We start from the raw sequence: 922,746 nt of genomic DNA, 5'->3' as shown, positions 1-922,746 counted from the left end.
AGAGGCGCATCATCATTACGCCCGCATGCATGTGGCGGTCGCGCCGGCCTGTAACATCCAGTGCAATTACTGCAATCGCAAATATGACTGCGCCAATGAATCTCGCCCGGGCGTGGTGAGCGAGAAGCTCACCCCCGAGCAGGCGGTGAGAAAAGTGCTCGTGGTCGCGACCACCATTCCGCAGATGACCGTGCTCGGAATCGCTGGTCCCGGCGATGCTCTCGCCAATCCAGAAAAGACGTTCAAGACATTCGAACTGGTCGCCAAGGCGGCCCCCGACATCAAGCTGTGTCTGTCGACCAACGGACTGGCTCTGCCGGACCATATTGACACGATCGTCAGGTCCAAAATCGACCACGTGACCATCACTATCAACACGATCGATCCCGAAATCGGCGCCAAGATCTATCCCTGGATCTTCTTCAACCATAAACGCTATACCGGCATCGATGCGGCGAGGATACTAACCGACCGTCAGCTGCAAGGACTGGAGATGCTTAGCGAACGGGGGATCCTGTGCAAGGTCAACTCGGTGATGATCCCCCACATCAACGATCAGCACCTGGTCGAGGTCAACAAGGCGGTTAAGGCGCGCGGTGCCTTCCTTCACAATATCATGCCGCTGATCTCCGCGCCTGAGTACGGCACGGTGTTTGGCCTAAACGGTCAGCGGGGGCCGACGGCGCAGGAATTGAAGACGCTGCAGGATGCTTGTGAAGGGAAGATGAACATGATGCGGCATTGTCGCCAGTGCCGCGCTGATGCTGTCGGACTGATCGGAGAGGATCGCAGCGCAGAGTTCAGTACCGATCAGATCATGAAAATGGACGTCAAATATGACCTTGGGACGCGCAAGGCTTATCAAGATAGGGTGGAGGACGAGCGGGCCGCCAGCGTCGTGGCCCACCAACAAGAGCTTACACAGTTCGCCGGCGAGACGAGCGCGATCACGGTTCTGGTGGCAGTCGCAACGAAGGGCTCGGGACTCATCAACGAGCACTTTGGGCATGCAAAGGAATTCCAAGTATACGAACTTTCCACATCCGGCGCCAAATTCATCGGTCACCGTCGCGTCGACGTCTACTGTCAGGGCGGTTATGGCGAGGAGGACAGGCTTTCGACCATCATTCGTGGCATCCATGACTGCCATGCGGTGTTCGTGGCCAAGATCGGTGGCTGCCCAAAAAGCAACCTGATCAAGGCCGGGATCGAGCCAGTCGATCAATACGCGCATGAGTTCATCGAGAAGTCGACGATCGCCTGGTTCAGGTCCTATCTAGACAAGGTGAAGAGCGGCGATGTCCAGCATGAGAAGCGCGGGGACGCCGCGATCCGCCAGGGAGCTCTGATCTCCGCGGCGTAAAGGGGGGTATATGCCATTCAAGATCATCGCCTCTCAGTGTACCAGCTGCTCAGCTTGCGAACCCTTATGCCCGAACGTTGCCATCTCGGAAAAGGGAGGAAGCTTTGTCATCGAAGCGACGAAATGCACCGAATGTGTTGGCCATTTCGACGAGCCGCAATGCGCCGCGGCCTGTCCGGTCGACAATACCTGCGTAATTGACACCTCCTTGCCCCGCTATCGGGCGCCAGCCTAGGACGCGAGCTTCCGTGAACGGCATGCCAAGAGCTGGGACTGAAAGCGTTGCAAACTTCGTTGCTCGCCGGCAGCGGAGCGTCGGCAGACATTTCATTTGGCGCGGCAGGCCAAAAACGCCTCTCAACTCCGAGCGTAGGCTTCTGGCCAGCGCCGTTATCGTTGATGTGACTGACGAGGTCACGCTGATCGGCGCATGCCCGGCGGGATCAGCCTTACCGAGCCGCAACATCGCGGAATGTGCCGGGCGAGCGAAGCTACCGATGACCTTCGAGGCAGCAGCCAAGTCGGCATCTGCCGGTCAGGGAGCGCTGCTCGCGCGCACTTTGTTCGGCGAAGTCCCGGGCCAAGACTGGAGGATGGTCAACGTGACTGACGCTGCACTTGATCACGCCGATATCATCATGCCGCGGTTGCATCCCACCGTGTTGAAGGATCTCACCGGCCTCCCGATATGGGCCGGCAATCTGGAAGCAGGGGCGAGGCAGCGACCAAGCTGCTCGAACTCGAACTGGCTGACACGATCGGTACCGAATCGTTCGCGGACGTCCTGCAGCGGAGGAGCCAATCCGAAGATCGATCACATTGGCAACGCTGCCCCGGGGCATCACTCTAGTTGCAGTGCCTGCGCTCGTCCGTCGCGCAAGAAGGGCTGCGACTACCGGCGTTCGGCTATTTGCGCAAATGATCGTGCCGGCAACATTTCCAGCACTTCTCCCAGCGCAATCCCGCGCTCAGCAACGGCGGCACGTGGCGCGCAGACGGCGAGATCCGAGCGATCGTGTCCATGCAGGCCAATGCCGTCGTCTTATCGTCGATGCTCGATGGCCATAGAAGCCTCGTCGCCCAAGCCGGAACATCGTTTCATACGGAGAAATGATGCCGAGGCTGACCGACAAGGAGCTGGCGACGCCCTCGCGCGCCACTTCGCCCGGCAGCTCCGCAATCAATCGGTCTGCGCTGAGGACGTCCAGTTCCGACACATCGTGCCGCGTCGCGCTGCCGTTGCGGGGCTACTTGGCGTAGCTACGGGCCGATACGCCAGAGCGCGGCTAGATCTCGCGGAATGGCTGTCACTCGGGGCACGGACTGCCCTACAGCGACATCCTGGTGTCGGCACAAGCTGGCGAACCGCATTGCGGTGGGCGAATCGGCTGAGTGCGGCGAGGGATGAGCACAATCGTGGAGGATGTCTCCTGGTCGGGCCGGGCAGCACCCCTGCATGTCTGCCGGCGAGCGATGCATGAGGAGCGCTACATGAGCGGTATTGTTCGCGACAGCGACGTCGTCGAGCTCGACGAGCCCCCTGTCTTCAGTTTTAGCCAAAAGGTACGAGCCAATCGCACCATCCGGAATGATGGCACCTTTCGTGGCAAGGAGATTGGCGACATCTTGGTCAAGAAGGGAGAGATCGGTTACGTCATCTCGATCGGCACATTCCTGCAACAGTTCTACATCTACGGTGTCGAGTTTATGGAAAGCGGCTACCGCGTTGGCATGAAGCGCAAGGAACTCGAGCCGGTGGATGCCTGCGAGGAGATCGATGATGTGCCATTGCTGTAGGAGGCCGTGTCGTGGATGAAGGCGGTTTTCTGAAATATCGGCGGGGCCAGCGGGTTAAAACCGCAGTCGATATCATTAACGACGGCTCTTTTCCCAATGCGGAGCCTGACGGGGTCTTGCTCGGCGCCGGAGTGGCCGGAGAGATCATCAGGGTTGCCATCCATACCAAAGCGAACGTTCCGATCTATACTGTCGATTTTGGAGAGCGGTTGCTCATCGGCTGTCTTGAAGAAGAAATCACAGGTCTTTGAAGGGAGGCTTTCGCATGAATGCCGGGCTGATGAGGAAGGTCAAGACCGGGCTGGTGGCGCACCCCAACGAGCTTGATCGCAAGCGGATCGAGCGCAGCTTGAGCTCCCGCACGCGCTATCTCTACGTCTCGCCGAAGGTGACACCGGTGAAAGCCGGCTACCTCGTCGAGAGCCCCTGTTGTTCGCGCAATATTGACAAGGACGGCGCGTTAATCGACGTCGCGCTGATTCTTTATGATGGCGTGAGCGGAATTTGGAAGGTGTTTTGCAAGAACCACGCCCAAGGAATCTGGGAATTTTACAGCCTATATCACCGCCTGACTTTAGCGATCGACGAATTGAACGCGGATCCGGAGCGTCTGTTCTGGCAATGAGGGGCGGCTTTTGAGGGGCCACAGAGGAGCCACGATGACGCTCACTGCGCAGGAATTGATTGAAATCGAGCAGCTGCTTGCGGCCGACAGGGCCGAGGAGGAGCCGTTTGTCGAGCTGCGGCGCCGCTTTCCGCAGCTTGCTTGTGTGCGCTGTGATGCGTCGGATATGACGGATCAGCCATTCCGGCAGTTTGTGCGTTTCGATCTCCATCTGATCGATGGATCGGATCACTGCGTGCAGATTACGGCCGATCCGGCACGGGCGACTGGCATCATATTGGCCAAAAGGACCGCTGCGCAGTGAGCGGTACTGAGCTCGCAGAGCATCCGTGCGATGGCGCGCATAATGTGGAGAATAATGCGTCCTTCATCCCACTGTCGGACCCGGATATTACCGTCGCTGAGCTCTCTGCAGTGGAAACCCTGCTGTGTTCGTCGCAGATCTCCAGCGGGCCGATCACTGAGGCGTTCGAGCAGGCCTTCGCGGTCTATCTGGGCCGCAAACATGCCGTTGCGGTTTCGAGTGGTACTATTGGGCTCCTGCTTGCACTCAAGGCGCTCGGGATCGGAGCAGGACACGAGGTCATTGCCTCGCCCTACGCCTTTCGCGAAGCAGCGCATGCCATCAGTCTCGCAGGCGCACGGGTGGTATTTGCCGATGTCGACTTTTGGTCGGGAACATTGGTTCCAGCGAAGGTCGAAGAGAGCATTACGGCGAGCACTCGGGCGATAGTCGCCGGCAATCCCAACGGTCATCCTGCGCCATGGGCAGAACTGCGGACGGTCGCACAGCGCCACCGGCTGCTGCTCTTGGAGGATTCTACCGAGGCGATCGGGTCGAGCTACAAGGGGGAGCTCGTCGGCCGATTTGGCGACCTGGCCGTGTTCGACTTTGCCCAGCCGGTAGCCCTAAGCTGCGGTGAAGGCGCAATGGTGGTGACGGATGACATCGATATTGCGGTTGGGTTGCGCCGCCATCGCGCCCACCGCCTGGACGAGCGATTCTCAGTTGTCGTCGCGAGCACAGCACCTTACCAGGCTGGCATGAGCGATCTCACGGCTGCCTTGGGGCTGGCGCAGCTGAAGCGTCTCGATGAAATCCTGGAGCGGCGTCGGCTCATCGAGCAGCTCTATAACGCGCATATCCAGTCATTTGAAGGCATCAAGCCGCCTTATGTCGGTCCCGATGTGACGGATGTGAACTGGATGCTTTATCTCGTTCAATTGGGGACACGCTTCACGCGCTCCGGTCGGGACGCCATTATCGATGATCTGCGCGCCGCCCAGGTTCAATCCGCTGCCTACAGCCAACCGTTGCATTTGCAACGCCACTATTTTGACCTTGGCTATCGCCGTGGCGATTTCCTGGTTACCGAAAAGGTCGCCGATCGCGCTTTAGCGCTGCCGTTTCACACCCATCTCACGAACAAGCAGATCGAGTTTATCGTGGAGACCATGAAAGATGCGTCGATCAACGTGGGCGCAGGTGCGGCGATCTACTGAGATGATCGTTATGCACCAGATGAAAGGGAGCAGGATCGATTGAGCACAATCGTAGCTCTGGGCGTGCGCGAGATGAGAAATCGAGCGAGCCGCATGTCATGCGATGCCTCGCGGGCAGATAGCTATCCGCGTAAGGCCGGAGCACGCCACATGCCGCTGCATCATGTACTGTTCGGGAAGCTGCGGGAGAAATGCTCTAGCCTCGCGCTCGCAGAAAACCTGCTCGATCGTCGCAAAGTGCCGTCCCCATGCCGTGGCTTGAGGCCTACGCACCAAGATGCTCGAATCCCAGCACGCGCCATCATCGTTTCGGCTGGGGTGTCTCGAGTTAGTCAAACAGAGATTACCATGAACGTACAGGAAGTCATCATTCACGTCCGCTTCGCTCCGAACGGAAGAGTGGTCCAGATCAGCGAGCGACCGGCAAAGCTCACGCCGAACCAATGGTTTGAAGTTCTCAACGCCCGCGCTGGCGCGGCATATCGACCGCTCGCTCGTGGCCGTGGCATATTCCGACTGAGCCGTACTGCGGTCGAAGCCTTCAAGCAGGAAACTGCGAGGCCGGGATGAGCCAAGCGATGATCGGGAACCCAATGGGCGACCAGATCGAGGTTTTTGCCGTCTGTCCGGCCGACGCCATCGAGCGGAGTGGCGCCAGGGGCTTTAGCCTGTCGCGTATCGATGATAGCGGCGAGATCCGGCTGTTTTCCATTATTGTGGTGCGTACCTTCGGCAACGACTATTTTGGCTATGTGAATCGTTGTCCGCATGACGGCGTCTGGCTGAACATCGGCTCCGGCGAGTTTTTCTCGGCAGACCATTCCTTTCTCAGATGCGGCCGGCATGGTGCAAGGTTCGAGATCGAGACCGGAGTGTGCATCGATGGTCTATGCAATGGACAAGCGCTTGAGCCGGTAGCGCTCGCCGTGATCGAAGGTGACGTTTGCCTATGCGGCGTCAAGCTGCTGGAGGAGGATCGGGCTTCCGAACGCTTCGAGGACAGCGAAGAAACAATGGATATCACGATCCATCCGGATTGATGGCGTATCACTTGGCTGTTGTTCAACTTGGCTGCGGGATTTCATCGGAGGACGAAATCGTCCCTCCTGAGCGTTGGTGCAGATCGGTATTATGCGTTCGTAGCTTGTCAGAGCAAACGGCAGTCCAACGCATTGCTGCCAGGCGGCCAGCGAGCTCCACCGCACCAACGAAAGGTTGCTCTTACGTCAACTCGCCAAATGGACCCGGCAGGCGGGACATGCTTCTTGCTGCCGGCCGATAGAACATGGTCAAGAAATGCCCTCGGCGGCTGGAAGTCCGCCGAGGGCACCGTCTGGGCTGCAAGAATGGGGAGACCCAGACTGACAGGATCGTTTGGGAGGAACAATGACGATCCTGTGTCAGAAGCTTTTGGCTATCCGCTAAGACTGGCTTGTTGCCCGCGCAGCAATTGCGATACCAAACGCCTCAATGCGACACTCAGCGAGTGGCGCCGCGATCCTCAGCGCACCGCCGGTTTGCGGACGCATGCATAACACGTGTTCGCTGTTCGGCATTGAGGCGGCAAGTGCGCCTTGACGGTGTCGTGGAGGGCTGTGGGCGCGATCCAGAACCGCTGTGTTGCCGGTTTCGTGACGGCCGATCAAGTCCAGGCAGCTTAACCTATAGCCTTGAACGCGGGTCTGCGTTCACTCTGACTGTCGGGGCGTTTGCGCCAGGCGCTATCTGGTAAACAATAGATCGGAAACAGCGGAGCGCACATCATGCGTGCGAACGGCTGAGGCAGAATGGGGGGCGTCAAACGCGAAGCCAACGATTGTCTTGTCCAAAACAGAAGAGAAACGACATTGTCGGAACTCGAGCATCAACGATGAGGAGCGCCTCGGCAGAACAAGAGATGGTCGTAAAAACGCGAGGATTCTGCATTTGGTGTGGAACTTGCTTTGGAGCAATCGGATGGTTGAGCAATGTAGGAGCGAAGAGATTGCGATGGTAGGAGAAGACGTTGAAACGAATCAGGAAGGTTGTGCCAGACGTGAGTCATCTGTGGCTGATCTTCAGCGTTTACAATTAGTGTTGCGTTCGCTCATTTCGCCTGCGTTCGCAGGCGCGCGTCGAAATCAGTAGCATCAATCTATCGATGCGGCGTTCGACAGCAAGAGACCCTGTGAGGGCGATGCGAGCCCGGGCCATGTCTCTTTCGGATCGCTCGCATTGATCGCAGGATAAGCGCATGGACTCAGAAATCGAATTCGAGCTCCCCCAAATTTATAGGCATCATGTCTTTGCCTGCAACACGCAGCGTCCGCCCACTCATCCGCACGGCAGTTGCGGCGCCTCTGGCGCGCAAGCATTGTGGGATCGAATGGGCAAGGCGATCGAAGCGCAAGGCCTTAATGATATCGGTTTCACGATGGCTGGCTGCCTCGGATATTGTAACTCCGGTCCCTTGATGGTCGTCTATCCTGACGGAATCTGGTACCGCGCGACTACGCCGGAAGACGTCGACGAAATCCTGGAATCCCATCTCAAGCAGGGTAAACGTGTCGACCGCCTCGTGATGGTGCTAAAGCGCAGCTAAACGGCTTTCTTCGCGCCGCTTGGCCGGGCAATCAAGCATGGACAGCTTCTCCGTCGATGAGCTGTCCCCTCGGCACGTCGGTCGGCTCAGGATGACCGAGCGGCCCTCAGGCGTCAGGACGTGCGGACAGCGCGTCATGGAATTTGTCGTTATGGCGGTCTTTGAGATGTTCGGTGAGACGGGCCCAGATTAGAGCGCTGCTCGTGCCCGGGCCCTGAACCTTGAGCGTCAACTCCTTTGTCAGACTATCATTGTCACGGCGCAGCGCGACGCCTTGAATTGTCGGACCCGATCGGCAACTGGCACGGTCGCAACGCCTGACAAAGCAAGAACGTGTTTCCTTCGATGGCTGTTGGATCAATCTGTTCGCGTCACTTAATACTGTCCCTACGCAGCACGCCGCAAGCGCAAGGTGCGGATGGCGCTCACTTTCTTCGCGAGACGACGCGTCTTTGACACGCCATCTCGCTCGCGGATGAACTGCGGTGCGGTTGAAGGACGCGCTCGATGGCTCGCCGCGTCCGGATTGATCAACCTTGTCTTCTTCTTTGGACCCTGTTCTGACGTCAGAACTTGTAAGCGATGCCGCCGCTGATGAGCCATGGGTCGATATTGGCGCGCCCGGAGACGGGAATCGCATTGTTTACGGTCGCAGAATAGTCTGGCCGCAGCCACAGCTTCTTCACGTCGAAGTTGAGGCCCCAATGACGGTCAAGCATGTAATCGAAGCCAAATTGGACCGCCGCGCCGAACTTGTTGCTGATGTGCAGATCCGTCACGGTAAGGCCGGCGAGCGACGTATTGGCCGCCGACTGATTGAAGAATGCGGTGTAGTTGATGCCTGCGCCGATATAAGGCTTCAGTGGGCCGAAATCGTTGAAGTGATATTGCAGGGTTAGCGTCGGCGGCAATAGCCAGGCTTTGCCGATATCGAGTCCATTAAGCGTGCCAGTGCCGCTGATGTGATGGCGGGTCACGCCGAGAATAAGTTCGGCCGCGATGTTTTTTGTGAAGAAATACGTGATGTCGAGCTCCGGTATGGCTTGATCGCTGATCGATAGCCCGGAGTTGGGAGAAGACAGCGAGGGTACCCCGGAGACGTGGACTGAACTGCCTGCGGTATCCGGCAAAACGCCGAGCACCCGCAGGCGGATCATCCATGGATTGAACGGTTCGATCGGGGGTGCTTTGTAATAAACCGGCGCCGGACCGAGATCTGCAGCCTGTGCCGAGATGCTGGCCAACGAGATCGCGAGCGTGAGGAGCGACGTCGTCGTCAGAATTGTTCTTCTTCTCATCGAATTCTCCATTCCAAAAGTCGCGCGATAACACGCGCGAGATCTCTGTCACACATGACAAGCGGCGGAGGATTTGATGCGGATCAAAATAGTGGTTGGTTCACCGCAATTATGCGGCTGAGTTGCATAAGAAGCACGGCTATCGAAGCGTCGTTGTCTTTGCTTGATAGCTGTTCGATTCATTGTCTGTGCTGAGTCCAATCTCTTCAGGAGATTGTTGGTTGGCTTGATGCCCCGATCCAATCAATGCCCGTTGGGCCATGCAAAATCAAAATGGCAATGCAGCAACCCCGCACATTGCAGGGCCGGTAGAGGCAGCAATCACCCGAGGCGCAATATCGGCAGATCCGTGTTACGGAGCAGCCAGGTTGGCCTTCTCAGCGAGGGTCCGAGTCGGCGGTCACGAACCAATCCGGAAGCAGAAAAATGTGGTTCTTCGCATCAAAGCCTTCTGTACTAGCCTCACGTTTGCGGACAGCGCGTCTCGTTCGCGTCATGCGCACATCGCTCGAGATCATCTGGGGCCTCGCGGCCAAGCAGCGACAGCACGAGCTCATGATCGAATCCGGCGCATCGTGATCCGCCGACGTCGATCAGAGGTCTGCGTATCAGGAGCGGATCGTCTAACATCAACGCTAGTGCGCGCTGGGCGTCAATCATGGCGGGATTGACTTCGCCTGATTTGATACGGGGGGCCGCTTGGTTGAACCAGGAGGCGACCGGGGTATTGCCGAAGAAGCGGCGCAGTTCTTCCGAAGCCCACGGCTCCATCAAAATATCTTTGGCTATGATGTCGTGACCGGCAGCGTTGAACGCTTGAATCTGACGCGCATTGGTCGCGCAGCCGGGCTTTTGATAAAAGATGATTGTCGCCATGTCATACCTATGTTGGCAGCGCTGAGCTGAACGGTGGCCCTGTCGCTGCTGCGTTCGACGCCCAGTCGATGGTCTTGCCGATTATCTTCAATGTCAGTCGGCTAAGCGCCGCTGGTATCCGCTGTCCGGTCAGTCTGGATCGCAACCGACATTGTCGCACCGCTCAAGCCCCAGAGAGCCGGTTCACGAGAGGAGTAGCAAGTCCCATTCCGTGGCTGAAGATATGGGACAGCCCATGCAAATGAGCTTCGCGTCAGCGGTTGCCTCTTGTTCGTTTTCTGACAGCCGCGCTGACCGATAGGTTCCAAAACGGCCAGGCGCACTCGCGGGCAGGTGGCTTTTTAAATGTAATCAAAGACTTGGGCAGCGCTTACGAGCGTTGGCACGGCGGTTGCTAATATCGGGCAGCAACACTGAGTGAGGGCTGAGTGCACGCCGACGCGTAAGACGAGCGATGTGCTCCTTCCCTTGAACCCGTGTGCCCCGTTTCTGAGAGAGAGAAACAAGCTCGCGCGTGAGAGGCGCGCAACTTTTGGCAAATCGGTTGATGGAGAGCAACATGTCTTCACTAAGGCAAATCGCGTTCTACGGGAAAGGTGGCATCGGCAAGTCGACGACTTCCCAGAACACGTTGGCGGCGCTGGCCGAGATGGGTCAGAAAATCCTGATTGTCGGGTGCGATCCTAAAGCGGACTCGACCCGCTTGATCCTGCATGCCAAAGCGCAGGACACGATTCTAAGCTTGGCGGCGAGTGCCGGCAGCGTGGAGGATCTTGAACTCGAGGACGTGATGAAGGTCGGCTACAAAGACATCCGCTGCGTGGAGTCCGGTGGTCCTGAGCCGGGCGTCGGCTGCGCCGGTCGTGGCGTCATCACTTCGATCAACTTCCTCGAGGAGAACGGCGCCTATGAGAACATTGACTACGTATCCTATGATGTGCTCGGCGACGTCGTTTGCGGTGGCTTTGCGATGCCAATCCGTGAAAACAAGGCGCAGGAGATTTATATCGTGATGTCCGGTGAAATGATGGCTATGTATGCCGCCAACAATATTTCCAAGGGTATCCTGAAATACGCCAACTCGGGCGGTGTGCGGCTGGGCGGCCTGGTCTGCAATGAACGACAGACGGACAAGGAGTTGGAACTGGCGGAGGCGCTGGCCAAGAAGCTAGGCACTCAGCTGATCTACTTCGTGCCGCGCGACAACGTGGTGCAGCATGCCGAACTCCGCCGCATGACGGTGCTCGAGTATGCGCCGGATTCGAAGCAGGCCGATCACTATCGCAATCTCGCTACCAAGGTTCACAACAATGGCGGCAAGGGTATCATTCCGACTCCGATCTCCATGGACGAGCTCGAGGACATGCTGATGGAGCATGGCATTATGAAGGCGGTCGACGAATCCATCATCGGCAAAACTGCCGCCGAACTCGCGGCCTCGTAAAGGTCGTGAGTCGCGGCCTTGTGAAGGCGCGCGACGGATGCCGGCCTCCCTCACCCCCCATCCGGGGAGGCCGGCATTCTGATCAGCGCTCCCGGCCGGGACCAGGACGCGGCGACGCAAACCCGGCCGCTATAGAGACCCACAAAATCATGTCCGAAGTGCACTTCCTTCCGTTTATGGCTGCTTGTGAGCCTGATGCGAGCAGTTCCAACGGAATTGTAGCCTACCGCCTCCTCACCGGCGTACTTTCTGCGGCTGCCGACATTGCCAGTGACAGTCATTTCGACCGCCACGCTTTGGCATCTATTCTGGCGGCTGCCACGATGGATGGTGGCGCTCTCCCGGAGAAGACTGGCCTATCGGGCGATGAACTCGCGGCTTTGCTCGCGCAGTACTTTCCCTCACTTGAGGTCGAACTCCCCGATGAGCTCCTGAGGTGCAAATGCAACGAGAACGACGAAATCGCAATGGTGCGCGATCTACTCCTGAAACACCGCTCGACGGAAGGAGATCTCGGCCGCTGGCTGGCTGCCATGATCGCCCGACGAGCCATCGAACCAGACCATCTATGGGAAGATCTCGGATTGCGCAATCGTGGCGAGCTCTCTCGGCTGCTCAGCCGTCACTACGCGCCGCTCGCCGCGCGCAATGTCAACAATATGCGTTGGAAGCGTTTCTTCTATCGCATGCTTTGCGAGGATGAAGGCCTCGCGATGTGCACAACACCAGTGTGCACGCAATGTAATGACTTCAACCTTTGTTTCGGCGAAGAAAGCGGTGAGAGCCGGATGGCCGAGCGCCGGCGCGACCAGTTGCTGGAGGCGGCTCGCCAGCAGGTCACCGCTGATTGGCCCATCTGACTTGCCACAAATATTCTCGTGCGTTGCAGCGCGACAACGCTTCCAGGATCTGGCGATCCCCGCGGCATGTCATCGTGCGGATAAACGTCGCTTTAATGCGAGCAAGTGGCCATGGATCCAAGACATGCCGGCCAGAATTGCTCCGGGATCAATCGCCAACATCGCGGCGCGCTGCAATCGGGTTGGCTTTCGAACTTGACTTGGGAATGGCAAAAGCGCCCGCTTCATGAGCCAGTCGCGTTTGCGGCAATCCATTGGCGGGAGGAGGTTAAGGAAGGAAGCGTAGATTTTCAATCCGTTGCCAGGGATAGCGCAGTGGCATGCGGGTTGCTTAAGGGGATGTGGTCAAAGATAAGGAGCCAGCCTGCGTGATCGCCTCTAGCGACGAACCCTCATGGTTCGATCAAGAACGCGCGAAGCCGACCGTGCTTAACGATACGACGCTAAGGGACGGGGAGCAGGCGCCCGGTGTTGCGTTCACCACGAAGGAAAAGCTGGCGATCGCGCAGGCGCTCGCGCGGGCCGGGGTCACGGAGATCGAGGCGGGAACGCCCGCGATGGGCAATGAGGAAATCACAGCAATCCGCGCCATTGTCGAAGCAGATCTTCCGCTGACTACGATAGGCTGGTGCCGGATGAGGAAAGCGGACGTCGATGCGGCGATTGAAGCCCGGGTGTCCATGATCAACATGTCGATCCCGACTTCCGATGTGCAGATCGCAGCCAAGCTCGGCGGTCATCGCAGCCTGGCACTGGAACAGGTGAGGCAATTGGTCGGCTATGCTCGTCAGAAGGGGCTTCAGGTTTCTGTTGGCGGCGAGGACGCTTCGCGCGCCAACGTCGAGTTTCTGATCCGGCTGATTGCAGTCGCAAAAGCCGCGGGCGCGCGTCGTTTTCGTGTTGCAGATACGCTCAGTGTGCTCGATCCCGACGCAACCTACGCGCTGGTCAGGAAACTGCGTGTGACCACCGATTTGGAACTCGAATTTCACGGCCACGACGATCTCGGACTCGCAACCGCCAATACACTCTCAGCCATCAAAGCTGGCGCGAGCCACGCTTCGGTGACCGTCATCGGGTTAGGCGAGCGGGCCGGAAATGCGCCGCTCGAGGAAGTCGCGGTCGCACTCAAGCAGCTCTACGGACGCGGGACCGGCATCGTACTTCCGGAGCTCGAGAACGTCGCCGCATTGGTGGCTGCAGCGGCCGCGCGTGCCATTCCTCTGAATAAGGCCATCGTTGGAGAGTACGTATTTACGCACGAATCCGGCATTCATGTCGATGGCCTTTTGAAGGATCAGCGCACCTATCAGTCGCTTGATCCGGCTTTGCTTGGCCGCCGCAACCGCTTTGTGATCGGCAAGCATTCTGGACTTGCGGCGATTACGGCGTTGCTCGATGAACTCGAGCTGGCCGCCAGCGCCGATCAAGCCAGACAGATCCTGTCGCAGGTTCGCAAGCATGCGATCGAGCACAAGCTGCCGGTCGAGCGCCAAACGGTGGCGGCGATCTGGCGCGACGTGTGCGGATGCCCAGCCACCCAAAGCGAGTGAAGAGCCGTGCTTAGCATCGTTTGCGCCGACTATTCGAGAGACCAAGTGCGTCGCAAGGAGGCCATCCGATGCCACTGATTGGCGCGAAAATGACCCACTTCCGCACGCCAGCTCGCTGGTCGCAAATCTGCGCTCCAGTTATTACGGGCTATTCCGGCATTCATGCTGTGATCTGCAATCCGGCAGCGAGCCGCTGCCAAGCGACGTCTTCTCTTGAGGCTGCCGTCCCGCCCGACCACCGGTCGGACGAGCATCAGCACCGATTGCGGTTTGGCCGTTCATGCCCCTTCCTCATCCGGGCTGACGTCGGCGCCCGCCGAACCTGCAGATCTGGATAGCGAAGTTGAGCGCGTCGGCGTTCCAGGCGTTGGCGATGCGCACCCGCTGTGCGAGGTAGAACCGCGGCAATATCATCAGGCGCTAAGAGTATCTAATTTGGCGTCCGAGAGCTGATCCAAAGGAGACCTTTCGATGATCAACTCATCCCCGGCCGCCCCTATCCTGGACCGGCTTAGCAACGCCTCGTCGGCAGAGGAGTTCTTTTCGCTGCTTGGCGTCGATTATGATCCGAAGATTGTAAATGTCGCGCGCCTTCACATCCTAAAGCGCATGGGACAATATTTCGCCGAAGAGCAATTTTCTGGCGCCACAGAGCTGGAAATCAGAGCTCGGTGCAAAGCGATGCTGGAGCAGGCTTATGCTGATTTCGTGGCATCGCGGCCGATTGATCAGCGAGTATTCAAGGTTTTGAAGGATGCGGTTGCAGGCCCAGGCAAACCGACAGCCTTTGTTCCGTTGAGCGAGCTGAAGTGACTTCGCGCTCCACCGCAATGAGGTGCTCTCTAACGATTGCCGTGCGGTCTGAAAGCTCCTTCATCCAGATCATCTCTCTGCCAGCCATGACCCGAGCGACGCTGTCGCATTCCCGACCCATGTCCGGACTGATCGTGTCCAAGGCCCTGAGCGAGCATTTAAGTTTCTGTCAAATCATTGCTTCCGCCTGACTTTCGATGGTTCTTGCAAGTGGTACGACACTTGCTGTTGTCGTGCCTATCCCGTCATCGATGCTGACAGATGGCGGTCGTCCGAGATGAAAAAAAGGAACACCTATGACGCTGCTTCTACCGCCTACCGAGCGATGCGGCATGATCTCGCGGCTCACGCTCGCACCCGGTCCGTTCGATATGGCCTTTGATGCGAACGAAGCCGACACCGACCGTGAGATGGTGGTCATTGGCTAAGTTGTCCGTTGCGCAACATCTGGAGAGGGCATGTACATAGTCGTCAGCGTCGAGCGAGTCCGCGGATGCGTGCAAAGTGGCATTCGTCGCAACGCGGATAGCAACATGCGTCCGGCGGAGGCGCCAAGCTCGGCCGATGCAAGGTGCCGGGGCTGGAGGCTGACCACGCAGTGCATGACAGGTGCGCAGCTCCGATCGCTTTGGTGGTCGCACCCGGTGCAGAGCGCTGGGCCGAAAGCGAGGCGCCGATACTGCAGAGCAGGCGGACGCAACAACTCTTCCGGGCACAGATGCCGTAGCGGCGTCGCCGGCACCGTGGCGCTTGTCGAACCGAGCGCGCGAGGCACTACCGTCGAGGACATCTCTGGCTCTGGCCCGCCCGGAGCGTCTACGTCGATGACGAGTTTTACTGCCTGGTCGGTTTGCACTAAGCGGGCCGGGCAGCCGAGCAGCCAGGCCACTTGCTGATCAGAACTGATCCTCAGTCAACTGAATCTAGATACAAACCTGTGGCGCGGGCGCGCGTATTCTTGAGGGGACTTTAAAGCATGAGCAATGTCACCAAAACAGCTGTGCCTGCGGCGGCCGGCCGGGCAGCAGCCAAGAAGGAACTGCCGGAGCACTTTAAGGCCTACAAGCATGTCTGGGTTTTCGTCGAGCTGGAGCGCGGCCAGGTGCATCCGGTTTCCTGGGAGCTCATGGGAGCGGGGCGCAGGCTTGCCGACAAGCTGAAGGTGAATCTCGCCGCGGTCGTTGTCGGCCCGGAGGGGCAGTCCACCCGTAACGCCGCACTTGAATCCTTTTGCTATGGGGCCGATCTGACCTATCTCGTGAGCGACAACGTTTTGGCGGATTACCGCAATGAATCCTATACCAAAGCGCTCACCGAACTCGTCAATACCTACAAGCCCGAGATCCTGCTGTTGGGCGCGACCACGCTGGGGCGCGATCTCGCGGGTTCGGTGGCGACCACTTTGTCAACGGGACTCACTGCCGACTGCACCGCGCTCGATGTCGACGCCGATGGTTCTCTTGCGGCGACGCGTCCGACCTTTGGTGGCTCGTTGCTCTGCACGATCTATACCTTGAATTATCGTCCGCAGATGGCAACAGTGCGTCCGCGGGTCATGCCGATGCCTGAGCGCGTCGAACGTGATGCGGCCCGTATCATCGTCCATCCGCTCGGCCTTGTCGAAGACGATATTGTCACGAAAGTTCTGTCGTTCCTCCCAGATCGTGATTCCGAGACATCAAATCTGGCCTATGCCGACGTCGTGGTTGCGGGTGGCTTGGGATTGGGATCGCCTGAGAACTTCCGGCTGGTGCGCGAGCTTGCAACTCTTCTTGGCGCTGAATATGGCTGCTCGCGTCCTCTGGTGCAGAAGGGATGGGTTACGTCTGATCGGCAGATCGGTCAGACCGGCAAGACGATCCGGCCAAAGCTCTATATTGCGGCCGGTATTTCCGGCGCGATCCAGCACCGGGTGGGTGTCGAGGGGGCGGATCTGATCGTCGCCATCAATACTGACAAACGTGCTCCGATCTTCGACTTCGCCCATGTTGCGATCGTCAGTGATGCCATGCAATTGCTGCCGGCGCTGACGGCGGCATTTCGCGCTCGGCTCTTGCCGAATTCGCGCGCGCGGATCGCGGTCTAGAGGAGATGATGATGATTGAAGAGAGGTTCGATGCCATCGTGGTAGGAGCCGGTATGGCTGGTAACGCGGCGGCGCTGTCCATGGCCAGGCAAGGCATGAAGGTGCTGCAGCTCGAGCGCGGCGAATATCCTGGATCGAAAAATGTGCAGGGCGCAATCCTCTACGCGGACATGATGGAAAAGCTAATCCCCGAGTTTCGCGAAGAGGCGCCGCTCGAACGTCATCTGGTTGAACAACGGTTCTGGATGATGGACGACCGCTCGCATGTCGGGATGCATTACCGCTCGGACGACTTCAACGAGGAGCGGCCGAACCGTTACACGATCATACGCGCGCAGTTTGACAAATGGTTCTCGTCAAAGGTGCGCGAAGCCGGCGCGACCGTGCTCTGCGAGACGACCGTGACGGAGCTCGTACGGGACGAGCGTGAAAGGATTGTCGGCGTTCGTACAGATCGCCGCGACGGCGAAATACATGCCGATGTCGTCGTGCTCGCTGAAGGGGTCAATGGTCTGCTTGGGACGCGCGCGGGCCTGCGCGCGCGGCCGACACCCGATAACGTTGCGCTCGCCGTCAAGGAAATGCACTTCTTGCCTCGCGAGACCATCGAAGCGCGTTTCAATCTTAAGGGCGAAGAAGGCGTCGTGATCGAGGCGGCGGGCACCATTTCCCGCGGTATGACCGGAATGGGTTTCATCTATGCCAACAAAGAGTGTATTTCGCTGGGCATCGGTTGTCTCGTCGCCGATTTCCAGCGCACCGGCCAGACGCCCTACGGCTTGCTCGATCAATTCAAAAGGCATCCCTCTGTGTTGCCTCTGCTAGCAGGTTCCGAAGTCAAGGAATATTCGGCGCATCTCATCCCTGAAGGAGGCTACAAATCGATCCCACGGCTCTACGGGGAAGGCTGGGTGGTCGTTGGCGATGCGGCGCAACTCAACAATGCCGTTCATCGCGAGGGCTCCAATCTCGCGATGACCTCAGGTCGCATAGCGGCCGAAGCGATCGGCTTGGTGAAATCGCGCGGCGAGCCGATGACAGCGACAAATCTGTCGCTCTACAAGAAGATGTTGGATGAGTCCTTCGTCATCAAGGACCTCAAGAAGTACAAGGATTTGCCACCCCTAATGCATACTCACTCACAAAACTTCTTTCTCACCTATCCGCAGCTCATCTCTAAGGCAATGCAAAACTTTGTGCGGGTCGATGGTACGCCCAAGGTTGAGAAGGAGAAGGCGACCTTGAAATCCTTTGTCAAGGCGCGCTCATGGATGGGGCTGTTCGGCGATGCATGTCGTTTTGCGCGAGCCTGGCGCTAATTATCAAAAGTGTGAGTTCCAAGTATGGAAGGACAAAGCATGGATGCCGAACCCTCGGTGCGCGTGGAAGACAAGCTGTATTACAACCGCTACCTTGTCGACATTGGTCGTCCTCACGTCAAGGTTCGCGCACACACGTCCCCATCGCCGCAGCTAGTTGCGCTTTTGAAAGCGTGCCCCGCGCGATGCTATGAGCTGAACGATGAGGGGCGAGTCGAGGTGACTGTTGACGGCTGTATCGAGTGCGGTACCTGTCGGGTGATCGCCGAGCCCACCGGCGATATCCAGTGGAGTTACCCGCGCGGCGGATATGGGGTGCTGTTCAAATTTGGCTGAGGGTGAGGTGAGGATGGAACGAGCCGTGGTACGAGCCTCCCTAAGCGTCGGAATATTTGCATCCTTCGCGCGTTCCGCCTCTGGCACGGTGCGAGCAATTTGAGCTAGACCCGCATCAAGGTAACAGGATCGGTGTGGCGATACGGAACGGCGCCACACCCTGTCGATCGGCTGGCAGAGGAGGAATCAGCGCGTTGCCTGGGATGGGCTCGGCCGAACGGCTTCGATAGCAATCGCCACTGACTGGACGATAGCGGCAGAACGCACGGCAGTGAGGATCACTTCGGAGCTGACGCCCGCAGCTCGCAGTGTCTTCTCGTGGGCATCGATACAAGCACCGCATCCGTTTATGGCGGAGACAGCAAGTGACCATAGCTCGAAATCAGACTTGTCAACACCCGGACTGCCAATCACGTTCATGCGCAGCCGTGGCGGCATCGTCTTGTATTCCGAATTTGAGGCGAGGTGAACGAAGCGGTAGTACACATTGTTCATCGCCATCACAGCGGCCGCAGATTTCGCTGCCGCGATCGCCACGGGCGTCATCACGGCGACCGCGGCGGATTCCATTGCGGCAATGACATCTACATTGCGGGTGGCAATCGCGCTCGCCAGCAACAGCCCGTATTGCCGCTGCGGCGAGAGTGTCTCATCGGCCATCAAGGACGTCAGATTGAGCCTGACGTCCTTGGCGAAATCGGGGATCTTTTCGTTCAACTGTTCGATCGACAACATGCTGCCTCAAGCGACCTTCAGGACTTCGCCGCCGATTTCGCGGTTGCAGGGACAGAGCTCGTCAGTTTGGAGGGCGTCCAGCACGCGCAGTGTGTCCTTGGGGCTGCGCCCGACGTTGAGATTGGTCGCATAGACGTGCTGGATCGTGTTGGCGGGGTCAACAATATAGGTGTAGCGATACGCGACCCCTTCGGGGGAACGCACACCAAGGCCATCGACCAGGGTCCCCTTTGTGTCGGCAAACTGCCAGATTGGTAAATTTTGCAAGTCGACATGTGAGCGTCGCCACGCAAGCTTGCAGAACTCGTTGTCAGTCGAGCCCCCCAGTACCACTGCATCGCGGTCGACGAATTCCTTGGAAAGCCGGGCAAACTCGGCGATTTCGGTCGGGCAGACGAAGGTGAAGTCCTTGGGATAGAAGAAGATGATCTTCCATTTTTCCGGGAAGCTGGCTTCGGTCAACGTCTCGAATGCACTCTGCCCATCTTCTTCCTGCGCCTGAAAGCCAGGCTTCACGCCTGTAATCTCGAACGGCGGCAATTGACTTCCAATTCCAAGCATACGGTCCTCACACGTTTGTTTTCCGGACATGGTGACCATGCTGCTGAAGCAAACGACATGCCATCAGTTCTCAAGAGCCGATTGTCCTGGTTGCGCCGCGCAGCGGCTTGGCTGAGTTCGCCTCGCGCATTGAGGCCGCTCGAAACGGCAGGCGATCACCAAGCTGCGAGGATGTGCCGCATCTGAAACAGGAATGAACCCAAACCAGGCTCGCTGTGGTGACAATGAAGGCTGGAAATCTACGTAGCGTCAGGTTGTAGAGTGTCAACGCACATGCGGCTATCACATCATGGACCGAATCGACGGCAATGCTGCGCAAAATCGTCATTGAACGCAGATTATGCGGCGTTCAGTAAAGCCACAAAGCGGACGGCCCCACTCGATCCCTTTAGAGAATATCTAGGTCTCGAGCCCCAACAAGGATTTCGTCCTTACGACGACGACGCCAGCCTCATCGCTGGCCTTGCCAACGAAGAGCTGAGCAAGCTCGATTCGAGTTCCCAGAATAGGAGAAGAACCATTCAAAGTACTGCTTCGGCGCAACGCAAGTTCGGTGATTGGCTCCGCACAGAGGGCAAGGCGAGCATCGCAAGCCGAATCAACGGCAATAATGAGCAGCAACGCTCGCTGGATGCAGACTACCGGGCTTGCGCCGAAGCCAACAGGAAATCTGGCGTGACGCTCAAGAAGCTCAGGCAGTATGTGCAAGTCGTCGAGGCAAACAGGGCGCTGGGGTGTACGCTTTCCTCAGCAAAGAGCAGGCTCGGACTCAACCTCCACCTCGACCTGGATACGAAATTTGCCGACGCCGCCGTCCGTAAGTGAGTGGCCGCCGGTGTTAGGCCCGTTTGGCCCGGCCGGCTTGCAGGAGCAGGCCGGGTCGAGCTCGACTTGGTCCCGGCAACTGCCGTCCTATTTGGACTTTCCAACGCCGATGGGCGAGCCAGCTCGGTTCTCAGACATCTATCGGGGTCTTGGTTCTTTGGTTGACCTGCCGTCCACACCGCCGGACATGCGTGACGATGCCCAGTCAGGGTCGGTGCAGAGACCTCCGTTCTTCATCGGGCCATCGGGTATGCCTCAAGAGTTCGAGGACATCGGAAATCGCGTCGGCGAGGATTGGCAGCATGGCTCACAGCCGGTGCCGGATGTCCTGCTCGATGTACTGGACAAAAAAAGCCTGTTGCCGAGTTCGCGAATGGCTCCCCAGCCGGTCTCCATCAACGGGGAGACCTACTCCATCACGTTGGGTCCGCGAGGACGCCGCGACGCTCAGCTGGTCTATCATGCTGGCCCATCCTCGGTTCCTAAGACCCGGGTCGCTGGTTCGGCTGCGGGTGCCTCTGCCAGCGACCGCAGCGGACGGGTTCTCGGAGCGAGGGAATGGCTGGGCGACGAGCATATCCAGCGGGACTACGAACTCCTGGCGCAGGAGTTGTGGGCGAGCAATCCAAACCTCGCCGCCAGGACTTGGTTCGTCGATCCTCTCATGGCCTTTCGGGTGGGCCAGGGGACCGATGCCGACGCGCTAGCCGCATTCCATCGCATTGTCGACGATCGGGATGGCAACGATACAGCCGACTTCCTGTTCTTGCCGGTCAATGATGCCAGCGCCACGGACCTCGATCGCCGCGGCTCCCATTGGTCGTTGCTGCTGGTGGACCGCCGCGATCGCGACGGGCCGGTCCACTACGACTCAGCTCAGGGATACAACGCCAGGCATGCAGCAATGCTCGCAGCGCGGGTGGGAGCCGATCTGCAAGGCGCCTCAATACGCCAGCAGAGGAACGGCTATGACTGCGGTGTCTTTGTGGTCGACGGTACGCGGGCGCTGGTCAGGCGGCTCGCGGGAAGACGGCAGTCAGACCTCAGTCTCACCAATCTCGTCATTGATCGGCAGGCACTGCAAAACCGGCTGAGGGGCTGATATCGGCCTCGACTGAATAGCGCCAAGTTGATTGAACCGCGACTTCTCGCCGGCTGAACGTCCACAATCGGAACCTTCGCAAAGCATCATGGTGTCTCATAACGAGGAGCGGAGCCCGGAGCTAAGGCTGTTTTCAGAGACGGCGACGGAGTCCGACGGGCGATTTCGGAGCGACGTATCTGGTGGTCGTACAGTCGTCATCAGGCGCTCCGGTATCATAGTACCTAAATAGTCGCAGCTGGGAATGAAAGCCCAGCTGCGCGCTAGGCGCGCGGAGATATCGCGCCACCATCGCTGAACGATTTGGCGATCGCAAAATAGCAACGTGCCAACATCACGCGTGAAAGTTCGCCAAGCGGCAAGACATCTAACTAGAACGGCTGTCAGAAGTGGTACGTCACGGGCGATTGGGTCGACGAATTCGGCGCGCAGGCGGCCGCCAGTTGCTTGCTGCCGGCAAAATGTGCCCATCGCGAGGAGATCGACCAGCTCGCGAAGCGCTCGGAAAGCGATAGCTGCGGCTTTCGCGAGTCCATTTGTATCCAGCTTATAGACAATGTTGCGCTGCCGACTTGCTCGGAAATCGAGGTTTCTCGCCCTGACATAATGTCCTCTGCGACCAGGCCGGGTACCGTGTGCGCCCGTCAAGTATCGCCGGATGATGCCGCAGACGCGTACGGCTCGCCGCGCGAGATCCTGGGCTAAATCGCCCCGTAGCATATCTACATCGTCTGGCCGGTCGAAGACAGCCGCAATATGCTTCGGATCTATCTCATCAAGATTGTCGCTCACTGTCGTACTCCGATTTCTGTTCATTTCTCGTATCGACGCTTATCTGTCGAACGCCTCCTGTTGATGTGGAAGGCCCTGCGAGCAACCGCTCGGGGACTGCGACCGGCACGGCGCGCGCGACCTCGGCGAATACGTCAATGCCATCGCTGAGCCGTAGCGCATCAAAGGAGCGACGCGGGATGCGGGCCAGAAGCGGTACGCCCGAACGGCCAGTTTCGAGAGCCAGGACCAAGGTGATCTCAGCATCGTCGAACGGCAGAGAGGCTTTGATGCGTGCCGGAAAGACATTGAGAATTGAGCTGGCGCGCGGCGGCTCGCACGCGATGCTGACATCGCCGGCTGCGACGCGCAGCCGCAGCTGCGCGCCCGGCCTAAGCGGCGCTCCAGGGATCAACAGGCGCGCACCTTTGAGGCGGAGGATGATCAGCCCATAGCGCCCGTCATAGCCGCCGACCACGGTATCAAGGCAGACTGCCGCATCGCCGCGCGCGGCAAGAGCCGGGGCGGTCTGAACGACATTGAGTGGCCCGGCCGCAGTCACAACGCCGTCTTTCATCATGACGAGATGATCGGCAAAACGCTCTATGTCAGTCATGTCATGGCTGACATAGATCATGGGTAATGGGAGCTCTTCCCGCATGCGCTCGAGAAACGGCAAGATCTCGCACTTAGCGGAGCGGTCGAGCAAAATGAGCGGGTCGTCAAGCAAAAGTAACCGAGGTTGTGCCAGCAGCGCGCTGCCCAGGGCAAGGCGCTGTCGCTCGGCGTCAGAAAGATGCGATGGCGAACGCTCGAGGAGCGGGGTAAGGGCGAGCAATTCGACCACGCCATCAAAGTCGATCAGTGTCGGTTTCGATTTTGACGCGTTGAACAGAAGGGTGCGCTTGACGGACAAATGCGAAAAAAGAATTGGTCGTTGGAATACATAAGCGACGGGACGCAGATGAGGCGGCCGAAACGTCGTCTGATCTTGCCAAATCTCACCATCGATTGCGCAAAATCCACCCGGCAGACGCTGCACGCCGGCGATGCAGCGTGCGAGCGCGGTCTTGCCGCAGCCAGGCGGCCCGAAAATAGCCGTGATGCCTTTGGCTGGCGCGCTGAATTGGGCCACCAGCGGGATGTTTGCGAGAGAGCCGTTGAAGGCGAATTCGATATAGCCAGGTTTTGCTTCTCTCACGTGCCCGCGCCTGTGAAGTATCTTTCTACCAAGATCACGAGCAGAATCGCCGCGATCACCATGCCTCCGAGAATCCAGTCTGTTCCGCTCCAACGCGGTGTCTGCGCCCCAAGAGGCCATAACGCATGGTTGCGGCAATACAGATCGATGGTGTTAGGACAAGCGGCTTGTTGAGCATCTCCGAGCCATCGATCATCGTGGCAATCGGAAGCTGCCCTGCGCGCTTGCCGATCACACAGGGAGAGCCCAATTCCAGCATCGTGGAATGCTCAGCCGGCTTGACCGGACCGAGGGTGTTCGTTGCAAGCTGAAATGGCGCCGCTTGTGTCGTTGGGCCGGAAGGCTGTCGGCTCGCGCCAGAGCTCAAGATTGGATCTGGGGCCGAAATCCGCTCCGATGACGCCACAGTTTTGGTAGCAGATGTGAAGGCTGCGCCGGCGGCCCTAATCGTGGCTTCTGCGTTCCCCGGTGCGAGCAGCATCAAAGTCAGATCGATCAAGATCAATCGGATAAGCCTCATTTTGGACTCCGGGTCCGCTGCGACCGCTTTCTTCGCGGCAGCTCGTTGATCCTTGCCCAGCAATCCGCGTGCCGTTCCCAGGAATATGGTGCGCGGCCGGCGTGAAGGGGCTTCGCATCGCTCTCCGCCCGGCGTCTTAGATGGTCGTATCTTATGGTAGGGTTTTGGACGCTCGCGTCATCAACCGCACATGCAGGGCGATGAGATGAAGCTGGGCGCGGTACCATCGTCACTTGCGCTGAAGATGGTGCGTTGGCGAACGTGCGACCGTCAAACTCGCCAATAATGCACAAGGCGATGCGATCCAGTTTGTCAGACCTCACCGATCTGCCGGAGGAGAGAAGGTGAGCTCATTGGCAACCTGAGGGACTTGACTGGCTATCTAGAAGCTTTCGTGATCGCCTGGACGGACATCTCACGGATGCGAGTTATCGCTAGGTCATGAGCATTCAGATCCAGCCCAGTTCGTAGCCGCGCGCGATCGTCCCAGCAACCGGAGGGCGAGGCGTCACGCGCGAACTCATGATCGATCTCCTGGTCACATCAGCACACAGGTGGTTTCGGCCGCAACCGATCAACGGTGCCAGTGCGTGCAACATTCTCTCATCAGGAGCAGCACACCGCAACACCACCGCTCCATTGCGCGTCAGTCCCCGCATCAAGGTGTCGAGAGTACGACGTTGCGTTCTCGGAGCAGACGGATTCGACCGGCAGGGGCGTCTGCAACGATACCGACAGAGGCTCGATCATTGGCAGCCCATCGATTGCGCCTCACGGCAAGTCAAAGAGCTGTCGACCAAATGATGTACGTCTAACCAGCGGCACTTATCGTCCGGTTGCAATTGCCGTCGAGGCCGAGGCGCGCGATCTGATGACGAAGATGATCGCATATCTGACCAGCTGCAACAACCACGGCAGCCGTGGCGAAACGAAGAGGAGATCGCTGCGTCCTTGCATGTGATGGCGGTAGGAGCCAATCGGTTGACTTTCGATGGCATCTTCATGCTGCCTTGGCAGTTGTTGGAGCCGGAGTTCAAGTCTTTCAGCATGCTGCGGCCTGAAATCAACCACCAGACCACGTGCGATATGTGCTTTGTGTTCGACCTCCGACCAGCTGTGCGTTGAACAGTCACAGATCTTGGCGCGAAAACGACGTTGAGATCGAAAAGAGCCGGCACGCGCGCCGCATCAGCTGGCATGGCCCCTGCATATCACCGGCGACCGAGCAGCGATCGGACATTGGTCAGGTTGCCGCGGTTGGCACGAGCTTGTCATTTTCGTGGGATGAAATGCGACCTGGAGTTCTTGTAGTGCTTGCGATGCTGGTCCAGCCGGAATCTGCTGCCACGCATGCCCTGGCCGACGAAATCGCCCGTCCGCCGCTGGTTCAGTCCGATTATGAGCGAGCGCTGACGATCGGCGACCGCTACGGCCAACTCACCGTCAATGTACCCGAAGTGCCGTTCTGGCTGCCAGAGGGCGAGTCGTTCGTCTACCGACGTACAACCCAGGGCAAACGCCAGTTCATGCTGGTGAATGCTGCCACAGGTGTAAAGCGACCAGCTTTTGATCAGATTCGCCTCGCGGCGGCGCTGAACAGGAAGAGCCATAAGAACTACAAAGCCGACGATCTGCCCTTCGCCCGTTTCGAGCTGGCCGATAGCGGTCAAAGGCTCAGTTTCGAAATCGAGAATACCCGCTGGAGCTGCGAACTTGCAAGTTATGTCTGCACAAGCATGCAGGTCCATCAGGGCTGAGTGCTGACGACACGCTACCTGCTGTGAATCATTCGTCGAAGACAAGTACATCTCTCGACGGGAGATGGGACGCCTATATTAGAAACTACAATATCTTTCTGCGCAGCAAGGACGGCTTGCAGGACATCCCATTGACCTGGGACGGATCAGAAGGAAACTACTATGCTTTGTCGACGTTGAGATGGTCTCCGGACTCAATTCGCCTGGCTGCTTATCGGATCCGTCCAGGCGACCAAAGGAAGATTCACTACGTCGAATCTTCTCCAACTGACCAGATTCAACCCAGGCCTTTGTCGATGACATACGCAAAGCCGGGTGATGCCCTGGCGTTGTCCCAGCCGGTGCTCATTGATGTCGTCAGCCGGCGCGTGATTGCAATCGACAGCACCGCTTTCCCAAATCCGTATGAACTGTCGCCGATCAAGTGGTGGAAGGACGGACGTGGCTTTACCTTCGAATACAATCAACGTGGGCATCAGCTCTATCGACTTGTCGAGGTGGACGCCGCCACCGGGCAGGTGCGCTCCTTGATTGACGAGGTCAGCGAGACCTTTATCGAGTACGGGCGTCTGCAGCCGCGTACTGGAAAGACCTTCCGGTACGACGTTGAGGATGGGAAGGAGATCATCTGGGCGTCCGAGCGCGACGGGCATGAGCACCTGTATTTGTTCAGTGGCCGGACCGGTGAGCTAAAAAATCAGATCACCAGAGGAGATTGGGTGGTCCGCGCGGTCTATTATGTCGATCCGATCAGACGCCAGATCTGGTTTGGCGCCAGCGGGATGAACTCTGGGGAGGATCCCTATTTCATCCACGCCTATCGCATCGACTTCGATGGGAGGGGACTGACTGCGCTGACGCCTGAGCAGGCCAATCATCACATTGAGTTCTCACCGAGCGGCCGCTACTATGCCGACCTGTGGTCACGCCTTGACTTGCCGCCGCGCATGGTGTTGTACCGGACCAGCGATAATGCCGAACTTACGAATGTCGAGAGGGCCGACATAAGAGACCTGATCGGCGTCGGTTGGCAGCCGCCACTGAGCTTCACTGCCAAGGGGCGCGACGGCAAGACCGATATATGGGGCGTCATTCACCTGCCGGTCAACTTCGATCCAAACAGGAGATATCCGGTCGTCGAGGATGTCTATGCCGGCCCACACGGATCTTCCGTTCCGAAATCTTTCTCGACGCGGGTCGAACCGCTCACCCAGCTGGGATTTATCGTTGTTCAGATCGATGGCATGGGTACGAATAACCGCTCGCGCGCGTTTCATGACGTTGCTTGGAAGAATCTGAAGGACGGCGGTTTTCCCGACCGAATCCTGTGGCACAAGGCGGCCAGCGCAAGATATTCTTGGTATGATATCTCCAATGTCGGCATCTTTGGCACGTCCGCCGGCGGGCAGAATGCAGTGAGCGCGCTGCTGTTTTATCCTGAATTCTACAAAGTAGCTGTGGCCAACAGCGGTTGCTACGACAACCGCATGGCAAAATCTGGTGGAACGAACAGTACATGGGTTGGCCGGTCGGCGTCGAATATTCGCAGTCTTCGGCGATCGACAACGCACATCGGTTGCAGGGTAAGCTGATGCTTGTCGTCGGCGAAATGGACCGGAATGTCGATCCGTCCTCCACGTTGCAGCTTGTAGATCGGCTGATCAAGGCGGGAAAATTCTTCGATATGCTTTATGTGCCGGGCGGCAATCACGGAACACCGGGCAATTATGCCGAGCTCAAGCTGCTGGACTTCTTTGTTTGCAGCATACTCGGTCAGAGAACGCCGAACTGGAATGCCCCAATGAGCGAGTTGCCGAAGGCCAAATGACGTGGTGATGGCGTAAGGACCCCTGATCATTTTGGTCGCTGTCGCCATGACACTTCGCACGACAGCTCTCCCGAAACTTGGGCTCTGTAGCATTTCAGGCAAAGGGCATTCACAACTGAATGGCTTCTTAAGAAGCTCATCGCGGCTGAGGCGGCAATGTCAGCTTGCAACCTCCGGGAGCTTGTGCGCATTCGAATGCGCCTGCGTCCGCCCGTCAGCGTTGCGCGTCCCGCATACGAGATCGAAGTTGCCGTGCCGTCGTAACATTGCGCAAGGGAGGCAAAACTGCTCTCGCAAGTTCGAGCTGCTCAACTGGAGTGAGATCGTACAGAGTGACGGTTTCCAAAAACGTTCGGCTGCCGCATCACTTTTTCTCCTGTCAGAGAGAGCGGTTGCCTTTCGCATAATCGGACGGTATTGCAAATTGCTGCGACGTCGCGCTTGCTCCTCGCGCTAGGGTAGGGGCGTCTTGATCGTTGAAGTCAGGGTGGAAATATTGCCGGCGTGCGATGATATGCGGTGCTCGCGAGCTACGGAAGGCGCGGATCCCTCGTAGCAGCGTCACTTGGCGCGTCTCAGTGCGGCTTTTGTTGCAGTGCCAGCTGTTCTTTCCGGGGCTGAGCCACCTAGGATCGAGATGAAGTCGACCCGCGCCCAAAGAGTGCTAGCGTCAGCTGCGAAAGGGTAGCGACCTAGAGGTTTGGCTGATAGCTTTAGCTCGACCACCCGATCCTGACTTCGTCGCGGCCTGAGTCACTGCGCTGTATTCTCGCTAATCACATGGAGTGTCGCGATCGTGACGGCCTATTTGTCTAAAGAGGGCCTTGGCGTGACGTTGGTGCGTGTGGGTAGTATCGGATAATCGATCTTCGGCAACTGCCCGGTAAGCGAATTTAGAAAGGCGACAATTTCGTCGGTTTCTTTGTCACTCAGCTTTATGCCGAGTTGAACCTCGCTCATTACGCCAACCGCTTGTTTGAGACTCCAAACCTGACCGGAATGGAAGTAGGGAGACCGCAATGCGACGTTGCGCAATGGCGCGGAGCGGAAAACATACTCATCGCTAGGATTCTTAGTGATGGCAAAACGTCCCTTATCGTCTCTCGGAAGCAAGTTTGCGTCGGGCCTTTTAATCACGCCGAACGGGAAGTAATCCTGTCCACCGACGTTGATTCCGTTGTGGCAAGAGGAGCATCCCTTTTCGATGAATAGCTTTAGCCCGGCTTTCTGCTGATCATTGAGAGCATATGCATCGCCCTCAAGGTACTGATCGAAGGGGGCGGTGGGTGTGATCAAGGTCGCCTCGAAAGCCTCGATGGCCTTGGCAGAATTTTCAAAGGTAACGGGCGCCGCATCGTTGGGGAATGCCTTACTGAACATAACGACATATTCCGTCATGGAATTCAACGTGCTGAGCACGCGATCGGGCGTCGCATTCATTTCGACGCCGGCCTGGATAGGGCCCGCGGCCTGCGCCTTGAGATCTGCCGCGCGCCCGTCCCAGAACTGCGCCACGTTGAAGACCGCGTTGTAGACAGTTGGCGCGCGACGTGAACCCTGCTGCCAGCGATGACCGATCGAAGTCGGACCGGCATCTACCCCGCCCATCCCAACGTTATGACACGTGTTGCAGCTAATGACCTCGCTCGCCGAAAGCCTCGGATCGAAGAACAGGGATTTGCCAAGGGCGACCTTTTCGTGGGTGATCGGATTGTCCTTCACCGCTGGAACCATTGAGGGGATCGGCATGAAAAGTCGCCTGGCGGCGCTCATTAGATCATCATTGGCACCTGCTGCCGACGAAACCAGAATGGCAATGGCCACGACAAATAGCTTGCCCACCATATAAAGCTCGCCTGCCGCTGGTTTCCTCATATTAAGCCTCTTTCGTCGTAGATCAGGCGATCGCGAACATAGGGCGGTGCGGGCGCTTCAGTCCGTCCGCAGAAAGATCCGCAGCAATCAACGACGAATGATATCTTCCGCGTTGCGGCTAGGCTGCACCCAAACCCAGCTCACGCGCTGAGTAGCAACTGCCGTGCCAGCGGAGCGCAAGGTCGAAGCCGCTGAGCTGGCGTTGAACAATTGCACACTAGCAATAGGCAGGGGGCAGCTTGAGCCTACAGGATCCGCCGTCGGTCAGAGCCGCGACCGTCACAATCCAGAACAAGCCATTCTGACCCACCGGTCCAAAGTCTTGTGCTTCTCGGAAAACTATCGTGCCAAACTCTTGTCTGCAGGCTCTAAGATCGTTGGATCGGACGACGAACAAGCGAGCAGCGTTGGCGATAACTTATCGCCGATTGTCCCGGCGCGCCTTCAACCCAACACTAGGCCGAGCGGTCATCGACCAACACCGGCGACGTTTCTCACACGGGGGCAGCCGGTGAAGCGTGCAGCTGGCGCGAGTTCGTCCACAATGCGGATGTGCCCGTCTCAGAGCGTATTCACACTTGCTGGACGCTAAAAATGCTTGAATCGATCGTAGCGTCAGGTTGTAGGCATTGCGAAGCAGAGCTTCGCATCAGGAAACGCCACATTGGGAACTAGCATCGCGAATGTCACAGAGGCTGGAACGCATTGCGCGCGCTGCAAAGCGCAGCGGGTCTCTGTCGTGTCTCAGTCTTAGCAGTGAACGTGTTGCGCGTGGCGAGACGATGATTCAGGGGACCACAATGATTACGGCGGCCCCGCGACGGCCGCTGCCGAGCTGTTGCCTAGCTCCCGATAAACAGATGACGCTCGTTGGGCAAAGAACCATAGTGAAGGATATGCGGCTTAAGAGGGGTTTGGTGAATCAAAGACGACGAATGGGGTGGACTTACAATGCGCACCGCTCGGCAACCGCCCTTGCTGCGATCGCGATCGCGGCCATGTGGTGTGCAGGATACGCTCGTGCGCGAGATCAGCGGGCCGAAGAAGTCCTTACGTCGTGCAGACCAGACGTAATGCGCTTCTGTGAGCGATTCACAGGACGTAGGGATGTAGACGCAGCCATGTTTTGTCTTAGGGACAATTTCAAAAGCTTGGGCGTCGAATGTCGCCGCGCGATGCCAACCGCGGCGGACAGAAACGGCGGGCGAAAACGACGCCTTAATAGAGTTCCGATCGTCCTCCATCGAGAGTGATCCGTCCGAGCAGAAGTTACAGAACTTGACGCACGGTGACGTGTTCCAGGCTGATTAGCACCGGACTTTGATCTGACTACTGTTTCGAAAGTCTATCGGACTGGAATCGTCACCCTGTCGAGCCGGACGCGTCCGCCAGCGGCACTGAACGTCGTGAGCCGATTGGCCTCGTTCGGCGATCGACAGGGCCGCCACGCGTGTTACGAGGTCAGGGTTCGCTTTGAGGTTCGATGCGCTACTGCAGCAGTTGCGCGCTATCTGCGCTGCAGCCTGTTCGGCGGATAAGGCAACCGTGAAGTTGCAATCGGCTGGCTGCAAATGATCCGACGGACGAATCTGCTTCAACGTCGGAGGTCGTTAGGCCGCACATCGTTCAGGAGTCCGTATTGTCCCTCAATCTATGGCGTCGTTGTCTTCAGCCTAGCATTTTCCGCAGGTGACCAGATCGAGTATGACTGGCAAAAAATCGCGGAATGCTCGCGTTGGGGCGGGCATTCGATCGCGGTCTTCCAGATATTTTCACATTGGGATTAGGTTGGGCTCGAGGGGGTCGAATCGAGCCGAGGAGAGCGCTGAGGTTAACCCCCAATTGAATTCGCGAAGGAACTGCTTGATGCCATTGCGGCGTTTTCGATGGGCGCTTCGGTGGAGCCGTTTGGCCCGGTCGTGATGCTCTTGGTCGAATTAACATTAGGGTTCAAAACCAAAGGAAACGTCGTCGACGAGAGCCGCTCAAAGGCAGACAGCTGTTCAAGCAGGCGCTTCTCAACACCCTCGCGTTCCGCGCCAGATAGGTCCGTCTTAAGTAACCGCCGGCAGCGCCAAATCTCGTTCCGCAGCCACCTGATCTCACTTAATCTATCATCGATCGAAGTCATTGCAGATGTAGTTCACTTTGGCATTCGAGCTTAAGCACGCGGATCTTCATGAGTAGCGGTGGCTCCGCATTCATGCCGAACAATTCCGTCTGAGGACTTGTGACTGCTCCCCCGTTTCTGCGCAGATGTGGCGAGCGGTTCGATTTGTGCAAGGCCCCTCTTAATCCATATCACCTTACACCGCACGTCTGACGTGAAATCGCGGCAGATCCGCGAGTGTTCTCCGCGCCCTGATAGCGTGTCTTGCATAATTCCTGCGCTCTACAGTTTCGTGCCCATCAGATACGAAAGATGGAGAGATGTTAAGTCACGTCCGGCATTAGGCTGTTTAAGCACGAGCTGGTAAAGCATGGTGAATGTCGCCATGGTCTATGGCACCAAAACTTACAAGCGTCCGGCGGCTTTGTTGATTGCCCAGACTCGGCGCGGCTTAACTTTAGGCCGGCAACTCGTGACCCGCAATATAGCGATATCGTCCTCTGGCGGCGCAAGCGGTATCAAGGGTGGCGCCTTCATTGCGCTCGCCTCCTCTCTAATGGTTGGGCAGTCCCGCGCCGCCACCGGTACGGGCAATCGTTTTTCCGAATGGATAAATTTATGAGTGAGGGCGCTCTCATTTACAGCATGAGAAATGACGTGGCGGAGATGCTTTCGCCTACGGGCAGGCGGGTGAGCCTGACCGCGACCGTCGGCGCTCGCAAATCGATCAAACAAAGCGCATGAGCCAAGGGTGGGATCTCAGCTATCGACGGCAAACGTCAGCTGGACGCGGTGTCGAGCTAAATAAGCACTCCACCGGCAAGTATTGCAATCGATATCCGCTTTATACAATCCGCCTCTGCCTCGGGAGGCCGATTTACAGCTTGAATCTCACGTTGCGGCAGGTTGTAGACTTGCCGATGCGTCAAGACAAAGCTCAGGATGGGGCAGGCGTCGACGGCTCATTGGCAAATCGAGACCGAGGGGAATGGCTTGCTGATTGCCAACCTTGTTCAGGCGATGGCCAGGAAGGGGAGTTGCACCATCGCCACGGGAACGCTGGGCGGGGCATTGTCAAGTGCTGGCAAGCGGATTGGCTGGAACGATGGAATGGTGCGGGCAGCAAAATGTGGTTAGCGACAACTGCAATCGCGTTTTTAGTCGCGCAGCGAAAGCGCGCCGAGTGAACAGCCCGGCGTCAGGCAGATGCTCCAAGAGCGTAGACGATTAATATCTAGCCAGAGGCGATGACCGGTCGCATATAGCCGAAGGGTACTGCGATGAACGCTCGGAAGGTCCTATGTCCGTTCAAACTAGTCTCACGACGGCGCTAAACGAAATCGATCGTGCTGGCGGCATTGTTGAATTCTCGACTGCAGTGGTCAGGCGCGACAAGCAACTGTGCAAGGCGGACCTGCCGGTGTTTCTGCAACAAGCAGCCGTTGAGTTTCAATCCAGATTTCTACCGAGTTTCGAGGAAAGCATCCGTGCAGAGAAATCGTGGGGCTATGCCACGACATGCAATGCGGTGAGCCGAAGGGCTGGAGGTCAGGCGGGGCGGGATACTTGCGAGAGAATAGCTTCTCGCGTGTCGCAGCTGGACCATGCTCTGATGAGAAAGATCGGTATCAGGGCGCTTTCCATATTTGCGGCATCGTTCGGCAGGCACGCCAGGAGAGCGGAATGTCGCCATGGGGCGGTCCGAATAGCCAAGTTTTGTCGCGAGGAAAGCAAATCGCTTCAAGAATTGAACAATCTCAGCCTGGCAGGGCTGATAAACGGCTTCAGCAAGTGGCCGGAAGGGAGTGACTTTCGACAGGCCGCGGTTGCAATCGCGGGTGAGGTCATCCGCCGAGCGGACGGCCCCCATCAGCTCTCTGAGTTTAGACAGCAAGGATTGGTGAGCCTGGTAAACGGATTTAGCAAGTGGCCAGAAGAGGCGGCCTTGCGCCAAGCCGCGGCCACGCTTGCACTAGAAATCCTGCGGCGCCCCCGCCGGCTCGCCGATTTCCCTCAGCAGGGGTTGGCCATCCTTGTAAACGGTTTTAGCAAGTGGCCTGAAGAGCTGCCCTGCGGTCAAGTCACGGTCGCGGTTGCAACCGAAGTGCTTGGACGTGCGACGCAGTTCCACGAGTTTAGCGAGCAGGATCTGGCGAATTTGGTGAATGGCTTCAGCAAATGGCCAGAGGAGAATGCATCTCGTCAGGCAACAGTCGCGATCGCAAGCGAGCTCCTGCGCCGTGCCGCCCAGCTTCCCCATTTTACCCAGCAAGGATTGGCGAACCTGGTGAACGGGTTCTGCAAATGGCCCGAAGATGCGACTTGCCGTAAGGCTACGGTCGCGATCGCCGGTGGGGTATTTTGCCGTGCTGCCCAGCTCCCCGATCTGACTCAGCAGGGGCTGGCAAACCTGGTGAACGGTTTTAGTAAGTGGCCGGAAGAGGCCGCGTCTCGCCGAGCTGCGGTCGCACTCGCTCGCGAGGTCCTGCGCCGCGCTGATCAGCTCTGCGAGTTCTCACAGCAGGGACTTGCAAACCTAGTGAGCGGCTTCAGTAACTGGCCGGACGAGCTACCATGCGGTCAAGTGAACGTGGTGCTCGCAGGCGAGGTCCTTCGCCGCGCCGATCCGAGGACGGGGCTCTCGGATTTCACTACCCAAGATCTCAGGGGCCTGCTGATCGGCTTCAACAGATCGCCACAAGAAAGTGCCGCTCGCCAAGCCACGATCACGATCGTCAATGAGGTCCTTGGGCGCGGTGTCAGGCTCTTTGACTTTACCAGGCTCGAATCGGAGAATTTGCTGAGTGGCTTTAGCAAGTGGCCGCAACACGCCGCCGGCCAAGGGAGGATAACTGAGATCATCAGGGAGCTGAGACTTGCGTAGTCTGAGGCCGCGCAGCCTCGTGAGGAAGAGAGGTGATGCCAGCAGATGAGGCGATCGAGGAAAGAAAGCGCCAGCTAGCGGTGTTCGATACGCATCATGCGGCGATGTCAAGAGGCGACAACCCGGCACAATGAGAGGTGTCATGACCCTATCGGCGATGCCCATATTGTACAGAATCGAGCGACTAATCAGAAGGACGTAGATTCGTGAGCCAGGCTGAAAACGACGTCGTCGAGCATATGCTCTCATCATTGACGATCAGCCTATTTCAGAATCGTATCGCGCCATCCGACGAACAAGTGATGCATCATTTCGGGCTGGCGTGCGAAAGAGCGGGATTGATCGCGACGGAAGAGGTCGCAATACGGGTATTGAAGCGCGTGTCGCGCGAGATCAACCAAGCGCAGTCAGTGCTCGAGTTCGTTGGTCGCGGCGAGGGCCGGCTCCACTGAGCGCGACGTAGGGAAATTCGGTCCCGGCAGCGATACGCGGTGTCTGTTCGATACGGAAGGGATCCGCGAGCGGAATTACCGCTTGCCTGCCGCAATCCGCGAAAGCGCCATCGAGCTTGAGGATCATGGCCCCGATCATTAATAGCTGTAGGTTCATCGTTCAGGTCGGGCTGATTGGGTACACGCCTTGTCCCTTGGTGAGTAGCGAGCGCGTTACGCGCAAAACTCTGCTAGCGTTCGGCTCGTCGATCAACACAACTTCTCTCAGGAAGGGGTAGCCGCTTCGACCGCATAGGAACGGCAACCTCGCCGTCCTGCCAACATCACGCTCCCGGCGGGCCGCCGCTCGGACACCAATTCGGCGAGCAGGAAGCCGTTTTGATCCCGTCGGGCGTTTTGCGGAGCCCTGCGACTAAGCGTCGAGAGACATCGAAGGAATGTGGGGCGGCGCATTGATCATCGTCGAGGCCGTCAGCTTGTCGACAGCTCTATCTCGTAGGCTGAAAGTCCCTACTCGTTGGCAAGGCCGGCTCGATGTGCTCAAGCATTGCAGGAGAGGAGAGGTGGATTCCAGTATCGACCCGATCCGGGAGCGAGTGAGGCCCGTTGAGATTGGTCCTCGGTCGCCATCCGGCGCAGAGTAATCGTACCAATCCCTGCGTGGCGACTGCTTCGTGATCCCGTGCTCTCGTCAGCCGATGAAGCGCATCCATAGCGGGACTCTACCGGATTCATGATACGCCGCCCCCGGTGCATTCGCTTCCTTTAGCTACCCAAGAGACGACATTTATGAATGCAGAACAGCTCGGCACGGGCGCTCCTTCCGAAGCTTCCGATTGGGAAAGCTCCGAACCAGGGTCTCCGGCCTCATCGCAATGGCACGAAGTCTTGACGGATGCGCAGGCGTCTGCCGACTTGCCGGACCTAGTCTTGACGGATTGGGCTGCCGAAGACGGGCAGGGGCAGCATGAGGATCGGCAGCAGGCGGTAAGTCGAATGAGGGCCTGGAGGGACACGGGCAATCTCAATGAGCCACTAGATCTGTCGTCCCTCTCCCTGGCCACTTTGACGGCTCCGATCCCGGCCGGCTTGCGCTGCCTGAATGTCGACAACAATCAGCTGAACAGCCTTCCCGAAACTCTTCCGGCCAGTCTGCAGCGGCTCTCTGCGAACAATAATCGGCTGACCGGGCTGCCCGAGCTTCCGCGCGGTCTGCGGCGGCTCTATGCCATTAGCAACGGGCTATTCAGCCTGCCCGCAGAGCTGCCGCCTGGATTGCGGCGTCTGAATGTCGACAACAATCAGTTATCTAGTCTGCCCGATCGCCTTCCAGCGACGCTTCAGGAGTTGGACGTCGCGGGCAATCAGCTGACTCGTCTGCCCGAGCTTCCAGCCGGGCTCGAGCGCCTGAATGTCGACTATAACCAGCTGACCGATCTGCCCGAGCCTCTTCCGGCCGGGCTTGAATGGCTTAGTGCCAGCCATAATCGGCTGACCAGTATTCCCCAGACGTTTCCGGCCGAGCTGCTATGGTTTGCCGCCAGCAACAACCAGCTAACCAGCGTGCCCGAGACCGTGCTGACACAGCTAAGCCGTGACGCGAGTGTTGATCTGGAGAACAATCCTCTGCCCGACGCGGTGCAGGCCGGCCTGGCGACTGCCATGCATGCCGGAGACTATGTCGGCCCGCAGGTTTTCTTCTCGAACACCGCAGGCGCGGTCCAAGTTGAGCCGCGGTCGCTGCAGGAGGTTGTCGCGCACTGGCTCGAGGGCGAGCCGGCAGCAATAACCGCTTGGCAGGCCTTCGCCGAAGAGCCAGGTGCCCTAGATTATGCACGCTTTCTCGACAGGCTCCGCGGCACCGTGAACTATGGTCGCGACGCGTTCCGGCACGCGGTCGCCGAAGATCTGCGGCAGGCAGCCATCAGGCCGAATTTGCGCGAGCAGTATTTCGAACTGGCCTCCGGAGCGAGCGCGAGCTGTGAAGATCGCATCACTTTGACCTGGAACGGCATGCAGAGCGCACGCCTGAACGCGGATGTTGAAGACGGCGTCTATGACGGACGCCTTGGCGAACTGCTTCAGCACGGCCGCGTCATGTTTCGCTTGGAGGCCTTGGACCGAATCGCGCGCGAGACCGTCAACTCGCTTCGTCGTGCCGATCCGGATGCGGACATCGATGAGATCGAGGTCTACCTTGCCTACCAGACCCGGCTGCATGATGCGCTGGAGCTGCGGCACATCGCTCCCGATATGCGCTTCATGAGCGTCTCTCACGTTACTGGGGATGATGTAGCCAGGGCCGAGACGGCAGTGCGGAACCAGGAGGCGACGGAATTTCCGCAGTTCCTCGCGACCCGATGGCAGCCATGGGAAAGTGTGCTAAGGCGCATCGCGCCCGAAGACCATGCTGAGATGCAGGAACGGCTTGTCGACGCGATGGGCGAACCGTTTCAAGCCCGCTTGGATCGGCGGCTGGCCGAGGATGGTCTGACAGGAGACGCCGATGCCGAGCGGGTGCTCGGCGCCCAGATACGCAACGAGATCGCCCGCGAGATCAAAGGCGCGGTCATGGACCAGGTGCTCGGGAAGCTCGGCTTCGAGCTATGAGCCCCTCCGCTGGAAAGATCATCGATGCGTCTCGGCCGCCCGCAAAGCCCAAGAGGTAGTTGCCGGTCGCGCGATTGGGGGCGGATGAGCTCAAGGAAAAGGACGCTTGATTGCACCCAATCCTGGCGGGGATTCGCACGTGCATTTCATGACCGCCGAAGCCGTTGGCGGCCGGTCAAACGACTGCTCATAAGCTGGACGAATAGATGGCGAGTAGTCCCAGCCTCAAGTTGCCTTTGTGCAACGCAGGCTCTCGATGTTCGTCCCCCGGGATCGATAGGATCTTCGCAGCATCAAGCTCGATTCTAGGTCGCGGAACATCGTGTAGTTCCGTCGTATCCACTGATGCAGCTCGGTGGACCAGTCTTTTTCGTCCCGCAGATATCCGGTGAAGGAAAAGCTAAGTCGGTCTATATATCTCTTGAGAAACAGCGGCAGCGCCGAAATCTGGAGCACCCGCTCGCCATCCATGACTTCAGGTAATCCGCCGCGCAGCGCAAATTCATTGTGGACGGTGACCAGCGATGCTGACGGAATCTGCCGCCGCAGTATGTCATAACCGCGAAAGGAAATGCGGTCAGCGCCGGCGATGAAGAGAATGATAGGAGCGACACAGCGGCGCGCCGTCTCCTTCATGAAGCCGATCTCCTCGCACATCTTGAAGAATTCGTCGAAGGCATGGAAGCCGAGATCGATCACCTTGGGTACCCGATCGTGGACGATAAGCGGGTCCATCAACTGCATCTTGCCGTAAGTGTCCGTCACATCCGCGGTCTCGGTGATCTTCGGCAGGTAATCGAGCAGTGATGGCTCTTTTAGATTGACATCGAACGACAGGGCGGTGCCGTCTTTGAGCAGCAAGAACTCGCTCAGGACGCGAGCGATGAGGGTTTTTCCAACCTGCGGGCTAGGAGAGCAGATGATGTAGATAGGGGTCGCTAACATAGCCAGCAGATCAATCTCGTTTCGTATATGGGCCTGCTCTTGGCCCGCAAGAATATGCGACTACTTCTCGCCACTCCGCGTAGCGGACTTGGCGCCGGCCAATTCCGTCAAGTTGATGCGATCAAATTCGCTCCAGACATTTGCCAGCCAGTGCCGGACATAACCGCGTAGCACGAAGGAGTTGTTCGCGGGCTCATCGTTGCGGCCCTTGTTTGCCACGAAATCGACGAACGGGACGGATGCGACTTCGACCTGCTCATAGGCCATCTCGTTAAGTTTCGGGATGGTCAACTCGGTCGCCTGTTTGATGCGGTGAAAATAGGAATTATAGGTCGACTGGTCCCACTGGAAGAACTGAGTGTCATTGATGAAGTTCTTGACCAGATAGTACTTTGCGCCGCTCATGAAGGTAGCGGTCTCCGCGATCTCGTCGAGCGAAGCGATGGACGATCCTAGGATGTGGAATACGGCAAAGGTAATCTGGCCGGACCGCGCCGAATCCAGAAATCCGATGTCGCGCAAGGAGGCCAGTGCTGAGGACAGTAATCCGGCGCGAGCGTCAATGACGGTGACGGATAGCCCGGAGTTCAGGGTATCGAAAATCTTCATCTGGTCCGCGGTCGTCGTCATGTCGACGATCTCGGTGATCGCGGGATAAAAGCGCTTCAACGTCCCCCGCGGAGACTCCGTATCGAAGGCGCGTGTTTGCACGTTGTTGACGCTGAAGTAGTCCAGCAGCGTTCGTGATACGGTCGTCTTGCCGACACCTCCCTTGTCTGCGCCCACTACAATCACAACTGGCTTCACCATCGAATTCTCCTGAGACACTCGCTCTTGCCGTGCGCGACGTGCGCAATCGGCGCGTCTCTGCTTTGGGTGAGAACATGGCAGAAAGAAGGGTAATTGAATTTTCGATGAGAGCGCTCCTCAGGTGGACGAACGTTTTCAACATCGAACGAGTTGCGTCGTGCGATTGAGACGGTGACGCAGGCCGAGAGCAGAAAGTAATCGCTCCTGCTCGTGATCTACGTGAGGTTTGTGAGTAGCCGAAGGGTCGGCCACCAAAGGATCAACCGTGAGGCTGGTGGTCGTTGCGATAACGATAGCGTTCTATCTACCGATCGTTGGAGCGGCGTGGAAATGACGTGAATCTTGCGCTGCGTCAGCTTGTAGCCTCGATGTAAACAGGATCGAGGTGGTGCGGCAATTGCCTGGAGAAAAGTCGCGAATCTAGCTCGTTTGACCTGGGTTGGCCGATCTAGTGTCTCCAGAAGCGTGATGACGTTTTCGCTGGAATGCGCCTCATCAGTTCTAAAAATGGGTTGAACGAACTCGCTCTCACCCTCGTAGGAGGCAGGGGTGTCCGGGGAATGATTCACTGTGTCGCGGTGCATGCTCGGCAGGACCGAGGCAAATCGGTCTTTTCTGGTTGTCGAGACACAGAGGGCCGAGCATGCGATATCGCGGTAGCATTTTTGGAAGGCTGCTTGAACCGATCAATCGACGGCAGTTTCAGACGGTTGTGGATCGTCTGGACGGGGATGCCTACGACAAGTCGTTCAGGAGCTGGGATCATCTGGTGGCGCTGATCTATGCCCAGCTTAGCGGCAACAGCAGTCTGCGCGGGGTGGTGACTGGCTTCAACGCCAATTCGCAGCATCACTATCACTTGGGAACCGGCAAGCTGTCGCGCTCGACGTTGTCCGATGCCAATGCCCGCCGTCCGATCGGCATTTTCGCGCAAACCTTTGCGGCGCTGTCGGCGATGGCGCGTCGCCAGCTGCGGAGTGAAGGCATGGAGATGGTGCGTCTGATCGACGCCAGTCCGATCCCGCTCGGCAAGGTCTGCAGTTGGGCGACGTGGAACGGCCGCATCCGCGGCATGAAGCTGCATGTCGTCTACGACCCAAGGAGCGATGTCCCGACCTGCGTCGAGATGACGGCCGCGAACGTCAATGACATCGAGATCGGCCGACAGACCCCAATCCAGCCCGCCACCACCTATGTGTTTGACAAGGGCTACTATTGCCGTTTCGACTGGTGGCAGAAGATCAATGATAGCAAGGCTTTGTTCGTTACCCGGGCGAAGACGAGCATCCGTCTTCGCTCGCTCAGGCATCGCGCCATCCGCAAGCGTAACGGGGATGGCTTCGAAATCCTTGCCGATGACGAGGTGAAGCTCACCAGCAAGGGCGATTCGCGCCTTCCAATCCAGCTCCGCCGCATCAAGATCAGACGCGAGAAAGGCGGCAAGATCACACTCCTGACCAACGACCTTGCCCGTAGCGCCGTCGAGATCGCCGCCCTCTACAAGAGCCGATGGCAAATCGAGCTGCTGTTCCGCTGGATCAAGCAGCATCTCGATATTCGCAAGTTCCTCGGCGCCAACGACAACGCGATCCGCCTTCAGGTGCTCGCTGCGATGATTGCCTACCTGCTGCTGCGCATCGCCGCTCACACCAACTGCATCAAAATGCTCCCGCTCAGGTTCGCCGAACTCGTCGGCCAGCTCCTGCTCACGCGTCGATCCCTCGCTGCCATCGACAAACCTCCGCCCATCAACCCCAGCCGTCGGAAATCAACCATCTCACCTGACCAGATGGAGCTCCGCTATGCCTGAATTTCCCCGGACACCCCTGCGTAGGAGGGGGCGGGATGTGCGAGTGCTTAAATCCGCGAGGACGCAAATCGCAATCCTGCATCCGTGTCGAAGCAGGATTATCGTGTCGCTGACGAGGACGGCAGGGAAGCCGGAGCGACCGGTCCGGCGGACGCGTGTCCGACAACATCGCGCGCGTCGATAACCGCATCTATCTAGCTAAGGCGGACTTGCAGAAGATCGGGCGTCGAATTGCGGCTTCCCGACGCGGTTGTCGAAATTCGGCACGCTCGAACGCAAACGAAAAGCTGGAGCCAATTGGCACAATGGATATTTACGGGGAAGGGCGTCGATGTGGCGCCGACTGAAGTTTCGACAGGCTCGCGGTCAACATTCTGCTCTCCACCGTGAATGGCCTGGCGATATTTCTCATAGTCACGAGGCGAGAACCGGCGAGCAGCTCCTTAGAGTACACCGCGCCGAAGTAGTCGAGGACGAAGGTGCCGGAATAGCGTAGACTTTCGGTCGCGCGGATTAGATTATCGAGAATTGAGTCCACTTGGCCAATGCGATCGCGATAGCGCGCACGGATAACGTTTACGGCGTTCATCGAGTGAACCGCCTCGTCGGCAATCACTTCCCTCAGCCAGTGATGAAACGTGTTGTTACCAAGGGCGTCATAGAAGGGCTTCTCTGCTGCATAGGCACGGCAAGTGCACATCTCATCAAATGCAATCATAACCATCAGGGAGAATTCGTCCTTCATGTGTTCAACGATTGGACCAAAATCGTGAGGCCGAGCGTCCAATCTCTCCCGAAGATCCCTTTCGGATCCATTAGCGACGAGTTCAATGATGCGGATGAAGCCATCGGTGTGGCGCTCCTCGTCGATCGCCCACGCGTTGAAGAATGCCGCAGCTTCATCGCTAACGATGAGGTTTCGGTCGGCTAACTCTTGTTTCAAGTGCCGGGCGTCATATTCCGTGTACAGGTCAGGCCACAATTTATTCCAACGCGCACGTATAGCCGACGGCTCAGCGTTGAACATCGCTGGCGTAAGAGAATTGAATAGTTCTTTTGGACTCCAGTTCCGTCGAACCGGCGTGATCATCTGAGTGCCCCTAATCGCGGTGCGAGCGCTCTAGCGTGGCATTGTTAACCGAGCACTTGTTAAGCAGTCTGCTGCAAACAACACGTGCCGTCACCCATCTGTTTTGGCGAGTTGAGTCTAAGTCGGAGACGTCCGCCTTGGCCCAAGCGTCACCCGCAGGGGCAGCAAGTGCATGGGCCAAAGGCCGCAAATCGAAGGCCCGACTCTCAATCGGAGGTGGAAAATGATGCGCCTGACGCTGAGAGTGCTGCCTCGCTGTCATGCTGACAGGTACTGTAAGTGTCTCCAGATCCGGCGACGTCGCTGGTTCGGGCTACGGATCGGTCAGTCTGGACCGCGCAGAATTAACCCTGTCGTGTGGCATGGGACCGAGGTTCGAACTGGCACCAATGGACGTCAATCTGCGTCGGAGTCGATCCCAAACCTTGGCCTCGTCGCGGGGTTGACAAAGCGTTGGCCTCCGCTTCTCACATTGGAAGCCGACCACTATCACAGGTCGCTTGATTGACGTGCAAGCCGAGACGTGCCCTCGCTCCCGTTTTTCATCTATACTTTTGCCTGGCTGAAACTGTATGCCGAGAAAACGCGGAGCAGCGGCGCCCTTGGCCGGCAGTGCCGAGGCGCGTTTGATGGAGGATCTCCTCCTGGGAAAGGTTCATCGGCCGTCGGGCCGGCAAGAATCTGCCAACCATTCACGCCTTTCGCCCTTGCCGCTAACGGATCGAAAACTGTTATGCAGCAAGTTCTTGCCTGAAACAGCAGGGGAAATATCCGCAAATGACCGGACTGGCCGTTATGGAAAACGTGCGCCGCTATCGCGCGATAGCGTCTCTGTGCCGGCAGGCTGCCGCATTTCGGCCAATACAAGGCGTCTCATTGCTGGCGCAAGCTGTAGAGTGGGAGGAGCGCGCGGTTGCGGAGCTTGAGAGATATTTTAACTGTTCGCCTGCATGTCTTCGTTGAAGTGACCGGACGATCCAAAGAGCCGCTACCCAAGAATTGGTAAACTCAAGATACAGAATGTTGGCCAGGTGACCTGGTTACGAAGTCGTGTGAAAGATCGGTGACTTACTGGCTTCTAATTGAGGGTAGAGGCTTCGTCGAGCAGCAGAAGCCGCGGGCGCGACATCAGGGCCCGGCCGATCGCCGTTCCGTCGAAGCGAGGGCGTGTCGGGCTCACGCCATCCAGCCAAGAGATGGCGCTCGGCTCTCCCGATTGTGCACGATAAAGTTGCGCTCCTCGCGACAATATCGTTCGAATGCAAATGCGCCTGTAATCTCTGCACGTGATCATTATCCAGCTGTCTGTCGGCCAGCCGACTGACGTGGATTAGGCATTCGCGATTTACCGTTGTCGGCTGTGAGATCTCGATCTGGCTAATGCGTACTCGTCGCCAGGTTGTAACTCCTGATTGGAGTTTCGGATGTCCGTCTTACCTTCAAGTGCGGCCGACAACTCGAGATTGTTGCGCAACATCGAATTTGTGGGCTCGATCGCGAGGCCTTGACGATATAGCACTTGCGCCTCCTCGTGGCGCCCCTGTTGATCGAGTACTACGCCTTTGGCATTCAATGCGCGCAGGTCGCCGGGTGCTGCCAATAGTACCTCATTGAGCACCTGAAGTGCCTCATCTGAGGAGTTGCGCGCCAACAAGGCCCGTGCAAGAGAAATTGCCGCATTGACGTTGTCCGGTTGTTGGTCCAAGGCCGCGCGCAGATTCTTCTCATCAGCATCAATGAGAGCGCGCGAGATGCGCTCGCGCTTGGCGGGATCAAACTCTTTGGCGTCTGCTAAGTCTGACGTGGACCACTGCTGGCGTGACAGGTTCGCGCAACCGGTGAGCATCATAATAGTGAGCATCGCAGGCAGAACCGACCATGGGCCTGGACTAACGAAGCACAAGCGCCGCCGACGTTTGGTTCCATTTGAATTCATGGCCTGCTCGTGCAGTCTCAACTCGCAGCGCTCAGGAGACCGCCCGGGGAAGGGCTCTTGTCCTTGGCAGGTGCCAGCTTCACGGATCCGATCGGCTGGACAGTGAAATCTGCGGCGAGATCCTGATAAGAAAGGACAGGTAGGTCGATTCCGTTACGCGTGAGAAAGCCGCGAACGAAACGCCGGATATCCATCGAACCTAGAATAACTGGCTGGTTCTGGCTGCGCGCGATGCTTGAATGGATCTGGCGAAATTGGGAGAGCAGCATCTCGCTTTGCCGATCCTCCAAAACGAGGTATGGGCCGACGGCGGTCTCGCGCACGGCACCCCGCACGATATCCTCAGTCTCACGCTCGACGATAAAGGCGGCCACAACGCGATGTGCGTTGGCATAGCGGTGACAGATCTGCCGCTTCAGAACAGAGCGCACATATTCGGTAAGCAGTACAGCGTTTTGCTCCCGTTCGCTCCATTCCGCAAGCGCCTCCAGAACCAAGCGGGTGTTCCGGATTGGGATGCCCTCGTCCAACAAACGACGCAGGACATCCGCGATCCGAGGGATCGGTGTCGTGCGCAGCACCTCTTTCACCAGATCGGCATATTCCTGCTCCATCCGGCCAAGCAACTGGCGCGTTTCCTGAATGCCAACCAGGCGCTGTGCATAGCGCGTCAACGTGGACCGGACGCGCAAGGCGACGATTTCGCTCGGACCGTGGTGCCCTATGCCGGCCGCTTTGAGAGCAGCCGCATGGTCCTGTTCGATCCAGATCCGATGCGTGTCTGGATCCTGCCAGAACGGGATACCGCTCAATTCGATGTTCGCTACGTCGTCGTCAAGCAAGAGCTTTGTCGGGTCAATAGCGCCCTCTTCTACGGGTACGCCCTCGACGGCCACACTGAATTGCGATCGGGCCAAGTGGTTGGCGCTTTGGGCGGGAATGCGTGGAATTGTGATACCCAGATCAGCTGAGACCAGTGCTGAAACCCGTGCGACGCACTGCTCGAGTTCCCCCACGTCCATTGCCTTCATTAGGTTCGGCGCCAGCAACAGGGTAATCGGAAGTGCTTCGGCCGGCACGGTTTGCTTCTGACCCTGCGTGGAAGCGGGAGCCGAACCGGTGGGATTGACGCCGGCCTTGGGAGCGGTCTTGCTCTCTGGCACGCCAACCTTGACAAAGCTGGCTGCGGAAAAGAGCGCGGCCAGTATGACAAAGGGGGGCAAAGGGAAGCCAGGAACGAGCCCCATCACAAGCAGGACGCAGGCGGCCAGCCGGAGCGCTTGTGTGCTGGCCGTAAGCTGGTTGACGATATCGGCGCCGAGATTGAGTCTGGAAGGACCGTTGACACGAGTGACAATGGTTGCGGCTGTAATTGACAGCAGCAGGGCTGGGATCTGCGAAATGAGCGCATCACCGATTGTCAGGATAGTGTATTGATGCATCGCCTCCTCAAGGGACATGCCCCTGGAGAGCGAGCCGATCGTGATGCCACCTAGCATATTGATACAGATGACTATGAGTCCGGCGATGGCGTCGCCCTTCACGAATTTCATGGCGCCGTCCATCGCGCCGTGAAGCTGGCTTTCCCGCTCCAGCGCGCCGCGTCGGCTGCGGGCTTCGTGCTGGTCGATATGGCCGTTGCGCAGCTCCGCGTCGATCGCCATCTGCTTGCCCGGCAACGCATCGAGCGTGAAGCGCGCCGACACCTCTGCCACTCGTTCGGCGCCCTTGGCCAGAACCATGAATTGCACCATGGTTACGATCAGAAATATGACAATGCCGACGGCGATGTTGCCGGATATGACGAAATCGCCGAACGTATGGATGATGCTGCCGGCGTCACCCTCGGACAGGATCAGCCGCGTCGTTGCAACGGTAAGAGCGAGTCGAAAAACAGTGGAGATCAGGATGACGCCCGGCAGCGACGAAAAGTCGAGTGGCGTGTTGAGATACAGGGCGACCATCAGCAGCAATATGGCAAAGCCCAGATTGAAGCCGATCAGCATATCGATCACGACAATCGGGATCGGCATGATCATCATTCCGATCGCCAGAAGAAGCATCAGCGCGACCATCAAATCCGGATGAGCGGGCGCGCGCGTGATGAGATTTCGTAGAACGTTGGCCATGAAAAGCCTTATTGTTGCCTAGCTGCAGCTGTGTTGCACCGCAATGAAACATAGCGCTTGAAGGTGGCCTGCGCTTCGGTCATGCGGGCGGCATGGCGCAGGGCGTGGCTGCGCATAAGCATCAAGGGCAGAGACGAGGACGGTTCGTCATCTAGTTTGTCAAGCCGATCCAATACCGACAGTGCTTCGTCACCGCGACGTTCCGAGATGAGAGCGTAGGCCAGGATCCGCAGCAAGCCGATGTCTCGAGACTGTTCGTGAGCAACCAGCCGCAACAGAGCCAGGCTCTTTGCGCTCTGCCCGCAGGAAAGATAGATATAAGAAAGCACGCAGAGCAAATCTCGCTCCGGCCCAGAGACCAGCTCGCGAGCATCGGCTTCGGAAACGTTTGGCGGCTGTGTAGATGTGACGTGTTGCAATTTGTCTGGCTCGGCCATTGCTAGCCTTTGATCAAGCCGTTGTGGCTCTGCCGGAGCAAGATTAACCGCTGCAGCTCCAGCTGCAGAAGGGCGGCTCCTTCACGTGCCACCAAATCCTCTGGCGCGGCAGATAGCGTATTGGCCAAACGCTCCAAAAGAGGGCCGTGTTGATCAGGACGCAGAACGTGCGAATGACGTAGCCGCGGCGTCACGAAAGAGAGCAGGCTATGCGCGAGATTAGGCCCGTTAAGCCAAGCGAGTTCCGAGCCTGGCTCGATCTGACATGGCTCGGCGCGGGCCTCGTCGAGATTGACGCGCGAAATCGCATTGATCGAACCGAGCTCGAGCGCGCTGTCGATCGTGCCCTCAACCAAGCGATCCGGTGCGTCGTTATGCTGGGAAATTGCGCCGTGGTTCTTGTCATCATTGCCACGCGTCCGATCGATCCCGATGGACTTGGCTCGAGAATTGCCCGGCGTGATGCTAGATGCATGATGATCAAGGTTTGGTCCCTGAAAAGAGGCGCCAGGCTCGACGGAATTCGGGGGCAGCCTAGTCATGGCACTTTGCTTCCTTACCTGCGGCCTGAAACGCTAATAGGACAGAGCGGCAAGCCGGCCATTCCGGCTCAGCAGAACACGCCCTTCCTCAATTCCGTTGACGGTCCATCCATTGCTCAAGAGCGCGCCAACAAAATACTTTTGGCCAGCAACGACGATATAAGGGTCGCTGCCGCGCCACACAGCCTGGATTCCAATTGCGGAGGGTGTCTTCTCATCCTTGACGGCGACTGCATTGACGAGCGTATAAGCGCCGTTGCTATTGCGATCAAAGCGTTGCTGGATGCCTTGCCACGTGGCAAGTGCAGCGGGCGTAATGCTGCCGTCGGCCGTGACAACGCCGGACCCAGAACCGATTTTGATGCCGACAAGGCCCGCTCTGTCAACTTCCTCTTGCAGCAGCCCCGCAGTTGCATCGGTGACCAGAGCATCAGGAGCGCTGAGCGCCAGCTTGGGGGCAACGTCGGCGGCAGGAGGCGGACTTGGCACTGCAGCCGTGTCAGTCTGGACAAAACTGGTCGACAATGTGCCAGCCGCGGCAAGGCTGATAACGACCATGGCAAGTCCGGCGAGCGATACACGCCGGCGATCGATAGAGCCAGCTTTTTCGAGGCCCTCGATAGACCACTGGATCGACATTTCGCCGGCATGAAGGACAACAGGAAGAGGGACAACGATGGGCGCGTTTGGCAAAACAGTCTCGTGTCCCTCGACACGAACGTCGCCCGCCAGGGCCTCGATCTCGATCGAGTTGGAATGCGGGGTGACACGAAGATGGTGTGGTTCGAGGCCCTGTTCGACAAAGATTAAATCAGCATCGAGGCTGCTTCCGATCAGACACGATCCGACCCCTACTTTGCCCGTCAGCCCAGAATAGCACCCCAGCAGCACTTCGAAACGCGGGCAATGTGGTTCATTCACGGTCGCTCTCCTGAACTGCGAACGGGACCGTACGGCAAAACCGTACGGCCCGTTGCGACTTCACGGACTAAGCAGCCCGGGAAAGTGAGCGACGTACGTCGCCCCACGTCATCCCTTACTGCACCCGCTCATCGGCTGCTTTCTTGACGGTCGAAAGCTCGGTCGAGACGACGCGAAGTTCCACATCCCTCTCGGCAGCCTTGGTGCTCGTGGCGGTCAGAGCGGCGATTTGCCGTTGGAATGCCGCCTCTCCAGCAACTTCAGCACCGGCGGAAGCGGCTCCAGTTGCAGCGGTGCCAGCTGCACCGCCTGCAATCGAGGTACCAGACGCACCAACGCCCTTAGTCATAGTAATTCTCCTGTTTGCTCGAATTTCGCCGCAACGTGCGGCTCCTATTTTCCTGACGCCGCAACATGCGACGTCAGGAATCCTCTTCTGTTTCGGCCATGACGTCGTCGAAATGACCCATTGCACTATTGGCAATCTGCAGAGCAGCGGCTCCCAGAGCGACGTTGAATGCTTGCTGCATAGCAGCTTCTCGCGAGGTGCCGCCCGGAGTGGACGCGCCGCCGTTTACGGGACTATCCGCATCTGGCGATCGGCCATGATCGTCGCGCTCGTCAGGTTTGTGAGATCCTTTTTTGCCGCTGCTTTTGCCGCCAGCCGCATGGAGGTCGGCATCAACGTGCCCTGCGGCGCTAGAGCTCGTAACGCGCATCGGGTTCTCCTATGTCAATTCGATCGTGCCAATGGAGGCAGTTTCCGCCCACCAATGTGCAAACGTTAGCTTTCGAGAAGCTGACGAGTTCTAGAAAATTGAGCCGATGCTGGATCTGCGAAAGCTGCAGATCAGATGGTATGTACCAGGACAAACGTTCGTTTGTGGAGCTCGATCGGGTCGGATCGCTGCTCATCAAGTCGAAAGCTTCAACAGGCGGATGTTAACGCAACCATTAATAGATCACGTTCGAAGTCGACGTGCTGCAATCCCGGGCTGACGTCCCTTTCGATACCCGCGGGGTCTTTCGACAATTTGCTCGCGGCCGGGCGCAGCGGGACAGATCTTGACTTGGTTTGGAGCGGGCCGGAAAGCGAGACGGCGATTCATGACGATCCCTCGGTCCTGGAGGGCTCATGAAGGATCCGTCAATCGGGGCCCGCCTTCAGGAGAGCGAACAGCAGCCTGCCGCTCGAGAAAGGTCCTGAGCCCTGGCGCTCTACGATCCGCGTGCTCCTGATCCTTGCGCAAGCCGGCAGGCTCGTATCCCTCCGTTGAGGGCCGCCTTGTTTGACGAACGCGATCGCTGCAGGTCCTAGGGGTAATCCTAGGAGAAGCGCTATGACGATTTCGAGGGCGGAGGTGATCACGTCGGTCGAGCGGCGGCGCCGCTGGTCGCAAGATGAGAAGGAACGGCTTGTTGCAGCGTCGCTGGAGCCCGGCGCCAATGTTTCCGAGGTGGCTCGCGTGGCCGGGCTTCATGTGAGCCAGCTGTTCAGGTGGCGCAAGGAGCTTTGCAGGCACGGCGAAGCGAGCATAGCGCCGTTTGTTCCGGTCGAGATTGGGTCGTCCGCGCCACCGCGGGAGGTGGCCGAAGCGCCGTTGACGACGACGACGCGTCGACGCAAGAGCCACGGCATCATCGAGATTGATCTTGGTACCGGGCACCGCATCCGGGTCGATGGCGACGTTGATGGAGACGCGCTACGTCGTGTTCTCGATGCTTTGGTCCGCCGATGATCCCAGTTCCCACGGGCGCGCGAGTGTGGCTCGCGACAGGCTACACGGACATGCGCCGAGGCTTTCCGTCGTTGGCACTCCAGGTGCAGGAGGTGCTGCGCAAGGACCCGCTCAGCGGTCATCTGTTCGTCTTCCGCGGTCGCCGAAGCGATCTTGTGAAGGTGATCTGGCACGATGGCCAGGGAGCATGCCTGTTCACCAAGAGACTCGAGAGAGGAAAGTTCGTCTGGCCATCGGTTGCGGGTGAAGCTGTGACGATCTCGCCGGCTCAGATGAGCTACCTGTTGTCCGGAATCGATTGGCGTAACCCTCAAGAAACCCATCGGCCGACGCGGGTCGGATAGCCGCTTTTACGATTTGAATCTGCTGCTCGATCTGATTCAATGGCTTCATGACATCGAAGCCGGACGATCTTCCTTCTGACCTCGCGAGCGCCTACCTTGCGCTGCTGGCCGAGCGAGAGATGTTGCAGGCTGAGCGCGATGTCGCCGTCGCGGATGCCGCCAGTGCGCGGGCGGAGCTGTCGGACAACGAAGCGCTGATCGCACATCTTGAGCTGCGGATCGAGAAGCTCAAGCGCGAACTGCACGGGCAGCGATCCGAGCGCTCGGCACGGCTGCTCGAGCAGTTGGAGTTGGAGCTCGAGGAACTCGTAACCACGGCGAGCGAGGATGAGCTTGCCGCTCAGGCGGCGGCGGCGAAGACGCAGAACGTCCGTCCCTTCACGCGTAAGCGGCCGGTGCGCAAGCCTTGGCCAGACGATATCGAACACGAGCGCGTCGTCGTTGAAGCTCCAACGGCCTGCGCCTGCTGCGGTGGATCACGGCTGGCGAAGGTCGGCGAGGATGTGACCAAGACGCTGGAGGAGATCCCGCGCCGCTTCAAGGTCATAGAGACGGTACGCGAGAAGTTCACCTGCCGCGATTGCGAGACGATCAGTCAGGCGCCTGCGCCGTTCCATGCCACGCCGCGCGGCTTCATCGGTCCACAATTGCTGGCGACCATCCTGTTCGACAAGTTCGGCATGCATATCCCGCTCAACCGCCAAAGCGCGCGCTTCAAGAGCGAGAGGATCGACCTGTCGTTGTCGACGCTGGCGGACCAGGTCGGCCACGGGACCTTCGCGGTCATGCCGCTCTTCCACCTGATCGAACGCCATGTGCTCGCTGCCGAGCGCCTTCATGGCGATGACACTACCATCCGGATCCTGGCGAAGGGCAAGTGCACGACCGGACGGATCTGGACGTATGTACGGGATGATCGGCCCTTTGCCGGGCCTGCGCCGCCTGCGGCGGTCTATTACGCCTCGGGTGACCGACGAGGCGAGCATCCCCAGAAGCATCTGGCCGCCTTCGCCGGCATCCTGCAAGCCGATTGCTACAACGGCTTCGAGCCGCTGTTCGATCCGCAGAAGAAGACACTACCAATTACGCCGGCGTATTGCTTTGCCCATGCCCGGCGAGGCTTCTTCGAGCTGGCTGACATCGAGAAAAATGCTCGGGAGGGCAAGAAGGGTAAACCGGTCTCCCCGATCGCACTGGAGGCGGTCAAGCGGCTGGACGCGTTGTTCGAGATCGAGCGCGCCATCAACGGCTGTGACGCTGACGACCGGCGCGCCGTCCGCCAGGAACAGAGCAAGCCGCTTCTCGAGGACATGCACGCCTGGCTGCTGCGCGAGCGCGAAACCCTCTCGCGCTCGTCCGAGGTCCTGAAGCCGATCAACTACATGCTCAGGCGCTGGGAGGGCTTCGCCCGCTTCCTCGACGACGGCAGGATCTGCTTGACCAACAATTGCGCTGAACGCGCATTGAGAGGCATCGCCTTGGGACGGCGCAACTGGACCTTCGCCGGCAGCCAGCGTGGGGCCAACCGTGCCGCCATCATGCTGACGATGATCACGACGTGTCGTCTCAATGACGTCGATCCAAAGGCCTGGCTTGCCGACGTCCTCACCCGTATCGCCGATCTTCCCACTTCGCGTCTGCACGAACTGCTGCCCTGGGAATGGAAGCTTGTGCGCCAGGCTGCAGAGCCCTCCGATCAGCGGGCCGCCTGATCTTCACCCAACGCCATCATAGCGCTCTCGAGACCCGCGCGCATGCGTCAATCGGGCGGCCCTCGTCGTGTGCGTACGCAGGCTCCGCGGCTCCGACCGGTTCTGTCGCGCGGTTTTAATGCATCGACCTTCTTGCCGGGCTGCGTATGCAGTCGATCGACCTTCGCAGCGGCAGACTGGATTTGAGGTCGCCCTCGCGCGATCGAGCGCGGCCCACATAAATTGTGCGCAGTGAAGAGCGAGCAAGTTCCTTGGATCCAGCGGACGGTATCGAGGATGGTAGAGCTTGCGCGGCCGACTGCTCGGCAGGGAGACCTGACCGCGCGTAGCCGCACAAGCTCGACTGGCGTTTTCAGCCTGATCCTGACAGACAGTGCGATCCGGCTAGGCGTTAGCGCCTGCAGCTTGCATGCGTTCGGACTCGATGCGAGCCTTCAAGTTGTTCAGGTAGTCCTCCGCGTAGGACTGGGCTACCGAAACCGGGAGGTTGACCCCCGCCGTGGCCGCTTCTTGAATTGCCTGCTTTACCAAGCCTTCTCGCATTGCCAATTTGACCTCAGGGCCGCCGATGCAGCCTACCGCCTGTGCCGCAAGGTTCAGGCCAGCTTCTTCGAGCGCTTGCTTTATATTGCCACCGCTGATCGCGGTGTGAAGAAGATTTGCAGCTTGCGCTTCGGCTTCGAGCACCATTGACGCCAAATCGGCCAATTCGCCCAAGCCTGGAATGAAGCTAAGTACACCGACTGCTGTCGCGGCCCAGTCGAGTACCTTCGAGCCAACCTTGAGCACGTCGTTGATTGCGTGCATGAAGGCGCCACCGTTTTTTTTGGGAGACTTGATGTCGGGCTGGTCTGCCACGCCCATCGTCATGTCCGCGACCGCGTCCTTCTCGGCGGCCGTTCGGGCGGCATGCGTCTTCACATGCTGAACGGTGCGGTTCGCACCGGACATGTTGCTGAAGAACTGGTTGAAGTCGCTCTTGCTGATATTGCCGGAATCGACCGTATGACCGCCGCCGAAGTCGAAGAACTTGTGGTGGGTTTTGTAGCCCGTAATCGCGTTGTTCATCAACCCGAACAGCACAGGGTCGGACAGCAGCCGGGATGCCGCCCTTCGCACCTCGGGCGCGAGGCTCTTGTCGTCAGCCATGCTCGCCAGCTTTTCCCGCGTCAGGTCGCCCTTCCCGAAAAAGGCGCTTCGGTTCTTGCTGATCGTGTCGAGCGTATCGAGCTCGGCTTTCGTGAGATTCACCGATGATGAAGCAACCTGCAGGAAGTCCTCTTTGTGGACCTTGTCTATCGAGCCGCCATACAACTGCTTCCATTCATCCGGATGGTCGAGGAAGTATTGAGCGGCCGCGAGAACCTGCGGCGGGCATTTGCCCGTCTTGGCTTCGCCGTCGACGATCTGCTTGAAATCCGAAAGGCTTAGGTTCTTGGGCAGGTTGTCGGAATAGCGATAGAGCTCGCGCAATGCATCGGTCAGCATCATAACCGATGGCTCGCCGTTGCCGCTGCCGTCGGAGGGGATGTAGTTTTGCGTATAGTTCTTTGCCCGCTGCTCCTGGAACTCAGCAACTTGCGGGTGGTGATCGGAGAAGCCGGAGAGATCACCCGCTTTGATTTTACCGCCGCAGCGGCCGTCGCCTTGCGAGCCTATCGCGTAGAAGAGCTCGGGGTCTCGCTGCAGTGCCTCGATGGCCGCCTTTAGATCCGGCGGTGTGGAGGGATCGTTGGCCAAATCTCCCAGAGATTTCCAATCCAGCGGGCATTTGTCCTTATGTCGGATCAGCACCGACACAATCTGCAGCTCGGCCTCAGTCGGGGTGCCGCTGTTCCACGTAATTCTGGAGCTTTGTACGGGGGCTTCTGCAATCTTTGGGGCGTTCGCAGCGGAGGAGGCTTCCTCAGAGGACGGCTCGGGGGTCTCCTGACATGCGTCCAGTGCGGCCTTGATCTCCGGCGGGATGATGTTCCGCACCTCTTGCGTGAGTTCCTCCGTCAGTTGCTTGGCCGAGTCCTCGGCCGCCGGACCTTGCGGTGGGGAATGCTCGTCAGTCGTGCCCTTCAACGACAAACTGACCAGCACCGCCTCGAAGCTTGAAAAGTCACGCGCCGGCGAGGGCCCGGAAGCTAGCCCCGACAAAGCCAAATTCGAGCTGGTGGTTAGCGGCAGATTGTTGACTGACATCATACGTCCTCTGATTTGAGATCGCACCACAAGCTGGCTATGTGGCGCAGCCTGAGATCGCGGCGAACAACGAGCAAGAGATGTCGATAGGCTTCAATGGCTCCTACCGCTTGCTTCCGATTGCACAGCGCTCCCAGCGCTCAGTTTGGCTACAATCTAGAGGCATATCGCCGTCTAGATATTCACGCCGTATGGTAGGAGCGATTAGCTTTCGAGAAGCTGACGGCGCTCAAAGGATTTCACAATGAGTTGAGAAATGACGTCGCTCAAGGCGGCGGCGTGTCCTCAATTCGGCATCGGCTTGCTTCGGTGCTCGATCGCTCGCCTCTGCGACAGCAAGGTCAACGAGTCTGCCGCTCTTCGCAGGATTCGCGTGCGCTGATTCATGCAACACATCGCCGGTTCCGCAACATCGCTCGGCAACTCACCAGCGTTCAGCCAGCTCGCGCCTGCGTGTCAAACAAGTTGTTGGCGTCTGCCCGATCGCGGCGATGCAGCATGATCGGATCAGATTGCCGGGGTGGACGCACGAATCAATCCATCCCAAAAGTTGAGCGGCGCATGGTACTCCGGACACCTCGGATCTCAAATGTACCTCTGCATCTGTCAATGTCACTGTGCTTCGTCACCTGGCGGGTGTTCGCTCGAATCTGCGGGCCGAAGGGCGGCGTCTAGCGACGGTTCGAGACGAATGAACCCTTCTGCTCGCCATTGTGCCGTGTGAGGCATACCCAAGACGGTGAACGTTGTAGTCCGGACATTTCTGCTCGGCATGACGTCACGGCCTCTCAGCATCTCGATCTGAGCAGGCGTAGCTGTTTGGCCGACGAAGACCCAGTTTTCGCTAGCGAGATATCCGTTCGCCATGACGAAATCGCCAAGCTCCGGCGGCGCGCCGCGTGCGGGCAGCGCGGGTCCCGCTTGGGACGGTCCGGCGTGAGGCGACCCCGCCCGCAGGAGTCCAGGCTCAAGATCTTGCCAAACAGGGTCGTTGCCGAAATCGGAGGCATCCGCGCGTTCTTGAGCGGCCGCTTGTTGGGAATTGGACTGCTCGCCGTCGATCAATGACGGCTCGCCGCGTGATGATTGGCCTCCTAGCTCCTGCCAAATCAGGTCCTGGTTGTATTCGGGCATTTCATCCAATGCCATCAGTTCACGCTCAAACTCACGTCGATCGGCGGGCGATGAGGCCGAGTGGTGCGGTGGGCTCTTGTCTGCTGCGCTTAGCGCATTGAAGTCCATCCTGTTCCTCCTTTTGCACAACAAAGCGGCTCTCATCCGATGCGACGAACTTCATGACGGACTTCGTAGAGCTTTTCAAAGGCGCGCATGAAGCGCTAAGGCTGCAAAGCAGGTCACGGATACTCGCGCATCCGTGATGCGGGCCCGGACGTTTATTGCCTGTCTTGCGGCATCGCCGCTCGACAGCCGCCCTCTAATCATGACAGCAGCAGCTTTCGAAAAGCTGACAGAGGGAAATTACATCTCTTCCTGACCCATCTGTTATCATCCGTTCAATTCTTGCCAGGATCAGGTGCGTGAACCACGCCGTCTTGATGTGAAAGCTCGGGTGAAGGAACGTCGTTGGGGCGTCCTTCGCGAACGACCACGCTGGAAGATCCGCGAAACAGCATCAAGACCGACTCATGCGGTGGCTTTTCGGCTCCGTTCGGGTTTCGTCGCGCCTGTGCCTCCGTCACCAGTCCTTTGAGTGTTTGCTCCACAAGCGCGATAAAGCGAGGCGGACCGGACGCGAAGACGAGGCCATCTCCCGGCACGGCTCTCACGATGTAGCGCTCGTCCGAGATGTTGAGTGCGTCGAGCGCCGCCTTGAACGCGTCAAAGCTGATCGGATTTAGTATCAGAAGGCGACTTTGCGCCTCATGCGCGTCAGATACGTAGAGCACCAGCCCATCGTAGTACCATTGAAGGTTGTAGAGACTGATCAACCGTTCGAGAAACTCCCGCGGTGAGAGATCCGGCATTCGCCCGCGAATTCGTCCCTTCACCCCCGTGCTGATATTGACTCTGATATTGAGGTTGTTACCGAACTCCTGCAGCGCGGTCGCGAGGTCCTGATCCAGCACTGTGTAACTATACGGCGTCGACGGCAGCGCCAGCGGGGCGCCGAGCGCCTTGATGGCGCCCAAGCACATGAAAACAGCAAGATAGAGAACTTTCTTCAAGATATGCAGCCTTGTAGACGGGATGAGCATTCCAGCGAGTTTCTTCTACTTGAGACCAAGCACCGGAATTCGTCCCAAAATTTGGAGGCCGACGCTTCGAACGAAATTGGAAGCCAACCGTGATTATTAGATGACAGATGCTCGTCAGCTTTTGGTCAGTCTGGGTCTCTAGGGTGCCAGCCCATTCATGCGAGCGAATGGCTACTCTCACCACGGGACAGAAATGATTTCTCCCATTTTGCTTGGAATTGCGTCGGTCTCCGCCAACCCCGTCGAGTGTGCCTCCAGCGGCTGTTCGCTGGCGCACGCCCAGTTTCATGAGAGTCTCGCGCAGGCCGCCTTGAAACAGGGGGGCGTCTCTTCTGTGACCGAGCGCGCGCCAGTTTCATCGGTGCCGGAAGTGCAGCGCGCAGTCACGCCGGCGAGCCCGCTTGGCGATCGCGTCCTTCAGAGCATTTCTGCTATCCACCAGGGCAAACCATTTCCTGGAGGTGCAGTGTCGCCGACGCTCGTCGGCGACCTTGATCCTGCGAAGAGTTTCCAGCTTGGGCCGGCCGCGCAACCGCTCCTGCGGCCGCAGCAAGTCGGGGTGCATCCGGCGGGCAAGCCGGAAGGTGCGGATCATTTCGATTCGGCGCTGACGAATTTGCGCGATGTTTACAACGGCGTCGTCCAGGTTTCGCTCATCTCCAAGGGTACAGGTGCCGTCAGTTCATCTCTGAATAAACTTCTATCAGCAGGCTGAGCGGGCCGTTGGCTGTCTTGACGAAAGGTAAGATCGGTAACGGTCGGCCCGCGAGCAAGCGGCTTCATGCTGTTGTTCTGCTGCTACTTTTACCGACCCTCACCGGTTGCAAAACGGATCTGTATACCAAAGTGCAGGAGCGTGACGCCAACGAGATGCTTGGGCTGCTGCTGAGCAGGGGCGTAGATGCCATCCGGGTCGTCGGTAAGGATGGGACGAGCACCATTCAGGTCGAAGAAAAGCAGCTCGCCTATTCCATCGAGTTGCTAAATGACCAGGGCTTGCCGCGCCAGCCCTTCAAGAGCCTTGGTGAGGTGTTCAAGGGGTCGGGGCTCGTTGCCTCCCCGGTCGAGGAGCGGGCCCGCTACGTCTATGCCCTAAGTGAAGAATTGTCGCGTACGATCAACGATATTGATGGGGTTCTCTCCGCCCGTGTTCATGTCGTTCTACCGAAGAATGATCTGCTGCGGCAGGATGCAACCCCGTCCTCGGCGTCGGTTTTCATTCGGCACGCCTCCAGCGCGAAGCTCTCAGCCTTGCTGCCGCAAATCAAGATGCTCGTCGCCAATAGCATCGAAGGTCTATCATACGACAAAGTGGCGGTCGTGTTCGTGCCCGTCGAGCGGACTCAGCATGAGGTCTCGGTTACGCCAGCGGCAGCGTCAAACGAGTCAACCAGGTTCGTCGCGGCTCCCATTGCGATCGGCGCAGGAGGTGCGCTCGCCGTATTGGGCATCGTATCTTGGCTACTGCTGAGCGCACGCGGTGGGCAACTTCGCCAATCCTGGCGTAAGCTGATAAATCTCGGCAGTGGTGCCAGCAAGCCAGCGGTCCAGTCCGCTGGCAAAAAGCTCTCCTCCGATGCGAAATAGGCCGGCATTCAGGTTCGTATCGATGGTATCCCCCGACCAAAATCATTCACTCAACGCGCATTCCGATCGCCTGCGCGAGCTTGCCGCCTTGATCCATCCCAGCCGTTTGGCCGGCCATCTTGATGGGCTCCTGTCGGAGGCCACGGTGCTGCAGTTGCAGAAGACGCCGAGGTTGCAGCAAAGACTGGCCGGATTGCTGCTAAGTGAGCTGGCCTCGAACGGAGCTGACTGGGGCAGGGACGTTCTGCTCGGGCATGATCCGCGTCGGGCGGCCTTGCTCGCTGGCAGTATCTGGCATGCCCGTTCGATGCTGAAGCTTGTGTCAAAGCATGATGTGGCGATTCTGATCGAAAATATTGGTGCGGAAGCGCACGCTTTCGCAATCCGACACTTATCTGCTGCGGTCGCGACCACATCGATTGTCGATCCGCATAAACTGTCGAGCCAGATTGAACATGACGGACATGCCAGCCTTGGTGCCTGGCTCAAGGACGCATCAGAGCTTGACCGTTTGCGCGTCCTATTCCGTTTACGTGTTGGGACCGCCGCCGAATCCCCAGCAGCCGAACACCACAGCGCAGCGGGTCGTTTGCTGTCTTTGGTGGTAGCCCACTTGGCCAACGAGGCGCCAGCGGCATGACGGCCGATGAGATGGCCCAGCCAGATAGCCCGCGGATACGGCCGGTTGGTCCACTCATACCAGCCGCGGAACTCGGCATCTGGTACGATGCGGTGCAGACGCGTGCGCTAGCCGACCGATATCTGCAGCAGGTTCGCAGCTGGGCAAGCAAAGCCTATCAGCAAGAGCGGGAGCACGGCCACAGCGAGGGTCTTAGGTCAGGATCGGACCAAATGGCGCAGCTGATCGCCCGAGCTGCTTCCGATGTGGCCCGGCGAAAAGCCGTTCTGCAGCAGGAGTTGCCACAGCTCGTCCTTGAGATATTGACCGACCTGTTGGGCTCCTTTGATCCCGGCGAGATGCTGGTAAGAACCGTTCGTCACGCCGTCGAGCAAAGATATAGCAGCGCGGAAGTATGCCTTCACGTGTCTCCTGTGAACGCTGATGCACTAAGACATGAATTCGAGGCGTTCGACGGGACGGATGGTCGGCCGAAAGTCAGAATTGATCCGGACCCGGCTATGGGACCTGACCAGTGCGTTCTGTGGAGCGAGTTCGGCAATGTGGATTTAGGACTTGCCGCACAACTCCGCAAATTGCGTCTCAGCCTTGATCCGTCCTCTCAGGAAGGCGAATCGTGACGATGCAACGATCAGGCCCTGGTCAAGCGGCCAGAGAAGGAGATTTGCGTGCGGCGCTGGCATCTGTAAGGTCCGCAGCAAAGGATGTCGATACGCGTGCTGTGCGGGGACGGATCACGCGGGCGATCGGCACGTTACTTCATGCCGTATTACCAGGGGCCCGTGTCGGAGAACTTTGCCTGTTGCAGGATCACGCATCCGGATGGGCGCTTGAGGCCGAAGTCATCGGTTTGTTGCCGGATGGGGTTCTGCTGACGCCTATCGGCGATATGGTAGGCCTGTCACACCGCGCGGAAGTGGTCCCGACCGGGCGCATGCAGGAAGTGTCAGTCGGGCCCGGCCTGCTCGGTCGCGTGATCGACAGCTTCGGCCGTCCACTCGACGGCAAGGGGCCCATAAAGACGGTCCACACTTGTCCGCTCCGCGGCAGGGCACCCAACCCGATGAAACGGCGTAGCATCGAGCAGCCATTTCCTCTCGGCGTTCGCGTGTTGGATGGGCTTCTGACGTGTGGCGAAGGTCAGCGGATCGGAATCTATGGGGATGCTGGGTGCGGTAAGTCGACGCTGATGTCGCAAATTGTAAAAGGGGCGGCCGCTGATGTCACCGTAGTTGCACTCATAGGAGAGCGCGGCCGAGAGGTGCGTGAATTCATTGAACGTCATATTGGAGATGCCATTGCGCGCACGATCGTTGTCGTTGAGACATCCGATCGATCCGCAATGGAGCGGGCGCAGTGCGCTCATATGGCGACCGCACTCGCGGAGTATTTTCGGGATCAAGGACTGCAGGTCGTGCTAATGATGGATTCGCTGACGCGCTTTAGCCGCGCGATGCGCGAAATCGGCCTCGCCGCGGGAGAACCTCCGACCCGACGCGGTTTTCCTCCTTCCGTTTTTGCGCTGCTGCCCGGTCTGTTGGAACGTGCCGGTATGGGAGAGCGGGGCTCCATCACGGCATTCTATACAGTGCTTGTCGAAGGTGACGGCACGGGCGATCCGATTGCCGAAGAGTCGCGCGGCATTCTTGATGGTCATATCATTCTTTCGCGCGCGCTGGCTTCGCGCGAGCATTTTCCCGCCATCGATGTGCTGTCGAGCCGAAGTCGTGTCATGGATGCGGTCGCCTCCGCGCCACATCGCAAGGCGGCCTCCGTCTTCCGCGATCTGCTCTCGCGCTACAATGAAGCTGAGTTTCTGATCAAGGTCGGTGAATACAAGCCCGGCAGCGACCCACTGACTGATCGGGCAATTGATTCAATCGAGGAACTGCGCGCATTCTTGCGCCAGGGACAGGACGAGCCGTCCAGCTTTGAGGAGACCGTTTCATGGATGTCGCGTCTCACGGCCTGAATCCCGTGCAAGCGTCGAAATTGCGGCTGGTGAAAGACATGAGGGAGCGAAGCGCGCTTCGTGAATTGTCGAACATGGAAGCCAAGCGCCGAATTGCAGCCGACGCGCTGCAGCGGGCGTCTGAGGGTCTTGAAGCCGCGCAGAAGCATCGCGCCAAGGTCGAAGCTGAACTTTATCGGGAACTGGCGGCGCTCGGCACAACGTCCGTGACCGAGCTCGATCGACGGTGTCAACTCGTCATTGGGCGACTGGCAGCAGAGATCGAATCGGCGCGTCGGGCGCTTGAGCAGGCACGCATGGCGCATGAGGAGGCACAGCGGGCTGTGAGTGAGGCGCGGGCAGTATGGGCCGGGCGTTCGGCGGCGAGCCAGAAATGGCAAGAGATCGAGGGCAATGTCCAGCGCGCGAGCGCCGTCCGTTCGGAGTCTGCGGCCGAAATCGACGCCGACGATGAGGTTTTGCTCCGATATCAGGGTGGTTCGCGCAGCCAGACGATCGGCGGGGCGTTCTAATGCTGGTTCTGTTATGACGTCGCGAACTGCGCCTGTGCAACCTGTCGGTAAGCGCCGTGGCTGAACCCGCACTATTTCAGCCAGCGGTGAAGCTGGCGCATGAAGTGGTCTCGTGGGCCAACGAGATTGCCGCACGGCGTACCATCTTGCAGAGCCGCCATGGCGACAAGATACTATCCATCCGTGTGAGCCGGCTTGTCTGGCAGGCAGAGCCATATGACATGTCGATGCTCGACTGCGTATTTGGCGCCGGCGGCGAGACAGCTGTTTTGTCCTTGCCTCGTCTTCTCGTCGAGACACTGATTTCAACGGTCCAGCAGGGCCTTACGTTACCTTCCGACCCAACCCGCTCGCTCGTTCTCGAGCTCGCACTGGAACCCTGGATCGCTGGACTAGAGAACGTGCTCGCATCGAATGTGCAGTTGATCCGCATCGAAGACGCAACGGCCAAAGACCCCTATCTGGAGCTCGATGTCGCCATCGGAGCGCTGGCGGGAAAGGCCCGCCTGTTCTTGTTCGCACCGCTTGACGGTCTGATTCCTTCTGCGTTTCGCTTGTTAGGCGAATTGATTGGCCAATTACCGCGAGAGCAAGGCAAGATTTCGTCGGAATTGCCGGTCGTGATTACGACAGAGATCGGCTCGCTGCGGGCGCCTGTCAGACTACTTCGCCAAGCACAGCCCGGCGACGCACTGCTGCCCGACGTCATTCCCTTTGCCCATAGCCAGCTGATCCTCACGGCGGACAGGTTGTGGGCGCCGGCGCAGGCCGTGGACGACAGACTTGTCCTTCGCGGACCATTCCGCCTGCAGCCCCATCCTCTAAGGTATGTAGATATGACGATACGCCCCCAAACGGAACAAGCAATCCCGCCCTCGGAAGCCGACATCGACAGTGTTGAGATCACGCTTGTGTTCGAATGCGGCCGCTGGCCTATCCCCCTGGGTACGTTGAGAAGCATCAACGAGGGACACGTGTTCGAACTTGGGCGGCCCCTGGACGGTCCAGTCGATATTGTAGCCAACGGTCAATTGATCGGCCGGGGCGACATCGTGCGCATCGGTGAGGCGCTTGGGATCCGGTTACGTAGCAGGTTGGCAGTCAATGGTTGACATTCAACCGAGTATCCTTGCGCTTCTTGCGGCGACGGTCGGCCTTGGCCTGCTGGCGTTCGCAGTAGTCACGACGACTGCCTTCATAAAGGTCTCTGTCGTTCTCTTCCTGGTTCGCAACGCGCTCGGGACTCAGTCCATACCACCGAATATCGTTCTGTATGGCGCTGCATTGATTCTTACCGTGTTCATAGGCGCTCCAGTGTTCGAGCAGACCTACAACCGCGTGACCGATCCGCAACTTCGCTACCAAACCGCCGACGACTGGTTGACCGCCGCCAAGGAGGGCAGCGAGCCGCTGCGCGCCCACCTCAAAAAGTTCACCACTGAGGAGCAGCGCACGTTCTTCCTGTCATCGACGGAACATATCTGGTCGGACGAGATGCGCAGCAACGCAACAGCCGATGATTTGGCAATTCTCGTGCCGTCGTTTTTGATCTCGGAACTTAAGCGTGCATTTGAGATCGGCTTCCTTCTCTACCTTCCGTTCATCACGATCGACCTGATCGTGACGACAATTCTGATGGCCATGGGCATGTCAATGGTGTCACCAACAATGATATCTGTTCCTTTCAAGCTCTTTCTGTTCGTCACAATCGACGGCTGGTCGCGGCTCATGCACGGATTGGTGTTAAGCTACGCAACCCCCGGAGGTTGAGATGGACGAAGCCAGCATCCTCACCCACCTGAGCCGATCACTTGTCCTGTTCATGATCTGGGTTCTGCCGCCGCTCCTGGCAGCCCTCGTGGCCGGACTGGGTATCGGCATCGTGCAGGCAGCAACCCAGCTCCAGGATCAAACCTTGCCACTGACAGTGAAGCTCCTCGTCGTCGTCGCGGTGCTCGTTCTGTTTGCCCCGGTGCTGAGCGCGCCACTGATCGAGCAAGCACAGCACATCTTCACCGATTTCCCGGCGCTCACAGCGAGGTATTAGTGCGGGGAACGCAAGGCGGACGAAGCCTACAGCTATGGCGTCGCGTTTGTCTGTCCTCTTTCTGAACCATGGAAGAGGCGAGTTTCGTCAGCTTACCGAAAGCTCGCCTCATTAGCATGGGACAGATAGATATCCGGACTGTCCTGTTCGGCTCGATCGGCCTTCGGAGGAGGAATGACCTCATCTGATATTGTCATCCACTCAATTCAAGTCTGGCTTACGATGAAATGACCTGCGGTGAGGCCTGGTCCTCGATGCATAACCTGACGAGTTGTTAACTAGGTGGATAGGCGAACCGATTTGATCTCAAGTGGACGCAGGGTTTTGACGATCTGATGGATCAAAGCCGCGATGAAGCGCCGGCCGAGACCGATCGCCGCGAACTGTTGAATTGATGCAAGCTCCGAAGCTCTAGGTCACCAGAACCGCCCTGCGGCCGGTGACAGCCGAAGGAGCTTGGCTTGCTGGCCTGGTAGCGGCGCTATTCGGCGGGTCCTATCATTGAAATGGTCATACCTTATTGGTGGACAGCCGGCTGCGGAGAGTTGAAGCGCAAGTGAGTGACCCTAGTGCTCGGTATGTCAATCTGCAACCGCTAGGACACGAGGTAGATGACCAGCAGAGTTCTTGTCGACTCGCATCATGGCGAGGCGCACGGGCGATTAGATTGGCTTGAAGCGAGCGGTGAGCTGAGCTCAAATGGATGCGTTGTCACCCACCGAGACGCAAAGTCTGGTTCAGACTGCCGTCGAATTCGTCGTTGCGGCTGGACTTGGCACTGCCCGTGCGCTTGGTATTATGCTGGTTCATCCTGTATTCACGCGGCCGCACATTAGCGGGATGATCCGCGCAAGCGCGACGGTTGTGATTGGATTGCCTTGCTTGATGCAAATCAAGAGCGGCTTGCAGACGCTGGATCCCGGCACCCGTATGATTGCGGTCGCGCTCCTTGGTGTGAAGGAGATATTTATCGGCCTATTGTTCGGCTTTCTGCTCAGCATACCACTTTGGAGCATCCAAGCCGTTGGTGACATCATTGATACCCAGCGCGGCATCTCCAGTCAGGTAGACGATCCTGCGACACGCAGTCAAACCTCCGCAATGGGGCTTTTTCTCGGAACTGCGGCGGTTACGATCTTCGTTGTATCGGGGGGCCTGCAGACAATGATCAGATGCCTTTACGGAAGTTATCTGATCTGGCCCGTGTATCGACTGCTACCGCCCCTGACCCAGCAGGGGGCAATGGAATTTATCAAGCTGCTCGACCATATCATGCATACGACCCTCGTGGTCGCCGGGCCCGTGCTGGCTCTGCTGCTTCTGATTGACGTATCCCTCATGCTGCTCGGGCGCTTTGCGCCGCAAATCAAGCTGAACGATCTCTCACCGACTATCAAGAATGCCGCCTTTGGCATCATCATGGTGAGCTACGCCGTCTTCCTGATCGAATATATGGGAGCCGAGATCGGTCAGTTCGACGGTGTGCTGGAGTGGCTCGAGAAGTTCTTGAAATGAACGACACAAGTGAAGAGAAAAAGCTTCCACCAAGTCACAAGAAGCTGAGGGACGCGCGTAAGAAAGGGCAGAGCCCGCGCAGCGCCGACTTTGTGACCGCGGCAAGCCTTTGCGCTGGTTTCGGCTGCCTGTACTTCAGGGCGGGCCCGATCGTAGACGCATGGCGCGAAGCCGTGCGGCTCATCGACAAGCTGCAGGGCCAGCCGTTCAACAGCGCGGTCCGGCAGGCGTTGGTCGGACTGATGGACCTTTCTATGGCAGCCGTAGCTCCCATCCTGGGTGCGGCGTTGATTGCGGCCATCTTGGCCGGCGTCTTGGCCGGCGGCGGGTTGACGATTTCCGTCGAGCCGCTGAAACCTAGCTTTGAGAAATTGGATCCGGTCAAAGGGCTGAAGCGGATTGTCTCCCAGCGCTCGCTTGTCGAGCTTGGAAAGTCCCTCGTCAAAGTATTGGTTCTGGGTGCCACGTTCGTCTTCACTGTGCTCGCAGGTTGGAGAGCGCTGGTCTATTTGCCGGTGTGCGATTTAAGCTGCCTTGGTTTTGTATTTAACGAGTTGAAAGTACTGATAGCGATTGCTGCCGGCGCCTTTCTGATTGGTGGGCTGGCCGATCTGCTCATTCAGCGTTGGTTATTCCTGCGCGACATGCGCATGACGCAGAGCGAGGCCAAGCGCGAGTCCAAGGAACAGGATGGTAATCCGCATATCAAGGGTGAACACCGCAGGCTCCGTCGCGAGTCGGCGAACGAGTCTCCGCTGGGAATCCACCGGGCAACCTTAATACTGAGTGGGCCGGCGGCGGTGATTGGGCTGCGCTACGTTCGGGGCGAGACAGGCGTCCCGGTGCTGGTGTGCCGCGGTGAAGGCGAGGTGGCGTCACAGTTACTGGCGCAGGCGCGGGCCCAGCGTCTGAGCATTGTCGAGGATCATGTGTTGGCGCGTCAACTGATCCGTAAAGGTGCGATGGGCAAGGCCGTTCCGATGGATTGTTTCGAGAGGGTCGCAAAGGCGGTGTTTGCCGCCGGCCTTGTATAGCGTCGATACGCTCAGACCTACCGGCAAAGACCCTATTGTCGCAGAACCTGGTACAAGCTGCGCGATCCAAAAACAACGGCCGAGCAAAGACAGGATGCCAGGAGCCTCGTCCGCTCATCGCAAGACTGATATGGAAACCAGAGTGCCCAGCGTCGTTCGTCCTGCCCGGATGTTGCGAGCCGCTTATTGGGTTTCTGGCGCACTCCTGTTTCGGATTCCATCCTCCAAATTGCTGCGATTGCCCGTCGCCGCGGTCCCACGAGCTGTGATGGGAAGCACTGCACGATCACCGCTGGTCGGCATGACGGCGCCATTGCCTAGCAGGTCGCCAGGATCGTTGACCATGACTGCGAGGTTATTGCGGACTGAGCAGCCAAGCGTTGGATCGAATGAATTGTCGCCTAGAGAAGGGCCGGTGACAGCGAGCGGCGGACAGACGGCAGGATGTGCTTCGTAGGTAATTGCCTCGATCCGGACCCCGAAATGCGCGCGTTGATCGATGGGAGAGGCGGACAGGCGGATATTGTAGGGGGCAATGCCCATCGCGCGCGCCTCATGGGCAACCTGCGCTACGAGCCGCGGTGAGCCGGCGACGTCGAGTTGGAGTGCATCGCGCCGGCCGCGGCTGGCATTGGCAATGAAATCCCGCAGGCTGTACCTCTCGTTGCGACGAAGATTTTGAAGCAGCAGGACACTGGTCCTCTGCTCCACCCGGGCCGCTTGTCCAGCCGATCCGGAAGAAATCGCAGCACTATTTGCACATCCGCCAAGGGCCGCCGCAACTGCGATCAAAAGACATAGGTGTCGCAAGGTCATTGGCAGTCCTCATTCAATGATAAAGCCGGCACCGAAGGTCGCACCCGATCTGGCCGTGGCGGGCGCCGCCTCGCGGCCCTTCGATGAACCAGCCAGCGTATTGGTCAGGGTGCGCCCTGCGTCCGAAGGCGGTCCGATGCGATCAGTTGGAGCGCTCATCTTGCCCGGGCCAGATCCCGGTCGGACGATGTAGGGAGTGACAATGATGACCAGTTCGGTCTCCTGCTTCTGAAATGAAGAGGAGCGAAACAGCACACCAAGGATCGGAACGTCTCCTAACCAAGGAAAAGTGCCGATGTCGGTACTGAAATTGCGCCTGATGAGCCCCCCAATGGCGAAGCTTTGACCGCTGGCAAGCTCGACGACAGTACTGGCACGACGCGTGGAGAGACCGGGCACCGATATTCCGTTGACGCTGACCTCGCCTTCTTTCGACAGTTCGCTGACTTCAGGCTTCACATGGATATTAATCTGATTATTGCTGAGGACGGTCGGGACGAACTCCAGGCTGATTCCGAATTGTCGGAATTGGACCGAGACTTGCCGGTTGTCCTGCATCACCGGAATTGGAAATTCGCCACCGGCCAGAAAACTTGCGGATTCCCCGGACATGGCGGTCAGGTTCGGTTCAGCCAGGATCGAGGCGAGGTGCTCGCTGGCGAGTGCGTCGAGAACAGCGCTCAGGTTGGTATTGCCAGCGCTGTACCCGATGCCGATCGTGCCGCCGCCGCGGGCCGGCCCGGAACCGCCACTTTTTCCGGTGACAAGGAAAGCGCCGTTCGGACCGGAAGCCGTGAAGTTGATATTGAGGTCCTTGACGGCACTGCGGGAGACTTCTGCCACCCGCACACTCAGATTCACCTGCAGCGAACCTGCCACCTGGATCTTGTTGACGACCAGCGCACCCGGACCGAGAAACTGCTCGGTCACCTTCCTGGCCGTCTCGACGATATCGGCGTTGGGAGCCGTACCGCCAAGGATTGCGCCGCGTGGGGTATAGCTGACCTGGATCGGATAATCGCCGATCTCAGCCTTCAGCGTGGCACGCAGGTCCTCGATCGGCTGGGTGACAACGACGCGCAGCTCGGCGAGAGCCTCGCCGTTCTCGTTCAAAGCGAACAGGCTGGTTCGTCCGGATTTTTTGCCGAATACGAATATCGTGCTGCTCGATGGCGCCTGGTAATCGGCGATCGCCGGGTCGGCAACAAAAATGCTCGCTGCCGGCGCGTTCAGATGAACCGTCTTGCCCTGTGAGGAGGTGAGGTTGAGCGTGCCGGTGGTGCTGCCAGGCGCCGCACGTGGCGGCTCTCCTTTGCCGTCCCGTTTTGTCTCGGCTGCGCCAGCAAGTGGAAATAGCAGAGCAAGTCCGCACAGGACGTAGCACAAGCGGGGCAGGACGGCAGAGCGTTGCGAGATGATGGCCATCGGCGGCAGATTGGCGCCGGCAGCATTCTTGACGACCTTCAAGGGATTGTTGCTTTCAAGTTAGATTGCTAGGCAGCCGATGCTGCGCCGACGAGTTCAAGGGTGTAGCCGACCCCGCGCGCGGTCTTGATCCTGAGCGTCGCACCGGCCTGGTTCAAATGCGCGCGTAAGCGATAGATCCCGACTTCCAGCGCATTGGTCGAGACCTCGTCGTCAAACGCATACAAGCTATCTTCCAGCGATGTGCGCGGCACGGTGCGGCCGGCGCGGTTGAGCAGATGTTCGAGAATGCAGACTTCGCGTCGCGCAATTCTCAGTATCCGGCCGCCAACCGAGACTTGCCTTGCGATCGGGTCGAAATGCAGATTGCCGAATGTCACCACCGGCGCCGTCATTTGCGTTGACCGTCGCAGAATGGCTCGCATGCGGGCGATGAGTTCGTCGATAGACACGGGCTTGGGCAGGAAATCATCCGCACCTGCATTGAAAGTTGCAATTCGGCGGCTGAGATCATTGAGACTACTCATCATCATCGCCGGCATTGAGCGTCCTTCGCGCCGCAACTGCTTCAGCCATTCAAGTCCGTCTCCGTCGGGCAAGACAGATTCGAGCAGAACCATGTGGTAGTTCGCGCATTCCAGCGCGGCCGACGCCTCATCCAGTGTGCGCGTCACATCAACGGCGAAGCCGCAATCCAAGAGCGCTTCCTTCACGGCGCGGCCAAAGTCCGCATGATGATCAACCAGGAGAATTCGCATTCATTGCCTCTCGTCCATCCTCTGCAGGACTTGAGCGTGTCACGGTTGACCATGAGGCTCGGTGGATCCGAGAGGCGGCCGCTTTGACGTGAATTCGAAAAGTCGGAAATGCCAGGGTTGAGCATAATGACAGGCGATCAATGTCTGCCGGTCTACCGTTATCGGACAGGCGACCTGCCGCGCATCGCGTCCGCCGGCGACACCGTTCAAAAGATCCTGTATGTCGGCAACAGCTCTGCGATTTCCAACAAGGTTGAAAGCCTTGGCAGCGCGCTGATGCATCTGTGGGCCGAGACCGCCTGCGGGAACGATTGCGCCAAACCGCACGAGCGAAACGAAATCGCAGGCGAAAGCGGCTGAATTGTCCGAACAGACTAGCGAAGCTGACATTTGGAAACTCCCCAATTCGTCTTAATCCGCGGTCAGTTCCTGCTAGGGCTTGAGCCCGTACTGTCGTCAAGCCACGACGATGCAAGTGTTCCCGCGCTTTTAAGACGGTTCACGCGATCTGCATCTAGCCGATTGCTGGAAAGGCCGAGACGCATGACAAAAGATCAATACGTCTATCGGCCTGATAGACATCCTCTCGCTGGTCGGTGATTGCCACGCGAGATGCCAAGCGTCCCGAAGTTTGGACGCGCCGAAGTTCTCCCACGCCGCCGCGGCGCGAATGCTGCGAACGAAGAACGGGTCGAGTCCGGTGTTGTCATCGCGCATCGCCCGAAGTGCTTACGTAGGCACCGTGTCGTCACACAGGATGAACGGCGAATGAATGATTTGATCTCCAACTCGGTGCGTGACCGGCATGAGCAAAATTGCGACTGCCCCCGTTCTTCTCGCTCGCTGGGTCCTGCCCTGGCTACGCGTGGGGCGCTTCGTCCTCTGCTGTGCGCAGAGGCGATGCACGATGTGCGCTCCGAAGAGAAGCCATCGAGTAGCTTAACCAGGCGGAGCCACCGAGCATTGAGTTTTTGAGACGATCGCATTTCTTGCTACCTGTCGGGAATAGTTCACGCGAGCGGATTCTGTCGCGAGACTGTCGGAAATCCTACAATCTGACGCTAGGTGAGATTCAAGTGCCTTCGATGCTTGTGGCGGTGCCATCAAACTCGAAAGTCTTGTGAGCTAATGGTGACACAGTTTGGACTGGACCATCGACCTTCGCGTGGCGGTCTGTCTCGCGCTGTCCGGGTCGTGACCATTTCGCCGTCCGATCAAGCTTGGCGTCAGAGCCATGGATGTGCACGAAGAGTCAGTCGTTCGTGCCAGGCTTTGAGCAAAGCCAGGGCGTCACGATCGGACGATCGACGGATACGCCACATGCGTGGCAATTTTGCGGGAAGACCGGGGCGGGTATGCGTTCACGTGACGGTCATGGGCTAACAGCCGAGATGCGGACGAGCGATCGCGCGAACCAATTTGACCATCAAGAGATTGAGAAGAGAATCGATTGCCAGACGTCATTTTTGAATGCTGCCTCCATAGATCGCGGTCGACTATGAGACGTTTAGCCGTCCCCAGCAAAATCGATTGTTTTGATGGAACGCATCCAGGTGACGGATCGGACCGGCTACAACAGTACGCTTGCCGGAGACGAGTGAATAGCTGATGCGATCGCGGCCAAAGTGTTGATCGCCCATTCAATGTCAGGTCGAGCTAGCTAAAGGGGCGATGCTTCGCGTTCAGCGGCTTACCTCATCACGCCTCCGGCCACGCGTGATGTCCACTAACAAATAGATGCCGTGCGATGTCAGAACGCAGCCAAGATACCAGGATGCCCGAACGGCCGGCTCCTCCCGACCGTCGAAATGCGACTTTCCCTCTCGGAACCCTCAACCGGCTGTTGCGCATTGCGTAGAGGGCTGCCCCGGTCGATCGGCGAGTTGATCAGACGTCGGTCACGCCATGCCCTATGCTCAAATTGTAACGCGTGAGATGTGTCGTGCTCCAGGTCTACCTTGAGGTGGTTGTCTCGGCCATGAACCCAAACGAACCTGCCAAATGGCGCGGTCGACAGGGATTGGCTTCGCTTGCGGTTCGGTAACTCTCCAAAATGCCGCCCAGGAACAGGCGTTCAGTCTCTCGGGTTGGAGTTCTGCCGAGTGAGCACATCAAATCGACGTCGCCGTCGACGTGGTCCGGATCTTCGGCATTCATTCCAAGACCGATGCTGCACAGCACGTCGTCAGGCGTCCTGACCGCCGACTTCGGTACCGTGTAGGTGTGCAGCGCGTCCGCATGGTTGGCGATCGCTCTTGCCCAAGGGTCGCGCGAAACGGCTAGTGTTTCCGGATCCTCGACCAACGATACGAAGGCAGATGTCGTTGTCTGGCCGCGCATATGCCAGCCAGCTTGGCGCGCCCGGTCCAGAGGATAGCGCTCTAGCGGGTATCCAACGGAAGAGTGATCCCGAGCCGTGTTACGGACATGCGATATTGCGCTTGTGTTTTCTTCCTTGCGCGGCTTGCAATCGCTGTTCTGATTCTGAAAGCGCCGCAGTGTGACATATGACGAGCCCGCCACGTCCTCGAATACGCGGTCCCGATCGACGGGAGGTGCGGTCGCCGGTGACCAACGTGCCGATTGCTGCTCGGCAAGGTTGATCTCGTTCCGCAGCGCTTCAAGAGTGGCACCTGTCAGCGTTGCGGCAAGTTGGGCGCGCGCGCTGACAAATGATGTGGCTGGATAGCAAACGGCTTCCGGGGCCGCCTGGTTCGACGCAGACGACGACGTGCTGGTTGCCGAGCTTGCCACTGACGAGACTGAATCCGACCTTGGCAAAACCGAATCCTGGTCATTGAGGTTCAGGTCATACAGCTGCTGCTCAAAGCTTGCTAGATCTTCGGAACTGTGTGCGGGTGCGCTGGTCTGGGCGCTAAGCTCGTCTGATTGCCTGTCGATCCGGCTCGGCTGCTGCAGCACGTCGTGAACCTCGCATGGAGTGTCGGCGGCCTTCCGGGGATCAACATTCATTTGTGTCTCCATTCGGGTGCCGGCTATTGGCGCAGACTATTGCAGGCGCAGCTTTCGAGAAGCTGACGGACCAGGAAGGAAGCCATTTGCCTTGACCTTTGAGGGAGCCGGACGGATTTGGTCAGTGAGGCGATCGTCAGCCAGAAGGAAGGCACGCAAAACCAGGGATTCACAAGTCGGTGCTGTCTTGTGCTCTCTGTCGTTGCTATTTCGAATGGGCCGAGATCGGAGCTTGTTCGGACTGCCGCGCCAGGTTCGCTCCACCACCACCTCGTTGCGGGTACGCCGTCTGGGGCAGCGGTCCTTGCCCGCGTATCACATGGACAAGCTGGCGGATGCGACGGGCCGACGCGTTCTTTTCAAGTCGTTTGCTTACACAGATGTAAGAACGGTATCCTCTCGGCCGTCGGACCTGCAATGGACGAGCGCGACCGGTCACCGTTTTGTGGTTTCCAAGCGGCCGACGCTCGATCAAATCGTCTAGTCGATTTCGCGCGGGGGCGAGCCGCTTTAGCAAACCTGACCTACGAGGTTGTGACGTCGGAATAGCCGTCACAACCACTTGCGTCTAGTTGCGGCAAATTGTCTTTGTCGCAGGCGCGCTTGATGTCTCAAATCCGCCAATCGGCTTACACGACGTCTTGCAACGTACGATCTGTGGTACTTTTCGAGGGAGAAGAGCGTATGAAGTGTACTGGCAAAGGACTGGCCATCGTATTGTCCTTGCTTTCGACCGTAGGCGTGAGCACGATGGCGAGAGCCGATGAGCCTTCGCCGAAATACACCGAGGTGCTCCATGCCCTGCAGACCGGCAAGAATGTGAAGCTCGTACTGGACATGAGCCGCTGTACAGCCGCGGAGGGTGGCAAAGCTGCGTCGGCAACTCAGGCTGGTCTGGTCATCAATGCCTTCAGGGTGACCCTCCAGAACGGCATTAGCTTCGCCAATGCCCACCAAACGGTGGACAGCTCCGGACATGCCGTGACCGAGTACATCCGCCATAGCTTAAGCCGCGAAGGCAGGCTCACGGTGCGGGCCTCGAAGCTTGTCGTCGGGACCACCGAACTCGTGAACCAGGGCGAATTCATCTGCGAACTGCCGGATGGCGCTAAGTTCATCTGGTAAACGAAGCGAACAGCGCAGGGGGACGCGCTTCGAAACCTTGATCCTTTAACCGTGCAAACACCTTCGCATGTCATGACGGATGGTTTTGATCGTGAGAGACGGCCAGATTGTATCTGGCCGTCTTTTCCCGAGCCGCATCGAGTGCACGAACTTGCTGTCTCAAGGTACCGTATGATGGCCATCGATCCTCATTGAGCCTCAGTTGTCGGAAGATCGGCGGTTCCGGCTATCCTCATATTGTTCGGAGACGGGCCTGTCATTTGAACATTCCAGACGTTTCCAAAGTACGTCCGCATCTGATCCGCGATCCTGTGAGGTTTCAACCTGATCAAGCTGCTGGCCCGCGATGATGACGCTTACTCCTCAGCCGCCCGACAATGCGCTCGTATCATGCTTCCCGCGTCTTTTTGGTCCTTTCATCTGAGAGTTTCGTGCTTCCAAACGTGGTCACAGTGATTGAACCATCCCGCTTAAGATCGTGCCGCGACTACCGCGGTGCGTTTGTACGCCTTAAGCTTTCGTTTGGACGCAATTCTTGATTTTTCAGTTTTCCTTTTGGGGGTAACGATTCAGCGCAGACTTCCACGCTGAATCGTCATGCCAAGCCCACTGAGACCGGGGGCGCACGCAGGGACGACGTTGCCGAGGGGATCACTCAGCCTGCACAAGCGCAGCGCGGAAGGCTGGGGAGACGGCCGCGGTGAGCACAGAGCCCTTGTGGGCGCCGGGGCGGAGCCGCGCGCGAGGGGCGTGAAGCCGGGATGGGAGACGGCGGCTCGGCGCGCGTAGCGCGTAGAGCTCAGTCGGCGAAACCGACGCGCCAACTCGATAGATAACTTATTCGATTGAGGCAACCACAACACGGCGCCGATCGACCTCCTCAAGAGTTGTGAGCCAGTCATCCCCGTTTTGGCGATGGAAGAAAGTAAAGACGTGATCTTCCTCGGAAAGGAACGATCTGTTTGTTAGAGTCGATCTCCGCACGCGATACGCTCATTAAGATGTCCAAAATTCGACGAATGAAAATTGTCCTAACTGGGTATCAGTGCATCTCTCTCGTATGCACGTACCGGCGACGTTAAACTGCCGTCGTTGTCGGAAAATTGTGAAGACGCCTGAGATAGAAAACACAATCACCAATGGCCACACTGCTACTGAGATGATTGGAATGCAGGTTGTGTGTCTAAGAGTGACCGCAACCAGCTTGGAGCAGGAATTTTGTACGAACCGGACTGACTAAACTAACCATGAGGGAGCCCAGCGCTGTTGCAGGGGTGCCGATTTAAAGCGCCAATAGCGAAAACAGAAGGGCCTTTTGATCCACTAGCGACGTCGCTCGCGTGGTTGCGGAGACGGCAGCATCAAGATGAGCCCGCTGCCGACAAGGTCGACTGCTAGGATCGAGACCTTAGTATGTCGGGAAGCAGACAAACCCAACACAAACGTCATCCAGACTGTCGACTATTGCTTGGCACAAAGAATGCATGCCCCTAGCCATGCCTAGGGGCTTTCCGGGCATGGCTACATCGCAAGTTGCGGCCGTGGCTGGCCACTGAAGTTAGCGGCGCGTGACATAAGGCAGACGGCGTCTGCTCGGCCGATACCGACGGACGTTCTGTCACGTCGCCGCTAACTTTCAACGGCGTGAATAGCGGGTTTGTAGTGCGCTTAGAGCAGAATGAACGGGACGCGCTGGAGAGGGCGCGAAAGAGCTCGGAAAATGAACGCAGAGAACAACTTCGCGGCCCGGCTCCTTGACGCCGGACGCTTAGCAGCAATCGCGCGTACATGCGGCCTGAAGGCGGATGTTTCATACTACGTCGACGAGGCGCTCAAGGAGCTTTGGCGGACCAGATCACCGGAAGAAGCAAAAGCGATCGCAGAGCGTTGGGTGTTATGGGACGCAAAGGGCAAGCCTTGGCCGCGCATGCCCCCACTGGAAAACGTCGTCCCGTTCAAACGGACCGGCGCGGCCGAGATGCCGAGGACGCCCTTGCAAGCAATCCGCGAATGGTTCGAAAAACAAGATGAAGACGTGCGATGTGAAATCGCCGGCATGGCGGCGCTTTTGATTTTCGAAGGTGGCAATCTTCTCGACTTCAGCAACAAGGAATGGTGCGACCATTTGCGCCGATGGCTCAGTGAGACGGGATTACCAAACCATAAGGTCATCGGCCGTGCTCTGACGTTTCGCACCTGTTTCGAGTATTTCTCGGAGAGCAGGTTCACCGAAGCGGCGTGGATGCGATCCAAAGAGACCGCCGTGAAAATCCTTGCAGATGCTGGCCTTGACCCAACCTCCGAAGCTGCGAGTCTCGCACCTATTGCCCAAAAAGTGCTGGAGACCTTGCCGGCGCGAAAATGCCGCTGGATCGAAGTAGGCAAGTCCTGGAGCAAACTCGTCGATACCAGACTGGCACCCCGGGCCCTCAGGGTTTGGAGCGCCTCGCATATGGAATAAGAAGGCAGCGCCTGAATGTGTGCTCGGCGCGGCGCCCCAATACAGCAAGCTGACGGAGTCGTCATCCGTCTCGAAAAACTGAGCCAACACCTGCGGGACAAACGACAGAATACAAACCAGGCCGCCCACAGCGAAGAGAAGAAGCGCTGCGCAAAATGCGACGTTGTAACCAAGTGGCAAGCTGGCCTGGCTCGTTAGCAGGTTGATCGTGCCGATGATCCAAGCCGAGGAGAACGTAAGAAGGGCGGCATTCTTGGTTTCGGCGAACTTGACGAAATCGATGGTTCGGATAAGTCGCATGGAGAGAGTCTTCTCAAAGGCTCTTCTTGATCGTCCTTCATGAGCTTTCTACCCTCGGCTCGATCAAAGAATAGCTGGTACTTCTGCCGCCTGCTGCGTCTTTCTTCAGGATGCCGAGTGCAACGAGTTCATCAATATCTCTCGAAGCCGTCGCTTGGGAAATCTTTGTCAACTTCGCCCACTTGGATGAACTCATTTTTCCATGGAAGCCATCCAGAAGCCGGTTGAGAACGGTCCGCTGACGCTCATTGAGATGCTTTCCCGCATGTTCGTCCCAGAAAGTAGCCTTCCGCAGAACGCTGGCGAGGACCACCGCAGCCCCGTCAAAGGCACGGTCCAAGCAATCTAGGAACCACTTAATCCACTCGGTGATATCCAGGTCGCCTTTTTGGGTTCTTTCGAGAACCGCATAGTAATCGTTCCTTTCGCGACGGATCTGGGCCGACATACTGTAGAAGCGGTGCGTGCTGTTCTCGGAACGCGCCAGCATTAGATCGGCGATGGCTCGCGCGATGCGTCCATTTCCATCGTCGAAAGGGTGTATGGTTACAAACCATAGATGGGCAATTGCGGCTTTGAGAACGAGGTCCATGTCAGCCCGGCTGTTAAACCAGGCCAGAAAGGCCCGCATTTCATTTTCGAGCCGTGCGGCGGCGGGAGCCTCGTAATGCACGTGCTCTCGCCCTATGGGTCCAGAGATGACTTGCATAGGCCCGGACTTCTCGGTGCGCCAGGCACCGACCACGATCTTGGTCATGCCGCTTCGTCCGGTGGGGAAGAGCGCCGCATGCCAAGCGTAGAGGCGTTCGGCTGACAGCTCATCGGCATATTTTTCTGCGGCATCGAGCATCATTTCGACGATGCCTTCGACATTCCGGTCAGCCGTAAGCGGCAAGGAGACCCCGTCTGGCGGAGGGGGTGAACGATCGGCTATCGGCTGCTAAGTTTGTGAGCCGATGTGAGCTTCTATGTCTGCGCCTAGTTCTGGAACTAGAACCTTCCATATGATCGAAGCGGTCGCCGACCGTCTTGAGGGAGCGCCGCGGCAGCTTCGCCGACGCTGGTCGGACGAGTTTAAGGCCCAAGTCGTGATGGAGGCGCTGGAGCCTGGCGCGAGCGTCTCGGCGATCGCCCGCCGGATCGGCATTCACCCGTCGCAGCTGTTCGCCTGGCGCCGTGACGCTCGGGCCGAGCGGCGGCGTTATCGCTCACGGCACTCGAGTTGCGAGGGTGTGGTGGCGCCTGTGGCAGGCGCGGTGATCGAGATTGCCATTGGCGAGGTGATCGTGCGCGCCGGCGTGGACGTCGACGAGGCGCAGTTGCAGCGGGTGATCCGGGCGGTCCGTTCGGCATGATCCCCTCCGGCGTGAAGGTGTTCCTGGCGAGCCATCCAGTCGACTTCCGCAAGGGTATCGATGGCCTTGTTGCGCTGGTGCGCGATGCCGGCTCAGATCCGTTCGACGGTGCGCTTTATGTGTTCCGCGCCAAAAGAGCCGACCGAATAAAGATCGTATGGTGGGATGGCTCCGGCGTGTGCCTCTATTTAAAACGGCTTGAGAAGGCGAGGTTCTGCTGGCCGCGGATCGGGCATCATCGGGTGCAGCTGAATGCTGCGCAGTTGATGGCACTGGTGGATGGGATGGACTGGAAGCGGGTCCGGACCGCGGCGGTCAAGCCGCCGGAGATTGTTGGGTAAAAGCACTGCGGCGAAGTGAATCAGCGGCCTGAAAGGGCAAGAGAACCGGGGCAAAATGTGCTCTGGTCGGGTCAATGACGCCGCCCGATCTCAGCCTCCCGAATGACGTAGAGACGCTGAAAGCCATGGTGCTTGCCATGGCCGAGAAAGCGGCCCGCGCCGATGCTCTGGAGAGCGAAGTCGCCGATCTCAAGGCCCGCAACGCCGATGCCGATGCGCGCATCGAGCGGCTGACGCAAATCCTGAAGGCCTTCGACCGCGCCCGGTTCGGCCGACGATCGGAGAAGCTCGGCTCGGCGAACGGCGACGATGAACAGCAGGCCCTCGTCTTCGAGGAGATCGAGACCGGCATCGCCGCGATCAAGGCCCAGGTCAGCAAGGGCCGTGCGCAGGCGGATGGCAAGCGTGCACCGCGTCGGCGCAAGGGCTTTGCGCCCCATCTGGAACGGATCGAAACCGTCATTGAGCCGGAAGAGCTGGCTGAGCATGCCGGCAAGCAGAAGGTGCTGATCGGCGAGGACGTGTCGGAGCGCCTGGATGTGGTGCCGGCGAAGTTCCGGGTGATCGTCACGCGCCGTCCCAGGTATGCCTTCAAGAACGCGGACGGCGTCATCCAGGCGCCGGCCCCGGCCCATATCATTGAAGGAGGCATTCCGACGGAAGCGCTTCTGGCCCAGATAGCCGTCGCCAAATATGCCGATGGCCTGCCGCTCTACCGGCAGGAGGCTATCTACGCCCGCGATCATGTCGAGCTCGACCGCCAGCTGATGGCGCAATGGATGGGCAAGCTCGGCTTCGAGCTCGAGATCGTGGCCGACTACATCTTCAGCGAGGTCAAGAAGGCCGAACGGGTCTTTGCCGACGAAACCACTTTGCCGACGCTCGCTCCGGGCTCCGGATCGACAAAGACGGCCTACTTATGGGCCTATGCCCGGGATGACCGAACCTTTGGCCGCAGCGGTCCCCCGATGGTGGCTTATCGCTTCGAAGACAGCCGCTCCGGCGAATGCGCGGTCCGCCATCTCAATGGTTATCGCGGCATCCTGCAAGTGGATGGCTATGCCGCCTATAACAAGCTCGCGCGATCCGATCGCGGCAATGATGGCATCACATTGGCTGGCTGCTGGTCACACTGCAGACGCAAGTTCTACGAGCTGCATGTTGCAGGGAGCTCGGAAGTGGCAACGGCGACGGTCGAGCGGATGGCAAGGCTCTGGCAGGTCGAGAAGACCGTGCGCGGTCAAAGCCCCGACGCTCGCGTTGCCGCGCGCCGGCAAGCCTCCGCGGCGATCGTCGCAGATCTCTTCGATCTCTGGCAGCAGACCTTGCGGCGGATCTCCGGCAAATCAAAACTGGCTGAGGCGATCCGCTATGCCGTCTCGCGCCGTGCCATCTTCGAACGCTTCCTGACCGATGGTCGCATCGAGCTCGACTCCAACGTCGTCGAACGCGCCATCAGGCCACTAACAATCACGAGAAAGAATAGCCTCTTCGCTGGCAGCGACGGCGGCGGACGAACCTGGGCGACCATCGCAACGCTGCTGCAGACGGCGAAAATGAACAACGTCGATCCGTTCGCCTGGCTCGCCTTAACACTTCAGCGTATCGCCAACGGCTGGCCGAGCAGCCAAATCGACGCGCTTATGCCATGGAACCACGCAGCCTGACGGCCTCAGCTTGCCGCTTACGGTCAGCCGGTGTAGGCGCACCAATGTCCAGGCCCAATCGGCGAGCAATTGACGAGCGCACTTGGTTGCGGTCGAGGACTTCGCCTTCGATCTCACTGGACTTCACGACTTCTTCGGTGAGGCTTTGAAGTGTTGCTTCTGCTTTGAGTGGGAAGCCTAGGCGCTCCATGCGGCCTATGAGGCGCCCCTGCTTGTGGCGGACTGCGGCGAGCCGATTAGCAATGCTTTGAACGTGGCGCTGAACAGGAGCTTTAGAGGCAGGCCGCAATTGGAATAAGGATCGGGCGACAAAGCGCACTGGCGCCAAGATCGACGCGTTGCCGCTTAAGGATATCGAAATCAAGGAGTATGTCCGGGACACCAAGCTTGCCAACCTGTCGACGAACATCGCCTACCGCGTCGACGGTGTCCATCTCTATGCCGACATTCTCAATATGAAGGACATGTTGGCCGTCACCGACGTTGAAGGCGAAGCTGTCCAGCGGCGTCTTTGAAGGTCTTCTCCGCGCTCGCGGAGACAAGTTTGCCGAGCTCTCCTCTGACGCGCCTGCGGTTTTAGGTTCTCTGAAAGCAAACGATTCGATATGGTTTCGCGGCCTGAGTAGCCGTGCAAGGTGCCAACGAGCACCTCACTCAGTCAAATTGCGGCCGATGAAACAGAAGAATGCGGCCTCCGGGTAGGCTTTCGGCCGTGTAGGGCTGACCATGGATCAAAAAACAGGTCATGGGGACACCCTGGCTCGGCAAAAGGCCCAGGTCCTGGAGCATGTCGATCACGAGAGGCGAAGCCTCTTGGGGGCCGTGCCTCCAGTCTTGGCCGAACAACTCTCCGAGTTCAGGCACTTGCGGGGCCGGCTGATGGCTCCATGCCGAAGCCGCAGACGGCAATGGAAGGTTTGGCCCCAGCGCCGAAGGAGCGTCCTTTCGTAATTCGAGCGTGGCGGGTGGATTAAACCCGGATACAGGGCCGCCATAGGTACGCGGGGGAGCCGTCGGCGTCGCAAGCGCAGCTTCACCCCGCAAAGCGAACCTAGGGTGGTGGATAAGTTGAACGTCGTTGGGCCCTTTCGGTCCCAACACAGCCGTGTAGCGTTCACCGGTAATCTCATAGTTCATCACCGGATACTCCGCATCAGGCAAGAACTCCCAATTACCCAACTTAGAAAGCATCGTGTCGGGAGCCGGCTGGGTGCGATGGGAAAAGTCCTTCGGCACGGCGAATGAAACATCAAACGTGTCGCCGACGGCGAGAGAGCGCAGATGAATAAGCTGAATATCATTGTGCCCTCCGGGTCCTAACACGGCCGTATAGGGCTCACCGTGAATGTCGTACGTCTTCACCGGCTGCGTCGCGTCCGGTAACAGACCCCAACGGCCCAATTTGGAGCGCATCATATCCGGCGCGGGCTGGTTGCCGTGGAAGAAGTCACCTGGAACGACCAAAGAAGCGTCAAAGCTTTCGCTGACTGGAAGTGGCGTTGTGGCCGGGGCGGCACCGCCTTGGTCCATCATGCGTGCGAAGTATTGTTCAGAGGCAAGGTTCAGCAATCGCGAGTTCGGCTGTGAGGTTGCAGCATCGAGAAACTCTTCTCGGCCGGCACTTTCAATGGGCAAGTTGGCAGTAGAGTCCGGTTCCGGAACAACAAGATCGTCCGCGACCACGAAGCCCTCCAGGGCCGCTTCGAAAAGCTCCTCCTGGGCTGCGCTTTGCACGGGCGAAGGGACGACCGGATTCACCCGCGACGCCAGTTCCGGTGTATCGAAAGTCATCCCTGGCAGCAAATCATCTCGATCAATGCCATGGAAAAGCTCCGCCTGGTCGGCACTTTGCAGGTCCGAACGGGAGGCTGAGCTCATCGTTCGCCAAAGCGCCGATTGATCGTACGGCGCGGCTGCCAGCAGGTTCTCGCGATCCGTAGCATCGAAAAGCTCTTCCTGAGCAAAACTCTGTACGGACGAGAAAGCGGGGGCGCGCATTCCCTGCCAAAGTAACGGTGCATCGAAGCCGGAGACCGCAAGCTCCCCGCTCCGCGCCGCGTTGTCGAAAAGCACATCCTGCGCGACACTTTGTAGGGGAGAATGAGCGGCCAAATCCATTTCACCCCAAACCTCCGGAGCATTGAGATTGCCAGCCAGCAATACGCCCTGATCCGCAGCATTCTCCAAAAGCTGGTTCTCGACAGTCAGCATGGACGAACGCGCGGCCGGCTGAGTTGGCGGATGCGAGCCACCTCCTTGTCCTTCCAAATTGTCCTGCCTGACGCCCGCGCGATAGTCGCGGAGTCTGTTCAAAGCGTAGAGGAGTTTCTTGTCTTTCGGGAACAAAGTATCGGCGTGACCGCGCAACTTGTCGGCACTGAGCCTGGCAATGGACAGGGGGCGGAGAGCTGACGCCAACTTCCGGAGGCAGCTTGCGTAATTTCCGGCCGTTTTCGCGTCGATCCCTCGACCGAAGCCTGCCTCGGCGGCCTTCCTAATGAGGCGTTCGTCTTCGTTCGATGGACGGTAATGTGTCGTGATCCGAAGGGTGGCGCCAGGCTTGCGGTAGCGGCTGACAATCAACAATGCTGGGGCGATAATCTTATCGTTTGGCAGCAGCTTCTTGGCGCAATCGAGCAGCGTATCATCATCGAGGGCCGCTATTGATTTGCCATCCTTCTTCAGCGCCTCAGCCAACTTGCGAAGGCGGCGATCGTAAATACTGATGGTTGTCGGCCCAGGCGGTGGTCCTCGCTCGAGAGCCGCACCAGACGCTGCCTGGATCAGGCGATCGTCTTCCTGAGTGACATCGTAAAGCTGACTGTGAGCATATATAGGCCCCAGCTGTTGCACATCTGCCAGCTGCTGCTCAAAGTAGGCTTGCTGCGGTTGCCGTTGTTCCACGGTTGTCTCGGACGCAGCGGGACGATTATCGGCAGGGTTGATATTGTCAAATTGGTTCATGGTCGCGTCTCCGCTTGCATCGGTCTCGGCGCCTCGGTACTAGCGGTGGCTGTCCAAAACCTGACGTAGCCCCCAAGCAAGACAGAGAATGATAGCGAACAAGGGCGGCACCCAAGGCGATGCTGTGTGTTCGCGTCGCGAAAAGGAGAGCGCAGGATGACAAATCCTTCAACTGAGGTTCGAACTGAAATGCGATGCGAGGACCTCGATCCAACGCTCAGCTCGCGATCGCGACGATCCCAGGCCTGTCATCGTGATGATCGGTCTGCCATTGGCCGAGTTCGCGATTGATGAGAGGAGAGCGTATCGCTCCTTCAGCCGGATAATCCCTCCCCTCTAGTCCAGCTGGTGCGGCGAGCTTCCATTGGTATGGCCATTCCTCACAGCGCGCGGGCAGGGGCCCTGCAGCATTCCGGCTCCGGTTTGGCAAATTCACACGTCCTGCAAAGCAGAAAGCCATCTGTACCGTTCATGCGGTCGGCGATTTCGCTAAATATCCGGCCTTCGAACAGATCTTCGTACTCGTCGCGCAAAAGATTCCCAAGGACATGACGCCGCTCAAAATCCATGCAGCACAAAGTAACATCGCCGTTTGGAAGAAGGACATTCCGATGTTGCTGTTTCCCATTGCATGTCAGGGTGCCGGCGATCGGCTGCCGCGGGGTGATCATTTTCGGATCTATATGTCCTCGCCTGCTACTCAGCGGCCGCAAGCGTTGCAGCTTTTTGGCGGGGATTACATCGGATAGATCAGGATGGATTTTACCCAGGATCACAAATTGAATCGAGGGAATGTTTGCCTCAATCAGTCGGCGCATGACATTGATGTAGTTTTTTCCGACGAGGCGGCTGTTCATATAAGTGCCGTCGTCGGGAACGTGCACGACGAAAGTCTTGAACCGGAGCATTTGCAGGCGTCGAACGTCAGTCCCGTTCATTCCAACAAGGGTCGTGAAGATCCGGACGTCGTGGCCGCGTGCGTAAGCATGCTCAACCATCGTGCTGCAATGCGGATGCAACCAGGGTTCCGAATATCCGGAAAAACTAATGCCAGTAGCTGTCGGTACGCGTGAGAGACATTGCTTGAAATCCTGAACACCCAGATGCTTGGCTTGGGATACGGGCCTTTGGCGATCTGCAAACTTGTCCTGGGAGCAATAAGAACATCTGACGATGCAGCCGGTGGTCGTGGTTATCTCCAATACCCGATGGCCGGGCTCAACCACACGCAACTCTTGTAAGACCCTAGGGTATGCCGTCATGTATCTGGTCCTTTCAGGTGCCGGAGCAGGCAATTGCCGCAGATCGAGCGCAGCTAACGCGGCGTCGCGCCTTGCCTGAAACGATCGCAACCGGAGTTTGGACGTTGGGCGAGATGCCTTGAATGAAGCCCGTGCTTTGCCACGCTGGTTTCGACAACAGGGTACAGGAGGACCAGTCCGGCGCTCCTCTCTCTGGGTGTCGATTGCCGCCTACCACCATGTCTGCGCCTAGCATCCTCCTTTCCTCCAGAAACACGTCAGCTCGACAGCTCTTGATGTTGTCGAGGAGAGCCGCAAATAGGGCTCCGGGAGGTGCTCGATCCTGAGGACCACATCATCTCCGTGTCGCCGGACCGAGCAGTCAATCGCCGACATGGGACCGCCCAGAGGCGACATACGTTGTTCCGATCGCGTCCGAAATGCCAAGCTTGTTTGCCAAACAGTCGTGGCTTGCGCCGAATCCTGCAACATGACGTCGGGTACGATTCAAGCGCGTCGGGCGTGATCCAGCACGGCCCTGGAGGCTTTCGCGTGTTGCGAAGATTGCTCTGGGGCGCGATGAGAGGCGCGACGATCCGGAAATCCTGATGGACGCGGCCGAGTAGGACCAACCTGGCTTCTTTGGGCACCGAACAGTAGGCGAAGCCTTTATCGGCAGATCGCGAGAATGGGCCAGACAATTGGTTCGCTACAAACATGCACCGGGCACGTGCCGAATTGATCAGAAGGGCGGCGACCTAGATGCGCCGCGACCAAATCGATCTGCTATGCGCGCCGAACAGCAGCTATACTAGCTAGAAAGATATTGACAAGGCGATCTCGGTGGGACGCGCCGCCGCGGACTTGCTCCTTCATTGTGAGACAAGGCTTGCGCCGACGGTAAATTCACGAAGGGAGCCGGTTTCGTCGCGCTTACAGCGGCTTAGCCGCTGCGAGCTCGATGAGCTTTCGTGTTCTTCAGGGCCGTCAGCCGTTCGAGCAGCGAGATCGCACGGGGAGCGTCGTGTGTCGAGGAGCTGACTGCGTCGGCTACGTCCATGATAGCTTTCCAGCGCCTTAGACACGATTTCATCTGGATCGTTGACGCTGATAGCTTCGAAGATCTTGAGCTGAAGATCCGCTCATACTCATCGGAACGGAAAAAAACGGTCTCAGAGCCTTTGGTAGGATCTACGTTCCAGATCAGCATAGACTGATGAATGGTCGGCCGGATTTCTGGATTGATTTGCCTGAACAGCCACAGGTGGACGTATATGGATAGCGGAACATACCGGTGCTCGGCGTCGGCCACTCCATTCATTGACTTCGCGGTGTCCTCTTCTGACTTGATGTACCCCAAACGAGACTTGACGAATCTCGGCAAGTGACGCCTAGATGTAGATCTGTCATGGTTCTTCCATCCTTTATCTTGTAGGACAGGAAGCTAAGAGGGAACCCGGTGCGCCGAACGGCTACTCCGGGGCTGCCCCCGCAACTGTAAGCGGTGAGCGGTTGTCATCATGGGCCACTGGCGCAGAAACGCGCCGGGAAGGTCGACAGCCGCAGCGACCCGCAAGCCAGGAGACCTGCCGCGACAGAACAAACGTCCTCGGGCGGGGTGCCCCGGTGGAGCGCTTGCACTGAGGGACGTTTGTCTCCTGCAAGTCGTCCGTGGCCCCGGCTCCAAACATCGCGGGGTTGCCGATGTCGCCGTCTTTTGATTTCGATCAGCAGGGTCATCTCGTTACACCATCCAGTGTGCGGGCAGCGCAAGCACAGGCAGCGCTTGCCCCGCTTCAGCGGTCTGTTGCGCCGCCTCCATCGCTGGCCCCGCTGCCGCGTCCCCTCGCGCCAGCTCCAAAGCCGTCCGACCTTGCACTTGATCGATCGCGCGACAGCCTCCTGACATCGTTCGGCAAGCTGACATTGACCGACCGTTATCTGCTCGCGGGCGAAGGCGTCCAGGACATGTTTGCGCGGGTATCGTGCGCGTTTGCGGACGATGTTGCACATGCTCAGCGTCTATATGATGCAATGTCCCGACTGTGGTTCATGCCGGCGACGCCGGTGCTCTCGAATGGCGGCAGCTTGCGTGGTCTACCCATTTCATGCTTCCTCAATTCGGTCTCGGATTCGCTCGAAGGTATTGTCGGCGCCTGGAACGAGAACGTCTGGCTTGCCTCCAACGGCGGCGGCATCGGTACCTACTGGGGGAATGTTCGCTCGATCGGCGAGAAGGTTAAGGGCGGTGTCACCTCGGGCATCATCCCGTTTATCCACGTCATGGACGGCCTGACGCTGGCGATCAGTCAAGGCTCGTTGCGGCGCGGCTCGGCGGCAGTCTATCTCGATGTCCAACATCCCGAGATAGAGGAGTTCCTTGAGATCCGGAAGGCGTCCGGCGACTTCAATCGTAAGAGCCTCAACCTGCATCACGGCATCAACGTTACTGACGAATTTATGCATGCCGTGCGAGCCGGGACAGCGTTCGCGCTTCGCAGTCCAAAGACCAGCGAAATGGTTCGCGAGATCGACGCTCGCCAGCTGTGGCAACGTATCCTCGAGAACCGGCTGCAGACCGGCGAGCCTTATCTCTTGTTCATCGACACCGTGAACCGCGCCCTTCCCAAGCACCAGCGCGACCTCGGCCTCAAGGTCTCGACCTCCAATTTGTGCAGCGAAATTACCCTGCCGACCGGCATCGATCATCGCGACGAGGAGCGCACCGCGGTGTGCTGTCTCTCATCGCTCAATCTCGAGACATGGGACCGGTGGAGCGAGGAGCCGGGCTTCATCGAAGACATCATGCGTTTCCTTGACAACGTGCTCACCCACTTCATCACGGTGGCGCCGGAGGGCATGAGGCGTGCCCGCTATGCTGCCCTACGCGAGCGCTCCGTCGGCCTAGGCGTCATGGGCTTCCACTCGTTCCTTCAGGCCAAGGGCATTCCGATGGAGAGCGTCCTGGCCAAGTCGTTCAATCTGAACATGTTCCGGAAAATCCGGCGGGATGCCGACGCGGCGTCGGTGACGCTCGCTCGCGAGCGCGGCCCTTGCCCGGATGCGCTGGAACGCGGCGTGATGGCGCGATTCAGCCATAAGATCGCAATTGCGCCGACCGCCTCGATCAGCATTATCTGCGGCGGCACGAGCGCTTGCATCGAGCCAGTCCCGGCCAACATTTACACCCATAAGACATTGTCTGGCGCCATCTCGGTGCGCAATCCGCATCTCGCCAGGGTACTCACGGCCAAGGGCGCCAACACCCCGGCGATATGGCAGTCGATCATAGCGCACGAGGGATCGGTCGCTCATCTCGACATCCTCTCGGAGCACGAGAAAGCGATCTTTCGCACCGCTTTCGAGATTGACCAGCGCTGGATCATCGAGCTCGCCGCCGACCGCGCGCCGTTCATCTGCCAGAGTCAATCGATCAACCTCTATCTGGCGGCCGACGTCGATAAGTGGGATCTCCATATGCTGCATTGGACGGCATGGGAGCGCGGATTGAAAAGCCTCTATTACTGCCGTTCGAAGTCGATCTCGCGCGCAGCGTTCGCCGGCAAAATCAGCGGCCGTGACGAGGCGGAACGACCGCAGCCGCAGCGCACCGACTATGAGGAGTGCCTTGCATGTCAGTGATTGACCTCTCGGCTGTCGATCCGCGCACGTTGATCGGCAAGGGACGGGTCGGCCTCCTGGACTCGACCGGAAGCTATGACGTTGATCGCTATGGCTGGGCTTACGAGTTCTGGAAGCGTCAGCAGCAGACCCATTGGATGGGCGAGGAGGTTCCGCTCGGCTCCGACCTCAAGGATTGGGCGTCGGATCGTGTCACTGCCAACGAGCGCGCGCTGCTCACCCAGATATTCCGCTTCTTCACTCAATCGGACATCGAGGTCGGTGACAATTATCTCAAACGCTACATCCCGATTTTCCAGCCGCTCACCGTGCAGATGATGATGGCTGCCTTCACCAATATGGAGACCGTCCATATTGACGCCTATGCGTTGTTGCTCAAGACGCTTGGCATGCCCAAGGCCGAGTTCGAGGCATTCCGCGGCTATGCGCAGATGCGCGCCAAGGCTGACTACATGCACGAATTCGGCGTCCATACTGTGGCCGACGTCGCTCGCACCCTGGCCATGTTCGGTGCCTTTACTGAAGGCATGGCTTTGTTCGCGAGCTTTGCCATGCTGCTTAACTTTCCGCGGCACAACAAGATGAACGGCATGGGACAAATCGTAAGCTGGTCAGTGCGCGACGAGAGTCTCCACTGCGAGGGCATCATCAAGCTATTTCACGAATGGCACCGCGAAACTGGCGCGGTGACGAGCTCCGTTCGCGACGACATCATCGATGTCGCCAGGACCATGGTGAAGCTGGAGGAAAACTTCGTTGATCTCGCCTTTGGTCTCGGCGAGATCGACGGCATGCGCCCTGAGCAGATCCATGCCTATGTCCGCTATGTCGCCGATTGGCGGCTGACCCAGCTCGGGATTACCCCGGTCTTCGATTTTTTTGAGGCTGGTCAGAGCGGGTTTACCCAGCTCAAGCCGCATCCATTGCCCTGGCTGGTCGAGATCCTCAATGGGGTCGAGCACGCCAACTTCTTCGAGCAGCGCGCTACGGAGTACTCCAAGGCAGCGAGCCGCGGCAGCTGGGATGGCGAAGAGGGAGTATGGGCTACTTTCGGCCGTATCTAGCACGAACGCAACAACGCTTTTGCGCTTCGATTCTGGTGCACCTAGGATTTTTCGCGAAAGTCCGCTGGAGACCGCGCAGCAAGGCCACATCGCGTGACATCGATCTGGTCCGCTCGAAATGATTATCGCAGACCCGTGACAGCAAAGCCACTGGATCTGGCGCCACTCACCATCAGTCGCTGAGGTCCTTATGCTTGTGGAGGATCGGCCGTCATGGCGTCGACAGAGCAGGCAGTCGATAGTGAACCTGCGCACGCGGCCGGCGCTCAAACGCGTATGTGTTGCGAGTTTGACAAGCTTAGCCTCGCGGCATGCGGGTGGCGGAGCTGCGTTCTGAACTTGCGCCCCTTTACAGCGCAGCCCTGGCGCCGAACCATGGGATGATGGCTCTCGGCCAGCCACAAACAGATCGATATGGAAAGTCAATGCGGTTCTGACTGCCGGAAATGGTAGGAGAGGCCGCCTCGCGCTTTGAGATACTCTGTTGGAGCGAGGACATGCTCGCAACCAACACACCAGGGCGGTCGGGGATAGCAACTATGCGGACCCGTATGCTCTCGAATGAGCAAAATCTGCGGAGCCCATCATGAAAGCGAGATCGGCACGTAGAGCCGATGGGGCGTCGAGTATCCCGCTGAGCAAGCTGGATGTAAGCGAAGCCAAGCGCTTTCAGGATGACAGCATATGGGGGTACTTCGAGCGGCTGCGAAGGGAGGATCCCGTTCACTACTGCCAAGACAGCCGCTATGGCCCCTATTGGTCCGTCACGAAGTACCGCGATATTGTCGCGGTGGATACAAACCATAAGGCATTCTCATCAGAGCAGGGTGTCACGATCGTCGACGTGCCTGACGAGCACTGGACGCCGAGCTTCATCAAGATGGGCCCTCCAAAACACGCCCGGCAGCGCAACACCGTAAGTCCGATAGTTGCACCGGACAACCTGGCGAAGCTTGAAAGTCTGATCCGCTCGAGGGTCAGGGTGATTCTGGACGGCTTGCCGCGCAATGATCCGTTCAATTGGGTGAATATGGTCTCGATCGAGCTGACGACGCAGATGCTCGCCACGCTTTTCGACTTTCCCTTCGAAGACCGTCGGCTCCTGACCTATTGGTCAGATGTAGCTGTCACACCTCCGAGAGCCGGCCATGCCATCGACAGCTGGGAAAAGCGAAGGACAATCCTGTCCGGATGTCTTGAGTATTTCACACGACTTTGGAACGAGCGCATTAATGCCGAGCCGCGGCTGGACCTGATTTCCTTGATGGCACATTCGCCCGACACGCGCCATATGGAGCCGGATGAGTTTCTCGGCAATCTAATCCTGCTGATCGTCGGAGGCAACGACACCACCCGCAACTCGATGACCGGCGGCGTCCTGTTCATGAATCAGTACCCCGGCGAGCTGCGAAAACTGCGCGACAATCCGCGGCTGGTGTCGGGCGCCGTGTCCGAGATTATTCGATACCAGACACCGATCGCCCATATGCGCCGCACCGCCGCGGCAGATTGCATTCTGGGTGGAAAGCAGATCAGCAAGGGCGACAAGGTCGTTATGTGGTACATCTCTGGCAACCGGGATGAAGAAATCATCGAGAATGGCGATAGCTTTGTGATCGACCGCAAGAATGTGCGGCAGCATCTGTCGTTCGGATTTGGTATCCATCGGTGCGTTGGTCGGCATCTTGCGCAATTGCAGTTGAATATCCTCTGGGAGGAAATATTGCGTGCAGGGCTGGACGTCAGGGTTGTCGGCGAGCCCGAGCGAATCGCGTCAAACTTCGTTCACGGCTATTCCGCGCTGCCCGTGCAGATTGCAGCCTAGTCCCTGATCGCGTCGGTGGCAGACGGCACGCGGTGCGGTTGGGTTTGTCTTGAACCGCTTTCGTTGCCGCAGGTAGCGAAAGCGGCTTGATCGGCGCCAAACAATCGCTGCATGTCGGGATCCGGTCGGCAACCGGGCAGGCGTTGTGGAGCTCGTGTAAGGAGCGACAGGTGTAGCGGGCCGGGCGGCCTTGCCGGCGCATGACAAGCGAAAAGGGCAACGCCAACGGCGCCTCAAAGCCCCATCTTCGGGCCGCCTTGGATAGCTGCAACCGTAAAGGTCGATGAGCTTGATATTGAAGATTGTAGCGGTGGCAGCGATTTTCCTTGGAGAAGCGATTTCGATCATCGCCGAGTTGATTGCCTCAAGGCGGTTTGGAAAATCCGGCGGGGATGTGACAATGCTCCTGCCGATGTTTCTGCTGATATCTTTCGGTGGCATCCTTCTCGTTTTCGGATACGCGCTGGGCTACACGCATCTGAAGAATATCTGGATTATTGTCGCAATATCGGTGGGAGCTATTCTGGTGGTGGAGCCGATACTCACCCTTCTCCTCTTTGGAGACGTTCCGACAACCGGTTCGCTGATCGGGCTGTTGCTCGGTGCGCTTGGTACGCTCGCTGCCATATGTCTATGAGGGAATTCTGATTGAGCATGGATGGGTGCCGGCTTTGGCGAGATGTAGTTTGAAAAGGACCTGCGCAATGTCGGTTCTGCTCGCTTCGCACGGGGCCAATGTTGTTGCTGACCGGCTTTCAACATTTCATCACGGTCGGTGCGTGGCCGTTGGCTTCGTAAACTCTTCTCGAAGTCTGCTTGCCGGATCGTGAGATGCGTGCGGCGGCCGTAAGGTCTTGATCGATCTACGCTGGCCAGTTTCTGCCTGACCACAATTCGCTATGAGCGAGCATTGCCTGGTGCTCTCCAGCATTTGGATGGCTTCGTCCAGTTCGTGTGAACACACGACTGGCCTGGAGCCAAGATGACCACGGATCGCCTCGCGGCCGGTATTGCCGCATTCGACAAAGCAGATCACGACCAGGACAGGTTAGTCCGCGGTCGTGCTTCAGCTGATTATCCCGCAACTCACGCGGTTATCCCCGCAGCAACACAGGAGCTGCGAGGATCGCATCCCTGGAGAACGCTCTTGGTCAGCTACTCGTCAGCCAAGCGGTCTATCCAGACAGGCTGCACATCGTCGACTTAATCGGAGATAAAGCATGACGGGCATTGGCCGATCCGGGAAATCGCACGTTGGGGCGGCAGCAGCCGACAGCACCGGGGAACTCGGCGGCGTCACTGGAGACCGCAGTCAATCCTTCGACGCCGTCGTGGAGCGGATGCGCTCCGGGCTTCAGGAGCGGGCCGCGCCGCTCGCGAGCCAGCCACAAGATTCAGATGTGGTGGCGCCAACGCGGGACGAGATCAGAGCAGCAAGGCAAAGATTGGAGAGTCTCCTTGAGGAACTTGAAATTTGTCGTCGAGCGGCCATGCACGGCCGGGACTTGCCCGAGGCGCAAGAGCTGATCGACCAAGTCGTCAGGGCAGGCTCAGCAGCTCTGGACTACTACGCCGATCTGCCCCCAAATTTGGCGCGTCGCATTCTGCCCGACGATCGGGCCCGCCTTCTCCGCGATGACGTCCTTGACGCAGCCACCCAATGTAACACCGTGGCCAGGCAGATTGTTGAGCAAGTGGAGAAGAAGAGAAAAGAAGCGCTAAGTTGGTTCGAGAGGTTGAAAGGCATCGCTACGCCCTACCAGCTGAGCCGCTCGGTCGCAAGCGTGGCGGAACATCATGCGGCCCACATGGAGTGGTGGGGAAAGAAGGCACTGCGCGCGGAGCGGATGCAATCGGTCTGCGCAGCTACTGCAGACTTGCCAAGCGCTACGCCCGAGATGCGCAAGGCCGAAGAGGCCGCATTAAGGCTGCACACCGGCTGCGCGCTCAATATGAAGTGCATGTATCTGCAATCGCGCATAGCTCTGGCGGAGTTCTTGATTAAGTCGCAAGCGAGCACGTTGGAACCAGACACACACAAGGCCCTCATGGACGAGAACGGGCGTGTGCGTCTGCTCGGGACCTTCATCGAAGATGTTTTCCCAGCATTTGTCTCGACCGGCCATGCCGTTATGTACAGCAACGGGGCACCGCTCGACGCCGAGCATCGCGCCGTTCTAGAAGGTGTCATGGAGCGGCTTTCGGAGTTCGCTCCAGGAGTGAGTTCCATGGTTGCCACGCTGAGGGAAGCCGGATCAGGAGCTGACCTTCCGTTGCAGTTGCTGGACCAGATCGTGGAAGGTGCGTGGCTTACGGCGAACGAAGTCATGCGGTTGCTGGCAGTGCAGCCAAAGTTGGCAGCCACAATTGAACCGCCGGTCCGGCCTGCGCTGGCGGAAAATACCGCCATGGTGGGTGAAAGCAGCAGAGCGCGCAGAAAGGGCAAAGGAAGGCGCGCAGCGGCCGCAGGCGAGGGGAGTTCGACGGCCCGCCCACCCGAGCCGCAACTCGCCAGGCCCGATGCGGCCACGGCCCCGACCGGCAAGGTTATCGTGCTCTCGGACCTCGGTACCAAAAAACTCGTGACCGCGGCGGAGGCACGCGCGAGCGCCTCAACCTCTGCTACCGAGCACCTCCAGATGTGGCAGGCTCCGCCCTCAAGGAAAGCGCTGGCGGGATTACTTGAGCGACTGGACGAACTGCTGCAATTCGATCTGCCGGCTCAACAAAGTGCCGTCTCGCAAGCGCGCCAGATGAAGCCCGAGGACGCCGACCACGTCTTGGATCTCGTCAGTAAGCGCTTGCAGACGCAGGCTACTGAGATTGAGGCCTGTATAGCCGCGCTGGAGGAGCCTCGCCGCCGGGGCCTGCTCACGCCGGCGCAAGTGCCCGAAGTGCACGAAAAAATATTTCGGCTCAAGGCGATGCGGTCCGAGGTGCAGGGGCAGGCAAACTCACTGAGCGGGCGAAAGGCGGCAATCACGAGCGATTGCATGAAGACCTATGCGTTTCCGTCGCAAAGGTACCTTGAACAATTGCGGGCGGCGGGGGATTTGGCGCCAGTCGATCCACCGCGCGCCTTGCAGGGAGAGCCAGGGAAGCTGTTCGAGGTCAAGCTGCAGCCAAAGGCGCTGAGCAGTGGTGCGAGGCCAAGCCCGATGTGGGTGCACATCCATACCAAGCGGCCGGTACATGCCTGGCAATTGGCAATGCTGGGGGAACGTGACTTCGCCGCTTGCCACGTGAAGTCCGATGAACAGCGCGGCTATAATCGGCACTGGCAGAACGCTCGAGCCGCCGAGGGGCACAACAACGTCGTGATCCACCGCGGCAAGCTCACACCTGCGTTTTGCAAGTCCTTGTTGAGCACCGCAGCTGGCGGCCAGGCGTTGTACCACCTTCCCGATGCTGGGCACGTGTCAGCGCAGATGGGGCGACTGGGAATCTAGTCAGCTTCTTGTCTTGCGGCAGCATGCCGTTCGATGGCAGCTTTCATGCCTCCAGATCGGCTCGGCGGATTACCTGAGCCGCACCGGGCTCCTCAGGCTCCATCTCCCAAAGGATGGAGCGCGGAGGAAGAGAACACGCACCAAATCCACGAGAGGCTCGTCGGCCGGGGAGCCGGATCATTTTCGATCGCGGGCAAGTAAGCTCTCTATGAGGCCATTGGTGACGCCGAAGATCGGCGCGTGGGCACGAAGCCAGCCGCTGAGCGCGGCAGCAGGAGAAAATCCTCATGTGCGTGATCCCGATGACGATACGGTCGGATGTCGTCGCGCTCGTCGCGAAAGGCCTGCATGTGCGTCGCCAACTGACAAGTAAACCTCCAGAGGGACTGCTTCCGATGGTTGGCATGCCAATAGAAAACTATGCGCTCTGGTTTGACGAATCGACTTCGCAATGCACAATGAGCCTGCCTATCCTTTTGCTTGGATAAGGCGACGAGAGCCCCAGCATCCCGGCCTCCAGGCCCCCCAGAAGGTGCTGGGGCTTTTCGTTCTTCCGATTGTCCCAGCCGGTGAGGGCGGAGCTGCTTCTCTGCAAATACTGATCCTGTGACGGCCACGACCGCGTCGGGGTGGCGGGAAGCTCGTTGTGCTCTGCTGGCATTGCTGTCAGACCGAGCGGGAGCTATGGCGATTATAATGGAGCATATTGGGCTATCGGCGAGCGAAATACCTCGCTTCCCAACGACGACAAGTGCGACGAATTTGAAGACGATACAGATCTCGGCGGAAACTTTGATGGTCGACGTACGCTACCCGGTCAGCTCCCCCGCTGGCCACTCCGATCAGGCATTATAGATGCCGCGAACGCTGCTTCCGATTTTTCCGAGCAGCGCAACAAGAGATGTCGCGCTTTCTCGCACCCTTTAGCCTCAGCCTCTCGTCTTTGACTTTCTGTATGGATTCAATTCGCTAGCGGTCCGATAGTCATCCAGATTCCCGCCCAGAAACAGTACCTCGCGCTCCTCGGTTGGGGTATCGCTCACAAGCCTAGCCTTGTCCGGATAGAGATGGTCTCATGCTAGAGGGTTTAGCTGTCGATCAGCTGACGAGTTTCATTGCTTGAAGATCCAGCCCTTGCGACTGTGGCGCCCGTCCATTGTTCATCGCAGAGCTGACTTTGGCGAGATGGCGCCATCGTCGCTAAATCCGGCAGTGCGAAAGTCGGGCAGATGCGGCCCGGCGGAGGCGCAACGATCCTGAGCTTGAGTTGCGTAAGGAAGGCTGCCGAGGCAGGCTTGCATCGATCGTGAATCGATGGCCCGAAAGTGCCGCTCGAGACGCTGGCTCTGGTCGGAATAGCCGAGCTTGTCACAGCCATCGGGCTCGTGACCGGTTGGCGTTGCGTGGAAGCGACATTGTGCTCTGCTGGGATTCCTGACGGAGCGCGAGGATTCGCGTGGGCTCGGCGACCTGGAACGGCGTCGGGCAGCGCCTTTGCCGTGGCCTCAGGCCAACATCAAGGACGCCGCCAAGATGGCGTGTTGTTGTTCGATCGAGATCGTTCAACCCGAGGGAACGATTTTATGAAACCTTGTGCACGTGCATAGGGGAATCTGCTTTGCCCGGATCGGTCGTTCAATCCTCGCGATCGTGAATCTTGGCCTCAACGATTTCATTCGGTTGATGAGGTCGTAGGGACTAACTTGCCCGGTGCTGCACCAGACTTGGCACTACAGCGGCGAAAGCCTTGCGGTCTGGCCTGCAGCGTAGCCATAAGAAAAAGGAACTAGTAGAGCGATCTCCGCAATCGGTCGTATCGGCGGTGAAGAAATCGCGTATACGCTCATCCGGAAAGTGACGCAGGGGCCGTCGGGAAACCCGTGCAGTCCCAACCAATGCAATGCCAGGATCAATGCTTCGACAGATGTATCGATAGCTTCGATGGCTGGGCGAGAGCTCGAGCATAAACGGCTCCGCTGACTCCGATTGACTTAAGGCGAGGCCCTGCCGAGATATCCGAACGTATCCATTCCGTAGATAGACCCAATCAAGAAAATCAATTTTACCACTTGCGGTGAGGTCATATAGACGTGGCGGACGGCTGGGGCCAACCTAGGGAAGCGACTCTAGAATGAAAAAATTCGTGATTGTGACTGCGAGCGCCTTCACGCTTGGAACGCCGGCGGTGCCGACCTTTGTTGCTGAGGTTGCCGCCCAACCGGTCGCCACCAAGGTGCAGGTAGCCGATACGTCATATCCTCAATGCGCGGATGACCCGTTGGATGGTATCTGCGACTTATTCTTCTGTTTGACCGATCCCTCGTGCGTGCAGCACTAACGACGGAAGACAACCAAGCATAGAACGAGGATAGAGGCGCCGGCCGCTAGCTGGACAGCGGTCGCGTCCTCCTCCTCCGGCTACAGCCGACTTCCCGTTCTTGCCGGTGAATGATGCTAGCGCTACAGACCTCAATCGCCTTGGCTCCCATTGGTCGTTCCTGCTGGTGGATCGCCGCGTTCGGCTCGTTACCTATCACTATGACTCAGTTCTAGGATATAATGATACGCAGCAGGATCGCTGAACGAGTCGGGGCCAACCTGCAAGACGCGCCCATAAGCCAGCAGAGCAATCAGTACGACTGCGGCGTCGTCGTGGTTGATGGCACGCGGGCACTGGTCAGTCGATTAGCAGAAGGTCCGCAGCCAGACCTGAACCTTAGGAACCTCGTCGTCGATCGGCGGGCACTGCAAAGCCGTCGGAGAAACTGAACGCGGTCTGGGACTCGCAGGCGACTCGGCGCGTCCCATATGAGGCTTCGCCTGGTCGAGCTGGCTGAATCTGCTCTTGATGACGCGGCCAGCCGGTCTGTGAGGAGCACTGCGGACAGGAAAAGAAGTGCGCTGGATCGCGGCGCGCGTGCGAGCATCCCGACAACTCCGAAATCGGTGCGCCAAAGGCAAAGAGGCAGGCGGACGATGTAGGCGGACGTCGCTACTCGGTGTTCCCGATTGAGCACCCCGGATGCCATACTTTCCAATATAGCCGCGAACTTCAGAACGCCCGAATACATTTATCTCGCCGTAAGCCTCCAAGGCTCACCTGCCGGTAAAGATCAAGACTTACCGAGCACATGTGTGCGTCCGGCTATGTTCAAAGGCCAAGCCAACTGCGATTTGATCAAAGCCGTTGCGTTCCGGTCTCTGAAGCTGTTCAAGTTTCGCCACAGGAGCTTTGGGATCGCGCGGATAAGGACAGGGTGCTTAACAACGATCAGGCAACGCGCATGCTGAGCTCCGCTTTGTCACCAAGGCCGGGACGAGATTAAAACGCGGGTAAAATCGTTGAGTTCAGACCTCCTGCCTAATGTTGCCTCGGCGCGCTTCAAGGTGAGATCCATAGCGCTCCGTCGAGTTGTCAATCGCCAAACAAGAATCGCAAAATTCGCAGCTGGCGTTCAGCCACCCCGCCACAAAATGATCTCTCATGTGAGAAGGCAGACGACAACCTACCAGCCTTGGTGAGTTGATGACCGTGCTGGATCAATTGATTTGAAGCCAAGCAATGATACACAGGAAAGTGCTGCGAGCCCTCATCGAGCATCTTCACGTGCGCTCGCCATGGAATCATCGTGCGAACAGGGCTATGTCGGCTCTTTCAACCTCAGCAAAGCCCATTTCTCTATCCGCTAGATATGTCGAACGGCAGCACGTTATCACCGGTTTCCGAAATTTTACATGCGTACTGGCGCTCCGATCGGTGGTTGCTTCTCGTCGTTGTCGCCGTGGTGCTGATCTCAAGCGCGACCAGCGTCGCAGCGCCCTATGTATTTTCGTGTCTCATTGACCGTCTCCCGCGCGAGGAAGACATGTCGGTGCTTGCGTGGGGGTTCGCAGGCTATGCGGTCCTACTTGGGGTAGCCTCCGCATTGCAGCGCATGCTGCAGTATCTGTCCTTCATGACAGCCGAGAACCTGGGCTTCATCGCTGCAACGGGCTTCTTTGATCGCATCTTGAGGAAAACCGCGCCCTTTTTTCTTGAGCACAATCCCGTAGAGATACAGAATGCGGCCGCGCGCGGGCGCAGCGCCCTGACGGCTTTGGTCCAGCTTGGGATCGTCGTCTTCATCCCTGCTGCAACACAACTTCTACTTACGTTCGCCACTCTCGGCGCGCTCCTCAATATCCAGATCGCTGCAATCGTCGTCGTCTATGGGGCAGTCCTAATTGCATTGACGTGGAGTTCCACGCGTCGGGCGTACGTGTTCCTGGAACGAGCCAGAGAAGCCGGACAGGACAATGCGCGTTTCGTTGGCAACGTCATGAGCTCCATGGACACCCTGCGCTATTTCGGCAGTCATTCCTGGATGAGCCAGCGCTTTACGATAACGGCGCGGGAGGTGCGTGATAACTGGCGCGCCTATGTGTTGCAACGCGTTGCCTACATCGCCGTGCTCGGCCCAGCCGTCGCGCTACAATTTGCGGTCACGTTTTTCCTTCTCATACCTGAATACCAGGTCGGGGCGGTCACCATCGGGGATATGGTGCTATTCAACACGCTTCTACTCCAGCTCAATATGCCATTCGAGATGGTTGCGCGCGCCATCTCTGACGCGGCGCGGTCGCGAGCCGACCTCATCCCTCTGGCTAGACTATGGGCCGCACCCGAAGAGCGGAGACCGTCTCACGCTCAAGATTTCACGCCCTCCGCTGGCCAGCTCTCTTTCGAGGGCATTGGTTACGCCTACGACAACGGTCGTGGCGTTACGGACGTCTCGTTTGTGGCTGGGCGGGGTGGGATTACCTTCCTTGTCGGTGAATCGGGATCGGGAAAATCGACAATCTTTAAGCTCGTCTTGAAATCGATTGAACCGGACCGCGGTCGTATTCTGGTAGATGGAACCGATATAGCGGGCATCGAACGCGCGGATTGGTATGCCGCAGTTGCTGTCGTGCCGCAGGACGTGATGTTGCTCAATGAGTCGCTAGCCGACAACATCCTGCTAGGGCGGCCCCGCAACGAGGTGCGCCTTCGCGCTGCGTCGGAAAAAGCCGCTATTCTCCCCTTGATCGAGGCCTTGCCTGAAGGATTTGACACAGCAATTGGAGAACGTGGTTTGAAGCTTTCCGGCGGGGAACGCCAGCGTATTGCTATTGCCCGCGCGCTTTATGGCGAGCCGGCGATCCTTCTTCTTGACGAGGCCAGCTCCGCGCTCGACGAAGAAACCGAGCAGGACATTATGAACCATATCCGTACGCTAGCCAAAGATGTGACCGTGCTGGCGATCACTCACCGCAAGGGCGTCGTTTCTACAAGCGACGTCGTGGTCGACCTGACCGACTGCGGCTTGTCAGTGACATAGCCGAAGTGAATGATCGGCCCGGCGCGTTGACGCCGCATAGAAGGTGCAGCGCCGGACGAGATGCCTTCGCCGTTCAAGGAGCTACCCACGTCATAGAGACCATCCCCGGTATCTATGATGGAATCGGGGCCCTGTGCTCCGGTAGACGTGAAGTATTCTAGGGTGCCGATTGCCAATCTGCGACGCGTAAGTTGGCGATCGGCCGGCTTGCGGTCGGAACAGGCTCCTTCGTCCTGAATTCAGGCTGCACCAGACGGAATTCTGCGCATATGTGCCGCGATTGAAGAGCTCGGCGACCAGGTAGACATCGCCCCGCTACCCATTACTCGCGTCCGGACGGCAACATCGGCCACGATGCCTTCGCGGGCATTGGCGAGATGGACATGGTCCTGCGCCGTCACCCGGATCGCAGGCGCCGCCCTTGCACGCATGCGCTTGACCACGACGGTGGGTATGCAACTCAGGAAAAACGGTGGACGCGATCTCTTCCGGAGAGCAGGCGGTGCTTGGGGGCGTGTCGAGCGCGTGCCGACGGCGTTTTTCGATCCCGGCAAGCAGCCGCCTTACTCATGGCGTCCGCTTTGCCGATCGCATGTGTTGTTCAACCATCGCCGGCCGAGATCCTTGAACTGCGGACGGCGCGATGTCGGCCTCACACCGACACGGATTTTCTAACGAAGCTCTGGCAAAACGGGATCGAGTTCTTCCTGCTCAAGCGTCTTGGCTCCATCTTCCGCCAGGTACGCTGCCAGCCGCGCGATACCGGACTGTGGTGAGCATCTGGCGGGTGCGGATTTTTTGGACGGCATTTGTCCCGAGCGCTCCGCAATTTCGACGCTCATCAGGTGGGGTCGGATCGGTCGGCCGATGGCGCGCTCGATGGTGTGGAAGATCCAGGTCCCGTCGGGATCGATGTCCGACCAATGAAAGATTGGCGTCTTTTCGGATACCGACCCTGCGATCATCCGCAGCGCCTGCTGGGTGGCGAGCGAAGGGTAACCGCCGACATACATCGTCGTTCCCAGTCGACCGGGGTCCGCCTCGGCAATGTGTCGGTTGAAGCTTGCGAAGTTTTCGATCGTCAGAATGTATGCCGGTGGCTCCCGAAAACGAACGCGATCTGCTTCCTTGGGAGTGATTCCGAGGTAATGTGGAGAAATCCTGGAGAGGTCGGCTCCATCGAGGTCGATTTTTCCTGCGACCAGCAGCGGTGGCGCGAAGCGTTCCAGTCCGATTGCCCGCAGTGCCTCGCGGGGCCGCGCGCCGGGGGGAAACTCCAGGATGCCGCTCAGGAGCCGCACGACCGCACCCTCGATGCGTTCGAGCGTCTTGCTGTGACCCACCGTCCGTCGCGAGAAGGTCTTGTAGTCGACGTCGAGATGCTTGTCGTCCAGGATGGCCTGGGCGAGAACGAAGGCGTCGCGCAGCATCTCGACGTCGGACGAAGCGAATCCGTGCCACGTCTTCCCCCGTCCCCAGACCTCGGCGATTTGGGAAGCGCTGTTCTTCAGAGAGTCGCGCAGCGCCGATCCGGCGGCAAGCCTTGCCGCAGCGTCCTGCGCAATCCGCGACGCGGGGGTGCGGTCGAGATATCGGTATAGGATCTCCGCCGAGGCCAGCCGCACGTGTGCGACCTGATCCCGCTTGACGCCTCGGCCCCAGCCAACGGACACCGCGCCGGTACCTTCGGCTTCCCTGATCTGTTTGAGGAAGGCGTCCGCCGCGACGACCGAGACGAAGGCGGCATAATCCGGGTGCGCGATCGGGCTCGCGGCGCCGGCCTCGAAGCGATCGAGCAGGTCATTCAGGAGGCCGTTCGCGTCCGTGAAACGCCGCGCCATGGCTACTCGGCGGCCAGACGGCTGGCGAGCTCATCTTCGGACATTAGGTCCGGATCGATTGCCATCAGCTCGCGCTTGGCCTTCTCTTTCAGTTCCACCACGGTGGCTCTGGACTGCTCGCCAATGCGGTCCACTTCCACGATCGTATCCATGTGCTCGAGCACGGCGACCCGCTTCTCGAACGGCGCCGCGATCACGAATTGGAGCCCGAGATTCTTATAGAAGCTCATCATCTGCCGCTGGTTCTTGCCGTCCATTTTCGAGAAGGCCTCGTCGAACATGGCGAGAGCGAAGCCGGCGGGCTTGCCCGTACGACGCTCGGCGCTGCCGTAGACGGCGGCGAGCGAAGCGCCGATGGCGACATAGATGGGTACCTGCTGTTCGGCGCCCGATCCGGTGCCGCGCCGCTGCTCCCAGCGGGTCGAGCGGCCGGTAGCGACATCCTCCATGTGGATCTCGAAGGTGTAGAAGTTGCGGTAGTCCTCAAACTGGGTGAAGTCCTTGTCGGGATCCTCTAGCAGCGCCTCGAGTGCAAGAATCGTATCCTTGTGCGGGAAGTCATCGGGCACATCGCCCCGGAACAGCATGTCGAGCGCCTCCGGAGAGGTCTTGGCGATCTCGATGATCTTCAGGATGGGCTGGAATTCCACCACTTGGGTGCGATGGAACGAATATCTCTCGTTGTGGAAGGAATGTGCGTAGAGGCTACGGTTCAACGACTGCAGTTCCCGCTCCATCTTGCCGATCCGGGCCGTGAGCGCGTTGATGAACTCGCCGCGAAGTAGCGTAGAGGCCTTTTCTGCTGCTTCTCGGGCCTGCCGTTCGTACTGGCGCAGCTCGTTGGATTCGATATCCGAGATGAGCTGCTCCATCCAGGGCTTCACCTCGCGTAGCGGCTCGCTTTCGGCGCCAACTTGCGAGCTCATCCCGAATTGGTCGAAGTAATCGTAGAGGAACTCGCGAACCCGGCGCTCGATCCGGACGCGCTCGACGTCCGAGGCGTCGGCATCTTTAACCGCCTTGTCTGCGATGGCACGGTGTTTCTCAGCAAAACCGCCTTTTGCTGCGGCATCGAGGCGCTCGCGGTAGACGAGCCTGCCTTTCGCGGCGGAGTAGAGCGGGAAGGTCTTGCGGTAGATCGATCGGGCGACCCGGAGGTTGAGCTCGGAGCCCGGCACGTTCTCCCCATCTTTGAGCCTCCTCTCGGCCGATCTGAGTTCGCCGTCATGCTCGCCAAACGCCTTCTGCTGGGTCTTTCTCTCGTCGAGCCTCTTGTCCTTCAGCTTCTGCTGCGCTCGCTTCTTGTCGCGAAGGCCGCCGTCGCCCGCACCATCGAGTGCATCGAGCCTGGCATGGGCTTCGCCGATCTCGATCTGCGCGGCCGCGAAGGCCGCAGCGAAAGCCTTCAGGTCGTCACGCCCCTCACAGATGTTCTTCAGAGCGGCAAAGGCCTGCTCCGCGGCTTGGGCCTCCTTGCTCTTGTCGGCCAGGAGCCGATCCAGTTCCTCGGCCTGATCTTGCAGGGAGCGCAGGGCGTTCGCCTGGGCCGCCTTTCCGATCTTGTGCTGCGAGGCTTCGATCCAGCGATGGGTCCTGACGAGTCCATCGTCGTAGAGGCCGTCCTTCATGATGGCCCGGCCGGGCCTATTGAACTGATCGAGCGTGTCGGCGAGACGGACCGTGCCGTAGCGGCGCATGATGAACGCCATCGCGTCCGGATCCTGGCTCCGGAAGATGGAGGGGAAACTGCCGCGCTCCGGCTTGGCCCTGAACTGCTCGAGCTTGTTCAGGCTCACGAGGGATGCGTGGCGAAACTCGCGGCGGCCTTCCTTGAACATCGCCGTGGCGGCGCTGATGTCCGCTCTGTCCACGAACACCGCCTCCCGGTCGCGGCCGAGGAGCGCCTCGGCGGCCCCCACCCATTCGGGTTCGGCGACTTCGATGATGTCACAGAGCACGCGCGGGGCCATTCCCTTCTGCCGGAGCCTTCGGCAGAGGAGTTCAGTGTCGTCGCCAAGATAGGCCCGCGCCCCTCCGGAGGCGTGCTGTCGGACCCGTTCCAGCACCTCGTCGCGCCGGCCTCGCAGCCCGGAAAGCTCCGCGATGATCGCCTGACGCGCTTCGTCGATCTTCGGCAGCCATTTCGCACCGCTGGTCGCGAAGGATTTCTCGGCCGCGGAGAGCTCGTCTGAGACGCCCGCTATGTCGGCCCCGACGGCGGCGGTTAGAAGACGCTCCAGCGCAGGGACGAAGTCTTCGAAAGAGTCCGCGCACATCGCCCGGAGCGGATACAGGCTGCGGATGTTATCCAGGCGTGCCTTGAACTCGGCCGAGGCGCGGTGCGCCGCCTGCGCGGCCACATCGGCGCTCTGCTGCAGCGACTTTCTTCCGGTCTTGGCATCGTGCTCGGCGATCGCCGCCGTCAGGCGTTCGATCTCCTGATCGATGGCCTTGACGTCCTCCTCGATGAATTCGAGTTCTTTTGCTGCGGCATCTCGGCGCGCCATCTCGGTACGCCGTTTGGTCTTAAAGTCCAGGTTGATCGCGCGCGCCGCGAGCCAGGCCGCGCGTTTGGCGATCCACTCCTCCCTGAACTTGGTCTCGAGCGCCTCTTCGAGTGCGGCGAGAACCCCCCGAAGTGCCCTCAGGGCTTCGAGTCTGAGGCGCATTTTCCGGATCGTTTCGCTGATATTGCGGTAGGTCTGGATCGACTCGCGCAGCTCCTTGATCCCGATCGGACTGTCCTCGAGGATATAGTTCCGCACGAACTGCGTGGCCGTCTGGTTGTGATCGAGCGTCATCGCATTGACGATCGACTTTTGCAGGGCGCTTGCGTTCTGCTCGCCGTAGGGCGAATGCGGCAGGAGATGGCGCATGTATTCGCGGACGTAGTCGCCGGCCCGATCCGGGCGCGCACGTCTTCCCACTGCGCCGGGAACTGCAACTTCCCTCGCTGTTCGATGAAGTCCTTGGAGCTTAGAAGGGTGCCGACGGTGACGAACAGCGCCAGCACGGTTTCCCTGCTGTCTGACTTCCGCGCCTCGAGCGCCATGCCGATTGTGACCGGCGGCCGCGCGCCTTCCGTGTCTTCAAAACCGAGCGCGATGTAGGTGCGCGCCTCGTCGCGCCGGCGCTGGTCCTCGCCGAGCGTGCCGAGACAGTAGTCGACGACGCTGCGCTTCGAGCCACTACGCGACTTTCCGCTGTCGCCGGCGACTGCGTTCAGGCGCAGGAACCGCCGGCTGCCGCCGGTGAGTACGACTTGGGCCATGTCCAGGATCGTCGATTTGCCGGAACGGTTCTCGCCAAGGACGCCGACGTGCCCCGTCACGTCGATGTCCGCGACGTCGAACAGGTGCCAGTTCACCATCGTCAGGTGGCGTAGCTCCATCATGCCTCGTCTCCCGCGGGCTGCGGAAAGCGGGCCTCCTCGCTGCGCACGTAGCGCTCGAGCCGTTGCAGGGCGTCGCCGCCGCTGATCAGCTTGATCATCGGGCGGATCCTGACCTCGCAGTCCTGCTGCTCGTCGTCGAAGTCGCCGATCTCGACAAGGCTGCGCTGGGCAGCCTCGCGCAGAATGTCGCGGAAGCGGGCGGCCGAGATCGCGCCTCCGCCGCCGTGCTGCGCCATCTCGCGGTAGCGGTCGAACAGATCGTTCAAGGTGGCGACCACGACGGCCCGGTCTTCGACCGCTCCGACGTTCACCTCTTGCTGCCAGTACGCTGCCAGCACCAGAATGACGATGGTTTCGTCGAGCTTCATCCGGGGCAGCGGCACGTCCTCATCCATGGCGACGATGCCGGCCCACTGCGCCTCCGGATCGCGATGGACGCGGTATCCGCAACTATCGAAGAAGTCATCGACCACGTTGCGGAAGCGGCCGTCCATGATCATGTTGTAGACGGTTCCGGTTCTGGGATCTCCCGCGAACACGAACTGCCGCCGCAGCAGGAAGTGCAGCGCTTTGCGGAGGTCGGCCGCCTTTTCCGCGCCGAAGGAGCGCTCGACGTGTTCGAACTCACTGAGCATTGGGCGCCTCCGCTTTCCGGAGCCTGCCGGACCGCCTGACCAGGAAGTTCGCGCAACGAAGCCAATCGCTGTCGTGTGGCGGCGTGTCTGGGCGCGGCTCCAGATCGAATCCGGCCGCGACCTGCGGCGGAACCTCGCCCGTCAGCGCATAGCGGCGGGCGCAATCGAAGGCGAGGAAGTCGTCCACGGTGTCGATTTCCATGAAGCGAGCTTCCTTGGTCGCGAATGGCGGCACCTGGCCCTCAAGGAATCGTCTGACATCCTCGGGCCGGGGCGCGATGCGAGCGATGTACTCGAGACGGAGCTTCTTCCTCAGCTCGTACAACGGGTCCGAGGGCGGGCCGGCGAGCTCCCTTGCCTCGACCGGGCGGCGCGGCTGCCTGGCCGGCGCCTGATGGTGCTCCGACCAGGGCGACCGCAGCGGCTCAATACTCCACTCGACGGTCGCCCTATCGTGCCTGCCGTCTCGCAGCAGAGCGTCCAGCCGCCGCACCAGGTCGCCGGCCCGGCCGACGAGTCCTTGCCCGCCGCGCTCGGCGTACTTGATGGTATTGCGGACCCGGGCCTCGAGCTGCCTGCGGAAGGCCTCGATCCGTTCGAACATCTCGCCGATCTGTTCGAAGATGTTTTCGATTGCAAGCAGATCGTCGGCCGCCGCCATTCGACCGTCCTCGACGTCGGCGGCCATGCTGGAAGCGGTGTACTCCTCGGCGAGGACTTGCATGGTGTCCGGTGTATAGGAGATCCGCCGTGCGAGATCGACGATGGCATCGCGGAAGCGGTACGGATGGTTGACGGTGAGGATGGACTCGAAATCCTTCAGCAGGAGCTGGTCGACGAACTCCTCGAAGAAGGCTTCCAGCCGGGTAGCCACCGTCTTCGATTCCATGACGGTCCGTCGGATCCGCTTCAGGTCGGCCAGAATGGCCCGCAGGCTCTTGGTGAACTGGTCGGCCTGGTTGCGTGCCTCGCGGACGGCGAGCGCGGCTTCGCGCTGCTTGCGGTCGGTGATCTCGGGCCTCAGCTTTTCGACGGCTTCGAGATTGAGGCGGATCTGCACGATCAAGCCGCCGAACCGCTGCGAGAGATCCTTATTGAGGCTCGCGAGCCGCTGGATCACGAGCAGCGGTCCCATAGCCATGTCGACCGTGACACGGAGCCCGTATTCCTCCTCCTCAAGCCAACCCCAGGCGAGCAGCCGCGCGTAGAGTTGCCGCGCCAGACCGAGCGCCTTGTCGCCCTTCTCGGACGCGAGCGCGACGTCGGCCTTCCGGATACGGCGGCGACCTGCCGAGATCATTTCCGGCAAGGTGCCGAAGTCGTCGCCTTCGCTCCAGAGGGCTGGGTTGGCGCGCATGACGTCATAGATGGCGTGGACGACCTGCTGCGGAGTCGGGAACGACGGCGCGCCTGAAAAGAAGCGTTCGAGGAGGTCGAGCAGACAGGCCGCGTACAGGTGCTTGTGATCGCGCGAGAAGGCCAAAAAAGCCTCATCATGCAAATGACGGAACAAGGACAATCGCTACCACTCCTGAATCGGCGTCATCCAGAGAAGGGGCGAGCTGCCCTGCCCCTAACCTCATGATCTACTGGGGAAATACTTCAGTCGAGATGCATCGCGAGGACTCGCAACCAGAAGGGTTTTGTTCGCTGTATGTTCCTATATAGCTTGCCGAAGGGAAGCTGTCGAGCCTCAGGGCTCCGTGCCGGCGCTTTGAGGGAGGGATGGGTCTTCGGGGAAAAGCCGTTCAAAGAACTTCGGCAAGCTATGTTGTCCAATGAGACAAAAAAGCCCCGCTATTCGGCCGAAGTAGGCGCGGAGATCTTAGGGAAGAACTATTGAGGACGGAAGCCTCCGGGCTGACGGACGAGCAGGGCTCCGTTGAGTATCCAAGCCGGGCGTGGTGCTAAGGTGGTCGCAATCTGTAGTTTGTGCCCTGCGAACCGCTGAAGTGTGTAACGGCCGCGCTTCTGCCGCCTCCATCTCGTTTGCCGACGGAGGGCTTGAGGATTGAGCCCACCGTTCGATGCCCCGAGCAATGAGACCCCACACGCTCATGGCCTTTCATGCCCTTGCCGTTCTGATTTTGGCCCCTGCTAAGTAATATCAAGCAGCGGCTAAGTTATTGATTTTTATTTTTTATTTCGATAAACCTTGCGTGTTGTCAGAAATTGGCTTATGTTTCTGACAACGGAGGGAAACCATGCAAACCGTCGCCGAGCGTATTTTGAGTTATGCCCAAGCACTTCCAGAAGGCACTTTGATCGGTGCTAAGGAAGTTTTGCATTTGGGAAGCCGTGCTGCGGTCGATCAAGCTTTGAAGCGTCTCGCCAAACGCAACGAGTTGATGCGTCTTGCCCATGGGCTCTACGCTCTGCCAGTGAAAACACGTTTTGGCATACGCGCGCCGGCTGCCGAAAAGGTCATCGAAGCGCTGGCTTCCACGCACGCGGAAACGATCGTTCCACACGGAGCCGCGGCCGCGAATAAACTTGGTCTCACTACGCAAGTGCCGACGAAGCTCGTCTATTTGACCTCCGGTCCAGATCGTCAGTTTCGTCTCGGAGCACAGACGGTTGAGATGCGGCATGCACCGCACTGGATGCTTCTGCCGACAGACTCGATTGCTGGACAGGCAATCCGGGCTCTTGCCTGGCTCGGCGAGCGAGAGGCGGGCGAGGCTCTTAAGGTATTGAAGCGCAAGCTGTCCGACGACACTTTGCAGGATCTCGTCGCGCTGCGTCGCGCGATGCCTCCGTGGATGTCGAAATCCGTCAGCCAATCCCTTCTAAATCATGGCTGAACTTTACCTGACGCTCTCTCGTGACGAGAGGCTTGAGGCACTTGGCGTCGCCGCCACCGCCTCAGGCCGCCCGGTCCATCTTTTGGAGAAGGACATCTGGGCCGTTTGGGCCCTGCAAGGACTCTTTGACTCTGAATTGGGTGAGCATCTTGTCTTTAAGGGAGGTACGTCCCTCTCCAAAGGTTACGACGTCATCGAACGGTTCTCGGAGGATATCGATCTCACTTACGATGTCCGCCGGATCATTCCTGAGCTTGCCACGGGCGACCCACCCATACCCGCTTCGCGAAGCCAGGCCGACAAGTGGACAAAGCTTGCTCGCGAGCGGCTCACCGCCTGGGTCAAAGACAAGACACTTCCTGTCCTACAGAAACACGCAGCAGCTACAGGAGTCGACGTCACGTTCCGTGTTGAGAACGATGTCATCTATGTCGACTATGAAAAGCTGACCCAGGGCTTCGACTATGTTCCGCCCTGGATCAAGCTCGAATTCGGTGCGCGCTCGACCGGTCAGCCGTCCGAGACGAGAGAGATCACCTGCGATGCGGCGAAATCCCTGTCCGAGCTCGAGTTTCCTGTAGCGACCCCAAAAATCATGCTTCCCAAGCGCACCGTTTGGGAGAAAGCAACGGCCGTCCACGTTCTTTGCGCTCAGGGTATCGCGGGCGATCGTGTGTCGCGCCATTGGTACGATCTCGTGAAGCTCGATGATAAGGGATTTGCGCAAGCCGCCTTCGATGACAAAGTGCTGGCGCAGGAAGTCGCCGATTGGAAGAGCAAGTTCTTCCGGGAGAAAGATCGCGACGACAATGTCATCGACTATCACGCCGCGATATCCGGCAAGCTTCAGTTAGTTCCTGACGAAAAGATGCGTAAGGACCTTGAGGCCGATTATCAAAAGACGATCGACGCTGGATTACTTCTCGGCGAACCTGAGCCGTTTGAGCAGCTCATGAAGCGCTGTGAAGCTCTGCAGCGGCGCGCAAATAGTAAGTGAGGCCGGTTGCTGGAACGGACGCTTCGAAAGATTTCCGACGTATAGAAGCTGTGCTGAGGATTGCCGAAGATGAGCCCTAGCACGCGCTGCTGCACGTTGGAAAAATAGCGCATTCGCCACGCTATAGCGGGCTTTGCTTGTTTACAGCGCTGTTAATTTTGAGCGGTGCCGTCTCCGGCATCATGAGCATGGCAAGGAGCCCAGCCGCGCTAGCGATAAGCATGTACCAGGCGGGCGCCAGCGCGCTCCCGGTAAGATAGATCAGCCAGGTGACGACTGGTTGAGCTGTGCCTCCGAAGATCGCTATCGCAAAAGCGTAGATGATCGCGAAGGCGCCACCACGAATGTTCTTAGGCAAACCTTCGGCCATGCTCACATAGAAGGCGCTATACGGAATCGTTCCGATAAGTGTGAGCGCGCCGAGACCCCCGAGAAGTGCGAGGGCACTGCGGCTCTCTGAGATCCAGAAGAACACCGGATAGGTCATCAACAACGCAGCGATCTGCGGCCATATCATGATGTGCCGGCGGCCCGCGCGGTCTGCGAGCCAGCCGCCCAGCAGCGCGGCAGCAATTCCTACCGTATTGCTAACGAGCGTGGTGCCAAAGGCGAGAGGCGCGGAAACTTGTAGGGTGTTCAGTGCATAGGTGGTCATATATCCCGTGACGTAGGTGATGATCGTGCAACTGGCCAGGACGACGAATCCCAAGCTCATGATACGGCGAGTGGCAGGCAATCTTCCTACAGGGTGAACGCCCGGAGCCGGCGCTTGGGGCCGGTGCAACGTTTCGGGCAAGCCGCTCCGCAGCCAAAATCCGAACGGCAGCGTAGCGGCGCCGAGCAAGAGCGCGATCCGCCATCCGTACGCGTTGAGTGCCTCGCTTGTCATGGTCAGGGAGAGTATTTCTCCAACAAGCGCCCCGGCCGTTGCAGCGATTTGTTGGCTGGCAGGCTGAAACGAGACAGCAAGACCGCGCCCCTCGGCCGGCGCCGCTTCCAGCAAATAGGCAGTTGTCGGACCAACCTCACCGCCGAGCGCGAAGCCTTGCACCAAACGCGCGACAATGACCAGGAGCGGAGCAGCAGCTCCTATTGTCCCGTATGAGGGGGTGAGCGCTAACACAAGGATCGCGGCGCTCATCAGGACAAAGCTGGCGGTCATCGCGGGCCGGCGCCCGGCCCGATCTGAATACGAGCCGAGCACGATGGCCCCGATCGGCCTGGTCACAAAACCCGCGCCGAAGGTTGCGAGCGACAGCATGAGGCTGGCGAACGGGTCGCTTGCCGGGAAAAACGCTTGTCCGATCTGGATCGCGAAAAAGCTATAGGTCCCAAAGTCGTAGAATTCGAGAATATTGCCGATCGTTGCACCTAACACGGCGCGGCCGGTCAAGCGTTCGTCTGCCGGAACGAGGACCGGCTCCGGTTTCTGCCGAGTAGATTGCTTGCCCATCCTCGATCCGTCTGAGGCACGATCGCCGGCCTGAGCATTTCGACCAGCGAGGTCGGGCGCATTGCACTTCACTTGCTCTGCACGTCATCTAGCTTGAGGTGGGCTGGGCCCGCGTCCCGGTGCTCTACATTCCTCACGCATGCCAGGACGAAGCTCACGACGATGAATGCAATAAGAATGCCTGCCTCTTGCGGCCCGTTTCAAAGCTTGGACGGATCGCGGCAATCGCCGGCAAAGATGAGCAAGCGCGTTGCAATTGTCGGGCGCAGCGCTCGTTGTGCTTCTGTGCATGGCGAGTTTGCGACAATATTGGTGGGCACCGAACAGAAGCCGCCTGCTTTCACACAGATGACCGCGCATGCAGACAGGGTTCAGCCGGCTGCGCGTGTGCGCAAAGCTCAGGCAATTGGCCCGGCTTTTGCTCCACTGCTTACCAGTTGTGTGCGGCCACCTACTTTGTCGGAATTGTCGCTGCAGAACCAGGGATCCTCCTACGATCAGAGGTGGCATGAGCTCGCATTGTTGACGACACAATTTAAAGGACGGATCGCAGCCTGCGCTGCAGACGTCGAGGATATCCGCTCATGGCGGGCCGCGTTCAGCCGGACGCACATGGCGAACCTCATGCACCGGACACTGAGCTCCAGGAAATGGAAGTAAACGTCATCAGCGAGCGCGCCTCTGTGAGTTGACCCGGATTCATCAGGTCTCCTCCACGGGAGGAGCCTTCCTTTGATATTGCGGCGCGGCCGTCAGGTTGTCGCCGTGAATGTGCACAGCCAGTGTTTGATCAACGGCAGGCGCGCTTTGCTCAAGCGCATCACGCGTGCGCATGGTCGAACGTGTGATGGCAACCGCGCCGCAATCAACGCCTCGAATAGAATGGGTAGTATGAATACGAAGACAATCGCCGCCGTCGTGCTTACAGTTACAGCGGTGCTGGGGTCGCCCAGTAGGGCCGTCGAAATTTACGATGTCGCTGATTCGAACGGTGTGCCGTTCATGCGGGTCCGCATACTCAGTGCCGACGAGGCCGATCCGGGATCTTCATCGCGCAATTTGTCTCGTTGGGAGATAGGTCAGGTGCTTACCGGGATTCGGTATTGGGCGGAAATCATCAAGGTCATCCCTGGTCAATCGCCAGCGATTATTAGTATCAGCGCGGACTACGATAACAACGCCTGGGGCATGTCCCCTTCTCATGGAGCCGGCACGAAGGTGCAGGCTGCGCTCACCGGTCAGGATCCGGGCGAACTTGAATCTGGTGCTCATGGCGCGATCGGCATCGGCCAGATGGGATTTTCACCGTACACCTACGTCCCGTCCCAAGTGTCTATGACACCGAGCACAAACCTTTCAGCCGTTAGCGTGCACGAGAACGCGCATCTGCTCGGTATGACTGGTGCTGCCTTCATTGGTCGTGCCGACGGGCTGTATATTTCCGAAACGATAAATCGGTGGACGAGTCATTTGTACGATGACAATGGCAAACAGGCTCAGCCGGGGCAGGCGATATATTGTTCCCAATGCCCGAACCAGCCAGCTGCCGACGTTTTCGATCTGCGACGTGAACAAGGCTATTTCAGAGGGCAGCATGTGAGCGAAGTGCTGGCCGGTGCCATGCCAGGTATTCCGCTGCGATCGACGGACTTTATGGCGCACAGCGAACTGAAGAACAGTTTGATGAGTCATCAGCGATACCGGAACTACACCGCCCTAATGGAAGCGGAGATCGCCGCGTTTCAAGATATAGGTTACACTATCGATCGGCGCAATTTGTTCGGGTTCTCCATCTACGGAAACGGCCAAAATCTGGTCAATGACAATCCCTTCTTCGCTCGCAGTGCTGAGGGTAGCGCCTATCTGCCAAATACATACAATACAGCTACGCTCGGACTGGGACTGCACGTCTATGGCAGCGGCAACACTGTGGTCCAGCGCGCCGACCTGCTTTCGAAAGGAGCAGGGGGCGCCGGCATCCGCGTCGACGGCGAAAACAATCAGATCACAATTCCGCCCGGAACCCGCGTGTATGCCGACGGCGCCTATGGGCGCGGTGTCATGTTCGCCTATGGCAAGGATCACACACTGACTCAGCGTGGCGATGTGCAGGCTCTCGGTGAGCATGGCATCGCGGCAAGTTTCGATTTTGGTAACAATGTGGTGGGCAATGACCGTGAATATCGTGGTTCGTATATTCGCACGATTGGCAATAACCAAGCCCCGATGCTGAACGAGATCGCAGGTCCGCTCGTCAGCAAGTTCGATCTGACCGGGCGACTGGCTGGCAGTCATGCAGCGATGTACATGTCGAACAATGGTTACGTCGGCGAGATCAATGTGATGCTTGGCTCTGCATTGTCGGGGGACATCTTGTCTGACTACAACCAGCTTGACGGGAACGGTGCTCCGCGTCTGACTAAATTAACGTTCGGGTTGAAGCCTGATGCGAACGGTCACTCAACGCAGGAGCCAGACGCACATTTTGTAACCCGCTACGACGGTAATATCGTTGGACGTAACAATCTTTCGCTGCAGTTCGCCGGTGGCGCCACGACATTGACTGGCAATCACGAGCTGTACGAGGCAAGTGTCGCACAAGACGCAATCTTGGCCGGTAGCGGCAGTTATCTCCTCAATGCCAACGGTCGCTTCACCAACAGCGGTGCTGTCGCGCCCCTCATCAACGGTCTGGGCAACAGCATCAAGGTGAATGGCGACTATCTGCAAACCTCGACCGGTCGCTTGCAGGTCGCCGTAAACGATGCTGGCGCGTTCAGCCATCTCGTGGTGAATGGCAATGCGACGCTCGACGGTACGCTCACGATCACCCCGCAGCGCGGCTGGTATGGCAGCGGCTTTAACGTCTCCTCCGATCAGTGGCTGAATGCAACAAATCTTACGGGCTCGTTCGCGAACGTGACGACAGCCCTGCAATCGCCAACCTTGCTGGCGAGTGCAACGGCTCAAGGCGACAACACCTACGCCTTGACACTCTCCCGCCCATCCGATGCCTATTCGCGTTATGGGACCGACGCCAACAGCCGCCAGGTGGGCACGGCGCTCGATCGAGTAGCTGGCAACGCAGCTACAGGGCTGCACCCACTCGTCGCAGCGCTCGACTTTTCCGCACCGGACGGCACGGCGGTGACATCTGGGCTGCGTCAACTTTCTCCGTCCATCTATGCGTCGGAGCAGGGCAGACGTGTCAATGACAGCTACTATGCGCGTTCGGCAGTCTACAACCGTCTCGAACAGGCGTTTGGCGGCGCGCCAACCTCAGCGATGGCGGTGATGGGTTGTGGTCCTGAGCAGAGGTGGTCGCGCGGCAATTCTGCCTCTGCCACAGGCCTGGTCGGCCCGGCTTCGTCTGGCCTGCCCTCTTATGACCTGCAGGGGTATGCAGCGTGGGCTTCTGCCTTTGGCGGATGGACGACCCAATCGGGCGATAACAATGGTGCGAGCACCAGATCCACCATCAGCGGCCTCATGACCGGGATCGACACGTCGGCATTTGACGACTGGCGGGTCGGTGTTGTTGCAGGCTATAGCCGTTCCATTTTCAAGGTCGGCGCGGCCTCGTCGTCAGGCCGCAGCGACAATTACACGTTCGGGACCTATGCCGGCACCGAGTGGACCGTGCCGGAAGGGGCCATCGCCTTCCGCTCAGGACTTGCCTATACATGGCACGATCTTGAGATGAGCCGCAACGTGAGGTTCCCAGGGTTCAACGACAACTTGATCTCGGATTACGATGCAGGCACGTTCCAGATTTTTGGAGAACTCGGCTATAAAGTCCATCTCGGTAAGTATTCGGTGATCGAGCCTTATGCTAGTCTCGCCTATGTTCGCGCGGCGACGGACAGCTTTAGCGAGAGGGGGTTGAACGGAGCGGCGCTTAGTGTTCACGCTGGCACGCTGGATACGACGCTCTCCACGCTCGGCGTCTACGCGACCACCCGTTTTCAACTTGGCCAGATAGCCACGACTGCGCGAGCTGATATTGGCTGGCGTCATGCCATAGGCGACCTCATTCCGCTGTCGACAGCCAGCTTTGCTGCTGGATCCAGCCCTTTTGCAGCTTCAGGCCTATCCATTGGCAAGGACGTGGCACTCGTCGAATCCGGTTTGGACTTCCAGCTTTCGAGCAACAGCACTCTTGGCATCGCCTACCAGGGTCAGTTCGGTTCAGGCATCACCCAGAACGGACTGAATGCTACCTTCAACGTGAAGTTCTGATGAATGGGGATGCGTGGCTTCGGCGCCGCTGTGCAGTGAACCATGTTGATTTCTGTCCACATCTCGTCGGCCAAAACTCGGCCAGCCATCGAGCTCACCTGAACGCCGCCGCCGGCGTCTCGCAGCGGTCCACCAGCCGAAGACATGCCGCGACATCGCGGCGCCGCGCCCGCCTGAGGTGGCGCGAAGTAAGATCATTTGCCGCCGAAAAGCTTAGGGGGATCGGGGGTCCAAACTCGAACTTTGCCGGCTAATGCAACGTCTGCTGTCGATGATGCCGCTGCATATGCTCGTTCAATTCGGCGTTCAAACAGTTCAGAATGTGCTCCAACTGCTCATTGGCGAGCAACAGGACCTTGAGGGCGCTGCGCAGATCGCAATTATACGCAGCGACGACCTCGTCTATGCGCCAGCTCACCGAGCATGCTGTCTCGGCCCTTCGGGTCGCGATCACTCGCGAAGACATAAGGTTCTCCTCGCCGGGGGCACTCGCTGAAGCGGGCCGGCGGCCAGCCGCCGTCGCTATCGCTGCCGCGTTAGACGGGTGCCGCTCAAAGGCCGGTGCCGCCGGAGCACCACTCTCCCCGAGGCTTTGGAAATACTTCTATTCTCAAGCTCTGCGCGCCTTTAGTACTCTAAAGCACTGTATCGCTGCTGCCGCGGCAGCAGCTTAGGGGCGCGGCCCTTCAGCGCGGCGCAGGCCTTCGGTTTTGGCTCCCCCACGCTCCGCGCGGTGCCCTAAAAAAGTTGTTCCAACTTCCTTCAGCCCTTGCGCCTTGCACACCTCGCTACTCGCCGCGAGGCAGGGCTTATGGCGGCTTTTTGCCGCGCGCAACCTCAGCCTTAAGGAGAAAAACAACAGAACCAAGACCTCCGCCGCAGTCCGTCGTGATGGTGCCGCGCGGCAAACTGAAGAAGTCGCCCAAGAATGCTCGTAAGATGCCAAATTCGAAAGGCTGAAGTCGAAGCTCTCGCCGCCAATATCGCATCCTCGGCATGCTGCAATTTCCTGTCGTCGAACCCGAACGCGGCCCCAAGGACAAACCGACCGGCCACTTTCTGGTCAATGCGGGTGAGGGACGCTGTCTTGTTCAGTTGCTTCGGGCCAAGCGCAAGGAGATCAAGAAGGACGAGCAAGCCGCATTTTTCGATCCCAACAGCGGATGCGTCTTTGCGACCATCTGGCACGACCGATAAGCACGCCTCGAGTACGGCAGCATTGATGGCGGCGATCGATGACATTTTGGAATGTTGCCGAACACTGACTTGCCAAGCACCATCCCGCACGCCCGCAATCGAGAATAGCCGATACGCGATCGCGTATATCTGTGTTATATACGCTAACGCGTATATTTCTGTAATATACGGATTTGCGTATATTGACGATATATACGGATATGCGTATATTGAACGCGGAGATTCACATGACGCAGCATATTGCTCGTACGGAAAAGCAACTCGGCGCCATTCTACGGCGGGCTCGCCGACAGGCCGGACTTACCCAGTCAGGCTTAGGAAAGCAGATCCATCTGCGTCAGGGCACCGTATCCCGACTGGAAGCGGGCGAGCCTGCCATTCAGCTCCACACCCTCATGGAGGCGCTGGCCGCGCTCAATCTTGAACTGGTGGTCCGTACCCGCAGCAAGGCCACCTCGACTGACATCGAGGACATTTTCTGATGGGCCGGCCTCCAGCAAACGCGCCCCTGAATGTGTTCGTCAACGCACGCCTGGCAGGCATGCTCCGGCGCGAGTCCAGCGGTGCGATCGACTTTCGTTACACTCCGCAATGGCTCTCCTGGGAATCGACCTTCCCAATCTCGCTATCGCTGCCCTTGCGCGAAGACCGCTATATCGGCGCACCTGTAATCGCCGTGTTTGACAACCTGTTGCCCGATAGCGAACAGATACGCAAACGAGTCGCGGAGCGGGTGGGGGCAAAAGGTACTGACGCCTACAGCATGCTCTTTGCACTCGGGCATGATTGCGTTGGTGCGCTCCAGTTTCTTCCACAGCGTGTCGATCCTGGACCTGCCGGTACGATCGAAGGGAACGCTGTCACCGACCGCGATGTCGCCGCCATCATCAAGAACCTTGCGAGCGCTCCACTTGGGATGGGGGAAGACGACGATTTCCGGATTTCCATCGCTGGTGCCCAGGAGAAGACCGCCCTGCTGCGGCGAGATGGCAAATGGTACAAGCCGACTGGTACCACGGCGACGACGCACATTCTCAAACCGCAAATCGGTCGTTTGCCGAACGGGATCGATCTCTCGAACAGCGTCGAGAACGAATATTTCTGCCTTAAGCTGCTGGCCGCGCTTGGCGTACCAACGGCGAACGTCGAGATCGCCGATTTTGGTGGTCGCCGCACGTTGATTGTCGAGCGCTTCGATAGGCGCTGGACCAATGATAAAAGGTTGCTGCGCCTTCCTCAGGAAGATTGCTGCCAGGCTCTATCCGTACCCACCACCCGGAAATATCAATCGGATGGCGGCCCCGGCATGAAAGACATCCTGCAACTCCTCAAGGGTAGCGATGAACCGACCGAAGACATCGCGACATTTTTGCGGGCCAGCATCGTGTTCTGGCTCATCGGCGCAACTGACGGACACGCCAAGAATTTTAGCCTATTCCTGAGCCCCGGCGGGCGCTTCCGGCTCACGCCGCTTTATGATGTCTTGAGCGCGCAACCAAGCCTCGACGCCGGACAAATTCAGCGCAAAGCTTTTAAACTTGCAATGTCGGTCGGCAAAAATCGCCACTACGGAATGACTGATATTTTGCCGCGTCATTTCCTACAGACCGCCGAAATCTCCGGCGTTGGACCGGCCGTAGTCCACGCAATCTTTGAGGATCTCGTCGAAAACTTCGAGGCAGCCTTTGCGAAAGTGATAAAGGACCTCCCCAAAGGCTTTCCCAAAGAATTGGCAGACTCGATAAGAGTCGCCGCTATTCGCCGCATCGGTCTTATAAACGACCGTTGACACTTTCAGCCTAAGGGGCTGCGTGCGAGCGGGCCAGCGCTGGTGGCACCAACACCGGCACCAGCAGCATGAGGATCGTCGGCGTCGGCATCAATGTCGACAGGCGATCATCGCGCCCATGATCGCCGTCGGCGGCGCCGGCGCCAGAATTGCCGGAACGCGATGATCGGCGCGCCGATGATGATCATGGTCACCAGCAACGCCAGCCCCGCGCGCTCCAGGGTGTTCCCGCTATGATGGCCCGATCGCTCCAGAGGAGCTCGATTCGGGCCGCACTTGAGATATTCAACGAACGGGCTGAGTCTCGCTATTACGGGCTCGGTTTCCGAACATCCAGGCCGACTTGCAAGCTGAAATCGGCGACATCTCCGATCACATCGCAGACCAGCTTAAGGCCGCGAATAGGCTGAGAGCAAACGGCGTAAGCGTTGAATAGGTAGCTGCGATGCAGCTGGCTATACTTCCTCAATCGGTAAACATCGCCGAGCTTGACGTTAAGTTCCTCGAACGTTCGTCGCTCTTTGTCCGTCAATTCCATGTCCACAACCACCGCTGTCCAACCTTCGGGGGGCAGCGGTGAGCACTAATGTCGAAGCCTGGCTCGGTTTGGCGAATGCGATCCAGATTCGCTGCTCTGGCCCGTCCGCCGAGACATTGTCGGCCGTCACGGCGACAACAGTAAAGGAGTTGCCAAAGGACTCTGCCATGCTCGTACAAGACAATGGCGGACGGCTTTGTTCTATTGGAAGCGCCGGCGAGCCGAGCAGAATGGCCCGATCGGCGTGGTCACAAATCAGCGCCGAAGGTTGCGAGCGACAGCATGAGGCTGGCAACGGGTCGCTTGCCGGGAAGCATGCATGACCGATCTGGATGGCGAAAAAGCCATAGGTTCCGAAGTCGTAGAACTCGAGAATATTGCCGATGGTTGCTCCCCACACGGCGCGGCCGGTCAAGCGTTCGTCTGCCGGAAAGAGGACGGGCTCCGGCTTCTCCCCAGTAAACTGCCTAGCCATCCTCGATCCGTCTGGAGTTCGATCGCCGGCCGAGCATTTCGACCAGTCAGGTCGCGCACGCTGCATTTCAGTTGCCCTACGCGTCGTCTAGCTTGAGGTGGCCGGGCTTACGTCCCGGTGCTCTACATCTGCCTGACGCATGCCAGGGCGAAGCTCACGACGATGAGTGTAACAAAAATGCCTGCCTCTTGCGCCCCATTCAAACCTTGAACCGATCACGGCGATCGCCAGCAAAGATGAACAGGGCGCGCTGCAATTGTCAGGCGTGGCAGTCGTTTTGCTCCTGTGCAATGGCGAGTTTGCGACAACATTGGCGGGCGACGCACAGGCATCGCCCGTTTTCACGCAGAAGGGCCGCCGCGCGGCGTTGCTGCGTTCATCTGTTTGCGCACGGCGAAGGCATCAGGCGATTTGGCCCGGCTTTTGCTCCGCTGCTTGTTAGTTGCGTGCAGTCGCCTGCTTTGTCGGGATTGGCGCTGCAGAATGCAGGATCTGTCTGCGATCAAAAGACAATAGGAGCTCGCATTGTTAACGGGGCCCATGAAAACGCTCGACATCGGCCACGGCCGCGAAGCATCGGGCGGTCATCATCGCTCAGGCGAGCCGCGGCTCGGCGGATCGCAAATGGCAAGCGTGAAGTGCCAGAGCTTGAGTTTGAGGAAGTTGAAATCAAAGTCACCAGCAATGAGGGACATACTTGTGAATTGACTTGACTTCATCAAGGCTGGCTTCCCTGCAGAGAGCTAGCCTTCCTTTTGAATTGAAGTTCTGCCGTCAGACTCGGGCTACGAAGGCGCAAGGCCGATGTCCGATCAATGACGGCTGCGCTTCGCTGGCGCATCTGCGTGCACGCGCGCTCCAAGTTGGACGGCGAAGCACGCCGGCAATCAAGACCTCGAACAGAATCTGTAAATGAAGACGAAGACAATTACGACCATCGTGCTTGCGGCTAGTGCCTTGCTGGATTCTCCCAGTAGAGCGGTTGAAACTTACGATGTTAGGGATTCGAACGGCGTGTCCTTTATCCGAGCACGGATATTCGGTCCCGGAGATGGCCCTTTCTGTTGTGGCGGAGGTAGCGAGCCGGCGTATTCAGCTCGGGATCTAGCGCAATGGGAAACGGACCATTCGCTGGCAGCGATCCGCTATTGGGCCGAAATCATAAGGGTCAAACCCGGGCAGTCGCCGGCCGTCGTCAACATCGGCGGAATTCAGGGCAACACGGCATGGGCCTCAGTCCAGAGCTCGCCTGATGGCGAGAACAAGGTGCAGGCGGCAGTCACCGGTCAGAATCCGGGCGAGTTGAACCATGGCGCACATGGTATGATTGCGATCGGCGAAATGGGATTTTCATCCGAAGCATACATTCCTTCGCAATTGCCAATGACGCCGAAGATCGGCCTGGCACCTGTTATGATTCATGAGTTCGCTCATCAGCTGGGAATGGCCGGTACCATTGACGGTTATGATGGTTGGCGCACCGAGCCGATATCGCCGTACTTCCCTAATGCGATAAATGCCTGGACTAACCATTTGTATGACGACAACGGCAAACAAGCCAGGCCGGGGCAGGTGATCTATTGCTCGCTGTGCGTGAACTCGCCAGCTGAGGACGTTTTCGACCTGCGCCACGATCGGGGCTATTTTGCCGGGAAGCATGTGAGTGAAGTGCTGGCCGGTGCCATGCCAGGTATTCCCGTTCGAGTGATGACTGAGGACGGCCGGCTGGATGTCCCCTTTGTCTCGCATAGCGAGCTTAAGAACAGCCTGTTGAGCCACCAGCAATACCGGAACTACACCGCCCCGATGGAGGCGGAGATCGCCGCCTTCCAGGACATCGGCCAAAGCATTGATCGGCGTGGTCTATTTGGTTACTCCATCTATGGCACCGGTCGCGATCTGATAAACGACAATCCGTTCTTCGCTCGGAATGCTGAGGGTACCGCCTATCTGCCAAATACGTACAATACGGCTACTCTCGGACTGGGACTGCACGTCTATGGCAGCGGCAACACTGTGGTCCAGCGCGCCGACCTGCTTTCGAAAGGAGCAGGGGGCTCCGGCATCCGCGTCGACGGCGAAAACAATCAGATCACAATTCCGTCCGGGACCCGTGTGTACGCCGACGGCGCCTATGGGCGCGGTGTTATGTTCGCCTATGGCAAGGACCACACACTGACTCAGCGTGGCGATGTGCAGGCTCTCGGTGAGCATGGCATCGCGGCAAGTTTCGACTTTGGCAACAATGCGATGGGCAATTACTATGAATATCGTGGTTCGTATATTCGCACGATTGGCAATAACCAAGCCCCGATGCTGAACGAGATCGCAGGTCCGCTCGTCAGCAAGTTCGATCTGACCGGGCGACTGGCTGGCAGTCATGCAGCGATGTACATGTCGAACAATGGTTACGTCGGCGAGATCAATGTGATGCGTGGCTCTGCATTGTCGGGGGACATCTTGTCTGACTACAACCAGCTTGACGAGAACGGTGCTCCGCGTCTGACCAAATTAACGTTCGGGTTGAAGCCTGATGCGAACGATCACTCAACGCAGGAGCCCGACACAAATTTTGCAACCCGCTACGACGGTAATATCGTTGGACGTAACAATCTTTCGCTGCAGTTCGCCGGTGGCGCCACGACATTGACTGGCAATCACGCGGTGTACGATGCAAGTGTCGCGCAAGGTGCAACCCTGTCCGGTAACGGCAGTTATCTGCTCAATGCTAGTGGTCGCTTCACCAACAGCGGTGCTGTCGCGCCCCTCATCAACGGTCTGGACAACAGCATCAAGGTGTATGGCGACTATCTGCAAACCTCGACCGGTCGCTTGCAGGTCGCCGTAAACGATGCTGGCGCGTTCAGCCATCTCGTGGTGAATGGCAATACGACGCTCGATGGTACGCTCACGATCACCCCGCAGCGTGGCTGGTATGGTAACGGCTTTAACGTCTCCTCCGATCAGTGGCTGAATGCGACAAATCTCACAGGCTCGTTCACGAACGTGACGACATCGCTGCAATCGCCCACCTTGCTGGCGAGTGCAACGGCTCAAGGCGACAACACCTACGCCTTGACACTCTCCCGCCCATCCGATGCCTATTCGCGTTATGGGACCGACGCCAACAGCCGCCAGGTGGGCGCGGCGCTCGATCGAGTAGCTGGCAACGCAGCTACAGGGCTGCACCCGCTTCTCGCGGCGCTCGACTTTTCCGCGCCGGACGGCACGGCGGTGACATCTGGGCTGCGTCAGCTTTCGCCGTCCATCTATGCGTCCGAGCAGGGCAGACGTGTCAATGACAGCTACTATGCGCGTTCGGCAGTCTACAACCGTCTCGAACAGGCGTTTGACGGCGCGCCAACCTCGGCGATGGCGGTGATGGGTTATGGTCCTGAGCAGAAGTGGTCGCGCGGCAATTCTGCCTCTGCTACAGGCCTGGTCGGCCCGGCTTCGTCTGGCCTGCCCTCTTATGACCTGCAGGGGTATGCAGCGTGGGCTTCTGCCTTTGGCGGATGGACGACCCAATCGGGCGATAACAATGGTGCGAGCACCAGATCCACCATCAGCGGCCTCATGACCGGGATCGACACGTCGGCATTTGACGACTGGCGGGTCGGTGTTGTTGCAGGCTATAGCCGTTCCATTTTCAAGGTCGGCGCGGCCTCGTCGTCAGGCCGCAGCGACAATTACACGTTCGGGACCTATGCCGGCACCGAGTGGACCGTGCCAGAAGGGGCCATCGCCTTCCGTTCAGGCCTTGCCTATACATGGCACGATCTCGAGATGAGCCGCAACGTGAGGTTCCCAGGGTTCAACGACAACTTGATCTCGGATTACGATGCAGGCACGTTCCAGATTTTTGGAGAACTCGGCTATAAAGTCCATCTCGGTGACGGGTCGGTGATCGAGCCCTATGCCAATCTCGCCCATGTTCGCGCGGCGACGGATAGCTTTAGCGAGAGGGGGTTGAACGGAGCGGCGCTTAGTGTTCACGCTGGCACGCTGGATACGACGCTCTCCACGCTCGGCGTCTACGCGACCACCCGTTTTCAACTTGGCCAGATAGCCACGACTGCGCGAGCCGATATTGGCTGGCGTCATGCCGTAGGCGACCTCATTCCGCTGTCGACAGCCAGCTTTGCTGCTGGATCCAGCCCTTTTGCAGCTTCAGGCCTATCCATCGGCAAGGACGTGGCACTCGTCGAATCCGGTTTGGACTTCCAGCTTTCGAGCAACAGCACTCTTGGCATCGCCTACCAGGGTCAGTTCGGTTCAGGCATCACCCAGAACGGACTGAATGCCACCTTCAATGTGAAGTTCTGATGCAATGCATTTCGCCCGCGTGCTACACAGCAATGAGATCTCGTTATTTCAATCCAGGTTTCCTCGACGAGAGGCTGGCGCTCACGATCGAGGCTAGCCTGCTTGAACGCCGGTGCTGACTTCCGCGCGGGATGTCGGAGCGAACTCTCTCGAGGGCAAGCAGCATTTGCATCAACGCTGACGATCTTCCGACATCGTCTAGAGCGCCTCAAGCGTCGGGTGGGATCGAGCGGCCGTCCGACTCCGGCTCGCATGATCACCGAGCGTGAGCCGGAGATCCAGCTGAATTCCAAAGGAACGTTGGGGGCCCAAGGACCGAGCGCCTGCGGGAAGGAAGCCTCGACGCAACGGGTCGCGAACGGCGCGACAAGTCAATGGCTTCGGGCAGGCAGCGCTGGACAAAGCCATGCGCGAATGCGCGCAACGGATTCGGCCATCCTGGCGAGGCCGAGGCTCTGGAGAAACGCTCGCGCGCTGCGGACAAACTCTGGAAAAGCAGCGGCAGTGGCTGGAGCCCCTTTGCGGCGTGCCCCGGGAATAGGCCGGCGGGACCAAACGAACCATCGTCCAATACGGCGTTGAGATAACCTCGTCTTAAGGCGGATTAAACTTCGAAGTCAACCATTTGGTCGTGACCTCGAAGTGACTCTTGTCCCACTGTCCACGCGAAGGGAGGTGTCGCTCAACGCGGTCGGCCGCTTCAGTAGTCTTAGGGTGGCTATGCACTGTGCTTCCGAGCCGGTTTGGTCCTGCATCTTGCCAAAAACGCTGCTGGTTCGTCGAGCAGCTCGCACGTTAAATCGCTTACATCAAGTGTCGAAAGAGACTGAGTGTAGGGAACGCAGCGCGATGTGAGGTCGTCAGACATAATAGATTGTCCCGCGCATCTGCGGCGTGCCGCTTCGTCGCCTCTGCCGTAGAACATTGGTGTGGTTCTTGCTCATGCACAACCCGCTCAGTCGAAATACTCCGTTATGGCGCTGACGATGCGAATTCTTAAAACAAGGGCCAGCTTTGATGTCGAATGTGCGAGTCAGTAGATTGCTATGGTGTTCTTTTGGAGCTGCAATCACGCTCTGTTCGCCGCGGCCCGCGCTCGCTGCCGACGTACCTCGCTCGCCGGAAACAGAGATAACTAACAGGTTCGTTGTGACTTCCACCGTGAATGATTTTCGGCTTGTTGAGTGGAACGACATTTGTGCCGATCCCGCCGAGTTCATTGGGCAGCCTATCGAGCTTCGAAAGATGAGATGCGTCTACGGCATGGACGGCTTCCGCTGCGTTGCATTTCCACGCAAGATTACAGCCTCTGCAAAAACAGTTACGGTTTTTGCAAAGTCTGTCATTCCGGCGGGCGAATCGGCGGTCTTGAAAAACAACTGCACGACGCTTCAGGCGATGCTGCAGTCTGCTGCCTGCCGAAAGAACATTCGGATCATTCCAGCTCAGTTTAGCGAATGGTTTGGCGGCGAGGTTGCAAAAAGCGTCGAGCTGAACACCGATAAAATACAAATACTACCCGGGTCGCGACCGAAGCGTTATGCCGGCAACTGCAGCGCGAGGCGCGGGTGGAAACCGAAGTCAAGGCGCTAGTCTGGCAACGGGCGCAGACACTCGCCACGTTCGGAAGGCTTCACATTCATGGAATGGTCTCCACAGCGTCTTTGGCCAACGCCGCGGCCTGGGGTTAACGGAAAAAGACGCGCGGGTGTTTGGAGGCACCACCCGCGCCGAGTTTTCTACGCCAAGCTTCAACTGTCTGGAGACGCGTGAAGATAAACAGCCAAGCCGATGAGCCGCTCAGCAGCTCGCATGCCAAACGTCACTATGCAGGAATAAAGACAAAAAGCGCGGAGCCTGCCTTCTATCCAAGGCAGCTCCTACCCGAGCGCTTGGTGACTGGCGCGACTCCTGTCAAACTGCGCAAGGCGGCATAGTCACGTTGCTGCAGGGCATCGAAGGCTTCTGTGAGCGGCGAGGACGATCCTTTTCACTCCCGGCAAGGATGCGACGATCTCCTCGTCATGCTGCTTCCTCTGCCTCGGCTCGGCCTTTCGGTCGGAATGAGGCGGGGGGAGCGCCGAGTTTGCACTCAAAGCTCCACATCAACACCTCGCCGATGTCAATAAAGTGCCGTGGCTGCAATGGCGGACCTGTCGCTCACGGGGCGATCGGCAATCGACCGCCGATTTTGCTGCAAAACCAGTCGGCGTAAAAACCAGTCGGCGTAACCGCCCGCCAACGTGACCAAGGCGCAAAACTCTAGTTCTCGAGTCCAAACTTCAGTCTCACTGCAAGCCACTTGGCGTACCTAACCGCTGCTGGATGAAACTTCAGTGGCAGGTCACTTGGTGAAGCAAGCATTTGCTTCTCGCAGAAAGCAAGCATGTCCATTTCCTTCCTTCGGCTTTGTCAGCTTGTGGGTAAGCCTCGTCACCTTCGTGGTCGGCGGCTTGTCGGCTCTTGGCTTCGGCCGTGTTTGGCTCAGATAGCGTGCCGCTCTCCTCCAACAGAGCACGCCGTCGCTCCATCTTCGCGCGCGTGAAGTTCCTGTCCGGGTTGTTCGCGGCCTTGAACTTGCTACCGTCGATGGCGACGGCTGGCCGCCGCCAGATGGCCCGTTTCTTGGCAGAGTTCGACGAAGCTCGCACACAGCTTGCGCAGCGACAGGCCGTCGTCCTTGCGGAAGTCCGCAATCGTCTGTGATCGGGAGCGAGCCGAACCAGCAGCCACATCACGTCGACATTGCGCCCGGCCTCTCGTTCCAGCCGCCGGCCCGACCGCACCCGGGTTTAGATAGCCGTAAATGTAAAGCCTGAGGAGCGCCGAGGGATGGTACGATGGCCAACCGCCGCCGGCTCCGCAACCTCAAAGCCTATCTCAGCCGAGCGCATCGACAAATACGTCGATCACGCGAACCGGGCTGCTCTCGTCAATCAAGTCGTCGAGGCATTCGGGGCAGCAGCGTCCGCTCCCACGGTCTGCTTTGCATGAACGCCGCACCAATTCCCTTAAAGGCTCACGGGGGAATCGTAACCGCAGCCCAGTGTTTTCGCTGCCAGGACGCGTTGCGGAATTAGCGAGTAAAAAAACGAGCCAGTAACGAAGCCTTAGGTTGGCACAACAGATGTAGTGAACTCCGCGTAGAGGGGACCAACGTCATCGAAAGCGCATTCGTGCGCGGCCGAGGGACGTCGAACAAGACCGCGCTCACGATGGTCTTCAACTCGCGTCGTCTCGATAGGGACACCGCTGCCGAAACTCTCCCCGGTGTTAAATTCGCCGACGGAATCAACGTCGCCAGACCGCAAACTCAATCCAACGCCGCCTGGCGCCTTCCGGCTCCAGGATTCGGCGCTAGCTCTTTAACCCACGATAAGTCGCACCGTGGATCGAAAGACAAGTAATCGCAAGTCAGTTCTTCACCCGGTTGTACGTCACGGGCTGTAAAAATTCGGCAATGATCGTCTTGATATGTGTTTGGCTGACTGCTGTGATTCATGAAACGGGCATTGTCAGCATTGTACTCTACAACACCATCATCAACATCGCGGTCTCTTGGATAGGCATGCTTGTCAAGTAAAGCTTGAAATGTTGGAGGGAGGGCTTCGTACTGTTCAGGCGTCACGGCAATGTCAACGATTGGATTATGAATCCAAACCAATGTGCCTTTAGGTAAAAGAGCAGCAGAGAAAAGTCCGATGCCGCCAAAGCGGTCTGGCTTCAAAATGGTTTCAACAATCAACACTGAAATATCTCCAAAAGTGACTAACACCCAGCACGCTAACTGACCTAAGTCCCGCAAATCTCCTGCAAGAATTGGTAGGGTCGTTTAATCGCGCATCCACCACGATTTCGATTTTTCTTCGATCTCTGCATTGTTTTCGGTGCTGTTGCTGTCGGATCAGGATCTCGGCGAACTGGGCGAGCGTCAGCGGCGTAGTTGGGATGATCTATGCATTGCGCTCAGAGGGTTCAGCGACTATCTGCCTCAAAAAATAGGAAGGGCATTGCTGGCCAGCTTTCCGCGGAGGCGCTGGATGCTGATGTCAAGAGCTATAACCAGGACACTGGCGTTGGCGGCAACGTCGGCGCAGCACTGGCTCAGCTGCGGAAGTCATCGGTGGGCGCTAGAGCGATGGCGATCGCGCCTGGTATCCCGACCATTGCTGATCCCGAAAATACGGCACTGATAGGCTCGAGGCGGATGGACGACGCCGCAGACGCCGTTGGCCAGAGGAGCTTTTGCGGAAGGCCACGACCAGGATATGCATCTGGGGCTGATGGACCACCTGACCCGTCGTCGTCGGGTGCCGCCAGCTCAGTCGACCGGGGTTTCAATGGTAGGCAGGAAGCAGCCTCTTTACTCCGAGGATGCTTCCTTTATTTCGGGCTTGAGCAGGGCCTTACGAAGGGCAATGCCGCCAAACGTGCCGTGAAGAACACCGTAGGTGTTTCTTCGCAGCTTTGGCGGCCTGCTAACAAGAGGCGGTGGCCGTTCGGTTGAACGAGGAGTCGCTGAGCGATGATGCGCGCAAGTTCATCGGGGAGCGCTCATCTGCACCGCCCATAAGGTCGCCAAGCTCGCAAGAGTCGCTGGAGCAAGCTATCGTCCATTAACAAGCCCGATACCAGAGCTATCTGGACGGGCTCCTAGCGTCGGGAGTGTCAGTCGGCCTCCATTCGTGGGTGATGGATGAGCCGAACGTCATTGGGCCCTCCCGGGCCCAAGAGGGCGGTGTACCGCTCGCCACGAATGTCGTACTGTTTTGCCGGCTGCGCCGCGTCCGGCAAGAGGCCCCAGCGGCCGAGCTTCGAGAGCATCGTGTCCGGGGCGGGTTGGGTGCCGTGCGAAAAGCCCTCGGGAACGGCCCATGATGCAGCATAAATCTCGCGGGCCGCGGGGGACGGCGTCTCAGCCCTGGCGGACGCCGGAGCGGCTTTTTCCGTCGACCGTCCAAGCTGCGCTTGCGAGGCCCGATTCGCCGGCTGCGCACGGGGGTTCGGAACGCCTTCCAGTCGAAAGCCGGGACGCATGGCAGCGCCTGACGGATTGAGTGGGCTGCTTCGCCTCATCGTCGCCGCGGGCACGAACAGCGCGGTGTAGCGGTCAGTGTGAACCACTAAACTGTTGGGTCGGCTGTCCTGGCTCGGCGGGATGCTGCTACCGTCAAGCGCAGCCGACGCGTGCTGGTCGCCCTGCCGGAAGTTGAAGGGACGAACGACCGCTCCTAAATCCAGGGTCTGCTGATGGCGCGCGGTTGGCTCGAGAGACGATGATGGGCCGGCGTCTTCCGCCATCGCCCACAGCCGATCCTGATCGTAACCTTCCTCAGGAAGGACCAATGGCGAACCGACCGCTGGCCCGAAAGGCGACGGTGCGCCGGCGCTTTCCATCAGCACACGAGCCATTGAATTGCCCGGCTCGCTCAGCTGGCGCTCAATAGCATCCAGTTCCGCATGGCTTAGCGTCCTCTGCCTCTTCGCAGGACTCAACTGCCCGCTGAAATCCTCACCCATGAGGGCCGCGTGACTTGAAAGGGAGGTGCTCCCCGTCCGTTCATTCGCAGCCGGCTGGTAACCGTCGCTCCAGTTGAAGTGACGAACGGGTTCTCCGGGATCCGGTGCCTGGTGATCGCGCGCGGTTGGCATGAGAGACGATGCTAGGATGGCTTCGCCCATCATCCCCCGCAGCGGATCCTGATCGTGATGTTCCGCAGTCAGCTCGTTCGGCCAACTTAAAGCTTCTCGCGGCGCGCTGTGCTGCGCGGCGGCGCCCCCGAGGCGTCCTGCGTCTTCGGGATGAGGACCACGGGCCCCATGGTGCACAAGTTCCAACGCCTCGGTGAGTCTACGGTCTTCGTCGGATAAACGAGGATAGTAGTGACCTGGAGAAACAGGAACCCCTGCGACGGCACTGGTATCAAGCTGCGGCACTTCATCCAAGTACGGCTCAAACGCCGCTTGTTGCTGTTGCGGTTGTGGCTCCGCGGCGTTGTGAGCAGCGCGATCTTGGTTGAATGGGTTGATGCTGTTAAATGGGTCCATGTCACCTCCCGTTTGAGTCGGTCGCAATCCCGAGCAGATAGTGTCGCTCTCTGTTCTCGGCCTATTAGGTTCAGCTGTCGACAAGCTGACGCACTTAGGGATTTAAGAGAGCCAAATTGGCTAGCCCGACTGCCACACTCACCCGAGGGACGCGCTAGGGATGCCGGATTACATTTTTCGGAAACACTGGCTGGGCTGAGTCGGAGCCGGCACGATTTTGAGTAGCATCATGAGACCTACAAAATCGTCCCAAATAAAGTGTGTACTGAGCTGGGATGTGCTCTGACGATGCCATCCGGATGGTGCCCCAACTGAGGCGGACTTCTTCGTTGAAGGCATGCTTTGCCGAGAAGGTCTGGACTCTGGCCGCAAAGGGGAAATCGGATCCAGCAATCTTGGCACGTGTCGCGGTGCGGACGGTGCAGGAATTCTTGCAGCTGCGACCGATGTGAAGGAGGACCGACGTGCGACATGTTGCGTGTCGCCAGGAGGAAGCTTGAATCATTGCACTCGCAAGGCGTCATCCATTGAAAACCGTTGGTTCATCGCGCGGCGAAGGACCCGCACCCCGACCATCATATAGGTGGAGAGCATATATTCGCATAGAAAGAGGAATGCTGCCTCGCGCAGAAGCTCCTCCTCCTTTGCCTTGGCCACCGACCGGTGGACTGCGCTCGAGAACGCGGGCATTTGGGATGTTCAGGCCAACGAGCCGTCCGCTTGCTTAGCCTGGGCCGGCGTCCCCGGTTACGCTCGCTCCTGCTGGAAGTAGCTGGGGGACACAAAGCGCGCAGATGCTTGGCAGATTCGATGTGCAGATTGTGCGCAGAATTCTTCCCTTCCTTTGCTTCTCTGCCGCGATACTTTGCTAAGTGTGGCTTCGTTCCGAGGCTCTGCGCGACTTCAGCCGCGTAAAAGGATGTGGGACAGCACGGCTGCGCGCACACTACCAGCGGCTGTTCAACTATTGGCAGGGAGCTACACAGCCGCAACGTTACCCGATAACCCTTCATGCGCGCCGAAGACGCGGGATTACCCGGAGTACGCACCGTAGCATCGATAGCCGAGCGGGAAGCCCCCGAAAAGTTGGCGGTCGGTCCCATTCCTTTCCTCACTTGTCAGCTCCTCGAAAGCCGCACCTGCCAAGATCAAACTGAACGTCCCACGCGCGAGGGGAACAGATGAACATCGATCCACCAAACACATTGGAACCCTTGACCCAGCAGCAGCGGACGCAGCAACAGCCGGGCGGCCTAAGCGCACAAACCAGCTCACCAGCATACCCGTCGCCGGATCAAGCGGACTTTGAGCAGCAGCTGAGTGAACTGCGGTCACACCGAACATCATATTCAACTGCCGCTTCGGCGGATTCCCGGATTGGATCACCCTCGACCATGATGAGGGGCAATCGGAGAGCGGGCGCCATCCAAGAAAGCGAGCGGTGCCCGGCCGCATCCTTCGTTAGGGGGCGCGCCGAACTTGCCGCATCGCTAGCCGGAGCGAGCGTTAAGGCGCTGAAGAACGAGATCAAACTCGCTGCACAGCGAGCCGCACAGTGGCAACGAACCGCCGGATCTTCTGCCGGCAGTATCGACGGCGATCGCATTTTCGACGATGTGCTGGCATCATCGTATCTGTCGCTGCACCGCTTTCAGAACGAGGACATCGATTGTGAGCCCATTCTAGACAAGGAGGTGAGTGCCATCGCGCATGTGCGTTCCCTAGCCGGTTTGCGTGCTCAGGCTAGCCCGCATGTTTATAAGGCTGCTATCTGCTCGGACGACGAAAGGGAGGACGAAATTGATATGGCGCGTCTCGCGGCATGGCACACGAAAGGCGTTACAGAGAGTGCTTTTGTGTCATTGTGCCAGACCCCCTCGCGACTGCTCCTTTCAAAGGACCACAGCGAGAATGGCGCAAACGCGATTGCAAGGAACGCTAAGAAGCTGCACACTTATACGTTACCAAGCGTCACCGCCTGGCCGATCAAAAAGATCAACGATATTCTAGAGCGTGGGCATGCTCCCGGAGATGAGGAGCTGCGAGATTGGTTGAGGGGAATACCGCGCGAGGAGACCGAGGTCTTGTTTCTGGGCGGCAACCTAGCTGATTATCGGACAGCCAGCGTGGATAATTTGAACATTACTAGCACACCGCAAGATCATGCGCCGATCAAGAAGGCGAGGATCACCTTCGATACGCCCGAGAAGATGACGGACTCTCGAGCTCATTGCCCCTCGGATTCCGGCAACTGACCCTCTCAGTCCTGACGAGCTATCGACTGCGGCTAATCGGGCGGGACTGGCGCCCCTCCTTTCAGCTGTTTGCAAGTCAAGCGTGCCGAGCGCATACGCGTCCGGTCCGAAGGCCGGGCCCCTCGTCAGGTCGATAGCCAAGTCAGCGAAAGCGATCATGCTTCGCCGAGAAGGACCTGTTTTACGGAACCGTGATGCTGTCTTACCCACCAGGTGCGTCGTCGGCACCAAGCGTGAATTTGGATCTTACCCAATGTTACCCAACGTTCGTTTGAAAACCGCCTCAAGGCGGAAAAATGACGGATTGGCATCCCTGCCCCGCGGCCCCGGAAGAGGAGGGCGCGTGGGTTCACGGGCCAAAGAGCCTAGAAGGGAATGATGACAAGAAAGCTCGCCGCTTCTCGCGGTTATTGGTTGCCCGAAACGTTCTCATCTGTTCCACGCTTTTTGCTGGAACGGCCGTGGTCTTCACCCAAGCCAAGGCGGACGACATCAATTGGCGCCAGTTTGAAGGCGCATCGATCGTCTGGGCCTACGACATTCATCCGTATGCCGACGCGGTCGCGGCCCAATTGCCGGGGTTCGAGAAGCTCTCGGGCATCAAGGTAACATCCGAGAAGATGCCCAAACAAGGTCGACGCTAAGCCTTGCCGGGCCGGAATCTCACTGAGCAATCCGCTCACATCGAGGCGAGGCGCGGACATCGATCCGAGGCCCCGGCAAATGAGCAGTTGCCGTCCTCAGAGAGCGTCGGGGGTGCGTAGAGGCGAGCTCTTATCCTCGTTGAGCAACTGTTGTTCGGCCAGACGCCAGAATTCCTCGTCGCGTCCTTCCGGCTTGCCGGCCTTTTCCCAGAGCTGATAGGCGCGCACGGCGACTGTTTCGTCAATCCGTCTGTTCATAGGATTTCTCCGGAGCTTCAACGGACGGGAGCTTCATGCGTTCCTATGTCCTGGGTCGGCCCTCGAACGAACTGGCGCGTCGCAACCTTTCGGTTGTGACGTCGCGGTATTCGAGTCGGCGACAATCGACGCCTACAGCGCGACAATCAGGAGGAGAGCGGCGCCTCAACCCATCGAGCCTTCGCCTTTTCTGACTGGCTCGGTGAGCGTTGACTTCGGGCTCACGTCTAGAGTCGAACGGCTTCGCCGATTGGCAGGACACTGTCCGCGATCAACTAGTCCCGACCTTGCCGATCTAGCCCAGCTACCGGGCCTTCCGGCTTGCGCAGGCAGAGGCGCTGCATAGGCCTGGTGAAGCCGAACCGGAAGCTCCTCGCGTTGGACCCGTCACGTCCAGTAAGCTTCGGTTCTCTCCAGCGATAGGGTTCATCCGCCTTTCAAGATGAGGCCACCTCGTATTTGAGCTGCCTGTATCCTGAAACGAGTTGCTGGCCATCGCCAACCAAGTACTGGCGCAAACAGCGCGGGTGGGCTCAGCAGCCAATTGTCGAACAAACAAGTCTTGCAAAATCACCTTGCGCTGCTCGCGACCACCGAGAGCTTGGAACCCGCAATGTTGCGCATCGTGCACTATAGCTCGGCTGCGCGGGATGCGTTGTTGTGGTTCTGGCGCATTCTTTCATCGTCTTCTCTGAAAATGTGCATCTTTGTTGTCTGTGCAGAATTGCGATCAACTTTACCGCCATCTATGCCGTTTCCGGAGGGCAAAGACTTGCATCGATACGCCCAGCGCGTTTCATGATGTCGCCGGCGAGCGATCACTCCGAATCTTCTGACGCATATCCGTGCCTTCTCCCGACCAGAAGGGGCGAAGTCGAGGGATCCTTTTCCTCAAGTATCCTCAAGCGTTTCATCCTCGCTGTCGGTTTGAAGAATGGTTTGCGATAGGAGCGCGGCGGCTCTTTGGAGTGGAGGAATGAACCGGTCAAGCTCTGCGAAGCTGATTCGCGCCGCGGGCACCGAGACGCCAAGACAGGCTATCAGCTCCCGGTCCGGTGAAACGATAGGGACCGCGCAGCCGACCACGCCTTTCACGTATTCCTCATTGGTCTTGGCCCACCCGTGATGGCGTGTCTCCTCGAGAATCTTCAGAAGCGTCTCGCAATCCACGATGGTGTTATCAGTGTACTGGGTCAGAGCGAGTGAGCGGCATAACTTTTCACGCGGCCTTTTGGGCAGTCGGCTCATGTAGATCTTTCCGGTCGAGGTGCAGTGAAGTGGAGCCGCCTCGCCGGGATTGAATTGAAGCCCCTGTGGTTGGGACACACGTACGCTGTCAACGTAAGTGACGAGATTGTCGCGCACGACCCCGATCTCGCACTGTTCGCCGATCTCGCCGGCAACCGCGCGCAGCACGGCGTGGCGCCGTGCTGTGCGAAAAGCCGCGCCGATGACTCTGGCGGACAGCATCACCAATTGATTGCCTACCACGTAGCGCTTTGATCCAAGCGCTTTCTGAAGAAGGCCGCGTTCTTCCAGATTTCCGACAAGTCGATGCGCCGTCGGAACGGGTAACGAAAGGGCGTTCGCGATCTCAACGACCGAGACGGCCTTTGTCTGATGAGCGACATGGCCAACTATGGCGAACGCTCGGTCGAGGGGCCCAGCAGTCTTTTTTTGGTCGGCCATCGCAATCTCCCTAGTCGGAAGTAAATTATCATTTTTCGGAACTATTGCTACTGAAATATGAAAAATGACCTGGATTAAGCTCCAGTTTGCTCATATCGTTGGCGTCGGCGCTCGTTGATCGGTTTTTGTGCACGGCACAGGCCCGGTTTGGATGGCGATCAAGCCCAGGAAACTTGGCAATACGGGCGACGCGTTTTGAAAGGGGAGTGGGAATGTCTCGTCATTACGACGTGGAAGCTGTGCGCAAGGAGTTCCCTGTAGCCGAAAGGATGGTTTACCTCGACTCCGGTTTTCAGGCGCCGCTAGCGCGTCCCGTAATGGCCGCCATCGAAACCTTTCTTCGTGAAGGCTTGGAGACCGCCGGGCCGAAGAGCGTGTGGCTCGATCGGGTTGAGCAAACGCGTGCCAAAGTAGCCCGTTTCCTTGGGGTGTCGGCCAACGAAATCGCCTTCACCAAGAATACATCGGAAAGCATGAACATCGCGGCGAACGCGTTGCCTCTGCGAGACGGCGATAGCGTTTTGATGATCCATGGCGACCATCCAAACAACACCTATGCTTTCCTCAATTTGAAGAAGAAGGGTGTCCGGATTGACTTCCTTCCCATGACGGATGTCGTAAACGCCGAGGCTTTTCTTCCCTACATCGACGACACAACTCGCGCGATTTCGCTGTCGCACGTAACCTTCCACGCGGGACATCGCTTCGATATCGAGAGTATCGGCGCTCTTTGCGCGGATAAGAAGCTCTACTTCGTCGTCGACGTCATGCAGGCAATCGGGGTCGTTCCTATCGATGTGAAGGCCATCCAGGCGACTTTCGTGGGCTCCGGAAGTCACAAGGGATTGCTCGTCCCTCAAGGTCTCGGATTGCTCTATTGGGACCAGACTCTGAAGGAGCTGGAGCCCGCCTATCTTGCCGCTGCCAGTTTGGCAGAAATTCCTGACGACCTTATCACTCGTCCCGATCGCTTGGCGTCGTCTCCCACCGCGCGACGCTTCGAGTTAGGCAACTTCAACCTTCCTGCAATTCATGCGCTCGGAGCCTCGCTCGACATGATCGAGCAGATCGGTGTGAAGAACATTCAGAACCATTGCTTCGATTTAGGTGATCATCTGCTCGCTCAGCTGGACAATCTCGGCGTCAGTCTCATAGGTCCGCGTCAGCGGCGACATCGATCGCCTCACATCTACGTCGTCGGTCTTCCCGCGACAGAATGGCTCAGCTACTTCGAAGGGAATGGCGTGCGTGTTTCCCCAGAGCGTGACGGCATCCGTATATCGTTCTGCATGTTCAACACGATCGACGATGTGGATCGCTTAGTGCATCTCATCCGCGGACGGCTGTCAAAAAATTCATTCAAGGCTGCGTAGGCATGGGAGCAGTTAGAGAAAAGGTGCTCGAAGCGGACGGCCTGATCCTGCCAAAGCGCGAAGATCATGGCTTTGCGCTTGCCGATACGCCGAAGGAGAGGATCTTGCATTCAGCTGGCGCGGTCGATTAGTACCGGCACAACGCGCACGATGAGCGATCATTTGAGCGTGGTCGTCGTGCACACCCGCAATCGTGAGGTTCGCGATGTTCACTGTTCTTCTTGAAAAGACCGTGGATGGCCAGCGTTACATCGACTGGCTTCTTTCGGGTCTCGGTTGGACGTTGGCGCTCGCCTTCTTCGGCTGGTGGATTGCATTCGCAATCGGAGTCGTCGTCGGCATAGGTCGAACTGTGCAGAACCCCTTCTTCCGGGCCCTAGCTCGATTGTACGTTGAGATATTCCGAAACATCCCCGTTCTCGTGCAGATGTTTCTCTGGTACTTCGTCCTGCCCGAGCTTCTTCCAACGACCATGGGCGACTGGATAAAGCAGATACCTCTGCCTTGGGGATCTTTCTTTCCGGCCTTGTGGTGCCTGGGCCTCTACACCGCCGCGCGCATCGCAGAACAGATTCGCGCTGGCATCGAAGCCTTGCCCAGGGGGCAAGATGAAGCGGCTGCCGCACTCGGCCTGAGTGGTTACCTGGCGTATCGTCATATCATCCTGCCGCAGGCACTTCGCCTTATCGTACCTAGCCTGACAAGCGAGGTGATGGGCATCTATAAGAATACATCCGTTGCTCTAACCATCGGTCTGATGGAGCTGACCGCCCAGGCGCGCCAAATCAGCGACGCGACGTTCCAAACCTTCGCGGCATTCGGCGCCGCCACACTCATCTATCTCGCTTTGGCTTTGATCGCCTACCAGACGATGATGTTCATCGATAAAGCCGTGCGCATACCTGGTACCGCACCGGGTAGGGAGACCGGCGGGTCAGATTTCGACGATGTGAAGCTGGAAAGCTCCCTCCCTAGCGGTATGGAGGTCGTGAAATGAACAGTCTCGATTTCTCGATTGTCGTACAGGCATGGCCCTATCTTTGGTCAGGATTGCTGTTCTCGCTTTCCTTGGCGGCTGCCGCCTTCTTGATCGGGATGTTTCTTGGAACGCTCTTCGCCCTCGTGCAGCACTTTGAGCTCCGCGTTCTGAGCCCGCTCGTCCGTAGTTATGTCGCCCTGATGCGATCGATTCCGCTTATTCTAGTCCTGTTTTGGTTCTTCTTCTTGGTGCCCATCGTTCTGGGCACCTGTCAGGCAACGGTCGCCCAGTTCCAGTCGGTGCCACCTATACAGCGTTCTTTACGTTCGGCCTGTTCGAAGCCGCCTACTATTCGGAAATCATCCGTGTCGGATTGCGCGCAGTGAACAAAGGACAATTCGAGGCGTGCCAGGCTCTCGCCCTGTCGACATTCGATACGTATCGCCATGTCGTCCTTCCGCAGGTGTTTCGGGTCGCAAGCCCCATCATACTGAGCCAGACCATTATCCTGTTTCAGGATACGTCCCTTGTTTACGTTCTATCGCTCACGGATCTCCTTGGTGCGGCTTCGAAGCTCGCACAGCTCAATGGTCGTCTCGTCGAGATGTACCTCGCAGTGGCCGTTGTTTATCTCATCGTAAGCTGCGGCGCGTCCCAATTTGTCACCTCGCTCCGAAAGAAGTACGCGATCGCGGGCGCCCGCCGATAGTCAAGTCAATCATAATCTGATGGCCCGTCGTTCCCTGGGGCTATAACCTGGAGATCAGCATGCAGCAAGAGCGCACAGTTAGCCCAGCTGACCCGTTCCCGATGGTTGTCGTCGAGCACCTCGTCAAGCGATTCGGCAGCTTCAATGCCCTCAGCGACATCAACCTCAAAGTCGCAAAAGGAGAAAAGATCGTACTCTGCGGGCCATCGGGTTCCGGGAAGTCGACTCTCATCCGCTGCATCAATCATATCGAAAAGCACGATTCCGGACGTATAGTCGTCGATGGGATCGAACTGACAGACCGGATTCGCGACATCAATAACGTTCGCTCTGAAGTCGGCATGGTCTTTCAGAGCTTTAACCTGTTTCCACATCTCTCGGTGCTCGAAAATTGCATGCTGGCTCCGATGAAGGTCAGAGGCCTTGCTGAGCCCGAGGCGCATGAGCGGTCGATGGCCCTGCTGAGGAAAGTCCGGATCCATGATCAGGCCAAGAAATATCCGGCGCAATTGTCGGGCGGCCAACAGCAACGTGTCGCTATAGCTCGCGCCCTGTGCATGCAGCCCAAGATCATGCTCTTTGACGAGCCGACGTCTGCCCTCGATCCGGAAATGGTCAAGGAGGTGCTCGAGACCATAGTTGAGCTCGCGCAGGACGGGATGACGATGGTCTGCGTCACGCACGAAATGGGTTTTGCGCGCGAAGTTGCGGATCGTGTGGTCTTCATGGATCGCGGCGCAATCGTGGAAGAGGGCGATCCGAGCACCTTCTTTCGAGCGCCGAACACGAACCGCGCGAAAGCCTTCCTCAACCAGATCATTCACTGAGATCGCGCCACGCGCCGTCTTCCGTGAAACGCCATGGCAGACACTTAGAGTATGACCAGCGCATCGCCGACGGAGCGCGAATGACGCGATCGCGTATGCCCACGCGCTGGAGCATATCGCGGGTGGGGAAGGCGAGCCGTCGTTCTCGGCGTCTTAGCCTATAGAAGAATTATCATATTTCGAAATTAAAGAACTCGTAAACTGACATTTATGTGGTGCCAATAGCGCCCGCGGCCTATCATTTAGCCACGGTTGAGTGCTGCCCGGTTTATGTGCGGTTCGGAGTGAGCGCATGGTGCGCTGCCCAGCTTCGGGGACTAAGGCGTCTGCCGGCGGTTGGAAGCGGTCATCTTAGACGGCTGATCGCGCACGGATCGCTGGCAGCGCACGCGCTGCCCAGATCAAAGGCGCAAAAGCCGCGTTTCATATGAAGCAAAGGAATTCCCATGGCTAAAGTGCTTGCACTGCTTTCAGCGACTGCGATCACCCTAATGGCGATCTCCAAGGTCCAAGCGGGCCAAACGCTTGAAAACATCAAATCTAAAAAGGTGATCACCATTGGTTATCGCGAAGCTTCGATACCCTTTTCCTATCTCGGCGCTGACCAGAAGCCTGTTGGTTTTTCTCTCGAGCTGTGCGCGCACGTCGTCGATCGTCTGAAAGTTGATCTCGGTACTCCGGACATTCAGACAAAGCTTACGCCCGTCAACTCGTCCAATCGTATTCCACTTATCCAGAATGGCACGATCGACATCGAGTGCGGTGGCACAGCCAGCAGTAAGCAGCGTCTAGAACAGGTCTCATTCAGCGTTGCGACCTTCGCCAGTCAAACGGCTTGGCTCGCAAAGGCCTCGAGCGGGCTCAAGACGCCGAAAGATCTGAAAGGGAAGACCGTTGTCGTAACTCAAGGGTCCGATGCTCTTGGCATCGCCAAAGGCATTTCGCAGCAGGACGATCTCAACCTGACAATCGCGCAAGCCAAAGACCATGCGGAATCGCTGCTGCTGCTCACGACCGGTCGTGTGGCGGCGTGGGTGGAAGCCGACATTCTGTTGGCCGGTATGAAGGCGGATTATTCGAAACCAACCGACCTCATCTTTCTAAAAGCTAACTATGGTACCATTTACTATTATGGCCTGATGTTCTCGAAGGATGATCCCGACTTCAAAAAGATAGTCGACGACGTTCTCTCCAAACTCATGGCTTCCGGCGAGTTCACCAAAATCTACGACAAATGGTTCGTGGCTGCGATCCCGCCGAAAAATATCAATCTGAACTTCCCAATGCCCGATGCGCTCAAGGAGCGCGTCGCTCACCCCAGTGATGTCGTCGATTACTGAGCTTGACCGCGGCGAGCCGAAGCCGCTGCGGCAATAGGACGTCAACGCCAGACCTGCAGCATGGTCACAATGCTGGTTGTGATCGCGAGTGCTGACGCAAGCAACTGTCGTCACCTAAAGGGAGCGTGAAATGAGAAGCGGAGCGGTTGGCTGGGAGTCGATGACGGACGCGGATCGACAAATCGCGCAATGGGTCGAGCAGACGCCATTTGTGGACACCCATGAACACCTGATCGAGGAAAGCCAGCGCCTTTCTGGAGCAGTCCATCCACGGACATTGCCATGCAACGACTGGGCCTATCTATTCAGATCCTATGCTGCCGAGGATCTGGTGGTTGCGGGCCTGCCAGTGAGCGACCTGCGAGCGTTTCTCGGGCCGGATCTTACGAGCCAGGAAAAATATCGGCTGATCGCGCCCTATTGGGAACGGATCCGTCACACCGGCTACGCCCAGGCGCTGCGCCATACATTTCGTGGCGTTTACGGTGAAGAAGACCTGTCCGACGAAAGCCTGCCCCGGATCGCCGAGAAATACCATCAAACCGTTCAGCCGGGTTTTTACGCACGGATTCTGGAGCTGGCAAACATCAACGGCTGTCACGTCAATTCGCTACAGCGCATCTTTATGGAGACCGAGCAGCCAGGGTTGCTCGACCACGACATAAGCATCCTTCAATTGTGCCGGTGTAGTGCTGCTGACTTTGCGTGGGTGGAAGCCGAGACGGGCAGACGCCCCACCACGCTCGATGAATGGCTCGGGGTTATAGACTTTTATTTTGCGACTTACGCCGCCAAAGCCGTGGCTGTAAAATCGCAAATTGCCTATTCTCGCGCTCTCAATTTCGAGCCGGTCACCAAGGCGCATGCCGCAAGACTATTCCCGCACCATGCCGACAGGGTAGGCGCATTGCACGCCCTTGGTCCTGAGGACCTTAAGGCGCTGCAAGACTATCTATTCCGCTATTGCGTCAGCAAGGCTGGCGAGTACGGCCTGCCGGTCAAACTGCACACCGGCGTTTTGGCGGGCCACGGCGTGATGCAACTCGCGCGTACTCGCAGCAATGCAGCAGATCTCTGCCGTCTGCTGCAGGACTTTCCCGAAACCCGATTCGTCCTCATGCATATTGGCTACCCATACGAGCACGAGTTTATTGCGTTGGCCAAACATTATCCTAACGCGGCGATCGACATGTGCTGGGCATGGATCATCAACCCCGTGGCGGGCGTTCGCTTCTTGAAGGAGTTTTTGATGGCGGTTCCGTCCAACAAGATCTTCACCTTTGGCGGCGACTATGTCGCTGTCGAGCCAATTTATGGCCATGCGTGCGTAGCGCGCCGTGGAATCGCACGAGCTCTCTCGCAATTGGTCGCCGAAGGCTGGATCGCGCTCGAGGACACCCGTGACTTGATTGACCGGATCATGCGCGGCAACGCGCTTCAGTTCTTTCAGAAAGCGCATCGGGAGGATACGACGCAGCGGTGAATGGCGCACAACCTCGTTTAAAGTTTGTCTACATCCATGACCATCAGCGATGTGAGGGTGGTTGGCGCGCCCAGCGCATCGAGCGTGATACAGCGCTCGAGCTCCCGGACGGACGCTTTCTTTCCGCGCGACTGCCGGTTCATCCGCCTGTTCGACGACAGGTACGAACCGCAGGCCGCCGACAACACTCAGCAACGGCCGCGCTCATCATTAGCCTGGCTGCAGCTAGGACATTGCGTTACCGGTGGACGCCCGGGCCGAGAGCCACGGCCAAGGGGAGGCACCGCTCGTCGTCTGATGGCGATGTCCAATCGTGAATTGCGCCAGTGCGGCGCGTGCGCATCAAGTTCGATATGCGGGCCAACTGGTACCCCCGATCCCAAGGCGGCAGAGATTGAGCTCGCGCAGCTGGCAGAAGCATCCACGGCAATATCAACTCTGACGTTCCGCACCGCGATTCAGGTCACGACTAATGCAATCCTTGACCCGACGGACTGTAAGAAGCTGCAATCTCGTTCGGGCTTTGGCGCCGGTCGTCTTGCCGCCCATCTCAAAACTTTAGTGCCATTCGCCTGCCGACGCTTCATGCTGAATTGCACGCCCCTGTGTTGCATAATTTCTTTCGACCTCATCACCGGCGTTTGCACCGGTTCAGCACCACGTCGGCCGAGTGCAGATTGAGGCTGATCTCTGAGGCCGCTGATCAAGCCCGCCAAGGCATGCGGCCTGGGCGCGCGCGCGTGACCTCAGTAGCAATCTCGGCCGCCAGGATTGTGTCACGGGGGCATCGAGAATCTGCAGTATTTCATCGCATTATTGGATGATTGGCTTGGCTTCACCTCAATGGCTGGCTTCAACTTTGAAGCGCGGCAGAAAGCAGTTGATCAAAACTGTTGCGCCAAATGTCTCATGTGTCGTCGAACGCATCGATTCATGCCGGTTGGCCGCGAGGCGGCGTTGCCGCTCGAAGTTACTGTAGTCATGCATCGACTTGCTCGGTGAACCTGACCAGAGACGAGTCTGGTTAGCGATGGGAAGATAGACATCGAAATAGAAGAGGATGCCAACCGAGGATGTTAGATTGAAATACTCAACTATTGCGTTTAGCTGCTCTTGACCTCTACAGATCGTCCAGCTTGAGCTCGCTCGGTCGGTCCAAAACATTACGGTCGCAAATGGGCGCGTCGACAGCACCTTCCTGAGAACGAAGCGAGCTCTTGATGAGTAGTGGAGAGCCGATGTGAGTGCACTCGTGTGGAATCAAATCGGGGTTGCAAAAGCGCTGCACACAGTTCGGCGTCATTCGGCAACTATCGTGGTCGAAGCTCTTCTGAGGCGCGCCGGCTCCGAGAACATCGGAAGGCCTGGCCAAGGCCTCTTCGGTGATAGCCGCCCGGTATCAATTGGCGGCTTATTATCAGCGCTCTCAAATCGGTCGCTCGGCGGCATTCAGGGCGGGCCTGCGCGAAAGGGCAGGGGGGCCGCCGAAATCGCAGGCGGAGATCGGCTTGACGTCAAGACCCGGCGAGCGGCTCAGAGGCCGTCGCATTCGGAGGTGTGATGTCTTCGGTCAACTCCATGCTTCATCTGGGCTTGAATCTTCATGGGGCTGGCGGGCACTCTGCCGCGTGGCGCTGGCCGGGCACAAATCCAAGCGCCTTTTTCGATATCGAGCACTACGTCCGGGCCGCGAAGCTTGCGGAGCACGGTCTGCTGGATGCCGTATTCGTCGCCGATACGCCCGCGATAAGTTCCGACATTACGCACCAGCCGCCGCTGAATGGGCTCGAGCCTACGCTGGTTCTCTCTGTGATTGCCCGCGAAACGAAGCGGATTGGGCTGATCGCGACGGCGTCGACAACCTACAATGAGCCATACAATCTCGCCCGGCGTTTCCAATCTCTCGATGTCATCAGCGGTGGCCGCGTCGCCTGGAACGCCGTCACGACCTCGAGCCCGGCGACGGTCGCGAACTTTGGCGGTCAAGAGATCGCACGAGCGGATCGCTACAGACGCGCCGAGGACTTCGTTGAAACCGTCCGTGCTCTCTGGCTGAGCTGGAGCGACAAGATGATCATCGCCGATCAGGCTGCGGGTGTTTATGCAGATCAGAGTCAATTCCGGCTTCTCGACCCAACTACGAATATCTTCGGTATCCGAGGCCCGCTTACGCATCCCGCTTCGTCGCAAGGTCTTCCAGTCATCGTTCAGGCAGGCGGTTCGGAGCCCGGATTGCGGCTTGGTGCCCGCAGTGCAGATGTCGTGTTTGCGGCCGCCGGGGACTTGGCAACGGCGCTGCAGGAGGCCGCGCGCCTGCGCGCGCTCTCGCGGCAATTCGGACGGCCCGCGGCTCCGCTCATCCTGCCAGGGCTGGTCACCTGCATCGGGGGAACCGAGGAAGAGGCGGCTCGTCGCAAAGAGCAGCTGGACGAGCTGCTCGATCTGGAGCGCGCCGTGGCTGCTCTTGCACGAAGCATGGGCGTGGCGGTCGAGAAGCTCAGCCTCGAAAGCACCATCCCGCAGGAGATTTTGCCCGATGCAGACAAGGTTCCGTTTTCTGTCGGCCACCATCGCACGATTGAAGTCCTTGCACGTCAAGGCCGGACGGTTCGCGAGATCATCAGTGGCGTTCAAGCGTTTGGGCATCGCCTGATCGTAGGCGCACCCGAGCAGATCGCGGATTCGATTGAAGCATGGTTCCGCGCTGGCGCGGTCGATGGTTTCAATATCATTCCGGACGTGCTGACGGATGGCACTCCGGCCTTTGTCGACAATGTGGTGCCCATCCTGCAGAAGCGCGGACTGTTTCGCAAAGAATATCGCGGGCAGACACTGCGGGAGCATTTTGGAATTTCGATTCCTTCTGAGCCGACAAGAGCCGCAGCTAGCTCACCGCTGTGACGTTTCCTCAACATCAAACGCTCCGGAGCCTGGATATGCTTTCACCGACTGCGCGACCCACGAGGCGCTTCACTGGCCGGTCGAACCATCTAGCACGAAAGATGGCGGCCACCCTTGCCGTGCTCTCAGGCCTGTCTCAATGGACACCCAGCGTTCATGCCCAAGAAGGGGTAGCCGTGAAGCGGGGAGGCGTTATCCGTTATGGACATTTTCAAGAGCCTGCCTGCCTGTTCGGCGGGTGGGTGCAGCAATGGTACCTGCAACGCCAGTACAGTGACAATCTGGTTGCTCGTAGCGACGACGGCAAGATTGCGCCATGGTTGGCCGAGTCCTGGACCATCTCCGACGACAAAAAGGTGTACACATTCGAGATAAAACCAAATGTGAAGTTCACGGACGGGACTGCTCTCGATGCGCAGGCCATCGCTGACAATATCAACGGGTGGCTCAGCAATGATCCCGATCTTCGCAATCCGACTGCCGCTCCGTATCTTAGCGACAGCTTCGAATCGGCAAAGGCAATCGCTCCCCTGACGCTGCAGGTAACCTTGAAGGTGCCGTTTGAGCCCTTGCTCAACGTGTTCGCTCAATCCTCACAAGGTATTCTGTCGCCAACCGCGCTCAAACGTGGGCTTGCGGTGAATTGCGAGAACCCGGTCGGCTCGGGTCCTTTCATCGTCGACAAGTGGCGCCATGGGCGGGAAGTCACCTTCCGCCGTAATCCCGACTACAATTGGGCGCCGGCCACCGCGAAACACCAGGGCCCGGCTTACGTTGACGGAATCAGCTGGAAGTTTCTGCCAGATCAGACTGTCCGATATGGCTCGCTGATCACGGGCGAGACCGATGCCATTTACGATATCCCGGCCATTGCATGGAAAGACGCTAATTCCCGCTTTCCAGTATTGCGGCATATTACCGGCGGCACCCCTCTACGCCTTGCATTGTATGCGGCCAGGCCCCCGTTTGACGACGTACTCGTCCGCAAGGCTTTTGCTTATTCTACTGATCGAAAGGCCGCGGTTGACACATCCTTCCTTGGCTCTTTGCCATTTGAAGGCAACGGTGCGCTAAGTCAAAGCTCGCCGGAATACCTGCACGAACTCGGGCGGGCCTATGCGTACGATATTCGGAAAGCCAATCAGCTGCTTGATCAGGCGGGTTGGACCGAGCGCGACCGTAACGGCGTCCGTGTCAAGAACGGCAATTCACTGACGGTACGTATTTCCTATTCGAACGCTTTTCTGAAGCCCGATGGCGAGCAAGCCTTGCAAGTAATCCAACAGCAGGCAAGGGCGGCCGGTTTTGACGTACGTCTTCAACCCACTAATCCCGCTGATTTCTTCGCCGGAAGAAACCTCGGCCCGGATGATTATGAAATCGTGCTGCTCTATTGGGTTGCACCCGGCGCCGAGATATTCCGAATTTCATGGAAGCCGGACCAGAATGGTGAACCCAATCGATTCAATCCGTCGCGCTTCCAGGATTCGGCGCTTTGGGAGGTGATCCAAAGGGCGGAGCAGGACTTCAGTAGCGCTGAACGTAAGGGTCTTTATCAGCAGGCGGAACGGAAGATCGTGGATGAGGCTCCTGTGATTGGCTTCACGGTGCTGGACGTGACTTTGGCTACCAGCCCTAATCTGAAAGACGTGTGGCTGGACCACGGGTCAGTGGGCGAGCCCGTCTTCTATGATGCTCATTTTGATGAACGGAAATGAGGCCGTGAAGCGCGTAGCCCACAATCCGCTTGTTTGGTTCGCGCGCCGCATACTCTCCGGCGTGGCTGTCGTCTGGGCTGCAGCAACATTTGCGTTCCTGATTCAGTGTTTGCTGCCCGGCGATCGCGCGCAGATCATCATCAATGTACGGAGTGGTAATGTCGGGCCGGCGGCTCCGGCAGAGCTCGCAGCCATCAATGCGCAATACGGCTTTGATCAACCGCTCGTGGTTCAATATGCCAAGTACGTATGGTGCATCCTGCACGGCGATCTTGGTGAATCATACCAGCAGCATCGAGCAGTCGCGGGGATCATCGCAGAGCAGATTGGTCCAACTATCGTTCTGGCGATCGCCGCGCTGCTGATGGCATGGGCTATTGCCATCTTGACCACCCTGTTGATCGCCGGCAGAGACAACATATGGTCGAAGCTGCTCAGCGGCGCGCAAATCTTCCTGGCAACCGTACCGCCTTACTGGTTAGCTACAATTCTGCTCGTCATCTTTGCGGTGAACTTGCGGATTTTTCCCGTTGTCGGGGAAAGTTCGCCGATGGGACTGGTTCTCCCAACCCTTGCGCTGGCGCTCGAACTGTCGGGCTTTTTCGGACAAGTCGTTCTGAACGAGTTCACGCGCGTGCTCGAGCAGCCCTTCGTTACGTCCGCGCGAGCTCGAGGCATGAGTGATTTCGGCGTCAGACTTCACCACGTCCTGCGTCATGCCGCATTGCCCGGCATTACGTTGTCAGGTTGGGCTCTTGGCAAGCTTCTTTCGGGGGCGATCTTGATAGAGGTCGTTTTCGCCCGTCAAGGCCTAGGTGGAGTTCTCGTTGCCGCGACGTCCTCGCGGGACGTTCCGATTGTCTCGGGAGCTGTTTTGATCTCTGCCGGCCTATTCGTCCTTGTCAGTGTGATTGTTGATCTGGCTTACCGGATACTCGATCCGAGGATGAAGCTGACATGAGCAGGTCCGTAGAAGTCACGGTGTCTCGGCCGCTCGGAGAACTCCTGGAATTCATCTGCTATGTTCCCTTCCGGGTTGCTGCCTCGCTTGCCGCCATTGGCTTCTTCGTCCTCGCGGCCATCGCGCCAAAGGTGCTGCAGACGCACGACCCGCTCGCTATTGATTTAAGCTCGTCATTGCAGTCGCCTTCGATCGTCCATTGGTTGGGTACCGATCAATTGGGCCGGGATCTCTACTCCCGCGTGCTGGAGGGGGCTGGCCAATCGCTTGCCATCGGACTTGGTGCGACCGCACTGAGCATGTCCGTTGCACTCATTCTCGGCGTCGCCGCCGCGCTTTCCGGTGGCCTGCTCGACAGCATTCTCACCCGGATTTTCGACGTGCTCTTCGCAATTCCCACGCTCTTGCTCGCCCTGGTGTTCGTGACCGTCTTTGGGCCGTCGGTGCTGACTGAGGTCATAGCCGTCGGAATCGGCGCGGCGCCCGGCTATGCGCGCATGATCAGGGGCCAGATGCTATCTATCAAGGGGACCGGGTACGTGGAGGCAGCCAAGGCCCTCGGACATCCGTTTCCACGTATCGTCTGGAGGCATATTCTTCCGAACGCGATGAGCCCGCTGACGGCTATGGTGACGATCGGGGTCGGTCAGGCGATTATCTGGGCGTCCGGCCTGGCCTTTCTAGGTCTTGGCGTTGCTCCCCCGGCCCCTGAATGGGGTGCGCTGCTCAATGCCGGCCGCAACTATGTGATCTATGCGTGGTGGCTGGAGATCATACCCGGACTGGCCGTGACGATTTTTGCCCTCAGCCTCACCATTGTCGGAGGCCACCTGCAGGACCGTCTGGAAGGAAAAATTTGAATGCTGCAGGCTCCTCCCAAGCCTGTCTCGCAGCAGGCAGATCTCCTCACGGTCGATTCGCTGCATGTTTCCTTCGGGCGCGACATCTCCGCAAAAGCGGTCGTGCGCAATGTCTCCTTCTCCTTACGCCCGGGGCGGTGCCTTGCGATCGTCGGTGAGTCCGGCTCAGGCAAGAGCGTGACCGCGCGGGCTCTCATAGGCCTCGCCGGTCGCCACGCCAGGGTCCATGCACGCCAACTGAGCTTCGACGGAACGGACCTGATCGGCCTTCACGATCGTGGTTGGCGGCGCATTCGCGGCAACGGGATTGGCTTCGTACTACAGGATGCACTCGTCTCACTGGACCCGCTTCGCCGGGTCGGCAAAGAGATTGGCGAGGGACTGCGCCTGCATGGTGCCGTATCATCACGCCAGGAGCTCGCACAGCGCGTGATTGCTCTCCTCAAGCTCGTCGGCATCCCTGAACCCGAAATCAAGGCCAAGCAACTGCCGCAGCAATTGTCCGGTGGTCAACGCCAACGGGCACTCATCGCCGCAGCACTCGCGCTCGATCCACACCTGCTCATCGCCGACGAGCCGACCACCGCTCTCGACGTGACAGCGCAAGCTCAGGTGCTGGCACTGCTCGAGGAAACCAAAACGCGAGGTAAAGCTCTGATCCTGGTCAGTCACGATCTGGCAGTGGTCTCCCGCGTGGCGGATGAGGTCCTCGTCATGCGTCAAGGCGAGGTCGTCGAACGCGGTACCGCCGCTCAGATATTCGGAGATCCACGACACTCCTATACTCGTCAGCTGCTGGACGCCGTGCCGTCAGGCCGGCCGCGTGGCTCACGTCTCTCATCATCGGCCATTGGCGAGCAAACGGAGCCACCCGTGCAATGGCCGCCGACATCTCGCTCCATCGTGCTCGAAGCGACAAACCTGGTGAAGCGCTTCAAGGGCCCAGATGGCTCCTTACGGGCAGCCGTCGACGGCGTCTCATTTGAATTGCGATCCGGCGAGACTTTGGGCATCGTGGGTGAGTCCGGGTCAGGAAAGTCCACGATGGCGCGCATGGTTCTCGCGCTCGAGGGACCGGACGGGGGAGCCGTCCAGTTTGAAGGCCGGGCCTGGACCACGCTTGCCGAACGTGAACGGCGGGCTCGCCGGCGGTCGATATCGATTATATATCAGGATCCTCTTAGCTCGTTTGATCCACGCTGGACCGTCGGTCGCATTTTATCCGATAGCCTATCGATGGACGTGGAGACATCGCGCAAGCGTCAGGAGCGCGTTATCGAGCTGCTCGATCTGGTCGGGCTGTCGAGCGCCTTGCTTGGCCGACGATCGCTCGAGCTCTCGGGCGGTCAGCGCCAGCGCGTCGCAATCGCGCGCGCGATCGCGCCTAATCCTGCCGTGATCGTCTGCGATGAGCCGGTTTCGGCGCTCGACGTCTCGATCCAGGCCCAAGTCCTGGACCTGCTCGGCGATCTAAAGCGCCACCTCGGCATGAGTTATCTCTTCATCTCCCATGATCTCGGCGTTGTTCGTCATATCAGCGATCGCATCATCGTGATGCGCCAGGGGAGAATTGTCGACTGTGGCGCTACTGAAGAGATATTCCTCAATCCACAATCTGAATATACCAGGAGCCTTATCGCCGCCATGCCCCGTCTTGTGCGCGATTCTGAGATAAGTCGTCCGTCAATGATTCTCGAAAGAGGCATCGCGTGAATGCTGCCGAATTCGACTTTCTGGGTCATAAATAGCGGATCTTCAATCGGGAGGCACTACCATTTTGCGCGCCGGTTCGGTCACGATTGCGCGCTCGTTCATCGCACCGCCAGTGTGGTTCGCGATGGGTCGGCCGGCGCGCGGGGCGGACCACTCGAGCTCGTACACTGTTTCGCTAACTATACGCCTGGAACGTGCCGAATTCCTTGACTATGTGCCGGAACCTTCTCGGCCATCGCCGTCTCGCGAGCAAGATCGGAACCTGGTTTCTTGCGGTCTCCTCGCGAACCTGGTGCGATCCCCGACAAGCGTCGGCTTTTGTCAGGTTCAAAACACCTGGCGTCGATCCGACGATCTCGACTTCATCGCATTTATTCAGCCCCTTATTACAGCTGATCGGCTGGCACGGTCATTGCTCAGGTACTGCCGAGTACGGCTCTACGTAAGCGATCGCTTTCGGCCGCAAGCCGTGGCTTCATTCTGGGAAAGAAGCAAGATTGAGAGCTTCTCGCATTCGGTTGACGGACGGACTTCGACCGGGAGAGACGAATCGGGTGTTTAAGCATATCAGAAAAGTCAAACGAGCTTGTGTTGGCGACCTCGGTGGCCCCCGGTGAGCAACAATCGCCAACAAGGCGGTGGTGGACGGCCATGATGCATTCAGTCGACGAGCACACGGCCGACGGATGGGAAGGCCCGCCGCGAACTTGCTACGTCATCGGCACGTCGAGGCTTTGATTTGGCAGTCGGCGATGGCACGAATCGCATGGCGTACCGGCGTTTGCCGAGTAACAAGTGCTAAAAAAGCCCCGGGCAAGACGGAATCGTCGACATGTCGCAAACGATCGGCGCTAACTGCGTGTGCAGCGCGAATCAAGAATCAGAAGACCGGAGCGGTACGACAGACAATTTTTCATCGGATGGAGAGTTCGTTCGACACTGGAGCCGAGCTGCCGATCGGCTACGTGCGGTGGCGGCCGTGGGGAAGCGAACTGAGGAGGTGATCAGGAAGACCGGGATTGGATTGCAGCTATCCTCAGAGGACTTCAGCGGTCTCGACCTATCCGATTTTCCGTTGCGGCGCTGCACCCTCAATCGCGCGCAACTCTACGGAGCAAAGCTGGATCGGGCAGACCTTTCTGGAGCGAACCTGATCTGTCCCGGGCTAGAGAGAGCAAGCTTCCGAGGGGCCAAGCTGGACTTTGCGTATATGCACGCGATTGCGGCACAGGTGTGCAACTTCGACGATGCCAGTCTGCGCAATGTAGTTGATGCGACCGGCGGTCTGTTCCACGGTTGCAGTATGAAGAGGACGCGTTTTGACAACGCGATGCTCAGTGGACTTCTCATCTATCAGTGCGACGCGAGTCATGCTGTATTCGATGGGGCGGAATTGCAAGGTTCGACTCTTAATGAGTGCTTCCTTTCTTCGGGTTCATTCCGCTTTGCCAAATTGAGCCAGGTCACGATCACGAAGACATATCTGGCGGCTTGCTCGTTCTTCCAGTCGAAGGGAGATTGTCTATCGATCATGCGCCCCACCTCGGTCGATGGCCTTATCCTGGAAGGCGCTCATCTTCCGTATCTGAGACTCTCAAAGGTGAGCGGGCGGATTAAGGCCAGGGCCCTGAGCGCACCGTTCGCCGATCTGCACCTGTCAAACCTTTCAAAAGCGGAGCTTGAACAGGCAGATTTCACGGAAGCGCGGCTCCTGTCCGTAAACCTGTCCGAGGCGAACCTCATCGGCGCCGTTTTGAACGGTGCGTCAATTCGTTCCTGCCAGCTTGATGGAGCGGATCTGTCCCGGGCATCAGGCGAAAGCATTTCGATAACAGAAAGCACGATGCGCGCCGCCAAGTTCACGGGTTTTCGTGGCCGCTGTGCGTTTATGCGTGACTGCGATCTCGAGAATGCAGATTTGTCACAGGCTTACCTCTACAGGTCGATGCTTACCGGTGATCCCCCGCAATCCATGGCATTGGATCGCGCAAACTTCCAGGGATCCAATCTGGTTCAAGCATATCTCGCGGCGGGAATGACCGAGAGCAACCTGGAGGCAACGCGCGTCGCATACATCCGCGCGAACCAATCGTCCTTGCGCGACGCGAACCTGAGTGGGATCTCGCCGTTCCAGGCCAGCTTCGTAAAGGTCGATTTTTCGGGTGCCAAGATAACCACATTCGAGCCACCGTTCTTTGCAGACCGATGTCCAGGACTGAAAGCCGCTCTGAAGCATGATCCGCCGGGCGAGCCAACAGAGTATCTCGCCGGATTTTCATCGTTGATGCAACGCAGTCGAGAAGGGTCAACTTGACGCCTTGGGAAAACGAGCGATGAACGGGGGAAGAGACAACGTTATTAGCTTGGCCAGGTTGGGCAGAATGCCCATGCGGCCGACGTGAAACTTTCGTCCCGGCGCAGCGCGCGATCAGTCGGTGCAGCACGCAGAACGTATCTTCCGTGACTAGGCGATCGGAGAAGCTTTGTTTCATTCAGAAGAACTGGAGTAAAACAGATGCATCTGGCGTCCCTTTCGGCTGGCAGAACCTTTCTTCGCGAAGTCGCGAGAACAGGGCAGACGATCGGCACGGTGCACACATTGGGCGCCCTGCACCGCGGTCATGCAGAACTGATCAGAAGGGCTGCAAGCGAAAATGACGTAGCAATTGTCACGGTATACCCGAACAAGAGCCAGTTTGAGCCGGGTGTTAGCTATGATTTCAATTTGGACGATGATATCGGGCTTGCGCTACGAGCGGGCGCAACTGCCGTGGTTTCGTCTAATGATGCCGAGATGTTTCCGGCAGGCTATCGAACGCTTATATCACAAGAGGACTATGATTTGCGTCTGGACGGGCCCCAGGAGCGCTTGAAGGAAGCCGTGACCGGTGCGATCCGCTGGATTTGCTATGCGCGACCAACCCGCAGCTACTTCGGACTCAAAGATATTGGTCAGGCGATCCTGGTGAAGCGCGCCGTCACCGACCTCCTTCTCGATTGTGAGATACGGTTTGTGCCGACGGTGAGATACAGGAACGGAGTGCCGATCTCGTCGCGATTGAGGCGGTTTAGCCGCTCCGAGCTTGACGAGCTGTCGTGTCTTTTCATGGCACTCGATCATGCGAGAAAACAGGTCACCCAGGGAACCTCGTGTGTCAGGAATCTGATCACGTCAGCTACATCTCTGATAGCGTTCCGAAAATTCAAACTCGATTTTATCCGAATCGTTGACGCCGAGAGCTTCGAAAATCTGGAACAGGTCAAGCTCCCCTTCATAATCGTCGGTGCAGCAATGGCTCATGGCATCAGGGTCTTCGATAGTATCTACGTTGCAGATCAGGATATGCTCCTGAATGGTCCTTCGGATATCTGGATTGATTTGCCTGAGCGGCCGTAGCCAGGCGATTACGCGTAGCTGACGCTTGAACGACAAGGTCGAGCGGGCGCAGCCGGGAGAGCCATACACGCGACGTCAATTCTGGCTTTCCGCGCTGCGATTCAGTTCTCGATTAATGCGATCCTTGACCCGACGGACCGCGAGAAGCTGCAATCTCGTTTGGGTCTTGCCACTGATCGTTTTGCCATCGATCTTGAAATTGTAGCGCCATTGGCCTGGCGATGCTTCCAGGATGCTGAATTGCACGCCTCTGTGCTGCATGATGTTCTCAATTCCCATCCCACACGTTCCGCCAGTCCGGTGCCGCGTAGGCCGAGTGGAGATGATCTATGATTTCTCAATCAGAAGGACGTTGACCTAACCCTAAGAGAGCCGCCGATCCTGGAGGACCGGCGGCCAAGTCAAGGGAGGAAACGCCCTTAAGGGCAGCGGTAGCAAGACTACCGCAAGGCACCGCCAATCTCTTGGCGGATCTCTAGTAAATATTTTTGCGATTACGCCAGAGGGTAATCCGCCTGTTCATCGAAGGAGGTGATGCGAAGAGGCTTTGCATTGGTGGTCTCAAGTAGTGCATTTGTGGCTGCGCTAAAAGAAAAAGTTGAGTACGCGGCGTACAAATTGAGCTCTTTCGCGCTTTTTCGCTCGATCTTCAACAGACCACAACTGTCTTTCACGACGTGCACAGAGCTCGTCCATCAAATGCAGCAGCTCGTCTTGTCTTCGGCGAGCCGATTTCTGGAGCTGTTAATAAAGGAGCTCTGGTTCACGCTCGAAAACTCTCCGCCAATCGCAAGAAATTCGTAAGTAGCAAGTTACCGTCCTTAGTAAGTACGGACTCCGGGTGAAATTGTACCCCGTAGGTTGGTTGATGCCGATGTGCCAAGGCCATGATCTCACCTTCATCTGAACGAGCTGTCACCATGAGATCCGGCGTGTCTGCTGGATTAAGTTCGACGACCAGAGAATGGTAGCGCCCCACATAAAGGGGTGACGGAAGTCCCTTGAACAATCCGCGCCCTTCGTGCGTTACGTGGGAACCCCGACCGTGCATGGGATGGCGTGCGCGGACCACGCATCCGCCGAACATGCTTCCAATGCATTGGTGCCCAAGACAGATGCCAAGCATGGGGACGCGCCCCGAAAGTTCGCGAACAACCGCAGTGGATATGCCGGCCTCGACTGGTGTGCAGGGGCCGGGAGATATGACGATTGCTCGTGGCTGAAGTTCAACGAGATCGGTGACGTTGATCGTGTCGTTCCGGACGACTTTCGTCTCCGCGCCAAGCTTGCGAAAATAGCGCGCAATATTGAACACGAAGGAATCGTAATTATCGATGATGAAAATCAAAATGCACCGGCCGGATCGACACCAAAAGCGCCGAAGAGACTCTGCGCCTTCGCAAGCGTTTCCTCGTACTCGGCTTCAGGATTCGACATTGCCGTTATTCCACCCCCTGCATGAAACCAAGCGTGGTCGTCATTGACCATCACTGTGCGGATGGCAACATTGGTGTCCATGTGTCCGTTGAATCCGATGAATCCGATCGAGCCGCAATAGACCTCCCGGGCCACTTTCTCGATGTCCGCAATGATTTCCATGGCTCGCACCTTTGGCGCACCGGTCACGGATCCGCCAGGAAAGCAGGCGCGAAGCAGACTGACAGCATCTTGCCCTGCAGCAAGTGCGCCCGTGAGGACCGAGACGAGGTGGTGCACTGAGGCATAGGATTCGAGGTCGCACAGTGTCGAAACGTCAACCGAATCGTCTGTGCAAACGCGTGACAGATCGTTGCGCAGCAGATCGACGATCATGATGTTCTCAGCGCGGTCCTTTTCGGACGCAAGCAGGATTTCGGCCCGGCGGCGATCTTCCGCGTGATCCGCGGAACGCGCAATAGTTCCCTTGATAGGACGCGTTTCGACCTGTCGCGCGTCAAGTTTCAGAAATCGCTCAGGAGAGCTCGATGCAATCGTGAGCTTATCGTAGCGCAAGAGGGCAGCAAAAGGAGCTGGGTTTGATGACCGGAGCTGGCAATAGAATGTGACCGGATCGAACAGCGGCGACACCCTCGCATTGAAGCATTGCGCGATGTTCACCTGGAATATGTCCCCAGCCAGAATCAGTTCGATAACGTGTCGGATCGCTGCTATGTAGCCTTCACGGCTAAAGTTCGACTCCCACGCGCCCGCCCTAGCAGGAATTATAATCTGCGGCGACCTTGGTCTGGCAAGCAGCGCCGTAAACTCATCGGCCCGGCGACGCGCACGGTCGGCTCGTCGAGCAGGGTCCTGCTCCGGCCATCCTGTCGAGACGATCCAGCATCTGCGGTCGCGGTGATCGAAGCTGACCACCACGTCATAAAAATGTAGAATTGCTTGAGGCAATCGGAGACAGGGAATTGATGGCCCTGGCAGCCGCTCCAGGGTTCGGTTCAGATCGTACGCGAAGAAGCCGGCAGCTCCCCCCTGGAACGGCGGGAGATCGGGCCGATGTGCTTCCCGGCATCTGACGAGAAGGTTGCGCAGGACCGCCCATGGATCGCCTGGAAGGACCTCCCCATGCCAGCTTGCCTTTCCTTCGGCGACCAAATAGGTACCGAACGGTTCGCAAGCCAAATATGAGTAACGTCCAAGCAGCTCGGGCCCAGCCGCGCTATCGAGAAAAGTAAGCTGCGGCCGCTGCGCAAGGCATCGCAGCGCCTTGACAGGTTCAACCCAATGCAGCTCGCGGACGTGCATAGGCTATGGATTGCCGAAGAGGGACAGACTGTGAGGCCCGCGCCGATGGTGATGCCATTCCGAACGAGGGCATTTTTCGTTCGATGCGTACAAAACCTTGAGGCCGATCATCGAGCTACTCATGGCGGGCTCGTCTCACGGGCCGAGCGAGCTGCCCTAGCCCGGCAGTTCCGGCGAAATACACGTCTGTTGATAGCTCGTAGTCTGCGGCAAAGCGCATCTCCCGAAATGGCCGTACGCACCGGATCGCTTCTTGATACAAACCGTGCGTTTTGTACGCAGCAAGATCCGCCTCGCTGTCAAACTCGCCGTACACCACGATGTCGATATCATTGCCAAGCTGATCGCTCTTGCGGTTGCGCGCAATCTCAAGCCGACGTGCATATGGGATTGACGTGAGAACCGATAGACCTTCTACGATTTGGTCGATATCGGCCTTGTCCCTGGCTGTGAAGAAGACGATGTGACGGATCATGGCGACCGCAAACGTGACGACCTAACCTGGCGGCGTTCTTATCCCGGGATCAAGCTCAACGCAACGCCGGAAGGGCATTGACAGCAGAACACGTATTTGGCCGCTTGTGTCGATGGCCTTGCAGCGGAGCTCGCAGAATTTCTGGTTGATCAAGGTGTGTAAGTTGGCCGCACGTCAACGATCTGAATGTCAGTTGCACGACAGCACGGACCGTGGTGCTCGAGAGGTATGGTGTGGCTCGCGGACGGAATACATGATCGATTGAAGTGCAGCACCATCCTTTTTGAACAGCGCGACTTCGATCTCCGCGGCGACTTGCTTTCGACCAGCATAATCCCGTAAGCCGGCCAGCACGCAATGCCGGGCTGGAAACGGGGGCAGGTCGGCAATCCTGTTAAAACCAGGCAGCACTGCACTCCGCACAGACTTCAGGATGGGCAATCCATGCAGGTTACGTTGATGAAGGGAAAAATCCATCGCGCGTCGGTCACCCAGTCCGATCTGCACTATGAAGGCTCGATTTCGATAGATCGCGCGTTGCTGGATGCGGCGGGATTCCTCATCAACGAACGCGTCGAAATCTACAATATCGAAACTGGAGCGCGGTTCGCCACCTATGTGATTGAGGCCCCTATGGGATCGGGAACAATAGGCTTGAATGGAGCGGCTGCACGGCTCGCAATGCCTGGCGACAAGGTGATCATCGTTGCATATGCGTCTTTTGACGAGAAGGAGGCTAACGAATTCAAGCCGCGTGTTGTGCTGGTTGATCGGGAGAATCATATTTGTCGACCTCAAAGCGCAAACGGTGGCCTGGGAGCCGGCGTGGCCGTCGCAAACCGATAGAGCTCTACGCGAGTCCGCGCTCACCAGGAGGCGATCGATGAGCGACCGGCCAACGTCGCCGCTTTTGTCTCAAATAAGTCAAATGGCTGAGCATTTTCAGACCGGTGGACGGAACTAAAATCCGCCTCGACGATAGGTCTGCGCTGGATAGCGCGTCACCGCTAAATTCATTCGGGTGGAGGCGGGTGGCGTAGGGATGGGCCCAGGAGCCGATTCTGCGCGGCGATAGGGGAAGCACAAAAATTGGTCGGCGGAAGTGGGCGAGCTGCTTCTTGATGCCTATGCGATGAACCGCCCGGCCTGCTCGGCTCTTCGATCGATATTCGCGTACAGGGCCGGAGCGCGCAGATGACTCGTAGCAGCCTGGTATGCGTCGACGCCCTTTCCGACAAGACGATCGCCATTGGTGATACCAACCAGGTGAACCCCCGGCCGTCGTTCGAAGCGTACAGTTTTGCATCTATCAGGACACACTCTGACAAAGGGGGCTGCTTTCGTACGGCGCGGACAAAATTTGTGTGCCGGAAACAATCTTGACCTGTCACAACGAATGGCACGCAACTCAGGGAAGAGCCATCGCATGCACGCTCAAGGCGCATGGTCAATCTAGTCATGCGGAGCAGGTCTTTCTGGGGCAGGGAGCGAACACGAGATGCATCTTCCATGATTGCGGCCGCCTTGGCCTGGAGAAAGAAATAGCCGCAAGTGCGCACCGGACGCTTTGCTCAACCTTAAAGGCTGGGCCGTGCGCCGAATGCAGGCTTTCGATCGTCCAGAAGGTCAGGCGATCCTCTTAACGAACCGAGATTGTTGTGGAGGTTGAGTTGCGCGCACCGCTGGAGATGACGTGAGTGCAAGGTCGATGAGCCTGCAGAGAATAGTGGTGAGCGGTACAGGTGCCGGGGTCGGAAAGACGGTGTTCTGCGCTGGACTTGTTAATCTTCTCGGCGCGAAGTTCTGGAAACCAGTTCAAGCCGGTCTCGAGGGAGAAACCGACAGCGAGCGCGTCCGTCGTCTTGGGAATCTTCCATTGAACCGCATCGTGCCTGAGCGCTACCGACTGCCAGCGATCGTTTCGCCCGACTGTTCTTCAGCTATTGACGAAGTACGCATCAACATCGATTCGCTGGACGTGCCGGATCCCGGAGAGTATCCGCTTGTGATCGAAGGAGCGGGCGGACTGATGGACCCGCTCAATTGCAGCTCGCTTTACATTGACGTGCTGGAGAGATGGCGACTTCCTGTCGTGCTCTGCGCTAGCACAAGTATGGAGACGGTCAATTGTGCGCTGCTGTCCATAGATGCGCTCCGAAGGCGCCAGATCGATATTCTTGGAATAGCCCTCGTTGGTGAAAAGAATTCGGATGTTACGAAAGCAATTTGCGAGATTGGCCGGGTGCGGTGGTTAGGACGGCTGCCCTGGATTGCTCCGTTGTCGGCAGACACGCTGCAAGCTGCGTTCAGGGCTTCCTTCCGGCATGACGATTTCAAGCCATGAGGCTCCGCTTTGTCTTTGCCGCCACTCTGCGCGGGAGCGGGTCTTCGGAGCTGGCCGCCATGACATTTGACCGCGGACGAATTTTCGCTTCAGGACCGCTCTCGCTGCCGGTTCGTCGGCAGCACCGATCCCACGAGGGTTCAACTGGGCAGGTTGGCTTGCGTGACGAACGCAACCCCTGGTAAATGGCGCCGACTATTCGGGCTGTCGGGGAGGGCGAATGACGAGATCGCTGTTCGTTGCGATGTACACGATTATGCTGACGAGTGTGTTGCTCTGCTCACCGACGAAAGCCCGACAGCACACGGCTGCGATTGATGGCCCGCTCCTCCCTGAGCAGGGCCCGGCGCCCGAGCAACCGCGCGCGGATCAGCTGGATCAGAAGCCCGCAGCTGCCGAGGCTCCGGCTGTCGCCGCGTCCCGCGACCCTCAAAAGCAGTGCGTTAAGCCTGGCGAATTTGCCGTGGAGCTTAGGTCAGGCCGCAATCCGGTTGGCGCCCCCCTCGTGCTCGCCACGAATTTTCTTCCTACAAATCAGCGCGTGGACATCGGAGTTCGTGCGCCATTCGTCGATGGCGCGCGATACTTTGCCGGAATCGACTACGGCGATCAGACTTATATCTTCAAGCGACAAGACGCTGTGACACGCCGCGCGACGGATTTGGATTCGCTGGTGCAGAAGCATCTGCTCGAGCCCGATCAGACAATCGTTACGCTGAACATGGCCGATGACCTTGCGTGGTTTTGGAGCAGGGTCGATTTGTACCTCTACACGTGTAACAGTCCGGTTGGTCAATCTCCCTGGCGGGTATCGTCCGTGAGTGTCAGGCTCAGTCCGTACTGGTTCAGCATCTTCTCGGTATTCGCAGAGGTCCTCGTTCTTTACCTTTGGATTGCGTTTGCTCTGAGAAAACAGGATCACACGTTTGGTTCGTTTCTGCGAGCATTAAGTCCCGCTCAGGTCTGCGCAGGTCCGGATGGGAAGGGTAGTCTTTCGACGTTCCAGACACTTGCATTCTCGCTGGCCGTCGCCGCCCTCATAACTCTGCTGCTGTTGCAGACAGGAACTCTTGTCGACCTCTCTGCCTCAATCCTGGCGCTGCTCGGCATTAGCGGCATCGGAGCCACAATCGCCAAAGGTACCGACAGCCAGCGCAATACGCTCTCAGCTGATAACCGGGCATGGCTCCTGCGACATGGCTGGATACCCATGGCGAAGACTGTCGTTGACCCGGCAAACGCAACCTGGCGGGATTTCTTCACCACGGACGGGGCCTTTGACGTGTACCGTTATCAGAGCTTCATATTTGGTCTGGTTGTAATTGGCGGTCTGATCGCTGCGGGTGTCAATCAGTTGTCGACATTCGTCGTTCCGGGTACGATTCTCGGCATCGTTGGTCTCAGTCAGGTTGTCTACATTGGTGGGAAACTCGTAACCCCGACCAACATCTCCGACCTTAACGCCGCTATCGCAGGCCTTCGCTCTGAAGAGCAAAAGCTCAAGGGCATTCTTGCAAAAAAGCCGGGAGAGGTGGCAAGCCTCGCTGAAGCTATTCCACTGATCGGTCAGGATGCCTATGACACGTTCCGGCAGAAGATGAGGGACGTTGCTGCAATTTTCACGGATGCTACCGGCATTGTCATCGCAGAATCGTCGATCGATCTTCTGGTGTGACCTGAGAGGAGAACCGAACGTGGCCAAGAACATCCTGCTGTTCGCTGACGGCACCGGAAACGAAGGCGGTCTGCTGCCAGACGAGAGCCGGACCAATGTCTATAAACTGTACCGGGCGACGCGGACAGGTCCTGGCTCGATCATCGACCCCAGAAAGCAGCTAGCGCTCTACGTTCCAGGAATAGGAACGCCGGCACCAGGATATGACAGTCGCTGGCGCCGGTTCAAGGAAACGCTCCAGCAGATGTTTGGGTTCGGCATCACCAAGAAGATCATCGATTGCTACACGGCCATCATCGGCGTGTGGGAGCCGGGGGATCGCATCTACCTGTTCGGCTTCAGCCGGGGTGCCTACACGGCCAGGTGCCTCGCCCATGTACTGGAGCTCTGCGGCATTCCGAGACAGGAGCGGAGTGGGCAATCCATCAGCCTCGATCCGAAATCGCTGCGGCGAGTGGCCGGTGAGGCCGTTGCCTGCGTCTATCGTCTCGGAATGCCGCGCAACGGAGCAGAGGCGGACAAGCGAGCGGAGCAGTTCCGGTCGGCGTACAAAGCAGAAGCTGGACGCGCCGCCGGTGCTTCCGCCTATTTCATCGGGATATGGGATGCAGTTGCGGCGATCGGCTGGCAACGGATCTTTCCCGATTGGACGTACGACCGCCATTTCCCATCCGATGTTCAGTACGCACGGCATCTGCAATCGATCGACGAAGGGCGTAAGGATTTCAAGCGCGTCCCGTGGGGAGGGAGCGGGACCGTTACATGGCCCGACAGGCACGGCGAACCCGAGCAATTCGATCAGATCTGGTTCGCCGGCAATCACGCTGATGTCGGCGGAAGCTATCCAGAAAACGAATCGCGTTTATCAGACGTCACGCTCGCTTGGATGGTGGAATTCATTGCTGAAAAAATTCCTGAACCTGGCCGCGTCCTCGTCGACAGGAATCTGCTGCGGCTCTATCCATCAGCGGATGGAATGATGCACGATGAATGCATGGTCGGAATGGGCGGAACGGCTCTCCATTGGTCCAAGGCGCCCCGTGAAGTCCCTGACACCGCGCAGCTTCACGATACCGTCTACGAACGACTTGCCATGAAATCTGTGCGCAACTACACGAGCTTCGGCCCGTACAGACCGGTCGCCCTGCGGAAGCATTTGGAAGCAAAGAAATACTTCGAAGATGACGTTAGCCGCGGCGATGGCTCAGCTGCCGCATCGTCGTAAGCCTCGGCTCCATCGTGCACGAGCGAATGGCTGTGCGAGAGCTCGAGAATTTGAGCCCGGACGGCTGTTTTATGCGTCAACTGGCAGCCGTTATCGGCTTCTCGGAAGGCAACGCAGGGGGCGGATAGTTCACGGGAAATTACGCATCTTAATGCGAGGATGCGGCTTCCGCGGAAATTCGCGCGGCCCTATCTCGAAGCTTTGTTGTACAAGGCGATGAGTCAGGATTCGTCGTTTGTAACGATACGAGCATCCTTGATGCCAAGCCGATGATTGGCCTCTCGCGCGCAGATTTCCGACCGGCTTATTCTCGACCAGTCGCAACAGATCGTATCAGCCTGCTTATCTCTCCCTAGAACGCTATGCCCTGTCCAAATGTCAACGGATGCAGCCTCTCACTGCTTTCCTGCACAGGATCTTCCCCGCAGGTCGAAGCCGCCAATCCTTTCAAGAGGATTTCCGAGGTGGCGATGAGCGAGATGCCTGTGACTTGGGCAAAGACGTCCATGCCATCTTTGAGCCTTAGCGAATCAAAGGAGCGGCGCGTAATGCGCGATAAAAATCGCGCGCCCGAGCCGTCCGCCTCGAGCGCAAGCAGCAACGTGATCTCAGCGTCGCCGAAGGGCACGAAAGCCTTGATGCGCGCTGGAAAGACGTTGACGATGGAGCTTGCGCTCGGCATCGCGCGCGCAATGCTAACGTCGCGGGCTGCGATGCGAAGCCGTTGCCGTGCGCCGGGTGCGAGCGGCTCTCCTGGTACCAGTAGGCGCGTCCCTTTGAAGAGGAGGACGAGCAGCCCATAGCTATCGTCATAGCCGTCGACCACGGTATCAAGACTGACGGCGGCTTCCTGGCGCGTGGCAAGCGGCAGCGCGAGGTCGCTCTGAAGAGCGTCGAGGGGGCCGGCCGCTATAACCACGCCCCGTTTCATTATGACGAGATAGTCGGCCAGTCCTTCTATATCAGCCATGTCATGGCTGATATAGATCATCGGCAGCGTGAGTTTCTCATGCAATCGCTCCAGGAAAGGCAGAAGCTCGCGCTTGGTGGAGCGATCGACCGAGCCAACGGGCTCCTCCATGATAAGCAGTCGAGGTTGAGATAATAGCGCTTTGCCAATCGCCACTCGCTGCCGCTCGGCGTCAGAAAGGAGCGACGGAGAGCGCTCAAGCAGGGGCGCTAAGTCGAGCAGTTCGACCACCTCGTCAAGCCCGATCGGGAGCGGTTTGGGTTTGGGTGCGTCGTAAAGCAAGTTGCGCCTGACAGACAGATTCGAAAAGAGGATCGGCCGCTGGAACACATGCCCGATACGACGCAGATGCGGCGGGCGGAACGTATCTTCGTCCTGCCATCGCTCGCCATCGATAGCACAAAAGCCAGTTGGCAGCCGCTCGAGACCGGCGATCAAGCGCGCCAGCCTGACGTTGCCGCAACCCGGTGGGCCAAAAACAGCCGTTATCCCGGTGGCGGCAACGGTGAATTGCGCGTCAACCGGAATACTGGCGTGAGAATCGCTGAAGGCGACTTCGATAAGACCTCGTTTTGCTGTCCGCATTTGCTCGTACTCGCGACCTATCTCAAGGTACCAAGAAGGCGACCATAAAGCGTGCACGGCAGGATGCCGCCGGAGCTGAAGTGCGAAGTTGGTCCACCGGGACCAACAGGCGGGCTGCGAGATTGCAAATCGACCACTTTGTCATAGAGCTCTGCGTCGTTCTAGGCAGTCGCGCGAACTCCGCAGAACGCGCTCGCCGATGTCTAGCTGAAGCGGTGTTCCGGAACTGCTCGACGGCAGAAAGGAATGTCCGAATTTCCAGAAGGGCCTTCCAGCTTTCATTTCGCGGGCTTGCGCCGAAGCTCCCATAGCCTTGTGTCCAGCCTTCTCTTGATGGATGCCAAAGTCCCTTTAGCGAGGAGTCTAGTCTCTTTAGTGAGGAGTCCGGAGTATGTGTCCAACGCCAAATTGATGTTCGGGTTTGTGTGTTGTGACCATAGCCTCATTCATCGAGAACTCCGGGAACGTGACTGCTACGAGCAGGTTCATCTCAATGGCTATTTATTCCGTTCCAGCAATCCGGGTGCCGCAGAGGAATGCCCCGCTTTCCTGAAAGGTAAAATACCCATAGGTGCCGGGTTGAGCCCTGGCCTGGCGCTTGCCGCGATTTTGGATTTTAGACCTTGTTTCCAAACTGGACTTGGAAGGCGGACCAGATGGATATTTGGATGCGATGCGGCACGCACGCTGCTTGAACTGCGAGTTGTAGCAAGTGGCGAACCGGCGGAGAGCAATGGATCCGGGCCTATGAGCATGGTTTCAAGCTTTTCGTCATGAAAACGCGGAATGTTCCAGGTCGATCGTAAGGTGTGCGGCCGAGGACCTTCCAACCGTTTCCAGCGTAGAATTCTGGGAAACTAATCGTGTAGAGAAATGCCGTTCGGCATCCGCGCCGCCGGCCCTCCTCCTCAAATTCCCTCAAAAGCATTGTCCCTAGACCCCTTCCACGAAACTGCTCGGGCAAAAAGAACGCGTCTAGGAACAGCAATCCGAGAGATGACAACCCTATGGCACCGCCCACAACGCGCTGGGTTTCCGGTTGATTCAGCAAGACAGCAAGCGGCCGTCGATCACCCGTGCTAGCTATAAGGCTATGGGACCCTTCAGAGCCTCGCTCGATTGCGTTTATGACCGAGGGCGGAATTACATCTGTCACAACGATGTTCGGTGGCATCCCGCGCAGCTTGCGAGCGGGTCTATGAGAGCGTGGCTCAGCCATGAACATCAGTTCCGCTACTCTCGATGATCGATGGGGCATGGAATGTTTGAGCAGGGTAGACCTGGCGCAGACTACACCGCCAGGAGAGCTCTGAAACTACCAAAGCCGATAGTCGAAATCGCTTGCGAGCGTCCGCGGGGGGGCGTGCAAATGCGAGTACGAAGTCGCGGTGCTGGTGATGTTTGCTGCCTTGTTGCACCGAGCGCAGCGTTGTCAGGCGCTTCTCGAATTCCGTGATGGCAGTGAGGCTTGGCGTCTCCCTGGAGAAGACGGTTTTTGTACAAAGCGTGATCGGTCGTCATCCTTTGACAATCCAGCCCGTCATAGCGCCGCCATCGCCTCTTGGAGTCTACCAAGACTCGATGCGCCGCTAACACCTTGTCGTCAACATTGGCATCAAAGCTCAAGTCGAGCCTCTCACAATCTGACGAGAGCGAAGGAGGCTCTTACCTCGGGATAATCGGACCGATTTCTTGTGATTCCGACGCGACGATCTCCCGCCTGATGTGGCAACTGCTGCTCCTTGGATCGAAGCAAGCGCTCTCGTCGCTCCTTAGTCCGATGATATCGCTCCTTCAGTCGTCTTCAGGTCGGCAACGATCTCGGCTTGCTCATGGCCAATGGCCGTTGCTCGCAGAGGAAGTAGAACGGCGCTCCTGTTCGTGCCCTCTTGATATGAACGCACGAAGTGATGCTCGTCTCTGCACACAAATGTGAGAAAAACGAATTGGCCTTATCGCACACAGGTGTTCGATTTTGATCGCCGCGTGTTCGTTGGCGATCTTATTCGATCTTTTGCTTTAAAGAACTCAAACAAATATGCGACGGCAAAGAGCCGCTGTACGTTCGTGCTGTTGCACGAATTGGAAGCGACTTTGCAGGACGCAGGAATTGACCCAACTGTTCTCCCCGAGAAAAACGCCTGACAACCGCTATAGAGCGCGCGCAAAACAGTGCTAACGGAGAGCGAAGCCAATCACCGAATTGGGGCGCGCCCAGATTTTTCACCACGGCCATGTCCGTGCGTTCGCGCGATGATCTGGTCTGTCGAACCTAAGGCATGTCGCGAAAACGGCAACAGATCCTCGCAACCGGCGCGCAGCTCGGTTCGCGTCAGGCGCATCAGCCCGGTCATCATCAAGTACTCGCATTCCTCCTTCGTTTCGCCACACCAACCCCGTCCTTTTTTCGGCCATGTCGCACCGTTCGTCGGCTGGATGGCTGCAAGTGCTGTGCACTCCTCCTCTTCGTTCCGGTCGCAGGCGATGCATCCGCCATCTCCGGTGCAGGGGCCTCCGCCAGAAGGCCGCGATTGGCGCGGTCAAAACGACGGAGGAAACCATGCAAGTATTGTCCATCGCCGAACTGATGCACCTGACGGGAACGGATCTGTGCGGTCTTCTGGCGGAAGCCAAACACATCCTGCGCCGTCATGCCGCCACCGCGCCCGAGCAAGCCCGGGCGCGAGCAAACATCGCGGCGATCCGCATGGTGCTGATGCGCTGGCGTTCCGGCCCCGCGCCCTGCGGGAGTGGCCAGCCGGGCAAAAGCGGTCAAATTTGCCAGGAAAGCCGCAACAATCGCGGTCCCCAGCAGGGTTCCACCCATTTGCGCTCCTCGGGTCAAATACTTTTCCTGTTGCATAAACTGCCGGAATTCGTGCATAAATGGGAATGCAAGTGAATATATAACCCTCATAGGCGATTCGTCGGGACCATGGAGCACTTCTCCGTCATACAGACCCTCTGCCGGATCGGCCTCGAAGGAACCGATCCGCGTTTTCGGAAGCAGGTCGAGCGCCTGCGCGACCGGTTAAGGACGGACGGTGACGAAAAGGCCGCGGCCGCTGTCGATCGGCTGCTCACGGGCGTGTCGAGCGAGCATAGCCTCACCCCGAGCGCGGTGGAGGTTTCTCGCCTGTTGGTCACGGGCGACGAACTCACCGCCAATGTGCATCCGCCCGCCGACCGCGAAACCAGCGTGCCGTTGGCCGAAGTGATCCTAGATCCGGGCGCTGGGCGTCCCGCGCCGATCTACAGCGAGACTCTGACGCTGGCGCTAGACGCCATGCTCGGCGAATGGAAGCAGGTCACGGCCCTGCGGGAGATGGGCGTCGAGCCTTCGCGGTCCTGCCTCATCTATGGTCCGCCGGGCACCGGCAAGACTCTAACGGCGTTCTGGTTGGCCGCGCAACTGCGCCTGCCGGTCATCAACGCCCGTATCGACGGTCTTGTCAGCTCGTTCCTCGGCACGACGGCGCGCAACATCGCGAACCTGTTCACGTTCGCCAATCGCTACCGCTGCATGCTGGTGCTCGACGAATTCGACGCTTTGGCCAAAATGCGCGACGACCCCCACGAAGTGGGAGAAATCAAGCGCGTAGTCAACACGCTGCTTCAGAACCTCGATGCGCGGGCAGGAACCGGGCTGACCGTCGCGATCACCAACCACGACGCACTGCTTGACTCCGCTGTGTGGCGGCGTTTTGAAAATCATATCCGGATTGATCTGCCGGACGAGCGCACGCGCTTCGCCATGCTGAAAACATTCCTCCGTCCACTGGACGTTGATGAGGACGTAGTGCGAACGCTTGTTTTTATCGTCGGCGAGCGGTCGGGGTCGTTCCTCAAGAATTTTGCCGATGCCTTGAAACGGGGTCTGGCTCTCGGCCGCTTGGACGTATCGGCGACGACGATTCTGGCGGCGGCCAAGGCTCTGGTGCCAAGGCTTTCGATCGGCGAGAACCGGCTCTCACCCGCATCGATGTTCGTGAGCGACGAGGCGAGTTTCGTCGGTGCGCTTCTCCACTCCGGCCTGCCGATCCGGCAGGCGAGCATCGCGAAGATGCTAGGCGTCAGCCAAAGCACTATTTCGCGTTACGCGCAGGATTACGCGGCGCGCGAAGCACCGCCGGAGGGCCTGACCAATGCCCAATAACCCCGTCCAGATCGTGCTCAACGACGATGCGTTTCTGCGGGCACCCGATCCGAAGCGCGGAGGCAGCGACAAGGACTTTTTCGAAGGGCGTGATGCCGCCTTCGTGAAGCATCGCGACGGCCTACTCGCCGCTCTGCAAAGGATTGAACAGGATGTTGCCCGGTGGCCGTACGGGCCGCTGTGCTATCTGCGGGTTCGGATGCGCATTGAAGCGATCGCGAAATCGTATCGGCCCAATCGCGCTGTCTTCCTGGCCGATCAGTTTCCCTGCGTGGGGGCCGGAGCGCCGGGCGAGCTGTATTTCCGGGCGCCGCTGATCCATTTCGCGCGGTTGCGGCGCCACATTGCTCTTGCTGAAGACCAGGGCGAGACCCGTATCTCAAGGGAAACCGGGCGTCCTTACCATTGCGTCACCCGCAATCGTTGTGAGGTCGGAGCCATTGAAGCCATCGAGCTTGCTCCGTCCAATCTGAAACGGTCCTTTGCGGCGGATGCCGCCGTTGCGGCGCTTTCGGATCCGCGCGCAGCAAGCGGCTACATCGTCGAGCTATTTGAGACGCAGCCCTTGATCGACGGCGGCGACCACGATGCCTTGGGATTCCAGCGCTCGCTGGCGACGCTGCAAACGATCTTCCGCGAGGGTGGGCGCGGCCTGCTTGCGACGTTGCTGCCGAGCCCCGGCGGCACGCCCGCGATTGAAATGCTTCTGACCGACGCAACCGAACCGGCACGGATCGAAGACCGGCGGATCGTGCGCGGCGCAGAGGAGCGCGTCATCACGCCGGCTCACCTTGATCGTGACGTGAACCGTCACGAACATATCCTTCGGCGGCTGGCCGATCATCCGCTGGTCCGCCGCATCAGGTTTCCGATCCTCATTCAGCCGACCGAAGCTCAGGCCGCTGCAGGTCCATCGCCCTTTCCCGCGATTCCGCGCGTCGCCGATGGCCGCTATCCTCGTGTCGGCGTGATCGATACCGGCATCGACGGCCCGCTCAGAGCATGGGTGTTGGACCGTCATGACTTTTTGGATGAAGCCGACTGCGACCCCGGTCACGGAACACTCGTGGCCGGCGTGCTGATCGGCGCTCAGGCCGTCAATTCGCCGCAGTTGGCCGTCGAGTCCGACGGGTGTGACATTGTCGATGTACCCTTGATGCCGCGAGCACCCTTCAGTGTTGTTTATGGCCAACGCGGCTTCGAAGCATTTCTGGAGGAGCTGGAAGCGGCGCTCACTGAGGCCCGGGACAGCCATGGCGTCCGGATTTTCAATATGTCGTTGAATGTCGTGGCGCCGGTCGATGCCGATACCTACAGCCTCTACGCAGCGCGGCTCGACGATATTCAGGATCGGCTCGGCATTCTGATCGTCAACTCCGCCGGCAATCTGTCGGGCGTCGAATGGCGCGGCCCGTGGCCCGCAAAACTTAATAAGGTGCTGGCGGCCTTGGCGGCCAGAACCGATCCCGACACGATCTTCATGCCGTGCGAGAGCGTGCGCGCGATCGCGGTTGGCGCCCTAAACCCTCCGGGCTCTAGCCAGATCGTAGAAGCGCCGACCACCTACACCCGTCGCGGGCCCGGCCTACGTGTTGGCGTGAAGCCCGATGTCGCGCATTTCGGCGGGACCGGCGACGCATCGCAGCCGGGCACGACGCATCTAATTTCGTGCGACCCGCAAGGCAATCAGGCGCAAACCTGCGGCACCAGCTTTGCGGCCCCGCTTGCCGCGAAGACGCTCGCCGCGCTTGACGCCGCGACGGGGGAGCGGCTCGCGCCCCGCACTTTGCGGGCCTTTCTGATCCATAACGCGACGCTTCCCGCCCCGCTCGCCTCGCCCCGTCTGCGGGATGTCGCGCGTCAGTTCGTCGGGTTTGGCCGGCCTTCGTCGGCGACGACCATGTTGGAAACGGAAGACCATGCGATCACCATGGTCTTCGAAAGCCGGCTCACCGCCGGCGAGCAGAAACCCGCGATCCTCAGATTTAATTTCCAGTGGCCTGCGGCGCTGGTGGATGCCGCCACGCGCGCCTGCCGGGGTCTTGTCAGAATGACTCTCGTCTACGATGCGCCGATCAATCAGGCCTTTGGGTCTGAATTCGTGCGCGTGAATCTCAGCGCCCATCTTCGGCAGCGCCAGCCGGCCGATCGGAAGGACGGCAAGCCAAGCTACAACGACCAGATTTCCCAGGCGTTCTTGCCGCGCACCGGCAAGCTGACGATCCCTGAGCGCAGCCTCATCGACCACGGCCTGAAATGGTGGCCGACGAAGCGCTACGCGGCGGATTTCAGCGGCGGCGTCGGCAACTCGGCGGAATGGCGGCTTGAGGTGGAGAGCGTGGTGCGCGCGGAGGCGACCTTCCCGGCCGAGGGAATCCCGTTTTCGTTGATCCTGACCATCGAAGACGAAGAACGCGGCGCGCCGATTTTCCAGACCTTCCGCCAGACGCTGCTCGCGGGCCGCGTCGATATGCAGGACATACGCACAGCGGTACGTCTACGAACCCGCACATAGCTGCGTACCCTGAAGTGCCGAGGGCGAAGATCGTCGGTATGCTGACCTGCGCGCCAGGCAGCGCCACCGGCCACGCTTATCCATCGGCTAAAATGATGGCGCATATCAGATAAACACCTATTCTGATGGGTGCTGCGATGAAACAATCCACGAGAGAGGTTTTACGTCTGTCTCTTTCGATGGGCCGTGCGTTGTCGAGGCGTTCGCCCCCAACAACGCAAGCTCAGACCATCGCTGCATAGACCTACGCCCCGGGGTCCTTGCACGGTCCAGCCCGCTGCGCCTCGCGGCGGGCTGAACTGTTTCAGGGATCCCGCATCGACGAAGATTCGGCCGAAGGGAAACAGCTTCGCCGCATTGTCGCCTAGGCCGTCGCGCAACAGCAAGGAAATAAGAAATGGCCATTCTGGTCGCCGGCGCCACCGGCACGCATTCGCTTGCCGAAGCCGACACGGACGTTCGCGCTCTCACTCGCGCCCCCGATAAGGCGAAGCTCCCGGCCGGGGTGACTGTGGTCCAGGGTGAATTCAGCGACGTGAGCAGTATCCGCGCCGCGATGAACGGCGTGAGCACGCTTCTTCTGCTTGTCGCCAACGCGACGGATGAACTCGCCAAGGCAATGCTGACCTTGAACGTCGCCCGCGACGCCAAGGTCAAGGGCATAGTTCATCTATCAGGGGGCAAGGCGGGGCAGTTTGCGGATGTGCCGAATTTTGCCAACAAGGCCACAGTCGAGCACATGACCGAAGCCTGCGACCTACCGGCAACGCTCCTTCGTCCGCTCTATTACTTCCAGAACGATGCGGTGGCGCAGAAGGATGCGCTGCTCACTCAGGGGGCTACGGGATGCCACTTGGCAGCACGGGCCTCTCGCTTGTCGATGTCCGTGATGTGGGCGAAGCGGCGGCGAAGGAGCTTCTGCGTCGCTAGCAATCCGCAACGCCGCTGCCGCGCGAAGCCACGCACTCGTCGGACCTGACGTGCTGACGGGGTCTGACCTCGCGGCCATCTGGGCAGGCGCGCTTGACCGCCCCATCGCTTACGGAGGTGACGATTTGCAGGCATTTGCGTGCCGATGCACGTTTTGAGGCCCTGTGCCGGAATAGGTTCGCGAGTGGGTTTCCTGAGTAGGGTGAGAGGCCGATCTCGCACAAAAGATGCGGAAACTGCACGAAAATCGCCGCCAAACTGCGCTGAATAGATAGAATATTTGGCTATCCGTTCGAGCGAACGGACAAAAGAATATTCTACGGAAGTGAAACGCGCGCGAGGGGTGATGAGAAGTTCGACTGTGCCCGCGGCCGAGATTAGTCCTGGAGCCGTATTGTCGGACTGCGGCCCGATCCAGAGCGACCTGTTGCGTCTACGTAATATTGGCAAGACCTTCGGCGTCACGCGCGTGCTGCAGCACGTCGATCTCGATCTTGCGCGCGGAGAGACGGTTGCTCTGCTTGGTGAAAACGGCGCCGGCAAGTCCACGCTCTCCAAGATCATTTCCGGCGTGATTCGGCCCGACAATAACGGCGAAATGGCCCTGGAGGGCCGGCCTGTCGTCTTTCAGGCGCCCCGCGATGCGTTGGCGCATGGGGTCGCTCTCATCCCGCAGGAGCTCGCTTATGTGCCGCATCTATCAGTGGCCGATAATGTGATGCTTAATCGCTGGGAAGGAAAGTGTGGGCTCGTTACGCGACGGTCCACGCGGCGGGCGGCAGAGGAGGCCGCTGCCTACATTGGAGTCGATCTCGGTGACCTGTCGCGCCCGATGGCTCGACTGACCTTGGCCGAGCGGCAGATCGTCGAGATCGTCAAGGTGCTGGCCCGCCGGGCGCGCATCATCGTGCTGGACGAACCAACTGCAGCGCTCAGCGGGGAGGAGAGTCGCCGACTGTTTGGCATCGTCGCCAGGCTGAACCGCGATGGTGTCGGCGTCATCTACGTTTCGCACCGTATGGACGAGGTGCATGAGTTTAGCCAGCGTGTCGTCGTCCTGCGCAATGGTCGCAAGGTTGCCGACATGGTTACGGCCAGAACCAGCAAGTCGGAATTGATCCGCCATATGCTCGGCCGCGATCAGCACAGCAAGCAAACGGTGATCGCGCCTATGAGCAGATCCAACCGGGCGGCGCTTGTTGTTAGTAAATGGTCGCGATCTGGTATCCCTTCTCTTTCTGACGTGTCGTTCAGCGTCGCGGCAAACGAAATCGTCTGCCTCTACGGACTGCGGGGGTCTGGCGCCGAACTTGTCGCGCAAGGACTTGGCGGAACTCGAAATGATATCTCTGGAACGTTCTCCTTGTTTGGCCGAGGTGGCCCGATCCCTGCCACCCCGATCAAGGCAAGGGGGCTCGGTATTGGCTACGTTCCCGCCGAACGCAAGCGCGAAGGGCTGGTACTAAGGCGGAGCATCCGCGAGAATCTCGCTTTGCTGGTGCTATCGCACATGTCTCGCTTCGGTGTGATCCGCGCCGGCTTTGAACGGCGCTGGGCGGCAGAGATAGGCCAGCGCTTCGACGTGCGTTACCACAAGCTGGAGCAGCCTCTCGGTCAGTTGAGCGGTGGTAACCAACAGAAGATCCTTCTTGCTTCGCGAATGGCGATGGCCCCCGCATTCCTCGTGTTGCAGGAGCCGAGCCGGGGCGTCGACGTCGGCGCGCGCGCACAAATCCATTCCTTCCTTTGTGATATCGCTAGGACAAAGTGTCCGATGGTCGTCGTCACGTCAGACATCGAGGAAGCAGTCGAGCTGAGCGATCGATTGATCGTGATCCGTGATGGCCGCATCGTCGGAGAACTAAGCGGCGCGGCCAAAACGCAGTCGGCCGCGGCTGCGCTCGCGGCAGGAGGTATTTGATTAAAATGAGTCAGGCTTTCGTTGAGACCACCGCGCCCGAAACGCCAGCAGATCCCGGTATTCGCCGGCAAAAGGTGGTGCGGCTTCTCGTGCAGTTCTTCGGGATGGGCTTCTTCTATCTCCTGATCGTCGTCTCGCTTTCATTTGCGAGCCCATTTTTCCTGACTTGGAGCAATGCGGCCAATGTGCTGACCAATGTCACGGTGATTGGTATCGTGTCCCTCGGACAATCACTTGCGATTATTTCCGGGGGGTTCGACCTCTCCGTCGCCGGTGTCTTGCCACTCGGCTCTGTTCTGTTCGCGCTCTTCTCCAATGCTGGGATGAATGTGCCGGCGGCCATTGCGCTCGTCATCATCATCGGAGCAGTCGTCGGATTGATAAACGGCCTCATCGTCACCAAAATTAGAATTAGTCCGCTGATCGTCACCCTCGGAACGCTGTCCATCACCGGCGGTCTAGCTTATGCAGTGACCGATGGCGTTACCGTGCCACTCGCCAATGTCGAGGCCGGTGTTTTGGCCGATCCTGCCTTTGCCAGCGTTCCTGCCTATGTCGTGGCGTTTGTCGCTCTCGCGCTCGCTGGCACGTTCCTGCTGAATTTTACCGTATATGGCCGCATGCTCTACGCAGTTGGCGGTAACTCGGAGGCGAGCCGTCTCGCCGGCATTCGTGTCGATCTGGTGACGATCTCAGTTTATGTACTCTGCGGATCCCTCTCGGCATTTGCTGGTGTCGTTGTTGCAAGCCAGCTGCTCGCAGGTTCGGCGACGGTCGGTTCCGATGTGGCACTATCCTCGATCACTGCCGTCGTGCTTGGCGGAGCCTCACTATCGGGCGGCGTAGGCAATATCGGAGGAACGCTGATCGGTGTGCTCATCCTCGGGACCGTGGCGAATGGCCTGGCCCTTTTGCATGTGCCTGCTTTCTACCAGCAGATTGTGACCGGAACCATTTTGCTCATCGGTGTGAGCTTCGCCAGGCTGCGTGAGGTGCTCGCGCGTGAGGACAGCTAAGTGGTCGTGGCCATCGCGGACAATTCTACTCAGGGGGAAATGATGAACTCGAAGACAGATAGATCAATCATGATGAGCCGGCGCACGCTCGTCGCTGGTACTGCGGTTCTGGGCGGCTCTGTTCTCGCCGGATTGGGCATCCAGAAGGCTGAAGCCGGCGATCGCAAGTACAAGTTCGCTTTTGCCAATGTTCAGGAGTCGGGCGAGCTCTTCAAGCAGTTTGGCGACGGCTTCAAGGCGGCGGCTGACAAGATAGGCGTTGTACTTTCGCGATACAACAATAACGGCGACGGTGTCACCGCCTTGAACAATGCAAGGCTGATGATCGAGGAGCAGCCGGACATTGTTTTCGAATACAACGGTGTCGAAGGTATCGGGAACTCCCTGCGGAAGGTTTTCGAACGGGCCAAGGTGCCCTATGTCGCGATCAATGTACCCGTTCCGGGCGGGCACTGGTTCAACCTGGTCAACAAGGAGATCGGTATCGACGCTGCCAAGATTGTCGCCGCCGCCGCCAGGGAGAAGGGCTGGACCGCCGACAATACCACTGTGCTTGTCGCTCAGGCGGCTGCCGCCGGTGTGGAGGTGAACGACTGCGTCCGCTACTTCTACATTACGATCGCCGAGGAGATGGGGATGCAGCAGGTTGGCCCCGAGGCGATCACCGCGACGACAACCATTATTAGTCCGACCGGTATACAGGTGGATGGAAAGGGCGCGCTCGAAGCTAGCTATGCGGCGGTCAAGAACGTTCTCCAGACCATTCCCAAGGACCGCAACTTGCTGCTGTTTGCGGTCAACGATGATTCCGCCATCGCCACGTGGCGGGCTGTTGCAGAGTCCGGGCGCGGCGATAAGGCGCTGGTCGCCGGCCTCGGCGGTTCGCTTGCGGCTCTGAAAGAGCTGCGCACCAATCCGCAATGGGTCGGCGAAGGCTCCGTGTTCAGCACTCACTGGGGCCAGTATCTTCTCGCCATGGGCGTCGCGATCGTGAACGACGAAAAGCCACCGCCGCTGACAAAGGCACCACAGATCGTGCTCACGAAGAAGGATGTAGACACCTACTACGATGCGGCCGGAAAGGTTGTCCTGCTGCCGCCCCTTGTGCCGGAAAATCGCTATCTGGCAGCAACAGGCATCTTGCAGAAGTTTGGCAATGTCAAAGATCTTTGATGCCGCTAGGTCGAGGCGAATCTCAGCCCTCATTTTCCGGCAGCGACCTATGACAGAGGATGATTCGTCCCGCGCGATCAATCTCGCTAGAAGTTGGTCCGGCGATGTTGTCTTCGCCGGATACAACATCTCGACGGGAAAGTCGATCACTTGGCAAGCGGATAAATCCACCGCGACCGCCAGCTGCATCAAGCTTCATATCCTCGTCGCGCTAATGAACGAGGTGGAGAAGGGACGGCAATCGCTTGATCAGGTCATCTCCGTCAAAACCAGCGATTTAGTCGGCGGATCGGGAGTGCTAAAGTATTTATCGCCTGGGGTGAGCATGCCGCTTCGCGATATCGCGACCCTCATGATCATCCTGAGCGATAACTCCGCGACCAATATCATTATTGACTTGCTCGGCCTCGACAAGATCAACCAAATTATTGCCGACATCGGTTTGCCATCGACGCGCCTCATCAATCGCATCGATTTCGCAAAGATCGGAAACGACCCAAGAAATTTTGCAGTGAGCACTGCCCGTGACTTCCTTGCGACACTCACGGCCATTGCCGAAGGCCGACTGATCAGCGTCCGAGCTTCGCAGACAATCCGCGAAATCATGTCGCGCCAGCATTACGTCGATCTGTTGCTACGCAAACTGCCGTATGATCCGTACGCCGCGGACCACGGCACGGCACCAGACCTCACCATCGCTGGCAAGACCGGGTTCGTTTCCGGTGTTCGTGGGGACGCAGTCATTGTCGAGCGGCGTGGCGTGATAGTGGTGATGACAGCTTTCGCCAGTGGAGATGATCGGTCGTTTCTCCCAGACAATGCAGTGGCGCGCTTCATGGGTGATCTGGGTGAGGCGCTGTTCGACGATTTGTCAGTCCCTTGATATTTGGTGACTGATTACATTGTGCTGGCGACTGATCGGGCCGGGAGCGCGGGAGCGGATCCTGACGATGATGATCGGTCCGGGCGCTTTGAAGGCGAAACAACGACGGCTCGATTTGTCGAGCCGAGGCGATCTAGTCCTACACCTTATGGATCAGCCGACTAACTGCTGGCGTCTCAGATGGTGAGGCTGACTTTGTAGTTGGTCAGGAAATCCTGCAGGTTGAGGATATGCTGTACCCACCTGATATTGTCTGAAGCGTTGAGCAAGGACTGCGAGCGATCGATGGACAGCAGCGGGGCCAATACCGCATTGGGGTCGTTCAGTAGGGCGGTGAAGCGGGTGCGTAGCATTCGGGAGTAGGCTGAATCCTGGATAGAGGGGAACACACTTTTAACTCGTCGTACCACTGACTCCGGCAGAAGGTCCGCGGTCGCGGCCCGCAGCAGGCTTTTCTCGCGCCCGTCGAACGTCTTGTGGCCCCATGGGGCACCGAACACATACTCGACCAGCCGGTGGTCGCAATAGGGAACCCGCACCTCCAGGCCTGAAGCCATACTCAGCCGGTCCTTGCGATTGAGCAGCCTCGGCAGGAAGCGCGTGAGAAAGAGGTAACAGACCTGGCGCATACGACGCTCAAGCGGATCAGCCGAGGCGGGGCCGGTCAAGGCGGGGACTTCAGCCAGCGCCCTGCGGTATTGCTCGTCAAGATAGCCGGTCATCTCGAGCTTCGTAGCAACGCCGCTGTCTAAGCACTGCCGGGCGGTATCGACGCTCTCGGACCAGGGAAACGTATCAGCCTGAACGCACGCGGAATCGTGGAACCAGGCGTAGCCCCCGAAAAGCTCGTCGGCCGACTCTCCGGACAGCGCGAGCGCCGAGCGTTTCCGCACAGCCCGGAACAACAGATAGAGTGAGCTATCGAGATCCCCTCCCGTGAATGGCAGGTCGTGAGCGTGGAGGGTGCTGGCCAGCACGCTCGAGTCCATGAGTTCGTCTGCGGATAATGTGATGTTTGTGTGCTCGGTATCGACGAACTTTGACACCTCCTGCACGTATGGTCCGTCGGGTGTGGGACACATCGGGCTTGGGGTAAAATTGTCGGTGTAGCCGACAAAATCGAGCGCGAAGGATCGGATCCGATTGTCGCTGAAGCGCGCGGCCAATGCGGTCAAGGCTGAGGAATCCAGCCCGCCCGACAAAAGTGTGCACAATGGCACGTCAGCGATAAGCTGCCGCTGGACTGTGTCCTCGAGCATATCGCGGACCCGCCGAACCGTGGTCGGCACGTCGTCGGTGTGCCCGGTGTCGGTGAGCTGCCAATATTTCATCTGCTGGATGCCATCGCGCGTCACGCGGACGATGTGACCCGGCCGTACCTCGCGCATACCGCGAAAGGCCGTGATGTCCGGATCGGCAATGGAGCACAGCGTGCGGCGAAGTCCGTCGCCGTCCATGATGCGGGCAGCCAGGCGATTAGCCAGGATCGCCTTTGGCTCGGAGCCGAACAGCACGCCGTGCGGGGTGGGGTAGTAGTAGAGGGGCTTAATGCCGAGCCGATCGCGTATGAGAAGCAGTTCGCGCCTGCCAACGTCCCAAAGTGCGTAGGCAAACATCCCGTTCAGTTCGTTCACCGCGGAGCGCGGATCTTGTCGGCCCCACTCGCGATGAGCCTGCAGCACCACCTCTGTGTCACTGCTCGTATCAAACCGATGGCCAAGGGCGGCGAGTAGTCGACGCAGCTCGCGGTAATTGTAGGTTTCTCCGGTGTAGACAAGCACCAGGGCGGTTCGGCCGTCCTGCTGGAGCGTCATCGGCTGGCGACCGCCCTCAATGTCAATGATAGCCAGGCGGCGGTGTCCAAGCGCGGCGGGTCCGTCGATCCAAATCCCTTCGTCGTCGGGACCGCGGTCGGCCATGGTGGCCGTCATCTGGGCAAGCTCCTGTCGCGCTTTGGGAGCTCCAAGGTCACGATCGAAGTCAATCCATCCACAGATGCCGCACATATTTTGGCTCCTTACCCTAGGTGAGCTGTCGCGCAAATTCAGGGGTGATGAGACACCGCATCCGCGAGCACGGCCCCTCATTGGTTGTGTCGTTGGCTTTGGCTCAACAGGCTCCCTCGGATAGCGCCAGACGGCGAGCACCGACTTACTCGAGTGGCAGGCTTGAGCTGTTGTAAGGTTCGATTTGCGAGCGGGTAGCCCGGCAGTGTCAAATCGTTTGTGGGGGCGGCTGGATCCGTGTCAAACAGGGATTACTAACCGGCAGTCGGCATTCACTTGCCATCACGCTGCATTCGCGTAATCCTTGTCAGTTGCTCGTCCTGCAAGTCGTAAAACTCCTCGCGGGTCATCTCGTAGTACTGCCAAAACTTGCGCTGATACCAGCGGTCGTCGACGTAGCGTAGCCCAAGCTTCTTGGCGGCCCGCTCGGAGCGAAGATTGCCATGCGCAATGACGCAGGCAATCTTTTTCCTGGTCGAGCTTTGCAAGGCGTGCGTGATGGTAAAGCGTGCGGCTTCCGGCCCCAGACCTCGTCCTGCTCCATATTCGGTGAGGGAGTATGCGAGTTCTAGATTATTCGTACCCTCATAGTCGCGCAGGCCACAGCGGCCGATAAAAATCGGACCATCGTTGGCTTTCTCGTAGACAATCCAGTCGCCGAAGCCATTCTTGCGCCAGGTGGCGATAAACCGATTGAGCCATTTGCCGACATCGTCAGTGCTTTGCGGCACGCCATTGAATAGCGCCGTCTGAACGAGGGGGTCGTTGTGCAACTTGAACAATTCCGCCTCGTGGGCGAGTCCCGGCGGGACGAGGATCAAGCGTTCGGTCTCAGATCTGATCATCGGTCTTCTTCCAAGAAGATTTGTGTCGAACCACAGTCAAGTGGCCTGATCAGACCTTAAGAACATCGAAATCTCTGCTCGTAGTTGAATTACATCCTGATACAGCGCGCCGTTGTCGATCAGCGAGATGCTGACGCATGAGACCCGCCGAACTGAAACCAAGCATCCACTTTACCAAGATCTGTGCGGCTGAAATGCCGGGGCCACGGCACATTAGCAGGCATTCAAATGTAGGCACCTACTAAAGCTGAGAGTTGAAGAGCGCACACGATCAGCTCTCCGGCAGCACGCGGCGCGGTGTCGCAGTTGCAGCAAGGTTGCGAGTGCTCGACCGGCCTTGCTGCACCGACGCCCGCTGCCCGGGTCACGGACGAACCTTGTCCGGCGATGCGGAAGAACCGCGAGATCTACATCGCGCAGCGGCTTGCAACGCGAACATTCGGTCTCCAGCCAACACTACCGTTGATCGCCGGCCGGCCGCGGGTGAGGGTCTATCTGGGTCTATCGGCTAAACTGTTGGACAACGACTGTCTGAACCACACCGGCCGATACGAAGAGATGGTCGGCCTCGTTCGGCACACCTTGACCAAGGTCTTGCGTGACCGAACCCGTGGAGGCACGTGGCTCCAACGTGTAATTCAACGCCAATATCCGCCACTTGAGGATAGCTCGCTCACGAATGCGTTTCTCTCCCCGGCATGCCTGCATCGAGAGCGACTGGGCGCTCCATGGCATCTCGTTCGGCCGCTACGCGAGTTTCTCCATCTCCTTCGGCGTGTGACAACTCGCTGGTCTGTTGCTCATTCAGGATCGATTCACTCGACGCCGGGCAGTCCCACACTCAATCGGTATTCGCTCGAACATAACAAGAACAAAGATCGGATCCTAAACTGCGTCGCGGCAATTTTCCGGTTCGGAGAACGCCGGAGGCGAGTGGCATCCGGCGGCCAGGTGTTGTGATTTCGATGGCCGGCGCCGTCAGCGCGAGCGCCGACACGGGTGTTGGGCGCAAGGACTTGCCTGGACTGCCAATGAGGACAAGCGATCAGAGCCTGCTGCGTGATTTCGGCCGGCAGGGAGAGGGACGCTTCCACAGGATAGGGGCAGGGCTCGCGCTTTATTCTGTCGACCTGCGAGCCGGACTGATCCAAAATCCCTGCGAGCAGAGAACAGAAAATACCCGTAGCAGTGATGGCAACATTAGAAGACGTATTTCGTTCATTGTTTCCTGAATTTCCCGCCGATCAAGACCCGTTCGTGCAACCGCCTAGGTTGCCTGCCGACGTCTTTGCGTTCTCAGCTCACCTGCTGGAGCGCTCGGGCGCATCCCATCACATCGCGCCGCACGTGCCCATGCCGGACTCGGATTTTCGCAGCCTGATCGTGGACGCGGCGATGCGAAATCGGGCCGCCAGGCTTGGGAAGGAATGGCTCCGCGCGCCGACGCCGGCCGGTCGGACGCTTCCCAGCGCGCCAGGCAAAGTCATAGCGACGTGGCGTCGTCTCAGGAAATATCGCGATGAAATCGTCTATGAGCCGCTATTGGAGAAATCGGATGCTCCCGACTGGTGGATGCCTTGTCTGGAGCTGATGATGATCGCGGACGAGGCGTCCCGAGATATTGGATTCGATTCGGATCATCCATTCATTCTGCCGATGCGTTCCGCATACGTATTGGAAGAGACCGAGGACGATTTTTATACCCTTCAACGAGCGTCATTCTCACTATCGACTGCCGTCGATGATCTTGTGTGTGTCCAACCTAAGTCAAGGACTCCCACTGTCGGATGCACGCTGAGGTCGCTTTCGCATCATCTCGCGCTGCTTCCTCCGCGAGGCCAGGTTCGCGCTCGTTGGGTCCAACCAGTATTTCCCGAACGAGCCGGCCAAAGGCCCAGAAAGTTGGGACTTCTGCTCTTGCCGTACCCATTCCGGATCGCTGACGACGTCTTCGAGGAGGTTGCTGTGCATGCAAAGGACGCATGGGGATGGTTCGGTGTGCGGTCTAGCTGGCTGCCGGATAATCGAGACAGAACGAAGCGAAAGGCGTTCGTCGGATATGTCTTGCAGTTGGTGCGCGAGGCGAGGTCGAAAGGCAAACGCGTCGACGCGGTCGTGCTTCCCGAGCTTGCACTCAATTTCACGCAGTTCGTGGATCTCGCTCGAGCTCTCGCCAAGGACGAAATGATCGAATTCCTCATTGCGGGAACAACGCACGATCGGTCCGGCCGCGGCGGAAATTTCGTCGCGATCGCCCCGTTCTTCCTGTTGGAAGGTCGTCGGACCGCCAATATGACGGACTGGGAAAAGATCATCCTGGTGCGGGAAAAGCACCATCGCTGGAAGCTCAATTCTTCGCAGATCGAAGCGTATGATCTTGGACTAGACCCAAAGAAGAGCTGGTGGGAGCATCTGTCCATTCTCAGCCGGAGTCTGGACGTCCTCGTGTTCAGAGGAAACAGTACCTTGACGACTTTGATTTGTGAGGACTTGGCGCGCGTCGATCCATGCCAAGCGGTCGTCCGGGGCGTCGGGCCCAACCTGCTGATCGCGCTCCTGATGGACGGACCACAATTGGAGAACAGGTGGCCGGCGAGATACGCAACGGTCCTGGCTGAGGATCCGGGAACGTCGGTTCTGACACTCACTTCGTTCGGCCTGATAGCGCGTCAAAACGAACTTGGGGATCATCCGCAAGCCAGCGCGATAGCGCTTTGGAAAGACGACGTGAACGGGGCGAAGAAGCTTGAGCTTCCGAGAGATTGCGACGCTCTCGTTCTGGAGCTTGTCGCGGAAGGAAAAACCGAACGGACGCTGGATGGTCGGTCAGACGATGGATCGACCCATCGATGGGTCTACGATGCGCACTGTGGTGTCAGTGTGGGAGCACAAGATCGGCCTGATTGGATCACGACCGGTGTGGCCAGATCCAAATAGACCGATCGATTTTAGGCACGCTTCTTCGCTGCGGGCCTGAAGTCTTGCTGAGCGCGTTTGGTGAAGGTCTCAAAAATGCGCTTCTCCTCGGGGTCTGTCGACGACTTTCTGACGACGATCGCTGCGGCTTTCTTCGCCTTGCGAGTCTGTTCCGAGTACTTCTTGGAAATGTTGGCCATCAGTTGCCTCAGCTTCCCCGGAAACCGTGGAAATCTATAATACAATGTACATCTTGCGTGCGGCCAAACAAGGCCCGGATCGAGCCAAACTTGCTTAATTAAGCATTATCTTCCAATAACTTCCCGTCTGGTTGGCGCGGACGAGGGCAAGAAGCCTCGAACCGTCGATTGAGCACGCCTGTTCCAGACCGGTCGATCGCCATGTCGCTTGAGGTAGGCATCGTCCTGCTTGCCGATCGTCGATTGCATTTCCGCGAAGGCAGATTCCCCCTCCGATCCGACGTGTTTTCAGCGTTAACTTGGAGGTCCTGAAGGACAACGTGCGAGGAGAGCCTCGCAGGGCCTCTACTATCTGACGGAGGGCCTCGCCGTGGAGTAGCTTATCTCCGCGGTCAGATCGATCGCCAGCGCCCGAAGTGCGTTCGACATCACGCGAGTCTGTGCGATGAAGTGCAAGCCGTCGCCTCAAGAACCAGGCTATGGAGGAGAAGCTCGGATAGTTGGCGCAGTTTGCCGGTTCGGCAGGCCCGAGCGGACGGGTGCCTATATTCACTACTCTAGTGTGCCGAGAGGCCATCGCTCTAATGCCCAGGTTCTCTCCCTTGCGTCCGATAGCGCGAAAACGGCGCATCCAGGCACTTAGCCGCAGTATTTGAGCGTGGCCACGCATGGCTTGAGAGAATTCAACTTCAGGAACTCGGTAAAGGTCTGCCAAGAACAGAGGGGCGCTGGAAAGAAGCCGATGAAAGACGAATGGCGTACACGTATCGGAAATAGTGACAAGCTGCCGAAGGGAATGGTCGAATTCGATGGCAAGCGTTACCTTGATGGTCGTGCGTCTGATCCCGGCGAGCTTGGCTGGATGCGGGGTGCCCCGCCGTCTGCAGACAAGCGCATTACTTTCGAGAGCGACACCTTCCTCGAATTCCCAAAAATACGTTGGGCGCTCTCGCATATGCGCGAACTGACGGCCACCGTTAATGTTTGGCGGGGGGCGTACCTGTCGTCACGTCTGCAGGGCGACGATCGGACGGTTGATATCGATGCCCTGACATTCACTGATACGACCGGGCGCGAGCGCCGATTCGATGAGGCATTAATCGACACCTATACTGACGGCATTCTAGTGCTGCATCGTGGACGCGTCGCTTACGAGCGATACTTTGGCGCGCTAGCACCTCACCTGCCGCATGCGTGTAACTCGATCACGAAGTCGTACGCAGGCACGCTCGCAGCTGCCCTCGTGTGTGAAGGCGTGCTCGACGATACGAAGACAATCCCGCATTACCTACCCGAGTTGCGCGGCACCGCATGGGATGACGCCACCTTGCGCCAGGTGATGGACATGCAAATGGGTCTTGCCTACACAGAATCTTACGCGGAATCGACCTCGAGCGTCTGGGAGTATGCGCGCGCCGCCGGTTGGCGCCCGCGTTCAAACGATGAGCAGGGGACACAGACCTGTGCCGACTACCTGCGTTCAATCAAGAAAGCTGGCGTGCACGGCGAGGCATTCGCGTATAAGAGCGTAAACACTGAGGTCATGGCTTGGGTGATGGCGCGCGTGACGGGCCGCTCATTTGCGCAGCTGCTCAGCGAGCGGCTCTGGGCGCCCCTCGGTTGCGAAGAAGATGGCTACATGATTGTCGATTCCGCGGGCATGCCGATGGCTGGCGCGGGATTATCGGCAACGCTGCGTGACATGGCGCGTTTCGGCGAGTTGATGCGCCGTGAAGGGGAGTGGAATGGAAAGCAACTGATTCCCGCTTCGGTCGTACACGACTTGCAAAAGGCCGACCACTCCCTCAAGTTTCCGCTGATGGGGTATAATTACTCCTATCGCAGCCAGTGGTGGATGACACATAACGAGCTGGACGCCATAGAAGCTCGGGGCATCCATGGCCAGCGCCTATACATCGCGCCGAAAGCAGAGATGGTGATCGCGCGCTTCTGCTCGCACCCGATAGCGTCGGCCGCGCTCAGCGATCCGATCACTATGCCTCAGATGTTCGCATTGGGCCAGATGCTGCTTCGATAATGCCGACGGCAAGTGGTCATCGCACTCGCACCTTCTCGGTCAGATGGCGCCCAATATTGGGCTCGAATCTGGAGCGCCTGACGGGTCTGCGGAGGGGCTCGCGCGGCTTGGGGAGCATAACGAAAGCAATCTCCAGCCTTAAGAACTATTGCTGGGTTGCTCTGCAGCGAGCCATCAATGTGCTGCAGCGTGCTGTCCAATGATGGAGCAGGAACTGTTAGGATCGACAGATATTGGCTGCTCTCATCGGCTGTGTGACGTGATGTGAGTTGGTAGAGAATACGTGATGCAGGATGCTCCAAAGTTCTGCCTGATGTCTGACCAAGGTGCAAAGAAACGATCCGCGAGGGAAGTCCCTGGATCACTCCTCGGACGGTTTCTCAATTGGAACGGCAAATCCCGCCTTGACGCGGTCCATGATGACCATCGTCTTGAAGCCTTTGATGTCCGGGTTCTCATAGAAGAATCGCCGAGTGAACTGCTCATACTCTTCCATGGTGCGCGCGGTAACGTATAAGACGAAATCGGCGTCGCCAGTAACATAAAATCCATTAACGACCTCGGCGGAAGACCTGATCGCCTTCTTGAATCTATCGATGATATCCGAACGCTCCCGCTCGAGATTCACGAGCACGAGCATCTGAATGGGGCGCCCGACCGCCTTTGCCGAAATGATAGAGACGTCGGCCTCGATGATGCCGTCCGAGCGCAGCCGCTTCAGCCGCCGTTGACACGCGGTGGCGGAAAGCCCCGCCATTTCGCCGATAACCTCAGACGTTAAACGGTTGTTCTTTTGCACGATCTCAAGGATCCGGGCGTCTATTCGATCGTACCGCATGGTCATCTCCGCCTTCAGGTGAATTGCGCCGCAAAGCGCCTGTGCGATGCAGGAAATCCTCAGAGCGGCAGAAAATGCGCCGCAAATGTCGATTGTGACACAACTATCCTGAATACATCGGAAATTTCAACAAAATCACCACACTGGACGTTCGAATGCCCCTTCAAACTGCTCGGCAGAACAGCCCTCAGTTGGCCGGCCTTGCTATCAAACATCTGAACAATGTACGCCGCCGCGACTTTCTGGCTGGGCATTCGCTGATTGACGGCCGCTGGTTTGCCGGCGAGCAAAGAGATGCCGTGGTCGATCCTGCGACTGGCGAAGAAATCGCCAACGCAGCGCGTTGCTCAAGCGCCGACATGAACCGAGCAATCGCCGCAGCTGAACGATCGTTTGCTGCCTGGCGGGGTCTGTTGCCGGCAAATCGGGCAACGATGCTCAGGTCCTGGGCATCATTGATGCTCGAGCATTCGGAAGAGCTCGCGATCCTGGCGACGAGCGAGCAGGGCAAGCCGCTAGCAGAAGCTCGCCAAGAAATTGCGTATGGTGCTGGATTTCTCGAGTGGTTTGCTGCGGAGGGGGAGCGCGCATACGGCGAGACGATCCCAAGCCACAAGGTTGGAAGTCTGCTTCATGTGCGAATGCAGCCAATCGGCGTTGCAGCCGCGATCACGCCGTGGAATTTTCCCATCGCGATGATTACGCGCAAGGCGGGGTGCGCGCTTGCGGCGGGTTGTCCGGTCATTGTGAAGCCTGCACCCGAGACGCCGCTCTCCGCCCTTGCCTTGGCGAGGTTGGCTGAAGAGGCGGGAGTCCCGCGCGGTGTGTTCCAAGTTGTAACTGGCCATCCGATCGAGCTTTCGACTCCGCTGTTGCGCGATACGCGAATCCGAGCGCTTTCGTTTACTGGGTCCACCGACGTTGGTCGTCTCTTGCTTGAGGGGGCGGCCGACACGATCAAGAAAGTGTCGCTGGAACTGGGAGGACATGCGCCTTTCATCGTTTTTGATGACGTTGACCTTGAGAAAGCCATCAAAGGAGCGATGGCCGCAAAATTCGCCACCTCAGGTCAGGACTGCCTGGCAGCCAATCGCATCTATGTTCAAGCCGACATCTATGATGCCTTCGTTGAGGCGTTTGCAGCGGCTATTGCTGACCTCAACGTCGGTCACGGCTTGCAGCCCGGGGTGGACATCGGGCCGATGACCAAATTGGCGGTCGCCAACAAATGCAGGACCCACATCGATGATGCTGTGAAGAAGGGGGCGCGAGCATTTGCCGGGCATCGAGGCGCCAATTTGGGTCCGAACTTCGTCGCTGCGACACTACTCACTGGTGTCACCGATGACATGCTTATTGCGCGCGAGGAAACCTTCGGGCCGGTGGCTGCCGTGCTTTCGTTCGATTCTGAGGAAGAGGTCATTGCCCGAGCTAATGCCAGTGAGATGGGGCTGGCTGGGTACGTGTACACGGACAATCTACGTCGAGCGTTCCGACTTTCGGAGCAAATTGAGTGCGGCATGCTTGGTGTCAATACAGCCTCGTTCACGGGGCCGCCTATTCCGTTCGGCGGATGGAAGCAGTCTGGGCTCGGTCGTGAGGGCTCGCGACACGGTTTAGCCGAGTATATGGAGCTTAAATACGTCTGCTTCGGCGATTTGATAGCTTAGGAGAATAGAAGTGCTCGACGTCAAAACCATCGCCGAACGAGATCGCTCAACGGTCTTGCATCCATTCACGCAGCTCAAGGATTTCGCCCAAGGCAAGATTGGTGATCCAACGATCGTCACGGGCGGCGAAGGCATCCGCATCCAAGATGCCGAAGGCCGCAGCTACATTGACGGCTTTGCTGGTCTGTACTGCGTGAACATCGGATACGGTCGGACCGAGGTGGCTGAAGCCATCGCGCGGCAGGCTTACAATCTCGCGTACTACCACACCTATGCCGCCCATACGACCGAAGAGCTGGCCACCCTATCTGATCGTCTGGTGCGAATAGCACCGGGTAAACCAAGCAAAGTGTTCTTCGGTTTGTCCGGATCGGACGCCAATGAAACGCAGGCCAAGCTCGTTTGGTACTATAACAATCTCCGTGGGCAGCCCAACAAGAAGAAAATCATCTCACGCGAGCGCGGTTACCATGGCTGCTCGGTCATATCCGGTTCGATGACCGGCATGTCGTTCTACCATGATCATATGGACCTTCCCGTTCGCGGAATCTTGCACACAGGCACACCGCATCATTATTGGGGCGCCGAGCCTGGCGAGACGGAGGAGGCCTTCTCGCGCCGGCGCGCAGCTGAGCTCGAACAGCTGATCCTGCGGGAAGGACCGGAAACGATTGGCGCATTCATTGCTGAGCCGGTGCTCGGTACGGGGGGAATTACGCCGCCGCCTGCCGGATACTGGCGCGAAATTCAGGCTGTGCTCAGGCGGTATGACGTCCTTCTGATTGCCGATGAGGTGATCTGTGGATTTGGTCGAACTGGTGCGGACTTCGGCAGCACACTTTACGAGATCGAGCCCGACCTGGTGACTGTCGCGAAAGGCCTGACTTCCGGTTATGTGCCGCTCTCGGGTGCCATCGTTGGAGAAAAAGTCTACGCCGTCATGGAGGAAGCGGCCGATCGGGTCGGGGCGTTTTCGCATGGATACACCTATTCGGGCCATCCGATCGCGGCCGCCGCTGCAAATGCGGTCCTGGATATCGTTGAGAAGGAACGACTAAGCGACCGCGCCAGAACCGTCGGAGCGCATTTGCAGCGGCGATTGAAGGAACGGTTTGCTCAGTTGGAGATCGTCGGCGAGGTGAGAGGTGTGGGCCTGCTGGGGGCGGTCGAGTTCGTTGCCGACCGTCAGACCAAGCGTCGATTTGATCCAGAGCTCAGGGTCGGAGCTCGCATTTCGAAAGCTGCCCGTGATCGGGGACTCATTGCTCGCGCAATGCCGCACGGAGACATTCTCGGATTCGCGCCGCCTCTTGTTGTCTCCGAAGCTGAGATCGATGAGATCGTCGAACTCGCATACGGAGCAACCAAGCAAGTGCTCGATGAGCTTTCAAAAACATCGCTCAACCAGTGAGCGTGAACTCCGATACCTGCGCTTGCCAACCTGAGAATATCGGCCCCTTCGAGAACGATCGAGCCTGAGAGCAAGATCCGCACAGCGTGAAGGCGGCTTTCCGAAAGATCATGCGCAAAGCTAAAGCGCGATGACGATACAACCCCAATCTCATCGCGCTTTAGAGGCGCAGCCTGTCGCAACGCCAAGGCCTGGCCTAACGCGGTGATGTGTGTCTCTGTCGCAGAACGGAGGCAATGACCTTCAACGCGGCCAAGGGGAGCCGGAAGCCGGCGTCGAGCTTCGGTTGCTTGCTAATCGAACAAAAGCGGAACACTCGAGATGAGCTGGCCGCCGGTGCGTGACGGGAATGGCCAAGCTTTTGTTAGATGTCGAGGGCGCGCCTCGCAGTTTGTGTTGCATTCCCACCAGCTCGCCAGAATAGTTGCCATTTGCGGCGGCAGGTGCGCCATCTGCGGTTGTGTTTTCCTGACGGAAGCAAGTGATTGTTAATGGCTTTGAAAAAACCCAAGCAGGAAGCGAGGTTCGGGCCGACCAAGTCGGGAGAGTTGTTAATCCTGCAAACTTATCGAAAGAAGCCGCGCAGAAGTTCGAAAGGGCTCTAAAGGCGATCATAAGCCGAGTTAGATACACTGGCAGTGCCTATCATCGCGCCGTTGGATCAAGGGCTGGCCCCATCGCGCGGCGCGCCGGTCTAACCAGCAAGTGCCCTCCGAACTGGACAAACGCTACAGCGACCGAGGCGCTTAGGCGTGCTATAAGCGAGGCGAAGGTGTCTTGCTATTGGGAGGGCGCCGGGTTCCCGCGTTATGTCTGATATTTGGACGGCGACGTTCTCTATGAGGCTAGGCTGACTAATCGCGAGAACGGAGAGTATCACGCGTACCCCTTGGAAGATCGATCGCAATGGCCGAAGAACTTTCGATAGAGCCGGATAGCTTCGGCATTGATGTGCAATGGCCATCTGATCCAGAGGCCGGTGGCAATCCGCAATTGGACGCCTCGCTCAGTCGCTTCGAGATGAAAGTCGGTGCGAGCGCGATAACCGCGTACTTGACCGACCTGGGGACGAAGAACACGTACCTGACTGTTCCCGCATACTATCTCGTCGAATGGCTGGCCCAGAACTGGTGGGCGTTCTTGTATGAACCAAAAAAGCTAGATCGCAGCGACGCAGATAGCGAATTTCGCTCCCGGCACTGGTTCGGCTTTCCGAGGCACGGGATAGCCCTGCCTGACGTTATGTTTGTCCCTTCCGGCGAAACAATCGAGATCGTCGCTCGGCAGGCCTATTTGAGATTTGCGCAGCTCAGTTTCACTGGAGCCTGCGTGTCGACGGTTAGAACCACTGACGTAAAGGCGGAGCTGCACAAATTTATAAATGCCGTACTCGATCACATGAAGCAGAAAGGGGTGCGCTCCTCGGAGGCTCACCAAGCCTGGCAAAAGGTGACTGAGACGTCAGCGGAGCAAGAAGAGTACTGCCGACTAATAGGATCGATGGGGCTTTCCCCTTATGTTGAACATCCCGAAATCGATGCAGCTCTAGAGAGAGTCTCGGACACAATTTCTCAATCTGCTTTGGTGGATCTCTGTGAGGCCACTACTCTTGGAAACTTCAAGAGGGCTGCCGAATTCACTGGCCGTATCGCTGAAGCACTTCGAGGCAGTGGCTCATTTGATGTGACCGCGCTCACCCGACTGGCCAAACCAAAGGATAATGTCACGCGGGCCTACGAGTGGGGTTACAATGCTGCAGCGCAAGTACGAAACGCTCTCGGCATTGCGCATGATAGTCCAGAAGGCAGAAAAGAATTCTTCAAGAAGCTTGGATTTGATCCGAGCCAAGCTGCCGACCTGGGCAATCCTGTTTCAACAATATTTCCGATACAGGGGGCAGTTGGGCGCGCCAAGAGCGAGTTCAAACTTGCCTTGTCGTCCGGAACCGACAAGGAATTCTCCGCAGCACGCGGATCATTTTTGGCGTGGGTTAGCGATGACGAGAGTTCGCGCTTGGTAACGACGTCACGGACCCGTCAGCAGCAAGCTAGCCGAGCGTTCGGGGCCGAATTGCTTGCTCCTGCAAGCTACCTCGAAAAGCGTCTGGGCAAAGAAAAGGACGTCTCGACCTTTTTGCTCGACAAGGTTTCGGGAGAAATCGGGGTGGCCTCTACGATCGTGCGACTTCAAGCGCAGAACCATGGATACCGGCTACTTGAAGCCGCCTAGATGAGGCTCTCCAGGTTGGACCCATGGCTCTCAAGCGGATGGACAACTAGCATCGTCGTTGAGGACCTCGAAGGGGAAGATTGATTTCTTTCGCGAGCTCGGCCTTGAGCTCGAAGAGCGGGCCACGATCGAAGGTGATGGGCCGGACGTATCACTGGCCTGGGCGATCAGCGCGCCGAAATTGCCAGCGCACGTCGGATGGCCACGGCCGGCTCGAGCTATCCCTTGTTCTCGCGCAATCTGCTGTCGCGGAGCACCGCATCGCTCCGGTTAACGCCGGTGGCTATCTCCGCGTCATGTTTGCCGTTAAGACATCGACGAGACCGGCAATGACAACTGGCGATTCAAGAGCCGCGATGACGATCACGCAACCCGCGCTCGTCTCGTCTCCGCAATCCCGGCCAGCTCCGACGAGACGAGCGCTACCGCCAAACCCCGCCGCACGAAGGGGGCAAATTTGAACGCCGATTGACACGGCCGGTAAGTACGCATCCGGCCAGCACCCCGGGCAGTCGCGCCGGTCTGCCGCGGCGCCTCAGGCAGCAGCCGCTTTGGACTGTTGGGTCGCCTTCCAATTCCACGGGAGCAGGTCGGCGACTCTGTTGACGGGGTGATCTGGAAGCCTGGCCAACACGTCAGCGAGCCAGGCTTGCGGATCAACGTCGTTCATCTTGCAGGTTTCGATCAGGGTATAGACAGCGGCGGCACGATTGCCGCCAGCATCTGAACCGGCGAAGGTCCAATTTCGTCTTCCGACAGCCACACCGCGTAACGCTCGTTCGGCAGCGTTGTTCGAGAGGCAGATGCGGCCGTCGTCCAGGAAGCGGGTGAACGCGGCCCAGCGGTTGAGCAGGTAGTTGATCGCCTTTGCAGTATCGTTGCCTGATGAGAGCAACGTTCTCTGCTGGCGCATCCAGATTTCGAGATCGGCGACGATCGACCTCGACTTATCACGACGTACCGCAAGTCGCTGTTCCGGCGTTTTGCCGTTGATGGTCCGCTCGATCTCGAACAGGATATCGATGCGTCGCACGGCCTCGCTGGCAATCGGCGCCTCTCCAGATTTCGCCAGCTCGAAGAACTTTCTGCGGCCGTGGCTCCAACAGGCCGCTTCAAGGATCGGAGCCGGCTTCCTTTGGGCCTTGTAGAGCTGGTTATATCCATCAAAGGCATCGGCCTGCATCAGGCCCACATAGCCGGCAAGATGGTTTTGCGGATGCTCTCCAGCCCGGTTGCGTGAGTAGTAGAACAGGGCCGCAGGCGGATCCGAGCCGCCAAACGGCCGGTCATCGCGAACATAGGTCCAGATCCGACCGGTCACCGTCTTAAGCTTGGCCAGTACCGGCACCGTCGTATCGTCGGCGTGGATGCGTTCCGCGCTCATGACGTGGATCCGGATGGCCTCAATAATGGGATCGAGTGCTACCACGCAGGCGCCGACCCGATCCGCCAGGGTCGAGACGTCGATCTCGATCCCTTCGCGAGCATAGGTCTTGCTCTGTCGGTTCAACGGCTGATGCAGCAGGAACTTGTTGACCAGAACCATCGCCAGCAGGCTCGGCCCGGCAAAGCCTCGCGGGATCGGATGGGAGGGCGCCGGAGCCTCTGTGATCGCTTCGCAATCTCGGCAGGAGAACTTTTCGCGGACATGCTCGATAATCTTCCAGCGCCGCGGCTCGCATTCCAGGGTCTTCGATACCACCTCGCCGAGCTTGTGCAGTCGCTCGCTGCCGCACTTGCCGCATACGCAAGGCGCGGGTTCGACGACACGTTCGATGGGCAGATTGTCCGGCAGCGGATGTCGCGGCGGCCGCGGATCTTGCGCGCGCTTCTCCTTAGCGGCCCCTGGCGCGGCGATCTCCGCCTTGGTTTCCTGCTCGGCCTGGGTCTCTTCAAGATCCTCGATGGCGAGTTCGAGCTGCTCGACCAGCAGCTTGCCGCGCTCAGAAGATTGCCCGTACTGTTCGCGCCGTGCCTTGGCCAGCATCAGCTTCAGCCGCTCGATTTCCAGCCGGCCGACCGTCACCTCGCTCTTCGCCAGCGTCAGCTGCTCGCGTTGCGCAAGGATCATCGCGTGCGCAGCGGCAAGATCGGCGGGAAGCGGATCGGAGGGCATCGTCACGATGACCAACCAACCATAATCGCCGCAAAAAATCCCGCTGGATTCCTGCCGTGAGTCAAAGAGCCACAGCTTAACCGGAAGCCTGCGGACGCCAAGTTGCCTGCGGCATTCGCCAGTCGATGCCGGACAGGAGATAAGAGAGCTGCGCAACGCTGATCGTCACAACGCCGTCCGCCATTGACGGCCACAAAAAGCGGCCGCGCTCCAGCCGCTTCGTGAACAGACATGCGCCCTGGCCATCATGCCAAATGATCTTGATCAGGTCGCCGCGGCGGCCCCTAAAAACGTAAAGATCGCCAGCGTGTGGATCCCGCTTCAAGCTCTCCTGAACCAGACGCGCAAGGCTCGGGAAGCCTCGGCGCATATCGGTATGGCCGGTCGCAAGCCACACCCGTACATTACCCGGTATGGCGATCATCGGCGCTCAAGCACCTCGAGGACCCGCGCCAGTGCCTCCGGGTCGACGTGCGCATCCACCCGGATGCGTCGCCGGTTGCCAAGATCAATCTCGATCAATCCAGTACGCGCGGACGCTACGGAGCGCACCCGACCGTCACCCGCAGGCAAAAGCTTCGCAGTTTCCTCCACCTCCGTAGCGACGACCTGCACCGGCGCAAAAGATGGTACAACCTGCTCTGATGTCCGTGCTTGTCGACGCCAGGTAAACACCAGGCTGGCCGCGACTCCGTTGCGGCGCGCAACCTCAGTCACCTTCGCGCCCGGCACCAACGTCTCCTCGACAATCCGTGCCTTGTCGTCCTGCGACCAGCGCCGCCGCCGCTCCAGCCCGCCCAAAACCTCGACCCGCATCGCCTGATGACCTTAAAGCTAGACTTAAGGCTACACGCTTCGCGAATTACCTCGCGTCACGCAAGACGGCGCCCGTCGGATGCGTACGCCGGTAATGCAGGTCGGCAGCTCCTGCGGCCCCCAGAGAGGTTAACGGTCTCTGAGATCGGCAGCCGCCAGCATTGTGTCCTACCGCAGAACAACGTCGAAGGCGAAATTCGCGCCATAGCTATGGCGCGAAAGCCTTTCGTTCGGCACAGGATTGAACTTGGACGCGCCGAGTCGTCGGGCGCGTCCATCAGCCGTACGCAGTGCGGCGGAGGCGAGCCGGCCTGCATCCGCGCCACCGGCCGGCTCGCCAGCAAATTTTTACACCAGTTGCTTATCACGGGGAATGAATGGGTCGATGGGGTCGCACCCACAACCGGGAGGATCCCACGGCCACTCACAATGCCCGCCCGCAGCAGCACAGGCTTCTTCGAAGGTCAGTTCGGTCACCTCACAAGCTGACAGATTCATGCTTTTTCCTTTCGACACTACGACGGGTCGGCAACTGCTGCCCGCCAGCCCACGGGCTTCAAGTTCTGTGCCAGCCGAGTAGGAAAAGCAGCAATAAGAGCGCGTGTTGTTCGGAGACTTAAGTGAAGTATACGGCAGACGGCTAGAACATTATGTCGAGGATGCGACCATGGTCGCGAACACAACAAGCGGGAAGACGGCGCTGAGCATCCGGATTATGCGAGCCCGCTAGCCGAGAACTGCTGAAGCGAAATTCCCTCCGCGAGGCCCGCGAGATTGTGGCTGACGCGGCGAGGCTCGAACCTGCGGAAGCGGCTGCAAGACCCGAACTTTACGACTTGGCTACGCGCCAATGAGAGGATGCAACATCGTGGTTTTGGCGGCCGGCCGCGCTAAGCCACGCCCCGGACCGCGATCTCAATCGGCCCGAAGCTGCGGTCGGCGATCGCGGCCGGCGCCGTGCGGATGACGTAATTCGGGCGGCCCTCCCTCATGGCGGGCTCTTTTGCAGCGTTCGTACCGCGGGCGCGCAATGACCACATCGAGGTCTGTGCGGATCAATTCTTCAATGCATTCCCGCTGGCTCCGCACCGCTGTCTCCGCGGCCGTTGGCACGAATATTGATTTTCTGTTTGCGTGAGGCGGCAGAGGTTGTCGGCCAGCTTCACGCCGGACCTTCTCGTATGGAAAGGAAGCTAAGTTGAGGACCGATATGTCGGCCTATCGCGTAGCCGAGCTGACCACCGAACAAGCATCTGCAACTTCGGGAGGATCGATATCGTTGGGAGCATTCGTTGGAATTGTGGGACTAGCAGGAATAGCAGCTGCAGTTATAGCGGAGGTAATGCTCGGCTTTAGGTCTCGATAGAGGACCGCTGCAGAAAGCCCCGTTCCAGTCGGCGCCGGCGTGCTTCCATGCTTCACTGTCTCGGACGAGAGTCGACGTCGAATTTGTTCGCGTCCGAGATACGACGATATTGTCCGCAGCTCGGCTGCCGATCGCTGCTTCTCCTCGAATATCCAACGGTGCCGAGCGCCTATCGAGACAACTTCTAACGGGGAAATCTTCGACATAGGCGTACGGTCAGTCTTAGGCTTATGTCTTCAACTCCTCCGCGCAACGCGCAAGGCGACCTTTGCCGGAGCGATACCATAGAAATCATCTATGAACTCGAAGCTGCCCGGGCCAAGCTCGAAGCGTGGCGCGCGCGTCCGCGTGAGCAAGGAAAACGCGCCCCTGCGCGGCGCGTGCATGGGCGCCACTAGCCTTGGGCCAATCCGCATCGCTGGGATCGGTCATGCCATCCAACGCAGTCGCTGCATTGAAGCGACGGTCAAGCCAAGCGGATCGGGCGCCGAGCTGAGTCCGTCGTCGACGCGGCCGTAGAACCGAGCTGGATTGCACAAAAGCTGCAAATCCTCCCACCCGCGCGCAGAATTTGGAAGTTGAGAGGGCCTACATCGGCGAACCTCGACTTCGGTACCTAGGTAACGTTTTCGTCAGACATCGAGGGGGGCCTCGAAGTTCGTTCCGTCAAGCTCCGTCCGTCGCAGTGAACGCAGCGCGGCGGGCCCTTGGGCCACGGGACCCATTTTCCAACTTGGAGGGTTCATCGATGAAACTGACGACGAGTGTTGTCCTCTGTTCTGCCACGCTGTTCGCGGGCGCCGGCGCGCAGGCAGCCGATCTACCTGTGAAGGCCAAAGCGATCGAATATGTGAAGATTTGCTCCCTATACGGACCAGGTTTTTACTACATTCCCGGCACTGATACTTGCATCAAGCTCGGCGGTTATCTGCGCGTCCAAGCGGGCTTGGCCACGAACGCCGTTTATGACGCGGCCAATAGCGGCGTAGCCGGTGCGCAAAATCGCCTCCGCAATTACTACAGCACTGCCTCGCGTGAAGATCTGTCGATCGACACGCGTACCCAGACAGAGTACGGCGTGGTCCGTACGTTCTTTGACGGCGTATTCAACTGGAACGCGGGGAGCTATGCCGGCGCCGGTACCACTGCCTCGAATGGTTCGACTGCCTATAGTGGCGCGAGCGTCGCTGGCGGCACGCTCGGTGTTTACTACGCGTTCATCCAATTCGCTGGGTTCACGTTTGGCAAGGCGCAGTCGCAATTCTCAGCGCCCTGGGCGAACTATCCGGGTAACAATTTCGACGGCCTGCCAGGTGGCGGCGGCTGGGATCCGGTCAACCAGTTCACCTATACCGCTGACTTCGGCCAGGGCATCACCGCCTCCTTCTCAGCTCAGGATCAAGTTCAGCACGACACAACCAACATCTGGAATGTGAGTGCAGCCACGCCCGCGGGCCTTGCAACTGGTGCGTATGGTGGCAACGACATCGCCGGCACGGCAGCTCCTGATCTGATTGCTATGCTTCGCGTTGACCAGGCTTGGGGCCTGTTCCAGGCGGCGGTCGCAGCGCACGACAATCACGCCGCCTACTACGGCGCCGATGAAACGAGTGGCCATCCGGCCGACAAATGGGGCTGGGCGGGTCAGCTGGCATTGTCGATCAAAAACATCCCGACCGGTCCGGGCGACACAATCAACTTGACAGGCGTCTATACCAAGGGCGGGAGCCGTTACAATTTCCAGGACTATACGTCGAGCACCTTCGCAATGTACGGCGGCAGCGGCCTTGCCGGCGCTTACCAGAGCGTCGGGCTTGCAGGTCTTTCCGATTCTGTGTTTGTCGCGGGCTCCGGACAGGAGTTGACCACGACCTACGGTTTCCGCGGCGGCTACACCCATAATTGGGATCCGCGCTGGGCCACCAGCCTCTACGGTGCCTGGGCTGCGGTGCGATACAACAGCACAGCCAAAAGCTACATCTGCGGCGCTTTCGTAACAACACTTGCGCTGTCGACCGGGGCTGCCGGTTGCAACCCCGATTTCAACTATGCGGTTGTCGGTTTGATGACTGGCTGGACACCGGTTAAGAACCTGACGTTCTCGGCCGATCTCGCTTACACGATGCTGGATCAGAAGTATGCGAGCGGAAGCACGGTGACGCTGCCAGCGCAGCCAGGTATAGCCAAGCCAGGCGCTACCTATGAACTGAAGGACCAGAACAGCCTCACGCTCTTGCTACGCGCTCAGCGCAACTGGTGAGTTCTAAATCAACCAGAGGAAAGGAGAGAACGGAACGGCTCTGTTGATCCAAGTGTGACCTCCAAGAAGGCCTCCGGCATGCCCGCTGGGGGCCTTTTTAGAACTCGTATTGAGTTTTCCGAGAATAGATCAATTGGATGGCAGTGCGGCCATGGAATTGGATGGCCGTACGGCGGGCGCGGAGGGGCGATGTTGCCATGGGCGTAAAAGTTGGCACATTCGATCGCTGAGGAGCGGGACCCAAGACCAAACAAAACCAACTGATCTCAGCATGAAGGAACTCACCATGAGGCCTTGGATTATATCGGGCGCTCTTCCGATCGGCACAGTGGCATCCTGGCGGTTCCTCTCCTGGCCACTCAGGGTAGCCGCCGGTTTGAGCAGGACCTTAGGGTCGAACAGGCGCTTCTTTTGGCCGCCATCAATGAATGCGTCCCAGTTCAAGAGCTTTCACGCACACAAGCCGAGCCGCGCAGGCACAATGAAACATCCCGAGCAAAAGGGAAGAGGGCTCGAATCGATAGAAGAACTAGTTATCAGCGCAGCTCCGGGGAAGGGCAGACATTTAATTTTATGCCGCTGGACGGACTCCATCATCAATTTACGTGGCGGCAAACGGCCATCGAAATCGGTTACTGGGTTGTGCGCATAACAGCGGACGAGCAGGACAGGCTCTTTGCCTCAAGCGCAGCTAACGTAGAACGTCGAGGAGGCGAGGGCCAGCGGCCTCTTTCGCAAATTGCGCCGAGTGGAGCCAGAGAAGAGAGATAACAGGCAGGCCGGATTTAGCTATAAAGAGTTCGTGGACGGAGAGCACTATGGACAAAGATTCAGAAAGCGGTCGCCATTCAGACCAGCCGGGTGTCGGCTACGATTTCGTCGGTTCGATTGCAACCAACGTTGCGGACGGCTTCACACTGGTCGCGGTCGGTGATCTCATCGTGACGAGGGCGCTCACCAAGAGCCAGGATTGCGAATTCGGCGCCATCGTCGACATTCTTCATGGCGCTGATGTGACGTTTGGCAATATGGAAACCAACATCTTCGATATTCGATCCTTCAAGGGAAGTCCGCAAGCTGAGTACGGCGGCGCCTATCACGTGAGCCTTCCGGAGGTCGGACCTGACTTGAAGGCGATGGGGTTCAATATCGTAAGCCTCGCCAACAACCATTCGTTTGACTGGGGCGTCGAAGGGATGCGCGAGACAAGCCGGGCGCTCGATCGATGTGGTATCGTCCATGCCGGAGCGGGCGAAAATCTTGCACAAGCCGCCGCTGCTCGCTTCCTGGAGACCGCACGTGGACGCGTGGCGCTGGTGTCGTCCGCTTCAACCTTCACGCCGCTCTCTCGTGCGGCCGATCCTGCCGGCGAGGCGCCAGGCCGAGCCGGGCTCAACAGCCTTCGTTTGGCGCGAAGCATCGTTGTTCCGCGGGAAATGCTCGAGAGCTTGCGGCAAATCCGCGATGCGCTGCCCGGCCTCAGGCCGGACCGTGATGATCCGGATCGCCTCGTGCTCGCCGGCACGGCATACAAGGCTGGCGACAGGGCCTGCTACAGCTATGAAGCAGATCAGGGCGATGTCGCCGGCATTCTTCGAAATGTTCGCCAGGGCAAGCAGTTTGCCGATTTTTGCATTGTCACGAACCACGGTCACGAGCCCGGCAATTGGAGCAACGAGCCGCCCGATTACGAACAGTCATTTGCCCACAGGCTCATCGATGCCGGCGCCGACGCCTATATCGGGCATGGGCCGCACCAGCTGCGCGGCATCGAGATCTACAAGGGGAAGCCGATCTTTTACAGCCTCGGCAACTTCATCATGGATGATCTTCGCACGCCAATAGGCGCGGATATGTTTGCCGCTCAGGGCAAGGACCCGCGCCTCGACACCGACGCCGAAGTGACGGCAGCCGAGATGGGTGGAGGATACGAGACAGATCCGGGATTTTCGGATCCCATCTTCTATGAGAGCGTTGTCACCGTCAGTCGATTTGAGCAGAACCAGCTTGCCGACTTGCGGCTTATTCCGATCGAGCTTGGTCACGCGAAGAGACTTGCGAACCGGGGCGTCCCGCGCCTGGCCTCTGCTCTGCAAGCAAAAGTCATTCTTGAGCGCCTACAGGCGCTCTCGCAGCCATTTGGGACCGAGATCGCCATCGAGAACGAGGTCGGCGTTATCAGGCTGCGGCCCAAGTCGTCCCGATGATACGATTGGCCGGCGCGAATCCTGGCATCAGAAGGAGATCTCCCTCAACGACATAACCTAATGCCGGGCGCTATTCGAATCTGCGAGCGACATCATGTTGATGAGTGTTGCTTGACCATGCTGCATTCTGCCGAGACCTCTCTAGCTTACTGACGTCAGGTACGAATCCGGAGCTCGACCGCCATCCGTCGCTCGTCAATCGGCATTTGCGCCGAATCCTGGAGGTGCAGCGGTGTGGTTGTCACGTATCAGCCTTGGCAAGATCCACCATCATGCCGCCACGAATTACGATCGACGATCTGCGGCTCATGACGGAGTTGTTCCCTCCTCCTGGTTTCATGCGAATGGGGGGCCGACGCGCTCAGCATGTCGGCGGGATTGACAGTGGCCAAGGTATTAAGGGCAACCGAGATAAGCGATTCACCACCCTAAGCCTCTGAATCATCAGCTGCACGGCGATCTAGGCCATGGACGCGGTCGCATTTCGCGACGGGCGCCCGCTCCGGAGGCGCTCCCGTGGACTTGCCCAGCGTCAGCTCGGTGAGCAGGAACGACATCGGCGGCCACAAGCGGCGAGGAGCAGAGCGTTGGGTTTGAACCGGCTTCTCTCAGCTTCATGGAGACGATCTCCTTGTGATGGATTTCTGCACGAAAGCAAAAGAATGAGCCGAACGTATGCGCAGCGCGTCGAACTTGGCCGATTTTCGTCGCCGCGCCAGGTTACCTACTCAAATGGCGGTTGGTTGGCCGAACGGCAAGAAGAGAACCTCGGAGCGACGATGCGCTGCAATAGCTTTCTTTCGGAGACCGAGCGCAACGCGGTGATCGAACTGCGCCATGCTATGCATCGCGAGCCTGAGCTCTCCAACGCAGAGTGGAAGACACAAGCACGCATTCGCGACATGCTCCGACGCTTCGGCCTTGCGGACGCTAAGGTCTTTCACAATACCGGGCTCTATGTCGACATCGAAGGTACTGCTTCCGGCCCAAAGCGATCCATCGCGGTGCGTGGCGACATCGACGCGTTGCCAATCCAGGAGACGCGGCAGGATTTGTCCTACTGTTCTCGAGTCGATGGCGTTATGCATGCGTGCGGCCACGACATCCACGCGTCGATCGCGCTCGGCACTGCTCTAGCCTTCCATCGGCTGCGTGGCAATTTTGCCGGCAGGTTGCGCGTGTTCTTCCAGCCGGCTGAGGAAGCCGAGCCATTGGGTGGACGCACCGTAGCAGCGGAGAGGCTCTTGGACGGCTTCGATCGGGCGGTCGGCTTTCACGTCAATCCTGAGAGTCCGGCCGGCGTATTCGATGCGTGCGAGGGCGCGATCACCAAATCCGCCGACCAGTTCAAGCTCACTTTCAGCGGCAAGATGGCGCATGGCGCTGCTCCGCATCAGGGTGTTGACGCGATCGCCATCGCGGCTGCCTTTGTCAATGAAGTTCAGAAAGTGGTATCGCGCGAAATGCCAGCTGATGATGGCGCGATTCTCACAATTGGCACCATCCATGGTGGTAATGCGACAAATATCATCTGTCCTTCCGTCGCGCTGGAGGGGACCGTCAGGACGGGCAGTCCGGAACGGCGGGGGCTGCTATGCCAACGTGTGCGCGAAGTCGCCGAAGCCGTTGCCCTGATGCACCGCGGCCGCGCTGAATGCGATATCCAAGCTGGCGAGCCAGCCGTCTTCAATGACGCCGAAATGGTAAGACGCTTCAGACAGGTCGTTCAAGAGACGGTTGGCGCGGAACGCCTCACCAGCAAGAAGCGGGTAGGAGGCAGTGACGACTTCGGGTTCTACTCGGCATCCGTTCCGTCGATCTATTTCTGGTTTGGCAGCCGTGCGCCGGGCAATGATTCGCATTTGCATACGCCGACATTTGCAGCCTCTGATGACCTCATCATTCCGACCACGGAGCTCGCAATCAGATACATCCTGGATCTGTTGAACTCGCGAATCGGCCCCCCGTTCGCGAACGCTACACCAGCAGCATAGCCTATCGCCAAAACAGGCTCTGCTCGTAGAGGAGGCTTCCTGCGTCTATGGCGCCAACGATCTGGGTTGATGTTAGCAGGTGGCGCTGCGTCAAGTTGATCGCCTGCGTCATCATTAACTAGGCGGCGTCCCCCGCAACGCTGTTCCTCGGTCACTAGCGCAGCTTGATTTCACGCGGTTCCCTGTGACGTGGGTTAAGCGATGCGCGTTGAGCGTTGTCGCCTCGGCATGGCCAGATGAATTCATTCCGCATAGAGAAGTTTGATCATGTATTTCTGGGCGTACACGAGCGATTCCTTGGTTGTTCCGTTGGTGTATTCCAGGCCGATCGATGAGTACGGATTGAGCCTGTACTTGAGTGTCGCTTGGTAGAAGTTCACATCCATTCCCGAATTGAAATCGTGGAAGTACTTTGCTGTGGCGATGAAGCTGAAGCGATTTAGCAGCCAATCCGGGACGTCCGCGCTCGGGAGAAAGTTAAAAGTCAGCCTTGCTGTCGCGCCAGCCCATTCGTAATTGGTTTTTGAAAGTCCCGTCACACCTGGAATGTCGACTTGTCGGATGTCAGCCTCGCCTCGAAGCTGCACGAACCAGCCGAGATAAGGATCGGTCTTCAGATAACCCCCAAGATGGTAGCGGAGATCGTAGGCGTCCCAATAACCGTTGAAACCATAAGCGCGTGCCTCGCCGCGGAAATCGGACTGGTAGTAAGGGGCGAAGGTAAAGACCTGACGCAAGGGAAAGTCGCCGAACAAGCTTAATCCTCTGGATAATTCGAACTGGGTTTCCACGCCGATCTTTGCCGAGCTTTGCTCGTTCTTTGATCGGGGAGACGTAAAGTCGCCGTCAGCTGCGACGAAGGGGACGACGGCCCAGCCGGAGATGAAGGGAACGTATTCGATGGGTGTTGGCGGGCATAGGTCGCGGAACAGGACGTAGGAGACCTGTCCTTGAACTGCAAGGGTACGGGTTTTCGCTATACGATCGTCTGTGTAGGACACCGACGCGCCTTGCGCGTCTGCAGCCGTTGGGGCGGTGTACAGGAAATTGTCGAGGCTGTCGGCTCTGATGAAGAGGCGCTGATCCTGATTGCAGAAGGAAACCTTCTGCACGTCTTCGGCAGGCTTGTCAGGCCCGGAGGGATAAAGCTTTTCGGCGCCGCGTTCGAACGCGCCTCCCTGCTTGTGCGTCAGCGCGTTGAGGCGCTTCGCGATCGCGCCCTTTTCTCTTTCGAGTAGCGCATTTCGCTTCTTCAGCTCTTCCACGCTGGCGTGGTCGACGTCGAAACCCTCAGCATGTACCGCTGAAGTGGGTAGAGCCGTGCAGATGAGGAAAGTGGAAGCCAGGGCCGCCCGAATCCGTGTCATGATTCGATGCTCCAGCCGTTATCCTCATACCAAGCGAAGACCAAGTCGCCCAGTTCGGCAAGGGTTTCCTTGTCCATGACTTCGCCCTTCTGAAGCACGAGGCCATCGCTTTTGAACGACGGGTAGGACATCAGTACCAACGCGATATCCCAGGCGTTGGCGTCTCCGCCAAGTAGCTTGGAAATCTGCATTGCCGTCTTGATGGGCGGCTTGAGGCCGAGCGCAGCCACGATCCTGGCCACGATTGTGGTGTCCTTGATGACCTTGTTACTGAGACGATCCGCGTGAAGCGCGAGAGCTTGTTTGAAGCGTTCCCCTGAAGCTAGCCCCGGTTTCGGGCTCGCCTTTGCTTTCTTCATTTCGATGTCCTCCATCCCCTGGCAGCTTGCATTCCGGTCGAGCAGGCCGGAACTAGGGGAGTCCCCAGATTGCTCGGGGGACTCCTCGGCCCTAGTTAGGGAAATCCAGCATTCTTCGGCGGCTGAGTTTCAGAGCAGCTGTACGAGGCGGAGGTGTAGGGCTGAGGTCAGACCAGGTGTCGGTCGTGCTGGAGTGGAGCGGGATCGCGCATGGAGGTGCTGCTCAAACGTTCAAGCCCCTCCTTACCGTTGGAGACCGTGAAGCAGTAGCGGCAAGCAATCTGCCGTACCTGGCCTGGCTGATTCCGGATCGGAACTTATGGGCACCTTGGCCGATGTATCCGCCGCTGCCGACACGCCCGTTTACATTGCGGCGCGTATTGGCGGCCGTTAGCGCCGCCGCGATTATTAGATGCCGTAATGGGCCCTGCTCCGAGCAAGGAGCGATGACGTTGGCCGTCCCCCGATAGATGATGAAACGGGGTCGCGACTTGAGTCGGCCCCAAGCATCTGGAGACGGAGGACAGCCGTGGAGAACTATGCCGGAATTGACGTGTCATTGGAACTGTCGAGCGTATACGTTGTGGATGCCCAAGGCAAAATCCTATAGGAAGCGAAGGTCGCGAGCGAACCCGACGCCTCGGTTGAAGTTTTCGAAACGCTTGGCTTTGCAGTGAAGCGGATGCCGCTGTCGCAGTGGCTGCATGCGGGGCTGAAAAGAGCAGAGTTTGAGACGGTTCTGATCGAAACGCGGCATGTGAAGGCCGCATTGTCTGCGATGACGCGGAGACTGATCGCAAGGGTGCGCGCGGGATCGCTCAGTTGATCCGGATGGGATAGTTCCAGCCGGTACATGCCAAGTCGGTCGGTGCGCAGGAGATCCAGGCCCTCCTGATCGCACGCAAACAGCTTCTCGGGCGGCTGATCGACGTGGAGTGAGTACCGCGGGATTTTGCGTGGGCCTGAATGTTGGCCGGGTGACGCGGAAGAATTTCGAAGCGCAGATCCGAGAGTTAGTTGCGGGTCAAGCGACATTGGAGCGCATTGCCACAGCGATGCTTTCGGCACGATGCCTTGAAGGCAGAGTACGGTAGGCTACATAAGGCTGTGCTGGCAATTGTGCGTCACGATGCGGTTTGTCGCCGGCTCATGACGGTGCCGGGCGCTGGTCCCCTGCTGGCTGTTACCTGCAAATCGGTAATTGATGATCCTCATCGCATCGTAAAATCGAAGACGGCAGGCGCGCTGTTCGGGCTCGCGCCAAAGAAATATCAATCAGAAGAAAAGGACGTCACGGGCGGAATCACATGGCCGGAGACGATAGTGCGCATGGTGTTGTATGAGGCTGCCAACGTTCTGTTATCGCGCATCACGCGGTTCTCAAAATTCAAGCGCTTGGGGATAGACGTCGCCAAGCGGCGAGGTTCGAAGCGCGCAAAAGTCGCTCTGGCCGTAAGCTGGCAGTGATCCTGCATCGGATCTGGGTCGACGGCAACTTACCGTGGACCGAAGCGGGGCCGATCGCGGCATAGAAGAGGTGGAGGTGGGCTGAACTGAAGCCCAGTGCCCGAAGTCCCGTCGCCGGACGGTGGATCTGGTGAGGTCGTTACACGGCCAGTGATCGTCATCTGACGGAACCACGCGTATCTAAATAGGCTCACCGTTCCCTCTGACAGCATGAGTGGCGGCCAGGCGTTGACCACGGATGAGCTCGGCGGCGTGGCGCTTACTCGGGAGGCTTGACATCATCGGGCCCATAACAGAAGCCCGTGTACATATAAACTCGGCTGCCCGATGTGAGTGGTGACCACGTCCGCTTTGCTCCTATAGCAGCGCAATATGTCGCGATGGGCCAGAGGCGATTTCCGACCGGTTCGCGGCTATCAACGTTAACGCGGCATGACCTTGGCATCGCTGCCGCCAAAGTTCACAGAAAAAGCAGATGTATCCGTAGAATGACGTGTACCGGTGGCTGTCTTTAATTGGAATATTATTGGAGGAAGAAAATGATATGTCTGTTCCAAAGAATTGGTCTTTGGATCAAATGTAGAATCGAATCCAAGCTGCGAGTATGGCTCGAACATATTGACCAGGCAGTCCGGCTTTTTGCCGAGGGCTTTCATTATCGTTAAGAAGCTTGTTTCACTGCCAAATGTCCGCAGCTCCTCAGAGCACTTTGCGCCTAGTGGGACCCGGACATCTAGCTTGAGAATCTTAGCTTCACCCGCGTTGAGGTTAATAGGTGTTTCCAGCGGATCCGAAGCAACTGTATAGTTGGTATATTCTCCGTAATTAATGAAATTATATGCTGTAGCATCGATTATTGCCGTGTTAGCGGAGCTCAAGTTTGAGATAAGGAGCTTGTATTTGACTGTGATGAGAACACCGCCTCGGTTATTCTGAACTATTCTGGATTTAAAATCTGGGTTCTCTATACTCGCTGTGAAGATGATATTTTGCTTGGCCTGCTCGGCCTGCTTCAAATATGTTGCTGCCGCCAGCGCAACTGAGATCACAACGCCAATAGAATTAACGGTCGCATGAAGATCGACTTTGAACATGGACAATTCCTGAAAAGTGAGCAGCCTAACGAAGTTTCTGCCAGCGTCATAGAGAGAGTATTTGGGCTGTTCGCCTTACTTCACTTCGCGTGGCGGCTTGACGAGCAAAATTTACGCTCTATGACGTCCGACTTGCTGGCGTCTTGTCTGAAATCCGGATCAATGCCGCTTGCGGACCGTAGCTATGACGCCGACTGGATGAGAGCTTGTCATAAAAAAGGCACGTGAGCCAATATCCCGCCGAAAGCAATCGCAGCGATCCGATCTGCTTCATTCCGTATCTCTACCGTGCTCGCGGCCAGACCGAGAGGTTCTTCAACAGGATCAAACAGTGTCGCCGGCTACGACAGGCTCGCCGCTGACTACCTCGCCTTCGTCCAATTCGCATCTATCCGGCTATGGCTGGCGGTCCGCGTCCTAGCTCATGAGATCGCAAGCGGCGAAACATGTTCGAGCTGACGTGCAGTGGCTTCGATCTGACGACCGGTTCCTCCAACAACAAGCCAAAGGCAGCCGGTCAGGAAGTTGTTGGCAAAAATGTCGTCAGCTACCTGCGCGCCGCTGTCCGGCTCAGGAAATGAATGACGGTTCGATAAAGGGCAAGCGCGGCAATTCGCTTGGTCGCTTGAGAAAGTCGTGGCTTGGCCGTGGGTTTAGAAGGCCAAGCATGCTCGCGCAAACCTAGGAACCTTCCGAGTAGGTCGAATCGGCGTCCCCTGCTTTCCTTCCCTGGCCGGAGGATGGACAGACCGATGATCGAGGCATTTTCGCTTGCGACCGCCCATCTCTATCAGGACGCCTTGGCTTCACAGGCAAGGCTTCGATACGAAGTCTTCGTAAAACAGCGCGGTTTGGATCATTCATCGTTCGACGAACTTGAATTCGATGAATTCGACACACCCTCAGCTCTCTACCTGGTCTGGAGAGACGAGGAGCGGCGGGTCCGCGGCATGGCGAGACTGCTTCGCACCGACCGACCTTACATGCTGGCGGGATACTGGCCGTTTCTCGTGAAAGCAGGTGCCCTGCCGAACAGCTCCGAGATCTGGGAGGTGACAAGGGTTTGTGTTGATCGGACACTGACACCCCTGGTGCGCAGGACGGTGTTTCCCGAGTTGTTGAGTGCGATCGCTGAATTTTTTCAAGCAAACGGTTTTGCGGGCATGGTCGGCGTGACGCGTCAACATCTATTATCCCATTTCATCCGGGAGGGGATCGAGTGGCTCGGCGAGCAAGCGCTTATCGAAGGCGAGATCGAACGAGCCTTCTTCGTTCCCACCGCCCATATTCGGCCGAACTATTTTTGCCGCAAATACGGCATCCCTAGCTCTATCCTGAAGGAACATCCACCCACACCATTCCGGAGAGCTGCATGACTTTGGAGAATCCAGAGGACGAAACCGCTCCGGCCAAGATTGCGCGGCGGATGGCCGATGCTGTGACCTATTTGAGTTCGGTAGCTGACCGGACAGGGCTGTCGAAGATCGCAGATGACCTCCGCGCCGTGCGTTGCAGTTTGATGAAAGAAACCGAGCAAGCCGATGTTGAGGGCGCGGGCCTCCCAGCGGGCGAACTCTGCCGAGAGGACGAGGCGCCGCTCAGAAAGGCCGGAAAATGAATTATCTTGCTGATTTCGCGGGCTCGGAATCCGAAGTTCGTTACTACTGTCGACAGATCCCGAACCTCTTCGCGACGGCAAGGGGGGCCTGCCTCTGGGATGCGGAAGGAACGGAATTTATCGACTTTCTGGCAGGATGCGGGTCGTTGAACTACGGCCATAACCATCCGAAGATCAAAGCGGCGTTGCAGGATTATCTCCAAGCTGATGGTATCGGCTGTGCGCTCGATCTTCATACCGGCGCCAAACTGGCTTTCATCCGCGCTTTTCGCGACCTCATCTTGTCGCCCCGTGGCATGAACTACCGCATGCAGTTCACCGGCCCAACCGGCGCCAATGCGGTGGAGGCCGCTCTCAAATTGGCGCGCAAGCACACCGGACGGACGAACGTCGTAGCCTTCACGAACGCGTTCCACGGCATGTCGTTGGGAGCGCTGTCGGCGACCGGTTCGAACCGAGCGCGCGAGGGTCTGCAGGGATGTTTGGACGGGGTGGTGCGGCTTCCCTTCGACGGCTATCACGGGGCAGGCCAATCGGATCTGGAAAGGTTCGCGGCGATGGCCGAAGATCCGTCGGGTGGAATAGATCCTGTTGCGGCCATTATCGTGGAGACAGTCCAAGGAGAGGGGGGCTTGAACGTCGCCTCGAGAGATTGGCTTCGTCACCTTCGCGATGTTGCCAGGCGTATCGGGGCGCTGCTGATCGTCGACGACATACAGGCCGGCTGCGGACGGAGCGGCCGCTTTTTCAGCTTCGAGGATGCTGGGATAGCGCCCGACATGGTATGCCTCGCAAAATCGATCAGCGGTGGTGGCTTACCGATGTCGCTGCTGCTGATCAATCCCTCGATCGATACCTGGCGTCCAGGCGAACACAACGGCACGTTCCGCGGCAACAATCTGGCATTCGTCACCGCGCGGGCTGCGCTCGAGCTTTGGTCGGATTCCGACTTCATCGCCGGAATAGCTGTTCGCTCGACAATGCTCGATCGGTGGCTGACGGAGGTGTGCGTCCGCTATCCGCACACCATAACAAATAAGAAGGGACTGGGTATGATGGTCGGGTTCGAGTGCTCTTCTCCTGAGCTTGCTCGTGCCATTTCGCAAGAGGCGTTCAAACGGCACCTTGTGCTGGAGGTATGCGGCCCTCGCGACGAGGTCGTCAAAATCTTGGCGCCTTTGAATATCGAGCTTTCCCTTTTCCGAGAGGGGTTGGCTCGGTTGGCAGCCGCGCTCGACGTCGTAGCGCTTGAGCAAGCTAACCGCGCCGACTTGGCTGCATGAGCCTACAGCGCGATCACTCCGGTCTGAATTGCCATCACTACAGCCGTAATCCGGTTACAGGCTCCCAATTTTCTGATCGCATTCGACAAATGAAATTCGACGGTCTTTTCGGAGGTCGCGATGATCTCGCCGATCTCCCAGTTCGTCTTTCCCTCCTTGCACCAGCGCAAGCACTCGATCTCCCGCCCTGTGAGATGCGGAGCGCGCCGCTCGGGTTTTGCCTGCAGTTCTCCTAATTTGAGCCGATACTGCACGGCTAGGCCATAAATTCGTCCGAGCGCATGGGGGTTCGGCTTCCGCTCATCCCTCAAGCTCAGACTGATCAGATCGACATCCGCGCCAGGTCCGTGCAGCGGAATCGTGACGCCTGAATGGACGCCGAGTTCCTTGCATTCCTCCAAGAAAATCTTCTGCTTGCGGTCCAAATTTGTCCGCGCGCAAAGATCGTCCCAGCTGAACGGACGCCTGGCGTGCTGGATCTGTTGCACGACGGGATCGATCCGATCCCATTGGCGTTCCCTGTAGGTGTCTAGATATCCCGTCGGGAACCGCTCCCAAGGGATCGACTCCAGGCGGTTGTTTCGCGCTTTCGCGAACACGGCATTCTGGTAGCCTTCCGCTTCGACGGCTTGCAGAAACAGCTCGAGCAGTTCGGTATCGGAAACAATCGAAATACTAGCAGCAATAAAATCATCTACATTGGCGACCATATGGCATCCCCTTAAACGCCCATGCTCCCCGATAGTTAATCTACATATTTCAAGAACCTTCCCATCCATCTATTGAACGCATCGGGTCTTTCCCAATGCGCCGCGTGTCCAGCGTTCATCAATATTGGTCTGCGCAACCAGAGGTGTCTATAGGTAAGTTTACGGACATGTTCGATTCGTACAAAAACGTCGCGCCGCCCTTGGATAATCGCAAGCGGCTTGGCGCATTTGGCGACGGACGCGATCTCGTCCTTCCCCTGTCCGGCCAGACCATTGCGAACCATCCAGTAGCGGGCTCTGCCGTCCGTTCGCTCGATCATTGCCGCAAAGCGGCTCCTTCGATTGAGAGGCTTGCCGAGCATGGCCGAACCGTAGGCCGAGACGTCTTCAGGCGTAAAGTCGCGCTTGCCCGCGAGGTCCATCACCGATGAGGAGAGAAAGCCGTCTGCGACGCCGGCCGGATTCAAGTGGATGGGCGGGGTTCCCGAAATCAGAAGCGAGCGGACGGCGCTCATACCAGACCACATCTCGATGCCGATGTGGCCGCCCAGGGACCACCCGATCACGTGGAAGCTGGAAATACCCAGGTTGTCCATCACTCCTTTTAGAGCCGCGGCATAGCCGGGAAAGCTGTAGGTTCTCTTAGGTGCGAGGGCGTCCGACGAATTGCCATGCCCGGGAAGGTCAGGGACGATGACGGTATGCCCGCGCCTCGCTAGATAAGCTTCCTGATGAAGGAAGATTTCCTTGCAGGAAGAATTCCCGTGGATCAGGAGGACGGCCGATCCCCGGCCTCGGTGAACCCGGACTGCCAACGCATTTCCGGCGAGACGAATCTTCATATCGAGCACGATGTTCTCCCGGCCTTGGCGAGTGCCAAACAGCATGATCACTGCAGAAGGCTGCGAATCCCTGTCTTTTTTCCATCATCTGTGGCCAGACAGCGCCCTTCAACAACCTAGGGAATCCCCCAGTCGCCGGGACATCCCGGCCGCTTTGAGTCGCCTGAGCTGCAGTGACTGGCTTTTGCATCGCAGGCGTGGTTTGGCCTCATGCGGCGTCACTGTTCATCGTGATTCGAATCCGCAAGACGCGCGTGCTTCAGAGCTATTCGGGGCGGGAAGAAACAGACGCTCGGAAACGGGCTGGATCAGCTTCTCGCGATGGAGCTGGCGGTCGGGTCGGATCCGCAAGGCTTCCGAGGAACGCCTGTTCATCCCTGGCATCTGCCCGGATTTTCCCAAGCGTCTCGGAAAGGCACCAAATCTGGACCCCGACGTCGCCTACGTCTGCCTTGCCGAAGCTCGCGATTCACTCGCACGTGGCCAGATGCGGCGAGGCCATGATCCAGGTAAGTCGGGGGCGGCCCTGATCCAGCATATTACCGAAACCGGGAAGGACAGCGGGTCGGGTGCACACGTCCTCGCGAAGCCGGACTTCTGAGCTCGGATAACTGCGGCTCGAACCGCGTGCGCAGCGGGCGTACTTGGACGCGCCAAGTCGTCGGGCGCGTTCCCTCAGCCGTACCGCAGTGCGCTTCAGTAAGACCCATGGAATCCATAACTTAAACTAGGAGCTGCTCACGGCCACTAGCGACGCGCTCGGCAAACACAATGAGATTTCATCGAAGACGTCCTCGGCAGCGATCGCTACGTGACCGCCTGGAACCAATGTCAAGGGCTGCGGCTGGTCGAAGAACGCGAGCACCATCGGAAAGCGAAGCTGGAGGCGATGCGTGCCGCCTCTCCGTAGGAAGTGGCAATGGCCCCGCGATCCATTCCAGCCCAGCGAGTTGGCGAACAGGCCGAGGCCCACGGACACGAACCGCTGAAATCAACAAGTATGAGGTGATCTATCCAGGCGCCCTCCGTGCAAAATGGATCGAAATGAAGCTGGCGCTTTATCGTATCGAATTCGTGCAGGCGGACGGCCTGGTAGAACGCACCGGCCATCTCTTCAGACGTTCGCCGAGAACCCCCAGGGCCGGTCACCATCGTCCCGAGCTCGGAATCAGCACCGGAGCTTTGCTGCGGAACGTACGGCTCTTTTACAAGGCGGCCCCGAGCCGTGTTGAAATCGTCCGCGTTCTGCATGGTGCCTGAGATATCCGATCCGCTTCCTTGCCGTCGGGGAGGTTAGATGCGCAGACGATATTCGATCGCCACCTTTCCCTCCTGATCCTCGATATCGAAGATGTCATCGAGGAAAGTTTCCCAGTCTGATCTCGACAACTCGCCAGCCTTCCCGGCTCGTTGGCGAGCCTCTTCGATGAGAAAGTCCTTATCCTTGTCACCGCGGATCACGCGGCCGCCGGTCTTTTGCTCGAGACGCTTGTTCAATGAAGGGAAGGGCATATTCCACTTCTTTACGTCCCGCGCGAAGCGTTCGTCGACCGGCACAAAAGCGACCAATCCGGGATGATTCATCAGCTCCAATCCACGCTCGCGCAGCGTGGCATTATGGCTGCCGTGATGGCCGACCTTGTAAACGACTGTTCGAGCGAGAAGCCTTTCTGCGGTCACGCTTCCTGGGTCGCTGGGCTTGGCCTCTGCAGGCCACACGTAATCTGCCCACGACAGCCAACTACCGACTTGAGCATCACCAGGGAAAAGCAGCACCTTTCCACTCCGAAGCTCGAAAGCCAACGCTAGACTGGTGTTGTTGGTGTCCGAATCGAGTCTTAAGGCTAGCGTTTCGGCCGCGCCTAGCCAGTCAGTATCAATGCGTCGCCATTCCCCGTCCGGATCATTGTATTTCGCTCGAGAATTACGGATCCCCTCGGCGCGAACACCGCTCGCATCATTGGCTATAAGTTCGCGCGTCGCGAACGGCATGCCAAGTTTTGATTGAGCCATGTCGATGCCCGCGACCGGCGACAGGGCCGCCACCAAGAACATGTCCACCTCCGGACCGTCTCCAGCGAGCTCGTAAACTTCCGGCTTCCGTTTACTGGGACGACTCCGCTTCAGCATTTTTTCATCGCGTGGCGGACCGAGCACATAGACCGATAGCTCGTCGCTATTCATCGGGCGAATAATTTCTCCGCCGGGTGCAAGAAACTTCACGGTCTCGGCCTTGGCGCGCAATTGATCCAGGATCGACGTTGTACGTGCTGCCGCTGACAGCATGTCGCCTGGTTGTTCAGCTCCAACAAATGCCATCAGTCCCGTGAGGCCATCTAGCGGCATCGAAGCGGAAGGGGGCTCAAACTCCTCCTCCTCCGCAGCGTCTGGATCGAATTCAGGGGCAAGCAGCGCTGTGAGAGCGTTGAAGCTACGATCGATCACTCTCATAGCCTGCTCACGTCCCTCGCGAAGACGCCGAGCCTGTTCATCCCGACGATCCTCCGTCCAGGCAAGCCACAGCTGTCCGACCGAAATCGACGTAAACTCCTCGGCAGCCTGCTCGAAGCCAGATAAATGATCCCAATGTTCGTGAGTGACAATTAGAACGTCGATTCTATCGGTTTGCTTGCAGATGTCGCTCATGATGCGCTTTGCCCGGGAGGTGGCATTGGGCATTCCTTGCAAAATTCCGCAATCAATCAGGATATGGAACGCACCCTCCGATTGAGGAATCCGCAGCAGGAAACAATCCCCGAGGATGTCGCGATACATCCGGATTGCAATGCTCCCAGTCATCATTTTCTCGTTTTTATCAGGCATCGTGCTCACAGCATTCTGTGGAGAAACGCAAACGGCTCACGACGACCAGCGGCGTCGTAATAGGTGGCGCCAAGTGACTCGCTCTGTGCGCCAAACTGAAACGCACGTTGCGCATCAAGCCGGGAATCGCTGTTGATATCCTTGACAATGCAGCACCGGACTTCGCGTGTTCGAAAATCCACGATGAGTGTGGCACCACCGCGAAAGGTGAAGTCCGCTCTGACACCTGGAATGCGCCCCTGTTGCTCGACCTGTTGTTGGAGCTCGGCGGTGCGATAGCCTCTGCGTTCCTGAGTTATCTCGATGATAATCTGTGGCTCGAGCTGGCCATCGGGACCCACTCGATTCGCGACACGGACAGACTGGATCTCGAAACGCGGCCCTCTTAGTTCTCTTGAGCGCCGGATTGTATTCTTCGCATCCGACCGGAGCGATAGTCCCATGGCTCTGATCGCCTCATGCGACATTTCCGCATTCGAAACGAGCCACTTCGCCAGGTTTCGTTTCCTGACCTCCTCTGTCCGGAATATGTCGCGCCGCTTCCTGCGATACGAAAAGTCTTGCTTGGTCAGCCATCCTATGCTGATGGGCTGCGCAGGAGCCTCCCAAATGAGATTCTCAACCGACAAAGACCTTATGTCCTTTGGGTAGATGCCGCGGCGGCGAAACGCCTCGATGAAGGCGAGCCGATATCCGCGTACGTCGTCGGCAACCAGATCGGCGTCAGCCGTGATTATAGCTCGCAGGTAGTCGCCGAAGGTCACGTCCACGGGTGGAAGATAGTCCAGCGCGCGGATACACATTCGCAGAACATGTCCAGCGGACTTCGTGGCCTCGACCGTCAGCCGGCCGACCAAATCGGGATGCAGGTCAGAAGAAGGAAATTGATTTCCGCTGCCCGTTGTCAGTCTGAGTAGGTCAGCTACCCGAGACTTGTAGATCGATACGAAGGCGTCGAACACTGCGGCGACTAAAATAGCGCCGCGTTCGTGAGGCTCGGTCATGCGATCGAGCGCCGTAGGATCTGGTAGATTGGTGATCGGATCTACCTCATCGATTGCATCCCGGAGCGCGTGGTGTCGCCCGATCGCCTCTCCAAACTGACGCGCAAGGCCACTAAGAAGCGAGCGTTGTCCGAGGTCACCGCGCAAGTGCGAAATCTGATGCCGAACGGATTCGGGTAACGTGAAGTGCTGAAACAGCGCCACGATGTCGGCAAAAGCCTCATGGAAGGCCAGAGAATCGATGTTGCTCGCTTCGATGAAGCGCCGATGCATTCCATCGAGGATTGCGTGGGCAGTTTCGTGAGCGAGCACGTCGTGCGAGAGGCAGGTGAAGACGACGCCACCAGGAAGGTTGCGGCCGGCGTCACGGGTGGAAGCTCGAAAATAGCCGAACAGTAGGGCGACCTTTGAGGGGCTGTAGTACGCATTTGCCTCGCGCAGTGCGTGAGGGTAGATGCGAAGCTTCTCGACAAAACGTTCGCTGCCTTTTCCGATCGAGCGCCAAGGTCGAGGAGCCCAGAGCACTTTCCGTCCCAGTGCGCGTTCGAAATTGCGGATCGTCATCATTGCGACGGCGTAAGCCATCTGCTGATGGAATTTCGGGTTCCCCTCCGAAGGAGCAAGCCCGTCCTGAACCAGCAGTGCCACCTCATCAAGCCTCACTGCCGAGTAGAAGCCGCCGCTGGCCGGATCCACGTCGATGACTTCAATATACTCTCCGCTGGGTCCATCGGCCAACTCTTCCCAAGGGAGCTGCACCCGCGCTTCGTTGATCACGGCGGTCTGCATATCCAACGAAGCTGACGGATCAAACGCATAGATCCGTAGACGCCGAAAAGGAGGAGTATTTCCCGGTTGCCTGGTTCCAGCCTGCATGCAGAGGGACGCCTGTTGAATGCTGATACCCAGCCTAGCATTCACTGCGGCCGCGTATCCTAGGCTCTTCCCTAGCTTGCCTTCAGTTGTGGAAACGGTGTCTCCACAAGGAGAGTTCGGTGTTGCGTCCTCGCCGACGGCTATCTCGCCGTTGCGGAACAGCTGCCTGGGCCGAACTACGCGAGCACGGCGAAGGATAGGAGCGCGATGTCCGAAAGCGAGCAAGATCTGGAATTAAGGGCATTCAGAATCCACGCGCCGGCACAGAAGGCCCTGCAAGAAATCCTCAGCGCACTGCAATCGAGCGCAGACGTCTTCTACGCGGTTAGAAGTCGCGTTAAGCCCGTAAAGGCAATACTCGAGAAGACACAGCGTAAACGAAAAGAAGAGGGCAGAGGAGGCTATCGGCCCGAGGACATCACGGACATCGTAGGTGTTCGCGTGGTTACATTGTTTCGGGAGGACGTCATCGATGCCCTGAAGATATTCCTTAGCCTGATCAAGCATCAAGGCGCCCATTTTTCTAAGTCGCCGTTCACAAAGGATAGCCTCAAAGAGGGCCTGATCTACACCAATGCCACCATTGGCGATCCCGAGGCGATCACAAGCCGCCTGAGAAGTGTGTTCGATTCCTTCGGCTTTCCCATCAGGGACGCGAACATTCTGCAGGTCCAAACAGGATACTCATCGATCCATCTCGTTGCATTCTGCAGCGTGAAGCAAGACGACGAGGTTGTGCAGGTTCCAATCGAAATCCAGATCAGGACCGTGTTCGAAGACGCTTGGGGGGAAATCGATCATAAGCTGCGGTATTCGATCTACAGGAGCCGAGTCGAGCCGGAGCAACTCATTGATAGTTGGCGGCCTCACCTCAACGTGCTCAAGACGTTTACGGACGGCTGTAGTCAATACGCCGGAATAATAAAATCCCAAGCCATCGACGTCCACGCCAGACCAGGAGCGTATCTCATCGTTCCGGTCGATGATCCCGAGAATGCACTCAAAGGTGTCGGAAAGTCGTCTACCAAGCTTCAGGCTGCGTTCAGGGCGGCGTACGAGGCTCGTGCTGTCGCAATGAGCACTGCAGCTTCAGGGGCGGGTTCGGCAGCCGAGAAGATGTTCCGCGAGGCGGCAGAAGCGTTCTCTGCAGCTGGAGCCCTCATTCCGACCTCAGCGTTCGATTCTGATCGTGAGCGAGAGGTGGCGACCTTTCTGGTGACAATGGAGCGCGCGTTCTGTCTGCTATCCATTGGCAAGAAGGAGACCTTGGATGAAGCCATCAAATTATACAGCGAGGCGCAGGAGATATCGCCTGAAAGCGTCGTTGTACACTACCGTTACGCGCAGGCCTTGGTGAAGCTCAATGAACTGGATGCCGCGATCGCAAAGTATCAAAAGGCAGAATCGCTGCTTGCGGCTGATCGCTACGTGCCCCGCGATCATTGGTTACATACTGTCATTCCAAGAATGCTCGGCTTCGCGCTGTGGGCCAAGAGCCGTTCGCAGCCACTCGATGAAGAGGGGAGGGCTGAACGAATACGCCTTCTTGTGCAAGCATACGGCTATAGCAAGAAAGCCTGCCAGTTTGCGGCGCTTCACAATACGTCGACGATGATATCGCGGTTGCGTAACGCCAACAATGCGCTGCATTACGCGGCTGAGTATTTGGACTTGAATCCCAAAGGCGTTGAGATCAGCAAGGAAGAAGTGAGGGAGCACCTCACCTTCTTGGAGCAAAATCTCGATCTTCGGAAAAGTACCAGGCAGCAGCTCAACTTCATCGATACGTTGTGTCGAGCAAGCCTGCTCTTCGGCAAGGTAGAGCAGGCAATAGCGGCCGCCGAAACAATCGAGCGCCTACTTAGTGTGCCGCCCGCGAGCACGGCCTCTCCGTCCGCAATCGAAGATGACTCCGAACTAAGAGGTGTGGCGTCGAGCCCTGGCCCCACATTCTATGCCACGACCAGTCAGCTTAACGAAAAGGAAAGGGACATCCTCGAGCATGCATTGTGGGTCCTTCGCCGTCACGGCCCCGGTCCGGAGGGCGCACCAAAGCGGCGCAAGCTGGGCAAAAGGCGCTCAAAGTAGTTGACATGTACTCGTTGTGGTTGTCTAAAAGATGCAGAATTGGAGCCCAGCCATGATCTATCCTGAGGAAGGCGAGGGTGATTGAACCCAGCCGAAAAAGGCCGCCGGAGAGGCGGCCTTTTTGTTGTCGCCGGTCGATCAGAGCTTCTCGGTCATTTCTAGGCGTGGCCCAATCCTGGCCATCCGTTTCGCCGGCGGCGGAGTGCGGTTGGCTCATCCGACAAAGACGTATTCTGTAGCCCGTCGCAGGTGTCACGTCATCGTAATCCGCGTGAGGGCTGGTACGGCCGCGCGTCCTGTGCGTGACGAAACTTTAAATCTTTCACTCAATGGAACTGATTAACAGCGCGACAAGCGGAGCTCCTGACCGCAACCCCACGCCCGAGGAAGTTGCGCTAACCAGCATACATGACGCCCCCTGGCTGAACGATCGAATCTAGCTGGTCTTCGCTGGCGCAGTTTTTGGCCCATGATGAGACCGTACCTGGCGCAGGATTTCGCCGCCAAGAATTGGCCGTCGCCGGACCCAGCCGTGATGAGTTCGAGGTCCGTGGCGGCGAAGCATCGATGTTTCCGACGCTCCGCGACTGATGCGAGAGGCTATGTCGGAGCCATCCTTTAACCTGCACGTCTTCAAATACCACCCGTTCGGGCGCATCGAGCCCGGTAATACAATGCATCACGGAGCTTGGCTTCTTGTCGCCCTCCACGATGGGTCGAGGGAAGCGATCCTCGCTGGCCATGATGCCAAGTGCCATTCCAACGGATGCTGCGCAATAGGGATAAGTTTTGACCTGCTCAGAAAGCCGCGATCTTTCGCAATGAGCATTTCTGACAGCAACGCGGCGGCGCATGCCATCGTCAACGCAGAGATCGCATTCCGGTTGCTGCAACTCGATGTGCCCGAGGCGAGCGGACGCCGTTGCCACTTAGGCCGGCTGCGCAGGCGCGGAGCTTTACCTAGGTGATCCCCTAGTGCCTTCTCTTGCGCAGATGTCGCAAGTTGGGCTGCACCATCCGTCGCATGTCCGACAGCGAGCCGTCCCATGAAGCGTACTGACGGTCGAAACGTCTTCGTTATCGACCTGACAAAAGTTCTCCGGAAGATCGACCCTGCGCACTTGGCGTACAAGTTCGCTCGAGCACAAAGGGGTTAGATACGGGCGGGTCGTGTCCGAACCGAGACTCTAATCTGCGGCACAGCCCTACACAGCCGTGCCTGATCTCCACGGTAACCAGTCGTGGTTTATCCCTTAATCCGTCTGACTTAGGCGGTCCAAAAACAATTTCCAAACTGATTTGAGCAGCCCCGCATGCTTGGTCGGACTTCGACCAAAAGCGTGGGCACAACCTCTAAACACATCGCGGAACCGAAATGCCGATATCGCTGAGCGAAGCAAGGGCCCAGTTGCTCAAGGGCACACCTCTTTCCTGGACGAAGTTCGAAAACCACAAGGCGGGTTCGATAGCCCTTAACTCGCCCGGCGCAAGACGACTTTTCAAGTTTCTCGTCGAACAAAGCCCCTCAAAGGTCGCAGAGGCGAACGAGGTCCTCTTCCCGGGTCTCATTGCAGCATGGGAAGCCTCCGATGATCCGGCAGCATCGACCACAATCGAAACAGATGTCGCCGCCGGTGGTATCTGGAGGTTGGTACGGATCGAAGCCAGAAATTTCGCAGGTTTGACGTCTTGGGATGGCCCATCCTTCGACATGAGCATCGGCGGTGAAAATTGGTGTTTGGAGGGGCAAAACGGCAGTGGGAAAACGTCTCTCAGCAATGCCATCCTCTGGGCGATGACCGGAAAGCGGGTTCGTGAACAGGATGGACTTGTCGATGAACTAGGAGAGCGTTCAGCAGTAAACAGTCCTGCAGGAAAGGAGATCGGCTCGTGGCCTTCTATCGTCTCATATCCCAAAACCGTTGCGCAGCTAGCGCAGGAGGCTGTTGCTTGGGTGCGGCTCACTTTTGAGAACGAAAACGCCGAGAAAGCGCTGGCGGAACGAAAACTCACGTCCCCTAAAGAGGGCATGGCCTCAATTGAGGTATCTGTGGACGCAAGGTTGACGACAATTCCCCAGCTGATTGAGACCGGGCTCCTAATGCCCGCGCGAATCCCTCGGATAGGTTTCGGCGACAAGAGCCAATCGCTCTATGAGGCCGTGAAGCTTCTCACAGGGCTCGATCAGCTTGGAGATATCGCAGATGGCGTGGCAAAATTGGCAAATAAGGCTCAGCGCTTTTACAAATATGCAAAGGATCGAGGTATCGACGCGATCGCAGGCTCCTTCACAACGAACATTGAAAAGGCGGGGGTCTACGCCAACATCCTAGCGATTGACCTTTCCAGCCTGCGGATCCTCGGAGCGCAAGATCACCACAAGTTGCTCCTTGAGACTGCGAAGTCAGCTGCCGCTCAAGCAGCCGCACACATTGCGACGCTTAAGAGCGAGATCGCAGACGACATGGACACAAGCGTTGCTGCCATTCGCATGCGGATAAAGCAAGCCGTGGAGAACGCGCGCGCCATCACTCAGTCGGGCGTCAATGGAATTGTACAATTTGAAGCCTGGATATCTTTGAAGGAAGCCCTCGAAGATGAGGGTTTCAAGTCTATTCCTGCGGCTCTAGAAGACGCAAAGAAGAAACTCGAAGAAGCGGTGTATTGGCACGAACGACAGCGAGAAGACACGAGGTTGAGGCTTAAGGCGCTGGCAGCCCAATACTTCGTCGAGCCGGAAGGCGACGCGCTTGCGGTTTGCCCGCTTTGTGAAGGTCAGCTTACAAACGAGCAGCAAAGAAACCTTGCTGCTGAACTTGCACAGTTGCGGGAGCATGCGTCAGTCGCGGAGCGCAAGATCGATGATGCCTGCGGCGCTATCGATCGGGAGTTGAAGGCGCTGCTCACACCGGATATCCGAAAGCATTTCGACCTGCTTCGCATCATGGTGCCGAAAAGTGCATATGCTGATGCCGCGCGATCACGCTTCGGCAGGAACGACACGTTCAGCGATGTTCTCACCGGAATCACAAAGCTGACCGCCGAGATTATCGATGAACAGGTCGCTGCGCTCCCCGATTTCGTCCCGTCGGCCATGGAAGCGCTTTCACAGGATGCCCCCCGGTCGGTGCTCGCCGTTCGCCAAACGATCCATTCGCTCAAGGCCGTTTCTGACCTTGCCTTTTGGTGGGAGGGGAATGCGAGCGCTTTTCGAGCCGCATGGGCTCAACTTATCGGCAAGACAGCCGATAAGGATGATCCGCCGCCTTTGCGATCTATCATTGGCAAATTGCGCGTCCTTGAACAAGCAATCGAGAAGGCTGAACCTCTGGATCAGCTCGCTGGCTGCCTGCAAGCAGCCGCAGACGCCGTAGAAAAATGGGAAAATATCCAGAAACATCAGCGTGTTCGCGAGGCGGTTATTGAGGCGTTGGAACCGCTCAAGGACCTGAAGCATCTGGTCGGAGCGGAAACTGCAAGATCGATAGCGACACTTTCGGACCGCATCCGCACGATCCTCGGCAAAATTCGTCTTAACGAGCGTTTTTTGTTTAAGGACGCAGCGTTGGAGCGCAAAACGATCAAAGTAGAAGGCAGTTTCGAGCCCGGTCTACAGATCGATGCGTTACTCGTCGCCAACACGTCCTGGCTCCGCGCGATCCTTTGGGCATTTGTCTTTGCGCTGCGCGAAGAAACGATCGAGGCGGCGGGCTCAAATCCGCTGCCACTTGTCCTGCTGGATGACCCGCAAGTAACTTTTGACCCCCGTAACAAACGCAAATGGGCCCAAGAGATCGCGCGCCTCGCCAACGCAGGTTCGGCAGATCCTTTTGGAATGCAGCTGATCCTGACCGCGCATGAACGTCAGTTCGTTCAGTTTCTAGTTAACGAAAATCTGTTGAAGGGTCAGCAAGGTTTGGTTTCGCCTCTCAATAAGGCGTCGCCCGTTGCGACTATCGTCAATGGTACCAATGTCGATCAGCTCTACGACAAAGCGGCCGCCGACAATGATGATGGTGTCGCTCGTCAATTCATCGCGGCTGTAAGAGTCTATAGTGAGGATTTGCTGAAATGCATGATGCGAGCGGAAAGTGTCGAAATTGCGGGTATGAGCCTTGATGCCTTGAGGGGCGAATTGAAGCGCTTGCGCGAAGCACACGTGGCGCCATTCAACCGACAAGTTTTCAAGGAGCTCGTCGGCATGCTCACAGGCGGCGGCGGCAAGGAAATGAACATCATCAACGAAGCCCATCACAAGGATAACGAAACTCTGGGCCTCGCGCAGGCTGTTGATGTCAAAAGGTTCTGGGACAAGCAGCTTCGGCCCAAGTTGCATCAAGCATTTCATGTGTATGCCCAGTTTGAAGCCTTTGCCGGCGAGCCGCGAATGTTCGGATGGCGTGAGAACGTTGTTGTATTTCCAACCGGCCATAACGAAGCGCTCAAAGCCCTTACGTTGATGAAGACCGGCGTTGCGGCTGCTGCGAAGTCAAACGGCAAAGCGGGCGATGGAATTGTCACGCTCAAGGAGTGGAATGATGCCGAGCCTGTCAGACTCTTCAATCACGAGATCTATCAGTTGGCCGCCGCGACCCTCGATCCTGTCGCGGGAATTGGTGACTTCCTCATCGTTTCGAACTATGCGCCAATCACCAAACACAGCCTGGTCGTTGCAACCTTTGGCGAGCAGCTGCTAGCTCGCCGCCATAGCGAAACTGATCTTCACCCGACGATGACTATCTTGACGGGGCAAACGCTCGAGCCTCATCAGCTTCCCCAGCCCGTGATCGCGCCTAACGAAAAACTGCAGCAGAAAAAGGTCGTCGGAACCTTGTTTGTCTCGCACGTTGCGTCGCCGCCATCCCACATCGACAATTGTGAGATTGTGGCGGTGACCGATGTGGGGCTGGTCCAAAAAGCATTATCAAATGTGCGTCTCTTCCAAGTGCAGGGAAGAAGTGCTGAGCCAATCGCGCTGGACGGGCAGTACCTTGCGACCCATGCTACGACGTTTGGCTCCGAAACATTGAAGCGGATGGAAGGTCGGCTTGTGGTCGCCGTGGACGAGACCGGCGAACGCTATTTTAAGCGGTTGCGCCTTCACGGCAGTCTCATTGTATTGGAGAGCTTGAATCCGGATGGAACGACGGCTGCGCAACTGCTTAGTTTGGATGGCTCGCATGGCCTTCCAAAATTGACCAACCTGCTGGAAGTCGTCGGTGTGCTGTTTGAGCTTCCTGATCAAGCCAAGAAGGCCGGCTAGCAAACGTCCTTAAGAAGGACGAAACGGACTTCGTCGATAGCGGTGTGCGATGCGAGAAAGTACGGGGCACGCACGGTCGCAAGCGTGTTAGGACGCCGATTGCGCGAGTTCATCGCCCTCGGTCTCGTTGAGTCAGGGCCATTCCTTGAAGGGGACATGGTTGCCCATGTCTGTCCGGCGGGTCGATACGCAAGACGGCAGGGATTATCGATGACCGTACCAGCTCTTCGCCACAGAATAGCGGCGGCTATGTTCCTGCCAGTCCGAGGCCGTCGCGTTCCTAGCCCAATTGTAAGCAGCGTTTCGAACGGGAGAAATCTTGGCTGCAGCTGAGAAGGAGGTTTAGGCGGGAGAGAGAAGGGAGTGACTACCTTGCGGATCCCGTGCGGCGCTCTGAACGTCAAGTGGTCCCTCTCGGGGCCGAGTGGCCGTGATCGGCACCTAGGGAGGCGCCCAGTAGTCAGCCCGTCGGTCTGCTGATTTCCTTGCAGCTCTCGAGCGGTCTTTGGCCTTGGCCGCCTAGGATCTTGGGACCAATGATGAGCGATGCAAACGGTAAAATGCGTTTCCTGGTGAAGGCGCCAGGCTCACTGAGGGCAGCATCGATCGGTCTGGCCCAGGCGCCCGCGGTTAAGCTGACGGTAAAGCCGCTTTTTCAAAGTATCGGCAAAGGCGGCGGCCTGGGCGCCGCGGCGCCCGCCGAGTGGCACATGGTCGAGGCGGATGCTCCCCAATTGGACGTAGCCGCCGCCTGGCAGGCCTGCCATGAGTTGGTCGCCCAAGGGCAGGCGCTTGCGCCCGGCGGAATCCGATTTGCCGAGCCGGATCTGGAGCAGCAGTGGCCGATCGGCAAGGAGCCATTGGTCGAGGACAAGCTTGCGCTGCGCACCGGGGCACCGAACGACCAAGATCCGCACTACCCCCGTGAGGCCGACAATTATTGGTTCGCGGATAATGATCACGGTCAGTTTTCCGCATTGGTACAGTCCGATCCAGGCAAAGGCCATAGGATCCGAATTGCTCATCTCGATACCGGCTTCGATCCGGATCACGTGACTTGCCCAAAGTTCATCGACGGCCAGAAAAATTTCGTCGATCCTGACTTTCCAGACGATGCAAGAGACCGCTCATCGGGTCTGTTCAACAATTTCAGCCACGGCACCGGCACGCTTAGTATTCTTGCGGGAGGAGGCGGCTCAGGCGTGAAACCGTTCGGCTGCGCGCCGGATGCTGAGATCGTTCCCATTCGAGTGGCGAACCGCGTGATTCTTTTTCGCAATAGCGCGATTGCGCAGGCGTTCGACCATGTCCACGGCCTGTGCAGGACGCCATCGACCTTCGTCCATGTCGTCACCATGAGCATGGGAGGCGTGCCCTCGCAAGCCTGGGCGGAAGCTGTGAATGCGCTCTATGACGCTGGCGTTTTCGTGGTAACGGCCGCCGGCAACAACTATGGCAACTTCCCGACCCATCTCATCGTCTATCCGGCCCGGTTCAACCGGGTGGTTGCCGCTTGCGGCGTCATGGCGGATGGGGCGCCCTACGCCGACCTCGCGCCGGCGTTGATGGCGGGCGATTACGGCCCGGACAGCAAGATGCTGGGGGCCTTGGCCGCCTACACACCTAATGTGCCCTGGGCCAGATTCGGAGAAGCGGCTGTCGTCGACTTCGATGGAGCCGGCACCTCCGCGGCAACGCCTCAGATCGCAGCTGCCGCAGCGACTTGGATCCAGGCAAATCGCCCACTCTACGATGGAGTGGCAGAGCCCTGGCAAAGGGTCGAATTGATCCGAAATGCGCTGTTCGAATCCGCAGCTCACGACCAGACCCGCGCGAAGTATCTCGGGGCGGGAAGATTACGCGCCAAAGACGCATCTACCTGGATACCGCGCGGCGGCTTGGAGAAGCAGCCCGAAGACGATGCCAGCTTTTCCATGGCCCACCTTGTGTTCGGACTGGCGGCCGCGGGACCGCTAAAACAGCCGATGTTGGACCTTGAATTGTGCCAGGTGCTGCAGAAGACCGGGCTCGATTCCAAGTTGACCGGGCGGCCCGCACGCGGCGCGCTCGAGGCCGTGGTCGCTGAGGTCCTGGCGAGCCCACTTGCTTCGCATACCCTAAAGAAGGCACTCATGAAGGCGCCCGTGGTGGCGACGAGCGCAAGGGCGCCGGCGAGCGCGCAATCCGCCGCGATCACGCCAATGGATCACCTCAACCTTGAGCAAGCGCTCGAACCTCCGCTGCCGGTGCCTCCGGTCCGGAAGCTCCGCGTCTTCGCCTACGACCCGACCCTGCAGACCGATCCTCAGATGTTCGGCATCAATGAGGCGACGGTGTCGGTTCCTTGGGAAGCCGAGCTTACCGAAGGTCCGACGGGCGAATATCTCGAAGTGGTGGACGTCGATCCGGCAAGCAAATGTTGCTACGCCCCGGTCGATCTCAATCATCCCCATCTTCTCGGGACGAACGGGCACGCCCCATCCGAGGCGAACCCCCAGTTCCACCAACAGATGGCTTATGCGGTTGCGATGCGGACCATTACGCGGTTCGAGCGGGCTCTCGGACGCCGGGCGCTTTGGGCGCCGCGGATGGTGCGAGGGCCGGACGGAAATGTCGTCGACCGTAAATTTGTACAGCGCCTACGCGTCTATCCGCACGCGTTGAGGGAGAACAACGCCTACTACAGCAGCGCCCGAATGGCGCTTCTGTTCGGTTATTTCACCGCGGAAGAGGGCGATATCGGCACATCCCTGCCGGGATCACAGGTCTTCTGCTCAGTCTCGCATGACATCATCGCGCACGAGACGACCCACGCGCTGCTCGACGGTCTGCACCCGAGATACCAGGAAGCGACCAATCCGGACATGCTCGCGTTCCATGAGGCATTTGCAGATATCGTGGCGCTGTTCCAGCACTTCACGATCCCGGAAGCGCTCCTTCAACAGATCAAGCGGGCGCGCGGCGACCTCAGCCAGGAAAGTCTGTTGGGACAACTCGCCGTGCAGTTCGGACAGGCCAGCGGGATGCACGGGCCACTGCGAAGCGCAATCGGCAGGACTGACGAGAAGGGCGAGTGGCAAGCAGTCAAGCCCAGCAGAACCGACTATGAGACGCAGAAGGCAACCGGGGATCCGCACCTCTTGGGATCAGTGCTGGTTTCCGCAGTATTTGCAGCGTTCGAGACGATCTATCGGGGACGCAGCGCGGACCTTGTCAGGCTGGCGACCAATGGTACCGGCATATTGCCGCAAGGCGAGATCTCGCACGATTTGGCATTGAGGCTGGCCGCAGAGGCGTCAACAATCGCCGACCAGGTTCTCAATATTTGCATCCGCGCACTGGACTATTGTCCGCCGACGGATCTGACCTTTGGCGAATACCTGCGAGCATTGATCACCGGCGATCGTGATCTGGTGCGTGAAGATACCCGCGGTTACCGCGTTGCCTTCATCTCCGCCTTTCGGGATCGCGGCATCTATCCGAAGGACGTTGCCCATCTCGCTGAGGATAGCCTGGTCTGGAGGAGGCCGCCGGCCATCGATCATCAGATGGCGCGTGATTTTGCGGCTCTCGTCAAGTCCCTGGACCTCGACTGGAATCTGAATTCGCTCCGTCGTAACGCATACGACACCTCCGAGAGGAACCGTCTCAAGGTCTGGAAATGGATATCCGATCCCAAGCGCGCGGCGCTGCTGTCTTCGCTTGGCTTCGAGAACGCAGCCCAGAACGTCAGGATCGGTGAGATGGTCGGCGAGATGCGCCCGGTGGAGGTCCATTCGGTTCGGCCGTCACGAAAGACGGCACCCGACGGCACCAGTCACGGTTGGTTGGTGATGGGGATCACGCAGACCTTCAGAGCCCATCCCGACGCCGAGCGCTACCGCGGCGGGTGTACGGTGATGGTCGATCTCAACGACAATATGCCGGTCTACTTTATCAGGAAGTGCCTGCGCGGGTCGACCGGAGCGGTGGCGCAGCGACAAGCCAGATTAGCTGCCAAAGAGCGCGCTGCGGAACTGGGCATCGCCTATGTTTCGCCAGGCGATCCTCATCACGATCGCGAGCAGTTTGCTCTCCTGCACCGTGGCTGGGGGACTTGAAATGGCCAAGAGGACCGCAAAGAAGGCCGCTAAGCGCGCCAAGCGATCAAGTCATGGAAAGTCCGCGCCGGCGACCAAGACCAGGGCGAGCAAGAAGGCCAGCGCGGCAAAGGAGCCACCTGCTGCGAAGAAGACGAAGCCATCCGGAGGGACGCGACGCAAGCCGACCACCGAAAAGACAGACGATCCGAGGGCTCTGATCCGTATCTACAGACACGGTCTCGGGGACTGCATCCTCGTTCGCATTCCGCGCAAGAACGGGCCGATGTTCAAGCTGCTCATCGATTGCGGAGTGGCGGTTGCCCAGAAAAAGGGCGCAGAAAAAATGCAAGCCGTGATGAGGGATATTCTGGACGTAACAAAAGGATCTGTGGACGTGCTCGCTGTAACTCACGAGCATTGGGACCACGTCTCCGGCTTCCAACAGGCGGAGGAACTGTTCGAGGAACTCGCCGTCGGTCAGGTTTGGGTTGCTTGGACCGAAGATCCCCGCGATGAGCTCGCAAAAAAGCTGCGCAAGGAACGCGGCCAGTCACTGGAATTGATATCCGCGAGTGTTGATGCCTTGAGAGCAGCAGGAAACGAGACTGGCGCGGATTCTGTTCTCGCCTTGACGGGGATGTTCGGCGCGGCAGGAGAGAAGACGAAGGCTGCATTCGACCTTGCGAAGGCAAAGTCGGGAGGCGGCGGTCCCATCTATCTGCATCCGGCCGATCCGCCCATCGTACCTGAAGGATGCAACTTCCAGATCTTCGTCCTTGGGCCCCCTCACGATGAAAAGGCCATCAAGCACTTTAACCCTTCAAAGAAGAATCCAGAAACCTATGAGCTGGCGCTCGACGGCAGTGGCGTGCTGCCACTCGGTGTCATCAGCGCTCTCTCCGGGGACGGCGACGTCGTCCCCTTTCCACCATCCTCCCGGATTCCGCTTTCCACCTCGCAGGCACATCAGTTCTTCCGAAAGGCCTATTGGACAGGAGCCGATTGGCGGCGGATCGACGCCGATTGGCTTGGCAATACGGACGAGTTCGCCCTGATGCTCCAATCAGCGACGAATAATACCAGTCTCGTTCTGGCCATCGAACTCGAGGGCGGCGACGTACTGCTCTTCGCCGCGGATGCTCAGGTCGGGAACTGGCTTTCGTGGGAGGCGCTGGAGTGGGGCGCCGGCGCGGACCGGAGAACCGGACCGGGATTGCTCGAGCACACGATCTTCTACAAGGTCGGTCATCACGGCAGCTACAACGCGACCATGAAGGAAAAAGGGCTCGACCTGATGACCGCGTTGAAAACGGCGATCATCCCGGTCGACGAGGTTGTTGCCAAGAAGATGCGCTGGGGAGCCATGCCGCTGGCCTCATTGGTTGCCGCACTATCTGACAGGACCCAAGCGCGAACGCTTAGGACAGATAAGGCCCCTGAAGGAACGATAGCAGGCGTCGAGATTGAAGACCTGTACTTCGAGCTAACAGTATAGACCTTCGGAATTCGAAAACATCGCGCTGAGTAGGTGGTTTCCGAGGCTGCGAGAGAGGCGACGATATCGATGGGAGTGGTGACAGCCGGCAGGCAAAGACGATCTGTGTGGCAAGACCTAATCGATGCTATTATGCGCAAAAAGGCTGAGGTCATCGAGCGGATTCAATTCATCGGTGGCTTCGACGTCGCTGGCGATCAGGTGTGCGCGCTGACGCGTAGACTGTCTTCGTGCTCCGTCCTGAGAGCCTGACTGAAAAATGGGTGAGTGATCTCAGTGGGGTGTGATTCCATCGGATTTGCAAAGATTCGAGGGAGAGCACGATGCCCTGGACCAGGATCACTCGGGAGCAATATCGGCGGGACGATCTGCGTTATGCAAGCGATATGACCGATGCGGAGTGGGCGGTGATCAGACGCCTGTTGCCGCGAGCGAACCGGCGCGGCCGGCCGCGTAAGACGGAGCTGCGTCGTGTGATCGAAGCGATCCTCTATATCGTTTCGACCGGCTGCCAGTGGCGGGCGTTGCCGCAGGAGTTCCCGCCCTATTCGACGGTGCAGGGCTATTTTTATAGATGGCGGGATACAGGCCGGTGGCAGAGGATTGTCAGCGTGCTTGTCCGACGGGCGCGAAAAAAGCTTGGACGGACACCGAAGCCGACGGCAGCCGTGATCGACAGTCAAAGTGCGCCAACCACCCAAGCTGGTGGACCGCGCGGCTACGATGCAGGCAAGCGCATCTACGGCCGCAAGCGGCACATTGTGACGGATACCAATGGCCTCCTCCTTGGGGTTCATGTTCATCCCGCCAACGTTCAGGACTGCCATGGCGCCGTACCGCTGCTGAAGAACGTGCGGATGAACTTCCCCCGGCTGCGCCACGTCTTTGCCGACCGGATCTACCGCGGAAATCAACTCCTCGACGCGCTCTCAGACTGCGGTCCATGGACTGTCGAGATCGTCGAGCGGCCTCAAGGCGTCAAAGGCTTCCAGCTTCTGCCGAGGCGGTGGGTGGTTGAACGCACATTCGCTTGGTTCGGCAGATGCCGCCGCCTCGCCAAGGACTTCGAGGCGACGGTGGCAACCGAAGCTGCCTGGCTGCTGATTGCACACATCAGGCTCCTGACCCGCAGACTCGCGGCTGCAGCTAAGGTTGGGTGATTTATGAGTCAGACTCTGAGGAGGTTTTCGAGTTCGGCCTCGACGCCTTCGCGACCGAGGTTCCGGCTGGGGCCTTCGCGTTCACGGGAGGGCTCCAGATAGTCGAGAAGCTTCCGCGACGCGCTCGCTGACCTTGGCAAGGGCGATCACAAAGGGATCGGCCTGAAACTTCTGTTGCCGGCCGAGACTAGCGCGGTGTAGGTGTTGACGATGTGGTCAACTTGCTGCTGTACCGCGTCATACGGTGCAATAAACATGGCATCGCGCGGCTTGAGCCACATGTGCAGCTCCTCCGAGCGCTGCTTGTTGCATTCCCGTAGGACCAGCGTCGAAGAACCAGCCTGCCATCGGTGACGAGCTGGTCAAGTTGGTCCCACAGTTTCGGGAAACGGTTCGGCTTGTAGCGCTCGTACCAGGCGGCGATCAGCGCGCTCGTATCGATGCAATAGGTCTTTTGGGCCATGCCGGCTTAGCCCGCCATGCCAAAGGCCGCCTTTTCCATCACAGGAACAGTCGTAACCTTCATGTTCAAAAGACCTGCGACGTCGCGCAGCGTGAAATAGCGATCGTGATAGCCCTGGAAAATAAGCTGAGTGAACGTACGGCCGAGCTGGCTGAGCACCACGTAATGATACTTGGGGCCGCCCTCGGATGGTTCTTTTTGCTCATCGAGCTGGGCATAGCGTTTTTGGAAGTCGACGCGCTTGCTGTCATAAAAGGCTTGCGTGGTACGGCCGAGGGTCAGCAGGCGACGGAGCACTACTTCTTGACTAACGCCGAACCGCAGCGCCAGCGCCTCCAGCTCATCATCGCGCCAGCTCTTCTGGGTCCCCTTCTGGACAAGAAGGGTCTCGCGAAGCAACCAGTCGCTCGGCATCAATGCCGCGGCCGCGACGGCATTGCAGAACTTCTCGACGTCGGGATGAGGGGCATGCTGATCGCACCCCCACTCACTTCTCACCGAATTTGAACGCCTTCCCGATAAGTATGGCCGGCCGAAATTTTCCGGCAACCGATCTAGATAGGCGAGCGTCCAGCCGACTGTCGAAGTTGCCCTTCAATACGGTTGAGTCGAAAAGAGCCGCGCTGCCACGAGCTCTCGTCTCACGCGTCGATCCTAGGGACTCTCCGAGTGGGCGAGGCGGCCTCGATGTTGTCGAATATCGAGACCTGAGCAGGGAGGGATCGGCATGGGCAGGGCCGCTACGAGGATTAGAAGTGCTTCAATCGCCACCAGGATGTTCGCCGGCGCGTCACCGAGTCCGGATACCAAAGTCCCGATACCGCCTCGGAACACGTTCAATCAAGGGCTGACATCGGCTGACGAAAGGACGATGATCCGCCTACTGGGCGCGCCAGGAGCCAAAACTTCGGAATGCAGTCCGGTCACAGGTTCGTTCAAGGCAAAGATTCTTTCTAGCGTCGATGTCGGCCCCTTCAAGGTAAGCGGTCTCAACTACGCCGTGAATTCGTTGAAGACCGTGTTCGAAGAAGCAGAGCAACAGATTCCAGATGTCGTCGCGGCGGTGAATTCCGCCGGATTGCTGTGCGTGCGCTCGAAGCGGCACAACCCGAATTCGTTCTCGAACCATAGTTGGGGCACGGCGATCGACCTTTATTTCGGTCGCGGCGTCGTCGGCCAGGGGGACAATCACTGCCACCAGGGTTGTCTTCAACTGGCGCCGTTCTTCAATCGTCATGGCTGGTACTGGGGCGCCGGATTCAGTGGGCGCTCCGTCGACAGCATGCATTTTGAACTCGCCAAGGAGACTATCGAAGCCGAGTTTGGCGTCGGGCGGGCATAGCGGAAAGCCGGCTCATGGCTAACTGGAGCCGCTTCCTCCACTGCTCGCCCCGCCGCCACATTGATCGCGGAGCATGGGCTGAATCTTGGTTGGTCGTAGCGCGATCAGAACGGCTGCGCTTAAACGGATACCCTCGCTGTTCGCTTGCGCCTCCATTTATCGCTCTTGGCTATTGATCTGCGTTGTCTTCGGCCGCCGAATGATATCGAGCGCCTCGGTCTCATGGGTGTCGCGGCCTGGATAACTTCACCCCAAGATAGCGACGTTGAAGGTACCGCCCAGTGAAGGGGACGGCTGTGCAGGCCCTTGGAACGCGAGCATGCGGGCGGTGCAGGCTTTCCACGCTCGCCGGTCACGCCGCCTTGCACGCCTCCGCCGCGCGCTCGGCCTTGGGCCAAACGGCGCCCCCCGTAGATGCCTTCTCGGGGCCTGCCATCCCGCCATAGAGAGGGCACGTGCCGCTTGGCATTCGTCAGCCCTCCGCGTGCATCGGGCTACCTGAGCTAAATGAGCGTTCTATATGGTTTCCTAAGCTTCAGGTTTTAAACCGATATTGGAGTTTGCCGCCTCATCGGATACGCCGGGCGAAGAGCCGTTGGGGGCATGTCACAACCCGTGGAACACGCGACGATTCAATCCCGGCTCATCGTACGGACCGGCTTCCGCGCTGGCCGCCCGCCTGACCTTCGGCTCTCTTGGATCCTGCACGGGAGGATCGATCCGCATTCCCGCTGCCGCATGCGGTGTGGTGGGGCTGAAGCCGACCTGTGGCCGGGTCAGCCGGCATGGCGCACTCACTCGCTCCTGGTCTCTCGATACGATCGGGCCGATGGCGCGCACGGCACGTGACGTGGCCAGAATGCTCGGCTGCATCAGTGGCTTCGATGCGCGTGATCCGACCTCCAGCGACGAGTCGGTTCCAGATTATGAGGCTGGCCTTTCCATAAGACTCGCCGGGATCCGTGTTGCCGTCCAGCGGCGGTTCTGGTCCACGGTGGATGACCATGTGGCCGATGCATTGGCCAGCTTCCAGGAAGTTTTGGCGCGCGAAGGCGCGACCATCGAGCCAAAAGATCTTCCTGACGGGCACCTGCTTTGGGACCTCGCCTCGGTGCTCAGCGATTGCGAAACCGCGACCGTGTTCGGCCACCATCTGCGTCAGCACGGCGCCGACATCACGCAGCCCAATCGCGATCAGCTGCAGCGGGGCAATTTCATCCCGGCGACGCGTTATCTCGAGGCGCTGGCGTTGCGGGGCCGCTACCTGCGTGAATTCTGTGAGCAGGTATTCGCAGACACGGATGTCCTTGTAACGCCGGCCTTGCCAGTTTCGCCGCCGACGATCGAGGAGATGCGCGACCGACGCTTCGCCGAAGATTTCAACCGCAGCCGCGTCGTCAACATTTACACGAGACCGTTCAACTATCTGGGACTGCCCGCACTGACAGTGCCTTGCGGTTTCACCCCGGACGGCATGCCGGTCGCCTGCCAGCTCGTCGGCCGGCCATTCGACGAAGTCACGCTCCTGGCCGTCGCCCACGCCTATCAAGGCGTCACCGACTGGCATCTCCGACTGCCACCAATTCACTAACACGCTTCAAACAGAGAAACGATCATGAGACGACCGGAAACCGGACTGCTGTTCGCAGGCGAAGAGCGTGTGGAGTTCGCTGAAATAGCTGGCCTGAGGTACTTCAGAGACGGAAGCCGCGACCGTCCGCTTGTGATATTTTTGCCCGGCGGGGTGCATCTGGCTCGCATTTGTTACGGCGATCCATGTTCCGATCGGACCGATTTCTTGGACCACTGGCTGGAGCAAGACGGTCTAGGGCTCCTTGCCCTGTCGTATCCGACCGATCACCCCTCCATCGGCTCGATCGTCCCTGACCTGACCATCGCGGGTTGGGCGAACTGGATCGCTTCCGTGACCTCCGAGGTCCTGCGCAAAACGCCGGACCGTCCTGTCGTGGTCGCGATGTGGAGCATGGCCGGTCGTTCGGTCGCCGCCGTCAACACAGCACTAAAGGCCCGCGGTGTCGATGCCGCCTGCTTTCTGTCGCTGGCCGCTTCGCCGCCTATCGCCGGGCTCAATTTCGTACAACGGGGTGGCGATCCGCTGACGCCAGACGGGTTATGGACAGGAGGCGTGTATATCGATGGCTTCCTGCCAAGCCTCTCGTATCAAAACCAGATCAATGGTCACCGGATTCTCGATGAACAATCGTATCTTGAAAATTATCTCTGCAACACGCCCGTCATGCTCCGCGGTACTCCCCAACGTTTCTCGGGTGGGAGTCCGTTTTGGAATTTCGAGCACGCTCATGACGATATGAAGGCCTCTTCCTTTTCCGAATTTCCATTGACCGCGACGATCAGCCCCACGGATAGGTCCGACGACGGGCACGCGCTGGGTGACCGGATCAACTGGAATTTCTTCAATATACAGAAGATACGCGCGCAAGCCCACGCGCTCGATTTTGATGCCGCACGGTGGAGGGAACTACGTGCCTTGACCCAGACGCTTCCCTCGCGTTTATCCAGAGACGTCGTTGGCGGACATTTCTTCTTCGTAGGCGCGCGCGGGGCTGAGCAAACAGCTCGTCATATCACGGATTTGTGTTCCGAGGTGCGCAAGCTTCGCGCCGAAATCAATGCGCTGCTGGAATAGGAAGCCTCGAGAGGGCTGCGGCGAGCGTTCCTGGGGTATCGCCTCGAGGCCGGACGTTTTCGAGGCTGCGGATCCGGAATGTCGTGAGACAAACATCGGTGATACGCAGCCGCCGGCGATAGCGCACCGGATGTCCTGGCAAGCGGTGACTGTGGATTGGCGCAGCTTTTGAGCCTCATCTCGGCGTCCAAGGTCGACCTATCCTATCTATTGTAAGTGCCGCCCTAATTCCAGGGTGAAGCGCTGTACTGGGCATGGCTGGAGGCAGATGGCGGCGATATTCGGGGCAGCGTACCCAACGCTATAGTTATCCCTATAGTTATCCAACGTTGTTCTCGCGAAGATCAGTCAAGCGCACATTGGGCAATCCATCACCATCGAGGCATTGCGTGATCGACTCACTGAAAGTCTGGTGATGCTCTTCGATCAGGCCGGCGGCACGTTCCCCGCGTGTCCTCATCTTCTCCGAGAGAGGACGGTCAATGACCACGTACTCAATGCTGCAATCAGGCGGAACGCTGGTTGCGATGCGTTTGCGGTCCGTTGTCTTGATATTCGTAGCGTCGAGGATGACATCCTCGCCTGACTTCAGCACCATCGCCATCCTTTGACGCGCGGTCCGGAATACATGTCCTTGATTGCGCGGAGTATCGTTGGTACCAAATATCTCTTCACGAATGCTGTCTGACGACACAATCCGTTCCGCCTGTTGCTTTGCCCACGCGCTTTTCCCGGCTCCGGACGGCCCAACTGTCATACGTAAAGTCTGACCCGTTCGCGGCCAGTCCCAGCCGTTCACGGGGGCGGCCATTAGATCGAGGACATGTTCCTCCCACACCTCGCACAGGTTCTTGATGTTATCCTTGTCGATTGTCTTCCCATGGGACAGCGAGTCGCGTACCCACTTGATATCCTTCATGATCCGGATGCGGGGAAGGGGCACCGCTCCTTCGAGGAGGATGATCATCTCGTACCACTCGAAGTTCCACGGATCGGTAATCTTGATTATCCGATCGTGAATCTTCTTGATGTAGGGATTCGATGCGCTCGCGTGTTTCGAAAGTTCGTCGTGGTAGGTGCGAATGATGCCCCTGCGGGCGCTGTCTATCATGGGCAACAAGACCTTGGATTGTGCAACCCAAATCCGGCGTTCGATCTCGCTTGATAGCCCGTGTGCCACGGCCGCGAGGGCGTGAGGGATCGGGACGTCATCCCACGAGTCCACGAGACCGTTCTCCCAACATGGATATGGCCACCCCCTCCGAGCGGCAAGGATTTCGAGCGATCCCATCGGCGATATCTGGTCGTCAAGATCGAGCCTCGTCATCTGCTCTAGCAGGCTCGAGGACCATGCCGCGACCTCGATCGAGGTCGCCAACGCCAGCCGTTCGTCGATGCCAGAGCCGATCCGAATGCCGTTGGCCGCGATCCAACCGAACGAGTCCACCGACGACAGATAGCCGCGCCAGAACCTGCTTCCTATTTGACCCAGGAGCCGCTTCTCCGCTTCCGCCTTCCATCTGCTCGGTGGAAGCAGCAGAAGATAGGGACCCGCAGCCGGAGGGCTCTTGATCCGCTCGGACATCACCGCCCGCAGCAAATAGCTCCATATCTGGATATGTTCCGGCGAGATGCCCTCGACGATGAATGCCACGTCGGCGAGATCCGGATTTTCGAGGAAATCGGCAACGGTACCGATCGAGGCTCCAGAAATCCGGCGCAACATCGCCATCTCGTGCAGGGGCGACTGCGTCGGTTTCAAGTTCGAAGCGTCGAAAACCACCGTATCGACGACGTATTCGTCGGCGAGTTTCCTGCGGATCGCATCATGCAATCCCTCCGGCAGCGGCCGAGGACATTTCGCGGCAACGACGCCCTTCGTGATCAAGTCCTTGGCGAGGGCCGTCGTGAAGCCGTTCGGCCCGGGAAGCATCCACCAATCCTGCGGTATCACTTGCTTTCTCCCGCAAGAAGAACACGGCGGACGAAGTGGTCCATCACGATGATCTGCTGGTCGGCCGGAGCCGACGGATTGCTCAGCGATGCCACGCCGATGGTCGCACCGAACCTGACGATGTGATCAGGATCGACCTCGTCAGGTCTTCCGTCCACGGCCAGGGCGTCCTTGCCATAGGATGCCTTGATTCCGGTTTCGCCACACCATTGCGCCAGCGTGACGAAGGCAGGGGCAAGGCGTTCGCCGATTCCGAGCGCCTCTGCACCGTCCTTGACCGCCGCCGCCAGCGCATGATCAACGGCAGTGTTGACCTTCATGCCACGTTGAAGGTTGGCAAGAACGGCTTGCGTCGGCTCGCTCCATCCCTCCGTCCCGCGGAGGACGTCCTCGATCGAGCCGATCAGGTGCATCGCGTCGAGCCGCGTGGCCAGGAACGATCGCGCCCACGGTCGCAAAGTTTCGACCCTGATCCGGGAGAGCGACGGGCTCTTCCGGAACGCCTCGACCCATGCTTCGGCATGGTTCGGGGCGCCGACGAAGATCGGCCTGACGTCCTGCCGGAGGACGCTAGGCAACCGCGAAACCGCCGTCACCCAGTCGTGCCGCCACGCAGTTTGCGGCGGCACGACCACGATCCGCCTTTTCCCCGCGGGATTGCGCCGGATGTCGGAGACAAAGCTGTCGCGGTCGCCCCAGCCGCGAATGTCGAGCGTGGCGCTGCGCTGCTCGCCACCGGGGTACGTCCCGGAAGCCTCTATCGCAGCCACCACGTCGACGATACCCGACGCGGCCGATCCGAAGATCACCATGACTTTCGCATCGTCCAGTCTCGGCGCGAAAATTTGTGACAACTGGCCGTCCGTCAGAGGCGATGTCTTGCTTACGGACTGCTTCCCCCTTGAGGCGACCTCTAAGGTACGGCGTGCGTTTTTCGGATCGAACTGCTGCTCGATCTTCTTGCCGTCGAAACTGAGAAGGCGTTCGGTCAGGTCTTCCTCACTCGAAACGAGAAGGTCGAGAAGCATGCGCGAGCGCAACGTCCACTTCTTCGACGGCGTGCGTCGGAGAATCCCGAATCCTTCCATCTCGTCGAGCAGGTATTCGATTTCGGACGGATCGCTGCCCTTCGGGAACGCTTGCGGCCAGTACCGGGTCGCGCTCTCGGTCACCTCGATTGCGCTTAAACCGTCCGCTTCCAAGCCCTGTCCGGACGAGAAGTACGCGTCGTAAGCGATAATGTAGGTCAGAAGGCCGTAACGTTGCTCGATGCCCGTGATCGTCTTGTCGAACGCATCGTAAAGCACCTTTCTGATCTGCGGATTTTTCATGGCGTCGTCGACCATGGCGCCATCGATCACCTTGATATCCCGGCCATCGCGAATCTTGTCCTCAAGAATGTCCAGCAGACCCCTGCAGAAGACCTGAATGAGGACCGGGTAGTAATTCGTGAAACTGAGGATGCGCCAGACGTCCTCGCGGTTTTCAAATTCGAATCCAAGCGCCGACATCGGTCCGCGCATCAGGATTTCCGCGTCTCCGACGTCCTCCTGCAACAGAGGGCCGATCCGGATTGGATCGTTGGAGATTTGCGCCAGCGGCGAGTTTTCCGACTTTATGATGCGGGACACGTTGTGCAAGCCGGCCAACACGAACTTGAAACGGTGATCGGTCTCGGCCATCAAGTTCAAAAGCTTCACGACGTCACGATAGTCCTGCGATGCCTCGTGCTTGATGAAGTTGTCCGCCTCGTCGAGCAACAGAAGGATTCTCCGACGATTGTCGGCCTGCAGGTATTCCTTCACTCCGGCGACGAAGTCCTCGGGAGCGCTGACTGGTTTAGCGAACACCTCCTTCAGCGCCTCGGAGGAATATTGCCAGAACAGGTCGAGCGGGAAACTGTTCAGATCGAGGAACTTGAACAGCGCGTGCTCGGGGGCATTTCTTGAGATGTGTCGCAGAAGCGCGGTTTTACCGAGCCGTCGCCCGCCATAGACGATATAGGAGCCGTATGACTCCAGTATCTTGGCTTTTTCGCGCGCGCGCCCCTTGAACATTTCGTTTGGAACCGGCGAACGAACGTAGTCCTGATATGGTGTCGCGGTCGTATAGGCCTGCGCGATCTCGAACATGCGCAACGGAGTGGCCTCCGGCGTCGCCAGATAATCCAGCAGAAGGGCCTCGTCGATCACGAGCACCTTGCGCCGGTTCTTTACGCAGTCGCGCTTCAATTGTTTGCGCTTGTCGGCCGACATCAAGCCGAACATCAGCACGAGCGTTCCGCGCGGCTCGGCTCCTTCCGTCAAGGCCATGATTTCCGCGGATGTCGTCGTGGGACCGACGGCCGCGACTCGCCAACCGCCCTTCGTGAGGCTGCCGAACTCGGGAAGCATCAGTGACGTCGGGTCCGAAGGAAGGTTCATCTGCGCGTCAACAACGAAGATTTGCCTGCCTACGTTGCTGCGATCTCCGTTCACGTCAACGAATTCCGTCCCGTAAGCGATAGACGTCAGCAAAACCGCGATGTGTGGCATGCTTTGCGAAAGCATGACCTGCGAGTTTTTCATCTTCCGCTTGAACTCGATCCAGTCCTCGAGCGTTTTGGCGGCCTCCTGGCGTCGTTCACCGTCGAGATGGGAGAAGTCGAACGCGCCGTAGGCCACATTATCTTCGATGCAGCGCTTGGCCTCGGAAAGGTCGATCTGGGAAGTTTCCTTCAGGACGTGGTTGAATTTGTCGAGCGGCTCGTTCATGACCTTGCCGGTCAGCGTCGGACGCCGTTCGCCCGAGTTGAAGGTTTGAATCCAGTCGGTGACGGTCGCCAGTTCGTCGCTGTTGAGGAGTTTGAGTAACCGGCCCTTCTCTTCGCCGGTGATCCTCGATGTCTCGCCGAGACGGTCGATCTCTCCGACCAAGGCAGCCTTCGCCTCGTCCAGAAGACGCCGCGCAGAACCTTCGACGGCATTCAGGCGCGACAGAGCGGCGTTGACGTCGAGAACTCGGAACCCGTCGATTTCCTCGGGCATGAAATCGGGGATGTCCTGCGAGAGAACGTCCACCTTGATCTCGTCGAGATCGTCATTGAGGCGGGTCGATGCCTCCAGACCTCCGAGCGCCATGCGGCGAACCTTGGCGATCAGCTTCGAGACGTCGGCGTGCCGGGCGTTGACCTGCGCTTTTCGCGTAAGCTCATTGGTCTCGATCATGGCGCGGAGATGTTCCTCTCGAACCGCGTCAATTCCAAAATGCGGCGCGAAGCTCAGCAGCATCTTGGCCGGAACGAACGCATCCTCCTTTCGCCTCGCTTCAATGGCGACTTCAGCGGCCTCGGCGAGGCTGTCTGAGACGCGCGGAACGTCGAGTTCACGGATCGCCGAGATCAGTCGTACGGCATCCTTCGGACTGGGCGTCCACGCCCCGCTCCACGCCATGCCCGGAAGCCACAGAAGGGGAGCGTGCAGTTCGAGATTGACGATCTTGCGATCGACTTCCGGCGTCGGTTCGCCGCGGATCACCGCCGCGAGGCTCTTGAAGACGCTGCGCGCATGGGCGTAAGCCGCATCGAGCAATAGGCTTCCAGTCGGGGCTGCTGTTGCAACCTCGAAGTTCCGGATGCCGGTCTTCATGTTGTCTGCCAGTTCGCGCACCTTGTCGAGCCGCTTGCCGTCGACCCGACTCTCGTCGGCTGAGCCCGCTGTGTCTATGAAAGCGCCGCAGCCAGCCGCAAGGTCGATGATATAGGCCACCAAGCGTTCCCGCGCCGCGCCATCGATGGCATGCATCGAACCCATGCGCCGAACTTCGCTATCCAGCAGGTTCGTGACTGCGTTCCGATCAGAATATTTTTTGGAGAAGTCGCTAACGAAGTTGAGGTCGTGCTGATTTACGGCGTTCTCCAGCGCGCTGACGATGCCGTTCTTTGCGGTGATGGATCTCAGGATTTTCTGTCCGAGGACGAACCGGAACTTTGCGTGCTTGATCGACTTTATCTGATCCAGAACGGCATCTCGACGTTCGTTCGCGAGCGACTTGTCAGCGTTGACGCTGGACGCCGCCCGCAAGCTGGCCGCGGTCACCGAGTAACTTCGGTACTTTTTGACGAGGTCAACGAGATAGAAAAAGCTCGAGCACCAATCATTCGTCGTGATGGCGTCGATGATATTGAAGGCATTCCCGGCCTCGTTCATCTGGAGCAGGGCGGTGGGAAGAACATTCGCCATCAGCAAAATGCGTCGCGCGCCGGCCCTCTCGCCTGAACCGAGGTTGGCGGCGACCGCCACGCACGCTTCGATCGCCTGGTGGTAACCATCGGGCATTACGCGGGAGACGCCCGGGATTCGTGTTCCCAGCGCATAGAGGCGCATTTCCTCGGCGCTGTAGGGAAGAGCCGAGGTATCCCCGAGGACGGTGCTCGCGGCGTTGACGAGGTGATAACCGAGACCGAATTCGCCGTGCATGAAGAGCTCGTCGGCCTTCTTTTCGATATCGTGGAGAAGGTGGTCCGTCTCGCTCTCTTGGTCGTCCGGGACGGGTACGGGCGGCTCGTGAATTGGTTCGATTTTCCGACCTTCGTCTATTTCGGCAAGGTCATCCTCGTCGATGACGATAGACGAGGCGAGTTCGACTGAGGGGCGGGTCCCATTCTCGGATTGCGCTCCTATGGTTCGTTCGACGCCCGGGGAGGGCGGCGCGACGGCGGGTGGAGCGGTCGCAGGATCCTCCTCCGCTGTCGAGCGAGCCGCAGAAGAGACGGAGGTGACGGAAGCCGCAATCTTGATGGCGTTGATGGCCGCCGACACATTCTCCAGACCGGAATTCACGATCGTCTCGAGCCTGTTCATCGCGGCCTGGCCGAGTTTGACCAGTTCGAACATGGGAAGCTTCTTTTGCTGAAGCTCATCCGCGTCCTTGCGGGCCTCCTGAGCCCTGAGGAGGTCGACGTCGGCCTGTTCGGCCAACGCATCCGCTTCCCGGAGGCTCTCCTCCGAGGCAAGCAGCGGCGCTGACGCCGAAATCGCCTCGATCTCTGTCAGTCTCGTGGCGACGTCCCTGACGTACCCCTCAGAAATGTCGACAAACGCTCTTGCAATCTTCGTCAGGCGGGAGATGACGGCATCGCTGCCGGCGCCCTTTGGCTTGAGCCGCTCGAAGTCTTCGAGATGTTGCCGCAAGTGGCTCGCGATAACCGCGATCTCCTGCTGCGTCGCTGCGGTGGGGCCGACATTCAGGGCGTTCTTGGCCGTATCAATGAGATCGAGAAGATCATTTTCCCACCGGTTCACGACGTCGTCGAGGGAAGCGGTCGCAATCGGAGGCTCGATCTCAATCTCTTCAGGCCCTCGGATCGCAGGCTCCGCGTCAGCATCACTGCTCGCCATCTGGAGATGCGGGATTCGCGCTCTTTCGGGCACCTCGTCTTTCATCTCGTCAATGCGCGTTGCATATCCAGCCGGATCGCACTGCATCAGATCGTGCAGGTAATCCGAAATTTCGGGGACCAAGGATGCCAGGCGCTGCCCGCTCGATCCGAACATCATGCTGGCGGACCAATCCAGGATGACGACAGCGATCGCCAGGTCATGCGATGCGCCCGCAACCACCATCTCGACCAATGCGTCGGGGCCGGACTCGGCATTTTCGACTTCCGGGACGTTCTTGAAACGCGCTTTTTCGGCCCAATACTGCTGCATGACCGGCTTGATCAAGTAATCGTCCCGGATCAGGCGCATCGTCTTGAAGAAGCACCGAAAGAACAGCGGATAGCGAGCTGCTTCCGGCAGAAATGCAAAGAACTGATCAAGGTTCGGGCGCTCTTCCGGCCACGGGAAGCCGGTTACCATCCTGAGTAGATCGCCGTGCGTGTCGTGGAGCTCCCGCAAGTCACGCCGCGTAATATTCATGTGGGACCTGAACCATTCGGGGCTCGCCACTTCCGGGACGCGCAAGCGCGGTTTGATGAGTTCGCGATGATCGCTCACCAGGCTCACGGCCTCCGACGGAAAGTCCCCCGACGGGAAGGCCGCCGACGCCCGCTTAGAGATCGAAGTCGAGCCAACACTGGTTGATGCGAGCTTGACGTTGTCCATGAAGCTGAAACCCTTCGTCTCGACCTTAAGTACTGAATTGAAATTGCCTGAGCGGAATTGGTCGCGAACTTCTCCGAACGTCGGCAGTCTTACCGCTGGAGTCTGAACGTCGCCGACCACCCCCGAGGCGTCCGGCCCGTCGTCGCTCGCGGAGGCGTCGGAAGCCGTCGTCGCCTCGTCCTGGACGTCCTCGTCCTCCTCAAGGCCGTGCCGCGACATGTAGTCTTCAAACTTTGATCGGAAGGACAGCGGCGCGGGCAACGTCGTGTCCATTGCGGTATGGGCGTATCCCGACCGCAACGACGCAACCACCGCCGCGATGGAATCCGCCTGCGCCCCGGCCGCCGCGCGCACGACCGTGATGCCGACCGACTCCGGAACAACCGCGTCATTCGTTTCCGGCGTATGCACGATCCGCTTGTACAGCGTCGTACCGTCATCCGCCTTTTCCGAACGACGGAACCCCGGCAACGAGCGATACGCGCTCGTCCCGCGAACGACCTTTTGCGTCCGCTGCCATTTCCGCGCCGTGACGTAGTCGCCGCGATCTTCTCCATCGACGACGCGGACGGTCACGTTCGACGTGCTGGCGTGACAATCCTTGATGACCTCCTTCCCATCAATGGACGTGTTCTCCTGATGCATGAGGCGGAGAAGCCGAGGCGTCGATTTCGTCCTCACCCTGACGACGGACAGCTCCTCCCAGACGGCCTTGTCCGGTACCTGTTCGCGGCCGAAGGTGGGAAGCCCGGTCAACTTCGGGTTGTTGAGCCAGGGCCACAGTCCCTGTGCGCTGACGGCGTCGAACAAAACGAGTGGCCTGCGGCCATCGGAGACCACTTCCTTGACGACGTTTGAAACGAAGTCCTGGAAGAGCGTCGCTTCATCGGCGCGGCCCTCGCCGATGCCGGTCGCCCCGAGGGAGGCGGCGTGAACCAGGGCGTCGCCGAATTCCATCCATGACGAATTCCCGGAGGTGGTCGCGACTTTCGCGCACACCGCTCCGCTTTCGGCGTCCAGCAGCGATGCCGTGATCAGGGCAACGGACGACCCGCCGCGGCGCTGCCTTGCCTTTCGAATCACTGAAAATCCAAGGATTGAATCCGGACGAGCCCCGCCTTCAGGGAACGCGCCGTTTATTGCGGGGCCGACAGCCGGGGCCATCCCGGAGTGCCCGAACAAGAGATCATAGAGGGCCGCTTGAAGCCGGATCAGGTACTCGGACGCCCCGCCGGTTTCCATCGGCAGCAGATATTGGACGTTGGCGCCGGCATATCGGGCCAATGCATATCGCCCCGCAGGCTTGTTGACGGCGTCCTCCTCACGCTTGCGCGCTGCGCGATCGTCTCCGTACTCCTTGTCAACCTGAACGATGATGCGTGCGCGTGGATGCGCCCCGGCGATAGTCTCGGCGAGAGATTTCCAGGCAGCGACGCGATCCTCGAATTTCTGCTTGAAGCGCTTGCGATCCTTAGTCGCTTCGAGAACGCCGTGAACCTTCGGAGGAAGACCGTACCGCTCGACATCAACGGTCGAGAACATGGACCGGGTGGCGGCAGTGAAGAGGTCGGCCTCGGCGGACGTTCTCGAGATGAGAACGACTTTTACGCGATCGCTGAACACGCGAGACAGCCGCTCATCATTGGCGATCCTGACCGTCTCGATCAGTCGTCCGGCCGCGATGACGTCGTCCGACTTGATTTTCCTGTCGGGCTTTTCGCCAATTATTTCCTCGAACAAGGCCGTGACACGTTCATCGCTGATGTCGTTCAGCCGGAGATCGCTTGCGGCATGATGCAGCAACATCTCCGACTTAAGCGCCTTGTGGTACTCCTCGTGGTCGCCGATGCCGGAAACGGGTTCGAACGGCAGCGGCGCAAAGCCGAACCTTTCCGTCAAGCTCGCGACGCGGGTCACCAGATCGACTTGATCCTGCGCCGTGGCGCCGCGCGGCACCTTGGTTCGCCCAAACTTCGTGCTGTAGGGCACGGCCAAGAAGGCGTTGCCAGCCAGGCTCGTTCGACCCGCGACCTCCGGGAGGCCGCTCCCGAGATCGACGCCATTCTGTAGGACCGCTGCCAGGAACGCCGGATCCTCGATGCCGTCACTGTCTGGAATTCCGGATTTGACGCCCATCTCGTAGGCGATCGAGAGCCTGCGGTTGCCGCGCACCATCATGCGGATCGTGAGGCGCTTCCTTCCGAATAGCTCGCCCGGCCGCGGAAAGCGATCCATCCAGATGCGCTTTCCCGCGTTGACGATGACGTAGGGTTCGAGCGACCACGGCAACGTCTCCACGGTGATCGTGCAGGTCATCGAGAACGAGCCGTTGGGAGCCGCGATAGGCCAGGTCTCGAACTCGACGGCATTGCCGTTCATGCCGGACGCGATCACACGGTGCACCGGGCCGAGGCCCTCGAACAGTTCCTGGCCGTCAAGCGCAGCGACGAGGAGCGAAATCACGGTGTCCCGGACATCCGAGAAGTTCTCGTGTGCGTTGACCGCTCCCGGAGGAATTGACAGGAGGTTAGCCTCCGAAAGTTCGACGATCCGTCCCTCAAGGCTGAGTGTGCGGATGCGATCGATCCTTTCGGTGCCGATGTCGAGCCGTTCGGCCCAGCCGAACAGAACGTCGCTGGTCCATTGGGCAACAGCTCCGGACACGCTGCGGACAACGTCGGATCCGTCTTCCTTTTGACCGAACGCCCGCAAGAAGGGCCGGGGTTCAACATCCGTCCACGGCTTTCCAAGGTCCGATCGCACCACCGAAATCCCCGGAACGCGGGCCTCGATGACGGAGCGCAGGGATGCATAGGGAAGGTTCTTTCCGTTGTCTTTCCCGCTTCCGATGCCCTCCTGCAGCACACCCGACAAAAGCCCGCTCGCCGACTTGGTCCATTTCAGGGAAACCGAGTGGGCTTCGTTGCCATCGTGACCACGCCAGGAAAGTCCGGAAATGAATGTTTCCTGCTTGACGCGTCGCCGTCGCCATTTCGTTTCGTTGTTATTGTCTGACTTCATTTCTTCGTTTTTCGGCCGGGAAAATCAGGTTGGTGCAGCGAGAAAGAGGCTTCAAAAATGGTTCGTAAAGCAATCGGTAGGTTTCTCTTCGAACCGGGTCGGCATCGCCAAAGCATTCGCGCAGGACGTCCCGCATGCACACGAGCATGCTGCTGTAACGACTGTCCGGCTTGGCCTTCGCCGACATCGGAGCCCAGGCTTCGTCAACGAAGATCACCCGTGTCCGACAGCCGTTGCGCATGGCTCGGCCGATGGTCTGCAGAACGTCCACCATGATGTCGGCGGTAAATGGATTGATCAGAAACTTGCCGAGCCTTCCGACCTGGACGGGGTAGCGCAGCAACCGCCTCATGAGGTCGAGCGAATTGCTTCTGCTTGCGCGCCACGCACCGATGACGTCATCGATGCCGCCCTGTCCGTCGATGCCCGCCATGTCGAAATCCAGCGCATTGCGCCCCGCAAGGCCCGCTGTAAATCCGAGGCTGTCCATCGACGGGTGAGGGCGCATCAGGAAGACGACGGTTCCTATGACCGCGTCGCGTTTTCGCGGGCCGTCGGGATAGACAATGTTCACCCCTCGACCGATCGCCCTCATCGGAAAGACCACCGCGTCCCAATCGTCCCGCGCCCCCAACGCCTCGACTTGGGATGCAGTCACCCATTCCCCGAGCTCAGATCCGGGAACGTCTTCAGCTTGGTCCATGACCCCGATGAGCCGACGAGCGAAGGGACCATGCTTCTTGCGGACATGCTCCTTGATCATCCGCACTTGGTCATAGGAATTGACCACCAGGGCGACCCTGCGCCCCGGATCAAAATCCTCGCGCATGCGGGACACCAACGGCGTATCCCCGGAAAAGTAATGATCAATGATGGCCTTGATGCCGCGATCACGATCCTCGAAGGCACCGCTCAGGCGAATATTCTTGCGCGGGTCGAGCGGGTCGGGCACTGGCGAAAAGATGTATTCGCTCCGGTTCCAAGCTCCCATTTCGTTTTCGCGGCGAAGGACGAAATGCGGACCGACCGGAATGTGGTAACTCGGACTGTCGTGAAGAAAGCTCGTTGCCGACGCCAACAGCACAGCCGGGCCTTTGCCGCCTTCATCCTCGAGCAGCGTCGCAAATCGGTAAAGCAAGAGGCGGGGCGCAGAGGCGAACGACACGTATTTCAGTTTAAGGGTCCAGCCCTTGGAGCCCCGCTGAAAGTACACCTTGATGCCCGATAAACGCCCGACCAGGGCCTCCGGCACGAACTTGGCAAGATCGCTCGAAACGCCAGACCCGAATATTCGGCGCGAGTGCACGCCTTCGGCGATCATCGCCTGTTGCATCGGAATGAGGGTCAGGAACTGGAATACGACGGCAGTGACCTCAAGCAGGAACCTGAAATACGCCCGCGCGGTTTCGGGGTCGAGCGTCCCTACGGGCGGAAAGAGCTCGAAGAAGGCCTTGTTCACCCGCTCGGCCGCTTCTTCCCGCATGAGGACGGCCGTAGCCCCGAACCATCGGTTCATGCCCGATATGATTTCGTGAAGAAGGCGGTCGACATCTCCTTCCGACTTTCGAGCCGAACGCGCGATCGCTGCGATGTCTATTCCGTCTAGCTCGACGATTTCGTTCTCGTCGTCATCCTCGACGGTCGCGCTGTAGCCGCCGCGCTCGGCCATGACGCGCCGCACGAGACCATCCCAAAGGGGGCGGATGGTCTCAAAGGAAGATTGCGCGTCATCGTGCTCCGGTTCGTAGAGCGCCGCCAGAACGGTGTTGCCCGTAACGAATGTGTCCTGAAATTTATGGAGATGCTGCGGACCGCGGCGATCCTCTAGCAAATGACTGACCACGGCCCGGTTAAGCTTGGTGAATTCTTGGCTCGCGTAGGCGTAGTTCTGCACGGACGAATTGCCTCCCTGGTTTCGTCCGGTGGCCACCGGAACCATGAGGTCCCGCAGCAGCGCGGCTTCGTAGGATTCTGCGCTTCCGGTGAGGTCCAGTTCCGCCAGCGCGTGACCGTCGAGTGCGGCCTGCGCCCCGTCGGCCTCGTCCACGATCACGAGGTCGGCGGAACGAGCGATGGCTTCGAAGTAGCGAATCTGTTCGTTAGCGAAATGCGGGGACGTCTGCACGTCGGTTGAAATCACGTGCCCGATCCAGACCTTGTGATCAGGATCGGAAAGATCACGGGCAGATTTTTGGCGGCCGCAAACCGATGCGAGAGCGCAGAGTTTGCTGCTGTCGCCTTGGGCTTCGCTGCCGTCCTTCTTCAGGCGTCGTTGCCTCAGATCACGGCACGGCGGTCTCATATGGGGAAACTGAACGTGCGGATCGGGATCAGAGAGAAAACCCGCGAGCGCGCAATTCACCGACAGAAGCTCTGCTCCTGGAGCGGTCCGACCCATACCCCCAGTATCATCTCCCGCAGCGATGCGTTCGGCTAGCTTCCTGGCGTGTCGCTGGCGCGATTCCGCCGACTGGCCGACGAGGAGCGCCGGTTCGATGCCGTATCGCTCGAGTTCGGCAACGTAGTTGAGCGACGCCTCGATCGATGGCAGCAGCAGGACGATGCGCAATCCGCGCCGCGCCAGCGCGACGACCATAAGCAGGATCAGCGTCGATTTTCCCGCTCCAGGAAGACCGATCATGTGCTTCACGCCTGACAGTTCCACCTGGTCCGTTGCGGACAGCGAGCCGCCCTTCGGCGAAAGGAGCGTGAAGATGGGATTCCCGGCGTCGTCGCGAAGACGCGCCCGAAAATTTCCGGGAATTCGCTCTGGAGAAGCCGAATCAATGTCATCGAGTTCTTCGGCGATGCGCTCGATCTCGGCGAACGAGATCGCGATCCCGCCGTCGCGGTCGCGCACGAATTCACGGCGCGGCGTGTCAGGAAGCTTACCGTTGAGGTCGGTGGCATCGACAATAAGGGGCTCGCCGAGGCCTGAGAGGTCCATCGGCACCCGGAAAGGACGCGAAACGTCAACCTGGGGGATGTTCCACAACTTGTCGGGCAGGGGCCTCGTCAAGGCCTTTACCATCGCGACGTACCGCGGATCGTCAGTCCGCATGCGCAGATGAAACGACATTCGTGCGTCGAGATCGATCTTGAACGGCGGCTCGACGTAATCGCCGTTTCCGCGATTCTCTATCTCCCAGTTCGACCAGTCCGTGATCGCGTCCCGCAACGCTGCGTCCGAAACCAGGCTCACGCCCATTTGGCGCAATTGGAATGCGGCCTGCGCGATCGGAGCGACCGCTGGATGCCTCAGGACGGATCGGTAGCCCGACAACAGGGCGGGCGCCCCAGCCAGTTCATGCTTTCCCAGAAAGGCATGAAGCGCTGCGCAAACCCACTGGACGCGAAGCGCGTGATCGAAATCCTCGGGCGGCTTCCTCATGCGGAAAGCGCCTCGAGCGTCTCGGAGATCGTACGGAATTCGACGTCCTGTTCTCCCCGGTAATGGGCGCGAAGGTCCGAAAGGTATCTCGCATGACGCCTGACCTTCGCATCGGGAACTGCCACGATGCGACGGTCGAACTGGGCCAAGCCACCGATCGAGCGGGTCAGCCGCTCACCGAGCGTGACCGGACACGAATAGGATTTAACGTCGATCCCGAGTTTATACGGGATGCCGACGTCAACGGCGTCCTGGCCGGGATAAAGCCGCACAGGAATTCCGCTTCCCTTGAGTTCGTCATGCAGCCGGATCTCTGGCAGGCCAGGACCGACCCAACTGGCGAGGATGTCTCCTGCCGCGACCCGCCATTCCTGCGGATCGTCGATGACCATGCCCTCGAGAGGCGTCGGCCGGACTTCCATGCAGGCGCGAATCCTGCACCGTCCGACAGGAAACCGTAGAGTGTCCCGTGTTGGATAAAGGAGTGAACCGCATCCCGCGCAAGTCCTCGTCTTACCATCCGGGAATCGGGAGGCGAGTGGAATCGGTCGCATCCATCCGCGGAAGACGTCGGCCATCTTCGCGAGCCCATTGTCGAGAAGAAACGCCATCAAGTGCTTCTGATTGTCGACGGGATTGCGCACGAGGCGTTCACGGACCAACGTGTAAACCTCGTCGGCGCGCTTGCCGTGGGACCGAACCGCTTCGCGCAACTGGCGATGATGGATATCTTCATACGCGTCTTCTGCAGTCGTGATGGAGCCTATCTCGAAGCAATCGCTGCTCGGGATACCGAGATCACGGTCAATAAGGACTGCTCGAACATAGGCGAAGTCCCTCGAAAAGCATGGAATGCCCCATTCGCCGATCGGGATCGTGGCCAAGTCCATCAAAACGTGGACATTCGCGCCACGATCGGCAATGCCTTCCACAAGGCAGTGCCGCGATAAACGCTCGAGCCCAGATCGTAGCGAACTCGGCATATCGTCTTGGCGAACGATGGCGCCATCGGTGATCCGCCGAGCTATCTCGACGATCCCCTTAGCCAAGAGCCGGATAGTAACGACTGCGTCTTCTTGTTGCCCAGTGCCCATAAAGATCTTATAGTAGTCATTCAATAATGAAATCAACTTTTACGCGAATTTGGAAATGCCAAAAACGTCGATTATTCACCGCAACCCATGGTGAGCACGTCGATCATGCTTATTCGACGTCAGAGCAGACCAGAGCCTCGATGAGTTAAGCATAGCAGTATTGTTCGCCGATACGACGCCATCGACGCGCCCAGATTTAAATAGATGAGCGCGGCGCAGGTAGCCATCCCGACCTTCGTCGTGGACTCGAAGCGGCCAGCATCGAGTATTTGTTCGATACCGTCGCCGCAATGAGAAGCCAAATTACTCAGTTCGCGATGGTGCCGAGGGGGGGCGGGTGCCAACGCTCGACGGCTTCATAGGCTCGCATCTTGGAGATGAGGCCGATGCGACCGGAAAATCGGTACGCCGACGTCGTGCCGGTGAGTTCTCACTTCTACGTTTGAACTGCGCGCGCGACATGCGCATTCCAGTTATTTGGCAGCAAATCGCGGAAGATGCGTCCTCACAAGGACCACACAATGCTCGCGAATCCTTGTAGGTCCTTGCTTCCGATGCGATTCTCTCGACGTGCGAGTGTATGGGGGGCAGAACAATCCTCTTACGGCGCGGCATCGCTACGGCTTTGCCGCCGCCAACCGGCGTTTTGTGGTCCGGATCAGAGGTCTTCATAACGCGCGCGGTCTCTTTCGCCAAGACGAATGCCAGGACCTGTCCATCTGGAAACTCTTGCACTGTTGAAAGACGAGGGGCGGTCCACACGAGGCATCGCATTTGCGCAACAAGAGATCGAATTATTCGATGCTCGTCATCCACTCGTAGCAAATCAGGTGCTGTGTGCTCTCGCACATTGGCGACGAGCTCGCTCGAGAAAGGGAACGCTAAGCCGTGCTCTGCAAGCGTTTTTACCATCGGGTAACGGCTGTGGCCTCGTATATATCGAGAGCATCAGAACGGGCGACGGCTGCCTTTATCTCTCTCGCCTGCGTCGCGACGCTCACCATGGGCAAGATCTACACCATGGATGGCGCGGTACCGCGCCAATGAACAGCATCACCCCCACGAGCCGCCTGTCGCCGGCTGCCGCGGTGTTTCGGCATGCCGTGCTGCTTTTCACCGCCGCTTTGATGCTCGCTCCTTTCGTGTGGATGGTGCTGCTGTCGATCAAGCCGCCGGGCGAAATCTTCCGCGCTTCCTTCTGGCCCACGCAGTTCCACGGCGTCGAGAATTACACCAAGGCGCTCACCGAGGCGCCGCTGCCGCGCTATTTGGGCAACGGCCTCATCGTCTGTACCCTTATCCTGTCGCTCCAGATCATTGTCTGCGCCCCTTGCGCATATGCGCTCGCCAAGCTTCGCTTTCCTGGCCGGGACCTGCTGTTCGGCATGGTTCTGATCGGTCTGCTGCTCCCGCAACAGGTACTTTCCCTGCCGCTCTTCATCCTCGGCTACCAGCTCGGGATCCTCAACACCTACGCGGCGCTCGTCTTCCCCTATGTCGTCTCGCCCTTTGGCATCTTTCTGTTCCGGCAGTTTTTCAGGACCGTTCCTGACGACGTGGTCCACGCCGCACGTCTCGATGGCCTTTCCGAGCTCGCGATCGTCTGGCGGATCATGCTGCCGATGGCTCTGCCGGCGATCGTCGCCTTCTCGATCTTTTCGGTCGTCGGTCACTGGAACGATCTTTTTTGGCCGCTGATCGCGGTGCGCGACCAGTCGCTGATGCCGCCGCCGCTTGGCATCATGGCCTTCAAAAACGGGGAGGCAGGCAACGACTACGGTCCTCTCATGGCGGCATCCACCCTCGTCGTGCTGCCCCTTGTCATCGCCTTTCTCGCTGCCCAGCGCTGGTTCGTCGAGGGCCTGACCGGCGGGGCCGTCAAACAATAGACCACTGGAGCCAATTGATGTTTCTTTCACGCAGGGCTTTCCTGTCGACTGCGAGTGCTGCCGCCGCTATGCCGATCCTGGACGCCCGTGCGGGTTCGCGGCTCACGATCCGCCTTTCCTACGCGTCAGCCCCCGCGCGGGGGCTGTACCAGTCGCTCGCGCAGGGGTTCATGGATGCGCGCCCCGATATCAACGTCGTTCTTGACAGTCCGGCCGTCGACTACGACGGTCTCGTCCAGCAGACATTGCGGCAGAACATAACAAAGCAGCTGCCTGACATCACGCATCAGGGGCTGAACCAGATCCGCCCTCTGGCCGATCGCGGGATCGCGGTGCCGCTTGACCGCTTCATCGCGGGCGATCCGGCCTGGAAAACGATCGGCGTCCCGGATGCCATGACGTCATTTGCGCGCTACGGCGGGAAAACCTGTGCGCTCCCGTTCGCGATTTCCGTTCCCGTGCTCTTCTACAACATCGATCTTGTCAGGAGGGCCGGTGGTGACCCCGACAACTTGCCCCAGGACTGGGACGGCGTGATCGCGCTTGGCAGGAAGATCGCTGGCCTGGGCGAGGGCACCAGCGGCCTCTATGTCGAATACACCAACAACGGCTGGTCGTTCCAGACGTTGGTGGGCGCCTTTGGCGGCCGCATGATGAGCGACGACGAAACAAGGATCGCGTTCGACGGCCCCGCCGGTCTTCAAGCGCTGCAATTGTTGCAGCGTCTTGCAAGGGAAGGTCAGCCGGCGCTCAACACGGAGCAGGCCCGGCAGGCGTTTCGGGCAGGAACGCTCGGCATCTTGTTCACTGCAAGCAGCTTGTTGACAGGTTTTCAGCAATCGGCGGCCGGCAATTTCAAGCTGAAGGTCGGATCATTGCCGGTCGCTTCAGAGACCGCAAGGCTTCCGGCAGGCGGCAACGGCATGGCCATCCTGACCGATGATCCCGACAAGCAGAAGGCGTGCTGGGACTATATCAAGTTCGCGGCAGGACCGGCCGGTCAGACCATCATGGTCGAAGCGACCGGCTACGTGCCGGTGAACCAGGCGGCGATCAACGATCCTGGCGGGCTCGGCAGGTTCTTCGACCAGCACCCCGAACATCGCATCGCCAGTCAGCGCGTTTCGATGATGACCGGGTGGTTCTCGTTTCCGGGCGAGAACAACTCCAGGATCATCAAGACCATCGAGGATCATTGCTACCTCGTGGTCTCGCAGAAGCAGGATCCGGCCGCAGCCCTTTCAAGCCTCAGGAAGGACGTCGATGCGCTGCTGCCACACTGAGCAAGACCCCGTTCATCCACGCTGCAAACCGAAGGCACTTGTCGCCAACTTCGACCGGGAGCGAAATGAAGCCTATCCAGCCTGATCTTGACTCCTCTGCGACGGAAGACGGCCCTCGCTTTATTGCTGTCGATCTTGCCCCATATGCCAATGCGGGACCGCATCAGGCCGCCGACGACGAGCGGCGCTGGAGCGAGAGGGGACCGGCAGTGCGGCAATGGCCCTCCGGCGGCGGCGCTGCTCTGGAGGGCTTCCTCGCAGGCCGCCAGTTTTTTCATGGCATTCCGTTCAACCTTGTTGATCCCGCAGGCAATAACGGGCGTTGCTGGCTTGCATTGACCGACCGGGCTGCTTCGTTCGTGCGGCGAGAGACCGTCCGATTGCAGAAGCCGCAGCTCGCTGCCGGCATTCTGGTTGCTCACTTTACCGATCTCGAACAGCGGAACGCGAAGACCGGCGAACTGCTGGCGACCTACACAATCGTGTTTGCTGATGGCGGACGTGTGCACGTTCCCGTCCGGCGGCGATTCGAAATTGCAGGGCGGCAAGGGACAATCGGCACGCAAGGGTATGCTGCACTACCTCACACGCGCTACCAGCCATTGCACCCGAGCCTCGAGAGCCAGGACCTGCCGGTCGACAGCCGTGCGCGCTTTACCGGCATCACGACCGCCCCAGGCAGCCGCCAGACCTACTGGCTGATGGCGCTCGAAAATCCCTCGCCGATGAAGGAGATCGTCGCGATCGAGTTGACGGCTCACCATGCCGATCTTGTGCTCATCGCGGGAATTACCCTCTCGATCGATTCAGCCAATCCGCTGCGCCGCGGGGCTAGGGAAGGCGTGATCATCGACCTCGCCGCCCTGGCCGACAGCAAGATCAGCGAGGCTTGTCCGGATGACTACGGGCCGGATCCAGGATTTGTCCCGGTCAGCGGTCTTGCGCCCGGAGAGCTCGCTCTGGCCATCGACCTCGGGGCGATTACCCAGTGTTCGGTCTTGCCGCGGGAATCGACCGAGGAGTGGCTGACTGCTTCGGTCAAGGGGTGGGGAGCGCCGGCGCCTAAAGGGCCGGCTAGCGCGATCTATGCGCAGATCACGGCTGCGCAACAGGCCCACTTGCTCCTGCGCAAGGGGAGCTCACTCCTCAGGTTTCGCTGGCAGGATATTCTCGAGAACAGGTCGCCGATCAAGCTGGCCGCTCACGATTGGGTCCGGATCTCGGTGCGGGTGGTCGATGCCGCCGACGGCAAGGAGCTGCCTTCACGTGTTCATTTTCGCGGCGAGCACGGCGAGTATTTGCCACCGCTCGCTCATGCGGCATTTGTCGATGATGCCTGGGGCCAGAACGTCGGGGGCGACCTCCGGCTCGGCAGCATGAATTATGCCTACGTTCCTGGCCATTTCGAAATCATGCTGCCGGTCGGAAAAATCGCCGCAGAAATCGTTCACGGCTTCGAATACAAGGTCATCCGCACAGCTCTCGAGATTCAAAAAGGGCAGACCGAACTGCTCTTCGAACTCGAGCGGTGGAGCGATATCCGCCGGCGCGGCTGGTATTGCGGCGATGTCCATGTCCATTTTCTTGATCCCGTGACAGCCGGGCTGGAAAGCGCGGCTGAAGACGTCAACGTCACCAACCTGCTGGCCGCTCAATGGGGCCGCGCCTTTACAGGCGTCGGCCATGGCATTGCGCGCGAACACAACAATGGCTCACGCGATCGAATAGTGCGCATCGACAGCGAAAACCGTCATCACATGATGGGCGACGTCTTTTTGCTGAACCTCAAGGAACCGGTCCTGCCGCTGTCGAGTGGCGGGCCGGAACGCGACGAAATCGGCGGTTGGGAGGAGGTCAGCCTGGTTGACTGGTGCGCGGCCTGCAAGATGCAGGGCGGCCTCGTGTTCAACCAGCTCACTCCCACGCCGCATGCGGAGGCGACTGCGGCCATCGCGCTGGGCCTGATCGACGCCGTGGAAGTCAGATGGTTCAACTTCGACTTCACGGCCCATCTCCACATCGACGGTCATTGGGGAGAGACGCCATTCGACTGTCCTGGCGTCGGGCAATGGTACACCTACCTCAATGCGGGCTATCGCTTGCCTGCTGTCGGGGGCACCGACAAGATGTCCAACGGCACCGCGCTGGGCGCGCTGCGCACCTACGCCTTCCTCGGCGATGGCGCGCAATTCGATTACGGCAGATGGTGTACCGCCATCGCGCACGGACATACGTTTGTCTCCACCGGCCCGATGCTGGAACTGTGCGTCGACGGGAGGATGCCCGGGGAAGAGATTCAGCTGGCCGAGGGAGGTGGGCAACTGCGTATCAGGGCGGAAGCCCGCTCGTCCCAGCCCTTTGAAGTCATCGACCTCGTACAGAATGGTCAGGTCATCGCCAGCGCAAATGCAGGTGCTGACGGGCTGGCGGCTCGCCTGGATGCAACGGTCACCGTCGACCACAGCTCATGGCTCGTGGCGCGTTGTTTCGGCCGCGGCAGGTTGCACACACAACACCCCATCGACATCGGTGCCCATACGTCAGCTGTCTACGTCGTCGTCGGCAACCACCGTCAAGGCTCGACAAGGGATGCAAGCGAGTTGCTCACGCTGTTGGAAGGAGGCGCAGCCTACCTGGAGAAGCTTGCCGTTTGGCGCAGCGATCACCAGCGCCGACGTCATCTGGCACGCCTGGACGAGGGTCGGCAGGCAATCCTGCGCGATCACCCGCTGGCACGCCCGAACTGGATGACGGCGGCCGGCGAAAGGGCGGGTGACTGATGCCTCAAGCGCGATCGCACCAATTTAGCACAAGGATCGGGGTTTCGTCGGCTCGTGCCCCTGCTGCAGCCATGGGGACGGATTCATGACCCTGTCCGGTCCTGAACGAAACGCCCGGGGGCGCTCGTCGCCGTTCGGCCGCGAAAACCTCGTCGCGAATGCCTCGGGCGAGTTTCTGGTGCACGCTCGTCTCGAACCCGGCGCGCCCGTCGTGCTGTTCCTGCCAGGAGGAGCCCACCTGGCGCGCGTGGCCTATGGTCATCCCGGAGCGCGCCGCGAAGAGTTTCTGGACTACCATCTTCAGGCCTTTGGATTGGCGCTGCTCGCCATCTCCTATCCGAGCAGTCATCCGGTGTTTTCCAAGCCCGATCCCTTCATGACGCTGTCGAGGTGGGCGGCGGGGGTGGCGGACGTCACGGCGAACATGGTCGGCGGGCGGCCCGTGCTGGTGGCCGGCTGGAGCATGGCCGGCAAGGGCGTGTTGCGCCTCAACCGTGCCCTGAAGGAGCGCGGTGTCCTCATGACCGGCTTTGTGTCGCTTTGCGCCCGTCCGCCCTGGCCGGGCCTCTCGCCACGTCTCGCGGAAGGCGAGCCGGTCACGGCAGATGATCTGTGGGATTCCAGCCTCTACCACTGCAGCACGATTGCGGGCCTGGAAGAGGTGAACCGGATGGCCGGCCGCACGGTCATCAGTTTGGAAACACACGGCATCCACTATCACGGCGAGGGCCCGCTCATGCTTCGCGGCGAGATCGATCGCCTCGATGTCGATGGCCGGTTCACCAGCCTTGAAGCTGCGCTAGCAGACTCGCAGGCCTTCACCTTCGAACAGGCACCGTTGTGCGCGACGATTTCGCCGACGGCATCCTCCGACGCTGAGCATGCTTTGGCCGACGCTGCGATATGGAGCGCGATTGGTCTAATGGGGCTGCTGCGCAACCATCTCGCAGGAACTGATCTCACGCGGCTGCCGCCGGAGAGCTGGGGGCGGCTGCGTGCCCTGGCCGGGCAGTGGCCGCGGGTCATGAATCGTACCGTCGAGGGAGGACACTTTTTCTTTGTCGGCGAAACGGGCGCACGCGCAACGGCCAGCGCGCTGGCTGATCTCAACCGGCAACTGACAGCCGTGACGGACGAACTGCGGGCCTTCAAGGATCTTGAGCCGTTGCCAGCAGCGGAGGACTCGCATGGCTGACCTCAGCTGAAACGGCCGGGAGACAAGCCCGTTCATTGCTCCTTGGAGCTGCGTGGTCCGATCTCAGGGCTGACCGCCGGCCGGGTAACTCCGGCACTGCCTGCGCCTCATTCGTCAATACCGCGGGTCATCGTCGCGGTCGCGATTCAAGTGTGAGAAACATGAACTATGATTGATCTTCGGCGAATTACCTCTCCCAAAGTACCAGGAGCGGATGAATACCTGAGAAGAACGCTGCTGTCGCTGGCAAGCCGATGGGACGGTGCGGACGAAATGCGTCAGCATCGACGTCTCGGCAGCACGGATGATCTGATTGCGGCGCAAAAATTCCTCGCACGGGGCAACAGGGGGCGCATTCCGATCGACAGGCTGTTTCTGGCGAACGGCACGTGGAATGTATTGCTGATCCTTCTCGAGACCCTGGTCGGTCGAGGCAACTCGATCGCGGTCGAGGCCTCTACCTACTCCCAGGTGCGCGACGCGGCGCAGATCCTCGGAATTCGCCTAGTCCCCGTGCTGCTGGACGCCCACGGGCTGATTCCCGAAGCGTTTGACAAGGCCTGCCATGTTCACCGGCCGAGGCTCCTCTATTGTGTGCCGAACGCCCAGAATCCGACCGCGTGTACGATTCCAGCGGGCAGGCGCACACAGATCGCGGAAATCGCCCGCCGGCATGACGTCGTGATCCTCGAGGACGACCCGCAGGGCCTCGTTCGCGAGGATTTCCCACCGGGCTTTTCCGATATTGCGCCTGATATTTCATGGACCGTAATGGGATTGTCGAAATGCTTCTTCGTCGGTACGCGGATCGCGTATGTCGTCGCACCCGACAGGTCCGCCATCGAGCAGGTCATGTCGCGATTCGGCGCGATGGCAATGTGGTACGCCTCCGTTCCTTCTGCGGCTATTGCGACCCGCGCCATTCTGGAGGGCGCAGCCGACGATCTGCTTCAAGCGATCCGCCTCGAAGCGGCATGGCGACGAGACCTCCTGGCGAAGTTGATGCCCGGCGTCTCTCCGTCCTGCGTTGGCGCATTACATGTCTGGTTGAAGAGCGATGCCCTTTCAGGGGATCAACTGGTCGAGCGCGCGCGAATGGAGGGCATACTGGTGCGAAGTGGTTCTGAATTCTCGGTCGAAAAGCCGAACCAGTTGGACGGAATCCGAGTCTCTCTTGCCGATGTTTCGCGTCAATCGTTAGAGGAAGGTCTTGCTCGCCTTGCGCGAATCATGGGCGCCGCGCCGGTGTAACGGCGCTCTCGGGTATGTGGCCGCTCGCAAGTCTCCAGCTCGTTTAGACCACGACGTGATCAGCAGTCGCATTGAGCGGCGCTGCGCTGCGAGAAGTAGCACTTTTGGCGCGAGGTCGTCACGTTGGTTTTCCGGCTTAAAAGCGGTTCGTCAGAGGGCCATCTCAGGCCTGATGCACGCCACAAGCGGCATCAGCCGGCATTCGATTCAAGTCTACCGCGTGCCGGAAGCCGATGATGAAAGCGGCCACCAAGTAGGATATTCGGGATCAAAGGAGAGCCGAGTCAGCAAGAAGCGTTCGCTACCCGTGTAGCAGCGGAAGAAAAAGGCTTCTCAGTGCCTTGTCGTCGAATACGTCGCCTTCCTGTGGCTTGCTGCCACCAAACGACGGTGAACTTGAGACATCGGTTTCTTCCCCGAGCTTGACAATGCGCTCCTCGACCTTCTTCAAGGCGATCGATACCACTTGGGAGGACATATTGACGCGCTCCGAGAGCTTGCGGATCGTATCAATATGTTCGTTGAGGGTCGACTCCGAATCCATCTCCTCGACGACCGATCCAACGTTCTCGATCTCGTTTCTTATCGCATCATCATGCGCGCAGAAGAGGCGGTCGGTAAGAAGGTGGCGCCATTCGTCGACGGCATCGGATATCTTCTCCAATTCGTCAGGGGTCATGGGCGATTCGAGCATCGAGATGGCTGCCGTCTCGAGATAGTCGGCCATTTCGATGGCGCCCGGAACGTCACCGAAATAGTCTCCGTCTCTCAGCTTCGCGATCAGTTCGATTGCCTCACCGCCGTCGCGCCATGAGTCCAAGCCGTCGACTGGCGAACGCGCCAGGACGAGCGCGATGTCCGAGAAGCGGGTATTTTCGGTTGCCAACCACCAATCGATCAGTAACAGGATGCGATCGGTATTCGACAGCCCCCGAGGATGGCGCGTGGGGCCATAATGTCCAGGAACGACCGTCCATGTCGGTTCCGCAGCGAATCGTTCCGCCGCGTCGACGAACCAAACGCCGAGCTTCCTTTGGAAAGTCTCCGACCGACTTAGACGCGCGCCGAATCTCCAGACGGCCTCCGCCCAGTCGGTCTGACGCGCGCCGCGGGCAATCTCGAGCAGGAGGGTCTCGTCCTCGAGATATCCTGTCAGATAGTCCCGCAGGGAAGGATTCACGAAACCGACCTGCGTGCCTCGTATCGTGACGAAGTCCCCCTCGAGCACCCGCAGGGATTCTTCAAAATCCTTTGGTCCGTGGCTCTCGCCGTACTTGGCGCAGAGTATCGGATGCATTCCGTCGTAGGACTCCCGCAGCTCATCGATGCTGACGCCGTATTGCGAGCCGAAGAAGAGTGCGATGAGTAGATGCTGCCGGGTCTTCGAGATGTGACTGCGGAAGGCGATGTCCCACAATTGACCTGGATGATCGAGGGCGTGCAGGAAAGAGACAGGATAGTCCTCGGCTGCGATCTCTTCGATGCGGCTGGTGTCGGTCATCCATTCTACGATGCGAGGATTGTAGTTCTTGTGGTCGACGATCTTTGCGATGTCGCCTGCGACGAGTGCCGCAATGTGACCTGCGGGCGTTTCCGCGGCCAGAAGATGGTTGTAGATGATGCGCGCTTTGATGCGCCGCGTGTACGCGCCCACGTCGAGGACGTACCGGCTTACGTCCAGGCGCCGGTCCGCGAGATATTCTGAGACCTGGCGTGCCTCTGCGAGTATGTATGCCCTCGTCGTGAGGATGAACCGGGCGTTCGGCGACTTGCGGACCCGCTTGATGAATCTGGCAAGTTCGGAGTCCTTATGGGCCAGCGCATGACGATCCAACGCCACCTTGCCCAGGAAGTCGTCGAAGAGAAATATCTGCTTTCCCTTGTCCTCGATTGCGGCCAATCCGTCTTCGAGGCTCCTGATGGCGATGAGTTCCCAGCCCTCGGCTAGGTACGCATAGCATAGCATTTCCGCCAGGGTGGTTTTGCCGACGCCGGGGGGCCCGGATATGATGACCACATGGTTCGCTTCCAGCGTGTCGCGCGCTCCGTCGAAACTCGGATTCGAAGCATAGATCCGGACCTTGGATTCGATCTCCTCCTTTGTGATCCTGTTGTAGGCATGGGCCGCCGACCGGACGACCCGGTCGAGCACGGCGGCGTCGGACAGCCAGAGCTTGATTTGAGACTTAACGATGTCGGGATATTTGCGGAGCAGGGCGTTCAGATCACCCGGCCCCAGAATGTCGCCCTCGCCCGACAGCGACGGGCCTATCGCCTCCGTGAGTTCGGATTTGTTCTTCGGCGTGAGGGGGCATGATGTCGCCAGAATGTAGCGGCCGGGAGCCAAGCCTTCGATGGCGCTTCGCTCACGCTTCATCTGCGACTTGAGCGAAGCGTAGGAGGATCTTCCGTAGTGCTTCGCCTGTAGGATCGTGGCAGCGCCGCCTCGCGCATGGCGTCCATCCATGCCTCCGTCGGGACCGGCCGCGAAGGCCTCGAATCTAACGCCGAATTCCCGTCCAACGAGATCCCGAACCAGATCCTCGAAGTCCGCCGGCGAAAGGTTTCCGAAATCGTAGGCCACGACTCAAAGCTCGTTGTAAATCGGGATCGAAGCGGCGTGCGCGTCGACGACTTCGACGACTTTCTTCTCCAAGGGGAGATCTGCCTTGCGCTCGGCCCACATCTTCTTGAAGCGTTGGACGGTTTCCGCAGCTGTATCGATGGCGAGCTTCTCCGAGATCTTTGCCTTCGCCGCCAGATGTTTCAGCTCGTCTACGGAGAATTCCGCCATCTTCTTCGTGCGCGAATAATTCAACGCCATCTTGTCCTCGGCGATGTACGGTATGGTCGACAGCAGATCGTAGGCGGGCGACAGAACCGGCATCCGGCGGTCGGGATAGATCAGCGACCAATTCTTCAAATGCATGTCGGCGTTGCCGATCAACGTGCTGAACACGAGGCGTCGGACAAACTCGGCGATGCCGGCCTCGCCGGTCTCGATGCCCAGGACACGCGCGATGCTCCGATAGTTAGCCTTGTCGTACTTTTCGTCCGGGAACACGCCGAATACCTGCGCAAAGTCCTCCATGTGGACCGGCCCGTCGGCAGTGCGGTCGAACCGCTTGATGGCGAGCGCCCGTCCTTTCAGCTCACCGATACCGTCCGGAAGTCCCTTGATCGCCCCGACATCGATAAGTTGGAGCTCGGGCACTTCCATACCCATGTCCTTCGCCAAGCTCATCATCGAGTATTCGTTCTCGGGCACGCCCGGGTACTGATGGGACGGTAGTTTGACGATCCACGAACCGCCGACGCCCTCGACTGGAATGGTTAGTCCGCCATTCTTCGAATCATTCTTGAGCGCGGAGAACTTCAGCTGCACGCCCGCGAGTGAGAAGCGCAGCATGTTCTGCCGTTCGTCCGGCGTAAGATCCTCCCCGACTTGGGGAGGCAATGCCTCCCCCTCCGTTGGATGGACCGACAGGGCACCCGGAAGGTCACGGCCCAGCATCCATAGGAGAAAGAACTCGCGCTTTTCCTTCACCCCCGCACGCTCGGCGAGGTAGCGACGCAGCGAGCCTTCCGGCAAAAGATTGGAGAAGAAGGGTGGAAGGACTTGCTGATAAGGTTTGAATGAGGTGAGCAGGTTTCCAAATGAATCCTTGAAGGACAGACTTAAAGTTGGACGGGCGGGGTCGTCGATGTAGTTCTGATTGAACGCGAGCAACGACCGGTCGCCCTGCACGAGCGTGAGTGTTGCGACCGGGATGTCGTATAGGCGTACGTCCAGGACCGATACGTCAGGCATCGTCATCCTCGTCGTCGAGAGCGTAGGCAGGGCGGGGGGCCTCTACCTTGTGTGCGATCCGGTTGCGCAGGTCCTGCAATACTCCTGCGGAGTTTTCCAACACAGGCTTGCGTATCGGTTCGGAGTGATAGCTTCGCAATGTGTCGACGACGTCGCTGATGAGGGCCAGGTCGTTCTTTGAAAGATGGACCTGCTTCAAGAAACGAAAGTACTCAGCGATGCGGTCGAGTGGCACGGAGCTACCGTGGCGCTTCTTCTGCCTAGCAACGAGGCGTTCGGCCTTCGCGAAGAGGTCCGACAGTCCCTCCTCAAGGGAGAAATCGTTCGCGTTCGAGCGCAGTATGCCCTCTACCGCCGGGAGCAGCTTCTTCGGTACGAGCACGATTTCGAGGTCGAGTGCCCGAACCATCTGGATGAAGCTCGAGAGGCCTGGTTCGAGGCGGCCGGTCTCAATCTGGGAGATGTGCGCCTGGGTCAAACCCGATCGGACGGCCAGAGCGCGCTGGCTCATGTGTTCTTGCGTGCGTTTGGCCCGAACTGTCCGGATAAGCTCTTCGCTCGAATACGACATGATTTAGTATCCTAATCAAGGCGCCGAATTGATAATAATAATGTATCATAGCGAATTCAAGTATGATAATGATTCCTATCAATTCATATTTCTGATAATGGAATTATATCGACATGGTGGGAGAAAAACGGTATTTTCCCAGTTTGAAATTTCTTCCAGTTCTCATTTTTTATAGGGTCCGCGCAGGCCCGGTGCCGTCCGCTTGTCAATCAGGGTCACGGCGTCTTCGCGATTTTTCAATAGCGGCGCGAGAAGTCAGGATGGGGCTTGAGGGAGGAGTTTATGCGGGCCTAAAAGGCGAAAGAGGCCCCCTTTTCGGGAGCCTCTTTCAAAGATGTTTAGACTCAGGTAGCGGCCCAAAGGCAAATGTCGCAACGCGCCATCACTCCCGGAGTGGTCAGGTTTATCGCTAACTAGCAGCCGCCTGTCAAGTTCCTTAAAAAATACTCGGTCGTACCCTAAATGCCAGATATCTCTTACGAATTTTTAACAAAATTCTTTACCGACTATCTGCCATTTTCCCCAACCCCGAGCCAGGTTGAGGTTTTCCAGTCCGATTTGACCCTTGTAAGTCCTTTCCTACTTGAGGCCTCCCTGATCGAAGTCAAGGAGGGAACCAAGGGTCAAATCCTCAAATACCGCCCCAACGATTGGCGGCCCGCCATTTTCTCAGTCTACAATCGAAAAGTGGCTGAGCATGCTCAGCTTTTCCCGGTTTTCCATTCTTTCGAAAATGCTCTTCGCTCAACTGTGGCGGTAACTTTAGAGCAGCACTACAAGCACGCGCGCTGGTGGCGAGCCATTTACGAGGAGTTGAAAAAGGGCGGCAAGGCCAAAAACATTTCTCAGATCGGGGGCGTTCCGCTGGCCCGCCATGCCGCGTTTAGAATCGGTACGATCATCCAAGATATGGAAGGGAAGCAGTTTCCTAATGGGCCGGTCGCCGCGATGATGAATGGCTATGAGTTCATGCACGATTGCAATCTTGGCCATATCCGCCAGCTTATCGAGGAGCACTGGACTATATTCTCGCCCAAGTTTCACCCGCTTAGCGTCGCTGATTTTACCGCCAAATTTGACAAGGTCCGTGAAGCACGGAATGCGGTCTATCACCATCGCTCGCTTTCCGGCATGTCCGATGTAGTTGCGGCCGCCGAAGAGTTACTAGACAAGCTCGATTTCTGCCTGAAATTCGTCCACGGCAAAGTCGCTGAATGCGAGCCAACAAAGCTTTCCTTTTCCGTGGACGCAGAAAAGCGGCATCGCACTTGGATTGCCTAGCGTTTCAGCCTCGCGAGGGAGAGACACGTCAAATGCCGTTCGACCATCAGTCAGAGGCTAATGAGGCGCCGAGAAAGATTGAGCTGGTTTTTAGCTCTGGCCGGGGCGTCCTGAAGGACGGCCTTCCTATCCCGCCGAGCGCCTACATCGCGCTCGGACGTTTGGCAGCGATATGGATGGGCGAATTAAAATAACGTCCGAAGAAACTTCATATCAGGCCCTCGAAAATCAAGTTGCCCACATAACAGCTCTACTGGACGCATGTTTGGCCGAGGCTAAGGCTAGCTTTGCCGCCTCAAATTCAAACTGAGACACTACCGGAAAAACGTCAACGAAATGAGCCGCCCAAGTGGCGCCATTGCCACAGCGATCCGGGTTTGAAGCCCGGTAGCGTCCCCGTTTTAATTCACAGGCACTTCCGCCAAGGACGAAGTTCGTCAAGCCAGCACCGGCTGATGCTGGCGACATCTGGACGTGGACCGCGATTGATGCCGACTGGAAACTGGTCGGCTGCTCTTGCCCCGCTCGATCATTTCCGTCACCGGCAACTTACCGAACAAATGTGCACGGGTTTCGCGGACAGGATCATGCGGTGCGGACAGCCTTGCATAGGCCAAGTCGTAACTTTGCTGGAGTTCGTGCCCTGGTGACCTGATCGGGCAGATCGCCACCTGCGAGAGCAGGCAGCGGGCGTTGTCGGCAACCTCGGTCATGGGTCCGGTGGATCCTCCATTGTGCAAGAGAAGCTTCCGACTGGCGGCGGTCGCGGTGGTTTCGGCTGGGCGAAGCGGCTTGGATCGCGGCGTCATGATTACGAAGCGCGGTGTAAAGCTAACGGCATCGTCCCGGCTTTCGACGAGGCAAACTACGGCTTCCTGAAGGCTCGCACGAGCAGGCGAGCGACGCAATTCAAGATACGCCGATGGTAGTGAGTAGTGAAACACTATGGGCGCTTACCACACGATTGGTCGGCAATTGCCTCGCATACTGAATCGCTCCGGGAGGCATCCTCGGCGGTTTATCGGGTTAGGTAGAACGCTTGGTTGCAATCCGCGGAATAGCTGCAATTACGCGAGCCATCGCCTGGATCGAAGCGTCTCCATAATCCTCGCCGGCAAACGCCCCAAGCGGATTGCTGCTTCATCTTGCCTGTGCTCCGAACGTATCGGGCGCAATTGACTCGATAGACCGCGATAGCTCGGGTAACGAGGGAAAGCCACGCGCATCAGCAGCGATCACCATGTTGCGGGAGGCGCTGCGTTTTCGGACCCGCTCCGACCGACACGTGGGAAACCGCGATAAGCGACGTCGTATTGCGGCTCATTGTCACCTGAGTTCCCCGATTCCGTTCCGGCATCGCCGCTGTCCTTCGTATTCCCGCACTCACCCACGGAGTCGGCAGCGCATCCTTGAACGGGGCGCTGCCGCGCGATCCTCTTGATTGGCCGCGCCCCGTCTTAGCGGCAGTTGCCTAGAAGAAGATGTTCGTAGACACGGAGAAATTCAGGGCATGTCCGATCTGCGGGGTGTAGGTGATGCTGGTTGGATTGTTTATGTAGGTCAGTCCTATGCTCGTATAAACTCCCGGCGCAAGATGCGCGGTGTAGGTGGCCGCGATCGCCTTGCTGTCCCTATGAACAAGCTTGCCTTTCGCCAGCGCCGCGTCCACGGCCAGGTTGCTCCACACCGTATTTGTCGCAACGATGGAAATCTGGTCGGTCGGCCGCCAATCGAAAGGTCCGTTTACATAAAAGCGGAGCTCATAGTACTGGCTGACCGTATTCAGATCGGGCGGGGCTCCCATGACCGAGAATCCGCCGTAAATCCCTCGTGATGGCGAGTCCTGGACATTGGTCTGCCAAAACTGCCTGTCCGCGGCGATGTAATAGAAGGTGTTCGGATTGGTTCTCTGCTGATTTGGAAGCGCCAGACTTTTGTAGCTGCTGGTGTTGTAACCAGCACCCGCCCTCAGCCAGGTCTGCGGCGACCCCGGAGCGGCCTTGTTCAGATAGCCGGTCTCATCGAGGTAGAGAACGCCGGCATGCGTCGTGCTCCAGTTCAGGCCCGTGGGGTTTTCGGTGATCTGGGTGAACAGGCCGTCGGGACTGTCGGCACGCTGGAAAGACACCTTCGTGTACAGGTGATCATCGAAATTGTACTTCAGGTTGAGAGCCGGGGTCGGCGCCGGAGCAGCGCTCAGACCCCCCTGGAAGAGTATGCTCGACGATGGACCGAAAACATTCGAGCCGGCATTCCCGCCGACCACGGTGCCGGCGAATTCGTGTGAATTCCTGAGGTAGCCGACCTTGAGTTCGAGCTTTCTGTCCCAGAAAGTCTGATAGTAGGAAATCGTATTGATGCCCAGTCGATCCGGCCCGCCGGGTTGCCACGTCCAGGATTGCTCCTCGGCACCAACGACGATCTGGCCATCCGGAATGCCATATCGGCTGAGATCGTAGGTCACCCACATGTAGTTGACGGTGTTGAATGTCGGGTTTTGCCCATTGTAGAGCTGGTTGGCGATGGTGCTCTTGGCTGCATTAGGCAGCAGATTGTTTGTGTAGGTGACCTGTGACCACAAGAGATACCCGATACCGACTTCAGCCAGCGCAGATCTCACGCCTCCCGCATCCTGGACGACCGTATCGGCCGGACCGGGTATGTTGACGACCAATCCCTTTTCGCGAAGGTTTTCGAATTTTGCGAACGGGTTAGGCTTTTTTTGAATCATATAAGCGGCGGCTTCGTTTGCTGCCCGCTTTTTGACGGGGGTCTGCGATCGCGCCGCGATGTCTATGTGCCGTGCCTTTACCTTCTTCTGGCGTTGGTCTGCTGCTGGAACTGACGCCCGTTTCTGCTGAAGACTTCCTGTCCCGGCCTCATCCCGAGGAGTGCTTCTTGTGTCCTGAACACCGGCTGCGTGTGCCGGCAACACGGTGCCGGCAATCCATGCCGCTGTCGACAGCGCTACGACAAGCCCGCCCTGTCTTGTGATTGCCCGAACCAGGACATCGTCTGCGGCCACGTACAGCGGCTCGCTGCGATACCCGTGCCCAACACATGTGCCCCCGGCACGGCTTTTGATCTCAACTCGCATAATACCCCCGAACAGGATGGATCCCTGGCGCGGGATCCATCGCATCCGGAGCGATACAAATGGATGACTATAATCGACTAATTAGATGCGAACTCTGGAAGATGCGATGGCTCGGAGCGCTCATGATAACTGACCGCGGCACCCGTCCTGATGCGAGCTTTTCGACGTCCGGACCTGAGTACGATCTCGAGTTCGGCAAACAGGCTTTCGCTGAAAGCCTGCATGTCGTCTGGTTTCACCGGTTGATATTTAGGGAGTATGCGAGGGTGCGTTTGGTGCGTTTGGTCCCTCGTGGAGCCAACACACCGGTTCTAGCGCCACTCCGTCATTAATCGTGGCGAAGCTCGCCGCTTGTCTGTCGAGCCCGCCGCGAGCAAAGACGAAAGAAGTGGAAGCCGCCGCTTGAGAGCAGCCGCGAGGCGCAGGCAAGCCGGTGCACACGGGCCGCCTTGCGAGCTCTTGGACCATAGAAGAAGGTGGCAGGATCTGATTCTGGCCGAGCCGCGGCTCTTGCCTCCATATTCGGGCCGCAATTCCTCGACGCACGCCCAAACTCGAGCAGCAAAGGTCTCCGATCGCTCGATGGGCCGCTCTCCGCGGAACGAATTTACTCAATATTGTTGTGACGCGCTGTGCATCAGCGGTCGGCGATGATGACTTTGACCAACAGCACTCGACAGCGGAGCGTCGGAATAGCCGTCAGACCTCGCCCACTGCTGTTCGTAATCGATCTTCCTCATGTCTGAAGTCCGCCAAGATATCTCGGTGCGGCAGCGGGGAGCCATGTAACTGGTGGCAATTCTGCTGGCCCGCAGATGGCCTGCATACTGCATCCCCGCTCCAAGAGGCCGGCCCCGTTTGAAGAACGATGCCACCGCAGCTTCGCGAGCAGCTCATGAGAGCGGACGTGTTGCCACCGGAATGGACGTGAAATGATCCGCCGCGATCGAACCGTGCTCAACCAGGGACAGGCGCCAGCATGCGGTGCATGGCCGCGCCAACAAACGGGACCTGCCTGATCGTCGATTTCGAGTTTCCACGATGGGTGCGGCAACAGGATGGAGATACGATGCGCATCTGCGGCATCAAGTTGACCCATGACGGAGCGATCGCCCTCATAGAGGACGGGCGCCTTGTCTTTTGTATCGAACAGGAAAAGCGGAACAACAATCCTCGCTATCAGCATATTGTCGATCTGGATGACATCGTCGTCGCTCTGGCCGGGCAGGGTCTTGGTCCGAAGGATATCGATGAATTCGTGATCGACGGTTGGCCAGGAGACATTGAGACGCGCTTCGACGTCGTCAGTCGTGGCAAGCCTGTAACTCTCAAAGGGGCGCCCTATCTCGAGCCGCACGCCAGCGGTTTGCTCGCTGGGTACGATGGCTCAGGCCTGATGCTCGGGGGCAAAGCCCTGCCTTACAGGAGCTATCCACACGTAACGGGGCATCTGGCCTCAGCATACTGCACGAGCCCCTTTGCGAAGGCGGAACAAGCCGCGCTCTGCCTCCTGTGGGACGGCGGGATACCTCCACGGCTTTATCATGTGGAGCGCGGACAGGCCCGCTTTATTGAATCCCTGTTTCCGGTGATCGGTCATGCCTATGTGGTGGCGGGTCACAAGTTTGGTCCGTACAAGAGGCCGAACCGCTCCGGAGGAGGGGACCGGAGCATCGCCGGCAAGGTCATGGCCTACATCGCACTCGGGTCCGTCGATGAAGCTGTCGTCGCGGTATTCCAGGAGCTCTACGAGGAGCGTCTTGCGATGGACGGGAAGCTCGGCCGCAACTACCCCGGCGACGTCAAGAGCATCGACCACGCGCTTGCAGGTTTGCATGATTTTTTCGAAGCATCCATGGCAAGGCTGAAGGATCGCTCGCCTGAAGACGTGCTCGCATCCTTTCATGTTTTCCTCGAGCGTATGCTGGTGCGGGAGATGGACGCTGCCCTGCAGCGACATTCGTATCTGGCAGGAACACGGAATCTGTGTATCGCCGGCGGCTGCGGCCTCAACATCAAATGGAACACGGCGCTCCGCGGGTCAGCGCTGCTCGATACTGTCTGGGTGCCGCCGTTTCCGAACGACAGCGGCTCTGCAATCGGCAGTGCCTGTTCCGCATGGGCAGCGGACAAGGGGTTCATCCCGATTGAGTGGTCCGTCTATAGCGGCCCGGATCTGCAGCACGGCGATACGCCGCCTGGATGGGAGGCCTCGCCGTGCAGCATGCATGAACTTGCGATGGTCCTGGCAGACAATCACCCGGTGGTCTTCCTCACCGGCCGTGCGGAGCTTGGACCGAGGGCGCTGGGGGGAAGAAGTATCCTTGCTGCCGCGACCTCCGCGGGCATGAAGGATCATCTCAATGGCATCAAGCATCGGGAACACTTCCGGCCTGTGGCACCGATCTGCCTCGAAGATCGGGCGCCGGAATTCTTCAGCCCCGGAATGCCGGACCGCTACATGCTTTTCGAGCACCATACGCGGGATGAACAGCGGAACAGAATCCCTGCCGTCGTGCATCTCGACGGGTCAGCTCGATTGCAGACGGTGCCGCGAGACTCCAGGCACGACGTCGCCCGGCTTCTCGTCGCGTATGAACGGCTTACCGGCCTTCCACTGCTCTGCAATACGAGTGCCAATCATCGGGGATGTGGCTTCTTTCCCGACGTCGCGGCTGCCTGTGAGTGGGGACGGGTCGAACACATCTGGAGTGAAGGGCTGCTCTGGACCAAAACTCCGCCAGCGAGCAGCTAGACTTCATCGCGAATCTGCTTTTGTTTCCGGCTAGGCGACCGGGCCGGCAGGATCGCGTCAATGCCGACTGCCAGCGTCGCCATGATGATTTGCAACTGGTCAGGACGGGCGTTGGAACGGCGTGATATCGATGCTGGCGCTGATGCCGATTGAAGCTCCAGACAATCTCGCTTACCCGCGCGGAAGCGCATCTCGAGCCTTACGCCACTCTGGTTGAAGCGACCGCCGCAGTTCAAAGACCTGTCCCATTGCCTCGGTACCCGATCAAAGTCGTGATGTGGCCCCGGTCCATAAAAGAACCCGCCGGCGAGTACGACAGCAGCAACTGACGAATGCGGGTCAAAAAACCGTCGCGACGCGGCCCCAGCGTGCCTGGCGCGCCCATCGCCGTGGAGGAGAGCCAGCCAAGAAGGTCGTCGATCGTCCAGTGATATCGGTAGTAGTGCCGAAGTTCGGTGATTTCATTGAAGTCGGAAGCGGCGAGGACTTCCCGGTGAGATTGCTTTAGCAATGGCCGCTCTCCGCCGGGGCCCGCGGGCAGGCTTCCGCCCCAGAAGTCCGTAATGTCCTTCACCATCGCGTCGTACCATTCTGATGGTTCGGAATGCTCTCGCACGCGATCGATGATCGCGACGCATCCATCGGGTTTGAGGATTCGCGACAGCTTGGTCAGTACCGCAGCCCGATCCATCCAGTGGAATGCTAGAGCGACGGTTGTCAGGTCGAACGTCGCGGCCGGCAGTTGCAGACTTTCGGACGTCGATACGACGAAGTCCAGATTGCTGACTCCGAGCGTCGTCGCCATTCGCTTGCCTTCCTCGACCATCTCGCTGCTGGGATCGACGGAAAACACGTGCGCTACGGATTGCGCCAGGGGAAGGCCAATCTGTCCAGTGCCGGCACCAAGATCGAGCACGCGGCCGCTGGTCGTGAGCCGGCAAAGCCGGACCAGTGATCTGAAAACATCCTCCGGGTAGGGGACGGCGTGCCGCGCGTAGTACGGCGCCGCACCGCTGAATATCTCACTTGCTACAAGCATGATTGCCTCCGCACCTTTGCCCGTCGCCGTTCACACTTGCCCACGGTCAACCAGGGGCGCTGTGCCGACCGGGGAGAAGTTCTGCACCGAGATTCTCCATGTCGACATCACGCGTTTCCGGAAAGCGCGGCCGTGGAGAGAGGCTCCCTGCTGATGATCCCAGCCCCATCCCCGAAAGATACCCGATCATCTCGCCGCGCCCCTGGCGGCTCCACAAGGCTGCGACCGAAATCGGGCCCGCACAGGCTCATCCTGCAGGTTACATACGGGGGATCGCGTTTCTGCGAGCTGAGTGTTGAAGGCGTGCGGAGCTTCCCTTGATCCGCCTGGATCCATCGAGACTTGTCACGCTTTGCAAGCTGCATCAATCGCTCAATGCCGGCAGTTGACCGCCGGCCGAATCTTCCGGCAGCCGGGCTGAATGCCACTTTTGCTTAGCGCGGCGCCCGCTCGGTTCGCCGCGGCTTTTCGGGCCCGCTATCGCTGGCTTCGCTGTTCGGGCGGACGGCACGCGGCCTCAGATCGCCTGGTCAGAAGTCCGCGCCGCCAGAGAGCAATGGCCAGGAGAGTGCTGTTGGCTTCGCCCGAGCGAACGGTCACGCCTGCCAGTTTTGGCGGGTGGCGATTTCCCTATTTGCCTTCAATTTTCACGATCGGTCCGGGGCCACGTCCGGACTCGAAAGTGAATCCGGATGACCGCGGCCGGCGCCGGCCTGCGGTTCGAATGAAAGCGGACAGGCGCCGCCGACGGTGTCTGCCTCAAAGTGGAGACGAGCATGCCGCGCAACCGCGAAATGAAGCTGGGGCTGTTTCTGAATCAGGCGGGATATCACGAGGGCGCATGGCGCGACCCGGACGTGCCTGCAAATGGCGGGGTCGACATCGACCACTACGCACATCTGGCCCGGATCGCGGAGGATGCCGCGTTTCACTTCATATTCCTCGCCGATACGCCGAGCGTGATGGAGCCGGATCAGGCGGCGATTGCCCGTGCCGGCCGGAACGATAGTTTCGAGCCGATCACATTGCTGTCGTCGCTCTCGTCGAGAACCCGAAATATCGGTCTCGTCGCGACTGCAACAACCACGTACCAACAACCTTATCATCTTGCGCGCATGCTCGCGTCGCTCGACCACCTGTCGGCGGGACGCGCCGCCTGGAACATCGTTACCTCGGGCCACGAGTTCGAGGCGGGCAATTTCGGCCAGGAGGACCTTCCGGATCATGAAACCCGCTACGCGCGCGCGAGAGAGTTCGTCGAGGTGGTCAAGGGGCTTTGGGATACCTGGGAGGACGACGCCTTCGTTCGCGACAAGAAAACCGGCATTTACGTCGATACGACCAGGCTGCACCAGTGAATCACCGCGGCCCATTTCTCTCGGTCAGGGGACCATTGAACGTCGCAAGGCCGCCGCAAGGTTACCCCGTGCTGGTCCAGGCCGGCGCGTCAGACGCCGGTATATCGTTTGCGGCAGAGTTTGCCGAGGTCGTATTCACCGCGCAGCCATTGCTGGAAGTAGGAAAGGAATTCTACGCGACGCTCCGAAACAAGGCTCGGACGCTCGGCCGGGAAGATGATGAGGTGTTGATCATGCCGGGACTTCTCCCGATCGTCGGAAAGACAACGCAGGATGCCGCAGAAATACTCAGACGGTTGCAGGAGTATACGCACATCGATGCCCGGATGGGGCTGGCCCACCGCGTCCTGGGTTCAGTCACGGACCTGCGCACGATAGATCTCGATGCCAGAGTGCCAGATGCTTTGCCGCGGACAAATCTGGTCCAAAGCCGACAGGAGCTGCTCCTAGAGGTCGCGGCAAGGCGGAACATGACCTGGCGACAGCTGATCAGCTTCATATCCGACGGCAAAGGCCATCTGATGGTGTTGGGAACGCCGGACGAAATCGCAGACGTCATGATAGAGTTCCTGGATCATGATGCGGCCGATGGCTTCAACGTGATGCCCGCAACCGTTCCTGGCGGACTCAAGGACTTCGTCGAGCTTGTCGTTCCCGAATTGCGCAGACAAGGAAGATTCAGGTCCGGCTACTCCGGCCCGACGCTCAGGGAGAATATCGGCTTGAAGCGGCCGCCCAATGGCTACCTGCGCGCAAGTGGAGGCGGACGTTCTGAGCGCGACTGAGATATTCAAGCGCGGACCCGTCAGCGTCCCGGTTGTTTTCAGTTGAAGCGCTAGCTGGGAATAAGTCCCGCCTGCGATCAGGGCCTATATCCGAGCAAGGTCGTGATATACCCTTGTTCTAAGAACGAGCCTGACGGCGAACAAGACAGCAACGACCTGCGCATACGCTTTGTAAATTCCTCACGACGATGTCCGAGGGTGCCGGGAGCGCCTGCAGACGTCGAATAAAGATACCCCAGAAGATCATCGATGTGCCATTCGTGTTCGTAGTAGTGACGTAGTTCCGTGATCTCTGTGAACGCGGAGGCATCGAGCACCTGGCGGTGTGACACGGCCATCTGCCGTAACGTACCTGGACCTGCCGGAAAGCTCCCTCCCCAGAACTCCTGCATCTCTTTCCACATCGCGATGGTCCATCCATCAGGTCTGGAACCGGACCGCTCCCGGTCTATGACGGCGACACACCCGTCCCGCTCGAGCATCCGGCACAGCTTTGCCAGCACGATCTCTCGCTCCATCCAATGAAACGAACTTGCGATCGTCGCGATGCGGAACGTCGACGCCGGCTCGGGCAGATCTTCGGACCGTGACACGACAAACTCGATATTCATGAGCCCATCTTCCCCCGCTCTCCGACGTCCCTCCGCGATCATTTCATCGTTCGGATCGACGGACACGACACCCCCGATCGAACGGGCCAGTGGAATGCCGATCTGGCCGGTCCCCGAGCCGAGGTCGATCGCGCGGCTCCTGCCATCGAGGCGGCAGACGCGAAGCAATGACCGGAACAGGTCCGCGGGATAACCGAGCCTGTGTCGTGCGTAGTAGGGCGCCGCGCCGCGAAACAGTTCACTGGCTTCCGTCATGCCGTATTCTTTTCCTCGTCTTCGACCGATAAAGTGGCGTCACCGGAGTTCTTCAGGCGGATATGATCCTGGCCAGAATGGTCAGCCCGCGCCGCAGGTCGTCCTCATCACGCGTCTCGCAGTATGATATCCGAAGTCCCTGCATCGCTTTGGTCAGTGCCGGTTCTGCCGCGAACTGGATGCCTGGACGGACGAGCACGCCTGCGGCGAGAGCCTCGGACGCGAGGTCGCTGGCGTTCGATCGCGTCGGGACCCAGACGTGCAGTCCCAGCGGTCCCTTGGCGAGATCAGGCCTTTGCAGGATGTCTGCCGCGATCGCCCGCCGCGACGCCGCGATCTGTCGGATCCTCGTCGTCGCGTCGTGCGCGGTTCCGTTCGCGATAAAGGCCTGGGCAAGTTCGGCCTGTAGCGCGGCCACGAACCACATCGACATCTTACCGTACTTGTCCATCAAAGCGTCGGCATCCTGTGCTCGCGGAGCCATCAGAAACGCCACTCGCATTCCCATCACGACCGTCTTGGCCAGCCCCATCACATACCAGGTGAGCTCCGGAGCAAGAGTTGCGATTGGCGGGCCCGCATTTTCGACCATCAGCGCTTGTGCTTCATCTTCGATGATCAAAACGTTATATCGTCGCGCGATCGTGGCGATCGCGATCCGCCTTTCGGTTGACATCACGGTCGCCGTCGGATTCTGAACGGTTGGAATCGTGTAGAGAACCTTGTTCGTGTTGATCGTGCGGCAGGCGTCCTCGAACGCGTCCGGCTTCAATCCTCCCGGATCCATCGGTATCCCTCTGATATTGAAGCCGAGGATCCGGGAGAGAGCCTGCATGTTGGGGTATGTCATCTCTTCGGTCAGCAACGTTCCGCTTTTGCTCACGAGTTGATTTAGCAGCAGGAAAAGCACGTTCAGCGTGCCGTTGGTAACGATCATCCGATCGATGTCGGGCACGAAAGCCAGCCGCCGGGAAATCCATTCGGCGCCGGCTCGCCGATCTTCTTCGGTTCCTCGTGGCCGGTTCGTTCTTAGAAGCCCACCGGCGTCCTTGCGGTGAATTCGTTCGTCCATGCTGCTTGCCAGTGACGCTTCCAGGGTCGCAACGATCGGCGGGACCGCTCGTGACAGGTCGATAACGTCTTTACGCATGGATGCCTCCTGGCGCGCGAGGGGAGCCGTTAGACGGAAATCATGGCGCGGATAGACAGAGCCGCCGACGCTGCGACGCTAAACAAAAGAATTGCGATGTACATCGGTCGGCTCGGGGCCGGAACAGGAATGGGCGAGACGTGCAACACGGAGAGTGCGGCAAACGTCCCAAGCAGAAGCCATGAGAAGACCGGCTGCAGCACGAATGGCTCGGCCAGTACAAGTAGCGCAAGCAGTGGAACGTCGTAAGACAGGGGCAGACCCGAAAAGTATCGATCCGCCGACAGGCCAAACACCCCAAAATAGCTCAGACGAAGCGCGCCTGCCACAAGCAGCATCGTGCCAAGAGCGGCAGACAGGGGGCTCACGCCATGCAACTGCAGCAACGTGATTGAGGGAAATACCGCGCCGTAAATGAGATCGGAGAAGCCGTCCAGATTTTTGCCTATCTTCCCGGCCGTTTCCGAACGATTGCGAAGCCGGCGCGCGACAATGCCGTCGAGGTGATCTGCGAGCATCGCCCAGAGGGCTATCGCGACAGCAAGTTCTATGCGACGGTCGATCGCAAGAGACAAGGCTACGCCCGACAATATCACTCCAAACGCCGTTATCGCATTGGCCGGGTCAAGCAAATAGCGGAGCATCGTCTTCGCTCGCTGGTCAATTCAAGTTCGAGGGCTGTCGTGCCGAGGCGTCGAATGCTCTTCCCCGAACAGCTCGTTCGCTATTCGAAGATCGTCAGCCGTGTCGATCTCCCACCAGCGCTCATGGTCACATCGCGCTGCCGCGAGTTGCAGGCCCCGTCGTTCGATCAGATATGCGAGAAGTTCTTCCGTGTAGGACCTGGTGGCCCCTGATCTGATAATGTCGTCCAGGCCCGGAACGATCGTTGCCCGCAGAGTGGACGCCGAGAAGCGAAACAGATTCAGCGTCTTGAAAAGCGCTGGATTGCGCGAAAGGTCGGCGCCAGACTGTTTCAGACGAAAGCCGGAAATAAAGCCAGCTTCGGAGAGCAGAACTGCCGAGCCCTGCATCCTCGCATCAAATGGCGCGACGGCCGCGACCGCGGATGCCTCGCTTTGATCGAAACGATCGAGGACGGCTTGCTCGAAAAAGACGTCCCCCTCCAGCAGATAATGATCGCCGCCGAGCAGGACATCGCGCGCCAGCCAAAGCGAATACGCGCTGCCGGTCTGGTCGAAAAGAGAGGACTCGATGTAGTCAATTCGGACAGAGCCAAACCGGGCTCCGCAAACGTACTGGATGGCGTCTTTGCGGTAGCCGACGACGATCGTGACGCTCTCCACCCCGACCGCCTCCAGACGTCGCAAGGTGTTCAGGATGATCGGCGTCCCATTGACTTCGACAAGCGGCTTCGGTCGCAAATCCGTGAGTGGCCGCAGGCGGGAGCCGGACCCAGCGGCAAGTATGACCGCATTTTTCGGAGCAACGTCAGTCATCCGGAATCTCCCTTCAGTATGTCGGATGCTCGCGGGCTTTTAGGCTTGGCCGACCGCGGCCGTCGTGAAGCGCGGAACTTCTTCCCTCGTAGGGTCCGGGAATCCGTTCTGATCGGGGACGCCAGGCCCTGCAACATCGTGCGACGCTGCTCTCGTGGTGCCACTCGAAACGACCTTGAGCCCGCATGAAAGGGCTCATTGTTCATGGTGCTGAGGATGAAGGTAGTTCGCTTCGGCGCGGGCGAGCTCGTCATACCCGAGCAGTTCGAAAACTTCGTCGAGGGTCGCGATATTGGGCTCGACGCTGGCGGTATTCTCCTCCGCGACGATGCGGCTGCAGACCTGGCGCATCGCGGCCATCGCGGCTCGCATGGAGTGGTTGGCCCAGATCACGGTGGAAATGCCCGCTCTGCGGTACACCGAGACCGGTGTTCGATAGTACTTCGTTGGCACGATCACGACCGGCAATTTGTTCTGCCACGCTCGCGTGAACGCGAGGATCTCGTCGGCGGCGCTTCTGCGGGAGTGAATGAGGATCGCGTCGGATCCGGCGTCTGCATAGGCGTGGGCGCGCGAAATTGCTTCCTCGACTGCATGCCCCGCGATGAACGATTCGATACGGGCAACGAGGACCAGATCGTCCGCGACCGCGTCCTTTACAGCGCGCAACCGCCCGGAAAACTCGTTAATGTCGGCGAGCGGGTGTCGATCGCCGATGAGCGAGTTGGTTTTGGGAAAACAGCTGTCTTCCAGCGTGACGCCGGCAGCGCCGCATTGACGGAGCTTCCGGGCCAGCAGGCGAGCATTGTTGAAGTTGCCGAAGCCGCCGTCGCCGTCAACCAGAACCGGCAGCTGGCTCGAGTCCACGATCCGCTCGACGACCCCGACAAGCTGACTCCAGGACGCTTCGTTTGCGTCGCGATAGCCAAGGCAGGACGCAATCGACAGGCCGGATGCCCAAAGCCCCTTGAAACCTGCGCGTCCGGCGATCGCCGCGGAGAGCCCATCGTGCGCTTCCATTAGAAACGATATTTCGCTGCTGCAGCAGATCTGGACGCGCATCATGTCCGCGAACGACTCTCTTGCGGACGGAATAGGGCGATTTGCGGAGACGGTACGTGCTCGGACCTGCATGCGAACCCTTGTGCATCTGAACGGCCGGGTGCGCCTGACCAGCCGACGCTCGCTATCGACGGTGACATGTGGGCGTCATCTGGATCAATGACGAGCGTTGGTAGTTGACTGATCTCGAAAATAGAGGTGCCGGCCGATGCTGGCGCGTTCGATCCGGCCCAGTGAAATTTGAGGCCTTGTAAGGCACTCAGACAGCGCGTCTGCGTGCGAACTTGTTTCACTTCATGCCGCAGGAGTTCGGCTCCAGTCCTCGTACGTCGCGCCTTCTGGCAAGAGCGTGGACATGGTGCGCCTGAAGCGAAACGACGAAGCGCACCCCGGAGCGCTAGCGGAGCTTCCGATGTCGAATGTGCGACGTGAGATTCCTCACATCGTCGTTAAGCGCGTTTACGATCGGGCCAGGCCTGTTGGCATGATCCTTGATTGAAACACGTCAGCAGCATCGGCTAAAGGAGCGGCAGTGGTGACTCGCAAAATAGTCGACCATTTGCGGATTGTCTGGGCCGGTCACGACGTCGGCCGTTTCGATGAGTCGAGCGATCGTGCCATCAATGCGACCTTGTCAGCATGATCGATTACTGGATCGCAGCCCGCGATAATATCGCTGCGCGTTCACGCAGCGGCGCAGCGCCTGTACCTGCAGGCCATAATATTCGTGGGACAGCCATCTTTAAACGGCTCGAAGCCGAGATCCGGCGCATGGACCTGGAGGGGCCGGCCGCCGTCGACTGGAGCAAGGCCAATATACTGGCCCTCGATATTCTGTCGAAGCGGTCAAAGGATATCCTGGTTGCCTCCTGGCTCTCCTATGGCTTGTTTCGGGCGGAGGGATATGAGGGTCTTGCCGTCGGTCTCGGCATGTTGCGAATGATGGTGGAGTCGCACTGGGACGCGTTATTTCCGCCGAGCAAGCAGGAAAAAGCGCGCGCCGGAGCGGTGGAATGGCTGCTTCACCTTGCGCCGGCATTGGCCGAGATCGAGCCGACCGACGCCGATGCTTCAGCAGTGGTCGCAGCCTGCGATGCTCTGGAGGGGCTCGCTCGTGAACTCAGGGCGAAGCTGGCCCACGGACAGGTCGCGCTGAACGTTTTATCGCGTTCGCTGCAACCGTACAATGAGCGAGCTACCGTGGTGATCGCGACAGCGGCTGAAAACGCGACCCGAGCCATCGAACCGATTAGCATCAGGGTCGCCCCCGTAGGCGGGTGAACGTTCTGAACAAAGGGCAGATCGAGACTGCGCCTTGGAAGCAACGCTGGCGGCCTGATGCACAGCTGCTCATGCTACCGGACAGGCCTTCCGAGTATTGGGCGAGTACTGTCGACGATTGTCCATGGCGTTCCCATCACCGGCAACCGGCATTCGCACGTGCAGAGTTTTGATAGCGCATGGCCGGCAAACACGTCGTGGCGAGCACGATCGCCCGAACGCTCCAAAACGGAGAGCGACGGTATCGGGGGCGGACTAGTGCTCATGTGATCGCAAAAGTTGATCGTTCCATCACCTAAATGCGGAAAACGTCGAGCGGCTGAGCGCGTGCAACTACAAATCGTCACAACCAGGCCGTTTCCTTGCCTTCGCATTCCAGAGCTTGCGGGGAACAGTGATGTCAGGTGCCGACTGGAGATCAGAAAGCGCATATCAGGATCTGAGGAAAGCAGAAGCTGCCGACATAGCCTGGGAGTGGCTGCGGCGCGATCGCGAGTATCAAAAGGACTTCAAAGCCTTGAGCAGGAAGGGGCGGTCCGGTGCGGATCACTTCCGACGGAAGTGGGGACTGACGTTTCGCAGCTGATCCGAGAAAGCCGTTCGACGAACAGGCCGTTTTCTGGGCCCCTGAGGCCTTGGCGACAGTGCTGTCCATCCGCACGGCGAGCGGTTCGGCCGACTCGGTTCGATACAGACTGGATTTCGCCGAACTGGCCGGCAGCGAGCTCCGGCAAGCGGTGGATGGTTGGCATGCCATCGTGTCGCTCGGAGGAGCGAAACATCGGCTGTGGCTAAGTGAGCTTTCGCCAGGTAGATCGCCGGTTGCCATCGACTTGCCGCTCGACCGCAACTTCGATGTCCGTTTGCGGGCTGCTCATCGATTTTGGCTGGCGCTGGAACATCGCCGTGTCGGATGGCCCCCTCTCGCCCAGTCGGGTGACACCCGGGACAGGCACATACTTGGCCTGCGTGCCGTGGATGGATGGCTCGAAGGCAACAGCTACCGCATGATCGCTGAAGGCCTGTTCGGCAAGTCTCGCATGCCGGATCGAGGCTGGAAGACACATGATCTGCGCAGCCGAACCATTCGCCTGGTCCAGATGGGACTGCGCCTCATTCGCGGCGGCTATCGAAACTTGCTTCGTCAAAAGGGCAAAGGCAGTGATGATACCACCTGAGCTCTGGATGATTGGTCAGCTGCGTGCCATGCCCCAAACCAGCAGCCCGAAGGGAGCGAATGTGTTCGCACGCACAGCACCTGAGCACATCGTGGCTTTGAGAGCGACCATGTGGGGACAAGTTGGCGGGCAGACCCTGCGTACGCTTATCAATGCAATGAAGCTGAACGTCTTCATCCTACTTCGATGCCGGTGCCTCATGCGCAACCATCGCGCCGAAGTCCTGGATGAGAGCATCGGTGCGGCTATCTGGCTCGCGACTAGTCAGCTTGCGGAAAGCTAGCCCTGCCATCCTAGGCTCGTGGGAATATCTCTCGGGGCTGATCTGCGACAGAATCAAACGTAAACATCGTCAAACGGAGTTTTGAGATGGTTCGAATTCATGATGCGCGCGACACGGCAACGTTGGCTTACGGCAGTACATCGGGCGCTCCCCAGCAAGATGAAACCCTGAACCAGCACGCTTTTGAGCAGCAGCTGGACGAGATATCGCAGGACGCGGATGAATCAGGCAGTGGAGGTCCTGCCCATTCTATGGCCTCGAACGAGGTCGCGGATGTGGTCAACCAGCAACCTGATTTGAAGCTGGTCGTCATTTCGAACCGCGGCGCCGAGTTCGATCCTAATAAACCCCAAGCCGGCGGGCTTGCTGCTGCCCTCGAGCCCGTCGTTGAACGCTCCGGCGCGGCCTGGATATTCTCATCGAACGTCCGCGGCGACGGGAGTGACCGGCCCCTGCCACTCGAGGATATTGGTACGGGTCAGATCGCCAGGCTCGATCTACCGGCGGCGCATTTTGCCGGCTACTATCGGGATTATTCGAATTCAACGTTGTGGCCGGTATTGCACTCCTTGTCCGACCGGATGGCGCGCACCGAAGAGGGTTACGACAGCTATCGGCAGACGAACGATTTCATCGCGCGCGCGGCGTTCAACCTGCGGGATCGGGATGTATTCTGGGTTCATGATTATCATTTATTTCCGCTCGGAGCCGAGCTGCACAACCTTGGCATTGAGCGGCCAACCGGCTTTTTCCTGCATACGCCGTGGCCTGAGCCCGACATGATAGCGCGGGTAGCCAACCATCGCGAGCTGATGAAATCGATGCTGGAATACGATCTGCTGGGCTTTCAGACGAATCGGGACCTGAACAATTTCGCGGCCTGCCTGCGAACCCATTTCGGGCTGGAGAGCAGGGATGGTGTCGTGACTACGGCGCGAGGCCAGACGCGACTTCAAAAATTTCCAATAGGGATCGATCCGAGGCAGTTCGCAGAGTATCTCGCTGCGGACCTCTCTCCTGGAGAGCAAGAGAAAGTCTCGTCAATATTGCAAAGCGTCAAGGGATCCAAGTTTGCGATCGGCGTGGACCGGCTCGATTACACCAAGGGTATCGACAAGCGGGTCGAAGGGCTCAATCAGCATCTAAGGACAGAGCCCCACAGCATCTCGCTATTGCAGATCGCGCCGCCCTCACGCGACGACGTCGAGGAGTATCAAAACTACAGAGCTGACGTGGTGAGCGCTATCGACCACGTCAATGCCGAGCATGGCACAAGAGAGTGGAAGCCTATCCACTTCAGGAATGAGCCGTTCAGCCAGGCTGCACTCGCGCGGCTTTACCGCGCCGCCGATGTTGGCGTCGTGACCCCGTTGCGCGACGGCATGAATCTTGTGGCGAAAGAATATGTTGCCGCACAAAACCCGAAGCATCCCGGCGTGCTGATCCTATCCAAGTTTGCGGGCGCAGCTGAAGATTTCAACGAGAACGAAGCGCTTCTGGTGGATCCGAACCACCCTGAAGAGATCGCAGCCGCTATTTCGAGGGCGACCCGCATGCCGCCTGATGAGCGTGTCGACCGCTGGCGCTCGATGATGGACAAGATTGAATACTATACTATCCACGATTGGGCGGCGGACTACGTTAGCGAACTGGACAAAAGCCGCGTCACCGTCCCGGCTGATCAGTTCCACCATCTCGGTCTCGGCTGGACCAACGAAGCTCAAATGCCACTGTACCAGAATTATGCCACGGCTTTGACTGCTTTCAACGAGGTCGACTCCGCTGATGTCGCCTTGAAGGAGGCTGCCTATGCAGATGTTAAATCAAGATTCGAGGCGCTAGCGGCTCCACTGATGCATACGCAGGACAGACTCTGGGTCCTGCCGGCACCGGACAGCTTCGCCTAGTTCTGGTCGCATAGCAGTCCAGTGCCGGGGAGGACTGACGGAGCGAACAGCACACGGCGGATTGCGCTTCTGCAGCAGGAGAGAGGCACAATACAGGTTTGGCGGCTGGCGCGGTTCTTTCGATCCGCGCTGGCCCACATGATGAGCGGAACGTCGCAGCAAATACTTACAGTTACGAATTGGAGATCGCCATGCGCACTGCCATCAGCTTGATCGCGATCTGGCTGCTGATCAACGCGCTGTTCTATGTCATGCTGACGCGCGGCGACAAGTCTGCCCGATGATCCGGATCAGAAGAGCGTCCCTCATATTTGGAATAAGCGTTCCGATGGCAGGTCGGGGGCGTCCCGCTGTTCCGATTCTTGGCCGCTGAAGATCCATAGTACTGGTGCTGTCTGAGACTTATGTCGTGCCGACATTGCCCTGTCTGCTTGGCGACCAATGTCGGCAAGCGGACATGATCGTGTAGCCCTGAGCGGCTGAAACTTGCGGTGCCGTGGTCGGCATGCAGCTTGCAGTGAACGGTTCGCGAGATAGCGCGAGCCGAACCATGTCATGTATTGCGTATTTTCTGCGGCTTCCGCTTGACGCGCAGGCCTGCATGGCCGCTCGATCTCAGCCGGAGCAAGTCCATGAACACGTCAGTCCTCTCCGCAGCAATGCTTTCGATTGCCTGCTTCACCGCCATTGCGCTTTCACAGGAGCGTTCGCTTTCACAGGAGCGAAAGGCTGCCACGATCACTGACGATCCATTCCTCTGGCTCGAGGACATCGAAGGACAAGGCGCACTGGCTTGGGCCCGCGCCGAGAACGAGAAGACACTCGGGGTGCTCCAGTCAGATCCCCGCTATCAGCGTTTCTACGAACAAGCGCTCACCATCTTGCAGGCCAAGGATCGAATTCCATACGTTTCCCTGGGACGTCACGGGTTGCAGAACTTTTGGAAAGACGAGGACCATGTGCGCGGCATCTGGCGGCGCACCACGCTTGAAAGCTACCGTCGCCAGGACCCACAGTGGGAAACCATCCTTGACGTGGACGCTTTGGCTGTGGCCGAGAACAAGAACTGGATCTTTCAAGGCGCGAGCTGCCTAGAGCCTGAAGAGCGCCTTTGCCTGATCAGCCTTTCCGACGGCGGCAAGGATGCTGCGTCCATACGCGAGTTCGACTGCAAGGCCAAGACCTTCGTTGCGGACGGCTTTTATCTTCCAGAGGGCAAGCAGAGCGTCAGTTGGGTCGATCGTGACACGCTCCTTGTTGCAAGGGACTGGGGCGAGGGCACTTTGACGCAGGCCGGCTACCCCTTTGTGGTCAAGGAGCTCAAACGCGCTCAGCCGCTCAGCGAGGCGCGCGAGGTCTTTCGCGGCGAACCTGGCGATGTTCGGGCGGTGCCTTTGGTGCTTCGAGACAGTGAAGGTCATGTTCATGCGACGGGGGCCATTCGTGCGATCGGGTTTTTCGAGCATGAGTACGTGCTCTTCCGCCCCGATGGGCCCGTCAAACTCAATCTGCCGAAGAAGGCGGAGATCGTGGGCCTCGTGAGGGGCCGCCTATTTGTGAAACTTGACGAGGAGTGGACGCCGTCGGGTGACGTCAACTTTATTGCCGGCTCGCTGATTTCGTATGACCTGACCGAATGGAAAGCGGATCCGCTGCGCGCCAAAGCCTCGCTTGTCTTCAAGCCTGGGCCTCGTCAGGCGCTGAGTGGGCTTAGCTTCACGAAAAACCTGTTGATCCTGACGATCCTGGACAACGTTCAAAGCAAAGCGTTCGTTTACACGTACGATAAGGGAGCCTGGTCGGCGACGCCGATCCTGCTGCCGGAACATACCAATGTAGGTGTGACGGCCGCTTCCGACGAGGCGGACCAGGCCATGTTCGCCGTCTCAAGCTATCTCAGGCCAACGTCCGTCTGGTATTTTGATGCCAAAACTCAAAAACTCGAGGAGTTGAAGACAACACCTACTGCCTTCGATGCGTCCAAGCATGTCGTAGAGCAGTTCGAAGCGACTTCGCGTGATGCGTCAATTCCCTATTCCTTGGTGCGACCGAAGAACGCAAGGTTTGACGGCGCCATTCCGACACTTCTTTATGGCTATGGCGGATTCCAGGCGTCGCTTCTGCCCTCTTATCTAGGCCCTGTGGGGCGGCTCTGGCTCGAACAGGGCAATGCCTATGTCGTTGCAAATCTGCGAGGGGGCGGCGAGTTTGGCCCGCAATGGCATCAAGCAGCCCAGCGGGCGGCGAAGCAGACGACGTGGGATGATTTCATCGCCGTTGCCGAGGACCTGATCCGCCGCAAGATCACAAGTCCGCGCCGGCTCGGCGTCATTGGCGGCAGCCAGGGTGGGCTTCTCGTTGGCACCGCAATCACCCAACGTCCCGAGCTCTTCAACGCGGCGATCATTCAGGTGCCGCTGTTTGACATGCTTCGATACACCAAATTGGGTGCCGGCGCCTCCTGGATCGGCGAGTACGGCGATCCCGCTTTTCCCGAGCAGCGCGCGTGGATCGAAGGCTACTCGCCCTATCAAAAACTGGTGCCGGGCAAGCCATACCCCGCGCCTTTAATTCTGACCTCCACCAAGGACGATCGCGTGCATCCCGCGCACGGCCGCAAGGCTGCAGCAAAGCTCGCCGCCCTGGGCCAACCTTACTTCTATTACGAGAACATCGATGGGGGGCACAGCGCGGCGGCCAACCTCATCGAAACGGCGCGTCGACTTGCCCTTGAATACACCTATGCATCGAGGCGGCTTTTGTTCTGAATGAGCCGGCGGACGGGTCAATCGAACCAGGCTCCAGACCATTCATGATCCCTGGTCACCACGTCCGCCAGCTGAATCATTGAGGCGAGACGCGAGGCGATACACAGAACCAGCCAATCGACAGGCAAAATGCTGCAGATTAAGGGGAACTGGACGAATCCCGACAGCGCTACAGGTGTTCGAACACAAGCCCGCAATGTCCTGTTCGTCATGCAATATGGCTGGCCTAGTTTTGCTGAGCCGGATTGGCCCATGAGTAGCTATTCCAAACCTGAAAGCTCCGTCCTGGCGTTTCTGGAGAAATCGCGTAGCGATGAACCCTGCACCGAATGGTCTCAAATCCGACTGTGCCTCAGGGAACCCAAGATTCGAAGGTTTGTGTACCTGATCGATATCTGGTCCTGCGGGTGGGGTAGGGAGCCGGGTCGTTGAGTTCGCCGTGACAGGCCGACCCGAAAGAAGTGTCAGTCGTGCGCGGTCCCGGCAGTCAGCGATGGCGGTTGTTGGCGCTGGAGAAGATCGGTGCACTGCACGGCTCCACAATAGCTATCCCAGTGAGAGGCAGGAAAGAAGATGCGCAAGCTACCGATCCTGAAGAGCCTCCATCTGTTTGAGGCAGTCAGCGAGTTTCCAAGTTTCTCGAGGGCGGCCGAGCGGCTAAACATGACGACCGGCGCAGTAAGCTACCAGATGCGCCTGCTTGAGGATTGGTTCGGCAGGAGACTATTCGTGCGGCACAGTTCGGGCGTGCGGCTGACATCCGATGGCGAACAGCTCAAGCGCAACTGTGCAAGCGCATTCACCATGCTCGAGAAGGGATGCTACGAGCTGCGAAGGCGCCATGCAGGACGTTCTGTGGTGGTCGGGTGCTCAACCACATTTTTGTCGCACGGCCTGTTGCCCCGTATCGGTCGGTTCCGCAAACTTAATCCGGACATTGACCTTGTCTTTGAAACGGAAGCCGATCTTGACGCGCTCGCCGTTGGTGCGTTGGACGTATTGTTTGTCGCCGGCCCGCTGAAGCGGCCGCTTCCCGTCGGCGAGGTGCATGCTTCAAATGAGATGATTGGCCCAGTCTGTGCGCCAGCTACGCTCGAGGCGATCAAAAGCCCGGAAGATATTCTGTCTATCTCTCTGTTGCACGAGGCTGACAGGCTGGACGCCTGGAGCGAATGGGCCAGCGCAGCTGCAATATGCTTGCAAGCATCGCGCAAGGTCGTTTTCGATACATTTTCCTTGACTATGGAGGCGGCCAAAAGTGGGCTGGGAGCCGCAATATCCTCGCAAATTCTGGTCAAAAGCAACCTTGAGAAAGGAGAGCTCGTAGCTCCATTCGGCTTCGTGCCGGTCAATCGCTCAATCTACATGTTTGTCAATGGGCAAGCCCGCAATAGCGCGGCTGTCAAACAGTTTGAGCGCTGGGCGCTGTCAGAAATACTGATGCCGAATCATCAGCCATCGCATTTCGAGGCCCCAACCCGGCAGATCAAGCAAGCCGCTCAATCGAAGGGCCCCCCGGATGGGTCCCTGCAGGCGTCAAGTCGTTGATGGCCATCATGGACCTACCAGCTGCGGACTGTTCGACGGTAAGATGCAGGAAATCCGTGGCGCGCAGCCAGAAGATCAAGGATTGCAAACACATCGTTGACATAGGCGAGCCCGTTCGCGTACTTCGCATTCACTGGTAAAGGGCTTTCCTTCTCCAAAATCAGAACGGGCGCGGACTGATGATCCTGCCCAAGCCTCTCGATGAGCGCGGCTCGTGGCCTCGCCCAGGGAATCCGACGAACGTCGAGCCTCGCAGCGCGGCTTGGAAACGCGGACAGCAAACCGTCTAATAGCAAGCAGTGCCAACAATAGAATTGTCGTCCCGGCAAGGCCGGATCCGAAAAAGGGCGTTCTAAAATGAACAGCTGATCCCATGGCATGGTGTGGATCCCTGATCTAGCGATCGGCAGGACATGAAGCTTGAGAATCCCTTGATCTGACCACCGCGAAGGTCGCAACGGCGAAGGCAACAAGTGCGCTCGCCGCGCATAAGAGAACGATCGTGCCGAGAGCAAGCCAATCACCTAGAAGCGACAAAGCAATGCCATTTCCCGCAACGCCGCTGTATGTGCAGCATTGAAATAACCCGGAAAGGCGACCGGCCCGGTCGGGAACCACTGAAGACACCATGTGCGCGTGAGCGGCAGCCGCAAAGATCTGGCCGAAACCAAGCATTGCGCTGCTGGACGCGATGACCACGGGCAGGCCGGCATCGAGTGACATCAGCGCAAGGCATGCCGCAAGCAGGATTGCAGCCCCGGCAATGGTCGGCAGAGCGCCTAGCAGATCGTAAATTGGCTTGACGGCTAGCGCGCCCAGCAAGGCAAAAACGCCGTTCGTCATGACAATCGTCAGTAGAACGCTTTTGTCGAGAACCCCGTCAGCTGTGGCATGTATCGCAGGATAGACATTGATGATGCCGGCGCCGAGGTTGAGCAGAAAAACAGCCAAGAATGCGGGATAGAGCGGTGCCAAGTCCTGGACGGTTCCCGAAGGCCGCGCCTCAAGCACTGCTGGCGTTCTTCTGAACTGCTGCTTGATGCCAAGGAGCACAATCAAGGACAGCATGATCGCCGATACGTTGAAGGCCAAAACGCCGGGCAAGTGCAATTGATCGGACAGCATGGCACCTGCAAACATTCCCAAAAGATAGGTGAGCCAGTCGATATTGGCGATATTGCGTAGCACCGAGATCATGCCGTCTTCCGATGTAATACGACGGAAGAAAGCAACCTCTGCAGACAAATAGACCGGCTGGACCAGGCTCAGGACGGCCATTGCGGCATAGCTCTGAAAGGAATCGGCTCCGTCGCTGCCGAGGATGGCGAGCAGCGCGCATATGCGAACAGCATTGACGATCATCATGGCCGAGATCGGATCGCCTCGGTCGACCAACGGCGACAGGAAGAGGCTCCCGAGCATGATAGGCGCAAAAGTAACCGCAATGCCGAGACCCGCGGCGCTCATACCGGATTGCAGAAGGCCGATCAGGATGCCGATACGGAACGCCCAACCACCGATCTGAATGATCAAATGCGAGAGATAGATGAACTGCCGTGTGTTCGCCCCGCTCATTGTTGACTTAGCTCATCGGGGATCATCTGATCGCTTGACGCGGAAGGACAGATGGATGGCACTGGCTTTGTGACGCGACATCGGTGCGATGAGCCCGCAAGCCAACGATGGACGCTCTCGCAATAGGACGGCTTGGCAAAAGGCACCGCATTTACCTATCTACCTCCCTGTCGGCGTTCGGCCATTCGCGACTACGCCGGCCCAGGCGCTTGCTTTGCCGGTCAGCCTGAGTTGCAGCGCTTGCCGCAACAGCATCCGCTAGACCCGCCGGAGCTTTGATGTGCAACACTCATGTTCTTAGCGATCCTGTCTCACGCCGCTCGCGCTCGATGGCAAGAGTGCTATGAGCCGCAAGCTCACCGCGGCTTCGCGGAAGATGTAGAAGCTCGCTCCCGCCGCGAAGCCAAGTCAGCTTGCAGGCTTTTCTCAATGTGCTCACGGGTGAGGACGTAGTCTGGGTCTCCTCCTATCTCGACAGCGACTGTCGCGTGGTTCAGTGACATATCTGGCCGGCCCTCGTTGAAGTACTCGATGGCGAGATTGTTGTGGGTGAGCGCATGTCGAGGGTTAAGGTCAAGAGCTCGAACATAGTGCGCGATGCTCTCGTGCGCCTTGCCAAGCTCGGAATAGGCAAGGCCGATATTGCTCTGCAGGTCGGGGTTTTTGGAATTGATCTCGGCGGCCGCCAGATAGGACTCCAGGGCAGCCTTCGGCCTGTCCTGCCGCATCAAGATGTTGCCCTTCTCGAAGTGAGCTCGCCATTCATTTGGCTTGATGACAAGTGTCCTGTCGAGATCGGCGAGTGCGCCAGTGGCATCTCCCATTCTGCTGCGAAGTGCGGCCCTGTTCAGGTGAGCCTCATAATAGGGTGGGCAAAGTTCAATGGCGCGTGCATAGGCCTCCAGCGCCTCGGCTTCCCTTCCAGCCACTTTCGAAAGCAGGTTCCCCAGGTCGTTGTGATACTCTCCATAGTAGGGATCATAGGCAATGGCCTCACGCAACTGCTTCTCAGCCCGAGAAAGTTCGTCGATGAGTTCATAGACCTGACTGGTGTTGTAGATCAGAATCGATTGGTGAAGCTTGAAGCGCTCGTCGCCATAGGCCTTAAGCATCTTGCCAAGGCCTTCGGCGCAAAGCGCGAGGGCTTCGTCGTACTTCTGCTGTTTGGCCTTGATGTAAGCATAGGCGTTCTCTGCAAATACCTTGATGTAGTCGTACTTGTCGTGCCCCCTGAAATCCCGCTCGATGGTCTCCAGGTTCCTTAACGCGTACTCCTCGGCCAGCGTGAGGTTGACCGGCTGCTGATAGCGTCCATACGTCATTGATTGGGCATAGAGAACCGTTGGCGTGTACCGGCTCTTTGGGAAGGTTTTGTCAAATTCATCCAGATAGGGAACCGATACCCGCCCGCAGCCGAGTGAGTACAGCACGAAAGCCGCGTTGATGAAGGCGGCATTCACGCTAGCATCCCCGGAGCCGTAGGTGCGAAGCGCAGGGTCGGCGAAAATTTCCCCGAAATAGCCAAACCAGAGATCGTACAGGCCAATGCTCTGGAGAATCTGACTTGGTTCTGCAAGCAGCTCCAGGCGCTTGTACTTGTCCCGTACCGATAGCGCATGAAGCATGACGAGAGGCGCCTTGCCCGCCAGATAACGCTCTAGGCACGCATGGTGCAACTGCTCGTGTAGATGATCTGCGGTCGCCTGCTCGAAGATCGCATAGTTTCGCTGCGCGATCAGGTCAGGCGTCGTGCAGTTGGATTCAATGTAAGATTTGAGAAGGCTATGCCGCTCCCCCGTGTTGAGGCTGGCCAGATAGAGATCCACGGTCGCGGTCGGGTCGAGATAGCCGACGACTGGTAATCCTGCCGCAGCGCATTTGCTCAAAGCCTCCGCAATCAACGGATTGCCGCCGCTTGCCTCATAGATCTGCCGATGCTTCTCCGCGGCGAGATCCGGATCAAAAGTTGGTCCCAGCTCTTGCGAGCTATATCTGCCGAAATGAACCTCGCTGGCGTCCGGGAAATAGAGGCGTTGCTCATAGTCAATCAGAACGAAGCGAAACAGCCGCGCATCGTCGTCCAGCCTGACGAGCAGTTTGATCAGGTTCTTGGCCGAGCCGGACAGGGCCGCCGCCCGATCGATGACGATAATGTGACGCTCGTTGTGCCGTTGGGCGCAGTTGATCAGGAATTCGGCTAGTCCGACCAGAAGCTTGTTTTGATATTCATGATGATAGAACCGGGTACGCTCCTCCTTGCTCGAGGTATTGGTGAGATCCTTCGGCACGGTAAAGGCGTCGCTGTTTAGGAGGGGGAATAGCCGCTTCAAGGATTGTTGTGCCGCCTCAACCAGTTTGGGCCTATTTTCTTTGGCCCACCTTAGTTCGGCGTCAATGAGCGTTTGCAGCCCGGCAAGATAGCCGCCGGTCCGCCAGTCGCCGTCGGTGATAGAGAAGTTATAATGGGAGCTCGCGAGTGCCGATTTGATCGTCGGCAGCGGCGCCATGCCCGCTTCCGCCTTCAAAATCGTGATCGCACTGAGCTCGACGGATGCTGATATGGCTGAAAGCACGCGCTGCTGGATCAAATCAACCATTTTACTCTCCCGAACCGTCACAAAAGAGGGTGGTCGAAACGACCACCCTCCGATGCCGCTATGCTCTCATCAGGTAGATGCATCCAAGGCATCCGTCGCACCAACCTAGAGCGTACCCGTGTACGGAGTGGTGGTGCGGATCGTGGTCTTGATCTCGGCGATCTTCTTTTTCATCACGTGTTCCTTTCCTTCGCTGGCACGCCAGATCCAAGCGAAAGCGCGTCCGGTCGTGCAGAACAAGAATAGTAAATTGCTGCACCAATCCGCAGCGAGATTCCTTGACAGTCGTTGTCAAAAAGATTGAACGCGCGACTCGGATTGGCTGCTCGTTCCGTCTGCGATGCGTTCAGGTAGCGATCTCACTCTCGGCTGGCTTAGGCCGGCTGGTGGCGGGGCGTAAGGACGAACCTGGTCGCAAGAGTGTCACGAGGATAGGCACCTTGTGCGCTCCGCTTCTGCACATGAACCTCCTGGTGGCTGGCTGATGATTAGCCTTTGCGGTTTTCCACGTAGGACGTGAACTGATGCACGTATCCGTTGTGAGGCTGCCCTTAGTGACAGCGTGTTGCTCTGACCTGGGCTTTCATCGGGTACCTTGCGTCCAAGCTCCCTTCGCAGAGGGAGCGCAAATTGGCTGGCGCCGACCCATTCAGGAAGGCTTCCGGTGAGACAATGGCGCGGTTCAAGTTTGACAGGTCAGCGGACGTAGCGTGGGCCAGAACCGGTCGAAATATGGACCTCGATCCGAGCCACCCTACCAGAAGTCAGAGTTTCAGCGCTGACCGGCCTACCAATAAGGTGCGAGAGCGCTCTGATAACCGATTTGAGCTTCCGAAGAAGTTTGACTGATCGCATGGCACGCTCGCGCGATGCGATCAGTCTTCCCTGCCTTTAGCACGTGTCCAGCTGCGTGCCTTTGGTGCCATCGACCGCCAGGATTTGTACCCACCTCGCAAATGACGAGCGACATCGATGGTTAAGCAGATACCCGCGCTGACCGGTATCCGGTTTGTCGCGGCGGCAGCGGTCGCATTGTCTCACGGCGGCAGCCTGTTCCTGCAGGGACCCAGTCTCGCGCTTGATATCAGCGTCGGGACACTCGGCCTGCTCGGAATGTCGGTCTTCTTCACGCTGAGTGGCTTTGTCATTCAATATAACTATGGCCGCTCGATTGTGAGCAGCCCGCGGAAAGCGATCCCGGACTTTCTCGTGGCGCGCATAGCGCGAATCTATCCTCTGTTTGTTGTTCTCTTTCTCGTCGAATTGCTGACCGGACCGTTTGTCTGGCCGTGGCTCCTCGGAACCAAGGCGCCGGCCGAGGGATTCTCAACGCACCTCATCCCGTTTCAACTCGGGATGGTTCAAACCTGGTTTTTTGCGAATATCGCCGGTGCAGCTCCCGTCTGGCAGTACGAGGAGGTCGGCATCGTCTCCTGGTCGGTGAGCACCGAGTGGTTCTTCTATCTCGTTTTTCCGCTCGTTTGTCCGCTCCTTGCGCGGATCAGAACTGTGCCCGCCGCGGTTTTGTGCGCCATTGGAGCCGTCGCAATCGAGCTTGGCATCGACCTTGCCGTGCTCATGCTGCAGGGCCGCATCAACCTGTTTGCGCTTCATGCCTATGGCACGGAGGCGGCTCTGCCGAACTGGAAGAACACGATCATCCTCTGGATCGTCTACTTTTCGCCGTTTTGCAGGGTGTGGGAGTTCGTTCTCGGCTGTTGCTTGGCAAGGCTCCATGAAGTGTGGTCGGCGCAGGATTTTAGACCGTCGCGCGCTCTGCTCGACATCGCGGCAATTATTGGCGTCGGAGCGATTAGCTGGGTGTTCTGGTTTACCGCCCACAAGCCGCCATTTGGGGCTTCCATGAGCCTGTTCGATATTGCACGCAACAATATCGCCCTGGCGGCGCCGGTTGCGCTCATCCTTGTCGCGGCGGCTCAGCCCAGCAGCATTGCAGGACGGCTGTTGTCAGCAAGATGGCTTGTCTTTCTGGGCGAGGCCAGCTTTGCCCTTTATCTGATACACATCATCATCTTCCGGCGTTTTCCGGTGGTGCGTTGGGAAACGTCGATCCAACTGCTTAGCCATCTCGGTGCGTTCGCTCTTGCTTTCGCCTTGGCGACTTGCGCCGCGATCTTGTTGCATTTCGGCTTCGAGGTACCGGCCCGCAGGCGAATTCGCGGCGCCTATCAGGCGGCCTCGGCGGAACAGCGCAGGCTCCTGGTGCGATGGGGAACTGTCGGCTTTGCCGCTCTTGTTGGTGCGGCGGCCGCGTATGCACTGCGGGATGCGACCGGAGATGCCATCACGCAATCGGGTATTTCGGTCGTTTCCGGCACGTATGGCGGCAATTGCCGCTGGATGTCAGCGCGCGGCAACACCACGGATGCGCTTGCAGAAGCGTGTAATGGTAGGAGTGAGTGTACGTTTCGTACAGAGGTGACACGGATTGCTGATCCTGCTCCGGGTTGCGCAAAGGAGTTTGCCGTCGCCTGGTTCTGCAAGGGAGACCGCAGCATTCGCGCAAGCTCGGCTTCGGATGCGCATGCGACGTCGTCGGCTCTGCAACTATCCTGTAACAAGGTGGCGCGCGATGATTGAGCCGCGGGCTGAACGCCCATCCGGATCTCGCCCCTGAAACGAAGATTTACGACGTCAGGGTCTTGCTGCCGGCCGTCGCACAAAACAGTCAGCACTTTGGTCATCGGGCAAAAGTTGAGGGCGTGATTGCTGCGGCGGACGAGCGTCGTTTTGCCGCCCACCTTGATGGCTGCGAGAGTCTTCGCTAGATCACGAAGGTTCACTGATGGAGATGCCGCCGTGGCAATGGGTATTGTGAAGTGGTTCAATTCCAGCAAAGGTTATGGCTTCATTCGGCCGGAGGACGGAAGCGCCGATGTGTTCGTACACATCAGTGCCGTGGAAAAGGCCGGTTACACCACCCTTGAGGAGGGGGCTCGGGTCAGTTACGAGCTCAAGGCCGGGCGCTCGGGCAAGACGTCAGCTGAGGATCTTCGGGTTGGCTGATTGAAGTGCACCTGCGGGCTGCCCTCTGCAACTTGTGATCTCGCGCCTGTCCGGCGATGCCTTGATCTGGTTCGCCGGGCGGTCCTTTACGACCGTCGCTTCCAACTGAGGCTTTGCCGCAAGCCCCGTGGCGGCTTCAATCAAGGCATTGCTCGCCGGTGCCACAGCAGTTCCGGATTCTGCCCGCCCTGGAGCAGTGTGGACCTGACACAATATCCTCGGTGCCATGAATAGTCCGAACCGTACACTCCTGCCCAGCGGGCCAGGAGGTGTACGCCGCGCATGTCCTTGTAGCAACTTGCTGCACCGGCCGACGCAAAGCTTGTGCTGTCGATTCTAAAACGAGCTCACCGAGGCGAGTCCGTCCGTTATGGACGATACGAGCCTGCGGCGTGCTGATAGCGTGCCCGCTCGAGGACCGCTCGCGCATGAGCCGGCGAGCGATTTCAGGACGCCGGCGCTCGTAGTTAGCCAATATAGTTGAGGTTAACGGCGCCATGCTGTTGACGACGTTTCCCTGATCTTGAACCATTGGACGGGAACTGCGCACACAGCCCATCGGAGACACGGCAAGTGTCCTTCCAGCTGACCGTCCTGAAAGTGCTGGCCGGTCAGCCCACCGGGCGGGCCTCTGTTGCCGAAGTCCGACGCGCCGTGGAGATCCTGATGAACAGCGGCCGCGACTGGACCGATCGCATGAAGCGGTTGGCCGAACATGCCCCGGATCTGAATATCTTTTCGGCGAAGTTTGTCATTCGTGACGCTCTCGGCTGGGAAATCACGCAAGAGGGGCGGCAATTCCTCTCTGCGCTCGAAAAAGCGGTCGCCGATCAAAGAGAGCGGCCCCAATCAACCATCGATCCCTCGTCCAACGAACTCCATGCGCATGCGTTGGATGCCGCTAAGCCACATACTGCTCCCTGCGATCGCCGTCGCAGGTCGCGGCGGCGCCGCAGGAAGGCCCGGTCTGATCGGCGTACAGCATGAAGTGGCTTGACGCCAACTATCACCCGTCCCCTACCCAAGATGGGTGCGGCATTTGACCCGTAGTGCTGAGGAGATGCGACAAACAAGTTTGAGGCGGCGTAACATGCGGGTACGTGATGGGCGAGCGGAAGCGAAGGCGAGAAGCGGTTTTAAACGGCCCCGTCCGTGCGGTTCGCAGAAGACCGCCCGCCATTGCTGCTTTAACGGCAAAGACTGGCACAAGCCCGCCGCCACTCTCGGGCTAAGGTCGCTTCCGCCGTCATCGAGTGTCGCCAAGTGTTACATGAAGGAATTAGGGTCTTGTGTTGCCCCAATATCCGGCGAACACATCATCTCAGAGTCGGTCATCCGGGTGTTAAAAGGGGACGGTGAATTCTCGGTTGCCGGCCTGCCATGGCTTACGCCGGACGAGACCAAGATACTGGCGTCCCAAAGCCTGCGGACCAACTGCCTTTGCACCAAGCACAACAGCGCGCTGCATCCGCTCGACGATGCGGCACAGTATTTCTTTGCGTCGCTGAAATCGTATCTTGAGCACGACGCGGGAAAGAGGCATGCCCTGGTGTCGGGGCACGACATTGAGCGCTGGCTGTTGAAAACCGCCAAAGCGGCTGCCGTCTCGAAGAATCTTGCAAGGGGGCGGGAGCGGCTTTCCGGCACGTTCTCGCGGGACGCGGCGATACTGGACATGCTCGACGACCCGCGTCACTGGCCCGACGGGGCCGGGCTCTATTGTGTAATGAACACGGGCGATACGCTGCTGAACCAGTCGCGCTTTCAGTTGCAGCCACTCACCAATGCGCAAGACGATATCGAAGCTCTGGCGCTCAGCATCATGGGCTTGGTTTTTGTGTTGCTGCTCGAACCGCTCGATGTCAGCAAGCATCCCTTCTTACAGGGGGCAAAGTACCGACCAGCCAGAATTGTCATATCGTATCCGACCTCCACCAACTGGCTTACGATGAGCTCGGAAGACGGGAAAGCCCACGAGGTGCTGACGATGCAGCACGTGCGGAATGTGCCAGCCGGTGCTCGCTGACGTATTCAGCGGCGGGTGTTGGAAAATCTTGTATATAGCGGGGATAAAGTTTCATAACCCACTGGAAGAACTGACGAAAACCGGGATTCGCACAGCTGCCTGTGGGAAACGTGCATAACCGATTATGTGCGTTGCGGATCAGCTCCGAAACCCCGACATAGGAATCCCACCGGCTCTCAAGGTTTTCAATGGAGAGCTGTATGTCCGACCATCAACTGAAATTCAAAGGTCCCGGCTTCGACTTCGACGCCAAGGGATGGCAGGCGATAGTCGCGGCCATCCTCATCGTCGGTATCGTGGCGTGGCTGGCACTAGCGTATCCAGCCGACGCTGGTTGGCGCGTGTTCCCTGGTCGGAGAAGTGGGACGTATTGGCCGCACTGGCACGGTTCGCATTGAAGCGTATCAGAGCCGGGGCACGACGGACATCGCCATGGCATTGACCCTTAAGCGCGGCTATCGCCAGAATATGTTCTTGCGAGTAATAGTAGGGCGGACATACTCGCTATAGTTGATACAGCTTTGCCTATTACGAAGGCTCGCGGGGCCTGCAATCTATGAGTCCTTTTGCCAATAACCTCTTATTCCTGGGCATACTTGCCGCTTTCCTCATCCCTGCCAAGAAGTGGACCGAGATGAACCCACACAGGATCGAAGACGGTCCATCGTGGGGCATGGCGACGGTCAGCGCATTTTACACGATGGTCCTATTTGCGATCGCACTTATTTCTGAAGCACGAGAATACTCTATAGCAGCTGCATTCTTCGGCTCTTTCGCATTTGGCTCCGCAATAGATGGCTGCTTTCTGACCCAATTTAAGCGAAGCCCCGAAGAGGTTCCCAATGCGCTGCTTCGATGGTGGACCAGTAAGTTCGACGGAGCAGCGGACGGCCTGTTTAAGTCAGTTTTCGTTTTACCGGCGGGGTGGCTGATCTCTCACCTCACTCCACTAAACGGCCGGTTCTGGTCAGCAGTCATCCTGGCGATAGTACTGGATTCTGCCAAAACCGGGGTCGCCATGTTGGCCCTTCATGACGATGCGGCAGCTTTGCTGCGAACGACGCGGGAGCGGACGCTCATCCGTGGTAGCATCCTGCTCACCATGATCGTGGGTATCGCCAGCCTCTTGTTTTGGCTCGGTCTCGCACGACCGTTTGTCGAGAGTTGGTCGCATGAATGGACGAGCATTATGGGCTTCCTAGTGGGAATCATCTTTCACTCCCTATAGGCAGCTTGGATTAGTGAAGTCGTGGCCAGCCAGATCATTGAACCATATTACGAGCGAATCGGCCAAGCTTGTCGTCTGTTCGACCTCCTGCCTGGGCACCCGCCAATGACCTTTAAGGGCCATAACGTCACCATCGAACCGCGCTCTTTCGCGGCGCCAGTGAATGACCCGGAGATCGCAGAGGTTATCGACCTCAATTCAGGTGAGGTACAGCGCGCAACAACGTTCATAGCGTCGCACCGCTACAGCGAATTGGTGGAAGCGCGTGTCGCCATGCGCGAGGGGATGAAGAAGGGGCAGCCACGGCATCTTTGCGCGATTTGCGGTACGCCAGTGCACCTAGTCGCCAACATGCGCAAGCGCTTCTTCTTCCGCCATAAGACGGAAGATGGCTCATGCCCCGCGATAACACGGAGTAGTTTGAGCGAAGAGGAAATCCGCGCGCGAAAGTATCACGGTCTGCGCGAAAGCGAAGCGCACAAGCGTATCAAGCGGCTCATTGAACGCAGTTTGCGGGCAGATCCGGCATTCGATACAGAGACCATAGTACAAGAGAAACGTTGGAGTGTGTCCCATGATCCTCGGACGTGGCGCAAGCCAGACGTGCAGGCGACCTCGACCGAAGGGCGGTTTGCCTTTGAGGCGCAGCTTTCGACGACCTTTCTGGACGTGGTAGTCAGCCGTCGGATGTTCTATCGCGATGTTAGCGCGCACCTGATCTGGATTTTGGGAAGTTTCTCGGAAGACTACAGGCGTATGACCACTGATGACCTGCTTTTCTCCAATAATTCAAACGTGTTTGTCGTCAACGAGGAAACGGCTCGCTTATCAGAGCAAACCAAGCAGTTTCACCTGCGATGCCACTACCGCGTTCCGTTCTGCAATGCCGGCTCCGTCAGTGACAAGTGGCAGGAAGCCGTGGTGCCTTTTAGCGCGGTCAAGAAGGAGATCGAGCGGCAACGCGCCTACTATTTCGATTATGAGGCGGAGGAAGCAAAGTGCTTTGACCAGCAATTGCGTGATGAAGTCATTGCCTATTGGGCGGTGAATATGACTCGGCAGATGGAGGGAAGGCCGGAACATCAGGATCGCTGGCTCGCAATCAAGGCCAAGCTCGCTGAGCACGACGTCGTCGTACCCGATCGACCTGCATGGAATAATAGCTTCAGAGGTATGATGCATGCCGTCTTGAGCGGCCTGAAGGGGCATGGCGTGGGATGGCAGTTTGATACGTTGATCCAGTGCGCCCACCAGACTGCCGAAAAGCATCCGGAGAGCATGCTGGCGTTTGCCTTTGCTGTCGAGGTGGCGGGTCACAAGGAGTTGCTGAAAAGCCAAGATACGACTGGGAAGTGGGCTTCACGGTGCGAGGTGATGCGTACCAAATTGCGCAATGGAGATCCAAAGTACGCGCCGCCTCACGAATGGATGCCTGCGCTATCGTTTTTGTTTCCTGAAGTCGGTGCACGCTTAGCCAATTACGTGCGGCGCAGCGGCTTATCAACGAGTTAGCTCGGCATCATCGTGGGATCGCATTTACGATTATGCGAATGATCTGGCATACCTCATGACCGTGCCGACAGGAGGTTCCCCGTCTGAAACCGAGGTGAGTGGAGCGGACTATGATGCACTCCGCGTACTCATCGACTGCATGGAGAAGACGCCACGGCTATCTCACGAAGAGCTCGTTGGTTTGTCCGCCAACCAGCGTGCCGTTATCGCGCGAATGCGTGCGAGCGGCGAAAGCTGGAATCAAGCCTCGTCCGGGCCCCCTTTCCTTTCGCTGAGCGAAGGCGAATTCAGGCACCACCTGAAGGCAATCGATAACAATCTCGGAGAGCAGACGGCCATTATTGCCGATGCATTTTCCAGGTACCTGAAGATGGGCGAAGTCCCGGCGCCGCACTATCCCTGGCGCATTGCAATCATTCTACGGCGCGAAAAGAGATTGGATTTAGAGAAACAGTTCCTTGCCGCGTGGTGCGGGCACTTCTCCGGCGGAAATGGTGTGCGGTACGCACAACTGGTCGATCGACTCCGAAAACTGACATAAGCATCTGCGATTAGCCGTGTGGCCCCGGAGCACCAGCTGCTGCAGTGCTATCCTAGCTTTCTCTCCAGTTCGCTGTCGTTTTCCAGCAAGGGCACCTCCAAACTTGGAATCTCTGGCATGGCTTTCCCAGCTATGGCCTGAAGGTCGCCGACCATTCCCACCGTGGATTCGATGACGGCCAGTATCTGGGTCTCCCGCTTGGCCCCCTGGCGTCCCATAAATTTGCGTTCCTTGTCGAGATCTTCGCGCATGTCGTTGAACTTCTCGACTACGGCGTCGATACGCTGCCGAAACGTCGTTCCCGTCAGGTAGTGGTAGACACGCTCCAAGTTGGTCTGCTGACCTTGTTGGACGAGACGCGAGGTGCTCACGTCGAGGTGCGTATTCCAGGGATGGTGATCAAAGCGACGAGCCGGATGGCCGATCACGATTGGATTCTTTTCGAACTGGCTTCGGGCGGCTATGGCTGCTTTGCAGTCCAAAGCACTCGAAGCCGCCAAGTCCGTAACGGCCGTGAAGTTTATAGATGCCAACGAGCGTTCAGCGCTTCGCGAGAACGATGAGCTCATCCCAACACTCGAGGAGGAGTTCGAATCGGATCAGGATGACTCGGACGACGATGAATGATGTGTGAGTCACTGGCGAGCTTGTTGCACAAGTCAAAAACTTGCAACACTGGTAGTCATCAGTCTTCGTAACCGCTTTGACTGTTGCATCAGTCTGCTGCAAATTACAGACAGTGAAACACGGCTACGCCCGCGTATCGACCTCCGAGCAGGATCATTCTGGGCAAGTCGACGCTCTAAAGGCTGCCGGCGCCGTCAAGGTCTTCAGTGAAAAGATGAGCGGTATGAGGGCCGATCGGCCACAGCTCGCCCGTGCCTTCGCCGCGCTGGACCAAGGTGACGTGCTGGTGGTTATAGTCTCATGCTGGCGCTTCGGTGCCTTGATTGAGAATGTCGAGGTAGCGGACGTAGGCGTATATCCGCCGCCTCTGCTTGGCGGTGATTTCGCGGACGATGCCGAGTTTTTCCAGATGCTCCATCGCCTTGGCGACAGTAGGCTTCGAAAGACCAAGTTCTTTTGTCGTCGCCGGCACCGATAGAAGTGGGCGCTTCTGCAGAAGCTGATGCACACGCAGCGTCGATGCCGCAGGCCGGCCAAGCGCGGATATGGCGCGCCGGTCCTTTTCAAACAGCTCCAATAGCTGGCGCGCGGTTTCGGTTGCCTGGGTCGCGGTTTCGATCACGCCTTCAAGGAAGAAGGATATCCAGCTTTCCCAATCGCCGGTCTCGCGGACTCGTTGAAGCAGCTCGTAATAGCGTTTTCGATAAGTTTTGAAATAGAGGCTGAGATAGAGCACAGGCTCTTTGAGGGCACCCGCTTCACAAAGAAGGAATGTGATGAGCAGGCGGCCGAGACGGCCGTTGCCGTCTAGGAATGGGTGAATGGTTTCAAATTGAACGTGCGCCAAAGCGGCTTTAATGAGAAGAGGAATGCCCTGATGCTCCGCATGAAGGAAGCGCTCCAGCTCATCAAGGCATTGCATGACGAGATGTGGGGGAGGGGGCACAAACGTTGCGTTGCCGGGTCGCGTTCCACCGATCCAGTTCTGGGATTGCCGAAACTCGCCTGGCTGTTTGGTGCTTCCGCGTCCGTTGCGGAGCAGTACGCCGTGAATCTCTCTGATCAGCCGCAGCGACAGAGGAAAATTATCTGTGCGCAGGCGGCCCAGGCCGTGGTTGAGGGCGGCCACGTAGCTCGACACTTCCTCGACATCGTCGATCGGAGCGTGGGGAAGTTCATCGGCTTCGAAGAGCAGGAGGTCGGAAAGCGAGGACTGCGTGCCTTCGATCTGGGACGACAGGACCGCTTCCTTCTGAACGTACATGTAGATGAAAAGTGGCGGGGCTGGTAGAACGGTGGTCACGCCGTCCAGGCGGCCTAAGGCGGCCGTCGCCCGATCCAGCAGCTCGACGATCTTGACCAGGTCAATGGGCGGAACCGGCGGGAGAGGGGGCGGCATGAAGGCGCGCACGACCTCGCCCCCTACGGCGCTTTCGATGAAAGTACCCAGCCGGGTTCCGGTCGCATTAACCAAGAAAGCTATCCTTTCCTTACGATTCGTGTAAGTAAAGGATAATGGGTTTTCCTTTCCTTAGGTAGGATGGAGCCCTCCGTTTGGGCAGCTTTTCTCCCCTACGCCCGCCAAACCAACTCGCCCGATCGGAAAAACCGGGGAAAATGCCCGGAAACGTTGCGCATTGCTTGACCGTCCAAAGCGGCAAGTTCTAATTTTGTTCTCATGCGCAAGGGAGCCTATCAGAAAGCCGATCAGCCAGGTTGGGCCGGCTTCCCCCAAGCTTTCTAGACAACAGCAGCCGCCCCAACCCTTCGGACAGGAAAATGCACGAGATCATCTGTCCCCACTGTGAAAAGGCCTTCAAAGTCGACGAATCCGGCTATGCCGAGATTCTGAAGCAGGTCCGTGACGGCGATTTTGAGAAACAACTGCACGAACGGCTGGAGTTGGCCGAGCGGGAAAAGCAGAACGCTGTGGAATTGGCCAAGGCCAAGGTCAGCAGCGATTTGCAGAAGACCGCGGCCGCCAAGGATGCCGAAATCCAGGAGCTGAAGTCCAAGCTTGAGGCGAGTGAGGTTACTCAGAAGCTCGCCGTCACCGAAGCCCTTAGTGCAGTGGAAAAAGAGCGTGACACGCTAGCGAACGCGCTCGCGCAAGCTGAATGCGAGAAGAAAGCTTCCTCAGAGCTTGCTGAGGCCCTTTTGGCCAGCGAGCTGCACAAAGTCTCCGCCGCCAAGGAAGAGGAAATCCGAGAGCTGAAGGCCAAGCTCCAAGGCGTCGAGCTTGAGAAAAAGCTCGCCGTGACCGAGGCCGTCGGCACGATCGAAAAGGAGCGCGATGAGCTGAAAAACGGCATCAAGCAGGTACAGCTTGAAAAGCAGCTCTCTGAACAGTCGCTCAAGGACAAGTACGAAACGCAGCTCAAGGATCGCGATGACGCGATCGAACGGCTAAAGGATATGAAGGCCCGCCTGTCGACCAAGATGGTTGGCGAGGCCCTCGAACAGCACTGCGAGACCGAGTTCAACCGGGTGCGATCGATGGCCTTTCCACGAGCGTATTTCGAGAAAGACAACGACGCGCGGACCGGCAGCAAGGGTGATTACATCTTTCGGGACTCGGACGAGGCCGGCAGCGAAATCATCTCGATCATGTTCGAGATGAAGAACGAGAGCGATAAAACCGCGACGAAGAGCAAGAATGAAGATTTTCTGAAGGAGCTCGACCGGGATCGCAATGAGAAGGGCTGCGAATATGCTATCCTGGTCTCACTGCTCGAACCTGACAGCGAACTCTACAACGCGGGCATCGTCGACGTCTTCCATCGCTATCCGAAGATGTATGTCATCCGGCCGCAGTTCTTTCTACCCATGATCACGCTTCTGCGGAACGCTTCTCTCAACTCACTGAAGTACAGGACGGAGCTGGCGCTCGTTAAGGCGCAGAACATCGACATCACACAGTTTGAAAACCAGCTTGAGACGTTCAAGAACGGGTTCGCCAAGAACTACGATCTTGCCTCCAGGCACTTCCAGACGGCGATCACTGAGATCGATAAGTCCATTGATCATCTCCAGAAAACAAAGGATGCGCTGATCGGCGCGGACCGCAACTTGCGCCTTGCGAACGACAAGGCGCAAGACGTGACGATTAAGAAGCTGACCCGGTCTAACCCGACGATGGCCGCGAAGTTCGCGGAGCTTAAAAACCAGGCCGCTGAAGCCGCCGAGTGAGGCGCGCCATCTGACGCAGACCTCACGGTTCGGCGCGTACGATTTTATCTCGTCCAACGCCCCTTCTCTAGCGCGAGGATAATACAAGGAGTTTGTTGGAAGCCCTTGTCAGGGCAACATAGAGATGGCGTGTAGGCAAGGCTCCGTGATCGAGTACGATCGCTGAGTGTGACTGCAAGCCCTTTAGCAGCAAGGTGCTTCCGATAGATTTTTGAAAAAGAGCCCGGGGCACAAAGCGACGTCTGTTTCTGATGATATCGGCGCTAGCTTGAATTTCGCTGAATGCTTGACAGCGAGACAGCGTTTGAGTGGTAGCCTCGAAAGGCTCCGGCCGAAACAGCCGTGTAGCTCTTCTTGCTCGGAGCGACATTAGGACTTGTATTAGGCCATTCGGCGAGGGGTCTGATAAGAAAGAAAGGGCAGCTTGCTCTCAGGATCGTTCCTAGCACGGCCACTCAGCAGGCTTTCCACTCGTTGTGACAGAACGGTCCCACGAACCGACGTTATGACCGCTTCCGCATGCCGGATGGCTAAATTCACGATCTTCTTGGGATCATCGGACGCGTCCACCACCTCGTTGCAGAACTGTTGAAGGTCCGGCAGATCAGATCTTTCCACCATCGTGACTCCCGGATGCCGTCGAGCGAAATCGCGTCGCACGGCCATCGCAGGCGAATTCTCAATGATGAATAACTTTTCGCCTCTTGCTAATCTCATGTGGGACAAAGCGTCTTGTTCCCCCTCGATTTGATCGTCTGTGTGCGTTTTCAGCGTAACATGCGCTCTTGGGCATCCATCAAAATTGACCGACTGAGCATTTTCGATGGCTTGCCTGATCATGCAGCCATTCTCCGAGTTTCCGGCAGCCAGCTCTCTCCCACCTCTCCGGTTTGGTTAGCCGGTCTAAGGGTGAAAATGCCTTTTCGACAAGAGACCAGTCGACCAGCTCCTCCCCAAACTCAAAGATGGCCTGCAGATGATCGCCATAAACCCGAACGGGCAGCCGCAGGTCGATCGCCGTGACAAGCTGGTGCTGGAGGAGGTCGCAGTCTTGGTATTCATCAACGAGTATAGGAACCATCAGGACGTCGAATAACGACAATCTGCTCTGCTGATAGCTCGCGAACGACAACGGGAGAGTGTGTTGTAATAAACGTCTGGTTCTTTTGGCCGGACTTTGAACCAAGCACATACAGCAGTTGAACGATGCGGTATTGGGCGCCCTTCCGAGCTTGCCACGGCAGGCTTCACGGCGGCGACAATTGCCCGCATGAAGCAAAAGGACCTTGTCGTTCAACTTGGACGTGGGCTCTACCAACTGCCGGACGCTTCCACAGATACGTATCACTCGCTCGCCGAGGCGGCCAAGCGCGTACCTAAAGGGGTCGTCGCCCTGATTTCCGCGCTCGCTTTTCACGATCTGACCGATACCATCCCCTCTATGGTCTGGCTCGCCATCGGCCCCAAGGATCGGCAACCGCGTCTGACCCATCCACCCATGCAGTTCGTTCGCTTCAGTCCGGAGCGGCTTCAGGAACGTGTCGAGACACATATCATCGAGGGGGCCCGGTGAAGATCTTCAGCCCGGTCAAGACCGTCGTCGATCTTTTCCGCTATCGGCGGAGCGCCGGGACACGCTATCGTCACAGCACCGGGCTCAATCTCGCGCTCGACGGCCTGCGCGAAGTGCTGCGTACCCGCAAGGCCAAGCCTGCCGAGATCGCGGCGTTCGCGCGGAAGGCCGGGGTGTGGAAACCGATGCAACCCTATATCGATGCGATGACCGCCAATGGCTAGCGTTGTGTCGACAGGCAGGCGAGCGTCTGGCTGATGTGGCCAAAGTCAGAATGCGCTTTGCGATATCGGACACCGGCCTTGCGCATACGTGGCGATCGCTGAACGTAGGGATGGCAGTTCAAGAACGAATTGCGTCTGGATCAATAAGACGAGCGAAAAGGCGGGCTCGCTTCCATTTTCCAGGAGATCCTCTTACTGGCGCCAGCGCATCGCTTCGCGGTAGGCCGAACTATGGCGCGTTCAACTCAGCAAAGGCGGGGTCCCGAACGCGCCAACACTCCGGCGGCTAACAGCTTGCCTCGTCTATCCGAACGCAAGCGAGAAGCGGCCCGCCGCGATATCGCACTTCCGATGTGGTTTCCGTGGTCGAACCAGCGGCCACAAAGGGCAGGAAAGGCTTTCTGATTCCGAATCGTTGCCCGGCGGACACCTGATTGTCAGCTCCAGACCCAATGTCGGGAAGCTGACCTGGCGATGCGGTACGACGCGTCAGAAACCGCTGTTTTCCAGACGGCATGCTGCTTGCACAGTCGAGGTCCGGCGGCGCGACATAGTGCGTGCACGCTCGCAACACGAATTTCGCGACTGTCACCCAGTCGCAAGAACCTGCGGGCTCGCCTTGTGCGTGCCCGTCCGAGGATAAGACAATGAAAAAGTCCGTTCTGCACGCCGGGTTGTTCTCGATCATATGTCTGACAGTCGCGCTGCTCCACGGGCAGTCCGGTGCGACGCCGACGGACGATCCGTTCCTCTGGCTCGAAGAGGCCGAGGGACCGCGCGCATTGGCCTGGGCGCAGGCCGAGAACGAAAAGACGATCGGCTCGCTGCAGTCGGATCCTCGCTATGATCGCTTTTATCGGGACGCCCTAACCATCCTCCAGGAAAAACACCGGATTCCGTACGTTTCGCTGGGAAGACAAGGTCTAGAAAATTTCTGGCGGGACGAGAGCCATGTGCGCGGCATCTGGCGGCGCACCACCCTTGAGAGCTATCGCAGGGAGGATCCCCGATGGGAGACCATCCTGGACATCGATGCGCTCGCTGCCGCCGAGAACAAGAACTGGGTCTACAAGGGACGCAGCTGCTTTGGGAGCCGCTGCCTCGTCAAACTTTCCGATGGTGGCAAGGACGCCGTGTCCATACGCGAGTTCGATCGTGACGCCAAAAGCTTTGTTACAGGTGGATTCGAGCTGCCAGAGGGCAAGCAGAGCGTCAGCTGGCTCGATCGTGACAGTGTCCTTGTTGCACGTGATTGGGGCGAGGGGACCACGACCGAGGCTGGCTACGCTTTCGTATTGAAGGAACTCAAGCGCGCTCAGCCGCTCGATCAGGCGCGCGAAGTCTTTCGTGGCCAGCGCACCGACTTCGAAATCGTGCCATTGGTGCTTGGTGAAGGGCGGATCCATGTGACCGGCGTCGCCCGTCGGATCAACGGATTCGAGCGCCAGTATGTGCTGTTCGGGCCCGCGGGGCCGATCGAGCTCGATCTGCCGAAGAAGTCGGCGATCGTCGGCATCGCGAGTGGCCGCCTGCTTGTGAAACTGGACGAAGACTGGATGCGCCGCGGCGAGACCAGCTTCAAGGCCGGCTCAATGATCTCGTATGACTTGGCCGAATGGAAGCAGGATCCGCTGCGGGCCAAACCATCTGTCGTTTTCCAGCCCAATTGCCGCCAGGCACTCCGCGGATTTGGCAGCAGCAGGAATTTCCTGGTGCTGACGATTTTGGACAATGTTCAAAGCAAGGCATTCCTATACAGGTACGATCAGGGCAGATGGCATGCCAAGCCGATCCCGCTGCCGGAGAATGCGAGCGTCAGCCTAGCAGCCGTTTCCCAGCAAGCGGACGAGATGATGTTTAGCGTCTCTGACTATCTCGCGCCAACGTCGCTTTGGTACTTTGATGCCGAAAGCAAACGGCTCGAGCTCTTGAAGACAGCACCTGCGGCGTTCGACGCATCGAAGCATGTCGTCGAGCAGTTCAAGGCAACTTCGCGCGATGGTACGCGGATTCCGTACTTCCTGGTGCGACCAAGGAGCGCAAGATTCGACGGGTCAATCCCGACGTTGCTCTATGGTTATGGCGGGTTTCAGGTTCCGCTTCTCCCTTCCTACGCAGGAACTGTAGGTCGGCTATGGCTCGAGCAGGGGAATGCGTATGTTGTTGCCAACCTGCGCGGAGGCGGCGAGTTCGGTCCACCATGGCACGAGGCTGGCCAGGGGGCAACGAAGCAAAAGACATGGGATGATTTCATCGCGGTCGCCGACGATCTGATCCGCCGGAAAGTCACAAGTCCGCGCCGGCTCGGCGTGATCGGCAGCAGTCAAGGGGGCCTGCTGGTCGGCGCCGCAATGACCCAGCGCCCCGACCTTTTCAACGCGGCGATCATACGGGTGCCGTTGTTCGACATGCTCCGATTCACCCACTTGGGCGCCGGCGCGTCCTGGACGGCCGAGTATGGCGATCCGGCCATTCCCGAACAACGAGAGTGGATCGAAGGCTACTCGCCCTATCAAAAGCTGGTACCGGGCAAGAGCTACCCGGAGCCTTTCATTTTCACCTCCACCAAGGACGATCGCGTGCATCCTGCGCACGGTCGCAAGGCCGCCGCAAAGCTTGCTGCGCTTGGCCAACCTTACTTTTACTTTGAGAACTTCGATGGGGGCCACAGCGCCGCGGCCAATCTCATCGAACATGCGCGCCGGCTGGCTCTGGAATATACATACGCATCCAGGCGGCTTTCCCCCGAGCCACCAGGAGCCGCACCCTAAGCTTGGGTCGACGGCACTGTGGTCGTGAACCTCAGCTCCTCCATGCTGATGAACGAGCTGAGGTCAGCAAGGTCGAGACCGGCGATCGGCTTCTTGTAAACTGCATCATAGACCGGCACCATGAGGCGTAAGCAGACAATCGGTTTCGCCGGTTAAGCGAGAGGCTTCGAGAATTTCCGGAGTATCTGCATGGCACGACGAAAATCCTCAAGCCAGCCATCGAGTGACGCGATGGCGCGCCCATGAACACAGTCATCGGTACGTTGGTTTTGCGTCGGTCAACCAGGGCGACGCGCCGATCAGAGCGCTGTCCTCCACTGTGCTTGATGCGCCGCCCCGGACACCGAAAGATCGATCGATCCGGCAAGCGCCGTCACGGAGAATCGTTTCCAGCCGGCTTCGTAGCTCGGGTAAGAAGAGTTTGCCATCACAGAGATAAGGCCTTTGATTTGCACTTTCCAGAGAGATTGCGCCAAACAACGCCGAGAATTGTCGCCGAAGGCCCGGTACGCCAGTGTCGCCTTCGCATCAAGTGGAGATCGTAAAGTGCAGCGAACCATTGGGCTGATCGGAGGGATGAGCTGGGAAAGCACGGCCATCTACTACAAGGAAATCAATGAAATCGTCCGTCAGCGCCGCGGCGGCCTCGCCTCGGCAGACATCTTGCTTCGCTCTGTTGACTTCGCCGATATCGTCGCCCTTCAGGAGGCGGAAGAATGGAGGCAAGCCGCTGCTTATCTGGCGAGGATCGCCCGGCAGTTGGTCGATGCAGGCGCCAGCTGCATCCTGATCTGCACCAATACGATGCATGTGATTGCCGACATTGTTGCTGCCGAGCTCAGTGTGCCCCTCATCCACATCGTCGATGTGACCGCTGCGGCTCTGCTCGCCGCTTTCGTCAAGCGACCACTCTTGCTTGGGACGCGCTATACGATGGCGCAGCCGTTCTATTGTGATCGCCTGCGGCAGCGGTTCGGCCTTTCGCCGGTCTTACCGGCGGAGGACGAGCGGAACCGGATCCACGAAGTCATTTTCGATGAGCTGTGCTGCGGCACGGTTTCCGAGCACTCGCGCCAAGAAGTTATCGACATCATTGCGCGAGGTCGCGCACGGGGCGCCGACGCGCTCATCCTTGGCTGCACGGAGATTGGTCTTCTCATCGGTCCCGAACATACACAATTGCCGGTATTCGATTCGGCGAGGCTGCATGCCAGGGCGGCAGCTGATTTCGCAGAGGGCAGCGGTCGGCTCATGCCGCCTCCCTAAGCGCGCAGCGATGATCGCATCACCGATCGACGTTTGATCTCGTCCGTGGTGATGCCACCTTTGCAGGGGTCTCAACGCCGCTGTATCTGGCCATCTCGGGCAGCGCGTGGCGCAGGAAGGACAATTGTTCACTTGATCACAAGACCAAGCGATGATCGATCGCGCTCGACTTTCAATTATCCGGTTCCCGGAGTGGTTTTAAGTTCATTGCAGCGAATTCGCTGGCGCCTGGACGCGCTCAGCGCCAAGCCACAAAAGGAATGCGCATTCATGCGGCGTCGGCCACACCCATTGACAGCCTAAGGGCGTGATGGCCCTACGGCATACAAAGCAGTCGCGTAACTTCGCCTTCGTATCTTGCCACAGTACCATTGCGCTTTCTTCCCGCATGACCGATCCGGCGGCAACTTGTCTTTGTTCTTTCTGGTTCGGCGAGGCACGCCTGATTGTTCCGGCTCAACGTCTTGACTGCACTGCAGCCGCTGTCCTCGTGCATGTCAGGCCGACTTGTCCTCACGGCTGCCCTCAAGTTTATCTCGCAAGGCCGTGATCACGCGATGGACAGTCCGTATATCCTTGACCGACAGCCCTTTTGAAAGATCGTTGATCCAGGGAGCCTGCAATTCCATTGCGGCTTCGAAGGCGCGGTGTCCATTCTCAGTGAGCACGACGAGCTGCGCCCGTCGGTGATGCGGGTTGACCTCAAAAGATACGAGGCCCTCCCTGTGCAGATCATTGATAATCCGCTGCACGTTTTGACGATTGCCGCCGAGGTCGCGAGCGAGCCAAGCGACCGGTTGGGGACGTTCGGCGGACACAATGGCGCCAAGCACCTGCCAGCGTGCGCTTGTTAGGCCAAGCGGGGCGACCAGACGGTCGCCGACCGTCAGAAGTAGGCTGTCGAGCCTGAATAGATCGAGAACAAGGTCGGTCAGGGCGTCGCCCTCCGGGGTTCGCGTGGCTCTTTTCATTTGTCACCATTATTTTATATTGACATCATGATGTCAATCGACTATGTACCCATAGTACCAATTAGTCATCATATATTAAAAACCGATGGAGGCACTCATGTCGCTGCTACGCCCACTTGACCCGTCCTTCCCGATCAATCGCCAGATCGCTATTGAGGCAAATTCTGTCGTCCTCGTGAACCCATTCACTCTCGACAAAGCCGATGAGGCGGCTTTTCTCAAGGCCTGGCAGGACGACGCAGCGTTCATGAAGCGACAGCCGGGCTTCATTTCCACTCAGCTGCACAGAGCTCTCGGAGATAGCCCGACCTATCTGAACTACGCCGTGTGGGAATCCACCGCACACTTCCGCGCGGCCTTCACCCATCCTGACTTTCTCGCAAAAATCTCAAGCTATCCGGCCTCGGCGATAGCTTCCCCTCATCTGTTCCAGAAAGTTGCCGTGCCCGGCATCTGCGTTGCCTAGCCCTGCTGCTTTTAGGAAGGGAAGATACTCATGATCAAGTTGATCCATCCTGTCGCTGGCGCCTTGGCTATCGCAACGATCGGCACATTTTGGCTATCGACGGTACTCAGCGAGCTGTTCGCGTCCCATGCCACAGTTGCAGCGGTCAAGAGCACCATACCGTGGGGTTTCTTCTTGCTGATCCCGGCGCTCGCTGCGACCGGTGGTACAGGTGTCATCTTGGCAAAGGCACGCCGGGCCGGACTGATCGGGGCCAAATTCAATCGCATGCCATTCATTGCAGGAAACGGCATCCTGTTTCTTATTCCGTCTGCGCTCTTCCTTGCGTCCAAGGCTCAGGCGGCAGAATTCGATGCCACGTTCTATGCTGTGCAGGCGATCGAGCTCATCGCGGGCGCAACAAACATTACACTTCTTGCTCTCAACATGCGGGACGGTCTCAAAATGAAGGGATGGCTGCGCCGCAAACCCGCTTGAACCGGAACTGCGCGGACGACTGACGTGACGCCCGGTATTGTCGTGGCTTTATGAGTACGCGCCCTGAAATGTTATAGCGGCTCCGCCGGAGAACAGGCCGGATGGCATCAGAATGCGCAGCTAAATCAGCAGCAGAACGTTCGGCCCTTCAGTTTACCTTCGGCAGCATAACGCTGACCTTGGTAACACTGGCCTGCTTGTACCTTCATGCGCATTTCGCCACGACGGCGTTCGCGCAATTGTTAGTGATCATGCTGTTTTCGCTGATGGGCAGCTTAATCGCGTCGTCGGCGCTTTGCATCGTAACCATCGCTGCTCTCGCTTACTGCTTTGCGCCGCCAGCATTCAGCCTACGAATCGATGCCCCCCCAGGTCTGCCGGTGATTGTTGCATTGTTTATTGCCTCGATTGTGGGAGCGCACCTGATCGGTAAGCTCCGCCAGGAAAGAGAGGCTGCGCGTGTGATTGCGGCCAAGCTTCAGCGGAGTGCGGCCGATTTGCAGGATCGCGAAAAGCAGTGGCGCGCCATCTTCGAGCACAATCCGGCCATGTACTTCATGGTCGATGAAGCCGGCAGTGTTCTCAACGTCAATACATTCGGCGCGATACAACTCGGCTATGCTCGTGCTGAACTGATCGGTCAATCCGTGCTGGACGTATTTCTCGAGGAGGATCGCGCGTTCGTTCGGGAATGCGTTCGGACGTGCCTGGAAGATGTCGGACAAACGCGCACTTGGAACGTCCAGAAGGTCAGGAAGGACGGCTCGGTCTTGTGGGTACGTGAAAGCGCCAAAGCCATGCTCTGGGCGGACGAGCAGCCCATTGTCCTTATCACCTGCGAAGATATCACGGAGCGAAGGCGGACCGAACTTGCCCTGCAGCGGAGCGAAGCACATTTGGCCCAGGCGCAGGAGTTGAGTCACACAGGCAGCTTCAGCTGGAACCCCACCACGGGCGAGGCCTTCTGGTCAAAGGAGACATTTCGGATTTTCCAATTAGATCCCCAGACGACGCCGGGGCCGCAGCTCGTCGTTGAGCGCACTCATCCAGATGATAGGGCTTCGGTTCAAGAAATTATCGAGCGCGCGATGCGAGAACCGAGCGATTTCGAGCACGAATACCGGCTTCTGCTACCGGACGGCTCGGTAAAGCACATCCATGCGCAGGCACGAGCGACGAGAACGGCTTCTGGTGAGATCGAGTTTGTTGGGGCAGCTACGGATATTACGGCGGCCAGGCGAGCAGAACAACAGCTGCGCCGCAGCGAGGCCTATCTGGCCGAAGCCCAGCATCTCAGTCACACGGGCAGCTGGTCCTGGGATGTCTACGGTCTTGATTTCGTGTATCGCTCCGCCGAGGTCGATCGTCTGTTCGGCTTCCGCCCACAAGAGCCGGTATCAATCGCGACGATTCGATCGCGCATCCATCCGGACGACTTGCCGCGGCTGGAGGAGGTGCAGCGCCAGGCGATTGAACACAAAGAGGGGCGGTTCGAGTATGATTTTCGTGTCCTTCTACCAGATGGCGGGATACGGCGCATGCACTCCGTTGCGCACGTGGTGGTCGGCAGCGATGGTAACGTCAGCGAGCTGATCGGAACACATATGGATGTCACCGAGCAGCACGCAGCTAGGGAGCGCCTGGAAAACACACTTGCCGCGCTGCGCGAAAGCGAACAGCGCTTTCGCGACTACGCCGAAACAGCTTCCGACTGGCTCTGGGAGACTGGGCCGGATCATCAGGTCACTCGCTTATCCGAGCACACCAGCGCTGCGGGAATTTTGGCGACAGGATTGATCGGCCTGCTTCGCTGGGACATTGCGTGCGACCTCGAGGAGGAGCCGGAGAAGTGGCGGCAGCATCGGGCGACGTTGGAGGCCCATCTTCCGTTTCGGGATCTCGTCTACCGCACCGTGAATCGGACAGGTTCTCCGACCTACGTCCGCACGAGTGGCAAGCCCGTTTTCGATGGAAAGGGGCACTTTCTCGGCTACCGTGGCGTGAGCACTGACATCACCGCGACCATTCGCGCCGATCAAGCCGAACAAGAACTACGAAAGGCACAAGCGGAGCTTGCGCATGTGGCGCGTGTAACGACCTTAGGAGAGCTGACAACTTCCATCGCCCATGAAATAAACCAGCCACTCGCCGCTATTATCAGCAACGCCGATGCGTGCCTCGGTTGGATGGGGCGGGAAGCTCCTAATCTTTCCGCTGCGCGCTCTTCGGTGGAGTGGATCATCGAAGACACAACCCGGGCAAGCGAGGTGATCCGTCGTATTCGCGCGCTCGCGAAGAAAGGCGACATTGAGATGGTGCCGCTCGACATAAATGGGGTCGTTAAGGAGGTCATTGCGCTGGTAACACGAGAGCTGGTGAGCCACCGAGTGACGTTACGAACCGAGTTGACGGCAGGGCTGCCTCCGATCCTTGGCGATCGGATTCAGCTACAACAGGTGATCATCAATCTGGTGATGAACGGAATCGAAGCCATGGAGGCAGTTACCGACCGGACGTGCGAACTGCTGATTCAATCATCAAAGGACGATGTGGGGCACATCCAACTTGCCGTGACCGATTGCGGCGTCGGCATCGCCGAGAACGACGCGGACCGCGTCTTGGATCCTTTCTTCACCACCAAGTCGAGTGGCCTTGGAATGGGTCTTTCGATCTGCCGGTCGATTGTGGAAGCTCACGGAGGACGGCTGTCAATGGTCCACAAAAGTGGACCGGGCGCGACGTTCCAGGTTGCCCTACCGCTGCATAAGGAGGCCGTCTCGTGACAGGACGATTTGACTCGCCAAGTGAAGTCAGCAACGCCGAGTCCTCGACAAGGGCGGTTGTCTTCGTCGTCGAGGATGACATCTCCATGCGTCGCTCGCTTACGAATCTTTTTCAATCGGTAGGGTTAGGCGTCATCGCATTCGGATCGGCGCACGAAATGCTGCAGAGCACAATACCGGACGTTATTAGCTGTCTAGTTCTTGATGTCCGGCTGCCAGGCTTGAGCGGCCTTGACTACCAGACCGAGCTAGCGAGGTTGAACATACGTATTCCGATCATTTTCATTACCGGCCATGGCGACATCCCCATGACCGTCAGGGCCATGAAGGAAGGAGCGGTCGATTTTCTCAGCAAACCGTTTCGCGATCAGGAACTGCTTGATGCCGTGGTTGCGGCGATCGAACGCGATCGCAAAAGACGGGAGGCCCAGCACATCGTCGCGAACCTACAGTGTCGATTTGAGAGCTTAAGCCCGCGCGAGCAGGCGGTGATGAAACTGGTCGTTGCTGGCCTGATGAACAAGCAGGTAGCCGCCGAGCTTGGGCTCGCCGAGATTACGGTCAAGATCTACCGGGGACACGTAATGAAGAAGATGCGTGCACGGTCGCTGGCCGACTTGATCAGAATGACTGAGACGTTGGGAATTCGCGCCAATCGTCCTGAACAAACACGAGTCTGATTTTACAATTTCATCAGTCGAGCTCATCTTTCGCCGAAAGCGGCTAATACTTGCAGCCCCTATTCCCTCTTCAGGAGGGCTCGTCTTGTCCGCGCCTGTGATTTCCGTCGTCGACAACGACGCCTCGGTCCGTGCGGCGACAGAGAGTTGTTTGAAATCGCGTGGCTACGGCGCACAGGCGACAATGCAGCAATTGTACGGGGCGCCCGACGAAATCATTCAGTGCGCTTGAAGAAATCAAAAGCTGTTCGTGGTGGCGGATTTCCAAGACGCCGTGCGATCTCGGGCCGAAACGCTGGTGAACAGCGACCGTGTCGAGATGCGGTTTTAGCTGACGCTTGAAGGTATGGACTGAGCACCGAGGCGAATATGATTGTAGAGGATTTGCTCCCGCTCGTCTTTTGACAGCTGCTCCACGCGAATGACGACCTGTGAATCCTGGATTGCCGGTAGAGCGGATTCCTTCAGAAAATTTCTGGCGTTTGTAAATGTAATCCCGGGATGTGAAGACAAGGTTGGCTCCGCGTCGAATTGCTGCCCGAATATGGGGAAAAGTTGGCATTCCATTCTGACGTCATTTGCCAATCAAGCTGGCTGGCTCCAAAGGCGTCATCCACCCAGAAAAACTGCCTTTCATGTGGGTTCGACGCAGCCACAAATTCGGACGGGTCGCGTAACTTCACTGTAAAGCAGTTCCATTCGTCCAGAGCGCCGAGAGCGAGCGCCGCTGCGATCGCAGATTTTCCACATGCCGGTTCGCCGAGAAAAAGAACGAAGCTACGTTCTACAATGGCACGAGCTGCGGCACGGAATGCATCGGTCATGACAAACTTGTTCATGTCGTCATCACCGAGCGCGCTGAGAATTTCCTGCGCCTGGTCATAGGCGCGGTGGCCGAGGAGTTGACTGAGATCTCCAAGACCATAAATATGAGGGATCAGCATCCGGAGGCGTGCAGACTCCTGGATGAATTGGGAAATTTGATCTGCGCCGTAGATGCGGCAGTGTTCAGCCCTGGAATGGCTTCAAAGCGGCACGAACGGTTTCATCGGTCGTGGCAGTGAGTCGCATATTCGTAAAGAGAAAGTAGTTGTCCGCAAGCCCCCGAGACGAGCAGCTTTGGCGAGTTCATCCTTCAGGAAAGTCAGTCTCAGGTGCCGGTGCGGCTTCTGCGAAAACTTGCGTTGAACCGTGAAGTTGCCTGTGAACGTCTCCCCCTTGTTGGAAGCCCAGGTGCCGTAGAACGCGCCGTCGCGGCCTCCGTCATGCGAGTCGAAAAAGCCCTGAACGGTCTGCCCCCAGATCTCTGAGGCTACAGACACGCGTAATTGCTGAAATGCCTTCCAACCCAACGAATGCAGTTCGTAGGTGGTTGGCGTCGCAATGGGATCGGAGCGTTCGGGCGAGTCATGGCGCTAGGCTTTAGCCAATTCAGGCATTTCGTTCTTTTTCGCCATGGCAGGCGTATCCAACCAAGCTTGGCTCGGTAGACGCTTTACGAATTCAGTAAAGACGGTCACGAACGCGGTCCGCTCCGCGTCGGAGTCAAATTCTTCCGCGTCATCGGGAGCCATCAGCGGGCGCACGTCGGCCAAGAATGAGGGATCTTCCAGCTTAGCCCACATGCGCTCCTCGGCCTCGGCTCGAGAAATGGTTTGGCCGGACGCACTCAGATGTTTGCCAAACAGCTCGACGACACGTGCAGCGTCGAGCCCGTCAAACAGCGCAACGGCCTTCGCAAGATCAACGAGATCTCGGCCTTTATCGCGTTGGAGAAGTGCACGGAGTTTCGTCGCTAGGAGTTCTTCTCGGCTGAACGACGCAATATCCGCTTTCCCATTGAACCAGGGGTTCTTAACTTCGAATGGGAAGCTCTTCTCTCCATCGTAGGTGGTTCGTTCGCGTCGCCAATCTGATGTTTTTGCGGACCGCCCGGGTGCCTTGACGCCGCAGCCACTCAGAGAACAGAAAGTGCATTTCGAAATTTTGCATCTAGCCAGATCGGGCGGTCGCGCGTCACCCGCATGGGGAAGGGCCTTGGCAGGACCCAAGTGTTGAAACAATGCCGATTGAGACCGTATGGTTCCAATCGGGAGCTTCCTTTCATGATCATCATCGGCCTCAAGGGCTTTATTGGGTCCGGCCAGACTACCTTTGCCCGCCATCTCATCGAGCGGCACGGGTTTGTGCGTGGCCGGTTCGCTGGCGCGCTGAAGGACATTGCTGGCGTGCGTGGCCGTGCGCTGTCATAGAGTGTTTGGCCCACAGGCCCTTCCGCATGACGAATCAGAACGGCTGAATCTCCGCGCTCTGGGACTAGACGTCGTCCGCCCTGTTCTCCATCTTTTCAAGGAATCTGAGAGCCTGTCGGTATTCGAACTCGCACCACGCAAGCTCGAATGGTTCCATCAGTATCTCTATCCACATTTCGGCAAAGGCTGCCACTCCGACGAAAAATAGAATTTGCGACCTCCTGATCAGCTATCAGTTGACGAAGCCGGCGAAGACGAATGAGTTGTCGTTGTGGCCAGCCGCACATGCAGCTAAGAGGATCGTGATCAGCGGCTCAATCGAACCTTGGTAAAGATTGGGCACCTCAAGGGGAGCACCTGACGATACGAAAGTTTATGGCGGACGCTCGCCTGGCTCGCACATTTGGTCCAACGGCTGCCCGAGCAGAAAAATAATCCGACGGCTTCGTAGAGGGCGTTCGCGTAGTGAGATTGCGGCGACATGCCCGCTATCTTGGCCTCAAGACGAGGTCGTTAGGAGCGGGGGGCAGTATGTCAAGCGCAATGATAGGGATTGCTTCAGGCTCCGCGGCCCCTGCGCTATGCACGTTGAATGAGATCGAGAGCGGAAAATCGACGTCACTTTCCCGATCGTCGGCTCGGCATTGTGATGACAGGCCGTGCGGCAGTTGAATGATCCACCGTGATCCGCTTGATTTCTTAACTCGAGAGCCAAAGTCGTCGTTGTTCACAAAACCATACAATACAGCGGTAATGTCAGTGATGTTCCCCGACGATGGTAATTTACCAGGACGGGACCGGACAGATCTTGTCCGTGAATAGCAGGCGCCAATTCTGCTACGCAGGACTACTCCGCCAAGCTGCAACGCTCAGCTGCCCGCTCGAGGCGCCTGGACCGGAGGCGGGCTCCGCATCACGACCCAAATTTATCGCGGAGCTCCGCAGCACGAAACAAATTCAACGCGGAGATGAGAGTCTTGTCGTGCGGGAACAGCCTCCGAGCGGACTTAACCCGCGCGTCATGGTCCAGTCCAGATATCGTCTGGCCCTCTAAAAGAAGCGCCTCGGAGAATCTACGAAGAGCAGGGCGATACGGGTCAAGGGCGGCCTCGCTGCGCCGATTGGCACGCGTCATCATTTCAATGAAACTCTCGTCGTTTTCTGAGGGCCTGGGTGGAATCGCACGGCGAGTGTCGGGCTCGCAGCAATCGCGAAGATTGCTCAGCGGCGCCTTCATCCTTCGGCTATTAGAATTCGTTGACGTGAGCGATAGGATTGCTGATTGCTCAGATCAAACGCTCGACGTCGAAAGCGGAGAACATGCCCGCAATCGGCCAAGTTCGGTAGTATGCAGGCTTAATGTGCGCCTTTTAACGAGTCCGAGCCGCCGCATTATTCGTCGCGTCATCAATTCGGCGCCGGTCTTCTTCAGACTGATGATGGCATGTACCGCTGCTGGCTGGGAGCGCCGTCGCCAAGGACGGCTCAAACGCCTGGTGCCTCGCCGACCTCTTGCTGCTCTTCCGAGGTGGCATGCTGCACCTGCGACCAAACTGTTACGTTGGATGGGTCACAATTGTGCGGGTCCACGTAGCCTCACGTCCAAGATCACCTGAGCAGACATCCTACCAGAGCAAGCTTTCGAAAAGCTGACGAAGCCGCAGCGTAGCTGCTCGCGATCGGGCGGCTCGAAATTGGCACCGATATATTCCGTCACGCTTACGTCATCGGCCTCCCCTCGGCATGACGTCGAGCCGAGCGCGCCGAAGTGACTTTGGATCATCGACGTTCTGAAGGTGAGCCGCGTGACGCCCTCGGATGGTCAGCAGGGGCTGCCTTCCGGCCCGGTAGCTGTGGGGCGGGCACCCTAGCTATCCTGCTCGCAGACCTACGGCGAGGCGCTCTGTGCCGCGAAGCCGATGCCAGACGATCGCCCTGGGCGTTGAGCTATGAAACCTTGCGCCGATGGGAACGGAGATTCATTGGCCCGCGCTGCCGAAGTATCCTGCGCGTGATCAAGTTCGACCAGGCAATGCCAGTCGTGTCCTGGCACAGCCTTGTATTTGGACCCGTCGGACATGGTCTGTTCGTCGAAATCCAGGCGAGCAATGACCTTCTGGCGGCGCTTACAAGTTGAGAATTGCGGGTTTCTGGGCACGGCCGGCGCGCGAACAACACGCCGGACTGGACGGATGTAGTCAGCAGACGGCAACTGCGCGTATCCATTCAACCTCAACAATCGCTCGTCCCGTAACGACCAAACGAGTACTGCAGGGCGGCTATCGCATCGATCAGGGCTCGAGGCCGTGCTCCCGGAGAACCTTATGCATCAGCTCGCCTTTGATCTCGCGGGCGATTTCGCTGAGGATCTGGGCTCCGACGACGCGCTGGGCATCGACATCATCCGTCAGGCCATGCTCCGCGAGTCGCTCGTTCAAGCGCGCCGGAAACTCATCTTCGAGCGCATCGGCAATCCGGTCCCGCGCCGCGGCATGATCATCGGGGGCGATCCGCCTCACCGCCGCATCCCAGGGCTCCCAGCGCGTTGCGAGAAAATCCGCAAAACCCGTCGCTTCCTGTTGCCGCACCGACGTCTCAGCCCTGGCAACGTCGTCCGCCGTGACCTCAGCGAGATTCAAGAAGCGCATATCGGGGGCAATGTGGCGCAGTTCAAGCCGATCCCGTAGCTGGGTCTGATAGGCAAGATAGACCTCGATCTCGTCGATATCGGCCTCCGGATCGGCACGGCGGAGGGAGCTGACCGTCTCGCGTGCGATGTCGTCAAGCGCCTCCAAACGAAACATCACTCGGCCGTGTTGGAGCAATTGGTCGAGCCGATTGTCATAGAGCCCTTCCTTAACATCAGCGTTCAGACGTGCGGTCTGCATGCTGTTCCAGGTCAAAGTAATGCGGTCCTCGCAGGATGCAGTCGCTCCATTGGCGAGCCCGAAAAACTGCTCGCGCAGCTGCGGCCTCATCGCGGCCTGTAGCAGGTTCTCGGCCACTTGGTCGCGGAACGCCTGATGACCATAGTTCACGGTGCCCGCGAGTCTTTCGAGAAACATTGCGAAGTCCTGCGCACCCGGCTCTTCGGCGAAGCCATGCCACGCGTCCACTGCGCCGGGCTCGTCCGCGAGCCAATCTGCCACAACCTCGTGGAGTAATGGCGGCTGATGTTCCACCGATTGTAGCGGGATCGACAGTAAGACCCGCGGGCCGGCATAATCCGCACCACTCGTGGCTGACGCCAAATCGGCCAGCACCGGGGCCGGTATCGGATTCGACCGCAGGTCGATGCTGGACGCGCTGCCGAGCTGCGTCAGCAACGTCGCGGGCAGGCCGGTCAGCCGGTTATTGCTGGCGCCGAGCATTTCAAGGCTGATCGGGAGCGTCTCGGGCAGATTGGTCAGCTGATTTTCGCTGACGTCCAGGTATCCAACTCGAGCCGGAATCTCGGGCAGGCTTGTCAGCTGGTTGTCGCTTGCGTCCATGTAGCGCAGTCTGGCTGGAAGATCGGGCAGGCTCGTCAGCTGATTTTCGCTGACGTCCAGGCGGCGGAGCCTGGCTGGAAGGTCGGGCAGACTGGTCAGCTGGTTATTGCTGGCGGAGAACTCCTCGATAGTGGCGGGAAGGGCGGGCAGATCGGTCAGCTGGTTGCCATCGACCATCAAGCTGCGGAGCCTGGATGGTAGCTCTGCCGGCAGGCTGGTCAGCTCGTTGGCCATGAGGTGGAGGTTCCGCAGCCTGCTCGGAAGGGGGGGCAGGCTAGTCAGCCGGTTGTCAGAGGCGTAGAGGTCCCGGAGTCCGCCCGGAAGCTGGGCCGGCAGGCTGCTCAACTGGTTACCGATGACGATGACGGTCCGGAGCCTGGGCGGGAGTGAGGCTGGCAAGCTGGTCAGGGACAACGACGACAAATCCAGCTCGTCTCTGACATTACCCTCGTCCCGCCATGCCCTCGTCCGGTTGACCCCCTCTTGCCGATTCTCATTTTGGCCCTGCCCCTCTTCTGCTGCCCAGCTCGCCAGGGCGTTGTCCTGCGACGAGACGAGGTCGGCGGCGGCCGCTCCCGTGACCCACCGCGTCAGGGCTGACGCCCACTGGGTCAGGCATGAGGGAGACTGCCCGGCGGCACCAGACGTTGGCTCGGTGCTTTCGGATTCGGAAGGTATGCCAACGCGAGGCTGGGTCCGTTCTGTATTCATTGAACTCCATGACATGCTTGGACTCAGCCGATTAGGCGGCACTATCGGCTAAATCGAGACGTTCGGATGGTAGGAAGCTCAGCTGTCGATAAGCTGACGAGCGTCAGGTCATCCGCCATGAAGCGGTTGCAAAGCTACTCTTCGTTCACTCGGTGAGGATCCTGCGCTGTCGCGCAGTTGCTCAAATATTTCCATTCCAATTCGCAGCATCGGACTCGAGACTGCTGCTCAGGCCGGACCAGTCCATCTGGACGAAATACTCATAGGACGGTCACCTTGAACCGTTTTGCTGGTTGAAATTGACTGGTCCGGCGTACAGTGCCGGTCTCCTCGTGAGGCTCGTCGGCGCTTGCCAGCTGCTGCTCGAAGGCCTCCTGCTCCTCGTCTGCCTCACGATCTTCCGAACCATTGCACCTGCATCGAAGCTGCCGGATCGGATGAGAAAGGATTGTCCACGCTCTTCTCACTCCGCAGACGGTGGCAGCACAGCTACGCCGGCAAGCGTGCGAGAAGCCAGCGGGCCTTCCGCCCGACTACGAAAGTGGCGCACCGATCCTTGAATTTGGTTTCCGTGGGTGCGGTACTGCGATCGCCCGCGCCAGCAAGGTAGATTGTGCGACGTGCAGCCCGGGAGTCCTGAATGCCGCAGGGGCCAGCGGCGCTTCGCATTCGCCGTGGATGGATTTTCGTTGACCGCGAGTGCATGCTGAGAATCACAGCACAGCTGCTTCATCCCGTCTAAAGGGAATGACCGTCGAGCAAAGGGTTATGCTCGCAGGCGCAATATAGTAATCAAATCGCTTTCATTCCTGAGCCGACGCCTACGGTTGTGGTGCAAGAAGCAAATGGAGTAAGCTCGCCACTTAGAAAGAGCCAATTGGAGTGGCCTGTTTTGTGCAACAAAAACGGTAGCGACGTCGCGTCCGATGGCTTGCTGCACGCGAACCCTCGAGAGCTATCTCGCAACTAAACCCAGGTTGTCGCGGCAAAATGTCGTCGGAAGCTATGCTGTTCGAAGATTCGCAGAGCGACGACGCTGACGCGCGAAACAAGGAAGCGCCTCAATGAGGAAAAAGCGAAATCATGCGAGGCAAACAACATCACTGCAGGATCGCCTGGCCGTATTTGCAAGGGGTCTTGCTGAAATGGCGGCGATCATGCCTGCGGACGCGGAGCGAGATAGTCTGCTGAAGCGGGCCCGCACCGCGGAAATTGCAGACATCGACGATTGGGTCTCCTCGGCCGGGCTTCAGCCGCCGGCGCCATAGGGCTGGAGCTTCTCCTCCTCGAGGGGCCCCGTAGCCGGCGGGGGCTCTTCTACGTTCAGGAACAAGGTTTGCCGGAGGTTCGGATACTGAAGCCAACTTGACCACAGGCTAGGCTAGGAGCTGGCTGCCCGTGTGGTCCGAAGAGAATGAGGAACCGTCCCGTCGCGCTCCACAGACTGCGGAGCCTGTCCTTCAGGCGCATTTTCTGGTCGCGCTATAGCTTCGACTCATGGCCGGCACACCGCTTGAGCCGAAGTCTGGCTCATGGCTGCTACGGGAGGTCTGTTCGCCAAAAGACGCAAACGCATCACAAGGAGGGCCGCGTAAACGGCCTTTCCGATGGACAAGCCGATCCAGATGCCGATGGCACCGAGGCCAGTTTTCAAGCCGAGCACGTAACTGACCGAAAGGCCGATCAGCCAGTAAGCGATGCCTGCGAAGAGCAGCGGCACACGCGTGTCCCTTAAGCCGCGCAGGCCGCCAGCGGCAATGCTCTGAAGTGCATCAGTAATGAAGAAGCTCGCTCCGACAAGGATGAGAGCTGCAGTCAGCTTGATCGTGGCGTCCGCATTGCTGGCCGATTGGTCGACGAACAGCTCGGCGATTTCAAAGCGCGTGCCGACCACCGCAATCGTAGCGATCGCCGCGATCAGGACTCCAAGCAGCATGGCGGCAAAACCAGCTTGTCTGATACCTGATAGATCGTTGCGGCCGAGTGCGTGTCCGATTCGCACGCTCACCGCCATTCCGATGCAAAACGGGATCATGAACAGGGCGGCTGCAACCTGGAATGCGATCTGATGGGCGGCCACCGCGGTGGTGCTGATCACACCCATCAGGAGGGCCGTCGCAGAAAAGAGACCCGATTCCATGAAAATAGCGACCGAAATCGGAGTGCCGACCACGAGGAGCTCCCGCATCAATGGCCAATCGAACCGCCAAAGATATCGGAGCACCTGGTAGTCGCGAAAAGGACGGCAGTATGTAACGAACCAAATACCGGCCAGAAAGGTGCCACTGTTCACCAGACTGGTCGCAAGGCCGGCCCCGAACAAGTCAAGTCGCGGCAAGCCGAATTTTCCGCTGATCAACAGATAGGCCAGCAGTGCGTTGGTCGGAATGGCGGCGAGCGTGATCCACAAGGCCGGCGCCGGGCGATCGACCGCTGCCATGAAACTGCGGATCGCCAAAAACCACAGCGCCGGCAAGATGCCCCAGGCGAGCCCGAGCAGATACTGCTGAGCTAAGCGCGCAATAGCTGGCTCCTGGCCAAGCGCAAGCACAATTTGCTCGCCTTGCACCGGCAAAACCATGATCGGCGCCCATAGCACGAGTGCAATCCATAGCCCCATGCGCAGCGAGCTCCGTACCAGGGCTGTGTTTGCCGCGCCCCGCGCTTGCGCCGCGAGCGGCCCTACTGCCGAGATCACGCCAGCTGCGAAGGTAATGCCAACCGATAAGATCATGCCGGCAAGCGCGGCTGCCGCGAGGGCGTCGGTGCCGATGTGGCCGATCCATGCCAGATCCGTCGCCATCATCGCGATCTGCGCAAGTTGCGTGAGCGCGATCGGGGTCGCGAGTGTCGCGGTTGCGGCGAGTTCGTCACTGAGGTGATGACGAGCCAACCATTTGGCCAACTGGCGACGCCAGGATGATCGGTGCGTGTCGTCCCCTATCTTACTCATTCAATGCCGCCGTTCCGGATTCCGCGCTTCAGCCAATTGCCCTGCTGACGCGACATTCGCGCTGCAATCACGGTCGCGTCATCGGCGCTGTCATTGCTGATAGCATGTTCTCAATCGATGACGCTCCGCTCAAAAATGGTGAGAGCGTTTGGCCGCCAAGGAAAGCAGTCGCCGTATGATCGTCGTGCTTGCGACTTCGGCTGTCTCGCTTCATACGCCGGCTGTCTCAAGCACGACAACAGGACGTTTGCAGCGAGTCAGTGTCGGCGAGAGGCGCATCATTCTTCAATGCAAAGTTCTCAAGCACCATTGGTATGTCGATTGCTTGAAAGATGTGAGAAGATGATTTATGCGGCCATGATGTTTCTCCAGTAATCCATGTGGGTCTTCAAATGAAGATTGCCGGATCCGTCCGATTCCAGAGGTCTCATCAATCGCGCTCCATAGCACGCGCCTGCGTGGCGACGTTTTGTCACCTTCAGATCGCGGTGCGATTTGACGGTGGCCACAAATCTCCTTCCAAGGAGCACGGCACGACTGTGGATACCAGATTGAAGGCGTTTCACCCGAAGGCGCTCTATCGCCGGACTTTTCATCGGCACCTCAGGCGCGAGCATCGATCAGCGGCGAGATGCCGAGCCGTTTCTCTTGCTGCTGAGCGACGCCAGATAGAGGGGCTTGCGCCGGCGGATGATGAATGAGCTGAAGCAGGACGATTGGAATCCAGAGCAATTATTCAGGCAACGGGACGAGCTCAGGGTCAAGTTGCTTCGAGCCCAATCGGTTGTAGCAGAATGTAAGACAGAATTGGCGGAGCTCGAGCGGAGGCTTGAGTGTCGATCAGTCTCGGCGCCGATCGATGAACGCCAGCAGAAATCTGCGGCAGACACCTCGGCGCGTAAGGCACGGCCGCGCAAATCTCAGAGCGTCAATGATCCTGTCGACCCGCTGGCTGCCACGTTCACGAGTCAATCCTGGGACCGGTAAGCGCGACGGACGCTCGTGAACCCGGAGGTCCTTCAGGCGTAGTAAAGCAAAGCCTTCAATATCTATCGTGTTGCGAACCGACAACCGAAATGAACGTCAAGATGCGATACTTCTATGGCTCCGCTTTTTTTGTTGCTTGCGGCGGCCAGCGGACGCGCGTTTGATTGGTAACGCTGACGGGGGGGGCGTATCGTCCGCGAGTCCGACCGGACACTATGTTTCCGGATTGGGCCGCTCACGCAGAGGTCTCGATCTCTTTTGTTAGAGAGCTAAGCCACAGTGCTCAATCGGTCGTGATCGCTCGGTAAGATCAAGGCACGCCACGCCCCGGGCAGTGATCGGGCAAGACGACCAGCCTCATTTGGCATCGCCTGGATGTCGATGAGAATGACTATGTTCCTCCGGGTGCGTTCTCGAGCAGGGGGTGATAATGGCGATCGCCTGAGTTCGCGGATGCCAGAAAAAGAGAGTTCGAGGCCCATCCAAATTCATATGCGGACAACGATTTCGTCAGCTTCTCGAAAGCTTGTACGAATACGAACTAACGCGGGTAGGCTTCGAGGTGAGGTTGGCACGGACTCGCACAATTTCGACACATCTGGTGCTGCACTTTCAGCGACTGAAAACATCGACGGCGGATTGCAGGCTGACTTTGTAAGTCTTCCGACCTAAGCCGCAGGTGTGACCCGCGCGCAAGCCTCTCCTCAGGTATGCGGTGTTCGGTGAAATCGTGTGCCCAGTTGCAGGGCCATTCTTCGCCCCTTGCAGCAATGCTGCTGCGAGCTCGTAAAAGCCTATGCACCGTCTGCGTCTTATAAATGTCATCTTGCGCGGCGAGTGAGGCGAGCCGCGACCGGTCAGTTCGCGCACGTGAGACAATTAGGCCGCATAGATCCACGCGGCGAAGAGACGAGGTCGATGACAAAGCCTTTTCGAGCATGCAGCCTGTTATCCATCATTGCCTGCATCATTCTCTGTCCGGCCGTCAACGCACAAGATCGTCGCATCGTTACCGAGCCTATTGCACCTCAGACGGTGTGCGACCGGCCCATGCCGTCCGGCAAGCAAGATACGGTCACCTTGCAAGATGCCATCGACCAATGCCCGTCGGGGACCGCAGTATATTTAGGGCGGGGCGAGTTCCGGTCGGGTCCTCTCGAGATGAAATCGGGCGTGACGTTATGGATCGGACGAGGCGCCAAGCTCATCGCCATCGCCGAACCAGCCGCTTACGACAAGGGCCGCGGACAGTGTGGTCGTATCTCGGGTAAGGGCGATGGTTGCCGGCCATTCATCAGCTTTTCCAAAACCCGTGGCGGCGGTATCTACGGGGACGGCATCATCGATGGTCAGGGCGGTGCAACCATGGTAGGCGGTGCCGAAACTTGGTGGCAACTGGCCCGCCGCGCCCAAGCCGAAGGCGGCAACCAAAACGCCCCGCGCTTGATCCAGATCGATCATGCGCAAGACATCACGTTCACGGGTGTCACCTTGCGCAATGCGCCCAATTTTCATATCGCGATGAACCGGGTCGAAGGTGCCACGTTTTGGGGCCTCACGATTGATGCACCGGCGGAGGCCCGCAATACCGACGGCATCGACCCAGGCGCGAGCCAGGATGTAACCATCACCCGCAGCTTTATCCGAACGGGAGACGACAACGTCGCAATCAAGGCCGGCGATAATGGCTCAAGCAGCCATATCTCCATCATCGATAATTATTTCGGCTGGGGGCACGGCATGTCGATCGGCAGCGAGGTGAATTCGGGGGCCAGCGACATACTGGTACGTAATCTGACGCTGGACGGCACGACGTCTGGTCTGCGCATCAAGAGCGATGTCAGTCGAGGCGGTCTGGTCGAGCGCGTGACTTATGAAAACATCTGCCTGAGGGGCAATCGGTGGCCGCTGGCGTTCGATGCGAAATACGATCCGCGTGCACAGGGCTCGCGGATTCCGGTCTATCGGCAGATTGTTTTGCGCCATGTGCGTGGCGACAATGGCGCGCTGATGATGCGGGGCGTAGACGAGCGGCATGCCCTTGACGTGACACTCGAGGATGTCCGATTTGCCAGTTCCGCGACCTGGCAGCTCGAACATGCAAAGGTGACCGCCGATCATTCTAACGTATCGCCGCCGCTGCCGGGGGGAACAACAGAACCGTTGTCGCGCGGATCCGACGCTTGTTCCAGGGCATTCCGAGACGCCGACCGGTAAGCACTCCGACGGCGCCGGACATCGGAGCAGAGAGTCCCGCATCGATAGGTGGGAATTGCCAATATTGGCGGAAGACGAGCCTCATGGCCCGCGCCTCGTACGCGACTGGTTTGCAAGGGCGGACATCGCGAGAGTTGCCCGCAGGTTCTGGTTCGGCGAGGAAAGTATCGACGATCCGCGGGCTGTCCGCGTCGGTGCATCGAGTGCGTCCGCGCCGCAAACGCGACCAAGGGTAAGATCAAATGCAAATATTCCTGATGGCCGCCGCGCTTCTGGCTGGATATTTCTGTCTCCCGGCAGCATACGCCGAGGCATTATTGGTGTCGCATGCCGCAAATGCAGACTATCACTCCCTGCAGGAAGCCATCGACGCGTTGCCGGCGCAAGGCGGGGATATTCGGATCGCGCCGGGGACCTATCGCGAGAAGGTCAAGACCTCAAAATCCGGTATTCATATCTTGGGGACTGGCGACAAACCGGAGGATACTGTCATTGTGTATGGCGACGGCGCGATCAATGCGGGAGGAACCGCGCGTTCGGCCACACTGGATGCCGCTGGCGATGACTTCCGGCTCGAAAATCTGACCATCCAGAATGACTACGCCCTCAATCCGGCCAATCCCCCCTCGCAAGCAGTAGCGCTGTCAGTTACCGGAGACCGGGACGTCATTACGCGCGTCCGCCTGCTCGGCGCCCAGGACACCCTGTTTGCCGGCAAGGGACCGAACGGCCGAATGTCACGACAATACTTCTCGAAGTGCTACATCGAGGGGCATGTCGATTTTATATTCGGCAACGCCAAGGCCTGGTTCCGGCAATGTGAGTTGCACGGCATCGCCAACCAAGCGGTCATCTATACCGCTCAGAGCAAGGCAGCGCCGGATGAGGACAGTGGCTATGTTTTTGATCATTGCAGGCTAACTGCCGACCCTATTGCGGGCTATATCGCACTTGGCCGCCCTTGGCGCCCCTACGCCACAGTGGTTTTCCTGTTCGCGAAGATAGATGCCCCCGTGATCGCGGAAGGGTGGCGCGAATGGACGCCCGGTAAGACCAATACGTTGAGGACAAGCTATTATGCTGAATACAGATCCTTCGGCGTCGGGGCCAACCCCTCAGGCCGCGAGCCTCACTCCCATCAATTGACAGATGCCGCAGCTGCGAGATGGTCGCTAAGCGTGTTCTTCGGAGGCGCCACAGATTGGGTGCCAACGAACCATCACGATGGAACACAGAGCAGCGTTCAGGGCGAAGGGCTTCGACGGTGATCCTCGGATGAATGACGGGAGGAGAGCCTAATTGTCGTGGAGAGTCTTGTACAGCAACCCACTGGTGCCGCGGTCAAACCGATAGAAAGGGGCCGGCGCGACGATCTCATCGGTTCGCGGTGCGCCCACATGCGTCCGCGCCAGCTCGCAGATCATCCTTTCCTTTTGGCGGCTCAGTGTCGGCAAGCGCTGCGGACCGTCACGTCAGCGCCGTCGTCATTGCTCGAAATGGCTGATTTGCTTGTTCTTCTCCCTGCGCACATCTGCGGACAACGAAGTGAGCTGATGCTGCGCGGCTATCTTCGCTCGGCCGGTGATGTTCAGGGCCATCGTAGCTTAGCCAGTAGCGGTCGGCTCGGTCAGTCGATACCGCGAGGCAACTACGGTGGAGTCCGACGTTCTTCGATCCTGGATCGGGAGCCATACAAAGACGCGTATCTTCTCTATGATTTCGGCAATTCGCTCTATCCATGCGGCCCTCGGGGGTAGCGGCCGAGGACATCCGCATCATCGCGAGATCGGCCATCGGACACCGATGGATGAATCGAGCAACGCCGGTGCTTAGATCGGCGTTCCTCAGCACTCGCTGCGCATCACGCGAATCTCTCGGCGACCCACCGCCGCACCAGAGGGAAACTGCAACAGGACTTAGCAGCTTTCTGCAGCAAAAGCCGATTTACAGTTTGAGGCCGTGATCATTGAGCACCTTGTCTCTGAGGGCGCCCTTGATCTCACGGGCGATTTCCCTACGAACTGCGGCACCCAACGCTAGCTTGGCGTCCTCGACAAGGTCAGCTTCGACCCCGATCAAACCTTTGTCGGTGAGCTGTTGCTGCAGCCGCATGGCGAACTCCGGCCCCATTGCAGCAATGAGCTCGTCGTGCGCCGTGGCATGGTCTTTGGGGGCGATGTGACGCACAACGTCGTCCCAAGGTTGCCAGTCCACCGCCAAATAGTCGGCGAATTCCGTCGCCTCCCTCTCCCGCACGGATGCCTCTGCGCTATCAACGTCAGCGTCGGTGACGCCGGAGACTTCAAAGAAGCGCATGTTCGGCGCGACGTGTTGCAATCCCAGTCGCTCGCGGAGCTTATTTTGATAAGCAAGAAAGACCTCAATGGCGTCGATGTCTTCGACGTTGTTGCCCGAGCCTAGCGAGTGAACCTTCTCGCGCGCAATTCTCTCCAGCGCGTCCAGGCGAAACATGACCCGCCCCAGATCGATGAGATCGGGAAGCCGAGCCTTGTTGTTATAGGCGCCGTTCTCGACGTCTGCGATGAGCCGTGCGGTCTGCATGCCGTTCCAAGTCTGCGCGGCGGCGATCAGGGTGAGACTTCAGCGACAATCAAGGTGAGACTGCGCCGATGGGGGCGGACCGAAGGGAGGGCGTAGCCCGACCGGAGGACCGTCCCCATCGGCGTCGCGCGTTTTTGGACCCGTCTGGCGGCCGGGTGCGGCTGGTGCAAGCTGTTGATTCGTCTCGACAAGAGGGAATCGATGCCTTGCCTGGCCTCCACATCACCGACCACCAGATGAGGCTGTACATGACCTACCGACAGACACTGTCCCCCGAGGCCGCCGCGGCCAAGGCGGGGTTCTCGAAGGCAAGCGCGTATCGAATCGAGGGCGATTGTCGCCCGCCATCGCAGAAGAAGACGCCGAGGGGCCGGCGCCGGTCCGATCCGCTCGCGCAGTATTGGGAGGCCGAGATCGTTCCGATCCTGAAGGCTGCGCCCGGCATCCGCGTGATCGGCGTGCTGGACGAGCTGCGCCGACGGCATCATGACCTGAACCCGAACATCCGCCGCACGCTGGAGCGGCGCATCAACGCCTGGCGGGCGCTCAACGGCCCCGAACAGGACGTGATCTTCCGCCAGCAGCACGAGCCCGGCCGCCTGGGTCTGTCCGACTTCACCGACGTGAGCGCGCTCGGTATTACCATCGCGGGTGAGCCGCTCGGTCACCGGCTCTATCACTTCCGGTTGGCGTTCTCCGGCTTCGAGCATGCCCATGTCGTGCTCGGCGGCGAAAGCTTCGTCGCCCTGGCGGAGGGCTTGCAGAACGCGCTGTGGGCGCTTGGCGGCGTGCCGCGGGAGCATCGCAGCGACAGCCTGTCGGCAGCGTTCCGCAATCTGGCCGCCGACGCACGGGAGGATCTGACGCAGCGCTACGCCGGGCTGATGGGCCACTATGGCATGGCGCCAACGCGCAACAATGCGGGCATCGCACATGAGAACGGCTCGATCGAGAGCGCGCACGGCCATCTCAAGCGGGCACTGGAAGATGCGCTGTTGCTGCGGGGGACGCGCGACTTCGCCAGTCTCGATGCGTACCGGGCTTTTGTCGACGAGATTGTCGGCCGGCGCAACGCCAACCTCGCCAAGCCGATCGCGCTCGAGAAGGAGGCATTGGCGCCGCTGCCAAAAGGCCGCACGACCGACTTCGAGGAGAAAGTGATCCCGGTGACGTCGTCAGGCGGCTTCATCCTGCGGCGCGTGTTCTACACCGTGCCTTCAAGATTGATCGGCCATCGCCTGCGTGTGCGCATCTTCGACGACCGGCTCGAATGCTTCCTTGGCGTCACACCGGTCGTGACGCTGCGGCGCGGTCGGCCTGTGTCCGAGAGCCAGGGCGGTCATGTCGTGGATTACCGGCATGTCATCCATGCCCTGCGGCGCAAGCCGATGGCGCTCCTCAATCTCGTTTATCGCGACCAACTCTTCCCGCGTGCAGCTTACAAACGTCTGTTCGAGACCTTGCGGGAGCATGGTGATGACCGGCGCGCCTGCAAGGTGACGGTCGAGCTTCTGGCGCTGGCTCACGAGCGCGCCTGCGAAGCAGACCTCGCCGAGGCGATCGCGATGGATCTGGACGCCGGACAGTTACCCGATCTTGCCGCGCTGCGCGACCGCTTCCGGCCCGAGGCGGCCTCGATCCCGCGTGTCGCCGTCAAGCTGGCGCCGCTCGACGTCTACGATGAACTCGCCTCCGTCAGCGTCATGTCGGGCCGCTCGAACCTGGGAGAGGCAGCATGACCGGTATCGCTACCTCCGTCGATGCTGCCCGTGTCGAGCTGCTTCTCAATGAGCTCCGCCTGCCGGGCGTCAAGGCGATCTGGCCGAAGCTCGCCGCACAGTCGGACAAGGAAGGGTGGCCTGCCGCCCGCTTCCTCGCCGCCCTTGCCGAGCACGAGGCCGCCGATCGCACCCGCCGTCGGATCGAGCGACACATGGTGGAAGCGCGTTTGCCTGCCGGCAAGACGCTCGCAACCTTCGACTTCGAAAGCGTGCCGATGCTATCAAAGGCACAGGCGATGGCGCTCGCCGCCGGCGACGCCTGGTTGAAGGCCGGCGCCAATTTGCTCTTGTTCGGTCCACCGGGCGGCGGCAAGACCCATCTCGGCGCGGCGATCGGCCTGGCTCTCGTCGAGAACGGTTGGCGCGTTCTCTTCGCGCGAACCACTGATCTGGTGCAACGGCTGCAGGTCGCGCGGCGCGAGCTGGCGCTGGAGTCCGCGATCGCCAAACTCGATCGCTATGACCTCCTGATCCTCGACGACATCACATATGTGAGCAAGGATCAGGCGGAAACCAGTGTGTTGTTCGAGTTGATCGCCGCCCGCTACGAACGACGCTCGCTGCTGATCACGGCCAATCAGCCATTTGGCGAATGGGGGCGTATCTTCCCGGACCAAGCAATGACGTTGGCTGCCATCGATCGTTTGGTCCACCACGCCACGATCCTCGAGATGAACGTCGAAAGTTACCGTCGAAAAGTTGCCCTCGATCGCAAGCGCGGTCCAGGCCGGCCGCCTGTTCACACTACCCCAAACGAACTCGACAAGACTTTAATTGACGCTGGCAGCGCCGCTTGATTGTCGCGCAGCGTCAATCAACGCTTGCCAAGTCGACGGCCAGCGTCAATTATCTCCTGACTCGGCCGCCTCGTCTCATCTTGATTGACGGGCCGCTCTCATCCTGATTGTCGCGCTATACCAAGTCAAAGTTCGGCGATCCTCGCAGCTCTGGTTGGCGTCCAGGGCCAGTTGGAAGTAGCGCTTGCACAATTGCGGGTCTTTCGCCGCCTGCCGCAGATCATCGGCGACCGACTGGCGGAATTCTTCATTACCAGAGTTCACGGAGTCGAACAGTTTGCCAAGGAAGAGCGTGTATTCCCGGGCGCCCGGCTCTTCAGCAAGGCCCTGCTAGCTGCCAGCACCTCTCGATCAGCCTCCTGTGGATTGCCGCGGAGCCAGTCTGCGACCTTTTCGATGAGAGCATCGGCCGGCCCATCGTCCGTCCCGGACGATTCACTCTCGTCATCGCGCGAAAGGTAGACGGTCGGACCGACATAGTCATCGGCGTTAAGTATTGTATCCAGATTCGCTAACACCTGCTCGGGCAACGGATTTTCAGTCAGATCTATCCTGCCATCAGCGCGAAACTGCGTCAGCAGGTCCTCGGGCAAACTCGTCAACTGGTTTTGGCTGGCATCGAGCAACTCAATTGAAGCAGGAAGGGCCTCCGGCAAACGCGTGAGTTGGTTTTCGCGGACGTCGAGAAACTGGAGCATGGCAGGAAGGACCGCCGGCAGATTCGTCAACTGGTTGTGGCTGGCGTAGAGAGACTGGAGCGAAGCAGGGAGGACCTCGGGCAGATCTAGCAACTGATTGTGGCTGAGGTCGAGAAACTCCAGCGCAGCAGGTAGGACCTCAGGCAAGCTCCTCAGCCGGTTGAAGCTCGCGTCGAGGCCTCTGAGCTCGGTTGAAAGCGCAGGCAAGCTGGTCAGTTGATTGGCACTGACGTTTAGACGCCGGAGCGAAGCAGGGAGGCTATCAGGCAGAGTGGTCAGCCGGTTGAAGGGCAGATCAAGCACAACGATGGCGCTCGGAAGTCTAGGCAGGCTTGTAAGGGACAGCGATTCAAGATTCAGTGTAACGGCCTCACCGATAGCATTCACTCGGCGTACCGCTTCCTCCCGATCCTCGAGCGGGCCTACCTCCGGTTCAGCAGCCCAATTCTCAAGCACCTCCTCTTCGTCGTCCTCTGCATGGGCTGAGTGCCCGGAGTTTGCTGCGTAGCCGGTCACGACTGCGTTCCACTGCGCCGCCGCTCCGTTTTGCCCGCCCTCTTGTCCGGAAGATGCAGAAGGGATGCCTCCGCCGCGCTGAATCTGTCCTGCCTCAAAAGGATCCATCTCACCCTCCCTACGAAGCTGAGTAGACTCAACCCATGGTGACCTGCTCTAGGACCTAAGATACTTAGCTTTCGATAAGCTGACAGACTATCACCGGAAGGTGGCAACGATGGCATCGAAGCCGGAATGACTGTCGGTGCGACGATTTTGGAACAGTGACTCGATCCCGGCCGAGGGTAGTCATCTCCAGCCTACACGTTTCTGGGGATACCAAGGCGGCAGCGGCTTCAGTATAGAGCCCCAGAGCCGCGATGGCGCTTTAGCTCAACGGCGGCCACCGGAGCCTTTTCGGCCGCGTAGCCGGAAACGACGGGCGGCATGCGGTCCGAACGGGGCAAGTTCAAGGCGCCCCTCTCAGATGCCCCAAGGCAGTCAGTGTCGAGCTGGTCTTTGCGAAGCTTGACCGGTTCACTGCAAGCTGGATTATTTCGCTCACCCCGTGGCAAACGAGCGCCCTTGAGGTTCTGCAGCGACACTTGTCAGCTGATCGACAGGTAGGCCTGTTAACGGCAGATCGCTGCCCCGGGAACGGTCCTACCGGACTTATCTGGTCAACGAAATGGCAGCAAAACTCGCAGCAGCATCGATCCATTTGCCGCGCTTGGACTCGTGTGAACCCGTACCCACTCCGACGGGGCCGTAGAGCACTTCTAGCGGTTATCGAGTGACATTCGCGCTGTGCAACCGCCTGCTTCGCAAGTTCGAGAAGCAGGGGGTGGGGTATTGTTGTTTGTGATGATGGAGAAATTGATGGACGCGGGACGGGCACAGTGGAATGCAGGTTCTTCTTCCTCGGCGCCTTCCGAAGAGGCGGACCAGGAAAGCTACCTCGGCGGCTTCAACCGCGCCGTGGCGAATTTGGTCGAAACCTTGACGGGCTATCGGACCCCGGCTTCCGCGCGCGCGCGGGTCATCGACAACTGGGTTGCCGAAGTGGGGCAGGGCGAGGACGAGAATCGGCGGCAGGGGCGCACACGAATCAGGAATACGGAGAACACAGGCGCGCGCGCGCTGGACTTATCCTCACTCTCGCTGACCGCTTTGCCTACCGCCCTGACGCCAAGATTGCTGGAACTGCGCGCCAGGCATAACGAGCTAAGCAGCCTGCCTGCCATGTTCCCACCCGGTCTCCAGCGTCTTTTCATCAGCCATAATCGCTTGACCAGTTTACCGGACGATCTTCCGGCGACCCTCTCTATGCTGGAGGTCGCCGACAATAGATTGATCGGTCTGCCGGCCAACCTTCCGGCCGCGCTCGAAATCCTGAACGCCAACGACAACCGGCTAACCAGCCTGCCGGACGCTCTCCCGAGCGGGCTCACCTCGCTTGCGGTCGGCGGCAATCAGTTGACCGATCTGCCCGAGTCGCTCCCGTCGCGGCTCATTGAACTCAATGTCAGCAGCAATCAATTGGCCAGCCTTCCCGACCCACTTCCGAGCACGCTCCAGTCGCTCAACGTCAGCGGTAACCAGCTGACCAGCCTGCCTGAAGGGCTTTTAGATGCTCTCGTGCCGATGAATAGCCTTTACTACCCGCGTCTGGAGAGCCCCGAGTTTGGGGATAACCCGCTGCCGGACGACGTACTCGCTCATCTGGCGGCGGCTGAAGCGCCACCACCGCAGCTTGCGCAGCAATCCCTGCATGAGGCTGCGGCACACTGGCTTGCAGACGACCCGGCCGCGCTGGCCGAATGGCAGCACTTTGCGGATGAGCCAGGCGCCCAGGACTATGCACAGTTCCTCGAGAGGCTACGAGGCACTGTGAACTACAGCATTGACGCGTTTCGGCAGGCGGTCGCTAATGATCTGCGGCAGGCGGCTGCCAATGCGGAATTGCGCGAGCAGTATTTTGCACAGGCTTCCGAGGCCAACACCAGCTGCGAGGATCGTGTTACGTTGCACTGGAACGGTATGCAGACGGCGCGCCTCAACGCTGACGTCAAGAAGGGGCTATATGACAACCGGCTTGGCGAACTGATCCAGTGCGGCCGTCTCGCGTTTCGCCTGGAGGCGCTGGACGAGATCGCGCGCGACAAGGTCAACTCGCTTGCTCGCGGCAACCCGAACGTAGACGACGTCGAAGTCTACCTGGCCTATCAACATCGGCTGCGCGAGCCGCTGGAGCTCAGTCACGTCGCCCCCGACATGCACTTCTTGGCGGTCTCTGACGTAAGCGAGGATGATGCGACGAAGGCGTTGGACCTGGTCCGGGAGCTGGAAGCAAGCCAGTTCACCGAGTACATGGCAAGCCGCTGGCAACCCTGGGAGACCGTGCTGGAGCGCATCGCTCCGGACGAACATACCGCGATGCAAGACCGGGTGCACGAAGCCATGGGCGAGGAGTTTCAAAACCGCCTCGGTCAGCGATTGGCCGAGCATGGTCTGCTGGGCGACGCGGATGCCGAGCGGGTGCTTGGAGCCCAGGTCCGAAACGAGATCGCTGGCGAGATCAAACGCGAGGTCATGGACCGTGTGCTCGCAGAGCGTGGCCTCGAACTATGAGGCTCCCAACCGCCACAGAGATGTCTATCATTGCTCTGCGGCGGTACGTAGAGATCGATCGTGAGGCCTCGCCCATCGCTGCCAACGTGCTTTTGCGCTTTGGAAAGTGCGCTGCCGTCGATCTGGGCCTTTCGGTCTTGCCGAGCGACGAAAATCCCGCGCGCGAGGCGAGGGAGGGCGTACGGCCGAAAGCCGCTATGGGACGAGAGCTCCATCGGTGGAAAAGTTGTTGAGAGACCAAGGCGCGCAGCGGTGAAATCATTAGTTCCGCAGGCGCTGCCCCAGCCGACAAGCTCGGTTTGACGAGGCAGCCAACTGTTCGGCAGGTCCATTTGACTTCAGGTGCTTCCCGCGAGTTACATTTTGGCAATCAAGTGGTGGAGTCCAAGCATGCACCGCGTCGGCAGCTTACGATGGACAAACCGTCGTGCAGGTGCCCATTCTGTGCCGGCAGCCGCCTTTCCAGCACCAGCCGCCGCGCCACGTTTCTTGATTCATGGTGAGCCCTGCGGCCGAAACCTGCCCGGCGGTCGCGTTCTTCTCTTCGATCGCCCACAAGCTGGTTGAAATCGACAAAAAGCATCACCTGCGGCCAGGATCACCGACATCGGCATCGGATGAATCGCGCTTCGTCCGCCTTGGCGATGTCGCATTGAGGGGCCATACTAGGAGATTCTTGCGGATTCCGATGATCTCGCCCGGGTGTACCGATTTGATCTCGCCCAGGATTCCGAGATGATCTCGCCCACCATTCCGATTTGATGTCGCCCGGGGCGCGAGGCATTCTGGCTGTTTGGTTTCTGGCTTCGGTGAAGCCGCGGGGGCAACCTTGAATCGCGGCTTGAGGCCCTTCTTCGTCTGCTGTGGGCATGTGGGCAACGCTCTTTGCGTTGTCCAAGCGCAGCGGCATGTCCACAGCGCCACTGGCTCAGGCCTTTCGATCGGGTTTGCGGGTTCGCCGCAGGCTCTCGCCGTTGAGATCGATCCGGTGGGCGTTGTGGACCAGGCGGTCGAGGACGGCATCGGCGTAGGTGGGATCGCCGATCAGCGCGTGCCATTGATCGACGGGGAGCTGGCTGGTGACAGTGGTGGAGCGGCGGCCGTAGCGGTCCTCGAGGATCTCGAGGAGGTCGTGGCGGGCTGCGGCGTCGAGCGGCTCGAGGCCCCAGTCGTCGAGGATGAGCAGATCGATGCGGCCGAGCGCCCGCAGGAGCCGCGGGTGGCGGCCGTCGCCGCGCGCCAAAGCGAGATCGGTGAACAGCCGCGGGACACGCTGATAGAGCACGGAGCGATTGTCGCGGCAGGCCTTGTTGCCGAGCGCCGAGCCGGGTCATTAGCTCGGTGATCGCCGCGTTGACCTCGGCGAGGCTGTGGAAGGTGCGGTGGCGCAGCCGCCCGAGCAGCCAGCGCTCGACCATGAGGACCGCCTGTTCGACCTTCGCCTTGTCCCGTGGCCGTCGCGGCCTGGCCGGCAGAATGGCGGTGCCGTAATGCGCCGCCATGTCGGCGTAGCTGCGGTTGATCTGCGGGTCGTAGAGGCAGGCCTTGATCACTGCGACCTTGGTATTGTCCGGCACCAGCAGCGCCGGCACGCCGCCGATCGCCTCGAAGGCGCCGACGTGGCCGCTGATCCAGTCGGCGAGCCCCTGCGTCCAGGTCGCCTGCGCGTAGGTGAAGCTCGATGCGCCGAGCACCGCGACGAAGATCTGCGCGGCGCGTCGCTCGCCGGTGAACCGGTCGATTACCACCGGCACGCCGTCGCCGGCATAGTCGACGAACAGCTTGTCGCCGGCCATATGCGACTGGCGCATCGTCACCGATAGGCGGCCTTCCCAGGCGCGGTAGAGCTCGCAGAACCGCGAATAACGATACCCGCCGGGTTCGCCCGCGATGTACTCGTCCCACAGGATCGACAGCGTCACATGCTTGCGCCGGAGTTCGCGGTGTACCGCCGTCCAGTCCGGCTCGGCCTGCCGGCGATGGCCCCGCCGGGTGCCGGGACCGGCTCCCGCGCTGGCGAACAGCCGGGCTTCCAGCGCAGCGTCGGTGATGTCGTCGGGCAATGGCCAGGTCAGCCCCGCCGCCTCGAACCGGTGGATCGTCAACCGCACCGTCGAAGGGGCTGTCCCCACCCGCCGCGCAATCTCGCGGGTCGGCATCCCGGCCGACTTCAATCTGATCACATCGCGCACATGGCGCATCGCAAACCTCTCCGTCGGCATCCAGGTCCCCCTTCGCAAAGCCGAAAGGCGGGACCGTATCGGAGCCAGAAGAGGCCTCGTCACCCCGGGTTCGCCCTTGCGATACCCCGGGCGACATCATCCCGGAATGGCGGGCGACATCAAATCGGAACGGTGGGCGAGATCATTCCGGAATCGTGGGCGACATCGAGCGGAATCAGCAGATTCTGAAACTCCTGATGATCAAAGCCTCTCTCGCCGTTGCGATCTTAATCTCGACATCCCTTGCGACGCCCGCCCGGGCGCAGCACGTGGTTGCACCCTTCGATGGCGAGCTGCAGCGATTGGCCGAGATTCTCGGGACCCTGCAACATCTGCGCGGCATCTGCGGCTCCAACGAAGGCGCTAAATGGCGCATGAGATGCAGGAGCTGATCGACGCCGAGACCCCCCGCATCGAGTGTCCAGTTGGTGTCTTGTCGACGCTGACTGCGTGTTTCGGCAATTTCCGGTCAGCAATTTCGCTAATTCGCGGACAGCGATTTCAGTAATTCCGGGACAGGGATTCCGCTAAATCGCGGACAGTTGCGGGAGGTTGGTTTTCGGGAGCGCCGTTCAGGCAATGTGCTCTTTCAAGCTGAGTTTGAGAGGGGCAATGCCGAGACGGAAGTAAGCGAAACGAACCACTGTGAAGGACCTACGATCGATCCTGAGGCTGACGTACGAGCAGGACCTGTCGGTTCGGGAGATCTCGGAACGGCTGCAGATCAGCAAGAGTTCGGTTGCCACCTACCTGCTGCGAGCGCGTGAAGCGGGTTTGAGCTGGCCGCTGCCGCCGATTTACGAGAGCGAGGCGGCCTTGCAGCGAGCCTTGTTCCGGCGGGTCGGGCGCCCCCCGCAGGACTTGTCGGACCCGCCAGTGCGAATGACGACGGGCTGTCGGAGTGCTTCCAGAAGGATGGACCCGCTTCTGGCTGCGCGGATCTGTTCTTGTTGGGAGGCAAGGGCCTCAGATTGGATGCTACCATCGCCGAGCTGCTGCGCACCTGTCGCAAGGGCTATCGGCCGGCGTTCGCAATCATGGTCATCGTAGTCTGCAGAGTGATCTCGAGGAGTCGGTTTCGCGGTCGGCCCTCTGGCGGTTGTTTTTGCCGGACAACCCGTCGATAAGTCCGTCGCTATTCACAAGGTCCTAGTCCGAGGCCATCGGCGCCTTCGAATCCCGGCTCGACCGCCGCCCTGGTCGAACGAAACATCTAGCTGGCGTATATCGCGAATCTTAATTTGATGGTCTTCTACCGAAGTCGCTTTGTTTATGGCCTCCGAGAAGCAATCCGCAAAGAACTCGATGGTTGCGTCGAAGCTAGTTAAGTCCGCGAGTCTATTCCACCCAACGACAAATTTATGGTCGTCTGCAGGGCTATTCCAACGAAGAGAACCATCTTCGATATCCCGCGGCAGGAGCTGGAATGGCCCGTCGACTGTTTGCTCCTTCGAGTTTGCACTGTCTTTTTTGTGTGCTGGGATGTCCAATCCGATCGAGCCGTTCACTGGTGCGTCGAGAACGGCATCCAACCTCACCGGTATTGGTCGATAGAAAAATTCGGTGGTGTAGTAGGCGGCGGCGCTCATGACGATTCCAAGGAGCACAGCCACGAAACCAGCTGCAAGTCCTCGGAAGAAGAGCGGTGCTCGCAGCTGAACGAAGCAAGTATTTGCCGCAATCAGGACTATGGCAAAAAGGAATGCGATGACTAGCGAGCCGAATGCATCAGCGATCACATTCTCTAGTGCGTAATCGAAGGACAGCGTGCTGTAGTGGGCTGCGAAAGCTAGGTCGGTGACAATTAATGCTAGGAAAGCAGACAATGCAGTCGCTACAAAAGTGCTCCGCGCGCCCTTTCGGTTGAACGAGAATGCGACGATGAAGGTGGAGATTAGCAGAAATTGCGGTTGAAGACCGGCCATCAGCCACTGTCGAAGACTTGGAAACCTCGCCAAACCTTCTTGATATGCGGAGCCGTAAATCGAAGGCGAGTCGCTCCGGATCAACGCGTAGAGGTAGGTCTGGATCTCTGGACCGGTACCGACGAACAGCGAAAGACCAATGACCAGACATGCTGTCGAGATCAACCAACCGGTAGCCATCGACGGATTTTGTCTTGCGCGCCGATAGACGTCGCGCAGTGTCAGATGCCAGTTATGTCGCAGCTGTCGCCAAGTGTTCTTCAGCATTCAATTTTTCTCACCAATCCGCGCTAGTGTCTCCGCGGCGCTTGGAAATGCACGCGCTGAACGATAGGCTACAGAAAATAACGGTGGCTGTGGCTTCGGGGCGTGGCCAAACGGCCGGGATGACAAAAAGCGATTGTAAAAGGAAGTTCAGGGCCTCGTGTTAAGCGAGTCCCTAAGCCCCTTGACGCGATCCGTCTCCCATTGTTGGTAATCGATGGGGGCATTCCAAAAAGTAGTCCATGCTTGATTAAGCAGCCCAATAATTGGCGCTGTAGGATTGTCAGCGGCCGGGATGACTTCGATAGCTCGAATTCCCCGATGAGCCGCGTCGACGATTTGGACAAGCAGGCCTTCTGCGTAGCATTGGCGATATTCGGCGGAGGGCCGATAGTTCATCACATGACAAAACTCCCGCCAAGCACGCTCGATCATCGCGGCATCCTTCCGATGAGCCTCAGTTTTGCGGAGCATTAGTACAAGAGCCCGCATTCGCGCATCGTCGGCTGGATGGGTAGTGCCGATGGTGAGCGGCGTTTGGAACGGGTCACTGCCCCGCTTTACGCAAAGATGATAGTGAGACCAGGCATAGGCAGGACCCGATGCGGTCAAGCCAAACAGATCGCAGAACATCTCTTCCAGCCAGCTCTTGCTCCAGCAGGTGCGCCAGAGTTGGATTTGAAAAAGACGCCCATCTTGGTTGCCGAGTCGATCAGCTGCATCCGCGTCTGCTTGGAAGTGGCGGACCATCGCAAAGGCGGCATCCGAGAATGCGGCTTCATATCCAGACAACTGCGTTAGGTCGAGGCTGCGATGAATGGGGTGGCATAATTCGTGGTAGATATCGGGCAAATGAAGCAGAAACCGGCTTTCGATGAGAGGCAGACAAAGGAGGTTGAAATCGGAGTAGACGTGAAAATAGTCCTGCGACGTCTGGCTGATCACCGGTGTTAGAAGTGGATACTTGATCTCATCACAGATGCCGGTGATCAAACGGTTAAGGAAATTGTCGTCGGTGCCTGCGCGATTGAGAGCGAATACACCAATACTCTCGACATCATGTACGCGCTCTACAACGCGCTTGAACGCGCGCACCCGCCGCGGCGTTTGGAGCCTGCTGTCGACTATCCGTTCCCTTCTTAGAGCGTTGAGTTCGTCGGATGCGCGGTCAAGCCTGTTGAGACAATTCTGCCGGAGGCCGTCATATTCGCGCGGGTAGCGATTTTGAATGATGTTCTTTAGCTGTCGAATGCGCTCGAGAGATTGTTGGATCGAGCCAACAAGATACTCTTCGATCATGCACGTCCTCGGAGGCGGTTAGCGACCTCGGAGCGTTCATTTTCCAGTTCTGTCGCCAATTTTTCCAGCTGTTTCTGGTCGGATGCGTCGACCTGCCCAGAGAGCAAGCGGCGCCCAAGGCGTTCGAAGTTAACGAGAGGCTCGCCAGTAGGCGATCGCAGGAGGCTGTCCAACATAAGGGCTTCGTAGGAATGCGAGGACTGTCCGTGATCCCTCGCGTCGACGAGAAGTTGCCCAAGTCGCATCTGCTCTGAGCCCGGCTTCGCTGTGCCATCGGTTCTCATATGCTCGATGACCGTATCGATCAACGACGCAAAGAAATCGACATTTGCATAAATGCCATTCAGCAGGCTGAGGTCGCTCATGATGCATCCGCCACATCATCATCGATACCAAAGTCGACTTCGTCTTCGTTTACATCTTCTGCCTCCTCGAACAATCTGCGATCGCAGAGCTTAATCGAGATCGGAAGTCTCATTGCGCCTTCAGGTCGTCCCCATGTCAGGCAACTTAGATCGAAGACATCGGCAAGGCACAGGTCGATTGCCATCGAGCCGTGCCGGCGCTTGACATGAAGGGGCTTGGCAGTACCGGGGATAGCGAACGGCTCTCCAGTGGTGCACACGAAACCCTCAGCGTCCCCGATCCGTACAAAACTACCTACCGGAGGATTGCTTACGATCGGAGCGCCGCCGTCCCGGCCTGGCGTCACATCGAAGAGACGCATGGCGGCGGGCGCCGACTTTGCGATCTCAAGGACCGTGAGCCGCCAATCGTCCGAAATTACGCCGTCCAGCGCGAGCTTCCGGCACGCCTCCTTGAGACCCTCGACCTCGGAGTCCCAGGCTCGTCCGTCACGATGAACCACGATTTCGATCGGCGTGCTTCCTAAATTCGTTTTCTCTTTGCTTACAAGGTCGACGACGTATTGTGCTACCTGGTTTTTGAGCAGCCGCTCCTTCTGGCGGGACGGTTTGGTCAAGAAACGTATGATGCGACCCCCGCCGGCGATCAACGTGAAGGCCGATGTGCTATTCTTGACGTCGATGCCTATGACAATGTCAGCGTTCAGCTTCGAACTAAGCACGAATGGCCACTTGGCATTTGTAAGAAGGATCTTGTTCAAGACGACATTGCGGACATAGCCGCGCAAGCGCCGTTGTTCTGTGTCCTTTGCAACATATCGCAGTTCGTTGTTCCGCCGCTGCATCGTATAAGCCCGCCGGACCATATCGGTATGAATCACAGAGGCCGTCAGCTCGAATTTCTGGCCAAGTTCCTTTACGACCCACGCCGCTAGCTTGTCCGCGGAACGCGGGCGTCGATCGGCGCGATGGACCATGACCAATGCAAAGCCGGGCCGCACCTCGGCGGCCTCCATTGCTGCTCTAATGGCGCGCGACTGCCCCGCGAAGTCACGCGAACCATTGAGGTCGTCGTATACAATAACCTCCGGCTCGTACTCTCCGCCGCAGGAGTAGAGCGACTTCAATTGCGTTTTGAGATCAGAGAGAAATTGTGTGCCCGAACTGTTATGAATGCTTTTGGGAACAATGAAGTATTGTCGCGAGAGCACGGACTGCTCGAAGAAACCGGCGTTGGGATCCTCAAGGAGTTTGAGGCGGTTTTTGCTGTAGTCTCGCACGAGGGTAAGGTCGTCCCCTTGCTCGCCCAGCTTCAGCCGTCGGTTGTTACCGAACAGAAGCGTCGGCAGCGGGAAGAGCTCGGCATCAGCGGCGCCAGGCTTGTCAGCCACCTTCAACTCGGCCCCGGACACTTGGAGTGATGCGAGGAATGTCCGGACGATGCGATCGATTTGGGTGCGTCGGTCCGCAGGTTCAGCAGTCGTCTCCGATTGATGTTGCGCTCCCGAGGCCGCATGGGTGTCCTCAATCAGATAGCACAACGCTGCCGGGGCGGATTTTTGCTCTGGACCACTTGTACGGAAGTAGATCGCAGCTCCTTCAGGTGACAGGTTGGCCACTGCCGGTGGAACGGGTGTCGGCATGCTGGCGTGGAGGTACTCGATCAGGCTCACGGCCCTGCCGGAGAGTGGGATCGATCTCGCTCCCACCTTTGCATCGGACAACCCGGACAATTTGACTGAGAACCAGGTGTCTCCCATCTTGTAGAGGCAGGACCGTCCCTTTAATCGAGCGACGGCATCGCGCGTGATTGAGGTCGATAACGGTGATCGAGCGATAAGCTTGCGGCGCAGATCGACAACGATCCCATAGCCGCCGTCCGTGTGCGGTACGATGCGCACCGTGAACCCGTCATACAGATCGAGCTCGCCGAGAGATTTGGTGGGCCTTCTGAAATAGAATGGCAGACCCGATCCCGGCCGCCAGAGCCTAGGATCCCGAAGGAGGGGGGCTTCAACCGCAAACTGGAGGAAGCGCATGCGCACAGCGTCGAGCGCAGAGCCATCCGGGCAGAAGGTAAGCTCGATCACTTCCATTGTGTCGCGAAGCATGGCAACTCCGCCAACGAGGAGCACCTCGCTGGGCGGTTCGCCGTAGCCTTTGGGGATAAGAGCAAACGTGACGTCATCGCGTTCATACATCGCGACCGGTGCCCTCATCAGCGAGCTCAATCGTCGGCGGATTTTCTGAAGGTTGCCGTAGTAGTCCATGCTATCGCGCCGCAAGCCGCCGACCTGGAAAAGCCGGTATTCGGCTTTGAGGGTTTCCAGGCCTTCGATCTTGAAGCTGTTCGTTTCAGTGGGCATTCACCTTCTCCCAGCAAAGAGAGCGGAATTGGCAGGCCTGACACGTCTCGGCGGAGCTAGCGGGAAGGAAATCCTCAATCTCTACATCGACGCTTTTTCGTTCATCGACGAGGCAATGCATTTCGTACGCGGACTCAACAGCATAATCCTCCGCTTCCTCAATCAGGTCGATGTCCAAAGCGTGCTCACGCACCAAGCCCGTCAAAAGTTGTACTTCCAATAGACGGATGTGCTCCGGCCGGCACTCAAAGTCCTCCGGAAAATCCTTGTGCTTGCACCGACTGAGGACGATCGCGTAGGTCGCTAGCTGCAGCCACGCGTCGTTCTCGGCAAGGGCGTGAACTTTCCAGTCGATGATGATAGGCGGCGCGCCGCGTTGGAAAGCGATCACGTCTGGCCTGGCGGAGGCGGTTACTCCGTCGATCAACGGGACGTTTAGTGGCCTCTGCGCGGCGACAAAACTCGACGTCTTCAAGGCTGTTCGGATTGCGTCCATCTCATAGAGATTTACGAGAGCTTGCTCTATCTCGTCCCAAGCATGATCGAGCTCTCCATCAGACGGCCGGGGGCCGTACTCCATCGTGTAGAGTAGGCAAAAATCGTCTCCTTCCTCTCCGACGCGGAGATTGGGATCGTTTATGGGATGTTCGAGCGCAAAGTTCAGTTGACGCTCGTAAAGCTCTCTTGCGAGAACCTTCACGCTGCTGAGCATCACTGGCGTCCCGCGATTAACCCCGGGCACGATTACTTTCGAGATGATGTCGTCGACAATCTGCCCACGCCATGCGCTCAAGGTCTGCAACTTCGATAGGAGGTGAGCGCGCCGTCGGAGCGGATCTTTTGCACGACCATTCGCAACAATGCTTTTGAAGTACCACTGCCGCTGGCATTTTCGAAAAGTGCGGCTTGCAGAGTACGACCAGCGCATCACCCTCTCCGTTTTCTGGACCGGATGAACTGCAGGTACTCGACCAAGGCGTTTTGCTCCTCTTCGGTTATCGGAATCGATCCGATACGCGCGGCGGCTTTGCTTGGCGCATCGATGTCAGAAGAATTCGGAACGGGGAATCCGGCCAGCTCCAACAGGAGCTCGTAGGGCACTTCGTACGCGACTGCGAGCTTATGTAGATTCTGGGGAGCCGGCATCTTGATCTTCCCAGTTTCCAACTGACTTAAGTAAGCGTTCGAGATGCCTGTCTCGGTTTGCACGGCACGGAGTGTCTTGCCGGTCACAGTCCGGGCGGACGCTAGAAAATCGGCCAGCCTTTTTGTGGAATCACCCATTTGCTTAGCGTGGCAATCAATGCTAAGTTTGTCAAGCAGAAATACGCTAGTTATTTCAATGTCATGGCAGGTGAATTGCTCCGCATCTCCAGAATTTACTAGAGGTTGTTCATTCTGGGCGGTGTAACGCGGTGGCCCGTTTTAGCCATTCAGAGTCGTGCGATCGGCTCGCGACCCTGTTGTTCGGAGCTGGCTCGCGATTGAAGACACGCAACACCTGCTCAGCCCGGTTTTAGACTACGCGGCGGATGCTCTTTCCTGCGCGATCTCGCCGAGTGCCTTCGCTGGCGCTTTCCCGACGCACCGCTCCAACGTCTCGGGGCTCAAGGAAAGCGCTGCGTCGACGGTCCGTGCTCCGGCAGAGAACAGGGCGAGATACTGACCGCGAGACAAGGCAATGGGCAACCCGATCAGCTCCAATGCCTCGGCAGGAAGACCGAACTCGAGGCGGCGGAGGAGCCCGTCGAGCGCGAGCAGGAAGTCGGGCTGCGCGGGGAACAGAGCGGACAGGATCTGGTGCGCCGATCGGAGATGGAAGCGCGCGCCGTCCGCGATGCGGGCGATGTCGCCGTAATTGATGACGCCTTGGCGGAGGTTTGTTGTGTAGCGTCGCTCGATCTCGTCGACGGGAACGCCCTCGATCCAGTCGTAAAGGATGGCTGCGCGCTTGCACCGCGCAACGAATTCGAAATCGCCATCGCAGTAGCGTTGCAGGAAGTGTGCCATGTCGGCCCCGTAGCGTTGTCCGACCTGGCTGGCGCGGACGGACTCGGCGCGGCCCTTCTTCATCACCGGCGTGTAGATCGCGTCCATCTCGGCGAGCACCTGGACGATGCCCAGCACCGTGACCGGGGCGGTGCGCGAGATGTCCAGCTGACGCATCAGCTCGATTAGGCGCAGGCTCGATTCAAACGCGAGGGACGACGATCCGCAGGCGCGACCGAGCAGCGTCAGGCGGACGAGGTCGCCGTCGCGTTCGGCGAGGCCGGCCTGCAGCAGGCGGTCGACAAGCGCGGCGATGTCGCCTTCGGTCTGGCGGATCCAGTGGGGATTTGCCAGAGACGCCGAATAACCGCCGAAGGTGTTGGCGAGCAGTCCTGGGATATCCTCGGCCCGCACGCCGCGGACCTGGCTGAGCAGGCGAAGGATCCAGGTCGGCAGATCGCGCTGCTTGAACGAGGACGTGACGTCCTCGGGCCTTCCGAGGACGTACTTCTGGAACAGCTGGGCCCGTTCGACCGGTGTCTCCGCCAGGATGATGGCCTTGCCGGTCTCGTTGAAGCCGAGCCGGCCGGCGCGGCCGGCCATATTCTTGTACTCGGCGATTGTGAAGGGGCGGCCGTCCTCCCCAAGGAACTCGTTCTCCGCGAGGATAACCGTCGAGGCCGGGCTGTTGATGCCGGCGGCGAGCGTGGTGGTGGCCGCGAGGGCGTGGATCTGTCCGCCCTCCGCGCGGTATCCGCCCTGCGCGCGGTATCCGCGCTCGACGGCCTCGCGTTCAGCGCGGAGCAGATTGGTGTTGTGAAAGGCAGTGCCCCCTTGGAGGCAAAGGCGCAAGACCTGGGATGCCGCCGTCAGGTCCTGTGTCGGTAGGACGGCGAGAACGTCGGTGGCGGGGCCTAGTCCCAGCTCATTCGCCAGATAGCGCGCGCAGCCTTGTGCGGGGCCGCGCGTGTTGCGGAAGACGATGATCTTCTCGCCTTGCCCGACCAGCTGCTTGGCGAGCGGCACGATCACGTCCTGCGAGCTCGGTTTGTCGCGGCGCTGAACGATGTGGCTGGGCGGGACCAGGGTCTCCGTCTTTGTCGTTCCGTCGATGTCGACGAACTGGAAGGTGCCGCGCCGGTCGAGCACGCCCTCGATGAGCGGGACGGGACGGTCGCGCGATGTCAGCAACGGCAGGTCGAGCCATCGGTCGAAACTGTTGAGGTTACCGATCACGGCAGACAGGACAACGAGCTGAGGATCGATGCCGCGCTGGCGGGCGCGCAGCAGAAGCGCGAAAATCAATTCGACGGTGATGCCACGGCTTGGATCGGTGATGAACTGGCCTTCGTCCAGCACGACCAGACCGAGCTGATTGAGCAGACGCGGCGAGGAGAGTGCCAGATTGAGGAACATCTCATACGTGAAAAAACCAAGGTCGTACCGTCCGCTCAATACGGGACCGATGCCGTCGGAGGCATCGCCACTGCAACGGACGACGCGCAGGCCGGCAGGCGAGAAGCGAGCGCTGAAGTCCTCGAACTTCTCGTTCACCAGCGCGCGGTAGGGCAGCAGGAAGACGGCCTTCTTGCCGGCGGCGACCGCGCGGATGGCCGCGAGCTCGCCGACGAGAGTCTTGCCGCTGCTGGTCGGCGCCACGACGAGGAGCGAATTGCCGTTGAGCACGCCGAACTCGTTCACGGCCTTGAGCTGCAATGCGTTCAGGCCGCCCGGGAACGTCACTTTCCACTGGTCGACGATCTCCTGCGGCAGGCCTGCGTCGGCTAGTTCAGAGAAGGAGCCTGTGATCTGGCGCACCGGAATGGCGGGGAAAGCCGCAGCATAGTTCGCGCCGCGCGTCAGAGCCGGGAAGACCAGTCCGCCCTGCACTGTGCCGAGGAAGACGGGCGTTTGCGTCACACCGATCCGCGTCGCCTCGACGCGCGCCAAGCGGATGATCTCGCCGGCGACCTCCGGGAAGCTGATGGGAGCTCCAGCGGTGCCGCTCATCGCCTCGATAGTCGCGTACGTCAGAAGGCCGTGACCAGTGCCGGGCTGCTCCCACGCGGCTTCGGTCGGCGCGCAGGCCGCGAGGAGGATCCGGCCCTCACCGAAGATGCCTGTCAGCGCGAAGGCGCTGCGTGGCTTGGCGGCCGTCTCCAGCACTCGGGCGGGCGCATGACCACTGAAGCAGCAATCGAGGATGCAAAGGACGATCTTGGCTTTCGTGGTTCGGAAGGCCTCGGCCAGCACGGTCATCGATAGCGCCGTGCCGGGGAGATCGGACGGTTCGGTGTCATACAAGATCAGGCTGCCGTCGGGAGAGCCATGACCAGCGAAACTCAGCACTACGATGTCGTCGGGGGTCGCGGCGCTTAAGGTACCGACGACCGCGTCCCGCACGTCGGAAAGCGTCGCCTGTTCATCGACAAGGAGGCGTGCCGCGAGACCGGGTACGGAATCCGTAAACAGCGCCCATAGGGCGGTGGCATCGCGCTTCGCTCCGCCAAGCTCCGGCACCTTCGGACTCTGATGCCGGTCGATGCCGACGAAGACAGCCTTCAACGCCATCCTTGCCCTCCTGGGCCAAGTGGCGAGATTCTCTCGCCGAAATGGTTCGCCCGCCTAGAAGGGCGCGTGCGGGGGAAATAGGGCACAGCCAACGGGTTGCAAGGATGGAACAGGACGCATCCACTGACATATTGCGGTTCTCACCTCGTCAGGCGACCGGCAACCGTCCATCAAGTTTCAGGGACCGCCGGATCCCTTGGGACCCGCCAATCTCGCGATCTGGTAGTTGGCCGTGTTGTTGCGTTCGCGGGACAGCGCTGGAAATGCTAATTGTATGCAATCCGTTTACATAAAGTGACGAAAATCGTCTGTTTCCATACGCAAAATGCGAAGTCCCAGTACAGTTTGGAACTGATTTTGCGATCCGTTGTTGAAAAACGATGAAAAACGTATATTTTCATACATGGATCGCAAAACATGAAGCTCAAGGCATTTATAGAATCGATGCTTGCGAAAGGGCGCCTTTCGTTTGACCGGGACGAGGTCGTCACCGCGCTCGGCGTGGCTCCGGATGCGGTGCTCGCGGCGGCACGGCGGGCGCAATCCGCCGGCATCCTGCTGCACCCCCGCCGGGGCTTCTTCGTGATCGTCCCGCCACAGGCCCGGGTGTTCGGCGCACCGCCGGTCAACCAGATCATCGATCCACTGATGAAGTTCGAGGGCGCCCGCTACTACGTTGGGCTGCTTAAGGCCGCCGAGCTGCATGGCGCCGCGCATCAGGCGGTGATGGAATTCCAGGTCGTCTGCGACAAGCGCCTTCCCGAGATCGAGATCGGTCGATCCGTCATCCGGTCGTTCTTCCGGAAGGAATGGCCCGATGCCGGGCTGATCGAGATCAGGACGACGGATACAGGGACGTACCTCGTCTCCGGAGCAACCCTGACGGCTTTCGATCTATGTCGGTATCCGGCCGCGGCCGGAACGCTAGATGCGGCGGCGACCGTGATCGCCGAACTCGCCGAGCAGATGAACGAGAAGCAGATCGACACCGCGCTCGCAAACGTTGAGCGTCCGGTGGCGCAACGTCTTGGATACATTCTCGATCACGTCGGACAGCCGCACCTGGCCGAGCGTATTCTGCACGCGATGAAGTCGGACTTCAGACTGAGCGATTTTGATCCTCCCGGCAGCGATCCGGAGCAGGTGCAGATCGACAGACGATGGAAGCTAAAAATCCACAAGCCGCTGGAGACCGACTATGATTCCGAAGGCCCACATCCTTGAATGGGCGGCCAAGACGCCTTGGCCCGAGGAGCGGCAGGTCGAGCAGGATCTGATTATCTGCCGAGCGCTCGTCGCGATCTTTTCCGATGACTTCCTTCGCCCGCGGCTGGCATTCCGCGGCGGCACGGCCCTCAACAAGCTCTTCTTCAGCGGCGCCTACCGCTACTCGGAGGATATCGACCTGGTGCAGACGACGGCGGAGCCGATAGGTCCGACGATCGACGCGCTGCGCAGCGTGCTGGACGGGTGGCTGGGTCGTGGCTCCTACCAGCACAAGATGCATTCGCCCAAGATGATCTACAAGGTTGCCGCGAACGACGGCGGGAGCATCCGTCTTAAGGTTGAGATCAACACCCGCGAACACGCGTCCTACTTCGATCACGCCGACAAGCCGTTCGCGATCGAGAGCGCATGGTTTTCGGGCAAGGCAGATATCCGGACGTTTCTGATCGACGAGATACTCTCGACCAAACTGCGTGCGCTGCTTCAGCGAGACAAGGGCAGGGACGTGTTCGACATCGGCCATGCCCTCGAGAACTTCGATGGGATGGACCCTGAAGCCGTAGTGAAGGGGCTGACGCATTACCTCGGCATGTCGGGCACGATGATCTATCGCTCGGCCGCCGAGGAGCGTCTGTTCGCTAAGGTGCGGACGATGACGATGCTCGATGACATGCGCGCACTCGTCCCGGCCTCTCAGCGGCATTTCATCACGGAGGAGGCGGGCAAGAAGGCCATTTGCAGCGTCCTCAACGCGCTGGTTCCGCACCTGCCGGGAAAGTCTTGGGTAAAGTCGCTCGAAGTGATCAAGGAGCTCGGACTCGAGCCGCTGTTGAAGCAGGGTTCGCGTGGGCACCTGTGGAAGCCGAGCTAGTCGATACCTGGCGAGCGAACGCGGTCTGGTTTTGAAGGCGAACGATGTCAAATCCGTGGGACCCATTTCCGCTGCCTCGCCGAGGCGATAACTCCGCGAGCACCACTCACGAATGGTTCGGTAGAGCAATTGGGCAATGGGTGCATGTCGAGTTTCAGCTGGCCCTGCTGTTCTCCGTCTGCCTCGGCCGTCCACGACATGCTGAAATGGTCAGGGAATTCGGGACCGGGGTGACCTTCAGGAAACGGCTTGATCGTCTGCGGTCCGCAGCGACTGCTTTCTTCTCGGCGAGGAATCTTGCGGAGCTAGAAGCCGAATTTCGGGCAATCTGCGTCGCGGCCGAAGGCTTCGCCAAGCGACGGAACGAGGTCGCGCACTCCGTGGTGTTTCCGAGCATTTTCCTCCCTTCATTCATCGAGGATCGGCTCGGAGGCTTCGACGGGAGATGGGCTCTGGCGCCGCCGTACTATTCGCTCAAGGACTTCGATGCTCAGGGGTATCCAAAGTTCGCGTACACCTCCCGCGAACTGAATACGCTGGTAGTTCGACTTGCCGAGTTCAAGATGAAGATCGAGGCTTTGGAAATCGCGTTGATTGGAGCTGTCCGCAACCCTTGAACAGATTGGATTGCCATCGTTTGGGCACCTAGGAACGCTTTCTCTTCGGTAACATCACCATCGAAAGAGACTTCCGGGAACAAGGGTGTCAATCGGCACGCAAGTTGCTATCCAAATTGCTCGGATACAGTGAGATCATCACCTCATTGACTCCTGCGCGCGCATTCACCGGCAGGGAATGGATACTCATCCAGAACCGTCATCGTGACCTGCGAGCGAGACTAAATCTCCATGGTTTCATGCTGTGTCTTCTCGACGACTACGTGCCGGCAATTGCAACTCTAGCGCTGGGGTCGCCGTAAAAGCAGTAGGCCACGTACGTGTCGCGCCCCGAAGCTGGATCGTATCCCTTCGCGCGCACTTTCCTAAAAATCTGGGCGACGGTCTGGCCCGGATTCTGTTTGATTTCCTGGTAAAATAAAGTGGCGATCTCGTGCGCGATCGTGTCTTCGACGCTCCATAGCGGTGCAATAACCGCAGTTGCGCCGAGCTTGATGAAGGACGCGACAAAGCCTCCCAATCCGACCAGAGAAGGTATGATGCGTCCGATCTCACAAGCGTTCAGAAAGATGACGGGGCGGGTCTGAGCGAAGAGCTCCCCTAATCCGTCAATGCCGAGGATGTTGGACGAGCTGAGTTCTTCGTTGTTGTCCAGCCGAATACACTGGATGCCCGCGGCAGTATCCTTGCCGTGGCAGATAAAATGGATAAGGGAGCGGGAAACAGTCCCTAACTCCTTTCCGACGCTCTCGAACGAAGCAGGGCGAATGATGTCGCCGGGATACTGCTCGACGACCATATTTGCTTCATTCAGGGAGTTCTTGAGGATCATCGTGCCCGTATAGGCGGGCGCTATGATGGAGGAATCCGTTAAGCGCAGGGACCAGGCGGGGGCGACCGTCTTCTCGTCCGTCCATCGACCGATCTCGAACTCAACTCCGAGTGGGAGCCGTCTTGAGAAAGTCGGAACCGCCCTGTTGGGAATCATGAGTTCCCAAGGAATGAAAGGCTCAGCGCTGACGATCGCGATCGTCCTCAGCGGCGCCTTCGCGTCGATCAATGCCCAGAACACCTCGCGGAAGATTTCCGGTGAGGAGTCAAACAGAATGGCGCCAACGCCCTTCAGCTCGGCGATCAGTTGCGCTCGCGGCGTACCGGCTGCCGTGAAGCGCCCCATAAAGCCGTTGACGAGTTGCTGAGTAGTGCTCTGAAGATTCCAGGGTCCGGTAATTGGCGCCCGATACTTCTCCAGATGCGGAGTGCTTACGAAGCACCAGAACGATCGCCCATCTCGGCTCGGGTCAGCCGTGATTGTCACCGTCAAATCGGCAACGGGAGCGCCGTTCATCGGAACGACAAGGGTGTCGTTGGCGGGCGGCGACTCCGGGATGGTGTGTCCTGCAACTTCAATCGTTCGCGTGACTTGGCCGACGGATCTGGCGTCCACAAAGAAGTTGACCCCAATGAAGGCGATCCCATCTGTCCAGGATTCCATGGGCTCGACGATCGCTTCGATCGGCGGAAGAGCAATACGGAGATCTTCCCGCCGCAGCACGAAACTTACATTGGCGGCTCCCTTCAATCGGAAGTGGCTGCTCGTAAAGAACGTAGCCAGTACCGTGCTTCCCGCCGCGGCCTCGACGGCGCGAGAAGTTTCGCCGGCCAAGGGGGCGGACGAATCAAGGTAGACGTCGATGTTGAATTCGGTGCCGGGCTGTAATGGAAGATCCTTGTCGACGCCAACATGAGGCGTTCTCTTGACTGTGATGACCGGTTGTGGAGCTGTTGGGCTGGCTTCTTCAACCGCTGTCGGCCCATCGTCGCGTCTTTCAGTGCGCGGACTACGGCCGCCAATACCTCCGCCGTCCTGTCCGCCACCCTGATCAAAATGGTGGTACCAGGCGCCCCTCCGCCTGCTTGCACCACCGTCGGGTATGCCTCCGGGGCGAGGCACACTATCAGTGTCGAAGTCCACCTCGAGTTCGCCGCTGTGGGGATCAAACCCGGGGTCGTATCGACCGCCTCGAACCACACCGCCGTCCGGTATAACCGGTATTGGTGGATCGTTTTGAAGCCTATTGAAGCGAAGCAGGGCCGCACTATCGGCCTCTTTGACTTTTGCACGTTCGTCCGGTGGGAGTTCCGTCATTAAGTGTAGGCGCAGCTCGTGCAGGTAGGGGTAAGCCTTCACGAACCAGTCGTCGGCGGCTTCAAATGGCTCGAACACCGCCAGTGCCGACTGGAAAGCCCCTGAACTAAAAGTCGCGACCGCTTCCGAAAAACGCAATTCGGTGATGGCGAGCGCCTGTGCCATGGGTTGCATCATGTTTAACTGAACTGCTCTTGCTTGGTTTGAAAGCCTGTTTCGTCGATATACCTTGTGGTCAGTGCGGGCCCATCGAAGTCCAAGACCGCGAACCCCATGTAAGCCCACTTTTCCGGCCAATTGCCGATGAAGCGTCGGTCCTCGAAGGTCGCCGGCTCAACGTAGGGATCTGCCTCCGCGTGCGTCATGTAGACGGGAACGCCGCCATGCCCGATCAAACGAGGGTATCTCACTTTGCCGTGTGAAGAGTAGGCGATGCAGCGGTGCTCATGTCCCCAGAGAGCCGCGTCGATCCGGCCAGAATCCAGCACTCGCTTCAATTTGGTTCTCAGCACGGCCCCAACGGTGTCAGATGGCTCGTAAGCGCTGAAGAACTGGTGATGCGAAAGCAGCATCGTCTTCTGCTGGTTTGCTCCGACGGTGTCTTCAACCCATTTAGCCTGAGGATCGCGCAGCCCGTTGTCATCGTAAGCCGTGTCTAGGCCGAGGATCTGCCAGTTCTTGTTATAGAGCCTGAAGAAGCTCGATTTGGCTTGTTTGGCAAAGCGGGGATCGGCAAGCAGGGTATCGTAGTAGCCATAGCCTCCGGAGTACATGTCGTGGTTGCCGTTGAGGCTCCACGAGCCAATCCGGGTCTGCTCTGATTTGTGGACGGGCCAATAGGGAAGAAATCGCTCTTGATATTCGAAGTCCCAGCCCGAGTAATACACATCGCCAAGGTGTATGACATGGCAATCGATGTCGCTGGCCAGGCATTCGTCAACGTACTTGCGCATGGCGACAGCTGTGGCTTGTGCGCGAGGAAGACCGCTTCCCCAGTCTCCAACGATTACCAGGCGACAACGATCCTTCATCTCAAGGGCTGGAGCCGACGTTGCATTGAATGCACGTGGATTTTTGAACTTCTGGATGCCCATTGCGATCAATGAGCTAACCCAGCCTGGGTCCGTAACCGAGAACTGATCGAAGATGCGCCGGTTGATCCGGGTCCCGGTCACAGGATCAGTCTGGTCGCCACCATCGCCTCGACGCCCTGTACCCGGTTGGTCGACGGTGGAGGCATTCTTGTGTGCAATGTATCGCTCAAGTGCGCTCTGCGTGATGCTCAAAACGGGATCGCTGCTGATAAATGCCCGATTGGCCAATGGCGATGGATCGTCACCACGCCTACCAGAAGGTGGGATATCCGAGGCTCGAGGGCCGGAAGGAGCCGCCGCCTCAGCTGCCAATGATCGGTCAATCTCAGCGGCTGCCGCTTTCAAGTCGTCGTCTGAGACTTGGACTGGAGGTGTGTCGACGTCACCGCCACGCCTGCCACCACCGCCGAGAAAATCTCGCACGATCTCGAGTTGTTTCAGCACGAAATCTCTGTCGAGTACTTCGGCGATCATTCACTACTCCATGTGAATTCGAGCGCAACAGCTATTGGCCCGTAACGGAAGGGAGATCGTTTAGTTTGATGGCGAAACCTAGCATGATTTGGTCGACTCTCGCGCCAGTTTCGTCGAGGCGACCTCGCCGGTAGTTGCCAGAAACAGCGTAGTTTCCATCCTTGTCGATATTGTAAGTCACCGTGGAATCGAAAAGATAGTAATTCCGTGGCGACAGAGCGTCCTGAAGGAAGCTGTAGCTGGCGACCAGGTTGAAATTCTCAAACCACGATGGCCACAGGCCAAGCCCAGAGACCGGCTGGATCTCAAGTCCAACTCGAGGGCCAACGCGAAGGGCTTGGCTGTGATCAGTAAAAACCGGCTGCGTGATCTTGCCAGCCTGGCTCATATAGTCGGCGCGCAATTTGTACAACGGCACCACGTTGAAGTTAAATAGCGGATAAGGCGCGTTGATGAAGTTCGCTGTGCTGACTGGCTCCCATTCCCCTCGCAAGTAAGTCGACTTCAGCGCCCCTTCAAAGTCGGTGTTTACGCCCCCTTTGAGCCGAAAATAATGATCCGTCGGTTTTTCCTTGCCGACGTTCGCGAGCACAGTCTCAGATACCAAGCCGAAGGAAAGATTGTTGACGTTGGACGATACTTGGGAAGCGTTTGAATTCGATACCTTGTCGAAAGAGATATAGGGCGCTAAGGCGAAAGCCGGACGAACTGAGTATCGATCTTCTTCCTTTAGAGGACCGTAGTGGCCGTAGATTGGTACGACGACAACACCGCGAGCCGACCAAACGGTGTTGAATGACACGTTGTCACGGTTGTCGGAGAACTGCGCTCCGGTGACATCCTTGGTCGGCTTGGGAGCGGTCAGGGTATTAATGTCTTCCAGCGATTGCCGAACGAGGACATGTGCTTCGGTCCGGAAACCATCGTCAGTTCCTGTAGGACTCGGCTTCTTTGGGATATCGCTTGGCGGAGGGGCTGCGGGGATTTTTCGTCGTCCGCTTTCGTATTCCGCAGCCTGCGCATCGATTATGTCCGATTGCTTCTTTACGTATCCGAGCGCCTATCAGTTGCTGCCGGTCGATCGAATAAACGACTATAGCACTTTGCGGGACTCGCTTAGCTCCAGGTTAGCGAGCATCGTGTCGCTGACGAGTTCGTTGCGCTAGCCGCAGACTGGCCGAGATGATTTGTTATCCCGATCTTCCAGCACTTGCCGCAGGTCCTCGCCTGAGAGCTCCGCCTTGCATTCAATGAGACGTGCACCTGGACGAATGAGGACGGGAGGTCTGACCATCTCGCCTTTTCCACTACTTACTCATCATCATGCAGTTGCCGAAGCTCCCCTGGAGTGGACTGCGCCAAAAACCCTTCTGGATCAATCGAGACCGAAGGGCGAAGTGATCGCCTCGTAGTCCATGAAGGTCGTCATGCAAGTCCTTTTCCATTTACTGAAGCTCCTTTGGAGCGGGTGGGTTGATCATCGAGATGATCAAAGGCCAGTCGAAGCTCCCCCCCCCGCGGCTGCTCTGAATCCAATGCGACTTGCTCCTGAGTAAAAGCAGACCCGGCGGGTTGATCATCTCGCCCGTCGGTATGCTCCCGTACGTATTGATCGCCGAGCAGTCCCTGAAGCATCCCTGGAGAGAACGGCTCTCGATCAAGAGCAAATTCTTCCGGATCGATCGAGAACGGCAGGGCAGGATGATCGTCTGTTAGTCCGTGGAGCTCGTCATACAATTGCTTTTCCAGTCGCCGAAGCTCCTCCGGAGGAGTCGATGCTTGATCGAACCCAACGAACTGTTGGACGAAAACCCGCGGCACGGCTTGACCATCCGGCGGGTCAATCGACATCGAAGGGACGAAGTGATCGCCTCGTGGTCCGTGAAGGTCGTCATGCAAGTCCTTTTCCAGTTGCCGCAGCTCCTCTGGAGGGACGGAGACTGGCGAGTCGCTGGGTTGATCATCGAGATGATCCAGTACTCGCCGAAGATCTGCCTGAGGGAGCCGCTCCGAATCGGATGCGACTTGCTCCTGGATGAAAGCCGAGATGGCGGGTTGATCATCTCGCCCCTCGGTAAGCTCCTGTGCGTCTTCATCTTCGAGCAGTCGCCGAAACTCCGCTGGAGAGAACTGGTCTGGATCAATGATAAACTCTACTGGATCAAAGGAAAACGAGGGGGCGGGGGGATCCTCCGATTGCCGCTGAAGCTCGTTACCCAATTCCATTTCCAGTTGCTGAAGCTCCTCTGAAGGTAGGGAAACTGGCGAGGGGATAGCTTGGTCATCAAGATCGTCCCACAAGCGCCGAAGCTGCTGCTCCTGAGGAAGCTGCTCCGGCTCGACCGCGACCTGTCCTTCGAGGAGAGCCGACGGGACAGGTTGATTGTCGTGTCCCTCCTGATGCTCCTCTTGCCGATCAGCTTCGTACGACGCGCGGTGCTGCGCAGCGGCGATGTCGATGCGTGTCGGTTCTGTCAGTAAAGCGCCTTCGGGATTGATGAGCGGCACGTTCTGAGGGGAAGGATTGAGCTTAGCGCGAGTACGCCCTGGACGCACGATGGGCACGACGGCCCCCGTCGACCGAAAGGTCCGCAGATGCTCTAATGCTCTAGCAAGTCTGTCGCTATTAGAGGCACCGCTGAACTCGCGCATGTCACTGCCATCGCTCAGCGATTTGCCGTCTAGCCGAGCAACAATGCTTGGTTTGTTTTTTGCGAAGAGCCAACGGCTATAGCCAATAAGAGAACCTGCATGCTGCTTCGCCGTAACGGCAGCCATCCCGCCCTCAATAAGCGCCTCCTCAAGCCTGAAGATATCGGTAGCATCCTCGGGATAGAGAGGCCGTCTGTCCCACTGACCCCGGATTATGACGCCCGTTGAGGCGACCGGCATTGCTCCGCCACTTCCTCCGGAAGTGGTGCTTGCGCTCGGTTTCCGATATACTTGAACTTCTTCCAGATCGTTCAGCGTCCTCCGTCTTTTCGCTGCTCTCGATTGAGCTGTGTCAGGTTCATGATTGATGGCGGCCTCCTCGCTTGCCAGGAGATTGCTCCGGGCACGTGGATCCATCGCTTCATCCGGGGATTGCTGGCCATCGTTAGATGCGTCGTTCGCTGGGGGGAGCGGGCGCGGTCGCCCGCGAGAAACCGAATGACCGGAATCATGAAATGCACGAAGCACGCCTACGCCTGTCTTCATGAGGGCGTCTTTCGGAAAGTAAGTATCTAGGTGAATAACCAGGGACTGGTGGTCCCTTAGGTTAGTCGTTTGGCCACGGCGGCGGAGATCATTCGCCAGTCGACAAAGTGCCTGAGTATAAAGCTTGACCGTGTTCGGTTGTAGGTCCTTCTGAGCCTTATATTGAGCAATCGCTCTGTCGATAAGGTCGCGGTCTTCAGCAGATAGATGGGGATAGGAGCCTCCAGCGCCGACGGACGCAGGTTCGGACTGCCTTGTCTCAGCCAAGTGCTGCTCAAAGCCTTCTTGTCCGGCTTGGCTCGTCTGCAGCTCTTTCGAGACGTCGTGCTGCACCTGCGGCCAAGCTGGCACGTTAGACGGGTCGAAATCTTGCGGGTCCACGCTAACCTCTCCTCCAGGATCACCTGAACAGGTCTGCCTAGTCGGGCAAGCTTTCGAGAACCTGACGTGGTTAAGGTGCCGTACTGGAGGTTATTGGCGTTGGCCAATCCCGGAAATGACGGCGTTCGATATCAGCCTCTTCTCGGCAATCCCCTCGATCGTCCCTACAGACCTAACGTCGTCCATTTTGCGCAATCACTTACAGCTGGTGTCCCTTTACATCCGGTGTAACCGGCTCATCAAACGCAGATGCAGGACCGATCCTGCAAGCAGATCGCAGAGTTCCGCTTTCCGGGGGCACGCGAAGGTGGCAGCAGAACGGCGCTTGCCATAATCAGAAGAAAACCAGCGTAGACACCAGCAGATTGAGGGCGTGCTCGGTGTGAAGAGTATGTGTGACGCTTGTCGGGTTGTGGATATATGACAGTCCGGCGCTTGCATAGATGCCCGGGGCGAGATGGGCAGTATATGTGCCCGTGATCGCTAGTGTATCGCGATGCGCAAGCTGGCCTTTAGCCAAGGCAGCATCCACGGCAAACTTGCTCCAGGTCGTGTTGCTGGCGACGAGCGCAACCAGATCCTTGGGGCGACTATCAAACGGCCCTTTCGTATAAAGACGAAGCTCGTAATACTGGCTGATCCTGTTGAGGTCAGGCGGAGCTGCCATGACAGAGAATCCGCCATAGAGTCCGCGAGATGGCGACCCAGTGGCATCAGTTTGCCAAAATTGCCGGTCCGCAGCGATGTACTGAAAATTGTTGCCGCTCACTCGCTGTTGATCCGGGTCCGCCAAATTTTTGTAGCGGCTGGTGTTGAAACCAGTGCCGGCACGCAGCCATGTGTCGGGTGATCCAGGAGCGGCCTTGCTCCTGTAGCCGATCTCGTCGACAAGAAGCGTCCCCGCATTGGCCGTACTCCAGTTCAAGCCGGCGGGGTTCTCCTTGATCTCGGTATAGGGACCATCCGGACTGATTGAGCGCTGGAGTGAAATCTTGTTGTAGAAGCGATCGTCAAAATTGTACTTCAGGTTGACCGCCGGCGTGGGCGCAGCATTGGTGCTCACCCCTGCCTGGATCAAGGCGAACATGTTCGATCCGGTCATCCCTCCGAACAATGTGCCGGTAAACTCATTCTGGTTTCTCAGGTAACCAAGTTTGAGTTCGAGTTTCCTATCGAGGAAAGTCTGGTAGTAGGCGAGTGTGTTGAGCCCCACTCTGTCAGGCCCCGGGCGATCCCACGTCCAGTATTGCTGTTCGGCTCCGACGACAATCTGGCCATCGGGAATGCCAAATCGGCTGAGATCGTAAGTGACGATCAAGAAGTTCGCCGAAGCGAAGGTCGGGTTCTGGCCCATGTAAAGCTGGTTTGCGATTGGGCTTCTCGCTGCATTCGGCAGCTGATTATCTACAAAAGCGTTGTGTGTCCAACCGATATAGCCAATGCCGACATCTGCCAGCGCGGACCGAACGCCGCCGTTCTCCTGATCAATCGTATCTGCAGGACCAGGAATGGCGAGCCACAGCCCTTTTTCACGCAGATTGTCGTACCTGGCGAAGGGATCGATGGGCTTTTGCGCTCGCGTCTGAGCAAATCTATCGACACCGCTGCGCTTTTCAAAAGACTTATCGGCACGTGCCGCAGACGATGGGCGCCGAGGCTGGATTGCTTGACGCATCATCTCTGTCCGCAACTTTGTCGCCGGACCGGAAGCTTGTCTCCTTTCGCTGGCTTGATCTACAGCGTCGTTCCCGGGATCGAACTCGTCACCGGTTTGTGCCCGCGCGGCGTTGCCGAACAGGCAAGCCGCCAGCGAAACTGCGACAGCACGTCTGCATCGCTTGCCGATTGGCCGAAACGTGAAAACAGATGCCAAGGCGGCCGAAGACGTTCGAAGCGACGTCGCCGCAAGAAACCAATCACGCATAGCGTACTTCAGGTCCGTGTCAGCCGGTTATGATTGGAAAGAACTGTCGCTGATTGGCCGAGAGTGGCATCCCAACACTTTCACTTCCGAAGAGGCAGCAGATGATCTGCTCTGCAATTAACTTGCGCATCAGGCCGGAGCGCCGAAAGAGAGCAGTGCGCGCCGGTGCGGCAAGAGGTTGAGGACGAGTGCCTTTACCCCCGCCCTCACTTTATGAACACAGCCAGGCTGCTCGCCCCGGGACAGAGCAGGCCGGCGTTGGCGGGTACCTTGCGGGAAGATCCCTTTACTGACGAAGGGGTAAGCACCAGGAAGCAAATCTCGTGGTGCACGAGGCACGGGTTCATGGAGTTTTGTGATGCGCCAGACAATCGACTGGATCTGCGACCAGCTGCCTCTGGAATGTCTGCGCTCGCAGATCGCACGACGACGTCCATCCTGGTGGTCCCAGATGAATGGACGAAAGAGCCTTCGAGCGGCTTTGGTGGAGGCGGGCGAGCAGCTCGCTCGGTAAGGGCCGCTGGCACCGCCGAATCTGTCTTGCATTATGGGTCCTTCCCGTGCGCGGCTTTCATTGGTCCCGCTTGGCATGTGCCCGTGATCTCAATCAACCTGCTGAGATTGGTAGTTGATCGTGCGCAATGGTTGCCCTCCCTAAGAGGAATTGAGGCTCAGCCGTCGCTTAAGCGGCGCGTCTTGAGTGAAGCTGCAGGTCCTTCAAGGCGCGCAGGAAGCAAATGGGCAAGCGGTCGAGGAGGACCGCGAATATGACAATATCGACAGTCGGGACCTCTGGAGCGCGCGAACACCGCAAGCCCTCGGATCGGCGAAGCAAACCGGTCGAAAGAGGAATGCTGGACGAGGCGCGATGGTGATGATTGACGATGCGGTTGCTTTGGATTTACGACCGCTCTTGCGAGGGCCGTCGCGAGGCATTTTCCGAGTTTTGGTGCTTCTCCTTGTCCTCGTCAGCTCCAGTGCGGCTGGCGCTTGGCTTTGGGCCGACTCCGAAGAATTTGTCGGGACGCCGGAAGCCCACCAAATCGCTTCAACGATGAGCACGTCACTGGATGACAGGGCTTCCCTGTCCGAGATAAAATGGGCACAGCAGAAGGCTAGCGACGAGATCGCAGAACTGAACCGCCGGATCGATGCTCAGCGGGAGGAGCTCAAAGAGATCTTAGATCAGATCACCGCGCTGACTTCGAGGTTTGATTCCCTGCAGAATTCAGCGCCTGTCACTTCTACGCCTTCCGTTTCCGCCCCGCCGTCCGCCCAGGCTGCTTCGAGCCGGGCCAAGAAACGGCTCGGGCAGTCCACACCACAAGGACCTGTTTCCGTTGGAGGGGCGCCGGTGATCGCAGCACCAAAGGCAAGCGCGCCTTGACGTCGAAAGGCCGCGTTTTTGCCACCATGCCTGTTGTTCCGCGCCAGCTATAGCGCAGTCAATCGGACCAACCCTCCCGCTTTGATTAAGCCGTGCGCTCCTTCGCGATGCGCATATCCGTGGCCTGCTAATAGGGGGCGCGGTCGAGGTAAGCGTCGAACGCGGCAGCAACAGCGCGAATGACAAAACGGTGCTCTGGTTTGACTCGGAGGAAACCCTCTTCGATGTCCAGTATCCCGTCTTCGGCAAGCATTCCCAGACGGTCAGCTGAACCGAGAAAGGGCATCGGAGCAAATCCGTGGGCGGCGCAGATTGCCGGCACGTCGGCCTGCAAGTCACACATCAGCCGCTCGATGATTGCGGCCCGAAGGCGATCTTCGGCGGTGAGGCAGTGGCCCTTCGAAGTTGCCAGATGGCCAGCACTAATCTGTCGGCCATAGGAACTGGTTGCCGTCTCGTTCTGCACGTAACCATCGCGCAGACGGCCGATGGCTGACGGACCAAAGCCGATCACTGTGTTACACGTATCGGCCGAATAGCCCAGCGAGTTGCGGCGCAGCCGGCCGGTTTTCTGCGTGTGCGCGAGCTCGTCGTCCGGGAGGGCAAAATGGTCGAGCCCGATTTGGCGATATCCGGCGGAGACCAGCGTATCTGCCATGGCTGCAGCTTGCTCGGCGCGCGCTACATTGTCGGGCAGCGCTGTCTCGTCGATCTGGCGCTGACGTTTCATGTAGGAGGGAACATGGGCGTAGCCGAACACCGCAAGTCGGTCGGGCCGCATGGTCAAAGCCGTCTGCGCTGAGTTCACGCAGGATTGCACGGTCTGATGCGGCAATCCGAAGAGCAGGTCGAAATTGATACGGCTTATTCCATGTTGGCGAAGGCGTTCGACTGCAAAAGCGACCTGCGCTTCGCTTTGGAGACGGTTGACCGCCCTTTGAACTACGGGATCGAAGCTTTGCACGCCGATGCTCGCGCGGCTGACGCCCGCTAATCCCAAGGTTTCCGCCATCTCGGCCGTGAACGCGCGGGGGTCGATCTCGACGGCGAGCGCGGTCGATTTGCTGAACGCGAAGCAGCGGCGCAGCAGCTCCATCAGAGCCAAGAAATCGGCCGGTGGGATAGTAGTCGGCGTGCCGCCGCCGAAATGCAGGTCGCTCACCGGAAGACCGTGAGGTGTTTGCTCTGTGACCAGACGAATTTCCTCACGTACCGTCAGCAGGTAATTGCGAATCGGCCGCTCGCTGTGAGTGAGGCTTGTTGGGAAGCCGCAATACCAGCAGATCGACCGACAGAACGGAACGTGAAGGTAGAGCGATACGGATTCGTCAGGCGGCAGCCGCCGCAACCACGCCTCACAGGTCGTGGCGCCGACCGCAGCAGAGAAATCCGGTACCGTTGGGTAGATGGTGTACCAGGGCAGGCGAGCATCGCAATACTTGTTTAGGAGTGAGGTCTGCAACGCTTACCTTTCCGCGCTGATAGGCTATGAGGCTGACGGATATCCTCTGCTCTGTCTTTGCGTTAAGTCAAAAGGCACTGCCCTTGATCTTGAAGCTCGAGACCCTTCTTCGATGTAGCTGCCAGGACAGCCTGCGAACTGGGAGCGGTGAGAAAGTCAGGCGTTAGCCATCATTTTCACCCGGTAAGAGAACAAATGTCTCACATGAGCTCGGCCGCCCGGGCTCGATCCGCCCAACCATTGTGCGCAGGAACAATCGTTCATCGGAGCGCACATTGCGTCTGCATTCTCCAACGCAGGGGCTTTTGCGACAAAAACAGGATCCAAGGCGTTGCCGGCGGCGAACCAGTCGGCCTCAGCCTTTCAAAGTGTTTTCGGTGAAAAAGCTGATGTGGATGCCCCAGGCGTTCGATCGAGTCAGGAAATCACGTTAAATCCGATTGGCAGTCCGCGCCACGCTGGGCCGGCAGCACAGGGCCAATCGGCCAGGAGGGCTCATGAACCTGAAAGCACCGGCGGTGGGCGCCGCGCATCAGCCTATTCTCCATTGCCCGAACTGCAATCATGAAATTCACCTCACTGAATCTCTTGCTGCTCCCCTGATCGAGGAAACTCGCCGACGTTTTCAGCGACAATTGGCGGACAAGGATGTCGAGGTCGCCCGCAAGGCCGAGGCCTTGCGCCATGAGCAGGAGCAACTGGCGAGACAACGCGAACAGATCGAGGATCAGGTGGCCGCGCGTGGCGGCCGAGCGCACCGAACTCGTCGCCATGGAAGCGAAGAAGGCTCGGCAGGCCGCGGCGGCCGAGCTGCTGGCAAGAGCTGCCGAAGCGGCCGAGCTTCGTCAAAGCCTGGAGGCCAACAATGCCAAACTTGCTGAGGCGCAGCAGGCGCAGGCCGAACTGATCCGCAGGCAACGTGCCCTTGACGAAGAGAAACGTGAACTCGATCTGACCATCGAAAAGCGCGTGCAGGCCTCAATCGCGGATATCCGGGCCAAAGCGAGGCAGGAAGCGGACGAAGCCGCCCGCTTTCGAGTGCTCGAGAAGGATCAAACGATCGAATCCATGGCGCGGACGATCGAAGAGTTGAAGCGCAAGGCTGAGCAGGGCTCGCAGCAATCCCAGGGCGAAGTCCTTGGGCTCGAGCTCGAAGAGCTGCTTCGCAGCCGTTTTCCCACTGATACAATCGAGCCGATCGGCAAGGGAGAGCTGGATGCTGACGTCGTCCAGCAGGTCAACGGTTCAATCGGTCATCCTGCGGGCCTCATCCTTTGGGAATCCAAGCGTACGAAGGCATGGAGCGACGGCTGGCTCGGGAAACTGCGCGACGACCAAAGGCGGTGTGGCGAAGATGTGGCCCTCATCATTTCACAGGCGCTGCCGAAGCACGTCGAATTTTTCGATCTGATCGACGGAATATGGGTTGTTCATCCCCGCTGTGCTGTTGCGGTCGCGATCGCGCTCCGTCAGGGGCTGATTGATTTGAGCAGCTAGCGCCTGGTGCAGCAAGTCCAGCAAACCAAAATGGAGCAGGTGTACCGGTATCTGACCGGCACCAGGTTCCGCCAGCGGGTAGAAGCTGTCGTTGAAAAATTCAACGACATGCGAGAAGATCTCGACAAGGAGCGCAAGTTCATGGGCCGACAATGGGCCAAGCGCGAGACGCAGATCCTCTCTGTCATCGAATCTACCATTGGCATGGTCGGTGACCTTCAGGCGATCGCCGGCAAGGCGATGCCGGAAATCCCGAGCCTCGATGCACCGCTGCTGGAATGCTCGGCCCAATCGGAGCGCAAAGCGTCATAATCAAAAGCGACGCGCAGTTGAGCTTCTTTCAGCTTCGATTTCATACATCCTGTGCGAACTGACAGGTGGGCATGCTACCGTTCGGCTCGCGCCTGGCACGTCCCCCTGCGCAATAGCCCCTTTGCCGCACGTTGCACGTAATGGTGAGAAAGCGCCGGCGGGTCTCGGCGTCGATGTTGTTTTTCTTACGGTAGAAGGGCTCGTCGAGGAGCGATAGTCGGCGCTTCTATTGAAGCTACACAATCTGCCGCATCGTTGTCAGTCGCGCATTTTCAAATCTGCGCAGACGGGATTTTGAGCTCATTTGCATTCAGCGACTTGGGTGGAAAACGCTTCGGAAGCGATGTCGTGTTCCGATTTGCGTTCCGGGCTGCCTAGGTTGTGCAGGATAAAATGGTATAGGCGAACGAGGGTAGGGATAGTATTTAGCGCGGCGTCTCCGGATGCAACGAGCAGAATGCTCTTCAAGCTGGGATTGTCAGATAAGGAGTCTCGGTCGACGAAACTCAGGGCACGAGATCGTACAACGTGACGTAACGTGAGTTTCAATAGCCGTCGAACCGGCTGAAAAACTTTTTTGCATTGCACCTCATAAGTATGGATGAGCCTCAATTCCGCCACGCCGCTTGTCTCATTGCGCCAAGCATCGTCACGGATGTACTGATGATGTTGGGGCTGTCCCGGCGCACTTCAAACCCCGGCAGGTGCGTCGGGGCGCTTTAATTCGGCCGCGCCATTGTGAGCGCTGCGAGTTCACCAATTCCCAACCAAGCCCCAGGCTGTGCCGGAATCGCAAAGCGCGGGCATTGTCAGCTTCTATACTCCCCGGCACGTCCAAGTCAGACGATACGCGTCTGGTCTGCTTCAAGGCCTCAGGTCGTTCGTTTTGGAATCGTTCCGGCTATTGTCATAGCCCCCGTTGGTGGTGCACGATGACCGCAACGACAGCCGCAGCAAAGGCAGATCGAACCGCATCTAGGTGCGAACCAACTGCACGCCGGCAATGAGCAGAACCGCTACGAGGATGAACCTAATAGCTGTCTGGCTCAGCCATTTCAGGCCGATAACCGTTCCTGCGACGGCTCCTCCCAGTGCGGCGATTGCGTAACTGGCCGAATCCGAACACGGAAACTGGCCGGTGAAAAGAACTCCGACGAAGCCCACTGTGGAATTCGCCAGGATGAACGGAGGCGACAGCAGGGTGACTTGCCTGGCTGACGCCCAGTTCAGTGTCATGAGCGCAGGCGCCAGGAATACTCCACCGCCCACGCCGGTCAGACCCGAAACAAAACCGACGACCGCTCCAATGCCTACGCTTCCCCAGAGCGGAGTTTCGAAAATACGATGGGCAACGCGGCCGCGCTGAACAACCATCACAGCGCTCGCCAAAAGAAGGACAAGACCAGTCAACGTCCTGTAAACGTGCTCCCCGAGCACCAGCAAGCTGCCGGCAAGTGTCGCCGGCATCGATGACAATAGAAGCGGCCGGAGCGCCGTCCAGTCGATGACTTTGTTGCGGTTTAAGAACCACGTGGAATAGCTCGCGACAACTATGTTGAGGCCAAGCGCCGTCGGGCGCATCTCTGTGGAGGGCAAGCTAGAAAACGCCATAAGCGCTAGGAACGCGGTTCCACCGGCTTGGCCAACCATTGCATAGAGCAGTGAGATAATCGCGAAGAACAGAGAAAGCATACTTCACCAACCCTGCGAAAAGTGCTTCGCTTGCCTTGCACTAACTGCACGCAGTCCCAATTGTCGTTTCGCGAGGGAAGAAGTCCAAGCGAGCGCTTAATCGGATGCGGCCGCGCGCCGCAGTTGCACCGGCTAAGGTTCCCGCACGATTGCCATTTGTGGATCGGCTTCTTCAATTGCCAGCATTGGTACTTGACCAAGGTGTGAAAGTGGCACGCCAGCGCCTGGCTGTTTGAAAGGCGCTTGGGAGCCGCCGCGCCGAGCGGCACTCCTTCCAGGCCGTGGGAGCCCAGCGCAAGTGGCGCTGTCGCGTTTCCTCCAGATGTCACCATTGCTTCAAGCGCTCGTGCGCGGAAACCGGGCTCTTGCCTTGAATCCCTGGTATCGAGGATTGATTTTTGTGAGGGCGCCAGTTGGTACGACACTTGCTGATCCGCGCCCAGGTCCTCTCCCTTATGGAGATGCGCATGCAAGGTGTCCTCTGCGGCCGGCAGGTGTCGTTTCTGCGCGCATCTCCCATTGCGCTCCTGGCGCACGGATCATCTGTGCCTTCAAGTCAGGTGCGCTGGACCTCTTCAACGCGCCTGATCAGGCGCCGGACCGTTATATCACGCGGTCACCTGCTGGTGCGGCTCTTCCGCGTTGTTCGCAGACCGCATTCCCGACGCCGTCGAAGGACGGAAGATGAGCGAAGAATCCGCGACAGCAATTCGCAGGATGAGGAAGAAAAAATGACCTTCCTGTCAGCAGGAAGCAGAAGGCCGATGTCGGAACTGCGAAGGTCGAGCCCGGCACCGCCAAGTTGGCCAACGTGCTCCATCTCGCTTGAATCGCGAAGGTCAACGTTCAGGGTATCATCGCGCTCAACCTTGAGGCAAAGCCAGGCGTCTTTCGGGCAGGACCAGTCGCTCCTTACCATTTAATCTGAGGAGAGCCGATCTTGTCATTCATGGCTGCTTTGGCCGCACTATTAAGGGAGCATCGAGGGCACAGACCATCAGACGAACGACAATGCGGTGATCGCCTGCTTGGCCAGCGCGTCATCGGCGAGCAGGACCGATCGGACGGAATTTGACGGCGCTTCGGTTGTGGCGTGCCGTCGGGTGTCCGACGAGGATAGCAGCTGGATCCTGGCGTTTGACGGAACAAGCTGGCGGAAGGCGAAAAATTCGGGAATGGCGTCTGACGCAGCGCGCGCTCCAGACTTCACGAAGCGCAAACCTGAGAGTTCAGCTCATGGAATGGAATTTGGCTCGGCCTGAAACAAATGCAATCGAACGCAGCGATGGCGAGCCGGATCGGCGTGCCGAAGCGCCCATCGTGGATCTCTTTAGCTTCACCGAATGCGCAAACCAGACGCATTCGCTGAGAGCGTTGTTCGATCTTCTTGTAAACCGTGCCACCGAGGAAGGATTCAGTGAAGTGGCTTACGGAGCCCTCAACTTCGTCGAGCCGCTTCGGTTGGCTGAGTATCCACCGCCGACTGTCGCTGTGAATTGGCCGCCGGCCTGGTGCGATCGATACTTCAAACGCAAGTACCACACCATCGATCCGGTGGTCCGGCGGACGCCGATGCATTCGCGTCCGTTTCTGTGGGACCAGCTCGCTGACCATTGTCAGCTTCAACCGGACGAGAGACGCGTATTAGATGAGGCTAGGGAGGCCGGGCTGAAGCATGGCATGAGCGTGCCTCTATTTGGCCCGTTGGGCCAAGTATCTGTGGTGTCCTTTGCGTCTCCGTCCGACGATGCTGATCCGCAGAATCGCATCGGTCATCTCAATGCCTTGGCTTCGCTCTTTCACAGCGCCTATGGCGAGATTGCTCGACCCTCTAATGGCGGCTGCGGGAAACAAATTGCATTGTCGCAACGGGAGATCAGTTGCATGCGGTGGGTGGCAGAGGGGAAATCGTCCTGGGAAATTGGGAAGATCCTAAAAATTAGCGAAAATACGGTCAATTTTCATATCAAGAATGCAATGCGAAAGCTGGGTGCGACCAGCCGGATCCAGGCGACCGCGATAGCCATTCGCCTCAATATTCTTTGAGATTCCATCCTCACTGCCAGGAAGTGCCATTGACGGCCAAGCCCTGGCAAGGCTCATGTCGTTCGAACAGTGCTTCGTTGAGACAGGCGACGGGAAACTCACGTTGCGTGAGGTTCTGGAGTTCGACGACGCATATCAAGCCGACTGGCTTGATGTCCTCGGGTGTGCCTGCGGTCTGCTCCGCCAGCCAGTGATCTAAGCCTAGACGAGCTCGAGCCCGTTCCGCTGGCTGGTTGCGAGGCGGTAGGGCAGCATTTCGAGAAAGAACCCCGACCGTTGGTCGGGGCTCTCGATTTAACGCTTGCGCGCGTGGCATTCGCTATTTTGCAAACGCTGGGCCGAACTTGTAGTTGATCCGTGCCGTGACAAGGTCGATGTCCTGGTGAACGCGATCGAAGCCAACGGACGTGGCGAAGCTTACGTTGCTGCCCTGCATGAACAAGTGATTATACTCGAGGCTAGCCGACCAGTTCGGGGTCAGGCCGACTTCGGCGCCAGCGCCGAGCGCGCCACCCCAGCGAACATCGTTATTCCTGCCAAGCGCGGTGCCAGCAGCCACTGAGTTGACGTGATAGGTGTTGCTGGTCACCGCCGCACCGCCCTTGGCGTAAAGCAGCACGGCATTGAACGCGTAGCCGATATGGCCGGTGAGCAATCCAAATGCATCTGTCTTGGTGCCAACGGTGTCCGCTGGGAAGGCGGTGCTGACATTGGAGCCGCTGAAGTCGGCCCAGTTGCCCTGACCTTCGATGCCGTACACCGTTCTGAAGATCTGCCAGCGATAGCCGATCTGGCCGCCGACGGTGCCGCCGGTCGAATTATGGCAGCCCTCGGAAGTGATGCCGTTGAAATTCCAGCAATTGTGACTCGAGCCCCAGCCGCCATTGAGACCGATATAGTAGCCGCTCCAGTCGTTGATCGGGGCTACCACCGGCAACGTGGGCGCCTTGATGTTGACAGGCTGCCCAGCGAGGTCAGCGCCGAATGTGGGAGTTGCAGCGCTGAGTGCGATGGCTGCGGTCAGAATAAGCAAATTCTTCATTCCAGTGTCATTCCTTTTGATGCCCCCGGCGCCGTGCGTCTTAACAACATGATTGCGAATTGCTGTAACTGATGCACAACATTCCTCCGCAAGAAATGAGCCTAAACGCACGGTGCGTCAGGTTGTGAGGCGCCTAACTTGCCACGCCTCGACGAAAATGCAGCGACATTGATAGGGCGCCTCGTGGCGCCTTTACCTGAAGGCGATGCGATCGTAATGGCACTGTGCGACGCAATGCTGCGAGCGCATTTGCTGAAGCGCCGCCACAACCAGGTTCCTGGCGATACGTCCAGCTGCGCGTCGTTCAGCGGGTCTCGTCATGAGCCGCACAGATGAAGGCGTCCTTATCGGGATGGGATTTGGGTTTATCTTGGGTCAGGAGTTCGTGTGGCTACTTAAGATTGTGGTAACGTCGGAAATGACCCATCAGAGGCATTGATCGATCTAAATTCGGACATCCTGAACGTCCGGAGCGGTATCTCGCGAGCTGTAACTGCTCTTGCCGCGACAGGAAAGCCAATCGAGCCGGTGCACCGCCAAGATCGTCTGCTGCAGAATGTTGGTCACCGCGCTGGATGAAGCCCGCATCGAAATTGCTGAGACGCATACCAAGCTGCCACATACGGTGCGCATTGTGTCACGTCGGGACAATGCGTGCTGGTCCCGCCTTCGTTGCCGGTGTGCTCCCGTTTCTATCCTACTGGTATGGGGACCACGAGAGCTGCACGAGCAGGGCTCTCTGACGCAGTCGTCAGTATAGAGAAGATGAGCAGGGAAAACTCAGCTCGACCACGACCTGCCCCTTCGGAAGTTGACGAAACCGTCCCGTTCCTGCCGGTAACAAGGGTGGCGGCTAGCTAGAGGAACGAACCGCCTACTGTTTGCTCTGCAACGCCAGTTCCGCTCGCAAATTACGTATCGCTTCGTTCGCCAGATACAGGGTATTCCGTTCGCCGGTCCTGATCGAACACTCCAGTAATGCTCTCAAGCGGCTGTGAAGAAACGTCTTGAGATGGTGCGCTAGAACTGGGTCCTTCTCGACAAAGCGCCACGCTTTTTCAAATGCTATACTTACGATAGCGTCTGGCGCTTGCACCTGGTCGGATATGACCTGATCCATCTCGAACCTCCTCGACTCCTGGCACAAGGTAAAAGATTTGTCCGAAGCGTACCGACGAGCTGCGGCCTGTCCTGTCCGGCAAGAAGTCGGAGCCACAGCCAAAATGTGTGTCGCGCTGCTTGCGGCGCTACAGCGAACTTTATAATGCCGCTTGTTGAAGTCCGGATGACCGAATGTCGAAGTGCCGGCGCGAGTCGAACGATTGTGAATTGGCCGAAGAGACCCTGCGTTGACATTTGTCTCTTTGCGCCCCGCACCTTGTTGCCCGGCGTTCGCCCTTCACCGGGCCCGCACTCCCAAGAGTCAGTCGAACTAGAGCCGTCTTACAGAGCAGGTCGTTCGCTACCTTCTAAACGTTCAAGGCTAAGAAGTGTTCTGGGAGATGTCGTACGCGCCCTTTATGTCGCGGCCAGCTGTGTGGCTCATTCTCGACAATCCGTTCGCGTGGTTCCCGACATGCGTCAACAGCCTGGCCACATCCGCCGGTTTCTTCGTATGGCACCACGTTTGCGATACGATTCTGCTCCGGATGGGTCGCACCAAAAAAACAGGACAAGCTATCGCGACAATTGCGTTGATCTGCCAGGAGCTCGTTCTGGCAGCGAAATATCAGGTGGTCCGCAACTTTAGAATACGGCTGCCGCGATCAGGGGGCAGCTTATGCTGCCAAGATCCGAATATCGGAAGGCTCGGTCAACCGTGCGGTGTCTCGCACGAATGGAGTAAACGGCGAGCGTGTAAGATGCCATGACCAAGCGTTTGAGGTGCAGTCCAGCGGAAATCGGATGGATGTCTCGCCCCCGAAGCGAAATGATCAGCACGTGGGAGCGGCTCATGCACGTAGCGGTGAGCCGCGGTCTCGAAGCGGCCTTATCCGTGGGTAGGAGAGCACAGCCACGGTCAGCCCAGCGATGAAGCTCTCGCTGAGCGGCCGTCAATCGCAGAAGGCAAAGCGGCTCTCAACCCGCTGCACGTGCCAGAATCAATCTGGCAATCCGCATCTGGTTGGCCGGAGTGCGCAGTGCAGGCGGTAAGGCGGCCACTGCCTGATCGAGAAGGCGCCCCAAGATTTGAAGCTCTTCTGGATTGTAGACGCCATGGTCCCGTCTTATTCGCGCTGCTCGCCCGCCGCCAGGATGGCCACCGGTGCTCGTATCGCCGAGCTGGCCGAGCTCCAGTTCCGCTGATACCATTTCGTTCGTGAGTGCGTTGAGCAGCTGGATTGCCTCGAGCTCGTTGCTTCCTTCGCGTACGAGAGTTGCCACGATATCGAGTTGTAGGTCGATGCGATCCTCAAGGTCCTGCATGCGCGAATTCGAAGGGTCAAGTTCCACCGTGTTGCTCCAGACCAATTAAACGAGATTGACGTGTAGTTTTTGTGTGCGTTCCGGTGTGCGAGGCAGCCGATGCGGTGCGTGACCGAATTGCCGCTTCACAACACAACTCGCGCATGTGCAACCAAAGAAAGGGACAGGCTGGTCTCGCAGAAAGACCCGAAGGAGGTATGGTCGCTATAGAGCGCTGTGCGCTGCGTGGTAGAACGCTCGTCCTTGATTGAGCTATCGAGCCGGCGCACTCCAAGCTAGCGCAGCTCGCAGGAACGCCGTTGGCATAGGCGGAGCCCACCAAGCAGCGTGGAGCGAATGGGCGGCATGAGAGCCCCGCGATCAAAGAGCGCAAGTGGGCGGCTAGTGTTGTCGCATAGCCTTTCGCGTCGCCGAAATCGACGTCAGTACGCGCCGCTGATACCTGCACGTCCTTTTTGTGTTTAAGGAGGTCAGATGGCTGACGTCGCATTACTTGAGAATCGCAACATCGCGGACGTAACGGGGCTGTCCACTTGGTCAGGCCGACAAGCCTTGCCGAGGCTGGCACAAGAGGCAGTGCGCCTGCCTGGCTTCTATGCGACGCACGCATGCAACCCGGCCAATGCGCGTGAGAAGCACCTAATCTTCGGAGGCGCCTTTAGGATGACGAAATTGCTGTCGGCGACTTCGAATGAGGGCCATACGGTTCGGCGAGCCATCCGGCTGAAGCTAGGCCGCTGGTAGCGCGGTTTCAAAGGTCGAGGGATATCGTTGGTGATGTTGGCGCGAAAGGCTTGAGCCGGCTTGCGACTGGGCAGAAGGCAAAGGGGGTCCATGGTCACACGAGCTTCGTCAAAGGTGCTTTCCGGAAACCGGTGAGCGACTATGGTGCATTTGGCTGAAATCCGTAAAATCGAAAGTTTTGATGGGATGCATCCAGTCCGCGGATAGTGCACGCGACTATTCTTGACCTGCTCTGGACGACGCATAGGACAAGCCCGCATACGGGTTGAGCCGGTTTGTCATGCCAACGCTATTCAACCTGTCATGTCGCTGCCGACGACATCGGCTACCCGGCCGGCAAAGTGATGCTTGAGGTCGCGCCTATATCCTTATGGGTTTGAGATCTGCCGTCGAGCGAGAAAGAACGCCTTGATCGTACGCCAATGGCAGTACGGCATGCCAAGTAGGGGCCGGGCATCCCGCAGTAGCGAAGTTGAATAGACATTGTCAGCCAAAGCTATCGATGATTTCGGCTCTGATCGCGCTCGCGGTGTATAGTGACATGTCGAGCGGAAGATTCCCGAATGCAAGCTGGCAGAGTAGGTAGTTGGTACCTGCCTCTTCCATCTGGTTAAGAAGCTGCTGTCGGGCGGAAGCTGGCGTTCCGACGACGCACAATTGGCTCTCCAGCGCTGCATCGAACGACAGCGGCAGGGTCGGCGGTGTCGGAGTGGTGTTCAACTCGTAAAGGAACTTAAAGCTATCCAGCCATTGTCCATAAGCGGTTTCGGCAGCCGCATGAGCGTCTCCCTCAGATCTCGCAATCACGATCATACGAGCCAACCCTAGGAATGGCTCTCGATCGTCCGCGGCTGTGCAGCGCGCTCGACGGCAACGAAAGGCATCCGTAATGCTTCGGACAGCAGAGGCGGGGCCGACACACGCCAGATTTGCACCATTTGCCGCGGCCCATTCCGCCGATTCGGTCCGATTGCTGGCGATCCAGGTCGGTGGATAAGGGCGCTGATGAGGCCTCAAAGTTAAGGGTACATTGTTCAGCTCAAAATGGTTTCCTTGGTAGGATAACGTATCGCTCTTCAGCGCAACATTTAAGATTTCGCTGGCTTCCATATAGCGGCTTGGCGCCGCGCCTGCGCTGATGCCGAAATAGCCCCATTCGATCGGCTGGGCGCCGCGCCCGATACCGAGCTCGAGCCTGCCGCCGCTCAATTGATCAAGCATGCAGATCTCTTCGAACGCGCGCAATGGATGATAAAGGTTGAGCAACAAAACAAGCGGACCAAAGCGAAGCCTCCGGGTGCGCTGCGCGAGACTTGCTAGAAACAGGTTCGGCGAGGGCCCTCTGCCATGAGGGGTGCAGTGGTGCTCCGCTAGGTGATAAGCGTAAAAGCCCAGAGAATCACACGCCTCCGCCAACTTGAGACGATCTTCATACTGTCGCGCAATGTCGCGGCCGTCGTCGTCCAAGTGGTCAAAGATTGCGCATGTCAGTCTTGAGGGAAGGCCGTTTTTCACTCGATCATCTCCGATTCTGGAATGGGAGTCCTGGTTGCTTTGTGCCTTCGGCCTCAAAGACGTGGCGTGCATCACTTGGCCGATCGGGCTATTCTGCGGGAGCTACCGCTCTGGCCTTGCGCCATGCAGCGTGGGCGTGAGAACCTGCATATTGGTTGCGACTACTTTGATAGGAGTTCGCGAAGTGCATCCACGCCAAGCATGTGCTCGACCAGAAGCTTCTTTAGCTTCGCGTTCTCCTCTTCCAGGGCGTTCAACCGCTTGGCGGCCGAAACGTCCATGCCGCCGAACTTGGCCTTCCAGTCGTAGATCGTCGCTTCGGAGATATTGTGTCTGTGAGCTAGATCAGCCGGTTTCGCACCAGCCCCTTGCTCGTTCAGTATTGCGATAATTTGCTCTTCTGTGAATCTCGGTCGTTTCATCTGTCCGTTCCGCTTTTGCACAGCACTTGCACTCGAAGTGCAGGCAATATGCAATGTGACATCATCTGTCGCCGGCGCCCTTACGAAGCTTGGCTCAAAAACACGCAGTAGATATTCCGAGTTTTCGCGATGTCAGATGGAGCGTTCCATCCTTCATGCCAAATGGATCGGCGGCTGTGCACGAAAGTAGAACAACGTCCCAGGATGAGCAGTCGGATAGGAGAGCTGATCGAAGTCATGTCGATAATATTCTCAACGTTGTAACTCTGCCCGATTGTCGAGGCGCCATGCCCGAATTGCCGGCTGCCGGAATCAATGTGAGGCAATTCGCTTCGCAATGAGCGGCGTCGCGTCAAACTGGCCGGCTGTGGGATCGCGTTCACACAGACCTTATGTTTGACGTAAGTCGCTGGGATCGGTCGAGGCGCTGGCAGAATTGACAAGGAACGCGCTGGCGAAACAGCGATTGGATCGCAATCGCGTTTCGCGCAATGTGAGGTCGCCGGAAGTTGCGAAGTACGGTTGCATTTGTCAGCATGCGCGGTCGACGGAGAGATTGCCGCGGCGGTTTGGTTGTCATGGCTGCTGTCGCATGAGCGGAACGACGCAGCATTCCCAATCAGACTGTTGCGGGTGTTTGGCAGTGAAGCGTCGCAAGAACTGGCCTTAATCGGAATGCTATTTGTCTACCATCGGACGTAGCTCCTCCTCTACGTCGACGTCTGGTAATTCTGCGAGCGCTGCAGCGAGGGCAACAAGCGCTCCGAAAGCCGCGAGCACAAGAGAGCTCGCGAGTATAACGGCAGCAAGATCCTGACGTCGTTTCATCATCTGTGTCGGTGGCTGGGTTGGCGGAGAAGGGCTGTGGTCGCGTCGATCAGTTCTGGTCCAGCGCTTCAACGCGCCCGTCGAGCCAGCGGTAAACCACAAAGCCTGGGCCTGCATTGTCTCCCTTGGTATCAAACCTGACCGGACCAACGGCTGTTTCGATCGGTCGTGAACGGAGTTCGGTTGCGACCCGCGCAGCATTGAGGGAACCGGCCCGCTTCACCGCCTCTGCCCACGCCTGAACTGCGGCATAGGCGTAAAGTGTGTAGCCTTCAGAGGACAGCTCGGAAGCCTTGAGTTTGGCCACGGCGTCGGCCGCATTGGCATTCGTTGCCACGTCGGGCATAAAGGTAAATAGCGTACCGTTTCCCGCGCTGCTGGTGATGCCCCAGAATTCGGAGGTCATCAACGGGTCGTTGGCCATGACGGTAAGGCCGGCCTCTGCTTCTGATGCCTGACGGATGATCAGCCCGATCTCGGTGTGATAACCGCCGATATAGGCGAGGCGTACCCCGTCCTTCTTCAATCTAGAGATCAGCGCCGTATAATCCTTTTCACCGGCTATATAGCTCTGCCGAATGACGTGTTCGCCGAATCCCTGAAGCTGTGCCTCAACCGCATCGGCGATACCTTTGCCGGCGGTGCTCTTGTCATCGAGCACTGCGATCTTGTCGCTATGGTAATGTCGGTGAATGTATTCAGCCGCAACGGTGCCCTGCTGGTCGTCGCGGCCGCAGATCCGAAACACGGTCTGGATGCCGCGTTCCGTTAGCTGAGGATTTGTCGAACCAGGTGACAATTGGATGATACCTGCTTCGGCATAGACGTCGGAGGCTGGGATGGACGAAGACGAGCAAAAATGGCCGACAACCAGACGCACCTGAGCCATTGCGAGCTTATTTGCAACGGCGACCGCTTGCTTCGGGTCGCAGGCGTCATCAGCGACACTCAGTATCACCTTGGTGTTGGGAAGCAGGCCCGAAGCGTTCAATGCCTCGACAGCCGCGGCAGCGCCGTTGCGCATCTGCACGCCGAACGCCGCGCTGCTTCCGCTCATTGGGCCGGCCACGGCAATATGAACGTCCGAAGCCCACGCAGTCGAGGCGAGGGCACAGAAAAGGAAGGCTGCACCTGCAGCTGGAGTGTAACGCCTATTCAACACTGCAGAACTCCTAGTGCTCACCTCGATCTAACCCCAACTGTCTGCGGCCAGCACGGGCCCGCAGGTCGAAGGATCGCCAAGCGAAGCATGCGTCAGCTCGGGCAACGACCATGGCGGAGCCTACAATTTGACGTTACGTGCGATTCAAGCCTTTCTTGAACGGGAGCTTCGCTCAATGCATCAGAGAAAGCGGCGGATCGCCAAGACCCTCGCAGAAAATCTGACCGGTGATTGGTAAAGCTGCCGCCGGGCATCAAAGCCGGCGGATCACGCCGAACCGCCATGACGATCGAGGCGGCCAAGCGGACTGGTCAAGCCGTCCGAAGCCGCCTTGTGATCTCAGTATGGCTGATCCTCCAGGCCGGTGAGGGCAAGATCGAGATATTGCATGAGGCAGGGATCCCAACCAGCCAAACTGCGTGGGGCGCTTAGGCGTGCGAGGACCTTCAGGATCGTCGAAACCCGAGAATCCGCTCCAGCGATTTCGCCGATCAGCAGGCGCGCGGCAATCGCGACGGCTTTCGCCCGCTCGCCGCAAGGGTGTTCGCCTCTATCCATACAATCGCGGAGGTCGTCCCGAATGCGTCGCCATCGCTCCTCGCGTTCTGCAGCCAACTTGCATGTGCATCGGGATGTTTGACTACGTGTCTCAACCCGCGACATGGCGTCCAAGGTGGCAGGTAGCTCATCCACGCTGACCTGAGCGTCACTGTCGGTCGTCATGTTGCGCAATCGATCTCGCAACAGCGTTGCTCGAGCAACTTGAAGCTCTATACGCTCCAAATGCTTGCGCAATAGGTCGGTCAGTGAAGTCGTTCCCTCCATAGCTTTACGGATCTCGTAAAGGGAGAAGCCGAGCTCACGTAGCGCCCGGATCTGATGAACCCGCTGGACGCTTTCGCGGTCGTACATCCGATGGCCGCCGTCCGTACGCTCTGAAGCGGCTAACAGGCCGGTGTGTTCATAATGATGCAGCGTGCGTACCGTCACTCCGGTCGCTTCCGCAAGTTCGCCAATGCGCCATCGACGCCGTCTTGGTGTAGCTTTGCTCATGTTGTTCAGTTTCAAAGCCTACAACCTGACGTCACGTTGGGTTCAAGCCATTTCAAAGCTCTAGCTGGATCGTCTTCCATTCCAGCGCAGGTGTGGTGACTATCCTTAGAACGGCGCGGGATCAACCCTGAGGGGAAATGGTGATCAACAGGTTCGTTAAGCATGTCAGCTGGGTATTGCCGGCCGCTGTACGCTCCAAGATGAGTTTGGCGATCGCCGTTCGATTTTCCGGAGTTCGCATTGATGGCGGCAGCGCGGAGACTGCTCTGTCAAAAAGACTTCCTAAGACAGAAAGCTCTTCGGGATCGAATACTCCACTGTATTGCTCCAACGTACGGCTCCTTGTTCGTCATTGCGTCGGCGTAGCGCACCTCGTCAAGACGTTTGGCCGAGGTGCGGCCAAAAGAAGTCAGACCGGCGGCGCGTAGAGACCAAGATGCGATGCGCTCTCGGGTGATGCGACAGAGCAACACGCACGTGCGATGCCTTGCTTGGACGGAGCGAGTCCAACTTTCATATGCACAATCATTCGGCATTGCGCTCGCTGTTCGTGGTGCGGGGCCTCCGACGAGTCCGAACCGTCCGCTCATTGCGAGCGCCACGACCGATTCGCCGTGTTGATGCGATTAGCCGCCGAGCCGATCCTGCTGTCTCGAGAGCTGCGCGGCCGCAAGCCGGGCTTGCAATGCGCCTGCGCAGCTTTGGCGCGAGCACGTAGCAACCTCTCTGTCTCTCAAAGCCGGGCTAATGCTCGAGCGACTGCTTTACGTCGAGCCCGTCGCCGGTGCGAGAAGGACGGCCTCGGGCTTGTGACGGTCGCCAGCTATGTGGAGCTTTGACGAGAGACAACGAGTTCGAGCGAAACGATTCGAAAGTGCACGCGTTGGGACACGGTCCGAGTGCCGGGTTCGCTCACCTTCGCCAACGTCCTTACGTTAACGGCGAAGCCGATCGTGCGAAGGGGCCGGCATCATCGGCTCGTTCCGAAGCGCTAATGCCGAATGTCTCTTCACGCGCAGTTACCATGCGAGCTGCTTCCTGCAGCAATATTTCTCGCAGCCAGATGCTTTCTGGGTCGCTGTTATTAAGGACAGTCCATTGGACCGCCTCGGTGAAGGTGGGGAATGGCTGGGGAAGCGCGGCAATCCGAAGCGGCGCGGCTCTTTGAAAATGCTTTGCGAGCCTTAAGGGTATGGTCCCTATGCGGTCTGTGCCCGCTAGCAGGGGCGGGATCATGCTGAAGCTCTGCACAAGAATATCGATGCGCCGATTAAGCCCGAGATCGTGCAACAAGGAATCCTCGACGAAGGTCTTGCGTGTGCCTCCGAGCTTGACCGCAACGTGGCCCATCGACAAATACCGATCAGATGTCAACCGCCTCAGTAGGTGACTATTCGTGTGACAGCCCACGCAAACGAGGCTCTCCTCGAACAAGGCCGCTCTGGGGTGGGTACCGGACATGAACAATTCCGGCAGGATGACAAAATCGACCTCGCCGCGCCGAAGTAGCTCATCGTGCTCATCGGTGAGCGTCACCAGCTCGAACCTGACATTGGGTGCTTCTCGCGCGACGCGCTCCACGACGTGGCGGAAGAATACGATGGTTATGAAATCTGAAAGGCAGATCCTGAACCGCCGGTTCGATCGGGCAGGGTCGAAGGCCTCCCGGGCGATGATCGAGTGCTGAATGTGCATCAGCGCCTCACGAACCGGAGCGGCGAGTTCCTCCGCGCGTGGGGTCAGGACAAGATCTCGTCCTCTCATTACAAACAGCTCGTCACCAAAATAGGAGCGTAGTCGAGCGACAGCTGCACTCATAGCGGGCTGGCTAAGGCTGATCTTACGTGCCGCTGCAGTCAGGCTGCGCTCGGTCATTAGAGCGTCGAGCGCGACGAGAAGATTTAGATCCAGTCCTTTGAAGCGCATATCTTCTTGTCCGGCGCAAACGTGCTTGCGATGTATAAACGACCGGCCGCGGCTACGTCTGGGGCGGTCTCACCGGATCGTCCGAATCGGTTTCGTCCCACCTTGCGATCGCGAGAGGAAGGTCGCGGAATCATCGCAACAATGGACAGTTCGGCCGTTGGCGGACATCAGAGGCCGGAAACCGCTAGAAGCCCGAAGCTAATAGGCTCGCCGCTCCGGCGCGCCTCGTAACAAGACCCGGTCGTTAACTATTGGCACCAGTCCAAGTTGTTCCGCCAAAGCCGTGAGTTCGGCTGTGCGCCCGGTCGACCGCTGCTTAACGCAGCGCAAGCCAAGGAGCGCAGCCTACAACCTCACGCAGCGTGGGATTCAAGCGAATAATTGAACGTGCCGGACATTTGCGCACCAATAAGGATTATGTACCGCAGCAACGCTGGACATCCGTTGACCTGTACCGCAGGTATCCCAATCTCAGCCGGCTCAACCTGCCAAGCCCTCGGGGCGCTTCGTCATCTAACGTCAGGCGTCTGCAACATCGCGCGTCGAGAAATGGAAAGCGTCGGCGGAGAATTAATGGCGTGCCGCCATACGCGAGACGCGGCCGGAATCGCCTTATGCTGAACTTAACATCGCCTGCGAGTAGATGTCTCGAGATGCCCCGATGCGATGTTGGACGCCTCTTCCAACAATATTCGCCTCATCCAAACGCTCGCTGGGTCGGTATTGTGGAACGCAGGCCATTGCAATGCTTCGGTGAATGTGGGCAGAGGCAAGGGTGGTGCGACAATCCGCACGGGCATCCGCTTTTCGAAGTGCCTAGCGAGTCGCAAAGGCATCGTTCCGATACGGCGGGTGTCCAATATTATGGGTGGGATAAGGCTAAAGCCTTGCACTACCACCTCGATCCGTCTCTTTAGGCCGTGTTCAAGCAAAAACCATTCTTCCAGGTTGGGCCTCAGCGCCCGTCCGAATTTGGCCGTAACGTGACCCATCGAAAGGTATTTTTCGAATGTCAGTTGGCGTGACAGTTGCCTGTTCGTGCGGCATCCCACGCATACGAGAGTCTCGTCGAACAGCGTCGCCTTGGGATGAGCGCTCGACATAAACAACTCCGGCAGAATGAGAAAGTCGACCTGCCCCCGGCGGAGCAACTCGTCGGGCTCATCCGAAAAGGGCAGCAATTCAAAGCGCACAGCCGGGGCTTCCTGTGCGATACGGTCCAAAATTCGTCGAAAAAAAACGATTGTCATGAAATCGGAGAGAATGACCCTGAAGCGACGGCTGGACTGAGCAGGGTCGAACGAATCTCGCGAAATAATCGAAATTTGAATGTGCAAGAGGGCCTCTCGAACGGGACCCGCGAGCGCTTCAGCGCCCGGTGTCGGGACGAGCTCTCGACCGCGCATCGTGAAAAGTTCATCGCCGAAGTAGGTGCGCAGCCGCGCGATTGCCGCGCTCATAGCGGGCTGGCTCAGGTTAATTTTACGCGCCGCGGCGGTGAGGTTGCGCTCGGTCATCAGAGCATCGAGCGCAACGAGCAGGTTTAGATCGAGTCCTTTGAATCGCATCTTTTGAGTCTATCCATCGTGTGGATGCATTCCATCGAAACAATCGATTTTACCAAACTGCGGGATGTTGGATAGCAAACATCAGTTTAGAAAATGGTCGGAACACCAGGATGGCTGTGGGTCGTGCGCGGGCTCTGGACAACCTTGAACGCGAGCGGCTGCTGTCGGCTTCTTGGGCGGCTATTCAACGCGAAGGCGTACGAGTGGCGTCGGTCGTGACCAGCGCAACCCGCGTATCCGCTGCAACGCGAAGCGCTCGGTAAACCTTCGTATGTGTATTCCAACCCTTTCCATATCGGCGGTTTACCCGCGTACACTTGAGGGCCGGATCAGCATCGCCCTAGTGTCGCGATACAGCGGCAGGCGCAGATGGCGAATGCCAAATAGATCTGGCGACAGTCCATTGGCTCGACTGTCAATCGCATTCGGGGCGTGTCAAAGATGCATGAGAACCAAGTTGATCTGGTGTCATTGGGACGCTCCCTCAACGAGGTGGTCCGCATCGATGGTCCGGTTACTAGCGGCAAAGCGCCGATGGCCGCCATAGACGAGGCAGAAGGGCTCCATGGTGCAGATAACATCTGCACGATCAAATCGCCCCATCCGTACGCCTTCGGCACAGCATTCGGTCGGAATGACAAGCCTCAACGGAGCGATCAGCTGATCGCTCACAGAGGAGTCACCCCAAGCGATCTGCTCCGGCGCGGGCGCGCAAAGGAGAACTGGCATCCAACAAAACGCGACGGCGCATTTCTCGATCGATCTGCGTCCGGTGAGTGAGTTCGCGTGACTGAGCCCGCTCTCGAAATGACTCGCGTAGGAAAGCCTGCCATGGACATTGTCGCATCTCGGACCGCGGAAGCTCCTTCTGCGCGCACTCAAGTTCATTGGAGCGTTCGCTGGGAAAACGACCTGCGGCTTACCGAGCATGCCGAGCTCGCCGAATTTTTTCGCAAGAGTTACGGGCCGACCGGTGCTTTCAATGCGCAGCCGTTTGAAGGCAACAGAAGTTGGGCCGGCGCCAGGCCTGAGGTCCGCGTGATTGGTCGCGACGCCCATGGTGTAGCTGCTCACGTCGGACTACTGCGCCGCTTCATCAAGATTGGTGCTGTCGATCTACTCGTGGCTGAACTTGGGCTGTATGCCGTGCGGCCGGATCTCGAGGGACTGGGAATCAGCCACGCGATGCGGGTGATGTATCCTATGCTGCACGAACTTGGAGTCCCGTTCGGCTTCGGGACGGTCCGGCCCGCGCTTGAGAAGCATCTTACCCGACTGGTGCAAAGACAGGGCCTCGCGACCCTCATGTCGGGCCTTCGCGTCCGCTCCACGCATCCGGATGTCTATCCCAATCTGTCGCCGATCCGCATCGAAGAGGTGATCGTGGTGGTGTTCCCGGTTCAAAGCGCGATCAGCGAGTGGCCCGCCGGCGCAATGATCGATCGGAACGGGCCCGAGCTGTGAAAGAACTTGTCCCCGTGTCTGCCGTTCCTTGCGACTACGCTGATGTAAGCGGAAGCTTCCCTGTCTATTTGACCTTTGACGATGGGCCAAATCCGTTCTGCACGCCAGAGGTTCTCGATGTGTTGACGCAACATCGGGTGCCAGCAACGTTCTTTGTGATCGGTACCTACGCAGCCGAGCAGCCCGAGCTCATTCGGCGGATGATCGCGCAAGGCCACGAGGTGGCGAACCACACGATGACGCATCCGGACCTGTCCAGATGCGGGCCGGCTCAGGTGCGCGGTGAGGTGCTAATGGCCAGCGAGGCGATTCGTTCGGCATGTCGGCAGGCTGCGCCCAGGCACATGCGGGCCCCCTACGGTAAATGGACCGAAGAGGTGCTCGCTACGTCGGCGCAGGCTGGCCTTAAGGCTGTGCACTGGTCGGTCGATCCGAGAGATTGGTCCCAGCCCGGGGTGGACAGAATTGTAACTTCGGTACTCGGAGCCGTTCGACCGGGTTCAATTGTTCTCCTGCACGACGGATATCCTCCTGATGAGGACGGGCCGTGCGCTGATGCAACTCGGCGAGACCAGACGGTTAGAGCGCTCTCTTACCTAGTTCCAGCACTACAACGCCGCGGCTTCGTGATCCGCCCGCTCCCTCAGCTTCACTGAACAACAACTGGCACCCTATGGACCTGCTCGCTACAACCAGCGCCGTCGCGGTTTCGTCTTACGCGCTGCTCTCGACCATCTACAAAAGCGCGCAGGCGCTGTATGCGCGGCGGGGGAATGCCCCATCGTTGCGGAACGATGTGGGACAATCCGCGCTGGCTCTGCCAAGTGTGGATATTATCGTGCCTTGCTTCAACGAGAAACCGGACACGCTCGCGCAGTGTTTGGAGTCGCTCGCCAGGCAAGACTACGAAGGAGAGCTGCGGGTCTATGTGGTCGACGATGGCTCGGCAAATCGCGACGTTGTGGGACCTGTACATAAGATCTATGCCAACGATGCGCGCTTCAGCATCATCTTGCTTGCCAGGAATGTTGGCAAGCGGAAAGCGCAGATCGCCGCAATACGCGGCTCGTCCGGTGACTTGGTGCTTAACGTCGATTCGGATACGATACTGGCCGCCGACGTGGTCACCAAGCTAGCGGCGAAGATGCGGGACCCCGACATTGGTGCCGCGATGGGCCAGCTGGTAGCGAGCAATCGCAACGATACATGGCTGACCAGTCTGATCGACATGGAATACTGGTTGGCGTGCAACGAAGAGCGCGCGGCGCAAGCTCGGTTCGGTGCGGTCATGTGCTGTTGCGGTCCATGTGCGATGTATCGTCGCTCTGCTCTTGCCCTGCTGCTTGATCAATACGAAACGCAATTCTTTCGCGGCAAGCCGAGTGATTTCGGCGAAGATCGCCATCTGACGATTCTCATGCTCAAGGCGGGATTTCGAACCGAGTATGTTCCGGACGCGATTGCGGCAACAGTTGTCCCTGACACTCTCGGGCCATACCTGCGTCAGCAGCTGCGCTGGGCGCGCAGCACCTTTCGCGATACGTTTCTCGCATTGCGTCTGCTGCCGGAGCTCGATGGCTACCTCACACTGGACGTTGTCGGGCAGAATCTTGGCCCACTGCTACTCGCCCTTTCAGCACTGGCTGCGCTTGCCGAGCTTGCAGTCGGCGGATCTGTACCCTGGTGGACAGGCTTGACAATTGCGGCGATGACGATGGTTCGGTGCAGTGTAGCTGCACTTCGGGCGGGGGAATTGCGATTTCTCGGCTTCTCGCTCCACACACCGATAAACATCTTTCTTCTACTGCCACTCAAAGCGTATGCCCTTTGTACATTGAGCAACAGCGATTGGCTGTCGCGCACGATCGTCAACGAGCCAACTGAAGGAGATGAGCAGGCGGTCATGCCGGTGCCGAACAGCGCAGCAGGTCCTGTGGCTACAGGAGTGGCTTCTGGCACAATTCCGAAGCCGGCGGTTCCTCACCGTCCATCGCGCTTGGCGGCGCCGGAGAGCATTTGCGGTCGGAAACGATCGAGCGCGTATAAGTAGGTCGATCGGCGCATGACTGTGTACAAGAACCATCAATTACTGGAACGCGAACTCGCTGTGGATGATCCATGGCATCTCGACAGCAATGCGTTCGAGCAGGAACGGTACGCGCAAATGCTCCGGATGTCGTCATGCAATGGGGGTGTCGAGCATGCCCTCGAAGTCGGATGCGCAGCCGGGGCATTCACGGAAATGCTTGCACCGCGTTGCCAACGCCTAACGGTGGTCGATGTCATGCCGCAGGCGATCGAACGAGCGCGCCTGCGGACCGGGCATCGGTCACACATAAATTGGATTGCGTGCAATATTCAGCAGTTTTCGACCACAGAGAAGTTCGATCTGATCATCGTCGCCGAGGTTCTCTACTATCTCAATGACGTTTCCGAGATGCACGCGGCGGTCCGCAACCTGGTGAGCATGCTTGCCCCAGACGGCGCTCTGGTGTTCGGGTCCGCGCGTGATGCCACCTGTCGACACTGGGGTCATGCCGCTGGTGCCGAGACGGTGATCTCTCTCTTCAAAGAGAGCCTGTTGGAGGTGGAGCGTCTGCACTGCCAAACCACGTCGGTCAACGAAGACTGCTTGCTCGTCCTGTTCCGGAAGTCGGGGCAGTCGTTAAAACACTCAATTGTCGGTCATTAGATCAGGGGGTCGTATGCGCATCTGCGGCATCAAATTAACACATGACGGCGCAATTGCTCTCGTCGAGGACGGGCGGCTCGTCTTTTGCACCGAGCAGGAAAAGCGCGGCAACAACCCGCGCTATCAATCCATCGACAACCTTGATGAGGTCGTGCGTGCGTTAGCGGAGCATGGTCTTGATCCGCGAGACATTGATCAGTTCGTCATCGATGGCTGGGATGGAGAGATCGAGTCGCGGTTCCAGGTCCTTAGTGGGGCGGTGCCGATCACGCTGAAAGGGGGGCCATATGTCGAGCGTCATGCTGAGGGCCTTCTTGATTCCGTCGAAGGCTTTGGCCTGATCCTCGGCGACAAGGTCTTTCCCTATAAAAGTTACCCGCACGTCACGGGCCACGTTGCGTCGGCCTATAGCACCAGCCCCTTTGCCAGTACCGGAAAACCCGCGTTCTGTCTGGTATGGGACGGCTCCATCTTTCCCCGGCTTTACTATGTCGAGCCTCGCGGCGCGCGGCTCGTGGGATCCCTGTTTCCCATGATTGGTCAGCTCTATGCTGCCGCCGGCCTTCACTTCGGGCCATACAGGCAGCCGAACCGCACCAGCTGGGATTTGGGCATCGCCGGCAAGCTGATGGCGTACATCGCGCTCGGCTCTGTCGACGAAGGCGTTGTCGCAGTGTTTCAAGAGCTCTACGAGAAGCGCTTCGCCGCGGACACGGAGCAGGCTCGTCGCTACCGCGCAGACATCCACAATCCGGAAGCATTACTTGCGGCCACGCACGAGTTTTTCGAGACAAGCGCATTGCGCCTTACGGGCAAACGAGCGGAGGACATCCTTGCCTCGTTCCATATGTTCCTGGAACGTCTTCTGGTTCGGGAAATCGCGATGGTTCTGTTGCAGCACTCCTCTCTCCCGGGCGCACGAAATCTATGTGTGGCAGGTGGGTGCGGTCTCAACATCAAGTGGAATAGTGCGCTTCGCGCGACGGGCCTGTTCGATGAGGTGTGGGTACCGCCTTTCCCGAATGACAGTGGCTCGGCAATAGGTGCTGCTTGCGCGGCGATGGCGGCGCGAAATGGGTTTGGACCGTTGGAATGGTCTGTTTACAGCGGTCCGGCTCTGCAGGCCTCCGAGGGGTTGCCGGAATGGGAGGCCGAGCCGTGCAGTCTGCGTGAGCTTGCCGCCATTCTCGCCGACAACAAGCCGGTAGTGTTCCTGTCCGGGCGCGCCGAGCTGGGTCCGCGAGCGTTGGGCGGCAGAAGTATTCTGGCGGCTCCGACGTCACCGGCGATGAAGGATCATCTCAACGACATTAAGTGTCGTGAGCACTTCCGACCGGTGGCGCCGATCTGCTTGGAGGATCGCGCGCCAGAGATATTCAACCCAGGTGCGCCGGACCCCTACATGCTGTTCGATCATCAGACCAGGGCGGAATGGTGCGACAAGATCCCCGCTGTCATTCATCTGGACGGTTCGGCGCGACTGCAGACAATCTCCCGCAGCTCTCCACACAAAGTCGCTGAGCTTCTCATCGAATTCGAGCGCCTTACGGGGCTTCCGTTGCTCTGCAACACGAGCGCGAACCTGAACGGGCGCGGATTCTTTCCGGACGCCGCGGCGGCCTGTCAATGGGGGCGCGTTGAGCATGTGTGGTGTGATGGCCAGCTCTGGACCAAGCCGGTCGTAAGGAAGCAACCGCCGGCTAAACGGCTCCAGTCGGCCTAAGATGAATATGTCCACGGTAGCAATCGACCTTGCCGGCGTCAGAAAGTCATTTGGCGGCAGAATTATCGTCGATGAACTGTCGTTCTCGGTTGCCCGCGGAGAGTGCTTTGGTCTACTCGGGCCAAATGGAGCCGGCAAGAGCACGATCGCCCGTATGCTCCTCGGCATGATCTCGCCGGACGCAGGCAAGATAATGATACTCAATGAACCTGTACCGGCGCGCGCGCGTGTCGCGCGCATGCGGGTCGGTGTCGTACCACAGTTCGACAACCTTGAGCTTGAGTTTACCGTACGCGAGAATCTGCTGGTGTTTGGTCGCTATTTCGGCATGAGCGCCCGCAAGATCGAAGCCGTCGTACCATCGTTGCTCGAGTTCGCGCGGCTCGAAACCAAGGCAGACGCACGGGTCTCAGAACTGTCGGGTGGCATGAAGCGGCGACTGACCTTGGCACGCGCGCTAATAAATGACCCGCATCTGCTCGTGATGGACGAGCCGACGACTGGTTTGGATCCGCACGCCCGCCACCTGATTTGGGAGCGTCTGCGAGTTCTACTTGCGCGGGGCAAGACGATTTTCTTGACTACTCACTTTATGGAAGAGGCCGAACGCCTGTGCGATCGGCTGTGTGTCCTCGAGGGTGGACGCAAGATCGCCGAAGGCAAGCCAGATGTGCTAATCGACGAGCATATCGGCTGCAACGTGGTCGAAATCTATGGAGGTGATCCACATCAGCTCCGCGAGCTGATCAGGCCCCATGCGCGGCACATAGAAGTGAGTGGAGAGACGCTCTTCTGTTATGCGCCATATCCGGAGCAGGTCCGCGTGGAACTGCGGGGGCGAGCGGGACTTCGTGTTCTGCAGCGCTCCCCAAATCTCGAAGACGTGTTTTTGCGGCTGACCGGGCGCGAGATGGAGAAGTGACTGATGGGTGAAAGTTATGCGGCGGTGATGCCCACTAACGCGTACAACTGGATCGCGGTATGGCGTCGGAACTTCCTCGCATGGAAGAAAGTTGCGCTTGCATCGATTCTCGGAAACCTCGCAGATCCCTTGACCAATCTGTTTGGCCTCGGCTTTGGCCTTGGGCTGATCGTGGGGCGCGTTGAGGGGACGTCGTACATCGCGTTCCTTGCGGCAGGCATGGTCGCGACCAGTGCCATGACGTCCGCGACCTTTGAAACCATGTATGCAGCCTTTGCACGCATGGACGCCAAGCGTACCTGGGAAGCAATCCTCTTCACTGAGCTCACGCTTGGCGATATCGTTTTGGGTGAACTGGTGTGGGCGGCCAGTAAGTCCGTTCTGGCCGGAACAGCGATCGGGATCGTCGCTGTCACGCTGGGGTATGCATCCTGGCTATCCGTTCTGTATGCGATGCCAGCAATCGCCCTTACTGGCCTTGTCTTCGGCAGCCTGGCCATGGTCGTCATATCTCTTGCGCCAAGTTACGATTACTTCGTGTTTTACCAGACGCTTGTCCTCAGTCCTATGGTGTTTTTGTGTGGCGTGGTCTTTCCGACGAGCCAACTGCCCGGCTCATTTCAGCATTTCGTCGGCTTGTTGCCTCTCGCACATTCGGTCGACCTTATTCGCCCAGCGATGCTCGAACGCGGTGTCGACAGTGCTGCCCTGCATGTCGCTGCGCTTTGCGTTTACACGGTCGTGCCCTTTTTTGCGTCGATAGCAGTATTTCGGCGCCGTCTGCTGCGTTGACGTGAGTTCAGCGAGAATGGAGAAATTCACAGTCACGATGCGTCGTGCGGTAGCTCGGGATGACCTGGTCTGTCGCAGCGGCCGCTGCAATGGACTTGAGAGGCCGCGATCGAGCAACGTCTCCGGCCGTCTGTTCGGTCGATCGGTACGGACGGCGGCACCGTGACTTTCTGAGCGCCTGTCGCTAGGCGCCGAGACGGAATTGCAAAAGTTGTATTGTGTTGTCTGGCCCGCGCACCCGACGGAGCGTGACCGCACAGATTGGATGGGTGGAACGCAGTTGTCGTTCCCGCCATGATCAAATGGAGAGTTGGATGTTGTGCCTGGGACTAAGTGGTGGTCTTGACAGAATCTATGAAAGATCGCCGGAGCTGCCGAGTACATTTCTTCACGATGGCGCTGCGGTCCTTGTGCAGGATGGCCGCGTGATCGCTGCCGTCGAAGAGGAGCGCCTCAACCGCGTCAAGCACTCCAATAAGTTGCCGAGCAACTCCATCCGATACTGCCTTTCTACCGCAGGGGTTGGGCTCGGCGAGATCGACCGTATCGCGTTCTACGCGACTGAAGCCTACTGCAATACAATGCTCGAGCGTCTTTCTGTTTCCAAGCCCGTTCCGTTGGACGCCAAACTGTTGATGCGCCAGCTGCTGGCACGGGAGTTCGACGCCGAGATCGATCCGTCGCGGCTTTCCTTCGTAAATCACCACGAAGCGCATGCCATGAGCGCGTTTGCGATGTCCGGGTTCGAACAAAGTCTCATTTTTACGATCGACGGTAGTGGCGATTTTCTCTCCGGCTCATTGGCGGTGGGGTCTGGCATCGAAATTGCGCAACTTGCAAGCTTCCCGGAACGTAACTCCCTGGGGCTGTTGTATCTCGAGACGATCCGATATCTCGGCTACGGATTGTTCGACGAGTACAAAGTGATGGGGCTTGCCCCGTATGGTGATCCCGCTCCCTATCGCGAACTCTTCGCGCAGTTCTACGAGTTGTTGGACAAGGGTGGCTATCGCGTTCACCTGGATCGGATCGCTCCGGCCCTGGTCCGCCACATCGAGGTTCGGCGAAAAGGAATGCCATTCACCCAACAACATCGAGATGTCAGCGCTTCGCTGCAGGAGGCGCTGGAGCGGATTGTGTTTCACATCCTGCGGCACCATCGTGAAGCGACAGGCATGACACGCTTGTGCCTGGCTGGAGGGGTAGCCCATAATTGCACGCTGAACGGTAAGCTGCTTTATTCCGGGCTATTTGACGACATCTTTGTTCAACCCGCGGCGCACGATGCCGGTTGTGCGCTGGGCGCTGCATTGATCGTGTCGAACGAGCTGGGCAGGCCGGCGCCGCGTGAGCGACTGTCGGGCGTCTATTGGGGGCCCGATCTCGGCAACGAGCAAGCCATAGAGCGTGAGCTCAACGCATGGTCAGGCCACCTCGACATTCAACGAAGTGATGACATAGCATCCAGTGCGGCAGACTGGATGGCAAATGGCGCTGTAATCGGCTGGGTTCAGGGCCGCTCTGAGTTCGGCCCACGTGCGCTTGGTAACCGCAGCATTCTTGCGGACCCGCGGCCAACCGATAACAAGAACCGAATTAACGAGATGGTCAAAAAGCGCGAGAGTTATCGTCCGTTTGCGCCGTCTGTACTGGTTGAGGATGCGAGCGAGTTTTTCGAGCTTCCAGGCGGCACGAGGGAGCTGCCGTTCATGAACTTTGTGGTTCGCGTGCGTGAAGCCCAGCGTAGCGTGCTCGGTGCGATTACGCACGTTGACGGGACCGCTCGGCTGCAAACGGTGTCGCGCGAGACCAACCCCGCTTATTGGGATTTAATCAACGCGTTCAAGAAGCGAACTGGAATACCGATCCTTCTAAACACGTCGTTTAACAACAATGCCGAGCCGATCGTTGATTCGGTGTCAGACGCAATCGTTACGTTCTTGACAACCGATTTAGACGGACTTGTGGTCGGGCCGTTCCTGGTCAAGAAGCGGACGGCAACATTGCAGGATTGGAGTGCACTGGGCGTTTCATTGCCACCCTATGCATCGCTACATCGTGTCCGCTCTCACGTAGCGGTCGATCGGCAGGAGACGGTCTGCGAGATCCGCACGGGACCTTCCACCCGCGATAGTATGCGCATCTCACAGGAGCTTTTCGAGATCTTGATGCGGGTCGAGGGCGAGGCGTCGCTCGGCGGGCTGCTCGACGCAACCATGCTGGGCCAGGCCAGGCGTGAAGATCTCGTGAAGGAATTGCGCCTCGTGTGGGAGCTGCGAGGCATCCGTCTGCATCCGCCGCGCGCAGCTTGCGGCCGCAACACAGTGTAAAGGGAAACATAGCCGGAACTCGTGAGCATGGCCATGCCGATGCCTGCATGGAGGAGGCCAGGCCATCCGACGCACGAGGGGCATCGGGCATCCGGCTGAAATCGGCGCGTCGCCGCAACACCACTCAAGACAAGACGGAAAGTGTTGCGAGAACGCGGCCCATCACGGATAGCGCTGCTATGAAGTTCTACAGACGCAGCTCGCCGGCACCGCGATTTCAGGTCGTGACGTCGGACGAGATGATACATGAGATGTCTACAATGGCGTCACTTGTCCAACCAGGAGCCCGGGAGGAGGCCATGCAGAGCGGTTCGAGGAATGATAGGTTCGTAGTTTCCCGACGACGTACGGGATTCGGTGACTGCCTGTGGTCGCTGGCGGCAGCTTGGCGTTTTGCACAGCGGACCGGGCGAAACCTGGTCATCGATTGGCGAGGATCCTGTTATCTCGACCAACCCTTCATCAATGCCTTTCCAGTGTTCTTTGAACCAGTGCAAGACATTGCCGGCGTACGGGTGATTTGCGACGACCAGATCAATCAGCGCTCGTTTCCAGGACCATTCTTCCCGAGTTGGTGGAATAAGCCATCGATCGACTGCGTCTATCGGCCGGACGAGCAAATTTTCAAAGAGCGCGACGAACTCGATCAATTGTTTCAAAGCGAGCAAGACAGTGATGCGAACACTGTTGTGTGTGACGCCTGCCTGATGTGGCGCTGCGATCAAGAAGCAGAACGGGAAATTTTTCGGACCATCAAACCACGATCTGAGATTCAGGCCAGGATTGATGCGATCTACCGCGAGCAGTTTGAGCCATACAGCATGATCGGCGTGCATGTTCGACATGGCAACGGCGAGGACATTATGGGGCATACCCCGTATTGGACCGATCCGGAGCGGGCCCTGCGACAGGTCTGCAATGCCGTCGAAATGGCCAAAGCGTTGCCGCACGCAAAACCTGCGAGAGTGTTCCTTTGCACGGACAGTGCGGTCGTCCTCGAAGAGATCTCGGCGATATTTCCTGATGTCTTCACGGTTCCAAAGAGTTTCCAGGCGCCTCAAGCCGGACCATTGCACAGTGGCGCGCTCGGAGCCGCGGGCGGCTTTTCCGCTCTTATCGAAATGTATCTTCTTGCGAGGTGCGACACTGCAATTCGTTTTCCCCCGACGAGCGCATTCACGCGCTATGCCCGCCTGTTTGCGCCACGCGTGGTAGAATTCGACCTGAACGATCCGGGCCGGCTAATCTTGATTGAAGAAGCGTCCCAAGAGCTTGTGACGCTATGAAAGTTGTTGTTCGCCTGATTGATCTGTTGGCCGCTCTTTGCATCGAGAAGTACTGTCGCTTTTTCTCCGCGCGCAGAATTGTTGCCAAAGCAGCTCCTGGCGGCGAGGTTCCATCAAAGGATGCCACCCGCCAACAGCTAATTGGCGCCCGCGGCACTCGAAATCCGTGAAGAGTTGCTCCGCCGCGCTCAAAAGCGTGCGATCTTCGTCATCGCCTCGCGCGAGCCTCGTCAATCTCGTTGATCCTGGCGTCGGAGAAGGGTCACCCATATTCTCGCCGCCGGCGTTACTGGGGACAGTCGACACAGTCGGCGCTATTACGCTGCGCAAGCGGGGAATCGAAAATTGCTGACCTACGCTAACAAAAGCGGACGCCGTGCAGTTCGAGCCTCAAGGCCTGGAGACGGAGCACGACCTCGCCACAGCGCTTGCGCGTAAGTGGAACGAGGAAGGGTTGGAAGTTGGGCATCCGGCGCCGTTGATCTGGACGTGACAGCATCGCGAAGGAGGGAGCAATGGCGACCGGGATGGGCTTTGCTCTCGCCAACAACATCATCAGCCATGTCCTCACGCGGCACCTGTCGGAATCGCCCCCGGCTTGGATGGCGGCGCAGCTCGAAAACCCTTTGTCCATCACCGCGCTCACCGTTTCCGAAATTCGTTGCGGCATGGTGGTGAAATGGACCCCGATTGTTGGGACCGCATGCTTGGTTGGAAGAGGCTGCTCCGTTGATAGACGCAAGCATGATGGAAGACGAGACGCAAGATCGACGCGGTACTGAAGGCAAAGATCGCGCTGGAAGCGATGCGGGAGCAGGCGACGGCGGCCGATCTGGCCCAGCGCTATGAGGTTCACCGAACCAGATCTATACCTGGAAGAAGCAACTGCTGGACCAGGCGGCCCAGGCCTTTGACGCGGGTGTCGGGCGAGAGAGCGGGGACGTTCGCGAACGCAGGATCGAGAAGCTGCACGCCAAGATTGGACAACTGACAGTCGAGCGCGATTGGTTAGCGGGAAGGTCCGGAAGGTGAGCGCGCCGGACCGTCGAGAAATGCTCGATCGCGCCGACATGGCGCTGTCGACTCGGCGGAAATGCATGTTGCTTGGTATCGCGCGCTCTGGGGTCTGCCGGCCGCCACGGCCGGCCAACGACAACGACCTTACCCCCATGCGGCGTCTCGACGAGCTGTTCAGCGCCTGGCAGTTCCTGAGCTCGCGGCGAATGACCGCGATGCTGAAGGGTGAGGGGCTTCAGGTCAATCGCAAGCGGTGCAGCGCTTGATGCGGAAGATGGCCATCGCGGCACTGGGACCAAGTCCGATCACGACGAGGTCGGTGCGGACCACAAGACATATCCCTATTTTTTCCGCAACACGACGATCGACGGCCAAACCAGCTATGGGCGGCCGACATCACGTATCTGCCCATCGGCCGCGGCTTTCTTCACCTCGTCGCCATCAGCGACTGGGCGAGCCGTGCGGTTCTGGCGTGGCGGTTGTCGAACACGATGGACGTCTCGTTTTTCGGAGCGGCTCTGGACGAGGCGCTGGCGAAGTATGACACTCCGGAGATCTCACCACCGATCAGAGCAGCCAATTCACCAGTCCGGCCTTCACCGGCGCGTTAGCGAACGCAGGGGGTAAGATCTCCACGGACGGCCGCGGTCGTTGGATAGATAAGGTTCTTCCGCGAGCGGTTGTGGCGGTCGCACAAGCATGAGGCATGAGGACACCTATCTCAAGGGCTATGCCGGCTGCCACGATGCCAAGGCAAAGGTCGCGAGCTGGATCGCCTTCTACAACGGTCGTCGCCTTCATCAGGCGCACGGCTTTCGCACGGCGATGGCGGTCTGGCGCGAACGGATGCAGGCCGCGAAGGCTGCGGACATGGTGGAGGGCAACGCTGATGCGTTGACCACATGCCCACAGTAACTGCAGCAGAGCGAGACTCTGGCAGCGTGAAGAGAGGGATCAGGAGCGGTGAGTTTAACAAGCCGGTTCAATTGGTCATGCTCCGCGGGTCCAGTTCACTGGAGCCGACATGATCCTTTAGGCCCTGATGCCCCAAATTTTGTTCGCGGGCCGCGATGTCCCCTTCAGCGAAAAAATGGGCTTCAGCTGGGCGAGATCGTCGACGAAACGCAGACCATGCAGACGAAGGACGTCCCGGGCAAAGATCCACTCAGTCAGTTCGTCTTCCGTGCCTCGCTGGGGCGATCTTCTGAAGGTGTTCTGGCGCAGCCAGGGAGCATGCTTGTCCACAGACAGCCCGGAGGTGGGGCTAATCTGACCATCATTGGCGGTGAACTGCAGGTTAGAGCCACGCAGGAAAATCGGACGTACGATGATGATTACGTTAGCTTTGGATCGCTCGAGCTACGGCGACGGGCCGGACTCCGTTGACCGATCGGTGCGCTGCGCAAACTCTGCCCGCGGTTAGCGCCTTCGATTGTGCGTTCAGGAGTGAGCGTTCGCCTCGTGACCTGTCTTGCGCGCGACACAAACGAGAGCTGACTCCTGACATTTTGTCGGTAGCGCGCCACTATTGTCGCAAAGACAACGCTACGCCTCGCAACCACCGCCAGACCGTTCTGCGTGCGCGACACCAGGTCGCAAAGCCGGAGCGGCGTCGCCTCGGTTATGGTGGCCCAATTCCTGCTTGGAGTGCGCGAGCACGCAACAGGAGAGGAGGTGGGCGTGGGTCTCGATCTGCCAAATGACGATCTGATCCCAGCCGCACCATCGGCGATGCACTCGACTTGTCCTTTTCATGTCGATAGAGCTGGCGTGCATCGAGGAGAACGGAAGGCGATGCTGCTAACGGGAGCGTCGCGCGGAATTGGTCACGCTACCGCCAAACTATTTTCAGAAGCTGGCTGGCGTATCATTTCTTGCGCGCGCCAACCGTTTGACGGCGAGCGCTGCCCGTGGGAATCAGGGAACGAGGATCATGTCCAGATCGACCTAAGCGACCATCGAATGCTGCCGCGCGCGGTGAGCGAGGTGAAGAAACGCCTGAGCGGCGGAGTGTTGCATGCGCTGGTGAATAATGCCGGGATTTCGCCCAAAACACCTAATGGGGACCGGCTAACGTCCTTGACGACATCCACCGAGACATGGATGAGGGTCTTCCACCTCAATCTCGTGGCTCCGATCCTGCTGGCGCAGGGCTTGTTTGACGAGTTGAGAGCTGGGTCAGGATCGATCGTCAATGTCACTTCGATAGCCGGATCGAAGGTGCATCCGTTTGCTGGAAGTGCCTATGCGACATCGAAGGCGGCGCTTGCAAGTCTCACACGCGAAATGGCGCATGATTATGCGCCGCACGGCATTCGTGTGAATGCGATCGCTCCCGGCGAAATCGGGACAGACATGTTGTCGCCCGACACCGAAGCGCGTCTTGTGCCAACCATCCCGCTGCGCAGAGTGGGAACGCCCGACGAGGTGGCCAAGGTCATCTTCTTCCTGTGCTCAGATGCTGCGAGCTACGTCACGGGTGCCGAGCTGCCGATCAACGGTGGGCAACATCTGTGATTGGCCTCGCCTGGCAACGCAGCTGACGTGAGCTGCAGCAGTGGAACGTGCGTTCTACGCTGGCGTCGGTCACCCATTCCGCAAAACAAAACGCACTGAAAGTTTATCGTCGTGCCACGAAAAGCTGTTACGCTTCTATGTCATCTCGTCACCGCTTGGCGCTAGATCGAGAATGACATGCAGAACGAAGCTCGCAAACCAGAAGAAGGCGCCAGGGAGAATGATCAAAACATCGGAGACCGTCCCATGCTGCATATCGCTTCCGCACGCGAAAGACCCGCCTCACAAGTGGAGCCGGAACGTGAGCTTTCCGTCGAGCCGTTGCGCGAGAGCGCGCTGACTGGCATTTTCGAAATATCGAAGATACTGAACGCTCCTTGCCGCCTTGAAGTCACATTGGCCAACGTCCTCGAACTTCTGCAATCGTTTGTGCAGATGCGACACGGCATCGTCTCACTGTTCGACGATGACGGGACGCCAGACATCACCGTGGGTGCCGGTTGGAGCGAAGGCAGCGACGAACGCTACCGGATGCGCTTGCCCCGGAAGGCGATCGACCAAATCGTCGCGGCGGACCGACCTCTCGTCGCCGAAAATGTGGCAGCCGAGCCGGCATTCAGCGCTGCCGATCTGGAGGTGCTGGGCGCCTCGGATAGTGCGCCCGTGTCGTTCATCGGAGTTCCAATTCGCATCGATCCCAAGGTCGTCGGTACGCTGACAATTGACCGTATCTGGGACGACAGGTCGAGTCTGCGGCTCGATCACGATACACGGCTGCTCGCCATGATCGCTAACCTGGTGGGACAGACAGTGAAGCTGCATCGCTTGTTCGCTTGCGATCGCGAACGGCTGATGGTGGAGAAGGACCGGCTACAAAAGCAATTGTTTGAGCTTAGGCAACCTGCACGGGATCGCAAGAAGGTCCACGCCCATGGCATCATTGGCGACAGCCCGGCGCTCCGTGGGCTTCTCGAGAAGATCGCGATCGTAGCCAAATCGAACAGCACGGTTCTACTGCGCGGTGAATCCGGGACCGGAAAGGAGCTGGTAGCCAAGGCTATTCACGAGTCGTCATCTCGCGCCAAGCGGCCCTTCGTCAAACTGAATTGCGCGGCGCTGCCCGAGACGGTCTTGGAGTCCGAATTGTTTGGCCATGAAAAAGGTGCCTTCACCGGCGCGTTCAGCTCGCGCAAGGGGCGCTTCGAGCTTGCTGACAAAGGGACACTATTTCTTGACGAGATCGGCGAGATTTCGGCGCCGTTCCAGGCGAAGTTGCTGCGAGTTCTGCAAGAGCAAGAGTTCGAGCGCGTCGGCAGCAACCAGACCATCAAGGTCGATGTTCGTGTCATAGCAGCGACTAACAGGAATTTGGAAGAGGCCGTGGCAAAGAGCGAGTTTCGTGCTGACCTTTACTATCGGATCAGCGTCGTTCCCTTGCTCTTGCCGCCGCTGCGCGAGCGGCGCAGTGATATTCCGCTGTTGGCCAGCGAGTTTCTCAGGAACTTCAACAACGAGAACGGGCGTACGCTGACCTTGGAGGCGAGCGCGATTGATGTGCTCATGAACTGCGGATTTCCCGGAAATGTCCGAGAGCTCGAAAACTGCATTCAGCGCACGGCGACGCTGTCCGCTGGGCCAGCGATCGTGAGAAATGATTTCGCTTGTTGCCACGGCCAATGTCTTTCCGCGATGCTGTGGAAAAGTACATCGGAGCAGATGATCATGCCACCGGTGCCGAGCACGCCGGTGCTGGCTAAGTCGATCGCGCCGCCATCGGAAGCGACCGCGCCGGCTCCGCCAGGCGGCAGCGAGTTGGCCTCGCTGGTTGCCCCTCCCGGCACTGTCCTCGTAAGCGGCGCGAAGATCGCCGATCGCGAGCGAGTCATTGCGGCCATGGAGAAATCTGGATGGGTGCAGGCAAAAGCAGCGCGCCTGCTGGGGCTAACGCCGCGTCAGATTGGTTACGCGTTGAGGAAATACGGAATCGAGATCAAGCGGTTTTGACCGCAAGGATCTTGGCGTCATTTACCTGACGTGCCCGGCGGCGGCACGGGGATGTCGCGGCCTGGACGCATGTCGGTATTCGTCCCTCGCAAAGCCGGGTCAGGTCGCTCGATCGGTTCGGTCCAGGCCTTTGAAATAGCGAGCAAAGTCCAAGGAGTGTCGTGATGGTACGAGACTTGCTGTCCTCTTCGCAGCTGTCGCAACTTTTGGAGCAACTCCGTGCACAATGTCGTCTGCATCAAACAGGTTCCTGACTCTGCGCAGATCCGCGTGCACCCCGTTACCAATACAATCATGCGTCAGGGCGTGCCGACAATCATCAACCCATATGACCTCTTTGCGCTTGAGGCCGCGCTGGAACTGCGCGATCGATTCGGCGGCGAAATAACCGTGCTTACAATGGGCCCGCCGTCGGCGGAAGACTCTTTGAGGAAGACGCTGACCTATGGCGCCGATCGCGCCGTACTGCTCACCGATCGATGCTTTGCGGGCTCCGACACCCTTGCCACGACGTATGCGCTGGCAACAGCCATCCGGAAGATTGGTAAGGAATATGGCCCGGTAAACCTCATCTTCACGGGCAAGCAGACCATCGACGGCGATACCGCGCAGGTTGGGCCCGGCATCGCAAAACGGTTGGGCGTGCTGCAGCTTACCTACGTCGCCAAAGTCAGATCCCTGGATCTCGCCGCGCACACAATCGAAGCGGAACGACGCTCCGAAGGTGGCGTCCAGGTGCTGCACACTCGGCTTCCCTGTCTCGTCACCATGCTGGAGGCGACAAACCAGATTCGGCGTGGCGCGATGGCGGATGCTCTACGTGCCGCACGGGCGCCGATCGTGAGATGGAGCGCGCACGACGCCGGCGTCGAGGACATCTCCAAATGCGGTCTCAAGGGCTCGCCGACCGTCGTCAAGCGAGTATTCGCGCCATCTGCACGCGCTGAGAAGGCGGCCTTGGTTGAGGCCGCAGAGCAACCGGCGCAGGCGCTGATAGAAGCCATTTTCAAGCGTCAGCCGAAACTCGAAGTCGATCTTGCGGCATCAGCCCGCGATGCTTGATCTGGATAGAAGGCCAGCCAGACCATAACACAAGGCGAGCTTCGACGTGGCGGTGGCGACGACGAAACTCGTCTGCATCCAGGAGCATCATGCTAGGGCGATGCCGTCTGCACGCTCAAAGTGCTGTCATTTGGTTCAGGGTGTGAATGGTCGGCGATTCTCGACGGTTTGGAGGTACCCCGATAGATCGTCAGTGCGGCGATGATGCCGAGCGCGGCTGAAAACATCAGCCAATACCCAGGTGAAGCCTTGTCGTTGGTTTGCTCAATGAGCCAGGTCGAGGCCAATGGTGTGAAGGTGCCAAACAAGGCGGCTGCGAGTGCAAAGGCCAGAGAAAAGCAAGTTGTGCGCACATGCGCGGGCACGATCTCAACGAGCGCGCCCAACATAGTTCCGCTGTAGGTGCCAAAATAGAACGAGAACATCATCGCGACCGCCAACATCTTGCCGAAGGTGGGAGCGCTTACCAGCCAGTGCAAAGCCGGATACGCTGTCATCAATGCAAGGCCGGCGATGGCGAGCAGAACTGGCTTTCGGCCGATACGGTCGGAGACGGCGCCGCCAATTGGATTCCAGATGAAATTGGTCATGGCGACCAGGAGCGTCACCAGGAGAGCGTCCTGAGCGGACAGCTTCAAGACTGCCTTGCCGAAAGTGGGCGTGTAAACGGTGACGAAATAGAAGGTCGTTGTGCTCAGGATCGCCATCATCATTCCGAGAACGACTATGCGCCAGCCGACCAGCGCCGAGGCAAAGATCTCGCGGGCTTTCGGATGCTTCTTCATCGCCAGAAATTCCGGCGTTTCCTCCAGTGTTCGACGAAGAAGGAAGATAAGCGGGATGATAAGGCAGCCGAGAAAAAACGGAATGCGCCACCCCCAGGAGGCGACGGTTTCGGCCGGCATCGACTCGTTCAGCAGGTAGCCCACGCTCGCCGCGACAAAGATCGCGACCTGCTGGCTGGATGATTGAAAGGATGTATAGAAGCCGCGATTGCCTGGGGTTGCGATCTCCGCCAGGTAGACTGAAACACCGCCGACCTCGACGCCAGCGGAAAAACCCTGGAGCAGCCGTCCGGCCAAAACGATAATCGGGGCAGCAATGCCAATGGTCGCGTAACTAGGACAGAAGGCGATGATGACAGTGCCGATCGCCATGATCGATAGCGTGATGATCAGGCCTTTTCGACGGCCGATCTGGTCGATATAGGCGCCGAGGACGATTGCGCCTACTGGACGCATTAAGGCACCCAGCCAGAACACGCCGAAGGTGTTGAGCAGCGAGGCTGTTTCACTTTCGGATGGGAAGAAGGCTCGTCCGATAGCGCTGGCGTAAAAGCCAAACAGGAAAAAGTCGAATTGCTCGAGGAAATTGCCGCTGGTTGCGCGCAGGATCGCATTGACGCGCGATTTAACCGTCCCGTGCTGAATAAGTGTTTGTGACACGCGAGTTTCCTTCCCGTCAAAAATGGCCGGTTCGGAAAACCTCACGCCAGCCCAATTGCATCAGGCCGTGACTTTGTCATCGGTGACATTACCGGCCGCGCGGAAGGCGCCTGATCTTTTCGGCGTATTTTCGGCGATAATTAGATTGGTGCACATATTTCGCCGCCGGTTTGCGGAGCACCAGCAGATCTCAACGTCAATTGCCTCAAGCTAACTTCATTTCAAACCAAAATTGACAAATACATGAGGTATTTCGTTTGCCGGCTCACGGCAGCCATGAGGCTTGTCGGGGCGATCTCGGCGGTCAAGGAGCATGCCCCTCGCGGGTAGAGGCTGGCACTTGTTCGCTGCTCGATTTCCGACAGCCATGCAAACCGTGTCAGACTCAAGACACCTGCCCTGACGAGCCGGTATGAACGTTTTCCCAAACAATTCCGAAACTTATGGCGTGAGACCAGGTTTGGCACGGCGATTGCTGAAAACGTGCAAGACAACGGGAGCGGACGAGTGCAGGCGGAACGGGTAAGAACCAGCGGCGGTGTTTTCTCAGATGCTCGTGGCGGCCGAACTGCCGTCATCTCGTGCAGATCGCGGCCGAAGCTCTCAAGAGCGCGGTAGGTGCGCCTCCTTCCGGCAGCGCTGTCCCAAGCGCGTAGCCAGTCAGAAATACCAATGTGCAGAAACCGCGAGGATTCGATGCATCTTACGACAGACGTCAAGGGAGGCACGAACGCGCAAACAGATGCCCCTTCCTGTGACGCAAAATCCCGATGCGTTTGCGCGGGCCAATAACTCACCATGTCTCTGCGCGTGATGCCTGGAGGCGCCAACCATGCGTGGAATTGGACTGATCTGGATCGTAATCAGACAGGGTTATCGCCGCTTCAATCAGTGGGCGTGCTCCATGTGTGAACAGGATTGGGCTCAAGACGCCCGGCTAAGGGTGGCCGCGAGGACACAAAGAGCAGAGTTCGCCTGGAGGGCGACGGCGATCATAAGCGCCATCGCGCCAACGAGCTCTTTCTCGACTGGCCAGTCACGACGATAATTCGCTTCTTCAAGGCTTGTTCTCCCCTCAAGGCTATCGTCCAAATGACGTCTTCTCAAGCTTCTCGATTTTCGCCGGATCAGCCTGCGCAGATGTTCTGCGCGCATTTGACCGAGCGCGCGCGAGCTCTGTTTGGCGCACATCCCTTTGCTGAGGAGCTGTCCGAAGAGCAGTTTGCTAGCCTGCTGCCTGAATACCTGGCGATGTCGCAGGCGTTTCCCTACCTGCAGGCAGGATCGCAAAAGGATCTCATATTCGGTGCAATGCATCATAATCGGGATATTCCTAGGGATATTGAGCTGACCAGCGTCGTCGCTAACTTCATTTGCTGGGATGAGACGGGCGGCTATGGCCGAATTCTCCAGGGTGGCAAGGCGGCGCTACCCGACATTCTGCTGACCGAAAAGTTTCACTCAAACCTGTTCAGAAGGGATGCATCGCGACTGCTCGGCAGAGCAATACGTCCCAACTATAGCACGACGACGAGCCGGTACCTGCATTCCCTCTATGACGGATTATCAGCAAAAGACCCCGTGGTGCGTTGCGCCTACATGGTCGCCTTTGAGCTGCACGCTGCGGAGATGATCCAGGCGCTGTGGACCACCACGGTCAAAACCTTTGATGCGAGGCCCGACGATCTTGAGTACTTCCGCAGCCACGTCGGTGGAAACGATCCAGCCGAGCAGTATCATGGAGAAATGACAGGCCGCCTCATTGGCGAACTTGTCCCGGCTGATCGCAATGGTATCTTTCTGGCCGAGTTCGATCGAGCCTATCGACTGAACTTGCAGTGGTGCCACGATCTGCTCCGCATTGTCTCACTTGAGCAAAATGACCGAGCTGAAATCGAACATCGTGGCCATTGTCACTGTGGTTCTGTCAAATTCCGCGTCCGGGCGCCGCGGCGGCTCTCGGCAGTTCGATGCAATTGCTCGATCTGTCAGATGTCTGGATTTGTGCACTTGCTGGTACCTGGCGATAGGCTCACGGTTGAATGTGGCAAAGAGTTCCTCACCACTTACCAGTTCAACAAGAACATCGCCCGGCATACGTTTTGTCGGATTTGCGGCGTCAAGCCATTCTATCGGCCGCGGTCGAACCCCTCCGGATTCAGCATCAATGTTCGATGCCTGGATAAAACAACGATCGACGGCATCAGAATAGACGAGTTCGATGGCGAGCATTGGGAACAAGCATTCCGCTCGATGCAAACAGGACCGAGGCTCTGCATTGAAGAACAAACCCCGGAGTGAACCCAATGGCGCGTTCAGCAAATGACAAAAAGGGCCTACTTTCAGAAGAGGCTCTGACGAAATTCCGCATAGAGCTGCTGGTGAAGGGTACGATCGTGATCGGTCCCCAGACGTTATTTACACAAGATGAACTGGCGAGGATCAATCAGCTGCAGGTTGAGATTCCCGAAGAAGAGGTGCGGTTGGGAGATGCTGGCGACTCGCACAACGTCTTTGTCAAACGCGTGAGGGTGGACCCGCCCGGCCGCAATCCCAGCAATGTGGACGGCGCGGCGCCGGGGCAAATCATCGATCTGCTTGAAAGGAAGGACCGCGGCTTCGCATTAAAAACGATCTTGGGAGCATCGTCGGAATATGTGATTCGCAGATGTCAGTTGCATCGTATGCCTCCTGGTTCGTTTGTTGGCATCCATCTGGATGCCGAGAGCGATCCGGACTTTGAGTACTCCGTAATTGTGCAGCTCGCGCAAGATTTTGAGGGTGGCGAATTCGTCGTATATCCGAGCGCGTACGAGCAGCAGGTGTTTCGACCACCGTTTGGTGCGGTGCTTGTCACAACATGTAGGCTGCGCCATGAGGTGAAGCCTGTATCCGCCGGGGAGCGCCGGTCGCTGGTCTACTTCTGTTCGAAGCGCAGCGGCACAAACCGGCGCGTCATCGAAAGCTCTACTAGCGGCCATGAAGCAAATAGCTCGAATACTTGCGAATAAGTTTTAGTGGCGGAAGAGCTTTCAGGCCATGAAATCGACAGTCGCACCCATCTTGCAGAAAATCCGTCCTGCAAGGTGGTCCATCGCTGCGACACGCGCTGTCAACTCGGATCTGTTGAAGGTCGTCGAGAGCCATTCGGCAGGGAATGACGTGGTGACCGGTCAGGATCCTTGCAGCGAGTTCGTGCGCACAAAAGGGGGCGTCGGCGGTTCCAGATTCCACCGGAGCGAGGTTCGCCAAGACGTTGGTCAAAGCGGAAACCAGGTGCTTCGAGCAGTAAACACGTTTTTGCTGGGTCCATTTGCTTGGAGGGCCAGCGCGGAGATGCGTTCGTTGGCGCTCATCGTCACCTGATCCGCTTGCTGGAATGAGCGTGGCGGCGGATGGTGGAATTCGGCGACCGAAATTGCGCTGGCTTAAGGGAATCGGCGCAAACATCCGCGCGACAGGCTGCCTTTCGCCGCGGCTGCCAAAATGCTGATTGGGGCCATGGAAGCCACGATCGACAGAATCGCGCAACCTGCCTCGTAAGAATAGCGGGGGACAACATTGCGGCAGGACCTCGTCACTGTTTTCGGACGCGGGGCCGGCGCGTGCGCGATGGTGTTGCCGCGCCGCTCGTAGAAAGTTACGGGGTCGTCAGGTTCTCGACAGCTATCCGACCTAGCAAAACAGTTGGACGCTGGGACCCTTTGGGACGGTGTATGCGAAACCAGAGTTTATTGCAAAGGGCAGACGAATAAATGCGTTTAGCTGATGCTCTAATCGCACTCGTTCGATTGCCCGATTGTCCCATGCTGTAGCCGAGGCTCGGATATTTCACCGTCGAAAGTGACAGCGTATGAACTTTCCCTCTCCTGGTCGCGCGCGTCAGCAGTCGGGTAGCGCGGGCGCGCAAGACAACTCCTCGATCTCCCCCTCGGCGGACGCGGCGGCGTTCGAACAACAGCTGAGAGACATTGCCAATGCGGGTAGTGGCGTGCCGGAGCAGACCTCCGCCCAGCGGGTCGGCGCATCGCGACGCGAGGGGCTGCCCCTCACGGAGAGCGATGAGCATGAATATTCAACGCTATCGCATGGCGGAAGCTCGCGGGCGATGCTGGTGCTCTCCGTGCAGCAGCCGAGCCAGGCAGTGTGGGCTTTCGCAGGCCGTAGCAGTGAGCCCCTTTATTCTGAAGATGTGCATCTCGTAGAGGGACTGGGAGAGGCACTCATCAAGCGCAGAGTCAAGATGCGTACGGCAAGGGGGCACATCGATTCGCTTCTCAGATTTGGACGCTGGCTCGTCAAACACAGCAAGCAGGGAATTGCCGAGCGGCTTCACGACAGTACGCTGAACAGCGATGCAGCGGCTTTCAAAGAGAGTGGCGAGCGGGGTATCCTCACTGCGCTCGGCCAACTGCGGACCTTTCAGGTGGCGGGCGGAGTGGAGCTGCTCCCGTCGCGGCCTAGCCCTTTTGCTCAGGACGCCGAGCTCATCAAGGAGTACAAATCGACTGTCATTAACGAGCGCAAGAAGGAAGCAGCGACGGCATACAAGTATGGAACTGCCCTAGGCCGATTCAGTAAGTACCTGCGTAACAATGGCAAGCCCGCCATCGCTGCCCGGCTTCACGACATGTCGCTGGATGAAGACCTCGTGCGCTATGAGGCCACCCCTGGTTATCACCCCAAGGTTCGAGCTGCACTGGCCGACTTGCGAAAGACACTGGCTGGTGATGACGCGGTCGAGCTTGATGGCGGTAGTCGTCCCGATTCGGAAGCCTTGGCCGTAACGGGTGAGATGCGGTCGGCAGACGCCGTTGCACCCGACAGCGTGTGGCAGCGAACGGTCAGCTGGCCAGAGATGCTGCCTGCGCAAGGTCACGAGCAGGATACGCCCTCGAGCGTCATGGATCAACCGAGCCCCTCGGCTTACCTGACGCGGCGAGCAGGCCTGGTCGGACGCAGCGCCGATCTTCTTTATTCTGAGGATATTCCCCTTATTCTCGGCCTCAGGGAAGCGCTCCTCAGGGGCGGGGCCGCCGAGAGCACGGCCAGGAGCAATGTCGATTATCTTTTAGGCTTCGACCGCTGGCTCTTTGCCAACGACAGGTCGGGAATAGCTGAACGGCTCGACCACGAGATGCTGGATGAAGAGATCGAGGAATTCATAGCAACGGGCGGTGCCACGAACGTGCGTACGGCACTGGCTCATCTACGGACCTCTCAGGCAGCGGGAGGAGTTGCGCTGGTCGCAGGCCAACCTGACCCAAAGGCACATCTGGGCGACGCAGCACTCATCAAGCAGTACAAGGAAGACGCGGCGGCCGCCGGCTCATCAAAGATTGCCAGGACCTACGCAAGTGTTGTGACCGATTTCAGTCACTACCTGCGCGAATACAACAGGCAGAGCATTGTCGCTCGCCTTGACGAGAACGGGCTGGATAAGGATGAGTCGCTCATCAAAGATATGGATCTCTATAGGCAGTCCGGTGGCTCCAGGGCGATCCGTGCCGCGCTAAAGCATTTGCGGACCGGTGCAAGAAAACCTGCATCTCTGCATGCTGAGGATGCGCCGCTCATTTCCGGGCTTGAGAACTCACTCATCAAGGCGAAGTTCGAGAAGATCACCGCCCAAACCAATGTACGGATTCTCCGAAGATTCAGCCGATGGCTTGTTGCAAATGAAAAGCTGGCCATTGCTGCCAGGCTTTACGATAAGTCGCTGGATGAGGATGCAGCAGCTTTTGACAAGAGTGGCAAACGGCGCGCTCTCACGGCACTGGGACATCTGCGGGCCTCGCGGTCGGCAGACGGAATTGCGCCCAATGCAAGTCGCGCCAAAACGGTCGCGAACCTCTTCCATCCCGAAGACGCGCAGCTTGTTTCGGCGCTCGAGAAGGCACTCGTCGCAGCCAAGTACGAACAGGCAAGCGCCCAGGCGATTGCCCGTCATATTCGCAAATTGAGCCAGTGGCTGTTAGCAAATAACAAACCGGCGATTGCCGCCCGGACTGGCGAGGAGTCGCTTGATAAAGATGCCGCGTCATTTAAGGCGAATGGAGGCGAGCGGCAGATCGCGGCGTCACTGGCTCATCTGCGGGCCTCTCAGTCGGCTGCCGGGATTGCGCCGAGGAAGCCTCGTGCTGAGCTCAGCCCTTATCCCGAAGATGCGGACCTGATCAAAGACTACAAAGCCGCAGAATCCCGGCCGACTGCCAGAAACTATGCATCTTTCCTTATCGGTTTCAGCAATTACTTGCGCCAAAACCGCAAGCAGAGCATCACCGCCCGACTATCCGACGAGTCGCTGGACGAGGATGTCGAGACCTACAAGAGATCCGGCGGTCATGCAAAGACCAGTGCGGCACTGGCACATCTGGCCAAATCGGCCGCAGGTGTTCGCGCCATGGAACTCAGGCGCACAGCTGATAAGCTGCGCCGGACAATGCACCACTAGGAGCCGCCAATCCGCCTGTGGATGTTGCCACGGAAGAGTACGATCATCTCTCGGCGGTACCGCCTGCAGCCAGCACCCTCTCGCCGCTCGCGCGGAGTCCGCACCCTCACGAGGCTCCAGATCCCGGTGAGCACCTGGACCCCTTGAGCGAGAACTACGTGAATGCGATTGCCGCAGACGGGCTGGTCATTGGGGCGATTTCCTCTCCACCGAGCACGTTCTTGGTGATGATGTGCACGAGGTGGCGGGCGCCAGACCGGCGAAGAGGCAGAGGATCGACAATGCTCCGCAAAACGGCGCGTTCGAGCGGCAGTCGAGCCAGATCAGCGTTTCAGAAGCCGAAGCGTTGGCGCAGCCTCCAGCCAATCAGCCGGATGCTTCCGTCTCACAGGAACAGAGTGGACAAGGCTACGGGACGGCGCCACAAGCTGCCTTTGGGGACGTTGTGGACGACGCTTCGCAGCAAGGACCACCGCAGGGACCTGTCAGCTGGCCAATTGCTTCTGCCGACGGCTTACGATCAGGATCAGCTTTGGGGGGCGTGGAAGGCCTTCCGGCGTGGTCCGGTTTAGCCAGCCCCGAGCGCGCGCGAGAGGCAGAGCAAGTAGCACGGCCGGCAACAGCTGGATCCACCTCGAGCTGGTCCTATCACTATGACTCTGCCGGGCTTCGCAACAGTGCCGTTGCAGAACAGCTCGCAGCACGTCTCGGCTCCCGCTTTCAAGGGGCACGGATGGCCCAGCAGCAGAACGGTTATGAATGCGGAGTCTTCGTGGTGGACGCGACGCGAGCGCTGGTCGGACGATTAGCGCAAGGAGAGCGGCCGGACCGTGAGCCGCTGCACCTCGATCGCCTCATCGCCGATCGACCGGCACTTCGGGATCGCCTCAGGACTGGTCGCGGCTTGCGCTGACGGACTCCATCGGACCGCCGGTTTTCGCCCGGATCAGTCTCTCGGTTGAACAGCGCAGCCGGCAACGGATATCCGCATCAGGCGAGACGGACGCGGATTTCGGATCACCTCCCAGGTACCGTTCTCCAGCACGCTACCGGAAGCAGGGGCAAGTTCGAATGAATGGAGTGGCAGGATAGATGTGGTTACTGTGATTCCAATCAAGCCAGTGTGAGGAGCCGTTGTTTCAGATCGCCGGCGGCGGCCCGGTCGTACGCAATCACGAGGCACTCCACTGTGCCAGCCTCCTCGTCAACGGCAAGCGGGATCACGCCCTGCTTGCGTGTGCCATCGAAGAGAAAACCCTCCTTGGCGAAACGTTCATGTGCAGCCCGGAGCGAACTCGATCGAACGTTCCTCACGGATGAAATAACGTAGGAGCCGGAGTAGTCGAAGCCCAGGAGCCGGACGGCAATGCTGTGCAACACCGAGCCGCCACCCCAGCGGCCGTTCGCTTCGTTGAATAGCAGCCGTCCGTCGTTCGCGAAAATGGCGTCAATATTAATTGGTCCGCGATATCCCAGATTGCGGACAAGGGATACGAATCGGTAGGCATGCGCCTGCGCAGTCAACCATTGCTCATTCCCCAGATCGCTCGGAAGCTCAAGCCCTGTCCAGATCAGAGCCCGTTCAGATCGATCGGTGCTCCGGCGTAGTCGAATATTCCCACTGTTGATGAAAGTGATTGAGCCATCGCGCTCGATTTCATACTCGAGATAGAACGGAGTTCGCGCCAAGTGGTACGATTCGACCACCAGCGTCTTGCATGACGCAGTTGTCATCTCAGACCAAAGTGCGTCCGGATCGAACGAGGGCCAGGCAATCTGTCGGGTCTCTCTCGCCCCGGGTAGCGGACCGTCTTCATTGCTGCTCAGAATGACATTTCCGACCCCGCCGGCCCCATTGTCCAGCTTCACAATGACCCTGCCGGTTTCGTGCCGGAGCGAGTTGACCGCTCGGAACAGTTCGTTCGAATTCGTCGTTATGGAACCATTGGGCAACGGAAGTGCGACACTTGTCGACAGTTGACGGAAGTGGCTCTTGCGGTTCAATAGATCCGGTCCACGCTGCAGAGCGAATTCGTCGCCAGTCTGCTGTATACCCAGCACGGACGCCAGCCGCGCCACGCCTTCGCTGGAGTAGCAGGGATACATGCTCCAGGATGATTTCTGACGAATATGCCTGTTGATTTGCTCAACCATGCCGTTGGACAGCAGTGCGTAATCGTTGAGGATCGGCGCTTCGCGGCCGCCTCCAGGTACAAGCAATGAAAGACTGGAGGCGTCGAAATTAAGCGTCGCGCCAACGTAGGAGAGCAGATCCGTCGGGATAGATAGGGGGGACACTATCAGATCGCCCTCCTGAGCAAACCACGCCGAACGGTAAACCGAGTTGCCGGCAAGCGAAAGTTGAGCTGCTACCAGATCGGAGCCCGACATTTGCGCCGTGCCGGCATTCATGATTATGATCCGCGGCATCAGTGACCTTTGCGCATTGGGATGTGATCAGAGCGAGAGACGGTCAACAATGGCGAAGTCGCTGCAGCACAGCCTGTAGATGACCAGGCGGAAAATCTCATTTTGTGCCGTCACGATGTCACCTGCGGGGTCGCTGAGAAGTACAGCTTGCGTGCAATCCGCCGAACTCAATTGCCATTCCCTTTGCAGCTTGATCCCGCGCCAGCCTTCTTCAGCATGAAATGCTGGACCTTGCCCAACGCAGTTTTCGGTAGCTCTGGCGTGAAAATGATCTCGTGCGGTACCTTGAAACGGGCGAGCTGCGACCGGACATGCGCCATCAGCGCTTCTGCTTCGATCCGCGCGCCCGGTCGCCTGATTACATAGGCGACCGGTACTTCTTCCCAACGCGGATGCGGTCGACCGATGACGGCGCAATCTGCAACATCCGGATGACCAACAAGCACACGTTCAACTTCGGCCGGATAGATGTTCTCTCCACCGGAAATGATCAGGTTCTTCTTGCGGTCATGCACCCAAAAATATCCGTCGGCGTCGCGACTACCAATGTCGCCGGTGCGATACCAGCCATCGTCCAGAGCCTTGCGGGTTGTCTCTTGATCCTCCCAGTATCCGCAGAAGACGTTGGGCCCACGTACTGCGATCTCGCCTGCGCCACCGGCCGGCAGCGTGTGCCCAGCATCATCTATGATCGAAGCTTCGCAACACAGACCTGCGAGGCCGCTCGATCCCTCGGGCACGAGACCCCCGCCGAGCTTAGTATACACAGCGATCGGGCAGGTCTCCGTCGAACCGTAAACCTGCAGGACCGGCACCCCGCGCGCGACAAAGAGCTCGACAAGATCGTGGGGCACCATAGTAGATCCGGTACAGATCGCCCTGAGCGCGGAGAGGTCGGTGCTATCCCATCGGGCATTCTCGGTCAGCGCTCGCATCATGGCTGGCACCAAAACTGCCAGCGTGGGTCGATCGCGCTCGAACGCGTCGAGAGTGGTCTCCGGTGTGAAGCGGCTGTGGATAGTAACCGTCGCGCCGTGATGCAAACTGGGCGTCGTCTGGATGTTTAGTCCACCGACATGAAACAGTGGCAGGACAGTCAAGGCATGATCGGCCGAGGTGAGGTCATGCATGTGCTGACTCATGACGCCGTTCCAGAGCAGCGCTTCCTGACGCAGTACGGCGCCTTTCGGTCGTCCTGTCGTGCCCGAAGTGTAGACGATCAAAAGCGGGCAAGACAGGTCCGCACCCGGATTGCGTCCGTCACTACAGTCTGCGTCCAGAAGATCGTCCAGTTTGTTTCCGCCGATAGTTGCGAAGTCTAGCCCGACAACAGAAACAGAAGGCAGTTGCCTCGCGACGACAGGTAAGACTGCGTCGAAGGACTGCTCAACCAGCAACACGTTTGCTCCTGAGTCGGACAGAATGAACAGCTGCTCGGCGGGCGCGAGGCGCCAATTTAAGGGTACGAGAATTGCGCCGAGCCGCGCGCACGCATACAGCAGCACGAGATAGTCTGGTCGGTTCAGGCTAAGGATCGCGATCCGGTCTCCTCGCTCTACCCCGAACTGGCTCTTGAGGGCGCAAGCCGCCCGACCTATCCGGCGATTGAGGCTCGCGTAGCTCAGAGTCTGCCCCTCGAAACGGATGGCGGCTTTATCAGGAGCATACGCTGCATTGCGTTCAACTAGTGTGCAGAGGTCCAACTAAATCTCCATATGATCCAGCTCCGCGCAACGGTTCGGACAGGCCTCGGACCGCGCTCGCGAGGCCCACCACATGGTTCGGTGCCCGTTGCACAAGCGACAATCACACTCTTCGGCAGGACAACGCAGCTATTGATTGTTGTCACGGTTGCGATCAACGGATATTGCCTGGCGAATCGCTGGCGACTGATTACTCGTTCTGTTCGGCTCGGCGGCGGTCGTGTGCATCTGCCCGTAGTGGTAGGCGCACCATGACGACTGTTTCTTGCCCGGTCTTTGACAGACAGGCTCGCCGCACATATAGGCAGCTCTGGTATCTCCATCCTTGAAGCCGATGATGGCCCGGCATTGGCCTTCAATATGGTCGATCAACAAGACCTTGTTGACGCCGTCAGGCTCTTTCAACTTGCTGCTCCAGGATACCAGGCAATCTCTTCGGTGCCGTTCCGGTCACGCCGAGTGACACTTGCAGCTGGGGCCCTTTGAAAACCTCTGGAGGCTCACGGCCTGTCGCGCATCTGCGCGACGAGAATGCGCCGGCAGGCCGGCATGAGCGTAGCGAAGAGCCGGTTCGGCGGACTGCTTCTGGGGCTGTGTCCCGCCAGAAGAGGGGGGCGGGTTCAATATCGGGAAGAGGCCGCGCCCTGCACTGGTGCTGCACCGAACCCTGCATTGATCTCGTCCGACGTCACCTGCTCGCTGCAGGCCAGGCTTGCGGCAGCCACAGTGTCGCGGTTCTGCAATGCCCAACCATTTGCAACTAGCCGCGAGCCGTAAGGCTGCGGTCAAGACGCGCTGCGTCACTGTTTCGACCGAAAGGCCGTCAGAAATGAAGATCATGACCAACCAGTGCGGGGTTGTTCTGACCAGCTCAGACATTCGTCAATCCTTCCAGTCCCGGCGGCGGATGAAGATGCGTGCCGACCGCAAGATCGTACAACTTAACGTTACGTCCGGTTCAAGCCCTTTCTGACAACCTCGCGTGAACATGCCAAAGGCTATGTCGGGACGGATCTCCGCGACGGGTGGAGAGCTTCCAGCGCACGATCTGCGTCAGAAAGTCGCGCTCCCATGAGAATGGTCCTGCGGCTGGCAGGGCCCTTGTCGAAAAGGCTCGCACGTCCAGCGATCGAGTGCTCGCTACCAAGAGCCGATTGCGCGGCAGCCGCCGCTTAAGTTCGCTCGCCTACTGATGCGTGGATTATCGCAATGTCTGATAGAGGCGATACAGCAGCCGCGCGCGAGGTTCGATAGATGAAATATAGAGTTGCTCATAATGCGTGTGTGCGCCCTTGCCGTCTACGCCGAGGCCATCGAGGGTTGCGGTATGCAGCGCGGTGAAATTGGCGTCGGAGCCGCCGCCGCTGAACGCGTCGAGCAGCTCGAAACCGATCTCAGCGGCAAGTTGCCTGGCGTGTTCGTAGAGCGTAGCGCCGGCCTTACTCTTCTCATAGGGAGGACGGTTCAAGCCGCCCGATACTTTCAGGCGAACGCCATCGGTGCGCGAGGTCATTCGGAGAATTCTCGGCACCAACTCGTCTGCATGAGCCATAGTCGGCACGCGCAGGTCGACTTCCGCATAGGCCTGTTCGGCGATTACGTTCGGCTTGGTGCCGCCGCGAACGACGCCAACGTTGACGGTAATGCCGCGCGAAAGATCGTTCATCGCCTCGAGCGTCTGGATCACATTGGCTAGCTCCCGGATCGCGCTACGGCCGTCCTCGGGGCGTGCGCCGGCGTGCGCCGGCGCGCCCTTGATAAACACATCGAAGCGGCCAACACCCTTCCGCCCGGTGACGATCTTGCCGCCGTCGCGCGCTGGTTCGGTAACCAGCACATATTTTGCCTTGCGGCCCTCGGCCTCGATCAGCGCCCGCGAGGTCGGACTGCCGATCTCCTCATCCGACACGTAGAGGTGGGTGATGCCGAGCGGCGGGCGCGCGTCGTCGGCGCAGATCTGCCGAAATGCATGATAGGCCAGATAGGCGCCGCCCTTCATGTCGTAGGTACCCGGGCCGAACGCGCTGTCACCGTTGATCTTGAACGGTAGTCGTCTTATGAATCCCATCGGATGAACTGTGTCGAGATGGCTCAACACCAGAATGCCCGGCACGCCCTGTCCCCAGGACGAGCGCGTGACCAGGTGATCGCCGCAACCCTCGCGTCCCGCAATGCGCTCGATGGTGGCCGGCAGGTCGCGATAGCCGGCCGCGACGACGTCAGCCAGCTTGTTGAGCTGATCCGACCGTTCCGTCGGGGACTCGATCTCGACCCAGCGACGGATGCCATCGAGGATCGCGGAGGTTTCAAACGGGTAACTGGACATAGTTGTGTGATGCCCCTCGAATCTCGACTTTCATCACTCGCGCAAGGTCATGGTACGACCCACTTGCTCGCTTCAGGATTGAGCACGAAGATTGTGACGCAGTGTGCCTTTAAACCGTGATCCTGCCGCGACACTGATGCTACGCGCCTGCCGAGGAGAACTGAGCTACCAAAGCTGGTAGTTTACGTCGGGGCTATGCCGGTCCAGCGTGCGGTAGGATGGTCTAATCAGTCGCGAGGTACGCGCGCTTTTCAACGCGAGGTGAGCCCCTAAAGAACCAAAATCGTCCACGAGTTGCCCGGATGAATGTTCGAATAAGGATCGCTCCAGTACCGGTCGTCCGGTCAACGCGTATTCCATTCTAGCGGCATTCTGCGCAGTACTTGGCAAGGGGCAAGGTTCGAAGCGCGCCCTGGAAGTTGATCAATGGATTGCCATGGCCAGCGCGAGCTGCGACAATTCGTCCGATAAAGATCCTATGTGTGCCAATGATCTTGTGGTCATACAAAACGCATTCGAGCGCGCAAAGTGCGTTCGACAATAGCGGAACGTCGACCACGCCCTGAGTCCAGGAAGCCGTGCCGAAGCGATCAACACCTTTCGTTCCCTCCTGACCGCCAAAGCGCAGGGCAAGGTCCTCCTGGTCACTGTGGAGAAGATTGATTGCAAAACTGCCGCTAGCGAGTATCGCGTCATGCGCTTCAGATTTGGCGTTGATGCCAACGAGCAAGCACGGCGGTTCCATGCAGATGGACGCCACAGAACTCACCGTCAGTCCACGTCGTCCGCCGGCCGTTCCGGTCGTCACGATGGCGACACCGCTTGCCAGATGTCGCATAGCCTGACGGAAATCTGCCGGCTGGATAGACGGCATGTTCCCAACCACAGGAGATGAGGGGTGCGTCATGATCTGCCTTTAAAGTTATACCCCACTTCTGATGCTCCGTTAGCTTGGGCAGGCTCGGATTCATCTCGCGGCCGCAGATGGGTGCGCAGTCTCGGAAAACCGCGTGTCCAGAGGGCAATGATGAGACCGAACATGACATTGATGTCCTCCGCTTGCCGACCAGAGTGCCGCCCAGGTTAGCGCGCTCAATGTACGCGTAAGAGAACGCGCTTTTTTGCATCTAGAAGATGCACATCGAGCGTCGCGTGCAGAGAACCCCGCAGTTCGGGCGGGATCGAGCAATCCGTATCGATCAATTCACGAAACTTTCGAATGATGTGTTCAATCATTGCGATGGATCCGAGTGCTTCCAACTTCTGTGATGACATCATCTGACTATCTCCTTTGGAACGCAGCGCGTGCCGCGGGTCTCTACCTCGGCAACAGGGGCTGGAGCAGTCTCTCGCCGATGAACAGGGATGGCTCTCGCACACGTCCTTAACGCGGATTGCTTTGATCGGCGCAAGGCAGGCCGGCACATACTCATCGAAATCTCGAAGGAATAGACGCCCATTCGCATAGCCGCTTGTCATAACTGGACTCTGTAACCATCTTCCAACCCGGCTGTTAGGCGTTGGAGACTGCAATCAAGCGTTTCAATCGAGCGGCTGCGCCGCCACGGTCAAGCGCATGTTGTGCGAGTGCGACACCCTCCTGCAGCCTCTCGACGCGGCCGGCCACGATCAATGCCGCCGCCGCATTCAAAAGTGCAGCGTCGCGAAATCGACCTGGAACGCCGTCGAGCACGCTTTGCAAGGCGACGGCATTGGCCTTGGTGTCGCCGCTCTCGAGCGTCTCCTTGTCGCAGCGGACAAGCCCGGCTTGTTCCGGTGTTACTTCGAAGGTGCGCACCGTGCCGGCCTCAAGCGCGGCAACAAAGGTCGGCCCCGTGAGGGTAACCTCGCCCAGCCCGTTAGAGCCATGAACCACCCACACCGATTCGGAGCCGAGGTTCTTCAGCACGTAAGCCAGAGGCTGAACCCATTCGCGAGCGAATATCCCAACGATCTGCCGCTTGACCCTGGCCGGATTGGACAGTGGCGCGATGAGGTTAAGGATGGTGTGGGTCCCAAGTGCGGTCCGGATCTGGCCAACGCGCTGCATCGCTGGATAATGAGCTGACGCAAATGAGAAGCCGATTCCGGCTTCTTGCACACAGCGCGCAACGGCCTCAGGCTTGAGGTCAACGTTGACACCGAGATGCGCCAATAGGTCTGCAGTGCTTGCACCTGAATATCTATCGCTGTTGGCATGCCTGGCAACAGGAACGTCGGTTCCGGCCACGATAAAAGAGGCGCACGTCATCAGGTTGGCCGAGTGCGTGGCGGTATCGCTCGTACTAGCGATACCGATGGGATCGCATGCCACCTCGACCCGCGGCATTCGCTCGCGTACCGCGGAGACCGCACCGGTGACTTCTTCGACCGTTTCGCCCCTGACTCGCAATCCCATTAACAAGCCGCCGATCTGCGACGGAGTCGCATGACCCGACATCAGGCCGTCGAATGCTGACGCAGCTTCGTCACGCGTCAGAGTGGCGCCGGCGGCAACTTTACCGATAATTGATTTAAGCGCTTCCATCGACTTTACATGCTCTTTGTCGGGATCCGAAGCGGTTCGCTGCAACGGAGGGCTTTGTTGAACAGCATGGCACTGGCCGCCATGATGAAGCTGTCCGGCCCATCGGCGCACGGCCGAACGTCGTCGACGTTTGAGGTATCGGTTGGTTTGGCACCGTCATTCCGGAAAGGCTACAACCTGACGCTACGTGAGGGTCAAGCGCTCCATGTCGGGACGCCGTCAAGAAATCGCCGGCCGATGAGGACAGTGCAGTCGCTGGCCAGCAAAGATGGCGAGGTCTACTGCCGCGCATGTACCTTAGCGGCAGCTTCTTGATCACGATGATTCAGCCGAAGCGGCCGTAACTTGGAAAATCGTGCGGCTTGCCAGCACCGCTGTCCTGTCGGTTGAAGTCGCTTCTCACGTGCTTTGGGCAGAGCGGTGCTGATCTGCCTCTGCCTCTGCAAACCATCCCGCCAGACTGCAAATCAGAGTGCATTAGGCGAAACCGGAAGCCATCATACAGCAATGGAGAGCTGTCGGTTCGGCTCGCGTCAGGGCCGAGCCGTCGGTGTTCGGTCCTGCTTTACAGTCGGAACACGCCGTACTGCGGCGCGTCGATCGGTGCGTTGAGTGAAGCACTCAATGCAATTGCAAGGGCAGTCCTGGTATCGACAGGATCAAGAATGCCATCGTCCCAGAGTTCGGATGTTGCATAATAGGCGCTTGATCGTTCGCGATATTCTTCAAGAACCGGTTCGCGAATGCCTGCCAGTTCCTGCTCAGTGAGGCGCCCTCCGGTGCGAGCCAATTGTCTTGCCTTGACGTGGGTGAGAACGCCGGCGGCCTGTTCGGCGCCCATCGCGGAAATCTGAGAGTTCGGCCAGCTGAACACGAATCGAGTATCAAACGCGCGTCCGGACATGGCGTAAGTTCCTGCGCCATGAGAGTTATTGCAAATGATCGTAAACTTCGGGACAGACGCGCCGGACACAGCCATGATCAGCTTGGCGCCGTCTTTGGTGATCCCACGGCGCTCATATTCGCGACCAACCATAAAGCCAGTGACGTTCTGCAGGAAGAGCAGGGGCGTCCGGTTCTTGTCGCATATTTGGATGAAATGAGCACCCTTTAGCGCACTATCGCCGAACAAAACGCCGTTATTGGCAACGATCCCGACTTGATATCCGTAGAGCCGGGCAAAGCCGCACACGAGTGATGTCGCATAACGCGGCTGGTACTCATCAAATCGACTGCCATCGACCAGGCGGGCGATGATCTCCCGCATGTCGAACGGCGCTCGCGCGTCCTTTGGAATGATGCCGTAGAGTTCGGATGCATCATAGGCGGGCGGCTCGGGGGCTACGCGATCGATGCAGGTTTTCGCCGGTTGGTGGAAGCGCGCGACAACGTTGCGCGCAATCGCGATTGCGTGGAGCTCGGAAGTTGCGGAATAGTCACTGGTGCCCGACACGCTCGTATGCATGAGGGCACCGCCGAGCTCTTCGGCGGAGACTTGTTCGCCAGTGGCAGCCTTCACGACCGGAGGGCCGCCAAGAAAAATTGCTCCCGTGCCTTCGACCACAATGTTGTATTCGCTAAGGGCCGGGACATAGGCCCCTGCCGCGGTGCAGTGGCCCATGACGATGGCGACCTGCGGTACTCCCATCTTCGAGAGTATCGACTGATTGCGCAGAATTCGACCCGCATGGTATCGATCAGCAAAGAACTCCGCCTGCAAAGGCAGAAAACCGCCGGCGCAGTCGCATAGATGAACCACCGGCAGACGGTTTTCGATGGCTATGTCCAAGGCCCGCACGATCTTCTTAACCGAGAGTGGATACCATGCGCCGCTCTTCACGCTGGAATCGTCAGCGTGAATAATCACTTCTCGCCCCGCAACGATGCCGATGCCGACCACCTGCGCGGCGCCCGGAACCTCTCCGTTGTAGGCCTTGTTGGCGGCTAGCGTGGAAAGCTCCAGGAAAGGAGTTTCCGGATCCAGCAAGGCCTCGAGGCGGTTGCGAACAAACAGTTTATTCTGCCGACGCAGCCGCTCGAAGTCTTTCTCAGGTCTGTCGAACCGGGCCAAGCGTTGGCGCTCCTTCAATTCGGCAGCCAGTTGTCTGTTGTGGAGGTCGTTGCGACGAAACTCCTGCGAATCGACATCCGCCGCAGAACCAATCCGCTGCATTTCAGAACCCCTCTTTAGACAGCGTTACGAGTACGGCGTCGTGCTCGAAGCTCTCGTTCTCCTTGACGTGAATCCGCTCGACGATGCCGTCCTGGGGTGATCGTATGATCGTTTCCAGTTTCATGCTTTCAATCATCATTAGCGCCGTCCCCGCCGAGACTGAGTCACCAGGCGAAACTGTGATCGCGACAACCGTCCCGGGCATTGGCGCCCGGGCTACGAGGGGACAAGTCCCGCTATTCCCAGCCGCGTGGGTCCGTCGCGGATCGATGTAGCGCAAAGTACGCGTTCTGCCGCGGATATGGAGGTGAATGATCTCCCCGTCGATCACGAACCTGACGGGTTCGCTCTGCCCGGCAATGGTCAGGATGCCGCTGCTGTCGCTGCTCTGGGTGAATGCGACGGGGGCAATCACCTCGTCTCGCAAATGAAGGCGGTAGCCATGCCGGCTGGCCGAAAGCCACAATGTATGATCTACGCCGTCAACCTCGAACGAGTGATACACTTCAGTTTCTCCAATTGCCGAGCGCTGAATGAAGCTCTGGCACGGCATCTGCCGAGTCGCGGACCGGCCTCGTCAGGAGAGCGGCGGATGCTAGGAACGCAGACATTCCGGCAGCAAAATTGCCCGCTGCGAGATGCGGGTTTTGTTCAAGGTATCCGACATGGAAGTGACCGCCGAGAAATGCCTCGTCGGAAACGATCCGGGCGAGCAAGTTCGCATTGGTCTCGCATCCCAGTAAAACCAATTCGCGAACTGCACGATGGGCTTTTAGAGCAGATTCCATGCGACTTGGTGAATGCACGATGATCTTGGCGAGCATCGGATCAAACGCCGGCGTGATGTGCTGGCCTTGCATGATGCCGCTGTCGATCCGTACGTCATTGGGATACTCGAGAAGAAGTACTTTTCCGGTGGTCGGAACGTATCCGCGTTCAGGAGCCTCCGCGTACAGCCGGAGCTCGATTGCATGGCCGTTCGAAACGACATCGGACTGGGAGAATGCAAGTTCGCGGCCCGCTGCCGCATAGATCTGTTCCGCCACTAGATCGAGGCCAGTAATCATCTCGGTGACCGGATGCTCGACCTGAAGTCGTGTATTCATTTCGAGGAAGTAGAAATCATCTCCGCTGAAGATGAATTCGACCGTTCCTGCATTCCGGTAGTTCGCTGCACGAGCGATGCGAACCGCCGTATCGCAAATTCGAGCCCGCAATTCTTGGGATAGCCCAGGCGAGGGCGCTTCCTCGATAATCTTCTGGAACCGGCGCTGCACGGAACACTCGCGCTCGAACAGATGCACGAGGTTCCCTAAGCAGTCACCGAGTACCTGTACTTCGATGTGTCGCGGGCATTCGAGATATCGTTCGGCATAGAGGCGGGCATCTCCAAAGTAACGGCCCGCCTCACTGCGCGCCTGCTCGATGGCTGCCTCCAAGGTATTAAGGTCGCGTACAATCCGCATGCCCTTACCGCCGCCACCAGCCGATGGCTTCACGAGCAGAGGAGCTCCCATGGCCTGCGCTCTGGAGGCAAACGTCGCCGGATCATCTTCTTCGATGACGCAGGGGGCGACCGGAAAGCCGTTGGAGTGAACGAAATTGCGTGCGCGGATCTTGTCCCCCATCAGTTCGATAGTGTCAGGAAGAGGACCGATGAACGCAACGCCGGCGTTTGTCACGGCTCTGGCGAACTCCGCATTTTCGGAAAGCAGCCCATAACCGGGATGCAGCGCGCCGGCGCGCGCCTGCTCGGCGGCTGCGATGATCTGCCCAGTATCGAGATAACTTGCGATCGGCGTGCTGCCGCTGATCTGAATCGCCAGGTCGGCCATGGAAACGGCGGGGGTTCTCGCGTCTATTTCGTGGTACGCAATTGCAGAACGGAGTCCAAGTTTACGTAACGTTTTGACGATGCGGGCGGCTATCTCGCCCCTGTTGGCGATCAGTACGGTATCGAAGGGCAATTGTTGCATTGGCCTATCCAATTAAGCATGAAGGGACCAAACCGTCGTGAGTGGCCGGGCTCGTTGCCTCCAGCCGACGTCGCGTGAACGTCCTGCGTGCTAGGCGGGCTATCTCGGAACGCCAGGCTGGCGAACAGGCCACCCGATCCTCTACTTCGAGCTGCCGCCGTTCTTGCCCGTATCTCGTGAGGAGATCACGTAACGGCATTGCTGGCTGAGGCTGGCGTGCTTGGATCTGAGGCAAGCAAGGATAGCGACGTGGCTCGGTATGTGATTGCTGCAAAGGCGGAACACGTCCTCCATACACGCCTGTCTCTCCTCGGGAGTCGGAGCTTGGTCTCGCGCGTTTACCTGCCACGGGATTACACCAGTCACTGCGGCAGCTAGAGCGATGGCGCGGCAGGATTTGAGGAGCGAAGCCGAACCGGCCCCTTGGTCTTGAGTCATGTCATTCCTTAAGGTTGGTAGGTCTGCGATGTCTTGAGCGAAGCGCAAAATGGCATCTCCGTCGGCCAGTCGACGTGTAGCGCCAGGTGCAATGCCTGCGAGTTTCGTTTCGCCGACTCTGGTATGCTTGGATGTCCTGAAGTATTCGGCGTGGCACGTCTTGAGGTGCTCGAGCACAGCCCACCTCACGGCCGATAGTTGCCGCCATGGCTGGCGCGATACGGAATCGAACAAGACCTGCGGCCTGGAGCCGAGCTTATCGAGGCAGAGAGATGAGCAAAAGCCAGGTGTACTCAAGCCATAGCTGATGACGCAATTGATCCTGCGTAACGAGCCCTGATGAGGCTCCTCCAGGTCATGTTCAGTGTAGTCGGCCTGCGCTCCACATTAATGTGGAGACGGCGATTGGGATGAGAGCGCCTTCTGTAGAAATATCGAAGGGCTCGATCTCTTCCGCTGCTGGCCGAGGTAGCCTCGGATAAGGTGTGAACAGGCACGTATCTGCAGAAGCGTATGATCCCGAGCGACTCTCGCCAGCTGAGTTTAGATGTTTGATACATTCGCTATTCTCATTGCCTGCAGGTAGCGTCTGGATTGTCGGAGGCGGTCCCAATCTGTCCAGGATCGTACAATCTGACGCTGCGTGCGATTCAAGTCCCTTCTTGGATCAAATCGACTGAGTATCCTCTTACGGTGGCAAATGGCGCTTTGGTGACCGCCGGCCCTTAGGTGATTATACGGAGCGCCGGTGTCGCATTTCTTTGATGTCCAAATTGCATGCTCACGGCATGAATCCGAAAAGTAAACTCTACCAGCCCGACCACTGGCGAAGCCGCGCGGAAGCAACGCGAAAAAAGGCGGAAGGACTCGCTTATGGTAAACCCAGAGACAGGCTTCTTAACGTTGCGATCGAGTACGATAAGCTGGCACGGCGTGCCCAAGAGTGGCAGACGCGCCGAAGTGAGGACGAAACATGGTCAGAGTGAGAGCTGTAGGGCTTTGCCGGGCCTCGATAAGCCGCGCCTCAGCTGGACGGCCGCAGCGCCGATCGCGGAGCAAATGTCACTCGGCAATCGGCGCATCCAAGCAAGTAGCGCTGGATTTTGGCGTTTTGGTCCACGATAGGCCTTGCGGCTTCGAGGCATATTGAGTCGCCAGCGAAGCTGGTTCGGCATGGTATGCTGGAGGCGTCTTACTGCTCAATTGCGAATTCATATCCTGCTAGCCGCGCCGGAGCACAAAGCTGACCTGTGAAAGAAGTGTCCGCTTCCAACTGACGGTAGGGATATTCCTGGCCTACAATCGGATCGCGGAGGTCGGGAGGTGCACGCGCGTGCCATCCGACGTAGCTTTACTTGTGATTTGTCAGTTCCGCGAGCTTCTTTGGCTCATAAGAAGACCGCTGCGACGATCCAGTAAATGCTGGCCCAGAGCAGCGCACCCAGGAGGAGCGCGGCCAGCGGCCATAGATTCCATCGCCGTTGCGCCTGCAAACAACGGCAATCGGCGTCGTAAGGCCTGACAGTCGGGTCCTTTGGTGCGCGCCAGTGAGTCATTGACCACGTGCCGCACTGGTCCGCGGGAAACGGCTGGTCTCCGGATGCATCGTATCGTTCATAAGCTCACAGTCTTCCTTCATGGCACGGGTTATCGGATTCTTGTTTGCGGTGCGACCGGCATGCATCCACGTGATGGCCTTCTCATGCAGTGGGCGGTTAGACGAGGTGCTACCAAAGCTGAGGGGCACCGGGCAGTGCATCGCTCGGAACTAAAGAAATAGCCAGATGAGTGACGTCTGGACTCACTGCAGCAATCAACATGCCACGAGCGGAATAGTGCCGGCGCAGCCTTGATGCGAAGCAAGCCACCCGCTCGGTTTGGCGACACGAACTCGCTGCACTTGGGCGGAGTTGCGACCTTGGTGTCCGGAAGGCGACATCGGCATCGAAAGAAGGCAAGAGCTCGCTAGCGACATTTGGCAAACAGGGGTCGGGAGTTGCATTGTAGGGACGCGGCAAAGGGGCCGCCAATGGCAGCGCGATTGCAGTCCCTCAAGATAGACTAATCAGCTTCTCTGACCATTAGCTTACGAGACCTCATCAACCCATGGATGTTATCGGTCTAGGGACACGTTATGCCTAACCATTGCGGCGTGAGGCTAGCCCGTTTCGATTTTGCTCCCGGACGAATCAATCATGGTCACATAGATGACGCATTGGCCCTGTTTCAGAGTCGGCGAGCAGAAAGCGGCGAATGATCGCAGGACAGTTGGTGAGGCAGCAATCGCCCTTGCGAAGCATTGAGCGAGAATAGGCGAATTGTGCTGTGGTATTGCGAGCGATGATGGAATGTAGATGTCAGGCCATTTCGGAGTGCATACCAAGCATGGTGGTCGATCCGCCGGCGATGACGTGGCGGCCCTGGACGCCTCCGTAGGATCAAGCGCATCTCCGCGTAACATCAACGCGGCGCACGCAACGAAACATTGTGCGCTAACCGCGAGAGCTCAAGGCCACATCGTATGCTGATGCGCACGTTGTTCAGCGGTGTACGCTGCAGTCAATGAGCAAGGCGCTCTGCATGGGCCTCGTGCGGTGATCGAGATGTCGGCTCCCATAGCCGCCGAGCTTCCCAGGGTAGCAATGCTCAACCTATGCGCCGGGTCATTATCGAGTGGATCTTGCACGGTTTGCATTCGGGCAACAAAGGCCCCGCAAGGACTGGCAAGCGCCTGGGCAGGGCGTCAGCGTCCAAAAAGACAGGAGAACAAGTAATGGACATCTGCGGCTTTCTCAGCAGGTGGTTCGCTGAAGAATGGTATCGGAGCGCCGTCCCAAAGAGGACGGAACATGCGCCAAGTTGTGAGTTGCAAAACAACAACGTCATCTACATCGACTTCAAGGCGGTCCACGAAGCAAAGGAGGAAACGTGCGGACGCAAGTAATAGAGAGGCTGGAGGCCGGTCGCGTACAATATGGCCAGTTTGCCAGCCTTCCAGGATCAGGTCCTTGCGGCATGTTCGTTGTACAGGGACCTTGCGGCTGTGAACTGAGGATCAGCGGATTAATTCGTCCTGGCTGGGAGCATGTCGCTGTCTCAACGCCGCGACGTTGTCCGAATTGGGAAGAGATGTGCTTCGTCAAAGACCTGTTCTGGGATGAAGAGGAATGCGTGATGCAGCTGCATCCCCCACATTCGCAATATGTAAATAACAGTCGGTATTGCCTGCATCTGTGGAGGCCAACTCATCGGGACATCCCAATGCCGCCACCTTGCTTTGTAGGCGTCGTTGGGCTCGGCCCATCGGAGGCGGCAATGTGGTTTGCCCGCATGAGCGCGACCGCATTATGAGGTAGCCTAAGTTGTCTGCGTGGCCGATCAAAAGCAGTGGTTCGGCGCTGTTGTCAGCCCACACCGCAACGGAAGGGGGCGGCTCTTCCGTTTGCCTGACATCGCGGGCTTGCCAGCCCAGCGAAGCAGGAGGTGATGACAACGCACCGGCCCGACGAATCCCGTGCTGGCGAATTGACGGAACGACAGCGTCAGAATCGGGCCATCTCCGCGTCAAATCTGCGTGGAGAGCCGCGCCAAACTCGAGCTCGGGATAAAATTGCATCCTCCGACGATTGTGCCCGACCACTCCATATCCTTGAAGTCGTCGACCAGGGCGCCGGCATTTCGGCCGGGATTGGGTAAGCGGAAAAGGTGGCCATCCAAGAGACGCCATGCGGCGGCTTCTCGACCTGTTCTTGCTCGTCAGCTCGTCGTCAGCTTGCCGCAATACGATTCGCAGGTAGAGCTCGCCCAGCCAGCCCCACTCGGTCCTGGCAAGCATACGCTGGAGGCACGGGAGCGCCATGTTCAATCCGGTAATTGGCCAAGCCACGCGCGCCGATCAAGCTGATGAACTGAGTCAGTCGGCGGACAACAGCAACTTCGAGCAAGTGCTTACGGATCTCGCGCAGGAAGACGGCCTGCCTCCCGAAGAGCTGTCGGATAAAATGGGGCTCTGCTGCAGCAGGCCTCATACCTCGGATGCGAACATTCACACCTCGGTCTCTTTGGACCTCACCACCTCTTCTCTGTCTTCCGGTTCAAGTTCAGCCTCTCGGGCGGAGCCGAGCCAGCCTTTGTTCCGATACAGAACTGCAGAATTATCTGGCGCCAATGTCGATGGCATCTGCGTGGGCTTGGCAGCTGAGTGGCTCCTCAATCTCGCCGGTAGTCCATCGTCTCGAATGAGCGCGCTGGCACCGGGCGCTGAAAACCATGCCTCGGCGGCAGTGCGGCAGCAACGGTATGAAGATCTCAAGGCCTTGTTGCGAAGTGACAGGGCGGTGGAGTCTACCAACCTTCAGGCAAAAACCGCAATGTTGCGTGAGGCGGGATTAGAGCCTGCGAACAATCAGACTCAATATGAGTTTGGAACGTCCTCCGAAATTGCCCGGATAGTGAATGAAGTTACCCACTATCCATCGGTCCATCTGATCAGCCTGCGTTTTGAGCCGCGTGGCGCGCATACAATTGCGACCTCGACATCGAATGGAATGACGACCCTGTTTGATCCAAATTATGGAGAATTTACCGTTCGGTCAGACCAGATGGGCGAGTTGTTCAAAAGCCTCGTCGACCGATATAGGACCCCCCCGAACAGGCTTCGAATATCCACGGTCGTCACGCAAAGAATGACGTGAGCAACATATCTGGGCTCCGGAGGTCGGTCCGACGTCCTCGCGCGAATTGTTTTGCCTGACGGCAACGATCGAGATCGGAAACCGCATTGGTTTGAGGTGCCAACTCCGAAGCCATCGAAGATCGAATTTGCTGCCCACGCCCCGGCAGTGCTCTGAAGGTATCGCAGCTTGGCGCCGAGAGTCACGATGGTTGCGCATGAGGTGCTGTACGTTCGCGAGAATGCCTTGCTTGCTTGGAAGAGACCGACAGCTCACGCGCGACAGAGGACGCCTGCCTCAAACTTAAGGGGGCTGAGTCGCCGTACGCCAGGATTGTGCGCCGCGGGAAGGCGTAATAACGGTGTCTGTTGAATGGTCTCGGTTGAGTTGGGGCGACCACTCGACTCCTTGAGGCGCAAGATTGAAGCCGTCTCAACCTTCTAAAAGCAGGGTTAAGCTCCTGGTGTTGGTTCAATGGCCTTGTCGACCTGCGGAGGTCGGCATGTTCGCCGGCCAGTTCTCAGCGACGCGCGGAAACGACCTGCTCCGTAGCGCAATCGGGTGGTCGGTAAGGTCCGTGTTTCGCAGCAAGCTATCGGATCTCGTCCAATGAGAGCGCATGCATCCCTTTCGCGCGGGCCTATTTGATCGCTGCGCGGTCGTCCGCTTGGGCGGCATCATCTGAAACCTTGCAATGGCCGGAATGGTTGCCCGGTGTAGATCGTGAGCTCGCAGTCGCCCTGGCCGGGGCCGGTTACCCCACGAGTCGCCGTTGCTCATGAGGGAGTGAAGGGAAAAGATCCTGTGGCGGACTCCTGCCGGCCCGCGCCGAGCCCGCCTGTCAGGTTCGTGACCAGATGTCGGTAGTCGACATAAATGCAGGCCGCGGCACCGGCAAAATCAACGATTGTGAATTGGCCCGCCGCTTGCTTCTTCACGGCGACATCTCGATCGCTCCAGGGGCGATCAGTTCGATTGACTAAGCAGAGGTGGAGAGGTTGGTGCAGGTTGCGAGCTGAGGTGAACCGATACGTGAAGCGTCCAGCTAGGAGAGGGTTTAGAGGTACTCAAAGAGTATGTGACACGCTTTGAACATCCTGGCTCGAAATCCGCAACCCGATGGGATCCATAACCTGTCAAGCCGCGCGCGTATTCCCGTTGTCGTGGCGAGTTGTCTGGATGTCTATTCGGGTGTTTTCAGGATCTGTTGCTGGATGTCATTTGTGCAGATATGAGAAGAAGCCCAATCATCACGCCGCTAAACGTAGCGAACACGAATCCCGCCGACGTATATATCTCGCCCGTCAACTTGACGGCTAATGGCAGAGCACATCTTGGCCATGCTGCCGGGCCATTTCTCAGAATGGACGTCGTACAAAGGCACCTGAAGAGGGCAGGGCATCATGTTCGCTCCGGTCTGACGACCGATGGTTTCGAGAACCATGTTCTAGTCCGAGCAGCGCGCGAGAACATCGACCCGTCGGACTTGGCTCATGGCTTCCATGTCGGGATTGCTCATGATCTCGCCTCACTAGGGATCGTTTTCGATCATTTCGATGATCCAGCCCATGGCAAAAATCTTCGGCGGTTTTCCAATGTCAGCAACGCGCTCATGGATGCGTTATCTGCAGCAGGATCGCTGGAGTTTCGCGCAGCGCGGCTACCCGTCGACGATGCGGGCTCTGCTCTGACGCCAACGGAAGAGCGTTTCTGCATTGGAGGCTGGTTTGGCGCAACCTGCCCCGTATGCGAAGCATCTGCAGGGAGCTTCTTCTGCGAACAGTGTGGAGATCATTTCGAGCCAGATGAAGTGCGAAATCCGGTGTCGAGGCGAGGACGGATCCTAGAATGGACAGATAACATCTCTGCCTTTCTCTCAATCACACGAAACGACCAACTCGTTCGGGCGTGGGACGATGCGGCTATCGAACCTGGCTTTGTGGAGATAGGGAGGCGCTATATCGCACGCAAAGGGCAGCGAATGCGGTTGACCGTTCCTGGCCTGCATGGATTGGCCTGGAATTCGCAGCAGTTCAACACACGTCAGATCCTGTTTAGCTACTCCTCGTTGCTCTACGCTCATTCCCTCTATTGTGGGCATAAAGATGCGGAGGCATCCGGAACGCCAAGTGCCTTTGCGCGCAATTCCGATACTTTCTTGATCGGCGCGACCGGCATCGACAATACGATCCCGATGCTCGTGGGCGTTACCGGATGTGCATTGGGTCAGGAGTCATTTCGCCAATTTGACCGAATTTTCTTTAATCATTTCCTTCGGTTGAACGGATCGAAGTTCTCTACCAGTCGCGGCCACGTGATTTGGGCAGGTGAAATCGCTCAAGTGCCGGATATATGTATCGATATTCTCAGAGTGTGTCTGTCGGAAATCTGCCCCGAAGAAGCGGAGACCGATCTGATCCCGAATCAATTGATTGATCGCTATAATGCGATTCTCGACAAGAGCGCTGTGGTCATCAATCGTTGTACGGACATCATCAACGCGATGCCGGCTTCTGCCGCGTGTCACGTAGATGATGCGATGATGATCGCGCTGAACCGGCTGTACAACCAACAGAGCTCAGCTCTCTCGCTAGATCATCTGCGCGTGTCGCACGCGTCCAGATCGGTGACCGAATGGCTCGATTGTCTTGATTCCAATCCGAACCATCAAATCGCTTACTCATGGCTGATGGGCTTCAGTATACTGGGTTGGCCGCTGATGCCCAGGATAACAGAAGCTCTGTGGCACTGGCTCGGCCATCAAGGACATCCCATCGCAGCCTGCGCTACGCGACCCTCGTCCGAACGAAGCGGAAGCGCACCAAGAATCGATGGGCCTAGCTTGACGGCCGCAGACATTGATCGGTGCCTTCCGGGAAAAGTTGCACAATGAGAGCCGCAGGGAACATCGTCGCCGCCGAGAAATTGCCCGATGAAGTGCCGCTCGAGGTCTCGATTCCATTCATGCTTGGTAGCATCAATGTGGCCGCGTCCTATGGGGCGAGCTTCTTTCTCGTGGATGCTCTGCGCTCGGCACCACAGAGCGCATCCATAGCAGGAACAGTTATTTCGACCGGTACGGTCGCGACAATACTATGTTCGCTTGTGGCTGGCCGGATCGCCGATCTATGTGGGGTGATGCGAACGATCGTCCTTGCTGCCGTGGTGATGGCAATTGCAATGATCTGTTTTGCAGCGGCTCCAATTTTTATGTTCCTCGCTTATTTCGGTGGGCTCTCGCTCGGCATTGGATGGTCAATCTTCTATATGCTGGCGCCGCTTCAAATCCTGGAACGCGTACGGCCTGCTGCTCGTGTCAAGTATCTCACCTTGCTTTCCGGATCCCAGATGCTGGGGATCGGACTTGCTGTTCCCCTGGCGCGCACCGTCGTGGAGATTTTCGGATCCTATATCGCAGCGTACTCTCTATTCGCGGCTGCATGTCTCGTTGGCGCGATGCTGCTGGAATTGGCCGGCAGGGCACTGGCGCAGGCTCCTCAGATCAAAATGGCGGCTGTTCGACTCACGGTTGAGGGCGTGCGGGAGGCTTTCAAGTCGAACACTCGTTATCCGATCGTTATGATCGGAATCGGCGCATGCGTGTTTTCCGGTCTGTCCACGTTCCAGACGCTTTACGCTTCATCGCGGGGGCAATCCGCCGATACATTCTTTCTAGTCTTCACGTTGACAGCCGTTTTCTTGCGCTTCGCGGTGGCGCCGGTCATCGGAAAGGTCCGGCTTGAGTGGGTCGCTGCGTTTCTCATCGTGTGCACTATGGCGGGACTATTCTTGCTTTTGATGAATGCAAGGAGTGCGGACATCTACATCCTCGGTACAGCGATGTTCGCCCTTGGATACGGACTTAGCTATTCGACTCTGAACGGTATGGTTGTGCTCATTGCAGGTACAGACGGGACATCATTGGCGGTTGCGTCTCAGGTCTTCACGCTTTCCTACTTCGTTGGCCTATTCGGATTTCCATATATCGCCGGGCAGATCGTGAGCGCCCACAGCTTCGATGATTTGCTGAAGAGCATGATGATGCTTGTCGGTGGCAATGGAATCGTTCTCGCAATTCAAGTGTTTTCGACCAGCCGGGAGCGTTAAGTGGCTCATCTTGCGGATAGCGTGATGTCAAAGCAGAGCGGCGGCCATCAGGTAACGGCAATCGGCGCAGGCCCGGCGAATCTGAGCCTGGCAGCGCTCGCGGCCCCGATCCCGGAAATTTCCTTACACATCCTGGAAAGATCGGAGACGCTAAATTGGCATCCAGGTTTGCTTCTAGATGGGGCTTTCATGCAAACCAGCCCCTTAAAGGACCTGGTAACACCGGCAGATCCGACCAGTAGATATAGTTTTCTCGCCTATCTGCACGAGAAAAGACGACTTTATCAAGCCATTGTTCGAGGAATCGCTTCGGTTGGCCGGGATGAATTTGAAGATTATTTGAAATGGGCAGCAGAAAAGTTAGCGAACGTTCAATTCGGCGAACAGGTTATTTCAGTCGAACTGCGCGGCGAGGCGTTCAGTATCGCTACCAATCGCCGCAATTATCAGACCCGTACGACAGTGGTCGGCGTAGGCCGGGTGCCCTCTGTTCCTGACTGGAGCAGAAATGCACCGGAGAATCAGGTGTTTCACGCGAGTACCTTCCTCCTGCGGCGCCGCGAGTTCTCCAGCAAGCGTGTTGTTGTGGTAGGTGGTGGCCAAAGCGGAGCAGAAATATTTCTTCATCTGCTAACTGGTGCATGCGGCGCGCTGGAAGCTCTGGTCTGGGTCACGCGCCGCGCAAGCATATTTGCCCTGGAAGATAGTCCCTTCGTCAATGAGTGGTTCTTTCCACAGTATGGGGGATGGTTCCTTGAGCAAAGCGAAGCCGCCAGAAGGCAAACCCTTGAACAGCAAGCTTTGGCGAGCGATGGCGTCAACCCATCGACACTGCGCGCGATCTACAACGCACTTTACGATCGCGAAGTTTGTCGAGGTTCGTATCCCGATCGGGTCGAAATACGCGTCGACACAATGGCTGAGGAGCTGCGTGCCATATCTCCATTTCGCCTGGGGGTGCGTCAGCAGGCCACCGGCGTTCGCGCAGAACATGTCGCTGACATTATTGTGCTGGCCACGGGCTATCGTACCGAGATCCCTCCCTTTCTGGAGCCGGTCGCAAACCGGCTTTCGATTGTGAGTGCGCCTGGTGGCTCTCGGGAGATCGTGGTCGGCAAGGAGTTCAGGGCCCGGTTTGATGGCCCCGAAAGCTGCCGCTTATACGTCCAGAATGGCGCACGATTTCAACATGGCATCGCCGACACAAATCTGAGTTTGGTTCCTTGGCGGGCCTCAACGGTGCTCAACTCGATCATTGGTCGGGTGGCTTACGATTGCGGACCTGCAACAGGGGCTCTCAAGTGGAATGGTGCGGTGCCCGAGAGCGCCCGTTGAGGATCACAATGGGTAGCATGCCGCGATCCAGCTGCATGATCGGAGATACACCATGAAGAATGCTCAGCTGATGACTTTGGGGGACGTAACGGTCTATAGCCCCGGCGTACTGGTACAGGACGTCAAAGGGATAGATGATCCGGAGATCACCGTTCCGGTCGAATTCATCGAATTCCACCTCGATCCACTTGCGGTGTCGAAGCCTCATTCTCATCCTTCCACCGAGATCTGGCGAATCACGAGCGGGCGCGGTCACGTAGTGACCGACGATGGTGAGTTGGCCGTGAAGGCCGGCGATCTGGTGTTTCTGCGACCAAATCAGAGCCATCAATTGCGGAATAGTGGCAGCGAAGTTCTGAGCGCCTTCTCCATATCCTGGAAACAAGCTTAATGACTGACAATATCTATGACCTCGCAGTCATCGGGGCTGGCGTTATGGGCCTCAGTGCTGCCTTCATCGCAGCGAGCGATCGCCCGGAAAAAAGAATAGTCATCGCCGAACGAGATATCGTTGGATCTGGTACGAGCCGGTTTGCGCCTGGGATCCAGATCAACATCTGTCGTAACCAGAAGGAAAGGAGCCTCATCGACTGTGGTTCGAAATTCTGGCGCGGGATCTATCCCGACGGACAATGGCCCAAGGGACGAGACTGTGATGTGTTTTGGTTGACGCGCAATCCCGGCGAACTCGCGCGACAGAGCAGCGTGGGCCACCTGACCCCATCAACATCCTTCGCTCTTGTCGAGAGGCTATTATCGCTGCCGCAGTTCTCGGTCCCCGGCGATGTGGCCGTCGTGTTAGATCGTGGTTCGTATTGTCAAGTCGATTCCATTGTTCAGGATCTGACTCAAAGGCTCAAGACCGAAGGGGTTTCAATAAGCGAGCGTACATCGATTACAAGAATACGGAAGGGGCCGCGCAATATTCTTCTCCAGATCGCTGATAACAGCGAACTCGCGGCGAAGCGGGCCATTCTCGCAATCGGGCCATGGTTACCGGAGTCACCGTTGCGTCAGCACCTAACGGACGAACCGGGGTTGCGAGTTAAGAAGGTCGTCGCGCTCCATTTGGCCGCACGGCCCACGCCGAACTGTCCAATGATCGGGCTGTTCGATGACTACGCGTTCCTCATTCCCATGATCGAGCAAGGATACTGGCTGTTCAGCTTTACCTCGCAGGAATGGGATGTAAAGCCGGTCACCGATGAACTGCGGCTCAGTTCGGATGATCTCGCGCGTGCCAACGCAATTCTGGCCAAGTGGTTCTCCTCAGAGGTGCCAGCGGTGGCGTCAGCACGTGTGTTCTGCGACTGCTATTCGGCGGATGGTGTCCCGTTTTCCCGTCCTGCGAAAGATATCGCAGGTTTGCATGTGATCGGCGGTGGTTCGGGTAATGGGTTTCGCTTTGGGCCAGCATGTGCGCAAGAGGCGGTACGATCCCTATATTGTGCGGATAAACACGCCAGTACGGCGACATGAGGGTGGCATATGCCGGATGTGATTGGTCTCAATTCCAATCTCTCTGATAATCCGTCAGATGCCGGTTATGCCAACACATCGAGATCGACCATGGTTGTTGATCTCGGCGCGATAGAATCTAACTACCGGAAGTTTCGGATGCTGGCGCCCCAAAGCGCTTGCGGCGCAGTTCTCAAGGCAGACGCCTACGGCCTTGGCGCGCTGCGCATAGCGCCCTTTCTTGCGCGGCTTGGCTGCGGGCATTTCTTCGTGGCCGATGTGGAAGAAGGCGCGGCCTTGCGCAAGGTACTGCCACCATCTGCGAAGATCTACCTACTTCACGGGGCTATGCCCGGTTTGGAGGCGGCTATTGAGCACCATGATTTGCTGCCGATCCTGAACAGCAGGGAACAGCTGGATGCATGGCTTCGGCATTGCCGCCTTCGCAACCGGCTGTTGCCCGCAGGTATCCACGTCGACACGGGGTTATCTCGACTGGGGTTTCCCATAGATGAGCTGCAAAAAGCCGCCGAGAATGAAAGGGTGCTGTCGGATCTGCCTGTCGTCCTGTTCATGAGCCAACTCGCCTGCGCGGAGTGGCGCGACGAAATCAGTCGGCAACAATTGCATCAGTTCCGTAAACTCACCTATCTGTTTCCCAAAGCCATCCTTTCGCTATCGAACTCCGCGGGACTATTTGCCGGATGTGAATTTCATTTCGACCTCATACGGTCGGGTGGAGGAATTCTCGGCCTTTCCATATCCGGTGATCCCGACTTCAGGCCATCGCAAGTCGTCCGCCTGCGAACGCGAATCATTCAATGTCGCAGGGTAAAGGTCGGGGAAGCGATCGGATACCACAGGTCATACCCAGTGAAGAGACGGATGCGTGTCGCGACCGCCTCTATTGGTTATGCAGATGGGTTCCCCCGCAGCCTCGGCAATCGAGGTCATGTCTTCATATATGGTGCTCGCGCGCCAATCGTCGGCTTCGTTTCGATGGATCTCATCAGCATCGATGTGACGGATCTGCCCGAGAGTTCGACTGCGCCGGGTACAATGGTCGACCTGATCTGCCCCGAGCAGACGGTCGCAGATGTGGCTTTGGCCGCGAACATGCTGAGCGATGAACTGACTACAGCGATCGGACGCCGATGTCGTAGACTTTATGTTTCGGGCAAGCGGAATCAGATGAGGCGCCAGTGAACTCCTCTGCATTCCGATCTCGCCAAGTGAATCGAGCGATCTATCTGGGCGACGAAGGCATACGTCTCATGCGTCCGGGCTACTTCACGGCTCGGGTGCGTCAGTTCCATGAACGTGAGAGAGCCTTCTGTCTTGAGCTCCTGCGTTCGACCACGTACCGGCTAATTATTGAGGTAGGTTGCAGTTGCTACCGCCTTATCGGTATCAAGAACGATGACAGTCATTACCTTGGTATCGATATCAATCCACCTCGTGCACGAAGATTGAAGGAGGACAACGGGGCTGTTGTCCGCTGTGAGGCCAACAAATTCTTTAAAAGGACGCGTCTGGTCGGTGAGATCATGCGACGATACGACGGAAGAGTGCTTTGCATTCTGCCGTTCAATTTTCTTGGCACCATGGATCGTCCAATGGAATTTCTCACGCTAATGTGCCAGACGCCCTTTGATCTCGCGTTGTCGCTCTTTTCAATCAGCGAGACAGCGACCGCGGCGCGGCTAGAATATTATGATCTTTGCGGGATAAACGTTCAGGCTGTCGTGCGGACAGATGACTACGTCCGATTAGATTGCTCGAACGGCTTCCAGGCGTTTGCTTTCGATCCATGTGTTCTGACGAGCCGAATATCGGCATTTGGATTCCGCTTGAATGAGGCAAAGTACTTTGACGTCTGTAACTTCCTTCATTTCAGTAACGAGCGGGTGTGAAGGTCATTCGCGTTCGTCTTACGAGACATGCTGAGGGGGAGAGGGGGACGACGCTTGCTTCGTCGTAGGCATCAGCAGAAAAGATGAAATGCAAGTCGGTTTTGAGCATCGATTCAGTGAAGTAGGGATTGTTACGCGGATACGAGCCTTAGCAAGAGTATGCGTTCAATGTCGTCTCAAATGCGGACACCGAGAGCAAGCAACGGTCCAGAGCGAAATGCTGCAGGGGCCACCCGATCGTTTTCAACGCAAAGTCCCGCGCCGCGCGATCGTGGATCCTTCCTCCGGGGGGGCGGCAATGGAGCGTGCTCAAGGCTGACGCGATGCGCCATCATGAACTGGCAGCTTTGCGTGGTCGGCGGCTTGTTGTCGCTGACAAGGTCAGGTCATGGTCGAGGTGAGACTCGGCGCATCCGCAATGCCTGTGTGGCAGATCGCCTTCGCTCCACCTCGTGGCTGGACGTTAGACATATTGTACCAATTTAAGGTAATCGTCTGTGAGAACAGGGGAACGGATGGAGCAGGCCGCGTCTTGAAGAAAATTGGCCAGCGTCTGGCTGGCACGAGTGCGGCGTTCGATACTTAGGCGTGTCGGCGCGCGAGAACGCACAGCAGCTAGTTCGGTGCTGACCAGGTCAGCCGCCGCTGTGGCACAGTCCGAGGCAGTGAAAGTGCCAGCGGTCATGACAGCTTGTGCTAATCCCAATGTGGTGAGCCAACCTGCATGGATTAGCACAGCGCCATCTGTCTCATTGAGGCCGCGGAGCTCCTCAACGACGTCCGCATGGACTGACGCCGCACCCAGAGAGACAAAAAGATCGGCTATTTCGTCGCGTGTGGCTCTGGAAAGAAGACAGCGGCCAAGATGGGATAAAAGCGTCTCCGTTGGACCTTCGAAGATGCGGAGAATACGAGCGTCACGATAGATTTTAGCTAAGGGCGTCCCCTCGTCGTACCCTCGGCCACCCAACAGTTGGACGCATTGATCGGTGACAAGGCCGCACCATTCGGACGACAGTACCTTCGTTGCCGATGCAAGGTGGATATTGGGAGAGCCCTGCCCAGAGACGAGTCGGCAGGATGCCGTAAGCATCGCCTTCACGACTTCGCGGCGAAGTACCATCTGCCCAAACAGCTGCTCTATATAGCTGTTCTCAATCATGCGCAGCTTACCTAGGCGACGATGATTTGCATATGAAGCCGCGACCTGGATCGCGCGCTCAAGGGCGCCAAGGCCCATCGCAGCCACACCTATTCGGCCGCGGTTCATACTGGATGCCGCTGCGCCCCAACCGTCTTGGTCGCGAGAAAGCACGTAAGCACGTGGCACCTCGACATCCTGGAACTCGAGAGTATTCTGTATAATTCCACGCAAACCGAGGGTGCGATGCTCGTGCGTGACTTTAAGGCCGGGAGCCTGCCTATCAACCAGTACACCAACGAGGCGACCTTTGGCATCATGACCGGAAGCTCGCGCAAAACAAACGATCCACCGGGCCCAGTCAGCGAGGCCAATCCAAATTTTACGGCCGCAGATGCGAACCTTATCTTCATGCATGAAAGCCGAAGCTTCTATGTGCCTCGGGGCAGAACCTGCTCCAGGCTCCGTCAAAGCGAAAGCGCAAAGATCGCCGCGTGTTGCACCCCGTATGACCTGCTCTTGGTTGGGGAGATGCGGTGCCGCTTCGATGCAGGGCAAGGCCAGGAAGTTATGGATGACGAGGGTAGAGGCAGCGGAGACATCGAAAGATGCAGTGGCAGAGATGAGCTCGATGGCCTTTTGCAAGGAAAGAGCCAATCCGCCGCGATCGGCCGGTATGGTGAGCCCGAACAGTCCATGCCTTGCCAGCATGCTATGTAGGGTCGGAGGGAATGCTCGACGGTCATCCGCGTCTGCGAAATTTAACTGACTGAGGTCATCGATCAGACTGGAGTATAGGCTGGAAGCACGAACTCCGGCTGAGCGTTCCGGCGCCTCCTCGAAAACGGCGCAAACTTGAGAGGACATAGCCATACCGCCAGAATGAGGGCCCCTGCGCTTTATGCCAATTATCCCTGCGGCTGGCCCGAATACACATTGGTATAGCTCGCTCGCCAGAGCTCCCAGAATTTGTGCGGGGGACGCTAGGCAACAGGACGCCCGCGGAATTGCCGGTCAGAGCGCACCACCGGTTCTGAGGGCCCCTTTACTCCGCATTAGAACGTGGCGCCTGACGTTGTCCGCTTCCTCGATGAGCGAACGACGTGCAGCAGGCTCGTGGCACCGGTCTCTCAGCAGAGTTCTGCGAAGCGGAAGAGTCTTGATCAGATTGACGGTCTGCCACACGGCGACCCGGACCGTCGCGCCGACTGGCACCGGCGATTCCCCACATCGAGCCTTACGAAGTCCGGCCCGATCGATGTCGGAGCGATTTCGAACCGAGACGATGCGCCGACCTCGCGACAGAGGGGGGCCTAACATTCAGAAGCGAGTCAACCGCCGCTTTGGTGGAAAGAATATTGGCGCGCATCCAGTTCAGGCGGGGGTGCAAAGTCTGCTACGATCGCTTCTCGTTGGAAAACGTCGCCGAGATTTACATTTGCTAATTGCCCAGTTTGGCCCGCTCTTTATTTTCAAGCCGCCCGTCTCTTATCCCTGAGTCAGGCAAGATGGCGGCCCCAGTACCGGCCCTTGGCCCCCAGAGGTGCTGGGGCCGTTTTACAGCGGACGTCAAAAGGTTGGTCGGCAAGCTGCTTGTAGACCCCGAGGCCTTCCTCTCGCTCACTACGTTGCAGGTTATTGCCGCACCATGCTGAGCAATTTGAAGACCGACGTGGAAATTGAACTTGAGGAAGACGCCGAGGCGTCTTTCGATGTCCGCGTGCGGGATTCTCCCCGGCGACTTGGTAAGTTCACGCTCGGCGCCGCGTTGCCGTGGAGGCGGCGGCTTGAGCGTGACCCTCTCGAGGAGCAAAGCGGCTCATGTGGCTTTCTCGCGACTGTGTCGTCAAAGTCACCAAACCGCTTGAGCGTCGGCCTATGTTCGTCGGGAGCGAGGATCCATGTACGATATCTACGTGAACGATCGGAACGACCTTCTCGTCGTTCCTCGGGGCGATTCCATTCCGCTCCATTTCAACAGGAACTGGCGGAAGAAACGCGTCGTACGGTCGGTGAGCGAACAAATCCGCGAGGACATCCGGACGCACGGCTACCATCGGCGAAATGTTACAGCCAAGCCGCGTATTCGGAGAGCTTGCGCGTCCTCTCAGCCACGCGCTGAAAACGCTAGCTGACAAGGTGGCTTGATCTACAAAAGAAAAGTTCATCCGCATCTTAGGTGCAGGCGGTCATAGGCTTCATTTGCGAACCTCTGCCCTGATGGAGAGTCGAGGCTCTCGGTGCGCCAGGTCGGCGTGGGATGAAGCCGCCGTATTCGACAAGACCTCCAGAACGGCGGCTTTACAGCAGTGAAGGAACAGCAGAGGCTGGTTCAGGTCATGCGTCGCCAGAAGGCAAGCCAAACAATTCAATAAATCAGAACACGGGCGCGTCAAGCAATCAGCAGTCTGGGACTCAACAAGAATGAGCTGGCCGGGTCGAGAAGTGGCTGACCGAGTGTCGCCAGCGGTCGGCGAGCGCGATGGCTCGCCGACGCCGGGCCTTCGGCTCAGCTCGGGTTGCAAGGACGAGTTGGGTGCACTGGACAACACGAGACCGCTGACCGGGCGGCTCACTGCTTTGCTTCCAAGTCGGCCGACCTTGCGCGCATTTCCATAGCGGATTGACGTGTCCCACTCACGAACTGAATGCGCGGGGCTGGAGTTTTGGTGCTTGCCCTTGGAAACGGAGCCGATAAGCGAAATTGGAAGGTTGGGACTATAATACCGCCGTTATTGATGTGGCAATTCTCGAGAGGATTCACACCTGTTATTTTCGGAACCCAAATTTTTTCAGATCTTGCTGCTATGGGCAGGTAATTTTCATTTCGTGTTTTTTCAGCCCAACGCACGGCTGCTGATTTCGGCGACCAGCGGTTAGGCAACCTCAATCTGGCCTCAGCGGGGATTCCCCGCTGGGGTCTCTTCATTTGTGAAACCGATCCATCAGATTGGCAGTCTTGCGGCTGCGTTCAGTGCTCGGTTGGCTGTATGGGCTTTGACCGTTGCTTTTACAGCCCGGACAACTCGCCGCGCCGCTTGATCTTTGATCAAGCGAACAGCTCGCAGCAGTGGAGTATCTTTGCAGCCTCTTGTGCAAGTTGTTCCCTCGCCAGAGTCCCGCGATCTGCCTGATCGAACACTCAACAGCATCAATTACATGTCCTGCTGTTACGTCGCTCCAGGATCGATATGTCGATATCAGGAAGATGCGCTGTGAAATTGAAGGGTCCGTCCTCTTGAACACACTTCGCGGCCCGATGGCGAGGAGATGTCAGACCGAAGCCAGGAACGGTATCTGGCGCTTCGGACTGCGCATCAGAATTGTAAATGTAGGAAGGTGAAAGCCGTAGCTTGGCATTGGATATGCGTCTGCTCAGATGAGGTTCTTCGAAAAACTCGAATGAACAGTGGCAGCTTCGTCAGGCCGAATGGCCCGCAAGCCAGGGTTCCGTCACAAGCTGGGCTCCCGTTTTTGCCCTGCCGAGGTGCGGAGCGTCAGACCAGACGGCTTGGTCGGGCCAACCGCTCCTGACATGGATGACCGATGCGGCTTTCGACACCACCTGCCGTTCCAGCTCAAATGGTGTCTAGATGGTTCGCCCGAAGCTGAAAACCCTGGCATTCCTGCCAGGGCTCCGCATGTGTCGACCCTTTGATGGACGGCGTCAGAAATCCATACCGCCCATGCCGGCGCCGGGAGGGATTGCGGGGCCCACCGCGGCCTTCTTCGGCAGTTCGGCGACCATCGCTTCCGTGGTGATCAGCAGAGCTGCCACGGAGGACGCGTTCTGGACCGCGATGCGCACGACTTTGGTCGGGTCGATAATGCCCTTGGAGACGAGATTGCTGTACTCGCCCGTCTGGGCATCGAAGCCGAAAGAATATTGCTCGTTCTCGAGGACTTTGCCGACCACGATCGAGCCGTCTTCGCCGGCGTTGATCGCGATCTGGCGGGCCGGCCAGGACAGCGCCTTGCGCACGATCTCGACGCCGGTCTTCTGGTCGTCGTTCTTGGTACGCAGGCCCTTGAGCTGCTCGGAGGCACGGAGCAGGGCGACGCCGCCGCCCGGCAGGATACCTTCCTCGACAGCCGCACGGGTCGCATGCATCGCGTCGTCAACGCGATCCTTGCGCTCCTTCACCTCGACCTCAGTCGCGCCGCCGACGCGGATCACCGCGACGCCGCCCGCGAGCTTGGCGAGACGCTCCTGCAGCTTCTCACGGTCATAGTCCGAGGTGGTCTCCTCGATCTGCGCCTTGATCTGGGCAACGCGGGCGTCGATGTCGGCCTTTTTGCCGGCGCCGTTGACGATCGTGGTGTTCTCCTTGTCGATCATCACCTTCTTGGCGCGACCGAGCATCTGCAGCGTAACGTTCTCGAGCTTGATGCCGAGGTCTTCCGAGATGGCCTGGCCGCCGGTCAGGATCGCGATGTCCTGCAGCATGGCCTTGCGGCGATCGCCGAAGCCCGGAGCCTTGACGGCCGCGACCTTCAGGCCGCCACGCAGGCGGTTGACGACGAGGGTGGCGAGCGCTTCGCCTTCGACGTCTTCGGCGACGATCACCAGCGGCTTGCCGGTCTGCACCACGGCCTCGAGCAGCGGCAGCAGCTCGTTCAGCGAGGAGAGCTTCTTCTCGTTGATCAGGATGTAGGCGTCGTCCATCTCAACGCGCATCTTGTCGGCGTTGGTGACGAAGTAGGGCGAGATGTAGCCGCGGTCGAACTGCATGCCCTCGACGACGTCGAGCTCGGTCTCGAGCGACTTGGCTTCCTCGACCGTGATCACGCCCTCGTTGCCGACCTTCTTCATGGCGTCGGCGAGGAACTTGCCGATCTCGGCATCGCCGTTGGCCGAAATGGTGCCGACCTGGGCGATTTCCTCGTTCGAGGTGACCTTCTTCGAGTTCTTCTGGAGGTCCGCAACGACGGCTTCGACCGCGAGGTCGATACCGCGCTTCAGATCCATCGGGTTCATGCCGGCGGCGACCGACTTGGCGCCTTCGCGCACGATTGCGGCCGCAAGCACGGTCGCCGTGGTGGTGCCGTCGCCGGCCGCGTCGGCAGCCTTGGAGGCGACCTCGCGCACCATCTGGGCGCCCATGTTCTCGAACTTCTCCTCCAGCTCGACCTCCTTGGCGACGGCGACGCCGTCCTTGGTGATGCGGGGAGCGCCGAACGACTTGTCAAGCACCACGTTGCGGCCCTTCGGACCGAGCGTGACCTGCACCGCGTTGGCGAGGATGTCGACACCACGCAGCATGCGGTCGCGCGCGTCTACTCCGAATTTGACTTCTTTGGCTGACATAAACAATTCCTTCGGTTTATTCTCTCATCCTTCGGCGCGCCGGGCAGACGCGCGTCGGGGTAAGGTGTGCGAGTAGCCGGGTCAGGCGGCCTTCTTCTTGGAAAACACATCGGTGAGAACGCCCATGATGTCGCTTTCCTTCATGATCAACAGCTCCTGGCTGTCGACCTTGACCTCGGTGCCCGACCACTTGCCGAACAGGACACGATCGCCGACCTGGACGTCGATCGGAATCAGCTTGCCGGTCTCATCGCGGCCGCCGGGGCCGACGGCGATGACTTCGCCTTGCGAGGGCTTCTCCTTGGCTGTGTCGGGAATGATGATACCGCCAGCGGTCTTCTCTTCAGCGTCGATGCGCCTGACCACGACGCGGTCGTGAAGCGGACGGAAATTCATACGGACCTCCTGAGCATTTGAACGAGTTGGCGTTTCGCCATTGCAACAGTATCGGTGATAGCAAGAGCCAGGCCAACGATGAGGAGCGCCCCTTGCCTGCAGTTCGGCTGAATCGCGCGCCTGGACTGCGCGTGTCCTAGGTCGGAAGCAGACGTCATCATGTCTAGAGACAGCCAAGCTGTTGCGAAAATGACATTGCGTTTCGTCAACACAACCACATTCCCCCTATACCCTTATCTTGCGGTCTCTGGATGCACGCCGCGGGTCCGCGAAGTGAAGGGTAGCGTAGCGTGACCCGCGGTCGACGGCCCGAATTGGCGTAGCCTTCCGGAACCGAGCCGATTCGTCGGGAGCGACCTATGGACTGCTGGGACCCGACCACCTGGGAGGCCGCGTGCCCCGTCGGAGTGGCCGTGATCGATGCTCCTTAGAGTTCGCGCCGCACCAATGCTGTTTTCTCCGAGCGCCGGAGTACATGGATCGGCGAACGTTGCGGTGAGTTCTGCGACCATCATTCAGCGGCGGTCAGCGTGGCCTGGGCGCGCTCTCAGGATCGCCCGGCGTGATCGCGCTCCTTCAGGCCAAACAGCCTAAAAGTCGTGAGCCGAAGGATCGTGAGTGCGCGAATCTGGAACGCCGACTATCAGATGGCAGGGCGACATTGGCTGGGCTGCAACTGCGATCGACGGTGATTGGTCATCGTTGCGCAGGAGCGGTCACTCTGTCCTCGACCGCTCCATCGAGAGCCGCCGACGGGTAATGCGCCGGCACGACGATGTTTACAGGAAGACGATCTTTAGTCTCTAGGGCGAGGGACCGCACACCGGCATGGCCTTTCGCTTCTCGTGCACGCTTTCCGATTTACGTCCTTCCGGATAGCTCTGTCGCCCCAGGACAATTGCTGCGGCTTTCGCCGCGACGGACTGCCGTTTGGTATCAGCGTCCAGATGGCGATGGATAAGGAAGGCCGGGCATATGAATTATATACGTTGATATACGTTGTGCGGGGGCGTCTGGCATGTGATTGCGGCTTCGAGCAGGAAATTTCAACTATCGGGGGAAAGACCGGTGTCTTCTGTGGAAATACATCAGCACATTGTTTCCCTTCTTCAGAAGTCGGATCCGGTGATCCTGGATATCGGATGCAACGACGGGACCGACACACAACACTTTCTCAACCTGTGCCCGCAAGCGCAGCTCTACTGCTTCGAGCCTGACCCCAGAGCGATCGTGAGGTTCAAGAAGAAGTTGGGCCCATCTCTCGACAAGGTGAAGTTGCTCGAAATCGCGATCAGTGATCGAAACGGGATGATCGAATTCCATCCAAGCAATGCAGATGGCGATGCGAAGGAATGGGACCTTTCCGGCTCGATACGCCGCCCGAAAAATCATCTGACTGAGTATGATTGGGTTCGTTTCGATCGTCCCGTCCCGGTTCAAACGCGCAGGCTTGACGATTGGTGCAACGAAGCCGGGCTGAACAGGGTCGATTTCATCTGGATGGATGTCCAGGGAGCCGAAGCCGACGTCATCGCCGGCGGCATGCAGACCGTCAGCAACACGCGCTTCATCTACACGGAATACAGCGACCGCGAGCTCTACGAAGGGCAGCTGTCCCTCCAGGCCATTCTTGGCCTGTTGCCATCGTTCGAAGTGGCGGCGCACTATCCGCACGACGTGGAAGGCGATGTATTGCTTAAAAATACGCGCTTCTAGCGGCTACTTGAATACGGCGCTCGTTCGTTGCTGGAAGACTGATTTGCGCAGTTTATGCCGCCCAAAGCTGCACAACCAGTGATCAATAGGACGAACAGATATAGCTGGTCGGACAAGCTTACGAGCGTCCTTTTTGTTCGCGGCTACTGTTGCAGATCCCGCCGATGGCGGCCACGTCGAGGCTTTGGTGAGTGTCTGACAATCACCGGCTTAGCGAGCCGGCACGACCGGCGATTTTGCGGTCAGTCGCCCGAGCCGTTTCAGATGCTTGAATCAGCACTACCAGCCGGCGCTCCAAGCGTTTAAGCGTCTGAACGGCTGCTGTATGTTCTGGGCCTCTTGGAAGCTGGTGCACTCGTTCGAACAAATGCCAAAGCAATTGCATGAGTTCGCGTAGCTCCTTGAGTTGGTCGGATTTCATCACGCACTAGGCGCCGCTATTGTGTTGCATGCCGTGAGTTGATGCTCACGCCGTCCCTGGCCTCTTCCATTCTTCGAATGGTCAGCATCTGGGGACAACTTGGTCGTCGCAGGCGTCATTTGAAACTCCCTTTATCCATGCGAGCATAACCGCAGCAGCCGATCATCCCGCGGGGTCTCCTCGGTCGTTCCGGGACGAATTAATCTCACGGCCAGGGCTTGGCAAGGACCGTGCCATCGCCAGCCCTGTGCAAAAAGCCATGTGAGGATGCTGTTTGCCTTTTGGTCAGTTCGAAAGTCGCGGCAGTGGACCAGCGCGACTGATGAAATGAGCCTGCGCCGCCACTTCAGCGAGATAGTCATCCACCGCGGTTCGCGCGAGGGCGCTGCCGGGGTGACGGAAGTGCACGGAAATTCCGTCCTGCCAGCGACTGATCCACAGGTACGTCTCGCAAGCATCAGAACTACGACTGATCAGAAATCGTGTCCGCCACTGCGGCCACAGGTCTGACCCGGGCACAGTGCGATTGTCCATATAAGAGACCATGAAACGGTCGCGCAGCGCGGTGCCGAGCAACTCCATCGCTTTTGGAAATGGCACCTGAGCGGTTTTCTTGGCTCGCTTGAGCTCGAGTCGCGCGGCGCGCAGGAGTTGCGGCAACGTGCCAGCCAGGCGGAAACTCACCGGGCTCATCCCGACATACCATCCAACCGAGCGCATCGAGCGCAGATCGTACCGCGTGTGAAAGGGGGCAACGGCGAGGAATTCTTGTTGGTCTGCCAGCGTCTTTCCGGCGAGCGCCAGACAGGCGAATAATCCCGTCGTAGCGTTTCCGCCCTGGGACCTGCAGCCGCGATCGAACTCAGATGCTTGTGCCGCATCGAGCAGCCACATTCGTCCTGTGCGTTGTAAGGTCCCCTCCGGCGCACCGAGTGGTAGCGGAAAATCCGGCAATTGACCGCCGTTTGCGTCGATCAGCGCGCGCCAGTGAGCGATAGCAGGATGATCATCGGTCAAATCGCTCAGTCGCTCTCGTTCGGATTCAGCGTGGTCCAGATAGCTGCTCACCGGTGCCAGCTCGGGCGCCACTCCCAGGATTGCGGCTGTGTACAGCTCGCGGATTTCGTATGGCACCAAAGCGATGGAGTAGGCATCGCTGACGGAGTGGTCGCAGGCCAAGATGAGGCTTGTCGATGTCGGCCGGGTGATCGTCACGAAGACATATGCCGGCCAGGTCAGCGGCTTGGTCTCTGCGTCAAACAGCTCTTCCAGTAATTGAGCTATTTCATCGGGATCGGCGCAGTCATCCACCACGGTATTTTCAAGCGCTGCCGCGCCTGGATCAATCGTGACACGACGAATTGCCGATCCATCCTTGACCAACCGGCTGCGTAGCGCCTCGTGCCGGTCGACCCAGCCAAGGATCGATTTGGTCAGCGCAGCGCTGTTGAACTCGCCCGGCAAGTCGAAGGCGGTGCCGAGCCAGCCGGGCAGGCCATCGTGTGCAAAGCGAAGATGGTCCTCCTGAACATGGGACGGACGGCGCGGGTCGGTCCGCCAGCTGACCGGGTCGGGAACGCTGACCCGCCACACCATCAGCCGACCCGGCTGCCGATCAGTATCGCACAATTGCTTGATGTCCATGAAGGGCCGTCACGATGGTTACAGATGCAAGCTACGCATGCGGCGCAGCGGCGAGCGCCAGATCCAGACTATCGAGGCGGTGCCAAGCACACTGCTCGCCAGCAACATGGTGCGCAGGGTCGTTGCAGCAGCGGCCGCGCCGCCGACCAGTGCGCCCAACGAGCCCAGTCCCCACACGACGCTGCGGATGCTCGCGTTGACCCGGCCTTGCAGGTGCTGTGGGATCAACGCATATCGAATTGGAACTTGCTGCACGTGGTAGAGTCCCTGGCCGATCCACAGAATGAATTGGGAGAGCGCCACGCATGCCACTGCTGCCCACCAGGGCCCGGTGAACAGGCTGGCAAGGCTCATGCCTGCCGCGCTTATCGCCAAACCGGTCATTAATACGGGACCAAGCCCAATCGTCCGGCCCGCCCACGGTGATCCCGCCGCGCCCACCACACCGCCGAGGGCACCGATACCGAGCACCATGCCGACGATTCGGCTGTCGAACTCGAGAGTCCTGGTCAGATGCAGGAGAAAAGCTGCAGAATACGCGTTGTGCCAAAAGATGAATGTGCCGGTGGCTAGGGTAACGGCCCTTAAAACTGGATTGCCGAACACACTCGCCAACCCTTCTGCCATTTGGACGAGCACAGTGCTCGAGGGGGCCGCTGACCATGAGGTGGCACGCATCGGCACCAGCGAGAGCAACGCGGCGGCAAGCAGAAATGAGACGGAGTCGGCCAGGATTGCGGTTGGAGCGGAGAAGGCGTTGATGAGCCAGCCGGCCAGGAACGGACCTGCGGCCATCGCGGTCGCTTGGCTGAACTCCAATGAGCTCTGCGCCCGAACCAGCTGAGATCGATCCAGGACTGTGGGTATGCACGCCAGATAAGCCACGTCGGCGATCACCGCGGCTACCCCAACCAGCACGGTTGTCACGTACAGCTGAACCATTCCCAGATGTCCAAGGCTGGCGCACAACGGAATGGTGGCGAGCGTTACCGCCATCACCACATTGGCCGTCAGAAGGATTTGTCGGTGCGGGAGACGGTCGACGATGACCCCGGCGAACAGGCTCACGAAAAGGCACGGTGCCCGACCGCAGGCCAGCAAGAGCCCCGCCTGCGCCGGTCCGGCATCCAGCAGGGTAATTGCAGTCAGCGGCAGCGCCAGCATGGTTACGTTGGAGCCCAGCAAGGAAATGGTCTGGCCGACGAGCAGCGCAAGGTAGCTGCTTGGCAGCCGATGAGGTGCACCAGATCGGCGCCGGCGGCTCACGCGTCGCCAGACGGCGTTGAGGCGGACAGATAGCTTAGTCGGGCCAGTTCACTTCCGGCGATCTCCTCGAACTCCGAAATCTGAGCTGGCGTCAAATCCTGGACGTGGCGACCGATCCGCCCCTGATGCAGCGGCTTTCCCGCAGCCTCGGCTGCCGGGTGGTCGTGCGGTTGTTCGAACAATGCGTGTTCATATTCAGCGTGACGCAGCACGGCCTCGTCCCAAGGCAAGCCGAGGTAATCCAAAATCGTCGCCAGAGTAGTGCGGGGACTGCCTACAAGGTCCTCGTAACGCACCTCGAGGTAACGGCCAGGCGGCGCAATTCTGTGCGGCCGGGATACCACTTCAAGCCAGCCCTGCGCGGCATCGGCAATTGTTCGGTACCCCCAATCGGGAACTGTCCTCAGATGAGAGGCGGCAACGTCGCGGCCGTCCCGCACGATATGCACGAAATGTGCACGCGGCCACAGGCGGGCGAAGTCGTCGATCCGGGTGATCTTCCGCTGCAGTTTCAATCCCCAGCGTTGCGCTCCGCTGCGCACCCGGCGCAACTCACCGATCTCGTTGATGAGATGGCATCGATCGGCGAACGAGACAATGTCATTGCCCGTGACGACCATGACCTTGCCGACCAGTTCGCGCACGTCATCGAAGTCGAGACCGAAGCGGCGGCACTGCACCACAAAATGCATCCCGTCATACCAGAACGGATCGATTGTGTTCTTGCTTGCGCCCACGCCCCACTAATCGGCGGCCGCCAGCTGATCGATGGCACCCAGAATGTGCGGCCCGAGGTTGGGCGGTTCGAGGAAGTCGATCTCTGGCCCGGCTACCAGATCCAGATGCGAATCGAGCACGACACTCAGCAGGGTGGTGCCCGACCGGTTGTCGCCGCCGAGCAGCACCGGCGATGTGGAAAATGGGTCCGGCTGCGACATGGTCTTGTTCCCTGTTCGACATGCGTGCTTGTCAGTGGACGGGCGCATTGAACCAGCGCCGAACCGCTCCCGGGGTGGCAACGAAATGATCTCTGGCGAACCGTACTGCAGCTGCGACTGCGTCCGGGTCGCGAGCCGGGTTCTCCATGCGGGACAGCGCCGCCGCAAGGGCCTCTCCAGCTGCTTCGACGGCGGCCTGCACATCGGCATCGGACACAGCCGCCGAGGGCATAAAGCGCCCGCCATACTGCATCAGGAAGCCGCGACCCCACATTTCCTGGAAGAAGGCATGGCCAAGTTCGGGGTCAGCAAATACGACATCGAACATGGTGGGCCAGGCAAACGCCCATGCCGCGACCTGCTGTCTTGTGAAGACGCCGTTGAGCCCCTTGATCAATTGCTCGCCGACCTCGCCCATCCGGGCCAGCGCGGTCCCGTCGCGCAGGGCGTGCAGGGTGCTCAATGCGGCGGCGAACGGGGTGACTTCGCGCTGGTAGGTGTTTCCCATGTATGTCTTTTCGGCCGCGGCGAGTACGTCCGCCCGGCCCGCGACTGCCGACAGTGCCATTCCGTTCGCCAGTCCTTTGCTCAGTGTAATCAGATCGGGCGTGAGGCCGATCGCCATGTGGTACCCGCCAAGGGCGTAGCGAAATCCGGTCATCACCTCGTCAAGAATAAGCAGGGCGCCGTGCCGATGCACCAGCCTCTGCAGTTCCTGATGGTATTCAGGCGGGAAGAAGTTGACCTCCGGGGTGACGATCACCGCGGCGACGCGCTGGACACTTGCCAGCTCGTCGAGCAAGTCGAGGTTGTAGCGGAAATCCACGCTGTCGCGGTCCCGATTGGGCAGCCCCATCTCGGGGCGGTCCTGCAACTGCCAGTCATGCCAGCCGTGATATCCGCTGGTCAGTACATGGTTGAGGCCCGTGAACGCGCGGGCAAGGCGCACGGCTGCGGTGGTAGCGCAAGATCCGGTGCGGAAAAACATTGAGCGTTCCGCGACGGGGAAGATCTCCGCCAGCCGTTCGGCCAATTCGACCCGGTGCACGGACAGCGGTCCGGGCAGAATCCCGCCGGTGCGGCGCATCTCAGCGGCTGCGTGCGCCACGACCGGCTCAAATCCGGCCCCGAGCGGCGCGGCACCGCTACAGGAAGTGAAATCGACGTATTGCTTTCCATCGATGTCCCATGCATGCGCGCCTGACGCGCGCGTCATCACGACCGGAAAACGCCTGTTGAGATCCCACTTCTGCGAAGCGGTGACGCGTAGCGCCCGTCGCAGTGCCGATCCATGCCCGTCGGTCGCGGTCACGGCGGCAGTAGGCGTGCTGATCGACAAAACCCGTCTCCGTTGCGCTCGTTACGTCAGCTGCGTGACTATTCTTCGAGCGATCCGCAGCGCGTTCGCCTGAATGGTGAAGGTCGGGTTGACGCCTCCGGCATAGGGGAAGAAGCCGCCATCCGCGACATAGAGATTGTCGATGTCATGCACGCGACCCCAGCGGTCAACCACCGATTGTGTCGGATCGAGTCCCGCCCGACAGCCGCCATGCAGGTGGCCGCTGCCGAACTGATAGTTGGAATCTTGATAATCGACTTGTTTTACCCCAGCCTCGGCCAGCAAGTTCGACGCATGTCGGGACAAGTAGCCTAGTCGGCGCTTGTCGAGGGGATGGGTCCGGTAATCGAGAATGATCTTGGGCAAACCCAGCCCGTCCCGGCTGGTGGCCAGCCGGACCGCATTGTTGCGCATGGGCTGATCGGCCGCCAAAAAATGCAGCCGTAGCCTTATCTCTCCGTCGGATTCCGTGCGTTCAGGCGGACTTGCTTCGTAGATCATTCCGCCGAGCCCCGAGGGCGCCTCGTCGTCCAGGTAGTGATCGGACACCGCGACGGTGGAGAAGGGGCGGCCGGGCTGGGGCGTGATCGGCGGATTTATCGTGGTCCTACCGGACACGTAGCCGCTGATCTTAAACGAGATGCCACTGCCTACCATGCCAGATGCGTTGCCGATGCCGTTGGGCGCTGCCTGTTGCGCCGACCGTAGGAGCAGGGCGGCAGACTGCACCGCGTTGCCCGCGAGTACCACGCAGCGGGCGCGGACCCGAGCGCGTTGTCGGTTGAGCGTGTCAACCCATTCCACCGAATCCGCTCGACTGACGTTGCCGAGATCGATGCGGACGGCCTTGCTGCCGGGCGCAATCGTCAGCGCGTCCGGCGGCAGGGCGATACCTGTGAACGGCGAGCGTGCGTCGGCCCTCGCGCCGCTCGGGCACAAATGTTCGTTGCATGGTCCCTCGCAGCGGCAGGCTGGCCGGCCGCGATATGGCATCGAGTTGATTGCTAATGGAGTGGGGAACGGCAGCCGGCCCAGGCGTGCTCCGGCATCGGCAATCAACTGGCCCTGCACGCTGTACTGGTGCGGCGGCAGAACGGGGGGATCGCTTGGCGGCTCGAGCGGGTCCGCTCCGGCCAGGCGGGCCACTCCCACGCGCCGTTCCAGCTCATCATAGAATGGGCGTAGTTCGGTGTAGTCGATCGGCCAGCTCGGGTCGAGCGCGTCCCCGGCCACATGCGCTCGTGCGTCAAAATCGATCGCGCGACAGCGGAAGGCTATTCCGGCATACAAAGTCATTCCGCCGCCGAGCGCGCAGACGGTCCACGGACGCCCGAACGGCGTCAACGTCCCTGCCGCAGACTGCACTAGCGCGCTATCCATGCCATTTTGGATGCTCGCCAGCGAAGCGCCGGGAGGAAGTGTTCGACCTTCCTCGAGAAGGAGTACTCGCAATCCGCGTTGCGCGATCTCGTGAGCGACCGTCGAGCCGCTGGCGCCACTTCCGATTACGCATACATCAACAATATCGGCCGTCATTATCCCATCTTCTGGCAACAGATATCGCCGATGCACAATCGCGCCGTATTCATTAGAGAGGAGGTGCCATCAAACAAGTCTCATCGCGAGTGCTGAACGCGCGGCTGATCCATGCGATCGCCCCGGATTATCCGGTTTGGCTTCGCTCGTTTGCCAAGGATCATCGCCGTGAGATCGTACAATATGACGCGGCGTGCGATTCAAGCCCTTCGAGGCAGCAACCGCATGAATATCAGCAAGCGGCTTTTTCCGGAATGCAATTTTTGATAGATCTAAGTACTCTCAAAGCAAGCCGCCCACCTGCTCCCGATGTGCGCACCAAACATATATTTTCGTGATCGAGACGGCGCTCGCAAGTTCCGCTTCGCGGCGCCATGGGGGAGCTTTTAGGGCCGCACTCGCTGGAATGAATCGATCGGTCACTACATTCATATATCATTGTATGAATTGTACGCGGTTTGATCGCGCGAGACTCAGCCGGTCTGATGGACTACCAGCAATTGAATTTCTTTCACGACTCTCCGCACATCAGATGCTGGCTAGAACGACTCAAGCTATGCCCTTCATAGACGACAAAAAAAGGCCCGGCCTGATCGATGGCCGGGCGGAAGTCAGTCTGGGGAGCGAGGCTGCTAAGCATCGCGCCAACTTCCGTCGACAGAGGGAGGACTGTCGGCGGTATTTGCGGTAAAGCTTTCACCGCAAATTCAAACTGCGAAAGGACCAATGTCGGACAGATCTGGTGTCGATTGTACTCCTTTGCGTAATCTCACAGACGATGGTTGGAACAGTGGAGTTGGTCTCTGCTGTACACATACCGACCGCATCGGCGTCATCGTCTCATCATGGCAGCAACAGTAAGTCCCGTCGGGTATCCTCGTTAGCTGCTCTGAGATGGTACAACGTGCCGCCACGTGCGATTCAAGCTCTTTGAGCTGACCCGCATACAATTTCAAGCTGACCGCCTTTCACAAGCAGCTAAGTGGTCCGAGAAGGGTGGACGTACGTGTTGCATTCGTTTTTTTTGATGGTCGTGCACCGCATCGCGATCGAGGCGTCGTTGCGGCATGTTTTCCATGTGAGCTCATGCCTGTTGGCTTTCCAAAAGCTGACGTGCTTTCTGATTGGCGGCCGAGAACCTTCAGCGCACCATTTGAGCGTCTTATTAGCCAGCCGAATGGCGCGGTCGGCGTCGACGATCTCAAATGCGCGATCCGATCGACGACACCCGTGCGCTGCGGCAAGATCGCGGCGGGGCGTTGGCCGGGCGGGCGAGTTGCCCTGGATTTCGCCCACGAGCAATGCATTCGCCTCAAAGCCAATTCAACCGGAGCTCGGTCTTGCCTACCCGAAACCTATCCCAGGCTGAGAGGCGATCGCCGTTCCTGCTGAGTCATTCCGGCTCCAAGAGGACAAAACTCGACGTCCTTGCCGGTCATGCCAGTGAGTTTAGTACGAAACGGTCCAATCTGTAGCGCGGATAGCACATTGCCAGGGCCGGCGAGACAGTTGGATCGCATCGTACAATGTTTAGTGGCGTAGAAAGGCCGATGTGCCCGTAAAATTACAGGGCAATAGAGTGTGCTTGAACTGTCGTTCGCGGTTATTGGTCGGGTAGAGGGTCAAATGAATCATGCGGTTGGGAGCCGCTATGAGTCGACAACGACGGATGAAGAGCGTGAGTTGGTGCGCTGCAGGCAGGAGATCGCGCGTCTCAAACAGCTAGTCGTGCAGCTTTCTGAACTCGTCTTGCGCAATGTCACGCAGAATGCAGAGGGCCGAAAGCCGCAATCCGACTGACGCGCTCGGCCGTATACCGAATGGTCAATCCGCAGATGATGGACGTTAGACAAAGCCATTATGATCCGCCGCGCGGCGTCCCCCGGGGGAGGGGAGCGGCCCCGCCCTTGTTCTTCATGGGGCGGGGCCGCGTTCGAACCGCTTCGTGGATCGATAAACATCAGTGATACGTATCGCAAGGATGTGAGTCTGCAGGCTCTCGGTCAGCCCTTTCATCTTGTCGATCCCTCATAGATCTGCGTTAGGCAGGTCTAACAAGCTCCATTGCCTCCAACCCGGTGGAGGCGTTGAACCTGGAGAGCGGGCCGAGCATCGATCGGGTAAAGGTCCAACGATCGGCGTATGCACGCGGTGCTCCCTTTATGCGGATCGCGATCTATGGATACGAAGCTGCTCCACAGCGAGCTTTGATATCTCTGCTGGATCGCTAACCCCACTTGCGCCGATCGCGATGACCTTCTTTGCGACGATTTCGGCGATAGGGTCGTCTCGATCAACCAAGCAAAGCGAACGCAGTGTCTGTGCATAGGCCAAGCTCAGACATTCAATTTCTTCCGGCCGTAGTTTACTGCCCTGGAGTAATCGATCGATCGGCATTGATCACCGCTCCGGGAGACACGCCAGCTTTGATGCGTCGGCCTAAGATGCGTCAAAACGCGCTCGGGTTGGTCTCGGTGTAGCCACCCTTGTCATCCCACCTGTAAACGACATAGTCGAGCTGCTTGATGTCACCCTTGGCGTCGTATTCCAGCCTGCCAATAACCGTTTCCCAAGAGCCCGCCTTGATCACGTCCATCACCTTCCTCGGATCCGTGGTGCCGGCCTTGGTTGCGGCCTGGGTCCAGACCTGAACCGCAGCGTAGGTGTAGAGGGTGTACCCTTCGGGATCGATGTTCCTGGCTCTGAACTTACTGACGATGGCAGCCGCCGCCGGCTTCTTGCGTGGGTCTGGCCCGAAAGTGAATAGCGTGCCCGCTCCAGCTGCGCCGGTGATCGAGGCAAATTCCTTGTCAGCCAAGGCGTCACCCGACATCAGTACGGTCTTCAGGCCCTGATCACGCATCTGGCGCAGGATGAGACCTGCTTCCTGGTGATAGCCGCCGACATAGACGAGGTCGATATTGTCCCGCTTTAGACGCGAGACAATCGCATTGAAATCCTTGTCGCCCTTGTTATAGGACTCGTAAATCTTCTCGATGACGCCGGCCTTGTTGAGGGCCCTCCTCGTCTCGTCGGCAAGCCCCTTGCCATAGGTGGTCTTGTCGTTGAGAATGCCGATGTTCTTGCCCTTGAAATGCTTGGCGATATAATCGGCAGCAACCTGGCCCTGCTGGTCGTCGCGACCGCAGACGCGCGCCACGTTCCATAGCTTGCGCTCGGTGAACAGGGGGTTGGTCGAGGCGGGCGTAATCTGCAGTACGTTGCCGTCCGCATAGGCTTCCGAAGCCGGGATCGACGACGAAGAGCAAAAGTGCCCGGCAACGAATGGGGTCTTGGCTGCAGCAATCTTCTCCGCGACCGATCGCGCCTGCTTAGGATCGCAGGCATCGTCCTCAATGTCGAGGGCGAGCCTCTTGCCGAGTGCGCCGCCGGAAGCGTTGATCTGCTCCACCGCCATCTCGGCGCCGTTCTTCATCTGCCGCCCGAAGGCGGACTCGCCCCCAGTTATCGGTCCAGCGACGGCGATGGTGATGTCCTCTGCCAGTGCCGCGGTGGACAGCGCAATCAGTGCTCCAAACGCAAAGCCGATCAGCTTGAGTGATGTCATGGATGGTCCTCACAAGGTAAATACAGCGGCGAGTAAGTCGAGCAAAGCAAAGCGATCCTGGCAACGGCCAGCGCCTAAAAGCAGCCGGAGATAAAGTCATGGCCGCGCAGCGAACATCCGCGTGCACTGCCATGATGGAGCGGCAGCCCACCTTGAGCCGGTGGAGAAACAGTCCGTACGCCGAACCATATAGAAGTTCGGTGAACTATCGGCAGGCAGCTCATCGCCCGAAAGCAGTACAAAGACATTTTCCGATGCCGTTCCAGCAGAGTGATGGGCCGGGGCGCGTACGCAAGGGTAGAGCTATATCAACGAGCAACGTTAACGTACAAACGTTCGTCCCGTCTCATTCTCGCAACGCGTTGCCGATCTCATATCGCCCGGCGCTCGTTCAACGCACGGCGCTACGTTGGACGACACTAGCGGAAACTTGCAGCCAGGAAAGTAATAGCTCAGTCCGCAACGTACAGAGCTCGACGCGTCAGGAATGCGTACGTGAGAGGTAAGCGGTCCAGACGGGAGAGAGATGAGGCGATCGTTCACATCGTCCGCCATTCGAAAGACAATCCACATGCCTCACCGACATCGACGGTGGCAGACGGAACTGACTGCAGAGTTGTTTTTGCTGTCCTGGCTAGGCGGGCACGAAGGCTCTCGGCGTCAGCCGAGCCCGCGCCGAGGTCAGAAATCCTTGTCGTCCTTACAGGTCGTTGAACTCTTGATACTTGATGGCGAGGCCGGCATTCATAGGCCGACAAGGCAACCGGCGCTCGTTTCAAATGAAGGCAAAGACGAACAGGCTTGAGCAGAGGAGCTCGAAGCTGGTTGCGGTCAGCGCGAGGAGACTACCCGAGACAAGGTCATGATTGCGCATGAATCGCCCTCGATTGAACCTTCGTTGAAGCGCGGCACAGCAAGAGCGGATCGAATTCGAAGCTTGTCAGAATTCGAAGCCTGTCAGAAGTGCATCAGTGCTCGGGTGACACGGCCGGCGAGGCTGGCCTTGGTCAGGAGATCGGATTCGCTGGCAGGCTGCTCGCACGTTGAACTAGTCGTACAGCCTGCCCGAAAACTCGATCTTCTGCATATTCGAGCACATCCGTCCGCTAAGGTTCCGAGCTTCGGGAAACCGGGTTACTTGGTCGGCCGAAGCGCCCGGCTACGTGCGTTTGCCGCGCTTGCCATCTCCGGCCGCATTTCCGCGCTCGCACCCTCGGGCGTGTCGTCCTTCCAGCGTACCGCGCCGAATGGCCTCTCCAGCATGCGGCGCACACGTACCGGCGCAGGACCGATGTGGAAGTGAATGGCCTGCCGCTCCAGGGCACGTTCCGACTGGGTCGGGCGGTTGCGCCAGCGCAAGTAGTCGAACCAGGTCGGAAAGTGATAGCGTTCGGTCCACAATTCGGGATCGGCGATGTCGCGCGCGATCGACCAGCCATAGGCGCCGTTGCGCTGGCGAGACAATTGCACGTCCTGCATGACATTGTGAAACGCGCGGGCATTCTCTTGTGCAATTCGGTATTCGATCTCGACGACGAGCGGCCCGCTGCGTCCGGTCAGGGCGAGCCGTATTTCGGGATCGGCGAGCGGCTCAGGCTCTTCGCCGCGCGCGCCGACACGGGGCATGGGCAGCCAACGGCCGATGATTGGTGAGGCGAGCATCAGGGCGGCCGATACCAGCAGCGCGGTTTCAACGCCGGCCGCGTCGGTCAGATGGCCCCAACCCCAGCTGCCGACGGCAATCCCGCCTGAACTCGCCGCCTGATAGGCTGCAAGCGAGCGACCGGTTACCCAGCGTGGCGCCGACAGCTGAACTCCGATGTTGAACACCGCCCATGTCAGCATCCACACGGCTCCAGCCAGGACCAGCGCGGCCGCGGTCAATAGCGGTTGGCGGCTTAGCGCCACGGCAGCCATCGCCGCGCCCATGGACAATGCACAGGCGCGAATCGCAGCTTCGCCGCTCATCCGGCTGCGGATCTCGGCAATGTTCAACGCGCCGACTACGGCACCCAGGCCGAAGGCGCCGAGCATGATGCCGTAGGTCTGGGCGTCGCCATGCAACACATCCCGCACCACCAGAGGCATCAGCGCAGTAATCGCGCCGCCTCCGACGCCGGTTACAAGGGTGCGAAGCAATACGACTTTGATCGATGGCGAATTGCTGATGTAGCGCACGCCGGATACCATTGCGCGGCTCAATCTTTCAGGTGGCAGGCGTGAGGGGGCGCTGACGCGCTTCCAAAGGAACAACGAGACTATCAGCGGCAGATAGAGCAGCGTGGTGAGCGCGAATGCGGCCACTGCACCGGCGCTAGCTACCACCACGCCGCCGATTGCCGGGCCGACGCTCCGTGCGATATTGTAACTGATGCCATTCAGCGCAATGGCCGCAGGCAGCTGCGCTTCCAACGGCACTTGTTCGCTTACGGACGATTGCCAAGCCGGTCCCATAAGGGCCATCCCGCTGCCGACCACGAAGCAGAGTGCGAGCAAGACGTTCGGTGTGGCCAAACCAAGCCAGGCGGCCACAGTCAGGCCGGTTGCGCCGGCGAGCGCGATGCCAAGCGAAACCAGCGCCACGATGCGGCGATCGTACATATCGGCGATCGCGCCGGCTGGCATGGAAATCAGCATCACTGGCAGCAATAGCGCGGTCTGCACCAGCGCGACTTTGTCAGCCGAGGACGTCATCTGCGTCATCGCCCAGGCTGCACCGACACCTTGAATCAAGCTGCCGATATTGGACAGGAGGCTCGCAAGCCAGATACGGCGAAACGTCGCGTGCCGCAGAGGCGCCGTGATGCCGTCGGCGCTACGCGACTGGACTGTGGTTGAATCGGTCATGTCAGATCGTGATGATCTACCATGATTTGATTCTGATGCGGATCACAAGGATGTTCCGGGCGCAATATCGACCACACCCTGGCTTGGTCGTGAACGAGACGCGCCGATCGCATAGCGGTGTTCGGCTTGTTTTCCGATCTCTCCATTTCAGTAAGTACGCGTTCCTGGCTCACGGGGCGCTGTCGATCGGATGAGTGAGGTCCGCTTCGTGCCTATTCGCGCCAGTGCGTCGCTTGCATTGCCACATTGACAGACAATGCATGGCTGGCGCGCAAACTTTGTACGTAACGGACAAATGGACGAAGTCCACGAGTGCGGAATCATTCGTCGCGAGATACGGTGAAGCGCTCCCTCACTGCTGGGGAGCCGGAAGTCCATGTCACGGACTATCGATAGTGCACATAGCGATGCGGCGTTTGGCGGAACCTGCTTTCGGTCGGCAAATTGTTGCCTGTCGATGGAGGGCGTCCGGTCTGTTCCCATCCCGCGCGGCGGGTGCTGCGGCGAAGGATTTCCACCGAGAACGCAATGTGGATCAACAGATGGGCCTTCCAGGCCCGGGCGAACAATTGCTGTGTCACAGACAGCGGGTCTGTCGCAGGCCGGATGAATATTAGAAAACGGCAATACCGAATCCACCACTTGATCCAGCATCTAACCGGCAACCAGGGAAGCGAACGTGACGGCATACCGTGGGCCAGTCTTTGACATGGCCGTAAAGCAATTCGAAGTCATCGCAGACTATCTATCCATACCGCAGGACGCGAGAGCCAGGATCCTGATGCCCAAGCGCGCGGTCACGATCTCCTGTCCGATTCATCGCGATGACGGCACGACCGCAGTGTTCGAAGGCTATCGCGTGCAGCATCACCTGACGCTTGGCCCCACGAAGGGGGGCACACGGTTCGCAGCCAGCGTTGATCTCGGCGAAGTCGCGGCACTGGCGATCTGGATGAGCTGGAAGTGCGCATTGGTCGGACTGCCATATGGCGGCGCGAAGGGGGGAATCAACGTCGATCCGGCGAGCTTGTCCAGGCGCGAACTCGAGGCGCTTTCTCGTCGATATATGCAGGAGATGATCCCATTCGTCGGGCCCCACACAGACGTGATGGCGCCCGATATGGGAACCAATGAGCAGATCATGGCCTGGTTCATGGATACATACTCCATGTATCAGGGACGAACGGTTACGGAAATCGTGACGGGAAAGCCTGTTAGCGCCGGCGGAACCCTGGGGCGTCGGGAAGCCACAGGCAGAGGTGTCGCTCATCTGGCCCGTCGTGCTGCAGATGAGCGCAACATCCGTCTCGATGGCGCAACTGCGGTTGTACAGGGATTCGGAAACGTCGGCTCGATCGCTGCACTCGAGCTGCATAATATGGGAGTCAAAGTGATCGCGGTAAGCGATCACACCGGCGCGCTCTACCAGCCCTCGGGTCTCGATATTCCCGAGCTGGTCAGGCATGCCGCCTGGCACGGCAGCTTGAACGGTTATTCCAGTGAGCTCGCTTTCGATTCAATGGAGATGCTCGCATTGCATTGCGACATACTTGTTCCGGCCGCGGTGGAACGGGTGATCAACGACAAATTGGCAGGCAACCTGCGTTGCCGAATACTAGCTGAAGGAGCCAATGGTCCGACCACGCCGGAAGCCGATCGAGTTCTCGAAAAGCGCCAGAAAGAGATCTTCGTGATCCCGGACATTCTGTGCAACGCAGGAGGTGTGGTGGTTAGTTATTTCGAATGGGTGCAGGACCTTCAGCAATTGTTCTGGGAGGAGGAAGAGGTCATGCGTCGGGAGTATCAGATATTGGACCGGGCGTTTGATCGGGTATTGTCGCGAAGTGAGCGGGACGGGGTTTCCAATCGCACTGCCGCTATGGCCATTGGTGTGGAGCGGGTACGCGGTGCAAAGGAGACACGCGGGCTGTTTCCGTAGCCTGTTCAAGTGACTTCGATTTGGTATCTACTCGCTCGCATGGGCGTTCTGTCCACTTCAATCTGTATAGCAGGGGCCAAGTGCAAAGGCGGCTAGATTTGGCACAAGCGCGCGCGGGATGGATCCTGTGCGTTCCCGCATCATGACGCGGGTCCGACGATCCGTTGTTGCGGGCCGTGCGGAGTTGCCGTGGCTGAACGACTTCATGGAAAGCCCGGCGGTGCTGGACTTCCGAGCAAGAGGCGGCCGGCGCTCTGAAGCGTGCCTTCGTTTAAAGCGGCGTGCTGGGCAACCACGAAGCTATCGCACATCGCGCGCGCCAGGTTGCTCGTCGTATAGAGCGAGCCAGTTCCGGCGAGACCGCTCGCGATCTTGCAGACCTCAGCGCTCTGTCGGGCGGCGTTGGTCGCGGCGAGCCGCATCAGCGTCGTCGTGTTCGGCCGGACCGTGCCCTCCAATGCTTCCTTCCATAGCTCCTCGGTTGCATCATAGAAGAAAGAGCGGGCGGAACGCAGCATGGCTTCGGCTCTAGCCATCTCCAGTTGGATATAGCCGCGCTCTGCCATCACGGGCGCTCCAGTAATCGAGGCGCGGCTTCGGGCCATGGCGATCACCTCGTCTAGCGCGGAGCGCGCAATACCGATGCCGACAATCGCATGCGCCTGCGCAGCGAAAGCCACTGACGGGTAACGGTAGATCGGCCCGTCGAGTGTCGGCGGACCGCCGCGGATCAGGGTCCACTTCTCCGGCACAATGACATCGTCGACAACGACGTCATGGCTGCCGGTGCCTTGCAGGCCGATGACGTCCCAATTGGGACGGATTGTCACCTTCTCGGCCGGCATCACGGCTACACGTGCAAGACCACCTGTTGGATCATCCTCCACAGTGATCCCAACGCCTATCAGCTCCGCCCCCGGTGAGCCGCTGGCGAATGGCCACACGCCGTTCACGACAAACCCGTCGGCGCTTCGCTTGGCGGTCTGGAGCGGGAAAACCGCACCCGCGTACACCACGTCAGGTCCATTTGCGTATACTTCGCAAAGCGTGTCGTCTGGAAGAGCGGAGAGATAGCAAGCCCCGTCACCGAAGCTGGCGACCCAGCCTGCCGATCCGTCCGCTTCGGAAATGCGCTCGATCAGGCGACAAAAATCGGCCGGCGTTCGCTCCTCGCCGCCGAAGCGCTTGGCGGCCATGGCCCGATAGACGCCAGCGCGCTTGAAAGCGTCGATGATGTCGTCTGGAAGCTTCTGCGCGCGGGCGAACTCGTTCCGACGCGCGCGGATATCGGCCAGCAGCGGCGACAGATTATCCCTTGTCGCTGCCGAAACGTCGGTTTCCGGCGCGATCATCTCTGGCGGAGTGTTCATGTTGTCCTCGGTGTCTTGAGACGCCCAGCGGCGTGATTGATGTGGATTGTGCACGCATGGCGGAGGCTGGCCGGATTGATTCCAGCCGGAGAAGATCGTCGATTGCGTTGATATCGATTGTGATCGGATTGCCGGCGGTCTCCTCTCTAAATCACATCCCGAACGGATCGGGCCAAAGAAAAGGGGCCTTGAGGGCCGGGAAAGCTGGCCAAGATGTGGCCCGGCGCGATATTGAGTCTGAACCGGCAAATCAGACCATATGCGGCGGTGAGATCCATCCAACTCAGCTGCACCATGACTGCAAGGGGGGGACAGCGCATGTCTTGTCATGTCTTCTCAAACCGGCGATTTTTCACACATGGCGGCAGGCCACTTCAGCCCACGTCGTCAATTCCCGACTTGGCGCGCTCTAGCCCGCGGATCCCTTACCATTTCCCCAGCAATCGACGTGCCATCAAACATGGTCCGCCAGCTGTGTTTGCACGGGGCGAGCTCGCCTGGCACGAACTGCGTCAACAGGATGCGTGCGAGCTCTGTGTCTGGTTCCAGTCACGGTGTCATCAAGCGGACATGGCGCGAAGCGAGCGAGCTGAAATAGACCTCAACCGCGGATAGCCGGCCTCAGCTATTTGCCGTTAATCACAGCTTGGAACAAATGGGCGTATCGCTGGTCGCAGCAAAGGTTCACGGCAGCGCGGGCACAGTTCTGTACTTGTACCGAAGTTAAGCGAGGCTCGTCCGCGCCGCTTGAGCTGTTGATTGGAAGCGGACAGCAGACGCAAGGCGCTTGTAGAATGCGACGGCGGCTTGCGGCGCTGCCATCGCACAAGTCGCCGCCTTAGGTGCTGCGAGAGTCCTCAGCTCATGCAGGCGACTACAGAGAGCTTCGAGCAGCCTTTGAAGATTTTGCAGGTCCGTCCGCCCGTTCGTGGTCTGTCGTAGCGAACGCAGGGGACTCGCGCATTCTTGGCGTGAGTCAACCTTTCGCGGCCGCCGGCCGCTCTATTTCAGCGAACTGTCGCTGCTCATATAGCCACCGCAACGCAGGTCTTGGACGAGGCGATATTCTACTTCGTACATACCCAAAGGAAACCGTCCTGAGATCTCTTTTTGCGTTCGTGCGAAACGATCAAATCTGAGGCCGAGATGACACACTTTGTCGAGGAACTGGATTGTTTGTACCTCACGTACGGCATTTGTCGGAGCATTCTCAACTGCGTGCGGTCTACATGAATATGACTGAACGATGACAAAAAGTTCTCTATAAAGCTTCGGCATGACAGACGAGCAGTGCGAGCTGGAACGTTGCAAAGCAAGATAATGCGCGTCTCAAAGCCTGGTGGTGTGGCTATCTGAAATTATCTTACGCGACGTCGTAAAACGCGCGGAAGACCAGAACTCCCGTGAGTCTATGGCACAGCGTGGCTTACCGCTTCAGGGCAAGGGGGGCGGGCTCCGCCCTCGTCTCCCTAGTGGGTGGGGGCGGGGCCGCTTACCGCGCGGAGCACAAGCACGCTAGAAAAAGGGACCATGGCCGACCACGTGCCCGCCGTTGTCGACGCGCTCGACTGCTCCGAAAGTGTGGCTCACAAGGGGCGTTCAGCACGCTGCCGATGCTTCGTCGTCTCTTGGTGTGCCCCAAGGAGCGGCCCTTGATCAAAAATGCGATTCTGGGGCGACTTTCTTTGCAAGATCTTACGGCAATAGGGGAGATACTTGAGCCGATCACCCTGAAAAAAGGTATGGCTTTGCATGAGCCGAATAAGCATGTAGAGCACGTCTACTTCATAGAGTCGGGCCTCGCTTCGCTGAGAATTCTCACGGCGGGTAGCATGCTAGAAACGGCAGTCGTAGGATATCGGGGCGTGCTCGGCGCCGCGTTCTTGTGGGGAGGGCGTCTTTCGACGCATCAATCGGTCGTGCTCTTTGCGGGAAGCGCGCACCGGACCCGTATCGAGGATTTGCGTCGAGTGATAAAGGAACGCCCTGAGATCCGAGAGCATCTCGTTGGCTACATCCAAGCGATGACGTTTCAGTGCGTTCAGACAGCATTGTGCGGAGTTCGGCACGATCGCGAACAGCGACTCGCCTCCTGGCTCTGTTTGGCAAGCGATGCTGTCGATGCCCCTATGCTGCCCATTACCCATCATTGCCTTTCCGACGGCTTAGGATTGCGCCTTGCCGCGGTCGCGGAAACGCTCGTCCGATTCGAGGGATACGGGCTGATTCGCAAGGAGCGCGGCGTTTTGCAGATTGATGATCGCAAGTCCCTCGAGCAAAAGGCATGCTGTTGCTATAAGCTTGTCTCGAGCGCTTATGCCTCTTCGGTTCATTGTCTTGGACGCGTGGGTTCTTTGGTCGAGCAGTCAGGGTCTGAGCGAGGCCTGCTCGGATGATTTACGCTCAAGGAGCTTAGTTTCTTCCGGGGCAATAGCCGCTTTCGCGACGCCTGATGCCCGGGTTGCTGCGCCAATTTGCGACGGCGGCGCCTGGAGCTGGGCGCCGGATCCAGGCTCGGTCATGACGTCAAAGCCTAATCGGGATGGCAACTTTCGGGCGAAGGGCGCTAATGAGACGCTCGGGTTAAAATGAAGGTTGCTCGTCCGTTGCGTACTGAGTTCGTCGGAGCGCAGCCGAAGAGAATCAAAGTATTCGTTGCCGGGGCATGCAGACGGAAACACGAACCGCTGTAGATCATCGCGGGACGATAGGTGAATAGTGCGAATAGCGGTGCTGCAAGAGGGATGTTGCGCGCATCAAAGCGCATGTCATGAAGTGATCTGAAATAACCTCACGTGACCTCTTTATTGAACTAGCGCAGCTGAAGCCGAAGCTGGGGCGCGATCCGACCGAACGGCTCGGGCCCGCGACCGGTGTTGCCAAGCGAGGATCGGTCAGCGCGGAATAGCGCATGCGGTGATGCGGTGCAGGTGGATGACAAGTGGCCATGATACCCGCGGCGGGCCTGCTCCATCCAACAGCATGACCATCTCATGATGACTTCCTCCTTAGGTGCTTCTCGCGCTTGTTCATGCTATTGTGCACGTTGATGCACGGCCATCAGCACCGCTTGTTGCCGCCGTAACGCGCTATTGCAGGACGAGTTGCCGCGTCCTCAGATGGAGCAACCGATAGCTTCGGCCGCGTCCTGGACCGGACGACCCGCTGCACTGGACCAGTGCTCGGATTGCCGTAGTTCGCGCCCAAGGCGCATCAGGCTGCACTGCAGCCAGAGCGTTTCCTGCTTCTCGTGCCTGCTACGCAGAAACAGTGCTTCGGTATATGCGCGCATGCGGAATCGGTAAAGCAGTCGGTAGTAATGACTGACCATGTTCCTGTTCCTGCTCGATTTTCGCCAACGAGCCAGCGAGACGCATTTGATCGCATCATTATCTTCGCTGAGCGCGATGTTTAAATGCAATTCGTCCCCACGTGTCGCTTGAAACCGGCGTTTGAGTGCCTGTTTTTGATGAAGCTCATCCCCAGGGAGTGTGGTTCACGATGTAAAGCCGCAGGAAGAAAATTCGATTTCCGCCACTCGCTTGGGGTACGGAGCGTGCGCTTATGACACAATTGGATCACGCTCGCTGAGTGCACGCGTGCTTGTCCGCTCTGTACAAAGTTTGCGCGCGCATGAGGGTGCCCAATCTGCCAAATAGCTAGGCGAGGTCAGAATGGTCCGCGCATGTAACTGGTTCATTCTCTCAGCGGCCGTTCGGGAGGATCTTTAGGTGCGGATAAATGAGGGGGCGCAGGTGTCTCCGCGTGACGCTGGCAAGGTGAGCAGCGTCGGCATCACCGGCAAGCGCAGGCGTGTCGAGAATCGCGTCGGCATGCTCGTCCTGCTTGCTTATTCATGAGGCTTGTTTTCGCTGAACGGCAGTCCGTGACCGACGAGGTGGCGGCGCGGTGCTTCTTCGGCCTGCGCGGCTTGATCTGCTTGCGAATCCGTCGCATGTCGTTGATACAAGCACAGATCCGTGCCACGAAGACTCGATTGATCGCGCCCTGCTCCGGGGCGGCAGGATATTGATCAATGAACACGCCGCTGAATGGCTATGTCGCGGCCCTGCAAGCCTTGAAAGAAAACGATCGGCTGCGCGGACTGAAGTCGCGCGCAGGAAGTGATTTTTCTTCGAACGATTATCTGGCGCTGGCGAGCGCGCCACGTATGAAGAAGGCTCTGCTCACGGCGCTCGATGCAGGCACGCCGATCGGTGCTGGTGGGTCACGGCTCCTGCGCGGCAATTGTAAGGAGCACGAAGCTCTCGAAGCGGAGGCGGCGCGGTTCTTCCGCGCGGAGACAGCGCTGTTCTTCGGAGGCGGTTACATCGCAAACTTCGCTCTTTTGACAACGCTGCCGCAGCGGGGCGATCTGCTTATTCTCGATTCGCTCGTGCACGCCAGTATTCATGAAGGCGCACGAGCGGGCCGAGCCGAGTTCCGGATAAGCGACCATAATGATCCCCAGTCGGTCGACGATGCGATTGGTGACTGGCGCGCCAAGGGCGGAAAGGGACGCGTCTGGATCGTGGTGGAGAGCCTCTACAGTATGGACGGAGACTTCGCGCCCCTCAAGGATCTGGTTACAATCGCCGAGCGCTGCGAGGCGTTCTTGGTCGTGGACGAGGCTCATGCCACAGGCGTTTACGGCGACCAGGGACGGGGGCTCACCGCGCCCTATGAGGGGCGCGAAAATCTCCTGGTGGTCCACACCTGCGGGAAGGCGTTGGGGACGGAGGGCGCGCTTGTCACCGCTTCCGGCGTATTGCGCGACTTCATGGTGAATCGGTGCCGTCCATTCATTTTCGCCACCGCGCCATCGCCCCTGATGGCCGTCGCTGCTCGGGAAGCGCTCTTGATCCTACAGGAGGAGCCTGATCGACAGAAACGCCTGACCGATCTTGTCGATTTTACGCATCGGCAGTTCGCCATGTGCGGCCGGCCGATCCGTTCGAGCTCACAGATCGTTCCTTACATCGTGGGTGACAACGTCCGCGCGATGCGGCTCGCCGCTGCACTGCAGGCGCGCGGCTTTGATATCCGCGGCATACGGCCACCAACAGTGCCTGTGGCAACGGCAAGGTTGCGGATTTCGCTGACCCTTAATGTCGGGCAAGATGATGTATCCGATATGATCGATGCGTTGGTCGAAGAGACTTGGGGTGAGGTGCGGTGACGTCGCAAAATCATGACGTGACGCCGATATCCGGATCGATATCCGAGGGATGCGCCGGTGCGTGTAAATTGTCTCCTTTCCGATCGGTGATCACGATGTCCTTACGCATTGTGCCGCTTTGTGCGGCGCACGTGAGCTCACACAAATGCGGCGAGGCTGCGTTTCTAACACTGGCGGCCTCTTCGTTGACTGATACATGAGAAATCGACACATGCCGACGCGAGTAGCGCTTTTCCTATCATCGGTGGGTTGGACAGCCATCGTCGTCGCAATTCTCCTCTATGTAATCTTCAGCCCTGCTTGATCGCCAAGGTCGGACGATCCGGCTCGTATAGCTTCCTGAACCCGTTCGATATTGCGTCCAACAGCATGCCGGCCGATCGCCGGATCGACCCATCTCGCAGTGGAGCCCCCTCGTCCACGGGAGGGATTGCAGGAAGGTTTAGGATGGCACCCCGCCCCTTTCTCGATGTCGGCCTAAGGTCGATGATTGTAGGTCGTTCGCCTGGGCTTATCGACCTAAGCTCGAGGCCTGGACCCGAGACATCACCTTTCCTGTGATCCACGACCGCCGCGCGTGCCGGTGCGTCTCCCGAAACGCGTCAGCTTCTCGAAAGCCAAGCCTCCTAAACCTTCTCTCTCGATGTCGAGGCGTCTAGACCGGAACCGTGGCAGCACCGGCGGGGAGGATCTGCAAGAGATTGCACAGAAGGACAGCTGTATGGATTTCAATGAGATCAACGGCGGCGGATCCCAAGGGTCTTTAGGAGAGTACGCCTGGACACAAGAGGATCATGATCTATTTGGTCGGATCATCAATGAACCCGGCCATCGTCGTCCGCCATGGCCAAGGAGGCGGCATACGATGTCTCATTCGCCGTTCCCCACAAGTTTTCCCACGGCACCCAATCCGCCCCAGGGTAAATGGTCGAGAGACTGAACCACTTGGGTCTCCTGCCTGATGCCGACCAGCCGAGTATGACCTATGAAATCAAAGGGCATCGATATACGGCCGCGACGGACCCTCCAGCGGCGTGCGTCTTATTCATAACCCTCCGGAGGACCAAAATATTGGGCAGGGCCGGCGGGGCACCAGATTTCGGCGCATTCATCTTCGAGACGCCGCGTAGAGGTTTTCCGCTTCCGGAGCAGTGGGCGCGCCCAGCCCTACTCGAGAAGCTGCGGGAAACGGGCTTCATGCCTAGTCCAAACGACACAACAGCCATTGCGCTCAATGGCCGCGCGTACAATTCAGAATTGTTGGAGGAGGATTCGTTAGGCTCAGGCGGGCTGGGTGAGACACCGGGGATAGAACCGGCGGAGCCGGCCGCTACAATCTTGCGGTCATTCGGTTCCAACTATGTCAACTGTTCATCGCTCAGCAATGGACTGTCGCGTGCCGCCAGCGGGTGGACAGCATCGGCCCCTGGCGGATCGCGGCTTCAGAGAGCCGCCGAATCGGCATGGACCAGTTCCGTGAAATCGCCGTCTCTTCGAACGCGCCATAAGGCCACAAAACAATTACGCGAAGGATAGCCTCTCCACGGGCGGCGATGGCCGCGGGTAAATCTGCGTGGCCGTCGCAACGCTGCTGCAGACAGTGATAATGACCACCATCGGCCGCGATATCGTGATTCCTGGTGCAGGCCCGCGCGTTGCCAACACACGTACGAAGAATATGACCAGTATCAGGAGACCACGCAAAACATTATCCCGAAGCTATGACAATCGTGAAGCGGATCACGTCCGGTGTACTTGATGCAGCCCGATGGACCTGCAAATGCCTGGGCGATCGCGAGAAGGCACCAGCGTCAGCCCAATACGTCGACTCTGCCGGTTTCGAGCCGATATAGACCGCCGATGATCTTTAGTGTGTTCTGCTCAACAGCCGGGTTCAGGATCGGGCTGGCGGATTTGAGCTTATTGACATTATCGATCACGTTCTGCCGGATCGCATCGGCGGAGCTATCACCTGGTTGGTGGCCCGACCCTCTCACGGCAGGCGCGAGCGCGCTGACGAGAGAGCGGATATGTCCCGGCGCCGGCTTGCCTTCGTCAAGCGAGTTGATCGTGGCGTCTATCGCGCCGCAGTGATCGTGACCGAGTACCAGGATCAACGGCGTGTTCAGCACGGCAACCGCATACTCCAGGCTAGCTAGCGTGTCATCATTGACGAAGTTGCCGGCGAGGCGGCATACGAATAAATCACCAAGTCCGCTGTCAAAGGCAAGCTCGGGCGCTACCCGCGAATCGGCGCAGCTCAGAATCGCCGCATATGGATTCTGACTATCGACTAAAAGCCGGCGCTCGCGTTCCAGATCGCGCCCTCGCGACACGCTCTGCACATAACGATCGTTACCCTCCATCAGCCGCTTCAACGCAGCGTCGGGCGAGAGCTGGTTATCCGGCTTCGGCGGCGCTGTTGCTTGCTTCGCCTCGACAATGTTGCCGCCAAACGGCACGACAAATGCCGAAATGGCGAACAGCAACAGCGAGCGGCGCGAAGGCGCGAGCTCGGTCGGATAGGGGGCATCCTGTGAACGGTCTGCATGCATGGATAGGACCTCTATCGCGCGGCTCTATGCCACCCCACGGCTTCGGCCTCGTTTTCGCTGCAGAACCAGCGTTCAGCCGGTTTCTTCGTCATGTCGATTTGTCCGTAACTGAGTTGCCCAGGAGAGTGATACGTGCGCTCGCCGTTACGTTCGACGGTGCCCTTTATCAGGCAGTCGGGCGACGGTGGGTCAGATAGCAGAGCGGATCCGAGCAGGAGTTCCTGGGCATCGTTCGGCACCGAGCTCGCGCCGACAATGATCGTGCTCTTGTTGCGGCGGCGCCAGTCCCAGGGGGTGATGAATGCCCCCGACCACAGACCGGCAAAGGCACTGCTCGCCGCCACCTCATTGATGACGTAAACATGGGCGGATGGCTCGGATGACAGCGCCCAACCGGAGCTTACCATCCAGGCGTTCACGTCCTGGCCCTCGATGAAGCAACTGCCAAGAGACCTGCCGTACTTGTCTACTCCTGCGGTCTGACAATCCCATATTCGTCCTTTCGAGTAGTTGATAAGGGCGTCGCGAGCCGCTACTCCACAGGCCCATTTCCGGCCATGAGCATCCAGGCAAATCTGATCAGTCTCGGGGGCTTCGATACCCGAGAGCCGAATTCGCGTTCGTTCGATCTCTATCGTATTGGCGTCAAGGATTTGGGGAGCACCGCTCAGTTTCGCCGCGCAAACAGGAGACGCGATGATAGCGAGCAATGCTGCCATCATTACGCGGTACTTCATCCTAATATCCTTTCGCTCATGGTTCATCGGCTCACAAAATCGCAGCGATCCGGTGTCGTCACAGCCGACTGCTTGACTGGACATATGTCATCGCGTCTGCATCGTTCGACGATGCTGTTGTGGAGGCTTGCTTATATTTTCAGCCTACGACCTGACGCTGGGTGAGATTCAAGAGATTTCTTTGGGAGCATTTTTCGATGTGCTTCTGGCACTCCAGCCGACTCTCCCTCTTCCCTGGGACCTAAAGGAAGATCCCGCATGTTTCAGCGCTGCACTCGCGAGCCAGGAATACGGCTCCTGGCACGCCATTTCTCCAAAGGCTCGGAAGAAGCGGGGCGGGTGGTAGTCTTCGCCGCCGAACGGAAGAAGCGGCGATGCTAAGCCTCTTTTGATTGCTCGTTCGACAGGACTGCGCGAGGTTCATCATGGTGCGGAAAGCGGAAGTCGGGACAACGCACGATAAGAGTGATTGCTCAAAAAAAGATCGGCCTCCCGTGGCGCGCCGGCGAGAGCGCGGTTGTATCTCGTCGCACTAGTTCCGCCGCGAATCTGTTGGGGCAAGAGGCATCCTGATGCGTGGCTTTTCCCCATTGGGCTTGCAGGCCGGAGGGAGCCTGCCTCCTACTTGCATGGCTGGGACGCCTAAATTTTCCGGCGGATGGATCCTGGTGTGGGGCCGAGGCGCTCAGCGCTCATGAGTAGCGATGCCATCCTGATCAGTTGTCGAGGCCCTTCGCACCGCCTCCAGCGCGTCCCGTTCATTTCGATCTATGTGATGGAACCAGGACCCCGGAGGAAAAGTCGCAATCCTTTTGGCAAGGAAAGATTGCGGCTCCCAATCGTGTCCTTCCCGCTTGTCGAAGGTGATGACCCCATTTTGGGTGAAGTAGCGGGGGCCTGGTATGTTGCAGTTCACCAACAGCAGAACGCGCCACCGGTCCGCTTTCTCGGTCGGCTTGTCATTCGCCGCCCTAACGTAATCCACGACTACAGGTTCGATGATATGACAGCGGCCGTGCCGGAGCAGATCGCCGAGCTTGCCTTGCGCGGTCGTGACAAAGTTGAAATTGACCGGATTATGCAGAAAACGAAGGTTTGCGTCTTTTTCGCCGTCGGTGACTTCACTGGCGATGAGTGAAAGCGCCAGGGCGCGCCAGCCGAGTTCGATAGGCTTTGCATAGGGAGACGCAACTTCAATCTTTCCGTCGGTCCCAACCTTCCAGGTAATAACGTAATGCTCGTCTGATCTGTTATCCTGATGCCTGGTCCAGGAAAGGTAAACATACTCGGTGTGGTCGATGCCTTCGGCGATTCCCCAGTTTCGAGGGACGAATTGCGCCACTTTCGAAACTTTGGAGACAATGTGCTCGATTGTCTCACCGTCTTGCGTTCGCCAGTTTGACTTGACTCGTTCGACGAGCGCGCTTTCGCCGGCTCGCGCCGCGTTGCCCGTCGCAACCAGCCCAGCAAGGAAAATCAGCGATTGACAGAGACAGAGCAAGCCTCTTGCAGACATTCTCTTCATAACGGCCGAACCATCGGTTTTTCATCCACACGTCAAAGCGGGCAGCCTTCAATGCTATCCTCGATTGGAAGAAGTTAGCGGCAACGTGACACGGGCGCCTGCCGATGTCCCGCGCGAGCAGGCGCTGTCCCCTCGATGTCACGCGCCGCTAACTTCAGTGGGCCAGCCACAACCTCAATTTGCTGTGCTGGACCTGCCCAAGAGGAGAAGCCTGGGCACCCTTGAGCTTGCATCCTTCGTGCCAGGAAATAGCCGGCAAATCGCGCCGGATTTGTGCAGTATTTGTCCGCTTTCCGACCTGCATTCGTTTCTATGTTTCCATTCCGCCGATCCGCGTAGGCCGGTTCAGCTTTTGTCGCACAGATCTTCGAGGCGCAGGCGAAGGCCGCTGCCGATTTACGGATGAGAAATCGGGAGGCACCTTTGAAAGCTGTTGGACCGTCCGGTCCGGTGTGCTCACCCGAACGCCCTGCGATCTCTATCAGCCGATCTCTATCGGCTCGTAATTGACGATAAGCAAAAGTCGCTCGTCACCGCCGGGCGCGCGGAATCGTTCGGAAGCGCGTCGTCAGGCAGGCAAATGATATGGCGCGCGCGTTTCTGCCTACGCGCACGATGGTTCGATCTTGTCAATCGTCCAGCGGCCTCGGCTACGCATTCATGGTCGGATGAGCCGCTGTTTCCAGTCGCGGCGGCCGGCAAGCGAGAAACGATCAAGTCGCGCTAATTTCCTCTCGCGTTGCTCAACATTCTCGAGAGCATCTGTCTGTCGGGTTGATTCATGAACGCTTTCACCAATCACCCGAATAGGCCGATCGCAAAGACGGTGACAGCAAAGACGCCGACCGCGCTCCAAACAGCCATTTTCTTCATTGCGGGCCTCCCAGCGTTCGTTGAGGCGAATCGATGTGCGTGCCCGAGTATTATCGGCATCGGAGGCCGCAAGTCGCCTACCAGTATTGGTTGGCTCGTAGATCAACATGCGCGCCGGGTATGCTGATGAAGCTTGTGCAGCTGTTTTGCCCCTGGCGGCGGTTCTTGGCTGTCGAGAGCCAGGACGCCGGCACGCTGGAAGCGCCGCGACTTGCGCCTTCGACAATTCTTTCGGCACATATATTGGAGAGAGCTTCCAGTCGTGGTCAACTTTCGACGTTAAATGGCCATTTGAGTCACCGATGGCAGCATTGACGTGAGAGAGTCATCTGAGAGGTTGACGGAAGAGGTCTGTTGCCGATAATTCAAATCGTAGAGGTTCTCCGGTCCTGCTGGATCCGGAGCTAAGAGGGAAGCCGGTGAACAGGCCGGCGCTGCCCCCGCAACTGTAAGCGGCGAGCCGCTGTCCAACAATGTCACTGAAGCCGGTGCGGCTTCGGGAAGGCCGGACAGCGGCGATGACCCGCGAGCCAGGAGACCTGCCTCGACCAATATACGTCCACGGGCGGGGTGTCCCGGTGGTGCGCCAAGCAGCCGCCGCTCGGGCGATCCTGCTTGCGTCCGCCATGGCCTTTGCCCCCAACTACGGGGTTAGCGCTATGTCTCTTCTCTCCCTTCCGGTTGCTACGCTTGGAACGCCTCGGATCGGTCCGAGGCGCGAGCTCAAACGCGCGCTCGAAAGTTACTGGGCCGGCGCAATCAGCGAACAGCAATTGCTCGAGGACGCAGCTGGCCTGCGTGCTGCGAACTGGGCTCGCCAAAGATCCCTCGGTGTCACCGTCATTCCGTCCAACGATTTCTCGTTGTACGACCAGGTGCTCGACACCTCCGTCATGGTTGGTGCCATCCCGGAAATCTACGCCTCGAAAACCGAACCGGTTTCACTCAAGACGTACTTCGAGATGGCCCGCGGTTCACAGTGGGACCGCCAGACTGCGAGTTGCAGCCACGGATCGGGCGGATATGGCGCGCCCGCACAGGAGATGACCAAGTGGTTCGACACCAACTACCACTACATGGTCCCTGAATTTCATCGGGGACAGACGTTCCGGCTGTCCTCTCGCAAGCCTGTCGAGGAGTACGAGGAAGCCAAGGCCCTTGGGTTCCAGACCCGCCCTGTCCTGATCGGGCCGGTCACATTCTTGAAGCTTGGCAAGAGTGCGGATCCTGCGTTCCGGCCCCTGTCGCTCCTGGATGACCTGATACCGGTCTATGTCGAGGTTCTGCAAGAACTGGCCAAACGGGGAGCAGACTGGGTTCAATGCGACGAGCCCTGCCTGGCCCTTGATTTGGATGAGGATTCGCGAAAATCTTTGCTGCACGCCTATGACCGGCTCACCACGGAGGCCCCTGACGTCAAGATCATGGTCGCCAGCTATTTTGGCGATCTCGGCGACAATCTGGATACGGCGTTGAACATGCCCGTTGCCGGACTGCATGCGGATCTAGTTCGCGCGCCGAAGCTGTTGGAGCGGATTATAGCTGCCCGCCGACGCGATCTCATCATGTCGCTTGGTGTCATCGACGGACGAAATGTGTGGCGGTCGGATCTGTCGGTACTCCGCCAGCAGCTGGAGCCCGCCGTTGCGAAGCTAGACAGGCACCGTGTCCAGATCGCTCCATCCTGCTCGCTGCTTCATGTGCCGGTCGATGTTGAACTCGAGATCGGGCTCGCTTCCGATGTCAAGAGCTGGCTTGCTTTCTCGGTTCAGAAGATGCGTGAGCTTGCGATCCTGGCGCAAGCGCTCGCAGGTGACCAGAACGTTGCGGAAGCTGTTGCGGAATCGCAACGTGCCGCGACCGCCCGCCGAACTTCGCCGAAGATTCGTGATGCCAATCTCGCTGTGCGGATGAAAGCTATCGACCAAACCATGCGCCGGCGCGCCAGCCCATTTGTCCGTCGTGCCGAGATCCAACGCAAGCGCTTCGCACTACCGGCTTTTCCTACCACGACGATCGGATCGTTCCCGCAGACTATAGAGGTCCGTAATGCCCGTGCGGCACACGCGCGAGGCGCGATCAGCGACGAGCAATATGACAAATTCCTCAAGGAGGAGACTGCGCGCGCTATACGCTGGCAAGAGGACATCGGTCTGGACGTCCTCGTACATGGCGAGTTTGAGCGCAATGATATGGTGCAGTACTTCGGCGAGCAACTCGCCGGCTTCGCATTTACCAGGAATGGTTGGGTGCAATCCTATGGCTCGCGCTGTGTCAGGCCACCGATCCTATTCGGAGATGTTTTGCGGCCAAAGCCGATCACCGTCGACTGGTGGCGCTACGCGCAGTCACTGACCGGCAAGCCGGTGAAGGCAATGTTGACCGGACCGGTAACGATCTTGAACTGGTCGTTTGTTCGCGATGATATTCCAAGAGGCGAGGTCTGCCGCCAGATTGCGCTCGCGATCCGAGACGAAGTGCGCGATCTCGAGACAGCCGGGGCGACCATGATTCAGATCGACGAAGCTGCACTCCGCGAAGGATTACCCTTGCGTCGATCGGAGTGGGCGGCCTATCTTGAGTGGGCCGGGGATAGCTTCCGCATCTGCTCATCGGGCGTTGCTGATCGAACGCAGATTCATACGCATATGTGCTACTCGGAGTTCAATGACATCATCGATGCGATTGCTGCAATGGACGCGGATGTCATCTCGATCGAAACGTCGCGCTCGAAGATGGAGCTGCTCGACGCGTTCAGGAACTACAAATATCCCAATCAAATCGGGCCGGGCGTATATGACATCCACTCTCCCCGCATTCCCGAGGCAGGGGAAATGAAGGAGCTGATCGCATTGGCTCGGCAGCGGTTGCAGGATTCGCAGCTCTGGGTAAATCCGGACTGTGGTCTGAAGACGCGCAAATGGGAGGAGGTTCGCCCGGCGCTGGTCAACATGGTCGCCGCCGCCCGCGAACTGCGCGCAGCATCTGATCGGCCAAGCCACTGATCCTGCACTTGGCTCTCTCTCTCTCTCTCTCTCTCTCTCTCTCTCTCTCCTTGCGGAAGCTGATCCGCTTCTATTCACCTGCGCTCTCGATCGTCTGGACGGAGCTTTGGATGAGCATAAAAAAGCCCGGCCGCGTTAGCAGACCGGGCGAAAGTCAAGTCTGAGAGGAAGCGACGCTGACGCATCGCCGACTTCCATCGGAGGAGGGAGGACAGCCGATGGTCCGATCGCCGGCGAGGACATTCGCCGTAAATCTGAACCCAAGCTAAAGCACGGCTCAGTGTAGCTCAATTATGCCGGGGTATGCGCCCGGTGTAATCGAGTATCGGAAAACTACACCAAGGTTTGTCGCTGATGAGCACTTTCACAAGGTTTATCGACTAGAGCAATGAGGGTGGTGACGCCCAACGGTCGAATCTCGGCCGAACCTATGTGCAATCGGCGGCGCTTTGAGGCCGCTCGATCAGCGTGACTATACGGGAAGATGCGAAGGAACCGTTGAGCACAGCCAGTACAAGTTGGTTGTTATTGACTCGAGCACTGCTCGGGTCGGCGGTGTCTGGTTCCACTCAATAGCCGAGTTTCGGCTCGAGGCTCTGTTTGGGTTCGAGAGCGGATCGACGCTGGCGTAACACAAGCGTGAAAGTGGCGGGATGCCAATCGGGCCGGCTTCTCAGTCGTGACATCGGTTCCGGCCCGAGGCATAAGCCGGCTCACCGTGTCGGGTTCGGGAAGTGACCTGTTCGACGCATCGCAAGCGATTCAGAGCGTATGCTGAGTAAAGCGTTGTGCGGGATGGTATCCTGTGAACGCATTCTTGACTGTCGCAGTCCATATATCCTGCGGCTCGGCCAAGCATTGCGCATCACGCGCGCTTCGTCGGTTTCGTCTTTTGCTGCATGTAGGACCGCAGCACGGCGTTGATGCGCCGTTGATAGCCTTCGCCTTCGCTCTTGAAGAAGTCGAGCGCGTCCCCGTCGACGCGAATGGAAATAGCCTTCTTCTTTGCGACCAGCACCGCATCGGACCAATCAATATCCTTGAAGTCCTGCCAATCGGTATCGTTCTCCATAGTGGTCTCGATCTCTGCGTCGGTGAGCGCGTCGATACGAGCCCAGTCAGACTTGCCACTTCGGCGATCGCCCCATCTTCTCCTTATGGTTCTCTCTTTCTTCATTCTTCCTCGCGCGAGCTGCTGAAGTGTCCGAACCCTAGTCCTGCGCCGAGTCGAGCCCACGGACACCACCCGATCTACGATCCTCTGTCGGCGTGTTGTACATACATTCGTCAAGACCGAAGTGCGGGATTGTTAGACAGGCGAACCCGCCTGTCCTCGAGGATCAGACCGCCAGACTGTGCGTAGCCCCGCACCGAGGAAGGTGAGCGTCGAACGCCGAGGCGACGCTCCGGACGAGGAACTCGGCGCCATCGACTAGTGAAAGCCGGCCATTGTCAACCACGACGACGCCATCTGCGATAAGGCCGTCGAGTCTGGGCCGATCGACAACGGCCGACTCCGGATCCCTGCCGTGACGGCGAGACGTCTCGGACAGATCGATTGTCATGTCGCACATAATCCGCTCGATGATCTCCGCCCGGTAGCGATCATCATCAGTCAGTAAATAGCCCTTCGCCGTCGCGAGCCGATCCTCGGTGATGCGGGCGAGGTAATCCCTGGTCGAGACGGCATTCGCCACGAACCCCTGTTGCGGGCGGCCGATGGCGCTGGCACCGAGACCAATAAGGGCGTCCGCGCAATCGTCAGTGTACCCCTGGAAATTGCGCCGCAACCTGCCGTGCTTCGCCGCCACAGCGAGATTGTCGTGCGGCAGGGCGAAGTGATCGATGCCGACCCGTACGTATCCAGCGTCAACCAAAGTGTGAGCTACCATTTCCGATTGGAGATAGCGCTCGACGCTGTCGGGCAGAGTGGATTCGTCAATCTTGCGTTGATGCTTCTTGAAGGTCGGAACGTGCGCGTAACCAAAGGCCGAAAACCGGTCCGGATACAATTCGAGGCATTTGCCGACGGTATCCAGGCACGAATCGACCGTCTGCCCGGGCAGCCCATACAACAGGTCGAAATTGATCCGGCAAATGCCGGCGTGGCGTAACCGCTCGACCGAAACTGCGGTCTGCTCGAAGCTCTGCGGGCGGTTGATGGCCTGCTGGACGACCGGGTCGAAGCTCTGCACGCCAAGGCTTGCCCGGTTGACCCCGCTATAGCCCAGGGCTTCGGCCATCGGATTGCTCAACATGCGGGGATCGATCTCCACGGCGATCTCGGCATCAGGCAGGAGGGCGAACGAATAGCGCAACGAGCCGACCAAATCGGCGAATGCTTCAGGTGTCAGGATCGTCGGCGTGCCACCGCCGAAGTGGATATGAGAGATTGGCTGTCGTTGGCCAACGGCTTCTGCAACGAGGTAGGCTTCAGTGCGCAATCCAGCCGTATAGATCGCGATCGGATCGTCGCGTTTCGTGACAGATGTGTGGCAGCCGCAGTACCAGCACATGCTTCGACAAAATGGCACATGCACGTAGATCGAGGCGGAGTGCTGGCCCCCCAAAGACTTGAGCCAAGCTTTATAGTCGAGCTCGCGAACTGACGCTGAGAAATGAGGGGCCGTCGGATAGCTGGTGTAGCGCGGCAGTCGGTGCTGCCCGTAGGATTGTGCCAATTCCGGTCGCATTCGGATGCCTTTCTCGCTCTCCGGCCCGATTATCGGACGGGCGCTGAGGAAGCTTTGCGCTGTCTCAAATATCGCAGCTGCTGATGGGGGGCGGCTTTGACGTAATTGGTAGGTTATGCCGGCGGCGCATACATCGTGCTTGGGGTCGCGATTAAGCGGTCACACGTCTGGAATGAGCATTCTTGGCGATGCGCCCTCCTATAGCTCGTCATGATTCAATCGTGCCAGCGTTGGACGAAACGAAAGCATCGGTCGGCGGACATGAGAGGTGCACCGTTTTGCGCGATATCAATGCGGCGTGGCCAAGCCTGTTGTGATCCTTGCCGTCGATCACGTTTGAACCAGACCCATGGAGGTTCGGCCATGGCTCTTGCACCGGCAGTCGAAGCAAGCGATCATCGGGCGCAGAAGCATTCTGGCTGTGCGAAGCCTGATAGCCAGCGAGGCATCCTTGCGATCTTCATTTGGCGATCTTCATTCGACTGGATGAGGATGATGTCCATCGTCCTCCTGAAATGGCAGCGATCAATTTGGGCCATCCGTCTCGGTGCCGTGTCGCGGGTTGCCGCCCATTGCGGACGAAAATGCGAGTGAGCTCCGTTCGGCTTCAGCTTCTTGTTCCAATTGTAGAATATGCGCTCTCAGCGCATCGGAAGCCGCTTCAGCTGTCTCGCTGAATAGCGGATCTCCGTGATCGGTGAGGGCGCAAGCGACTTCGGCCCAATCCTGAGCCGATAAAGCCTCAAGCGCGGCGGGGAAGAAGTCTCGTTCTTCCCACATCATGTGGTGCCGCTCGCGTACTATAAAGTCGCGCACGATGTTGCCGACGTCTTGCCGAAGGACTTCACGATCTGCCAGGACACCATCAATGGCGCGAGCGAAGTGGTGCAAGCGGTCGATGACTTCCTGATGCTCATGCGCGAGATCAACGACCATTGCGGCCGCATCCGGATCGCGCCTCTTGAGCTTGGAAAAGATCAAGTCCTCTTGAGGATGATGATACACCTCAGGGTAAACCTCGAAATAGCTGATAATTGCGCGGATCACCTCATAGTCCGGACGATCTCCACGCTCAAAAATCTCCAATTCGCGTTGAAGGGCGACCAGAAGCAGATCAATGTTGCGATGCTCTCGAAGCAAGCGACCGATGATCATTGCGGTGCTCCATGGGGAAAAATCTAATTTAGCGGCGATTTGTGCCAGCGCTGCTCGGCGCACAGAAAGGAGTGCGCCGCCCTGCCCGGAGCTGGCGCAAATCACATTAGCCAAAGTTCTGCGCAAAGCGGTTGGACAATGTGTCCTTGCGGAGCTCGACTCGGCGAGTGGTCGGCAGGGCGATCGCGCCATTCTGCTCAAGCTGAGTGAAAGTGCGCGACACCGTCTCAATGGTCAAGCCAAGGTAATCTGCAACATCTTGCCGTGACATGGGCAGATCGATGGCAGCGTTCTTCGTAGTGCGGCGAGATATGTCGAGCAGGAAGGCGATGACCCGTTCTTCTGCGCTGCTGATCAGGAGCATCGAATGCGCCTGGAAACGGCGGAGCTCGAGCGCCATCGCGTCCCAGAGTTGCCTTGCCAGTTCCCTCTCGTGGCTGGCGCGAAAGATGACAGCGCTGCGCTTCACCATTAGCAGGTGTGTCTCGCAGATCGCCTCGGCCGAAGAGATATGGCTTTCTTCGGCCTCAAAGCCAAAGATGTCACCGGGCAAATAGAACGCGCCGATCTGACGACGTCCGTCTTCCAGAATCTTGTAGGTTCGCACAGCCCCCGATACCACCTGATAAAGGTATTCGGCTGCTTCGTCCTCTCCGTAAATCTCGCTATTGCGTGTGAACCGCATCGGTGTCGCAATCATACCAAGTGGTCCACGATTGTCAGATTGCCCACGCAAGACGTTGGGTGGATGGCGGCTGGTCTCAGTAAGGCTGGCGGCCTGGGCGTACATGGCGGACTCTGCTGGCGAACGTCGTTGAGACGCAGATTGGTCGCTCCTGACAAATTGTGAAATCTCGATGTTTTACCTAAGTAGAAGCCACTAGGTATTTACACGTAAGCTCTTGATGAGTTCCTCTTGAACGACGCGCGAGGCGGGTCCCCTGTCACTCGAACGTGCTCAAATCAGATTGGGCCAGCTTTGGATCGGAAGCTGTATGCTGACTTGGCCGCCCGCCACGGAAACAATCCAAAGCGCGCGGCCGCACCGGTGAAGAGCTCCAAGAGCTGTCGTTCACAGTCACTTTCAGCCCGCCGCAGGAGGTCTCCTTCGCAAATCATGCCTCTGATCCTGTTCAGCACGGGTCGGCCGCGGAGATGACGAGGCGGGATCATTAGGATCGTCGACGCTGACGACGGCCCCGGTCGTCACTTCATGTGGTCCGAGTTGGAAGCTGAATCATAGAGCTAGGCTCGCGCGACATATTGACCTGGCTCAACAGCCGGCTCGGCCGCACTCCGGCAATCTTAGAAACCGGAGGAGAATCGTGATCCAGCCTGATGTTGAGCTCGGGCATCGTCGGATGCCGGTGACGCCGATCGCGACACCATTTTGATGGCATCCTGGCGGATCTGGCGACATGCTGCCCCTACGGTCTTACCCTCAGTGTGACATCAGGACCGGGATGTTGATCCCGCGAAGCATATGCCCCGCGGTGCCGAACAGCCTCTCCTGCAGCCGAAAGCGACCGTATCCTCCCATCACCAGCAGGTCGAGGCTCTCGTCGGCCGCAAGCGACAGGAGGGGGCGCCGCGCTGCCCGCGTTGTCGGAAGTGACACGACCTTCGCAGGAAGTCCTGATTTTGCAAGATACTCTCCCAGATGCGCGGTGGAACTCTCTGCCGGGACTTTGTCCGGAGCGGTGGTCGCGATGATGGTGAGGGCATCGGCTTTACACAAAAGTGGCATCGCATCGTGCAACGCGCGGGCCGCACGGCGGCTGCCGTCCCAGCAAACCCCCACCCGTCTGATCGAAAAAGCGCCGTGGAAGATATGTGGCAGGTACAGAACAGGTCGACCAGCCTGGGAAAGGATCTCCCTGGGGATCATATTATCGTAACTATCGTGGCCGCTCTGAGGCTGTGTGACGATGGTCATGTCGTGGACTCGCGCGCTCGCGCAGATGATGCGGCGCGCGTCTGCTGGAATCGCGCTCAGCGCACGACTCGTATAGGAAATGCCGGCATTCCGCGCCTGCAGATCGAAGATATGAAGCGCTGCTTCGGCTCGCTCTAATGCAAGCGCCTGCTCGACGTCGAAGACCGAAGTGGCGGCCGTTACGCCGATCGCAAGAAGCGGAATAATGGTTCTCTCGTAACCGATGGCTACAACGTCAAGGTGCGCGCCGGTGCTCAGTGCGAAGGAAATCGACCCGTTGATTGCAGCCCGCGCCGGGAGCTCCGTCGGAAGGTGAACCAGTATATTCCCGAGCATTGTCGTTCTCCGAAGTCAAAGACCCCCTGCCTCGGAGCACAATCCGGGCCCGCATTTGATCCGCTTCATATGCGCCGCTGAACGTTCCTGACCACGATCAAACTGGCAAGAAGCGGGTCTCACGATAGTCCACGGCCAGGAATAGTCCTCGTCTGTGTTGCAAAATTTGCCCCCTGCAAAGAATCCGCAGGCGATTTGAGGCTCCACCGCATCGGGAACATGACCTGCTCGGCGCGATCTGCTTACCAGCTTGATGCGTGAATAGGGCATTCCGTCGCTTGCGATGTTGCTAGAGCCCGGCGGCGATGGCTATTCGCATCAACTCGGACATGCTGCGAACATTGGTCTTTGCCATGACGTTCGCCCGGTAAACCTCGACCGTTCTCGGGCTGATACCAAGATCATGGGCGATCACCTTGTTGATCTTGCCGGCCAGTAGTCCCTGCAGGACATCACGCTCGCGCGAGGAGAGGTCTGCCAGGCGGGCTTCGGCCTGCAGTTTCGTCGTATCGTCAGCTGGTTTGGTTGGCCTTGCTTCCAAGACGCTATTGATCGCACGCAATAGCACCTCGTCTTCGAAGGGCTTCTCGATGAAGTCGACCGCACCCGCTTTCATCGCTTCGACTGCCAGCGTTACGTCGCCATGACCAGTTATCAGGATGACGGGACAGTCGACGCGATCGGCCTTCAGTTTGCGGACCAGTTCCAGGCCGCTCATGCCCGGCATGCGGATGTCCGACACAATGCAGTCAACCGGACCGCTCGCGGCGTCACCGAGAAAGCCGCTCGCCGTCTCATAGGTTGCTACGCAGAAGCCTCTAACATCAAGCAGAAACGCGAGCGAGTCCCGCATCGCGGCGTCATCGTCGATCACAAGAATGCGCCGCATGGTCATGCTTCTTCATCAGCCTCCGCAAATGGCAGGGTAAACTGAAAGACCGTGCCGCCGCCCGGATTGGCTTCCACAACGATGTGACCGCCATGGGACTCGATGATCGTCCGGCAGATTGATAGTCCCACACCCATGCCATGCTCCTTGGTCGTGACAAAGGGCTGGAACAGGCGGTCGGCGACATCAGGGCTGATGCCAGAGCCGGTATCGGCGACGGTAAACCTGGCGAGGCCGTCGACTTTGGTAACTCCGACGGTCAATTCGCGACGCGGGCTGGATGCCATCGCCTCGATCGCGTTTCGTATCAGGTTCAGCGCGACCTGCTGGATCTGGATCTTGTCCACGATCATCGATGGCAGATCGCGATCGCTGCGGATCGTCACCCGCACGCCTTGCTCCTTGGCGCCCAGCAAGGCCAGAGCGACCGCCTCTTCAAGCAGGGTGAGCGGATTCTCCGTTGTGTGCTCCGTCTCGCCTTTGGCAACGAATTCCCGCAGGCGCTTGATGATATCGCCGGCACGCAGAGCTTGCTGGGCAGCATGTTCGATGGCATCACCAATACGGTTGGCGTCCGGCTTGTCTGACGCCAGCAGCGTCGCGGCGCCGCGCATGTAGTTTGTGATTGCGGAGAGCGGTTGGTTGATCTCGTGGGCAATAGACGAGGCCATCTCACCCATGGCGGTCAACCGCGAGACGTGCACGAGCTCAGACTGTAGTTCCTGCAATCGGCGTTCTTGCGCTCGTCGTTCGGTGAGGTCTCGGATGAAACCGGTAAAGAATCGTTCACCGCGCACTTTGGCCTCACCGACGGCAAGCTCCATTGGAAAGGTCGAGCCGTCGCTTCGCTCGCCGACCACGATACGGCCGAGGCCGATAATGCGCCGCTCTCCGGTAGTCAAATAGCGTTCAATGTAGCGGTCATGCTCGGCACGGTAGGGTTGCGGCATCAACCTGGATACATTCGCTCCGACCACTTCGTCCGGAGACAAACCGAATAAACGCACTGCCGCGGCGCTGAATGAGCGAATGATTCCCTTCTCGTCAATCACGATCATGGCTTCCGGCACGGTGTCCAGGATCGACTGCAGATGGGCTTGCCGGTACCGCGCCTGCTCTGATTCTCGCCGCAGCCGATCGCCCATGAAGCCGAGCAGGAGGCCAAGTACCGCGAGTCCGGCTATATCGACCATGCTTGCAAAATCGGAGATGAGGTTGTTCCCAAGACATGCCGCGCTGATGGTGAGGCAGAGCAGCGTAGCGAAGATGGCCGGTCCGCGGCCACCAGCGAAAGCGGCAAAAACGATGACTGGAAGGTAGATGATCGTGAACGTGCGGTCCTGAAGATACGGATCCAGCGCCGCACGAAGCACGAGCGCCAGCGCGGCGCCCGCCGCGGCTGTGCCATAGCGGTACCAGATGTGGTCGGACATGTTTCCCGGCAAACCCTCTCATTCGATCGACTGTACATAGTTTGTTTATGTGAGGCGACCGGATGCAGCCGCGTTTCGTTACGCTATCTATTGTGTGCAGCGCGGCCGCCGCTATCTCGGCCAGATGCGCCAGTGCGTGGGCTGCACAGCGACGTGCTCTCCGGTCATGGCCTTGATCCAGCCGCCGAAGATCCGGCGGCAAGGAAAGACCAACCGATGAATGGTATTACCCTCGATCACCGCGATCTCCAGCTCCCGATCAAAGGGCGCCGTCTCAATGCGCTCCCACGTCAAGTTGCCAATAGATCCTGGACGGTGTTCATCGCCGCTGACTGACAAAATCAGGCAACCTTCCGAATGCTACGGGCGAGATCGCTCGGCCACTGCGCCAACAGCCTCAGCCTGATCTCGCCCAAGCGGGCGCATGGTCTCGATCACGCCAGTTGCGGTACGGATGCTTTGGGGCGGAGCGTCGCCGATCCTGTCGTGCTGGGACGTGATCCGATCGTCGACCGAAGTATTAGGGCTGCGAAGCAGTTCCCGGGATCCGGTCGAGTCGAAGCGGACCAGTTCGAGCCAGCGCTGGTTAGTATTGATTACTGTTGTACTGCAACTGGAGTGGACTGCCGTTCCCGCAAGCGTGCCCGCGAGGACATTTGTCGCCGTAGTCTATCATGTCGAACATCCTTTGTCGGTCGGAAGTCTCCCCGTCCCATGAGTTCAGCGTGGGGCGTGGAGTCTTGATGCCCTCCAGCGCGCTCTTGCGAGTCTGGCGGCGTGTCCGTGCGGGAACGGTATGACGCCGGAATTCGCTTGATGGCATTCGGATGGGCCAGCTGCGCGCGGTCCGAGCACCGCGCCGATCCGCGGGTCGATAAAGTGGCCAGCATCACACCCGGCGCAGGTGACCGGGTGCAGCCGGCTCGGGTGCGCCCGGCAGCGGTGCTTGAACCCACTTGCCGGTAGCTGGATACGAAAAGATCATCGGGCGTCAAGGCTTTCCATCTGCCATGTGTCTGAGCTTGACTGGAAGGTCGTTTCTATCCGCAAGCCGCCGCCGCTGTATTGATGCAGGTCAAAAAGAAGCTGATGCGCGTTTAGAAACGGGCGAGGGCGAGCGGCCACTGTCAGTGCGTTGCCGGTCGCACCGCGAGTCATTCGACGGAGCCGCGCATCGATCGACACAATCGCCAGCGTGTAGCGAGTTTGATGGAAATCAAAATGCAGGACGCGCAATGTGCAAATGTTGAGGCGCAGCGCACGGGCATTGCACCATGACAACGCGCGTCATTGAGCTGCGAGAGTCGCGAAGGAGATAGTAAGTTGATTGCTCGCCTTACATTGTCGTTGGTCTTGCCCGCGCTGATCGCAGCGATCGGCTACGGCGCCGAAGTCTTCAACCTTGGGCTTATCGAAACCTTGGCTGCGACTAGCCTGATGATCGGCTTTGCCGTTGCGGCGGCAGGGTGGACTATCACGAGCGAGACGAGGCCGGTTCGCCTCATTTGCTCACGTGCGGGCAGTTCTCGCCGCCGGTAGTCCTCGGCCGCCGGCGCTGGTCAGAAATGCCATTGCCCGCTGCCCAGCAATCAGCCAGAGCTGTCAGGAACGCTTTGTGACACTGCTAAGCACCGGTGTCACAAGCTTCCACATTGCCGGCGGTTGAAGTTGGAATTGATCGATGATCGCCAACGCAGGCGTAACGGTTCATTCTGCTCACAACCGTCTCTTGAGAAGTGTCTGGATCAGCGTCTCAACTCTGCCGGCCCAAAGCGTGAGAAGACGAGAAGCTACTGTTCCTGAGCCACTCAACCAATGTGATCCGCCAAACCTGGACGCTTGGTGATTTGCAGCTTCTTCGGGACGAAAGAGCACTCGCATCACTCTCGACCTTATCTCGATGGAGCGAGAATCTTTTTGGGGGCTGCTTGAGACAAATCAAACACTCGCCCGGCGCGGCTGGCAGAATGCAAGATAAGCAAACGCACGGGAATAGGATATCATGCCTTCATTTAACGTTCGGTTCATCAAGACCGTTTGTGACGATACCGGTCACGAGCATCGTGCCTGTCAGGCGGCGTTCCAGGTGCATGCAGCCTCGTTGAGTGCTGCTGCACAGCAAGCAGAAACCGATTTCTGCAAGCAAAAAGGTGTTCGTGATTGGACCATCTTCGCCGATGCGATGGAGCTTCGAACCCCGCCTGCATTGCCTCCGGCATGGGGTGGTTGAGCTCGGCTAGGGAAGTCCTCGTAGAGGCAATCCGCGAATTCAGGCACGAGACTTACAAAACGTCTTCCCGAGCGTCGATCGAGAGAACAGCTCGCGATGCTGCCGCCAATTGAGCAGGCCGCCCTCTTGTCGGCGACAACCTCGTAGACCTCGCCCGGCATTTGCCGGCCTGCGTTTCTGCGGGCTCGCAGCGCATCGTCGTCCGGCAGGGGCAATCCGGATCGACGATTTTCTTCCACAGACGGGCCTTATTTGATGAATGTCAAAAACAAGTCTGCCGCCGGCAGCTATGGCTGCTGTGAGGGGTATGACACATGGTTAGCCAATCTGGATATGTCGGTCGCCCTTGGGGGTTCAAGAATCTGCTCATCCGGTTACGAGCAAAGCTGTCCCGGACAGCCGAATTGGCCTATTTGAGCGCGCAGGACATCGACGCGATCGCACGTGAACTTAATCTGTCCACGTCCGACTTTCGAAAGATGGCGCAAAGTCCGGGCTATCCTGAACGCTTAAGCAAGCGCCTCGCTCTTGCCGGCTTTTCCGAGAATGCGCTAGCCTCCCGCCATGGAGACGTGTTGCGCGATTTGCAGCGGGTATGCGGCCTTTGTCAGACCAAGATCCGCTGCGCCGCCGACCTCGAGCGGTATAAGTCTGTAAATCCCCTCAAAGGCTGTCCCAACGAACATACTCTGCGCGCGCTCGCGCGTGAGATCGGCAGCGCTCCGCGCTGTCTTGACGATTGATCGCGCTCGATCGCCCCGTCCCCGGAAAATGTAATCTCCTGGCAAGCCCGCTTTCAAAGAAGGCCAAGACATGACAAGCCCATCCCTCGCATCGAAATCCATGACCATGGGTGAAGCAGGCCTGTTCTCGGTATTCGCTGTTTCTGCCTACGTTTGCTTTTTCGCGGGGGCGATGGGGCGCGATCCTGCGTTCACCTTCCACGCATTGATCTCGTCCGCCGCAAGTCTGGCGGCCGCAGCCGTCATCCTCAATCGGTACTATGAACGCCCGGCGGATTTGCCACCGGCGCAGATCAAAGGCCGGCCGAATTACAATCTCGCTCCGATCAAATTCGCCTCAGTGATGGCGATGTTCTGGGGTATCGCAGGCTTCTCGGTCGGCGTTTTTATCGCCTCGCAACTTGCCTGGCCCGCACTGAATTTCGATCTACCTTGGACGAGCTTCGGCCGACTCCGCCCGCTGCATACGTCGGCCGTGATCTTTGCGTTCGGCGGAAACGTGCTCATCGCGACCTCCTTCTACGTCGTGCAGAAGACCTGCCGCACGCGCCTCGCCGGCGATCTCGCGCCGTGGTTCGTGGTAGTTGGCTATAATTTTTTCATCCTGATCGCGGGCACCGGCTATCTGTTCGGTGCCACCCAGTCAAAGGAATACGCCGAGCCCGAATGGTACGCCGATCTCTGGCTCACCATCGTCTGGGTCACTTATCTCATCGTCTTCCTGGCGACATTGGTGAAAAGGAAAGAGCCGCACATTTTCGTCGCCAACTGGTTCTATCTCGCTTTTATCGTCACCATTGCGGTGCTCCACCTCGGCAACAATCCCGCATTACCGGTCTCCGTGTTCGGTTCGAAATCCTACATCGCCTGGGGCGGTGTGCAGGACGCCATGTTTCAGTGGTGGTACGGCCACAACGCGGTCGGTTTCTTCCTGACCGCCGGCTTTCTGGCCATCATGTACTACTTCATTCCGAAGAGAGCCGAGCGCCCGGTCTATTCCTACCGCCTCTCGATCATCCACTTCTGGGCGCTGATCTTCCTCTACATCTGGGCCGGCCCTCACCATCTACATTACACCGCGCTGCCGGATTGGACGCAGACCCTGGGCATGACGTTCTCGATCATGCTGTGGATGCCCTCATGGGGCGGCATGATCAACGGCCTGATGACACTCTCTGGTGCCTGGGACAAGCTGCGCACGGACCCTGTGCTCCGCATGCTCGTGGTCTCGGTTGCCTTCTATGGCATGTCGACGTTTGAGGGCCCCACCATGGCAATCAAGGTGGTCAACTCGCTCAGCCATTACACCGACTGGACCGTCGGCCACGTGCATTCCGGCGCGCTGGGTTGGGTCGGCTTTGTATCGTTCGGTGCGCTCTATTGCCTGATTCCCTGGCTTTGGAATCGCGAGCTGTACAGCCTCAAGCTCGTCAACTGGCACTTCTGGATCGCCTCGATCGGGATCGTGCTCTACATCTCGGCGATGTGGGTGTCTGGTGTCCTGCAGGGCCTGATGTGGCGCGCCTATACCTCGCTAGGTTTCCTCGAATACTCGTTCATCGAGTCGGTCGAGGCTATGCATCCCTTCTACATCATCCGCGCCGCGGGGGGCGCAATGTTCCTGATTGGTGCGCTGATCATGGCCGCCAATCTCTGGATGACCGTGAACGCAAAGCAAACCGATCAAATCCAGGACACTGGAGCGCTCCAAGTCGCGGAATAGGTCATCGCATGTCTCTTTGGAACCGACACAAGATCTTTGAGAAGAACTCGATCATCCTGATCGCAGGCATCCTTGCCGTGATCGCGATCGGTGGGCTGGTCGAGATCACGCCGCTGTTCTACCTTAAAAGTACGATCGAGGCCGTGGATGGCGTACGACCATATACCCCGCTTGAGCTCGCCGGCCGCAACATCTATGTACGCGAAGGCTGCTACCTGTGTCACTCGCAGATGATCCGGCCACTGCGTGACGAGGTCGAGCGCTACGGACATTACTCGCTGGCCGCCGAGAGCATGTATGATCACCCGTTTCAATGGGGCTCGAAGCGTACCGGCCCGGACCTCGCACGCGTCGGCGCGAAATATTCCGATGAATGGCACGTCACGCATCTGACTAATCCGCGGGCCATCGTGCCGCGGTCGGTGATGCCCGGATACCCGACGCTGGCGCACACCGAGCTCGACCTGACGGACATGGCCGCACATCTGCGGACCAACCGGGCGGTCGGTGTCCCCTATACCGAAGATCAGATCAAGAACGCCGTCACTGACTTGAAGACCCAGCTCGATCCTGACAGCGCAGACCTCGCCTCGTTCCAGAAACGCTATCCGAAGGCAGCTGTACGCAATTTCGACGGAAGCGTTGGCAATCCGACCGAACTCGATGCGCTCATCGCCTATCTGCAGATGCTCGGTACGCTGATCGATTTCAAGCTCTACGACGAAAAAGCCAATCTGCGCTGAAGGATCTTGTGATGAAAGCCGTCATTTCCATCGAGAACCTGGCGTCAAGCTTCGTCGTGACCCTCTGGACGCCGTTGTTCGTCGGCATCTTCATGGCCGTTGTTGTTTATGCGCTGTGGCCCGGCAACAAGCGGCGTTTTGATTCTGCGGCGCGCATGCCGCTGTGCCGGGATTGACAGACCATGACTGACCGCAACGACTTCGATCGGATCTCCGGCCGCTCCACGACGGGACACGAATGGGATGGCATAAAGGAGCTCAACACGCCGCTGCCGCGCTGGTGGATCTCGACCTTCTACGCCACCATCCTTTGGGCGATCGCCTATTGGGTCGTCTATCCGGCCTGGCCGCTCCTCTCAAGCTACACGACCGGCGTATTTCATTATTCGACCCGCGCGAGTGTCGTCAGCGATCTTGCCGGGCTCGAGAAGCTGCGGGGCGAGAAGATGGCAGTTCTCGGCAAAGCGTCTCTGACGGAGATCGAGACGGATCCGGCTCTGCTGGCACTGGCCCGTGCCCGGGGCAAGACAGTGTTCGCAGACAATTGCGCGCCATGCCATGGCAGCGGCGGCGCAGGTGCCAAGGGTTATCCCAATCTCAACGACGATGACTGGTTGTGGGGCGGATCGCTCGATCAGATCCAGCAGACCATCCAGTTCGGCGCACGGTCCGGGCATGCCCAGGCCCATGAGGGGCAAATGCTGGCCTTCGGCCGCGACGGCATCCTCAGGAAAGATGAGATCGCCACAGTAGCGAATTACGTGCGATCGCTGTCCGGCCTGTCAACAGTCGCCAATTTCGATGCCGCGGCCGGCACAAGGATCTTTGCTGAGAATTGTGCAGCCTGCCATGGCGAGAACGCCAAAGGTAACCAGGAGCTCGGCGCGCCGAATCTGACGGACCACATTTGGTTGTACGGCTCGAACGAGGAGACTCTGATCGAGACGATCAGCTATGGCCGCGCGGGCATAATGCCGGCCTGGAGCGGGCGGTTCGATCCCATCACGATCAAGGCACTTGCGGTCTATGTGCACTCGCTCGGTGGTGGACAGTAGGTGAGATGAGCCGAGAAGTCACCGGCCCATCGACGAGGCTCCGTCAGTCGCCCGTGCCAGATGTAAGGTCGGCCATGAAGCTAGCCCTGAACAAGACTGGTTCGCGCGACGACCCGCCGATCGGCGAAGAGGGGCCTCTCTATACAGCTCATAAGAAGGTCCATCCGCAGAGCGTCTGCGGCACTTTCCGCACCATCAAATGGCGGCTGATGGTGGTCTGTCTCGGGATCTACTATTTGCTGCCATTCGTTCGTTGGCATCGTGGCTTAGGCGCTCCCGACCAGGCGGTATTGCTCGATTTCCCGAACCGACGGTTCTACTTTTTCTTCATCGAGCTGTGGCCGCAGGAGCTTTATTACTTCACCGGGCTGCTCGTGCTTGCGGCGCTGGCACTATTCTTGATGAACGCGCTGGGCGGACGTATTTGGTGCGGCTATCTCTGTCCGCAAACGGCATGGACCGATCTGTTCTATGCGGTAGAGCGTTGGATCGAGGGCGACCGTCGCGACCGGCTGAGGGCCGCCGCACGCCCGATGACAGCGCAGCGCGCGGCCGAGCGCGTGCTAAAGCACGCGGTCTGGTTGATGATCGCTTGGTGGACCGGTGGTGCCTGGGTGCTCTACTTCGCCGACGCGCATACATTGGTGCGCGATCTGGCGACATTCCAGGCGCCCGCGATCGCCTATGTCTGGATCGGGATCCTGACCGTTACGACGTACCTGTTGGCCGGCTACATGCGCGAACAGGTCTGCGTGTATATGTGCCCCTGGCCGCGCATCCAGGCCGCGCTCACCGACGAGTGGGCGCTCAATGTCACCTACAAATACGATCGCGGCGAACTGCGCTGCTCATTGAAGAAGTCATTCGATCTGCGCGCGCGCGGCGAAAAGATCGGAGACTGCATCGACTGCAATCAATGCGCGGCGGTCTGTCCGACGGGCGTCGATATTCGCAACGGCGCCCAGCTCGGCTGCATCCAGTGCGGGCTGTGCATCGACGCCTGCGATGCCGTCATGAAGAAGATCGGGCGCAAAAATCGCCTGATTGGTTACGACAACGACATCAATATTAGGCGCCGCATGGAAGGCAAGTCGGAGGTCTTCAAGCCGGTACGTCCACGGACGATCGTATATGCGTCTTTGATCTCGGTCGTCTGTGCGATGATACTTTATGGGTTGTGGTCCAGAACACTGCTCGACGTCAACGTGCTGCACGATCGTAATCCGATGGCGGTCAGGCTCAGCGATGGTTCGATTCGCAACGGCTACACGGTACGCTTGCTTAACAAGCGCGCTTTCGACCGCGTCATCGCGATCGACATCGATGGGCCGCCCCAAACGTCCGTCCACGTCGTCGGCGTAGATTCTGTGACCGTGGAACGACCGATGATTATCTTGGCTCGCGATACCACGACAGAACTGCGCTTATTGGTGACCGCTCCGGCCGACGACACGTCGGAACGGTCGATGCCGGTGACATTTCGGGTCACCGACATTGGCCTCGGTGAGGTCGCCTCCACAACGGATCACTTCGTCTTCCCCTAGGAATTACTGACGAGATCTTGCCAATGACCGCATCAATTCCAGTCGCGCGGCCCATCACCGGACGCTTTGTCCTGATCGCCATGCTCGCTTTCTTCTCGGTGGTGATTGGCGCCAATTTGATCATGATGCGCCTTGCCATCACGACGCTACCGGGAACGGAGGTTGACAGCGCCTACAGCGCGGGCCTCGCCTATCAGCGTGAGATCCTGGCGGCGCGGGAGCAGAACGAGCGAAGCTGGCAGGTGCAGGTACATGTCCAACGGCAGTCCGATGACCGGGCGGTGCTTGCGATCGAGGCGCGCGACCGCGCAGGCGCGCCTCTCGTAGGAATGAATTTCATGGCCCGGCTCGAGCGACCGGTGAACCGCCGGGCCGATCGCCAGATCAATGTGGCGGAAGGCAGTGCTGGAACCTACCGAGGAGACGCCGAGGGGGTCGCTATCGGGCAGTGGGATCTCGTGATCGAAGGCGGCGCTGACGGTCGCCGCATGTTTCTGTCGAAAAACCGCATCGTATTGGACTGAGGGCACATGAGCATGCAGGCGGACATCGACTTTTCGCACTATTTGAAGAGGACAGGCACGGGCTTCGTCCAACTCGACCTTGCGGTGGAAGGGATGAATTGCGCGGGCTGCATGGGCAAGATCGAGCGCAATCTATCGAGCATTCCGGACGTGACCTCGGCGCGCGTGAATCTCACCGATAACCGGCTCGCGCTGGAATGGAAAGCAGGCGCGCTTGATCCAGCGCTATTCATCAAGCGGCTCGCTGAACTGGGCTATCGGGCGTATCCCTTTCAGCGGGACAATGCGGAGACACTGGAATCGGAGCGGGCGCGGGACTTGCTGCGGCGGCTGGCTGTGGCTGCATTTGCCGCGATGAACGTTATGATGCTCTCGATTCCGGTATGGTCCGGCAATGTCTCAGACATGCTGCCGGAGCAGCGCGACTTCTTTCACTGGCTCTCCGCGCTGATCGTGCTGCCGGCCGCGGCTTATTCGGCGCAGCCGTTCCTCTCCTCAGCTTTTAGCGCGCTACGGGCTCGCCGGGCCAATATGGACGTGCCGATCAGCATCGGCATCTTGCTCGCGTTGGCGACTTCGCTGATCGAGACCATCGCTCATGCCGAACATGCATATTTTGACGCGGCGATCATGTTGATCGCCTTCCTACTCGCAGGCCGCTATCTCGACCAGAACATGAGACGGCGTACCCGCGCCTTTGCTGGCAATCTTGCCGCGCTCAAGGCGGAGACCGCCGCGAAGTTCATAAGCCCGACGGAGATCAGGACCGTTCCGGCATCAACGATCAAACCGGGGGACGTCGTGCTGGTGCGACCGGGCGAATGCTGTACCGTCGATGGCGACGTGATCGAGGGCCGCTCCGAGGTCGATCAAAGCGCCATTACGGGTGAGACCTTGCCCGCGCTCGTGGCGCCCGGCAGCGCAGTGTTCGCCGGTACATTGGTGCGATCGGGTACCTTGCGCGTCCGCGCGGTGGCGGCCTCGGAGGACACGATGCTCGCCGAGATTTCTCGGCTACTTGATCATGCCCTGCAGGCGCGCTCGCGCTATCTGCGCTTGGCCGAGCGGGCGTCGCGACTCTATGCACCGATTGTTCACGCAACCGCCTTCCTGACGATGCTGGGCTGGCTTGCCTCTGGCGCAACCTTCCATGATGCGATCGTCACGGCGATCGCGGTCTTGATCATCACCTGCCCTTGCGCGCTGGGTCTGGCTATACCGGCGGTGCAGACCGTGGCGGCCGGCGTGCTGTTCCGGTCCGGCGTGCTGCTCAACGCCGGGGATGCGATCGAGCGCATGGCCGAGGTGAACCGGGTGGTCTTCGACAAGACCGGAACGCTGACGTTGCCGGAGCTCGATGTCGCCAATCTCGCCGGCATTCCCGACGATATCGTCAAATTGGCCGGCCGGCTTGCATTATCGAGCCGCCATCCGGTCGCCGCTGCCCTGGCGCGAGCTGCCGGCGCAAGCGAGCCGCTGGCCGATATCGAAGAGGAGCCGGGGCAGGGCGTCAGGGGTTACTATCAAGGCTCGGAGATCCGGCTCGGCCGCCCGTCTTTCTGCGGCGCTGAAAGCCTGGCTGATGAGACTCTTTGCCGTGATCCAGAGGCTTCTATCGTCGCCTTTAGCCACGGCGACAGCAAGCACGTCTTCGCCGTCCGCCAACGCATGCGGCCAGACGCGCCCGAGGTCGTCGCGGGCCTCGCGAGCCTTGGGGTCGCGGTAGAGATCGTGTCGGGAGATCGCGAGCCAGCAGTTCGGCGCACGGCCGCGACGCTCGGCATTCGAAATTGGCGTGCCGGCGTCTCGCCGACAGATAAGGTCGCCCGGGTCGAAAGCCTGACGGGCGAGGGATACAAGGTGTTGATGGTCGGCGATGGCTTGAACGACGCGCCCGCGCTCGCAACGGCTCATGCCTCGATGTCGCCTGTTACGGCCACTCATATGAGCCAGGCGGTCGCTGATGCGGTCTTTCTCGGTGAGCGTCTTCGGCCCGTGATGACGGCGGTTATGACCTCGCGCAAGGCGCTGCGGCTGATGCGGCAAAACCTTTGGCTCGCTGTCGTCTACAATGTCCTGGCGGTGCCGGTCGCGATCGCCGGCCTGGTGACGCCGCTGATTGCTGCCGCGGCGATGTCAGGTTCGTCCGTGCTGGTCATGCTCAATGCGCTGCGGGCGCGAAGGAGCGAAGCAATCTGATGGAGGTCCTGCTCTATCTGGTTCCACTTGCTCTTGCACTGGGCTTCGTTGGCCTGCTCGGCTTTCTGTGGTCGCTGAACAGTGGTCAGTATGACGATCTCGATGGCGCGGCCTGGCGCGCCCTCGCCGATGACGAGCCCGACGAAGCGCCGGTCCAAATAGTGCAGATGGGCCAGCGTGATTGCGGAAGTGGTGGTCGGCGCTGTGCGGGATAGTGCCAGCTCGGCCGGTGGTCCGCGGCGCAACTGCGAGACACGCGGTCGCAAAGACAGCCAGCGACAACTTGTTGATCAGGGCAATGCGCATGATCAGCAACAAATGCTCGGCAGCACGTCGGGCTACCGAGACACCGCGATACCTGCAAGTCGTGGCGGCAGAGGCTGTCGCTTTCGCGGACGCAACAAAAGGCGCCCGCAGCTGCAGCCTCAATAGTCATCCCAATTCTGTCTACCAATCGATCGGGTGACGACGTCGCATTATCCGGCAAGCTTGAGCCCGGCCTCGCGGCGAGAAAAAAGCTCGATCGATAAGGCCGGTCCGCTTTGGATCGGTGAGGCTAAGCCATCTAATCGCGCAATTGACTTGGTGCCCAATAAGGCGGCCGCATTTGTCGCGGCGCAACAGCTCCGATCGCGGACTATCAAGCATCGACTTCGTCTTTCTCGCCAAATATGCATACATCACATCAAAAGAAAATTGGAGGAAGATCGCGCCATAAAAGCTGAAACGTTGGCCGCTCATCTTCACAGCCTCCCTATGAGAGGTCATCGCAGGGCGCTAAATCACAGCGTTCGCCGTTCTCGGCCCGCGTCAACAGAGGTGAAACCTGGCTGTTCATAAGAACAGGCTTGTCCCTCCAGCCTGGAGCCGAAATCGGGCGACGGCTACGAAGAGGAGATTCGATTTGGTGTTCTCGCCAGCGCAAGGGAGGCCCAGGCCGTCTAGACAGTGCAGCGCGCCAAGCGTGCTAGGGCGACCGTGTTAGAGACTGTTACGATGTCTCATAGTCCTCGATCGTTGATGCCTCCACGCTTAATACAAATCACGAACATGCCCGATTCCGAGTTTGTTCAGGCTTACCACACCCTGCTTGCGCACTTCCTTCCAGCAACATGTTAGTCTGCGCGCTTAGCTTCGAACAGGCGAAGTCCTCTCAAGACGGCATCTGTACGAGTTTACAATGGTCGAGGCGCCTTGTCCCTGAACACATATGGTGGCGCGAGTTCCTATGATTGCCTCATTTTTACGGTCGTCGCTCCGAAAAATCTGTGTTACAAGCCGCTCCTCTCAAAAGGAGCATTCATTGTGAAAAAAGCAACCAAGAAACGCGTTAAGCGGCGCGAGTGGACCAAGGCAGATATTAAAGAGCTCAAAGTCCATTCGAAGGCTCGGACCCCCGTCATAAAGATTGCAAAAATGACCAAACGCAGCGTCGGTGCGCTGCGCCAGAAGGCGTTAAATCTCGGAATAGGACTCGGACATCAGCGGTAGCTTACTTAGCAGCGCTGGTGGCCGGCACAGTAGGGCGGCTCGCAGGCCGCCCTTTACGGCCGTTGAAATTGTTTTCCAGATTGGCCTGCCAATTGCTGTGGAAAGAGCTTTTCACGCGCTTGGTCTGTCATTTTCGTGGAACGGGCTCCAGCGCTTCGTCATCTTTGAGGTTAAAGGATGTACGACCGAAGGCCGCTTTGCCCGGTATGATCGAGAATGACGAGACGATCTTACGAGGACCTGCTTCGAATGTTTCCGGGCTGGAAATTGTTTCGATGATCGCTCGTTCCCCGTTAAAGATTAGAAGAATGCGGCGGATCGCGCTGTGGTCGGTTCGTGCGCCGCCCGCTCCAAGGTGTAGCGCGTGCCACTGCCCAGGTTATCCTGCGCGTTGGGGTAAGGCGGTATCGCCCGTAAAGGGGCGAGTTCGCTTAGCTGGATCTCTCCACCGCCGTCCTCGCGTGAGCCAGGTTGCAACCGGTGCAGCTGATGCTCAAAGCTTGCCTGCAGGCGCGCATCGTCACCCTCTTGGCTCGCCGAGATCTCGCGAGGAAATCCTGGCACCCATTCTTGTGCATTTGCCAGGAGTGCGAACCATCCATGCCGCTCTCCAGCCAAACCCCAGGCCTGTCCGCAAGTCTGCGCAGCCAAGCTCAGCTGGTTGTAAGCAGCTTAGAAGCCGCTAAAGGCTTTGCTCCGCGAATGACTTGTCGGCCTGGACACGAACAAAACTTCGCCCAGTGCTGGGAGCGTTAGCTTTTGAGAAGCTGATTAGCGTTAGAGGAACTTCGGAAGAAGGCTGAATCCAGCATCCTCCGGCCAGCAGCCTCTTCAGTTTCGGCGATGCTGCCTTGGTCCTGCTGGGTACCACATGCGCTTATCGCACGAACCACATGGAAAACATCTTACGAAAGGACATTCCTCGAAGTTCATGCCAGCCTAAACCTTTGGCGTAGGCGGAGGCCGCCGAGCCTGTTGGTGAGCTCGAGCTCCCAAGCGATAAGGCGCGCTCAGCAGCAATTGAAAAAGTGCTCTGTTGGCTTGATAGATGGCCGTGGAGCGGTTAGGTCCTGAACCCGTCATCACCTGCGCGCCTTCTGCGGTGTAAAGGGACCATAACCACCTTCGACCGCGACGCCTCAAGAAATATTCGAAGACCGGCAGAGTCGGATGGTTAGCCAGCTTCATTTCTGACGATCGCTCGTTTTGGTCTTCTGGATGCCAGAGCGGGCCTTCTCCAAGCGATGCCTCACTGCGGCCAGACTGGTAATGAACTCGCTTGATCCGTCGAGGCCGAATTCGTCAAAAACCAGCACATCCTGCGCTTCCTGTCGAGGTGTCAAACTCGCGAGATGCTTGCGCGTTTTGGCGGTCAGCGACATCTGGACTACTCGCGCATCGGCTGTGGAGGGTTTGCGCCGCAGGAAACCCTTTTTCTCCAAGATTTTTGAGTGGGTCGTGACGAAGGAAGGATCGACATGCATCAAGCGTGACACCAGGTTGACGGGCACGCCCTTTTCTTTGCCCAGATAGACCACTGCCATCAGGATCATCCACTGTGGCCCAGTGATGCCAAGCACATTGGCACGGAATTTGGCGAGTTCTTCGAGACAGGCAGTGATCGATCTGATCTCCCACATGAACGGCCGGAATATCTCCTGTCCGTCAGTGGAGATACGATGAGGCGCGGTTGCTGGACCAGGTAAATCCGGCGGCATCGTGGGTCAGGGTTCCATCCTTTACAGACTTCCAATAGCGCGGATTAGAAATCGGGACAACGCCGCGAGAACAAGCAAGTCAGATAGTTGGTACAGTTCGGACGGATGTGGGACTTGCGACGGGCAGGCGGGTAGACGTGCAAAACGCTCATTGTGTTGGCCGAGCAGCGGCAGGCAGTTGCGCCGGGACCGTTATCGCGCGCTGAAAAGGTTTGATCCGACCTGCCATTTGAGACGTTTTCGTTCTTTGTCCCGCTCGCCGGCCTGTCCGCTCTATTTGGCGAACTTCTCCGGTGTACGCCGAGCATCAGCGAGGTGTATGTCGCATTTATGTTTTCAACGGCCTGGCAAACAGCATCGCGCCAACTGTATTTCGTATCGTCCCATGCGCCGCGGTCGCTACCCGGTAAACTTCCGTATAGTTCATTCCATCCTTCTCATATACGCAGCAAATCTTCGTGCAGTTGCCTGGTTCTTGACTTGGTCTCTACTGTCGAGCAATCGGGAGCGATCGCAGCTGTCAAACGCTAGCGATCCCGCCCAATCGATTGAACTTAACGGCTTTCAAATCATGAGCGGCAAGGCGAAATCCTTGTAGCAGTAAGCTTGGTTTGCAAGCGGTCGCCTCAACTGAGGCCGCGGCCGGCTTTATTTCGCTCAATCGAACGCGGTTCGCTTTTCAAGTATGGGGCCTGAATTATGAGTTGTGCTTCTGGCGGTTCGCCTGTGGTCTGCTTTCTCCTCGGACTTCCACGAGCCGGGACAACACTCCTGGCACACCTGCTCCAAAGCCATCCAGAGATCATGGCCCCGCCTGAACCCTGGTTGATGTTGGCACTTGAAGCCTTCGGAAGGGTGGATCAATGCCACCCGGCAGGATCTTTGCTGATTGAGAGCGCAACCTCCGAATTCCTGGGGCGCATCGATCGGACGACTGCCAGCCGCGCTTTTGCCGATGCAGCATACGGTCAGTATCTGGCAGCAGCGGGCAAGCGGCTCATTATAGACAAAACACCACGCTATTGGGCGGCGCTCGAATTCCTTGAACGTGTCTGCGGATTCCGATGATCTCGCCCGGGTGTACCGATTTGATCTCGCCCAGGATTCCGAGATGATCTCGCCCACCATTCCGATTTGATGTCGCCCGGGGCGCGAGGCGTTCTGGCTGTTTGGTTTCTGGCATCGGTGAAGCCGCGGGGTCAACCTTGAATCGCGGCTTGAGGCCCTTCTTCGTCTGCTGTTGGTCTGCTGTGGGCATGTGGGCAACGCTCTTTGCGTTGTCCAAGCGCAGCGGCATGTCCACAGCGCCACTGGCTCAGGCCTTTCGTTCGGGTTTGCGGGTTCGCCGCAGGCTCTCGCCGTTGAGATCGATCCGGTGGGCGTTGTGGACCAGGCGGTCGAGGACGGCATCGGCGTAGGTGGGATCGCCGATCAGCGCGTGCCATTGATCGACGGGGAGCTGGCTGGTGACGGTGGTGGAGCGGCGGCCGTAGCGGTCCTCGAGGATCTCGAGGAGGTCGTGGCGGGCTGCGGCGTCGAGCGGCTCGAGGCCCCAGTCGTCGAGGATGAGCAGATCGATGCGGCCGAGCGCCCGCAGGAGCCGCGGGTGGCGGCCGTCGCCGCGCGCCAAAGCGAGATCGGTGAACAGCCGCGGGACACGCTGATAGAGCACGGAGCGATTGTCGCGGCAGGCCTTGTTGCCGAGCGCCGAGGCGAGCCAGCTCTTGCCGACGCCGGAGGGCCCGCAGATCAGCAGGTTGGCGTGGTCGTCGATCCATTGGCCTTCGACCAGCATCGTCAGGAGGCTGCGGTCGAGGCCGCGCGGGGTGCGATAGTCGATGTCCTCGACGCAAGCCTGCTGGCGCAGCTTGGCGTATTGCAGCCGCTTCGATAGCCGCTTGTCGCGTCGCAGCGAGGCTTCGCGTTCGAGCAGCAGCGCGAGCCATTCGGCATGGCCGAGGCTTGCGGCATCGCCGCCGGCTTCGATGTCGGCAAAGGCCTTGGCCATGCCATGAAGGCCGAGCGCGTGGAGTTGATCGAGGGTCGGATGCGTGAGCAAGGCGTGATCTCCTAGTTGTAGTAGCGCGGCCCGCGGATGTTGGGATGAAGGACCGGCGCGTTGTCCGCGGGGCGCTTGGGTGAAGGACGCCGATCGAGGTTGTTGGCAAGGATCGATTTGACCGAGCCGTAGGTGCGCGCGCCGATGTCGATCGCCCGCATGGCGGCAGCATCGAGCCGCTCTTGCCCGTAGGATTGGCCGAGCCGGATGATGCCGAGGCAAGCGCGGAAGCCCTGCTCGGGGTGCGCCCGCTCATCGAGGATCAGGTCGCACAGCGCCGCGGTGGCCGGCCCGATCGTGGCGGCCTCCTTGCGAATGCGCTCGATGGTCCAGCCGGCGTAGCGCCGATGACTGGACGCCATGTGTTCCGGCACGGTGGTGTGCTTGTGGTTGCCGCTCATGCGCTGATGCGCGGCGATCCGCTCGCCCTTGTGGAAAATCTCGACGGTGCGGGCGGTGAAGCGCACCTCGACCTCGGCGCGGACGAAGCGATGCGGGACGCTGTAGTAATGCGCCTCGACCTCGACGTGATAGTCGATGCTGACCCGGCAGATCCGCCACTCGGCGAACACGTAGGGGCTCTCCGGCAAGTCCTTGAGCGCCGGCCGGTCGATCTGCTCCAATAGCTTGCGGCGGGTCACGCCGAGCCGCCGGATCGGCCGCTCCTCGTTGAGCCGGGTCATTAGCTCGGTGATCGCCGCGTTGACCTCGGCGAGGCTGTGGAAGGTGCGGTGGCGCAGCCGCCCGAGCAGCCAGCGCTCGACCATGAGGACCGCCTGTTCGACCTTCGCCTTGTCCCGTGGCCGTCGCGGCCTGGCCGGCAGAATGGCGGTGCCGTAATGCGCCGCCATGTCGGCGTAGCTGCGGTTGATCTGCGGGTCGTAGAAGCAGGCCTTGATCACTGCGACCTTGGTATTGTCCGGCACCAGCAGCGCCGGCACGCCGCCGATCGCCTCGAAGGCGCCGACGTGGCCGCTGATCCAGTCGGCGAGCCCCTGCGTCCAGGTCGCCTGCGCGTAGGTGAAGCTCGATGCGCCGAGCACCGCGACGAAGATCTGCGCGGCGCGTCGCTCGCCGGTGAACCGGTCGATTACCACCGGCACGCCGTCGCCGGCATAGTCGACGAACAGCTTGTCGCCGGCCGTATGCGACTGGCGCATCGTCACCGACAGGCGGCCTTCCCAGGCGCGGTAGAGCTCGCAGAACCGCGAATAACGATATCCGCCGGGTTCGCCCGCGATGTACTCGTCCCACAGGATCGACAGCGTCACATGCTTGCGCCGGAGTTCGCGGTGTACCGCCGCCCAGTCCGGCTCGGCCTGCCGGCGATGGCCCCGCCGGGTGCCGGGACCGGCTCCCGCGCTGGCGAACAGCCGGGCTTCCAGCGCAGCGTCGGTGATGTCGTCGGGCAATGGCCAGGTCAGCCCCGCTGCCTCGAACCGGTGGATCGTCAACCGCACCGTCGAAGGGGCTGTCCCCACCCGCCGCGCAATCTCGCGGGTCGGCATCCCTGCCGACTTCAATCTGATCACATCGCGCACATGGCGCATCGCAAACCTCTCCGTCGGCATCCAGGTCCCCCTTCGCAAAGCCGAAAGGCGGGACCGTATCGGAGCCAGAAGAGGCCTCGTCACCCCGGGCGACATCATCCCGGAATGGTGGGCGAGATCATCTCGGAATGGCGGGCGACATCAAATCGGAACGGTGGGCGAGATCATTCCGGAATCGTGGGCGACATCGAGCGGAATCAGCAAACGTGTCTATCCAGAAGCGCCACACATCCTTTTGATGCGCAATCCTTATGCCATCGCGGCTTCACTGAAATCCACGTGGGGCATCCCGCTTCGAGCCGAAAGCTCCTACTCGGTCAGCGTATCTAGTCTCGCCGATCTCATGCTTCGTCTGCCCGATGGCTTAATATCTTCATTTGCCGATTTGGTTCTGGGCCTTCCGAGGCTCGCCGCGCACCGCACCCGCCCGCGCACACAGCTGGTGCGATATGAGCTGCTCGTGACGCAACCAGACGAAGAGATTAGGCGCCTGCTAAGCGGGCTCGGCTGTGATCCCGCGGCGGCCGCATCGGCGAGCATGGGACAAGTAGACTATCTTCGATCCAGCAGCTTTGGGGATCGAAAGATCCTAGAACGAAACGCGGTCGATCAAAGCTCTGTCAAGACATGGCAATCCCAACTAAGCATCGAAGAAATGCAAACCGTGACCGATCTGGTCGGCACCGAGCTTTTGAAAGAACTCGGATATGAGGCGGAACTGCTGCATGCACAGCAAGCCGGAGTCGTGGATAGGGGGCCTCAGCTAACTGAACTCTATCGACACACATTCCGAACCTGGTGGGATTTGCGAACTGGCAAGGCCGGAGCATCGTCCGGGCCATCACAATCCGAGCAAGTCCACACTCCGCAGCTTCCAGAGAACTTTCGTTCCACGTGCGACATGTCCGTGGTGCAGGCGCAAGACCTGTCCCATGCCAGCGTTGCGGAAAATCTGCGGCTGGCCGATCCAATGACAGCGCAGCTGCAGCAGGCACTGTTGGCGTCAGAAGCTGATCGAGCTGCAGGGCTGGATGCTATTCGGACTCGTGATGCGGCTATCGAGATCTTGCGTGGCGAGGTCGCGCGGCTTGAGCAGATCATCAATATGGCTTAGGGTGATCTGGATGCTTGCGATCAAAACACGCTGGCTGATTTAGCCAGGATTCCTCCGCCCAACGAGCTGATCTGCGCCAATAACGTGTGAGGCCGGCGCCGGCGGTACGACGGTGGAATGCGACATGCCCCGGGGTGTCTCAGTCAGTCTGCCGCCCAACCGGCCACTTGATAGCTGGATAGCCACACGCACCGGCGAGCTCGCTCGCACCCGACATTCCTCCTTTGGGCCGGCGCTGCAGAACCGAGATCCTGCATCGAAAGAACATATATGCTGCCAAAACATCTGCGCCGTCTTGAAGCTGAATCGATCGAAATCATGCGTGAGGTGGCCGCCGAGTTCAAAAGGCCGGTCATGCTTTACTCGATCGGAAAAGACTCGAGCGTGCTGCTGCACATTGCGATCAAGGCGTTCTATCCGGCAAAATTGCCTTTCCCCCTGCTTCACGTCGACACGACTTGGAAGTTCCGCGAGATGATCAGCTTCCGGGACGCGACGGCCAAGCGGCTCGGCGTCGAGCTGATCGTCCATGTGAATGAGGAGGGCATTGCGCGCGGGATCAATCCGATCGACTCCGGCTCGGCGCTTCATACCCAGGTGATGAAGACCGACGCTCTGAAGCAGGCGCTCGAGCTTTACGGATTTGATGCCGCTCTTGGCGGAGCCAGGCGTGACGAGGAAAAGAGCCGCGCCAAGGAACGGATACTGTCCTTCCGTTCGGCCGGACACGTATGGGACCCCCGCAACCAGCGGCCGGAGCTCTGGAGCTTGTTCAACACGCGGATACGCCAGGGCGAAAGCATGCGCGTGTTTGCGATGTCAAACTGGACCGAGCTGGACGTCTGGGAATATATCATGCTCGAAAAAATCCCGGTCGTCCCGCTCTACTTCGCAAAGCAAAGACCGACGGTGTGCCGAAATGGCGCGACGATCATGGTCGACGACAGGCGATTGCCACTCAACTGCGATGAGACGCCGCAAATGCGCATGATCCGCTTTCGTACGCTGGGATGTTATCCTTTGAGCGGAGCCATTGAATCCGATGCGACGACGATCGAGGACGTGGTCGTAGAAATGCAGACAGCGACGGTGTCGGAGCGTCAGGGACGCCTGATTGATACGGATGAAGCCGCTTCGATGGAGAAGAAGAAGCGGGAAGGTTACTTCTGATGACTTCCATAGCAATGTCGAAACCTGTCCACCCTAGTGCAAGGGACCAGCTGCGATTCATAACATGCGGCTCGGTGGACGACGGAAAATCGACCCTGATCGGCCGGTTGCTGCACGACAGCAAGATGATCTACCAAGATCAGCTCACGGCGGTGAAACGCGACAGCATCAGGCACGGCGGCGCCGACATCAACTTCGCGCTGCTCGTGGACGGGCTCGAGGCTGAACGGGAGCAGGGCATCACGATCGACGTCGCCTATCGCTTCTTCACGACGCCGCGGCGCTCTTTCATGGTGGCTGACACTCCCGGTCACGAGCAATACACCCGCAACATGGCAACCGGCGCCTCGAATGCGCAGCTCGCAATCATCCTGATCGATGCCCGCAAGGGCGTGTTGGTTCAGACCCGCCGCCACTCCTTCATCTGTTCGCTACTTGGCATTCGCCACGTCGTGCTGGCAGTGAACAAGATCGACCTTGTCGCATACAGCAAGGTTGCTTTCGATCGGATCGTCACCAGCTATCTGGCCTTTGCCGCCGGCCTTGGCTTTAGCTCGATTGTTCCGATCCCGATCTCTGCCCGCCACGGCGACAACGTCGTTGACCGGTCCGCTCATACCAAGTGGTATCATGGTCCATGCCTGATGGAGCATTTGGAGAGCATCGATATCCAGTCCGACACTGCAAGCCAGGCCTTCCGCTTTCCGGTCCAATGGGTGAACCGGCCCGACGCGGATTTTCGCGGCTACGCCGGATCGGTGGCTTCCGGCACGATCTCGGCAGGCGACGAGATCGTTGTCGCCGCGTCCGGACGGACCACCCGCATCAAGCGGATCGTGACCCAGGACGGCGACCTTGTCGACGCCGAAGCCGGCGATGCCGTCACCATTACGCTGGAAGACGAGATCGATATCGGCCGTGGCGATCTTCTGTCGCGGCCAACCGAACGCCCCTGCGTCGCCGACCAATTCGCTGCTTATCTGATCTGGATGGACAACGAGCCGCTCGCTCCCGGACGAAATTACATCCTGCGGATTGGCTCGCAGACGGTCGCCGGCAGCATTACCACGATCAGGCATCGGATCGATGTCAATACATGTGAGCACCTGGCTGCCGAGACGCTTTCTCTCAATGAGATCGCGTTCTGCAATGTTGCGACCGCACTGCCCGCCGCATTCGATCCTTACGACGTCAATCGGAAAACCGGATCGTTTATCGTCATTGATCGTTATACCAATCGTACGGTTGGCGCCGGTATGATTGCGTTTCCGCTGCGGCGGGCCACCAATGTTCCCTGGCAGGCGCTTTCGGTGGGCAGGAGTGAGCGCGCCGCGCTCAAGGATCAGAAGCCTTGCGTCGTCTGGTTCACCGGTCTGTCTGGCGCGGGAAAGTCGACGATCGCCAACATGGTTGATCAGAAGCTGCTCGCAATGTCGCGACATGCCATGCTGCTAGATGGTGACGACCTCCGGAGCGGATTGAACGCGGACCTAGGCTTCTCGAAGGCTGAGCGGGAGGAGAACATTCGGCGCGTCGGACACGTTGCCAAGTTGATGCTGGACAGCGGCTTGATCGTGATCTGCTCGTTCATCTCCCCCTACAGGTCCGAGCGAGATATGGTTCGCAGCCTGATTGGCAAGGACGAGTTCATCGAAGTCTTTGTCGATACGCCAATCGAGGAATGCGCAAGGCGGGATCCAAAAGGTCTCTACTCAAAGGCTAAAGCCGGTGAGATCAAGAACTTCACAGGCATCGATGCGTCCTACGAAGCGCCGATAAGGCCGGAAATTCATCTCAGGACGATGGAGCAGGCCCCAGAGCAAGCAGCGGAAGCCGTCGTCGGCGCCGTGATGGCGCGCGCACTCCTCTGCGATGAGCGGCGATAAACCTGTCGCTTCTTCCTCGCGGATGCCGCTTACCTGCCTACTGGTCTGGCGATGGCGACTCGGGTTAACTGGGAGCATCGATCGGATTCGCCGATGCTAAAGGATTAAGATGGTTGCATCCACTCGTCGATTGCCCGCTTCCGGTTATGTGCTCGAAGTCGACGGTCAATTGAAAACCGAATTCGCGACAAGAGACGGCGCCTGGGCAGGAGCGCAAGAGCTTAAGAAGCGCCGTCCCATGCTCCAGGTCCGGGTCTATGACGCCATGACCAAGGACAGAGAGGAAGTCAGCCTTCCAGTCGCCTGAGTGTTTCAACCGCAGTGTGTCTGCGCGAGCGGCGAGCGCCGCGCCGAGTTCTTGAGCAACAGAGCCGCAGTGTCTTGGCGCCTCGATCTCGTCCGCAATCCGAGGTTGAGGAGCAAAGTTACCGCTTTTTCCTGAGCTGCGGTGTCGCACGATGTTCGCCAACGATTACTTGACACGCCCTCTGAAGCCATTTCGCTTTGTCATCGGTAGTGTTCGAAAGGCTATTCAAGGGCGTTCGGCGGGTCCTGCCTGGCCCATGCCGGAGCTGTCCGACGCAACTGTAAGCGGCGAGGCGATGACCATTTCGTGCCACTGGGATTCGCGATCCTGAGAAGGTGGCCAAGAGCCGCGAACTCCAGCCAGGAAACCTGCTACCAGCCGTTGCCGCGCGCAAATGCGTCGGACGGGGTGCTCTAGGCATTGGTTGGCCCGTTAAACTCGACTACGGCTCAGATCGAGGTTGCAACGTCAATGCGGCGGCGCAATCGCGCGACAACGAGCTGACGGCAGGATAGAAGCCGCACGAAGCGGTCCAGCACGTTAGCCCAGCAGAGCGGCACGAAAACTGCACCGCGAAGGGGGACCAGCCCTGAGAAGTAGGAAATGCCACTCAACTCCACGCCGTTGCGACCAGCGCAATTGTCTCGTGCCGCGAATGGGCATGATCATCGGACGCTGTATCCGTCGGTTCGTCTTCAGCCTGGCCGGACCGGCTTTGGCGTGCGCGGCGCTTATGCAAAGAGGGACGTTCGTGATCAAACTCATGCTTAGATGCGCTGCCGAAGCAAGATCATGTTCACATATCTAAAGCTTGCCATAGACGACGCATCGGCTGCCTCGCGGAGTCGAATCATCTCGCTCTATGCCTTCTTGTTGGCCATCAATTGCTTCGCCTGGACCTGGGCCATCGTGGCGCTGTCCGAGCGGCCGACGCTGCTGGCGACAGCAGTGCTGGCCTATGTGCTCGGCCTTCGGCACGCCGTCGATGCTGATCATATCGCGACCATCGACAATGTCGTTCGCAAGCTGATGCAGGATGGCCGACACCCCCTCGCGGTCGGACTTTTCTTCGCCTTTGGCCATTCCTTGTCGGTTGCAGTGGCGGTCGCCGCGATTGCAGCTGCAGCGCTCGCGCTGCAAAGCGGTTTCCAGGAGTTCCGGGCGGTTGGCAGCATCATCGGCACCGGTGCATCGGCCTTCTTCTTGCTGACGATTGCCGCCATCAACCTTGTGATCCTACGGGATGTCTGGCGGAGCTTTCAGCGTGCGCGGCGTGGCGAACACGTCCGAGAGCATGAGTTCGATCTGCTTCTGTCCGGTCGTGGCTTGCTGTCCCGACTCTTGCGCCCGCTGTTTCGCATGGTGACGGCGAGCTGGCAGATGTTCGCGATCGGTCTGTTGTTCGGCCTCGGATTCGATACCGCGACGGAAATCAGCCTATTCACCGTCGCAGCCGGGCAGGCTTCGGGAGGGCTGGACTTCAGTACGGTGATGATATTTCCGGCTCTCTTCACCGCGGGCATGATGCTCGTCGATACGACTGACAGCGTCTTGATGGTCGGCGCGTATGGCTGGGCTTTCCTCAATCCGATCCGCAAGATCTGGTACAATCTGACCATTACGGCCATCTCAGTCGTCGTGGCGCTGCTGATCGGCGGCATTGAGGCACTCGGCCTGCTCGCCAACAAATTGGCGCTTGAAGGCACTTTCTGGAGCGCGGTGGACGATCTCAACGGGAGCTTGGCCAATTTCGGCTATCTCGTGGTCGGCATCTTCCTGGTCAGTTGGGCGCTGTCATTTGCGATCTATCGCTGGCAAGGACTCGAAGAGCCGCTCAAGCCGGGGTGAGCTCATACAACCAGATGAGCTTCGGGGTGCGGAAGCTTGCAGGCTATGCGCGCCCGATGCGCGAAAGCATCTCGGTCGACGAGTCCCCGCTCGTTGTGATATGGCACGGGAGTTCCTGCATGATTCATCTCTTCTGTCTGGGGCTTGACAGTTTTGTGGGAATAGGATCGTCGCCACAAGCGGGGCTAAACTAAGCCGCACCAGGTCTGGCGGAGGCCATTTGGCTTAACGAATGACATAGCTATTCCGCATGGTTGATAGCAGAGATCATGACTGATGGCTCCGGAGCGCAGGGGTACCGGTACAAACCGACATCAGACGGATGCGCGTTCCAAAGCACAGCAAAGTGGACGGTTGGATCGCGACGGTCGCCATCGTGAAAATGGCTACGACAAACGGCTTCAAGCACACAAGGCGTGACTGGTGTCGCCGGCGCGACCGAAGCCGTGGGCTGACCAAGAAGGCGGGCGAGCCAATGCCGCAATCTTCAGCTGTCCAATGCAAGAGGGCAACTGCGACGGTCCGCGTTCGGCCGACGCGACTATCGTTGCACATGATGGACAAGATCGAGCTAATTATCGCCCGTCTTCGGCGTCATTAGCTCCGTGCGTCTGACATCGAACAATGTCGGGTTCAATACCACCGGTCCAAAGGCGACGTCGAAAATAGCCGATTGCAGGCGTTCAAAACTGCATTTGCGCTCCATGGCCAAGCGCGGTTAGTCCCGGCGCTCCACTGGTTCGCTGTGTCCGCAATCGTCGGCGGAGTGGCTTGGTCGTGGGACTAGAACCAGAAACTGCTGATCTTGAGCTTGAGAGTCGCCAATGAAAGAGCGCCAGCACCTCTGAGGACATCAGTCATCGTCTGGCCTACCGCACATCTGGGGTGGTCCGCTTCTCCGCCTTCGATGTCGTGAAATGTTGGCATCGCTCTTGCTGGTGTACAACAGACTCAGTCGAATACTTAAGAAGTCGCTCAAGGGGCTCGTGTCGCGTGATCAACTGCTTCGTTTTCCGTCGAACGGCTATACATGTCCGGCAAGCGCCTCGAGGAACGAACGTCCGCGGCTTCGACGCATCGAGCTCTAATCGATGGCTCGCGAATCGTCGCCAGAGGTGAGCGGACGTCGGTTCATCAACACAGGTGTACTGACCAGCTTCCTGTATTTGAAGCGACCGCGGATCGGCCTGCCCGCCTCAGGGGCTGCGGATGGATAGCTATGATTGTTTTATCGACGACGATCGACGCGGTACAGGACCAATGGGGATGGAGATAATCGAAGACGATCTCGCAGGCGCACCGCGGCAGCGCCACCAGTCTGCAGTGCAACGCGTGCACTTTCTTGAAACTGATCGCAGGAGCCGTTTCCCTTCGGCAACGAAGTCAGCGGCTGGGTGAGCGCGGGTGCAGAACGAATCTGTGATCAGGCGGCGTGATCTGCTGGCGCTGATTGGCACCATTGCCGGCAGTTCGGCGATGTATCACGCGATGACGAGCCTCGGCTTCGCGTCCGAATCCGCCTACAAGGGGCCGCTGAAGCTCGCGGGCGATGTGAAGGGCGCCTCGGTGCTGATTCTCGGCGCGGGGCTTGCCGGGATGACGGCGGCGCTGGAGCTGCGCAAGGCCGGCTACAAGGTCCAGATCCTCGAATTCAACAGCCGCGCCGGCGGCCGCAACTGGTCGATCCGCGGCGGTGACAGTTTTACGGAGCTCGGCGGCTTCAAACAGGCCTGTCAGTTCGAGCAGGGGTTGTATCTCAATCCCGGCCCGTGGCGGATTCCCTATCAGCACCGGGCGCTGCTCGATTACTGCCGCCGGCTCAATGTGACGCTGGAGCCCTTCATCCAGCTCAACCACAATGCCTTTCTGCACGCGACGCGGGCATTCGGCGGCAAGCCGCAGCGCTTTCGCAGCATCAAGGCGGATTTCCAGGGCGGCGTGGCGGAGTTGCTGGCGAAAGTCAGCCAGCAGGGCAGGCTCGACGACTTCGTCAGCACGGAAGATCAGGAGATCCTGCTGCAGGCGCTGCGCGACTGGGGCGCGCTGGATCGCGACTACAAGTACAACGCCAACCTCGTCTCCGCCGAGTTCCGCGGTTATGCCCGCGATCCCGGCGGCGGCTTGATGGGCGATCCGCTGCCGAGCGATCCGGTCTCGCTGCAGGAGCTGTTACGATCGCGGATATGGCGTTATCTGCAAGGCTTTGCGCGCTACGATTTCCAGACCACCATGTTCCAGCCGGTCGGCGGCATGGACATGATCGGCAAGGCGTTCGCACGCGAGGTCGGCGATCTGATCCGCACTAACGCCAAGGTGACGCAGATCCAGCAGAGCAGCTCCCGCGTCACCGTGAGCTATGTCGACACGACCAGTCCATCCGTCGTGCAGCAGGCGACCGCCGATTGGTGCGTCTGCACCATTCCGCTGTCGATCCTGAGCCAGTTGCCGATCGATGTCGGCCGGCCGATGAAAAATGCGATCGATTCCGTGCCCTACGTCGCCTCCGTGAAAATCGGGCTGCAGTTCAAACGCCGCTTCTGGGAAGAGGACGAGGCGATCTATGGCGGCATCAGCTACACCGACCTGCCGATCCAGCAGATCGCCTATCCGAATACTGGCTTCAACAGTGGCGGTCGCGGCATCCTGCTCGGCGCTTACATGCATGGGGGCGCCAATTCGTTCGAGTTCACCGCCATGCCGCCGGCCGAGCGGGTCGCCAGTGCGGTCGAGTTCGGTGCCGCAATCCATCCCCAGTACAGGAATGAATTCGAGCACGGCGTCGCGGTGGCCTGGCATCGCGTGCCGTTCACGCTCGGCTGCGCCGGCCAGTGGACCGAGGCCGCCCGCGCGCAGCACTACCGCAATCTGTGCCAGATCGACGGCCGCATCGCGCTGGCGGGCGAGCACGCCTCGCAGCTGCCATGGCAGGAGGGAGCGATTCTGTCGGCGCTCGATGCCATTACCCGATTGCACGAACGCGTGGTGAAGACGTGATGATGAGGGCAGGCACAGCTGTCGTCGCTGCGCTGGCGCTGCTGCCGGCAAGCGCGACCCTTGGAAGGGACGACGCCACGGGCAAGCGCTCCTTCTCCTCGGCCTGTGAACTTTCAACCAGCGATGAAGCTGTCGACCTCCCTGCAGAGCTGGAGACGCGGTGGGTCGACGATGGCTACGACCGGCGTCCGCCAGGGGACCTTGCTTGCCAATGTGACGTCAACAGCGCCGTCTACTGGGAAGGCAACTGGGCTCAACAAGATGAAGGTCAGGCGCGGTGCGCATTCATTGAGTATGGCCTGAGCCGAACTGATAACGGCTAGCCGCTGTCTTTTCAAACCGTTCTCTTAAGGCACGTGCGAATTTCGGGAGGATTAGGCAGATGGCAAATCGTTACGTGCCACACATTGGGATGGTCGCGTTGGCTAGTCAGCAGTATCTGGCGATCGCGTTCATCTATTCGGCCATTCCCGTGATCCTTCGGGGCAACGGTGCCAGCCTGGAACTGGTCGGCCTGTATGGCACCGCTTTCTTTGCATTCACCGTTAACTTCCTTTGGGCCCCGGTGGTGGATCGATGGAGCCTCAATCGACTCGGGCTGAGACGTTCGTGGATCCTGTTGACCCAAGTCGCCAGTACCATTGTGCTGGCAGCAATGGCATTCTTGAACCCGAAGACCGATTTTGTGTCGCTTTTTCTTGTCTCCCTGGTACTTGCGACCATTGCTGCCACGCAGCGGATCGCAACTTTGGGCTACATAGCCGAAGCTCTCGATTCCAGCGAACGGCCGCTTGGCGCAGCGCTGCTGGGTTGGGGCCGGGCCATCGGCCATGTGATCGGTGGCGCCGTCTGCCTCCAATTGATCGAGATGGTCGGTTGGCGTCCAGCTTTGTTGGGTTTGGCGATGCTGCTAGCCGTTTTCGCTGGTTGGGTATTCGCTATTTCTGAACCGCTGCAACGCAGCGACCGATGGAGCTCGACGCAGCGCCCCTCGATCTCCGCGATCTTTCGCTACGCTGGCCTGTGGACGACGGCCGCATTGATCGCGCCGGCGGTTATCGGGATCGCTGTGGCGTTCGCGACGGTTCAGTTACGGCTTGTTGACCTCGGCTTCGCCGCGGCAGACATTGGATGGATCGGGGCGCTTTCGAACGTATTGACGTATACGCTGGTAGCGCCGCTGACCAGCGCCATCATCGGTCGAATGGCACCGCGACGAGGCTTGATCTGGGGCTGCGCAGTCATGGCGATAAGTTTCGGTGCGCTTGCGATGGTTGATCGCTACGTCAGCGTTCGCGTAAGCGCCGTTGTGAGCGTTGGCATCGTGTTCGCGGCACTCGCTGTTCAACATGTCACATTCACGAACTGGTTTCTCGGGCTCGCCCGACCAGGCAAGGCGGGCACAGATGTCACGTTTCTGACCTCGGTAATGTCGGCGTCAGCGTTGGTCGGCTTCGCGGCGAGTGGATTTGCCGTGGCGAGATTAGGTTACGCGGTCACGCTGATACTGCCGGGCCTCGGCTCTGCTCTCTCGGCCTTGCTCGGCCTGGCGTTGCTCCGTCAATCTGATAAGGAAGGGCCGGCGAGAGTTAGCAGGCCCTTTTCTGCGGAGCAAGTTGTTGGCGCGAGGGACTTACGGAATGAACGGCGATGATGGAGTGATCACGCTGATTGGCCGCACCTATAGTTTTGAATCAGCTCATCGCCTTCCCAATCTCCCCGATGGCCACAAATGTAAGAACCTACACGGCCACAACTACCGTATGGAAGTGGTGATGCGCGGAGGGGTGGACTCGAGGGGCTTCGTGAGGGACTTCGCTGAGATGGATGCCGAGCTGGAGCCGCTGCTGAAGCTCGTCGATCACCGACTGCTCAACGATGTCGACGGACTGGAGAACCCAACCGCCGAGATCATCGCCCGTTGGTTCTTTGATCGCATTCCCCATTGCGCGAGTGTGCGGATTTATGAGACCGCCGACTGTTGGGCGGAGGTGGCGGCTTATGGCGGCAGTACAAAATGCACGCCGAGTTAGTCGAGGGCGGTGAGACGCCGATGCGACTGCGCTATGGATGCCGGGCAATGTGGCCGGTGCTCGGCGGCGTCCGGTATAGAACTCGACCGTTATTCATCAGCCGTGCCGCTCATCCCCATTGGCCTGCCACGGTGGAAGAGTTCCCGCGCCCAGTCATCGGACCGCTTACCCGGTCGAGATGCAGTAGTCTAGGTCGCTGCAGGCTTGTCTGGCATCGTCGCCGGCCGTGCCACATTGCCCTGATGGCGTGACGCGGCGCCGACATTCTACTCGTAAATCAGCGAGCTGATTGGCATCCAAGGGCCGGATACTGCGATTGCTCTTGAGCACACAGATCGACAATGCGCTTCACTGATGCGGCCTGGCTCTCGAACTACTCTCGAAGCAGTTGCTCCGCCTGTCGTCGATCACGACTTGCCTGACAGCCACCGCCTCGTTTTGTGCGCAAAGTCCACACGCACGACCATGCGCCCTCTTGGGGCGCTTTGCTGAAACCGTGACGGGCACGTCTTGGAAGTGTGTGGAATGACGGTTTTGCGTCTCAGGCGATGGTGACGACTACTCGATCCGGTAGCTTTGTTGTTCAGCAGCATGAGCTACTCGTTAGGGCCGTTTGACAGACACGCCTCGCGCACCAAGGGCCGCGCCGGGCAGGGGAAACGCGATGAAATTGACCGCTCCGGGTTTCACCTCTCTTGCGCTGATCCTGTTTGCCTGCGGGGCGATGGGAAGCGCTCGGGCCAATAATCCGTCGCCCGCCCAGGTCACAATACCGGCCGGCCAGAAGGGTGGTGGCGGGCAAAACCTGGGTATGTCGTCACTGACCGAGCAGCATCGCCTGCCGCCGGACTCAAGCACCAGGCACACGCTTGAGCTGCCTGGGCGGACGCTTTCTTTCGTCGCGACCGTCGGTTCCATCCGCCTGTTCGACGATAAGGGTGAGCCGCAGGCAGATATCGTCTATACCTCCTATCAGCTTGAAGGCGCTGATCTCGGCACGCGCCCGGTGACATTCTTCTTCAACGGCGGACCAGGATCATCATCGGCGTGGCTGCAGCTTGGCAATGCCGGACCGTGGCGGCTGCCGATCAATGCTGACGAGGTCACGCCATCGACATTTCCCGAGGTGAGGCCAAACGCGGAAACGTGGCTCGATTTCACTGATCTGGTGTTTCTCGATCCTGTCGGCACCGGCTATAGCCGTTTCGTGGCGACCGGCGATGACGCGCGCAAGCGGCTCTATTCCGTTGAGGGCGACGTCACCGCGCTCGCGCTGGTGATCCGTCGCTGGCTCGAAAAGCATGACCGGCTGTTGTCGCCGAAGTACATCGCGGGTGAAAGTTATGGCGGCATTCGTGGGCCAAAGGTCGTCGACCAGTTGCAGATGCGGCAGGGCATAGGCGTTAGGGGCCTGATCATGGTCTCGCCAGTGTTCGACTACAGCGCCGGCAGGAGCGTGCTGCAGTACGTCGCCACGCTGCCCAGCTATGTCGCGACCCTGCGTGAAGCCGAAGGTTCGGTAAACCGAGCCGATCTCGCCGACGTGGAAGCTTATGCGCGCGGCGAGTTTCTGGTCGATCTCATCAAAGGCCAGGCCGACAAGGAAGCAACTACGCGTCTGGCCGATAAGGTCGCGATGCTGAGCGGCATCGACCAAGCGGTCAGCCGTCGGCTCGCCGGTCGTTTCGAAGTCGCCGAATTCCGCCGTGAGTTCGACCGCAAGAATGGCAAGTTAATCGGCAGGTATGATGCCTCTGTGCGTGGCCTCGATCCATATCCGGAGTCCGATTTCCAGCTTTCAGGCGATCCCTCAAGCGATACGCTGGTGGCGCCTCTGACCAGCGCCACTGTCGATCTCCTTTCGCGCAAGCTTGCCTGGCGGCCGGAGGGCTCCTATGAACTGGCCAATCGCAAGGTCAGGGAGGCCTGGGATTTCGGCCGCAGCCCTCCGGAGTCAGTTTCGGAGCTGCGCAAGATCTTGGCGACGGACCGGAACATGAAATTGCTGGTGGCGCACGGGCTGTTTGACCTCGCCACGCCATATTTCGGATCACAGATCGTGCTCGATCAACTGCCGCCATTTGCCTCCACGCCGCGCGTCAAGCTTGTTGTGTTTCCGGGCGGCCACATGTTCTATTCACGAGATGCCTCGCGCCACGCTTTTCGAGCAGAGGTCGAAGCGCTGATGAAATAAGGCCGATGCCAGGCCTGGTCAGGAGCAAGGCCGCCTTCGCATAAACACAATGTCGCTGATGCTACGGGACAGAGCACATGCGGCCGGTCTCTCGCCGATCAAGGCGTGGATCGGCGTCGTCCGGCTGCTAGACGACGCAGTCCAAAAATGGCTGCGAACAAAACTCGGCTTGATCAGCCAAGGAGCAAGCTTGCGGACGCCATCTGATGCGGGCTCTCACGCTGGGCGGGGGTGACGCGCTTCGTCGAAGATGGCCGAATAGAGCTCGACAATAACGCCGCCGCGCGCGATCTGCCCGATCACGCTCACGGAGCGCGCATCGTTCGCAGGTCCCGATGGCGATGTCCAACACTGCGCAGTCATCGCCTCCTTGGCCAAAACCTGTAAGTGCCGAATTATACCGACGGCGGACCTACAGCATCGTTATCACCAGGGTCGTCAACGATGAAACAGTTGGAATCCGGCTTAAGCGAGCCAATCAATCTTGTTGAGGTGCGTTGGTGAGTAACAAGAACATATCATCGCGAATTTTGTTAGGCCCCAAGGCGCGCGAATCGCTTTCCCAGTGAGACGCGCTTCTCGGAAGTTGTAGAGCGAAGCGCTTCCGGAGAGCCGAAATGAATTTGAGCCCGTGCCTTGCGGCACACTTCGGTGAAGTGATCGTGAGGGGCTGGCTCATGAGCAAGCTTTTATTCGCCGCAAGTACCAGGCGAGCTTCGATTTGTCCTTTCGACCACCCACAACCGGCATGCATTCTTTAATGCCTCTTACGGGCCATGAGTCGATCTTCTCAGAGACCTGGTGCCAAAATCCCCCGGTTTACGACGCTTCGGAAAGAAGGCGCGGGTGTTTGGAGGAGCCGCCCGCGCCAAGTTTGCTTCGCCAGCTTGGCCGCCTTGGGGGCGTGAAGATAAACAGCCAAGCCGATGAGGTTCTTAGCAATTCATGTGCCAAGAGGGTCACGATGCAAGAGTAGACACAAACAGGCGGTACTCGACAGAGCGCAGCGGCCAGGCAGACACGACGGAAAATCGTGCGGCCGATTGCTGACAGGCCGCGCACGACTTGCGATCCAAACGTGCGGCACTCAGGAGGTTTAATCAACAAGCAAGGTCCTCAGCAACCCGCGTTCTGGACCATCATCGTTCTGTCAGAAAAGCCTGCCGTCGAACCCGAGCGAGCTGGTTACTCTTTGTTGGACATGCGCTCATCGTTCCGTTCCAAAGTCTGGTTTTCCGCACGCTCATTCGAGAGTCCTGGAAACCCGATCCCAGCGGCAAGTGTCTCGACCGGAAAAAGGGTGAGCTTTCACCACGCGGGTGGCATAATCCGCGCAACATGCACTAGATGACGGTACCGCAGCCGGAGTTTCGCGAAGACAATCGAATGGTCTTAGGAGCTCGCGAATACCGCGTCGTCAATGATAGGTCACCTGCGAGGGCCACCCCAAGCTGACGCAAAGAGCTGCAAGTTGCTCGATAGAGTCACCCTGGATTGCCGTTCGCGCATGCCAACGAGCATCGGAGCATGAGCGATCATCTGATCAGGAGGAGCGACGCCAGAAAGCAGCAGTCGTCCTCCATTGTCTTCCAGCTGCGTCATTGTTTGTCCGCAGCCTGCGAAAGGACCGGCTGAACCGCCACAGCCCTGAGCGGAAGCTTCCCAGCGCGTCGGCCGGGCAGAGGTTGAATTATGTGGTCAAGCTCAAGGTCAACGAACTGCAGAACCGGGCGCGGCTGACGGACACGCAGCGCCAACAGACCCGTGTATCTGTTTGCCGATGTGGCAAAGCGCCGCGCAGGCAACGCAGGCGGAGTAGGCAGGGCTGACCGTCCGTGGCCATTTAGCTCAGGTGAATTCCGACAGCGTCATTGAACTCCAGGCGACTACGGAGCTCTTTCGAGAATCTCCGCACACGTCGTGTTGTCTCACGAAGGTGGAGGCGCACGTCAGGAAAAATTCACGCGAGAAAATTCCGGAGAGGGTTGAAACGCACCTAACGTCAAGTTGTACGATCTGAAAAATAGACGGCGAGGGTCGTCAGCGTACAAAAAACCTCCAACGAGCGACAGTGTGCGAATGTCTCAAGTCTTAGGCTCACGCTGGAAGCGGCAAGCATCAAATGCGCCGTGCCGGGATCCGGCCCGGCCGCCACGGTCCGACGCGCACTGCTAATCCGATTTCAATATTGCCGGAGTGGCGCGCGTATGCCGGCCGGTTGGGCCGCCGATGCGCGGCGACAAGCCGACACTCGCGCTCAAATCTGCGAGATGCGTATGGCCGGATCAGAGTGGCGCGTCGCGCCAAAGGGGTTCGAGGGGCGGTCATAATGCGAACTGTTGGGAGATCTGAATGACATCGCTCAAGAGCCTTGCGAGACATCACTTCGCGTCCGCGACTGGATGTGCAGGTTGTCCCTGGGCAGCTTCTTCGACTGCCGATCCGAAGCGCACCCGGGCTCTATCGCGCAGGGCTCAAAGCTCTTGAACGGCGCTCGCCGTCTCTTTGCTGGGGCGGCTCCAGATGCATCGATGAATACAACTGAGGGGGAATAGTGTGACAAGACAGCGTTCTTTGCTGACGCCTGGTCCATTGTCGTTATCGCTGGATGTCAGGAGCCAAATGCAGCTTGACCTTGCATCGCGCGATTGCGAGTTCAAGGAAGTGACCGCCCGCATGCGGCGGCTGATCCTCAATTTGCTGGCAAATGCCGACGACTATTCGGTGGTCCCGATTCAGGGAGGCGGCTCTTTTGCGATGGAAGCCGCTCTGTCAACATTCGTGTCTTCAGCCCACAAACCACTCGTTTGCGTAAACGGCATCTATGGCGAGCGCATATACAAGATGCTGCGGCTATGGGGTGTCGAAGCGCAGACGCTTGCCAAGCGGGCGACCGACCGTTTGGATCCTCAGGAGATCGGCGAGCATCTGAACCGAAATCCCGGCGTTACGCACCTGTGTTTCGTTCATTGCGAGACCACGACCGGCATCGTCAATCCGCTGGATGCAATCGTGGAGGAGGCGAGGCGGCGTGGCGTGAAGACGATCGTCGACGGGATGAGCTCTTTTGGCGGCATCGATATTGACCTGAGCAAGGGGGGCCCTGACGTCCTGGTCACGTCGAGCAACAAGTGCATAGAGGGGCCTCCAGGCGTAGCGTTTGTCATCGCCTCTCGCGAACTGTTGGAGAAAGCAGTTCAAGAGCCGAGGTCATTTGTGCTCGACGTGAGAGACCAATGGCTCTCGCTGGAGCGCACAGGTGAATGGCGTTCGACACCTCCCACCCATATCGTTCAGGCAACGACCAGGGCACTGGAGATCCTCGAGGAAGAGAGCGTTCCTGCCCGTCGCCGCAGGTATGAGAAGGTCAGGGACGATCTCCTCAAGGAGCTCGAGGGAGTGGTTTCCCCGCTGCTAGCCGCGAACGTGCAGTCGCCGGTCTGCGTTGCGTTCGTTGCGCCGTCGGGGATGGCGGATCAGGCAGCATTTGATGGGCTGTATCGCCACCTGGCGAGCCACAACCTTTACATCTACTCTAAGCTGCACGTTGCGACGCGGAGTTTCCGGATCGGCTGCATCGGGGAAATTCAATCCGGTTGGATTCAGCAGTTGGGTTGCGCCTTCCGGACATACTTCCGCCCTGGTCAGGGTGCCGCGGCGCGACCAATATCCGCCCAGGAGACATCCCAGGCCCTCGTCAAGGTGCCGCTTCGCGTGGCAACGGGCGCGCAGGTGCCATGGTCCCCCGAGACTGCCGTTCTGCACGCGGGTTACCGTCGCGACCCGGTGACGAAAGCTGTGGCCGTGCCGATATATCAGAACACGGCTTATGAACTCGATGGCGATCTGAACCACATTGCCGATGTCTACAACGTAAAGGCTGATGGGTTCACCTATACAAGGATCATCAATCCGACGACGCGCGCGCTGGAAAGAAGGTATGCGGCGGTCGATACGGGAAGGGATTCGCTCGCCGTCGCATCAGGGCAAGCGGCAACCTTCCTTGCCATCGTCAACCTGGCAAGCGGGCAGGTCGGGGATAATGTCGTCGCCTCGCCATATCTGTATGGCAATACCTGGAACCTGCTCCATAACACGCTGAAGCGTCTTGGCATTAGCGTCAGGACGGCGGATCCTCGAAGGCCCGAGACGTTCGAACGTGCCATCGATGATCGCACGATATGCCTGTTCGGAGAGGTGATTTCGAACCCCTGTCTGATTCCGCTCCCGGTCAAGCAGCTGGCGGAGATCGGTCGGAAGTACGGCGTTCCCCTGGTGGTGGATAATACGACGACGCCACTGGTCTGTCGGCCGTCAGATCTCGGTGCTGCGATCACGACGTACTCCGCGACGAAATACATATGCGGCCATGGCACCACACTGGGCGGACTGATTGTCGACAACGGCAAGTTCAGCTACCGCGGGGCCTCCCGCTTTCCGTTGTTCAACGGTCCTGACGAGGCGCATGGCGGGATTATCTGGCGCAGCGCGCTGCAAGATGTCGACGATCTTGGAAAAAGCGAGTTTCTGCTGAAGGCCCGCATGACTTGGTTGCGCGATACGGGGGCTGCGATCGCTCCGTTTGCGAGCTTCCAACTGATCCAGGGGCTTGAGACGCTGCCGCTTCGCATGAAGCAGCATTGCGCCAACGCCAGGGTCGTCGCAGACGCTCTCAAGGAGCATCCAAAGGTACGCCGTGTCTTCTATCCGGGGCTTTTCGAAGGAGCGGATCGGGAAACCGTCGACCAGACGCTCAACCCGGCATACGGGCACGGCGCAATGGTCATGTTCGAAGTGGAGGACGAGCTGGCCGGACGCAAGTTCATCCAGAACGTCGACTTGATGTATCACGTTTCGAATGTCGGAGATGCCCGCACACTGGTGACGCATCCTGTCTCCACGACACACACAACCGTTCCACGGGAAAAGCGCGAGGCCGCTGGCATATTTGGCGGTTCGATCCGGCTTTGCGTCGGCATCGAGGACGTCAACGACATTGTCCGCGATCTGCACAAAGCGCTCTCCGCAATCTGACAACCTGCAAGGCGATCAGGAAGGAATTCTCATGAATCAGCCAGAAGCTTGGAAACTGAGGTCGTCACGCTATGAGGCCGTTCCATTCAGCCGCGAGATCAATAAGCAGCTCTCCGAGCTGAGGCCCGATAACATAACGGGAGCGGCGTATATCGCGAAAGACTACGCCGTGATCGCAGCGTGCACGCTCGCGACCGTGTCGGTCTCATGGTGGTTGTATCCACTCGCAGTTCTTCTGATCGGCGCCTACCAGCGCGGATTGACGACTATCGCCCATGATGCGGCTCACCGCACGCTCGCGAAGAATACCACCTGGAACTACGTCCTCGGGATTCTATTCGCCGCCTATCCGCTGTTCCAGCGCCACTGGGCCTACCGGATCTCACACGTCTATTTGCATCATCCCTATCTCGGCGATCCTGACAAGGACCCCGATCTGAAGTTCTTCCTGGCCAACGGTGTTTACGACGTGCAGCCGCCTGAGCGGTACGCGTTCAACCTGATCTGGAAGCCGATATTTGGCGGTGCGACAGTGGCGTACCTGAAGTATCTCTGGACCAATCGTTTTTCGATCAGAGATGCCGAGGACGAGAGCCGCTCAGGCATACTTATCGACAAATATGGCTTCTATCTTTTCTGGATCTGCATCCTGGGCGGATCATATGCCCTTGGGCTGCTCCACATCGTGGTCCTGTTCTGGATCGTGCCCTATCTCACCACGTTCCAGGTCCTTGGCTGGTTTGTCGAACTCGCCGAGCACTCGCCCATGTGCGAGACCGAAACGCAGAACGTCTATCTGACCAGGAATCGGAAGGGGAATTTCCTGGAGCGGGCCATCCTGGGGCAAAACCTGGATGAATATCACCTCGAGCACCACCTCTCGCCTGGCATCCCGTTCTGGCTGCTGCACAAAGCCCAGAAAATCAGGATGCAGGATCCAGCTTACGCAAAGGTTGCCGCAAGCTGGGGAGGGCTCTTCGTCAAGGGGCCGCAAGGTCAGCCAAGCGTCATCACTCAGTTGAAGGAGCGAAACCGGCGTCTGTATGAGCAGTCTGTGCGCGGTACCAACCCGAGTGGACAACTCGCGTGACATTGCAACGGCCATACAAAGCCCGTGCCGTGGTCGGCATCACCTCGAACCGTCTGTTGGTCGATGGCGTGCATCGTGATTGGTTGCGGCGCAAGTACGTCAAGGCCCTGCTTCATCATGCGGGACTGGCGTGCGTCATATTGCCGACGATCGACGCTGAAGATGCGTCGGTTGAAACCGCTCCGGCGATCATGCAGGCTCTCGACGGACTCGTGTTGACGGGAGACGAATCCAATGTCGATCCTGCGGTTTTGACGGCGCCTGCGTCTTGTCCGGGAGCTGATCAGCAGGACATCGAGAATGGAATCCGTGATCGTCCTCGGGACAGGCTATCCGCGGTAGCGATCAAGAATGCCATTGCGCAGGGAATGCCGATCCTGGGCATCTGCCGGGGGCTGCAGGAGCTCAACGTCTATTTCGGCGGCACGCTTCGCTCATCCCTTAGCGAGTGGAGTCTGGGGAGTGGCCAGATGCATGCCGAGAAGCCGGACCGCCCGAGAGATCGCCAGTACGATGTCGCGCATAGCATCAGGATATGTCCCGACGGTGCGCTCTATCCGATCGCGCGCGCTGTCGAAGCGCAGGTCAACTCCCTGCACAATCAAGGCATAGAAGTGCTGGCCGCTGCGCTAAGACGGGAGGCGTGGGCGCCTGACGGTCTGGTCGAAGCGGTCTCGGTCGTGGGCGCGCCGACGCTGCAGATCGCTTTGCAATGGCACCCCGAATGGCACGCCTCAACCGATCTGCTGAGCAGGCGGCTATTCACGGCATTCGGAGAGGCGTGCCTTGCCTACGCCGAACAAAGAAGCACAAGAGGCGGACAGTGACATTTCAAACCAAACGCGGTCCGCCCAGATCAAAAGGGGAGTTCACCGGAACCGACGCGCCGGCATCGTTCGGGGTGCGCGCTGCGCCGCGACAGCATCGAGGCAACGGCGGACGATCGACAAGCCGCTTCGCTCTGGGAGTTCTCTTTGTGGCGCTTTACGTCGTCCTCAGCGCGGCAGGCGAGGTGTATGCGGCATCGTATTTTCAGCAAGCAGACCTGTTCGTCGCTCTGTTGGTGTCCTTTGCCGCGGTATGTCTGTCGTTCAATCTGCTGGCTGGTCACGGGACGGGCAAGGCACGAGCCACGAAGCCAGCGCTCGTGGCTTTTGTGTCGCTCAACCTCGTGACCGCGATCAGCTGGATCGGATTGTTTGTCGGCCTGAAATACGCCGAACCTGCGATCGTCGTCGCGTTCATGGTGGCGCTGGGACCCGCCGCAACAGTGTGGTTGAACGCGCTGATCAGGCGGAAGGGCATCCCTCCGGCATCCGACATCGTCGTGAGCGCCACGATTGCGATAATTGGCGGCTACATGATCTGGATCTCGGTCAGCGGCAATGCGGGCGTGCAGTGGGGGCCTCGATCGTCTTTGGGTATCGTCCTCGCAATCGTGGCCGGCCTATCGCTGGCGCTTACAAATATACTTGTCAAACTGCTGTTCGAATACGGGTTTTCTGGTCGACAGGTATTGGCGCATCGGTTCTACGGAACGATTCTCCTGCTGCTGGGACTAGTCGACTATTCCTCCATGGTGCTTGAGATCTCGCAGCATTGGCCTGCGATCGCAGCGATTGGGCTCTCCACGATCATTGTTCCTTTGCTCTTGATCCAGGAGGGTATCCGCCGCGTCGAGCCCTTCACCGTCAACATGGTGCTGTCCACCGCCCCTGTCATCACGTTCCTGTTCCAGTACTTCGATTCTCGTATCGTGCCTTCGCTACATACGTTCGTTGGAAATCTTCTCATCACGATTGTCGCTGTCGGCAACGTCTACTCGCAGTATCGGAGGACCGCATGAACGAACGCAAATGTGTAATCGTCGACGCATATTCGACTGGCCGATTTCTACCTGAAGAGTTCAGGCGGTACGGAATTGGAACGGTGCACGTGATGTCGGCTGCACAGATTCCATCCATCTTCCAGTCGCATTTCAATGCGGACCTGTATGACGAAGTCATTCGTCCCCGCGAATGCATGGCCCACGACGAGATCGTTGAATTTCATCTTCAGGCGCTCCGCGGCAGGGAGCTGGAGTTCGTTATAGCGGGGTCCGAGACCGGAGTTGAGCTCGCCGATTCCATCTCGGAGCGGCTGGGCTTGCCTTCGAATGGGACGGCTCTGTCAGCCGCCCGGCGTGACAAATCGCGGATGTCCGAAGCGTTGGCCGCGGCAGGCGTGCGATCGATCAGGCAAGTCGTGTCCGGCAATGCCGTCGAGATCGCAAGCTGGAAGCGTCAAGAGAACTTCGATGAGATCGTGATCAAGCCGCTGAACAGCACAGGCACGGAGGACGTGTTCTTTTGCTCGACTGATGCAGATGTTCAACGCGCTCTGGCTGCCATCGTCGGAAAGACAAACCGGGTCGGAGCGTTCAATGAACTGGCGCTTGCACAGGAGAAAATAAACGGTCAGCAGTATACCGTAAATGCCGTCTCGATCGATGGAGAAGCGTTCGTCACCGAGGCCTGGACCTACGAGACCGTTCTCGTCGAGGGAGCGTCATCGGTCTGCTCCCGCGAGTGGTTGCTGGGAGCCAAGGAGCCAATCGTTCTGGAGCTGTCCGATTATCTTGTGCGAGCGTTGCAGGCGCTTCAGATCGTCAACGGACCCGCGCATGCGGAGATCATCGTCGATGATCGCGGACCAGTTTTGGTCGACTTCGGAGCGAGACTGCAAGGAACCATGTCGGCAAAAGCCCGGACCATGGCATTGGGTGACAATCATATGTCGCTAACGGCCTGGCGGTACGCGGATCCCAAGGGCTTTGGTGAGTGTATGAGGTTGCGTGGAGCCTACAAGCGACAGGCTCATGCACTGTGCGTCTCGTTGATTTCCGATATGAGCGGCGTCGTTGCGGGTTACTCCGGATTAGATGCAATCCGCAACCTCTCGAGCTTCGCGGATGCCATTGCATTCGTTCCCATAGGCCAAAAGCTGATCCCGACGATCGACTTGGCGTCCACACCAGGCATCGTGTACCTCGTCAACAACGACCTGGTACAGCTTGAGGATGACTATCGCCAGTTGCGTACGCTGCGGATGAACCAGGTGTTCGATCTGATGGCGCAGGAAGGCGGCGAATGACCGACATCCGTGTGGCTCGCACGAACTCAGCTCGTGCTGCGATGATTGGCGTAAGCGACTTTGACGGTATCCTTCGAGGTAAGCACGTCTTGGGTGAAGATCTCTCGGACGGGGATAAAGTCGTCAAGTTCTCTGAAGCGGTGCTGGCGTGGGATTGTGCGGACCGGGTCATTCCCGCAGGATTCACCCAAAAGCCGCTCTCAGCATTCGGAGATGCCGATCTACGTGTTCTGTCTGGCACCGGTCGTTTGGTGTCTTATCTCGGCGATCAGGATCTCTACCTTGCCGAGTTTACGGGCGCACATGAGGACATCTGCCCGCGAGGTATCCTGCGTAAAGTCCTGAAAAGGGCAGCTGATCACGGATACGGCTGCACGGCCGGGTTCGAGTTCGAGTTCATGCTGTTCAACGAGAACGCCGACACAATTGAGGACAAGCCGTTCGGCCAATGGGCTCCGTTCACGCGAGGTCCCTTCGGTTACTCGATTGCCCGCTCTGTCGCGCACCAGGAGCTGTTCGGCGAGATCCTGGCGCTTTGTGAGAAGGCCAGAATACCTCTCAGCGGCTTGCACTTCGAGACAGGGCCGGGCGTGATTGAAGCATCGCTTCATCATTGTGATGCCCTGGAAGCTGCGGATCGCGCGATCATCTTCAAGGCAATGATAAAAGCCTGGGCGCAAACGAAAGGCATGATGGCGACATTCATGGCCAAGGTTTGTGAGGAATGGCCCGGCCAGTCGGGCCATATTCACATCTCGATGTCCTCGGACGGCCAGAATGCGTTTTACGACAATAACGCGTTTCGCAACGTCTCAAAGATCATGAGGCAATTTATCGGCGGACAACTGAACTACATGAATGAGTTCTGTGTCCTCGCCGTGCCGAACTTCAATAGCTACAAGAGATTGGTCCCCGGCTACTGGGCGCCGGTCTGCCCAAGCTGGGGAATTGACAACCGCTCATGCGCGGTGCGGGCCATTCCGGGAGAGCCGTCTGCACATCGCCTTGAGTACAGGCTGGCCGGCGCAGACATGAACCCGTATCTCGCTCTCTCATGTGCCGTCGGTTCGGGCATGCTGGGCGTCGAGACAGATGCGGTCTTGCCGACTTCGATCGTCGGTGATGCAAGCATGGAGATGTGTTCTCGCTCCGGGAGGCTGCCTCAAAGCCTGTCAGAGGCAACATATCGGTTTGCACAGTCCCCGGCGGCCAATGATGTGTTCGGGGAAAGGTTTGTTGAGGCCTTTTCCTGCTCCCGCCGCTGGGAGTGGGAGGCCGTTCAACATCGGGTCACTGACTTTGAACGTCGGCGGTACTTCGAGATCATCTAGCTGTTCGCCCTATTGAGCATTGCAGCCGTTACGCTGCAGTTGATCAGGGCAAGGGCGTCCGTCCAGCACAGCCGCGCAAGTTCACGCCTGGACCTTTCCTTCGTTCGCCGTCTTACTGGAGGCTGGCGACCATCACAATCTTGCCACCCGATCTTGCTGCGCTTCAGCTAGCACCTCCGGCCGCAGGGCGCGACCGGAGGTTTATCCCAACAGGGCTTCGCGTCAGTGCCGCTTGCCGCTTATCGGCGTGCTGCTGATTGCGGTGTCGTCGACTGCCTCATTGTCGGATGCGTTGCCGTCGTCTGCATTCTTTGCGCCCTTGGTCGACTTCCTGCCCGCTTTTGCGCCCGCAGTCCTGAGCTTAGGTGAGGAGTCCTCATCATCGCTCATCCCGCTCTGTGTGCTTGTTCCTTGCACGCCTTTGCGAGCCTTGGCGTCCGCAGCAAGGCTTTGCGCAATGACTGGGTACGCAAGGAAAGCCGCAAGGCCGCATGCGATTACAGAGGTCTTCACCAATTTCATTCGTGTCTCCTGGATCGATTTGCTTGCAACGAACGATTTCGGCTCAACGCCGCGCCGTCCGCCTGCACCGCGTGCATCGTGTCAAGCGCACGAGCAGCGTGGCTTCATCTAATCTCTCTTGTGTGGTCATCGTTTAGGAGATTTGGGGTAAATTCGCGAAGTTGTTGTCTTACCTGTGGCGATACAACATCCGTATCGTCGGGAGGAGTCGAGGATCTGCGCTGCTGAAATCGCCGGAGTCCCCGGCCGGGGGAGATAGATGCGCGCGTCTGGCGGCTTTGAAGTTCTCACCTCTGCAGTCATCTCAAGGCAGGCACCGCTTTTGTCGTCGCGCTTGTCAGCATCCTGTAAGCTAGGCTCCACAGTCTACCGCAATCCGAAGGCCGGCTTTGGCGGTTCTCACGGTGCTGGCCGGGATAGGGGAACGTCGCCGGGATTCTCGGTTGAATCGTCCCTATCGTGAGTCTGCGTTTGCGCGACGGTCCTCGCTTGGTGCGAAATCCGTCGCAGGGCCGCCCCTAGTGACGGCCTTACGGGGATTGTCGACCGCAACGACCTCCTGCGAGCCGCCATCGAAATAACGTTTAGGGTCATTCAAATGTCTGGCGGCTGGATACCTTGGGCCACGCGTCTTCACGGCCGCTGGTCCTTCGAACTTGATTGCATCGGGCGACGTCGATGCGCGCGGACCAGGCTGCTGGGTTCATTGCCGTCTCCCTGCGGGAGCGGGCTGTTGGCTGGCGCTGAAACCCCGGCTTGCGCCGGGTTTTCACCCTTCGGGCTTCCATCCCTGACGGTAGCTGCGGCGGCGCGGAATGTCTTGGGCCTCGGGGCGGCCGTGAAAAGGGAGAGGCAGAGTGGAGTGGCCTTGGCCATGACGGGTTGAAGGTCGGAGGAGAGTCTTCCGGCGCTCGTCATGGAGATTGCTGCCATGAATACGCAGATGGTTGATGCCGGCCGCGTTGCGAGCGGCGGATACAAAGTGGATGTGAGCCGCGGCGAGCGCGTCGGTCGGGTGTCCTCGGAGTGGTTTTCCCGCCCGGCAGATGAGCGTTACCTGTCGCTCGACGAACTGGCCCGCACGGTGCACGATCGGGCGAACCGCAGCCGAACGCGCGTGGTCGAAAGCGCGCTCATTCATGTCAACGCAAGCCGTGTAGACCCTGAGCGGCTGGCCTTGATGTTGCCTGGCTCCGACACCCCGGTTGCGCCGACGCATTGGAGCTTCGGTCAGCTCGCAAGCCAGGTTGGCGCTCCGGCCGCTTACCTGCGGCAGCTCCCTGCGTCACTCGCAGCCATCAACCTGCAATATGGCTTGAACGCCAATCGTCTCGAGCAGATCAAAACGCTCGAGACCGAGGATAGCCGTGTCGAGCTTCGCGCCGTCACCGGCCCCGACTATGGCCGAATCTACGACCACGAGCTGGTCGAGGCCGTACAGCGCATCGCCGGCAATGGCACAGGCGATACAAGGTGGAAGGTGCCCGGTGTGCTCGACTGGTCGAGCGGCATCTACAATCCCCGTGTCGACATTTCCAAGGCCACGACGACCCTGTATGCATCAGACAGGGACGTTTTCCTCTTTCTGGTCGATGACCTGAATCCGATCGAAGCCGGTCGTCTTCGTGACGGCTCGCCCGACCTCTATTTCCGAGGCTTCTATTGTTGGAACTCGGAAGTCGGTGCGAAGACCCTCGGCATGGCGAGTTTCTATCTTCGTGCGGTTTGCCAGAATCGCAATACGCAGCTGCACGCTTTGCTCACGAGGCAGCCCCGGCGCTGTCGAACTTCGCCAACTCCTCACCCATGCCTTTCATCAACGGCATCAAGGCCGCTCGCGAGCGGATCGTGGCACGCAGTGACGAGGATCGCACCGAGTTCTTGCGCCGCCGCGGCTTCTCCAAGGCCGAGACAGGCAAGGTGATAGACGCGGTGCTGGCGGAGGAGGGCCGCCCGCCTGAAAGCATCTTCGACTTCGTGCAGGGCATCACCGCCGTCGCGCGTGACAAGCCGCATCAAGATGTCCGCCTGGACATGGAGGCCAAGGCCAAGAAGTTGCTCGACCGGGCGGCCTAATGTCAGCCAGGCCGGAGATCCTGGTCTCCGGCCTGGTACATCTACCCTTTCCATTCACGAGTGATGGGCGCTACTCTCTCGCTGTCGTGTCCATCGCGGGCTGACAGCTCTTGGCGGTTTCGGATTCCCGCGGGATTGAGACCCGCGAGTGAGATTGCGACGACGACATCCGGAATATCTGGCTTTTCGCGCCAACACGATCGGCTGACTCATACAATTGCCGCCACGAACCGCCTTCGCGCGTTCGGCTTCGCGTCCACGCAAGCGTATCGGCTCAGGGGCCGTCAACATAACGGCCTCTGGTATCGCCGCCGGCCATTTTGAGTGTCATCCGATCCGGGATTTGAATGGCGCGACCTGGTTTTTCCGATAGCGCGGCAGCCGCCAACGAACGCCATTTGCCGCCGAAAGCTAGAGCGAGAGCCCTGACAGGCTTGTCCGCAAACGGGTTGGAGGCCGAGAGAGAGGCTCCCGGCCGCCCGGTTCGGAGAAGCTGACATGGCAAGCGCCGTTTGGAAGATCAAGCCGTCGCCGTCGCGCGACATCCTCTTAAGCAAACTCGTCTTGAGCCGTTTCGTTGAGCGGGAGGGCGCGTGATGGTCTTCGATGTCTCAGAATTGGTACGCCGCCTCGCACGCGAGGCCGAGGGCGTATGCCGACACTATCTGTCCAATGGCAAGCGGGTGGGGCGATACTGGGTGGTTGGCGACGTTCGCAACACGCCAGGACGCTCGTTGTTCGTGCGGCTCCAGGAATCGACGAAGGGGCCCGCCGGAAAGTGGACCGATGCCGCCACCGGAGAACATGGGGACCTGCTCGACATCATCCGCGAAAGTATGGCTTTGCGAGATTTTCGCGAGGTGGCCGAGGAGGCAAGACGCTTTCTAACGCTACCTCGTTGCGAGCAGCAACCCGCCCCGAAAGCCGACAGTCCAGCAGCGCGAGCCGGATCGCAGCAAGCCGCCCGTCGCCTGTTTGCAATGTCCAGCCCCATCGACGGTACGGTGGTCGAAGCTTATTTGCGGCGTCGCGGAATGGTCAGTATCCATCATGGCGGCAGCTTGCGCTTCCATCCACGTTGCTATTATCGACCGGACGAGCAATTGCCGATGGAGACATGGCCAGCAATGATAGCCAGCGTTACAAATCTTGATGGGCGGATCTGCGGCGTGCATCGCACCTGGCTCGATCCGGACGGCTTTGATCGCATCCGGCTCGGCAAGGCTCCCATCGACACCCCACGGCGGGCCATGGGCGACCTGCTCGGTAACGCTGTTCGTTTCGGCCTGGTGGATGATGTGCTTGCCGCCGGCGAGGGCATCGAGACCATGCTGTCGCTGCGCTGCGTCCTGCCGACCTTGCCGATGGCTGCTGCGCTTTCGGCCAATCATCTCTCAGCCATGTTGCTGCCGGCTGGCTTGCGTCGGCTCTATATCGCCCGTGACGCTGATGCCGCCGGAGACGCCGTACGGGCCATCCTTACCCGGCGCGCGCAGGAGGCCGGCGTCGAAGCGATCTCGCTGTCGCCTCGGCTCGGCGACTTCAATGAAGATCTGCAAATCTTCGGCCTTGAGGCTCTCCGGGCAGCGTTGCGGCTTCAACTGGTTCCTGACGATGCCGCCCGCTTCCTGCGCTCGTCCACGATCGAGGCCGGGTAGTCGCGGTAATTCGACCGATGGCGAAAGATCGGTCATAGCCGAACTCACTTGGCGGAGAGGACGCGACCTTCGGCCTTCTAGCGGGCGATCGGACGGCAAGCGGCCCGGGCCGGCAATGGCTGCGTCCGGCTATTTTCCGCCGCGCGCAGGCAATGAGAAGACATGATCGCGATTTGGCGAGCGCGCTTTGCATCGCGAAGCAAAATAGCCGGTCTTCGCCATCCTCCGCTGCCGCTTCGGCCCTGCGCTACCGCCCACGCCCTGCGGGCCTGGGCGGACAAGCCGCTCCGGGTTCTGGCCCGTTCCGCCCGCCGTCTGAGTGATCGCCACGAAGGCCGCGATGGGCGCGGCCGCTCCGCCAAAAGGATCTCGTGCGATGACCGACCACGACGACATCGAACCGACGCACGCCCCGTCTCCGACCGAACACGTCCTCAGCGAATTGCAGCTCTTCGGCTATCGCCCCTTCGACGATCAGCCAGATCCAAGACCTCTCCCCGAGAGCCAGATGATCGCCGCTACCATCGTCGATATGTTCGACATCCTGGTTGCCGCGCTAAGCGATACACGGCTCGAACCGGATCTCAGCGAACTCCTCTGGTCAACCGTCAATCTGTTCCATCGGGCCGTCGATCGCATCGAACGCCAGCTCGACGACAATGAACAAGCGCAGCACAAGAGCCAGCGGGAGCAGAATGGGTCAGAGGTGCGATCGGTCGAGCTCGAGCGCCTCACGGCGGAGGGCGTCACCTTGATCGAGCGCCGAAATTGCCTGGAACTCTTCCGCGACCAGGCGATGGAGCAATTTGAGGTTCACACCGGCTCGTCCTGGCGTCCTCGGTCGGGCTCGCTGGTGAGCCACCGCACGCTCACGGCAGCCGTGATCGACTCCCGGGACTTCATCGCTGCCAAGCGCCGCTCCCAGACCGAGGTCATGTTGCCGGCAGGACCGAAGATCGCACTCACCGGCGGGCTCGACTTCAACGACCACCGCCTCATCTGGGATCGCCTCGACAAGGTTCACGCCAAGCATCCCGACATGGTCCTGCTCCATGGCGGCTCACCCAAAGGGGCCGAACTGATCGCTTCCAAATGGGCGACGACCCGCAAGGTGCCCCAGATCGCGTTCAAGCCCGACTGGACGAAGCACGCCAAGGCAGCACCCTTCAAGCGCAATGATGCCATGCTCGAGCTCTTGCCGATCGGCGTCATGCATTTTCCGGGTACGGGAATCCAGGACAACCTCGCCGACAAGGCGAGGCGTTTCGGCATCCCCGTCTGGAAATTCGGCGGCGCATGAGCGCCGTCTGTTTCAAACCATCGAGCGGAGCTGGACGCCTAGCACCCCGGCGCGTCCAGCCTTGTATCCGAAATTGCGGCTTGCGATGGTGGTGCAAGACGCGATCGTCACCCATCCGGATGAAGCCGCCACCATGCTCGCGCCTGGTCTTGTTGTTACCACATCATGCATTGGCTTGTTCTGCCGGGCGGTCAGTGGCGGCATGGCCCTCTTCGTCGCACCTGGTGCTCCCGCTTGCAGCAGATCGGGCTGCTGACGCGTTTTGCGTTGGCGGCGCGACATGGACGCAGGTGACTGTTCCTGCTTGCGAAGACCCGCCTGCTGGAGCCGCCTGAACTGGTGGAGCAACAGTCTCAACCCATTCTCATGGCCGCCACGTGCGAAGGATGATCCCTCGTCACCTTCCTCATCGAAAAGGTTGCGCGGGATCGTCGTATTGAACGGGGGGCAAGTGACTGGAGCGAGAGATATCGCGCCCCTCTTCGGAACGCTTCGACCAGGCTGCGCCGATCTCGGCCCGGCCCACCTCGTCGTTTGGCACGTTGATTCGTTCTCGATTGTTCTCTCATGACGACACCGCCCTTTGCGGCAGGTTGTTTCTCTTTGTTCGCCGAGTCGTTCCAACCTCTTGTGCAGCCCAACCGAGATTTGCCAAGTCGTCTCCCGAGCTTGCGATCCAGCCCGCGGACGCACGTGGCCTCTTGGATGGCTTGATCTGGCCGAAGACCGGCTCCGCCTCGATCGTCTGAGCCGCAACGCCGTTGATGCGACTTTCTTCCCCTGGGCTTCGCCCATTCCTCGCGAGGCAAGAAAGTCGCCACAACGGCGTCCTCCGCTGCGCTCCGGCCCGCAAGGGGTGCGTCGCCGATCGTCCTCGGCCTTTAGATCGCCATCGAGGCCGCGGTGGTCGCGGGCTCGAAACACAACAGGAGAAGTGACATGGCTAACATCGGTACTTTCAAGAAGGTGGGCAACGATTTTCAGGGCGAGATTGTCACCCTGAGCCTGCAAGCCAAGGGCGTCCGTATCGTCGCCGAGACTAACCGCTCCAACGACAACGCTCCGAGCCACCGCATCTACGTGGGCCGGGCCGAGATCGGGGCCGGCTGGTCCAAGCGCTCCAACGAGGGGCGCGACTATCTGAGCCTCAAGCTCGACGATCCGAGCTTCACCGCTCCGATCTTCGCCAACCTCTTCGCCGACGAGGAAGGTGAGGGTTTCAGCCTGATCTGGTCCCGTCCGACCCGTCGCAACGGCGACTGACCCGATCCACGATGCCTCGCCCGGCTGGTCCGGGCGGGGCATGACCTTGCGCAGGAGGCGGCCGCGATCTTGCGGCAGCGTCGCAGCACGACGACGCGAGCTTCGCCGGACGGACGCACCGATCCCCTCAAGGAGCTCTAGTCGCAAGCCACCGAGGGCGCGTCGTCGTGCTTGAGGTGTCGCTTTCGGACATTATAACTCACCAGCCAGATGACGCCGACCGCGATCGGCACGAAGGCTGCGGTCAGGAACGAGGGCTCTACTCGCAGTCCGACATCATGCGCGCCCTTGGCAAGATAGCTAAACAGGCTGACCACATAGTACCCTATCGCCCCGACCGACAATCCTTCGACCGTGCACTGCAGCCGAAGTTGCTGTCTCGCGCGCTCGTTGATGGCCTGCAACAGGTCACGATTCTGTCGTTCGATTTCGACGTCGACCCGAGTTCGCAACAGATCGGCGGCACGCGCGAGCTTGACCGAGAGAGTCGCCTGACGATCCTCCACGGTCGCGCAGGTTCGCATCGCCGGGGCCATGCGGCGCGCCAGAAACGACGACCAGGTTGGATAGCCCGAGACATCGGTGCCTTCAATGATGGACAGTCGCGATTGGACCAGCTCGTTATAGGCCCTGCTGGCGCCGAAGCGAAACAGGCTGCCGGTCGCGCCTCTTTCGAAGGATGCGGCCAGCGCCGTCAGCTCGGCAAGCAGATGGTTGTTGAACTGCAGCCCTTCACCGCTTTGCATTTTCTCGAGTGCCTCAACAAGACGGCGGTCGATGCGATCAACAGATGGTGCAAGCTCAAGGGCCGCCGACAAGCCAAGAAGCGCCAATGGACGGTAGGTCTCGATTTCCAGGAGTCGTTGCACCAGCGCTCCGAGATCGTGCGACGTCAACCCGAGGTCGCAGACGAGGATTTTCGTGAAGCCTTTTTCGTCTACGCGGAAGTCTGAGGCCGCAACGCCTGCGCCGCTCTTTGTGGCAACCATGGCCAGGCTGTTCTTGTCAAAAATCTGTTCGGCCCGCCTGGTCGGCGAGGCGTCCTGCTCGACCTCTAGCCTGATCGCGACCAGCAACTGCCCGGTCTGACGCAACGCGCGGATCAGCGATCGGACGGTACCATCAACCTTGTCAAATCGGTCTGCGGCAGAACAATTTGCGTTGGTCCAGATCCAGGTGAATGTTGTGAATTCTGAATGCTGCTCCCAGCGTAGCGTAGCGGGCCCGATGACAATCTGATGAAGTTTCGTCGACTGATCAGGCGGCGCAAGATTACGCTCGAGGCAAAAATCGATAAAACGGCAGCGATCGCTTGAGGCCGCCTCGCCCTGTGCAAGAAAAGCGAAGTGGATCACGCTGAAGGGCGAAACCAGGCGCGTAAAAGGGCGCGCGTGCACTTCGCCGAGCACAGCGTCGCGTTGCGGATGTGGCGTGAAGGTTCGCAGGTCCAGTTCATCGATCATGTATTGACGCCTTGCTTCAGGGTGAGCAGGCAACCGTCAGCCTTGACGCGGGAGGCAGTGGCGGTGCCGGGAACGCACGGCCAGGTTGCTGATCAAGCCATGTCGACGATCATTACCGAAGCCGCCTCGACTCGGGAAAGAGGTCTTGCGGGAGGAGGGTTAGGCCAGGCAGATTGACATGGAGCAGCCTCATCCAGCTTTCGAACGACGCCATCAACGGCATCTGCCGCGTACGGTCCGGTGTCTATGGCGAAATGCCCGCGTCGCGGCTCAATAAGTGTAGCGGTGCGCCAGCAAGCCGTTCCTCGACCTTGACGATGGCCCGCCGCACCGTCCGACGAATGCTTGGAGTTACGCGGACAGGGTTGTCTGTCTCCGAATCCCACCGACATCGCCCGCCACCGAAGGGGTGCCGCATGCAAGTGAAGATACGCCGACCCTCTTCTGAAAGCAGTTGTCCGGTCGCATGACCGATGCCGTGCGAGGTCGCGGCAAGCAGGAACGTCTTGCATTCTCCCGGCGTGGTGCGGACAAACAACCTCGGGTGCGGCAACCGCATTGTCGATTGGCGGATCGAGGCCCAAACGCGACTCCCATCTTGTTGCCGTCGTCAAACTTCCTGGCGCAGAGAGCCGGTGCAGGATTTGGGCCAGCACTATAGAAGGGGCGCTCCCGCGTCGTTTTTACGCAATGTGGCTTTCGAAGACAGTCGGGGGTGGGTTTCAGACATGAAGCGCGCTTGTATTCCGACAGAATGCGCACGTGGCACAGGCCGCAGGGAATTGCGTGTTTTCGGCAAGGTGATCGCTCGCCCGGCCGCTGCCATTGAGCGGGCACGCTCTGGCTGGATTTGTCGATGCCGAGCCCTGCGAGTGACCGCGCCCGGACCCGCGGGGCAAGGTGCTCGGTGATGGGCTGATAACGTCACATCGCGTGAGGTTGACTGGATCACGCAGCTGGAGCTCTCGCCGTCCTCGTCTTTGATACGTCACTCAGAGCAGCCCAAGCGTCGCGGCTTGACCGATTGCCGCAGGAGATAGATACGCGGCGACCGTTGTGAGCGATCAACCAAATAGCGGCGGATCACAGATACGGCCGGCGACTATTGTGAGCCCGAGCGTAGGGCCGAGGCGTTGATCGCGGAATCGGAAATCTGCGCCTGGCAGCACAAAGAGCTAATCACCACTGAATTCGTTGGGCCTGCTTCTCGGCGGGACTCGGCCTCGCCACGTTGTCCTTGATGTCAGCTCTGTTCGGATCGAGCGCACGAAACGGCCTCTTCGATGGATGGATCTGCCCGAAGGACGGCTGCGCCTCGACCGCCTATGGCGCAACAGCGGCGTCATAACTTTCTTCCCCTGCCGGCTGCGCCGTCATTCCTCGCGCGAGCCAAGAAAGTTGCTCCTTTGCTGTCCGGCCCCTTCGGGGTGCGCCGTCGATCGCCTCCGGCCTGTCGATCATCATCGAGGCCGCATGGTGCGGGCTCGGAAAACTTCAGATCAAGGAGAACTACCATGGCGACCATCGGCACCTTCAAGAAGACCGGCAACAACGAGTTCACCGGCGAGATCGTCACCCTCTCGCTCCAGGCCAGGAGCATCCGGATCGTCCCCGAAACCAACCGCTCCAGCGAGAATGCACCGAGCCACCGGGTCTATGTCGGCCGAGTTGAGATCGGCGCAGCCTGGTCGAAGCGTTCCGAAGAGGGCCGCGATTACCTATCGCTCAAGCTGGATGACCCCTCGTTCAATGCACCGATCTACGCGAACTTGTTCGACGACGAAGGCGGCGAAGGCTACACGCTTCTCTGGTCGCGGCCGCGCAAGAACCGCGAGTAACTTAGCCGAGTGCTGGCGCCCCGCTGATCCGCGGGGCGCTTCGCGGCGGCCTGAGAGGCCCTGCGATCTGCCTGGCGCCGCCGGTCGCGCCGACGTGGCGGGCGCTCAGCCAGGTTTGCCGGCGCCATTGTCGCCGTCAATGACGATCAGGCCCGTTTTCCCGAACCAGAGGCGCTCACGCGGCGCCAGCGTGTTGACATGAGACAGGCTGCGAGGGCGCCCAGCCGAGGGATGACGTGGCCCGGCTGCAGGGTCCCTGACACGGCTCGCCTCGAGCGAGGCGGTCGCCGCATCGCCCTTGCAGATCGCGACCAGCGCTTGATGTCGGCTGCCTCGAGCTTTGTCGGCCGCCGGTGATCGGACCACTGTCGCTGGCTTGAAGCTGTGAAGGAACGTTCTCGTCACAGCGCCAGCGACCGTTTTAGATCGTCGTGCTCGAAGGCGCTGGCCATACGGTTGATTTCGGCCGGGCGGGCGCCGACCCCCTTGGCGGCTTCGCGCCAGGTTGCCGTCACGCTCGCGACTTCTTTGATAATCGCCCGGGCCTGCGGCAGCGTGAGTGCGAAGAACTCCGATGCGGCCTCCAGCAGATCGAGCGAGCAGGTGCCCTCGTCCAGATCGATGTTCGTCGACAACACGCGGGCCTTGAGATCAGTTGGAACGGGATTGAGGTCGTATGCCGGCGAGAGAGACCATCCTGCTTTTCCCAGCCACAGGAAACCGTGGTTGCGGAGGTGATCGTCGACATTGGAGATCAGCACGTTGAAGACGACACGCCGATAAAGGGCATGGGCATCCGTTTTCCCTTGTGCGCCGTGTTGAGCAAGGGCATCGACGATCTCCGGATAGCTGCCGCGCTCTCCGTCTTTGGCGCCCATCATCGCCATCGCCGACAGGAACGGGATGCGGATCGTACCGTCACGATCGAAGCGCCGCGACAGCATGACCGGCTTGCCGCCGACGTCGATCAGCTCGTGCTGCGGAGTGGCGATACCTGCCTGGCCAGCGAGCCGCAGCGCGATCTCTTCCCAGGTCTCCATGCTATAGTCGTCGGTCTCCTTCGGGAATTTGGCGATCGAGAGGCGACCATGCTGGTCAATGACTGAGGCCTTCGGACGCCCGCCGCCGAGCGAAGAGCCGGGGGCAAAGATGAGTTGGAGTTCCTCATCTGTTTCTTCATCCCGGAGAATCCGCTCGGTGATTTGGAGCAACCGGCCGAGTTCGATCAGGGCAGGAACGCCGGCCCGGGTCGGCGCCTGGAAAACACCGTCGCCGACCCAGCGGAAACGGAGCGCGCCCAGCCGGCTCTCGTCGGCGACGCCTAGCAGGTAGTCGCTTTCCGCGAGGGTGCGGACGGCACGGCCCTCGTGTTCGGCGAGGCGGCGCTCGGCGCGCTGCATGAGACGGCGGCCCCAGGTGTCCGGCGCCGAGTCGCCAATGGAGCCAAAGATGGCTAGTCGGGCAGGAGGAGCGAATGCGCCGCGTGTCAGTGCAAGTGCCGGCTCCAGCGAGAAGCGATCCGGATCCTCAAGCCATGCAGCGTCGTACTCGAAGAGGATGGTCTCCGCGCCTCTGACGCGATTGCTCCTCGCCAACCCTATCGGGCGCGTGCGGCTGTCCAGATCGATGTGCACCTCGAAGTCAGCCATCGTGGGATGGTCCGGTTGGCCGCTTGAGGTGGACGTGCTTGGGAAGGTGCGCGCTGGCGAGGGCCTGGCCGACGCTGTCGTTGCTGATGTCGGCGACCTGACCCAGGCCGTCGAGCAGGCCGAGCGCCTGCAGCACGCCAGCGTAGATGCCGATGCTGACGCTGGTGTCACCAGCTTCGACCCTTTGCAGGGTCGACCGGGACGTGAAGGCGCGCTCGGCCACGACCGCCATCGGCAGCCGTCGGCGTCGACGGGCGTCATGGATGTCCGCCCCAAGCTTGCGCAGCGCGCGCCGTACCGCAGCGGGAGGTTTGTGTGGAGTAGGCATTGTTGACGTCTTCATGCTTCATATTCGAGGAATATGTAGCACGAAGGTTACAACTTTCCTAGATGAGCCGAATGATCGAAGGTTCGATTTTACCTCATTCGCGGATGTCGGCCTTGAGTTCCGACCGCGGCCCCCCTCGCTCTGGCTTTCACATCGGCGGACTGGCTGCAATTTCTGTCAATCTGACTGAGCCATCTGCTTCCGTCAGGATTCGATCGATTGGCAAGCCGGTGCCAGGGCACGGCCTCGATCCGAGCGGATCATTCAAGAGATAGCAGCTGAGTGTGGCCGCACGTCGCGTCTCACTCTTGCTTCCGAGCATGACCGTGCCACGGTCCTGCGGAAATATTGCTCGATCATCTCAGGTCGCGCGCCGCGGAATACTGCTACGTCGGCGTCACGAGGAATTGCGATTGTAGAAGCGTGTACCGGCGTCGAGGCCCACTTCGCCGGCATGACATCTCAGACGGCCGACGCTCCCATAGCGGCAGCTCGCCCTCTGCAACGTGCTGCTGTTATCCGAGCGCTCGCCGCTCATTGCTGCGATGAGCGTCTATCGAATCATCGCCGGAGCGCTGCTCGGCAAAAACGCATCCCGGCCGCGCAAGATACGGTTCCTCGCAATCGGACCATCCGAGGAGCGGAGCCTCGCCCTGATAATCGCCGGCTATTGCAAGGCTTCTGAGGCGAGCGCCTTCGATGGGGGTGTCGAAAATCACCGCATCATCTTCGGCATCCCCCTAAGCACCTCTACTCCGCGATCGTGGCAGTCGACGCGCGGCGAACTTCGTACGCGCTCCAAAGGAGCACGGAGCTTTTCAAATGTCCGATCCGAACACGGATAAGCCGCCGCGTTACTTACGCACGTCCGAAGCCGCGCGCTTCTTGAGTTTGTCCGGCCGCACGTTGGAGAAACACCGAACCTACGGAACCGGTCCCGAGTATCACAAGATTGGCGGACGCGTGGTCTATTCAGTAGCTGACCTGACAGCATGGGCCAAACTCGGCAAGAAGAAGTCGACCTCGGATCCTGGTGGCGGCACCGTACTGCCCGCAAGACGGCGTGCGCCAATTCCCTATGCGGGTAAAGAGCGGCGCTAGGCCATGTCCGTTAGCAAATCCTCAGCGCACCGCCGAAGGTGTCGCTGCGCACTTCAGACCCCTTTTCCCGGCGAGCTACGGGCTCCCGAGACGCGGCTTGAAATTGTCGGGAATGCTGGTCAGGATCGTGATGGCCGCCTTTTGCGGCATCGCCCGCGTCAGTTCGTCGCCGCATTTGGTGATGCTTCCGATGCGACCGGTTTGCCCGGATTGATGGCGCCGTCGCGCCAATCCGAAATGGGCCCGGACATTGGTCGACTTCCTAGATCGTCTCGGATCCAGCGACACGTCGAACCCCGCGTGCAAGTCCATCGTTCGACTTCGTCGCCGACGGCTGGAATGCGCGGTGCGCTCCAGCCGCGAATCGTTGCGCGGCATCGTCGCCGTAGCGCAGCATGCAAGGGGGCACAGCTCAGTACTGCTGCTCGCCATAAATACTTGGGCTTCTTTCTGGCGGACCAGGCCTCAACTTTCATGGGAACTGACTGGCAACGTCAGGCCGCCAGGCCTGCTCACCTCCAGAAGAGGCACACGCGCTTCGCTCAGCCCAAAGCATACCGTTCCCGATTCGAGCGTCAGGGAGCGGCGGCATGAACGATCTCACGGAAGTGGAAGTCTTGTGGCTCGAGAAGCGTATCGAAAACCGCATTCGGTTCGGTCGTATTGTCAAGGAACGAAAGCTTGATCGTCACCGGCGTGTCCTATCATTTGCACCGGGTAGCATCTTTGCCTTCGTCCGTTGGACATCCAACGACTTTGGCACGATCATGTCGCGGATTGACATCTTGCGCGCTGTCGCACCGGGACAGCGCTGCTCGACCGTACCGTATGTGAGGCCCGGCGGAGAGATCGTGCTGCGGCTCTCTGGCTGGCCGAAGGTCGAGCGAGTGTTGCAGATGGTTGATGCCGTCGAGGCGCTTGGAATCGATCCGGCTGACGTCGCTCCCGATCATTGGCATCATGTTCATAACCGTCTGTCCGTCAACGAAAACCCGCGTCCATACACGAAAACACGCCACCAGGCCTGGCTCCATCGTCGCAGAGTGATGCGATGACGAGCCGCCTGATGACGCTGACCACGATGCTTGCGGTCGCTGCCGCGCTCATCGCGACGATCGTCCTGGAGCCGCTTCCACTCTATATTTGGAATGCATCAGCAAGCGTGCCAATCGGTCTTTACAGCTTACGACCGACGAAGCGCTTCCATGTCACCGAGCTGGTCGCCGTTCAGCCGCCGGAGCCGCTTGCGACCCTCCTCGATTTGAACGGCTATCTGCCGGTCGGCGTCCCCATGCTTAAGCGGGTCTTGGCCCTGCCGGGGCAGACGGTCTGCAGAAGCGGGCGGACGATTTCGGTGGATGATGTTGCGGTGGGCGAGGCGAAGGATCGCGACGGACGCGGCCGGCCGCTGCCCAAATGGCAGGGCTGCCGCGTCGTCGGCGACGGCGAGCTCTTTCTCATGAATTGGCAGTCGGACGACTCCATGGACGGCCGATATTTTGGATTTCTTCCGGCGTCAGCGGTGATTGGTTGTGCGCTCCCGGTCTGGACCTGGGAGGAGTGACCGTGCGTGTTCTACGTGTTCATCCCGCCATTCCTCGGTTAAATTGGTTGCGGGACCGTTCCTCCGTCCCAGCCAACGCTTGCAAGCCTCACGCGCCCAGCGGTGGTCCAAATGATCGGCGCGAAGCGGCTTTACGCTGCACGGGCGCGAGCACGACGGCAGGCCTGGCTCGGTTAGGTGTACCTGTTTGGGTGGTCGTGTCGCTGCTGCTTGCTCTGACCGCATCTGACACGACCGCTCTGGCCCAAAACGGGTCCGCTGCGCTCCCAGCGATCTGTCGAACCACCCACACGCTTTCGGGCTTCATCGAAGAAGCCTCACAACGCTTTGCGATCCCGGCCCGGTGGATATGCTCGGTTTTGAGCATCGAAACTGCTGGAGACATGCAGGCCAAGTCGCCCAAGGGCGCAATGGGACTGATGCAGATCATGCCGTCAACTTGGGCGGAACTGCGCCAACGCTATGATCTAGGGAACGATCCGTACGATCCGCGTGACAACATTCTGGCCGGCACGGCGTATCTCCGTGAATTGCTCGACCGCTACGGTTCGCGTGGCGCCTTTGCTGCGTACAACGCGGGACCAACTCGCTACGAAGAACATCTCGCGGGAGCAGCTTTACCTGACGAGACGCGAGCATATGTGGCAAAGCTTGCAAATTTGCTTGGCATCCAACCGCGGCCCTCGTGTACCGCGAGCTGGAGGTCATCAGCAGCCGCGACGCTGTTCGTTGAGCGAACTGACCAGATGGAAGCGCGAAGTAGGCCGACAGCGCTCATGCTCTCGCGCTACGCAACGATCGCAATCTCGCCGCGCGATGTTACGCAGATGGCCCCCAGGCGTACTGGCGTTTTTGTAGCTCGATCGGACGCGAGGGCATTACGATGACCAGCAATGGCTCGCTTCAGCAAGCAATCGGTGGAAGAGCGAGAGCAATGGGCAGGCACGACATGTGCGTCCGGGGGCTGCACATGACGTCATGTCTTGACGAGACTAGCGGCCTCGGCCGGCAATGCGTCGGCTCGGCGAACTCCTACTCTGTGCGGGGCCCTGCCATGGCAGCTACCGCCTTCGCAATCACCGCTTCGGCGCGCTCTATCGCGGCGCGGAATTCCTCGCTCTTCCAAATATCAACCGAATGGCGGTCATCGTACGACTCGTCCGTGGTGTCTTGCGCGCGTGAGACCAACTTGCGAAGTACCGCAACGGCTTCGGAGAGCAGCTTGTCGACAATGCGGAATAAGACCGACCGGAATGACGCGCGCGGCATCGGGCGGATGATGCGGTCGGACTGGTATCGCGCCGTTCATGTCAAGAACATCGACATGCAGAAGATGTGCACGCTGCTGACCAGCCGAAGGCTGCTCAAGCGCAAACTAAGCGACCTCGAGAACCACATTCGTGGTGCGCTGCGGGCCTATGCTTTGCTCGTTGGAGCGATTGCCCGTGGCGCCTTTGAGGCGCGCGTCCGCGAGTTGATCGAGCGCACCGATCCGATCTTCGTAATGACCATCGAGGCCATGTTGGATGTGCGTCGCGCCATCCTAGAGGGGTACGATTGGCTGCACTGTGTGCTGCTCCAGGTCGTCCAGCGTGATGATGTGTGGCGGGGCGCCTGATGACGGTTCCCGGCGTCGGTCCCGTTGCGGCCCTGTCGTACAAGGTCGGCGTCGATGATCCCTGGCGCTTTGCCAGATCGCGAACGGTAGGCGAGCATTTTGGTTTGGCGCCGAGGCGGCAACAGTCCGGCACGTCGATCGATTACGAAGGGCGCATCAGCAACCTGGGTGACGTCGCAGTACACGAGCCGGCCGCAAGCCTGCTGCTGCGGGTCAGGACATGGTCGGCACCGCGAGCGTGGGGCCTGCGGATCGCCAAACGGTCGAGCATGCTGTGCGCGATCACCGCCGTCGCGCGCAAGCTCCGCAAGCATTCTGCACCGAATGTGGGGCAGCGAGACCGATTTCCACGTTGGTTTTGGCGCCAAAGTCACGCAGCAGCTGCGGTTGAAACCTGCACGGTAGCCGCGGTGCGGGCGACGACGGATTAGCGCTGGGTTTGCGCCCGGCATGTTGAGGGAGGAACGAAATTAGAGATCCGCGTGCGGTGAGCGTCCCCTGGCGGGTGCGCGAAACGGGGAATGTCCGCTATCTCTTGCCTGCTGCCGCCCTTCGAGGGCGAGAGCGCCGGACTGCTTGGACAGCCCTGTTTACGAATCTGATGAAGAGCATGCGACGGCCTAGTGCTGAACGCGAAGGAACGCATGGACCCCGCCTGGTGAATGCAACCGCAAGCGCGGTGTGGTGACGTTTGTGCGTTGTCGATGCAGGGAGTCCGTCATGGTTGAAGTGCGACGAGTCGAAAAAAGGCGTAGGAATGAGTTGACTTTGAACGCCCGATTAGGAAGGCGAGATAAAAGGGGCTCACCGGTCGAACCACAAGCCATTGACATGGCTTGGGTTCCGGCGTGCCGGTCGGTCGGGGTGCGTGCCGCGCCTAAGACTTTCCCCAGAACATTCAAACATGTTTTCGGCACTCTAGGTCTCGCTGCGTTCTTCGAGGCCCGGTCATGACCGCAGGCGATAGCGACTTGCGAATTCGGCCTGGGCGCATCCGCAGTACACGCGCGCCGAAGCCCAAGAGCTTCATCAACCAGGTGCTGCGGGCGGCGAAGAAAGCCGGACATACCTCGGGGCAGGCCGCAGCTGGCAGACGCTCTGCGGCCTATGGGCGATCGACGTTTGGCCGCGGGCGGCTTGCTTTTAGCCGGGCCAGACTGTTCAGCCCGACCCGGCGCGTCGTGGTGAAGGCGCGCGTGGTGCGGCACAAAGGGCGAGCCTTCCGCTCAGCGCCACTGACGGCCCATCTTTCGTATTTGAAGCGCGACGGTGTGACCAGAAGCGGTGAGCGGGCCGAGATGTTCGATGCCGGCGGCGATCGTGCCGATAGCGCGGCTTTCGCGGAACGATGCAAGGATGACCGGCATCACTTCCGGTTCATCGTCTCGCCGGAGGACGCCGGCGAGATGACCGAACTGAAGGCCTTCACCCGCGATCTCGCCAGGCAGATGGAGGCCGATCTCGGTACGCGGCTCGATTGGGTGGCCGTCGATCATTGGAATACCGATAATCCTCACGTCCATCTTCTCGTGCGGGGCGTGGACGAGGAAGGAGCGGATCTCGTGATGTCCCGCGACTACATCAGCCAAGGCGTGCGTTCACGTGCCGAGGAACTGGTCGCCATCGAACTGGGTCCAAAACCCGAGCACGAGATCCGCAATTCGCTGGAAAGGGAAGTCACGGCGGAACGATGGACGCGGCTCGATCGGGAGATCCGGCTGGCGGCCGACGAGACCGGCACTATCGACCTTCGCCCAGAGAATCCCGGCAGGTCCGATCCCGAGATCCGGCGCCTGATGGTCGGTCGCCTTCAGCACCTGGAGAAGATGGGGCTCGCCGCATCCGCCGCCGCACCAGGGGAATGGATGGTAGGCCTCGAGGCCGAGCGGAGCTTGCGCGACCTCGGCATGCGTGGCGACATCATCAAGACCATGCACCGCGCCTTTACCGAGCGTGGGGAAGCGCGCGGCGTTGCCGACTTCGTCATCGAGGGTGGACAGCCGACGTCCCAGATTATCGGACGACTGATCGACCGTGGATTGCATGACGAACTGACCGGCGAGGCCTACGCCCTGATCGACGGAACAGATGGACGCGCTCACCACGTGCGCTTCCGAGGACTCGAAGCTTTCGACCACGCACCGCCGATCGGCGGCATCGTTGAAGTCAGACGCTTCGGTCAAGCCGGCGATCGGTGGCCGACCATAGTGCTGGCGATCCGTTCCGATCTCGATCTTGGTAGCCAGATCACGGCACGAGGGGCAACCTGGCTCGACCACCGGCTGGTTGAACGCGACCCCATGCCGCTCGCCATGGGCGGTTTCGGCCGCGAGACCCGCGACGCCATGGAAGCCCGTACCGAGCATCTGGTTCAGGAGGGCCTGGCGCGGCGGCAGGGCCAACGCGTCATCCTGCAGCGCGACCTCCTGAACACGTTGCGCTGGCGCGAGCTGGACGAAGTGGCAGCAAAGGTTTCGGCCGACACTCGCCTGCCTCACGTGAACGCCGCCTCCGGGGAGCATGTGGCGGGCACGTATCGCCAGCGGCTGACGCTCGCCTCGGGACGCTTCGCCATGATCGATAATGGGCTCGGCTTCCAACTCGTGCCCTGGTCGCGCGAACTCGAAAAGAGGCTCGCTCAACACGTCACAGGCGTGGTGAAGGATGGCGGCGGCATCGAATGGGCCTTCGGTCGGAAGCGCGACCTCGGTCTCTAGCAATTTCTCCAATTCAGTTGCGGAAGGACGTTCGGGATGTCCGGAACCAAAATCCTCTGGGGACAGGTGATCGTTGTCGGCCTGATTGTTTTGCTCGCCATCTGGGGAGCAACCGAGTGGACGGCTTGGCGACTTGCCTGGCAACCAGCGCTTGGGCGGCCCTGGTTCGAACTGTCCGGCTTCAAGGTCTACTACCCACCGATCTTCTTCTGGTGGTGGTTCGTCTATGACGCCTACGCGCCACAGGTTTTTGTCGAGGGAGCCTTCATCGCAGCGTCAGGGACCTTCGTGTCGATCGCGGTGGCGATCGGCATGTCGGTGTGGCGCGCGCGTGAAGCCAAGAATGTCGAGACCTATGGTTCGGCGCGCTGGGCTGATCCGGAAGAGGTTCAAGCGGCCGGACTTCTCGGTCCGGATGGTGTGGTGCTCGGTAAACTCGACCGCGATTACCTCCGGCATGACGGACCAGAGCACGTCTTGTGTTTTGCGCCCACCCGGTCTGGCAAAGGCGTCGGTCTTGTCGTCCCATCCCTGCTGGCTTGGCCCGGCTCGGCCATCGTTCACGACATCAAGGGGGAGAACTGGCAACTGACCGCGGGCTTTCGCTCGCAGCATGGCCGCGTCCTATTGTTCGACCCGACCAACCCAAAGTCCTCAGCCTACAATCCGCTGCTCGAGGTCCGGCGCGGGGAATGGGAGGTTCGCGACGTCCAGAATGTCGCCGACGTCCTGGTCGACCCGGAAGGCTCGCTCGACAAGCGGAACCATTGGGAGAAGACCAGTCATTCGCTCCTGGTCGGCGCCATCCTCCATGTCCTCTATGCCGAGTCGGACAAGACCTTGGCTGGCGTTGCCGCCTTCCTGTCCGACCCGAAGCGGCCGATCGAGGCGACTCTGAGGGCGATGATGACCACGCCGCACCTCGGCGAGCAAGGTGCTCATCCGGTCGTCGCCTCGACCGCGCGCGAACTCCTCAACAAATCCGAGAACGAACGTTCCGGCGTTCTGTCCACCGCAATGTCGTTTCTCGGGCTCTACCGCGACCCCGTGGTGGCCCACGTGACCTGCCGGTGCGACTGGCGGATCGCCGATCTGATCTCAGATTGCGGCCCAACGACGCTCTACCTCGTGGTGCCGCCCTCCGATATCTCGCGGACCAAGCCACTGATCCGCCTGGTGCTGAACCAGATCGGTCGGCGCCTGACCGAGGATTTGCACGCCCGTGACCGGCGGCATCGAGTTCTGATGATGCTCGACGAGTTCCCGGCGCTGGGTCGGCTTGATTTCTTCGAGTCCGCGCTTGCCTTCATGGCGGGGTACGGCATCAAGAGTTTCTTGATCGCGCAGTCGCTCAATCAGATCGAGAAGGCCTATGGGCCGAACAACGCGATTCTCGACAATTGCCACGTCCGCGTCAGCTTCGCGACCAACGACGAGCGGACCGCCAAGCGTGTGTCCGACGCGCTCGGTACCGCGACCGAGATGAGGGCCATGAAAAACTATGCCGGTCATAGGTTGAACCCCTGGCTGGGGCACCTGATGGTCTCGCGCCAGGAGACGGCGAGGCCGCTTTTGACCCCGGGCGAAGTCATGCAGCTTCCGCCGATGGATGAGATCGTCATGGTAGCGGGCACGCCGCCGATCCGGGCGAAGAAGGTCCGCTATTATGAGGATGCGCGGTTTACTGAGCGGGTCTTGCCGCCGCCCGATCCGGCGTCATCCGGTCGATCTTCGCGAACGGACGGATGGTCGACGCTTGGAACGCTGAAGCCGGCACCGCCTCCAATCGACAGGGGGCAAGGAAAGGAAGACACGGAGAACAGCGGTCTCCGTCGTGAGCCCGAACTCCCCGATCACGTTGCGATCGCCAAGGAGACGAGCGAGCCGACCCCGGCGGAGGAATTTGCCGCGGTTCTTGACGATGATGAGGATGCGGCCCGCCAGTCCCGGCTCATGCGCCAACAGATGCGCGGCGTCGCCCGTCAGGTCGCCATGGACCCGAATGACGGTATGGAGCTCTGAGGCGATATGCGCGACCGGATGAATGTCTACTTCCCGCCAGAGCTGCTGAAGCAGATCTCGGAGCTCGCCGATCGCAAGAAGCTTTCCCGGTCTGCGATCGTGGAAGCGGCTGTCGCTTCGTTCCTATCGCCGGACGGCGCGGACAGGCGGGAGGCAGCGTTCGCCCGTCGCCTCGATCGGCTATCGCGTCAGATGCAGCGATTGGAGCGTGACGTCGGTCTGACGGCTGAAACCTTGGCTCTTTTCATTCGGTTCTGGCTAACGATTACGCCGCCGCTACCCAACGATGCGCAGGCGGCCGCGCAGGCAAAGGGTAGGGAACGCTTTGAAGGATTCGTCGAGGCGCTCGGGCGTCGCTTGCAAAAGGGGCAAAGCTTTCTACGCGAGATTCCAGAAGATATCCGCCGTCAGAACCCGGCCGAGGAAACCTGATTGAACCGTGTACATAGACCATTTCGGCGGTCCTTCTTTTTCTACGCCAGCCCACGATCGCAGCAATTTAGCCAAGCCCTTAAAAAGCTGGACGCGCTATCGGCTCGAATGAGCTGAGGAGCAAGAAGGGCCAGCATGCAAATTCTAGGGGCATGGCGTCTTACGGCGCGCGTATTCTTCCCGTTTGCTGCTGGATACTATCTTTCGTATCTGTTTCGAACGATCAACGCCTTGATTGCCGGTCGTCTCAGCTCGGATACCGGGCTTGGGACCGCCGACCTCGGGCTGCTTACGTCGGTCTATTTCCTTGTTCTCGCGGCGGTCCAGATCCCAGTTGGCATTTTGCTGGACCGGTTTGGTCCGCGTCGCGTCCAGAGTGCGCTGCTCGTGCTCGCAGCAGTGGGCGCTGGATTGTTCGCGGTATCCGCGGGTTTCCTGTCATTCTTGATCGCACGCGCGATGATTGGGCTGGGCGTGGCAGCGGCTTTGACGGCGGGCCTAAAATCCATAGTCCTTTGGTTTCCCAGAGAACGATCGGCCTTGCTTAATGGCTACATGGTGATGCTCGGATCACTGGGGGCGGTAACCGCCACGGCTCCCGCCGAGTATCTACTCGCCTGGATGGGCTGGCGCCAACTCTTTGAAATCTTGGCGGCTGCGACCGCTGCGACGGCCATGCTCATCTATGTCGTGGTTCCCGAGCGAGCTATTGTCCCTTCGACCCCGTCAATGTCCGCCAACCTTAGCGCGGTTTTCGGCGATAAACGCTTCTGGCGTATTGCCCCGCTGTCGGCGTCGTGCGTTGGATCGGCCTGGTCTCTGCAGGGATTGTGGGCCTCACCATGGCTGATGGACGTGGAAGGTCTCGATCGTGCGGGCCTCGTAGGACAGCTGTTCATGATGTCGATCATACTTAGCGGCGGGGCCTGGTTGTTCGGTACGATTGTTCATTACATTAAACGAAGAAGTCTCGGGGCCGAGACAATATTAGCGTTGGTCGCAATACTGTTTATCACAGCGGAGTTAGCGTTGATCCTGCGCGTGCCTTTGCCGTCCATCTTGCCCTGGTCCGTCGTTGCGATCGTCGGAACGGCAACCGTGGTCAGCTTCGCGGTGATAGCGGATTACTATCCGCCGGAACTTGCCGGTCGCGCCAATGGGGCGTTGAACGTCTTGCATTTTGTTTGGGCATTTCTGGCCCAATACGCGACAGGTCTGGTCCTGGAACAATGGTCCATGAATGATGGCCATAGGTCCGTCCAAGCTTATCAAGTCGCGTTCGGTCTCAACGTAGCACTGCAGATCGCGACGCTGGTCTGGTTCGCGGTGCCCTGGCGCCGATCCATCGCTTCGTGGATGAGTTCAATCCTCGTCTTCAAGCAGGCGGATGTTACCTACGCTGTCGGGTCAGTTGGGCTGTATGAGGATTCGGTCATCCTCATGCCCGCGGATGACGATGCGGAGTGGTGAGCAACAACTCAAGACGAACGGATACGATTAAGTAGCCGTCAAATGCCAGTTCGCACTCTTCCTTTTTCTACGCCAGCCTACGATCACCGAAAGCGCTTGTTGCGCCAGGTGCATTGGTGCCTTTTCTAATCATCCCCATCTGAGGGTGCTCTTTGGGCGTCCTCATTCGGGGGACGAACGATGGCTATCCATTCCATTCAATCGGAAGCGAGTTCGCGAGGCGCGCGAATGCTGCGCAGCGCGCTTGGCTCTGCGATTGCCGGCTACCTCGAAGACGATGCGATCATCGAGGTGATGCTCAATCCAGATGGGCGGTTGTGGATCGACCGGTTGTCGAATGGCCTGATCGACACAGGTGAAACTCTGTCGGCGGCGGACGGCGAGCGCATTGTTCGTCTGGTAGCGCACCACGTAGGTGCGGAGGTGCATGCCGGCTCGCCGCGGGTCTCGGCCGAATTGCCTGGGACCGGTGAGCGCTTCGAAGGCCTGTTGCCTCCGGTCGTTGCGGCACCGGCCTTTGCTATCCGCAAACCGGCCGTGGCCGTGTTTACACTCGACGACTACGTCGCCAGGGGGATCATGACCTCGGAGCAGGCCAGGACCCTGAAGGACGCGGTCTCCGCACGGAGGAACATCCTCGTCGCCGGCGGGACATCGACCGGCAAGACAACCTTGACGAACGCACTCCTGGCCGAGGTCGCGAAGAGCTCCGATCGGGTCGTGCTGATCGAAGATACGCGCGAACTCCAGTGTAAGGCGCCCAATCTCGTAGCTTTGCGGACCAAAGATGGCGTGGCCACGCTTTCCGACCTGGTTCGCTCATCGCTGCGATTACGTCCGGATCGCATTCCGGTTGGCGAGGTTCGCGGTGCCGAAGCGCTCGACCTGCTCAAGGCCTGGGGCACCGGTCACCCCGGTGGCATCGGGACTATCCATGCGGGCAGCGCGGTCGGCGCGCTGCGGCGGCTCGAGCAACTCATCCAGGAAGCGGTCATCACGGTTCCGCGCGCCCTGATCGCGGAGACCATCAATCTCGTTGCTGTGCTTGCGGGTCGCGGCGGTGACCGTCGCCTCGCTGAACTCGCCATAGTCACGGGCCTTGGGGCCGCCGGTGACTACAACCTTTCATCAGCAGGAGACTGACATGCGTCAGCAATTTCGCTTTCTTCGAGGTGCATCGCTGGTCGCCTTCGGCGCGGTGCTTTTGACGTCAGCACCAGTGTGGGCGGCTGGCTCGAACATGCCGTGGGAGCAGCCACTCAATCAGATCTTGCAGTCGGTTGAAGGTCCGGTCGCCAAGATCATCGCCGTCATCATCATCGTCGTGACCGGGCTCACACTCGCGTTCGGGGATTCGTCAGGTGGTTTCCGCAGGCTGATCCAGATCGTGTTCGGTCTGTCGATCGCGTTTGCCGCCTCGAGCTTCTTCCTGTCGTTCTTCTCCTTCGGCGGCGGCGTGGTGATCTGATGGGTGATCAGGTTACAGGCTTTGTCGTGCCCGTTCACCGTGCGCTCACCGAGCCAATCCTGATGGGCGGCGCGCCGCGGTCGGTTGCGATTGTCAACGGCACGCTTGCGGCAGCCCTTGGGCTGGGATTGCGGTTCTGGATCGCGGGTCTTGTTCTCTGGTTCATCGGCCACATGGCCGCCGTCTGGGCCGCCAAGCGCGATCCCGCCTTTGTCGATGTGGTGCGCCGACATCTGCGCATTCCCGGTCATCTCAACCTCTGAGCTCTTGGTCATGATGAACCTTGCCGAATATCGCCATTCCAATACACGTCTTGCCGACTTCCTGCCTTGGGCAGCCCTTGTCGACGAGGGAATCATCCTGAACAAGGACGGCTCATTCCAGCGGACAGCAAAGTTCCGCGGACCCGACCTGGATAGTGCAGTGCCGGCCGAACTCGTCGCCGTTGCCGGCCGTCTGAACAACGCCGTGCGTCGCCTCGGATCCGGCTGGGCCGTGTTCATCGAGGCGCAGCGTCACTTTGCGGGGGCGTACCCACCTGCCTCCTTTCCGGACGTCGCTTCCGCACTGGTCGACGCGGAACGCAGGGCTCAGTTCGAGGAGGCGGGGGCGCATTACGAGTCCAGCTACTTCGTGACCCTCCTCTATCTGCCTCCCGAGGAGGGAGCGGCTAAGGCGGAGCGATTGCTCTATGAAGGTCGCGACCGCACCGTTGGAGCAGATGCCCGGGAGGTGCTGCGCGGGTTTGTCGACCAAACCAACCGCGTGCTCAGTCTCCTTGAAGGGTTCATGCCAGAATGCGCCTGGCTCGATGATCAGGATACGCTAACTTATCTGCATTCGACGATCTCGACCAAGCGTCATCGGGTTCGAGTGCCCGAGATTCCTATGTACATCGATGCGCTGTTGGCCGACCAGCCGCTGACCGGCGGGCTCGAGCCGATGCTGGGTTCGGCCAATGTGCGGGTCCTGACGATCGTTGGCTTTCCGGGCGCCACGACCCCGGGGATCCTGGACGACCTGAATCGCCTGCCATTCTCTTATCGTTGGTCGACCCGGGCGATCATGCTCGACAAGACCGACGCCACCAAGCTGCTGACCAAGATTCGCCGGCAGTGGTTTGCCAAGCGAAAGTCCATCGGCGCCATCCTCAAGGAGGTCATGACGAACGAGGCATCGACGCTGCTTGATACCGACGCCCACAACAAGGCGCTTGATGCCGACGCGGCGTTGCAGGAACTGGGGTCGGATCAGATCGGACAAGCCTTTGTTACGGCGACCATCACTGTCTGGGACCGCGATCCCAACACTGCTGATGAAAAGCTGAGGCTGGTCGAGAAAGTCATACAGGGCCGAGATTTCACCTGCATGATCGAGACCGTGAACGCCGTCGAAGCCTGGCTCGGCAGTCTGCCCGGGCACGTCTACGCGAATGTGCGGCAGCCCCCGGTCTCGACCCTCAACCTTGCGCATATGATTCCGATGTCGGCCGTGTGGGCGGGCGAGGCGAGGGACCTCCACTTCAAAGGCCCGCCTCTGTTGTTCGGCAAGACCGAGGGATCGACGCCGTTCCGATTCTCGCTCCACGTTGGCGACGTCGGTCATACCCTTGTGGTGGGACCGACAGGTGCTGGCAAGTCGGTGCTGCTCGCGCTGATGGCGCTACAGTTCAGGCGTTATCCGAACTCGCAGATCTTCGCGTTTGACTTCGGTGGTTCGATTCGAGCGGCCGCCCTCGCCATGGGTGGCGACTGGCATGATCTCGGCGGCGCATTGTCCGACGGAGGTGAACAACCCGTCGCCCTGCAGCCGCTGGCCTGGATTGATGATCCTTCCGAGCGCGGATGGGCCACGGAATGGATCGGCGCGATCCTGGCACGGGAAAAGATCGAGATCACCCCTGAGGTCAAGGATCATCTGTGGTCGGCGCTAACATCTCTCGCTTCGGCACCGAGAGAGGAACGCACCCTCACGGGCCTGTCAGTCCTTCTTCAATTGAACTCCCTGAAGCGCGCCCTGCAACCATACTGCCTGGGCGGACCTTCCGGGCGCTTGCTCGATGCCGAATTCGAACGTCTCGGCGAGGCGTCGGTCCAGGCGTTTGAGACCGAAGGCTTGATCGGAACGAGTGCGGCGTCGGCCGTGCTGGCGTACCTCTTCCATCGTATTGGTGATCGCCTCGATGGCCGGCCGACACTCCTGATTGTCGACGAGGGTTGGCTTGCCCTCGATGACGAGGATTTTGCGGGGCAGCTCCGGGAATGGCTGAAGACGCTTCGGAAGAAGAACGCGTCCGTCATCTTCGCCACACAGTCGCTCTCGGACATCGATGGCTCTGCGATCGCGCCCGCGATCATCGAAAGCTGCCCAACACGCTTGTTACTGCCGAACGAACGGGCGATCGAACCGCAGATCACTGCCATCTACCGCCGTTTCGGCCTCAATGATCGCCAGATCGAGCTTCTGAGCCGCGCGACGCCGAAGCGCGACTACTACTGCCAGTCTCGTCGCGGCAACCGTATGTTTGAGCTCGGGCTTGGCGAGGTGGCACTCGCCTTCACCGCCGCCGCTTCGAAGACTGACCAAGCGAACGTCACGCGGCTCCTGGCTGAGCATGGACCTGATGGCTTCGTGCCGGCCTGGCTTCAACACCGTGGCGTCGCATGGGCGACGGATCTGATCCCCAATCTCGTCAATCTGGAGAAATCGCTATGAGGCGACTTGGCTCATTGCTGGCTGCTGGCACCATCGCTCTATCGCTTGGCGTTACGATGCCTGCACGGGCATTGATCGTCTTTGATCCCAACAACTACGTCCAGAATGTCCTGACGGCCGCGCGGGAGCTCCAGCAGATCAACAATCAGATCACCTCGTTGCAGAACGAGGCACAGATGCTGATCAATCAGGCGAAAAATCTGGCCAACCTGCCGTATTCGTCGCTGCAGCAACTGCAATCTTCGATCCAGCGGACCCAGCAATTGCTGGCCCAGGCCCAGCGCATCGCCTACGACGTGCAGCAGATCGACCGCGCCTTCTCGACCAGCTACGCGCCGGCCACCAGCAGCCAGTCGAGCCAGTTGCTGATCTCCAACGCTCAATCGCGATGGCAGAACTCCTATGCAGCGACGCAAGACGCGCTTCGTGTCCAGGCCGGCATCGTTGGCAACCTCGACAACAATCGCATCCAGACGTCTGCCCTCGTAACGTCGAGCCAGAGTGCCAGCGGCACCCTGCAGGCAACTCAGGCCGGCAACCAGATCCTCGCACTTCAAGCGCAACAACTTGCCGATCTCACGGCGGCCGCCGCGGCGCAGGGCAGGGCGCAGAGCCTTGAGGCCGCTCGGCGCGCCTCGGCTCAAGATCAAGGACGAGAGCAGCTTCGGCGGTTCCTGACACCGGCGCAGGGCTATCAATCCTCCAACGTGCAGATGTTTCACTGATGACCGACGTAAAGGCATTCAAGGCCCTGTCGCTACTTACAACAATCGGCCTGGTGGTCGTCGCTGCCTGCACGATTCGACTGCGTGGCGGAGACGATTCTCCGCCGGCACCGAGGGCGGCGCAGGCGACCGATGCAGCCAAGTTCGACCTCGCAGGCTGCCGCAGCGTTACTCCTGAGGAAGCAGCAGATTATCGGCATTGTAAGCGCGTTTGGGACGAAAACCGGCGTCGCTTCTTTGGCAAGAAGGACAGCGCCATAGCTGCCGGCCACGATGATTCGTCCAGCTCGATACCCATCCCAAAGGATCAAAGCCGAATTCCGCAGGGATATCCGAACCTGGCGGCACCTGAGGCGAGCAGGCCATGACCGGTACCGGGATCATCGACCAGTTCCTGGAAACGTTCACGCGTTATATCGACAACGGTTTTGGGCTGCTCGGCAGCGATGTCGGATATCTCGCAACGACCCTTGCTGCGATCGACATCACGCTTGCCGCGTTGTTCTGGAGTTGGGGAACTGACGAGGACATCATCGCGCGCCTCGTCAAGAAGACGCTCTTCGTGGGGGTCTTCGCCTATCTCATCGGCAATTGGAACAGCCTGGCGCGCATCGTCTTCGAGAGCTTCGCCGGTCTTGGACTGAAAGCATCGGGCGCAAGCCTGTCCGCATCCGATTTTCTGAGACCTGGAAAGATCGCTCAAGTCGGGCTCGACGCCGGCCGACCGTTGCTCGACTCGATCTCTAACCTGATGGGTTACATCAGCTTCTTCGAGAATTTCGTCCAGATCGTCGTTCTCCTGTTCGCCTGGGTCGTGGTGTTGCTCGCCTTCTTCATTCTCGCGATCCAGCTCTTTGTCATCTTGATCGAGTTCAAGCTCACAACGCTGGCTGGCTTCGTGCTCATCCCATTTGGTCTGTTTGGCAAGACCGCCTTTGCGGCGGAGCGGGTCTTGGGCAACGTCATCTCCTCAGGGATCAAGGTCCTCGTCTTGGCCGTCATCGTCGGCATTGGATCGACCCTGTTCTCGCAGTTCACCGCTGGCTTTGGTGGCAATCAGCCGACCATCGAAGACGCGATGACACTGGTGCTTGCGGCGCTCTCCTTGCTGGGCTTGGGCATCTTCGGTCCAGGAATCGCCAACGGCCTGGTGTCCGGCGGACCGCAACTCGGCGCCGGTGCGGCGATTGGAACGGGCCTTGCCGCTGGCGGTATTGTTGCCGCCGGCGCAGGCCTCGCCGCCGGCGGTGCTGGTCTCGCTGGCGGCGCGATCGCTGGCGCCGCGCGTAGTGGCGGCGCTGCCATGAGCGGAGCATCAGCGGCCTATCGGAGCGGCGGCCTTGCCGGTGTCGCGGAGGCCGGCGCTACCGCTGCGATGAGCCCGTTGCGTCGTTCAGCGGCTGCGCTCGGCGGAGGTGGGGAAGCCGGCGCGCAGGGCGCGAGCGCTTCGGCCGAAGGGCAGCCCGATTGGGCGCGGCGCATGACGCGTGCCGAGACTGTTCGGCACGGTGCGTCGGCAGTCAGCCACACGGTCCGCTCAGGTGATCACGGTGGCGGCGGCTCTTCCGTCGATTTGTCTGAAGGAGAGCGCTGACACTTAGCCACTGCGCCTTCGCCAGCCGCTGCGCGACCGACTGAAACGCGGACACCGAACAACTCGAAAACGATTACTTGATCTCAAGGGCAACTATCGATGTTCAAACGACCTTCCGTACACTACGGGCGCATGCCCGAGCCGATCACGCCTTACCAAAAGGCAGCGCAGGTTTGGGACGAACGCATTGGATCTGCCCGCGTGCAGGCCAGGAACTGGCGCTTGATGGCGTTCGGCTGCTTGATGTTATCAGCCGGTCTCGCGGGTAGCCTCGTTTGGCAATCGAGCCAAGGCTCGATCACGCCGTGGGTGGTCGAAGTGGACCATCTCGGCCAGGCCCAAAGGGTGGCGCCGGCCAACATCGATTATCAACCTACTGATGCGCAGATCGCCTACCATCTGGCGCGCTTTATAGAGGATGTCAGAGGCCTACCGGCCGACGGCATCGTTCTGCGCCAAAATTGGCTCCGCGCCTATGATTTTACGACCGATCGTGGTGCTGCTGCGCTCAACGACTATGCGCGCAACAATGACCCCTTTGCCAAGCTGGGCAAGGCCCAAATTTCCGTGGACGTCTCGAGCGTCATTCGCGCGTCGTTGGAAAGCTTTCGGGTCGCTTGGACCCAGCGCGTCTACGACAACGGCTCGTTGAGCTCGACCGAGCGCTGGACTGCAATTCTCTCGATCGTGATCGAGACACCCCGCGATGCCGAACGCCTGCGCAAGAATCCCCTTGGCGTCTACGTCCGCGCCATCAACTGGTCAAAGGAGTTGAGTCAGTGACCAAGACGCCGTCTGACGTTCATTCGAAACGTTCTCTCCAGCAAAGCAAGCTCAATTCGGCTTGGCCCGAGTTGGTGACCGCGAAGAGAGCATTTCTACCCGCTCTACTGCTTTGTTCGTCAGCGCTCGGTGGGTGCGCGACCTACATACCGCCACAGATCAGCTATGATGCGGAAGTTCCTTCGATGCCAGCGTCGCCAGCGCCTCTGGACGACAAGTCGCAACCGCTACACGTTCCGCCCCTCTGGAAGCCGGCTCTCGGCGGCAAGGCGGCCGGGAAGGAAGCGCCTGAACCCATGAGCCGGATTGAGACGGCAAACAGCGCAGCCCGGGTCGAACCGCGCAAGCGGGGGTATTTCAACGCTGCGCAAATCTACGCCTACAGTCCCGGGGCGCTTTATCAGATCTACGCCGCACCGGGGCAGATTACGGATATCGCGCTTGAGGAGGGAGAGCAGTTGACGGGATCTGGACCGATCGCCGCCGGAGATACCGTGCGCTGGGTCGTGGGCGATACCGAGAGTGGAAGCGGCGATACGCGAAGGGTCCATGTCCTGGTCAAGCCGACCCGCGCATCGATCGAGACCAATCTGGTGGTCAATACTGACCGGCGCACCTACCTGATCGAGCTCCGCTCACGCGAGCGGCCATACATGCCATCGGTTGCCTGGTACTATCCGGAAACAGTGCGCGAACGATCGCGTGCAGTCGCTCTGAGACCCTTGCTTCCGGAGCCGGCGCAACGCATCTCCCGCTACGCAATTGAAGGCGACAGCCCGCCCTGGCGGCCGCTGGCTGTCTATGACGACGGCCGTAAGGTCTATGTCGAATTCCCCCAAGGCATCGTGCAAGGCGAGATGCCACCACTCTTTATTATCGGTTCAGACGGCATGACCGAACTCGCCAATTACCGTGCCTACGGCAACGTCCTGATCGTCGATCGGCTGTTTGCGGCTGCCGAATTGCGGCTCGGCGGTGAGCACCAGCAGAAAGTCAGGATTGTCAGGAAAGATGGGAGGCCGTCGTCATGAATACCGAGGTCGGAAACGATCGCGATCAGTCGGCTCCGCAGCAGGCACGAGACGGGCAATCCGGAAGTTTCCGCTTGAGAGCGGAGCATCCGCGCGTGACACGGTTGTCACGGAAGGTCCTGGCCGGAGGGAGCGCGGTTGTCATGCTCGTCATTGGCGGAACTGTGTTGTGGGCGCTGCAAAGTAAGCGCCCCCTAAACCAGGCGGCCGAGGAGCTTTACAGCACAGACCATCATAATGTGGCCGACGGGATCACGGCTCTGCCGAAGGACTACTCTGACACTCCACGCCAAGCGGCTCCGCAGCTCGGTCCGCCGCTCCCAGGAGACCTGGGGCGGCCGATCCTTGCTGCTCAGGGGCAGTCGCCAACCATCGGCTCTGATCCGGAACAGCAGCGCCGAGACCAAGAGACCGAAGCAGCCCGTATCAGTCGCTTGTTCGCTGCGAACAATGGCGGCGAAATGCACGCGCCCGCCGCTGTGGCCGCTGGAACCGACCGCGTCGCGTCTCCGAGCGCGACGAGCTCTGGCGATGACGGATTGGCGCAGAACGGTCAGGACCGGAAGCTTGCCTTCGCGAACGCGTCTGTGGACCGTCGCACGGTCAGCCCGGACCGCATCAGCCGCCCGGCTTCACCATACATCGTGCAGGCTGGGACGGTCATTCCGGGAGCCCTAATCACCGGGATTCGATCAGACCTTCCAGGCCAGGTCACAGCGCAGGTAACGGAGAATATCTTTGACACGCCGACAGGCCGCTTTCTGCTTGTGCCCCAGGGAGCGCGTCTCATCGGTATGTACGATAATCAGGTCTCATTCGGCCAGTCGCGCGTCCTGCTGGTCTGGACGCGGCTGATCATGCCGAATGGGCGTTCTATCGTTCTTGAGCGGCAGCCTGGCGCTGATAAGGCTGGCTATGCGGGTCTGGAAGACCAAGTCGACAATCACTGGGCAGAACTATTCAAGGCTGCGGCACTATCGACGCTTCTAGCTGTTGCGACGGAAGTAGGCGCGGGATCCGACACAAACAGCAACGACAGCGCGATTATCCAAGCGTTGCGTCACGGCGCCTCCGACTCACTGAATCAAACCGGACAGCAGGTCGTTCGCCGCAGTCTCGGCATCCAGCCTACCCTGACCGTGCGACCTGGCTTTCCGGTTCGTGTTCTGGTCAATCGTGACCTCATACTTGCGCCGTATGGAAGGTGAGAACATGCCAAAGCTCAAGATAGGAGAGCTTCCGGACGACAAGCCGGTCAAAGTGAGTACGGAGCTGCCGGCGGCCGTGCATCGTGATCTCATTGCATATGCAGAAGCCCTTACGCGTGAAGGTGGTCAAGTGGTTGAACCGACTAAGCTCATCGCCCCCATGTTGGCGCGCTTTATGGCCACGGATCGAGGGTTTTCTAAACTGAAACGTGAGGGGCACGTACCGGCCGCCGGCGAAGGGAAGTGATGGTCAATGCTTATCGAAGCTTTCGCGGGACGCTAAACAATTGCGATGTCAACTTAGGCTGCTGAGTTTGTTTTGACAGTTGAGATATCGTTTAGCGTTCCCACGTCCGCCTTAAACAACTCCGGTAGCCAGGCTTTGTCCATTTTCGGATGCGAGAGCGCTGGTCGTGGCGGACACCTATTCGGTCACTTCAGGCGCGTCACACTTCTCCTGCCATCCACGCTGACGGGCACGTCACCATCGATCGTGGCCCGACGTACCACGCGATGCTGGTCCCCGTAATCGTTGACGGCGTAATGCTGCGTTGCGCGATTATCCCATATCGCGATATCGCCCTCTAACCAGTTCCACCGCACAGTGTTTTCGGGCGCGGTAATATGAGACTGGAACAGCTCGAACAGCTTTTGTCCGTCATATTTGGGCACCCCAACAAAGTGCTTCACCAAGGCGCCGAGCACTAGCGTCCGCTCGTCTGTCTCGGGGTGGACGCGCACCACGGGATGCTCAGTCTCAAAAATTCTGCTGGTGAACACATCGTCAAAGTGTTTCTTGTCGATGTCACGGACGCGCGCGATCCCAGCGTAATCGAAAACGTTGCTGTGAACGGCCCATAGCTCCTCGGCAAGGCGTTGTAGCGGCGGCGGCAGATCAAGATAAGCGGCTGCTGTGTTCGACCAAACGGTATCGCCTCCGAACGTTGGCATTACAACGGCTCGCAAGACTAAAACCTTGGGATAGGCTTCGGCGAAGGTTCCATCCGCATGCCAAACATCGGCGCGACCGCCGCCGCGAGTGGAGTCCAGTTCGAGGAGCGACGTCGTCCCCTTGGTAGCACCGAGCATCGGATGCGGCACTAGCTTTCCGAGACGAGCGGCAAAACGCTCCTGCTCGGCGTCGTTGAGATGTCCTTGATTGCGAAAGAAGATCACCTTGTGCTCGAGCAACAAGCTGTTTATCGCAGCGATCGTGTGGTCCGGTAGATCGCCCGATAGCTTGATATTGTTGACTTCGGCACCGATGCGCGCCGCACGTTTCACAACATCGGTGCCCGGAATGACGTCATCGATCAAAGCCGTTGTGCTCCTGTTGATTTTCCAAGACCTTGCAGTTCTTCCTCGCTTCTCGGTTCGCGAATGATCTGCAGCAAGCATCATGCCAGGCGAAAGACCGAACGTGTAGCCAGATCGCACTAAGCGGATCGCGATATTTGACGCGACTTATCGGACTGAGCCGTCGGTTCGACCGAGTGAAAGAACTCGATCTCCGACCTCGAATATCACCGGATCGCGAAGACGAAGCGGATAGCAGCAGCGGGCCAGCCGCGGATCTTCAGTTATGTTCTTGTGGTCACTTAACTGCTCTGAACAATGCAATGCTTCCGCAAAACCGGTAATAGTTCATGATGGTCGTGAATCATGTAGTCAGGCCCCGCGGCGCACAGGCGCGCTTCGGAAACAAATCCCCCCGTGATTGACACGTTGATAAGACCGAGATTGCGGGCGATCTCCGTCTCAACTGGCATGTCGCCTACGATGACGGTTCTTTCTGGGGATAGATCGTTGGCCTGCATATACAAACGCAGCCGTTCTTGCTTGCTCATGCTCCTAAACTGGGTTGCGCGGCTCTCAAATGCCAAAATATCCGTGACGTGAGTCTTGATTCCGAGTCTTCTCACTTGTGTGCGAATCGGTTCAATAATGTGATTGCTGACAATGACGGTTTGAACGGATCTCTGATCAAGGGCGAGCAAGACGTTTCGTGCCCCCTTACGTAAGGCAGCGTTGCGCGCCAAGAATTCGTAGGCGTCGTGAAAAATGGCGCTGTCGTTATTATGCACGACTTCGATTTCATCTTCCGACATGTCTAGGTTGCGGAAAAGAACCGAAAGAGGGAGTTCGAACTCCTCTCGAAGTCTGTGCATATCGACGGCTGATCGACCGAAGCGGCTCAAAATAGCATTGATGGTTTGCAGCACGGCATTGGCATCATCGAGCAGCGTGCCATTCCAGTCGAATACAACGGCGGATTTCATGCGTGAACCTAGACAAGTAATCGTGCGATATTAACGTGTTCGAGACTGGCTGTTTGCTGGTCTACGTGTTCGGTGCGATCCTGGCGGGTATGGTCGGACAGAGTGGTCAGCGGAACAACGCGCGCTAGTGAGCTGAGCGGGCTGACCGTTATTCTGAGGCGAGATGGGGGCGCAGAGCATGAGCATTGCTGCTTTTGTGGCCCTATTTCTGGATCGATTTACTTGAAGCAATGGTCATGCCAGCCGACGATCAAGGCCGAACGGGCTGTGGAAGGTCTGAACGCGTGCTATGCGCGCTGTACTGGACCTGACATGAGATTGTGCCTCTGTCAGAATGCGGACAACAGTCTACCAGGTGCGATAAGACCGAGCCGACTGACTCATTCGTGAGTATCGTCGCAATTCTAGTGAGGCGAATGGGCTTCTCAATACCCTGAGTTGCTAGTCGAAGCTCGGGAGCGTTGAACAGCTTCCCATTGAGAAGACTGCAGCCAATGCTCAACATTCACTCTTCCAATCTGGCGCGAGCAACCATTGATGCCAAAAGGCAAAAATACCTTGAGCGGCGTAGCGGCTAAACTATTGCTGCTGGATCCTGTGAGAGCTGCGTGTCGACCGCCGCTCTTGACAACGGTCATGCATATGATCGTCTCAGTCCTGAACCAGGATAAGAGGTGCAACTTCTTGGTCTCGTGCCAGCTTGCTCGCGGCTAGGCCGGTGGCGACACCAATGCGGTCAGGCATGGGGCGATTTTGGCTCATCTTGCGCTTGCTTTCGACCCTGGTGATCGGGATGCGCACGCCGACGATTTCGCGCAACTGGGCGGCAATGAAATCCACGGGAGCATCGCTGACGGCCCAAGGCGTCGCACGCGACGTTTCATGGATATTCGTCAGGCGCGTCACGATCTCAAGCAGGCGATCGGGATCGTCGAAGAACTCAATCGGCCCATGGGCATGGACCGCGATGTAATTCCATGTCGGCACCACATGCTCAGCTTGTCGTTTACTGGGATACCAGGATGGCGTCACGTAAGCTTCCGGGCCAGTGAAGATCGCCATCGCATCTCCGATCGTGGCGATGCGCCATTGCGGATTGCGCTTCGCAAGGTGCCCGTACAGCGTGCCGTGCTCGCCTTCGCTCTCATCGAGCAAGAGCGGAAGTGGCGTCGCAAGGGGCCCGCCCGACGTGGCCGTGATCAGGTTGGCCAATCGAGCGCAGCGGATTGTCGCTCGCATGTTCTCGAGGTCATCATCTCGGAAGGGGAACGGTATGTACACGAAGGGCGCCCCCGGTTGGGATGTCGTCGAGATGAACCCAGACCAACATGCTAGAAAAATGCCAGTTTCAGTCACCCCTTTGGAGGTTCGCCGTTGGATCCGGCCGCCTTGCTCGTGGCTTGGCCGCCTCATGATCGCCCGCTGACGTGTTCCTGGAGCCGTGATGTAGCCGAGCGAGGCAACTATGACGCGCCAGTCCGGTTCAATGGGGGCGTTCGCTTTCATTCACTGCTCTGAACGTCAGGGGCGGCTGCTTACCGATTGGTGCGTGCCACGTTCAACCTGGAACCTACCAACGGCCGGCTTACCGAGAGCAGAGCGGACAGCGGTGCTGACAACGTTCCGCTGGCTGCGCCGATAACTCCCTCAAGCCACCTCGATATCTCTCGTGGCACTTGCGGTGGGTCGAGATTTCATGAATGTCGCAGATTCCGATCTGTTTGATTTAATCGAGGTGAAGTGCGGAAGGACAACCTGTTATGGCCGATGGATTATGCGCGACGCATAACTAGTCTGGTTTTTTAGGGCAGAGTGTGTCCGAGGCGAAGGGTTGCCATGAGCGAGTTTATTTTCAGCGCAGGAATCGTTCTGTTTGGCTTTTGGCTGTCGCAATTGCGGCAATTCCTTTGTTTCTGATCGCGTTCAATCATCGGCCATCCGCCGTTCGATTGTCACTTCCTAACTCTCGCCTCCGTCAAACCTTGGTATATGCCGACGCCGCTAAGACGGCCTTGCTCCGTTTCGTTACTGGCGTTAACGCTGGGCCACTAGTTTGGTTAAAGGGAATACGGTGAGCAAAGCCCGGGAATTTATCGACTTCTGGATCGAGAATAGCGTTCACGCCGTCGAGCAGTATCGGACTCCCGGCGCGTCGCAGGATGTTGCGGAACTCACTGAGCGCCTTGTCGAGGCTGCCAAAGAGCAGGATATTTCCGAAGCCGAGTTGCGGGCTGAGATGAGCGATATCTCTGAGCACATTGGAGAGCGGCTCAGGGCCGCAAATAGGGCTGAGCGCGAACGGCGCACGCCCACCTAGGAGAGCGAAGTCCGCTTACCTACTAGCCGGACGTCGCCGGCTCAATGCGACGTTCCTTAACATTCGCTGCTACTCAGCTATCAAGCTACCGCCATCCGATTGCGCGAACACCGCGACAGCCGCCGCTCAGCTATTCGCCTTCAAGGCCGGTGCCTTGAGGGACATCATGAGATTGAGCTTCTTAATGGCGGCGTTGCGCTCGCTCAGTTGCCGCGTAGTTTTGCCGTCGACCCGCTTGAAAAACCCGAACGGCGTTACACGAAAGTTGCAAGACCTACATTGTGAATTGTTCCGGGGCTCGTCAGCTTGTCGACAGCTAAGGATCGCAGCATGGGAAGGTCTCTAGCTAGACTGACAGGTCCGGCTTGATTTGCCCAGATCTGGGGGAGGAGAATCGGATGGATTGCTTTGACAATATCAACAGCTTCGACGACCCAGATCTCTCGCAGACGTCTTTGCACCGGCAGAAAGTGCTGCGGTGGGCGAATGAGGCTGCGTGTTCGGCGATCCTGGATCATAACCGCTGTAGTTGACCGCCTCTTCATTGTTCGTCGGTGGCACGCGAGGTGGCCGGCGGCTTCGAGAGCTGCCGTTGCGACGTTTGCTTCCGGCGGAGCTGTGCCTTTCCTGGAGGGGCCCGCGTGCAGCTTTTCGGCCGTTTCCGGCATCTATGAAATTGGTGATGCAAGCAATGAAGAAGTCAACGATACGAGAGCTTTCCCTCGTCTACAAGCTGTGCGTTCTGGGCGTTGGGGTGCTGGTCTCCTCGGCAGCTGGCGCAACTGACGATTTGATGAGCGCTGCCAAGGAGGCATTCAAACCGATTCCTTCGGTCGTTCCTGCGATAAAGGACAACACAGTCACCCACGAAAAGGTCGAACTTGGCAAGACACTGTTCTTCGATCCGAGGCTATCGGCGAGTGGGATCATTAGCTGCAATACGTGCCATAACCTTGGCGCGGGCGGCGTAGATGCCGGTCCAACGTCGGTGGGGCATGGTTGGCAGCGGGGTCCACGTCGGGCACCTACCGTCTATAACGCAGTATTCAATGTGGCGCAGTTTTGGGATGGGCGCGCGGCAGATCTCAAGGCGCAAGCTACCGGCCCCATCCAGGCGAGTGTCGAAATGAATGCCACGCCGGACAGGGTACTGAATACGTTGAATTCGATGACCGACTATGTCGTCATGTTCCAGAAAGCGTTCCCGAACGAGGCGAGGCCCGTCACCTTTGACAATTCCGCCAAGGCGATCGAGGCTTTCGAAGCGACTCTGATTACACCCGCTGCCCCGTTTGATCAGTACCTCAAGGGCGATGAGCATGCTCTCGATGATCAGCAGAAGGCAGGACTAAAGCTATTCATGGAAAAAGGATGCTCGTCTTGCCACAATGGAATCAACGTCGGTGGACAGGATTACTTCCCGTTCGGCGTGGTTGAAAGGCCGGACGGAACGCTGCTTCCATCCGCCGACAAGGGTCGTTTAGCGGTTACCAAGGTAGCCAGCGATGAGTACGTTTTCCGCGCCGCGCCGTTGCGCAACGTCGCGTTGCGGGCCCCGTACTTCCACTCGGGCCAAGCCTGGACCCTTAAGCAAGCGGTTGGCGTGATGAGTGAGACCCAGCTCGGCGCGAAGCTCAGCGATAAAGAGGAAAACGACATTGTCGCGTTTCTAAATTCGCTAACTGGGCAACTGCCCAAGATAGAGTATCCGAGACTGCCCACGCGTAGTGATACAACGCCAAGGCCCTCTCTAGACAAATAGAACCACCGATAAGGCGGATGCCGTGCGTCCTTGGTTCAATGACATTCAAGATGTGCGCGTCGCTAAGCGTGCCCAATCTTAATTGTCGTTGCCCACGCGTCTATGATCACCGACTCCATGCCATTCTTCAGTGCATCGTCGGGATATCGGAGATCCTCGTAGTTATCGAGCGCGACGACGGCTACATTAAATTTGGAGAGGTCAGGATCGCCAACATCGGACTTGAAGGTCTGCCAGAGCTGCGGCAAGCCCTGGCCGAGCTTTTCAATTCCTGAAGGGTCATCGTCTTCACCATCGCGCCCTTCAACATGCATTCGATTGCGTGATGAAGAAAGTTGCCGCAGATCGGGTTGAGGCCAGCGGTCACGGCGTGCCTGCCCGCGACATAGTACTGGCACCCGCTCCCAGAAGTGATTCTGTCGCTGTGTGGTGTTTTGCATCCAGCACCCTGAACGAAAATCGAACTGTCGTGTCGCGCTCAAGGAGTGATCCGTAGGCGTCGGTAATTCGTTGATTTTACTGATATCGGTTGACGACGGCTTGCAACACGGAGACGGGCAATGGAACGAGGCCGAAACTGCAACAGACCTTTATTTTATCGGCACAAATGCTGGCGATTCCGGTAGGATTGGCGAGATCGGCGAGTATCTGGGATTCGGCGGCCAATATGCGCCGAGGATGGCCGGCAAGGAGGTTCGCGCAGCAGTGGCTGCGTTGAACGTGGTTATGGCTGAGGATGAGCCGGCTGCTGCGCAGGGCGCGCGGTGATACGCTGTCGATACGACAGCGCACCTGACCGTCCCTATGATGACTGTAACCCAGGGGCGGCGCTCTCGAGCTTTATCGCTTGCGTCGGGCTGTAGTCAGGATTACCGCCGCGCGCGGAGGGTCGCACCATGGCGAGGTCTCTCGTTGTACACAGGGATCGGGTACCCGAGTCGCAGAAGATTTATCGCGCGGCACAGTACGTCCGCATGTCCACCGATTACCAGCAATACTCAATTGAAAATCAGGCGGTGGCAATCGCCGCCTATGCCGAACTCCACAGACTCAGGATCGTTCGCACCTATCGTGACGAAGGGGAAAGCGGTCTCAAAATCGAGAATAGAACAGGCTTAACCGAACTGATCAATGACGTCGAGACTGGTCACACGGACTTCGGTCATTTGCTAATTTTCGATGTCAGCCGCTGGGGCCGCTTTCAAGACGTAGATGAGAGTGCGCACTACGAATTCATCTGCCGAAGGGCCGGTATCAAAGTTGCCTATTGCGCCGAGCAATTCGATAACGACGGAGGCCTGCTTTCGAGCATCGTCAAGAATATCAAGAGGGTCATGGCGGCGGAGTTCAGCCGGGAGCTATCAGTCAAGGTTCTTGCAGGAGCTTTACGCCTGGCAAATCGCGGGTTCAAGATGGGTGCCCCAGCACCTTATGGGCTAGAGAGACGGCTCGTTGACGACAAATGTAGGGCGAAAGGAGTTCTGCATAGCGGTGAGCGGAAGTCTCTTACCACCGACCGTGTAAAACTTGGGCCAGGTTCGCGAGATCAAGTCGCCGTCGTTAAATGGATCTTCGATGAATATCTACGATGCAAATCGCAGGCGAGAATTGCGCGAGAGCTTAACCGACGAGGCGTCCTCACGAACCGAGAGAGCCGATGGCGTTCGAGTTCGATAGGCGTAATTCTTCATAACGAAGCTTATATCGGCAACTTCATCTACAATCGCTGTACCGAGAAACTAGGGGCGAAGCGAACGCGCAATCCCAGAGAGCTCTGGGTTAGAAGTGATGACTCGATTGAGCCAATCATTAAGTGTGACACATTTCTGCGAGTAAAAAAGGCGATGGAGGAGCGTCAAGTCTGCATTTCCGAGGAGGAGATGCTGGTACGCCTCCGTAAGGTTCTGATGAAGAAAGGCAAGCTCAATGCTTCGATTATTGATGAAAGCTCCGGATTACCTTCACTCACCTCATATTTGAATCACTTTGGCACCCTTCGAAATATCTATCGGTTGATTGGCTACACCGGCAACCAAGGCCGCCTGGATAAACTCGCCGAGCACAGACAGTGGGTCAATTTCCACCTCGAGAATGCCTACCGTCTTCGGGACGGCTTTGAGGGGGCGGGTAGGAACGCCAAACTTGATCTGTCGATCGAATGTTTACGGATAGATAACGCCGTGAACATCTGCTTCCGTGTGGCTAAATGGCGCAAATATGGGCGCGAGCCGATACGCTGGTTGTTGAGTAGTCGCGTGCGATGGCCGAAGGGATGGGTAGTTGCGCTAAGGATGGGGGAGAACAACGAGGCAGTCCTGGACTATTTATTATTGCCGTCGGCGTCGCTTTCGTTCAAAAGTCGGGTATTCCGGTTTTCTGAAGACACGCGCGCGGTTCACAAAATAGAGCGCTTTCAGACTTTCGAAGCCCTGTCTCGATCGCTCATAAAGCGCGTCTGTGAGAGAACGAGCAAAGCAAAGCAGACCGAAAGAGGCCGGATCGTCTAAGTGGGCCCTCGCTGGAACATCGTTGTAAGCAATATGAGCACAGTGCTCGGGATTGTACTTTCCCAAAGCCCCCAACCTCTTATATTCTTATAGACCAAATTTCGTGGTCCGACGTGACGACTCAGGCGCACCGGAGGCCGCCGCCGCCCGGTGTCGCCCGTTACTTACAAGGTGACTGGCACCGCCGTCATTTCCCTCAAGGAATAGTGAAATCCAGAAACTACGGAGAGCGTCGCCATGATGAAGGGCGGGTGGCGCGGATCATTTTCGCGTCGGTTGTATTTTTCGCATGGGCGCGTAAGCGCGTTGCTTGTTGCTGCGAGTGACGCTGGTGTCCTGCCAAAAGGTTCGGGGAAATCCAATCCTAGCCTCTCGCCGGCCAGAGCTTGCGCATCTGAACAGATGAGTTCGATTGGCGAGCAGTTCGGCGTCAGAGGTCGTCGCAAGATGCTGCGGGCAGACGTTCCTGGTAGAGCCCAGGCAATCCGGATGTGGACGCTGACATCAAAGCCAGACTCCACCATCGAGCGCTTGGAAAAGGGCTACCTGGACGCCTTGTCGTCTGTCGATCTCGCCGAGAACATCGGCAAACAGCTTCATGCGGATACTCGATACACCGATCAGGGCCGACAGGATCAGTACCGCGATCACATCCTGCACCAGGCCGTGCCCGTATTTCGTCAGGGGCGCCGCGCGATCTCGAGAGCCAAGCAGGAGCTCGACCGCATGCGCACTCGTCTACAACTTCCGAAGGCCGATCCAGCCGACGCGGCAGGGGCCATCGCGAAGATGGAACTCCGGACATGGCTGCGCGGTTTGCCGCAGGTCGAACGCGACAAGATCACCAGGGCAGAGAACCTCGATCCGCAGGTCCGCGCGGCCATCATCGAGGCAGCGCTCGCTTTGACGGGTGTGGCTGACAGCCATCTAGCCGTGCTGAAAGAAGGTTTTGCGCGAAGTGCATGGCTCGCTGATCGATGACATCGCCCAGTTGGAGGACGCGATCAGCGTGGCAACATCGGCAGTCGAGGCCGGACGCGAGAGCGTTCACATTGATACCGGCATGACGATTGAGCAGTTCAATGCCGCCGCGGCGCCCATCGAACAGTGTCAGAAAGTGGCCTGGCTGCGTCGCGGTCGCGTGGTGGACTCGAGCACGGTGTTGAGCGTGAGCGTGCCCGCGGCGTGCTCGGCTCGCTCGGCATCGACACGGTGACGCCCGACGTTTAACCGCTGGGCCAGCCAGAAAATACGCCGCCGGTCTCAGAAATATGCGCCCGGCGGCGTTCATTCCAAAACCTGGGCCCTGAAAATTTCCCAAGCGCGAGCAAACGTCAGTGCCCCGCCCGAGTTGCTATTTTTTAAGGGGCCAGTTTGGTTGCTGATTTGCCAACGGCTGTTTCTCCACGCGTCTTTGTCCTTGCGGGACATGACGCTCAGCGCTTAGGTTTCCCGCACTAGGACCAAAGGAGTTTTGTCTGTGGCTACAGGTACTGTGAAGTGGTTCAACCCGACGAAGGGTTACGGATTCATCCAGCCCGATGACGGAGGCAAGGATGTTTTTGTGCATATTTCCGCGGTCGAAAGGGCGGGCCTGAGCAGCCTAAATGAGGGCGCGAAAGTCAGCTACGAAGCGAAGGACAATCGCGGAAAAACATCCGCCGAAAATCTGCGGGTGGGCTGACGCACCAGGAACAAGCGGCAATGCCGGGAGTCATCATAAGCTCCCGCGATAGGTTGCCCCCCGACCGGGAGTTTAGAGCGGCCTTGGCGTTCCCCGCGCCAGGGCCGCCATCCTTGTTATGCTGCATTGCCATGTTTCAGGAACAAGTGGCCGGGCCAATGAGTCCCTTCATTGCTCCCGGACAGGTGGCGCCTTCGACCGGGAGCTTAGTGGTGGCCCCGGCGCGCCCGCGCTGGGGTCGCTTTTGATTGCGCCCCATTTTCAGAACAAACGCTAAACCGCCGTGTTGCGCCCATGTTGCGCGGAGTGATTTGTAGCGGCTGATAAACGTGTTGATTCTGCGGGTGTGGAGTCGCAGCGCCTTGCAACATGAAAACGGGCGCTGGAACGAAGCCGAAACTGCACGAAACCCTTATTTATCGGCATAAGTCGTCGCGATCCCGGCAGGAGTCGCAGGGATCAACAATATCAGCGACTTGGCTACACAAACACGGGTATAGGCGGTTAAGTCGGATCAAAGGCTTAGCGGCAATTACACAAACAAAATCGACGTGAAATCGGCCGCGCGCGTGGGGTGACGCGGCGGCCGATGGACCGTTCGGAGAAGCTTTAGGTCGGAGGTTTAGCAAACCCGATCCTAGCACCACCGGCGGCTGTTTCCAACGTGTTGCCCGCGCGCTGCGGCTCTCAAGGTGGAGAGGCGCGTGATGGAATGGCGACCGAACCCGGGCAGGGGCGATGACGACGAGGCGGCGATCAACCGGCCACCGGAGCTGCCGGACAATGGCAAGATCGTTGAGTTGAAGCTGCCGGATTATGCCCGGCAGAGCTGGCAAGCCGATCGCACCGGCGCAAGGCAAGCCGTCGCTTTGAGACAGTCCCACCCACCCGGCACGATCGGCTTTTCCCGCCGATTACGGGCGATGAGGCTTTTGCGCGTTTAGGAAGCCGAAGAGATCGTCCAACGCATCAAAGCCGCGCTCGCAGCGGCAAAGCAATATACGCCAAACTCGGCAATTGCGAGCGCATTGCCAGCCGCAAACAACAAGCCGCACAAAACCGCTACCAACCACTCAAACCAAACTTCCAAAGCAATCGAACACATGAATGCAACTCAAGCAGCCAAACCATCTCAACGCGAACAACATCGCCACGCCATCCCGCGCACAGTGGCAAGCCATGCAGATCATCCGCGCCGGCCGTCATCTCACGGCAGTCCGCTAGCTTTTTCTATGCGTGTTGCGTTACCATTCATCGGCGAGGGAGATCAGCATGAAAAATAAAGGCCCGATGTCGCGCAAGCCGTCGAAGATTGGACAGGTTACGACCACGAACGCATTTCGCGAGGAAGGCGCGGCGCAAACGAACAACCGCCACGCCCGGCGGCGCGACGCCAAGCTGGCGAAGAAAGATCAGAAATGATCAAACCGCGCCGTCATGGCGGCTAGCGATTTCGGGCGACGCAAGCGAATCGGGTTTTGAACGAGACACGCCGCATCTGCGGCGGGGAAATCGGCATCCGTGGGCCTGTCCCCAACCCCGCGCATTGTCGGGCGCGGGGCCACACAGGCACATCGCGCGGAATTCTCTCGCAATATCAAATACAACCAGCATTAGCCGCGCGGGCACTTACAACTCTTATCCACGATATCGCCAAATATGGGGCGACACTGGAACGTGTTACACTAAATATGGTATTTCGTCGCCACGCCGATTCCCGGCGATGGAGGACGTGATTGCCTCTCGATCCGATTGATATTCCAGACGCGTGCCGTATTCCAAAAGAGTGTGACGCGCCCGACGATAGCGTCGTCGACGAAATTCGCGCTTGGATTAAAGCGACAGGCTCACCCCACACGTTTCGACTTCACACCCACACAAAGCCGCTGCCCGGCTCGCTCCCGATCTATATCGAGGAGTTCACGTTACCGAAGAAGTATCGCGCGATCGATCGCCGCGCCCCGTGTCCGTGCTGCACGGATCACCATCCGAAATATTGGAAAAACGGCAAGATCGCGTATTTCCCTGACGAGCGCGTGTTGCGCCTCATGGGTCCACATTGCTTTGCAACCCTCGACGCTGGCGGTCACCACGCCGCGCTCGAACGGATGCGCCGGGAACGAAAGCGCAAAGCCGACATTCGCTATCTCGTCGATCACATCCACGTGTTGCCGATCTTAAACGCGCTCATCACCGAGTGGTCGCCAACGCTTGAGCACATCGACGACGCCCGCGCGACGGTGCGCCGGCGGCTCGAACTCTTGAATCTGCCCCTGTGGTCGCGTGTCCGCGACGGACAACTGCACGTCACCCGTGCTCGCAAGGTCATCTATCGGAGACCAGATGGCAGCGAAGGCGAGCGCACAGTGCACGACATGCAGGTCTACGGTTCGCTGCGAGGGCACACCTTCTTCGCGCCGGATGCCAAGCCTATCGACAAGCGGCTCTCGATCCTCCGGCACCGGCTCGCGATGCGCCGGGTGCCGGACGTGAACGAAATCGTTCGCATGGACGACAAGACCCGCCACGAGTACGCGCAACTCCTGAACAGGGCCATGACGCGCATGCGCGAGGCGTATCAGGAAGCGATGGAGGTGCGTCAGGCGATTTCGCGCGAAGCCATGGCCACGCTCAACGGCTGGAGCCGCGATCCTGGCTCCGACTTTCCGATCCACATGGACGCCGATCAAGACGCGATCTACATCGGCCGATCGGCTGACAATCGCATGCGCATCCCGCTGGGTTGGGCATTCTGGGGCGCGTTGAAGCCGCTGCCTCAGATCGCGGAAGTCGACCTTGCCGCTGAATAAAGGTCTCTGAACCGTGGGGTCAAACGATCCCCCATGACCGACGCAATCGCAATCGACACCAGCCGCTATGAGTGCGCCACCGGACGCAAGCCGCGCGGAAAAGGATCATGGACGTTCCGGCTAGTGTCGCCATTGGTGACGTATTCCGACCATTTCTTTACCGCACCGCCGGACACCGATTACCGCAAGGCGCTGGCCATGGCGCGCGATCTGGCCAAGCTGCGGCGATCGGATCATATCGTGCTCGTGGTGACGGACTGATTCGGCGGAGGGGGCATGACACCAGAAGAACAGTTTCAGCTAAAAATCCGGGCAGCCGAACGCCAGCACGACAGCGAGACGAAATTTGGCGATGCCGCGGATGCTTCGGCCGTCAAATCCGGTGAAGAGGCCATTAAAGCTGTTTCGCTGGTCAATGGCGGCGCTGCCGTCGCCATGCTCACCTTCATCGGCGTATTGGTCTCGGCAGGTTACAAGCCCGAACAGGTAGCAGAAGTGAGCAAGCCGCTGACATACTTCGCGGCCGGTGTTGCGGCTGCGATCGTTGGTGGAGCACTAACGTATCTCGTCAACATCTTCATCTCGATGTCGTCAAAGAACAGACGCCGTGAATGGGAAGTGCCATTTGTGCGATCAACGCGCGCGTCAAGATGGTACGCGTCAGCGGCCGAATTTTTTCGGATGATTGCGATCGTTTCCGTATTGGCATCGATCGGCTGTTTTATCGCTGGCGTCGTGAGCGCCAAGACCGCGTTTACGAGCCTTGCAGCCCTGCCGAAGCCGGAGTCGCAAGCAAAGCATTAGGAATGCAAACATGAGCGAAACAGATCGGCGGCTCAAAGACCACCTAAACACCAATCAGGCCAAGCGTGAGCGCATGTGCCTCGAAATCCTTACCGTCCAAGATGGTTACACTGAGTTGCAGCCCCGGTTACCAAAAGGCGGACCGGACGGAGGAAGAGACATCCAGGGTCTCTTCAGGGGCGACCTTTTTTTCGGCGCTGTGGGGTTCGTAAATGATGCGACCGACACAAATCAACATCGCAAGCAAATTCAAGGCAAATTCAGCGACGACCTTGATAATGCGCTGAAGTCCAATCCAGACAAGCCGACACCCAAGGGTTTTGTCTTCCTCACCAATGTGGGCCTCACTCCGGGCATCATCGCGGACTTGCAGCGGTCCGCCTACGAACGGAGGGTCAGCTATTGCGAGATACTTGATCGAGAGCGCTTGCGGATCATTCTAGATTCTAACCGGGGCTACGCTATACGCCTTCGTTACCTCGACATTCCACTAAGCGATGCCGAACAGAAGGACTTCTTCAGTGCTTGGGCGGATGGAATCACGTCGCTCATTGGTTCGGGGAAAGGGATCGATCAGACAACTAAAAGGATTCAATTTCTTCTCGAGTCTCAACTTCTGCTGGACGATCTGAGCGTGATCGTAAAGCTCGATTCGCCGATCTGGGAGGCTTGCAAGGGCGAGTTTCTTTTTCAAACAACGTTGACACTCCGTGTCCATTCTCAGGGTTTGGTCGGATTCAGCTTTGGCGGAGGAACGAAAACGATCGTAGAGAGCCCTGACGAAGAGCAAGCGCGAGGACAGAAGCTAACGAGAAATAGCCAGTATGGATTTGGCTTCAGTTGGATCATGCCAGAAACTGAACAGCACCTGCCGTTCAAGGGAACAGAAGACAAACAAGAATACCCGAAGGGCGTGGCCCGCACCGACACCGGTATGCAGTACATTAGAACATCTGGCTCAAGTGCAATCTTAGAAGCACAAAGAAACATTCTCCACTTCACGGTTTTATCCGAGCCATTTCTCTTTCGCTTTGAACCGACTTGCAAGCTCCTAGAGCTCCACGGCAGCATGATCTTGTTCGATTGCAACAAGGAAATTGCCGATCATATTTCGGAGATTTTGATCGTCGGCGGAGGGTATGAGTTGTTGAAGCTCAACAGACGAGACCTCAACTTTGAAAAAGGTAGGTACGAACGTCTGAAGCTCCCTAAAGAAGCGAAGCAACAGGCCGACAGTCACGAGTGGATAATAATCAGACCTTCCAGATCGATTTCGGCGTTCTCGATTGACCTCATGCACAAAACACCAAAGCGTTATGATTGGGACTGACGTTCGTCATCAGACGCGATCCTGCATCCGAAATAGATGCGGATCGTCAAGGCGCGGAAAGATCGCATAGAGCCGGCTGCGCTTGGTTTCGGTGAGAAGATGGATTTCGCGGTAGAAGCCCGGCGCACAGCCACGCGGAAAGGGAATGATCTCGCGCGGCGCGATCTCATCACACAGGTAGTAACCGCGCGCGGTCGCAGATTGGCAATGCGCTACGCGGTGGCCAAACCATGGGCCGGCATCGTCCCCGGCGCCATGGGTGTGCCGCTCGCCGCAATGCGGACAGTGCGGCACGATCAAGGTGCCGTCCCGCTTCCGCGTCACACCGATCACGAACTGCAGGCGAAGAGCGGCCACAAGACCGCGAGCATGGTCCACCATTATACGAAGGCGGCGCGCAAGAAGATGTTGGCCGACAGCGGCGCGGAGAAATCCAAGGCAAGGCGGGCGGCGGAGAAGGCGAAGGCCGCGAGCGCTGCCGGCGGGGCATCGATCCGGATCGTCAAGGGGCGATAACGCGAACGTTCTACACAAACATTTCGATCCCATTACACAAACATTCAAAAAAGGTGAGTGAAATCATGGGCGAAAATCAAATGTGGCGATCCCGGCAGGATACGAACCTGCAACCCGCGCCCGATCGCTAATGGATTTTCCACAACTCGCATGTAATCAAAGCCATGCGTCAGGGTCTACCCGGTCTCAAACGGCATCCTTCCGCAACCAACGGTGGAGAACAAGCCGGAATTCTATGGGGTCGTCACTGGTTAAGCCCTGAACCGCCTGAGTACATTGGCAGGCCGCTTCGTGCCCTTCTGCATGTGCGAACGGGTACCGAGTATGGGCCTCGATTCTCATCACGCTTCAGCGGGCCCGGCTTCGCGAATGGAACTGGCGGGGCAGGAGCGGTTGCGCGGCAGCGGCTCCAACACTGGCCATGGCCCCCGAAGTGCTGGGGGCTGTTCGCTCCCACTGTGGCGGCGCGCGCCTTCACCCACGGCAGAACTTGCTTGAAAATTGCCGGTACGTAATTTCCTTTCCGCTACCGCAAATGTTGTCGCACGTTTCGTTGAAGGCGCTTCTCGAAAAACTGGGATGGTCATTTTCAATAGAAAGCATCATGCGGTTGCCGCTGGCGGACGAGTTGTATGGATTGAAGCAAGGTCGTGTTTCACTGGACGCGCATGCTTTTATCGTCGCATGCAAATCGCTGCATGTTCTGGCGTCGATTTTCGAGGTGATCTTCGAGCGATGAACTGACAGCGTGCCTCTTCGAAAACGCCCAGCTAGCCGATAACCCTGCTTATTGCCGATCTTGAAGGTCGCCGTGTCGGTTCGAGCGTTTGTATGGAGGACAGTTAGCTCACACCAATAACAATCTTCTACAACATTTTTGACCGTTATTTTTGAACCCCGTTCGACAACGAGTCGAACGGCCCGCGAAGGGCAACCGTTACCGCCGCAAGAATCGGAAATTGGCAAGAGAGTGTAGCTTCTAGTTTTGACCGGCTCGCCGAAATAGAGAACACCCCTGCAGTCGAACAGAAGAGGCGCTCGCCGTTGCGGAACAGGCACTGCGTGTATTCATGTTCGGGTGTTTCTGAAATAGTGTAGGTCGAATGTGTCGTATGCAGCGTATTGTTGGCTTCATTCTCAGCGGATTTCGCTGACTGCAGCATTGGAAGAAGCCATATAACGGCTCCGATCATCAAACACAGTGCTGAATCGGTTCTTCGCATGTACCCAAGCGCTCGTGGCTAAAAGCTAGCTGACACCTACCCCCATATCTTCTTGACCTCTTGGCCAGTGTAAAGGGCCGGGTTCTTACGGGGGGGCGATTGTGATCTGGTTCACAAATGCGCGGGTGAATGGCTGCTAGATCGTGTTTTCGCTGGGGGATTTAAGGGGCTCAGTGACAGGCGCCGCCGGGACGCGGTATTTCGAGCCCGACGGCGTAGTTTTTTCAAGGGCATTTAAGCGGCCTTGGGAGCGCAACGATGAACGCGCGTGTCACAAAACCTTGGCGGACAAGTGCCAACCTCTCGGAGTTGGGATTTCATGGCCCAGACTGGAATGCGGGGCGATCGCCGCCGAGCGAACATACTCCGCTCGCGCGGAGTTCAGCATCAATCTCCTATTGGAGGGAAACGCATGTTCGACGCCGAAACGACCACGCTGCTAAGAGCGGTGCTAGAGGAAGTTTGCGAGAACATTTCCGTCTTTGAAACCGGCGTCAGGACGCACGTTGCTTCCAAGATCCTCGAAGCCGCGGCAAACGGTCGACTCTCAATAGATGACTTGAAGGCAGCGGGTCACAACGCCCTGAACACGCCTACGATGCGGCGCTGAGTTTCGTCCTTGTCGGCGACGCTGTGTGGTGCTGAGTCTCTCTCGGTGAGACGCTGTTCGAGTGCGGCAACGGTCACCCTGAGATTGTCGCGCCGATCGTTCAGCGACTTTGCCAAAATCGGATACCTCACGTTGGATCGGTCGAAAATCCTCGCGCGTTCTTCTTCGGCCGCGATCTCAGCTTCGATCAGTTGGAGGGTGCGGACAAGATCAGCCAGTATCTTGCTGATCGTCAATTCTCGTACCGTGCTTTCGCGGGCTGTCTCAGAACGAGGATGCATATTCATTTGCGTGCTCCGAATGTTTGAGTTCGGCACACCGAATAGCTGGTGGCCGAACTATTCACGCACGCATCGCAAGTTGTCTGCCAGAGCGGTCCCGTAAGAATACTGTCGGTGCCGATGAGCACAACAGAGGCGTGGTGGACGCTTGCTCAAGCGGGGTTGGGTGTCGGCTAGATCCGCGCCTTGCGCCATCCGGCTGCAAGCGCACTTGCTTCGGAGCAAAACCAGCGCTCACCGCGAAACCAATTGATCCGTGTCTGCGAATAGTACATCTGCCCCGGAAGGTGATATATCCGCTCGCCGGCTGCGCTTAGATTTCCCTTGATGGGGCAGCCGAGAAGCGCTGGCGCATAATCGAGTGCGACGAAGACGAGAAACGACAATCCCAGCACCGCAGCGAATATTGCGAGCCCTCGAATCATCTCATTATCTCGAATAATTCTTTCGCCTCGCTCAGCCGCGGCTTCGTGCCGGCCGGCGTGTACTCTAGTAGCATGTGCCTGGTGCCGACTGCGATCCGGTCGCGGCGGATGTCCTCCTGCTCGGCGTGATATGCCCGCATGTCCGCAGCGAACTGCCGGGTCACCGCCGGCGGGATCTCGAGCGGCTTCCGGGTGATTGGCATGCCCGGAAGGTAGGTATCAGATGTCGGTATTGCGAATCGGCCTGGCGAGACAGGATAGGGCTGCGCGGCAGCGGCCCTGGCACTGGCCTCCACGGCCCCCAGAAGTGCTGGGGCCGTTTCGTTTTCGCGCGAACAGGTCTTTGCGAGCCTGCAGCATTCTCACGAACGTCACGCTCTCAGGCTGGTGGCTGTAACTCCTGTGAAGCCAGCCATCGCGTCATCCGGCAGGCTGCTTCAGCCTGCCGCGCCCGCCGAATAAGCCGGTCGCGCTCGACTCCTGGCGGGGTGCCGCGCGCCTCTTTTCGCAGCCGCTCAGCCTCCGCGCAGACGCTCTTACCCGGAGGATCAATTCGCTTGGAAAGTCGGAGTTCGGTCATGCGCTCCCCTCCCTGGTATGCAGGCGGGAGCGCTATCGGTCTCTCAGCCACCGACGCCTACAGACAACCCTTGGCCGGTGATGTTGGAACAATGATCCTGAACAGATATGGTTGCAAGGAACTTGCGGCCGCGCAGAACTCGTCGCTCGACAGGTTCTTTGTCGGCCTTAGGGTTGGTGGTGGCAAGACCGGCGGTGGAGGCTACTTCTCCACGTGCATCATCACGTGAGCGCGTGCTAAACGTGACCGCCGGCGAGCCCCTACGGTGGGCGTAAATTTACGCAGCCTGCGCTCATCTTATTTGTCGGCGTCGGGGAACAGTCGCCAAGTCGGGACAATATCCCCAATTCTGTCGCTGAAGGGATAGGGGTTATGCTGCTCCACGTTTGAGACCTTCTGATGCACGTTCACGAGGTGCCACCCACGAAACTCCGGCCGTGACGTTGCGTCGACTGCTTCAAAGAGCGAAGCCTCAGTGGCAATTTCGAGCGTGTTTTCTAGATCGTCAATCGAGCAAAACAGGACTGGTCGACGATCAGCATCAAGAATGTCCCGATCGAGGTCGGCCCGCCTGTGAGCCTCTGCAAAGACTCGATCAAGATGATTAGAAGCCTGCAACCACGGATCCAGAGTAAGGACTACGCCGCTCGCATCCCGGTGAATCGCCTTAATTTCGGGATTTCGACGGCAATGGGAGAAGAAGCGCCATAGCTGCACGACTCCTTTTATGATCTCTGAGAACGCGGTCTGTGCGTCGTCTAGCGGATTGTCAGAGAACTTCGCGACGATGGACATTTTCTTGGCTTTACATTCGATCACGATCATCGCGGAGCCGTCGGGCGCATGAAGAAACAAATCGGGCGAGTCGAGCGTCTTCCCAAGTTTATACTTGAAGCTGCCAGTGGGTTTGGCGTTGGGTAGCAGCGCTTCAACCAGCTCGAGACAATAATTCTCAAACCTACTGCCGATCTCGCGCCAAATGTCTGAACCACCATCAACGAGATCATAGTACAGGCCGGCCGTCATCCGTTGCCAGATCAACGACCGCAACGGAGCCAGAACAACGCGCCGAGCGCTTCCTTCGATGGTCACCATGGGCATCTTGCGGAGAATACTTGGCTGGTAGGCTGTCGAATGACCTATGGTCTGCCGTCTGACAGCACTCGCGTGCTTGCGGATCTCGGATAAGGGAGCTGAAAACAAGCCGAGCGCGGCATCTCGCGTTTGACTTGAAACCTGGATCGGCGAGAGATCGACTTGCGCATCAAAGGCGGGCTTCTCCTGGTAAAGAGCAGAGAACGCAAACCCGCAAATGAAAAAATCCGCAATAGAGATTCCGTTTGTCGATTTGAAATACTGTGCTGCCAGCTCTCCACCATATACGGTGAGCGCTCGATAGATCTGAGCGTAGCTGAAGAAGCCTCGCTGCCACTCGAATTGCCGGTGGCCAATCTTATGCATGATATCGAACACGCTGAGGTGCTGCAGTGTGATCCCATCTTCTGCATTCTCAAGATCGCGAAGGATGTTGACGCATGTCGCCACGGTCTCGAACCTGGTGCAGTCGAGCACGCGCGTCCGCCCCTTATGCGGCACAGTCTTCTTGGGCGTGACCAGCAGCTCGTTGACCAATGTCTCTAGCGCCCACTTATGGACGAAGTAGGGGCTACTGAGTTCGGCAGTAGCAGCTTCACTGGGAAAGCTCGGCATGAATGGCCTCGCTTCTTCAACGCGCCCCGATTGCAGGGCGTCGATAGCCCAGACCATGACAAGAAATGACTGGTCGTGAGCGAGGGATAGAACCTCGCTGAGGCGTTTCCGGGCCCTGTCTCGACGTAATTTGCTCAACGGCTTGTCCACCTTATAGTGGGCTGACTCAGATCGACAGTAGAGTGTGACGCGTCAGGCGATCTGCGCGCCGCAAAATCAGCAGCGCAATCCAGACTATTCACAGGCGTCCTTGGGGATTGCGGGAGCAACACCGCGCGGCATGTTGACCGATGCCGCGCGGTATTTTGGAGACGGCACGGAGGTTGGGCGACGCTTACGACTGTCACTGAACGGGCGTGATACAACGCGCAGGATCTGCACCTGGGGGGGTGAGGACAAGGCGGGCGAGCGGCAGTCAGCTCATTCCCGGCTCGCGGGGTAAGGCTTGCGAGCCTACGGAGGCCTGGTGCCGGCACCGTTGCGGCTGGTCGGGATCGCGAGAAAAGCCGCATTGCGGAACGGGCGGCGATTGATAAAATCCCGAGAGGGAACTAGGTAGTTCTCCGGATCGGATAGTTAACCGTTCCTTGCGATCTACGGTTGATCCTCCCTCAAGGTTCCGCTAAAGCCCTGAAAAAGGCTTGGAACTCAATGTGGAAGGAAACATTGCCGTGGTTGGAGACCGCGATTGGCGCGGTGGAGCGAATTGGCCTCGTTCGGGCCATGTTCATCGTTCTGACGGTAGCCGTGGCAATCGGTCTCGTTGCAATCTTCAAGGATTTCAACAACATACTCAACACTGTCCTAACCCACCGGCGTGAAAGCGAGCGGAGCCGGGCAAAGATCGAAAACGACAAGAAACGGCTCGCCGTTGCACTCGAAGACAGAAAGCGTAAGGTTTCAGCCCCAAAGAGGCAGGCCCGATCATGAATGAGTCCCTCTCCCTTGCCTTGATGGCGATCTGCGCGACCATCGTGACATACGTTTGGCTGCGTTATACGCACGCCCGGAAGGAACTCGCTCGCCTGAAGGAATACGAGTTTTTCGCCGACAAATTTTTCAAGGCGTCTGAGGCGCTCGTCTCCGAACCCGATACGCCACCAGGCCTGCTGGCGGTCATCGCGGTCTTCAACGAGATAATCGACAACCCACGCTTAACTTCACAGTTTTTCAAGATCTACAGCCGCTTTGCCCGCGAGCGCATTGAGGGAACGCGCGCGCGGAAGTCTGACCCGGAAATTGCGGCCTTCACCAAGAGGCACCCGCACCTTGAGCCAGTGGTGACAGACGCGATGATGGGTGGTGTTCTAGCGCTGTCCTTTTTGGATCCCCGTAACGGCACGCAGCACCGCGCAATGCTGGCGGACCTGTGCGGTCGGGAGCGGAAGCCAACCACTGTGATAGACGCCATCACCGAAACAAGGCACGCCTACGGCTCTGCTATGCCGGCTGCCGCCTGATCAAACTTCCCCCGACCACCACCGTTTACCAACGCCTTCGGGTATTTCTCGGGCGCGCAGGCGACATAGCAATCGGCTGCAAATCCAGGGAGCCTGCGATCTAGGCGGCTATTGCCTTCTTCGCTGCCTGGGCGAGAAAGCCGGACCGCGTAAAGCCGTGTTGCTCGGCGTATTGGTCGATCTCGCTCAAGACGTCCTCCGGGAAGGTGACATTGACGCGCACGGTCTTGACCTCGTCCGCGGGTGCCGGGATCAGCACGGCAACGCCATCCCTGTTTTCGGCGTTCGCCATGATGTCCTCGAGTGACGAAGGCTCGGGAACGGCCTCGTTGTCCTCCGCCATACCCTGAAGATGAAGGGCGAGAGCTTCAGCCGCCATGGCGCGGGCATCGTCCAGATCCGTCCCTGCGGTGATCACGCCGGGGAGGTCGGGAAACGAGACGCCGTAGTCGCTGTGGGCGTCCTTATGGATTAGGGCGATGTAGTGGCGCATGTCGCTCTCCAGCGGTTCGCGAGTTCTCCAACTCAGACGGTCGAGCCTGCCAAAGCTCATGTCAGCGTCAGATCGGCTTGCTTTTCGATGCTCTTGAGCGTGCCGATCGGGATATCTCTCTTTGGGTGCGGGACCGTCACGCGGCCCGGCTTTGTCGGATGCTTGAACTGAATGTGGCTGCCCTTCTGGGCAACTGGCTTCCAGCCATCATCTTTCAGCACTCTGATGACATCCGCCGATTTCATGTGTGTATTGATACACACTGAATGCGCGGTGTCAACGGATAATTGAACCGACAGGGAAAGGTTCCAGTTTCACCAGTTCGGCTGCCCACATGCGGGCCTTTGTGACGAAGAATTCGAGATCAGAGTAGGGGACAGCGTAGGCGGACTTTTGCTCAACGCCCCACGTTACATACCCACTTCTGTGACGGAATATTTGGGGAAATGTAACGCATAATTCGAGGGGATTGTCGGTGGCTCGGCGCGAGCGCGGGCGCGCCGTGGGAAGCCGTGAGGGCGGCGCTAAAGCTCGCCCGATAGGCGAGGTTCAAAAATCTGCCTCGACGTCGGCCGCGGTTTCCTGGGCACAAGGCCGGCCTGTCGCCCGGGCGATCGATCGGTCAAGCTCTGCCGTCAGCCATATCTGTCGTCGTCCTACCTTGACCGCTGGCGGCGGGTAGGTTCCGGCCTTCACCTGGCGCAGGAAAGCCTCAACGGAGACTTCGCCGCAATAGCCAGCGGCCATCGCGGCCGGCTGTCGCGGGGGATAGACGCCGGGGAGAGTGGTGGCGGGGCGGCGCGTCATGGGTGATATATCCTTGCGTACCTCGGATTTCGGGGATTGCAACTTGAACACTCTGCCTCTGGTTGGGTCACCGCTTCCCCTAGAGTAAGCTCCCGATATTCGACTTATGCACTAGCGGGCGCCGGCGCGCCAAAAGCGGCCCCGGAAGGGGGGCTTGGCAATCGGCTGCAAATCAGGGAATCTGTCCGTTGGGTTTGATCGCCCGGACCGAGATATAGCCGCGCTCCTTGGCGGGAGCTTGCCGATCGATTGGCGTCGATCTGCAGGCGGCTGAATGAGCTGGTCAGTTTGACCGGCTCGACGGACGCGCTTGGCGGCGCGGCTCCGAACCTGGCCATTTTGGCCGGGGGCGGACGTGCTGTCCAGAGGGGAAACCCTTAAAAGCGTCTGGCCAGTCTCTCGGCTGGCGATCAACCCCCGGCTGCCGGCCCGATGCCGGTGCTGGCCTTGATCGGCCAAATCCGAGAGTGTTCATGACCATCAAGATCATTGCGCCCGATGGCGCTCGATTATCTCCGCCACCTCGAATCTCAGCTAGTCCCACGGACGCATCGCTGCCAGGGCAGATACCGATCGAACCATCTCTGATCGCGTCGACTTGTAAGCCGGGCGCCGAGGGCGCCGTGTTGAGTAGGAGATCTATGATGAATTTTATCGCCACAACCACGATCGCCACCGCCGTACCGACCGCTGCCCCCGCGATGTTGGATGATCTGTATCCTGCCGCTGATCCGATCTCTGCTGTGATCGAAGCGGCACCGGCGGGCCGGCGCTGTCTATGTGGAGTGTCTGGAAAAGCAAGGCGCGCTTCCCGACGCCGACCCGGCGCATCCAGCGGCGCAAGCTGCGTCGATCAGGGCTGGTGAAGAGACGTTCGATCTAGCCCGGGAGCTTTTAGAAACTGAGCAAATGACCCTCTGCGGGATCCGGGAGCTGCTTAGCTATGTGTGCGAATTTGATGGGGAAGATTTCAGCGATGACATTCGATTTCCGAATTTAGAAAAGGGAACGCGCAAGCACTTTGACTTTCTCTTCGCTCTCGTGAGACGCCTCGCGGTAGCTATGGAGTCGATCGCGCCTGCAAGCGCTGCGACTTCATCTGTTGAACCTCAGCGGAGGCGCACTGTGTTCTCCCCTCCCAAGACTGACCCGACCTTTGAAGCGATAGATGCACATCGCGAAGCCCGTGATGTTGTGGTGGGCGCAGATGATGACGACATGCCTGATGAGGATTTCGCTCTCATTTGTAAGCGAGAGACTGACGCGGCTCAGAGGCTTGCGGAGACTGTTCCGTCCACGCTGCAGGGCCTCCATGCAATGCTGACCTACATTGACGCCGCGATCGAGCGGCAGGACAGCGGGGAAGACGACGGCTTCATAAATGTGTTTGGTGATGATAGCCCGCCGGTGTTCTCAAGCCTGGCCAAGGCTGCAAAGGCGCTCTTGCCGGCCACATCTCAGTCAATGACGGCTTAGCCTCGCGCGGCCGGAGCCGCCAGCGAGTGCTCTCCCGGCTTGAACAGCTCGCTCGCCGCGAGCATAATTCCAGGGGTGAAATTCAGCAGCTGAGCACACTCCCAACGAAAGGAAACCCGCCGGTCGCTCCGGCGGGTTTCTCTTGGTGTGCCGAGCATGTTCGACAGCTTGGAGGTGGAAGTCCTTTACCCAGCCTGATGGCGGCGAAGGGTTAGCGAAGCGCAAGGGCGTCATCGCGAGGTGGGGTCTGAAGGAAGCGTGGAGCAAACCTGCGGCCCGATGGACAAAAACCGGATAACGAGGCCTACCCAACCGGACGAGCGAGCCAATGATCGCAAAGTCCACAGTCATCAAGGGTTGGGGTGGTAAATCCGGCGGGCGTGCAGGGAAGGCGGTCGAACTTACCTCGGGAGATCTTCGGCGTGTCCGGGCGACCGGACTGAGCGGGCCGCAAGGTCCGTGATCGCGACGGAGAAGTCAGCAGACGGCATAGTAGGCGGAACGAGTTTCGCTGAAGGCCCGAACGCTGGAAAGACGTTTGGATGTGGAAGCCTCGAGCCGGCCATGCGGCTGAAATCCAGGTCACTGGCCTTTGGAGCGGCGGGAAAGGGTGAAGCCCGGACGGCGCCGCTCAAAGGGGCCGAAGCCGACACGACGGAGACCACTATCTGAGCCTCTGGCGCGGACGCAAAACAAACCGTTCGCGCTTAATCCGGTGAACCGCCGTATACGGACCCGTATGTACAGTGGTGTGGGAGGGGAGAGTCGCGAGACTCCCCCTATCCCGATTGTGAGGCCTCTTGGCCATCAGCGCCGTTGGACCTTTTTGTGATCTGCACGCGCAATCCCCGCTGATCGGGCTTTGTCGCTTTCCTGTTCGTGCTTGCGCATATGCACTCCGCTCGGGAAGAACAGAAAACGAATCCGTCGTGTACCGTCCGTGTATCATCGACGCGTAGGGACTAAACGGGAAAGCTTGAAACTAAACGGTTTTTTTCAACACGAAGTGAGACACGTTTTCGAGTGAACGAAGGGCGCACCGTGTTGAAAACATTGGCGATCCCGGCAGGATTCGAACCTGCAACCCGCGGAGTAGAAATCCGCTACTCACTTTGCCAACCACCGATTGACCACCGAAACACCATGAACAAACGGCGATAAAGGTGGTCAGTCAGGATCGAGCTTCGTTGTTTTTGTTGATTTTTTCGCTCGCTGATTACGTTCGGGACGCAGGGGTCGCAGGTTCGAATCCTGCCACTCCGACCATTCTTTCAAGCACTTATAGTTTCTGTGTTTTTCGTGCGCAACGACATGCGCATCGATTTGAAGCGCGGCTGCCATGTCGGTCGATTTCGGGACGCCGGTCCCTGATATCGGCGATTCGGGACCATTGGAGCGCGCGAGGGAAGCGGCCCCTGACGTGAAAATGCGTAGCACGTCACCAAGCACCACACGGTCTCCCTTCGGACCTCTCGGCTGATCCTGTCCGACATCAAAGCACGAATAGCCCGCCGCGAGTAGTGCTCAGCTTGCCGGCGCAAATACCCGTCAGGGGTTGCCGACCTCAAAGGCCAGCAGAACGTTGCCGGGCAGGCCGCTCCATTGCGCGTAGCCGGAATTGACGTACAGCATGCCGTCGACGACGACCGGGCCGGGTCCGTCCATGGCGCCGCCATGGGCCGCAACGCCGTTGACCGTGGCGTAGTCGCGGGCGGTGTCGATTTCCCAGAGCAGCCGTGCGTCATCGGTCGCGTAGGCGCGCAGGAAGCCGCTCACGCCGCCCGAGAACACGACGCCGGGAATGGCGGTGACCGCCGCGGAGAGAGCGGGGCTGCACTGGGGGCGGTCGCCACAGGCCACCGGCGCCACCTGCATCGCGATCCTTCCGGTCGCAAGATCGAGCCCGAACAGGCCGCCACCTTCGCTTGAATTCAGACGTCGCGTGCCGTCCCTGAGAAATCGTACGTCCGAATTGGCGACATAGATTCGGTCCTGGTCGGCGGCGGAACCCCATTCGGTCCCGCCCAACGCGCCACCCTTGCCGATCCGCGTCTGCCACAGGATCTTGCCCTCGTGGTCGGGATCGAGCGCGTGGACCACGCCGGATTTCTGGCCGATCACCAGCACGCGCTGTCCGTTACGCAGGCTCACCAGGATCGGTGATTGGCCGAAATCATGGTCGGGGCCGCGGTCTTCCGGACAATTGCTCTGATCGGTGCCGAAACACGCAACGACGAAGCTGTCCTTCGGTGTGGCCTGTTGGTGCCAAAGCATTCGGCCGGTCGCGAGATCGAACGCGAGGATGGCATCGCTGGTGTCGGTTGCCGGGTCGGCATAGCTGTTCGAGGTCGCGACATAGAGCGCCTGGCGCTGCACGTCGATCGTCGGCGCGGACCAGACCGACGCGCCGGCCGGACCGAACAGCTGGGTCCCGAGGGCGTTCGCCCGTGTCGGATGCGGTGCCTCGGGAATCGTATAGGCCTTCCAGATCTGCGCGCCGGTCTCGGCCTTCAGCGCAACGACGCTGCCGCGAAACGTACAGCACTGGTAGGTGGGACGAGACCCGATAGCCTCCTCGATCGATGAAACGCCGACATAGACGACGCCGGAATAGAACACTGGCGCACCGGTAATCCGGGCGGCCACATGATCGTCGACCTTGCTCTTCCAGATCAGTTTGCCGGTCGCGGCATTCAGGGCGTAGACGTTGGCACGCACATCGCCAAAGAAGATGGCAGGCTGGCCGTTGTCCAGCGGGGCAAAGCTGATGGCCGTCCGCACCGGCGCCTCGGTCGGAAACGCCCAGCGCGTGCAGCCGCTTTTGGCGTCGAGGGCGTGGACCTTGCGGTCGCCGCCACCGACGAACAGCAAGCCGCCGACGACGGCCGGCTGCGCGTTGGCGTTCGACGTGTCAGGAAATCCGAACGCCCATTTCAGACGCAGCCGCGGGACCTGGTCTTGCGCGAGGCCGGCCATTGCCGCCGGCTGAAACCGGCTGTTGTTGATATCCGTGCCCCAACCGTTCCACCGCGGCCCATCGATCGGCTGCGGAAAGCCGGTCTCGTTCTGCGCGCATTGGCCTGCGCTCTCGGTTGGCACGAGCGACGCGGCCTTTCCGGTGACGAGTGAGGCGATCGCCGCCCGCTCGTCGCTGGTCAGTCCCTGCGCGAAGGATGCCATCGGGCCCGTGGTGATCGCACCAAGCACCTCGTCGAACGATCTGGATTGCAGCGCGGTGCGGCTCGGCGCGCGAACAGCCGCGTTGCTGCTGTCGTGACATTGCGCACAGCGTTGCGCGTAGAGGTCGGCACCGGCTTGCTGCGCCGCGGCGGGCAGGCAAGACGAGATCAGGGCGATGGCAATCGCAGCACTCAGTTTCATCGTGATTCACCGGCGTTGGTTTTTGATGAAGAGAGCAATTGCAGCTTAGCACAACCTTCCGGCTGCCATCGTGCTTGGCGGAGGCCGGCCGCACGTATGGCGGTGCAGGATCCGATCGCCGCCTTCAATTCGAGCGCCCGCCGGCGCGATCTCCCATTGACAGGTCGGTCGATGTGATAGAATTATAACAAGATAAGTTGCAAAAATAACAATATGTCACCATCGTACCAGCGCCGCGCGCGGTCGACGGGAGGAAAATTTGGAATTGTCCGGTTCGATCGCAGCCGAGCCTCGGCCGTCGACGGCGCTGTTGATGGTCGGTGGCATCAACAAGCGCTTCGGCGGCGTGCGGGCGTTGCGCGACGTCAACCTCGAGGTCCGGGCCGGCGAGGTGCACGCGCTGCTGGGCGAGAACGGGGCCGGCAAGTCCACGCTGATCAAGATCCTTAGTGGTGTCCACGCGGCCGACAGCGGCACGATCGAGATCGCCGGCAAACCAGCTACGTTCGACAGTCCGGCTAGATCGCGCGAGGCAGGCATCGCCGTCGTCTATCAGGACCTCAGTCTCGTCGAGTCGCTGAGCGTCGCCGACAATCTGTTGCTCGGCCGCGAGCCGCGTACGCGGTTCGGCTTTGTCCGCAAGCGCGAACTGATGGCCAGGGCCGGGGCGTTCCTGAGCGAGCTCGGCATTCCCCTCGATACCAAGGCAGCAGTCGGCTCGCTGCCGTTCGCCTACCGCCAGATGACCGAGATCGCCAAGGCGCTGATGGGCGAGGTGCGCCTGTTGATCCTCGATGAACCGACATCGTCCCTGACTTCGGATGAAGTTCGTATCCTGTTCGACGCGATCGGCAAGGCGACGCGCCGCGGCGTCGGCGTGATCTATGTGACGCATCGGCTCAACGAGGTGTTCGAGATCTCGCAGCGTGTCACGGTGCTCCGCGACGGCGCCAATGCCGGCACGTTCGTCACCGCCGAGACCGACATGAAGCGGCTGGTGAACTCCATCATCGGCACCGATCGATTGGCGCCCGCGGCGTCGCGCGCTGAACCTGCAGTTGCGCGTTCGTTCGATCCATCGCCGGTTCTGTCGCTGTCGGGCGTGTCCAACGATCGCCTGTCGGCCGTCGAATTGTCCGTGATGAAGGGTGAGATCCACGGCCTTGCCGGATTGATCGGCAGCGGGCGCACCGAGATCCTGGAGACGATCTTCGGCCTTCGGCCGGTCGAGAGCGGCACACTGGCGATCGAGGGCCGGCCGTGGCCGCCGAACGGCGCGGCCGATGCGATCGACCATGGCGTCGCGCTGGTGCCGGAAGACCGGCACATGCAGGGCCTGGTGCTGGATCATTCGATCGAGCGCAACATCACCTTGCCGCGGATTCTGCAATTCTCGCGCTGGGGCTTCATGCAGCAGCGCGCCGCCGCCCGGCGTGCGGATGCTGCGGTGGCGAGGCTGTCGGTGAAGGCGCAAGGCGCCTCGAGCCTGGTCAGGACATTGTCCGGCGGCAACCAGCAGAAGGTCGTGTTCGGAAAATGGAATGATCCGCGGCCGCGCGTGCTGCTGCTGGACGAGCCGACGGTTGGCGTCGACGTCGGCGCGCGCGAGGAGATCTACGGCGTGATCCGCAATGCCGCCCGCGACGGCACCAGCGTCCTGGTGGTCTCGTCGGACCTCGTCGAACTGATCGAGCTCTGCGACCGCATCTCCGTGATCGTCGATGGACGCGTGGCGCGAACGCTGGTGCGCGGGGAGATCGATGATGCCGAAGAGCTCCATCATCTGCTGCAGATCTACCAGGCTTCCGAACAAGGTGTATTGCAAGAGCTGCCCGCATGACCGAACTGACCGCGCCCAACCTCGTCGCCTCGTCGACCCGATCCGATCGACGCCGCAAGCTGCTGCAGAATCTGCTGCGGGGCGAGCGGCCCTACATGCTGTACATCGCCTTCGTGGTGCTGCTGGTCGTGTTCAGCCTGTCCTCGCCCTGGTTCCTGTCGGTCGACAATTTCCTGAACATCGGACGCCAGACCACGCTGGTCTCGATCATCGCGGTCGGCATGACCTTTGTGATCATCGCGCGCCAGATCGATCTGTCGGTCGCATCGACATTGGCGCTGTCGGGCATGGCCGCGGCGCTCGCGATGAGTCAGATCAACAACAGCTGGATCGTCGGCGCTGTTGCCGGGCTCGGCACGGGCGCGCTGGTCGGGCTGCTCAATGGCATCCTGACCACGCAGCTCTCGATCCCGTCGTTCCTGGTGACGCTGGGTTCACTGAGCATGGCGCGCGGTTTGGCGATGATGGTGACCAATACCAAGCCTGTCATCATCACCAACGAGACCTACTTTGCGATCTTCGGCGAAGGCTCGTTCCTGGGCATACCGGTTCCGATCGCCTGGACGCTGGTGGCGATGATCGTCGGCATCCTGCTGCTGCACTATAACGTGTTCGGCCGCCGCATCTATGCGGTCGGCGGCAATCCGACCGCGGCGCTGTATTCCGGCATTAACACCAAGTGGGTGACGACCGCGGCCTTTGTGCTGACCGGCGCGCTGGCCGGGTTCGCGGCGCTGGTGCTGTCCGCGCGCTCGCACGCCGCGCGGCCCGACGTCGTGCAGGGCATGGAGCTCGACGTCATCGCCGCCGTGATCCTCGGTGGTTGCAGCCTGTTCGGCGGGCGCGGCTACATCCTGGGGACGCTGTTCGGCAGCCTCATCATCGGCACACTCAACAACGGCCTCGTGCTGCTCGGCGTCAGCTCGCCGCTGCAGCTCGTCATCAAGGGAGCGATCATCGTGGCCGCGGTCGCCTTCACGAAACGCTAGAGCACGACGGTGCAGCGCATGGGCCGCAAGGTCAGGCGTTGCAAGGGTAGGGGCAAGGTCGCCGGCCTCCGGTCAATCGGCGACCAAAACGGGAGGAAACAATGAAGCCGATCTTGCGACAAACCCTGCCGCTGACCGCGTTGATCGCGGCGACGACCATTTCGATCGCCGCCTCGGCCCGCGCCGAAGTGCCTGCAACCTGCGTCAAGGGCATCGATCTCGCGACGCTTGGACCGAAATCGATCGTCGGTCAGGGGCCGCACGGCGAGAAGGCCGCCTCGCCCGAAGTGCTGGCGCTGTCGGACGCCGATGCCGCCAAGATCAGGGAGAAGCATTTCAAGGTCGGCATCTCCATGCAGACCGTCAATCTCGACTGGGCGCAACTGCAGATCCAGGGCATCACCGATACGCTGAAGAAGTACGGTGTGACCGTCACCGGCGTCGCGTCCGCCGAATATCAGGTCGACAAGCAGATCGCCGATATCGAGAACACCATCCAGCAGCATCCGGATGGCATCATCTCGATCCCGGTCGATTTCACGGCGACCGCACCGACCTACAAGAAGATCGCCAAGGCCGGCATCAAGCTCGTGCTGATGGACAGCATCCCGACCGGCCTGAAGCATCCGGAGGAATATGCCTCCATGATCTCGGCGGATAGCCAGGGCAACGGCCTGATCGCGGCCCAGATCCTGGCGTCCTGCGTCGCGCAGGGCGGCACCATCGGCCTCGTCAATTTCGGCGTCGATTATTTCAGCACCAACGAGCGCACCAAGGGCGTCCGTGAGTGGATGCAGAAGAATCGTCCCGACATCAAGATGAAGCAGGTCGACTTCACCGACCCGCCGAAGGTGTCGCAGATCGCGGGCGACTTCCTCACCGGCAATCCGGATATCAAGGGTCTGTTCGCGGTCTGGGACCAGCCGGCGCTCGATACGCTGAGCTCGATGCGCGCGCAGGGCATCGACATTCCGGTCGCCACCGTCGATCTCGGCCTGCAATCGGCGATCGAGATCGCCAAGGGTGGCCCGCTGAAGGCGACCGGATCGCAGCGCCCCTATGACCAGGGTGTCGCCGAAGCGATGGCCATGATGAACGCGCTGCTCGGCAAGGAAACGCCCGGCTGGATCGGTGTGCAGTCGCTGCCGGTGACGCAGTCCAACGTGTTGGAATCCTACAAGACGGTGTTCAAGAAGGAGCCGCCGCCGGAGCTGACCGACGCCTGCAACAAGGCGAAGCCTGCCTGCAACTGAGCCGCAGGAGTGCGATGCGTGGTCCCGCGAGCCCGCGCATCGTGAGCAGCCTGATCAGGGCGTGCCAGCCCCCGCTCGGATCAGGTTGCGCTGGTCACGTACTCGACGGGAAGGCTACGGAAGTGCTTGCGCATGTCCGCTGACGCCGCGCCGCCGACGATGATGCGCGAGAACGCGCCGATATCGGAGAAGAACGCCGACTTGAGGCTGCCGAGCTTGCTGGCGTCGATCACCAGGATGCTTTCCATCGCGGTCTCGATGACGGCCTGCTTGACGGCGACCTCGTGAAAATTCGAGCAGCTCGCGCCGCGGGTCCAGTGCACGCCGCCCGCGGAGATGAAGGCCTTGTTGATGCCGAGCCGCCGCAGATAGGATAGGCCGTCGTCCGACGCAAAGGACTGCGACGACGGATGGTAGAGGCCGCCCATCAGCATCACCTGCGTGGCCGGCCGTCGCGTGACGATCGACGCCACGTTCATCGAATAGCAGATCACCGAAAGCGGCAGGTCCTCCGGCAGGCAGTCCGCCAGCGACTGCATCGTCGTGCCGCAATCGATGAAGATCGTATCGCCTTCCTTGATCGAGGCCGCGGCAGACCGGCAGGCCAGGCGCTTGTCCTGGGTGTGCTGATCGATCTCCTGCTCGAACGTGTACTTGACCCCGGTCGGCGACGCCGCATTGACGACGTAGCCGCCGAGCAGCGCCAGCGCGGCGTCCGGCCCGGCGAGATCGCGCCGGACCGTCATTTCGGAAACCTTGAGGAGCTCGGCGGCGTCCTTCAGATGCAGCGTGCCGCTCGATTCGACGGCGCGGCGCAGCCTCTGCAGGCGCTGCACGCGCGTCTCGCTTGGTCGTGCGTTCGATGTTTCAGCCATTTTGATCGCCGGGCTTGCTTATCCGATTGACAATGATCTTACAATGTTGTGAGTTTATCAACGTCGATTTGTTACAATAATAACATCCAGTCCGGCGGGCTGATCGAAGGTCGGGGACGATGTCGTCCTCAGGCAGTCGGCAAACCCCGCGGCAAGGTCAGGGGAGGATCACATGTTGCGATCGACACATTCAGTCTATCTGGCGATCTCGTCGATTCGCTAGGACGCACGGCGCCTCCATGACGCAGAGCGTCTTCATGCAGAATCCGTCCCCATTGGCCGCGCAGTCGCCTTCCCCGGGCGGCGGGCATCAGCTCCCGCGCAACAGCGGCCGCGCGCTCGAGATGGATTGGGTCGACGAGATCAGGATCAATCTGTCGGCCGCCGAACGCCGCGTTGCGAGCCTGCCGGGCCGGCGCACGGTCAAGAAGGACGCGCAGGCGGCGTGGCTTCTCAAGGCGATCACCTGCATCGACCTGACGACGCTCAATGGCGACGATACGACCGAACGGGTGAAGCGCCTCTGCGCCAAGGCCAAAGCGCCGGTGCGCGGCGACCTTCTCGAGCGGCTCGGCTTTGCCGGCCGTGAGCTGCATACCGGCGCGGTCTGTGTCTACCATCGGTTCGTGGCGACGGCCGTCGAAGCGCTCAGCGGATCGGACATCCCGGTCGCCGCGGTCTCGACCGGATTTCCCGCAGGCCTCGTGCCGCACGATCTGAAGCTGAAGGAGATCGAAGCGTCGGTCCGCGACGGCGCGCAGGAGATCGACATCGTCATCACGCGCGAGCATGTGCTGACCGGCGATTGGCGGGCGCTTTACGCCGAGGTGCAGGATTTCCGCGCCGCCTGCGGCGACGCGCATCTGAAGACGATCCTGGCCACCGGCGATCTCAAGACGCTGCGCAATGTCGCCAAGGCGTCGATGGTCTGCATGATGGCCGGCGCCGATTTCATCAAGACCTCCACCGGCAAGGAAGGCGTCAACGCGACGCTGCCGGTGACGCTCGCGATGCTGCGGATGATCCGCGTCTATCAGGAGCGTACCGGCTACCAGATCGGCTTCAAGCCGGCTGGCGGAATCTCGACGGCAAAGGACGTGCTCAACTATCAGTTCCTGATGAAGGAGGAACTGGGCCGCGACTGGCTCGAGCCGGACCTGTTCCGTATCGGCGCCTCCAGCCTGCTCGCCGATATCGAGCGACAGCTCGAGCATCACTTGACCGGCCACTATTCGGCCTTCAATCGCCACCCCGTGGGATGAAACTCCAGCGATGAGCGTCGCAAGCTATTTCGAGACCATGGAGTATGGCCCCGCGCCGGAGGCGGACGGCGAGGCACGCGCCTGGCTGGCGCGGCATGGCGCCACGTTCGGGCATTTCATCGCCGGCAAGTTCACAGCGCCGCACGCCGGCAAACACCTCACGACGACCGAGCCGGCCACGCGCAAGACGCTGGCGCGCATCGCGCAGGGCGCTGCTGCCGATGTCGAGGCGGCGGTCAGCGCCGCACGCACCGCGCAGACAGCGTGGGCAAAGCTTGGCGGTCACGGTCGCGCGCGTCATCTCTATGCGTTGGCGCGCATGCTGCAGCGTCACGCCCGGCTGTTCGCCGTGCTGGAGGCGATCGACAACGGCAAGCCGATCCGGGAAACCCGCGATCTCGACGTGCCGCTCGCTGCGCGCCATTTCCTCTATCACGCCGGCTGGGCGCAGCTGCAGGAGCGCGAATTCACCGATCAGGTGCCGGTTGGCGTGATCGGGCAGATCATTCCGTGGAATTTTCCGCTGCTGATGCTGGCGTGGAAGATCGCGCCGGCGCTGGCCGCGGGCAATACGGTGGTGCTGAAGCCGGCGGAGTTCACCTCGCTCACCGCGCTGCTGTTCGCCGAACTGTCGGCCGAGGCCGGCCTGCCGCCGGGCGTGTTGAACGTCGTGACCGGCGACGGTGCCACCGGCGCGCTGCTGGTCGAAAGCCCTGGCGTCGACAAGATCGCGTTCACCGGCTCGACCGAGGTCGGGCGGTTGATCCGCCAGTCGACCGCAGGCACCGGCAAGTCCCTCACGCTGGAGCTCGGCGGCAAGTCGCCGTTCATCGTGTTCGACGATGCCGATATCGACGGCGCGGTGGAAGGCGTGGTGGATGCGATCTGGTTCAACCAAGGCCAGGTCTGCTGCGCCGGTTCGCGGCTGCTGCTGCAGGAGGGGATCGCGGAGACTTTCCGCCGGCGCCTGATCCGCCGCATGGAGACGCTTCGCGTCGGCATGCCGCTCGACAAGGCGATCGACATGGGCGCGGTGGTCGCACCGGTACAACTCGAACGGATCAAGTCGCTGGTCGAGACCGGGGTGAAGGAAGGCGCCGAGAAATATCAGGCGTCCGGTGCCATCCCGGCGGAAGGATGTTTCTATCCGCCGACCTTGCTCTGGAACGTGCATCCATCCTCGACGGTTGCGACCGAAGAAATCTTCGGCCCTGTTCTGGTGGCGATGACGTTCCGCACCCCTGACGAGGCCGTGATGCTCGCCAACAACACGCGCTACGGCCTTGCCGCCAGCGTGTGGAGCGAGACGATCGGTCTGGCGCTCGATATCGCGCCGAAGCTGCTGGCCGGCGTGGTCTGGGTCAACGCCACCAATCTGTTCGACGCCAGCGTCGGCTTCGGCGGCTATCGCGAGTCCGGCTTCGGCCGCGAGGGCGGCCGTGAAGGCATGTATGAGTACCTCAAGCCGAAGGCCTGGAGCGGGCGCAAGGCGCGGGCCAAGGCATCGCCGCTGGCGACGGCTTCTGGCGCCAGCGCCGGATTCGATGTGCCGCCGATCGATCGAACGGCGAAACTGTTCGTCGGCGGCAAGCAGGTGCGCCCGGACGGCAATTATTCGCGTCCGGTGCTGTCGCCGAAGGGCCGGCGCCTCGGCGAGGCAGGCGAGGGCAATCGCAAGGATATCCGCAATGCGGTGGCCGCGGCGCGCTCCGCCGAGTCTTGGGCGCGGGCGACGGCGCATAATCGCGCCCAGATCCTCTATTACCTTGCCGAGAATCTTTCCGCGCGCGGCGACGAATTCGCCCGGCGTATCGCCGACATGACCGGCGTGTTGGCTGCGAAGGCGCGCGCGGAAGTCGATGCGAGCATCGAGCGGTTGTTCAGCTATGGCGCCTGGGCGGACAAATTCGAAGGATCCGTCCACGCGCCGCCGCTGCGCGGCGTGGCGCTCGCGATGCATGAGCCGATCGGCGTGGTCGGCGTCGCCTGTCCCGACGAGGCGCCGCTGCTTGCCTTCATCAGCCTGGTGGCGCCGCTGGTTGCGATGGGCAACCGGGTCGTCGCCGTGCCCAGCGAGCGGCATCCGCTCGCCGCGACCGACTTCTACCAGGTGCTGGAGACCTCGGACGTGCCTGGCGGCGTGGTCAACATCGTCACCGGCGATCACAGCGAGCTGGTCAAGGTGCTTGCCGAGCACGACGATGTCGACGCGCTCTGGGCGTTCGGATCGCAGGACGCCTCAGCGGCCGCCGAACGGCTGTCGATCGGCAATCTCAAACGGACGCTGGTCGATCATGGCCTCGCGCTCGATTGGTACGACAAGGCCGCGAGCGAGGGCCCGATCCTGCTCCGCCACGCGGTGCAGGTGAAGAACATCTGGATTCCGTACGGTGACTAGCGACGTCACCTCACGGTGATATCGATGGGGTTCGGACCGTCAGAGTCCGGCGAGTTTGAACACGAGGGAGGGACGCAACATGCTCAAGGGCATCGATCCACTGCTCAATGCCGACGTACTCTATGCCCTGCGGGCGATGGGGCATGGTGATCGCCTGGTGGTGTGCGATACCAATTTTCCAGCCGACTCGATCGCGCGGCAGACAGTTCTCGGCCGGTTGCTGCGCATCGACAATGTCAGCGCGGCTAGGGCGATCGAGGCGATGCTGTCGGTGATGCCGCTCGATACGTTTGTCGACGATGCAGCGATCCGCATGGAGATTGTCGGCCAGGCTCAGGAAGTGCCACCCGTGCAGCGCGAGGTGCAGGCCGCGATCGATCGCGCGGAGGGACGGTCATGGCCGCTGGTCGGCGTCGAGCGCCACGCTTTCTACGAGAAGGCCAAGACGGCCTATTGCGTGATCGCGACGGGCGAGCGGCGCTTCTACGGCTGCTTCCTGTTCAGCAAGGGCGTGATCGGGCCGGACGGGGAGTGACGAGATGAGCAAGAGTGGCGTCGCCGTCCTCGGCGTCTTCGTCGTCGACTTGGCGTTCCGCGCCGGCAACATGCCGGCGATCGGCGAGACCATCGCCGGTTCGGGATTCGCGATGGGGCCCGGCGGCAAGGGATCCAACCAGGCTGTCGCGGCCGCGCGGGCCGGCGCCGGCGTGAGCTTTATCTCGCGGATCGGCAGCGACGCCTTCGGCGAGCTTGCGATCAAGACCTGGGAGGCCGAGGGAATCCGGCCGCGCGTGGCCAGGACGGCGGAAGCGCCGACCGGCGCAGCCTTCATTTACGTCCATGAGACGCGCGGCGACAACGCCATCATCGTCGTGCCGGGTGCAGCGGGCGGTATCGGCCCGGCCGATGTCGACGCGGTGGCGGACGCGATCCGCGACAGCCGCGTGTTCGTGACGCAGCTCGAGCAGCCGGTCGATGCAGCGCGGCGCGGGCTCGAGATCGCGCGCGCCGCCGGCAGCATCACGGTGTTCAATCCGGCGCCGGCCATCCAATTCGACGATGGTCTGTTTGCGCTGTGCGATTACGTCGTTCCCAACGAGACCGAGGCCGAAGCGCTCACAGGCATCGCGGTGGGCGACCTCGCCGGCGCCCGCCGCGCCGGCGACGCCCTGTTGGCCAAAGGCGCCGGGACCGCGCTGATCACCCTCGGCGAACGCGGCGCGCTATTCCATGCGCGGGATCGCTCGCTGCACGTGCCGCCCTTCGCGTCCGGCAAGGTCGTCGAAACCACCGGCGCGGGCGATGCATTCGTCGGCGGCTTCGCGGCGGCGCTCGCGGACGGCGTCGATCCGCTCGAGGCTGCGCGGTTCGGTGCGGCCACGGCGGGAATCTCGGTGACCCGGCCGGGCACCGCGCCCGCGATGCCGCGGCGCGCGGAGATCGAAGCGCTGCTGAGGGGATGATGCTGCGATGATGCGGAATGATCCGATCAAGCATGTCTTCATCTGGCCGGCGGTGCTCGTCGTGCTGGCGATCTCGATATTTCCGCTGATCTATTCGCTGACTACGAGCTTGCTCAGCTACCGGCTGATTCCGCCGATCCCGCCGCGCGTCGTCTGGCTTGGCAATTATGCGGCGTTGTTGCAGGAGCCGCGGTTCTGGAATGCGCTCTTCACCACGACGCTGATTGCGCTGATCGCGGTCGGGTTGGAATACGCGATCGGGTTCGGCGTCGCGCTGGCGCTGAATGCGCGGGTGCCGGGTGAGCGGCTGTTCCGCGTCGCCCTGCTGCTGCCGATGCTGCTGGCGCCCGTCGCGGTCGCGCTGGTGGCGCGCATGATCTTTAATCCGACGATGGGACCGCTCAATCAGTTCCTGTCGAAGTTCGGCCTGGTCAACCTGCCGTTCCTTACCAATGGACATTGGGCACTCGCCTGCATCATCGCGGTCGAGGTCTGGCAGTGGACCCCGTTCGTCATCCTGATGATGCTCGCCGGGCTGCAAACGCTTCCCGAAGATGTCTACGAGGCCGCCGAGCTCGAGAATGCCAGCGCCTGGCAGCAGTTCTGGGGCATCACCTTTCCGATGATGCTGCCGATCTCGGCCGCCGTCGTCTTCATCCGCCTGATCGAGAGCTATAAGATCATGGACACGGTGTTCGTGATGACCGGCGGCGGGCCGGGCGTCGACACCGAGACGCTGACGCTGTTCGCCTATCAGGAAGGTTTCAAGAAGTTCAATCTCGGCTACACATCGGCGCTCAGCTTCCTGTTCCTGATCGCGATCACGATCATCGGCGTGACTTATCTGGCGCTGCTGCGGCCGCATCTGGAGAAGCGCCGATGAGCGGCCAGGGCTTGACGGGACTGTCGCCATGGCGCCGCCGCCTGGTCGCGGCCGGCGTTCTCATCTGGTGCCTGATCACGGTGTTTCCGCTCTATTGGGTGGTGGTGACCGCATTCAAGACGCCGCCCGGCGTCGTCGGCGGGCCGACCTATCTGCCGTTCATCGACTTCACGCCGACCTTGCAGCCCTTCATCGATCTCTATCAGGGCATCCGCGGCGAGTTCTTCCGGACCTTCCTGAACTCGACCATCGTTGGCCTATCCGCGGCAGCGATCGCCACGGCGATTGGCGCGATGGCGGCCTATGCGCTGGTGCGCTTCGAATTCAAGGTCCGCTTCGGCGCGGGCCTCGCGTTCTTCCTGCTCGCGCTCGGCGGCTACCTGCTGTTCAACACGACGTTCGGGTTCACCCGCCCGCAGGCCCTGTTGCTGGCCTTTCCGATCGCGCTGATCGTGGCCGTCGCCGCCAACCGCCTGCCGCTGCCCGGACCGATCCTCGGCAATGAGGACATCCTGTTCTGGTTCGTCAGCCAGCGCATGTTCCCGCCCATCGTCACCGCCTTCGCGCTGTATCTGCTCTACAGTGAGATCGGGCGGCTGGGCTTCCAGCTGATCGACAGCTTTGTCGGCCTGACGCTCTGCTACGTCGCCTTCTCGCTGCCGATCGTCGTCTGGCTGATGCGCGACTTCTTCGAGGCTGTGCCGATCGAGGTCGAGGAGGCGGCGATGGTCGACAATGTGCCGAGCTGGCGCATCTTCTTCGGCATCGTGGTGCCGATGTCGATGAACGGGCTGCTGGCGACGTTCATGATCACGCTGGCCTTCGTCTGGAACGAGTTTCTGTTCGCGCTGTTCCTGACCAATTCCAGATGGCAGACGCTGCCGATCCTGGTGGCGGGACAGAACAGCCAGCGCGGCGACGAATGGTGGGCGATATCGGCTGCGGCGCTCGTCGCCATCGTTCCCATGATGATCATGGCTGGCCTGCTCAGCCGGATGATGCGGTCGGGCCTGCTGCTCGGGGCCATCAAATAGCAAAAAACCTTGTAGGGAGGACTAGACGATGTTGCGACGGACGTTCCTGATGCTGACCACCTCGCTCGCGATGGCCTGTGCCGCGAGCCAGGCGAATGCTGCCTGCAGCCCGGACTATACCGGCGTCACCCTGACGGTGGCGTCGCAGACCGGGCCGTATATCGCCTCTGCGCTCAAGCTCGGCGCGGACGAATGGGCCAGGAAGACCTGCGGCAAGGTCAATGTCGTCGAATTCCCGTGGTCCGAGCTCTATCCGAAGATCGCGACATCGCTGACGGCGTCGGACGCGACGTTCGACCTCGTCAGCTTCGCGCCGGCGTGGCTGCCGGACTTCGTGCCCTATCTCAGCGAGATGCCGAGGGAGATGCAGTCCGGCAAGGACTGGGACGATATCGAGCCGGCCTATCGCGAACGGCTGATGGTGTGGGAGGGCAAGATCTACTCGCAGTCGATGGATGGCGACGTCCACACCTATACCTACCGCACCGACCTGTTCAGCGATCCCAAGGAGAAGGACGCCTTCAAGGCCAAATACGGCTACGACCTCGCGCCGCCGAAGACCTGGAAGCAGTATCTCGACATTGCCGAGTTCTTCCAGCGGCCCGACAAGGGGCTGTGGGGAACGGCGGAAGCCTTCCGCCGCGGCGGTCAGCAGTTCTGGTTCTTCTTCAGCCATGCGGCGGCCTACACCAACAATCCGAACTATCCGGGCGCGATGTTCTTCGATCCCGAGACGATGGACGCGCAGATCAACAATCCGGGCTGGGTGAAGGGGCTCGAGGAATACATCAGGGCATCGAAGCTCGGGCCGCCCAACGCGCTGAATTTCTCGTTCGGCGAGGTGAACGCGGCGGTGGCCGGCGGCCAGGTTGCGGAATCGATCGGCTGGGGCGACACCGGTGTCATCGCCGCGGACCCGAAGCAGTCGAAGATCTCGGGCAAGGTCGGTTCGGCGATGCTGCCCGGTTCGGACGAGATCTGGAACGCCAAGACCAAGAAGTGGGACAAGTTCCCGAGCGTGCTTCCGGGCCCGTTCATGGCATTCGGCGGCTGGCAGATCGCGGTGCCGAAGGCCGGCAAGAACCAGAAGGCGGCGTGGGATTTCGTCAAGACACTGACAAGTCCTGAAGTGTCGGGCCGGGCGGCGATCACCGGCGGCAGCGGCGTCAATCCCTATCGCAAATCGCACACGGCCAATCTGCAACTGTGGAGCAAGATCTTCTCGCCGGAAGAGGCCAAGGAATATCTCGGCGCGCAATCCGACTCCATCAATGCCAAGAACGTCGCGCTCGACATGCGTCTGCCCGGCTACTTCTCTTACACCGAGGTGGTCGAGATCGAGCTCGGCAAGGCGCTGGCCGGCCAGACCACGCCGCAGGCGGCGCTCGACGCGATGGCCAAGGAGTGGAATCGGCTGACCGACGAGTTCGGCCGGGCCAAGCAGCTCGCGGCCTATCGCGCGGCGATGGGTCTTCCGCCGAAGAACTAGCTTTCCAGCGAGACGTCCCGGATGATGCGCGAGCATCGTCCGGGACTTTACTTGCCGTCGACGAAGGGACGGAAAAGGAATCCATGGCGCACGTCGAGATCGAGAATGTCAGCAAGGCATACGGGCCCTACAAGATCATTGAAGGGCTCGACCTCAACGTGGCCGACGAGGAGTTTGTCGTGCTTGTCGGCCCGTCCGGCTGCGGCAAGACGACGACGTTGCGCATGATCGCAGGACTGGAGGCGGTGACGAGCGGAACTATCCGCATCGGCAATCGCGACGTGACGCAATTGCGTCCCGGCCTGCGCAATTGCGCGATGGTGTTCCAGAACTACGCGCTCTACCCACATATGACGGTCGGAGAGAACATCGGCTACGGCATGAAGGTGCGCGGGGAATCGCGCGCCAGCATCGAGAAGGCCGTCAGCGACGTTGCGCGCGTGCTTGACCTCGAACAATATTTGCAGCGCCGGCCCAAACAGCTCTCGGGCGGGCAGCGCCAGCGCGTGGCGATCGGCCGCGCCATCGTGCGCAGCCCGGATGTGTTTCTGTTCGACGAGCCATTGTCCAATCTCGACGCCAAGCTTCGCATCGAGATGCGGACCGAGATCAAGGCGCTGCACCGCCGTCTCGCCAAGACGATCGTCTATGTCACGCACGACCAGGTCGAAGCCATGACCATGGCCGACCGCGTCGTGGTGATGAACCGCGGCCGCATCGAGCAGGCGGCCGATCCGATCACGATCTACGAGAAGCCCAGCAATCTCTTCGTCGCCGGCTTCATGGGCGCGCCCAGCATGAATTTCATCCATGGCGAGCTAGTTGCCCGCGACGGCGCGCTCATTTTCACCGAGCCGTCGGGCACTGCGTTGAGAGTGCCGAAGTCACGCGAGGCGGCCTATGCCGGCAGCGTCGGCAAGCCCGTGGTGCTCGGCGTCCGGCCCGACCATGTGTTGCGGCAAGACGCATCGACAGGCTCTTCCGTCCGAATCCTTGTGAAAGACGTGGAGCCGCTCGGGCCGCACACTCTGGTGATCGGGACCGTCGGCCCATTCGCGTTCACGGCGCAAATGCCGGTCGGCGTCGCCGCGGAGCCGGATCATGTCATCGACGTCGCGCTCGATCTCGAGCGAACGCACTTGTTCGACAAGGTGTCTGGGACGGCTATTTGCTGATCCGCCGCAGCCTGGCTCGACAACCGCCTGCCTAGCTTAAGAAACCTCGCGCGCGCCGGACCGTATCGGACGGATACAGGCCGAAGGCCGAGCGGTACACCGCAGCGAAACGGCCCATATGCGTAAAGCCCCACTTCAGGGCAACTTCGCTGACCGGGAGCATGTTCTCCGGTCGCGACAGTTCGTCGTGGATGGCCTCCAGCCGAATTTGCCGCAGATAGGCGACCGGCGTCGTGCCGTGAATTTTGCGGAAGCCCAATTGCAGCAACCGGCTGCTGACCCCAACCGTTGCGGCAATATCCGAGATCGTCAGCGGCAGATGCGGATTGGCCCGCATATACTCGACCGCACGCCTGATGTAGCGCGGCGGCGCATCCCGCGGGTGGCGGCTCAACCGGTCCGTCAACCGATGAGGAACGTTCTCAAGGATGAGCTGTATGGCTGCTTCCGATAGCAGCGCGCTGGCTTTCGGAGAGCGTACCAGGATCCCGTCATACAGACCGGTGGTGCTCGTGCGGACAAGCTGAAGAAGGGTCTGTCCAACGCCGGTCGACAAGTCGACGATCGGCGTCAGATTGAGATCTTCCAGCGCTGTGCTCCCGAACGTCGCCGACAGCACCTTGGTAACTGCGCCCGTATGCAAGGTGAGCGTGACGCTTGAGTATCGTCCATCGACTGCTTCGACCCGCTGCGCTTGCATCGTCGGAAGGGGCACGATGGCGATCTCGGAGGGGGTCCGCTGGATACTCTTTCCTGCGATGAGCATTTCGGCCTGGCCGGCATTCAGCAGGCTTATTGCAAGCTCTCCGGCAGATTTCTCGTAAGAATAGCGCCAATCCCAACCGGCCGACAGATCGGCCCGCACGACGTCAAGTTCCGCGCCGATGGCTATGTCCGCATGCCAGCGAAACGATTCGTCAGGCCGCGGCGAGGAATGCGCATTGATCCCGTGGGGGTGGAGCATTTCAAGGAGTTCTTCGAACGAAGATCCCGATCGCGTGGGAGGTGCAGCGAGTACGTCTTCGACCATCAAATCCCAACCATCGGATGATTGCTGTTTCGCGGATTGCCCGATCCATCAGACCGGTTTTCCGCTGTTCAGGGTGTCCGCCACACGCATAGACCGCATCACCACACTAGCACAGCTTTGGTGATTTCGGGTCGCGTGCCCTTTCTCGCAATTTCTTCAATATCCGAATAGCGAACAGAATATCCAGGTCGCGCAATCGAGCCGCGAAAGCTGACATTTGATCTCATCCGCTCGCCGGCATCGCGCGAACGTTCCGATTCAATCCGCCGCGCCAACGTTCGAGAGCACCAGCGGATGCACAGCATTCGCGATCGACTGCTCTAGCCACAATCCGAACGCCTGCATCCGGAATGCGACGTCGTCCATGGACTCGTAGCCCATTTGGCCTAAATCGTCACGACCAACTCAAACGGGTTATGAAAGCATGCTTACAAGGATTACTTGCGTACTCGCGCTTACAGTTCTTTCGTCCATGCCTGCGCTGGCCGATGGTTGCGCAGATCACGTCCAGAGCACCGGCGTTCCCATGGTAACGGGCATGACGCACAAGACCTGGATGATCTTCCCGTCGGTCAATCCCGGTGCCGCCCTCGACAAGGTGTCCCGCGCCGTTCTGGCGGAGGGCTTTGTCGGTGTGAACGTCGACAAGAAACTCGGCACGCTGACCACCCAGCAGGACACCACCGGATCCGGCCGCCCACAAACGCTGCAAGTCGTCGTCCGCAAGGACGGCAAAGGCAGCCGCGTCGATGCGATCTTCAGCTTGCCGCCGGGACAGTTGGCTCCAGGTGTCGGCGATAACCTCTGCCGCGTCGTGAACGCGGCCGGCCAATGAACTTCGCCCATCTGTGAAGCGGGCTGACGCGCGAATTGTAACCGGCCGCGCGTGTCCGGGTGTCGTCCGGTCCGGAACCAGACGAGTTCATCCAAGTCGAGGGAATCGGGACGCAGGTGCCGGCCTGCGCCCACAGCAATGAAGCAGGAGATATGATGCGCAGGGCTCGCTTTGTGAAAGTTGTTTTGATGGCGACCACCGGTGCCGTGGTGTTTTCGGCCTCCGCCATTTCGGCTCCGTTGCAGCACGGTACCGGCGTTGCGGCGGCAGTGCCGTCGTTGACCGAGAAGGTTTGGTGCCGTTACGGGCAGTGCTATGACAATGGCGGCGGCGCTGCCGTCGGCGGACTGGTCGGTGGCCTCATCGGCGGCGTCATCGCGGCCGGCGCAGCCAGCGCCGCCGCGCAGCAGGAAGCTGCCGCCGCCCAGCAGCACGCGGCGTCCTGCGCCCAGCGCTATCGCTCGTACGATGCGGCGTCGAATACGTTCCAGGCAAAGGACGGCCGGCGGTATCCCTGCCAGTGAGACTGCCGCAGGCTTGCGGCGCCGGAACGGGGAGGAAGCGAACCCGCCGCTCCAGACAATAGCCCTCGGCGCCACGCTGAGCACGAATGGAGCTCCGGCCCGTGAGCCGGAGCAGGCGTTCGAGCGCCCCAGGAGCCGCAAACGCGGCTTCTGCCGGCGAATTGGCCAGGATCTTTGATGAACGGGTTCCCGCTCCGCGCCTGGATGCGCGGATCGAGAGGCTTCATCGGGAATCGCAGAGCGGGCAGCCCACGGCGGCTTCTGACGCGACCGTTTTCCATGCTATCACGCGATCCGTCGAAACTGCGCTCGTGGCAGGATCTGCCCGAACCTTACGAATCCGGATCTCGATGATGCTGTCGCTTCCCAAGACCAAAATACGCGTGCTGCTGCTGGAGGGCGTGAACGAATCCGCGGCCCGGATGTTTGAGGCGAACGGCTATACCGAGCTGCAGCGTCTGCCCAAGGCGCTGGGACCAAAAGAACTCAGGCAGGCGCTGTCGGGCATCCACATGCTGGGAATTCGCTCGCGGACCCAGTTGACCGGGGACATCCTGGAGGCCGCCGACCGATTGCTCGTTGTCGGCTGCTTTTCGGTCGGCACCAATCAGGTGGATCTCGATGCCGCGCGGAAGCTGGGAATCCCCGTATTCAACGCGCCATACTCCAACACCCGCAGTGTGGCGGAGCTGACCATCGCCGAGATCGTGATGCTGTTCCGCCGGATCTTTCCGCGTTCGGTCTCCGCACATGCCGGCGGCTGGGACAAGTCCGCCGAAGGCAGCCGCGAGGTGCGCGGCAAGACGCTCGGCATCGTCGGCTACGGCAACATCGGCTCGCAGCTGTCGAACCTCGCCGAAGCCATGGGCATGCGCGTGATCTATTTTGATCAGACCGACAAGCTCCGCCATGGCAATACCGAGCCCGCCGAATCGCTCGACGCGTTGCTCGCAGCCAGCGACGTCGTATCGCTGCATGTGCCGGAGACGCCGGCCACCGCCAACATGATCGGCGCCGCCCAGCTCCAGCTGATGAAGCCTGAGGCCTATCTGATCAACAACTCGCGCGGCACCGTGGTCGATCTCGATGCGCTGGCGAGCGCGCTGCGCGAGGGCCGGCTGGCGGGTGCTGCGGTCGACGTGTTTCCGGTCGAGCCGGTGTCGAACGAGGCGCGCTTTGTCTCGCCGCTGCAAGGTCTTCCCAACGTCATCCTCACGCCGCATGTCGGCGGTTCGACGGAAGAAGCGCAGGATCGCATCGGCGGCGAAGTTGCGCGCAAGCTGATCGACTATTCCGATGTCGGGTCGACCTTCGGCGCGGTCAATTTTCCGCAGGTGCAATTGCCGGCGCGACCGACCGGCACCCGTTTCATCCATGTTCATCGCAACGTTCCCGGCGTCATGCGCCAGGTCAACGACGCGGTCTCCCGGCACGGGATCAATATCCTGGCGCAATATCTGCAGACCGATCCGGAAGTCGGCTATGTCGTGCTCGAGACCGACGTGGTCGGCGGCGAGGGCGAGGGACTGCTGGCCGATTTGAAAGCCATTGACGGCACGATCCGCGTGCGGGTGCTGTATGACGCGAACCGGCCGCAGGGGTGATCGACTTCGTCAATCCGCCGAGAACCCGAACGGCACGCTCGAGGTCCTGAAATCGTCCGGAAGAATCTCGCGTCCGATCGGCGGCGCCGACCGCGCCGCGCATCTCGGCCGATGGCAGACCCGGCATGCGACGCCGATCGGCGTCGGCTCGTCGGCATTCGGTCCCTGTCCGTCGCGCGTGTAGATCAACTGGCCCGCATGTTCGGCGGCGCAGCCGATCGCGATCGCCCGCTCGACGCGGATGGCGCCGAACGCGCCGCCGCCGGCGGTCACGGTGCGGGCGATCGAAAAGAACCGCTGTCCGTCGGGCAGTTCCAGCCATTGGGTGACGATCTGGCGCGGCGTCTTGAAGATGTCGTGCACTGACCATAGCGGACATGCACCGCCGTGCTTTGCAAACGGAAAGCCGGCGCCGTCAAGCAGCTTGGAAATGTTGCCGGCCGGATCGACCCGGATCAGGAAGAACGGGACCTTTTCGAGACCCGGCCGTTGCAGGGTCGTGACGCGGTGCGCGACCTGCTCGAAGCTGGTGCCGAATTGACGCGCCAGCGCCTCCAGATCGTAGCGGCGGGCCTCGACCGCTTTCGCGAACACCGAATACGGCATGATGAGTGCGGCGGCGGCGTAGGCCGCAAGCGCACGGCGCGCCAGCAGCTCGGCGCTTTTGGTCGTGAACTTGCCGGCTTCGACGGCGGCGCCGATCTCGCCCTCCAGTTCCAGATAGGCAAGTTGCTTGGCCAGCTGAAAATTGAGGCCCGCGGTATCGAGCGAGTCCTCCAGCAGCAATTGTCTGCGATGAAGGTCCAGTCGCCTGATCGAACCCAGCATGACGTTCGGCGGCAGATAGCGGACCTGGAGTTTATGTCGCTCCCGAAGCCGCTCGATAAATCCGGCGGGCCCGGAAGGTTCGTGGACGAGCCGCTCGGCGGCATCGTCGAGGCTGGCAAAATTGTTGCGGCGCGCGGCGAGAAAACGTCGGACCTCCGCAACGGGATCGTTGGCGTCAAAGTTCTCCTGGCCCGGTGAAGCGATCGCCATGTCCGGAGCCCTGCGCTCCGCAAGCGCCAGCTGCTCTTCGCGATAGGCGGTGTAGAGGCGCAGGAACGCCTCGGTCATTCCGGGATAGCTGACCGCGAGGTCGCTGACCTCGAGCGCGGGGATGTCGATGTCGGCAAACATCGGCTCCTTCAAGACGGACTGCATGCGGGCGGTGTGATCGGCACCGCCATCGCCAGCGAGATCAGCCAGATCGATCTTGTAGGTGCGGGCAAGCCGCAGCAGCATGTCGGCCGTCACCGGGCGCTGATTGCGTTCCAGCAGCGCCACATAGGGGGCCGAGATTTCGAGATCGGCGGCCATGTCGGCCTGGGTCAGCCCGAGGTCGCGCCGCAGCCGGCGTAGCCGCGGGCCCATGAAAACGGAACGGGCGCTTGAGGTTACCATCGCCTTATCCAAGGTTTGTAAGGTTCTTACAACAATACATCGGTTTCTTGTAAGTTATGACAAGTTTTCCGCGCCAGGTCTAGCTCCCGATGACGCCGCGCGTCACAAATGGTGCAGTTATTTCGTCACCGAAGGGATCACGGACATGAACTTCCAACCGCGCGGGATCAGCGACCGGGCCATCCAGGGACCGGCTTCGTATCAGAGCGAGATCGAGGCGGCCGAAGCGCTGCTCAAGGGCAAGGACACCTGGAACGGCGTCACCGCCGAAGCCGTGGCGCGGATGCGCCTGCAGAACCGCTTCAAGACCGGTCTGGATGTCGCCCGTTACACGGCTGCGCTGATGCGCGCCGACATGGCGGCCTATGACGCCGACAGCACCAAGTACACCCAGTCGCTCGGCTGCTGGCACGGCTTCATCGCCCAGCAGAAGCTGATCTCGGTCAAGAAGCACTTCGGCAATACCGACCGCCGCTATCTGTATCTTTCCGGCTGGATGATCGCGGCGCTGCGCTCCGAGTTCGGCCCGCTGCCGGATCAGTCGATGCACGAGAAGACCTCGGTGCCGGCCCTGATAGAGGAGCTCTACACCTTCCTGCGTCAGGCGGATTCGCGTGAGTTGAACGATATCTTCCGCGCGCTCGATGCGGCCCGCAAGGAAGGCGACAAGGCCAAGGAAAAGGCGCTGATCGAGAAGATCGACAACTTCCAGACCCACGTCGTGCCGGTCATCGCCGACATCGACGCCGGCTTCGGCAATGCCGAGGCGACCTATCTGCTCGCCAAGAAGATGATCGAGGCGGGCGCCTGCGCCCTGCAGATCGAGAACCAGGTCTCCGACGAGAAGCAGTGCGGCCACCAGGACGGCAAGGTGACCGTGCCGCACGAGGTGTTCATCGCGAAGATCCGCGCCTGCCGCCATGCGTTCCTTGAGCTCGGCGTCGAAGACGGCATCATCGTGACCCGCACCGACTCGCTCGGCGCCGGCCTGACCCAGCAGATCGCCGTGAGCCACAAGCCCGGCGACATCGGCGACCAGTACAACAGCTTCCTTGATTGCGAGGAAGTGACGGTCGCCAACGCACGCAACGGCGACGTCATCATCAACCAGAACGGCAAGATGATGCGTCCGAAGCGTCTGCCCAGCAACCTCTACCAGTTCCGTCCCGGCACCGGTGCAGATCGCTGCGTGCTCGACTGCATCACCTCGCTGCAGAACGGCGCCGACCTCTTGTGGATCGAGACCGAGAAGCCGCATATCGAGCAGATCGCCAGCATGGTCGATCGCATCCGCAAGGTCATTCCGAATGCGAAGCTGGCCTACAACAACTCGCCGTCGTTCAACTGGACCCTCAACTTCCGTTGGCAGGTCTATGACGCGATGAAGGAAGCCGGCCAGGACGTCAGCAAGTATAACCGCGCCGAGCTGATGAAGGCGGAGTACGACGACACGCCGCTGGCGAAGGAAGCCGACGAGCGCATCCGTACCTTCCAGGCGGATTCGGCCAAGCGCGCCGGCATCTTCCATCATCTGATCACGCTGCCGACCTATCACACGGCTGCGCTGTCGACCGACAATCTCGCGAGGGAGTATTTCGGCGAGCAGGGCATGCTTGGATACGTCAAGAACGTGCAGCGCGCGGAGATCCGTCAGGGCATCGCCTGCGTCAAGCATCAGAACATGGCGGGCTCCGACATCGGCGACGATCACAAGGAGTACTTCGCCGGTGAGGCTGCCCTCAAGGCGGGCGGCGCCCACAACACGATGAACCAGTTCGGCTAATCGATCGAACGGATCATTCCGACATCGGCTGGACAGGCTGGCGCGCGAGCAGCCTTGCCTGTCCGCCTTGGCGGGGCGATTTTCGACCACGGTAACGCGGTCGAGATCGCCCCGCGACTTTTTTAGGCCCGCTTCCCCTCGAGCCCGCCATTTGCAGAGGTTCGCGCGTTCCACGCCCGTGTGGTAATGCGTCGCTGCGATCTTGAGGGCATGCCACGCGATGACTGTCGGGCACTACGCATCCGCCGTCACCAGCTCCGCCGTGATGGAACTGCTGAAGCCGTTCGATCCCCGTATCGTCGGAACGCTGCCGCTCGGCCTCGCCGTGCCCGGCAGCGACATCGATATCGTCTGCCATGCGTCCGACCCGAACGCATTCGCGGACATCGTTTGGGCTCACTATCAAGCGCGCGATGATTTCGTCCTCTTCCGGTGGACCTCGGGAACGCGGCCGGTGATTGCGCGCTTTGTGTGCGACGGCTGGCCGTTCGAACTGTACGGTGATCTGCGTCCGGTGGAGCAACAACGAGGCTGGATCCATTTCGAGGTCGAACGGCGGCTGCTTGCGCTTGATGATGGAGGGCTGCGGCGAGCCGTCAGGGAATTGAGGGCGGGCGGTCTCAAGACCGAGCCTGCGTTCGCTACCGTGCTCGGGATATCGGGCGATCCCTATCGTGGATTGCTTGAGCTCGCGGCCGAAACGGACGCCGAGTTACGTGTCCGGCTCGCGGCGTGCGATTTCGGCTGAGCGACAAATTGATAGAACGGCTTCATTCGCCCGGAACGAGGTGGCCGACCGGCTGCCGCGCGAGCCGCCGGTGCCTGCGACGGGACAGATAAAGCAGCAGGCCGGTCACGGCGAATAGCGGCATCATGGCGGCGGCCAGCATGAAGGCGAGCTTGCCGGGCCATCCCAGGATGGCGCCGCGGTGGATGTCGAGCACGCTGGCGAGGACGCGTTCGCCAAACGTCTTGTCGGCGTAGCGATCCGATGAGATGACGCGGCCGGTGAGGGCATCGATACGGAATTCGTCACGCACGGCCTCGCGCGACGAGTCCCGCGGCCATGACCGCACGCGCACGGCCGTGCCCGCGCCGGCCGGCATGGTCAGGAGGACCCTTCCGTAACTGTTGTTCTCCTGCTGCAGGAACGCCGACCAGACGTGATCGAAGGCAAGCGGCTTTGCCTCGGCGTTGGTTTCGGTCTTGGCTTCACCCTTGCTCTCTGCAGCCGCGCCGCCGCGCGGCGGTTTGGGCTGCATCGCGTTCGCCGCGGCTGTGGCCTGAGGCCGCGCGAACAGCCAGTTGGCGCCGGCCTTGTACCACTCGAACGAGTACCACAGGCCGGTCAGCGTCATCACCAGATAGACCGGCAGCACCCAGGTCCCGATCGCGGCGTGCAGCGAGCGATACAGGCCGCGGCCGCGCAGTCCCAGATTCGGCTTCAGCCACGTCTTGACGCTGCGCGCACGACGCGGCCAGCGCAGCACGAGGCCGGTGATCAGCATCACGATCAGGCAGATCGCGGCTGAGCCGGTGATCTTGCGGCCGATGCCATTGCCGTCGCCCGGCAACAGCAGCCAGCGGTGCAGCTTGCGGACGGTTGCGAAAAAGTCCTCGCCGCGCGGCGAGCCGAGCACGTGCCCATCATAGGGGTCGACATAGACCGAGGACGGCCGCGTGCCGCCTTCGCTGCGAGCAAAACGGATGCGGGCCGCGGCCGATGGATCGCTCGACATCGTCACGGCCGAGACCTTGCCGAAATCGCCCGCCGCCGCCAGCCGCGCGATCAACTCGTCCGGCGTGAGCCGCCGGGCCGCACTGGCCTCGACGCGCATCATCCGACTGTTCAGGCTGGCCTCGATCTCATCCTCAAAGGCCATCGTCGCGCCGGTGAGGCCGACCACGGCCCACAGCAGCGCCAGCACGAGGCCAACCAGGGAATGGACCTGCAGCAGTGCAGCCTTGATTGGGCGCCAAACGTCACTCATCAGAATTTCACCGTCGCCGAGAGCGAGAAGCGCCGCGCGTCGCCCATCGCGACCGTCAGGATGCTGTTGGCCGAAGGGTAGTAGACCGTGTCGAACAGGTTCTTGACGTTGAACTGGTAGATGACCGGGAACGACTGGACCTTGGTCTCGTAGGTCGCAAACACGTCAGCGACCGTGTAGGCCGGCAGCACGAAGCTGTTCGCGGCATCGCCCGGCCGGTCGCCGACATAGCGCGCGCCGCCGCCGAGGCGAAGCCGGCCGGGCAGGGTGGTGCCGAAATCATAGACGAGGTAGAGCGATGCGGTGTTCAGCGCGACGTTCTGCAGGGCCTTGCCGGCAAGCGTCGGGTCCTCGGTTACGCGTGCGTCGGTATAGCCATAGCTGCCGATCATGCTCCAATTGTCAGTCAGCCTGCCGGTGACGTCGAGTTCGACGCCGCGCGAGCGAACCTTGCCTGCCGTACGGTACTCGACGATACCAGTCGTGGCGTTGAGCTGCGAAACCAGCACGTTCTTCTTGTCGATGTCGTAGAGCGCAAGTGTGCCGGAGATCTGTTTGTTGAAGTCGAACTTGACGCCGGTCTCCCACTGGGTGCCCTCTTCGGGCGCGATGTTGGACCCGATCACGACGCCGCCGGTAAGCGGCGCGATGGTCGAGGTGGGTTTCAGCGATTGCGTGTAGCTCGCATAAAGCGAGACCTGGTCGGTGAGCTTGAAGATGGCGCCGCCGAGCGGCAGCACCTTGTCGGCCGAGACATTGGTATTGGTGATGAACGGGCGGCCCTTGCCGGCGAGCTGGTCGTAATCCATGTATCGTACGCCGCCGACCAGCGCGAAGCGCTCGGTCAGATGCAGCGTGTCCTGGAAGAACAGCGACCACTGGCCGAGCTTGTCGGTCTGCGCGCTATCGGCGGCGGACACCGTCGTCCCCGGCGTGATCAGCCCATAGATCGGATTGTAGAAGTTGAAGCTCGGCGTCGCCTGCCGGATCAGGTCGTCGCGGTAGATCGTGCGGTACTGGCCGTCACCGCCGAACAGCACCTCGTTGCGAATGTTGCCGAGCCAGACATTGCCCTGCAGATAGGAGGTGCCGTAGCTGGCATTGCTGAGCGAGCCCCATGTGCCGTCATTGCTGCGGGTCTCGACGCCGGTCTTGGCGTTGACGCCGGTGATGCGAAGCTGGTTGGCGCTGAAGGTCTCGGTGTTGTAGCTGTAGGCCGCGAACAGCTTCCAGTCCTGGTTCAGCCGGTGCTCGACCGACGCCTGCATCAGGTCGGAGGTGCCCCACATGTTGTTGAAGGGCTCGTCGAGCCGGCGCGTCGCCGGGATCGCCAGCGGCGCCTTGGTCACGGAATCGAATGCGGTGCCGCGGTCGAACGGCGTGATGAATTCGCGGTGCTCGTAGTTGAGCTGGACGGTGGTGTTCTCGCCGTACCAGGCCAGCGACGGTGCGACCAGCATTTCGCGATGGCGCCCGAAATTGCGCCAGTAATCCTCGCTCACGCCATAGCCGATAAAGCGATAGGCGAGTCCGCCATCGCCGATCGGGCCGGTGATGTCGATGGTGCCGTCGGCTCCGGTCCTGGAGTTGGCATAGGTCGAGCCGAGCAGGGTCACCGAACCATGCTGGTAGAGCTCGGGGCGCTTGCTGATCGTGTTGACGATGCCGCCGGGATCCATGATGCCGTACAGCAGCGACGCCGGGCCCTTCAGCACCTCGACGCTTTCGACCGCTGCGTTGAGGCTGCGGCCCTGCACCTGCGGCATGCCGTTGCGCATGATCGAGCCGTCGCGGTTGTCGCCGAAGCCGCGGCGCATCACCGCATCCTGGGTGCCGGCCAGCGTATTGGCCTGGGTGACGCCGCTGACATTGGCGAGCGCATCGTCGAGGTTGCGCGGCAGCTGATCCTTCAGCACCTGCTCGGGCACAACGTTGACCGTCTGCGAGGTGTCCAGCGGCGAGCCGCCGCTGCGCAGCGTGGTTGGGCTTGGCATCGCGCGGTAGTGCAGCTTGGCTTCGTTGAGCGCCGCGGCGGCAGCTGCCGCGCGCTCCGACGGTGTCGGCGGCGCCGGTTGGGCATTCCGGCTGCGCTGCCGTGCCGCGGCGGCCGCCAGCGTTCGCTGCGCCCGCTTTGCCGCGGCGGCCGGCTTGCGCTTCGGCGTCGGTTGGTCGACCGAAACAGGCGGCAACGGGACGCTCGATCGGGCGTTTGCCTGCGTCGCCACGGAGGCGACATCGGCGAGCAGGAATGCTGCGCCGATCAGCAGATGGGTGCGGCCCTTGTCGGCGGCATTTCGACGGTCGCCGACAACCCGGCCATCAGCATTCACAGGCACTCTTGGACTTCCGATTCACGCGAACTCGTTCACGGCGCGCCTCTAGCAGTCGGCGTGCGCGAAAAGAACCGGAGCAGACTTGAATCTCTCTAACCGGAATGGATTTGAATCATTCTAAGACACGACAGGGCTCGCGCGTGTGCGCGAGCCCTGAACCTCGTGACCTGCTTGTCGCGTCTGCGCGTCAAATGGCCGTGCGATCGTCGCCTAAGGCTGCAGCCGTCGTCCTGTCACATCTCAGGTGTACGGTTTGCCGTAGGCCGCGCGATGCGCCTCACGACAACGCCAGGCTGACCGGCGTCTTGCCGACCACTCCCGTGCTCACGCCGTCGCGGGCCATGGATTCGATTGTGCCCCAGTTCTCGCGAAAGATCCGCGCCGCCTCGTTGGCGCTTTCCGCCTGGATCGTCAGACTGCACGCGCGCCTCGTGCCGTTGCTGGCGAGCTGGAAGTAGAGAACATATCCAGACGATTCCGCACTCCGTGCGGCCAGCGGTGCCTGCTGCATGTAGGTTTTCCCCAAAGTGTTTTTGTTGCGCCACCCGCAGGCAGGATTTGACAGGGATGCGGCACAGTCGTGGTCGCGATCGAGCTAAGCTGAACGTTTGTTCATTTTGTTGGCCGGTGTTGCCAGGATTCAACACCGGGTGGAACTTGCCGTAGCTCGGCACTGCAACTAAGCCGCGATCGCGGCATCAGCTCAACCGTCGTGGCGTCTACGCATCGCCCTCTGGATGGACCATCAGCGTCTCTTGGATCGCGGTGGCGAGCATCGCGCCGTCACGGTCGTGGACGCGCGCGATCGACAGCCCGCGGCCGCCATCCGCGCATGGGCTCTCGGTTTCGACATGCATCCAGGCGTCAGGCGAAAATACGCGATGAAACCAGATGCAATGGTTGAGGCTCGACAGATAGAGTGGCGCGCGCGACTGCAGATCGCCGAGATGGCCGCCGACGCTGGAGAAGTTGAGCCACCAGTCCGAGAGATAGGCGAACACCGCGGCCTGGGCGCGAGAAGCAGTGGTGAGCGGCTGCCTGGATCTGATCCAGAAGCGCAGGCGCGGCTCTGCCGTCGCGGCCGAGAGCTGACGTTCGATCTCGGGGATGCGGAAATCCATGCTGGGCTTGATGTGCTGGGAATAAGGACCGAGCGGTCGCAACTGCGCCATCAGCCCGTCGGGGATCATGGTCAGATCTGGCAGGCTTTCCGGATCCTCTGAGGGGGTGAATGGCGCTGCGTGCCGCGGACCCGATTGCGCTGCGCAGAACGTGGCCTGCGCGCTCAGGACCGTGCGCCCGTTGCCCTGGCTGCCCACGACGTGGCGTGAGGAGAACCGCTTACCGTCCTGCAGGACCTGCGCGTCGAACGTGATGCGGCGGCCGGGATCGGCACCGCGCAGGAACAGGAGCTGCAGCATCGCGGCGGGACGATCTTCGGGCGCGCTGAGGGTCGCGGCCATCATCGCCTGGCCAAGGATCTGGCCGCCATAGGACCGGCCATTGAGATTGCCGTCGCCGAAGCGGCTGCGATAGCGGAGCGGGGCGATCGTCTCGAGCGAGACCAGCGCCTCGGCTGCCTGATTGTCCCATTGATCGCAAGTGAATTCGCTGCCTTCCGCGACGCGCTTGCGTTGCCCGTCCATTCCGATCACATCGCTGGGAATTTCTGTGGTCCGGGATAGAGCGGATAGCCGGCGGCGACACCGTATTCGCTGATGCCAAATCCGGTCTCGTTGCCGCTCTCGAGCCGGACGACATGATCCGACAGCGTCCGTGCGATGGCGCGCGTCGCCGCATCGTCGAGGTTCCAGATGTCGTGCCCGGCATGGCTCTCGCCGCGGTCGTCGCCATGGGTCCAGCCTTGCAGGCCGCCATACATGCCGGCCTTCAGATAGAATCGCGTCGGCAGTCCATGCATCCTGACGCGGCGCGGCTCGCCGCGATCGAATGTGAAGGTGAAGTCGGCCGACGCGATGGTCTGACCGAGCGGATCGTCAGCCCACTCGATCTTGTGCTCCAGCGAGGTCACCTCGCGATGCGACACCGATCCGTCGGCTTCGCGGTGGAACTCGGTGCCCGAGAGGTAATGCGGCTTGCCCGGCGCGCGCTCCTTGATGAAGATCGATAGCGCCGACTCCGGGAACTGGAACATCGACCAGGTCCAGAAGAAATTGCGATGGGTCGCGACCGGCGGCCTGGTCTCGTCGGTGCGCATCTCGGATCGCAGGCCCCAGGAGCGGTCGCGCTGCCCCCACCACAGCTCGGGCTCGATCTCGTAACGCTTGCCGTCGGCGACGATCCAGCCGCGCCAGCGGCCGAATTGCGAGACGCGCGCGAGGTCTTCCTCGACGACACCGTTGCGCTCGCGAAAATTCTGCTTCTCCTGCGCCGCCGGAAAGCTCGCCTTGAATTCGAGCGCGAAGCTGATGCCGGACGGATTGTCGGCGAGCGAGATCCTATGCAGGCTGTTACCCTCGACGATCTCGATCCTGAGCCCGCCGACTTCCGTCTCCAGCGGACGGGTCCCGAGCCGGCGCGAGGCACGGAAATTGTGCTGACGCCGGCCGATGGTGATGCCGGCAAAGCCGTCGATCACGTTGCGGTTCGGGTAATAGCCGAGCCCGATGTCGATCAGCAGTTCGCTGCCGTCGATCGGATGCGCGGTGTACCAGTAGCGTTCGGTGAACCTTGCATCGCCGCCGCCTGCCTTGGCAAACGGCTGCGGCGTCTGGTGGCCGATGAGATCGTCCTGGGCTGTCAGCATTGTTCTTGTCCTTGTGTTTGAGCCGGTTCGGTCGGATGGGTAGCGCGGGATCAGTCCTTGGCCGGGCCGGCGCCCACGATGTCGCCGAACAGCACCCAGGTCTTGCCGTCGAAGCGGGCGAAACGGCGCTCGGTGATCGCCGCGTAGTCCTGCGGCGCGGTCTGGATCGTGATGCCCGGGAGCAGCATCGGCAGCTCGATGCCGCTGAGATTGGTGGCCTGCTTCAGCACGTTCTCCCGCGTGAGGTTGTCGCCGCAGCGCTGCAGGATGATCGCGCCGAGCTGGGCCGTGGTGTAGCCGGTCACCGCGATCACGTCGTTCGGATCCATCCCCGGCATATATTTCGCGGCGAAGGCGAGATAGTCGGTCATGCCCTTGTCATTGGCCCACGCCGGATCGTTCGGCGTCTTGTAGGAAGTCGTGGTCAGGATGCCGGTGGAGGCCTCGATGCCTGCCGGCACCAGCACGCCGGCGATCGAATTCGCGGTCGAGCCGAGGAAGATCAGCGGTTTCCAGCCAAGCTCGTGGATCTTGCGGATCGCCATCGAGGCGAATTTGTTCTGTGCGGCGATCAGGATCGTATCGGCGCCTGATGCTTTCAGGTTCACGATCTGGGAATCGATCGTGGGCTCGGTCGACTGATACATCGCCTCCTTGACGATCATGGTGTCGGCCTTGGTGCCGAGCCCTTCCTTCAGGCCAAGCACAAAGTCCTTGCCGATGTCGTCGGCCTGCAGCAGCACGCCGATCCTGGCATCCGGCTTCTCGCGCAGCACGTAGCGCGCGATGATCCGGGACTCGTTGACGTAGGTCGGCGAGTAGGGCGTCGTCCAGGGGAACTGCTTGGGATCGTTCCAGCGGGTGCCGCCACTCTGCACCAGCAGATGCGGAACGCCATTGCTGTTGAGATATTTCTGGATCGCGGCGTTGGTCGGCGTGCCGAACGGCGCCATGATCGCGAGCACCTTGTCGTTCTCGACCAGCGCGCGCGTCACTTCGACGGTCTTGGGCGGGCTATAGGCGTCGTCGCGGGTCAGGAAGTTGATGTGGCGGCCATTGATGCCGCCTTTCTCGTTCAGCATCGTGAAATAGGCGAGCATGGTTTTCGGGAAGCTCGCATAGATCGATGCCGGTCCGCTGTAGGGCGCGTTGGCGCCGAGCAGGATCTCGCTGTCACTGACCCCGGGACCATAGGCCTTCTGGGCGTTCGCCGTTCCGAGCGCGCCGGCGAGCGCGAACGCCCACACGGCAAGCGTGACGATTGGCTTCCGCATCTTCCCCTCCCATGACGCCCTCTTTTGCGGGGCTGGTTGATCCGGCGATGGAAGCCTTGAAAGGCTTTACCCCTCGCATCGGCTATGCAATAATAGACCGTCTGTCCGGATTATCAACTGGAATTTCCGGACGGCGTATCGGCCTCATGCGTGACGGAAACATCCGCAGGCGTGCGCGGCCGCATGGCGGTTGAGGAGGAAACATGAAGCTGACGCAGGCGCTGATAGCGGCGGTGCAGTTGCGCAAGGACGCACCCGGCACCATCCACGCCGGACGGTCGCGGAGCTGGAAGGAGATCGGCCATCGCGTTGCCTGTGCCGCGGGCGGGCTGCGACGGCTCGGCGTCGATGCCGGCGATCGCGTCGCCATCCTCGCGCACAACAGCGACCTCTATATCGAGGCGCTCTATGCCATCGCCTGGGCCGGTGCGGTCGCGGTGCCGCTCAACACGCGCTGGGCGGTCGCCGAGAACGCCTATGCGATTAACGATTCCACGCCAAAACTATTGCTGGTCGACAAGGCCTTTGCCGAGATTGCGTCCGCGCTGCGCGGCACAAAATCACTCGCCGCTATGGTCTATCTCGACGAGGGGCAAGTGCCCGACGGTATGCAAAGCTATGACGAACTCATTGCGCATGCGCCGATCGAGGACGCCTCCGGCGCCTACAACGATCTCGCGGGCATCTTCTACACCGGCGGTACCACCGGGTTTCCCAAGGGCGTGATGCTGTCACATGCCAACATCATCTATGAATCGCTGGTCTGGATCTATGCGCTCCGGTTCCGTGAAGATACCCGGTATCTGCACTCGGCCGGCATGTTCCATCTGGCCGGCACTTCGCCGATGATCGCGCTCACGCTCGTGGGCGGTACCCACGTCACCATCCCGAAGTTCGAGCCCGAGCTCGCGATGAGGACCATCGCCGAACACAGAGTGGACTACTGCCTGTTTGTGCCGACCATGCTCAACATGATGCTCAATCATCCATCCTTCGGCACATATGACCTGAGCAGCGTCAAGGATTGCGAATATGGCGCCTCGCCGATGCCCGACGCGCTGCTGGTCAAGCTGATGCGCGTGCTGCCGAGCTGGCGCTTTCACCAGGGCTACGGCATGACCGAAAGCGCAGCGCTGGCGACCATCCTGCCGTGGGAGTATCACGCGCTGGAAGGGCCGCTGGCGGGCAAGCGCAAATCGGCGGGGCGGGCAGCGCCAGGCGTTGAAATCCGCATCATCGACCCCGCGGGCAATGAGGTACCGCGCGGGACGGTGGGCGAGATCGCGATCCGCGGCGCCGGCGTGATGCTCGGCTATTGGCGCAAGCCTGAGGAAAGCGCGCGCGTGATGCGCAACGGATGGCTGCACACCGGCGACGGCGCCTGGATGGACGATGACGGGTTTGTCTATATCGTCGACCGACTGAAGGACATGATCGTCTCGGGCGGCGAGAACGTCTATTCCGGCGAGGTGGAGAACGCCATCTTCCAGCATGAGCACGTCAAGGAATGCGCCGTAATCGCGGTGCCCGATCCGCAATGGGGCGAGGCGGTACATGCGATCGTCGTGCCGAAGGACGGCAGGAGTCTCGATTCCGAAATGGTGATCGCGCACTGCCGCACCTTGATCGCCGGCTACAAGTGCCCGCGTTCTGTCGATATCCGCCTCGAGCCATTGCCGCTGACCGGCTCCGGCAAGATCATGAAGTCGGCGCTGCGCGAGGAGAAGTGGCAAGGCTATACGAGGTCGGTCAATTGATGCCGGAGGCTACGAAACGATCCCATCAAGATGTGCCGGAGCCTGTTCGCCCGGTCGTGGTCAATGACGACGCGGTGCGGCCAGCACTCGGGCGGCATCTGTCGCGGATATCCGGGAGCCGGACGGAGATTGTGGGCTTCGGCCGCAAGTCATCGGGTTTCTCCTGGATCACCTATGCGTTCGTGGCCCGCACTGCGGCTGAAGGCGACCGCAAACTGATCCTGCGCGTCGGTCCACCGAGCGGGCTGTTTGCGCCTTACTCGGTGCTGCCCCAGGTTTATGCGCTGCAGTCGCTGGCCGGCAGCGGCGTACCGGTGCCGGCGTTGGTGTCATCAGAACAGGATGGCGCCGAGATCGGCTTTCCGTTCTTCATCTGCGCGCATGTCGAGGGCGACGTGCCGGCGCCCTGGGCGGCGAGCGAACTCGATCCGGACCACAAGCGCGCGGTCGCCCGGCAGTTCGTCGAGATCCTCGCGTCGCTGCACCGGGTCGACGCGGATGCGACGCCATTCGCATCGCGGCATCACAGCGGAGAACGTGCCGAAGTCCGCGCCATCGCCGGCTGGCGCGCCTCGTTGGCGCGGCCGACGGCGCGTTACTATCCGCTGCTCGACTGGGGTGGACGCTGGCTGCAGGACAACTGTCCGCGGCCGCCGCGCCGGACCATCGTGCACGGCGACTACCGGATCGGGAACTTCATCGAGCACAACGGGCGGATCACAACCATCCTCGATTGGGAGCTCACGCACCTGGGCGATCCGCATGAAGATCTGGCCTGGGCGATGCTGCCGACCTTCAACGCCAGGAGCCGAAAGCTCTATGGCGTGCTCGAGCGCACGGAGGTGATTGATCTCTATCAGCGCGCCTCCGGCATTCCCGTCTCGGACAAGAGCCTCGCCTTCTACGAGGCCTATGCGCTGTATCAGGCGGCAGCGATCCAGATGTGCGCGGTGCGCGCCTTCGAGGTCGATCGCTTCAACGACATGCGGCTCGCCGTGATGGCAAGCCAGATGCCCTCGATCGTGCGGGCCTTCGAGCGCGCATTGGAGGCCGCGGCATGAGTGCATCCTTCGAGCGGTTGATCGACGGCATAATCGATGCGCTGCTAAGCCACGTCGTGCCGAACAGCAATGACGATTTCGTTCGCGGGCAGGTGTTCTCTGCAGTCTACGCGCTGAACGGGCTGAAGCTCGCAGCCGACTGGAAGGCCGGGCCGCTGCTCGAGCAAGTGCGTCTGCAGGACGATACTTTCGCGACGGTCGAGCGACTGGCCGGCAGCATGACGCATCCGGAGGTTCCTTCGACGCCGCGCATCCAGGGCGGCCCGTCCGACGTTGCCGCGATCGAGGCATTGCGCGACGATGGCGACCGGCGGCTGGGGCAACTTCTGCTCTGGGCGAGCGGGGAGCACGCACGGGCGGCTAGTCCCAATGCTGCGACCGAGATCGAGCGCCTGCTGCGGCGGGCGATTTGCGACCAGCTCAAGATCGAGCTTGCGACGACGCCGAAGTCGATGCTGCAGCAGATCGCGGGTCGCGAGCGCGACGGTGGTGCGGCGCAGGGCTAGCGTGGTTTCGTCGCCGACCGCCGCCGGGATGCATCGTTGCACGCCTTCCGCGACCAGCGGCGACGCTCACGAAGAAGCTTGCCGGTCCATGGCGCTCATGCTATTAATTCACCGAACGGTCGGTCGGATTATTATTGAATGGCCGATAGACATCCGCGGCAAGCGGCCGGCGAGGGAGACGGAGCGATGAACATGATGACCGGCGTCCCGCCATGGGAACGGCTGATCCGGCCCGACCGGGTGCACGGATCGCTCTACACCGACCCTGACATCTTCGAGGCCGAGCTCAAGAACATCTGGTACCGCACCTGGGTCTATGTCGGGCATGAGAGCGAGGTCCCGAACGCCAACGACTACGTCGTCAAGTCGATCGGCCCGCAATCCGTGATCATGACGCGCGACGAGCAGGGCAAGGTCAATCTGTTGCTCAATCGCTGCTCGCATCGCGGCAACCAGATCTGCTCCTATGAGCGCGGCAATGCCCGCTCGTTCACCTGTCCGTTCCACTCCTGGACTTTTGCCAATGACGGCCGCCTGGTCGGTTATGCCTTCCCCGACGGCTATGAGGGGCAGGACAAGTCGCAGCTTGCGCTCGGGCGGGTGACGCGCGTCGAGTCTTACCGCGGCTTCGTGTTCGGCTCGTTCGCGGCCGATGGCCCGACGTTGAAGGAGCATCTCGGCGGCGCCGCCGAGACCATCGACCGGCTGGTGCGCACCTCGCCGGAGAACGAGGTCGAGATCACGGCGGGCTTCCTCAAGCATCGCGTCAAGGCGAACTGGAAGTTCATCCTGGAGAACGAGTGCGACGGCTATCACCCGGCCTTCGTGCACACCTCGATCTTCGGCGTCGCCGACAGCATGATCGGCAAACTCTATGGCGGAGCCTCGACCGCGCTGACGCGCGACTACGGCAACGGCCATACCGAGATCGACCTGCGGCCCGAGTTCCGCAAGCGCGACGCGCCGATGAGCTGGTTCGGCACCAGCGAGGACCGGTTGCCGGACTACACGGCGCGCATGAAGGCCGCCCATGGCGACACCGCCGCGCGGGAGATCATGATCGACGGCACGCCGCATGTGATGATCTTCCCGAACCTGTTCATCGCCGAGATCCAGATGTTCGTGATCCAGCCGCTCGGCGTCGACGACAGCGTGCAGCACGTCACCGCGTTGCAGTTCAAGGGCGCGCCCGATCTGAACCGAAGGCTGCGCCAGCAGACCATGGGCTCGGTCGGCCCAGCCGGCTTCCTGCTGGCGGACGATTCCGAAATGTACGAGCGCTGCCATCGCGGCGTGCTGGCGCGCAATCCCGAGTGGATCTTCCTCGGCCGCGGCGAGAAGCGCGAGCGGCAGGACGAACTCGGCTTCACGGTCGGCCACGTCACCGACGAGGTGCCGTCGCGCGGCATCTGGACCCATTATCGCAAGTTGATGGAGCCTAGCTGATGCTGTCGCGCGAGAGCAGCGCCACGTTGATGAGCGCCATCACCGCCTTCCTTTATCGCGAGGCGCGGCTGCAGGACGAGCATCAATACGAGGCCTGGGAAAAGCTCTGGACCGACGACGGCGTCTATTGGGTGCCGGCCAACGGCGCCGACATGGACCCGGAACGGCAGATGTCGATCATCTACGACAACCGCTCGCGGATCGCGCTGCGCGTCCGGCAGCTGATGACCGGCAAGCACTTCACCCAGACGCCGCAGTCGAATTTGCGACGGCTGATCTCCAACATCGAATTGATGGATGAGCAGCCTGACGACGGCGACATCGCGGTTGCCAGCAACAGCCTCATTTTCGAATCGAGCCTGCGCGACGACACGCTGTGGGCGGCGCGCAATGAATACCGGTTGCGCCATGTCGATGGCGAATTGCGGATGGCCGCCAAGAAGGTCATCCTCGTCAACAACGACAAGGCGATCTACACGCTCTCGTTCCTGGTCTAGAGGAAAACGCGCCATGATCGACAAGGGCCCCGTTCTGCTCGACATCACCGACGGCATCGCGCGGCTGCGGCTCAACCGCCCCGATGCGGCCAACGGCATGAGTGTCGAGCTGCTCCGCGCGCTGTGCGATGCCATCATGGTCTGTCATGGTCATTCCGATCTGCGCGTCGTGCTGCTGAGCGGCGAGGGCACCAATTTCTGCGCCGGTGGCGACGTCCGCGCCTTTGCCTCCAAGGGCGAGAAGCTGCCGGACTATATCCGTCAGGCGACGGCGTATCTGCAGAATGCGGTGACTGGATTGCTGCGGCTGGAGGCGCCGGTCATATCATCGGTGCAGGGCTTTGCGGCGGGCGGCGGCGGCTTCGGCCTGGTCTGCGCTTCCGATATCGTGATCGCGGCGGAATCGGCAAAGTTCCTCGCTGGCGCGACGCGGGTGGCGATGGCGCCGGATGCCGGCGTCTCCGTTACACTGTCGCGGCTGGTCGGCCTGCGGCGGGCGATGTCGATCCTGTTGACCAACCCGGTGATCCCGGCTGCCGAAGCGTTGCAGATGGGCATCGTCACCAGGGTCGTGCCCGATGCCGAGCTCGCCGATGCATCGCTCGCGCTGGCCCGCGAGCTTGCGGCCGGCGCGCCGAAGGCGCTGGCGGCGACCAAGCGGCTGGTCTGGGCCGGCACCGGCACCAGCATCGAGCAATGCCTGTCGGAAGAGGCGCGCACCGTCGCGGAACTCTCGGGGATGACCGATGCACGCGAAGGGCTCGCCGCGGTGATCGAGCGGCGCCAGCCTGTATTCACGGGGCGCTGAGGTGGCGAGCTTGCCATTCGGACGTCTCGATGGCCGCCGCGCCTTCGTCTCCGGCGGCGCGCGGGGCATCGGTGCTGCGATCGCGCGCAGCTTTGCCGGCGCGGGCGCCAGGGTTGTGATCGCCGATCTCGATGTCGCCGCGGCCTCGGAGCTGGCGCGCGAGACCGGCGCCGGCGTTGCAGGATTAGACGTCAGCGATGCCACGGCAGTGCAGGCTGTGATGGCGCAGGACGGCCCATTCGACATTGTCGTCAACAATGCCGGCATCGATCAGCATGCCTTCTTCACCGATACCACGGCGGAGGATTGGGCGCGGCTGATCGCGGTCAATCTCACCTCGGTCTTGGCCTGCACCCACGCCGCGTTGCCGGCGATGCAGGCGGCGGGCTTTGGCCGCATCATCAACGTTACCTCGGAAGCGGCGCGGCTCGGCTCAAAGGGCGGCGCGGTCTACTCCGCGGCCAAGGGCGGCGTGATCTCGTTCACCCGGAGCATCGCGCGGGAGAATGCACGCTATGGCATCACTGCGAACGCGATCGCGCCGGGACCGATCCGCACGCCGATGCTGGAGCAGGCGGTGGCAAAGGGCGGCGACAGAATCCTGCAGGCAATGACCGGCGCAACGCTGCTCGGCCGCCTCGGCGAGCCGGAGGAGGTCGCGGCTGCCGCGCTGTTCCTGGCTTCCGACCAGGCCGCCTATATCACCGGAGAGACGCTCGGCGTTTCCGGCGGCATGGGCATCGGCGGCTGAAATGGGCAGCGCGGACGACGATATCGCAATCACGCCGGTCGATCGCGCGATCGAGCGTTTGCGCGCGATCTATCGCGGCTGGACCCGCGATACATCGGTGGCGCAGATGCGCGACGACTGGGACGCCGCCTTTGCCGGCTGCTCGGTGCCGGTGACGCGCCAACCGGTCGCCGCCGGCGGGGTCGACGGCGAATGGCTCGTGCCGATGGGCGCATCGCGCGACAAGGTGATCCTCTATTTTCACGGCGGCGGTTTCCGTATCGGCTCGGTCGCGTCGCATCGCGACCTGGCCGCACGGATCGCCGATGCATCCGGCTGCCGCGTGCTCTCGATCAATTACCGGCTTGCCCCGGAGCATCGTTTCCCCGCGGCACTCGAGGATGCGCTGATTGCCTATCGATATCTGCGCGATCAGGGGCTGCATCCGGCGGATATCGCCTTCGCCGGGGATTCGGCCGGCGGCAATCTCGTGCTGTGCGCGATGCTGGCGGCGCGCGACCGTGGCTTGCCGCTGCCCGCCGCCGCCGCGCTGATGTCGCCCTGGACCGATCTTACCGCGAGCGGCGCGAGCTATCAGAGCAGGGCCGAGGCCGATCCGATCCACCAGCGCGCGATGATCCTGGCGCTGGCGAAGAACTACCTTGGCAAGGACGGCAATGTCCGCGATCCGCTGGCCTCGCCGCTTTATGCCGATCTCACCCGTCTGCCGCCGCTGCTGGTGCAGGTCGGCGACCGCGAGACCGTGCGCGACGATGCGACGGAACTGGCCGCCCGGGCGCAGGCTGCCGGTGTCGACGTCAAGCTCCAGGTGTGGGACGGCATGATCCACGTCTTCCAGATGTTCCCGGAGATTTCGCAGGCGCGCGAGGCGATCGCATCGCTGGCAGCTTTTTTGCGCAAGCATCTTCACATCGGCCATGAGAGGGCGCCACAATGAACGTCATGACGTCGGATCCGCGCCAGCTCACTGAGGCCGAGTTCCACTTTTCGGAGCAGCCCAATCTGCCCGAGGAGCTGCGCATGCTGCGCGAGCAGGTGCGCCGCTTCGTCGAGAAGGAAGTAGTGCCGCATGCCGAGGCGTGGGAGCGCGACGGCAAGATCCCGCGCGAGATCTATCGCCGCATGGGCGCGCTCGGCTTTCTCGGCATGCGCCACGCGGTCGACCATGGCGGCACCGACATGGGGCCGCTGGCCTCGATGGTATTCGCCGAGGAGTTGGGGCGCTCCAGCTTCGGCGGTTTCACCTCGTCGATCCTCGTGCATACCGACATGTCGGCGGTGCACATCTCCTTGCGCGGTACGCCGGAACAGAAGCAGAAGTATTTGCCGGCGATTATCCGCGGCGAGACGGTCTGCTCGATCGCGGTGACCGAGCCCGATGCGGGCTCCGACGTCGCAGGCCTCAAGACGCGGGCGCGGCGCGACGGCGACAGCTGGGTGATCAACGGCGCAAAGATGTTCATCACCAACGCGGTCTATGGCGACATCCTGATCGTCGCCGCGCGGACCGACCCGCATGCCAAGGGCAGCCGCGGCATCTCGCTGTTCATCGTCGAGCGCAACACGCCGGGCATCACGGCGACCAAGCTCGACAAGCATGGCTGGCTCTGCTCGGACACCGCCGAGATCGCGTTCCAGGACGTGCGCGTGCCGGCGGAAAACCTGCTCGGCGAGGAGAACAAGGGCTTCTATGGCATCATGGAGACCTTCCAGAACGAGCGCATCTGCATCGGCGGCATCTGCGCGGGCGAATCCGCCAAGGCGATCGAGCTGACGACGAATTACGTGAAGACGCGGCAGGCATTCGGCGGCCCGCTCTGGAATCAGCAGGGCGTGCGGCTGAAGCTCGCCCAGCTTGCCGCGAAGGCGGCGGCGGCGCGGGCGCTGGCCTATCAGGCCGCCGAGCTCGCGGCGGCCGGGCAGGATTGCCTGCGTGAGGTCTCGATGGTGAAGGCGCTGTCGCCCGAGGTGCTGCACGAGGTCGTGCATGGCTGCCTGCAACTGCACGGCGGCTCAGGCTTCATGCGCGGCACCCCGATCGAGCGCATGGTGCGCGACGCGCGGGTGCTGACGATCGGCGGCGGCGCCACCGAGGTGATGCTGGAGGAAGTGGCGAAAAGGATGTGACGCCGGCGCTCTTTCTTACCTCGCCCCGCTTGCGGGGAGAGGTCGGATCGCATCGTGAGATGCGATCCGGGTGAGGGGGAGTCTCCACGAGCGTTTCTGGCAGCGCGTCTGCGGATGCGGCCCCTCACCCCAACCCTCTCCCCGTAAGAACGGGGCGAGGGAGCAGACCTACGTCCGGGTCATGTCATTTCTGGGCACGAGCGCCCTGGCCGACAGTCTGCGCCGCAATGCCCGGCTTCAGCCGCCAGTCCTCGCCAAAATCCGCGAGCGGGTGGAAGAACAGCGGCTCGGTGGTCTCGAGCCGCCGCAGCCGTTCGGCATAGTCGTTGAGATAGCGGTGCCGCGTGGCCTCGTCGACGAAGTTCACTGAATACGACACGAACGGCGGCAGCACCTTGCAGCCCGCATAGGCCAGCATGCCGTTCTGGATCGGCCACAGTACCACATCGAGCGCACCGACCAGCCCGTCGGGCGCGCACATGCCGGGATAGGCGGCGGTCGAGGTCACGACCATGGCGCGGCGGCCGGCAAGGCCGCCGGTGTCGTAGCGGCGGCCGCTGCCGTAAATTGCGCCGTTGACGAACACGCGGTCGATCCAGCCTTTCATGATGGCGGGGACCGAGAACCACCACAGCGGAAACTGCAAGATCAGGAGGTCGCACCACAGCAGCTTCTCGATCTCGGCGGCGATGTCGCCGCTGAGCGCCCCGTGCTGCAGATTGTATTTCTGCTCGCGGTCATATTGCAGCCGGTCGGGAAACCGCCGCGCGCCAAAGTCTTCGGCGGTCGCTACCGGGTTGAACCGCATGGCGTAGAGATCGGAGATCCTGACCGTATGCCCGAGCGCGGTCAGTTCCGCCACCGACCGCGCCAGCAGTGCAGCGTTGAACGACTGCGTCTCCTGATGGGCAAAGACGATCAGGACCTTCATCTCTCTAGTTCACCGGCTTGAAGCTGAGCGTCGCGGCATCGGCCTGCATGATCTGCAGCTTCTGGTTGGAGAAGCGGACGCCGGGACCGAAGCTGATCGGCGCCATCACGCCGGTCTCGACATTCCTGGTCTTCTCCAGTTCCGAGATGGTGCAGGCCCAGGTCGGCTGCTTGCCACAGCGCTCGATTGCCGCGATCAAGACTTTCGCGGCGGCATAGCCGGTCATGGTGTAGCGGTTGATGCCCTTGAACTCGGCCTCCGACACCAGCGGCCTGGCCTTCTCCAGGAACGCCTTGCCCGCCGCGCCGGCGAATGGCTCGACATAGTCGACCGCGTAGATGCCATCGCCCGCCGGGCCCATCAGCTTCAGCACCGGCTCGATGCGGCCGGGCCAGAAGATGCCGGTCACCGGCTTGATGTTCAATTTCTCGAGCTCCTTTGTCATCGCGATATTCTCGGCGATGATGCCGCCGGCCAAAAACACCTCGGTGCCGGCATCCTTCAGCTGCAGCATGTCGGATGAGAAGTCCTGCTGGCCCTTCTTGTAGTTGCCGCTGTAGACGACGTTCAGCTTCTTGGCCTTGACCACGGAATCGAAGCCGTCGCGCACCGTGATGCCGTAATCGTCGTCCTGGGTGATCAGGCCCCATTTCTTGCCGGGGTTCTTGTCGGCGAGGAAGTTGACGAGATGGATGATGCCTTCCTCGTAGGATTGGCCGACCACGAACACGTTCTTGCGCGCAGGCTCCCACAGGAATTTGACCGGCGCGACGTCGATCACGGTCGGGATACCGGACTTCTCCAGCACCGGCATCACAGCGATCGACTGGCCCGAGCCGGAGATGCCTAGCATCGCGAAGACCTTGTCGACGTCGATCACCTTCTTGACGCCCTGGATGGTTCGCGCGGTGACGTAGCCGTCGTCCTCCAGCACATATTTGATCTTGCGGCCGTTGATGCCGCCGGCGGCGTTGGCTTCGGCGATCGCGATCTTGTGGCCGATCGAGGCGGCGACGCCCAGCAGCGCCGGCGGGCCGGTCAGCGGCTCCACGTCGCCGATCAGGATCTCGCTGTCGGTGATGCCGGGATCGGCGGCAGTAGCCGGGCCGGTCGCGAGACAGGCCGTGGTGAGCAGCAGCGCAACTGCTGCCAGGTGTCTGATCATTGTCTCCTCCTCATGGTGTTGCGTCTTTTTTGATTAGTAGCGCAGCGGCCAGTGCACCCAGGCCCGCCTGATGCCGTGCCAGGCGCCGACCAGCCCCCGCGGCTGGAAGCGCAGGAACAGGATGATGACGAGGCCGTAGAGCATGCTCTTCAGCTCCTGCGCGCCGGTCGTGAAGGTCGCATCCATCTGCGCGCTGAACAGGCTGAAGACGATCCGTGTCGCCTCCGGCAGCAGCACGATTAGGATGGTACCGAGCACCGCCCCGAGCGCGGAGCCGAGTCCACCGACGATCAGGATCGCCAGCGCCTCGATCGAGAGCAGGAACGGAAAGCCCTCGACGCTGACGAAGGAGAGATAGATGCCGTACAGCGCGCCGGCGATGCCGGTGATGAACGCCGAGGTAACGAAGGCGAACAGCTTGTAGGCATGCAGGTTGATGCCCATGACACGCGCCGCCGTGTCGTTGTCCCTGATCGCGACAAAGGCGCGGCCGACCCGGCTGCGGCGGATGTTGAGGGTGGCGAACAGCGTCAGTGCCGCGATGCCGAGGCAGAGATAGGTGAAGGCCGCGTCGCCGTCGAAGCTGATGCCGAGGATCTCGGGCCGCTGCACCTGAATGCCGCGTGCGCCGTTGGTGAGCCAGCGCATCTCCAGGATCACGGTGTTGATGATGAAGGAGAAGGCGAGCGTGGTGATGGCGAGGTAAAGTCCCTTGAGCCGGAGCGAGGGCGCGCCGACGATCAGGCTCGCCAGCGCCGGCACCACGCCGGCGCCGAAGAAGCCGACCAGCGGCGGCATGTGGTACTTCGAGACCAGCACCGCATAGGCATAGGCACCGGTGACGAGGAAACCGACATGGCCGAGCGAGATCAGGCCGGTGTAGCCGGTCAGGATGTTGAGTCCGAGCGCACCGGTGACCGTGATCAGGATGATCATCAGGAACGATAGCGCGTAGGAGCTCAGCACAAAAGGAGCGGTGATCAGCGCCAGCAGCAACACGGCCGACCATAGCCACACCGGCGGGGAATCGATCAGCGCAACCAGTTCGCCGTAGCTCTGCTTGTAATCGCCGGTGCGCATCACACCCTCTCGATGTCGCGTTCGCCGAAGATGCCGAACGGGCGGATCATCAGCACGATGATGATCATGGCAAAGCCCGCGACCTCCTTCATGCCGGAGCCGATATAGCCGCCGGCCAGGTTTTCGGTGATGCCGATCAGGAGGCCGCCGAGGCCGGAGCCGAGCACGGCGTCGAGGCCGCCGAGGATGGTGGCCGGAAACGCCTTCAGCCCGAGCTGGAACATCGCCGGCGATAGATCATAAGACAGCGCGAAGAACACGCCGCCGATGCCGGCGATCACCGAAGACGCGGCCCAGGCCAGCGCATGAACTCTTGTTGCGCTGATGCCCATCAACAGCGCCGTGCGATCGTCGGCTGCGACCGCGCGCATCGCAACCCCGACCTTGCTGTAACGGAAGAACGCCCAGATCGCGGCGAGCAGAAGAAGCAGCGTCGCGATGACCGCAATCTGCCCGGTACGCACGCCGATGCCCCCGAGATGCACGATGCCGCGGCCCATGCCGATGTCGAGGCCGTGCGGATAGGCGTCCCAGATGAAGTTGATGGCGGAGCGCAGGATCACGGCGAGCCCGATCGTGACCATCACGGTCGCGAATACCGGCTCGCCCAGCATCGGCCGCATCACGAGCCGCTCGATGATCAGGCCGAGCAGGACAGCGGCGAGAATCGCGCCCACCGCGACGACGAACACATTGCCGCTGACCGTGGTCGAGATCGTCCAGGCGGTATAGGCGGTGATCATCGTCATCTCGCCCTGGGCGAAATTGACCAGCCCGGTGGACTTGTAGATCACCGCAAAGCCCATCGCGATCAGCCCGTAGATCGCGCCGATCGCGAGCCCCGAGATCAGCAGCTGGATGATATACTGCATTCAGCCCTCCGCCCGGTAGATGATGGCGAGTTCACGGGCGAACTTCTTCTCGATCATTGCGCGGCGTACTTTCTGGGTGGCGGTCAGCTCGCCGTCGTCATGGTCGAGCTCCTTTTCCAGGATGGCGAACCGCCTGATGTTCTCGACCCGGGCGAACCGCTTATTGGTCTCGTTGACGACGCGCTCGACCAGCTCATTCACTTCGGGAAGCTGCGAGAGCGATTTGTAGTTGGTGTAGGCGAGCGCCCGGTCGCGCGCCCAGCGGCCGACATTGTCGTAGTCGACCTGGATGATGGCGCCGAGATACTTCTTGGCCTCGCCGACCACGATCGCTTCCTTGATGAATTCGGAATCCTTCAGCGCGTTCTCGATCTCGGACGGCGCGATGTTCTTGCCGCCAGCGGTGATGATGATCGCCTTCTTGCGGTCGACCACGGCGATCTCGCCATTGTCGAGGACATCGATGATGTCGCCGGTGCGCAGCCAGCCGCCGGGCTCCAGCGAGGCGGTCGAGGCCTTCTCGTCGAGGAAGTAGCCCTTGAAGACGCCGGGGTTGCGCAGCAGGATCTCGCCGTCGGTGTCGCACTTCCATTCGGTCTGCGGCAGCGGCACGCCGCAGCCGCCGATCCGGTGATGGCTTGCGGTCTGGATGAAGGCGACGCCGCCACTTTCGGTGAGGCCATAGCCTTGCGACACCGGACGGCCGATGATGTCGAAGAAGCGCAGCGTCTCCGGCGAGATCGAGGCGCCGGCGCACAGCCGGTGCCGGCTGTAGGCGAAGCCGAGATGGCGCTGCAAATTGCGGAACATCAGGAGATAGAGCAGCCCGTAGGCGGCGCGATCGAGCCAATTGTCTTTGCCGGCCTGTCGGCGGTCGGACAGCGTGCGGCCCCAGGCGAGGCAGGCCCTGGTGAAGCTCTGGCGCAGGCGACCGCTCTCGCCGAGGCGAAACAGAAAGCCCTGCTGCAGCTTCTCGTAGATGCGCGGAACGCCGACGAAGAAGGTCGGCGCAATCTCGCGGATGTTGATCGCGACCGTGTCGATCGATTCGGCAAAGGACACGGTGCCGCCGAGCACCAGATGGGTCACGGTGCCGTAGCAGCGCTCGGCGACGTGGCACAGCGGCAGGTAGCTCACCGCCTCGAACGGCTTGTCGGCAATGCCGACGGTCCTGGCGTAGGCATAGGCGGCGTAGACGAGATTGCGATGGGTCAGCATCGCGCCCTTGGGCGGACCTGTCGTGCCCGAGGTGTAAACGAGGATGCAGACGTCGTCGGGCGCGCCCTGGCTGATCAGGCGGTCGAGCGTGGCGTCGGCCTCCGGGTTCTGCTGCGCGTAGGCCCTGCCGCGCTCGCACAATGCGGCGAACGACATCAGCTCCGATTGCCGGTAATGCCGCAGGCCCTTCATGTCGATGCAGACGATGGCCTCCAGATCCGGCAGGCCGCCATTGCCCGCCATCGCATCCAGCACCTTGTCGGTCTGCTCCTGGTCGCCGGTGACGACGATGCGGGCACCCGAATGCTTGACGATATATTGCAGCTCGACCCAGGGATTGGTCGGATAGATGCCGACCGCGACCGCGCCGATCATCTGCGCGCCGAGATCGGCATAGAACCATTCCGGCGTGTTCTCGCCGGCGATGGCGATGCGGTCGCCAGGCTTGATGCCGAGCGAGAGCAGGCCGAGCGCCACCGCGCGCGCGGTGTCGTAATAGTGCCGCCAGGAATAGGGATTCCAGATGCCGTAGTCCTTCTCGCGCAGCGCCAGCGCCTCGCCGTGCATCGCGGCGCGCTGCCGTAGCAATTGCGGGATGGTGATGGCGGCATCCGCAAGCGTAGCCTGCAACGCGTCGATGCCGGCTGCGGGCACACTGCGTGCGGCGCTGGCTGGCAGCGGCGGATGAGCGGTGCGCAGGCTGTCCAGCGTCGACATCACGCGCCTGCCTTTGTCATCGCGTCAGTGCGCTGACCGCCGAGATAGGCCTCCGCGACTGCCGGATCGCGCCTGATCTCACCAGGTGCGCCTTCGGCGATCTTGCGGCCGAAATTCAGCACATGGACGCGGTCAGAGATGTCCATCACGATGCGCATCTCGTGCTCGATCATCACGACGGTGATGCCGAGCTCGTCGCGGATGTCGAGCACGAAGCGCGCGATGTCCTCGGTCTCCTCCTGGTTCATGCCGGAGACCATCTCGTCGAGCAGCAATAGCTTCGGCTCGCAGGCGAGCGCGCGGGCGAGCTCGACGCGCTTCTGCTGGCCGTAGGACAGCGTGCCGACCACGGCGTCCCTGATGTGCTCGATCTCGAGGAATTCGATGATGTGCTCGACGCGTTGCCGTGCCGCGATTTCCTCCTTGCGGGTACGTCCGTAAAACCACACCGCATCGAGCACGGTCGAGCGCAGATGGGTGTGGCGGCCGGTCAGGATGTTCTCGACCACGGTGCCGTGCTTGAACAGCGCCAGATTCTGGAAGGTGCGGCCGATACCGACGGCGGCGAATTTCCACGGCGAGATCGTCGAGAGGTCGATGCCGTCGAAGCTGATGCGGCCGCCGCTCGGCCGCAGCACGCCCGAGATCATGTTGAACAGCGTGGTCTTGCCGGCGCCGTTCGGACCGATCACGCTGCAGATCTCGCCGGGCGCGACGCGCAGGCTGACATCGGCGACTGCCTGCAGGCCGCCGAAGCGCTTTGACAGGTTCTCGACCGTGAGCAGCGCGGTCACGACAGCCACCGCTTGCGGCGCTTGTAGTGCTTCACGTCGCGCAGGCTCTTGCGGCCGGCGGTGGAGACGCCGAGATAGAATTCCTGGACGTCCTCATTGGCGGTGAGCTTCGCCGCCGTGCCGTCGAGCACGACGCGGCCGGTCTCCAGGATGTAGCCGTAATCGGCGATGTCGAGTGCGCGCTGCGCGTTCTGCTCGACCAGCAGCACCGTCATCTTCAGTTCGTCGCGCAGCCGGACGATCACCTCATAGATGCGGTCGATGATCAGCGGCGCGAGGCCGAGCGACGGCTCGTCGAGCGCCAGCAGCACGGGATCGGTCATCAACGCGCGGCCGATCGCGAGCATCTGTTGCTCGCCGCCGGACATGTAGCCGGCGATCTGGTCGCGCCGCTCATATAGTCGTGGAAACAGCGTAAACACCTTGTCGCGGCGCTCGCGCGCCTCGGCGCTGGTCCTGGTGTAGCCGCCCATTTGCAGGTTCTCGTCGATGGTGAGTGCCGCGAACACGCGGCGGCCCTCCGGCACCTGCACGATGCCGCAGCGGACCAGTTCGTCCGGCGCAAGGCGATGCACCTCGTCATTGCGGAAACGGATGCTGCCGTTCTCGATCAGGCCTTCCTCGGTATAGAGGATGCCGGACATCGCCTTCAGCAGCGTCGATTTGCCGGCGCCGTTGGAGCCGAGCAGGGCGACGATGTTGCCCTCGGGCACCGCGATCGAGACGTCGCGGATCGCCTCGATCGCATTGTCGTAGACGATCCGGATGTTGCGGAATTCGAGCAGGCACTGCTCTGGCACGGCGACTGGCGCTGCTTGCGGCATCGGATGCGGGATGGTCGTCGGCATCGTGCTCAGACCCGGCCTGCCGATAAGCGCGGGCGCGCGGCGAGGATCGCATCGGTGACGATCTTGGCGGTCTCGGCGCAGGCCTGCGTGCCGCCATTGCCATATTGCTTCACCGCATCGCCGACGCACCACAGGCCACCGATACCGGTCTCGCGCGGCAGATCGTAGCCGGCGCAGCTGCGTTGTGCCGGCCAGTCGTCGCGCATCACCCGGATCGACAGGATTTTGGCCTGGTCGAAATTCGCGAACTGCTCGCGCAGATCCTCGAGCGCGAGCTGGACTTCTGCATCGGAGTCGAAATCGCCGAGCGCGGGCACCGGCACGGCATAGGCGACATAGAGGTGCCAGCCGGGCAGCGCCAATTCCGGACAGGTGGCCGAGAGGTTGGCCATGTTGCAGAGCCGGCGCGTCTTGCCGAAGGTGACGATGCCGGGATGATTGATCAGCGGCTCGCGGCTCGCGACATTGATGACGATGTTGGCGGCTGGGCGGAGGTCGTTCTTCACCCTGGCGATATAATCCGCCGGGAACGCCTCGCTGCCGGCAAGCGCGACCGTGGCCTTCGGTCCCGCATTGCTGATCACGAGATCGGTGTCGATCCGCACCCGCTCGCCGTTCCTGAGCACGGTGACGCCTTCGACCTTGCCGTTCGCGGTGTGGATCGTGGTCGCCGATGTTTCGAGCCAGATGTCGCCATTGCGCCTGACAGCGTTGCCGAGGCTGTTCCAGACCCCGATCGTGCCCTGCGGGCAGAAGCCGAATTTCTTGAAGGCGCCCTTGCTGGTGAAATAGGTTAGGAAGGCGCGGGCCGGCAGCTCCGCGGCGTTGCAGGCGAAGATCGCCGCGCAGAGATTGCGGAACAGCGCGTGCACGGTGGCGTTGCTGGTGTAGCCCTTCAGCCAGTCCTCGGTCGATTGCCGCCCGTCGGGCAGGTTGCCGGAGCGGGCGTCGGCGAATTTCTCCAGGATGCGCGAGGCCTGCTTGGTCAGTTGCCCGAGCAGCAGCGACCAGCCGCCGCGGCCGACATCGATCACCTTGCCGTCGATGAAGAACGAGCTCGCGGGCTCCGGCGCGCGGATGTCGAGCGGGGCGCCGACGGTGTGGAAGGTTTCCTCGAACACGCCACCGAACTCGATCGCGATCGCCCCGATATTGACCTTGAAGCCGTCGATCTCCTCGGTCGAGGCGCGTCCGCCGAGCCGGTCCTTGTCGTCGACGACGAGCGTATGCAGCCCGCCATGGGCGAGGAGCGCCGCGGCGCACAGCCCGCCGGCGCCGGCTCCGATCACGACAGCATCGATCCTCTGAGAATCCACGCGCAACCTCCCGCGATGCCGCCGGGTTGCTCCCGGCGTGCGCAATCCGCTTGCTTGATAGAAGGCAGTCTAATATAATCCGACCGGTCGTTCAAATTATTTTTTGACGCAGGTCGCTCGTCGCACGGGCGATGGAAGAGTCTGGTGGATGGTGCCCGCAAAGGGGAGGAGAGCGTGGGGCGGCGGTAGTATAGAGAGAGGCAGTCGCCCGATTCCGGCGGCGCCGATGGTGCATGAGAGAGACGGCAATGGCGCGGACGCGCTCAGAGAATTACGACGAGATTCAGCGGAACATTCTCACCACTGCCTGCGGCCTGTTCGCGCGGCAGGGCTACATGCGTGCCTCGATCGCCGACCTTGCGGATGCCTGCAAGCTGTCGCGCGGCGCGCTGTACCATTATTTCGATTCCAAGGAAGCGATTCTGTTCGCGATCCTCGACGCCCATATCCGCGAGATGATCGCGGACGTCGAAGCCGCGATGGCCGAAAAGGCGACGACGCTGGAGCAGTTCCGCGCCGCGATCCAGGCCATCGTCGCGCTGAATGCGCGTTCGAGCGACGAGCAGCGCGTCATCCTCAACGACCTCTCGTTCCTCGGCGAGACCGAGCAGGATTCGATCAAGGCGCTGGAGCGCCAACTCGTCGACACGGTCTCGGATCTGCTGGTCAAGCTCGACAAGGAAGGCAAGATCGTCAAGCGGACCAAGAAGATCTACAGCATGATGCTGTTCGGCATCCTGAACTTCAGCCACACCTGGTACGATCCGAAGGGCGGGATCGATCCAGGGGAGTTCGCCGACATGGTGGTGGATCTGTTCCTGTACGGCTTCACCATGCCGGTGCCGGCAAAGAACGCCGCGCGGCCGCTGCGCCAGCGCGCGTGAGGCCGACGCGGCGCGCACTGCGGCTTCGCGCCGAAGACATCTCTCGCAGCGATTATTCCTCATCTCGTCTGCACATCATCGTGAAGGCCGAGACGTTGTCCCGCGCGTAACGCACGCGCGGCGCGCCGCGTAGTTTTGCCACGAACGCCGCGACAGCGGCCGATGGTGGCTCCGCAGCGAGGGAAGAAACAACCACATGAATCTGTCGTTCAACATCGCCGAACAGGGCGAGGGGTCTTATCGAGCGCTCGCGATCCTGCGCTGGGTCATGGTCGTGATCTTCGTGTCGTTCGGCATGCAGAAATTCACGCTGCAGTCGGCGCAAGGCATCGCGCAGTTCATCAGCAACAGCCCGTTCATCTCGTGGCTGTCGGTGTTCGGTCTCCGGGGCGAGGCCTATGTGCTCGGGGTGGCCGAGTTCGGCATTGCGGCGCTGCTCGTCGCCGGCGCGTTCAGCCCGCTTCTCTCGGCGATCGGCTCGTTGATGGGCGTCTTCACCTTCGCGGTGACGTGGTCGTTCTTCTTCACGACGCCGGGGGTGGTCAAATGGAGCCTGTCGACCGATCCGATGGCCTGGAACCTGGCCGGCGAGTTCCTGTTCAAGGACATCGTGCTTCTGTGCGTCTGCCTCGTGCTGCTGTTGGCGTCGTTGCCGCGGTCGATCGTCCGCTTGCGCGCCAAATAGGTGTCGCGCCGCGCATCGATGGTTAACCAATGGTTAAACAGTCATCGCGCGCATCCGGCATCTGGAACAGGACAAAACGTCGCGGACGACCGTGTCTTGAAAATCGAATCCGATCGGCTTATGCAACCTTCGATTGACGAATTGTTGCTAGGAAGAAACGTCCCCGGTTGGGAGCGGAATGTGACGAAGTCAGAAATATCCTTGGCCCGATCGGCAAGCGCCGATCTTGCCGTTTCGTCGAAGCCCACTCCCGTCATTTCAAACGTCCCGCATTTTTTAGTTCGATTGCAGTTCCCGCACCGTGGCTGGAGTGGGAGGGCGGTCGCGATCGCGGCTTCCGGAAGTGACCACCGGAACAGCGATCGGGCCGCCCCGTCCCCAGCCGGGCGGGTAACGGCGCAAGACGCGCAATCGTGAATTCGGACGCTTGGGTTCCACCGCTAGGATCGTGATGTCGCCATCTATCGATGGTGAACAGATTGTCTGCAGGTCGCATCGCAACATCGTGCCGATTTCGTTCTTCATGAGACAATGGCTCACCGTCCGGATCGCGGCCGTCCTGTTCGTGGTCGCTGGTAGCGTGCTTGGGGTAGCGCGCGCGGATTCCGACATGGACGCGCAGATCAGGGACATCGTCACGACGGAACTCGCGCCGACCGCGACCGCGACCGACCCGGGCGGCCTCGCCGCGGCGGTCTATGCCGGGGGCCGGGTCGCGTTCTTCAACTACGGTTTCGCTGATGACTCAGCGAAGCGGCCGGTCACCCCGGACACGCTGTTCAACCTTGCCTCGTTGCGCAAGCTGTTCGAGGCGACGCTGGTCGCGCTCGGCACCGAGCGCGGCGAATTGCGGCTGGACGATCCGGTCGGCAAGTATCTGCCCGAGCTCAACGGCGACTACGTCAGCCGCGTCACCATCGGCGAACTCGTCAATCATACGTCGGGGCTGCTGCTGCCGACCGATCATCCGCCATGGCCGGTCGGGACCTTCAGCCGTGATCAGTTCATCGCGATGCTCAATGCATGGACGCCGCCGGCAGGAGAGCAGCCGGGCAAGCAGCGCATCTACAGCCATGCCGGCTATGTCCTGCTGCAGCTGGTGCTGGAGCGGCGCTATGAGATGTCGATCGCGACGTTGATCGGGAGCCGCATCCTCAATCCGCTCGGAATGACGTCGACCTTCGTTCCGGACCGCAGCGAGGACAACCGCGCGAGGATGGCGCCCGAGCTGATGCAGCGCGTGGTTCAGGGCTACTCCCACGACGGCACGGCGATCGGTCCGCCGGGCAATCAGCAGCGCTATTACGATTTTCCAGGCACCGGCCAGATGTTCTCATCGGCGCGCGATCTCGGCATATTGCTGGGCGCCTGCCTCGACGGCGCGGTGATCGATCCCGAATTGCGCGCAGCGTTGCAGATGACCGAGCGGGAGAGTTTTCGCGTCGACGAAAAGTTCGGCCAGGCGATGGCATGGGAGCATGTGCGGCTGGACGGCATCACCGTGATCGACAAGCCGGGCGGTCTCAATAACGCCTCAGCCTATGTCGGCCTGGTGCCGGCGCGCAGGCTCGGCATCGTGCTGCTCGCCAATCGCGGCGACTATCCGCACGAGATCGCGCGCTACAGGATCTTGCCGGCCCTCGCGCGACTTTAATCGCAGGACGTGCCAGTCCAATGACACGGCCTGCGCGGCAGGGCAGAGGATGCATGCAAAAATCGCGATGGCGCGGAACCGTGATGAGCTGTATAAGCCGGTAGCTTCTTCTCCATTTTGAAGAGGCTGATATGACCGATCTGTATCCTGATTTGCACAATTGGCTTTCGCAACAGCCCCATGGGTTGCGAACCTTCAGGACCTTCCAGCAAAAACTCGAGATTCTGAGCAAGGACGACCCGGAGCAACGCGGCGTTTGCCGGCTGCTGAGCGGACTCGTCGGCAACTACGTCGAAACCTTCGACGAGGAGCCGCTGCCCGTTGCGGTCGCCGACCGCGCCTATGGCCGGCTGCTCGATCTCGTCGCAAGTCTTGATCTCAAGGGAAATCCCGACCGGCGCCTCGCCGACATCAACCGCGTCGCGTCCTGCGATCTGCTGAACTGATCGCGGCGGCTTAGCGCCGCGTCGTCGCGAGCTCGCGATAGAGCGCGGCGTAGCGGCCGGCGCGATTGTGCCAGGAGACATCGGTGGCCATGCCGGCCTGCTGCAGCCGGCGCCATGTCACCTTGTCGTTGAACAGCAGGTTTGCCTTGCGCAAGCCGTGGGCGAGCGCATCCGAGGTGACGGGTGCGAACTTGACGCCGGTCGGCGCATCGCCGGTGATCGCGACTTCGTCGAAGTCGAGCACGGTGTCGGCAAGGCCGCCGACATTGGCGACAACAGGGACCGCGCCGTAGCGCAGCGCGCACAGCTGGGTGAGGCCGCACGGCTCGAAGCGCGACGGCACCGCGAGCGCGTCCGCGCCGGCCTGGATCAGATGCGCCAGCGCCTCGTCGTAGCCGATCACGACCGCGATCCGTCCGGGATTGTCGCGCGCCAGCGCGGCGTAGCGATCCTGCAGGTCGCGATCGCCGCTGCCGAGCAGCGCAAGCTGAATGCCTTCGCCGAGCAGCGTCGGAATGTTCTCGAGCAGCAGGTCGAGGCCCTTCTGCCATGACAGCCGGCTGATGACGCCGAGCAGCATCGCATCCGGCATTGGATCAAGCCCGAAGCGCCGCTGCAGCGCCGCCTTGTTCACCGCGCGATCCGCCGGCTGCTCGGAGCTGAAGCGCGCCGCGATGTCGGGATCGGTGGCCGGATTCCACACCGATATGTCGATGCCGTTGAGGATGCCGCTCAGCACGTCGGCGCGTTCGCGCAAGAGGCCGCCGAGCCCCATGCCGCCCTCGTCGCTTTGAATCTCCCGCGCATAGGTCGGCGACACCGTGGTGATGCGGTCGGCGAATTGCAGGCCGGCCTTCAACAGGCTGATGGTGCCGTAATATTCGACGCCGTGGAGCGCGTAGGATTCGCTCGGCAGGCCGAACGCGGCAAGCATGTCCGGCGAGAACTGGCCCTGATAGGCGAGGTTGTGCACGGTCATCACCGTGCCGGGCCGTGGTTGCCCGGCATAATGCAGGAGGGCGGGTGCGAGGCCCGCCTGCCAGTCATGCGCATGCACGATGTCGGGGACGAAGGAGGTGATCGCGCCCTGGCCGATCTCCGCCGCCATCCGCGACAGCGCGGCAAAGCGGATGCCGTTGTCCGGCCAGTCGCGTCCGTCCGGGCCGACATAGGGATCGCCGGGCCGCGCATAGAGATGCGGCGCGTCGAGCGCGAACAGATCGAGGCCATCATGCGTGCCGCCCAGCACGCGGATCGGCCCGCCGTAGAATTCCGGCCAGTGCAGCAGCGTCTCCGCCGAAGCCAGCGCCTTGAGCACGTCGGGATAGCCGGGCACCAGCGTCCGCGTCGTGACGCCGTGCTGCTTCAGCGCCGCCGGCAGTGCGCCGACCACGTCGGCAAGGCCGCCGGTCTTGACGATCGGGTAGACTTCAGAGGCGACTGCGAGGACGCGGATGGGCGTCATGTCCCCAGCCTGTCGATCATCGACTGCGTGATCAGCGTGATGCCGCTCTCGGTGGTGCGGAAGCGCTTGCCGTCGAATTCGGGATCCTCGCCGACCACGAGCCCTTCCGGAATCCTCACCCCGCGATCGATCACGACGTTTCGGAGCCGTGCTCCGCGGCCGACATTGACATAGGGCATGATCACCGCATTCTCGATATTGGCGTAGGAATTGACGTGCACGCCGGTGAACAGCAAGGAGCGGCGCAGCGACGCGCCCGAGATGATGCAGGCACCCGAGACCAGTGAGGTCACCGCCTGGCCGCGTCGTCCGTCCTCGTCATGCACGAACTTGGCGGGCGGGGTGATCTCGGCATAGGTCCAGATCGGCCATGATCGATCGTAGAGGTCGAGCTCGGGCACCACGTCGGTGAGATCGATATTGGCGCCCCAGTAGGCATCGACGGTGCCGGCATCGCGCCAGTAGGAGCGGGGATCGTCGCCGGAGCGGACGCAGGAATCGTTGAACTGATGCGCGATCGCCCGGCCGTGCTTCACGATATAGGGGATGATGTCCTTGCCGAAATCGTGGGCCGAGTTCGGGTCAACGGCATCGCGGCGCAACTCGTCGAACAGGAATTCCGAATTGAAGACATAGATGCCCATGCTGGCCAGCGACTTGTCGGGCTTGCCGGGCATCGGTGGCGGATCGGCGGGTTTCTCGAGGAAGGACTGGATCAGGCCGGTCTCGTCGATATGCATGATGCCGAAGGCGCTGGATTCAGCCCGCGGCATTTCAAGGCAGCCGACCGTGACATCGGCGCCGCTTTCGACATGCTGCTTCAGCATGATCTCATAATCCATCTTGTAGACGTGGTCGCCGGCGAGCACCAGGATGTACTTGGTGCCGTGCGCTTCGAGGATGTCGATGTTCTGGTAGACCGCGTCGGCCGTGCCGACATACCACATCGTTTCGGAGACGCGCTGGCTTGCGGGCAGGATGTCGAAACTCTCGTTTCGCTCCGGCCGGAAGAAGTTCCAACCGCCTTGCAGATGCCGGATCAGGCTGTGCGCCTTGTACTGGGTCGCCACCGCGATGCGGCGGATGCCTGAATTCACCGCATTGGATAGCGCGAAATCGATGATGCGTGACTTGCCGCCGAAATAGACCGCGGGCTTGGCGCGTTTGTCGGTGAGCTCCTGAAGTCTGCTGCCGCGTCCGCCGGCCAGCACGAAGGCGAGGGCGTGACGCGACAAGGGTTCATTTCCGACGGATCTCATGGTCATCCTCCCAGAACTTCAGGCTGGCCCCGCTACCTTCTCTTGTCCGGAAGGCCTGATCGGGCGCCAACGGGGCCGATTGGGAACGTAGCAAGTGCATCCCGGTTGAGCAAAGCGGGATGGCGGGCTTTCGTTCCCCGGACCCCCGCTCGTGAAGATCGGGGTTGCGGGCCGGTTAAAGCTATTGACGAGACGTGATTTCGGCCTAGAGCAAGCCTGCCGTTTTCTTCTGTCAGGCCAGCATTCCATGACACTTGCTTCCGTCACGCCCCAGGACATCCGCGCAACGCTGCTGCTGCGCCGGGAGATCGCGTTGCTCGACGTCAGGCATGAGGCGGAATTCGCCACCGGCCATCCGCTGTTTGCCGCCAACATGGCGGCCGGCCGGATCGCGCTCGAAGCCGAGCTGCGATTGCCGCGCAAGGACGTGCCGATCGTTCTTTATGACAATGGCGAGGGGCTGGTCGCTGCCGCCGCGGAGCAGTTGATGGCGCTGGGCTACGGCAATGTCGCCGCGCTCGCCGGCGGCTTAGGAGGCTGGAAGGCGGCCGGTTACGAGGTGTTTGAGGATGTCAATTCCTACGCCAAGGCGTTCGGCGAGTTGGTCGAGTCGCGCAGGCACACGCCGTCGCTGAGTGCCGACGAGGTCGCCGCGTTGATTTCGGACAAGGCCAACATCGCGATCCTCGATGTCCGTCGCTTCGACGAATATGCCACCATGAACATCCCGGGCTCGGTCAGCGTGCCCGGCGCCGAGCTGGTGCTGCGCGCCGGCGGCGCGGCGCCGGATCCCGACACCACCATCATCGTCAACTGCGCCGGCCGCACCCGCTCGATCATCGGCACGCAGTCGCTGATCAATGCCGGACTGCCCAACAAGGTGCGGGCGCTGCGCAACGGCACGATCGGCTGGACGCTGGCGAAGCACGATCTCGAGCACGGCGCCAGCAAGCGCGGCGGCATCGGTCCGTTCGAGGGCGCAGGCGACAATGCGCGCGACGTCGCCTATCGCGCCGGCGTCCGTCACATCGGGATCGATGAACTCGCTGCGCTGGACGAGGACGCACACCGTACGCTGTATCGCTTCGATGTGCGCGATGCCGAGGAATACACGACCGGTCACCTTGCCGGCTTCCGCCACTATGCCGGCGGCCAGCTGGTGCAGGAAATCGACATGGCCGCGCCCGTGCGCGGCGCGAGCATCGTGCTGAGCGACGACAAAAACATCCGCGCCGACATGACGGCGTCCTGGCTCGCGCAGATGGGCTGGGAGGTCTATGTGCTCGACGGCGGCTATGACGGCCGGCTCGAAGTCGGCCCGCCGCGCATCGTGCCGCGGCCCGATCCCGCGCACTGCTACCGGCGACCCTATGAGGGCACCGGCGTCGCGGAGCAGGCGATGCAGGCCTATCTCGATTGGGAGTACGGCCTCGTCGAGCAGCTGCGCCGCGACGGCACGCACGGGTTCTATGTGATCTAGCGGATGACGTGGTGACGGCGGGGCGACCGCATCGGTGCCGAGACGCAGGGGCGCACTGCCAAAATATCGAAAACAACCCCATGCAAAGGAGCCGGTGGCTGCCGGCGGACACGGCAACTTGACTCGTCGGGCAAATCAGTGGTAATTTTCCATTATTCAGAAATCGTGCCGGCATGGTCGTCCCTGCGAAAGCAAAGACCCATAATCACAATTGCTGGGCGATGCTGGAACGACGAATTCCTTCAACAAGGTCCGCCGTGGGTCCCTGCTCCCGTGCGCAAATGCGCAGTAGGCAGGGACGACGTGTTGGAGGGGCCGCGGGCTCTCATCTCTCCGGTGCCATACCCCGCACAGGCATCCAGTACGGCGCGGCCTTTAAGCACGAACGCCGTGAGGAGTCGGATCGCATCTATCGATGCGACCCGACCTAACAGGAGCTTCGCTCGTCTCGACCCCGCAAGCCGGGGAGATACACCGAGTTTGCTGCGAAGCATAACCCAGCCCGCCGCTACTTCGGCAACGCCACCGGCGTCAGCTTGAACGGGCCGGGGTCCTTGCCCTTGTTGTCGCCGATCACGTAGGACAGCTTGCCCTCGGCGACCCAGCCGACATCGCCGACCTGCGTCACCGAGACCGGCTCGGCGAGGCCATCCTTGATGGTGTCGATGGTAGCCTCGCTGCCCTTCACCGTGACCTTGTCGAGCTTGCCGTTGCCCTCGATCAGCAGGAAGCTGCCGCCATGGGCACGCAACGCGTCGGCGTGGTCGAGCCGCCGCGACGGCTTCAACTCGGTCACCGCGCCCGCCTTGCCGTCCTTCATCTCGATCTTGAACAGTTTTGCCGGAATGAAGGTCGTGACATAAAGATTGCCGTCGGCGCCGATCGCGATGCCGTCGAGCCCGACGCCGTCCTTGGCGGGCGCGAGCTGCGGATCGGTCGCGAACGTCGCCAGCGCCGTGCTGCCGGGTTTCAGGCTATAAACGAACGGCGCAAAGGAATCGCTCACATAGGCGGTGCCGTCGGCCCCGACCACGATGTCGTTGCAGAACGATTTCGGATCGCTCAGGGCAAAGCTGCCCTTCGGCGCGCCGCTCTTGAGATCGAAGGTCTTCAGCCAGGCGCCCTTGGTGTCGCTCGGCCCCGCCACGCCCATCGCGCTGATGTCGTTGGAGCAGACATAGAGCGTGCCGCTCTTCTCGTCGGCGAGCACGCCCAGCGTCGAGCGGCTGTCGGCGGCGCCCGGCTTGACCAGCTGCTCGGCCTTGCCGCCCGAGATCTTCGTCACGCCGCCATGGTTGAAGCTGCCGACGTAGAGCGTCCCGTCGGAAGTCGAGGTCACGCTCTCCGGAAAACTCTTGTCGGGAACGCCGACCGCAGCTGTTTCGGCGCGCACTGCGCCGGCCGCACCGAGCGCAAGGATGATGGCCGCTAGCGATGCGCGGCGGATCTTGAGCAGTTCTCCCGTTGCGCGCGGACGTCCCGCGGCGCCATTGTTTTTTATCATGATCGCGTTTCCTCGATGAACCTGGCTGGACCAGGCAGGATTTTCTTGGCGATCGTCTCCGGTCGATGGTTGTTGTCTGCAGGGTTCCCGACCGGATTGTTCACCCGCCTGCCTTGTCGTCGCGATATATACGATAGTATATAGCGTGAGGGAAGCCGCGTCCGCTGAGAGCGCGTCATGGAACGGGAATTGGCGTCGCACCACCAATGCGTGTGTTGCGGTGGCATCATCGATGGGATCGTCGACGACGATGCGATCGGCCTCGATGCACGGGTCGGCCTGTTTACGGACGGGTGTGCGTTCGTCTGCGACGAATGCACCGCGAGCCTGATCGCGGCCGCAGCACGGCGCAGGCAGGAACCGGTTCGGCGCAAGTCGTAAGGCGGGAAGGTTTCCGCGTCATTGCGAGGAGCGCAAGCGACGAAGCAATCCATCTATCCCCATGCGGAGACATGGATTGCTTCGCTGCGCTCGCAATGACGGTGGGGACTCAATCCGGGCTGAACGCGTCGTAGACCAGCTTGCGGAACGCGGGCGTAATGCGCTGGCGCTCGTTCTGGGTCTGCTCGAGCATGATGTAGATCATGTCGAGCTTCGGATCGACGCCGAAATAGGTGCCGCTGCCGCTGTCCCATTTCAACTCGCCGATCGAGCCGGGCGGCGGTGGCTTGGCAATGCCGGGATCGGTGCGCACGGCGATGCCGTAGCCATAGCCGAAGCCGTCGCCGGGAAAGTACCAATAGTCGCGGCCGACACCGGAGCCCGGCCCGATATGGTCCGTCGTCATGGTCTTGAAGGCTGCGGGGCTGAGATAGCGCTTGCCGTCCAGCTCGCCGCCGTTGAGCAGCATCTGCGCGAAGCGCGCATAATCGAGGATGGTCGATACCAGGCCGCCGCCGCCGGATTCCCATTCCGGATGCGCGCGCCGGTCGTTCTCGCCCTCGATCAGGATGGTGTCCGAGGGCAGCGGCTCCGCGAGCCTTGTCCGTTCGGTCTCTGCATCGAGCACGTATCTGGTGTCGTTCATCTTCAGGGGATCGAACAGGCGCTCTTTCTCGAACTGATAGAGCGTCTTGCCCGAGACGATCTCGATCACCCGGCCGAGCACGTCGGTGGAATGGCCGTAGCGCCACAGCGTGCCCGGCTGCCGCGACAGCGGCAGCTTGGCCAGCCGCGCCACGAATTCCTCGTTGTCGAACTTGCCGTCGAACAGATGTCCTGCGCGGTAGATCTTCTGGATCCAGTCGGCACCGATATATTCGTAGGTGATGCCCGAAGTGTGCCGCATGATATCTTCAATGGTCACCGGCCGGATCGGCGGCACCAGCTCAACCTTGGCCGGATCGTTTCCACCGTCCGGTTCAATGGCGACCTTCACGTCGGCGAAAGCCGGAATGTATTTCGACAGCGGGTCCTGCGGCGACAGCTTGCCCTCGTCGACCAGCATCATCGCGGCGGAGTTGGTGATCGGCTTGGTCATCGAATGCAGCGCGAACATCGTGTCGGGCCGCATCGGCGATTTGGTCGTGACGTCGCGATAGCCGAAGGTCTTCAGGTAGACCGGCTTGCCGTGCTGCTGGATCAGGATGACCGCGCCCGGAATCTTTCCTGTCGCAACCTCGTTATCAAAGAATGCGGTGATGCGTTCGAGTTTTTCCGGCACCGGGGCAGGGGCATCGGAGGCGCGCGCCGCGCCTGATATGACAATTGCAAGACAACCGATCGCGGTCACTGCTCCGCGAAGCGACAGCACAGCACGGTGGACTGCCCGATCATACCAGCACGACATTGAAAAGCCTGCCCCTGCCTGATGCCCTGAGCGCAGAGTTTTAGCGGCGCGCGCTCCCGCGCACCATAATCATTTTGGGGCGAGTTTATTCCCGGCGATCGCCGGAATTATACGATTTGGGTAGCGCCGACGGGCGTGCGCACCGCATTCGACAGCACCTGCAGCGCCTGGCTCAGTTCGGCGCGGTTGCGTGCCGCACCCAGCGACACGCGCAGGCCGCGCGGCGCGGCATCGCCTGCCGCAAAGGCGTCTTCGCCGACCACGGCGAGACCGTTGCGCATCAGATGCGACAGCAGGTCGGTTCCGTCGAAATGTTTCGGCAGCGGCATCCAGAGATGGTGGCTCGCCGGCCGCGCCGCATAGCTGACGCCTTTGAGGAAGCGGGCCGCGAGCTGTTGGCGCGCCGCGGCCTCGTTGCGGATGGCGCGGATGATGTCGGCGGCGACGCCGGAGCGCAGCCATTGCGTGACCAGCGCGACCATCAGCGACGGCGGCATCTGCATGGTGGCCTGCATGCCGGCGCGCATGCGCTGCTCGGCGGCGGCATCGGGCGCCAGGAGATAGGCGACGCGCAAGGCGGGCGCGATGCATTTTGCGATGCTCGCGGCGTAGTAGGTGCGCTCCGGAATGAGCGTAGCGATCGGCGCCATTTGCGGTTCGAGCGGCCCGTAGACGTCGTCTTCGATCAGGACGCAGCCGCGCTTGCTGATGATATCGGCGATCGCCTTGCGTCTGATCGCGCTCATCGTCGCCGTGGTCGGGTTTTGCTGCGTCGGCACCAGATAGACCGCCTTCGGCTTGTGCTTGCGGCAGGCCTCGTCGAGCGCCTCGGGCCGCGCGCCCTCGGCGTCCATCGCAACCCCGACCAGGCGGACGTCGAGCCGCGCCGCCGCGGCCTTGATGCCGGGAAAGGTCAACGCCTCCGTCACCACGACATCGCCCGGCGATGTCAGCGCCAACAGCGTGTTGAAGATGATCGCCTGCGAACCCGGATAGATCACGATGCGGTCGGCCGAGGCCTGCGGCACGCGCGGCGCGAGCCATGCGGCGCCGGCCTCGCGCTCCGCAGTGGTGCCGCCCGGACGCGTGTAGCCGAGATAGGCGGAGAACCCGGCTTCGGAGCGGATGGTCGCAAGTCCCTGCGCGATGCGCAGGTCGAGATTGGCCTCGACCGGCTGCGGCGGCAGGTTCATCGACAGGTCGATGTTGACGGGCGCGGGCAGGTCGGACGCGGCGCGCGCGGTGGTCTCCGAGACGAACGTACCCTGGCCGACACGGGCGTCGAGCAGTCCGCGCCGCCGCGCCTCGCCATAGGCGCGAGTCACCGTGGTCAGATCGATATCGAGCGCTGACGCCAGCGCGCGATGGGTCGGCAGCCGCTGGCCGCGCACCAGCCGGCCGCTCGCGATGTCGGCGGCCAGCGCATCGACGATGCGCAGAAACATCGGGCCGTGCCATTCCGAAACTGTAGGGATCCAATCCATGCAATTCGACGCTTTGTCTTTGATTGTAGGTGCTCGAATGCATATTGTATGGATCATCCAGATCAGGTCAAGGACGACGGCGAAAGGAAAACGACGATGACCGAGACGGTTTCCCTGCCAAAGGCGATGTGGCGCGGCTTCACCATGAAGTGCCCGAACTGCGGGCGTGGCCATCTGTTCGGCCGTTTCCTCAAGGTCGCCGATCACTGTGAAGTCTGCAGCGAGGACTTCACCCCGCAGCGCGCGGACGATTTCCCGGCCTATCTCGTGATCGTCGTGGTCGGCCACGTCGTGGTGCCGGCGCTGCTGTGGCTCGAGATGAACTACGCGCCGCCGGCCTGGCTGCAACTGGCGATCTGGCTGCCCTTCACGCTGTTCAGCGCGCTCGCGCTGCTGCAGCCGACCAAGGGCGCGATCGTGGGCCTGCAGTGGCAGCTGGGGATGGAGGGATTCGCGGCGACGCGGCGTGCGGTGGCGCCCGCCCGGGCGCAAAGCAGCGTCGGACGGACTCGCGAAGCCTGACGCGATCTCAGAATCGTAGCCCGGATGAGCGAAGCGACATCCGGGAACAGTAGCCCCACATATCGCTCCGCTCATGCGGGCTACAGTGATGATGTAACCAATCAGAATTGTAGCCCGGATGAGCGAAGCGACATCCGGGAACAGCAGCCCCGCATATCGCTGTGCTCATGCGGGCTACAGTGATGTAACCAGTCAGAATTGTACCCCGGATGGAGCCAACGGGTCGCGCGAACGCGCGCCCGATGACAGGGTCAGCGTAATCCGGGGTTCGTGCCGCAGGTAAAAGCGTCCCGGATTTCGCTGCGCTTCATCCGGGCTTCTGTAACGGGCCTTGGTTAGTCAATCCCTTTTCGCGTCATCCACTCGCCGGGCACTTGCTTCTGTACGGGATCGGCGCGAAGGCCGTCGCCTGATGGGGTGCATTGAGGAGCCGGCCGGCCAATCTACGGATTGCGTGGTCGTGAGCCACTTCCCGGATGGCGGCCTGACCGGATCCATCGTCCCAGCGGAGGGACTTCGCTCGGGGAGAGCCTGGTGTCGTGGCCCGCCCGGAACCGATTGCTGCTCCTGGCTAGATGGCCTTGGTCATCGGGTTGAACGGTTTGGTGTCGGCGAGCATGCGATGCAGGATCACGGCGAGCTTGCGAGCCAGCGCTACCTTGGCCTTGCGCATGCCTGCGCGCCGGGCGATCCGCATCGCCCAGCTCTTCAATGCCGAGCAATTCTTGACCGGCTTGGTCAGCATGACGTGAGCTGCCTGGTAGAGTGCCTCGCGCACGGAGGCATCCCCGATCTTGCTGATGCGGCCGGTGTAGTCGGTCTCACCGGACTGGTACTTCTTCGGGGTGAGCCCAAAGTGGGCTCCCGTGGCCTTCGAGGAGCGGAAGCGCTTCGGGTCGTCGATCGCCGCGGCATAGGTGAGCGCCACGATCGGACCAACGGACGGCGTTGTCATCAGGAGCTTGGCGGATGGATGCGTCCTGGCGAGCTTCTGGGTGTGCTTGTCCAGGCTCTTGAACTCCCGCAGCAGCACCGCATGGGCTTGGAGCAGCGCCGCCGCGACCAACTCCAGTCCGGGATGGCCGGTCACGAGCTCGCGGATGCGTCCGGCGAACGTGCGCTCGGTGGTCGCACCGACCTTCAGGCCAAAACCGCGAAGTATGCCGCGCAGGCTGTTCTCGACATCGCGAAGCTTGGATTGCAGCAGCTTGCGCGCCGTCAGGATGGCGCGGGTCTCCTGCGCCGCGACCGACTTGCAGTGCACCGGCCGGAACCAGCCGAGCCGCATCAACTGCGCGATCCGGCGGGCATCGTTGCGGTCCGTCTTCACCGGCATCGACTTGAAGGCTTCGCGAACGTGCCGCGTTTCCAGCAGCTCGACCGCAAGCCCTGCGTCTCGCAGACCCGCATACAGCCATTGCGACAAGGGGCCTGCCTCCAGCCCGATCCGTTCCAGTACCAGACCCAGCGACCGGAACCAGGCGATCAGCGCCGCCGGCTCGCTCGCAACCTTCGTCTCGCGCAAAATCTTGCCTGTCCCATCGACAAGGCAAACGCTCGAGCATTCCAAAGACACGTCAATTCCTGCATAGTGGCACATGGTCGTCCCTTAATGATGCTTGGAGCGGGCTTGCCCGACTCCGTTGAACACCATCAGTTTGAGGGACGACCGCCTTCCAACCAACAGGCCGCTCGCGAGCGCGCTTCCAAATTGCGCCGTAGCGAGCGGGCGGCCGGCCCGTTACCCCATCTACGAAGATCAAATCGGATGATGATGCGGCCGGAACATCCGGCCCTTCTCCGTCACCAAGACGACGGCGAGCGCGGCCAGCGTGCAGAGGAAGAAGCCGGTCGCGAACGGCGCCAGCGTGCCGTCGTAATCCTGGCCGATCGTGGTGCCGACGCCGATCCCGAGGAGCGTCGTGATCGTGCCGTACAGCGAGGAGGCGGTGCCGGCGATCTTGCCCTGCGGCTCCATCGCGAGCGCGGTGAAATTCGCCATCATCAGCCCGAACGCGAACATCATCAGGCCCGACAGCACCATGAACAGCGGCAGCGACAGCGTGTCGGTCTTCACCGCCAGCAGCAGGGCGCCTGCGACGACGGCAAAGCCGGTCAGCGCGGCGTGCGAGATCACGCGCATTCCGATGCGGCCGACGATACGCGAATTGAGGAAGCCGGCGATCGCGACGCCGACCGCGCAGGCCGCAAAGGCGACCGGGAAGTAATGCCCGAGCTTGAAGATCTCGGTGAAGATCTGCTGCGAGGAGAACACGAAGGCAAACAGCGAGCCCTGCACGCCGCCGGCGGCGAGCGCGTAGCCGAGCGTCTGGCGATTGGTGACGGTCTGGCGAAACGCGGATAGCACTTCCGGGATCGCCAGCGACTTGCGCAATTCCAGCGGCAGCGTCTCCGGCATCCGCATCGCGCTCCAGGCCAGCGCGATCACGCCGTAGATCATCAGCAGCACGAAGATGCCGCGCCAGTGCGTCAGCAGCATCACCGCCTGGCCGAATGACGGCGCGATCACGGGGACTGCGATGAACACCATCATCGCCAGCGACATCACGCTCGCCATCCGGCGTCCAGCGTAGCAGTCGCGCACGATCGAGGTCGCGATCACGCGGGTCGCCGCGGTGCCGAGCCCTTGCATCGCGCGCGCCAGCAGCAGCGTCTCAAACGAGGGCGCCATGATCGCGAGCAGGCCGGCGATGGTGTAGACGGTCATGCCGCCGAGCAGCACCGGGCGGCGGCCGAAGCGGTCCGATAGCGGGCCCATCACGAACTGGCCGGCGCCGAAGCCGACCAGGAAGATCGACAGCACCATCTGCGGACGGTTGGCATCGGCGATCTGGAACGCGGAGCGGATGTTCGGCAGCGCCGGCAGCATCATGTCCATCGCCAGCGGGTTCAGCGCCATGATCGAGGCGATAACGACGACGAATTCCGGAAAGCCCATCGGGCGGTGGCCTGAGGAAACCCAGGCATCGGCATTGATGTCAGACACTTAGCAACCTCTTGGGAATCCTCGCATCGTAGCGATCTTGCTGCGATGCACAATCGGCGTTTCGGGATAGCTGCCCGCCGATCGCGGTCGAGGTAGCGGGGTCGGGAACCGGGGCCAAAAGCACAATTCGCCGAATATCGTTGCGGCTGCAACTATTTTGCTCGTGTGGTGCGGAAACCTCTGCTAATCCCGGGCCCAGCATCCGTGCGGGGCAGGCGCATCGCCGCCGACCACGCCCGCGCGGCCAAGAACAGGTTCAAGAACGGGTTTTGGGGAGGCGACATGTCCATCGAACTGTCCGCGCGCTCGCGCGGCGCTGAACTGTCGGATGAGGAGCGCAAGGTCCTCACTGCAACGCTCGTCGGCACCACCATCGAGTGGTACGACTTCTTCGTCTACGCCCAGGCGGCGGGCCTGGTGTTCGGCGCGCTGTTCTTCGCGCCGATGAACGCGAACAATCCGCTGCTGGCGCAGATCGTCTCGTTCGCGACGCTCGGCCTCTCATTCCTGTTCCGCCCGTTAGGCGCCATCGTCTGCGGCCATCTCGGCGACCGCTTCGGGCGCAAGAACATGCTGGTCGTCACGCTGCTGTTGATGGGGGCGGCGACCGCGCTGGTCGGCCTGCTGCCGACCTACGCGCAGATCGGTGCCTGGGCGCCGGCACTCCTTATTCTCCTGCGCATCCTGCAAGGCTTCTCGGCCGGCGGCGAGTGGGGCGGCGCGGCGCTGATGGCGGTGGAATCGGCACCCGTCGACAAGCGCAGCTTCTTCGGCTCGTTCCCGCAGATCGGCACGCCGCTCGGCATGATCCTGGCGACAGGCGTGCTGTGGGTGCTCACCGCGACGCTTGGCAAGCAGGCGATGATCGAATGGGGTTGGCGGATTCCGTTCCTGCTGTCGATCGTGCTGATCGTCGTCGGCATCGTGATCCGCCGCACGGTCGAAGAGTCTCCGGTGTTCCAGGCGATGCAGCGGCGGCACAAGGAATCCTCTGCACCGCTGCGCGACCTGATGCGCAATCACAGCAAGGAGATTCTGCGCACCGCGTTGATCTTCATGGCCAACAATGCAGCCGGCTACATCCTGATCGCGTTCATCATCAGCTACGGCGCCAATACGCTGAAGATGCCGTCGGAGCAGCTGCTGCTGATCGGCACGCTCGCGGCGGTGAGCTGGTTCATCTTCACGCTGCTCGGCGGTATCCTCGGCGACAAAATGGGCCGCGTGCGCTGCTTCCAGATCGGCTACACCCTGATGGTGCTGTGGGCGGTGCCGATGTGGTTCCTGATCGACAGCAAGAACCTCTTGCTGTTCTTCGTCAGCGCGGTCGGGCTCACCATCGCGCTCGGCCTGTCCTATGGCCCGCAGGCGGCGCTCTATGCCGAGCTGTTTCCGGCCAAGGTGCGCTATTCCGGCGTCTCGATCGGCTATGCGCTCGGCGCCATCTTCGGCGGCGCCTTCGCGCCGATGATCGCGCAATGGATCATCGGCACCTACGGCCAGTCCTGGCGCGTCGGCGTCTACATCGCGGTGCTGTCGCTGATCTCGCTCATCACGGTGTCGACGATTAGGGATCCGCAAGGCGTCGATCTGAACGTGCACGACGCGGGGGCGTGAGCCGCGACCTTGTGTCATTGCGAGGAGCTCGCGACAAAACTGCGAAGCAATTTTGCGCTGAAGCGACGAAGCAATCCATCGATCCGCGTATGCGGTGAAATGGATTGCTTCGCGGAGCCTGTCATCCGGCGGCGCTTCGCGCCGACCGGGTGGCTCGCAATGACGGAGATCAAACCCCCAGCATCGCCTTTAGCTTCAGCACCGCGCTATCAGGTGTCGTCAGCACCTCGCGGCCGGTGACTTCGGCGACGCGCTCGGCCGCCGGCGCCATGCTGTACTGCGCGAGCGCGATCAGGTCGCAGTTGCGCAGCTCCTTGGACGCCTCGACGACGATGCGGTCATGCTCGGCGCGGTCGCCGCGGTCGAGCGCCGCCAGCGCGCCATCGGCAAGTTTCGGCACCAGCGTGACCTGTGGCGGAAATTCCGGCGGCATCGACACCAGCGTCGGCGGGAAGGTCGAGAGCAGGCCGATCCGCTTGCCCTTCGCCACCGCCTGCTCGATCATCGCCTCGTTCGGCTTCAGCACCGGCATCGGCGCGTGCGCGCGCGCCACCGCCTCGATGCACGGCCCGAACGCCGAGCAGGTGAACAGGATGCCATTGGCGCCGGTGCTTGCCGCATAGCGGCCCATGGTCAGAAATCGCTCGGTCATGCGCTCGTCAAGCTTGCCGTCGCGCGCGAGGTCCGCCGACAGGCTATCGTCGAGCAGGTTCATCAGCCGCGCCTCCGGCCAATGCCGTGCGAACGATGCTTCGATCGGCACGATCGAGTGTTTCAGGGCGTGAATGAGCGTGATGCGCATCGATGTTTCTTGCTCTCCCTCTCCCCGCTGTTTCGCGGGGAGAGGGTTGGGGTGAGGGGCTCTATCGTCGTAACAGGTGAGAGGAGGGTATGCGGAGGCGCCCCCTCACCCGGATTGCTTCGCAATCCGACCTCTCCCCGCAGGCGGGGCGAGGTAACTTCGGTCACTTGAACGGAATTGCGTACATCAACCCGCCCTTGCTCCAGGTGGCGTTGAGGCCGCGCTCGAGCTTCAAGGGGCTGGCCTTGCCGACATTGCGCTCGAAGATTTCGCCGTAATTGCCGCCGGCCTTGATCGCGGCGAGCAGCCATTTGTTGTCGAGGCCGAGGCGCGAGCCGAGATCGCCAGACGCGCCGAGCAGGCGCTGGATCGCCGGGACCTGCGACTTCGCCATCTCGTCGGCATTGGCCTGGGTGACGCCGAGCTCTTCGGCCTCGATCAGGCCGTAATGCAGCCAGGTGATGATGTCGCTCCAGACCTCATCGCCGTTGCGGGTGAACGGGCCGAGCGGCTCCTTGCTGATGGTCTGCGGCAGCACGACGTAGTCATCGGCCTTCGGGGCTGCGGTCGCGACCGCGCCGGCGAGCGCGGAAGCATCCTGGGTCATGGCATCGCAGCGGCCGCCGAAGAAGGTCTGGTACATGGTGTCGACGCGGTCGAACACCAGCGGCTTCCAGTCGATGCCGTTGGCGCGGCCATAGTCGCCGAGCGTCACTTCATGCGTGGTGCCCTGGGCGACGCACACGGTGGCGCCCTTGAGGTCCTTCAGCTCCTTCACGCCGAGGTCCTTCTTCACGACAAAGCCCTGGCCGTCGTAGAAATTGACCGGTCCCTGCCGCAGCCCAAGCGTGGTGCCGCGCAGAAAGGTCTGCGTCGAGTTGCGGTAGAGCACGTCGATCTCGCCTGACTGCAGCGCGGTGAAGCGGTTCTGCGCGGTCAGCGCGACGTAGCGCACCTTGGCGGGATCGCCGAGCACGCCGGCGGCAAGCGCACGGCAATAGTCGACGTCGAGCCCCTTGAAGTTGCCTTGCGAATCCGGCGCCGAGAATCCGGCAAAGCCGGTCGAGACGCCGCACACCAACGTGCCGCGCTGCTTGACGGTGTCGAGCGTCGCGGCGCTTGCGCCCGCGATGCCCGCGGCGAGAACGATTAGAGTGATGATACCCCTCAGCATGCTTTCCTCCTCCTCCTAACGTTTGAGCATGATCCCTGCGCGAACGCTTCGCGTTTGTCGCGGGAAAACCGGTGCCCGTTTTTCCGGATCATGCTCCGTGACCGATATCCTTCAGCGCGCTGTCCACCGCGGTGCCTAGTCGTTCGACGATCATGTCGATGTCGCCGGACGTTGCGATATAGGGCGGGGCGAGCAGCACGTGATCGCCGCGCTGGCCGTCGGCGGTGCCGCCCGACGGATAGCAGCCGAGCCCGCCGGCGAAGGCCGCGGACTTGATCCGCTGATGCAGTTTCAGCTTGGGATCGAACGGCTGCCGCGTGGCACGGTCGGCGACCAGCTCGAGCCCCCAGAACAGGCCGCGGCCCCTGATGTCGCCGACATGGCGATGATTGCCGAACCGTTCGGTGAGCCGCTGCTCGAGCTGGCGGCCGCGCTCCTTGACCTGGTCGAGCAGCTTCTCCTCAGCGATCACCTTCTGCACCTCGAGCGCGGCGGCGCAGGCGAGCGGATGCGCCAGATAGGTGTGGCCGTGCTGGAACGCGCCGGAGCCGTTGCGCACGGTGTCGACGATGGTGCCGCTGGCAAGCATCGCGCCGATCGGCTGATAGCCGCCGCCGAGGCCCTTGGCGATCGCCTGGATGTCGGGCGAGATGCCTTCCTGCTCCCAGGCATGCAGCGTGCCGGTGCGGCCCATGCCGCACATCACCTCATCGAGGATCAACAGGGCGCCGTGGCGGTTGCAGATCTCGCGCACCGCCTTGAAGTAACCCTCCGGCGCAGGCACGCAGCCGGCGGTGGCGCCGACCACGGGCTCGGCGATGAACGCCGCGACCGTATCGGGGCCGAGCCGCTGGAATTCGGCTTCGAGCTCGGCGGCAAGGCGCGCCACGAACGCCGCCTCCGATTCGTCGTCGCGCTTCTCGTGATAGGCGAAGGCCGGCGTGACATGGCTGAACGAGGGCGACAGCAGCGGCGCGTAGGGCTCGCGGCGCCAGGCATTGCCGCCGGCCGACAGCGCGCCGAGCGTATTGCCGTGATAGCTCTGGCGGCGCGCGATGAAGCGCGCACGCTTCCGCTCGCCGCGCTCGATGAAATATTGCCGCGCCAGCTTGATCGAGGCCTCGATCGCCTCCGACCCGCCGCTGACGAAATAGACATAGCCGAGGCCGCCGGGCTCGTGGCCGACCAGCCGCTCGGCGAGCTCTTCCGCGGGCTCGGAGGAGAAGAAGCCGGTATGGGCATAGGCGATCTTCGAAGCCTGCTTGGCGATCGCGGCCAGGATGCGCGGATGCTGATGGCCGAGGCAGGACACCGCGGCGCCGCCGGAGGAATCCAGAATCCGGTGGCCATCCTCCGCGATCAGCCAGACGCCGTCGCCGCCGACCGCTTTCGGCGGGGTCTCGCGCAGGCTGCGATGCATCACGCGGCTCTTGTTGGCTGCCATGACAGTCATCCTTTCTCGACGAAATATTGCGACATCTCGGCAAGCCGGCCCTCGGTCTCCTCCAGCTTGCGTTTTGCGCTCGCGCCGCCCAGCGTGAAAGCGACGGCCGCCAGCGACTGGGCGACTGCGATCGCGCCGGTCAGGCTCGGAAAGAAGCCGGGGGAGGAGGCGGCCTCGAACAGCAGCAGATGATCGGCGCCTTCGGCCATCGGAGCTGTGATGGTGTCGGCGATCGCGATCAGCGCAGCATGCGCCTGATGCGCCGCGCGCGCCGTCTCGACGCTGACCAGGGTGTAGGGCGCAAAGCCGATCACGACCACGGCGTCGCCTGAGCGGAAGGCGCCGTGGTCGAGATCGAACGGGCCGGAGCCGCCGACCAATTGCACGGCATCGGGGCGGAACAGGCGAAGCTGATAGGTCAGCAGTTCCGCGACGCTGCGGCAGCTGCGAAACCCCGATATCCAGATCCTGTCAGCGGAGTGCAGCGCACGCGCGGCTTCCGCGATCGCGCTCGCTGAAATCCGCGCAAGGCCCGCGGCCTCGGCCTCCAATTTGTCGTGCACCAGTTTGACATCGGCATTCGGCCCGGCGCGGCGGCTCCTGGCGCGGCCGGAGAACGGCGAGCCCTGCGCCGGCCGGCGCGCCTCGGTGAGTGCGGCGCGCAATTCGTCCCAGCCAGAATAGCCGAGCGCCTTGGCAAGACGGGTGAATGAGGCAGGATCGGCGCCGGCGACGGAGGCGAGCTCGCGCATCGAGCGGGTGGTGGCGTCGTAATCATTGGCGGCGACGAACCGGCCGACCTCCTGCAAGCGCATCGGCAGCGACGGCAGTGCGCTGCACAATTCGTTCAGGGGCGATGGTTTCGGCTGGGCCTGGGCCATGAAACATATGTTGCACAAATATTAAATTGGTGCAACATATGACGCGCGCAGGATTTGAGGTTGACGCGTCTTCTTCACGCGAACCGGGTATCCACTTCGCTCGAAAACGCTCTTGCGCATGGCAGAAGATCGCTTCTCACTGGGGTCCTTGTGCTGTGACGACATCGACGCCGAAACGCCCTCCCGCCCGGCCCTGGCGGCTTTCGCTCAGCGATCCCCGCGTCGCAGGCCTGTTCTGGCAGGTCCTAGTGGTCGCCATCGCGGTCGCCGTCGTCGCCTGGCTGTGGTCCAACGCGGTCCATAACCTCTCGGTGCGGCGCATCTCGACCGGCTTTGCCTTCCTCGGCCGTGAAGCCGGCATGCCGATCGCCGACAGCTGGATCGACTACACGCCAAAGAACACTTACCTGCGCGCCTTCATCGTCGGCGTCGTCAACACGCTGCGCGTCGCGGTCATCGGCATCGTGCTGGCGACCGTGATCGGCACGCTGGTCGGTATCGCGCGGCTGTCGTCGAACTGGCTGCTGGCGCGGCTCGCCGCCGTCTATGTCGAGGTGCTGCGCGACCTGCCGCTGCTGTTGCAACTCCTGTTCTGGTACGTGCTGATGCAGGGCCTGCCGGCGGCGCGCCAGGCGTGGAAGCCGGTCGACGGGGTCTATCTGTCCAACCGCGGCCTGGTGCTGCCGTCGGTGCCGCTGCATGAGGCCAATGGCTGGACGCTCGTTGCGCTGGTCGCCGGCGTGATCGTCTTCCTCATCGTCAGGCGCCGCCTGATCGCGCAGCAGATGCTCGATGGCAAGGCGCGGCCGGTCTGGCCCTACGCGCTCGGCCTCATCATCGCGCTGCCGGCGCTGGTGTCGTGGCTTCTGGGCGCAAGCTGGAGCGTCATGCTGCCCGAGCTGCGCGGCTTCAACTTCGTCGGCGGGCTGACCCTGGCGCCGGAATATTTCGCGCTGCTGATCGCGCTCGTCACGTATACTTCGGCGTTCATCGCCGAGATCGTGCGCAGCGGCATCCAGGCGGTGCCGCGCGGCCAGTCGGACGCCGCCAAGGCGCTCGGGCTGAAGCGCAGCTTCGTGCTGCAGCACATCGTGCTGCCGCAGGCGCTGCGCGTCATCATCCCGCCGATGACCAGCCAGTATCTGAACCTGACCAAGAATTCGTCGCTCGCGGTCGCGGTCGGCTACCAGGACATCGTCTCGATCGCCAACACCACGCTGAACCAGACCGGGCAGGCGATCGAGTCGATCGCGCTGATCATGATGGTGTTCCTCACCATCAGCCTCGGCATCAGCCTGTTCATGAACTGGTACAACGCGCGGATCGCGCTGGTGGAGCGCTGACATGAGCTCGGTCGCACATCTCCCGCAGGATCCGCTGCCGATCGGCCGGCGCCGCGCGCAGCGCACGCTCGGCGGCCAGATCGTGGCCTGGCTGCGCGCCAACCTGTTCGCGTCCGTAACGTCGAGCATCATGACGCTGCTGCTGCTGTTCGTGCTCGGCAAGGCGTGCATCGGCCTCTGGCAATGGGGCATCGCCAACGCGGTCTGGATCGTCTCCGGCAACGACACCAGCGCCTGCCGCGCGCTGCGCGGCGTCGGCGCCTGCTGGGCGGTGATCCCCGAGAAGTACCGCTTCATCCTGTTCGGCACCTATCCGTTCAGCGAGCAGTGGCGGCCAGCGCTCGCGGTCGTGATCTTCATTGCGCTGTTCGTGGTCTCGAGCCGCCGCAGCTTCTGGCGCAAGGAGCTGTTCCTGCTGTGGGCTGCGGCCTTGATCGCGATCGGGTGCCTGATGTGGGGCGGCTTTCTCGGCATGTCCTTTGTCACGCAGGACCGCTGGGGCGGGCTGCCGGTGACGCTGATCCTGGCGACTTTCGGATTGGCGTTCGGTTTCCCGCTCGGAATCCTGGTCGCGCTCGGCCGCCGCTCCAAGCTACCGGCGATCCGCTCGCTCTGCGTGCTCTATGTCGAGCTGATCCGCGGCGTGCCGCTGATCAGCCTGTTGTTCATGGCGAGCGTCATGTTTCCGCTGTTCATGCCCGACGGCGTCAACATCGACAAATTGCTGCGCGCCCAGATCGCCTTCATCCTCTATGCCGGCGCCTACCTTGCGGAAGTGGTGCGCGGCGGTCTGCAGGCGGTGCCTCGCGGACAATATGAGGCCGCCGACGCGCTCGGGCTGTCCTACTGGGAGAAGAACGCGCTGATCGTGCTGCCGCAGGCGATCCGCCACGTCATCCCGCCGCTGGTCAACACCTTCATCGCCTTCTTCAAGGACACCAGCCTGGTCCTGATCATCGGCATCTTCGATCTCTTGACCACCGCCAAGACCGCGATCGTCGATCCGGCCTGGCAGGCCTTCAGCGTCGAGGTCTATGTGTTCGTCGGCGTGATCTACTTCGTGTTCTGCTTTGCGATGTCGCGCTACAGCCGCGGCCTCGAGGCGCAGCGCGCGCACGGCTGAGCGGTCCGGATTCTCCGTCGCTTGCCTCCCTTACATGCTGCATCCTTCGGTGCCGGCCTGTTCGCATCCGCAGCCGTGTGCTTTGATTTCTGGAGCGGCCTGTTCTGGCTTTAACGATGCGGCAACCAAGACTTGGCCGATGCTTGGCGCAAAGGCGCGGCTGGCACAGAGTGCACTAGGCGATGTTCCGCCCGTAACTTATCTTGAGCGCCATTGGATTCGCGAGCGCGCGCGATGACAGAAATCATTGTTCGCGCGCGCGTCGTTCGATCTGGACTGAACGCAAATGCTGCCGTTGATTTGTTGATTTGGTTCGGCCCGGACAGGGCGTTACCTTGATTTTTGCCGTACGCCAATGGCCGAAGACAACGCCTCCTATCCCGAGAGTACCCGAAACCAGGTCCACGATGCCCTGCAAGGGTTTTCGACCGATGAGCTTCGCCAACTCCTGGCGGAGATCGAGCAACTCCTGAATGTTGAAGCCAAGCCTCGCCGACCGAGACTGCGACTGGCGGGAGGCACATACGTGAACGAGTATACCGCGCGCGCAAACATCGACCACTATCTGGATCTGCTGAAGCGCCCGACGTTCCAACCAACACGAGATCGATGCTCAACAAGCGGCTGCTTGAGGAAGAAGACAAGCTCGGCCGCCGACACGAGCAACTGGAGTTTGCCGAAAGCAGGGCCGCAGCGTGCCGGGATCGCGCAGATCGCCAGCGGCGTCTGGCGGAATCGTTTGCCCCTGGATCGGTTGACCGGGAGCAGGCCGAAAGGCTGCTGGTCAATTTCGAGGCGCTCGCGCAGTTCGTGGAGGGCTTTTGTCGCCAGATGCGCCACACCGTGAGCCATAGTCCGCTTTAAGCGAGACGCCGCCTCGGTTCCGCGGGCTCCTCGTCATCACCATCGTCCAGCGTCCGGTCGCCCTTTGACCGCGTAGGCGCTTTGCCTCGGGGCGATGCCAAGCGACCGGGGGGTACGCTGTTCGTCGGCGTGATCTACTTCGTGTTCTGCTTTGCGATGTCGCGTTACAGCCGCGGCCTCGAGGCGCAGCGCCTGTCGAATTGAGGAGGCGTGATCATTCTTGGCAACAGCGCGGAAAGTCCCTGCCGCACCCGAGTTGCTCGCGCTGCTGTTTCCAAGCCGTAAAGCCCAGCCTCAAATGGCAGTCCTCGTAGAAATACGCTGAATTCGCCTGCCGTCCGCCAAACCGGCGCAGTTTCGGTCCGGGCACTGTCCACGGCAGCGGACGACCACTGGCCTCCCGGCGCGCCACCAACTCATCGTAGTATTGGACGTCGGACGGCTGAACTGAGGGCTGCAATTCATTGCGCAGATAATGCCCGCGTTGCCAGTTGTCGGCCACGCGCTTCATGAGATGCCATTTGCGCCGATAGCCGGAACTGAGTTGCGCCGGCTCCTCGTTGGCGAGCCCCAATGCCGCGATGAAAAAGTATTGCGCGGCCGTGCGGAGGTCGCAGTTCGGCTGCTCGAAGATCAATTCGATCACGCTATCCCGATCGTCGCTGTTGTGATCCCAGCTGTCGACGATGACGTGCCAGGTGTCGGGCGTCTGATCCTTGATCCAGAGCAGGAAGTCGTCGGGCTCGGTACTCAGCGCCGCATGCGGACACGGCCAATATTGCGACTTGAGTTCTTCGTCCGGCGCAGCCGCTTTTTTTCTGGCCTCTTCCTGCTGTTGCGCCACGGCCTGCATGGCGTGAACGGCATGCCGACGCTGCCGCATCCGCTTTGCCGTCGCGGCGTCCAGCGGTCGCAAGAGGTAATCGACGTGAGCCTCGCTCTCGGGCTCGGGAGGCAGGAAGTAGACGGAAAGCGCTGCATCCAGGCGGACGATCGCGGCCGCAGGCAGCAACTGTATGGTGTCGCAGTACGACCCGATGGTCGTGTCGCGCATCCCGATGCGCGCAGCGCGCGCTTCCAGCTCGACATCCGCGAGGAAGTAGTCCCACGACAGCCCCTCGAATGGCCGGGGTCGCAAGGCCTTGAAACGTAATGCGGCTCTGGATGGCGCTTCGGTGGAGCGCAAGGTTTTCGTCGGACAGTCCCACGCCGCCACCGGATTGAGCCTGATCTCGAACTTCGTCGCCTGTCATGCCGGCCTCATTGGAATTTGCCGTGGCATTCTAGGCATCAGATGTTGATCGATCCTGAGTCCGCAGCGTCGATTTCTGCGTTCCTGGAACGGGAGTATTGACCGATGTCGCCCGGGCGGCCGGCGGAAACGTCTTGCCATACCGTGCCGGACCTATTTATGATCATAAAATGGATAAATCGGCTCTCCCGTCCCTCGACCCTTCGCGCCGCGCCTCGATCAAGCGCAAGCGCTCGGACGCCGTCGCCGACCTGATCCGCAGCCACATCTTCCAGGCCGGCTTGCAGCCGAGCGACCGGCTGCCGCAGGAGGGCGAGCTGATCGAGATGTTCGGCTGCAGCCGCTCGACCATCCGCGAGGCGCTCAAGTCCCTGGAGGTGCAGGGGCTGGTGCAGAACACCACCGGACCCGGCGGCGGCGCGCGGGTGGCGCCCGTGTCGATCAACCGGATCGTCGGCCTGCTCAGCAACTACTTCTACTTCCAGTCGGTCTCTACCGCGCAAATCTACCAGATCCGCCGGCTGATCGAGCCGGAGCTCGCCTTCAGCGTGGTCGGCCACCTCACGGCGGAGCATTTCGCAGCACTGGAAAAGGCGATCGCGGTCCAGGAGCATCATCCCCGTGGCGATGCCGATTGGGAACATCATCGCCACGCCGAGATCGATTTCCACGACATCCTGATCGAGGCCTGTCCCAACCCGCTGCTCGGCCTGGTGTGCCGGTTCGTCAACGAGGCCATCAGGCATCTGATCGGCAAGCTCGGCGTGCAGGAATTCGCATCCAGCTTCACCTGCGAGAATATCGAGTTTCACAAGCGTCTGATGGCCGCGTTCCGCTCCGGCAATGCCGCGCGCGCCCGGCGCGTGATGCTCGATCATGTGCTGAGCGCCGAAGCGGTGGTCGTTCCCGCGGAAGACCGGCGCATCGATCTGCCCGTGTTTCATCAGCCGTTGCGGCTCGATTGAACCGCATCGGCGGACTGCTGCATCACGCCCTGGAGAAAACGACAATGGACACGCGGCGCGAGAATGAGTTGTGGAGCTGGTCGGCCGTCGATCTGGCGCGTGCGATCGCGACGCGCGCGATTTCCAGCCGGGAAGCCGTGCGATCCAGCCTCGATCGCATCGCCGAGGTCAATCCGGCATTGAACGCCATTGTCGCTGTGCTCGGCGACGAAGCGCTGGTTGCCGCGGACGCGGCGGATGCCGCGGTGAAGTCTGGCGCGGAACTCGGCGCGCTGCATGGCGTGCCGGTCACGATCAAGGTCAATGTCGACCAGCGCGGCTGCGCCACCACCAATGGTGTCGTAGCCTTCCGCGAGGTGATCGCCACCGAGGACAGCCCGGTGGTCGCGAGTCTTCGCAAGGCGGGCGCGGTCATTGTCGGGCGCACCAACACGCCGGCCTTTTCGCACCGCTGGTTCACCAACAACGATCTGCACGGCGCGACCTACAATCCGTGGAGCCGTCGGCTGACGCCGGGCGGCTCCAGCGGCGGCGCCGCATCGGCCGTCGCCTCCGGGATGGGCGCGATCGCGCATGGCAATGATTTCGGCGGCTCGATCCGCTATCCGGCTTACGCCTGCGGCGTCGCCGGCCTGCGTCCGACGCCGGGGCGGATTCCGGCGTTCAATCCGTCGGCAACCAGCGATCGTCCGATCACCGCGCAGATGATGTCGGTGCAGGGGCCGCTGGCCCGCTCGGTCGCCGATCTCGGGCTCGGCCTTGCCGCGATGGCCCAGGCGGACGCGCGCGACGGCACATGGCTGCCGGTGCCCCTGCAAGGTGCGCCGCTCAAGCGTCCGATCGGTGTCGCGGTCGCGCCCGCGCCGTTCGGCGACGAGGCGCCGGAGGTGAGCGCGGCGGTGCGCGCTGCCGGACGCTGGCTCGCGGAGGCCGGCTTTGCCGTGGAGGAGACCGTGCCGCCGCGGCTCGCGGAGGCGGCCGATCTCTGGCATCGCCTCGTCATCAATGAGGAGCGGCGCGTGCTGGCGCCGATGATCCGCAAGTTCGGCGACGATCGGAGCCGCTACAATCTCGAGTGCCATATCGCCTACGCGCCCGAGCTCGACGGCGATCAGGTGCTCGCCTGCTTCGAGCAGCGGCTGGCGATCGTGCGGGCCTGGCAGCTGTTCCAGGAGCGCTATCCCGTCATCATCCTGCCGGTCTCGGCGCAACTGCCGTTCCGTTTCGATCAGGATCAGGAAGACGCGGCGGTGGTCCGCGCGCTGCTCGACGCGCAGCGGCCGCTGCGCGTCGAGCAGCGCGCTCGGCTTTCCGTCGGTCGTCGTACCGACCGGGACCGCCGAGGGCGTGCCGGTCGGCGTGCAGGTGATCGCCGGCCGCTTCCGGGAAGACGTCTGTCTCGCAGTGGCCGAGCTGATCGAGGCGCGTGCATCAAAGCTGACGCCGATCGACCCGCGAGACTGAACCAACAACAAGCACTGAACATCATGGGAGAACATCACGTGACGAATGCACCGATCTGGCACTGGTCCGCCGTCGACACGGCCGCGGCGATCCGAAACAACCAAGTGACGTCGGAGGAGGTGGTTCGCGCCCATCTCGACCGCATGCAGGACGCCAATCCGGCGCTCAACGCCGTCGTGGTCGATCTCGGCGCGTCTGCGATGCAGGCGGCGAAGGCCGCGGACGAGGCGCTGGCCGCGAGCAAGCGCGGAGGCGGCGCCGTCGGGCCGCTGCACGGCGTGCCGGTCACGATCAAGATCAACATCGACGTCGAGGGCCAGGCCAATTCGAACGGCGTGGTGGCATTCAAGGACAACATCGCGCCGGGCGACTCGCCGGTGACGGCCAATCTCAGAAAGGCCGGCGCCGTCATCATCGGCCTCACCAACACGCCGGAGTTCTCGCTGCGCGGCTTCACCGACAACCCGCTGCATGGCCTGACGCGCAATCCCTGGAATGCCGACGTGACCTGCGGCGGATCGTCGGGCGGCGCCGGCGCGTCGATCGCGGCCGGCATCGGCACCATCGCGCATGGCAACGACATCGGCGGCTCGCTGCGCTGGCCGGCGCATTGCAACGGAATCGCCACCATCAAGCCGACCCAGGGCCGCATCCCGGCGTTCAATCCCAGCGCCACGGTAGAACGGCCGCTGATGGCGCAGTTCATGTCGTCGCAAGGGCCGCTGGCGCGCCACGTCGCCGACGTGCGCCTCGGCCTCGAGGTGATGGCGCAGCGCGACCCACGCGATCCCTGGTATGTGCCGGCGCCGCTGACGGGGCCGAAGCCGGCCGGGCCGATCAAGGTCGCGCTCGCAAAGATCCCCGAGGACATGGCGACCGATCGCAGCGTGATTGCGCTTCAGCGCAAGGCGGCGGATCATCTCGCCGATGCCGGCTATGCGGTCAGCGAGGTCGAGGTCCCCGACCTCAACAAGGTCTGGCAGCTCTGGTGCGACCTGATCATGACCGAGGTTCGCGTGTTGCAGCAGGACCAGATGCTGGCGACCACCAGCGCCGACTTCCAGAAGACGTTCCGCGGCTTCATGGCGCTGGCCAACCCGCTCGACCAGGCCGGCTACATGAAGGCGATCGCCGAGCGCTCGCGCCATATCCGGAACTGGATGACGTTCCTCGAGCAGTATCCGCTGGTGCTGATGCCGACCACCGTGCGCAAGACGCCGGAGGTCAACGCCGATCTCGGCGGCGATCAGCGCGTCAAGGATTTGTTCTGGAACGACCTGCGCTTCATTTCGTCGATGAACGTTCTGGGGCTGCCGGCGGCCGTGGTGCCGGTGGGTCTCGATGAGCGATTGCCGGTCGGCGTCCAGATCGTCGGCTCGCGCTATCGCGAGGACATGTGTCTCGACGCCGCCGAGGCGATCGAACGCAAGGCCGGCGTTCTGGCACGGCAATTGTGGCAGCGGCGCTGAGGCGATCTCGACGCCACCACGCATTATCCATTCGTATGATTCAACGCACGCCGCGGCGAAATTTCGTCGCGGCGTTCGCATGATCGGAAATGCGAGCGTGCCGGGGTCCAGCTGTGTTCCTTCTCCCGGAATTTCTGAGCGGAATCGCAGAGCGCCATGCCGGCGACGGGGTTGTCGGCGATCCCTGATTGCTTCAGGAGATCGTCCGAAACGTCGAAACCCCTGGGAACGAAATGTCCATCACGAAACGCTCGCATGTCCTGGTCGCAATTGCCGTGTGTCTCTCATTTGCGGCCGGCGCTGCCCGAGCGGAGGATGGCGTGCTGCGGGTCGGCATCATCACCGACATGAGCGGGCAATATTCCGACGGCAATGGCCCGGGATCGGTGATCGCGGCGCAGATGGCCGCGGAGGAAATCGGTGGCACGGTCGCCGGACGCAAGATCGAGATCATTTCGGCGGATCACCAGAACAAGCCTGATGTGGCGACCGGCATCGTGCGCAACTGGATCGACAACAAGGGTGTCGACGTGATCGCCGAAGGCGTCAATTCCGCGGTGGCGCTCGCGATCCAGACCGTGACGCGCGAACGCAAGAAGCTGTTTCTGATCTCGGGCTCGGGCTCGTCCGATCTCACCGGCAAGCAATGCTCGCCGACGAGCGTGCAGTGGACTTATGACACCTATGCCTCCTCGAACGCGACGGCGAAGGCCGTGGTTGCGCGCGGCGGCACGCCCTGGTTCTTCCTGACGGCGGATTATGCGTTCGGCCAGGCGCTGGAGCGCGATGCCAGCAAGGCCGTGACATCGGCCGGCGGCAAGGTGCTGGGCGCGGTCCGCCATCCCTTCGATACCGCCGATTTCTCGTCGTTCCTGCTGCAGGCCCAGTCCTCCGGCGCCAAGATCCTGGCGCTTGCCAATGCCGGTTCCGACTTCCGCAACGCGGTGTCGCAGGCCGACGAGTTCAATATCCGCGCCAGCATGCAGGTCGTCGCGCTGCAGGTGACGCTCACCGACGTGCCCGCGCTTGGCCTCGCGCATGCGCACGATCTGCTGTTCACCGATTCCTTCTATTGGGATCGCACGCCGGAGACGCGCGTGTTCGCCCAGGAGTTCTTCAAGCGGCACGGGGCGATGCCGACCGCTTACCAGGCCGGCGTCAACTCGGCGCTTCGGCACTATTTCAAGGCGGTCGCCGCGACCAACTCGGTCGATTCGGAGACCGTGATCGCGCAGATGCGCAAGACCCCGGTCAATGATTTCTTTGCCCAGAACGGCCTCGTGCGCGAGGACGGCCGGATGGTGCACGACATGTATCTGATGCGCATCAAGAAGCCGGAAGAGTCCAAGAGCAAGTGGGACCTCTACGAGTATCTCGCGACGGTGCCGGGCGACCAGGCCTTCCGTCCGCTCGATGAGGGCGGCTGCCCCTACGTTGCCAAGTCGCACTAGCCCTGTCAGAAATTTGCATCGAGCCCTCGCGTGAGTTTTTCTCCTATCATGCGCGAGTTTTGATCGGTTGTCCGGCGCCGATCCTGACGATACGTTCGGATTGAGATCAGTCTTAGTTGGCGGATCATGCTCCTGCGCGGTTCCGCGCGAACTGCGGGCTTGCTGCGCGTTGACGTCGCTGAGACCTTCTCGTCCGCCCGGCTAGACCGGGCGCAGAGGCGATCTGGACAGGAGACGCAGCAACATGACGGGCGACATGGGTGTTCGGGCTGGCCAGTGCCATTGCGGCGCGGTGCGTTTCGAGGTGACGCTCAGCGACGGCTTCAATTCGATCCGCCGCTGCACCTGCTCTTACTGCCGGATGCGGGGCGCCGTCGTTGCCATGGCCGAAATGGGCGGGATCAAGATCCTGCACGGCGAGGATGCGCTAACAAGCTACCGCTTCCATACCGGATCGGTGCAGCACTTCTTCTGTTCGCGCTGCGGGATCTACACCCATCATCAACGGCGATCGAACCAGAACTTGTATGCCGTCAACGTGGCCTGCCTGGATGGTGTAAGCCCGTTCGACTTCCCCGAGGTGCCTGTGATGGACGGCGTCAATCATACGAACGACACCGGCAAGCCGACGCGCCGGGCAGGCACACTCCACTTCATCCCTGCCGACTGACGATCGCTGTCGGCCGACGACCGCCCGGCTCGTCGCGGGACGACGGTGAGAGGGAAGGGAGCCCTTCCACCGGTGGTCGTGCAACAAGTTCAGTGTCGTCCCTGCCTAGTGCGCAATTGCGCACGGGAGCATGGACCCATCACCACCGATCGTCATTGTTTCACGACGCCGAAATGACGAGTCCCTTTAACAACCTCGGCCGCGGAGTATGGGTCTCTGCTTTCGCAGGGACGACAGCTGTGGTGAAATCAAGCGAGGCGTCATCGCGACGGCCCCATCACCGTGTTCACGAGGCACCATGACCAACACCATCGAGGCTTCCGACGGCGGCTACCGCTTCATGCCCGGCGTCAGCCAGTATTCCTGCGGCATCGCTGCGCTGCCCAGCTTTGCCATCGAGCGCGTCAGGTTCTCTGAACCGGTGCCGTTGGGCGCGGGTTTTGCAAGGATTGCCGACATCATCAAAGCGGCGGGTCGTCCGCTGACGTCATTTGGCGCCTGCGAACTGCGTTCCCCGGCGCCGTTCACCGAGGACGGGTTCAGGGCCTTCAACGAGATCTACATCAAGACGCTCGTGGCCTGGGGTGCGATGCGGGACGGCGTCAATCCGGTGGCGCGCAGCAATGTCTGTCCGAAGCTCGATCCGCCCGGTGAGCCGAGCTTCCACGCCTTCTGCTACACGGTGCCGGCCGCCATGGACGAACCAGCCAGCTTTGTCGTCGCCGGCAGCGGCGAGTCGGTCGAGGGCAAGGCCAATTATCGCGATCATACCGTAGCCCTCGGCGACACCAGCCCGGCCGGCCTGCTGGCGAAGGCGAAATTCGTGGCCGACGAGATGGAACGCCGGATGAGCGCGTTCGGCGGCCGTTGGCAGGACACCACCGCGGTGCAGCTCTACACTGTGCACGACGCCTATCCGGTGCTCGAAAGCGAGCTCGGCCGCCGCGGCGTGCTGCGCAACGGCTTGACCTGGCATTTCGACCGGCCGCCGGTGGTTGGCCTCGACTTCGAAATGGATTGCCGGCGCGTGCATCGCGAGCACGTGGTGTGACGTGGCGGTCGCGTGATGCATCAAAAGCGCGTGTGGGTGGATGTGGAAGCGTGCGCCCTTTCTTGACACGGATCGCGTCAACCGTTTCCCTTTGCCATCGACGTCAGCGGCTGGGTGAGCGCGGGTGCAGAACGAATCTGTGATCAGGCGGCGGGATCTGCTGGCGCTGATTGGCACCATTGCCGGCAGTTCGGCGATGTATCACGCGATGACGAGCCTCGGCTTCGCGTCCGAATCCGCCTACAAGGGGCCGCTGAAGCTCGCAGGCGATGTGAAGGGCGCCTCGGTGCTGATTCTCGGCGCGGGGCTTGCCGGGATGACGGCGGCGCTGGAGCTGCGCAAGGCCGGCTACAAGGTCCAGATCCTCGAATTCAACAGCCGCGCCGGCGGCCGCAACTGGTCGATCCGCGGCGGCGACAGTTTTGTCGAGCTCGGCGGCTTCAGGCAGACCAGCCAGTTCGAGCAGGGGCTCTATCTCAATCCCGGCCCGTGGCGGATTCCCTATCATCACCGTGCGCTGCTCGACTACTGCCGCCGGCTCAATGTGACGCTGGAACCCTTCATCCAGCTCAATCACAACGCCTATCTGCACGCGACGCGTGCATTCAGCGGCAAGCCGCAGCGCTTTCGCAGCATCAAGGCGGATTTCCAGGGCGGGGTTTCGGAGCTGCTCGCAAAGATCACCCAGCTGGGCCGGCTCGACGAGACCGTCGGCAAGGAAGATCAGGAGATCCTGCTGCAGTCGCTGCGCGACTGGGGCGCGCTGGATCGCGACTACAAGTACAATGCCAACCTCGTGTCGGCCGAGTTCCGCGGTTATGCGCGCGATCCCGGCGGCGGCCTGATGGGCGATCCGCTGCCCAGCGAGCCGATCCCGCTGCAGGAGCTGCTGCGGTCGCGGATGTGGCGCTATCTGCAGACCTTTGCGCGCTACGATTTCCAGACCACCATGTTCCAGCCGGTCGGCGGCATGGACATGATCGGCAAGGCGTTCGCGCGCGAGGTCGGCGATCTCATCCGCTATGGCGCCAAGGTGACGCAGATCCAGCAGAACGGCTCCGGCGTCACCGTGAGCTATGTCGACACCGCCAGTCCATCGACGGTGCAGCAGGCCACCGCCGACTGGTGCATCTGCACCATCCCGTTGCCGATCCTGAGCCAGTTGCCGGTCGATGTCAGCGCGCCGATGAAGAGTGCGATCGACTCCGTGCCCTATGCAGCCTCGGTGAAGATCGGCCTGCAGTTCAAGCGGCGGTTCTGGGAGGAGGATGACGCGATCTATGGCGGCATCAGCTACACCGACCTGCCGATCCGGCAGATCGCCTACCCGAACTATGGCTTCAACCGCGGCGGCCGCGGCATCCTGCTCGGCGCCTATATGTATGGCGGTGCCAATTCGTTCGAGTTCACCGCGATGACGCCGGCCGAGCGGGTCGCCAGCGCGGTCGAGTTCGGCGCCGCGATCCATCCGCAGTACAGGAACGAATTCGAGAACGGCGTCGCGGTGGCCTGGCATCGCGTGCCGTTCACGCTCGGCTGCGCCGGCGAATGGACCGAAGCCACCCGCGCGCAGCATTACCGCAATCTCTGCCAGATCGACGGCCGTATCGTGCTGGCGGGCGAGCACGCCTCGCAGCTGCCGGCCTGGCAGGAGGGCGCCATCCTGTCCGCGCTCGACGTCATCTCCCGGCTGCACGAACGCGTGGTGAAGACATGATGATGCGGACCGCAACATCCGTCGTCGCTGGACTGGCGCTGCTGTGGGCGACGGCAGCCCTTGGGCAGGACAGCGGCGCGGGCAAGCGCACCTTCTCTTCGGGCTACCGCTTCGTCGAGATGACCGGCGAGGAGCTGTTCGCCAATGTGTGCCAGGGCTGCCACATGCCGGATGCGACGGGCGCCAGCGGGGCGGGCAGCTACCCGTCGCTGGCCGGCAACAAGAATCTCGAGGCCGGCAGCTATCCGGTCTTCCTGGTCATCAACGGCCGCCGCGGCATGCCGGCGTTCGGCGACATGATGACCGATGGTCAGATCGCCGCCGTTGTGAATTATCTGCGGACGCACTTCAGCAACAACTATGAGGACGCGGTGACGACCAAGGATGTCCAGGACGCCCGCCGCTAGAGGCGCCGTTCCGTCATTCCGGGGCGTGGGCAAGGCCCGCGAACCCGGAATCCAGAGGTGATGTACTCGGAGTTCCGCAACTTCGAGATTCCGGGTTCGCGCTGCGCGCGCCCCGGAATGACGAAATGAACGATGTGTGCCGCACGAACTTCTATCGAGTAATGGAGAAATCATGAGATTAGCAACTATCACACTGGGCGCGGCGCTATCCGCGGTGGCGACGGTCGCCTGCGCGGATGTGGTCAGGCATCCGATTCCCAACTCGACATTCCCGATCGCGCAGGCCGTGACCGTCACCGGCAACACCACGACCGTCTATGTCAGCGGCCAGGTGCCGCCGGCGATCAACAAGGACGCCGATCCGTCGAGCCCGCAGGCCTATGGCGATACCAAGACGCAGACCGTCGGCGTGCTCAACCGCATCAAGGCCATTCTGGAAGGCCAGGGCCTTGGCATGGGCGACGTCGTCAAGATGCAGGTATTCCTGGTGCACAACGCATCCGCGCCGATGGACTTCAAGGCCTTCATGGAGGGCTACACCCAGTTCTTCGGCGGCAGCCAGCCAAACCTGCCGGCGCGCTCGGTGGTCGGCGTCGCCGCGCTCGCCAATCCCGGATTCCTGGTCGAGATCGAGGTGATCGCGGCCAAGGACTCGAAATAAGGACTGCAAATAGCGTGCGCGAAACCGCGGAGCATGCGCGCGGAAATTGAAGGGCTCGCCGTCTTGCCAAAGCGCGTGTCGCCTGTCTGAATTCGTCTCCGATCAGGCGGCGGAATTCTGGGAGAGTACGATGTCGCACAAGGCTAGAGACACGGTTCGATCGCTGCGGCTCGCGGCAGCGCTTGGTCCGGCGCTGCTGGCAACCGGCGCCGCGGCGCAGGGGCTGACCGAGCAGCAGCAATTCGCCCGCGGCATCTACCAGGAGCTGGTCGAGATCAACACGACCACCGCGACCGGCGATACCCAGAAGGCAGCGGAGGCGATGGGCGCGCGGCTCCGCGCGGCTGGCTTCCCCGAGGCCGACGTGCACGTGTTCTCGCCGGCGCCGCACAAGGGCAATCTGGTGGCGCGGCTGCGCGGTTCCGGCGCGCGCAAGCCGATCCTCCTGGTCGCCCATATCGACGTCGTCCCCGCCAACCGCGAGGACTGGTCGGTCGATCCGTTCAAGCTCACCGAGCAGGACGGCTATTTTTACGGCCGCGGCTCCAGCGACGACAAATACATGGCGTCCGCCTTCATCACCAATCTGATCCGCTACAAGAAGGAGGGCTACAAGCCCGATCGCGACATCATCGTGGCGCTCGAGACCGACGAGGAGATCCTCGATGCCAACGGCCTCGGCATGCAGTGGCTGATCAAGAACCACCGCGACCTGATCGATGCCGAGTTCGCGCTCAATGAAGGCGGCGGCGTCGGCCTCAAGAACGGCAAGGCGATCCGCAACAGCGTGCAGACCAGCGAGAAGGTCTCGATCGGCTACCAGCTCACGGTGAAGGATCGCGGCGGCCACTCGTCGCTGCCGCGCAAGGACAACGCGATCTATCATCTCGCCGAAGGCCTCGTGCGGCTCTCCAATTACAGCTTCCCGATGAACCTCAACGAGACCACCCGGATCTATTTCACCAAGACCGCCGAGGTCGACACGTCGCATGCCGACGATATCAAGGCCATTTTGGCGCCGCAGCCCGACCCGGCGGCGCTGGCGCGATTGTCGGAGAATCCGGGTTATAATGCGCAGCTCCGCACTACCTGCGTTGCGACCATGCTGGAGGGCGGCCACGCCATCAACGCGCTGCCGCAGCTGGCGACCGCCAAGGTGAACTGCCGGATCCTGCCCGGCGAGCCGGTCGAGGGCGTGCAGGCGACGATCGAGCGCGTGCTCGCCGACAAGGAGATCGCGGTGGCTCCGACCGGCAAGGCCGTGCTGAGCCCGCCGTCGCCCCTCAACGAGGAGATCATGGGTTCGATCGAGAAGCTGTCGAAGGAGTTCTGGCCGGATGCGTCGATCGTTCCGGTCATGAGCACCGGCGCGACCGACGGCAGCTATCTGCGTAACGCGGGGATTCCGACCTATGGCCACTCCGGGCTGGCCGCCGATGTCGACGACAACCGTATCCATGGCAAGGACGAGCGCGTGCTCGTCAAGTCGTTCTACGAGGGCGAGGAGTATCTCTATCGCCTGGTCAAGATGCTCGCCGGCGGGAAATGATGGCTGACAGCAAGACAAGGACACGGGTTGCGGTCGCCGGCCTCGGTGCGATCGGCACCGACGTCGTCAAGGCGCTCGATCAGGGCATCGAGGGCCTGACGCTGGTCGCGGTGTCGGCGAACAGCCCGGACAAGCATCGCGGCTGGGTGGCGGAGCTCAAGTCTGCGCCGAAGCTGGTGCCGATCGAGCAGCTGGCCGAGATTGCCGACATCGTGGTCGAATGCGCGCCGAGCAAACTGGTCCGTTCGATCGTGGCGCCGGTGGTCGAGCGCGGCAAGACCGCGGTCGTGCTCAGCGTCGGCGCGCTGCTGCAGAACGAGGACCTCGTCGATCTCGCAAAGGCCCATGGCGGCCAGATCATCGTGCCGACCGGGGCGTTGATCGGGCTCGATGCGGTGACCGCCGCGGCGATCGGGACCATCCATTCGGCGAGGCTGGTGACGCGCAAGCCGGTCGCGGGCCTCGTCGGCGCGCCGCATCTGGTCGAGAACAACATCCGGATCGAAGGCATCACCGAGCCGCTGCGCATCTTCGAGGGCAGTGCGCGCGACGCCGCAAAGGGTTTTCCGGCCAACCTTAACGTCGCGGTGGCGCTGTCGCTGGCCGGCATCGGCCCCGACCGCACGAGGGTCGAGATCTGGGCGGATCCGACCGTGACCCGCAACACCCACCGGATCGAGGTCGATTCAGATTCCGCGCGGTTCTCGATGATGATCGAGAACATTCCCTCGGAGAACCCGAAGACCGGCCGCATCACCGCGCTGTCGGTGATCGCCTGCCTGCGCAAGCTGCGCGCATCGTTGCGGATCGGCACATGATGAAGATTGCGCCCGACGATCTGTTGCTGGTCATCGACGTGCAGAACGATTTCTGCCCCGGCGGCGCGCTGGCGGTCGCGGACGGCGATGCCGTCGTGCCGGTCGTCAACCGGTTGGCCGGCCGGTTCGACTATGTCGTGCTGACCCAGGACTGGCATCCGGCCGGCCACAGCTCGTTTGCGACCTCGCATCCGGGCGCGGCGCCGTTCTCCGAGATCGCCATGCCGTATGGGCCGCAGACGCTGTGGCCGGATCATTGCATCCAGGGCAGCGCGGGCGCCGCGTTTCATCCTGACCTCGCCACCGAGCGGGCCGAGCTCGTGATCCGCAAGGGGTTCCGGGCCGCGATCGATTCCTATTCGGCGTTCTTCGAGAACGACCGCAAGACGCCGACCGGGCTCGCCGGCTATCTGCGCGAGCGCGGCCTCAAGCGCATTGTGATGGCGGGGCTCGCCACGGACTATTGCGTGCAGTATTCGGCGCTCGATGCGCGCCGGCTCGGTTTCGAGACTATTGTCGTGCTGGCAGGCTGCCGCGCCATCGATCTCGGCGGTTCGCTTGCCATCGCCACCGCGGCGATGCGCGCGGCCGGGGTGGAGCTTGTCGAGGAGCTCGTCTGAGCGTCGCCAAAGAGGGGCAAAAACCGTTGTTTTGACTGGCTTTTTGTTCTAATCCCCCACCGTTGATGATCACGCGTAGCGGAGCTTTCGTGTCGGGACAGGTTTTGCGGATTGGGACGCGCAAGAGCGCGATGGCGCTCGCGCAGACGGATGAGGTCGCGCGCCTGCTGCGCGCTTCGGCGCCGGACCTTGCCGTCGACATCGTCAAGTTCGAGACCCGCGGCGACCAGGACCAGACCAGCAAGCTGTTGCGTCATGGCGGCAAGGGCGGCGCCTTCGTCGCCGAGATCCGCGAAGCCATGCGTGCCGGCACCTTGCAGGCGGCGATGCATTCGCTGAAGGACGTGCCGGGCAACGAGGAGACGCCGGGTCTTGTCATCGCCGCGATGCTGGCGCGCGATGCCGCCAATGACAGCCTCGTGCTGCGTCCCGGCCTGTCGCTGGAAACGCTGCGCGCCGCGCGCGGCAAGGGCTTCATGATCGGCACCAACGCCGTGCGCCGCGCCGCCTATCTGCGCCGGCTGTTTCCGGAAGCGACCGTGATCCATTATCGCGGCGCCGCCGACACGCGCGTGGCCAAGCTCGATCGCGGCGACAAGCAGCGGCTGCCCGGCGGCGGCGACGTGGGGCCGGCGGATGCGCTGGTGATGGCGCGCTCGGGCCTGGAGCGCATCGGCATGACCGCGCGCATCGCGCATGATTTCTCGGTCGGCGAGATGCTGCCGGCGGTCGGCCAGGGCATTGTCGCGGTGGAATGCGTCGAGACCGACTGGGCGACGCGTGCGCGGCTTGCCGGGATCGACAACGTGCAGTCGCGGCTTGCGGCCGAGGCCGAGCGCGAGGTGCTGTGGGTGCTCAACGGTCATTGCAATTCGCCGATCGCGGGCCACGCCACGCTCGCGGGAGCCGAGATGACGCTGCGCGCCTCCGTGCTCGACGAGGCCGGCGCCGGCTTCATCGAGGTGACGCGGCGCGGACCCGCGGACCGGCCGCGCGAACTCGGCCGCGCCGTGGGCATGGAGCTGCTGGAGAAGGGCGCCGCCGAGATCATCGCCCGCACCCGGGCGGAGGAATAGCGCGCGCTACGCCCGCAACGGCCAGCTGCCGATGATGCGGAAGCGCGATGCGCTGTCGGTCTGCTTGAACAGCGCGATGCGGTCGATTGCGAGCCGCGCGAGGTCGACCGCCGCGAACCGTGAGCGCAGCTGCGCCACGATCGGGCCGCGCCGCTCGTCGCTCAGCCGCCCTGTCAGCGTCATGTGGAAGCGGAACTCCTCCATGACGTAGGGATAGCCCCAGCGGTCAAGATAGTCGCACTGCCGCGCGGTGAGTTTCTCTGGCCTGCGGCGCGCGCGATCTTCCGGCGTCAGCGGCGCGCGGAACGCGTCGAATTCGGTGACGCAATCGGCGGCAAGCTGCTGCAGATCATCCGAGCGGCTGGCCGGGATCACCGCGATGAAGCCGCTGATCGCATCGACCACCGGTTCGATCACCGGAATGCGCCGCGCGCGGCCGGCGAAGGCGGCACAGGCATCGAGAAGCTCGGCCTCGCTTCGACCGTCGGCGAGCGCGGTGGGCGCTTTCAGCGTGGCGTGGAATCCATACTTGCGCGGATCTTCGGTGATCTCGCGCCAGTCCGGCGTGACGCCTTCGGGAAACGGCAGGTCGTCGCCCGACACCGCATCGTAGCCGAGCAGTGTCGAACCGAAGCGGTGCAGGACGCTGTCGGGTGACGGCGCATAATAGATCGCGTAGCGCGGAGTGCTGGCCATGGGACTGGGCTACGCCGCCGCAACCGTCTTGCGCGGCGCGAGTAAATGAACGAGGCAGCTCGCGTCCGCCAGATGCACCAGCCGTCCGGCCGCTATTACGGCGATGATGCGCGGCCGCAGCGGCGCCTTGTCGTCGACGACGATGATGTCGGCACGGCGGCCCGCGGCGAGCACGCCGCGATCGGCGAGCCCGGCCGCGCGGGCCGGCGCCGACGAGATCAGGTCCCAGGCCCTGGCGAGCGGCAGGATCCCGTCGGCGGCGAGGCGGAACGCCGCGAGCAGCTGCGCCGGATAGTAATAGTCCGACGCCAGCACCGAGCAGAGGCCCTGTGCGATCATGTCGGATGCCTTGGTCCAGCCGGTATGGCTGCCGCCGCGCACCACATTGGGCGCGCCGAACACGATGAAATCGCCCGCCGCCGCGGCGTCGCGCGCGGTCTCCTCGTTGACAGGGAATTCGGCGATCACAGCGCCCAGCGCGCGAAACTCCTGGCGCATCGCCGGGCTGTTGTCGTCATGCGAGAGCATGCGGATATCGGCCGCGCGCGCGGCGGCGGCCAGTCGCGCGATCGAGGCGGGCACCTCGGGGCGGCGCGCCACGATCCGGTCGAGCATGTCGTTGACGGCCTCGACGGAGAGCCCGGTGCGCTCGGCCAGCTGGTTGCGCTTCTTCGGCTTGACGTTGCTATGGTCGTTGAAGGCGAACAGGTCGATGCGGCCTTCACCGAGCCATTGAATGATCTCGGCCTCGGCCTCGAGATTGTGGGTCTCGTGACGCAGGTGGAGGCGGGTGTCGGCGGCGAGCTGCGGCCGCAGCGCCTCGATCGCATCGAGTAGCTTGCGCGCATTCTCCGCGCTGCGCAGGCCGGGCTCCCACGACCAGGTCGTGCCGTGGAACACGGTGGTGATGCCGTTGGCGATCGCCTGCCGGTCGCTGTCGATCAGCGCCACGTCGGTCGGGAAGTCGACGCCGGGGCGCGGCATCATCTGCCGCTCGAACGCATCGCCATGCAGGTCGATGATGCCGGGCAGCACCAGGAGGCCACTGGCATCGATGTGAAGCACGGCGCGACCCTGCTCGGCGTCGAGCGCGCCGATGTCGCGGCCTGCGGTCCGCAGCGAGGTCTCGACCAGGGCGCCGTCAACCAGCGTGCGCCCGCCCTCGATGAAAATGTCCGTCACGATGCGGCGCTCCGTTGTTTGGCTTGCGATTGGGATACGGCCTCGGCCTCATGCTTGTCGAGGAATTCCTCGACCGCGAGCTTGCGAAAGTCGGGCAGGACGCGGCGGAGCGTCTCGTGATCCCAGTCCCACCATGCGAGCGCGGCGAGGCGGTCGGCGATCGTCTCGGAGAAGCGCCGCTTCACCGGCCGCGCCGGATTACCGGCAACGATGGTGTAGGCGGGAACGTCCTTGGTCACGATCGCGCCGGCGGCGACGACAGCGCCGGTTCCGATGTTCCGTCCTGGTAACAGGATCGCACCGTGCCCGATCCAGACATCATGGCCGATATGCACGTGATGCGCACGTCGCCAGTTGAAGAAGTCGGTGTCGTCGCTCTCTCCGGGGAAATACGCGCTGGCGCGGTAGGTGAAATGCGCTTGAGTCGCGCGATGCATCGGGTGGTTGCCGGGGTTGATGCGGGTCATCGCCGCGATCGAGCAGAACTTGCCGATCGAGGTGTAGGTGATCTGGCTGTCGTTCACGACGTAGGAATAGTCATCCATGCTGACTTCAAGCAGGATCGTGCGCGCGCCGACCTCGGTATATTTGCCGAGCTTGCTCTCACGGACCGACGCGGTCGGGTCGACGGTCGGCACAACCGAGAGTGTTTTTCCGGCCATCAGGGCCTCCGCAAATCTTCAAGAATCTTGGGCTTCCGGGGGATGCGCGCTCGTCATCGGGATGCTTGATGACAACATCATGACGTTGCGATGACGGCAAGGGAGCGACAAGGGAGGGGTGTGGACGATCGCCGCACCGCAGCGCTGTCGTCACATAACTGTAAAACGCCGGGGATAGCGATGACCCAACGAGGCGCGGTTGGAGCATTACATGCTGGTGGTGGAAGGTTTGACGTGCCGTTTCGGCACGAAAGCCGCAGTCGACAACGCGTCCTTTTCGATCGCGCCGGGCAGCTTTGTCGGCGTGATCGGCCGCTCCGGCGCCGGCAAGTCGACGCTGCTGCGGATGATCAACCGTCTCGCCGATCCGACCTCCGGCCGTATCCTGTTCGAGGGCACCGACGTCACCGCGTTGCGCGGCAAGGAACTGCGGCGGTGGCGCGCGCGCTCGGCGATGATCTTCCAGCAGTTCAATCTGGTCGGCCGCCTTGATGTGCTGACCAACGTGCTGATGGGCCGACTGGCCCAGATTCCGTCATGGCGCTCGCTGGCGCAGGTCTGGCCGGAGCAGGACAGGGCGCTCGCACTGTCGGCGCTCGAGCAATTCGACATCGCCCAGCTGGCGGCACAGCGCGCCGACCAGCTCTCCGGCGGCCAGCAGCAACGCGTCGCGATCGCCCGCGCGCTGGTGCAGGAGCCCGACATCATTCTCGCCGACGAGCCGATCGCCTCGCTCGATCCGCGCAACACCAAGATCGTGATGGACGCGCTGCTGCGCATCAACAAGCATTTCGGCATCACAGTGCTTTGCAATCTGCACTCGCTCGACCTGGCGCGGACCTATTGCGACCGCCTGGTCGGCATGGCCGCAGGTCGCGTGGTGTTCGATGGCGCCCCCGCGGCGCTCACCGACCATATCGCCCGCGAGCTCTATGACCTCGAGGCCAATGACGTCATCGGCGCAGCACCGCTGCCCGCGCCCGACGGTGCAACTGCGTCGGCACTCGGCACCGCAGCCGCGGCCTGAGCGTCGCGCATTTTTCAATCTGGGAGGCCGGGCATTTTGCCCGGCCAACAGGTGCAACTACAACAAAAGAGGGGTAGTCATGTTCACTCGTCGCATCATTCTGGCTGGCGCCGCCGCGCTGGCATTTGCCGGTTCGGCCTCCGCGCAGGACTGGAAGGCAAAGTATCCGGAGCTCACCTTCGCGGTGGTGCCGGCCGAGAACGCCTCCGGCGTCACCGAGCGCTGGACGCCGTTCGTGGCGTATCTGTCGAAGGAGCTCGGCGTGAAGGTCACACTGCGCATCGCCAACGACTACGCGGCCGTCATCGAAGGCCAGCGCGCCGGCAACATCCAGATCGCCAGCTACGGCTCGGCCTCGTTCTCTCGCGCGCGCCTGACCGGCGTCAAGACCGACGCGTTCGCCAACGATATGAACGCCGACGGTTCGACCGGCTATTACTCGGTGTTCTTCGTCAAGGCGTCGAGCCCGTACAAGACCGTCGAGGACCTGAAAGGCAAGAATCTCGGCCTGGTCGATCCGAACTCGACGTCCGGCAACAACGTGCCGCGCTTCGAACTCAACAAGATGGGCATCGCGAACGCCGAAGGCTTTTTCGGCAAGGTCGTGTTCACCGGCAGCCACGAGAACGCCGTCCTGGCGCTGTCGCAGGGAACCGTTGATGTGGCCGCCAACCAGTGGACCAACGAGGATGATTCCACGCTCGCCCAGATGCTGACCAAGGGCATGCTGAAGAATGCCGACGGCTCGGCGATGAAGAAGGATGATTTCCGCATCATCCACAAGTCGGCGCTGATCATCAACGGCCCCTATGCGTACAACACCGATCTTCCGGAGGACCTGAAGGCCGCGATCGCAAAGGCCTTCTTCGACGCCCCGACCAAGGACAAGGCCGCCTTCGACCGTCTGTCCGACGGTCAGAAGAAGGGCTTCCATCCCGCCACCACCAAGGATTGGGACGGCACCATCGAGCTGATCAAGTTCGTCGACGGTTTGCGAAAGAAGGCGAGCTGATCGCACGCCTGACGTCACGAGGGTCGGGCGTATAGCCCGGCCCTTTCTCTCCACTCAACTCCGAACCGGACTGGCACGCGTCGATGGCGACCGCCGTATCCATTCTTCCAGCGCAGCAACTGGCGACGCTGGGGGACGCCTACCGCAAGTCCGTCGCACGCAAGCGGTTGAAGGCCGCGCTGGCAACGGCGGCATTCTGTGCGGTGCTGGTGATCGCGGCGTTCGGCGCGGAAGTGAACCTGCGCACGCTGTTCACCTATTTCGGCAATTTCGTCAGCTATTTCGATCGCATCCTGACGCTGGATTCCGGCGCGCGGGTCTGGACCGATCCCGCCGAATGGTTCTGGGGTTGGCATAAGTGGCTGAAGATGCTCGGCGAGACGATCCTGATCAGCTATGTCGGCACGCTGACGGGTGCCGTGCTCGCCTTCGCGCTCAATTTCTTCGCGGCCCAGAATACGTCGCCGGGCCCGTGGGTACGTTTCACGATCCGCCGCCTGCTGGAATTCGCCCGCACCGTCCCCGGCATCGTGTTCGCGCTGATCTTCGTGATCGCGTTCGGCCTCGGGCCGATGGCCGGCGTGCTGGCGATCGCGATCCACACCACCGGGGCGCTCGGCAAGCTGTTCGCCGAGATCGTCGAGAATGCCGACATGAAGCCGGTCGAGGGCATCCGCTCCACCGGCGCGAGCTGGCTGTCCTGCATGCGCTTTGCCGTGCTGCCGCAGGTCTCGGCCGGCTATGCCAGCTATGCGCTGCTGCGCTTCGAGATCAACGTCCGCGAGGCGTCGGTGATGGGCTTCGTCGGCGCCGGCGGCATCGGCCAGGAGCTGGTGGTCGCGATCCGCAAGTTCTACTATTCCGACGTCAGCGCCATCCTCATCACCATCATCGTCACCGTCTTCATCATCGACATCTCGACCGGCTGGCTGCGCGGCCGGCTGTTCGGCAAGGAGACCCGTCGATGAGCCAGATGCCGAGGCCGGACACCGCGGAACTGCGCGCGAAGTACCCCGACGTCTTCGAACGTCCCGCATCGGCACGGTTGGCGATGCCGGCCATGATCGCGGCGGCGCTCGCGATCTTCGTGTTCGGACTGGTCGATCTCGATTTCTCGCCGTCCAGGCTGATCGCGGGCCTCGGCCAGCTCGGCTGGATCACGATGCTGATGCTCCCGCCGAATCCGGGCTCGTCGTTCCCGCTCTACATGCAGGCGCTCGGCGAGACGCTGTCGATCGCGGTGCTCGGCACCACGCTTGCCGCGCTGCTGGCGCTGCCGGTCAGCCTGCTGGCGGCGCGCAACATCATCCCCTCGAACCTGATCCGCTTTCCGGTGCGCCGCTTCCTCGATTCGATCCGCGGCGTCGATACGCTGATCTGGGCGCTGGTCTGGATCAACGTCGTCGGCCTCGGCCCGTTCGCGGGCGTGCTCGCGATCATGGTGTCGGACTTCGGTGCGTTCGGAAAGCTGTTCTCGGAGGCGATCGAGGCCGCGGATCGCAAGCAGGTCGAGGGCATCCGCGCCTCCGGCGGCAACGCGCTGCACGAGATCCGCTTCGGCCTGCTGCCGCAGGTGCTGCCCGTGATCGCCGGGCAGCTGCTCTACTTCATCGAGTCGAATACCCGCTCGGCCACCATCATCGGCATCGTCGGCGCGGGCGGCATCGGCTTGCAGCTTGCCGAACAGATCCGCGTGCTGGAGTGGCAGAAAGTATCGTTCCTGATCCTGATGATCCTGATCGCGGTTGCCGCGATCGACTTCATCTCGAGCAAGCTGCGCTTTGCGATCATCGGCCAGCGTGCCGTGGTGTAGAACCTTGCCTCGCCCTGCTCTTGCGGGACGCCTCGAGTTTTGTACCGCACTATGCGCTGCGACCGTGAAGATGCGCGAGGGAGCGCCAGGCGTGATGCGTGAGCGTTTCAAGGCGCCGTACGGTATCGACGCGAGCGATTGCGTCGTCCGCGATCGTCGTTCCATCCGCCACAGAGTCGAGCGTGGCCTTGCGGTGGTCTCTCCGCACTTCGCCGAGTGCTTTCGCGCAGTGTTCCAGATGCGCAAGGGCCTGCTCGGTCGATGTCCCGGCTGTGGCGAGTGCCTTCCCTGGGTGGTGCGACCGCGTCGGCGCTGTTCTCGGCTTGATCTTTCTGGCGGAATCGGAAGCGTCGGGCACGACAGCGACTTCAGCGGCGAGCGATGCCGCGCTACGCATGGCCTCCACGCAGAGTTCCACCGCGCGCATGTCCTGGGAGCCGCTGGGGAGCCGACCGAGTTCGATTTCCTCGCCGAAGGTTTCGGCCAGGCGAGACGCGTGGTCAAGTGCATGTACCGTGCTGGTGAGCCGCCGCTGCTCATTCTGCGATTCAGGAGGTCCACTTACTTCTGACATGAACTCCTGCGCCTGGCGCAGGGCAGAGGCAGCTTCCCCCCCTGGCACTGTGTTCTGTCTCGCCGGGACGGAGGCGTCCTGACTCGCTGTTGACAGTGCTGTCGCCAATGATCCGCATATCGCTTCAAGCGCGCGCGCGACCGTGCGTCGCACTGCCTCGACGGTTGCGATCGGGGTCGCGAGCGCTGCCGGATCCAGGCACCTGGTCAGCGGTGAGCCTCGTTCGGGCAGGATGCGCTCGACGAACCGGGTAAAGCCATTGATCACAGGCAGCAGCACCAGGACGCCGATGACGTTGTAGGCGGTGTGATAGGCTGCAAGCAGCGTTACACCACCAATGCTGTCTGAGGCGCGGACCAGAAGGGGAATGGTCACGGGGAAGAGCACCAGCGCAATAGCCGCCGCAATCAGCTTGAACAGGATGTACGCCAAGGCCAATCGCTTCGCGGTGCTGCTCGCGCCGATTGCCGCCATGGCGGAACTGGTCGCCGTTCCGATGTTCTGCCCAATGATCAGTGCGCATGCCTGGTCTAGGCCGATGGCTCCAGCATAGTGTGCCGAGAGCGTCACCGCGATAGCCGCGGTCGACGATTGCATCACGGCGGTCATCACCAGTCCGACGACGGCCAGCGCCAGCACCCCGTACAAGCCGGCCCACCAGGTGGCGCCGAGAACGGCCGGCAAGTCCGCCGGGTGCAACCGTTCGGCTAGTCCTCCCATGCCCTGCTGCAGGGTCGTCAGCGCGAACAGCACCAGCGCGAACCCCGCAAGGGCTGCTCCCGCTGCGGATACACGGCCACCGCCCAACAGCTTGATCAATGCGCCGACGAAAATCATCGGGAGCGCCGCGGCCGTGAGGGAGACGCGAACGCCGATCAGCGCAACGAGCCAGCCGGTTCCCGTGGTTCCGACGTTCGCACCGAACACCAGGGCCAGCCCTTGTGGAAAGGTCAGCACGCCCGCGCTTACCAGACCGATGGTGGTCATCGTCGTGGCGCTGGACGATTGCACGATCAAGGTCACGATGGCGCCCCACAGCGCACCGGATAGCGGGGTCGCTGCTGCCTTGCTCAGGACTGTCCGCAATTTGGATCCGGCGAGTCCCTTGAGGCCGGCGGTCATGACGCTCATGCCAAGCAGGAACAAACCAACTCCACCGAGGACCGAGATCGCCGTCGACATGCGTGCTCTCTTCGCAGTGCACCGACAATTGAACCAATCAACCTAAAGCAGCGGCGCCCTGAAGTCAGCACGGGATGAGGATTTGTCATCCGGCCGATCCCGCGACGGCTTTTTGGTCGCACGGGTCGAACTCAGAAGGGCGCGGCACACAGGCTTGCGGCGAGTCCTTGTTCGAGACACATGCGACAATGTCGCTTACTCAATTGCACCGAGCGCTAAAAACATCTCGGGATTGTGAAGCTGCGTGCATGATTGCGCGGCAAGAGACTTTCGGGTCTGTGCTAAGTTTCGGCCGTGCATCACGCGCGGAATAGGGGCAGCACTTCGAGCCATCAGGGAGTGTTCAATGTCAGATCTCGTTGCGATCGTGTACCCATCCGAAGTCAAAGCAGAGGAAGTTCGGCAAAAAATACTCAAGCTTCAGAGCGAGTACCTGATCACGATCAGCGATGCCGTGATCGCAGTCAAAACCGGGGACGCTGTAAAGCTCAATCAGCTCGTGAACACCACCATGACCGGCGCCGCCAGTGGCAGCTTCTGGGGACTGCTCTTGGGGATGGTATTCCTGAATCCCCTTCTCGGCGTGGCGCTCGGAGCCGGCGCAGGCGCTTTGAGCGGTGCGCTGACCGATTTCGGGATCAGAGACCAGTTCATGAAGGATCTCGCGTCGAAGGTGAAATCGGGAGATGCCGTTCTGTTCCTGCTGATCAAGTCCATGACCTCAGACAAGGTTCTCAATGCGATCAAGGATGCCGGAGGGATCGTCCTGACGACCTCGCTCGATGAAAAGAAGGAGCAGCACCTTCGCGACGCGCTCGCAGCCGCAACCCAGGCCAAGGCTGCCTAGTCGCCGATCTTGTGGCGGCCTAATACGCTGCGGACTTGCGTGGGGATCAGTGCGCAACAGCATCGGTCCTTGGGCGGATCGCCAGCGATGAGGTTGGCTGCGGCGTTCGGCTCCGCGGTCGCTTCCCTTCCGCGCAGCCAGGAGCCGGGAGAAAATCATGCGCAAATTGTTTCTATGGGGCCTAGCACTTGGGATTGCTTCGGTGGCGAACACGGCGACCAGCGGTCGTTCGCAGGCCGGCCTCATTGCGCCGCTGGGTCTGCGCCAGGCCGCCGACGAGCTTCGTCTCGCGGAAACTGTCCAATTCACCTGGAGGGGCCACCGCTACTGTTGGTACAGCAGGGGATGGCGCGGCGGCGGTTGGTATCGGTGTGGTTTTGGTTCAAGGCGCGGCATGGGTTGGGGTGGTCCGGCGGGATGGCACGGATGGCGCCGGCCAGGCCACCGCCCGGTCACTCGGCCTCCGAGACCTGGGCGGCCAGGAATCCAGCGTCCGCAACCACTCCCGCAACCGCTTCCCGGCAGGAGCTGATGGCCGCTTTGTCTATCGTTCGCCGGCCGCGACGTGGCCGCACGCCAGTCGGAGCCCGCCATGTCCTTGAAGGAGCCGCAAACACGCGCGGGCCAAGTGCGCGATACCGTGCTGGTCGATCTCGCGCTGGAGGGCAGTGGATCGTACCGCGCTTTTACCTGGGGTGCTCGATCGGCTCATGGATGAGCCGTGGTTGCGCAGCGAGGCAATATCGGGCACCTGACGACGACCAACGTTCATACTGGCCTGGGCGTGTGTAACAAGACATTGGGCCTTGCAGGGCTCGACCGTTTAGTTCGGATTACAAAGGGGATTGTCAGCCGTTCTCGACCAGAAACTCCACGCGCTCGGCGGCGAAGCGCGAGCGCTTGGTCACCAGCGGCTGGTCCAGCATGTCGACGTCGGTGGCGTCGACCACCAGCACCGGCCGTCCCAGCGGCAGGTCGAGTCGCGCGGCGTCGGTCGCATCGACGATCGCCGCGGTGATCCGGGTCGAGGCGCGGTGGTAGTCCTTGACGCCGTAATGCCCGAGCAGCTTCGTCATCGAGCGGACGTTGGCGAACACGCTGCCGGCATCGGGAAACCGCTCGGTCGACAGCCAGGTGGTGGAGACGCAGATCGGCGTCCGGTCGGCGAGCCGCACCGCTTCGATCCGGATCAGCGGCGCACCGATCTTCAGGCCGAGCTCGCGCGCGATCTCGCGGTTGGCGACATCGCTGCTCGCATCGATCAGCTGGCCGCGCGGCTCGTGGCCGCCGGCGCCGACGATCTCGGAAAATCGCGTGCGTGAGCGCAAGGGATAGGCGAGGCGCTGGGCTTCGACATAGGTGCCGCTACCGCGTTCCGCGCGCACCAGGCCGCGCTCGGCCAATGCGGCGAGCGCCCGCCGCACGGTGTGCCGGTTGACCCGGTACGTCTCGGCGATCTCCATCTCGCCGGGCAGCTTTTCGCCGGCGGCGAAGCGACCGTCAGCGATGCCGCGCTCGATGCCGTCGGCGACCTGCCGCCACAAGGCGACGCCGGAACTTTCCTGCATGCTCATGGCGCGGTGATACCAGAAATCTTTGGTTTGTCACGAAACAGTCATGGCGCTCCGCTATCAAGTTGTCTAGTATCATAGACAACTTGATGCAGGCAAGGTTGCCCAAAGGTTTGCCCATGAGTTCGACCATGAGTTCGACCGGACCAAACAGCAAACAGGCCCAGCGCAAGGCCGCGATGACGGTGCTGGCGCACGCCGCCGCTACGGACATCGCAGGCAGGCTGGCCGCGATCGCGGTGCCCGCGCATGAGAACCTGCGCGAGCCGGAAAACGGCCTTGTGATGCTGCGCGGGCGGATCGGCGGCGACGGTGCGCCATTCAATCTCGGCGAGGCGACGGTGTCGCGCGCGGCGGTGCGGCTTGCGACCGGCGAGGTCGGCTTCGGCTACACGCTCGGCCGCGACGCGCGGAAGGCGCAGATGATCGCGCTGTGCGACGCCATGGTGCAGTCGGCGGAGTTGTCCGGCGAGGTGGAGGCCAAGGTGATCGCGCCGCTGCGCGTCGCCATGAACGCCGAACGCGGCCGCAAAGCAGCGGAAACCGCGGCGACGCGGGTCGATTTCTACACGATGGTGCGCGGTGAGGGATGATGCAATGACGACGATTGCCGAAATGCCCGCGGGCTTTGCCGACAAGGTGCTGTCGGCGCAGTCGACTTTCCGTTCCGTGATGGATGCGATGGCGCGCCCGGGCAGCGTGCAGCGCGTCGCCGCTGATGTCGGAACACCGGCCGGCATGATGCGCGGCTCGGCCGCGATCGCGCTGACGCTGTTCGATCACGACACGCCGATCTGGCTCGACGCCGCGATGTCGGCGACGCCTGACGTCGCCCGCTGGCTGAAGTTCCATGCCAGCGCGCCGGTGATCACCGATTCCTCGATCGCGAGCTTCGCTTTGATCGGCGATGCCGCGAGCCTGCCGGCGCTCGATTGCTTCGCATTCGGCAGCAGCGAATATCCTGACCGGTCGACTACACTGATCCTGCAGGTCGACAGCCTGTCGCAGGGCCCGGCCTTCGAGCTGAAAGGACCCGGCATCGACGGCAGCGCCGTGCTGCAGGCGATGCTCAAGCCGCGCGACCTGTTCCAGCGGCTTGCGATCAACGAAGCCCTGTTCCCGCGCGGCATCGATGTCGTGCTGGTCCATGACGATGCCATTGTGGCGATCCCGCGCGCCACGCGGCTGATCGCAAGCGGAGTGTGAGCGATGTATGTAGCCGTCAAGGGAGGCGAGCGCGCCATCGAGAACGCCCATCGTCTGCTCGCGCATGAGCGGCGCGGCGACCGCGAGGTGCCCGAGGTGACGCTGGCACAGATTTCCGAGCAACTCGCGCTCGGCGTCGATCGCGTGATGACCGAAGGTTCGCTCTACGACCGCGAGCTCGCGGCGCTCGCGATCAAGCAGGCGCGCGGCGACATGATCGAGGCGATCTTCCTGGTCCGCGCCTTCCGTGCCACGCTGCCGCGCTTTGGCGCCACCGAGCCGGTCAACACCGGCGAGATGCAGGTGCGGCGGCGGATCTCCTCGACCTTCAAGGACGTTCCGGGCGGCCAGATCCTGGGGCCGACCTTCGACTACACCCATCGCCTGCTCGATCCGCAGCTCGCGGAAGGCTTTGTGCCGGAGCAGCCGGCGACCGCGGAGGCCTCGCAGGCCGCCACGCCGCGGGTGACCGACATTCTCGGCCGTGACGGTCTGATCGAATCCTCGCCGCAGGCAGATTGCGACACGCCGGTCGGCGACCTCACGCGCGAGCCGTTGAGCTTTCCGGCCGACCGCGATTTGCGGCTGCAGAATCTGGCGCGCGGCGATGAGGGCTTCCTGCTCGCGCTCGGCTACTCGACGCAGCGCGGCTACGGCCGCAATCACCCCTTCGCCGGCGAGATCCGCTTCGGCGAGGTCGAGGTCGAGTTCTTCGCCGAGGACGCGGGCTTTGCCGTGCCGCTCGGCTCGATCGAATTGACCGAGTGCCAGATGGTCAACCAGTTCAAGGGCTCGACGACCGAGGCGCCGTGCTTCACCCGCGGCTATGGCCTCGCCTTCGGGCAGAGCGAGCGCAAGACCATGTCGATGGCGCTGGTCGATCGCGCGCTGCGTGCGCGCGAGCTCGGCGAGGAGGCGGCGGCGCCAGCGCAGGACGAGGAGTTCGTGATGTCGCACTCCGACAATGTCCAGTCGACCGGCTTTGTCGAGCATCTCAAGCTGCCGCACTATGTCGACTTCCAGTCCGAGCTCGGCCTGTTGCGCAAGCTGCGGCAGGAGTTCGCGGAAGCCAACGAGGCCGTGGAAATGCAGGAGGCCGCGGAATGAACGCGCCGACGTACAATTTCGCCTATCTCGACGAGCAGACCAAGCGGATGATCCGCCGCGCGATCCTCAAGGCGATCGCGATCCCCGGCTATCAGGTGCCGTTTGCGAGCCGCGAGATGCCGATGCCCTATGGCTGGGGCACCGGCGGCGTGCAGGTGACCGCCGCGATCCTCGGTCCCGACGACGTGCTGAAGGTGATCGACCAGGGCTCGGACGACACCACCAACGCGATCTCGATCCGCAAATTCTTCGGCAAGACCGCGGGTGTCGCGACCACGACCTCGACCACGGACGCGACCGTGATCCAGACCCGGCACCGCATTCCCGAGGCGTCGCTGCATGCCGGACAGGTGCTGGTCTATCAGGTGCCGATCCCCGAGCCGCTGCGCTTCCTCGAGCCGCGCGAGACCGAGACGCGGCGCATGCACGCGCTCGCCGAATACGGGCTGATGCACGTCAAGCTCTACGAGGACATCGCGCGCTTCGGCCATATCGCGACCGCCTACGCCTATCCGGTGAAGGTGAACGCACGCTACGTGATGGACCCGTCGCCGACGCCGAAATTCGACAATCCGAAGATGGACAATTGCGCGGCGCTGCAACTGTTCGGCGCCGGCCGCGAGAAGCGCATCTACGCGATCCCGCCCTACACCACCGTGGTGTCGCTGGACTTCGAGGATCACCCGTTCACGCGCTACCGCTTCAACGCGCCCTGCGCGCTGTGCGGCGCCGACAATTCCTATCTCGACGAGATCGTCACCGACGACAAGGGCGGGCGGATGTTCGTCTGCTCCGACACGGACTTCTGCGAGCAGCGCCAAGCCGCCGGCCATCACGGCACCGAGAGCGCGGCGCCGCACAAGGAGAAGGCGCATGTCTGAGCTCGCGAGCCTCGACAACGACGAGCCGTTGCTGGTGGCCGAAGGGCTTGCCAAGAATTACGGCCGGCTTGCCGCCTGCCGCGACGTCTCGTTCGCGCTCTATCCCGGCGAGGTGCTGGCGATCGTCGGCGAGTCCGGCTCGGGCAAGTCGACGCTGCTGCAGCTGCTCTCGGCGCAGCTCGCGCCGAGCGCGGGCCGGGTGTGCTACCGGATGCGCGACGGCGTGCTGCGCGATCTCGCTGAACTCGGCGAGGCCGAGCGGCGCTTCCTGTTCCGCACCGACTGGGGCTTCGTGCACCAGGACCCGGCGCAGGGGCTGCGCATGGGCGTCTCGGCCGGCGCCAATGTCGGCGAGCGGCTGATGGCGGTCGGCTGGAATCATTACGGCCGCATCCGTGACACCGCGTCGACCTGGCTGGAGCGGGTCGAGATCGATACCGGCCGCATCGACGATGCGCCAAAGACCTATTCCGGCGGCATGCGGCAGCGGCTGCAGATCGCCCGCAACCTCGTCACCGAGCCGCGGCTGGTGTTCATGGACGAGCCGACCGGCGGCCTCGACGTCTCGGTGCAGGCCCGCCTGCTCGACCTGATGCGCAACCTCGTCAGCGAGCTCGGGCTCGCCGCGATCGTCGTGACCCACGATCTCGCCGTGGCGCGGTTGCTTTCGCATCGCGTGATGGTGATGAAGGGCGGCCGCGTCATCGAGACCGGCCTCACCGACCAGGTGCTCGACGATCCGCGTGAGCCCTATACGCAGCTGCTCGTTTCCTCGATTCTTCCGCCATGAGCGTGCCAATGACCGCGATGATCGAACTTGCCAACGCCGAGAAGACCTTCACCATGCATCTGCAGGGCGGCGTCGAACTGCCGGTGGTGCGCGGCGTCTCGTTCCACGCCGATCCGGGTGAGTGCGTGGTGCTGTCGGGCCCGTCGGGCGCCGGAAAATCCTCCATCCTGAAGATGATCTTCGGCAACTATCGCTGCGACAGCGGCCGGATCGGCATCCGCCATCACGGCATGGTTGTCGACCTTGCCACCGCCGAGCCGCGCCAGGTGCTGAGCATCCGCCGCTCGACCATCGGCTATGTCAGCCAGTTCCTGCGCGCCGTGCCGCGGGTGGCGACGATCGACGTCGTCGCCGAGCCTTTGATCGTCAACGGCGTGGCGCGCGAGGAGGCCCGCGCGCGCGCCGGCCAGCTGCTGCGCCGGCTCAACATTCCGGAGCGGCTGTGGACCTTGCCGCCCTCGACCTTCTCCGGCGGCGAGCAGCAGCGCGTCAACATCGCGCGCGGCTTCATCTCGGACCTGCCGATCCTGCTGCTGGACGAGCCGACCGCTTCGCTCGATGCGGCGAATCGCGCCGTGGTGGTCGAGCTGATCGCGGAGAAGAAAACCAAGGGCGTCGCGATGGTCGCCATTGTCCATGACGACGAAATCCGTCATCTGATTGCCGACCGCATCGTCGATGTGACCTCGTTCGCGGCTGCTGCCTGAAGGACCGTTTGAAATGACCGCCAAGCAAGACACCATCATCGGCAACGCCCGGCTGGTCCTCGCCGATCGCGTGATCGAGCAGGGCTGGGTCGCGATTGCTGATGGCAAGATCGCCGAGTTCGACGAGGGCAGGGCGCCCGAGGCCGCCGAGGATGCCGGCGGCGATCTCCTGATGCCCGGGCTGATCGAGCTGCACACCGACCATCTCGAGATGCACTATGTGCCGCGGCCGAAGGTGTTCTGGAATCCGGTCGCGGCCGTGATATCCTATGACGGGCAGCTCGCGACCTCAGGCATCACCACGGTGCTGGATTCGCTGCGGGTCTGGCGCGAGGACGGCGCCGAGGATGTCGACGGCCGCGCCGGCGTGCTGGCGGCGGCGATCGCGGCGGCGCGCGAGGAGAATCTGCTGCGCGCCGATCACTTCCTACATCTGCGCTGCGAGGTCCCGATGCCGGACGTGGTCGCCGAGGCCAAGGAGCTGATCGACCGGCCGGACGTGCGGCTGATGTCGCTGATGGACCACACGCCGGGCCAGCGCCAGTTCCGCGACGAGGTCAAGCTGCGCGACTACTATCGCGGCAAGGGCGGCGGCATGACCGACGCCCAGCTCGACGTGCTGTTCGCACGGCGCTTCGCCTATCAGAAGGAATATGCGGTGGCGAACACCCGCGCGATCGTCGCGCTGGCGCATGAATACCGGATCCCGCTGGCGAGCCATGACGACACCACGGATGAGAACGTGGTCGACGCCGTCAACGACAAGGTCGCGGTGGCAGAGTTCCCGACCACGATGGAAGCCGCGCGAGGCTTGCACGCCGCCGGCATCGACATCCTGATGGGCGCGCCGAATGTGGTGCGCGGCGGCTCGCACTCCGGCAACATCGCGGCCGTCGATCTCGCCAATGAGGGCATGCTCGATATCCTGTCGTCGGACTACATCCCGTCCAGCCTTTTGATGGCGGCGCTGCAGCTGCCGCGGCATGTGCCGGCGATCGATCTCGCTTCCGCCGTGCGCACCGTGACCAAGACGCCGGCCGAAGCGGTCGGGCTCACCGACCGCGGCGAGATCGCGGTCGGCCGGCGCGCCGACCTGATCCGCGTGCACGTTGCGCGCGATCTGCCTGTCGTGCGCAGCGTCTGGCGCGAGGGAGGGAGGGTCGCATGACCGATGCATCCGTCGTCGCCGATCGGCGCGCCGGAATCGGTCCCGGCCGGCTGATCCTGGTGGTCGGCCCGAGCGGCGCCGGCAAGGATACGCTGCTGGGGTTCGCCAAGGCGGCCTGTGGCGATGATCGCGATGTCGTGTTTCCGCGCCGGCTGATCACCCGCCAGGCCTCGGCGTCGGAGGACAATGAGGAGGTCAGCGCGGAGAGCTTCCAGCGCGCGGTAGCCGCCGGCGACTACGCCATGCACTGGGAAGCGCACGGCCATCGCTACGCGCTGTCGCGGTCGATCAACGACGATATCGGCGCCGGGCGCACCGTGATCGCGAACGTCTCGCGCACCGTGATCGCCGCGGCGCGCCGCAACTATGCCAATGCTGTCGTGGTGCTGGTCACGGCGCCGCCGGATGTGCTGGCCGCGCGGCTCGCGATGCGGGCGCGCAGCAGCGACGGCCTTCTCGAGCGGCGGCTGGCCCGCACCGTCGACGAGGGCACGTCGACGCCCGATTTCACCATCGTCAATTCCGGCACCGCCGACTATCATGCGCGACAGCTTGTCCGCATCATCAAGGGCGAACGCTGGGACGACTAGCAACCATAGGAGAACGGCACGAATGTCGGTGATCGAAACGGTCGAGCAGCTTGAGGCGATCTACGGCTTCCCGAACGACGCGTCGACCGTGAAGGTCGCCGATCACGTGACGCCGCTCTATCGTGTGCTCATCGAGAAGTCGCCGTTCGTGTCGCTTGCGACCGCAGGCCCCGAAGGGCTCGATTGCTCGCCGCGCGGCGACCTGCCGGGCTTCGTGCGCATCCATGATGCGAAGACGCTGATGATGCCGGATCGCCGCGGCAACAATCGCTGCGATTCGCTGCGCAACATCGTTCGCGATCCTCGCGTCGGCTTGCTGTTCCTGATTCCGGGCTCAGGCAGCACGCTGCGCGTCAACGGCCGCGCTTATGTCACGGCCGAGCCGGAGCTGCTCGCCTCCTTCATGATGGAAGGCAAGGCACCGCGCACGGTGATCGTGATGCATGTGGAGGAGATCTATTTCCAGTGTGCGCGCGCGATCGTGCGCTCCGATCTCTGGAATCCGGACAAGCGGGTCGATCCGAAGGTCTTGCCGACGCCGGGCCAGATCCTCGCCGAGATGAGCGAGCACACGGTCGGCGGCGAAAAATACGATCGGGAATGGCCGGAGCGCGCGCGACAGACGATGTGGTGATGCGCCCGGACGGCTGGGAAGCATGATCCGGAAAAGTGCGAAGCGGTTTTCCCTGCGACAAACGCGAAGCGTTTGCGCGGAGATCATGCTCAAACAAAAGCGCTATAGCGCGCTGACGATTGAACCCATCGCGCTTTAGGCCTCGGCGACGCGGTCTTCCCAGTCCTCCCAGGTCACGTCAGCATTGATCTCGAGGTAGCGCGCAACGGCGACGCCGATGGTCGGGAAGAAGTTGTTTTCGCCAAGTTGCGCCAGCAGGCCAAATTTCTTCAGCTTGTCCTTGACGGGATCCTTGAGCTCGGCAAAGCACAGCTCGATCTTCTGTGCATGCAATGCCTCGTCGAGCTCGGCGAGAATGTCGCCGGCGGTCACGTCCACGCTGGTGACCGGCTCGGCCGTGACCACCAGCCAGCGCACCGGCGTCGGGGATTTCGCCACGGCATCCAGCGCGCGTTCCTTGAAGAACTCGGCATTGGCAAAGAACAGCGGCGCATCCCACCGGAACAGCACCAAGCCGGGGATCTGGCGCGCGTCCGGGTATCGCGTGATGTCGTGATAGCCCTTCACGCCGGAGGCGCGGCCCAGCACGGCGGAATGCGGCCGCCAGCCGTCCCACAGGAATTCGACGATCGCGAGCACGATGGCGAGGCCTATTCCGGGGATCACGCCCAGCACGGCCACGCCGACAAAGCAGACCATCGATAGCCAAAACTCCCACTGCTGAATGCGGTAGATTCGCCTGAGGTCGCCGATCTCAAACAGGCCGAGCGCAGCGGCGATGACGACGGCCGCCAATGCTGCGTTGGGCAAGTGCTGCAGCAAATTCGGCGCTATCAGCAGCAGGAAGGCGATGGCCAGCGCGCCGATGACGCTGGTCAATTGCGTGCGCGCTCCGGCAGCTTCCGCAACGGGCGTTCGCGATCCGCTGCTGCTGATCGGAAAACCCTGAAAGAAGCCGGCCGCCAGATTGGCCGCGCCGAGCCCCACCATCTCCTGGTTGGGATCAACGCGATCGCCCAATCGTCCTGCATAGGCGCGCGACAGGACGCTGGTATCGGCGAACGACACCAGCGCGACGGCGCAGCCGCCGATCAGCACCTGCACGATGTCGCCATAGCCGATCCGGGGAATGGCAAATCCCGGCAAGCCCTGGGGAAGCGAACCCAGGACCGTCACGCCGAAGCGGGCCCCGAGATCGAGAACCCCGGTGACGACCGTCGCGGCGACGACGGCAATGAGAATGCCGGGCAACCGCTTGTTCCGGGCTAGCAGCAGGATCACCGCCAGCGTCGCAAGGCCGATCCCGAGGGTCGCCCAATTCGTCTTTCCGTCGACGATTGCTCCGATGACCGCCCAGAGGCTGCGCAGAGGTCCATCACCTTCAATGGAAAAGCCGAACAGCTTTGGCAGCTGGCTGATCAGCACGGTCAGGGCAATGCCGTTCATGTAGCCGTAGCGGATCGGCTTGGAGAGAAGCTCGGTCAGGAATCCCAGCCGCGCGATACCCGCGACGATGCATATCGTCCCGGAGACCACCGCCATCATGGCGGCCAGGGTTGCCGCACGCATCGGATCGCCGCCAGACAGCGGAGCGACGACGCCGAGGATGATGGCCGCAAGCGCCGAGTCCGGCCCAAGGACAAGGATGCGGCTCGGCCCGAACAGCGCGTAGACGAGCAGCGGGATGATCGTCGCATAGAGCCCGTAGATGCCGGGCAGGCCGGACGCCTCCGCATAGGCGATGCCGACCGGGACCAGCATGGTCGCGAGCACCAGCCCGGCGACGATGTCGTGTGGGAGCCACGCCGCTTGATATCGACGCAGCGTGGTGAGACCCGGCAGCCAGCCGGTCCAATGCTTCATCGCCGGTCACTCCCAACGTCGTTGGGGCCGCAGGCGCTTGACGTGAACCGCTCTACCCCTTCAACCGCTTTAACCCTTCGCCTGCTCATCAAACGCCTTCAGCGACACCGCTGCAATCTCGCGCAGCGCGTTGCGGTCGGCGCCCGAGGAAGCCATCACGCACATGCCTGATGTCACCGCGGAGAGATAGCGGGCAAGGGTGGCCGGATCGGCGCTTTCGCCCAGGTCGCGTTCGGCCTTCGCGCGGACAAAACGCTCGTGCAATTGGTCCTCCGTTCGGGTGCGGCGCGCTGCCAGTTCAAATGGAACATTCTCCGAGCCGGTGCCGCAGGCAAGGCCGCCCTGCACCAGCAGGCAGCCGGGCGGGTTGGCGGGATCGGTCTGGGCGTCCGCGTGCTCCATCAGAAATCGTTCGGCCACCTCTCGGGCGGTGGCGGCGCCCAAAACCTTTTCCATCCAGGCGTCGCGCTTCTCGGTGTAGCGGTCGAGCGCGGCCTTCAGCAGACCCTCCTTGCTGCCAAAGGCGGCGTAGAGGCTCGGCGGATTGATGCTCATCGCCTCGGTGAGCTGCGCGATCGTCGCGCCCTCGTAACCATGGCGCCAGAACACATCCATGGCCTGGTCCAAAGCGGCGTCCGCGTCGAAAGCGCGGGGGCGTCCCATTCCCATTTTTCGTTGCTCCGTAAGCCGGGTGCCGTTTCTATGACGGATGGTCCCTGGCTTATCCTCTTGTTGCACGTGATGTTTTTCCGCGACTTCCCATTTCCCCATGAATGAGATAAGAAATTCATAGTGCTTGATACATAAGTATCTTGCGAACCGGCGTCCAGCTCCACATCTGTAGCGAACACTACAGATGTGGAGCGCGTGAATGCCCTCGTCAATCCAAAATCCCCGTTCCGGCCGCTTCCGACGTGTCGTCGGCGGTATCGTGATCCTTGGCGCCCTCGCGGTGGCCGGTTCGATCGCGACCGGCCACTATTTCCATGCCGCACAGGCGACCGCGACTGCCGCGGCCCCCGAGCCGGCGGTCCCGGTCACCGTTGCCGTAATCCAGCCGCGGCCGACCACGCTGTTCGATGACTTCTCGGGCCGGCTCGAAGCCGTCGACCGGGTTCAGCTCCGGCCGCGGGTGGCGGGCGCGATCCTTTCGACCAACTTCACCGAGGGCGCGCTGGTGAAGTCCGGCGACATCCTGTTCAAGATCGACCCCGCGCCCTACGCCGCCGAGGTCGATCGCGCCCAGGCGCAGCTCGAGGCCGCCAAGGCCCGCGTCGTGTTCACCACGAGCGAAGTCGAGCGCGGCGCGCAGCTGGTTGGCAACAACATCGTGACCAAGCGCGATTTCGACCAGCGCGACAACGCCAACCGCGAGGCAGTCGCTAACGTCAAGGCCGCCGAGGCCGCGCTGCAGACGGCCAAACTCAATCTCGACTACACCGAGGTGCGGGCGCCGGTCGACGGCCGGGTCGGCAGGATCGAGGTCACCGTCGGCAATCTCGTCGCCGCCGGCACCTCGTCACCGGTCCTGACCTCGCTGGTCTCGGTCAATCCGATCTATGCGAGCTTCGATGCCGATGAGGAAGTGGTGCTGCGCGCGCTGAACTCGATCGCGGATGCCTCCGGCAAGCGCGGCAATCTCGACCAGATTCCGGTCGACATGGTGACGTCGGGCGGCCTCAGCGCCAAGGGGCACATCCAGCTCATCGACAACCAGGTCAACGGGCAGAGCGGCACCATCCGAGTCCGCGCCGTGTTCAAGAACGATGACGGCCGATTGATCCCGGGGCAATTCGCCCGTGTGCGCATGGGCCAGCCCAAGCAGCAGACGCTAGTGCTGATCGACGAGCGCGCCGTCGGCACCGACCAGGACAAGAAGTTCGTGATGCTTGTCGGCGACGACAGCCGCGCCGTCTATCGTTCCATCACGCTTGGCGGCTCGGTCGATGGCCTGCGGATCGTCACCGCCGGCCTGAAATCCGGCGACCGCATCGTCGTCAACGGCCTGCAGCGCGTGCGTCCCGGCGCACTCCTGAAGATGGAAGTCGCCGAAATGGGCGCGCGCGGCATGCAGCAGGCATCCACTGAAACCAACCAGCACGTCGTGCAGCGCTAGGCGCTGCACGCGGGGGCGGAGCCATGAATCTCTCAAAATTCTTTATCGACCGGCCGATCTTCGCCGGCGTGCTTTCGATCCTGATCTTCCTGGCCGGGCTGATCTCGCTACTGGCGATGCCGATCTCGGAATATCCCGACGTGGTGCCGCCGTCGGTCGTGGTGCGCGCGACCTATCCCGGCGCCAATCCGAAGGTGATCGCCGAGACGGTCGCGACCCCGATCGAGGAGCAGATCAACGGCGTCGAAGGCATGCTCTACATGTCGAGCCAGGCGACCACCGACGGCGCGATGACGCTGACGGTGACGTTCCGGCTCGGCACCGACCCCGACAAGGCGACCCAACTGGTGCAGAATCGCGTGCAGCAGGCCGAGCCGCGCCTGCCGGCTGTGGTGCGGCAGCTCGGCATCATCACCAAGAAGAGCTCGCCCGACCTCACCATGGTCGTGCATCTGCTGTCGCCGAACAACCGCTATGATATGACGTATCTGCGCAACTACGCGGTACTCAACGTCAAGGACCGGCTGGCGCGGATCGACGGCGTCGGCGACGTCCAGCTCTATGGCGCCGGCGACTATTCAATGCGGGTCTGGGTCGATCCGCAGAAAGCCGCCGAGCATTCGCTGACCGCGAGCGACGTCGTACGCGCGATCCAGGCCCAGAACGTCGAGGCTGCCGCCGGTGTGGTCGGCTCCTCGCCCAGCGTCAAGGGCATTGACCTCCAGCTCTCCGTCAACGCCGAGGGACGGCTCTCGACCGAGGAGCAGTTCGGCGACATCGTGGTGAAGACAGGTTCGGCTGGCGAGGTGGTGCGGCTGCGCGACGTCGCGCGGGTCGAGCTCGGCGCCTCCGAATACGGCCTGCGCTCGCTGCTTGACAACAAGCAGGCGGTCGCGATCCCGATCTTCCAGGCGCCGGGGTCGAATGCGCTGGAGATCTCCGACCATGTCCGCGCCACGATGGCCGAGATCAAGAAGAACATGCCGGAAGGCGTATCCTACCAGATCGTCTACGATCCGACGCAATTCGTGCGTTCGTCGATCGAGGCTGTCATCCATACGCTGCTCGAGGCGATCGCGCTTGTCGTGCTGGTGGTGATCCTGTTCCTGCAGACCTGGCGTGCCTCGATCATTCCGCTGATCGCGGTCCCGGTGTCGATCGTCGGCACCTTCGCGGTGATGCATGTGTTCGGCTTCTCAATCAACGCGCTCAGCCTGTTCGGCCTGGTGCTGGCGATCGGCATCGTGGTCGACGATGCCATCGTCGTGGTGGAGAACGTCGAGCGCAACATCGAATCCGGCCTGTCGCCGCGCGATGCCACCAACCAGGCGATGCGCGAAGTGTCCGGCCCGATCATCGCGATCGCGCTGGTCCTGATCGCGGTGTTCGTGCCGCTCGCCTTCATCTCCGGCCTCACCGGACAGTTCTACAAGCAGTTCGCGCTGACGATTGCGATCTCGACCGTGATATCAGCGATCAATTCGTTGACGCTGTCGCCGGCGCTGTCGGCTCTGCTGCTGAAGGGACATCACGAGCCGAAGGACTGGCTGACCCGGATCATGGAAAGGTCGCTCGGCTGGTTCTTCCGCGGCTTCAACAAGGTCTTCACCAAGTCCTCCGAGAACTACGGCCGCACCGTCACCAAGGTGATCTACGGCAAGGCCGTGGTGATCGGCCTCTATGTGCTGCTGATCGGCCTGACCGGCGTGCTGTTCAAGCAGGTGCCGAGCGGCTTCGTGCCGGGCCAGGACAAGCAGTATCTGGTCGGCTTTGCGCGGCTGCCCGATGGCGCGACGCTCGACCGCACCGAGGAAGTGATCCGCAAGATGAGCGACATCGCGCTGACCCAGCCCGGCGTCGAAAGCTCGGTGGCGTTCCCCGGCCTGTCGATCTCCGGCTTCACCAACTCCTCCAACGCCGGCATCGTGTTCTCGACCTTGAAGCCGTTCGACGAGCGCAAGGATCCCTCGCTCAGCGGTCCGGCGATCGCGGCGGCGCTCAACAAGAAATATGCCGGCATCCAGGACGCCTTCATCGCCATGTTCCCGCCGCCGCCGGTCAACGGCCTCGGCACCATCGGCGGCTTCAAGCTGCAGATCGAGGACCGTGCCGGCCTCGGCTATGAAGCACTGAACGACGCGACCAAGGCGTTCATGGCGGCGATGCAGAAGGCGCCGGAAATTGCCGGCGTGTTCTCGAGCTTCCAGGTCAACGTGCCGCAGTTGTTCGCCGATATCGACCGCACCAAGGCACTCCAGCTCGGCGTGCCCGTCACGGAGGTCTTCAACACGCTGCAGATCTATCTCGGCTCCTACTATGTGAACGACTTCAACAAATTCGGCCGCACCTATTCGGTCTATGTGCAGGCCGACGCGCCGTTCCGCGCGCGTGCCGACGACATCAGGCAGCTGAAGGTGCGCTCGTCGTCGGGCGACATGGTGCCGCTGTCGGCCTTGCTGAAGGTCCGCCAGAGCGCGGGGCCGGAACGCGCGATCCGCTACAACGGCTTCCTGTCGTCGGATATCAACGCGGCTGCCGCGCCGGGCTATTCCTCCGGCCAGGCCCAGGAGGCGGCGACGCGGATCGCGGCCGAAGTGCTGCCGCCCGGCTTTGCCTTCGAATGGACCGACCTGACCTATCAGGAGTTCATCGCCGGCAACTCCGGAATCTGGGTGTTTCCGTTGGCGATCCTCTTGGTGTTCCTGGTGCTCGCCGCGCTCTATGAAAGCCTGGCGCTGCCGCTCTCGATCATCATGATCGTGCCGATGGGGCTATTGGCCGCGATGTTCGGGGTCTGGCTGTCGAAGGGCGACAACAACGTCTTCACCCAGATCGGCCTGATCGTGCTGGTCGGATTGTCGGCCAAGAACGCCATCCTGATCGTCGAATTCGCGCGCGAGCTCGAATTCGCCGGGCGGTCACCGATCCGTGCCGCGATCGAGGCGAGTCGCTTAAGGCTGCGACCGATCCTGATGACGTCGATGGCCTTCATCATGGGCGTGCTGCCGCTGGTGCTGTCGACCGGCGCGGGCTCGGAGATGCGGCGCGCGATGGGCGTTGCGGTGTTCTCCGGCATGATCGGCGTCACGGTGTTCGGCCTGTTCCTGACGCCGGTGTTCTACGTGCTGCTGCGCAGCCTCACCGGGATGAAGCCGCTGACGCAGCACGGCGAGACGACCATCCCTGGAAAAGCACACGCGGCATGATGCCGCGTGTGCAGAGCGTTTTCGAGCGAAGTGGATACCGGTTCGCGTGAAGAAAACGCGGCAAGACAAAAAAACGAGAGCTTCAGCTTTGATTCAATCAAAACTGAAGCTCTCGTTCGTGTCAGCTTCGAACGGAATCAGGCTGCGATATCGAGCAGCAATTGTGATGAACCGCGGACCAGCACCTTGCGGCCCGCGGGCGTCAGCTCAAACGAGTCTCCTCGCACCGCAACATAGCCGAGCGTGATCAGGCTCTCGACGGCAAACCGGTTCAGCCGGGTAGGGTTTGCTGCGGGAGCCCGCAGCGCTTTCAGCGCATCCCATTGATCGGGTCTGAGTTCGAATTCTTCGCTCATCGGTCCAGGCACTCCAGAAGTTCTTGGCGTGCGAGATACAGAGCGCAGATGAATTTCGTGCGACCACAACGAGTCAGGATTTCGATTTATGTGGACGCGTCGTCACATCGCCGTGTCATTGGAATACTTCAATTTTTTCGAATCATTGCGGCGCAATAACGCGTGATTTCGTCACAGTGATTAATCCCAAATTGTCACACAGGTTAATCGTCTCGATTAACCGCGCCGCACACTTGCGCCGCCATCGACCGGCAACGTGACGCCGGTCACGAAGTTTGCTTCATCGGAGGCGAGAAACAGCGCGGCATTGGCGACGTCCCAGCCGGTGCCCATCTTGTGACGCAGCGGCACCTTGCTGTCGCGCTCGGCCTCGACCTCGGCGCGGCTCTTCTTGAATTCGCGGGCGCGGGTGTCCACCGCCATCGGCGTGTTCATCAATCCCGGCAGGATCACGTTTGCGCGAATGCCATATTGCGCATTCTGGTAGGCGAGCTGTTCGGTGAAGGCGATCATCGCCGACTTGGTCGCCTTGTAGGCGACGTAGGGATAGGTCGTGATCGCGGCCATCGACGAGATGTTGATGATCGAGCCGCGCTGCTGCGCGCGCATGATCGGGATCACATGCTTGGCGGCGAGGATGCAGCTCTTCAGATTGATCGCCACGCAGCGGTCGAACGCCTCCTCGGTGATATCAAGCAGTTCGGCATCGCCGCCGGAGAGGCTGACGCCGACATTGTTGTGCAGGATGTCGACACTGCCCCAGCGGCCATGTGTGTCCGCCACCATCGCCTTGATGTCAGCATTTTTGGTGACGTCGGCCTTGAAGGCGACTGAAGTCCCGCCCTTGGCCGCGATCAGGTCGACCGTCTCCTGCGCCGAAGCCAGATTGTAATCGACGCACAGCACCCTGGCGCCTTCGCGCGCGAAGGTCAGCGCGGTGGCGCGGCCGTTGCCGATGCCCTCGCCGGGGCTTTGGCCTGCACCGACGACGATGGCGACGCGATCTTGCAGGCGCATCTCACTTCACTCCCTGTAGCGGGTACTGCTGCAGTACCTCCTTGTAGTAAGGTTCGTTGTCGATCTGCATGGTGGCGAGCACCCGCACCACGGCGCAGTAGAATGCGATCGTCAGCACGAGATCGGTCATGTGCTCGTCGGAGAGATGTTGCTTGATCTCGGCGAAGGTCGCCTCCGACATCGCGAGCTCGCGCACCATCTCGCGGGCGCCCTTGAGGATCGCCTTTGCCAGCGGCTCGAGCTTCGACGGCTGGCCACTGGTCTCCGCGATCAGGCCCTTTATATCCTCGTCGGTGACGCCAAACTCCTTGCCGATCTTCACATGGTGGGTGAATTCGTATTCCGACTGCTCGAGCCAGCCGACCTGCAGGATCGCGAGTTCGCGTAAGCGCGGATCGAGCTTGCTCTTGAAGCGGATATAGCCGCCGACGCCGTTGAAGGCGCGCGCCATGTCCGGCGAGTTCACCAGCAGCTTGTGCAGATTGGTGTTGCGCTTGAGCATGTCGCGATATTCGGGGGCGACCTGATCGGCTTCGAGATAGGGCAGGCGGGCCATTGTTGTTGTCCTTGTTTCGGCGGCTTGCGGAAGAGGCGGCTGTTGTTTCAGCCGTAGAGGGCTTTGTGCTCGCTTTCGTAGTTGGCGTAGGAATCCTTCATGCTGGCGCCGTTGAGCAGCATCGTTCCGACCACCGCGTTGTCGGCATCGAACACGGTCGAGCGCACCCACATGCTCTCGGTGCGCTTGCTGCCGGAAAGCGCCACGACCTCGCGCTCGACCCAATAGGTCTCGCCGGGGAAGAGCGGCCCGCGCAGAAGACGAATCTCCTGGTCGGCGAACAGCCCGACGGCGGGGCCGCGGACCGGCAGCCGGTCCTCGCGCGCGCGGTACTGGAACAGCACGCTCAGCATCTCCATCGGGATGATGGCGCGGCCCCAGGGATTGTGCTCCAGCGAATAATAATCCGAAGGCTCGGTGATCACCTTGAGCTTTTCGGCCAGCGAAAATGGATAGAGATCGCCCATGTTCTGGTCGAAATCCATCTTGATCGCCTGCCGCGGCGTCTTCATGCCGACCTTGATGTCGGCGAGGATCACGGGATCGGTCAGCGGCTTCAATTCGCCGAGCCGGCGGCTGAGCGCCGTCTCGCTGCCGTTGCCATCGATCGAGGCGGTGCCGCGCAGGATCTCGGTGCCGTCGCGCCTGACCATCCCGATCGTGCAAACGGTCTGGCCCGGCTTCGGCTTCTCGATCCGGGCCTGCACCTCTTCGCCTTCGAACACCGGGTTGCGGTAATGCGCGGATAGGCAGCCAGTGATGAACCAGGCGCGGCCCCAGATCCGCTCGCACAGCGGCGCGAACTGGCTGAAATGGGTCGGTCCCTCGATCGTGCCGCCGCGAAAGCCGAGCTTCTGCGCGGTTGCATCGTCGTGAATCGAGGCGTGGGAGTCGTAGGTCTGGGCCTGCAGCATCTGCTTCGGGCTGCGCCAGGGACCCACCAGCAGATTGCCGTTCTCCACGATTTCCGTCGTGAATGCGGATTCGACTGTAATCATCCTTGGTCTCCCTTTGCGCGCCACCGTTTCAAAGATGCCGGGGTTCGGCAAGGCCTTGCAGAACGACAAGGCCTCGCAGCGCAACAAGGCCTCGCATGCGCAACATGAGATATGTGCTGCGGCCATGGAACGGGGCTGTTCATGCATAACAAAATCAGTGCATGCTGATGCATGATCATTTCGGAAGATAATCAGACCGGTCCGGACCGGCGTGGCTGACTGACGGGGAAACTGATGGCGTTGATGGAAGTTGGACTGGACGACAAGTACCGGTTGGACACGAAACGAATCTTCCTCTCCGGTACCCAGGCGCTGGTCCGATTGCCCATGTTGCAGCGCGAACGCGACCGCGCGCACGGGCTGAACACCGCCGGTTTCATCTCCGGTTACCGCGGTTCGCCGCTCGGCATGTACGACCACGCGCTGTGGCGGGCGAAATCCTTCCTCAGGGAACATGACATCGCCTTCGTCCCCGGCCTCAACGAGGATCTGGCGGCGACCGCGGTGTGGGGCAGCCAGCAGGTCGGCATGTTCCCCGGCGCCAAGGTCGATGGCGTGTTCGGCATCTGGTACGGCAAGGGCCCAGGCGTCGACCGCTCGCTCGATGCGCTCAAGCACGCCAATTCCGCCGGCACCTCGCCGAACGGCGGCGTGATCGCGCTGGCCGGCGACGACCATGGCTGCCAATCCTCCACCCTGGCGCATCAGAGCGAGCAGGTGTTCGCCTCGGCGCTGATGCCGGTGGTCAATCCGGCGACGCTGCAGGATTATCTCGACCTCGGCATCCTCGGCTTCGCGCTGTCGCGCTATTCCGGCTGCTGGGTCGGCTTCAAGGCGATCTCCGAGACGGTGGAAAGCTCGGCCTCGATCGTCAGCGATCCCGATCGCATCAAGATCATCATGCCCGACGATTTCGAGATGCCGCCGGACGGGCTCTCGATCCGCTGGCCGGATCCGCCGCTCGAAGCCGAGCGCAGGTTGCACGGGCCCAAGATGGAGGCGGTCGCGGCCTTCGCCCGCGTCAACCGCTTCGATCGCATCGTGCTGGATTCGAAGCCGGCGCGGCTCGGCATCATGGCGACCGGCAAGGCCTATCTAGATCTGCGCCAGGCGCTCGCCGATCTCGGCATCACCGATGCCGATGCGCAGGCGCTCGGGCTGCGCATCTACAAGGTGGCGCTGACCTGGCCGCTCGAAGCGCGCGGCGCGCGCGCCTTCGCCGAGGGCCTGCAGGATGTGCTGGTCGTCGAGGAGAAGCGCGGCTTCATCGAGGACCAGCTGGTCCGCATCCTCTACAACATGGACGCCTCCAAGCGTCCCTCGGTGGTCGGCAAGCGCGACGAGAGCGGCGCTCCCTTGCTGCCGAGCGAGGGCGAGCTGACGCCGACCATGGTCGCCGCCGCCGTGGTGGCGCGGCTGCGCCGGCTCGGTCACCGCAGCCCGCTGCTGGAGCAGCGTTTGGCAAAACTCGAGGCGTTCGATCGCCCCGCCGAGGGCACGGGCACCGCGAAGCTGCAGCGCACGCCGTATTTCTGCTCGGGCTGCCCACACAACTCGTCGACCAAGATCCCCGAGGGCAGCCGCGCCATGGCTGGCATCGGCTGCCACGGCATGGCGCTGTCGGTGCCGAACCGCAACACCCAGACCATCTCGCATATGGGCGCGGAGGGCGTGAGCTGGATCGGGCAGGCGCCGTTCACCAGCGAACAGCATGTGTTCCAGAACCTCGGCGACGGCACCTACACCCATTCCGGCTTGCTGGCGCTGCGCGCAGCGGCCGCGGCCGGCGTCAACATCACCTACAAGATCCTCTACAACGATGCGGTTGCGATGACCGGCGGCCAGCCGGCCGAGGGCGGCTTTACGGTGTCGCAGATCGCACACCAGGTCTGGGCGGAGGGCACCAAGCGGCTCGCGATCGTCTCCGACGATCCAGACAAATATCCCGCCAATTATTTCCCGGCCGGCGCTACCATTCATCATCGCCGCGAGCTCGATGCCGTGCAGCGCACCCTGCGCGAGATCGAGGGCCTCACCGTCCTGATCTACGACCAGACCTGCGCCGCCGAGAAGCGCCGTCGCCGCAAGCGCGGGCTGTTCCCCGATCCGGCCAAGCGCGTCTTCATCAATGAGCGCGTCTGCGAGGGTTGCGGCGACTGCTCGGTGGCGTCGAACTGCGTCTCGGTGCAGCCGCTGGAGACCGAACTCGGCCGCAAGCGCCGCATCGACCAGTCGAACTGCAACAAGGATTTCTCCTGCATCGAGGGCTTTTGCCCGAGCTTTGTGATGGTGCAGGACCCCAAGCTGCGCAAGGCGGACCGCGCTGCCGCCGATCCCAAGGCGTTGTTCGCCGACTTGCCGACGCCGCCTGTGGCCGCGTTGAGCAATCCCTACAACATCCTGATCACCGGCATCGGCGGCACCGGTGTGATCACCATCGGCGCGCTGCTCGGCATGGCCGCGCATGTCGAGGGGCTCGCCTGTTCGACGCTCGACTTCACCGGCCTGTCGCAGAAGAACGGCGCCGTGATGAGCCATGTCCGGCTCGCGCCCGCCTCCGACATGCTGACCACGGTGCGCATCGCACCGGGCAATGCCAACCTGATCCTCGGCTGCGACCTCGTCGTCGCCACCAGCGTGCCGGCGCTGAGCCGCGCCGAGCGCGGCGTCACCCGCGCCGTGGTCAACGCCGATCTCTTGCCGACCGCGAGCTTCGTGATCGATCCCGATATCGACTTCGAAGCCAGCTCGATGCGCGATGCGCTAAACGGCGCGGTGACGCCTGGCGACCTCGATATCCTCGATGCCACCGGGCTTGCCACCGCGCTGATGGGCGACAGCATCGCCACCAACGCCTTCATGCTCGGCTTTGCCTTTCAGCGCGGCGCGATCCCGCTGTCGCTGGAAGCGATCCTGAAGGCGATCGAGCTCAACGGCGCCGCCATCGAGATGAACAAGACCGCGTTCTCGTGGGGCCGGCTCGCCGCGCATGATCTGCAACGCGTGGTCAGCGCCGCACGCTTCAAGAGCGCCGGCGCCGCGCCGGCCAAGAAGACGCTTGATGAGGCGATCGCGTTCCGCGCCAAATTCCTCACCGACTATCAGGACGCGGCCTACGCCAGGCGCTATCTCGACGATGTAGCGCGCGTCCGCACCGCCGAGGCGGCGGCCGCGCCGGGCTCGCAGGACCTGACGGAGGCCTTCGCAAAGGGCCTGTTCAAGCTGATGGCCTACAAGGATGAATACGAAGTCGCGCGGCTCTATTCCGACGGCGAGTTCAGCAAGGCCTTGAGGGAACAATTCCAAGGCAATTCCGGCTTGAAGGTCTTGCTGGCGCCGCCGCTGCTGGCCCAGCGCGATCCCGTCACCGGGCGGCTGCAGAAGCGTGAATTCGGTCCGTGGATCTTCACGGCGTTCGGCATGCTCGCAAGGCTGAAGGGCCTGCGCGGCACCGCCTTCGACATCTTCGGCTATACCGCCGAGCGCAAGATGGAGCGCGCATTGCCGGTCGAGTATTCGGCGATGATCCTGCGTCACCTCGACGGCAAGAAGCCGCTCGACTTGCCGCGCCTCGTGGCGCTGGCGAAGGCTGCGGAGCTCGTGCGTGGTTATGGCCACATCAAGGAGGGCAACGTCGCCCGCTACCGCACCGAATGCGCTCGGCTGGAGCGCGCGATCAGCCAGCCGCTGGCGCAGGCGGCGGAGTAAGGCCGGGGAACTTTCCACAGCCGCCCTGGTTGACCGGCAACCCTGCCTGCAAGCGGTGGCTGGATTCGTACGCCCGAGCCCCTACATGATGGCTGTCTGTTCGAGTGATTTCAGGAGGCCGTTTGATGGTCCTGAAAAACGCTTTTGTTGCAACCGTTTGTACCGCGTGCCTGGCTTTGGGCGGCGTGGCGTTGGCTGACGAGCATCGCCCCAGCGAGTTCTTCAGCCTCGATCTTTCACGCGCAGTGTTGTCGCCGAAGCCGCTTGGCCCGGCGGCGCAGTTCGAGCCCGTTCCGGTCGAGGCGAAGACCGACCATGGCCCCGATCAGCATGCGAATGTCGAGCCGCAGGTCGAGGAGCCGAAAGTCGCGCCGAAGAAAGCCGTGCGGACCACCAGGGTGACCGCGCCGCACGAGAAGAAGCGCGCGGAAGCGCGCGTGCCCGCCCGTGCCAAGCTCGCGCGCCGCCACTCGAACCCGCTCGATGCGGAGGCCCGTGACACACGGATCCAGACCTGGCCGTGCCGCACCGGCGGCATCTGCAACTGGCATCGGTGAGGCGGCGCTCTCGCGCCTCTGCTTTCTCGAAGTGCGTCAATCCTTGACCCGTCATCCTGAGGTGCGAGCGAAGCGAGCCTCGAAGGATGGATCGGCCACGGACGGGCCGTTCATCCTTCGAGACGGCCGCTTCGCGACCTCCTCAGGATGACGGGTTTGGTGCTTGAGCGCTCGATATCCGGGGCCGCCGTCCCAGCAGCCGCCCCCGAGTCATCCCGCCGTCGCAAAACCGTCGGCGGAGAGTCAAGAAACCGTAAGGCCGGAGTCAAGGAGCGCAGGCAAAACCTTCGTTGCGATTCGACGAAGGTTATTCGATGCCGACAGCGAACTCCGCGAGGCGGCGAGGCCTCACCCGGCGCCAGCTTCTGGTGCGCTCGGCGTCGACCGCGGCGCTGGCGGGATTCGGCGCGCTGGCAAGACCGTATCTGAGCCGCGCCGCGGATCGGCCCGCGATTGCGGGCATCCAGTCCGGCGACGTGGCAAGCGATTCCGCTGTCATCTGGGCGCGCGCCGATCGCGCCGCGCGGATGCACATCGAATGCGCCGCGGTCGAAAGCTTCGCCAGCATCCTGCGCACCGTGTCCGCCGATGCGCTGCCCGAGCGCGACTTCACCGCCAAGCTGCTGCTCGACGGCCTGCCGCCGGGCCAGGACCTGTTCTATCGCGTGCGCTTCGAGGACCGCGAGGGCACATCAGGCGAAAGCCGGGTCGGCCATTTCCGAACCGCGCCGGCCGACCGGCGTCCCGTCTCGTTCGTCTGGTCCGGCGACGTCGTCGGGCAGGGCTGGGGCATCGACCCCGCGCGCGGCGGCTTGCGCAGCTACCGCACCATGCTGGACGAGCGTCCGGACTTCTTCATCCATTCCGGCGATCACATCTACGCCGATTGCACGGTGCCGTCGGAGCAGAAACTCCCAAACGGTGAGATCTGGCGCAACATCGTCACCGAGGAGAAATCCGTCGTCGCGCAGAGCCTCGATCAGTTTCGCGGCAACTACAAATACAACTGGCTCGACGAGAGTTTCCGCGCCTTCCACGCCGAGGTGCCGATGTTCGCGCAGTGGGACGACCACGAGGTGGCCGACGACTGGTCGCCACTCGGCACCACCGATGCGACCGGCTATGAGGCGGACGGCAGCTCGCGCCTGGTGGCACGGGCACGCCGCGCCTTCCACGAATTCATGCCCATGCGGCTGATGCCGGAGCGCGATGGCCGCGTCTACCGCAAGATTCCCTACGGGCCACTGCTCGACGTCTTCATCATCGACATGCGCTCCTATCGCGATTCCAGCTGGAACAAGCAGGGCGATCCGGACCACGCCTGCATCCTCGGCCAGAGCCAGCTCGCCTGGCTGAAGCGGGAGCTGGCGGCGTCGGATGCTGTCTGGAAGGTGATCGCGGCGGATCTGCCGATCGGCCTCGTCAGCCTCGATGCGGTCGCGCTCGGCGACGGGCCGCCCGCGCGGCGCGAGCACGAGATCGCCGATCTGTTGTCCTTCATGAAGCGCGCCGGGGTCCGCAACACGGTGTGGCTCACCGCCGACATGCACTACACCGCCGCGCATCACTATGATCCGAACCGCGCGGTGTTCCAGGAGTTCGAGCCGTTCTGGGAGTTCGTCTCCGGTCCGCTGCATGCCGGCACCTGGTCGCCGGGCGAGCTCGACAACACCTTTGGCCCGAAGGCGATGTACCAGAAGGGCTGCTCGGCCGAGCAGGGCGACAATCTCGCGCCGTGCTTCGGGCTGCAATTCTTCGGCCGCGTCGACATCGACGGCAAGACCGGCGTGATGACGGTGACGCTGAAGGACGTCGACAACCACGACCTCTGGTCGGTCTATATCGAGCCGCGGCCGGACGCGCGGCCCGGCCAGATCATGGCGCAGCACATCTAGCGCCGTCTCTGATCCGTCGCGACATCTTGATTGCCGGCGTCTTGCCCGAGGGCCCGGTTTGCGGGCAGACTGCGTGTCGGCAGTCCTGCCAATTTCATTCCCACGAAACGATTTGCTGGCGTGACGTCGTCGATGGCATCGGCGTCCCACGCGTCAGGAGCTATCCATGGAAAATCTGCAGACACAGGGCATCAGCCTGCCGCAGCTCGGGCTCGGCACCTTCCGCATGCAGGGCGATACCTGCCGCGCGGCGGTCGAGAGCGCGCTTGGGCTCGGCTATCGGCATATCGACACCGCCGAGATGTACGGCAATGAAGAGGCGATCGGGGCGGCGATCGCTGCCTCGAATGTCGCGCGCAGGGACCTGCACGTGACCACCAAGGTCTGGCACGAGAACCTGGCGCCGGATGCGATCCGGACAGCGTTCGACGCCAGCCTGAAGAAGCTGCGGCTCGATCACGTCGATCTCTATCTGGTGCACTGGCCGTCGCGGAGCATGAAGCTGCCTGCCGTCTTCGAGACGCTGATGAAACTGAAGGAGGAAGGCCGCACTCGTGCGATCGGCGTCGCCAATTTCACCACCGCGCTGCTCAAGACCGTGGTCGAGGACATCAAGGCGCCGATCGCCTGCAACCAGATCGAATATCACGCGATGCTGGACCAGACGCCGGTGCGCAAATATCTCGCCGCGAAATTGATCCCGCTGGTGGCCTATTGTCCGCTCGCCCAGGGCCGCTTCGCCACCGACGAGACGCTGGCGAAAATCGGCAGCAAGCATGATGCGACCGCGGCGCAGGTGGCGCTGAAATGGCTGCTCGATCAGGATGGCGTGGCGGCTATTCCGAAAGCCTCGCGCGCCGAAAGCCAAAAGGCAAATCTCGACGCACTGAAGGTCAAGCTCGACGACGCGGACCGCAAGGCGATTGCCGCGCTGCCCAAGGACATGCGCTGCGTCAATCCGGGGTTTGCGCCGGCGTGGGATTGAGGCCGCTGGCCCTGAGGAAGCAGAAAAGAAAATGGCTCCGTGAGGAGCCATTTTCCGTTGTGTCGGTCCTTAGTAGTGATGACGCTTGATGATCACCGTCCGGTCATGGCCGTGATGCCAGCCATGATGCCAACCGCGATGCCAGCCACGGTCATGGCGCATTTCGGCGCGTGCGCCCCAGCCGCGGTCCCAGTGATGATGACCGCCATGTCTGATCACGACCGTCTCGGCGCTCGCGATCGACGGAACGGCCACCGCAAGCGCACCAACCGCCGCGAGAACAAAGCCAATCTTTTTCATCTCATCCTCCTCAAATAAGTGAAGAGAAAACCGTGCGGAGATTGAAACGTTCCTCAGGAACCAGAGGAGTTTTCTGAACGCTTGTTCAGCAACTGCCTCGAACGCTGCTGCCGTCGCGTGTTGGTGCGCACAACCGATGAGCGAGCGCACGGGCGGCTTTCCCGGCCTTGCCTAACCGCTGCGTCCGACGCATCATCGCGCCATAAAAATCAATGTTCGGGGGGACGTTGCCATGAGCGAATTTTCACGCCGGGATTTTTTGAAAGTGACGGGATCGGCCGCTGCCGCAGCCATCGCGAGGCCGGCCGCTGCGGCGATGGGGCCGGACGACAAGTTCGACCTCGTGATCAAGAACGGCGATGTCATCGATCCCAGCCAGTCGCTGCGCGGCAAGCGCGACATCGGCATCCGCTGGGGCATCATCGAGGCGATCGAAGACGAGATCCCGGCTGCTCGCGCCGCCAGGACCATTGACGCGTCGGGCAAGCTCGTGATGCCGGGTCTGGTCGATCTGCACTGCCACGTCTACCCGTACGGATCGGCGATCGGCATTCCCGCCGACGAGCTGGTGCAATTCCAGGGCACCACGACGGTGGTCTCGGCGGGCGACGCCGGCGTCAACAACCTCGCGGCGCTGCGGCGCTTCATCGTCGCGCAATCGCGGGCGCGGATCTACGCCTTCGTCCACATCGCCAACAACGGCCTGTCGGCATTCCCGGTGGCCGAGCTCTACAACATCGACAACGCCCAGGTCGAAGCCTGCGCGATGGCGCTGGCCGAGAACCCCGACTTCCTGATCGGGGTCAAGGTGCGGATGTCGGAAAACGTCATCTTCAAGCACGGCCTCGAGCCGCTGAAGCGCGGCATCCAGGCCTGCGAGATGTGCGGCTGGCCGGCGCGGATGATGGTACATATCGGCGGCGTCGAGACCAGGGAGCTGATGTCCGACATCCTCGATCTGCTGCGGCCGGGCGATATCCTGACCCACGCCTATTCCGGCGCGCCGAACATGTCCGGCGCTTTCACCAATATCGTCCAGGAGGGCAAGCTGTTGCCGGCGGCGCTCGCGGCCAAGCAGCGCGGCGTGCTGTTCGACGTCGGCCATGGCGGCGGCAGCTTCGATTTCACGGTGGCCGAAGTCGCGATCCCCGCCGGCTGCGCGCCCGATACGATCTCCTCCGACATCCACGTCTTCTCGGGCAACTCGCCCGGCATTCCGTTCCTGCCGAACGTGATGAGCAAGTTCCTGGCGATGGGCTCGTCGCTGGATCAGGTGGTGGCGATGGCGACCTCGGTGCCGGCGCGGATCATCAACCGGACCCCGAAGGTCGGCACGCTGCAGCGTGGCGCGCCCGGCGACGTCGCGATCATGGATCTCGTCGAAGGCCCGGTCTCCTTCGTCGATACCCGCAACAACAAGCGCGACGGCAATCTGCTGCTGAAGCCGGTGCAGACCGTGGTCAACGGCGTGCCGTTCGGCCGGCCCTATCAGGCGCCGTTCTCGGTGAGGTAGGCGCGCAGATCGGTAGAGCATGATGAGATCAGATCGAATGGCGACCGCAAGCGCGCTGCGCTCCCTCGCCCCGTTCTTACGGGGAGAGGGTTGGGGTGAGGGGCTGCCTCCGCATATCCGGTGATAGCTGAGGTTGCGGAGGCTCCCCCTCACCCGGAACGCATCTGACGATGCGTTCCGACCTCTCCCCGCAGGGGCGAGGTGAATCGGAGTCCGCAACTCGCTTCAGCGCAAAGTCATCATGATCTAGCCGCGCTTCTCCACATTGCTGCTGCGCGCCGGCACGCCGAACTCCTTGCGGCACACCTCGGCCAGCGCGGCAACGCCCTCGCGGATCTGCTCGTGCGAGGGGCTGGCGAAGCAGAGGCGGAGCCGGCTGCCGGAATGGGCCTTGCTGGTCGACCATTCCGGTCCCGGATTGATCGAGACGCCGGCGGCAAGCGCCGCCTGATAGAGCTTCAGCGTGTCGACATTGTCGGGCAGCTTGACCCAGAGGAAGATGCCGCCCTTGGGCGCCTCGAATTCGGCCGCGGTGCCGAACTGCTCGTTCAACGCCTCCATCAGCGTATCGAGCTTGGCGCGCAGGCCCTTGGTCAGGCGCGGCACATGGGTCGAAAAATGCGGTGCGCAATATTCCGCGAGCACCATCTGCTCCAGTGCGCCGGAGCCGGCGTCGGTCTTCAGCGGCAGCATTCGCGACATGATCCCCCAGGGCGCGACGATGAAGCCGACCCGTAGCGCAGGCGCGATCGATTTGGAGAACGAGCCGATATGGATCACGCCGCCATGCTTGCTCATCGCATAGATCGCGGGCGGCCGTTCGCCGTTCCAGATCAAATCGGCATAGCAATCGTCCTCGAAGATCGGCACGCCGTATTCCCTTGACAGCTTCAGCATCCCGGCGCGGCGGCTCTCGGGAAGGATCGAGCCGGTCGGGTTCTGCACTGTCGGGATGGTGTAGATGTATTTCGGCGTGATGCCGCGCCGCTTGTGATCGGCGAGTGCCGCAGCCAGCGCATCGATCCTGATGCCCTCGCCATCGAGGGGAATGCCGACCGCATTGACGCCGAGCCGTGTCAGCCGGTTCAGTGAGCCCTGATAGGTTTCCTGCTCGATCAGCACGGTATCGCCCTTGGCGAGCAAGGTGTGATTGACAAGATCGAGCGCCTGCAGCGAGCCGGAGACGATCATGATCTCGTCCGGCGTGCAGGCAATCCCGGCGTCGCGCTTCAGCTTCTCGGTCAGGAACTGGCGCAGCGGCAGATAGCCCTGCGGCCCGTGCGCGAGATTGTAGGTCGCCAGATTCCTGCCCTCGCGCTTCAACACGGCGTTGACCGCCTCCAGCAGCCCGTCGACCGGGACCTGGTCGGGATCGTTGTTGCCGCCGACGAAGCTGTATTTGGCGAGCCCGGTCCAGCGTGCGGCCGGGGCAGGCAGGCCGGCCGCGAGTAGCGGTGTAAAGTCGAACTGGGCTGAGGTGGACATGGACGTTTCGCTCCGTGTTGTTATCGTTGAGAAGGCCGCGGCAAGCGGCCTTCCATGAGGTTAGTTCTTGCCGACCGGCCGGATCGGCCGGCCCTGGCTGATGAAGGCGTAATGCCCTGCGCCGACACTGCCGACCATCAAGGCCTCGACCGCCGGTTCCGCGATCTCGCCGGCGGCCGCCCAATCGACCACGAAATTCGCGCCGGTGCCGCCGCGGGTATCGGTCGTGGCGATCGCGACCTCGACGGTCGCAAACGGTTTTAGCGCGACCGGCGATTTAAGGTAGCTCTCCACCATCTTGCCTGATGTGTCGAAATAGGCGATCCGCTTCAGCACCAGCGGCTTCGTCTCGGAGGCGTTGTGCACGCTGAGCGTCACCGAAAAATCGGCCCTGAGCTTGCCCTGGCTCATCGACACGCTGGAATACACCGGCACGTAGAATGCACCGGAGGCGGTGAGGCCCTCCGATGGCACCGTCGTCAACGAGTTCGCGAAATTTTGTTCAATACTTGCCGAGGATTGTGCTAGCGCCTCTGACATGCGCACGGTGAGCAGGCAGAGCAAAACTGCGAGAAAAATGCCGCCTGCGCGGATGTGACACATTGCTCGGTTGATCCTCACGCCCGGCCCTCTAGGTTGCGGCAACAGGAAGTCTTTGACGCATGCATGAACTGATTCCCGATATCACGCTCTGTATCCTGTTTGCCTGGGGGATTGGGCTGCTCGCCCACTTCTCCCGGCAACCGCTGATACTGGCCTACCTTATCGCCGGCTTTTTCATTGGTCCATTCGGCATGGGCTGGGTCAAGTCCCAGGAATCGATCAGCGTCATCTCCGAGCTCGGCCTGATCTTCATGCTGTTCATGATCGGGCTGGAAATCGACCTCAAGAAGATCATCCGTGCCGGCAAGGTCATCCTGTTCGCGGGAGCCGGCGAGCTGATCGGCGGCTGCCTGATCGGCGTGGCGTTCTTTGCCGCTATCGGGCTTGCGGTCGGCGGCGGCAAGTTCGACGCGATCTATCTCTGCGTCGCCTGCTCGTTGTCGTCGACCGTGATCATCGTCAAGGTGCTCTACGAGAAGCGCGAGCTGGATACGCTGCCGGGCCGCATCACGCTCGGCGTGTTGGTGCTGCAGGACATCTTCGCGATCCTGTTCCTGGCGGTGCAGCCGAGCCTCGACGATCTGCAGATCAGCGTCGTGCTGTTGTCGATTGCCCGCGTCGCGGTGCTGGTCGCGACCGCGCTGGTGCTGAGCCGCTACGTGCTGCCGCGGCTGTTCCACCAGATCGCGCGGCGGCCCGAGCTCGTGCTGCTCGGCGCGCTCGCCTGGTGCTTCCTGATCGGCGAGATCGCCGAGCGGCTGCATCTGTCGCGCGAGATGGGCTCGCTGGTCGCCGGCGTCTCGATCTCGACCTTTCCCTATGCGCTCGACGTCACCGCCAAGGTCACGACGCTGCGGGATTTCTTCATCACGCTGTTCTTTGTCGCGCTCGGCATGACGATCCCGATTCCGGGCCTCTCGGTGATCTGGCTTGCGCTCGTCATCGCGGCCTTCACGGTGGCGAGCCGCCTGATCACGACGTTCACGCCGCTCTATCTGATGAAGCAGGGCCTGCGTGCCAGCCTGCTGCCGGCGATCAACCTGGCGCAGATCTCCGAGTTCTCGCTGGTCGTGATCCAGACCGGCGTCGCCGCCAACCACATCGGAACCGAAACCGCGAGTGCGGCCTCGTTCGCCTTCGTCGTGCTGGCGGTGCTCTCGACCTTCGCGATGGGGCGCAGCGACCAGATCGTGCGCGGCCTGATCGGTCCGTTGAAGCGGATCGGGCTGCGCGACCTCGATCAGGAAGGCCAGGGCCGCGGCGAGGCCGGGCACGAGGGCGGACATGGCGAGATCCGGCGCATCGTCATCCTCGGCTTTTTCCGCGCGGCGAGCGCGCTGATCAGCCAGATCGAGCGGCAGAACCAGTCGCTGCTCGAGCAGATCAGCGTCATCGATTTCAACCCGCTGGTGTTCCGCACGCTGTCCGACCGCGGCATGCATGTGATCTATGGCGACATCAGCAATGTCGACACCCTGGTTCATGCCGGCATCGGCAAGGCCGAGATCATCATCCTGAGCGTGCCGGATTTCCTCTTGGTCGGCGCCGACAATGAGAAGCTGGTGCGCCACGTCCGCGCCCTCAATCCGACCGCGCGGATCGTTGCCACCGCGGACCTGTTGACCGGCGTCGACGACCTCTACAGCGCCGGCGCCGACTACGTGACGGTGACCCGGCTCAGCGACGCCGGCGAGCTCTATTCCGTGATCGAGGCGGCCGACGCCGGTCTGCTCGACGACAAGCGCGCCGAACTGGACGCCCAGCTCAGCGACCGGCGCGAGGTGCTGCCGTAACGCCGGTCTCAAGGCTGTCCATCATCTCTCCCCATCGGGGAGAGGTCGATTTGCGCAGCGGGTGAGAGGCTCGAGTCCCACGAGAGGGCTGAACCCCTCACCCGGATCGCATCGAGCGATGCGATCCGACCTCTCCCTTTGGGAGAGGTGAAATCTCCCCTCCTGGTATCCCTGCCGGATGCATGGCGGGTTGCATAATGATACTGGCGCTGACATCGGAACCCGGCTAATCCACTGCCTGCATATAGCGAGATGTCAAGACAATGGCCGATACGATCCAGGAAGTGCTGCAAGCCTTTGCGAAGGGTGAACTCGTTGTCGTCACCGACGATGACGACCGGGAAGGCGAGGGCGATCTGATCGTCGCGGCGTCGTTCTGTACGGCGGAGAAGATGGCTTTCATCATCCGCCACACCTCCGGCATCGTCTGCGCGCCGATCACCACCGAGGATGCCCGCCGGCTGCGGCTCGACCCGATGGTGGCGCACAACGAGTCCAACCACACCACCGCCTTCACGGTCTCGATCGACTACAAGCCCGATGGTGGCACCGGCATCTCGGCCGAGGAACGCGCCTCCTGCTGCCGCGCGCTCGCCAATCCCAATGCCGGCGCCAATGATTTCGCGCGTCCCGGCCACATCTTCCCGCTGATCGCGCGCGACGGCGGCGTGCTGCTGCGCTCCGGCCACACCGAGGCGGCGGTCGATCTGTGCCGGCTCTCCGGCTTGCCGCCGGTAGGCGTCATCAGCGAGCTGATGAACGACGATGGAACCGTGATGAAGGGCGAGCAGGTCGCCAAATTCGCCGCCGCCCACAAGCTCAAGCATGTCACGATCGCGGACATGATCGCCTATCGCCAGGCGCGCGAGAAGCTGATCGAACGGGTCGCGACCTTCACCACCGAAAGCCCGATCGGCCCGCTGCAGGGCTACGCCTATCGCTCGCCGTTCGACGAGATCATGCATGCCGCCTTCGTCTATAACGGCATCGGCGACGGCCGGGACGTGCTGACGCGGCTGCACAAGCCGAACATCGTGAAAGACCTGTTCACCGGGCCGGCGCGAATGGAAGCCGTGCTGCGACATTTCAAGGATGCCGGCCGCGGCGTGCTGGTATATCTGCGCGATGGTGCCGCCGGTGTTCCGGTCGAGCCGGTTGGCGAGCAGAAGACGGCGGAGGCCGATCGCCACAGGCAGTGGCGCGAGGTCGGCGTCGGCGCACAGATCCTGCGTGATCTCGGCGTCACCTCGATCCGGCACCTGACTTCGTCGGTGCATGACTACAAGGGATTGTCAGGTTTCGGCATCGAGATCGTGTCGAACGAGAAGCTGGAGACCTAGGACTGTCATTCCGGGGCGCGCGATAGCGCGAACCCGGAAGCTCGAGATTCCGGGTTCGATGCTGACGCATCGCCCCGGAATGACGAAGGTCCCAATTCAATTGCGCTTCGCAGCATAGCGCTTTAATTTATCCGCCAATTTCCGATAGACGATGCGAAAGGATGTTTCATGAGCGTGCGCCCCCAGGCCAAGGACAAGCCGGCTGCCGCCAGCTTCCAGTGGGATGATCCGTTCCTGCTCGACGACCAGCTTACCGAAGACGAGCGCCTGATCCGCGACACTGCGCGGGCCTACGCGCAGGACAAGCTGCTGCCGCGGGTCACCAAGGCCTATCTGGAAGAGAAAACCGACCGCGAGATCTTCAACGAAATGGGCGAGCTCGGCCTGATCGGCGTGACGCTGCCCGAGGAATATGGCTGCGCCAATGCGAGCTACGTGGCCTATGGCCTCGTGGCGCGCGAGATCGAGCGCGTCGATAGCGGCTATCGCTCGATGAACTCGGTGCAGTCGTCGCTGGTGATGTATCCGATCTACGCCTATGGCGACGAAAACCAGCGCAAGAAATATCTGCCCAAGCTCGCGACCGGCGAATGGGTCGGCTGCTTCGGCCTGACCGAGCCGGATGCCGGTTCCGATCCCGGCGGCATGAAGACCCGCGCCGAGAAGGTCGCCGACGGCTACAAGCTCAACGGCGCCAAGATGTGGATCTCGAACGCGCCGATCGCCGACGTGTTCGTGGTGTGGGCCAAGTCGGCTGCGCACGACAACCAGATCCGCGGCTTCATTCTCGAGAAGGGCATGAAGGGCCTGTCGGCGCCGAAGGTCGGCGGCAAGCTGTCGCTGCGCGCCTCGATCACCGGCGAGATCGTGCTCGACAATGTGGTGGTGCCGGAAAGCGCGCTGCTGCCCAACGTCTCCGGCCTCAAGGGCCCGTTCGGCTGCCTCAACCGCGCCCGCTACGGCATCTCCTGGGGCGCATTGGGCGCTGCCGAGGACTGCATGCACCGCGCGCGGCAATACACGCTCGACCGCAAGCAGTTTGGCCGGCCGCTCGCCGCCACCCAGCTGGTGCAGAAGAAGCTCGCCGACATGGAGACTGAGATCGCGCTCGGCCTGCAGGCCTCGTTGCGCGTCGGCCGCCTGATGGACGAGGGCAAGATGGCCCCTGAGATGATCTCGATCGTCAAGCGCAACAATTGCGGCAAGTCGCTCGACATCGCCCGCATGGCGCGCGACATGCACGGCGGCAACGGCATCCAGATCGAGTATCACGTGATGCGTCACGCCGCGAACCTCGAGACGGTCAACACCTATGAGGGCACGCACGACGTCCATGCGCTGATCCTCGGCCGCGCAATCACCGGCATCCAGGCGTTCTCGTAAGGGCGCTTGCTCGTCATTCCGGGGCGCGCCAACCGAACTCAGGTTTACCCGAGTTCGGCAGATCTTAAATGTCTAAGTCGGCAACAGCCGACTTGGACGGCGCGAACCCGGAATCTCGTGCCGCGTTCCTTTCCCTTCTTTCGAGATTCCGGGTCTGGCCCTGCGGGCCATCCCGGAATGACGATGCAGAGAAAATCCCCATGGCCGACAACGACGACATCCCGTTCAACCGCGACTTTCCGCTGAAGCCCGGCGTGGTCGAACAGGTCCGCCCCGGCGTTCGCCGTGTCCTCTGCAACAATCCGAGCCCGTTCACCTTCACGGGCACGGTCAGCTACATCGTCGGCGAGGGGAAGGTCGCGATCATCGATCCCGGTCCCGACGACGAGGCGCATGCCAAGGCGCTGCTCGACGCGGTCAAGGGCGAGACCGTGACGCATATCCTGGTCACCCATACCCATCGGGACCATTCGCCGAACACGCCGCGGATCAAGGCCGCGACCGGCGCGCCGGTCTATGCCGAGGGACCGCACCGCGCCTCGCGGCCGCGCTTCGAGAGCGAAAAGCACAATCCGGAATCCGGCGCCGACCGCGATTTCCGGCCCGATGTGCAGGTCAAGCACGGCGACGTCATCGAGGGCGCGGGCTTTGCGCTGGAGGCGGTCGCGACCCCCGGCCACACCGCCAACCATCTGGCGTTCGCCTGGGCCGAGCGCAGCATCAATTTCGTCGGCGACCATGTGATGGGCTGGTCGACCTCGATCGTGGCGCCGCCGGACGGCTCGATGATCGATTACATGGCCTCGCTGGAGCGGCTGGAACAGCGGCCCGAGCAGCTGTATTTCTCCGGCCACGGCCCGGAGATTCCGGAGGGCCCGCGCTACGTCCGCTTCCTGGCGCGGCATCGCCGGGCGCGCGAGGCATCGATCCTGCATCGTCTCGGCAAGGGCGAGGCCGACATTCCAACCATGGTGCGGGCGATCTATATCGGGCTCGATCCGCGGCTCGCCAATGCCGCCGGCTATTCGGTGCTGGCGCATCTGGAGGACCTGGTCGCACGCGGCGTCGTGGCGACGGACGGCGATCCCGTGATCGGCGGGACGTACCGATTGGCCTAGTTCGTCATTCCGGGATGGTGCCAAGCACCAGACCCGGAATCTCGAGATTCCGGGTTCATCGCTGCGCGATGCCCCGGAATGACGCTACCGCGTCACTTCTTCACCGTCTTCGCCGGCGGCGCCTTTGGCGCGACAGGAGCCGCCTTCTTCGCCGGCTTGGCATTGTCGTTCTCGGCCGCGCTGTTGAGGTCTTCGATCAGCTTCTTGACGCGGGCGGCGTTGCTGCCGAGATCGGTGTCGAAATAGCGCGACGCCGAGCGGATATCGACGCGGGAGTCCTCGTCGTCAGGCGTGACCCGGATCGAGACGTCCTCGCGGAAACCCATGATCGGCGTCCGCGCTACCGCCTCGATGCGGCCGATGCGGCGCGGCGGCTGCGGCGCGCGCGCGTCGATGACGAGCCATTTGCGGCGGTTCACCAGCCGCAGCGTCAGCTCATAGGCGCGGTCGACCGGGGTTTCGAGCTCGACGGTTTCGATATCGGGATAGGCCGCGCGCTGCCGCTCGGCCGAATAGAGGCCGGCATAGGCGGCAGGATTGGTGCCTTCCCCGGTGCGCAGCCGCGCCAGCGCCTCGAATTTCGGCGGGTCGATCGCGTCGGTGGTGACGTCGTAAATCCGCGGCAGCTTGCGGTACTGATAGATGAGGTAGGCCGGGTAGGCGAGGATCGCCGCGTCGATCAGCAGCGCGAGCAGGATCCGGCCCATGCCGCGGGTGCCGTTCTGCCAGATCGCGGCAAAGGCGGCCAGCCCGAGCAGGATCGACAGGCCGGCCAGGCCCAGCGCGCCGAAGAAGGTCGCCAGCGCCGGCTTGACCTCCAGGAACCCGAAGCGGACGATCAGGATCGAGACCACCACCGCGACGACGGAGAAGATGGCGAGGTTGCGCGACCAGGTGGCGAGACCGGACACGGGCTCCTGCTGGTAGGGAGCGGAAAACCTGCGCGCCATCGTCGAAAAATCTGCCGGTTGAGATGTCCTCTGGCGACCTCGGCCGCCGCGATCAGTCGTGTGAGACCACGGACCTGCGGCGAATTCAAGGGATTTGGGCTTTACCCCGAATCGTCATGGCCGCGCATAGCCGTCCGAAGGACGGCGTCGCTTGCGCTCGCCTATGACCCGGCCATCCATGTCTTGCCGCACGATGAAGTCGTGGATGCCCGGGTCAAGCCCGGGCATGACGAGCGTTTGTTTTCACGCCGCGGCGGTCGGGAACGTGTAATCCTTGAATTGGTCGCGCAGCGCCGTCTTCAGGATCTTGCCGGTCGCGGTGTGGGGAATGCCGTCGACGAAGGCGACGTCGTCGGGCATCCACCATTTGGCGATCTTGCCGTCCATGAACTTCAGGATGTCCTCGCGCGTGGCACTCTGGCCCTGCTTGAGTTGCACGATCAGCAGCGGCCGCTCATCCCATTTGGGGTGATGGACACCGATCACGGCGGCTTCCGCGACCGCCGGATGGCCGACCGCGAGGTTCTCGAGATCGATCGAGGAGATCCATTCGCCGCCGGACTTGATCACGTCCTTGGAGCGGTCGGTGATCCGCATGTAGCCGTGCTCGTCCATCGTCGAGACGTCGCCGGTGTCGAAATAGCCGGCATCGTCGAGGATGTTGCTGTCGACCCGGAAATAGGCCTTGGCGATCGCCGGGCCCGAAACCTTGAGACGGCCGAAGGTCTTGCCGTCCCACGGCAGCTCCTTGCCGGCATCGTCGGTGATCTTCATCTCGACGCCGAACGGCGGATAGCCCTGGGTCTGCAGGATGTCGAGCCGCTCCTCGCCGGTGCGCTCGGTAAACGGTGGCTTCAACGTCGCCAGCGTGCCGAGCGGGCTCATCTCGGTCATGCCCCAGGCGTGGCGCACCTGGCTGCCCATGTCGAGGAACGCCTGGATCATCGAGCGTGGCATCGCCGACCCGCCGCAGATCACCATCTGCAGATCCGGCAGCTTGACGTTGTTGGCGGCCATGTATTGCAGCAGCATCAGCCACACCGTCGGCACGCCGGCGGTGTGCGTGACCTTCTCGGTCGACAGCAACTCGTACACCGAGGCGCCGTCGAGCTTCGGGCCCGGCATCACGAGCTTGGTGCCCATCGACGGCGCGGAGAAGGCGATGCCCCAGCTGTTGGCATGGAACAAGGGGACCACCGGAAGCATTGTGTCCGACGCGGAGGTGCCGAGCGCGTCCTTCGAATTGGCCATCAGCGCGTGCAACACGTTGGAGCGGTGCGAATAAAGTACACCCTTGGGATCGCCCGTCGTGCCGGAGGTGTAGCACATCGCCGCCGCGGTGTTCTCGTCGAAGGTCTTCCACTCGAACTTGCCGTCGGATGCCGCGATCCAGTCCTCATAGGCGACCGCGTTCTTCAGCGTGGTCTGCGGCATGTGCGCCTTGTCGGTCAGCACCACGTAGCGCTCGACGCTCGGCAGCTGGCCTGCGATCTTCTCCAGCACCGGAACGAAGGTGAGGTCGGTGATGACGATGCGGTCCTGGGCGTGGTTGACGATCCAGGCGATCTGCTCCGGAAACAGGCGCGGATTGACCGTATGGCAGATCGCGCCGATCCCCATGATGCCGTACCAGACCTCGAGGTGGCGCCAGGTGTTCCAGGCTATGGTGGCGACGCGGTCGCCGAGCTTGATGCCGTCACGTTCCAGGCTCTGCGAGACCTTCAGTGCGCGGGTGTGGATCTGGGCGTAGGTGGTGCGATGAATCGGGCCTTCGACCGACCGCGTCACGACTTCCTGTGTGCCGTGATATTTGGCGGCGTGCTCAATAATCTTGTGACACAGCAAGGGCCAATCTTGCATCAAACCAAGCATACGCGAATCCCTCCTCGATCCTCACACATGATCCGCCGGCATCTTGGACGGCCGGCAGTAAAATCATGGAACTGACATGAACTTTAGCGCGGAGAAAGCAAGCCGAAAATGGCCTGTTGGCGCGTTTCGTCGCGGGGGCGCGGCAATGGTTACCGCCGCCGCCGTGCTGCTTTGCCTTGGCATGCAAGCAGGCCCCGCCGAGGCCGCCCGCCGCGCGCCCAGCTTTCCGTGGGACGATCTGTTCGGCACCCGGCCGCAAAGGCCGCACAAGGCAGCCCGCCGCTCAGCGGTGCCGCTGCCGAAGCCACGCCCGGCTGAGGCGCCGGCGGCAGCTCACGCGCCGGCGGCGAACGAGCCCGAGCCGCCCGCGGCCGGGACGCAGTCTCCGGCCGCACCTGCCGAAGCGGCCAGGCCCAGCGAGACGGCCAAGCCCGCTGATGCCGCCAAGCCGGCCGAGCCCGCCGCGCCGCAGCTTTCGGCCTGCCGGCAGGCACTGACCGAGGAGATCGCGATCGCCCCGAGCATTCCGGATATCCACGGCGCCGGGGGCTGCGGCGGCGAGGATCTGGTGCGGCTCGAGGCGATCGTGCTGGCGGACAAGCGCAAGGTCGCGGTCAAGCCCGCCGCGATCCTCCGCTGCAAGATGGCTGCTGCGGTCGCCGACTGGGTCCGCTCCGATATCGCGCCGCTCGCGCAGAACCTCGGGGGCGGGATCAGCAATCTCGACAATTTCGACTCGTTCGAATGCCGCGGCCGCAATCGGGTCGCCGGAGCGCAGCTCTCCGAGCATGGCCGCGCCAATGCGCTCGACGTCCGCGCGCTCGGTCTCGCCAACGGCAAGTCGATCTCGCTGACCGACCGCAGCGTGCCGCGGACCTTGCGCGAGACCGTGCGGCATTCGGTCTGCGCCCGCTTCTCCACAGTGCTCGGCCCGGGCTCGGACTGGTACCACGAGGATCACATCCATCTCGACCTGATCGAGCGTCGTAACAATTACCGGATCTGCCAGTGGAACGTGGACGACCCGCTGCCGCAGGTCGCGCCGCTGTTGCCGGCCGAGCGCCCCGAAGAGGCACCGCCGCGCGAGGTCGCCGCCAAATCCGACGCGCCGAAAGCGGACACATCCAAAGCTGACCACGGCAAGTCTGGCACCGGCAAGCCGGACGCCACAAAATCAGATGATGCGGCCGCGCCCGACCGCAGCGCCGAGACCAAACCGCAGCCAACAAAAAAGCGCCGGCAAAGCCGGCGCTTTTGATCGCGATTGCGATTGGATCAGTAGGTCGTGCCGCCGCCGCCCTGCAGCGCCATCTGCGGCTTGTAGGGCGAGTCGCCGTGCTTCGGCTCCAGCACCACGACGATGGTACCGAGCTTGACGCGGTTGTAGAGGTCGATGACGTCCTCGTTGGTCATGCGGATGCAGCCCGAGGAGATCGATGCGCCGATATATTCCGGCTGGTTGGTGCCGTGGATGCGGAACAGCGTGTCCTTGCCGCCCGAATAGAGATACATCGCGCGCGAGCCCATCGGATTGTCGGGGCCCGGGGCCACGAAGGTCGGGACGCCAAGGCGCGAGATTTCGCCGGGGGTCGGGTGCCAAGCCGGCCATTCGGTCATGCTGCCGACCTTGGCGATGCCGGACCAGGCCATGGCTTCCTCGCCGACGGTGATGCCGTAGCGGATCGCCTTGCCGTCGTTCAGCACGTAATAGAGGTAATGGTTGTCGGAATCGACCACGATCGAGCCGGGGGCTTCCTTGCGGTGGTACTCGACGATGGCGCGGCGGAACGGTTCAGCGACCGGCGTCTTGACGTAGGTGGTCTTGGCCAGGAGTTCCTTGTCACGCGGCTTGAAGTTCGCGGTGTTGGTTGCCTCATAGGTTGTGGCCTGCATGCAGCCCGACAACATCAGGCCCGCGGCCAGGATCCCGAGGGTAACTTTGAGCGACGACATGATTACATTCCAATCGAAAATCCGCGCCCGAAAGCGCCACTATTACGCCCCAAACGCCACGATTCCATTACCGGCATTATTGCCGAAACGTGCCATTATTCCCAGAGTCTAGATGCCTTTCCCGCATCGCGGGACGCTGTCTGTGGCTTTTTTGCCGCAACTGTTCTGGTGCCGGGTTGGTTTTTGTGCAAACAGGCAACGGTCGACGAGTCGGCGTCACGTCGCTGCCGCTTGGCCGCCACAAGTATGGATGCCCGGTTAATACCCCGGTCATGAAGCGCCCCCCAGAATCGCGCTAAGTCGGCGGGTCCTGCCAGCCCTGTTTCGTGGAGTTCGTGATGCTGTCGGTGTTCGTTCCGTCCGAGTTTTCGCTCAAGAAGGCCACGGCGACCGACCTCGGCGCGCTGCCCGAGGGAGCGGTCTGGGTCGATCTGGTGAATCCGACCGTTGAGGAGGACCGGGCGGTCGAGAAGCTCGCGGGGATCGCGGTGCCGACCCGGGAAGACATGCAGGAGATCGAGATCTCCAGCCGCCTCTATATCGAGAACAGCGCGCGCTACATGACCGCGACGCTGATGTGCCAGTCCGACACCGACATGCCGCGCACCACGGCGGTGACCTTCATCCTCACCGGTCATCGGCTGGTGACGGTGCGCTACGACCTGCCGAAGCCGTTCGCGCTGGTCGAGAACAAGCTGGCGCGCGCCTGTTCCCCCAGCATCACCGGGGAGCAGGTGCTGATGGAACTGCTGGACGCGGTGATCGACCGTTGCGCCGACATTCTGGAGCGCTGCGGGGCCGATATCGACCAGGTGTCCCACGACATCTTCGAGCCGGAGAGCGAGCGCCACGGCCACGCCAAGCAATATTCGCAGATTCTGATCGCGATCGGCCGCAAGGGCGACCTGACCTCGAAGGTTCGCGAAAGCCTGGTCTCGATCGGCCGCCTCGTCACCTTTCTCTCCGCGGTGGTCGAGGGCGTGAAATGGTCCAAGGACATGCGCGAGCAGCTCAAGACCATGCAGCGTGACGTGGCCTCACTGACCGACCACGCCTCCTATCTCTCCAACAAGATCACCTTCGTGCTCGACGCCATGCTCGGCGTGGTCAATCTGGAACAGAACAACATCATCAAGCTGTTCTCGGTGATGGCGGTGGTCTTGATGCCGCCGACGCTGATCGCCTCGATCTACGGCATGAATTTCAAGGTGATGCCGGAACTCGAATGGGCGCACGGCTATCCGTATGCACTGGTACTGATGCTGATCGCGGCTGTCGTGCCGTACTGGATCTTCAAGTGGAAGAAGTGGCTGTAGACCGGTTCCACGCGTCGCGTTTTGGGACGCGCTTCCTGCCTTATTTCCTCTGCTAAAATTTGAGCGTTGCGCTGAACGTTTGGGCGAAACTTGTCTGCGATAACGCCCGCCTCGAAGCCGGAGGACAGCAATGGTTGAGAAGATCATAACGCCACGGCGTAACGTCATCGACTTTGCGCGCTATCAACAGGACCGCGCAGCAGGCAAGGTGCAGGCGATCTCGCCGAGACTTTGCCGTTACTGTGGCGCTGCGTTGCTGGATGGCGAGGACGAAGACGAATGCTCCAGCGCGCTGAACGACGTCGCGCTGCGGCAGCCCGAGAAGAAGTCGCGTCGGTTCTACGCAGACTAGAGGCCGAAGCCTCGGAGGCAGAAGCCTCGTTTGCGTTGTTACGCCTGCAAGTGAAGCAATCCCAATGACGGCCGCGGCGGCGGCCGGGATCGCCTCAAAACTTCCTTCCCCGAAATACGGCTCTTCCCAAGCTCAGACGTGCTGACCACCGTTGATGTGGATCTCCGCACCGTTCACGTAAGAGCTGGTCTCCGTGCAGAGAACGTAGATGATCTTGGCGACCTCGTCCGGCGTGCCGAGGCGATGCATCGGGATCTGCTGGTCGACGATCTTCTCGGTGCCGGGCGATAGGATCGAGGTATCGATCTCGCCCGGCGCAATCGCGTTGACGCGGACGCCGACGCGGCCGAAGTCCGATGCCATCTCGCGCGTCAGCGCCGCGAGCGCGGCCTTCGACGTCGCATAGGCCGCGCCGGCAAACGGATGCACGCGCGAGCCGGCGATCGAGGTGACGTTCACCACCGCGCCCTTGGCGTGTTTCAACTCCTCGATCAGCCCGCGCGCGATCATGATCGGTGCGAAGAAGTTGACGTGGAAAACGTGGGTCCAAGTCTCGATGTCGGTGTCCATGGTGCCGAGCCGGCCGCCGCCCGCAGCCTTCGGCGAGATCGCGGCGTTGTTGACCAGCGCGTGCAGTTCATCGTTCTCGAGCCGCCTGCGGATCTCAGAGATCGCGCGAACGGTGTCGTCATGGCTGCCGAGGTCGACCTCGATGTGGTCTTCCGGCCCGGCGCCCCAGGGGCAGACCTCGGGAAACGCATGCCGCGACAGGGTGATGACGCGCCAGCCGGCGGACGAGAACCGGATCGCGGTGGCATGGCCGATGCCGCGGCTTGCGCCGGTCAGAAGCAGCGTGCGCCGCGGCGCATTGGATGGGTGGGGCATCGACGGTTTCTTTCGTTTTCGTCATGCGCGGCGGCGTGCCGGGCATCCACGCCTTCGAACGACTTGGGATGACTTGGGATCAAGACGTCGCTGGCCGGGTCATCTTACACGAAGATGCGCTTCGCGCTTTCGCCCGGCCATGACGGTCGCAGCTTTCAGGGATAGAGCCGCACCTTCGACCAGGCGCTGCCGGCGCCGTCGCGGCGGAATTCGATGCGATCGTGCAGGCGGTACGGGCGGTCGTGCCAGAACTCGAAGCGCTGCGGCGTGATCCGCCAGCCGCTCCAGCCCGGCGGCCGCGGCACCTCGCCGATGACGTATTTCGCACCGGTCTTGGCGATCGCCTGCTCGAATGCGAAGCGGCTCTCCAGCGGCTGCGACTGCTTGCTGGCCCAGGCGCCGATCTGCGCCTGCTTCGGCCTGGTGGCGAAATAGGCGTCGGCCTCGGCATCGGTCACCGGCGTGACCGGCCCGCGGATGCGCACCTGGCGGCGCAGCGATTTCCAGTGGAAGAGTAAAGCAGCCTTGGGATTTGCGGCCAATTCGCGGCCCTTGGCGCTCGCAATGTGGCTGTAGAACACGAAGCCGTCGGCATCGAAGCCCTTCATCAGCACCATCCGCACGTCGGGCAGGCCGTCGGGATCGACGGTCGCAAGCGCCATCGCGTTCGGATCGTTCGGCTCGGACTTGATCGCCTCCGCAAACCATTCGGCGAACAGGGCGAACGGCTCCTCCGCCGCGGTGAAATCACCCGATGTTAACGGTGTCGGGTGTTTGATGGAGGTCGTGTCGGTCATGTCAGGAGTCCCGATTTGCATCCGCCCGCGTCTGAAAGCGCGTTACTAGCCCTATATAGGGCATGGGGGCGCGTTGGCCTATCGGCGATCCACCCCGCAGGCGCGGTGGTGACATTGATCCTGATCGGCGTCGGCGCAAGCGGCTGCAGCCTGTCGCGCAGCGACGCCTTCGCCAAGCTGGACGACAAGGATGTGACGGGCTCGATCAGGCCGACCCAGATCAATGCGGTGATGCCGACCGACAGCGATCTCGCCTTCGCCCGCAATGCCGCCTCCGACGTGCTGACCAAGGGCGACAAGGATTCCAGCCAGCCCTGGGAAAATCCTGAAACCGGCGCGCGCGGCTCGGTGACGCCGCTGGCCCAGGCCTATTCGGGCGAGGACGGCAAGACGTGCCGGGATTTCCTTGCCAGCTACGTCAACGGAGCCACCGAGAGCTGGCTGCAGGGCGCCGCATGCAAGGCTGGACAAGGGCGGTGGGAAATCCATAGCCTGAAGCCCTGGAGAAAATCCTGAGAATTCCGGCGAAGCCGGACTAGTTGCAAAAATGCCACTGAGCCCCCACATCAAGGTAAAGTGGGCCCGGACGGGTTCCCGGCCAGGACTGATTTTTCCCGTGAAGGAGACGTGACGGATGCGCGACCCCTATGAGGTCTTGGGGGTGCAGCGGAGCGCCAGCGCTGCGACGATCAAGAGCGCCTATCGCAAGCTCGCCAAGAAGCATCACCCTGATAACAACAAGAACGACCCGAAGGCGGCGGCCCGCTTTGCGGAGATCAACACGGCCAACGAGATCGTCGGCGACGAGGACAAGCGCAAGCAGTTCGACCGCGGCGAGATCGATGCCGAAGGCAAGCCGCGCTTCCAGGGTTTCCCTGGCGGCAGCGGTGCCGGCGGCCGTGCCGGTCCGGGCGGCTTCGAGTATAGTTTCCGCTCCGGGCCCGGCGGCGGCATGGGCGGCGGCAGCTTCGAGGACATCCTCAACAGCATGTTTGGCAATGCGGCTCGCGGAGGCGGCAGTCGCGCGGGCCGGGCCAGTCCGTTCGAGTTTGACGGCGGCGGGGTCGGCGTCGACCTCGATCTTTCGGTCGCTATGACGGTGTCGCTGGAGGAATCGGTCAGGGGCGGCGACAAGCGCGTCCGCCTGCCGACCGGCCGCGAGCTCAACGTCAAGATTCCGCCCGGGGTCGCTGCGGGTCAGCAGATCCGGCTGAAGGGGCAGGGCGAGACCGCGCAAGGCCATCCGCCCGGCGATCTCCTGATCACGATCTCGATCGCACCGCACCCGTTCTTCAAGGTCGACGGCAACGACCTCAGGATCGACCTGCCCATCACCCTCTACGAGGCGGTGCTGGGCGGCAAGGTCCGCGTGCCGACGCTCGGCAGCGCGGTCGAACTGTCGATCCCGAAGAACACCTCGAGCGGTCGTACCTTCCGCCTCAAGGCCAAGGGGCTGTCGAAGGCGGGCGCGACCGGCGACCTCTATGTCACGACCCGCATCATCCTTCCCGACGGGAACGATGCCGAGCTTGAGGCATTGATGCAGACATGGCGGGATCAAAAACCCTACAATCCGCGTAGCGATCTCGGCTGACTGCCGATAACGCGCCCCAAAAGACGCGAAGACGCGAAACTGCACTACCCCGGACTCTATCGGGGTAGACGCGGGCATCGTGAGCGCGTCACAAAGGATGACGGGCCGTCCGAGGTCTGCGGCGTGCAGACCGGATGACGGAAAAGGAGTGCGGCCTCGAGAGGGGGACCAGCGCGGTACACAAAACCCCAATCGAGGCCGCGTGCGCCGATCGGCGGATCGGGCGCGGATCATCTTCGCGTGAGCATCCGGTGCGATAATGAGACGCGTCGATGACGCGAATCGAAGTTTTCGATGTCGGAATTGGGACGCTGAGTGAGGCTGGATTCACTTGCTCGAAATGACGCAATTTCGACGACCTGATCTTCCGTAAAATTACGGAAGATCACCCGCCGCTCTTCTCCATCTGATCGTAGACGGCCTGCGCGACCTGGGTCAGGCGCGTGCGATCGGTGCCGCCGCTGACGACATAGGCGACGCCTCGATCGGCCCAGAACAGCGCGCCGTCGCTGCCCTGCACGGCATAGCGCATCTGGGTCGCCTCGGTCTTCACCTTGGCGGTATAGACCGTGAACCGCTCACCCGACGTGCTCTCATACATCAGGAACGACGCCGGGCCGCTCGGTCCGGGCAGCAGGCGGCCGCCGACCAGCTTCAGCCCGGTCAGCTCCGGCGCGCGGACGTCCCAGCCGCAGCGCTTGGTCAGCCATTGCTGCAGGTGGTCGCGCTCGCTGCCGGGCACCTCGACGGGATGCCGGACCTCGACCACGTAGAGCCGATGCGCATCGAGTGCATCGACCGTGAAGCTCTGGAATGCCGACGGCGTCGCCGCCGCTCCGCGCGCGATCCAGCCGGCGCCGCCACCGGCGACGAAGGCCATGACCGTCGCCGCCACCGCGCCATAGACCCAGCGGCGCGGCTGGCGCACCAGCCGCTCGAGCTCGAGCCGTTTCGGCACCGCCTCGTCCAGCACGGTGTCGTAGCGTGCATGCAGTGTCTCGGCCATCGCACGCCATGACTGCACCCGCGCCGCGTCGTCGGGATGCGCGGCAAGCCACGCCTCGACATCGCCGCGGCGTTCGGCTGGCAGCTCGTTGTCGACGTAAGCGTGCAACTCGTCTTCGGTGACGGGAATGTTCGAGTCGGTCATATCAGTCGTCTCTGCCAAATCTTGTTCGAAAATCGTTCATGCATAACGCCGGCCATCGCGCACATTATCATTTCACCCGCCGGAGCGCCGGGCGCTGGCCCTCGATCGAGGCCCGGACATGGGCGCGTGCGCGGGCGAGGCGGGACATCACCGTGCCGATCGGCACGCCCTGGATATCGGCGACCTCGCGGTAGCTCATGCCCTCCAGCATGACGAGCAGCAGCACCGAGCGTTGTTCCTCGACCAGCGTCGACAGCGCGCGTTCGATGTCGCGTCCCTCGGCCTCGGTGCCGCTGGCGTCGGCATTGTTATCGAGCAGCGGCACGAACGCCGGCCGCCGCGCCAGCGAGCGCCGGCGGTTCTTGTTCAGATTGGTCAGGATCGTGTAGAGCCAGCTCCTGACGTCGCCGCCGAGAAACAGCCGCTCCGAGCGCAGCGCCCGCACCAGCGTGTCCTGCACCAGATCGTCGGCGATATCCGTGTCACGCGCCAGCGCGCGCGCATAGCGACGCAGCGCCGGTATCATGGCTTCGACACTTTGACGAAACGCGGTCATGCATCCCAGTCTTCGATGGTCTCGGCGATAGCCGCCTTGTCCAACATAACACCCTGGCGGCGTGGCTATTCCGTCTGCGCCGATCTGCGCGCATACCGCCCAAGCTGCGGCCGATTTGGGCTTGTCGCCAGCCGAAGTGCTGGTGTACCTCCGAGCCGAAAAAATTCGAAGCGTGGAAGCCTTGAGGCGGCCGACCTCTCGCGCAGCAGGGACCAGCCGTTACGGGAATGCCGGTACCGACGATCTATTACATCCGCCACGGCGAGACCGCGTGGAACGCCGAAGGGCGGCTCCAGGGCGTGCAGGACATCGCCCTCAATGAGCGCGGTCGCGCCCAGGCCGCGCATGCCGGGCGCATCCTCGGCGATCTCCTCGCGCGCGACCGCCGTGACAAGGCGACGCTGCCGTTCGTCGCAAGCCCGCTGATCCGGGCGCGTGCCACCATGGAGCTGGTGCGCGCCGAGCTCGGCCTGCCGCCGGGCGACTACGCGCTCGACGCGCGGCTGCGCGAGATCGGCTACGGGACGTGGGAGGGCTCGACCTTGGCGCAGGCGCAGGCTGCGGACCCCGCGCTGTATGCCCGCCGCCTGGCCGAGAAGTGGACGGTGTCGCCGTCCGGCGGCGAGAGCTATGTCGACGTGCAGGTGCGGATGACCGACTGGTACCGCTCGGTGACGTCGGACACGGTCGCGGTCGCCCATGGCGGTACGGCGCGGGCGCTGATGGTGGCGCTCGGCTTCGAGACGCCGGCCTCGGCCGCCGAACTCTATATCGAGCAGGGGGCGGTCTACGTATTCGGTGAGCAGGGGCTGCGGAAGCATAGTTAACTCGCACTGTCATTCCGGGGCACGAAGCGAACCTCAGAGGCGCAATTGCGCCCCGGGGAATCTCGAGATTCCGGGTTCGATGCTCCGCATCGCCCCGGAATGACAGCTTGGCTGTTTGACCCCGCTGCCTCTGCGCGTTACGACACGCCATGTCCTTCAATACTTTCGGTCATATGTTCCGCGTCACGACCTTCGGCGAGAGCCATGGAGTCGCGATCGGCTGCGTCGTGGACGGCTGCCCGCCGCTGATCCCCCTGACCGCGGAGGAGATCCAGCACGACCTCGACCGCCGCCGCCCCGGCCAGTCGCGCTTCACCACCCAGCGCCAGGAGCCGGATGCGGTCAAGATCCTGTCCGGCGTGATGGCGCATCCGGTAACCGGCGCGCAGGTGACGACCGGCACGCCGATCGCGCTGCTGATCGAGAACACCGACCAGCGCTCGAAGGATTATTCCGAGATCAAGGACAAGTTCCGGCCCGGCCATGCCGACTTCACCTATGAAGCGAAATACGGCCTGCGCGACTATCGCGGCGGCGGACGCTCCTCCGCGCGCGAGACCGCGACCCGCGTCGCGGCCGGTGCGATCGCGCGCAAGGTGCTGCCCGAGGTGAAGGTGCGCGGCGCGCTGGTGCAGATGGGGCCTCACAAGATCGACCGCGAGAAGTGGGACTGGGACGAGATTGCGAACAACCCGTTCTTCTGTCCCGACAAGGACAAGGCGGCGTTCTTCGAAAGCTATCTCGACGGCATCAGGAAGAGCGGCTCCTCGATCGGCGCCGTCATCGAGGTCGTCGCCGAGGGCGTGCCAGCCGGCCTCGGCGCGCCGATCTACGCCAAACTCGACAGCGACCTGGCGGCGGCGATGATGAGCATCAACGCGGTCAAGGGCGTCGAGATCGGCGCCGGCTTCGGCGCCGCCGAATTGTCGGGCGAGGAGAACGCCGACGAGATGCGGACCGGCAACAACGGAACGCGTTTCCTATCCAACCATGCCGGCGGCGTCCTCGGCGGCATCTCGACCGGGCAGCCGGTGGTGGTGCGCTTTGCGGTCAAGCCGACGTCCTCGATCCTGACCACGCGCCGGACCGTGGACCGCAAGGGCGCGGATACCGACATCCTGACCAAGGGCCGCCACGACCCCTGCGTCGGCATCCGGGCGGTACCGGTCGGCGAGGCCATGATGGCCTGCGTGCTGGCCGATCATTTTCTGCGCGACCGCGGGCAGACCGGGCGCTGATCCCTTATATAGTGGCGGTCGCCAGACCGCCCTGGGGGAATGCCATGAACGCGTCGGAGCTTCGGGACATCATCGAATGGATGATCGGCGGCGCGCGGTCGGCGCCGACCCCGCCGCAGATGATGGCGGAATGCTGCGAGCGCCTGGTGCGGGCCGGCCTGCCGCTGTGGCGCATCGGCGTCTTCGTGCGCACGCTGCATCCGGAGATCTATGGCCGCCATTTCTTCTGGAAGCCCGGCGCCGAGGTCGAAACCGGCACCGTCGATCACAACATCCTGGACTCCCCGGAATTTGCCGTCAGCCCGCTGTCGACCGTGTTCAGGCAGGGTGTTGAAGTACGCGCGCGGCTCGACGATCCCGCAAGCGCCCGGTTTCCGATCGTCGTGGACCTGCAGGCCGAAGGCGTCACCGACTACATCGCCGTGCCGCTGGTCTATACCGACGGCTTCGTCAATGCCTCGAGCTGGACCACCAGGCAGCCGGGTGGCTTCACCGAGGAGCAGCTCGATGCGATCCGGTCGATCACCGTGCCATTGGCGCGCTATATCGAGATCATCACCCTGCGCCGCACCGCCTCGCTCTTGCTCGACACCTATGTCGGCAACCGTGCCGGCGAGCGCATCATGGGCGGCCAGATCCGGCGCGGCCATGCCGATACGATGGATGCCGCGATCTGGCTGTCGGACCTGCGCGGCTTCACCGCGCTGTCGGACCGCTTGCCGGCCGAGACGGTGGTGGAAATCCTCAACCTCTACTTCGATTGCCAGGTCACCGCGATCCGCGACCATGGCGGCGAGGTGCTCAAATTCATGGGCGACGGCCTGCTCGCGGTGTTCCCGGTCGACGAATATCTCGGCGACGAGGTGCAGGTCTGCTCACGCGTGCTGGAGGCCGCGCGCGCGTCCCGCGCCGGCGTCGAGGCGCTGCAATTCGCCAATGGCGATGCCGTCGAACGCTTCCGCTTCGGCCTCGCGTTGCATCTCGGGCGCGTGCTCTACGGCAATATTGGCGGCGGCAACCGGCTCGACTTCACCTGCATCGGTCCGGCGGTCAATCTCGCCGCGCGGCTGGAGAAGATCGCCGGCCGTCTTGGCCGCACCGTGGTGGCCTCGGAGCGCTTCGCCGGCATCAGCGACGGCGGCTGGAGCGATCTCGGCGAGTTTCCGATCGCTGGATTTGCCAAGGCCGAACGGGTCTACGGCCTGTACGACGAGGCGCCGGTCGCTGCTGCGAGCTAAAGCATGATCCGGAAAAGTGCGAAGCGGTTTTCCGAAAAGATCATGCTCAAACAAAGAGCCAAGGCGCGATGACGATTCAACCTAATCTCATCGCGCCTTAGCCGCCGCGGGCGTAAGACTGCTTCAGGCCGAAGGTCAGGATCGACAGCGTGATCCACAGCCGCAGCATGGCGAAGCCGAAGATGAAGACGACGTAGATAAGGTTCTTGAGCGGCTGGTCCACCATCGAGATTTGCCAGAAGTGCCAGATCGCGGTGCGCACAATCGCCTGCCCGTAGCCCAGCGCAACGTTGATCGTGCCCAGCACGAGCACCGCCGCGCCAAGCCACAGCGCGTGCCGGCCAAGGTCCTTGACGACGGCAAACAGCGCGACGCGACCGCCATTACTTTCCGCATTGACGATCATCAGCAACACCAGCGCTGCGATCGCCGCACTCCAGAACCGGCCGAGATCGGAGTCCTGATCGAAGGCCATGCCGTCGAGGCCCCACATCAAATGCGGAGCAAACGACGTGAAGCCGACCGCGGCGGTGCCGACTGATGCCACGATCATCACGAGCATGATCCGCCACAGGATCGACGCCGACAGTCTGGTCTGCTCGGCCAGGGTCCATTCGCCGAGCGACGATTGGCCTCCGGCAGCCTGGATCGAGTCCCGCGCTGTCGCGAAGAAGGCGAGCAGCACGCAGATGTCGGCCAGCACCAGCGCGGGCAGCGTCAGGCCGGGCCTGCCGAAACCGACGATCCGCAGCGCCGCCGCCATGACGAGCCAGGGCAGAGCGGGCAGGGGGCGAAACGGCCCGAACGAGGTTTCTGGGCGGGTCTTCCGCAGTGAAAGCTGTTGGCGCAGTGCGACGGACATGCCGCGTTCATGCCATGCGATCCCTAAAGCACCGGTCGCCGCGATCGCTAAAATTCGCGGCAAGGCCTGTGGCAATCTGGCGCTGGCGCGCTATTCCTCGGGCTCGGTGGTGAACAGCAGCGGATAGCCCTTGGCGCGGCCGGCGTCGGTGGCGCGCGTCGCCTTGGTCTCGGCGACGTCCCTGGTGAAGACAGCGACGACGCAGACGCCGCGCTGGTGCGCCGTCAGCATCACCTTGTATGCTTGGTCGTCGGTCATGCGGAATTCACCCTTCAGCACGGTGACGACGAATTCGCGCGGCGTGTAGTCGTCGTTGACCAGGATCACCTTGTGCAGGCGCGGCCGCTCGACCTTGGTCTTCGTCCTGGTTTTCGGCTTGACGACGGTATCTGGCATCGCACTCCCTCGCGATTGCCCCGTAAGAATACCGTCTTCAGGCGCGCCTTGGAACCGTTCGATTTGCACGGCGTCATTGCGGCAACGGCACGGCGCGCGTTGCCGCATTCGAGACAAACGAAGTTTGACTTGAGTGTGGACGTCTAACCTGAATGTGAAGGACAGCTGATATCTGCGCTTTTCGCCGCCTGAATTGCGTGTCACCATGACACTCATACGACGGGAGGGCCGCAATGCGCTGGTATGTCTCGATCGGAGCGGTGCTTGTCGCGGGCATGTTGGCCTGCGGCGATGTGGCCGGTGTTGCCGCGCCCGGCCCGGGAACCCAACCCGGCCATCGCCTGGCTGAAAAGGAATCCACACCGAGCGTCGACATCGAGTTGATCATCGCGGTCGACGTTTCCTATTCGATGGACATGGACGAGCTCGCGATCCAGCGCGAGGGCTATGCGCAGGCGATCGTCTCCAAGGATTTCCTGCAGGCGCTGAAGGCCGGTCCGAACGGCAAGATCTCGATCACCTATTTCGAATGGGCCGCCTCCAACGATCAGAAGATCATCATCCCCTGGCGGGTGATCGACGGCCCTGAATCCGCCGATGCGGTCGCCGCCGAGATCATGAAGACGCCGGTGCGCCGCGCCTCGCGCACCTCGATCTCCGGCGCGATCTATTTCGCGATCCCGATGTTCGACGAGAATCCGCATCGCGGGCTGCGCCGCGTGATCGATATTTCCGGCGACGGGCCCAACAACAACGGCACGCCGATCACGCCCGCGCGCGATGCGGCGCTCGACAAGGGCATCGTCATCAACGGTCTGCCGATCATGGTGAAGGAACCGTCCTACTCGACGATGGATATCGAGAATCTCGACTATTACTACGAGGACTGCGTGATCGGCGGACCGGGCTCCTTCGTGGTGACGATCAAGGATCGTGAGAAGTTCAAGGAGGCGATCCGCACCAAGCTGCTGCTCGAAGTTGCCGGCCGCACCCCCGAGCGCCCCATCATGCGGACCGCCGAGAAGGAGCCGCGGGTCAATTGCCTGATCGGCGAGAAGATCTGGCAGGACCGCTGGGGGCGGTAGCGATCATGTGGACCTCGTAGGATGGGTAGAGCGCAGCGAAACCCATCAATTCATGTCTATGGCGCGAATGATGGGTTTCGCTGCGCTCTACCCATCCTACGGTTCTAACTCGCCCTACAGATCTTCTGGAGCTCACTCTCTATCGCGCGCAGCATCTGCAACGCGGCGGCATGCTCGGTCGCACCGATCTGCCGCCAGACCTCTGCGGCGCGGCCAGCAAGGCCGCGAACCGTCACCGGAAAATTCGCGGCCTGCGCCAGTGCGCTCTTTTCGTTGATCAGATATTGCCCGTTCAGCGCAAACAGCACCTGTGCGAGGCAGGCCAGCGCGCGATAGGCGCAGCCGGCGACATGCGTGCCGTCGCCGCGCGGCAGAGCAAGCTCTGCATTCTCGATGCTGAACAGGACTTCCCATTGAAAGCGCCGGATCAGCGCATCGCGCAGGGCCGGCGGGTAGGGCACAGTCCTCGCCTTCAGCGCCGCGACGAGGCCGTCGGGATCGTGCAGCTGATGGCACAGCGCGACCTCGCCCATCCAGATCGCCGAGCAGAAGCCGTGCGGATGGCCCGGCTGGTAGTGCATGCTGATCTCGCCGTTCCGGCAAGCATCGATGACAGCAGAGACCTGATCGGTGCTGCGGTAGAGCAGGTCGACCTTGCGGCCGCCGATCGTGAGCCAGGCACCGCCGACGATCCACGGTCCCCATTCGCCGACCGGCGTGACATGCGCAGCGGCGGGGTCGTCGACCAGACCCGTTACAGCTTCGCGCAGCCGATCGATATCCGGCGCGGCGCCATCCCGATAGTAGAGGCCGATATCGGTGTCGGAGGTGTCATGCGCCGTGCCGCGCGCCCGCGAGCCGCCGAGTACGATGGCGGCGACGCCCGATACGGCGGCGATAACGGGGATGATGCGTGCGAGCAGCGGATCGTCGGACATGGAGCGCAGACTATAGCGAGACTGCCCGCGCTCAGCGATAGCCGCTCCGTCCTGTCAGCGCGCGAACCGCGCCACCAGCTCGACATGCGCCGTGTGGCGGAACTGATCGACCGGTGTGACGGCTGCGATCTTGTAGCCGCCGTCGATCAGGATTTTCGCGTCGCGCGCAAACGTCGCGGCGTTGCAGGACACCGCGACGATCACCGGCACCTTGCTCGCCGCCAGCTGGGTGACCTGCGCCTGCGCGCCCTGGCGGGGCGGGTCGAACACGACGGCGTCATAGTCGCGCAACTCCTGCGGCATCAGGGGACGGCGGAACAGGTCGCGCGCCTCGGCCTTGAGTGGCTTCAGCCCCGGCGTCGATTGCGCGGCCTTCTGCAGCGCGGTGATCGCACCCGTGTCGCTGTCGAAGGCGGCGATCCGCGCCTTCTCCGCGAGGCGCAGCGCAAACGGACCGACGCCGCAAAACAGGTCGGCGATATGCTTGGCGCGTCCGCAATGCTCGCGAACCAGCGCGGCCAGCGTCTCCTCGCCCTTGACGGTCGCCTGCAGGAACGAGCCGGGCGGCAGCACGACCTTCGCCTTTCCGATCGCAATCTCGGGAGAGGCACGCTGCAGCACCAGCTCGCCGTGGCGTGTCAGCCGCGCCAGCCGGTGCTTCTCCGCAACGCGCGACAAACTGGTGATCAGGCTGGTCGGCAGCGCGCCGGAACCGCGCACGTCGATGTCGAGTCCGTTGACGGTTGCGGTGACCTGGATGTCGAGCGGCTTGCCGATCGCGATCAGCGGCTCGGCGGTGGCCCAGGCCGCCTCGATCGCGCCGTCGAGCGCAGGATCGAGGATCGGGCAGCGATCGACCGGGACGATATCGTGTGAACCTGCCGCGGCGTAGCCGACCTTGAGGACCTCGTGGCTGCCAATGCGCCCGTGCAGCGTGATGCGGCGACGGCCCGCGCCATGGGCATCGATCAGCGCTGCGACTTCCGCCGCAATCTTCGCCTGCGCCAGCGTCTCGACCACGATGTTGCGCTTCCAGGCGTGGTAGGGCACATCGTTCCAGTGCTGGATCGCGCAGCCGCCGCACACGCCGAAATGCGGACAGAACGGCGCGATGCGCTCGGGGCTTTCCTGCGCGACCCACAGCAACCGCCGCCGGTCGGGATGGTTGCCCGGGACGTCGTCGACCTCGACCGTTTCGCCGGCCAGCGCATAAGGTACAAAGATCGATTGCGATCCCTCGATCGCGACGCCGTCGCCGCGGTGGCCGACATGGTCGATGGTAAGAAGCTCAGCCACGGCGCGCGCCGAGGAAGAATTCGATATTGCCGTCGCCGCCCGAGATCGATGACGGGAACACCTGAATGTCGGTGCAGCCCTGCGAGGCGGCAAAGGCTGCGATGTCGTCGCAGATCTCCTGGTGCACCATCGCGTTGCGGATCACGCCGCGCTTGGAGTGCTTGCGCGCCGCCTCGAACTGCGGCTTGATCAGCGCCAAAAGATGCATCGGAGCTGCCGCCAGCGACAGCGCCACCGGCAGCACCAGCTTCAGCGAAATGAAGCTGACGTCGATCACCACGATGTCGGGCCGCGCCGGCAGGCGCTTGCCCTCGAAACTCCTGATGTCGGTCGCCTCCATGGAGACGATCTTCGGATGCCCCCGCAGCGAGGGGTGCAGCTGGCCATGGCCGACATCGATGGCGAACACGAGGCTTGCGCCGTTGGCGAGCAGCACTTCGGTGAAGCCGCCGGTCGAGGCGCCGACATCGAGGCAGACATGGCCCTCGACGTCAATCGGATAGTGCTCGAGCGCGCCGGCGAGCTTGACGCCGCCGCGCGAGACATAGGGATGCGCCGGCTCGGCCGAGAGTGCCGCGCCCGGTGCGACGATCTCGGACGCCTTCGCGATCTGCCTGCCGTCGGCGGTGACGAGGCCGGCGTCGATGGCGGCGCGCGCTCGCGCCCGGCTTTCGAACAGGCCGCGTTCCACCAGCAGCACGTCGATGCGTTTGCCGGCGGATGCGTCGTTGTCGTTGTCGCCCGCTCTGGTCACTTCGCCGCCTGCCGGCGCTGCGCGGCAGCGAGCCGCACGCAGGCCTCGAAGGAGGTGAGGTCGTGCCATAGGTCGGCCGACGGCTCGCGCGGGGTCACCAGCGGGCTGCCGTGCAGGTCGAGCGCGTGCATCATCATCAGATTGTCCGGCAATCCAAACTCTTCCACCGTCAGCCCCTCCGCATCGATCAGGCGTCCGTCGGATGCCGGCACGACCTGGCTGAGCCGCGCCACGCGATTGGCGTAGGACGTGGGATCGTTGGAATAGGCGAGGCACAGTTTGCCGCGTCCCGCCATGTAGCCGAGTTCGTAAACCGTGCCTGCGTCGGCACTGGGGCCGCGAAACGGCGTCAAGTTGGCGATGATGGCGTCGGCAGACTCCATCATCGCCTCGTTGCTCTTGAAGATGGTGAGCGAGACGCCGGCGGCGGTGGGATCGATGCTGTTGTCGAGCGGATACAGCCCGGTCAGCCCGTGATAGGCGCAAACCTCCGCCTTGCGGCGGCCGATCTCCACGGCATCCGGCAGGAACACGTCAGGACCTGCCAGATAGATCTTCATGGACTTGCCGGGGCTGGTGCGTTTTCGAGCGACAACCTGGAGCTTCGGTTCTGATTCAATCAGAACCGAAAATGCTCCAGTGAGCGCCGCCCGTCGCGATCAGGCGAGCTTGACGGTCTCGGCCTTGTAGTCCTTGCCGAGGGTTTCGAACACCTTGGCAACGATGCTCTTGGCGTCGAGACCGGCGCGGGCATACATCGCCGCCGGCGTGTCGTGGTCGAGGAACACGTCGGGCAGGATCATCGAGCGGAACTTGAGCATGCCGCTGTCGAGCATGGCGTTGTCCGACAGGAACTGCATGACATGCGAGCCAAAGCCGCCGATCGAGCCTTCCTCGATCGTGATCAGGATCTCATGGTCGCGGGCGAGCTTCATGATCATCTCTTCGTCGAGCGGCTTCATGAAGCGCGCGTCGGCGATCGTGGCGGAAAGGCCGTGCGCGGCGAGCTCGTCGGCCGCCTTCTCGCACTCGGCGAGACGGGTGCCGAACGACAGCAGCGCGACCTTCTTGCCCTCACGGATGATGCGGCCCTTGCCGACCTCGAGGGCAACGCCGACTTCCGGCATCTCGATGCCGCGGCCTTCGCCGCGCGGATAGCGCAGCGCGCTCGGACGATCGTTGATCGCAACCTGCGTCGCCACCATGTGGACCAGTTCCGCCTCGTCGGCGGCGGCCATGATCACCATGTTCGGCAGACAGCCGAGATACGCATTGTCGAACGAACCCGCGTGCGTCGCGCCGTCGGCGCCGACCAGGCCGGCGCGGTCGATCGCGAAGCGGACCGGAAGGCTCTGGATCGCGACGTCATGGACCACTTGGTCATAGCCGCGCTGCAGGAAGGTCGAATAGATCGCGCAGAACGGCTTGTAGCCTTCGGTGGCGAGGCCGGCGGCGAAGGTCACCGCGTGCTGTTCGGCAATGCCGACGTCGAAGGTGCGGTCCGGGAACGCCTTGTTGAAAATATCGACGCCGGTGCCTGACGGCATCGCCGCGGTGATGGCGACGATCTTGTCGTCCTTCTCGGCTTCCTTGACGAGGCTCTGGCCGAACACGTTCTGGTAGGCCGGCGCATTCGGCTTGGCCTTGGCCTGGGTGCCGGTCGCGACGTCGAACTTGACCACGGCGTGGTACTTGTCGGCGGAGGCTTCGGCCGGGCCGTAGCCCTTGCCCTTCTGGGTCACGACGTGAACCAGGATCGGGCCGGTCTCCATGTCGCGGACGTTCTTCAGCACCGGCAGCAGATGGTCGAGATTGTGACCGTCGATCGGGCCGACATAGTAGAAGCCGAGTTCCTCGAACAGCGTGCCGCCGTCCATCATGAAGCCGCGGGAATATTCCTCGACGCGGTTGGCGCGGTTGGCGAGGATCTTCGGCAGGCGCTTGTTGATCTGCTTGGCGGCCTCGCGCAGCGAGCGGTAGGTCTTGCCGGAGTAGAGGCGCGACAGATAGGCGCTCATCGCGCCGACGGGCGGCGCGATCGACATGTCGTTGTCGTTGAGGATCACGATCAGGCGCGAGTTCATCGCGCCGGCGTTGTTCATCGCCTCATAGGCCATGCCCGCCGACATCGCGCCGTCACCGATCACGGCGATAACGTTGTTCTTGCCGCCGGAGAGATCGCGCGCCACGGCCATGCCGAGGCCGGCCGAGATCGAGGTCGAGGAGTGCGCGGCGCCGAACGGATCGTAGTCGCTTTCGGTGCGCTTGGTGAAGCCGGAGAGACCGCCGCCGGTGCGTAGCGTGCGGATGCGGTCGCGGCGTCCGGTCAGGATCTTGTGCGGGTAGGCCTGGTGGCCGACGTCCCAGATCAGGCGGTCGCGCGGGGTGTCGAAGATGTAGTGGATGGCGGTGGTCAGTTCGACCACGCCGAGGCCGGCGCCGAAATGGCCGCCGGTCACCGACACCGCGTCGATGGTTTCCTGGCGCAGCTCGTCGGCAACCTGCTGCACCTGCTCGACCTTCAGCTTGCGCAGGTCATCCGGCGTGTGAATAGTGTCAAGAAGCGGCGTCTTACTAAATGTGGTCACAGCGAATTTCCAATTTTTGCCTGTCGGAACGAACCGCCCGACGCGAGATGGGATGGCGCGCACACCGCGCAGCGAATGCCAGACACTGGGTGCCGCCCCGGCAGGCCGGTGCCTGGTTGTAAGCCTAGATTCACTCCGGATTGGACCACGTGATATGCATCACCTTGGTCGCTCTTCACCCGTCCCGGTTCAGTTTTGTCGAACCATTTGAGATGCATGCCGCCCGAAAAGTCGGGCTGCCCGCCACTCTCAAATGCCCATAGAACTGGAAGCATTACACCAAAGCCGCCGCCAAAGCCAACCCGATAGGGGCCGCAAGGTTCCTATGCGGCGCGCCGAAAAACCTAGTCTTTTCAATAGTCGGGTGGGAGCTGGGTTCCAATTTGCCTAATTTGGCGGCAGCCGGCCGGGCCGGCTCGGCCTGATTCGCAGCCGTACCCGACCCCGCGGGTAGCCCCGGAGGTTTGCGGGTGGCTGGAAATGCACAGCAACAATTGCCCGCCGTGGCGGACATCGCGCCGCACGATCGACGTGGTCGGTAGCGCTACTGCACGTCGAGCGGCTCGGTGCCGGTCGGCTGGCCCGAGGCGTCGGTGGTGATCTTGTCGACGCGGGCTTCGGCCTGACGCAGCAATTCCTCGCAGCGCCGCTTCAGCGCCTCGCCGCGCTCGTAGATCGCGACCGATTCCTCAAGCGGGACCTTGCCGTCCTCGAGCCGCTTGACGATCGATTCGAGTTCCTCGATCGCGCGTTCAAAGGAGAGCTTCTTCACGTCGGCTTGGGTATTCTCGGCCATTCTTGCGTTCCCGATTGCGTGGATCAGATCGCAACCTGATCTTGTCGTCCAAACATGACCTGTCGCAGGCCATGCTCGCCCCGGCGCAGAATCAATCGAATTTTTGCGGGCGTATTGTGGCGGGGATTTACCCGTCCATCAATGCGGTGACGTGAGATGCCACCGACTCTTTCAGGCCCTGCAGGTCGTAGCCGCCTTCCAGGACGGAGACGACGCGGCCGCCGGCGCTTTTGTCGGCGAGATCCATCAGCTTGCGCGTGACCCAGCCGAAATCCTCGCCCGTCAGGTTGATCGAGGCCAAGGGATCGCGGTGATGCGCGTCGAAGCCCGCCGAAATGACGATAAGTTCGGGGGAGAACTTCTCCAGCTGCGGCAGGATCAGGTTCTCGAAAGCGGAGCGGAACTTGGCGCCGCCGTCGCCGGGCGCCAGCGGCGCGTTGACGACAGTGTCGTGCTCGCCACGCTCGCCGGCGGCCCCAGTGCCGGGGAACAGCGGCATCTGGTGCGTCGAGCAATACATCACGGTCGGGTCGGCCCAGAAGATATCCTGCGTGCCGTTGCCGTGATGGACGTCGAAATCGATGATTGCGGCGCGCTTGATGCCGTATTTGCGCTGCGCGTGGCGGGCAGCGATCGCGGCATTGTCGAAGAAGCAGAAGCCCATCGGCGTCGATTTCTCGGCGTGGTGCCCGGGCGGGCGCACCGCGACGAACGCGTTTTGATGCTTGCCCTCCATCACCGCATCGGCGGCGGCCACCGCGCCGCCGACGCCGCGCATCACCGCTTCCCAGGTGCCCGGCGACATCGAGGTGTCGCCGTCGATATAGATCATGCCGGAGGTCGGCGCGATGTGGCGGAGTTCGCCGACATAGTGCTCACCGTGACAGAGCAGCACGGTGTCGAGGTCGCCTTCCGGCGCGGAATCGCGCACCAGCGCCTTGAAGCGATCCTCGCCGAGCACCTCGGCGACCGCCCGCAGCCGGTCGGGGCGTTCGGGATGTCCGGGAGGGGTCAGGTGGTCGAGACAGGCGGAATGCGTCAGAAGCAGTGTCATGCAGATTCCCGGCGCAATCGATGCGCGTGCGAGGACGCATGATCCGGAAAAGTGCGCAGCGGTTTTCCGACCAAGATCATGCAAGAGCAGGCCCTAATCTAGGCCGTTAGCGGCGTTCCGGAAAGGGCCGACATCATCCCTGTTCCCGTCCTTCCAAAGCCGGGGTGTTTTCCGCGTCATTGCCAGCGGAGCGAAGCAATCCATGCCGCCGCATGCTCGGAGACAATGGATTGGTTCGCTCCGTTCGTAATGACGTGAGGAGCTGCGTACGCCACCCCTAGACCTCGCTCAATTGATCCGCTCGATCCGCTTGTCTGCCGTCGGGCCCACCGGGCTGTTGGCCTTGAAGTAGGCATAGAGCGCATCGACGTCGTAGATGCCGAACTGCTGCGCGGTTCCTTGCTTGAACACCGTGAAGCCGTCGCCGCCCTCGGCGAGATAATTGTTCACGGTGACGCGGTAGCTCGCGGCCGGGTCGATCGGCTTGCCGTCCAGCGACATCCGTGCGGCAATGATGCGCGCGCCATCGGGCTTGCTCGCATCCCACGCATAGGAGAACCCCTTCGAGACCTGGAGGGCGCGCGGCCGCTTCGGATCGGCCCATTGCTGCTCCAGCGCGTCCTTGAGCTGCTTGCCGGTCAGCGTCATCGTCACCAGCTGGTTGCGGAACGGCTGGCTTGCAAAGATATCGGCATAGGTCACCGCGCCGTCCTCGCGCTTGACGATGTCGGTGCGCACGCCGCCGGGATTGGTGAAGGCGATTACCGCGCCGCCATTCGGCTCGGCGCTGGTTGCAAGCAGCTGTGCATCGGCGACGATGTCGCCGAGCGGGCTCTCGCCAGTTTCGGCAGGTGTACGCGACAGCGTTTCGGTGACCGAGCCTGCCGCGCGGCTCGCGATCGGCGCGGCCAGCCGGTCGTAGGATTCCAGCAGCGCGCTCTGCTCGGGATCCTTGGCCGTGCCGGCGATCCGCACGATGGTGTTGGCGGCCCTGGCGCTGATCACGTCATGGCTGTTCGGATCAAGCTGAAGGTCGATCGCGGTGACCAGGGTGCCGTATTTGTCGCCGGAGGTGACGAGCCGTCCGTCGATCTCGCAGACATAGGCCTGGTGGGTGTGGCCGGAGACCACGACGTCGACCGCGCGATCGAACTTCTTGACGATGTCGACGATCGGCCCGGAGATCCCTGGACATTCATTATAGTCGCCGGTCGGAAAGCCGCCTTCGTGGATCAGCACCACGATCGCCTCGACGCCCTTTGCCTTCAGCTCGGGGACCAGCGCATTGACGGTCTCGGCCTCGTCGCGAAAGTCGAGGCTCGCGACGCCGGCCGGCGACACCAGGTTCGGGGTGTTCTTCAGCGTCAGCCCGATGAAGGCCACTGCAATGCCGTCGAATTGCTTGATCTCGTAGGGCGGAAACACCGGCTTGCCGGTCGCCTTCTCGATCGTAGAGGCGGCGAGATAGCGGAATTTGGCTCCTGTGAACGGGTGCGGCCCCTGGCATTTGTCGATCGGATGGCAACCGCCATTCTGCATCCGCAGCAGCTCGTCCTTGCCCTCGTCGAATTCGTGATTGCCGACCGAGGAGATCGCAAGCCCCATCAGCGAGAGCGACTCGATGGTCGGCTCGTCATGAAACATCGCCGACAGGAACGGGCTCGCGCCGATCAGGTCGCCGGCCGCGACGAAGATGTTGTTCTTGTGGCCCTCGCGCAGCTGCTTGACGACGGTGGCCATCCGCTCGGCGCCGCCGGCGGGCTCCATGATCTTTTTGGTCGCGTCAGCGGCGTCGGTGATGCGGATGCCGCCCGGCGGCGGCCGCAGATAGCCGTGGAAATCGTTGATCGCGAGAATGCGCAGGCCCACCGGCTCCGCGGCCTGCGCCGGACAGGGGCTTGCTGCGGCCAGTCCGAACGCGCAAAGCGCGGCGAGAGGGGAAAGGCGGGACTGTCTCATGACCTGTCCATGGAGCACGGGATCATGGCGCCGCGCCACTACAATTTTGCGACGCTTCGTTTCAATCCTTCGGGCGAGCCATGAATGCCTTGAACGCCTCGACTGCTTCCTCGGAGCGCATCCGTTCGCTGAACAGATGGTTCTCCTGCTCGATGCGGCGGGTGACGTCCTCCGGCGGCAGCCGGATCAGGCGCCGCGAGATCGCCACCGCCTCGGCCGGCAGCGCGCAGATCTCGCGCGCCACCTTGTGCGCCTCCACCTCGGCATGTCCCGGCGCCACCACGGTATTGACGAAGCCGGCGACGCGGGCGTCGTCGGCCGACATGGTGCGGCCCATCACCAGCATCGCGAAGGCACGCTGGTGGCCCATCATGCGCGGCATCAACAGGCTCGAGGCGCCTTCCGGCACCAGGCCGAAATTCGAGAACGGCGTCGAGAACAGCGCGGTCTTGCTGGCGAGCACATAGTCGCAGTGAAACAGCATGGTGGTGCCGATGCCCATCGCGACGCCGTCGACGGCGGCGATGATCGGCTTCACATTGTGGGCCAGCGAATACAGGAATTTGACGAGGTCAGAGGCCGGCGGCGTCTCACCGGTCGAGGTGCCCTGCGCGAGCAGGTCCTCGATGTCGTTGCCCGCGGTGAACACGCCGGAGCCGCCGGTGATGATCAGGCAGCGGATCTTCGGATTGTTCTGCGCCTTGTCGATCGCGTCGCTGATCGCGCGAAACATCTCCTGGGTGATCGCGTTCTTCTTCTCGGGCCTGCGCAGCCGGATCACGCGCGTGGCGGCTTCGTCGGTCACTATGACATGCGCGGTCATCGAGCGGTCCCAGGGTCGGCCGGCATCGTCGCCGGTGGAGGTCGTACCCGCTATCCTACATGATCCGGTGCAAGCCCCAAGAGCTCCAGCGTGTTCCGGGCCGCTTTTCCCTGTGGGCGAGCATGAGAACGGCGCAATGCAGATAAATCTTGCGATTGCGGGCAGGGGACGTTGGTCGTAGGCGCGGAGGCGCACGGCGATGCTGCCTTCCGCCCGCGCCACGATGGCGCCGATGCTGCCCGCCCGCCGCGCCCGTGGCGCTCGCGACGAGTTTAACTTCCCCGCGAGAAACATTCCGCTGTTCGCGGCATTCCCCCCTTTACTGACAGGCCGAACAGACCTCGACACGTCGTTGTCGTGGTTCCGCGTGCGGCTGACTTGAGGAGAGCGGCGGCATGCAGATCTCCGGACGTTTGGAACTATCGCGGCGCCATCTGTTGATTGTTGGGGCCGCCTCGCTTGCGGCGTCGTCGATCGCGCCGCCGCCTGCGGCCGCCCAATCTGCCCCGACCGGAGCGCCCGTGATGACGAGAGTATCCTTTGACGTGAACGGCGAAACCCACCAGCTCGAGCTCGACACCAGGACCACGCTGCTCGATGCCCTGCGCGAGCACCTGCATCTGACCGGCACCAAGAAGGGCTGCGACCACGGCCAATGCGGCGCCTGCACGGTGATCGTCGACGGCCGGCGGATCAATTCCTGCCTGACGCTCGCCGTGATGCATCAGGGCGACGAGATCACGACGATCGAGGGGCTCGGCACGCCGGACGGGCTGCATCCGCTGCAGGCGGCATTCGTCGAGCATGATGGCTATCAATGCGGCTATTGCACGCCGGGCCAGATCTGCTCGGCGGTCGCAGTGCTTGCCGAGGTCAAGGCCGGCATCCCTAGCCATGTAACGGCGGATCTGAATGCGCCGCTGCGACTGACCAATGCCGAGCTCCGCGAGCGCATGAGCGGCAATATCTGCCGCTGCGGCGCCTATTCCAACATCGCCGAGGCGATCAGCGAGGTCGCCGGGAGGAGCGCATGAGATCATTCAGCTATGAGCGCGCCGCCTCGCCGGGCGCGGCGGCCGCAGCCGCCGCCGGCACCGCGAACGCCAAGTTCATCGCCGGCGGCACCAATCTGCTCGACCTGATGAAGCTCGAGATCGAGACGCCGGCGCATCTGATCGACGTCAACGACCTGGCGCTCGACCGCATCGAGGAGACCGCGGACGGCGGCTTGCGGATCGGCGCGCTGGTGCGCAACACCGATCTCGCCGCCGATATGCGCGTGCGGCGCGACTACGGCGTGCTGTCGCGCGCGCTACTCGCCGGTGCCTCCGGCCAATTACGCAACAAGGCGACGACCGCGGGCAATCTGCTGCAGCGGACGCGCTGTCCTTATTTCTACGATACCAATCTGCCCTGCAACAAGCGCAAGCCCGGCAGCGGCTGCGCCGCGATCGGCGGCTTCAGCCGCCAGCATGCGGTGGTCGGTGTGAGCGACGCCTGCATCGCGACCCATCCGAGCGACATGGCGGTGGCGATGCGCGCGCTCGACGCCGTCGTCGAGACGGTGCGGCCCGACGGCACCACGCGCAGCATCCCGATCGCCGAGCTGCATCGTCTGCCCGGCGACAGCCCCGAGATCGAAACCAGCCTGGTGTCGGGCGAGCTGATCACCGCGGTGGTGCTGCCGAAACCGGTCGGCGGCGCGCAGGCCTATCGCAAGGTGCGCGACCGCGCCTCTTATGCCTTTGCGCTGGTCTCGGTTGCCGCGATCGTGCAGCGCGACGGCACCGGCCGCGTCGCGCTCGGCGGCGTGGCGCACAAGCCGTGGCGCGTCGAGGCGGCGGAGGCGGAATTGCCTGCTGGCGCCAAGGCCGTCACCGCGCGCCTGTTCGCCGATGCGAAGCCGACCAAGGACAATGCGTACAAGCTGTCGCTCGCCGAGCGAACGCTGGCGGCGGTGCTGCGCGAGGCCAGGGCTTGAGATCCAGGGCTTAAGAAGAGGGCCTGACATCATGCGATTTGAACATCCTGCCACCTTCAATCCGATCGACCAGCTCAAGGTGATTGGCCACCCGACCAGCCGGATCGACGGGCCGCTGAAGACCACCGGCACCGCGCCTTACGCCTATGAGCGGCACGACGTCGCGGCCAACCAGGCCTATGGCTACGTGGTCGGTTCGGCGATCGGCAAGGGGCGGATCGGTTCGATCGATCTCGAGGCGGCCAAGGCTGCGCCGGGCGTGCTCGCCATCGTCACAGCGGACAATGCCGGCAAGCTTGGCAAAGGAGAGCGCAATGCGGCGCCGCTGCTCGGCGGGCCGGAGATCGCGCATTATCACCAGGCCGTCGCCGTCGTCGTCGCCGGGACCTTCGAGCAGGCGCGGGCCGCGGCGCAACTGGTCCGGATCGACTACGTCAAGGGCGACGGCAAGTTCGATCTCGCCGCGGAGCGGGACAAGGGCGTCACGCCGCACCCATCATTCGGCGGCCCGGCCGATAGCGCCGTCGGCGATTTCGCCGCCGCCTTCGCTGGTGCGCCCGTGCAGCTCGATGCCACCTACACCACGCCCGATCAGGGCCACGCGATGATGGAGCCGCATGCTTCGATCGCGGCCTGGGACGGCGACAAGCTCACGGTTTGGACTTCCAACCAGATGATCGCCTGGGGCGCTGAGGATATGGCGAAGACGCTTGGCATCGCCAAGGAGAATGTCCGTCTGGTGTCGCCCTATATCGGCGGCGGCTTTGGCGGCAAGCTGTTCCTGCGCGCCGAGGTATTGCTCGCCGCGCTCGGCGCCCGCGCGGCCGGCCGGCCGGTCAAGGTCGCGCTGCAACGTCCGCTGATGTTCAACAACACGACGCACCGTCCGGCGACGATCCAGCGCATCCGCATCGGCGCCGAGCGTGACGGCAAGATCACGGCGATCGGCCACGAAAGCTGGTCTGGCAACGTCAAGGACGGCGAGCCCGAGATGGCGGTGAGCCAGACGCGGCTGCTTTATGCCGGCGCCAGCCGGATGACGGCGACGCGGCTTGCGGCGCTCGATCTGCCGGAGGGCAATGCGATGCGCGCGCCCGGAGAAGCCTCCGGCATGATGGCGCTCGAGATCGCGATCGACGAACTCGCCGAGAAGCTCGGCATCGACCCGGTCGTGCTGCGCATCAGCAACGACACCCAGGTCGACCCCGAGCATCCGGAGCGGCACTTCTCGCAGCGGCAACTGGTGCAGTGCCTGAGCGATGGCGCGGCGCGGTTCGGCTGGGACAAGCGCAATCCGAAACCCGGCGCCGTCCGTGACGGGCGCTGGCTGGTGGGAATGGGCGTCGCCGCGGCGTTCCGCAACAATCTCGTGACCAAGTCGGCGGCACGCGTTCGTCTCGACCAGAACGGCATCGTGACCGTCGAGACCGACATGACCGACATCGGCACCGGCTCCTACACCATCATCGCGCAGACCGCGGCCGAGATGATGGGCGTGCCGCTCGAGAAGGTCGCGGTGCGGCTCGGCGATTCCGACTTCCCGGTGTCCTGCGGCTCGGGCGGGCAGTGGGGCGGCAACAATTCCACCGCCGGCGTCTATGCCGCCTGCACCAAGCTGCGCGAGGCCATTACGCAGAAGCTCGGCTTCAATTCCGAGGAGGCGGTGTTTGCCGACGGCGTGGTCCGCTCCGGCAATCGCAGCGTGCCGCTGGCGCAGGCCGCCGGCGGCGGCGACCTCGTGGCGGAGGATGCCATCGAATACGGCGATCTCGCGAAAACCTACCAGCAGTCGACCTTCGGCGCGCATTTCGTCGAGGTCGGCGTCGACGCCGACACGGCTGAAATCCGGGTGCGGCGGATGCTTGCGGTCTGCGCGGCGGGCCGCATCCTCAATCCGAAGGCGGCGCGCAGCCAAGTGATTGGCGCGATGACCATGGGTGTCGGCGCGGCGCTGATGGAAGATCTCGTCGTCGACAGGCGTCATGGCCTGTTCATCAATCACGACCTTGCTGCCTATGAGGTGCCGGTCCATGCCGACATCCCGCATCAGGAGATGATCTTCCTCGACGAGATCGATCCGATCTCATCGCCGATGAAGGCCAAGGGCGTCGCCGAACTCGGCATCTGCGGCGTCGCCGCCGCGGTCGCCAATGCGGTCCACAATGCGACCGGCGTGCGGGTGCGCGACTATCCGATCACGCTCGACAAGTTGCTGGCAGGGATGCCGGAGCCGGCGTAGCGCGGGACGCTTCACCTCGCCCCGCAAGCGGGTGAAGAACGGGGAGAGGGAGCACAGCGGAGTCGGGGGCGCTGTTCTACCTAAACGCTCTAACCGCGACCGACGAACGAGCCGATGCCCCGGCCGATCGCGGCGCCGTGCTGAAACAGCGCGCCGAGGTGATCGCCGGGCACCGACATCGCATCGAGGCCGTTCTCCGCGGCGAAGCGCTGCATCGGCGCATGCGGCCCGTCGTCCTGTCCGTTCCAAAGCAGCACCGGCACGCGCGAGGACAGCACCGCGTCCTTGGCGCCATCGACCTGTCCGAGCGCATTGAAGCAGGCGCGCACGCCGCCTTCGAGATCCGGCGTCACCCATTCGGCGAGCTCCGGCACCGTGCGGCGGGCAAAGGTGATGAAGGCACCATAGGTCAGCGGGCCGGCGTTGCCGCGCGGCAGTCCGGTGAGAAAGTCCCAGCCGCCGATCGCCAGCGACGCCAGCCGTGCCGGGAAAAACCGGGCGACACCGACCGCGACCCAGCCGCCCATCGAATGTCCCACCACGTGGGCGCGCTCGTCGCCGAGATCGTCGATCACGGCGACGATGTCGCCGGCACGCTGCGCCTGATTATAGAGCGCCGGATCGGCGGGCTTGTCGCTCAGGCCATGTCCGAGCGAATCGACGCAGACGACGCGAAAGCGATCGGCAAGCGCGTCGACCACGCCGCATTGTTTCCAGCTCGCGGCGTCGAGCAAGAGACCGTGCTGCAGCACGATCAGCGGCCCGGATCCCTCGACAGTGTAATGGATACGCTGGCCCCGGTGATTGGCGAATGGCATCGGATAGAGTTCCCCACGTTTTACCAGAGGTGAGCGTGGAGGCGCCGGGTTTCAAGACCTCGTTCCGGATCAGGAACCGCATCGCCGATGGCGGGCGGAACCATCAGCCGCCCCACACGGTGGCTTCGCTCCAGCCGAGATCCCTGAACTCGGCTGCCCGGAGCGGGGCTTCGCCGGCGGCGAAGAATTCGTCGAGCTGCGGCGGCTTCACCGTGGTCTCCGAGAGCATCGCATGGGCCTGGCCGCGATGATGAATCTGGTGCTGAAACAGATGCATCAAGAGGCGGTCGCGCCGCTCGGTCTGCACGCTCGTGTCGCGATTGATCTTCACCACATCATCGAGCCGCTCAGCCGTCAGCGCATCGCAGTGCACGATCAACCGCTGATCGATCGCGCGCTGGGCGTCTTTCAGCGCGGCGACTGACGGGTAGGGCACCTCGTTGGCCCACGCCTTCGGCCCGAGCCAGCCGCCCTCGAGCGCATCAATGTAGAAGAGATCGATGACATGAATGTGGTTGAGCGTCGCCTGCAGGCTCGGGAAGAACCCGGTCCGCGCGGCGGCGAACTCCGCCTGGCTGAGACCGGCGCAGGCCGTGAGCAGGCGGTGATTGGCCCAGGCATTATTGTACGCAAAAGCGCGAAAGGTCTGAACGAGGCCTGCTTGCATATCGGTCCTCACTGGATTGACTGTTTCAGGCAGGTGCACCGGCCGACCTGCGACAGTGATCGTGGTGCTTGCGTTGGTGACTTGATCCTCGCATAGCTAATCCATCGTGGTGCACTTCATCCGAAGGCGGGAGCAGATGCAACTGGCAAAGAACGTGATCGACGTCGGCCTTTCCTTCAACGATCTCGAACCGATGCTGCGGTTCTGGCAGCAGGAGGCCGGACTTCGCTTCGATCATGTGCAGCCGATCCGCCGCGGGCAGAAGCAGTACCGGCACGACGCGCAAGGTTCGGTCATCAAGCTCAACCATCATGTCGAGCCGCTGCCGGATGTGGCGCCGAGCGGCTATCGCGAACTGATCATTGCGCGCGCGGGCGTCGACGCACCGCAACGCATGGCCGACCCCGACGGCAACAGCGTTTGCCTGGTTGCGCCCGGACATGACGGCATCACCCAGATCGCCGTCACGATGGCGGTGCGCGACCTTGCCGCGCATCGCAGGTTCTACGGCGACATCCTCGGCTTCACCGAGCAGTCATGGTCTGATGGTCCGGCGTTTCGCCTCGGCGACAGTCTGATCCTGCTCAGGGAAGATCGCGCCGCAACCATCGATCCGGTTCGGGGTGCGCGCGGCTGGCGCTACATCACGCTGCAGGTCGCCGACATCGACGCCGTGCATGACGAGTTGCGCGCCAAGGGCGTGCGGGAAGGCCTTGCGCCGGTGACGCTCGGCGAGCTCGCGCGGATTTCCATGATCCTCGATCCCGATGGCAACTGGATCGAACTGTCCCGCCGCGCATCGATCGTTGGAAGCCTGTCCAACCGCTAGGCAGCAAATTTTCTGGCCGCCCGGTCGGCACCGATGATATGATTCTGCGAATGCATCCAATTTGATGATCGCTTTATGCAGTCGATTTTCGGGCCGCGGCGGGTTCATCGATCGATTTTGCCAGCGGCTATCGGCTCGGCTTGCCTGCTGCTGTTCGTCCCCGTCGCAAACGCCCAACCTCCCGGCAATCCAGCGGTAACGCCCTCCGCGCAGCGCGCAGAGCTGGCGCAGGCACAAACATCGCAAACGGAAACGTCTCGTCCGGATACCAACGCCGCAGTGCGCAACGCTGAGGCCGATCGGTTGGCGTCCGATCAGCAATCGTCATCCGTTCCGTCGCCGGCGCCGACACCTTTGCGTCCAAAGCTCGATGGGCCGCAGCAGTACTGCAAGGCGTTGGAGGAGGCTGCTTTAGAGAACGACTTGCCGCCGGATTTCTTCGTCCGGCTGATCTGGCAGGAAAGCAATTTCGATCCCAACTCGGTCAGTTCGGCCGGTGCCCAGGGGATCGCCCAGTTCATGCCCGGTACTGCGCGGTGGCGCGGTCTGGCCGACCCGTTCGAGCCATTGCCTGCCTTGCAGGAATCCGCGCGCTGGCTCCGCGAGCTGCGCGCGCAGTTCGGCAATCTCGGCCTTGCGGCGGCCGCCTATAATGGTGGTCCACGGCGGGTTCAGGATTGGTTGGCGGGACGTGGAAGCCTGCCAGGCGAAACGCGCGCTTATGTCAGGATCATCACCGGCAGGTCCGCCGAGGAATGGGCGCAGGGTTCGCTTGAGGATCGGGTCCACACCGACGCGGCCATGGCCTGCGGTGACATCGTGCGCGGCATGCTCGTTCGGGCGCTTCCCGCGGGCCCAAGAGAGTCCGTGACAATCGCGCAGCAAGCTGCGTGGGGGCCCTGGGGACTTCAATTGGCCGGCGGCCCGTCGCAATCGCGCGTACTCGCCGACTACCAGCAACTTCAGAAACGATTTGCATCCGTGCTCGGCGATCGCGCACCGCTCGTTCTGAGATCGCGCATGGCCGGGCCAGGCTCGGCCACCTGGTATCTGCTCCGGGTCGCCGAGACGACCCGTGAGCGAGCTAACCAGCTGTGCGCCCGGTTGGAGGCAGTCGGCGGTCGGTGCCTGGTGTTTCGCAACTAGGTGGCACACGTTGCAGGTCGCAGCGATCGACGGCGTGGTCAGCGCTAATTGGCGACAGAGCCCTCAACTGCAAATGTGTGGTACCTCGCGTATTTCTCGCCGACGGCCCGAACCTGCACGTAGGCCGGATCGTGTCGCCAGGCCCAAAGCGCCTCCATGCTCGGATACATGTAGACGACGACGCGCTTGGGTGGATCTCCATCGACGGCAACGACCTGCGACCCGGTTGCCGCCGCGCCGGCAGCCGCAATCAACTTGCCGCCATGTGCCCTGATGATCTCCTTCGCCTTCGGGAGATATTCCCTGGCATAGCCATCGGGATCGGTGACCTCGATTTGGCCGATCAAATAGGCGGGCGGCCTGGCTTCGCCATGCAGCGCTTCGCTGCCAAGAGCGCCGATAGCGGTACAACTCAACATGACCAGAGCCATCTTGCCTCCAGAATTCATGGGAGCCTCCTCCGGTGCCGTGCCTGTGCGGCAAGCCGCAGCCTGACAGGACTCTTCACGAGGCTTCGAAATACGTCCAATACATATATTTTCACGAACCTTATGCTCGAATGGTATAAGCGGGCATGAACCTTCAACAGGCCCTCACGTTCTTGACGGTGGCCGAGCTCGGCACCGTCTCAAAGGCCGCATTGCGGTTGCGTGTCGCGCAACCCGCCCTGTCCAGGCAAATCATCGGTCTCGAACGGGAGCTCGGCTTGCAGCTCTTCGACCGCGTCGGGCGCCGGCTTCTATTGACTGGCGAAGGCGAGCAGTTGATTGCGGGCTGCCGTCTGCTGCTCAACAGCGTCAATTCGCTGAAAGAGCAGGCTCAGCTGCTTCGCCAAGGAGATACCGGGGTCTTGAGGATCGCCGGCTCGCCGCAACACATCGAGAGCGTGCTGTCAGATTTTCTCCACCGGTACGCGGAGCGATATCCCAGGGTCGAGATCAGGATCAGGGAGGGGACGGGCAGCGAGATATTGGCGATGCTGGAACGCGGGGAAGTTCACCTCGGCCAAAATTTGCTGCACGCCGTCAGACTGAACGAGCAGCACTTCGGCAGCCTTCCGCTTGGCTCCGTACAGTTACTGGCTGCTTGTCATCCGTCGATGCCGCTTGGTCCCCGTTGCACAATCGAGATCGCTGACCTCGCCGAACTTCCGTTGCTGCTGCTGGACAGCGGGTTCGGATTTCGGCGTGCTTTCGATGCGGCAAGCCGTATGGCGGGGCTGAAACCGAAGATCACGTTCGAGAGTCGCAGTCCGCACACCTTGCTGGCACTGGCCGAGGCGGGGCACGGCGTCGCGATCGTTCCCTCCCAGCTTCAGTGCTGGCGCTACGAATTAAGGATTGTTGGTCTCACGCACAGGCGCCGCGTGTTGCAGGAGCCTCTGACCATCTCATGGGACAAGCGGCGTCCGTTGCCTCGTTTCGCGACCGATTACTGTGCAATGCTGGCAGCGCATATGCGGGAGACGTTTCCGATCACGCGCCCGACGGAACCGGCAGCGGCAAAAGCAAGTGTTCAGACGCGCGCCAAGCGAGTTCCACGCAAGGCGAAAAGTTCGGGCGGTTGAATATCGCGATTTGCGTCCGCGTCACCGATCACCGAGTTGCGCGGCGGCGCAAGCCCTTACGTGAAACATGGTTCGGTTTATCGGAACGGCAGCTCGGTGAAGCTCCGCTCGCCCCGATCGACGGCGCTTCCGAGCTTGCCCTAGCGGATTAAGTGTGTATGCTTGCAGCGTTCGATTTGCCGTTGTGCCTTGTTGAATGGTCAAAGCGGCCCTTTTCCAAAGAACATCGTCGGTTGAAGGATGATGCGGAACCAAGCGCGAATTCACGTGCGTCCGCTTTGGAGAAGACAAATGCCTACAGGTACTGTGAAGTGGTTCAACGGCCAGAAGGGCTTCGGTTTCATTCAGCCCGATGATGGCACGAATGACGTGTTCGTTCACATCAGCGCTGTCGAGCGGGCCGGACTTGGCGGTCTCGCCGAGGGCCAGAAGCTGTCGTTCGAACTCAAGGTCGACAAGATGCGTGGCAAGACCAGCGCCGAAGATCTTCGGCTGGCTTGAATCGATCTGTCATTCCACGGATGTACTGGGATGACAGCCGCGGCCCGCTCGATCCTCTGATGGGTTGAGCGGGTCTCGCTGCTTTTCAAAGGGCTCATTCGCTCATGGCCAAGAAGCCGGAAGAACTCTCTGCCGAGCGCCTGGCCAAGGCCCAACGCCACCGGCTTGCCGCCGAGGCCGGTGCGCAGGCAATCGCTGAAGTCGAGCGCGATGCGATCGCCGTGCGCAAGAACATGGTGCGTCTGCGGGCTCTCCGTGAAGCGCGTGACGCCGAGGCGGCCGCCGCGCAGGCTGGCTCTGCACCCGCTGGCACGGCATCTGTGGCTGCCAAGAGAACCAAACGGGTCAAGCGCATCGTGCGTTAAGCCGCGCAATCACGCACGTCGAGTCCGTCGCTGATACGTTGCTGAAGCGGACCTGTTGTTTCGCGGCCTCGGCCGCCAGTTCAGGCCGCGAAGCCAGGCCGTGGCCCGAACTATTTGGGACGATCGGCTTCCTTCCTGTTCGCCGCCTTCAGTCTGATCCTGATGTAGTCAGTGATATCGCCGGCCGCATCACGCAGATCCTGTTCCGTCAGGCCTTGCTGTCCCGCCATCTCGATGCACCGGCGCGCCAACTCGGCAACGTCCTGCGAGGCACCCGGCGTTCCATATTGCTCGGCAGCGTGGACGCTGTTTTCAATCCAGAAATCAAGGAACTCTCTCGCTTTTGCGGTCATGACTCACCCGGACGGCTCGCGCGCCACTGTCCTCACCGGCCACATTCCCCGGTCTTCGCAGGAACAATCGAGAGCCGGGGTAAATTACCATGCCGATGACGCGCTATTATTTCGATCTTCGTGACGGCGGCGGCCTGGCGATCGACGAAGAGGGCATGGAGATGTCCAACTTCGGTGCGGTTCAGGAGGAGGCTGCGCGCGCCTTGGCCGACGTCATTCGGGATTCCTTTCGCGGTCACAATTTCCATCAGATTGCCATCGAGGTCCGGGACGGCGACGGGCCCGTGCTTGAGGTGGCTATCGCTTGGCGCAGTTGCCGGCTGGATTCTTGAGTTTGGCTGCGCAGCGCGGCAGTTAGCACCTTGTGATACCCAGACTGAGACTGACCTGAAACAGCGGCCCTTCGTCCGTCCGGACCTCAAACGCCAGCAGCCTGTGTTTATCCAAAGGCAGGTTCTCCTTGGCTATGCTGAGCAATGACTGCATCGCTTCGTGCGCGGCAGTTTCCTCGTCGCGTAGCTCGATGCCCTGTTTGTCGGCATAGAGTTGCTCGCCGTTGCGGATATCGAAATAGAAGCGGGTTGCCATCTTCGGCTCCCTTTGGTGGCGGGAGCTGCCCAGGCTCTCAGGTGCCGGCGCTCAACAGTCGTCCGGCAGCGCCGTACTCTGCGCCTGTTGGAGCGAATTTGCTACTCGGCAACGATGGAGATTTTTGGGGAACCACTTTTCGCGTTCGCGGTCAAGCCGCCATCGCCGTTCAGCCACGATCTCGCCGTGGCTGAACCGTCGGATATGATTCTCACGATCTGCGGTTGGTGCCTTGCATAGCCGAGATAAGTGCATAGCTGTGGTGGATCGACTGGCCTTGAGCCTTGTAGATCGGTCCCGCAGGACCTTTTTCCAAAGACATCGTCGGATGAAAGCGAGGACGCGTGCTTGTAGCACCGCGGCTGAAGCTTCCGCGACGTTGTCGGTCGGCTGCCGTTCCACGGATGTACTGGAATGGCAGTGCGGCCCGCTCTGTCATTGATAGAGCGGGCTCTGGTCTTGTTCATTCAAAGTGCGTTGTACCGCGAGAGAGGTGATCCGTTGCAAGTTCTTGTCAGGGACAACAACATCGACCAGGCGCTTCGAGTTCTAAAGAAGAGGTTGCAGCGCGAGGGCGTCTTTAGAGAGATGAAGCGCCGCAGATCGTTCGAAAAGCCATCGGAAAAAAGGGCTCGAGAGAAATCCGAGGCCGTGCGGCGAGCCCGCAAGCTTGCCCGCAAGCAAGCGATACGGGATGGATTGATCGCGGCGCCTCCGCGGAAACCCAAATTCCCGGCGTCCAAACCTTCGGCGCCAAGGCAATCACCACAATCTCCACAGCAAGCAGGCGGCACACGGGAGACCTAGCCCGTACCGATCCTGCTGGAAGGATCGTGCAAGATGACGCAGCGATCTTATCGAGGCAACGGATGCCTCCAGGAACGTCTCTCCGATGAGGTCTGTCGTCGGCGAGCCGTGGATCGGGATATTCGGTCGAGGCACGACGATCAACGGCGACGTGCGCAGAACTTGGCCGGCACGGCCATCAACGCAATGGCAGATCATTCCGCCAGCCAGTTCGATCAGGCCGCGCGCAAGCGTGACTTGCTCGACGGCCCGGAGGAATTTCGCGCGTTTCGCGCGGATCGCTGACGAAACGTATGATTCGGCGGTCGGCGCAAAACTCGATGCCGTCCCGGGCAAGCGAAGCGCGACCCGGGACCCATAACCACAAGTGCCGGTTGGTTTGCAACGCTGGAGCGGCAGCTCGTTTCAACAACGGAAGGCTGTGGTTATGGGTCCCTGCTTTCGTGTTTGGTCCCTGCAGATTGGTTGGATGGAATCGGTGTAGAACGAGGCGTGGCCTTTGTTAGGGAGCGCCTCGTGTCATGGAACTGAGCTTGCACGCGAACGCCACGACGACGCCGAAGACACGTGCCTACATCCAGCGCAGCCGGAAGTCGGTCGCCCAATTGGCGGCCGAACTGGGGGTCAGCGAGACCACGATTTATCGCTGGCGCAGCCGCACGACGGTCGAAGACCGCTCGCACCGGCCGAAGAACCTCACGACCAGCCTCTCCGCGGTTGAAGAAAGGGCCGTTTGTGAACTACGGACATCGCTCCAATTGCCGCTGGACGACATCGTTGAGGTGATGCGGCGATGCATCAACGCCAAGCTGTCCCGTAGTGCTATTCACCGCTGCCTGCAGCGCAACGGCATCAGCCGGCTTGCCAAGCCTGACAAGCCCAAAGCCGGCGTCTTCGAGAATGCCAGTATCGGCTTCATCCATATCGACGTGAAGTATCTGCCGGCACTGCAGCGCCGCACCAGCTATGCCTTTGTCGCCATCGACCGAGCCACCCGCTACGTCTTTGTCGAGGTCCATTCCAAGCGGGACGGAGCGACCGCGACCGGTTTCCTTAAGCGCTTCCTGGCTGATTTTCCGCACCAGGTTCACACTATCCTCACCGACAACGGAGCCGAGTTCACCGACCGCTTCGCCGTCGACAAGAAGAACAAACCGGTCGGGAAGCCTTCCGGTGACCACCCCTTTGATCGGCTCTGCAAGCAGCGCGCAATCGAGCATCGCCTGACCAAGCCCTACCATCCGCAGACCAACGGCCTCGTCGAACGCTTCAACCGGCGCATCGCCGAAGCCATTGGCCGCGAACACAAACGGGGCAGCGCCCGCCGTACCTTTGTCAACCACGCCGACCGCGACACCTTCATCGCCAAGTTCGTCCACGACTACAATCGGACCCGCCTCAAATGCCTCGGCTACCTGGCGCCAATCCAGGCCCTCGCCAATCACACGGGACCGAACACTTTCGCAGGGACGACGGCGAGTGAGGCGCAACTTGTGCGTCAAACCGGCATGCCACGAACATTGCAATGACGGCCGAGATAGCTGAGAGTGTCCTACCCCGCCAGCACCGCATCCGCGCCGGTCACCGCCTCGGCGCTTTCGGTCACGGTCTTTTCCAGCGACGGCGCCTGCACGGCGATGTTCTCGGCGAAGAAGCGCGCCAGCGCGACATAGCGCTGCGGCTCGGCTTCGCCGTTCGCCTTGGCGGCCAGCGCTTCGCCGGCGAGCATGCAGCCGCCGAGCGTTGCGGCGAACAGCCGCAGATAGGGCGTTGCGCCGGCCAGTGCCTCGTTCGGCGCCGAGGCGAGGCGCTCGAGCAGCCATTTGCTGGTGCGCTCCAGCGCGGCGTGGGCGTCGCGCAGCTTGGCGCCCGTGGTGCCGAACGCCGGATCGTTGGAGGTCTCGACCTGCTTGATGACGGCAGCGAGCTCGTCCAGCAGCGCCCAGACCGAGGCGCCGCCATTGGCGCCGAGCTTGCGGGTGACGAGGTCGATCGACTGGATGCCGTTGGTGCCCTCGTAGATCGAGGTGATGCGGGCGTCGCGATAATGCTGCGCGGCGCCGGTCTCCTCGATGAAGCCCATGCCGCCGTGGATCTGCACGCCGAGATAGGCGACCTCGTTGCCGATGTCGGTGGAGAAGGCCTTGGCGATCGGGGTCAGCAGCGCGCCGCGGGCAGCGGCCTCGGCGCGCACCTTGGCGTCCCTGGCGCGCACCGAAACGTCGAGCGCGACCGCGGTGGCGTAGCAGATCGTGCGCGCCGCCGCCGTCATGCTGCGCATCTGCATCAGCATGCGCTTGACGTCGGGATGCACGATGATCGGATCCATCCCGTCGCTCTTGTGGCCGATCGCCTTGCCTTGCCTGCGCTCCTGCGCATAGGCCAGCGCCTGCTGATAGGCGCGGTCGGCAATGCCGACGCCTTCGAGGCCGACGCCGAGGCGGGCCTGGTTCATCATCGTGAACATGCAGCGCATGCCCTGGTTTTCCTCACCGATCAGATAACCGATCGCGCCACCCTTATCGCCCATCGTCATGGTGCAGGTCGGCGATGCGTGCATGCCGAGCTTGTGCTCGACGCCAGAGGCATGGATGTCGTTGCGATCGCCGAGCGAGCCGTCGGCGTTGACCAGAAATTTCGGCACCAGGAACAGCGAGATCCCCTTGGTCCCCGAGGGAGCATCTGGCAATCGCGCAAGCACGAAATGCACGATGTTGTCGGTCATGTCGTGCTCGCCATAGGTGATGAAGATCTTGGTGCCCTTGATGCGATAGGTGCCGTCGGGGGCGCGTTCGGCGCGGGTGCGCAGCGCGCCGACGTCGGAGCCGGCATTGGGCTCGGTGAGCTGCATCGTGCCGGTCCACTCGCCGGTGACCAGCTTCTCGAGATAGGTCTTCTTCAGCTCGGCGCTGCCATGGGCATCGAGCGCCTCGATCGCCGACAGCGTCAGCAGCGGGCAGAGGCCGAAGGCGACGTTCGACGCGCTCCAGATCTCGGTGCAGGCGGCGTTGACCGCGAGCGGCAGGCCCTGGCCGCCGAATGCTTCCGGCCCTGAGACCGCGTTCCAGCCCGCGGCGGTCCAGCGGTGGTAGGCGTCGGGCCAGCCCGGCGCCGTCGTCACCTTGCCGTTGTCGAGCTTGATGCCGTGCTCGTCGCCGACACGATTCAGCGGCGCCAGCACATCGGACGCGAACTTGCCGGCTTCTTCCAGCACCGCAGCGGTGATGTCGCCGTCGAAATCGCCGTAGTGGCCGGCCTCCACGGCGGCAGCGAGCCCCGCACCGTGATTGAGGGACAGCAGGATATCGTTGATCGGCGCACGGTAGGTCATGGCGTTACTCCCGACGAGGCGTTTGCAAATTGTCATCCCATGAAACCGGCGCCCTCTCAACAGTCCGAACGGACATCGCACGGTCTGTTTCGGCCACCGCGGCGTCGCCTTATAATAAGAGTACCGTCATCATCCTGCGGCTTTCGTGCCTTTTCGATCGCCGCCCTGTTGAAATGGCGGGACTCACCCTATAGACCGACGTGGCCTTCGATCGGCGCGTTGGGGCGTAGCCAAGCGGTAAGGCAGCGGATTTTGATTCCGCCATTCGGAGGTTCGATCCCTCCCGCCCCAGCCAGCAAGCAAGCCGTTGATTTCAAGAGAGGAATCGTTTTTTGCCGGCCGCCCCGCCGCCATTTCGGGCGGATTGGGCCGGCTTGGCTGGAAATCTGTGCCGCTTTCGCTTCCATGGCGGCGGGCGACAAGCCCCGAGTCGCCCGGAGATCCAGGTCAACGGGCGATCGTAATCACGACATAACGACGGATCTGACGTGGCGAATACCAAGAAGGCCCGCGCTGCTGCTGGCGCGAAGAAGAAAAGCAAGGGATCGGCGCGTTCCGGGATCTCGTCTTCCTCACCGCTTGGCATGCTGGCGCTTCATCTTCTCGAGCAATGGAAGAAGTCCGGGCGGGACGGCATCGTTTTCCTTGCGGAAAGCGAGAACAGGGCAGAGCGTCTGGGCAGCGTGCTGCATTCGCTCGATCCCTCGCTCGAGGTGCTGGTGTTCCCGAGGCTGAATACCTTGCCCTTTGACGGGCTGGAGCCGTCACGAGAGATCGCCGGCCGGCGCAGTTCGGTGTTGAGGCGCCTCGCCCGGAGCAAGAAGCCGGTCTTCCTGGTGTCGACGGCCGAGGCGATCATGGAGCGGTTGCCGTTGCCCGCCAGCTCGGCGCGCCTCAGCATCAGCCTGAAGGTGGGGGCGGGCTATTCCGAGCAGGAACTCAAGGATCGTCTGGAAGCTCTGGGATACGATCTCGACGAAGAGGCGGATTATCCCGGCAGCGCTCTGTTCCACGGAATGACGTTCGAGGTATTTCCCGCGGGCGCGCTGGGGCCGTTCAGAATTGAGCATTCCGGTGGCGTGATCCGCAGAATCGCCGGTGTCGATCCGGACGAGCACGACGTCGTGTTCGACGCGGAGGAACTGCACATCGACCCGATGTCCGAACGGATCGCGTTGGGAGGCAAGCGGGCACAGCGGGCGGCGCTGCCGGATTATTGTCAGCGCGCGCGCTGGATCGCGGACGCCGGCGTTTCGGGCCACGCCGATAGCTGGCTGAGCACGATCAAGGAGGCGGCCGGCCGCAGGGAGGCGGAGCGCGAGTATCTGGGGCCCGCTGACTGGAAACGGCTGACCAAACGGATGAGCTCGCTGCCCCGAAAGGCAGCTTTCACCGCCACGCCTGATTTCTCGAAGGTCGCCTCATCGCGGAAGGCTCTTCGCGCATTTGTCGCCGACACCGAGCGCGCCGGATCGCGGCTGCTGTTTGTCGCGGCGGTCGAAGATGACCTGCGCGCGATGGAGCGAATGAGCGGGATCAAGGCGGAGCGCTTCGCCGACTGGAACGAGGCGGCGAAGGGGCGGGGCGGCGAAGGCGCGCTGCTGGCCGACTTCGACACCGGCTTCATCGGCTCAGGGCGCAAGCCGCTCGTCGTCGTGACGGCGACCGACGTGCTCGGCAGCAGGGCGCATCATCCGCAGCCCATGGCGCGAGCCTGGAGCTCGGCTTTCGATCATCCCGACGTGCCGGAGCGCGGCGCGGTCGTCGTGCATCTGCAGCGCGGGCTGGCCGTGCTCGATGGCTTGCAGACCTTCGATATGGGGAAGGGATCATCGCGCGAGATGATCAGGCTGGCATTCGCGGGGGATGATGCCGTCCTCGTTCCGCCGGCCGATCTTGCGCTGATCTGGCCGTATGCCGCGGAGCTCGGCAAGCTGGCATTGGACAGGGCCGATGGCAGTACGTGGTGGACGCGGCGTGGCAAGGCGGAGCGGGAAATCCAGACTGCCGCCAAGGCGCTTGCCAAACACATCGCGCAACGGCGCCGCCGGCGCGCTCCCAAGCTGGTCGCTCCCGGTCCCGCCTATGAGCGGTTCGTCGCGCGCTTTCCGTATTTCACGACCGTCGACCAGGCGAAGGCAATTCGCGACGTCCTCGATGATCTGGCGTCCGGTCATCCGATGGATCGGGTCGTCTGCGGCGACGTCGGGTTTGGCAAGACCGAGGTGGCATTGCGCGCGGCGGCGGCCGTTGCGCTGTCGGGCAAGCAGGTCGCCGTCGTCGTGCCGACGACTGTTCTGGCAAGGCAGCACGTTGCAACCTTCCGCAAACGGTTTGCTCCGCTTGGCATCGAAGTGGGAAGCCTGTCGCGGGCGACGTCGGCTCCGGAGATGAAGGAGACCAAGGAGGGCCTGCGAAGCGGCAAGATGAAGGTCGTGGTCGGCACGCAGGCGATCGCATCGAAGGACGTGAGGTTCGCCAAGCTGAGCCTGGTCATTGTCGACGAAGAGCAGCACTTCGGCGCGGCCGAGAAGGCGAAGCTTTCAGGGCTGGCGAAGGGCGCCCATACGCTGTGGATGAGTGCCACGCCGATTCCGCGCACACTTGCGGCGGGCCTTGCGGGATTCAGGGAGCTGAGCGTGATCGCATCCCCGCCCGTTCATCGGCTTCCGGTCGCGACCAAGATCGCTCCGCTCTCGGACGCCGCCATCGCCGCAGCATTGCTGCGCGAGCAGCGACGTCACGGGCAAAGCTTTCTGATCTGTCCGCGCATCCAGGATCTGGATCCGATGCTGGCGCGCGTGCAGTCGATGGCCCCGGAGCTCCGCATCGTCTGCCTGCATGGCAAGCTACCCGTCGACGAAATCGACGATCGAATGATGAGCTTCGTCGAAGGCGAGGCGGACGTCCTCCTGGCGACCAACATCGTGGAAAGCGGTCTCGACATCCCCCGGGCGAACACCATCGTGGTCTGCTGGCCGGAAAAGTTCGGTCTGGCACAGCTCCACCAGCTCAGAGGCCGGGTGGGACGCGGCGGGACACGAGCCTTCGCATACATGCTGACCGAATCCAGTTCGGAACAATCCGGGAGGCGTTTGGCCGCTCTGGAGGAGTTCAGCAGACCGGGCGCCGGTTTTGCGATCAGCGAGCGGGATCTCGACCTCAGAGGCGCCGGGGATCTGCTTTCGGAGCGGCAATCCGGCCACGTGCAGGTTTTCGGTCCGGTGCTCTACAGCCACCTTCTGAAGCAAGCCTCGGAGAAGACCAACGACCGGTCCGCCGATATGTGGGTGCCCGATCTCAACCTTCCGCTCGCGGATCTGCTGCCCAGGAGCTATGTGCAATCGGAATCCGTGCGGCTTGAAATCTATGGCCGTGCCGCGAGGTGCCGGAGCGAAGACGATCTGGAGGATCTCGAGGAAGAGACCTCGCGCCGCTTCGGCAGGCTGCCGTCGGCGGGGCGGGACTTCTTCGCCGCGGCGAGGCTCAGGATCGATTGCAAGCGGCGAGGGATCGTGAGGCTCGATGTCGGCCCGGAGGCCGTCGCGGCGACGTTCCTTCCCGGGAGGCTGCCCAAATCCAGAGCACGTTCGCTCCAGCGCGACGGCGATCGCGTGTTCTATTCGGACAACATACACGAGCCGCCTTTCGAGCGGATCGAGGATCTCCTGGACATTTTGGACGAGTGAGGGCGACGCGGCTCCGTCGGAGACGAGCCTTGCGGGTGCGCCGCGCGCAGTAGAGATATTTCAGCGCGCTGGAGCTGCGGAGAACAAATCGACCGATTCTGCGTGCTGACATCCCAGTGACATGTAGCATCGTTACTGCACATGCGTGGCGAACCGCCCGCCGTCATTCGGCCTGCTCCGAGCCATCGGAAAGCCCTTCCAGGCGCGAGTCGACAATATTCAGGGCGGGTTATGTTGTTCAAATCGCGGCGTTTTGGGCCGAAACGTCGTGCCCGGATACCGGAATCAGCGCTGCCGAAGCCGGCTTCAGCAATCGCTTTCTCAGTAGGACTACGCGTTTTGCACACCGTTCCGCGTGGTGTTGCCCAATCTTGTGCCCGATAGCGGTAACTGAAATATTCGTATTTTGTTTCAATGGCTTGCGGAAATGCCGCAATTCAAAAGTCCGTGATATTTGTGCAACATTTGCCCGAAAACAGCCGCAACTCGCCCCAAACCGAGCGGTCTTTTGTTGCGTGATCGGGGGCCTTCTGTCTCATATGGAACTACGACGGAGGGGGGCATCCCGAGGTCGTCCCGTTCTAGGTGGTTCGCTTAAGTCCCTCGCGTTCATGCGGGTGTGTCCGAAGACGCGAAGCGACTAAGCGGGGATTTAAGGGACAAGGGAACCAACCTGAGGGTGTTTTACCCGGCGGATCCGGAACCTTCCCTGAGATAGAGCAACTTGGAGGTTTAACATGAAGATGGTTAAGAGCCTTATCCTCGGCTCGGCGGCGGCTCTCGTCGCGGTCGGCGGAGCTCAGGCGGCCGATCTTCCCGTCAAGGCCAAAGCGGTCGAGTACGTGAAGGTTTGCTCCCTGTATGGTCCCGGTTTCTACTACATCCCGGGCACCGACACTTGTATCAAGCTGGGCGGCTACCTGCGCGTCGACGTTCTGGCGAACACCAACTCGGACCACACCGGCAACACCTCGGGTGCTGGTGGTGCGAACAACCGCTTCACCAACGGCTACACCTGGCGTTCGCGTGAAGATCTGAACATCGATACGCGCACCGCGACCGAATACGGCGTGGTCCGCACCTTCTTCGATGCGACGTTCTCCTGGACGACAGACAACTATGCCGGTCTGGGCAACGGCTCGACCGTTTACTCGCCGATCGGTACGTCTGCGGCTCCGAACAATGCCGGCTCTGGTAACGTCGCCGCTGGTACGGTCGGTGTCTACTACGCATTCATTCAGTTCGCCGGCTTCACCATCGGTAAGGCGGTCTCGCAGTTCTCGGCTCCGTGGGCCAACTACCCGGGCAACAGCTACGACGGTCTCGTCGGCGGCGGCGGCACGATCACTGGTGTGAACCAGTTCACCTACACCGCGCAGTTCGGCAACGGCGTGTCGCTGTCTTTGTCGGCTCAGGACCAGACGGCTTACTATCAGGCTGGCGTGGTCAACCTCGGCGCGCCGGTCACCTTCGGCGTTCCCGGCAACACCAACGTGTTCGGTATCAGCGACTACGCCGGCACGATCGCTCCGGATCTCGTCGCGATGCTGCGCGTCGATCAGGCCTGGGGTCTGTTCCAGGCATCGTTCGCCGCGCATAACAACCACGCGGCCTACTACGGCGGCACCGAGTTGACCGGTCATCCGGACGACAAGTGGGGCTGGGCCGGTGCGTTGGCCTTGTCGATCAAGAACATCCCGACCGGACCTGGCGACACCATCAACTTGCAGGGTGTCTACACCAACGGTGCAACCCGCTACAACATCCAGGACCTCGCCGGTTCGGCTGGTGGCAACACCATCTTCGGCGGAACCAACGTTCCGGGCGCCTATCAGAGCATCGGCTTCGGCATCGCGCCGGACTCGATCTTCGTGACCGGCGGTCAGCAGCAGCTGATCACGACCTACGGCTTCCGCGGTGCCTACGTGCACAACTGGAATCCGAACTGGAACACCAGCATCTACGGTGCCTGGGCCCAGGTTAACTACAACAGCACGGCCAAGGGCTACATCTGCGGTCCGGCCGGCAACGGCGTGGGTGGCTCGCTCAGCAACTTCTTCGGTGCTGGTTCGGCTCTGACGTCCTGCAACCCCGACTACAGCATCGCGCAGCTCGGCACGCAGACTCAGTGGACCCCGGTGAAGAACCTGACCTTCTCGGCCGACTTCACCTACACCCGTCTGGACCAGAGCTTCGCCGGTACGGTCGCCTTCCCCGGCAGCCCGACGATCGGCAAGCCCGGCGCAATCTACGAGCTGAAGGACCAGAACACCTACATGTTGCTGCTCCGCGCTCAGCGCAACTGGTAATACCGGTTGATCTGATTGCGATCTAACAGAGCCCCCGGCGCGAAAACGCCGGGGGTTTTGCTTTGTCATGCCGGTTCTGGCGCGTCACGCGGCCAGCATCTCGCGCACCATCGGCGCCACCTCGCGGCCATAGAGCTCGATGCTCTTCATCAGCTTGTCGTGCGGCAGCGGGCCCGCCGAGTATTTCAGCTGGAAGCGCGCCGCGCCGAGCGCCTTGACGGTCGCCGCGATCTTGCGAGCAACGGTTTCCGGCGCGCCGACATAGAGCGAGCCGTGCTCGGCCTCGGCCACGAACTCGTCGCGGCCCATCGGCGGCCAGCCGCGCTCCTTGCCGATACGGTCGCGCATGACCTTGTAGTCCGGCCACAGCTCCTCGCGTGCCTGCGCGTCCGTCTCGGCGACATATCCCGGCGAGTGCACGCCGATCGGCTTCGGTTCGCGGCCGAACTGCTGGTAGGCCCGCTGGTGCAGGTCGACATAAGGTGCAAAGCGCTTGGGATCGCCGCCGATGATGGCAAGCATCAGCGGCAGGTCGTAATGCGCCGCGCGCACCACCGATTCGGGACTGCCGCCGACGCCGATCCAGGCCTTCAGCCGGCCGTGCTCGACCGGCGGATAGACCGACTGGTTCTTGAGCGGTGGCCGCAGCTTGCCCTGCCAGGTCACCGGCTCCTGCTTGAGCAATTCGGTGAACAGATCGAGCTTCTCCTCGAACAGCTCGTTGTATTGCCTGAGGTCGAAGCCGAACAGCGGGAACGACTCGGTGAAGGAGCCGCGGCCGAGGATCACCTCAGCGCGGCCGTTCGAGACCGCGTCGACCGTGGCGAAGCGCTGGAAGACGCGGATCGGATCGTCCGAGCTCAGCACGGTCACCGCCGAGCCGAGGCGGATGTTTTGGGTGCGTGCCGCGATTGCCGCCAGCACGGTCTCGGGCGTGGAGATCGCAAAATCGGCGCGGTGGTGCTCGCCGAGCCCGATGAAATCGATCCCGAGCTGATCGGCCAGCACCGCTTCGTCGACGACGTTGCGGATCACCTGGGCATGAGGCAGCGGCGTGCCGGCGGCGTCGTTGGTGACGTCGCCAAACGTATCAAGCCCGAATTCGACGGAGGTCGTCATGGTCAGTCCGGTTGTCGGCGTGGCGGAGCATCCGCCACGGGCCACCCATCGCACGCAGGCCGAAAGGTCGGGTTGCTGCGGATCGATCCGCAAGCCTGCGCTGTGGAGCCTTGGGTTGGAGATAGATGGGAACTATTGCCGGTTCAGGGGGCCGGCAAGGTCACGCCGCGAAACGCAGCGTTTCCAGGCCCGCTTCGGAGCAGCCTGCGCCAATCAGCCCGGGACCACCAGGAAGCCGGCGCGCGGGAAATGCACCACCACCTCGCCGACGCGTTCATCCGACCGGCGGATCGCGATGTGTTGCGCCGACAGCGAGATGATCTCGCCACGCACCGGGATCTTGCCGTAGTCATCCGGCATCACGGCAACGACGTCGCCGGGCTTGCGACCGTTCGGGTCGCTGGGGTCGCCGAACACGGGCGACTCCGGCCGCGCCTTCGCCGCGATCTCGAGCGCGTCGGCCGACGACATCTCGGTGCGCGTGCCGTGGCCGATGGCGCGGATGCGCTCCTCCCATGCCACAACGCGCGGAAAGGAATTCATGATCTCGTCCATCGTGGCGAGGCTCTGCCGCGCGTACCACACGTTCATGTAGGCGCTGACGTCCGCGAGGCTGAACTCGCCGAACAGCCACGGCCGGCCGTCGCCGAGTTGCGCCTCGATCCAGTCGATATTGGCGCGGAACTGGTCGCGCATCTGCGGCAGCGCCGCGGTCATGGCGGCGACGTCGAACTTGCCGCCGCGCAACTTCTCGCGATCCTCGATGAAATCCCGCGGGACCCTGTCGCCGACGAAGCCGAACACGAGGTTGACCGTGTTCTGGAAGAACGGCCGGTCGGCCCACATGCCGAGCGCCCAGGGCACGCCGGCATTGCCTGCCGGAAACAGCGTCGGCGTCGGGTAGCGCCGCTCCAGCTCGCGGATGATGATCTGGGTGTCACAATAGATGTCGGCGCCGATCTGCATCGTCGGCGTGCGGCGATAGCCGCCGGTCATCGGCATCAGGTCCGGCCGCGGCATGATCCGCGAGATCCGCACCGAGCTCCAGGCGAGCTTCTTGAATCCGAAGATGATGCGGATCTTCTCGGAGAACGGCGATTGATCGAAATGGTGCAGGATCGGCGTGGGCTGCGACATGGCCTTCTCCCGGGACAGGGTGCGATCTCGACGGACCTTGCCGCATAAGCTGACAAGATTCCGGCCGATCGCAACCTATATTCACGGGCGGGAGGGCGGCGCAGCGCGTTCAGAACTGCTCCGCCCACGGCCGCAGGTCGAGCTCCAGCGTCCAGGCGCTGCGATGCTGGTGATGCAGCACCCAATAGGCGTCGGCGATGGCCGCGATGTTGAGCATGCCGTCCGGCCCGCGCTCGTCCTTCAATTGCGGACGCATGCTCAGCAGGCGGTCGCCCTCGATCCCGCCATCGACCACGACATGGCCGACATGGATGCCCTGCGGCCCGAATTCCCGCGCCACGCTCTGCGCCAGCGCGCGCAGCGCGGCCTTGGCGGCGGCGAACGGTGAGTAGTTGGCCTTGCCGCGCAGCGAACCGCTGGCGCCCGTAAAGACCAGCGTGCCGCCGCCGCGCGCAAGCAAAGCAGGGATCGCGGCCTGTGCCAGCTGGAAACCGCCGAGCGCGTGTTCGCGCCAGTGCTCCTCGAAGCGCTGCTCGCTGACCTTCAGAAACGGTGCCGGCCGGTTGGAGCCTGCATTGTGCACAGCCATCGCGAGCGGTGCGAGCCGCTCGGCCGCCGCGACGAAGCGCGCGACGTCGGCCGCCGTGGAGGCGTCGCCGACCACATGCGCGACCGTTGCGCCGCTTGCGGCCAGCTCGGCCGCTGTCGCGGCGAGCTTGTCGGCGTTGCGGCCGGCGATCGCGACGGGATAGCCGCCGGCGGCAAAGCGACGCGCAATCGCGGCGCCGAGGCCGTTCGACGCGCCGACGCCGGCAATCAGCACGCTTCCTTGTACGGCGGTCGGCTCGAGGGCGGATCGGTCGTTCATGGCTTGCTCCATCAAGGTGCCCGCGGCGCGGGCGAAATCATTCGTCGGACGCCATCGCGATGATGCTGTCGCGCACGGTGCGCAGGACGGCATCGGACCGCTTCTGGTCGGTGAGGACGCGCGAGATCGCCAGCGCCCCGACCATCGCACTCACCGCGAGGATTGCGTTGCCGTCGTCATCGTCGCCGAACGTCTCGGCGACCTTGGCGATGAAGGATTCGATGTGCGGCTCCATCACCGCGCGGCACTGCGCATCGGCGCGACCGACATCCGAGATCAGCGCGCCGATCGCGCAGCCCGACTTGGGCGAGTCGCGATGGGCGCGGCTGAGATAGCTCCGCACCAGTGTGTTGATATTGCCCGGCCTGTCGGGATCGCGCGCCGCGTGAGCCGACGCTTCGCCTGCATGCAGCGCCTGTTCCAGAGCCGCGGCGATCAGGTCGGAACGCGAGGCGAAGTGCCCATAGAAACCGCCATGGGTCAGCTTCACCTGCTGCATCAGGCCGCCGATGCTGAGCGCGTCGAGGCCCTTGTCGCGGATCTGCGTCGCAGCCTCGTTCAGAATACGCTCACGGCTCCTGGCCTTGTCGGCCTGGGAATGGCCCATCTCGCCTCGCCCCTGTTTGACTCTCTTTCTGGATTATGACCATCATGCATCTGGATGACAACCATCATCCAGAAATTATCCAGTCACAAAGCAGGGAGGAACTGATGTCCGGCAGCGCGAGCGAAGGGCGGGTCCGCCACGAGCGGCACGACCACATCCTCAAGATCATCATCGACAATCCCGCGAAGAAGAATGCCTTCAGTCCGGAGATGATGGCTGAGCTTTCCGACGCGCTGACGCTGCTCGACAATGACGACGGCCTCTGGGTCGGGGTGCTCTGCGCCGCCGGCGGCAGTTTCACCGCGGGTCTCGACATGCCGAAATTCTTCGGTCCGACGGCGACGCGCAAGCCGCTGCCGGAGGGCAACGTCGACCCGTTCGGATTGTCGAAGCGCTGCCGGAAGCCGATCGTCACGGCGGTGCAGGGTATCGTGTTCACCGTCGGCATCGAGATGATGCTGGCCGGCGATATCGTGATCGCCGCGGACGACAGCCGCTTCTGCCAGATGGAAGCCAAGCGCGGCATCGCGCCGCTGGCGGGCGCGCATTTCCGCTATATCAGCCGCGCCGGGTGGGGCGATGCGATGTATCACCTGTTGCTGTGCGACGAGTTCACCGCCGCCGAGGCGCATCGGATCGGTCTCGTGCAGGAAGTCGTGCCGGCGGGCCAGCAGGTCGAGCGCGCGATGGCGCTCGCGGAGATCATCGCGCGCAATGCGCCGCTTGGAATCCAGGTGACCAAGGAGGCGGGCCGCAAGTTCATCGAAGCCGGCGAGCAGGCGGCAATCGCGATCATTCCGCAGATCCGCGAACGTGTGCTCAACACATCAGATGCGGCCGAGGGTATCAAGTCGTTCGTTGAGCGCCGCGCCGCGGTGTTTCAGGGACGCTAGTTGCGTTCACGATACGTGCTCGAAGAAGCTGTGACAATGATGTCGCAGCTTCTTGATTTCGATCACGACAATGTAGCAGCGAATCTTGTCGAGATTCATCGAATCAGGGAGATTCGATCCATTCATTAAATTCTGTTTCGTCCTGCTTTCACTCAAGCGTCCGGTATGGATTCCCATGACAAACGCACGAGTAATAGTTGTCGGAAATAACAAGGGCGGCTCGGGCAAGTCGACAATTGCCATGCATATCGCCATCGCGCTGATCAAGGCGGGTCAGCGCGTCGCCACCATCGATCTCGATAACAAGCAGAAGTCGCTGACGCACTACGTCGAGAACCGGCGGGACTGGGCGCGGGAAACCTCGCTGGATCTCGGCGTTCCCGCGCATATGTGCTTCGAGACGGTGAGCGGCAGGAGCGGCGAGGTCGAGACGCTCGGGCGCAGCGCGCTTGCCGAGATCGTCGAGCGGCTCGGCCGGTCGCACGATTTCGTCGTCATCGACTGTCCCGGCCATGACACCTATCTGACGACGTTGACGCATTCGCTGGCGAACACGTTGATCACGCCGCTCAACGACAGCTTCCTCGATTTCGACGTGCTCGGCACCGTCGATCCGAACGAGTTCAAGGTGACCGGCATCAGCCACTATTCGAAGATGGTGGAGGAGGCGCGGCGCCAGCGCAGCACACACGATCAGCCGGCATTCGAGTGGGTGGTGCTGCGCAACCGCCTCTCCACGCTTGGGTCACGCAACAAGCGCTTGGTCGGCGAAGCCTTGAGCGAATTGGCCAAGACGCTGAATTTCCGCCTGGTCGATGGCCTGGCCGAACGTGTGATCTTCCGCGAATTCTATCCGCGCGGACTGACGGCGATCGACGACGTCAGCCAGCGCGCACTCGGTAGCCGGCCGACCATGTCGCATGTCACCGCGCGGCTCGAGATGGAGCGGCTGATGACTGCCATCATGCTCGGCCATCTGGTGGCGCGCCCGCCGGAATCCTCCGACGCCAGCCGCGACGCGGCGTAAGGCGACGTCGGGCCGCTACCGGCAATTGGCGTTGCCGGCGTCGGCGACGATCAGGAACGTGATCGTTCTGGGTGCGAAGACGATCGTTCCGGCGACAGCCGCGTCGCTGTTGAGGGCGGGGATACGGTCAGAGGTCCCGAGCAAGAGCGTCGCGCCATTGAGCTGAACGTTGCCGTCGGCAGGCTTTTCGCTCGCGAGCGTGTAACGTTGCGAGGCGGCCGACAGCGTGAGCTTGTGCCGCATCGGCCGGTCATTGTTGATGACGAGCAGGGCTATTCCATCAGGCATGTCGCGCGCGCAATGCGCATAGACATGGAAGCCGTGACGCTCCGCGATACCGGCATCGAGCACAATGGTGCCCATCAACCGCCGCCACAGCAGCGCAGCCCAATAGTTCGGCCGCGGCAGATGAGTTCGCTCGTCCAGCAGCCCGTAGTCGCTCGCCGCAAGCGTGTTGTGTATCACCACCTGGACGCCGACCTTGGCCAGCCGTCCGAGTTGATCGAGGTAACGGAACGTGTCGGCGAAGGTTGCGGCCAGGCGATTGCCGCCGCATGCGGTCTCGGCCGTCTCGGTCAGCCAGATCGGCTTGCCCGGCGCAAGCTGGTCGCGCAGCGTCTCGTAGAGGGCGAGGCTCTCGCCGGTTCGCGCCAGCCATTCGTCCGACAATGCATGCCTTGCCCTGCGATCACCGCCGCATCGCGCCGACAGCGCGCCATAGTGATGATAGGAGACCGCGTCGACGCCGGCTGCCGATGCGGCGAAAAGCGCTTGGGCCTCAGCGCCGGTGCCGATCGTGCCGGGGCCGAGGATCGTCACGTCGGGCGCGGTGTCCTTCATGAAGGCGCGGAACGCTGCAAAATCCCGGCCGTAGGCCGCAGCATCGTAGCGGTTAGGGGCGCTGCCGATGGTCGGCAGATCGGGCTCATTCATGAACTCGGCTGCGGCGATACGCCCGCCGGCCGATCGCGTGAAAGCGAGAAGTTGCCGGGCCTGCTCGGGGCTCCATTGCCCCTCGGCGTCACGCGCGCCCGCGCTGATCGCAAAGGACGTGACGATCGGAGCGTCGACGGCACGCGAGAACTCGATCACGTCCCGCCACTGCCGTCGCGTCAGCACGCCGTTGAAGCCGGCCGGCGGTGCAGCCGGTGGCGTTTCGGAATCTGCAAAGAACGTGCTGTTGGCCCAGGTCCCGCTGACGCGCAGATAGGCAGGGGAGAGCTCGGCGGCGAGCTTGCGCAGCCTGCCATCGTGCAGGTCGATCGGAGTGCGAGCTGCGAACCGCTCCGTCTCTGCACGCCGACGCGTGGCGGCGGTTGCATAGGGCTTCCAGAACCGTCCGCCGGTCACCTCGACCATCTCGACGTTGTAGGACTGAAAGCGCGGGTCGATGGTCGCGACGCGCGGCAGGGTCGCGACATTCAGGGCGAACTCTGCCGCGGCCGCCTTGGTATGCGCGAAGGCTGCCATGGCCGAGACGGCGGCGAGGCATCGAAGCGGATAAGCCCAGCGGTCGCGCACAAGTCCTCGCGGCGTTCCGGATTGTGGGCGTTCAGGATGCCGCCGCGGCCTGCTTGAATCAATGCGGGAGCGCGCCTTGCGGCTCGTTCGCGATACGATCCCACAGCGCGCGGATCATGTCCTTCATGACCAGCGCATCCTGCCAGCGGTCGGACAGTTCCCTGCCGTCGGGCCCGGTGATGGCATAGGGCGGGGGACCGAGCTCGCACAGGAAGGTCAGGGTCGCGTCGGGACCGGCACGTTTCCGCCAGGAGCGGATACCGTAGTCCCACCAGCCCATAAACAGCGACACCCAGCCCTGGTGCTGCGGAAAGCCGAGCGAGACCTGCACCTGCTCGCGGCTCGCGATGCGGCCGTGGATGCCCCAGGCATTGTCGAGGATGCGATGGATCATCGCGTGGTTGACGTCATCGACCGGCCAGGCGAATTCGCGGCCGACCAGATAATGCGAGAGATCGGCGGTGAGCCGCAGATCGGGAAAGCAGTCGAGCAGGTCGAGCATGAAGAACAGGTCGGTCGTCATGCGGTCGCGATGGGTCTCGACATGCACGGCGATGCCGGCCTCGGCAGCAAGCCACCGCCAGCCTTCGAGCAGGGGAATGCAATCCGCGAGCCGGCGCGGCCGAACGTCCGGCTGCAGATTGACGTGATCGGCGCCGAGCCGGGCGACCAGCTCGAGCACCGGTTTCAGGTCGCCGACGCTCTTCGGGTAGCATTGCGCCTGCCAGATCATGCCATGCGCGCGAAGGAAGCTCGTCGCCTCGCGCGCAAAGACAGGATCGATGAAGCGCACGCCGGCGCCGTCAAACCCGGCATCGCGGATCATCGCGAGCTGGGTTTGCAGCGGCCATTCGCCCTCATCGGCCAGCCGTCGCTCCATCGCCCAGAGCGACTGCAGGACGCGCAGTTGCTGCGCCACCGGTCAGGCCCGCGCCGGGATCGCCGTGGGCAGCTCGGCCTGTTCGCCTTCGTCGGCGGCGATATTCTCCTGGTAGGTCTCGGGCCCGATCCAGATCGCAACGACGGTGCAGGCGGACAGGAACATCGCGTAGCAGGCGACCGGCCACCAGGTGCCATAGGCCGCCACCAGTGCGGTTGCGACGAACGGCGCCGGACCACCCGACAGCAGCGAGCCGAGCTCGCGGGCGAAGGCAAAGCCCGCGAAGCGGCGTTGCGGCGGGAACAGCTCGGCGAAATACGCCGCCTGCGGCCCGAACATCGCCGCCGTCACCACGGCGCGCGCCAGGATGAAGGCGAGCGCGATCATGATCCACTCCTTGGTGCCGACCATCCAGAAGAACGGGAAGGCGAGCGCCACGCCGGCCAGCGCGCCGAACATGTAGACCGGCCGCCGTCCGATCCGGTCCGACAATGCCGCGAAGCCGAGGATCGCAAACAGTTCGACCGTGAATGCCAGCATCAGCGCGCTGAGCGCCTCGGCTTTCGGCACGCCGAGCGTGGTGATCACGTAGCTCAGCCCAAACACCGGGAAGAAATAGCCGAGCCCGTTCTCGGCCATGCGGGCGCCGAGCACGACGAAGAAGTTGCGCGGGTGCCGGCGCAATGCCTCCATCGCCGGATTGCTCTCGACCTTGCCGCGCGCGACCACCGCCTCGGTGTAGACCGGCGTCTCGGTGATGCGCATGCGGACGAAGATGCCGACCACGATCAGCAGGAAGCTCGCCAGGAAGGGCAGGCGCCAGCCCCAGCTCATCAAATCCTCGCGCGGCAGCATGGTCACCAGCGCGAAGGCGCCGGCCGCAAGCAGGTTGCCGACGGAGACGCCGAGCGGCGCGAAGCCGCCCCAGAAGCCGCGATGCTTCGGCGGTGCGTTCTCGACCAGATAGATCACGGCGCCGCCATATTCGGCGCCGGCGCCAAGGCCCTGGATGACGCGCATCGCGACCAGGAGGATCGGCGCCCAGATCCCGATCTGCCCATAAGTCGGCAGGAAGCCGATCGCGGTGGTGCCGATGCCGATCATCAGGAGCGTGGAGACCAGCACCGGCTTGCGGCCATAGCGATCGCCGAGGATGCCGAACAAAAGGCCGCCGAACGGCCGCACCACGAAGCCGACGCCGAAGGTCAGGAACGACAACAGCGTGCCGACCACCGGATCGCTCTTCGGAAAGAACAATTCGCCGAACACCAGCGCGGCGGCGGTGCCGTACAGGAAGAAGTCGTACCATTCGAGCGCGGAGCCGATGCTTGCGGCCAGGATCACACGCAGGCGCGATGTGCGAGCGCCATCTCTTGCCATCTCGGTCATTCGTTTCCCCGTTGTTTTGGTTTTTATGGTCGTCTTGATCGGGCACGATCTCCGCGTTTGTCGCGGCGGATCGTGCTCGTGAAAGCAGCAATGCCCGCGGCCTGGCCGCGGGCATTGTGGTCGGTCTTAAGCGGCGCGCGTGAAGTAGGATTTCTTCGACGCCGACTGGGTCTCGTAGATCGATCCCTGTCGCTTGGCCGGCGGCAGTGGCATCCGCACCGGTACGTCGGTGAGCCGCGGCGCGACCACCGGCGGCCCCGCCAGCAGGCGGCTGTTGAATTCGTCGAAGTCCTTGACGCCCATCAGCGGCCAGGCGTCGCTCGCGGCCACTTCATAGAGCAGCAGGTTGCGCGGCCGATTCGACGTGTTGGTTGCCGAGCCGTGCAGCGCGCGCACGTGATGGAACGACATGCTGCCGGCCTTGCCCATGCAGGGCACCGCGCGCTTGATGTCGTCCTGAATCTGGTCCGGATCGATCAGGCCTGCGAAGTGGCCGTCCTCGCCGTGATGATCCCACATCGTGGCGCCGGTGTGCGACCTCGGCGTCACCAGCATCGGACCGTTCTCGATATCGCAATCGTCGAGCAGCACGCCGATCGCGAGGATGTCGTCATTGGTGTGCGGATAGAATGCCCAGTCCTGATGCCACTCAACCGGCGAGCCGTATTGCGCCGACTTCATGTTGAGCTTGGAGCCGTGCAGGCGAAGGCCGGGGCCGATCAGCTTGGTGAGGATCGAGATCACGGCGGGGCTGCGCACGATCTCGTCGAAGATCGGGTGCACCTTGTGCGGCGCCTTGATGCGGCGGACGCGCGGATTGTCAGGCGAATGGCCCGGCTCGAGGTCGTAGACGTCGGTGTGCTCGCTCACGCTGGCGGCGCCGGCCACGAGCTGCGCGAGCACCGTGCGCACCTTGCCTAAGGTCTCCTGGTTCAGCACCTCGGGGACCACGATCACCCCGTCGCGCTTGTAAGCCTGGGCCTGTTCGTCCGAAATCATGCCGCTTCTCCCTTTTTGTTCCATGTTAGCGCTAACATTGGGTGATGCTAGCGCTAACATCATGGCTTGGCAACCCGGAATCGTGCAGGCTCCGGCCCATGAGCTCTGAACTGACCGCCCCCGGGACCGGCCCGGCCGGTGCCGCGCCCACCCTTTCAGAGGTGGCTAAGCGCGCCGGCGTCTCCTCGATCACGGTGAGCCGGGTGGTGCGGATGCCCGACCTGGTCGCCCCGGAGACCCGGGCGCGGGTCGAGCAGGCGATGCGCGACCTCGGCTATATCCCGAACCTGGTGGCGGGCGCGCTGGCGAGCGCGCGGACCAATTCGGTCGGCGTGCTGGTGCCGACCATCGCCAACTCGATCTTCGCCGACACGGTGCAGGGCCTGTCCGACAAGCTCGAGCCGCTCGGCTTCTCCGTGATCCTGGCGCAGTCGCGCTATGACGCGGAGCGCGAGGACCGCATGCTGGCGGCGCTGCTGTCGCGGCGGCCCGAGGCGATCATCATGGTCGGCTCGCCGGCGACCGAGGAGGGCAGCCGCCTGCTGCGCAATGCGCGCATCCCGATCGTCGAGACCTGGGATCTGCCGGCAAACCCGATCGACGCGGTCGCGGGCTTCGACAATTACAAGGCTGGTGTCGCCGTCGCGAAGCATCTGGTCGCGCAGGGCCGCAAGCAGCTCGCCTTCATCGGCGGCGACGATCCACGCGGCACGCGCCGCTGGTTCGGCTTCAGGGACGAGGCACTGGCCGGCGGCCTTGCCGAGCCGCGCCGGTTGATCCTAGACCGCAAGGATTCCGGCAGCGTGGCGGCGCACGCACGGCTGCCTGGTGTCGATGCGGTGTTCGCCGCCAACGATGCGCATGCGATCGGCTTCATGTCCGGGCTGCGCAAGGCCGGCCTGCTGCGCGACGGGCCTGCATCGGCGCAGCCGGTCGCCGTGATCGGCCTCGGCGATCTCGAAATGGGCCAGCTGATCTCGCCGACCCTGAGCACGATCAGCGTGCATGGCGACGCGATCGGCCGTACCGCGGCGACGCTGACGCTGGAGCGCGGCGGCGAGCGCCGTGTCGATCTCGGCTTCGAGCTGGTGCTGCGCGACAGCGGCTAGTGTGCTGAATGCGAGGTTCGTGTGTTTCGCGGCAGCCACTTTCACGAACTTCGCATTCATAAAGCACACTAGAATCAAAGGTTTGCTAGTGTCCTTATCGAATCCGAAGTTCGCTCCGAAGGTGCGGCAAATGATGCGAACTTCGGATTCGGGACACTAGCGCGCCTCGCCCACGGTGCGGGCGGAGGTGCTCGTTTCTTTCCGTGCCTTCACCTTGCCGCGACCTCGGCGTCGACCGCCTCGAGCAAGGTCACGAGGCCCCGCAGGATGGCGATCGGCGAAGGCGGGCAACCCGGAATATGGAGATCGACCGGAACAACCACGGAGACTCCGCCAACCACGGCATAGCTGCCGGCGAAGCATCCGCCATCCCTGGCGCAATCGCCCGCAGCGACGACCCATTTGGGATCTGGCGTCGCACGGTATGTGCGCTCCAGCGCCTCGCGCATATTCTTGGTGACCGGACCCGTGACGAGCAGCACGTCGGCGTGACGGGGCGAGGCGACGAACCGGATTCCAAATCGTTCGACGTCGTAATACGCATTGCTTAACGCGTGTATTTCCAGCTCGCATCCGTTGCAGGAGCCTGCATCAACCTCGCGGATCGAGAGGCTGCGGCCGAGGCGTCGTCGTGCGGTGCTGCCGACCATGGCCGCGAGCTCCGCAAGCGCAGCGTCGTCCGGGCGCGGCGCCTGCTCCGTCAATGGCTGGCGAAACAGGCTCTGGAACAGAAGTTTGCGCATCGCCTCAAGCCCTCAGAGATCCTGCCCGGAATAGGAGCAGTTGAACGACTTATTGCAGAGTGGGAAGTCCGCCACGATGTTGCCTTCGATGGCCGCCTCGAGCAGCGGCCACTGAAACCACGACGGATCGCGCAGATGGCATCGCTCGATCCGATCGCCGTTCAGGCGCAGCCAGGCCAGGATGTCGCCGCGGAAACCTTCGACGAGCGCCATGCCTTCGCAAGGCTCCGCCGTATTGTGCAGTGGCACTTGCACCGGGCCGGCCTCGAGGCCGATCAGGATCTGGTACGCCAGCGCGAGACTCTGCTCAACCTCGCGGATCCGGATCCAGACCCGGGCGTTGACGTCGCCGTCACTGAGGACGGGGACTTCGAAGCGGAGGCCATCATAGGGGAGATAGCCGGGCTTGCGTCGGGCGTCATAATCGCGGCCGCTCGCGCGCCCGACATAGCCTCCGGCGGCGAATTGCCGGGCGAGCGTTGGAGCAACGATGCCGGTGCTGACGGTGCGGTCCTGCAACGAGGCGGTGTTGTCATAGAGCTCGACCAGCGCAGGGAAATGCCGGCGGATCTGGTCGAGCGCGGCCCGGATCGTGTCGGCTCGATCGCCGGCGATATCGCGCGCGACGCCGCCGGGCACGACAAGGTCGCGCATCAGGCGGTGGCCGAATGCAGCGTCGGCCGCGCGCAGCACGGATTCGCGCAGCACGGCGCAATGCGCCTGCATCAGCGCAAATGACGCATCGTTGCAGATCGCACCGATATCGCCGAGATGATTGGCCAGCCGCTCGAGCTCGGCCATCAGTGCGCGCAGCAACAGCGCGCGCGGCGGCACGGCAATCCGCTGCGCGGCCTCGACGGCTTGCGCGAACGCCAGCCCATAGGCGACCGTGCTGTCGCCGGAGACCCGGCCGGCGAGCCGCGCGGCCTGCTCGATCGTGCTGCCCGTCATCAGCCCTTCGACGCCCTTGTGGGTGTAGCCGAGCCGCTGCTCGAGGCGGACGACCGTCTCTCCGCTCGCGGTAAAGCGGAAATGCCCGGGCTCGATGATGCCCGCATGCACCGGACCGACTGCGATCTGATGCAGGCTGTCCCCCTCGGCCGGAAGGAATTGATAAGGCGCTGCGTCCGCCGATGCATCGCGATGTTCGCCGAGCGGGAAGCGCGTTTGCCAACGGCCGTGATCAAGCCAGGGACGGGAATCCGGTGTGTCTGTCGTCTGCAATCCGAAGAGGTCGTGCAGGGTGCGCTCCAATCGAAGCGCCGGGGGATGATGGGCCGCAACCGAAGGAAATTGGCGATCGGGACAATCCAGGCTGATCACGCCGATATCGGACGTGCGGTCGTCGAGGACGGCCATGTGCACGCGCGAGGGCTCGCCCCACAGCCCGAGCAGGCTCAGGCCGCCATCCGCAAGCGCGTGAGCGGCGGCGCGCCAGGTATCGCCGTCGACCACGGCGCGCGGCCATGGATGATGTCGTTCGATCCTGTGGCCCGCCCGGATCAGATCGATCAACCTCGGCATATCCTGCTCTCCCTCGCGCTAACCCAGCAGGTTGGCGACGTGCTGGAACCAGACGACCAGCGGTCCCGGAAGGTAGATGCCCGCAGTCAGCACCAGTGCGAAATGCGCGAACATCGGCAAATAGGACGCATCCGCCGGCGCGGCATTGCCGCGCGGCTCGCCGAACGCAAGGCTGGTCAGGCGCAGGATCAGCGCGCCGAAGGCGAGCAGCAGGCCGAACACCAGCGGGATGGCGAGCAGCGGCTGGCGCGCGAAGGTGGAGCTGACGATGAGAAATTCGCTCATGAAGATACCGAGCGGCGGCAGGCCGGTGATCGCGACCACGCCGATCACGAGACTCCAGCCGAGTGCCGGATGCGACTCGGTCAGGCCGCGAATGTTGGCGATCCGCTGCGTGCCCTTCACCTGCGCAATGTGGCCGACCGCGTAGAAGATTCCCGACTTGGTGAGGCTGTGCATCACCATGTGCAGCAGGCCGGCAAAGTTGGCGAGCGGGCCACCCATGCCGAACGCAAACACGATGATGCCCATATGCTCGATCGAAGAGTAGGCGAACAGCCGCTTGATGTCGCGGCGGCGGTAAAGCATGAAGGCCGCGAACAACAGCGAAGTCAGCCCCATCGTCACCATCAGCGGGCCCGGCGATATCGCATCCGGATTGGCGGCGAGCAGGATCTTGAAGCGGAGCACCGCGTAGAGCGCGACGTTGAGCAGCAGGCCGGAGAGCACGGCGGAGATCGGGGTCGGGCCCTCGGCATGCGCATCCGGAAGCCAGGCGTGCAGCGGCGCCAGGCCGACCTTGGTGCCGTATCCGAGCAGCAGGAAGATGAAGGCGACGTTGAGCAATGCCGGGTCGAACGTCGCCGCACGGCTGATCAACACCGTCCACACCATGGCATCCTGACCCTCGCCGACCACCGGCAGTGCGGCCATGTACACCAGGATCGTGCCGAACAGCGCCAGCGCGATGCCGACGCTGCCGAGGATGAAGTACTTCCAGGCCGCTTCCAGCGCCGCATGGGTCCGGTAGATGCCGACCATCAGCACGGTGGTGAGCGTCGCGACCTCGACCGCGACCCAGATCAGGCCGATATTGTTCGACACGAATGCGAGGTTCATGCCGAACATCATCACCTGATACATGGCATGGTAGAATCGCAGATAGCCCGGCGTCAGCCGTCCGGTTTCGAGCTCATGGGCGATATAGCTTGCGCTGAACACGCTCGTGGTGAATCCCACGAAGGTGTTGAGCACGATGAATACGATGTTGAGATCGTCGATCAGCAGGTACTGGCCGGGTTGCGGGCGCTCGACCACGAGCAGCGAAAGCGCGGCCAGCAAGGTGCCGAGACTGGCCACGACATTGAGGCCCGCGGTCAGCCGGTAACCGGGCAGCGCGGCCAGCACCGCCGCGGCGGTGATCGGTATCAACAAAACCCAGGTGACGGCATCCGACGCGGCAGTCATTGGCGCTCCCCCCTGAATTCATCGAGCGCACCGACGTCGACGGTGTCGAACCGCTCGCGAATGCGGAACAAAAACACGCCGATCACGATGAATGCGATCAGGATCGAGAAGGCGACGCTGATCTCTACGACGAGCGGCATGCCCTTGGCGCCGGTCGCGGCCAGCACCAGGCCGTTTTCCAGCGACATGAAGCCGACGACCTGGCTGACGGCGTTGCGCCGCGTCACCATGACGAGCAATCCCAGCAGCACCACCGACAGTGCGAAGGCAAGGTCTTCCCGCGCCAGCGGATCAGCCGCGCCGGTCACGCGCAGCATCAGCACCATGGACAGGGCGACGAGCCCCATGCCCGCAAGCATGGTCGGACCGATGCTCACCGCGGTCTCGATATCGCGATGAATGCCGAGCTGCTTGATGATCCGATGCAACGCCACCGGGATGACGATCGCCTTGAAGACCAGTGCGATCGCCGCGGTCACGTAGAGATGCGGCGCATTCTGGATGAAGGCCTGCCAGGCGACGGAAGCTGCGAGCACCACGGCATGAAGTGCGAAGATGTTCAGCAGCGCATACAGGCGATCCTGGTACAGCATCATGAAGCTGATCAGCACGAGCCCGCCGGCGAGCAGATGGGCGATGTCGAAGGCGAGGTTGTGCATCAGAAGCCCCGTGACACGAACCGAAGCAGCGTGCCGAGCAGGCCGAGCATCAGCGCCGCGCCGAGGAATTCGGGGACGCGGAACACCCGCATCTTGGCCGTCGCGGTCTCGAACACGGCAAGAAGGAAGCTCGCGACCGCAAGCTTGAGGATGTAGACGGCGACGCTGACGAGATAGGACAGCGGCCCCGCGCCTTCGGTGGTGATCTGCCACGGGAAGAACACGCAGATGATCAGGGAGATGTAGAGCAGCAGCTTGAGGAAGGCGCCGAACTCGATCATGGCGAGGTGACGCCCGGAATATTCGAGGATCATCGCCTCGTGCACCATGGTCAGCTCCAGATGCGTCGCCGGGTTGTCGACCGGGATGCGCGCGTTTTCGGCGAGCGCCACCATGATGAGGGCGATCATCGCCATGCCGAGAGAGACGCGCAGTCCGACTTCCGACGACGCCATGAAGGTCGCGACCGTCGACAGCTGCGTCGAGCCGGCAATCAGCGCGACGCAGAACACCATCAACAGCATGGCCGGCTCGGCGAGCGCGGCAATCATCACCTCGCGGCTGGAGCCGATGCCGCCGAAGCTGGTGCCGACGTCCATGCCGGCAAGCGCGAGGAAGAAGCGCGCGCTGCCGAGCAGGGCGACGATCGCGATCAGGTCGGCGCTCCAGTTGAATTGCAGGCCGGTCGCGAATGTCGGGACCAGCGCCGCCGCGACCCAGATGGCCGCGAACGTCACATAGGGCGTGACACGGAACAGCCAGGACGCGTTTTCGGCGAGCACGACCTCCTTGCGCAGCAGCCGCAGCAGGTCGCGGTAGGGCTGGACGATCGACGGTCCTTTTCGCCGCAACAGCCGCGCCTTGATCTTGCGCACGACGCCCGTCAGCAGCGGCGCGAGCAGCAGCACAAGCGCCATCTGGCCGAGCTGAACGAGGATGTCCGAGATCACGACCATATCGCGAGCGCCAGCAGCAATGTGACGAGGGTTGCGAACACCAGGCTGAGGTAGCGGCGGATGGTCAGGAACTGGAGCTGGTTCAGCCGATCGGCGAAGAACCACACGAGTTCAGTCACGGGTGTGTAGAGCCGCTCCCAGACCAGGTCGTGCATATCGACCCTGAGGCGGGCCGGCCGCAGTTCGCCCGGCGCGGGCATGTCGACATGCTCGCGGGCTTGGAAAACCAGCGTGCCGAAGACGCGGCGGATCGGCTGCACAAAGCTCACGCCGGAATACTGCGCCGCCGGTGTCGGGTCGGAGAAGCCGCAACCCCAGGCCGGTCCGCGCCGGATCGCGCGCGACGCAAAGCGATGGATAAAGTACACCGCGAGCGACGCCGCGGCGGTGATGAAAGCAAAGACGAGCAATCCGTTGTAGGAACTGCGGCTCTCCTCGATCGGAACGATCGAGAGCCAGGGATCGTCCGCCTGAAGCGGCATCCGGTGGCCGATCACGGTCTGCGCAACCGGCGAAAGCGCGTCGATCACCAGGCCGGGCAGAATGCCGGCGAGGAAGCAGAGCACGGCAAGGCTGAACATCGCGGCGAGCGAATAGCGATCGACTTCGCCGGCGGCTTCCGCGGCCGGGCTCCGCGCGCGGCCGAGGAACGTGATGCCGAAGGCCTTGACGAAGCATGCCGCGGCCAGCGCCGCGGCCAGCGCCAGCAAGGCGCCGATCGCGGGCACCATGATCTTCAGCAGCCATTGCGGCAGGTCGGGGCTCTGCAGTACGGCCTGAAACATCAGCCACTCCGACACGAACCCGTTGAACGGCGGCAGCGCCGAGATCGCGACGCAGCCGACCAGAAAGACGAAGCTCGTGAGCGGCATGCGGTGGATCAGGCCGCCCAGCTTCTCCATGTCGCGTTCGCCGGTCGACGTCAGCACCGCGCCGGCCCCGAAGAACAACAGGCTCTTGAAGAACGAATGGTTGAGCACGTGGAACAATGCGGCCGTGAAGGCGAGGGCGGCCGCGAGGCCAAGGCCGTTCGCCTGAAATGCCAGCGCAAGGCCGAGGCTTGCGAAGATGACGCCGATGTTCTCGATCGTGCTGTAGGCGAGCAGGCGCTTGAGATCCTTCTCCATCAGCGCGTAGAGGATCCCCATGACGGCCGTGGCGCCGCCGAGGATGAGAACCGCGACACCCGCCGACCAGCTTGGCGGCCCGAGCAGATCGAACACGACCCGGATGAATCCGTAGATCGCGACCTTCGTCATCACGCCGCTCATCAGCGCCGAGACATGGCTCGGCGCGGCGGGATGAGCCAGCGGCAGCCACACGTGCAACGGGATCAGGCCGGCTTTCGACCCGGCGCCGAGCAGCATCAGCGCGAGCACCAGTGCGGCTTCGGACGGAGTGTGCTGGGCAGCGCGGATGGCCGCAAAGCTGTAGCTGCCGCCGGCTCCCGCCAGCAGGCCGAAGGCAAGCAACAGAGCCAGCGTTCCGAAGCTTGCCATCACGAGATAGACGTAGCCTGCGCGGGCATTATCCGCGTCACGGTGATGCGCCATGACGAGCGCCCACGAGGCGAGCGACATGAATTCCCAGCACAAGAGGTAGGTGAACGCATCGTCGGCGAGCACGACGAGATTCATGCCGGCCAGGAACGCCGGGAAAAAGGGGAGGATGCGCTGTGGCGCGGATTCGTGGCTGCCGTAACCGAGGCCATAGAGACTTGCGGCCGCACCGCCGAGATTGACCACGACGAGAAAGAATGCGGCGAGCGCATCGAGGCGGAAATGCGATCCCAGCCAGGGCAACCCGATCGGCAGGGCCAGTTCCGTCGCGCTGGTACGGGAGATGAGCGAAATCATGGCCCCGGCCAGCGCGATCAGCGAAATCGCGAAAGTCGCGCCGTAGACGATGGCTGTCGATTGGCGCGATCTGCTCGTTGTAATCGCGAGAGCGGTCGTTCCCAGCAGGGCGGCTACACACCAGATCTGCTGAGTGACCGCCGGGATCATGTCTGCACCTTCGGTGAGCCCGATCCGGCCTTCAATCGCACCCCGCGGCCGCCGCCGTTGCTGACGGCGCCCTCATTGATGACCTCGACGCCGGCTGCGCCGAGCGCATCGATCAGTTTCACGAGCGAGTCGACGTTGCCGCGAATGGTACCTTCGCTCGCCTCCATCCGCTGGATGGTTGGCACCGAAAGTCCGGACAGTTCGGCGAGCTGCCGTTGGTCGATGCCGAGCAAGGCTCTGGCCGCTCGTAGCTGCGCCGCGGTGATCATCGATTGATGGCCGTCGATCTGAGAGTCGCGTCTATTTGAATGTTATTTATGCACATCAAGTAATGATGGCACAAGGGCAATAAGTGATGTTTTATACATCATTCCTGGGCGCAGTCCTCAACGCGAGCGGTATCCGCGCGCCGACGGAGTTGCGCTGACGCGCGTTCAGTCGGAGATTTTTCGATAGACCGCCGCGGCGTGGCGCAGCAGCCGGCTCTTGCGCTTTCGTTCGTGCACGCGCTGGTGCTTGGCCTTGCGCTCGTGGGCGCGTTGCGCGGGTGCATCGACGCTCTCGAGCAGCCCGCGACGCACCTCGTCATCGTTCAATTCGCCGAGCAATTGCTGTCCCTTGCGCAGATGCTTCAGGATGATCCGCCATGACGCGTATTCGTCGGGGGGCAAACCGCCCTCCGAGAACTCGATCGCGTAACGCAGCCGCTTGCTGGCGAGACGGACGCGGTGGCGCTTGTTCTTGCCCATGCCTTGCAGCCCGCGACTCTTCTGGCACAGCTTGCCATGCCACCGCGCCAGCCGCCGCGCGTGAAACACCGCGACCGGCACGGCTCGCCGCTGCGCGGCGCGAGGGTCCTGCCGCGTGGTCCAGGGGCCGCTGCCGACCCAGTCCCACATGCCGTCGAACCATCGCCAGTATCGATCGCTTTGCAACGCCTCCTTGAGCGCCTCGAACGCGTCGGTTCGCGCCGTCTGGAGCATGCCTTCTTCAGGCAGGCCCTTGCTGTTCTCGATCGCGACGTCGAGGTCGCGCGTGGCGCCGAGATGGGCGCTCAGCCATCTCAACTCGGATTTCAGTCGCGTCCATTCGGTGTCCGCCACCATCGGCCCATAGAAGGCGATCGCCGCCTTCAGCCGCGTCAGCGCGATACGGGTCTGGTGCAGCGCGGCGGAATCGCCGGAACTTATGGCCTCGTGATTGGTGGCGACTTCCTCGAGGCATTCGGACAGGATCAGGCGAAACGCGGTCTCACAGCGCATGGCTTCGCTTAGATGGCGCGGCCGCTTTGGGCGGACAACACGCTCCTTGGCCGGACTTGCCGCTAACGTCATGACACTCTCGTGACCCCGCCGGTGCCGCAACGCAACCGGGCGGCTTTCGGGTGGGAAGATTTCCCGTTTGATCGATGTCGATCAAGGATTTTCTGCTGGGCCGCAGTGCGACGATCCAGCAACAGGATCAAAATGTCGCAATCAACCCGTCGGCGGGAGCTCATTCCAGTCGATATGCAGGCCGGGCTTTTGAGGGAACACCATGGTTTCGAGCACGCCGCAAAACCAGCCAGCGGACTTCGCTGCAGCACCAGATATTTCGTGCACGAAGTATCTTGATATTTCGCGTGCGAAATATATAACGGACGGCATGAAAGCGGAACACCGGCTGATCTTTCTTCTGACCGTGGCCTATCGCCGGTTGCAACGCGCCATCGAGCAGGAGACGGCCACGCACGATCTGACGTCGGCCCAGGCCGGCGTGCTGTTCTTTCTCGGGCGCAATGACGGCGCGCTGATCGGCGACGTCTCGCAGGCGCTCGACATCGTGCCGTCGGCGATGAGCGGGCTCGCCGACCGGATGGAACGTGCAGGCCTCGTGAAGCGCCGCCGCGATGGCGAGGACGGCCGCAGCCAGCGGCTCCACCTGACCGCCGCGGGACAGGAGTTCGGCAAGCGCGCCGCAACGCGGACCAGGGCGATCAATAACCGTCTGATGGACGGGTTCTCGGACGCGGAGATCGACGTGGTGTCGCGCTGGCTGACCAGCCTGCAAGACAAGTTTCCGAAGGACTAAGACAGCTAGAGCGTTTTCAAGCGAAGTGGCTACCGGTTCGCGTGAAGAAGACGCGTCAAGCAGGAACCGAGCAACAGGAGTGAAGCATGAGTGAAGTGGTCGTAGTGCTGGACGGCGGTGTCCTCACCGTGACGATGGCGCGCCCGGACAAGAAGAACGCGATCACCAACGCGATGTATGGCGCGATGGCCGATGCGCTCGAGCGCGCGGAGGGCGATTCCGCGATCCGCGCCGTGCTGCTGCAGGGCGACGGCGACAGCTTTACCGCGGGCAACGATCTCGCCGATTTCGCGGCGGTGTCGCGCGGCGTGCAGGGCGAGCGCCACGTGACGCGCTTCCTCGCCGGACTTGCCAAGGCGACGCGGCCGCTGGTTGCCGCCGTGCAGGGCAATGCGGTCGGCATCGGCACCACTATGCTGCTGCATTGCGACCTCGTCTACCTCGCGCCGACTGCGCGGCTGATCACGCCGTTCGTCAATCTGGCGCTGGTGCCGGAGGCGGCGTCGACCTATCTGCTGCCGCAGCGCATCGGCTATGCGCGGGCCTATGCGATGTTTGCGCTCGGCGAACCGGTCGAGGCGGAGACCGCGGTCTCGATCGGCCTCGCCAACGCGGTCGTGCCGCTCGCGGAGCTGCGCGCCAAGGCACGCGCGGCGGCGGACGCGCTGGCGAAGCGGCCGTTCGGCTCGCTCCAGCACACCAAGGCGCTGATGCGCGACCCCGCCAGGATCAGCGCGCAAATGGCGCGCGAGGGCGAGATCTTCCAGGAACGGCTGATGAGTGCGGAAGCACGCGAGGCCTTTGCCGCCTTTGCCGAGCGCCGCCAGCCCGATTTCTCCAAGATTACCGGCTAGGCCCGGAGCGTGGGCCGCCCCGCGTGGGCGGCGCTATTGCTTTGGGGTTGACGGCCTCGCCGGCTTCGAACATCTCCTGTCGGGGCATAGTGCGGCCCGGCGAGGCAAGGCATGAGCGACAGTCACACGCTGCGCGGCGATGGAATCGCCGCGACTATTTTGGCGCAGGGCGCCGAATTGTCGTCGCTCAGAAATGCCGACGGGACCGAACTGTTGTGGCAGGCCGGCCCGCAATGGCCGCGCCATGCGCCCATCCTGTTCCCGATCGTCGGCCGCTTGAAGAACGATACGCTGCGCCACAACGGCAAGACCTATCCGATGACGCAGCACGGCTTCGCGCGGGATCGCCGCTTTGCCTGGGTGGAGCAGGGGCCCCGATCCTGCAAGCTTGCGCTCACCGACGATACGGAGACGCGTGCGCGCTATCCCTTCGCGTTCAGGCTCGAGGTCACCTATTCCGTTGATGGCGCCGATCTCGATGTCGCCTTCGACATCGTCAACACCGGCGCCGAGACGCTGTCGGCCTCTCTCGGCGGTCATCCTGCCTTCAACTGGCCGCTGTTTCCGGGATTGGCAAAGGAGGCGTACGCGTTGACCCTCGCGAAGGATGAGCCGGCGCCGATCCGGCGGCTGACGGAGGGACTGATGCGGCCGCAGGCCGAGCCCTCTCCGATCAAGGGCAGCGTGCTGGCGTTGTCGGAGCAGTTGTTCGACGACGACGCCATGATCCTCGATCAGGTCGCGAGCGCATCGGTCCGCTTTGCTGCTGCGCAGGGGCCTGCGATCGAGGTGTCGTGGCGCGGCTTTCGCGAACTTGGCATCTGGTCGAAGGTCGGTGGCGCGGCGTTCCTCTGCATCGAGCCGTGGTACGGTTTCGCCAGCCCTGTCGAATTCGATGGCGAGTTCGCCGGCAAGCCCGGCCTCATGCACATCGCGCCGGGTGCGCGGCAGTCACTGGGCTATCGCATTCGCGTGAGCTGACGAAGAACAGGTCAATGGGCGCGGGGGCTGAGCGCACTGGTGATCGCGCCGACCGATGGCGGGTTCTCGTTCGCCCAGGCCTCATGCGCGGCCAGGTCGCGGTAATGCTCGGCCATGCGCAGCAGCCGCTCGCGGATGCCGGCTTCTTCCTCGCTTTTGGCCTGATCGGTCAATTGCGCGGCGCGTTCGAGAAGCGTTTTCGGATCGATCACGACAAGCTCCAAATCCGGTTTTCGCCAAGCGGACAACCCTTACAGGCAAGCACAGTTCCTGCCTTGGTTTGATGACAGCGCATTCAGAGCTGGAACACGCCGAGTCCCGCCATCACATCGCGCTTGGTGCGCTCGGTGATCTCCCGGGCTTTCGAGGTTCCGCGCCTGATCACGTCAGCGACATGGTCGCGATCGCCCGCCAGTTCGGCGCGCCGGGTCCGGATCGGTGCGATCAGGGCTTGCAGGATGTCCTCCAGCCGCCGCTTGACGGCTGCGTCGCCGAGACCGCCGCGCCGATAGCGTGCCTTCAATTCCTCGACGGCGTGGTGATCGTCGTCGAACGCGTCGAGATAGCTGAAGACGACATTGCCCTCGACCTTGCCGGGGTCGCCGACGCGCAGATGATCGGGATCGGTGAACATCGCGCGCACCGCGGCCGTGATGGCACCGGGCGAGGCCGAGAGCGCAATCGCATTGCCGGCGGATTTGCTCATCTTCGCGCGCCCGTCGACGCCTAGCAGCCGTCCCGCGCGCGGTATGACGGCCACCGCCTCCTGTAGGAGCGCACGACCGGCGAGCGCGTTGACACGCCTGATGATCTCGTTGGTCTGCTCGATCAGGGGAGCCTGGTCCTCGCCGACCGGCACGACGGTCGCCCGAAACGCGGTGATATCGGCGGCCTGCGTCACCGGGTAGCACAGGAAGCCCGCAGGGATGTCGCGTCCGAATCCGCGGGCGCGGATCTCGTCCTTGATGGTGGGATTGCGCTCCAGCCGCGCGACGGTGACGAGGTTGAGATAGAGCATCGACAATTCGGCGAGCGCCGGAAGCTGCGACTGCAGGCAGATCGAGGTTCGTTCGGGATCGATTCCGACGGCGAGATAATCCAGTGCGACCTCGATGACGTTGCCGCGGACCTTGCCGATGTCGTGCGCGTTGTCGGTCAGCGCCTGCATGTCGGCGAGCAGCAGGTATTGCTCATGGCTGTCCTGAAACGCGAGGCGGCTTCTGAGCGAGCCGACGTAATGGCCGAGATGCAGCGGCCCGGTGGTGCGGTCGCCGGTGAGGATGATCGGTTTGGTCACGGCTTATCTCCATTCGGTTGAATGGGGACACCGCAGGCGGGCTGGATGAGGTGAAAGAAAAAGGCCGCCCAATGCGGCGGCCCCGAAATGCATGAACGCGTTCGGCCCGCCTGTCAGTCGGCGAGCCACCAGAGATTGGCGATCAGGATCGAGCGGTTCATGGCGTGAGCCGTAAGGCAATCGAACGAGCGGGTCAAGACGGCATAGCCAGTTATTCTTCCACCCGGCTATGCTCGAGTAATCGCTCCCCTGTGCTCCTCCGAGAACACGTGCGCGTAAAGGTTGGCGATCCATTGCTTACCTTCCTGCGTGACCCGCAGATATCGAAGTGCGTCGCCGATATAGGGGCAGACGGCCTTCCAGAAGAAAGCAGGGTACGCTGCACGTAGATCATCGGGAGTCTGATATCCGAGTTTCTCGCTTGCGCCAGTCTCCTGAAATTCGGCAAACAAGGCTGACGTCTTCCGCAAATAGTCAATGTCGGCCAATTGGCCGATCAAATCCGCGGCACGAAGCAGGCCGGGATAATCCGCCGTACTGGTATGTTCTTCTTCCCCCGGTACCGGAAAGCGCGTGTGCTCGATGTTCGCCTCGATTTCCTTTGTGTCGATGGAGGTCAGGCTCACCTTGCCGAAACGCTCGCGGACGAAGAGCTTGGATCGTGTCACATGATAGGGGGTCAAGGATGCGTCCGTGGCTCCAGCAGATATCCGGACGCGATCACCGTTTTCGTTACAAACATAAAGTCCGTCCCGGTCGCCTCGACATACCCCGCGTACATAGCCGATGTCGTGGCATAAGAGCGAAATCATGAAATGGAGCCAGTCGCGCGGCCTGACACCGCCTTCGCTCGTATGCTTGCCGAGTAAAATGTTCTGTCCGACCAACGTCACCATGATGGTGTGGTTCATGTCGTGGTAGGCCGCATCGCTATTGGCAATATTCTCCAACGCGAGGCGCCCAACGAAACCGATGATGTCCGGATAGGCGGGCTCGAGGATTCCGTAGATTTGGCCGTATGTACCCTTGAGTTGATCGACAAACGCTTGGATGACAATTTGAGTTGGGTTGAACATGATCGCCTCCAATGCGCGGATGCTATGCCGGTTTGGGTATTTCGTCACCGGGTTGTTGGTCCCGCGAATTGGGCCGGAGCCTAGTAGCCCGGAGGCCTGTCGAGCCCTGGTTTTGAGGGCTACCGGGATGAGGCAAGGCTGAACCACCGCTGATGGCCCATCGCGATCAATGCACCCGACCGCCAAACGGTCCGCTGTGAGGTGCATACCGGATCTTGCCGAGACCGGGCCAAACGGTCGCGATTGGACCCGAAGTGGGCAGTGGGGCCAGTAACGAGGGTGGACCGAAGCGCGCATGTATCCGCCCATGGCTCCCAACTTCCGTCAATTTTTGATCGCCATGTCAGATGTGGAAATTCTTGCCGAAGCGTGGCGATAGGAGTCACGCGATCAATGCTTTCATTCCAAGTGATTTGCAGGACGAGTAATGAAGAACGCAACACTGTTGGCCCTTGGTTTGTTGGCGGCGGGAGTTTGGTCACAAGACAGCGCGAGATGTCAGACCTCGCTTTCCCCTCCGCTTTCGCTTGCGCCGCCGCCGCCGGATGAGAGATCGGCATCTCCGGGCGCAACCAACAGCGTCTGGCCGCCGACGGCGACCGCTAAGAGTTCGGTACCGCCCCGGGCCGCTGAAGATTCTTTGCCACGCTCCACTGCCCCGCGATCTGCCACTGTCGAACACACGCCGGTAGAGTCAGGCAGCGCTTCGCCAGCACAAGTGATCGACAGGTCGCCGCCGTCGGCTAGACCGGTCCCCGATTACGATGGTTTTAGCGTCGGCATCGGCGACGACACGTCAAGCCGGACGACGCGACCCGTCAGGTCACACCGGGCAAAGCAGCCCAAGCTCGATCAAGAAGCGGATCGTGTCTCTCGGCAGCAATCGGTCGATCCCGGGGACGATGACAAACTAAAGGGCAAGCTTACGATTTGCCGCGGCTGCAAGTAGCAGGCACCACTCCGGACGGACATTTGAATTGGCCCGTCATTTTGCGGGACACTTGCGATGCAAGAGTCCGGAGTTGGCCCATCGCGACATATTCCGATGCTGCACAAAATGACCGCTATAAGGACAAAGCGGACGTAAGCTTCATCGCATGATGCCGCTGGGCTTATGGGTACGTGCCTAGTTGAACGCCATGCCGCCGCTCATCGCGATGGTCTGTCCGGTCATGTAGGGATTGTTGACCAGCAGCATCACGGCTTGCGCGACCTCCTCGGCGGTGCCGAAACGGCCGACCGGGATGCGGCTGACCAGCTCGCTCTGTCCCCTCATCATGTCGGTCTCGATCAGCGAGGGCGCGACGGCGTTGACGGTGATGCCCTCCTTGACGAGGCGCGCGGCATAGCCGCGGGTCATCCCCTCCATCGCCGCCTTGGATGCATTGTAGTGCGGCCCGATCGAGCCGGCGCCGCGCGCCGCGCCGGAGGAGATGTTGACGATGCGGCCCCATTTCCGGGTGCGCATCATCGGCAGCACCGCCTGTGTGCAGAGAAACGCCGATTTGAGATTGACCGTGATGGTGCGGTCGAAATCCTCTTCGGTGAGGTCGTCGACACCCCTGACGATCGCGATGCCGGCATTGTTGACGAGGATGTCGACCGGGCCGAGCTCGGATTTGGCGCGCTCGACCAGCGCGGTGACGGCGGCAGCTTCCGAGACGTCGGCGGCGATCGCGACGGCGCGGCCGCCGGCGGCAATGATGCCCTTCGCTAGCGTCTCCGCCTCGGCCGAGCGCTCGCGATAATTGATGGCGACGGCTGCGCCGGCATCCGCCAGCATCTTGACGATCGCCGCGCCGATGCCGCGCGATCCGCCGGTCACCAGCGCCACATGTCCGTGCAGACTGCTTGTTGTCATCAAGGTCACCCTGTTCGACGTACCCTCGCAGGCTCGCAAACGGGAAGGCGCGGCGCAATGCAACTCTGCTCAAATCTGCGTTGGAGGCCGCCGCGCGGCGAAAAACCGGCTTCCGGGGCCGGAATCGGCCTTGCGTCCGGCCCGGGCCGGCGGCAATGGTTGGGACATCACTTCTTTGCGCACCCACGAGAGATCGATGAGCAAACTGATTGTCCGCGCCGGCGAGTTCACCTTTGATGCCCGTTTCGAGGAGCAGCTCGCGCCGAAGACGGTCGCCGCGTTCCGCAAGGCGATGCCGTTCGAGAGCCAGGCGATCCACGTGCGCTGGAGCGGCGAGGGCGTCTGGATGCCGCTCGGCGATCTCGACTTCGGCGTGTCCTACGAGAACCACACCAGCTATCCGGCGCCGGGCCAGATCATCCTCTATCCGGGCGGCATCAGCGAGACCGAGATCCTGCTCGCCTATGGCGGCGTGCACTTCGCCAGCAAGATGGGCCAGCTCGCCGGCAATCACTTCATCACGCTGACCTCGGGGCTGGAGAACCTCACCGCCTTCGGCAAGACCGTGTTGTGGAAGGGCGCGCAGAACATCCGCTTCGAGGAAATCTGATGTGACCGAGGCCCGCTATCCGCGCGATCTCCGCGGCTACGGCCGCAATCCGCCCGATCCGAAATGGCCCGACGCGGCGCGCATCGCCGTGCAATTCGTGGTCAATTTCGAGGAGGGCGGGGAGAACAACATCCTGCACGGTGATCGCGCCTCGGAAGCGTTTCTGTCCGACGTGCTCGGCGCGCAGCCCTGGGTCGGCCGGCGGCACGCCAATATCGAGACGATGTTCGAATATGGCGCGCGCGCCGGCTTCTGGCGGCTGTGGCGGATATTCACCGAGCGGAAGCTGCCGGCCACGGTGTTCGGCGTCGCGATGGCGCTGAAGCGCAATCCGGACGTCGTCGCCGCGATGCAGGAGGCGGGCTGGGACATCGCGAGCCACAGCCTGCGCTGGGTCGAGCACAAGGACATGTCGGAGGACGAGGAGCGCGAGGAGATCGCCCGCGCCATTGCCGTGCATGCCGAGGCGACCGGCGCGCGGCCGCTCGGCTGGTACACCGGCCGCTCCTCGATCAACACGCTGCGGCTTCTAATGGAGGCGGGCGGCCTGCGCTATCTCTGCGATTCCTATGCCGACGATCTGCCGTACTGGATCAAGGCAGCCGGCACCGAGCCGCATCTCGTGATCCCCTATACGCTCGATGCCAACGACATGCGCTTCATCAACGCGCAGGGCTTCGGCGGCGGCGAGGAGTTCTACACCTACCTGAAGGACAGTTTCGACGTGCTCTATGCCGAGGGCGCAACCTCACCGAAGATGATGTCGATCGGTCTGCATTGCCGCGTCGTCGGGCGTCCCGGCCGCGCCGCCGCGCTGATGCGCTTTCTCGACTACATCCAGAAGCACGAGCACGTCTGGGCGCCGACCCGGCTTCAGATCGCCGAGCATTGGCACGCCAATATGAAGCATCTCGCCGCGGAAGCGTTTGAGATCGGCTAGCGCCGGTGCCACTCCAGCCGAATTGACGCAACATCCTGCGCATTCGAATTGCATCGGGTGAATTGCTGCGTTGCACAGACGTCAGAAGCGATCCCGGATTCCACGCGTTAGCAGCCTGCAATGCGGGAGCAGGCGGGTTTCATGCAAGACGTCCAGGAGATCGTAACCGGATTGGAACACACATTTCGCTGGGTTCCGGATTGGGTGGTCGGCCTCGTCCTGATCACGGCTGCGATCGCCGTTGCGCTCATCGTTCACTCCATCGCGCAACGCATCGTCCATCGCATGGTGGGACCAAAGAATTCCGTCGCGCCGATGCTGCTTGACCGGACAGCCGGTCCGTCACGGCTGGCGCTGTGTCTTGCCGCCGTCGCGCTGGTGTTGCCATTGGCGCCGCTCAACGATCTGCTGCGGCTGACACTCAGCCATTTCTTCGGCGTCGCCGTCATCGCGCTGATCGGCTGGATCTCGATCCGCGCCGTCGACATGGCGTCGGCTAGATATCTCGATAAATTTCGCCTCGACGTTGCCGAGAATTTCCTGGCACGCAAGCACGTCACCCAGGTGCGCGTCTTCAAGCGGGTCACCGACACGCTGATCGTCATCATCGCGGTCTCCACCGCGCTGATGACGTTCGACTCGGTCAGGCAATACGGCGTCAGCCTGTTCGCCTCCGCCGGCGCCGCCGGCCTGATCGTCGGTCTTGCCGCAAGGCCGTTGCTGAGCAATCTGATCGCCGGCGTGCAGATCGCCGTCACCCAGCCGATCCGGATCGAGGACGCGGTCATCATCGAAAACGAATGGGGCTGGGTCGAGGATATCGCCTCAACCTATGTCGTGATCCGGCTGTGGGACTGGCGGCGCATGGTGGTACCGCTGTCCTATTTCATCGAGCGCCCGTTCCAGAACTGGACGCGCGACGCGCAATCCCTGATCGGTGCGATTGCGCTGCATGTTGATTATAGCGCCGACGTGCCGGCGATCCGCAAAAGGCTGGAGCAGGCGGCGAAGGAGTCGCGGCTCTGGGACGGCGCGGTGGTCAATCTGCAGGTGATCGACACCCACCCGCGCACCATCGAGCTGCGCGCGCTGATCAGTGCACGGAATGCACCGCAATCCTGGGACCTGCGTTGCGAGATCCGCGAGAAGCTGCTGGCGTTCATCCGTGACGAGATGCCGGACGCGCTGCCGCGCGATCGGGCGATCCTGGCACCCGCGGTCGATGATTTCGGCCGGGCGTTCCTGCGCGGCGCGCCGGCACGGCAGCGCGCGGCGGCGCCGGCGCGCAGCTGATCCGTGATCCGCTCTAGTGCCCTGCCATGTGCCGGCCGATCTCGGTGAGATCGGCCTCGCTGGCGCGGGCCTCATGCACGAACGCGCCGTGGAACATCACGACCAGCCGGTCCGACAGCTCCAGCAGCTCGTCGAGGTCCTCGCTGACCAACAGCACCGCCGCGCCCCGGTTGCGGGCGGCCATGATCTCGGCGTGGATCTGCGCCACCGCCGCGAAGTCGAGCCCGAAGCAGGGATTGGCGGCGATCAGCACCTCGACGTCGCCCGAAAGCTCGCGCGCCAGCACCGCGCGCTGCACATTGCCGCCCGACAGCGCCGCGATCGGCGTCTCCGGCGTGCGGGTCTTGATCTTGTAGCGGTTGATCTTGCGCTCGGCGTCGTTGCGGAAGGCGGCACGGTTCAGCCACCAGCCGCCGCGCGCGAACGGGGCGCGATCGAACTCGCGGAATGCGATGTTGTCGGCGACGCTCATGCCGCCGACGCAGGCGTTCTTCAGCGGCTCTTCCGGCAACAGCGACATCCTGTGGCGCCGCATCTCCGCGCGGCTCGCCGCATAGGTCTCGCCCTGGACGCGGATCACGCCGCTCTCGGCCTCGCGCTGGCCGGCCAGGACCTCCACGAGCTGGCGCTGGCCGTTGCCGGAGACGCCGGCGATGCCGACGATCTCGCCACTCTTCACGGTCAGCGACACGCCGTGCACGGCGATCGCGCCGGCATCGTCAAGCGCGGTGAGCCTGTCGAGTTCGAGCCGGGCCACTCCGGTCTCGCCGGTGCGCGGCGGCTGCACCGTCAGCTGCTCGGCGCCGATCATGGTGCGGGCCATCTCGTCCGGCGTCAGCTCGGCGACCCGGCCGCTGCCGGCAAGCTTGCCGCGACGCAGGATGGTCACCTCGTCGGCAAAGGCCATCACCTCGCGGAACTTGTGCGTGATCATCAGGACGGTGAGCTCGCCCGCGACCACCATCGCGCGCAGCATGCCGAGCACCTCGTCGGCTTCGCCCGGCGTCAGCACCGAGGTCGGCTCGTCCAGGATCAGGAAGCGGCGCTTCAGGTACAGCTGCTTGAGGATCTCGCATTTCTGCCGTTCGCCGGCGGAGATGTCGGAGACCTTTGCATCGAGCGGCACCTTGAACGGCATCCGCGCCAGGAAGGCCTCCAGCTCCTTCTTCTCCTTGCGCCAGTCGACCACGGCAGGCACGTCGTCGCGCGCCAGCACCAAATTCTCGGCGACCGTCATCGCCGGCACTAGGGTAAAGTGCTGGTAGACCATGCCGAGCCCGAGCGCATGCGCGTCCTTCGGATTGGCAATGGCCTGCTGGCGGCCGCCGACGAGGATGTCGCCTTCGGTGGCGTGGTAATAGCCCATGATGCATTTGACGAGCGTGCTCTTGCCCGCGCCATTCTCACCGAGCAGCGCGTGGAACGAGCCGGGACGCACCTTGAGCTCGACATTGTCGAGCGCTGTAAAATCGCCGAACCGCATCGTCATGGCGATGGCGTCGACGCCGAACGCGCCTGATGGTGCGGGCGGCTCGCCGATGATCACGACAGCGCCCCGATCAGGTCGGCGGATTTGGTCACCGCGCCGAACACGCCGCCCTGCATCTTGATCATCTTCAGCGCGTGGTCGTGATTGCCCTTGTCGGTCGCGCCGCAACAGTCCTCGACCAGCACGCATTCGAAGCCGCGATCGTTGGCCTCGCGCATCGTGGTGTGAACGCAGACATCGGTGGTGATGCCGGTCAGCACGATGTTCTCGATGCCGCGCAGCCGCAGCATCAGTTCGAGGTCGGTGGCGCAGAACGAGCCTTTTCCGGGCTTGTCGATAACAGGTTCGCCCGGCAGCGGCGCGAGGTCGGGAATGATCTCCCAGCCGGGTTCGCCGCGCACCAGGATGCGGCCGCAGGGGCCGGGGTCGCCGATGCCGGCGCCGATCTGGCGCGAGCGCCAGCGTTTGTTGGCGGGCAGGTCGGCCAGATCAGGCCGGTGCCCCTCCCGCGTATGGATGATGTGAAAGCCCTGCGCGCGCATCACCGCGAGCAGCTTCCTGATCGGCTCGATCGGCGCCCGGGTCAGCGAGAGGTCGTAGCCCATCTTGTCGACATAGCCGCCGACGCCGCAGAAATCAGTCTGCATGTCGATGATGATGAGCGCGGTATTCTGCGGCCGCAGATCGCCATTGTAGGGCCAGGCGTAGGGCTCGGACTTGATGAAGCGCTCGGGCATGGAATGATCTCGCGAGATGCTATCGGGTGATGGACAATTCGGCGGGTGCGCCGGTCAGCATGCGCTTCGGCGAGCAGGTGATGATCATGATTGCGAGCGTCAAGATGTAGGGCGCGGCGTTGAACAAATGATAGCCGGAGGTGATGCCGACCGATTGCAGCGCGGGCCCGAGCGCGGCGGCGCCGCCGAAGGCGAGCGAGGCCCACAGGCACAGCATCGGGTCCCAGCGCGCGAAGATCACCAGCGCCACCGCCGTGATGCCCTGTCCCGAGGAAAGGCCCTCGTTCCAGCTGCCGGGATAGAACAGCGACAGGAACGAGCCGCCGATGCCGGCGAGGAAACCGCCGACCATGGTGGCGCGCAACCGGATCAAGAGCACCGAATGGCCCATCGCGCGCGCCGCATCGGCGCTCTCGCCGGCGGTGCGGATCAAGAGGCCCCAGCGCGTGGTCCTGAAGGCCCAATAGAGCAGCGGCGCGATCGCGACGCCGATCAGGAACAGCACGTTGATGCGCAGCGCCGCGCGGACCTGCGGGATGTCGCTCCACCAGCCGAAATCGATCGCCGGCAGCCGGGCCGCCGTCGGCTCGATCAGCGGCTTGCCGAGGAAGAACGCGAGCCCCGTGCCGAGCAGCATCAGCGCGATGCCGACCGCGATGTCGTTGACGCGCGGCAGCGAGCAGATGCCGGCATGCAGCGCGCCGAACAACGCGCCGGTGATGCCGGCCGCGAGCACCCCGAGCCACGGCGAGCCCGACAGATAGGAGATGCCGTAGGCGCTCATCGCGCCCATCACCAGCGTGCCCTCGAGGCCGAGATTGATGCGGCCACTTCGCTCGGTGATGCACTCGCCGAGGCTGACGAACAGGAACGGCGTCGAGACGCGGATGGCGCCGCCGAACACGGCGAGCGGGACGGTCCAGAGGCCGAGCGATGCGTCCGCCATGTCAGGACTTTCCCTTCAGGAAGCCGATGCGCCCGTAGAGCGCGTCGCTGGCCAGCACGAACACGAAGATGATGCCTTGCAGCACCAGCACGGAGGCATCGGGCAGGCCGAGGCGCCGCTGCAACAGGCCGCCGGAGGCCGAGATGCCGCCGAGCAGGATCGCCACCGGAATGATCGCCAGCGGATTCTGCCGCGCCAGGAACGCGACCAGGATTCCGGTGAAGCCGTAGCCCGCCGCGAGGTTGGCGTTGGTGCGGCCCTGCACGGCCGCGACCTCGATCATGCCGGCCAGCCCGGCACAGCTGCCGGCGAGGAAGCACACGGTCAGGATCAGTTTGCCGACACTGAGGCCGACGATCTTGGCGGCGCGGATGTTGCCTCCGGCGACGCGCGCGGCGAAGCCGAAGGTGGTGTGATAGATCAGGATGTAGGCGGCGATGGCGGCGACGAGGCCGAACACCAGGCCCCAATGCACGTCGGTGCCGGGAATGGTGCCGATCATGTTGGCGGCGCCGATCTCGCGCGTCGACGGCTTGTTGAGGCTCGCCGGATCGCGCATCGGCCCCTCGACCAGATGGTTCAGAATCGCAAGCGCGATATAGACCAGCAGCAGGCTCGAGATCGTCTCGTTGACCCCGCGATATTGCCGCAGGCCGCCCGACAGCGTGATCCAGAGGCCGCCGCCGATCATGCCCGCGATCACCATGGCGATCTGCACCACGATCGGCGCCGCGCCCTGCAGCGCCAGCGCCGCCGCGGTCGCCGACAGTGCACCGATCAGAAGGGCGCCTTCGCCACCGATGATCACCATGCCGAGCTGTGCCGGCAGCGCCGTGCACAGCGCGGTCAGGATCAGCGGCGCGGCGCGGGTCAGCGTGTTCTGCCAGGAGAAGGCGGTGCCGAACGCGCCGTAATACATGTAGAAATACAGATCGAGCGGGTTCTTGCCGTAGAGCGCGACAAAGCCGCCGAACACCGCGAGCGCGCCGACCAGCGCCGCGGCCGGGATCAGGATGTATTCGATGCTCGCGCCGTGGCGCTGGAGGAATCCGGGATCGGCGGCCGGAGCGATGCCGGCCGCCTCCACCGATTCCGCCGTTTCCGTCGTCACGCGGTGGCTCCGATCACGCCCTCGACGAGATAGTCCATCTTCTCGAGCTCGGGATCCTGCTGGCCGCGATCGGTGCCGGACGCGATCACCGTCTTGCCCTTGTTGTCGACGAGCGGGCCCTTGAAGATCGTAAACTCGCCGGCCATGAACTTGGCCTTGACGTCGTCGGCGTGCTTGCGCGCCTCGGCGGACACCATCTCGCCATAGGGCGACGCCTTGACGATCTCTTCCTTGAGGCCGCCGCGATAGAAGTTCGGGATCGCTTCGCCGGCGGTGATCATCTTGACGAATTTCGGATAGAGCGCCTCCCAATTCCACTCGGCGCCGGTGAGATAGGCCTTCGGCGCCAGCGGCGACTGGTTGACGTGATAGCCGCATACGAGAGCGCCGCGGCGCGCGGCGTTCTCGACCATCGTCTTCGGTCCGTCGACATGGCAGGTCAGCACGTCGACGCCCTGGTCGATCAGGCTGTTGGTAGCCTCGGCTTCCTTGACCGGCATCGACCAGTCGCCGGTGAAGATCACCTGCGTGGTCGCCTTCGGATTGGCGAGCCGGGCGCCGAGCGTGAACGCGTTGATGTTGCGCAGCACCTGCGGGATCGGCTTGGCGGCGACGAAGCCGAGCTTGCCGCTCTTGGTCGAATAGCCGGCCACGATGCCGGAGATGTATTGCGCCTCGTCGATATAGCCGAAATAGCTGCCGGCGTTCTTCGGGTCCTTGTCGGACCACAGGCCGCCGCAGTGCTCGAAGCGCAGTTTTGGAAACTTGCCCGCCATCTTGAGGACGTGCGGGTTGTAGTAGCCGAACGAGGTCGGGAACATGAGCGTGGCGCCGTCGAGATTGATCATGGACTCGATGGTCTTCTCGACTGCATCGGTCTCCGGCACCTTTTCTTCCTCGACGACCTTGATGCCGGGAAGCTTCTTCACCGCCGCGGCTCCTTGCGCGTGGGCCTGGTTGTAGCCGTAGTCGTCGCGCGACCCGACATAGATGAAGCCGATCGTGGTTTCCGCTGCCGCCGCGCCACGAATGCCAAGCGTGCCGCCGAGCGCCAGTGCGGCGCTGCCCTGCAATAAATGCCTTCTTGAAATCATCGCCTGCTCCCTCCAGCGGGTCCGGCCCGCCTGTCCTTGTCGCAGCCGCCTGGCGGCGGAGCTTGGGGGAAGTGTCGCAAGCTTCATGCCAGAGCATGTTTGGCAATCAGTTCTCAGTAAGCATTTGAATATACGTTGGAATGATGATTGCTCCCAGATAGCTCGGAAGCTGATTGAGACCGGTTTGCCTATTTTATGAGCGATCGATCGCTGTTGTATGCAATGCCGTTAAGCAGTCGCTAACCGCCGGACAGCCGGTGCGAGCCCGGTCGGGGCCGGTGCACGAGGCGCCAATTGCCGGCTGGTGAATCGGATCGGGCCTGCTACGAGTGAAGCGGGCTCCGCCGGCCACGTTGGACTGATGGGAAACAGCATGAGCGAGACAAAACCGTCCTCGAAATCGTCTTCCCTTGGCGAAGAGATCGTGGCGCGGATCGATCAGCTCGCGACGATCTCCGAGACGCCGGAGCATCTGGCGCGAATCTTCCTCACCGACGAGCATCGCAAGGCGGCCGATCTCATCCTGTCCTGGATGCGCGAGGCCGGCATGAGCGCGCATCTCGATGCGATCGGCAATGTCTGCGGCCGCTACGAGGGCGAGCGGCCGGGGCTGCCGGCGCTGATGCTCGGCTCGCATTACGACACCGTGCGCGACGCCGGCAGATGGGACGGCCCGCTCGGCGTCATCACTGCGATCGCCTGCGTCGCCGATCTGAACCGGCGCGGCAAGCGGCTGCCGTTCGCGATCGAGATCGTCGGCTTTGCTGATGAGGAGGGCGTGCGCTTCGCCTCGACCCTGCTCGGCAGCCGCGCGGTGGCCGGCACGTTCGACGAGAGCGTGGTCAACACGCGCGATCGCGCCGGCATCTCGATGCGCGATGCGCTGGTCGCCTTCGGGCTCGATCCCGATCATATCGGCAAGGCGGCGCGCGCCCGCCGCGAGCTGCTCGGGTATGTCGAGCTGCACATCGAGCAGGGTCCCGTGCTGGAAGAGAAGGCGCTGCCGGTCGGCGTCGTCAGCGCGATTTCGGGCGCGACCCGGCTTGCCGCCAGTCTCACCGGCGTCGCCGGCCATGCCGGCACGGTGCCGATGAAGCTGCGGCGCGATGCGCTGGCGGGTGCTGCCGAATGCATCGTTGCGATCGAGCAGTTTTGCAGGTCCGACGAACAAGGCCTCGTCGGCACCGTCGGCTATGTCAACGCGATGCCGGGCGCCACCAATGTGATCCCGGGCAAGGTGTCCTTCACCATGGATATCCGCTCGCAGAACGACATGCATCGCAAGCGCGCCGTCGCCGACATCGTGCGGCAGATCGAGGCGATCGCAAAACGCCGCGACCTCGCCTTGCAGATCGACGTCACCCACGAGAACCGCAGCGTGCCCTGCGCGCCGTGGCTCAAGGCGCAGATCGCCGAGGCCGTCGCGGCCGAGGGCTATGCCGCGTTCGAGCTGCCGAGCGGGGCGGGGCATGACGGGATGGCGATGGTGGATGTCGCCGATATCGGCATGATCTTTCTGCGCTGCCGCGGCGGGATCAGCCACAATCCGGCCGAGCATGTCGAACTCGCCGATGCCGACATCGGCGCGCGGGTGCTGCTGCGCGTCGTCGAGAATTTTCGTCCGCACGTTGCAGTGAATAGCTGAAATTGCGCGCTTCGCAGGCCTGCGCCGAGGGGCGCTCGCTGCCCACGTTGCGTCAGCACGCCGCAGGCACTGGTCAGGGGCCGCTGCCGGCCCGACCCATGCCTGATCCGGACAGATCAGACCACCGTTTCCGGCTCAGCTGGCCTATTTGCGGGCCGGGCGTGAAGCGCTAGACTTGGTGCAACGGGGGGTAGTGGACATGAGGTCGTCCGTCGTCCAGGACGTTCAGTTCCCAAAACAACCGGCGCTGCAGCTGATCTATGACACTGCACCGATCGGGCTCGCCTATCTCTCACCGGATTGCCGTTACCTTCAGATCAACCAGCGGCTCACCGAGATCTGCGGCATTTCGGTCGAAGGTCACCTCGGGCGCACGGTGCATGATTGCGTGCCCGCGCTGGCTTCGGCCGTCGAGGGTATCGTTCGCTCGATCATGGAGACCGGAGAGCCCGTCACCGACGTGGAGGTTTACGGCCAGCGCCCCGGCCACAATGACGAGCGATGCTGGATCACGCATTGGCATCCGCAGCGCGAACCGAACGGCAGCATCGTCGGCGTCAACGTTGCGGCCGAAGAGATCACCGATCGCAAGCGCAGCGAACGCGAGATCCGCGCCGCGCGCGATGCAGCCGAGAAGGCGTTGCACCATCTGCAGGAGACCCAGGCGTCGCTGATCGAGGCGGAAAAGCTCGCGGCGCTGGGCCGGCTGGTGGCCGGCGTCGCGCACGAGATCAACAGTCCGGTCGGCACCAGTCTCACCGTCGCCTCGGTGCTGGAGCAGAAATGCGCCGACTTCGCTGCCGAGGCTGCGCGCGGCAAGCTGAAGCGATCCAGCCTGAGCGATTTCATCGAGGTCGTCGAAAGCGCCTCGTCGCTGCTTGTCGGCAACCTCAAGCGCGCGGCAGACCTGGTGCAATCGTTCAAGCAGGTGGCCGTCGATCGCAGCTATTTCGACCGGAGCCAGTTCGATCTCGGCGCGGCGACCGAGCAGGTTCTCTCGAGCCTGCGTCCGGCCTTGCCGAAGAACAACCTGGCGCTTGAGGTCGATTGCCCGCCCGGTCTTGCCATGAACAGCTATCCCGGCCCTTATGGCCAGGTGCTGACCAACCTGTTCGTCAATTCGGTGGCGCATGCGTTTCCGGATGGCAAGGGCGGCATCATCGCGATCCGGCTCCGCGCCTCAGGCGCGGACCAGGTCGAGATCCTGTTCGCCGACAACGGTTGCGGGATGGATCACGACGTGCTGCGGCAAGCCTTCGATCCATTCTTCACCACGCGCCGCGATATCGGCCGTATCGGGCTTGGTCTGCACATCGTTCATAACATCGTCACGAACCGGCTGGGTGGAGAGCTCCATCTCGACAGTGCACCGGGCATGGGGACACGCATGCGCATCACGCTGCCACGCGTGGCGCCGCAGCGCGTGACCGATAGTTGATGGCTACAGGCGACGCCGAGAAGGAAATGCTCCCCGGCTTTCTGGCCGGAAAACGTCCTTCCAAGTAACCGCCGCAAAAGGCATTCCACTACCCTTGCTTCCGCCCCCGTCGTCGCGACATTGTCAGGATATTCCTGATGGTCACGACGATGAGCCAATCCGCATTCGATCCCTTCGGCGAGCCGGTCCCCGCGGTCGATCCTTCGATCGCGAGCGAGGGCGTGTCGAAATGGCTGAAGACCGCGGGCACCAGCGTGTTCTGGGTGCTGGTGATCGGCATCGTGCTGGCACGGGCCGTCTATTTCGAGCCCGGCGTGTTCAGTTTCGAGCATGCCGTTGCCTGGGCGCAGGGTCTGTTCGCCGCGCTCTAGCCGCAGGTCCGCGCGGCGCCGTCCTGGCCCTTTGCGCCTCCCGGATGATCCCCTCGAACGCGACCGCCGCTGGCACCTCGAGCCGGCCGGGCGATTTCAGTTGCCAGAGCGTGCGCTCGATATGGATGCCCTTGATCGGGATCACCTTCAGCTTTCCGAGCTTCACTTGATCGTCGATCGTTGCGATCGACACGATGGCGACGCCGACGCCTGATGCCACCGCCTGCTTGATCGCCTCGGTGCTGCCGATCTCGAGCGTCCGCTGCGGCTCGACGTGGTGGGCCGCCAGCGCCTGCGCGACGACCTCGCGCGTGCCTGAGCCGGGTTCCCGCACGATCAGGATCTCGTCGTTCAGCGACCGGATGTCGATCGGCCCCTGGACCGCTGCGAAGCGATGATCCGGACCCGCAATCAGCGCCATCACGTCGGTGCGCCAGGCTTCGCTGATCAAATTCTCGTCCTCGACCGGCCCCTCGACCAGCGCGATCTCGATCTCGTGTCCCAGCATCAGCGCGGCGATGTCGCTGGTGTTGGCGCTGACGACATGCAGATCGATGCCGGGAAAGGCGCGGTGGAACACGCCGAGATATTCCGGGATCATGTAGGTCGCGATCGTGGTGCTGGCGCCGATCCGCAGCGAGCCGCTGTCGAGATTGCGCAGCGCCTGCAATTCGTCCTCGGCGGCGCGTTCGGCCGCGAACAGCGTCTCGGCATGCCGCGCCAGCGCCGCGCCCTCCCGGGTCGGCCGCACCCCCTTCGGCGTGCGGTCGAGCAGCCGGCAGCCGACCTGCAGCTCGAAATCCCGCACGCCCTTGGAGATCGCCGGCTGGCTGATGTGCAGGAGGTCGGCGGCGCGGGAGAAACTTCCGGTTCTCGCCACGGCCGCGAACAGGCGGAGCAGATGCAGGTTGAGGGACATAACTTCTCTCTATCGGGGCAGTCCGAAAATATATTAGCCAAGAGGGGTGCCATGGCGCATAAAATCTTCTCCGAAAAGAGGATTTTGTGCCGGAACAAGAACAAGACCAGGGGCAGAAGCAGGGGGCGCTGCGGCGCATATTCCAGCTCATTCCGGGGATTCTGCTCTGCGGGGTCGTCACGGTCATCTCGCTCGGCATCCAGGCCGCCGAGGAGCGCGTTTTCGACCATCCCTATATCGAGGCCCTCGTCGTCGCGATCCTGCTCGGCATGGCGGTGCGCACCGCCTGGGAGCCGTCGGCGCGCTGGCGCTCGGGCATTGCCTTCAGCGCCAAGCAGCTGCTTGAGGTCGCGGTGATGCTGCTCGGCGCCTCCATCAGCTTTGCCGCGATCGTGGCGTCGGGCGGGCTGCTGATCGGCGCCATCGCGGTGACCGTCGTGATCATGCTGGCGGTGAGCTATGGCCTCAGCCGGATGCTGGGGCTCAAGACCAAACTCGCGATCCTGATCGCCTGCGGCAATTCGATCTGCGGCAACTCGGCGATCGCGGCGGTGGCGCCGGTGATCGAGGCCGATGGCGACGACATCGCCTCGTCGATCTCGTTCACCGCCATTCTCGGCGTGCTGATGGTGCTCGGCCTGCCGCTCTTGATCCCGCTTCTGAAGCTGACGGCGACGCAATACGGCATCCTCGCCGGCCTCACCGTCTATGCCGTGCCGCAGGTGCTGGCAGCGACCGTGCCGGCGGGCATCGTCAGCACCCAGATCGGCACGCTGGTCAAGCTGGTGCGGGTGTTGATGCTGGGCCCGATCGTGATCGGCCTCTCGCTGCTGGTGGCGCGGCGGCGCAAGGCCGGCGCCGCCAGGGAGGGCACCTCGAAGGCCGCCTCGATCAGCCCGTTCAAGCTGGTGCCCTGGTTCATCATCGGCTTCCTGGTGCTGGCCGCGTTGCGCTCGTTCCAACTCGTGCCCGATATCGCGATCGCGCCGGTGACCAAGACGGCGGCGATCCTCACCGTCGTCTCGATGGCAGCGCTCGGGCTCGGCGTCGATGTCCGCGTGCTCTCGACCGTCGGCGGCCGGGTGACGGCCGCCGTCACGCTGTCGTTGATGCTGCTGCTGGGCTTGAGCATCGGCCTCGTGCACTTCTTCAAGTAGAGCATGATCCGGAAAAGTGTGGAGCGGTTTTCCGAAGAGATCATGCTCACATCAAAGGGCCGGCTACTCGGCGGCCTTCGCGGTCTTGCCGAACATCCGTGTCGGTGCGGGAAAGCCGCAGGACGTGCCGTCGGTGATCTTGACCTGATCTTCCCAAGGCAGGCGGAAGCGGCCGGACACCATGTCCTGCATGAACGTGTAGGGGCAATCCATCGCACCGCCCTTCACCGCGACATAGCCGCGGTGCCAGAGCTGATAGATGTTGTTCTCGACGCCCCAGTTGATCCGCGCCTCGCGCACGAGGTCGGGCCGCACCTCGGCGGTGATGATCTCGTCGGCCCGCCCCGTGGTCCCGTGCGCGATGATGCTGCCGTCGAAATTGACGATCATGCCTTCGCCCATCGAGTCGAACGACCCGTCCGAGCCGCACATGCAGACATTGGCCGTCACCATCAGGTTCTGGAACGCGTTGGCCTGGTTGGTGAAGCGCCAGCTGTCGCGGATCGGCGCGGTGTAGCCTGCGGTGCGGATCATGATCTCCGCGCCCTTGTAAGCGCATTCGCGGGCCATTTCCGGGAACATGCCGTCATGGCAGATGATCAGCGCGATCTTCGCGCCTTTCGGTCCATCGATCACGGGAATGCCGATGTTGCCGGGCTCCCACGGCTCGACCGGAATCCAGGGATGGAATTTGCGGTAGTACAGCTTGATATCGCCGTGATCGTCGATGATCAGCCCTGAATTATAGGGATTACCATGCGGGTTGAACTCCATGATGGAGAAGCAGCCCCAGATCTTGTTCTCGATGCAGGCCCGCTTGAAAGCCGCGACTTCAGGCCCGTCGAGCCGGCACATGATCTCCGGGTTGGTATCCATCGAGAGGCCGTGCAGCGAGTATTCGGGGAACACGACGAGGTCCATGGTTCCGAGGTTGCGCCGCGCCTTGCCGACCATCCATACGATGCGCTCCGTCTGCCGTGCCAGGTCGGACCTTGTCGCAACCACAGGCAACTGCAGCTGCACCAGTCCGATCACCACGCCATTTGGTGATTTGTTGAGACCGCCAAGTCCATTCATGCCTGTCCTCCCGCCTGTTTGAAATGGGCTGTCATTTCGCGAACGATGGTCTTCGTTCGGTCGGGCTCCCAGTTAGCAACGATCATGCCAGCAAGATCGCAGAATGCGCAAATGCAGCGTACGGTCACATGCTGATCGGGATCGCCGCGATGCGCCGCATCATTGCGCAATGGCACGCGGTTTGCTTAATCAAATGCGGGTTTTCTCGCATTCGGGGCGTGCGTCATGGCGAATTCAAGCGGGACGATCGCGGCGGAGCCGGCGCCGATCACGCTCGACTGGAGCAGGACCGCGCTCGTCATCATCGACATGCAGCGCGATTTCATGGAGCGAGGGGGCTTCGGCGAGACGCTCGGCAATGACGTCAGCCGGCTTGCCCGCGCGGTGCAGCCGATCGCCGCGGTGCTCGCGGCGGTGCGCGACGCCGGGCTGCTCGTGGTCCACACCCGCGAGGGCCATCTGCCCGATCTCTCGGACGCGCCGCCGGCGAAGGTCGAGCGCGGCGCGCCGTCGCTTCGGATCGGCGATCCCGGACCGATGGGACGAATCCTGATCCGCGGCGAGGCGGGGCATGACATCATTCCCGAGCTCTATCCGCTCGACAGCGAGATCGTGATCGACAAGCCCGGCAAGGGCGCGTTCTACGCCACCGAATTCGGTGACATCCTGCAGAAATACGGCATCGAGAATCTCTTGGTCTGCGGCGTCACCACCGAGGTCTGCGTCAACACCACGGTGCGCGAGGCCAACGATCGCGGCTACCGCTGCGTCGTGATCTCCGACGGCTGCGCGTCCTACTTCCCGGAATTCCACGAGATGGGTCTGAAGATGATCAAGGCCCAGGGCGGCATCTTTGGTTGGGTCACCGATTCAGCTGCCGTGCTGGAGGCGCTCGGGGACTAGCCGCCTTTCACCGCACCCGCCGTCAGTCCCGCCACGATCTGCCGCTGCGCCATCACGGTGAGCAGCAGCACCGGCGCCGTCACGATCAAGGCGGCGGCGGCGAGCGGGCCCCAGCTCAGCTGGTCGAACGAGATCATGTTGTAGACCGCGACCGGCAGCGTGCGGGTCTCACGCCCGGCCAGCACGATGCCGAACACGAAATTATTCCAGGAGAAGATCACCGCGAGGATGAAGGCAACCGCAAGGCCGGGCTTTGCGATCGGCAGCGCGACATGGCGGAACACCTGCCAGCGCGTCGCGCCGTCGATCAGCGCAGCTTCCTCCAGCTCCAGCGGCGTGGTCTCGAAATAGCCGATCATGATCCAGATCACGATCGGCACCGTGACCACGAGATGGATGATGATCTGCGGCACCAGCGTGCCGAGCAGGCCGAGCCACTGGAACAGCAGGAACAACGGGATCAGATACGACAGGCCCGGCGTGATGCGCGCGATCAGGATCACGATCGCCGATTTATGCGCCGCCATCCGCGCGATGCCGTAGCCGGCGGGCACGCCGACCAGCATCGCAAGCCCCGTGGCGCAGCCGGTGACCACAAGGCTGTTGCTGAAATAGGTCAGGAACCGGTTGGACGCGAACACGTCGGCATAGTTCTTCCAGGCGATATGCTCCGGAAAGAACACCGGCGGATAGGAGGCGTTGTCGATCTCGAATTTGAGCGACAGCGAGGCCATCCAGAGGAAGAACAGGATCGCCGGCGAGACGATGACGAACACCGACAGCCAAAGCCCGATCCGCCCGAGAATCTGGCGCGGGTTCATGCCTCGCCCCCGAGTTCAGATGTCCACAGCAGGCGCTTGCGCAAGTAAAGCAGCAGTGCCGCCAGCGCCACGATCAGGAGGAAGAACACCACCGCGATCGCCGAGCCGTAGCCGAGGTCGTAATAGACGAAGGCGACGCTGTAGAGATAGACGTTGATGGTCTCCGACGCCGAGCCCGGCCCTCCTTGCGTGATCGCGAAGATGATGTCGAAGCTTTTCACCGCGTCGATCATGCGGATCATGCCGGCGATGAACAGGAACGGCATGATCAAGGGCAGCGTGATGAAGCGGAACACCTGCCAGAAATTGGCACCGTCGATCTGCGCGCTCTCGTAGGGTTCGGTCGGGATCGCGGCGAGGCCGCCGAGCACGATCAGCATCACCAGCGGCGTCCATTGCCAGGTCTCGACCAGCACCAGCGAGGGGATCACCGTCGCCGGGTTGAACACCCAGAGCTGCGGCGGCAGCCCGACCAGCGACAGCAGATAGTTCAAGACGCCAAGCTGCGGGTGGAACATCATGGTCCACACCAGCGCGATCGCCACCGGCGTGGCCATCATCGGCATGATGAAGATGCCGCGCAGGAAACCGCGCGCGGCGAATTTCTGATGGAATACCACCGCCGCCAGCGTGCCGAACACCAGCGGCAACAGCACTGACAGCGCTGTATAGGACAGCGTGTGCCCGACCGCCTCGACGAAGCGCGGATCGGTCGGCAGCCGCAGATAGTTCGCGAGCCCCACGAACACGGTCGGCGAGCCGACCTTCCATTCCTGCAGGCTCATCCAGATCGTGAAGACCCACGGAAAGATGATCACCGCCAGCACCACGACGAGCGCCGGGATCACGAACGGCCAATAGGACGGCGGACGCCATTCACGCGCCGGGGCGGCCTCTCCAGAGCCTGCGGCTCTGGACTCTTGCTTTGACGCGTTTTCTTCACGCGAACCGGTACCCACTTCGCTTGAAAACGCTTTGCTGGCCGCCGCCGGCTCAGTCTGTGTCACCACGCTCACGCTTTTTCGCTACGCTCCAGGATGGGGCGGAATTGCTCGTGCGCCTTTTTCAGCTCGGTGGCCGGATCGGCGCCCGACAGCGTCGCGGTCAGCGCGGCGCCGACGATGTCGCGGAATTCGGCGACCGGGATGATGACGGGCAGGCCGAGCTTGGAGATCTTGGCGGAGTCAACCACCGACTGCAGCCATTCCTTGGTCTTCACGCCCTTGGCGACTTCGGCATCGTCGACGATGGAGTTGCGGAACGGCACGCCGCCGCCGGCCTGCAGCAGGCGCGCGCCCTGTCCGCGCGAGACCACCCATTGGCAGAGCAGATAGGCGGCTTCCTTGTTCTTGCTCGCCGCCGCGATGCCGACGCCGTCGCCATAGGTCGAGGAGAACTTGCCCTTGGGACCGGCGGGTACCAGCGTGTAGCCGACCTTGCCGACGACGCGCGAGGCGGCGGGATCTTCCAGCGGCGGCGCCCAGCCGTCGGCGTCGATCCACATCGCGGACCTGCCCTGCGTGAAGGACGCCATCGACTCCATCCAGTTGAAGCCGGCGACGCCGGGAGGCGCGCATTTTGTCAGCAGGCGCTGATAGAGCTTGGTGGCTTCGATCGCCTCGGGGCCGTCGGTCAGGATGTTGCCTTTGGCATCGAGGAATTCGCCGCCATAGTTCAGATAGAAGTTGGTCCACATCGCCATGTTGGCGTTGCGCAGGCCACGGCCGACAAAGCCGTAGATGCCTTCCTTCGGATCGGTCAGCTTCTCGGCCGCGATTGCCATCTCCTCGAGCGTCTTCGGGACCTCGACGCCCTTCTTCTGGAACAGCTCCTTGTTGTAGTAGAGGATGAAATAGTCGACCGACCATGGCAGCGACAGCATCTGGCCCTTGTCGTTGCGGGCATATTGCAGCCCGGCCGCCGAGAAATCGCTCTCGACGAGGTGCGGCGGCGTCATGCTCGGATCCTTCAGAAAGCCCGACATGTCGGCGAGCCAGCCGGCCTTCTCGAACTGCCGCTTCTGCACGTGATAGCTGAGGTGCACGACGTCGAAGCTCGGCTTGCCCGAGGACAGCTCGATCACGCATTTCTGGCGCTGCTGCTGCTCGGGGATCTGCTCCGACTCGACCTTGATGCCGGTGAGCTCGGTAAATTCCTTGATGTATTTTTGCAGATTGTCGCCGCGCGGCCCCTTGGCGAGAATCACCTCGAGCGTGGTGCCGGAATATTTCTTCCAGTTGACGTCGGCGCGGGCCGGAAATCCGGTCAGTCCAACCGCGCCGGCGGCCGCGGTGCCGGCCAGCATCTGCCGGCGCGAGATCAGGTGATGCGACATGTTTCTCTCCCTGGACGGTTCTTGTTTGGGAGAGATACTAGCGCCTCAACTTTCTGTGCCTAGTCCCACATGCGCGGCGCCGTTGCATAACGCTGCGCCGCGCATGGTATGGCAGCTATGCCTTGACGAAAGCGAGCAGGGTGCCGTTGCCGGAAGCCGGCGGCACGGTGATGCTGTTGCCGCTCTTCACGCCGGCTGAGCCCAGCGCTTTCTCGCTCGCGGCAAGGTCGGCCGCGATCACGAGGCCGGCGCCGCCGCGGTCGGACAGGCCATCCAGCGATACGCCGGGATAACGTTTGCCGAGCTGATCCCTGGTCAGGAACACGAAGTCGGCGCGGTTGCCGCCGGACGGCACCGCAACCGCACCGTCGGCGTCGTTCCTGACGGCGACGTCGATCATCCTGGAGAGATGCGCGGCATCGGCTGCGGGATCGGGCGAGACGATCAGCACCTGCTTGAGGCGTTTTGCCCCATTGGCGTGCGTCATCAATTCGGGAATCCACACCGTCTCGCGGGTCTTGTGCTGGCAGGCGAAGATGCGGACGCCGCCGGGCGCCTCCGCGGTCGGCCACTGGAAGGTGCGGAATTTCGCCGCGGAGATCGTGCCGTTCGGCAAGGTCACCGGGCGTTCGAAATCGGTCGGCCCGATCGGCGCATAGCCGCGCGCGCGAATCTCCTCGGCGCCAGCAGCGGAATCCACCGCGGTGAACGCGATGCGTTCGATGCCCTCGCCGCGCTTCTCGAGGAAGGCGCGCGCCGGAGCGTTGTGTTCGGTCGGGGTCAGCACGCCGAGCAATTCCATATAATCGGGGTCGAACATGATGGTGTAATTGCCCGATCCCATATGCGCGCTATGGGTGCCGCGCGGCGACACGGTGAAGCCGAGCCGCTTGTAGTTCTCGGCCGCCTTGTCGAGGTCCTTCACCATGACCACGGCGTGATCGATTCCGATGACGTTCTTGAGTGCCACTTGTTGTCTTCCCGGCTGGAATAGGAGAGTAGAGTAAAGTAACCAGAATGACCGGGCGGCCGCAAGGAAGGATCATGATGAACAGCAATGCCGTGCGCTGGCCCAATTCGCTCTGGGCAGCAGTGACGCCCTCCGGCCCCGATTGTCCCGAACTGACTGGCGCGCAGCAGGCCGACGTCGTCATCATCGGCGGCGGCTTCACGGGTCTATCGACCGCACTGCATCTGCGCGAGGCCAATGTCGACGTCGCGATCGTCGAGGCCGCCGAACCGGGGTGGGGCGCCTCGGGGCGCAACAACGGCCAGGTGATCCCGACGCTGTCGCGCCCCGATCCGGATGACATCATCGCGAGGCACGGCGCGGCCGGCGAGCGCTTCGTCGCGATGCTGCGTGACAGTGCCGCTGATCTGTTCGACGTCGTCAGGCGCTACAACATCGAGGCCGAGCAGGAGCAGGCCGGCTGGGTGCAGCCGGTGCATTCGCCGGGCCGTATCAAGATCGCCGAGCGGCGGGTGCGGCAATGGTCGAAATTTGGCGCGCCGGTCGAATTGCTGTCGCGCGATCACACCCGGGACATGCTCGGCTCGGATGCCTGGTACGGCGGCTTCTGGAACAGGACCGGCGGTCACGTCAATCCGCTGGCGCTGGCGCGCGGCCTTGCGCGGACCGTGCTCGGCCTCGGCTCGCGGATTTATGCCCGCTCGCCTGCGACGAGTTTCGAGCGCCGCGGCGATCGCTGGGTGGTGAAGACGGAAAAGGGTGAAATCTCCGGCCGCGCGCTGGTGGTCGCGACCAATGCCTATAGCGGCGAGTTCGCGAAATCGCTGGTGCCTGAGATTGCAACCGAGGTGATGCCGGTGCTGTCCTGGCAGATGGCGACGCAGCCGCTGTCGGACAATGTGCGCAAGACCATCATCCCCGGCCGGCAGGCGATGTCGGACACCCATGGCGAGCTGTATTTCGCGCGCTACGATGCCCGCAATCGCCTCGTCACCGGCGGTGCCGTGCTCGGTCCGGGCGACAAGACCGGGCGGCTGAAGGCGCGGGTGACCGAGCGGTTGCAGCGCCTGTGGCCGCAGATTGGCGAGGTCTCCTTCGACTATGTCTGGAACGGCTATGTCGGGATGACGGCGGATTTCCTGCCGCGCATGCACCGGTTGGGACCGAACGCCTATGGCTGGACCGGCTGCAACGGCCGTGCCGTCGCGCTGACGATCCCGCTCGGCCGCGAATTGGCGCGCGCGGTCCAAGGCGTGCCGGAAAGCGAGCTGGCGCTGCCGTTCTCCGAGCCGGTGCAGTACATGGCGCACGGCGTGCTCCGCAAGCTCGCGCCCTGGATGCTGCTGCTCTACCGGCGCCGCGATGCACAGGAGTTGGTCAAGGGCGATCGTTTCGAGTTGCTGCGATGGGCGGAGTATTTCCTCGCCTCGCGCCGTTCGCGGTAGGCGCGGAGCAACGTCGCGCCATGCACGCGAGAGGCATGGAGGGGCAAGCCGCCCGAGTTGGGGACTGGTCAGAGGACGTCGCTGGAAGATTGGGGCCCAAGCAGATTCGGGTGGGTGCCGCGATCACGAGGATTCCGCCGTTGGCGGATAGCGTTGTGGAAACCCCGACGCGACGCAGGCGTTATTGCCAGATAGCAACCCTGGGAGGTGGGCATGGCGAGGAAGCGCATTGGTATTCTCACGGGAGGCGGTGACGTCCCCGGCCTTAACGCGGTGATCAAGAGCGTGACCTATCGCGGCAGCGAGGACGACATCGAGGTTGTCGGTCTCCGCCGAGGCTGGGAGGCCCTCACGCACCTGAACCTCAACGACCCGTCGAGCAAGTCCCATTACATCATCCCGCTGAACCGCGAAAATACGCGCGTCATCGACCGGCGCGGCGGCACCGTGCTGCACTCGAGCCGCACCAATCCCTCCAAAATGAAGAAGTTGCCCGATCATCTCGCGGGCCGCGACTTTCCGGCTTCCCAGAGCACCAAGGGTGGCATCGCAACCACGACGTGGGACCTCACCAACGAGGTGCTCGCGAACCTCGCGGGGCTCGGTATCGAGCATCTGATCGCCATCGGCGGCGACGATACGCTCAGCTACGCGGACAAGCTCAACAGGCGAGGCGTCAAGATCATTGCGATCCCGAAGACGATGGACAACGACGTTCGCAACACCGAATACTGCATCGGCTTCTCGACCGCGATCACCCGTGCCAGCGATGCCATCCAGCGCCAGCGCACCACCGTCGGCTCGCACGAGCGAATCGGCATTTTCCGCGTCTTTGGTCGCGATGCCGGCTTTACGGCACTCTATACCGCATACGCAACCTCGATCCGATGCGCCATACCGGAGTACAAGGTCAATCTCGACAAGCTGATCCAGCTTCTCCTCGATGACAAGCACGGCAACCCAAGCAACTACGCGCTGATCGTGCTCAGCGAGGGCGCCGAGTGGGAGGGCTACAAGGTGCAGGAATTCGGCGAGCCTGACGCCTACGGTCACCGCAGGAAGGCGAGCGTGGCCGAAGCATTCGCCGACGAGATCAAGCGGCGCACCGGCGAGGAGACCATCGTCTCTGACCTCACCTACGACCTGCGGTCAGGCGATCCGGACTTCATCGACAAGCTTGTGGCGCTGACGTTCGGCAACATGGCTTACGATGCGATCCTGGAAGGCAAAACCGGCCTCATGTCGGCCCTGGTCGAGGGCCGCTACGACCTCGTGCCGATCCCCGACGCCAAGCTCGGGCCACGCAAATTGGACGTCGCAAGCGCGTACAACACCGAGCGCTACCGTCCTCTCTATTCCAACAAGCGGGGCCTGCCGATCTTTCTCAACCGCGCTTCATAGGGCGGGTGGTAACCCCATCGGGCAGGGCGAGCTATTCCAGATGCGTCGATAGCCCGTATCGACACGCGGTGACGGAGGGGCCATAGTTCCGCAAGCAATATGCGCAGGGAACCTGTCGCACCACACGACGTTCTTTTTTGCAAATGAGCGCGCCGTCGCCCCCGGCGCAGCGAGCGCCGAGGCGAAGGCGCTGCGCTGCGGTCGGAGGGATGCTCATGAAACTCACCATTTCGGTCATCAAGGCTGACATTGGCTCCGTCGGGGGCCACACGAAACCATCTGCGCGCATGATGGCGACTGTCGAAGGGGAGGTCGCGAAGGCGATCGAAAACGGTCTCCTGATCGACGGTTTCGTGCGCCATACCGGCGACGATATTGCGATCATCATGACGCACACGCGGGGCGAAGGGAGCTCCGAAGTCCACCAATTCGCCTGGAAGACGTTTCTCGCGGCCACTGCGGTCGCGAAGACCTCCGGGCTCTACGGCGCCGGCCAGGATCTTCTCGTCGACGCCCCGTCCGGAAACGTTCGCGGCGCGGGCCCGGCTGTCGCCGAGCTCAGCTTCGACCACAGCCTCTCGGGCGCGAGACCCGCGGAGTCCTTCATGGTGTTCGCCGCAGACAAGTGCGGCCCCGGCGCCTACAACCTGCCGCTCTATCTGGCTTTTGCCGATCCCATGTATTGCGCCGGGCTGATGCTGCCCCCGATGATCAAGGGCTTCCGTTTCCATATCATCGATATGGACAACACGGCCGGCGACAGCGTGATCGAACTCGATGCGCCCGCGGACGGCTATCACATTGCGGCGCTGCTTCGCGACAACGAGCGCTTCGGCATTGATCGCATCGTCTCGAAAACCTATGGCGAGGTCGCCGTCGCCGTGTCGGCGCAGCGCCTTCACTCCATCGCAGGCAAGTACACCGGCAAGGATGATCCGGTCGCGGTCGTCAGGAACCAGGGCATTTTCGCGGCGCCCGAAGAAATCATCTCGCCGTTCACCAAGGCGCACTTCGTGGGCGGCGATGCGCGCGGCTCGCATGTGATGCCGCTCATGCCGGTGCCGCTCAACACCCCGGTGACGGGGATGTATTGCCTGCCGATCGTGTCCTGCGTCGGCTTCTCGATCGACCGGGACGGGAAGTTCTCGGAGTCCTATACCGACTTCTTTGACAACCTTGCCTGGGACGAGGTTCGCCAGCTCGCGCAGCGCAAGGCGATCGAGATGCGCAGCCAGGGCTGGTCCGGCGCTGCGATGCTGCCCTATTCAGAGCTGGAATATGGCGGCTTCCGCGACACGGTATCCGGATTGCTGAAGCGCTTCCGGCTGCGCGAGGAGCCCAAGCCACAAGCGGCGGAGTAGGGCCGCGCGTGCCCGGCTACACGGTTGCGGTGCCGTGCTCGCGCGCAAACGCGCCGCCGGGGATCGCTGACAGCAGCGCCTGCGCATAGGGATGCCGCGGCTTGCCGAACACCTCGGCGGTCAGCCCTTGCTCGACCACGGCGCCGTCCTTCATGACGGCGACGAGATCGCAGATCTGGGCGGCGACGCGCAGATCGTGGGTGATGAAGATGATGGAGAGGCCAAGCTGCTGGCGCAGCCCGGCGAGCAGCTTCAAGACCTGCGCCTGCACCGAGACGTCGAGCGCCGAGACCGGCTCGTCGGCAACCAGCACATCCGGCTTCAACGCGAGTGCCCGGGCGAGCCCGATGCGCTGGCGCTGGCCGCCGGAGAATTCGTGCGGGTAGCGGTCACCCGCGGACGGATCGAGGCCGACCAGCTCGAACAGCTTTCGCGCTTCCGCGATCGCGGTGGCGCGGTCGGTGCCGTGCACGATCGGTCCCTGCGCCACCAACTCGGCCGCCTTGCGGCGCGGATTGAGCGAGGCGAACGGATCCTGGAACACCATCTGGATGTGGCGGGTCTCGCGCCTGATATCGTCGCGGCCGAGCTTTGCCCAGTCCTTGCCGTCGAGCACGATCGACCCGATGTCCGGATCGATCAGCCGCACGATGCAGCGCGCGAGCGTCGATTTGCCCGAACCGGATTCGCCGACGATGCCGAGCGTCGCGCCGCGCGGCAGGTGCAGCGACACGTTCTTGACGGCCTCCGTGATCCGCGCGCCGCGGCCGAGGAAGCCGCCGGTGCGGTAGGTCTTGGAGACGCCGTCGATGGTCAGGATGTCCTTGCCGGAAAGGATGCGCGGCGGCGGCGCCTTCAGCGGCGGAACGGCTGCGATCAGCTGCTTCGTGTAGGCATGCTGCGGATCGTTCAGCACCTTGTCGGCCGTGCCGTGCTCGACGATCGCGCCATGCTGCATCACCACGACGCGGTCGGCGATCTCGGCGACCACGCCGAAATCATGGGTGATGAACAGCACCGCGGTCTTCTTGCGCTGCTGCAAATCGCGGATCAGCTTCAGGATCTGTGCTTGTGTCGTCACGTCGAGCGCGGTGGTCGGCTCGTCCGCGATCAGGAGCTTGGGGTCGAGCGCGAGTGCCATCGCGATCATCGCGCGCTGGCGCTGGCCGCCGGACAGCTCGTGCGGGTAAGCTTTTGCGGCAGCCTTGGGGTCGGGGATGCGGACGTCCTCGAGCAGCGCCAGCACACGAGCATTGATCTCGGCCTTCGAGAGAGCGGTGTGGATCGCAAACATCTCGCCGATCTGGTCGCCGATCGTGCGCAGCGGATTGAGCGCGGTCATCGGCTCCTGGAAGATCATCGCGATGCCGGCGCCGCGCACACCGCGCATCTCGGCGCTGTCGGCGGCGCAGAGGTCGCGGCCGTCGAACATCATCCGGCCCCGTTCGATCGTCACCTCGTTCGGCAGCAGCCGCATGATGGCGTTCGCCATCATCGATTTGCCGGAGCCGGACTCGCCGACCACGCAGAGGATCTCGTTCGACGCAATTGAAAGCGAAACGTCGGACAGCGCATGCGGCCGGTCGGCGCCCTTGGGCAGGCGCACCGTCAGGGCGTTGAGCGAAAGGACCGTGTCGCTCATCGGCTCTTCAGCCTCGGATTGAGCGCATCGTTGAGGCCCTGGCCGACCAGCGACACCGCGAGCACGGTGACGAGGATCGCAATGCCGGGGATCGCCGAGACGTACCATTGCACCCGGAGCACGTCGCGGCCGAGCCCGATCAGATTGCCCCAGGAGGCGACGTTGGGATCGGACAGACGCAGGAAGGCGAGCGCGCTTTCCAGCAGGATCGCGACCGCCATCACCACGCTGGCATAGACGATGACGGGCGGCAGCGCGTTGGGCAGGATTTCGCCGAGGATGAGCTGGACGTCCTTCATGCCGAGCGTCTTGCCGGCCTGCACGAATTCGCGGTTGCGCAGCGACAGGAACTCGGCGCGAGTCAGCCGCGCCGGCGCCGGCCATGACACCACGCCGACCGCAATGGTCACCGTGGTCAGGGTCGAGCCGAACACCGCGACCAGGACCAGCAGCAGCACGAAGTTCGGCAGCGTCTGGAACGCCTCGGTGATCCGCATCAGCACATTGTCGACCCAGCCGCCGTAATAGCCGGCGAAGGCGCCGACCAGGATGCCGATCAGGATCGCGATCAAGGTGGCGACGCCGCCGATCAGCAGCGAGATCCGCGCGCCGTAGAAGATCTGGGCGGCGATGTCGCGGCCGGAATTGTCGGTGCCGAGCAGGAAGCGCGGGTTGGAGAACGGCCAGATCAGCGGCCGGCCCGCCAAAGCGAGCGGATCGCGCGGATAGAGGAGACCCGCGCTGATTGCCATCGCGATGACAAGCAGCAGCAGGATCAGGCCGATCACCGCGGCCGGGCTGCGGAAGTAGCGCTTCACGGCATCCATCGTCAGCCCTCCGCCGCGATGCGCGGATCGAGCCGCGCGTAGAGCAGATCGACGACGAAGTTCACGGATATGACGAGCAGCGCGGACACGAAGACGATGCCGAGCAGGGTGTTGAGGTCGCGCTGCACCACCGACTCATAAGCGAGACGGCCGAGGCCGGGCAGCGAGAACACGCTCTCCACCACGACCGAGCCGCCGAGCATGGTGCCGGCCTGCAATCCGATCAGCGTCACCATCGGCAGCAGCGCGTTGCGCAGCACATGGCGGGTGATGACATGGGTCTCGTCCATCCCCTTGGCGCGGGCGGTGCGGACGAAATCGAGGTTCAGGACCTCAAGCATCGAGGCGCGCATGATGCGCAAATAGATCGCGAGGAAGATCAGCCCGAGCGTCAGCGTCGGCAGCACCAGATGCGCCGCGATATCCAGCATGCGCCAGATTCCGGTCTGGACGTTGCCGATATCCTCGAAGCCGCCCGGCGGCAGCCACTGCAGATAGACCGAGAACACCACGATCGCCATCAGCCCGAACCAGAACGACGGCGTGGCGTAGAAGATCAGGCCGAGGGTGGAGATCATCGTGTCCGGCCAGCGGTTGACGCCGCGCGCGGCGATCACGCCGAACACGAGGCCAAAGAAGAACGCGAATGACAGCGACGCCGTCATCAATAGGATGGTCGGCGGCAGCCGTTCCAGGATCACGGTCGCCACCGGCTTGCCGTAGATCGAGGAGAAGCCGAGGTCGAGCCGGACCAGGTGCCACAGATAGTTCCCGAGCTGCGCCGGAACCGAGAGGTTCAGCCCGTAGAATTTGCGCAGCGCCTCGGCGGTCGCGGCGTCGCCGCCGCCCATCTGCGCCATCAGCGCATCGACGGTGTCGCCCGGCGCGAGCTGCAGCAGCAGGAACACGCCGATCAGGATCAGGAACAGGGTCGGGATCGAGGCGGCGAGCCGCCGCCCCGCAAGGCTCAGGATACGCATATTTTATCTATAGCGTTTTCGAACGATGTGGACACCGGTTCGGGGTGGGCACCGGCCCCTTCTTACCTCGCCCCGCTTGCGGCAGGGGTGTCCGGGGAAATTCAGGCATAGCGGAGCTCCATCTGGTCAGGTGAGATGGTTGATTTCCGACGGCCGGGGTTGATGGGCGGAGGTTTGTCGATGGCAGCGAGGGATCGACGCGTGAGCAGGAGCTGGCCGACGAGTTCGGCGAACCTGAGCGGGAGCATTTTGATGCAGTTGGTGTGAGCGGCGATGCGCAGCAGCAGGTAGGCAATCATCGCAGCGAGCACCTGAAGGCGGATCGCGTTGTCGTTGGCGCCGAGGAACTTGCGAATATCGAGATGCTGCTTGATCCAGCGGAACAGCAGCTCGATTTGCCATCGGCTCTTGTAGAGGGCGGCGATCTCGACGGCGCTACGGGCAAGGTCGTTGGTCAGGAGTGTGATCTTGCCGCCTTTCTCGCGTCTGATCTTGATGCGGCGGAGCGGGATTGGAAGGCGCGAATCGCCCTTGCTGGTGAGCTTCACCTCGTCATCGGCAAGGATTTCGAAGCCATCCCCGTTACGCTTGCGGATGGCGCGATGCCTGAGCGAGCGAAGACGGATGCTCGTCTTCGCCCGGGTAACGAACAAAGCCTTGCTATCATTGATCTTCTGCCACCAGTCGAAACGGCAATAGCCCTTGTCAAACACATAGGTGGTGGCGGGCTGGATTGGGGTCTGTCGGCCGATCTCGATGTCATTGACGTTCGCGGCCGTCATCTCGACGCAGGTCGGGACATCGCTCCTTGGGTCGTAGACGACATGCAGCTTCATGCCGCGGATGCGGCCGTTCCACGTCGCCCAACTGCAGACCTTGCCGAGCGGGATCGGACTGGCGTCGATCAGACGCACCATCTCCATGCCTTCACTCCGCAGCTGGCGACGCGCCATCGCCGACAGCGCCGCAAAGGTTTGCGCGAAAATGCCGATCGGACGGCGGGCATTGGCATCGGACAACGTCGAGCGCGACAGCTTGCCGGTTCCCAAGTGATAGTGATGCTGCGAATTGGCGTTGAAGCCAGTCACCACCCCGCGCAGACTGCTGTTGCCGCTAAGCTGGGCATAGATCAGCGCCACCAGATGATCCCAGCTCCTGAACGACTTGTCGTAGGCATCCCCGTCCAGACGATCCACAACCGTCTGAAACTGCCGTCGATTGATCGGTTCAAGCAGCCTTCCAAAAATGCTACCGCGATATCGCATGCTCGGCCCTCTGTGTCTCGACAACCAGAAAAGACCGATTTGCCTCGGTCCTGCCGAGCATGCACCGCGACACAGTGAATCATTCCCCGGACACCCCTGCGCTTGCGGGGAGAGGTCGGATCGCATCGCCAGATGCGATCCGGGTGAGGGGGTACAGGTCTATCGATGGAGCAATATCGTGGAGCGAGCCCCTCACCCCGACCCTCTCCCCGCAAGAGCGGGGCGAGAGAGAAGAGGGCGCCACGCCTAGCGCAGATGTGGCATCATGCGCTCAGCCAAAGATCGTGCCAGCTCGTCGAGCCCCAGCGCGGCGTGTTGGAGTGGTTGCGCGCCTTGGCCGTGATCACGGTGACGAAGATCTGCTCGATCGGCATCCAGACCGGCAGCTCGGTGTTCACCTCCTTGACGAAATCGGCATAGAGCGCCTTGCGCTTGGCCGGATCGACTTCGGTGGCGGCATCGTCGATGGTCTTGTCGACGGTCTTGTCCTCCCAGCCCCATTGGTTGGTCCACGGCGCGCCCTTGGGCTGGCCGGAGCGGTACCATACCGTGGTCGAGACCGCGGGGTCGTTGCGATACTGGTGCCAGCCGGTCGCGAGATCGAAGGCGTGCTCGTCATAGACCTGCTTGAGGAAGCCGCCGCCGTCGTTGCGTACGATGTCGACCTGGATGCCGACTTCTCCCAGCGACTGCTGGATGAAGGTCGACCACAGCGAGATGTCCTCGCCCCACGGTGCCGGCAGGAGTCTCAGCGAGAAGCGGTTGCCGCTGGAGGCTTTGAAGCCGGCCTCGTCGAGTAGCGCGATCGCCTTGGCCTTGTCATAGGGGTATTGCGGCGTGTTCGGCCCGGGATAGAAGTCGGTCGAGGTCGACGGGATCGGGCCGGTGCCGAGCTTGGCGAAATCGCCCAGGAAATTGTCAATGAAGAACGGCACGTTGATCGCGTGCGCGATGGCGCGGCGGACCCGGATGTCCGCCAGTTCCTTGCGGCGGAAGTTGAACTCGATGGTGTTGGTGCGGGCGTTGCCCTCATTGCCCTTGGTCTGGACGATGAAGCGCTTGTCCTTGCCGAGCCGCGCCATGTCCGAGATCGTCAGGCCCGAGAACGGGCTGTAGTGCAGCTCGCCGGCCTCCATCTGGGCGGCCGCGGCGGCGCGATCGGTGATCACCTTCCAGACGATGCGGTCGAGATAGGGCGCGTTCGGCCGCCAATAGTCAGGGTTGCGGTCGGCGATGATGTATTGCCCGCGCTCGTATTTGACGAATTTGAATGGGCCGGTGCCGACCGGCGCCAGATTGGTCGGGTTCTGCCTGATGTCGCCGCTCTCGTAGAGATGCTTGGCGGAGACGTAGCCGAGGTCGGGCAGGGCCCGGAGCAACAGGTTGAGCGGCATCGGCCGCTCGTAGCGGAAGATCGCGGTCTGCGGATCGGGCGTATCGACCGATGTGAGGAACAGCTGCAGCGTCGATCCATAGTTGAGGATCTTCTTCCACATGTTCATCGCGGTGAAAGCGACGTCATCAGAGGTGAACGGCTTGCCGTCGTGCCAGGTTATGCCCTTGCGCAGCTTGAAGGTGACGGTCTTGCCGTCCGGCGTTGCCTCCCAGCTCTCGGCGAGCACGCCGACCGGCTGGCCGTTGGCGTCGAGGTCGACCAGATTCTCCTGGATCTTGCCGCCGATGATGTAGACGCCGGTCGAGGCCTGGATGCTCGGGTTGAGCTGGCGCTGCTCGGCGCCGTAATGGACGTTGAACACGCCGCCCTTGCGCGGGGCCTCCTGCGCGAAGGCCCGCATCGGATTGATGACATTGGCCGCAATCGCGGCCGAGGTCAGAAGGGCCGTGCGGCGGTTGATCTCGAGGCGGCTCAAATCCATACGCGGGTCTCCGGTACTTACATAAAGGCTTGCATCGGGCGACCAGCCGGATCGGTCGTGGCGCCCCTTTGCGATGTTACGATGGAATGGGAACCCGAGTCATTTTCTAATGCCTCGGCCTTTTGGAGGATCGTTTCCGAAACCTGAAGTGGCGCATTGCGACGCTTCGCAACCCGGATCGGGCGCCGCATTGTCGCAGTTTGGGCCGCGCGAGTTGCGTCTGGTGATTCTCTCGAAGGGACGTTTCGGGAGCGCCGAAGCCGCGCAAACCCTGTAATTTTAGGGGTCGGAAGCGCCTTGACTTGAAAAAACACTGGAAAAAACCCTGATTCGGCGGCTGTCCACAGCGATATTGTGGTGGGGAGTGCAGAAAACACTGTTTTTCTCGGCGTTTTCCGCCATATCGTGCCCACTCCAGAATCAATGGAGCAACCATGGCTACCCAACTGTCGAAGTCGCAAGTGATCGAGAAGATCGCGACCACCACCGAACTCTCCAAGCGCGACGTCAAGAACGTTTTGGACTCGCTTGTCGATGTCGGCCACAAGGAGCTGAAGAAGGCCGGGGTGTTCCTCGTCCCCGGCTTCGCGAAGTTCGTTGTGGTCAAGAAGCCTGCGACCAAGGCGCGCAAGGGCACCAACCCCTTCACCGGCGAAGAGATGATGTTCAAGGCCAAGCCGGCCCGGAAGATCGTCCGCGCACGGCCGGTCAAGGCCGCCAAGGACGCGGTTTAAGATGAAAGGCCTCCGGTGACGGAGGCCTTTTGCTTTTGAGCCGTCGCTTCCTGCCGTTGGTTGCCAGCCCGCGTTTTCCAGCGAGTGGACACCGGTTCGCGTGAAGAAAACGCGCCAAAGCAGAATCTGGAGCTCCGGACCGGGTTGAACCGGGACCGGGGCTCTAGACTACCGGCGACCGGCCACCATCGACATTGATGGCGGTGCCGGTGATGTAGGAGCCTTGCTCCGAGGCCAGGAAGCAGGCGAGGTTGGCGAACTCCTCCGCCGTGCCGATGCGGCCGAGCGGGGTGCCCTTGGCAAGGCCCTTGGCGAATTCCCCGAAATCCGTGTTCGGCGCCTGGGCAGCATGCCGCTTGACCCATTGATCGCTCATGATCAGGCCGACCAGCAGCGCGTTCACCAGGATGTTGTGCTCGCCGCCTTCATTGGCCATGACCTTGGTCAGCGCCATGCCGGCCGCACGCGACACCGAGGTCGGCGCGGAATTGCCGGCCGGCGCTTTCGCAAAGGTGTTGAGCACATTGATGATGCGGCCCCATTTGCGCTGCTTCATGCCCGGCCACACCAGCCGGCTGAAGCGGATCGCGGCGAACAGCTTCAGGTCGAGGTCCTCCTGCCAGGCCTCGTCGCTGATGCTCTCGAACGCCAGCGTGCGTGCCGTGCCGGCGTTGTTGACGAGCACGTCGACCTTGCCGAGATCGGCAACGATCTGGTCGTGAGCCTTGGTGATATCGGAAGCCTTCGCGACGTCGCAGACATAATCGCGTACCACAAGGCCGTCCCTGGCAAGCGCTTCGCGCGCCGCAGCGAGATCGGCCGCGCCGCGGGCGAGGATCGCGACCCTGGCGCCGGATTCGGCAAACCGCCGCGCCACCGCGATCCCGATGCCCTTGCTGCCGCCGGTAACCACGGCAACGCGGTCCTTCATTGATAGGTTCATTGTTGTTCTCCCTGGGGCTGGCCCGGAGAGGACGCTATCAAACCGACAGCGCGACCAACAAGGTCATGCAGAGCAGGTGTGCTGTGACAATCAGTGCGAGATGGAGCGGACCGGACATCGGAGGTCTCCATGGTGGTGCGCGGCTTGATGCTCCGTGAGGTGAGCACTGCCGCTTAGGCTCCCTCCCCCTGAAAGGGGGAGGGCGGGGTGGGGGTTGCCCTCCACGGACGCCGGCGTCTGCGGAGCAGGATCCCCACCCGGATTGCTGTGCAATCCGACCTCCCCTTTGCAAGGGGAGGTGAGGAAAGAGCGTGCCCGGTTCACGCGCGCCGCTAGTTCAAGCTCGCGCTCGCCGTAAAACTGCGGTCGACAGCCTTGCCGACATCCAGCGTCTTGCCGAAGATACCGTAGCGCGTGGCGCGATCGGAGGCGGCCTGCACCTCCTTCACCACGGCCTCGTCGATCGCGATCGGGCTCGTCTTCTGCGCGGTGTAGGCGGCGAGCAGCACGTCCTCCGGTAGTTTTGTGAGCTCGGCCGTGTTCCTGGCGTACTCGGCGAGATGGTCGAGCGACCAAAGCCGCGCCTTGTTGAGCCGCTGCACCAGGTCCTGCACCGCCGCGCGCTTGGTTGCGATCGCGTTGTCGGAGGCGACGATGAAGGTGATGGTCGGCGTCAGCCCTTCGCCATCAGCGACGACGCGCGCCCTGTCCTTCAGCGTGGCGTAGGAGATATACGGCTCCCACACCGCCCAGGCGTCGATCGAGCCGGCGAGCAGCGCGATCTTGGCGTCGACCGGGCCGAGCGGGGCGAAGGTTGCGTCCTCGATCCTGCTGCCGGCTTTTTCCAGCGTCGCATTGATCAGGAATTGGCCCCAGCCGCCCCGCGTGCCGGCGAGGCGCTTGCCCTTCAAATCGGCTGCCGTCTTGATTGGCGAATCCCCGCGCACCAGGATCGCCTGCGTCCGCGCATCGGAGCGCGTGCCGCCGATCGCCTTGATCGGCGCGCCCGACGCAAAGACCGTGAGGAAGGACAGATCGCCGGTGTAGCCGACGTCGAGCGCGCCGGCGTTGATCGCTTCCAGGATCGGGGCTGCGGCGGGGAATTCCGACCACTCGATCTTGTAGGGCAGATCCTTGGCGAGGCCGGAAATCTCCAGCAGCGAGCGGTTGCCGCCCTTCTGGTCGCCGACGCGCAGCACGATCGCGTCGGCCGCGAGCGCCGCAGCCGATGTCGACAGCGTGATCACGGCCGTGATCAGCGCTGCCGCCGTGCGGCGGGTGAGAGAATAGGCAGGGCCCGAGCGGGTCAGTTTGCGCATATGAATTTTCTTCCTGATTCATTCGCTGCGCCGCGGAACGCGCGGCAGCGTTCGATCAAGTCTATGAGCAAGCCGTTCGCCGTCAACGAAACGGAAATCTGAGTTCGCCGGCTGCGCGGCAAGGATGATCTCGTCAAGCAGGCCGCGCGTAGAAGACATCGCGCATGCGGCCGCAAAACGCCTAGATTTGATGCAGTCACGGGTGATCGCGCCGCATCTCCGTCTGGGACGATCGTGAAAATCCTTTCATCGCCGCGCGATGCGATCGTGGAGAGTTCAGCTGTGGCGCCGACAACATTCGAAATTCCATTTCATTGACGATGATCTTGTCGCGCCGCATCATTTGCATGTTGCTTTGAGTGCAATCGCGCCGGAGAAATCCGCTTTTTTCTGAACCATGTGCTTCGAACGACGGGGCGTTCAAACGGAGACGTTTTGCGCGCGGGGCGGAGCCTTGCCGAAATGCAGGAGTGAAGATGTCGACGGATAACAAGAAGACGGTGATGGATCGCCGCACATTGCTGCGTGCGGGCGCCGCCGCGGCCTTTGCCGCGCCGATCGGGGCGTATAGTGCGCAGGCCTTCGCGCCACGGGCGATCACGCCGGCGATCGACTTCTCCGAATTCCCGGTCTGCAAGACCGCATCCGATGCACCGGCTTTGACCGGCGCGCCGCGCAAGCTGAAGCTGTCCTGGAACGCCGGCGCGGTCTGCCTTGCGCCGCTGCCGGTCGCGATCGACCACGGCTTCTTCCAGAAGCAGAATCTCGACGTCGAGCTGATCAACTATTCGGGCTCGACCGACCAGCTGCTGGAGGCGATCGCCACCGGCAAGAGCGACGCCGGTCTCGGCATGGCGCTGCGCTGGCTGAAGCCGCTGGAGCAGGGCTTTGACGTCAAGATCGCCGCCGGCACCCATGGCGGCTGCATGCGCGTCCTGACCCGCACCAATTCCGGGGTCGACAAGCTCGCCGATCTCAAGGGCAAGATCGTCGCGGTCGGCGATCTCGCAGGTCCCGACAAGAATTTCTTCTCAATCCAGCTGGCCAAGCTCGGCATCGACCCGATCAAGGACGTCGACTGGCGCGCCTATCCCGGCAATCTCCTGAACGTCGCGGTCGAGAAGGGCGAGGTGCAGGCCTTCCTGTCGTCGGACCCGCTGGCCTATCTCTGGCTGAAGGATGCGCAGTACAAGGAGGTCGCCTCCAACCTCGACGGCGAATATCGCGACAAGAGCTGCTGCATCGTCGGCCTGCGCGGCAGCCTGGTGCGCGAGGAGCCTCAAGTCGCGCGCGCCATCACGCAGGCGCTGCTCGACGCCGCGATGTTCACCTCGCAGAACCCGGACAAGGCGGCGAAGTCGTTCCAGCCCTATGCGCCGAAGGCGGCGAGCCTCGCCGATCTCGAGGCAATGGCGCGCTATCACACCCATCACCATCATCCGACCGGCGAGGTGCTCAAGCGCGAGTTGAAGGGCTACGCCGACGACCTCAAGACGGTGCAGGTGTTCAAGCAGAGCACCGACACGGCCAAATTCGCGGAGCGGATCTATGTCGACGTATTCAGTGTCTGACACGACGGCCGCGGCCGCGCCGCGCGCGGCGGTCACGTTCTCGAACCTCTCCGGCAGCTACGGTGTCGGCCTTGCGGCGAGCCTCGTCTGGCTCGCCTTTGGCCTCTCCTGCCTTTATTGGCCCGATGTCGGCGACTGGTCGCGGACCGGATCGCTCGGCATCGGCGCGATCGTCATCGCCGCGTTCATCCTGTTCGGCACATTCAGCGCGGATTATCTCGGCGGCGCCGGGCAGGCGTTGCGCAAGCGCGCGCCATGGCTGGTGGCGTTCGGCGCCTTCGTGACGTTGTGGGAGGTGGCCACCGCAAAGTTCGCCTGGCTGCCGCTGCCGTTCTTCCCTCCGCCGCAGTCGATCCTCGAGGTCTATACCGACGATCTGCCGAAACTGCTCGACAGCGTGTTCGCCTCGATCAAGCTGCAGCTCGGCGGCTACATCATCGGCGCAACCGTCGGCTTTATCACCGGTGTCTCGATCGGCTGGTCGCAGAAAATCGGCTATTGGGTGCATCCGGTGCTGCGCTTCATCGGTCCGCTGCCGGCCACCGCCTGGCTGCCGATCGCTTTCTTCACTTTTCCGTCGAGCTGGAGCGCCTCGACCTTCCTGATCGCGCTCGCCACCGGCTTTCCGGTGACGGTCCTGACCTGGTCGGGCGTGGCGAGCGTCAGTAGCGCCTATTACGACGTCGCGCGCACGCTCGGCGCGAAACCGTCGTTCCTGGTGCTGAAGGTGGCGATCCCCGCCGCGCTGCCACACGTGTTCGTCGGCCTGTTCATGGGGCTCGGCTCGTCCTTTGCGGTGCTCGTCGTCGCCGAGATGATCGGCGTCAAGGCAGGGCTCGGCTGGTACCTGCAATGGGCGCAGGGCTGGGCGGCCTACGCCAACATGTATGCGGCGCTGATCGTGATGTCGCTGCTCTGCTCCGGCGCGATCACGCTCTTGTTCCGCACCCGCGACCGCCTGCTGGTCTGGCAGAAGGGCGTCGTGAAATGGTAGTGCAGTCCGCCGCAGAAGCGATCACCTACCCGGCGGTCGGCGCCGAGCTCGATATCGAAGGTGTCAGCCACGCCTTCGATATCGATGGCGCCACGCTGCCAGTGCTCGACAATGTCAATCTCGCGATCGCGCCGGGCGAGTTCGTGGCGCTGCTCGGCCCGTCCGGCTGCGGCAAGTCGACCTTGCTGCGGCTGGTGGCCGGGCTGGAGAAGCCGCGCGCGGGCACGCTGCGCGAGGATGAAGTCCGCATCGCCGGACCGCATCCGTCGCGGGTTGTCGTGTTCCAGGACCCGACGCTGTTTCCGTGGCGCACGGTGTGGGACAATGTTGCGCTTGGCCTCGAAGCGCAGGGCATTCTGAAGGCGCAGCGCCACCGCGTCGATGACGTCATCGAGCTGGTCGGCCTGTCCTCGTTCCGCAACGCTTATCCGCACCAGCTGTCCGGCGGCATGGCGCAGCGCGTGGCGCTGGCGCGCGCGCTGGTCAACGATCCGAAGATCCTGGTGCTCGATGAGCCGCTCGGCAAGCTCGATTCGCTGACGCGGATCGCCATGCAGTCAGAACTCGTCGCGCTGTGGCAGCGCAAAGGCTTCACCACGCTGTTGGTCACCCATGACGTCGAGGAGGCGCTGGTGCTCGCCAACCGCGTCATCGTGCTCTCCGATCGGCCGGCGCGGATCAAGGCGGACATCGCTGTCGCCAGGCCGTATCCGCGGCATCGCGGCGATCCTTATCTGGCTGAGCTGCGCAAGCAGATTCTCGGCCTGCTCGGACTGGAGGCGACATGGTGACGTCTGCGGCGAGGGAGCTGCATCCGGCGGACGAGCCGGAGCACATCGCGCGCGCGTTGCGGCTCGCCGACGTGTTTGCAGCGCGTGCGCCGGCGCACGACCGCGACGCCAGTTTTCCGTTCGAGAATTTCGCCGATCTGTCGCGCGAGGGCCTGCTGGCGCTGACCGTGCCGGCGGCGCTCGGCGGCGGCGGAGCGGGCGCCCGCGACGCCACGCGCGTGCTCGGCATCATCGGCAAGGCCGATCCGTCGACCGCGCTGGTGCTGTCGATGCATTACATCCAGCATCTGGTGATGGCGCGCAGCACGCGTTGGCCGGGCCGGCTGTCGCGCAAGCTCGCCAAGGAGACGGTCGAGGGCGTGGCGCTGATCAATGCATTGCGCGTCGAGCCCGAACTCGGCTCGCCCGCGCGCGGTGGCCTGCCGGCGACGACGGCGCGCCGCACCGAGACCGGCTGGCGGCTGACCGGCAAGAAGATCTATTCGACCGGCGCGCCGATCCTGAAATGGTATTCGGTCTGGGCGAAGACCGATGAGCCGGAGACCCGTGTCGGCTTGTTTCTGGTTCCCGCCGGTCTGCCGGGAACGCGGATCGAGGAGACCTGGGACCATCTCGGCCTGCGCGCCAGCGGCAGCCACACCGTGATCTTCGACGACGTCGTGTTTCCGCTGGATTACGAGATCGACGTGCGCACGCCCGACGACTGGAAGGTTCCTGACGTCACCCAGGCGACCGTGCATGCGATCTTCGTCGCCGCGATCTATGACGGCATCGCCCGCGCGGCCCGCGACTGGCTGGTCAAATTCCTGAAGGAGCGGGTGCCCGCCAATCTCGGCGCGCCGCTCGCGACCTTGCCACGGATGCAGGAGGTCGTCGGTGCGATCGAGGCGCGGCTTGCGGTCAATGCCCGCCTGATCGACAGCTTCGCGACCGATTTCGATAACGGCTTCCCGCTGTCCGCGATCGAGTCTAACATCATCAAGCTGACGGTGACAAATAACGCCGCGGCAGTGGTGGAGGATGCCTTGTCGCTGACCAGCAATCACGGTCTGTCGCGAACCAATCCGCTGGAGCGGCATTACCGTGACGTGCTGTGCGGCCGCGTCCATACCCCGCAAGACGATGCCACCCGTGTCTCCGCCGGACGCTCCGCGCTGGGCGTCTGAAAACAACAGCCAACAACAACGGAGTTCCCGTCATGCCGGTCGAGTTCATCGGCTTCATCACCAACAACAATGCCTCCGAGACCATCGTCCGCTCAGGCCCGGTGCTCGATCCGCCCTATATCGAGACGGTGGCCAAGGCGCATGAGCTCGCCGGATTCGATCGCGCGCTGCTGGCGTTCCATTCCACCACGCCGGATGCGTTGCAGGTCGCGCAGCATGTCCTGACCATCACCAAGCAGCTCAAGGTGATGATCGCGCAGCGACCGGGCTTCACCGCGCCGACGCTGCTGGCGCGCCAGCTCGCGACGCTGGATCAGTTCTACGGCGGCCGCGTCTCGCTGCACGTCATCACGGGCGGCAACGCCATCGAGCTGCGCCAGGACGGCAACACGCTCGACGACAAGGACGAGCGCTACGCCCGCACCAGCGAATTCCTCGACGTGGTGCGGCTGGAGTGGACCAGCGAGAAGCCGTTCAACTACAGCGGCAAGTATTACAACGTCGAGAACGGCTTCTCGCAGGTGAAGCCGTTGCAGAATGGCGGCATCTACACCTTCGTCGGCGGCGGCTCGGACGCCGCGGTCGAGGTCGCGGGCAAGCACGCCGATACTTTCGCGCTGTGGGGCGAGTCCTACGCGCAGGTGCGCGACGTCACCGCGCGGGTGCGCGCCGCCGCGGCCAGGCACGGAAGGCCGACGCCGCGCTTCAGTCTGTCGGTGCGGCCGATCCTCGCCGACACCGAAGAGAAGGCGTGGAAGAAGGCGGAACATATCCTCGAGCGCGCCACCGCGCTGCAGGACCAGACCGGCTATCGCCGTCCCAACCACGCGACCGACGGCGCCAAGCGGCTGCTGGCGCTCGCCGATCAGGGTACGCGCATCGACAAGCGGCTGTGGACCGAGATCGCCAAACTGACGGGCGCCAACAGCAATACCACCGCGCTGGTCGGCACACCCGAGCAGGTCGCCGAGGTATTCGGCGATTATTACGATCTCGGCGTCAGCCACTTCCTGATCCGCGGCTTCGACCCGCTGGTCGATGCGATCGATTATGGCCGGGCGCTGATCCCGCTGACCCGCAAGCTGATCGAAGCGCGCGACCAGCAGCGGGGGATTGCCGCCGAATGATCCGTCTCATTGTTGCGGCAGTGCTTGCGCTCGTCGCCGTCGACGCGGCCTTCGCGCAGACCACGCTGCGCGTCGGCGACCAGAAGGGCAATTCGCAGGCCGTGATGGAAGCGGCCGGTGTGCTCAAGGACGTTCCCTACAAGATCGAGTGGAAGGAGTTCGCCGCAGCCGCGCCGCTGCTGGAGGCCCTGGGCGCAGGCGCGATCGATACCGGGCTGGTCGGCGACGCGCCGTTCACCTTCGCGGCGGCCGCCAAAATTCCGGTCAAGGCGATCGTGGCGGTGCGGCAGTCGCGCGACGGGCTCGCGGTCCTGGTGCCGGAAAGCTCTGCGATCAAGAGCTTTGACGATTTGCGCGGCAAGAAGATCGCGACCGGCCGCGGTTCGATCGGCCATCAGCTGATCCTGGCGGCGCTGGAATCGAAAGGCTGGCAGGCGAACGACGTGCAGATCGTGTTCCTCGCGCCGTCGGATGCCAAGGTCGCCTACACGCAGGGCGCGGTCGACGCCTGGTCGACCTGGGAGCCGTATGTGAGCCAGGAAGAGGTGCTGTTCAAGTCGCGCCGCGTCATCACGGCTGACGGCATCACGCCCGGCCTCGGCTTCCAGGTCGCGACACCGGATGCGATCAAGGCCAAGCGCGCCGAGCTCGAGGATTTCGTGCGGCGGTTGGCGGCCGCGCGCGCATGGTCGCAGAACAATGTCGAGGGCTACGCCGCGACCTGGGGCAGGCTGATGAACATCCCGCCCGCGGTGGCGGTGAACTGGCTGACGCGGGCCAAGATCCGCATCGCGCCGATCGACGACAGCGTGGTCGCCGACGAGCAGAAGACCATCGACCTCTACGACCGCTGGGGCCTGATCCGGCAGAAGATCAACGCCGCCGACATCGTCGACCGCTCGTTTGGTGCGGCCGTCGGGAAGGGCGCGGGACTGTAGGCAATTTGCAAGCGACACCAAACATTCAGCGTCGTCCTGGCTTTCGCCAGGACGGCGGTGCTCGCACGATTTCGGAATATTGGAAATGTATCCCTGATTTGCCCGACGTGTCAAGCTGCCCTGTCGAAGGCCGGCAGCCGCGAGGTCCTTTGCATGGGGTTGTTTTCGATATTTTGCCGGCGCACCTGCGGCGGCCCAGCAGGCGGGAGATTTGGACCGTCTGCGCGGAAGCGATTCAGCTCCGCACTATTGCACCGCTAACGAACCCGTGATTCAAAACATCCATTCGTCCGCCGGCTGCCGCGCGGCAAGGATTTTCCCCGTTTGGCACATTCCAAAACCGCAACGTTGCTATTTTCGCCACGACCTTGCCACCCCGCCCGGCGCCGCCAAGATCAAAAGCACGAACAATCGAGTCCGGGAGATCACCATGGGCCTTCAACAAACTCGCATCGAGTCGCTGCCGTTTGTGACCGCTGAACTGAATTATCTCGCGCCGACGCCGGGCAAGCCCCGGACCTACGCCTTCGATCCGCCGCCCGGCGAACCCAAATCCACCGCGCTGCCCGAAGCCCACAATGTTCCGATATTTGACGGGCGTTTGATCGCCGACAGCTTCTCGCTCGATCGCGAGGGCTTTGCGCTGGTCAAGCATCCGACCAGCGTCAAGGACTATTACGACGAGAACGAAGTCCGCAACGTCTACTATCCCGCCGTCGAAGCCTTCCTGAAGGCGACGCTGAAGGCGGATCGCGTTGTCATCTTCGATCACACCGTGCGCAAGCGCGTCGAGGGCGCGGCTGACATCCGCGGCGGTGGTCCGCGCCAGCCGGCGACCCGCGTCCATGTCGACCAGACCGCCGTCTCCGGCCGCAACCGGGTGTTCGAGCACCTGCCCGACGAGGCCGAGCAGCTGGTCAAGGGCCGCGTCCAGGTGATCAATCTGTGGCGCCCGATCCGCGGTCCCCTGCGGGATTCACCGCTGGCGATGGCCGACGGCACCACGGTCGCGCCGGAGGATCTGACCGCCTCCGACCTGATCTATCCCAATCGCAGCGGCGAGACCTACTCGGTGAAGTACAATCCGAACCACCGCTGGTTCTACATTCCCGAGATGACGCCGGACGAGGCGATCCTGCTGAAATGCTACGACTCGGCGACCGACGGTCGCACGCGGTTCGGGCCGCATACGGCGTTCGTCGATCCGACCACGCCGGCGGATGCCGCGCCGCGCGAGAGCATCGAGCTGCGCACGCTGGTGTTCCATAAGCAGTGAAGTCACCTCGCCCCGCGTGCGGGGAGAGGTCGGAACGCATCGTTAGATGCGTTCCGGGTGAGGGGGAGCCTCCGCACATCCAATTGTCACCGTGTTCGCGGGTGCAGCCCCTCACCCAGCCCTCTAAGAACGAGCTTCGCTCGTCTCGACCCCGTGAAGAACGGGGAGAAGGCTAACTGATTGGCACCCTCCGCCCAATAATGTTACGCCCGTCGCCAAACCGCTCGGGGAAGAGGCGATTCGTGGACGGCGTGGTGACGAAGGAAGAGGCGGGGATCGGGTTCCGCGCCCTGGTGCTTGCACTTCTGGCATTGGCCTCCGGCCACATGCTGTCGACGCTGCTGCGGACCATCCCGGCGATCAGCCTCGATCTGATGGCGTCGGATTTCGGCACCTCGCCGCAGGCGCTCGCGAGCCTCACCTCGATCTATCATTTCTCCTTTGCCGCCTCGCAAATCCCGGTCGGCGCCGCGATGGATCGTTTCGGCGTGCGGCCGGTGTCGCTGAGCCTGCTCGCCGGTACCGTGATCGGAACGCTGGTCTCGGCGCTGGCGACGGGGCCTGCGAGCTTTGTGCTCGGCCAGCTCATGCTCGGCGTCGCCACTTCGGGCATGCTGATGTGCCCGATGACGCTCGCGGCCAAGCAGATGTCGGCGGCGAAGTTCGGCCTGTGGTCCGGCCTGATCCTCTCGATCGGCAATATCGGCATGCTGCTGTCGGCAAGCCCGCTGGCGTTCGTGGTCGATCAGTTCGGCTGGCGCGCCGGTTTCTGGGTTTCGGCCGGCTTCGGCATTGTCGTGCTGATCGCGGTGTTCGCGCTGGTGCCGCGGCAGCCGGCGGCGCATGCGGATGATTCCTCGCCGCTGCACCAGATGGCCGAGGTGCTGCGGCTCGGCATGTCGCGTGGCCTGCGTGGTCTGATCGCGCTGTCGCTGGTGTCGCTCGGCGCGTCGCTGACCTTGCGCGGCTTGTGGGGCGGCCCGTGGCTGATGGACGAGAAAGGGCTGAGCCGGATCGAGGCCGGCAATGTGCTCGGCCTGTTCACGCTGGCGATGATCGTCGGCCCAGCCTGCATCGGCGCTTTCGATCGCAAGTTCGGGCACCGCCGTGCCATGGTGGCGGTGACGCACGCCATCGCCGCGCTGCTGCTCGTCTTGATGGCGGCCGGTGCGCCGCATTTCCCGGTCTCGAATCTCTTCGGGGTTACCGTGATGCCGACGCAATATGACCTGGTGCTGTTGATCCTGATCGGGCTCGCGACGTCGGCGCAGCCGCTGATCTACGGCATGACGCGGCAGCTTGTCGCCGCACAGAACACCGGCAAGGCGCTGTCCTCGGTCAATCTCGCGTTCTTCCTTGGCGCAGCGCTGCTGCAATCGAGCACCGCCGGCGTCGCGGCGCTGTTCGGGTTGCCTGCGGTGCTGCTGTTCATCGCCGGCGCGCTGGTGATCGGGACCGTGCTGTTCCTGGTCTACACCAGGCCCTAAAGCGCGATGAGATTGGGTTGAATCGTCATCGCGCCTTGGCTCTTTGTTTGAGCATGATCTTTTCGGAAAACCGCTTCGCACTTTTCCGGATCATGCTTTAGCGCGCCGTTCCGATCAGATCGTCTGTGCCTGCTTGCGAATCTCGTTGGCAAGCGGCCGCAGGGAATCGCCCCCGCGCGGCCCCACCAGGGAGTAGCCCGTACCGCCGTCAGCCCACGAGAAGCCCGCGACATCGCCACCCGAATGCGCGGCCATCGGCGCGTTCTGGTCTGACGTCATCGGGCGGGTGAGAACCACAAGCCGCTCGCCGCGATCGTCGTCGTACATGAACATGGCCGCAGGACCATGTGCGGTCGGCACTACCCGTCCGCCCATCAAGCGATATCCCGACTTGGTGAGATCCGGCAGCTTCACCGGTTGATGCAACCGGTTGGAGACCCATTGCACAAGCTCGGTGCTGTCGCGCAGCTCGACCGGCCGCGTGCGATCGGAGGCGTACACTCTGTAGGAATCGCTGGCCTCCTCGGCGAGCGCCACAATCCCGCCGACCGGTGTCTGTGTCGCGCCGCGGATCATCCATCCACCGAGACCGCCGATCGAGAGCATCAGCATCGCTGCGATGGCCCAGCGCAACGACGAGGGGCGGCGGCGCGGGCTCTCGATCATCCTGGCGAGGTTGAGCCGCGGCGGCAGCGGCTCCTCGGCGATCGGCAGCAGCGCCGATCGCAAGAGGTTACGCTCATCGGAGTAGGCGGCGATGCGCTTGGCCACGTCCGGATGCTTGTCCAGATAGGCACGGACCTCGGCCTCGCGTTCCGGCTCGAGCGCGCGATCGACGTAGGCGTGCAGATCGTCTTCTGTAATGGGTCGGTTGCTCATGTCTTGTTCCGCAATTGCACGACATTATGATCCCGGTCGCCGGGAGTCCCCTCCAGTTCGTGATGCAGCCGCTCGCGGGCGCGCGCGAGGCGTGACATCACCGTGCCAATGGGCACCCCAAGCACCTTCGCGGCATCGGCGTAGGACAAATCCTCAACGCCGACGAGCAGCAGCACCGCACGCTGGTCATGCGGAAGCCTGGTGAGCTTCGCCATGACATCGCGATACATTACCTTGTGCTCCTGCGCCGCTTCCTGGCCGAATGCATCCTCGTTGGTTTCGTCGATCGCGACATGAACGCCGCGCACCGTTGCGCGGCGAAACTGGTTGATGGCGAGATTATGCAGGATCGCGAACAGCCACGGGCGCGGATTGTCCGACCGCCGCTGCTCCCAGTGGATGACGGCGCGTTCCAGGCAGTCCTGCACCAGGTCGTCGGCCGCGGCGTGATCGCGGACCAGGGCCCGCGCATAACGCCGCAAGGCGGGTATCAGCGGCTCGACCAGGTGCAGCATGTCGCTCATGGCGCTTGTACCTGCACGACCGCGCCGAGTTTCGCCGGCTCGCCGGCTGCGATGACGAGGTAGCGTCGCTCCGCCCTGGCCGCGCTCTGCACGATCTGCCGGATCGGACCGGCCGCGTTGACGATCGCGGAGCCGGCCGGATTGGTCATGAAGGCTGCCAGCGGCTCCACCATGCCGCCACCGTCAGCGTGTTCGGCCAATCCCAGCACGTAGCGCTGCTTCGGCTCGAGCCCGGTCACGGAAGCCTGCAGCACCTGGATCAGGCCTTGATCGAACAGCGATACGCTGGTCGGCGGCTTCTCGCCCTTGGCTTGCTTTTTCGGTGCGAGCGCGAGGTGAGCGGCCTGGCCGGCGACGCCGAGGGCTTGCAGGTTCTGGCGATCTTCCGGATTTGGCGCGGCGTTCGGCACATAGACGATCGCCTGCGGCGCCTGGCCGATCGGGATGTTGGCGATCACCTTGTTGGTCGCGGTGTCGATCGCGGCCAGCGCGTCGGCATTTTCGAGACCGACATAGACCCGCGTGCCGTCGCCGGACGGCCAGACGCCGTGCGGCAGATTGCCGACGGGAATGGTCGCGACTTGCGAGAAATCGTCGGTTCGGAACACCTTGACCTCGTTGGTGCCGCCGATGGTCACATAGGCGAAGGTCCCCTTTGAGGTCCTGGCGAAATTGACGTGGTTGGTGATCGGGCCGCTGTCGATGGTCTTGATCAGGTTGAACGGCGGCTTGGCGTTGAACACCTGCGTCCTGCCGACATCCTTCAGCGTGAACCAGACCTGGTCGCCATCGGGCGAGGCCGCGATGTTCGGGCAGAACGGGCTTTCCTGCTTCACCTTCGCGACGATCTGATGGTCTGCCACCGAGACCACGTCGGTTTCCGGATTGAACGACGAACAGATGTAGCCGTACTTGCCGTCGGGCGAGAAGATCTGCATGCCGGGTCCCGCGGGCACCTCGATGCGCGTCGTTTCCTTGAAGCTCTGCGCGTCGATGACCGAGATGTAATTCTCGCCGCGCACGGTGACCCATACTTCCTTGCCGTCGGGCGTGAAGAACGCCTCGTGCGGTGACCGCCCGATATAGGTGACGTGCTTGACCGCGTTGGTTGCCGTGTCGATGAAGCTCACCGAGTTCGAACCGATCGAGACCACCGCGAGGGTGCGGTGGTCGGGCGAATAGCCCATGCCGTGGACCAGCACCTGGCCCTTGTAGAGCGGGCTGAAATTGCCCGGCTGCGGGTCGCCGAGCCGGATCACGCCGAGCAGCTTGTTGTCGGCCGGGTCGGTGACCGACACCGTGTTGGAGAACTGCTCGGCGGCGTAGACGCGATCGTGATGGCTGACCGGAATGTCGGGCGCGGACGCAGCGCCCGGCGCCTGTCCGGCGAAAGCGGAGCTCGACATCGCCAGCACGGTCGTGGCCAGCAGGCTCTTGAGGATTTGACGGTTCATCGTTTGAGGCTCCTAGTTCTTCATTCCGTGGGACATGTTCATATGATCGTGAGCGGCAGGCGCCGGGGTCTGCTGTGTTGGGGCGGGCGCGGACGCCGTAACCGGATCTCCGATCGCGAGCTTCATGGCGTCGATCTCCTGCTGCTGCTCGACGATGATTTCCTGCGCGATCCGGCGCAGCTGCTCGTTCTTGCCGTAGCGGAGCTCGATCACGGCCATGTCGATCGCGCCCTGATGATGCGGCTGCATCATCGCGACGAAGTCGCGGTCGATGTCGCCGCTCGGCTTGGCCGCCATGTCATTCATCATCTTGGTCATCGCGGTATCGTTTTCAGCAAGGAAGGCGCTCTCTTCGGCCGTCTGCCCGGTCTGGACCGGATGATGGTCGTCATGCGCGAAAGCAGCCGCCGCAGCTGCAAAAGCAAGCAGGGCGGCGCCGGCGAGCGGCGCGAGGCCGGACTTAAGGAATCGAGGAAGCATTTGCGTTCACCCTGGGAGTTGTCGGGGAGGCCCGAGCGGTTACGGGCTTGGGCCGGCTTGCATGGGTGGGACGCAGCAGCGTGAGTTCTATTCCTTCGTCAGGCAGATTCTTGTCGATCACGACTTGCTGATCGCCGGAATGATCCGTTTTGGCCGGACCAGCCGATTTGCGATCCGCAAGCCACTGGCTATAAGAAGGAATTCCGGTTTCGATCGACCGGTTCCACGATCCTCCCTGCGCAAGTCCTCGCGCCAAGAAGGCCAAAATGTCCGCCAAGATCGATCCGATCACCCGCTCCGTCGTCCAGCACCGCCTGTCGTCGATCGTGAAGGAGATGGGCGAAGCCATGCTTCGCACCTCGTATTCGCAGATCCTCAATTCCAGCCGCGATTTCTCGCTGGCGATCTGCGACACCAACGGGCGGCTGATCGCGCAGGCCGACCACATTCCGGTTCATGTCGGCGCCTTGCCCTGGGCGACGCTGGCGGTCGAGGAGCGCTTCAAGGATGTCGCGCCCGGCGACGTCATCCTGCTCAACGATCCCTACCAGGGCGGCAGCCATCTGCCCGATCTCACTGCCTTCGTGCCGGTGTTCGACGGTGGCAAGCGGCTGCTCTGGACCATCGTGCGCGCGCATCAGAGCGATATCGGCGGCGCCACCCACGGCGCCTACAATCCAGCCGCCACCGAGATCTATCAGGAAGGCATCCGCATTCCGCCGATCAAGCTCTACGAGGCCGGCAAGCCGCGCGAGGATCTGCTCGACCTGCTGGCTTTGAACATCCGCAACCCCAGGGAATTCCGCGGCGACCTCGCGGCGATGCTGGGCGCTGCGCATCTCGGCGAGCGCCGTGTCGCAAAACTGTTCAGCGAGTTCGGCGCGGATACGGTCGAAGCCGCGATCGAGGCCATTCTCGATGCGACCGAGCAGCAGACCCGCGCCGTGGTGTCCGCCTGGAAGGACGGCGTGTTCTACGGCGAAGCTCTGCTCGACGATGACGGCCACGGCCGCACCGACATCAAGATCGCCGCCAAGGTGACCAAGAAGGGCAGCGACATCGAGGTCGATCTCACCGGCTCCGATCCGCAGTCGACCAGTTTCGTCAATTCGTCACACGCCAACATGCAGGCAGCGGTCGCGATGGCCTTTGCCTATCTGATCGACGCCGACATTCCGAAGAACACCGGCGCGCTGCGGCCGCTGAAGGTGGTGGCGAAGCAGGGCACGATTGTCTGGGCCGATCCCGGCCGTCCCGTCACCTTGTGCACCAGCCATCCCTCCAACGAGATCGTTGAAGCCATCATCAAGGCGATGTCGGCGTCCTGTCCAGATCGCGTCATGGGCGGGTGGGGGCGCCGCTTCCGCATCGCGATCCAGGGCGAGGACCCGCGCAACGGACGCAATTTCATCTGGCACATGTTCCAGGCTCGGCCCGGCGGCGGCGCCTCGCCGGGCGGCGACGGTTATTCGTCGATCGGCGAATGGCACTCGGTCGGCGGTCTCAAATTCGGCAGCATCGAGGTGGCCGAGGTGCGCTTCCCCCTGCATTTCCGCCAGCACGAATTCCGGCCGGACTCCGGCGGCGACGGCCAGCATCGCGGCGGGCTTGGCGTCGCGCTCGACATGGTGCTGGAGACGCAGAAGCCGGCCAAGGGCAACACCGCCGGCGACGGCGCGCGCCATGGTCCCTGCGGCATGCTCGGCGGCAAGGACGGCGAGCCGCATCATTACCGGCTGCTCTCGGAAGGCCGCGCGCCGCGCGTGTTGAAGACGAAGGAAGTCGGCATCGAGCTGCGCCCCGGCGACTGCCTCGAGATCCGGTCCTCCGGCGGCGGCGGCTGGGGTCCACCCGAGAAGCGCTCGGCGGAAGCGCGGGCGCGCGATCTTGCGCAAGGTTTGGTTTCGAAAGCGGTGTAGGGCAGCGATGTATACGATTGGGGTCGACGTCGGCGGCACTTACACCGACCTGGTTGCGACGGATCAAAGCGGGCGCACCGTGTTCGCGAAATCGCCGTCCACGCCGGCCGATCAGTCGATCGGCGTGATGGCGGGACTGGAAGAGCTGGCGCGCCGCCTCGGCGTGACGCGCGCGGCGATGCTCGCCGCGACCGATCGCCTGGTGCACGGCACGACGGTTGCGACCAATGCGCTGCTCGAGCGCAAGGGCGCCAAAGTTGCGCTGCTGACCACCGAAGGTCATCGCGACGTCGTCGAGATGCGCGAGGGGTTGAAGCCGGACCGCTACGATCTGCGCACGCCGCCGCCCGAGCCGCTGGTGCCGCGCGAGCGCCGCTTTGGCGCGCGCGAGCGGCTGAAGGCCGACGGCAGCGCTGCGGTTGCGCTCGATGCCGCCGCGCTCGGCGACGTCATCGCGGAAGTGAAACGTTCGGGTGCGAATTCCGTCGCGGTCTGCTTTCTGCATGCCTATCTCAACCCGGCGCATGAGCTTGCCGCCGTCGAGCAGCTGGCGAAGGAGCTGCCCGACGTCAGCGTGTCGCGCTCGAGCGACGTACTGCCGCAGATCAAGGAATATGAGCGTGTGTCGACCACAATCGTGAACGCCTACGTCGCGCCGACGGTGCGACGCTATCTCACCAATCTGGAGCGTAGCCTGCATGAGGCGGGCTTCAAGGGCTCGTTGTTCGTCGTGCTGTCGCATGGCGGCATGGCGCCGGTGGAGGAAGCCTCGCGGCTCGCCGCGGGCACGGTGCTGTCGGGGCCGGCCGGGGGCATCTCCGGCAGCCGCCGCTGCGCCGAGATGCTCGGGATCCCCGATCTCGTGCCGTTCGACATGGGCGGCACCTCGACCGACATCTCGCTGATCGCAGATGGCCAGGCCTCGCTGTCGGCGGATGGCATGCTCGCCGGCCAGCGCATCGCGCTGCGCAGCCTCGACATCGCCAGCATCGCCGCCGGCGGCGGCTCGATCGCGAGCGTCGACGGCGGCCGCACGCTGCGGGTCGGGCCGGAGAGCGCGGGCTCGGTGCCGGGCCCGGCCTGCTACGGCAATGGCGGCACGGCTGCCACCGTCACCGATGCCAATGTCGTGCTCGGTTATCTCGACGCCGCCGCCTTCATGGGCGGCGCGCGGCCGCTCGACCGTGCGGCGTCGGAAGCCGCGGTGGACCGGATCGCCGCAGCGCTCGAGCTGTCGCGGATCGAGGCCGCCGCCGGCATCTACAAGATGATCAATCTGAAGATGGCCGACGGCATCCGCCTGATGACCTTGCGCCGCGGCGTCGATCCGCGCAAATTCGCGCTGCTCAGCTTCGGCGGCGCCGCCGGCATGCACGCCGCCGAGGTCGCGCGCGAGCTCGAGATCAAGCGCATCATCGTGCCGACGGTCGCCTCTGTGCTTTCGGCCTGGGGCATGCTGACCAGCGATCTGCGCTACGAGGTCAGCCGCACCCATTACGGCACCGGCCGGATTTCCGCCGACGAGGTTCGCGCCTTGTTCGCCGGGCTGGAAGAGCAGGCGGCGGGGCGGCTGCGCGACTGGTTCAAGGGCGATATCGGCATCGAGCGCTCGGCCGAGATGCGCTACGGCGAGCAGGTGTTCGAGATCGACGTGCCGCTCGGCGAGCTCGATCTCGGCGCCGCCGACCTGGTGGCGCAGATCGAGGAGCGCTTCCATCGCCGCCACGAGGAGCTCTACACCTATGCCTCGCGCGGGCAGGAGGTGGTGTTCGTCAACGCCCGCGTTGCCGCCGTCGGCAAGGTGGCGCGCGGCAGCAGTGATGCCGGAAAGGCCAGCTCGGCTGCGCCCTGCGCGCCGCGCGGCAAGCGGCAGGCCTGGTTCGGTGCCTGGCGCGAGGTGCCGGTCTACGCGCTCGACGATCTCGGGCCGGGCCAAGCGCTGGCCGGTCCCGCGATCATTGAGGCCGAAACCACGACCGTCCTGGTCGACAGCGGCGACCGCGTCGCGGTCAACCCGCTGGGCTGGCTCGATATAACATTGCGCTGATCGTCAAGTCGGAACTGCACTCCCTCTCCCGCTTGCGGGCAGGGCTATCGCATGTGCGCTCGATCCCTCCACAGACTCGTCATGCCCGGCCTTGTGCCGGGCATCCACGTCTTGGTTTCCGCGCGAAAAAGACGTGGATGGCCGGGACAAGCCCGGCCATGACGATGTGGAAATAGCGCCGCCAAGCTTTTCGCTGCCATATGCGATTGCCCTGCGCTTGCGGGGGAGGTGAAAGAAGGCCTGCCTCCGCCATCAACATTTCATTTTTCCGGCATTGGCTTGGGCGATAAACTCCGCTCGCTCGGGAGGAGCGCCGGCCTGGTGCCGGCGCGTTTGTGGCGATGTTGATGCAAACAAAAAGACAAACTGCGCTTTCGATATCCCTCGTCCTCGCAGCTGTCCTCGCGGCGGCGCCGTTGCGCGCGCAGCTGGCGCAGACGGCGGCGGCCGGCAACGAGATCCGCATCGGCAACGTCATGCCCTATACCGGGCCGCTCGCCGCGTTCGCGACCATCGGGCGGGCGGAGGCGGCCTATTTCGACATGGTCAACGAGCATGGCGGCATCAACGGCCGCAAGGTCAGGTTCGTCTCGGTCGATGACAGCTCCAATCCGAAGATCGCGATGGAGCAGACCCGCGATCTCGTCGAGAAGCAGGATGTGCTGTTGATGTTCGGCTCGTTCGGCACGCCGAGCAACCTCGCGGTCCGGAAGTACCTCAACGAGAACAAGGTCCCGCAGCTGTTCGTCGCTTCCGGCGACGAGGCATGGGCGCATCCTGCGACCTTTCCCTGGACCATGGGCTGGCAGCCGACCTTCCGCGCCGAGGGGCGGATCTACGCCAATTACATCCAGGCCGCCTATCCCTCGCGCAAGATCGCGGTGCTCTGGCAGAATGACCAGTTCGGCCGCGACCTGTTCAAGGGATTGCAGGAGGGGCTCGGCGACACCGCCGGCATGATCGTCGCCGATCTCGCCTTCGATGCATCGGAGACCGCGATCCAGAACCAGATCGGAATTTTGAAGTACTCCGGCGCCGACATCCTGGTGTTCGACGGCGCGCCGGCGATCGCGGCGCGCGCGATCCGCGTCGCCGCGGACCTCGACTGGCATCCGGTGTTCATCCTCGACAATGCGTCGGCCTCGATCGCCAGCGCCTTGCGGCCGGCAGGCCTGCAGAATTCGCTCGGCGTGATCTCGACCTCGTTCCTCAAGGATGCCGGCGATGCCTCCTGGAAGGACGATCCGCAGATCAAGGCGTGGCTCGCCTTCATGGACAAGTATTATCCCGACGGCGATAAGGACGACATCTACGCCGTGTTCGGCTACGCCGCCGCCGATACGCTGATGCAGGTGCTGCGCCAGTGCGGCGACGATCTGTCGCGCGAGAACATCATGCGGCAGGCCGCGTCGCTGAAGGATTACCAGAGCCCGATCGCGCTGCCCGGGATCGTGATCAACACCGGACCGAAGGACTTCCGCCCGATCAAGCAGATGCGGCTGGTGCAGTTCGACGGCAATGCCTGGCAGCCGATCGGCGACGTGATCGACAGCGCGTTCACGGCGGTGCGCGAGGATAATTGAGGGCCGTTGAGTTGGGTCATGCGTCGTCCCGGCCTAGTGCGCAATTGCGCACGGGGGGCCGGGACTCATTACCCCAACTGCGCATTGTTTTGCTCTGCTGGGGCGATAATCCCTTACACACCAGGCAGCGGTGGTTATGGGTCCCGGCCTTCGCCGGGACGACGATGGGGTGTGGGCCGGCGCAACAAACGCCTACTTCTTCAATCCATAATTCAGCAGCCCGCCCTTGTTCTTCGGCGGGTGCGCGCGCAGGCCTTCCTCGTTCGGCTCGGTGCCCCAGCCCGGGCGATCCGGGATCACCAGATGGCCGTCGACGAATTCAGGCACGTGGGTGAACAGCGCGTGGTCCCAGGCCAGGCGATCGATGTCCGTCTCCATGATGCGCAGGTTCGGCACTGCGGCGCAGAAATGCGCGTTCATCATGGTGCAGAGGTGGCCGTAGAAATTATGCGGCGCGACGTTGACCTCGAAATGGTCGGCGGCGGCGGCGATCTTCATCGACTGCCAGACCCCGTTCCACGGCGTGTCGATGATCGCGACATCCATCGCCTGCTCGGTGAAATAGGGCAGGAATTCGCGCAGGCCGAGCAGCGTCTCGCAGGATGAGACCGGGTGCGGGCTCTGGCGGCGGATGTAGCCGAGCGCCTGCGGGTTGAAGGTGTCGATCTCGACCCAGAACATGTCCATCTTCTCGATCGCGCGCAGGATCTTGAGATAGCCCTCGGTCTTGGCGTTGAAGTTGAGGTCGAGCAGGAGATCGACATCCGGCCCCGCGCCGTCGCGGATCGCCTCCAGGTGCATGCAGAGATTGCGCAGCACGGTGCGGTCGATATTGATCTCGGGCTGGAACGGCGAGCCGAAGCCGGGGCGCCAGCCTTGCGGCTTGCCGTCGGTATAGACGAAGATGTTGGTCTTCATCGCCGTGAATTTCTTCTCGCGCACTTCGGCCCCGATCGCCTTGACGCCGTCGAGATCAGTGATCGCCGGCTTGTACCAGTCGGGATGATTGATGCGCCAGGTCGCGCAATGCGACCAGTAGACCCGCACGCGGTCGCGGATCTTGCCGCCGAGCAGGTCGTAGCAGGGCACGCCGAGCGCCTTGGCCTTGACGTCGAGCAGCGCGTTCTCGATCGCCCCGAGCGCCAGCGCCACCACGCCGCCGGCGGCAGGGCGCGTCGCGGCGAACAGCTCGACATGGATCCGCTCGTGCTCGAACGCGTTCTTGCCGACCACCCGCGCCGACAGCCGCTCGATCGCCGCCGTCACGCCGGGCGCGCCGAAGCCCTCGTCATATTCGCTCCAGCCGACCAGCCCGTCCGTCGTCGTCACCTTGACGAAGTGATAATTCCGCCAGCCGGCATCGCAGGCGAGCGTCTCGACGCTTTTGATTGTGGTGGATTTGCTCATGGTTTCCTGCCCGGTTGTTTGTTGCTGTTGGCGGGATACCAACAACGGATCGGCGGACGCGTCAATTCGCGCCAGGGCAAGGCGACAATGCGTATTGGCAAGGCGGCACTCGCCTCTTCGTTCACCGTCACCCTGAGGAGCGCGCTCTTGCGCGCGTCTCGAAGGGTCGACGGGCCGGCTCTCTCCGTGTGGATCTCACGGGGCCGTGCATCCTTCGAGGCTCGCAAGAGCTCGCGCCTCAGGATGACGGGACAAACATCTCGGTGTCAGGCCGGAACAGCGTCGGCCGCTGCCGTTCGAAGGTCTTGCGGCCGCGCTTGAAGCCCATCAGCACGTCGGGCAGCTCGGCGATGGCGTTGGTTCCACTGTCGGTGTCGAGCACGACGATGTCGGCGGGATTGCCGACCGTGATGCCGTAATCCTTCAGGTTCATCAGCCGCGCCGGCAGGTCGGTGACGAGATCGAGGCAGGCGTCGAACTCGCCGATCCCGGCATGCGCCGCATTGGCGTAGAGATTGGCCATCCGCAGCAGCGAAGCATCGCCGAACGGCGTGAAGGGATTTTGCACATTGTTGGTCGCGACCGAGCACAGCACGCCATCGGCGACGAGCCGGTGCGCGGCGGTCAGCCCACGCGGCGCGTTGTGGGTGGCGTCGCGGCCCATCAGATAGAGATCGGTCGCCGGCAGCACGGTGACCGCGACACCGGCCTCGGCGAGCCGAGCGCCGGCTTTCTTCAACCGATCAGGCGGCAGCGCGGAGAGTTTGGTGGCGTGCCCGATCGCGACGCGCCCATGATAGTTGCGCCGCTCGGTCTGCCGGCAGACCTCCTCCATGTGCCACCAGGAGGGATCGAGGTCGAAATCGAGATGCAGGTCGACATCGACGTCGAACTCCTGCGCGAGGTCGAAGATGCGCGCGATATGCGCGTTCGGATCGCTGTCGACATAGGGGCAGCCGCCGACCGCCTCGGCACCGTCGTTGAGCGCCGCGACCAAGAGCTCGTCGGCGCCGGGATCGTTGGTCAGGCCCTCTTGCGGAAAGGCGCAGAGCGAGAGGTCGAGCGCCCAGGCATAGTCGCGTTTCAAGGCCTTGACCGCCTCGAAGCCGCGCAGCCCGATCCTCGGGTCGATCTCGACATGCGTCCGCATCCGCGTGGTGCCCGCCGTGATTGCGCGCTCGATCACTTTTGAGCCGCGCGCATGGACATCCTCGATCGTGAAGTCGCGCTTCATCGCCGATACCGCGCGGATCGCCTCGCCGAGGCTGGCGTGATCGTGGCCGCAGCGGCCGAGCAGGCAGGCCTTGTCGAGATGGATATGGGTGTCGACGAAGCCGGGCAACGCCAGCCGGCCGTTGAGGTCGACGTCGACCGCCTCGCACACGAGGCGCGGCGCGATCGCGGCGATCCTGCCGCCGGCGATGCCGATATCGACCGCGGCGGCGGAGCTGCGCGTCACGGCATTGCGGAAGACGAGGTCGAAGGCAGGTTTCGCGATCATCGGCGAGCAAACATCAGGATGGTTTCAGCCTAGCGGAGGGGCGAGGATCCGGCAGCACCAGATTGTGTGCAGTTTTATGGTTCGATTGTCTAAAAAATATGCATACACTTTGATGACCAGATTGTAGAGTCCTGATTATCCCCGGAGACCCGCCATGTCCGCACCCGCCAAAGCCGATGCCCGCCCGATGTCCGATGCCGAGATCGTCGAGGCCTATTTGACGGCGTCGATGATCCCCGATCCGGATGCGGCTGCGGCCTATATGAAGCCGGGCACGGTGATCACCTTCACCGGCGGGCGCAAATTCGACCATCCGCGCGGGCCGACCGGCTTCAACGCGAAGCGCTATCGCTGGGTGAAGAAGAAGATGGACCGCTTCGATGTCTGCCCCGGCACGGACGAGACCGTCGTCTATAGCGTCGGCACGCTCTACGGCGAATGGACCGACGGCACGCCGTTCGAAGGCAACCGCTATGTCGACCGCTTCGTGGTGCGGGGCGGGCAGATCGTCAAGATGGACGTCTGGAACGACAGCGCCGAGCGGATTTTGATGCAGCGGGGGATCGAGGCGTAGGAAGCGGTGCCACTTCTCCCTCGCCCCGCTCTTGCGGGGAGAGGGTCGGGGTGAGGGGCTGCATCCGCGAGTATCGGCCGCGGATAGACCTGTACCCCCTCACCCGGATCGCATCTGCGATGCGATCCGACCTCTCCCCGCAGGCGGGGCGAGGTAAGAGCATCAGCGCCGCGCCGCCTTCGTCAGCTTCACCACCTTTTCGCCGCTTGCCTCGTCGGCATAGGGGGCCAGAATATCCAGCAGATCGCGGCCGCGCTGCGGGCTCGGCGCGACCAGCGCACGGGTCGCCACGGAATCCAGATGGCTGTGCATCAGCCCCATCACCTTGTCGACGTCGCCTTTCGCCAGCGCGGCGATGATCGCGCGGTGCTCGTTGATCGCGCATTCCGACGAATGCGGCCGGCTGTACAGCGACAGCGTCAGGCAGCAGCGGTAGGCGACCTCGCTGACATAGCGCACCAGGATCGGGCTGTTCGTCATGTGGGCGAGCAGGATGTGGAATTCGGTGGCGAGCCGGATCGACACCGCGTCGGTGCCGTCGCGGGCGCGATCCTCGGCGTCGACATGGGCATTCAGCTCGGCGATCTGCGCCTTGGTCAGCTTGCCCGCGAGCTGCCGCACCACCAGCCGCTCGAGCTCGATGCGAATATCGAAGGCATCGCGCGCCTCCTGCCAGCTCGGCGTCGCCACCACGGCGATGCGGTTGCGGCGCAGCTCGACCAGGCCTTCGGCCGCCAATTGACCGAGCGCATGCCGTGCGATGGTGCGGCTGACGCCGAAGCGCTCGCCGAGCGAATCCTCGGGCAGCTTGGCGCCGGGCTCCAGCGCCTGCTCGATGATCGCGCGCCGCAGCGCGCGGCAGATCACGCTGACCTTGTCTGACGATTCAGCCGTCTTGCTGCTGTCGGCGCGCCCCGCCATTGCCGCGAATCCCTCTCGAAGGTGCTTCGAACGCCTCTTTATCATACCGCCAGAGCAATCGGGCGCTCGAATTGCATGCAGTTTGAGCCGCGGATTGCCCAAAAGGAATCCGGCCTTTGAGGCGCGGAACGCGCGATCTCCTTGATTTTCAACGCTACGGCCGCTGGCATCCGGCTTGCATGCACTTTGCTCGTGATGCGCATGCAACCAAACTCCGAATTTGCCGGCGAGCCGATGGCCGCCGGATCCGCGCCGACCGCGATCGAGCTGTCGGACGCCTCCGTGACCTTCGGCCGCGGCGCCCGCGCCGTGCCGGCACTGTCGACAACCACGCTGCGGATCGCCGACGGCGAGTTCGTCGCGCTGGTCGGCCCGTCCGGCTGCGGCAAGTCCACCATCCTGCGGCTGGTTTCCGGCCTGGCGCGGCCGACCACCGGCGTCGTCATCGTCGGCGGCCGCGAGGTCGCGGCGCGCGCGGTGCGGGTCGGCATGGCGTTCCAGAACCCGACCATGCTGCCGTGGATGACGATCGAAAAGAACATCATGCTGCCGCTAAAGATCGTCGAGCCGTTCCGCTCGCAGTTCCGCAAGCTGCGCAAGACCGAGTTCCGCGACAAGGCCAATGCGTTGCTCGAGCAGGTCGGGCTGAAGGGGTTCGGCGGCCGCTATCCGTGGCAGCTCTCCGGCGGCATGCTCCAGCGCGCCAATCTGTGCCGCGCGCTGATCCACGAGCCGCGCATGCTGCTGCTCGACGAGCCGTTCGGCGCGCTCGACCAGTTCACCCGCGAGGAGCTGTGGGGAATCCTTCAGCAGCTCTGGATGACCCACAGGCCGACCGTGCTGCTGGTCACCCATGATCTGCGCGAGGCCGGCTTCCTCGCCAGCCGTATCTGCGTGATGAGCGCGCGGCCCGGCCGCATCCTCGACGACTCCAGGGTCGACTTCGCCCGTCCGCGCACCGTGGCGATGACCTTTGAGCCCGACTTCGTCGCGCTCAACCAGAAGCTCCGCGCCTTCATCGTCGATGCGCGCAGCGCGGCGCGCGAGGGAGCCTGACCATGTCCGTGTCAGACATCAGGCAGAAGGCCTGGTCCGCCGCCCTGATCGTGCTGTTCTTCGTCGCCTGGGAATTGTTCTGCCTGATGACGGGGATGTCGGACCTCGTGTTGCCGCGGCCGTCGCAAATCTTCGTCACGCTGTTCGAGAAATTCCCGATCCTGTGGCCGCACATCGTGCAGACCCTGGTCACCACCATGATCGGCTTCGTGCTCGGCGTGGCGCTCGGCGTCGCGCTCGGTGCCGTGATCGGGGTGTCAAAAACCGCCTACGACACCTGTTATCCGCTGCTGGTCGGCTTCTCGTCGATCCCGAAGGTCGCCGTGGTGCCGATCTTCGTGCTGTGGTTCGGCTCCGGCACCGTGCCGGCGGTGTTGACCTCGCTGTCGATCTGCTTCTTCCCGATCGTCGTCAACATCGCCACCGGCCTTGCCACCACCGAGCCCGAGCTCGAGGACGTGCTGAAGGCGCTCGGCGCCAGCAAGTTCGACATCCTCTGGAACGTCGGCCTGCCGAGGACGATGCCGTTCTTCTTCGCCTCGCTGAAGGTCGCGGTCTCCTACGCCTTCGTCGGCGCGGTGCTGTCGGAAACCGTCGCCTCAAACCGCGGCATCGGCAACGTCATGATGACCGCGTCCTCCAATTTCAACGTGCCGCTGGTGTTCGCCGGGCTGTTCGTGCTCGCCGGTCTCGGCGTCGCGCTCTACGTCCTGTTCTCGCTGATCGAGGGCCAGGTCACCGGCTGGGCGACACGCAAGGACAATGTCATCGCCACTTGAGACACTTCGTCGACCGTCAAGCAATGAAGCTTAAGGAGATCTCGATGCTGAGAAAAGTAAGCGCCGCGCTGTTGGGATTGGCCCTGGTCGCCGGTCCCGCGCGCGCCGAGGACACCACCATCAAGTTCACGCTGGGCTGGAAGACGCAAGGCTCGGACGCCGCGTTCTTCTACGCCAAGGACAACGGCTACTTCAAGGAAGAGGGCCTCAACGTCGTGATCGACCAGGGCGAAGGCTCCGGCGCGACCGTGACGCGCATCATGTCGGGCGCCTATGACGCCGGCTTCGGCGACGTCAATGCGATCATCCAGAACGCCGCGACCAAGCCGCAGGATGCGCCGGTCATGGTCTACATGATGTGGAACCAGCCGCCATTCGCGATCGTCGCCAAGAACTCGAGCGGCATCAAGACGATCAAGGATTTCGAGGGCCACACGCTCGGCGGCGCGCAGGGGACGCCGACCACGCGGCTGTTGCCGGTGTTCGTGCACAAGAACGGGCTCGATGGCGAGAAGATCAAGGTCTCCAACATGGCGCCGAACCTGCAGGAGCCGATGCTGATCAAGGGCGACATCGACGCCGCGCTGGTGTTCAACATCACGAGCTATTTCAACCTGGTGCTGAACCGCCAGGACCCCGACAAGGACTTCAAATGGTTCTCGTTCGGCGATTACGGGCTCGACCTCTATTCCAACGGCGTGATGGTCTCGCGCAAGCTGATCGCCTCGAACCCGAAGGCGGTGGCCGGTCTGGTGCGCGCCATCAACAAGGGCGCGATCGCGGTCGCCAAGGACCAGAACGCGGCCATGAAGGCGGCGCTGAACTATGACAATCTGATCAATGTCGATGTCGAGAAACGCCGGCTGCAATATTCCTTCGAGAAGCTGATCGTCTCGCCGGAGATGAAGGACATCGGCATCGGCGACGTCAAGGACGACCGCATGGCGCGCGCCATCGGCTTCATCGTCGAAGGCTACCAGCTCACCCGCACGCCGGCCCCGGCCGAAGTGTTTTCGCGGGAATTCCTGCCGCCGCGCGCGGAGCGGGAGCTGGTGTATACGGCGAATTGACGCAGTTCGTCATTGCGAGGAGCGAAGCGGCGAAGCAATCCATCTTTCCGCATGCGGGGGCATGGATTGCTTCGCGGAGCCTGTCATTCGGCGGCGCTTCGCGCCGACCGGGTGGCTCGCAATGACGGCGGAGGGACCGATGGACGTCACGGCAACCCGTCTGTTCTGCGGTTCTGACCACGACATCCGCAACGACGTCGTGCTCCGTCACGACGGCGGCGTCATCACCGATATTTCCGAAGCCGCGCGCCCGGCGACAGGCCCGCGTTCCCTTGTCCTTCCCGGCCTTCGTCGACGCCCACGACCACGCCCGCCCGCGCGCCTCGAGCTTCGGCGCGGTCGGCATGCCGCTGGAGAGCTGGATCCTGCGCACGGTGGTCGGCACGCCCGTCGATCCCTATCTCACCGCGGCCTCAGCGCTGGGACGCGCGGCGCAGGCCGGCTGTGCGGCGATGATGGTGCACTACACCCGCCCGAGTGGCACCTTGCCGCTCGTCGATGAAGCCAGGGCGATCGCGCGCGCCGCCGGCGATGTCGGCATCCGCATCGCCTTTGCGATCGCGGTGCGCGACCAGAACCCGATCGTCTATGGCGACAGCGAAGCGGTGCTGTCAGGTCTTCCGGCCGATGACCGCAAGACGATCGAACAGCTGTTCGTGCGCGCCCCGATGTCGCCGCAGGCCTATATCGAGCTGACCGACGCCATCGCGGCTGCGATCGGCGGGCCGAAGGTTGATGTGCAGCTTGGCCCGGCCGGGGTGCAGTGGTGCTCGAAGCCGCTGCTGGAGGCGGTCGCGGAGAACTCGGCGCGGACCGGCCGCCGCATCCACATGCATCTGCTCGAGACCACCTACCAGCGCACCTGGGCCGACCAGCATTTTCCCGGCGGCATCGTGCGCTATCTCCGCGATATCGGCTTCCTCTCGGAGCGGCTGACGCTCGCGCATTGCATCCACGCGCGGCCCGACGAGCTCGAGATGATCGCGGCGTCGGGCGCGCGCATTGTCACCAACTTCTCCTCCAACCTGCATCTGCGCTCGGGGCTGGCACCGATCGCGGCGGCGCACGGCTGCGGCTGTGCAATCGCGGTCGGCGTCGATGGCCTCGCGCTCGATGAGGATGACGACGTGCTGCGCGAGATGCGGCTGGTGCAGATGATGCACGGTGGTCTCGGCTTCAAGCGTACATGGACTGCTCAGGAATTCTTCACGCTCGCGATCCGCAACGGCCGCCGCGCCACCGGCGCGCCGGGCACCGGCGAGCTCGCGGTCGGTGCGCCGGCCGATTTCGTCAGCATCGATCTCGACCGCCTCGAGCGTGATCAGATTCTCGATGCCGATCCGCTCGATCTGCTGTTCGCACGCGGCAATGCGTCGCTGATCTCTGAGCTTGTGGTCGATGGTCGCAGCGTCGCCAAGGCCGGCCGGTGCCTCGGTGTTGATCTCCCCGCCATTGAGCAGGAACTGCGCGGCATCACCCGCGCGAGCGCGGCCACATACGCGCATGTCTTGCGCGCATGGCCGCGATTGTCGAACTCAGTGCAACACTGGTTCGAAGCGCAGCTCACCTGCAATTAGCTGCACAATCTTCGCTTCGCGCTGAGCAGCAACTTCGGTCATACGCTCGCTAATTCCGTCAAGCGGAAGAAAATTCCACTTGCATCACACAGTCGCCGCGGCTTCAAGTTCACCCAACAAGAAGACTGAATCAGTCGCTGTCACCGGCTGGTCATGTGTCGCGAGGAAGCCTGATGGGCGCGTTATCGCATCTGCGGATTGTCGAGATCGGAAGTGCTGCGGCGACGAGCTATTGCGCGCGGCTGTTTGCCGATTTCGGCGCCGATGTGCAGAAGGTCGAGCCGCCGCACGGCGATCCGCTTCGCCGCACCGCGCCGCTGACGCCCAAAGGCCGGAGCGCGTGGTTTGCGTTCCTCAACTTCAACAAGTCGAGTGTCGTCCTCGACACGCGCGATGCGGGTGCGGTATCGCGCTTGCGGGAGCTGATTGCCGGCTGCGACATCCTGCTCGACGGGCGCGGCATCGCTGCGGCGGATTGTCCCGAGATCGATCTCGACGCGATCAAGCAGAGTAATCCGGGCCTGATCCATCTCGACCTCGCCTGGTTTGGCGATCGCGGTCCCTACGCCAATTTCGTGGCGACCGACTCCACGATCCGCGCGCTGACCGGGCTGGTGAAGCTGGTCGGTCCGGAGCAGGGGCCGCCGATGCATGCGCCGGATTTCCAGATCGGGATTCTGGGCGGGCTGTGGGGTTTCATCGCCGCCGCATCGTCGGTGCTCGGGCGCATGCAGGACGGGCGCGGGCGCGAAAACCATCTCAGCCTGTTCGAGGCCTCTATCGCCGTCACCGAATACATCATGTTCGAGGCATTCCAGCGCGGCGACATCATGCGGCGGATCGGCGTCAACCGGTTCTGGCCGACCTTTCCGGTCGGCATCTACGAGACCAAGCAGGGCTGGCTCGGCGTCACCACGGTGACCCCGGCGCAGTGGCGCGCGTTCTGCGAGATGCTCGGGCTCAACGAGCTGCGCGACGATCCGACACTGGTCATGGGGGTCGACCGGCTGCGCCATGTCGCCGAGATCGAAGCCAAGATCCTGCCGAAGCTGAAGCAGCGCACCGCGCAGGAATGGTTCGCCGAAGGGCTCAAGCGCAAGATTCCGATCGTGCCGGTGCCGGAGGTCGCGGATCTCATCGCCGATGAGGAGAAGCGTGCGCGTGGCGCCATCGTCCCGATCACCATCGGTGACGAGACCGGCTTTTCCGCCGGCACGATGCAGCGGCTGACCGCAACGCCGCCGCTGCGCGGCGGCCGGGTGCCTGATCTCGGCGAGCAGCAGGCGAGGCGCGAGGCTGCGCCGCGCGTGCCGGCGCCCAAGCCCGCTGCAACCGATCGCTTGCCGCTCGAGGGCATCCGCGTCGTCGACTTTTCGATGGGCTGGGCCGGGCCGATCTGCACCCGCACGCTCGCCGATCTCGGCGCCGACGTCATCAAGATCGAGGCGACCCAGTATCCGGACTGGTGGCGCGGCGTCGACCGCCGTCCGGCCTATGTGCTGGAGCAGATGTACGAGAAGTCGGTGCGCTACTGCATCATGAACCGCAACAAGCGCGGCATCACGCTCGATCTGACCCGGTCGAAGGGGCTTGAATTGGCCAAGCGCCTGCTCGCCGATGCCGACCTCGTGGTCGACAATTATTCGGTCGAGGTGCTGCCCAAGCTCGGCCTCGGCTACGACGTGCTCAGCAAGATCAATCCCAAGCTGGTGATGATGTCGATGTCGGCGTTCGGTGCCGGCAGCGTGCATCGCGACTGCCGCGCTTACGGCTCGACGCTGGAGCAGGGCTCCGGCCTGCCCAGCGTGGTCGGCGATCCCGATGGTCCGCCGGTCATGAGCCATACCGCGTTCGGCGACGCCGTCGGCGGGCTCAACGGCGCCGCTGCGGTGCTGACCGCGCTGATCCACGCCAAACTGACGGGACAGGGGCAGTTCATCGATCTCGCCCAGATCGAATGCATGATGCCGTTCGCCGCGCCCTGGATCGTGGCGCATTCGACCAGTTGCGAGCCGCCGACCAAATACGGCAACCGCCATCCCGATTTCGTGCCGCATGGCTGCTTTCGCTGCGCCGGAGAAGACAACTGGATCGTCGTCGCGGCGTCCGACGCCGCGATGTGGCCGAAGCTCGCCCGGCTGCTCGGCCGCGAGGATTGGGCAGCGGACGCGGCACTCAAGACGGCCGCGGGCCGCCGCGCCATCGAGGCCGAGATCGAGGCTGCGATCACGGCTTGGACCGCGGTGCGCGATGCCGATGCGGCGATGACCGCGCTGCAATCTGCCGGCGTTGCCTCCGGCGTGGCGCGGCTGCCGATCGATCTCCTGGAGGATCCGCAGCTCCACGCGCGCGGCTTCATCCAGCATGTCGACCGCGCGTTCATCGGACGGCATCCGCAGCCATCGATGCCGTTTCGCGAGAGCGATGCGCCGTTCGCGATCCGCTCGGTGCCGCCGACGCTCGGCGAGCACAACCGCGAGATCCTCGGCGGCATGCTCGGGCTTTCCGACGCCGAGCTCGATGAGCTCACCCGCGAGGGCATCATCGGCACCGAGATGCTGATGGAGGAGCAGCTGGTGAAAGAGAAGAAGCGGGCGGCGGGCTGATGGAGGCAGGCCAGCCGGCACAGCGCAGGGCGGAGGGGGCGCGCGAGGTCGCGCGGCCGCTGCTGTCCGTGCGCGGGCTCGGCATCCGCTTTAAGACTGCGCAGGGCGTCTGGCAGGCGACGCGCCGCATCGACTTCGACATCGCGCCCGGCGAGCGCGTCGGCATCGTCGGCGAGAGCGGCTGCGGCAAGACCATCACCGGCCTGTCGATCCTGCGGCTGTTGCCGGGCAATTTTGCCGGCCTCGACGGCAAGATCCTGTTCGACGGCGTCGATCTCGCTTCCTGCAGCGCGCGGCAGATGCGCGCGATCCGGGGCAAGCGGATCGCGATGATCTTCCAGGAGCCGATGAGCGCGCTCGACCCGGTCTTCACCGTCGGCCACCAGATCGCCGAGACGCTGCGCGTCCATACCGACGTTTCCCATGAGGAGGCGCGCGCCAAAACGCTGGAGATGCTCCGCCGCGTCGGCATCGCCTCGCCCGAGCGGCGGATCGACGACTATCCGCACCAGCTGTCCGGCGGCATGCGCCAGCGCGTGATGATCGCGGCGAGTTTGATTTGCGGGCCGCAGCTTCTGATCGCGGACGAGCCGACCACCGCGCTCGACGTCACCGTGCAGGCGCAGATCCTCGAGCTGCTGCGCGACATCAGCGAGACCTCGAAGACCGCGCTGATGCTGATCACCCACGATCTCGGCGTCGTCGCCGAGACCTGCACGCGGATGATCACGATGTATGCCGGCGAGGTGATCGAGGACGCCACGGTCGACGAGGCGCTGGTGCGGCCGCTGCATCCCTACACGTCCGGACTGTTGCGCTCGCTGCCGCATTTGAGCCCGCGCCACGGCCGGCTGCCGTCGATCCCGGGCCGGGTGCCGTCGATCGCGGAGATGCCGAATGGCTGCCGCTTCCGGGCCCGCTGCGCGCATGCTGCCAAAGGTTGCGAGGCCGAGCAGAAGCTGCAGGACGCCGGCGGCGGCAGAAGGGTGCGTTGCTGGCGCTTTGCCGAGCTCAATCTGCCGGGCGCGCTGCATCCGCCTGGCGCGCCGGCTGCTGCGAAGGTCGCGACGCAATGACCACAGCCGGTGCCGAGCCCCGCCGCGATGCCATCGTCTCGGTGCGCGACCTTCAGGTCCGCTTCCAGACCTCGGACCGCCGCGCCACCGTGAAGGCGGTCGACGGCGTCAATTTCGACGTCCGCCGCGGCGAGACCTTCGGCATCATCGGGGAGTCCGGATCGGGCAAGACCACGATCGGCCGCGCGCTGGTGTTCCTGCTCAATCCCAGCGCCGGCGCCATCCTGCATGACGGCATCGATCCAACGGCGCTGCCACGCCGGGAGTTTCAAAACCATCGCCGCGACTACCAGATCATCTTCCAGGACCCGAACGCCGCGCTGAATCCGCGCATGACCATTCTGGCCTCGGTGCTAGAGCCGCTGGAGCTCGCACGTGTCGGCAGCCGCGCCGAGCGTGAGGGGCAGGCGCGGGAGGCGCTGGAGCGCGTCGGCCTGCCGCAGGAGTTCGGCGCGCGCTACCCGCACCAGCTGTCCGGCGGCCAGAAGCAGCGCGTCGTGATCGCCCGCGCGCTGACGCTCAAACCAAAACTGATCGTCTGCGACGAAGTGGTGGCCGCGCTCGACATGTCGATCCGCGGCGACGTGCTCAATCTGTTTGCCGATCTGCAGCGCGACCTCGGGTTGACCTACGTCTTCATCACCCATGATCTCGCCGTGGTCTCGCATATCAGCGAGCGCGTCGCGGTGATGTATCTCGGCCAGTTCGTCGAGCTCGGGCCGACCGAGGAGGTCGCCGAGCGGCCGCTGCATCCCTACACGATCGCGCTGCTGTCGGCCGAGCCGCGGCCGCTGCCGTCCACGATGCGGCAGGAGAGCCGCATCGTCCTGCAGGGCGAGGTGCCGAGCCCGATCGATCCGCCCTCGGGCTGCCGCTTCCGCACCCGCTGCCCGCACGCGCAGCCGCTCTGCACCGAACGCGTGCCGGAGTGGCGCGAGCTGAAGCCCGATCACTGGGTGGCCTGCCATTTCGCCGACCGCCCGAATTTTTCGCCGAACTCACAACCGGAGACGACGCCATGACAATGACGACACGACGCGAGGCCATGGCGCTGATCTCGGGTGCATTGGCCAGCACCACGCTCAGCGGCCGTGCGTTTGCGGAAGGCGCGCCGAAGAAGGGCGGCACCTTGCGCATCTCGGCGCCGGCCAATCCGTCGAGCCTCGATCCGGCGACCGGCGGCGCCGGCTCCGACCACGCCTTCCTGTTCACGATGTACGATACGTTGACCGAATGGGAATTCGACACGCTGAAGCCGAAGCCCGGCCTTGCCGAAAGCTGGAAGTTCACCGACCCCACCACGCTGGTGCTCAACATCCGCGCCGGCGTCACCTTCCATGACGGCACGCCGCTCGATGCGGAAGCGGTCAAGTTCAATCTCGAGCGCAACCGCAGCGATGCGAAGTCGAACATCAAGGCCGACCTGCTCTCGGTCGCCGCGGTCGAGGTCACTGGCCCGCAGCAGGTGACGTTGAAGCTGAAGACACCCGATACCGCGCTGCCCGGGATTCTCTCCGACCGCGCGGGCATGATGGTGTCGCCGACGGCGCTGAAGGCGGCCGAGGGCGGCGTCGTGACGCGCAAGCCGGTCGGCGCCGGCGCCTATTCGTTCGTCAGCTGGGCCGACGGCGAGAAGATCGTGGTCAAGCGCAACGAGAAATACTGGAAGCCGGAGCGGCCGCTTCCTGACGCCATCGAGATCTCGATCATTCCCGAGCTCACCACCGGCGCCCGCTCGGTCACCGCCGGGCAGAACGATCTGATCTACCAGCTGCCGCCGCGGCAGAAGGTGATCATCGAGCGCGCCTCGAGCGTCAAGGTGGTGCATGGCCCGACGCTGTACGTGCTTCAGATCTTCCTCAACTGGGCCAAGCCGCCGTTCGACAATCTCAAGGTCCGTCAGGCGCTCAACTTCGCGATCGATCGCGAGTCCTTCGTCAAGGCCGCGCTCGCAGGTCTTGCGGAGCCCGCCTACATGAACCTGCCGAAGGCGCATTGGGCATACGACGCGGAGGTCGCAAAACTCTATCCTTATGATCCCGACCGAGCGCGCAAGCTGCTCGCCGAGGCCGGCTTCAAGGAGGGTACCCAGATCGAGCTCGGCGGCTATCCGGACCAGGATTCGGTGCAGCGTCAGGAGATCCTGATCGAGCAATTGCGCAAGGCCGGCATCGGCGTGCGCTTCGTCAACGCCCCGATCGCGGAAGCTTCCGCGGCCTTCTTCGGTCCGGAGAAGAAGGGGGCAGGGCTGCTCTCGGCCTGGACCGGCCGGCCCGACCCGAGCCTGACCTATTCGCTGATGTTCACCAAGGACGCCTATTACAATGGCGGCCGCGCGCCGGTGCCGGCCGAGCTCGAGGCCGCGATCAAGGAATCGCGCGCCTCGGAGGACATCGACACCAGGCGCAAGGCGTTTTCCACCGTGCAGCGGCTGGTGATGGAGAACGCCTTTGTCGCGCCGCTGGCGTTCCAGTTCGAGCTGGTCGCCATGAACAAGAAGGTGCAGGGCTATCGGCCGAACCTGCTTGGCAAGCCGAAATACGACGACGTCTGGCTCGGGAGTTAGGCGATGGCGCGGCGGTCACCGGTCAAGGTCGTCGGCAGCCGCCTCGTGCAGGCGCTGCCCGTGATCCTGCTCGCGACCTTCATGGTGTTCGCGCTGCTCAAGCTGGTGCCCGGCGACATCGCCGTGACGCTGGCGGGCGACAACGCGACCGACGCGCGGATCACCGAGATCAGGAAGATCTACGGCCTCGACCGCCCGTTCCTGGTGCAATACGGCGCCTGGCTCGGCAATGTCGCGCAAGGCGATCTCTCGCAATCGCTATTGACCGGCGAGAAGGTCGCGGACTCGATCGGGCGCGCGTTTCCGAACACGCTGCTGATCGTCGTGATCGCGCTGGCGCTGGCGCTGGTCACCGGCATCCCGATGGGCGTGATGGCCGCGATCAAGCCGAACGGCTGGATCGACAAGCTGATCAGCATGCTGGCGTCGCTCGGCGTCGCGGTGCCCGGCTTCTGGCTCGCGATGATCCTGGTGGCGGAATTCTCGCTGAAGCTGAACTGGCTGCCGGCGACCGGCGCAAAATCCTTCAGCGCCTCGCCGGTCGATGCGATCAGGCATGCGCTGCTGCCTGGCATCGCGATCGCGGCCTACGGTATGGCCGAGGTCGCGCGCCAGCTGCGCGGGGCGCTGCTGGAGGTGCTGTCGTCGCAATATGTCCGCACGCTGCATGCCAAGGGGCTGTCGATGTCCCGCATCCTCTGGCAGCACGGCCTGAAGAATGTCGGCGTCAATCTGCTCACCATCATCAGCCTTTTGGTCAACCGCATGCTGGCGGCGACCGTGGTGATCGAGGCGGTGTTCGCCATTCCCGGCCTGGGCAGCCTGATCGTGCGCGGCGCGATCCAGCGCGATTTCCCGATCGTGCAAGGCGTCGTCTTCACCATGGTGGTGGTTGTGATCGCGGTGAACCTGATCACCGATTTGCTCTGCGCCGCGGTCGATCCGAGGATCGAGCAATGACCGAGGTGGCGCTTGCACCCCTGAAGGCACCGGCGCGGCCGACGCGACTGCGGCGCTTTGCGCGCTGGCTCGCCGGCGACCTCCGCGCCGCGCTGTCGATCCTGGTGCTCGTGGTGCTCGTCGTCGTCGCAATCGGCGCGCCCTGGATCGCGCCCTATGCGCCGACCGCGCAGGACGTCAACAACATGCTGGCGCCGCCGGGGCCGGCCCATCTGCTCGGCACCGACGACCTCGGCCGCGACATCTTCTCGCGCTTGATCTACGGCGCGCCGGCCACCGTCTACGCCAGCCTGCTTGCGGTCGGCGTTGCGGTCCTGATCGGGCTGCCGGTCGGCCTCATCGCCGGCTATTTCGGCGGCTGGATCGACGACATCATCAGCCGCATCATCGACACCTTCCTGTCGTTCCCCGCCATCGTGCTGGCGATCGCGGTCACCGGCGCGCTCGGCATCGGGCTGACCAACGGCATGATCGCGGTCGGCATCACGATGTTTCCGGCGCTGGCGCGCATCGTCCGCGCCCGCACGCTGATCGTGCGGCAGGAGCTCTATGTCGACGCCTCCAGAGGCTTCGGCGCGCCGACATGGCATGTGCTGTGGCGGCACGTGCTGCCGAACACGCTGCAGCCGGTCATCGTGCAAGTGACGCTCTTGCTCGCCGCTGCCCTCTTGGCCGAAGCCAGCCTGTCGTTCCTCGGCCTCGGCATCCAGCCGCCGGACCCGAGCTGGGGCGCCATGCTGGCGCGCGCCTATCAATACATGGAAATCGCCCCGGAGCAGATGTATGCGCCGGGCCTTGCCATTCTCGTCGTCTCCCTGGCGTTCAATGCGCTCGGGGAATCCTTGCGTGTCGTGCTCGATCCGACCATGAAGGATCGCTAGTGCAAATGTGTACGGGTTGCCGCGCGCTCTTCATCTCGCCCCGCTTGCGGGGAGAGGTCGAAGCCGAAGCGAAGCGTAGGCTTCGGGTGAGGGGGAGTCTCCGCAGGCGTGCTCGCGGAGAGTCCCCCTCACCCGAAATTCGCGCTGCGCGCAAATTTCGACCTCTCCCCGCAGGCGGGGCGAGGTAGCAAACTTACGGAACCGATCATGTCCTTCAAGAAATTGCTGATTGCCAACCGCGGTGAGATCGCGATCCGGATTGCCCGTGCCGCTGCCGACAGCGGCCTCGCCACGGTCGCGATCTATCCCGCCGACGATGCCGCCTCTCTGCATGTCCGCGCCGCCGACGAGGCGCGCGAGATTCCCGGCCGCGGCGCGCGGGCCTATCTCGACATTGAGGCGGTGGTTGCGGCGGCCAAGGCCGCGGGCTGCGACGCGTTGCATCCAGGCTACGGCTTCCTCAGCGAGAACACCCAATTGGCGCGGCGCTGTGCCGAGGAGAAGATCACCTTCGTCGGCCCGTCGCCAGAGGCGCTCGATCTGTTCGGCGACAAGGCCAAGGCAAAGGCGCTGGCGAAAAAATGCGGCGTCCCGATCATTGCCGGCACATCAGGCGCGACCAGTCTCGACGAGGCAAAGGCGTTCTTCGCCGCGCTCGGCGCCGGCGCCGCCGTGATGATCAAGGCGATCGCCGGCGGCGGTGGGCGCGGCATGCGGGTGGTCGAGGATGCCGCCAGGCTCGACGAGGCCTATGCGCGCTGCCAGTCGGAGGCCAAGGCGGCGTTCGGCAACGACGCGGTTTATGTCGAACGGCTGATCCGCAAGGCGCGCCATATCGAGGTGCAGATCATCGGCGACCGTCACGGCGTCATCAGCCATCTCTGGGAGCGCGAATGCACCATCCAGCGCCGCAACCAGAAGCTCATCGAGGTGGCGCCGAGCCCGTCGCTGAGCGAGGGAATGCGCGCGCGCATCATCGAGGCGGCGAAGCAGCTTGCCACGGCTGCGCGCTACGACAACCTCGGCACCTTCGAATTCCTGGTCGATGACGAAGCCGGCGAAGGTGAGGGTGCCTTCGCCTTCATCGAGGCCAATCCGCGACTGCAGGTCGAGCACACCGTCACCGAGGAGGTGCTCGGCGTCGACCTCGTGCGCGCGCAGCTCGCGGTCGCCGCCGGCGCCACGCTCGCTTCGCTTGGGCTGGCGCAGGCCACCGTGCCGCTGCCGCGCGGCTATGCGATGCAGCTTCGCGTCAACATGGAGGTGATGGACGAGAAGGGCATCACAAAGCCAACCGGCGGCACGCTCAGTGTGTTCGACCTGCCGTCCGGCCCCGGCGTTCGCGTCGATACGTTCGGCTATTCCGGTTACCGGACCTCTGCCGCGTTCGACTCGCTGCTGGCAAAAGTCATCGTGCATTCGCCGAGCCCAAAGTGGACCGACGTGGTGCACAAGGCATCGCGCGCCTTGCGCGAATTTCGGATCGGCGGCGTCGCCACCAACATCCCGTTCCTCGGCGCCATCCTGGCGCACCAGAGCTTTGGCCGGAACAAGATCAGCACCAATTTCATCGACACCCATGTTGCGGCGCTGGTCGGCGCGGCGCAGGATCTCGCCGCACCATTGATCGAGGTGAGCGAGGCGGCTGCGACCAAGGCCGTTGCTGTCGAAGCCGCCCCCGAGGGATCGCTCCCGGTGCCCGCGCCGCTGCAGGGCACGATCGTGGCGATCGAGGTCGCGGAGGGCGATCTGGTTCGGCCCGGCCAGCAGATCGCGGTGCTGGAATCGATGAAGATGGAGCATCTCGTCACCGCACCACATGGCGGCCGGGTGACCAGGATCGCGGGCGGCATCGGTGTCACCCTGATGCATGGCGAGCCGATCCTGTTCCTCGAGCCTGCCGAGGTCGACGGCCATCACGCGGCGGAAGAGGCCGCGATCGATCTCGATCACATCCGGCCTGACCTCGCCGAGCTGATCGCGCGTAAGGCGATCACACTGGACGAGAACCGCCCGGCCTCGGTCGAGCGCCGCCGCAAGACCAACCAGCGCACCGCGCGCGAGAACATCGCGCAACTGGTCGATGAGGGCTCGTTCGTCGAATACGGGTCGCTCGCGATCGCGGCGCAGCGCCGCCGCCGCAAGGTCGAAGATCTCATCAAGAACACGCCGGCCGACGGCCTGATATCAGGCGTCGCCACCGTCAACGCCAAGGATTTCGGCGCCGACGGCGCGCGCTGCATGGTGATCTCGTACGACTACACCGTGCTCGCCGGCACCCAGGGCCATATGAACCACAAGAAGATCGACCGCATGCTCGGCCTCGCCGAGCAGTGGCGCATGCCGCTGGTGTTCTACGCCGAGGGCGGCGGCGGTCGTCCCGGCGATACCGACCGGCTCGGCATGACCGGCCTCGACGGCCCGTCCTTCGTGCAGTTCGCAAAACTCTCCGGACTGGTGCCCGTGGTCGGCGTGGTCTCCGGCTATTGCTTCGCCGGCAATGCCGCGATGCTCGGCGTCTGCGATGTCATCATCGCCACCAAAAATGCGTCGATCGGCATGGGCGGTCCGGCGATGATCGAGGGCGGCGGGCTCGGCGTCTACCATCCGGCCGAGGTCGGCCCGGTCTCGTTCCAGTCGCCGAACGGCGTGATCGACATCCTGGTCGAGGACGAGGCCGAGGCGACCACGGTGGCACAGAAATATCTGTCCTACTTCCAGGGCGCGGTGCAGGACTGGAAGGCGCCGGACCAGCGGCTGCTGCGCCGTGCGATCCCGGAAAATCGCCTGCGGGTCTACGACATCCGCAACGTGATCGACCTGATCGCCGACGAAGGCTCGGTGCTGGAGATCCGGCGCGATTTCGGCGTCGGCATGATCACCGCCTTCATCCGCATCGAGGGCAAGCCGTTCGGCCTGATCGCCAACAATCCAAAGCATCTCGGCGGGGCGATCGACGCACCTGCCGGCGACAAGGCCGCGCGCTTCATGCAGCTGTGCGACGCCTTCGACATTCCGATCGTCTCGCTCTGCGACACGCCGGGCTTCATGGTCGGCCCCGAGGCAGAGAAGACCGCGATCGTGCGCCACGTCGCGCGGATGTTCGTCACCGGCGCGAGCATCACGGTGCCGCTGTTCGGCATCGTGCTGCGCAAGGGCTATGGCCTCGGCGCACAGTCGATGATCGGCGGCGGCTTCCACGCCTCGTTCTTCACGGTGGCGTGGCCGACCGGCGAGTTCGGCGGCATGGGTCTCGAAGGCTATGTCCGCCTCGGCTTCCGCAAGGAGATGGAGGCGATCGAGGACCCGGTCGAGCGCGAGAAGTATTTCCAGACCAAGGTCGCCGAGCTCTACGCCAACGGCAAGGCGGTCTCGATCGCCTCGGTGCTCGAGATCGACGAGGTGATCGATCCCGCCGACACCCGGCACTGGATCATGGCCGGCCTGCGCTCGGTGCCGAAAGCTGAGCCGCGGACCCACCGCAAGCGGCCGTGCATCGATGCGTGGTAGGGTGGCGTAGGGCGAGTTAGATCGTGCATCAAACTCGGTGTCGTCCCGGCGAAGGCCGGGACCCATAACCACCGATGGTCATTTGCACGGTGCTGGGGCCATAGCCTCCTTCAACAACCCAACCCTGTGGTTATGGGTCCCGGCTTTCGCCGGGACGACGGCGGCGGGTGGGCGGGCGTCTCGCGTCATTGAGAGAGTTACCCCAACCGCAACTCCGCATACCCCTTCGCCGCCACCTCGTCGCATCGCGCGCGATATGCCGGGGCGCTGCCGCTGTAGCGGGCGACGATGCGGGTTTGCTTGCCCTCGACGTTGCGGTTGATGCCGGTCATCCAGGAATCGACCTCGTTTGAGAGCAGGCCGACGCCGAGCGCCTTGACATGCTCGGTCCAGTCGGCGGTGCCTTCGGGCGTGGCGTCGAGGAAGGTCAGGCCTCTCTCCTGCGCAAAGCGGATCAGCCCGGTGACCCAATCCACGCTGTATTCGATGCTGCGCGGGATGTTGCCGAGCGCGGTGTGCGGGCCCATCAGCATCATCATGTTGGGGAAGCCGTCGACCATCAGCCCGAGATAGGTTTCCGGGCCGTGCGTCCATTTCTCCTTCAGCCGCGCACCGTGCGCGCCGCGGAAATCGATCTTGTCGAAGCTGCCGGTGATGGCATCGAAGCCGGTGGCGTAGATGATGATGTCGAAGGCGTAGTCCTTGTCGGTCGTCCGGATGCCCTCGGGCGTGATCCGCTCGATCGGCGTCTCCTTGATATCGACCAGCTCGACATTGTCGCGGTTGTAGACCTCGTAATAGAAGGTCTCGAGCGGCAGCCGCCGCGTGCCGAAGCCGTGGTTCTTCGGGATCAGCATCTCGGCGACCGCCTGGTTCTTCACGCGCTCGCGGATCTTGCGCGCGACGAAATCGCTGATCGTCGCATTCGCCGCGCGGTCGATCAGGATATCCTTGAAGTTGCCTTGCCAGATGCCAAAGCCGCGCTCGCCATAGAGCTTCTCGTAGAACGCCTCGCGCTCCGCCTCGCTCACCTCGAACGCGCCGCGCGGATCGGGCGTATGCACGAAGCAGGCGAAGGTCTCCTTGCAGCGCGCGAAGATCTCGGGATAGCCGGCCTTGATCCTGGCTTGCGTCTCGGCGTCGATCTTGCCGTTGTGCAGCGGCGCCGCCCAGTTGGCGGTGCGCTGGAACACGGTGAGATGCCCGACCTCGCCGGCGATGGTCTGGATGGTCTGGATGCCGGTCGCGCCGGTGCCGATCACGGCGACGCGCTTGCCGGTGAAATCCACCTTCTCCTTCGGCCAGCGCGCGGTGTGGAACGATTGGCCCCTGAAATCGTCGCGGCCCTCGATGCGCGGCAGGGTCGGCGTCGACAACGGGCCGATCGCGGTGATCAGGAAGCGGCAGGAGTGCTGCGCGCCGCTTTCGAGTGTGACCTGCCAGCTTCGCGTGTCGTCCTGGTAGATCGCGGACGCGACGCGGCTCTCGAACTGGATGTCGCGGCGCAGGTCGAACTTGTCGGCGACATAGTTGCAGTAGCGCAAGGTCTCGGGCTGGCCGGCGAAATGCTCCGACCACTCCCATTCCTCGAGCAGCTCCTTCGAGAACGAGTAGCCGTACGAATAGCTCTCGGAATCGAAACGTGCGCCGGGATAGCGGTTCCAGTACCAGGTGCCGCCGACGCCGGTGCCGGCCTCGAACACGCGCGCGCTGAGCCCAAGCTCGCGCAGCCGGTGGAGCTGGTACATGCCGGACAGGCCGGCGCCGATGATGATGACGTCGTAGTCCAGCGCAGCCGTCTGGGCGGTGTTGTCCTGGCGCAATTCGGCCACCTGTCGTTGCTCCCCGATGGATTGATTGCCCGCAAGGCTAACCGGTCTTCCTGCTGCCGACAAACATCGCGGAGCGGAGCAGCTATCGGGATTTGCCGGGTGCGTCGGCCCGCGCGCATTCCGCGCGGCGGACTGTCCGCCCCGCGGCTTTACTCGGCCGCGGGATTCCCTCTATCGTCGGCCCGACACGACGATCGCCCGCCAAGCGGCGACGGAACCTAACGGGAGTGAAGCGATGGGAGAGGCGCTGCGCAGGCCGACGTCCATAGACGTCAGCAATCCCCGGCTTTACCAGGATGACACCTGGCGGCCGCTGTTCGCGCAGCTCCGCCGTGACGATCCCGTGCATTATTGCGAGGCGTCGGCCTACGGCCCCTACTGGTCGGTGACGCGCTATGACGACATCTTCGCGGTCGAGCTGGATCACCAGAACTATTCGTCGGCCTCCGAGCTTGGCGGTATCCAGGTCACGGACCAGCCGAAGGGGCAGGAGCGGCCGAGCTTCATCCGGATGGACCCGCCCGGCCATACCGCGCAGCGCCGCACGGTGGCGCCGATCGTAGCGCCGTCGAACCTTGCCAATTTCGACGCCCTGATCCGCAAGCGCACCTCAGCCGTGCTCGATGCGCTGCCGCGCAACGAGACCTTCGACTGGGCCGAGCGGGTCTCGGTCGACCTCACCAACATGATGCTGGCGACGCTGTTCGATTTCCCCCCTGAAGACCGCGCCAAGCTGACCTGGTGGTCGGATGTTGCGATCGCCAACGTCGAATCCCCCGACGCGGTGGTGCGTTCGGAGGCTGAACGTACCGCCGAGCTGGTCAAGATGGGAGAATATTTCCGCAAGCTGTGGGACGCGCGGGCCGATGCGCCGCCGACCTTCGATCTGATCTCGATGCTGGCGCATTCGGAGGCGACGCGGAATCTGGAGCCGCGCGAGTTCATCGGCACGATCGGGCTGTTGATCGTCGGCGGCAACGACACCACGCGCAACTCAATGTCGGCCGGGCTGATGGCGCTGTACGAGAACCCGGAGCAGTTCGAGCTGGTCCGCGCGAGGCCGGAGCTGATCCCGAACCTGGTGTCCGAGACCATCCGCTACCACACGCCGGTGCTGCACATGCGCCGCACCGCACGCAACGACGTCGAGCTTGCCGGCCGCCGGATCAAGAAGGGCGACAAGGTCGTGATGTGGTACATCTCCGGCAACCGCGACGAGGACAAGATCGAGCGTGCCGATGAATTCATCATCGACCGCGCCAAGCCGCGCCAGCATCTCGCCTTCGGCGCCGGCGTCCACCGCTGCGTCGGCGATCGCCTCGCCGAGCAGCAGCTGCGCATCCTCTGGGAGGAGGTTCTGGCGCGCGATCTGCGTTTTGAGCTGATGGGTCCGCCGCAAAGGCTCTATTCCAATTTCATCCGCGGTATACGAAGCTTGCCGGTGAGAATCGTCAATTGAAGTTGTGGCGTTGTCATTCCGGGGCGATGCAGAGCATCGAACCCGGAATCTCGAGATTCCGGATCTGGTCCTTCGGACCATCCCGGAATGACGGGTCATCTGAGATCAAGGAACAAGAATGAAGAACGATCCCGTTGACGTCCTGATCATCGGCGCGGGCGCGTCCGGCGCCGCGGTGGCCTGGAGCCTCGCCGATACCAAGATGCATATCCTTTGCCTCGATCAGGGCGGCTGGATGAATCCGGCCGAATATCCGAGCACCGGGCGCGACTGGGAGGCGAAGTTCTACGGCGAGTGGTCGTCCAGCCCGAACGTCCGCAAGCGGCCCGAGGACTATCCGATCAACGACGACAATTCGCCGATCAAGGTCGTCAACTTCAACGCCGTCGGCGGCTCGACGGTGATGTACACCGCGCACTGGCCGCGGCTGCATCCGTCCGACTTCAAGGTGAAGACGCTCGACGGCGTCGCCGATGACTGGCCGATCGACTACGACGCGCTCACCCCGTTCTTCGAGGAGAACGATCGGATGATGGGCGTCTCGGGCCTGTCGGGCGATCCGCTGTCGCCGCTGAGCCACCCGCCGATGCCGCAGCAGCCGCTCGGGCTATCCGGCCCGCTGATCGGCAAGGCCATGAACAAGCTCGGCTGGCACTGGTGGCCGTCGGACACGACCGTGGCGACGATGGATTACGAGGGCAGGGCGCGCTGCATCAATCTCGGCCACTGCACGCCGGCCTGCGCGCAGGGTGCCAAGGCCTCGACCGACATCACCTACTGGCCGCACGCGGTCCGCGCCGGGGTCGAGCTCAAGACCCATTGCCGGGTACGCGAGATCCTGACCAACGAGCACGGCATGGCCTCCGGCGTCGTCTATTACGACAAGGACGGCGTCGAGCAGTTTCAGCCGGCCGAAGTCGTCATCATCGCCTGCAACGGTGTCGGCACGCCGCGGCTGCTGCTCAATTCGGTGTCAGGCAAATTCCCGAATGGCCTCGCCAACTCGTCGGGCCTGGTCGGCAAGAACCTGATGTTCCACCCCTACGCGCAGATCTACGGCTTCGTGAAGGAGCCGACCGACAGCAACCGCGCGCCGCCGACCTGCCTGTGGAGCAAGGAGTTCTACGACACCGATCTGTCGCGCGGCTTCGTCCGCGGCTACGGCATCCAGTTCGGCCGCGGCGCCGGGCCGGTGTTCGAGGCGGTCGCGAGCGAGCAGAAGGGCATCCTGCCCTGGGGCAAGGATCATCACCGCGTGTTCCGCAAGCTCAACGGCCATCGTCTCGCGGTATCGGCGATCTGCGAGGATCTGCCGGAGGAGCACAACCGCGTCACGCTCGATCCCGTGTTGAAGGACAGCCACGGCATCCCGGCGCCGAAGATCGACTACACGATCAGCGCGAACAGCCGGAAGATGATGGATCACGGGCTGGCGCGCGGCCGGGAGATTCTCGAGGCCGCCGGCGCCACCGACATCTGCATCAACGATCCGATCCCGTGGGGCGGCTGGCATCTGCTCGGCACCGCGCGGATGGGCACCGATCCGGCGCGCTCCGTGGTCAACGAATGGGGCCGCTCGCACGACGTGAAGAACCTCTTCATCGTCGACGGCAGCATCTTCGTCACCTCGGGCGGCGTGAACCCGACCTCCACCATCCAGGCCCTTGCGCTCTACATCGCCGACCAGATGAAGCAGCGCCTCGCCAACCTGTTCGACTGAGACCGTCCATGTCCGATGCAAAACAACTGACCGCAGCCCAGCGCGCCGATCTGCGCACCGTCGCCGCGATGATCGTTCCCGAAAGTGACGAGTACAAGGTGCCGGGTGCGGACGACGCCGCGATCCAGGCCGACATGCTGGCGACGCTCGGCCGCGACACCGCGCTGGTCGCGCAGGCGCTGGATCATCTGGCTGATCTCGCGGGCAAGCCGCTCGCCGAGCTCGACGATGCCGGGCGCGATGCGGTGGCGCGGGAGTTTCGTAGCCGTGGCGGTGCTGCCGCGGCGACGCTCGTCCGCGTGGTGCTGCAATGCTACTACCGCGACGACCGCGTGCTGCGCTCGCTCGGCCTCGAGCTGCGCGCGCCGTTCCCGAAAGGCCATGTGCTGCCGGAGGGCGACTGGTCGCTGCTCGATCCGGTCAGGGCGCGCGGCGGCACGCTGCGGCGGGCGACCTAGCGTTGTGTCCGTGACTTGACAGTCCATTCCGTCATTCCGGGGCGCGACGAAGTCGCGAACCTCAGATGCGCAATCGCGCATCGGGGAATCCAGAGGTCGTGCATCGAGATTCCGGGTTCTCGCTTCGCGAGCCCCGGAATGACACTGAGTCAATCGCGCGTCAGAGACGCAGCCCTAGCCATCCGGGCAGGTGCAGGGCGTAACCACTTGCGGCGCGGGGAGCCGGTCACCATCTGAGGAGACCAAAGGACTCTCGCCATGCTGGATATTACCTCAGATACCGCCGGTGACACGCCGTCACCGCGAACGGCCGATGCTGCCCGGGATAACGACCGGGCCTTGCTGGATGCCTATTCGAATGCCGTGATCGACGTCACCGACCGCGTCGGCCCGGCCGTGGTCCGGGTCGAAACCGGGCCGAAGGTGCGCAATGCGCGCGAGCGCGGCGGCCTCGGCTCGGGCATCGTGATCTCGCCCGACGGGTTCGTGCTGACCAACAGCCACGTGGTCGGATCGTCGAAGGAGATCCGGCTGCGCGACACCGAGGGCTTCGTCACCGACGCTCATGTGCTCGGCGTCGATCCCGACACCGATCTCGCCTTGCTGCGGGCCGATGGTGCGCGCGATCTGCCTTACGCGTCGCTCGGCAACTCCAAGACGCTGCGGCGCGGCCAGCTGGTGGTCGCGATCGGCAATCCGCTCGGCTTCGAATCGACCGTCACCGCCGGCGTGGTCTCGGCGCTCGGCCGCTCGATCCGCTCGGTGAGCGGGCGGACCATCGAGGACGTGATCCAGACCGATGCCGCGCTCAACCCCGGCAATTCCGGCGGACCGCTGGTGTCGTCGAAGGGCGAGGTGATCGGCATCAACACCGCAATCATCAACGGCGCGCAGGGCATCTGCTTTGCGGTCGCCTCTAACACCGCGCAGTTCGTGCTGTCCGAGATCATCCGCCACGGCTATGTCCGCCGCGCCTATATCGGCGTCGCCGGGCAGACCGCGCCTGTGCCGCGGCGGCACGCGGTGCTGGCCGGGGTCGACAACAAGATGGGCGCGCTCCTGATGCAGATCGAGCCGGGCAGCCCGGCCGCGCGCGCGGCGCTGCTGCCCGGCGACGTCGTGATCAGACTCGACGGCATCGAGATCAACGGCGTCGACGATCTGATCCGCGCGCTCGACCACAGCCGGATCGACCGGACCCTGTCGATGGACGTGCTCCGCCTCGGCCGCCTGCGCGCGATCGAGATCCATCCGATCGGGAGGAAGCCGGCGAAGCAGTGATTGCTCTCGCCGCGTGCGGGATGCACCCTCTCCCCTCATGTCCGCCGTAGCCTTGGCGAAGGCGGATGTGGGAGAGGGTGCATCCCGCAGCGAAGCGGTGTCTCCGCGAACTCCTCTGCGGAGAGAACCCCTCATCCGGCGCTTCGCGCCAGCTTCTCTCACAAGGCGAGAAGGGAGGAGGGCATCGGGTGTTGCTATTGCAGTTTCGCCAGCAATTCCTCGGGCGTTTTCTGTTCAGCGCGACCGGCCAATTGTTGTGCTGAAGGACGAGCATATGCGTCCGTCGCGATTGAGAGCGCGAAATACCATTGCGACGCAAGCATTATCGGCTCAGCACGCTTGCCCGCCGCGATGACTTGAGACATTTCGTCCAGGATACGCGGGCACCATTGAGCGCGCTTGTCTGGCGTGTTGACCAAGTCGCCCAGCTCGAGTTTTTCGAGCCCCCAATTTATTCGATCATCCAGTTCCAATTTGCGCTCTGCGCGCCAATTTCCTTTGTCGTTCTTGCGATGGACGAAGTAGCCATACTTGGGAGGATAGAGCGGATAGTTCGAGTTTACTTGAAAGAGCCGCAGCGCAAGACCTAGACCGCAGACGGATCGTATAAATCGACGAGCCTCTAGGTCAGGGACTGAACCTCCGTACGGACCGATAAATCCATCAATGTCCATCTGGATATGCAAAGCGAAATCTAGACAACTAAATCGCGCTTTGCATTCGGCTGAATGTGTATCTATTTCTCAGAGATGCGATACTGGATCTTGGCGCAAGCCATTGTTAATTCATAAGAATATTGTATCTTCCTGTCTGAAGACTGCTTCGGCTGCAGACGTCTGCGATGCTCAAGGCTCGCGGGTTCGACCTCGTCGCCCCCGATAGCCCAACCTCATTCCTGGCTGACGCGCCAACCACTCGGGTCATCAAGCAGGTTCCTGATGGCATATCCTGAGTTTGAGAAGGCTGTGCTGTTGGCAAAGCTCAATCGCGCTCGGGACCGCAATCGGTGCACCCGCTTCAAGGTGGAAGGTCGCAACTCCATGGCCGAGCAAGAAGCCTGAGACCGTGGAAATGGCCCGAAGGCTTGCGCATGCGAGGCCGAATCGTGGCAAGCAGCCCTGCGGGAAACCTCTACTGCCCTCGCTGAAGCGGGCCGTACGACACGCGAGGGCACGCCGCACGTGTCTAGTGCGGTCAAGTTGACGTTGCGCAGGCGCGTTTGCAAATGTTCGGAATAATAGAATATTATATTGAGTTGCCCGACGTGTCAAGGTTGCTTGTCCGAGTGTCGGCGGCCGCGTGGCTCCTTTGCATGGGGTTGTTTTCGATATTTTGGATGGTGGCGGGAAGCGGAGCCCGCGTTGCCGCTACTGCAGCGCTGCCAGCAGTTCGTCGGGCGTCTCGACCATCATCATGTGGCCGGCGCCCGCGAGCACCACGGTGCGCGCATTCGGCGTCGCGGCGGCGAGTGTCTTGCCGGCTTTGGCCGGGGTCATCATGTCGCGCTCGCCGAGGATGAAGGTGGCGGGCACCTTGACCGCGGCCGCCGCCGTGAGCGCGTTCTGGTAGGCGTTGCAGGCGTTGAGGTCGTTGTACAGCACGCCCGGCTTCGCCTCCTGCAGCACCCGCTGCGCGCCCTGGTGCATCCACAGGCCCGGCGCGAGGCTGCCGCCGAGCTCGGCCTTGAAGCCGAGGCCCCAGATCGAGACCATGTCAATCGCGGCGACGTCATTGGCCTCGGCGGCCTTCAACAGATCGGGGCCGACCGTCATGGTCGCGGCGGTGCCGATCAGCGCGAGGCCGGAGACCTTGTCGGGATGCCGCGCCGAGGTCTCGATCGCGATCAGCGAGCCCATCGAATGGCCGATCAATCGGGCCTTCGACGCGCCGGCGGCCGTGATCAGCGCCGCGATCCAGTCGGCCATCTCGGCGATGGTCGGGAGCGGCTTGCCGGCGGAGCGGCCGTGGCCGGGCAGGTCGGGTGCCAGCACGGAAAAACCGTGATGGGCGAACCAGCGGCTGTGCAGCGCCCAGGTCGAGGAATCGAAGCCGGCGCCGTGGATCATCACCACCGCCGGCAGCGACGGATCGAACGGCTTGCCGCCGGTCGCGATGAAGGTGTCTGATCCGTTCACGGAAAGCTGCATGGCGCTCAAGTCCTTTGCGAGGCGCGGAGCGCCTGGCCGAGATCGTCGATGATATCCTGCGCGGTTTCGATGCCGACCGACAGCCGCACCAGCTCCTCGCCGATGCCGGCGGCCTTGAGCTGCTCGGCATCCATCTGCTGGTGCGTGGTGCTGGCGGGATGGATCACCAGCGTCTTGGCGTCGCCGACATTGGCGAGATGGCTGATCAGCTTCAGGGACTCGATGAACTTCTTGCCGGCGGTGCGGCCGCCCTTGATGCCGAAGCTGACGATCGAGCCGGCGCCGCGCGGCAACAGCTTCTTCGCCAGCGCGTAATCCGGATGCGTCTCCAGCGAGGGATGCAGCACCCAGTCGACCGCCTTGTTCGCGGTGAGGGCGTCCAGCACCGCATGGGTGTTGCTGACATGGCGGTCCATGCGAACGCCGAGCGTCTCGATGCCCTGCAAGAGCTGGAACGCGTTGGTCGGCGACAGGCAGGCGCCGAAATCGCGCAGGCCCTCGGTGCGGGCGCGCATGATGAAGGCGGCCTTGCCGAACTGCTCGTCGAAGACGATGCCGTGATAGCCGGCATAGGGCTCGGTGAGCTGCGGGAATTTACCGGAGGCGCGCCAGTCGAACCGGCCGCCATCGACGATGACGCCGCCGATCGCGATGCCGTGGCCGCCCATCCACTTGGTCGCCGAGTTCATCGCGATGTCGGCGCCGAGCTCGATCGGCTGGCTGAGATAGGGCGTCGCAAAGGTATTGTCGATCAGCAGCGGAATCTTCGCATTATGCGCGATCTCCGCGACCGCCGGGATATCGAGCACCTCGAGCCCGGGATTGCCGATGGTCTCGCCGATCACGAGCCGGGTGTTCGGCTTGATCGCGGCACGGAATTCGTCGAGCGCACGCGGCTTCACGAAGGTCGTGGTGATGCCGAACCGCGGCAGCGTGTGCGCCAGCAGATTGATGGTGCCGCCGTAGAGCGAGGCGGAGGCGACGATGTGGTCGCCGGCATTGAGCAGGGTTGCGATCGCAAGATGCATCGCGGCCATGCCGCTGGCGGTGCAGATCGCGCCGACGCCGCATTCGAGCGCGGCGATCCGCTCTTCCAGTACCGCGGTCGTCGGGTTCGAGATGCGGGTGTAGATGTGGCCGGCGCGCTCCAGATTGAACAGCGCCGCGGCATGATCGGCATCCTGGAACACGTAGGACGTGGTCTGATAGATCGGAACCGCGCGCGCGCCGGTTGTGGGATCGGGGCGCTGGCCGGCGTGCAGGCTCAGGGTTTCGAAGGCAGGCGGCTTGGGTGCGGGCATGCGAAGCTCGTCAGGTCAGTCGATGGGAGTGGTGGGTTGGCGAGGAGTCTTTTGTTTGACGCGTTTTCTTCACGCGAACCGGTGTCCACTTCGCTTGAAAACGCTTTGTTAGACGTGAACTGCGGTGCGAACACGGCCGACATTGCCGAACACACGCAAATAGCGCTCGACCTCGGACGGGATGCCGGTCGCCTTCTCCGGATTGTCGGAGAGCTTGACGGCCGGGCGTCCGTCGACCGACGTCACCTTGCAGACGATCGAGATCGGGTCGAGCTCGGCGGTGCCATCGGGCGCGCAGCCGACGAAATCGTTGGTGAGGTTGGTGCCCCAGCCGAAGCTGACGCGCACGCGTCCCTTGAAATGGTGGAACGTCTCCTCGATCGAGCCGACATCCATCGCGTCGGAGAACACCAGCAGCTTCTCCTTGGGATCGCGGCCCTTCTGCTTCCACCATTTGATGATCTCTTCGCCGGCCGTGATCGGCGGCGCGCTGTCGGGACGAAAGCCGGTCCAGTCGGCGACCCAATCGGGCGCGTCGCGCAGGAACGGCTTGGTGCCGAAGGCATCGGGCAGCGCGATCAAGAGGTTGCCGCCATAGGTGTGGCGCCACTGATCGAGGATGCGATAGGGCGCCCAGCGCAGCGCCTCGTCGTCATTGGCGAGCGCGGCGGCGACCATCGGCAGCTCATGCGCGTTGGTGCCGATCGCCTCGAGGTCGTTGTCCATCGCGAGCAGCACGTTCGACGTTCCGGTGAAGGAGGGGCCGAGGCCTTCCTTGACCGCCTCGACGCACCAGCGCTGCCAGAGGAAGCCATGGCGGCGGCGTGTGCCGAAATCGGACAGCCGCAAGCCGTCCAGCTTGCGCAGCCGCTCGACCTTGGCCCACAGCTTTGCCTTGGCGCGCGCATAGAGAACATCGAGCGCGAAGCGGCCGTAGGTCTTGGTCGCCGCGCGTGAGCGCAGCTCGTTGAGGATCGCGAGCGCCGGGATCTCCCACATCGTGGTGTGGGTCCACGGCCCGTGGAAATGGAGCTCGTATTGGCCGTCGACCTTGTGCAGCTCGTATTCGGGCAGCCGGAAGTTCGACAGCCAGTTGATGAAGTCGGGCGAGAACATCTGGGTCTTGCCGTAGAACGTGTTGCCCGCGAGCCAGATCAGCTCCTTCTTGGTGAAGCGGATGGTGCGGGCGTGGTCGAGCTGGGCGCGCAGCTCGGCCTCGTCGATGACCTCGGCGAGCCGGATATGGGTCGAGCGGTTGATCACCGAAAAGGTCGTGCGGGTGTCCGGATAGCATTCCCGGATCATCTGCTGCATCAACAGCTTGTAGAAATCGGTGTCCAGCAGGCTGCGCACGATCGGGTCGAGCCGCCAGCCGTGGTTGTAGGTCCGGGTCGCGATATCTGTCACGGTCATGCGGGAACCTTAGCCTGCCGGGCGCCGCCCGCCCAGTGGGTATCGGGCGGAACATGGCAGGTCAGCGCGCTATGGTCTGCCGTATACGGCCGACGGTGGCGGCGACATCGGCCCAGGCCGGCTTATCAGGGGCGAATTGCCGCCGCAGGAAGGTGACAAGCTCGGCGACCTGGCCGTCGCTCATGCTGTCCTTGAAGGCCGGCATGTAGCCCAGATCGGTCACGGCCGGCTTGGCGATGCCGTGCAGGATCACCTGGATCAGGTTATCGGGCGCGTCGCTGTGCAGGTTGCTGTTCAGCGCCAGCGACGGCCGGCTGCCGAACAGCGGCGGGCCGCCGACCTCATGGCAGACCGCGCAGGCGCCTTGATAGATCCGCGCCCCCGCCGAGGCGGCGGTGGTGACGACGGTGCCGGCTTCGAGCTTGGCGGCCATGGCATCGTGCGCCGACCGATTGGTGCCCTGGTTGAACGAGGCGAGGTAGACCGCCATCGCGCGGATGTCCTGGTCGGGCAGCGCGGCGAGCTCCTGCACGACCGGCGCCATCGGCCCTGCGGCAACGCCGTGCAGGCGCGACTCGCCGGTGCGCAAATAGGCGTAGAGCTCGTCCTCGCTCCAGGGGATCGGCGCCTTCGACAGCGACGTCAGCGCCGGCGCCTCCCAGCCCTCGGCGAAGCCGCCAGCGAGATAGGCGCGCTGCCGTTCGGCGCCGAGCGCATTGCGCGGCGAGTGGCAGGCGCTGCAATGGCCGAACCCTTCGATCAGATAGGCGCCGCGATTCCATATCGCTGACTTCGATGGATCGGGCTGGAACGCCTGCGCCTGATGGAACAGCGCATTCCATCCGGCGAGCAGCGGCCGCAGGTTGAACGGAAAGACGAGCGCGTTGGCCGGCGTTTCGGCGCGCTCCGGCGCCTGCGCCATCAGATAGGCATAGAGCGCCTGCAGGTCGGCGTCACTGGTCCTGGCGAAGTGCGTGTATGGAAACGCCGGATAGAGATGGCGCCCGTCGCGATGAATGCCCTCGCGCATCGCGCGCTCGAAGGCGGGATAGGACCAGGCGCCGATGCCGGTGTCGACGTCGGGCGTGATGTTGGTGGTGAAGATGGTGCCGAACGGCGTCTCCAGCGGCCGACCGCCGGCGTTCGGAACGCCATGCTCCGACGTATGGCAGACGGCGCAGGCGCCGAGCGCTGCAAGCTCCTTGCCACGGGCGATCGTCGCAGCGGAATAGACCGAGGCGTCGGGCCGGGCGATCGGCGCGATCGCGCGCCAGGGCAGCACGGCCGCGCCGATGCCGATCGCCGCTGCGCAGAGTGCGGCAATGCCGGCGAGCACGCCGCCGCGCTTTGCAAAGGGATTCTGCCATCTGTTGAGGTCGGCCGTCTGCGCAGGCGGCGGGAGCGGGGCGGGCGCGACCGGTTGCTCGCCGCGCAATCCCTTCAAAATGCGTTCCGGTGTGAACGGCAATTCGCGGAAGCGGATGCCGGTCGCGTCATAGATCGCGTTGGCGATCGCAGCGGCGCTCGGCACCGAGGCGGACTCGCCGACGCCGAGCGGCGGTTGATCCCGCCGCGGCAGCATCAACACATCGATCTTCGGCAGCTCAGGAAACTTGATGATGGGGTAGGCGCCCCATTCCCGCGCCGCCACCGCGCCGCGCTCGAAGGACACTTCCTCCATCAGCGCGCGGCTGGTCGACTGGATCACGTTGCCTTCGATCTGGTGCCGCACGCCCTCCGGATTGATCATCAATCCGGAATCCTGGCCGGCGACGACGCGGGTCACGCTGACATCGCCGGTCGCCTTGTTGACGGCGACATCGGCGATCCACGCCGACCATGCTGCGCCGTAACCGGGAAACTTGCTGTGCACGTACAGCGCATAAGCAAAGCCGCGGCCGCGCACGATATCGCCGTCCGCCTCGGGTTCTTTCCACACCGGGCGCGGCGTCCAGCCGGCGCGCTCGGCAACGGCATTGACGAGATCGATCGCGCGTTGGTCCTTCAGATAGCGCAGCCGGTACTCGATCGGATCGACCTTCGCCTCCGCCGCAAGCTCGTCGATGTAGGATTCATGCGCAAAGGTGTTCGGCAGCGCCGAGACGCCGCGAAACCATGACGCGCGCACGATCGGCGGCATGTCGTTGGCGATCACGCGCATGTTCTCGTAGTCGTAGGGCGGGATCGCGGTGCGGTCGCCCATCTCGAACACCGCGGCTTCAGGCGCGATCCGCCCTGTGAGCAGCAGTGCCAATGTCGGCGCGCCGTTCGAGGGATAGCGCGTGGCAAAATCGTAAGCGGCGACGCTGCCGTCGGCGTTGAGCCCGCCATTGACGTCCATCAGCTGCGCGGTGCCCTTCGGCTCCCAGGCATGCTCCTGCTCGCGGGTGAGCTGCACGCGCACAGGACGGCCGACCGCGCGCGACAGCAATAGCGCATCGGCGGAAACATCGTCGGCGCAGTTGCGGCCGTAGCAGCCGGCCGCCTCCATCCGGATCACGTCGATCTCGGATTCCGGCCGCTGGATCAGCAGCGCGAGGTCGCCGCGCAGGATGTGCGGGTTCTGGGTGCCGGACCAGACCCGGATCGCGCCCTCGCTGTAATCGGAGACCGCGCACGACGGGCCGATCGAGCCGTGCATCTGGTAGGGCCAGAGATAAGTCCGCTGCATCGGCTTGGCGGCGGCCTTGAGCGCGGCGTCGACGTCGCCCTTGTCGATCAGCTGGCGCGGCGTCGAGGGATTGGCGCGCAGCGCCTTCTCCACGTCGGCAAGATCGGTCAGCGCCGGTCCCGGCTTCCAGCTCACCTTGAGCTGCGCGGCGGCCTTGATCGCATTCTCCTCGCGCTCGGCAACGACGCCGACGAAATCGCCGATCCGCACCACCGCGACGAGGCCTGGAATATCGCGCACCGAAGCTTCATCGACCGCAATCAGGCTGGTGCCGACGAACGGGCCGGCATCGACGCCGGCGTAAGGGGGGCGGACCACGCGACCGTGCAGCATGCCGGGCACGCGCACATCGTGAACGTAGACGAGCTCGCCGGTGGCCTTCGCCGGCAGATCGACGCGCGGCACGGACTTGCCGACGACCGAATAGGCGCTCACGGCCTTGACCGGAACATCATCGGCAAGATCGAGCCGGATGATCTCGTCCGCGATCAGCTCGCCATAGCTGACGCTGCGGTTGTCGTGGCCGCGGATCAGCCCGTCCTCGATCGTGAGCTCGTCGACAGCTAGCTCCAATCGCTCGGCGGCGCGCGCAAGCAAAAAATGCCGCGCTTGCGCGGCGGCCTTGCGCAGGGGAACGGCGGTGATCTGGATGGTTTCGCTTGCGATCGTCGGGCCCTGGTTCGGCACCACGGCGGTGTCGCCGAGGATCACGACGACGCGGGCAAAGGAGACGTCGAGCTCTTCGGCAACGATCTGACCGAGCGCGGTGCGGATGCCGGTGCCGAGATCGACATGGCCGTTATAGGCATTGACCGTGCCGTCGGCCGTGATGGTGATGAAGGTCTCGAACTCATCTTCGGCGCCCAGCACCGCAGGGCGGACGACCGACAGCGAGCCGCGCTGGCGTTGCTCAGGAGCCCGTGCGTCCACCATCAATCGCGCGCCTCGAGCGCGTGGCCGGCCGCACGCATCGCCGCGCGGATGATCTCGATATGCGCGCCGCAGCGGCAGAGGTTGTAGCGCAGCGCCTCCAGCACCTCATGCTCAGACGGATTGGGATTGCGCGTCAGCAAGGCCTTGGTGGTGATGATCATGCCATTGAGGCAATAGCCGCACTGCGCGGCTTGTTCGTGGATGAAGGCATCCTGCACGGGATCGGGGTGCTCGCGGCTGCCGAGACCTTCGAGCGTGACGATGTTGCGGCCGGCGCAGCCCTCGATCGGAATCACGCAGGCACGCGCAGCGACGCCGTCGATCAGCACCGCGCAGGCGCCGCACTCGCCGAGTCCGCAGCCGTATTTCGGTCCGTTCAATTCGAGGTCGTTGCGCAGCACGTAAAGCAATGCGGTGTCGGGAGCGGCGTCGACATCATGATTCCTGCCGTTCACGGTCAGGCGCATTGCACCGGTTCTCCCTGATGTTTTGCGCTGCAACGCCAGCGTCGGATCGCCGACGAGGATAACGTTTGTATACAAACGTGCAAGCGGCGGTATGCCGCGCTGCAGTGCGTGCCCGCTTTATGAACAGGGTGCGCAAGCGAAGGGCAGGGTTTGATTGCAAAGGCCGCTTGACAGCTCCCGGGCTCGCGCGCAGGATCATTCGTATACGAACGATATGCATGGGAGGCGGAAGCGCAGTATGATCGACCGCCGCCACAAGTCCAGGCTTGGTCACGATGGCTGACACAATGACCGTCGCCGCCGGCGACAAGATCCGCTGCGATGCCTGTCCGGTGATGTGTTACATCAAGCCGGGCGCGGCTGGCGCCTGCGACCGCTATGCCAATCATGACGGCACGCTGGTGCGCGTCGATCCGCACGTCGTGCTGGAGCGCACCATGTCGCACGGCGGCAAGCTGGTTCCGTTCCAGGCGAGTGGCGACTGGGACGGCAAGATCGTCCGCCAGCCCGAACTGTTCGTCACCGCGATCGGCGCCGGAACCACCTATCCGGACTACAAGCCTGCGCCCTTCATCGTGTCGTCGGAAGTCGACGGCGTCGACATGGTCACCGTGGTGACCGAAGGCATTTTCTCGTATTGCGGCGTCAAGGTGAAGATCGACACCGACCGCTATCTCGGCCCGGAAACCGCGACCGTGCGCGCGGACGGCGAGGCGGTCGGCCATGTCACGACCAGCGAATATGGCTCGCAGATGCTCTCGCTCGGCGGGGTGCATCATCTGACCGGCGGCTCCAAGAAGGAGGGCCGCGTCACCTGCGACACGCTGATGGATCTCTCCAACTGCAAGGCTGTCGAACTGACGATCGACGGCGGCGCCACCGTCGTGGTGCAGGCCGGCAGGCCGCCGATCGTCAATGGTGTGGCAGAAGAGCGCATGCGGGTCGGATGCGGCTCGGCGACCATCGGCATGTTCGCCAAACAATGGCACGGCAAGGTCGACGAGGTCGTGGTGGTCGACGACCACATCACCGGCGTGCTCAGCGAGCACCAAGCCGGCAAGCTGCTCGACATCGCCGACACCGGGATCAAGATGAAGGGCCGGCGTTCGACGCCGGGCCGCTATTTCCAGGTCGCCGATCCCGGCACCGGATGGGGTGGCACCAACATCTCCGATCCGCTGTCGATCCTCGGCCCCTTCAATGCGAAGGAGGCGCGGCCCGGGCTCACCATGCTGATGGTCTCGACCACCGGCGAGCATGCGTCCTATTACGTGCTCGACGAGGCGCTGAAGCCGGTCGAGACCGAGATGCCGGCGAACCTCAGATTTTCGGTCGAGCGCATCCAGGAGAATTGCGAGCCGGCGCTGTGCACCGTGCTGTTCATGGGCGGCGCGGGCGGATCGCTGCGCGCCGGCGTCACCGATAATCCGGTGCGGCTGACGCGCTCGGTGAAGGACGCGCTGACACGGGTGACCAGCGGCGGCGCGCCGGTCTATGTCTGGCCCGGCGGCGGCATCACCTTCATGGTCGATGTCACGCAGATGCCGGCCGGCGCCTTCGGCTACGTGCCGACGCCGGCGCTGGTGGCGCCGATCGAGTTCACGATGAAGCTGTCGGACTACGCGGCGCTCGGCGGCCATATGGATTACGTCCGGCCGCTATCCTCACTGCGGGATAGCGCCGAGGTCCGGTCGATGCCGTATCTTCCCGGGCGGCGCGCATGAAGAGGCTCCCGCAAATCGCGCTCCTTCCTGACGGCAAGCGGCTGTATTTGCAGGACGGCCCCATTGATTTGATCGTCGAGGCCAAGGGCAGAGACGCTGACATTCGTACCGCCTATCAGGCCGCTGCGGCGCGCTTCACCGGTTTGCTTGACGAACTCTGCGCGGAGCTGGCCGAGCTGCGCAGTGCGGCGGATCCCCGTCTTTGCGTGCTGAAGGGCGTGGTCGCGCGGCGCATGCATGCGGCGGTCGCGCCGTTTGCCGCCGATTGCTTCATCACGCCGATGGCAGCGGTCGCGGGGTCGGTCGCCGAGGAAATTTTGGGCGCGATGCTTGAGGCCGCGCCGCTCGACCGTGCCTATGTCAACAATGGCGGCGACATTGCCCTGCATCTCGGCGACGGCGAACGATTCACTGTCGGTCTGATGGATCGGCCCGACCGTCACGGCGTGATGCGCACCATGACGGTCGATGCCGATATGCCGGTTCGCGGCATCGCGACCAGCGGCCGCCACGGCCGCAGCTTTTCGCTGGGCATTGCCGATGCCGTCACCGTGCTGGCGCGGACGGCGTCGCAGGCGGATGCTGCGGCGACCGTGATCGCCAATGCGGTCGATCTGCCGGATCACCCCGCGATCCTGCGCTGTCCGGCGAGCGAATTGCAGCCCGACAGCGACCTTGGCGCGCGGCTGGTGACCCGCGATGTCGGGCGGCTCTCGGGACGCGAGATCGAGCAGGCGCTCGAGGCGGGGGCGGCGCGGGCGCGTGACCTCCTGATGTCGGGATTGATCGAAGGCGCGGCATTGCGTCTACTGGGCGAAACGCGGCTTGTCGGTGCAACTGGGATTGGGGCGCCGGCGTCGCACGCGTTACTGAGAAGAACGACAGAACACATGCTGCGGGCATGACCGGGAGCGAGGCAAGATGAGCGCCGTCATTCGCAAGATCGTCACCGTGGTCGAGGAGACCCATCTGGAGATGGGCAAGACCATCGCACCGCCGACAAGGCGTGCTGCCGCGATCGCCGTGATCGAAAACCCCTTTGCCGGCCGCTATGTCGAGGATCTGTCGCCGCTGATCGCGATCGGCGAGGAACTCGGCGAACTGCTCTCGAAGCGGGCCGTCGCCGCGCTCGGCATCGACGGCGCCAAGGCGCACAGCTACGGCAAGGCCGCCGCCGTCGGCGAGAATGGCGAGCTCGAACATGCGGCGGCGATCCTGCATCCGAAGATGGGTGCGCCGGTGCGCAAGGTGCTTTCGAAAGGCGCGGCGCTGATCCCCTCGTCGAAAAAGCGCTCGGGGCCCGGCACCACGCTGGATATTCCGCTCGGGCACAAGGACGCGGCTTTCGTGCGCAGCCATTTCGACGGCATGGAAGTGCAGATCAACGACGCGCCGCGGGCCAACGAGATCATGGTCGCGGTCGCGGTAACCGACAGCGGACGGCCGCTGCCGCGCGTCGGCGGGCTGACGGTCGGCGAGATCAAGGGCGAAGACGGATTGCGATAATCTCTTTGAAGAAAAACTGGAGGACGGGATGCGTGGTTATTTCGTAGGGGCGGGATTGGCGATCGCGGTCGCGACCATGGCAACGAGTGCCATGACAACGCAGGCCATGGCGCAGAGCGAAATCAAGATCGGCGAGATCAACTCTTATTCCTTGCTGCCGGCATTCACCGAGCCCTATCGCAAGGGCTGGCAGCTCGCGGTGGAGGAGATCAATGCCGCCGGCGGCATCGGCGGCAAGAAGCTCGTGGTCATTTCCAAGGACGACGGCGGCAAGCCGGCGGATGCCCAGACCGCGGCGAACGAGCTGGTGTCGAGCGAGAACGTCGCGATGCTCACCGGCACGTTCCTCTCCAATATCGGCCTTGCCGTTTCTGACTTCGCCAACCAGAAGAAGGTGTTCTTTCTGGCGGCAGAGCCGCTGACCGACGCCATCACCTGGTCGAAGGGCAACCGCTACACGTTCCGCCTGCGTCCCTCCAACTACATGCAGGCCGCGATGCTGGTAGAAGAAGCCGCAAAACTGCCCGCAAAACGCTGGGCGACGATCGCGCCGAACTATGAATACGGCCAGTCGGCGGTCGCGGTGTTCAAGAAGCTGTTGTCGGCGAAGCGGCCCGATATCCAGTGGGTCGACGAGCAGTGGCCGCCGCAGGGCAAGATCGACGCAGGTCCGGTGGTGCAGGCGGTTGCCGCGGCGAACCCGGAAGCGATCCTCAACGTCACCTTCGGCGCCGACCTCGTCAAGCTCGTGCGCGAAGGCAACACCCGCGGCCTGTTCAAGGGCCGCACCGTGGTGAGCTTCCTGACCGGCGAGCCGGAATACCTCGATCCGCTGAAGGACGAGACGCCGGAAGGCTGGATCGTCACCGGCTATCCCTGGTACGCGATCAAGACGCCGGAACATGACGCGTTCCTGAAGGCCTACCAGGCCAAGTACAACGACTATCCGCGGCTCGGCTCGATCGTCGGCTACCAGACCATCAAGGCGGCGGCGGCGATCCTTGCCAAGGCCGGCTCGAGTGATCCGGAGAAGCTGATCGCGGCGGCGGAAGGCATCTCGATGCCGTCGCCATTCGGCGAGATCACCTTCCGCAAGATCGATCACCAGTCGACGCTGGGCGCCTTCACCGGCAAGACCGCGCTGAAGGACGGCAAGGGCATCATGGTCGACACCGCCTATCGCAAGGGGGCGGACTATCTGCCCAGCGATGCCGAGATCGAGAAGCTGCGGCCGAAGGATTGATTTTTTTCTTCTCCCTCGCCCCGCTCTTGCGGGGAGAGACTTGAACTTCTCCCTCTCCCCGTTCTTACGGGGAGAGGGGTGGGGTGAGGGGCTATCTCCGCGAACGAGTGCGCGGAGAGTCCCCCTCACCCGAAACTCAAGCTGGCGCTTGAGTTTCGGCCTCTCCCCGCAGGCGGGGCGAGGTGAACGGAAACTCCAACGCGGACCGCCCATGGCTTTCTACGTCGTCCAGTTCCTGACCGGTCTTGCCAGCGCGGCGTCGCTGTTCCTGGTCGCTTCGGGTCTGTCGATCATCTTCGGCGTGACGCGGATCGTGAACTTCGCGCATGGCGCGTTCTACATGCTCGGCGCCTATGTCGCCTTTACCCTGACCGAGCGCTTTTCCGGTGCGCTCGGCTTCTGGGGCGGCATCGTCGTTGCCGCGCTGGCGGTTGCTGCGATCGGCGTGCTGGTCGAGATGGTGCTGCTGCGCCGGATCTACCATTCGCCGGAGCTGTTCCAGTTGCTCGCGACCTTCGGCCTGACGCTGATGGTCGAGGATCTCGTGGTGCTGATCTGGGGCCCGGACGATCTGGTCGGCCGCCGCGCGCCCGGCTTCAAGGGCGCGCTCGATTTCTTCGGCCAGAATATTCCAACCTATGATCTGTTCCTGATCGTGCTCGGGCCGGTCGTGCTCGGCGTGCTCTGGCTGTTGTTCCAGCGCACCCGCTGGGGTGTGCTGGTGCGCGCGGCGACGCAGGACCGCGACATGGTGGCCGCGCTCGGCGTCAATCAGAAATGGCTGTTCACCAGCGTGTTCGCGCTCGGCGTCTTCCTCGCCGCGCTCGGCGGCGCGCTGCAGATTCCGCGCGATGCGGTCAATCACGCGATGGATCTGCGCGTCATCGTCGAGGTCTTCGTCGTGGTCGTGATCGGCGGCCTCGGCAGCATCATCGGCGCCTTCGTCGCGGCGGTGCTGGTCTCGGAGCTCAACGCCTTCGGCATCCTGATCTTCCCGAAGATCTCCATCATCCTGGTGTTCCTGGTGATGGCGGTGGTGCTGATCGTCCGGCCGTGGGGGCTGTTCGGCAAGCCGGAGGCACTGGCACGGCGCACGCCGGGGCTGACCGTCAATCCGTGGCGTCCGCTGACGATGAACGAGCGGTTCGCCGCGATTGCCGTGCTGGTCCTCGCCGCCGCGCTGCCGTTCGTCGCCGGCAATTATTTGCTCACGGTCGGCTCGGAGATCGCGATCTTCGTGATCTTCGCGGTCAGCCTGCACTTCCTGATGTCGGTCGGCGGGCTCGCCTCGTTCGGCCACGCCGCCTATTTCGGCCTCGGCGCCTATGGCGTGGCGCTGCTCGCCAAGATGGCCGGCCTGCCGATGATTGCCTGCCTGCTGCTCGGGCCGCTGCTCGGGCTCCTCGGCGCCGCCGTATTCGGCTTCTTCGCGGTGCAGCTCGCCGGGGTCTATTTCGCGATGCTGACCCTGGCCTTTGCCCAGATCGTCTGGTCGATCGCGTTCCAGTGGGTGTCGGTCACCGGCGGCGACAACGGCATCCTCGGGGTCTGGCCTGCGAGCTGGGCGGCGAGCCCGTCGCATTTCTACTGGCTGTCGCTCGGCATCGCCGCGCTCGCGGTGGTGATCCTCCGCATCATCGTGTTCTCGCCGTTCGGCTTCGCGCTGCGCGCGACGCGCGATTCGCCGCTGCGCAGCGAAGCCATCGGCATCGACGGCAAGCGCATCCAGTGGACCGCCTTCGTCATTGCGGGCACGGTCGCCGGCCTTGCCGGCGCGCTGTTCGCCTATCTCAAGGGCAGCGTGTTCCCCGACAATATGGGCATCTCGCTGTCGGTCGATGCGCTGGTCATGGTGCTGCTCGGCGGTGTCGAGACGGTGTCGGGCGCGGTGGTCGGCGCCATCGTCTACAAGGCGCTCAACATCTGGCTGGTCAGCCAGACCGATTGGTCAAAACTCGTGCTCGGCGCGTTCGTGGTGCTGATCGTGGTCGCGTTCCCGAAGGGCATCGTCGGCACGCTGGAAGCCTTCATGCATCGCCGGCGCAAATCCTCGTCGTCGGTATCGCCCTTGCTGACCTCCCGCATCGAGAGCGCCGAATGAGCATGGTTCCCACATTGCTGTCGGTCGAGGGGCTGACCAAATCCTATGGCGGCGTGCATGCCGTGCGCGGCGTCTCCTTCGAACTGCGTGCCGGCGAGATTTTGGCGCTGATCGGGCCGAACGGCGCGGGCAAGAGCACCTGCTTCGACATGCTCAACGGCCAGAATATTCCCGACAGCGGCCGCATTCGCGTGCTGGGCGCGGAGACCACGGGCAAGAAGCCGCGCGTGATCTGGCGCATGGGCGTCGGCCGCACCTTCCAGATCGCGGCGACATTCCCCACCATGACGGTACGCGAAAACGTGCAGGTCGCGCTGGTCTCGCATAGCGGGCAATTGTTCAACCTGTGGGCCTCCACCGCCCGCCACGCCCGCGACGAGGCCGGGCGGCTGCTCGATCTGGTCGGCATGGGTGCCTATGCGGAGCGGCCCTGCGGCGAGCTCGCCTATGGCGACGTCAAGCGGCTCGAGCTTGCGATCGCGCTCGCCAACCAGCCGAAGCTGCTCCTGATGGACGAGCCGACCGCCGGCATGGCGCCGCGCGAGCGCGTCGAGCTGATGCGGCTGACGGCTCGGATCGCGCGCGAGCAGTCGATCGGCGTGCTGTTCACCGAGCACGACATGGACGTGGTGTTCGAGCATGCCGACCGCATCCTGGTGCTGAACCGCGGCCTCCTGATCGCCGAAGGCTCGCCCGAAGAGGTGCGCGGCAATGCCCAGGTGCGGGCGATCTATCTCGGCGAGGGCCTCGTCTACGATGCGCGGCACCGCGAGGGAGCATCGGCATGAAGCTGACGGTAAAGGATCTCAACAGCTTCTACGGCCCGGCGCATATCCTGTTCGACATCGCACTCGAGGTCGGCGAGGGCGAGGTGGTCGCCTTGCTCGGGCGCAACGGCGCCGGCAAATCGACCACGTTCCGCTCCATCGTCGGCCTGGTCGCGAACCGCTCCGGCCGCGTGATGTTCGAGGGCCGGGACGTCTCCGATTTGCCGACGCATGCGATCGTGCGGGGCGGGCTCGGCTATGTCCCGGAGGAGCGGCGCATCTTCACGGATCTGACGGTCGAGGAGAATCTCGAGGTCGGCCGCCAGCCGAGGCGGGCAGGCGCGCCGCAATGGGATCGCGAAAAACTGTTCAAGCTGTTCCCGAACCTCGGCGAGATGCGCGGCCGGCCCGGCGGGCGCATGAGCGGCGGCGAGCAGCAGATGCTGACGATCGCGCGCACGCTGATGGGCAATCCGTCGCTGGTGCTGCTCGATGAGCCCTCGGAGGGGCTGTCGCCGAAAATCGTCGAGCAGATGGTCGATGCGATCCTGGCGATGAAGAAAGAGGGCGTTAGCATCGTCGTCTCCGAGCAGAATTTGCATTTCGCCCGGCTGATCTCGGATCGCGCCTATATCATCGAGCGCGGCCGGATCTGTTTCGGCGGCACCATGGCGGAGCTCGATGCGCGTCCGGATATCCGGGACGCGCATCTGTCGCTGTAAGGGCGGAGTGGACAATGGCGAGGAGTGCGGCACCGAAGCGAAACGGGAAGGCGACGAAGCCGGGATATGTGCTGGACGAGCAGATCGGCTTCATCCTGCGCCAGGTGTCGCAGCGCCACGCCGTGATCTTCGCCCGCGAGATCGGCATCAATCTGACGCCGACGCAGTGGGCAGCGCTGTCGAAGCTGTCGGAGGTCGGCGCCTGCTCGCAGAACCAGCTCGGGCGGCTGACCTCGATGGACGTTGCGACCATCAAGGGCGTGATCGATCGCCTGACCGCGCGCGGCCTGACCGAGACCTCGCCGGATCCCGACGACGGCCGCCGCCTGCTGGTGAGTCTGACGCGCGCCGGCCAGCAGATGGCCGACAAGGCCGCACCCAATGCGCTGGTGATCTCCAGGGAAACGCTGGCGCCGCTGGACGCCAAGGAGCGCGAGACGCTGATCGCGCTGCTCGGCAGGCTGCGGTGACATTATCTATCCCCGTCACCCTGAGGAGCCGCGCGCAGCGTGGCGTCTCGAAGGGTCGACGGCCCCGACTTCTGCCGTGGGCCGTTCAACCTTCGAGGCACGCTTGCGCGTGCACCTCAGGGTGACGGGTCGCCGCTACTGCTTCGTGCGATCTCCAGCGTCTTACCTACGGGCAGGGTGCCGCGTCCGGACTACGTTGCAAGACCAAGCACCAGCGCAACGACACCCACCAGCACCAGGCTGAGCGCCCAAACCGTGTCCAGATTGAACCAGCTCCGGGATACGAATTTGAGGCCAAGGTAGCGGTAGACCAGCCACGCCAGGCATCCGCCGGCGGCGATCATCGCGCCGGCATGGACGATCGAGACCAGTACGGCCATCGTGAGGCTGGTATCGATCAGGCTGTTGGCGGCCGCATGGCCTTGGTCCGCTTCAGCCTCGCGGCACAGCCCCAGATAGATCGGCACCAGCATCAGCGCCGCGCCATGCGCGATCGCCACGGCGAACGACCACAAAGCGAGTTGCGTCGGCGGTATCCGCGCCAGGGCGCGCGGATGGCGTCGGTCGATCAGCCGATAGACGCCGAACAGGATGACGAGCAGGCTCGCGCCGATCCGGATCGTGCGCTGCCATTCGACGAGGGTGATCAAGAGCGCGAACGGAAGGATCACCAGCAGCATCGCCAGCAAATGACCGATCGCGAGCGGGCCAAGCGCGGTCACCAGCGCACGCGAACTTTTCTGCATCAACCCTGCGGCAACCGCAAGCGGCCAGCCCATGCCCGGGTTGATTCCGTGGTAGAGGCCGCTCGCAATGACCGCCAGCCACAGCCAGGCCGGAGTCCAGTCGGCCGGGCTCACGTCAGGGCCCTTTCCGTTCCGATCGAATCGGAACGGGCTCTGGATTCTTGTTTTGACGCGTTTTCTTCACGCGAACCGGTACCCACTTCGCTCGAAAACGCTCTAGACCGACGGATAGCAGAACGAGTCGGTGGAGCAGTCACCGCCATCGAGCCGGATCTGGTGCGCCCGGTAGCCGTCGGGGAAGCTGACCCAGTAGTCCTTCGCCAGTTCGAGCCCTCCGCCCGGGCTTGCATTCGCCATCACCTCGGCGCCGGGAATGCCTTGCGGATAGAACTGGTCGTCCCAGGTCGAGTAGAGCGAATTGGTCCAGTACACCCGCTTGCCGTCGCGGCTGATCTCGACCATCTGCGGCCCGCCGGCAAAGGCCTGTCCGTTCGGGTGAGGCGCGCGATGAACGATGCCGCCGATGCGGACCGATCCGGCGAGCTTCGGCTTGCGCGGATCGCTGACGTCGTATTGGCGCATCTCGCCGGTGCCCCAGCAGGCGACATAGAGAAACTTGTCATCCATCGACAAGTCGATATCGGTCACCAGCGGAGGTACGGCGCCGAAACCCTGCAACAGCGGCGGCAGTTGGTCCTTCGATGCAGGCTCGGGCGGGATCGTCACCGTCTTCTCGATGTGAAACTTGCCGCCCTCGCGCCACCAGGTCCAGATCGAACCCTCGAGGTTCGTGGTATCGACGACGACGCCAACGAAGCCGTGTTCGCGAACCGGATCGTGCGCCGGACGCACCTCCAGCGCCATCTGATGATTGGCGCCGAGGTCGATGGTCTGGACATTGCGTCGGGCGCGCAGGTCCCAGAAATGCAGCCGATGGCCGTATTTGTTCGACAGCAGGTCTTCCGGCACGATGCCGTTCTCGAACTGCGGCGGCAAGGCCCACTCGCTGCTCACCATGTAGTCGCGCGGCAGATTCCACCAGAAGTCATAATGCTTGGTCTGCGGCCCACGATCGATCTCCCACCGGCCGAGGACCTCGAATGTCTCGCAGTCCATGATGAAGATGCCGGGCGGCCCGTCGGTGCCGTCCTTGCCGCTCCCGCCGAGCGTGCTGACATAGATGCCTTCCGGCCCGCAGTGGATGGTGTGCGGTCGCGAGTAGCCGGTCTTCTTGAAGATCTCCTCGGGCTCGATGATCTTGTGGATCTTCGCTTGCGTCGGATCCGGCTTGGTGTCGACGATATAGATCCGGGAGGATCGCATGCCGGGGATGATGAGATAGCGACGCTCGAGGAAGGCGTGTCCGGCCAGCGGGGACAGCGCCGACGAGCAGGCGTTCCAGCCGAAATGGTGGAACTCGTCGCCCTTGTTGGGCATCGTCACCGTATGGACGATCTTGCTGTAGGTTGGGGAGCCGGGCTTGACGTCGATCACCGCGAGTGCGTCCGGCTTCGAGAAATCCGGACTGAGCAGCACGGTGTAGGCAAAGCTCTCGGCCGGCGCTTCCATCGCGAGCTTCGGCGAGGCATGGAACGTAGGATCTGGCCTCATCGTCATCGGCTGCCTCCTGATTGCCTGGTGTAGATCAACACGGCATGGCGGCACGCAGCAGCAAGAACTATCCGGATCGAAAATGCCTCTTGCGAGTGCCGCCGGCTAAGGTTCGCTTGCGCAGGATACACCGCAATGGTGACAGGTGAAAACAAGGTTCGGTTACGCAGGCGGCGCGGCAAAGCCGCGCGCCGCCGGGCGCGCGATCTGGCAGCCCGCTCAAGGGGTTGAGCAAGCGATCCAGCACGATCAGCCTGAGAGCAAGTGAATGTATGACTGACGAGTGGCACCAAACGCTCGGCGCCGTCCTGGCGACGGCCGGGACGGCAACGGATACGTTGCACCGCTGTTCACCCCGTCACCTCCGCGCAACGGCCTTGGTGCACGTCACTTCGCCACCACCTCCGGCACCTTGCCCGCGGGCGGCGTGTTGCGGCTGCGCTGGGTGCGGACGATGCCGTCGATGATGGTCATGCCGATGCCCGGGAGATCGCCGAGCTGAACGCTCTCCAGGATGTTCTTGCCCGGCGAATGCTGTGCCTTGTCCATCAGCACGAAATCGGCCGAGCGGCCGACCTCGATCAGGCCGCAATCGAGCTCGCGCATCCGCGCGGTGTTGCCGGTCGCCAGACAGAACGCCAGCTCGGCCGGGAGCTCGCCGAGCGAGGACAACAGCGAGACCATCCGCAAGATGCCGAGCGGCTGCACGCCGGAGCCGGCCGGCGCGTCGGTGCCGAGGATGACGCGGTGCAAATCGCCCATCTCGCGCGCGGTGCGCAGCGTGAACAGCGCCGAGCGCTCATTGCCGTTATGCACCAGCTCGAGTCCGCGCTTGCAGCCCTCGCAGATGCAGCGGATCTGGTCGTCGGGCAGGGCGGTGTGGCCGCCATTGATATGACCGACCACGTCGGTGTCGGCCTCCAGCACCACGTCCTTGTCGATCAGGCCGGAGCCCGGGATCGACGGGCCGCCGGTGTGGATCGTGCTTTGAATGCCGTATTTGCGCGCCCAGCCGACCATCTTGCGCGCGGTCGGTCCGTCCTTGACGCCGCCGAGCCCGACCTCGCCGAGCAGCTTGACGCCGGCGGCGGCCATCTCCTTGAAGTCGTCCTCCACCATCTCGCATTCGATCACGGGCGCGCCGGCATGCACCTTCACGCCGCCCGGTCGCAGCGTCCAGAACGCGCGCTGTGCGAAGATCGCCATCGCCTTCAACCCGACGACGTCGCGCGGACGCCCGGGCATGTGCACCTCGCCGGCGGAGATCATGGTGGTGACGCCGCCATGCAGATAGCTGTCGATCCAGTTGATCTGGTTCTGCCGCGGCGTCCAGTCGCCGGCGACGGGGTGGACGTGGCTGTCGATCAGGCCGGGCGCGACCGTCGTGCCATTGGCATCGACGATGGTGGTGGCGCCTTCGGTGTCGACATCCTTGAGGCGGCCGATCGCAGTGATCTTGCCGTTCTCGGCGACGATGGTGTCGGCATCCAGGATCGGCTTTTCCAGGGCCCCCGACAGCATCAGCCCGATATTGCGGATCACCAGCTTGCTCGGACCGGCCGCCTGGGGTGCAGCGTGCGCCATGGTTTTTCCTTTTGGTTCAACGCCTTCGCCGGCCATTGTGCCCGTGGCTTGACGGCCGGATCAAGCTGGATTATTCATTTGTGTACGAACGATCGTGTACAAATGATTTTGCCGCCAATCCGGCCCGCGCGTCAAGGAAACTGACGATGAGCAATTTCAACCAGGAAAGCGTCCTCAGCGTTCACCACTGGACCGACACGCTGTTCTCCTTCAAGACCACGCGCAACCCGTCGTTCCGCTTCCGCAACGGCGAGTTCACCATGATCGGGCTCAAGGTCGGCGAGAAGCCGCTGCTGCGGGCCTACAGCGTCGCCAGCGCGAATTACGAGGACACGCTGGAGTTCTTCTCGATCAAGGTTCCGGACGGCCCGCTGACCTCACGCCTCCAGCACCTCAAGGAAGGCGACGAGATCATCGTCAGCCGCAAGGCGACCGGCACGCTGGTCATCGACAACCTCGAGGATGGTCGCAACCTCTATCTGATCGGCACCGGCACCGGCCTCGCGCCGTTCCTCAGCGTGATCAAGGATCCCGAGACCTACGACCGGTTCGAGAAGGTCGTGCTGCTGCACGGCTGCCGCCGCGTCAAGGAGCTCGCCTATGGCGAGATGATCACCGAGAAGCTGCCGCAGGACGAACTGATCGGCGAATTGGTACGCGACCAGCTGATCTACTACCCGACCGTGACGCGCGATCCGTTCCATAACCGCGGCCGCATCACCGACCTCATCACCTCGGGCAAGCTGTTCACCGACATCGGCCTGCCGGCGCTCGATGCCGCGCATGACCGCGTCATGATCTGCGGCTCGCCGGCGCTGGTCGCCGACACCCGCACGCTGCTGAACGGCCGCGGCTTCGTCGAAGGCAATCACGGCGAATCCGCGCAATTCGTGGTCGAGAAGGCGTTCGCCGAGCGCTGAAGCTCGGCACGCATCTCGCCGTCATTGCGAGCGAAGCGAAGCAATCCATTGCTACCCAGCGCGCGGAGGGATGGATTGCTTCGCCGCTCCGCTCCTCGCAATGACGCGGATGGAGCTGTGTAGTCAAGGCCTGACCGCCGGCGTCTCGACCGGCATGCCGCGTGCCCGCGTCATCAGATAGAGCTCGAGCTCGACCAGCTCCGGCGAGCCGTAATCATAAGCCTGCGCGCGGATACCGGTGATGCAGGCGCGCAGCCGCCGCTGCAACGATCCGAGCGCCTGCCATTCCAGCCGGTACAGCGGATAGCCGGTCGGCTGGCCTTGCGTGATCGCGCTGCCCGCGAGCTTCTTGTCCCAATTATCATCGTGGCAATTGGTGCAGCCGAGATTGAGCTGGCCCTGCCGTTGCATGAACAGCGCGTGGCCCCGTTCGACGAACGGCGCGAGCTCCGGATCGTCGCCGGCCGTAATCGGCATGCCGCGCGATTGCCGTGCGACATAAGCGGTCAGCGCCAGCAGCTCGCGGCTTTCATAGGCGAAAGGCGAGGCCTGCTGGTGATTGCTCTGGCAGAGGTTGATCCGTCCCTCGAGGTCGACCGGCTTGCCTAGCGCCTTGTCGAAGGCCGGATAGTGCGCCGCGACGCCATTCATGCTGACGCGGGCGTCGTTGTGGCAGTCGGCGCAGGCCTTGTTTGCGGTACCGGCCTTGCGCGTCCACAAGGCCTCGCCGTCGAGCACGGACAGCATGCCGGGATTGGCGGTGTCCTCGTCCTGCATCGCCTTGCTGTCGGCGCTCATGAAGCTGTAGCCGGAGCGGCGTTCGGATCGCGGGATCTCGGTCGCGAGCGCGACGCCCGCCATCGCCGTCAGCAGCGCGATGCAGACCGCAATCCTCATTCGACCGTGATCGAAGCCTGCGCGGTCTCCGAAAACCCTTTGTCGCCGATCCATTCGAATTCGAACTTGCCGCTCTCGGTCACCGTGGTGAAGAAGGTGATGAACGGATTGGCCGCGATCGCAGGATAAAGATCGGCGCGGAACACTTCCTTGCCGTTGAAGCGGCAAGTGAAGCTCGTGATGATGTCGCGCGGCACCACGCTGCCCGAGGCCGTGTGGCGGTAGCCGGTCTCCATGATGTGCGACATCAGCGTCTTGATCTCGATGACGCTGCCGCGCTTGGCCTTGGCCGGGACATTGATCAGGGCCGACGGCATCAGATCGCCTCCTCGGTGCAGGCAGCGAGCGTCACCACGACGTCGGCAGTTGCAGACCAGAACGTGTCGTCGGACAGCCGCGCGATGGCGGTGACCTTCTGGCTGTCAGCGAGGCGGATGCGGGTTGACACCTGGGCGCGCCCGGCGCGCGGCCCGAGATGGAAATTGCCGATGTTCGGCTGCGGGTTCTTCTCGTTGAAGACGTGGATGCTCTTCACATACTCGTCCGCCGTCATCGGGCTGGTGACGCTGACCGTCATCGGCACCGTGTTGCCGTTCTCGACCAGCGGCGGAATGTCGAGCTTGACCTTGCCGGTGTGCACATCGGCCTCGCCGACGACATTGCGGATCGCGGCGGACAGCATCGCCGGCGTCGCGTCCACGGGGCGCACGATCACCAGCGCGGCGGCGCCGCCAGTCAGGCTCAGAAACGTCCGGCGTGTGGTGTGGTCCGAATTCGCCATCGATTGATTGGTCCTAGTTCCGCAGTGTCGTCAAGTAAGCCACGAGATCCTCGATCTGCTCCGCCGACAGGATCGGCTTGCCGCGCCAAGAGGTACCGACCCGCACGAGCCCTTCGACCCGATAGTAGGACGGCATGATCGTCGCCGCGTTGAGATGCGACGCATCGACCAGGCGGAGCCGCAACTGTCCTTCCGACCAGCGGCTGCCGCTTCCGGCAAGGTTCGGCGCGAGGTCGCCCTGGAACGCCTGCTCGGGAAATGGGCCGCTGTGACAGAGGATGCAAGTGGAGGAACGCTCGACGATCAGGGCGCGGCCGCGCGCCACATCGCCCCTGGTTCCCGTCAGCGAGGCCGGAATCGCATCGCCCACGACGGTGTAATTCCGCAGCTCCTCGGCGCCGACGGGCCAGCAGGCCGCGAACAGTCCCGCGGCGAGAAGCATTGTGAGGGCGAGCCTAGCCAAAGGCATCTCCCGTGATCCTCTTGAACCAGTCGAGCGCCTGATCGGCCTCGCGCTGGCGCAGCTCGCGCGGCGCATCGACCGGGCTCGTGGTGACCTCCGCTTCGGCGTACTGATCTTCCTTCGGCTGATAGATGCCCTTCAGCGAGAAGGCGTAGCCCGGCGCGACCGTGTTGTAGCAGGCACCATCCAGCCGCGGCGTCTCCGGCGCCTTGCCGGCAAGCGCGCTCACGATCGCGGCCGCGCAGGCGCGGCCTTGCGCTGCCGCCGCGGAGGCGGATTTCGGGATGCCGCCGGCGATCGCGGCATCACCGATGACGTGGATGTTGGGCACGAGCTTTGAAGCAAATGTGACGGGATCGATCGGGCACCAGCCGGTGTGGTCGGCGGCGCCGGCGATGTCAGCGATGCGGCCGGCCCTTTGCGGCGGGATCACATTGGCGACCGCGGCGGTGTAGTTGCCGAAGTCGGTGACGATCTCGTTGGTCGCCGGATCGACCGACGTCACCCGTCCGCCCTGCGACAGCGCGATCCGTTCGATCATGCCGGGATAGAGCTCCGTCCAGGCCTTCTCGAACAGCTTCTGCTGCGAGTAATTGTCCTTGGCGTCGAGCACCAGGATCTTCGACTTCGGCTTGTTCGCCTTCAGATAATGCGCGATCAGGCTGGCGCGCTCGTAAGGCGCGGGCGGACAGCGCAGCGGCGCAGCCGGCACTGCGATCACGACGAGGCCGCCATCGTCCATGGCTTCAAGCTGCTTGCGCAACAGCATGGTTTGCTCGCCGGCCTTCCAGGCGTGCGGCATCTTCTCGGCCGCTGCCTCGTCATAGCCGGAGAGGGCGTCGAAGCGCATGTCGATGCCGGGGGCCAGCACCAGCCGGTCATAGGACAGCGTTGTCCCATCAGCGAGCGCGATGCTGCGCGCCTGCGCGTCGACCTTCGTCGCCGCCTGTGCGGCAATCGTGATGCCGTCGGCCCCAACCTTGTCATAGGTGAATTGCTGCGCGGCAAGCTCGCGCAGACCTGCAATCACCTCGTTGCTGAAGGGGCAGGCGGTGAAAGTCCTGTTCGGCTCGATCAGCGTAACCTGAAGCTTGGTGTCGAGCCGCCGCAGCGCCCGCGCGCAGGCCGCGCCGCCGAAGCCGCCGCCGATCACCGCGATGCGCGGCGCCGCCTGCGCCAACGCCGGACGCGCCAAGGCGGCCGCTGCGACGGCAGCGGCGCCACGGATCACATCCCTGCGCGTCTGATGACGCGTGACGGCCATGCACGAGAATCCGAAAAAAGGAGGCGGCGGCCGGTCGGGGCCGCCGCTTCCGGTTTGATCAGGCGAAGCTGATGTTCTGGTTGCGCAGCGGGAAGCTGCGGATGCGCTTTCCCGTCGCGGCGAAATAGGCGTTGAGCACCGCCGGCGCCGCAACGCCGATGGTCGGCTCGCCGACGCCGCCCCAGAATCCGCCGCTCGGCACCATCACCGATTCCACCTTCGGCATCTCGTTGATGCGCATCGAGTTGTAGGTGTCGAAATTGGTCTGCTCGATGCGGCCGTCCTTCACGGTGCAGCCGCCGTAGAACAGCGCGCTGAGGCCGTAGACGAAGGAGCCCGCGATCTGCCGCTCGACTTGCGCCGGGTTGACGACATAGCCGGGATCGGTGGAGGCGACGATGCGATGCACCTTGATCTTGCTGCCGTCGGTCACCGAGATCTCGGCGGCGCCGGCAACATAGCTGCCATAGCCCATTACCTGCGCGATGCCGCGATAGACGCCCTGCGGCGCCGGCGTGCCCCAGCCGATCTTCTCGGCCACGGCGTTGAGCACGGCGAGATGCTTGGGGTGCTTGCCCATCAGCTTGCGGCGGAATTCGAGCGGGTCCTGCCCGACCGCCAGCGCCAGCTCGTCCATGAAGCATTCCATGTAGATCGCGTTGTGATTGACGTTGACGCCGCGCCAGAAGCCCGGTGGAACGTGCGGGTTGCGCATCGAATGCTCGACCAGCAGGTTAGGCACCGAATAGCCGATCGCGGCCTCGCCGGCTTGCGCGACGCCCTGGAACGCGGCGGGGTCCATGCCGTTCTGCAGCGCTTCCGGGCGCACCGAGAACAGGATGGATTGACCCGACAGCCGGTAGTGCAGCGCGACCAGGTTGTTGTCGGCATCGAACGCACCGGTCAGCTTGCACTGCGTGATCGGGTGATACTTGCCGTGCTGCATGTCCTCTTCGCGCGACCACAGCAGCTTGATCGGCGTGCCCGGCATCTGCTTGGCGATCGCCACCGCCTGCCGCACATAGTCGGTCATGCCGCGCCGGCCGAAGCCGCCGCCGAGCATCAGCTTGTGCACGTCGACCTTCTCCGCCGGCAGGCCGGAGGCCTCCAGCGCCGCCGCGAACGCCGCCTCGCCATTCTGCGTGCCGCACCAGACCTCGCATTTGTCAGACGTATAGAGCACGGTGGCGTTCATCGGCTCCATCGTGGCGTGGTTCTGGTAGGGATAGCTGTAGACCGCCTCGACCTTCTTGGCAGCGCTGGCGATCGCCGCCTTGGCGTCGCCGTTCTGGTTGCCGACATAGGCCGGCTGCGCATTGTCGAGGCCTTCGGCGAGCCATGTCGCGATCGTCTCGCTGGAGACCTTGGCGTTGGGGCCTTCGTCCCAGACGATCGGTAGCGCATCCAGCGCGGTCTTGGCGTGCCACCAGGTGTCGGCGACGACGGCAACCGCGCTGTCGCCGACCTGCACCACCTTCTTGACGCCTTTCATGCCGGCGACCTTGGCCTCGTCAAAGCTCTTCACCTTGCCGCCGAACACCGGGCAATCCTTGATCGCGGCGTTCAGCATGCCCGGCAGCTTGATGTCGATGCCGTAGACCATCTTGCCGGTGGTCTTGTCGACGGTGTCGAGCCGCTTCAGGCCCTTGCCGGCGATGGTCCAGTCCTTCGGGTCCTTCAGCTTGACGTCGGCCGGCGGCTCGAGCCTGGCCGCGGCTTCCGCGACCTTGCCGTAGGTCGTCGTCTTGCCCGAGGGCGTGTGGGTGATGACACTGTTGACGGCCTTGCATTCCGAGGCCGGCACCTTCCACTCGTTGGCTGCCGCCTGGATCAGCATAACGCGCGCGGTGGCGCCGCCCTTGCGGACATAATCCTGCGAGGTGCGGATGCCGCGGCTGCCACCGGTCGAGAAGTCGCCCCAGGCGCGCTTGCGGGCGACGCTCTGGCCGGGCGTCGGATATTCTGTCGTGACCTTCGACCAGTCGCATTCCAGTTCTTCGGCGACGAGCTGGGCGAGGCCGGTGAGCGTGCCCTGGCCCATTTCGGAGCGGGCGATGCGGATCACCACGGTGTCGTCGGGCCGGATCACGACCCAGGCGTTGACTTCAGGCGCGCCGTCGGCCGCGCGCACCACGGCGGGGCCGCCGAACGGCAGGTCGAGGCCGAGCGCGAGGCCGGCGCCGGCGGTTGCGGTGCCGATCACAAAGGCGCGGCGATTCAGTTTTGGCATGACGTGCTGGTTCATCGCTGCGTCCTTATGCGTTCGCGGCAGCATGGATCGCCTCGCGCACCTGCTGGAAGGTGCCGCAGCGGCAGATATTGGTGATGGCGTCGTTGATGTCGTCGTCGGTCGGCTTCGGATTGTCCTTCAAGAGCGCCGCGACGGCCATGATCATGCCGCTCTGGCAATAGCCGCATTGCGGCACGTCGCTGGCGATCCAGGCGAGCTGCACCTTGTGCATCACGCCGCCCGCCGCGAGACCCTCGATCGTGGTGATTTCCTTGCCGGCCGCTTCGCTCACCGTGACGCCGCAGGAGCGCATCGCGACGCCGTCGATATGCACGGTGCAGGCGCCGCATTGGGCGATGCCGCAGCCGTATTTGGTCCCCGTCAGTCCGACGTTCTCTCTGATAGCCCACAACAGTGGCGTATCGTCCTCGACGTCTACAGTAATTGTCTTGCCGTTAATTTTGAGGTTTGCCATCGCGATCCCCTGAATGGTCCGATCCTCCGACCGGACTGCAGCGCGATGTTGGCCTTGAAACTGGAACGGTTCAAATCAAGAAAATGCGCTCGCAGCGCGAAAGAAAGTTGATGCTGTGGTGTTTGGCCGCGGACTGTGCGCGCCGCATACCTGTCATGACTTTTGCGGTGAAGCGACGGCCAAACGCAGGAAGCTCATGACGCTGCCGAGCGCGGCAAATCCGGCACCCAGCGCCAGCGCCACGGTGGCGCCCTCGCGGTCGGCCAGCGCGAAGCAGAGCGCGGCGAGGGCGGCGCCGGTGGTCTGCCCGGTCAGCCGCGCGGTCGCGACGATGCCGCTGGCGCTGCCGCTGCGATGCGACGGCGCGCTCGACATGATCGCCTTCATGTTCGGGGTCTGGAAGAAACCGAAGCCGATGCCGCAGATCATCGTGCGCCAGACGATGTTGGCGACGCTGGGCTCGGTCGGCAGGGTCGCGAGCAGCACCATGCCAAGTCCGAGCAGCAGCATGCCGATGCCGCCGAGGATGCCGGCCGGATAGCGGTCCGACAGCCGGCCGCCGATCGGCGCCATGAAGGCGACCACCAGCGGCCAGGGCGTCATGAAGAAGCCGGTCTCGACCTGCGAGCGGTGCAATATGTCCTCGAAGTAGAACGGCAGCGATACGAAGGCGAGGCCCTGCACAGCGAACGAGCAGACGGCGGTCGCGGCGGATAGCGCGAAGATCGGCCGCCGGAACAGGTCGATCGGCAGCATCGGCGCCGGATGGTCGGCATGCCGCCGGGTCAGGATCCATCCGAACAGGACGGCGCCGACAAGCTCGGCGATGACAAGCGCCGGCGCGGCCTTGTGCGCGGCGCTGCCGATGCCGATGATGAAGAGGCCGAGACAGGCGCAGGCCAGCGCCGCGCCGGCGAAATCGAAGGCGTGGGTGGCGCGCGGCGTCGTCGGCAGCGTCTTCATGCCGATCAGCAACGCGACGACGCCGAACGGAATATTGACGGCGAACAGCCAGGGCCATGGGCCGAGCGCGAGGATTCCGGAGGCGATGGTCGGCCCCAGCGTGAAGGCGGTCGCGACCACGAGCGCATTGTGGCCGAAGCCGCGGCCGTGCATCCGGCTCGGATAGACGAAGCGCACCAGCGCTGTGTTGACGCTCATCAGGCCGCTGGCGCCGAGCCCCTGCAAGGTGCGCGCAACCAGCAGACTCGGCAGCGACCACGCCAGGGCACAGCCGAGTGACGCCAATGTGAACAGCAGCAGGCCGCCGAGATAGATTCGCTGGTGGCCGACGATCTCGCCGAGCGCGCCGAGCGGCAGCAGCGTCGCGACCAGCGCGATCTGATAGACGTTGACGACCCAGACCACTTCCGCAGGGCTGACATGCAGATCGCTCGCGATCGCCGGCAGCGCGATATTGGCGATCGCGGTATCGAGCGAGGCCATCGCCAGCGCCGTGAAGATCGCGGCCACCGCCCAGCGGCGGCGTTCCCAAGGCAACCCATCGGTGATCGGCGCCGTTGCCGCGGTGGTCGGGGTCTTCTCGAGCATGCCTGAAATGTCTCCGCGACCGCCATGTACTACGCCGGCATCCCGTTCCCCAGCCGCGCCATTGCATGATGCATATGCGAAGCGGCCTTGCCGGAAGCGTCAAAAGTCCGGCCGCGGACCAGATATCCCTCGATGGCGCGCAGTACCCGCCGGGTGGCCGCAGCCTGCGAGAGGTCGTTTTGAAGCGCGTGGTCGACCATGGCGCGGCTGATCACGATCAGATCCTCGATGGCGTCATCGTCGACTGGCCTTGCGATCTCACGACGATGCCGCGCCAGCAGGGCGGCGACCAGTTCCTTCAATTCGCCGGTCGCTGACGTGCCCAATGACGCCGGGCGCAGGCGATCCTCCTCGGCCTCCAGAATGCGATTGAGCCCGGCGCGCTCGGCATGCGCCTCGAGCTGGGCCCGAACGATCAGGCTGAGCGATACCGTCAGGCTCTTGCCCTCGGATGCCGCGACCGCATCCCGCACTTTCGCCAGCAGCGCGTCCTCGAACCTCGTGATCAAAGCCAGCGTCAGCGCGTCCTTGTTCGGGAAGTACTGGTACACCGAGCCGACGCTGATCCCGCCGCGCTCGGCGACCGCATTGGTGTTGTAGCCCTCGAGCCCGCGCGCTTCCAAAACGCGAGCCGCCGCTTCCAGAATCACCGCCACGGTTTCCCGCGAACGCTGTTGAAGCGGCTGTTTCCGGGCCTTTATGCGCCGCTTCGGCGGCATGACGGATATCTCCCAAAACGCGAGTTGTGGAATATGAGCAATTACTCACATTATGGCCGTGAAAGGAGAACCGATCAATGGTGACACTGCAAACGACCTCGTCTCCCGTGCTTCCCGAGCACGAGGACGATCCGCACAGGTTTCATATCTTCGTCATGGTCAAGACCACGCGGCACTGGCTCGATCTGAAGACCGAGCAGCGTCTCGCCTTCCTGCACGAGGAGGTCATTCCCTTGCTCCGGCGTCGCCCGGAGCTGAAGGTGCGCTGGTTCGAGCCAGAGGCCTTCTCGACCAGGGCGACCGACGTCATGATCTGCGAGACCGATGACCTCTCGGCCTGGGCGTGGTTCTGCGACCACCTGCGCGAGACGAGGTTCTGGGACCACTATTTCGAAGTGCTCGACATCATGCCGGCGCTCGAAGGCAATTACCTTGCCTAGGATGCCGACGCCGGCCCGGATCGTTCCGGGCCGGCGTCCCGGCAGCCTGTGGCGACGCAACTGCGTCCCATCCACATCTGTCATCGCCCGGCTCGATGTTCAGCCCGGACAGATCACTGACGGGTGTTCGGAGACATAGCTGACACATCAACATTGGCTGGATTGGTCCGATTCGGGAGGCCGTCCATGCCTTGGAGTGAGGTGTCAGTGATGGATCACCCGCTTTCGCTTTCGCGGGTGATGACACCGAGTGGCTGTTTTGACATCTCGAATTCCGCCCCACCCGCATCGTCGTCCCGGCGCAGGCCGGGACCCATAGCCACCGATGCTGCTTGTTGGGCGTGCTGGAACGACGAGTCCCGTTCAAGACATCCGCCGCGGAGTATGGGTCCCGGCCGTCGCCGGGACGACGGCGGTGGAGCAGCGTGCGAACGCGATCAATCGATTTCGTGTTCCCGCGGTGCGTCACAGAATCGCGCCGAAGCGACTTTCGGATAGCTTGCGTCACAGTCGCGATCGACTACCCTTGGTATACAAGCAGGCCCGGCGTCAGATCGGGCCGCAAGAGGGAACGCGCATTGCACGGACAGGCCGACCGGCGCAGCGAAGCCATGCGAAGCGCCAGCGAGGGGACTCGCCGCCGCGCGTTCACCGGCCTCTGGGTCGCGGCATTGCTGGCGATCCTGACCTTCCTGGTCATCTATCCCGTCTTCATGCTGCTGCTCGGCGCGCTCACCGACACCAATCCGGTGGTCGACGGCATCCGTCTCAGCCTGAGCCATTTGTCGATCGCCAATTTCCTCGCCGTGCTGGCCAATCCGAACGTCGCCGAAGCGCTGCTCAACACGCTGATTGCCTGCGGCGGCGGCACGGTGATCGCGGTCGCGATCGGGCTGTTGTTCTCCTGGATCGTGGTGCGCACCAACACGCCGTTCAAGGGCTTCATCGCCGCGGCGAGCATCCTGCCGCTGTTCGCGCCGCCGCTGGTCGCGGGGGTGGCCTGGGCGATTCTCGGTTCGCCGAAGACCGGCTTGATCAACACGATGTTCAAGTGGATGGGCTCCGACCTGCGCGTCGATCTCTATTCGATGTGGGGCCTGGTGTTCGTGTTCGGCATCTACTACGCGCCATATGTCTACATGTTCACCTCGTCGGCGCTGCGCAACATGGACCCGAGCCTGGAGGAGGCCGCGGAGATCTCCGGCGCGAGCCCGGTCGCGACCCTGTTCACGGTGACGTTCCCGCTGATCATGCCGGCGATCGTCTCGGGCATGCTGCTGTCCTTCATCGTGATGCTCGGCATCTACGGCATCCCCGCCGTGCTCGGCGCGCCGACCAACCTGAACGTGCTCACCACTTACATCTTCAAGCTCACCAACTGGTCGCCGCCGCTCTACAACACCGCGGCTGCGGTCGCGATCATCCTGATGGTGGTCACGGGGCTCCTGGTCTATCTGCAGCAGAAATTGCTGAGCGGACGCAGCTATACCACGGTCGCGGGCAAGGCGTTCCGGCCGCGCAGCCTCGATCTCGGCCCATGGCGCTGGCTCACCTTCGCGATCGGGATCGTCTACCTCCTCATCGTCGTGGTGCTGCCGTCGCTGGCGCTGATCGTCGCGGCGTTCCGCAAGTTCATGTTCATCCGCGACGTCGCGAGCCTGTTCGACATGCGGCAATATTCGCTGACGCATTTCGAGAGCATCTTCGACAATCCGTTGACGATGCGCTCGATCTACAATGCGGTCGAGGTCGGCGTCATCACGGCTGTTGTCGGCGGCGGGCTCGCCTTTGCGATCGGCTACACCATCCATCGCACCCGCGTCAGCGGACGCGGCGCCATCGACCTGATCTCGACCCTGCCGGTCGCGATCCCCGGGCTGGTGGTCGGCGTCGCCTATCTCTGGGCCTGGATCGGCGTGCCGGGCGGGCTCTACGGCACGATCTGGATTCTCGCGCTGGCCTTCATTGCGCGCTTCATGCCGGACACCGTGAAGGCGCTGTCGACCTCGTTCCTGCAGATCCACCGCGAGCTCGAGGAGGCGGCCTGGGTCTGCGGCAAGGGCATGCTCGGCACCATCAGGACGATCGTGTTGCCGCTGGCGCGGCCGGGGGTGCTGGCGTCGATGACGCTGCTGTTCGTGCTGGCGATCCGCGAGCTCGGCTCGTCGCTGTTCCTCTACACCAGCAACACCATGGTGATGTCGGTGCTGCTGCTCGACTATTATGAGGGCGGCAATATCGGCAAGACCGCGGCCTTCAGCCTGGTGCAGACCGTGCTGCTCGGTGTCCTGATCGGCGGCGCCAACTGGCTGTCGCGCGGATCGGCGCAGGGCAACGTGGCGCGGACCGGATAACAACGAATAAGGGGAGGATTGCGATGGATAGACGAACCTTCACCACACTGGCCTTGGCAAGCGTGGCGACGCTTGCATTGGCGCCTGCGGCACAGGCGCAGGAGTTCGGCTCGGCGGAGTTGATCGCGGCGGCCAAGTCCGAAGGCAAGCTCGTCTACTACACCGCGAACTTCGCCGAGATCGAGCAGCAGGTCATCAAGGCCTTCAATAAGCGCTTTCCCGAGATCAAGGTCGAGATGGTCCGGGCGCCCGGCGGCCAGCTGATCACCCGCGTGAAGACTGAGGCCGCGGCCGGCAAGCTGATCGCCGACGTCGTCGACCATTCCGACCGCGCGCTGATGCAGCCGCTGGAAGACCTGTTCCAGGATTACGCGCCGCCGAACGCGGCCGATTACGATCCGCACGCGCTGATCTCGCCGAAATACTGGCCGCGCGCGACGATCGCCTGGTCGATCGCCTACAACACCGAGCTGGTGAAGGACCCGCCGAAATCCTGGATGGACCTGACCAAGCCGCAGTATGACAAATTGATCGGGCAGGTGTTCGCGCAGTCCGGCGGCACCACCTGGACGCGGATCATGTTCGAGCGCCAGGCGCTCGGCGAGGACTATTGGGCAAAGCAGGCCGCGACCCATCCGGTGCTGTATCCCTCCGGCGCGCCGACGGCCGATGCGCTGGTGCGCGGCGAGATCGCGATCGCGCCGCTGCTCTACAACGTGATCTACCAAAAGAAGAAGGACGGCGCGCCGATCGAGATCTTCTTTCCGCCCGAAGGCGCTCCGGTCAATCCCTACGCGACCGGCATTCCGAAGACGGCGGCCCATCCCAATGCAGCAAAGCTGTTCCTGAACTGGTGTCTGTCCAAGGAAGGACAGACCTTCATGATCAAGGAGCTTGGCAATCTCACATCCCTGAAGGCGCCGCCGGCATATCCGGAGGGGTTCGATCCAAAGGTGGTCAAGCTCTGGTATCCGAAGTTCGACGAGTATGTGAAGCTGCACGCGGCGTGGGTCGCGGACTGGGACAAGACGTTTGGCTACCGGCAATAGGCTGATGGTGCAGCGATGACGGCGACGCTCGAAGTCACCGATCTCAGGAAGCAGTTCTCGATCGGCCGCCCGGCCATCGACGGCGTCAGCTTTGGCGTGCCGGCCGGCGAGATCGTGGTGCTGCTGGGGCCGTCCGGCTGCGGCAAGACCACGACGCTGCGCTGCGTCGCCGGGCTCGAGCATCCGACCGGTGGCGAGATCAGCATTTCCGGGCGGGTGGTCTCCTCGCCGGCAAGCGGCATCCTCGTGCCGCCGCGTTCGCGCGATCTCGGCATGGTGTTCCAGTCCTATGCGGTGTGGCCGCATATGACGGTGCGGCAGAACGTGATCTATCCGCTGAAGCACCGCAAGATCGGGCGCACCGATGCTGCCCGCATGGTCGAGGAGGCGCTGGCGCTGGTCGGACTGTCCGACTATGCCGACCGGCCGGTGGTGGCGCTGTCGGGCGGCCAGATGCAGCGCGTCGCGCTGGCGCGCAGCATGGTGTACCGGCCGCAACTCCTCCTGCTCGACGAGCCGCTGTCGAACCTCGATGCCAAACTGCGTCTGCGGCTGCGCGACGACCTTCGCGTCATCCTCAAGCAGACCGGGATGACCGCGCTCTACGTCACCCATGACCAGGCCGAGGCGGTCGTGCTCGGCGACCGGATCGGGGTGATGCGCGACGGCAAGCTGCTGCAGATGGACACGCCCGACGTGATCTACAACCGTCCGGCTGATCTGTTCGTCGCCAATTTCACCGGCGCAACCAACGAGCTCGCGGGCACGCTCGTCACATGCAATGGCCGCTATGGGGTGGTCGATTTCGGTGACGGCCGGCAGGGGGAGGTCGCGCTGTGCCAGGCGCTCAAGCCCGACGAGAAAGTGCGGATCGCGCTGCGGCCCGAGAACATCGCGATCGGCCGGCCCGACGGCGCCAACACGTTCTCGGCAAAGGTGCTCGACCGCAGATATCAGGGCACCCAGACCGCCTACGGCATCGAGCTGTTCGGCAAACGGCTGGAAGCGATCGAGCTCGGCACCGCCGCGCGCCATCAGGTCGGCGTCGAGGCACAGGTCGCGTTGCCGCGCGAATGCCTCTGGGCCTATCGCGACAGCGGGCCGGCATCGCATGAGTAGAGCGTGGTATTGTCGCGTCGAGTGGCGAAGGGGCTGGGCTCCCTCGCCCCGCTCTTCGCGGGGAGAGGTTGGGGTGAGGGGCTGCTTCCGCGAATACAGTGATAGTTGCGTTTGCGGAGGCTCCCCCTCACCCGGAACCCATCTAACGATGCGTTCCGACCTCTCCCCGCACGCGGGGCGAGGTGAAGCGGCGGCCGCCGGTTCTCGGGCTAGCCTTCCTCCACCAGCGCGCGGATGCTGCGGGCTAGTCCGAGGATGCGCGGGCCGCATTCGCGCTCGATCTGCTCGGCGCTGAAGCGGAAGGAGGGGACGCCGCAATTGACCGACAGGCATTCGCCGGTCGGCGTCCGATAGAGCGGGGCGGCGACGCCGAAGATCTCGCGCCGCCATTCGCCGAGCGAGACGGCAAAGCCGCGCTCGCGGCACAATTCGATGTCGGGCAAGGTGCGCTTCTGCACGTAATCGAATTCGTCGGGGCGCTCGGCCTTGACGCGCGCGACATAGGCGCCGAGTTCGTCCTCGGTGAACAGCGACAGCAGTGCGCGCCCGACCGCGGTCGGCGCCAGCGTGCTGACAAAGCCGACGTCGGGCACGTGCGGCGCGGTATCCATCGTGCGCAACGTCTCGACATAGATGAAGTCGATCCCGAACGGCATCGCGATCGACACCGTGCCGCCGGCATAGGTCGCGAAGTCGCGCATCAGCGGACGTGCCAGCTGGCGCACCTTCAGCGCGGACAACACAGGATAGGCGGCGGCGAGCGCGCCCAGCCCGAGCACGAAGCGGCCCTTGGTGTCGCGCCTGAGATAGCCGAGCTGCTCGAGCGTGTAGGTCAGCCGCGACACCGTCGGCCGCGACAGGCCGGTATGCAACGCGAGTTCGGCGTTCGACAGCGAGCCGGGATGACGGCGAAACGCCGCCAGTACATCGAGCCCATGCGCCAGGGTGGTCGCAAAGGACGGGTCCGCCTGAGTCTCGGCAGGGGAAGATGCTATCATACGGAATATTGGTCGCAGATGGCCTGATTTGTCAATATATCGGAATGGATTTGCAAATCGTGTCGGTATCGGTTTATCTGCCGGGAATAAGGACAAGGAACCGCTGAAGCGAGGCGACTCCCGATGACGATGACCGAGCAAGCCCGAGACGCAAAGCCCGCCGCGATCGACAAGGAGAGGCTGCGCCTGAAGTATCAGGAGGAGCGCAACAAGCGGCTGCGTCCTGACGGCAATGACCAGTATCTCCAGATCAAGGGCCAGCTCGCGCATTATCTCGACGATCCCTACACGCCGGTCGTTGAGCGCGCGCCGAAGACCGATCACGTCACCTTCGCCTTTATCGGCGGCGGCTTCGCCGGGCTCGCCACCGCGGCGCGGCTGACCGAGGCCGGGATCAAGGACGTCCGCATTGTCGAGAAGGGCGGCGATTTCGGCGGCACCTGGTACTGGAACCGATATCCCGGCGCGCAATGCGATACGGCGTCGATGGTCTACATGCCGCTGCTGGAAGAGACCGGCCACATGCCGTCCGAGAAATACGCGCATGCGCCCGAGATCCTCGCGCATTGCCAGCGGATCGGCCGGCAATTCAGTCTCTACGACAACGCGCTGTTCCACACCGAGGTCACGAGCCTCGATTGGGACGCCGCGCAATCGCGCTGGATCATCCGCACCACGCGGGGCGACGCGTTTACCGCGCAATATGTCGGCATCGGCACAGGCCCGCTGCACGTGCCGAAACTGCCCGGCATACCCGGCATCGAGCGCTTCAAGGGCCACTCGTTCCACACCAGCCGCTGGGATTACGACTACACCGGCGGTGACCCCAAGGGCGCGCTGATGGAGAAGCTGGCCGACAAGCGCGTCGGCATCATCGGCACCGGCGCGACCTCGGTGCAATGCATTCCGCACCTCGCGCGCGCCTGCAAGGAGCTCTACGTATTCCAGCGTACGCCATCGTCGGTCGATGTGCGCGGCAACGAGCCGATCGATCCCGACTGGTTTGCCGAGATCGCGACGCCGGGCTGGCAACAGCGCTGGCTGGAGAATTTCACCGCCAACCAGGCCGGCGGATCGGCCGAGGAGGATCTGGTGCAGGACGGCTGGACCGACCTGTCGAAGCGGATCCGCGCCAAGATCATGCTGCTGCCGCGCGAGCAGCGAAGCGTGGAGAACATGCGGGCCGCGTTCGAGGATTCTGACTTCGAGAAGATGGAGGAAATCCGCAACCGGGTCGACACCATCGTCCGCGATGCCGACACTGCCAGGAATCTCAAGGCCTGGTACGGCCAGCTCTGCAAGCGGCCATGCTTCCACGACGCCTATCTGCAGGCGTTCAATACGCCGGGCACCCATCTGGTCGATACCGACGGCAAGGGCGTCGAGGAGATCACCGAGAACGGAATCGTCGTTGCGGGCAAGGAGTATCAGCTCGACTGCATCATCTATGCGTCCGGCTTTGAGGTCGGTACCGAGTACAAGCGGCGCGCGGGCTTCGATCTGACCGGCCGCGACGGCATCAAGCTATCGGAGCACTGGGCCGAGGGCATGCGTACCAAGCACGGCATCCACGTGCACGGCTTCCCCAACGTGTTCTTCGTGCAGCCGACCCAGGGCGCCAATCTGATCTCCAACGTGCCACACAATCTGACCGAAGCGGCGCGCACCATCGCGCTGATGGTCGGCCACGCGCAGGACAACGGCTTCATGGAAATCGAGGTCAGCAAGGAAGCCGAGGATCGCTGGGTCGAACTGCTGCTGACTGGCGTCGGCCGGATGATCGGCGGGCCGGATTGCACGCCCGGCTACTACAACAATGAGGGCCGTGAGCCCGGTCCCGCGGCCAAGCTCAGTGTCGGCCATCCCTCGGGCGCGCTGGCCTACTTCAAATATATCGACGGCTGGCGCCGTAGCGGCCAGTTCGAGGGCGTGCAATTCCGCTGAGGGAAGCGCGATCGGAACCGATTTCCGCCAATCGAGGGAGTGCTTGAGTATGGCCCAGACAACCGCAAGCGAAACGTCGCACGAAAGTCCGAAGGCGGCATCCGCGCCGGTCATCGCGCAGCACGCGGCGACGCTGAAGGCGCTGCCGTTCGCCGACACCAGGGACTTCGACGACGCCGCGCGCGGCTTTCTCGGCACCATCGAGAACGCACGCGTCACCTCGGCCCAGGGCAGGGCGGTCTGGAGTCTCGAGCCCTACGGATTCCTGTCCGAGGAGAAAGCGCCCGCGACCGTCGATCCGAGCCTGTGGCGGCAGTCGCGGCTCAACATGCATCACGGCCTGTTCGAGGTGGTGCCGGGTGTCTACCAGGTGCGCGGCCTCGACATCGCCAACATGACCCTGATCGAGGGCGACACGGCCGTCATCGTGGTCGACACGCTGACCTCGATCGAGGGCGCGCGCGCCGCGATGGAATTGTACTTCCGGCACCGCGGCAAGCGGCCGGTCGCCGCCGTCATCTTCACCCACACCCACACCGACCATTGGGGCGGCGCCCGCGGTGTGCTCGACGACGCTATGCTGGCGACGGGCGTGCCGATCATCGCGCCGAACCTCTTCATGGAGCATGCGGTCTCCGAGAACATCATCGCGGGGCCGGCGATGCTGCGCCGTGCGCAATACCAGTTCGGGCCGTTCCTCGCCAAGGGCGTGCGCGGCCATGTCGACTGCGGCCTCGGCAAGACTATGGCGGCGGGCGGCGTGGCGCTGCTGCGGCCGACCGATTTGATCATCGCGACCGGCGACAAGCGCGTGATCGACGGCGTCGAGTTCGAATTCCAGATGGCGCCGAACAGCGAGGCGCCGGCGGAGATGCATTTCTTCATCCCGCGCTACAAGCTCCTGAATCTTGCGGAGAACTGCACGCACAATTTCCACAATCTGCTGCCGTTCCGCGGCGCGGATGTGCGCGATGCGCTGGCCTGGTCGAAATATCTCGGCGAGGCGTTGCAGATGTGGGGCGGCAAGGCGGAAGCGATGTGCGGCCAGCACCACTGGCCGGTGTGGGGGCGGGAGCGGATCGACAGCATGATCCGCGAGCAGCGCGACCTCTACAAATACGCGCACGACCAGACCATCCGTCTGATGAACCATGGGCTCAATGCAGCCGAGATCGCCGAGACGATCCGCCTGCCGCAGAGCCTGGAGGGCGCCTGGCACGGCCGCGGCTATTACGGCCACATCAGGCACAATGTGAAGGCGATCTACCAGAAATATCTCGGCTGGTACGATGCCAATCCGGTCAACCTCGATCCGCTGCCGCCGGTCGAGGCCGGCAAGAAATATGTGGAGTATATGGGCGGCGCCGACGCGATCCTGAAACGCGCCGCGGCGGATTTTGCCAAGGGCGAATTCCGTTTCGTGGCGCAGGCCGTCAGCCATCTCGTGTTCGCCGAGCCTGATAATCAGGCCGCGCGCTCGCTCCTCGCCGACACGTTCGAGCAGCTCGGCTATGCCGCGGAAAGCTCGACCTGGCGCAACGCCTATCTGTTCGGTGCGCAGGAGCTGCGGCAGGGCATGCCGAAGACGCCGCCGCGCTCGCCGATGCCGCGCGAGACGCTGGCTGCGCTGCGCACCGAGCAGCTTTGGGACGTGCTCGGCATCCGCCTCAACGGCCCCAAGGCCGAAGGCAAGCGCATCGTGCTGAACTGGAGCTTTACCGATACCGGCGAGACCTTCGTGCTCAATCTCGAGAATTCAGCCCTGACCTACGTTAGGGGTGCGCAGGCGGCCGATGCGCAGGCGAGCTTCACGCTGGCGCGCAGCGTGCTGGACGAGGTCATCGCCAAGCTGACCACTTTCCCGGACGCCGTCGATGCCGGCAGGATCAAGACATCCGGCGAGCTGCAGCGGCTCGATGAATTGATGGCGCTGATGGACGAATTCCCGCGGATGTTCGAGATCGTCGAGCCGAAGCGGACGGCGGTGACGTGACGAAGTCATTCCGGGGCGATGCGAAGCATCGAACCCGGAATCTCGAGATTCCGGGTCTGGTCCTTCGGACCATCCCGGAATGACGTGGCACTTAACTTACGCACTGAGTTGGCAAGTATCTCAAATCCCGAGATACGCCGCCTGCACCTGCTTGTTGCCCGCGAGCTCGGCGCTGCTGCCTTGCATGATCACATTGCCGCTTTCCAGCACGTAGGCCCGCTGCACCAGCGACAGCGCGCGGCTGACATTCTGCTCGACCAGCAGGATCGCGGTGCCCATCTTGTGGATCTCGCCGATCTTCTCGAAGGTGACGTCGGTCATCACAGGCGCGAGGCCCAGCGAGGGCTCGTCCAGCATCAACAGGCGCGGCTTCAGCATCAGGCCGCGGCCGACCGCGAGCATCTGCTGCTCGCCGCCGCTCATGGTGCCGGCGAACTGTTTCCTGCGGTCGGCGAGCCGCGGGAAGATACTGTAAACGAGCTCCATCGTGCGCGCGCGATCCGCCTTGGCCTTCGGCGTGTAGGCGCCGATCTCGAGATTCTCCTGCACCGTCATTTCCGGGAACACCTGGCGGCCTTCCGGCACATGCGCGATGCCGAGCTCGGGGATCCGGTAGGGCGGCAGCGTGGCGAGGTCGACGCCGTCGAACGTGACCTTGCCGCCGAACAGCTTGACGAGGCCGGAGACGGCGCGCAGCGTCGTGCTCTTGCCGGCACCGTTGGCACCTAACAGTCCGACGGCTTCGCCCTCGCCAATGGAGATGCTGACATCGGTGATGGCAGGGACCGAGCCGTAGCTGGCGCTGACGCGCGAGAGCTCAAGCATGGGCGTCTCCCTGCGCCGGCGGATGCACATAGGAGCCGAGATAGGCGCGGATCACTTCCGGATTCTCCACGATCTCCTTCGGCGCGCCCTCGGCGATCTTCTGGCCGTGGTCGAGCACCACGATGTGGCGAGCCACCGCCATGATCGCGCGCATCACATGCTCGACGATCACGATGGTGAGGCCGCTGGCGGAGAGCTTCTTCACCAGCGCCACCGCCTGGTCGATCTCGGCCGGGTTGAGTCCGGCCATCACCTCGTCGAGCAGCAGGATCTTTGGCTGCGTTGCCAGCGCGCGGGCCATTTCCAGCCGGCGCTGGTCGATGGTGGTGAGGTCCTTGGCCGGGGTCTGCTCTTTGACGGAGAGGCCGACGAACTCGATCGCCTCGAGCGCCTTGTTGCGCGCGGCCGCCATATGCCGGTCGCGCAGGAACGCGCCGGTCATCACATTGGCGAGCACGGTCATCGCGCCGAACGGCTTTGCCAACTGGAAGGTGCGGGCAAGGCCCAGCGAGCAGACATCATGCGGCTTGAGCCCCACGATCTCGTGACCGAAGGCGAGCACCGAGCCGGAATCCGGCCGATGAAATCCCGTGATCAAATGAAAGCTCGTGGTCTTGCCGGCGCCGTTCGGCCCGATGAGCGCGACCGTCTCGTTCTCCTGCACCGTGAAGCTGACGTCCTGCACGGCGCGCAGGCCGCCAAAGCGCTTGCTGAGACCCTTGATGACGAGTGCTTCTGCCATCGCGACGACCTCAGGCGCGCGCCGGCTTGCGCCGGGCGGTGCGGTGATAGATGTCGGTCGCGAACCCGATCAGTCCGGTCGGCCGCCACAGGATGACAGCCATCAGGATCAGGCTGTAGACCGTGAGCTGGATGCCGCCGACCGAGCTGCCGAGCCAGCTTTGCAGCAGCGCCGACGTGGTCTCCAGCAGCACGGTGCCGATCACCGGTCCCCACAGCGTGCCGATGCCGCCGACGATCGACACCAGCGCCGCCTCGATCGAGACGTTGAAGCTGAACGCGGTCGCGGGATCGATGAAGTAGATGTATTGCGTGTAGAAGGTGCCGGCGAGCGCGGTCAGGAACGCGCTGATCATGTAGATGTCGCGCTTGACCTTCGGCGCGTTGACACCGACCGCCTCGGCGGCGTCCTCATCCTCGCCGATCGCGACGAGATAGTAGCCGATCCAGGATTTCTCGATTCTGTGGGTGATCCACAGCCCGACCACGAGCAGGCCGAGCACGACGTAATAGTACGACGACTTTTCCTCGAACTGCATCATCAACGGCGCACTGCCGAGGTTCGGGATCGTGGTGCCTTCGGCGCCCCAGGCGAAGTCGCGGAACTTGAGGAAGATCAGCATCAGCACCTGGGCGGTCGCGATGGTGGCGATGGTGAAATAGGGACCGCGCAGGCGGAAGCAGAGCCAGCCGATCGGCAGGCTTGCGAGCATCGCGACCACGCCGCCCGCGATCATCCCGATCCAGGGCGAGATGCCGTAGTTCACCTGCATGATGGTGGAGGTGTAGGCGCCGAGCCCGAAATAGGCGGCGTGGCCGAGCGACAGCTGCTTGGCGTAGCCGCCCATCAGGTTCCAGGCGACGCCGATGAAGGAGAACAGCAGGATGCGGATGAAGATGTCGATCGCGAACGATGAGGTGACGAGCTGGGGCAAGGCGAGCATGACGACCGCCCCGATCGCGAGCCACAGCCATTTGAAGTTGCTGGACGTCTGCATCACCGGCCCCTCCTGGCGCCGAGCCCGCTCGGCCTGAACGCGAGCGTCAGCAGCAGCAGCGCGAACACCACGATCAAGCCGGAATCGGCGCCGACGAACTGGATGCCGAGCGATTCCGCGACGCCCATCATCAGGCTTGCGATCAGCGCGCCCATCACATTGCCGAGCGTGCCCATCACGACCGCGACGAACGCCATCAGCACGAACACCTGGCCGACGAATGGATAGGCTGAATAGAACGGCATCAGCAGCGAGCCGGCGGCGCCCGCGAGCGCCAGCGCGGTGCCGAACGCGACCGCGAACACGCGGTTCGGATTGATCCCCATCAGCATCGCGACGTCGCGGTTCTGCGATGCGGCGCGCATCGCGCGGCCGAGATCGGTGGTGTGCAGAAATACCCACAGCAGCCCGCTTAGCGCCATCGCGACCGCGAAGGCGATCAGTTTCGCCACCGGGATGTACAGCCCGCCGATATGCCACGCCGCATCCGAATAGGACGTGTGGACTGTGCGGTAATTGGCGCTGAACAACATCAGCGAGAGATTGAGCAGCAACAGCGACAGCGCGAAGGTCAGGAAGATCTGCGGCATGTCGTTCGGCCCCAGCACCCTGCGGATCAGGAAATGCTGGATCAGGACGCCGGCGAGGAACAGCACCGGCATCGAGACCACGAGCGAGACCAGTGGATCGATGCCGAACTGGGTGGCGAGGAAGAACGAGATATACATCCCGATCATCACGAACTCGCCCTGGGCGAAGTTGACGATCTTGACCACGCCGAAGATCAGCGTGACGCCGATGCTGACAAGCGCGTAGATGCCGCCAATGAGCAGGCCGTTGATCACGGCCTGGGCCAGTGTCTCCCACATGCGATGCGACCGCGGTTCAGGTCTTCATCAGCGGGGCGCGGGCGTCTTCCTTCGGGAAGACGCTGACGAGATCGGTGTTTTGCCACTGCACGCCGACCGGGCGGCCGTAGACGTTCTTGCCGTCCGGCCCGAACTTCACCTTGCCGCCCGGCGCCATCGCAGCAAAGCCCGAGGAAACATCGAGCGTCGAGAGCGCCTCGCGCACCTTCTTGGGATCGGCGGAGGCGGCGCGCTCCAGCGCGTCGGCCAGCATGAAGGTCTGCGCGACCAGGCCGCCGGCATATTCGAACGCGAACTCGCCGGTGCGCTTCTTGAATTCGACATTCACCTTCTGCGCGTCGTCGCTGACGTCGTGGTTCCAGTGCGCAACGCCCTGCAGCCCCTCGGCGGCATTGCCGACATTCTTGTAGAAGTCCGGCATCACGAAGCCGCCGGAGCCGCCGTTGATCGCGATGTTGAGCCCGACCTGCTTTACGGTGCGCACGATCAGGATGAGGTCGTTGAGATAGGACAGCGAGAACAGCGTGTTGGCGCCGGAGGCCTTGACCTTGTTGATCAGCGGGCTCGCGTCGGTGAAGCCGGCCGAGTAGGGCTCGAACATCACGATCTCGACGCCTTCGCCCGGCGCCAGCTCCTTCAGCCCGTTCGAGGTCGAGGTGCCGAACGCGGTGTTCTCGAAGATTACGGCGACCTTGGCCTGCTCGCTGACCAGCTTGGCCATCTGCAGCTGCGCCTTGGCAAACTGCGAAGCGCGCGCGAACGGCGTGAAGGTGTAGGTGCGTCCCTTGTTGAGCTGATCGGAGCTCGATCCGGTGATGATCGGGACCTTCGCCCGTTCGCAGACTTCGCTCGCGATCAAGGTCAGCGCGCTGGCATAGCAGCCGTGGATCGCCGACAGCTTGTTGCCCGTGATCAGGCGGTCGGTCTCGGTGCGCGTCACCGTGGTGTCGCTCTGCACGTCCGAGACGATGAGGTTGAGCTTGGCGCCGCCGAGCGACTTGATGCCGCCGGCCTCGTTGACCATGTCGACCGCGAGCTTGGCCGCAGCCACGCAGCCGACGCCGATCTGCGCCATGCTGCCGGTGGTCGGATAGAGCGCGCCGATGTTGATCGGATCGGCCGCCCAGCCGCGCAGCGGAACGGCGCCGAACGCGCCTGCCGCCAGCACGCCGCCGGTCTTGGCGAGGAATTTGCGGCGGTTCAGCTTGTTTTGTGAGGCTCTGGTCGGTGCGGCATTATTAATGGCCGACGGCTTGCGGTCCCCTGTCATGGCGTTCCCCCTGCGCGATCACGGCACGGTTGCTCCGTCCGCTCGCTTATTATTTTTTGCTCAAGCGCGGCGCATAAGAGCACGTAATTCGGCATTCGCAAAGGCGATATCAGCCGAACTGATGGGGAAACCTGTCAACGCTGGTGCGTCGCAGCAATCGTGCGACGCGGGCATGCGTAGTGTTTTGCTGCGTGAGAGTTGCCGCCGCTCACGACGGTATTATTGACAATCGAACGACCCGACGGACCGGCACGGATGGTGCCGGCCGGCCCGCCGGATCATTCGATCGGCCGCTGCAACTGCTACTCTGCGCTGGCCACCAGCTTGAAGCGCGGCTCGGCTTCCATCAGGCCGCGGAAGGCGGCGAGATAGTCGAGCGCCATGCGCCGCGCGGTGAAGCGGGTCTCGAACTGCTTGCGGATCGCGTCGCGATTGAGCGTTCCTAGGCGGCCGACGGAGGAGATCGCACTGATCTCGTCCTCGACGATGAAGCCGGTCAGGCCATCCTCGATGATCTCCGGCACCGAGCCGCGGTTATAGGCGATGACGGGCGTGCCGCAGGCCATCGCTTCGATCATCACGAGGCCGAACGGCTCCGGCCAGTCGATCGGAACCAGGAGCCCGATCGCGCCGCTGAGGAAATCCGGCTTCTCGCGGTCGCTGATTTCGCCGATGAACTCGACCAACGGGTTGCTGGTGATCAGCGGCTTGATCAACTCATCGTAATATTCCTGGTCGGCACGATCGACCTTAGCCGCGATCCTCAGCGGAATGCCGCAGCGGGTTGCGATCTTGATCGCGCGATCGACGCCTTTCTCCGGCGCGATGCGCCCGAGTACCGCGAGATAGGACGGCTTCGCCGGTTGCGGCGTCAGCAGATTCTCCGGTAGGCCGTGATGGATGGTGCGCACCCAATGCGCCTGCGGCACCGGCCGCCGCTGCGCGTTGGAGATCGAGATCACCGGAATCTTCGAGAAGGTGTTGAAGACCGGCTGATGCTCCGGCAGGTCGAGCCGTCCGTGCAAGGTGGTGACGAACGGCGTCGGCTGCCGCGCGAACAGCGACCACGGATAATAGTCGAGATGGCAGTGCAGGAAGTCGAACTCCTCGTCGTCGGCCTTCTGCCGCACGCGTTCCAGCATCACCATGTGGAGCGCATTGGGATCGCGGACCGAGCCGTCGAGCCGCAGTGCCTTCGGCCAGGTCGCATCGAGCTTCGCGGAGGTTTGAGAATCGCCACTGGCGAACAACGTCACGTCATGTCCAAGTGTTACAAGTTCTTCGGTCAGCCAGTGCACGACCCGTTCGGTGCCGCCGTAGAGCTTGGGGGGAACAGCCTCCGTCAGCGGGGCAACCTGCGCGATGCGCATCTCTCCGTCTCCTGTTTGTAATGTGGAATGAACTACCCTCAGCCCTCAGATGGCACCGACATGCCAAAGACGGGAACGTTCTCGCACGTGCGAGGTTCCTTAGATGTGGGAGATCTGCCGCTTCTTTCTTCCATCACACTGTGGTCTTGCTGATGCCATCACGCTCCAACACGGTTTTGCCTATGCCAGCGTTGCAAAATTGTTGCGCAGTGATGGCTGCATCAAGGAATCCCACCGCCGCCCTTCACGTCATCGTGCGCGAGAGCTTCGACTAGAATTTTCTCGTTCACCTTCAACAGCTTTGCAGGACGTCATGGACCATCTGTCAGGATACGCGCATCGTCCGTTTCCCTTTGTGTTGCGCTATCTGCGCCGGCGTCTGCCGTCGCATGTTGTGATTTTGTCAGCCGTTGTTGCGGCGGTTGCCTGCTCGGTAGGCACGCAATACGGCGTGAAGAATCTGGTCGATGCGCTGTCGGCAGGGCCGTCGGCCGCGAACGGCGTATGGCTGGCATTCGCTCTGCTCATGTCACTGATTGCAGCCGACAACTTCCTGTGGCGGATCGCGAGCTGGACCGCGAGCTACACCTTTGTCAGCGTCACCGGCGATCTTCGCCGCGACATGTTCCGCCATCTCACCGGCCACGCGCCGAGCTATTTCACGGACCGGCTGCCGGGCATGCTGACCAGCCGGATCACGGCGACCTCGAACGCGGTGTTCACCGTCGAGAATATGTTCGTATGGAACGTGTTGCCGCCCTGCATCGCGACCTTCGCGGCGATCGCCCTGGTTGGAACAGTCAGCGTGACAATGTCAGCAGTGCTGATCCTGATCGCCGGAACCATGGTGGTGGCCATGTTCCGCATCGCCGCCGCCGGCCGGCCGCTGCATGACGATTTCGCCAACAGGGCGGCCGCCGTGGACGGCGAAATGGTCGACGTCATCAACAACCTGCCGCTGGTACGCGCGTTCTGCGGCCTCGGCTATGAGCACGAACGCTTCGATGCGACCGTCAATCGGGAACTCGTCGCGCGTGGCCGTTCCCTGCGCTACCTCGAGAAGCTTCGTCTCATTCACGCCGGCGTGACCGTCATCCTGACCATCGCGATGCTGGCCTGGGCGCTCAGTCTCTGGCAGCAGGGCGCGGCGACCACCGGCGATGTCGTGCTGGTCTGCACGCTCGGCATCTCGATCCTCAGCGCCACCCGCGATCTCGCGGTCGCGCTGGTCGACGTCACCCAGCATGTCGCGCGGCTGACTGAGGCGCTGGCGACGCTGCTGCAGCCGCACGAGCTGAAGGACCATCCGGAGGCCGAGGCGCTGGTGAAGAGCGGCGCCGCGATCGCCTTCAACAACGTCTCGTTCCGCTATCCCGGCGGCCTGCAGGTGTTCGAGCGCTTCAGCCTGCGCATCCAGCCCGGCCAGCGGGTCGGCCTGGTCGGCCACTCCGGCGGCGGCAAGTCAACACTGTTTACCCTTCTGCAGCGCTTCTACGACGTCGAGCAGGGCAACATCACCGTCGACGGCCAGGACATCTCGCGCGTCACGCAGCAAAGCCTGCGCGCCGCAATCTCGGTGGTGCCGCAGGATATCTCGCTGTTCCACCGTTCGATCCTGGAGAACATCCGCTACGGCCGGCCGGACGCCACCGACGACGAGGTGCTGCGGGCGGCGATCGCGGCGCGCTGCGACTTCATCGAAACTTTGCCCGAGGGCATGAACACCATCGTCGGCGATCGCGGCGTCAAGGTCTCCGGCGGCCAGCGCCAGCGCATCGCGATCGCGCGCGCCTTCCTGAAGGATGCGCCGATCCTGCTGCTCGATGAGGCCACCGCGGCGCTCGATGCCGACTCCGAGGAGGCGATCCGCGAGGCGTTGTCGCGGCTGATGCGCGGGCGTACCGTGGTCGCGATCGCGCACCGCCTCGCGACGTTGCGCAGCTTCGACCGCGTGCTTGTGCTGCAGGGTGGCCGGATCGTCGAGGACGGTCCGCCCGATATCCTCGTGAAGGGAAGGGGCCCCTACCGCGACCTGGTCGCGCGTGAAATGGGCCGACTTTCCACCAGCGCGGCCTGACCCCGCGTCGTCAAGTGCGTTTGTGCGTTCCGGTGCGTTCGTTCGAACCAGGATACGGGCCAAGCAAAGTCGCCAGAGGTTCAGATGGCAGCTGACGTCGTTACGCAGATCATCACCGCTCGCATCACGGAGCACGTCGCCGAATCGCCGTTCTACATTCCGATGACCGGGCCCGCGGCGCGGCCGCGGCGCTCGCTCAAGCATGACGACACCTTCATCGTGCTCGACAGCCATGGCGACATCGGCGCCTCGGCCGGCGGGCCGGACGGCCTGTTCAACGCCGACACCCGCTACCTGGCGCGGCTGGAAATGGTGCTGGAGGACGTGCAGCCGCTCCTGCTCGGCTCCAACATGCGCGACGACAATTCGGCGCTGACGGTCGACCTTACCAATTCCGACGTCTATCGCGACGACCGCCTCACGCTGCCGAAGGACACGCTGCATATCGTGCGCTCGATCTTTCTGTGGCGCGGCACGGCCTATCAGCGCATCGGCCTGCAGAATCACGGCGATCATGCCGCAAGCTTCGATCTCACGCTGCTGTTCGACAATGACTTTGCCGATCTGTTCGAAGTGCGCGGCGAGCGCCGGCCGCGGCGGGGCATCGGCTCGAGCAAGCTGCTCGGCCCGACCGACGTGGTGCTGGAATATTGCGGCCTCGACGAGCAGACGCGGATCACCGCGCTGCATTTCGATCCGCGGCCGACGCGGCTGTCGGTCAACGCGGCGACCTATCATTTCGATCTCGAGCCGGGGCAGGTCACGTCGCTGTTCGTCGCGGTCTCCTGCAACAAGCCGATCATGCAGAAGCCGGTGCCGTTCTTCCGCGGCCTACTGGCGCATCGCCGCGAGATGCGGACGTCGTCGGCCGGCGCAGCCAGCATCGAGACCTCGAACAACATCTTCAACGAGGTGCTGTGTCAGGCGATGGCCGACCTCAACATGCTGATGACCGAGACGCCGCAGGGCCGTTACCCCTATGCCGGCATTCCCTGGTATTCGACGACGTTCGGCCGCGACGGGCTGATCACCGCGTTGCAGATGCTGTGGGTCGATCCACGGATCGCCAAGGGCGTGCTGAAGCGGCTCGCGCTGTTCCAGGCCAAGGCGGTCGATCCGCTGGCCGATGCCGCGCCAGGCAAGATCCTGCACGAGATGCGCGGCGGCGAGATGGCCGCGCTTCGTGAGGTGCCGTTCGCGCATTATTATGGCAGCGTCGATTCGACTCCGCTGTTCGTGCTGCTCGCCGGGCTCTATCTGGAGCGCACCGGCGATTTGGAGACGCTGCGCGAGCTGTGGCCCGCGGTCGAGGCCGGCTTGCAATGGATCGACGGCCCGGGCGATCCCGACGGTGACGGCTTCGTCGAATATCAGCGCGCCACCGAGGAGGGGCTGCGCAATCAAGGCTGGAAGGATTCGTTCGACGCCATCTTCCACGCCGACGGAACGCTTGCCGAGGGCAATATCGCGCTCGCGGAAGTGCAGGGCTACGTATTTGCCGGCAAGCAGCTTGCCGCGCGCGCGGCGCGCAAGCTCGGCTTTGCCGACAAGGCTGCGAAGCTGGAAGCCGAGGCCGAGCGGCTGCGCGAGCGGTTCGAGGAAGCATTTTGGTGCGAGGAGCTCGGCACCTATGCGGTCGCGCTCGACGGCGCCAAGCAGCCGTGCAAGGTGCGCACGTCGAATGCCGGCCAGACATTGTTTTCCGGCATGGTGCGGGAAGACCGCGCGCGACGGGTCGCCGCCGACCTGATGAGCCAGAAGTTCTTTTCGGGCTGGGGCATCCGCACCGTCGCCGCGGGCGAAGTGCGCTACAACCCGATGTCCTATCACGACGGCTCGATCTGGCCGCATGACAATGCGCTGATCGCGCTCGGATTTGCCCGCTACGGCCTCAAGCATTCGGTCGCGCATCTGTTCAAGGGCCTGTTCGACGCCGCGAGCTATATGGAACTGCGGCGGCTGCCGGAATTGTTCTGCGGCTTCCGCCGCGAGCGCCGGCGCGGCCCGGTGCTCTATCCCGTGGCCTGTGCACCGCAGGCCTGGGCGAGCGCGACGCCGTTCACGCTGCTGGAGGCGGCGCTCGGCCTCGAGTTCGACACCGCGCGCGGCGAGATTAGGTTGCGCGATCCGCGGCTGCCGGAGTTCCTCAACGACGTGGTGCTGCGCGACCTTAGACTCGGCGCTTCCAGCGTCGATCTGAGGCTGCGCCGCCATGACGACGAGGTGTCGCTCGAAGTGTTGCGCACGCGCGGCCAGATCCAGGTGTCTATCGTGCTGACGCATTGAGCGTCGTCGCGCGGCATGCGTGCGCCGGGAAATCGCGGGGAGAGTAACATGCGTCCGAGGATGATGATGATGCTGGTCGCAGCGGCGCTGCTGGCATGCGCGGGTGTCCGGGCCGCCGACGACGAAGCGCCGGCGCCTGCACCATCGCCGCCGGCCGTGCAGGCGCCGCCAGCAACTCCTGCGCCGCCGGCAGCCCAGGCGCCGCCAGCAGCCTCTGCGACGCCGAAGGAGCAGGCGAAGGAGCCCTCAAAGGAACCGTCCAAGGAACCGTCGCCGCCGCCGTCGGTGACCGTGATCGGTGCTCGCGATGCGCACGGCATTCTCGGGCGCGACGTTCGCAGTTCCGCCAATGAGAACATGGGCCGTATCGTCGACGTCATTGTCGACCGCGACGGCAAGGTCCGCGCCGCAGTGATCGATTTCGGCGGCTTCCTCGGCGTCGGCAGCCGCAAGATCGTGGTCGATTGGAACGCGCTGCGTTTCGCCGGTGTTTCCAGCAAGAGCGACAGCATCACGCTGGACCTCAACAAGCAGCAGGTGAGCGCTGCGCCCGAGTACAAGGAAGATACGCCGCTGATCGTGCTGGGCGCGGCGGGAAGCCTGCATCCATGGGATTACGAACATTAGGGGGGTAGAGCTGGTCGCGCGTCCGAACTCTTCTTTAGAGACGGTTGGCGACGATCGTGGCGAGCGATCAGCCGGCAGCACCAACGTTGTGTCAATTGTCCCCGATCAACCCACTCCGGAGGAACCGCGCGGGCCGTCGCGGGAAAGCCAGCGCGGGCTCGACTGGTTCATCTTCTTCCTGGCCGACGTGCAGACCGGCTTCGGCCCGTTCGTCGCGGTCTACCTGACGACGCAGAAATGGACCCAGGTCGAGATCGGCTTCGTGCTCTCGATCGGCGGCATTATCGGCCTCTTGGGCCAGATGCCCGGCGGAGCGATCGTCGATGCGGCGCGCTCGGAGCGGGTCGTTGCGGGCTGTGCGGTGGCCGCGATCGGCGCCAGCGCGCTGGCCTATGCGCTCTGGCCGATCTTTCCCGTGGTGACGCTCGCCGCGACGCTGCACGCGCTCGCGAGCTGCGTGCTCGGTCCGGCGATCGCCGCGATCAGCCTCGGCCTGGTCGGGCCGCTTGCGATCGGCGAGCGGCTCGGCCGCAATGCGCGCTTCGCCTCGCTCGGCAGCGGCTCGGCCGCAGCACTGATGGGCGCCTGCGGCTATCTGCTGTCGAGCCGCTCGGTGTTCCTCGTCACCTTCATCCTGGCGATCCCGACGCTGTTGTCGCTGGCCCGGATCCGCGAGCGCGAGATCGACATCGCGCAGGCCCATGGCGAGGTGAAACGGGAAGTCCCCGACAAGCGCGCCACCAGCGTCGTCCGTCTGGTGCGGCAGCGGCCGCTCCTGATCTTTGCCGGCGCGATGATGCTGTTCCAGCTCGCCAATGCCGCGATGCTGCCCTTGATGGCGGGCGTGGTGACGACACGGTCGAGCCAATGGGCGCCGGTCCTGATCGCTGCCTGCATCATTGTGCCGCAGGCGATCGTCGCGCTGTCCTCGCCGTCGGTCGGCCGCAAGGCCCAGGCCTGGGGGCGGCGGCCGCTGTTGTTGATCGCATTCGCCGCGCTGGCGATCCGCGGCCTGTTGTTCGCGACGGTGCGTGACCCTTATGTGCTGGTCATGGTGCAGATTTTCGACGGCATCACCGCGGCGATCTTCAGCGTAATGGTGCCGCTGATCGTGGCCGACATCGCCTTCGGCAGCGGCCATTTCAACCTGGCGCAGGGCATTGTCGGCACCGCGGTCGGCATTGGCGCGTCGCTCAGTACGGTGCTGGCCGGCTATGTCAGCGACAAGCTCGGCAGCAGCACGGCCTTCATGGGCCTCGCCGGGATCGCCGCATTCGGGCTGTTCGTGATCTGGCTGGTGATGCCGGAGACGCGGCGGACGGCATGATGGCAGGGCGCAACCGCGGCACCATTGGCCGCCACCGACCAGACTGGGATACGGCTACCGGTCGGTTTTGCTGCGCGGCACCCTTTCTCCTGCATGTGCCGTCATATATGAGTGAATACATAAGTGATTTGCTGCTGGAACGAGTCCGATGGTCCCCAGGAGCGAGTTCGCGCGTTGGACCGTGGCGGCGATTAATCAATCCAAAATCGCGGTCTGGTACGGGATTGACGGAGCGCGAGCAGGCATTTCGACCGAGGAGCGGCATGGTACCGAGGAGCGGCATGGTACATCGAACGACGACGGCGCAAACCACAGGAGCGATGCGGCGTTGGGGCCAACCCGCCTTTGTGACTTTCGCAGCGATGGTCACACTTGCGTCACTGACCGGTGGCGTCGCGGCGAAAGAGCAGCGTCCCGCGGCAGCCGTCGAGGCGACCGCGCCGCGCACCGCTGGCGAGCCGATCATGGCGATCGTGTCGATCAAGGCCCAGAAGGTGACGCTCT

At 61.2% G+C, this 922,746-nt stretch carries 737 protein-coding genes, 1 tRNA gene, 18 pseudogenes and 3 riboswitches (2 of these 759 cut by a window edge); of the genes and pseudogenes, 439 read left to right on the top strand and 317 right to left on the bottom strand.

Going from position 1 to position 922,746, the window contains the following annotated elements:
* The 10 genes from nifB to J2R80_RS41655 all read left to right on the top strand — a co-directional run.
* Positions 1-1,363, top strand: partial view of a nitrogenase cofactor biosynthesis protein NifB gene (gene nifB / locus J2R80_RS41700; protein ID WP_253640834.1) — the 3' portion only. The gene continues 197 nt to the left of window position 1, outside the view; 1,363 of the gene's 1,560 nt are visible here — the last part of the coding sequence; its start codon lies beyond the left edge, outside the window; it ends in the stop codon at positions 1,361-1,363.
* A gap of 10 nt (positions 1,364-1,373) precedes the next feature.
* The gene (locus J2R80_RS41695) at positions 1,374-1,598 is read left to right on the top strand and encodes a 4Fe-4S binding protein (protein WP_253640833.1); all 225 of its coding nucleotides are present in this window, start codon (positions 1,374-1,376) and stop codon (positions 1,596-1,598) included.
* A gap of 1,256 nt (positions 1,599-2,854) precedes the next feature.
* Positions 2,855-3,160, top strand: a complete 306-nt coding sequence (locus J2R80_RS41690; protein WP_253640832.1) for a nitrogen fixation protein NifZ — start codon at positions 2,855-2,857, stop codon at positions 3,158-3,160.
* A gap of 11 nt (positions 3,161-3,171) precedes the next feature.
* Complete coding sequence (locus J2R80_RS41685; RefSeq protein ID WP_253640831.1) at positions 3,172-3,411, top strand: nitrogen fixation protein NifZ; 240 nt, start codon at positions 3,172-3,174, stop codon at positions 3,409-3,411.
* A gap of 14 nt (positions 3,412-3,425) precedes the next feature.
* Positions 3,426-3,785: a DUF3024 domain-containing protein gene (locus J2R80_RS41680; RefSeq protein ID WP_253640830.1), complete on the top strand. Its 360-nt coding sequence runs from the start codon at positions 3,426-3,428 to the stop codon at positions 3,783-3,785.
* 34 nt (positions 3,786-3,819) lie between these two features.
* Entirely contained in the window at positions 3,820-4,089 is a 270-nt protein-coding gene (locus tag J2R80_RS41675) for a hypothetical protein (protein WP_253640829.1), read from the top strand.
* A 44-nt stretch (positions 4,090-4,133) separates the two neighbouring features.
* The gene (locus J2R80_RS41670; protein WP_253641096.1) at positions 4,134-5,288 is read left to right on the top strand and encodes an aminotransferase class I/II-fold pyridoxal phosphate-dependent enzyme; all 1,155 of its coding nucleotides are present in this window, start codon (positions 4,134-4,136) and stop codon (positions 5,286-5,288) included.
* Positions 5,289-5,636: 348 nt separating this feature from the next.
* Positions 5,637-5,858, top strand: coding sequence for a hypothetical protein (locus J2R80_RS41665; RefSeq protein ID WP_253640828.1), 222 nt, complete (start codon positions 5,637-5,639; stop codon positions 5,856-5,858).
* Positions 5,855-6,328, top strand: a complete 474-nt coding sequence (locus tag J2R80_RS41660; RefSeq protein WP_253640827.1) for a Rieske 2Fe-2S domain-containing protein — start codon at positions 5,855-5,857, stop codon at positions 6,326-6,328. The genes J2R80_RS41665 and J2R80_RS41660 overlap by 4 nt, the downstream gene beginning before the upstream one ends.
* Before the next feature lie 1,193 nt (positions 6,329-7,521).
* Entirely contained in the window at positions 7,522-7,869 is a 348-nt protein-coding gene (locus tag J2R80_RS41655; RefSeq protein WP_253640826.1) for a ferredoxin, read from the top strand.
* 566 nt (positions 7,870-8,435) lie between these two features.
* Here J2R80_RS41655 and J2R80_RS41650 read toward each other — a convergent pair.
* Positions 8,436-9,179: an OmpW family protein gene (locus tag J2R80_RS41650; RefSeq protein ID WP_375162638.1), complete on the bottom strand. Its 744-nt coding sequence runs from the start codon at positions 9,177-9,179 to the stop codon at positions 8,436-8,438.
* 450 nt (positions 9,180-9,629) lie between these two features.
* Positions 9,630-10,043 (bottom strand): ArsC/Spx/MgsR family protein, encoded by a 414-nt coding sequence (locus tag J2R80_RS41645; protein ID WP_253640824.1) that lies wholly within the window; start codon positions 10,041-10,043, stop codon positions 9,630-9,632.
* Positions 10,044-10,602: 559 nt separating this feature from the next.
* On the opposite strand from J2R80_RS41645, the gene nifH reads away from it, so the two are divergent.
* The 8 genes from nifH to J2R80_RS41610 all read left to right on the top strand — a co-directional run bounded on the left by nifH (position 10,603) and on the right by J2R80_RS41610 (position 18,454).
* Positions 10,603-11,487: a nitrogenase iron protein gene (gene nifH, locus J2R80_RS41640; RefSeq protein WP_253640823.1), complete on the top strand. Its 885-nt coding sequence runs from the start codon at positions 10,603-10,605 to the stop codon at positions 11,485-11,487.
* Positions 11,488-11,636: 149 nt separating this feature from the next.
* A complete protein-coding gene (locus J2R80_RS41635; RefSeq protein WP_253640822.1) occupies positions 11,637-12,347 on the top strand; it encodes a nitrogen fixation protein NifQ in 711 nt (236 codons plus the stop codon).
* Between the two features lie 368 nt (positions 12,348-12,715).
* Entirely contained in the window at positions 12,716-13,900 is a 1,185-nt protein-coding gene (gene nifV, locus J2R80_RS41630) for a homocitrate synthase (RefSeq protein ID WP_253640821.1), read from the top strand.
* 471 nt (positions 13,901-14,371) lie between these two features.
* Positions 14,372-14,713, top strand: coding sequence for a nitrogenase stabilizing/protective protein NifW (nifW, locus tag J2R80_RS41625; RefSeq protein ID WP_253640820.1), 342 nt, complete (start codon positions 14,372-14,374; stop codon positions 14,711-14,713).
* A gap of 296 nt (positions 14,714-15,009) precedes the next feature.
* Positions 15,010-15,141 carry a hypothetical protein gene (locus tag J2R80_RS43390; protein WP_256527903.1) on the top strand — a complete coding sequence of 44 codons (132 nt, stop codon included), beginning with the start codon at positions 15,010-15,012 and terminating at the stop codon, positions 15,139-15,141.
* A gap of 548 nt (positions 15,142-15,689) precedes the next feature.
* Positions 15,690-16,799: an electron transfer flavoprotein subunit alpha/FixB family protein gene (locus J2R80_RS41620; RefSeq protein ID WP_050420689.1), complete on the top strand. Its 1,110-nt coding sequence runs from the start codon at positions 15,690-15,692 to the stop codon at positions 16,797-16,799.
* Between the two features lie 11 nt (positions 16,800-16,810).
* Positions 16,811-18,118, top strand: a complete 1,308-nt coding sequence (locus tag J2R80_RS41615) for an FAD-dependent oxidoreductase (RefSeq protein WP_253640819.1) — start codon at positions 16,811-16,813, stop codon at positions 18,116-18,118.
* Positions 18,119-18,157: 39 nt separating this feature from the next.
* Complete coding sequence (locus J2R80_RS41610) at positions 18,158-18,454, top strand: ferredoxin family protein (RefSeq protein ID WP_157348532.1); 297 nt, start codon at positions 18,158-18,160, stop codon at positions 18,452-18,454.
* A 186-nt stretch (positions 18,455-18,640) separates the two neighbouring features.
* On the opposite strand, the gene J2R80_RS41605 is transcribed toward J2R80_RS41610, so the two are convergent.
* Both J2R80_RS41605 and J2R80_RS41600 read right to left on the bottom strand, forming a co-directional pair.
* On the bottom strand, positions 18,641-19,189 hold the full coding sequence (locus J2R80_RS41605) for a carboxymuconolactone decarboxylase family protein (RefSeq protein ID WP_253640818.1): 549 nt from the start codon (positions 19,187-19,189) through the stop codon (positions 18,641-18,643).
* Positions 19,190-19,195: 6 nt separating this feature from the next.
* Positions 19,196-19,750, bottom strand: coding sequence for a peroxiredoxin (locus tag J2R80_RS41600; protein ID WP_229194592.1), 555 nt, complete (start codon positions 19,748-19,750; stop codon positions 19,196-19,198).
* 327 nt (positions 19,751-20,077) lie between these two features.
* On the opposite strand from J2R80_RS41600, the gene J2R80_RS41595 reads away from it, so the two are divergent.
* Both J2R80_RS41595 and J2R80_RS43605 read left to right on the top strand, forming a co-directional pair.
* Entirely contained in the window at positions 20,078-20,575 is a 498-nt protein-coding gene (locus tag J2R80_RS41595) for a hypothetical protein (RefSeq protein WP_253640817.1), read from the top strand.
* Positions 20,550-21,677 carry a Ulp1 family isopeptidase gene (locus J2R80_RS43605; RefSeq protein ID WP_309143797.1) on the top strand — a complete coding sequence of 376 codons (1,128 nt, stop codon included), beginning with the start codon at positions 20,550-20,552 and terminating at the stop codon, positions 21,675-21,677. Before J2R80_RS41595 ends, J2R80_RS43605 begins: the two co-directional genes overlap by 26 nt.
* Positions 21,678-21,773: 96 nt before the next feature.
* Here J2R80_RS43605 and J2R80_RS43900 read toward each other — a convergent pair whose 3' ends face one another.
* From J2R80_RS43900 to J2R80_RS41580, 3 genes are read right to left on the bottom strand one after another with little or no spacing between them, the layout of a single operon-like run.
* Positions 21,774-22,493: a DUF2478 domain-containing protein gene (locus J2R80_RS43900; RefSeq protein ID WP_375162637.1), complete on the bottom strand. Its 720-nt coding sequence runs from the start codon at positions 22,491-22,493 to the stop codon at positions 21,774-21,776.
* Positions 22,453-23,649, bottom strand: a complete 1,197-nt coding sequence (gene modC / locus J2R80_RS41585; RefSeq protein WP_253640816.1) for a molybdenum ABC transporter ATP-binding protein — start codon at positions 23,647-23,649, stop codon at positions 22,453-22,455. The genes J2R80_RS43900 and modC (J2R80_RS41585) overlap by 41 nt, the downstream gene beginning before the upstream one ends.
* Positions 23,650-23,704: 55 nt before the next feature.
* A complete protein-coding gene (locus tag J2R80_RS41580; RefSeq protein WP_253640815.1) occupies positions 23,705-24,232 on the bottom strand; it encodes a hypothetical protein in 528 nt (175 codons plus the stop codon).
* Between the two features lie 1,256 nt (positions 24,233-25,488).
* On the opposite strand from J2R80_RS41580, the pseudogene J2R80_RS41575 reads away from it, so the two are divergent.
* Positions 25,489-27,754: pseudogene (locus tag J2R80_RS41575) on the top strand (DPP IV N-terminal domain-containing protein).
* An 804-nt stretch (positions 27,755-28,558) separates the two neighbouring features.
* Here J2R80_RS41575 and J2R80_RS41570 read toward each other — a convergent pair.
* Entirely contained in the window at positions 28,559-29,629 is a 1,071-nt protein-coding gene (locus J2R80_RS41570) for a cytochrome-c peroxidase (RefSeq protein ID WP_305884571.1), read from the bottom strand.
* 2,480 nt (positions 29,630-32,109) lie between these two features.
* Between J2R80_RS41570 and J2R80_RS41565 the strand changes: the two genes are divergently transcribed.
* From J2R80_RS41565 to J2R80_RS41550, 4 genes are all read left to right on the top strand, one after another.
* The gene (locus J2R80_RS41565; protein ID WP_253640814.1) at positions 32,110-32,361 is read left to right on the top strand and encodes a hypothetical protein; all 252 of its coding nucleotides are present in this window, start codon (positions 32,110-32,112) and stop codon (positions 32,359-32,361) included.
* Between the two features lie 678 nt (positions 32,362-33,039).
* Positions 33,040-34,623 carry a hypothetical protein gene (locus J2R80_RS41560; RefSeq protein ID WP_253640813.1) on the top strand — a complete coding sequence of 528 codons (1,584 nt, stop codon included), beginning with the start codon at positions 33,040-33,042 and terminating at the stop codon, positions 34,621-34,623.
* A 206-nt stretch (positions 34,624-34,829) separates the two neighbouring features.
* On the top strand, positions 34,830-35,075 hold the full coding sequence (locus J2R80_RS41555; protein ID WP_229157577.1) for a hypothetical protein: 246 nt from the start codon (positions 34,830-34,832) through the stop codon (positions 35,073-35,075).
* Positions 35,076-35,864: 789 nt separating this feature from the next.
* The gene (locus J2R80_RS41550) at positions 35,865-37,685 is read left to right on the top strand and encodes an NEL-type E3 ubiquitin ligase domain-containing protein (protein ID WP_253640812.1); all 1,821 of its coding nucleotides are present in this window, start codon (positions 35,865-35,867) and stop codon (positions 37,683-37,685) included.
* A gap of 225 nt (positions 37,686-37,910) precedes the next feature.
* On the opposite strand, the gene J2R80_RS41545 is transcribed toward J2R80_RS41550, so the two are convergent.
* On the bottom strand, positions 37,911-38,630 hold the full coding sequence (locus J2R80_RS41545; protein WP_253640811.1) for a hypothetical protein: 720 nt from the start codon (positions 38,628-38,630) through the stop codon (positions 37,911-37,913).
* Between the two features lie 60 nt (positions 38,631-38,690).
* Positions 38,691-39,440 carry a hypothetical protein gene (locus J2R80_RS41540; RefSeq protein ID WP_229157581.1) on the bottom strand — a complete coding sequence of 250 codons (750 nt, stop codon included), beginning with the start codon at positions 39,438-39,440 and terminating at the stop codon, positions 38,691-38,693.
* A 643-nt stretch (positions 39,441-40,083) separates the two neighbouring features.
* On the opposite strand from J2R80_RS41540, the gene J2R80_RS41535 reads away from it, so the two are divergent.
* The gene (locus tag J2R80_RS41535) at positions 40,084-41,250 is read left to right on the top strand and encodes an IS4 family transposase (RefSeq protein ID WP_253640810.1); all 1,167 of its coding nucleotides are present in this window, start codon (positions 40,084-40,086) and stop codon (positions 41,248-41,250) included.
* A gap of 313 nt (positions 41,251-41,563) precedes the next feature.
* On the opposite strand, the gene J2R80_RS41530 is transcribed toward J2R80_RS41535, so the two are convergent.
* The gene (locus tag J2R80_RS41530; protein WP_253640809.1) at positions 41,564-42,340 is read right to left on the bottom strand and encodes a hypothetical protein; all 777 of its coding nucleotides are present in this window, start codon (positions 42,338-42,340) and stop codon (positions 41,564-41,566) included.
* 777 nt (positions 42,341-43,117) lie between these two features.
* Between J2R80_RS41530 and J2R80_RS41525 the strand changes: the two genes are divergently transcribed.
* Complete coding sequence (locus J2R80_RS41525; protein WP_253640808.1) at positions 43,118-43,303, top strand: hypothetical protein; 186 nt, start codon at positions 43,118-43,120, stop codon at positions 43,301-43,303.
* Between the two features lie 382 nt (positions 43,304-43,685).
* Here the strand turns inward: J2R80_RS41525 and J2R80_RS41520 are convergent, their stop codons facing one another.
* The 7 genes from J2R80_RS41520 to J2R80_RS41490 form a co-directional block, all read right to left on the bottom strand.
* The gene (locus J2R80_RS41520; RefSeq protein ID WP_253640807.1) at positions 43,686-44,189 is read right to left on the bottom strand and encodes a tetratricopeptide repeat protein; all 504 of its coding nucleotides are present in this window, start codon (positions 44,187-44,189) and stop codon (positions 43,686-43,688) included.
* Between the two features lie 104 nt (positions 44,190-44,293).
* Positions 44,294-46,405, bottom strand: coding sequence for a type III secretion system export apparatus subunit SctV (gene sctV / locus J2R80_RS41515; protein ID WP_253640806.1), 2,112 nt, complete (start codon positions 46,403-46,405; stop codon positions 44,294-44,296).
* Positions 46,406-46,413: 8 nt separating this feature from the next.
* The gene (locus J2R80_RS41510; protein ID WP_253640805.1) at positions 46,414-46,842 is read right to left on the bottom strand and encodes a histidine kinase; all 429 of its coding nucleotides are present in this window, start codon (positions 46,840-46,842) and stop codon (positions 46,414-46,416) included.
* A 2-nt stretch (positions 46,843-46,844) separates the two neighbouring features.
* The gene (locus J2R80_RS41505; protein WP_253640804.1) at positions 46,845-47,384 is read right to left on the bottom strand and encodes a hypothetical protein; all 540 of its coding nucleotides are present in this window, start codon (positions 47,382-47,384) and stop codon (positions 46,845-46,847) included.
* A 33-nt stretch (positions 47,385-47,417) separates the two neighbouring features.
* Positions 47,418-48,305: a hypothetical protein gene (locus J2R80_RS41500; protein WP_253640803.1), complete on the bottom strand. Its 888-nt coding sequence runs from the start codon at positions 48,303-48,305 to the stop codon at positions 47,418-47,420.
* A 115-nt stretch (positions 48,306-48,420) separates the two neighbouring features.
* Positions 48,421-48,654, bottom strand: a complete 234-nt coding sequence (locus J2R80_RS41495; protein ID WP_229157596.1) for a nodulation protein NopA — start codon at positions 48,652-48,654, stop codon at positions 48,421-48,423.
* Between the two features lie 73 nt (positions 48,655-48,727).
* Positions 48,728-49,024, bottom strand: coding sequence for a hypothetical protein (locus tag J2R80_RS41490; protein WP_253640802.1), 297 nt, complete (start codon positions 49,022-49,024; stop codon positions 48,728-48,730).
* A gap of 621 nt (positions 49,025-49,645) precedes the next feature.
* Between J2R80_RS41490 and J2R80_RS41485 the strand changes: the two genes are divergently transcribed.
* The 3 genes from J2R80_RS41485 to J2R80_RS41475 are packed head-to-tail and all read left to right on the top strand — an operon-like array spanning position 49,646 to position 52,100.
* Positions 49,646-50,044: a transposase gene (locus tag J2R80_RS41485; RefSeq protein WP_057016786.1), complete on the top strand. Its 399-nt coding sequence runs from the start codon at positions 49,646-49,648 to the stop codon at positions 50,042-50,044.
* Complete coding sequence (tnpB, locus tag J2R80_RS41480) at positions 50,041-50,388, top strand: IS66 family insertion sequence element accessory protein TnpB (protein ID WP_057016787.1); 348 nt, start codon at positions 50,041-50,043, stop codon at positions 50,386-50,388. The genes J2R80_RS41485 and tnpB (J2R80_RS41480) overlap by 4 nt, the downstream gene beginning before the upstream one ends.
* Positions 50,389-50,435: 47 nt before the next feature.
* Complete coding sequence (locus J2R80_RS41475) at positions 50,436-52,100, top strand: IS66 family transposase (RefSeq protein WP_253640801.1); 1,665 nt, start codon at positions 50,436-50,438, stop codon at positions 52,098-52,100.
* A gap of 384 nt (positions 52,101-52,484) precedes the next feature.
* On the opposite strand, the gene J2R80_RS41470 is transcribed toward J2R80_RS41475, so the two are convergent.
* The 3 genes from J2R80_RS41470 to J2R80_RS41460 form a co-directional block, all read right to left on the bottom strand.
* A complete protein-coding gene (locus tag J2R80_RS41470; protein WP_253640800.1) occupies positions 52,485-54,290 on the bottom strand; it encodes an HrpF/NolX family T3SS translocon protein in 1,806 nt (601 codons plus the stop codon).
* A gap of 612 nt (positions 54,291-54,902) precedes the next feature.
* Positions 54,903-55,532 carry a hypothetical protein gene (locus tag J2R80_RS41465; protein ID WP_253640799.1) on the bottom strand — a complete coding sequence of 210 codons (630 nt, stop codon included), beginning with the start codon at positions 55,530-55,532 and terminating at the stop codon, positions 54,903-54,905.
* 272 nt (positions 55,533-55,804) lie between these two features.
* Positions 55,805-56,446 carry a secretin N-terminal domain-containing protein gene (locus J2R80_RS41460; RefSeq protein ID WP_305884585.1) on the bottom strand — a complete coding sequence of 214 codons (642 nt, stop codon included), beginning with the start codon at positions 56,444-56,446 and terminating at the stop codon, positions 55,805-55,807.
* Positions 56,447-56,699: 253 nt separating this feature from the next.
* Between J2R80_RS41460 and J2R80_RS41455 the strand changes: the two genes are divergently transcribed.
* The 11 genes from J2R80_RS41455 (at position 56,700) to J2R80_RS41405 (ending at position 65,813) form a co-directional block, all read left to right on the top strand.
* The gene (locus J2R80_RS41455; RefSeq protein WP_253640797.1) at positions 56,700-57,221 is read left to right on the top strand and encodes a nodulation protein NolB; all 522 of its coding nucleotides are present in this window, start codon (positions 56,700-56,702) and stop codon (positions 57,219-57,221) included.
* 17 nt (positions 57,222-57,238) lie between these two features.
* Positions 57,239-58,093: a type III secretion system inner membrane ring lipoprotein SctJ gene (gene sctJ, locus J2R80_RS41450; RefSeq protein ID WP_253641094.1), complete on the top strand. Its 855-nt coding sequence runs from the start codon at positions 57,239-57,241 to the stop codon at positions 58,091-58,093.
* Between the two features lie 22 nt (positions 58,094-58,115).
* Positions 58,116-58,733 carry a nodulation protein NolU gene (locus J2R80_RS41445; RefSeq protein WP_253640796.1) on the top strand — a complete coding sequence of 206 codons (618 nt, stop codon included), beginning with the start codon at positions 58,116-58,118 and terminating at the stop codon, positions 58,731-58,733.
* Positions 58,730-59,353 (top strand): type III secretion system stator protein SctL, encoded by a 624-nt coding sequence (sctL, locus tag J2R80_RS41440; protein ID WP_253640795.1) that lies wholly within the window; start codon positions 58,730-58,732, stop codon positions 59,351-59,353. Before J2R80_RS41445 ends, sctL begins: the two co-directional genes overlap by 4 nt.
* Before the next feature lie 2 nt (positions 59,354-59,355).
* Entirely contained in the window at positions 59,356-60,705 is a 1,350-nt protein-coding gene (sctN, locus tag J2R80_RS41435) for a type III secretion system ATPase SctN (RefSeq protein ID WP_253641093.1), read from the top strand.
* Complete coding sequence (locus tag J2R80_RS41430; protein WP_253640794.1) at positions 60,681-61,217, top strand: hypothetical protein; 537 nt, start codon at positions 60,681-60,683, stop codon at positions 61,215-61,217. Before sctN ends, J2R80_RS41430 begins: the two co-directional genes overlap by 25 nt.
* Positions 61,218-61,273: 56 nt before the next feature.
* The gene (gene sctQ / locus J2R80_RS41425; protein WP_253640793.1) at positions 61,274-62,329 is read left to right on the top strand and encodes a type III secretion system cytoplasmic ring protein SctQ; all 1,056 of its coding nucleotides are present in this window, start codon (positions 61,274-61,276) and stop codon (positions 62,327-62,329) included.
* Positions 62,322-62,987, top strand: a complete 666-nt coding sequence (sctR, locus tag J2R80_RS41420; RefSeq protein WP_253640792.1) for a type III secretion system export apparatus subunit SctR — start codon at positions 62,322-62,324, stop codon at positions 62,985-62,987. The genes sctQ and sctR overlap by 8 nt, the downstream gene beginning before the upstream one ends.
* Position 62,988: 1 nt before the next feature.
* A complete protein-coding gene (locus J2R80_RS41415) occupies positions 62,989-63,264 on the top strand; it encodes an EscS/YscS/HrcS family type III secretion system export apparatus protein (protein ID WP_253640791.1) in 276 nt (91 codons plus the stop codon).
* Positions 63,265-63,963: 699 nt separating this feature from the next.
* A complete protein-coding gene (gene sctT / locus J2R80_RS41410; protein WP_253640790.1) occupies positions 63,964-64,779 on the top strand; it encodes a type III secretion system export apparatus subunit SctT in 816 nt (271 codons plus the stop codon).
* Positions 64,776-65,813: an EscU/YscU/HrcU family type III secretion system export apparatus switch protein gene (locus J2R80_RS41405; protein ID WP_253640789.1), complete on the top strand. Its 1,038-nt coding sequence runs from the start codon at positions 64,776-64,778 to the stop codon at positions 65,811-65,813. Before sctT ends, J2R80_RS41405 begins: the two co-directional genes overlap by 4 nt.
* A 183-nt stretch (positions 65,814-65,996) precedes the next feature.
* Here J2R80_RS41405 and J2R80_RS41400 read toward each other — a convergent pair whose 3' ends face one another.
* From J2R80_RS41400 to J2R80_RS41390, 3 genes are read right to left on the bottom strand one after another with little or no spacing between them, the layout of a single operon-like run.
* Positions 65,997-66,629, bottom strand: coding sequence for a CpaD family pilus assembly lipoprotein (locus J2R80_RS41400; protein WP_253640788.1), 633 nt, complete (start codon positions 66,627-66,629; stop codon positions 65,997-65,999).
* A 9-nt stretch (positions 66,630-66,638) separates the two neighbouring features.
* Positions 66,639-68,096: a type II and III secretion system protein family protein gene (locus J2R80_RS41395; protein WP_253640787.1), complete on the bottom strand. Its 1,458-nt coding sequence runs from the start codon at positions 68,094-68,096 to the stop codon at positions 66,639-66,641.
* 26 nt (positions 68,097-68,122) lie between these two features.
* Positions 68,123-68,812, bottom strand: coding sequence for a response regulator transcription factor (locus J2R80_RS41390; protein ID WP_076828281.1), 690 nt, complete (start codon positions 68,810-68,812; stop codon positions 68,123-68,125).
* Positions 68,813-68,938: 126 nt separating this feature from the next.
* On the opposite strand from J2R80_RS41390, the gene J2R80_RS41385 reads away from it, so the two are divergent.
* Complete coding sequence (locus J2R80_RS41385) at positions 68,939-69,172, top strand: hypothetical protein (RefSeq protein ID WP_253640786.1); 234 nt, start codon at positions 68,939-68,941, stop codon at positions 69,170-69,172.
* A gap of 1,593 nt (positions 69,173-70,765) precedes the next feature.
* Here J2R80_RS41385 and J2R80_RS41380 read toward each other — a convergent pair.
* Entirely contained in the window at positions 70,766-71,785 is a 1,020-nt protein-coding gene (locus J2R80_RS41380) for a hypothetical protein (RefSeq protein ID WP_253640785.1), read from the bottom strand.
* A gap of 684 nt (positions 71,786-72,469) precedes the next feature.
* Between J2R80_RS41380 and J2R80_RS41375 the strand changes: the two genes are divergently transcribed.
* Complete coding sequence (locus J2R80_RS41375; protein ID WP_253640784.1) at positions 72,470-72,910, top strand: VirK family protein; 441 nt, start codon at positions 72,470-72,472, stop codon at positions 72,908-72,910.
* Positions 72,911-74,630: 1,720 nt separating this feature from the next.
* Positions 74,631-75,371 (top strand): hypothetical protein, encoded by a 741-nt coding sequence (locus J2R80_RS41370; protein WP_253640783.1) that lies wholly within the window; start codon positions 74,631-74,633, stop codon positions 75,369-75,371.
* Positions 75,372-75,708: 337 nt separating this feature from the next.
* On the opposite strand, the gene J2R80_RS41365 is transcribed toward J2R80_RS41370, so the two are convergent.
* The gene (locus J2R80_RS41365) at positions 75,709-76,566 is read right to left on the bottom strand and encodes a Fic family protein (RefSeq protein ID WP_253640782.1); all 858 of its coding nucleotides are present in this window, start codon (positions 76,564-76,566) and stop codon (positions 75,709-75,711) included.
* A 109-nt stretch (positions 76,567-76,675) separates the two neighbouring features.
* Between J2R80_RS41365 and J2R80_RS41360 the strand changes: the two genes are divergently transcribed.
* The 3 genes from J2R80_RS41360 (at position 76,676) to J2R80_RS41350 (ending at position 79,034) form a co-directional block, all read left to right on the top strand.
* A complete protein-coding gene (locus J2R80_RS41360) occupies positions 76,676-77,026 on the top strand; it encodes a transposase (RefSeq protein WP_253606702.1) in 351 nt (116 codons plus the stop codon).
* On the top strand, positions 77,023-77,367 hold the full coding sequence (gene tnpB / locus J2R80_RS41355) for an IS66 family insertion sequence element accessory protein TnpB (RefSeq protein ID WP_027583889.1): 345 nt from the start codon (positions 77,023-77,025) through the stop codon (positions 77,365-77,367). The genes J2R80_RS41360 and tnpB (J2R80_RS41355) overlap by 4 nt, the downstream gene beginning before the upstream one ends.
* A gap of 74 nt (positions 77,368-77,441) precedes the next feature.
* Positions 77,442-79,034, top strand: coding sequence for an IS66 family transposase (locus tag J2R80_RS41350; protein ID WP_253604517.1), 1,593 nt, complete (start codon positions 77,442-77,444; stop codon positions 79,032-79,034).
* Between the two features lie 19 nt (positions 79,035-79,053).
* Here J2R80_RS41350 and J2R80_RS41345 read toward each other — a convergent pair.
* Positions 79,054-79,323: pseudogene (locus tag J2R80_RS41345) on the bottom strand (DUF4172 domain-containing protein); the annotation flags it as partial.
* A gap of 49 nt (positions 79,324-79,372) precedes the next feature.
* On the opposite strand from J2R80_RS41345, the gene J2R80_RS41340 reads away from it, so the two are divergent.
* Complete coding sequence (locus tag J2R80_RS41340; RefSeq protein WP_253640781.1) at positions 79,373-79,549, top strand: hypothetical protein; 177 nt, start codon at positions 79,373-79,375, stop codon at positions 79,547-79,549.
* A 139-nt stretch (positions 79,550-79,688) separates the two neighbouring features.
* On the opposite strand, the gene J2R80_RS41335 is transcribed toward J2R80_RS41340, so the two are convergent.
* Together J2R80_RS41335 and J2R80_RS41330 are read right to left on the bottom strand one after the other, a co-directional pair.
* On the bottom strand, positions 79,689-81,998 hold the full coding sequence (locus J2R80_RS41335; protein WP_253640780.1) for a hypothetical protein: 2,310 nt from the start codon (positions 81,996-81,998) through the stop codon (positions 79,689-79,691).
* A gap of 380 nt (positions 81,999-82,378) precedes the next feature.
* On the bottom strand, positions 82,379-83,260 hold the full coding sequence (locus tag J2R80_RS41330; protein WP_253640779.1) for a radical SAM/SPASM domain-containing protein: 882 nt from the start codon (positions 83,258-83,260) through the stop codon (positions 82,379-82,381).
* 1,371 nt (positions 83,261-84,631) lie between these two features.
* Positions 84,632-84,848: riboswitch (cobalamin riboswitch) on the top strand.
* 95 nt (positions 84,849-84,943) lie between these two features.
* Here J2R80_RS41330 and J2R80_RS41325 point away from each other — a divergent pair.
* The 7 genes from J2R80_RS41325 (at position 84,944) to J2R80_RS41295 (ending at position 98,579) form a co-directional block, all read left to right on the top strand.
* Positions 84,944-86,881: a ribonucleoside-diphosphate reductase subunit alpha gene (locus tag J2R80_RS41325; protein ID WP_253641092.1), complete on the top strand. Its 1,938-nt coding sequence runs from the start codon at positions 84,944-84,946 to the stop codon at positions 86,879-86,881.
* Positions 86,882-86,910: 29 nt separating this feature from the next.
* The gene (locus J2R80_RS41320) at positions 86,911-87,945 is read left to right on the top strand and encodes a ribonucleotide-diphosphate reductase subunit beta (RefSeq protein ID WP_253640778.1); all 1,035 of its coding nucleotides are present in this window, start codon (positions 86,911-86,913) and stop codon (positions 87,943-87,945) included.
* 586 nt (positions 87,946-88,531) lie between these two features.
* Entirely contained in the window at positions 88,532-89,770 is a 1,239-nt protein-coding gene (locus J2R80_RS41315; protein ID WP_253640777.1) for a cytochrome P450, read from the top strand.
* Positions 89,771-90,065: 295 nt separating this feature from the next.
* The gene (locus J2R80_RS41310; protein WP_253640776.1) at positions 90,066-90,407 is read left to right on the top strand and encodes a hypothetical protein; all 342 of its coding nucleotides are present in this window, start codon (positions 90,066-90,068) and stop codon (positions 90,405-90,407) included.
* Between the two features lie 583 nt (positions 90,408-90,990).
* Positions 90,991-93,219, top strand: coding sequence for a hypothetical protein (locus J2R80_RS41305; protein WP_253640775.1), 2,229 nt, complete (start codon positions 90,991-90,993; stop codon positions 93,217-93,219).
* Between the two features lie 2,131 nt (positions 93,220-95,350).
* A complete protein-coding gene (locus J2R80_RS41300; protein WP_253640774.1) occupies positions 95,351-95,557 on the top strand; it encodes a hypothetical protein in 207 nt (68 codons plus the stop codon).
* A 1,423-nt stretch (positions 95,558-96,980) separates the two neighbouring features.
* Complete coding sequence (locus J2R80_RS41295; protein WP_253640773.1) at positions 96,981-98,579, top strand: ABC transporter ATP-binding protein; 1,599 nt, start codon at positions 96,981-96,983, stop codon at positions 98,577-98,579.
* Positions 98,580-99,250: 671 nt separating this feature from the next.
* Here J2R80_RS41295 and J2R80_RS41290 read toward each other — a convergent pair.
* The 5 genes from J2R80_RS41290 to J2R80_RS41270 are packed head-to-tail and all read right to left on the bottom strand — an operon-like array spanning position 99,251 to position 105,968.
* Positions 99,251-100,420 (bottom strand): Wadjet anti-phage system protein JetD domain-containing protein, encoded by a 1,170-nt coding sequence (locus tag J2R80_RS41290; protein WP_253640772.1) that lies wholly within the window; start codon positions 100,418-100,420, stop codon positions 99,251-99,253.
* A 2-nt stretch (positions 100,421-100,422) separates the two neighbouring features.
* Positions 100,423-103,296 (bottom strand): SbcC/MukB-like Walker B domain-containing protein, encoded by a 2,874-nt coding sequence (locus J2R80_RS41285; protein WP_253640771.1) that lies wholly within the window; start codon positions 103,294-103,296, stop codon positions 100,423-100,425.
* Entirely contained in the window at positions 103,218-103,814 is a 597-nt protein-coding gene (locus tag J2R80_RS41280; RefSeq protein ID WP_253640770.1) for an ATP-binding protein, read from the bottom strand. The genes J2R80_RS41285 and J2R80_RS41280 overlap by 79 nt, the downstream gene beginning before the upstream one ends.
* On the bottom strand, positions 103,811-104,449 hold the full coding sequence (locus tag J2R80_RS41275) for a DUF4194 domain-containing protein (RefSeq protein WP_253640769.1): 639 nt from the start codon (positions 104,447-104,449) through the stop codon (positions 103,811-103,813). Before J2R80_RS41275 ends, J2R80_RS41280 begins: the two co-directional genes overlap by 4 nt.
* The gene (locus tag J2R80_RS41270) at positions 104,439-105,968 is read right to left on the bottom strand and encodes a Wadjet anti-phage system protein JetA family protein (protein WP_253640768.1); all 1,530 of its coding nucleotides are present in this window, start codon (positions 105,966-105,968) and stop codon (positions 104,439-104,441) included. Before J2R80_RS41270 ends, J2R80_RS41275 begins: the two co-directional genes overlap by 11 nt.
* Before the next feature lie 685 nt (positions 105,969-106,653).
* Here J2R80_RS41270 and J2R80_RS41265 point away from each other — a divergent pair.
* Both J2R80_RS41265 and J2R80_RS41260 read left to right on the top strand, forming a co-directional pair.
* Complete coding sequence (locus J2R80_RS41265) at positions 106,654-107,253, top strand: DUF6088 family protein (RefSeq protein WP_253640767.1); 600 nt, start codon at positions 106,654-106,656, stop codon at positions 107,251-107,253.
* Positions 107,246-108,250, top strand: coding sequence for a nucleotidyl transferase AbiEii/AbiGii toxin family protein (locus tag J2R80_RS41260; RefSeq protein ID WP_253640766.1), 1,005 nt, complete (start codon positions 107,246-107,248; stop codon positions 108,248-108,250). Before J2R80_RS41265 ends, J2R80_RS41260 begins: the two co-directional genes overlap by 8 nt.
* A gap of 121 nt (positions 108,251-108,371) precedes the next feature.
* On the opposite strand, the gene J2R80_RS41255 is transcribed toward J2R80_RS41260, so the two are convergent.
* Positions 108,372-109,703 (bottom strand): MFS transporter, encoded by a 1,332-nt coding sequence (locus tag J2R80_RS41255; RefSeq protein ID WP_253640765.1) that lies wholly within the window; start codon positions 109,701-109,703, stop codon positions 108,372-108,374.
* A gap of 891 nt (positions 109,704-110,594) precedes the next feature.
* Here J2R80_RS41255 and J2R80_RS41250 point away from each other — a divergent pair.
* From J2R80_RS41250 to J2R80_RS41235, 4 genes are all read left to right on the top strand, one after another.
* On the top strand, positions 110,595-113,942 hold the full coding sequence (locus J2R80_RS41250; protein ID WP_253640764.1) for an autotransporter domain-containing protein: 3,348 nt from the start codon (positions 110,595-110,597) through the stop codon (positions 113,940-113,942).
* 996 nt (positions 113,943-114,938) lie between these two features.
* Positions 114,939-115,139, top strand: coding sequence for a hypothetical protein (locus J2R80_RS41245; RefSeq protein WP_253640763.1), 201 nt, complete (start codon positions 114,939-114,941; stop codon positions 115,137-115,139).
* A gap of 227 nt (positions 115,140-115,366) precedes the next feature.
* A complete protein-coding gene (locus J2R80_RS41240; protein WP_050399954.1) occupies positions 115,367-115,621 on the top strand; it encodes a helix-turn-helix domain-containing protein in 255 nt (84 codons plus the stop codon).
* On the top strand, positions 115,621-116,928 hold the full coding sequence (locus J2R80_RS41235; protein WP_253640762.1) for a type II toxin-antitoxin system HipA family toxin: 1,308 nt from the start codon (positions 115,621-115,623) through the stop codon (positions 116,926-116,928). The genes J2R80_RS41240 and J2R80_RS41235 overlap by 1 nt, the downstream gene beginning before the upstream one ends.
* A gap of 310 nt (positions 116,929-117,238) precedes the next feature.
* Here J2R80_RS41235 and J2R80_RS41230 read toward each other — a convergent pair whose 3' ends face one another.
* Positions 117,239-117,466, bottom strand: coding sequence for a hypothetical protein (locus J2R80_RS41230; protein ID WP_253640761.1), 228 nt, complete (start codon positions 117,464-117,466; stop codon positions 117,239-117,241).
* A 234-nt stretch (positions 117,467-117,700) separates the two neighbouring features.
* Positions 117,701-117,941: pseudogene (locus J2R80_RS41225) on the bottom strand (MFS transporter); the annotation flags it as partial.
* Positions 117,942-118,853: 912 nt separating this feature from the next.
* On the opposite strand from J2R80_RS41225, the gene J2R80_RS41220 reads away from it, so the two are divergent.
* Complete coding sequence (locus J2R80_RS41220; RefSeq protein WP_253640760.1) at positions 118,854-122,267, top strand: autotransporter domain-containing protein; 3,414 nt, start codon at positions 118,854-118,856, stop codon at positions 122,265-122,267.
* A 1,161-nt stretch (positions 122,268-123,428) separates the two neighbouring features.
* Positions 123,429-123,860, top strand: a complete 432-nt coding sequence (locus tag J2R80_RS41215; RefSeq protein ID WP_253640759.1) for a hypothetical protein — start codon at positions 123,429-123,431, stop codon at positions 123,858-123,860.
* A gap of 1,720 nt (positions 123,861-125,580) precedes the next feature.
* Here J2R80_RS41215 and J2R80_RS41205 read toward each other — a convergent pair.
* Positions 125,581-126,015, bottom strand: a complete 435-nt coding sequence (locus J2R80_RS41205; protein ID WP_253640758.1) for an SET domain-containing protein — start codon at positions 126,013-126,015, stop codon at positions 125,581-125,583.
* Positions 126,016-126,935: 920 nt separating this feature from the next.
* A complete protein-coding gene (locus J2R80_RS41200; RefSeq protein ID WP_253640757.1) occupies positions 126,936-128,315 on the bottom strand; it encodes a hypothetical protein in 1,380 nt (459 codons plus the stop codon).
* A 1,181-nt stretch (positions 128,316-129,496) separates the two neighbouring features.
* On the opposite strand from J2R80_RS41200, the gene J2R80_RS41195 reads away from it, so the two are divergent.
* Both J2R80_RS41195 and J2R80_RS41190 read left to right on the top strand, forming a co-directional pair.
* Positions 129,497-130,570 carry a hypothetical protein gene (locus J2R80_RS41195; protein WP_253640756.1) on the top strand — a complete coding sequence of 358 codons (1,074 nt, stop codon included), beginning with the start codon at positions 129,497-129,499 and terminating at the stop codon, positions 130,568-130,570.
* Positions 130,571-130,866: 296 nt separating this feature from the next.
* Positions 130,867-131,214 (top strand): hypothetical protein, encoded by a 348-nt coding sequence (locus tag J2R80_RS41190; RefSeq protein WP_253640755.1) that lies wholly within the window; start codon positions 130,867-130,869, stop codon positions 131,212-131,214.
* Positions 131,215-131,310: 96 nt separating this feature from the next.
* Here the strand turns inward: J2R80_RS41190 and J2R80_RS41185 are convergent, their stop codons facing one another.
* Both J2R80_RS41185 and J2R80_RS41180 read right to left on the bottom strand, forming a co-directional pair.
* Positions 131,311-131,472 carry a DUF2934 domain-containing protein gene (locus tag J2R80_RS41185; RefSeq protein WP_253640754.1) on the bottom strand — a complete coding sequence of 54 codons (162 nt, stop codon included), beginning with the start codon at positions 131,470-131,472 and terminating at the stop codon, positions 131,311-131,313.
* 891 nt (positions 131,473-132,363) lie between these two features.
* A complete protein-coding gene (locus J2R80_RS41180) occupies positions 132,364-133,161 on the bottom strand; it encodes an IclR family transcriptional regulator (RefSeq protein WP_253640753.1) in 798 nt (265 codons plus the stop codon).
* A 212-nt stretch (positions 133,162-133,373) separates the two neighbouring features.
* On the opposite strand from J2R80_RS41180, the gene J2R80_RS41175 reads away from it, so the two are divergent.
* The 6 genes and pseudogenes from J2R80_RS41175 (at position 133,374) to J2R80_RS41150 (ending at position 139,872) form a co-directional block, all read left to right on the top strand.
* On the top strand, positions 133,374-134,534 hold the full coding sequence (locus tag J2R80_RS41175) for an aminotransferase class V-fold PLP-dependent enzyme (protein ID WP_253640752.1): 1,161 nt from the start codon (positions 133,374-133,376) through the stop codon (positions 134,532-134,534).
* Positions 134,535-134,739: 205 nt separating this feature from the next.
* Positions 134,740-135,531 carry an amino acid ABC transporter permease gene (locus J2R80_RS41170; protein ID WP_253640751.1) on the top strand — a complete coding sequence of 264 codons (792 nt, stop codon included), beginning with the start codon at positions 134,740-134,742 and terminating at the stop codon, positions 135,529-135,531.
* Positions 135,528-136,222: pseudogene (locus J2R80_RS41165) on the top strand (amino acid ABC transporter permease). The gene J2R80_RS41170 and the pseudogene J2R80_RS41165 overlap by 4 nt, the downstream one beginning before the upstream one ends.
* A 59-nt stretch (positions 136,223-136,281) precedes the next feature.
* Entirely contained in the window at positions 136,282-137,049 is a 768-nt protein-coding gene (locus J2R80_RS41160) for an amino acid ABC transporter ATP-binding protein (RefSeq protein WP_305884570.1), read from the top strand.
* A 446-nt stretch (positions 137,050-137,495) separates the two neighbouring features.
* A complete protein-coding gene (locus J2R80_RS41155; protein WP_253640750.1) occupies positions 137,496-138,389 on the top strand; it encodes an amino acid ABC transporter substrate-binding protein in 894 nt (297 codons plus the stop codon).
* 130 nt (positions 138,390-138,519) lie between these two features.
* Positions 138,520-139,872, top strand: a complete 1,353-nt coding sequence (locus J2R80_RS41150) for an amidohydrolase family protein (protein ID WP_253640749.1) — start codon at positions 138,520-138,522, stop codon at positions 139,870-139,872.
* A gap of 840 nt (positions 139,873-140,712) precedes the next feature.
* Here J2R80_RS41150 and J2R80_RS41145 read toward each other — a convergent pair.
* The gene (locus J2R80_RS41145; protein WP_253640748.1) at positions 140,713-140,859 is read right to left on the bottom strand and encodes a hypothetical protein; all 147 of its coding nucleotides are present in this window, start codon (positions 140,857-140,859) and stop codon (positions 140,713-140,715) included.
* 573 nt (positions 140,860-141,432) lie between these two features.
* Here J2R80_RS41145 and J2R80_RS41140 point away from each other — a divergent pair.
* The 7 genes from J2R80_RS41140 to J2R80_RS41110 all read left to right on the top strand — a co-directional run bounded on the left by J2R80_RS41140 (position 141,433) and on the right by J2R80_RS41110 (position 151,422).
* Positions 141,433-142,773, top strand: a complete 1,341-nt coding sequence (locus J2R80_RS41140; protein ID WP_253640747.1) for an NtaA/DmoA family FMN-dependent monooxygenase — start codon at positions 141,433-141,435, stop codon at positions 142,771-142,773.
* Positions 142,774-142,874: 101 nt separating this feature from the next.
* A complete protein-coding gene (locus tag J2R80_RS41135) occupies positions 142,875-144,491 on the top strand; it encodes an ABC transporter substrate-binding protein (protein WP_253640746.1) in 1,617 nt (538 codons plus the stop codon).
* Complete coding sequence (locus tag J2R80_RS41130) at positions 144,463-145,452, top strand: ABC transporter permease (protein WP_253640745.1); 990 nt, start codon at positions 144,463-144,465, stop codon at positions 145,450-145,452. The genes J2R80_RS41135 and J2R80_RS41130 overlap by 29 nt, the downstream gene beginning before the upstream one ends.
* Positions 145,449-146,312 carry an ABC transporter permease gene (locus J2R80_RS41125; RefSeq protein ID WP_253640744.1) on the top strand — a complete coding sequence of 288 codons (864 nt, stop codon included), beginning with the start codon at positions 145,449-145,451 and terminating at the stop codon, positions 146,310-146,312. The genes J2R80_RS41130 and J2R80_RS41125 overlap by 4 nt, the downstream gene beginning before the upstream one ends.
* Positions 146,313-148,025: an ABC transporter ATP-binding protein gene (locus tag J2R80_RS41120; protein WP_253640743.1), complete on the top strand. Its 1,713-nt coding sequence runs from the start codon at positions 146,313-146,315 to the stop codon at positions 148,023-148,025. It abuts the gene before it with no gap.
* A gap of 832 nt (positions 148,026-148,857) precedes the next feature.
* Entirely contained in the window at positions 148,858-150,339 is a 1,482-nt protein-coding gene (locus J2R80_RS41115; protein ID WP_253640742.1) for a pentapeptide repeat-containing protein, read from the top strand.
* 201 nt (positions 150,340-150,540) lie between these two features.
* A complete protein-coding gene (locus tag J2R80_RS41110) occupies positions 150,541-151,422 on the top strand; it encodes a pantoate--beta-alanine ligase (protein ID WP_253640741.1) in 882 nt (293 codons plus the stop codon).
* Positions 151,423-151,497: 75 nt separating this feature from the next.
* On the opposite strand, the gene J2R80_RS41105 is transcribed toward J2R80_RS41110, so the two are convergent.
* The 4 genes from J2R80_RS41105 to J2R80_RS41090 form a co-directional block, all read right to left on the bottom strand.
* Positions 151,498-151,701 carry a hypothetical protein gene (locus tag J2R80_RS41105; protein WP_253640740.1) on the bottom strand — a complete coding sequence of 68 codons (204 nt, stop codon included), beginning with the start codon at positions 151,699-151,701 and terminating at the stop codon, positions 151,498-151,500.
* A 484-nt stretch (positions 151,702-152,185) separates the two neighbouring features.
* Entirely contained in the window at positions 152,186-152,770 is a 585-nt protein-coding gene (locus J2R80_RS41100; RefSeq protein ID WP_253640739.1) for an aminodeoxychorismate/anthranilate synthase component II, read from the bottom strand.
* Positions 152,767-154,161: an aminodeoxychorismate synthase component I gene (gene pabB, locus J2R80_RS41095; protein WP_253640738.1), complete on the bottom strand. Its 1,395-nt coding sequence runs from the start codon at positions 154,159-154,161 to the stop codon at positions 152,767-152,769. The genes J2R80_RS41100 and pabB overlap by 4 nt, the downstream gene beginning before the upstream one ends.
* A gap of 115 nt (positions 154,162-154,276) precedes the next feature.
* Positions 154,277-154,636: a Dabb family protein gene (locus J2R80_RS41090; protein WP_229195036.1), complete on the bottom strand. Its 360-nt coding sequence runs from the start codon at positions 154,634-154,636 to the stop codon at positions 154,277-154,279.
* Positions 154,637-155,080: 444 nt separating this feature from the next.
* On the opposite strand from J2R80_RS41090, the gene panD reads away from it, so the two are divergent.
* From panD to J2R80_RS41070, 4 genes are all read left to right on the top strand, one after another.
* Entirely contained in the window at positions 155,081-155,482 is a 402-nt protein-coding gene (gene panD / locus J2R80_RS41085) for an aspartate 1-decarboxylase (protein ID WP_253640737.1), read from the top strand.
* 862 nt (positions 155,483-156,344) lie between these two features.
* Positions 156,345-156,980, top strand: coding sequence for a dethiobiotin synthase (locus J2R80_RS41080; RefSeq protein ID WP_253640736.1), 636 nt, complete (start codon positions 156,345-156,347; stop codon positions 156,978-156,980).
* A gap of 220 nt (positions 156,981-157,200) precedes the next feature.
* Positions 157,201-158,655 carry a hypothetical protein gene (locus tag J2R80_RS41075; protein ID WP_253640735.1) on the top strand — a complete coding sequence of 485 codons (1,455 nt, stop codon included), beginning with the start codon at positions 157,201-157,203 and terminating at the stop codon, positions 158,653-158,655.
* A gap of 19 nt (positions 158,656-158,674) precedes the next feature.
* Complete coding sequence (locus J2R80_RS41070; RefSeq protein ID WP_253640734.1) at positions 158,675-159,880, top strand: phospholipase effector Tle1 domain-containing protein; 1,206 nt, start codon at positions 158,675-158,677, stop codon at positions 159,878-159,880.
* Between the two features lie 352 nt (positions 159,881-160,232).
* Here the strand turns inward: J2R80_RS41070 and modC (J2R80_RS41065) are convergent, their stop codons facing one another.
* The gene (gene modC / locus J2R80_RS41065) at positions 160,233-161,435 is read right to left on the bottom strand and encodes a molybdenum ABC transporter ATP-binding protein (protein ID WP_253640733.1); all 1,203 of its coding nucleotides are present in this window, start codon (positions 161,433-161,435) and stop codon (positions 160,233-160,235) included.
* 745 nt (positions 161,436-162,180) lie between these two features.
* Positions 162,181-162,609: a GNAT family N-acetyltransferase gene (locus tag J2R80_RS41060; protein ID WP_253640732.1), complete on the bottom strand. Its 429-nt coding sequence runs from the start codon at positions 162,607-162,609 to the stop codon at positions 162,181-162,183.
* A gap of 758 nt (positions 162,610-163,367) precedes the next feature.
* On the opposite strand from J2R80_RS41060, the gene J2R80_RS41055 reads away from it, so the two are divergent.
* The 9 genes from J2R80_RS41055 to J2R80_RS41015 all read left to right on the top strand — a co-directional run bounded on the left by J2R80_RS41055 (position 163,368) and on the right by J2R80_RS41015 (position 174,029).
* Positions 163,368-163,580, top strand: a complete 213-nt coding sequence (locus J2R80_RS41055) for a hypothetical protein (RefSeq protein WP_253640731.1) — start codon at positions 163,368-163,370, stop codon at positions 163,578-163,580.
* 415 nt (positions 163,581-163,995) lie between these two features.
* Positions 163,996-164,337 carry a hypothetical protein gene (locus tag J2R80_RS41050; RefSeq protein WP_253640730.1) on the top strand — a complete coding sequence of 114 codons (342 nt, stop codon included), beginning with the start codon at positions 163,996-163,998 and terminating at the stop codon, positions 164,335-164,337.
* A 33-nt stretch (positions 164,338-164,370) separates the two neighbouring features.
* Complete coding sequence (locus tag J2R80_RS41045; RefSeq protein WP_253640729.1) at positions 164,371-165,591, top strand: AAA family ATPase; 1,221 nt, start codon at positions 164,371-164,373, stop codon at positions 165,589-165,591.
* Complete coding sequence (locus J2R80_RS41040; protein ID WP_253640728.1) at positions 165,581-168,106, top strand: S8 family peptidase; 2,526 nt, start codon at positions 165,581-165,583, stop codon at positions 168,104-168,106. The genes J2R80_RS41045 and J2R80_RS41040 overlap by 11 nt, the downstream gene beginning before the upstream one ends.
* A 397-nt stretch (positions 168,107-168,503) precedes the next feature.
* Positions 168,504-169,085 (top strand): NmrA family NAD(P)-binding protein, encoded by a 582-nt coding sequence (locus J2R80_RS41035; RefSeq protein WP_253640727.1) that lies wholly within the window; start codon positions 168,504-168,506, stop codon positions 169,083-169,085.
* Positions 169,086-169,430: 345 nt separating this feature from the next.
* The gene (locus J2R80_RS41030; RefSeq protein WP_253640726.1) at positions 169,431-170,957 is read left to right on the top strand and encodes a sugar ABC transporter ATP-binding protein; all 1,527 of its coding nucleotides are present in this window, start codon (positions 169,431-169,433) and stop codon (positions 170,955-170,957) included.
* Positions 170,958-170,962: 5 nt separating this feature from the next.
* Positions 170,963-171,973 carry an ABC transporter permease gene (locus tag J2R80_RS41025; RefSeq protein WP_253640725.1) on the top strand — a complete coding sequence of 337 codons (1,011 nt, stop codon included), beginning with the start codon at positions 170,963-170,965 and terminating at the stop codon, positions 171,971-171,973.
* Complete coding sequence (locus J2R80_RS41020) at positions 171,974-173,146, top strand: substrate-binding domain-containing protein (protein WP_253640724.1); 1,173 nt, start codon at positions 171,974-171,976, stop codon at positions 173,144-173,146. It abuts the gene before it with no gap.
* 49 nt (positions 173,147-173,195) lie between these two features.
* Positions 173,196-174,029 (top strand): serine hydrolase, encoded by an 834-nt coding sequence (locus tag J2R80_RS41015; protein ID WP_253640723.1) that lies wholly within the window; start codon positions 173,196-173,198, stop codon positions 174,027-174,029.
* A 176-nt stretch (positions 174,030-174,205) separates the two neighbouring features.
* Here the strand turns inward: J2R80_RS41015 and asnB are convergent, their stop codons facing one another.
* Together asnB and J2R80_RS41005 are read right to left on the bottom strand one after the other, a co-directional pair.
* Positions 174,206-176,035 carry an asparagine synthase (glutamine-hydrolyzing) gene (gene asnB / locus J2R80_RS41010; protein ID WP_253640722.1) on the bottom strand — a complete coding sequence of 610 codons (1,830 nt, stop codon included), beginning with the start codon at positions 176,033-176,035 and terminating at the stop codon, positions 174,206-174,208.
* A gap of 272 nt (positions 176,036-176,307) precedes the next feature.
* On the bottom strand, positions 176,308-176,880 hold the full coding sequence (locus tag J2R80_RS41005) for a GNAT family N-acetyltransferase (RefSeq protein WP_253640721.1): 573 nt from the start codon (positions 176,878-176,880) through the stop codon (positions 176,308-176,310).
* Between the two features lie 1,191 nt (positions 176,881-178,071).
* Between J2R80_RS41005 and J2R80_RS41000 the strand changes: the two genes are divergently transcribed.
* Positions 178,072-179,817 carry a hypothetical protein gene (locus tag J2R80_RS41000; RefSeq protein ID WP_253640720.1) on the top strand — a complete coding sequence of 582 codons (1,746 nt, stop codon included), beginning with the start codon at positions 178,072-178,074 and terminating at the stop codon, positions 179,815-179,817.
* Between the two features lie 11 nt (positions 179,818-179,828).
* Here J2R80_RS41000 and J2R80_RS40995 read toward each other — a convergent pair whose 3' ends face one another.
* Positions 179,829-179,996, bottom strand: a complete 168-nt coding sequence (locus J2R80_RS40995; RefSeq protein WP_209910113.1) for a hypothetical protein — start codon at positions 179,994-179,996, stop codon at positions 179,829-179,831.
* 658 nt (positions 179,997-180,654) lie between these two features.
* Here J2R80_RS40995 and J2R80_RS40990 point away from each other — a divergent pair.
* Positions 180,655-182,034 (top strand): serine hydrolase, encoded by a 1,380-nt coding sequence (locus tag J2R80_RS40990; protein WP_309143795.1) that lies wholly within the window; start codon positions 180,655-180,657, stop codon positions 182,032-182,034.
* A gap of 361 nt (positions 182,035-182,395) precedes the next feature.
* Here J2R80_RS40990 and J2R80_RS40985 read toward each other — a convergent pair whose 3' ends face one another.
* Positions 182,396-182,872, bottom strand: coding sequence for an Lrp/AsnC family transcriptional regulator (locus J2R80_RS40985; RefSeq protein WP_253641089.1), 477 nt, complete (start codon positions 182,870-182,872; stop codon positions 182,396-182,398).
* A gap of 191 nt (positions 182,873-183,063) precedes the next feature.
* Here J2R80_RS40985 and J2R80_RS40980 point away from each other — a divergent pair, with 191 nt between their 5' ends.
* From J2R80_RS40980 to J2R80_RS43600, 5 genes and pseudogenes are all read left to right on the top strand, one after another.
* Complete coding sequence (locus J2R80_RS40980; RefSeq protein ID WP_375162674.1) at positions 183,064-184,542, top strand: NAD-dependent succinate-semialdehyde dehydrogenase; 1,479 nt, start codon at positions 183,064-183,066, stop codon at positions 184,540-184,542.
* Positions 184,543-184,552: 10 nt separating this feature from the next.
* Complete coding sequence (locus tag J2R80_RS40975) at positions 184,553-185,953, top strand: aminotransferase (protein ID WP_253640718.1); 1,401 nt, start codon at positions 184,553-184,555, stop codon at positions 185,951-185,953.
* 906 nt (positions 185,954-186,859) lie between these two features.
* Positions 186,860-188,182 (top strand): hypothetical protein, encoded by a 1,323-nt coding sequence (locus tag J2R80_RS40970; protein ID WP_253640717.1) that lies wholly within the window; start codon positions 186,860-186,862, stop codon positions 188,180-188,182.
* 23 nt (positions 188,183-188,205) lie between these two features.
* Positions 188,206-188,490: pseudogene (locus J2R80_RS40965) on the top strand (VOC family protein); the annotation flags it as partial.
* A gap of 2 nt (positions 188,491-188,492) precedes the next feature.
* Positions 188,493-188,654 (top strand): annotated as a pseudogene (locus tag J2R80_RS43600) (IS21-like element helper ATPase IstB); the annotation flags it as partial.
* A gap of 63 nt (positions 188,655-188,717) precedes the next feature.
* On the opposite strand, the gene J2R80_RS40960 reads toward J2R80_RS43600, so the two are convergent.
* The 3 genes from J2R80_RS40960 to J2R80_RS40950 form a co-directional block, all read right to left on the bottom strand.
* On the bottom strand, positions 188,718-190,298 hold the full coding sequence (locus tag J2R80_RS40960; RefSeq protein WP_141343330.1) for an IS66 family transposase: 1,581 nt from the start codon (positions 190,296-190,298) through the stop codon (positions 188,718-188,720).
* A 76-nt stretch (positions 190,299-190,374) separates the two neighbouring features.
* Positions 190,375-190,722 (bottom strand): IS66 family insertion sequence element accessory protein TnpB, encoded by a 348-nt coding sequence (gene tnpB / locus J2R80_RS40955; protein WP_050382259.1) that lies wholly within the window; start codon positions 190,720-190,722, stop codon positions 190,375-190,377.
* Positions 190,719-191,114 (bottom strand): transposase, encoded by a 396-nt coding sequence (locus J2R80_RS40950; protein ID WP_253589780.1) that lies wholly within the window; start codon positions 191,112-191,114, stop codon positions 190,719-190,721. The genes tnpB (J2R80_RS40955) and J2R80_RS40950 overlap by 4 nt, the downstream gene beginning before the upstream one ends.
* Positions 191,115-193,228: 2,114 nt before the next feature.
* On the opposite strand from J2R80_RS40950, the gene J2R80_RS40945 reads away from it, so the two are divergent.
* The 3 genes from J2R80_RS40945 to J2R80_RS40935 all read left to right on the top strand — a co-directional run bounded on the left by J2R80_RS40945 (position 193,229) and on the right by J2R80_RS40935 (position 198,941).
* Positions 193,229-194,740 (top strand): porin, encoded by a 1,512-nt coding sequence (locus J2R80_RS40945; protein WP_253640716.1) that lies wholly within the window; start codon positions 193,229-193,231, stop codon positions 194,738-194,740.
* Between the two features lie 818 nt (positions 194,741-195,558).
* Positions 195,559-196,947 (top strand): CapA family protein, encoded by a 1,389-nt coding sequence (locus tag J2R80_RS40940; protein ID WP_253640715.1) that lies wholly within the window; start codon positions 195,559-195,561, stop codon positions 196,945-196,947.
* A 662-nt stretch (positions 196,948-197,609) separates the two neighbouring features.
* A complete protein-coding gene (locus tag J2R80_RS40935; RefSeq protein ID WP_253640714.1) occupies positions 197,610-198,941 on the top strand; it encodes a M20 family metallopeptidase in 1,332 nt (443 codons plus the stop codon).
* Between the two features lie 242 nt (positions 198,942-199,183).
* Here J2R80_RS40935 and J2R80_RS40930 read toward each other — a convergent pair whose 3' ends face one another.
* Complete coding sequence (locus tag J2R80_RS40930; protein ID WP_253640713.1) at positions 199,184-200,308, bottom strand: hypothetical protein; 1,125 nt, start codon at positions 200,306-200,308, stop codon at positions 199,184-199,186.
* A complete protein-coding gene (locus J2R80_RS40925; RefSeq protein WP_253640712.1) occupies positions 200,305-200,667 on the bottom strand; it encodes a hypothetical protein in 363 nt (120 codons plus the stop codon). The genes J2R80_RS40930 and J2R80_RS40925 overlap by 4 nt, the downstream gene beginning before the upstream one ends.
* Before the next feature lie 529 nt (positions 200,668-201,196).
* Here J2R80_RS40925 and J2R80_RS40920 point away from each other — a divergent pair.
* Positions 201,197-202,199, top strand: a pseudogene (locus tag J2R80_RS40920) (IS110 family transposase).
* 357 nt (positions 202,200-202,556) lie between these two features.
* On the opposite strand, the gene J2R80_RS40915 reads toward J2R80_RS40920, so the two are convergent.
* Positions 202,557-203,228: a hypothetical protein gene (locus J2R80_RS40915; RefSeq protein ID WP_253640711.1), complete on the bottom strand. Its 672-nt coding sequence runs from the start codon at positions 203,226-203,228 to the stop codon at positions 202,557-202,559.
* A 135-nt stretch (positions 203,229-203,363) separates the two neighbouring features.
* Here J2R80_RS40915 and J2R80_RS40910 point away from each other — a divergent pair.
* The 5 genes and pseudogenes from J2R80_RS40910 to ectB form a co-directional block, all read left to right on the top strand.
* Positions 203,364-203,687 (top strand): annotated as a pseudogene (locus J2R80_RS40910) (hypothetical protein); the annotation flags it as partial.
* A complete protein-coding gene (locus tag J2R80_RS43385; RefSeq protein WP_256527902.1) occupies positions 203,675-203,809 on the top strand; it encodes a hypothetical protein in 135 nt (44 codons plus the stop codon). The pseudogene J2R80_RS40910 and the gene J2R80_RS43385, both read left to right, overlap by 13 nt.
* Before the next feature lie 171 nt (positions 203,810-203,980).
* The gene (locus J2R80_RS40905) at positions 203,981-204,604 is read left to right on the top strand and encodes an acyl-homoserine-lactone synthase (protein WP_253640710.1); all 624 of its coding nucleotides are present in this window, start codon (positions 203,981-203,983) and stop codon (positions 204,602-204,604) included.
* Entirely contained in the window at positions 204,601-204,846 is a 246-nt protein-coding gene (locus J2R80_RS40900; protein WP_253640709.1) for a hypothetical protein, read from the top strand. Before J2R80_RS40905 ends, J2R80_RS40900 begins: the two co-directional genes overlap by 4 nt.
* On the top strand, positions 204,843-206,129 hold the full coding sequence (ectB, locus tag J2R80_RS40895) for a diaminobutyrate--2-oxoglutarate transaminase (RefSeq protein WP_253640708.1): 1,287 nt from the start codon (positions 204,843-204,845) through the stop codon (positions 206,127-206,129). Before J2R80_RS40900 ends, ectB begins: the two co-directional genes overlap by 4 nt.
* A gap of 2 nt (positions 206,130-206,131) precedes the next feature.
* On the opposite strand, the gene J2R80_RS40890 is transcribed toward ectB, so the two are convergent.
* From J2R80_RS40890 to J2R80_RS40875, 4 genes are all read right to left on the bottom strand, one after another.
* Positions 206,132-206,839, bottom strand: coding sequence for a LuxR family transcriptional regulator (locus tag J2R80_RS40890; RefSeq protein WP_253640707.1), 708 nt, complete (start codon positions 206,837-206,839; stop codon positions 206,132-206,134).
* Positions 206,840-206,874: 35 nt separating this feature from the next.
* Positions 206,875-207,681: an alpha/beta fold hydrolase gene (locus J2R80_RS40885; protein WP_253641088.1), complete on the bottom strand. Its 807-nt coding sequence runs from the start codon at positions 207,679-207,681 to the stop codon at positions 206,875-206,877.
* A 1,293-nt stretch (positions 207,682-208,974) separates the two neighbouring features.
* Positions 208,975-210,504, bottom strand: a complete 1,530-nt coding sequence (locus J2R80_RS40880; protein WP_253640706.1) for an MBL fold metallo-hydrolase — start codon at positions 210,502-210,504, stop codon at positions 208,975-208,977.
* A 5-nt stretch (positions 210,505-210,509) separates the two neighbouring features.
* Entirely contained in the window at positions 210,510-212,285 is a 1,776-nt protein-coding gene (locus J2R80_RS40875) for a hypothetical protein (protein WP_253640705.1), read from the bottom strand.
* Positions 212,286-212,591: 306 nt separating this feature from the next.
* Here J2R80_RS40875 and J2R80_RS40870 point away from each other — a divergent pair, with 306 nt between their 5' ends.
* The 5 genes from J2R80_RS40870 to J2R80_RS40850 all read left to right on the top strand — a co-directional run bounded on the left by J2R80_RS40870 (position 212,592) and on the right by J2R80_RS40850 (position 226,472).
* A complete protein-coding gene (locus tag J2R80_RS40870) occupies positions 212,592-214,472 on the top strand; it encodes a tetratricopeptide repeat protein (RefSeq protein WP_253640704.1) in 1,881 nt (626 codons plus the stop codon).
* A 1,375-nt stretch (positions 214,473-215,847) separates the two neighbouring features.
* Positions 215,848-219,735, top strand: a complete 3,888-nt coding sequence (locus J2R80_RS40865; RefSeq protein WP_253640703.1) for an AAA family ATPase — start codon at positions 215,848-215,850, stop codon at positions 219,733-219,735.
* Between the two features lie 536 nt (positions 219,736-220,271).
* Positions 220,272-223,835, top strand: a complete 3,564-nt coding sequence (locus tag J2R80_RS40860) for a S8 family serine peptidase (RefSeq protein WP_253640702.1) — start codon at positions 220,272-220,274, stop codon at positions 223,833-223,835.
* Between the two features lies 1 nt (position 223,836).
* A complete protein-coding gene (locus tag J2R80_RS40855) occupies positions 223,837-225,312 on the top strand; it encodes an MBL fold metallo-hydrolase (protein WP_253640701.1) in 1,476 nt (491 codons plus the stop codon).
* A gap of 323 nt (positions 225,313-225,635) precedes the next feature.
* Positions 225,636-226,472 carry an IS5 family transposase gene (locus tag J2R80_RS40850; RefSeq protein ID WP_253640700.1) on the top strand — a complete coding sequence of 279 codons (837 nt, stop codon included), beginning with the start codon at positions 225,636-225,638 and terminating at the stop codon, positions 226,470-226,472.
* A 146-nt stretch (positions 226,473-226,618) separates the two neighbouring features.
* On the opposite strand, the pseudogene J2R80_RS43895 reads toward J2R80_RS40850, so the two are convergent.
* A pseudogene (locus J2R80_RS43895) lies at positions 226,619-226,935 on the bottom strand (DUF4411 family protein).
* Positions 226,936-226,941: 6 nt separating this feature from the next.
* Positions 226,942-227,349: an ImmA/IrrE family metallo-endopeptidase gene (locus J2R80_RS40840; protein WP_253640699.1), complete on the bottom strand. Its 408-nt coding sequence runs from the start codon at positions 227,347-227,349 to the stop codon at positions 226,942-226,944.
* A 457-nt stretch (positions 227,350-227,806) separates the two neighbouring features.
* On the opposite strand from J2R80_RS40840, the gene J2R80_RS40835 reads away from it, so the two are divergent.
* The 3 genes from J2R80_RS40835 (at position 227,807) to J2R80_RS40825 (ending at position 230,945) form a co-directional block, all read left to right on the top strand.
* Complete coding sequence (locus tag J2R80_RS40835; RefSeq protein ID WP_253640698.1) at positions 227,807-228,277, top strand: M15 family metallopeptidase; 471 nt, start codon at positions 227,807-227,809, stop codon at positions 228,275-228,277.
* A gap of 553 nt (positions 228,278-228,830) precedes the next feature.
* On the top strand, positions 228,831-229,868 hold the full coding sequence (locus J2R80_RS40830; protein ID WP_253640697.1) for an amidase: 1,038 nt from the start codon (positions 228,831-228,833) through the stop codon (positions 229,866-229,868).
* Positions 229,869-229,892: 24 nt separating this feature from the next.
* On the top strand, positions 229,893-230,945 hold the full coding sequence (locus J2R80_RS40825; protein WP_253640696.1) for a hypothetical protein: 1,053 nt from the start codon (positions 229,893-229,895) through the stop codon (positions 230,943-230,945).
* Positions 230,946-231,264: 319 nt separating this feature from the next.
* Here the strand turns inward: J2R80_RS40825 and J2R80_RS43595 are convergent, their stop codons facing one another.
* Genes J2R80_RS43595 through J2R80_RS40805 form a run of 4 tightly spaced genes read right to left on the bottom strand, consistent with a single transcriptional unit; the run spans position 231,265 to position 246,527 of the window.
* Positions 231,265-232,899, bottom strand: a complete 1,635-nt coding sequence (locus J2R80_RS43595; RefSeq protein WP_253640695.1) for an AAA family ATPase — start codon at positions 232,897-232,899, stop codon at positions 231,265-231,267.
* Entirely contained in the window at positions 232,896-242,006 is a 9,111-nt protein-coding gene (locus tag J2R80_RS40815; RefSeq protein ID WP_253640694.1) for an RNaseH domain-containing protein, read from the bottom strand. The genes J2R80_RS43595 and J2R80_RS40815 overlap by 4 nt, the downstream gene beginning before the upstream one ends.
* A complete protein-coding gene (locus tag J2R80_RS40810) occupies positions 241,990-245,397 on the bottom strand; it encodes a hypothetical protein (RefSeq protein WP_253640693.1) in 3,408 nt (1,135 codons plus the stop codon). The genes J2R80_RS40815 and J2R80_RS40810 overlap by 17 nt, the downstream gene beginning before the upstream one ends.
* Positions 245,394-246,527, bottom strand: coding sequence for a hypothetical protein (locus tag J2R80_RS40805; RefSeq protein ID WP_253640692.1), 1,134 nt, complete (start codon positions 246,525-246,527; stop codon positions 245,394-245,396). Before J2R80_RS40805 ends, J2R80_RS40810 begins: the two co-directional genes overlap by 4 nt.
* Before the next feature lie 1,007 nt (positions 246,528-247,534).
* Here J2R80_RS40805 and J2R80_RS40800 point away from each other — a divergent pair.
* The 5 genes from J2R80_RS40800 (at position 247,535) to J2R80_RS40780 (ending at position 254,889) form a co-directional block, all read left to right on the top strand.
* Positions 247,535-248,380 carry a carbohydrate ABC transporter permease gene (locus J2R80_RS40800; RefSeq protein WP_253640691.1) on the top strand — a complete coding sequence of 282 codons (846 nt, stop codon included), beginning with the start codon at positions 247,535-247,537 and terminating at the stop codon, positions 248,378-248,380.
* 17 nt (positions 248,381-248,397) lie between these two features.
* Positions 248,398-249,663: an extracellular solute-binding protein gene (locus tag J2R80_RS40795; protein ID WP_309143816.1), complete on the top strand. Its 1,266-nt coding sequence runs from the start codon at positions 248,398-248,400 to the stop codon at positions 249,661-249,663.
* A gap of 65 nt (positions 249,664-249,728) precedes the next feature.
* Entirely contained in the window at positions 249,729-252,443 is a 2,715-nt protein-coding gene (locus J2R80_RS40790) for a CehA/McbA family metallohydrolase (protein WP_253640690.1), read from the top strand.
* An 85-nt stretch (positions 252,444-252,528) separates the two neighbouring features.
* The gene (locus tag J2R80_RS40785; protein ID WP_253640689.1) at positions 252,529-253,638 is read left to right on the top strand and encodes a hypothetical protein; all 1,110 of its coding nucleotides are present in this window, start codon (positions 252,529-252,531) and stop codon (positions 253,636-253,638) included.
* A 168-nt stretch (positions 253,639-253,806) separates the two neighbouring features.
* Positions 253,807-254,889: a PLP-dependent aminotransferase family protein gene (locus J2R80_RS40780; RefSeq protein WP_253640688.1), complete on the top strand. Its 1,083-nt coding sequence runs from the start codon at positions 253,807-253,809 to the stop codon at positions 254,887-254,889.
* A gap of 301 nt (positions 254,890-255,190) precedes the next feature.
* Here J2R80_RS40780 and J2R80_RS40775 read toward each other — a convergent pair whose 3' ends face one another.
* The 3 genes from J2R80_RS40775 to J2R80_RS40765 are packed head-to-tail and all read right to left on the bottom strand — an operon-like array spanning position 255,191 to position 259,271.
* The gene (locus J2R80_RS40775) at positions 255,191-257,473 is read right to left on the bottom strand and encodes a hypothetical protein (RefSeq protein ID WP_253640687.1); all 2,283 of its coding nucleotides are present in this window, start codon (positions 257,471-257,473) and stop codon (positions 255,191-255,193) included.
* 3 nt (positions 257,474-257,476) lie between these two features.
* Positions 257,477-258,700, bottom strand: a complete 1,224-nt coding sequence (locus tag J2R80_RS40770) for a type II toxin-antitoxin system HipA family toxin (RefSeq protein WP_253640686.1) — start codon at positions 258,698-258,700, stop codon at positions 257,477-257,479.
* Positions 258,693-259,271 (bottom strand): helix-turn-helix domain-containing protein, encoded by a 579-nt coding sequence (locus tag J2R80_RS40765; protein WP_253640685.1) that lies wholly within the window; start codon positions 259,269-259,271, stop codon positions 258,693-258,695. Before J2R80_RS40765 ends, J2R80_RS40770 begins: the two co-directional genes overlap by 8 nt.
* Positions 259,272-259,733: 462 nt before the next feature.
* On the opposite strand from J2R80_RS40765, the gene J2R80_RS40760 reads away from it, so the two are divergent.
* Entirely contained in the window at positions 259,734-260,552 is an 819-nt protein-coding gene (locus J2R80_RS40760; RefSeq protein ID WP_253640684.1) for a hypothetical protein, read from the top strand.
* Positions 260,553-260,989: 437 nt separating this feature from the next.
* Here the strand turns inward: J2R80_RS40760 and J2R80_RS40755 are convergent, their stop codons facing one another.
* A complete protein-coding gene (locus tag J2R80_RS40755; RefSeq protein ID WP_143270738.1) occupies positions 260,990-261,265 on the bottom strand; it encodes a hypothetical protein in 276 nt (91 codons plus the stop codon).
* A 758-nt stretch (positions 261,266-262,023) separates the two neighbouring features.
* Complete coding sequence (locus J2R80_RS40750; protein WP_253640683.1) at positions 262,024-263,577, bottom strand: carbohydrate porin; 1,554 nt, start codon at positions 263,575-263,577, stop codon at positions 262,024-262,026.
* Between the two features lie 1,141 nt (positions 263,578-264,718).
* On the opposite strand from J2R80_RS40750, the gene nodU (J2R80_RS40745) reads away from it, so the two are divergent.
* The gene (nodU, locus tag J2R80_RS40745) at positions 264,719-266,404 is read left to right on the top strand and encodes a nodulation protein NodU (RefSeq protein ID WP_253641086.1); all 1,686 of its coding nucleotides are present in this window, start codon (positions 264,719-264,721) and stop codon (positions 266,402-266,404) included.
* Between the two features lie 232 nt (positions 266,405-266,636).
* Here the strand turns inward: nodU (J2R80_RS40745) and J2R80_RS40740 are convergent, their stop codons facing one another.
* Positions 266,637-267,443 carry a class I SAM-dependent methyltransferase gene (locus tag J2R80_RS40740; RefSeq protein WP_253640682.1) on the bottom strand — a complete coding sequence of 269 codons (807 nt, stop codon included), beginning with the start codon at positions 267,441-267,443 and terminating at the stop codon, positions 266,637-266,639.
* Between the two features lie 776 nt (positions 267,444-268,219).
* Between J2R80_RS40740 and J2R80_RS43590 the strand changes: the two genes are divergently transcribed.
* Positions 268,220-268,801: an LLM class flavin-dependent oxidoreductase gene (locus J2R80_RS43590; RefSeq protein ID WP_309143793.1), complete on the top strand. Its 582-nt coding sequence runs from the start codon at positions 268,220-268,222 to the stop codon at positions 268,799-268,801.
* The gene (locus tag J2R80_RS43585; protein ID WP_309143792.1) at positions 268,798-269,586 is read left to right on the top strand and encodes an LLM class flavin-dependent oxidoreductase; all 789 of its coding nucleotides are present in this window, start codon (positions 268,798-268,800) and stop codon (positions 269,584-269,586) included. The genes J2R80_RS43590 and J2R80_RS43585 overlap by 4 nt, the downstream gene beginning before the upstream one ends.
* A 77-nt stretch (positions 269,587-269,663) precedes the next feature.
* Here J2R80_RS43585 and J2R80_RS40730 read toward each other — a convergent pair whose 3' ends face one another.
* The 5 genes from J2R80_RS40730 to aepX form a co-directional block, all read right to left on the bottom strand.
* A complete protein-coding gene (locus tag J2R80_RS40730; RefSeq protein WP_253640681.1) occupies positions 269,664-270,452 on the bottom strand; it encodes a class I SAM-dependent methyltransferase in 789 nt (262 codons plus the stop codon).
* A 52-nt stretch (positions 270,453-270,504) separates the two neighbouring features.
* Positions 270,505-271,602 carry a PLP-dependent aminotransferase family protein gene (locus tag J2R80_RS40725; protein WP_253640680.1) on the bottom strand — a complete coding sequence of 366 codons (1,098 nt, stop codon included), beginning with the start codon at positions 271,600-271,602 and terminating at the stop codon, positions 270,505-270,507.
* A 29-nt stretch (positions 271,603-271,631) separates the two neighbouring features.
* Entirely contained in the window at positions 271,632-272,246 is a 615-nt protein-coding gene (locus tag J2R80_RS40720) for a CDP-alcohol phosphatidyltransferase family protein (RefSeq protein ID WP_253640679.1), read from the bottom strand.
* Positions 272,247-272,267: 21 nt separating this feature from the next.
* A complete protein-coding gene (locus J2R80_RS40715) occupies positions 272,268-273,062 on the bottom strand; it encodes a phosphocholine cytidylyltransferase family protein (protein ID WP_253640678.1) in 795 nt (264 codons plus the stop codon).
* Positions 273,063-273,257: 195 nt separating this feature from the next.
* The gene (gene aepX / locus J2R80_RS40710) at positions 273,258-274,127 is read right to left on the bottom strand and encodes a phosphoenolpyruvate mutase (protein WP_253640677.1); all 870 of its coding nucleotides are present in this window, start codon (positions 274,125-274,127) and stop codon (positions 273,258-273,260) included.
* Between the two features lie 636 nt (positions 274,128-274,763).
* Here aepX and J2R80_RS40705 point away from each other — a divergent pair.
* The 7 genes from J2R80_RS40705 (at position 274,764) to J2R80_RS40680 (ending at position 283,089) form a co-directional block, all read left to right on the top strand.
* Positions 274,764-275,405 carry a type VI secretion system ImpA family N-terminal domain-containing protein gene (locus tag J2R80_RS40705; protein ID WP_253640676.1) on the top strand — a complete coding sequence of 214 codons (642 nt, stop codon included), beginning with the start codon at positions 274,764-274,766 and terminating at the stop codon, positions 275,403-275,405.
* Between the two features lie 397 nt (positions 275,406-275,802).
* Entirely contained in the window at positions 275,803-275,991 is a 189-nt protein-coding gene (locus J2R80_RS43890) for a transcriptional regulator domain-containing protein (RefSeq protein ID WP_375162636.1), read from the top strand.
* Between the two features lie 58 nt (positions 275,992-276,049).
* Positions 276,050-276,583 carry a DUF2285 domain-containing protein gene (locus J2R80_RS40700; protein WP_253641085.1) on the top strand — a complete coding sequence of 178 codons (534 nt, stop codon included), beginning with the start codon at positions 276,050-276,052 and terminating at the stop codon, positions 276,581-276,583.
* Positions 276,584-276,590: 7 nt separating this feature from the next.
* Positions 276,591-276,866, top strand: coding sequence for a hypothetical protein (locus J2R80_RS40695; protein WP_253640675.1), 276 nt, complete (start codon positions 276,591-276,593; stop codon positions 276,864-276,866).
* Between the two features lie 86 nt (positions 276,867-276,952).
* Entirely contained in the window at positions 276,953-278,773 is a 1,821-nt protein-coding gene (locus tag J2R80_RS40690) for a trehalose-6-phosphate synthase (protein ID WP_253640674.1), read from the top strand.
* A gap of 632 nt (positions 278,774-279,405) precedes the next feature.
* A complete protein-coding gene (locus tag J2R80_RS40685; protein ID WP_253640673.1) occupies positions 279,406-281,541 on the top strand; it encodes a prolyl oligopeptidase family protein in 2,136 nt (711 codons plus the stop codon).
* A gap of 573 nt (positions 281,542-282,114) precedes the next feature.
* On the top strand, positions 282,115-283,089 hold the full coding sequence (locus J2R80_RS40680; RefSeq protein WP_253640672.1) for a LysR substrate-binding domain-containing protein: 975 nt from the start codon (positions 282,115-282,117) through the stop codon (positions 283,087-283,089).
* 14 nt (positions 283,090-283,103) lie between these two features.
* Here J2R80_RS40680 and J2R80_RS40675 read toward each other — a convergent pair whose 3' ends face one another.
* The 3 genes from J2R80_RS40675 to J2R80_RS40665 all read right to left on the bottom strand — a co-directional run bounded on the left by J2R80_RS40675 (position 283,104) and on the right by J2R80_RS40665 (position 287,261).
* On the bottom strand, positions 283,104-283,469 hold the full coding sequence (locus J2R80_RS40675) for a DUF3088 domain-containing protein (protein ID WP_253640671.1): 366 nt from the start codon (positions 283,467-283,469) through the stop codon (positions 283,104-283,106).
* Positions 283,470-283,485: 16 nt separating this feature from the next.
* Positions 283,486-284,664: an MFS transporter gene (locus J2R80_RS40670; protein WP_253640670.1), complete on the bottom strand. Its 1,179-nt coding sequence runs from the start codon at positions 284,662-284,664 to the stop codon at positions 283,486-283,488.
* Positions 284,665-285,020: 356 nt separating this feature from the next.
* Complete coding sequence (locus tag J2R80_RS40665; protein ID WP_253640669.1) at positions 285,021-287,261, bottom strand: tetratricopeptide repeat protein; 2,241 nt, start codon at positions 287,259-287,261, stop codon at positions 285,021-285,023.
* 972 nt (positions 287,262-288,233) lie between these two features.
* On the opposite strand from J2R80_RS40665, the gene J2R80_RS40660 reads away from it, so the two are divergent.
* From J2R80_RS40660 to J2R80_RS40620, 9 genes are all read left to right on the top strand, one after another.
* Positions 288,234-289,862: an acyltransferase family protein gene (locus J2R80_RS40660; RefSeq protein ID WP_253640668.1), complete on the top strand. Its 1,629-nt coding sequence runs from the start codon at positions 288,234-288,236 to the stop codon at positions 289,860-289,862.
* Entirely contained in the window at positions 289,859-290,050 is a 192-nt protein-coding gene (locus J2R80_RS40655; protein WP_253640667.1) for a hypothetical protein, read from the top strand. Before J2R80_RS40660 ends, J2R80_RS40655 begins: the two co-directional genes overlap by 4 nt.
* Positions 290,051-290,081: 31 nt before the next feature.
* Positions 290,082-290,288, top strand: a complete 207-nt coding sequence (locus tag J2R80_RS40650) for a cold-shock protein (protein WP_050424578.1) — start codon at positions 290,082-290,084, stop codon at positions 290,286-290,288.
* A gap of 573 nt (positions 290,289-290,861) precedes the next feature.
* Positions 290,862-291,275 (top strand): hypothetical protein, encoded by a 414-nt coding sequence (locus tag J2R80_RS40645; protein WP_253640666.1) that lies wholly within the window; start codon positions 290,862-290,864, stop codon positions 291,273-291,275.
* Between the two features lie 283 nt (positions 291,276-291,558).
* Positions 291,559-292,314, top strand: a complete 756-nt coding sequence (locus tag J2R80_RS40640) for a hypothetical protein (protein WP_253640665.1) — start codon at positions 291,559-291,561, stop codon at positions 292,312-292,314.
* Positions 292,315-292,514: 200 nt separating this feature from the next.
* A complete protein-coding gene (locus J2R80_RS40635; protein ID WP_253640664.1) occupies positions 292,515-292,712 on the top strand; it encodes a hypothetical protein in 198 nt (65 codons plus the stop codon).
* A gap of 158 nt (positions 292,713-292,870) precedes the next feature.
* The gene (locus tag J2R80_RS40630; RefSeq protein WP_253640663.1) at positions 292,871-293,542 is read left to right on the top strand and encodes a hypothetical protein; all 672 of its coding nucleotides are present in this window, start codon (positions 292,871-292,873) and stop codon (positions 293,540-293,542) included.
* A 21-nt stretch (positions 293,543-293,563) separates the two neighbouring features.
* The gene (locus J2R80_RS40625; protein WP_253640662.1) at positions 293,564-295,054 is read left to right on the top strand and encodes a DUF6035 family protein; all 1,491 of its coding nucleotides are present in this window, start codon (positions 293,564-293,566) and stop codon (positions 295,052-295,054) included.
* Between the two features lie 55 nt (positions 295,055-295,109).
* Positions 295,110-295,595: a hypothetical protein gene (locus tag J2R80_RS40620; protein ID WP_253640661.1), complete on the top strand. Its 486-nt coding sequence runs from the start codon at positions 295,110-295,112 to the stop codon at positions 295,593-295,595.
* Positions 295,596-295,642: 47 nt separating this feature from the next.
* Here the strand turns inward: J2R80_RS40620 and J2R80_RS40615 are convergent, their stop codons facing one another.
* Positions 295,643-296,164, bottom strand: a complete 522-nt coding sequence (locus J2R80_RS40615) for a DUF2130 domain-containing protein (RefSeq protein WP_253640660.1) — start codon at positions 296,162-296,164, stop codon at positions 295,643-295,645.
* 170 nt (positions 296,165-296,334) lie between these two features.
* Between J2R80_RS40615 and J2R80_RS43370 the strand changes: the two are divergent.
* Positions 296,335-296,502: pseudogene (locus J2R80_RS43370) on the top strand (recombinase family protein); the annotation flags it as partial.
* 18 nt (positions 296,503-296,520) lie between these two features.
* Here J2R80_RS43370 and J2R80_RS40605 read toward each other — a convergent pair.
* On the bottom strand, positions 296,521-297,621 hold the full coding sequence (locus J2R80_RS40605) for a Fic family protein (protein ID WP_253641084.1): 1,101 nt from the start codon (positions 297,619-297,621) through the stop codon (positions 296,521-296,523).
* A 380-nt stretch (positions 297,622-298,001) separates the two neighbouring features.
* Here J2R80_RS40605 and J2R80_RS40600 point away from each other — a divergent pair, with 380 nt between their 5' ends.
* Entirely contained in the window at positions 298,002-299,411 is a 1,410-nt protein-coding gene (locus J2R80_RS40600; RefSeq protein WP_253640659.1) for a DUF2130 domain-containing protein, read from the top strand.
* Positions 299,412-299,792: 381 nt separating this feature from the next.
* Here the strand turns inward: J2R80_RS40600 and J2R80_RS40595 are convergent, their stop codons facing one another.
* Positions 299,793-300,251 (bottom strand): hypothetical protein, encoded by a 459-nt coding sequence (locus tag J2R80_RS40595; protein WP_253640658.1) that lies wholly within the window; start codon positions 300,249-300,251, stop codon positions 299,793-299,795.
* Positions 300,208-300,513 (bottom strand): UvrD-helicase domain-containing protein, encoded by a 306-nt coding sequence (locus tag J2R80_RS40590; protein ID WP_253640657.1) that lies wholly within the window; start codon positions 300,511-300,513, stop codon positions 300,208-300,210. Before J2R80_RS40590 ends, J2R80_RS40595 begins: the two co-directional genes overlap by 44 nt.
* Before the next feature lie 75 nt (positions 300,514-300,588).
* Here J2R80_RS40590 and J2R80_RS43580 point away from each other — a divergent pair, with 75 nt between their 5' ends.
* The 4 genes from J2R80_RS43580 (at position 300,589) to J2R80_RS40575 (ending at position 305,245) form a co-directional block, all read left to right on the top strand.
* A complete protein-coding gene (locus J2R80_RS43580; protein ID WP_375162635.1) occupies positions 300,589-300,984 on the top strand; it encodes a type IV toxin-antitoxin system AbiEi family antitoxin domain-containing protein in 396 nt (131 codons plus the stop codon).
* Positions 300,981-301,208 carry a hypothetical protein gene (locus J2R80_RS43575; RefSeq protein WP_309143790.1) on the top strand — a complete coding sequence of 76 codons (228 nt, stop codon included), beginning with the start codon at positions 300,981-300,983 and terminating at the stop codon, positions 301,206-301,208. Before J2R80_RS43580 ends, J2R80_RS43575 begins: the two co-directional genes overlap by 4 nt.
* A 647-nt stretch (positions 301,209-301,855) precedes the next feature.
* Complete coding sequence (locus J2R80_RS40580; RefSeq protein WP_253640656.1) at positions 301,856-303,979, top strand: prolyl oligopeptidase family protein; 2,124 nt, start codon at positions 301,856-301,858, stop codon at positions 303,977-303,979.
* 546 nt (positions 303,980-304,525) lie between these two features.
* The gene (locus J2R80_RS40575) at positions 304,526-305,245 is read left to right on the top strand and encodes an aspartate/glutamate racemase family protein (protein WP_253640655.1); all 720 of its coding nucleotides are present in this window, start codon (positions 304,526-304,528) and stop codon (positions 305,243-305,245) included.
* A gap of 497 nt (positions 305,246-305,742) precedes the next feature.
* On the opposite strand, the gene J2R80_RS40570 is transcribed toward J2R80_RS40575, so the two are convergent.
* On the bottom strand, positions 305,743-306,216 hold the full coding sequence (locus J2R80_RS40570) for a MarR family winged helix-turn-helix transcriptional regulator (protein ID WP_253640654.1): 474 nt from the start codon (positions 306,214-306,216) through the stop codon (positions 305,743-305,745).
* 97 nt (positions 306,217-306,313) lie between these two features.
* Here J2R80_RS40570 and J2R80_RS40565 point away from each other — a divergent pair, with 97 nt between their 5' ends.
* The 4 genes from J2R80_RS40565 (at position 306,314) to J2R80_RS40550 (ending at position 310,622) form a co-directional block, all read left to right on the top strand.
* The gene (locus J2R80_RS40565; protein WP_253640653.1) at positions 306,314-306,682 is read left to right on the top strand and encodes an antibiotic biosynthesis monooxygenase; all 369 of its coding nucleotides are present in this window, start codon (positions 306,314-306,316) and stop codon (positions 306,680-306,682) included.
* 30 nt (positions 306,683-306,712) lie between these two features.
* Positions 306,713-307,159, top strand: coding sequence for a hypothetical protein (locus J2R80_RS40560; RefSeq protein ID WP_253640652.1), 447 nt, complete (start codon positions 306,713-306,715; stop codon positions 307,157-307,159).
* 101 nt (positions 307,160-307,260) lie between these two features.
* On the top strand, positions 307,261-309,942 hold the full coding sequence (locus J2R80_RS40555; RefSeq protein WP_253640651.1) for a PAS domain S-box protein: 2,682 nt from the start codon (positions 307,261-307,263) through the stop codon (positions 309,940-309,942).
* Positions 309,939-310,622 carry a response regulator transcription factor gene (locus tag J2R80_RS40550; RefSeq protein ID WP_253640650.1) on the top strand — a complete coding sequence of 228 codons (684 nt, stop codon included), beginning with the start codon at positions 309,939-309,941 and terminating at the stop codon, positions 310,620-310,622. Before J2R80_RS40555 ends, J2R80_RS40550 begins: the two co-directional genes overlap by 4 nt.
* Before the next feature lie 464 nt (positions 310,623-311,086).
* On the opposite strand, the gene J2R80_RS40545 is transcribed toward J2R80_RS40550, so the two are convergent.
* Positions 311,087-311,566, bottom strand: coding sequence for a hypothetical protein (locus J2R80_RS40545; RefSeq protein ID WP_253640649.1), 480 nt, complete (start codon positions 311,564-311,566; stop codon positions 311,087-311,089).
* Between the two features lie 471 nt (positions 311,567-312,037).
* Positions 312,038-312,673, bottom strand: coding sequence for a nucleotidyl transferase AbiEii/AbiGii toxin family protein (locus J2R80_RS40540; protein ID WP_253640648.1), 636 nt, complete (start codon positions 312,671-312,673; stop codon positions 312,038-312,040).
* A 54-nt stretch (positions 312,674-312,727) separates the two neighbouring features.
* Between J2R80_RS40540 and J2R80_RS40535 the strand changes: the two genes are divergently transcribed.
* A complete protein-coding gene (locus J2R80_RS40535; protein WP_253640647.1) occupies positions 312,728-312,874 on the top strand; it encodes a hypothetical protein in 147 nt (48 codons plus the stop codon).
* 2,291 nt (positions 312,875-315,165) lie between these two features.
* On the opposite strand, the gene J2R80_RS40530 is transcribed toward J2R80_RS40535, so the two are convergent.
* On the bottom strand, positions 315,166-316,599 hold the full coding sequence (locus J2R80_RS40530; RefSeq protein ID WP_253640646.1) for an NEL-type E3 ubiquitin ligase domain-containing protein: 1,434 nt from the start codon (positions 316,597-316,599) through the stop codon (positions 315,166-315,168).
* A 1,541-nt stretch (positions 316,600-318,140) separates the two neighbouring features.
* On the opposite strand from J2R80_RS40530, the gene J2R80_RS40525 reads away from it, so the two are divergent.
* Positions 318,141-318,344, top strand: coding sequence for a hypothetical protein (locus J2R80_RS40525; RefSeq protein ID WP_253640645.1), 204 nt, complete (start codon positions 318,141-318,143; stop codon positions 318,342-318,344).
* Positions 318,345-318,571: 227 nt separating this feature from the next.
* Here the strand turns inward: J2R80_RS40525 and J2R80_RS40520 are convergent, their stop codons facing one another.
* On the bottom strand, positions 318,572-319,981 hold the full coding sequence (locus tag J2R80_RS40520) for an MATE family efflux transporter (RefSeq protein WP_253640644.1): 1,410 nt from the start codon (positions 319,979-319,981) through the stop codon (positions 318,572-318,574).
* Positions 319,982-321,934: 1,953 nt separating this feature from the next.
* On the opposite strand from J2R80_RS40520, the gene J2R80_RS40515 reads away from it, so the two are divergent.
* Together J2R80_RS40515 and J2R80_RS40510 are read left to right on the top strand one after the other, a co-directional pair.
* Positions 321,935-323,233 (top strand): glycoside hydrolase family 28 protein, encoded by a 1,299-nt coding sequence (locus J2R80_RS40515; protein WP_253640643.1) that lies wholly within the window; start codon positions 321,935-321,937, stop codon positions 323,231-323,233.
* A 242-nt stretch (positions 323,234-323,475) separates the two neighbouring features.
* Positions 323,476-324,501, top strand: coding sequence for a pectinesterase family protein (locus tag J2R80_RS40510; RefSeq protein WP_253640642.1), 1,026 nt, complete (start codon positions 323,476-323,478; stop codon positions 324,499-324,501).
* A gap of 676 nt (positions 324,502-325,177) precedes the next feature.
* Here the strand turns inward: J2R80_RS40510 and J2R80_RS40505 are convergent.
* Entirely contained in the window at positions 325,178-325,822 is a 645-nt protein-coding gene (locus J2R80_RS40505; RefSeq protein ID WP_309143815.1) for an NEL-type E3 ubiquitin ligase domain-containing protein, read from the bottom strand.
* 209 nt (positions 325,823-326,031) lie between these two features.
* Between J2R80_RS40505 and istA (J2R80_RS40500) the strand changes: the two genes are divergently transcribed.
* Both istA (J2R80_RS40500) and istB (J2R80_RS40495) read left to right on the top strand, forming a co-directional pair.
* Positions 326,032-327,534: an IS21 family transposase gene (gene istA / locus J2R80_RS40500; protein WP_176937289.1), complete on the top strand. Its 1,503-nt coding sequence runs from the start codon at positions 326,032-326,034 to the stop codon at positions 327,532-327,534.
* A complete protein-coding gene (istB, locus tag J2R80_RS40495) occupies positions 327,531-328,373 on the top strand; it encodes an IS21-like element helper ATPase IstB (RefSeq protein ID WP_076832955.1) in 843 nt (280 codons plus the stop codon). Before istA (J2R80_RS40500) ends, istB (J2R80_RS40495) begins: the two co-directional genes overlap by 4 nt.
* 75 nt (positions 328,374-328,448) lie before the next feature.
* Here istB (J2R80_RS40495) and J2R80_RS43885 read toward each other — a convergent pair whose 3' ends face one another.
* Both J2R80_RS43885 and J2R80_RS40490 read right to left on the bottom strand, forming a co-directional pair.
* Positions 328,449-328,649 carry an NEL-type E3 ubiquitin ligase domain-containing protein gene (locus tag J2R80_RS43885; protein WP_375162673.1) on the bottom strand — a complete coding sequence of 67 codons (201 nt, stop codon included), beginning with the start codon at positions 328,647-328,649 and terminating at the stop codon, positions 328,449-328,451.
* Positions 328,634-329,695, bottom strand: a complete 1,062-nt coding sequence (locus tag J2R80_RS40490; protein WP_253640640.1) for a hypothetical protein — start codon at positions 329,693-329,695, stop codon at positions 328,634-328,636. Before J2R80_RS40490 ends, J2R80_RS43885 begins: the two co-directional genes overlap by 16 nt.
* A gap of 750 nt (positions 329,696-330,445) precedes the next feature.
* Here J2R80_RS40490 and nopM point away from each other — a divergent pair.
* Positions 330,446-332,197 (top strand): T3SS effector NEL-type E3 ubiquitin ligase NopM, encoded by a 1,752-nt coding sequence (gene nopM, locus J2R80_RS40485; protein ID WP_253640639.1) that lies wholly within the window; start codon positions 330,446-330,448, stop codon positions 332,195-332,197.
* Positions 332,198-333,125: 928 nt separating this feature from the next.
* Here nopM and J2R80_RS40480 read toward each other — a convergent pair.
* Positions 333,126-333,518 (bottom strand): annotated as a pseudogene (locus tag J2R80_RS40480) (ATP-binding protein); the annotation flags it as partial.
* A pseudogene (gene istA, locus J2R80_RS40475) lies at positions 333,484-334,398 on the bottom strand (IS21 family transposase); the annotation flags it as partial. The pseudogenes J2R80_RS40480 and istA (J2R80_RS40475), both read right to left, overlap by 35 nt.
* Before the next feature lie 176 nt (positions 334,399-334,574).
* On the opposite strand from istA (J2R80_RS40475), the gene J2R80_RS40470 reads away from it, so the two are divergent.
* Complete coding sequence (locus J2R80_RS40470) at positions 334,575-334,811, top strand: TIGR02301 family protein (RefSeq protein WP_375162634.1); 237 nt, start codon at positions 334,575-334,577, stop codon at positions 334,809-334,811.
* A 253-nt stretch (positions 334,812-335,064) separates the two neighbouring features.
* Positions 335,065-335,292, top strand: a pseudogene (locus tag J2R80_RS40465) (sigma factor-like helix-turn-helix DNA-binding protein); the annotation flags it as partial.
* Between the two features lie 266 nt (positions 335,293-335,558).
* Here the strand turns inward: J2R80_RS40465 and J2R80_RS40460 are convergent.
* From J2R80_RS40460 to J2R80_RS40430, 7 genes are all read right to left on the bottom strand, one after another.
* Positions 335,559-336,611, bottom strand: a complete 1,053-nt coding sequence (locus J2R80_RS40460; RefSeq protein ID WP_253640638.1) for a hypothetical protein — start codon at positions 336,609-336,611, stop codon at positions 335,559-335,561.
* A 147-nt stretch (positions 336,612-336,758) separates the two neighbouring features.
* On the bottom strand, positions 336,759-337,907 hold the full coding sequence (locus J2R80_RS40455) for a hypothetical protein (RefSeq protein WP_253640637.1): 1,149 nt from the start codon (positions 337,905-337,907) through the stop codon (positions 336,759-336,761).
* Positions 337,904-338,272 carry a hypothetical protein gene (locus tag J2R80_RS40450; protein ID WP_253640636.1) on the bottom strand — a complete coding sequence of 123 codons (369 nt, stop codon included), beginning with the start codon at positions 338,270-338,272 and terminating at the stop codon, positions 337,904-337,906. The genes J2R80_RS40455 and J2R80_RS40450 overlap by 4 nt, the downstream gene beginning before the upstream one ends.
* Entirely contained in the window at positions 338,269-340,638 is a 2,370-nt protein-coding gene (locus tag J2R80_RS40445) for a hypothetical protein (RefSeq protein ID WP_253640635.1), read from the bottom strand. The genes J2R80_RS40450 and J2R80_RS40445 overlap by 4 nt, the downstream gene beginning before the upstream one ends.
* On the bottom strand, positions 340,628-341,566 hold the full coding sequence (locus J2R80_RS40440; RefSeq protein WP_253640634.1) for a PD-(D/E)XK nuclease family protein: 939 nt from the start codon (positions 341,564-341,566) through the stop codon (positions 340,628-340,630). Before J2R80_RS40440 ends, J2R80_RS40445 begins: the two co-directional genes overlap by 11 nt.
* On the bottom strand, positions 341,566-341,922 hold the full coding sequence (locus J2R80_RS40435; RefSeq protein WP_253640633.1) for a helix-turn-helix domain-containing protein: 357 nt from the start codon (positions 341,920-341,922) through the stop codon (positions 341,566-341,568). Before J2R80_RS40435 ends, J2R80_RS40440 begins: the two co-directional genes overlap by 1 nt.
* Before the next feature lie 237 nt (positions 341,923-342,159).
* Positions 342,160-345,198, bottom strand: coding sequence for a DEAD/DEAH box helicase (locus J2R80_RS40430; protein WP_253640632.1), 3,039 nt, complete (start codon positions 345,196-345,198; stop codon positions 342,160-342,162).
* Positions 345,199-345,615: 417 nt separating this feature from the next.
* Between J2R80_RS40430 and J2R80_RS40425 the strand changes: the two genes are divergently transcribed.
* The 3 genes from J2R80_RS40425 (at position 345,616) to J2R80_RS40415 (ending at position 347,913) form a co-directional block, all read left to right on the top strand.
* A complete protein-coding gene (locus J2R80_RS40425; RefSeq protein ID WP_253640631.1) occupies positions 345,616-346,422 on the top strand; it encodes a type IV toxin-antitoxin system AbiEi family antitoxin in 807 nt (268 codons plus the stop codon).
* Positions 346,397-347,296 (top strand): nucleotidyl transferase AbiEii/AbiGii toxin family protein, encoded by a 900-nt coding sequence (locus J2R80_RS40420; protein ID WP_253640630.1) that lies wholly within the window; start codon positions 346,397-346,399, stop codon positions 347,294-347,296. Before J2R80_RS40425 ends, J2R80_RS40420 begins: the two co-directional genes overlap by 26 nt.
* Before the next feature lie 140 nt (positions 347,297-347,436).
* Positions 347,437-347,913 carry a hypothetical protein gene (locus tag J2R80_RS40415; protein WP_253640629.1) on the top strand — a complete coding sequence of 159 codons (477 nt, stop codon included), beginning with the start codon at positions 347,437-347,439 and terminating at the stop codon, positions 347,911-347,913.
* 259 nt (positions 347,914-348,172) lie between these two features.
* Here J2R80_RS40415 and J2R80_RS40410 read toward each other — a convergent pair whose 3' ends face one another.
* The 5 genes from J2R80_RS40410 to J2R80_RS40390 form a co-directional block, all read right to left on the bottom strand.
* The gene (locus J2R80_RS40410) at positions 348,173-350,227 is read right to left on the bottom strand and encodes a CHAT domain-containing protein (protein WP_253640628.1); all 2,055 of its coding nucleotides are present in this window, start codon (positions 350,225-350,227) and stop codon (positions 348,173-348,175) included.
* Positions 350,228-350,241: 14 nt separating this feature from the next.
* Positions 350,242-351,630 (bottom strand): metallophosphoesterase, encoded by a 1,389-nt coding sequence (locus tag J2R80_RS40405; RefSeq protein WP_253640627.1) that lies wholly within the window; start codon positions 351,628-351,630, stop codon positions 350,242-350,244.
* A gap of 31 nt (positions 351,631-351,661) precedes the next feature.
* Positions 351,662-352,432: a hypothetical protein gene (locus J2R80_RS40400; protein ID WP_253640626.1), complete on the bottom strand. Its 771-nt coding sequence runs from the start codon at positions 352,430-352,432 to the stop codon at positions 351,662-351,664.
* Positions 352,433-353,055: 623 nt separating this feature from the next.
* Entirely contained in the window at positions 353,056-355,209 is a 2,154-nt protein-coding gene (locus J2R80_RS40395; RefSeq protein WP_253640625.1) for a hypothetical protein, read from the bottom strand.
* Between the two features lie 334 nt (positions 355,210-355,543).
* Positions 355,544-357,133 (bottom strand): carbohydrate porin, encoded by a 1,590-nt coding sequence (locus tag J2R80_RS40390; protein WP_253640624.1) that lies wholly within the window; start codon positions 357,131-357,133, stop codon positions 355,544-355,546.
* Positions 357,134-357,833: 700 nt separating this feature from the next.
* Between J2R80_RS40390 and J2R80_RS40385 the strand changes: the two genes are divergently transcribed.
* Complete coding sequence (locus J2R80_RS40385) at positions 357,834-358,520, top strand: hypothetical protein (RefSeq protein WP_253640623.1); 687 nt, start codon at positions 357,834-357,836, stop codon at positions 358,518-358,520.
* 127 nt (positions 358,521-358,647) lie between these two features.
* On the opposite strand, the gene hemN (J2R80_RS40380) is transcribed toward J2R80_RS40385, so the two are convergent.
* On the bottom strand, positions 358,648-359,982 hold the full coding sequence (hemN, locus tag J2R80_RS40380) for an oxygen-independent coproporphyrinogen III oxidase (protein ID WP_253640622.1): 1,335 nt from the start codon (positions 359,980-359,982) through the stop codon (positions 358,648-358,650).
* A 497-nt stretch (positions 359,983-360,479) separates the two neighbouring features.
* Between hemN (J2R80_RS40380) and J2R80_RS40375 the strand changes: the two are divergent.
* Positions 360,480-361,791, top strand: a pseudogene (locus tag J2R80_RS40375) (DUF2130 domain-containing protein).
* A gap of 975 nt (positions 361,792-362,766) precedes the next feature.
* On the opposite strand, the gene J2R80_RS40370 reads toward J2R80_RS40375, so the two are convergent.
* Entirely contained in the window at positions 362,767-363,483 is a 717-nt protein-coding gene (locus tag J2R80_RS40370) for a sulfite exporter TauE/SafE family protein (protein ID WP_253640621.1), read from the bottom strand.
* Positions 363,484-364,803: 1,320 nt separating this feature from the next.
* Between J2R80_RS40370 and J2R80_RS40365 the strand changes: the two genes are divergently transcribed.
* Positions 364,804-365,529 (top strand): LuxR family transcriptional regulator, encoded by a 726-nt coding sequence (locus tag J2R80_RS40365; RefSeq protein WP_253641083.1) that lies wholly within the window; start codon positions 364,804-364,806, stop codon positions 365,527-365,529.
* 319 nt (positions 365,530-365,848) lie between these two features.
* Here J2R80_RS40365 and J2R80_RS40360 read toward each other — a convergent pair whose 3' ends face one another.
* The 9 genes and pseudogenes from J2R80_RS40360 to nodD1 all read right to left on the bottom strand — a co-directional run bounded on the left by J2R80_RS40360 (position 365,849) and on the right by nodD1 (position 378,216).
* Positions 365,849-366,571, bottom strand: a complete 723-nt coding sequence (locus J2R80_RS40360) for an outer membrane protein (protein WP_253640620.1) — start codon at positions 366,569-366,571, stop codon at positions 365,849-365,851.
* 874 nt (positions 366,572-367,445) lie between these two features.
* Positions 367,446-367,691: a hypothetical protein gene (locus J2R80_RS40355; RefSeq protein WP_253640619.1), complete on the bottom strand. Its 246-nt coding sequence runs from the start codon at positions 367,689-367,691 to the stop codon at positions 367,446-367,448.
* Positions 367,692-368,650: 959 nt separating this feature from the next.
* The gene (locus J2R80_RS40350) at positions 368,651-368,998 is read right to left on the bottom strand and encodes a NolY (protein WP_253640618.1); all 348 of its coding nucleotides are present in this window, start codon (positions 368,996-368,998) and stop codon (positions 368,651-368,653) included.
* A gap of 1,230 nt (positions 368,999-370,228) precedes the next feature.
* Positions 370,229-371,257: an LLM class flavin-dependent oxidoreductase gene (locus J2R80_RS40345; RefSeq protein WP_253640617.1), complete on the bottom strand. Its 1,029-nt coding sequence runs from the start codon at positions 371,255-371,257 to the stop codon at positions 370,229-370,231.
* 164 nt (positions 371,258-371,421) lie between these two features.
* Positions 371,422-371,679: pseudogene (locus tag J2R80_RS40340) on the bottom strand (transposase); the annotation flags it as partial.
* A gap of 877 nt (positions 371,680-372,556) precedes the next feature.
* Positions 372,557-373,564, bottom strand: a complete 1,008-nt coding sequence (locus J2R80_RS40335; RefSeq protein ID WP_253640616.1) for a branched-chain amino acid ABC transporter substrate-binding protein — start codon at positions 373,562-373,564, stop codon at positions 372,557-372,559.
* Between the two features lie 444 nt (positions 373,565-374,008).
* Positions 374,009-374,722, bottom strand: a complete 714-nt coding sequence (locus J2R80_RS40330) for a MerR family transcriptional regulator (RefSeq protein ID WP_309143814.1) — start codon at positions 374,720-374,722, stop codon at positions 374,009-374,011.
* A gap of 930 nt (positions 374,723-375,652) precedes the next feature.
* Positions 375,653-376,648 carry a LysR family transcriptional regulator gene (locus J2R80_RS40325; protein ID WP_253640614.1) on the bottom strand — a complete coding sequence of 332 codons (996 nt, stop codon included), beginning with the start codon at positions 376,646-376,648 and terminating at the stop codon, positions 375,653-375,655.
* 623 nt (positions 376,649-377,271) lie between these two features.
* A complete protein-coding gene (gene nodD1, locus J2R80_RS40320) occupies positions 377,272-378,216 on the bottom strand; it encodes a transcriptional regulator NodD1 (RefSeq protein ID WP_253640613.1) in 945 nt (314 codons plus the stop codon).
* A 441-nt stretch (positions 378,217-378,657) separates the two neighbouring features.
* Here nodD1 and J2R80_RS40315 point away from each other — a divergent pair, with 441 nt between their 5' ends.
* The 18 genes from J2R80_RS40315 to J2R80_RS40235 all read left to right on the top strand — a co-directional run bounded on the left by J2R80_RS40315 (position 378,658) and on the right by J2R80_RS40235 (position 396,025).
* Positions 378,658-378,996 (top strand): hypothetical protein, encoded by a 339-nt coding sequence (locus tag J2R80_RS40315; protein WP_253640612.1) that lies wholly within the window; start codon positions 378,658-378,660, stop codon positions 378,994-378,996.
* A 51-nt stretch (positions 378,997-379,047) separates the two neighbouring features.
* Positions 379,048-379,680 carry a NodA family N-acyltransferase gene (locus tag J2R80_RS40310; RefSeq protein WP_253640611.1) on the top strand — a complete coding sequence of 211 codons (633 nt, stop codon included), beginning with the start codon at positions 379,048-379,050 and terminating at the stop codon, positions 379,678-379,680.
* Complete coding sequence (nodB, locus tag J2R80_RS40305) at positions 379,677-380,336, top strand: chitooligosaccharide deacetylase NodB (protein ID WP_375162633.1); 660 nt, start codon at positions 379,677-379,679, stop codon at positions 380,334-380,336. The genes J2R80_RS40310 and nodB overlap by 4 nt, the downstream gene beginning before the upstream one ends.
* A 17-nt stretch (positions 380,337-380,353) precedes the next feature.
* Positions 380,354-381,730, top strand: a complete 1,377-nt coding sequence (gene nodC, locus J2R80_RS40300; protein ID WP_253640610.1) for a chitooligosaccharide synthase NodC — start codon at positions 380,354-380,356, stop codon at positions 381,728-381,730.
* Positions 381,731-381,742: 12 nt separating this feature from the next.
* Positions 381,743-382,372, top strand: coding sequence for a nodulation methyltransferase NodS (gene nodS / locus J2R80_RS40295; RefSeq protein WP_253640609.1), 630 nt, complete (start codon positions 381,743-381,745; stop codon positions 382,370-382,372).
* 13 nt (positions 382,373-382,385) lie between these two features.
* Positions 382,386-384,095, top strand: a complete 1,710-nt coding sequence (gene nodU, locus J2R80_RS40290) for a nodulation protein NodU (protein WP_253640608.1) — start codon at positions 382,386-382,388, stop codon at positions 384,093-384,095.
* A 1-nt stretch (position 384,096) separates the two neighbouring features.
* Positions 384,097-385,017: a nodulation factor ABC transporter ATP-binding protein NodI gene (gene nodI / locus J2R80_RS40285; protein ID WP_253640607.1), complete on the top strand. Its 921-nt coding sequence runs from the start codon at positions 384,097-384,099 to the stop codon at positions 385,015-385,017.
* Positions 385,018-385,020: 3 nt separating this feature from the next.
* Complete coding sequence (locus J2R80_RS40280) at positions 385,021-385,809, top strand: ABC transporter permease (protein ID WP_253640606.1); 789 nt, start codon at positions 385,021-385,023, stop codon at positions 385,807-385,809.
* Between the two features lie 314 nt (positions 385,810-386,123).
* Positions 386,124-388,139 (top strand): carbamoyltransferase, encoded by a 2,016-nt coding sequence (locus J2R80_RS40275; RefSeq protein WP_253640605.1) that lies wholly within the window; start codon positions 386,124-386,126, stop codon positions 388,137-388,139.
* Between the two features lie 179 nt (positions 388,140-388,318).
* Positions 388,319-389,425 carry a nodulation protein NodZ gene (locus tag J2R80_RS40270; protein WP_305884584.1) on the top strand — a complete coding sequence of 369 codons (1,107 nt, stop codon included), beginning with the start codon at positions 388,319-388,321 and terminating at the stop codon, positions 389,423-389,425.
* Positions 389,422-389,595, top strand: coding sequence for a hypothetical protein (locus J2R80_RS40265; protein WP_253640603.1), 174 nt, complete (start codon positions 389,422-389,424; stop codon positions 389,593-389,595). The genes J2R80_RS40270 and J2R80_RS40265 overlap by 4 nt, the downstream gene beginning before the upstream one ends.
* 345 nt (positions 389,596-389,940) lie before the next feature.
* Complete coding sequence (locus tag J2R80_RS40260; RefSeq protein WP_253640602.1) at positions 389,941-390,207, top strand: hypothetical protein; 267 nt, start codon at positions 389,941-389,943, stop codon at positions 390,205-390,207.
* A 270-nt stretch (positions 390,208-390,477) separates the two neighbouring features.
* A complete protein-coding gene (locus J2R80_RS40255) occupies positions 390,478-390,708 on the top strand; it encodes a hypothetical protein (RefSeq protein WP_253640601.1) in 231 nt (76 codons plus the stop codon).
* A gap of 69 nt (positions 390,709-390,777) precedes the next feature.
* Positions 390,778-391,053 (top strand): DDE-type integrase/transposase/recombinase, encoded by a 276-nt coding sequence (locus J2R80_RS43880; protein WP_375162672.1) that lies wholly within the window; start codon positions 390,778-390,780, stop codon positions 391,051-391,053.
* An 88-nt stretch (positions 391,054-391,141) separates the two neighbouring features.
* A complete protein-coding gene (locus tag J2R80_RS40250; protein WP_253640600.1) occupies positions 391,142-391,357 on the top strand; it encodes a transposase in 216 nt (71 codons plus the stop codon).
* Positions 391,358-392,122: 765 nt separating this feature from the next.
* A complete protein-coding gene (locus tag J2R80_RS40245) occupies positions 392,123-392,959 on the top strand; it encodes an SDR family NAD(P)-dependent oxidoreductase (RefSeq protein WP_375162632.1) in 837 nt (278 codons plus the stop codon).
* Positions 392,960-393,136: 177 nt separating this feature from the next.
* On the top strand, positions 393,137-394,963 hold the full coding sequence (gene nifA / locus J2R80_RS40240) for a nif-specific transcriptional activator NifA (RefSeq protein WP_253640599.1): 1,827 nt from the start codon (positions 393,137-393,139) through the stop codon (positions 394,961-394,963).
* Between the two features lie 219 nt (positions 394,964-395,182).
* The gene (locus J2R80_RS40235) at positions 395,183-396,025 is read left to right on the top strand and encodes an electron transfer flavoprotein subunit beta/FixA family protein (protein ID WP_253640598.1); all 843 of its coding nucleotides are present in this window, start codon (positions 395,183-395,185) and stop codon (positions 396,023-396,025) included.
* 92 nt (positions 396,026-396,117) lie between these two features.
* Here the strand turns inward: J2R80_RS40235 and J2R80_RS40230 are convergent, their stop codons facing one another.
* Positions 396,118-397,470, bottom strand: a complete 1,353-nt coding sequence (locus J2R80_RS40230; RefSeq protein WP_253640597.1) for an MFS transporter — start codon at positions 397,468-397,470, stop codon at positions 396,118-396,120.
* 918 nt (positions 397,471-398,388) lie between these two features.
* On the opposite strand from J2R80_RS40230, the gene J2R80_RS40225 reads away from it, so the two are divergent.
* From J2R80_RS40225 to J2R80_RS40215, 3 genes are all read left to right on the top strand, one after another.
* The gene (locus tag J2R80_RS40225) at positions 398,389-399,771 is read left to right on the top strand and encodes a GFA family protein (protein ID WP_253640596.1); all 1,383 of its coding nucleotides are present in this window, start codon (positions 398,389-398,391) and stop codon (positions 399,769-399,771) included.
* 5 nt (positions 399,772-399,776) lie between these two features.
* The gene (locus J2R80_RS40220; protein WP_253640595.1) at positions 399,777-400,481 is read left to right on the top strand and encodes a 2OG-Fe(II) oxygenase; all 705 of its coding nucleotides are present in this window, start codon (positions 399,777-399,779) and stop codon (positions 400,479-400,481) included.
* An 842-nt stretch (positions 400,482-401,323) separates the two neighbouring features.
* Positions 401,324-403,924, top strand: a complete 2,601-nt coding sequence (locus J2R80_RS40215) for a hypothetical protein (protein ID WP_253640594.1) — start codon at positions 401,324-401,326, stop codon at positions 403,922-403,924.
* A gap of 1,113 nt (positions 403,925-405,037) precedes the next feature.
* Here the strand turns inward: J2R80_RS40215 and J2R80_RS40210 are convergent.
* The 10 genes from J2R80_RS40210 to J2R80_RS40165 all read right to left on the bottom strand — a co-directional run bounded on the left by J2R80_RS40210 (position 405,038) and on the right by J2R80_RS40165 (position 417,059).
* On the bottom strand, positions 405,038-406,336 hold the full coding sequence (locus J2R80_RS40210; protein ID WP_253640593.1) for a peptide ligase PGM1-related protein: 1,299 nt from the start codon (positions 406,334-406,336) through the stop codon (positions 405,038-405,040).
* 185 nt (positions 406,337-406,521) lie between these two features.
* Positions 406,522-408,057 (bottom strand): class I adenylate-forming enzyme family protein, encoded by a 1,536-nt coding sequence (locus J2R80_RS40205; protein ID WP_253640592.1) that lies wholly within the window; start codon positions 408,055-408,057, stop codon positions 406,522-406,524.
* Between the two features lie 129 nt (positions 408,058-408,186).
* Positions 408,187-408,462 carry a hypothetical protein gene (locus tag J2R80_RS40200; RefSeq protein ID WP_253640591.1) on the bottom strand — a complete coding sequence of 92 codons (276 nt, stop codon included), beginning with the start codon at positions 408,460-408,462 and terminating at the stop codon, positions 408,187-408,189.
* Positions 408,463-409,258: 796 nt separating this feature from the next.
* On the bottom strand, positions 409,259-410,383 hold the full coding sequence (locus J2R80_RS40195; protein WP_253640590.1) for a M20 family metallopeptidase: 1,125 nt from the start codon (positions 410,381-410,383) through the stop codon (positions 409,259-409,261).
* 361 nt (positions 410,384-410,744) lie between these two features.
* Positions 410,745-411,257 carry a flavin reductase family protein gene (locus tag J2R80_RS40190; protein ID WP_253640589.1) on the bottom strand — a complete coding sequence of 171 codons (513 nt, stop codon included), beginning with the start codon at positions 411,255-411,257 and terminating at the stop codon, positions 410,745-410,747.
* Positions 411,258-411,475: 218 nt separating this feature from the next.
* Positions 411,476-411,661: a hypothetical protein gene (locus J2R80_RS40185; RefSeq protein ID WP_050404901.1), complete on the bottom strand. Its 186-nt coding sequence runs from the start codon at positions 411,659-411,661 to the stop codon at positions 411,476-411,478.
* 235 nt (positions 411,662-411,896) lie between these two features.
* Positions 411,897-412,910, bottom strand: coding sequence for an anthranilate phosphoribosyltransferase (gene trpD / locus J2R80_RS40180; protein WP_253641080.1), 1,014 nt, complete (start codon positions 412,908-412,910; stop codon positions 411,897-411,899).
* A gap of 565 nt (positions 412,911-413,475) precedes the next feature.
* Positions 413,476-415,083, bottom strand: a complete 1,608-nt coding sequence (locus tag J2R80_RS40175) for an acyl-CoA carboxylase subunit beta (RefSeq protein ID WP_253640588.1) — start codon at positions 415,081-415,083, stop codon at positions 413,476-413,478.
* A gap of 1 nt (position 415,084) precedes the next feature.
* Positions 415,085-415,588 (bottom strand): acetyl-CoA carboxylase biotin carboxyl carrier protein subunit, encoded by a 504-nt coding sequence (locus J2R80_RS43570; RefSeq protein WP_253640587.1) that lies wholly within the window; start codon positions 415,586-415,588, stop codon positions 415,085-415,087.
* A 1-nt stretch (position 415,589) separates the two neighbouring features.
* On the bottom strand, positions 415,590-417,059 hold the full coding sequence (locus tag J2R80_RS40165; protein ID WP_253640586.1) for an acetyl/propionyl/methylcrotonyl-CoA carboxylase subunit alpha: 1,470 nt from the start codon (positions 417,057-417,059) through the stop codon (positions 415,590-415,592).
* 4,295 nt (positions 417,060-421,354) lie between these two features.
* Between J2R80_RS40165 and J2R80_RS40160 the strand changes: the two genes are divergently transcribed.
* A complete protein-coding gene (locus J2R80_RS40160; protein WP_253640585.1) occupies positions 421,355-422,191 on the top strand; it encodes a YopT-type cysteine protease domain-containing protein in 837 nt (278 codons plus the stop codon).
* A 755-nt stretch (positions 422,192-422,946) separates the two neighbouring features.
* On the opposite strand, the gene J2R80_RS40155 is transcribed toward J2R80_RS40160, so the two are convergent.
* Positions 422,947-423,108: a hypothetical protein gene (locus J2R80_RS40155; protein ID WP_253640584.1), complete on the bottom strand. Its 162-nt coding sequence runs from the start codon at positions 423,106-423,108 to the stop codon at positions 422,947-422,949.
* Positions 423,109-423,377: 269 nt separating this feature from the next.
* On the opposite strand from J2R80_RS40155, the gene J2R80_RS40150 reads away from it, so the two are divergent.
* Genes J2R80_RS40150 through J2R80_RS40120 form a run of 7 tightly spaced genes read left to right on the top strand, consistent with a single transcriptional unit; the run spans position 423,378 to position 430,983 of the window.
* Complete coding sequence (locus J2R80_RS40150) at positions 423,378-425,063, top strand: class I tRNA ligase family protein (RefSeq protein WP_253640583.1); 1,686 nt, start codon at positions 423,378-423,380, stop codon at positions 425,061-425,063.
* On the top strand, positions 425,060-426,277 hold the full coding sequence (locus tag J2R80_RS40145; RefSeq protein WP_253640582.1) for an MFS transporter: 1,218 nt from the start codon (positions 425,060-425,062) through the stop codon (positions 426,275-426,277). Before J2R80_RS40150 ends, J2R80_RS40145 begins: the two co-directional genes overlap by 4 nt.
* A gap of 24 nt (positions 426,278-426,301) precedes the next feature.
* A complete protein-coding gene (locus J2R80_RS40140) occupies positions 426,302-427,612 on the top strand; it encodes a lysine N(6)-hydroxylase/L-ornithine N(5)-oxygenase family protein (protein ID WP_253640581.1) in 1,311 nt (436 codons plus the stop codon).
* Between the two features lie 52 nt (positions 427,613-427,664).
* Entirely contained in the window at positions 427,665-428,003 is a 339-nt protein-coding gene (locus tag J2R80_RS40135; RefSeq protein ID WP_253640580.1) for a cupin domain-containing protein, read from the top strand.
* Entirely contained in the window at positions 428,003-429,091 is a 1,089-nt protein-coding gene (locus tag J2R80_RS40130; protein ID WP_253640579.1) for an FAD-binding oxidoreductase, read from the top strand. The genes J2R80_RS40135 and J2R80_RS40130 overlap by 1 nt, the downstream gene beginning before the upstream one ends.
* Positions 429,092-429,100: 9 nt before the next feature.
* Complete coding sequence (alr, locus tag J2R80_RS40125) at positions 429,101-430,276, top strand: alanine racemase (protein ID WP_253640578.1); 1,176 nt, start codon at positions 429,101-429,103, stop codon at positions 430,274-430,276.
* 26 nt (positions 430,277-430,302) lie between these two features.
* Positions 430,303-430,983: a hypothetical protein gene (locus J2R80_RS40120; protein WP_253640577.1), complete on the top strand. Its 681-nt coding sequence runs from the start codon at positions 430,303-430,305 to the stop codon at positions 430,981-430,983.
* Between the two features lie 463 nt (positions 430,984-431,446).
* Here J2R80_RS40120 and J2R80_RS40115 read toward each other — a convergent pair whose 3' ends face one another.
* From J2R80_RS40115 to J2R80_RS40105, 3 genes are all read right to left on the bottom strand, one after another.
* On the bottom strand, positions 431,447-432,991 hold the full coding sequence (locus tag J2R80_RS40115) for an acyl-CoA dehydrogenase family protein (protein ID WP_256527898.1): 1,545 nt from the start codon (positions 432,989-432,991) through the stop codon (positions 431,447-431,449).
* A 2,800-nt stretch (positions 432,992-435,791) separates the two neighbouring features.
* Positions 435,792-437,432 (bottom strand): chaperonin GroEL, encoded by a 1,641-nt coding sequence (gene groL, locus J2R80_RS40110; protein ID WP_253640575.1) that lies wholly within the window; start codon positions 437,430-437,432, stop codon positions 435,792-435,794.
* 81 nt (positions 437,433-437,513) lie between these two features.
* On the bottom strand, positions 437,514-437,828 hold the full coding sequence (locus J2R80_RS40105) for a co-chaperone GroES (protein ID WP_253640574.1): 315 nt from the start codon (positions 437,826-437,828) through the stop codon (positions 437,514-437,516).
* Positions 437,829-438,896: 1,068 nt separating this feature from the next.
* On the opposite strand from J2R80_RS40105, the gene J2R80_RS40100 reads away from it, so the two are divergent.
* Positions 438,897-439,544: an FkbM family methyltransferase gene (locus tag J2R80_RS40100; RefSeq protein ID WP_309143789.1), complete on the top strand. Its 648-nt coding sequence runs from the start codon at positions 438,897-438,899 to the stop codon at positions 439,542-439,544.
* Positions 439,545-440,250: 706 nt separating this feature from the next.
* Here J2R80_RS40100 and J2R80_RS40095 read toward each other — a convergent pair.
* From J2R80_RS40095 to J2R80_RS40070, 6 genes are read right to left on the bottom strand one after another with little or no spacing between them, the layout of a single operon-like run.
* Positions 440,251-441,609, bottom strand: a complete 1,359-nt coding sequence (locus J2R80_RS40095) for a condensation domain-containing protein (protein ID WP_253640572.1) — start codon at positions 441,607-441,609, stop codon at positions 440,251-440,253.
* A gap of 18 nt (positions 441,610-441,627) precedes the next feature.
* On the bottom strand, positions 441,628-442,875 hold the full coding sequence (locus J2R80_RS40090) for an MFS transporter (RefSeq protein ID WP_253640571.1): 1,248 nt from the start codon (positions 442,873-442,875) through the stop codon (positions 441,628-441,630).
* A complete protein-coding gene (locus J2R80_RS40085) occupies positions 442,872-443,612 on the bottom strand; it encodes a sulfotransferase (protein WP_253640570.1) in 741 nt (246 codons plus the stop codon). The genes J2R80_RS40090 and J2R80_RS40085 overlap by 4 nt, the downstream gene beginning before the upstream one ends.
* Positions 443,613-443,618: 6 nt before the next feature.
* Positions 443,619-443,813 carry a sulfotransferase gene (locus J2R80_RS40080; protein ID WP_253640569.1) on the bottom strand — a complete coding sequence of 65 codons (195 nt, stop codon included), beginning with the start codon at positions 443,811-443,813 and terminating at the stop codon, positions 443,619-443,621.
* A gap of 31 nt (positions 443,814-443,844) precedes the next feature.
* A complete protein-coding gene (locus J2R80_RS40075; RefSeq protein ID WP_253640568.1) occupies positions 443,845-445,152 on the bottom strand; it encodes an aminotransferase class III-fold pyridoxal phosphate-dependent enzyme in 1,308 nt (435 codons plus the stop codon).
* 21 nt (positions 445,153-445,173) lie between these two features.
* Positions 445,174-446,688: an FAD-dependent oxidoreductase gene (locus J2R80_RS40070; RefSeq protein ID WP_253640567.1), complete on the bottom strand. Its 1,515-nt coding sequence runs from the start codon at positions 446,686-446,688 to the stop codon at positions 445,174-445,176.
* Positions 446,689-448,314: 1,626 nt separating this feature from the next.
* On the opposite strand from J2R80_RS40070, the gene J2R80_RS40065 reads away from it, so the two are divergent.
* Entirely contained in the window at positions 448,315-448,488 is a 174-nt protein-coding gene (locus tag J2R80_RS40065) for a hypothetical protein (RefSeq protein WP_253640566.1), read from the top strand.
* Positions 448,489-449,137: 649 nt separating this feature from the next.
* Here the strand turns inward: J2R80_RS40065 and J2R80_RS40060 are convergent.
* Complete coding sequence (locus J2R80_RS40060) at positions 449,138-450,256, bottom strand: branched-chain amino acid ABC transporter substrate-binding protein (RefSeq protein WP_253640565.1); 1,119 nt, start codon at positions 450,254-450,256, stop codon at positions 449,138-449,140.
* 1,134 nt (positions 450,257-451,390) lie between these two features.
* Positions 451,391-453,103, bottom strand: coding sequence for an MFS transporter (locus J2R80_RS40055; RefSeq protein WP_253640564.1), 1,713 nt, complete (start codon positions 453,101-453,103; stop codon positions 451,391-451,393).
* Between the two features lie 679 nt (positions 453,104-453,782).
* On the opposite strand from J2R80_RS40055, the gene J2R80_RS40050 reads away from it, so the two are divergent.
* Positions 453,783-455,042, top strand: coding sequence for a Glu/Leu/Phe/Val dehydrogenase (locus J2R80_RS40050; protein WP_253640563.1), 1,260 nt, complete (start codon positions 453,783-453,785; stop codon positions 455,040-455,042).
* 203 nt (positions 455,043-455,245) lie between these two features.
* On the opposite strand, the gene J2R80_RS40045 is transcribed toward J2R80_RS40050, so the two are convergent.
* A complete protein-coding gene (locus J2R80_RS40045) occupies positions 455,246-456,412 on the bottom strand; it encodes an acyl-CoA dehydrogenase family protein (RefSeq protein ID WP_253640562.1) in 1,167 nt (388 codons plus the stop codon).
* A gap of 1,652 nt (positions 456,413-458,064) precedes the next feature.
* On the opposite strand from J2R80_RS40045, the gene J2R80_RS40040 reads away from it, so the two are divergent.
* Positions 458,065-458,808 (top strand): Crp/Fnr family transcriptional regulator, encoded by a 744-nt coding sequence (locus J2R80_RS40040; protein WP_253640561.1) that lies wholly within the window; start codon positions 458,065-458,067, stop codon positions 458,806-458,808.
* Between the two features lie 719 nt (positions 458,809-459,527).
* On the opposite strand, the gene J2R80_RS40035 is transcribed toward J2R80_RS40040, so the two are convergent.
* Positions 459,528-459,743 (bottom strand): hypothetical protein, encoded by a 216-nt coding sequence (locus J2R80_RS40035; RefSeq protein WP_253640560.1) that lies wholly within the window; start codon positions 459,741-459,743, stop codon positions 459,528-459,530.
* Between the two features lie 705 nt (positions 459,744-460,448).
* Here J2R80_RS40035 and J2R80_RS40030 point away from each other — a divergent pair.
* Positions 460,449-461,591 (top strand): 8-amino-7-oxononanoate synthase, encoded by a 1,143-nt coding sequence (locus J2R80_RS40030; protein WP_253640559.1) that lies wholly within the window; start codon positions 460,449-460,451, stop codon positions 461,589-461,591.
* A 1,811-nt stretch (positions 461,592-463,402) separates the two neighbouring features.
* Here J2R80_RS40030 and J2R80_RS40025 read toward each other — a convergent pair.
* The 3 genes from J2R80_RS40025 to J2R80_RS40015 all read right to left on the bottom strand — a co-directional run bounded on the left by J2R80_RS40025 (position 463,403) and on the right by J2R80_RS40015 (position 466,408).
* Positions 463,403-464,146: a carbonic anhydrase gene (locus J2R80_RS40025; RefSeq protein WP_253640558.1), complete on the bottom strand. Its 744-nt coding sequence runs from the start codon at positions 464,144-464,146 to the stop codon at positions 463,403-463,405.
* A gap of 11 nt (positions 464,147-464,157) precedes the next feature.
* A complete protein-coding gene (locus J2R80_RS40020) occupies positions 464,158-464,883 on the bottom strand; it encodes a thermonuclease family protein (RefSeq protein ID WP_253640557.1) in 726 nt (241 codons plus the stop codon).
* Between the two features lie 685 nt (positions 464,884-465,568).
* Positions 465,569-466,408 (bottom strand): nodulate formation efficiency C protein, encoded by an 840-nt coding sequence (locus tag J2R80_RS40015; protein WP_253640556.1) that lies wholly within the window; start codon positions 466,406-466,408, stop codon positions 465,569-465,571.
* Positions 466,409-467,640: 1,232 nt separating this feature from the next.
* Positions 467,641-467,843, top strand: a riboswitch (cobalamin riboswitch).
* Positions 467,844-467,940: 97 nt separating this feature from the next.
* Here J2R80_RS40015 and metE point away from each other — a divergent pair.
* The gene (gene metE / locus J2R80_RS40010) at positions 467,941-470,286 is read left to right on the top strand and encodes a 5-methyltetrahydropteroyltriglutamate--homocysteine S-methyltransferase (protein WP_253641079.1); all 2,346 of its coding nucleotides are present in this window, start codon (positions 467,941-467,943) and stop codon (positions 470,284-470,286) included.
* Between the two features lie 865 nt (positions 470,287-471,151).
* Here metE and J2R80_RS40005 read toward each other — a convergent pair.
* The 9 genes from J2R80_RS40005 to J2R80_RS39965 all read right to left on the bottom strand — a co-directional run bounded on the left by J2R80_RS40005 (position 471,152) and on the right by J2R80_RS39965 (position 480,009).
* Entirely contained in the window at positions 471,152-471,463 is a 312-nt protein-coding gene (locus J2R80_RS40005) for a BrnA antitoxin family protein (RefSeq protein ID WP_253640555.1), read from the bottom strand.
* Positions 471,464-471,626: 163 nt separating this feature from the next.
* The gene (gene hemN / locus J2R80_RS40000) at positions 471,627-472,979 is read right to left on the bottom strand and encodes an oxygen-independent coproporphyrinogen III oxidase (RefSeq protein WP_253640554.1); all 1,353 of its coding nucleotides are present in this window, start codon (positions 472,977-472,979) and stop codon (positions 471,627-471,629) included.
* A 525-nt stretch (positions 472,980-473,504) separates the two neighbouring features.
* Entirely contained in the window at positions 473,505-474,134 is a 630-nt protein-coding gene (locus J2R80_RS39995; RefSeq protein ID WP_253640553.1) for a hemerythrin domain-containing protein, read from the bottom strand.
* A 106-nt stretch (positions 474,135-474,240) separates the two neighbouring features.
* A complete protein-coding gene (locus J2R80_RS39990; RefSeq protein WP_253640552.1) occupies positions 474,241-474,924 on the bottom strand; it encodes a helix-turn-helix domain-containing protein in 684 nt (227 codons plus the stop codon).
* A 651-nt stretch (positions 474,925-475,575) separates the two neighbouring features.
* Positions 475,576-476,406: a universal stress protein gene (locus J2R80_RS39985; RefSeq protein ID WP_253640551.1), complete on the bottom strand. Its 831-nt coding sequence runs from the start codon at positions 476,404-476,406 to the stop codon at positions 475,576-475,578.
* Between the two features lie 289 nt (positions 476,407-476,695).
* Positions 476,696-477,301, bottom strand: a complete 606-nt coding sequence (gene fixJ / locus J2R80_RS39980; RefSeq protein ID WP_253640550.1) for a response regulator FixJ — start codon at positions 477,299-477,301, stop codon at positions 476,696-476,698.
* Positions 477,298-478,728, bottom strand: a complete 1,431-nt coding sequence (locus J2R80_RS39975; protein ID WP_253640549.1) for a sensor histidine kinase — start codon at positions 478,726-478,728, stop codon at positions 477,298-477,300. Before J2R80_RS39975 ends, fixJ begins: the two co-directional genes overlap by 4 nt.
* Before the next feature lie 111 nt (positions 478,729-478,839).
* The gene (locus J2R80_RS39970) at positions 478,840-479,022 is read right to left on the bottom strand and encodes a hypothetical protein (protein ID WP_050421514.1); all 183 of its coding nucleotides are present in this window, start codon (positions 479,020-479,022) and stop codon (positions 478,840-478,842) included.
* A 687-nt stretch (positions 479,023-479,709) separates the two neighbouring features.
* Positions 479,710-480,009, bottom strand: a complete 300-nt coding sequence (locus tag J2R80_RS39965) for a hypothetical protein (protein WP_253640548.1) — start codon at positions 480,007-480,009, stop codon at positions 479,710-479,712.
* Positions 480,010-480,730: 721 nt separating this feature from the next.
* On the opposite strand from J2R80_RS39965, the gene J2R80_RS39960 reads away from it, so the two are divergent.
* The 11 genes from J2R80_RS39960 to J2R80_RS39910 all read left to right on the top strand — a co-directional run bounded on the left by J2R80_RS39960 (position 480,731) and on the right by J2R80_RS39910 (position 490,980).
* Positions 480,731-480,958 (top strand): hypothetical protein, encoded by a 228-nt coding sequence (locus tag J2R80_RS39960; RefSeq protein ID WP_253640547.1) that lies wholly within the window; start codon positions 480,731-480,733, stop codon positions 480,956-480,958.
* A gap of 404 nt (positions 480,959-481,362) precedes the next feature.
* On the top strand, positions 481,363-481,701 hold the full coding sequence (locus tag J2R80_RS39955) for a hypothetical protein (RefSeq protein WP_253640546.1): 339 nt from the start codon (positions 481,363-481,365) through the stop codon (positions 481,699-481,701).
* A gap of 70 nt (positions 481,702-481,771) precedes the next feature.
* Positions 481,772-483,424, top strand: a complete 1,653-nt coding sequence (gene ccoN, locus J2R80_RS39950; protein ID WP_253640545.1) for a cytochrome-c oxidase, cbb3-type subunit I — start codon at positions 481,772-481,774, stop codon at positions 483,422-483,424.
* An 8-nt stretch (positions 483,425-483,432) separates the two neighbouring features.
* The gene (ccoO, locus tag J2R80_RS39945; RefSeq protein ID WP_253640544.1) at positions 483,433-484,167 is read left to right on the top strand and encodes a cytochrome-c oxidase, cbb3-type subunit II; all 735 of its coding nucleotides are present in this window, start codon (positions 483,433-483,435) and stop codon (positions 484,165-484,167) included.
* An 11-nt stretch (positions 484,168-484,178) separates the two neighbouring features.
* Positions 484,179-484,343 carry a cbb3-type cytochrome c oxidase subunit 3 gene (locus J2R80_RS39940; protein ID WP_253640543.1) on the top strand — a complete coding sequence of 55 codons (165 nt, stop codon included), beginning with the start codon at positions 484,179-484,181 and terminating at the stop codon, positions 484,341-484,343.
* A gap of 6 nt (positions 484,344-484,349) precedes the next feature.
* Positions 484,350-485,222 carry a cytochrome-c oxidase, cbb3-type subunit III gene (gene ccoP, locus J2R80_RS39935; protein ID WP_253640542.1) on the top strand — a complete coding sequence of 291 codons (873 nt, stop codon included), beginning with the start codon at positions 484,350-484,352 and terminating at the stop codon, positions 485,220-485,222.
* Between the two features lie 74 nt (positions 485,223-485,296).
* Positions 485,297-486,766: a cytochrome c oxidase accessory protein CcoG gene (gene ccoG / locus J2R80_RS39930; protein WP_253640541.1), complete on the top strand. Its 1,470-nt coding sequence runs from the start codon at positions 485,297-485,299 to the stop codon at positions 486,764-486,766.
* A gap of 23 nt (positions 486,767-486,789) precedes the next feature.
* On the top strand, positions 486,790-487,290 hold the full coding sequence (locus J2R80_RS39925) for a FixH family protein (protein WP_253640540.1): 501 nt from the start codon (positions 486,790-486,792) through the stop codon (positions 487,288-487,290).
* A gap of 12 nt (positions 487,291-487,302) precedes the next feature.
* A complete protein-coding gene (locus tag J2R80_RS39920; RefSeq protein WP_253641078.1) occupies positions 487,303-489,489 on the top strand; it encodes a heavy metal translocating P-type ATPase in 2,187 nt (728 codons plus the stop codon).
* Positions 489,489-489,704 (top strand): cbb3-type cytochrome oxidase assembly protein CcoS, encoded by a 216-nt coding sequence (gene ccoS, locus J2R80_RS39915; protein WP_253640539.1) that lies wholly within the window; start codon positions 489,489-489,491, stop codon positions 489,702-489,704. The genes J2R80_RS39920 and ccoS overlap by 1 nt, the downstream gene beginning before the upstream one ends.
* A 1,090-nt stretch (positions 489,705-490,794) precedes the next feature.
* A complete protein-coding gene (locus J2R80_RS39910; protein ID WP_076829490.1) occupies positions 490,795-490,980 on the top strand; it encodes a hypothetical protein in 186 nt (61 codons plus the stop codon).
* A gap of 1,184 nt (positions 490,981-492,164) precedes the next feature.
* Here J2R80_RS39910 and J2R80_RS39905 read toward each other — a convergent pair.
* Positions 492,165-492,620, bottom strand: coding sequence for a MarR family winged helix-turn-helix transcriptional regulator (locus tag J2R80_RS39905; RefSeq protein ID WP_253640538.1), 456 nt, complete (start codon positions 492,618-492,620; stop codon positions 492,165-492,167).
* 777 nt (positions 492,621-493,397) lie between these two features.
* Between J2R80_RS39905 and J2R80_RS39900 the strand changes: the two genes are divergently transcribed.
* Positions 493,398-493,766 (top strand): sulfotransferase, encoded by a 369-nt coding sequence (locus J2R80_RS39900; protein ID WP_305884564.1) that lies wholly within the window; start codon positions 493,398-493,400, stop codon positions 493,764-493,766.
* Between the two features lie 247 nt (positions 493,767-494,013).
* Here J2R80_RS39900 and istB (J2R80_RS39895) read toward each other — a convergent pair whose 3' ends face one another.
* Together istB (J2R80_RS39895) and istA (J2R80_RS39890) are read right to left on the bottom strand one after the other, a co-directional pair.
* Positions 494,014-494,757 carry an IS21-like element helper ATPase IstB gene (istB, locus tag J2R80_RS39895; protein ID WP_253640537.1) on the bottom strand — a complete coding sequence of 248 codons (744 nt, stop codon included), beginning with the start codon at positions 494,755-494,757 and terminating at the stop codon, positions 494,014-494,016.
* 11 nt (positions 494,758-494,768) lie between these two features.
* Entirely contained in the window at positions 494,769-496,307 is a 1,539-nt protein-coding gene (gene istA, locus J2R80_RS39890) for an IS21 family transposase (protein WP_253641077.1), read from the bottom strand.
* A 154-nt stretch (positions 496,308-496,461) separates the two neighbouring features.
* Between istA (J2R80_RS39890) and J2R80_RS39885 the strand changes: the two genes are divergently transcribed.
* The 16 genes from J2R80_RS39885 (at position 496,462) to J2R80_RS39805 (ending at position 520,440) form a co-directional block, all read left to right on the top strand.
* Complete coding sequence (locus J2R80_RS39885; RefSeq protein WP_253640536.1) at positions 496,462-497,421, top strand: sulfotransferase domain-containing protein; 960 nt, start codon at positions 496,462-496,464, stop codon at positions 497,419-497,421.
* 270 nt (positions 497,422-497,691) lie between these two features.
* Positions 497,692-498,591, top strand: coding sequence for a sulfate adenylyltransferase subunit CysD (gene cysD / locus J2R80_RS39880; RefSeq protein ID WP_253640535.1), 900 nt, complete (start codon positions 497,692-497,694; stop codon positions 498,589-498,591).
* Positions 498,591-500,477 carry a sulfate adenylyltransferase subunit CysN gene (gene cysN, locus J2R80_RS39875; protein ID WP_253640534.1) on the top strand — a complete coding sequence of 629 codons (1,887 nt, stop codon included), beginning with the start codon at positions 498,591-498,593 and terminating at the stop codon, positions 500,475-500,477. The genes cysD and cysN overlap by 1 nt, the downstream gene beginning before the upstream one ends.
* Positions 500,478-500,586: 109 nt before the next feature.
* The gene (locus J2R80_RS39870) at positions 500,587-500,784 is read left to right on the top strand and encodes a hypothetical protein (protein ID WP_076829230.1); all 198 of its coding nucleotides are present in this window, start codon (positions 500,587-500,589) and stop codon (positions 500,782-500,784) included.
* A gap of 190 nt (positions 500,785-500,974) precedes the next feature.
* Positions 500,975-501,175, top strand: a riboswitch (cobalamin riboswitch).
* Between the two features lie 380 nt (positions 501,176-501,555).
* A complete protein-coding gene (locus J2R80_RS39865) occupies positions 501,556-502,632 on the top strand; it encodes a HoxN/HupN/NixA family nickel/cobalt transporter (protein ID WP_375162631.1) in 1,077 nt (358 codons plus the stop codon).
* A 1,404-nt stretch (positions 502,633-504,036) separates the two neighbouring features.
* Positions 504,037-505,626 carry an NAD(P)/FAD-dependent oxidoreductase gene (locus J2R80_RS39860; protein WP_253640533.1) on the top strand — a complete coding sequence of 530 codons (1,590 nt, stop codon included), beginning with the start codon at positions 504,037-504,039 and terminating at the stop codon, positions 505,624-505,626.
* 382 nt (positions 505,627-506,008) lie between these two features.
* Positions 506,009-507,280 carry an MFS transporter gene (locus J2R80_RS39855; RefSeq protein ID WP_253640532.1) on the top strand — a complete coding sequence of 424 codons (1,272 nt, stop codon included), beginning with the start codon at positions 506,009-506,011 and terminating at the stop codon, positions 507,278-507,280.
* The gene (gene queD, locus J2R80_RS39850) at positions 507,267-507,659 is read left to right on the top strand and encodes a 6-carboxytetrahydropterin synthase QueD (RefSeq protein WP_253640531.1); all 393 of its coding nucleotides are present in this window, start codon (positions 507,267-507,269) and stop codon (positions 507,657-507,659) included. Before J2R80_RS39855 ends, queD begins: the two co-directional genes overlap by 14 nt.
* Before the next feature lie 664 nt (positions 507,660-508,323).
* On the top strand, positions 508,324-509,853 hold the full coding sequence (locus tag J2R80_RS39845; protein WP_375162630.1) for a S10 family peptidase: 1,530 nt from the start codon (positions 508,324-508,326) through the stop codon (positions 509,851-509,853).
* A gap of 231 nt (positions 509,854-510,084) precedes the next feature.
* Positions 510,085-510,240, top strand: coding sequence for a hypothetical protein (locus tag J2R80_RS43875; RefSeq protein ID WP_375162629.1), 156 nt, complete (start codon positions 510,085-510,087; stop codon positions 510,238-510,240).
* Between the two features lie 2,235 nt (positions 510,241-512,475).
* Positions 512,476-514,887 carry a 2-aminoethylphosphonate--pyruvate transaminase gene (locus J2R80_RS43565; protein ID WP_375162628.1) on the top strand — a complete coding sequence of 804 codons (2,412 nt, stop codon included), beginning with the start codon at positions 512,476-512,478 and terminating at the stop codon, positions 514,885-514,887.
* Between the two features lie 31 nt (positions 514,888-514,918).
* On the top strand, positions 514,919-515,977 hold the full coding sequence (rtxC, locus tag J2R80_RS39825; protein WP_253640530.1) for a dhydrorhizobitoxine desaturase: 1,059 nt from the start codon (positions 514,919-514,921) through the stop codon (positions 515,975-515,977).
* Positions 515,974-516,804 (top strand): gamma-glutamyl-gamma-aminobutyrate hydrolase family protein, encoded by an 831-nt coding sequence (locus tag J2R80_RS39820; protein ID WP_253640529.1) that lies wholly within the window; start codon positions 515,974-515,976, stop codon positions 516,802-516,804. Before rtxC ends, J2R80_RS39820 begins: the two co-directional genes overlap by 4 nt.
* On the top strand, positions 516,801-517,823 hold the full coding sequence (locus J2R80_RS39815) for a DMT family transporter (protein ID WP_253640528.1): 1,023 nt from the start codon (positions 516,801-516,803) through the stop codon (positions 517,821-517,823). The genes J2R80_RS39820 and J2R80_RS39815 overlap by 4 nt, the downstream gene beginning before the upstream one ends.
* Positions 517,820-519,109 carry an ATP-grasp domain-containing protein gene (locus J2R80_RS39810; protein WP_253640527.1) on the top strand — a complete coding sequence of 430 codons (1,290 nt, stop codon included), beginning with the start codon at positions 517,820-517,822 and terminating at the stop codon, positions 519,107-519,109. The genes J2R80_RS39815 and J2R80_RS39810 overlap by 4 nt, the downstream gene beginning before the upstream one ends.
* The gene (locus tag J2R80_RS39805; RefSeq protein ID WP_253640526.1) at positions 519,106-520,440 is read left to right on the top strand and encodes a glutamine synthetase family protein; all 1,335 of its coding nucleotides are present in this window, start codon (positions 519,106-519,108) and stop codon (positions 520,438-520,440) included. Before J2R80_RS39810 ends, J2R80_RS39805 begins: the two co-directional genes overlap by 4 nt.
* Before the next feature lie 222 nt (positions 520,441-520,662).
* On the opposite strand, the gene J2R80_RS39800 is transcribed toward J2R80_RS39805, so the two are convergent.
* A complete protein-coding gene (locus J2R80_RS39800; protein ID WP_253640525.1) occupies positions 520,663-520,962 on the bottom strand; it encodes a hypothetical protein in 300 nt (99 codons plus the stop codon).
* Positions 520,963-521,893: 931 nt separating this feature from the next.
* Here J2R80_RS39800 and J2R80_RS39795 point away from each other — a divergent pair.
* The 4 genes and pseudogenes from J2R80_RS39795 to J2R80_RS39780 all read left to right on the top strand — a co-directional run bounded on the left by J2R80_RS39795 (position 521,894) and on the right by J2R80_RS39780 (position 527,259).
* Positions 521,894-523,038 (top strand): annotated as a pseudogene (locus J2R80_RS39795) (DUF932 domain-containing protein).
* 596 nt (positions 523,039-523,634) lie between these two features.
* Positions 523,635-524,696: a toprim domain-containing protein gene (locus J2R80_RS39790; protein ID WP_253640524.1), complete on the top strand. Its 1,062-nt coding sequence runs from the start codon at positions 523,635-523,637 to the stop codon at positions 524,694-524,696.
* A gap of 376 nt (positions 524,697-525,072) precedes the next feature.
* Positions 525,073-525,996, top strand: a complete 924-nt coding sequence (locus J2R80_RS39785) for a DUF2493 domain-containing protein (protein ID WP_253641073.1) — start codon at positions 525,073-525,075, stop codon at positions 525,994-525,996.
* 939 nt (positions 525,997-526,935) lie between these two features.
* Positions 526,936-527,259 carry a DUF736 domain-containing protein gene (locus J2R80_RS39780; RefSeq protein WP_253624270.1) on the top strand — a complete coding sequence of 108 codons (324 nt, stop codon included), beginning with the start codon at positions 526,936-526,938 and terminating at the stop codon, positions 527,257-527,259.
* Between the two features lie 137 nt (positions 527,260-527,396).
* Here the strand turns inward: J2R80_RS39780 and J2R80_RS39775 are convergent, their stop codons facing one another.
* Positions 527,397-528,722 (bottom strand): DUF3422 family protein, encoded by a 1,326-nt coding sequence (locus tag J2R80_RS39775; protein WP_253640523.1) that lies wholly within the window; start codon positions 528,720-528,722, stop codon positions 527,397-527,399.
* A gap of 1,514 nt (positions 528,723-530,236) precedes the next feature.
* Between J2R80_RS39775 and J2R80_RS39770 the strand changes: the two genes are divergently transcribed.
* Positions 530,237-530,560 (top strand): DUF736 domain-containing protein, encoded by a 324-nt coding sequence (locus tag J2R80_RS39770; RefSeq protein WP_253640522.1) that lies wholly within the window; start codon positions 530,237-530,239, stop codon positions 530,558-530,560.
* Between the two features lie 401 nt (positions 530,561-530,961).
* Here the strand turns inward: J2R80_RS39770 and J2R80_RS39765 are convergent, their stop codons facing one another.
* Positions 530,962-532,209, bottom strand: coding sequence for a type II toxin-antitoxin system HipA family toxin (locus J2R80_RS39765; RefSeq protein WP_253640521.1), 1,248 nt, complete (start codon positions 532,207-532,209; stop codon positions 530,962-530,964).
* On the bottom strand, positions 532,202-532,537 hold the full coding sequence (locus J2R80_RS39760) for a helix-turn-helix domain-containing protein (RefSeq protein WP_253640520.1): 336 nt from the start codon (positions 532,535-532,537) through the stop codon (positions 532,202-532,204). The genes J2R80_RS39765 and J2R80_RS39760 overlap by 8 nt, the downstream gene beginning before the upstream one ends.
* An 822-nt stretch (positions 532,538-533,359) precedes the next feature.
* Here J2R80_RS39760 and J2R80_RS39755 point away from each other — a divergent pair.
* Entirely contained in the window at positions 533,360-533,638 is a 279-nt protein-coding gene (locus tag J2R80_RS39755) for an AlpA family transcriptional regulator (protein WP_253640519.1), read from the top strand.
* Positions 533,639-533,713: 75 nt separating this feature from the next.
* Here J2R80_RS39755 and J2R80_RS39750 read toward each other — a convergent pair whose 3' ends face one another.
* Complete coding sequence (locus J2R80_RS39750) at positions 533,714-533,950, bottom strand: transposase (protein ID WP_253624264.1); 237 nt, start codon at positions 533,948-533,950, stop codon at positions 533,714-533,716.
* Between the two features lie 278 nt (positions 533,951-534,228).
* On the opposite strand from J2R80_RS39750, the gene J2R80_RS39745 reads away from it, so the two are divergent.
* The 20 genes from J2R80_RS39745 (at position 534,229) to J2R80_RS39650 (ending at position 553,232) form a co-directional block, all read left to right on the top strand.
* Complete coding sequence (locus tag J2R80_RS39745) at positions 534,229-534,693, top strand: DUF2840 domain-containing protein (RefSeq protein ID WP_253624263.1); 465 nt, start codon at positions 534,229-534,231, stop codon at positions 534,691-534,693.
* Positions 534,690-535,202: a S26 family signal peptidase gene (locus tag J2R80_RS39740; protein WP_253640518.1), complete on the top strand. Its 513-nt coding sequence runs from the start codon at positions 534,690-534,692 to the stop codon at positions 535,200-535,202. The genes J2R80_RS39745 and J2R80_RS39740 overlap by 4 nt, the downstream gene beginning before the upstream one ends.
* A gap of 191 nt (positions 535,203-535,393) precedes the next feature.
* Positions 535,394-536,089, top strand: coding sequence for a lytic transglycosylase domain-containing protein (locus tag J2R80_RS39735; protein WP_309143787.1), 696 nt, complete (start codon positions 535,394-535,396; stop codon positions 536,087-536,089).
* Positions 536,090-536,433: 344 nt separating this feature from the next.
* Positions 536,434-536,820, top strand: coding sequence for a hypothetical protein (locus J2R80_RS39730; protein WP_253640516.1), 387 nt, complete (start codon positions 536,434-536,436; stop codon positions 536,818-536,820).
* Positions 536,820-537,251 carry a transposase gene (locus J2R80_RS39725; RefSeq protein WP_253640515.1) on the top strand — a complete coding sequence of 144 codons (432 nt, stop codon included), beginning with the start codon at positions 536,820-536,822 and terminating at the stop codon, positions 537,249-537,251. Before J2R80_RS39730 ends, J2R80_RS39725 begins: the two co-directional genes overlap by 1 nt.
* A gap of 519 nt (positions 537,252-537,770) precedes the next feature.
* Positions 537,771-539,537: a DUF3363 domain-containing protein gene (locus tag J2R80_RS39720; RefSeq protein WP_253640514.1), complete on the top strand. Its 1,767-nt coding sequence runs from the start codon at positions 537,771-537,773 to the stop codon at positions 539,535-539,537.
* A 36-nt stretch (positions 539,538-539,573) separates the two neighbouring features.
* Entirely contained in the window at positions 539,574-541,559 is a 1,986-nt protein-coding gene (locus J2R80_RS39715) for a conjugal transfer protein TraG (protein ID WP_253640513.1), read from the top strand.
* A 6-nt stretch (positions 541,560-541,565) separates the two neighbouring features.
* A complete protein-coding gene (locus J2R80_RS39710; protein WP_253640512.1) occupies positions 541,566-541,991 on the top strand; it encodes a CopG family transcriptional regulator in 426 nt (141 codons plus the stop codon).
* Between the two features lie 135 nt (positions 541,992-542,126).
* Positions 542,127-543,461, top strand: coding sequence for a nitrate/nitrite transporter (locus tag J2R80_RS39705; protein ID WP_253640511.1), 1,335 nt, complete (start codon positions 542,127-542,129; stop codon positions 543,459-543,461).
* 228 nt (positions 543,462-543,689) lie between these two features.
* The gene (trbB, locus tag J2R80_RS39700) at positions 543,690-544,604 is read left to right on the top strand and encodes a P-type conjugative transfer ATPase TrbB (RefSeq protein ID WP_253640510.1); all 915 of its coding nucleotides are present in this window, start codon (positions 543,690-543,692) and stop codon (positions 544,602-544,604) included.
* Between the two features lies 1 nt (position 544,605).
* Positions 544,606-544,929: a TrbC/VirB2 family protein gene (locus J2R80_RS39695; protein ID WP_050387944.1), complete on the top strand. Its 324-nt coding sequence runs from the start codon at positions 544,606-544,608 to the stop codon at positions 544,927-544,929.
* Positions 544,929-545,192, top strand: coding sequence for a VirB3 family type IV secretion system protein (locus tag J2R80_RS39690; protein ID WP_253640509.1), 264 nt, complete (start codon positions 544,929-544,931; stop codon positions 545,190-545,192). The genes J2R80_RS39695 and J2R80_RS39690 overlap by 1 nt, the downstream gene beginning before the upstream one ends.
* 10 nt (positions 545,193-545,202) lie before the next feature.
* Positions 545,203-547,644, top strand: a complete 2,442-nt coding sequence (gene trbE / locus J2R80_RS39685; RefSeq protein ID WP_253640508.1) for a conjugal transfer protein TrbE — start codon at positions 545,203-545,205, stop codon at positions 547,642-547,644.
* Positions 547,641-548,369 carry a P-type conjugative transfer protein TrbJ gene (gene trbJ / locus J2R80_RS39680; RefSeq protein ID WP_253640507.1) on the top strand — a complete coding sequence of 243 codons (729 nt, stop codon included), beginning with the start codon at positions 547,641-547,643 and terminating at the stop codon, positions 548,367-548,369. The genes trbE and trbJ overlap by 4 nt, the downstream gene beginning before the upstream one ends.
* Positions 548,369-548,737: a putative entry exclusion protein TrbK-alt gene (gene trbK-alt, locus J2R80_RS39675; RefSeq protein WP_253640506.1), complete on the top strand. Its 369-nt coding sequence runs from the start codon at positions 548,369-548,371 to the stop codon at positions 548,735-548,737. Before trbJ ends, trbK-alt begins: the two co-directional genes overlap by 1 nt.
* On the top strand, positions 548,734-549,963 hold the full coding sequence (gene trbL / locus J2R80_RS39670) for a P-type conjugative transfer protein TrbL (RefSeq protein ID WP_253640505.1): 1,230 nt from the start codon (positions 548,734-548,736) through the stop codon (positions 549,961-549,963). Before trbK-alt ends, trbL begins: the two co-directional genes overlap by 4 nt.
* A gap of 99 nt (positions 549,964-550,062) precedes the next feature.
* Positions 550,063-550,746 (top strand): conjugal transfer protein TrbF, encoded by a 684-nt coding sequence (trbF, locus tag J2R80_RS39665; protein ID WP_076829101.1) that lies wholly within the window; start codon positions 550,063-550,065, stop codon positions 550,744-550,746.
* Complete coding sequence (gene trbG, locus J2R80_RS39660) at positions 550,743-551,777, top strand: P-type conjugative transfer protein TrbG (RefSeq protein WP_076829100.1); 1,035 nt, start codon at positions 550,743-550,745, stop codon at positions 551,775-551,777. The genes trbF and trbG overlap by 4 nt, the downstream gene beginning before the upstream one ends.
* A complete protein-coding gene (locus J2R80_RS39655; RefSeq protein ID WP_253640504.1) occupies positions 551,774-552,985 on the top strand; it encodes a TrbI/VirB10 family protein in 1,212 nt (403 codons plus the stop codon). Before trbG ends, J2R80_RS39655 begins: the two co-directional genes overlap by 4 nt.
* 4 nt (positions 552,986-552,989) lie before the next feature.
* A complete protein-coding gene (locus J2R80_RS39650) occupies positions 552,990-553,232 on the top strand; it encodes a DUF2274 domain-containing protein (protein ID WP_076829174.1) in 243 nt (80 codons plus the stop codon).
* Between the two features lie 185 nt (positions 553,233-553,417).
* Here the strand turns inward: J2R80_RS39650 and J2R80_RS39645 are convergent, their stop codons facing one another.
* The 3 genes from J2R80_RS39645 to J2R80_RS39635 all read right to left on the bottom strand — a co-directional run bounded on the left by J2R80_RS39645 (position 553,418) and on the right by J2R80_RS39635 (position 556,545).
* Entirely contained in the window at positions 553,418-554,302 is an 885-nt protein-coding gene (locus tag J2R80_RS39645; RefSeq protein WP_310881385.1) for a TauD/TfdA family dioxygenase, read from the bottom strand.
* Between the two features lie 281 nt (positions 554,303-554,583).
* Entirely contained in the window at positions 554,584-555,264 is a 681-nt protein-coding gene (locus tag J2R80_RS39640) for an HAD family hydrolase (protein ID WP_253640503.1), read from the bottom strand.
* 651 nt (positions 555,265-555,915) lie between these two features.
* Entirely contained in the window at positions 555,916-556,545 is a 630-nt protein-coding gene (locus tag J2R80_RS39635; RefSeq protein WP_253641071.1) for an FMN-binding negative transcriptional regulator, read from the bottom strand.
* A gap of 790 nt (positions 556,546-557,335) precedes the next feature.
* Between J2R80_RS39635 and J2R80_RS39630 the strand changes: the two genes are divergently transcribed.
* Both J2R80_RS39630 and J2R80_RS39625 read left to right on the top strand, forming a co-directional pair.
* The gene (locus J2R80_RS39630; protein WP_028336511.1) at positions 557,336-557,581 is read left to right on the top strand and encodes a hypothetical protein; all 246 of its coding nucleotides are present in this window, start codon (positions 557,336-557,338) and stop codon (positions 557,579-557,581) included.
* A 691-nt stretch (positions 557,582-558,272) separates the two neighbouring features.
* Complete coding sequence (locus tag J2R80_RS39625) at positions 558,273-559,343, top strand: cytochrome-c peroxidase (protein ID WP_305884563.1); 1,071 nt, start codon at positions 558,273-558,275, stop codon at positions 559,341-559,343.
* A 62-nt stretch (positions 559,344-559,405) separates the two neighbouring features.
* Here J2R80_RS39625 and J2R80_RS39620 read toward each other — a convergent pair whose 3' ends face one another.
* Complete coding sequence (locus J2R80_RS39620; RefSeq protein WP_253640502.1) at positions 559,406-559,783, bottom strand: hypothetical protein; 378 nt, start codon at positions 559,781-559,783, stop codon at positions 559,406-559,408.
* Positions 559,784-559,853: 70 nt separating this feature from the next.
* Here J2R80_RS39620 and J2R80_RS39615 point away from each other — a divergent pair, with 70 nt between their 5' ends.
* The 13 genes from J2R80_RS39615 to J2R80_RS39555 all read left to right on the top strand — a co-directional run bounded on the left by J2R80_RS39615 (position 559,854) and on the right by J2R80_RS39555 (position 569,733).
* Positions 559,854-560,111 (top strand): hypothetical protein, encoded by a 258-nt coding sequence (locus J2R80_RS39615; RefSeq protein ID WP_253640501.1) that lies wholly within the window; start codon positions 559,854-559,856, stop codon positions 560,109-560,111.
* Positions 560,112-560,239: 128 nt separating this feature from the next.
* Positions 560,240-561,850, top strand: a complete 1,611-nt coding sequence (locus J2R80_RS39610; RefSeq protein ID WP_256527897.1) for a recombinase family protein — start codon at positions 560,240-560,242, stop codon at positions 561,848-561,850.
* 489 nt (positions 561,851-562,339) lie between these two features.
* The gene (locus tag J2R80_RS39605) at positions 562,340-562,831 is read left to right on the top strand and encodes a hypothetical protein (RefSeq protein ID WP_253640499.1); all 492 of its coding nucleotides are present in this window, start codon (positions 562,340-562,342) and stop codon (positions 562,829-562,831) included.
* Positions 562,800-563,066 carry a hypothetical protein gene (locus J2R80_RS39600; RefSeq protein ID WP_253640498.1) on the top strand — a complete coding sequence of 89 codons (267 nt, stop codon included), beginning with the start codon at positions 562,800-562,802 and terminating at the stop codon, positions 563,064-563,066. Before J2R80_RS39605 ends, J2R80_RS39600 begins: the two co-directional genes overlap by 32 nt.
* 264 nt (positions 563,067-563,330) lie before the next feature.
* Positions 563,331-563,534 carry a cold-shock protein gene (locus J2R80_RS39595; RefSeq protein WP_028336518.1) on the top strand — a complete coding sequence of 68 codons (204 nt, stop codon included), beginning with the start codon at positions 563,331-563,333 and terminating at the stop codon, positions 563,532-563,534.
* A 707-nt stretch (positions 563,535-564,241) separates the two neighbouring features.
* Complete coding sequence (locus J2R80_RS39590) at positions 564,242-564,478, top strand: hypothetical protein (RefSeq protein WP_253640497.1); 237 nt, start codon at positions 564,242-564,244, stop codon at positions 564,476-564,478.
* Positions 564,479-564,806: 328 nt separating this feature from the next.
* On the top strand, positions 564,807-564,956 hold the full coding sequence (locus J2R80_RS39585) for a hypothetical protein (RefSeq protein WP_253640496.1): 150 nt from the start codon (positions 564,807-564,809) through the stop codon (positions 564,954-564,956).
* Between the two features lie 314 nt (positions 564,957-565,270).
* Entirely contained in the window at positions 565,271-566,344 is a 1,074-nt protein-coding gene (locus J2R80_RS39580) for a hypothetical protein (protein WP_253640495.1), read from the top strand.
* 33 nt (positions 566,345-566,377) lie between these two features.
* Positions 566,378-566,605 carry a hypothetical protein gene (locus J2R80_RS39575; RefSeq protein ID WP_253640494.1) on the top strand — a complete coding sequence of 76 codons (228 nt, stop codon included), beginning with the start codon at positions 566,378-566,380 and terminating at the stop codon, positions 566,603-566,605.
* A gap of 15 nt (positions 566,606-566,620) precedes the next feature.
* The gene (locus tag J2R80_RS39570) at positions 566,621-567,148 is read left to right on the top strand and encodes a hypothetical protein (protein ID WP_253640493.1); all 528 of its coding nucleotides are present in this window, start codon (positions 566,621-566,623) and stop codon (positions 567,146-567,148) included.
* 10 nt (positions 567,149-567,158) lie between these two features.
* Positions 567,159-568,478: a hypothetical protein gene (locus J2R80_RS39565; RefSeq protein WP_253640492.1), complete on the top strand. Its 1,320-nt coding sequence runs from the start codon at positions 567,159-567,161 to the stop codon at positions 568,476-568,478.
* Between the two features lie 36 nt (positions 568,479-568,514).
* Positions 568,515-568,994, top strand: a complete 480-nt coding sequence (locus J2R80_RS39560) for a hypothetical protein (protein ID WP_253640491.1) — start codon at positions 568,515-568,517, stop codon at positions 568,992-568,994.
* Positions 568,995-569,415: 421 nt separating this feature from the next.
* The gene (locus J2R80_RS39555) at positions 569,416-569,733 is read left to right on the top strand and encodes a hypothetical protein (RefSeq protein ID WP_253640490.1); all 318 of its coding nucleotides are present in this window, start codon (positions 569,416-569,418) and stop codon (positions 569,731-569,733) included.
* A 145-nt stretch (positions 569,734-569,878) separates the two neighbouring features.
* Here the strand turns inward: J2R80_RS39555 and J2R80_RS39550 are convergent, their stop codons facing one another.
* From J2R80_RS39550 to J2R80_RS39520, 5 genes are all read right to left on the bottom strand, one after another.
* Positions 569,879-570,157 (bottom strand): hypothetical protein, encoded by a 279-nt coding sequence (locus tag J2R80_RS39550; protein ID WP_253640489.1) that lies wholly within the window; start codon positions 570,155-570,157, stop codon positions 569,879-569,881.
* 633 nt (positions 570,158-570,790) lie between these two features.
* Positions 570,791-571,114: a hypothetical protein gene (locus J2R80_RS39540; protein ID WP_253640488.1), complete on the bottom strand. Its 324-nt coding sequence runs from the start codon at positions 571,112-571,114 to the stop codon at positions 570,791-570,793.
* 167 nt (positions 571,115-571,281) lie between these two features.
* Positions 571,282-571,533, bottom strand: a complete 252-nt coding sequence (locus tag J2R80_RS39535) for a hypothetical protein (protein WP_253640487.1) — start codon at positions 571,531-571,533, stop codon at positions 571,282-571,284.
* Positions 571,530-571,736, bottom strand: a complete 207-nt coding sequence (locus J2R80_RS39530; RefSeq protein ID WP_253640486.1) for a hypothetical protein — start codon at positions 571,734-571,736, stop codon at positions 571,530-571,532. The genes J2R80_RS39535 and J2R80_RS39530 overlap by 4 nt, the downstream gene beginning before the upstream one ends.
* Before the next feature lie 674 nt (positions 571,737-572,410).
* Complete coding sequence (locus J2R80_RS39520) at positions 572,411-573,961, bottom strand: hypothetical protein (RefSeq protein WP_253640485.1); 1,551 nt, start codon at positions 573,959-573,961, stop codon at positions 572,411-572,413.
* A 462-nt stretch (positions 573,962-574,423) separates the two neighbouring features.
* On the opposite strand from J2R80_RS39520, the gene J2R80_RS39515 reads away from it, so the two are divergent.
* Both J2R80_RS39515 and J2R80_RS39510 read left to right on the top strand, forming a co-directional pair.
* Positions 574,424-574,753: a hypothetical protein gene (locus tag J2R80_RS39515; RefSeq protein ID WP_253640484.1), complete on the top strand. Its 330-nt coding sequence runs from the start codon at positions 574,424-574,426 to the stop codon at positions 574,751-574,753.
* The gene (locus J2R80_RS39510) at positions 574,750-575,283 is read left to right on the top strand and encodes a hypothetical protein (protein ID WP_253640483.1); all 534 of its coding nucleotides are present in this window, start codon (positions 574,750-574,752) and stop codon (positions 575,281-575,283) included. The genes J2R80_RS39515 and J2R80_RS39510 overlap by 4 nt, the downstream gene beginning before the upstream one ends.
* A 100-nt stretch (positions 575,284-575,383) precedes the next feature.
* Here J2R80_RS39510 and J2R80_RS39505 read toward each other — a convergent pair whose 3' ends face one another.
* From J2R80_RS39505 to J2R80_RS39495, 3 genes are all read right to left on the bottom strand, one after another.
* Complete coding sequence (locus tag J2R80_RS39505; RefSeq protein ID WP_253640482.1) at positions 575,384-575,776, bottom strand: type II toxin-antitoxin system HicB family antitoxin; 393 nt, start codon at positions 575,774-575,776, stop codon at positions 575,384-575,386.
* Positions 575,777-575,832: 56 nt separating this feature from the next.
* Positions 575,833-576,021 (bottom strand): type II toxin-antitoxin system HicA family toxin, encoded by a 189-nt coding sequence (locus J2R80_RS39500; protein ID WP_253640481.1) that lies wholly within the window; start codon positions 576,019-576,021, stop codon positions 575,833-575,835.
* A 304-nt stretch (positions 576,022-576,325) separates the two neighbouring features.
* Positions 576,326-576,583 (bottom strand): hypothetical protein, encoded by a 258-nt coding sequence (locus J2R80_RS39495; protein WP_253640480.1) that lies wholly within the window; start codon positions 576,581-576,583, stop codon positions 576,326-576,328.
* Positions 576,584-577,363: 780 nt separating this feature from the next.
* On the opposite strand from J2R80_RS39495, the gene J2R80_RS39490 reads away from it, so the two are divergent.
* The gene (locus J2R80_RS39490) at positions 577,364-578,059 is read left to right on the top strand and encodes a hypothetical protein (protein WP_253640479.1); all 696 of its coding nucleotides are present in this window, start codon (positions 577,364-577,366) and stop codon (positions 578,057-578,059) included.
* Positions 578,060-579,226: 1,167 nt separating this feature from the next.
* On the opposite strand, the gene J2R80_RS39485 is transcribed toward J2R80_RS39490, so the two are convergent.
* On the bottom strand, positions 579,227-579,508 hold the full coding sequence (locus tag J2R80_RS39485) for a hypothetical protein (protein WP_143270976.1): 282 nt from the start codon (positions 579,506-579,508) through the stop codon (positions 579,227-579,229).
* A gap of 99 nt (positions 579,509-579,607) precedes the next feature.
* Positions 579,608-581,440, bottom strand: a complete 1,833-nt coding sequence (locus J2R80_RS39480; RefSeq protein ID WP_057018881.1) for a PQQ-binding-like beta-propeller repeat protein — start codon at positions 581,438-581,440, stop codon at positions 579,608-579,610.
* Positions 581,441-581,699: 259 nt separating this feature from the next.
* On the opposite strand from J2R80_RS39480, the gene J2R80_RS39475 reads away from it, so the two are divergent.
* The 3 genes from J2R80_RS39475 (at position 581,700) to J2R80_RS39465 (ending at position 585,522) form a co-directional block, all read left to right on the top strand.
* A complete protein-coding gene (locus tag J2R80_RS39475) occupies positions 581,700-583,280 on the top strand; it encodes a sugar ABC transporter ATP-binding protein (protein ID WP_253640478.1) in 1,581 nt (526 codons plus the stop codon).
* Entirely contained in the window at positions 583,277-584,269 is a 993-nt protein-coding gene (locus J2R80_RS39470; protein WP_253624233.1) for an ABC transporter permease, read from the top strand. Before J2R80_RS39475 ends, J2R80_RS39470 begins: the two co-directional genes overlap by 4 nt.
* Positions 584,270-584,370: 101 nt before the next feature.
* Positions 584,371-585,522 carry a substrate-binding domain-containing protein gene (locus J2R80_RS39465; RefSeq protein ID WP_141341650.1) on the top strand — a complete coding sequence of 384 codons (1,152 nt, stop codon included), beginning with the start codon at positions 584,371-584,373 and terminating at the stop codon, positions 585,520-585,522.
* A gap of 80 nt (positions 585,523-585,602) precedes the next feature.
* Here J2R80_RS39465 and J2R80_RS39460 read toward each other — a convergent pair whose 3' ends face one another.
* Positions 585,603-586,397: a DeoR/GlpR family DNA-binding transcription regulator gene (locus J2R80_RS39460; protein WP_057018878.1), complete on the bottom strand. Its 795-nt coding sequence runs from the start codon at positions 586,395-586,397 to the stop codon at positions 585,603-585,605.
* Positions 586,398-586,654: 257 nt separating this feature from the next.
* Between J2R80_RS39460 and deoC the strand changes: the two genes are divergently transcribed.
* The 8 genes from deoC to J2R80_RS39420 all read left to right on the top strand — a co-directional run bounded on the left by deoC (position 586,655) and on the right by J2R80_RS39420 (position 596,101).
* Entirely contained in the window at positions 586,655-587,659 is a 1,005-nt protein-coding gene (gene deoC / locus J2R80_RS39455) for a deoxyribose-phosphate aldolase (protein WP_141341685.1), read from the top strand.
* 10 nt (positions 587,660-587,669) lie between these two features.
* A complete protein-coding gene (locus J2R80_RS39450; RefSeq protein WP_141341647.1) occupies positions 587,670-590,057 on the top strand; it encodes an aldehyde dehydrogenase family protein in 2,388 nt (795 codons plus the stop codon).
* Between the two features lie 79 nt (positions 590,058-590,136).
* On the top strand, positions 590,137-590,592 hold the full coding sequence (locus J2R80_RS39445; RefSeq protein ID WP_141341644.1) for an RbsD/FucU family protein: 456 nt from the start codon (positions 590,137-590,139) through the stop codon (positions 590,590-590,592).
* A gap of 4 nt (positions 590,593-590,596) precedes the next feature.
* Positions 590,597-591,520, top strand: coding sequence for a ribokinase (locus J2R80_RS39440; RefSeq protein ID WP_141341641.1), 924 nt, complete (start codon positions 590,597-590,599; stop codon positions 591,518-591,520).
* A gap of 7 nt (positions 591,521-591,527) precedes the next feature.
* Positions 591,528-592,403 (top strand): carbohydrate ABC transporter permease, encoded by an 876-nt coding sequence (locus J2R80_RS39435; RefSeq protein ID WP_141341639.1) that lies wholly within the window; start codon positions 591,528-591,530, stop codon positions 592,401-592,403.
* On the top strand, positions 592,400-593,437 hold the full coding sequence (locus J2R80_RS39430) for a carbohydrate ABC transporter permease (RefSeq protein WP_057018873.1): 1,038 nt from the start codon (positions 592,400-592,402) through the stop codon (positions 593,435-593,437). Before J2R80_RS39435 ends, J2R80_RS39430 begins: the two co-directional genes overlap by 4 nt.
* A gap of 49 nt (positions 593,438-593,486) precedes the next feature.
* Positions 593,487-594,926: an extracellular solute-binding protein gene (locus J2R80_RS39425; protein ID WP_309143813.1), complete on the top strand. Its 1,440-nt coding sequence runs from the start codon at positions 593,487-593,489 to the stop codon at positions 594,924-594,926.
* 83 nt (positions 594,927-595,009) lie between these two features.
* A complete protein-coding gene (locus J2R80_RS39420; RefSeq protein ID WP_076829077.1) occupies positions 595,010-596,101 on the top strand; it encodes an ABC transporter ATP-binding protein in 1,092 nt (363 codons plus the stop codon).
* 31 nt (positions 596,102-596,132) lie between these two features.
* Here the strand turns inward: J2R80_RS39420 and J2R80_RS39415 are convergent, their stop codons facing one another.
* Positions 596,133-597,131, bottom strand: coding sequence for an AraC family transcriptional regulator (locus tag J2R80_RS39415; protein ID WP_229192253.1), 999 nt, complete (start codon positions 597,129-597,131; stop codon positions 596,133-596,135).
* Positions 597,132-597,669: 538 nt separating this feature from the next.
* On the opposite strand from J2R80_RS39415, the gene J2R80_RS39410 reads away from it, so the two are divergent.
* The 3 genes from J2R80_RS39410 (at position 597,670) to serA (ending at position 600,094) form a co-directional block, all read left to right on the top strand.
* Positions 597,670-597,966: a hypothetical protein gene (locus J2R80_RS39410; RefSeq protein ID WP_229192252.1), complete on the top strand. Its 297-nt coding sequence runs from the start codon at positions 597,670-597,672 to the stop codon at positions 597,964-597,966.
* Between the two features lie 188 nt (positions 597,967-598,154).
* On the top strand, positions 598,155-598,490 hold the full coding sequence (locus tag J2R80_RS39405) for a BA14K family protein (RefSeq protein WP_246786756.1): 336 nt from the start codon (positions 598,155-598,157) through the stop codon (positions 598,488-598,490).
* A gap of 350 nt (positions 598,491-598,840) precedes the next feature.
* The gene (gene serA, locus J2R80_RS39400) at positions 598,841-600,094 is read left to right on the top strand and encodes a phosphoglycerate dehydrogenase (protein WP_141341631.1); all 1,254 of its coding nucleotides are present in this window, start codon (positions 598,841-598,843) and stop codon (positions 600,092-600,094) included.
* A 9-nt stretch (positions 600,095-600,103) separates the two neighbouring features.
* On the opposite strand, the gene J2R80_RS39395 is transcribed toward serA, so the two are convergent.
* Complete coding sequence (locus J2R80_RS39395) at positions 600,104-601,537, bottom strand: short-chain fatty acyl-CoA regulator family protein (RefSeq protein ID WP_141341628.1); 1,434 nt, start codon at positions 601,535-601,537, stop codon at positions 600,104-600,106.
* Between the two features lie 145 nt (positions 601,538-601,682).
* Between J2R80_RS39395 and J2R80_RS39390 the strand changes: the two genes are divergently transcribed.
* Both J2R80_RS39390 and J2R80_RS39385 read left to right on the top strand, forming a co-directional pair.
* Positions 601,683-603,320 (top strand): isocitrate lyase, encoded by a 1,638-nt coding sequence (locus tag J2R80_RS39390; protein ID WP_141341625.1) that lies wholly within the window; start codon positions 601,683-601,685, stop codon positions 603,318-603,320.
* Between the two features lie 220 nt (positions 603,321-603,540).
* Positions 603,541-604,068, top strand: a complete 528-nt coding sequence (locus tag J2R80_RS39385; protein WP_141341623.1) for a DUF4269 domain-containing protein — start codon at positions 603,541-603,543, stop codon at positions 604,066-604,068.
* A gap of 22 nt (positions 604,069-604,090) precedes the next feature.
* Here J2R80_RS39385 and J2R80_RS39380 read toward each other — a convergent pair whose 3' ends face one another.
* The 6 genes from J2R80_RS39380 to J2R80_RS39355 all read right to left on the bottom strand — a co-directional run bounded on the left by J2R80_RS39380 (position 604,091) and on the right by J2R80_RS39355 (position 611,685).
* Positions 604,091-605,311, bottom strand: coding sequence for a PepSY domain-containing protein (locus J2R80_RS39380; RefSeq protein ID WP_253640477.1), 1,221 nt, complete (start codon positions 605,309-605,311; stop codon positions 604,091-604,093).
* Positions 605,311-607,641 carry a TonB-dependent siderophore receptor gene (locus tag J2R80_RS39375; protein ID WP_253641069.1) on the bottom strand — a complete coding sequence of 777 codons (2,331 nt, stop codon included), beginning with the start codon at positions 607,639-607,641 and terminating at the stop codon, positions 605,311-605,313. Before J2R80_RS39375 ends, J2R80_RS39380 begins: the two co-directional genes overlap by 1 nt.
* 280 nt (positions 607,642-607,921) lie before the next feature.
* Positions 607,922-608,155 (bottom strand): hypothetical protein, encoded by a 234-nt coding sequence (locus J2R80_RS39370; RefSeq protein ID WP_159109512.1) that lies wholly within the window; start codon positions 608,153-608,155, stop codon positions 607,922-607,924.
* A gap of 208 nt (positions 608,156-608,363) precedes the next feature.
* On the bottom strand, positions 608,364-609,290 hold the full coding sequence (locus J2R80_RS39365) for an acyl-CoA thioesterase II (RefSeq protein ID WP_141342413.1): 927 nt from the start codon (positions 609,288-609,290) through the stop codon (positions 608,364-608,366).
* A 5-nt stretch (positions 609,291-609,295) separates the two neighbouring features.
* Entirely contained in the window at positions 609,296-610,411 is a 1,116-nt protein-coding gene (locus J2R80_RS39360; RefSeq protein ID WP_057018861.1) for a hypothetical protein, read from the bottom strand.
* Positions 610,412-610,461: 50 nt separating this feature from the next.
* Complete coding sequence (locus J2R80_RS39355) at positions 610,462-611,685, bottom strand: ABC transporter substrate-binding protein (protein WP_141342414.1); 1,224 nt, start codon at positions 611,683-611,685, stop codon at positions 610,462-610,464.
* Positions 611,686-611,888: 203 nt separating this feature from the next.
* Between J2R80_RS39355 and J2R80_RS39350 the strand changes: the two genes are divergently transcribed.
* From J2R80_RS39350 to J2R80_RS39310, 9 genes are all read left to right on the top strand, one after another.
* Positions 611,889-613,442 (top strand): long-chain fatty acid--CoA ligase, encoded by a 1,554-nt coding sequence (locus J2R80_RS39350; RefSeq protein WP_141342415.1) that lies wholly within the window; start codon positions 611,889-611,891, stop codon positions 613,440-613,442.
* 32 nt (positions 613,443-613,474) lie between these two features.
* Positions 613,475-614,503, top strand: coding sequence for a phosphotransferase (locus J2R80_RS39345; protein WP_253640476.1), 1,029 nt, complete (start codon positions 613,475-613,477; stop codon positions 614,501-614,503).
* Positions 614,500-615,009 carry a hypothetical protein gene (locus J2R80_RS39340; RefSeq protein ID WP_141342417.1) on the top strand — a complete coding sequence of 170 codons (510 nt, stop codon included), beginning with the start codon at positions 614,500-614,502 and terminating at the stop codon, positions 615,007-615,009. The genes J2R80_RS39345 and J2R80_RS39340 overlap by 4 nt, the downstream gene beginning before the upstream one ends.
* Before the next feature lie 186 nt (positions 615,010-615,195).
* The gene (locus J2R80_RS39335) at positions 615,196-616,455 is read left to right on the top strand and encodes a Rieske 2Fe-2S domain-containing protein (RefSeq protein WP_057018905.1); all 1,260 of its coding nucleotides are present in this window, start codon (positions 615,196-615,198) and stop codon (positions 616,453-616,455) included.
* Positions 616,455-616,952 carry an aromatic-ring-hydroxylating dioxygenase subunit beta gene (locus J2R80_RS39330; RefSeq protein WP_141342418.1) on the top strand — a complete coding sequence of 166 codons (498 nt, stop codon included), beginning with the start codon at positions 616,455-616,457 and terminating at the stop codon, positions 616,950-616,952. Before J2R80_RS39335 ends, J2R80_RS39330 begins: the two co-directional genes overlap by 1 nt.
* 13 nt (positions 616,953-616,965) lie before the next feature.
* Positions 616,966-617,760, top strand: a complete 795-nt coding sequence (locus tag J2R80_RS39325) for an enoyl-CoA hydratase/isomerase family protein (RefSeq protein ID WP_141342419.1) — start codon at positions 616,966-616,968, stop codon at positions 617,758-617,760.
* A gap of 1 nt (position 617,761) precedes the next feature.
* Positions 617,762-618,511: an SDR family NAD(P)-dependent oxidoreductase gene (locus J2R80_RS39320; RefSeq protein WP_057018854.1), complete on the top strand. Its 750-nt coding sequence runs from the start codon at positions 617,762-617,764 to the stop codon at positions 618,509-618,511.
* Position 618,512: 1 nt separating this feature from the next.
* Positions 618,513-619,448, top strand: coding sequence for an alpha/beta hydrolase (locus J2R80_RS39315; protein WP_141342420.1), 936 nt, complete (start codon positions 618,513-618,515; stop codon positions 619,446-619,448).
* Complete coding sequence (locus J2R80_RS39310) at positions 619,445-620,638, top strand: acyl-CoA dehydrogenase family protein (RefSeq protein ID WP_092083745.1); 1,194 nt, start codon at positions 619,445-619,447, stop codon at positions 620,636-620,638. The genes J2R80_RS39315 and J2R80_RS39310 overlap by 4 nt, the downstream gene beginning before the upstream one ends.
* A gap of 184 nt (positions 620,639-620,822) precedes the next feature.
* On the opposite strand, the gene J2R80_RS39305 is transcribed toward J2R80_RS39310, so the two are convergent.
* Genes J2R80_RS39305 through J2R80_RS39270 form a run of 8 tightly spaced genes read right to left on the bottom strand, consistent with a single transcriptional unit; the run spans position 620,823 to position 629,579 of the window.
* Positions 620,823-621,569, bottom strand: a complete 747-nt coding sequence (locus J2R80_RS39305; protein ID WP_057018852.1) for an NAD(P)H-dependent oxidoreductase — start codon at positions 621,567-621,569, stop codon at positions 620,823-620,825.
* Positions 621,570-621,573: 4 nt separating this feature from the next.
* On the bottom strand, positions 621,574-622,734 hold the full coding sequence (locus tag J2R80_RS39300) for an ABC transporter substrate-binding protein (protein WP_159109514.1): 1,161 nt from the start codon (positions 622,732-622,734) through the stop codon (positions 621,574-621,576).
* Positions 622,735-622,767: 33 nt separating this feature from the next.
* The gene (locus J2R80_RS39295; RefSeq protein WP_253640475.1) at positions 622,768-623,814 is read right to left on the bottom strand and encodes a branched-chain amino acid ABC transporter permease; all 1,047 of its coding nucleotides are present in this window, start codon (positions 623,812-623,814) and stop codon (positions 622,768-622,770) included.
* Positions 623,814-624,686 (bottom strand): branched-chain amino acid ABC transporter permease, encoded by an 873-nt coding sequence (locus J2R80_RS39290; RefSeq protein ID WP_141342424.1) that lies wholly within the window; start codon positions 624,684-624,686, stop codon positions 623,814-623,816. Before J2R80_RS39290 ends, J2R80_RS39295 begins: the two co-directional genes overlap by 1 nt.
* On the bottom strand, positions 624,687-626,621 hold the full coding sequence (locus J2R80_RS39285) for a long-chain fatty acid--CoA ligase (RefSeq protein WP_253640474.1): 1,935 nt from the start codon (positions 626,619-626,621) through the stop codon (positions 624,687-624,689). It lies immediately after the preceding gene.
* A complete protein-coding gene (locus J2R80_RS39280; RefSeq protein ID WP_141342426.1) occupies positions 626,621-627,415 on the bottom strand; it encodes an ABC transporter ATP-binding protein in 795 nt (264 codons plus the stop codon). The genes J2R80_RS39285 and J2R80_RS39280 overlap by 1 nt, the downstream gene beginning before the upstream one ends.
* A complete protein-coding gene (locus J2R80_RS39275; RefSeq protein WP_253640473.1) occupies positions 627,412-628,263 on the bottom strand; it encodes an ABC transporter ATP-binding protein in 852 nt (283 codons plus the stop codon). Before J2R80_RS39275 ends, J2R80_RS39280 begins: the two co-directional genes overlap by 4 nt.
* A 5-nt stretch (positions 628,264-628,268) precedes the next feature.
* On the bottom strand, positions 628,269-629,579 hold the full coding sequence (locus J2R80_RS39270; RefSeq protein ID WP_246786809.1) for an NAD(P)/FAD-dependent oxidoreductase: 1,311 nt from the start codon (positions 629,577-629,579) through the stop codon (positions 628,269-628,271).
* A gap of 248 nt (positions 629,580-629,827) precedes the next feature.
* Between J2R80_RS39270 and J2R80_RS39265 the strand changes: the two genes are divergently transcribed.
* The 4 genes from J2R80_RS39265 to J2R80_RS39250 all read left to right on the top strand — a co-directional run bounded on the left by J2R80_RS39265 (position 629,828) and on the right by J2R80_RS39250 (position 633,248).
* Entirely contained in the window at positions 629,828-630,463 is a 636-nt protein-coding gene (locus tag J2R80_RS39265; protein ID WP_253640472.1) for a TetR/AcrR family transcriptional regulator, read from the top strand.
* Between the two features lie 196 nt (positions 630,464-630,659).
* Positions 630,660-631,148, top strand: a complete 489-nt coding sequence (locus tag J2R80_RS39260) for a DUF417 family protein (protein WP_076829046.1) — start codon at positions 630,660-630,662, stop codon at positions 631,146-631,148.
* Positions 631,149-631,671: 523 nt separating this feature from the next.
* A complete protein-coding gene (locus tag J2R80_RS39255; protein ID WP_253640471.1) occupies positions 631,672-632,802 on the top strand; it encodes a serine hydrolase in 1,131 nt (376 codons plus the stop codon).
* A gap of 131 nt (positions 632,803-632,933) precedes the next feature.
* Positions 632,934-633,248 (top strand): hypothetical protein, encoded by a 315-nt coding sequence (locus tag J2R80_RS39250; RefSeq protein WP_050387887.1) that lies wholly within the window; start codon positions 632,934-632,936, stop codon positions 633,246-633,248.
* A gap of 10 nt (positions 633,249-633,258) precedes the next feature.
* On the opposite strand, the gene glgA is transcribed toward J2R80_RS39250, so the two are convergent.
* Positions 633,259-634,713, bottom strand: coding sequence for a glycogen synthase GlgA (glgA, locus tag J2R80_RS39245; protein WP_141342430.1), 1,455 nt, complete (start codon positions 634,711-634,713; stop codon positions 633,259-633,261).
* The gene (gene glgC / locus J2R80_RS39240; protein WP_057018901.1) at positions 634,710-635,972 is read right to left on the bottom strand and encodes a glucose-1-phosphate adenylyltransferase; all 1,263 of its coding nucleotides are present in this window, start codon (positions 635,970-635,972) and stop codon (positions 634,710-634,712) included. Before glgC ends, glgA begins: the two co-directional genes overlap by 4 nt.
* Positions 635,973-636,219: 247 nt before the next feature.
* Here glgC and J2R80_RS39235 point away from each other — a divergent pair, with 247 nt between their 5' ends.
* On the top strand, positions 636,220-637,452 hold the full coding sequence (locus J2R80_RS39235; RefSeq protein ID WP_141342431.1) for a rhodanese-like domain-containing protein: 1,233 nt from the start codon (positions 636,220-636,222) through the stop codon (positions 637,450-637,452).
* A gap of 508 nt (positions 637,453-637,960) precedes the next feature.
* On the opposite strand, the gene J2R80_RS39230 is transcribed toward J2R80_RS39235, so the two are convergent.
* Positions 637,961-638,956 (bottom strand): hypothetical protein, encoded by a 996-nt coding sequence (locus J2R80_RS39230; RefSeq protein ID WP_253640470.1) that lies wholly within the window; start codon positions 638,954-638,956, stop codon positions 637,961-637,963.
* A 177-nt stretch (positions 638,957-639,133) separates the two neighbouring features.
* On the opposite strand from J2R80_RS39230, the gene J2R80_RS39225 reads away from it, so the two are divergent.
* A complete protein-coding gene (locus tag J2R80_RS39225; RefSeq protein WP_141342433.1) occupies positions 639,134-639,337 on the top strand; it encodes a hypothetical protein in 204 nt (67 codons plus the stop codon).
* 109 nt (positions 639,338-639,446) lie between these two features.
* On the opposite strand, the gene J2R80_RS39220 is transcribed toward J2R80_RS39225, so the two are convergent.
* Both J2R80_RS39220 and J2R80_RS39215 read right to left on the bottom strand, forming a co-directional pair.
* Positions 639,447-640,745, bottom strand: a complete 1,299-nt coding sequence (locus J2R80_RS39220) for a serine hydrolase (RefSeq protein ID WP_253640469.1) — start codon at positions 640,743-640,745, stop codon at positions 639,447-639,449.
* Positions 640,746-640,852: 107 nt separating this feature from the next.
* Positions 640,853-642,190 (bottom strand): PLP-dependent aminotransferase family protein, encoded by a 1,338-nt coding sequence (locus J2R80_RS39215; protein WP_246786812.1) that lies wholly within the window; start codon positions 642,188-642,190, stop codon positions 640,853-640,855.
* Positions 642,191-642,325: 135 nt separating this feature from the next.
* Here J2R80_RS39215 and J2R80_RS39210 point away from each other — a divergent pair, with 135 nt between their 5' ends.
* Positions 642,326-642,751: a DUF983 domain-containing protein gene (locus tag J2R80_RS39210; protein ID WP_057018899.1), complete on the top strand. Its 426-nt coding sequence runs from the start codon at positions 642,326-642,328 to the stop codon at positions 642,749-642,751.
* A 571-nt stretch (positions 642,752-643,322) separates the two neighbouring features.
* Here J2R80_RS39210 and J2R80_RS39205 read toward each other — a convergent pair.
* Both J2R80_RS39205 and J2R80_RS39200 read right to left on the bottom strand, forming a co-directional pair.
* Positions 643,323-644,351: an IS110 family transposase gene (locus tag J2R80_RS39205; protein WP_253638818.1), complete on the bottom strand. Its 1,029-nt coding sequence runs from the start codon at positions 644,349-644,351 to the stop codon at positions 643,323-643,325.
* Between the two features lie 159 nt (positions 644,352-644,510).
* A complete protein-coding gene (locus J2R80_RS39200; protein WP_256528113.1) occupies positions 644,511-645,710 on the bottom strand; it encodes a multidrug effflux MFS transporter in 1,200 nt (399 codons plus the stop codon).
* 330 nt (positions 645,711-646,040) lie between these two features.
* On the opposite strand from J2R80_RS39200, the gene J2R80_RS39195 reads away from it, so the two are divergent.
* Positions 646,041-647,375, top strand: a complete 1,335-nt coding sequence (locus tag J2R80_RS39195) for an MFS transporter (protein ID WP_253624209.1) — start codon at positions 646,041-646,043, stop codon at positions 647,373-647,375.
* 169 nt (positions 647,376-647,544) lie between these two features.
* On the opposite strand, the gene J2R80_RS39190 is transcribed toward J2R80_RS39195, so the two are convergent.
* From J2R80_RS39190 to J2R80_RS39175, 4 genes are all read right to left on the bottom strand, one after another.
* Positions 647,545-648,177, bottom strand: coding sequence for an aspartate/glutamate racemase family protein (locus J2R80_RS39190; protein ID WP_057018837.1), 633 nt, complete (start codon positions 648,175-648,177; stop codon positions 647,545-647,547).
* A gap of 163 nt (positions 648,178-648,340) precedes the next feature.
* Complete coding sequence (locus tag J2R80_RS39185; protein WP_141343095.1) at positions 648,341-649,351, bottom strand: amino acid ABC transporter substrate-binding protein; 1,011 nt, start codon at positions 649,349-649,351, stop codon at positions 648,341-648,343.
* A gap of 88 nt (positions 649,352-649,439) precedes the next feature.
* On the bottom strand, positions 649,440-650,795 hold the full coding sequence (locus J2R80_RS39180; protein WP_141343096.1) for an aspartate aminotransferase family protein: 1,356 nt from the start codon (positions 650,793-650,795) through the stop codon (positions 649,440-649,442).
* Positions 650,796-650,800: 5 nt separating this feature from the next.
* On the bottom strand, positions 650,801-651,676 hold the full coding sequence (locus J2R80_RS39175) for a MurR/RpiR family transcriptional regulator (RefSeq protein ID WP_141343097.1): 876 nt from the start codon (positions 651,674-651,676) through the stop codon (positions 650,801-650,803).
* A gap of 155 nt (positions 651,677-651,831) precedes the next feature.
* Here J2R80_RS39175 and J2R80_RS39170 point away from each other — a divergent pair, with 155 nt between their 5' ends.
* From J2R80_RS39170 to J2R80_RS43360, 4 genes are all read left to right on the top strand, one after another.
* Positions 651,832-653,019, top strand: coding sequence for an amino acid ABC transporter permease (locus J2R80_RS39170; protein ID WP_375162627.1), 1,188 nt, complete (start codon positions 651,832-651,834; stop codon positions 653,017-653,019).
* Position 653,020: 1 nt separating this feature from the next.
* Complete coding sequence (locus tag J2R80_RS39165) at positions 653,021-654,142, top strand: amino acid ABC transporter permease (RefSeq protein ID WP_057018832.1); 1,122 nt, start codon at positions 653,021-653,023, stop codon at positions 654,140-654,142.
* Positions 654,143-654,751: 609 nt separating this feature from the next.
* Positions 654,752-655,006 (top strand): hypothetical protein, encoded by a 255-nt coding sequence (locus tag J2R80_RS39160; RefSeq protein WP_253640468.1) that lies wholly within the window; start codon positions 654,752-654,754, stop codon positions 655,004-655,006.
* Positions 655,007-655,087: 81 nt separating this feature from the next.
* Positions 655,088-655,210 carry a hypothetical protein gene (locus J2R80_RS43360; RefSeq protein ID WP_256520758.1) on the top strand — a complete coding sequence of 41 codons (123 nt, stop codon included), beginning with the start codon at positions 655,088-655,090 and terminating at the stop codon, positions 655,208-655,210.
* A gap of 90 nt (positions 655,211-655,300) precedes the next feature.
* On the opposite strand, the gene J2R80_RS43870 is transcribed toward J2R80_RS43360, so the two are convergent.
* Complete coding sequence (locus J2R80_RS43870) at positions 655,301-655,426, bottom strand: hypothetical protein (protein WP_375162626.1); 126 nt, start codon at positions 655,424-655,426, stop codon at positions 655,301-655,303.
* A gap of 124 nt (positions 655,427-655,550) precedes the next feature.
* Here J2R80_RS43870 and J2R80_RS43865 point away from each other — a divergent pair, with 124 nt between their 5' ends.
* The 14 genes and pseudogenes from J2R80_RS43865 (at position 655,551) to hemC (ending at position 670,176) form a co-directional block, all read left to right on the top strand.
* Positions 655,551-656,159: a hypothetical protein gene (locus J2R80_RS43865; RefSeq protein WP_375162625.1), complete on the top strand. Its 609-nt coding sequence runs from the start codon at positions 655,551-655,553 to the stop codon at positions 656,157-656,159.
* 269 nt (positions 656,160-656,428) lie between these two features.
* Complete coding sequence (locus J2R80_RS39150; protein ID WP_141343101.1) at positions 656,429-657,223, top strand: FadR/GntR family transcriptional regulator; 795 nt, start codon at positions 656,429-656,431, stop codon at positions 657,221-657,223.
* Positions 657,224-657,267: 44 nt separating this feature from the next.
* Positions 657,268-658,449 (top strand): annotated as a pseudogene (locus tag J2R80_RS43860) (amidase); the annotation flags it as partial.
* A gap of 261 nt (positions 658,450-658,710) precedes the next feature.
* Complete coding sequence (locus tag J2R80_RS43855) at positions 658,711-660,156, top strand: amidase family protein (protein WP_141343108.1); 1,446 nt, start codon at positions 658,711-658,713, stop codon at positions 660,154-660,156.
* A gap of 233 nt (positions 660,157-660,389) precedes the next feature.
* A complete protein-coding gene (locus J2R80_RS39140) occupies positions 660,390-661,607 on the top strand; it encodes an ABC transporter substrate-binding protein (protein WP_141343109.1) in 1,218 nt (405 codons plus the stop codon).
* Between the two features lie 244 nt (positions 661,608-661,851).
* Positions 661,852-662,277, top strand: a complete 426-nt coding sequence (locus J2R80_RS39135) for a GFA family protein (RefSeq protein ID WP_076829027.1) — start codon at positions 661,852-661,854, stop codon at positions 662,275-662,277.
* A gap of 298 nt (positions 662,278-662,575) precedes the next feature.
* Positions 662,576-663,328: a hypothetical protein gene (locus tag J2R80_RS39130; RefSeq protein ID WP_253640465.1), complete on the top strand. Its 753-nt coding sequence runs from the start codon at positions 662,576-662,578 to the stop codon at positions 663,326-663,328.
* 124 nt (positions 663,329-663,452) lie between these two features.
* A complete protein-coding gene (locus J2R80_RS39125; protein WP_141343111.1) occupies positions 663,453-665,045 on the top strand; it encodes an NAD(P)/FAD-dependent oxidoreductase in 1,593 nt (530 codons plus the stop codon).
* A 2-nt stretch (positions 665,046-665,047) separates the two neighbouring features.
* Positions 665,048-665,452: a cytochrome c gene (locus J2R80_RS39120; protein WP_229192223.1), complete on the top strand. Its 405-nt coding sequence runs from the start codon at positions 665,048-665,050 to the stop codon at positions 665,450-665,452.
* Positions 665,453-665,624: 172 nt separating this feature from the next.
* On the top strand, positions 665,625-666,113 hold the full coding sequence (locus tag J2R80_RS39115) for a Rid family hydrolase (protein ID WP_141343112.1): 489 nt from the start codon (positions 665,625-665,627) through the stop codon (positions 666,111-666,113).
* A gap of 130 nt (positions 666,114-666,243) precedes the next feature.
* A complete protein-coding gene (locus J2R80_RS39110) occupies positions 666,244-667,662 on the top strand; it encodes a M20/M25/M40 family metallo-hydrolase (protein WP_253640464.1) in 1,419 nt (472 codons plus the stop codon).
* Positions 667,662-668,480 (top strand): aspartate dehydrogenase, encoded by an 819-nt coding sequence (locus J2R80_RS39105; protein WP_253640463.1) that lies wholly within the window; start codon positions 667,662-667,664, stop codon positions 668,478-668,480. Before J2R80_RS39110 ends, J2R80_RS39105 begins: the two co-directional genes overlap by 1 nt.
* Entirely contained in the window at positions 668,480-669,100 is a 621-nt protein-coding gene (gene pncA, locus J2R80_RS39100; protein ID WP_253641067.1) for a bifunctional nicotinamidase/pyrazinamidase, read from the top strand. Before J2R80_RS39105 ends, pncA begins: the two co-directional genes overlap by 1 nt.
* Positions 669,101-669,165: 65 nt before the next feature.
* Positions 669,166-670,176, top strand: coding sequence for a hydroxymethylbilane synthase (gene hemC, locus J2R80_RS39095; protein ID WP_253624199.1), 1,011 nt, complete (start codon positions 669,166-669,168; stop codon positions 670,174-670,176).
* Positions 670,177-670,182: 6 nt separating this feature from the next.
* Here hemC and J2R80_RS39090 read toward each other — a convergent pair whose 3' ends face one another.
* Genes J2R80_RS39090 through J2R80_RS39080 form a run of 3 tightly spaced genes read right to left on the bottom strand, consistent with a single transcriptional unit; the run spans position 670,183 to position 672,716 of the window.
* Entirely contained in the window at positions 670,183-670,872 is a 690-nt protein-coding gene (locus J2R80_RS39090) for a DUF1045 domain-containing protein (RefSeq protein ID WP_253640462.1), read from the bottom strand.
* 9 nt (positions 670,873-670,881) lie between these two features.
* Positions 670,882-672,054, bottom strand: coding sequence for an alpha-D-ribose 1-methylphosphonate 5-triphosphate diphosphatase (locus tag J2R80_RS39085; RefSeq protein WP_253640461.1), 1,173 nt, complete (start codon positions 672,052-672,054; stop codon positions 670,882-670,884).
* Positions 672,051-672,716, bottom strand: a complete 666-nt coding sequence (locus J2R80_RS39080; RefSeq protein WP_076829014.1) for a chloramphenicol acetyltransferase — start codon at positions 672,714-672,716, stop codon at positions 672,051-672,053. Before J2R80_RS39080 ends, J2R80_RS39085 begins: the two co-directional genes overlap by 4 nt.
* Positions 672,717-672,927: 211 nt before the next feature.
* Here J2R80_RS39080 and phnC point away from each other — a divergent pair, with 211 nt between their 5' ends.
* The 4 genes from phnC to phnE (J2R80_RS39060) all read left to right on the top strand — a co-directional run bounded on the left by phnC (position 672,928) and on the right by phnE (J2R80_RS39060) (position 676,568).
* Entirely contained in the window at positions 672,928-673,743 is an 816-nt protein-coding gene (gene phnC, locus J2R80_RS39075; RefSeq protein ID WP_076829012.1) for a phosphonate ABC transporter ATP-binding protein, read from the top strand.
* A 79-nt stretch (positions 673,744-673,822) separates the two neighbouring features.
* Positions 673,823-674,755 carry a phosphonate ABC transporter substrate-binding protein gene (gene phnD, locus J2R80_RS39070; RefSeq protein WP_057018814.1) on the top strand — a complete coding sequence of 311 codons (933 nt, stop codon included), beginning with the start codon at positions 673,823-673,825 and terminating at the stop codon, positions 674,753-674,755.
* A gap of 83 nt (positions 674,756-674,838) precedes the next feature.
* Positions 674,839-675,723: a phosphonate ABC transporter, permease protein PhnE gene (gene phnE, locus J2R80_RS39065; RefSeq protein WP_057018813.1), complete on the top strand. Its 885-nt coding sequence runs from the start codon at positions 674,839-674,841 to the stop codon at positions 675,721-675,723.
* Positions 675,720-676,568 carry a phosphonate ABC transporter, permease protein PhnE gene (phnE, locus tag J2R80_RS39060; RefSeq protein WP_200844545.1) on the top strand — a complete coding sequence of 283 codons (849 nt, stop codon included), beginning with the start codon at positions 675,720-675,722 and terminating at the stop codon, positions 676,566-676,568. Before phnE (J2R80_RS39065) ends, phnE (J2R80_RS39060) begins: the two co-directional genes overlap by 4 nt.
* Before the next feature lie 49 nt (positions 676,569-676,617).
* On the opposite strand, the gene J2R80_RS39055 is transcribed toward phnE (J2R80_RS39060), so the two are convergent.
* A complete protein-coding gene (locus J2R80_RS39055) occupies positions 676,618-678,324 on the bottom strand; it encodes a Na/Pi cotransporter family protein (RefSeq protein ID WP_253640460.1) in 1,707 nt (568 codons plus the stop codon).
* Between the two features lie 346 nt (positions 678,325-678,670).
* Between J2R80_RS39055 and J2R80_RS39050 the strand changes: the two genes are divergently transcribed.
* Together J2R80_RS39050 and J2R80_RS39045 are read left to right on the top strand one after the other, a co-directional pair.
* Complete coding sequence (locus J2R80_RS39050) at positions 678,671-679,171, top strand: DUF1269 domain-containing protein (RefSeq protein ID WP_076829007.1); 501 nt, start codon at positions 678,671-678,673, stop codon at positions 679,169-679,171.
* Between the two features lie 592 nt (positions 679,172-679,763).
* Positions 679,764-679,923, top strand: a pseudogene (locus tag J2R80_RS39045) (patatin-like phospholipase family protein); the annotation flags it as partial.
* A gap of 96 nt (positions 679,924-680,019) precedes the next feature.
* Here J2R80_RS39045 and phnF read toward each other — a convergent pair.
* Positions 680,020-680,745, bottom strand: coding sequence for a phosphonate metabolism transcriptional regulator PhnF (gene phnF / locus J2R80_RS39040; protein ID WP_057015442.1), 726 nt, complete (start codon positions 680,743-680,745; stop codon positions 680,020-680,022).
* 128 nt (positions 680,746-680,873) lie between these two features.
* Here phnF and phnG point away from each other — a divergent pair, with 128 nt between their 5' ends.
* Genes phnG through J2R80_RS38995 form a run of 9 tightly spaced genes read left to right on the top strand, consistent with a single transcriptional unit; the run spans position 680,874 to position 687,825 of the window.
* Positions 680,874-681,335: a phosphonate C-P lyase system protein PhnG gene (gene phnG / locus J2R80_RS39035; protein ID WP_141341820.1), complete on the top strand. Its 462-nt coding sequence runs from the start codon at positions 680,874-680,876 to the stop codon at positions 681,333-681,335.
* A gap of 4 nt (positions 681,336-681,339) precedes the next feature.
* A complete protein-coding gene (phnH, locus tag J2R80_RS39030; protein ID WP_200844544.1) occupies positions 681,340-681,948 on the top strand; it encodes a phosphonate C-P lyase system protein PhnH in 609 nt (202 codons plus the stop codon).
* A gap of 3 nt (positions 681,949-681,951) precedes the next feature.
* Positions 681,952-683,055, top strand: a complete 1,104-nt coding sequence (locus tag J2R80_RS39025) for a carbon-phosphorus lyase complex subunit PhnI (RefSeq protein ID WP_057015440.1) — start codon at positions 681,952-681,954, stop codon at positions 683,053-683,055.
* Complete coding sequence (locus tag J2R80_RS39020; protein WP_016846424.1) at positions 683,052-683,936, top strand: alpha-D-ribose 1-methylphosphonate 5-phosphate C-P-lyase PhnJ; 885 nt, start codon at positions 683,052-683,054, stop codon at positions 683,934-683,936. Before J2R80_RS39025 ends, J2R80_RS39020 begins: the two co-directional genes overlap by 4 nt.
* Entirely contained in the window at positions 683,929-684,726 is a 798-nt protein-coding gene (phnK, locus tag J2R80_RS39015) for a phosphonate C-P lyase system protein PhnK (protein ID WP_076829003.1), read from the top strand. The genes J2R80_RS39020 and phnK overlap by 8 nt, the downstream gene beginning before the upstream one ends.
* 8 nt (positions 684,727-684,734) lie before the next feature.
* A complete protein-coding gene (phnL, locus tag J2R80_RS39010) occupies positions 684,735-685,433 on the top strand; it encodes a phosphonate C-P lyase system protein PhnL (protein ID WP_057015437.1) in 699 nt (232 codons plus the stop codon).
* 13 nt (positions 685,434-685,446) lie between these two features.
* Positions 685,447-686,601, top strand: a complete 1,155-nt coding sequence (locus J2R80_RS39005; RefSeq protein WP_076829001.1) for an alpha-D-ribose 1-methylphosphonate 5-triphosphate diphosphatase — start codon at positions 685,447-685,449, stop codon at positions 686,599-686,601.
* Positions 686,598-687,191 carry a phosphonate metabolism protein/1,5-bisphosphokinase (PRPP-forming) PhnN gene (gene phnN / locus J2R80_RS39000; RefSeq protein WP_057015435.1) on the top strand — a complete coding sequence of 198 codons (594 nt, stop codon included), beginning with the start codon at positions 686,598-686,600 and terminating at the stop codon, positions 687,189-687,191. The genes J2R80_RS39005 and phnN overlap by 4 nt, the downstream gene beginning before the upstream one ends.
* Positions 687,192-687,213: 22 nt before the next feature.
* On the top strand, positions 687,214-687,825 hold the full coding sequence (locus J2R80_RS38995) for a pyridoxamine 5'-phosphate oxidase family protein (protein WP_057015434.1): 612 nt from the start codon (positions 687,214-687,216) through the stop codon (positions 687,823-687,825).
* A 135-nt stretch (positions 687,826-687,960) separates the two neighbouring features.
* Here J2R80_RS38995 and J2R80_RS38990 read toward each other — a convergent pair whose 3' ends face one another.
* Together J2R80_RS38990 and J2R80_RS38985 are read right to left on the bottom strand one after the other, a co-directional pair.
* Positions 687,961-689,688, bottom strand: coding sequence for a SulP family inorganic anion transporter (locus tag J2R80_RS38990; protein WP_141341809.1), 1,728 nt, complete (start codon positions 689,686-689,688; stop codon positions 687,961-687,963).
* Between the two features lie 69 nt (positions 689,689-689,757).
* A complete protein-coding gene (locus tag J2R80_RS38985; RefSeq protein WP_076828997.1) occupies positions 689,758-690,357 on the bottom strand; it encodes a TetR/AcrR family transcriptional regulator in 600 nt (199 codons plus the stop codon).
* A 202-nt stretch (positions 690,358-690,559) separates the two neighbouring features.
* Between J2R80_RS38985 and J2R80_RS38980 the strand changes: the two genes are divergently transcribed.
* A complete protein-coding gene (locus tag J2R80_RS38980) occupies positions 690,560-691,804 on the top strand; it encodes an efflux RND transporter periplasmic adaptor subunit (RefSeq protein ID WP_141341806.1) in 1,245 nt (414 codons plus the stop codon).
* Between the two features lie 23 nt (positions 691,805-691,827).
* Positions 691,828-695,010: an efflux RND transporter permease subunit gene (locus tag J2R80_RS38975; protein WP_057015430.1), complete on the top strand. Its 3,183-nt coding sequence runs from the start codon at positions 691,828-691,830 to the stop codon at positions 695,008-695,010.
* 137 nt (positions 695,011-695,147) lie between these two features.
* On the opposite strand, the gene J2R80_RS38970 is transcribed toward J2R80_RS38975, so the two are convergent.
* The 4 genes from J2R80_RS38970 to J2R80_RS38955 form a co-directional block, all read right to left on the bottom strand.
* On the bottom strand, positions 695,148-695,366 hold the full coding sequence (locus tag J2R80_RS38970; RefSeq protein ID WP_057015429.1) for a hypothetical protein: 219 nt from the start codon (positions 695,364-695,366) through the stop codon (positions 695,148-695,150).
* Between the two features lie 216 nt (positions 695,367-695,582).
* Complete coding sequence (locus J2R80_RS38965; RefSeq protein ID WP_253640459.1) at positions 695,583-696,383, bottom strand: SDR family NAD(P)-dependent oxidoreductase; 801 nt, start codon at positions 696,381-696,383, stop codon at positions 695,583-695,585.
* 1 nt (position 696,384) lies between these two features.
* Positions 696,385-696,939 (bottom strand): carboxymuconolactone decarboxylase family protein, encoded by a 555-nt coding sequence (locus tag J2R80_RS38960; protein WP_057015427.1) that lies wholly within the window; start codon positions 696,937-696,939, stop codon positions 696,385-696,387.
* 47 nt (positions 696,940-696,986) lie between these two features.
* The gene (locus tag J2R80_RS38955; RefSeq protein WP_253640458.1) at positions 696,987-697,937 is read right to left on the bottom strand and encodes a hypothetical protein; all 951 of its coding nucleotides are present in this window, start codon (positions 697,935-697,937) and stop codon (positions 696,987-696,989) included.
* A gap of 234 nt (positions 697,938-698,171) precedes the next feature.
* Between J2R80_RS38955 and J2R80_RS38950 the strand changes: the two genes are divergently transcribed.
* From J2R80_RS38950 to J2R80_RS38935, 4 genes are all read left to right on the top strand, one after another.
* Positions 698,172-701,645, top strand: coding sequence for an indolepyruvate ferredoxin oxidoreductase family protein (locus J2R80_RS38950; protein ID WP_253640457.1), 3,474 nt, complete (start codon positions 698,172-698,174; stop codon positions 701,643-701,645).
* A gap of 125 nt (positions 701,646-701,770) precedes the next feature.
* The gene (locus tag J2R80_RS38945) at positions 701,771-702,202 is read left to right on the top strand and encodes a hypothetical protein (protein ID WP_253640456.1); all 432 of its coding nucleotides are present in this window, start codon (positions 701,771-701,773) and stop codon (positions 702,200-702,202) included.
* A 314-nt stretch (positions 702,203-702,516) separates the two neighbouring features.
* Complete coding sequence (locus J2R80_RS38940; RefSeq protein ID WP_253640455.1) at positions 702,517-704,097, top strand: alkaline phosphatase; 1,581 nt, start codon at positions 702,517-702,519, stop codon at positions 704,095-704,097.
* Between the two features lie 166 nt (positions 704,098-704,263).
* A complete protein-coding gene (locus J2R80_RS38935) occupies positions 704,264-705,082 on the top strand; it encodes an aldo/keto reductase (RefSeq protein ID WP_253640454.1) in 819 nt (272 codons plus the stop codon).
* Positions 705,083-705,151: 69 nt separating this feature from the next.
* Here the strand turns inward: J2R80_RS38935 and J2R80_RS38930 are convergent, their stop codons facing one another.
* Positions 705,152-705,382 carry a hypothetical protein gene (locus J2R80_RS38930; protein WP_050387960.1) on the bottom strand — a complete coding sequence of 77 codons (231 nt, stop codon included), beginning with the start codon at positions 705,380-705,382 and terminating at the stop codon, positions 705,152-705,154.
* 232 nt (positions 705,383-705,614) lie between these two features.
* Here J2R80_RS38930 and J2R80_RS38925 point away from each other — a divergent pair, with 232 nt between their 5' ends.
* Complete coding sequence (locus tag J2R80_RS38925) at positions 705,615-706,895, top strand: amidohydrolase family protein (protein WP_225645592.1); 1,281 nt, start codon at positions 705,615-705,617, stop codon at positions 706,893-706,895.
* Between the two features lie 246 nt (positions 706,896-707,141).
* Here the strand turns inward: J2R80_RS38925 and J2R80_RS38920 are convergent, their stop codons facing one another.
* Both J2R80_RS38920 and J2R80_RS38915 read right to left on the bottom strand, forming a co-directional pair.
* Positions 707,142-708,380 (bottom strand): PLP-dependent aminotransferase family protein, encoded by a 1,239-nt coding sequence (locus J2R80_RS38920; protein WP_168857204.1) that lies wholly within the window; start codon positions 708,378-708,380, stop codon positions 707,142-707,144.
* A 60-nt stretch (positions 708,381-708,440) separates the two neighbouring features.
* Positions 708,441-708,983, bottom strand: coding sequence for a DUF3124 domain-containing protein (locus tag J2R80_RS38915; RefSeq protein WP_375162624.1), 543 nt, complete (start codon positions 708,981-708,983; stop codon positions 708,441-708,443).
* Positions 708,984-709,042: 59 nt separating this feature from the next.
* On the opposite strand from J2R80_RS38915, the gene J2R80_RS38910 reads away from it, so the two are divergent.
* The 4 genes from J2R80_RS38910 to J2R80_RS38895 all read left to right on the top strand — a co-directional run bounded on the left by J2R80_RS38910 (position 709,043) and on the right by J2R80_RS38895 (position 714,617).
* Complete coding sequence (locus tag J2R80_RS38910; RefSeq protein ID WP_253640453.1) at positions 709,043-710,776, top strand: cation:proton antiporter; 1,734 nt, start codon at positions 709,043-709,045, stop codon at positions 710,774-710,776.
* A 263-nt stretch (positions 710,777-711,039) separates the two neighbouring features.
* The gene (gene ribB, locus J2R80_RS38905) at positions 711,040-712,116 is read left to right on the top strand and encodes a 3,4-dihydroxy-2-butanone-4-phosphate synthase (protein WP_028334516.1); all 1,077 of its coding nucleotides are present in this window, start codon (positions 711,040-711,042) and stop codon (positions 712,114-712,116) included.
* A gap of 168 nt (positions 712,117-712,284) precedes the next feature.
* Complete coding sequence (locus J2R80_RS38900; protein WP_028334515.1) at positions 712,285-713,499, top strand: acyl-CoA dehydrogenase; 1,215 nt, start codon at positions 712,285-712,287, stop codon at positions 713,497-713,499.
* Positions 713,500-713,699: 200 nt separating this feature from the next.
* Positions 713,700-714,617, top strand: a complete 918-nt coding sequence (locus J2R80_RS38895) for an MBL fold metallo-hydrolase (protein WP_057015202.1) — start codon at positions 713,700-713,702, stop codon at positions 714,615-714,617.
* Positions 714,618-714,709: 92 nt separating this feature from the next.
* On the opposite strand, the gene J2R80_RS38890 is transcribed toward J2R80_RS38895, so the two are convergent.
* Together J2R80_RS38890 and J2R80_RS38885 are read right to left on the bottom strand one after the other, a co-directional pair.
* Positions 714,710-715,567: a DUF1499 domain-containing protein gene (locus tag J2R80_RS38890; protein WP_057015203.1), complete on the bottom strand. Its 858-nt coding sequence runs from the start codon at positions 715,565-715,567 to the stop codon at positions 714,710-714,712.
* A 243-nt stretch (positions 715,568-715,810) separates the two neighbouring features.
* Complete coding sequence (locus J2R80_RS38885; protein ID WP_057015204.1) at positions 715,811-717,439, bottom strand: fatty-acid--CoA ligase; 1,629 nt, start codon at positions 717,437-717,439, stop codon at positions 715,811-715,813.
* 76 nt (positions 717,440-717,515) lie between these two features.
* On the opposite strand from J2R80_RS38885, the gene J2R80_RS38880 reads away from it, so the two are divergent.
* Positions 717,516-718,697, top strand: a complete 1,182-nt coding sequence (locus tag J2R80_RS38880; protein ID WP_375162623.1) for an extensin family protein — start codon at positions 717,516-717,518, stop codon at positions 718,695-718,697.
* A gap of 17 nt (positions 718,698-718,714) precedes the next feature.
* Here the strand turns inward: J2R80_RS38880 and J2R80_RS38875 are convergent, their stop codons facing one another.
* Positions 718,715-719,392 carry a L,D-transpeptidase gene (locus J2R80_RS38875; RefSeq protein WP_057015206.1) on the bottom strand — a complete coding sequence of 226 codons (678 nt, stop codon included), beginning with the start codon at positions 719,390-719,392 and terminating at the stop codon, positions 718,715-718,717.
* 338 nt (positions 719,393-719,730) lie between these two features.
* On the opposite strand from J2R80_RS38875, the gene J2R80_RS38870 reads away from it, so the two are divergent.
* Together J2R80_RS38870 and J2R80_RS38865 are read left to right on the top strand one after the other, a co-directional pair.
* Positions 719,731-720,708, top strand: a complete 978-nt coding sequence (locus J2R80_RS38870) for a magnesium transporter CorA family protein (protein ID WP_168857199.1) — start codon at positions 719,731-719,733, stop codon at positions 720,706-720,708.
* 130 nt (positions 720,709-720,838) lie between these two features.
* Positions 720,839-721,060 (top strand): hypothetical protein, encoded by a 222-nt coding sequence (locus J2R80_RS38865; RefSeq protein WP_063709281.1) that lies wholly within the window; start codon positions 720,839-720,841, stop codon positions 721,058-721,060.
* 132 nt (positions 721,061-721,192) lie between these two features.
* On the opposite strand, the gene J2R80_RS38860 is transcribed toward J2R80_RS38865, so the two are convergent.
* Together J2R80_RS38860 and pdxH are read right to left on the bottom strand one after the other, a co-directional pair.
* Positions 721,193-721,945: an SDR family NAD(P)-dependent oxidoreductase gene (locus J2R80_RS38860; RefSeq protein ID WP_018270354.1), complete on the bottom strand. Its 753-nt coding sequence runs from the start codon at positions 721,943-721,945 to the stop codon at positions 721,193-721,195.
* 155 nt (positions 721,946-722,100) lie between these two features.
* Positions 722,101-722,742 (bottom strand): pyridoxamine 5'-phosphate oxidase, encoded by a 642-nt coding sequence (pdxH, locus tag J2R80_RS38855; RefSeq protein WP_057015208.1) that lies wholly within the window; start codon positions 722,740-722,742, stop codon positions 722,101-722,103.
* 105 nt (positions 722,743-722,847) lie between these two features.
* On the opposite strand from pdxH, the gene J2R80_RS38850 reads away from it, so the two are divergent.
* Together J2R80_RS38850 and J2R80_RS38845 are read left to right on the top strand one after the other, a co-directional pair.
* Positions 722,848-723,258, top strand: a complete 411-nt coding sequence (locus J2R80_RS38850) for an RT0821/Lpp0805 family surface protein (RefSeq protein WP_249796067.1) — start codon at positions 722,848-722,850, stop codon at positions 723,256-723,258.
* Between the two features lie 118 nt (positions 723,259-723,376).
* Complete coding sequence (locus J2R80_RS38845; protein ID WP_168857198.1) at positions 723,377-724,336, top strand: DnaJ C-terminal domain-containing protein; 960 nt, start codon at positions 723,377-723,379, stop codon at positions 724,334-724,336.
* 385 nt (positions 724,337-724,721) lie between these two features.
* On the opposite strand, the gene J2R80_RS38840 is transcribed toward J2R80_RS38845, so the two are convergent.
* The gene (locus tag J2R80_RS38840) at positions 724,722-725,486 is read right to left on the bottom strand and encodes an anti-sigma factor (RefSeq protein WP_076828982.1); all 765 of its coding nucleotides are present in this window, start codon (positions 725,484-725,486) and stop codon (positions 724,722-724,724) included.
* A gap of 67 nt (positions 725,487-725,553) precedes the next feature.
* On the bottom strand, positions 725,554-726,042 hold the full coding sequence (locus J2R80_RS38835; RefSeq protein WP_016844579.1) for a sigma-70 family RNA polymerase sigma factor: 489 nt from the start codon (positions 726,040-726,042) through the stop codon (positions 725,554-725,556).
* Positions 726,043-726,269: 227 nt separating this feature from the next.
* On the opposite strand from J2R80_RS38835, the gene J2R80_RS38830 reads away from it, so the two are divergent.
* The 3 genes from J2R80_RS38830 (at position 726,270) to J2R80_RS38820 (ending at position 729,345) form a co-directional block, all read left to right on the top strand.
* On the top strand, positions 726,270-726,869 hold the full coding sequence (locus J2R80_RS38830) for a histidine phosphatase family protein (RefSeq protein WP_168857197.1): 600 nt from the start codon (positions 726,270-726,272) through the stop codon (positions 726,867-726,869).
* Positions 726,870-727,018: 149 nt separating this feature from the next.
* On the top strand, positions 727,019-728,107 hold the full coding sequence (gene aroC, locus J2R80_RS38825; RefSeq protein WP_168857196.1) for a chorismate synthase: 1,089 nt from the start codon (positions 727,019-727,021) through the stop codon (positions 728,105-728,107).
* 44 nt (positions 728,108-728,151) lie between these two features.
* Entirely contained in the window at positions 728,152-729,345 is a 1,194-nt protein-coding gene (locus J2R80_RS38820; protein WP_057015212.1) for an adenylate/guanylate cyclase domain-containing protein, read from the top strand.
* 97 nt (positions 729,346-729,442) lie between these two features.
* Here the strand turns inward: J2R80_RS38820 and J2R80_RS38815 are convergent, their stop codons facing one another.
* Positions 729,443-730,282 carry a hypothetical protein gene (locus tag J2R80_RS38815; RefSeq protein WP_253640451.1) on the bottom strand — a complete coding sequence of 280 codons (840 nt, stop codon included), beginning with the start codon at positions 730,280-730,282 and terminating at the stop codon, positions 729,443-729,445.
* Positions 730,283-730,297: 15 nt separating this feature from the next.
* On the bottom strand, positions 730,298-730,603 hold the full coding sequence (clpS, locus tag J2R80_RS38810) for an ATP-dependent Clp protease adapter ClpS (protein ID WP_021076758.1): 306 nt from the start codon (positions 730,601-730,603) through the stop codon (positions 730,298-730,300).
* Between the two features lie 233 nt (positions 730,604-730,836).
* Here clpS and J2R80_RS38805 point away from each other — a divergent pair, with 233 nt between their 5' ends.
* Complete coding sequence (locus tag J2R80_RS38805) at positions 730,837-731,688, top strand: DUF1194 domain-containing protein (protein ID WP_057015213.1); 852 nt, start codon at positions 730,837-730,839, stop codon at positions 731,686-731,688.
* 104 nt (positions 731,689-731,792) lie between these two features.
* Here J2R80_RS38805 and J2R80_RS38800 read toward each other — a convergent pair whose 3' ends face one another.
* The 9 genes from J2R80_RS38800 to J2R80_RS38760 form a co-directional block, all read right to left on the bottom strand.
* Entirely contained in the window at positions 731,793-732,626 is an 834-nt protein-coding gene (locus J2R80_RS38800) for a nucleotidyltransferase domain-containing protein (protein ID WP_253640450.1), read from the bottom strand.
* A gap of 54 nt (positions 732,627-732,680) precedes the next feature.
* Complete coding sequence (locus tag J2R80_RS38795) at positions 732,681-733,922, bottom strand: methyltransferase (protein WP_253640449.1); 1,242 nt, start codon at positions 733,920-733,922, stop codon at positions 732,681-732,683.
* A complete protein-coding gene (locus J2R80_RS38790) occupies positions 733,915-734,676 on the bottom strand; it encodes a TlyA family RNA methyltransferase (protein WP_168857193.1) in 762 nt (253 codons plus the stop codon). The genes J2R80_RS38795 and J2R80_RS38790 overlap by 8 nt, the downstream gene beginning before the upstream one ends.
* Positions 734,673-735,236 (bottom strand): nucleoside 2-deoxyribosyltransferase, encoded by a 564-nt coding sequence (locus J2R80_RS38785; RefSeq protein ID WP_057015217.1) that lies wholly within the window; start codon positions 735,234-735,236, stop codon positions 734,673-734,675. The genes J2R80_RS38790 and J2R80_RS38785 overlap by 4 nt, the downstream gene beginning before the upstream one ends.
* Positions 735,237-735,335: 99 nt before the next feature.
* The gene (gene dxs, locus J2R80_RS38780) at positions 735,336-737,264 is read right to left on the bottom strand and encodes a 1-deoxy-D-xylulose-5-phosphate synthase (RefSeq protein ID WP_050387827.1); all 1,929 of its coding nucleotides are present in this window, start codon (positions 737,262-737,264) and stop codon (positions 735,336-735,338) included.
* 544 nt (positions 737,265-737,808) lie between these two features.
* On the bottom strand, positions 737,809-738,060 hold the full coding sequence (locus J2R80_RS38775) for an exodeoxyribonuclease VII small subunit (protein ID WP_028334494.1): 252 nt from the start codon (positions 738,058-738,060) through the stop codon (positions 737,809-737,811).
* Positions 738,061-738,187: 127 nt separating this feature from the next.
* Entirely contained in the window at positions 738,188-739,114 is a 927-nt protein-coding gene (locus tag J2R80_RS38770; RefSeq protein WP_057015218.1) for a histone deacetylase family protein, read from the bottom strand.
* 288 nt (positions 739,115-739,402) lie between these two features.
* On the bottom strand, positions 739,403-741,073 hold the full coding sequence (locus J2R80_RS38765; RefSeq protein WP_253640448.1) for a bifunctional UDP-sugar hydrolase/5'-nucleotidase: 1,671 nt from the start codon (positions 741,071-741,073) through the stop codon (positions 739,403-739,405).
* Positions 741,074-741,134: 61 nt separating this feature from the next.
* Entirely contained in the window at positions 741,135-741,896 is a 762-nt protein-coding gene (locus tag J2R80_RS38760; RefSeq protein ID WP_050387826.1) for a crotonase/enoyl-CoA hydratase family protein, read from the bottom strand.
* Positions 741,897-742,095: 199 nt separating this feature from the next.
* Between J2R80_RS38760 and J2R80_RS38755 the strand changes: the two genes are divergently transcribed.
* Genes J2R80_RS38755 through paoC form a run of 4 tightly spaced genes read left to right on the top strand, consistent with a single transcriptional unit; the run spans position 742,096 to position 746,116 of the window.
* The gene (locus J2R80_RS38755) at positions 742,096-742,278 is read left to right on the top strand and encodes a hypothetical protein (protein ID WP_253640447.1); all 183 of its coding nucleotides are present in this window, start codon (positions 742,096-742,098) and stop codon (positions 742,276-742,278) included.
* A 13-nt stretch (positions 742,279-742,291) separates the two neighbouring features.
* Positions 742,292-742,930, top strand: coding sequence for an aldehyde dehydrogenase iron-sulfur subunit PaoA (gene paoA, locus J2R80_RS38750; RefSeq protein WP_229191168.1), 639 nt, complete (start codon positions 742,292-742,294; stop codon positions 742,928-742,930).
* Positions 742,927-743,877 carry a xanthine dehydrogenase family protein subunit M gene (locus tag J2R80_RS38745; protein WP_253640446.1) on the top strand — a complete coding sequence of 317 codons (951 nt, stop codon included), beginning with the start codon at positions 742,927-742,929 and terminating at the stop codon, positions 743,875-743,877. The genes paoA and J2R80_RS38745 overlap by 4 nt, the downstream gene beginning before the upstream one ends.
* A 31-nt stretch (positions 743,878-743,908) precedes the next feature.
* Complete coding sequence (gene paoC / locus J2R80_RS38740) at positions 743,909-746,116, top strand: aldehyde oxidoreductase molybdenum-binding subunit PaoC (protein WP_253640445.1); 2,208 nt, start codon at positions 743,909-743,911, stop codon at positions 746,114-746,116.
* 89 nt (positions 746,117-746,205) lie between these two features.
* Here the strand turns inward: paoC and J2R80_RS38735 are convergent, their stop codons facing one another.
* Both J2R80_RS38735 and J2R80_RS38730 read right to left on the bottom strand, forming a co-directional pair.
* Entirely contained in the window at positions 746,206-746,934 is a 729-nt protein-coding gene (locus J2R80_RS38735) for an alpha/beta fold hydrolase (RefSeq protein WP_028334486.1), read from the bottom strand.
* Positions 746,935-747,037: 103 nt separating this feature from the next.
* Complete coding sequence (locus J2R80_RS38730) at positions 747,038-747,601, bottom strand: DinB family protein (protein ID WP_057015223.1); 564 nt, start codon at positions 747,599-747,601, stop codon at positions 747,038-747,040.
* 136 nt (positions 747,602-747,737) lie between these two features.
* Between J2R80_RS38730 and J2R80_RS38725 the strand changes: the two genes are divergently transcribed.
* A complete protein-coding gene (locus tag J2R80_RS38725) occupies positions 747,738-748,430 on the top strand; it encodes a VOC family protein (protein WP_253640444.1) in 693 nt (230 codons plus the stop codon).
* Between the two features lie 75 nt (positions 748,431-748,505).
* Complete coding sequence (locus J2R80_RS38720; protein WP_253640443.1) at positions 748,506-749,576, top strand: lytic transglycosylase domain-containing protein; 1,071 nt, start codon at positions 748,506-748,508, stop codon at positions 749,574-749,576.
* A 44-nt stretch (positions 749,577-749,620) separates the two neighbouring features.
* Here the strand turns inward: J2R80_RS38720 and J2R80_RS38715 are convergent, their stop codons facing one another.
* A complete protein-coding gene (locus J2R80_RS38715; RefSeq protein WP_229191173.1) occupies positions 749,621-750,025 on the bottom strand; it encodes a DUF1330 domain-containing protein in 405 nt (134 codons plus the stop codon).
* 125 nt (positions 750,026-750,150) lie between these two features.
* Between J2R80_RS38715 and J2R80_RS38710 the strand changes: the two genes are divergently transcribed.
* From J2R80_RS38710 to J2R80_RS38700, 3 genes are all read left to right on the top strand, one after another.
* Positions 750,151-751,143 (top strand): LysR family transcriptional regulator, encoded by a 993-nt coding sequence (locus J2R80_RS38710; protein ID WP_057015227.1) that lies wholly within the window; start codon positions 750,151-750,153, stop codon positions 751,141-751,143.
* Between the two features lie 291 nt (positions 751,144-751,434).
* Positions 751,435-751,644: a cold-shock protein gene (locus tag J2R80_RS38705; RefSeq protein WP_028339489.1), complete on the top strand. Its 210-nt coding sequence runs from the start codon at positions 751,435-751,437 to the stop codon at positions 751,642-751,644.
* Positions 751,645-751,748: 104 nt separating this feature from the next.
* Positions 751,749-752,009, top strand: a complete 261-nt coding sequence (locus J2R80_RS38700; protein ID WP_253640442.1) for a hypothetical protein — start codon at positions 751,749-751,751, stop codon at positions 752,007-752,009.
* A gap of 110 nt (positions 752,010-752,119) precedes the next feature.
* Here J2R80_RS38700 and J2R80_RS38695 read toward each other — a convergent pair whose 3' ends face one another.
* Positions 752,120-752,362 carry a hypothetical protein gene (locus J2R80_RS38695; protein WP_057015229.1) on the bottom strand — a complete coding sequence of 81 codons (243 nt, stop codon included), beginning with the start codon at positions 752,360-752,362 and terminating at the stop codon, positions 752,120-752,122.
* Between the two features lie 89 nt (positions 752,363-752,451).
* On the opposite strand from J2R80_RS38695, the gene J2R80_RS38690 reads away from it, so the two are divergent.
* The gene (locus J2R80_RS38690) at positions 752,452-752,694 is read left to right on the top strand and encodes a DUF6894 family protein (protein ID WP_082653668.1); all 243 of its coding nucleotides are present in this window, start codon (positions 752,452-752,454) and stop codon (positions 752,692-752,694) included.
* A 22-nt stretch (positions 752,695-752,716) separates the two neighbouring features.
* Here the strand turns inward: J2R80_RS38690 and J2R80_RS38685 are convergent, their stop codons facing one another.
* A complete protein-coding gene (locus tag J2R80_RS38685) occupies positions 752,717-752,950 on the bottom strand; it encodes a DUF6894 family protein (protein ID WP_057015230.1) in 234 nt (77 codons plus the stop codon).
* A gap of 501 nt (positions 752,951-753,451) precedes the next feature.
* On the opposite strand from J2R80_RS38685, the gene rpsU reads away from it, so the two are divergent.
* From rpsU to J2R80_RS38675, 3 genes are all read left to right on the top strand, one after another.
* Complete coding sequence (gene rpsU / locus J2R80_RS38680) at positions 753,452-753,757, top strand: 30S ribosomal protein S21 (protein WP_075968627.1); 306 nt, start codon at positions 753,452-753,454, stop codon at positions 753,755-753,757.
* 162 nt (positions 753,758-753,919) lie between these two features.
* Positions 753,920-754,042: a hypothetical protein gene (locus tag J2R80_RS43355; RefSeq protein WP_256520744.1), complete on the top strand. Its 123-nt coding sequence runs from the start codon at positions 753,920-753,922 to the stop codon at positions 754,040-754,042.
* A gap of 236 nt (positions 754,043-754,278) precedes the next feature.
* Positions 754,279-755,286 carry an IS481 family transposase gene (locus J2R80_RS38675; RefSeq protein ID WP_253640441.1) on the top strand — a complete coding sequence of 336 codons (1,008 nt, stop codon included), beginning with the start codon at positions 754,279-754,281 and terminating at the stop codon, positions 755,284-755,286.
* A gap of 23 nt (positions 755,287-755,309) precedes the next feature.
* Here J2R80_RS38675 and J2R80_RS38670 read toward each other — a convergent pair whose 3' ends face one another.
* Entirely contained in the window at positions 755,310-757,088 is a 1,779-nt protein-coding gene (locus J2R80_RS38670; RefSeq protein ID WP_253587652.1) for an acyl-CoA dehydrogenase, read from the bottom strand.
* 220 nt (positions 757,089-757,308) lie between these two features.
* Between J2R80_RS38670 and J2R80_RS38665 the strand changes: the two genes are divergently transcribed.
* From J2R80_RS38665 to J2R80_RS38655, 3 genes are all read left to right on the top strand, one after another.
* Positions 757,309-757,383 (top strand) — tRNA-Gln (locus J2R80_RS38665).
* A 289-nt stretch (positions 757,384-757,672) separates the two neighbouring features.
* Entirely contained in the window at positions 757,673-760,777 is a 3,105-nt protein-coding gene (locus J2R80_RS38660) for a DEAD/DEAH box helicase (RefSeq protein ID WP_253641066.1), read from the top strand.
* A 737-nt stretch (positions 760,778-761,514) separates the two neighbouring features.
* Positions 761,515-763,086, top strand: coding sequence for a porin (locus J2R80_RS38655; RefSeq protein WP_057015232.1), 1,572 nt, complete (start codon positions 761,515-761,517; stop codon positions 763,084-763,086).
* 84 nt (positions 763,087-763,170) lie between these two features.
* Here the strand turns inward: J2R80_RS38655 and J2R80_RS38650 are convergent, their stop codons facing one another.
* From J2R80_RS38650 to J2R80_RS38635, 4 genes are all read right to left on the bottom strand, one after another.
* Positions 763,171-764,205 carry an LLM class flavin-dependent oxidoreductase gene (locus tag J2R80_RS38650; protein ID WP_141343047.1) on the bottom strand — a complete coding sequence of 345 codons (1,035 nt, stop codon included), beginning with the start codon at positions 764,203-764,205 and terminating at the stop codon, positions 763,171-763,173.
* A gap of 213 nt (positions 764,206-764,418) precedes the next feature.
* Positions 764,419-765,342, bottom strand: coding sequence for a glutathione S-transferase family protein (locus J2R80_RS38645; protein ID WP_076824397.1), 924 nt, complete (start codon positions 765,340-765,342; stop codon positions 764,419-764,421).
* 109 nt (positions 765,343-765,451) lie between these two features.
* Positions 765,452-766,210 (bottom strand): SDR family NAD(P)-dependent oxidoreductase, encoded by a 759-nt coding sequence (locus J2R80_RS38640; protein WP_076824473.1) that lies wholly within the window; start codon positions 766,208-766,210, stop codon positions 765,452-765,454.
* 37 nt (positions 766,211-766,247) lie between these two features.
* A complete protein-coding gene (locus J2R80_RS38635) occupies positions 766,248-766,817 on the bottom strand; it encodes a TetR/AcrR family transcriptional regulator (protein ID WP_168857983.1) in 570 nt (189 codons plus the stop codon).
* 104 nt (positions 766,818-766,921) lie between these two features.
* Here J2R80_RS38635 and J2R80_RS38630 point away from each other — a divergent pair, with 104 nt between their 5' ends.
* The gene (locus J2R80_RS38630; RefSeq protein WP_076824401.1) at positions 766,922-767,710 is read left to right on the top strand and encodes a crotonase/enoyl-CoA hydratase family protein; all 789 of its coding nucleotides are present in this window, start codon (positions 766,922-766,924) and stop codon (positions 767,708-767,710) included.
* A 6-nt stretch (positions 767,711-767,716) separates the two neighbouring features.
* Here the strand turns inward: J2R80_RS38630 and J2R80_RS38625 are convergent, their stop codons facing one another.
* Positions 767,717-767,953 (bottom strand): hypothetical protein, encoded by a 237-nt coding sequence (locus J2R80_RS38625; RefSeq protein ID WP_253640440.1) that lies wholly within the window; start codon positions 767,951-767,953, stop codon positions 767,717-767,719.
* On the opposite strand from J2R80_RS38625, the gene J2R80_RS38620 reads away from it, so the two are divergent.
* Positions 767,952-768,737: a division plane positioning ATPase MipZ gene (locus J2R80_RS38620; RefSeq protein ID WP_253640439.1), complete on the top strand. Its 786-nt coding sequence runs from the start codon at positions 767,952-767,954 to the stop codon at positions 768,735-768,737. The genes J2R80_RS38625 and J2R80_RS38620 overlap by 2 nt on opposite strands.
* A gap of 15 nt (positions 768,738-768,752) precedes the next feature.
* On the opposite strand, the gene J2R80_RS38615 is transcribed toward J2R80_RS38620, so the two are convergent.
* From J2R80_RS38615 to J2R80_RS38600, 4 genes are all read right to left on the bottom strand, one after another.
* Positions 768,753-770,258 (bottom strand): hypothetical protein, encoded by a 1,506-nt coding sequence (locus J2R80_RS38615; RefSeq protein ID WP_253640438.1) that lies wholly within the window; start codon positions 770,256-770,258, stop codon positions 768,753-768,755.
* A gap of 58 nt (positions 770,259-770,316) precedes the next feature.
* Positions 770,317-771,177, bottom strand: coding sequence for a sugar phosphate isomerase/epimerase (locus tag J2R80_RS38610; RefSeq protein WP_076824405.1), 861 nt, complete (start codon positions 771,175-771,177; stop codon positions 770,317-770,319).
* Positions 771,178-771,180: 3 nt separating this feature from the next.
* Complete coding sequence (locus tag J2R80_RS38605) at positions 771,181-772,527, bottom strand: MFS transporter (RefSeq protein ID WP_076824407.1); 1,347 nt, start codon at positions 772,525-772,527, stop codon at positions 771,181-771,183.
* A 126-nt stretch (positions 772,528-772,653) separates the two neighbouring features.
* Positions 772,654-773,526 (bottom strand): phytanoyl-CoA dioxygenase family protein, encoded by an 873-nt coding sequence (locus J2R80_RS38600; RefSeq protein WP_253640437.1) that lies wholly within the window; start codon positions 773,524-773,526, stop codon positions 772,654-772,656.
* 98 nt (positions 773,527-773,624) lie between these two features.
* Here J2R80_RS38600 and J2R80_RS38595 point away from each other — a divergent pair, with 98 nt between their 5' ends.
* The gene (locus J2R80_RS38595) at positions 773,625-774,635 is read left to right on the top strand and encodes a LacI family DNA-binding transcriptional regulator (RefSeq protein WP_253640436.1); all 1,011 of its coding nucleotides are present in this window, start codon (positions 773,625-773,627) and stop codon (positions 774,633-774,635) included.
* Positions 774,636-774,844: 209 nt separating this feature from the next.
* On the opposite strand, the gene J2R80_RS38590 is transcribed toward J2R80_RS38595, so the two are convergent.
* The 8 genes from J2R80_RS38590 to J2R80_RS38555 form a co-directional block, all read right to left on the bottom strand.
* Positions 774,845-775,378 (bottom strand): NADH-quinone oxidoreductase subunit B family protein, encoded by a 534-nt coding sequence (locus tag J2R80_RS38590; RefSeq protein ID WP_253640435.1) that lies wholly within the window; start codon positions 775,376-775,378, stop codon positions 774,845-774,847.
* Positions 775,379-775,390: 12 nt separating this feature from the next.
* The gene (locus tag J2R80_RS38585; protein WP_253640434.1) at positions 775,391-776,902 is read right to left on the bottom strand and encodes an NADH-quinone oxidoreductase subunit C; all 1,512 of its coding nucleotides are present in this window, start codon (positions 776,900-776,902) and stop codon (positions 775,391-775,393) included.
* Between the two features lie 18 nt (positions 776,903-776,920).
* The gene (locus J2R80_RS38580; protein WP_253640433.1) at positions 776,921-778,369 is read right to left on the bottom strand and encodes a hydrogenase 4 subunit F; all 1,449 of its coding nucleotides are present in this window, start codon (positions 778,367-778,369) and stop codon (positions 776,921-776,923) included.
* Positions 778,366-779,028: a hydrogenase-4 component E gene (locus J2R80_RS38575; RefSeq protein WP_229192882.1), complete on the bottom strand. Its 663-nt coding sequence runs from the start codon at positions 779,026-779,028 to the stop codon at positions 778,366-778,368. Before J2R80_RS38575 ends, J2R80_RS38580 begins: the two co-directional genes overlap by 4 nt.
* On the bottom strand, positions 779,028-779,984 hold the full coding sequence (locus tag J2R80_RS38570; protein WP_229192883.1) for a respiratory chain complex I subunit 1 family protein: 957 nt from the start codon (positions 779,982-779,984) through the stop codon (positions 779,028-779,030). The genes J2R80_RS38575 and J2R80_RS38570 overlap by 1 nt, the downstream gene beginning before the upstream one ends.
* Entirely contained in the window at positions 779,975-781,990 is a 2,016-nt protein-coding gene (gene hyfB / locus J2R80_RS38565; protein ID WP_253640432.1) for a hydrogenase 4 subunit B, read from the bottom strand. The genes J2R80_RS38570 and hyfB overlap by 10 nt, the downstream gene beginning before the upstream one ends.
* Positions 781,987-782,259, bottom strand: coding sequence for a helix-turn-helix domain-containing protein (locus tag J2R80_RS38560; protein ID WP_225162626.1), 273 nt, complete (start codon positions 782,257-782,259; stop codon positions 781,987-781,989). The genes hyfB and J2R80_RS38560 overlap by 4 nt, the downstream gene beginning before the upstream one ends.
* Positions 782,260-782,424: 165 nt before the next feature.
* A complete protein-coding gene (locus J2R80_RS38555) occupies positions 782,425-783,324 on the bottom strand; it encodes a CHAD domain-containing protein (protein ID WP_233475682.1) in 900 nt (299 codons plus the stop codon).
* Between the two features lie 310 nt (positions 783,325-783,634).
* On the opposite strand from J2R80_RS38555, the gene J2R80_RS38550 reads away from it, so the two are divergent.
* From J2R80_RS38550 to J2R80_RS38540, 3 genes are all read left to right on the top strand, one after another.
* On the top strand, positions 783,635-784,060 hold the full coding sequence (locus J2R80_RS38550; protein WP_168857975.1) for a MarR family winged helix-turn-helix transcriptional regulator: 426 nt from the start codon (positions 783,635-783,637) through the stop codon (positions 784,058-784,060).
* An 86-nt stretch (positions 784,061-784,146) separates the two neighbouring features.
* Positions 784,147-784,914: an enoyl-CoA hydratase-related protein gene (locus J2R80_RS38545; RefSeq protein ID WP_168857974.1), complete on the top strand. Its 768-nt coding sequence runs from the start codon at positions 784,147-784,149 to the stop codon at positions 784,912-784,914.
* A 111-nt stretch (positions 784,915-785,025) separates the two neighbouring features.
* Positions 785,026-785,895 carry an aldose 1-epimerase family protein gene (locus J2R80_RS38540; RefSeq protein ID WP_168857973.1) on the top strand — a complete coding sequence of 290 codons (870 nt, stop codon included), beginning with the start codon at positions 785,026-785,028 and terminating at the stop codon, positions 785,893-785,895.
* Positions 785,896-785,906: 11 nt separating this feature from the next.
* Here the strand turns inward: J2R80_RS38540 and J2R80_RS38535 are convergent, their stop codons facing one another.
* From J2R80_RS38535 to J2R80_RS38520, 4 genes are all read right to left on the bottom strand, one after another.
* A complete protein-coding gene (locus J2R80_RS38535; protein ID WP_168857972.1) occupies positions 785,907-786,107 on the bottom strand; it encodes a hypothetical protein in 201 nt (66 codons plus the stop codon).
* 83 nt (positions 786,108-786,190) lie between these two features.
* A complete protein-coding gene (gene trpS, locus J2R80_RS38530; protein ID WP_253640431.1) occupies positions 786,191-787,192 on the bottom strand; it encodes a tryptophan--tRNA ligase in 1,002 nt (333 codons plus the stop codon).
* 227 nt (positions 787,193-787,419) lie between these two features.
* Positions 787,420-788,268: an Npun_R2479 family HD domain-containing metalloprotein gene (locus J2R80_RS38525; RefSeq protein ID WP_057015250.1), complete on the bottom strand. Its 849-nt coding sequence runs from the start codon at positions 788,266-788,268 to the stop codon at positions 787,420-787,422.
* A 1,126-nt stretch (positions 788,269-789,394) separates the two neighbouring features.
* A complete protein-coding gene (locus J2R80_RS38520) occupies positions 789,395-790,129 on the bottom strand; it encodes an SDR family NAD(P)-dependent oxidoreductase (protein ID WP_253640430.1) in 735 nt (244 codons plus the stop codon).
* A 196-nt stretch (positions 790,130-790,325) separates the two neighbouring features.
* On the opposite strand from J2R80_RS38520, the gene J2R80_RS38515 reads away from it, so the two are divergent.
* From J2R80_RS38515 to J2R80_RS38505, 3 genes are all read left to right on the top strand, one after another.
* On the top strand, positions 790,326-790,739 hold the full coding sequence (locus J2R80_RS38515; RefSeq protein WP_016843084.1) for a DUF3830 family protein: 414 nt from the start codon (positions 790,326-790,328) through the stop codon (positions 790,737-790,739).
* A gap of 1 nt (position 790,740) precedes the next feature.
* A complete protein-coding gene (gene puuE, locus J2R80_RS38510) occupies positions 790,741-791,679 on the top strand; it encodes an allantoinase PuuE (protein ID WP_057015251.1) in 939 nt (312 codons plus the stop codon).
* A gap of 141 nt (positions 791,680-791,820) precedes the next feature.
* Positions 791,821-792,972, top strand: a complete 1,152-nt coding sequence (locus J2R80_RS38505) for a mechanosensitive ion channel family protein (RefSeq protein ID WP_253640429.1) — start codon at positions 791,821-791,823, stop codon at positions 792,970-792,972.
* A 13-nt stretch (positions 792,973-792,985) separates the two neighbouring features.
* Here J2R80_RS38505 and J2R80_RS38500 read toward each other — a convergent pair whose 3' ends face one another.
* The 5 genes from J2R80_RS38500 to J2R80_RS38480 are packed head-to-tail and all read right to left on the bottom strand — an operon-like array spanning position 792,986 to position 798,349.
* Positions 792,986-794,518, bottom strand: a complete 1,533-nt coding sequence (locus J2R80_RS38500; protein ID WP_253640428.1) for an ABC transporter ATP-binding protein — start codon at positions 794,516-794,518, stop codon at positions 792,986-792,988.
* The gene (locus J2R80_RS38495) at positions 794,515-795,198 is read right to left on the bottom strand and encodes a cysteine hydrolase family protein (protein ID WP_057015253.1); all 684 of its coding nucleotides are present in this window, start codon (positions 795,196-795,198) and stop codon (positions 794,515-794,517) included. The genes J2R80_RS38500 and J2R80_RS38495 overlap by 4 nt, the downstream gene beginning before the upstream one ends.
* A 19-nt stretch (positions 795,199-795,217) precedes the next feature.
* Positions 795,218-796,144 (bottom strand): ABC transporter permease, encoded by a 927-nt coding sequence (locus J2R80_RS38490; protein ID WP_253640427.1) that lies wholly within the window; start codon positions 796,142-796,144, stop codon positions 795,218-795,220.
* Position 796,145: 1 nt separating this feature from the next.
* Entirely contained in the window at positions 796,146-797,255 is a 1,110-nt protein-coding gene (locus J2R80_RS38485) for an ABC transporter permease (protein ID WP_057015254.1), read from the bottom strand.
* A complete protein-coding gene (locus tag J2R80_RS38480) occupies positions 797,252-798,349 on the bottom strand; it encodes a BMP family ABC transporter substrate-binding protein (RefSeq protein WP_253640426.1) in 1,098 nt (365 codons plus the stop codon). The genes J2R80_RS38485 and J2R80_RS38480 overlap by 4 nt, the downstream gene beginning before the upstream one ends.
* A gap of 373 nt (positions 798,350-798,722) precedes the next feature.
* Here J2R80_RS38480 and J2R80_RS38475 point away from each other — a divergent pair, with 373 nt between their 5' ends.
* The 3 genes from J2R80_RS38475 to J2R80_RS38465 all read left to right on the top strand — a co-directional run bounded on the left by J2R80_RS38475 (position 798,723) and on the right by J2R80_RS38465 (position 801,803).
* On the top strand, positions 798,723-799,994 hold the full coding sequence (locus tag J2R80_RS38475; RefSeq protein ID WP_253640425.1) for an allantoate amidohydrolase: 1,272 nt from the start codon (positions 798,723-798,725) through the stop codon (positions 799,992-799,994).
* Between the two features lie 199 nt (positions 799,995-800,193).
* On the top strand, positions 800,194-801,432 hold the full coding sequence (locus J2R80_RS38470; RefSeq protein WP_253640424.1) for an ATP-binding protein: 1,239 nt from the start codon (positions 800,194-800,196) through the stop codon (positions 801,430-801,432).
* Positions 801,433-801,569: 137 nt separating this feature from the next.
* On the top strand, positions 801,570-801,803 hold the full coding sequence (locus J2R80_RS38465; RefSeq protein ID WP_253640423.1) for a hypothetical protein: 234 nt from the start codon (positions 801,570-801,572) through the stop codon (positions 801,801-801,803).
* Here the strand turns inward: J2R80_RS38465 and J2R80_RS38460 are convergent.
* Positions 801,751-802,722: a LysR family transcriptional regulator gene (locus J2R80_RS38460; RefSeq protein ID WP_253640422.1), complete on the bottom strand. Its 972-nt coding sequence runs from the start codon at positions 802,720-802,722 to the stop codon at positions 801,751-801,753. The genes J2R80_RS38465 and J2R80_RS38460 overlap by 53 nt on opposite strands.
* Positions 802,723-802,808: 86 nt before the next feature.
* On the opposite strand from J2R80_RS38460, the gene J2R80_RS38455 reads away from it, so the two are divergent.
* Positions 802,809-803,879: a YeiH family protein gene (locus tag J2R80_RS38455; protein ID WP_141340943.1), complete on the top strand. Its 1,071-nt coding sequence runs from the start codon at positions 802,809-802,811 to the stop codon at positions 803,877-803,879.
* 63 nt (positions 803,880-803,942) lie between these two features.
* Here the strand turns inward: J2R80_RS38455 and J2R80_RS38450 are convergent, their stop codons facing one another.
* A complete protein-coding gene (locus tag J2R80_RS38450) occupies positions 803,943-804,956 on the bottom strand; it encodes a formamidase (RefSeq protein WP_028339439.1) in 1,014 nt (337 codons plus the stop codon).
* Positions 804,957-805,181: 225 nt separating this feature from the next.
* Between J2R80_RS38450 and J2R80_RS38445 the strand changes: the two genes are divergently transcribed.
* Positions 805,182-805,859 (top strand): cysteine hydrolase family protein, encoded by a 678-nt coding sequence (locus tag J2R80_RS38445; protein ID WP_076824447.1) that lies wholly within the window; start codon positions 805,182-805,184, stop codon positions 805,857-805,859.
* Here the strand turns inward: J2R80_RS38445 and J2R80_RS38440 are convergent.
* The 4 genes from J2R80_RS38440 to J2R80_RS38425 form a co-directional block, all read right to left on the bottom strand.
* The gene (locus J2R80_RS38440) at positions 805,856-806,680 is read right to left on the bottom strand and encodes a carbohydrate ABC transporter permease (RefSeq protein WP_038383999.1); all 825 of its coding nucleotides are present in this window, start codon (positions 806,678-806,680) and stop codon (positions 805,856-805,858) included. The two genes, J2R80_RS38445 and J2R80_RS38440, sit on opposite strands and share 4 nt — an antisense overlap.
* Complete coding sequence (locus J2R80_RS38435) at positions 806,677-807,528, bottom strand: carbohydrate ABC transporter permease (RefSeq protein WP_229191509.1); 852 nt, start codon at positions 807,526-807,528, stop codon at positions 806,677-806,679. Before J2R80_RS38435 ends, J2R80_RS38440 begins: the two co-directional genes overlap by 4 nt.
* A gap of 164 nt (positions 807,529-807,692) precedes the next feature.
* Complete coding sequence (locus J2R80_RS38430) at positions 807,693-809,015, bottom strand: sugar ABC transporter substrate-binding protein (protein ID WP_253640421.1); 1,323 nt, start codon at positions 809,013-809,015, stop codon at positions 807,693-807,695.
* 115 nt (positions 809,016-809,130) lie between these two features.
* Positions 809,131-809,985, bottom strand: a complete 855-nt coding sequence (locus tag J2R80_RS38425) for a VOC family protein (protein WP_168857955.1) — start codon at positions 809,983-809,985, stop codon at positions 809,131-809,133.
* Positions 809,986-810,062: 77 nt separating this feature from the next.
* Between J2R80_RS38425 and J2R80_RS38420 the strand changes: the two genes are divergently transcribed.
* The 3 genes from J2R80_RS38420 to J2R80_RS38410 all read left to right on the top strand — a co-directional run bounded on the left by J2R80_RS38420 (position 810,063) and on the right by J2R80_RS38410 (position 814,192).
* Positions 810,063-811,430: an FAD-binding oxidoreductase gene (locus J2R80_RS38420; protein ID WP_253641065.1), complete on the top strand. Its 1,368-nt coding sequence runs from the start codon at positions 810,063-810,065 to the stop codon at positions 811,428-811,430.
* Positions 811,431-811,643: 213 nt separating this feature from the next.
* Positions 811,644-812,831, top strand: a complete 1,188-nt coding sequence (locus tag J2R80_RS38415) for a 6-phosphofructokinase (protein WP_253587509.1) — start codon at positions 811,644-811,646, stop codon at positions 812,829-812,831.
* Positions 812,832-813,046: 215 nt separating this feature from the next.
* Positions 813,047-814,192 carry a fructose-1,6-bisphosphatase gene (locus J2R80_RS38410; RefSeq protein ID WP_253640420.1) on the top strand — a complete coding sequence of 382 codons (1,146 nt, stop codon included), beginning with the start codon at positions 813,047-813,049 and terminating at the stop codon, positions 814,190-814,192.
* A 16-nt stretch (positions 814,193-814,208) separates the two neighbouring features.
* Here J2R80_RS38410 and J2R80_RS38405 read toward each other — a convergent pair whose 3' ends face one another.
* From J2R80_RS38405 to J2R80_RS38385, 5 genes are all read right to left on the bottom strand, one after another.
* The gene (locus J2R80_RS38405) at positions 814,209-815,834 is read right to left on the bottom strand and encodes an ABC transporter ATP-binding protein (RefSeq protein WP_253640419.1); all 1,626 of its coding nucleotides are present in this window, start codon (positions 815,832-815,834) and stop codon (positions 814,209-814,211) included.
* Entirely contained in the window at positions 815,831-816,661 is an 831-nt protein-coding gene (locus tag J2R80_RS38400) for an ABC transporter permease (protein ID WP_253640418.1), read from the bottom strand. Before J2R80_RS38400 ends, J2R80_RS38405 begins: the two co-directional genes overlap by 4 nt.
* Before the next feature lie 2 nt (positions 816,662-816,663).
* The gene (locus J2R80_RS38395) at positions 816,664-817,641 is read right to left on the bottom strand and encodes an ABC transporter permease (protein WP_253640417.1); all 978 of its coding nucleotides are present in this window, start codon (positions 817,639-817,641) and stop codon (positions 816,664-816,666) included.
* Positions 817,642-817,742: 101 nt separating this feature from the next.
* Positions 817,743-818,906 carry an IS4 family transposase gene (locus tag J2R80_RS38390; protein WP_253588621.1) on the bottom strand — a complete coding sequence of 388 codons (1,164 nt, stop codon included), beginning with the start codon at positions 818,904-818,906 and terminating at the stop codon, positions 817,743-817,745.
* Positions 818,907-819,169: 263 nt separating this feature from the next.
* The gene (locus tag J2R80_RS38385) at positions 819,170-820,783 is read right to left on the bottom strand and encodes an ABC transporter substrate-binding protein (RefSeq protein WP_253587505.1); all 1,614 of its coding nucleotides are present in this window, start codon (positions 820,781-820,783) and stop codon (positions 819,170-819,172) included.
* Positions 820,784-821,217: 434 nt separating this feature from the next.
* On the opposite strand from J2R80_RS38385, the gene J2R80_RS38380 reads away from it, so the two are divergent.
* Complete coding sequence (locus J2R80_RS38380) at positions 821,218-821,517, top strand: HU family DNA-binding protein (protein WP_021077434.1); 300 nt, start codon at positions 821,218-821,220, stop codon at positions 821,515-821,517.
* 163 nt (positions 821,518-821,680) lie between these two features.
* On the opposite strand, the gene J2R80_RS38375 is transcribed toward J2R80_RS38380, so the two are convergent.
* Together J2R80_RS38375 and J2R80_RS38370 are read right to left on the bottom strand one after the other, a co-directional pair.
* Positions 821,681-822,460, bottom strand: a complete 780-nt coding sequence (locus J2R80_RS38375; protein WP_076824458.1) for an SDR family oxidoreductase — start codon at positions 822,458-822,460, stop codon at positions 821,681-821,683.
* A gap of 332 nt (positions 822,461-822,792) precedes the next feature.
* Positions 822,793-823,779 carry an ABC transporter substrate-binding protein gene (locus J2R80_RS38370; protein ID WP_253640416.1) on the bottom strand — a complete coding sequence of 329 codons (987 nt, stop codon included), beginning with the start codon at positions 823,777-823,779 and terminating at the stop codon, positions 822,793-822,795.
* Positions 823,780-824,255: 476 nt separating this feature from the next.
* Here J2R80_RS38370 and J2R80_RS38365 point away from each other — a divergent pair, with 476 nt between their 5' ends.
* The 8 genes from J2R80_RS38365 (at position 824,256) to J2R80_RS38330 (ending at position 833,129) form a co-directional block, all read left to right on the top strand.
* The gene (locus J2R80_RS38365; protein WP_253640415.1) at positions 824,256-825,350 is read left to right on the top strand and encodes an ABC transporter substrate-binding protein; all 1,095 of its coding nucleotides are present in this window, start codon (positions 824,256-824,258) and stop codon (positions 825,348-825,350) included.
* Positions 825,328-826,344 (top strand): ABC transporter permease, encoded by a 1,017-nt coding sequence (locus J2R80_RS38360; protein ID WP_057015135.1) that lies wholly within the window; start codon positions 825,328-825,330, stop codon positions 826,342-826,344. The genes J2R80_RS38365 and J2R80_RS38360 overlap by 23 nt, the downstream gene beginning before the upstream one ends.
* The gene (locus J2R80_RS38355) at positions 826,338-827,135 is read left to right on the top strand and encodes an ABC transporter ATP-binding protein (protein ID WP_253640414.1); all 798 of its coding nucleotides are present in this window, start codon (positions 826,338-826,340) and stop codon (positions 827,133-827,135) included. The genes J2R80_RS38360 and J2R80_RS38355 overlap by 7 nt, the downstream gene beginning before the upstream one ends.
* On the top strand, positions 827,129-828,301 hold the full coding sequence (locus J2R80_RS38350) for an acyl-CoA dehydrogenase family protein (protein ID WP_253640413.1): 1,173 nt from the start codon (positions 827,129-827,131) through the stop codon (positions 828,299-828,301). Before J2R80_RS38355 ends, J2R80_RS38350 begins: the two co-directional genes overlap by 7 nt.
* Positions 828,302-828,333: 32 nt before the next feature.
* Positions 828,334-829,428 (top strand): LLM class flavin-dependent oxidoreductase, encoded by a 1,095-nt coding sequence (locus J2R80_RS38345; protein ID WP_253640412.1) that lies wholly within the window; start codon positions 828,334-828,336, stop codon positions 829,426-829,428.
* Positions 829,425-830,366: an ABC transporter substrate-binding protein gene (locus J2R80_RS38340; protein WP_253603006.1), complete on the top strand. Its 942-nt coding sequence runs from the start codon at positions 829,425-829,427 to the stop codon at positions 830,364-830,366. The genes J2R80_RS38345 and J2R80_RS38340 overlap by 4 nt, the downstream gene beginning before the upstream one ends.
* A 430-nt stretch (positions 830,367-830,796) precedes the next feature.
* A complete protein-coding gene (locus J2R80_RS38335) occupies positions 830,797-831,642 on the top strand; it encodes a CmcJ/NvfI family oxidoreductase (RefSeq protein WP_253640411.1) in 846 nt (281 codons plus the stop codon).
* A gap of 251 nt (positions 831,643-831,893) precedes the next feature.
* Positions 831,894-833,129, top strand: a complete 1,236-nt coding sequence (locus J2R80_RS38330; protein WP_253641064.1) for an MFS transporter — start codon at positions 831,894-831,896, stop codon at positions 833,127-833,129.
* Positions 833,130-833,243: 114 nt separating this feature from the next.
* Here the strand turns inward: J2R80_RS38330 and J2R80_RS38325 are convergent, their stop codons facing one another.
* Genes J2R80_RS38325 through J2R80_RS38310 form a run of 4 tightly spaced genes read right to left on the bottom strand, consistent with a single transcriptional unit; the run spans position 833,244 to position 836,466 of the window.
* Positions 833,244-834,008 carry an anti-sigma factor gene (locus J2R80_RS38325; protein WP_168858919.1) on the bottom strand — a complete coding sequence of 255 codons (765 nt, stop codon included), beginning with the start codon at positions 834,006-834,008 and terminating at the stop codon, positions 833,244-833,246.
* On the bottom strand, positions 834,005-834,532 hold the full coding sequence (locus J2R80_RS38320) for an RNA polymerase sigma factor (RefSeq protein WP_253640410.1): 528 nt from the start codon (positions 834,530-834,532) through the stop codon (positions 834,005-834,007). The genes J2R80_RS38325 and J2R80_RS38320 overlap by 4 nt, the downstream gene beginning before the upstream one ends.
* Positions 834,529-835,986 (bottom strand): YncE family protein, encoded by a 1,458-nt coding sequence (locus tag J2R80_RS38315; RefSeq protein WP_229192069.1) that lies wholly within the window; start codon positions 835,984-835,986, stop codon positions 834,529-834,531. The genes J2R80_RS38320 and J2R80_RS38315 overlap by 4 nt, the downstream gene beginning before the upstream one ends.
* A gap of 12 nt (positions 835,987-835,998) precedes the next feature.
* Positions 835,999-836,466, bottom strand: coding sequence for a DUF305 domain-containing protein (locus tag J2R80_RS38310; protein ID WP_057015145.1), 468 nt, complete (start codon positions 836,464-836,466; stop codon positions 835,999-836,001).
* 266 nt (positions 836,467-836,732) lie between these two features.
* Between J2R80_RS38310 and J2R80_RS38305 the strand changes: the two genes are divergently transcribed.
* From J2R80_RS38305 to J2R80_RS38295, 3 genes are all read left to right on the top strand, one after another.
* Positions 836,733-838,385: a hydantoinase B/oxoprolinase family protein gene (locus J2R80_RS38305; protein WP_076824321.1), complete on the top strand. Its 1,653-nt coding sequence runs from the start codon at positions 836,733-836,735 to the stop codon at positions 838,383-838,385.
* A gap of 7 nt (positions 838,386-838,392) precedes the next feature.
* Complete coding sequence (locus tag J2R80_RS38300; protein ID WP_253640409.1) at positions 838,393-840,432, top strand: hydantoinase/oxoprolinase family protein; 2,040 nt, start codon at positions 838,393-838,395, stop codon at positions 840,430-840,432.
* A 347-nt stretch (positions 840,433-840,779) separates the two neighbouring features.
* Positions 840,780-842,015, top strand: coding sequence for an ABC transporter substrate-binding protein (locus tag J2R80_RS38295; RefSeq protein WP_253640408.1), 1,236 nt, complete (start codon positions 840,780-840,782; stop codon positions 842,013-842,015).
* Positions 842,016-842,207: 192 nt separating this feature from the next.
* Here the strand turns inward: J2R80_RS38295 and J2R80_RS38290 are convergent, their stop codons facing one another.
* Both J2R80_RS38290 and J2R80_RS38285 read right to left on the bottom strand, forming a co-directional pair.
* Positions 842,208-843,422, bottom strand: a complete 1,215-nt coding sequence (locus J2R80_RS38290) for a mandelate racemase/muconate lactonizing enzyme family protein (RefSeq protein ID WP_253640407.1) — start codon at positions 843,420-843,422, stop codon at positions 842,208-842,210.
* A gap of 238 nt (positions 843,423-843,660) precedes the next feature.
* Positions 843,661-844,923: an amidohydrolase family protein gene (locus tag J2R80_RS38285; protein ID WP_253640406.1), complete on the bottom strand. Its 1,263-nt coding sequence runs from the start codon at positions 844,921-844,923 to the stop codon at positions 843,661-843,663.
* 154 nt (positions 844,924-845,077) lie between these two features.
* Here J2R80_RS38285 and J2R80_RS38280 point away from each other — a divergent pair, with 154 nt between their 5' ends.
* Positions 845,078-845,497, top strand: a complete 420-nt coding sequence (locus tag J2R80_RS38280) for a hypothetical protein (RefSeq protein ID WP_076824328.1) — start codon at positions 845,078-845,080, stop codon at positions 845,495-845,497.
* A gap of 162 nt (positions 845,498-845,659) precedes the next feature.
* Here the strand turns inward: J2R80_RS38280 and J2R80_RS38275 are convergent, their stop codons facing one another.
* Entirely contained in the window at positions 845,660-846,418 is a 759-nt protein-coding gene (locus tag J2R80_RS38275) for a GntR family transcriptional regulator (RefSeq protein WP_253640405.1), read from the bottom strand.
* 201 nt (positions 846,419-846,619) lie between these two features.
* Here J2R80_RS38275 and J2R80_RS38270 point away from each other — a divergent pair, with 201 nt between their 5' ends.
* The 11 genes from J2R80_RS38270 to J2R80_RS38220 all read left to right on the top strand — a co-directional run bounded on the left by J2R80_RS38270 (position 846,620) and on the right by J2R80_RS38220 (position 862,499).
* The gene (locus J2R80_RS38270) at positions 846,620-847,474 is read left to right on the top strand and encodes an ABC transporter ATP-binding protein (RefSeq protein WP_057015161.1); all 855 of its coding nucleotides are present in this window, start codon (positions 846,620-846,622) and stop codon (positions 847,472-847,474) included.
* Between the two features lie 2 nt (positions 847,475-847,476).
* Positions 847,477-848,253 (top strand): ABC transporter permease, encoded by a 777-nt coding sequence (locus J2R80_RS38265; protein WP_050425957.1) that lies wholly within the window; start codon positions 847,477-847,479, stop codon positions 848,251-848,253.
* Positions 848,254-848,297: 44 nt separating this feature from the next.
* Positions 848,298-849,323 (top strand): ABC transporter substrate-binding protein, encoded by a 1,026-nt coding sequence (locus J2R80_RS38260; protein ID WP_076824351.1) that lies wholly within the window; start codon positions 848,298-848,300, stop codon positions 849,321-849,323.
* Positions 849,324-849,595: 272 nt separating this feature from the next.
* Positions 849,596-850,900, top strand: a complete 1,305-nt coding sequence (locus J2R80_RS38255) for an amidohydrolase family protein (RefSeq protein WP_253640404.1) — start codon at positions 849,596-849,598, stop codon at positions 850,898-850,900.
* A 173-nt stretch (positions 850,901-851,073) separates the two neighbouring features.
* Complete coding sequence (locus J2R80_RS38250) at positions 851,074-853,506, top strand: CaiB/BaiF CoA-transferase family protein (RefSeq protein WP_253640403.1); 2,433 nt, start codon at positions 851,074-851,076, stop codon at positions 853,504-853,506.
* Positions 853,506-854,582, top strand: coding sequence for an ABC transporter ATP-binding protein (locus J2R80_RS38245; protein WP_253640402.1), 1,077 nt, complete (start codon positions 853,506-853,508; stop codon positions 854,580-854,582). The genes J2R80_RS38250 and J2R80_RS38245 overlap by 1 nt, the downstream gene beginning before the upstream one ends.
* Positions 854,579-855,604, top strand: a complete 1,026-nt coding sequence (locus J2R80_RS38240; protein WP_253640401.1) for an ABC transporter ATP-binding protein — start codon at positions 854,579-854,581, stop codon at positions 855,602-855,604. Before J2R80_RS38245 ends, J2R80_RS38240 begins: the two co-directional genes overlap by 4 nt.
* Positions 855,601-857,148, top strand: a complete 1,548-nt coding sequence (locus J2R80_RS38235) for an ABC transporter substrate-binding protein (RefSeq protein WP_057015153.1) — start codon at positions 855,601-855,603, stop codon at positions 857,146-857,148. Before J2R80_RS38240 ends, J2R80_RS38235 begins: the two co-directional genes overlap by 4 nt.
* A 3-nt stretch (positions 857,149-857,151) precedes the next feature.
* The gene (locus J2R80_RS38230) at positions 857,152-858,108 is read left to right on the top strand and encodes an ABC transporter permease (RefSeq protein ID WP_057015154.1); all 957 of its coding nucleotides are present in this window, start codon (positions 857,152-857,154) and stop codon (positions 858,106-858,108) included.
* Positions 858,105-858,989, top strand: coding sequence for an ABC transporter permease (locus tag J2R80_RS38225; protein ID WP_028343670.1), 885 nt, complete (start codon positions 858,105-858,107; stop codon positions 858,987-858,989). The genes J2R80_RS38230 and J2R80_RS38225 overlap by 4 nt, the downstream gene beginning before the upstream one ends.
* A gap of 207 nt (positions 858,990-859,196) precedes the next feature.
* Positions 859,197-862,499, top strand: a complete 3,303-nt coding sequence (locus tag J2R80_RS38220; protein ID WP_253640400.1) for a carboxyl transferase domain-containing protein — start codon at positions 859,197-859,199, stop codon at positions 862,497-862,499.
* A 197-nt stretch (positions 862,500-862,696) separates the two neighbouring features.
* Here the strand turns inward: J2R80_RS38220 and J2R80_RS38215 are convergent, their stop codons facing one another.
* Positions 862,697-864,331, bottom strand: coding sequence for an NAD(P)/FAD-dependent oxidoreductase (locus tag J2R80_RS38215; protein ID WP_253640399.1), 1,635 nt, complete (start codon positions 864,329-864,331; stop codon positions 862,697-862,699).
* Between the two features lie 235 nt (positions 864,332-864,566).
* Between J2R80_RS38215 and J2R80_RS38210 the strand changes: the two genes are divergently transcribed.
* From J2R80_RS38210 to J2R80_RS38195, 4 genes are all read left to right on the top strand, one after another.
* Positions 864,567-865,790, top strand: coding sequence for a cytochrome P450 (locus J2R80_RS38210; protein WP_253640398.1), 1,224 nt, complete (start codon positions 864,567-864,569; stop codon positions 865,788-865,790).
* A gap of 118 nt (positions 865,791-865,908) precedes the next feature.
* The gene (locus tag J2R80_RS38205) at positions 865,909-867,510 is read left to right on the top strand and encodes a GMC family oxidoreductase (protein WP_057017568.1); all 1,602 of its coding nucleotides are present in this window, start codon (positions 865,909-865,911) and stop codon (positions 867,508-867,510) included.
* Positions 867,511-867,518: 8 nt separating this feature from the next.
* Complete coding sequence (locus J2R80_RS38200) at positions 867,519-867,968, top strand: hypothetical protein (protein ID WP_057017567.1); 450 nt, start codon at positions 867,519-867,521, stop codon at positions 867,966-867,968.
* 258 nt (positions 867,969-868,226) lie between these two features.
* Positions 868,227-869,249 (top strand): S1C family serine protease, encoded by a 1,023-nt coding sequence (locus tag J2R80_RS38195; protein ID WP_253640397.1) that lies wholly within the window; start codon positions 868,227-868,229, stop codon positions 869,247-869,249.
* Positions 869,250-869,443: 194 nt separating this feature from the next.
* Here J2R80_RS38195 and J2R80_RS38190 read toward each other — a convergent pair whose 3' ends face one another.
* The 6 genes from J2R80_RS38190 to J2R80_RS38165 form a co-directional block, all read right to left on the bottom strand.
* A complete protein-coding gene (locus J2R80_RS38190; protein ID WP_253640396.1) occupies positions 869,444-869,923 on the bottom strand; it encodes a hypothetical protein in 480 nt (159 codons plus the stop codon).
* 693 nt (positions 869,924-870,616) lie between these two features.
* Complete coding sequence (locus J2R80_RS38185; RefSeq protein ID WP_253640395.1) at positions 870,617-871,396, bottom strand: alpha/beta fold hydrolase; 780 nt, start codon at positions 871,394-871,396, stop codon at positions 870,617-870,619.
* Positions 871,397-871,401: 5 nt separating this feature from the next.
* Positions 871,402-872,697 (bottom strand): O-acetylhomoserine aminocarboxypropyltransferase, encoded by a 1,296-nt coding sequence (locus J2R80_RS38180; RefSeq protein ID WP_253640394.1) that lies wholly within the window; start codon positions 872,695-872,697, stop codon positions 871,402-871,404.
* A gap of 108 nt (positions 872,698-872,805) precedes the next feature.
* A complete protein-coding gene (gene pncB / locus J2R80_RS38175) occupies positions 872,806-874,110 on the bottom strand; it encodes a nicotinate phosphoribosyltransferase (RefSeq protein WP_028343682.1) in 1,305 nt (434 codons plus the stop codon).
* Positions 874,111-874,171: 61 nt separating this feature from the next.
* Positions 874,172-877,714, bottom strand: coding sequence for a molybdopterin cofactor-binding domain-containing protein (locus J2R80_RS38170; RefSeq protein WP_253640393.1), 3,543 nt, complete (start codon positions 877,712-877,714; stop codon positions 874,172-874,174).
* Positions 877,714-878,181, bottom strand: coding sequence for a (2Fe-2S)-binding protein (locus J2R80_RS38165; RefSeq protein WP_076827089.1), 468 nt, complete (start codon positions 878,179-878,181; stop codon positions 877,714-877,716). The genes J2R80_RS38170 and J2R80_RS38165 overlap by 1 nt, the downstream gene beginning before the upstream one ends.
* A 275-nt stretch (positions 878,182-878,456) precedes the next feature.
* On the opposite strand from J2R80_RS38165, the gene J2R80_RS38160 reads away from it, so the two are divergent.
* The 8 genes from J2R80_RS38160 to J2R80_RS38125 all read left to right on the top strand — a co-directional run bounded on the left by J2R80_RS38160 (position 878,457) and on the right by J2R80_RS38125 (position 886,714).
* Positions 878,457-879,905, top strand: a complete 1,449-nt coding sequence (locus J2R80_RS38160) for a 6-hydroxynicotinate reductase (RefSeq protein ID WP_253640392.1) — start codon at positions 878,457-878,459, stop codon at positions 879,903-879,905.
* A complete protein-coding gene (locus J2R80_RS38155; protein ID WP_253640391.1) occupies positions 879,902-880,810 on the top strand; it encodes a UPF0280 family protein in 909 nt (302 codons plus the stop codon). Before J2R80_RS38160 ends, J2R80_RS38155 begins: the two co-directional genes overlap by 4 nt.
* Before the next feature lie 16 nt (positions 880,811-880,826).
* Entirely contained in the window at positions 880,827-881,411 is a 585-nt protein-coding gene (locus J2R80_RS38150; RefSeq protein WP_016842455.1) for an amino acid synthesis family protein, read from the top strand.
* 28 nt (positions 881,412-881,439) lie between these two features.
* Positions 881,440-882,654 (top strand): ABC transporter substrate-binding protein, encoded by a 1,215-nt coding sequence (locus tag J2R80_RS38145; RefSeq protein ID WP_253640390.1) that lies wholly within the window; start codon positions 881,440-881,442, stop codon positions 882,652-882,654.
* Positions 882,655-882,865: 211 nt separating this feature from the next.
* Positions 882,866-884,755, top strand: coding sequence for an ABC transporter permease (locus J2R80_RS38140; protein WP_253640389.1), 1,890 nt, complete (start codon positions 882,866-882,868; stop codon positions 884,753-884,755).
* Complete coding sequence (locus tag J2R80_RS38135) at positions 884,752-885,543, top strand: ABC transporter ATP-binding protein (RefSeq protein WP_253640388.1); 792 nt, start codon at positions 884,752-884,754, stop codon at positions 885,541-885,543. Before J2R80_RS38140 ends, J2R80_RS38135 begins: the two co-directional genes overlap by 4 nt.
* Positions 885,540-886,244, top strand: a complete 705-nt coding sequence (locus J2R80_RS38130) for an ABC transporter ATP-binding protein (protein ID WP_253640387.1) — start codon at positions 885,540-885,542, stop codon at positions 886,242-886,244. The genes J2R80_RS38135 and J2R80_RS38130 overlap by 4 nt, the downstream gene beginning before the upstream one ends.
* Before the next feature lie 14 nt (positions 886,245-886,258).
* Entirely contained in the window at positions 886,259-886,714 is a 456-nt protein-coding gene (locus J2R80_RS38125) for a MarR family winged helix-turn-helix transcriptional regulator (protein WP_057017555.1), read from the top strand.
* Positions 886,715-886,905: 191 nt separating this feature from the next.
* On the opposite strand, the gene J2R80_RS38120 is transcribed toward J2R80_RS38125, so the two are convergent.
* The 3 genes from J2R80_RS38120 to J2R80_RS38110 form a co-directional block, all read right to left on the bottom strand.
* Positions 886,906-887,574 carry a hypothetical protein gene (locus tag J2R80_RS38120; RefSeq protein ID WP_057017554.1) on the bottom strand — a complete coding sequence of 223 codons (669 nt, stop codon included), beginning with the start codon at positions 887,572-887,574 and terminating at the stop codon, positions 886,906-886,908.
* 102 nt (positions 887,575-887,676) lie between these two features.
* Positions 887,677-889,077, bottom strand: a complete 1,401-nt coding sequence (locus J2R80_RS38115) for a selenium-binding protein SBP56-related protein (RefSeq protein WP_076827078.1) — start codon at positions 889,075-889,077, stop codon at positions 887,677-887,679.
* Positions 889,078-889,458: 381 nt separating this feature from the next.
* On the bottom strand, positions 889,459-890,655 hold the full coding sequence (locus J2R80_RS38110) for an amidohydrolase family protein (RefSeq protein WP_253640386.1): 1,197 nt from the start codon (positions 890,653-890,655) through the stop codon (positions 889,459-889,461).
* Positions 890,656-890,801: 146 nt separating this feature from the next.
* On the opposite strand from J2R80_RS38110, the gene J2R80_RS38105 reads away from it, so the two are divergent.
* Entirely contained in the window at positions 890,802-891,575 is a 774-nt protein-coding gene (locus J2R80_RS38105; RefSeq protein ID WP_253640385.1) for a ferredoxin--NADP reductase, read from the top strand.
* Positions 891,576-891,698: 123 nt separating this feature from the next.
* Here J2R80_RS38105 and soxA read toward each other — a convergent pair whose 3' ends face one another.
* From soxA to J2R80_RS38060, 9 genes are all read right to left on the bottom strand, one after another.
* The gene (soxA, locus tag J2R80_RS38100; protein WP_253640384.1) at positions 891,699-892,472 is read right to left on the bottom strand and encodes a sulfur oxidation c-type cytochrome SoxA; all 774 of its coding nucleotides are present in this window, start codon (positions 892,470-892,472) and stop codon (positions 891,699-891,701) included.
* The gene (soxZ, locus tag J2R80_RS38095) at positions 892,469-892,789 is read right to left on the bottom strand and encodes a thiosulfate oxidation carrier complex protein SoxZ (protein ID WP_076827071.1); all 321 of its coding nucleotides are present in this window, start codon (positions 892,787-892,789) and stop codon (positions 892,469-892,471) included. Before soxZ ends, soxA begins: the two co-directional genes overlap by 4 nt.
* A complete protein-coding gene (locus tag J2R80_RS38090) occupies positions 892,789-893,253 on the bottom strand; it encodes a SoxY-related AACIE arm protein (protein ID WP_076827069.1) in 465 nt (154 codons plus the stop codon). Before J2R80_RS38090 ends, soxZ begins: the two co-directional genes overlap by 1 nt.
* Positions 893,254-893,266: 13 nt before the next feature.
* Positions 893,267-893,695 (bottom strand): sulfur oxidation c-type cytochrome SoxX, encoded by a 429-nt coding sequence (soxX, locus tag J2R80_RS38085; RefSeq protein ID WP_168857914.1) that lies wholly within the window; start codon positions 893,693-893,695, stop codon positions 893,267-893,269.
* A 13-nt stretch (positions 893,696-893,708) separates the two neighbouring features.
* Positions 893,709-894,980 (bottom strand): NAD(P)/FAD-dependent oxidoreductase, encoded by a 1,272-nt coding sequence (locus tag J2R80_RS38080; RefSeq protein ID WP_253587485.1) that lies wholly within the window; start codon positions 894,978-894,980, stop codon positions 893,709-893,711.
* Between the two features lie 58 nt (positions 894,981-895,038).
* Positions 895,039-897,225 (bottom strand): xanthine dehydrogenase family protein molybdopterin-binding subunit, encoded by a 2,187-nt coding sequence (locus J2R80_RS38075; protein WP_253640383.1) that lies wholly within the window; start codon positions 897,223-897,225, stop codon positions 895,039-895,041.
* A gap of 10 nt (positions 897,226-897,235) precedes the next feature.
* Positions 897,236-897,685: a (2Fe-2S)-binding protein gene (locus J2R80_RS38070; RefSeq protein ID WP_016846497.1), complete on the bottom strand. Its 450-nt coding sequence runs from the start codon at positions 897,683-897,685 to the stop codon at positions 897,236-897,238.
* Between the two features lie 153 nt (positions 897,686-897,838).
* On the bottom strand, positions 897,839-899,236 hold the full coding sequence (locus tag J2R80_RS38065) for an MFS transporter (RefSeq protein WP_253640382.1): 1,398 nt from the start codon (positions 899,234-899,236) through the stop codon (positions 897,839-897,841).
* 29 nt (positions 899,237-899,265) lie between these two features.
* Complete coding sequence (locus tag J2R80_RS38060) at positions 899,266-899,892, bottom strand: TetR family transcriptional regulator (RefSeq protein ID WP_253640381.1); 627 nt, start codon at positions 899,890-899,892, stop codon at positions 899,266-899,268.
* A gap of 140 nt (positions 899,893-900,032) precedes the next feature.
* On the opposite strand from J2R80_RS38060, the gene J2R80_RS38055 reads away from it, so the two are divergent.
* The 4 genes from J2R80_RS38055 (at position 900,033) to J2R80_RS38040 (ending at position 904,917) form a co-directional block, all read left to right on the top strand.
* Entirely contained in the window at positions 900,033-900,395 is a 363-nt protein-coding gene (locus J2R80_RS38055; protein WP_016846500.1) for a darcynin family protein, read from the top strand.
* Positions 900,396-901,006: 611 nt separating this feature from the next.
* The gene (locus J2R80_RS38050) at positions 901,007-902,749 is read left to right on the top strand and encodes an iron ABC transporter permease (RefSeq protein ID WP_057017578.1); all 1,743 of its coding nucleotides are present in this window, start codon (positions 901,007-901,009) and stop codon (positions 902,747-902,749) included.
* A gap of 23 nt (positions 902,750-902,772) precedes the next feature.
* Positions 902,773-903,798 carry an ABC transporter substrate-binding protein gene (locus tag J2R80_RS38045; protein ID WP_244558777.1) on the top strand — a complete coding sequence of 342 codons (1,026 nt, stop codon included), beginning with the start codon at positions 902,773-902,775 and terminating at the stop codon, positions 903,796-903,798.
* A 15-nt stretch (positions 903,799-903,813) separates the two neighbouring features.
* Positions 903,814-904,917: an ABC transporter ATP-binding protein gene (locus J2R80_RS38040; RefSeq protein ID WP_253587484.1), complete on the top strand. Its 1,104-nt coding sequence runs from the start codon at positions 903,814-903,816 to the stop codon at positions 904,915-904,917.
* 209 nt (positions 904,918-905,126) lie between these two features.
* On the opposite strand, the gene J2R80_RS38035 is transcribed toward J2R80_RS38040, so the two are convergent.
* Entirely contained in the window at positions 905,127-905,915 is a 789-nt protein-coding gene (locus J2R80_RS38035; RefSeq protein ID WP_229190818.1) for an IclR family transcriptional regulator, read from the bottom strand.
* Positions 905,916-906,038: 123 nt separating this feature from the next.
* On the opposite strand from J2R80_RS38035, the gene J2R80_RS38030 reads away from it, so the two are divergent.
* Together J2R80_RS38030 and J2R80_RS38025 are read left to right on the top strand one after the other, a co-directional pair.
* Positions 906,039-907,859 carry an NAD(P)/FAD-dependent oxidoreductase gene (locus tag J2R80_RS38030; protein ID WP_253640380.1) on the top strand — a complete coding sequence of 607 codons (1,821 nt, stop codon included), beginning with the start codon at positions 906,039-906,041 and terminating at the stop codon, positions 907,857-907,859.
* Positions 907,860-907,908: 49 nt separating this feature from the next.
* A complete protein-coding gene (locus tag J2R80_RS38025; RefSeq protein ID WP_168857897.1) occupies positions 907,909-909,852 on the top strand; it encodes an alkyl/aryl-sulfatase in 1,944 nt (647 codons plus the stop codon).
* Positions 909,853-909,972: 120 nt separating this feature from the next.
* On the opposite strand, the gene J2R80_RS38020 is transcribed toward J2R80_RS38025, so the two are convergent.
* The 6 genes from J2R80_RS38020 to J2R80_RS37995 all read right to left on the bottom strand — a co-directional run bounded on the left by J2R80_RS38020 (position 909,973) and on the right by J2R80_RS37995 (position 915,925).
* Positions 909,973-910,677: an ABC transporter ATP-binding protein gene (locus tag J2R80_RS38020; protein ID WP_168857898.1), complete on the bottom strand. Its 705-nt coding sequence runs from the start codon at positions 910,675-910,677 to the stop codon at positions 909,973-909,975.
* Positions 910,670-911,419 carry an ABC transporter ATP-binding protein gene (locus J2R80_RS38015; RefSeq protein ID WP_253640379.1) on the bottom strand — a complete coding sequence of 250 codons (750 nt, stop codon included), beginning with the start codon at positions 911,417-911,419 and terminating at the stop codon, positions 910,670-910,672. The genes J2R80_RS38020 and J2R80_RS38015 overlap by 8 nt, the downstream gene beginning before the upstream one ends.
* Positions 911,420-911,429: 10 nt before the next feature.
* Complete coding sequence (locus J2R80_RS38010) at positions 911,430-912,416, bottom strand: branched-chain amino acid ABC transporter permease (RefSeq protein WP_076827047.1); 987 nt, start codon at positions 912,414-912,416, stop codon at positions 911,430-911,432.
* On the bottom strand, positions 912,416-913,285 hold the full coding sequence (locus J2R80_RS38005) for a branched-chain amino acid ABC transporter permease (protein WP_028334343.1): 870 nt from the start codon (positions 913,283-913,285) through the stop codon (positions 912,416-912,418). The genes J2R80_RS38010 and J2R80_RS38005 overlap by 1 nt, the downstream gene beginning before the upstream one ends.
* Positions 913,286-913,301: 16 nt before the next feature.
* A complete protein-coding gene (locus J2R80_RS38000) occupies positions 913,302-914,555 on the bottom strand; it encodes an ABC transporter substrate-binding protein (RefSeq protein ID WP_168857900.1) in 1,254 nt (417 codons plus the stop codon).
* A gap of 302 nt (positions 914,556-914,857) precedes the next feature.
* Positions 914,858-915,925 (bottom strand): glycosyltransferase family 4 protein, encoded by a 1,068-nt coding sequence (locus J2R80_RS37995; protein ID WP_057017535.1) that lies wholly within the window; start codon positions 915,923-915,925, stop codon positions 914,858-914,860.
* Positions 915,926-916,238: 313 nt separating this feature from the next.
* On the opposite strand from J2R80_RS37995, the gene J2R80_RS37990 reads away from it, so the two are divergent.
* The 5 genes from J2R80_RS37990 to J2R80_RS37970 all read left to right on the top strand — a co-directional run.
* Positions 916,239-918,002, top strand: a complete 1,764-nt coding sequence (locus J2R80_RS37990) for an ABC transporter ATP-binding protein (protein WP_076827043.1) — start codon at positions 916,239-916,241, stop codon at positions 918,000-918,002.
* An 84-nt stretch (positions 918,003-918,086) separates the two neighbouring features.
* Complete coding sequence (locus J2R80_RS37985) at positions 918,087-920,288, top strand: amylo-alpha-1,6-glucosidase (RefSeq protein ID WP_168857902.1); 2,202 nt, start codon at positions 918,087-918,089, stop codon at positions 920,286-920,288.
* 60 nt (positions 920,289-920,348) lie between these two features.
* Positions 920,349-920,915 carry a PRC-barrel domain-containing protein gene (locus J2R80_RS37980; RefSeq protein WP_253590480.1) on the top strand — a complete coding sequence of 189 codons (567 nt, stop codon included), beginning with the start codon at positions 920,349-920,351 and terminating at the stop codon, positions 920,913-920,915.
* Positions 920,916-921,003: 88 nt separating this feature from the next.
* Positions 921,004-922,242 (top strand): MFS transporter, encoded by a 1,239-nt coding sequence (locus J2R80_RS37975; RefSeq protein WP_168857903.1) that lies wholly within the window; start codon positions 921,004-921,006, stop codon positions 922,240-922,242.
* A gap of 281 nt (positions 922,243-922,523) precedes the next feature.
* On the top strand, positions 922,524-922,746 hold the 5' portion of the coding sequence (locus J2R80_RS37970; protein WP_057017530.1) for a L,D-transpeptidase. It continues 1,409 nt past the right edge of the window; 223 of the gene's 1,632 nt are visible here — the first part of the coding sequence; the start codon lies at positions 922,524-922,526; its stop codon lies beyond the right edge, outside the window.

This window comes from Bradyrhizobium sp. USDA 4541, from assembly GCF_024171085.1.
GTDB lineage: Bacteria > Pseudomonadota > Alphaproteobacteria > Rhizobiales > Xanthobacteraceae > Bradyrhizobium > Bradyrhizobium australafricanum.
This window is presented reverse-complemented; position numbering and strand designations above follow the sequence as displayed.

What these genes read in the sequence shown, in the direction of transcription:
- J2R80_RS41695 (WP_253640833.1), top strand. Translation starts at nt 1,374, where the DNA reads ATGCCATTCAAGATCATCGCCTCTCAGTGTACCAGCTGCTCAGCTTGC.
- J2R80_RS41690 (WP_253640832.1), top strand. Translation starts at nt 2,855, where the DNA reads ATGAGCGGTATTGTTCGCGACAGCGACGTCGTCGAGCTCGACGAGCCC.
- J2R80_RS41680 (WP_253640830.1), top strand. Translation starts at nt 3,426, where the DNA reads ATGAATGCCGGGCTGATGAGGAAGGTCAAGACCGGGCTGGTGGCGCAC.
- J2R80_RS41675 (WP_253640829.1), top strand. Translation starts at nt 3,820, where the DNA reads ATGACGCTCACTGCGCAGGAATTGATTGAAATCGAGCAGCTGCTTGCG.
- J2R80_RS41665 (WP_253640828.1), top strand. Translation starts at nt 5,637, where the DNA reads ATGAACGTACAGGAAGTCATCATTCACGTCCGCTTCGCTCCGAACGGA.
- J2R80_RS41660 (WP_253640827.1), top strand. Translation starts at nt 5,855, where the DNA reads ATGAGCCAAGCGATGATCGGGAACCCAATGGGCGACCAGATCGAGGTT.
- J2R80_RS41655 (WP_253640826.1), top strand. Translation starts at nt 7,522, where the DNA reads ATGGACTCAGAAATCGAATTCGAGCTCCCCCAAATTTATAGGCATCAT.
- J2R80_RS41650 (WP_375162638.1), bottom strand. Translation starts at nt 9,179, where the DNA reads ATGGAGAATTCGATGAGAAGAAGAACAATTCTGACGACGACGTCGCTC.
- J2R80_RS41645 (WP_253640824.1), bottom strand. Translation starts at nt 10,043, where the DNA reads ATGGCGACAATCATCTTTTATCAAAAGCCCGGCTGCGCGACCAATGCG.
- nifH (WP_253640823.1), top strand. Translation starts at nt 10,603, where the DNA reads ATGTCTTCACTAAGGCAAATCGCGTTCTACGGGAAAGGTGGCATCGGC.
- J2R80_RS41635 (WP_253640822.1), top strand. Translation starts at nt 11,637, where the DNA reads ATGTCCGAAGTGCACTTCCTTCCGTTTATGGCTGCTTGTGAGCCTGAT.
- nifW (WP_253640820.1), top strand. Translation starts at nt 14,372, where the DNA reads ATGATCAACTCATCCCCGGCCGCCCCTATCCTGGACCGGCTTAGCAAC.
- J2R80_RS43390 (WP_256527903.1), top strand. Translation starts at nt 15,010, where the DNA reads ATGACGCTGCTTCTACCGCCTACCGAGCGATGCGGCATGATCTCGCGG.
- J2R80_RS41620 (WP_050420689.1), top strand. Translation starts at nt 15,690, where the DNA reads ATGAGCAATGTCACCAAAACAGCTGTGCCTGCGGCGGCCGGCCGGGCA.
- J2R80_RS41615 (WP_253640819.1), top strand. Translation starts at nt 16,811, where the DNA reads ATGATTGAAGAGAGGTTCGATGCCATCGTGGTAGGAGCCGGTATGGCT.
- J2R80_RS41610 (WP_157348532.1), top strand. Translation starts at nt 18,158, where the DNA reads ATGGATGCCGAACCCTCGGTGCGCGTGGAAGACAAGCTGTATTACAAC.
- J2R80_RS41605 (WP_253640818.1), bottom strand. Translation starts at nt 19,189, where the DNA reads ATGTTGTCGATCGAACAGTTGAACGAAAAGATCCCCGATTTCGCCAAG.
- J2R80_RS41600 (WP_229194592.1), bottom strand. Translation starts at nt 19,750, where the DNA reads ATGCTTGGAATTGGAAGTCAATTGCCGCCGTTCGAGATTACAGGCGTG.
- J2R80_RS43900 (WP_375162637.1), bottom strand. Translation starts at nt 22,493, where the DNA reads ATGAACAGAAATCGGAGTACGACAGTGAGCGACAATCTTGATGAGATA.
- J2R80_RS41570 (WP_305884571.1), bottom strand. Translation starts at nt 29,629, where the DNA reads ATGAGGAAACCAGCGGCAGGCGAGCTTTATATGGTGGGCAAGCTATTT.
- J2R80_RS41565 (WP_253640814.1), top strand. Translation starts at nt 32,110, where the DNA reads ATGGTGAATGTCGCCATGGTCTATGGCACCAAAACTTACAAGCGTCCG.
- J2R80_RS41560 (WP_253640813.1), top strand. Translation starts at nt 33,040, where the DNA reads ATGTCCGTTCAAACTAGTCTCACGACGGCGCTAAACGAAATCGATCGT.
- J2R80_RS41550 (WP_253640812.1), top strand. Translation starts at nt 35,865, where the DNA reads ATGAATGCAGAACAGCTCGGCACGGGCGCTCCTTCCGAAGCTTCCGAT.
- J2R80_RS41545 (WP_253640811.1), bottom strand. Translation starts at nt 38,630, where the DNA reads ATGTTAGCGACCCCTATCTACATCATCTGCTCTCCTAGCCCGCAGGTT.
- J2R80_RS41540 (WP_229157581.1), bottom strand. Translation starts at nt 39,440, where the DNA reads ATGGTGAAGCCAGTTGTGATTGTAGTGGGCGCAGACAAGGGAGGTGTC.
- J2R80_RS41535 (WP_253640810.1), top strand. Translation starts at nt 40,084, where the DNA reads ATGCGATATCGCGGTAGCATTTTTGGAAGGCTGCTTGAACCGATCAAT.
- J2R80_RS41530 (WP_253640809.1), bottom strand. Translation starts at nt 42,340, where the DNA reads ATGATCACGCCGGTTCGACGGAACTGGAGTCCAAAAGAACTATTCAAT.
- J2R80_RS41525 (WP_253640808.1), top strand. Translation starts at nt 43,118, where the DNA reads ATGACCGGACTGGCCGTTATGGAAAACGTGCGCCGCTATCGCGCGATA.
- J2R80_RS41520 (WP_253640807.1), bottom strand. Translation starts at nt 44,189, where the DNA reads ATGATGCTCACCGGTTGCGCGAACCTGTCACGCCAGCAGTGGTCCACG.
- sctV (WP_253640806.1), bottom strand. Translation starts at nt 46,405, where the DNA reads ATGGCCAACGTTCTACGAAATCTCATCACGCGCGCGCCCGCTCATCCG.
- J2R80_RS41510 (WP_253640805.1), bottom strand. Translation starts at nt 46,842, where the DNA reads ATGGCCGAGCCAGACAAATTGCAACACGTCACATCTACACAGCCGCCA.
- J2R80_RS41505 (WP_253640804.1), bottom strand. Translation starts at nt 47,384, where the DNA reads ATGACTAGGCTGCCCCCGAATTCCGTCGAGCCTGGCGCCTCTTTTCAG.
- J2R80_RS41495 (WP_229157596.1), bottom strand. Translation starts at nt 48,654, where the DNA reads ATGACTAAGGGCGTTGGTGCGTCTGGTACCTCGATTGCAGGCGGTGCA.
- J2R80_RS41490 (WP_253640802.1), bottom strand. Translation starts at nt 49,024, where the DNA reads ATGCGCGTTACGAGCTCTAGCGCCGCAGGGCACGTTGATGCCGACCTC.
- J2R80_RS41485 (WP_057016786.1), top strand. Translation starts at nt 49,646, where the DNA reads ATGACGATTTCGAGGGCGGAGGTGATCACGTCGGTCGAGCGGCGGCGC.
- tnpB (WP_057016787.1), top strand. Translation starts at nt 50,041, where the DNA reads ATGATCCCAGTTCCCACGGGCGCGCGAGTGTGGCTCGCGACAGGCTAC.
- J2R80_RS41475 (WP_253640801.1), top strand. Translation starts at nt 50,436, where the DNA reads ATGACATCGAAGCCGGACGATCTTCCTTCTGACCTCGCGAGCGCCTAC.
- J2R80_RS41470 (WP_253640800.1), bottom strand. Translation starts at nt 54,290, where the DNA reads ATGTCAGTCAACAATCTGCCGCTAACCACCAGCTCGAATTTGGCTTTG.
- J2R80_RS41465 (WP_253640799.1), bottom strand. Translation starts at nt 55,532, where the DNA reads ATGGACTTCAATGCGCTAAGCGCAGCAGACAAGAGCCCACCGCACCAC.
- J2R80_RS41460 (WP_305884585.1), bottom strand. Translation starts at nt 56,446, where the DNA reads ATGTGCTTGGGCGCCATCAAGGCGCTCGGCGCCCCGCTGGCGCTGCCG.
- J2R80_RS41455 (WP_253640797.1), top strand. Translation starts at nt 56,700, where the DNA reads ATGATTTCTCCCATTTTGCTTGGAATTGCGTCGGTCTCCGCCAACCCC.
- J2R80_RS41445 (WP_253640796.1), top strand. Translation starts at nt 58,116, where the DNA reads ATGGTATCCCCCGACCAAAATCATTCACTCAACGCGCATTCCGATCGC.
- sctL (WP_253640795.1), top strand. Translation starts at nt 58,730, where the DNA reads ATGACGGCCGATGAGATGGCCCAGCCAGATAGCCCGCGGATACGGCCG.
- sctN (WP_253641093.1), top strand. Translation starts at nt 59,356, where the DNA reads ATGCAACGATCAGGCCCTGGTCAAGCGGCCAGAGAAGGAGATTTGCGT.
- J2R80_RS41430 (WP_253640794.1), top strand. Translation starts at nt 60,681, where the DNA reads ATGGATGTCGCGTCTCACGGCCTGAATCCCGTGCAAGCGTCGAAATTG.
- sctR (WP_253640792.1), top strand. Translation starts at nt 62,322, where the DNA reads ATGGTTGACATTCAACCGAGTATCCTTGCGCTTCTTGCGGCGACGGTC.
- J2R80_RS41415 (WP_253640791.1), top strand. Translation starts at nt 62,989, where the DNA reads ATGGACGAAGCCAGCATCCTCACCCACCTGAGCCGATCACTTGTCCTG.
- sctT (WP_253640790.1), top strand. Translation starts at nt 63,964, where the DNA reads ATGGATGCGTTGTCACCCACCGAGACGCAAAGTCTGGTTCAGACTGCC.
- J2R80_RS41405 (WP_253640789.1), top strand. Translation starts at nt 64,776, where the DNA reads ATGAACGACACAAGTGAAGAGAAAAAGCTTCCACCAAGTCACAAGAAG.
- J2R80_RS41400 (WP_253640788.1), bottom strand. Translation starts at nt 66,629, where the DNA reads ATGACCTTGCGACACCTATGTCTTTTGATCGCAGTTGCGGCGGCCCTT.
- J2R80_RS41390 (WP_076828281.1), bottom strand. Translation starts at nt 68,812, where the DNA reads ATGCGAATTCTCCTGGTTGATCATCATGCGGACTTTGGCCGCGCCGTG.
- J2R80_RS41385 (WP_253640786.1), top strand. Translation starts at nt 68,939, where the DNA reads ATGACAGGCGATCAATGTCTGCCGGTCTACCGTTATCGGACAGGCGAC.
- J2R80_RS41380 (WP_253640785.1), bottom strand. Translation starts at nt 71,785, where the DNA reads ATGAATGTTGATCCCCGGAAGGCCGCCGACACTCCATGCGAGGTTCAC.
- J2R80_RS41375 (WP_253640784.1), top strand. Translation starts at nt 72,470, where the DNA reads ATGAAGTGTACTGGCAAAGGACTGGCCATCGTATTGTCCTTGCTTTCG.
- J2R80_RS41370 (WP_253640783.1), top strand. Translation starts at nt 74,631, where the DNA reads ATGAACGCAGAGAACAACTTCGCGGCCCGGCTCCTTGACGCCGGACGC.
- J2R80_RS41360 (WP_253606702.1), top strand. Translation starts at nt 76,676, where the DNA reads ATGATCGAAGCGGTCGCCGACCGTCTTGAGGGAGCGCCGCGGCAGCTT.
- tnpB (WP_027583889.1), top strand. Translation starts at nt 77,023, where the DNA reads ATGATCCCCTCCGGCGTGAAGGTGTTCCTGGCGAGCCATCCAGTCGAC.
- J2R80_RS41350 (WP_253604517.1), top strand. Translation starts at nt 77,442, where the DNA reads ATGACGCCGCCCGATCTCAGCCTCCCGAATGACGTAGAGACGCTGAAA.
- J2R80_RS41335 (WP_253640780.1), bottom strand. Translation starts at nt 81,998, where the DNA reads ATGAACCAATTTGACAATATCAACCCTGCCGATAATCGTCCCGCTGCG.
- J2R80_RS41330 (WP_253640779.1), bottom strand. Translation starts at nt 83,260, where the DNA reads ATGACGGCATACCCTAGGGTCTTACAAGAGTTGCGTGTGGTTGAGCCC.
- J2R80_RS41325 (WP_253641092.1), top strand. Translation starts at nt 84,944, where the DNA reads ATGTCGCCGTCTTTTGATTTCGATCAGCAGGGTCATCTCGTTACACCA.
- J2R80_RS41315 (WP_253640777.1), top strand. Translation starts at nt 88,532, where the DNA reads ATGAAAGCGAGATCGGCACGTAGAGCCGATGGGGCGTCGAGTATCCCG.
- J2R80_RS41305 (WP_253640775.1), top strand. Translation starts at nt 90,991, where the DNA reads ATGACGGGCATTGGCCGATCCGGGAAATCGCACGTTGGGGCGGCAGCA.
- J2R80_RS41300 (WP_253640774.1), top strand. Translation starts at nt 95,351, where the DNA reads ATGAAAAAATTCGTGATTGTGACTGCGAGCGCCTTCACGCTTGGAACG.
- J2R80_RS41290 (WP_253640772.1), bottom strand. Translation starts at nt 100,420, where the DNA reads ATGGCGCGGCGTTTCACGGACGCGAACGGCCTCCTGAATGACCTGCTC.
- J2R80_RS41285 (WP_253640771.1), bottom strand. Translation starts at nt 103,296, where the DNA reads ATGCGCCATCTCCTGCCGCATTCGCCCTACGGCGAGCAGAACGCAAGC.
- J2R80_RS41280 (WP_253640770.1), bottom strand. Translation starts at nt 103,814, where the DNA reads ATGATGGAGCTACGCCACCTGACGATGGTGAACTGGCACCTGTTCGAC.
- J2R80_RS41275 (WP_253640769.1), bottom strand. Translation starts at nt 104,449, where the DNA reads ATGCTCAGTGAGTTCGAACACGTCGAGCGCTCCTTCGGCGCGGAAAAG.
- J2R80_RS41265 (WP_253640767.1), top strand. Translation starts at nt 106,654, where the DNA reads ATGCAAACCGTCGCCGAGCGTATTTTGAGTTATGCCCAAGCACTTCCA.
- J2R80_RS41260 (WP_253640766.1), top strand. Translation starts at nt 107,246, where the DNA reads ATGGCTGAACTTTACCTGACGCTCTCTCGTGACGAGAGGCTTGAGGCA.
- J2R80_RS41255 (WP_253640765.1), bottom strand. Translation starts at nt 109,703, where the DNA reads ATGGGCAAGCAATCTACTCGGCAGAAACCGGAGCCGGTCCTCGTTCCG.
- J2R80_RS41250 (WP_253640764.1), top strand. Translation starts at nt 110,595, where the DNA reads ATGAATACGAAGACAATCGCCGCCGTCGTGCTTACAGTTACAGCGGTG.
- J2R80_RS41245 (WP_253640763.1), top strand. Translation starts at nt 114,939, where the DNA reads ATGCTGCAATTTCCTGTCGTCGAACCCGAACGCGGCCCCAAGGACAAA.
- J2R80_RS41240 (WP_050399954.1), top strand. Translation starts at nt 115,367, where the DNA reads ATGACGCAGCATATTGCTCGTACGGAAAAGCAACTCGGCGCCATTCTA.
- J2R80_RS41235 (WP_253640762.1), top strand. Translation starts at nt 115,621, where the DNA reads ATGGGCCGGCCTCCAGCAAACGCGCCCCTGAATGTGTTCGTCAACGCA.
- J2R80_RS41230 (WP_253640761.1), bottom strand. Translation starts at nt 117,466, where the DNA reads ATGGAATTGACGGACAAAGAGCGACGAACGTTCGAGGAACTTAACGTC.
- J2R80_RS41220 (WP_253640760.1), top strand. Translation starts at nt 118,854, where the DNA reads ATGAAGACGAAGACAATTACGACCATCGTGCTTGCGGCTAGTGCCTTG.
- J2R80_RS41200 (WP_253640757.1), bottom strand. Translation starts at nt 128,315, where the DNA reads ATGGACCCATTTAACAGCATCAACCCATTCAACCAAGATCGCGCTGCT.
- J2R80_RS41195 (WP_253640756.1), top strand. Translation starts at nt 129,497, where the DNA reads ATGAACATCGATCCACCAAACACATTGGAACCCTTGACCCAGCAGCAG.
- J2R80_RS41190 (WP_253640755.1), top strand. Translation starts at nt 130,867, where the DNA reads ATGACGGATTGGCATCCCTGCCCCGCGGCCCCGGAAGAGGAGGGCGCG.
- J2R80_RS41185 (WP_253640754.1), bottom strand. Translation starts at nt 131,472, where the DNA reads ATGAACAGACGGATTGACGAAACAGTCGCCGTGCGCGCCTATCAGCTC.
- J2R80_RS41180 (WP_253640753.1), bottom strand. Translation starts at nt 133,161, where the DNA reads ATGGCCGACCAAAAAAAGACTGCTGGGCCCCTCGACCGAGCGTTCGCC.
- J2R80_RS41175 (WP_253640752.1), top strand. Translation starts at nt 133,374, where the DNA reads ATGTCTCGTCATTACGACGTGGAAGCTGTGCGCAAGGAGTTCCCTGTA.
- J2R80_RS41170 (WP_253640751.1), top strand. Translation starts at nt 134,740, where the DNA reads ATGTTCACTGTTCTTCTTGAAAAGACCGTGGATGGCCAGCGTTACATC.
- J2R80_RS41160 (WP_305884570.1), top strand. Translation starts at nt 136,282, where the DNA reads ATGCAGCAAGAGCGCACAGTTAGCCCAGCTGACCCGTTCCCGATGGTT.
- J2R80_RS41155 (WP_253640750.1), top strand. Translation starts at nt 137,496, where the DNA reads ATGGCTAAAGTGCTTGCACTGCTTTCAGCGACTGCGATCACCCTAATG.
- J2R80_RS41150 (WP_253640749.1), top strand. Translation starts at nt 138,520, where the DNA reads ATGAGAAGCGGAGCGGTTGGCTGGGAGTCGATGACGGACGCGGATCGA.
- J2R80_RS41145 (WP_253640748.1), bottom strand. Translation starts at nt 140,859, where the DNA reads ATGCATGACTACAGTAACTTCGAGCGGCAACGCCGCCTCGCGGCCAAC.
- J2R80_RS41140 (WP_253640747.1), top strand. Translation starts at nt 141,433, where the DNA reads ATGTCTTCGGTCAACTCCATGCTTCATCTGGGCTTGAATCTTCATGGG.
- J2R80_RS41135 (WP_253640746.1), top strand. Translation starts at nt 142,875, where the DNA reads ATGGCGGCCACCCTTGCCGTGCTCTCAGGCCTGTCTCAATGGACACCC.
- J2R80_RS41130 (WP_253640745.1), top strand. Translation starts at nt 144,463, where the DNA reads ATGATGCTCATTTTGATGAACGGAAATGAGGCCGTGAAGCGCGTAGCC.
- J2R80_RS41125 (WP_253640744.1), top strand. Translation starts at nt 145,449, where the DNA reads ATGAGCAGGTCCGTAGAAGTCACGGTGTCTCGGCCGCTCGGAGAACTC.
- J2R80_RS41120 (WP_253640743.1), top strand. Translation starts at nt 146,313, where the DNA reads ATGCTGCAGGCTCCTCCCAAGCCTGTCTCGCAGCAGGCAGATCTCCTC.
- J2R80_RS41115 (WP_253640742.1), top strand. Translation starts at nt 148,858, where the DNA reads ATGTCGCAAACGATCGGCGCTAACTGCGTGTGCAGCGCGAATCAAGAA.
- J2R80_RS41110 (WP_253640741.1), top strand. Translation starts at nt 150,541, where the DNA reads ATGCATCTGGCGTCCCTTTCGGCTGGCAGAACCTTTCTTCGCGAAGTC.
- J2R80_RS41105 (WP_253640740.1), bottom strand. Translation starts at nt 151,701, where the DNA reads ATGGGAATTGAGAACATCATGCAGCACAGAGGCGTGCAATTCAGCATC.
- pabB (WP_253640738.1), bottom strand. Translation starts at nt 154,161, where the DNA reads ATGCACGTCCGCGAGCTGCATTGGGTTGAACCTGTCAAGGCGCTGCGA.
- J2R80_RS41090 (WP_229195036.1), bottom strand. Translation starts at nt 154,636, where the DNA reads ATGATCCGTCACATCGTCTTCTTCACAGCCAGGGACAAGGCCGATATC.
- panD (WP_253640737.1), top strand. Translation starts at nt 155,081, where the DNA reads ATGCAGGTTACGTTGATGAAGGGAAAAATCCATCGCGCGTCGGTCACC.
- J2R80_RS41080 (WP_253640736.1), top strand. Translation starts at nt 156,345, where the DNA reads ATGAGCCTGCAGAGAATAGTGGTGAGCGGTACAGGTGCCGGGGTCGGA.
- J2R80_RS41075 (WP_253640735.1), top strand. Translation starts at nt 157,201, where the DNA reads ATGACGAGATCGCTGTTCGTTGCGATGTACACGATTATGCTGACGAGT.
- modC (WP_253640733.1), bottom strand. Translation starts at nt 161,435, where the DNA reads ATGCGGACAGCAAAACGAGGTCTTATCGAAGTCGCCTTCAGCGATTCT.
- J2R80_RS41060 (WP_253640732.1), bottom strand. Translation starts at nt 162,609, where the DNA reads ATGCCACCGAACATCGTTGTGACAGATGTAATTCCGCCCTCGGTCATA.
- J2R80_RS41050 (WP_253640730.1), top strand. Translation starts at nt 163,996, where the DNA reads ATGCAAGTATTGTCCATCGCCGAACTGATGCACCTGACGGGAACGGAT.
- J2R80_RS41045 (WP_253640729.1), top strand. Translation starts at nt 164,371, where the DNA reads ATGGAGCACTTCTCCGTCATACAGACCCTCTGCCGGATCGGCCTCGAA.
- J2R80_RS41040 (WP_253640728.1), top strand. Translation starts at nt 165,581, where the DNA reads ATGCCCAATAACCCCGTCCAGATCGTGCTCAACGACGATGCGTTTCTG.
- J2R80_RS41035 (WP_253640727.1), top strand. Translation starts at nt 168,504, where the DNA reads ATGGCCATTCTGGTCGCCGGCGCCACCGGCACGCATTCGCTTGCCGAA.
- J2R80_RS41025 (WP_253640725.1), top strand. Translation starts at nt 170,963, where the DNA reads ATGAGTCAGGCTTTCGTTGAGACCACCGCGCCCGAAACGCCAGCAGAT.
- J2R80_RS41015 (WP_253640723.1), top strand. Translation starts at nt 173,196, where the DNA reads ATGACAGAGGATGATTCGTCCCGCGCGATCAATCTCGCTAGAAGTTGG.
- asnB (WP_253640722.1), bottom strand. Translation starts at nt 176,035, where the DNA reads ATGTGCGGCATCTGTGGATGGATTGACTTCGATCGTGACCTTGGAGCT.
- J2R80_RS41005 (WP_253640721.1), bottom strand. Translation starts at nt 176,880, where the DNA reads ATGATCAGATCTGAGACCGAACGCTTGATCCTCGTCCCGCCGGGACTC.
- J2R80_RS41000 (WP_253640720.1), top strand. Translation starts at nt 178,072, where the DNA reads ATGGCAACATTAGAAGACGTATTTCGTTCATTGTTTCCTGAATTTCCC.
- J2R80_RS40995 (WP_209910113.1), bottom strand. Translation starts at nt 179,996, where the DNA reads ATGGCCAACATTTCCAAGAAGTACTCGGAACAGACTCGCAAGGCGAAG.
- J2R80_RS40985 (WP_253641089.1), bottom strand. Translation starts at nt 182,872, where the DNA reads ATGCGGTACGATCGAATAGACGCCCGGATCCTTGAGATCGTGCAAAAG.
- J2R80_RS40970 (WP_253640717.1), top strand. Translation starts at nt 186,860, where the DNA reads ATGGCCGAAGAACTTTCGATAGAGCCGGATAGCTTCGGCATTGATGTG.
- J2R80_RS40960 (WP_141343330.1), bottom strand. Translation starts at nt 190,298, where the DNA reads ATGCCCTCCGATCCGCTTCCCGCCGATCTTGCCGCTGCGCACGCGATG.
- tnpB (WP_050382259.1), bottom strand. Translation starts at nt 190,722, where the DNA reads ATGATCGCCATACCGGGTAATGTACGGGTGTGGCTTGCGACCGGCCAT.
- J2R80_RS40950 (WP_253589780.1), bottom strand. Translation starts at nt 191,114, where the DNA reads ATGCGGGTCGAGGTTTTGGGCGGGCTGGAGCGGCGGCGGCGCTGGTCG.
- J2R80_RS40945 (WP_253640716.1), top strand. Translation starts at nt 193,229, where the DNA reads ATGAAACTGACGACGAGTGTTGTCCTCTGTTCTGCCACGCTGTTCGCG.
- J2R80_RS40940 (WP_253640715.1), top strand. Translation starts at nt 195,559, where the DNA reads ATGGACAAAGATTCAGAAAGCGGTCGCCATTCAGACCAGCCGGGTGTC.
- J2R80_RS40935 (WP_253640714.1), top strand. Translation starts at nt 197,610, where the DNA reads ATGAGCCGAACGTATGCGCAGCGCGTCGAACTTGGCCGATTTTCGTCG.
- J2R80_RS40930 (WP_253640713.1), bottom strand. Translation starts at nt 200,308, where the DNA reads ATGACACGGATTCGGGCGGCCCTGGCTTCCACTTTCCTCATCTGCACG.
- J2R80_RS40925 (WP_253640712.1), bottom strand. Translation starts at nt 200,667, where the DNA reads ATGAAGAAAGCAAAGGCGAGCCCGAAACCGGGGCTAGCTTCAGGGGAA.
- J2R80_RS40915 (WP_253640711.1), bottom strand. Translation starts at nt 203,228, where the DNA reads ATGTTCAAAGTCGATCTTCATGCGACCGTTAATTCTATTGGCGTTGTG.
- J2R80_RS43385 (WP_256527902.1), top strand. Translation starts at nt 203,675, where the DNA reads ATGTTCGAGCTGACGTGCAGTGGCTTCGATCTGACGACCGGTTCCTCC.
- J2R80_RS40905 (WP_253640710.1), top strand. Translation starts at nt 203,981, where the DNA reads ATGATCGAGGCATTTTCGCTTGCGACCGCCCATCTCTATCAGGACGCC.
- J2R80_RS40900 (WP_253640709.1), top strand. Translation starts at nt 204,601, where the DNA reads ATGACTTTGGAGAATCCAGAGGACGAAACCGCTCCGGCCAAGATTGCG.
- ectB (WP_253640708.1), top strand. Translation starts at nt 204,843, where the DNA reads ATGAATTATCTTGCTGATTTCGCGGGCTCGGAATCCGAAGTTCGTTAC.
- J2R80_RS40890 (WP_253640707.1), bottom strand. Translation starts at nt 206,839, where the DNA reads ATGGTCGCCAATGTAGATGATTTTATTGCTGCTAGTATTTCGATTGTT.
- J2R80_RS40885 (WP_253641088.1), bottom strand. Translation starts at nt 207,681, where the DNA reads ATGAAGATTCGTCTCGCCGGAAATGCGTTGGCAGTCCGGGTTCACCGA.
- J2R80_RS40880 (WP_253640706.1), bottom strand. Translation starts at nt 210,504, where the DNA reads ATGCCTGATAAAAACGAGAAAATGATGACTGGGAGCATTGCAATCCGG.
- J2R80_RS40870 (WP_253640704.1), top strand. Translation starts at nt 212,592, where the DNA reads ATGTCCGAAAGCGAGCAAGATCTGGAATTAAGGGCATTCAGAATCCAC.
- J2R80_RS40865 (WP_253640703.1), top strand. Translation starts at nt 215,848, where the DNA reads ATGCCGATATCGCTGAGCGAAGCAAGGGCCCAGTTGCTCAAGGGCACA.
- J2R80_RS40860 (WP_253640702.1), top strand. Translation starts at nt 220,272, where the DNA reads ATGATGAGCGATGCAAACGGTAAAATGCGTTTCCTGGTGAAGGCGCCA.
- J2R80_RS40855 (WP_253640701.1), top strand. Translation starts at nt 223,837, where the DNA reads ATGGCCAAGAGGACCGCAAAGAAGGCCGCTAAGCGCGCCAAGCGATCA.
- J2R80_RS40850 (WP_253640700.1), top strand. Translation starts at nt 225,636, where the DNA reads ATGCCCTGGACCAGGATCACTCGGGAGCAATATCGGCGGGACGATCTG.
- J2R80_RS40840 (WP_253640699.1), bottom strand. Translation starts at nt 227,349, where the DNA reads ATGCCGAGCGACTGGTTGCTTCGCGAGACCCTTCTTGTCCAGAAGGGG.
- J2R80_RS40835 (WP_253640698.1), top strand. Translation starts at nt 227,807, where the DNA reads ATGATCCGCCTACTGGGCGCGCCAGGAGCCAAAACTTCGGAATGCAGT.
- J2R80_RS40825 (WP_253640696.1), top strand. Translation starts at nt 229,893, where the DNA reads ATGAGACGACCGGAAACCGGACTGCTGTTCGCAGGCGAAGAGCGTGTG.
- J2R80_RS40815 (WP_253640694.1), bottom strand. Translation starts at nt 242,006, where the DNA reads ATGAAGTCAGACAATAACAACGAAACGAAATGGCGACGGCGACGCGTC.
- J2R80_RS40810 (WP_253640693.1), bottom strand. Translation starts at nt 245,397, where the DNA reads ATGAGGAAGCCGCCCGAGGATTTCGATCACGCGCTTCGCGTCCAGTGG.
- J2R80_RS40800 (WP_253640691.1), top strand. Translation starts at nt 247,535, where the DNA reads ATGAACAGCATCACCCCCACGAGCCGCCTGTCGCCGGCTGCCGCGGTG.
- J2R80_RS40795 (WP_309143816.1), top strand. Translation starts at nt 248,398, where the DNA reads ATGTTTCTTTCACGCAGGGCTTTCCTGTCGACTGCGAGTGCTGCCGCC.
- J2R80_RS40790 (WP_253640690.1), top strand. Translation starts at nt 249,729, where the DNA reads ATGAAGCCTATCCAGCCTGATCTTGACTCCTCTGCGACGGAAGACGGC.
- J2R80_RS40785 (WP_253640689.1), top strand. Translation starts at nt 252,529, where the DNA reads ATGACCCTGTCCGGTCCTGAACGAAACGCCCGGGGGCGCTCGTCGCCG.
- J2R80_RS40780 (WP_253640688.1), top strand. Translation starts at nt 253,807, where the DNA reads ATGATTGATCTTCGGCGAATTACCTCTCCCAAAGTACCAGGAGCGGAT.
- J2R80_RS40770 (WP_253640686.1), bottom strand. Translation starts at nt 258,700, where the DNA reads ATGCCTGACGTATCGGTCCTGGACGTACGCCTATACGACATCCCGGTC.
- J2R80_RS40765 (WP_253640685.1), bottom strand. Translation starts at nt 259,271, where the DNA reads ATGTCGTATTCGAGCGAAGAGCTTATCCGGACAGTTCGGGCCAAACGC.
- J2R80_RS40760 (WP_253640684.1), top strand. Translation starts at nt 259,734, where the DNA reads ATGCCAGATATCTCTTACGAATTTTTAACAAAATTCTTTACCGACTAT.
- J2R80_RS40755 (WP_143270738.1), bottom strand. Translation starts at nt 261,265, where the DNA reads ATGACCGAGGTTGCCGACAACGCCCGCTGCCTGCTCTCGCAGGTGGCG.
- nodU (WP_253641086.1), top strand. Translation starts at nt 264,719, where the DNA reads ATGCGCATCTGCGGCATCAAGTTGACCCATGACGGAGCGATCGCCCTC.
- J2R80_RS40740 (WP_253640682.1), bottom strand. Translation starts at nt 267,443, where the DNA reads ATGCTTGTAGCAAGTGAGATATTCAGCGGTGCGGCGCCGTACTACGCG.
- J2R80_RS43590 (WP_309143793.1), top strand. Translation starts at nt 268,220, where the DNA reads ATGCCGCGCAACCGCGAAATGAAGCTGGGGCTGTTTCTGAATCAGGCG.
- J2R80_RS40730 (WP_253640681.1), bottom strand. Translation starts at nt 270,452, where the DNA reads ATGACGGAAGCCAGTGAACTGTTTCGCGGCGCGGCGCCCTACTACGCA.
- J2R80_RS40725 (WP_253640680.1), bottom strand. Translation starts at nt 271,602, where the DNA reads ATGCGTAAAGACGTTATCGACCTGTCACGAGCGGTCCCGCCGATCGTT.
- J2R80_RS40720 (WP_253640679.1), bottom strand. Translation starts at nt 272,246, where the DNA reads ATGCTCCGCTATTTGCTTGACCCGGCCAATGCGATAACGGCGTTTGGA.
- J2R80_RS40715 (WP_253640678.1), bottom strand. Translation starts at nt 273,062, where the DNA reads ATGACTGACGTTGCTCCGAAAAATGCGGTCATACTTGCCGCTGGGTCC.
- aepX (WP_253640677.1), bottom strand. Translation starts at nt 274,127, where the DNA reads ATGATGCGCGTCCAGATCTGCTGCAGCAGCGAAATATCGTTTCTAATG.
- J2R80_RS40705 (WP_253640676.1), top strand. Translation starts at nt 274,764, where the DNA reads ATGATCGATTACTGGATCGCAGCCCGCGATAATATCGCTGCGCGTTCA.
- J2R80_RS43890 (WP_375162636.1), top strand. Translation starts at nt 275,803, where the DNA reads ATGTCAGGTGCCGACTGGAGATCAGAAAGCGCATATCAGGATCTGAGG.
- J2R80_RS40695 (WP_253640675.1), top strand. Translation starts at nt 276,591, where the DNA reads ATGATTGGTCAGCTGCGTGCCATGCCCCAAACCAGCAGCCCGAAGGGA.
- J2R80_RS40690 (WP_253640674.1), top strand. Translation starts at nt 276,953, where the DNA reads ATGGTTCGAATTCATGATGCGCGCGACACGGCAACGTTGGCTTACGGC.
- J2R80_RS40685 (WP_253640673.1), top strand. Translation starts at nt 279,406, where the DNA reads ATGAACACGTCAGTCCTCTCCGCAGCAATGCTTTCGATTGCCTGCTTC.
- J2R80_RS40680 (WP_253640672.1), top strand. Translation starts at nt 282,115, where the DNA reads ATGCGCAAGCTACCGATCCTGAAGAGCCTCCATCTGTTTGAGGCAGTC.
- J2R80_RS40675 (WP_253640671.1), bottom strand. Translation starts at nt 283,469, where the DNA reads ATGCCATGGGATCAGCTGTTCATTTTAGAACGCCCTTTTTCGGATCCG.
- J2R80_RS40670 (WP_253640670.1), bottom strand. Translation starts at nt 284,664, where the DNA reads ATGAGCGGGGCGAACACACGGCAGTTCATCTATCTCTCGCATTTGATC.
- J2R80_RS40665 (WP_253640669.1), bottom strand. Translation starts at nt 287,261, where the DNA reads ATGGTTGATTTGATCCAGCAGCGCGTGCTTTCAGCCATATCAGCATCC.
- J2R80_RS40660 (WP_253640668.1), top strand. Translation starts at nt 288,234, where the DNA reads ATGGTTAAGCAGATACCCGCGCTGACCGGTATCCGGTTTGTCGCGGCG.
- J2R80_RS40640 (WP_253640665.1), top strand. Translation starts at nt 291,559, where the DNA reads ATGAAGGAATTAGGGTCTTGTGTTGCCCCAATATCCGGCGAACACATC.
- J2R80_RS40635 (WP_253640664.1), top strand. Translation starts at nt 292,515, where the DNA reads ATGTCCGACCATCAACTGAAATTCAAAGGTCCCGGCTTCGACTTCGAC.
- J2R80_RS40630 (WP_253640663.1), top strand. Translation starts at nt 292,871, where the DNA reads ATGAGTCCTTTTGCCAATAACCTCTTATTCCTGGGCATACTTGCCGCT.
- J2R80_RS40620 (WP_253640661.1), top strand. Translation starts at nt 295,110, where the DNA reads ATGACCGTGCCGACAGGAGGTTCCCCGTCTGAAACCGAGGTGAGTGGA.
- J2R80_RS40615 (WP_253640660.1), bottom strand. Translation starts at nt 296,164, where the DNA reads ATGAGCTCATCGTTCTCGCGAAGCGCTGAACGCTCGTTGGCATCTATA.
- J2R80_RS40605 (WP_253641084.1), bottom strand. Translation starts at nt 297,621, where the DNA reads ATGCCGCCCCCTCTCCCGCCGGTTCCGCCCATTGACCTGGTCAAGATC.
- J2R80_RS40600 (WP_253640659.1), top strand. Translation starts at nt 298,002, where the DNA reads ATGCACGAGATCATCTGTCCCCACTGTGAAAAGGCCTTCAAAGTCGAC.
- J2R80_RS40595 (WP_253640658.1), bottom strand. Translation starts at nt 300,251, where the DNA reads ATGATCAGGCAAGCCATCGAAAATGCTCAGTCGGTCAATTTTGATGGA.
- J2R80_RS40580 (WP_253640656.1), top strand. Translation starts at nt 301,856, where the DNA reads ATGAAAAAGTCCGTTCTGCACGCCGGGTTGTTCTCGATCATATGTCTG.
- J2R80_RS40570 (WP_253640654.1), bottom strand. Translation starts at nt 306,216, where the DNA reads ATGAAAAGAGCCACGCGAACCCCGGAGGGCGACGCCCTGACCGACCTT.
- J2R80_RS40565 (WP_253640653.1), top strand. Translation starts at nt 306,314, where the DNA reads ATGTCGCTGCTACGCCCACTTGACCCGTCCTTCCCGATCAATCGCCAG.
- J2R80_RS40560 (WP_253640652.1), top strand. Translation starts at nt 306,713, where the DNA reads ATGATCAAGTTGATCCATCCTGTCGCTGGCGCCTTGGCTATCGCAACG.
- J2R80_RS40555 (WP_253640651.1), top strand. Translation starts at nt 307,261, where the DNA reads ATGGCATCAGAATGCGCAGCTAAATCAGCAGCAGAACGTTCGGCCCTT.
- J2R80_RS40545 (WP_253640649.1), bottom strand. Translation starts at nt 311,566, where the DNA reads ATGCTGATCCCTCATATTTATGGTCTTGGAGATCTCAGTCAACTCCTC.
- J2R80_RS40535 (WP_253640647.1), top strand. Translation starts at nt 312,728, where the DNA reads ATGATCATCATCGGCCTCAAGGGCTTTATTGGGTCCGGCCAGACTACC.
- J2R80_RS40530 (WP_253640646.1), bottom strand. Translation starts at nt 316,599, where the DNA reads ATGGCCAACGAGCTGACCAGCCTGCCGGCAGAGCTACCATCCAGGCTC.
- J2R80_RS40525 (WP_253640645.1), top strand. Translation starts at nt 318,141, where the DNA reads ATGAGGAAAAAGCGAAATCATGCGAGGCAAACAACATCACTGCAGGAT.
- J2R80_RS40515 (WP_253640643.1), top strand. Translation starts at nt 321,935, where the DNA reads ATGACAAAGCCTTTTCGAGCATGCAGCCTGTTATCCATCATTGCCTGC.
- J2R80_RS40510 (WP_253640642.1), top strand. Translation starts at nt 323,476, where the DNA reads ATGCAAATATTCCTGATGGCCGCCGCGCTTCTGGCTGGATATTTCTGT.
- istA (WP_176937289.1), top strand. Translation starts at nt 326,032, where the DNA reads ATGAGGCTGTACATGACCTACCGACAGACACTGTCCCCCGAGGCCGCC.
- istB (WP_076832955.1), top strand. Translation starts at nt 327,531, where the DNA reads ATGACCGGTATCGCTACCTCCGTCGATGCTGCCCGTGTCGAGCTGCTT.
- J2R80_RS40490 (WP_253640640.1), bottom strand. Translation starts at nt 329,695, where the DNA reads ATGGATCCTTTTGAGGCAGGACAGATTCAGCGCGGCGGAGGCATCCCT.
- nopM (WP_253640639.1), top strand. Translation starts at nt 330,446, where the DNA reads ATGGACGCGGGACGGGCACAGTGGAATGCAGGTTCTTCTTCCTCGGCG.
- J2R80_RS40460 (WP_253640638.1), bottom strand. Translation starts at nt 336,611, where the DNA reads ATGCTGAAGAACACTTGGCGACAGCTGCGACATAACTGGCATCTGACA.
- J2R80_RS40455 (WP_253640637.1), bottom strand. Translation starts at nt 337,907, where the DNA reads ATGATCGAAGAGTATCTTGTTGGCTCGATCCAACAATCTCTCGAGCGC.
- J2R80_RS40450 (WP_253640636.1), bottom strand. Translation starts at nt 338,272, where the DNA reads ATGAGCGACCTCAGCCTGCTGAATGGCATTTATGCAAATGTCGATTTC.
- J2R80_RS40445 (WP_253640635.1), bottom strand. Translation starts at nt 340,638, where the DNA reads ATGCCCACTGAAACGAACAGCTTCAAGATCGAAGGCCTGGAAACCCTC.
- J2R80_RS40440 (WP_253640634.1), bottom strand. Translation starts at nt 341,566, where the DNA reads ATGCGCTGGTCGTACTCTGCAAGCCGCACTTTTCGAAAATGCCAGCGG.
- J2R80_RS40435 (WP_253640633.1), bottom strand. Translation starts at nt 341,922, where the DNA reads ATGGGTGATTCCACAAAAAGGCTGGCCGATTTTCTAGCGTCCGCCCGG.
- J2R80_RS40430 (WP_253640632.1), bottom strand. Translation starts at nt 345,198, where the DNA reads ATGGCGTTGAAGGCTGTCTTCGTCGGCATCGACCGGCATCAGAGTCCG.
- J2R80_RS40425 (WP_253640631.1), top strand. Translation starts at nt 345,616, where the DNA reads ATGAAGCTCAAGGCATTTATAGAATCGATGCTTGCGAAAGGGCGCCTT.
- J2R80_RS40420 (WP_253640630.1), top strand. Translation starts at nt 346,397, where the DNA reads ATGATTCCGAAGGCCCACATCCTTGAATGGGCGGCCAAGACGCCTTGG.
- J2R80_RS40410 (WP_253640628.1), bottom strand. Translation starts at nt 350,227, where the DNA reads ATGGCACAGGCGCTCGCCATCACCGAATTGCGTTTTTCGGAAGCGGTC.
- J2R80_RS40405 (WP_253640627.1), bottom strand. Translation starts at nt 351,630, where the DNA reads ATGATCGCCGAAGTACTCGACAGAGATTTCGTGCTGAAACAACTCGAG.
- J2R80_RS40390 (WP_253640624.1), bottom strand. Translation starts at nt 357,133, where the DNA reads ATGCGTGATTGGTTTCTTGCGGCGACGTCGCTTCGAACGTCTTCGGCC.
- J2R80_RS40370 (WP_253640621.1), bottom strand. Translation starts at nt 363,483, where the DNA reads ATGCTTTCTCTGTTCTTCGCGATTATCTCACTGCTCTATGCAATGGTT.
- J2R80_RS40360 (WP_253640620.1), bottom strand. Translation starts at nt 366,571, where the DNA reads ATGAAGAATTTGCTTATTCTGACCGCAGCCATCGCACTCAGCGCTGCA.
- J2R80_RS40355 (WP_253640619.1), bottom strand. Translation starts at nt 367,691, where the DNA reads ATGGATCAGGTCATATCCGACCAGGTGCAAGCGCCAGACGCTATCGTA.
- J2R80_RS40350 (WP_253640618.1), bottom strand. Translation starts at nt 368,998, where the DNA reads ATGCAGGACCTTGAGGATCGCATCGACCTACAACTCGATATCGTGGCA.
- J2R80_RS40335 (WP_253640616.1), bottom strand. Translation starts at nt 373,564, where the DNA reads ATGAGCGGAAGCAGCGCGGCGTTCGGCGTGCAGATGCGCAACGGCGCT.
- J2R80_RS40330 (WP_309143814.1), bottom strand. Translation starts at nt 374,722, where the DNA reads ATGAGCAAAGCTACACCAAGACGGCGTCGATGGCGCATTGGCGAACTT.
- J2R80_RS40325 (WP_253640614.1), bottom strand. Translation starts at nt 376,648, where the DNA reads ATGCGCTTCAAAGGACTGGATCTAAATCTTCTCGTCGCGCTCGACGCT.
- nodD1 (WP_253640613.1), bottom strand. Translation starts at nt 378,216, where the DNA reads ATGCGATTCAAAGGACTCGATCTAAACCTGCTCGTTGCGCTCGATGCT.
- J2R80_RS40315 (WP_253640612.1), top strand. Translation starts at nt 378,658, where the DNA reads ATGCATGAGAACCAAGTTGATCTGGTGTCATTGGGACGCTCCCTCAAC.
- J2R80_RS40310 (WP_253640611.1), top strand. Translation starts at nt 379,048, where the DNA reads ATGGACATTGTCGCATCTCGGACCGCGGAAGCTCCTTCTGCGCGCACT.
- nodC (WP_253640610.1), top strand. Translation starts at nt 380,354, where the DNA reads ATGGACCTGCTCGCTACAACCAGCGCCGTCGCGGTTTCGTCTTACGCG.
- nodS (WP_253640609.1), top strand. Translation starts at nt 381,743, where the DNA reads ATGACTGTGTACAAGAACCATCAATTACTGGAACGCGAACTCGCTGTG.
- nodU (WP_253640608.1), top strand. Translation starts at nt 382,386, where the DNA reads ATGCGCATCTGCGGCATCAAATTAACACATGACGGCGCAATTGCTCTC.
- nodI (WP_253640607.1), top strand. Translation starts at nt 384,097, where the DNA reads ATGAATATGTCCACGGTAGCAATCGACCTTGCCGGCGTCAGAAAGTCA.
- J2R80_RS40280 (WP_253640606.1), top strand. Translation starts at nt 385,021, where the DNA reads ATGGGTGAAAGTTATGCGGCGGTGATGCCCACTAACGCGTACAACTGG.
- J2R80_RS40275 (WP_253640605.1), top strand. Translation starts at nt 386,124, where the DNA reads ATGTTGTGCCTGGGACTAAGTGGTGGTCTTGACAGAATCTATGAAAGA.
- J2R80_RS40270 (WP_305884584.1), top strand. Translation starts at nt 388,319, where the DNA reads ATGAAGTTCTACAGACGCAGCTCGCCGGCACCGCGATTTCAGGTCGTG.
- J2R80_RS40265 (WP_253640603.1), top strand. Translation starts at nt 389,422, where the DNA reads ATGAAAGTTGTTGTTCGCCTGATTGATCTGTTGGCCGCTCTTTGCATC.
- J2R80_RS40260 (WP_253640602.1), top strand. Translation starts at nt 389,941, where the DNA reads ATGGCGACCGGGATGGGCTTTGCTCTCGCCAACAACATCATCAGCCAT.
- J2R80_RS40255 (WP_253640601.1), top strand. Translation starts at nt 390,478, where the DNA reads ATGCTCGATCGCGCCGACATGGCGCTGTCGACTCGGCGGAAATGCATG.
- J2R80_RS40250 (WP_253640600.1), top strand. Translation starts at nt 391,142, where the DNA reads ATGAGGCATGAGGACACCTATCTCAAGGGCTATGCCGGCTGCCACGAT.
- nifA (WP_253640599.1), top strand. Translation starts at nt 393,137, where the DNA reads ATGCAGAACGAAGCTCGCAAACCAGAAGAAGGCGCCAGGGAGAATGAT.
- J2R80_RS40220 (WP_253640595.1), top strand. Translation starts at nt 399,777, where the DNA reads ATGGCGCGTTCAGCAAATGACAAAAAGGGCCTACTTTCAGAAGAGGCT.
- J2R80_RS40215 (WP_253640594.1), top strand. Translation starts at nt 401,324, where the DNA reads ATGAACTTTCCCTCTCCTGGTCGCGCGCGTCAGCAGTCGGGTAGCGCG.
- J2R80_RS40210 (WP_253640593.1), bottom strand. Translation starts at nt 406,336, where the DNA reads ATGAATGCCGGCACGGCGCAAATGTCGGGCTCCGATCTGGTAGCAGCT.
- J2R80_RS40195 (WP_253640590.1), bottom strand. Translation starts at nt 410,383, where the DNA reads ATGTCCAGTTACCCGTTTGAAACCTCCGCGATCCTCGATGGCATCCGT.
- J2R80_RS40190 (WP_253640589.1), bottom strand. Translation starts at nt 411,257, where the DNA reads ATGCCGTCTATCCAGCCGGCAGATTTCCGTCAGGCTATGCGACATCTG.
- J2R80_RS40185 (WP_050404901.1), bottom strand. Translation starts at nt 411,661, where the DNA reads ATGATGTCATCACAGAAGTTGGAAGCACTCGGATCCATCGCAATGATT.
- trpD (WP_253641080.1), bottom strand. Translation starts at nt 412,910, where the DNA reads ATGGAAGCGCTTAAATCAATTATCGGTAAAGTTGCCGCCGGCGCCACT.
- J2R80_RS40175 (WP_253640588.1), bottom strand. Translation starts at nt 415,083, where the DNA reads ATGCAGCGGATTGGTTCTGCGGCGGATGTCGATTCGCAGGAGTTTCGT.
- J2R80_RS40165 (WP_253640586.1), bottom strand. Translation starts at nt 417,059, where the DNA reads ATGCAACAATTGCCCTTCGATACCGTACTGATCGCCAACAGGGGCGAG.
- J2R80_RS40160 (WP_253640585.1), top strand. Translation starts at nt 421,355, where the DNA reads ATGTTCAATCCGGTAATTGGCCAAGCCACGCGCGCCGATCAAGCTGAT.
- J2R80_RS40145 (WP_253640582.1), top strand. Translation starts at nt 425,060, where the DNA reads ATGAGAGCCGCAGGGAACATCGTCGCCGCCGAGAAATTGCCCGATGAA.
- J2R80_RS40140 (WP_253640581.1), top strand. Translation starts at nt 426,302, where the DNA reads ATGTCAAAGCAGAGCGGCGGCCATCAGGTAACGGCAATCGGCGCAGGC.
- J2R80_RS40135 (WP_253640580.1), top strand. Translation starts at nt 427,665, where the DNA reads ATGAAGAATGCTCAGCTGATGACTTTGGGGGACGTAACGGTCTATAGC.
- J2R80_RS40130 (WP_253640579.1), top strand. Translation starts at nt 428,003, where the DNA reads ATGACTGACAATATCTATGACCTCGCAGTCATCGGGGCTGGCGTTATG.
- alr (WP_253640578.1), top strand. Translation starts at nt 429,101, where the DNA reads ATGCCGGATGTGATTGGTCTCAATTCCAATCTCTCTGATAATCCGTCA.
- J2R80_RS40115 (WP_256527898.1), bottom strand. Translation starts at nt 432,991, where the DNA reads ATGTCCTCTCAAGTTTGCGCCGTTTTCGAGGAGGCGCCGGAACGCTCA.
- groL (WP_253640575.1), bottom strand. Translation starts at nt 437,432, where the DNA reads ATGTCAGCCAAAGAAGTCAAATTCGGAGTAGACGCGCGCGACCGCATG.
- J2R80_RS40105 (WP_253640574.1), bottom strand. Translation starts at nt 437,828, where the DNA reads ATGAATTTCCGTCCGCTTCACGACCGCGTCGTGGTCAGGCGCATCGAC.
- J2R80_RS40095 (WP_253640572.1), bottom strand. Translation starts at nt 441,609, where the DNA reads ATGGACATCAAGCAATTGTGCGATACTGATCGGCAGCCGGGTCGGCTG.
- J2R80_RS40080 (WP_253640569.1), bottom strand. Translation starts at nt 443,813, where the DNA reads ATGTCGCAGCCGGACCCATTTTCCACATCGCCGGTGCTGCTCGGCGGC.
- J2R80_RS40070 (WP_253640567.1), bottom strand. Translation starts at nt 446,688, where the DNA reads ATGACGGCCGATATTGTTGATGTATGCGTAATCGGAAGTGGCGCCAGC.
- J2R80_RS40065 (WP_253640566.1), top strand. Translation starts at nt 448,315, where the DNA reads ATGAATCATGCGGTTGGGAGCCGCTATGAGTCGACAACGACGGATGAA.
- J2R80_RS40060 (WP_253640565.1), bottom strand. Translation starts at nt 450,256, where the DNA reads ATGACATCACTCAAGCTGATCGGCTTTGCGTTTGGAGCACTGATTGCG.
- J2R80_RS40055 (WP_253640564.1), bottom strand. Translation starts at nt 453,103, where the DNA reads ATGACCGATTCAACCACAGTCCAGTCGCGTAGCGCCGACGGCATCACG.
- J2R80_RS40045 (WP_253640562.1), bottom strand. Translation starts at nt 456,412, where the DNA reads ATGAACACTCCGCCAGAGATGATCGCGCCGGAAACCGACGTTTCGGCA.
- J2R80_RS40035 (WP_253640560.1), bottom strand. Translation starts at nt 459,743, where the DNA reads ATGGTCAGTCATTACTACCGACTGCTTTACCGATTCCGCATGCGCGCA.
- J2R80_RS40030 (WP_253640559.1), top strand. Translation starts at nt 460,449, where the DNA reads ATGAACACGCCGCTGAATGGCTATGTCGCGGCCCTGCAAGCCTTGAAA.
- J2R80_RS40025 (WP_253640558.1), bottom strand. Translation starts at nt 464,146, where the DNA reads ATGCATGCAGACCGTTCACAGGATGCCCCCTATCCGACCGAGCTCGCG.
- J2R80_RS40020 (WP_253640557.1), bottom strand. Translation starts at nt 464,883, where the DNA reads ATGAAGTACCGCGTAATGATGGCAGCATTGCTCGCTATCATCGCGTCT.
- J2R80_RS40015 (WP_253640556.1), bottom strand. Translation starts at nt 466,408, where the DNA reads ATGAAGAGAATGTCTGCAAGAGGCTTGCTCTGTCTCTGTCAATCGCTG.
- metE (WP_253641079.1), top strand. Translation starts at nt 467,941, where the DNA reads ATGTCTCTTCTCTCCCTTCCGGTTGCTACGCTTGGAACGCCTCGGATC.
- J2R80_RS40005 (WP_253640555.1), bottom strand. Translation starts at nt 471,463, where the DNA reads ATGAAGAAAGAGAGAACCATAAGGAGAAGATGGGGCGATCGCCGAAGT.
- hemN (WP_253640554.1), bottom strand. Translation starts at nt 472,979, where the DNA reads ATGCGACCGGAATTGGCACAATCCTACGGGCAGCACCGACTGCCGCGC.
- J2R80_RS39995 (WP_253640553.1), bottom strand. Translation starts at nt 474,134, where the DNA reads ATGATCATCGGTCGCTTGCTTCGAGAGCATCGCAACATTGATCTGCTT.
- J2R80_RS39990 (WP_253640552.1), bottom strand. Translation starts at nt 474,924, where the DNA reads ATGTACGCCCAGGCCGCCAGCCTTACTGAGACCAGCCGCCATCCACCC.
- J2R80_RS39985 (WP_253640551.1), bottom strand. Translation starts at nt 476,406, where the DNA reads ATGCTCGGGAATATACTGGTTCACCTTCCGACGGAGCTCCCGGCGCGG.
- fixJ (WP_253640550.1), bottom strand. Translation starts at nt 477,301, where the DNA reads ATGACCATGCGGCGCATTCTTGTGATCGACGATGACGCCGCGATGCGG.
- J2R80_RS39975 (WP_253640549.1), bottom strand. Translation starts at nt 478,728, where the DNA reads ATGTCCGACCACATCTGGTACCGCTATGGCACAGCCGCGGCGGGCGCC.
- J2R80_RS39960 (WP_253640547.1), top strand. Translation starts at nt 480,731, where the DNA reads ATGCCTTCATTTAACGTTCGGTTCATCAAGACCGTTTGTGACGATACC.
- ccoN (WP_253640545.1), top strand. Translation starts at nt 481,772, where the DNA reads ATGACAAGCCCATCCCTCGCATCGAAATCCATGACCATGGGTGAAGCA.
- ccoO (WP_253640544.1), top strand. Translation starts at nt 483,433, where the DNA reads ATGTCTCTTTGGAACCGACACAAGATCTTTGAGAAGAACTCGATCATC.
- J2R80_RS39940 (WP_253640543.1), top strand. Translation starts at nt 484,179, where the DNA reads ATGAAAGCCGTCATTTCCATCGAGAACCTGGCGTCAAGCTTCGTCGTG.
- ccoP (WP_253640542.1), top strand. Translation starts at nt 484,350, where the DNA reads ATGACTGACCGCAACGACTTCGATCGGATCTCCGGCCGCTCCACGACG.
- ccoG (WP_253640541.1), top strand. Translation starts at nt 485,297, where the DNA reads ATGAAGCTAGCCCTGAACAAGACTGGTTCGCGCGACGACCCGCCGATC.
- J2R80_RS39925 (WP_253640540.1), top strand. Translation starts at nt 486,790, where the DNA reads ATGACCGCATCAATTCCAGTCGCGCGGCCCATCACCGGACGCTTTGTC.
- J2R80_RS39920 (WP_253641078.1), top strand. Translation starts at nt 487,303, where the DNA reads ATGCAGGCGGACATCGACTTTTCGCACTATTTGAAGAGGACAGGCACG.
- ccoS (WP_253640539.1), top strand. Translation starts at nt 489,489, where the DNA reads ATGGAGGTCCTGCTCTATCTGGTTCCACTTGCTCTTGCACTGGGCTTC.
- J2R80_RS39905 (WP_253640538.1), bottom strand. Translation starts at nt 492,620, where the DNA reads ATGTGGGAGATCAGATCGATCACTGCCTGTCTCGAAGAACTCGCCAAA.
- J2R80_RS39900 (WP_305884564.1), top strand. Translation starts at nt 493,398, where the DNA reads ATGAGTTGTGCTTCTGGCGGTTCGCCTGTGGTCTGCTTTCTCCTCGGA.
- istA (WP_253641077.1), bottom strand. Translation starts at nt 496,307, where the DNA reads ATGCGCCATGTGCGCGATGTGATCAGATTGAAGTCGGCAGGGATGCCG.
- cysD (WP_253640535.1), top strand. Translation starts at nt 497,692, where the DNA reads ATGCTGCCAAAACATCTGCGCCGTCTTGAAGCTGAATCGATCGAAATC.
- cysN (WP_253640534.1), top strand. Translation starts at nt 498,591, where the DNA reads ATGACTTCCATAGCAATGTCGAAACCTGTCCACCCTAGTGCAAGGGAC.
- J2R80_RS39870 (WP_076829230.1), top strand. Translation starts at nt 500,587, where the DNA reads ATGGTTGCATCCACTCGTCGATTGCCCGCTTCCGGTTATGTGCTCGAA.
- J2R80_RS39865 (WP_375162631.1), top strand. Translation starts at nt 501,556, where the DNA reads ATGCGCTGCCGAAGCAAGATCATGTTCACATATCTAAAGCTTGCCATA.
- J2R80_RS39855 (WP_253640532.1), top strand. Translation starts at nt 506,009, where the DNA reads ATGGCAAATCGTTACGTGCCACACATTGGGATGGTCGCGTTGGCTAGT.
- queD (WP_253640531.1), top strand. Translation starts at nt 507,267, where the DNA reads ATGAACGGCGATGATGGAGTGATCACGCTGATTGGCCGCACCTATAGT.
- J2R80_RS39845 (WP_375162630.1), top strand. Translation starts at nt 508,324, where the DNA reads ATGAAATTGACCGCTCCGGGTTTCACCTCTCTTGCGCTGATCCTGTTT.
- J2R80_RS43565 (WP_375162628.1), top strand. Translation starts at nt 512,476, where the DNA reads ATGCAGCTTGACCTTGCATCGCGCGATTGCGAGTTCAAGGAAGTGACC.
- rtxC (WP_253640530.1), top strand. Translation starts at nt 514,919, where the DNA reads ATGAATCAGCCAGAAGCTTGGAAACTGAGGTCGTCACGCTATGAGGCC.
- J2R80_RS39810 (WP_253640527.1), top strand. Translation starts at nt 517,820, where the DNA reads ATGAACGAACGCAAATGTGTAATCGTCGACGCATATTCGACTGGCCGA.
- J2R80_RS39805 (WP_253640526.1), top strand. Translation starts at nt 519,106, where the DNA reads ATGACCGACATCCGTGTGGCTCGCACGAACTCAGCTCGTGCTGCGATG.
- J2R80_RS39800 (WP_253640525.1), bottom strand. Translation starts at nt 520,962, where the DNA reads ATGAAATTGGTGAAGACCTCTGTAATCGCATGCGGCCTTGCGGCTTTC.
- J2R80_RS39790 (WP_253640524.1), top strand. Translation starts at nt 523,635, where the DNA reads ATGGTCTTCGATGTCTCAGAATTGGTACGCCGCCTCGCACGCGAGGCC.
- J2R80_RS39785 (WP_253641073.1), top strand. Translation starts at nt 525,073, where the DNA reads ATGACCGACCACGACGACATCGAACCGACGCACGCCCCGTCTCCGACC.
- J2R80_RS39780 (WP_253624270.1), top strand. Translation starts at nt 526,936, where the DNA reads ATGGCTAACATCGGTACTTTCAAGAAGGTGGGCAACGATTTTCAGGGC.
- J2R80_RS39775 (WP_253640523.1), bottom strand. Translation starts at nt 528,722, where the DNA reads ATGATCGATGAACTGGACCTGCGAACCTTCACGCCACATCCGCAACGC.
- J2R80_RS39770 (WP_253640522.1), top strand. Translation starts at nt 530,237, where the DNA reads ATGGCGACCATCGGCACCTTCAAGAAGACCGGCAACAACGAGTTCACC.
- J2R80_RS39765 (WP_253640521.1), bottom strand. Translation starts at nt 532,209, where the DNA reads ATGGCTGACTTCGAGGTGCACATCGATCTGGACAGCCGCACGCGCCCG.
- J2R80_RS39760 (WP_253640520.1), bottom strand. Translation starts at nt 532,537, where the DNA reads ATGCCTACTCCACACAAACCTCCCGCTGCGGTACGGCGCGCGCTGCGC.
- J2R80_RS39755 (WP_253640519.1), top strand. Translation starts at nt 533,360, where the DNA reads ATGTCCGATCCGAACACGGATAAGCCGCCGCGTTACTTACGCACGTCC.
- J2R80_RS39750 (WP_253624264.1), bottom strand. Translation starts at nt 533,950, where the DNA reads ATGGACTTGCACGCGGGGTTCGACGTGTCGCTGGATCCGAGACGATCT.
- J2R80_RS39745 (WP_253624263.1), top strand. Translation starts at nt 534,229, where the DNA reads ATGAACGATCTCACGGAAGTGGAAGTCTTGTGGCTCGAGAAGCGTATC.
- J2R80_RS39740 (WP_253640518.1), top strand. Translation starts at nt 534,690, where the DNA reads ATGACGAGCCGCCTGATGACGCTGACCACGATGCTTGCGGTCGCTGCC.
- J2R80_RS39730 (WP_253640516.1), top strand. Translation starts at nt 536,434, where the DNA reads ATGCGGAATAAGACCGACCGGAATGACGCGCGCGGCATCGGGCGGATG.
- J2R80_RS39725 (WP_253640515.1), top strand. Translation starts at nt 536,820, where the DNA reads ATGACGGTTCCCGGCGTCGGTCCCGTTGCGGCCCTGTCGTACAAGGTC.
- J2R80_RS39720 (WP_253640514.1), top strand. Translation starts at nt 537,771, where the DNA reads ATGACCGCAGGCGATAGCGACTTGCGAATTCGGCCTGGGCGCATCCGC.
- J2R80_RS39715 (WP_253640513.1), top strand. Translation starts at nt 539,574, where the DNA reads ATGTCCGGAACCAAAATCCTCTGGGGACAGGTGATCGTTGTCGGCCTG.
- J2R80_RS39710 (WP_253640512.1), top strand. Translation starts at nt 541,566, where the DNA reads ATGCGCGACCGGATGAATGTCTACTTCCCGCCAGAGCTGCTGAAGCAG.
- J2R80_RS39705 (WP_253640511.1), top strand. Translation starts at nt 542,127, where the DNA reads ATGCAAATTCTAGGGGCATGGCGTCTTACGGCGCGCGTATTCTTCCCG.
- trbB (WP_253640510.1), top strand. Translation starts at nt 543,690, where the DNA reads ATGCTGCGCAGCGCGCTTGGCTCTGCGATTGCCGGCTACCTCGAAGAC.
- J2R80_RS39695 (WP_050387944.1), top strand. Translation starts at nt 544,606, where the DNA reads ATGCGTCAGCAATTTCGCTTTCTTCGAGGTGCATCGCTGGTCGCCTTC.
- J2R80_RS39690 (WP_253640509.1), top strand. Translation starts at nt 544,929, where the DNA reads ATGGGTGATCAGGTTACAGGCTTTGTCGTGCCCGTTCACCGTGCGCTC.
- trbE (WP_253640508.1), top strand. Translation starts at nt 545,203, where the DNA reads ATGATGAACCTTGCCGAATATCGCCATTCCAATACACGTCTTGCCGAC.
- trbJ (WP_253640507.1), top strand. Translation starts at nt 547,641, where the DNA reads ATGAGGCGACTTGGCTCATTGCTGGCTGCTGGCACCATCGCTCTATCG.
- trbK-alt (WP_253640506.1), top strand. Translation starts at nt 548,369, where the DNA reads ATGACCGACGTAAAGGCATTCAAGGCCCTGTCGCTACTTACAACAATC.
- trbL (WP_253640505.1), top strand. Translation starts at nt 548,734, where the DNA reads ATGACCGGTACCGGGATCATCGACCAGTTCCTGGAAACGTTCACGCGT.
- trbF (WP_076829101.1), top strand. Translation starts at nt 550,063, where the DNA reads ATGTTCAAACGACCTTCCGTACACTACGGGCGCATGCCCGAGCCGATC.
- J2R80_RS39655 (WP_253640504.1), top strand. Translation starts at nt 551,774, where the DNA reads ATGAATACCGAGGTCGGAAACGATCGCGATCAGTCGGCTCCGCAGCAG.
- J2R80_RS39650 (WP_076829174.1), top strand. Translation starts at nt 552,990, where the DNA reads ATGCCAAAGCTCAAGATAGGAGAGCTTCCGGACGACAAGCCGGTCAAA.
- J2R80_RS39640 (WP_253640503.1), bottom strand. Translation starts at nt 555,264, where the DNA reads ATGAAATCCGCCGTTGTATTCGACTGGAATGGCACGCTGCTCGATGAT.
- J2R80_RS39625 (WP_305884563.1), top strand. Translation starts at nt 558,273, where the DNA reads ATGAAGAAGTCAACGATACGAGAGCTTTCCCTCGTCTACAAGCTGTGC.
- J2R80_RS39620 (WP_253640502.1), bottom strand. Translation starts at nt 559,783, where the DNA reads ATGCAAAACACCACACAGCGACAGAATCACTTCTGGGAGCGGGTGCCA.
- J2R80_RS39610 (WP_256527897.1), top strand. Translation starts at nt 560,240, where the DNA reads ATGGCGAGGTCTCTCGTTGTACACAGGGATCGGGTACCCGAGTCGCAG.
- J2R80_RS39605 (WP_253640499.1), top strand. Translation starts at nt 562,340, where the DNA reads ATGTGGACGCTGACATCAAAGCCAGACTCCACCATCGAGCGCTTGGAA.
- J2R80_RS39590 (WP_253640497.1), top strand. Translation starts at nt 564,242, where the DNA reads ATGGAATGGCGACCGAACCCGGGCAGGGGCGATGACGACGAGGCGGCG.
- J2R80_RS39585 (WP_253640496.1), top strand. Translation starts at nt 564,807, where the DNA reads ATGAAAAATAAAGGCCCGATGTCGCGCAAGCCGTCGAAGATTGGACAG.
- J2R80_RS39575 (WP_253640494.1), top strand. Translation starts at nt 566,378, where the DNA reads ATGACCGACGCAATCGCAATCGACACCAGCCGCTATGAGTGCGCCACC.
- J2R80_RS39570 (WP_253640493.1), top strand. Translation starts at nt 566,621, where the DNA reads ATGACACCAGAAGAACAGTTTCAGCTAAAAATCCGGGCAGCCGAACGC.
- J2R80_RS39565 (WP_253640492.1), top strand. Translation starts at nt 567,159, where the DNA reads ATGAGCGAAACAGATCGGCGGCTCAAAGACCACCTAAACACCAATCAG.
- J2R80_RS39560 (WP_253640491.1), top strand. Translation starts at nt 568,515, where the DNA reads ATGCGGATCGTCAAGGCGCGGAAAGATCGCATAGAGCCGGCTGCGCTT.
- J2R80_RS39555 (WP_253640490.1), top strand. Translation starts at nt 569,416, where the DNA reads ATGGCCCCCGAAGTGCTGGGGGCTGTTCGCTCCCACTGTGGCGGCGCG.
- J2R80_RS39550 (WP_253640489.1), bottom strand. Translation starts at nt 570,157, where the DNA reads ATGCTGCAGTCAGCGAAATCCGCTGAGAATGAAGCCAACAATACGCTG.
- J2R80_RS39540 (WP_253640488.1), bottom strand. Translation starts at nt 571,114, where the DNA reads ATGAATATGCATCCTCGTTCTGAGACAGCCCGCGAAAGCACGGTACGA.
- J2R80_RS39535 (WP_253640487.1), bottom strand. Translation starts at nt 571,533, where the DNA reads ATGATTCGAGGGCTCGCAATATTCGCTGCGGTGCTGGGATTGTCGTTT.
- J2R80_RS39530 (WP_253640486.1), bottom strand. Translation starts at nt 571,736, where the DNA reads ATGCCAATCACCCGGAAGCCGCTCGAGATCCCGCCGGCGGTGACCCGG.
- J2R80_RS39510 (WP_253640483.1), top strand. Translation starts at nt 574,750, where the DNA reads ATGAATGAGTCCCTCTCCCTTGCCTTGATGGCGATCTGCGCGACCATC.
- J2R80_RS39505 (WP_253640482.1), bottom strand. Translation starts at nt 575,776, where the DNA reads ATGCGCCACTACATCGCCCTAATCCATAAGGACGCCCACAGCGACTAC.
- J2R80_RS39500 (WP_253640481.1), bottom strand. Translation starts at nt 576,021, where the DNA reads ATGAAATCGGCGGATGTCATCAGAGTGCTGAAAGATGATGGCTGGAAG.
- J2R80_RS39495 (WP_253640480.1), bottom strand. Translation starts at nt 576,583, where the DNA reads ATGACGCGCCGCCCCGCCACCACTCTCCCCGGCGTCTATCCCCCGCGA.
- J2R80_RS39480 (WP_057018881.1), bottom strand. Translation starts at nt 581,440, where the DNA reads ATGAAACTGAGTGCTGCGATTGCCATCGCCCTGATCTCGTCTTGCCTG.
- J2R80_RS39470 (WP_253624233.1), top strand. Translation starts at nt 583,277, where the DNA reads ATGACCGAACTGACCGCGCCCAACCTCGTCGCCTCGTCGACCCGATCC.
- J2R80_RS39465 (WP_141341650.1), top strand. Translation starts at nt 584,371, where the DNA reads ATGAAGCCGATCTTGCGACAAACCCTGCCGCTGACCGCGTTGATCGCG.
- J2R80_RS39460 (WP_057018878.1), bottom strand. Translation starts at nt 586,397, where the DNA reads ATGGCTGAAACATCGAACGCACGACCAAGCGAGACGCGCGTGCAGCGC.
- deoC (WP_141341685.1), top strand. Translation starts at nt 586,655, where the DNA reads ATGCAGAATCCGTCCCCATTGGCCGCGCAGTCGCCTTCCCCGGGCGGC.
- J2R80_RS39450 (WP_141341647.1), top strand. Translation starts at nt 587,670, where the DNA reads ATGAGCGTCGCAAGCTATTTCGAGACCATGGAGTATGGCCCCGCGCCG.
- J2R80_RS39445 (WP_141341644.1), top strand. Translation starts at nt 590,137, where the DNA reads ATGCTCAAGGGCATCGATCCACTGCTCAATGCCGACGTACTCTATGCC.
- J2R80_RS39440 (WP_141341641.1), top strand. Translation starts at nt 590,597, where the DNA reads ATGAGCAAGAGTGGCGTCGCCGTCCTCGGCGTCTTCGTCGTCGACTTG.
- J2R80_RS39435 (WP_141341639.1), top strand. Translation starts at nt 591,528, where the DNA reads ATGATGCGGAATGATCCGATCAAGCATGTCTTCATCTGGCCGGCGGTG.
- J2R80_RS39430 (WP_057018873.1), top strand. Translation starts at nt 592,400, where the DNA reads ATGAGCGGCCAGGGCTTGACGGGACTGTCGCCATGGCGCCGCCGCCTG.
- J2R80_RS39425 (WP_309143813.1), top strand. Translation starts at nt 593,487, where the DNA reads ATGCTGACCACCTCGCTCGCGATGGCCTGTGCCGCGAGCCAGGCGAAT.
- J2R80_RS39420 (WP_076829077.1), top strand. Translation starts at nt 595,010, where the DNA reads ATGGCGCACGTCGAGATCGAGAATGTCAGCAAGGCATACGGGCCCTAC.
- J2R80_RS39415 (WP_229192253.1), bottom strand. Translation starts at nt 597,131, where the DNA reads ATGGTCGAAGACGTACTCGCTGCACCTCCCACGCGATCGGGATCTTCG.
- J2R80_RS39410 (WP_229192252.1), top strand. Translation starts at nt 597,670, where the DNA reads ATGACGCACAAGACCTGGATGATCTTCCCGTCGGTCAATCCCGGTGCC.
- J2R80_RS39405 (WP_246786756.1), top strand. Translation starts at nt 598,155, where the DNA reads ATGGCGACCACCGGTGCCGTGGTGTTTTCGGCCTCCGCCATTTCGGCT.
- serA (WP_141341631.1), top strand. Translation starts at nt 598,841, where the DNA reads ATGATGCTGTCGCTTCCCAAGACCAAAATACGCGTGCTGCTGCTGGAG.
- J2R80_RS39395 (WP_141341628.1), bottom strand. Translation starts at nt 601,537, where the DNA reads ATGGTAACCTCAAGCGCCCGTTCCGTTTTCATGGGCCCGCGGCTACGC.
- J2R80_RS39390 (WP_141341625.1), top strand. Translation starts at nt 601,683, where the DNA reads ATGAACTTCCAACCGCGCGGGATCAGCGACCGGGCCATCCAGGGACCG.
- J2R80_RS39385 (WP_141341623.1), top strand. Translation starts at nt 603,541, where the DNA reads ATGACTGTCGGGCACTACGCATCCGCCGTCACCAGCTCCGCCGTGATG.
- J2R80_RS39380 (WP_253640477.1), bottom strand. Translation starts at nt 605,311, where the DNA reads ATGAGTGACGTTTGGCGCCCAATCAAGGCTGCACTGCTGCAGGTCCAT.
- J2R80_RS39370 (WP_159109512.1), bottom strand. Translation starts at nt 608,155, where the DNA reads ATGCAGCAGGCACCGCTGGCCGCACGGAGTGCGGAATCGTCTGGATAT.
- J2R80_RS39365 (WP_141342413.1), bottom strand. Translation starts at nt 609,290, where the DNA reads ATGGACGGGCAACGCAAGCGCGTCGCGGAAGGCAGCGAATTCACTTGC.
- J2R80_RS39360 (WP_057018861.1), bottom strand. Translation starts at nt 610,411, where the DNA reads ATGCTGACAGCCCAGGACGATCTCATCGGCCACCAGACGCCGCAGCCG.
- J2R80_RS39355 (WP_141342414.1), bottom strand. Translation starts at nt 611,685, where the DNA reads ATGCGGAAGCCAATCGTCACGCTTGCCGTGTGGGCGTTCGCGCTCGCC.
- J2R80_RS39350 (WP_141342415.1), top strand. Translation starts at nt 611,889, where the DNA reads ATGAAGCTGACGCAGGCGCTGATAGCGGCGGTGCAGTTGCGCAAGGAC.
- J2R80_RS39340 (WP_141342417.1), top strand. Translation starts at nt 614,500, where the DNA reads ATGAGTGCATCCTTCGAGCGGTTGATCGACGGCATAATCGATGCGCTG.
- J2R80_RS39335 (WP_057018905.1), top strand. Translation starts at nt 615,196, where the DNA reads ATGAACATGATGACCGGCGTCCCGCCATGGGAACGGCTGATCCGGCCC.
- J2R80_RS39330 (WP_141342418.1), top strand. Translation starts at nt 616,455, where the DNA reads ATGCTGTCGCGCGAGAGCAGCGCCACGTTGATGAGCGCCATCACCGCC.
- J2R80_RS39325 (WP_141342419.1), top strand. Translation starts at nt 616,966, where the DNA reads ATGATCGACAAGGGCCCCGTTCTGCTCGACATCACCGACGGCATCGCG.
- J2R80_RS39315 (WP_141342420.1), top strand. Translation starts at nt 618,513, where the DNA reads ATGGGCAGCGCGGACGACGATATCGCAATCACGCCGGTCGATCGCGCG.
- J2R80_RS39310 (WP_092083745.1), top strand. Translation starts at nt 619,445, where the DNA reads ATGAACGTCATGACGTCGGATCCGCGCCAGCTCACTGAGGCCGAGTTC.
- J2R80_RS39305 (WP_057018852.1), bottom strand. Translation starts at nt 621,569, where the DNA reads ATGAAGGTCCTGATCGTCTTTGCCCATCAGGAGACGCAGTCGTTCAAC.
- J2R80_RS39300 (WP_159109514.1), bottom strand. Translation starts at nt 622,734, where the DNA reads ATGATCAGACACCTGGCAGCAGTTGCGCTGCTGCTCACCACGGCCTGT.
- J2R80_RS39295 (WP_253640475.1), bottom strand. Translation starts at nt 623,814, where the DNA reads ATGCGCACCGGCGATTACAAGCAGAGCTACGGCGAACTGGTTGCGCTG.
- J2R80_RS39290 (WP_141342424.1), bottom strand. Translation starts at nt 624,686, where the DNA reads ATGCAGTATATCATCCAGCTGCTGATCTCGGGGCTCGCGATCGGCGCG.
- J2R80_RS39285 (WP_253640474.1), bottom strand. Translation starts at nt 626,621, where the DNA reads ATGTCGACGCTGGACAGCCTGCGCACCGCTCATCCGCCGCTGCCAGCC.
- J2R80_RS39275 (WP_253640473.1), bottom strand. Translation starts at nt 628,263, where the DNA reads ATGCCGACGACCATCCCGCATCCGATGCCGCAAGCAGCGCCAGTCGCC.
- J2R80_RS39265 (WP_253640472.1), top strand. Translation starts at nt 629,828, where the DNA reads ATGGCGCGGACGCGCTCAGAGAATTACGACGAGATTCAGCGGAACATT.
- J2R80_RS39260 (WP_076829046.1), top strand. Translation starts at nt 630,660, where the DNA reads ATGAATCTGTCGTTCAACATCGCCGAACAGGGCGAGGGGTCTTATCGA.
- J2R80_RS39255 (WP_253640471.1), top strand. Translation starts at nt 631,672, where the DNA reads ATGAGACAATGGCTCACCGTCCGGATCGCGGCCGTCCTGTTCGTGGTC.
- J2R80_RS39250 (WP_050387887.1), top strand. Translation starts at nt 632,934, where the DNA reads ATGACCGATCTGTATCCTGATTTGCACAATTGGCTTTCGCAACAGCCC.
- glgA (WP_141342430.1), bottom strand. Translation starts at nt 634,713, where the DNA reads ATGACGCCCATCCGCGTCCTCGCAGTCGCCTCTGAAGTCTACCCGATC.
- glgC (WP_057018901.1), bottom strand. Translation starts at nt 635,972, where the DNA reads ATGAGATCCGTCGGAAATGAACCCTTGTCGCGTCACGCCCTCGCCTTC.
- J2R80_RS39235 (WP_141342431.1), top strand. Translation starts at nt 636,220, where the DNA reads ATGACACTTGCTTCCGTCACGCCCCAGGACATCCGCGCAACGCTGCTG.
- J2R80_RS39230 (WP_253640470.1), bottom strand. Translation starts at nt 638,956, where the DNA reads ATGATAAAAAACAATGGCGCCGCGGGACGTCCGCGCGCAACGGGAGAA.
- J2R80_RS39225 (WP_141342433.1), top strand. Translation starts at nt 639,134, where the DNA reads ATGGAACGGGAATTGGCGTCGCACCACCAATGCGTGTGTTGCGGTGGC.
- J2R80_RS39220 (WP_253640469.1), bottom strand. Translation starts at nt 640,745, where the DNA reads ATGTCGTGCTGGTATGATCGGGCAGTCCACCGTGCTGTGCTGTCGCTT.
- J2R80_RS39215 (WP_246786812.1), bottom strand. Translation starts at nt 642,190, where the DNA reads ATGTTTCTGCGCATCGTCGATGCGCTGGCCGCCGACATCGCGAGCGGC.
- J2R80_RS39210 (WP_057018899.1), top strand. Translation starts at nt 642,326, where the DNA reads ATGACCGAGACGGTTTCCCTGCCAAAGGCGATGTGGCGCGGCTTCACC.
- J2R80_RS39205 (WP_253638818.1), bottom strand. Translation starts at nt 644,351, where the DNA reads ATGTGCCACTATGCAGGAATTGACGTGTCTTTGGAATGCTCGAGCGTT.
- J2R80_RS39200 (WP_256528113.1), bottom strand. Translation starts at nt 645,710, where the DNA reads ATGGGCTTTCCGGAATTCGTCGTCGTTATCGCCTCGATCATGGCGCTG.
- J2R80_RS39195 (WP_253624209.1), top strand. Translation starts at nt 646,041, where the DNA reads ATGTCCATCGAACTGTCCGCGCGCTCGCGCGGCGCTGAACTGTCGGAT.
- J2R80_RS39190 (WP_057018837.1), bottom strand. Translation starts at nt 648,177, where the DNA reads ATGCGCATCACGCTCATTCACGCCCTGAAACACTCGATCGTGCCGATC.
- J2R80_RS39185 (WP_141343095.1), bottom strand. Translation starts at nt 649,351, where the DNA reads ATGCTGAGGGGTATCATCACTCTAATCGTTCTCGCCGCGGGCATCGCG.
- J2R80_RS39180 (WP_141343096.1), bottom strand. Translation starts at nt 650,795, where the DNA reads ATGGCAGCCAACAAGAGCCGCGTGATGCATCGCAGCCTGCGCGAGACC.
- J2R80_RS39175 (WP_141343097.1), bottom strand. Translation starts at nt 651,676, where the DNA reads ATGGCCCAGGCCCAGCCGAAACCATCGCCCCTGAACGAATTGTGCAGC.
- J2R80_RS39165 (WP_057018832.1), top strand. Translation starts at nt 653,021, where the DNA reads ATGAGCTCGGTCGCACATCTCCCGCAGGATCCGCTGCCGATCGGCCGG.
- J2R80_RS39160 (WP_253640468.1), top strand. Translation starts at nt 654,752, where the DNA reads ATGCTCAACAAGCGGCTGCTTGAGGAAGAAGACAAGCTCGGCCGCCGA.
- J2R80_RS43870 (WP_375162626.1), bottom strand. Translation starts at nt 655,426, where the DNA reads ATGAGTTGGTGGCGCGCCGGGAGGCCAGTGGTCGTCCGCTGCCGTGGA.
- J2R80_RS39150 (WP_141343101.1), top strand. Translation starts at nt 656,429, where the DNA reads ATGGATAAATCGGCTCTCCCGTCCCTCGACCCTTCGCGCCGCGCCTCG.
- J2R80_RS43855 (WP_141343108.1), top strand. Translation starts at nt 658,711, where the DNA reads ATGGGAGAACATCACGTGACGAATGCACCGATCTGGCACTGGTCCGCC.
- J2R80_RS39140 (WP_141343109.1), top strand. Translation starts at nt 660,390, where the DNA reads ATGTCCATCACGAAACGCTCGCATGTCCTGGTCGCAATTGCCGTGTGT.
- J2R80_RS39135 (WP_076829027.1), top strand. Translation starts at nt 661,852, where the DNA reads ATGACGGGCGACATGGGTGTTCGGGCTGGCCAGTGCCATTGCGGCGCG.
- J2R80_RS39130 (WP_253640465.1), top strand. Translation starts at nt 662,576, where the DNA reads ATGACCAACACCATCGAGGCTTCCGACGGCGGCTACCGCTTCATGCCC.
- J2R80_RS39120 (WP_229192223.1), top strand. Translation starts at nt 665,048, where the DNA reads ATGCGGACCGCAACATCCGTCGTCGCTGGACTGGCGCTGCTGTGGGCG.
- J2R80_RS39115 (WP_141343112.1), top strand. Translation starts at nt 665,625, where the DNA reads ATGAGATTAGCAACTATCACACTGGGCGCGGCGCTATCCGCGGTGGCG.
- J2R80_RS39110 (WP_253640464.1), top strand. Translation starts at nt 666,244, where the DNA reads ATGTCGCACAAGGCTAGAGACACGGTTCGATCGCTGCGGCTCGCGGCA.
- J2R80_RS39105 (WP_253640463.1), top strand. Translation starts at nt 667,662, where the DNA reads ATGGCTGACAGCAAGACAAGGACACGGGTTGCGGTCGCCGGCCTCGGT.
- pncA (WP_253641067.1), top strand. Translation starts at nt 668,480, where the DNA reads ATGAAGATTGCGCCCGACGATCTGTTGCTGGTCATCGACGTGCAGAAC.
- hemC (WP_253624199.1), top strand. Translation starts at nt 669,166, where the DNA reads ATGATCACGCGTAGCGGAGCTTTCGTGTCGGGACAGGTTTTGCGGATT.
- J2R80_RS39090 (WP_253640462.1), bottom strand. Translation starts at nt 670,872, where the DNA reads ATGGCCAGCACTCCGCGCTACGCGATCTATTATGCGCCGTCACCCGAC.
- J2R80_RS39080 (WP_076829014.1), bottom strand. Translation starts at nt 672,716, where the DNA reads ATGGCCGGAAAAACACTCTCGGTTGTGCCGACCGTCGACCCGACCGCG.
- phnC (WP_076829012.1), top strand. Translation starts at nt 672,928, where the DNA reads ATGCTGGTGGTGGAAGGTTTGACGTGCCGTTTCGGCACGAAAGCCGCA.
- phnD (WP_057018814.1), top strand. Translation starts at nt 673,823, where the DNA reads ATGTTCACTCGTCGCATCATTCTGGCTGGCGCCGCCGCGCTGGCATTT.
- phnE (WP_057018813.1), top strand. Translation starts at nt 674,839, where the DNA reads ATGGCGACCGCCGTATCCATTCTTCCAGCGCAGCAACTGGCGACGCTG.
- phnE (WP_200844545.1), top strand. Translation starts at nt 675,720, where the DNA reads ATGAGCCAGATGCCGAGGCCGGACACCGCGGAACTGCGCGCGAAGTAC.
- J2R80_RS39055 (WP_253640460.1), bottom strand. Translation starts at nt 678,324, where the DNA reads ATGTCGACGGCGATCTCGGTCCTCGGTGGAGTTGGTTTGTTCCTGCTT.
- J2R80_RS39050 (WP_076829007.1), top strand. Translation starts at nt 678,671, where the DNA reads ATGTCAGATCTCGTTGCGATCGTGTACCCATCCGAAGTCAAAGCAGAG.
- phnF (WP_057015442.1), bottom strand. Translation starts at nt 680,745, where the DNA reads ATGAGCATGCAGGAAAGTTCCGGCGTCGCCTTGTGGCGGCAGGTCGCC.
- phnG (WP_141341820.1), top strand. Translation starts at nt 680,874, where the DNA reads ATGAGTTCGACCGGACCAAACAGCAAACAGGCCCAGCGCAAGGCCGCG.
- phnH (WP_200844544.1), top strand. Translation starts at nt 681,340, where the DNA reads ATGACGACGATTGCCGAAATGCCCGCGGGCTTTGCCGACAAGGTGCTG.
- J2R80_RS39025 (WP_057015440.1), top strand. Translation starts at nt 681,952, where the DNA reads ATGTATGTAGCCGTCAAGGGAGGCGAGCGCGCCATCGAGAACGCCCAT.
- J2R80_RS39020 (WP_016846424.1), top strand. Translation starts at nt 683,052, where the DNA reads ATGAACGCGCCGACGTACAATTTCGCCTATCTCGACGAGCAGACCAAG.
- phnK (WP_076829003.1), top strand. Translation starts at nt 683,929, where the DNA reads ATGTCTGAGCTCGCGAGCCTCGACAACGACGAGCCGTTGCTGGTGGCC.
- phnL (WP_057015437.1), top strand. Translation starts at nt 684,735, where the DNA reads ATGACCGCGATGATCGAACTTGCCAACGCCGAGAAGACCTTCACCATG.
- J2R80_RS39005 (WP_076829001.1), top strand. Translation starts at nt 685,447, where the DNA reads ATGACCGCCAAGCAAGACACCATCATCGGCAACGCCCGGCTGGTCCTC.
- phnN (WP_057015435.1), top strand. Translation starts at nt 686,598, where the DNA reads ATGACCGATGCATCCGTCGTCGCCGATCGGCGCGCCGGAATCGGTCCC.
- J2R80_RS38995 (WP_057015434.1), top strand. Translation starts at nt 687,214, where the DNA reads ATGTCGGTGATCGAAACGGTCGAGCAGCTTGAGGCGATCTACGGCTTC.
- J2R80_RS38990 (WP_141341809.1), bottom strand. Translation starts at nt 689,688, where the DNA reads ATGAAGCATTGGACCGGCTGGCTGCCGGGTCTCACCACGCTGCGTCGA.
- J2R80_RS38985 (WP_076828997.1), bottom strand. Translation starts at nt 690,357, where the DNA reads ATGGGAATGGGACGCCCCCGCGCTTTCGACGCGGACGCCGCTTTGGAC.
- J2R80_RS38980 (WP_141341806.1), top strand. Translation starts at nt 690,560, where the DNA reads ATGCCCTCGTCAATCCAAAATCCCCGTTCCGGCCGCTTCCGACGTGTC.
- J2R80_RS38975 (WP_057015430.1), top strand. Translation starts at nt 691,828, where the DNA reads ATGAATCTCTCAAAATTCTTTATCGACCGGCCGATCTTCGCCGGCGTG.
- J2R80_RS38970 (WP_057015429.1), bottom strand. Translation starts at nt 695,366, where the DNA reads ATGAGCGAAGAATTCGAACTCAGACCCGATCAATGGGATGCGCTGAAA.
- J2R80_RS38965 (WP_253640459.1), bottom strand. Translation starts at nt 696,383, where the DNA reads ATGCGCCTGCAAGATCGCGTCGCCATCGTCGTCGGTGCAGGCCAAAGC.
- J2R80_RS38960 (WP_057015427.1), bottom strand. Translation starts at nt 696,939, where the DNA reads ATGGCCCGCCTGCCCTATCTCGAAGCCGATCAGGTCGCCCCCGAATAT.
- J2R80_RS38955 (WP_253640458.1), bottom strand. Translation starts at nt 697,937, where the DNA reads ATGATTACAGTCGAATCCGCATTCACGACGGAAATCGTGGAGAACGGC.
- J2R80_RS38950 (WP_253640457.1), top strand. Translation starts at nt 698,172, where the DNA reads ATGGCGTTGATGGAAGTTGGACTGGACGACAAGTACCGGTTGGACACG.
- J2R80_RS38945 (WP_253640456.1), top strand. Translation starts at nt 701,771, where the DNA reads ATGGTCCTGAAAAACGCTTTTGTTGCAACCGTTTGTACCGCGTGCCTG.
- J2R80_RS38940 (WP_253640455.1), top strand. Translation starts at nt 702,517, where the DNA reads ATGCCGACAGCGAACTCCGCGAGGCGGCGAGGCCTCACCCGGCGCCAG.
- J2R80_RS38935 (WP_253640454.1), top strand. Translation starts at nt 704,264, where the DNA reads ATGGAAAATCTGCAGACACAGGGCATCAGCCTGCCGCAGCTCGGGCTC.
- J2R80_RS38930 (WP_050387960.1), bottom strand. Translation starts at nt 705,382, where the DNA reads ATGAAAAAGATTGGCTTTGTTCTCGCGGCGGTTGGTGCGCTTGCGGTG.
- J2R80_RS38925 (WP_225645592.1), top strand. Translation starts at nt 705,615, where the DNA reads ATGAGCGAATTTTCACGCCGGGATTTTTTGAAAGTGACGGGATCGGCC.
- J2R80_RS38920 (WP_168857204.1), bottom strand. Translation starts at nt 708,380, where the DNA reads ATGTCCACCTCAGCCCAGTTCGACTTTACACCGCTACTCGCGGCCGGC.
- J2R80_RS38915 (WP_375162624.1), bottom strand. Translation starts at nt 708,983, where the DNA reads ATGTGTCACATCCGCGCAGGCGGCATTTTTCTCGCAGTTTTGCTCTGC.
- J2R80_RS38910 (WP_253640453.1), top strand. Translation starts at nt 709,043, where the DNA reads ATGCATGAACTGATTCCCGATATCACGCTCTGTATCCTGTTTGCCTGG.
- ribB (WP_028334516.1), top strand. Translation starts at nt 711,040, where the DNA reads ATGGCCGATACGATCCAGGAAGTGCTGCAAGCCTTTGCGAAGGGTGAA.
- J2R80_RS38900 (WP_028334515.1), top strand. Translation starts at nt 712,285, where the DNA reads ATGAGCGTGCGCCCCCAGGCCAAGGACAAGCCGGCTGCCGCCAGCTTC.
- J2R80_RS38895 (WP_057015202.1), top strand. Translation starts at nt 713,700, where the DNA reads ATGGCCGACAACGACGACATCCCGTTCAACCGCGACTTTCCGCTGAAG.
- J2R80_RS38890 (WP_057015203.1), bottom strand. Translation starts at nt 715,567, where the DNA reads ATGGCGCGCAGGTTTTCCGCTCCCTACCAGCAGGAGCCCGTGTCCGGT.
- J2R80_RS38885 (WP_057015204.1), bottom strand. Translation starts at nt 717,439, where the DNA reads ATGCTTGGTTTGATGCAAGATTGGCCCTTGCTGTGTCACAAGATTATT.
- J2R80_RS38880 (WP_375162623.1), top strand. Translation starts at nt 717,516, where the DNA reads ATGAACTTTAGCGCGGAGAAAGCAAGCCGAAAATGGCCTGTTGGCGCG.
- J2R80_RS38875 (WP_057015206.1), bottom strand. Translation starts at nt 719,392, where the DNA reads ATGTCGTCGCTCAAAGTTACCCTCGGGATCCTGGCCGCGGGCCTGATG.
- J2R80_RS38870 (WP_168857199.1), top strand. Translation starts at nt 719,731, where the DNA reads ATGCTGTCGGTGTTCGTTCCGTCCGAGTTTTCGCTCAAGAAGGCCACG.
- J2R80_RS38865 (WP_063709281.1), top strand. Translation starts at nt 720,839, where the DNA reads ATGGTTGAGAAGATCATAACGCCACGGCGTAACGTCATCGACTTTGCG.
- J2R80_RS38860 (WP_018270354.1), bottom strand. Translation starts at nt 721,945, where the DNA reads ATGCCCCACCCATCCAATGCGCCGCGGCGCACGCTGCTTCTGACCGGC.
- pdxH (WP_057015208.1), bottom strand. Translation starts at nt 722,742, where the DNA reads ATGACCGACACGACCTCCATCAAACACCCGACACCGTTAACATCGGGT.
- J2R80_RS38845 (WP_168857198.1), top strand. Translation starts at nt 723,377, where the DNA reads ATGCGCGACCCCTATGAGGTCTTGGGGGTGCAGCGGAGCGCCAGCGCT.
- J2R80_RS38840 (WP_076828982.1), bottom strand. Translation starts at nt 725,486, where the DNA reads ATGACCGACTCGAACATTCCCGTCACCGAAGACGAGTTGCACGCTTAC.
- J2R80_RS38835 (WP_016844579.1), bottom strand. Translation starts at nt 726,042, where the DNA reads ATGACCGCGTTTCGTCAAAGTGTCGAAGCCATGATACCGGCGCTGCGT.
- J2R80_RS38830 (WP_168857197.1), top strand. Translation starts at nt 726,270, where the DNA reads ATGCCGGTACCGACGATCTATTACATCCGCCACGGCGAGACCGCGTGG.
- aroC (WP_168857196.1), top strand. Translation starts at nt 727,019, where the DNA reads ATGTCCTTCAATACTTTCGGTCATATGTTCCGCGTCACGACCTTCGGC.
- J2R80_RS38820 (WP_057015212.1), top strand. Translation starts at nt 728,152, where the DNA reads ATGAACGCGTCGGAGCTTCGGGACATCATCGAATGGATGATCGGCGGC.
- clpS (WP_021076758.1), bottom strand. Translation starts at nt 730,603, where the DNA reads ATGCCAGATACCGTCGTCAAGCCGAAAACCAGGACGAAGACCAAGGTC.
- J2R80_RS38805 (WP_057015213.1), top strand. Translation starts at nt 730,837, where the DNA reads ATGCGCTGGTATGTCTCGATCGGAGCGGTGCTTGTCGCGGGCATGTTG.
- J2R80_RS38800 (WP_253640450.1), bottom strand. Translation starts at nt 732,626, where the DNA reads ATGTCCGACGATCCGCTGCTCGCACGCATCATCCCCGTTATCGCCGCC.
- J2R80_RS38785 (WP_057015217.1), bottom strand. Translation starts at nt 735,236, where the DNA reads ATGAAGATCTATCTGGCAGGTCCTGACGTGTTCCTGCCGGATGCCGTG.
- J2R80_RS38775 (WP_028334494.1), bottom strand. Translation starts at nt 738,060, where the DNA reads ATGGCCGAGAATACCCAAGCCGACGTGAAGAAGCTCTCCTTTGAACGC.
- J2R80_RS38770 (WP_057015218.1), bottom strand. Translation starts at nt 739,114, where the DNA reads ATGACACTGCTTCTGACGCATTCCGCCTGTCTCGACCACCTGACCCCT.
- J2R80_RS38765 (WP_253640448.1), bottom strand. Translation starts at nt 741,073, where the DNA reads ATGAGACAGTCCCGCCTTTCCCCTCTCGCCGCGCTTTGCGCGTTCGGA.
- J2R80_RS38760 (WP_050387826.1), bottom strand. Translation starts at nt 741,896, where the DNA reads ATGACCGCGCATGTCATAGTGACCGACGAAGCCGCCACGCGCGTGATC.
- J2R80_RS38755 (WP_253640447.1), top strand. Translation starts at nt 742,096, where the DNA reads ATGCTGCCTTCCGCCCGCGCCACGATGGCGCCGATGCTGCCCGCCCGC.
- paoA (WP_229191168.1), top strand. Translation starts at nt 742,292, where the DNA reads ATGCAGATCTCCGGACGTTTGGAACTATCGCGGCGCCATCTGTTGATT.
- J2R80_RS38745 (WP_253640446.1), top strand. Translation starts at nt 742,927, where the DNA reads ATGAGATCATTCAGCTATGAGCGCGCCGCCTCGCCGGGCGCGGCGGCC.
- paoC (WP_253640445.1), top strand. Translation starts at nt 743,909, where the DNA reads ATGCGATTTGAACATCCTGCCACCTTCAATCCGATCGACCAGCTCAAG.
- J2R80_RS38735 (WP_028334486.1), bottom strand. Translation starts at nt 746,934, where the DNA reads ATGCCATTCGCCAATCACCGGGGCCAGCGTATCCATTACACTGTCGAG.
- J2R80_RS38730 (WP_057015223.1), bottom strand. Translation starts at nt 747,601, where the DNA reads ATGCAAGCAGGCCTCGTTCAGACCTTTCGCGCTTTTGCGTACAATAAT.
- J2R80_RS38725 (WP_253640444.1), top strand. Translation starts at nt 747,738, where the DNA reads ATGCAACTGGCAAAGAACGTGATCGACGTCGGCCTTTCCTTCAACGAT.
- J2R80_RS38720 (WP_253640443.1), top strand. Translation starts at nt 748,506, where the DNA reads ATGCAGTCGATTTTCGGGCCGCGGCGGGTTCATCGATCGATTTTGCCA.
- J2R80_RS38715 (WP_229191173.1), bottom strand. Translation starts at nt 750,025, where the DNA reads ATGAATTCTGGAGGCAAGATGGCTCTGGTCATGTTGAGTTGTACCGCT.
- J2R80_RS38710 (WP_057015227.1), top strand. Translation starts at nt 750,151, where the DNA reads ATGAACCTTCAACAGGCCCTCACGTTCTTGACGGTGGCCGAGCTCGGC.
- J2R80_RS38705 (WP_028339489.1), top strand. Translation starts at nt 751,435, where the DNA reads ATGCCTACAGGTACTGTGAAGTGGTTCAACGGCCAGAAGGGCTTCGGT.
- J2R80_RS38700 (WP_253640442.1), top strand. Translation starts at nt 751,749, where the DNA reads ATGGCCAAGAAGCCGGAAGAACTCTCTGCCGAGCGCCTGGCCAAGGCC.
- J2R80_RS38695 (WP_057015229.1), bottom strand. Translation starts at nt 752,362, where the DNA reads ATGACCGCAAAAGCGAGAGAGTTCCTTGATTTCTGGATTGAAAACAGC.
- J2R80_RS38690 (WP_082653668.1), top strand. Translation starts at nt 752,452, where the DNA reads ATGCCGATGACGCGCTATTATTTCGATCTTCGTGACGGCGGCGGCCTG.
- J2R80_RS38685 (WP_057015230.1), bottom strand. Translation starts at nt 752,950, where the DNA reads ATGGCAACCCGCTTCTATTTCGATATCCGCAACGGCGAGCAACTCTAT.
- J2R80_RS38675 (WP_253640441.1), top strand. Translation starts at nt 754,279, where the DNA reads ATGGAACTGAGCTTGCACGCGAACGCCACGACGACGCCGAAGACACGT.
- J2R80_RS38670 (WP_253587652.1), bottom strand. Translation starts at nt 757,088, where the DNA reads ATGACCTACCGTGCGCCGATCAACGATATCCTGCTGTCCCTCAATCAC.
- J2R80_RS38660 (WP_253641066.1), top strand. Translation starts at nt 757,673, where the DNA reads ATGCTGGCGCTTCATCTTCTCGAGCAATGGAAGAAGTCCGGGCGGGAC.
- J2R80_RS38655 (WP_057015232.1), top strand. Translation starts at nt 761,515, where the DNA reads ATGAAGATGGTTAAGAGCCTTATCCTCGGCTCGGCGGCGGCTCTCGTC.
- J2R80_RS38650 (WP_141343047.1), bottom strand. Translation starts at nt 764,205, where the DNA reads ATGACGACCTCCGTCGAATTCGGGCTTGATACGTTTGGCGACGTCACC.
- J2R80_RS38645 (WP_076824397.1), bottom strand. Translation starts at nt 765,342, where the DNA reads ATGTCGCAGCCCACGCCGATCCTGCACCATTTCGATCAATCGCCGTTC.
- J2R80_RS38640 (WP_076824473.1), bottom strand. Translation starts at nt 766,210, where the DNA reads ATGAACGACCGATCCGCCCTCGAGCCGACCGCCGTACAAGGAAGCGTG.
- J2R80_RS38635 (WP_168857983.1), bottom strand. Translation starts at nt 766,817, where the DNA reads ATGGGCCATTCCCAGGCCGACAAGGCCAGGAGCCGTGAGCGTATTCTG.
- J2R80_RS38630 (WP_076824401.1), top strand. Translation starts at nt 766,922, where the DNA reads ATGTCCGGCAGCGCGAGCGAAGGGCGGGTCCGCCACGAGCGGCACGAC.
- J2R80_RS38620 (WP_253640439.1), top strand. Translation starts at nt 767,952, where the DNA reads ATGCATATCGCCATCGCGCTGATCAAGGCGGGTCAGCGCGTCGCCACC.
- J2R80_RS38625 (WP_253640440.1), bottom strand. Translation starts at nt 767,953, where the DNA reads ATGGCAATTGTCGACTTGCCCGAGCCGCCCTTGTTATTTCCGACAACT.
- J2R80_RS38605 (WP_076824407.1), bottom strand. Translation starts at nt 772,527, where the DNA reads ATGACCGAGATGGCAAGAGATGGCGCTCGCACATCGCGCCTGCGTGTG.
- J2R80_RS38600 (WP_253640437.1), bottom strand. Translation starts at nt 773,526, where the DNA reads ATGATTTCGGACGAACAGGCCCAGGCTTACAAGCGCGACGGGGTGATC.
- J2R80_RS38595 (WP_253640436.1), top strand. Translation starts at nt 773,625, where the DNA reads ATGAGCTCTGAACTGACCGCCCCCGGGACCGGCCCGGCCGGTGCCGCG.
- J2R80_RS38590 (WP_253640435.1), bottom strand. Translation starts at nt 775,378, where the DNA reads ATGCGCAAACTTCTGTTCCAGAGCCTGTTTCGCCAGCCATTGACGGAG.
- J2R80_RS38585 (WP_253640434.1), bottom strand. Translation starts at nt 776,902, where the DNA reads ATGCCGAGGTTGATCGATCTGATCCGGGCGGGCCACAGGATCGAACGA.
- J2R80_RS38580 (WP_253640433.1), bottom strand. Translation starts at nt 778,369, where the DNA reads ATGACTGCCGCGTCGGATGCCGTCACCTGGGTTTTGTTGATACCGATC.
- J2R80_RS38575 (WP_229192882.1), bottom strand. Translation starts at nt 779,028, where the DNA reads ATGCACAACCTCGCCTTCGACATCGCCCATCTGCTCGCCGGCGGGCTC.
- J2R80_RS38570 (WP_229192883.1), bottom strand. Translation starts at nt 779,984, where the DNA reads ATGGTCGTGATCTCGGACATCCTCGTTCAGCTCGGCCAGATGGCGCTT.
- hyfB (WP_253640432.1), bottom strand. Translation starts at nt 781,990, where the DNA reads ATGATCCCGGCGGTCACTCAGCAGATCTGGTGTGTAGCCGCCCTGCTG.
- J2R80_RS38560 (WP_225162626.1), bottom strand. Translation starts at nt 782,259, where the DNA reads ATGATCACCGCGGCGCAGCTACGAGCGGCCAGAGCCTTGCTCGGCATC.
- J2R80_RS38555 (WP_233475682.1), bottom strand. Translation starts at nt 783,324, where the DNA reads ATGACGTTAGCGGCAAGTCCGGCCAAGGAGCGTGTTGTCCGCCCAAAG.
- J2R80_RS38550 (WP_168857975.1), top strand. Translation starts at nt 783,635, where the DNA reads ATGAAAGCGGAACACCGGCTGATCTTTCTTCTGACCGTGGCCTATCGC.
- J2R80_RS38545 (WP_168857974.1), top strand. Translation starts at nt 784,147, where the DNA reads ATGAGTGAAGTGGTCGTAGTGCTGGACGGCGGTGTCCTCACCGTGACG.
- J2R80_RS38540 (WP_168857973.1), top strand. Translation starts at nt 785,026, where the DNA reads ATGAGCGACAGTCACACGCTGCGCGGCGATGGAATCGCCGCGACTATT.
- J2R80_RS38525 (WP_057015250.1), bottom strand. Translation starts at nt 788,268, where the DNA reads ATGTTCAACCCAACTCAAATTGTCATCCAAGCGTTTGTCGATCAACTC.
- J2R80_RS38520 (WP_253640430.1), bottom strand. Translation starts at nt 790,129, where the DNA reads ATGACAACAAGCAGTCTGCACGGACATGTGGCGCTGGTGACCGGCGGA.
- J2R80_RS38515 (WP_016843084.1), top strand. Translation starts at nt 790,326, where the DNA reads ATGAGCAAACTGATTGTCCGCGCCGGCGAGTTCACCTTTGATGCCCGT.
- J2R80_RS38505 (WP_253640429.1), top strand. Translation starts at nt 791,821, where the DNA reads ATGCAAGACGTCCAGGAGATCGTAACCGGATTGGAACACACATTTCGC.
- J2R80_RS38495 (WP_057015253.1), bottom strand. Translation starts at nt 795,198, where the DNA reads ATGCCCGAGCGCTTCATCAAGTCCGAGCCCTACGCCTGGCCCTACAAT.
- J2R80_RS38490 (WP_253640427.1), bottom strand. Translation starts at nt 796,144, where the DNA reads ATGGCGGACGCATCGCTCGGCCTCTGGACCGTCCCGCTCGCCGTGTTC.
- J2R80_RS38480 (WP_253640426.1), bottom strand. Translation starts at nt 798,349, where the DNA reads ATGATTTCAAGAAGGCATTTATTGCAGGGCAGCGCCGCACTGGCGCTC.
- J2R80_RS38475 (WP_253640425.1), top strand. Translation starts at nt 798,723, where the DNA reads ATGAGCGAGACAAAACCGTCCTCGAAATCGTCTTCCCTTGGCGAAGAG.
- J2R80_RS38470 (WP_253640424.1), top strand. Translation starts at nt 800,194, where the DNA reads ATGAGGTCGTCCGTCGTCCAGGACGTTCAGTTCCCAAAACAACCGGCG.
- J2R80_RS38465 (WP_253640423.1), top strand. Translation starts at nt 801,570, where the DNA reads ATGGTCACGACGATGAGCCAATCCGCATTCGATCCCTTCGGCGAGCCG.
- J2R80_RS38460 (WP_253640422.1), bottom strand. Translation starts at nt 802,722, where the DNA reads ATGTCCCTCAACCTGCATCTGCTCCGCCTGTTCGCGGCCGTGGCGAGA.
- J2R80_RS38450 (WP_028339439.1), bottom strand. Translation starts at nt 804,956, where the DNA reads ATGAATGGACTTGGCGGTCTCAACAAATCACCAAATGGCGTGGTGATC.
- J2R80_RS38445 (WP_076824447.1), top strand. Translation starts at nt 805,182, where the DNA reads ATGGCGAATTCAAGCGGGACGATCGCGGCGGAGCCGGCGCCGATCACG.
- J2R80_RS38440 (WP_038383999.1), bottom strand. Translation starts at nt 806,680, where the DNA reads ATGAACCCGCGCCAGATTCTCGGGCGGATCGGGCTTTGGCTGTCGGTG.
- J2R80_RS38430 (WP_253640421.1), bottom strand. Translation starts at nt 809,015, where the DNA reads ATGTCGCATCACCTGATCTCGCGCCGGCAGATGCTGGCCGGCACCGCG.
- J2R80_RS38420 (WP_253641065.1), top strand. Translation starts at nt 810,063, where the DNA reads ATGAACAGCAATGCCGTGCGCTGGCCCAATTCGCTCTGGGCAGCAGTG.
- J2R80_RS38415 (WP_253587509.1), top strand. Translation starts at nt 811,644, where the DNA reads ATGGCGAGGAAGCGCATTGGTATTCTCACGGGAGGCGGTGACGTCCCC.
- J2R80_RS38410 (WP_253640420.1), top strand. Translation starts at nt 813,047, where the DNA reads ATGAAACTCACCATTTCGGTCATCAAGGCTGACATTGGCTCCGTCGGG.
- J2R80_RS38405 (WP_253640419.1), bottom strand. Translation starts at nt 815,834, where the DNA reads ATGAGCGACACGGTCCTTTCGCTCAACGCCCTGACGGTGCGCCTGCCC.
- J2R80_RS38400 (WP_253640418.1), bottom strand. Translation starts at nt 816,661, where the DNA reads ATGGATGCCGTGAAGCGCTACTTCCGCAGCCCGGCCGCGGTGATCGGC.
- J2R80_RS38395 (WP_253640417.1), bottom strand. Translation starts at nt 817,641, where the DNA reads ATGCGTATCCTGAGCCTTGCGGGGCGGCGGCTCGCCGCCTCGATCCCG.
- J2R80_RS38390 (WP_253588621.1), bottom strand. Translation starts at nt 818,906, where the DNA reads ATGCGATATCGCGGTAGCATTTTTGGAAGGCTGCTTGAACCGATCAAT.
- J2R80_RS38385 (WP_253587505.1), bottom strand. Translation starts at nt 820,783, where the DNA reads ATGGATTTGAGCCGCCTCGAGATCAACCGCCGCACGGCCCTTCTGACC.
- J2R80_RS38380 (WP_021077434.1), top strand. Translation starts at nt 821,218, where the DNA reads ATGGCTACCCAACTGTCGAAGTCGCAAGTGATCGAGAAGATCGCGACC.
- J2R80_RS38375 (WP_076824458.1), bottom strand. Translation starts at nt 822,460, where the DNA reads ATGAACCTATCAATGAAGGACCGCGTTGCCGTGGTTACCGGCGGCAGC.
- J2R80_RS38370 (WP_253640416.1), bottom strand. Translation starts at nt 823,779, where the DNA reads ATGCGCAAACTGACCCGCTCGGGCCCTGCCTATTCTCTCACCCGCCGC.
- J2R80_RS38365 (WP_253640415.1), top strand. Translation starts at nt 824,256, where the DNA reads ATGTCGACGGATAACAAGAAGACGGTGATGGATCGCCGCACATTGCTG.
- J2R80_RS38360 (WP_057015135.1), top strand. Translation starts at nt 825,328, where the DNA reads ATGTCGACGTATTCAGTGTCTGACACGACGGCCGCGGCCGCGCCGCGC.
- J2R80_RS38355 (WP_253640414.1), top strand. Translation starts at nt 826,338, where the DNA reads ATGGTAGTGCAGTCCGCCGCAGAAGCGATCACCTACCCGGCGGTCGGC.
- J2R80_RS38350 (WP_253640413.1), top strand. Translation starts at nt 827,129, where the DNA reads ATGGTGACGTCTGCGGCGAGGGAGCTGCATCCGGCGGACGAGCCGGAG.
- J2R80_RS38345 (WP_253640412.1), top strand. Translation starts at nt 828,334, where the DNA reads ATGCCGGTCGAGTTCATCGGCTTCATCACCAACAACAATGCCTCCGAG.
- J2R80_RS38340 (WP_253603006.1), top strand. Translation starts at nt 829,425, where the DNA reads ATGATCCGTCTCATTGTTGCGGCAGTGCTTGCGCTCGTCGCCGTCGAC.
- J2R80_RS38335 (WP_253640411.1), top strand. Translation starts at nt 830,797, where the DNA reads ATGGGCCTTCAACAAACTCGCATCGAGTCGCTGCCGTTTGTGACCGCT.
- J2R80_RS38325 (WP_168858919.1), bottom strand. Translation starts at nt 834,008, where the DNA reads ATGAGCAACCGACCCATTACAGAAGACGATCTGCACGCCTACGTCGAT.
- J2R80_RS38320 (WP_253640410.1), bottom strand. Translation starts at nt 834,532, where the DNA reads ATGAGCGACATGCTGCACCTGGTCGAGCCGCTGATACCCGCCTTGCGG.
- J2R80_RS38315 (WP_229192069.1), bottom strand. Translation starts at nt 835,986, where the DNA reads ATGAACCGTCAAATCCTCAAGAGCCTGCTGGCCACGACCGTGCTGGCG.
- J2R80_RS38310 (WP_057015145.1), bottom strand. Translation starts at nt 836,466, where the DNA reads ATGCTTCCTCGATTCCTTAAGTCCGGCCTCGCGCCGCTCGCCGGCGCC.
- J2R80_RS38305 (WP_076824321.1), top strand. Translation starts at nt 836,733, where the DNA reads ATGTCCGCCAAGATCGATCCGATCACCCGCTCCGTCGTCCAGCACCGC.
- J2R80_RS38300 (WP_253640409.1), top strand. Translation starts at nt 838,393, where the DNA reads ATGTATACGATTGGGGTCGACGTCGGCGGCACTTACACCGACCTGGTT.
- J2R80_RS38295 (WP_253640408.1), top strand. Translation starts at nt 840,780, where the DNA reads ATGCAAACAAAAAGACAAACTGCGCTTTCGATATCCCTCGTCCTCGCA.
- J2R80_RS38290 (WP_253640407.1), bottom strand. Translation starts at nt 843,422, where the DNA reads ATGAGCAAATCCACCACAATCAAAAGCGTCGAGACGCTCGCCTGCGAT.
- J2R80_RS38285 (WP_253640406.1), bottom strand. Translation starts at nt 844,923, where the DNA reads ATGATCGCGAAACCTGCCTTCGACCTCGTCTTCCGCAATGCCGTGACG.
- J2R80_RS38280 (WP_076824328.1), top strand. Translation starts at nt 845,078, where the DNA reads ATGTCCGCACCCGCCAAAGCCGATGCCCGCCCGATGTCCGATGCCGAG.
- J2R80_RS38275 (WP_253640405.1), bottom strand. Translation starts at nt 846,418, where the DNA reads ATGGCGGGGCGCGCCGACAGCAGCAAGACGGCTGAATCGTCAGACAAG.
- J2R80_RS38270 (WP_057015161.1), top strand. Translation starts at nt 846,620, where the DNA reads ATGCAACCAAACTCCGAATTTGCCGGCGAGCCGATGGCCGCCGGATCC.
- J2R80_RS38265 (WP_050425957.1), top strand. Translation starts at nt 847,477, where the DNA reads ATGTCCGTGTCAGACATCAGGCAGAAGGCCTGGTCCGCCGCCCTGATC.
- J2R80_RS38260 (WP_076824351.1), top strand. Translation starts at nt 848,298, where the DNA reads ATGCTGAGAAAAGTAAGCGCCGCGCTGTTGGGATTGGCCCTGGTCGCC.
- J2R80_RS38250 (WP_253640403.1), top strand. Translation starts at nt 851,074, where the DNA reads ATGGGCGCGTTATCGCATCTGCGGATTGTCGAGATCGGAAGTGCTGCG.
- J2R80_RS38245 (WP_253640402.1), top strand. Translation starts at nt 853,506, where the DNA reads ATGGAGGCAGGCCAGCCGGCACAGCGCAGGGCGGAGGGGGCGCGCGAG.
- J2R80_RS38240 (WP_253640401.1), top strand. Translation starts at nt 854,579, where the DNA reads ATGACCACAGCCGGTGCCGAGCCCCGCCGCGATGCCATCGTCTCGGTG.
- J2R80_RS38235 (WP_057015153.1), top strand. Translation starts at nt 855,601, where the DNA reads ATGACAATGACGACACGACGCGAGGCCATGGCGCTGATCTCGGGTGCA.
- J2R80_RS38230 (WP_057015154.1), top strand. Translation starts at nt 857,152, where the DNA reads ATGGCGCGGCGGTCACCGGTCAAGGTCGTCGGCAGCCGCCTCGTGCAG.
- J2R80_RS38225 (WP_028343670.1), top strand. Translation starts at nt 858,105, where the DNA reads ATGACCGAGGTGGCGCTTGCACCCCTGAAGGCACCGGCGCGGCCGACG.
- J2R80_RS38220 (WP_253640400.1), top strand. Translation starts at nt 859,197, where the DNA reads ATGTCCTTCAAGAAATTGCTGATTGCCAACCGCGGTGAGATCGCGATC.
- J2R80_RS38210 (WP_253640398.1), top strand. Translation starts at nt 864,567, where the DNA reads ATGGGAGAGGCGCTGCGCAGGCCGACGTCCATAGACGTCAGCAATCCC.
- J2R80_RS38205 (WP_057017568.1), top strand. Translation starts at nt 865,909, where the DNA reads ATGAAGAACGATCCCGTTGACGTCCTGATCATCGGCGCGGGCGCGTCC.
- J2R80_RS38200 (WP_057017567.1), top strand. Translation starts at nt 867,519, where the DNA reads ATGTCCGATGCAAAACAACTGACCGCAGCCCAGCGCGCCGATCTGCGC.
- J2R80_RS38195 (WP_253640397.1), top strand. Translation starts at nt 868,227, where the DNA reads ATGCTGGATATTACCTCAGATACCGCCGGTGACACGCCGTCACCGCGA.
- J2R80_RS38190 (WP_253640396.1), bottom strand. Translation starts at nt 869,923, where the DNA reads ATGGACATTGATGGATTTATCGGTCCGTACGGAGGTTCAGTCCCTGAC.
- J2R80_RS38185 (WP_253640395.1), bottom strand. Translation starts at nt 871,396, where the DNA reads ATGCAGCTTTCCGTGAACGGATCAGACACCTTCATCGCGACCGGCGGC.
- J2R80_RS38180 (WP_253640394.1), bottom strand. Translation starts at nt 872,697, where the DNA reads ATGCCCGCACCCAAGCCGCCTGCCTTCGAAACCCTGAGCCTGCACGCC.
- pncB (WP_028343682.1), bottom strand. Translation starts at nt 874,110, where the DNA reads ATGACCGTGACAGATATCGCGACCCGGACCTACAACCACGGCTGGCGG.
- J2R80_RS38170 (WP_253640393.1), bottom strand. Translation starts at nt 877,714, where the DNA reads ATGGTGGACGCACGGGCTCCTGAGCAACGCCAGCGCGGCTCGCTGTCG.
- J2R80_RS38165 (WP_076827089.1), bottom strand. Translation starts at nt 878,181, where the DNA reads ATGCGCCTGACCGTGAACGGCAGGAATCATGATGTCGACGCCGCTCCC.
- J2R80_RS38160 (WP_253640392.1), top strand. Translation starts at nt 878,457, where the DNA reads ATGGCTGACACAATGACCGTCGCCGCCGGCGACAAGATCCGCTGCGAT.
- J2R80_RS38155 (WP_253640391.1), top strand. Translation starts at nt 879,902, where the DNA reads ATGAAGAGGCTCCCGCAAATCGCGCTCCTTCCTGACGGCAAGCGGCTG.
- J2R80_RS38150 (WP_016842455.1), top strand. Translation starts at nt 880,827, where the DNA reads ATGAGCGCCGTCATTCGCAAGATCGTCACCGTGGTCGAGGAGACCCAT.
- J2R80_RS38145 (WP_253640390.1), top strand. Translation starts at nt 881,440, where the DNA reads ATGCGTGGTTATTTCGTAGGGGCGGGATTGGCGATCGCGGTCGCGACC.
- J2R80_RS38140 (WP_253640389.1), top strand. Translation starts at nt 882,866, where the DNA reads ATGGCTTTCTACGTCGTCCAGTTCCTGACCGGTCTTGCCAGCGCGGCG.
- J2R80_RS38135 (WP_253640388.1), top strand. Translation starts at nt 884,752, where the DNA reads ATGAGCATGGTTCCCACATTGCTGTCGGTCGAGGGGCTGACCAAATCC.
- J2R80_RS38130 (WP_253640387.1), top strand. Translation starts at nt 885,540, where the DNA reads ATGAAGCTGACGGTAAAGGATCTCAACAGCTTCTACGGCCCGGCGCAT.
- J2R80_RS38125 (WP_057017555.1), top strand. Translation starts at nt 886,259, where the DNA reads ATGGCGAGGAGTGCGGCACCGAAGCGAAACGGGAAGGCGACGAAGCCG.
- J2R80_RS38115 (WP_076827078.1), bottom strand. Translation starts at nt 889,077, where the DNA reads ATGACGATGAGGCCAGATCCTACGTTCCATGCCTCGCCGAAGCTCGCG.
- J2R80_RS38110 (WP_253640386.1), bottom strand. Translation starts at nt 890,655, where the DNA reads ATGGCGCACGCTGCACCCCAGGCGGCCGGTCCGAGCAAGCTGGTGATC.
- J2R80_RS38105 (WP_253640385.1), top strand. Translation starts at nt 890,802, where the DNA reads ATGAGCAATTTCAACCAGGAAAGCGTCCTCAGCGTTCACCACTGGACC.
- soxA (WP_253640384.1), bottom strand. Translation starts at nt 892,472, where the DNA reads ATGAGGATTGCGGTCTGCATCGCGCTGCTGACGGCGATGGCGGGCGTC.
- soxZ (WP_076827071.1), bottom strand. Translation starts at nt 892,789, where the DNA reads ATGCCGTCGGCCCTGATCAATGTCCCGGCCAAGGCCAAGCGCGGCAGC.
- J2R80_RS38090 (WP_076827069.1), bottom strand. Translation starts at nt 893,253, where the DNA reads ATGGCGAATTCGGACCACACCACACGCCGGACGTTTCTGAGCCTGACT.
- soxX (WP_168857914.1), bottom strand. Translation starts at nt 893,695, where the DNA reads ATGCTTCTCGCCGCGGGACTGTTCGCGGCCTGCTGGCCCGTCGGCGCC.
- J2R80_RS38080 (WP_253587485.1), bottom strand. Translation starts at nt 894,980, where the DNA reads ATGGCCGTCACGCGTCATCAGACGCGCAGGGATGTGATCCGTGGCGCC.
- J2R80_RS38075 (WP_253640383.1), bottom strand. Translation starts at nt 897,225, where the DNA reads ATGAACCAGCACGTCATGCCAAAACTGAATCGCCGCGCCTTTGTGATC.
- J2R80_RS38070 (WP_016846497.1), bottom strand. Translation starts at nt 897,685, where the DNA reads ATGGCAAACCTCAAAATTAACGGCAAGACAATTACTGTAGACGTCGAG.
- J2R80_RS38065 (WP_253640382.1), bottom strand. Translation starts at nt 899,236, where the DNA reads ATGCTCGAGAAGACCCCGACCACCGCGGCAACGGCGCCGATCACCGAT.
- J2R80_RS38055 (WP_016846500.1), top strand. Translation starts at nt 900,033, where the DNA reads ATGGTGACACTGCAAACGACCTCGTCTCCCGTGCTTCCCGAGCACGAG.
- J2R80_RS38050 (WP_057017578.1), top strand. Translation starts at nt 901,007, where the DNA reads ATGCGAAGCGCCAGCGAGGGGACTCGCCGCCGCGCGTTCACCGGCCTC.
- J2R80_RS38045 (WP_244558777.1), top strand. Translation starts at nt 902,773, where the DNA reads ATGGATAGACGAACCTTCACCACACTGGCCTTGGCAAGCGTGGCGACG.
- J2R80_RS38040 (WP_253587484.1), top strand. Translation starts at nt 903,814, where the DNA reads ATGACGGCGACGCTCGAAGTCACCGATCTCAGGAAGCAGTTCTCGATC.
- J2R80_RS38035 (WP_229190818.1), bottom strand. Translation starts at nt 905,915, where the DNA reads ATGATAGCATCTTCCCCTGCCGAGACTCAGGCGGACCCGTCCTTTGCG.
- J2R80_RS38030 (WP_253640380.1), top strand. Translation starts at nt 906,039, where the DNA reads ATGACGATGACCGAGCAAGCCCGAGACGCAAAGCCCGCCGCGATCGAC.
- J2R80_RS38025 (WP_168857897.1), top strand. Translation starts at nt 907,909, where the DNA reads ATGGCCCAGACAACCGCAAGCGAAACGTCGCACGAAAGTCCGAAGGCG.
- J2R80_RS38020 (WP_168857898.1), bottom strand. Translation starts at nt 910,677, where the DNA reads ATGCTTGAGCTCTCGCGCGTCAGCGCCAGCTACGGCTCGGTCCCTGCC.
- J2R80_RS38015 (WP_253640379.1), bottom strand. Translation starts at nt 911,419, where the DNA reads ATGGCAGAAGCACTCGTCATCAAGGGTCTCAGCAAGCGCTTTGGCGGC.
- J2R80_RS38010 (WP_076827047.1), bottom strand. Translation starts at nt 912,416, where the DNA reads ATGCAGACGTCCAGCAACTTCAAATGGCTGTGGCTCGCGATCGGGGCG.
- J2R80_RS38005 (WP_028334343.1), bottom strand. Translation starts at nt 913,285, where the DNA reads ATGTGGGAGACACTGGCCCAGGCCGTGATCAACGGCCTGCTCATTGGC.
- J2R80_RS38000 (WP_168857900.1), bottom strand. Translation starts at nt 914,555, where the DNA reads ATGACAGGGGACCGCAAGCCGTCGGCCATTAATAATGCCGCACCGACC.
- J2R80_RS37995 (WP_057017535.1), bottom strand. Translation starts at nt 915,925, where the DNA reads ATGCGCATCGCGCAGGTTGCCCCGCTGACGGAGGCTGTTCCCCCCAAG.
- J2R80_RS37990 (WP_076827043.1), top strand. Translation starts at nt 916,239, where the DNA reads ATGGACCATCTGTCAGGATACGCGCATCGTCCGTTTCCCTTTGTGTTG.
- J2R80_RS37985 (WP_168857902.1), top strand. Translation starts at nt 918,087, where the DNA reads ATGGCAGCTGACGTCGTTACGCAGATCATCACCGCTCGCATCACGGAG.
- J2R80_RS37980 (WP_253590480.1), top strand. Translation starts at nt 920,349, where the DNA reads ATGATGATGATGCTGGTCGCAGCGGCGCTGCTGGCATGCGCGGGTGTC.